This is a genomic window from Chryseobacterium cucumeris (assembly GCF_016775705.1).
GTDB classification, from domain to species: Bacteria; Bacteroidota; Bacteroidia; order Flavobacteriales; family Weeksellaceae; genus Chryseobacterium; species Chryseobacterium cupriresistens.
Map to the genome: position 1 here is coordinate 288358 of NZ_CP068760.1, position 922746 is coordinate 1211103.

Here is a 922746-nt window from a genome sequence, read left to right on the forward strand (position 1 = left end):
CATTCCTAAGTTCAGTTTTTATTTTTAAAACCCATTTCAGATCCTTCTTTTCAGGAATAATCATTTTACTGCTTTTCTTCATTAAAAATATCTGGACATTTGGATACCCCGTTTTTCCGATAGCAATAGGCGATATAGGAGTAGCCTGGAAGCCTGATCCGGAGGTTTTAAAAATCTCCTCACAATTTGCCATTATGAAAACGTATGATATGCAGTACACGTATGAGGAAATCCAGAAATTTTCAACTGCAGATTATATCAGAAACTGGTTTTCTCTGGAAGGAATCAAATCCAAAATCAACATTCTTTTTGTTTTGAGCTTAGTCATTTTCACTGTCTTTACCTTAGTAAAAAAGAAAAAGCTCACCACCCTGATCTGTCTTTCATTATTGATAAAGAGTATATTAGTTCTTGCTTTTTCAGCCCAGTACAGATTTTTCACAGATGTCTTTTTCGTGATATTCTTTGTTATTTTCCATGAATATTTTGATCAGAAAAAAGCTGTTATTGTTTTCTCAATTTTAAGCGTATTTTTTATTTCCATTTTATCTTTCCCGGAATTTATCCACAGATATCTTCCAAGTTTCAGAGCCGGAAACTTCATGAGAGGATTTGAAAAAGAACAGATATACAAGCCTGCAACGTATGAATATCAGCAGTTTCATACATTTAAGGTAGGAAATTTTAAATTTAATATGGTTCACCATTATCCTTATAGTTTTGACACACCGCTTCCGGCCATCACTCCGGCTTATTTTTTCGATAACGTGAAGGCGGGTATTTTTCCACAGCTCTCGGATAAAAATGATATCAAAAAAGGATTTATCTGGAAAAAGATGACCTCAGAAGAAAAAGAGGAAGTCCAAAAGGTTATCAATACTATCAAAAACAATGATAAATAGAACAAATCCAGAAACTTTATTATCTGAAGAAAAAAAGGTAATTTTGTATCATGTTCAACACATTAGGTAATCTTCTTAGTCTTACAACATTTGGAGAAAGTCACGGAGTGGCTTATGGCGGTATCATTAATAATTTTCCGGCAGGTTTAACGGTAGATCTCGATAAAGTTCAGTATGAACTGAACCGAAGAAAACCTGGCCAGTCGGCAATCGTTACACAAAGAAAGGAAAGCGACACGGTAAAGTTTCTTTCAGGAATCTTTGATGGCAAAACAACAGGTACGCCCATCGGTTTTATCATTGAAAACGAAAATCAGAAATCGAAAGATTATGATCACATTGCTGGCGCATATCGTCCAAGCCATGCTGATTTTACTTATGACCAGAAATTTGGTTTCAGGGATCATCGTGGTGGCGGAAAATCTTCTGCAAGAGAAACAATGAATTGGGTAGTGGCAGGAGCCCTTGCCAAACAACTTTTACCCAACATTGAGATCAATGCTTACGTTTCTTCCGTAGGTGATATTTTCTGTGAAAAGCCTTATCAGGCTTTAGACTTCTCCCAAACAGAGAGCAATGATGTTCGTTGTCCGGATACTGAGACGGCAGAAAAGATGATTGCAAAAATCAAGGAGATCAAAAAAGAAGGAAACACAATCGGAGGAACCATCACCTGTGTGATTAAAAATGTTCCTGTAGGAATAGGTGAACCCATATTTTCAAAGCTTCAGGCTGAACTGGCAAAAGCAATGCTGAACATCAATGCCTGCAAAGGATTTGAATATGGAAGTGGTTTCTGTGGTGCTAAAATGACAGGAAAAGAACATAATGATGCCTTCAATACGGATTTCACCACAAAGTCTAACCTTTCCGGAGGTATTCAGGGTGGAATTTCCAACGGAATGGATATCTATTTCCGTGTGGCTTTCAAACCTGTAGCTACTATTCTGAGACCTCAGGACAGTATTGATAAAGACGGAAATCCAGTCATTGTAGAAGGAAAAGGACGTCACGATCCTTGTGTCGTTCCAAGAGCAGTTCCTGTAGTGGAAAGTCTCGCTGCATTTGTACTGGCAGACCTGTTTTTGATCAACAAAACAAGAAACATCAATAATTTTTAACATAAATATTTTTGGTAATGAAAAATTACTGGGATAAAGGAATTTCGTTTGAAGAATATCTTCAGATTGCAAAAGAAAGATTAGAAAATCCTGCCAACCAACAGGAGGCTGACTATAAACAATATTACGAGCTGGGTCTTCAGAGAATGGACAGAACGGTAAAAAAGTACGTTCCGGATGAAGATCAGCTGAAAGAACTGGCTGCCAAAAACTTTGACGGAAAGATTTTAATCATTTCTGAAGCATGGTGCGGAGATGCTAGTGCAACAGTACCTGCTCTTTTCAGATTTTTTGAAGGACACAATGAAGTAAGAGTTTTCCTGAGAGACAGTGATAAAAGTTTAATCAACCAATTTTTAACGAACGGTACAGAATCCATTCCGAAAGTACTTATCCTTGACAAAGACCTGAATGTGAAAAATTCATGGGGTCCACGTCCTAAATATGGTTATGAACTTCTGATGAAATATAAAGCCGATCCTGAAGCCTATCCAAAAGATACTTTCTATAATGATCTGCAGATTTATTATGCCAAAAACAGAGGAAAAGATGCTGTTCAGGAAATTTTGGACCTTCTATAAACAATAGATATGAAAAAAAGTATCATTTATATTGTAATCATAGCAATCATTGGCGTTGTTGCATTTGTACCGGGAATAAAAAATTTCCTTAAGGATACTTTTTTTCCGGTAGCCACTATTGAAAATGCTGTTCACATCAGTGAAGAGGATTATGATATAGAACTTAAAGGCATTAATGCACCAAGCACCAATCTTAAGAATTTTAAAGATAAAGGGGTTTTTCTGAACTTCTGGGGAACATGGTGCCCGCCTTGCAGAAAAGAATGGCCTTCTATTCAGAAACTTTATGATACGAGAAAGGATCATGTTGATTTTGTTTTAATTGCCATGAATGATAAAGAAGAGGATGTAAGGAAGTTTTTGAAAGAAAACAACTATACTGTTCCGGTATATATTGCTCAAAGTCCTATTTCCGAAAAAATTCTTCCAAAGGTATTTCCTACCACTTTCCTGCTGGACAAACACGGAAGAATCCTTATTAAAGAGGATGCTACAAAAGACTGGAACACAGAGACTGTGCATCAGTTTATTGACAATATTATCAAATAATATTTTAACTAAATTTTATAATTTGTTGGTACAGGATTTGCGAATTTTATAGCGTTGAAAAATTTATTAATCCAAACACAAAATGAAATATTCAAAATTAAATCTTGCAAAAGAAGCCATCAATCATAAGGGCTTTATCAAAAAGATCCCTGATATTTTCAGAATGGTCAAAATGTGGAGAAAAGGAATTTATCCAATTAAATCCATAGACATTATTCTTCCTTTACTTGGAATTTTATATGTACTCTCTCCTATTGACCTCCTTCCTGAATTTGTAATACCGGTTCTTGGAGTTATGGACGACCTGGCAGTATTGTCACTTACCATTCCTAAGCTCATCAAAGAGGTTGACAAGTTTTTATTGTGGGAAGCCCAGCAGAAATATAGCGGCACCCAAATCATTGATGCTGAAATCGTAAAATAATAGTTTATTATATTTTTAACACCATCCCGGTCAATCCGGGATGGTTTTTTATTGACAAATGGGCGATAAATTTTTAAGCCTTATTTCAATTCCTTAAATTTGCAATATCTAATAAAAAATAATGGAAAGTAAAAAAGAATTCTTCTTAGAGTGTTACAAACTAGGCATCATCAAATTCGGCAGGTTTACCCTGAAAAGCGGTATTGAAAGTCCTTTTTATGTAGACCTGAGACCTTTGGCTTCAGATCCTAAAATTTTAAAAAATCTTGCTAATTATTTATTGGAAATGCTTCCGTTAGATAATTTTGATTTAATCTGTGGAGTTCCTTATGCTGCTCTTCCTATGGCTACAGCAATGTCTCTGGAAAGCTATATTCCATTAATTATTAAAAGAAAAGAAGCAAAAAGCTACGGTACCAAGAAGCTGATTGAGGGAATTTACCAGAAGGGGCAAAACTGCCTTTTGGTAGAGGATGTGATCACTTCAGGAAAATCTTTGCTGGAAACTATTCCTGAAATAGAACAGGAAGATCTTAAAGTTTCAGACATTGTGGTGGTACTTGACAGAGAGCAGGGAGGAAAACAATTATTGGAAAGCAAAGGATACAGAGTGCACACCCTTTTCAACATTTCGGAAGTATGCAATATTCTTCAGGAAACTGGTGAATTGTCTGATGAAGAAGTAAAAAGAATCCAAGACTTCCTTCAAGGGAACCATATTCAGTTTGAAGAGGAAATAAGATCTTCTTATGAACAAAAACTTCAGGTAACACAGCATTCCGTTTCAAAAAAATTACTGGAAACAGCTTTGGCAAAAAAATCAAACCTTATTGCCTCTGCAGATGTTACTACAACTCAGGAGCTGTTGGAGCTTGCTGAAAAAGTAGGTCCGCATATTATTGCTTTAAAAACGCATATCGATATTATTTCTGATTTTGAATACGAAAAAACAATTACTCCTTTAAAAGCTATTGCTGCAAAACACCAGTTTCTACTGATGGAAGACAGAAAATTTGCTGATATCGGAAATACACAGGAACTTCAGTTCACAAGCGGAGTTTTCAAAATTACAGATTGGGCAGATTTCGTAACTTCTCAGGTAATCGGAGGTTTTGAATCATTAGACTGTTTCAAAAATGTAGGAGTGGTAGCCATTGTTGGAATGTCTTCCAAAGGAGCTTTAACAACTGCAAGCTATCGTGAGGAAGCTTTAAAAGTGGCTTTATCTCATCCTAATGTAATTGGTGGTGTATCTCAGAATAAAATTCCTGAGGATCTGCTATTGTTTACTCCTGGGGTAAACCTTGCGGATTCAGGAGATGGTAAAGGGCAGCAGTACAACACACCGGAACATGTTTTCAAAACACTGCACACAGATTTTATCATCGTAGGAAGAGGAATCTACAAATCCAATGATCCTGAAGCATCTGCCATCACTTATAAAACAGAAGGATGGAATGCTTATATTAATTCTTTGGAAAAAAAAGCAATTCAAGGTTAAAATGCTATAAAGTATATACAAAATAAGTTATATTTGAGCTTTATCACGAATATTTGAAAAAGATCAGCATTTGCCTTATTTTGTTATGGGGAGTTGTACAGGTTTCTGCACAGACAGACAGTATATACATTGAAACAAAACTGTCTCCTGACAAAAAAAACCTTGAGGTCCGCCAGGAAATTGTTTATTATAATCAATCCGGGAAAGACCTGCAGACCGTAAAACTCCTGAATTGGGTTGCCGCGTACAATAAACGGGGAACTTCTTTAGTCTACAGAAAACTGGAAGACCGGAATAATGATTTGCATTTTGCAAAAAATGACCAATTGGGAAAACTTCTGGAACTGAACATTAAAAATTCTGAAAATGAAGTCCTTCCTGTCAATACCTTCTCAGATGAAAATCTTTTTATTCCTCTGAAAAATGTATTAAAACCCGGCGAAAGCGTCACTCTACAGTTGCAATACAGGATGCAGCTTCCCGATAAAACTTTTACGGGATACGGAACATCCGTTCAGAATACTGTATTAAAATATTTCTTTATTGTTCCGGATCATTTTGATCCGGACAATATTTCCAGAAGAAATTATCACGATATTGAGGAACAGGTAAGCTTTAATACTTTCTGGACCGTCAATTTTGATATCCCTGTGAACAGTTTTGTTGAAGGTAACCTTCCTCAGGTTCAGATGAACTCATTTAAGGGTTATCTCGATTCAGATCCTGAGTTTTTAATTTCTCCGACAGCATTTCAATCCATAAAAACCAATGTTGACGGAGAGGAAATCGAAATCAAATTTGGATATAATCTGAAGCCGGACGAAAAACAAAATCTGGAGTTTTATCTTCCTTTACAATTAAAATTCATTAAAGAACGCATCGGGTATCTTCCGAAAAGTATTTTTATCTCAGATAAATTCAGAGCCAAAGAAGACTTTTTCGGGAACAATGATATTACTTTCTGGAAATTCAGATTCCGTCTGTTTACCGAGACCGAAAAAACCGATATGGATTATTTCGGGATCATTGCCAAGAAAATTCTTGACGAAGGCGTTATTGCAGATAAAGAAAAAGACCACTGGTTTAAAAATGGTTTAAAGTCTTATCTTGAAATTCAGTACCTCAAAAAATTCTACGCTGATACGAAACTTTTAGGGACACTTCCGGAGACCAGAATCTTTGGACTTAAACCATTAAAGTTATTCCACGCCTCCAAAGTAAAACTTCTGGACCGCTACGGACTTTCCTATCAGTATATTATGCTGCAGAACCTTGATCAGAAAATTGATGAACATTTCCCTGTTCTGAGTAATTTCAATGATATGGCCATCAGCAGCTTTGAAACAGGAAGCCTTTTCAACTACTCGGCAGACAAAATGGGATATGAACAATTCGATGGTATTCTAAAAAATTATATTGCTCAGAATTCCGGAAAAAAAATTAATCCTGAAGAATTTTTGTCGTCTCTTTCTGAAAACAATAAATCGACAGCCTACCTTTCCAAATTTTTCAAACAAAAGAACAGGGTTGATTTTAAATTGAAAAACATTAGAAAAGATAATGACTCCCTGCAAATAAAAATTGTAAGAAATACAGATATTTCTATTCCTGTAAAGCTGGAAACAGAAACCAGAGAAGGAGAAAAGAAAGCGTATTGGATAGACACGGAGGAAAATGAACGTACCACCAGCCTGTCGCTTCCTGCATCAGAGAATATTTACAAAACCACCTTAAACAGTGGCTATATTTTCCCTGAATCCAATTACAGAGACAACTTCCTGTATGCGAAAGGTTTATTTTCCAATGCAAAAAAAATTAAACTTAAACTAATAAAAGACATTCCAAACCCGGAATACAATGAAATTTACATCAGCCCAAGGGTGCGTTTCAACAATACGTATGATAAATTTCTTCTGGGAGCCAATTTTAAAAATCAATCTTTCTTTGACCAGAAATTCCTGTATTCGGTGACTCCAACCTATAGTACCGGAACAGGGAAACTTACCGGTTCGGGAGCTGTCTCCTACTCTATTCTGCCTGCAGAAAGCATTATCAGAAGTCTTACATTCGGGGTTTCGGGCTCTTATTTTCATTATGATTATGATCTTGCCTACAGAAAGACTTCTATATCTTCTTCTATTAACTTCAGAAAAAACCCGAGAAGTACCGTTAGCAGAAGTCTTGGCATATCCTATAATTATTTTGAAAGGGATCTGAGTCCTAAGATGATTGCCAATAATGATTACAGTAAATATAACCTCTGGAGTATCGGATATGGCTATAGCGACAGCCAGATGATTCATGAAAAAAGCTTCAGCCTGAGCACCCAGGGAATGGAAGATTTCAATAAAATAACGGCTGAAGGCTTTTACAGATGGGAATTCGCTCCCAAACAAAAGCTGAGCTTACGTTTATTTGCCGGGTATTTCTTAAGAAACAACACCAGAAATAACCTCTTCGACTACGGGATTTCCAGGGTTTCCAACTATTCATTCTCTTATACGCTTTTGGGAGAAAGTGCCAGCAGCGGGCTTCTTTCCCAGCAATTTATATTAGCTGATGGTGGTTTTAAATCCTTTCTTCCGGGAACAGTGAATCAATGGATTACGTCTGCCAACGTGGATTCAAGTGTATGGAAAATATTCCACGTATATGCAGATGCCGGAGTGTATAAAAACAAAGATCTTCCTGCCAAATTCATATGGGACACCGGGGTTAAAGTAAGAATCATCCCCGATTTTCTGGAAGTGTATTTCCCGATACAGTCGTCTTTAGGATTTGAACCTTCATTCAAAGATTATGGGAAGCGTATCAGATACACTTTAATTCTTAATCTCGGATCAATTATTAATGCAGCGAGAAGAGGTTGGTATTAAGATTCTGAAAAATAAAAAATAAGGACAACCTATTATCGGTTGTCCTCTCTTATTTAAAACTAATCTTTTATTATTTTCTGTGAGATCGGAATATTGTTAATGGTTCCCGTCACAATATAAGTTCCTTTTGGAAGCTCTGCAATATCAAGAGTTGAGGCCAGCTTAGTAGGTGATTTTTTAACGACCTGTCTGAATGTATCATAAACTTTCACATCTTTCACCTCAGTTCCGAACACTACTTTACTGTCTTTTATAAATGGATTCTGTACAAAGCCTGACTTCACGCTGCCTTCTAGGGAAAAGTCTGCCATATTATCATTACTTCCTACTAAATTTCTTCTGATAGCCGTGGTTGTAGTGGGAGATGGAGCCGGCCCGTCTCCTTTAAACTGATCTGCATTGGATCCGTACCCTACAAAATCCAGGACATTGGATGCAGAAGGTCCTGTGACCTGCACTATATTTCCCGCTAATGCAACTTTTCCTGATACGTTGGAAATTTTTAATCCGGAAGATTTATTGGGAGTCCCATCAAAATTTACGATTGTTGTTGCAATAAAATCCGGTGTTGGCAGATTTTCGACACCACCTTCAATCGCTGATTCCTGAATCAAATAGGTTTCTTCAGGTCCTAATGTCAAATCCGGAAGCGTATGATATTCTGTAAAAGCTCCTATCGCCGGAGCATATTGAATACTTGCTCCCGTCAAAGAAACCAAAGTAGTTCCGATATTTTTAAGGACGATATAATTATTCTTTAATACAGCTCCTGAATTGGCATTCCCGCCATAGATCTCATTGATCACAATCTGAGCATTTGAAAAAGAAGTTAATAATGTAAGTCCAGCAAGAGTAAAGATTTTTTTCATCGTATTAATTTTAGAAATGGATTGATCATAAAACATCAAAAATAATACCACCAAATTATGAAATATATAAGATACAAAAAGCTAAACATCAGGAAATAATCACAAAAACAGCCGCTTCATTGAAGCAGCTGTTTATATTTTTATTTAAAAGGGATTAGTCTTTAAGAACTTTCTGAGAAACCGGCTGGTTGTTTACTGTACCTGTAACGATATAGTTTCCTTTTGCCAATTCAGCAACGCTTACCGTTTCATTTTGTCTTACAGAAACTTCTTTTACAAGCTGTCCGAAGCTATTGAAGATCTTCACATCTTTTACATCAGATCCGAAAACAATTTCATTATTTTTAACGAAAGAGTTCTTTACAAAGTTTCCTGCCTTTATGTTTTTAGAATCGATAACAGCTAAAGTGGCGCTAGATGCAGTAACAGTTAAAGAAATATCATCTATTCTCCAATTGGCAGTACCCAAAGATGGAGTTCCTGTACCAGGGCTGTCACTTCCATAGATTCTTAGTGTAACCGGAGCTGATTCTGCACCTACTAAATTACTCCCTGAAAAAGTAATATTATTCAAGGTCCATGTACTGTTATTGTTAACGTTTACAGTTCCTATCGCTGTTGCATAATTATCGATGCTTGAATATACTGTAATCTTTCCGGGACCTGTAGATGTCCCTCTCGACCCGAAATTTAGAGAATTCAAAGTTACTTTGTTACCCGCAACAGGAGTAACAGTAACACTAAAATAGGTGCTTGTTGCAGTTGAAAGTGGTTCTTTAAAAGCTGCAGCACCAAAATTACTGGATCCACTTGCTCCTGCATATCCTGTAGATACAGATGTAGCAGTTATTAAATTGGTAGTACCATTATTATTTCCCTGAGTTGCTGCAAATGCCACATTTGAAATAGTAGCATTGGTACCGGAAATAGGATTTACAGAACTACCATCCCAAAGGTAAGTTGTTTGCGCAAAAACCACTGCGCTCAGTGCAACTGTTGCAAAAAGAGAATAAAGTTTTTTCATGATTTATTTTTTGTTGTTAATAATTTTCTTTCTCTAACAAAACTACATTCTAATTTTTTTTCAGGGACAATAAAGAGGTTAAGTTTTTGTTAATAATAGTTCACCTCTTAATGTTAACATTTTTTAATTATTTTTACGAATTATTTTTAAAAGTTGCGGAATTTTGTCATTCTATTCGTTTTGTTCTTCGTAGGCATATTTTCAGGAAATGCTCAGGTATTTTCATGGAAAAATCCCAACGTGCCTGAAGACAGCATAAAAAGGGACAGTATTCTTGCGGCAAAGCTGGAGCAGGACATCTTTGCAAAGGACACTCTGGATTTTATAAGAACGCACAATAAGATCATTATTGATGAAGCCGTACTGGCAAAAAATGATAAAAAGAGATTTTTAGGAGAGCTTAACTCAAAAGGATCTATTATCCGTGGGATTACTTTTGGTAACAACCAGGGGCAGTCTGTACAAAGTTCCATGGATCTTCAGATATCTGGGCGGTTATCCAAAGATGTTACTATTTTAGCAAGTATTTCAGATCATAACCTGCCGATTCAGGCTGATGGTTATACCCAGACTTTGGAGGAGTTTGACAAAATCTATATGCAGCTTAATATCAAGGATAAATCTATCCTCAGAGCAGGGCATCTTGACCTTGTGGAAGCTAAAAATTATTTTGCCAAATACCAGAGGAGAAGTATGGGACTTCAATTCCAGACAGAATTCGGGAAGGAAAACAAGACATTCCTAGATATCTCTGCAGGGGTTGCACGAAGTGAATTCCACAGAATCCGTTTTCAGGGGGTTGAAGGTAACCAGGGACCTTACCGTCTGACAGGTAAGAACGGTGAACAGTTTATTACACTGATCTCCGGTTCTGAACAGGTCTTTATTGATGGAATTTTAATGAAGCGCGGTGAAAACCAGGATTATATCATCAATTACAACACCGGTGAAGTTACCTTTACCAGTTTCCGTCCTATTTTCCAACAGAATTTCATCACGATTTCTTATAACTATGCCAACAGGAATTATTCAAGGTATCTGTTTACAGGAAAGCTTGAGCATCAGAGAGAAAAATTCAAGGTGGGATTCAACTGGTTCATGGAAAATGACAATAAGAACGCACCTCTTTCTTTAAATCTGTCTAAAGAAGATGAGCAGATTCTGGCTGATGCTGGAAATAATCCTGATCTGATGTATGCCCCTTCAGGAGTTGTAACCGAATATGATGTCAATAAAATTTTATACAAACTAAGTCCCGCAGGTAATTTCTATGAATATTCTACGGATTCGAGTTTAACACTTTATCAGGTTTCTTTTACTTATTTCGGAGCTAATCAGGGAGATTATAAAATTGCACAGACCACCAACAACGGGCGTGTTTTTGAATATGTAGGCCCAAATGGCGGAGATTACAGAGCGGTAAGAAAACTTCCTTCTCCTCAGAAATCCCAGGTATACTCTCTGAACTCTGAGTACCTTTTAAATGAGGGAAAAATAGGTGCAGATATTTCTTTGAGTAATTATGATGTCAATTTATTTTCATCAAAAGATTCTGATCAGAATATCGGCTATGCATGGCGTATTTTTGGAAATAAGAGCTTTACAAAAAACACATGGAAAGGAACGCCAAGCTTTGAATATCAATATATAGACAGACAGTTTCATATCCTTGACCGTATCAACGATGTAGAATTCTCCAGAGATTTCAACCTTACCCAGGAATTCAATAAAAAGACCCAAAACAGATTTATCTTCAGTTTCCTGAATAAATGGAATAATAAGTCTACGTTGAATTACCGCATCAATTATCTGGATGAACAGGATTCTTACAAAGGGATTAAAAACGACCTTGACTTTGGCTGGCTAACGGGAAAATTCTTTACTAAAGGTAACTTATCTTATCTGAGCACCAATGCTACTCTTCAGGATACAAAATTCATCCGTGGTGGAGTTTCAACAGAGTTTACCGGTAAAAAAGGAAGCTGGGCCATTGGTGGAAGTATGGAACATAATGAGAAGAAGTACAACGATACCCAGCTTATGGATGTCACGAGTTTCAGCTGGAAAGAAATCTTTTTACAAAAGAAAATCGGTGACAGCACAAGAACCAAATTATTGGCAAAAGTATATATGAGGGATAACGACTCTGTACGTGATAACAGGCTTCAGAATATGAACAATATTCTGGGGATCATGGCTGAAAGTCAGATTATCAAAACCGAAAGAACCAGTTTAAATGCTCTAATTCATTACCGAAAATTCTTCTACGCAGGGGCGGAAGGTGAAGTAACCCGTAATAATGATTTCGTTGTTGGAAACATCTTATACAACCAGCAGCTATTCAGAAACGGGATGCGTCTTCAGGCTTTCTATGAGCTGGGGAACGGGCAGGAAGCACAGAGGGAATTCCAGTACATCAAAGTTACAGACGGACAAGGAGTTTATAAATGGACGGATTATAACGGAGACGGCGTTCAGCAGCTGGACGAATTTGAAATTGCGGAATATTCCGATCTTGCCCAATACATCCGTGTCTATACAAATTCTGTACGCTATATTCCTTCCAATAAAAATAAATTGCAATTGGCTTTGTTTGTCAATCCGGCCATTGTTTTCAATTCTGAGAATGGATTTTTAAAACGTTGGAATTTCAATATTTCATTAAATTCTCAAAACTCATTCTACAAAAAGGAAAAAGTACTTGTGCTGAATCCTTTTGAAAAGAACAGTGACCAGATCCTTAAAAATCAGAATATTCTGGCTTCCGTACAGTTTAATCCAACCGATAAATCAGGCTGGAACGGAAATTACCGTTTCATCACCAATGACAATCTCATCAATGCCAATTTCAGTAATGAAGAACGTGAGCAGACTTCTCATTTCCTGAACATAGGATATTGGTTCAATAAAGAATTCAGAGTGGATTGGGAAAACTCGGTTCATGATATTCAAAACTCTTCACAGTTATTTAAAACAAGAGATTATCGTCTGAATAATTTTGAAACCAAGCCTAAAGCAACTTATAAATTCACCGATGCTATTCAGGCTGAATTATCTTCTGCTTTCCGTCAAAAACAAAGATTGGATGGCGAAGAACTTCTTAAGGCTTTTGATGTTACAGGAACTATCCAGTGGGAGCGAAGAAAAACGTCTATCCGTGGAAACTTCTCATTTATCAATAACGATTTTACAGGAAACAATTTCAGTATCGTAGGAAACCAGATGCTGGATGGGCTTAAACCCGGAAAAAACCAGGTGTGGAGTGTATTTATCCAGCAGGCTATCAACTCATTCATCCAGCTGAATCTTAATTACGAAGGAAGAAATTCCGGCGACCGTACCATTCATATCGGAAGTATGCAGGTAAAAGCAAGCTTCTAACAATGGAAGACTGGAAGTGGGTAGCCAAAACTCTTTCACCATTTTAATACTTTTTTCTACTCTTCAGATTCTAAACAAAGCAATCATTTATGCTGATAGATAATATCATATTTATGAATGTTCAGAATTTCGTAAATTTGCACCATGATAAAAATAGGCAACATAGAACTGCCGGAATTTCCTCTTTTGCTGGCTCCGATGGAAGACGTAAGTGATCCTCCGTTCAGACGTTTGTGTAAAATGCATGGTGCAGATTTAATGTATTCGGAATTTATTTCTTCCGAAGGGTTGATTCGTGACGCTATCAAGAGTCGTAAAAAGCTGGATATTTTCGATTATGAAAGACCCGTTGGGATACAGATTTTTGGTGGTGACGAAGAAGCTATGGCCATGTCTGCAAGAATTGTTGAAACGGTAAATCCGGATCTGGTAGACATTAATTTCGGATGTCCGGTAAAAAAAGTTGTCTGCAAGGGAGCAGGTGCTGGGGTTTTGAAAGATATCGACCTTATGGTACGTCTTACAAAAGCTGTTGTAAGCTCTACCCATCTTCCAGTTACTGTAAAAACCCGTTTAGGATGGGACAGTACCAGCATTAATATTGATGAAGTAGCAGAACGCCTTCAGGAAACAGGAATTAAAGCCCTTACGATACATGCAAGAACCCGTGCTCAAATGTATAAGGGTGAAGCAGACTGGGAACATATTTCAAGAATTAAACAAAATCCAAATATTGAGATCCCGATTTTTGGAAATGGTGATATAGATTCTGCGGAAAAAGCATTAGAATATAAGCAAAAGTATGCCTGTGACGGTATTATGATCGGGCGTGCTGCTATTGGATATCCATGGATTTTTAATGAGATCAAGCATTTCTTTAAAACAGGAGAGCATTTACCTGAGCCAACCATTTCAGACCGTTTACTGGCGGTACGTCAGCACGCAGAATGGAGTGCTGAATGGAAAGGAGAAAGGCTAGGCCTGGTTGAAATGAGACAGCATTACAGCAACTATTTCAGAGGAATTCCTCATTTCAAGGAGTTCAGAAAAAAATTCCTGGAAGTTTTCACTATGGAAGAAATGGACAGCCTGATCAAAGAAACCCAACAGTTCTATGAAGAATATCAGGCACAGCTATAAAATAAAAACCATCAGCAAAACTGATGGTTTTTTTATATTGAGAATCTGATATTAATATCCTTCTGATGAAGATTCGTTTTTAATTAATCCCAGAGCTGAAGAAGTTCCAATTCTTTTAACTCCCATTTTGATCATTTTCTCAGCATCTTCGGGAGTTCTTACTCCTCCTGCTGCTTTTACGGGAAGTTTGCCGGCATTGCTCAGCATAATTGTTATTCCTTCAAAGGTTGCTCCGTTAGGTTTTCCTTCGGCAGTTTTATAAAATCCTGTTGATGATTTGACAAAAATTTTCGACAATTCATTTTCAGAGAAATTTTCTTCTGCCCAGGTAGAAATCTTTTTGGTAAGATCTGCAATTTGTGCATCCGTTAAGGCTGCAATTTCAATAATCCATTTTGCAATTTTATGATGCTCAAGTGATAATTGGGTACATTTTACAAATTCTTCTCTTACCAGTTCTATATTTCCCTGTAGATAAGCGGTATAATTAATAACAAAATCCAGTTCATCTGCTCCTTCTTCTATTGCTTTTGAAGCTTCTGCAAGCTTTTCATCAATAGAATACGTTCCTTCGTGGAAACCTATTACAGTTCCTACTACAACATTTGAATTTCTTTCCTGAATATATTTCTTCACCTCCGATACATAATCCGGACGAATCATCACGGCAAAAATACCATTATCTATTGCTTCCTGAGCAAGTTCTTTATCTTTTTGAAGTGTTTCTTCGTGGGAAATACCTGATTGTTCTGGGGTTTTCAGGTAAGTTGAATCCAAATATTGGGCTATGTTCATGTCGTTATACTTTCAATTGTCTGTAAATACCTTGTTCCAAAGATATAAAAGTTTCTGTTCTGGTTACACCCTTCAGCTTTTGAAGCTTGCTAAGGATCTGCATTAAGTGATCATTGTCTTTACAAAGAACCTTCAGAAAAATAGTATAGTTTCCTGTCGTATAGTGGGCTTCCACTACTTCGTTGATATCATGCAAAGACTTTACCACCTCAGGATAATGGCTTGGCTGATCTAAAAATACACCAATGTAGGAAATTACTTTGTATCCAATTTTCTTAGGATTAAGAAATGATATTGAATTTTCAATAACTCCTGCATGTTCGAGTTTTTTGATTCTTTGATGCACTGCAGTGGTGGAAATTCCGACATTTTTTGAAATGTGGGCTAAAGAAGTTTTAGCATTGTCCATCAACATGTAGATGATTTCTTTGTCAATAGAATCTAAATGATAGCTTGTGTTGCTCGAATTTTTCATTTTCTACTTTTTTATTATTTATGTTTTTTAATGTAAATTTTTAAATTTTACAAAAACCGGAAAGTGATCGCTATATCCTCCTAAATACCTCGTACCAGCATAAGTTCGGAAAGGCCGTCCTTCAAAATTTCTGGTTCTGCTGCGGATTTTTTCAGAATTAAAAATATGGGCATCCTGAAAAGCCAGCGTCTTATTATCAAGTAAAGATCTTGACATAATGATCTGATCATACAGCAATCCAGATTTATAATGAAAAGTAGAATAATTTCTTGTAGAAAACAATTGTTGAAAAGGGTTCATTAAAACCTTCTCACGGTCATTGTCATAGAGAATCTGTACTAAATTTTCATCATCCGGGTTTTCGTTAAAATCACCACACAAGATAACATGCTCTTTGTCAGCATTTACAATTTTCATAATCTGTTCCCGGACTTCATTCAATATAAAGGTTCTTTTTGGTTTATTGATATCTTTTTCGCGTTTAGAGGGAAGATGCGCGATAAAGACATTAATAATTTCCCCTTTATATCTGACTTTTGAAAAAAGTACGTCTCTGGTTGTGTCGTAATTTTCTGTGTTTTTATTTACTATTTCAAAAAAGAAAGTAATGGTTTCTGAATCGATTACCTCTACTTTATTTTTATCATATAACATGGCTACATCCACTTTTCTTTCATCCATGGAATTATAATGTACAATTCCATATTCAGAATTAAAGGGTTCCATCCCTACAAGGTCTTCTAAAACTTTCCTTCCGGAAACTTCAGATAATCCTATTAAAAATGGTAATACATCATTTTCCTCCTTCATCAGCTGAAATACGTGTGAGATTTTGAAAAGCTTGTTTCTATATCTCCTTTCATCCCAATTCCTTAATCCTGACCGGGTAGGATCTAATTTGTGGACAGGTTTCGGATCGGGCAAAAATAAATTTTCAACATTATAAAAAGAGAACAGCTCCATCTACACTAATTTCTATACTTTTAATTTATTATGTTCTTTTTACTTTAAGATGTAAATTTATTATTTTTTTTCAATTTTTCGTGATTTACCTTCAAAACAGCAAATCAATTTCCAATAAAAAACAATTCAAATATAGTAAAAAATACTAACGAAATAAATCATTATAAATTAATTTTTCAATTATTTGACAGTTTCAATATATTAACCAAAATTGAGACAATATAAAAAACATGGAATAATAGAAATAAATCTTCAATTTAAAATCACTATTATTAATATTTTTCACACTTTTTTAAATAACAACAAATATTATTCCATTTACCTAAATAAATGGAATTTAAGTGGAAGCAAGAATTATATTCGTTCCTGCAATTTTTGTTTACAGTAAATCGGGACGTTTTTCTTTTGTAATTCTTACAGCTTCATCATGACGCCACTCTTCAATCTTTCCGAAGTTTCCGCTCAATAGGATTTTGGGAACATCTAAACCTTTATAACTTTCAGGCCTTGTATAGATGGGTGGTGAAAGAAGATCATCCTGAAAACTATCTGTTAAAGCGCTTTGCTCATCATTCAAAACTCCGGGAAGCAATCTGATAATTGAGTCTGCCAAAACACAGGCTGCGAGTTCTCCTCCTGTAAGGACGTAGTCTCCAATTGAAATTTCTTTTGTAATATGAAGGTCTCTTACTCTTTGGTCTATTCCTTTGTAGTGCCCACAGAGAAAGATCAGATTTTCTTTGATAGAAAGTGAATTGGCAATTTTCTGATTCAAAGTAACTCCATCCGGTGTCAGGTAGATCACCTCATCATAGTTTCTTTGAGATTTAAGCTCTGAAATACATTTATCCAGCGGCTCAACCATCATTACCATTCCTGCTCCGCCTCCATAAGGCTCATCATCAATTTGTCTGTGCTTATTGACTGCCCAGTCTCTTAAATGGTGAAAATGTACTTCTACCAGTCCTTTATCCATCGCTCTTTTCAAAATAGAAGTTTTGAAAGGACTTTCCATCAATTCCGGAAGTACGCTTATTATGTCAATTCTCATTGTAATGTTCCGTTTTTCTTAGTAGGTATAATAATTAATCTTAAAGAAGAATCTTTGTTGATATAGCTCCACATCCAGTTGAAGAATATGGCCAGCTTATTACGAACGCTCAAAATTAGCATTAAATGGAGAAACATCCAGAAATACCACGCCAGAAATCCCTGGAATTTTATAAACGGCAGATCAACCACTGCTCTGTGCTTCCCAATAGTCGCTAATGAGCCTTTGTCATCATACTCGTATTCTTTCCATTCTCCCTGACTTTTCTTTAAAAGATTTTTACCTAAATTTTTGGCCTGATTAATGGCTACGTTGGCTACCTGGGGATGCCCCTGCGGATATTTCGGTGTTTCCATATAGGCAATATCTCCGATAGCATAAATATTATCGTAACCCTTTATTTTATTATATCGATCTACAATATATCTGTTTCTCACTAATTTTTCTTCCGGAAATCCTCCTACTACATTTCCTGTAACTCCTGCGGCCCAGATCACATTATTGGATGGTATTTCTTTCCCGCTTCTGAGATGTACTTTGTCACCATCATAGTCTGTTACCACTTCCCCGCTCAAAAAAGTAACACCAAGATCTTTCAGATATTTCTCAGATTTTTCCTGAGCTTCACTGCTCATGACAGCAAGGGGTTTTTCTGTGGAACTTACCAGAATAATCTTCAGATGGTCGAAATTCATGTAAGGGTAATCTCTTGGAAGGATGTCCTTTTTCATTTCAGCAAAAGCTCCAGCGAGTTCTACTCCGGTAGGCCCGCTTCCAACGATCACAATATTCCAGTTTCCGTCATCGCTCCTGCTTTTTTCAATAATCAGTTTTTCAAAGGTCATCAGAACATGATTCCTGATACTGATGGCTTCCTGGGTATTTTTCATCCCGAAAGCTTTGCCTTCCAATTCTTTATTTCCGAAAAAATTAGTTTTACAGCCCGTTGCTATGATGAGTTTATCATAGGTAAATTCTGCTTCATCAGTAATGACCTTATTGTTGGCAGGATCTATTTCTTTCACCTCAGTCATACGGAACTGTGTGTTTCTGGATTGCTGAAAAATCTTTCTGAAGGGAAAAGAAATGTTGGAAGGTTCTATCCTTCCTGAGGCTACCTGATAAAAAAGCGGCTGAAACATATGATGGTTCATCCGGTCGAGAACAATCACCTTTTTGTTCTTGTTATTCAATGTTTTTGCAAGCTGCAGCCCCGCAAATCCTCCTCCAATAATGATGATTTTTTCGCGTGTTTCCATAATACACAAATTTACTGATTTTATTTTAGCATTTCGCAGTGAAAAAAGTTAGTTTTGCAAAACTTTATGACACCAAAAAAGTACACCAAAAAAACTGCCAAACAAGTCCATAAATCGAGACGGAAGAAGTATTTTTTCCGGCGATGGGTCATACTGGCAATTTTAATAACGGCACTAGTAGGAACAGGACTTTACTTAAAGCAGTCTGTCAGTTATTACTATGCATTGTACTTTAATAAATTTAAGCATAAAAAGCTTCATAACAGTGAAAAGGAGGCAGCAAGAATTCAGAGAATATTAGCCAGCAACCTTGATAAAACCTATGGTTTTGATGTTTCCCATTATCAGAACCGGGAAGATATCAGATGGGATAGTCTCAGCATCGGAAATAAAACGATTCCGCTGGAATTTGTCGTGATGCGTGCAACGATGGGAAACCGTAGTGCCGACAAGCATTTTGATGAATTTTGGGAAAGTGCCCAAAAACATGAGCTTATCCGTGGCGCCTATCACTTTTACAGAGCCGATGAAGATCCCGTGATCCAGGCCAATAATTTTTTAGACAACGTGAAACTTGAAAGCGGAGATCTTCCTCCGATTCTTGATATTGAAAAAATTCCAAAGCGTAAAACCAACAAAAAACTGGTTGAAGACCTGAAAGTATGGTGTAAAATTGTAGAAGAAGCCTATGGTGAAAAACCTATCATCTACACGTACTACCATTACTATAAAGATTTTCTGAAAGGTGAGTTTGAAGGCTACCCTTTATGGCTTGCCAATTACAACGATGTTCCCTCACCTTCTCCCGGTGACGAGTGGGATTTCTGGCAGTTCACAGAAAACGGTATTGTTCACGGCATCAATACAAAAGTGGATCTTGATGTCTACAATGGTAATTCGTGGTCGTTAAAAAGGCTGACACTGGATTAGAAAGAAGGGAATGTATGGAACGGTTAATTAATTGTCCAGCTGATCAAACTACATATGTATTAATCATCTTCATTCATATTATTGCTTCCGTTTTTATCCATTTTCACATCAATATTAATGGCTGGTGCGGCAATGGTCATTTTCTGCCACTCACCATAAAACTCCCTTATAAATCCTGTTCTGAACAAAGCAGCACTGATTTTAATCCTGCCGTCAAAATCTTTTAAAAACTGTATGCCGATAAAAAATTTTCCCTGCAGCCAGATGTTACGGTCGCTTACATCCAGTGTATACGTTCCGTCTTTAATCATATCTTCAGTGAGCTCTACGGTAATCTCTTCTTCCAGGATATTTTTATCCGGGAAGCCATTTTTTTCACTGTAAATGCTATATCTCATTAAAACCGGCTCGGTAGAAACATAGCTGGCTATATTCAGATTGATATTTTTAAGCTTTGATCTTTTCTTAGCGTTGAATTCTAAAGCTGTTTCTCCAAGAAAACTCTTTTTGTCAAATTCCGGGTTAACAGAATAAATAACACTTTTTGTCTTGGTATTGACCCCCCAGTTTTTATCTACCAGCTTTTTAGGCTTAATTGTAATCTCTTTAATATTTTTAGTTTTCTCTGTTAAAAATATTTTTTGCTGGTCATACTTTTTAAAATTCTGTATTGTTTCCTGATAAAGATTGTATCCCGGGACTTCTATTTTTATTTTCTGTTGGGGATCTGTATTGGAAAGATCAATTGAAAATTTTCCTTGTTCATCTGAAATTGTACCTGTCGATTTCTTCTCAATCCCGATTTTCACATAAGGAATAGGCTGATTTTCGTTTTTAGAAACAATAGTTCCGGAAACAACCTGCGCATGGAAGGCTGAGGCTGCCACAAGGAAGAATAAAGTAGAATATATTTTCATGTTAAAAGTTTGATGCAAACATATCTATTTTCAATATGCCGGCTTCCCAACATTTTATTAAATTTATTCTCCCTTTAGTTAAAATTATTTAAAAAATTTCCGGAATTCTCTCATAGCTTTATCAAGAATTTAAACTCAGAATTATAGGATATTCATAACCTCTTCCCAGGAATGAACTCTTTCATAGGTATCATTTTCTATCAGTTCATTATGAGGCTGGGTAAATATCAGTCTTTGCCCTGAAAAATGGTCCAGATTTTTAGGATAATCATCAATCATGACATCTCCGGACACTACTCTTTTACTTCCGCAAAGAACAATCTGTTCCCATGTGATAAAAGGAAAATGTTCTGCCAGCCAGTCATATTTTTCCCGTAGACTGTTCGGAAATTCCATTCCGGCAGATACAATATAGAGTTCATATTTATTATTAAGGTATTCTATTGCCTCACGGCTTCCTTTCATTACCGGTAAGGTTCTGAAAAAGCCTACTTCATTTACATGCTTTTTTCCGTTGGGAAAAGACTCTATTTCAGGCTTACCTGCCAAATCACTGATTTCAATTTCTCTTCCTGTATCTCTTTTTTCAAATTGTACCAGCTGATGATAGACATCTGCCATTACCCCGTCCATATCTACAATAACTTTTTTCATTGTTTCCATCAGATTTTTGTATTATTTATTACTATTTTTAAACTGTATATTTTATTGTTGCTGATCAAATTTACTGATTAGTTTTTGCAGGCAAGGGACACAGTCTATTAAAAAATTATAAATATTCATTTTTATAAAAGGGGTTCCGGGAAGTTTTAGGCTACATTTTCGTATTTTTGCCTTTCAATTCAAAATTAAAATCAAACTATTAATTCCCAATGAATTACGTTTCTGCAGAAAATCTTACCAAATCTTACGGCATCAAAGTTTTGTTTAAAAATATTTCTTTTCACATCAATGAAGGAGATAAAATAGCGATTGTTGCCAAAAACGGAAGTGGAAAATCTACGCTTCTGAAAATATTAATGGGTAAGGAAATTGCAGACAGCGGAACTGCGATCATCAATAAAGATATCCAGGTGGTATTATTTGATCAGGAAATTGACTATGATCCTAAGCTGAGCATTGAAGAATTTATGATGACCCTGGATTCCGAGCCTATCCTGGCGCTTAAAAACTATCATCGATCACTTCATTCTACAGATAATGATTTTATTGAGAAAGCACTGGCTGATATGGAAGTTCATAAAGCCTGGGATCTGGAAAATGAAATGAAGCAGATTCTTTCCCAGCTTAAAATTACAGATCTTGAGGCTAAAATGGGAACCCTTTCGGGAGGACAGATCAAACGTGTCGCTTTGGCGAAGCTTTTAACTGAAACAAGAGCTGAGCACAGACATACCCTTCTTATCATGGACGAACCTACCAACCACCTTGATGTGGACATGGTAGAATGGCTTGAAAACTATCTGAACAAAGCAAAAATCACGTTACTTCTGGTAACCCACGACCGATATTTCCTTGACAGTGTTTGTGATATCATCTGGGAAATGGAGGATCAGAATCTGTATGTTCACAATGGTTCGTATGCTACTTACCTCGAGAACAAGATGATTCGTGAGGAGAATCTTAATGCTACGATTGATAAAGCGAATAACCTTTACAGAAAGGAACTGGAATGGATGAGAAGACAGCCAAAAGCCAGAACCACAAAATCAAAAGGCAGAATTGATGCTTTCTACGAAACAGAAAAAGTGGCCAAAACCGACACCAGAAAAGATGGACTGGAGCTTGATTTTGAAATGAAACGTCTGGGAAATAAAATTCTTGAACTCAAACATATTGATAAAAGCTTTGGGCCAAAAGTTCTGTTAAAAGATTTCAGCTACCAGTTTCAACGTGGAGAAAAGGTTGGAATCATTGGAAAGAACGGAGCGGGAAAATCTACCCTGCTTAACATTATTCAAGGTTTTGAAAAAGCCGATAAAGGAGAAATTGAAACAGGAGAAACTATTTCCTTCGGTTATTTCTCACAAAAAGGCCTTACCTATAAAGAGGATGAACGTGTGATTGATTTCATTAAAGAAATTGCAGAATTTTATCCTTTAGCGAATGGTAAAAGTTTATCCGCATCACAGTTCTTAAGATTATTTTTATTTGACGATCAGACACAGTATTCTCCTATTTCCAAACTTTCCGGAGGTGAAAAAAGACGGCTTCACCTGATGTATATTTTGTATCAGAATCCTAACTTCCTGATTTTTGATGAGCCTACAAATGACTTAGATCTTCCGACGCTAACGGTTCTTGAAAACTTTCTTCAGCAATTCCAGGGATCTTTGATTATCGTTTCCCACGACAGGTATTTCATGGACAGAATTGTAGACCATGTTCTGGCTTTTGAAGGCAACGGGAAAATCAGGGATTTTGTAGGTAATTTCTCAGAATACAGAGAAGCCAGAAGCCGTGAAGAGGCATTGGAAAAAAATGCTGCGGTAAAACCTGATCCTGTAAAAGAAGTAATTTCTTCCGCAGAAGGTACTCAATTTTCCAATTCTAAAAGAAAACTGACCTTTAAAGAACAAAGGGAACTGGAAACGATTGAAAAAGAAATGCCTGAACTGGAGGAACAGCGCGCAAAAATTCTGGATAAGCTCAACAACGAAGCTGATTATGAAAAGATAGCCACTCTTTCTTCCGAGCTGGAAACGGTTTCAGAAAAACTGGAGAACCACGAAATGAGATGGCTGGAGCTTCAGGAGCTCCTTTAATAATAGGAATGAGTTCAAAGTGTCGCAGAGTTGGATTGTAGACGGGTTGGAAATTTCTAATCCCGACTGGTATCAACCTTGAACTTTAAACCTTGAACTTTGAACTCATTTCTAATTTATAATTTTACTATTCTTTCTTCTTTTGCACTTTCAAGAGAAGCATCAATGATTTTCATATTCTGAATAATTTCTTTTCCCGGAGATGGTAAGGCATATCCAAAAACAATGTGTTCATAAATCTGCTGGTAATAATCCATATAGTTTCCGGCTTCACTGGAGGTAAGATTTCTTTCAGTTTCAGAATGATCATTCAGGAAGTTTAAAATTCCGTCCGGTGCAGTCAAAGGCTTTGTCCATTCTTTACCATATTCAGGAATAGCACCTGCTACCAGTTCATTTTCCTGATTATCGGTTCTTTCCTGCAGGAAAGTTCCTCTGTCTCCATGAATTGTGTAAGCATAATGTCCTTCTTTGCTGAAAACAGATGATTTCAGTCTTACTCTCAGATTATCTTTATAGAATAAGAGAATTTCAAAATAATCGTTAGCGAATTCGGCTCCTTTCATAGAAAATACATCGGCAAAAAGTTTTTCCGGATACCCAAAGTACTGCACCGCCTGATCTACAAGATGTGCTCCCAGATCATGAAGTGATCCTGATCCCAGCTGATCAGGACTTTCTTTATGCTGCTTTCCACTGGCCATGGTACGGAATCTGTCAAAACGTATTTCAACTTCTTTAATATTCCCTGTTTTCTTATCATTCAGAATTTTTTGAACCTGCAGAAAGTCACGGTCGAATCTTCGGTTTTGGTATACACTCAGAAACAAACCTTTTTCTTCAGCCAGTTGCACCAGTTCTTCTGCTTCAGAAACATTTACTGTAAAAGGTTTTTCCACAATAATATTTTTTCCCGCTTCCAGTGCTTTTTTGGCGTACTCATAATGGGTCTGAACCGGAGTATTGATGATCACCAATTCTACATCTGCCTGCTGAAGCATTTCTTCCACGGAACGATAGATCGTTGCCTCAGGATATTTCACCTTCGATTCTTCCTTGCTTCTTTCCACAACAGCAGAGATAAAAAATCCCGGATGCTCCTTTAAAAAGGGAGCATGGAACACTTTCCCACTCATTCCAAAGGCACAAAGCCCTGCTTTTACCAATTGCATATTATAATTTTTAACAAATATATTCATAAAAAATTCTCTATCCCTTAGTATAAAGGAGCTATAGAAATAATCCATCTCGTCGACTCATAAAAATATGATTTAAATCATAAAATTATTTTTATCTATTCTAAACAAATACTTACATTTGCGCCTTATTTAAAACTGTTCTACATAAAAATAAAATGAAAAGACAATTACTTTCTTTAGGCCTTCTGTTTATCGCCGCTTCGGCAAGTTCACAGATGAAAAATACTGAAGCAGATACTATCAGAACTCAAACTATTGAGGATATCAACCTTCATAAAACGGGAAATCCTAACCAGGCTAGACCATTATCGACAAAGTCGAATCTGACGATAATGGAAACTCCCCAGCCCATTGCTATTGTTACCCACGAAATCATTGAGCAGCAGCAGGCAAAGCAACTGAGTGATGTTCTTCAGAATGTAAACGGATTATACATCACTTCATCCAGAGGAAATTCTCAGGATAGTTTTGGTGGACGTGGTTTCATTTTAGGAAATGATAATATTTTTAAAAATGGTTCAAGAGTAAACAGCGGTGTTTTCCCTGAAGTAAGTGGTCTGGAAAGAGTAGAAGTTTTAAAGGGCGCCAATGCCATGCTTTTTGGAAATACAGCAGCTGGTGGTGTTATCAATATGATTACAAAAAAGCCTAAATTCAATTTTGGTGGAAGTATCGGGTTAAACGGCGGAAGCTGGAATTCTTATAAACCAACAGTTGATATTTACGGTCCTTTATCTAAAAATATTGCTTTCAGAGTAAACGGAGCCTATGAGCATGCTGAAAGTTTCAGAGATGTTGTAGAATCAGAGAAATATTATTTCAATCCATCCTTCCTTTTCAATTTAAGCCCAAAATCACAATTGATTGTGGAAGCAGATTATCTTAAAACTAATTTCACTCCTGATTTCGGGCTTGGTTCTATTACGGAAAAAGACCAAAGCTATAGATTGAATGATACTGTTTCCAGAAACACTTTCTTCGGAACTGACTGGCAATATCAAAATGTACAGCAAGCTTCTACGAATGTAACTTTTAATCATCAGTTCAACGAAAGATGGTCTTTAAATGCGATTGCTTCTTACCAGAACTATACAAAAGATTATTTTTCTTCTGAAAGAGTACAATGGATCTATGACACCAAAGATACCACTGTAGATCCTAACAGATTGTCATGGAAAAGACCTTTTGGCAGAACTTACAACGAACAAAATTATACTTCAGCACAGGTAAACATCAATGGTGAATTCAATACAGGAAAAATCAGCCACAAAGTTTTAATTGGGGCAGATGCTGATTACAGCCAGGCAGATGCTTATGCTTATACTGTTGCGGCTCCAAGAAATCTTCTATATTTAGATGATCCGTCAACGTGGGGAAGTATTGATATGCCGAATTCTACTCTTAGTACGAGAAACAGGATCAATACAAGAAGAATCGGGATCTATGCACAGGATTTTATCAGCTTAACAAAACAATTAAAAGTAATTGCAGGTTTAAGATGGTCTTATATAGAAAATATGCCTACGCTGACGACCCGCTTCACATTAAATGATAAAATTGAAGTCGCTAATTCTTCAACGTCTGACAATGCATTTTCTCCAAAAGTAGGTTTGGTGTATGCTCCAAATGAAAACCTTTCTGTATTTGCAACTTATACGAATTCTTTTGCAGCCAATGCAGGATATACTTCAGATCAATTTGGCACGGTAAATACCAATCAGCCTGTTACAGATGTTCAAAATCAATTAAATACTTTATCAAAGCAAAGCATAAAGCCATCAACGGTTGATCAATATGAAATTGGTATTAAAAAGAATTTCTGGAATAATGCTTTAGCTGTTAACTTAACGGCTTACCAGATTATGTACAATAACTACTATCAAACGTATTGGTTTGCTTCTGCTCCAAACGGAGTACCTGTAAATTCCACAGACACCAATCTTAAAGAATTTGCAGGAAATATGAGAAGCCGTGGTGTGGAACTGGACATTACAGGAAATCCTACAGAAAACTTATCTATAATCGGAGGTTTTTCTTATAACAATTCGGTATATACCGACACTCCTGAAAAAGGATATATTGAAAACCAAAGACTGGTAAGAACACCCGCTACAACAGCAAATGCTTCTGTTTTCTATAAATTTACAAACTACGTAAAAGGGTTGAAAATCGGAGCTGGGATTTATTACATCGGGGACAGAATTGCCGGATGGAATGATACAAAATCTACAAACACAAGTAGAAATAACGTGAGCAGAATGTTTGACCTGAAAGATTATACGACTGTTTCCGTTTCAGTAGGCTACGAGTGGAAAAAATTCTCTATCCAGGGGAAAGTGGGCAACCTGTTTGATGTCGTAAATTATAATGTTCACGAGAATTATTCAGTGAATCCGATTACGCCTAGAAATTACTATTTCACATTGATTTACAGACTCTAGAATTCTTTATATAATAATTCTTTCACTAAAAGTGGAAATTGCATTTTTGCAGTTTCCACTTTTGAAATTTTAAACAAAAACAAAAAAATAAGATATGGATAAGATTAAAGACACAAGAAGTTTCATGAGAATCACGCACCGTTACCTGGGATATTTCCTTGCCGGAATTATGGCTGTATATTCGTTAAGTGGAATTCTTCTGGTGTACAGAGACACAGATTTCCTGAAAAGTGAAAAGAAATACGAAAAGAATATCGCAGCCAATCTTTCAGAAAAAGAGCTGAAAAAAGAGCTTAAGATGAAAGGCCTGGAAGTGGAAAAAACAGAAGGAAGTGTTCTTTATTTTAAACAGGGAACTTATGACAGTGCAACCGGAAAAGCCAAATATTCCAAAAAGGAACTTCCTTTCGTATTGGACAAAATGGTTTCGCTTCACAAATCACAATCGAAAGATGCTATATCCCCTCTAAGCGTATTCTTCGGAGTTTCTCTTTTCTTTTTCGTCATCTCAAGTTTCTGGATGTTTAATCCTAAGACCAAAGCATTCAAACGTGGAATCAAATTTACAATTGCAGGTCTGATCATTTCGGTGATCCTTTTATTTATTTAAATTCCGAATGGGCAAAGAAAAATAAGTGTTTTATATAATTAATGATATATTATCTACTTTTATCATTTTTTTCTTAAAACAACCATTTTATTTTCTTTATTATCATAACATATAGAGCCGACAGGTGAAAAAAATAAACTATATCTCGTTGAAAATCTTAACGTTTGTTTAGAAAAATTACGTAAAATTAAGAGTCTGGCACATTTATTGTTTTTTCTATAATTCGTGAATAATAAACATTTAATTATTAAAATAATAAATTATGAAAAGACTTATTTTAACAGGGATATTAGCCGTAGCAGGCTTAACAGCAACTGCCAACGCTCAGATTCAAAAAGGTAATTGGATGGTAGGGGGTAACCTTGTAGGTGCAAATTTTGGGTTAAATGAAGGAGCAGGATATAACTTTGCAATTCAGCCTAAAGGAGCCTATTTCATCGAAGATAATATCGCAGTTGGGGGATACGTAGATTTAGGTTTCAAAGGAGCTAAAGATGCACCCACTACTTTTACATATAATGTAGGAGCATTAGGACGTTACTATCTTAACCCGGGAGAGCAGGGAGTAAACAACTTACTACACCACGGAAGATGGTTCTTCGAAGGTAACGTAGGTGTTGGAGGAATGTCTATCTCTAAAGGAGGTTCTTCTTCTAACGGTCTTAACTTCGGATTCGGACCTGGTTATTCTTACTTCATCACACCAAACATCGGATTGGAAGGTTTAGTGAAATATGATGCAAATGCAGGATTCGGAAGCGGTGGATACACTAACAAAATTACTTTTGGTTTAGGATTCCAGATTTATCTTCCAACGTCTAAAGCGAAACAAATCATCAACGACGTTAAGTAATCACTGAAATACTTATAAAAAAAATGAAAGCGCCCCGAAATTTATTTCCGGGGCGCTTTTCGTACAAATTAAAACTAAACTATAAAAAATCAAATAAATCATGTATTAGGTTGAGGGGTGTATCTCAGATAGGGCTTTATTTCCGTTACCCCTTTCGGGAATATTTTCCGGGCATCTTCTGTAGAAATGGTTGGAGGTACAATAACATCTTCTCCAACTTCCCAATTCACAGGCGTAGCCACACGGTAATTGTCTACCAGCTGTAAAGAATCCAGCACTCTGAGGATCTCGTCAAAATTCCTTCCTGTAGAGGCCGGATAGGTAATAATCAGTCTTACTTTTTTGGAAGGATCAATAATCAAAAGAGAACGTACTGTAGCGGTAGCCGAAGCATTGGGATGAATAAAATCATACAGTTCTGAAACCTTTTTGTCTTTATCTGCGATAATAGGAAACTTTACATTGGTATTCTGAGTTTCATTAATATCTTTTACCCAATTTTGATGATCTTCTACCCCATCTACACTCAGGGCAATTACTTTTGTATCTCTGGCATCAAACTCAGACTGAAGTTTTGCGGTATATCCCAACTCCGTTGTGCATACCGGTGTATAATCTGCAGGATGCGAAAACAGAATTCCCCAGGAATCTCCCAGATAATTATAAAAATTGATATCGCCTACTGATGATTCTGCCTGAAAGTTGGGTGCTGTATCTCCTAGTTTGATTGACATAATGTTTCTTCTTTATAGTCTACAAATTTAGTAGACTTTTTGGAGCTGGCAAATTTTTTGATGAAAATTTATATCTTTAATTAAAATTTTATTCATGGAGAAAACCGGACTCAGGTATGTAGATCTTGTTTACAAGGTATTGGAAAATTGGTATATCACCTTCGCTGAACTTACCCCCAAGCTGATTGTTGGAATTTTAGTATTTACCTTTTTCCTGGTTACCAGCAAATATTTAAGCCAGGCAGCGGTAAAATTATTCCATAAATTTTTTCCTAAAAGTCGCAAAGAGAGTTCATTAGTCACCTTAATCAGTGTATTCAGATTTTTGATCATGCTGATGGGAACCTTTATTGCTCTTGAAATAATGGGTTTCAGCGGTTTTCTTTGGAAGTTTATCGGAAGCTTAGGAGTTGCAGGGGTTATTGCCGGGGTTGCTCTGAAAGACCTGGTATCCAGTATTTTCTCAGGAATGCTTATTGGAATTGACAAAGCTTACAAGGTAGGAGATTATATTACGATCGGAACCCACTCAGGAACAGTACAGGAAATCGGGTTTCTCACTACAAAAATTCTTACTGATGACGGAAAGAAAGCTTATATCCCTAATCAGGTTGTTTTCAATGCTCCGTTTTACAATATTACAGCCTCTCCACAGCGAAGGATAATTTTAAACTTTGAAATTCCGGCTGATGAAGATATCACTAAAGCTCAGAAAGGAATTCTTGATGTGGTTAAAAATCTTGATAATGTGGATAAGCTGGACACCGTAGAAGTAATTTTTACAGACTTGAAGCAAGGTGCATTTAATCTGCAGGTAAAATTCTGGATAAAAGTAGGGGCTAATCTTGCGCAGGTAAGAAGCCAGGCTTATTTAGGGATCAAAGAACGCTTTGATACGGATAAAATTCAGCTGGTAACGCCAACGAGCATCAGCATTACAAGTGGAGAGACTAACTTGCCGGAAAGTCATCAGGATAAGTAAAATTATTTATAAAATAAAAGACCATTTCGAGTATTGAAATGGTCTTTTTTATGATGATTGATTGGAGATATTTAAACCTAACAGGTTTTAGAAACCTGTTAGGTTTACAGTAGTACATTTCCGCTGAAGTTATTACAAAACTGTGCCCTTCACGTTCCAACAAAAAAACCGTTCCAAAATTGGAACGGTTTTCTATTTTATTTAAAAATTTCAGCTTATGCTAAAACTTCTTTTACTTTGTTTGCAGCTTCTTCTAAAGTAATTGCAGAGTGTACCGGAAGACCAGACTCGTCAATTAATTTTTTAGCTTCTACAGCGTTAGTTCCCTGTAATCTTACGATCAATGGAACAGGAAGGCTACCCATAGCTTTGTAAGCATCTACAACACCCTGAGCAACTCTGTCACATCTTACGATACCTCCGAAGATGTTGATCAAAATAGCTTTTACGTTTGGATCTCTTAAGATGATTCCGAAAGCAGTCTGTACTCTCTGAGCATCTGCAGTACCACCTACGTCAAGGAAGTTTGCAGGGTTACCACCAGATAATTTGATGATATCCATAGTTGCCATTGCAAGACCAGCTCCGTTTACCATACAAGCAACGTTACCATCCAGTTTTACGAAGTTAAGACCAGCTTCACCAGCTTCTACATCCATTGGATCTTCTTCTCTTGTATCTCTAAGTTCAGCTAAGTCTTTGTGACGGAACAATGAGTTGTCATCTAAAGTTACTTTAGCATCTACAGCGATAATTTTGTTATCAGAAGTTTTTAATACAGGGTTGATTTCGAAAAGAGATGCATCAATACCTGTGTAAGCATTATAAAGAGAACCGATGAATTTTACAAATTCTTTGAAAGCATTTCCTTCAAGACCTAGGTTGAAAGCAATTTTTCTAGCCTGGAATCCCTGAAGACCTAAAGCAGGATCAATGATTTCTTTGTGGATCAAATGAGGAGTTACTTCAGCAACGTGCTCAATATCCATACCACCTTCAGTAGAATATACGATTGTATTTTTACCTTCAGCTCTGTCTAATAGAATAGAAACATAAAATTCTTTAGTTTCTGACTCACCTGGATAATATACATCCTCTGCAACCAAAACAGAATTTACTTTTTTACCTTCAGCAGAAGTTTGTGGAGTAATCAACTGCATTCCGATGATGTTCTGAGCGTTTTCTTTAAGCTTATCCATGTTTGGAGAGAACTTTACACCACCGCCTTTACCACGACCACCTGCGTGGATCTGAGCTTTTACTACCCACCCTTGAGCGCCAGTTTCAGCAGTTAGTTTTTCAGCAGCAGCTACAGCTTCATCTACATTGTTTGCAACGAAACCACGTTGGATAGCTACTCCATACTTTGATAAAATCTCTTTTGATTGATACTCGTGAAGATTCATATTATTTTTATTATTTTATTTTAATATTTAAAGGTTGACAAATTTACTAAAAAGACACGGAAGTTCAAGTTTATTGACTTAAAAATTAAAGTCTGGCTGACTTGATTTTTAACATATCTTCCTGTTTTCCCTTATTCTTTCGCTAATTTCTCAGATTGAACAGGTTGAATGTTCGTATGAGCCGCCTTCTTCTGTTAATTTTTATTTCCTAAATTCTGTTTTTGGCAAAATATAAGATCAGCATTCCCCAGCTCAAGATCATCATCAGACCTCCAAGCGGAGTGATAGGGCCTAAGAATTTAAGATTCATTCCCCAATAATCCTGCATGCTTAAGAAATAGATGCTTACAGAGAATAAAAATGTTCCTGCAATCATTAAAATGGAAGTCCATTTTTCAGCAGAAGTTTCAAATTTTAAGATATACCCGATGATCAGCAGGAAAAAAGCTGCATACATCTGGTATCTTACTCCTGTTTCAAAACTTTCCAGTCTTTCCACAGCTAATATTTTCTTTAAAGCGTGTGCTCCGAAAGCACCCAGGATTACAGACACCATTCCGTAAACTGCTCCAAAAATTAATGTGATTGTTTTCATTTTATAACTCTTCTAATTCTAAGGTTAAATATTTTTTTGTTTTATCATCCTGCCAGGTTCCTGAAATTGTATTTCCATTCATATCTGCTTCCACAAAAGCTCTTGGAATCCATTTGCCGACAGCTTCATCATAATGATCATTCTCAGTAATGGAAATATGATTTCCTTTCATTTTACCGTCCCATGGGATCAGTTTTTTATTTTTATCATACCAATACAATGCAGTAAAGGAACTTGTATCATTTTCACTTTCTCCTTTATATAAGCGGCTGATAAAAACAGTGACAGGATATTTGCCATCTATTTTTCCTTTGTACAACTTATTTCTAAAACTGGTGGCACCTATTTTTTCAGAACCGGAAATTAAATTTCTTGCATAAGGACTCCAATATTTTTCCAGTTCTTTGTAGGAAAACTTTATTTCGTGACTGTCGAGGTCATCCAGAGCTCTCATAGCATGGTTGGAGCATCTTCCGGCAACAAAAGTCAGTTTATCTTTTCCGAAAAAATATCTGATGTCTTCTAAAGTATGTTCTGTAAAACAGTCCTCATACATAGCGATCTGATCTTCAGTTTCCTCAGATGGATTTTTTTCTGCTTTCAGCTTGACCAGAAAGTCGGCAATTCTTTTCTTTACTCTTTTCTGAATGATACTTTCAACCATTTTAACTGAATTGGGTTGAAATAAATCTTCAGCATTGATAAAATTTCCTGTTCTCAGATCAAAATTTTTCCAGATTAAAAACCCTTCTGGATAAGCACCTGAAGCTTCGCCGTCTATGGCAATGCTCAGGATATTTTCAGGAGTTTCAATTTTATCCCAACTATAAAAATAAAGATAGTTGGAATAGGAATTGGTTGCTGTAGAAGCCAGTTTAAAAGGGTTTCCGCCAGATCCGGGAACATATTCCAGCTGATCTACCTGCAGAAATGTATTGATTTTATTTTCGACCCGCGGATTTTCAGGATAAGAAACAACCGGAAAAACGGTATCTTCAGTTTTAGGCTGCAGATTAGTGATTTTCACTTTTTGCTGCTGTGAAAAACTTAACCCGGAAATCAGTAAGAAAAATACAATACCCTTTTTCACTATTTTGATTTTAAGTACATTAAAATGAACTTGGCAACCAGTGTAGAAATCCCCAGTATGATAAACATATTGGCGAATTTTTTGGAACTTCTGAAACCTTCATTGTTTGTTTTCTTCAGAAAGAATCCAAAAAGAAGGAATACGATAGGCAAAATGATCTGTAGCATTAGTTTCCTCTCATTCTGTTAAATTCATTGATCACCTCATGGTGGCTCACCGTCTTATCTTTAAAATACGTTACAAAGTGCTGTTTTTCTTCTTCAGTAGCGCCCAATTGGTTCAGAATATTCAATAAGTGCATCTTCATATGTCCTTTCTGGATTCCTGTGGTCACCAGAGAGCGTAAAGCCCCAAAGTTTTGTGCAAGTCCTGAAACTGCCATGATGCTCATCAGCTCTTGTGCGGAAGGTTTCCCAAGAAGTGCCAGTGAGAATTTTACCAAAGGGTGAAGATTGGTAAGTCCTCCCACAACTCCAACAGAAATAGGAAGATCAATCCAGAATCTGAAGATTCCGTTATCTGTTGTACAGTGTGTTAAAGATCTGTATTGGCCATCTCTTGCTGCATAGGCATGTGCACAGGCTTCCGTAGCTCTGAAATCATTTCCGGTAGCGATTACAACGGCATCTACTCCATTCATTACTCCTTTATTATGAGTAGTCGCACGGTAAGGTTCTATTTCTGCAATGGTAACGGCCTGTTTGAATTTAGAAGCAAATTCTTCAGGAGAAATTCCACTGTCATCTTTTAAATCTTCCATTTTACACGAAACCTCAGCTCTCACAATACAGTCAGGGGTAAAGTTGGAAAGAATATTCATCACAATCTGTAGTGAATTCTTTTCTTCCTGAGTAAAATCTTCGCTGGTAGCAACTTCCTGTCTCAAAGTCTTTCCGAACTGCTCAAGACATGAGTTGATAAAATTCGCTCCCATTGAATCTACGGTATCAAAGCTTGCTTTCAACTGGTAATAATTCGGCATTTCTGCTGTTTTATCCACCAGGCTGATGTTTAAAATACCTCCGCCACGTTTTCTCATATTCGCGGTGATATCTTCTGTAGCTTCAAATAATTTTTTCTTTAAACTGAAATTAAAGAAATGTAATAATTTGTGAGGTTCTACATTAAAAATAAAGTGGGTATGCCCCAGTTTTTCAGTATTGATAATCGTTGTTTTAAAACCTCCTTTATCGATCCAGAATTTGGCAGCTTTGGAAGCGGCAGCAACTACTGAACTTTCTTCAACAGCCATTGGAAGCGCCAACAGTTTTCCATCGATTAAAAAGTTCGGAGCAATTCCGTACGGCATATAAAAATTAGAGATGGTATTTTCAGAAAACTCTTCGTGAAGCTTCTGAAGATCTGCATCATCATTCCAGTATTGTTTTAATATATTTTGATATTCCTGGTTTCCTTCAAGATATTCGTTTACGAGCCATTCGATTTTCCCCTGCTTTGGAAGCTTGGAAAAACCTTCGATTGGTTTATGATTCATGATATAAACTTTAATGAGCCGTAAATATAATGATTTTGAGACTCTTTTTTGTTGATAACTTCTATGAAAAAAGGTTGACTTTTATCAATTTTGGAACTAAATTTGAACAATATTAAATTACAATTCAGATACAAAACATATCAAATCATTTTAAACATGAATTTTGACCGTCTTAAAGAAAAGCTTGAAATCCTTGCAGATGCAGCGAAATATGATGTTTCCTGTTCATCAAGCGGAGGTACAAGAAAAAATAAAAAAGGAGCATTGGGAGATAGTTCTGCAAGCGGGATCTGTCATACCTATACAGAAGACGGAAGATGTGTTTCCCTGCTTAAAGTTCTGTTGACCAACCATTGTATTTATGATTGTGCTTACTGCGTTTCCAGAAGTTCCAATGATATCAAAAGAGCTGCTTTTACGGTAGAAGAAGTGGTAGATCTTACCATCAATTTTTACCGCAGGAATTATATTGAAGGTTTGTTTATAAGCTCAGGAATTTTTAAAAATGCTGATACCACAATGGAAAGACTGGTAAGAGTGGCCAAAAAGCTGCGCCTGGAAGAAAATTTTAACGGTTACATTCATTTGAAATCTATTCCGGGAGCAAGTGATGATCTGATGCAGGAAGCTGCGTTGTATGCAGACCGTTTATCCGTCAATATTGAAATTCCTACGGAAAGCGGATTAAAACTGCTGGCTCCTGAAAAAAACAGACAGGATATGATCAGCCCGATGCGGTATATTCAAAAAGGTATCATTCAATATAAAGATGAAAAGAAAATCCTTAAGAAGGTTCCGAAGTTTGCTCCGGCCGGACAGTCTACACAAATGATTGTGGGGGCAACCAATGAAAACGATTTACAGATCATCAAAGTGGCCGATCATTTTTATAAAAACTTTAATCTGAAAAGAGTTTATTATTCCGGGTATGTTCCGGTTCTGGAAGATCAAAGACTGCCCTCTTTAACCACAGAAGTCCCTATGCTTAGGGAAAACCGACTGTATCAGTCGGACTGGCTGATGAGATTTTATGGTTTTAAAGCGGAAGAAATTTTAGATCCGAATGTTCCTTTTCTTGACCTGGAAATGGATCCGAAATTAAGCTGGGCATTACGGAATCTGGATCAGTTCCCGGTGAATCTCCAGACTGCCGAATACCGGACGATTTTAAGAATTCCTGGAATTGGTGTTAAAACAGCTCAGAAAATTGTAAGTGCAAGACGTTTTCAGATTTTAACGATGGATCATTTGAAAAAACTCGGAGCGGCTGTCAACCGGGCAAAATACTTTATCGATTTTAATGCTGGGAATGCCTACCTGAAATACTTAACGGATAAAAACTTCAGGAAACTGCTGATAGGCGGAAGTTCATCCAAATTCCATAACCAGTTTTCGCAACAGCTGACTTTGTTTTGATTTTAAACACAAATGACACCAATATTTTCACAAATGGGCACTAATTTATTATGCAAAAACATAGCAGCATTATTGTCATTCTGACGATGGAAGAATCTCTAGATTCTTCACTTCATTTTATTTCGTTCAGAATGACAGCCCAACCAAACTTTAAATTTTTACACTCAACACATGACAACCCTACTCTATGATGGAAGTTTTGACGGTCTTTTCACAGCCATATTTGAAGTTTTCGAATACCGTTATAAAGATGTGGAAATCACAAGCAGGGAAAGGTTTCATCAAGAAAATATTTTTGCAGAAATTCATGAAGTTATTACTCAGACAGAAAAGTCTGAGCGGGTTCTCAACAAATTGGAGCAGAATATTGGAAAACAGGGTATATATCAACTTTTAAAAGTTTTTTTATCTGAAGATCCGGATCTGGAAAACCTCATCTTATCCGCAGTAAGGCAGTCAGTGAAAAATCCCGAAAATAATATTCTTGAAAATTTTGCCGATAATGATGTTTTAAAAATTTCAAAAATCTGTAAATCAGTTAACCGCGAAAGACACAGAATGACGGCTTTTGTACGGTTTGAAAAAATGCGGGATGGTGTTTTTTTCTCTAAAATAGATCCCGATTTCAATGTTCTTCCTTTAATCAGAAAACATTTTCACGACCGATACCAGGATCAGAAATGGATGATCTACGATCTCCGGAGAAACTACGGACTTCTGTATGATCTGAACGATTGTGAGTTTTTCTATCCTGATGAAAAAATTATTCTCCATAATTATCAGCAGAAATTTCATGATGAAGAAAATAATTATCAGATACTCTGGCAGCGATATTTCACAAAAACCAATATTGTAGAAAGGAAAAATATGAAACTCCATATTCAGCATGTTCCCAAAAGATACTGGAAATATCTGACTGAAAAATGGTAGCCGGAATTCCATATTGTGGATAACTTTTTATTTCGACGATAAAAACTGCGGTTTCAAATTATTTTTTGATCCATATTTTATAACCTGTTCATTTTATGGGAGATAAAATCCACATTAATGGAAAACTCATATTGTGGATAACTTTTTTGAGTTAACATACCGTTAACATTGAAAATAATTCAACATCAATTTTTTTATAAAAATAGAGTAAATAAAGCCAGTTCCAGAAAGTAAAGGAATATAAAATATATTATAAACCCATGTAAATCTGCAATCTAAAGATTCAAAAACCATATCAACATTCCTAGTTTGTGGATAACTCTCACTTTCTGATGGTCCGTAACGCTTTCTTTACAATATACTGCGTTTCTTTTGTCGGACTTTCCCGAAGCCATTCGTCACAGATTTCCACTACAAATTCGGGTTGTGATTTACTGGCATCATTCAGCCAGTTGCCGACACTGTCCTGTACATATCGGGATGAATCTGATCGTAAAGGTTCCAGAATTTCCAGTCCAAGTCCCGGATTTTGTTTTAAAGCATCAATATGTTCACACCACACACCTCTTGGCCTTGTGGATTCGCTGGCAAAACGTCTTACATTTTCATCGTCATGCATCGTCCATTCTGATAAAAGAGATAAGCTTTCCTCAAGGTTTCTGGCGATATCCGGACGCACCGTCATCCAGCAGATTTCCCTCACTCCAAAATGAGAGTCAGAAGCAAATGGCTGAATTTTGTTTAATTTTTCCTTAAGTTGTAAACCGTTATTTCTTCCAATCGTATAAGCTGCCCAGCAACGTACCAGATCTGCGGGATGAACTGATAATTTCAAAAGAAATTCGTTATCCTTATTTTTCACAGCCAGATTAAGTAATCCAATTCCTATTGTTTCATTAATGGTATTGACAGTTTGCTTTTTCAGCTGGTTTACATTTTCTAAAACGGGTGTCAAATATTCCTTACGATCATTCTGTAAAAGCAGATTTTCCAACAGCAATCTTTGATCTACAGCCAGCCATTCCGTAAGATTGGCGGTTTCAATTTCTCCTCTGTTCAGCTGATCCAGAATATCCGCTGGAATATCTTTGATGGAGCGGGCTCCTTTTCGTTTTTCTGTCATACTATTTAATGATTACCTTTACAAAAGTCTGAAAGTGGGCGGAGAAAAACAATACCGCACATTTTTACCACATAGGGATAAAAAAGTCAATTTTATGGAAACAAAGGGAAGAGCTGAAGAAAATAAAATATGTCCGTTGGAAGTTGCTGTCACTACTATCAGTGGAAAATGGAAAATTCCCATTGTCTGGCAGATTAATGAAGGCAAAAAACGTCCCAGTGAGTTTTTACGCGGGATTGCAAAAGTGGACCGCAGGGTTTTGAATCAGCAGCTGACTGAAATGGTAGATGATGGCATTTTAACAAAACAATCCTTTAATGAACTACCTCCAAGGGTTGAATATACCTTGACAGAACTTGGGGAAAAACTTGTGAAGATCCTCTGGCAGCTGAATGATTGGGGTAAATTGTTGATTCCTGGAAAAGAGGAGTCGTTGAACCGATAAATTTTCAAATAAGATATTGGCGGATAGGTGAAAAAAAATGATATTTGTGTTCACTAAAACGCATGAAAAAAGTTATCACAGGAATCATTGTTATTCTCATTTACATAGGCTGTACAAAAGAAAAAATATCAGACCGTTTATTACCTGAACCAGATAAAAATGAGCATTTAATTGCTGAAAATGCTTTAAAAATCAATAAAGGTAAAAATACCATCAGGCAAAGATTTTCACCTCCGGAAGGGTATGAGTGGATGGAAGAAAAACCTGGCTCTTTCGGGCATTTCATTGAGAATTTCAAACTCAAACCTTACGGCAGCCAGATTGTAAAATATGACGGGACACCTATTTCTACCCAGCATCTTCATGAAGCGGTTTTTGATATTGATACCGGAAATAAGGATCTTCAGCAATGTGCTGATGCAGTCATCCGAATGAGAGCTGAATATCTTTATAAGGCAAAAAAATTTAACGAAATTAAATTTCATTTTACAAGCGGTGATCTTTTCAGCTGGAATGATTATAAAAACGGAACGAGAGCTTTTGTCAGCGGAAATTCTGTCAACTTCAGAAGAGCTGCGTCTTTTGATGATTCTTATCAAAGTTTCAGAAATTATCTGGATGTCATTTTTAATTATTCAGGAACGATTTCATTAAATAAAGAAACAAAACCGGTCAATAAAAATTCAGATCTGAAAACAGGAGATATTTTAATCACACCGGGAAGTCCCGGACACATTGTTTTTATTTCCGGTGTCTGCCGGAATAAGGAAGGAAAAAGATTATTCTTATTAAGTGAAGGATTCACCCCGGCGCAATCAGTTCATGTACTTTCAAATCCGTTTAATCCCTATTTTACGCCCTGGTATGACCTTGACATCCATGCTGAGGAGACCAAAACTGCACGATATTTTTTTAAACCTACAAACTTCAGAAGCTTTTAATAATTTATATTCAAAACTATTGGAAACTTACTACGATAATCTGAACTTGTTTTTGTAAATTTGTTTTCGAAATTTTTTACTTGATGAAAGAGAGTGCTGTAAAAAAAATTGCAGTTCTTACTTCAGGAGGTGACTCTCCGGGTATGAATGCGGCGTTAAGAGCGGTAGTAAGAACCGCCAATTACTATAATATCGAATGCTACGGAGTGAGGGAAGGTTACAACGGCCTTATCAATAATGATTTCCTGAAAATGGGAGCCCGTTCCGTAAAAAATATAATCAACCAGGGTGGAACCATTCTAAAATCTGCCAGATCTGCTGAGTTCAGAACTAAAGAAGGCCGTCAGAAAGCTTACGACAACTGTATAAAGCTGGGAATTGACGGATTGGTATGTATCGGAGGTGACGGAACATTTACCGGTGCCAAAATCTTTAATGAAGAGTTCGGAATCAGAGTAATCGGTATCCCGGGAACGATCGACAACGATATTTTCGGAACTGATAATACGATCGGATACGACACTGCATTGAATACGGCAATGGATGCCATTGACAAAATCCGTGACACGGCAACTTCCCACAACAGGGTTTTCTTTGTGGAAGTAATGGGTCGTGATGCTGGTTTTATTGCTCTAAACAGTGGATTGGCAACAGGAGCTCTGGATATTTTAATTCCTGAGAAAAAAGACAGTATTGATGAGCTTTTCACGAAATTCAGGGATGCGGAAAAAACCGGAAAAGCATCAAGCATTGTGGTGGTTGCAGAAGGTGAAAAACTAGCCAATGTGTATGAACTTGCAGAAAAAACCAAACAGACCTTCCCTGATTATGACATTCGTGTAGCGATTTTGGGACATATGCAGAGAGGTGGTTCTCCAAGCTGTGCAGACAGAGTTTTGGCAAGCCGACTGGGCTATGGAGCCGTAACCGGATTAATGGAAGGACAAACCAATGTAATGGCAGGAATGCGTTCCAACGATCTGACGTATACGCCAATTGAAGAAGCCATTAAAAAACATAATGAAATCAATAAAGACCTTTTACTGATTTCAGAAATTTTAGCAATCTAATTATTTTTATAATCTAATAAAAACAAACTATTATGTCAACAATTAAAGTAGGTATCAACGGTTTTGGTAGAATTGGACGTCTTGTTTTCAGAGCAATGACTGAAAGAGACAACATTGAAGTTGTAGGAATCAATGACCTAATCAATGCAGAATACATGGCTTACATGTTAAAATATGACTCTGTACATGGTATTTTCCCAGGTGAAGTTTCTGTAGAAGGAAATGATCTTGTAGTAAACGGGAAAAAAATCAGAGTAACTGCTGAAAAAGATCCAAGTAACCTAAAATGGAACGAAATCGGTGCAGATTACGTAGTAGAATCTACCGGTTTATTCCTTGATAAAGACAGCGCTGCAAAACACCTTGCTGCAGGTGCTAAGAAAGTAATCCTTTCTGCTCCTTCTAAAGATGACACCCCAATGTTCGTAATGGGGGTAAACCACAAAGAGCTTACTGATGATATCAAAATCTTATCAAATGCTTCTTGTACTACAAACTGTTTAGCTCCTTTAGCTAAAGTAATCCACGATAACTTCGGAATCGTAGAAGGTTTGATGACTACTGTACACGCTACAACAGCTACTCAGAAAACTGTTGACGGTCCTTCAATGAAAGACTGGAGAGGTGGTAGAGCTGCTCTGAATAACATCATCCCTTCTTCTACTGGTGCTGCTAAAGCAGTAGGAAAAGTAATCCCTTCACTAAACGGAAAATTAACAGGTATGTCTTTCAGAGTACCAACTGTTGACGTTTCTGTAGTAGATTTAACAGTGAGAATTGAAAAAGCGGCTTCTTATGAAGAAATCTGTTCAGTTATCAAAGCTGCTTCTGAAGGTGAATTGAAAGGTATCCTAGGATATACTGAAGATGCAGTAGTATCTCAGGACTTCGTAGGAGATAAGAGAACTTCTATCTTCGACAAAGATGCTGGTATCATGCTTTCTCCTAACTTCGTGAAACTTGTTTCCTGGTATGACAACGAAATGGGTTACTCTAACAAGTTAGTAGATATGCTTGTACACGCTGCTTCTTTATAATCAATAATGAGCGATAAGCAATAAGTAATATAAAACCTTCCCGATGGGAAGGTTTTTTTATAAATACTATATTTGTCATTTAGTACTTTTCCTTTCCAATTGTTTAAAAGTTTGTTGAGATTTATTTTTTTGTATTGTCATTGCCATTAGAAAATAAATTATAAGTTACAGCAAAGAAAATAGCTGGTTTATACATTTCAGAATAGGAAACATCTAAATAATTAGGATTAATAAAATTATCATTAGCATCTAAATTATTTCTATTAAGTTTTTTTACATTTACAAAAGAAAGGCCTCCTGTAAAAACAAGTCTGTTCTTTTCTAAAAATGCAACAGAAGGTCCAGCATAAAAATTGAGTTTAGCATCCGTATTAATACTAATTCCCGATGAAATACCAAACATTGCCGTTTTTCCAAAATCCCAAAATACATGAGCTAAAACTCCAACTGCATGTGTAATACTATTTTTTTCATTTTCGTAAACACCACTACTTTTACCATCACTACTATATTTTAAAAGATAATTATCATCTCCTATAAAACTTAACATATAACCAGTACTGAAATTAACTTTTACTCCACCAAATGTTGTAATTTTTATAGGCTCAAATTTCTCTAACTCTTTATTATCTTTTCCTAAAAGAACAGGAGTTATCACTATTTCATCATCTGTTAATTGAGTTGCCTTAGTAAATGTAACGAAATCATCATTTTTTATAGTTTCATATGTTTTTCTCCCCACAAACGCTTTATTTATTATTTCATTTTTTTTCTTTTCTTCATTAACTATATCGATAATATTTTTTGCAGAGTTCATTTCTTCTTCAAACATAACATTAGTAGAACTTACCTTTACATCATTAATTTTTGCTTTAGAACCATTAACACTAATTGTACCTAACAAAGAAATATTATCGGTTCTTGAATTAACATCTTTATAAAGTTTTTTCAATTCCAAATATGATTTCTGTAATTCCAATATGTCTTTTTCTATAGGAGTATCTATTTCATATGTGTTTTCATATATTTCTTTTGCAAGAGCTTTAACTGAATCAACATTCTTTATAAAGTTATTATCTCCAAGTAATTCAACCAAAATATTATTTAGATTTGCTTTTCTCTCTATATTGGATGCTTTTTCTATTAAAACCTGATATTCAGCAATAAAATCTTCCTTAGGATTAAAAGAACTTGAAGCAGGATTTCTTCCTTTATTCTTATTTTCTTCACTTTTCTCTTCATTTCCTATAAAACTATCACTTATCGACTTTGGAATTTCAAATTGAAAATTTTCACCTTTAGCTTCTATATTACTACCTATTACTTTTAAAGGATTAACATTACTAATAACAAATTTTATAGTACTTCCTTTTTTTAATTTAAATCCAGCAGGATAATTATCCTTATTAAACGGTTTAATAAATATTTCTAGAGAATTTCCATTTTTTTCGGTAGAAGAAACCGAACAATTTTGTCCAAAAGCCATCCCCACCCAACCGAGCAGAAACAGTAATACAATTTTTGTTTTCATGATTATATATTTTTTAGATTAACCCTTTAGTTATTAATTTTATATAAAGCTACAATGGCTTATTATGATCTGAAATAACCCAAAAGGGTAATTTTTAAGCTTAAAAAATCGAAATCAAAAAGAATTTTTAATTGATGCCGCTTCCTGACAAATCTCACCAAAATATTTCAGCATAAAACTTGTATTTTTATAGGGAAAGGAATGAACATGATACAACCCCGTTTTAAAGACGCTCCCCATTTCAGGAAATTTTGGGAACATGGCAACGGAAAGCAGCTTATAGAATTTTCCGGGGCAGAAGTGAGTTTTGAAAAATTTGAAAAATTTGCTCCCTATTTTCATCATACGGATGAGATCGGTGACGAGGTGGTAAAAGATATTTATTTCACTAAAAAATTTCATGAGGCTTCCAGGGAAATTGAACTTTACATCAGAAATGGAGTTTCAGAAACTGATGATGTTCCTGAAAGTATAAAAAAAATGTTCAGCCAAACTCAAAAAGTTCCGGACTGGCTGGATTATAACCTGCTCAAAAGCGGAGCTGAACTCTGCATGAGAAGCAATCTTGATTCATTAATTTCATTAAGGGATTACTGTCTGATTGGTGGTTATGATTATGCCTACCTCAACAAACCTTTAATTGTTACAGAAGCTTTGAAGAAAGGAGCTGTGAAAAGGCTTTCTGAAACATTGGACTTTTGGGTGAATGCTACCCGGTACAACGCATTGGAAATCCATGCAAAAGGATATGAATTTGCCATAAAAACCCGTTTGATTCATTCTTACGCAAGGCTTTCCATTAAAAAACATTATAAAGACTGGAACACTGAAAATTGGGGAGAGCCTATCAATTCATGGGACATGATGGCAACGTATATCGGGTTTAGTCTGGTATTCCTTCATAGTCTTAAAAAGCTGGGAAATCGTTTTTCTGTTGAAGAAGAACAGGGAATTTTCCATCTTTGGAAATACGTGGGTTACCTTTTGGGAATTCCGGAACAGCTTCTTCCTGATGATAAGAAACAGGCAACGGAATATTTTTATTTATGGACTTCCGTTCAGCCCCCTTCGGATAAAGATTCTGTTCTTCTGGCTCATTCTCTTTTGGATGAATCATTGGAAAATCCTATTTTAAAATTTGAGTTCCAGAGAAAAAATTTAAGATATCTGCACATCTGCTGTACCTGGTTTCTTTTAGATGACGAAGTGTGTAAAAGATTACAAATTCCGGAAGTTCCTTACAGAAACCTGTTTCCAAAATCGAAAATACTTTTCAACACAATTTATGACAGCCTTGTAAGCCGTAATGCCAGAATACAAAGAGGAAACAAAGATCAGATGAAAGTGCTGGAAGATTATCTTGCCATCACTAAAAATTCAAATTTCCATTAAAATTAATTGTTGGAACTCGCAAAAGCGCAAAAATTTCAAGACATTGCAAAAGTTTTTTAGGACGCAAGAAAAATCGAAGATTTTCAGCACGGAATATATAATTTCAAGGAAAATTCTTGCAATCAACCAGATGATACAGGTTTTCATTAATATCTGCGTTATCTGCAAAATCAGCGTGGGGTAAAAAATACATATACTACTCAATTTTATCGGAGATAAAATCCTTGCGCCTTAAAGCATAATCTATATTAAAAGAATGGCGCCTTTGCAATTTCCAGCAAAAAAACTCATCTTAATAAAGTAATAAGCATAAAAAAAATACTTTAGATACAGCATTCCGCATCTGCTTCGTTATGAATGAGATCAGTAATAAAATTTTATCATTTTTTAACTCTTAAAACAGCTTTCAGAAACAAATAATATTAGCTTTTGATCTATAAATTATGTATTTTTGAGAAATTATTTTAATAGAGATGAGTAACATTGATGATAAGAAAAAAGCACTCGCTTTAGTGCTTGACAAGCTAGATAAAACATATGGGAAGGGAACGGTAATGACTTTAGGTGATGAATCTATAGACAATACCATAGAAGTAATTCCTTCCGGTTCTTTAGGTTTGGATATTGCCCTAGGTATAGGCGGATATCCAAAAGGAAGAATCATTGAAATATATGGTCCTGAATCTTCAGGTAAAACAACGTTGACCCTTCACGCTATTGCTGAGGCTCAAAAAGCAGGTGGTATTGCAGCATTCATTGATGCAGAGCACGCTTTCGACAGAACGTATGCTGCGAAATTAGGAATTGATCTTGAAAACCTGATCATTTCTCAGCCGGACAACGGTGAGCAGGCTTTAGAAATTGCAGATAATTTGATCCGTTCAGGAGCTATTGATATCGTTGTTATTGACTCTGTGGCAGCTCTTACTCCAAAAGCAGAAATCGAAGGTGAAATGGGAGATTCCAAAATGGGTCTTCATGCAAGATTAATGTCTCAGGCATTAAGAAAGCTTACCGCTACGATTTCAAGAACAAAATGTACCGTGATTTTCATCAACCAGTTGAGAGAAAAGATCGGTGTCATGTTCGGGAACCCTGAAACCACTACCGGAGGTAATGCACTGAAGTTTTACGCTTCTGTAAGAATTGATATCAGAAAAGCAAGTGCTCCTATCAAACAAGGTGATGAAGCAATCGGTAGCCGTGTGAAAGTGAAGATTGTGAAAAACAAAGTAGCACCTCCATTCAAGCAGGCAGAATTCGACATCATGTATGGTGAAGGTGTTTCTAAAGTAGGAGAAATTCTTGATACCGCTGTAGATATGGGAATTGTGAAGAAAAGCGGATCATGGTTCAGCTACGAAGAGACTAAATTGGGTCAGGGACGTGATGCTGTAAAAGATGTTTTAAGAGATAATCCGGATCTTGCTGAAGAATTGGAAGCTAAGATTAAGGAAGAAATGAAAAACAAATAATTTTTCAGAAAATATAGAAAAGGCAGTCTTCGGATTGCCTTTTTCTGTTTTTAAAGTAAAGATTTTTCTAACGCAAAGGTTTCATCTGTATGCTGTAATATTTTTAAGGGAGCAAAGAGCTGAATCAATTTCATTGATTCTTACTAAGCAAATGCATCATTTACCACAAAGCTCCATCAACGATGCGTTTAAATAAATGAAGGGTCAGAAAATAAAAAAGAGGTCATTCCGTAGAACAACCTCTTTGAGATTTTATATTTTTTAAAAATTATTCAGCAATTTTACCCTGCAGCTGAAGTGCTCCGGTCACTTTCATTCCTTTTGTAAGCGTTTCCATTCTCATGTTCTCTTTGTTCACAAAAGCATCAATGGTGAAGAAATCTTCATTCTCTTCATTCGTGATCAATTTCAACTTCAAAATATATCCTTTAACACTTCTATCTTCAAGCAATTCTGTTTCTTTAAAGTCTACTACCTGACCAATAAAATCGAAACATGCATAATTAGGCAAGTCCTGACTTGGTGCATAGGTAGTAAAATCCTCACTCATTTTGGTTCCATCCGGTAAATCAGTATTGGTTTGAACATCAAGGATGAAAACAATTCCGCTGACATTCACCTTCAGATGAGGCTGAGTCATGTAGGTATTTCTGTTTTCAGCATAATCTGTTGCAAAAAACCAAACACCAAAAGTATCTCTGGCAGGTCCTGCTACAATTGCCTGTAAATTCAATGCATTTTCCCATTCTCTGATTGATCTGGTTTCAAAATCCAGAGTATAATCCGTTTTTACTTCCGGAATTATAGTACTCAATTCATCTGTAACAATGGTTTTAAATCTTACATCCTCAAATTCAGTTTTATTTCTGGCCTCTCCTGTCGGATCAGAAACAGTGGACTGCATTAAAACTGCGCTAAGATACTGCCCGTAATCTTTAGTCTGAAAGTTCTGATGTCCAAAAACGCCACTCCATGTATTCACAAGATTATGAACATTGGATTTTCTGATAATTATCCCAGCTTCATTAGTGGTTTCAGGAGCCGCAATCCCTACTGTATTCTGGAAATAATTTTGTCCCTCAATCAACTGATGGTTCATGATCGCATTATTTTCTTCATGAGAAAACTCTGCAAAACCTTTATACGTAATATTTTGGTTTTCGAAAATATAAGGCAATCCTGTTTTCTTCTTTTCATCACCGGCAAAGTGATAAGCAAGTGAAATTCCCTTAAATTCCCCTTCCTGAATAGCCGGAGTGTGATTATTGTTATGATCAAACTGAGAATGATATAGTATCATATAAGATTTAATCTTCCCTTCCTGAAGCTCACTTTCAAACTTTTCTTCCATCTGTGCAATCGCCTGTTGTGGAGAAAGCGCATAAGCATCTTCAGTAACCATATACGCAAACCCCTCTACCTCACCATTTTCTTTTTCAAAAGCAGAAAGCGGTGTATACTCACCTCTTAGCTGAAGGGCTATAGAATACACGATATAATCATTATAGATCCTGATTTTTTCATATTCTTCATTTACTTTTGGTTCTTCTACCGGCTGTGAAGGGATTTCCGGTATTGTTTCCACAACTTCTTCCACCACTTCCTCTACTATTTTTTCTTCCGGCATTTCCATTTCATGAACCGGAGTACTTACATTTTCCTGACTGTTATTTTTCTTCTTAAAAAAATCAAAGATTCCCATACTGTTATTTATAATTGGCGGTAAATATAATAAAAGTGCTCAACAGACCCATCATAAAAAAAATGCCATTGTGTCAGTGTGCTCTTTATTGCTTTTATAATGAAAAATTCCGGCGGAGCCTTTGGCTCCGCCGGAATTCTGTTAATTAGGTTTATCATCTGTCAGTTCAAATCCCCAATCCTTTCCTTTTTGGGTTGCCGGGATTCCTTTTGTCATCCAGACCGGAGCTTTAGCACCTTTAAGATAATAATCAAAAAACTGCTGTTCGCGGATTTGAATATCTTTTCTGTTCTGACGTTTCATAAGGTTATGGTCATCACCATTATAATTCAGAAGCCATACCGGTTTTCCAAGACGGCGTAATGCTGTAAACATTTCAATCCCCTGATACCATGGCACAGCTCCATCTTTATCATTACTCATAATAACCACCGGAGTCTGTACTTTATCAATGGTAAAAAGCGGTGAATTTTTAATATAAAGATCCGGTGCTTCCCATAAGTTTTTCCCTAATCTGCTTTGTGATTTCTCATACTGGAACTGTCTGTTCATTCCTGAAGTCCATCGGATTCCTCCATAGGCAGAGGTCATGTTGACAACGGGTGCTCCACTCCATGCAGCTGCATACATATTGGTATGAGCAATAAGATAAGCAACCTGATAACCTCCCCAGCTTTGTCCCTGAATTCCTATTTTTGAACCATCTACCCATGCATTTTGCTTTAACTTTTCAACTCCGGAATTAATGTATTCCATGGCAGATTCTCCCGGGAAACCATCTGTATAAGAAATATCAGGAGTGAAAACCAGATATCCGTTGCTTACAAAATAAGAAATATTTAATCTTGAAGGCGTTGGAGCTGGTGCAACATAACGGTTTAAATTGTCTGACAGTTTTTCGTAGAAATAAACAATCATCGGATATTTTTTATTCGGATCAAAGTTTTCCGGTTTGTATAACACTCCTGTAGAAGTATTTCCTTTTGGTGTTGTCCAGTTTACCAATTCGTTTGTTCCCCAGTTATATTGATTTTGCTGAGGATTGGTATTGCTCAGTTTTTGTTGTTCTGAAAAATCTGATGTTGCAAAAATATTGGGAGAATCCGTGTATGATTCTTTTACCAGAATATATTCCTCAGCTTTTTTTGCTTTTTGAAGGGTTCTGTATCCCCATACATTTTCCATCTGAATCTTTACCGGATCAGCGTTTGACTGAACAGATGTTTTAAAAATTCCGTTGGCCTTGGATGTATTATCAAATGCGGATAAATAAATGACTGATTTTCTGTTTAAGCTTTTAATATCCTTATCCAGATCATAGGTATCAAATGTTATTTTATGCTTACGTCCATATCCATTGGTCATATTTCTTGGCTTTTTTGCACTGTTCAGGAAAAATTCCCAAAGATCGTAGCGGTCTCTGATAATTACAGATTCATCATTATCGGTCCAGGATGCTATCCCGTAAGAATTTGGAAAATCCGGCATATCAAATTCTTCATCAACGAAGGAAACAGGTAGACCTGTATTCAATGGCAGGGTTTGTTTTGTCTTCACATTATAGCTCAGCCATTTCCCTTTTTCTCTGTCAAAGATCACAACAAATTTTCCCAGCGGAGATACAGCCGCTGCTCCATTGAGGTTTTTAATAATTTCGGTTCTCTCTCCTGTTTTATTGTCAATCAGAAAATAGGTCTTCTTTGTTGCCCCTTCCCATTGTGAAGAAATCCGGTTATTGATACTGGTAATTCCCAGCGCAAATTCTGCATTTCCTTCGTTCACCAGTCGTAAAGTATCCAAATCTTCTCCGTCAATATTGGTGAAGAAATCCGGTTTTTCCGTTTGCATAACTGCAGCGTAGGATTTTTTCAGATCATTTTTCAACTCTTTTAGCTGTACCGTTTGCAGATAATCGTCCTTATAATTCCAGATATCCACAACGGCATGATCATTTGCAATCATGGCAGTATCTTTTGCAATTGGCTTCGGAGCAACACCGAAATACAACTGTTTCCCATTTTTACTGAACAGCGGCAACCGGTTTTCGGAAATTACCCAGTTTCTCTTCATCTGTGCATTCTCATTGGTAACAATTGCTTTTTTGTTTCCTTTAAAATTAAAGTAATATAGCTGATACAACTTCACCAGATCATTCTGTGCAGAAGAAGTTCCTACATAAGCCAGCTGATTTCCTTCTTCGTCAAAAGACAATTGTGAAAAGTCTCCCTCCATTTCAGAAATTGTATTGACGGTTCCTTTTTGCAGATCAACTACCTGCACAGTTTGCAATGCATATTTCTTGGGTTTTGACTTGTCTGTATCTTTTTTATCCGAAGATTTTTCATCTGTTGAATCCTTTCCTTCTTTTTTATCTTTCTTTTCATCCGGCTTCTTGGTTACAAAAACAAGCTGCTTCCCGTTTTTACTGAACTCGTAGCGTATGACATTATCATATGTTGTACTTTTTCCATCCAAAAGGTTTTTCACCACCAGCTGTAATGGTTTTACATTTTTTTCTTCCTCTTTATTTTCTTCCCCGTCTTCTTTGTCGGAAGCATCATCAGAAGATTTATCTTTTATATTTTCCAGAAGATAAGCAACGTAAGAACCTGCTTTTTCGGGAATTTTAAATGATTTTACATTCGGAATTTTCTCTGTTTTATCATTAAAAAAATCAACAATGGCAAGGCTGTCTTTTGTTAATTTATTTTTCTTCAGTTTTTTATCTTTTACCGCTTTTATATCTTTATACTGCGGTCGGATCTGAAAAACAGCAAACCTGGAATCATTGGTAAAATCCACTTTTGCCGCTCTTGCAAACTTCTTTGTTGTCTTATTTTTAACGGAATATAAAGAAAGGTCAGAATTTCCTTCCTGAGCATCTACCGAATAGGCAATCCACTTTCCATCATTTGAGATTTTTCTTGATCCGATATTTTGCCAGCTGTCGTAAACAGAATGGTCTAAAGGCTTCTTCTGCCCATATACCCAGAAGGTCATGATGAGCAGCATAAAAACTGTACATTTCAACTTCATTTTTAAAAATATTTTAAGATTTAAAAGTAAGGCATTTCTTTGACAAATCCATATAACAAGATCTTTTCAGTTTGAAAAAATGACATTCTGTCACTTTCTCCTGCATGGTATTTTTTTTGAGAAAGAATTTTAAATTAAAAATCTAAAATATGATGACTAAAGGAAATATTAATGTATCTGTGGAAAACATTTTCCCGCTTATTAAAAAATTTCTTTACAGTGACCACGAAATATTCTTGAGAGAATTGATCTCCAATGCAACGGATGCTACTTTAAAATTAAAACACCTGACAAGCATTGGTGAGGCAAAAGTGGAATATGGAAATCCAAAACTTGAAGTTAAAATTGATAAAGACCAGAAAACATTACGCATCATCGACCAGGGAATTGGTATGACCGGCGAAGAAGTTGAAAAATATATCAACCAGGTTGCTTTTTCAGGCGCTGAAGAGTTTTTGGAAAAATATAAGGATTCTGCAAAAGATTCCGGGATTATCGGACATTTCGGTCTTGGATTTTACTCTGCTTTCATGGTGGCTGAAAAGGTGGAAATCCTTACAAAATCTTATAAAGATGAGCCGGCAGTACGTTGGATCTGTGACGGAAGCCCGGAATTCACGCTTGAAGAAACTACTGATAAAACAGACAGAGGAACGGAAATCATCCTCCATATTGCTGAAGATTCCGTAGAGTTTCTGGAAGAAGGAAAAATCCGTGAACTGCTATTAAAGTATAACAAATTTATGCCTGTTCCGATTAAATTCGGGACAAAAACACATACACTTCCTTTACCGGAAGATGCTCCTGAGGATGCCGTAGCTGAAACAGAAGAGGTAGACAATATCATCAACAATCCGGTTCCGGCATGGACCATCGCTCCAAGTGAACTGACCAACGAGGATTATATGAAGTTCTATCATGAACTGTACCCAATGCAGTTTGAAGAACCGTTATTCAACATCCACCTGAATGTTGATTATCCTTTCAACCTTACCGGAATTTTATTTTTCCCGAAATTGAGCAATAATCTGAATATTGATAAAGATAAAATTCAGTTATATCAAAACCAGGTATTTGTAACGGATGAAGTAAAAGGGATTGTTCCAGACTTCCTGATGTTGCTGAGAGGTGTAATTGATTCTCCGGATATCCCATTGAACGTTTCCCGTTCTTATCTTCAGGCAGACGGTGCTGTAAAGAAAATTTCATCTTACATCACGAAAAAAGTTGCCGACAAAATGGCTTCTTTAATCAACGAAAACCGTGAAGATTATGAAAAAAAATGGAATGATATCAAGGTTGTAATCGAATACGGAATCATTACAGAAGAAAAATTTGCTGAAAAAGCAGACAAATTCACTTTATATCCTACAACAGACGGTAAATATTTCCTTTGGGATGAACTGGTAGAGAAAATCAAGCCAATACAAACTGATAAAGACAACAAACTGGTTATCCTGTATGCTACCAATGCTGATGAGCAGCACAGCTACATCCAGTCTGCAAAAGATAAAGGATATGAAGTTCTGCTATTGGATTCTCCTATCATTTCACACGTGATCCAGAAACTGGAAACTTCAAAAGAAAATATTTCATTTGCGAGAGTAGATGCCGATCATGTTAATAACCTTATCAAAAAAGATGAACCGGTAATTTCAAAACTGAATGAAACCGAAAAAGAATCTTTGAAAAAGAATGTAGAAGAGGCGATAAAGGATTCTAAATTTACGGTACAGCTTGAAGATCTTGACAGCAGTGATGCTCCGTTCACGATTACCCAGCCTGAATTCATGAGAAGAATGAAGGAAATGCAGGCTACAGGCGGAGGCGGTATGTTCGGAATGGGAGGTTTCCCGGAGATGTATAATCTTGTGGTGAACTCCAACAGTGAGCTTTCCAGCCAGATCTTAAAGACTGAGAATGCTGAAGAAAAAGAAAGCTTAATCAAATATGCTCTTGATCTTGCCAAGCTTTCACAAAACTTACTGAAAGGAAAAGACCTGACAGATTTTATACAGAGAAGCTATAAGCAGCTTGAAAAATAATTTACAAGAGACTGTTTCATTTTGAAGCAGTCTTTTTTGTTTAAAAAGTATAAATTGTAAATAGATAATCCAAACCTTACAGTTTTTAGAAACCTGTAAGGTTTAAATCTTTCTCTTATCAGAAGTTATTCTGAAAGAAAATTTTCAACAATTAAATCAGATAACCCTTCTGTTTTTAAATTTAGTTTCATTTTATCTTTAATTTTATTCTTTAGCACCTATTTTTTTCTACTTTTTATTGTATAGCTTCTCCTTTTTTGCCATTTTTGTATAAAATGTCGGTCATGCAAAAAGAAAAATTACGTCTCATCAGAAAGCAAAAAGGTTATACTCAACAACAGGTAGCTGATTTTATCGCAACAGATGTATCTAATTACAGCAGAAAAGAAAGCGGTGATGTGAGGATCGTAAAAGATGAGTGGGATAAACTTGCCCGTTTTCTGGATGTACCCATTGAGGACATTTATGAAGAAGAGGAAGCTACAGTAGTTGTTAATAATGATCATCCTGTATTTAATGATAGATCTGCAGGAGTTATCAGTAACCAAAATAATTATGATAATATCCCTGGCGACATCATTAAAAACCTTCAAAACTATATTGCTCTATTAAAAGAGGAGAACGAAAAGCTGAAAGAAGAACTAAAAGATCTCCCAAGAGGAAGAAAATAATACAGTTTCAAACTGTAGAAAATATTGATGTCACTTCATATTAATGTATGGAGTGACATTTTTTTACGGAGGTTTTTGAGGTGAGCGCTTTTTTAACGCCAAGGATTGATGATCCTTATGTTTTATTTCAGGAAGCGAAGAGTTGCGACTTTGTCACTGATGAAGCTTTATGATGAATGATACGTTTGCTTAGAAAGAATCAATGAAATTGATTTCTTCTTTGCTCCCTTAAAAATATTAGAGTTTATAAATAGAAACTTTGCATTAAAAGAATTCTTTGAAATTTACAATTCCTCCAACGGATCCCAGAACAGTTTTTTGAAATTCTTTATTCTGAGGTTTTCAACAATGATTCCTTCTGCTTCCAGCTTTGGCTGAAATTCGGGGACAGATAATACTCCTGAGCTTGAAATCACGCGGTGTGCAGGAACATCTTTCGGACATCCTCCCATCGCTTTTCCTACATGTCTGGAATGATTAGGATAACCAACAGCTTTTGCTATGGCGCCGTAAGTAGATACTCTTCCTTTGGGAATAAGTCTTGCCACTTCGTATACCTGTTGTTTGAAAATTTCGTCCATATCAAAATGATTATTTTAAGTCGGTTCTCTTTTTGCATCATTTTTGAACTCTTTTCATCTCAATGATGTTTCATTAAAAGATAAAGATATGAAAAAATCATTTTTCAGGCTGTTGAATGCCATTAATAAAAAAATACTTCCGAAGTTGAGTAAGAAAGATCCTAATCATCTTACTAAGATAGAAAAGGGAATTCTGGCGTATCGTTATTTTGTGCTGGTGAATTCTTTGGATTGATTTTTATTTTCCTGCAGATCGCGCAGATTTTCACAAATGTTTATGTATATTTTTGGGAAAACGCAAAGGCGCAAAATTATTTTAATACTATGTGTTGTAAGGCGCGAGGATTTTATCTCCGATAAAATTTCATACGACATAGTTTTATCTCCCGCAGATTTTGCAGATCGTAAAAATCTGTTCAATTCGTGTAATCTGTGGGAATACTTTATACTATTTTTTAGCCATTAAGAAAAATGAAGATGGGAAGAATAATTAGTTTCATCTTTGATGAAAAGTAAAGCATGCGGATAAATAAAATAGCTTTAGCTATTTCTCTTAATGCCCTTTAAAACTTAAATAATCTTAATGGTTCAAATTATTTTTAGTTTTCAAAACAATTCTATTTTTACATCCTAAAACAAAAAGCGCTTCAAATCAATTGAAGCGCTGATATTATAATCTCCAGTGAGATGTTTTTCTTAAGCGTTTTCCAAGATATAAGAGAACATCAATGGCGCACAGATAGTCGCATCACTTTCAACGATAAATTTCGGTGTAGTGATATCCAGTTTACCCCAAGTGATCTTCTCATTTGGAACTGCTCCAGAATATGAACCGTAAGAGGTAGTAGAGTCAGAAATCTGGCAGAAATAAGACCAGAAAGGAATGTCATGCATTTCCATATCCTGATACAACATCGGAACTACACAAATTGGGAAATCACCTGCAATACCTCCACCAATCTGGAAGAATCCAACTCCTTTTCCTCCTGAGTTTTTAGTATACCAGTCAGCAAGGTAAGTCATATATTCGATCCCAGATTTCATTGTCGTAGGCTTAAGCTCTCCTTTGATGCAGTAAGAAGCGAAGATGTTACCCATTGTAGAATCTTCCCATCCCGGAACTACGATTGGTAAATTAGCTTCTGCAGCAGCAATCATCCATGAGTTTTCTCTAGGAATTTCATAATACTGCTCCAATACTCCTGAAAGGATCATTTTGTACATGAATTCGTGAGGGAAATATCTTTCTCCCTTAGCTTCAGCGTCTTTCCAGATCTCTACGATATGTTTTTGTAATCTTCTGAAAGCTTCTTCTTCAGGGATACAAGTATCTGTAACTCTGTTCAGACCTCTTTCCAAAAGATCCCACTCATCCTGAGCCGTTAAATCTCTATAATGAGGAACTCTTTCATAGTGAGAGTGTGCTACAAGGTTCATTAAATCTTCTTCAAGGTTAGCCCCTGTACAAGAGATAAAATCTACTTTTCCCTGACGGATCATTTCAGCAAGAATCTTCCCTAATTCAGCAGTAGACATTGCTCCTGCCAAAGTAATCATCATTTTTCCGCCATCTTTAAGATGTGCAACATATCCTTTAGAAGCATCCACCAATGCAGCTGCGTTGAAGTGCAGGTAATACTTTTCTATGAATTCAGTTATCGGTTTGCTCATTTTTTTAATTTTTGCAAAGATAAAACTTAAAAACGGAATGCAGCGAAAGCACTTGAAGAAAGTATAACAGAGGAGTCTTTTTTTATCATTTGTTAAATTGGGAAGGTATAGGTTGGAAAATGCAAGGGCAAAGGGTTTTAAAACTTTGTGAATATTTTAAGGCCCAAGAAAATCGAAGATTTTCAGCAAGGGAAAGCATCATTTTTGCACAAATTGCACAGATTTTTATTTTATATTATCCGAAAAATCAGCATGTGATAAAAAATAAATTGTACAGTATAAAATTTTATCGAAGATAAAATCCTTGCGCCCTTAAAGTAGGAGCCATGTCAAAAAATTTGCGACTTTGCGTTTTCCAACAATAAAAATTTATAAAAAAGCGCGACCCAAATGAGCCACGCTTTCACTAACAATCAACTTAATATTATTCATCAAAGATTTATCCTTCCCAGGTTTCCACTTTCAGAATTTCGATTTTTCTTTCTCCGTCTCTGAAAGGCCAGCTGATAACATCTCCTACCTTATACCCTACTACTGCAAGAGCAATATCAGACAGAATGGAGTGTTTGTTCTTTTTAAGCTTTTGTTTTGTGGAGGGTACGAAAATGTATTCATGTTCAAAACCAAGGGTATGGTCTTTTAATGTTACTTTTCTATCAACTGTGACAATATCAGCAGGAAGATCTCTTCTCAGGACCTGTTTTGCTTTTCTGAGCTCTTCGGTCAATCTTTTTTCTTCTTCGATGCTTACTTTTTTTCTTCTCAGTGTATCTTTTATGGCATCATAAATTCCGGTGGTTACAATAATATGATTAGACATTTTCTTCAATTTTTTAATTTAAAATACAGTTGTTCTCTGACGATCCAATGTAGAAGCCAGGCGTACAACAGCCTTCTTCTATAGAAAACTGCAAAAAACAATACATAAAGTTCTAAATGAGTCCCTGCCTTGGATCCTGACAGGGCTTAGATAATGAAGTCCTTGGAACTTTTCAGAAAAGAATCTGTATGAAGATAAAGTAAAGACAGCAGCAATCCTGACCGGCGGTGTTCTGCAGATAAAAAAATTGTTGCTGTCATTATCAATTATTATTAATTCTAACAAATATACGGCTTAAAAACGGAATGTAGCGGCTGCACTTAAAGAAACTCTGTGCAAACCTTCTTTTTGATCATCATCAAATTTATAAGTCACCCCGTTATACTTCATTTTATTCAGGGTTCCGCCACTTAATCCTACTTTTGGCCCTATCATAAAATTCTTGCTTACCTGATATTGATATCCAAGATCAACTTCTGCCCCGAAAGTACTTCCTGTACCTTTTACAGATCCTGTTTTTGTAGTATAAGATAGTACTCCCAACGCCACATCTGCAAATACCTTATGTCTTGTATCCAGATGATTATTTGAAATAAGTCCGGAGAAACCGAAAAATGTAATATGATCCTTTGTCGTTACAGGAACAGATACTGGCATTCCATTTACATAACCAAGCAGAAATCCGTCGCTAGATGCACTGTAGTTGGAATATTTCACTCCGAATCCTAGACCATTTTTCACTTCATAATGGGCTGCAATATCAAAGTTCATTCCATTTTTCAGGTCTTTTACATATTCTTTTTCTTCTTTGCTAAGGCCGGGAATTGTCTTTGCAGTTCTCCATGCATATCCTATGGAAGGTCTGATAGAAAATTTCTGAGCGAAAGACATGATGGAGATTGAGAACACTCCAGCTACGATTATTTTTTTTATCATGGTTTTAAAATTTCCGGCAAAAATAAAATTTTCTACCGGAGAAACCTATTAAAACCTGAAACGTCTGCTTTCTTTTTTATCTGAAAGCTTTTTCTTATTATCCAGTCTTGTTTGTTTCTGACCTTTTGAAGGCTTGGTTGCTGTTCTTTTTTTCGGAACAATGAGTGCTTTGTTTACCATTTCAATTATTTTTTCAATGGCTTTATTTTTATTCATCAGTTGTGTTCTGCTTTCAGAAACTGAGAGGAATAAAAAACCGTCCGCATTGATCCTGTTTTTCAGTTTAAGCTGAATCAATACTTTTTCGTCTTCATTAAAAAATTCTGATGCATCTACTTTCCAAAGTACGGTAACGGCAGTCTCCACTTTATTGACGTTTTGTCCTCCTGCACCGCTGCTGCGGGAAGTTTTGAAACTGAGTTCTTTTGAAAAATCTTTCATTTTTTTAAGATTTTGAGATACCGGAATCAACTAGAGATCTCCAGTTAAATTTTTATACAATTCCAATCTGTTTACCTTCCCGTTGGGAGTTCTCGGAATTTCTCTGATGAAAATAATGTCTTTCGGCCTGTGGAATTTTTTTTCAAATGGTATTTCTGAAACTTTCCTTTTTACCTCATCAGATTCATTTCCTTCTATAATCAATATCAATTTCTGGCCCAAACTTTCATCCGGCAACCCTGCAAATATGGCCTCATTTGGGAGTTCTTTTTTTACCAGGGCTTCCAGGGCTTCAGGAAAAATTTTTGCTCCTCCGGAATTAATCACATTATCAATTCTTCCAAGGAATTTAAACTGTTTTTTACTCTTAATCTCAACTAAATCATTAGTTTGCAACTCTGAAGCATTTACATTGGGAGCAAAGATCTTCAGACAACCTCTGTCATCTAAAGAAATGGACACATTTTCAAAAACGGTAAAATACTCTTCCTGTTCCGGCATTAATTGTTTCAATCCGATATGAGAAAGGGTCTCAGACATTCCATAGGTTTCAAAAATACGGTTTGAAGGACTAAGGTTCATATGCCGGATTTTATTTTTCAGACTTTCTGAAACGGCAGCACCACCAATGATCAGGTTTTTAATCAGATGAAGCTTTTCCAGTGAGTTTTCTACCTGAAGAGGCGTCATGGCACAAAAATCTACTTCTTCATTCAGATTTTCAAGAGGCTTTAAAGAAGGATCAGTAACTTTTAATTGTAATTTTCTTTCTATAGAACGGACAACCATCATTTTTCCGGAAATGTATTCTACAGGCAGGCAAAGTAATGCCGTATCGCCTTCTTTTAATCCTAAAAAATTACAGGTCATCACTGCTGAATTGACCATTTTCTTTTTTTCAATTTCAAAGATTTTGGGTACTCCGGTAGAACCCGAAGTCTGGACATTTACTCCTGTTTTTTTTGAAAACCATTCTTCCAGAAAATCTTTTACTTTCTTTTCAAATTCTGCAGAGAATGATAATTGATTAATATTGAGATTATTGAAGTCTATCAGCATGTTTTCCGTAAATAAATTCTACAGTAAATTTAAAAAAAAATTCAAAAAGTTCTTGTATATAAAGAAAAAAGCTGTAAATTTGCACCACTAAAACAAACAGAGACTCATGGTGTAGCGGTAACACTACTGATTTTGGTTCAGTCATCTGGGGTTCGAATCCCTGTGAGTCTACAAACCATCCTTTTTTAAGGATGGTTTTTGTTTTTATTATCATCTTTTATTTCTGAGTGAAATCAGAATAAACAATTTAAAACTATAGCTATGAAAAAACACTATTTCTTATTATTTTCTATTTTCACCATTTTTTTGAATGCGCAAAGCTTCAGTTTGGACACTACTTTTGGAAATGGCGGATATTGCATGTATGATAATTTCAGAGAAACATCAGATGTGGTGATACTTCCGGATGGCCAATTCATTACTGCAACTTCCACAGGCTCTATCACCATAAGAAAGGTAAACCAAAGCGGAATTCTTGATAGCTCCTTCGGAGAAAAGGATTATGATATGGGCAGCAATTCATTGGATAAAAGCGAATCTATCAAAAAAATTATTTTAAATAATAATAAAATATTGATTTATGGAAGGGTAAATGCTACTCCAACCCACAGCTTATATGATTGGTTTTTAACCAGAATTAACCTGGACGGATCTCTGGACACCAGCTTTGGCACCAATGGTTTTACCACTCAATCTGTAAGTCAAAACGGTACAGCAGATGATTTTGCAGTAGATCAGAATGGAAACAGTTACCTTCTTATTTCCAACATGGGTTCTTATATGGTAAAAGTAGATTCCAACGGAGTCATTGATAACAATTTCGGAACCAATGGAAAATTATTGCTTAATACATTTTATCCCAAAAAGTTTTATATTCAGAATGATGGGAAACTGGTAATGGCGGGAACCAAAACCAATACATTAACCTACACAGAAGATTCTTATATCGAAAGAAGACTGCCTGACGGCACGTACGATTCTACATTTGGTACTAATGGTTCTGTTTTTATTCCTAATACGCAAGGTTCTGTTGCCAGAAATTTTGAATATAATTATACTGATAATTCTATTTTATTACTGCATAGTAAAAATACGATATATGGGGGGACTTTCTTTTTATCTAAAATTCAAATTTCAGATGGCGCCTCTGTTTCCGGATTTTCCAATAATGGAAGAACACCTGATTATAGCTTTACCACTGCAAAGCAATTGTCATTGGGCCAGATTACCGTATTGCCCAATTCAAAAATAATAGTGACAGGAGGTATAACGAATATGTATAATGGTACCCCGAATCTTATTGCACAATTATTTGTAACAAGACTGAATGCTAACGGAACTGTAGATTATACTACATCAACTGCGGGCTTTCAATATTTTATGGCCGCACCTCCGACTACATCGCTAAGAGCTGACTATATTAAAAAGTTATTTAATTTAAATGACGGCTCACTTGTTCTTGCTTATTCCGGCGGCAGTGTAACACATGGCTCCAAATCTTTTCTGACAAAGTTTAACAGTGGTTTCCTTGGGGTGGATGATATTTCTGCAAAAGATCATAATACTTTTACCCTTCATCCTAATCCGGCCAGGGATCATATTACCATACAATATAAAAAAGAGGGTAATAAAAGTTTTGAGTACAGTATTGTTGATATGTCCGGGAAAAAAATTCAGAGCGGTTCTTCAATATTCAATGAACAAATCAATATTCAGAAATTAGAAAAAGGGAATTACATTATTCAGTTTGAGACTAAAAAAAGAGACAGACAATCGTTAAAATTAATAAAGAAATAAAAGCAGATGTTTGCCTTACTTAGTACGAATTTTGGAAGTGGATTCTGGACCTTTACTCTATTTTTAATAATAAAAGCTCCCATCTTTTAACGGGAGTTTTCTATTCTTCTAAAGAAAGACAATACATCTCAAAATCAAGCATTTACTTCTTTTACAAAAGCATTATATCAGATCGCATAAAAAAGACCTTTCATTGAGGTCTTTTTTTATAATAGCATGCTGTACTTTTATATTCTGTAAAAACTAAAAAAGTCTTGTAAGGATCACTTTATACTGTAAGCTTGCATCTCCATTGTTAGTAAGATCTATTGTTCCGGCTGTGGGCATTGTTAATGTATAATTAAATGCAATGTTAGTACCTCCTGCAGCACAATTTGGAATGCCTGACCAAACAACTGATGTTGTATATCTGTTTACTTCAGTAAAAGCAGGCGCTTTATCGGTGGTGTCAGTGTTTAAACTTCCATCCATTCCTTTAATAGAGAAAGAATTGTTAAGAGCATTATTAGTGACGTAATACTCTGCAATACCAATACGCCCACAAGTATTGCTGACATTGACCACAGCTTTATATACCGCATTATTGGCAAGTCCTGCAATCAAAGTATTTGTAGCACCTGGTGCTATGGTAACGGTGTTATTAATAACCGTTCCATAAATGTTATCAACAGCTTTATTCAGGACACCATTTGCGTCTGAATATACCGGCGTAATAAGGGTAGCGCCTGCAGCTACATCTATGGTTCTTACTCTGGTACTACCGGCAACATCCAAGGTATTGGTAGGAGTATTGGTAGCAACACCTATATTACCCAGGGTTAGATCCATTGCCCAATCACTTCCCCCAGGAATACGGGAAATAATAAATACCCCGTTATTCCCGTTGAAATTAGGATTTATACCCATTACTGCCTGTTTTACTCCCGTAGTTCCCGTAGTTCTTAAGATCGATAATAAGGAGTTATTGGCGATAGGATTTTCTATCAGCAATCCCGTATTGGTAGCTTCACCTCCTCCAATACCTGTGGCTGTTCCCTTATTTTTTATATGGAGATTCGATAAGGGTGTGAGATTACCGATACCTACATTTCCTGCCGAGGTTACTGTGAAGTCATTGGCTTGTTGTACGTCATTAGGAACACCGGTTGCAGGATTATCTTTTGCCCCATCTACATGGAGCATGCCTTGAGGGTTTGATGTATTTATCCCTACCTGTGAAAACCCAATGACAGAAAACAATATCATTGCCAAAGAGATTAAATTTTTTTTCATTTTTTAAGATTTAAAATGGTGTAATTTGAGTATTTAATTCAATACATTTATTTATGCTTTTCATTCAAATAAACATATATTAAAACCAAATTTACACTTTTTAATCATTTATAATATTAAATTAACATAAAAAACTTGCGATATAAATAATATTCACAACGCAACAATTATAATTTACAATAGACCTACGCTATAGCAACTCCAGATCTCAAGAGGTAGTATTTTATATTTTGGGAAGTCCATAGTGTATTGTTTTAATTTTTTCGAAAATCGGGTCTTATTATAAAAACAGAGGTTACCGTTATAATCAATATTCCAACTTCTAATAATAGTCCCCATAAACCCGCGATAAAACACCTCAAAATAATTTCGGCTGTAAATTCTGCAGGGTTAGTATCTTTGTTGTACGTCATCCAAATCAGGAGTTCTCCCTGATAGGTAAAGATTCCAGCCCTATAATCCTTGAACACTGCACCTATTTCCTGGTAAAAAATTGATGCAGAACAAACTGTCATATACACACCTATAAGAATAAAAGGAAGAGAGATTAAGAAACTAGAATGTTTAATCTGCTGATTCGTGATATTTCTCTTTAAAATAAACAACAGTTTCCAGATCGGAATAAAGCCGAGAATAAGAAATTCAATTTCAATAAGGATTAAAAAAATCGAAATACAAAGCAAAAATTCGCTGGCATTAAAAAATATTGCTGCCACCAGAGGGACTAAAAATACAAACATTGCAACGGTATTAACGCAAAGTATTATATCTGACAATCCAGTGTTTCTTTTCACTCTAAAGCTCTTATTGTTAATATTTCTAATATTCTGTTTTGTACACGGGTATATTCTTTGTATCTGTCAGGAAAAATAGTAAAACAATAAAAACTACTTTTTCCCAAAACACCTTGAAAAAAAGTAGTTTAAGGCATTAATTGCACTTTATACCATCTGATAAATATAAAATATCCTGAACCTGATATCCTTTTATATTAATTTACTGCAACAGCATAAATCGCATTTTCAGACCATACTCCTCCCACTTTACCCAATCCGGCCCCTGTCACAGTACCACTAGCCTGAGTATTCCCTACAATATATCTATACGTTTTGGTTGTCCCGGATGTATTATTAATTTGTACTGTACCCGTAGCAACACTATATTTTTGTCCACCATTAAATGGTCCTTCCAATTGAAAACTCATTAAAGTAGGTCTTATGACATCTGCTGACTGAGTGCCTGTTTGTCCAATGGTTGTAAGATTTGCTTCTGAGAAAGTACTTCTTACAAACATCCAGTCACTTGCTGTAATTGTTCCCTGCGGTATTAATAATAATGAAATGGTAACCATCCATCTTCCCGGAGGTAAAGTAATGGAAGAACCTGTATATCTAAAATCAGAAAATTGAGAAAATGGTACATCATACCCTCCACCCAATGTTCCTACAGCAACATTTGATGCAGCTCTCTGCCATGTTGCCACTCCATTGGCATCAGAAGTTAATATTTTATTGGCCCCTTGTGTACCATCTACAATTTTCAATGCACCATTCGTTGAGGAACGAACATCCAGCACATTTGTGGGCGCCGTTGTACCAATACCTACTCTGCCATTTTTATTCAAAGTCATTAACGGGTCTCCTGCAGCCGGAGCTCCTGCAAACAACTGTAATACATTAGCAGCATTTCCCAATCCATAAAAATCATCTCCTGCGGCACTGTTCCATAATGCCAGTTTTTTTCCGTTACCGCTTCCCAAATCCAACATATTCTTAGGAGTTGTTGTTCCTATACCCACTCTGTTGGTAACTGCATCTACCGAAAATGTACTTCCATCCACTGAAAAGTGATTGGTTCCTGCGGTAGCAGTACTTGTAAAGGCTAAAGAACTGGTTCCCTGAGCTACTGTACGGGATCCTGTAAGTGTTCCGTTTGAATTGTAAATATTAGTATTTGCAGGAAGGTCCTTCCATGTTGCAACACCATTCGCGTCTGATGTTAAAACTTTGGCATTTCCCTGTGTTCCATCGACAATTTTTAGAGCTCCATTGGCTGTAGAGCGGATATCCAATTTATTGGTAGGGTTTACTGTTCCTACTCCGACATTTCCGTTACTGAGCACTGTAAAATCATTAGCCTGCTGAGCTGTAGTTGGAACTCCTGTTGAAACATTATCTTTGCCACCATCCACATGAAAAGAGCCTTGAGGATTTGGAGTATTTATCCCTACCTGAGAGAAGAATAAATTTGAGAAAAGCATTCCTGATGAAATGATTATTTTTTTCATTTGTTTACGTTTTAAAAAAGGTTTGATGTTAATTTTTTTTCTTGTGTGCATTTAGAATCGTACTGAAAAATATGACCGGTCTGAAATTTTCCAACGTTCGAATTAGATGATGCAAACTTACTGCCTGCAAATAAAAAAAATTCTACATCAAAGACACGTCAAAACACAACTAACTTAAAAACAACAAATTACAATCAACATGAAGTAACTTTGAAGCAAGTAAAAAAAGTGAATTATTAGCTCTTCATGAACAAAATTCAGAGATAAAGAAGGAAATTATAAAGCTCTGTAACTTCAATGGCTTTATCCTTAAAAGGCAGGGACATTACTATCCCCGCCCAAAACACAAACACTTAAGAATGAAAAAAATTTTCGTAGTAAATGTATCAATATTATGTACCCTGATTATTACTTCAAAAATACTTCACAACTCAATGAATTAAAAAACAACATTTTATATATTCAATGGAGTATTTTTGAAGTGTATCTTTTATGAATATTCCAGGTAAAAATTTTTGTTATTGCTTAATTTTTTAAAACATATTCATAAAAAAGTTATTTTTGTTTTAATAATTTTAAAAAATATGTTCCCCAATTTTAGAATTAAAACATTATACCTGATTTTCTTTTCTTTCTCTGCATTTTTTGATGCTCAAGACTATTCTTTTCAGCCTGAACCTATAAAAACAACATGGGAATATAAAAGTAAAGGTGATTTCGAAGGTGCTTTAAAATATAATACCAAGGCTCTTACCCAATATGAAGCGAATGGTGACACCAAAGGAATCATTATGGTATACACGAATATTGGCGGCATATTATGCAATTTCAGCAGATATAAAGAAAGTCTGGAATATCTTGACAAAGCTAAAAAGGAACTTAAAAATATCAGTTCTCCTCTTCTGATAGGAAATTTATATAATGAGTATGGTAAAAATTATACTCAACTGGGATTACTAGAACAATCTAATGCTGCATTCAACAAAGCGGAATATTATATTAAAAAGCTCACTGACGAACGTCAGAGAAAAGCCATTCTGTTTTATAATTATTCTTGGAAGCGTGCGAATTTTGTAAGGATGAAAAATCAGGATTCTTTACAGCATATAGAGAAAAAAATGCTGGCTGTTAACCCCGGAATACTTACTTATACGAGGATCGCTGATGGCTTTATAGCCCAAAAAAAACACCTGGATTCAGCAGAATTCTATATGAATAAGGCCATGCACAGCTTCAGTACTGCAAGAAGAACTGAAAAAGGGATCGCTTTATTTAGTTATGGAGATCTTTATAATGTAAAAGGTGATCAAAAGAAAGCATTAGAATATTATTTAAAAACCATTGATTTCTTCAAACAAACAAAAAACAAAACGGCATTACTTACCGTTTATGACACCATTTCCAGTGTCTACAAATCCCTCAATGAAATTGAAAAATCAAATGACTATTTAAGGCAATACACAGCTCTTAACGACAGTCTCAACAACAATGAAAAAGAAGCTGTAAATCTTGCTGTGAATACATTGGTAGAATTAAATAAAGAAGAAAAAGAAAAAGATAGAAAGACATTTTATGCAATAGCTCTGGTTATTATCGTCATATTTTTAATAGTATTCTATTTTATCCGAAAAATCTATATTCAAAAAGAACTTAAAAAAGATAAAATTATTGAAAAGAAGATTCTTGAAACGGATGTTCTTAAATCGAAAGTAAATGATTCATTTGATGAAATTATACAGCTGATGGAGAACAGAAGTCCCTTGTTTCTGATGCGTTTTAAAGAAGTGTATCCTGAATTTTATGAAAAATTAATTACCCATACCCCCGAACTTACAGAGCATGATGTAAAATTCAGTGCATATATCAGATTAAATCTTACGAATAAAGAAATCTGCCAATATGAAAACATTAGTTTGCGGGGAATAGAAACAAAAAGATACAGACTTAAGAAAAAACTGAAGCTACCCTCAAACACTGAACTTCAGAAGTGGATTCTGGAGCTTTAAGATATTTTGCTTGATTAAAAAAAGACCTCTATTTGAGGTCTTCTTTTGTTTATCATGTAAATATGTATTATTTTTTGAGCTCATCAATTTCTTCCTGTATCGATTTGATTCTATCCCTTAATTCCTGGCTTACTTTCCCTGGAATTTTTTTGACTTTTCTTAAGTCTAAAGCCAGCATAATGGAAGCTATTCCCATAAAAATAAAGGAAACACCGGTAAGGGTAACTAATGAAATTCCCGTAAATACCGGATTGAAAATCAGCAGCAGGGAAAATATAATGCCCCCCACACTGGCAAGAGCAACATTTCCCCAGCTCATTATCCTCATGCTTTTCAGATCAAATGCAAAACCCAGTAATTGAAATGAACGGAACAGCAAAGTAAATCCGATGACAAAAGGAAGTACTGCCATAGAAATCTGAGGATTTGCGATAAGATAAATTCCTATTGCAGTGGTTAATAATCCACTCACTAGAAACCAGCCCCAACCCTGTAGGGATTTGCTGTTCTGTAAGGAAAAAAATATTTCTGTAATTCCTGAAAATAAGAATGAAACACTGAAAAAGATGGAGAGTGTAACATACGTTGCCAGCGGCACACTGAATACATAAAAACCACAAATAAGGAAAAGAATTCCGAAGATTAACGGGATGTACCAGTGCTTTACGGTATTGGTAAAAGTTTGAAATAAATTGGCCATAAGAGTGTTTTTTGGTCATGCCTACTTTTTTGTAACGGTTTTCGGCTTCTCCGCAGATATCACAAACAGATTATAATTTTCACCTGAATTTGAAATATAACGTCTTACTAATATATGAAAAATAAGCGAAAATACGAAGTACTCACTCAATGAATGTTGCATTTCTCCTTCACTTAGAAAGTATCGCTAAAAATTTTCAGAAACAAAAAAGGTGAAAATCTTGTAATTTTCACCTTTCCAAAAACATATTTTTAAATGTCTTTACTATTTAATTCGGTTTATATAATTTATACATCACGAACAAAAAGCCAATCCATATCGGGATCAGAATTACCTGAATTTCCATACCTGTAATACTCATTAACCCTAAAATCAGAATTAAAAATGCAATACAGATATAGTTGGATACCGGATAAAATATAGATGGGAATTTTGAATGTATTCCTTCTGCATTTATTGATTTTTTGAACTTTAAATGGGTGTAGCATATCATCAGCCAGTTGATGATCAGTGTAGATACAACTAAAGCCATCAAATATTCAAAGGCTTTCTCCGGTACCAGTTTATTGATTATAATACAGATTCCTGCGAAGCATGAAGATATAATGATCGCATTGGTGGGAACTGAGTTTTTGTTCAGTTTTTTCAGGAATTTCGGAGCATTTCCCTGCTGAGCCAATCCGAAAAGCATTCTGCTGTTGCTGTAAACACTGCTGTTGTACACTGACAACGCTGCTGTCAGAACGATCAGGTTAAGAACATTCGCTATTAATGTATTAAACTGAATCACTTTCCCAAAAAGGCTGAATTCGAGACCATTCAGATTTTGAAATACCATTACAAACGGGCTGGATCCTTCTGTAATATCTCTCCAGGGACTTAAAGAAAATAAAATAACCAACGCTCCTACATAGAAAATAAGGATTCTGTAGATCACCTGATTGGTTGCCTGTGGAATCGTTTTCTCCGGATTTTTAGCCTCTGCCGCGGTAATTCCGATAAGCTCAAGTCCTCCGAATGAGAACATGATCATTGCCATGGCTGCAAATAGTCCTGAATATCCGTTTTCTGTTTTGTTAAATAATCCTTTTGGAAAAAAACCTCCGTCATTCCACAGATTGGTAATTGTCGCTTTTTCTCCTCCTGTCCCACTTATCAAAAGATAGACTCCGAAAATAATCATCGCAATAATAGCCACCACTTTGATAATGGAAAACCAAAATTCTGTTTCTCCGTAAACTTTTACGGATGCCAGATTAAGCGCATTGATTACCACAAAGAAGAATAAACTGGAAACCCAGAGTGGTATTTCCGGCCACCAAAAATGGATGTAATGTCCGATTGCCGTAAGTTCTGCCATACTCACCAGAATATAGAGAATCCAGTAGTTCCATCCGGAAGCAAATCCCGGAAAATTCCCCCAATATTTGTAGGCAAAGTAGCTAAAACTTCCCGAAACGGGTTCCTGAACGACCATTTCACCCAGCTGACGCATAATAAAAAAGGCAATAATACCTGCTAAAGCATAGCCTAAAATTACGGACGGTCCAGCCAGTACTGCTGCCGGTCCGATTCCCAGAAATAACCCTGTTCCGATGGCTCCACCAAGGGCAATTAATTGTATATGTCGATTTGTTAATCCTCTAACTAAAGTCTCGTTTTGTCCTGTTTTATTTTCGTTGCTCATTAAATGAATTATTCGGTCGCTAAATATATAAAAACTTTTCAGAGAAATTCACATTCTCAGGGGTAAATTGAGAATTCGGTCTCATCCGTATATTTTCTTTTTACATCATTCTAGATAAAGTTCGGAATGCAGTTACAAAAATAGTTTTAACGATTGTAGTTAAGATTCTATTTTAGCCCGTCAACATTAATATTTAACATCTCATTCAGATCAAAAAAAATGATCTCTTTCTATTTTTTGAAAAGAGATCATTCTTAAGAAATTATCTAAGCAATTAAGGTTTATAAAAATTCTTTCGGAACGGAAATATTATTCTTTTTCATGTATTCCAACAGACTTTGGTATTTATCTTCATATTCATCGTTTCCGCACTTATGCGAAATACTGCAGATGTCAGATGGCTTGATTTCTAAAATATCAGATATTTTAGTCAGTATTTCCAGGTTGATCTTCACCTTGGAATTCTCAATATCGGAATATGCCTTTTGGGAAATGCCCATTTCAAAGGCCATATATTCCTGCGTAAGATCTTTGCTCCTACGTATTTTCCTGATATTTTGTCCACATACTTTCATCGTTTTTGTTTTAGTAGTTTTCGGTATATTTTAGAAGATTATCTATTAGCCTCTAACAAAGTTAATAAATACCTTTGGCAAAACATTACACACGTTACATGATATTTATTTTCAACATAGAAAAGGTTTAAAAATACGCCTTTTTTCAGAGAAAATATCACTTCGGTAAACACTATTGGAATTTATGGAGACGCAAAAATTTAATTATGACAATAATATTGTCAGAGCATTCCTCTATGCGACTATCGCATTCGGACTTGTAGGATTTCTGCTGGGGCTTACAGCTGCATTGATGCTTTTTTATCCTGAATTGCCTGAATTTTTATTCGGTACGGATGATACAACTATTAAAAGCTTGGCTTCAGGTAATATTCAGGGGCTAATCAATACACAGGGAGCCATGGGCTTCGGAAGAATCAGAATGCTTCATACCAGTGCCGTAATTTTTGCTTTTGTATGTAATTCCTTTTTCTGCGGTGCTTATTACAGTATGCAGAGGCTTCTTAAAACCAGAATGTATAGTGATACCCTTTCATGGATTCATTTCTGGTCATGGCAGCTGATGATCGTCAGTGTGGTTATTACATTCCTTATGGGAATCAATACTTCTAAAGAATATGCCGAACATGAATGGCCCATCGATATCTTAATTGCATTCTCATGGATCATTTTCGGAATCAATATGTTCGGAACTATTGCCAAAAGAAGAGTAAGACATTTGTACGTAGCCATCTGGTTCTATATGGCAACCTGGCTTGCTGTAGCAATGCTTCACATCTTCAATAACCTGGAAGTTCCGTTATCTTTCACAAGCTGGAAATCTTATTCTGTATATGCAGGTGTAAAAGATGCATTAGTACAATGGTGGTATGGGCACAATGCAGTTGCATTCGTATTAACCACCCCTGTATTAGGTCTTATGTATTACTTTATGCCAAAAGCAGCTCAGCGACCGGTATTCTCATACAAACTATCCATTATTCACTTCTGGTCGCTGATCTTCGTATATCTTTGGGCCGGGCCTCACCACCTGCAATATACAGCTTTACCGGCATGGGCTCAGGCGGTAGGAACAGGGTTTTCTATTATGCTTATTGCTCCGTCATGGGGAGGAATGCTGAATGGTCTTCTTACGTTAAGAGGAGCCTGGGATAAGGTAAGAGAAAATCCGATTCTTAAATTCTTTGTAGTAGCTGTTACATGCTATGGTATGGCTACTTTCGAAGGACCTTTACTCGCTACAAAATCATTAAATAAAATTGGTCACTATACAGACTGGGTTATCGGGCACGTACACATTGGTGCACTCGGATGGAATGGTTTTATGGCATTCGGAATTGTTTATTACCTGGTTCCAATTATGTGGAGAACATCTCTTTGGTCTAAAAAACTGGCCAACTGGCACTTCTGGCTGGGAACTTTAGGAATTATCTTCTATGCAGTTCCAATGTATATTTCAGGATTTACACAAGGATTGATGTGGAAACAGTTCAACCCGGACGGAACTTTATTATGGAAAAACTGGCTGGATACTGTAACAGCTGTCATTCCTTATTATAAAATGAGATTCTTAGGAGGACTATTCTATCTTTCAGGGGCTATCCTGATGGTTGTAAATGTTATTAAAACAATCAAAGCCGGTTCATTCCAGAAAGAAGTTCCTGCAGAAGCTCCTGCCTTAGCCAATATCGGAAGTTCAAGAAAAGAAGGTGAAGGCTTACACCTTTGGCTGGAAAGAACGCCTACTCTTCTTTCTGTATTAGCTTTCATTACAGTAGCAATTGGTGGATTGGTGGAGATTGTTCCTACACTGTCACTGAAGCAAAGTGTTCCGACAATTACTGCTGTAAAACCATACACGCCACTGGAACTGGAAGGTAGAGACTTATATATCCGTGAAGGATGTAACTCATGTCACTCACAAATGATCAGACCTTTCCGTGATGAAGTGGTAAGATTTGAAGGGAAAAACGGACAGTACTCCAAAGCAGGAGAATTCGTATACGACAGACCATTCCTATGGGGATCTAAAAGAACAGGTCCTGATCTTCACAGAGAAGGAGGAAGAAACCCGGATTCATGGCATTTTAAACACATGTATAACCCAAGAATTACTTCTGCCGGTTCCATTATGCCACGTTTCCCATGGTTAATCAGTAATAAACTGGACAGAACACAAATGGTGGATAAAATGAAACTGATGAAAAATGTCTTCGATGTTCCTTATACAAAAGCTCAGATAGATTCTGCCAGCCAATGGGCGGACAACCAGTCCAAAGCAATTGTACAGAGAATTTATTCTGAAGCAACGGATGTAAAAGATCAGATGACTAAAGAAAAAACAGCAAAAGGATCTGCCTATGTACCGCTTGAACACAGAGAAATTGTAGCCATGATTGCTTACCTGCAGAGATTAGGTACAGACATCAAAACAACACAGGTACAGACTGCTAGCGTAGAATAATATTTAAAATTAAACTGCAATGAAAACGAGAACCCCCATTTCAATATATATCGCAACAACGATAGGTTTAACGATCATGGCCTTTGAAATGTTTGCCGGAGATTCAGGATATTTTTCTTCTCCTTTTTTCTGGGCGCTGATACTAATTGCCATTATCCTGCTGCTGATCATGAATTCGATTGGTGACCTGGTAGAAAATGAAAGTTTCAACAGATTATCCGAGGAAGAAAAAAAACAATATCTGGAAGAAAAAAAGATTCCTTATTACCAGAAATTATGGAACTCTGCGTTCAAAAAACAAAGCGCTACAGAAGAAAAAGATATTCTTATCGACCATGGTTTTGATGGAATTACAGAGCTGGACAACTCGCTTCCGAAATGGTGGATTGGCTTATTCTGGTTCGGATGTATTTTCTGTGCCGTATATCTGGTAGCCTTCTCTTTTACAGATTATGCCCATCCGGATGCAGAATACACGAAGGAAACAAAAACCATGCTGGCTTCCATAGAAGAGTATGAGAAAACGGCGCCTCAGATCAATCTGGAATCTGCAAAATACAGTGCTGATAATATTGCCGAAGGACAGGAACTTTTTAAAACAAATTGTGTGACCTGCCACGGAGACGGAGGAAAAGGAGGTATAGGTCCGAACCTTACCGATACCCACTGGATCAATATTAAAGAAAAAAGCTTATTTAAAAATGTATTCTGGATGCTTGAAAACGGCTCTCCGAACAATCCTACCATGAGACCTTTCATTAAAGAAGGAACCATTACCGGAAGAGATGCAGAGAAAATTGCCGCTTATATTTATCACATCAATCAGGAAACCGCTCCTATCACAACGGTACAAGGTGGTGCAGCTCCTCAGGGAGAAGAAGTGAAATGGGAGAACGGAAACAACTAAAATTATTATTATCTATCAATAAACCATGCCACGCCCCCTTCACAACTACTAACATTTGAATTTCATTTTTGCTAACTAACCTTTTCAACATTAAAAAATGATAAAAGGGGGCGTTTTTTAAACATAATAATCCCTGCCTTGACTCGTCTTACTCAACTATTCACTTGACAACTACAAACTAAAAATTCCATAATAAGACAGCCAAGGCAGGATTTTTGCATTCGCAAAGGGTACCACAACAAAGACCAAGTAAAATAGTATTGTTATCTTTGTTAGAAACCTCATCGCATTTGAAACTGAAAATCAACACCACAAAACTCTTAAGGCGTATTGTAATAACCTTTATTTCAATATTGGTTCTTCTTACCCTGTTGATACTAAGCTTAAAGCTTCCAGCCGTTCAAAATTTCATCAAAGACAAACTCATTGTTTACCTTGAGAAAAAAATCAAAACTCCCGTAAGCCTGGAAAGAGTCTATATAGGATTCCCGAACAGCCTTGTCATGGAGAACCTTTATCTCAAAGGGCAGGATGTAGATACTCTTCTGGCAGTGAAGAAACTGGATGTAGGTTTACATATGCTGAAGCTTCTTAATTCTACGGCAGATATTACTTCTGTTGAAATGGAAGGAGCACGTGCCAATGTAGTGAGGAAACCGGATGGCAAATTCAATTTTGATTATATCATTGATGCTTTTGCTTCCAGTGATAAAGAAGAAAGTCCCTCCAAACCCTTTATTATTTCCCTTGATAAAATCAATTTAAAAGATGTTGGGGTAACATTTAACGACCAGCAATCGAAGAATGATATTCAGCTCTATTTTAAGTCATTCGATACCAGAGTTAAAACTTTTGATCTTAACAAAAACAACTATGCTGTTAATGATATCAATCTCGACGGTTTAAAATTAAAGTTAAAGCAGGGACTTGTAGAAGAAGTTGCCAACAAGGTGGAGAAAAAAGTAGATTCTCTTAATGAAAAAAAGCCTATGAATATTGGCTTAAGAGGAATAAAACTTACTCATTTCGACATTGATTACGGCGATGAAAATACAAAGACATTCGCAAAAGTTATCTTCAAAGAACTGAGTACAAAGGTTAATAAACTGGATCTTGAAAACAACGCTTTCAACGTAGCGAATGTATTTCTTTCGGGGGCAGACATTAATGCCAACCTTTATCTTCCCGCTCAGAATGCCAACCCAAAAAAGACCAAAGAACCTGAAATTTCAAAAGTTTCCGATCAGGATAAAGCCATGAAACTGCTTTTAGGAAAACTTGTTCTGAATGATGTGAAGGTCAATTATAACAATACCGCTATCGCTCCCACTAAACAGGGAATGGACTTCAACCACCTTAATTTTTCAAAAATGAACGTGGAGGTGAGAAGCTTCAAAATGGAGAACAACACCTTTGCAGGAACCGTAAACTCAGCAGAAATCAAAGAAGGCAGAGGGCTGGATATTCAAAAGTTCAATACCGATTTTGTGTATGCTGAAAAGGAGGCTTATCTTAAAGATCTTTATCTGCAGACTCCAAAAACACTATTGCGTGATGAGGTTGTTTTAAACTATAATTCTATCGATCAGCTAAGCTCAAACTTAGGTGCTGTAAAGATTTCGGCCAATATCAAAGATTCAAAAATAGGGTTTTCCGATATTCTGAATCTGGTTCCGACATTGAGAAATACGGTTCCATTCAATAAATACCCGAATGCTATCCTGAATGTAAACGCCAATGTAAAAGGAAGCGTTAACGATCTTTTAATTCAGGATCTGAAAGTTTCAGGGCTGGATCAGCTAAGGGTAATGGCTTCCGGAAGGATCAAAAATGCAATGAATCCGGATCAGTTGTATTATGATCTGAGAATCGGGGAATTTTCATCCAATGCCCAAACAATATTCAATCTTGTCCCTAAAAATACAATTCCTTCCAATATTTCACTTCCTTCCCATTTCAGCATCAAAGGAAATGCAAAAGGAACAACGAAAGTGGTGAATACAGATCTTAACCTCTACTCTACTTTGGGGAACGCTGCCATCATCGCACAGGTAGACATGCGCAGAAAAAATCATGAATTATACAATGTAAAGGCTAATCTGCAGGGAATACAGGTTGGGAAAATCATTCAGAATAAAGATATTGGTCCGGTTACGGCACAAATTGCCGCCAAAGGAGAAAGTTTTGATTTCAAAAATGCCAGTGCCGACTTAAAAGGCCATGTTGCTTCCGCAGTCTACAAAGGATATCGTTACCAAAACATGAACCTTACCGGAAAGATCAAAAAAGGAGCTTATCATATTATTTTAGATTCAAAAGACCCGAATGCCAGTCTGCAGCTGACCGCTTCCGGAGTTTATGATGAAAAAAATCCTACGGTAAAAGTGAATGGAGAAGTCATCAAACTGGATGTCAACAAACTTGGTTTCTATGAAAAGCCGATGATCATTGCCGGAAAAATTGATGGAGATTTTACTAGTTTAGATCCGAATAATCTGAATGGATATCTCAACCTTAAAGATTTTGCATTCTCGGATACCAAAGAAGTGTATCCTGTACAGGAAGTTAATCTGAAAGCTTCCTCTACACAGGATTCCACACAAATTGTTTTCAATTCTCAGATTGCAGATGTGGAACTGAAAGGTAAATATAAGCTTACCCAGATTTTTGGAGCTTTAACGCAAACTGTCAATCAGTATTATCAGTTCCAGAAGCCGGATAAAAGTCAAAAAATTGATCCGGGGCAGCATTTTAACTTTACTGCAAAGATTAAAAATGACGATCTGATCAGAAAATTTGTTCCGGATCTGAAAGATTTTGAAACCATTAATCTTGTCGGGAATTATGATGCAGATTCTCAGAAAATTGAAATTGACGGACAAATTCCACGATTATTATATGGTGAAAATACCATTGAAAAAGGGGCTTTAAAAGTAACGAATGAAAATCAGGCATTACAATACAGCATGAATGTTGCTGCCTTGAAAAGCTCAAGTTTTTCTTTAAATAAAATCAATATTGACGGAGATGTTGCGGACAATACCATCCGGTACAACGTTACTACAAAAGACGAGAAAGATGCCACTCAGTTCCTGATTGCAGGAAATGCAAAATCGTTGAATGATATTACAGAAGTTTCTCTTAACCCGAATGGATTGAAACTCAACTATACCGATTGGAATGTTGCAGAAAACAATAAAATTCAGATCAGCAACAAAGGAATTCTGGCGGATAATTTCATTCTTTCCAATGGCAGCAGTGAAATCGCTGTTCAATCTGAAAGCAGCAGCCCAGGCAGCCCTTTGAACATTTCATTGAAAGATTTCAAGATTGAAACCATTACGGAACTTATCAAAAAAGATACAGTTCTGGCTAGAGGAACCATTAACGGGACAGCACAGCTTCGGGATATTACTAAAAATATGACCTTCACTTCCGATCTGAATATTTCTGACCTGATTGTCTATGGAAGTCCTGTCGGAAATCTTGCTGTAAAAGTAAACAATGCTTCACCGAAAGTTTTAAATGCAGATATTGCCCTTTCCGGAAATAACAATGACGTAAAAATCCTTGGAGATTACAATACCTCTTCCAGTACTTTCGACCTGAATATGGCGATTAATCAGCTTCAGATGAAGAGTATTCAGGGATTCTCCATGAATGCCATTACCAATACGGAAGGTTATCTTTCAGGAAACTTAAAGATTACCGGAACGAGTGACAAACCTAATATTTCAGGAAAAGTAAAATTCAATGATGCCGGATTGGAAATTGCCAAAACGGGAAGTGATTTCAGACATCTGAGTGATGAAATAGACTTTACCAGTCAGGGAATAGAGTTTGATCAATTTAAAATCAAAGATAAAGACGGAAATGCCCTTGTAGTGGACGGGCAGGTTCTGACACAGACATACAGGGATTTTGCTTTTAACCTTAATGTAAATGCAAAAGATTTTAAAGTAGTTAATTCGGAGAAATCCAATGATGCGATCATGTATGGTATTCTGGCCATTGATGCCGGACTTCATATCCGCGGGAACCTTGATCTTCCAAAGGTAGACGGAAGGTTAAGCGTGGCAGACAACACCGATTTCACTTTTGTTCTTCCTCAATCCAGCCCTTCTTTGCAGGAGAGAGATGGTATTGTAGAATTTGTGGATCAGGATCAGGTGGTTTTAAACAAAACGATCAAAGCTGATTCTCTTAATGCACAGAGCCGTATCAAAGGAATGGATGTAAGTGTTAATATTGAAGTCAGCAAAGAGGCAAAACTATCATTGATCATTGATAAAGCCAATGGTGATTTTGTACAGCTTCAGGGTGAAGCAGAATTAACCGGAGGAATAGATCCGTCAGGAAAAACCACATTGGTAGGTGTATATGAAGTGGAAAAAGGAAGCTATGATCTTTCGGTAAGTTTCCTGAAGCGTAAATTTGACATCCAGAAAGGCAGTACCATTACATGGACAGGTGAACCTACGATGGCTCAAATGGATATTACCGCCGTTTATAAAACAGAAGCTCCGCCTATTGACCTTGTGGAACAGCAGATCAGTGGAGAGAGTGCCTCAACAATGAATCAGTTTAAGCAGAGGGTTCCTTTTAATGCCTTGTTAAAAATGAAAGGGGAATTATTGAAACCTCAGCTTACTTTCGATATTACTACTGATGAAAAAAATAATTCTGTATCTACGAATGTAAAAGATGTTGTAGATCAGAAGCTGGCCCAGATCAGAACCCAGGAGTCTGAGCTGAACAAACAGGTGTTTGCCTTATTGCTTCTGAACCGTTTTATCGGAGAAAATCCATTTGAAAGCGGTGCCGGAATGTCTGCAGAGACCATGGCAAGGCAGAGTGTAAGTAAGATCCTGTCCCAGCAGCTGAATAATCTTGCAGCAGGGCTGATTAAAGGAGTAGATCTTAATTTTGGTCTTGATTCTTCAGAAGATTATTCCACCGGAGAAAAAAATACCCGAACTGATCTTAACGTCGATATCAGTAAAAAACTGTTGAATGACCGACTGAAAGTAACGGTAGGAAGTAATTTCGGACTGGAAGGCCAGGCCCGCCAGAATGAAAATATGACCAATATTGCTGGTAACGTTTCTGTAGATTACAGTCTTTCCAAAGATGGAAGATATATGTTACGGGCGTATCGTAAGGATGAATATCAGGTAGCTCTTCAGGGCCAGATCATAGAAACCGGAGTTGGATTCATTATTACATTGGATTATGACAAATTCCGGGAGATTTTCCAGAAATCCAAAGAGAAGAAGCCGAAAAAAAATCAAAATAACCAAGTGGTAGAATTTAAATAATGAATAGTAAGTTCCATATATATTGTAAGTATCTGTTGGTTTCCGGAATGGCATCCACGGTAATCTCGTGCAGCAACACCAGGTTTTTGAAAGAAGGCCAGATGCTCTATACGGGAGCCAAAGTAAAGATTGAAAATGATACGATTTCCAAGAAAGAAAAAAAAGATCTTGAGTCTGCACTGGAAGCAAACCTCACCCCAAAGCCTAATTCTACATTTCTGGGATTGCGCCCAAAGCTGTATTTCTATAACATAGCCAAGGAGCCTAAAAAAGACAAAGGTTTTAATTACTGGCTTAAGTACAAAGTGGGTGAAAAACCAGTATTATTGGGAGATGTAGATCGTGAGTTCAATAAAGATATCATTGAAAATTATTCTGAAAACAAAGGATATTTTAATGCCAGAGCAACTTATGATACGGTTTCAAAGAATAAAAAAGCTCAGGTTATTTATACAGTAAGACCTGGCTCAAGATATCTGATAGACGGTGTAAAATTCCAGAAAGATTCTACACTGGTTAATCAGGAAATTCAAAACCTTACGGATAAAACTCTTCTTAAAAACGGAAAACCGTTTGATCTGGATGTCATCAAAGCAGAAAGAGAAAGAATTGACAACAGGTTAAAGGAAAGAGGTTTTTATTATTTTCATCCTGATAATATTATCGTGCAGGCCGACAGTACGGTGAGTAAGAATCATAAAGTTGAGCTTAATGTAAAACTGAAGGATAACACGCCTGATTTGGCAACGCAGCAGTTCAGTATTGATAATGTTATTGTATTTCCCAATTACAATATCCAGGATGTGAAAGATGGTAAATACAGCATCCCGATGGATAAAGATTCTCTTTCCAAATATCGCTTCGATGACATTTACGTCATTGATCCGCAGCATAAATTCAAACCGAAGATTTTTGACAGAGCCTTATATTTCAAAAAAGGAGATCTTTACAACCGTTCCAACCACAATCTTACCCTGAACCGATTGATCAGTCTGGGAGTATTCAAATTTGTAAAAAATGAATTCATCGTATCTGATTCTTTAGACCATAAATTTGATGCCTATTATTTATTAACTCCAAGACAAGTCCAATCACTCCGTCTGGAAGCTTTGGGAAGAACCAATTCCGCCAACTATGCGGGTAGTGAGTTGAACCTGAACTGGACCCATCGAAATTTCTTCAGGGGTGCGGAACAATTTAAAGCAGCCATCTACGGAGCTTTTGATTTCCAGATGGGAGGTGCCCAGAATGCCAATAATATTTTCCGTGCAGGAACAAATGTACAGCTTTCGATTCCGAGAATTGTAGCACCATTCCGTTTTCATTCTTCCAGTGAATTTGTTCCCAGAACGAATATCACATTGGGATATGAATTCCAGAACAGAACACAATATTATACCCTAAATAATTTCACCGGATCATTCGGATATATGTGGAAAGAAAATGCAAGGAAAGAACATGATCTGAAAGTGATTGATATTACTTTGGTATCCCCGGCAAATGTTACCGCAGAATATGATTCAATATCAAAGAAGAATCCAGCTATGGCAAGAGTTGTAGCAAAGCAGCTTATTTTTGGACCTACCTATTCTTATACCTATACCAATACCATGCTGCCAAAGACCAATACCGTCTATTATAAAGGAACGCTGGATCTGGCAGGAAATATTACGGGACTGGTTACCGGAGCTGATGTAAAAAAAGATAAGGAAAAGAAAATATTTGGAATTCCTTTCAGCCAATATGTAAAGATTGAAAACGATTTCAGATTCTATCATAAGTTCAGTGAAAAGTCTTCACTGGCTACGAGATTTATCGGAGGAATTGCCTATCCATACGGAAATTCAGAATTTGTCCCTTTCTCCAAACAATTTTTCTCAGGAGGAAGCAACAGTATCAGAGCATTCCGTGCAAGAACATTAGGGCCGGGAAGTTTTGATCCGAGAACGATAGAACCGGGGGCTTATTTTGACCAGTCCGGGGATATCAAACTGGAATTAAATGCAGAGTACCGTGCCAATCTTTATAAGTTCTTAAATGCTGCCGTTTTTGTAGATGCCGGAAACATCTGGCTGCTTCACGATGATGAAATCAGACCCGGGGCTAAGTTTTCAAAAGATTTTTTAAATGAAATTGCGGTGGGAGCCGGAGTAGGTCTGAGACTGGATTTTTCAATCCTGATTCTAAGACTGGATCTTGCCATGCCACTGAGAGTTCCTTACTATCAGAAAGGAGACAGATGGGCCTTCGATAAAATCAATTTCGGAGACTCAAGTTGGAGAAAAGACAATCTTGTTTTAAATATTGCCATCGGATATCCATTTTAATATGATTAAAACTGCCAAATTTTTCTGGGAAGTTCTGAAAGACACCTTTACAGAATGGAACAATTCTTCCGCATCAAAAGATTCAGCAAGTCTTGCGTATTATGCCATCTTTTCTATCCCGGGATTATTGATCATTATTATCTGGGTACTTGGAAATTTCTTTGGGGAAGAAGCCATTCGCGGGCAGATCAGCACACAGATCAGTGGTATAATGGGCCCGGATGTAGCGAAAAGTATTGAAGATATGCTCGCTGGTGCTTTGATTGACAAAAAAAATATTTTTATGAAGGCAGTAGGGGTCGGATCATTGGTTTTCGGTTCTACGACCCTTTTTTTTCAGCTTCAGCATTCATTAAATACACTTTGGGAAGTAGAAGCTGCTCCCAAAAAGGCATTAGTCAAATTTTTACTGGACAGGGCGAATTCTTTGGGAATGATCCTTATTCTGGGATTTCTTCTGATGATCACCATGATTTTATCTTCTCTGATCAGCCTTTTTAATACGATTATCACGCAATATTTTGGTTTTGAAACGTATATGCTGGTAGAGTTTGTCAACTTCGGCGTCGGCTTTGGTCTTGTGATGCTGTTATTTGCTTTGATGTTTAAAGTACTGCCCGATGTTTTAGTCAGCTGGAAACCGGTATGGAAAGGAGCATTTCTGACGACTGTTTTATTTACCCTAGGAAAGTTTTTATTAAGTCTTTATTTTAACCAGGTAAAACCTACTTCAGCCTTTGGCGCTGCAGGAACAGTCATTCTGATTATGATGTGGATCAATTATTCCTGTATGCTGATATTCTTCGGCGCAGAATTTACTAAAGTTTATACTTATAAAAAGGGATATAAAGTAGTTCTTTCCAAACATGCACGATGGACTCCTGCTAAGTTGTACGCGGATAGTCTGAAACAGATGCAGGGTGAAAGTAGTGATAAAATGTAAATTTGGGTTGCGAGGTTCGGGTTGCGAGATTTTGAGATCCGGGATATTTCTGATGCGAGATTATTGATATATAAAAAATAGAAAGAAAGCCTCCTGAAAAATTTCAGGAGGCTTTCTTTCTATTTTTACATTCTGTTTACGGTTCCGATTCCCAAGAGTTCCAACGATTTTTTAATCGTCTTTGCTGTGAGATCTGATATATTTAAACGGAATTGTTTTAAATTCTCATCTTCCAGTTTCAGAATAATATTACTTTGATAGAACGAATTATAAGATTTAGCCAGATCATAAACATAATTGGCAATCAGGGCCGGGCTCAATGCATCTGCTGCTCTTTCAACAATTGTTTTGTAACTGGTCAAAAGCATAATCAGTTCTTTTTCATACTGGTTTAAAGTTACATCCGATATTTCTTTATACTGGTAATCTGCTTTTGCCAGCAAAGACTGCGTACGAGCGTAGGTATATTGAATAAACGGTCCTGTATTTCCATTAAATTCAATACTTTCTGCCGGATTGAACAACATCTTTTTCTTAGGATCCACTTTCAGCATGAAATATTTGAGTGCTCCCATTCCAATGATTTCATAAGAAGCTACTTTTGCTTCTTCTGAAAGACCTTCAAGTTTTCCCTGTTCTATAGCTTTTAATTTTGCCGTTTCATGCATTTCTGCCATCAGGTCGTCTGCATCTACAACGGTTCCTTCACGGGATTTCATTTTGCCTTCAGGAAGTTCAACCATACCATAAGAAAGGTGGAATAACTGATTTGCCCACTCATACCCCAGTCTTTTAAGAATCTTAAATAAAACCTGGAAGTGATAATCCTGTTCGTTTCCTACAGTATAGATTAATTTTTGGATATTATTTTGCTTAAAACGCTCCACTGCCGTTCCAAGATCCTGAGTCATATAGACTGAAGTACCGTCTGAACGAAGTAACAGCTTCTGATCAAGCCCTTCATCGGTAAGGTCACACCAAACAGAACCGTCTTCTTTCTGATACAAAACGCCTTTATCCAATCCTGCCTGAATAAGATCTTTTCCTAAAATATAGGTATTGCTTTCATACTGAACCTGGTCAAAATCAACACCTAATCTCTTATACGTTTCATTGAATCCTTTGTAAACCCATGAGTTCATTTCTGCCCAAAGCGCTCTCACTGTTTCATCTCCACTTTCCCAATCCAACAACATCTTCTGAGCTTCCTTCATTACCGGAGCATCTTTTTTAGCCTGCTCTTCTCCTACCCCTTGTTCTACAAGCTCTGCAATTTCTTTTTTATAATTTTTGTCAAATTCTACATAATAGTTTCCAACAAATTTGTCTCCTTTGGTATCGGTTGTTTCAGGAGTTGCTCCGTTCCCGAATTTCTCCCATGCCAGCATAGATTTACAGATATGAATACCTCTGTCATTGATAATCTGGGTTTTGATTACATCATATCCAGCCTCTTTTAAAATCTGAGCAACTGAGAATCCTAATAAATTATTTCTGATATGCCCTAAGTGCAATGGTTTGTTGGTATTCGGTGAAGAATATTCTACCATTACCGTAGCATTTTTCTTTTCTATAGTGGAAAAATTCTTGCTTACAGATCTGAAGTTGTCCACAAACAGCTGGTTTTTCACTTTAACATTCAGGAAACCTTTCACTACATTAAAGCTTTCGAAAAGTTCCGTCTGTTCTGTTAACGCTTCACCTAATTCAACCCCGATACTCTCAGGATTTTTTTTCAATTGTTTGACCAACGGGAAAGTAACAATAGTAAAATCACCCTCAAATTCCGTTTTATTCTCCTGAACTTCCAGCTTGATGTCTTTTAACTGATATACATTTAAAATGATCTCCGAAAGTTTTTGTTCTATAATATCTTTAATATTCATGTGTTCGTACTTATTTTTCAAAGGCCATATGTAATAGCCCGTATTTCATTTCAAAATTTTGAAGTACAAATATACGGAAAGAGTTCGGTAACAATTACCGAACTCTTTTATTAATTCATAAACGTTATTCCTGTAGCTTTTAAGCTATAGAGCTATTAATAACATTTGTCGGGATTGTAAATTCTACAAGGTCCATTTTCTGTGTACTGACAAGTTCCTTCCGGACAACTCTGTCCTGGCTGGGGAACCCATCCACCTGCAATTTTTTTTAATTCTGATTTCGATAATTTTTTTAGATTTTTCATAATAATACTTTTTTAATTTAGTTGTAAAGGCTGTAAAAGTCTCATTAGACCAAGATAATAAATTAATATGAAATAAAAAATCAATTTAAAAATAATCTCACATATCTATCCAATCGATATCATTGACCTTACGTTATACAAATAAAAAAAACCGCCCGAAGGCGGTTTTTATAAGGATTATTGTTTAACAAAAACTAAAATTGCATTATCATTTCCAGGTGTATCATCTAAATCTTTAGAATTATCTGAAATTCTTAACTCAAAATCATCAAATGACTGAACAGTTCTCTTTAATGTTTTTACAGTTCCTGCCTCACTATAAGTTAGTGTTAAGTTGCTATTATCAAAGCTCCACATACCACTGTAAGATTCAGCAAGACCACAATTACCGGAATTAACAAGATTGTACCTTTCATAGACACCTGAAAAATCTGTATTGATTGATATTTGGCCCTTTTTCTCACACTCATTTAACAAAATTGTCTTTCCTCTAAATTCATATTTATATGGTTTCCAATTTCCAGTGATGTTGACACTGTCTTCTATAATACTAATATCATCATTGCTAGAAGAACATGAGGTAAAAACCATAAAGAGAAAAACCCCTATAAAAAATTTTATATAACGCATTAGATTATTAAATTCACAAATTTATTTTAAATATATAAATTAAAATTTATCCCAGAATAGTTTTGTTGTCGCCTTGTCACCACCGATTTTACTAGCAGCGGCATTAACATTTGCTCCATTTAACACATATTCCTGATCAGAATAAGGCATTCTATATGGTACTGAAGACAAGTTAGATTTTGGCGGATTTACAAGAGCCGGATAATCTAAACGTCTTGTAAAATTCCATGCAGCAAATCCTTTATTGAACATAGCAATCCATGCCTGAACTCCGATTGATTGTTTCCAATTAGCTGCATTATAAGGATTAGCAATAAGATAGGATGCAATGCTAGTATCTGAAACACCATTTTCTTTCATAGATGCTGTTACTGCAGTAGCATACAGATCTGCTGCTGTGCCACCTGCTGAATATCCTCTAGCTGCTGCTTCAGCCTTAAGAAAAGCTACTTCTGCATAACTTAATAAATTTGAAGCTGTTGTAGATGATCTGAAATAATCGTTTAGATGAGAAAAATCACTATATGGGTCATTTAATTCACCAAAAACACCTCCCTTATAAACTCCACCAACTTTTGTAAACCATTTATCCATTCTTGGATCCGAAAGGCTATTCATAGTATTGATAACTAATTCACTAGGAACAAAATCATCTCTGTTAGAAGCTACAAGATTATCGAAAACAGGATTTGAAAATGTATTCCCATCATAGGCAAATTTATAGGCTTCCTCTTCAGAAGAAATTACACCTCCTACAATTGCTGATTCAACAGTTGCTTTTGACAATGTTGGGTCAACATCTGCTAAGTTTATTCCCAGTCTTAATTTCACAGAATTGGCAAATTTCACCCACTTATTCATATTTCCCGAGTAGACTAAATCACCAGAACCATACCCTTTTGCTGCAGGTTTTACTGTAGCAATGACTGCATCAATTCTTTTAATTAAATCTACATAAATACTTTTAGCATCATCATATTTTGGTGTAAGAATCTCATTAGGCTTAAAAGCTTCGGAATAAGGCACATCACCAAAAGTATTAACCAAGTTCTCCCAAATGAAAATCTCTTCAATTTCCAATGTTGCTAATTTGTTTGTACGAACATCATCAGTTTCCACTTCTGTTTTCAGATTTTCTTTTGCCTGTCTGATATTATTGATGCTGTATACATACATCCTGTTAAAATGATTTCTAGGCTGATTTCTGGTTACCAAATCATACTGTGTTTCTTGAGGATATTGCCCTTCTGCCCATTGCTGAGTAAAAAAACGATAATTATTAAAATTCACACTAGGATTGTCCATATAATAAGAAGACTGGAATAATGCCGTAGCTAGTAAATTTTCTGAAGGTAAAATCGATGGGTGCTTAGGATCTTCATTCAACGAAGTCAGATCACTTTGACATGATACCAGACTTGCAGATATAAATATGCCGAATAAGGCAGTTTTTAATATATTTCTCATTGTTGATTTTTTAAAATTTAAATGTAACATTTACTCCAATATCTCTTGTTGTTGGCATAGATCCAATTGACCATCCATAAGAATTAATTCCTCCCCCAATCATAGCCTCAGGATCAGCATATGGAAGATTTTTGTGAATGATCCATAAATTTCTACCTACAATAGATATTTTCGCATCATAAATTTTAGTTCCAGCCAATAAAGATTTAGGAAGCATATAGCCAATGCTAGCCTCTCTTAGCTTAATAAAAGATCCATCATATACAAATTCTTTTGCCGGCTGGGTTTCATAGCCATAGTTACTTCCAGTTGAAAACTGTGACAATGCTATATTATTAGGAGTTCCATCCGGCAAGACTCCAGGAAGTATAACATCCTTATCTCTGTAATCTCCAATAGCAGTTTCTTTATAAAGCCCTGTATCCATACCATAATACATATCCGTTGAGAAAATGTCTCCACCTTTACGCATATCAATTAAGAAACTTAAAGAGAAGCCTTTATAGCTAAAGGTATTTCTGATGCCTCCAATCCAATCAGGAGTAGTATTACCTATGATTTGATTTGAATTAGTTTGATAAATTCCTGTGTCAGGATCAATAACTCTCTGTCCATTCAAATAGACGTAATCACTTCCGATTAGAGTTCCCCAAGCTTCTCCTACTCTTGCATTCAGAGAAACTCCTCCTTGGAAGCTGTTCAGAAGAAGGTTAGTAATTCCCGGATATAGGCTCACAACCTCGTTTTTATTTTTAGACCAGTTGGCATCAATATTCCAAGTAAAATCTTTTGTTTTTATTGGCACCAATCCTAACTGAACTTCATACCCTGTATTATCAATTCTCCCTGCATTAATAACTTTACCTGTATAGCCTGTTCCTGAAGAAACAGGAAGTGTGATAATCTGATCTATCGTTTTTGTTTTATAATAAGCAAAATCAACTGTTATTCTATCCTTTAGGAAATGTGCTTCTGTACCTACTTCAAATTCTTTAGACCTTTGAGGTTTTAGATCTGGATTGGCTTGATTCAAAATTGAACTATATATTCCTACACCTGATAAAATCCCCGCAGATCTATAATTATTTGTCAGCATATAAGGATCTGCAGTACCTCCTACTTCTGCGTAGTTTGCTCTTAATTTCCAGAAATTCATCCAACTCTTAGTATCTAAAATTTCCGACATGATTAGAGATCCGGTTACTGATGGATAGTTATATACATTATTACCAGCCGGCAGCGTTGAACTTTGGTCAACTCTCCACGTTCCATCTATATAAAACTTTTTGAAAAAATCAAATGATGCTGTGATATACCCTGAGTTAGTTTGTGTGGTATACTCACTCTCATCTGATGCCAATGGAGCTTTTTTAGAATTTGATAGTGCATAAATTCCAGGAACAACTAATCCTCCTTCAGTTGAACCATATACAGAATTAAAATAATTCCTTCTAATATTTCCACCTAAAACTCCTGAAACATTAATGTTATCAGTAATGTCAAATTTATAATTCACCATTAAATCATAGTTTGTCTCAGTTCTCAGTACATCACGTCTTGCATAACCAGAAGATACGTCATTTCCTGATTGCCCAAAAGGCTGAGCTATAGATCCAACAGCTACTCTATTTTCTGCAAAAAGATTTGATCTGTCATAAGATACCTTACCTGTTACAGAAATATTATCTAATAAATCATAAGTTAATTGAGCATAGGTAAAATTTCTATGTCTTTTATCACTTGTATAATTTTGATATGCTTGGAAGTATGGGTTATTCCAATATGCCGGAGCCCCATTAGAAGCAGACTTTCTGTTCCATGTAACATTCCCATAATTATTCGCTGCACTAGCAATACTAGGATTAACATTGGCAAAATAAGCCCTTTCAAGATCCTTTACATCTACGTTAGTTTGCCACCATTGTCTGAAACCTGTAACTGTATTATCGCTATATCCAGTTATACTACGTCCTTTCGTATCCTGTAATGTCATTGTAGAATAGAAAGAAGAATGTAATTTAGAAGTCAGATCATAATTTACTTTTAAGGAAAAAGTATTTTTATTAATATGTGAGTTAGGCATAAGACCATCTGACATCATATTGTCATATGTAAAACTGATATTTTTCCCCTTTTCACCCTTTTCTAATGTTACAGTATTCGTGTATGTAGCAGGATTATTAAAGAATTCAATTGGCCCATTTTTAGCTGCCACCCAAGGAGTTGCTTTGCCATAATTAGGAGATGTTGGATCAAAAGAATCCCATTGATATACCAACAAATTAGGGTCAAATTTTGGACCCCAAGAAGCATCTGCTCCAAAATTGGCATTATTTAAGCCTCCAGGGCCTTTAGATCCAAATTTTTGAGAATATCCAGCTCCATATCTAGTCTGATATTCCGGAAATGTTGATTTATCAATAAAGCCAACATTTACTGAAGATGATAAAGTAACACCCCATGAACCATCATCTTTTCCTTTACCATTTTTAGTCGTAATAACTATAACACCATTTAGACCTCTTTCTCCATATAAAGCCGATGCTGCGGCACCCTTTAATACGTTAATTGATTCTATGTCTTCCTGATTAATATCAGATAAGGCGTTACCATAATCAATTGATTTCTCTTGTGTATAAGTATTATTAACTGGTGATCCATCAATTACAATCAATGGGTTTCCTCCTCCTAATGTTTTAACACCCCTGATAAGCAAATTTGCTGATCCACCAAAGTTATTGTTGGTAGTAACATTAAGACCAGCTACTTTACCAGACAATTGAGCTCCAATGTTACCTGTGTTTGTTGTTCCATCAGAAAGAGCACTTGCTTTAATCTCCTGTGAGGCATATCCCAAAGATTTCTTTTCTCTCTTAATACCAAGAGCGGTTACGACTACGCCCTCGATCTCTTTTGTTTTAATAGTATCATTCTTTTGCTGGGCATTTGCAACAGCTATAGAAGAAGATAATACTAAAACAAGAAGACTTGCTGTTAGTTTCTTCATATCAAATTAATTTTGTACCCTACAAATTTGTAAAACTTTCTTAATATCACAAAGTAAAAATTAAAAAAAATGTATTTATTTTAATTTTTTAAAATAAATACATTCAAATAAGTATTAAAATTAGTTAAAAATTAAATATTTAACAAAAATCAATTAATTAAATGTTAATTTCATTTAAGAAATAATAACAATCATTTAAATTGATATTATCTATAGCAACAAACTCTAAACAATTTGAATCTCAATACTTTGAAAAATTTCAAAATATAAACAGTTATAACTTAACACTAAAGCTATGCTAAGCATATTTGTATATTGAAAGAGAAATCAGGCGTAAAAAATAAAAAAACCGCCCGAAGGCGGTAAAAATATATTAAAATTGTATTGTAAAAATTAGTTTTGATTCCAAAATGGGGTGAACTGATTTCTTACGAAAGCATCCGCACTTGAAACATTTGGTACATTTGATGAATTTGCGACATACTCAGACACGGGATATATCAATCGATAAGGTTTATTAGGCTTATTAGTTGTAGTTGCCAATGGAGTATAAGGATAACCAGTTCTATTATAATTAATAAATGATTGAATAGGATTTATACTTGTATTTGCAATCCAAGACTGCGTCATAATTGCATCTATTTTTTGATCCATTGATCCCGCCCAACCTAGTCCTGGTCTTAAGTTTGCAGCAGCAATATAAGTTGTAGCGCCAGTTGCACCTAAATAAGTAAATGAAGCCTGTATTCCTTCCTCAAAATAAGTTTGAGCATCTCCTAGATTTGCCGAAGAATATCTTAAAGCTGCCTCTGCAAGAAGAAACTTAATTTCTGACTTTGACATAATTACTCCTGATTTAGTAGAACCCAGGCTAATATTTGTAGAATTATTTGCTGTAGATAATTCGCTTGTAATTCCTAACCCTATTCTTGAAACAGAGTTATTTCCTGTCGGAGCTCCAGGTTCACCCGCCAAAGCACCTTGACGAATACCTTTTAATGCACCCGAAACTAATGTAAATACTCTTCCCCTCCTAGGGTCTGCAAGCCCGGTATATTTATCATATATATTTGATGGATTATTAGGTAATACCAAATTATTTGGATTGCCATTTAATGCATTAGCAAAATGCTCAGAAACAGTAACAACCTGTCCTACTCTAGTTCCTGCCGTTGTTCTGATGTATGTTCCATAAAAAGGATTTTGTTGATCATCTGTAGCAGCTGAATAACCAGGATTTATCAAAACATCTTCGTTAATAAAAGCTGCACCGTTTAATGATGCTAGTTTTTGGTCTCTGTAAGTAGCCTCAGAACCCGTAAGTCGACTCATTCTTACAAGATATCTCAATTTGATAGTATTAGCAAATTGAATCCATTTAGTAGTTGATCCTCCAAAAATATTATCTGTAGAAGGGTTTAAAGCTATTACACTTGGTCCTGCGTGCTGAATTAATGAAATAGCTTTTTCCAAATCTTCAATTTCAGCGTGATAAATATTTTTATCATCATCATATTTAGGAGTCAAATTTGATTGATAATTAAACGCTTCGGAAAAAGGAGCATCTCCATATAAATCAACTATTGTCTGCATATAAAATGCTCTCATAATTTTAGCAGCTGCCACATAATAATCTTGAGCACCATCAGTATTAGGATAGTTCTCTATTAGCTTATAGTTCGCCATGTTACGGTATAAGCCGTCCCAAATACCATTATAAAAACTATTATCCACAGTATTAAGGTTAAATTCCCTTACATAAGGAGAACCATAAACATACGAGTTACCAGCCCAAGAGTTCATCATTAAATTACCAAAAACATTCATGGTAGTTGCCTGAGTTCTAAATATCTGGGTATTTGTTCCTGGCAATAATAAATCCGGAGTTACCTCCTCAATATGAATAGCATTTGGATTTTCATTAATATCCAGGTATCTATTACATGAATGAAAAGAGGCTAAAACCAACGCTCCAACGATTAACGAAGTACTTATCTTAATATTTTTCATAATTCTCGTCCTATTAAAAAGTTACATTTAAGTTAAATCCAAATGTTCTATAATTCGGATATTGTGTATCTAATGCTATTCCATTAGCATTACCGTTACCAGAAGCAGTTTCCGGATCATTATAATTCAAATTATTATCTGCATATTTTATAAACGGATTTCTTGCAAAAACTCCTAAAGTAGCAGAATTAACAAAAGTTGATGCCAAAAGTGATTTAGGCAGGCTATAGCTTAAAGCTAATTCTCTTACCTTTAATGCTGTTCCGTCTACAACAAGATTTTCACCAATATTTCTTCCTGCTCCTGTAAAATATGATACCGCACCTCCATAATCTGCACTGTTTCCTACAGGAGTAGTGTTAGTAACATAATTTCCATTAACAAGCTGCACAGAATTTGGAATAATATAACCCTGACTTCTATCATAATCAGCAGTCATAGGATCTGCACCAGTAAACATCAATAGTCTTTTAGACATTGAGATAAAACTAGCACCTTTTCTATAGTCCATAGTACCAGAAAGAGTAAAGCCTTTAATTCTAAAGCTAAGGTTCATGCCTAAAATGTAGTCTGGATTTGCTTTCCCTAATATTTCAAAAGTAGATGTTGTTAAAGGATTTCCGTTAGAATCAACAATAATATTTCCATTAGGATCTCTCTGATATTTTGTTCCTTTTATCATTGGCATTTTTTCACCTTTAATTGCAAAAATACCAACACCAGGAGTTGAATAACTTAATAAATTCACTTCATCTACTCCTTCTGGCAATTCTTTAATTCTAGCTATTGAAGAAGAATAAAATCCTCTGATGTTTAATTCTACATCTTTGCTTTTAATAGGTGTAATCCCTAATTCGAGCTCATATGTATTATTAACCATTCTTCCAAAGTTATTCTGAAGACTTGCCAAACCTGTAGTTGAACTAGAAGTAACACGAGTAATCAATCTTTTTGTATCCGACTGAGAATAAGAACCTGTTAAAGTCAACCGATCTTTAAAAAAACCTAAATACAAGTTTGCTTCTTTTGTATAAACATTTTCAGGTCGTATAAGTTCTGATGTAGGGTTTTGATTAGCAATGTAAGCAGTATTAGTTCCAAATGGATAGCCTGTAGGGAATGACCCAATCTGATCTACAGCATAAGCCGCTATTGGTGCATTTCCTACACTTGTATATGATAGAGATATTTTTGCATAATTCAATATATCTCCTTTTAGGCTTTCGAAAGCATTAGTAGGTATAAAACTTAGACCGGCAGAAAAATATCCATAACTTCGTAAATCCTGCTCATAAGTACCTGTTGGACGAACGGAAAAAACAGAGTTCCACTCTTGTCTATAAGTACCATTCAAATATAAATAATTTTTATATGACAAATCCAAATTTCCTAATACTGCAAACACACGGCTTCTTAGTTGATAATTATTTAACTGATAAGCTAAATATGGATTTAAAACATTCGCATAATTATACCATTTGGCTATTTTAAGGTTTTCACCTCCAACTTCGTTAATTCTATAATTATTATCCTGAGTATTAATACCTGTATTAAGTTTTAAAACAATATCATCCGTTAAATTATAATCGAAGTTTACTAATAAGTCTCCATAATAATTTGAAGTTTTAGAAAGACTTTGTCTAAAAAGAGAGGTAACATCACCTGTTCCGTAGTCAGAGAAATAGGTTCCGTCTATTCCTGTTCCTGTACCATTATACTGACGGGTAAATTTGAAACCATTATTATAATTATCAAAGTCTCCCATTGTATTCTGCAAACCTCCTTTATATGTCACATTAATATGATCATTAAATTCATATTGAAGACCTATAATTGCTGAAATAAAATTAGTCTTGGCATTGTATCTTTCATTTTGAATTGTCCAGTATGGATTCAACGCATAAACGCTATAGTTGCCCTCTAATCCAGAATTTCTATAGTTTCTAATGTCAATATTACTTGGCATTTGTAACATTTCTCCATATAAGTCATGACTTGTTTCAGTCGTAGATCTGTAAATATAGTTAATATCACCATCTATTCTAAATTTTCCAAATTTCTTACCTGCTTTAAATAGGAATGAATTCTTAAGCATTTTATCTCCTTCCACCATGAAGTCACTACTCATTCTGTTCAAATTCAAATAAGCATACGCATCAGATCCACCAACATTCATAGATACTCCATTCTGGAAAGTAACTCCGTTTTTAAAAAATTTCGCAAAATGATCTTTGACTGGCGCATACTTTGCAAAAAGAAACTTTCCATCTGCTTGTGGCAAGCCGGTTTCTACATATTGCCCTCCAATTTTCGGGTCATCAAAAGCTGGTCCCCAAGAGGTATTCTCCCAAGGAACATGATTTGTTCCATTATAATCTACATCACTGAAAGTCTCGTCTTGGACACCCTGCCCATACTTAGTCTGTATTTTTGGCAATTTATAAACAGAGGAAATTTCAACCGATGAATTAAGATTAAACTGAATTTTTTGGTTATTACTTCCTTTTTTAGTAGTAACAACAATCACTCCATTTACCCCTTGAGAACCATACAAAGCAGCTCCTTGAAGTCCTTTAATAACATTGACATTTTCAATTGCGTCTGGGGGTAATTGTTGAAATACAGCTGAGGAAGAAATCACATTATCTATAACAATAAGAGCCTGATTGTCGCTTGTTATAGAACGGGTTCCTCTTAATACAATTCTATTACTTGAGTTTACACCCACATTTGTTGTTGTAATTTGCAAACCTGCAACTTTACCTGTCAATGATTGAACAGCATTTGGGTTTGATGCTGCATTAAGTTCTTTAGTTCCTACAACCTGGCTTGCCGCAGTAACAGCGTCTTGTTTCTTTTTAATACCTAAGGCTCCAGTAACAACTATCTCCTCAATATTTTTGGTCTTTAGGGTATCTTTTGTGTTTTGGGCTGACAACATCACAAATGATGACGATAGTACAACCGCGAAAACACTCGCAGTTAATTTCTTCATATCAAATTCAATTATTTTTACAGATTACAAATATGTGAAACTTTCTTAAAACAACCAAAAAAAATGTTAAAGTTTTATAATTTTTAAAATCATAAATATTAAAAACACAACTAAACTAGTAAGTTATTAAAAAAATCGGCATTATTTCATCAATATAAAAAAAACAACTAATTAACAATCTCAATACAAATACTTAAAAACAATATTACTATACTTGTTATACTACAAAAACAATAATAATCACATAAAATACTTTCCTGTAAAATTTTATATTTTTGCAGTATAGATACAATTCATGGAGCTAATAAAAAACTGGTCAAACCTTTACATCGAGGCAGGATGTGATGAAGTAGGAAGAGGATGTTTAAGTGGTCCGGTGGTAGCGGCAGCAGTAATTTTGGATGATGATTTTAAACAAAATCTGATTAATGATTCAAAGAAATTAACGTTCAAAACCCGTATGGAACTGGATAGTTATATTAAAGATAATGTGAAAAACTACGCCATTGCAGAGCTTCCACCGTCCTTCATTGACGAACATAATATTCTCAATGCAAGCATCCATGCAATGCATCGTGCACTGGACAAACTAACGATAACTCCTGAACTTATTCTGGTAGATGGAAATAAATTTCATCCTTATAATTACATCCCTCATCAATGTATTATCAAGGGAGATTCTAAAGTATTGTCGATTGCTGCAGCATCTATTCTTGCCAAAAATTATAGGGATAAGTTAATGATTCAGCTTCATGAAGAGCATCCTGAATATGGCTGGGACACCAATTTTGGCTATGCTACTAAAAAACATCAGGATGCGCTTATTAAACATGGGCCGACCCGATATCACAGACAGTCTTTCAGACTTAAATATGATTAAAGTAACTGATTTTCAATTATTAAATTCTCATCCACTGATTGGAAATTTAAAATTATTCTAAATAAGTTACAGATAAAAAAAAGAGAAGCAATTGAACAATTGCTTCTCTTTTTTAACGTATTATTAAGAATTTATTTCTTTTTATTTCTTTGTTGTTCCTGAGCTTTTTGCTGCTCCTGAGCCTTCTCCATCATTTCTCTCATTCTCTTCTGGAACTTGCCTTCCGCTTTCGGTTTTTCCTTATTAGACTGAATCTGGGCATGGATTTTCTTTTCATCCAGGATCAAATACTTAATTACAAGGATGATCAGGATGTTAATCGCATTCGATACAAAATAATACCATGAAAGACCTGAAGCCGAAGTATTAAGGAAGAACAGGAATGTAATCGGGAAGATATACATTAATACCTTCATATTTGGCATTCCTTCCTGCTGAGGCTGCTGCATATTTCCTGAAGTCATAACAGTATAGATTAAAATAACAACTGTACAGGCTAAAGCGAAAATACTTAAATGGTCTCCAAGGAAAGGAACTTTAAACGGAAGCTTGATCAAATCATCATACGCTGTCAAATCTTTGGCAAACCAGAACCCTTGGCCTCTAAGATCAATAAAGTTCGGGAAGAAACGGAACAAAGCATAGAAGATAGGAATCTGAACTAATGCCGGTAAACATCCCGCCATCTGATTCACTCCAGCTTTTCTGTACACTTCCATCGTTGCCTGCTGCTTCTTCATCGGATCTGCATCTTTGAACTTCGCGTTCACCTCATCAATTTCAGGACGGATCACCTTCATCATAGCACTTAACTTGTGCTGCTTATACATAATTGGCGACAGGATCAGCTTTACGATGATCGTCATTACAAAAATCACCCAACCTGCTGATAATCCCCACGCAGCAATAATACTGTATAACCACATGAAAAAATAACGGTTCATTGCCCCGATGAATGACCAGCCTAACGGAAGGATTTCATCAAAATTCTTATCATAAGATTTAAGCAATGGCAAATCCAATGGCATAAAATACCATGTGAAATCCTGATTCAGCTCACTTCCGGTCATCTGAACAAAACCTTCGTAGTTGAATTTCTTCAGATACTCTCCTTCTTCAACATTTTCCTGATTACCTTTACTTTGTGTAAATCCGTTTTTAGCTTCAATCACTGAAGAGAAAAACTGCTGCTTTACACCAATCCAGTTAAGAGTCTCTTTTTCTTCCTCCATGGTAGTTCTTCCATCATAATCATAGTCTTTATAATTATTGAAGGCATAAGAAAATTCTGAGTGAGACTGTTCCTGAGCTCTACCTTTTTCAAGGTTTCTTACGTTATAATCCCAGATAAAATCTGCTTTGTTATCAGAAGTAATTTTAGAAAGTCCCTGAGTTCTTACTTTAAAATCAAGGGTATATTTTGGTAATAGTGTGTAAATGAATTGAATGACGGCACCATTGTAATCTGCAGTTAAGGTTACAGCATTTCCATTAACAGTTGGTGAGAAAACTAAATCTTTAGTATTAACGATTTTCCCTGTTTTATCTTTAAACTGAAAACCGTAGTTTGAATTATTCTTTGTGATAAGATAAAGAGGCTGATCTGCATTATCTGTTTTGTGGTTGTAGGCTTTATATTTTAAAAGTTCTACTTTGGAAACCTGTCCTCCTAAGCTTGAAAATTCAAGTTTCAGTTCATTATTCCCAAGACTTGCTGTCTGAATGGCATTAGGAGTTACATTTGGATTGATATTGCTTGCCTGAGTTTGCTTTACGGCATTTTTTGCCTGTTCCGTTTTCTGCTCCTGAGCTTTCAACTCCGCTTCTTTCGTTTGTTTGTTCTGGAAATAGAACATAAAACCGAAGAGAACAAGGCATAAAACCGCGAAACTAATCATTTGCTTCTTATCGATTCCGTTGTTTTGTTGCATTTTATTTTATATTAAAATTTTAAATTTAAAATGTACGTACGGGTGTACATAATTTGAGCTGACAAAAATACTGTTTTTTTATCAAAACTCTATGCTTTACGTTGTTACTATATAATAAACTCAGGCTGATTATTCTCAGCCTGAGTTTATATGTAGACGTTTATGATAAAATTTTACCTTATTTCTTTTCGCAAGCTTTGATGAAAGCTCTGAATAAAGGATGCGGTGTTGCTACCGTACTCTTATATTCCGGGTGATACTGAACCCCTACATAGAACGGGTGATCAGGAAGTTCAAGCGCTTCTACCAAACCTGTTTCAGGGTTAGTACCTGTAGCAAGGAAACCATTCTTTTCAAATTCCTGAAGATAATCACTGTTGAATTCATAACGGTGACGGTGTCTTTCAGAGATATTTTTGTTTCCGTAGATATCGTATAATTTAGAACCGTTTTTCAATGAGCACTTCCATGCTCCAAGACGCATTGTTCCTCCTTTATCTACTACATTTTTCTGTTCTTCCATCAAAGAAATTACAGGATCAGGAGTAGCGGTATCAAATTCCATGGAGTTTGCTTTGGTATGTCCTAAAACATTTCTTGCAAATTCAATCGTCATAATCTGCATTCCTAAACAGATTCCCAACATTGGAATTTTATTTTCTCTTGCATATTTTGCGGTAAGAACTTTTCCTTCAATTCCTCTGTCTCCGAAACCTGGAGCTACAAGGATACCATTCACACCTTTCAGCGTATCTTTGATATTTTCTTCAGTAATATCACCACTGTATACCCATCTAACTTTGACTTCAGTTTCAAGGTCAGCTCCGGCATGTTTGAAAGCCTCAGCAATTGAAATGTACGAATCCTGAAGGGAAACATATTTTCCAACCAAAGCAATTTCAACGGTTTTCTTAGGATTCTGGAATTTTTTAAGGAAACTCTTCCAGTCTTTAAGATCAGCATCTTTATCACTTTTCAGATCCAGTTCTTTCAAAACTACATCATCAAAGTTCTGCTTCTGAAGGTACATCGGAACTTCATAAATGGTTTCAAGATCTTTACATTCAATAACATTATCTAAAGGAACGTTACAGAACTGAGCCAATTTTGCTCTCTGATCTTTAGGAATTTTATGTTCTGTTCTGCACACCAAAACATCAGCCATAATTCCGCTTTCCATCAGCTGACGAACGGAATGCTGGGATGGTTTTGTTTTTAATTCTCCACTTGAAGCCAGATAAGGCAGTAAAGTAAGGTGAATCACCATAGAATTACTCTCTCCCAATTCCCACTTCAACTGGCGAACAGTTTCAATGTATGGTAAAGATTCGATATCCCCTACAGTTCCTCCGATCTCAGTAATAATGATATCGTAGTTCTGTTTTGAAAGGATTTTAATTCTACGTTTGATTTCGTTAGTAATATGAGGAATTACCTGAACTGTTTTTCCAAGGAAGTCTCCTTTTCTTTCTTTTTCAATTACAGTCTGGTAGATTTTTCCTGTAGTAACGTTGTTGTTTTGGGATGTAGGAGCATCAAGGTAACGCTCGTAGTGGCCTAAATCCAGATCCGTCTCTGCACCATCTTCAGTCACATAACACTCTCCGTGCTCATAAGGATTCAAAGTTCCTGGGTCGATATTGATATAAGGATCTAATTTTTGGATCGTTACATTAAAGCCGCGTGATTTTAGTAGAAGTCCCAGAGAAGCAGAAACGATTCCCTTTCCCAAAGATGAAGTTACACCTCCTGTCACAAAGATGTACTTTGTATTCTTTTTACTCATTAGATTAGGTTTGTGCAAAGTTAGGGGAAAAAGAAATACAAAGCAATCTTTTACATTTTGAAAATGATAAAACACCCCTCAAACAACTATAAAACCAGATAAAAATTTTTATTAATATTGATCTAAACAAATGAAACAAAGCTACAACCCAAAGGATTGTCGCCTATCAGCAAAAAAGGTTTTCCATTTGAGCGGAAAACCTTTTTATATTTTATATTCTGAATATTATTGCTTAGTCAGTTCAAAGTAAGCTGTTACTTCAACATCTTTCGCGATTCCGGCTCCTGACGGGTCATATTTGATTCCATAATCCAGACGATTCACGGTAAATTTGGTCTGAATTCCCATAATCTCTTTTCCGTCCTTATTTTTTGTAATTCCTCCAAACGTAACCGGAGCAGTAATTTCTTTTTCCACGCCCTTCATCGTCAGTTTCCCTTTTACGATGTAATTATTGTTCTTATCTTTTGTAACGGAAGAACTCTTAAATTCAATCGTAGGATATTTGGCAACATCGAAAAACTCTTCGCTGATAAGATGTCTGTCTCTCATGTCCACTCCTGTATTAATGGAAGGGACACTGATAGAAAAACTCAAATCGGCATTATCCAGATTAGCACCACCAGTGGCTGCTTTTCCGTCAAATTTATCAAACCTTCCCTGCACAAAACTGATTCCCATGTGCTTGATATTAAAATTGATTGATGAATGCATCTGGTCTACCTGCCAGCTTCCCTGTGCAAAAGCAACAATACTTACAAGCGTAAATACGAAAGATAAAAATACTTTTTTCATTGTAATGATATTTTACATTAATATATTTTAATTGAATAAAGCTAAGATATGAAAGATATTCCTATCACAGACGTATTAGTTTTTTTATATTAAACCCATTTACATTCTGAAAAAAAAATGCTTTTTTATAACTTCGCAGTATGGCAAAACTGAAAACAGCATATTTCTGTCAAAACTGCGGAACCCAGTATCCTCAATGGCTGGGGCAATGTAAAAACTGTGGAGAGTGGAATACATTAGTGGAAGAGGTTGTAGAAAAACCTTCTCACAAAACGCCTCCCTTTTCGAAAACCAAACAACATGTTATCAATATTGTTGAAGTGGAAACGAGCGAAGAGCCGAGAATAAAAACACCTTCCGAAGAGCTGAACCGTGTTTTAGGAGGCGGCATCGTTTTAGGTTCTGTAACTTTGATTGGTGGTGAACCGGGAATCGGGAAATCTACCCTTCTGCTTCAGCTTGCTTTAAAAATGAAGAAAAAAATCTTCTATGTTTCCGGGGAAGAAAGTGCTTCTCAGATCAAAATGAGAGCAGACAGGCTTACGGATATTCAGAATCCGAACTGTTTTCTTTTTACGGAAACTTCACTGGAAAAAATCCTTCATGAGGCTAAAAAGCTGGAGCCGGATTTCATGATCATCGATTCTATACAGACGCTGCAGTCTCAGCTGATAGAGAGTTCTCCGGGAACCGTATCCCAAATCCGGGAATGCTCCAATGAGATCATCAAATATGCCAAAGAAAACAATACTCCGGTATTTCTTGTAGGCCACATCACCAAAGACGGACAGATTGCCGGGCCAAAGGTTCTTGAGCACATGGTGGATGTTGTTCTGAATTTTGATGGAGACAGGAATCACCTGTTCAGATTACTAAGAGCCAATAAAAACCGTTTCGGGTCCACTTCAGAAATCGGAATTTATGAAATGATCTCACAGGGATTGAAAGAGATTAAAAACCCTTCGGAAATATTGATTACCAAGAAGTTTGAGGAACTTTCAGGGAACTCCGTTGCAGTAACTCTGGAAGGAAACAGACCTATGCTTCTTGAAATACAGGCACTGGTAAGTACCGCCGTTTATGGTACTCCTCAAAGAAGCAGCACCGGTTTTGATTCCAAAAGGTTGAATATGCTTTTAGCCGTACTGGAAAAAAGAGCTGGTTTTCAATTGGGGGCAAAAGACGTTTTCCTTAATATTACCGGAGGAATAAAGACAGACGATCCGGCACTGGATCTGGCGGTGATCGCTTCTGTTCTTTCATCCAACGAAGATATTGCTATTTCCGAACATTACTGCTTTGCCGGAGAAATTGGTCTGAGTGGTGAAATCCGTCCGGTAGCCCAGATTGAGCAGAGAATTACTGAAGCAGAAAAACTGGGTTATGAAAAAATATTTGTTTCCAACCTTAATAAAATCCCGAAAAGAAAATTTGGAATCAAGATTGAAGAAGTGAGTAAAATTGAGGATTTTCACGAGAGACTGTTCTAGAGTGAATGGTCAATTTTGCTTCGCAAGTCAATGGTCAATTAATATCACGATAAAAAATTCACAAGCGAAGCGAATTCACTTTTCACCTTTCACTATCCACATTTAATTCATACCTTTAAATTATGAATTATCTGGCTCATTCTTTTCTTTCTTTTACCGACGGGCAGATCGTGGGGCAATTTCTCGAAGATTTCATCCGCAACAGAGATCGTTTTTCTTTCCCGAAGGAAATTCAGGACGGAATTACCCTGCACAGAGCGATTGATACATTTACAGATTCTCATCCTGCTATTCACGAAGCCAAAAAAGTATTTGCTCCTTTGGTAAGACTGTACGCCGGTGCATTTGTTGATGTTTCAATGGACCATTTTGTAGCCAGAGATCTTTCCCTGAATTCCCTGGCAGAATGGAAAGCACATTCACTTCATGTTTACAGTGTTTTGAATGCCCATGAACAGTGGCTCCCTGAAAATTTTAAAAAGATGCTGGTTAAAATGGAACAGGATGACTGGCTTTATAATTACCGTGAAGACTGGGGAATTAAATTCAGTATTCAGAATGTACTGAATAAAGCCAAATATCTGGATAAAGATATTCCTGTTTTTGAAGCTTTTTTAAAAAATAAAGATCTTCTTCAACAGTGTTATGATGATTTTTTTCCTGATCTGCTGGCTCACGCCAAAGGAATCAATACATTGCTTCAGCTGGAAAACTGATATTCTTAAAACTGTTTATAGAGATAACGGTTGGGATAGGTAAGTTTTTCACTGTTTCTTTGCCCGTTTACAATGATATGAACAATATTGATCTGATCATCAAAAAGGTTATATAAAAAACTGACAGCAGCTTCTACTTTTTTCGGAACGGGCACCGGTTCTGACTCAAGAAAGATATCTACAGATTCCTGATCTTCTTCATAACCAATATAATTTACTTTTAAAAATTTGTTATCAGCCTTTAACCTGAAATATTCTGAACAATATTTTTGCAGGGCATCATTCAGTTTCGCCTTATATTTTTCGTCATTAAAATGGAAAGCACTTCCATATTTTTTCCCCAGCCCATTTTCCATGTCATCAAGAAAGAATCTTCCGGTTACTTCAAAGGTTCTGGATTTTGAATTATAATTAATTTCAACAGATCCTACATGGTATGGATGAACCGCATCACTGCTCACAAAGCTCTGAAAAACAATTGTCATCAAAAAAAGAAATCCCCAAAAAAACTTACCCGGCATGAATTTTATTTTACAGCAAATATAAAAAAAGCAGCAGTTATACAACCGCTGCTTTTGATTATAATGGATTGATGAATTTATTGCTTCATTACTTTTTTCGTAATTTTTGTGTTATCATCCAATGCAATGGTAAACAGATACGTTCCTCTTACCAGTTCTGAAACATCAATTTTACCGGAATTTTTATCTACATTGACCGTTTTAACCAATTTTCCTGAAGCATCATAAATAGTTACTGCTCCTTTAGAATATCTGCCTAACGATACATTTACAAAATCTTTTGCAGGATTCGGGGTGATGTTCACTTCTGAATTTAATTTAACATCTGCTGTTCCCAATGTTGTTCCTGTTTTTACAAAATATCCGCCAAAGCCTGCCGTCTGGAAGCTCACTTCCCAATATTGGTAAGTATCATTCCAGATAATATCTGCAATATTCGGGGTAATAATTGTGGCAGTTCCTCCAAAAGAAGCTACGGTACCTGTAGTACTTGTTCCTGTATATTTTTCAATAAGAAGATTTGCTTTATTTGCAACATCAGTAGGTGAAGTAGGTAATTTCACTGCATTGCTCAGATTATAGGCATCGAAATCACTCTGTTTGAAATATAAGGTTACTTTACCGGTTGCTGTGGTTGTGTTTGCATCCGAATTGATTTCATATCTTCTTGCCACATAGTTGGGCTGTGCATTATCAATCCACACTTTGGCTGTTACATTTCCTGTTACGGTACTGGCTGTTTCTTTTTCTATTCTTGAGATAAGCTGGCAGGAATTTGTAAAATAATTGTAACCATTTGTCACCGTACTGGCTTTCGTCTGGTTGGAAGTTGCTAAATTCTTTACTTCAGCAACATTTTCGTACACTACGGCTCTCATTTTAAGATCAAATGTTCTTGAAGTCCAGGTAGTACCGTCTGTAGAAGTCTTAGATCTGTTATTCACTACTGCATTTTCAGCTTTCATGGCAATCCTTCCTCCTAATCCGTTTACGACAATATAAAATTCTTTTCCGGTTACCATTTGAATATTCAGATCTGAAAGGTTCACATAATTCCAGGTAAATCTTTGAACGTTATTAAGCCATGAAGTAATGGTTTTAGTTGCTATAATATCTCCTGGGTTTCCATTGGCATCCACTTTTCTGATTTGGATATCAACCGGAATATCCGAAGGAAGAGAAGTACCTGTTAAGAATGAAAAACCGCCCAGTTTTCCTGTCAATGTCGGCGTATATCTTACTGCCAGGGCAATATTATCAAAGTAATAATTAGATTCTGTATTGGCAATAATATAAGGTTCATCGTATCCTACAGTTTCAAAATTAGACTTTACACAACCTAATTCATCCGTAACAGCTTTGTAGATATCTAATTTCCCATATCCCCATCTCATATTGGGAACAGTTCCTGTTGCCCCATCCATTCTTGCATTGGAAGTAAGACGTGCTTTCACCTGGGCTGCCGTTAATGAAGGATTAGCCTGAAGCAGTAAGCCGACAGCTCCTGCTACCCCTGGTGAAGACATACTTGTTCCCTGGTTTTTTACATAATAATTGGTTCCGGCAATGATATCTGTTGAGCCAGGAGCGGAATCGGCTGATCGGGAAGAAATCACGTTCTGTCCTGAGCCTGCAATATCCGGTTTCTGGACACCATCTACTCTTGGCCCCTGTGCACTGAATGAAGAGATGGATTCTTGCGGAGTAAGTGTAAAGTAGCCGCTTGCTCCACTATACCAGCTAGCTCTTCCCATATAAGAAGCTACCGTTATGGCGTTGGAAGCATTCCCCGGTGATCCTACAATATATTCATTATCCCCGTTTTGTAAGGTGGTTTGCACTCCCTGACTATACAGCCAGCCGTGGGCTGTGATCTGCTGGGTTCCGTTGTTGGTAATTTCCAATGAATAATTCCCCTGAACATTGGTGGTTCCGGAGGTTCTGGTCACTACCAACTGTACATATCTTTTATTGTTGTCGTTACTCCAATAGTTGTACATGGTTGCGGTAAGACCTCCTCCTAATATAGTATGAGCAGTGTTTGTACTGATATTCTGCGTATACTGCTGTCCGTCCGGAGTGGTTAATTTTGCAGTAACGGGAGTATTGTCATTGGCATACATAATGAATGAGAATACTGAAGCTGCGGAAGTGTTGCTTGCTACGGTAAAGTTATATGTTTGTGCCGCACCGGCTGCAATATCTACTTTTCTGTGAAGATTAGCTCCGTAATCATTTCCTGCAGAAATCACAACAACTCTTCCCGCTCCTGAAGTGGTAAAACTATTCACTGCTACTTCATGGCTGGAGGTTCCGTCGTGGGCACTGCTCTGACCACCGATACTCATATTAACGACAATGGGCTTATTAAGAGCCGTTGCCACGTTCTTGAAATACGTTAAAGCATTAATGGTATTGGTTGTGGGAAAAGACCCGTTGCCACCTTTTACAAAAACAATATCTGCATCAGATGAGAATCCCTTATGTCTTTTATCGGCAAAGGCTGCACCATTCCCGGCTGCTGTACCTGAAACGTGGGTTCCGTGACCATTAATATCATTTTCACGAACAAAACCTGTGGGTGTTCCGTCCAGTTCATCTTCAATCTGTGCTCGGGTATATTCTACACCAGTAGAAAACCCTACCGGAGCAGTTTCTCCCGCCTGTGCAGTTAATGTCTGATCCCAAATGGAAACAATTCTGCTTTTGGTCTGATCATTGGCTTTTCTGAAATCAGGATGCTTCCAGTCTATTCCACTGTCATAAATTCCTACCAGAACACCTGTACCGTTATAAGCGGTGTTATTGAAAACTCCATCCTGCAAAAGACTTGCTCCGGACTGAGCTCTGCTCACATCATTATGAAGTTCATCAAATTCCGGCGCCATTACAGAGGTTACATAAGGAAGCTGCATCAGTCTTTCAATATCTTCAATGGTAACCAAAGCTGTGGAGAAAGCCGGCAGCTGGCTCTGAATAATAAAACCGTCTGCTTTCAGTTTTTCCGGTTCTTTGGTATAAATAATACATGAATACATGGTTTGTGCTCCCTTTGAAGTCACTACCAGATGCTTATCAAGTTTCATATCAGGACGTTCCAAATCTTTAACAGATCTTCCATTGGCAATATTTTCCTTATTTTTCAATAAAATATCAAACCGGGAGTCAAGTTTTTGTACCTGTCCGTAAAATGCATAGGAATATAATCCTAAAAACGCTGCTGCAGCATTTCTGAGAAGCTTCGCTCCTCCGGGTGAAATGTTTACATTTGTAGAAAATAATTTTTTAATATCCATAATTCATTTTTAAGCAATACAATTATACAATTTTTATTCAATATATCAATAAGCCAAGATATTAATAACAATCAAGCTTAAAAATTAAACCAAATAATAAAATCAATCATATTTTAACAATATATTCAAAATATAAAATTTTTTAACCAAAATGCAGGATTTTCTTTTTTATTTAAACCTTGGATGGGAACACATTATTTCACTGGATGCCCTTGATCATCAGATTTTTGTTCTGGCTTTAATTGCTGTTTATTCTTACAGTGACTGGAAAAAAATTCTGATTCTTGTTACGGCATTCACCATTGGACATTCCATTACATTAGCACTAAGTATTTTGGATATTTTCAGAGTTCCTTCCGACTGGGTGGAATTTTTAATTCCTTTAACCATTGTTCTGACCTCTCTGGATAATATTATCATGAAAAACCAGAAACAAACTCTGATGCGGGCCAATTATTATCTTGCATTGATCTTCGGCCTTGTTCATGGGATGGGATTTGCCAACACCGCAAGAGTAATGATTGCCAAAAGCCAGAGTATAGCCTTACCTCTGCTTGGCTTCAATATCGGGCTGGAGCTTGGCCAGATTGTAATTGTTTTTGCTATTTTGATCGTCCTTTTCATTCTGCTCAATCTTTTTAAAGTGAATAAAAAAGACTGGGTTTTATTTGTCTCTTCAGGTGTATTTGCTTTATCCCTAAAAATGACTTTGGAAAGAATTCCTTTTTAAAATTTAAATATTCATATTAATTCAACAGGTAATTACTATCTTTGATCATTAAAAAATCATTTCGGTTATGAAACTAAAAGTTGTTATACTTTCACTTTCTGTATTTGCATATACAGGTTTCACCGCACAAAATATTCAGAATAACCCTGGCAGCAATCATGGCAACAAGTTTGAGCAGCTGGGAACTATTCTGCCAACACCCAACATTTATAGAACGGCATCAGGAGCTCCCGGTCACGGATACTGGCAGAACAGGGCCGACTACAACATCACCGCTTATCTGGATGAGGATAAAAGAAACCTGAAAGGTTCAGAAACGGTAACTTATTACAACAATTCGCCTGATGATCTGGATTATATCTGGCTTCAGCTTGATGAAAATGAACATTCCAGCATTAGAAATGCAGGATATGATACGTCATCTGTTCTTCACCCTTCAACAACAGACCAGCAGCTTAAAGTAACAGAACTTCCTGTTAAGGATAACGGGTATGGTGTAAGTCTTGAGAAAGTGACTGATGTTTCAGGTAGTCCTTTGAAATATACAGTCAACAAGACTATGATGCGTATTGATCTTCCCAAGGTTTTGAAAAAGGGTGAGAAATTCGTTTTCAAAGTAGACTGGAACTACAATATTCCCAATAGAATCAAAATGGGCGGCCGCGGCGGTTATGAAAATTTCCCTGAAGACGGCAACGATCTGTATACCATGGCACAATGGTATCCGAGAATGTGTGTGTATAGTGATTTCCAGGGCTGGCAGAACCACCAGTTTACCGGAAGAGGTGAATTTGCGCTGGTTTTCGGAGACTTTAAAGTTTCAATGAATGTTCCTTCCGATCATATTGTTGGCGGAACCGGAGAGTGTAAAAATTATGACCAGGTATTAACGTCTGATCAGCTGTCAAGATACAGAAAAGCTGAAAATGCTTCTGAACCTATTGAAATTGTAACTTTGGATGAAGCCAAGAAAGCGGAAAAAAATCATTCAAAACAAAGAAAAACATGGGTTTTTGAAGCGAAGGATGTTCGTGACTTTGCCTGGACTTCTTCCCGAAAATTTGTATGGGACGGAATGCGTGTAACCATTCCTGAAAACAATAATAAAGTAATGGCAATGAGCTTTTATCCAAAGGAATCTTATGGTCTTTACAGAAAGTTTTCCACAAAAGCGGTTGCTCATACCATTAAAACCTATTCGGAATTTACCATTCCTTATCCATACCCTGTAGCCCAATCTGTAGAAGCGGCCAACGGAATGGAATATCCGATGATCTGTTTCAACTTCGGAAGAACCGAAAAGGACGGAACCTATTCTGAAGGGACCAAAAACGGAATGATCGGAGTTATCATCCACGAAGTTGGGCACAACTTCTTCCCTATGATCATCAATTCTGATGAAAGACAATGGGCATGGATGGACGAAGGTCTGAATACTTTTACAGAATACCTTACAGAAGAAAAGTGGGATAATAAATTCCCATCCAAAAGAGGACCGGCATGGACGATCGTAGATTATATGAAACTCCCGAAAGATCAGCTGGAACCTATCATGAGTAACTCTGAAAATATTGTTCAGTATGGGCCGAACGCCTATTCAAAACCTGCTACAGGACTGAATATTCTTCGTGAAACGATCATGGGAAGAGAGCTTTTCGACAAAGCTTTTAAAACGTATGCCAAAAGATGGGCTTTCAAACATCCTGAACCTGCTGATTTATTCCGTACCATGGAAGATGCCAGTGGTGAAGACCTGGACTGGTTCTGGAGAGGATGGTTTTACGGTACAGATCCTGTAGACATCGCTATTGATAAAGTAACGGTAGCCGTTCCTGATCTTGAGACGAATCCTAAAGCTGCTGCTGAAGTGAAATATCAGGTAGAAAAACCATTGGTCAACAATTTTGAAGATCTTTCAAAAATCAGAAACAGAGAAGATAAGAATATTAAATTCTATGTAGACGGCGATAAGGATGTTCAGGATTTCTATTACAAATATGACAGAGGCCAGGAAAAGGTAGATAATAATAAGCAATATAGCATCAAAACCGAAGCTGGTCTTCCTTTAGATGCTAAGGATAAAGAGAAATTCAAAAATATTACAGGATATCAGATCGATTTTGTCAACAAGGGCGGATTGGTAATGCCTATCATTCTTGAGTTCACGTTTGAAGACGGTTCAAAAGTGTATGATAAATCTGCTGCACAGATCTGGAGGCTGAATGAACAAAAAGTTTCCAAGACTTATTATTTTGATAAGAAAGTGAAATCTATTCAGCTTGATCCCATGAGAGAAACTGCTGATATTGATATCACCAATAATTTCTGGAGCAGTACCGGAGCGGGTACTGAAACTTCTAAATTCCAGCTTTTCAAACAAAAACAGGAAGGCGGAAATGTAAGAGGAGGCTCAACCGGAAAGGTTAATCCAATGCAGGCTGCAGGAAAAAGTTAAAACCAGGAAGTTGTAAACTTTAACAAATACAGCACTACTTCGTATTAAAAAGAATAATTCTTTTTTTAATATGAAGTAGTGTTTTTTTTTGCTTAAATCTGCCTATCCAAAAGTTCAGTAATCAATTGAACTCCTGCAAATACCAACACCTGTTTTCCGTCTATAAAAAAATATAACAACCTGACTTAAAAAGTTTTATATTTGAATCACCATAACACCAAATGTCAAAAACCTGATTGACAATAAATGCTCAGGATTAAAAAAACAAAATATTACTTATGAAAAATGCCAAATTACTAAGCAGAGATGCTCAGAAAACCATCAATGGCGGGCTTGCTGCCAGACTCGTATGCTGCGAACGCGACGACAACGGAAAATGTACTTTATGGATCGGACCGGGACAAAATTGTCCTTAATCTGTAACCTGATAACAATTAAAATAAAGCCGGAGTTTTCCGGCTTTTCTGTTTTATATTCTCAAGCTCCGGATTTCGGATAAAAACCATTAATAACTGATAATCAAAATTTTATTATAAAAATTATAAACAAAAATATATCACATTATAAGGAAAAATAGTATCTTTGATTCACTTCTTTTACACCAAATGTCAAAATCCTGATTGACTTTAAATGTTCAGGGATATACAAAACAAAATATTATTAACTATGAAAAACGCTAAATTATTAAGCAGAGATGCTCAGAAATCAGTCAATGGCGGAGCAGCAGGACGTATTTGCTGTGAGTACAATTACAAAGGACAATGTATCCTGTGGATCGGACCGGGACAATATTGCCCATAGTTCCAATCCTTAGATAACAATTTAAGATAAAGCTGGAAATATTCCGGCTTTATTTTTTAACTTAAATGTTCTTTTACATTCTTTTTATAAGTTCTCCCTAACGGAAGCTCATCGCCGTTTTTCAAAAAAACATGGCTGGAATTATACGAATTGATATGTTCTGATAACACAATATAAGACTTGTGAATTCTGATAAAACCGAAATGTTGAAACTTCTCTTCAAAATTAGACATTCTCTCCAGAATCATATACTTTTTCAACGGCGTCATAAGGACAATATATTCTCCGAATCCCTGTATCCAGAGAATATCTTTTAGAAAAACTTTATTCATCACATAATTGGATTTGAACATAATAAAGTCTTCCTGCTGCTGACTGCTGGCTGAGCTTTTAAACTGAACAAAATCCCTTGCTTTATTGACTGCTTTTTTAAATGTTTCAAAATCCACAGGTTTGATAAGGTAATGAACAACATCCAGCTCAAAGGCTTTCACTGCATATTTTGTTTCCAGCGTAAGAAAAATACATAGCGGCGGATCAGGAAGCTGCTGCAAAAGCTCTACTCCATTAATCCCAGGCATATTAATATCGAAAACAACAAGATCTACTTTATTGGTTTTCAGAAATGCCAGTGCTTCTTCCGGTTTCTGAAATGAAGCCAGCAGTTCAACCTCTTCAAGCTGATCACAATATTGTTTTACAAGCTGCAATGCAGGATATTCATCATCTACATTTACGATAGTCAGGTTAGCCATTGATAATAATTGTTAAAGCAATTTTATACTGATCATTTTCTTTCGGGCCGGAATAGAACTCATACTGATCAGGATAAAATTTTTCCAATATATGAATTATGGCTTCATTTCCCAACCCGTGATAATCAGATTCAGTGACAAGAGTTCTATCTTTCCCGACAGAATTTATAATTTCAAAATACAGTTCGGAGCGCTCAATATGACAGAATAATTTTATAAAAGCGTGAGCATCTTCTCCTATTGCTGAATGTTTTAAAGCATTTTCAAATAATGTAAGAAGTATAGCGGACGGAATTTCAGCAATTTCAAATTCTTCCTGATCTTCAATATCCATAACAATATCCAGCTGATTATTATATTTAAGCTGATACAAAGCAGCAAGTGCCTTCAGGGAAGAAAATTCCTGAGAAACGGTTACTTTTTCTTTCCCGCTGTCATAAATAATATATTTCAAAAGCTTGCTCAACTGCAAAATAGAATCAGATGTTTTCTCTGAATGGGTAAAACTGTTGGCATAGATATTATTAAGGGTATTCAGCAAAAAATGAGGGTTCAGTTTAGACTTCAGCAAATCAAGATAAAGCTGATCTTTTTCTTCTCCAAGGCTGATCACATCCTGTTCTATTAAAAATTTGTCTTTGGTAATTCCCAGAAAAGAGCCTACCAGAATGATGATGCCCTGTGAGATATACACGTTATACAAAAAACCAACGTGGTAGCCTTCTCTACTGAAATCCATCTGGAAAACTGCAGGTTCCCACAAAATCCTGAAAAGACTTGACCCTAAAAAAAGAATTAAAGCATAGAGAATAAATTCCGGGTATTTATTGGATAAATAGAACCGGGGAACCAGATAATAGTACACCAGATAGTAAATTCCCACATTGAAAATGGTGTTCAAAATAATACTTATCACCAACTGATTTGAATCCAGGAAGTAGTTTTCGGTGAAATAAGTCATCAAAATGAAGATAAAAAGGAAAAAAACATGCTGAAACCTCAACAAAAATTTCCAACGGTATTTCATAAGACTTTCCAGAATCTTACCACTAAATAAAATTCTGATAATCAATAATATAATAATAAAATTAATGATTAAAAACATAGTCCATACCTTATTTTGAAACGCCTCAAATATAAATATCTTTTTGCCTCAAAATGCAGTTCGTTGAGAAAAACTGTCATTGATTGAAAAATTCCAGAGCCGCTCTTTCTAATAAATATATTTGAAAAAGTACAATATTAACCCAATATTATATGAAAATCAATATAAAATTAACCCTTATTTTATCATTATGTTTATTCAACGGACTTTATAGTCAGAGTAAAGATAATTACAATATGTGGTTTCAGTACCTGATGTCGGCAAAACTTACCGATAAAAGTACTTTAACTGCACTTACCCAGTACCGTTCCTTCGATCTGGCTTATGACACAAGACTTTTTCTGGTAAATGCTTATGTAGATTATGAAGTGGCTGAAAATATAAGACCTGCTGCAGGAGCTATGTTTCTGATCCTCGAATCTTACAATACTGACGATTCTAAAAAAATACGGTATGAAAAGAGACCATTCCAACAGGTGACTGCTGATTATTATATCGGAAGAACATCAGTTTCCAACCGTCTCAGAGTGGAAGAGCGTTTTCTCAGCAACCCCGATGAATTTGAGGTAAGACTCCGGTATCTGATCTCTGTCCGCATTCCTTTCAACAAAAAAGGAGAAAAAGAAAAACTCTACGGTATTCTTAAAAATGAAATAAGAATGAATATGGATAAAGCAGAACCTTTCGACAGCAATCGTATTACCGCAGGCCTTGGAATAAAAGTGGGAAAAAATTCTGCTCTGGAACTGGCCTTTATCAATCAGATGGAAACCGGAAAAACAAGCAATTACGGATTTATAGGCTTCAGAAACAGTTTTGACTGGAGAAAAAAGAAACAACAATAACCTCATTAATATTTATAGATAACTATGCTTACATTTCTTGGTTTTTTAATGATTTTCATCTTCATGATCCTGATCATGAACAAAAAGATGACCCCGCTTACGGCTTTGGTCATTGTGCCGGTAACTATAGCCCTTTTTGCAGGCTTTGGTCCTCAGTTGGGAGACATGATGAAAAACGGTGTCAAAGAAATAGCTCTGACCGGTGTTATGCTGATCTTTGCGATCCTTTATTTCAGTTTAATGATAGACACGGGACTTTTTGAACCGTTAGTGAATATAATTTTAAAAGCAGTTGGAGACAATCCCATCAAAACAACAATAGGAACTGCTGTTCTTACGGCATTGGTTTCATTGGATGGTGATGGTTCATCCACCTATTTAATTGTCGTGGCTGCTATGCTTCCGTTGTATAAAAAACAAGGGATGAATCCGCTGATTCTTACCTGTATTATTATGCTTGCCGGTCAGATTATGAATATTCTTCCCTGGGGAGGACCAACAGCAAGGGTAATGAGTTCCCTGAAGCTTGGCCACACTGAAATATTTGTGCCTATGATTCCTATTATGGCAATAGGTATCCTGTGGGTTATATTTGTTGCCTATATTTTGGGAAGAAAGGAAAAAATACGAATCGCAAAACATGGTAAGTTTACACGCTACAACAGCAATGATATTATTGGCGAAGCAGATCCTGCACTTCGCCGCCCGAAACTGATTCTGATCAATCTTGCTCTTACCATTACCCTTTTGGTAGTCATGATTCTTGATATTGTTCCTTTAGGGATTGCCTTTATGATTGCTTTCTGTATCGCTTCCATCATCAATTATCCCAAATTAAAGGACCAGCAGAAAATCATTTCCAAACATGCAGGAAATGCCCTCTCAGTGGCCGGAATGATCTTTGGAGCCGGAATTTTTACAGGAATCCTGAACGGATCGGGTATTATGCAGGCAATGGGAAACAGTATGATAGAAATAGTTCCTAAGAGCTGGGGCGGTTATATGAATATTGTGACAGCCTTATTCAGTATACCGTTTACTTTTTTCCTATCCAATGATGCCTACTACTTTGGAATATTGCCTATTATCGTTGCTACCGGTCATCAATTGGGAATTTCACCGGAAATATTGGGAAGAGCAAGTCTTATCGGGCAGGGTTCTCACCTTCTCAGTCCATTGGTTCCGTCTACTTATCTGTTGGTATCGCTGGCGGGTGTGGAGTTTTCAGATCATTTGAAATATACATTAAAGTGGGCCTTAGGATCATCAGTCATCATGTTGCTGAGTGCATTGATTCTTGGTATTATATAAGGTTATATCTTTGAATTTCGTAATCTTATTATCTATAAAAAAGTGAATGATGAAAACTGTTAAGCAAAAAACATTTACAGACTCCTATTTAAGAAACCTTACCCTGTATGTTTTCACGGCTATTATCTGTGGCGCATTAACGGGTTATTATTTTCCGGAAGTCGGTAAACAGCTGGAAAAGGTAAGCAGTTACTTTTTTATGCTTCTTGAAGTGTTGATCATTCCTGTTATTTTCATTGCGGTGACCTATGGCGTAAGCTATATTTTCAGCACTAAAAATGCTTTTAAAATTGTAATCCAGATGGTTCTGTATTTTTTAATCATCACTTCCATAAGCATTGTATTGGGAATCGGGTCCGGTCTTCTTTTAAAGCCGGGAGCCAACACGGGAATTATTATTTCTTCGCACAAGGCACTTCCGGAAAGATTTTTAACAACGGCCAGCAACCCACTGCATATCAGCAACTATGTACTTTTTCTTTTCATATCCATATCTGCGGGAGTTGTGATTGGTATTTCGAAGAAGAGAAATAACATCTTTAAAGCTTTAGACGCAGGAAGAAATTTGTTTTTCAGGCTCATCAAATATGTGTATCTGTTTCTGCCAATAGTCATTTTCTGTAACATCGCTTATGGCATTTCGGTATATGGAATCAATACTTTGCTGCCTTTAAGTAAAATTGTGGCCACCGTGTATCTTACCAGTGTATTTTTTATTTTCGGAATATTAGGGATTGTAACGGCTTACTTTAAAATCAACCTCTGGGAATTTTTAATCAGTATCAAAGAAGAAATTATTCTGGTAGTAGCCACTTCTTCTTCCAAGATGGCATTCCCTATGATTTTTGATAAAATGGAATCTCAGGGTTATGACCGGAAGATTCTTCGTCTTATTATTCCTCTCGGGTACAATTTTAATCTGGCAGGAGCTTGTATTTATCTTTCTATTTCATGTATTTTCCTCGTTCAGCTTTACAATATTTCCCTTACGCCAATGGATTATTTCTGGCTTTTTATCACCATTTCCATTGCTTCCAAAACAGCTTCGGGAGTACCGGGATCAGGCTTCCTTGCGCTGATGTTTACCCTAAGCAGGTTTGGAAAAATTCCTACCACAGATCTTGCGCTGTTGTACAGTGTAGACCGCTTTATGAACGAAGCCAGATCTGTGACCAATTTCATCGGCATTTCGGTTTCCGCTGCCATTATTTCAAAACTTAATCAAAATTCTATTTCCTTAAAAAATGATGTTTCCTGATTTTACACACCTTTTCAATGACATATTAGAAAACCCTGCAAAATCGATAGCCATTATCGGCAATCTGATCCTTATCGAAAGCCTTCTCTCCGTAGACAATGCGGCCGTATTGGCAACCATCGTCATGGACCTGCCCGAACATCAAAGAAAAAAAGCCCTGAAATATGGGATTCTTGGAGCTTATGTATTTCGCGGGCTTGCTCTTATTTTTGCTTCCGTCCTGATTTCCGTATGGTGGCTGAAACCACTGGGAGGATTATATCTGATTTATATTTCTGCTGACTGGTTTATCAAAAAAATAAAAAACACAAATGATGAAGAAAATCCTGAGGAAAACCCCAACAAAGAATCCAGCTGGCTGTATAAAAATTCGATCGGGCTGCTGGGCCAGTTCTGGGCAACGGTTGCTATTGTGGAAGTAATGGATCTTGCTTTCTCCATAGATAATGTTTTTGCGGCAGTCGCTTTTTCAGACAATTTACTTCTGATTACGTTGGGGGTTTTTATTGGAATTTTAGCGATGAGATTTATTGCGCAGTGGTTTGTCCGTTTGATGCAGGTATTTCCTTTTCTGGAAACGGCAGCTTTTATTGTCATTGCTATTTTAGGAATTAAATTAAGCCTGTCCTTATACGAGCACTTCTACCCTGCTAATGCATTCGCTCATTTCTTAGGCAGCCATACCATGGAAATTTTAGTTTCCGCCATTACCGTTCTGTTGTTTGTAGTGCCTGTAGCCACCAGTTATCTTTTGGGATTTCCGGCCCGCAAAAAATAATTTTTCTGCCAAATTTTCACATTCGGAAATAAAAATCTGCCATTTCAGCCATCAGCGTCTCATGGCATACATTTAGAGAATTACAACACAGAAATAATTAAAAAAATTAAATATATTATGTCAGTAAACTTTAAACCATTGGCAGACAGAGTTCTGGTAGAGCCAATCGCAGCAGAAACTAAAACAGCTTCAGGAATCATTATCCCGGACACTGCAAAGGAAAAGCCGCAAGAAGGTACTGTAGTAGCAGTAGGTCCTGGTAAAAAAGACGAGCCTACAACGGTTCAGGTAGGTGACAAAGTACTTTATGGTAAATATTCAGGTTCTGAATTGAAGTTGGAAGGTAAAGATTATTTGATCGTAAGAGAAGCTGATTTATTGGGAATTATTGGCTAAGATTTCAGATCACAGACATCAGATTTCAGATTAAAAATCAAATTAAAAAAACTTTTGTTAGTTGTCTAATATCTGACATCTAACATCTAATATCTAATCAAAAATGGCAAAAGAAATAAAATTCGATATTGAATCAAGAGACGCTCTAAAAAGAGGGGTTGATGCATTAGCAAATGCAGTAAAAGTAACTTTAGGTCCTAAAGGGAGAAACGTAGTAATCGAAAAATCTTTCGGTGCTCCACACGTAACTAAGGACGGTGTTTCTGTAGCAAAAGAAATCGAACTTGAAGATAAGGTAGAAAACATGGGAGCTCAGATGGTAAAAGAAGTAGCTTCCAAAACCAACGATATCGCAGGAGACGGTACTACTACCGCTACTGTATTGGCACAGGCTATCGTAAGAGAAGGTCTTAAGAACGTAGCTGCCGGTGCTAACCCAATGGATCTTAAAAGAGGGATCGACAAAGCGGTAACTGCTGTTGTGGAAAACCTTAAATCTCAATCTCAGGAGGTTGGAGATTCTTCAGAAAAAATCAAGCAGGTTGCTTCTATCTCTGCCAACAACGATGATACCATCGGTTCTTTAATCGCTGAAGCGTTCGGAAAAGTAGGTAAAGAAGGAGTAATCACTGTAGAGGAAGCTAAAGGTACTGATACAACCGTAGACGTTGTAGAAGGTATGCAGTTCGACAGAGGATACCAGTCACCTTACTTCGTGACGAACCCTGAGAAAATGTTAGCTGAACTTGAAAACCCATATATCCTTTTAGTAGAGAAGAAAATTTCTTCAATGAAAGAATTGTTACCAGTTCTTGAGCCAATTGCACAAGGTGGTAAGTCTTTATTGATCATCTCTGAAGAAGTTGAAGGTGAAGCTTTAGCTACTTTGGTAGTAAACAAACTAAGAGGTTCTCTTAAAATTGCTGCTGTAAAAGCTCCAGGATTCGGAGACAGAAGAAAAGCAATGTTAGAAGATATCGCTATCCTTACAGGTGGACAGGTGATCTCTGAAGAGCAAGGTTTCACTATGGAAAACATCTCTTTAGATATGCTTGGAACTGCTGAGAAAGTAACGATCGACAAAGACAACACTACAGTTGTAAACGGTGGTGGTGACGAAGCGAAAATCAAAGGAAGAGTAGCTCAGATCAAAGCTCAGATGGAAACTACAACTTCTGACTACGACAGAGAAAAACTTCAGGAAAGATTAGCTAAGTTAGCTGGTGGTGTGGCTGTACTTTATGTAGGTGCTGCTTCTGAAGTAGAAATGAAAGAGAAAAAAGACAGAGTAGATGATGCTCTACACGCTACAAGAGCTGCTGTAGAAGAAGGTATCGTTGCAGGTGGTGGTGTTGCTTTGGTAAGAGCCATCTCTGCGCTTGACAATCTTTCAGGATCTAACGCTGATGAAACTACAGGGATCAAGATCGTGAAAAGAGCCATCGAAGAGCCATTAAGACAAATCGTTGCCAACGCAGGTGGTGAAGGTTCTGTAATCGTTGCTAAAGTAGCAGAAGGATCAGGAGACTTCGGATACAACGCGAAAACTGACGAGTATGTTCACATGCTTGAAGCAGGTATCATTGACCCAACTAAAGTAACAAGAGTTGCCCTTGAAAACGCAGCTTCTGTATCTGGAATGCTTTTAACAACTGAATGTGTTATCACTGAAGTGAAGAGCGCTGAACCAGCTATGCCAATGGGTGGTGGAATGCCAGGAATGATGTAACAGCGTGTCGCTGAGACAAATTAATATACTAACCGCTTTGCTTTTGTAGGGCGGTTTTTTTATACAGAAAATCCAATGGACTTTCTACTTGAAATTTTATTTGTAATTGCACACATTATATATGGGCGTAATACGTAAATTTGAATGTTATCGGCAATCCGATAAACTAATGATATACAAAATTTAATAAAGAATTGAATGACAAAAAAAATAGTAGTTTTGATTATAACCTGGTTAGTTTTTGTTTTTGCTGACTACTTTTGTCTCCCCTATTTTGTTCAACCATTTTCTTGGCTTTTAGTGTGTATAATCTTGCTAATTTTAACAGTAAGACAAGTCATAAAATTAATTAAAGAAAAGAAAAACATAAAGGCAAACAGAATAATAAATCTTTCAGTAACATTGAGTTTATTTGTTCTAACGTTTTACAATTTCAACAAAATCCCCAACTCCATTATTGAAAAAATTGACTGGAGTATTTCTTACAATAAGCGCAATCAAATAGTAAAAGATGTTTTAACAGAAAAATTGAAACCCAATACAAAAATGAATAATGGCATTTGTAAACTTTCATTTGACTTCCCCATTATTTCAAATGGCGGAAATGATATTTGGATTTATCAAAATAAAACAGAAGGTACGAAAACTATCAAATTCTGGATTTCTCGGGGCTTTTTCGAAGCACCACAAGCATATTTTATATTCACAAATGATAATGAGACACAAAAACAATATGAAGAACTAATAAAAGTAAAACCTGAAAATAATTGGAAGTTAGAAAAAAATTGGTACCGGATAATGGAACGAGATTAAAATTTCTTTAGTCAAAACTATCTCACTCAACAAAGCTGCTAAACTACAACATTAAAGTAAATCAATACTTCGGGTACAACGCGAAAAATGACGAGTACGTTCACATGCTTGAAGCAGGTATCATTGACCCAACTAAAGTAACAAGAGTTGCCCTTGAAAACTCAGCTTCTGTTTCTGGAATGCTTCTTAATACTGAACCTGTTATCACTGAAGTGAAGAGCGCTGAACCAGCTATGCCAATGGGTGGTGGAATGCCAGGAATGATGTAACAGCGTGTCGCTGAGACAAATTTAATATACTAACCGCTCTGCTTTTGTAGGGCGGTTTTTTTTGTGAAAATTTTAAGACAAAGATACCTGAATTGACATCCTTGTCAAGGTTTAAAACCTTGACAAGGATCTGCTGAAATATACTTGAAAACGCAGCTTCTGTTTCCGGAATGCTTCTTACAACTGAATGTATAATCACTGAAGTGAAGAGCGCTGAACCAGCCATGCCAATGGGTGGTGGAATGCCAGGAATGATGTAACAGCGCGTTGATGAGACAATTTAATATACTAACCGTTCTGCTTTTGTGGAGCGGTTTTTCTGTTGTCTTTTAGCCAAATACGGTTTCCCGTAAGGAACTATAATTCCTAATTTAAGAACTTAGCAAAGAGATAAATTTAATAATATGCTAATGATATTAGTACAATATATAGATATTAACTAAAACCCATATTAATGCAAGTAGAACCAATAATTAACGCAAGATTCAAACAATTCAGACAGAAAAATGAATTAGAAAATGTACAAGACGGAATAGCTTTTGAAAAATTTGTAAACTATACAATATTTACATTGCACCATCCAGATGCCTTTAGTGCTGATACAGAATCACTAGAATTCGTGAGTGTAGGTGGAGCAAGTGATATGGGTATTGATGGGCTTGCAATTAAAGTTGAAGATATAATTGTAAAAACAAAAAACGAAATTGATGATATAATAAAATTTAATCGTAACAAAAGAATTAATGTAGAATTTATTTTTATCCAATCAAAATATAAAACACACTTTGATAAAGGAGAGCTTAATAATTTTGTTGATGGAGTTAGAGATTTTCTATCGGACGAACATCATTTTCCAATGAATGATAATATTAGAGACTGTCTTGAACTTAAAGAGTATTTACTTAGTGATGAAATTACTATAATGTGGGATAACAATCCAAATATTATCCTTTATTACGTAGGAATGGGCAGATGGAAAAATCCAGCAGATTTAGTAGGTATTGCAAACCAATTTGGGAAAGATATATCTCATCTTAATATTTATAATTTTGAATCAAACAATTTTAAATTCATAGACAGTAATGAATTAAAAAACATTTACGATAGTATTCAAAATACTTTTAGCGCTACAATTGACACTAGACATTCTATGCCATTAACAGATGTAAATGATGTTTCAAACTCTTGTCTTTCGATTGTTTATGGAAGTGAACTAATAAAATTAATCTCTACAGATGATGGAATAATTCGCAAGTCACTTTTCAATGATAATGTTCGAGACTTTCAGGGACTAAATCCAGTTAATCTCGAAATAGAAAACACAGTAAAGGATAGTCCAGAAAAGTTTATTATTTTAAATAATGGGATAACAATTGTTTGTGATGAATATAAACAAAACAATACTAAATTAACAATTTTCAACCCTCAAATTGTTAATGGATGCCAGACAAGTCATATTATTTATGAATGTTATAAAAAGAATCTAGACTTATCAAAAGTTCCTATATCTATTCGTGTAATTAGCACAACTGATGAAGAAATTGTAAATGATATTGTCAGAGGTACAAATAGGCAAAATATTGTTCTTGAGGAAGCCTTTGAAAGTACAAAAAAATTCCATAAAGATCTAGAAGAGTTCTTTACAGTAGTTTCACCAGAGTACGAAACAATTTATTATGAAAGGAGGTCTAAACAATATCAACATAATCCTATTATTAAACAAACACAAAAAGTAAACTTAAGAATACTAACGCAATATTATCTGGGAGTTTTTCTTAATAAACCACATATTTCACATAGACATGAATCAATATTATTAAAAGAAAATAAAGATGATATTTTTCAAGACTATCATTCTAAATTACCTTATTTCACATTAGCATATCTTTTCATAAAGTTTGAAAATTTTTTAAGACAAAATACTGTACCTAGAATAGTAAGAACTTATAAGTCACATATATTAATGATGTTAAGACAAACTGTTATGGGGTACCTTCCCTCTCAAAATAAAGAAACAGAGGTTGATAAATCTTGTAACAAGCTACTCATTGTTCTTAAAGACAATCAACAATTTGAGAAATTAGTAAATGATAGCATTAAATTATTTACCGATTCGCTGGAAAAATGGGAAACCGTACTTGGAAAATCTAGAAGGGGAACAAAAGATGTTGAAGCTTTTACATTGCATCTTATAAATGAGGTTAACAGTTTAATAAAGGGAGGTGAAAAATCCATACAACTACAAGATCAAAATATTATAAATTCATCTGAAAAAGTATATTTAGGTAAAATCATTGCCGTTATTCGAGATAAGTATGGAGATTATTATGGCTTTATTGAAAAAAATCCCAATAATATTTTTGTACATTCAAAAGACAATAAAAATTTCACTTTCAACAATTTAAAAGGTAGAAAAGTAATGTACAAAATCATTTATGATGAAAAATCTAAATTAGATAATACAAAGGAAAAGGCTGTAATTGAAAAGATTGTTTAATACTTGCATAACCCCGCTACCGCACGATTGTATCGTGTAGCATAGATTAGCATACTATTAGAATATTTAAATCAAACAAAATCCGAAGTCTCCCACTTCGGATTCTTTATATCCCATCATCCCCGCTACGCAAAGTCTCCCGACTTTGCGATCAAAAAAATAAAATCCGAAGTCAGCACTTCGGATTTTTTATAATCCCACCATCTAAAATACCCACACGCCCCCATTTCCTATCCCCCAACTTTTACTTATATTTGTTTCTATAACGTACACAAATATGCAAAACAAAAAAATACATCAGGGGAGAAATATCAAGCGTTTTCGGGAGATGTTGGGCGTCAAGCAGGAGGCTTTGGCTTTTGATCTTGGTGAAGACTGGAACCAGAAGAAGATTTCGCTTCTGGAGCAGAAAGAAACTGTTGAAGATCCTTTGCTGAAAAGGATTTCTGAGGTATTGAAAATTCCTGTGGAAGCTTTCCAGAATTTTGATGAGGAAGAAGCTGTAAATGTAATTGCCAATACTTTTGGCGATCACAGTATTGGATATCAGAAAAATGATAATCCTATTTTCAATCCTATTGAGCAGGTACTAAAATTACACGAAGAAAAAATTGAGTTGTACGAAAGAATGTTGAAAGAAAAAGATGAAATGATGGCCAGGCTGGAGCAGTTGATTCAGAAATAAAAATTGGTCATAATTATCAAAACGACGAAAAGATCTTGCAGCAACGGGGACATTCAGCAGCCTCTAAAAAAATAAAGCAACCCGAAGTCTGGACTTCGGGTTGCTTATACGAATATAATCTCCAATTACTCTGAATTTGGAAAATGTAAGGTATTCAGTATAAATGGGCATTTAAAGTGAATACTGGGCCGTTTAATACTGCTGCAATAAATACTTTAAAATATCTGTAGTAGTCACAATACCTTTTAGCTGGTCATTTTCTACCACCGGAACAGAATGAAAACTATGTTCGGATAAAATCTCTGCTACCTCTTTTATGGTAGTCTCAGGATTTACAGTGAGAGGAGCTTTTGTCATCACCTGCGAAATAGTAAATACGTCGTATACCACTGCTGACACTGGAATATCTTCCGTATCATCCGATTGTTCTACATCCGCATAGCTGATTTTTAATAAATCACTATAACTTAATACGCCTAATAACTTTTGATTTTCGACAACCGGAATATGCCTGATTTTATTTTTTTTAAATAAATTTTCAGCCTCATACAATGATTGTGTAAGATTGAGTGTAATCAGGTCTTTAGTCATAATTTGGGAAATTGGAACTCTTTGTTTCATAGCATTTTTGTTTAGATTATTGTGAAAATTTACAATGAAAAACGAACCTTAAATCCCTTTTTCATACTCAAAGTTAGCGAAGAAACATCTGCCTCATCATACCATTGCAGCTGATATTTATCAATTTTCCCCGCTGTATGATATGTTACATATCATGGTTTCATTTTTGTATTTTTTCAAAGAAACCTCTAACTTTAGTATATCATTTTCAATAACTTACGAAAAAACCATTCCACATTCTATGACACTAAGCAAGCAACAATATAGCTTTTTGTCCTCATCTAAAATACCCGCTCCCCCACCTACCGCACGATTGTATTGTATGGCTAGGTTAAAACTATATAATTTATAATACTGTAACCACACGAAAGGATTCGTGCAGGTAGCATGGTATTGCTGGAATTTGGGGTTGAATGTTAGCAATAGAACTATTTGTTTCAGAAATCTTCGTAATTTTACACGGATTATGCTTCGGTTGCCCCCGAAACTACAGCAATACCCGAAACGTTAGCAGAAATTTTATCATATACATCGCTTATCAAGCAAAACTTATGAAATTAAAACCAATTATTATTTTATCATCTGTACTTTTACTTACAAGTTGCGTAAAAGTTTGGAATCAGATGAGTGAATTGAAGCCACTTGAAGAGTACTCTACTCAAAACGCAAATATCCAAGAAAAAAATGTGATGGATGCGAAAATCACTTTCATTAACGATAAAACGATTGATGGAAAAATTAGAGGTCAAAAAAATATAATTTATGGATTTCTAAATGAAACTTCAATAAACAAATTTCTTCAAATTTATGATAAGACAGGAAAAAAAGAATACATCTATTTCCAACTCCTAAAAGAAATAACCATTAAAGATTATAACGGAAACGAAAGAAGATTTGTGAATAGAGGTTCTGAATATAAATCTTTGCAGGAGAACTTTTATGATGGAAAAATTAAATGGTTTAGAGAATATTACAATAACGCATATGATGGAAGCGTTCAGATAAAAGATCATTTCATCAATGAAAAAAATCAAGAAGTGAATGTTGGCACATTCAATAGTATGAAAAATAAACTGAAAGAAATTACCTCTTCAAAACCTGAATTATCTTCAAAAATTGAAAATACATCAACATTTGACAAAGAAACTGTTATTAGAATTTTAAAAGAATATGAACAATAAGAAAAATTTCTGATAACATCGGTTTTGCAATAGTGGGGCGAACCCACGCTCCGCAAAGTCTGGAGACTTTGCGCCATCATAAAAAACAAAATCCGAAGTCTCCCACTTCGGATTTTTTATATCCCTCCGCCTAAAATACCCCACTCTCCCGCTCCGCAAAGTCTCCCGACTTTGCGAAAAAAAATAAAGCCCCTCTACCCTCTTCTATAAATCCTTCAGCCTCCGTTACAGGTTCCTCCAGCCACTTCATGAAGTATCTCCAGCCCCTTCCATAAGTCCTTACAGCCCCTTGGGTAAGGAAGTATCTCCCCTTCGGAACGGCCTTTACCCCCTTATGCAACCCCCTATAACCACTTCCTAAAGCCCCTCCAACCCCTTCCATAAGTCCCTTTACCCCCTTCATGAACCCCCTATATCCCCTTTGGTAAGGGGGTAGCGATACCTGATGAAATATAAAGTGTGATTGAAATCGACCATTTTTTAGAAAAATAACCTCATGCTTGTCTGAATAAAGTAATTTTAAAATTCTCTTCAACTTTTTCCTATCTTTAAACCATGATTATTCTCTTAAAGTCCGGTACTAAAAATAAACCCGGGCTCCAATAAAGAAAATCAGATAAAACAAACACACTAAACCTCATACCATTGAAAACAAAATTATTATTCCTTTCATTTTTGGGCTCACTGCTCGCCCATGCACAAACACTTCAATTTAAAACGCTCGCCAATATGTCTGCAGGAAGAGGAGCTATATCCAGTGTCATTGTAGATGATAATATCTATGTGAGCAACGGATATCAGGAAAGCGGAGGTATGACCAATTATATTGAAAAATACAATATTACAGACAACAAATGGAGTGTTCTCAATGCAACTATCAGCCCTAAAAAATTTGCTAATTCGGAGACTTACAATAATAAAATGTATATTTTTAACGGTTGGGGAAACAGCCATCTTGAAATTGTAGATCTTGAAACCCTGAAAGTAACGAAGGGAGCTGTGAACCGTTCGTATACAGGAAATGCAGGTTCTGCCATCCATAACGGGAAAATATATGTGTTCGGCGGAAGCGGACTGAACGGCGCTGCAACCACTGCATTTTCCAACAGATTCCAATATTATGATATTGCTTCAGATACCTGGCATCCCTTACCGGATATGCCCACCGCCAGAGAAGCAAAGGGAAAAATTGTGAATGATAAATTGTATGTCATTGGCGGTTTCAACGGTACCTCATCCCGCCTGATCAATATCTACGACATCAATACCAATCGCTGGACCGATCAGATTACGATGCCAGCCGGGATATCAGGACATTCATTAGCGGTATCCGGTGATAAGATTTTCATTGCAGGAGGCTATAATAATCAGACGTTTATGGCCTACTTTGATACCGCAACCCATAAATTCCACCAGCTGTCATCCAATATGATTCCCAGAAGACATGCTGCAGCAGAAGTATACAACAATAAATTATACATCATCGGCGGAAGTACAACGTCTGTAACCAAATCAGCTATTAAAAGTACACAGGCGGCTGATATTTCTGAAAGTGCCCTCTCTTCCAATACAGCCAATGAAGACCGTGAGACCAAAACAAGAGTCTATACCAATGCATCCAGAGACGGTTTTATCATCAGCAATAAAAATAACAGCAATCAGTTTGAATTTACCGTCTACTCTTTAGATGGAGAAGTGATCAACAGGGGCTTTGCCTACTATAACAGAAATATAGATTTATCCAAAGTACAAAGAGGAACTTATATTTTCAGCTTTAAAGATGAGAAAGGGGTTTTACAGAAGATTAAAATTGTAAGATGATAGTAAGTGTTATTTATTAGATATTTGCATTAGCACCATAATCCATTAAAACAGCTTTGATGGATTTACAGGATTTGAAAACCAATAACCATACTATGAACGCTCAGGAACTTCAAACATTACTCACTGAAAGAGCTGAAAAGTTTCATCTCAAAAATGAAGCATTTCACACGCTCCAAAAAATACTCTCAGAAGATACTGAAGAATTGATAGGAGGCTTTGCCCGCCACGAAATTACTTTTGTATTTGAGGGATACCAATATCTGATTGAACAGCAATACCGGGAACCTGTTATCCGGGCAAGAATAAGTCTTTGTGTGGAAAATGACATGTATCTTAGAAATTCAGAACCCATCGGATATTATGATCTTGAAATGGATTTTGATGGAGAAATAGTAGATGACTGGTTTGTTATCGAAAAGGAGAAATACCTGAAAGACATCGGAATCATATCCTATTTTCAGGAGATGAACAAAAAGATGCCTCCGCACTTTTTAAAAGGAAATCATGGCGAATATGAATTTGTTTCCTATATATCCTTAGTTGGAACACTATTCATAAGCAAAGATTTTGAAGGCTCCGGAGTATTTGTCGACCGAGCAAACACTTATTTAAAAGATCATTCTTTACCTGATAAAGATTACTTAAAGGAATGCAGGTATTTCCTGAAAATAATAAGCCGCTACCTGATAGAAAATAACCTGGTTTCTGAAGAACTGAAACAGAAATTAGAAGATTATAAGATTAATAAGTGACAATTAGAAACTTGAATTAATATCATCAGATTAAATTATGCGCTGCAAATATCCAATCTATCTACTTCTAAGCCTTATCGTATTAAGCTGCCAAAGAAAAGATCAAGTTGTAAAAAGAGATAATGAGCCCGATATTCATATTCTGCAGGGAGAAGACACCGAAATGAATACTGCGATAGAAAATGCCAAAAAATCATTATATAAGTTCAAAGAAGCAATAGAAAGCCGCAATCCGGATTACTACAATTTTGCACTGAAAGAAAGATTTAACACCGCAGGTTCCGGAGGCGAGCATATCTGGATAAGTGAAGTTCAATATTCTGATGATAAATTCTATGGAATTGTAGATGGAGATCCCATATCAACAACAGAAGTAAAACTGGGAGATACTATTGAGATTAATCCACACAATATTACAGATTGGATGTATATCGACAAAAATATTGTGAAAGGAGGTTATACTACCAGAGTTTTAAGAAAAAGAATGTCACAAAAAGAACGTGAACAAATGGACAAAGAAAATGGGTTTACATTTGAAAATGAGTAAGCCTCATCATTTTCCCTTCCTTCATTTTTTATCCCTCCAACTTTCCCTTATATTTGTTTCAATAACGGTCTGATCAATGATGACGGCACAAACCAAACAAAAAATATGACAACAAAAGAAGACTTCTGGGACAGGAAAAAGAAATTAAATGATGATTTTTTCGTAATGAGTTCCCTGGCAAATCCGGCCACCGAAGAACAGATTACAAAGTATGAAGAAAGTACAGGTTTTACATTCAGTGAAGATATTAAGGATTTCCTGACAACATTTGGCTCCTTGCTTCTTGAAGTTAGAGAAGAAGTATGGAAACGGCCCGAAGAATTTGATGTTCTTCCAGCCTGGAAATTCGGGTACGGCTTTTTCGTGTACGGGCTTTCGCAGGACGAAGAAATGCCTTCATGGATGGGTTTTGAAGAGAAGCATGCCGAAGCTCTTGAATATAAAGAAAAGCCTCTGGGCCAATTATTTTTCAAACGCAGTGGAAATCTGTACAGAGCTTATACCGACAACGGCATCATCAAAGTGGAGTACGACAAATATGACGAGGAAGATTACGATATATTTGAAGGAAATATTTATGATTTCCTGATAGAGGAAATTAACAAATTAGAAGAAGATTATCAAGAATATATCAACGAAGGAAAATCCTGATCTGAATATGAAAAAAGCATTTGAGTTTCTCACCCATTTAAAAGAAAATAACAACCGGGAATGGTTCGCAAAGCACAAATCTGAATATGATGCCATTGTAAAGGAAAATAAAGTTTTATTTACTCAGATCTACAATGAACTTCAGGAGCATGATCAGCTTAAAGGAATGCATATTTTCAGGATTTATAATGACGTCCGTTTTTCCAAAAACAAAACACCCTATAAAACCAATTTTGGAGTGGGATATTCCCGTTCGAAGCCCATGCTGAGAGGTGGATATTATATTCAGCTGGAACCGGGCAACAGTTTTGTAGGTGGTGGATTCTGGGGGCCTGAAGCCAAAGATTTACTTCGCATCCGTAAAGAATTTGAAATCAGCAGCAAAGAAATTGAAAAAATTATCGCTGATAAAACTTTTATACAATATTTCGGAGAACTTAAAGGAGACGCTGTAAAAACAGCACCGCGGGGTTTTGATAAAAATCATCCGGCTATAGATTTAATCCGAAAAAAACAATTCCTGGTGATGCGGGAATTTACAGATAAGGAGGTTCTGTCAGACAGCTTTCAGAAGGAAGCCATCCAGACCTTGCTGGCAATGCGTCCTTTTTTTGATTATATGAGTGAAGTGCTGACAACGGATCTCAATGGAGAGCTTTTGTATTAAAATTCATACTTTTTCAAAGCTAAACACGATATGAAACCGTTCCTTCTATTATCTTTTTATTTATTGATATCAGCATGTCATTCGTCAAATAAGAATGATGGCATCATCTCGAAACCTACATTTGAAATCATTAAGGAGACAGATTCAACGTCTTCTTTACGCTGGACTAATGGTAAGAGTATATTCAATTCTTCAGAGCCGATCAGTAACAATTATCTGGATCATAAAACATCCTTACAATGGAGTAATGATCAATTCATGTGTATCAGACATTCCAATGGAAGCGATACATGGACAGACTTAATTTTACCTTTCGACAGTAATGAAGTTAAATTGTATGAAAATGCTCTGGCTTATGACAAAGTGAACGGTATTGTTATCTATGAAACAGACTCTCTTCCTTACCGGTTAGTAGCCGAAAATATGATTAAAAAGGAAAAGCAGTTCCTGGGAGAAAACTGGAAAGACTGCTCCAGCATTTTCCCTCATTATTGCATCGACAGTATTCATATTGAAAACAAAGAATTGTATGTTCATTGGACTTTACCCAACAAAATAGATAAGCCCAACAAAACAGAAGTAGAAAAAATTAAAGTAAAACTTTAAAAACAACCCATGAAAATAAAAATTCTTCTTCTTCTTTTATTCATCGTCAATGCTGTCAAAGCACAAATCACCGAGAAAATAACCATTCCCAATGGCGTAGTTTATCATTATGCAGATGATAAAATCAACGAAAAAGCAAAAAAACTGCTAACGGAGAGTCTTACCAATGCACCCAATGATGATCTGTTGGGAAAAAATTTAATTATCGGACCAACACTCTGGAAAAGATTTAAAAATATTGAAAGCTTAAAAAGTATTCCTGATAGTTTGATTTTCCATATAGATGATGTGGAAATTGAAGGAAAAATGGCCAAAAAGCTGGATGACTCCAAAAAAATATGGAATGAATTTAAAAAAGAAGTTTCCGGGAATTATCAGATAAGAAAAGCCAATGAAGATGAATTAAAATATTACTGGTCTACCATCTCATTTGATATTCAGGAACCCTTGTTCATCATTCAGACCGAGAACCACTATTATATTGTCAACTTTCTGAAGGAAAAGCTAAAATTATTCTGGCTGGATGAGTTCCCATATAAAAATTCTTACAGCAATCCTATTGACAACGGAACCTATAGAACGGATGGAACCATTAAAACGTATAAAAATGGCAATGAGGTATATATTACCGATAAAGGCAACAAAGAAACTAAACTTGAAAAGGTCATATTCTTGTCCGGTGATTCAGAATTAGAGGCCAATTCTTCTTTTGAAGATATTAAATCTGTTATTGAAAAAACCAACAGAATTTTTGAGAATTTGTTTAAAAACTCAAAAGGTGAAGGAAAAATAATGGTTCAATTTGAATTGGGAAAAAAGAAAAACGACATTCAGTTTGCAGTTAAAGATAATCCGGATCTGGAAATCATGAAAGAATTTGAAAAACAGGTGAATAAAGAAACATATCCTAATTCTAAAAAAAATACCGTTAAGTTTCAACTGCTTTATAAGGTTAATTCTTACAACGATATTGAATAAGACGAGCATCGGCTCTTACATTTCCTCTTACTTTTCGCCGTATAAAAGTCTTTTCTATTGACAATGGAAACTCTTCACTGGTAAGTACTTTGAAAAAATAAAAATATGAAAAAGATTATTGCCATTGCCATTCTGATCTTAATTCTGACCCTTTATAATTATCCTATTTTTGATAATAAAAAAATTACATTTGCTGTTATTTTTCTGTGCTTTGTTGTTCTTATATTTTCAGTAGCAAAACTGTATTATCCCGATGAGAAAGATTATGATTCATTTGAAAGGGAAATGGATAGACAGCATCAATATGACGGAATTTTTCAATACACAGAAAAAGGGTTTTATATTAAGCAAAAGAATAACTCTGAATTTATAAAATGGGATGAAATTATTTCAATATATTTTTTCAGTGTCCCAACTCCATTCAGTGATAGAAAACAATCCGGGCTTGAAATCATTACCGATAATAAAAGCTATGAATTTGATTATAATGTAACACCTGGAATCATAAAATTAGAAGATCAGCTTTCTTTACATCTTCCAACATGGGATATGGATTCTCAAATGGTCATAATTAATAATTTGGGGCTTGAGAAAACAAAGTTATATGGAAAAAACTTGTTCTAAAGTATAGATGATTATGCCAGTCACCATTGAAATAAAAAACAGAACCAATTGGCTATTGACCATTATATTAGGGTTAGGGTTACTCCTGCTCGCTTTTATTATTCTGATTATTATTCCTCTTTCAAGCCTTCAGGAGGAAAGTTCCTTTTTTATTTTACATTATATTTCATTTACCGCTCCATTTACAGTTTTTTTTATTCTATTCCTGTATATCTGGCTATGGAATACCTTTGGAAAAACGGTTCTGACCATTGATCCCGAAACCATAAAAATTGAGTATAAAAATAAATTGTTTGCCAGCCCTAAAACTTACCTGAAAAAAGATATTAATCAGATTGAAATAAAAGATTTTCAGGTAGAAAGATATAAGTTGGGTGTTCGTTATCACTTTTCTCTGAATGGCTCAACCTACTCTGTTGTTTTTGTACATAATGGCAATGAAATAAGACTTATAGACTGGATTACAGAAACCAAAGCCAGTGAAATAGTGAATGAAATAAAAAACATGTGGTATTAAAATGAAAAAAAACGATCAATCAAAACACCGTATCTGTATTTCAAAGATAAAAAGAACTACTATTAAACCTTACGATGCTTTTCAATGGACAAAATTTTATGAAGACAATTATTCTTTTTATGATGCATATCCTGGCATCTCAATCCAATTAAATGCAGAAGAACTTCTGATCTGTTCTACTATTATTGACTTAGATAATTACAGTATTCTGACGACTCAGAAATTGATCACATCAGAAAAAGGAGTTTTGGAATCCGGACTCATTATACATGCAGAAAATGGATTATACGGAAATTTTAAAGGACATGGAAATGAGAAGTTTACTTTCGGAAAAATCATTCTGGAAAATGGAAAAACCGTAAAGTATTTTATCGAAACAGGAAAAGCATCTATGATCATGGTCTATGGAGTTAAGACTTTAATTCAAATTAAATAATCCTCTACTCTTCTTCAATAAAAACATTTTTAAAACCCCATGTAATATTATCACACTCAAAAGTGTCTTATTTAAAAAAAATTACATGAAATCTATTCTCACCTGTATCGTTTTAATGTTTGCGATGCATCCTCTTTTTTCACAGAAATCCCAAAAACTGGAACAGTTATTTTCAACGTATGAAAAAGCAGGATTGTTCAGTGGTTCTGTTTTGATTGCCGAAAAAGGAAAAATTATTTTTGAAAATAGCTACGGCTACAGAAATGCTCCTAAAAAAGAAAAAAATACCAATAACAGTCTTTATAGAGTTTTCTCCACCACAAAAATGTTCACAGCAACCGTTATTTTTCAGTTGGAAGAACAAGGGAAATTGTCTCTGAATGACAAACTCTCCAAATATTATCCTGAATTTCCGAAGGGTGACAGCATTACTTTAGCTCATCTGCTTTCCCATACATCAGGAATTCAAAATCATACCAACTCTGAGGATACTGTAGATGAAGAAACATTTTTAAAATATATTTCTGCAAAACCCTTGAATTTCCCCCCGGGCAAAGATTGGGATTACTCCAATTCCGGATATTATATTCTGGGTTACATTATTAAAAAAATAACAGGTTCAGGTTATGATAAAGTGATAGAGAATAATATCCTGAAGCCCCTTAAAATGAACCATAGCGGATTCAACTTCAACAATGTTACGGATGAGAATAAAGCATTAGGTTATGAATTTCTATCCGATAATAAGTCTAATGAAGCATTACGTTTCAAAACTGACCATCCTTTTGGAGCAGGAGCCATGTATTCTACGGTGGAAGATCTTTTCAAGTTTGACGAAGCATTAAAAAATTACACCCTTCTGAAAAAAGAAACCACAGATAAAGCTTTTACTCCCTATCTCAAGGATCATTATGGATTAGGCTTCCAGATTTCGACTGTTTTTGACAAAAAACGGGTGGGTCATGATGGCGGCGGACCAGGTTACAGAAGTAGATATTACAGAATTCCGGAGGATGATATTTGTGTGATTGTCATATCAAATTCAGAACTTTCACACACGGATTTTATCTTTCCTCAATTAGAAAAAATACTGTACAATAAACCATATAGCATTCCGGCCATTGCAAAAGTGAGTCCCGGGGATTTAAAAAAGCTGGAAGGTGTTTATTCCACAGAAGATTCAAATTTTTACATCACCAGTAACGATGGACAACTTGTTTTCAAAGAAGGCAGCTATCCAAGAAACGCTTTATTACCGAAAAGCAAAACATCATTTCAGCTGGATGAAAAATTCACCTGTACATTCCAACGGGATCAAGACGGAAAAATAAATACTCTGGTCATTCATTTCTGGGATGGAACTGTAAAAACAGCAAAAAGAAAGGCCAATACTCTTACGTGGGGAATTATCGGAAACGCAACGCCGAACGGTTGGGAAGGAAAAGATATACCACTACAAACAGATCCTAAAAATCCGAATATCTCTTTTCTGAAAAACTATACATTAAAAAAAGGTAATTTAAAATTCAGGTTTAATAATGACTGGGGATACAACCTCGGTCTGAATAATGACAATAAAAGTATTGCCTTCGATGCTTATGATTTCCCAATCCATGAAGATGGAATTTATGATATTGTTCTTGACATGACCAACGCTGTACAACCACAATACAGCATTAAAAAATCAAATCTATAAAACCAGTATTCACAAAGTAAAAAATACATATTTTAAAGCCGTTTTGTTTTCAAAACGGTTTTTATTTTTAATTTCCATTACTATTTTTTATTATTTTTATCTCACACAAAATCAAACACAAAATAGAATCTATGCCCCATTTTATAATAGATTGTTCACAGGATATTCTTCAGCAGAGAACACCCGATGAATTGATGGATGCAGTTTATGAAGCGGCAGACGGAACAGGACTGTTTGCTCCCAATGACATCAAAGTAAGACTTCAACCCTATCAGTATTACAAATTAGGCACAGGTAAGAAAAATTTTCTACATGTGTTTGGGTATATCATGCAGGGGCGCAATACAGAACAAAAAGCAGATCTTTCGAAGCAGATCTGTAACCAGCTTTCAGAATTGCTGCCTGATATTTCTTTTCTTTCTGTCAATATCAATGATTTCGAAGCAGCGACCTACAGCAACAAAGCACTCATTAATCCTGAAAATTCAGACCAGGACAGGCATTTTGGTTTATAACATTCACCTTTACACACACAACTAAACATTAATAATATGAGCTTAAAAACATTAGTCAGCAAAAGTGCGCAGTACAACAATTGGGTAGTCAATAAATATATCGACTGGTTATCCACAAAGTCTGATGAGCAGCTTAACCAGGAAACTATTTCCAGTTTTCCGACTATTTTAAAAACACTACACCACATCTGGCAAACTCAGGAATATTGGTGGAGCCACATTTCAGAAAAAGATGATTTTGATTTTGTAAAAACAGCAGAAACTACCAGCAAAGAAGATGTTTTCAATGCCATAAAAAACAATTCGCAGAAACTTGTAGATTATGTGGAAAGTTTATCTGAAGAAGATCTTTCAAAAAATGTAAAAATAGAATCTCAGTGGTTTCAGTGTGATTTTTCCAAATACGAATACATCCAGCATGCTATTCTTCACAGCACGTATCACAGAGGACAAATCGTAACGATGGGAAGAAACATCGGAATCACTGATGCTCCTATGACCGATTTTAATTTCTGGAATATTTATAAAGATCAGCAATAAAAGCCCAATTTTGTGGATAAGTGTAAAATAGAATTTTCGGACACCGATCGAATCCAATTAAAATATTGATTTTAAATATTTTAAATCAAAACAGGCAGTTATCCACATTTTCAACTATTTGTGGATAACTTTCTATGATCTCTTTTTACCATTGTGGATAAACTATGGATAAGTTTTTAAGTCATTTAAAAAATCCCTTATAAATATCTATAAATCATTATTTTATAATGAATACCGTTTTTTATGGATTTTCCACAATGAAAAATCATGTGGATAAGTTCTGTGGATAAAATTATCCCTACTTTTTTCAGCTTTACTCTTTTACTTATTCAAAGCAATAGTTTAAATTTTATCTATTTATTCATAAATCTTTATGAATATTTTTTATAAATTGCATCAAAAACAAATCACCAAGTAAAGAAATACATATCACAAAATATTTATATTCAATTAATTAAAAATCTATTTACAAAAAATACTATCAGAATAACAATGATTGACAATTGTTTTTTCTGATTCATGATTAAAGCGGTTTAAGAATATAAACCATAATCAGCACAGATGATGTTTTACACAATGATGAAAAGTTATCCACAACCGAAAAAGTTTAATAACCCAATAATCCCTCATCCAGATGACAACAACCGACATCAAAAAAAACATCATTCCTTACCTTGGAGAAACAGCTCCTTATATTTCTATTCCTGAAAACACTGTTTTCAACGGAAACAGAATGGAAGCTGAAATTTCCAATTACAACTTCACCAAAGAAAATTTTTCGAAACTCATCAAGGTATTATCTTCCCTGGGAAGCTGTAATTTATACAGACTTTTAAACACCAAATCCACAGAGCAGATTTATTTTATGGGTGAAAAGGTGAGAATAAGACAGCTTTCTTATAAAAAATCAGATTCAGCTTCTATTACCTGTGAAAGTTTTTTAGAATCCAAAAGAAAAGGGAAATCGTCACTTCTTATGAGAGACAACCATTCAGGAGAAGCGCTCTATTCTTTCGAGCTTGATTATCACATTATTGCTAAAGATACCTTTAAGTTGTTTTACAAAGATTATTTCAATGATGCTGCGGTAGAATATCATGACGAAAATCTTCCTGAAGGCGACATAACTATAGAAGATGCGCATCGGTTTACAGTTTTGCTTAACCCTTTTACTCCCAATCAATGCAAAGGTCATTTTGAAAATTATCCTATTGTTCCTTCCGTTTTCATTATGAATTGTACATTAAGAGAAATTTTCAACTTCATGGGCAGTACAAATACTTATGAGGTAGACAACCTGGAGGGTTTTGCTAGCAAAGCAATGCCTACAGGAATAAAATACCGGATTGAGATATCCCATCAGAAGTTTTTAAAAGACCTCATTTTTTTCAAATGTGAAATAAAAGATCTCCTGGGAACATCTTATGCAATCATTATCGTCAACCTGAGATCAAAAGATAAAAAATAAATTCCGGAGATATCATTTAATGCCGGCTTTTTTACATTCTGATCTTCAGATTTCCGGCAGTCTTTGGTAAATTTGGTCTAAATATAATACACCTAATTACTCCTATTGAAATGGAAAAATATGCAATATCATCAGACGGTCAGAAAATTCATTATAAAGAATCCGGAAGTGGAAATCCTGCGCTGATCTTCGTCCATGGATGGCTTGGCAATACCGAATGGTGGGAAAGCCAGAAAGAATATTTCAAAGACCAATATCATATTGTTTTGATGGATCTTGCCGGACATGGAAAATCAGATGCTTCAAGACAGGAATGGACAAGCGATAGATATGCTGATGATATTAAATCAATTGCTGATGCTGTTAACACGCAGGAAATAATTCTTGTAGGACATTCGATGTCCGGAGCTTATGTCCTGGAAGCTTCTTTAAAAATTCCTGAGGTAAAAGCCATCATTCTCATAGACACTTTAAAGAATCTGGACGAATCTTTTACCAGGGAACAAACTGAACAAGTGCTTTCTCAGTACAGAAAGGATTTCAAACACACTGTAGAAAACTTTCTGCCACAATTTTTGTTTGTAGAAGGAACACCGCCTGCTGTAAGAGAAAGAGTACAGTATGAATTTCTTCAACATACACCTGAACTGGCAATCAATGCTCTCCGGCCTCTATATGCAACAGATTTCAAAACGTTTGCGAAACAGATTCAAGTTCCCGTTATAGCCATTAATTCCGATGCTTCTCCTACACATCCGGAAAACAACAGAAAATATTTAAAAAATTATGATTATTTAACGATTGAAGGCGTTGGGCATTATCCTATGCTGGAGAAACCTGAAGAATTTAATACCCTTTTGGATGGAGTCATCAAAAAATTAATCTAATATATTCCCATGCAGAATACCAGAATTTTCACAACTGCTTTTGCCAGTGTTTATCCACATTACCTTCAAAAAGCTGAGAAAAAGGGACGCAGCAGAGAAGAAGTGCATGAAATCATATTCTGGCTGACGGGATATGATGAAAGTGATCTGCAGAACATCCTTAACAACAAAACCGACTTTAAAACTTTCTTTGAACAGGCACCTCAACTCAATCCAAATGTTTCATTGATCAAAGGAGTCATCTGCGGATATCGTGTAGAAGAAATTGAAGATGAACTGATGAGAAACATCCGGTATCTGGATAAACTGATTGATGAACTGGCCAAAGGAAAGAAGATGGAAAAAATTCTAAGAACAGCCTGAAAATTTAATTTCAAAAAAAAGTCATTGCTTAAATATGATTAAAAAGCTTCTCCAATTCAAAAAACTTCACGAAATTAGCGGTCTGTGCGTTAAATACTATTAATGAAATAAAAATTTAATTACAACATACAGCAAAACTTAGTATAAGTTTTCTTCGGGGCAGGGTGAAATTCCCTACCGGCGGTTACAGTCCGCGACTCCTTTCTTCGGAAGGGACTGATCTGGTGAAATTCCGGAACCGACAGTTAAAGTCTGGATGGGAGAAGAAAATGAGATGACCAATAAGATTCCTTATGGATTCTTGTTGCGTTGTATTTCATTTCCATGTACCGAAGTGTATTTTAACTTTTAAAAGTAAAATAACATGGAAAAATTATTAGAACAATTCGGAGCAAACTCCAAAGAACGTGTAGAAAAAGCACTTCAGACATTACAGCAGGGAAAAGGTATTCTACTGGTAGATGATGAAAACCGCGAAAATGAGGGCGATATCATCTTTCCCGCCTCCACTATTACAGAACAGGATATGGCACTTCTGATCCGCGAATGCAGCGGTATTGTCTGCCTTTGTATTTCCGAGGAAAAAAGCCGCCACCTTAATCTTCGTCCGATGGTGGAAAACAACAATTCAAAAAACCAGACCGCATTCACGATTTCCATTGAGGCAAGAGAAGGTGTGGAATCGGGAGTTTCTGCCAAAGACCGCGTGACAACAATCAGAACCGCTGTAGCAGCAAATGCCCAGGCAGAGCATATTGCAAGTCCGGGCCATGTTTTTCCTCTGATTGCAAGAAAAGATGGTGTATTTGAAAGACGCGGCCATACCGAAGGCAGTGTAGATCTTGTAAAAATGGCCAATCTTGGTGAAGATGCCGTACTTTGTGAACTGACGAATGAAGACGGCTCCATGGCAAGACTTCCTGAAATTGTGGACTTTGCCATCAAAAAAGAAATGAGTGTCGTAACCATTGAAGATATTTATGCTTACCGTAAAATGGTAATAAGCAATTAAACCCAAGCATTTTTAACGCACAGACCGCCTGTTGATCCGATCAGCAGGCATTTTTATTAAAAATATAATTAAAAAGAAAAAAAATTAATATTTGAATACTATTTTTTAATTATTTTTAACAAAAAATTTTGACTATGAAAAAATCTTTACTCCTTTTACTAGGAGCATCTGCCATGATGTCTGCGCAGATCACGCTTACAAAAGCAGCCAATGACCCTATTTCCGGAAATATTGTTAATTACAACAACACAGCCGGCACCGTAAACAACTCTGCAACAGGTCCTAACGCAACATTTTCCAATGGAGGGCTTACGATGGGAGCAGCATCACAAACAACGTATTCAACTCCTAGTTCTACTGAAATAGCAACTTTCCCGGGTTCTACTCTTAAAATGGTAGACGGAGCAACAACCGTTTATTACAAAGCTTCAACTTCTAAACTGGAAATTACAGGAATTGTAAATACACAGGCCACATTAAACTTTAGTGTGGATAACGGTACTCATATTAATTATCCAACAACGTACGGACCGACACAGAACGACACCGCCAAAGGTACTTTTTCCTCATCTTCTGCCAGCGGATTATTCAGTGGTACAATGACTGCCATTGCTGATGCATATGGAACTTTAATTATAGGCAATCAAACATACACTAATGTTCTTAGAGTAAAATTCACACAGAATTTCAATCTGTATTCATCTCTGGATGTTACTTATTCTAACCCTATCGGAGCAATAACCAATACAGCCTATTCTTATTACGATGCTTCTCACAGATATGCCCTGCTTAATTCTACAAGCGGAAATATCAGTATTCCACTGTTGAGCATCAACCAGAATGTAAAAACTACATTTGCATTAAGTGAAACATTCCTGGGCGTAAACAGTGCAGTAAAAAAAGAAAACTTAGTGGTTTATCCTAATCCTGCACAGGATTTTATCGGTTTCAAAGGAAATACGGATAACTATTCCAAAGCAGATATTTACAGCCTGGATGGTAAACTGGTTAAAACTTCAGATGTAAAATCCGGAAACATACAGATTTCAGATCTTCCGCCAGCATCTTATTTCATTCAGATCAGCGGAAAAAATGCTGCAGATACAAAGAACACAAAATTCATTAAGAAATAATAAAACAAAATCCCCACTCCTACAAATGAGCGGGGATTTCTTATTAACATTCAAATTAGCATCTAAAAGGTAGCTGCAGGTGCAGTATCATTATTAAGCTTTCGCTGAATTTCTGTCTTTTTCCCTTTCGAGAAATCATAGCTCAGTCCTAATACAAACATGGATTTGTTGTTCATAATCTGTGTATGAACTTTATAATCTACGAGACTTTCCGGTAGGCTTTTCGTTTTATATTCCGAAGGCATTCCTATCCAGTACATTCCTGTAGAAAATGTCCAGTTCTTATGTTTATAGCTCACAAAAATATTATTCTGGTTTTCATTCGTATTAAGAAATGCTCCATTAAGGCTGTATACCGGAATATTGAACTGGTACTGAACAGAGAAAGATTTATATTCTGAAGAAAGCGAAAAGTAATTTCCTAAATAGTCATTTTTTATCAGAGCACCTTTACTAGTTCTTACTGTTTCAGATGTTGGTGTGATTACAGCTTTTATGACCAAAAGAGTATTTCCGAAAGGTTTATAAGATCCTGTTAACTGAACTCCATATCTCTGAGCATTCTTCCCGTTTTCATAAGTCAGGGCATATCCATTCAACACCTCATCGTGAACGTAGTACTGATTGATTACCCTGTTGGTATACCGGTAAAATAAGCCTGCATTAAAATCAAAATACTTATTATTAAAAGAATAAGTCAGGTTATTAGAAAAAACCTGCTGAGATTGTAAAAAGGGGTTTCCCCTCTGAACAATATTAGGAGCCAGCTGCACCACATTGCTACTCAAAGCATTACTCCATGGACTTACCGGATTATAACTTGCTGTAAAACGTAGGTTCTGATTCCCTTTAAGCTGATAAGCTAAAATAACCTTTGGAGTAAAAGTCCATTCATCAAAAGTATTTTCTGCACTTTTATTGTGAATATTGGTAAGCCCTGCTCCGATACGATAACTGAATTGATCTGCTTTTCCTGCAAATTCAGTATAAAAATACTGTTCCAGATAAGTAACATTATATTGAGAGTATCCGGCAAGATTATTCAGATCATTGGAAATAGAAGACCTTGAAATCCGGTATCCGGACGAAAGTTTTCCAGCCGTGAAATCATGCATATGCGCAAGTTCCCCAACCAAACTTGTTTGCTTTGCTTTCAATACCATATCATTGTCATATACAGACAATCCCGAACCAACAATCCATTCTTTGGCCGTTTCTGTGGTATTGGTGGTGTAATGAGAACCTACTACATTAATACTCAACTCATCTTTTTCACCAATCTTTTTAGAATAATATAGATCCAGCTTAGGAATCACATAATCCGAGCCATTATTTTTAAACATATTGTGTTCTTCTTTCAGATAATCTTCGGTAAAGACGCTCTGTCCTGTTCCTTTCGAAAACCTGCTGAAAATATCCATATTAAGTTTAGCCTGAAAAGCATAGTCATCGGGAACAAGTCTCGTATAGCGCAAAGCTATACTCTGGAAGGTATATCCAAAATGATCTTTGCGGTTTTCATCAGACCGGTAATGCTTCCCGTTCAGCTGATAATCATAGATGCTGTTGACTCTTCTGTCATTATAATCCCTAAGATTAAGGGAATATTCCAGTCCGAAATTATTTTTCCCTTTAGTATAATTGGCGTAGGCAGAACCGTTCACAAATCCGGTATTCAAAGCCGTAGATACATCAGCCCCGAAAACATACCCTGTTTCTGTGGATCTTGTCAGAATATTAACTACCGTATCTGCTCTCGTAGCCCATCTCGCTGGCGGAATGTCATAATATTCTACTTTCACCACTTCACCGGGCGCAACACTTCGGATCTGCATATCTGTAGCTTCAATCCCGTTGATAAGGAATAGTGTGGTTCCGCCTTTCGTACTGGTAATGGTATTTTCTACGGGATTCAGTTGTAACTCCGGGAGTGTGCTAAGTAAATCTTTTGCATAGCGTGCTCTGGCAAGCGCTTCTTTATCAAAAGTATAAACAGCTTTGTCTGCAAACTGTTTTTTACGTTGTGATTTTAAAATAACTTCCTGAATTTCTTTGGTTGTCCCTACATCAGCCGTATCATTTTTCTTCTCCTGTGAAAACATAAAAGCACTGCAAAGAAAGAAGATGGTATATATAGTTTTTTTCATGTCTGAAGATGAATTATACTAGTAGGACAATCAATGGCTGATGACTATTACATTAATAACAGCAAACAATTAAAAAATCAACATATTTTTTTATTTTCCATTTATTATGTTAAATTCAGCCCGTTTTTTGCTGGTATTTTTTTACATCACAAAATATTGAGTCATGAAAAAAGCATTCATAGTAATTCCGTACTTCCTGTTTTCGGTCCTGGGAGCTCAGGAAATTCAGAACAGCCCGGCAGAGAAGATGAATATCATCAAGACCAATGTCACGGCTTATACGTTCAGAAATATCAATCTGTCTTATGAAAGAGCTATCAGCCAATGGTTTTCTGTGAATCTCGGTTTCGGCACAATGCCTGAAGGAAAAGTACCTTTCATTAATGCTTTTCTGAAAGATGAAGATGAAAAAAGATTCCAGAATCTTAGAGTAAAAGCAACCAATTTCACCATTGAACCAAGATTTTATATCGGTAAAGGCTATGGAAAAGGATTTTATTTTGCTCCTTATTACCGGTACTCAAGTGTTACTTCCAATACTTTTGATTTTTATTATGATTATAAGGGTCCGAATGGAGTTACCTATCCAATTCCACTCAAAGGACAGGGGGACACCAATGGAAACAGTGGTGGATTAATGGTTGGGGTACAATTCTTTCTGACCAGAAGCCAGAATCTTGTCCTTGATTTCTGGATCGCTGGAGCCCATTACGGAAGCGGAAAAGGTGATTTTACCATGACCTCGGATTATGTACTGACGCCTGATATGCAGGCTCAGCTTAAAAAGGAAATTGAAAATCTGGACATTCCATTTGTTAAGTATACCGTAGAAACCAATGCCAATGGTGCCAGAATAAAAGTAGACGGGCCGTGGGCAGGCTTCAGAAGCGGGCTTTCCATTGGATATCGGTTTTAAGAAATCATTCTTAATATAGTATTCAACCGTTCTTTTTAGGAACGGTTTATTTTTTTCTGAATTTTGTATCTTGGATGTCATTATAAAAAAACTTTCTGGAAACAACATCTATGGACTCAGCCTCAATCACCACAGGTCAAAGAATCAAAGCCATCATTGGCGGATCTATCGGTAATCTCGTTGAATGGTACGACTGGTATGCTTACGCAGCCTTCGCCATTTATTTCTCCCATTCATTTTTTCCTGATTCTGATCTCAATGCCCAACTGATGAATACCGCAGGGATCTTTGCCGTAGGTTTTCTCATGCGCCCTATCGGCGGCTGGATGTTCGGAAGCATTGCAGATAAGATCGGAAGGAAAAAAGCAATGACGCTCTCCGTCCTGCTGATGTCTTTTGGATCTCTGCTGATTGCCCTTACTCCCACTTATCAGTCTATTGGTATTCTGGCCCCTTTATTACTTTTACTGGCAAGATTACTTCAGGGGCTAAGTGTGGGTGGTGAATATGGAGTTTCCGCCACTTACCTCAGCGAAATGGCCACGCAGGACAGAAGAGGATTTTATTCAAGCTTTCAATATGTCACTTTGATTGGCGGGCAGCTTATTGCTTTAGGTATTCAGCTTATTTTACAAAAATTATTACTCACTGAGGCCCAGCTTGAAGAATGGGGATGGAGAATTCCTTTTGTGATCGGAGCTATGCTTTCTATTATTGCCTTATATCTTAGAGCTAATCTTCATGAAACGGAAGCTTTTGAGAATAAAAAAGAAGTCAGCGAAAAGAAAAAAGGAACGGTAAAAGAGCTTATGAAACATCCAAAAGCTTTGCTTACCGTTGTGGGGCTGACCTTAGGAGGAACGCTGGCATTTTATACCTACACCACTTATATGCAAAAATTCCTGGTAAATACAGTACATCTTACCAAGGAAGAATCTACATTAGTCTCCTTTGTTTCACTCTTTATATTTGCCTGTCTTCAGCCTGTATTTGGAGGATTATCAGATAAAATCGGAAGAAGGCCGCTTCTTTTAGGTTTTGGTATTTTGGGAACTTTATGTACCGTTCCGCTCCTTACGGCTCTCAGTACTACCTCTTCAATATGGGGTGCATTTTTCCTGATTATGGCAGCTTTAATTATTGTAAGCGGCTACACTTCGATCAATGCGGTAGTAAAAGCAGAACTTTTCCCTTCTGAAATCAGGGCACTTGGTGTAGGTTTACCTTATGCTATTACTGTTGCTGTATTTGGCGGAACAGCAGAATATCTTGCGCTTTGGTTTAAGAAGATAGGGTCTGAAGAATATTTTTACTGGTATATTACCGGCTGTATTCTTTTTTCTCTGGTTGTTTATACCGGAATGAAAGACACCAAAAAGACCTCTACACTGGATAAAGATTAAATTATAAAAAACATGCACCGCAGATTTTCTGCGGCGCATATTCTATTTTTAATGATAGGCCTGTTTAAATTTTTCAATCATATGATCCAGATTATGACGCTGGACATAGATACTTTTTACCTCTTCATACCTCGGCGATTTGTAGAAAACCTCATGGAAATCCATACTGCTGTTTCCTACTTTCACAACTTTCTGTACTTCGATATTCAACTTTCTTAATTCGTCTTTGAAGACTTTAAATTCATCTTGTATACTACTACTGCTCATTAATATTTTTAGTTTTTTAGTTAAAAATTCCTTTTACCCCTTCAAATGTCAGGGGTAACATCTCAAATTCCGAATAAAGTTAGTAAATTTATTGACACAAAGTAGCAGTTTGATAATATTTTATTATTTTTTTTACAAATAGTAAGTTGATATTACCCGATTGATGCATATTTCGTATTTTTAATCTCACAAAAAATTGTAACAACCTTATACAAACCATGAGTATCAAAGCATTTTTCACTTTATTCTTTCTAACACTGCTGACTTTTCTGCATGCTCAGAAAATGGAATTCAAAGCACCGGATTATGCTGCCATTCAAAAAAGTATTGAGGATAAAAATTCAGAATTCTATTATCCAAAGCTTTTAAAAAGATTAAAGCAGAACGATACGCTCCTTACCAGCAATCAGTACCGTCATCTTTATTTCGGATATACATTTCAAAAAGAATATCAACCTTATAAAATAGGAAAGAAAGCTGAAGAAGTAGCCAAATATTACCGAGGTGAAGGCATCTCCCAAAAAGATCTTTCAAAGGGAATCCAGTTGTTCCTGGGTGCATTGGAGGAAAATCCACTGGATTTGCGGGCTATGAATTATCTCGCTTACTTGTATCATTTGAATAAAGATGATGCTACCGCCGAAAAAATTGCAGGAAATTTCCACGGATTATTAAATGCCATTCTTACTTCCGGCGATGGTCTCACATGTGAAACAGGTTTTCATGTGATTTCTGTAACAGATGAATATGTCCTTTTAAACAGATTTCAAATGGAAACAAAATCTCAAAGCCTGAAGGGAAAATGCGATTATCAGGAGTTTGAAAAGGACCAATATAAAATTCCCGGATTTTATTTTGACATCAGCAGGTTCTATGGGAAAATATTGGATTAATCATCCCGAATAAATACTTATCAATTTAATATTATTGAACCATTAACAAAAAATCGCTAAAATAAATTTCATATGATTTTGCCCTGAACAAAAGGGTTGAGAAGGAGGAGAAATATTTTTTTTCAAAAAAAATCAAATAGTGTGTAACATTTTTTTAAGGTTCGTCTCTAAAAGACAAATACACTTTAAAACTTAAGAAATCATGAAAAAATTTACACTCCTTTTAATCATTATGTTGTTTTTTTTAGCAGTATGCAATATATTCGGCCAACAAACAGTGTATCCGTTTGAATTAAAGAAAACAGGAAACGGAAATCAGGCATTAATTTTCATTCCCGGATTTGCTTCTTCAGGTGACGTCTGGAATGAAACCATCGCAAAGTTTGAAAAAGATTTCACCTGCTATACTTTAACAATGGCTGGATTTGCAGGAATAAAACCCCAGACAGATGCCAGTTTTAAAGACTGGGAAAAAGGAATTGCAACCTATATCAAAGACAATAAAATTGAGAAGCCCATTCTTATCGGGCACAGTATGGGAGGTGGTCTTGCCCTGGCCATAGCGGCAGATTATCCGGAGCTTGCAGGTAAAATTATCATCGTAGACACGCTTCCCTGCCTGGCAGCGCTATCTGATCCCAGTTTTACATCGAAAGAAAATAATGACTGTTCGCCTGCTATTGCTCAATTGACAGCGATGAACGATGAGCAGTTCCGGAAAATGCAGGCACAGGCTATGCCACGTCTTATGGCTGATATTTCTATGCAGGAAACGGTAATCAACTGGAGTATGAAATCGGACCGAAAAACATTTGCTAAAATGTACTGTGATTTTTATAATACCGATCTCAGAGAGAAAATAAAAAACATCCAATGTCCTTCCCTTATTCTTCTGGAATCTTATTTTGTTACTCTAAAGCCAACGATCGAAAACCAGTACAAAAATTTAAAAAATGCCAATATGCAGTATGCTTCAAAAGGTTTGCATTTTATCATGTACGATGATAAGGATTGGTATCTTAATCAGCTTACTCACTTTTTATCTGCGAAATAATGGTTTTTGAAGAGATATATGAACTCTATTGGCAAAGGATATTCCGTTTATGTATGGGATATGTAAATGATGCCGAACTTGCTCAGGATCTTGCCCAGGAAACCTTTATCATCGTCTGGCAGCAGCTTCCGAAATTCAGGAATGAATCCAGTATAGGGACGTGGATTTTCAGAATTGCATCCAATAACTGCCTCCGGCAGATTGAAAAGGAAAAGAAATTCAGCAAAACCGGTCTGCCCATGAATCTGGAAGAGAAAAAACAGGAATCTATAGAACCTCAGATCCAGATGCTCTACCAGTTTATTTCAGAACTGCCTGAAACGGACAGAATTATTATTTCATTGGAACTGGAAGAGGTAAAACAGGCTGAGATAGCCCATATCGTAGGACTTTCTGAATCCAATATAAGGGTAAAGATTCACAGAATAAAAGAAAAATTAACGCAAAAGTTTAAAGAAAATGGATTCTAATATAGATTTTAAAAATATATGGAAGCAGCAGACTTCCCACAAACCTGATCTGGATGCGCTTCTCGGTAAGCTGAAAAAATTCAGAAATCAAAATCTGCGCAGACTAATCTTTGCTAATATTGGATTGATCGCTACCTCCTTATTGATTCTTTTTATCTGGTACCGTTACCAGCCTGAAATGATCACTACAAAAATCGGGATTGTACTTGTCGTGCTGGGAATGGTTATTTTTCTTCTTGCCTACAACAAAATGTTTATGGTATTTTACAAGATTGATCAGACGCAGTCAAACAACGAGTATCTCCAGAGTTTATATGTAGTAAAGAGTAAGCAGAAATTTATGCAGACCACCATACTTAACTTATATTTTGTCATGCTCTTTCTGGGAATATGTCTGTATATGTATGAATATACTTCAAGAATGCCCCTTAGCTCAGGTATTCTGGCCTATGCTTTAACATCTGTCTGGATTGCTTTCAACTGGTTTTATCTGAGACCGCGAACAATAAAGAAACAGCAAGGTAAACTTGACGAATTAATTAATAAATTTGAAGAGATCAATAATCAATTAAAAGAATCATGATATCTTCTGACAACAAAAATCACTGGGAAAATGTATATGAAACCAAAAATCCGGATCAGGTAAGCTGGACCCAGAAAAAACCTCAGACTTCCCTTGATTTTATACATTCTTCCGGATTGGGAAAAGAGGCCAGCATCATAGACATTGGTGGTGGAGACAGCAACCTTGTTGATTTTCTTTTGGAGGAAGGTTATAAAAATATTACAGTTCTTGATATTTCTGCTAAAGCTTTGGAAAAAGCACAGAAACGACTTGGAGCAGCAGCAGACAAAGTAAAATGGATCACTAGCGACATTACGGCTTTCGAACCTATGGAAACCTATGATATCTGGCATGACAGAGCAGCCTTTCATTTTCTGACAACCCCGGAACAGGTTTCAAAATATATCGGTATTGCAGAAAAGAATGTGAATAACTTTATGATCCTCGGAACTTTTTCGAAAAACGGTCCTACGAAATGCAGTGGATTGGATATTCAGCAGTATGATGAAGAATCATTATCCGAAAAATTTAAAGAAAGCTTTGAAAAAATAAAATGTATTACTGAAGATCATATCACTCCCTTTGATACAGTTCAGAATTTTGTTTTCTGCAGTTTTAAAAAGTAGTAATGAATTGTATGTATTTTTTATTTATTTTTAAATTCCCAACCATTTAAATAAAAATACTATGAAAAAATTATTATTTCTGCTTATTTCAGGCACATTCTGCTCAAATTTTTATTCACAACATTTGGAATTCCAGGAATGCGGAACCGATGAATTAATGAAAAAACATTATGAAAGGTATCCTGAAGAGAAAGCGCGTGACGATGCTTTCAACCTGGAATTGTCAAAAATGATCAAAAGTGGCAAATTTACGTCTAAGCTCAACAATCAGGTATACGAAATCCCTATTGTTGTACACGTTGTAGGAGACGGAAGTGCTATAGGAACTGCTAATAATAAGTCTGACGCAGACATCATTGCATGGATAAACTATACCAATGGTGTTTTTGCAGGAAGTTCCACCAGCGGAATGTCAGGAACAAGTGCAATACTGCCTGTCAAATTTGTTTTTGCAACCAAGGATCCTAACTGTAATGTAACTAACGGGATCAATAGAATCAATGCTTCAGGTCTTCCCAAATATGTAAGCGGCGGTGTAAATAATGACAATACAACCAATGCCGTAACTGCTTCTGAGATTACTGCAATGGGAATGTGGGATACTTCTAAATATTATAATATCTATGTTGTTAAAAAATTAACATCCAACTCCGGAGGATTAAATGGCTTCGCTTATTATCCGGGAGGAAGCAAAGATTATTCTTTTATGGCAGCAAGTGCATCCGCTGTTAATGCTCAGACTTTAGGGCATGAATTCGGACACGCTTTGGGACTCAGACATACGCATGAGGGATACAATGAAACTACAGGAGACTGCCCTGTCAACAATGACTGTACTTTAGAAGGAGATCTTGTTTGTGATACTGAGCCTATGAAAAGTCTTTATCATTCCTCAGTTCCTCACACATGTCAAACCGGACAGATCAATCCTTGTACCACCCAATTATACAATGGTGGTGAGAGAAATGTGATGGCTTATACCTACTGTTTCAGAGATTTATTTACACAAGGACAGACCAACAGAGCTACAGCACAGCTTTTACAATACAGACAATCGCTGATCAACTCACCGGTTGGATCTCCAACTACTATTAATAACAATGTAACATTAACCAATGCATGTACTCCCGCAACCATTACAAATCCGGGTAATTACAATGTAGGAATTACTTTGGTAAAGTTTAGAAGTATTAATAATTATTCAACTAATTATAAGCAGGCAACCAATAATTTTTATGAAAACTTTACCGGTACTTACTGTTTGGGGATTTCAAAAACCAATATTCCCCAAAATGCAGCCACCACACTTACTGTAGCTCCGGGAACAAACAACCCTCACATTATCAAAGCATATATTGATTATAATAATGACGGTCAATTCGATGAATCTACAGAGCTGGTTCTTAATCAAAGTGGAATAAGCAATGGTTCATTGGCTACAGCACAGGTAACTCCTCCTGCGGGTGCAATAACCAATACTCCTTTAAGAATGAGAGTCATTGGAGAGTACAACGGAACAGCAGTAACGGCATGTTATACTCCAAAGTACGGACAGGTGGAAGATTACTCCGTCATCATTGAACCTCAGAATGTATTAGCAATACAAAATACAGGATTGAAAAATGCACCTGTTATTTTTAAAGATGAAAATTCAGTATCTGTAAGAAGTAATGTGAAAATTTCCGCGGTACATATTTATGATGCTGCAGGAAGATTACTGATGAGAAAAAATGATATTAAATCTTCAGAATTCAAATATCCTGTTGACCAGAAAAATATAATCATCACAGCTACAGCAGTACTGGAAGACGGAAAAGTAATTACGAAAAAATTAAAATTTTAATTATTTCAATTATAGAATAAAAAAAGAGAGTTATTGCTGACTCTCTTTTTTGTTTATCTCATTCAAAAGAATAATTTCTTCCCGATTATGATTCTTTTTTTTCTTCCATTTCCACTTCATGTCGAAGCTGAGCTTTATAAAGCGTGGCATAATATCCGTTCTTATCCAGAAGTTCAAGATGCTTTCCTTCTTCTACGATTTTACCATGCTCCATCACAATAATCTTGTCTGCTTTCTCAATGGTGGAAAGTCTGTGGGCAATAATAATGGAGGTCCTATTTTTCGTAATTTTCTCTGTAGCTCTCTGAATCAGCTTTTCACTTTCATGATCAATGGAAGAGGTAGCTTCATCCAGAATTAAAATTTTAGGATCTGATAAATAAGCTCTCAGGAAAGACAGTAACTGTCTCTGACCTAAAGAGATTGAAGAGCCTCTTTCGCTCACTACATAATCATATCCACCGGGAAGCTGCTCGATAAACTGATCTACCTCAATTTCTCTCGCTCCCGCTTTTATTTTTTCCAGTGTGATACTATCATCCCCGAAGGCAAGGTTTTCAAAAATACTTCCGTGGAAAAGGAATACATCCTGCAGCACCACGCCGATATGACTTCTGAGATTATAAAGCTCATAATCTTTTAAATCCACATCATCAATCAGGATATTTCCGGAGTTGATATCATATAATCTTGTAATCAGACTAATGATAGTAGACTTTCCGGCACCTGTAGCACCAACGATGGCTACCGTTTCTCCCGGATTTACTTTAAAGTCAATTCCTTTCAGTACTTCCTGCTTTTCATCATAAGCAAAGTGTACTTTCTGGAATTCAATTTTTCCTGCAAAATGATCTTTCTTCACGGTTCCGTTATTCGGCATCGAGTTTTCTTCATCCATTAATCCCAGCACTCTTTCTGCTCCTACAATTCCTCGCTGGATATTGTTAAAACGGTCAGCAATCTGTCTCAAAGGACGGATCAGCATTGAAATATACTGGATAAATGCAATCACGACTCCGGCACTGATGGTAATATATCCTCCATAGAAAAGAATAAATCCTATGAATAATGAAGAAATAAGTTCCACCACAGGGAAGAACAGTGAGAAAATAAATACGGTTCTCAGCAATGCTCCTTTCAGGGTAATATTGATATCATCAAATTTCTTAAACTCAGATTCCTGTCTGTTGAATACCTGAATAATAGACATTCCTGCCAGTCTTTCCTGAACAAAAGAGTTCTGATTGGCTGTCCAGTTTCTCTCATCCCCGAAAGCTTTCTTCAGTCTTTTCTGGAAGAATCTCGTAATGACTACCATCAAAGGTAAGATGGCCAGTGTAATATAACTGAGGTGAACATTGGTACTGAACATCATCACCAATACAAACAGAATTCTCAGGATATCTCCAAATACCATCAGGAAACCATCTGTATATACCGTCGCAATGGTTTCCACATCTCCTACAGCCCGCGTCACCAGCTGTCCGATGGGTGTTTTATCAAAAAATGAAGTTTTGAAATAGATCAGTTTAGCATATAATCGCTCTCTGATATCCCTGATCACATTTTGTGAGATAAAATTTGAAAAATAAACCAGGAAAAAATTTAAAATCGTTTCAGCAAACACCAATCCCACAAGGATATAGATATGTTTCATCATCAAAGCCTTATCATGAAGCTTTGTTATATCATTATCCACCACCTGCATAGTGAGATAAGGCCTGTAAGTAGAAACTATCGAAAGGAATATGGAAATGATAAGGGTAAGGATGAACCAAGAACGAAATTTCATTCCGATAAAGAACAGCCTCTTTATAATTCCCCAGGTATCTTGTTTTTTCATTGTACGAATCGAAAGAAAGAATTAAAATATTCTATGCAAAAATAAGACATTATAACCGGACTGCCTTTACAACTTTTGCAAATCGTCATAGAAAATATCAGATACCTACCATTTACAATATGAATAGATTAAGTATTCTTTTGTATCCAGCCTAAAACATATTCTGCTACTTCTTCCCAATTTTTCTCTCCACAGATGAAATGACTTCTCCCTGCAAACTCTTTAAAATCGACAATGCTTCCCGGATCTTTGTAAGCCCCTGCTATTTTCTTTGAAAATGCTGCCGGGAAAATATGATCATTAGAGCCTGCAATGAACAGCAGCGGTTGATGGGGTTTCTTTAAATCTAATTTTGCAGAAGCTTTAAACAAAGGATCTTTTGCCAATTTTCTACTTTCAGGAACTGCTACTGTCTCGTAAAGCCTGTCACTTTCTTCCTTTGAATAATTATTGAAAAAAGCTTTGTGATACCATTCTTTTGTTCCCATATATGGACTGTTTCCTTTGAAGAAATTCACTACAGGCCAAACAATTTTAATGGTAGAAAAAGGAGCCATGATATTTTTCGGAGGAGCACCGTCAATACTTATACCAGCTGCTGCTTTTCCCATGTCAATCAGCTTCTGAACCATAAGTCCTCCAAAAGAATGTCCGATAACAATAGGCTTTTCGGGAAGACTGTCAATCAGTTTCACAAGATTGTCCACGGTATCGTCAAAACCGACATGTCTTAATTCTCCGGGAATATTATTTTTTAAGTATACGGGATCCCCTCCATGTCCCGGATTTGAGGGTGTATGTACAGTATATCCCTGCGCTTCAAAATAAGTTTTCCATTCTTTCCAGCTTGTATTATTCACAAATAACCCATGAATGAATACGATCGTTTTTGTTTTCATAATTTTCACTTTTTTGTTTTGTTAAATTGATGAAACAAATTTCTGCAGATAAAATGACGAAAACTTTAACCCAGGTTAAAATCGTACTATTTGCCTGAAATTCTTTTTCTTATCCTGCTCAGAGAAGGTCCCTGAATCCCTAGATAAGAAGAAATATGATACAGCGGAACATTACTGAAAATATCCGGATGCTCTTTCATCAGATCCAGATAACGCTCTTCCGGAGACTTTAATAAAAATCCTTCTACCCTTGTCATGGTAACGTTAAATGCTGCCTGTGCCAGAAGTCTCCCAAATTTTTCCCATTGATGCGACTGCTGGTAAAGAGAAATAAGATCTGCATGCCGGATAAAAATAATAGAAGTATTCGTAAGGGCCTGTGTAAAATAATCACATGGGATCTGATTGAGAAAACTTTTAAAAGAAACTACAAAACCATTGGCCGAATAAAGAAAAACATTCTTTTCTTCACCCGTATCTCCATTGATGACATAAGAACGAAAAACTCCATCGACAATAAATCCTAAATAAGAACAGACGTTTCCCTGAAGATTATAAAATTCTCCTTTTTTATATTCTTTTGGAAACCAAAAATTTTCAGACAGTCTGAAATCTTCTTCTGAAAGTCCAGCAAAATGATATAATGCGAAGGCTAATTTATCAATTTCAGTCATGGCTATTTTTTTTAGTATTTCTTACAGTATTTAAAAATAATCTTAATTTCCGATACTAAAAAAAGAAATCTTACTGATCAATAGTCTTCCCTATCTCTTCAATTTCGATGGTCTTTGCCGGTCTTTCTTTGATAAATTTATTTTCAAGGAATTTATAAACTCCCCAAACTGCAACAATAGAGATTAACCAGCCAACGATATTCACTGCTGAAAATCCTGTATAATTGACATTTTCTGCGGATTCAGGATCTGTTAATCCCATATATATACCATAACCTAAGCCTAACAAAAGCTGAGTTCCCAGATAAATACCGATAGCCAGAACACCATACTGCCACTTTGTTTTTCCAAACCTTTCTGCTAATTGTGCATAATACCGGTAAGCGCCGATAAGAATAAAAATTGATAACATGATTATTATTTTGTTTTTTAAGTTTTTATTTAAAATTCATATCCCACATCTACAAGATACAGCCCGTGTCCCGGTGCTGAAGTTCCCGCGGCGTTACGGTTTTTGTCTTCAATCACTTTACGGAGATCTTCAGGTTTCAGTTTTCCGGTTCCTATTTCTACCATCGTTCCGACAATTGCGCGAACCATATTTCTTAAAAAGCGATTCGCAGAAACTGTAAATTTAAGTTCCGTTCCGTTCTGTTCCCATTCTGCTTTGTAGATTTTACAGATATTGGTTTTGTTGTCGGTTTTTAATTTGGCAAAACTGGTGAAATCTTCATATTCAAAAAGAATTTTACAGGCTTCATTCATGGCATTAATATCCAGTGATCTTTTCCAGTGTTGCCATGCAGATTCCTGAGTGAAGGGATTTTTTTCCAATGAGATAAAATATTCGTAGGTTCTGTACGTGGCATCAAAACGGGCATGAAAATCGTCTTTTACCGGAAAAATCCTTTTAATGGAAATATCAGGAGGAAGAAAACTGTTCAGCCTTCTTGTAAGCTGATCATCCAACTCTTTTTCCGTATCAAAATGGGCAAATATTTTTTTGGCATGAACTCCTGTATCGGTTCTTCCTGCTCCTGTTGTTTTAATCTCTTCGCGCAAAATGGTAGAAAGCGCTTTTTCCAGTTCTTCCTGTACAGAAATAGCATCCGGCTGTATCTGATAGCCGAAATAATTCTTTCCGTTGTAAGAAAATTCAATAAAGTATCTCAATGTATTGTAATAACTCCACAAAAATACTTTAATTTAACGAAATATTTGTTGAAAAGTCTTCGAGAATATTACATCAATGCTTATTAAAATTCCTATTTTTGCAATCGTATGAAAAGATGGTACCTTTATCCTTTTTCCCTTGGTTATCATTTGGTAACGGGTATCCGGAACACAATGTATGATCTGGGAATTTTTAAGTCGACAAAATTCAAAACACCGATAATCAATGTCGGGAATCTTTCTGTGGGCGGAAGCGGAAAGTCACCTATGGTGATGTATCTTGCTCAGTTCCTGTCCAAACATTACAGAACCGGAGTGCTTTCACGGGGTTATGGAAGGCTTACCAAAGGTTATGAAGTAACAAATTACGAAAGCAACTACAAAATGGTGGGTGACGAAGCGATGCAGCTTTTTGAACGTTTTAAAAACCGTTTCGTAATTGCCGTTTCTGAAGAACGTGTTCCCGGAGCCAAAAAAGTAATTGACGATATGGATCTTGAAGTTCTTGTACTGGATGATGCCATGCAGCACAGAGCCATCAAAGCCGGATTCAATATTCTGATGACCGATTTCAGTGATCCTTTTTTCAAGGATTATCTTCTTCCTGCCGGAGATCTTAGAGAATCAAGAGCCGGATATAAAAGGGCCGACATCATCATGGTCAGCAAATGCCCTGATGAACTGACGGAGGAAACAAAAAGGTATTATATATCAAGAATACGACCTTCTTACGGGCAGAAAGTATTCTTTTCATCCATCGGTTATGACGAAAATGTCTACGGAAAAGATAAAATGCTTCCGGATAATAACCTGAATTATTATGATATTTTACTGATCACCGGAATTGCCAATCCTAAACCGCTTCTGGAACATCTGGCAAAATTCTCAAAAAGGGTGAAACATTTAAAGTTCAGAGATCATCATAATTTCACGGATGATGATATTAAAAAAATCCTTGCCGAGTATAAAAAATTAGGAGAATATAAACTGATATTAACCACAGAGAAAGACTATGTGCGTCTGAAAACTTTTGACTATCTTAGAGAAATTGTTTACTACTGGCCTATCAATGTATTGATTGATAAGAAAGAAGAATTCAATCAAATCATCTTAGATTATGTTAGAAAAAATTAAAGAAACTGCAGATTTTATTAAAAATATTATTCAGGAAACCCCTGATTTTGCAGTGGTGTTAGGATCCGGACTGGGAAAATTACAAAATGAAATAGAACTGATCCATGTTTTAGAGTACAAAGACATTCCTCATTTTCCACAGACTACAGTGGCCGGACATACCGGAAAACTGATTTACGGAATTCTGGAAGGAAAAAAAGTACTGATGATGAGCGGACGTTTCCATTATTATGAAGGACATTCTATGGAAACGGTGACATTCCCCATAAGAGTTTTTCATTTGCTGGGAATTCAAAACCTTATTCTTTCCAATGCCTGTGGTGGTGTAAACCCAGCTTACAATGTTGCAGACATCGTTATTCTGAAAGATCATATCAACATGATGCCTGAGCATCCTTTACGTGGAAAAAATATCGATGAGCTCGGGCCACGTTTTGTGGATATGAGCGAGCCTTACAACAAAAAAATGATTGCCACAGCGGAAAAGGCTGCTGCCAACCACCAGATTAAAATTCATCAGGGAGTTTATGTGGCACTACAAGGACCAACTTTTGAAACCCCGGCCGAATATGGCATGATTAAAGCTATTGGTGGGGATATGGTAGGAATGAGCACCGTTCCCGAAGTTATAGTTGCCAGACATATGGGAATGGATGTTTTCTGTATTTCCGTGATCACGGACCTTGGCGGACCGGATGTCGCTTTTGCCGTTTCCCACGAAGAAGTTCTGAATGCTGCCAATAAAGCAATGCCCAATGTAATTGCCGTTGTCAAAGGCCTGATTAAAAACTATCAGTAAAAATAACCTAATACTGCAACTGAAGACGTAATATTCCCATCCTCTGGAGGGGTAGCAAAAACTCAAAGAATTTTTGACGGGGGTGGTTTTCACACTCTCACTCTCCTATTCCATAGAATCCATCAATATTATAAATTTTTCCTAATTCACCGGAAATCAGTTTCAGATTCCAATTCATTGTTTAGATTTGTACCCATGAAATTGTACGAAATGAAAAAGCTGATATTAATTTTTATGATGGGTATTTTTGGAATAAGTTATTCACAAAAAGCACCTGCTGTCCTTAAAACAGGATTTTCAAAAGAAGCTTTACAGCAGAAGCTGGAAGATGAAAATGGAAAAACCGTTACCATCCAGCAGATTCTGAATCAGCATAAAGGAAAAGTTTTAGTGATTGATTTCTGGGCCGGATGGTGCAGAGACTGTTTAAATGCTCTTCCAAAAGCTAAAGAATTAGAAGAAAATAACAAGAATATTGATTTTGTATTTCTATCATTAGACCGTTCAAAAGAAGGGTTTGAAAAAAGTCTGGAAAGATTTGATATGAAAGACAAAGAAAACTATTGGTTTTCTACAGGCTGGAAGAACGATTTCAATAATTATGTAGATCTAAACTGGATCCCGAGATATATGGTGATTGATCAGAAATCTTCCATTGCAAAATATTATGCAATATCTCCTGAAGACCCTGAACTTCAACAAACCATAGACAAGCTTTTAAAATAATTATTATTTATCTAATCCGAAAAAACATAAAAAAACTCATTGAAAACCAAAAACTTTCAGTGGGTTTCAAATTTTATACCCATAGCACCATGATTACAAGAGAAGCCAAAGAGCAGGATTTAGCAATCCTTTTAGAATTTGAACAGGGAGTTGTTACTGCCGAAAGACCGTTCAACAGCACATTGATTGAAGGAGAGATTCATTATTACGATTTAAAACATCTGATACAATCTCCCGAAGCAACCGTAATTGTTGCCGAAGAAAATAATGAAATCATTGCATCAGGATATGCTCTGATTAAGAAAGCGGCAAAAGATTATTATCAGTTTAAAGAATATGCCTATCTTGGTTTTATGTATGTAAAGCCCGAACACAGGGGAAAAGGAATCAATAAAGTCATTACTGATGAACTCATTTCCTGGTCAAAATCAAGGGGAATCAATGAGGTAAGACTGGACGTATATGCTCAGAATGAATCTGCCATAAAAGCGTATGAAAAGGCAGGTTTTGAACCTCATCTTCTTACCATGAGACTGAAGGCTTAAAGGCAGGAAGCTGGAAGTAGTTTATGCACTAAGAATAGCCTGTGATTTTTTAATTAATTTTCAATAAACAGGTCATCAATTTCTATATCGTCCTCATTAACTTCCAGCCTCCCGCTTCACACTTCCATCATATAAAAAACTTCCCTTCTAAAAAAAATTACCGTCAATAAAGGAATCCATATCTTTGTATATGGATTTTTCTTTGCCTCTTCGTAAAATTATTCATGTGGATATGGATGCATTCTATGCTTCTGTAGAACAGCATGATAATCCTACCTTAAAAGGCAAGCCAATAGCAGTAGGAGGACAGCATCGTGGCGTTGTCGCTGCCGCGAGCTATGAAGCCAGAAAATATGGTGTCCGTTCTGCCATGCCCAGTAAAACAGCCAAAGAAAAATGCCCTCAGCTTATTTTTGTTCCTCCCCGCTTTGCCCGATATAAAGAAATCTCGAAAAAGATCCGGGAAATTTTTTACGAGTATACCGATCTGGTAGAGCCACTTTCTCTGGATGAAGCCTATCTGGATGTCACCGAAAATAAAAAAGGAATGGAATCTGCCAACCTCATCGCCAAAGAAATCCGCCAGAAAATTTTTGAACAGACAGGATTAACAGCTTCTGCAGGAATTTCAGTGAATAAGTTTCTGGCTAAAGTTGCTTCTGACATCAATAAACCTAATGGCCAGAAAACCATTCATCCTGATAAAATGGAACAATTCCTGGAAGAATTGCCCGTAGAAAAATTTTATGGGGTTGGAAAGGTTACGGCTAACAAAATGTTTAGTTTAGGAATTTATAAAGGAAAAGATTTAAAAAAGAGATCACTTGAAGATCTGATAAGGCTTTTTGGAAAATCCGGCCAGCATTATTATAATGTGGTTCGCGGAATCCATACATCCGAAGTGAAACCTCACCGGATTCAGAAAAGTGTAGCCGTAGAAAGAACTTTTTTTGAGGATCTTCTTGATGAACAGCAGATCAATGAAAAGCTGGAGAGCCTGGCTGAAGAAATTCATCAGAGACTACAGAAAAATAATATTCTCGGAAGAACTTTAACATTAAAAATAAAATATAAAGATTTCTCTCTTTTTACAAGAAGCATTACGAAAGAAGATTATTTCTCCTCACCGGAACAATACTACAACACCGGAAGAAAACTCTGGGAGCTTCGCCCTTTTGATAAAGCTGTCCGGCTGCTCGGATTGTCTCTTTCCCACCTGAATACGGAAGAAAGGAAACAGGTTTCCGTTCAACTAAAAATCCCGTTTGAGGAATTTGAAAATGAATAGGTCATATTTTTTTGCTATCTTGTATCAATCAAATCAGCAAATTTATGAACCCAACCATGATTCAGTTTTTTCACTGGTATTCTGAAGGAGACGGAAAGTTGTGGAAAGAAGCCGAAAAACAGGCAAAATATCTGGCAAAACTTGGAATTACTTCTGTATGGTTTCCTCCAGCCTATAAAGGAACAAATGGCGGTTACTCGATTGGTTATGATGCCTATGATCTGTATGATCTCGGAGAATTTGACCAGAAGGGAACTATTCCTACCAAATACGGCACTAAAAACGATTATATAAAAGCTATCAAAGCCTTAAAGAAACAAAATATACAAGTCATTGTAGATATTGTTCTGGGACATAAAGCCGGAGGTGATGAGCTTGAAAAATTTAAAGTCGTAAAAGTAGATGAGGAAAACAGGGAAAAAGTGATTTCCGATGTCATCGAAATAGAATCTTATACGAAATTTACGTTTCCCGGAAGAGGAAAAAAGTATTCTGATTTTGAATGGAACTTCACCTGCTTCAGCGGTGTGGATTATGCCGAGGGTATGGACTCTCATATCTTTAAAATCCAATCCGAATATGGAAATGACTGGGAGGAAATGATTGATGATGAAAAAGGAAATTATGATTACCTGATGTATAATGACATTGAGCACCGGAATCCTTTTGTACGGGAAGAACTCAACCATTGGGCAAAATGGTATTTCGACCAGACAGGTTTTGACGGCGTGAGACTGGATGCTTTAAAGCACATTTCATTTGATTTCTACAAAGAATGGCTCACTCTGCTTCGTTCCAATTCCGGGAAAAATATTTTTGCCGTAGGCGAATACTGGGCTCCGGGATATTTACATTTACTTCAAAAGTATATTGAAGTGACAGAAGGCTGTATGAGCCTTTTTGACAGTTCATTACAGAATAACTTTCATACAGCATCACGGGAAGGCGCTTCGTATGACCTAAGAAGAATTTTTGATGAAACCCTTACCCAGGCAGATCCCCTACATTCAGTAAGTTTGGTAGCCAATCATGATACGCAGCCTTTACAGGATCTTGAAGCTCCTGTAGAGCCATGGTTCAAGCCACTTGCCTATGCTCTTATTTTATTGAGAAAAGACGGTTATCCATGTGTTTTCTATCCGGATCTTTATGGTGCTCATTATACGGATAAAGACAGAGAGGGCAACGATCAGGAAATATTCATGCCTAAAATTGATGGAATTGAAGAATTATTAAAAGCCAGAAAAGAACACGCCTATGGTAATCAGCATGATTATTTTGAGGATGCCAACTGTCTTGGATGGGTTCGTACAGGAGATGACAAACATAGCGGATGTGCAGTCGTTTTAAGTAATAAAGATGCCTACAATAAGCCTATGGAAGTAGGAAAACTTTATGCCGGAAAAAAGTTTAAAGACCTGCTGAAAAGATTCGAAGAAAAAGTAATTATTGATGAAAACGGCTGGGGAGATTTTCCTGCTCCGGCAGGAAATGTAAGTGTCTGGATTCCTGAATAAGATTAATTTATCAGAAACCCCTGTCAAGGTTTGAAACCTTGACAGGGGTCTTTAAGATTTAGCAGTAAATATATCTGCAATTCCAAACATCTATAGCCCATTCACAGCAATACCCTTCTTCGTTGGAAGTACAGCATACTCTGTCCCTGTTGATATCTCCGGCTTTTAAACTCTTTAATTCCAGACGGTTCAGTTTTCTTACTTTGAAGTTTCTGTTTGTTTTCATAATTATTATTTTTATGGTTTAGATAATAAATATACATTAAAAATTACAATTATGAATATATATTCAATACCAATTACTTAATTTAAAACATAATTCATAAAAAAAACAAACATTGAAAAACGATAACCACCCCGTCAAAAATTCTTTGAATTTTCGCCGCCCCACAGGAGGGGAATTTACGTCTTCAATTGAATATCGATTAAGTTGAAAGGTCGTGGTAAGTTGATGTATGGTTACATCTTTTGAAGCTCCAGGATTTCCGGTCTTTCTGAGGTATCAGCAATTTTTCCGGTTCTGGCAAATTCAGCCCAGAGCGCTCTCAGTTTTTTACCATTCTCATGAATACGACTCCATGGAATATCTTTCAGCAATTCGGAAGATTTCCAGGCTGATTCATTTCCGAAAATTAAAGGAAGATCAATACAATGCGGTGCTCCGATATGATTGTCTTTCAGTTTTGAATGAATTCTGAATAGATAGACATTTCCACCGGCATCCGCCAGATTCCGGGCAAACTGTCTTGCCGGATTTCCATAGATCAATGCTGTAGTTTTTTCAACCGTTTTATCCATGATTTTTAAACCTAATCCTTTTCCGAAATATTTATTTAAAGCTTCTGAGGTTTTAAGATAGAATGCCGTTTCATCATTATTTAAACCAATCAGGACATCAAATTTCTGAGCATTTTTTTTCCACATTTCCACAGAATCTTCTTCTTTACACAAAGGAAAATGTCCGTATTGAGTTCCGAAAGGCATCGCAGCTTTCAACCCATATTTTATTACGGAAGGCACACATGCTTTGTACTCATCCATCATTTTTAAAACATCGGTTTCCTCTTTCAGCACTTCTGTTTTTTTCAGAAATTCTGCAGACATTTTTTGTCTTTTATGACGTAATCCCAAGGGAGCACTTTGAATAATCACACGCTGGAATAAGCCTTCCACACCTTCCGAAATCATTAAATGAGCAATAGCATCGCCTCCTGAAGACTGCCCGAGAAGGGTAATATTATTTTGATCGCCCCCCAGATCTGCTATATTGTTTCTGATCCACCTTAATGCTTCGATGATATCCAGCAATCCAAGATTGGCAGGTCTTTTCTCATCTCCCCCTAAAAAACCAAATAATCCCAGACGATATGAAACACTCACAACGATAATATGCTGTTCTTTTACCCATTCGGCAGGATCGGCTGTAGCCAGATCTCCACAGCCTATTTCATGAGAGCCTCCATGGATCCAGACCACCACAGGAAGTTTTTCATTTTCAGATATAATTTGCGGCCGGGTTATGGAAAGATACTGGGTAGATTCATCTGCTTCAAAACTTTCAACAGGTGTCGCTCCGATCATTTTTTCTACAAGCGGACTTAAAGCCTGCGGGCACACCGGAGTTTTTTCCGGAGAAATAATGTTTGAAGATAAAGAGGCTTCTATGGCGACTGGTTTTTTAAATCTTTCAGAATGGGCGTATCGGATACTTTTAAGCCTTATAACTCCTTGTTCTTTTAGAGCTGTAATTCTCCCGAATCTGGTATTAAAAACAGTAGTGTCTTGGTGATTTGGTGTCATCTTAAAACTGTGAAAACTTTTCTCTTTAAATTTAATTATTTAAACACAAATTTCACAAATGAGTACACAAATATTCACTAATAATTATGTTGTCATTGGTGAAAAGATTAGCGTTATTCGTGTTAAAAATAATTTAACCACTAATTCCACAAATGCAGGCACAAATATTCACAAACCATTATTGTGTAATTCGTAAAAAAATTAGTGTTATTCGTGTTAAAAAACTAGTTCAGGGTTTTATATTCGCTGGGTGAAATTCCTACTTTGGTTTTGAACAGCCTTGTAAAATGCTGTGGATATTTAAAGCCCAGATCATAAGAAATTTCGCTTATTGTTTTTCCCTGATCCAGAATCTGTTCTTTAGCTATATCAATCAGTTTATTGTGGATAAACTCCTGAGCTGAGATTCCCAGTTCTTTTTTGATCAGATCTCCGAAATAATTGGCAGAAAGATTTAGCTTTTCCGCAAAATAGTTCACCATAGGAAAACCTATATTCTTCGGATTTTCAGATTTTAAATAATCATCCACCAGATTTTCAAATTTACCTATGACACCCTGATTGATATGATCTCTTGTAATGAATTGCCGGTCGTAAAAACGCATACAGTAGTTCAGAAAGAGTTCAATATTATTAACAATTAAAGATTTACTATGTTTATCAATAGCCTGTTCCAGTTCCAGTTTAATATTTTTAAAACAATCCAGCACTACTTCCCTTTCTTTTTCAGAGAGATGAAGCGCTTCATGCACATCATAAGAGAAGAAGGAATAGTCTTTCATATTCTTCCCTAAGTTGGTTCCTTTAATTAAATCCGGATGAAAAATAAGGGCAAAACCTGCAGGCTGGATAAATTTGTCATTATTATAAATTCCATACGTCTGTCCGGGAGCAATAAAAACTAAAGTTCCTTCCTGATAATCATAGCTGTGTTTCCCATATTGCATATCTCCGCACATTACATCTTTCAGAAAAACGGTATAAAACCCGAATTTTCTCTGGTGCTGGCAGATAGGATCGGATTTGGAAAAATCAATAATACTCACCAGCGGATGCAGGGTTTCATGATTGGCCATTTTATTGTATTCCGAAACACTGTTGTAGATTTCAACCTCCTGATTTTCCATGAAGTACATTTTTATTACTATTCAAAATTACCACTTTCATTTGTAACTGAAATAGTGCCTGTAAAATTGGTAAGTAATTCGGTAATCTGTATAAGTTGGGTTTAAATGAAAGTTTCGACTTTTGTACCGTTATGGATTCTACTCCGAACGGCAGGTTTACTTATTGACAACGGATTATAATGCAACGGGTACCATAACATATAAATGATCCTAAATAAACTAAAATATAAAAAAAATGAGTACAATCACAGTAAAAGCTTATGGCGCTGAGTCTACCACGGCAGATCTGAAAGAAATGAATATTGAAAGAAGAGAGGTAACCGCAAAAGATGTAGAGATTGAAATTCTATATTGTGGAGTATGCCACTCTGACCTTCATACAGCCAGAAACGACTGGGGCGGATCTTTATATCCTGTAGTTCCGGGGCATGAAATTGTAGGAAGAATTACCAAAGTAGGAAGTGAGGTTTCCAAATTTAAAGTTGGAGATCTGGCAGGTGTAGGATGTATTGTAGATTCTTGTGGACACTGCGACAGCTGTCAGCACGATCTGGAGCAATATTGCCAGAATGGATTTACAGGGACTTATAACGGAAAAGATAAGCACCTTGGAGGTCATACTTTTGGAGGATATTCTCAAAAAGTAGTTGTTGATGAACATTTTGTTTTAAGTGTTCCTGAAAATTTAGATCTGGCAGCAGTAGCACCCCTTCTGTGCGCAGGAATTACCACATGGTCACCGTTAAGACACTGGAACGCTGGTCCGGGTTCAAAAGTAGCCGTTGTAGGATTAGGCGGTTTAGGTCATATGGCTATCAAACTAGCAAAAGGACTGGGAGCAGAAGTTACTTTATTCTCAAGAACTCCGGGAAAAACGGATGATGCGAAACAACTTGGAGCAGATCACGTTGTAATCTCTACGGATGATTCCCAAATGGATGCTGTAAAAGGTAAATTTGACCTTATCATCGATACGGTACCTTACGAACATGACATCAATCCTTATATGCAGACTCTTTCTCTGAACGGAACTCTGGTTCTTGTAGGATTCGTTGGTGAATTCCAGGAAACGCAGGTAAGTACAAGACCTATGATCTTCCAACGCCGTTCTGTAGCAGGATCTTTGATCGGAGGTATTGCAGAAACCCAGGAACTGTTAGATTTCTGTGGAAAACATAATATCGTATCTGATATCGAGCTGATTAAAATGCAGGATATCAACAACGCATATGAAAGAATGCTTAAAAGCGATGTAAAATACCGTTTCGTTATTGATATGCAGTCTTTATAATTCTTCTATAAAATAGTAACAGAAACAGGTTCTTCAGATCGAAGAGCCTGCTTTATTTTTTCAGATTTTGGCTAAAAGCATTTTGATCCTGTTTCGTTATATATCTGTTTCCTTCAGCACATTTATTATCATTTCTTTCCATATCCTGAAAAGCCCATGCTGCCATGGCATCAATCACTGGAGCCAGTTCATTCCCTGCTTCACTCAGTTTATAGGTCACATGAGGTGGCACTACAGGTTTTGCTGTTCTGATAATGAGTCCGTCTGTTTCAAGCTGTTTCAAATGCTGGATAAGCATTTTTTCTGTTACGGCAGGAATTGCTTTTTTCAATTCGCTGTATCTTTTTTCTCCTGTGGAAAGATTGAACAGGATAATCGGTTTCCAGAATCCTCCAATTCTTTCCATAACGTACATTACAGGACAATCCTGCACTGTTTTTTTATTCTCCTGAATGGTTGAACTTTCTTTAATCGCTGTCATATCTACATACTTTAGGGTAAGTACTTGTATAAAAGTAAGTACAAATATAACTTTGTTCTCAGAAATAAAAAATATTTACATATGAAAATTATAATCACAGGATCACTAGGAAATGTAGCTAAACCATTAGCACAAAAATTAATTGCCGACGGGCACAATATTACCATAGTAAGCAGCAGCGATGCCAGAAAACAGGATATTGAATCTCTGGGTGCAACTCCGGCCATTGGGTCTATCACAGACGTTGATTTTTTAACGCAAACATTTGATGGAGCGGATGCAGTTTTTGTGATGACCCCTCCAGCGATCAGCCCGGATAAAATTGTGGAAAACACGACCAATGCAGGAAAAAATTATGCTGAAGCTTTGAAAAATACGAATGTAAAAAGAGCTGTCATGTTAAGCAGTGTAGGTGCAGAATCTCCGGTAGAAAACGGTCCTATTGCGGGTCTTCACAATATTGAAAAAATATATAATGACGTAGAAGACACTTCTTTTACTTTTTTAAGAGCCGGATATTTTTACAATAATTTTTTCAATGATATTCCTTTAATTCAAAATGCAGGAATCATTGGAGCAAATTATCCTGCAAGTATTGAAGTACCAGTTGTACATCCAACTGATATTGCGAAAGCTGCTGCCGAAGAACTGGTAAACGACGGAAATACCCATACGATCAGATATATTGTAAGCGATATAAGAAAAGCCTCTGATTTTGCTAAAGTTTTGGGTTCTTCTGTTAATAAGCCGGAACTTCCATGGGTAGAGTTCTCTGATGAAGATTCTTTAAACGGAATGCTTCAGGCGGGATTACCTGAAGATATGGCTAATTTGTATGTTGAAATGGGAAGAGGAATAAGAACCGGTGTTGTACAGAAAGATTTTATTGATCATGGTTCCCCGATTACAGGAAGTGTTAAATTAGAAGATTTTGCAAAGGAGTTTGCTTCTCAATTTTAATTTCTTTTGTCTTGAAACAAAAGTTCAGGACTGGAATTAAAATGCTGGCTATAAGTAAATTCGGCGCACCAAAGGTGCGCCGAATTTATTTTATAATATCTTTAAATCAATACTATTTTTTGTTTTTTAAAGTTCTTTTTAAAACTTTCAGTTTTCCATCAATAGGCTGATCAATTTTTAATCCTAAAACCTCAGCTACCAATGGATAAACATTGATGTTCGCAAATTCGCTGATCACCATATTGCTTTTAAATTCCGGTCCCCAGGCAAAGAAAACCGCTTTCATTTCCGGTACAACTTTAGGGTTATAGCCGTGTTTTCCAACAGATGTTTTCTTACCTTTTTCCAGAAATATTTTTGGGGCTTTAGGAATCAGAAGAATCTGTCCTATTCTGTTGTACTGGTCATCTCTTGTTGCAAAGTGAAGGTATCTGGGAAGTTTTTTATCAAGATATACTTCGTAATCATCCGTTTTATTAGCCTTCAGTTCTTTGTAAACTGCTTTTACCTCATCCGGATTTTTAACATAAATTCTCAACAAAGTCTGGGAATTATAAAAATCAAATCTGTTTTTATCAAAAAGAAGAGCAGGAATTTCCAAAGGTGTACCGCCGTCTACTTTAATCATCCCGTGATCGGAAACAAAAACAAAGTTGACATTTTTCAATCCTAATCCATTTACTTTCTGAACAAGATCACCAATAGCCTGATCTATCAGATGAACAGCTGTTTCCGTTTCTTTCGCATCAGGACCAAAATGATGCCCGCTCCCATCTACTTCCGGGAAGTACAATGAAATAAAATGAGGTCTTTTATCTTCAGGCAGTTTCAGCCAGTTTACCACTTTTTCTACCTTTTCGGAAGGTGTGAACTTTTCGTGATATGGATAATAATAAGTGGGTCTCATCCCTCCTGCATCGCTGGCAGATCCTACCCACATTAAAGAGGCCGACACCATTCCCTGTTTTTCAGCAAGCCCCCAAAGCGGAGTTCCTCCATACCAGCTTCCGTCCTCAGCATTTTTCTTATTGCTCATCGCATATCCTTCTTTTCTCTTATAATCATAGAAAAAATTATCAATCAGGCCATGATGGGAAGGATAAAGCCCTGTGATAAGACTCCAGTGGTTGGGGAAAGTAATACTTGGATAGCTTGGAATCATTGCTTCAGCCTTTACACCGCCATTAGCCAGTTTTAAAAGATTTTCAGCATTATATTTCTTAGCATAATCATAACGGAAACCATCCGTTGATATCATAATCACATAAGGTTTCGACTGTGCTTCAGTACTGTTTTGTCTTTCTGGTATTACAACCTGGGCAGTATCAATATTGGCCTGCTGGGCAAAAGCCGTAAAGGAAATGAGCAGCAGTAAAAAATGGATTCCTCGCTTCATTATTTTAAAAATTTTCGGCAAAGTTACATCCTATCCTTCTCCCTGAAAAGTTTAAGAGATTAAAAGTATATTAAAACCTCTTATTTTGTTTGAATCAAAATTAATCGCTGTTAAATAGACCTTTTCATTTCAAATTGTGACAGCCAGTTGTTCAGTCCTATTTTTTCGCTAAGAAACTTATCTGTACTTTCTGAAGAATCATCCACATTGTTTAACGCTATCGCCTGCCCGTTATTTTTTTCTCTGATAGCATTAAAGAGCTTTGTACCAATTCCCTTATTTCTGTAATTCTTATCTACAGCAAACTGATATACTTTTTTCGATGCAGGACCATAAACAATATATCCGACGAGCTTTTCCCTTTCATAAGCACCTAAAGTCACATAATTTTCAGGCATCGGTTCCAATACGAAAACTGATCCCTGCCATGAAGGTTCAATATCCCAGAATGAACATAACAAATCCCATTGAAATTCTTTCAAATCCTTAATAGAAACCTCAGCATTTTCTTTTCCCTGCTGAATACTTCCGTTGAAGCAAAGTAATCTTCGTACAATCGTAAACCCGAGATTTTCATAAGCTCTGATGGCAGGCTGATTTCCTTCAATCACTTCAAGCAATAAGGTATTGGCATTTCTATCCTTTAAAACAGGAATGATAAAATCATACATTTTTCTCACCAATCCCTTGCCTCTGCTTTCCGGAACTACTCCTGTACCGCCATTGTAAATAATTTTCTCCCCGTTTTCAATTTTTTCAGACTGAAGGATAAAGCCAACCAGTTTCCCCTCTTCAAATGCTCCGGCAGACAAACTCAGATCTAATTTTTCTGCTGCAATTTTTGAAACAAGCACTTCTTTTGTCAAGTGAAAAGGAACAACATAATCAGAAAATGAGTAATTGAATACTGATAAAAGTTCATCTATTGTGATATCAGCTAAGGTTTTGAATTCCATAGGATCGTAAAAATTATAAGGTCAAAAAATTTTCCTTTATTAAGAATCAGGATACATACAAATATAAGAATTTTAAAGCAATCTCCCTGAAATTGGGACTTTAAGAAAAAATGATACCCCTGAAAAATCAGAGGTATCTGTTAAAAAAATATTGAGGTGTGTTTTTTCTGAAAAATTATTCTTTGATCAGTTTTTCATAAGATGTACTTCCGTCTTTAAGCTGAATTTCAAGATAGTAACTTCCTGATTTCAGATTTTCAATACTGATGCTTTCTCCATCCGGTTTTATTGACAATACTTTTCTGCCTGTTGCTTCGTAGATATCAACGGATTTTATTTTGTCAGAATTTTTGAAATTAACGGTTGATTTTGCCGGATTAGGATATAGATTTACCTTTTTGCTATCAGCTGTAATTTCATTGGTAGATAAAGTGGCAGCTGTCATCGTCAATGTTGCATATCCTCTTCCTGCATCATGGTATCCTAAAGAAGTTCCTCCACTTTTACGGGCATAGAAGATATTGATTGTTCCAGCCGCATTGGCAATGGCAAAATCTCCTGTTCCACCTGTAAGTGACCTTGTTGCTACTACAGTTCTTGTAGATCCGGATACGGTGTTCGAAGTTTCTGTCCAGTCCTGAGATGCATCGGCCGAAGGTGCATTAGGAACATTACTGAACGAATAGTCTCTATTGGCAGAAGAGTTATAAATAAATCCGTCTGATCCAGCAGCCATGCCGGTAGTTCCAAAACCTATTCCCATCATAGAGTTGCTGTCACCTGTTACCGTAATCGTTACTCCTGAAGGAGTTGTATCTAATTTCACCGTCATGGAAGTTGCCGGTAAGTTTACCGTTCCTGACGAAAACTGTGCCAATGCGAAATTAGCAAGAAGTACGCTTAGCGCTAGTAGAGTTTTTTTCATATCAATTTTTTAAAAGATTAATAATTTCCTTGTTATTGGTTTGTAATGCATATTCGAAAGGGGTCATTCCCATTGAATCTTTCTTTGTTTTATCTGCTTTATATTTCAGCAGCTGTTCTACCAGATCTTTATTTCCGGATTTTACAGCCCAGAATAAAGGGGTGTATCCTGTTTCATCTGCAATATTGGGATCTGCTTTTTTCTTAAGCAGATGTTCTACAAGGTCTTTGTTGTATTTAATCGCAAGACCTGCCAATGCCGTTCCTTCACGGCTTTTGTAATTGACATCTTTTACATTTTCAATCAGAAAATCGGCAACGTCTGTATTTCCTCTGTAACAGGCCAGAATAAGGGGTGAAAATCCGTGTTCATTGGTCTGATTAATCACATCCGGATTTTGCTTCATCAACTCCTGTACTTCAGTTACAGTCCCATTTCTTGCAATATCAAATATTGATTTCGCTTTTTCCTGAGCAGATACTACTGAACTCAGGAACAGTCCTAATATTAAGATGAAATGTCTCATTGTTTTATCATTACATAGTTGTATTCAATATTGACATTTTCAGCCACTTTCTTGGTAACCATTTTGGGAATAGTCACTTTATAATCTACAGGTCTTGCTACAAAACCTCCCTGCATATAGATTTTACCGTCTTTGGCATATAAAGTGGCAGCAGAGGTAACGGCTTTATCTACTCCATGAAAGTTTAATGTTCCCTGCACCGTATATTTCTGAGGACTTGTGGTAAGCTTTGTTTTATCAAAGTTGACAATCTTTCCTTTGAAAGTGGTTTTCGGATATTTTGCAGATTCAGCATAGCTTTCATTGAAATGCTCTTCCATTAATTTTGTTTTAAAATGAAAGTTTTTGACATTTGAAACTGACGCCATTTCACCATTGTCTGCATTGAGAATGACAACATTGTTGTCATCCTGAGCAAAAATATCATCAAACAGTGGTACCGAAGCTTCAAAAGTTACTTTCCCTGTTTTGGAGCTATATTTTTGTGCTGAAGCGTACCCTGCAGAAAGAAGTAATACGCTTAATAATGCTAATTTTTTCATATCATTTTTTTTAATTTTCATTTAGTCCGTCAGCTTTCCATTTGATAAACATATTGATTTGAGCTGCGGACATAGATCCTCCCTTTGGCATTTTCTCCGGATCACCATTAGGTCTCTGGATACGATCCAGAATTCCGTCAATATTATTTTTTACCTGATCATATGTAACTAAAGGTTTAAAACTTCCTGCAGAATGACAGCCTGCGCAGCTGTTATCCATAATGGGTTTTACATCTGCTGTATATTTTACAGATGCCGTTATCGGTGTGTTATCAGAAATCTCTTCATACGTTCTGCTGTCACAAGCCGTTAGTATGATTGCTGACGACAATATCAATAAGGATGTTAGCTTTTTCATATTAAAAAACTCTATAAAGATTAAACCCAAAGAAAATATGTCCCTTTCCCCATGCTCCTGTGGCATTGGTAAGATATCCGATATCAGAATTAATCTGGGAGTTTGTCAGTAAAAGCTGGAACACATGTCCTCCGGTTTCTATATCTACGCCCAACGATAAAGGGTTTTTATAAAAACTGTGATCGTCAAAATTCACAAAGTATTCTGCATTCACAGAAACTCGTTTTGAAATTTTATAGCGTCCTCCCAAACCTGCCATAAACTGGTTTTTGTTTTCAATGGTAGGTTCATAAAGGTTTTTATGAACAAATGAAGGTGTAAGCTGTACTGAAAGCTTATCACTGAATCTTCTTGAGATCAATGCCTGGGTAAGATAAGAAAGCCTGTCACTGAATGTAAGGTGAGGATATGTGTCCTTATCCAGTTCAGTATTGGCTCCCATTACGTTATACCCCACAATATCCACCGGGAAGTTTTCACTTTGTTTTATCAATCTGTATTTCACTGCTCCTTCAAATGTTTTCATATTAGTTTCTCTGGAAAGGCTTACAGATACTGCGTCTGAAATACCATAGATAACACCTAATTTGGTGGAAGCATGATCAAGACCGAAAAAGTCTTTAAATCCAGCGCTTATATCACCAAATCTATGGGCAACGATAATGTACCATTCTTTTTTGGCTGCAAGTTTTGTAGATTGTCCTGTTACAATCTGAAGGGCTTTGAAAGCAGGTTGTGAGGTTTCTGTATTGGTTTTAACCGTGTCAATATCTTTCAGCAGGTCTTCCTGTGCAAAGACAAGACCTGAAGAAAACATTGACAAAAATAAGAGAGTTTTTGTCATATACAATTTGAATTAAATTATGATATGACAAACTTATTGAGTTCTCAATTCAAAAATAGGTGATAAAAGTCACCAGTCAAATTGTTTTTATCAATAATAGAAATAAACTTTTCAAACAATTAAAATTAGACCGTTCTAACATTTTCATTTACAGGAACTTTTATTCCTTCTTTAGTCTGAACAATTTCACCTTCGCTTTCAATTTTTTTCAGAACTCTGCTCACAACTTCTCTGGAAGTCCCCAAACTGTTGGCAATTTCACGATGGGTGATCTTAATAGGATTGTTTCCCTTGGACGAAATCTGTTGTTTGATATAATTGAGAACCCTTTTATCCAGTTTATGGAAAACAGCATCATTCACCATATTCATAACTTCTGAAAATCTCCGGTCATATTCATGGTAAAAGAGCTTATTAATTTCCGGAAACCTTATAAGCCATTCGTGCATGACAGAAACGGGAATAAGAATCGCTTCCGAATCTTCTTCTGCGATGGCATATACCCTGCTGATATAATCTGTCAGAATGGATGAAAAGGTCATGAGACAGCTATCTTTCGGTTTGATGTAATAGTAGATCAGTTCTCTTCCATCATTAAGGGTAAAGACTTTGATAGAGCCTTTTATGAGGAAAGGAACAAATTTATTCTTCTGCCCTTCTCTTATGATCTCTGTTTTTGCTTTTATATCAACAGCAACAGCATGTTTTTCAAGCTCCGATAAAAATTCGGCACCCAAAAAGCCAAATTTACTTACAGCGAACGAGTTATCAATCATATCTTATATTTTCTGCTTTTTCTTAAACAAAGATATAAAATTGATATATGCTTACTACATATTTTCACCTCATTAAAGAAAATTAACAATTAGACAAATCCAATATGAATTTCAGTGATGTTTATAATTCAATAAAAAACCACAGTCATGAACTGTGGCATTTTCATTTTGCTGTAAAAAGATATCTATGAATATAAAAGTATATTTTAAAATCTGTATTTCACATTGAATCCGTAAAAGAAATAGGCTTTTCCAGGTCCCGGATTGAGATCTGTAGGAACTATGTAGTTACTTCCTTTATCTGAATCGCTGATATTATTTCCTAAGAATAAAAATGTATAATTAATCTGGCTGGTAAGATTATTACCCATCACATACAGGTCCAGATCCAGTTTATTGAATGATTTTTTAAACCCTAATTTTGAATTAAGCAATCCGAAACCTTTTACCAGATTCGAATTGTTAAAATCAGAATAAACATTTCCAAGATAATTATATGTATTCACCAGATAAAATCCCGGTTTGGTAAAGATATCCAATCCTACAGCGTACTTATTTCTTGGTACTCCTACTACTGTCTTATGGTCGTACACCATTAGTTTCCCTACAGTCTTCCCTGTAACAGGGTCTTGATATTTGGGATCATAGATTGAAAAATCTTTATATTTTGTATCGTAATAAGAAAGATTTACAAAAGGAACAATTCTCTCAATAAATGAGTTCTCTGTTCTGTACTGATATCCTATACTCAACTCAAGGCCTGTATTTTTCTGACTTCCGGTATTAGCCCAGTACGTTTGCCCACTTGTATTACCTGGTAAAAGGAGCTGTGCAAGTTTATCGGAATAGTCGATTCTGAATGCTGAAATGCGGTAATCCAGTTTTGTATTCAGTAAAAGGCCATGTACACTGAAGTCAAACATTTTTGCACGCTCAGGCTTTAAATCATCATTTACAGTGTTGGTAGCAGTTATGAACGAAGAAGCTGCGGTAGGAGTATTATATCCTTCACTATAGCTTAGATTAAAGATCTGGTGTTTCCATTCTTTCTGTAATGCAAAATGAGGCGTATAAGCCATGTCATACTTTTTATTAAAAGACTGATCTTTGTGTCCGGGAACTAAATCTGGTAAGGCATAAAGATCCTTCCTGTCATAATTGGTTCTGTTGGCACTAAGTCCAGCGAGCAAAGTAAGCCCCCAGGGCTTATATGTCAGATAATCGATCACAAAATAGGTGGATTGATTATTATTATATTTAAAATAAGATGCTCCGGACATTCCTGTTGTCTGCAGTGGATTTGTTTCTGAGCCTGTAAAACGATAACTTGAAGTAGTGGAAACAGAATTTTGTATTTCTACGCCAAAGTCCAGCTTATTTTCAAAATCTTTAAACCCGTTCTTTAATGTAAAAGTGGAACGCAGCCCTACATTCGGGGAACTCGTCACTCCGTATGCTCCGGCAGAAACACTTTCTGTATTTGCGTTATAATAAAACAGAGTGGTATAGTTTTTTAAATTTGAAGTAAGGCTTACAGTATTACTCAATCCTACTCTTGTTGATTTTATTTTTGTTCCGGCATTTTTTCTGATATAAGCAACATTTCCGTTATCGATTCCGGCATAGTAATCATCGTATGAGATCTGTCCTGAAGTGTGCTCGTACGAATAAGCCTGACTTGCAAGGAAACTTAACTGATCTTTTTTGCTTAATTTCACTGTACCATTGACATTGAAGAAGTTTTTTAATCCGCCTCCATTGGGTCTGTAACCATCCGTTTCAAGATGTCCATATGCAGCATTTACGGAGTAGTTTTCATCTGCAGCATTCAGCTGTGTTCTGGACTGAAAGGTTTTAAAAGCGCCCAACATTACATCTTCCGAAACTGAAATTCCTTTTGTAAAATCCGGTCTTGTATAAAAACGGACCGCTCCGCCTGTTCCACCTCCATACATGGTGGCTGCCGGACCTTTAATAACTTCTACATTATTCACAAAAGCAAAATCCATATCATCCAGAACAGTGATTCCTTCTGCTGTAGTTAACGGTATATTATTCCAGTATGCTTTCACTCCCCAGTTGTTGAATTTCTGATCATTTCCATATCCCCGGACAACAAGTCTCTGGCCACCAAAGTTGGTTCTTTTATCTACCTGCAGTCCTGCCATAGTGGATAAAGTCTGATCTATTGCTGCCGGATTATTTCTGCTAAGGTCTTCTTCGGAAAGAGTTTCTACTGACTGTCCATGTCTTTTAAATTCCGCACGTTCCTGTTTTATTTTTTTTCTTCCCAGGATATTCACTTCGTCAATTGTCCCCTCCTGATTTTGCTGAGCATGCGCTATAATGCAGCCTAACGCCGCTGCCATGCATATATATTTTTTCATTATTCAAAATTTGTGTTACCATTAATATACTATTTATATCTGTTTTGATGGATACACATTTCAGGAGGAGGAGGAATAATGGATATATAGGATGTATTTGCTGATGGAAAATTATAGTCCGGGAGTATTCTGAAATCTGAATGATCCGAAACATCATCTTCTTTACTAGAAATAACCGCTAAAAAAAGAGAGGTTTTACATTCATTTTTATGATGCAGAGGGAAGTTAATATGCTTGTGCATATCTATATTTTGTACAGCCAGCATTTTTGACAGATCAATCAGGGAATTGATGATTATATCTTTTTTATCCCTATAACAGAAGAATTTTTTTTCTCCATTAATGATCCGTATTTGGATGATGTCATAAGAATATCCGTTAAGAATAAATTCCTTCTTTTCTTTCCACTGCACATTTGCAATATCTGCTTCTGTAAAGCACACGGTTTCTGAATCCTTGAATTTATTCCTGGTAATATTATATTGTGTTTTCTTATACAGCTCTTTTTTTAGAATAGTCATACCGGAATATATCATATTATTGAACAATACGATAACAGAAAGGCACAATACAATAGAAAATAGTTTTTTGTACAAAGAATTAAGTATTAAGGAGCAGGTTCACCGGAAAAATCAACTGCAATAAATTTTGAAATGTTTATTCTGTGCAGCGTTTGGGAACCTTGTACATTGTATTCTATCCAATTGTCTTTTGGATTTTTTTTGGGGGAAACAGGAATTTCATCAGATTTTCCTGCCGGCACCTGATCAGCCATTTTGGTTTCATCTTCGTTTTTATACTGAAGATTGCCTCTTACTATAATTGTATTTCCGGCATTATCCTGACTAAACGGAATAGTATTTCCTTCTGCTCTCAGCGTTTTTACCGTAACTATACTGTTATTATTTTTCTTAAATTTAACGGTATACATGATTCCCTTTACTCCCGATCTTCCTCCTGTCCATTCTGTTTTTTCAGCAGAGATGACTGATATTGCCTTATCCTGATATAAAGAGGATACCGGCATCCCGCAGGAAGCCAGCATCCAAAACACAGTTAAAAATAATTGATTATTCATTTTTTAGTCATTATCACCTCCTTTAGGTCCCAATACAAGGAAGTTACCACTATATACAATTTCACCTTTATATTCGGCTTTCAGTATATAATTTCCAGATAACATTTTTTGTCCGAACTCTTCATCAGATTTTACGTTTTTCTTACTATACACAAGCCTTCCCGATGCATCCACAATACTTATATCCACGCTGTTATATTTAGCTGTATCAAATCTCAGATGGGAAATCCCTTTTGAAGGATTCGGATATATAATATTCATATTCTTTTTAAATTTGGTCTCTGTGGTTGACAATGGAGTCAGCGTATTCTGTGTTGTCCAGGCTCCTCTTCCATAAGTAGAAACCAATACTGTTTTGGTAGCAGGTCTGTAATCCAGATTAGTAATTCTCACATTCCCTATATTTCCAGTTACTGAAGACCATTCAGGAGTTAAATCAAGGAAATTAGTAGTTCCCCAAACTCCCATTTCTGTTCCTACTAATACTTCATTGGGGTCGTCTGGATTTCTGAGGACAGTTCTTACCGGCATATCAGGAAGGTTTCCTTCTTTGTTCTGCCAGGTTGTTCCTCCATCTGTAGAATAGAAAACGCTGGTGAGGTTATAATTGGAAAGTGTCACCATAATCTCATTTTCATTTGCTCCAAACTCGATATCAGAAATAGTTCCTGCTATTGGTGATGTTAACAGAGTTGCTGTATATGCTGTGGTATTTGCATTTGCTATTTTAAAGATTCTCCCAAGATTGGTTCCTACAAAAAGTGTGGTGGAAGCAGTTGTATAAGGGGATACTTTCATCCACGATATCTGCTCTCCGGACTGTGCTGTTCCTACAGTAACCACATCATTAGTGAATGATGTAGCAGTAGCAGAAAGTCCGCTTGTTCTGAAAAGCGTAAGCCCTGAACGGTAAGAATAGAAGACATCATTGATTCTATCTAATGCTATTTCATTGACAAAATGTCCTAAATTTGCATTGGTATCGGCTATAAGACTCTGCGCATTGTTCGTCAATAAATAGTGATTGTTATAAGTATAGCTTGATATTTCATAAGTATCCAGATCATCATATTCTGTGTACATGCCATCTCCCCCTGTAGCAGGCCACTTGGAAAGAAAGTTATTGGCTTGTGGAACACCATAAAGCCACCATGAACCATTATCCTGAGCCCCCGCCAGTAATTCTTCGTTAGCAGGTACTTTTGTAGGATTGAGCATAGCTGTGTAGAACTGAGTTACATTATACCTGGTATTTCTTGCAACAAAGCCATCTACAGTCCCGATATTGGTTTTATTGGAAGCATAATACACTCCTCCATCATTTCCAAAAAGCATTTGCCCGGTTGCGTAATTATTATAAGGACTGAATATGATTGCATGCTGATCCGCATGTACCTCTGAAACCTGTAAAGCGGCCATATTGTTATTATTGGACCATTTTGAAATCTGACTCCATGTACCTCCTCCGTTGGTAGATTTATACAGATCAACACCTCCGATATACACTGTATTGTCATCTTGAGGATCTGCTGCAATCACAAGATCATAAAAAGATTGTCCCCGGGTGAAATCATTAGCAGGAATACTCGTGTCTGTAGGCGCAGGTAATGTCAAAACAGGCGCTGTATCATTGGTAGCCTGCCATGTTACTCCTCCGTCAGCAGAACGTGCAATTCTGATTGGTTCTGCAGTAGTAGAGCTTCCCTGCATAAAAGCATACACTTTATTAGCATTTGTTTTGGAAAGACAAAAATTGACTCTTGCTCCTGCATTTCCAACATTATACACCTGATTAAAAGTATTTCCGTCAGCAGATTTAAAAATTCTTCCTCCTGAATCTATAGTGGAATATATTGAAGATCTGGTGGAGACCCAAACCGAATTATCAGCTCCGATTTCTATTTGCTGAATAGAATATCCTATTGTACTGGTTGAATTTGTTGTTGTATTCTGTGCTAATAAACTGGTGTTCTTTACAAATGTAGCACCTCCGTCTGTAGATTTGTACAATCCCGCCTGATTTAATCCCTGAAATGTACCACTAGAATAATTACCGCTTACTCCAGCATAAACCTCTGAAACTCCAGCATTATTTCTAACTTTAATATCATTAATATAAAAGTTTCCATTTCCTATTCCATTCGAATAGGTTGCCGGTATTGTAAATATCTGTGTCCAGGTAGTGCCTCCATCCGTTGATTTCCAAATTCCGGATCCTTTGGCATCACCCGTTTCACATTCCCCTGTACCAACATAAAATACCTGTGGATTGTTTGGGTCGTAAGTAATGCATGAAACCGAAGTATTGGCCCAGAACGTACTGAGCGGCTGCCATTCATTTGTACTTACAGAAGGATCCTGATTAACCCAAAGTCCACCGGAAATTCCACCTGCAAAGACTCTTTTGCCGGTAGTATCATTAGGGTCATACATAATTGCCCTTGTTCGCCCTCCTACATCATATGGCCCTCTTTCAATCCAGGGTTCATTAATAATTTTTCCAGTGGAAGAATGATGATTACTGGAAATAAATGACATAGGTTTTTCAGAACGATATTTACCCGACAGGATATCATGATTTATTTTTACCAGTTTCCCAAAATAAGTCCTTCCTGTAACTGGATCCATTGTTCTTTTGTAATCTTCCTCATAATATTCATTGGGAGGTATTCCAGCTGCCCTAGCAGCTTTATGTTGCTGTTTAAGGTTCTTATCGTACTGGGCATACAATTTCTGTAAATGTTTTTGATTATTGTTGAGCGTATTTTGCTGTGCATTAGTAAAAGTGCAGAATAATACCGCTGCGATAGGATAGATTTTCAGTTTCATTTGTTTTTTTTCAAATATATTAAAAATAAATATTAAATATTCAATAAAAAACAAAATATATTACAGATATACATATAAAAACAACACAAATATATCAAATACCTAATTGAGCGTTTTTTGTTTTTTAATTAAAATGCTTATTTTTTTTAATTAAAAAACAAAAAGCCCCGGATAAATCCGGGGCAATTATATGATTACAAAAGAAATCTTACGCTTGAACGTTGTTTCCTCCTAATACGAAAGGCTCAACTTCTTTGATTTCTCCGAACTGCTGCTCGTAGTTAGCGATGTTCTGTTGAAGAGCATTTAATACTCTTTTAGCGTGAAGTGGAGCAAGAATTACTCTTGATCTTACTTTAGCCTGCTGAACACCTGGCATCAACTGAATAAAGTCTACTACAAATTCAGATGGGGAGTGGTTTACCAATGCAAGGTTAGCATAGATACCAGCCGCTACCATTTCGTTTAATTCGATGTTGATGTTTCCGTCTTGTGGATTTTGATTGTTGTCCATTGTTATAAATTATGTTTTTAAAATTCGAAATTTGAGATTGTGAAAATATAAAAATAATTTCAAATCCCAAATTTCAAATCATTAATTTTAGTTAAGGTCTTCGAATTCTTTCTTAGAACCTACAATAACGTTCTGATACTCTTTAAGACCTGTACCTGCAGGGATTCTGTGTCCTACAATTACATTTTCTTTAAGACCGTTAAGATCGTCTATCTTACCAGCAACTGCTGCTTCGTTAAGAACTTTAGTTGTTTCCTGGAATGATGCTGCCGACATGAATGACTTAGTCTGAAGGGCTGCTCTTGTAATACCTTGCAGTACCGGAGTTGCCGTAGCAGGAAGAGCTTCTCTTACTTCTACCAATGCTAAATCTTCACGCTTCAACTTAGAGTTTTCGTCTCTTAATTCTCTTGCAGTAATCATCTGACCTGGCTTGAATTCTTTAGAATCACCAGCATCTACTACTACTTTAAGACCGAATACTCTGTTGTTTTCTTCCAGGAAGTCATACTTATGTTCAAGAGCTCCTTCAAGGAATTGAGTATCACCTCCATCTACGATAGATACTTTCGTCATCATTTGTCTTACGATAATTTCGAAGTGCTTATCATCGATTTTTACCCCCTGTAGACGGTAAACTTCCTGAATTTCGTTTACTAAGTATTCCTGAACGGCTGTTGGACCTTTAATTCTCAAGATATCTTCCGGTGTGATAGAACCGTCAGAAAGTGGAGAACCTGCTCTTACGAAGTCATTCTCCTGAACAAGAATCTGGTTAGAAAGTTTTACTAAGTAAATTTTTCTTTCTCCGGTTTTAGCCTCAACAATAAGTTCACGGTTACCTCTCTTGATTTTTCCGTAAGAAACTACCCCGTCGATTTCAGTAACAACCGCTGGGTTTGAAGGGTTTCTTGCTTCGAATAATTCGGTAACTCTCGGAAGACCTCCGGTGATATCCCCTGCTTTTGCAGATTTTCTTGGGATCTTGATTAAGACTTTACCAGCCTTAATTTTTTCACCATCGTTAACCATTAAGTGGGCTCCTACCGGTAAGTTGTAAGCTTTTTGCTCAACTCCTTTAGAGTCTACCACTTTCAGGGTAGGTACGGCTTTCTTATTTCTGGATTCAGAGATTACTTTCTCTTCGAATCCTGTTTGTTCGTCAATTTCAAGCTGGAATGAAATACCCTGGATGATATCCTCGTATTCTACCTTACCTGAAGTTTCAGCAATGATAACCGCGTTATACGGATCCCATCTACAGATTGTATCACCTTTCTTCACTTTATCACCTGGTTTTACAGATAATATAGATCCGTAAGGTACGTTAGCTACCATTAATGGAGTTCTGGACTCATTATCAGCAACTAATCTGAATTCTGTTGAACGGGAAACCACAACCTCAGCTGTATTACCGTTTTCATCTTCAGAAGTAATTGTTCTTACTTCATCCATTTCTACGATACCATCTCTTCTTGCAACGATAGATGGGTTTTCTGATACGTTACCTGCAGTACCCCCCTGGTGGAAGGTTCTCAACGTAAGCTGAGTACCTGGTTCCCCAATGGATTGTGCTGCAATTACACCTACCGCTTCACCCATGTGAATCACTTTACCTGTTGCCAAGTTTCTACCGTAACATTTCGCACAGATACCTTTCTTAGCTTCACAAGTTAATGGTGAACGAACCTCCACAGCTTCTAATCCAGCTTCTTCGATTCTTTTCGCCAAAGATTCAATGATCACCTGATCTGCACTTGCGATAAGCTCGTCAGTTTCAGGATCGTAAATATTATGAAGAGATACTCTACCTAAGATTCTTTCAGAGATTCTTTCAACGATCTCGTCATTTTTCTTAAGTGCAGTAACTTCTGTACCTCTTAGAGTTCCACAGTCGTCTTCTGTAACGATAACGTCCTGTGCAACGTCTACCAATCTTCTCGTTAAGTAACCGGCATCGGCTGTCTTAAGAGCGGTATCCGCAAGACCTTTACGGGCACCGTGGGTAGAGATAAAGTACTCTAGAATCGAAAGACCTTCCTTAAAGTTGGCAAGGATCGGGTTTTCAATGATCTCCGCTCCGGTAGAACCGGCTTTCTGCGGTTTTGCCATCAAACCTCTCATCCCTGATAACTGACGGATCTGTTCTTTAGAACCCCTCGCTCCAGAGTCAAGCATCATGTATACAGAGTTGAAACCACCTTGGTCAGTTTTCATTCTGCTCATGATCATTTCAGTTAATCCGGCGTTGGTATTTGTCCAAACGTCGATTACCTGGTTATAACGTTCTGTATCGGTAATCAGACCCATGTTATAGTTGGCTCTAATTTCGTCTACAGTTTCAATTGATTGTGCAATCATCTGTTTTTTCTCAACAGGAACTACGATATCCCCAAGTGAGAAAGAAAGACCTCCTTTGAATGCGTTTGAATACCCTAAGTCTTTCATTGCATCAAGGAACTTCACAGTTGTAGGGAAATCTGTATCAGCAAGGATCTTACCGATAACGTTTCTCAATGATTTCTTAGTCAGAAGTTCATTGATATATCCTACCTGCTTAGGTACAATCTGGTTGAACAGGATTCTACCTACAGAAGTTTCGATCAATCTTGTTACGATTTGTCCGTCTTCTTTAATTGGTAGTCTACATCTTACTTTAGCATTTAAAGATACTCTACCTTCAGCATAAGCGATTTCCGCTTCTTCAGGAGAATAGAATGCAAGACCTTCTCCTTTTACTTTCATCGTCTCTGTAGAGCTTAATTCTTTAGTCATGAAATAAAGACCAAGAACCATGTCCTGAGATGGTACTGTAATTGGAGAACCGTTTGCAGGGTTCAGGATGTTTTGAGAACCTAACATCAATAACTGAGCTTCAAGGATCGCTTCTGGTCCTAACGGTAAGTGTACCGCCATCTGGTCACCATCGAAATCGGCGTTGAAGGCCGTAGTTACTAACGGGTGTAGCTGGATTGCCTTACCTTCGATCATCTTAGGTTGGAAAGCCTGAATACCCAGTCTGTGAAGCGTAGGTGCTCTGTTCAATAGAACAGGGTGACCTTTCATCACGTTTTCAAGGATATCATAAACTACCGGTTCTTTTCTGTCGATAATTCTCTTTGCAGATTTTACTGTTTTTACAATTCCTCTTTCAATCAGCTTTCTGATGATGAACGGTTTGTAAAGTTCAGCTGCCATATCTTTAGGAATACCACATTCGTGAAGCTGTAAGTTTGGACCTACAACAATTACCGAACGCGCAGAGTAGTCAACCCTTTTCCCTAGTAAGTTCTGACGGAAACGACCTTGCTTACCTTTCAATGAATCAGAAAGTGATTTCAATGGTCTGTTTGACTCAGATTTTACTGCAGAAGATTTTCTTGTGTTATCGAATAATGAATCTACAGATTCCTGAAGCATACGCTTCTCGTTTCTCAAGATTACTTCAGGAGCTTTGATCTCCAATAATCTCTTCAAACGGTTATTTCTGATGATAACTCTTCTGTAAAGGTCATTCAGGTCAGAAGTTGCGAAACGTCCTCCATCCAATGGAACCAATGGTCTTAGTTCTGGCGGGATAACAGGAAGCACACGCATGATCATCCACTCTGGTCTGTTGATCATTCTTGTATTAGCACCTCTCAATGCTTCTACCACGTTCAATCTCTTAAGAGCTTCAGTTCTTCTTTGTTTTGAACCTTCGTTGTGAGCTTTGTGTCTCAAGTCGAAAGACAATGCATCAAGATCGATTCTTTTTAAAAGATCTTCCACAGCTTCAGCACCCATTCTGGCGATGAATTTGTTTGGATCAGAATCATCAAGATACTGGTTTTCTACAGGAAGAGTTTCCATGATATCAAGGTACTCTTCTTCTGTAAGGAATTCCATATTTTCAAAATCAGAACCGTCTAATTTTTTAGCAATACCCTGCTGGATCACCACATATCTTTCGTAGTAGATGATCATATCTAATTTCTTAGAAGGAATTCCTAAAAGGTATCCGATTTTGTTTGGTAATGAACGGAAATACCAGATGTGTGCAATTGGAACTACAAGGTTGATGTGCCCGATTCTCTCTCTTCTTACTTTTTTCTCAGTAACTTCTACTCCACAACGGTCACAAACGATCCCTTTGTAACGAATTCTCTTGTATTTACCACAAGCACATTCGTAATCCTTTACAGGACCAAAGATTTTCTCACAAAATAGCCCGTCTCTTTCAGGCTTGTGAGTTCTGTAGTTAATAGTTTCCGGTTTTAAAACCTCCCCTCTTGAGTCTTGTAAAATAGACTCCGGTGAAGCTAAACCGATGGTTATTTTATTAAATCTACTTGATTTATTTTTATTTGACATAATTTTTTTTAGATTTTAGATTTCAGATTTCAGATTTCAGAAGAAATCATCATTCCAAATTCAAGGATTATAAAATTGTTAGAGTGTCGTAGTCTGACATCTTGTGTCTGACATCTGATATCTTACTCCTCCAATCTTACGTCTAATCCAAGACCTTGTAACTCGTGAAGTAATACGTTGAATGATTCCGGAATACCTGGTTCAGGCATAGATTCACCTTTTGCAATTGCTTCATAAGTTTTTGCTCTACCAATCACGTCATCCGACTTCACAGTAAGGATCTCTCTCAGGATGTTAGATGCACCGAATGCTTCAAGTGCCCAAACCTCCATCTCTCCGAATCTCTGACCTCCGAACTGAGCTTTACCTCCTAACGGCTGCTGAGTAATCAATGAGTAAGGACCGATAGAACGTGCGTGCATTTTGTCATCAACCATGTGTCCTAATTTCAGCATGTAAATAACCCCTACAGTCGCAGCCTGAGTAAATCTTTCTCCAGTACCACCATCATAAAGGTAAGTGTGACCGAATTTAGGAAGACCTGCTTTGTCTGTATATTCAGTAATCTGATCAAGAGTTGCTCCATCGAAGATTGGTGTAGCGAACTTCATACCCAGCTTCTGACCAGCCCATCCAAGAACTGTTTCATAAATCTGACCGATGTTCATACGGGAAGGTACCCCAAGTGGATTCAATACGATATCTACCGGTGTTCCGTCTTCCAGGAATGGCATATCTTCTTCACGAACGATTCTTGAAACGATACCTTTGTTACCGTGACGTCCTGCCATTTTATCTCCTACATTCAGTTTACGTTTCTTAGCGATGTAAACTTTAGCCAGCTTCATGATACCTGCAGGAAGCTCATCTCCGATTGAAATAGCAAATTTCTCACGGTTTTTAACTCCTTGAATGTCGTTATATTTGATTTTGTAATTGTGAATCAATTGTTTGATCAATTCATTCTTGTCAGCATCTACTGTCCAGTCTGAACCGCTAACGTTTACATAATCTTCGACTGAAGTTAATAACTTGTGAGTGAATTTCACACCTTTACCGATGATTTCTTCGTCAAGGTCGTTTTGTACCCCCTGAGAAGTTTTACCGCTTACCAGTGTATTTAATTTTTCAATTAACGTATTTCTCAACTCATCAAACTTAGCCTTGTAAGTGTTTTCAATTTCTTCAAGTTTAAGTTTTTCTTCAGTTCTTTTCTTTTTGTCTTTAATATTTCTTGAGAACAATTTCTTGTTGATAACAACTCCTCTTAATGATGAGTCTGCTTTCAGTGAAGCATCCTTCACATCACCAGCTTTATCACCGAAGATTGCTCTAAGAAGTTTTTCTTCAGGAGTTGGGTCAGATTCACCTTTTGGAGTAATTTTACCAATCATGATATCTCCAGGCTTCACTTCAGCACCGATTCTGATCATACCGTTCTCGTCAAGATCTTTCGTAGCTTCTTCAGATACGTTTGGAATATCTGCTGTAAGTTCTTCCATACCTAATTTAGTATCACGAACTTCAAGAGAATATTCATCTACGTGGATTGAAGTAAACCAGTCCTCACGTACAACTTTTTCGTTGATTACGATTGCATCCTCGAAGTTGTACCCTTTCCAAGGCATGAACGCTACCACTAAGTTTCTACCAAGAGCCAATTCTCCTTTTTCAGTAGCATACCCGTCGCAAAGTACCTGTCCTTTTTCCACTACATCACCTACTCTTACGTTTGGTCTTAGGGTAATGGTTGTACTCTGGTTCGTTTTTCTGAACTTAGTAAGGTTGTATGTTTTAGTAGCAGACTCAAATTGTACTAAATCTTCGTCTTCGCTTCTTTCGTATTTAATAACGATTCTGTCAGCATCTACGTACTGTACTGTACCTGTACCTTCAGCGTTAATTAAAATTCTTGAATCTCTTGCAACCTGCTGCTCAAGCCCTGTACCAACGATTGGAGCCTGTGGCTTCAATAGAGGAACGGCCTGACGCATCATATTGGATCCCATCAATGCACGGTTCGCATCATCATGTTCCAGGAATGGAATTAATGAAGCGGAAATACCGGAAATCTGGTTTGGTGCTACGTCGATAAGGTCTACCTGGCTAGGTTCTACTACCGGATAGTCACCATCCAATCTTGCAATGATTCTGTCTGTTTCGAATTCACCGTTGTCGCTCAATTCAACGTTTGCCTGAGCAATTACTTTAGATTCTTCATCTTCCGCATTTAAGTAGATAGGATCTGCGTTAAGCTCAATCTTACCGCCTTCTACTTTTCTATATGGAGTTTCGATGAAACCTAGTCTGTTGATTTTAGCATAAATACCTAAAGATGAAATCAAACCGATGTTTGGTCCTTCCGGAGTTTCAATCGGACAAATTCTTCCGTAGTGAGTATGGTGAACGTCTCGAACCTCGAAACCTGCTCTTTCTCTTGATAAACCACCAGGCCCTAGTGCAGATAATCTTCTCTTGTGAGTGATCTCTGATAGAGGGTTGGTTTGGTCCATAAACTGAGAAAGCTGGTTGGTACCAAAGAACGAGTTGATTACTGATGTTAATGTCTTTGCATTTACAAGGTCAAGCGGAGTAAAGATTTCGTTATCTCTAACGTTCATTCTTTCCTTGATTGTTCTTGCAATTCTTGAAAGACCTACCCCGAACTGTCCAGCCAACTGCTCACCAACAGTTTTAATTCTTCTGTTTGATAAGTGGTCAATATCATCAACCTCTGCTTTAGAGTTGACAAGCTCGATTAAGTGTCTTACAATAGCAATGATATCTTCTTTTGTAAGAACCTCAGTTGTCGTTGGAATGTTAAGACCTAGCTTTTTGTTCAATCTGTAACGCCCAACTTCACCTAATGAATATCTCTGCTCAGAGAAGAATAATTTTTCAATGATTCCTCTTGCTGTTTCCTCATCTGGCGGATCTGCGTTTCTTAACTGACGATAAATATACTCTACCGCTTCTTTTTCAGAGTTAGTAGGGTCTTTTTGTAATGTATTCTGGATGATAGAGAATTCGTTGCTGTTTTCTTTGTGAATCAGGATTGACTTCACACCAGCATCAAGAATAAGATCCAAATGTTCTTTTTCAAGAATCGTTTCTCTATCCAGGATGATTTCGTTTCTTTCAATAGAAACTACCTCACCTGTATCTTCGTCTACGAAATCTTCGAACCAGGTGTTCAATACTCTCGCAGCCAATGTTCTTCCTTCTACTTTTTTAAGGGCAGCTTTAGAAACTTTCACTTCTTCAGCAAGGTCAAAGATCTGAAGGATATCCTTGTCAGATTCGTAACCGATTGCTCTTAATAAAGTTGTTAATGGTAATTTTTTCTTACGGTCGATATACGCGTACATTACGCTGTTGATATCAGTTGTAAATTCCATCCAAGATCCTTTGAAAGGGATAATTCTTGAATAGTAAAGTTTGGTTCCGTTAGCGTGGTAAGTTTGTCCGAAGAATACACCAGGTGAACGGTGAAGCTGCGTAACAATAACTCTTTCAGCACCATTGATGATAAAAGAACCACTTGGCGTCATATAAGGAACCGGACCTAAGTATACGTCCTGAACCACAGTCTGGAAATCTTCATGTTCCGGGTCAGTACAATACAGTTTAAGTCTAGCTTTTAGAGGAACTGAATAAGTAAGTCCTCTTTCCACACACTCATCGATTGAATAACGTGGAGAATCTACCAGATAGTCTAAGAATTCTAATACGAATTGGTTTCTTGAATCCGTAATTGGGAAATTCTCTTGGAAAGTCTTGTAAAGAGCTTCTGTCTTTCTGGCTTCAGGAAGTGTATCAAGCTGGAAAAATTCTCTGAAAGATTCAATTTGGATATCCAAAAAGTCCGGAGTGATGATTTTTCCTTTCGCTGATGAGAAATTAATTCTCGGATTTCCTTGAGTTGTTGATTTTGTTTTACTCATAAAACTTTTAAGAAAGGGTTAAAAAATATTTTGATTCATTAAAAAATATCAGAAAAGAACAAGAAACAAGATAAAAGTAAAAGGTAAAAGTGTTTTTGGCGCTCACAAAGGACCTTAGATTCTTTTAAACTTCCTACATGGTTCTTTCTAACTGCAACACTGGTATATCTTTTCACAGCGTAATGCAAAATATTTTTATTACTTTTGAGGCTGTATTACCGCAGTATTTATATACACGAAATCCCTTCCACGTTTACACAGTGAAAGAGTTGATTTTCAGTATTTTATAAATTTACATACAATTTTTCGCGCCAAAAGAAGGGCAAAGATACAAAAAGTTATCCACAAAAACAAATAAATCATCTCATTTTGAAACTCTTAAAAACGAGAGAGGCTGCCCAAATATGAGCACCCCCTCCACAACACAAGCTAATCCTATGATTATTTCACAATAACCTTATAAGATTTTATTTTTTGAGCTCCCGTGACTGTACAAATACAAATACCTACCTGAGCGATTTCCCGGAAACTTACAGATCATTAGTAGAACGATGGTTAATAATTTATTTTTCATTTCTAATGCTATTTGATGTTTTATATAAATGTACTTTTTGAAAGGACAATTCTATTCTCATCTAATTTATAAATAACACCACAAAGGCGCTTATACTTATAAGATGTTACAGGATTATGAATAATGCCATCCATTCTATTGGGCAGTCGATTTACTACTTCTGAGGAAGGACATTTCAGAATTGCTGTTTTAAAAAAAGGAAAATTATCCCGGAAACCTTTATTACATAACCAATAGCTTTCTTTTTGACCGGCAGAACCATTATACAAACCTGTCCAATAATAAACGGAAACATCAGCAAAGCAACCCCATAAATGATTGGTAATAGCTGTACCATATGAGAAACCAGGCTTTGCCCTTATTAGAGATATTATCTTCGTGTTTAGTTTTCCTATAGCCGTCAAAATCTTTAGAAGCGTAATCTTATGACCAAAGAAAAGAAGGTTATTTCTATCCAATTATTGTGTTTTTTTCAATACAAATATAATATTTTTTCAATTAAAACAATAATTAACTAATAAAAATTCACATAAAATAATTAAACATAATAATAAACATAAAAAAAATCATACGTTACCACAAAATATGCAATCATAAAAAACTATATCAGTATTAGTAATAACAATATAATATTACTATTAAAAATTAAAAGACACATTTACAAAAGCTTACATACAAAAAAGCCCTGGCAAATGCCCGGGCTTCTTTATTTATAATACAATTGAAATTATTTCAATTCTACTTCAGCACCAGCTTCTTCTAATTGCTTCTTAAGAGCTTCAGCTTCGTCTTTAGAAACACCTTGCTTAATTGCAGCAGGAGCTCCGTCTACGATATCTTTAGCTTCTTTAAGACCAGCACCAGTTAAATCTTTTACTAATTTAACAATAGCTAATTTAGAAGCACCTGCAGACTTAAGAATTACGTCGAATTCAGTCTTTTCTTCAGCAGCATCACCTGCACCACCTGCAGCAACAACTACAGCAGCAGCAGCTGGCTCAATTCCGTACTCATCCTTAAGGATAGCAGCTAATTCGTTTACGTCTTTTACAGTTAGGTTTACTAGCGTTTCAGCTAAATTTTTTAAATCTGACATTGTTGTAATGTTTTTGTTGATTATTTATTTAATTTTTTGAGTGTAATTATTCAGCAGCTGGCGTTTCGTCAGTGCTTTCTGCAGCAGCTTCAGGAGCTTCAGCAGGAGTTTCTTCTACCGCAGGAGCAGCTTCTTCAGCTTTAGCTTCTACAGTTTCAGGTTTGTTTTGAAGAGCAGAAACAACTCTCTGGATTGGAGACTGAAGTAATCCGATGATTTCACCGATCATTTCTTCTCTAGACTTGATGTTAGCCAACATGTCCAGGTTATTGTCACCAACGTAGAAAGTTTCTTGAACAAAAGCAGACTTTAAAGCTGGCTTTTCTTCTTTCTTTCTGAATCCTTGGATCAATTTCGCAGGAGCGTTTGCTGTTTCAGCAATCATTAACGCTGAGTTTCCTTTGAAAGATGGGAACATTTCAGAGTAATCAACTCCTTCAATTTGCTCCATTGCTTTTTGTAAAAGTGTATTTTTTACAACTTTCACTTTGATATTTTGTTTGAAAGCCTGTCTTCTGAAATCTGAAGATTTACCAGCGTTCAAACCTTCTAAATCTGCTACGTATACTACTTTTGCATCCTGAAGCAAATCTTTGATCTCTTGTATTGCTACAACTTTTTGGTCTTTTGTCATTGTCTTAAGGATTATTATTAGTTAACAGATTTAGTATCAATTGCAATACCTGGGCTCATTGTAGAAGATAAATAGATACTCTTCACATAAGTTCCTTTAGCAGCAGTTGGTTTCATTTTGATCAATGTCTGGATTAATTCCTGAGCATTTTCTTTGATCTTGGCAGCATCGAAAGATACTTTACCAATACCAGCATGGATAATACCATACTTGTCTACTTTGAAATCAATTTTACCTGCTTTTACTTCAGTTACTGCTTTACCAATTTCCATTGTTACAGTTCCTGATTTAGGGTTTGGCATTAAACCTCTTGGACCTAATACTCTACCTAATGGACCTAATTTACCCATTACAGCTGGCATCGTAACGATAACGTCAACATCTGTCCAACCTTCTTTGATTTTTTGTAAATATTCGTCAAGACCTACATAGTCAGCACCAGCAGCTTTAGCTTCTGCTTCTTTATCTGGAGTTACAAGAGCTAATACTTTAACATCTTTACCAGTACCGTGAGGAAGAGATACAACACCTCTTACCATTTGGTTTGCTTTTCTAGGGTCTACTCCTAATCTTACTGCGATATCGACAGAAGCATCAAACTTTGTAGTGTTCACTTCTTTTACAAGAGCTGAACCTTCTTCAAGGTTATAGATTCTTCCTTTTTCTACTTTGCTTAAAGCTTCCTTTTGCTTTTTAGTTAATTTTGCCATTTCTTTAAGTTTTAAGCGTTAGTTGGTTTAGTTCCTGTTACTCTTAATCCCATAGATCTGGCAGTACCTGCAACCATAGAAAGAGCAGAGTCCATTGTAAAACAGTTAAGATCCGCCATTTTATCTTCAGCGATTTTCTTTACCTGTTCCCAAGTTACAGAACCTACTTTGTTTCTGTTTGGTTCACCAGAACCTCCCTTGATCTTAGCTGCATCCATTAACTGGATTGCTGCAGGTGGAGTTTTAATAACGAATTCAAAAGATTTGTCTTCGTATACTGTAATTACTACAGGTAAAACTTGCCCTGGCTTATCTTGGGTTCTTCCGTTAAATTGCTTACAAAACTCCATGATGTTCACACCTGCAGAACCCAATGCTGGACCTACTGGTGGAGAAGGGTTAGCTGCGCCACCTTTCACCTGAAGCTTTACCATTTTAAAGACTTTCTTAGCCATTGTTTGTTTTTTAAATTTGAATAATTAATGAGTTTGGAAGCATTTATTATTCAGTAGGTTATGCACTCACATAACAATAAACCTACTTTTTGGACTGCAAAAGTATAAAATATTTTTGAAATAGCAAACGGAAATTGCTGATTTTTAAAAGTTTTAGAAAAATAAATCATGTTTCCCTGTCATAGAATTGAAAATACAGTCAGTAAAAACGAAAACGGTTATTTTATGCAAATAACCGTTTTAAAATATTTTAAAAGGAAGGCTGATTAAAAACCTGAAGGTTTATTAATTGTTTTTGTAGAACCGTCGTTTCCTCCAAGATCATCATTGATATCGTTTATATTTTGCTTTTCAATTAATCTTTTGTAAGCCATCAGATAAAGATCAACCGTAAAGTTATTATAGGTTCTTGATGGTGTAGTTGTGTTGGTGGCAATCATTCTGCTATCTGTAAATCTAGCTCTGACGTGCCATGTTCCGTTACTTTTGAAAGCCACTACATCCGGTGATCCCTGTTTGTTATCATTCACACCGTTGTCGCCATAATCAAGCATTACACTCGTATTTCCATCGTTCAGCTTGAAGGAATAATTGTGGAGGATAACCAAAAAGTTGTTGGCATCAATTTTAGTATCATAATCTGTAATGCCTGTTCCAGGTACGCCGGTAAGGGTAAGTTTAAGATAATTGAACAGCCCGCTGCTTTCCAAAGCCGGATCATACAATTGTAAGGCATTCTGCGAAGTGGCTAAAAAGCTTCCTCCTGTCATCGTAGGTTCTCCCGGATTTCTTAAATATAAGGAATTCGTATATGTTTTTCCATTAACATCAAGTGTTTCTGCGGGATTAGCAGTGTTGATCCCTACTTTTCCTTTCTGGGCGTTTAAAAACATCCCAAGACATAGGATTATTGTGATATAAATTTTTCTTTCCATAGTTTTTTTATTGAAGGCCCAGTGGCGTATTGGTTGATACTCCTGAATATCCCGGTGAAACGGATGCTGAAACAGAACCGTTAAAAGTTCCCCAGTCTTTCACTAAGGATTTTTCAAAGACATTTAAGGTAAGTGTCCAGGTTCCATTGATGGAAGAAACAGTTCCTGCTCCTTTAAAAGCTAAATTAATAGCATGGTACTGTTTACCACCGCTGGTCACCTGTGTAATTTCAGTTGAGTAAGAACCATACGATTTAGGGTTGGTACTTGTGTTCGCTGCTGAAACCGCTCCTGTAAAAACAGCACCTGTAATGGCCACCACATATTTACTTGCATCTAATCCTGTATTGAGATTCACAACTTCATCCTGTCTTACATTTTTCAATACAACATTATACATATTTACAGGGGCTACATTACGGAGCGATATATCCAGCAGCTTCACCTTACCTACCGGTGAAGTATCTTTTGACCGGGTAAGAAGAAGATAGTTTCCGCTTGCCTTTGTATTTTCAGTATCTATTAAATAAGATTCTACTAAAGTTTCCCCTTCAACATCAAGAGTTCCTTTAGGTGTTTTAGTATTTATTCCTACTTGTGCATTTATGCTTAAAGCAGCAAAACCCGTAAAGAGTATCGCAATAATTTTTTTCATAATTTATGTTTTTATTGAATTAATGGAGCTGTCGCCGCACCAGTAGTTAATCCATTAAGGTTTTGTGTTGAATTAAAATCTTTGGCGTACGACCTGTCAAACACCAGTAAGTTGAGTGTCCAGACTCCTGTAGGCAAAGAATTATCAGGAGCAAATCCCTGGTAATCTGCCTTAAGTTTCCATGTCCCTCCTGCAGAATAAGCAAAGATCTGAGGTATCGGAGTAAGCCAGTCTGCAGAGTAAGTTCTTGTAGGCTGTGTAAATCCAAAAGAAGAAATTACTACCAAAAACTTGCTGGAGTTGATCTTTGTGTCAAACTGGTTTACCCAATCTTTGTCTGTAGGATCACAGGTGATTTTAAACTGAATAAGATTAATGGGAGCCGGCGAATTAGGTACAAAAGAATCATTATACGCTGTAATTTTGTTTTCCGGCGAGGGAGATTTGATAATAAAAGTGTAATTCTCATCCGCTTTCAGTTTTTCCAGGGGTTGTTTAAAAACAATTCCTGATGTCTTCATTGTACCGTTTACGGTAAGCTCTTTTTCTGGTGTGGCAGTATTGATACCAACCTGCGCACTCATGAACACTGATGTGCCCACCAGAGTGATCATCGAAATAATTTTTGTCATTGAGTTATGTGTTTATAAAGCTTATGCTCTTGGGTGACTGATCTTAATTCTATTCTTATTTAAAACATAGAATGCCCATACCTCTGTAACCAGTGTATGAAATAAAAAGAATAAAATTTTGTGGATTAGCTAACAGCTTGGTTGCAAGAAGTATGCCATATGAAAGTGAATTAAGTAACTAAAAGGAACTTGATCCATAAAAAAGCAAAAATAGTCACGTAACGGTGATAATTCAATTAAAGTAAACTACTTTATAGAAGTAGTCAGCAGACTTATGAAATTTGAATATCAGCACAATAGTTTCAGCAAACTCAAAAAAACTCTAGCCAGAGTGAAAAAAATATGAAGATTCAATTTCAATACTTCATTATGAATTAATAGAACGGCACTATTATTTACCGAAAAAATAACCGAGAAGCATCGCCAGAGACTATTGTTAAAATATATTGAAATGGAATCAACAAAAAAAGACTGCTTTAAAAGCAGTCTTTTTTATATTTTATAAGTAATGTATTATACTTTTTCTACTTGCATGTAGCTCAGTTCCATTGGAGTTTTTCTACCGAAGATCAATACAGAAACTTCAATTTTCTTTTTGTCTTCAAGAATCTTCTCAACTGTACCATTGAATCCGTTGAAAGGTCCGTCGATTACTTTAACGTTTTCACCTACTACATAAGGAATTTCAACATCGCTTGCAAATTCTGAAAGTTCATCCATTCTTCCAAGCATTCTGTTTACCTCTGATTTTCTCATTGGAACAGGATCACCCCCTTTTGTTAAACTTAAGAAAGAAATAACTCCCGGGATATTTTTAATAACGTGAGGAATCTCTCCCATCAGGTCAGCTTCAATCATCAAGTAGCCAGGATAGTAAGGTCTCTCTTTAGGAACTTTTTTACCGTTTCTAATCTGGATCACCTTTTCCATAGGAATAACCACTTGAGTAACGTACTGCTCAAACCCTAAACGTTTGATTTCTGTCTCAATATAGTTTTTCACTTTATTTTCCTGTCCGCTGATTGCTTTCAGCACATACCATTTCAATTCGCTCATTATGGAAAATACTTAATTATTAATTGAACAAGTTGATTAGCATTCCTATTATGTTGCTGATTGCTTTTGAAAACAATTCATCAACTCCAAAGGTAAATAAAGCCAGAATAACTGTCGCAATAGTCACTACAATTGTAGAAGACTGAAGGTCAGCCCATTTTGGCCATTCAACTTTATGTCTGAATTCGTTATAAGAACCTTTTAAAAAATCGACAAATGAACTCATAATTTATATTTGCACGGGCACAAGGATTCGAACCCTGATCAACGGTTTTGGAGACCGGTATCCTACCATTGGACGATGCCCGTAGTTAAAAAAAGCTCCGTAAAGAGTGTTCCTTACGGAAGCTTTTTATATTGTTTTAGATGTGGATTAGTCGATGATTTCAGTTACCTGACCTGCACCTACTGTTCTACCACCTTCTCTGATCGCGAATCTAAGACCCTCGTTAAGAGCGATTGGCTGAAGTAATTCAACAGTGATTGTTAAGTTATCACCAGGCATTACCATTTCTACACCTTCTGGTAAGAAGATCTCACCTGTAACGTCAGTAGTTCTTACGTAGAACTGAGGACGGTACTTGTTGTGGAATGGAGTGTGACGTCCACCTTCTTCTTTAGAAAGGATATAAACCTCAGCTTTGAATTTCTTGTGTGGCTTAACTGAATCTTTCTTAGCGATAACCATACCTCTCTTGATGTCAGTTTTTTCAATACCTCTCAACAATAGACCTACGTTATCACCAGCTTCACCTCTGTCTAGGATTTTTCTGAACATCTCAACCCCTGTAATAGTAGAAGTTAATTTTTCATCACCCATACCTACGATATCAACTGGATCACCAGTGTTGATAACACCAGCCTCGATTCTACCAGTTGCTACAGTACCTCTACCTGTAATAGAGAATACGTCTTCGATTGGCATTAAGAATGCTTTATCCTGATCTCTAACAGGCTGCTCGATCCAAGTATCAACTGCATCCATTAATTCTTCAACAGTCTTAACCCACTTCTCGTCTCCGTTAAGAGCACCAAGAGCAGATCCCTGGATTACTGGAGAGTTATCTCCGTCATATTCGTAAGTAGATAATAAATCTCTAAGTTCAAGTTCAACAAGCTCTAAAAGCTCAGCATCATCCACCATGTCAACTTTGTTCATGAAAACAACGATTCTTGGTACGTTTACCTGACGGCAAAGTAGGATGTGCTCTCTAGTTTGAGGCATTGGTCCATCAGTTGCAGCACATACTAAGATAGCTCCATCCATCTGAGCAGCACCAGTTACCATGTTCTTAACATAGTCGGCGTGACCTGGACAGTCAACGTGTGCATAGTGTCTGTTTTCAGTTTCGTACTCGATGTGAGCTGTATTAATAGTGATACCTCTTTCTTTTTCTTCTGGAGCAGAGTCAATAGAAGAGAAATCTTTCTTCTCAGCAAGACCCTTGTTAGCTAATACACTACTGATAGCTGCAGTAAGTGTAGTTTTACCATGGTCAACGTGACCAATAGTACCAATGTTCAAGTGTGGTTTGTTACGATTAAACGTTTCCTTTGCCATGATTTAAAATTATTTATTTATTGTTTTTCAAATTTTCGGTGTGCAAATATAATGAATTTTTAAATACCAAAAACTTTTTATTAAAAAAACTTTCAATATTATCATCCAGTGAAGGACAAACCTTATATTTCAACGTATTGAGACTGCAAATTTACACATTTTTCCGGATTGAAAAAATCTTTCTGAAACCTTTTATGAAAAAGCCTGAAACCCAATATAAAAAATAAGTTTCAGAAAGCAGTATTCACTCTTACCTGTGTTTATTTCAGAATATTATTCCGATCAGTCTTCCTTAATGACCGAATCAATAAATACAATGAAAATAAAAACGCACTTCCCAGCATAATAAGAGGTGTGGAAAGTTTGCAGAATGCAATAAGGGAGAAGAGACCGTTTATCACAGACCCCATTGTATTAATATTAAAAATTTTCAGTACTAAAAGGTACAGAATTACTACTGCAATAGCAGCTTTCCTATATTCCGGATTAAATATTCTGAGCATCCCATTCTTGATCCGGTTTCTGAAACCTGACGGCAGGAGCCATGCCGGAATAAAAAGGCTGTAAAGTCCTATGGAATTCATAAAAGATATATTCAGCATCAATAATACATTAAGGTGAAAGAAAATAGTTACCAGCAGCATATATCTGAAAAATTTCGGAGACATGAACGCTACAATAAAAACCATTTCAAAAATAACAGTAAAATAATCCAGGGCTTCCCAGAATATTTTAGAATTAATTCCTTCATAAAAATCCGAAAGCAGATCGTTCCACCCTATAATAAACCTATATTGCGTAAAAAATATCTGAGTATACTGAATATCAGTGCTCAGCCAGCCTCCCAGAATTTTAGAAAACCCGGCAGTAAACATTCCGAAGCTGAAAATCAAACTTATCATAAACAGAGGCCACGATTTTGCCAGCTCATCCGTTTCTTTTACGGGCTCAGGAAAGAAGCTAAAGGTTTTGTTCCAGGGAGAGAATGCCATTATCATGATCGGAAGTGTATAAATAAAATCGTGATTCACTTTTCCAAACGAATAGGCATAATTATTCGTCAATACATACAGGATTATATACAATATTGCAAATATTCTAGGTTTATATCCTATCAGTATCAACAATAAACATGCATAGAGTATATATCTGCAAAGCACAAAAAATGCTTCAGAAGGGACAATATCCGTGAAAGACAGGATGCTGATGGGTGGATGCATAGCACTGTTAGGAATAGAATGGATCCAGCTGTTATCTGCTACTCCCGACCATAACAGGAACATGGAAAAAAATATTCTGTAAAATGCCAGGAACTCATAGCTGGGACGGTAAGAAACAAAGGGAAGTTCTTTTAATTTATTCATCATTATTAGTTTAAAAAACGATAACTCAGTACAGTATCATACACAGATTTCTGGGTCAATTTTCTTGTGGTTATATCAAAATCTTTAGTTTCATTGATCACCTGTATAGCGGCGACTTTTTTACCGGGAAATCTTTTCTCAAGTCTGTTTACAATGAATTTTTTACTTTCTTCCATATCCACTTTTTTAATGTTCCGGTTAAGAATAGATTTTTTCAACAGGTAAAGCTTCTTTTTATAAGGAGGAAGGGAATTCACCCGACTGTCCAGAACCGGATATTTCCTTGGAAAAAGCAAATTCTGAATAAGGGTAATCTGTATGGTTCTCGGTATACTTTCTCCCAGATAATCATTATTGACCAAAATACTGTCTGACCCGTCTTTAAAAAAGACATGGGAAGTGGTTTTGGTAAAATTAATATATTTTCCATCTTTTATGGGATAGGATGCGAATCCCGGAAAGTTAAATGAAGGATAGGTTTCTTCAATATTAACCTTAAAAACAAGTTGCAGGGGAAGCAAGACGATTAAAAAGCCAAACAAAAAAAGAACTCTTTTTTTGTAGCGTTTCATTTTGTGTTTTAACATTTGTGTATAGAGATGAGGGATTAATTATAAGATATCATTTGTTTTTTTCTAATTGCCCAATTTAATTATTTTATTTGAAATCAGACGACAAGAAATTAAAAAAAATCGCCTTAGGAATTTCCAAAGGCGAAATACTATAACAAATTAAATTGATTGCAGTTTTCTTGTTCTGTTGAAAATCCAGAAAATAATCGGGAAAATAAGCAGAGTAAGCACTGTAGCTGTAATCAGTCCTCCGATAATGACAATTGCAAGAGGTTTCTGAGACTCCGATCCGATTCCTGTAGACAAGGCAGCCGGCATAAGCCCTATGGAAGCCATCAATGCTGTCATAATTACAGGTCTCGTTCTGGATTTTACTCCATTTAATATAGCGGTATCGATATCCATTCCGTCTTTAACATTCTGGTGGAATTCTGTAATAAGGATTACCCCGTTCTGGATACAAATTCCCAGAAGAGCAATCATTCCTACTCCGGCAGAGATTCCAAAATTGATTCCGGTAATATGTAAAGCGATGATTCCTCCAATCAAAGCAAAAGGTACGTTCGCTAATACCAGAAGAGAATCTTTCATATTGCCGAACAGAATAAACAACAGGAAGAAAATCATCAGAATACTCACCGGTACTACCTGCGCCAGTCTGTGTGAGGCACGCTGCTGGTTTTCAAACTGACCTGTCCATCCTATTGAATAACCGTCCGGAAGTTCAATCGTTTCTACTTTTTTCTGTGCATCCGCAATCGTACTTCCCAAATCCCGGTCACGGATGGAGAATTTAACCCCGATGTATCGCTTGATATTGTCTCTGTAAATAAATGCGGCTCCGTTATCTTTAACAATGGTGCTTATTTCTTTTAAAGGAATCTTTGCTCCATCCTGTGTAGGAACCATCAAAGCAGCAATGTCATTTTCATTGGTTCTGTATTCCTGAGAATACCGAAGACGGATCGGGAACTTTCTTTCCCCATCAAACATTTCAGAGGCAGTTTTTCCACCAAATGCCATTTCCAGCACAGCCTGAGCATCTGCGGGCATCACTCCATAAGCGGCCATTTTATCTCTGTCCAAAACCACGCTTACTTCCGGCTGGCCGATATTTTTAATAATTCCCGGATCCTTCACGCCTTGTACGTCTTTAATTTTAAGCAAAACTTCGTGGGCTAATTTGTCAAGGGTTTCCAGGTTATCACCATAGATTTTGATTCCGTTTTCAGCTTTAAAACCAGCCACTGCTTCTGCTACGTTATCGGAAATCGGCTGGGAGTAGTTGAACGTAATTCCCTGATAACTTCTGAGTTTTTTGTCTATTTCATTGATCAGTTCATCATAAGTAATTTTACGCTTCCATTCTTCTCTTGGCTTAAGATTTACCGCAAACTGTACAAATCCGAATCCGTTGGGATCTGTTCCATCATTACTTCTTCCCGTCTGGGCAAGCACATCTGTCACTTCTGAAAAGCTCATAATGTCCTTCTTTAAAAGATCAGCTGTTTTCAGAGATTCTTTTAATGAGGAGCTCATCGGCATTTCGGCTGTGATCCACAATGAACCTTCATTCAACTGAGGCAGGAACTCTGTTCCAAGGAATTTACCCGAAAACAGTGTAACAGCCAGAAAGGAAATCGCTACAATCATGCTCATCTTTTTATGTCTGAATGTTAAATTAAAGCCTTTCAAAACGATTCTGTCCCAGAAGTTCACAAACGGGTTGCTTTTTTCTCTTACATTTTTATTTAAAAGGATATGCGAAAGAACAGGAACGAGAGTTAATGTAAATATCAATGCTCCCATTAATGCAAACCCTAATGTAAATGCCAACGGAGAAAACATTTTTCCTTCTACTTTCTGGAATGAGAAAATAGGAATCAAGGAAGTAATGATGATTAATTTTGAAAAGAAGATGGCTTTTCCCAGTCCTGTTCCGGTTTGCTTAATCCATCCTCCCTTGGCGAGTTTATTAAACTTCTCCGTCCCGTACTTATGCGCTTTATGATCCAGCATTACGAAAAGACCTTCCACCATGACGACGGCTCCGTCTATGATAATCCCGAAGTCTACGGCTCCCAAAGAAAGCAGGTTCGCACTCATCCCTGCCAGCTTTAAACATAAAAAGGCAAACAATAAGGATAATGGGATAATGATGGAAACAATCAGCGTGGTTCTCCAGTCTGCCATAAAGATCAAAACAATAACCGTTACCAGTACAATACCTTCAATAAGGTTATGCATTACGGTATGTGTAGTGAAATCCATCAGATTGTCACGATCGTAGAAAGTCACCATTTTAACATCTTTCGGAAGTACTTTTTCGTTAAGCTCTTTAATTTTAGCCTTCACACTTACTAAAACTTCTCGCGGGTTCTCCCCTTTTCTCATAACAACAATTCCTTCCACCGTATCGTCATGATGATTAAGAGCGGCCTGTCCTACTCTGGGCATGGAACTTTCATGAACTTCTGCAACATTTTTTACCAAAACAGGATTCCCACTGTCATTCTGAATGGTAATATTTCCAATATCCGCTACAGATTTTACCAAACCGATACCTCTTACCACATAAGCCTGACCATTTTTTTCAATGACATCTCCTCCTACGTTCAGGTTACTTTTGGTGACGGCATCATATACCTGAAGCGGCGTAAGGTTGTATTTATCCAATGCCCTCGGATCGATACTCAGTTCAAAAACTTTATCCTGTCCTCCGAAAACATTGATATCCGCAACGCCGGGAACTCCTCTTAAAGCACGGTCTATTACCCAATTCTGCAGGGTAAGCAGCGCTCGGGAATCTTTTGTTTTACTTTCCAGCGTATATCTGAAAATTTCACCGGTTGGCCCGTAGGGTGGCTGTACTTCAGGGTCTACCTCATCAGGAAGGCTAATGGTTCTTAACTGGTTATTGACCTGATTTCTGGCAAAAGTATCGTCCACCCCGTCGTCAAACAGAATTTTAACAATAGAAAGTCCAAACATGGTGGTACTTCTCACACTTGTTTTCTTTTGAACCGGGCTCATTGCCAATTCAATGGGAGTAGTAACAAAACGTTCCACTTCTTCTGCACTACGCCCATTCCATTGGGTAATGATGACAATCTGAGTATTGGTTACATCCGGAAAAGCTTCAATAGGCATGTTTTTAAAACTTATAAAACCGGAGATGGCTAAAATCGCTACCCAGATAAAGGTAAATGCTTTATTTTTTAATGAAAAAGCAATTATATTTTTTATGAATTTATTCATGATAGATACATTGGTGACCTAAAAAAGCCGTTAAAGAAAAATGTCAGTATTCTTAATGGTTTAATAAGACTAGCTGTTCAGTGAACGGTAGATCAGCAGCTGGTTGTTGGTAATCACTTCTTCTCCTTCTTTCAGACCGTCTGCAATATAGGTGACATCACCAACCTGCTTTAATACTTTGATTTCTCTGATCTTCACATCTGTCCTGGATTTAAAAATCACTACGAAGCTTTTATTATCATCAAAAATCACTGCTTTGGAGGGAACGGTAAGTGTAGAGTTGCTTTCCAGACTGGAAACTTTTATCGTGGCTTTACTCTCTGGGATCAAAAGTCCGTTGGCATTGTCCAATACGACTCTTGCCTGCATGGCATTGGTCTGCGGGTCAATAATCTTGAAAATTTTATCAATTTTCCCATCAAAAACTTTGTCCGGATAAGATAGAGTAGATACCTGAGCTTTCATTCCCAAACTAATTTTATCAATATCAGATTCATTGACATTCATAATGGCCCATACATTGGTGGTGTTGGCCACATCAAAAATATTATCACTTCTGTCACTTCTCAGCTGCATATCTTTATTGATACTTTTCTGAACAATATAACCGCTGATAGGTGCTACCACACTGTATATATTTCCGGTTTTCACATTATAAACCGTACTTACTGCGGCAGCTCTCTGTAACTGATCTTCGGCTTTTTGCAACTGGCTTTTAGCTTCCAGTACATCTCTTTCCGTATTAAGCTTTCCTTCGTAGAGTTCTTTTGCAACACGGAGGTTATTTTTGGCCACTACCAGATCTGTTTTTGCATCACTTACATCCTTCTGAATTTCTGCAAGCTCAGTACTTCTGATGGTTGCCAGTACCTGCCCTTTTTTCACATAGTCACCCAATTCTACATTGACGCTCATCACATTTCCTCCAACCAACGGGTATACATCTATATAGCTGTTTTTGTCTGCGGAGATTTTTCCGTAAAAACTGTATTCGTCTTCTATATTTCTTTTTTCAACCTTTGCCAGGGAAATAGAGTTCAGCATTGTATTGCTGAGTTCAAACCCTTTTTTGGTGTGGATATTTTTCTCTTCCTCTTTTTTTGAACAGGCTATTAATGAAAGAACCATCAATACGGGAATAATATATGTTTTCATGATTTAATAGAAGATTTTCGTTTGCACTAGTTGATTAAGTTGTTCTGCCGACTGCATGATCTCATTTTTCATATCGTAGATCTGAAGGGCTGTTTCCCTGTAGCTGTCCATAAAGTCTGTGAATTCAATCAGGTTAACATTTCCCTTTCTGAAATTGTTCAGCATTCCGTTATAAACAAGCTCCATATTCTGAAGATCTGTCGTTTTCACATCCTGCAGCTGATCATATTGTGCTTTCCAGGTTTTGTATGCAGACTGAACTTTAGTTTCCAGAGTCAGCTTTTGAAAGTCTGCATTTTTCTGGTTTTGTTGAATCGCATAATTTGCTTTTATCACATTCCCCTGGTTGGCTTTCCATAAAGGCAAAGGAATTCCCAGCGTAAGATTAGCTTCGTTATTAAAAGTTCCTCCCGCCTGATCCCATGCAGCTCCTACCGTAACATCAGGAACATTCAGTGATTTCTGCCATTGTGCATACAGCTTACTGTTATCAATAAGCTTCAGATTATACCGGTAATCTGCATTATTTTCCAGGGCTTTACCTTTCAACTCTTCTTCATTACCGAAAGGCTGTGCTGCCAAAGCTTCTTTAGCTTCGGTTTCGGACATCGTTGGCTCTATTTCTTCTGAAACTCCTGTCAGAACTTTCAGATTCTGTTCAAAATCAAGAATATTTTTGTTGATCTCCAGCTTATCATGATTGAGTTGGATAACTATGCTCTGTAATCTGACAGCATCTTTAAGAGAAACATTTCCTTTGGAAGACTGCACACGGTAAGCATCTAAGAGATCATTCATATATCCCAGCTGCCTGTTGGTGTTTTCCAGTTTTAGTTTTTCATAATAAAGATTGAAATAAGCAGAACGAAGCTGATATCGTAAATCTACCAGCAATTGGGAAAACTGAAGCTGGGCCAGTTCTTTATTGGACCTGGCAAAAGCAATTTCATTTTTCTTTTTGCCACCCATATAAATCAATTGAGTAATACCTGCTCCCTTAGAATGTCCTACATCAAAAAACTTTTTGTCCTGCGGATTGTAAGCATTGAACTGTCCGCTTAATTGAGGTAATTCCCAGATTTTAGCCTGCAGAATATCCGCACCAGCCATATTGATATTGTATTGTTCGGCGAGCAGCTGGAGGTTGTTCTTCTGAAACGCTTCTTCGCATTCCAAAAGAGACATCTGCTGTTGTGCCGCCATGAATGAGGAAACGGCGAGGCACAGCACTGCAATTCTGTTCATTATTTTTATTTTTAAATTACAAAATTGCTTTGATGCGATTAAAAGAAACTTAAATGACGCTTAAAAAAATATTAAAATAGGCTTGAGCAGGCCGTTTATCCAATAAATCACCAGATAAAACAAGTGAATTTTTCTCTAACGATTGAATTTTTATTAAAAAAATCAATCGTAGATTTAACAAAAAAACAACTGTTTTATATCAGTTGTTTTTCATTTATTTTTTAAAACTTAGGGTAAACTTATTGATGAAATCTGCTGGTGAAGAATATACAATATCTGCATCATGATATTCCAGAATCCTTTTGACAATTCTAAGACCTAAACCAGAGCCTGCTATATTCTGTGCATTGTTTCCTCTTGTGAACGCTTCAAAAAGTTTAGTCTGCTCATCTTCAGAAATCGTGTTACCATGGGAAATTACTTCAACAGAAAGATTATCATTGGTTTCAGTAATCAGGACTTTCACCTCCGTATTGTCTGAATACACAGCAGCGTTTTTAAACAGGTTGATAAAGACAATCACCAATAATGACTGAATTCCCTTGATGGTTAAGAATGCATTTTCAAAACTATTTTCATTGATCAGAAAATCCAGTTTCAGCTGTGGATAACTTTTCTCTACAGCTTCAAAAGCTTCAAAAATAACTTCATCAATTCTTACTTCCTCATAAATACTCTGGATATTTTCTTTATCAAATTTTGTCAGCAGCAAAAGCGAGTTGGTCAGATCGGACAGTTGATATACATCTCTCTGGATTTGCTTTAAAGATGATAATGTCTCCGGAGAATGTTCTTCAAACTTAATCAGGTTTTCCAGCTGAAAGGCCATTCTTGTTATTGGGGTTCTGATCTCATGCGAAGCACTGGCAGTAAAATCTTTTTGGGACTGAAATACATCATCCAGCCTTCCAATCATTGTATTAAAGGATTTTGCCAGAACGCTTACTTCATCATTGGATTGCTCTACCGGAATCTGCGTGGTGAGTTTATGAGCCGTAACTTCAGAGATTTCTTTGTTCAGGTCTTCCAGAGGTCGGAGAAATTTTTCGACAAAATAATAACTGAAAAAACCGATGAGCATAGTACTCATCACATACGCTGTTATCAAAAGATATTTAAGATAACCTAATTTGGATTTTCCATTGGTATCAAAGGCACTTGTAAGGATATAGTAATTTTCACCGTTGATATTCCTGAGCGCAGCGTAGATTTCTGGAACGGTTTTTTCAGTATAAATAATCTTCTTTTTATCCAGCTCTTTAAGCATGGCACTGTCCCAAATGACATTCCGGTCTTTAATCGTGCTGTAGATGAGTTCTTTTTTTTCGTTGAAAATTAAAATCTTTTCATTCAAAAGGATATTATCTGAATTTTCATTGAAAAAAACTGGTGCTTCTTCTTCAAAGTCTTTGGATTTTGAAATGAAATGAGAAGTAAACTCAAGCCTCTGCCTGAATCTTTCTTTAAACTCATCTCTTCTGAAATCATTAAACGATAAATAAATGACTGCCATCACCATCCCAAATAATAATGAAAAGGCGATACTGATCGTTAGGGCTATCTTTCTCTTTAAAGACATTTATAATGGACTTAGGTAGTATCCGAAACCTGAACGGGTGTGGATCAGTTTTATTTTAAAATCTTTATCAATCTTTTTCCTCAGAAAATTGATATAAACTTCTACGGTATTGGTATTCGTATTAAAATTGTGTTCCCATACATGTTCTGTAATCTGTTGTTTGGAAACCGTTCTTCCCTGCGCTTCCGCAAGATAAACCAACAGCTGGAATTCTTTTAATGTAAGTGTTATTTCATTTCCTCCACGATAGACCTTCTGTTCTGTTTTATTGATAATAAGGTCGTCAACTCTTAGAATATCCTGATCTGCATTATCAGAAGGTGCTTTTCTTCTCAACAGCGAATTGATTCTTAGCAGAAGTTCTTCAAACTGAAATGGCTTTACAAGATAATCATCAGCCAGTCTGGTGAAGGCGTCTTTTTTATCGGAGATATCTCCATAAGCAGAGATGATAATGATGGGGGTATTTTTGTCAAAAGAGCGGATCGTCTGGCAGACATCAAGTCCATTTATCTTAGGAACATTAATATCGAGTAAATACAGATCATAACTACTGTTTTTTATCTGGCGGAGAAAAGTTTCCCCGTCATAGATTTTATCACAATTAAAATTATTTGATTCTAAAAATCTGCACAACTCTGCAGACAGAATGAGATCATCTTCCAGTAAAAGAATATTCATCAAAAATTTATTTTACACGAATTTAACGAAAATTTTATGATTGTGATTGTAAAGCTGAAGTAAAAATCGGATCGATCTCCAATATATTAAGCCCAACAGTTGAAGCTTCGTTGGAAGCGTTTGAATAAAATTAAAGAATTTTATGAAGCGAAAAACCTTTTTCACTTAGTATGTATTCTATATAATAAAGAAGTTTTAGAAAATGCAGATTCCTCTAATAGAGAATAAAAAAATATTTGTATTATTATCTTGTAATTCAAACGATTATATGAAAATCACATTACTATACATATCAGGGCTTATTTTAACTTCACTATTATTTTCTGCTCAAAATAATAATGCGGTTATGGAGATTAATTATGAGACAAAATTAATTTCTGATAGCCTGAATAGAGAAAAAGTAAAGGTTTATTCATCAACTTTATTATGTAATAATACCGAATCAATTTATTGCAGTGCAGAAGCTAAAGCATACTATAAAGGAAATTCCACACAAACTATCAGTACAAATTACGGGAATATCCCTAAATATCCTAAAGCCGTAGAAAGCATTTATAAAGCCAACGGGGTTATTAATGCATTTCTACCGGTAGGAAAATATATTTTCTCATTTGATGAGCCCAAACTCAATTGGGAGGTTTTGCATCAAACTAAACATATCAAAGGTTTTAAATGTCAATTAGCAAAAACCATCACCGATACTGGAGATACTTTTTTTGCATGGTTTACAAACGATATTACTATTTCGGATGGACCATTCCGTTTCAAAGGACTCTCAGGAATGGTTCTGGAAGTTTTCAATAAGAGTAAAACAATAGAAATTTACGCAACTGATATTAAGAAATCAGACGAAATTATAGAACCTCTAAAATATTATAATGAGGTTAAAGCTAAAAATAAACAACAGTTTTTAGAAGCAAGAAAAAACTTTCACGAAAATCCATCAATGTACAATGGTAATTTGAAAGTGGTAGATGCTAATGGCAATGATAAAACTAAAATGATGACAGACCGTTTGAAAAATGTAAATACTTTCCTTGATTAAGAATAATCCTTAAAGGAGTAAATGTTTCCAGGTATAAAAATCTACATCTATCCTAACTGCTTTCTTAGTTATCTGATCAATTATACTATCAGCTATTTTTACGTATATTATCCATCCTATATGGATTGGCTTAGACTGATTGGCTTAGGTACTCAAATCTTACCAAAATACAATCTTCATCATTTTTGCGTTCTAATTATACAGTATGGAATACCGGCTGGTATTACCACATTTAACCCATGAATTTTTTAATCCATATCTTGTATTCTTGCTATCTACATTGTACACAACCTGTTTCTTTTTCAAATAAAATTTGGGCATAAAAAAATCCCGAAGAAATTCGGGAAAATCGAGAGCCAACTACGGGACTTGAACCCGTGACCTCTTCCTTACCAAGGAAGCACTCTACCGCTGAGCTAAGTCGGCATCAACTAAAAAAATCACACTAAGTAGCGTGATTTTCGTTGAGCGGAAGACGGGGGTCGAACCCGCGACATTCAGCTTGGAAGGCTGACGCTCTACCAACTGAGCTACTTCCGCAATTTTGTTTCCAAAATTATTGGTAAACGCTGTGCAAAACTAAGAAAACTTATTTAATCTTGCAAGTTTTTTTATAATATAAAATGTGGGGAGAGCAGGATTCGAACCTACGAAGCCGAAGCAACTGAGTTACAGTCAGTCCCATTTAGCCACTCTGGAATCTCCCCAGATATTTTATATTAAAATGGAGCCTCCAGAGGGATTCGAACCCACGACCCCGAGATTACAAATCACGTGCTCTGGCCAACTGAGCTATGGAGGCATTTTAATAAAGGACTGAAACTGATTGAGAAACTCTACTCTACACATTCCAGTGTTAAAAAAATCACTCTTAATGGTGTGATTTTATTGAGCGGAAGACGGGGGTCGAACCCGCGACATTCAGCTTGGAAGGCTGACGCTCTACCAACTGAGCTACTTCCGCAATTTTGTTTCCAAAACTATTGGTAAACGCTGTGCAAAACTAAGAAAACTTATTTAATCTTGCAAGTTTTTTTTATAAAAATATAAAGTGGGGAGAGCAGGATTCGAACCTACGAAGCCGAAGCAACTGAGTTACAGTCAGTCCCATTTAGCCACTCTGGAATCTCCCCAAAAGTTTATATTTTATGAGCCTCCAGAGGGATTCGAACCCACGACCCCGAGATTACAAATCACGTGCTCTGGCCAACTGAGCTATGGAGGCAAATATAAAAAAGAATTCAAAAGATCGCTGTTCCTTTTTTGCGAGTGCAAATATAGAACGGATTTTTTGAATTCTCAAATTTTTTATAAACTTTTTTTAACTTTTTTTTCTACGCCATTTCTTTTTTCTTGATTAATAGCTTTTTAGCAGTATCAACGCAAAGGTCCAGACTTTCTTCAAAACTTGTAGTGGTCTTCTTTACTACGATATCGTCTCCCGGAACCGCTAAAATAATCTCGGCAGTTTTATTAGCTTTATCCGAATTATTTTCAACTTTCAAGAACACCTTACACTCCTGAATTTTGTCATAGAAGGTATCCAATTTACTTACTTTTTTGTCGATGTGTGATTCTAGTGGTTCGTGTGGAGTTAAACCAATTGATTGTACTGAAATCTTCATAATTCTTCTTTTTTTGATGCTCGAGGGTGAGCCTGATTAAACACTTTTTTCAATTGTTCAATATTAGCATTCGTATAGACTTGAGTACTGGCAAGGCTGGAATGCCCTAATATTTTTTTCACTTTGGAGATCTCCGCCCCATTATCCAATACGTGGGTAGCAAAGCTATGCCGAAGGATGTGAGGACTTTTTTTTTCTTTCGTTGTTACAAGACTAAGGTACTTATTAACTACCACATAAACAAATTTTTCATTGAGTTTTTTCCCTTTCTTATTGACGAAAAAATATGATTTAAATTCTGTCTGCGGATTTCTTATTTCCAGATAACTTTTCAGAAGTTCAGACAATTCATTGGAAACGGGAATTACCCTTTCTTTATTCCCTTTTCCTATTACTTTTAATTCATTTCCATATAAGTCAACATTCTCAAATATCAGGCCACAAAGTTCCGCTTTACGCATTCCCGTCTGATAAAGAACCTCCATAATGCACTTTTCAAGTACGTCATGTACCTGTTCAAAAACTCTTTCATTGAGATCTGTCATTTCCTCTTTAGACATAGGAATCTGTTTTTCAGCATAAAACTTCAGGGAAGAAATTCCTTCAACGGGAGAAACTGTAATTTCGCCAATTTTTAAAAGAAAAAGATAAAAACTGCGGAGAGAAGATAATTTTCTGTTGATACTTCTTTTCGAAATGTCATTTTCACTCAGTTCGACAATAAAATTCCGGATAATTTTCTTGTCTGCCTTAGTTAAATTGTCGGAAGATTCTGTTCGGAGAAAGAAATGGGAAAAGTCTTCAAGGTCTTTTTGGTAGCTTGTGATGGTATGAGGAGAATATCTTTTTTCGAATTGTAAGTATTCTAAAAACTTTTCCAGCATCATAGGGTATAAAAATAAAAATTCACTCCTCAAATATAAGAATTTAAGAAGTGAATTAATATATGGTTAAGAAAAAATCTTAAGCCTGCTCTTCTTTGCTAAGCGCTCTTTGTTTGTAAGCTGCTTTTAGTCTAGCTTGTCTCAAAGTTACAGAAGGCTTAATAAACTGTTGTCTAGATCTTAATTGACGAACAGTTCCTGTTTTATCAAATTTTCTCTTGTATTTTTTTAAAGCTCTGTCGATGGATTCACCATCTTTTACTGGAATTATTAACATATTTTACATCTCATTTTGGATTGCAAAAGTAGACATTTTTTATCAGAACACAAAATATATTGCCATAAACAATCACTAATCCACCCTATGACTGTTTAAAAACCCCGTATTAAAGCCTGTTAGCAAACAATAATATTTTTATCACAATCACTGGATATTCAATTCTTACTACCTTCAGGTTACTCATTTTATTTCGTAATTTCTATTAAAACCATCGATATTAATGAAATGTAAACAAAAAGCACTATCTTTGTATTCACTTTATTCATGGGGTTGACTGGTTTCGACAGCAAGACCAATGGGTAAGTAAGCATGCAGAGAACCGTAGCGCGATCTCTATAATCCCTTGCTACAAAATTTTAACTGGCAACGAAGAGTTCGCTCTTGCAGCTTAATATCGAAGTATAGTAGATCAAGCGTTTTCCCGAAGATTTTAGTAGGGAAGCAAGATATTCCACAAATGCTCTGTTCTGCGGCGTTTGATCCTGGGATATAGGAATGCAGAAATAAGGCTTTAGAAGCTTTGGCTAAAGCTCGAAAATTTCAGAAGATAAGCTGGTCGTTGGGTGTCTATCCTCTGCCTCCAGTCGAAAACCAATGGTAGAATAAGCATGTAGAAAGCTTATGTATTGCTTGTTTGGACGAGGGTTCGAATCCCTCCAACTCCACTGAAACCACTGATTATTCAGTGGTTTTTTACTTTAAAACAAGCTTATACCAAACTTCAATGATAAAACTTACTGTTATATATTAATATATTATATATATGATGAGTTTTTTAAAAAAATCTTGAGATGTATAAAGCTTATTTGAAATCTCTTTTGTTATCACGCTAAAAACAACCCTACTTTTTTGACCTACCATTCATCAATCAAACCTAACAATGATGAAGTTCAGAAGAATTATCTTCTATTTCTCTCTCTGTCATTCCATGATTGGTTTTATATTCCCTGAACACTATAAATATAACCACCTGAAAACTAAAAGACTAAAGCGAAACAATCTAAAATGAAAGCTTCCGGTCCACAAAAAAGACTAAAAAAATGTTTTATCGTAAAGAATTTTATATATTTGCAGCATCTAACAATTAAAAAAATAATTTACTATGTCAGACATTGCATCAAGAGTAAAAGCTATCATCGCTGATAAGCTTGACGTTGAAGAAACAGAAGTAACTCCTGAAGCTAGCTTCACTAACGATTTAGGAGCTGATTCACTAGATACAGTTGAGTTAATCATGGAATTTGAAAAAGAATTTAACATTCAGATCCCTGATGATCAAGCTGAAAAAATTACTACTGTAGGACACGCTATCGCTTACATCGAAGAAGTAGTAAATAAATAATATTCTTCAACAAAAAAGAAATTAAACAAAGTTTATGGAATTAAAAAGAGTAGTTGTAACCGGATTTGGAGCAATAACACCAATAGGAAATAATGCAAAAGAATACTGGGAAAATCTTGTGAAAGGTGAGAGCGGTGCCGCTCCGATTACTCTTTTTGATGCCACAAACTTTAAAACTAAGTTTGCTTGCGAGGTAAAAAATTTCGATCCGTTACAGCATTTCGATAAGAAAGAAGCTAAAAAAATGGATAGAAATACTCAATTGGGACTTGTTGCTGCAAGAGAAGCAGTAGCGCATTCCGGCATTATTGAAGACAATGTAGATAAAAACAGAGTTGGTGTAATCTGGGGTTCCGGAATCGGAGGATTAGAGACTTTTGAAACTGAAGTGTTAGGATGGGCCAATACGGAAATTCCGAGATTCAACCCTTTCTTTATCCCAAAAATGATTGCGGATATCACTCCAGGACATATCTCAATTGAATACGGTTTCCACGGACCAAATTATACAACTGTATCTGCATGTGCATCTTCAGCAAATGCTATAATTGATTCCAAAATGCTGATCCAGTTAGGAAAAGCAGACGTGATTGTGTGCGGAGGCTCTGAAGCAGCCGTTACAGCAAGTGGTGTCGGTGGATTCAACGCAATGATGGCACTTTCTACAAGAAATGACGATCCAAAAACAGCTTCACGACCTTTCGACAAAGACAGAGATGGATTTGTATTAGGTGAAGGGGCAGGATGTATCGTTCTTGAAGAATATGAGCACGCCGTAAAACGTGGTGCTACAATTTATGCAGAATTACTGGGAGGTGGTTTAAGTGCTGATGCACATCACATGACTGCTCCACATCCTGAAGGCCTTGGCGCTTATCTGGTAATGAAAAACTGTTTGGAAGATGCAGGCTTAACTGCTGATGAAGTAGATCATATCAACATGCATGGTACTTCTACTCCATTAGGAGACATCGCAGAATCCAATGCAATTTCAAAATTATTAGGCGAGCATGCTTATGACATTCAGATTAATTCTACAAAATCAATGACTGGCCATCTTTTAGGTGCTGCGGGTGTAATTGAAGCTATCGCTGCATTGGGAACTATTATTCATGGTACTGTTCCTCCAACCATCAACCATTTTACTGATGATGAAAATATTGACAGCCGATTAAACTTTACGTTTAATACAGCTGTGAAGAAAGATGTAAAAGTAGCCATGAGCAATACTTTTGGATTTGGCGGGCACAACGCTTGCGTTCTATTTAAGAAAATCTAAATTCAATGAATGGAGTTACAGAAATACTTTTCTAAATTCCTTCTCAAAAAAAGAAAAAGACAATTAACGGAGAGAGAGTATTTTCTCAGTACCGAGCTTAGAAAAGTATTGGGTACCGAGGTACAGAATATTGCTCTTTACCGCGAAGCTTTTTCTTTGAAAAATTCTTCTAAAAATCAAGACAGTAATTACGAAAGACTTGAATTTTTGGGAGATTCTGTTTTGGGTACAATTATTTCTTGTCATTTGTTCCAGACTTATCCTCAGGCCAATGAGGGATACCTGACACAAATGAAATCTAAGATTGTTAATAGGAAAAACCTCAATAAATTAGGAGAAGATCTCAAGCTTACCAGCCTTTTGCAAAAGCAGAACAGCTCATCAGCTTTGGGAGAGAATATCTCTGGAAATTTATTCGAAGCCTTAATCGGTGCCGTTTATTTAGACTTCCATTATGATACCTGTAAAAGGATTATTCTGGAAAAGTTGCTGACCCCTTCCGAGATCAATAAGCTTGAAAACAAAATTGTAAGCTATAAAGGTCTCCTGCTCGAATGGAGCCAGAAGAAGAAAGTCAATATAAAGTATGAAACCTGCGAGGAAATACAGGCGAATAAATCTGTCGTATTCAGGTGCCATGTATGGCTGGGAGACGAAAAAATTGCTAATGCAACAGAGACTTCCAAGAAGAAGGCAGAGGAAAAAGCAGCACAGAGGGCATTTTATATTTTAAACAAAAAAGAAAATATACTTGGAAATTCAAAAACTTTATGATCTTGATGATATAGAATTTGAAGATATTGCCATAGGATTGGTAAGATTAGCCAAAGATATACCTGCTCACGAGTTTTTCTACAAAATAAATCAAATCAACAACCTCAGTTTTTCAAGAAAGAAAGATCTTGTCTTTCATGGAGGTTATTATGATTATTTTTTTCCAAGATATGAAGCCTATCACAAGTTTTCGAAGACCTGTTTTACCTTCATTTCCAATAAATCTTCCGAAAGTAAGCAAAAAAAAATCCAGACAGAACTCTTTACAGAAGAAGAAAACATTAAATTTTTATTAAATAATCAGGTAGATGTGGAATATATTCTGCATAGTTCGGAACAGTTTCCTGATTTTTCCGTAATTTTGCTCCCTGAAAATCTTGTTTTTCCAATTCAAGATTATACATTGAGTTCTGAAGAGGAACTTTATCAAATTATCCAGTATTATGAATAAGTATTTAAAGAAGACAAAAATTATCGCAACACTAGGGCCTGCTTCATCGTCGAAGGAGGTAATGTTAGATCTAATGAAAGCGGGTGTTGATATTTTCAGAATAAATTTTTCGCATGCAGATTACGACTTAGTTCGAAAAAATATTGAAATAATTAGAGAGCTAAACAGTGAGTATGGTTATTCTGTAGGAATCCTCGGCGATCTACAGGGACCTAAACTGAGAGTGGGAGTTGTAAAGGAAGGATCTTATCTGAACCCGGGTGACATTCTTACCTTCACCAATGAAAAGATGGAGGGAGATTCCACAAAGGTGTACATGACGTACCAACAGTTTCCACAAGACGTAAAAGTAGGGGAAAGAATCCTTATTGATGACGGGAAACTAATGCTGGAGGTTATCGAAACCAATGAAAAAGATACTGTAAAAGCAAAAACCATTCAGGGAGGTCCGTTAAGTTCTAAAAAAGGAGTTAATCTACCTAATACAAATGTTTCTCTTCCTGCATTAACGGAAAAAGATGTTCAGGATGCTAATTTCATGCTTGACATGGAAGTTGACTGGATTGCTCTTTCTTTCGTACGTCACGCACAGGACATTATTGACCTGAAAGAATTAATTGCAAACCACCCGAACGGTAAATTCAAGACTCCTATTATTGCGAAGATTGAAAAACCTGAAGGCGTTAAAAATATTGATGAAATCCTTCTTGAATGCGACGGATTAATGGTAGCACGTGGAGACCTTGGGGTAGAAGTTCCTATGGAGGAAGTTCCTGCGATCCAGAAAAACCTGGTAGAAAAAGCAAGATTCTACTCTAAACCTGTTATCATTGCCACTCAGATGATGGAAACGATGATCAACAGCTTAACACCAACAAGAGCGGAAGTAAACGACGTTGCGAACTCTGTATTGGACGGAGCTGATGCTGTAATGCTTTCCGGAGAAACTTCAGTAGGCAGATATCCGGTACAGGTTGTGGAAAACATGGCTAAAATTGTAAAAAATATCGAAACTACTCATTTCTACCAACACAAAAATGAGCCTATCGAGAAAGATTATAACTGTATTGATGAAAGATTCATTACCAACAGGGTTTGTCTTGCAGCAGTAAGAATTGCTAAAACAACCAATGTTTCTGCTATTGTAACCCTTACTCATTCAGGATATACAGCCTTCCAGCTTGCAGCACACAGACCAAACTCCCACATCATCGTATATAGTGGTAACAGAAGAGTAATTACGATGTTGAACCTTCTTTGGGGTGTACATGCCTATTACTACGATATGAAGAAGTCTACTGACGAAACGATCATCCAGGTCAATATGTTAACGCATAACTATGGTTATATTGAAACCGGAGATTTCGTCATCAATATCAATGCTACTCCATCATATGAAGGTGGAAAAACGAATACATTGAGACTTACGACAGTATAAGCAATAAGCAAAATTACTTTTTGTCAAAGCATAAAAAACTCCCGGAAACTAGTTTCCGGGAGTTTTTATTTTATAGTGTAAAGTTTACTGTTAACTTATAAATGGTAGTTTGTCATTCTGAACGCAACGAAGTGAAGTGAAGAATCTCTGAGATTCCTTGTTTCCTCGGCATGACATTTTATCCTTTTAATTTCCTACAATCGTCTTAGCTGTTACAAATTCTTTTAAAGCCAGTAAAGACAATTCTGTTCCATATCCGGAAGCTTTTGATCCTCCGAAAGGAAAACGGGGATCAGAGCTTGTCATACGGTTGATATTGACTGTTCCAGATTCAAGGTTTTCAATGAAGAATAGCTGACGGTCTTTATTTTTAGTCCATACGGAATTGGAAAGCCCGAATGGAATATCATTGGCCATTTGTAAAGCCTCTTCATCATTTTTTGCAATCATCACCATACCCAGAGGTCCGAAAAGTTCTTCTTTTAAAATAGGATTTCCTTCCTTCACTCTGATTAAACCTGGTTTAAATTCATTTTCAGAAACTCTTTCCAGAGGAATAATAATTTCAGCACCATTTTCCAATGCCCTGTTGAACTGAGCTTCCAGTTCATCAGCAAGGTCAGGTCTCGCCATTCCGGCCAGTTTGGTTTCTTTATCTAAAGGATCTCCAATCTCATATTTCTTATATTCTTCAATGAAGATTGGTAAGAACTGATCTTCAATTTTTTCATCAATGATAAATCTTTTTGCCGCAGTACAGGTTTGCCCGCAGTTTTGAAGTCTTGATTTTACACCGGCTCTGGCTGCTTCTTCAAGATCTGCATCATCAAAAATAATAAACGCATCACTTCCACCTAATTCAAGCAAAGATTTTTTGATATTTAAACCGGCTATTGAAGCAACTTCTCCTCCGGCTTTTCCGCTGCCTGTCAAGCTTACCCCTTTTATAGTATCATGTTCAAGGATTTCCTTTACCGCTTTATGTCCTACCTCAAGATTCTGGAAAACACCTTCCGGAAAACCTGCTTCCAGAAGAACTTCTTCAATGGCATTTCCGCTTCCGAAACAAATTGAAGCATGCTTCAAAACTATTGTATTTCCTGCTAAAATGGCAGGAGTAGCAAATCTCAATACCTGCCAGAAAGGAAAATTCCACGGCATTACACCTAAGATTACTCCTTTCGGAGCATAGTGAACTTCAGAATAAGCAAATTCCGATTCTACTTTTTCTGGTTGTAAAGTATTCTCGGCGCCTGCATAATAATTCATCATTAAAGCACACTTTTCCACTTCAGCAATAGATTCTGAAATGGGTTTATTCATTTCTGTTGTAATTATCTTTCCAAATTTCTCCGAATTATTCTTTAAAATTTCCGCTGCTTTTGCAATTAACTTCTGCCTTTCCTCAAACGGCACTTTTCTCCACACTGAAAACGCTTTATCTGCTTTAATAAGCTTGCTTTCAATTAATTGTTCCATAATATAAATTTCTGTTTTAAATTCAGCTAATGAATTTATAAGCGCCTTTATTTTAAAAGCACGGTGAAATCAGCAAATTCCATTCCTTAAGGGTCAATAAAATAATGATTTTCTCTATCGGAAGAATATAACTTTATCTTAAATCATTAGCCATTCATTCACAAGACATGCTGCCAGTCTTGCTGTTCTGTCCTGGATATCGAAAGAAGGGTTCACTTCTGCCACGTCCAGCGCTACCAGTTTTTTATTTTTTAAGATATGTCTGTAAAAATGCATAAAAGCTGTATCTGCAAAGATACCGTTATATGCCGCCGCGGAAACTCCAGGAGCGACTGATGCATTAAAGACGTCCATGCAAATGGTAAGATAGGCATAATCTACACTGTCCAGCAGTTCGTCAATACGCTGATAGACGGAGGTAAGATTTTCAAAAAATAATTCGTCTGCCAGAATATATTTCATTCCATACTGATGAGCGGTATCAAAAAGCTTTAATGTATTGGAGTTTCTCTGGATTCCAATATGCAAAGAATGGATAGGTCCTTCCTGAGCAATCTGCCAAAACCCGGTTCCGGAGCTTGGTCCTACTCCTTTTTCCGGCTGTCTGTTATCGAAATGGGCATCGATATTGATGATTCCTATTTTCTGTTCCGGAAAGGCTGTTTTAACGCCCAGATAATGAGCATACGTCACTTCATGACCTCCACCTAAAACAAGAGATTTTCCTCCTTTTAAAAGTACTTTTGACACATTTTTGGCAAGGTTATTCTGTGTATTTTCCAGATTGCCGTCTTCACAGGTAACATTCCCAAAGTCCAGCATGGAAAAGTCAGGAAGAATCACCGGAAAATTAGACATATTTTTCCTGATCACATCTGGAGCATCTTTTGCTCCCTGACGGCCTTTGTTTCTTCTTACTCCTTCATCTACAGCAAAACCGTGCAATGCAAAATCTCCTGTAGAAATATTGTCGTAATTACGTTCTTCTTTTACCCGTTGAAATATTCTGTGATAGAGAAGTTCTTCTCCGTCCAATCTGCCTTGCCAAATAGTACTCATTATTCAGTCATTTGCCTATTGTCTGTTATTCAATCAGCATCGATTGAAGAACAAATATGGTTATTTAATAATTTTATATAAGATTTCCATCAATATAAACATGTTCAGTTTTCAGGCTTCCCTGGTTATACAGTATATTCTGGAAATTATTGGTTTTAAAAGTGACAAAATCTGCCTTTTTCCCTGTTTCCAATTGTCCTCTGTCTTCAAGATCCAATGCAAAAGCAGCACGGAAGGTCATCCCTGCCAAAACTTCAGCTGTTGTAAGCTTTTGGAAGGTGGCTAAAATAGATGCCTGGGTAATGAGATTTCCCATTGGGGCAGAGCCCGGATTCCAGTCACTAGCAATAGCCACGATAGCACCTGCGTCTAATAATTTTCTTGCAGGGGTAAATTTCTCGCCAAGTCCAAGGCTCGCTCCGGGAAGAGCTGTTGCTACGGTGTCAGACTCTGCAAGGAATTGAATATCTTCATCAATGGTTGCTTCCAGATGGTCTGCAGACTTCGCTCCTACTTCTACTGCAATTCTTGAACTTCCAGGGGTAAACTGATCTGCATGAACGGTAATTTCAAAACCTAATTCTTTTGCTTTTAATAAGAATTCTTTACTTTCTTCAGGCTGAAAAGCAGATTTTTCAATAAAAATATCTACTCTGTTTGCCAATTCTTCTTCTTTTACTTTCGGTAAAATTTCGGTAAGGATATATTCCAGATATTCAGGGTTGCTTCCTTCAAAATCTTTTGGTTTTAAATGTGCTGAAAGGCAGGTAGGAACTAAAGTGGCTTTAGTTTCATTCTGTGCTTTTTTAATAATTCTAAGCATCTTCAACTCGCTTTCCACATCCAGACCGTAGCCGCTCTTCACTTCAATGGTGGTAATTCCCAGATCAACCAAAAAGTTGATTCTTTCTATTAAAGTTTTTAACAGTTCTTCTTCTGATGCATTTCTTGTATGCTGTACGGAACTCCAGATTCCACCACCGCTTTCTGCAATCTCAAGGTAAGTTTTCCCTGCATTACGCATCGCAAAATCGTTGGCACGGTTTCCTCCGAAACAAATATGGGTATGTGAATCTACAAAAGCAGGAAGAACAACCTGCTCTCCTTCAATATGTTCAATTTCTATAGTGGGATTTTCTGTTTTTAATGTTTCAAAACTTCCAACTTTCTGAATGGTATTCTGATCTACTACAATTCCTCCGTCTGCAATAATTTCAAGCTGTTCATCAGAAAGTTTTCCTCTTAAGGGTAAGTTAGCAAGTGTTACCACCTGCTTAAATGGTCCTATTAATTTCATTAATATGTATTAATAATTTCTTCTCTCAAAAATACTTAAAATATCCCAATTATTTAAATCTTAGCGGTTCTCATTTTCAACCCAGGCTTAAACCGCTGTATCAATCTCAACGTTTTCTCAATCTGGCCTTCAACCTTTGTCTAAATTTGCTATCTTTGAAGTAAATGAAATGAATTAATGCCAGATTTTTTACATCCAGATAAGGAAAACTACTCAAACGAGGAGCTGATGCAGGAAGAGCAGATCCGTCCCCAAAGCTTTAAAGATTTTGCGGGACAGAGAAAAACGCTGGAGAACCTTGAAGTTTTTGTTACCGCTGCGAAAAGACGTGGCGGAGCACTAGATCATGTTTTATTACACGGTCCGCCGGGGCTTGGTAAAACGACTTTGGCCAATATTATCGCTAATGAACTTGGGGTAAACTGCAAGATTACTTCCGGGCCAGTATTGGATAAGCCGGGAAGTTTAGCGGGCTTATTGACCAATCTGGAAGAAAATGATGTTCTTTTCATTGATGAGATTCATCGTCTTTCTCCTGTAGTGGAAGAATACCTGTATTCTGCTATGGAAGACTATAAGATTGATATTATGCTGGAAACAGGTCCCAATGCCAGAAGTGTACAGATCGCCTTAAATCCGTTTACTCTGGTGGGAGCTACTACAAGAAGTGGAATGCTTACGAAGCCAATGCTTGCCCGATTCGGGATTCAGAGCAGGCTGGAATATTATTCTATTGAACTTTTATCAACCATTATTCAGAGAAGTGCAAGGGTTTTAGGAGTTGTCATTTATGAAGATGCTGCGATAGAAATAGCAAGAAGAAGCCGTGGAACGCCAAGGATTGCCAATGCATTACTGAGAAGAGTACGTGATTTTGCCGAAATCAAAGGAAACGGTGAGATTGAGATCAAGATTACCAAATATGCTTTGGATTCTTTAAACGTGGACGAATTTGGTCTGGATGAAATGGATAATAAAATCATGCGTGTCATGATTGAAAATTTTAAAGGAAAACCGGTTGGTATTTCTGCCCTGGCAACATCAATTGCCGAAAATCCGGAAACCCTGGAAGAAGTATATGAACCGTTTCTGATCCAGGAAGGTTTTATTATCCGAACTCCAAGAGGACGGGAAGTTACCGACAAAGCTTACAAACATTTGAATATTACAAGACCTAAAAACCCGGGAGAACTATTTTAATTCAAAGTTTTGGGTTTGAAGTTCAACGTTTAAAGTTTAGTTTAAGGTTAATGAGAATTGATTAGTTTATGTTTATACCTAAATTATACAGAAGCGAAGATTACAATTTGATGAGAGAGATTATCAAAGAAAACTCTTTTGCTTTACTGATTTCTTCTGTTGATAAGATACGGGCAACCCATTCTATGATGATGCTTAATGAAGATGATCCTCAAAATGTCTATATTGAAACTCATATTTCAAGAGCAAATCCCCAGGCAAAAACCTTACAAGATGGTGATGAAGTTCTTTGTGACTTTTTGGGAGCCCACACTTATATATCCAGCAGCTGGTATGATCATATTAATGTTTCCACTTGGAATTATGAGGCGGTACAAATCCGGGGAAAAGTTGAAATAATGGATCATGATGAACTGTATGTCCATTTGGATAAATTAACGTCCAAATATGAAAATTTCCAGCAATGTCCAATGATGGTGAAAGACATGGGAAGGGAATTTGTGGAAAAGGAAATGAAAGGTGCTTTTGGGATTAAAGTTATTCCAACCGAAATATTCATCAAACAAAAACTTTCTCAGAACAGAAAAGAAAGTGATTTTAATAATATTATCAGCCAACTTGAACAGTCTGATGATAACGCAAGAAAAATTGCGGAGAAAATGAAATTAATAAAGAAATAATCAAAATATACATATGAAGTTATATCCAATACAATGTGGAAAATTTAAACTGGACGGCGGTGCTATGTTTGGAGTCGTCCCGAAGAGTCTGTGGGAAAAAACAAACCCGGCAGACGAAAAAAACCTGATCGAGCTGGGAACCCGTTCTCTGCTTATTGAAGATGGAAAAAAATTAATCCTGGTAGACTGCGGTCTCGGTAACAAACAGGATGACAAGTTTTTTGGACATTATTCTCTTTGGGGAGACGATACTCTTGATAAAAATCTTAAAAAATACGGCTTTATAAAGGAAGATATTACGGATGTATTCCTTACTCACCTTCACTTCGATCACTGCGGCGGAGCTATAGAATGGAATGACGACAGAACCGGATACAGACCTGCCTTTAAAAACGCCAACTTCTGGACGAATGAAAACCACTGGCAATGGGCTATAGAACCCAATGCAAGGGAAAAAGCCAGCTTTCTGAAGGAAAATATTATGCCGATGCAGGAAAGCGGACAACTTAACTTTTTACCACTTCCCACTACCGGAAATTACGGTTTCGCTCCTGATCTGAAGATGGATGTTATCTTCGTAGACGGACATACGGAAAAGCAGATGCTTCCGGTAATCCAATATCAGGAAAAAACGGTTGTTTTTGCAGCCGATCTTATTCCTACCGCAGGACATATCAATCAGGTATACGTGATGGGATATGATACCAGACCTCTTTTAACACTGGAAGAAAAAGGGAAATTCCTTAAGCAGTGTGTAGACAACGAATATTTATTGTTCTTTGAACATGATGCTCATAACGAACTGGCAAGTCTTAAAATGACCGATAAAGGGGTAAGACTTGATGAGACGTTTAGCTTTAATGATGTTTTTGGATATTAATTTTTAATTATGGAAGAATTACATTCAGAAACACAGCAGACAGAGCCGGAACCAGCACCCAAGATCATTGGTTTAACAGGAGGAATAGGTTCCGGAAAAACCACAGTTGCGCGCTTCATAGAGGAATTCGGCTTTCCGGTTTATTATTCCGATGACAGAGCAAAAGCTATAGTTAATGAGAGTGAAGATCTGAAAATAAAAATCAAAGAACTTCTTGGCGAAGATGCTTATGATGAAAACGGATTGTACGACAGAAAATTTGTAGCGGATAAAGTTTTTAATAACAGAGATCTGCTTCAGCAGTTGAATGAAATTATTCATCCCGCTGTAAGAATTGATTTTGAAAACTGGGTTAAGAAACAAAGCAAATATTTAGTTTTTAAAGAAACAGCTTTACTGTTTGAACTGAAACTTAACAGACAATGTTATAAGTCTCTTCTGGTAACAGCCGAGGATAACATCAGGATCAAAAGAGTAATGGACAGGGATAATAAAACCTACCGCGAGGTAGAAACGGTCATGGAAAAACAAATGCCCGAAAGGGATAAAATTAAAATGGCAGACTGCATTATCTACAATAATACCAATCTGGAAGAATTAAAAGAAGAAACTGAAAAAGTGATCTTCAGTATTGAATAAATAAAAACTCGTTAGAAACTTTTCTAACGAGTTTTTTTCTGCAAAAAATTTTTCCTGAGGGGACGGATTCTTCCGAGATCTTTTACAAAAAAATAAGCCTCCATTTCCGGAGGCTTATTCTATTTGAAATCTAAATGATTATTCTTTGATAAATTTCTTTTGGGTAGTAGTACCGTTGTCATCGATATCAATTACATAAACACCGTTAATCAATCTGCTTACATTGATCTGGTTGTTGAGTAGGATACCGTCTGCGATAACCTGTCCGGCTGCATTGTAGATCTTATATTTAGCCCTCTTGCTAACATTTTTTACAAACAGTACTGAGCTTACCGGGTTAGGATAAATCATAACACTTGTCTGATCAACCGGGTTAGCGACAACAGGTTTAGAGATTCTTACCGTGTAATCCTCTACTTCTCCGTTTTTGAAGTCAGTACAGTTTACAGGGATACCGTCTCTCGACATGGCTACTCTCATCACTACATACTTATAATCTGTCATACTTACAAAGGCATCTGCCGGTACATTGAATTTACCTGAAACAGGGCTGTTTGAGTTTGGTGAAGAAGTAAATACTCTTTCATTGATGTCAAACTCTCCGTTTCTGTTGAAGTCAATCCAAACTGCGATTCCTTCGTTGTAAGTAGTTCCTGTCCATTTTTTCTCAATGATGATCTCATTGTCAGTGGAGCCCTGGATCATCTCGATGAATGTTTTAGGAACTCCTGTGTAATCTGTATACGTCGATGCTCCGGATTCATTCTCCATTGTTTTCTTACCAGTAGGCTTCACTGTAACTTTAGAGATATGCTCTCCTGTTGAGTTTTCAGCCTTCATCTTACAGTAGATTACTGTAGGAGTTGTAAAGTAGTAAGGAGGAGTATAGTTTCCTGGTGTACCGTTACAGATATTCACTACCTGCATTTCATATTTTGTTAATTCTGTAAGACCTGTCAATACAAGGTTATTAACTAATGATGGTACTTCTGTCCAGCTCGGAATTCCTACTTTTCTATATCTAAGAACATATGTTGCTCCCGGGAACGGATCCCACTGAATTGCCGCTGATGTAGGAAGCAATTGGGTAATTGTTAGTCCCGGAGGCGGAATCTCACATATTCTTTCTGTTGTAAATACTTTAGGATTTGAATATGGATTTAATGTACTTTCACCGTTACACTGGTTAGCAATCTGTACTTCATAAGTTGTGTATGGCTCCAGAGGAGTTGCACTTCCTAATACATAAGTATTGGCAGGAGCTGCCGGTAAACTCACTATATTCCATGGCCCTGTACTACCTACTTTTCTCCATCTCATGGTATACGTAGAACTTGCTGCAAGCGGAGACCACGTAATCAATGCTGTTGTTGGAGTAATATTAGTTACTGTTACATTCGGAGGAGTAGGATCACATCTTGTAGTAAATGTTTTGATTGGTGTTGCCGTTCCAACGATATCTCCACAGATTGCCGCAACCTCTACTTCATAAGTAGTTGCTGGAGTCAATCCACTGATTACTAAAGGAAGGTTACCTAATTGTGCAGAAGCATATACCTGCGTCCAGACAGTTGTTCCCTGCACTCTGTATCTCACCACATAACTTACTCCTGCTCCTGTGATGGTAACAGTAGCTGTTGTATGCGTTGTTGTAAATGTTGGTGCGTTAGGAGTTGCATTGCTGCAAGGTCTGATTCTTACTCTGTAGTCTTCTACTTCTCCATCTACTGCGTTCTGACACATTACAGGAGCATTTGTACGTTTCAGTACAACCCTCATTGTAGTTGTTAATAGTCCTGTGTAAGCATTCGAAGGAACTGCAAAAGTAGCCGTCACCGGAGTTGTTGTGTTGGCTGGAGAAATTAAAATTCTCTCGGCATCTGTAAACTGTCCGTTTCTGTCAAAGTCGATCCAGGCTGTTACAGCATCGTTACCTGTTGCACCTGTCCAGCCTTTTGCTACGGAAATTTTATTATTCTGAGAATCTACATCTAAAGTAATAAGAGTTTCCGGAGAAGTATAACTGATATAATTGGTCTGTACCGAAGTATTATTCATCGGAGGAACTCCAAGGTTCGAAGAGGTAACTGTTACATTCGAAATATGGTCATTCGTACCCGTTCCTGTCATTTGACAGTAAGTTAATGGAGGGGTTGTGAATGTTACTGTTGACGAGTAAGAACCTGTGGAACCGTTACAAGTTGTAGAAACCTGAACATCATAATTAGTCTGCTCTGTAAGACCAGTAATTCCATAGAAGTTCTGACCCGCAGGAACTGTAGCTGTCTGCCACACTCCACCCGGAGAAACTCTCCATCTGATATTATAAGTAGCTCCTGCAGTAGCAACCCATGATACCGTTGCTGTAGTAGCTCCGATATTATTTACTGTAATATTTGTTGGAGCGGCCGTTGAACAAGGCTGAGCATCTACAAATTTTACTGCATAATCTTCTACCTCTCCCTGAGTGAATGTACCACAAGGGTTAGCATTATCAAAATATCTCATTACTACACGCATACGGGTAGGAAGAGTTCCTGTATACACGTTACCACTTGCAACGGTAGGTACTGAGAAAGTAGCCGTTACAGGAGTAGTTGTATTGTATGTGGTATTAAGAATTCTTTCACTGGTTTCAAATGTTCCGTTTCTGTTAAAGTCTACCCAGGCTGAAACTGCATATGAAGAAGGAGAACCCGGCCAGTATTTGTTTACAGAAATTTTATTATTTGCTGAACCTCTTTCAAAGATTACTACTCTTGTAGCATCCGGTGTATAATCTTTATAATTGTCAGATCCGGAATTACTCATCATAATAGGAGTATTCGTAGGAGTAACAGTTACATTATTAATATATCCGCTTGTTGCAGTATTGCTTGTAGGACCTGCTGTACAATAAGTAAGAGTAGGTGTTGTAAAGGTAACAGTTGGTGAGAATGCCCCTGTAGTACCTCCACAAACAGTGGCTACCTGTACATCGTATGCAGTCTGTTCCAATAATCCGGTAAGTAATTGGTTACTGATTAATGGTGTATTTACTGCAATCTGCTGCCATGCTCCGGAAGGAGAAACTCTGTATCTTACGATATAAGTAGCTCCTGTAGTGGATGTCCAAGTAACATTCGCTGAAGAAGGGGTTACATTATTAACCATGATATTAGATGGCGGTGCTGTAGAACATCCAGCCAAATCGATAAGTTTTACTGCATAGTCTTCAGTTTCACCATAATAATAAGTTCCACAAGCACTAATTGGGCTGTATTCATTTAATACAACACGCATTTTTGTAGTCAGGTTTCCTGTATAAGCACCACCGGCAGCAGTTGGTACTGTAAATGTAGCGGTAACCGGAGTTGTTGTATTACTTGGTGAAGTAAGTACTCTTTCACTCGCTTCAAAAACACCATTACGGTTAAAGTCAATCCAAACTCCTGTCAAGAAGCCGTACTGGTAGCCTGGCCACGTTTTTGAAACTGAAACGGTAGCTGTACCTCCTCTTACCAAAGTAACTACTCTTGCAGGATCTGTACTGTAATCTGTATAGCCACTCTGACCGGAGTTGCTGTACATAGACGGAGCACCTTGTGCATTTACAGAAACCTGATTGATATATCCATCAATATAGGTACTCGTAGCAGCGGAATTACAATAAGTAAGTGCAGGAGTTGTAAAGTTGACGCTGGAAGAGAATGCTCCCTGTGTTCCTCCACAGACAGTCGCTACCTGAACTTCATACTGAGTCTGCTCAGTTAATCCGGTAATAATCTGGTTTGCGACCATAGGAGTTGTCACATTGATTGTTGTCCAAGCTCCTCCTGATACAGGTCTGTATCTTACAACATAAGTGGCACCTGCAGAAAGGTACCAGCCTATATTAGCAGAAGTTGTTGTCAGGTTTGAAACTGTAATATTGGTAGGCGGAGCTGTTGAACAAGCCGGAAGCGGGTGGCTTTCCAACTGTATTCTGGGAATATCTGCAAGTCTGTCTTTTGCAGAAGGAGGTGCTGCAGGATCAGGATTTGCGCTATCTTCATAATAGATGATCCCCCTGTTTGCTCCTGCATTGTATGATCCCCAGGCCGTACCTGGAGAAGATGCATAATCAGGAGTTTTTTCATTTACAGCAACCACAAGGTTGTCTGTTCCATTCCATAAAAATGGTGTAGACAATTGAAGAGTTACCCAGCTTCCATTCGTTAAGTTAGGTAAAACTCCGTCAAACACCTGAGTCATAGAACTTACCGGAATCCAGCTTGTATTGGTGGCAAAGTTATTCTGGGTTGTATTTCCCATGTATACCACCCAATCCTTATATACAGCCTGAGAGGATGCAACGGTGGTGGAATAAAACTTTATAGCCGTGATATAGTTTGACGTACCTATAGCAGTCGTAAGCTCTGCAGCAGTATAAATCTGCTGAGAATAACTATACCCATAATAGGAACGTATGGGGAGATACACAGAGGTACCCGTTCCTGTCCCGATCTGGCCTGCCTGAGCCGAGACTTTGGATACAAAGCCTGTGCAAATCAAACAGAGAAACAGAATTAAAGAGGTAAAGAATTTCTTCATAATGTTTTCATTATAATATTAATCACACAAATCTAATCATTTTTTATTATTAATTTATAAGTACATTTATGTTTTTTTTATAAAAAAATAACAAATTAACTACTTATGATCTAAATAAAGAAATCCCCGGGAAGTTCCGGGGATTTACTAATATTTAAAGGTTATCTTTATTTCTTGATAAATTTAGATTTGAACTGTTCAATTCCTTTATCATCAATAGTAATTATATAACCACCTTTCACTAAAGCTGAAACATTTACTTTTCCATTATTGATATTTCCTCTGTCTACTAATTGTCCGGCAGCACTATAAATTTTATAAGTTGCTTTATCTGAAACTTTAGTAATATTTAAAACATCAGTTGCAGGATTTGGATAAATCTGAATACCATTATTTTTAACATCGTTTTCAGAAGTAGAAAGGTTACCTGTGATCACTACATTATAATCCTCAACCTCACCATCGAAAAGTTCTCCACAAACATAATCTGAAGGTAATGATAAACCAATGTTACCTCCTCCAGTTCCAGCACCTACATAGAATGCTACAACTCTCATTCTTAATGGCTGTCCTTCTACTGCATTCGCTGGAATTGTAACGTTTCCGCTTACTACAGTTGATGGCTGCGTTAATGTTACAGGATAATTCAATACTCTTTCTGAATCACTGAAAACACCATCTTTGTTAAAGTCTATAAATGCAGCTACCGTATCATAATCAGCACTACCGGAGTTCCCTACAGTAACAGACATAGGGTAAACATTCCCTTTTGTTAAGTTAATTTGAAGTGCTGTATTTGTTGTATAGTTTGTATATGTACTATTTACAGAAGTGTTATTTACATTCGCAAGTGTCACATTGGCAATATACTCATAGTCTGAACTTGTTGAAGCAGCTGCGCAGTAAGCAAGTGCAGGTGTACTGAAGTTTACGGATGTAGAATATGTTCCTACTGTAGTACCACAAACTAAAGCTACCTGAACTTCATACGTTGTACCATCAATTAAGTTACTTAAGTTGATTGAAGGAACTGCTGTATCAGCTTCAGTCCATACAGTTGTACCTACTTTTCTGTAACGTACTTTATAAGTTGCGCCTGTATAAGACATCCAGGATACACTTCCTGAAGACACTGTAATGTTACTTACAACAACGTTAGTTGGAGCAGCACTGCTACAAGCAGATAGAGGTGCAATACTTACAGGTCCTACCGCATAGAAAACATTTCCTATTGAAGAAACTCTTACTTTAATTGTCTGACCGTTCAATGAAGAAGGGAAAGTGAAGTTTTCGGATCCGTCATTAGGTGTTGATGCTGATAATACCGTCCAGGTTGTTCCGTTATCTGTAGTGTAATCAATTTTTACATTAGCAACATTATAAGGAGCTGCATTGGTATTGGCAACAATCCATTGAACTGGCGTTGGAGTATTCACATCAGCATATTGGTTAGCTAATCTGAAAGGACCATTATCTCCTACAACAATAGTCTGAATTTTAAAAGCAGATTGCTGTTGGGCTACATTGGAATTATTATCTCTTACCGTTAATGCAAAATTTGTAGTTCTTGCCTTAGTAGATACGGCTTCCCATGTATTGTTCGCGTTATTTAAAACTCCGCTCATTACAGAAGTAAATTTCGGGAAGTATCTTGTCGGGCTTGCGTTTGGAGCAGCAGATCTGAATGAAGCTCCTGATGTTGTATTTCCTAAATTATACTTATCAATAGAAACTGAAGCATCATCTACCTCTTCCCAGGAATAAGTCATTGGATCATTTTCAGGATCTGTAGCAGAACCTGTTAAAGCAAAAGCAGTACCTTTAGGTATAGTATATGTTGGAAGATCGGCAATTACCGGTGGATTGTTGGTAATTGTAGTTTCTACATCACAAGTTTTTGCAATTAAATTAGCCTGTACCTGACCGATACTTGCTTTATGGAAATAAGGATCAGAGTTTTGCTGAACATCTGTATCAGGGCCGGTAATACCTGCATATCCCATGATGGTAGTTCCTGAACCTGGTTCCATATTTACTCCGCTTCCTTCAAGATTATGAGAGAAAGTATGGTTAGCTCCTAACTGGTGCCCCATTTCGTGTGCAACATAATCGATATCAAAGGCGTCACCAGACGGGATTCCATTCGCCGGAGAAGTAAATCCTGAACCTTTTCCTTTAGGAACTGCAGTTGTAGGATTGATACATACACACCCGATACATCCGGCGTTTCCTCCACCTCCTGATTTACCGAACAAGTGTCCGATATCATAGTTTTCGTTTCCAACATTGGCTGTCAAAGCTGCTTGCAGCTGTGTGTTCCAAGCCCCTTGTGATCCCGTTGCAGCTGCTGCATATGGATCGTTATTAGGATCAATATAAATTACATTTGGGAAATTCTGTAAATTCAAATGCAGAGCAAAATCTTTTTCAAAAACTCCGTTTACTCTGGTCAGAGTATTGTTGATAGCAACTAATGCAGGAGCTCTTTTCTCGGCATCTGTAGCAGTGGCAGGCACGTTTGCAAGTGTCATAAAGTATTGTGTATACTCACCTGTAACAGACATTGCCAGTCTCATTGTTCTGTATTTCTTATCAGAACTTTTGTTAAAAGTTGTTGGCTGATTAGAAAAAGACTGCCCATTTTTCAATAAAGCATCTATTTCCTTCTTAGCAGCAGGAGATTCTTCTGTAGAACACAGGAAACCGTTCTTATCCTTTTTTGTTTTAGGATGAACAGCATAAATCGTTTTGTCTGCTGATGCCGGATCGATAAATTCATATTTATCTCCATGGATAATCATTGACTGAAAATCGTTAGGAGCGATACTGAATCTTAAGTATTTGGTAGGGTCATCGACACTTGTTCCAACATAAGATCCTAATTCATACTTGTCTGCCAGTTCTTTTACAACTACCGGAAAACTGTATACATTAAACCTTTCAATCTTCCCGCTCATAGTAGGAAGAGAAATTACTACAGGAGTGGAATTAGCTCCCATTTCCTGTGCATTCTTCAGCTGAGATCTCAGTAAGTTCAGGTCCAGTTTATAGTACCCGTTACCTCTTACATTAGATTGATCTACTCTAAATCCTGTACTTCTTTTGTTGTCGTCTCCTTTTTTAAGAGAAGTAGGTGTCCATTGCCCGAACACTGCCCCTCCTATGCAAGTTAACATTAAAGCAGTAAATACTCTTTTCATAAATTAAAACACAATTATAATTTCCGCCAAATATAGCTATTTTATAAATCAAACAAATGAAATAACTTAATATTTTTTAATATTATACATCTAAAAAACATATTCATTAAAAAAAACACAAATCAAAGAATATGATTAATTTTATATTCTATATATTGTACAATTCAAGAATTATCATTTATAAAAATTATAAGTAACATTCATTAAAAAAAACACAAACTTTAGGACAATCTAAAGTTTGTGTTTTTTATATTTTAAATGGTAAGAGCAGTTATTTCTAGAACTTATAAGCAATATTCCATGCAAACCCCATATTAAACTTTGAGGAACTTCTTCCAAAGCCGGGAACGATCATTGGAGAAATATCATCCTGTTTGGAAGTGTAAACCATATATCTTGGCTGAAGATTTACATCTATATAAAAATTGGAACTAAACAATTGCACTCTGCCCCCCAATGTACCTTCAAGCCAGAAAGAAGACTGAGAGGATGAAGGAAATGCTTCAGAGGAACTGCTTCCCCCAAATCCGCGAACGGGAATTGCCATATATTCCTGGTTATAGAATGATCCTGCTGCTTTTCCACCAGCATAAAATCCGTTGAATTCATTCTCTGCATCTTTTGCCAGCATATAGAAAGCCCCCAACTTAACGAAGGGACCGCTTGCTTTTGCATCATAACCATTCTTCTGATACACATTCTTTTCAAAACCTGCTTCCGCAATAGCATGCAGATTTCCTTTTATCTTTGACGAAATAAATCCCTGATACAGTTTTCTGTCTGAAAAGAATCCGGCTCCGGTGTTCAGTACATCAAGGCCAACCATAAAATTGGGTTCATATTTCTCATGAACTTTCTTTTCTGCTTCCTTTTTTTTCTCTTGTGCCCAGCTTATTATTCCCAATAAACTAAAAAGAAAGGTAAAGATTAGTCTTGTCTTCATTCTCTATTTGATTTTGCCCGGCTTCCAGTTTCAGAACAGGATTCGGAGTTACTAATTCTGAACTTAAATTCTCATAAGATTTTTTGATTCCGCACCCCGGAGATACATAGGTAGACTTTGTACTATAGCTAATTCTTACATGAGACTCCGGGCCTTTGAATCTGGTTTTGAAATAAACATCCGTATAGGGTGAGTTGTCTACACGTAAAGGAATTAACCTGGAATCAATGTTGGCAAGTTTTCCCAAATCCACCTTTCCTCCGCCATAGTCTACTGATACATACAATGTATCTATGGTTGTATCCTTTCCTTCCGCCAATGTTCTGAAACCTACCTTCATTCTCGGGGTTCCTTCTCCGCTTTCACAGATATCATCATCTCCGCCACAGGAAAAAAACATTCCAAAAAAGCAGATTGCTATGAGAAATTTAAAGTACTTCATATTAAGATTTGAAATTCAAATTTAAATAATTTATTTTTTAACAAGCAATGCAATGTTCTCAACATGGTGCGTTTGCGGGAACATATCTACCGGTAAGATCTTTACTAAAGTATAATGATCTTTCATCAGTGCAAGATCTCTAGCCTGTGTTGCTGAGTTACAGCTTACATAAACTACTTTTTCAGGTGAAAGTTTTAAAATCTGCTCTACAACCTTCTGATGCATTCCATCTCTTGGAGGATCCGTGATTAGCACATCTGCTTTAGGGTGGCTGGCCATAAATTCATCATTGAAAATATCTTTCATATCTCCACAATAGAACGTTGTGTTTGTCAATCCGTTCAACGCGGCGTGTTCTATTGCTGCGTCTATGGCTTCCTGTACAGATTCTATTCCGATCACCTGTTTTGCCTTTCTTGCTACATACTGGGCGATTGTTCCTGTTCCTGTATAAAGGTCATACACTACTTCATCTCCTTTAAGATCTGCAAACTCCAATGTTTTTCTGTATAGCTCCAGCGCTTGTTTGTAGTTGGTCTGAAAGAATGATTTCGGGCCGATCTTAAACTGCAATCCGTCCATTTCTTCCATAAGGTAACCTTCCCCGAAATATACATTGATATTTAAATCATAAATAGAGTCATTCTGCTTAGGATTAATAGCATACACCAATGTTTTAATCTGCGGGAATTTGCCTAATAAGAATTCAAAAAGCTTTTCTCTGTTTTCTTTTTCTTCTCTGTAAAGCTGGAAAAGAACCATCCACTCTCCTTTGGAGTTCTGTCTCATCATTAAGGTTCTTAAAAAACCTTCCTGATTTCTCACATCAAAAAAGTCAAGGCCAGTATTAACGCCATATTCTTTTACAGCCAGTCTAATAGCATTGGAAGGATCTTCCTGAAGGAAACACTCTTTCAAATCAAGAATCTTGCTCCACATTCCCGGAATATGAAAACCTAAGGCATCTTTGCTTCCGAAATTTTCTTCGGAGCTGATTTCATATTGAGTAAGCCATCTCGCATTAGAGAAGGAAAACTCCATTTTATTTCTGTAAAAATATTGTTCTTCAGATCCTAGAATCGGAACCGTTTCAAAGTCATCAATTCCTCCGATCCTTTTGATATTATTATAGACTTCTTCCTGTTTAAAATCAAGCTGTTTTTCATAGCTCATATTCTGCCACTTGCATCCTCCGCAAGTACCAAAATGAATACATTTAGGCTCAACTCTGTACGGTGATTTTTCAAGAACTTCAATGGCTTCGCCTTCATAGTATTTAGACTTTGCTTTTTTCACTCTCACATTCACAATATCACCTGGAATGGCGCCTGTTACCATTACCGTTTTACCTTCCTCTGTTTTTCCTATTGCCACGCCTTTTGCTCCGGCTGTCAACAATTTTATATTTTCAAGAGTTAGATCTCTTTTTTTCTTCCTACTCATTCTAAAATTTTCTATTTTCCTAATTGAAACTTTAACGTTCCGGTTTGCAAAAATACAATAAAAAAAACCTTATCCGAAGATAAGGTTTCTATACAGTGTTAAAGTTTATTATTTTGTTGGAGCCGGCTGTGGATTTGCTGGCTGTGGGGCTTGCTGCACTGCAGATGGATCAAGCTGCAGTTGTGGCTGCATTTGCGCATTCGGATCTACTTTCGGAGCAGAAAGACCTGTCAGTTTATCAAGAATTGTCACCAATTCCTGCTCACCAAGGTTCACGAAAGATCTGCTGGCAATTTTACCGTCTTTATCGATGATTACAAAGCAAGGTAATTTGAATCCGTATACGCCATATTTCTTAGCGATATCTGAGTTCAATCCTCCTTCTCCGTAAACATTTACTCCCTGAATTCCTTTTAATAAAGAATTACTTGTTTTAATAAACTGGTCTTTTGTATCATCAACGTTTACAAATACAAAATTCATTTTAGACTTATAGAAGTTTACGACTTCTTTTAATACAGGTACGGTAGCTTCGCTGATGTAAGGGTTCCATGAAGCATAGAAGAACAGCATATAAGGTTTCCCTTTGTTTTCAGAAAGCTTGTAAGCTTTTCCGTCTTGTTTTGCTAAAGCTGCTTCGGGAGCTGCCTCTCCGATTTTAAGTCCTGTAATCGCTACCTGCATTTTTAAAAGGTCGCTTTTAATAGTAGCATCTTTAATATCTGAATCGATGATCTTCTTAATCTTGTCGATATTGGCAGCCGGAGTTGTTGGATGAATATCAGCCTGAGCCATTACAAATGCAAGAAGATAATCTTTTGTTGTTTGAGATAAATCTTTTTTAGTTTTTAAATACTGGGCAAACATCTCAGAAGTTGTAATACCTGTTTTTCCTTTGCTGTTTGCTTCAGCATATTTCTGGAAATCAGGAGTCATTTTTACCAGCAGATACTGTCTGTAAAGAGGAATAGTTTTCACCATCGCTTCTTTGTCTGTTTCTAACTGGGTTTCATAATCTTTAAAAGCTTTAGATGATTTGTAAGAAGGGTTTCCGGACATAGGACCGTGAGACATTTCATAGTTGGCAAGCAAATTAAGAATGGTTACTTTCACATCATTTTTTTTCCACTCTAGTAATCCTTTGCTTGGATTATTTTTCTTAGCAAGGTCATCCACGTTTTTATTAATATCCGCTTCAATTTTATGCATTCCTTTCAAAAATGCAGCTTCATCTCCTGCCATCAAAGCGCCTAAGTTAACTTTATTACCATACTCAGCTAAAAACTTCTGAGAAGCTGTAAGGAAATCATTATTCTTTTTAGCATCTCCGGTAATCACATATTCATTTGGGAAGGTAGCTCCGTTTCCTGAGATATTCACTTTTTGTCCTCCTTCAAGATAAATCAGGCTTTGTCTGCCTGCATAGTTGATTACGTACATCCCATCCTTAGGAGCATCAAAACTTCCTGAAAAGTTTCCGTCTTTATCGAGACCTATATTAATTAAAGGCAGGGTTCCTACTCCTGAAGCTTCTACAAATTCAATTCTTTCCAATGGTGAGCTTCCGGTAATTTTTCCTTTTACTTCTACTTTTTTTGAACAAGACATCACAAAGAATGTGATGATAAACAATAAAAGATATTTTTTCATTTCAATTTTTAATATTACACAAAAATACGCTTTTTAGGGCTTGCTAATTCACACTAATTATTTTTTTTAAAAATTTTATTATTACCGTTCAAAAGGGGTATTCCAATTATTGAATGACACCTTTTTGATGGTAAAAAGCATTTGAAAGCTTTTTCATAAAAACGATTCAACTACCTTTCAAATATATAGTTAATAAATAAAGAATGACGAAGATCCGGCCATAAGTTAACAAACTTTAACAGAGTCTTCTTTTTCATAAAAAAATCGCCTCCAAAAATGAAGGCGATTTTCTATGTATTTGAATCAATTCTATCCTTGATCTACAAGAGCAGCCATGTATTCTCTGTTCATTCTTGCAATGTTTTCAAGAGAAATTCCTTTAGGACATTCTACTTCACACGCACCTGTGTTTGAACAGTTACCAAATCCTTCTTCATCCATAGCTTTTACCATGTTCAGAACTCTTCTCTTAGCTTCTACTCTACCTTGTGGAAGTAATGCATACTGAGAAACTTTTGCTCCAACGAATAACATTGCAGATCCGTTTTTACATGTCGCTACACAAGCTCCACATCCGATACAAGCTGCAGCATCCATTGCTTTGTCTGCATCTTCTTTCGGAACAGGAATAGCGTTAGCATCCAATGTATTACCGGAAGTGTTCACAGAAATGAAACCTCCTGCTGCCATTACTCTGTCGAATGCGCTTCTGTCTACCATCAAGTCTTTGATAACAGGGAAAGCAGCACTTCTCCAAGGTTCAATAACGATAGTCTCTCCATCTTTGAACATTCTCATGTGAAGCTGACAAGTTGTGATACCTGTATCAGGTCCGTGAGCTCTACCATTGATGTAAAGAGAACACATACCGCAGATTCCCTCACGACAGTCGTGGTCGAAAGCGATTGGTTCTTTTCCTTCGTTAATTAAATTTTCGTTCAGGATATCTAACATCTCTAAAAATGAAGAGTCTGTAGATACATCTGATATTTTATAGGTCTCAAACTGACCTTTAGTTTTACTATTTTTTTGTCTCCAAATTTTCAGCGTAAGATGTAAGCCTTTTTTTGCACTCATAATGTTATATTTATAGGTTGGAGATTATTTATAACTTCTAGTTTTAACCTCGATGTTCTCGTAGATCAGTTCTTCTTTATGCAACACTTCCGCGTTGATATCGTCTCCCTGATATTCCCAAGCTCCGACGTATTTGTAGTTTACGTCGTCTCTTTCCGCTTCTCCGTCAGGAGTTGAATGATCTTCACGGAAATGTCCACCACAAGATTCGTTTCTGTGTAGTGCATCGATAGCCATTAATTGTCCAAGCTCAAGGAAGTCCGCCACTCTGAATGCTTTTTCAAGCTCAGTGTTCATTCCTTCTCCTTCTCCCGGAACTTTTACATTTTTCCAGAAGTTATTTCTTACTTCTTCAATTTCCTTGATCGCTTCTCTTAACCCTTCAGGAGTTCTTCCCATTCCTACTTTATTCCACATAATGTTTCCTAACTGCTTGTGGAAATAGTCTACAGAATGAGTTCCTTTATTGTTTAAGAAGAAATTAATTTTCTCTTTAATTCCTTTTTCAGCCTCGTCAAATGCTGCTGAATTGGTAGGAATAGTTCCTGTTCTGATATCTGCAGAAAGGTAATCTGCAATCGTGTAAGGAAGTACAAAATATCCATCAGCAAGACCCTGCATCAAAGCAGAAGCACCCAGTCTGTTTGCCCCGTGATCTGAGAAGTTAGCCTCACCGATTACGAAACATCCAGGGATCGTAGACTGAAGATTATAATCAACCCATACACCACCCATTGTATAGTGAACCGCAGGATAGATCTTCATTGGAGTTTTGTAAGGATCATCAGCTGTAATTTTTTCGTACATTACGAATAAGTTACCATACTTCTCCTCAACCCACTTTTTACCAAGATCATAGATCTGCTGATCTGTAGGATTATGAATATGTTTTTCGATAGCGGCTTCTTTACCTTTTTTCATGATCTCTGTAGAGAAATCAAGGTAAACACCTTCTTTAGTATCATTATTTTCAATTCCGTATCCAGCATCACATCTTTCCTTAGCAGCTCTGGAAGCTACGTCTCTAGGTACAAGGTTACCGAATGCAGGATATCTTCTTTCCAGATAATAATCTCTATCTTCTTCTTTAATATTTTCAGGTCTTAATTTACCTTCTCTGATCGCTACTGAATCTTCAATTTTCTTAGGAACCCAGATTCTTCCTGAGTTTCTTAATGATTCAGACATCAAAGTCAGTTTAGACTGCTGTGTTCCGTGAACTGGGATACAAGTAGGGTGAATCTGTACGTAGCATGGGTTTGCGAAGTAAGCTCCTTTCTTGTGAATTTTCCATGCTGCAGAAACGTTCGATCCCATTGCATTGGTAGAAAGGAAATATACGTTTCCGTATCCTCCTGAAGCAATTACTACTGCGTGAGCAGAGTGTCTTTCAATTTCTCCTGTTACAAGGTTTCTTGCAATAATTCCTCTTGCTTTTCCGTCAACAATAACAAGATCCAACATCTCATGACGGTTGTACATCTTAATTCTTCCTTTACCGATCTGACGGCTCATTGCAGAATAAGCACCTAATAATAACTGCTGTCCGGTTTGTCCTTTTGCGTAGAAAGTTCTTTTTACCTGAACCCCACCAAATGAACGGTTATCCAGCTGACCACCGTAATCTCTTCCGAAAGGAACCCCCTGGGAAACACACTGGTCAATAATATTTGCAGAAACTTCAGCTAATCTGTAAACGTTAGCTTCTCTTGCTCTATAGTCACCACCTTTGATGGTATCGTAGAATAATCTGTAAGTAGAGTCACCATCTCCCTGGTAATTCTTAGCTGCGTTGATCCCTCCCTGAGCTGCAATCGAGTGAGCTCTTCTTGGAGAATCCTGGTAGCAGAACGCTTTTACGTTATATCCTTGCTCAGCTAATGTAGCTGCTGCAGAACCTCCTGCCAAACCTGTACCTACAACAATAATATCAATCTTATCTCTGTTGTTTGGTGCAACAAGGTTCATATGGTCTTTATGATTTTTCCACTTGTCTTTAAGAGGACCCGCTGGAATTCTTGAATCTAATTTACTCATATTAGTATATTGATATTATTGAGTTATAAAATGGAAAACTGCTACGATGATGAATCCTGCAGGAATAAGGATTGAATACCATTTCCCGAAAGCTTTGATCACCGGCGTATATTTTGGATGTCTGGCACCGATAGACTGGAATGAAGACTGGAATCCGTGAGCTAAGTGTAATCCTAACAAAACAAAAGAGATTACATATAAAGCCACTCTCCAAAGATCAGCAAACTTTTCATGAAGCTCAGGCCAGAAACGTTCTGCATCAGGAGTCAATCCTTCTACATACTTGTAATTCATTTCGTGTAGCCAGAAATCATATAAGTGAAGCGCCAAGAAAGCTAAAATAACAGCTCCTGAAATAATCATATTTCTGGACATCCATGAAGAATTCACTGATGCGTTGTTTGCTGCATACTTTACCGGACGCGCTTTATTATTCTTGATCTCCAATACAAATCCCATTACAAAATGGAAAATTACTGCAAAACCAAGAATAGGCTGCATTAAGAACTGCACAAAAGGATTATAGCCCATAAAGTCGGATGCTGTATTGAATGCATCTTTGTTTAGAACTGATAACAAATTGGTTGTCAAATGCAGTATAAGAAAAATCAGCAAAAACAGAGCTGATAATGCCATAGCGTATTTTCTACCTATCGTAGAACTCGTTAAACCTGCCATATAAGTTTAAATTTGAATTTCCACAAAATTAAGAAAGTTTAACAATATCGAAAAGTGAGAAATCTCACAAATAGACAGTTTGTAATCTTTCTAAATAAGATTTTCACCCGTTATAAATACAGGAAAATGGCTAAATTCAGAACCGTCATTTCAGATCATAAGTCTTATCTCTGAAAACTACTTTTTGAATGGAGGGTGACAAGGTTTTTATCTCAAAATGGTCTACTCTTCTGGATGCACAATATGGGTTGATTATATACTGCAAAACCTCCGTCTTATTTTTCATATCCGAAATCCAGAAACATACTCTGCTACCATTTTTTACTGAAAAAACGATGCTTTTATTAAAATGATAAACCAATATCTCTTCTTTCTGATGTTCAAAAGCCGTGATTCCGCTTCTTATAATCAGAAAGAGTAAAACTGCGGTCACCAAACTCATTCTATTTTTCACATTGAATTTCAGAATAGCCGGCCTTAACCAATATACAAACACCGATGCAGATATCACTTCTATTCCACTCATTGGAATATTTTCAAAGAAAAGAAAATCAACCTCAGCAAACCAATGGATCATCTTCAGCAGAACCTGAATAACTTCATCATACACTCTGTTTATAAGATCAAAATCAATTCCCAAAGAAATAAGACCGGTCATTACAAATGAAAAGACAATGATAATTTCAGAAAAAGGAACAATGACTACATTGGCAATAATTGATATGAATGAAAACTGGTGAAAATAACAGAGCACCAGAGGAAGTGTTGCCAACTGTGCTGATAAAGAAAGTGTAATGGTGTTATACAAAAGTTTTTTAATATCATTATCCTGTTTTGGAAAGCATTTCAGCAATGGCTGATTCAACCAGTAAATTCCCAAAACAGCCAGAAAGCTAAGCTGAAAACCCACATCAAAAAGCTGCTGGGTATCTCCAATCAGAATAAAAAAAGCAGACAAGGCCAGTGAATGAAGAAGATCCGGCTTTCGTTGAAGCAAAACGAAAATAAAATAAACACTCAACATGATGCATGACCGCAATACTGAATTACCCAATCCGATAAAAGCGGCAAACAAGCAGATGAAAATCAAACTGAGAATGACCGCGTATTTTCTGAGTTTTAAGGTTGTAAAACGAGTCAGTAAAAAATAAAAAATCCCAAAAACAACCACAATATGAGTCCCGGAAATGGCCAGAAAATGAACCAATCCTGACCTATTAAAATCTCTGACAGTGCCTGCATCAATTTCTGTTCTATCCGCCAGAATAATACCTTTTAGAAATTCTTTAGTTTTTTCTGAAATTGCTGTTTTATCTATTTTTCTAAGAACCTCAAACCTGTATTGTTTAAGCCGGTCTGCCCATGTTAAATCATTCCGTTCCGCAGAAAAAATTCCTTCTGAAATATAAATCTGGTAATGAATATGTTTCCTTTTGAGGTATTGGGCATAATCGAACTGAAAATCATATGTTGGCGCCTGAGGTTGCGTAATATAAGCCTCAGCTTTGTAGTAGTGAATAAAATCAAGTTCTTTCCTGTCTTTTGGAACATAAAAAATTGAATTGAAAGATGTACTCCCCTTCCGGGTTATTCCTTCATATTTTCTATACTTTTCAGAAGAATTTAATTTCTGAGAGATCTTAAATGTAACTGTTTCATGTTTCTTTATCAGAAGCTTATCGTCTGACAAAGAGGTATTATAAAAATGGAGGATAATGCCTGCTCCAAACAATAGGAGCATCAGTAAAACAGTTTTGGCTTTATGCAGAAAATAAGAATGAAAGCAGATTAAAACAAGCAGAACCAAACAAGTTCCAACAACCCCATCAATAAAATATTCTGCCAATGCTATTTTATCCTGAAAAAGAATTCCAAGAATAAAACATACTGCCAGAATAAGAAGAGGCTGCTTGTTCAATTTCCATTAATTATCCTTTTAAAATAAGTGATTAAAGGAGAATTTATAAACTCTTAAAGAACTAAATAAGCGCTCTGTCTTCATTAAAAATGTCAACAGAACGCTTTATTTTTTGTTTTAAAAATTAAGTTTGAAAGTATATTATTTCTTTTTCAGAAATTTATACGTCAAACGCTTCGTTTCTTTTATATAAAATAAAGGATCTTTACCGTAATCTTCATATTTGAAATCACCTGCTTTTTTAGGAACAGCAGGCTCTATTTGTGTCCCTTCATGCCATTCATTGAATGAGGTAATTCCGATAAAATCCGGTTTTACCCTGATGGCTGCATCAAACATCTTCTCATAATATTTTCCCTTGTCTCTGCTTTTGAAATTAGCTTCATTCCATGGGCGGATTCTTGTATCGGAATAACCAGGACCTACACAAGGAATAAAAATCAAATGATGATCTTTAGCAAATTTGGCCATAAAATCCCAGTTGTCTGTTGTACTTCCATACACAAACCCTTCACTGGCAAAATAAGTGTAGAAACCGTCAAAACCGGATTTATTAAAGAATTTAGCATCATCTTTCTCCACCCAAAGCCCGATATAAAGAGCATCTAAATCTGTGTTTCTAACTGTTTCCTCACCATTTTTGGATAATATTTTCATCCATTCTTCTTTGGGAATTTTATAACTGTCGTAGACATAAAACAAAGGCTTCCCCTCTTTTTTATAGAAAGCATGATGATGAGAGTAGGTTTTTACCAGATAAGAAAGTTGTTCTTTTAATTCTGATGTATTTTTATAGAACGGCTCAATATGAAAGGCAATTTTTAAATCAAAGTGATCTGCAATATCCAGATATTTGATAAGACTTTTATCTGTGAACGAATCTTTTCCCAGCCAGCTTACCACAACCACTCCCACTCCGGAGTCCTTAATCATTTTCATATGCTGTTCAATGATTTTTGTATCATTCGAGCTATAATTTCCAAGTGCCGGGTAAAAATTAGCACCAATATCATCTCCTCCTGTGTGATGGCCCATATTATTCCACTTCGGGTTGCTCCAGTGGGGAAGGATTTCATGGTTCCAGTGCTGATAACTTCCGTCCGTTGCAGGATTTCCGTACCAGCCGTAATAAAATATCTGGACTTTATCTCTTTCATCATTCTGCTGAGCAAAACTGTTTGAGAAAAATAATGTAAACGTTAATAATAGAAGAAAATGGTTAAAATAATTCATAGTTACAATGTAGATTAAATTCTCAAAAGATTTGATAAAGACTATACTTTCAATATCACCTCAGCAGCATGCTCACTTGCGCCTTTTCCACCGAGCTTTTCTCTCAGAAGGTTATAGTCATTCAGAACCTGTTCTCTTTTCTCTCCAGCTATGATTTTATTCAGTTCTTCTACCAGATTTTTAGTATTCAGATCATTCTGAATCAATTCTTTTACGACTTCTCTGTCCATAATCAGATTAACCAGAGAAATATAATTGATATTTTTCACCAATCTTTTAGCAATAGCATAGGAAATTTTACTTCCACGATAACAGACTACTTCAGGGATATTCAGCAAAGCTGTTTCCAGTGTTGCAGTTCCGGAAGTCACAAGAGCCGCCTTCGAGCATCTTAGCAGATCATAAGTTTTATTGGAAACAAAATGAACATTATCATCTACATATTTCTGATAAAATTCTTTTGGTAAACTTGGCGCTCCGGCAATGACAAACTGGTAATTTTTAAAATATGATCTTACGGAAAGCATGATTTCAAGCATTTTTTCCACCTCCTGTTCTCTGGAACCGGGCAGCAATGCTATGATTTCTTTTTCGTTCAATCCATGCTCCGACTTGAATTTTTCAATACTGATTTCCTGCAGATCCGAAATAGCATCCAGCAAAGGATGACCTACAAAATGAGAGTGAACGCCGTGTTTTCTGTAAAAATCTTCTTCAAAAGGAAGAATCACCATCATTTCATCCACATACTTTTTGATAATTTCTACGCGGCCTTCTTTCCATGCCCAAAGCTGTGGAGAAATATAATAAACAACTTTAATTCCCAACTCTTTGGCAAATCTTGCAATTCTCAGATTGAATCCCGGATAATCTACCAGAATCAGGATATCAGGTCTGTTTTTCTGAATATCCTCTTTACAGAATTTAATATTATTCAGAATAGTACGGAGGTTCATCACAACTTCCAGAAATCCCATAAAAGCAAGGTCACGGTAATGTTTTACCAGAGTTCCTCCCTGAGCTTTCATCAGGTCGCCACCCCAAAATCTGAATTCCGCTTGGGGATCCTTGTGTTTTAAGGCTTTCATCAGGTTGCTTCCATGCAAATCACCGGAAGCTTCTCCTGCAATAATATAATACTTCATTTCTATAGTAAGGATAGAGAACAAATTAAGACAGATATGATCTTAATTCGTAAATTTGTTCAAAGATAATGATAAAAAATGTCAGAAGAATTTGAAATCCGGAATAAAGTTGCAGAAAGCGGCCTTATCAATTTTGACCTTACCACTTTACTGCCAAAAGGGGAAAGAAAAGGTATTGATCTTAAAGATTTCCTTTTTCAGGAAATGATCCTTAAAGAAAAGGATTTCCGTGAAAAGGTAGATGCAATCGATACGGAACAATATAAAGATACTTATATATACATCTACAATTCTGTAGATACCATTATTCCTCTTTGGGCTTATTTTGTCTTAACTGCAAAACTTACAGATGTAGCTAAGAAAATAGTGTTTGGAAGCCGTGAAGACCTGGAAGTTATTTTAATGCATAATGCCATCCAGACTCATGATTTTGAGGAAATGAGAGGAAAGAGAGTCCTTGTAAAAGGATGTTCAGATAAAGAAATTCCCGAAAATGCTTATATTGAATTGGTAGAACAATTAAAGCCAATGGTAAAATCCCTGATGTTCGGAGAAGCATGTTCTAATGTTCCTATTATCAAAAATTAAAGGCTGCTGAAGCCTTCCTTAAACTTTAACAATATTTGTGAGAGCAGGTTATTTTCTGAGGCATATTTTTTGATAACTTTGGTTTACTTAATACTTAATAAACACAAAAATGAGTTTAATTGACCTTCTTACAGGGAACACCGGCAATCAGGTTGCTGAACAGGCTGAGAACAAATTCGGAATCAGCAAAAATCAGGTAATTGCCCTATTAGCCGTTGCTGCACCTCTTATCATTTCTTATCTTAGAAATAAATCTCAGGATGCTAAAGAAGCGGAAGCTTTAAATAATGCTTTAGATAAAGACCATAACGGCAGTATTTTAAATGATGCTTCACAAATTGAGGCAAGACAGGCTGAAGGAGGATCGATTCTTGATCATATCTTTGGCGGGCAAAAAAGTACTGTTGAAAACCAGTTATCACAAAATACAGGAATTTCAATAGACAAAATTGGTCCTATTCTTGCGATGCTGGCACCTGTAGTTATGGGCTATATCGGACAGCAGAAACAACAGAGTAACGTAGGAGCAGGCGGCCTGGGAGATCTTTTAGGAGGAATTCTTGGAAATGCTTCCAATCAGGCTCAAGCCCAGCAGTCTAATCCTTTGAATGACATTCTAGGAAGTGTTTTGGGAGGTGGCGGACAATCTCAATCATCAGGAAATCCTCTGAACGATATACTGGGAAATGTATTGGGTGGTGGAGGAAACCAACAACAAGGCGGCGGCGGACTAGGCAGCATCCTTGGCAATATTTTAGGAGGTAAATAATTAATTTAATTTTCATAAAAAAGACCGGAGATATGATCTTCGGTCTTTTTATTTTGATTACTTTTTAGATTTTTCTTCAGAAGCTGCAAAAGATTTTGAGGCTTTTTTAGGTCTTCTTTTACCATAACTTCCGGAATTAATTTTTCCTCTTCTTGATTTTTTGTCTCCTTTTCCCATAGTATTATGTATTTGTTGTACCACGAATTTAGAAAATACAATACTAAAATCCAATTAGTGAAGCTGTTAAAGTTTTATAAATTAGGGAGGAAAGCTGGAGAATTCCATCACCCACGCTTTCTACACTTTTATTGTCTTCCATTTTCCTTTTTTAAATAAGATAAAGGCAACAATGGTAATCAATGTTTCTGCGGCTGGAATTGATATAAAAACTCCTTTGGGTCCCAAGTCAAGATATTTTGATAAAAAATAGGCCAGCGGAATCTGAAACAGCCAGAAACCAAAAAGATTAACCCAGGTAGGTGTCCATGTATCACCAGCTCCATTAAAGGCATTGATCATCACCATCCCGATTCCATAGAAAATAAATCCTATACTCATAATCTGAAGTGCATTTTTAGCAAAATCTTTAATGGCAGTTTCCTGAGTAAAAAAGCCTACTAAAAAATTCCCCATAAAAAGAAAGATCAGACTTACAATCAGCATAAAGATGACATTATATTTCACGGTTTTCATCACCGACTGTTCCGCTCTCAACATTTCATTCGCTCCCATATTCTGCCCTACCAATGTAGACGCAGCATTACTCAATCCCCAGGCTGGAAGCATAAAGAACATCATCAGTCTTAAAGCTGTCTGATAGCCTGCCGATGCATTCTCTCCTCCTGTAGTTGCTACCAGTTCTGCAAGGAAAATCCAGCTGCAAGAAGCAATGACAAACTGAAAAATACCGGGAGTTGCAATTTTTATAATAGATTTGATTAATCCGTAATTCGGTTTAAAATAAGAAATCAGAATACGGATCTGAGTATCCGCAACCAAAAGATGGTACAGCTGATAAATTACACCAATACTACGTCCGATTGTTGTTGCCAAAGCAGCTCCCGTAAGCCCCAAAGCAGGTACAGGCCCCAATCCCTTTATCAGAATCGGACAGAGAATAATATTGGCAATATTGGCTATCCATAAGCTTTTCATCGCAATCATCGCGTTTCCGGCTCCTCTGAAAATACCATTAATTAAAAATAAAAGCATAATGATTGTACTGCTTCCCATCATAATTCTGGTGAAATTTTTTCCATAAGCGGCAGCTTCTGGTTTTGAACCCATCAGGATCAGGATTTCTTCTGCGTAGAGGACTCCCAGTAAGCTTAAAATAAAAGTAACCGTAAAAGAAACCAGCAACACCTGCGCAGCACTTCTGGAAGCCTGTTCCGGGTTTTTCTCACCAATTCGTCTTGCTACCAATGCTGTTGCCGCCATACTCATCCCAATCGCAATAGAATACATTATCGAAAGTACAGATTCGGTAAGCCCTACAGTTTGAATAGCAAAACCGCTTTCTTTCAGATGGCCGACAAAATAAAGATCCACAAGAGCAAATACGGATTCCATTGCCATTTCCAGCATCATGGGAATGGCTAAAAGCAGCACAGCACTTCTGATATTCACTTTCGTAAAATCGGTCTCTTCACCACTGAATGCTTTTTTCAAAAATTCAATATATTTTGTCATTTCGCAATTAATATTTTGTGTAATCCCAAAAATACAAATCCAATTATTAGAAAAACTTAGCAATTGGTAATAAAATTTAATTTAGATTTGTATATTCTTAAAAATTATTCTTATGAAAAAAATAATCTCTACTACCTTTCTATTTGGAATGTTACTGTCTGGCAGTATGTTATCTGCCCAGAAGATGACTCAGGAAAAGATGAAAGCCATTTATTCTGATGATATATCAACATTTAAAAAACAGTTTGCTCCGGGAGATTACAACAAATGTTTCCTTGTTGGAAATATACTTTATTCACCTCTTGGTTTCAGTGTAATGTCCGACAGAAAAAACATTATCAACTTCCTTTTGGACAGCAAGGCTAATGTCAATAAAAAATGTCAGAACAAAACGCCTCTTGAAGTAGCTGATGAGACTAAAGGCAGCGAAGAAGTGAAAAGAATTCTTATTGCAAAAGGCGGTAATAGAGATTAAAAAACTAAAAACAATAGATGAAACTTCCGAAAGGAAGTTTTTTTTATTTATAAAACCTGCAAAAATCTTATCTTTGCCAACGAAAAATTCAAGGTCCGGAACTGGACCTTAAACATTGAACTTTAAACAAATAATTATGTTTCGATCACACACCAACGGAGAGCTATCTCTGAAAAATCTGAATGAAGAAGTTACACTATCAGGATGGGTACAGACTATCCGTGATAAAGGATTTATGATTTGGGTAGATCTTCGGGATCGTTACGGAATTACCCAGCTGGTTTTTGACCAGGAGCGTTCTTCTGCACAATTGATGGAAGAAGCTAAAAAACTGGGCCGTGAATTTGTGATTCAGGCTACCGGAAGAGTTATTGAAAGAGTAAGCAAAAACCCTAATATTCCAACAGGGGAAATCGAAATTCTGGTAGAGAAACTGACAATTCTGAACGATTCTCAGCTTCCTCCCTTCACCATTGAGGATGAAACGGATGGTGGTGAGGAGTTAAGAATGAAATACCGTTACCTGGATATCAGAAGAAATCCGGTAAAAGATAAACTGATCTTCCGCCACAAAATGGCACAGAAAGTAAGAAATTATTTATCTGACGAAGGTTTCATTGAAGTGGAAACACCTGTTTTGATCAAGTCTACTCCAGAGGGAGCAAGAGATTTTGTTGTACCAAGCAGAATGAATCCGGGGCAGTTTTATGCATTGCCACAGTCTCCACAAACTTTCAAACAGCTTTTGATGGTAGGTGGAATGGATAAATACTTCCAGATTGTAAAATGTTTCCGTGATGAGGATTTAAGAGCAGACAGACAGCCGGAGTTTACACAGATCGACTGCGAAATGGCTTTCGTAGAGCAGGAAGATGTCATGAACGTATTTGAAGGGATGACTAAAACTCTTTTAAAAGATATTACAGGTCAGGAATTCGGAGATTTCCCAAGAATGACTTTCGCAGATGCGATGAGAAAATATGGAAATGACAAACCGGATATCCGTTTCGGAATGGAGTTCGTAGAATTGAATGAACTGGTAAAAGGAAAAGACTTTAAGATATTTGATGATGCTGAATTAGTAGTCGGAATCAATGTAGAGGGGTGTGCAGACTATACAAGAAAGCAGATTGATGAACTTGTTGATTGGGTAAAACGTCCGCAGATTGGTGCTTCAGGAATGGTTTGGGCAAAATTCCAGAATGACGGAGTAAAAACCTCATCGGTAAACAAATTCTACAACGAAGAAGATTTAACAAAGATCATCGAAAAATTCGGAGCAAAAGAAGGTGACTTGATGTTGATTCTTTCCGGAAACGAAAATAAAGTAAGAGCTCAGCTTTCTGCATTAAGAATGGAACTTGGAAACCGTTTGGGATTAAGAAAAGGAAATGAGTTTGCTCCACTTTGGGTAGTAGACTTTCCGCTATTGGAATGGGATGAAGATACCGAAAGATACCATGCAATGCACCACCCGTTCACCTCTCCGAAGCCAGAGGATATCCACTTACTGGAAACTGATCCTGGTAAAGCAAGAGCTAACGCTTATGATATGGTTCTGAACGGAAACGAAATCGGTGGAGGATCTATCAGAATTTTTGACAGAGATCTTCAGTCTAAAATGTTTGATTTATTAGGATTTACCAGAGAAGAAGCAGAAGCTCAGTTCGGATTCCTGATGAATGCCTTCAAATACGGAGCACCGCCACACGGAGGTTTAGCATTCGGATTTGACCGTCTGGTAGCTATTCTTGACGGAAATGAAGTGATCAGAGATTACATCGCTTTCCCTAAGAACAATTCAGGACGAGATGTAATGATTGACGCGCCGGCTTCTATTGCTGATGCACAGCTCGACGAACTGGAATTACAATTGAACTTAAAAGCATAATGTAAAGCGGGGTATTTGCCCCGCTTTTTTTATATTCTCCTACAACCTTAAGTTCACCTTGAACTTCCTGATATTTTATCCTGACAATACTATTTTGAAAAACAAATCTTAATCAAGTAATATTATTTAGAATCAAAAAACATTACAAATTTTACTATAATTTATCGATTTACTAAAAAAACAAACTTTACACTAGCAAAATATGCATTTTTACACATTATATCAAACATTCATGAAATAACTTGATTTACAATTTAATAGTAAAAATTAAATTAAAACAATTGAATCAACGAAATAAATACATTTTTCAAATAAAAAAAGAACAAATCAATCATTATATTATGTTATATGTAAATATAATTTTTATTAATATATTTACGTTACACAGCTGAATTATAATGAAGACTTAATCAAAACTTAGGAATTGATGTATTTTTATAATCTCATGCGTATGATAATAATATAGCTGTTCATATTTTAAACCTTGATCACCAAACCAATATTAAATAATATGAAAAGCAAACTATTACTCTTATCAGGATGCCTTGTTTTGGCCCTGAATTCATGTAGATCGGATATTGAAAATGCACAAACAGATTCAATAGACCTTACAACGACTAAACAGGACAATGCGAAGATTCACAAATTATTAATTGACGGAAAATACACATATGTTAATGAAGTCAATGGCGAATATTTCTATGCAGATGATATAACAATCAGTACCGAGCAGTTTAATAAATTAAAAAGCCTGGCTAATTCAGAAATATCCACAGCTCAAAAAAGTACTATTGTAAGCTCATTTATTAAAACATGGCCGAATGCCACAGTCTATTATACATTACCCAGCCAGGGAACTATGAGCACTCAGAATTATAATACGTTCCTTACCAATATTAACAAAGCGTTTGAATTGATCTCGTCTCAAACCAGTATGCAGTTTGTTCAACGTACCAATCAAACAGAATACATCACCTTTACTTATACAACTTCCAACAGTTCTCCACTCGGATGGCAACAAAACAGAGTTAACGGTATTAAGATTTATAATATCACGTATCCCGCCATTATCGCTCACGAAATAATGCATTCTATGGGAATTATGCATGAGCAATGCCGTCCGGATAGAGATCAGTACATCATTGTAGATGTTAACAAAGCTGTAGAAGGAAGCCGCCACAACTTTAACATTTACAATGATTACGCAGGATATGGGGATTTTGATTTCGGTTCAGTCATGATGTATCAGTCTACAGACTTTGCTATAGACCCAAGCCAGCCTGTAATGACTAAGCTGGACGGATCTACATTTACCAAACAAAGAACTGGATTGTCTGCCGGTGATTATGCCGGAATAAACCATTTATATGGACCTGTTAATGCCAGTTCCGCAATCAACGGGACTTATACGATGACAACAGCTTTAGCAAACAATAAAAATGTAGATATTACCGGAAGTTCCACTACAGATGGCACCAGTATAATTTTGTATTCAGCTTCTACAGGAAATAATCAGAGATTTACTTTCAGCAAATCAGATCATGGGTATTATATCATCAAATCTATACTGGATCCTTCAAAGGTGTTAACCGTGAGAGGTAACGGAACAACGAATGGAACGGCTGTTGAATTAAGAACCAATGCTAATGCCGATTCTCAGAAATGGTTATTATTCAATCTGGGAAACAATGGCTTTGGTTTTGCTCCCAAAAATGCGCCGGCATTGAGATTAGAGGTAAAAGATGGCTTAACAACCAATCTTACCCCTATTGTAATCGGCACTACGGATCAAACGGTTCAGCCTTCTACAAAGCAGCGCTTTACACTTACAAAAGTTAACTAAGTTTTTTCCATACAATAAAGAGGTTAGAAAATAAATTTTCTAACCTCTTCTGTTTATAAGATCAGTATACACTGCCTGGCATAAAACTATTTGCTGATCAATTTCAACATCTGCTCCCTTCCCGGCCCTGTTGACAGATAGCCTACAGGAATTCCCAATTCTGCTTCCAGAAATGATAGAAATTCAATCACTTCCTTTGGCAGCTCCGAAGGGCTTTTCATGGCAGTAAAATCAGCATCCCAGCCATTCATCCATTTCAATACAGGTTTTCCGTTTTCAGGAAGTAAACCTGAAACATCCACTGTTTTTCCATCTTCCAGTTCATAATGGGTGCAGATTGCTACAGATTTTAATCCGCTCAAAACATCTGCTTTTGTCAGAACTAGCTGAGTAACTCCGTTGATCATTACCGCATATTTTAAAGCAGGCAAATCCAGCCATCCGGTTCTTCTGGGACGTCCTGTATTGGAACCAAATTCATTTCCTTTCATTCTGAGATCATCACCAAATTCATCTAAAAGTTCCGTTGGAAATATACCATTTCCCACACGCGTACAATACGCTTTCGCTATCCCGTAAATTTCACCGATCTTTTTCGGTGAAACACCTAGACCGCTACTCGCTCCTGATGCTGTCGTTGAGGAAGACGTTACATAAGGATAAGTACCATGATCAATATCCAGCATCGCCGCCTGAGATCCTTCTGCCAATACCTTTTTACCTTCAGATAAAGCTTTGTTGATATAAATTTCAGTTTCTGTACAATTGAATTTTTTAAGGAATTCCACCGCATCAAAAAACTCTTTACTGATTTCTTCCAAAGCAGGCAAAACAATCATTCCTCCTTCTTCAAGCATCCTGTAATCTCTATTCAGAATATGCTGCGCCCTGCTTTGAAAATCTGGTAAAAATATATCCCCTACTCTCAGGCTCTGTCTTAATATTTTGTTTGAATACGCCTGGGCAATTCCATTTTTTGTAGTTCCGATAGTGGTATACTCAGGACTTTGTTCCATGAAAATATCCAGAAGCTTATGCGTTGGCATTGCCAGGTGTGCTTTTTTGGAAATAATGATATTGTTTTCCGGCTGAATGGTTTTATCAAATACCTGAAGATTCAGAATTTCTTTTTTAAAACTTACAGGATCAATAACAGTTCCCGTACCGATTACATTCTGTACTCCTTTCATAAAGATTCCCGAAGGAATCATTTTAAGTGTTATTCTGCGCCCGTTTCTTTCAATGCTGTGCCCAGCATTAGATCCGCCATTAAAACGTGCTGTAATGTCGTAATTTTCACTGATCAGATCAATGAACTTTCCCTTTCCTTCATCTCCCCATTGTAATCCTAATACAATATCCATATTCGTATTTTAAATTTTATGAAGCAAAGCTATGGCAGTCAGAAGGAAAGACCATTGTCATTTGACAAAAAGAGATTTCTTGAGAAACTAGAAGCTAGATTTTAGAAGTTAGTAAACTCACAAACCCTCTTACTCTCCCACTCAAAATAATATCATCTATCAATTATCATTAATAATTCTAGACAATATTTCTCCTGATCCTGCTCAGTGAAGACGGCGTAACGCCAAGGTAAGAAGCCAGCATAGATTGAGGAACTCTGTTGGCAAGACCGGGATAATGATTTAAAAAATGAATGTACCGTGATTTCGCATCCTGATTAAGCATGATACTGGCGACCTTCAGTTTATTTTCCACTACAAAAGCATGGATTCTTGCAAACAAAACAGGCCATACTGCAATTTTCTCTTCCAGAATTTTAAAATGTTCACGGTCAATCACCAGCAATACAGCATCGGTAATCGCTTCAATATCTTCATGCGCGGGCAGTTGATCCGTAAAGCCCTGAAAGTCTCCGATAAATCGTCCTTCATAGATAAAATACCGTGTAAAATCGTCACCTTGCTTGTTGTAATACAAGGACCGGAAAACTCCTTCCTTCACAAAGGCAATTCTCTGACTTACTTTCCCGGCTTCTATAAAAGGCTCTCCTTTTTTTACTGTCATTTCCTGAATTCCTTCAGCAATCAGCAGCTCGTCCTGAGGATTCAGTATTCCGAATTTTTTGATATAAGTAAAAAGCTCTTCCATATTTTGATATCACCACGGATTGCGGAAAGATAAAGATATAAAAGTCGGAGATAAAAACAATTGTCATTTGGCAACAAAGTCCATGAAAGGTACCACACGGGCTTCTGTCGGCATATTAATTGCTTGATTTTTAAAAACGTAAGACAATGAAAGCAATTTGGAACGGCGCAATTGGCTTCGGATTAGTCAACATTCCTGTAAAAATTTATTCCGCAACGGAAACCACAAAACTGGATCTCGATATGCTCGACAAATCTGATTTTTCAAACATCCGGTTCAAGCGAGTAAATGAAAATACAGGAAAAGAAGTAAAATGGGAAAACATTGTTAAAGGTTATCTCATGGACGACAAATATATCGTTCTTGATGAAGAAGATTACGAGGCTGCAAGCCCGGAAAAAACAAAAATACTTTCTATTGACCAGTTTGTAAAGGAAGTAGAAGTAGACAGTATGTATTTTGAGACTCCTTATTATCTGGAACCTCAGAAAAATGGTGAAAATGCCTACAGACTTTTATTAAAAGCTCTTGAAAAAACAGCTATGGTAGGAATAGGGACTTTCGTACTCCGTGACAGCGCAGCTATTGGGATGATCCGTCCTTACAATGACGACATACTGGTTCTTAACCGCCTGAGATTTGATCAGGAAATAAGAGACTATTCAGATTTAAAAATTCCTGCCCAAAAAGCTCCGAAACCTGCAGAGCTGAAAATGGCTGTCAGCCTTATTGAGCAGCTTTCTCAGGAATTTGATCCCGCAATGTATAAAGATACCTATTCTGATGAGCTGATGAAGATCATCAAGCAGAAAGCAAAAGGCAAAAACGTAAAAGCCCAAAAAGCGCAGCCTGCTAAGGAAGGTAAAGTGATTGACCTTATGGCCCAATTAAAAGCCAGCCTGAATACCTCTAAATCCAAATCCGCATCGTAATGGCTCTCAAAGATTATCATAACAAAAGAAAGTTCGATGAAACCAGCGAACCTAAAGGAAAAACAAAGAAAAGCAAAGACAAACTGATTTTTGTAATTCAGAGGCATGCAGCCTCCAGGCTTCATTATGACTTCCGGCTTGAAATGGAAGGTGTACTGAAGAGCTGGGCTGTTCCGAAAGGCCCGTCTTTAGACCCAAAAGACAAACGACTTGCCATGATGGTAGAAGATCATCCTTACGATTATAAAGATTTTGAAGGAAACATCCCGGAAGGAAATTATGGAGCCGGACAAGTGGAAGTGTGGGACAGCGGAACTTATGAACCTCTGGAAGAAAATTCTAAACTTTCTGATGAAAAAGAACTTCTGAAGGAACTCCATGCCGGTTCTTTAAAATTTATTTTGCATGGCAAAAAGCTGAAAGGTGAATTTGCTCTGGTTAAAATGAAAAATAATGATGACAACTCATGGTTGCTTATCAAACATAAGGACGAATTTGCAGAAAGTCCTTACGATGCTGAAGAAAACACTTCACCAAAATCTTTGGTCACCCAATTTTTAGAGGAAAAAAAAAGCCTAAAAATAAAAGAAAAAAAGAAGTCGTAACTTCTGAAAAACCTTTCAGAAACTTCAATTCTTTAACAAATGAAAAAAAGCTCAAGTCTTTCATTAAACCAATGCTGGCTAAACTTTCAGAGGAAGCCTTTAATGATAAAGACTGGATCTTTGAAATAAAATGGGATGGCTACAGAGCTATTGCAGATCTCAGCCATGATACTCCGCTTTTCTATTCCCGGAATGGAATTTCCTTTTTATCAAAATTTGACAAAATTGCCCAGGATTTCGACCAACAAAAACATCGTATGATTCTGGATGGCGAAGTTGTGGTCTATAACGAACAGGGAAGACCTGATTTTCAACTTTTGCAACAAATCGGGGATAACCCTGATGCCGCCCTTGCCTATCAGGTTTTTGATATTCTATGGCTCAATGGCCATTCTACAGAAGATCTTCCTTTAATTCAACGTAAAGAACTTTTAAAAGAAGCTCTGACAGAAACCGAACGGATCAAGTATTGCGATCATATTCCTGAAAAGGGCATTGAGTTTTTTGCACAAATGAAAGAAATGGAACTGGAAGGGATGATTGCAAAAAGGGCAGACAGCCTGTATGTTGAAAATCACAGAACCACCGATTGGCTTAAAATCAAGTTTTCCAATACAGAAGAGGTCATTATTTGTGGTTTTACGGAACCCAGAGGATCCCGGGAAAGCTTCGGAGCGTTGATCTTAGGAAAATTTATCGATGGGGAGCTTACTTACTGTGGTCATACAGGAACAGGTTTCAATACGGTTTCTTTGAAAGAAGTGTATGAGAGACTTCAGAAAATAATTGTAAAGTCATCTCCATTCGAAACAGCTCCCAAGACCAATATGCCGGTAACGTGGGTAAAACCTGAGCTGGTATGTGAAATCAAATATTCTGAAATTACCAAGGATGGAATCTTCAGACATCCGGTTTTTATCACAATCAGGGATGACAAAAGCCCGGAAGATACTAAAGATCCATCCTTCACCGAAAAATCCAAAGATATGAATACAAAAGCTTCATCAAAAAAGACAAAGACTTCTGAAAAAGAGATTACCTTAGACAAGCATTCCGTAAAGCTTACCAATCAGGATAAGGTATATTTTCCTGAAGATGGCATTACAAAAGGAGATGTCATTGAATATTATCAGTCTGTAGCACGTTATATTCTCCCTTATTTAAAAAATCGTCCGCTTTCTCTCAACCGCTTTCCCAATGGAATTGAAGAGCAGAGCTTTTATCAGAAAGATGCTGGAGATCATGTTCCGGACTGGATAAAAACCACACAGGTATATTCTGAATCGAATGATAAATACATTGATTATATTTATTGTAATGACAAAGCAACATTAGCCTATCTGAATAATTTAGGCTGTATAGATCTCAATCCATGGAACAGTTCGTTACCGGATCTTGAGCATCCTGATTATCTTGTTTTAGACCTGGATCCTTCTTCAAAGAATACATTCGATGAGGTGATTGAAACGGCGCTTCAGGTGAATGAAGTTTTAAAATCAATTAAAATAAAAGGCTACTGCAAAACTTCAGGGAGTACAGGAATTCACATTTATATTCCGATGGGCGGTAAATATGATTTTGACCAGGTAAAAGATTTCGCTCATATCCTCATGAAGCAGGTGAATGAAAAACTGCCTAAGATTACCACTTTAGAAAGAAGTCTTCAAAAAAGGGATAATAAAAAAATTTACCTTGATTACCTGCAAAACAGAACAGGGCAGACTCTGGCAAGTGCATACAGTCTGAGACCAAAACCCGGAGCTTCAGTTTCCATGCCTCTGGAATGGGACGAATTGAAACTGGGAATGAAACCTACAGATTTTACTATTAACAATACCCTTGAAAGAATTAAAGAGAAAGGAGATTTGTTTAAACCAGTTTTGGGTAAGGGAATTGATATGATGAAGGCTTTGGAGCTGCTGCAGAATATAGAGTAAAAAAAAGAGACGAGAAAATTCTAGTCTCTTTTTTATTCCTTTATAAATTTGTTGGTTATACTTCCGATTTTCAGATAATATATCCCGTGTTCAAGATTACTAACGTCTATCTTATTATCTTTAATAATTGCTTTCAATATATTTCTTCCACTTGCATCTGTAATTTCTACATTATTATCCTTCATTTTTCTGGAATTAATATTCAGGATATTCTTTACAGGATTAGGATATATACTTACACTTTCATCCTTAATTCTCTCCTCTTTAGCCGTTAATATATTTCCATTATTTAAAACCTTTGTAATAATACCTTTATTCGGCGTCTGATGATTTCCAAAAATCAATATTTTCTGATCAGCCGTCATGATTGCAGATCTCATAAATTCCTTATAATTTAAATCAACATCAACTATTCCGTTATTCCCAAAACCCAAATCTACGGAACCATCCGTATTAAATTTTTTGATAAATTGGTTAAGGTCTGCTGCGTTTCCCGTGGGGCTTGCCATACATACCAAAAATAAATGGTTGCTATTATCTAATAATAAAGTAGGATAAAGGATATTATTGTCAACATAATAATTATTGCTATTATAGTAAGATTCATTAACAATACCATTCGTTCCAAAACTATTGTCCAGATCTCCATTTTGATTTAATTTCATCAACGTGATCAGAGATACTGGTGAAGCAGCAGAAGACGAAACTCCATATATGTAAGTGTTATTATCTTTACCTGTTGCCGTACAGAAATAAGTTGAATAATTTTGAATCGGGGTATAAGATATCGAATTATTATTATAAGTAGTATCTAAAATGCCATCTGCAGAATACCTTGACTTTATAAATTGTCCATCTGTTTTTTGCCCGATTAATAGTAATTTTGAATCATTTTGAAGTACCAGGCGTCCTAAATTTGCTTCCTGCAGCACAAGACCATTATTTCCAAACGTGGTATCAATAGAACCATTTTCATTAAGGCGGAGAACGGCTAATTTTGATAACTGGTTATCTACTACTGTTGTGCACAGCAAAATTTTGTTATTACTAGTTAAAATTACATTATGAAAATTAAAAGGGCCAGACAGTCCAAGGGTGTCAAAAAATGAGTTAAATACAGAATTAGCAACCACTCCATTAGTACCAAACCCTATATCATAAGTTCCGTTTTCATTCAACCGGATTAACTTATTGCCCAAAATATCACCAAGGATAATTTTTTGATCAGGCTGAATACACATTTTAATCAAACGGGAAATCGGGTTGGAAGAAACTGGCGGAATAAATACTGTATTGAAACTGTTATCTATAGTACCATCAGCATTCAGCCTTTGAATTACATTGGTAGTAGACTGACTGCTATTGGGTATATTGTAAAAGGTTCCACTTACCATAATTTTCTGCTGTGCAGTAAAAGCTCCGGTTTCATAAATAAATCCGTATGCATTGTTAGGCGTGTATGTATATATTCCATTATTGCCAAAAGAAGGATCTAAAAATTGGCTTTGTGCTGTTACAGATGTTACTGCACTAAAAATTCCTATAAAAAGGAGCAGTTTATTAATCATAGTTAGTAATTTTTTGCAAATATAATGTAATATTTGAGCAGGCAATATTAATCTTAAATATTTGTAGCAACAGCAGTTATTCGCATAACTCAGTAATAAAAACTCCCACATAATATAACGTAGGAGTTTCTTTAAAAAAATTAAATATAATTATTGATTGTAAATATGCACATCCCTTTGAGGAAAAGGAATTCCGATTCCTGCTTTATCGAGAGCTTCTTTACAACCGATGATTAATTCTTCATTCATTGTCCAGAAGTTTTCAGTGGAAGTACTTACTCTTACCGATACATTGACTGCACTGTCTCCAAGCTCTGTTACTACTACCTGGGGCGCAGGTGTTTCAAGAGCATATTGATTATTTTTAATAACTTCCATTAGAATATCCTTGGTCTGCCTAAGATCCGCATCATAAGCAACTCCGATATCCAATGATGTTCTTCTTGTTCCCAGCTGGGTAAAATTGGTAATGCTATTATTTGACACTACCCCATTAGGAATAACAATCAGTTGGTTTTGTGGTGTAACCAGCTTTGTATGAAAAATATCAATAGCCTGTACAGTTCCTGACACACCTGAACTGGTAGAAATAAAATCTCCGATTTTAAAAGGTTTTAATAATAAAATTAAAATTCCACCTGCAAAATTCGTTAAGGATCCCTGTAAGGCTAAACCTACTGCCAGACCTGCGGCACCAATCATGGCAACAAATGCAGAAGTCTGTACTCCAAGCTGTGTTACAACAACAATAAACAAAAGAATATTCAATCCCCAGTTGATAATATTTAAAAGAAAGTGCTGCAGTGAAGCTTCCATGTTTCGTTTTTTGAAAGCTTTTTCAACCAGCTTTTTGATCATTCTGATCATCCATGAGCCAATCAGGTAAATTAATAATGCAGAAATGATTGCAGTAAAAATCCTCGGTGCCCATGAAATTGCTGAAGAAATTAAGGTGTCCCAGTGTTGTTGAATCTTGTTCAATTCTAAATCGTCCATTTTTATACTATGTGTTACTATTTATATCAATATTATATCAATACAGCATTGATATCTTCTGCAGGATTTGAAAAAAGAATTCTACCCTTCCCTACCTGAGCGAAGGTGAATCATATTTATCCTTGAAATAGATTGACAGCAGAAAAAGAATGTTTCAGCTTTATTCAATAATCATTCAGAAACTGAATCTTGCAGGAAGAAATAATTTTTGGGACATAGAATTACAAAAACGATACCGAACTGTCTGCTATTAAAGAAAAATAATATTAATGAAAATTCATTAAGGTAATTTCGCAACCAGGCTTTCCGGCAAAAGTCTAAGAATATGATAAATCATTTTCCATTTAAAATTTGGAACAATGGTAAAAGAGTTTCCTGCACCGACAATAAATTTCGCCACATAATCCGGTTCCATGATCAGGGATTGATTCAGTTCCAATCCTTCATTGATTTTTGTTCTGATATACCCGATAATCAAAGCATTCACGATGATTTTACGGGAAGCTAATTCCTGCCTCAGCCCTGCCAGAAACTGCGTAAATGCAGCCTTGGTACTTCCGTAGACAAAATTGCTTTTTCTCCCTTTTACCCCTGACAAGGATGAAAGACCAATTATTCTTTCCAGGTTCGTATTGCTTTTATCCATTGCAATAATACTCAGAATAGACACACCTCCCATATAATTGACCTCCATCATTTGCTTTGCTCCCTTGAAATCAGTGAGAGCTTGTTGGTTGTCTACTAAAAAACCTGCAGCATAGACTACAATATGAGGCTTTACAGAAAGATTGTAATAAAACTGATGATGAGAACCAAAATCAGCAGCATCAAAATACAAAATAGAAACTTTTGAGCGGTCAAGATTATTTGAATCAACAAAATGATCCAGAGATGTTGTATTTCGGGAAGCAGCAATGACTGTGAATCCTTTTTCAACATATTGTATCATACATTGTTTTGCTACATCTGAATTAGCACCAAGAATAAGAACGGTTTTGTTTGTGTTTTGATTCATGAAGCAAAGATAATTTTTTTATTAAACACTATTCCCACTCATTGCTTTCACAATTGGACCCAAAAGCAGCCAAACATATTAAAAATATGGGAAGTAAATACGACTTATGAGATCAAAATCTTATAAAAAGCTGCGGCGGGTGAACAAAGTTCACCCGCCGCAGCTAAATATTTTCAGACTGAATTATTTCTTTTCTTCAGTGGCTGTCTCTTTTTTGTCATCTGCCTTATCAGCAGATTTTGCTCCAAAGCGCGCTTCTGTCATTTCTCTTGAAACCGCTGCTTTTTCGAATTTCAGTTTTCCGGATAATGTTTCAATAACAAAACCATCATCCTGAACCTGAGCAATTCTTCCATGAAGACCCGATGTAAGAACTACTCTTGTTCCTACTTTAAGGTTTTCCTGAAAGTTTTTCTCCTGCTTTTGCTTTCTCATCTGAGGTCTGATCATCAGGAAATAAAACCCTACGAACATCACACCCATTGCTATCATCATCATTGATGAAGATCCTTGTGGCTGTGCCTGTAAAAATAATGTCAACATATTTTAAATATTATGGTTGAATGTTCGCTGTGAACGTTAATCTGATTGGCGATTTTTCTACGTTTGCAAAAACGTCAGCATACTTCTGAACATTTCCGTCGAAGCTTGAAGAATCAAAGTGCAAAGTAACTTTTCCTTTTTTACCCGGCATGATTGGCTCTTTTGTAAAATCAGGAGCTGTACATCCGCATCCTGGCTTCACTTCAGAAATAATTAATGGATTTTTCCCTGTATTGGTAATTTCATATACATGCTCTACTTTATCTCCTTTTTTGATTTTACCAAAATCAAAGCTGTTTTCAGATAAAGCTACAGAAGTAGATGGTTCGTTGGAAACCGGAGCTGCCGTTTCACCGGTTACAGCTGCTGCTGTAGAATCAGTGGTTACCGGAGCCGCAACAGCTGCAGAATCAGTAGTTGCAGTTTCCGTACTTTGAGTTTCTTTGTTTTCTTTTTTACATGAAACTAACCCAAAGCCTATAATTGACAAGGCGATAATTGATAACGTCTTTTTCATTTTATATTCTATTTTGATCTTTACAATATTTATCTAAAATACCATTGATGAAGATATTGGAACGATCTGTAGCAAATACTTTTGCAATTTCAATATATTCATTAATGATCACTCTTGAAGGTGTGAAAGCAAAGTTATCAAGCTCTGCAATAGCTGTAGATAAAATTACTTTATCCATAAGAGAAACTCTTTCGAGATCCCAGTTTTCGAGTCTTTCTTCCAGCTTCTTTTCATTGTTCTCCCAGTTGTTCAGGGTATCTCTCAACAATTTTGCAGCAAATGTTTTATCTTCTTCATCTTTAATCATTTTGATCAAAGTTCTGCTTTCTTCATCTTCTCTCAGGAAACCGATTGTTTTTTGTACCATTGAATTGGCGATATGGATATCATCATACCATGAAAGTTCCTTATCACCTAAATAATCATGAAAATCTTCATTCTCAGCAATATATCTTAAGAATAATTTCCCAATAAATTTCTGATCTTCTTCAAAAGAATATCCTTCTTCTTTCATGAAATCCTGATAACGTTTTCCAGCAGTAATTCTCTGGAAAGTTTTTACCAATAAGTCATCATGCATATCCCATTTCAATTGCTTGTGCTGACCTGTAAAAAATAATCTTTCAGGATTTTCTTCCAGCTTACGCAATACCTGGTTGTTGATGAATTTTTGGTTAGGATTAATATCAGCATCAGTTTTAAGAAATTTATTCTTACCAATTTCAATCTGATTCTCTGCCAAATCTTTCAGACCCACCAAAAAGTTGAGCTGATAGATGTATAGATAATAGATTTTCTCTATCCCGGCAAACATGTTTTTCTCTAAAACATCAAATTTTACAGGATTTTGGTAGTAAGAATACACGGTCTGTACTACTTTTTCACGGATTTGTCGTCTTCCTAACATTCAAAGAGCTTTTTTATGGCTGCAAAGATACAAAATTTAAAATTGATGAAATTCGTAGTGTGATGACATTTTTGTAATTTTGTCAAACTATATGAAAGCGCTAAAAACCTTAAACCCTTATTTTTGGAAACACAAAATACTATTGTTTTGGGGGGTACTCTTTATCATTGCCAGTAATTTCTTTAATATATATAAGGTTCAGTTTGTAGGAAAATCTGTTGATGAACTTACAAAAAATGGGAATCTCGGCTTCAACCAACAGGTTTTAATCTATGTTGGAATTATTGTAGGATGTTCTCTTTTAACCGGATTCTTCACTTTTATGATGAGACAGACCATTATTGTTGCGTCAAGGAGAATAGAATATGAACTTAAAAATAAAATCTACAGACATTATCAGGATTTATCTTTAACGGATTATAAACAGACCACCATCGGAGACTTAATGAACAGATTGAGCGAAGATGTTGTTGCAGTAAGAATGTATCTTGGTCCCGGGGTCATGTATGTAGCCAATCTGATTGTCTTAGTATTGATAACGGCGATCTACATGGTAAAAACAGATGCTTCCATGACGATGTGGACTTTACTTCCTCTTCCTATTTTATCGTATGCTATTTATAAGGTAAGTTCAATCATCAATAAAAAGTCAAAAATCATGCAGAAAAGCCAGTCTGCGATTTCAACTTTTGTACAGGACAGCTTTTCCGGAATCCGTGTGGTAAAATTTTTCGCCAGAGAAAAATATATCGAAAAAAACTATGGCATCAAAGTTACTGATTATCAAAACAAAGCCTTGGATCTGGCCAAGACAGAAGCCTATTTCTTCACCATTATTCTTTTCGTTATCGGTTTATTAAACGTAGCCATCATCTGGATTGGAGGTGCCAAATATATTGCCGGAGAATTAAGTATCGGTAAGATTGCTGATTTCTTCATGTATATCAACACCCTGATTTTCCCGTTCTCTATGGTAGGATGGGTAACTTCTGTGAATCAGAGAGCTGAAGCGTCTATGCAGAGGATCAATGAATTCATGGATAAGAAATCGGAGATCATTAATACCAATTTTGAAAACTATCCTATCAAAGGAGATATTGAATTCAGAAACGTTTCTTATGTATATCCAAATACGGGAATCAGGGCACTGGATAATTTAAGTTTTAAAGTAAAAGCCGGAGAGTCATTGGCTATTATGGGTAAAACCGGTAGTGGAAAATCAACAATTGCCTTGCTGTTGTGCAGATTAATAGATCCTACAGAAGGGGAAATTTTAATTGATGGCAAAAACCTGAAGGATCATAATCTGGAGAACTACAGAAACTTTATCGGGTATATTCCTCAGGAAAGTTACTTATTTTCTGATTCTATTGAAAATAATATTGGTTTTGCCATTGATCATCCTTCTCACGAGAAAGTAGTAGAATACTCAAAAATTGCAGATGTTCATAAGAATATTGTAGAGTTTAAAGATCAATATAAAACACTTGTTGGTGAACGCGGAGTAATGCTTTCGGGGGGACAAAAGCAGAGAATTTGTATCGCAAGAGCCTTAATTAAGAACCCCAATATTATCATTTTTGACGATTCTTTGTCTGCTTTAGACACAGAAACTGAGCAGAATATTCTGGAAAATATTGATAGAAAAATCAGCAATGCCACTTCCATAATTATCACACACAGAGAGTCTAGCGCTCAAAAAGCCCATCAAATTATCAACCTTACTGAAATTGCCAATTCTGTAACCGCTTAGCCATTTCATTCTCAATTGTTAAATAAATCATAAAAAAAATTTTGTGATTAAAAGAATTCTTTTATATTTGTTCTTAACAAGATTAAAAAATATCTAACAATGAGTGAATACAAGGAACGCCATGAAAATGAGATTTTCACGAAGGTGTTAAAAGCAGGGAGAAGAACTTATTTCTTTGATGTGCGCGAGACGAAAGCAGGAGATTATTATCTTACAATCACTGAGAGTAAGAAGAATTTCGGAGAGAATGGGGAAGCTACATTCGAGAAGCATAAAATTTACCTTTACAAGGAAGATTTTAAAAGTTTCCAGGAGATGTTTAATGAGTCCACAGATTTCATCATTAATGAAAAGGGTGAGGATGTAATTTCAGAAAAACATGACAAAGACTTCAAAAGCAGATCTTTTACAATTGATTCTGACGACGAAGTTTAAAAAAGAATATCTAAAAACACAAGCATCTGAAAAAGATGCTTTTTTTGTGCTCTGAAATTGTTTAAATATAAAAAAACGGGCTAAAGCCCGTTTATATTGAATATTAACTAGTTATTTCCTTTTTTCGTATTTTACTGATACTATTTCTTTTGAATCTTCTTTATCAAAAGGTGCTGATTTCAGGAAACTGTATAACACATCTGGCAGCTCATTCTGACATGGATCTTCTGAATTTCTGTTATTCATGCTGTTCACACTATTATTTGTAACATTTGCGGCAGAAAACATGACAATTCCCCCATCTTTTCTAAGGGTAGCCAACTCTTCATTCTTAGTACTTGAATCAAAATTTCCGAAGCACATTACATTGTTTTTGGTTTGCAGAACAGGAAATTTTTCAGAAGTAATGCCGGATAAGCTATTCCCATTCAGTTTAAATAATTTATAATCCCCATCAAAATTCCTGTGAGCAATAATTTCAGCAGCACCATCGGCGTCAATATCTCCAACAGCAAGCCCCTTCCAATCTGAAGCAGAGCCCCAATTTGTAAATTCAGTAATTTTTGTGAGAACACCACTATCGTTTACACGATAAACATGGATACCATTATTTACAGCATTACTATCATCCGCATCAACAAGCAGCACAATCTCATCTTTGCCATCTTTATCTAAATCACCTGATGCTACCGCTTTAATTTTAGAACTTGCAGCCAAGTTAAGTGTATTGACATATACTGACTGTATATCTGTGCCAACAAATTTATATACCCTAACTTCTTTATTAAAATTTCTTACTGTGATAACATCATCTTTTCCTCCACTTATAAAATTTCCTGCAACAACCCCTGCCCATTCGGACTGGGTTCCCCATCCTGTATATTTAGCATGCTCAGCAATATTACCATTTTCAACTTTTAGGACATAAAGACCATTTTCGGTAGCATCTGCATGATCATTTAAAGCTATGATCTCACTTTTATTATCTCCAAAAAAGTCGCCTGCAGCCAATCCTTTCCAGTTATTGGAACCACCATATACTTTACTGGTGGTAACCTGTCGGAAGGCTCTGTCGTGGGGTTCTAAGGTCTGCATTAAGCCGTCAAAATTTCTGATAACAACAAATTCATCATCGCTATCTCCATCGAAATTACCACTGGCAATACCTCTCCAATCGGAGTCTTCTCCATATTCATGATCCGTATTGACAGGCACAACTAAGTGTTCAAAATTTGATAAAAGTGCCCAAGTTATTGAAGAATCAAATACCGTTATATTGCTATAATAATTTTTAGCAGCCTGCAGATCTGAAACGATCTGATATAACATTTGATCATCATATTGAGATAAATACAACCATAAATAAGCGGTATAAGTACCGTATCTAGGAGTCACAGTAGGATCAGAGGTATTAATATTATACTTGATATTCCAATTTTCACCATTATAATTAACCCCATTTTTTATATGTAAAGGAGAGATATAAATATCTTTTGTCAGTGTTTTAGTATAGGCATTGATATCTGCAGTGGTATAAATAAGGCTTCCATTGATTGAAATACCATACCTATTACATTCATAAGGAAAAGCAGCAGTCAAATCAGCATGGGAAATATCTTCACGTAAAGTATCATACTTCCAGTAGGTCCAGACATTAGATCCTAAGTTGGTATTAAGTTGTGTATTTGCTTTTATAAAATTGGCAATTTGATTGAGCTGGACAAGATAATTGTTTTCATTCGTTGCTCTGTACATTTGTACAAGCACCCTTCCAACAGAACTTTGCATATTGAATGGTAAAATTACTCCTGGAAAAGCTATTGGTAGATTATTATCGCTTCGTTCTTTGTAATATCCTATGGTGTTGTTAGAACCTGGCTCTATAAACCATTGATCTGAATGATAATTAAGTGTTTCCTTTATTTTCAGGATAAGGTCATTGGCAATTGCGTTATAGGTTTGTCCGGTATAACGGCCAGGTAAATCATATGTTAAGTTTTGAATAATGTTATCTTTTTTAACGATTGCTGCAAATTTAGCCATAGGATATAATATATTAGCACTATGCACCAGATGAGGATAGGTTGCTCCCGAATCCATTTTTGGTATATTATAGTGATTATTCGACCAAGCAGGACCTATACTATCTCTATAATCAGAAATTTGACTTAAACCCGGTACCTGACCTCTAAGATCATCCCTTCTGTCAATAGTGTTACCAATACATTTTATTAAGGTTTTGGCATATTTTGGTTCTTTTGTCTTCTCATACATTAAAACCAATGCTTCCATATGGGCCGGTACAGCCCACGCGAACTCAAGCTGATCCGGACTTGTTGAATTACCATCCCACTGATCAAGACCTCTTGTATCAAAAAGACGTTTATAATAAGATTGGGAACCTGATTGAGAATAAGATTTTATTGCAAAAAAAACAATAAGAATTGTAAAGATTTTTTTCATGTTAATAGCTTTGATTATGGTAATTTTAACGAGATTTTTCTCACGATTCTGGTTAAACAAATATAAATGTTTTGATCACCACTCATAGAATTTATTTAAAGAACTTTTATATAATATTTTGTAAATAGAGGAAAGATTTATCGATACTGAAAAAAAATAAAAAAAGCCTTTCAAACTTTGAAAGGCTAAAAATAAGTAAGATTTATCCGTACATTATTTCTTGACAAATTTCTCTGTAATGATTTTGCTTTCCGTCTTTACGTTGAGAATATAAATTCCTGGCAGAAATGCTGAAATATCAATTTTCGATTCTTTTGTGGTTATTATAAGTTGCCCGGATAGATTAAATACTTCCACCTTCAAAATTTTATTATTGGTTTCTATATTCAAAATATCTTTAGCGGGATTTGGATAAATTTTAAAATCGTGAATTGGTAATTCTGCAACACCAAGGTTTCCCATCAATTCGTAAGCTCCAGCATCTGGATTACCCATACGGGCTGTTCCTCTTATATCGTCTGAGGGCGCATCTGTCAGCATTCCGTAATTGACAGCAACGCTATTGGGTAACAAGGACAAACCATCATCTGAAGTTCTTAAAACTCCATCAGCTCCAAAAATATTGGCTTCATCTGTAAAACCAGGATTAGTCTGGAATATATTATTAGGATAACCATATAAAGAATTTTGGTTTGCCAAAGTATAAAATCCCTGCGGCAACTGAAACAGGTTATTATAGAAGTAATTTTCAGCCGGCCAGTCATTATGATTTTTATAATCTGCTCCAGGCTGATTATCCGTACCATTGATATTACCCCAGAATATATTGTTTTTCACATAATTATTTCCCAGATAGGTAAAAAATCCGCCGCCTCTTGTTCCTATATTTTTATAAATGGTGTTATTGATCACTTTATTGCTTCCGTAATAAAGAAAAATTCCTCCTCCCATATAGTTTGAAGTATTTTCATAAAGCAGATTATTGACGATGAGATTTGAACCCTTTTCAGTATAAATACCGCCGCCACCATAATAATAGGTATCAATCTGGCTGATCCCGGCTTTATTTTTAGCAATTACATTTTTACTGATTACATTATTTACACCCAAAACCGCATAGATACCTCCACCATCGCCGGTAGCAGTATTATCGTGAATATAGTTATTGGTAATGGTATTGGTTCCTTGAAATACAATCACACCTGCGCCGTCATAAAAAGCTTTATTATTATAAATCTCATTGTTAGAAATGATATTATTACCATTTGAAGTATAAATGCCTCCACCGGAATAGCCGGAGTTCAAATAAATCCTGTTATTGGAAATTGTATTATTTCCATTAATAAAATAGATAGCAGGACCTGCTAATCTCGAAACAATATTTCCGCTTACATTATTATTAACAGTGCCAACAGCAAAACCATTGGAAATGGAAAATCCGTCTAATTTTACTCCAATAGCGCTGGCAATATTCGCTGCAAACAGCACCACATGATAGCAATTATCATTTTTAGTTCCTAAATCTCCCAGGTCGCCGCTTAAGAGCGTTATATTAGTGTTTAAATTCCGGTCTGTTAAAGAAGTTTCTGTTCCATTAAAACCACCGTAGACTGAAATACCATCTTTTAAATAAAACGTCTTATCTCTGATATCTGAAGGAGAAGGATTTCCAAACGGATCTCTGGTAGGAAAATATGTTCCGGCGGCAACCCAGACTTCATCTCCAATCTGACTGCTATTGATTACTTCCTGCAAATCATTGCCTGCTGTAGCCCATGAAGTGTAGGGTGCGCTTCCGGTGGTGGAATTAATATTCACATATCGTACTGTTGAGGAAATTACAATGAAATTGAATATAAAAAGTAAAAAGTAGATCTTTTTCATTACCCGATAATGTTTTATAATTATCGTGCAAATATACTTTTTCTAAGCCAGGATAAAAAAAATAACACACCAAAAAGTGTCATTTCAATACAACTTGATTGTTTTTGGGACATAAAAAAAGCACATTTTCTTTTTGAAAATGTGCTAATTTAGGGTGAATGATGGGTCTCGAACCCACGACCTTCGGAACCACAATCCGACGCTCTAACCAACTGAGCTACAATCACCGTTTTCTGAGTGCAAATATAGGACAATTTCCTCAACTACCAAACAATTCCATCAAAATTTTTCAAAGAAATTAATCTTTCAGACGTAAAGCCCTCAGCATAAGCAACTCCCGATAACCGTCCTAAATCCTGTGCCCGGTACGTTAAGCTTTCATAGAAGTCTTTTGTCGTAATGGGAGTCTCAGGTTCTTTAGAAGTTGGGTCATAAAACTGAGTTTTGTACGCCATACAAGCTTCCAGTTTTTTAGGCAGGTATTCTGAAATGTCAATAACAAATTCCGGTTTAATATCTTTCCACTGAATATAATGAAAAATATGTTTTGGCCTCCACACTTCCTGAGATTCACCTTCCAGTACGGTTTCAATTTTTCTCAGTCCGGACAAAAAGCACGCATCCGACACTAATTTCGCTCCTTTTGCATGATCCGGGTGTCTATCATCAATTGCATTAGCCAAGACGATTTCTGGTCTGTATTTGCGGATCATTTTTACAATCCTCATTTGATATTCTTCGGAATTTACCAAAAATCCATCTTTCATTCCAAGATTCTCTCTTGCGGAAAGCCCAAGGATTTTGGCTGCATCTGCTGCTTCAGTCTTTCTGGTTTCATCTGTACCTCTTGTTCCAAGCTCTCCCCTGGTAAGATCTACAACAACGCATTTTTTTCCTTCAGAAACCATTTTAGCAATAGTTCCGCCACATCCAAGTTCTACATCGTCAGGATGTGCACCAAAAGCAAGTATATCAGTTTTCATAAACTCAAAGATAGGATTTAAAATAAAAACTTCCCAAACATTACGCATGGGAAGTTTTAATATCTATAATTTAAATTTTAAATTACTTGTTGATTTCTGCATTTAATTTTACAGCATCCTGATAAGTAGGGTCTAGCTGTAAAGATTTAGCTACATAATCTTTTGCTTTTGCCATATCAGAATCTTTACTCATATATGCTACTGCAAAGTAAGCGTAAGCAAGAGTCTGTTTGTTAGCTTCCTGATCAGCAGGTTTTACTGTGCTGATGAATTTCTCATAAGCCAATTTTGCTGCTTCATTGTTTCCTGCCTGCTGGTAAGAATACCCCTGGCTGTAATATGCCGGAGCCCAATCAGGAAGAAGTGCTGACATTTTTTGCCATGTAAGAATTGCTCCATTCCAGTTTTTGACATCCTGGTAAGCTGTTGCTAACTTAAATAATGAATCAGAATCCTGGCTGTTGGCAGCAACTTTCTGTTTTAATGCTTCAATTTCAGGAGTAGTAGGTCCTTTATCAGCTTCTGCCTGAGAAGCTCCACCACCACCTGCGATGTTTGCCAATTCAAGATCCCACTTCATTGTTTCATCCTTAGCAGCTTTTGCAATACCTACTTTTTGCTGAGCTTCAGCCATTAAAGCAGATTTTTTAGCAGCATCTTTTTCATCTTTTGCTAAACCGGCAGCAATAAGTCCCTGTAAACCTTGGTCTGCAGGCAATACTCTTGTTTTCTCTGCCTGAGAAACGAAAGTATCCATATTTTGCTTGGCGTCTGCATAATTTCTATCTGCATATGCATTATAAGCTCTCAATTTGAATTTGATAGGATCATCAATTTTATCAAAAATCTTATCTAATACCATTTTAGAGTTTGCATAATCTTCATTCGTGAAATATAGTTTTGCAATTTCTAATTGAGTATATGGATCTTCATCAGCATATTTTGTATAGTTGATAAGGTCTTGAGTAGCCTTTGCATTTTGCTGGTATCTGATATCGTAACCAGCCAATGCTTTGTACGCAGGAGCGTATGTAGGATCTACAGCAATTGCTTTATCAACGCTTTCTTTCGCTTTTTGCCACACTTGAGCAGCCATCCATAAAGTAGCCATTCTCGTGTAAACTGAAGCTTTATTTTTTGCTACAGGTAACGCCTTGTCGTAAGCAGACATGGCTTCTCCCGGAGATCTTTTCAATCTGTAAGCATCTCCTAATGTATAATAATAATGTGCAGGAACACCTTTTTTCTCAGCTTTCTCAATAGCTTTAGTCAAAAACTGGATTGCCAGGTCCGGTGAACTGTTTTTCTCGAATAAAGTTAAAGCTTCTGCTGCTCTGAAAAGAACTTCAGCATCTTTTTCTCTTGAATCAGCAACTACTTTTTGAATTTCAGCAACAGCATTTTTATCGCCTTTACCTAATTTAACAGCAGCTAAACCAATTTTGTTCAGATAGCTTTTACCGTCTGCAGCTAATCCTTTGTTAAAGTTTTCAGTTGCCTTAGCATAATCCGGTTCTCCTTGTCTTAAGAAAGTATTTCCCAAATAGAAGTAGTTTTCAGCTGTAGGCTCTTTAGCGATCATGTCAGTGAAGTTTGTTTTTGCCTGCGCAAATTTATCACTGTCTATACTGTTGATACCATCCTGCAGTGTTTGTGCAGAGGCAAAACCGGTAAAAAATACCACGGCTGCTCCAAAAGCAATCTTCTTTACATTCATATTCATTATATCTTTCATTTTATATTTTCTAATAATTGAGTTTTATTATACACAATTTTCAGACCAAATCAAAATTTTTAATAAGGACAAATTGTGAATTTAATATTTTTTAACGCATCTGAACTTCTCTCTTATAAATGTTATAAGGTTGTAAGCCTTCTTTCTGCACAATTTTCTGTCCTAAATGGGTACATGAAAATCTTATAAAGCCATTGGCAATATTAAAGTTACCTTCATTAATCAGGAAATAAAGAACTCTGGTAAACGGGTATTCCATCGTGCGAAGTCCATCAAAATCTGCAGTATACGATTTTCCTTTCTCTACCACAGGAAGTACCTTCACCATGTCTCTCAGCTTTTCTGAAGTTTTATCATAAGGACGGCTGAAAGTATTCAATCCGATAACGCCTATTTTATCAGGATATTTCCCCAATTCCTCTATAATCTTCTGATTTCCCGGAATAATGGAAAATTTCAGGTCTTTTGGCTGTTTTTTTAATTTCTCAGCAACAAAGTTCAGGTTACTGGAGTTGGTTCCATCAAAAATAAATTCTTTTTTATCAGACATCAGACCGCTGCTGATTTCTTCCATTGAAATACTTTCTTTCGGAGAATCTTTAGGAACTACAAAAACCACTGCATCCGCAGCAAATTTAGCAGGAAGGAACTTCAGATCTGTTCTTTCCTCATATGTTTTAATTTCTTCAGGATTAAGATTTCTGGACATCACCACCACTTTAGCACTTCCTTTCAAAAGATCAAGAAGTCCTAAGTCTTCTTTCTTGGTTTCTACTTTGATATGTGTTTCAGGATAGTTGATCATATAGCCATCAGCTAATGCTTCTGTGACGCTTTGAAAAGATTCATCAGTGAAAATGATAAGATCACCTTTGTGATAGGAAGGAGTATTTTTCTCCTTTTTGCAGCTTGCAAGCATTATGCTCAGAACAAAAATTACTGCAAGCTTGAAACTATTCTTCATTTCTCGATTTTTTAATTCTTGAGATCGCTCTGTAAATTCTGAAAATACCATAGATAATGAGCACCACTCCCAATGCATAAGCAACAGCTGGCTCTAAAATAGTAAAGAAGAATTTGTAGACAATCACTACAATTCCTAAAACGATATAAAACAATCCCGTAACCAGGGATAACCAATTGAACATCATGTAACAAAAATACCAAAAAAAATAAAAAGAGAAGCATAAGCCTCTCTTTTTATTTATATTTTGAATAAATAAGTCTTATTCAAAGTTCATCGTAAATGGTACGCTATAGTAAGATCTAACGCTCTCCCCGTTTCTCTTCGCAGGAGTCCATTTTTTAAGTTTCTTAACTACACGCATCGCTTCACTGTTGAAGTCGCCGTTTGGAGATTTCTCTTCAATTGTTACATTCGAAACAGTACCGTCTTTTTCTACAACGAACTTAAGCTTCGCTTTAAGTGTTCCTTCACCTCCTTCCATCAAAGAAGTATCAAAGTTATCACCCAGGAACTTTCTCAATGCTCCCATACCTCCAGGATATTCTGCAGACTGGTCAACATCTTTATAGATCTCGTTAGGGTTGTTCGCTTTTACTTCTACTGTACTAGCTTTAGTACCTGTAGATGGCGGCGGCGGTGGTGGTGTATAAGCCGGAGCTTTTACCCCCTCCTGATTCTGTAAACCAGTTGTTGTTTCCAACTGCTTAGAAATTGGTGGTGGTGGAGTTTCAATTTTCGGAGCTTTTACAGGCTCAGGAACTACGTTCTGAATAACCTCAATTTTCTCCTCTTCTTTTGGAGGTGGAGGTGGTGGAGGTGGTTCTTCTTCTTTAGGCTGCTCGATAATCGGATCTTCTTCGATAATATCTACAAGATCTGCCTTCACTTCCTGCTTAGGCGGAGCTGTAAGATTTTTAATCGTAAGATAGATGAACGGAGACAAAGCTGCCAAAAGGAATAATGCTGTTCCGATAATAAAAGACTTTGTTAAAAGTCTCGGATACTGATGTCTAAGATCATAGGCACCATATTCCTTGTTTCTATTTTCAAATACGATCTCGTCTAAAGTAAGATTCTGACCGTATACATTTTCATCTGCCATAGATTAGATATAACAATTTTATGGTTAAATTACTTTGTAGCAGCAGCCGGTGCAGCAGCACCTCCTACTTTTTTCTCATAAATAGCTTTCTCCCAAGGTTTGATATCAGTAACCCCGTACTGCTCACTTTTGGTAATTGCCATTTCATCAAGAATATCAACAAAGTTCTTATATACAGCATCGTCAGTTGGCTTAATGATCACGGTAAATTTCGTTTGATCTGCAGCTCTAGATTTTGCCTGCTGAATTACTTTTCTAATTCCTTCTCTATCAAGGGTAGTTTCCATAAGAGTCTGGTCATTCAAGGAAGTAGCATCCTGCTGGTGCCAGAAAACTCTGTTATTTTTTCCTAATAAGATAGAAATTGAGTTAGAAAGTTTAATTTCTGTTGGAGGTGGTTTTTGTTTTTCATCTTTCGGTTTAGCCGGAAGACCCAAATCCATAACGTTCGGTTTACTGAACGTAGTTGTGAACATAAAGAAGGTAATCAATAGAAAACCCAAGTCCACCATCGGAGTCATATCGACTCTGGTACTTTGCTTCTTGGAACGGACCTTGCCGCCCTTGCCGCCTTTCTCTTGTACTTGTACTTCTGCCATTTCTATCGATATTATTCGTTAGGTTTACCTTCTTGTGATGTAATCAACCAAAATTTAAGAAAATCAATGTCTCTTAAACCTTCAAATAGACTTTTAACTTTAGGATATTCTGTTGTAACGTCACCTTTAATAGCTAACTTGTAGTCAGGATTAACGCTCAAACTTTCTTTTACCCAATCAATTAATTGTTTATTTGTACTGTCCATAGGAATACCTGTAGGACTCTTATAATTTTTCTGCTCATCTGCAGGCAGATCCAAATACCCTTTAAGTTGGTTCATTGGAACTCCAATTGCCTGAATTTTCTGGAAAGCTGCTTTTTGGTTGTTGTCAAAAGTAATACCATACTTTTGTCCCATTTTATCCAAAAGTGCAAGTCTTTCTGATGCATTTTCTACTGGCTGGAAATAGAATTTTCCGTCCGGAGTAGCGTTGATAGTCATTAAACTAGCATCAGGAAGCAATTTTTCCGAAATTGAAGATGGCGGTTTGATCTGCTCCACGTCAGGTTTTTTAAACTGAGTGGTCAAGATAAAGAACGTAAGGAGTAGGAACGCAACGTCACACATTGCAGTCATGTCCGTAATTACTCCATGTCTTTTTGGTTTGACTCTCGCCATTATTATAAAATATTTTTAATTAAACTTCTTTTAATTGCTAATGCAAATATCTTGCTAATTCTTAGTTGAATTCAGCGAAAGACTGTTGGATACTCATAGAGATCTCGTCGATCTTGTAAGTTAATCCGTCAATTTTAGATGTAAAGAAGTTATAAAGGATAATAGCGATTGCTGAAGTACCAATACCTAAAGCTGTGTTGATCAAGGCTTCAGAGATACCAGTAGATAGAGCAGCTGCATCCGGAGTACCACCTCCTGAACCTAATGCGAAGAATGCTTTGATCATCCCGATTACCGTTCCAAGTAGTGCTACTAACGTTGCAACAGTACCTAAAGTAGAAAGGATCATCATGTTTTTCTCAAGCATTGGCATCTCAAGAGTAGTAGCTTCTTCGATAGCTTTGTTAAGCGCTACCATTTTCTGCTCTTTATTTAATGTAGTATCGTGAGAAAGTGCTTTGTAAGTAGTAAGACCTTCTTTTACCACGTTACCAACAGAACCTTGTTGTCTGTCACACTCTTCGATAGCTTCGTCGATTTTGTTTTGGTTTAGTAAGCTTCTTACCTGTACAACAAAGTTGTCTAAGTTTCCTTTTCCAGCTGCTTTACCAAGAACGAAATATCTTTCAAAAGAGAAAACGATTACAGTAATCATGAAAGTAATCAAGATTGGTACGATAACCCCTCCTTTGTAGATAATACCTAAAAACGATTCTGGGTGAATGTCTTTTCCTTCAACACTTGAAAAAGCTACAGAACCACTTCCTAGTTTATCTGCATCTTTAAAGTTTCCTGGGCTACCAAGAACGAATAAATAAATACATACTCCTATAGCAAATAGAATAGGAATAATAACAGCTGGATTTAAACCTCCTGCCTTTCTAGCAACTACTTGCTCATCATTTTTTGAAACATTCATTTCCATATTTAACTAAATTATATTGTTTTAAAATTTTACAGGGTGTAAATTAAAGGCAAAATTAATTAAAATGCAAGAGTCTTAATTAAACATTTTGCTTTTTTTTGATAAAGAAATTTTAATACGATTTCGAAATAATAATTATTTTAAATTATTTTATTTATTTTTTCCAAATTTAACATTTGAATTAAAAAATCAAAAAAATAAGACACCCATTTTTTTTAATTTCCCAATGTTAATTTTTTTTTAAATTACGATATTCACAATACGGTGAGGGACTACAATGATTTTTTTAGGGGTTTTACCCTCCAAAATCTGTTGCATTTTCTCGTTCGAAATCACCAAATCTTCCACTTCCTTGGCAGATAATTGAGCTGAAAGCGAAATTTTGAACTTCATTTTACCATTTACGCTTACCGGATACTCAATTTCATCTTCAACCAGATAATCCTCATTCAATGCCGGGAATCTTTCAAATTCTATCGATGTACCGTGTCCTAGTAGACTCCACAATTCTTCACAGATGTGAGGAGCATACGGAGAAATGATAACGGCAAGCGGTTCTAAAATATTGCGCTTGTTGCATTTTATTTTCTGAAGCTCGTTTACAGCAATCATAAAGGATGATACTGAAGTATTGAAAGAGAAGTTTTCAATATCATATACTACCTTCTTTATTAAGGTATGTAAAACTTTGTATTCCGCTTTTGTAGGTTCTTCGTCTGAAACTTCAAATACGTCTCCGTTGAAATACAGGTTCCAGAATTTTTTAAGGAAACCATATACTCCGCTTAATCCTTGAGTATTCCAAGGCTTGGATTGTTCTAACGGTCCTAAGAACATTTCATATAATCTTAATCCGTCTGCTCCGTACTCTTCACAGATATCATCAGGATTGACTACATTATATTTTGACTTGGACATTTTTTCTACTTCACGGTCTGTGATGTATTTTCCATCTTCCAGAATAAATTCTGCATCTGCATAATCCGGTCTCCATGCTTTGAAGGCTTCAGTATCCAATTCATCCGAAGTTCCCTTTAATAAGGATACATCTACGTGAATCTGCTGAGTCTTGTAATCTTTAGCTAAATTTTTAGATACATACTGATTCGTTCCGTCAATTCTGTACACAAATGCACTCATCCCTAAGATCATCCCCTGGTTGATCAATTTCTGGAATGGTTCATCATGGCTGATATAGCCTCTGTCTTTTAAGAACATGTTCCAGAAACGGGAATATAATAAGTGGCCGGTTGCATGTTCACTTCCTCCTATATATAGGTCTACCTGTCCCCAATAGTCTGCCAGTTCTTTTTTAACAAAAGTTTCTTCATCATTAGGATCCATATATCTAAGGAAGTACCATGAGCTTCCTGCCCAACCTGGCATTGTAGATAATTCTAACGGGAAAATAGTTTTGTCATCAATAAGATCTGTAGCAACTACTTTCTGGTTTGCCTCATCCCAGGCAAATTCTTTTGCATTTCCTAGTGGTGGATCTCCATCTTCTGTAGGTAAGTATTTTTCAACTTCAGGAAGTTCCAAAGGTAAAGCGGAAGTTGGCAACGTGTAAGGCATTCCATCCTTATAATATATAGGAACTGGCTCTCCCCAATAACGCTGTCTTGAGAAAATAGCATCACGCTGTCTGTAGTTGGTTGTTCCATGACCGATTCCTTTCGTTTCGATCTCGGAAATCATTTTTGCTTTCGCTTCATTATAGTGTAATCCGTTTAAGAAATCAGAGTTTACACAAACAGAATCTTTGGAATCAAAAGATTTCTCCTGAACATCCTCTTCAGTTTCTACAACTTTCTTGATTTCAAGATTAAATTTCTTAGCGAATCTATGGTCACGCTCATCATGTGCCGGAACTGCCATCACAGCTCCTGTTCCATATCCCATCAACACATAGTCTGAAATATAGATCGGCATTTTTTCATTGCTGAAAGGATTGATTGCATAACTTCCTGTGAAAGCTCCGCTCACGTTTTTCACGTCAGACATTCTGTCTCTCTCCGTTTTCTTGGAAGTTTCTTCAATATAAGTATCTACTTCTACTTTTTGAGCATCTGTAGTAATCGTTTCCACTAAAGGATTTTCCGGAGCCAGTACCATAAAGGTCGCTCCAAAGATCGTATCAGGTCTTGTTGTAAAAACCTCAACAGTTTCGTCATGTCCTTCTACTTTGAACTGAACCTGTGCTCCCTGAGATTTCCCAATCCAGTACTCCTGGGAATCTTTCAACGGCTGCGGCCAGTCCAGAGTGTTTAATCCCTGTAATAATCTTTCAGAATATGCGGAAATTCTCATACTCCACTGCATCATTTTCTTCTGGAAAACCGGGAATCCTCCTCTTTCGGATTTTCCATCCTTTACTTCATCGTTGGCCAGTACAGTTCCTAATGCAGGGCACCAGTTTACAGTGGTTTCTGCTCTGTAGGCAAGACGGTAGTTTAAAAGGATATCTTCTTTATCAATATCGGAAGCATTCTTCCATTCTTCTGAAGTGAAATTTAATTCATCATTCTGATTGGCATTTAATCCTTCTGTTCCTTTTTCTTCAAAATGCTGAATCAAAGAATCAATAGATTCTGCCTTATCCGTATTTTTATTATACCACGAATGATACAACTGGATAAAAATCCATTGTGTCCATTTATAATAAGAAGCATCTGAAGTTCTTACTTCTCTGCTCCAGTCGAATGAGAAACCGATTTTTCTCAGCTGCTCTTCATATCTGTTGATATTTTGTTCTGTAGTAATAGCCGGATGCTGTCCTGTCTGAATAGCATATTGTTCAGCAGGAAGTCCAAAGCTGTCATATCCTACCGGGTGGAGTACATTAAACCCCTGATGTCTTTTATATCTTGCATAGATATCCGATGCAATATATCCCAGCGGGTGACCTACGTGAAGGCCTGCTCCTGATGGGTACGGAAACATATCGAGTACATAAAACTTAGGTTTGTCTGTGTTATTAGAGGTTTTATAGGTTTGATTTTCCTCCCAGTATTTCTGCCACTTTTTTTCTATCTGCTGATGATCGTAAAACACTTGATATATATGTTATATGTTAGACTGATTATTTTTTCTTTTTGTCAAGATTCACAAAATTAATGATTTTAAAGTAAATAGAAATTGAAATTATGATGAATTACAAATTCTACCTCAACAAAAAAATCCCATCCGGAGATGAGATCTGTTTTATATCCTGAAGTATATACTATTATTGAGTAACTCTCTTGAAGGTATATGTTCTTGTCTGAAATATAGTAGGATCCTGAGTCTCCTCTCTTACCGCAAGATTGAGCGTTGTAGCATCCAAAGTAATCACCTTTGCATTCTGCGGCTCTACGATTCCCTGAATTTTCATCTGAACGTCTTTTCCTTCCTTATTATAAGTGTAATTGAATTTTATCTCTGAAAGAATAGCACACTGACCTGGTGTAGCAGTATCCCCCCAGTTCGTTTTCCCTCCCTTGGAGTCAGCGCTGAACCACCATCTTGTCTTTTTCTGACAGTCTGTATAAGTAATCGTGTTAGAAACCGGGTCTTCACCAACTTCCACAGTGGTAACTACTTCTTTTAACGGTTGCCATGTCCCAACAAGAGGAGCTTCCATAACAGTATCATTGTCACTGCTGCAGCCTGTAGCGGCAGCAAACAAAGATAAACCTGCAAATAGTAATGCTAATTTCTTCATAGATCAATTTTTTCAAGCGCTAAAATTATAATTTTTTTGATTTATATTACTATTTTTTATGAAAAATTATTTCATCGACGATTATTTATATATATTTAAAAATAGGGACACCTCATTTTCCCTTTATTTAACAAATAATGAATACATGAGCATCGTTCATTCTATTAAAAAAGTTATTTTTGCAGGAAACAAAATACAAATGCAGGATATTACGAGAAACAATTTTGATTTTATACGTGTTCTCCTTGCCTTTATTGTCTTTTTGGGACATCTTGGCACACTCAGCGCTTCTCCTGACCTCAAGATTTTTGAGCACAGCCCTATAGAAATTGCAGTTTTCGGCTTTTTTGCGGTGAGCGGATTTCTTATTGCAAGGAGCTATGAAAGGTCTTCAAGCCTGAAAAGCTATTTAAAAAAGAGAATCAGAAGAATTGTTCCCGCCTACTTATTGGTTATTTTTTTATGTGCAATTTTATTAAGTCTGGTAAGTACCTATTCCTTCATTGAATATTTCAGCAATACACAAGTTTATAAATACCTATTTTGGAATTCATTATTTTTAAATTTTAAAGCACCCTGGCTTCCCGGAGTTTTCGGGAATCAAGCAGTGAATGGTGCCCTATGGACACTGAAAATAGAAATGTGCTACTATTTTGCGGTTCCTCTGTTGTTTTTGCTTTTCGGAAAAAACAATAAATACAGAAATGTAAGTTTGGTTATTCTATACTTCTTATCACTTATTTACCTCAATTATTTTGAATCTTTAAATAAAATTTCGATTGCCAAACAGCTCCCTGGAACATTATCCTATTTTATCCCTGGAATGTTGATTTACTTTAATTTTGATAAATTCATCCAGCATAAAAATCTCATTTTCATCATTGCATTCGTTACGGTGTGGATTGACTTATTTTTAAAAGTTCAGCTTTTTTCTCCAATGATGATCGGGGTTATCGTAATGTACATTGCCTATTCATTCAAATTCTTAAATAATTTTGGAAAATATGGTGATTTCACCTACGGAATCTATATTTTCCACTTTCCTATTATCAGAACTTTTCAGACTTTAGGATTGTTTGAAGATTACAATCCATTTGTAATGGCTTTGGTATGTATGTTGGTGGTTATTGCGGTAGGTGTAAGCTCATGGCATCTTTATGAAAAAAGATTTTTATAATTTAGCAGTTTAAAAAACACAAATGAAAGATCTTGTCTCCATCATTACTCCCTGTTATAATTCTGCGGAATTTATCGAGGAAACCATACAGTCTGTTCTTAATCAAACCTACGAAAACTGGGAGTGGCTGATTACAGATGACCTTTCCAAAGATAATACTCTTGAGATCATTAGAAAATATAATGATCCGAGAATAAAACTGCAGGTACTGAAGAAAAACGGTGGTGCAGGAAATGCAAGAAACAACAGCCTGGAAAGAGCCCAAGGAAGATATATTGCGTTTCTGGATTCTGACGACTACTGGTATCCTGAATATCTGGAAACAATGACGGATTATATGCAGGAACACAATGCAGAACTGGTATATTGTAACTATTCAAGATGTAACGAACAACTTCAGCCTATTCTGAAAGATTTTCTGGCGGACAAAGTGGTTACCTTCTCCAATCTGCTGAAGACATGCCGCCTTGCCCCGGTTTCCACAATGTACGACACGAAAAGGGTTGGAAAATTTTTGTTCCCAGTGAAAAGCAAACGCGAAGATCATGTGATGTGGCTGAATCTTTTAAAAGTAATTCCGGAAGGAATTCCTGTACAAAAGACACTGGCAAAATACAGAATGCGTGAAAACAGCGTTTCAAGAAATAAAAAAAATATCATCAAAGATCAGTATCTTGTCTATAAAGATTTCATGGGATTCTCAACAGTAAAATCATTGTATTATACGGCTAACTGGGCCGTAAACGGATTCCTGAAATATTCGAAAATTTTTAATTAATGGAATATTCAAAAGAGTTCAAAGCTGCGCTGAGTGCTTTTTCCGGAACGGAGAAAGACAAACTGATTTTCAGACTCCTGAGAAAGGATAAATTATTGTCGAAAAAGCTCTACTTTGAACTGATAGATCCGGAAACTACCGATGATAAAAGAAATGCCATGGAAGAACATGTGGAGGAACAGGTTCTTCTTGCATCAAAATACGTGGGAAATGCCAAATATTTTCTGTCTGTTGTCCGGAAAATAAGTGCTGAAATCACGGAGCATGTAAAAATAACGACCGATAAATTCGGAGAGGTTTCCCTGAATCTTCTTCTCGTGAACAAGGTATTGGAAAATAATGGTGATCTCAGCAGACAAAGGTTTGACAATGTTTACAAACTTTATATTTACATCATCAACAAAATCTTCAAATCTTTGGTCCTTATAAAAAAACTGGATCAAGATTACTGGATGGAAATTGATGAATACCTTCGTGATACCCAGAATAAAGTTTTAGAAAATCATTATCTCCAAAAGCTATGCATCAATAATGGTCTTGACTTTAACTGGTTTGAATGCGACAGAATTCCTGAAAACATTGATCAGATCATGAAAGAGATTAAAAGCCAGGGATTTTTACGATAGAATTTTCTGAAGAATCATTCTCGTAGAGTCTGGCTTCCCATCTACAAATCTTTCTGCATTTTGAGACATTTCAGTAAGTTCTTCTTTGTTATCTTCATTCGTTAGAAATAAGACAAATTCTGAGGCCGTATACTCATCAGAGAAAGATTTCCCTCCATTGGCAGAGATCAGGTCGTCAGCTTCCGGATTTTTTTTGTAATGATTCCCAAAGATCACCGGAACACCAAAAGTAGCTGCTTCCAGAATATTATGAAGTCCCGCATCATGAAATCCCCCTCCTACAACAGCTACATCTGCGTAAGAATATAATTTTGATAATAAACCAATGCTGTCTATAATCAGAATTGAAGCATTGAAAGTTGAAGGCCGGGTACTTTCTATTTCACTGTACAATAAGGCATCCGGGAATATATTTTTCAAATGCTCTACTCTTTTCAGATCGTGGGGTGCGATAATAAGTTTTACCGTATTATTTTTACGGGAAACCATTTCTGCTATTTTCTCTTCCGCATGCCATGAACTTCCAAAGACTATTGCTTTATTTTCGCCAATAAAGTCTGCAATGAAATCTACATGATTATTTCTTTCCCGCAGCTGTTTTACCCTGTCAAATCTTGTATCTCCTGTTACGGAAGACTTTACCAGTCCTATACTTTTCGCCAATGCCAAAGAAAACTGGGTCTGATGAAAAAACCAATCCACATTTTTCTGAAGCTGTTTTACAAACCATTTTCCGTAGGAAGTAAAGAAAGATTGCCTTTCATAGAACAGCGCCGAAATAACATAAATTTTTGTGCCTTTACTTTTCAGTTCAGCGAGGAGGTTGTACCAATAATCGTATTTAACCGTAAAAAATAGTTCAGTATTAAATTGATCTGTAAATTCTTTGACAGTCTTTTTATTGTCGAAAGGTAAATAACAAACAACGTCAGCAATGTGTTTCTTCTTAACCACATTTTCATATCCTGACGGAGAAAAGAACGTCACCAGAACTTTGTGCTGAGGAAAATTCTCTTGGAGTTTCTCCAGAACAGGTAATCCCTGCTCATATTCACCCAGACTTGCCGCATGCATCCAGATGACTTTATCTGTTTTTGAAAATGAAGATTTTACTTTATCCAAAGACTGCGTTCTCCCTTCAACGCCTTTTTTAGTTTTATCATTAATCAACGCGAAAGCCTTCATTCCGAAGGTAAGGAGACTGATGAAAATATTATATAAAAAAGCCATTTTACTTATTCTTTAATTTCAATTCTGTCATGATCCGTAGGAGGATTGGATATGACCAAAAACTCAATCTCTTCAGTGGATTCATTGGAGATAAAATGTTTTGCTCCCGGCTCAACAGAAATAGATTCTCCCTGGTTAACCAGGAATTTCCTTTCGTTGATATAAAATACGGCTTCTCCTTTCAAAATATAGAAAAACTGTTCTGCCACTTTATGAAAGTGCAGTTTCTCCGAAGTTGCTGCAGGCATCTTCTCCTGCTTTACGGATAAGTCCCGGGTATTTTTAAGGATCCAGCTGTCACATTGGTTCCCCCATGTATAATGTTCTGAATTATTTTTAGAATGTATCATTTAAACAGATAAGCAATAAAGAGTAATGCAGGAGTAAATAAAACGACTGATAAAAAGATCTTGGCCATTGAAATTCTGGGTTTGGCTTTATCATCAGCAGCATATCTGAACATATAGTCCTGAAGGTTGAGAAAAACCATTGCCAGTACAACAAAAAGAATTCTCAGCCCGATTTTCATAATTAAAAACTGAGCATTCATGTTCTGGTCTGTAATTTCTACCGGAAAATTAGTGTCTTCAGGATGTCTTATCCCATAAGTGAATATAGCATACAATCCCAGAGCCAGTACAGGCATCAGAAAGGCGTACATTTTTCCTCCAAATCCATCCGCTTTTCCTTCCATATCAAAATGTACGGGAATTCTCTCTGGCAACGTGTTATAGTTTTTCAGGGTAAATCCCCATAAAAAAGCGACCCATCCAAAATTTAAAATATCAAAAATTGTAAAAAGAATATTTTCCATTTAAGATGAGATTGAATGAGGATTAAATTACACTTTTCAACACTCTCAGTTTATGAGTATGCTTATTCATTTCTTTATTGAAAATGCCTGTGGAATCCAGCGTGTCTATTCTTACTTTTCCGGAAGCGTGAATGATCTTCTGATTCTCCAGCATAATTCCTACATGGATAATCTTTCCTTCTGCATTTTCAAAAAAAGCAAGATCACCAGGCTGTGTTTCTTCCACGAAAGTAAGCGGTTCTCCTACTTCAGCCTGTTGTGAAGCATCTCTGGGTATTTTTATATTGTGAATTTTATAAACCAACTGGGTAAATCCGGAGCAGTCTACTGCAAAAAAGCTTTTGCCTCCCCACAGATAAGGCACGTTCAGGAACTCTTTTGCCGTCAGAGCGATGCTTTCGCGCACATCATGACTTCTTCTTGAAGCTACTACCGGAAATTCCACTTCTGAACCCATAGAAAGCAAAGTTTTTCCATCGTTCATTAATACGGAAGAAAAATCTTCGGTAACCACAGTCACTTTTCTTTTGGCCAGCTCTTCGTCTGTTACAGGTTTCAACTGTTTGGTGTCCATCCATCCTTCGTAGCCATCATAATGCATCTTTATTTTGGTCCAGTTTTTATCCACTTCCAGAATATCCGCACTTTCTCCAAACAATATTTCCGTAACAATTTCAGCTCTGTCAGAATTTTCTGCACGAACCGGCGCTACTGTAACAATACAAACTCCTTTATTCATTAATTTTCAATTTAAAGATTGAATAATTTAAAGATTAAAATACAATGTTGTATCTCTTTAAATGTTTAATCCTTGAATATTTCAGTTACTTTCTGCGAAGAAAGTTCACTCCATCACGCAAAGGTAAAATAAGATTTTCAAAATCTTCGTCTTTTGCTGCCAAATCATTCAATTCCTGGATCGACTGGGTAGATTTCAGTTTCGGATTTTCTTCCAACACTTTTCCATACCATAATACATTGTCAAATAACACCACTGTTCCGGATTTTGTATGAGGCTTAATCAATCTGAAATATTCGGCATAGTTTTCCTTATCAGCATCTACAAAAATCAGATCAAAAAATTCATCTGTTTCTTTTAAATATTCCTTGGCATCCTGAAGTTTAAAATCGATCTGGCTGGCATATTCGCTGGATTCAAAATATTTTTTAGGAAGATAGGCAAGATCCTCATTCACATCCAATGTGGTGATTTTTCCGTCTTTTGCCAATCCTGATGCAAGACATAAAGTAGCATATCCGGTAAATGTTCCTATTTCAAGAATATTTTTCGGCTGCAGCATCTGGGATATAATCGTCAGCAGTCTTCCCTGCTGATATCCGGAAATCATATGAGGCTGTGTTGTTTTCTGATACGTCTCTCTTCTCAGCTTTTTCAGAATTTCGGATTCCGAAGAAGCGTGCGCCTCCAAATATCTGTCCATTTCAGGATTCTTTTCTTCAAAAAAACTCATACCATTTTAATTTAAACAAATTTAAGGATTTTAAAGCTACTTTTTTAATTCAGGAAGAAGATAAAAAAAAGAGAGAAATTAATCTCCCTTACATGCATCTATATACTTTAAAAGTTTATTATATTGCTATACAATATTCTCTTATACCGGCACAAACCCATCCCGGGCAACACTTTGTTTGCAGGCTGGTACAAAATATCTGTGGATTACACCCGTTAATAGCACCTTGTACAGTTTTCATTTCTCCTCTTGAAAGTTTTTTGGAATTTTTCATAATAATTTTAGTTTAGTATTAATTTCCTACTCTTTAAGATTTTCGGACACCTCTGTTTTATTTCCTTATTTGGAGATTTAAATATACACATTCTTTTATTAATCAGACAATTATATCATACATATTTGATTAATAAATTAAAATTTTACATAATACAGGGGAAACCCCCATATAAAATACCGTAAAAACACGGATGGTATTTTTATGGTATTAGTTATAAGTTTGCAGTAAGAATAAGGGGTAAAAACACTAAGAGAAAACATGATGATTGCAGGAGAGACACAAACTAACCATGAGAATCACACTAAAGTTGTACTGAAAAGTAGAACTGATTCTTCTGCAGCAAAAAGTAAGAAAGAAATATCCACTTCATTTTTGCAACGAATTATTTCACTCCTGAAAAAGGAAGAATTAATTTGATTAAGAATAGATCCCGGCCACCTTCGGGATTTATTTTTGTTTTAAACGGTCGAATTCATTCCAAAAAATAAAGACAATCTTTTCTTCAAAAAAAATCGGCAGATTGTATTCCGAAACAGATCAATACTTCATAAAAAAATCCCGAATTGCTTCGGGATTTATGATGATATAGGGTGTAGCCATTATTTCTTAGGAGCGATATCCATCAGTTTCATAAACTCATCAAGTTTAGGCATAATGATGATTTCCGTTCTTCTGTTTTCTGCTCTTCCGGAAACGCTCATGTTAGTTGCTTTCGGGTTATATTCAGAACGTCCGCCAGCAGTAATTCTTGCCGGATCTACTCCAAACTGAGTCTGAAGAACTTTAGCAACTGAAGTACCTCTTAATGCAGAAAGATCCCAGTTGTCTCTTGGAAGATTTGGAGAGTTCAACGGAGCGTTATCCGTGTTACCTTCGATCAATACAGAGTATTTATCATAATCGTTGATTACTTTTGCTACTTTACCCAACACTTCCTGAGCGGCAGGCAGGATGTTGTAATCTCCTGTTTTGTATAGCATTTTATCAGAAAGGGAGATCATTACTACTCCTTTCAATACTTTTACCTGTACATCTTCATCAGATACATTATCCAAAGATCTCTTCAGTTTATTAGACAATGCCAGGTTCAAACTGTCATTTTTAGCATTACTGGAGATCAATTGCTTGATATAAGAATTGGAAGCATTGATTTCCCCTACCAGTTTATCAATGTTAGCAGAACTTTTTCCTGTGTTCGACAAACATGCATCAAGTGATGATTTTAAAGCATCATGCTGGCTTTTCAACAAGTTGTTTTCACCCGCCAATGCAGAGTTCTGAGATTTCAAATCCTGAATTTCTCTTTGTCTTTCTCCAATATTTTCAATACACTGCTTATAGTTTGTGCTCAAAGCATCATACTGCTTTTTGCTGACACAAGATGTCATCCCCAGCGCCATTGCAGAAACTGCTAAAATTTTTAAAATCTTCATAAATAATCATTTTTAGACTACTCAAAGTTAGGAAAATTCAATTGAATTATATCGGTTATCTTTGCATAAAAGAAATTCTCAACATATATGTTGAATAAATCAGCCTTTATCAGTCAGTTAAAAAATCTCGTTCACGAGCCGGAAAATCACACCTATCTTTTAGCGGTAAGCGGAGGAGCAGATTCTATGGTTCTGGCCTCATTGTTCAGGGATTTCAGGCAGGAAATTCAAGATGCCGGGTTTCAGTTTCAGGTAGCTCATATCAATTATAAACTTCGGGGGAACGATTCGGATCTGGATCAGAAAACAGTGCAGGATTTTTGTGAGAAAAATCATATAAAATTTCATTTGTATGAAGTTTCGGAAAAAGACCGGAAGCCTGAAAATTCTATCCAGCTTTGGGCCAGGGAACTGCGGTACCGTTTTTTTAACGAAATCAGGAAAAAAGAAAAGCTGGAATTTCTCGTTACCGCCCATCATCTTAATGACCAGTTGGAAACTTTCATCATTAATCTATCCAAAGCTGCCGGAATTAATGGATTGAGCGGAATTCCATCGAATGATAATAAAATCCTTCGTCCCCTTTTAAATGTTTCAAAAAAAGAAATTTATCAGTTTGCTGAGCAGAATACTATTGAATTCCGCGAAGACCTTTCTAATAAAAAAAATGATTATCTGAGGAATAAAATCAGGAATGAGATTGTTCCGATGCTGATGGAGACCAACGACCACTTTCTGGAGAACTTCAGAAAGAGTTCTTTATACCTGAATCAAACCAAAGAGTTTGTACAACAACAGATCCAGGAAATAGAAAATCGCCTTACCGTATTTAACCAAAACTATAAAATCCTATCAAAGGGAAAGCTGGATAGTGAAAGCGATTTTGTAAAATTTGAAATTTTAAAGAAATACGGATTCAATCAGGAGGAGGAAATTCCGAAAATTTTTAAAGCCGGAAATAACAGTTCTTTTTTTTCAAAGGAATATCAGTTGATTGTCAACCGGGATGAACTCATCTTTATTGATAAAAGTGGAAAAAAGGAAACTCCGGAAGAAATAGTATTGATTGAACACTTTGATTTTTCTGAAAACCAGATGAGCATCAATCTCGTAGATGATATTGAAAACATTTCCGGAATCAATAAAGGATTTGAATGGGATTTCGATGCTGAAAAGCTTCAGTTCCCACTTCTTTTGAGGAAAAAGCAGGACGGAGATGAATTTTATCCGACAGCGTTTTCAGGGAAAAAGAAAGTTTCTAAATTTTTCAGGGACGAAAAATTATCTGCTTTGATTAGGGAAAAGATCTGGTTATTATGTGACTCCGGGAACCATATCCTGGGAGTTATCCCTCTCAGACAGGATCGCAGGTATCAGGCAGACAGCACTACTCAAAAAAAGATAACTGTAAAGTGGACAGAAAAACAACTAATTCGTTAGCTGTTGATGATTTTAAGAAAGACAGCAATATAGCTTTTGGAATTTTATACCAACAGTATTTTGGTTATACCCAGAAATTCATTCTCAAAAATAAAGGAAATCTTGAAGATGCAGAAGATATCTTCCAGGATGCACTGCTCATTCTTTACGAAAAGCTGAATGCTGATGACTTCAAAGTCCAAACCTGTCTGGGAAATTATATTATCGGAATTGTAAAAAATCTGTGGTTTAAAAAACTAAAAAACAGAAACTTTTATGTTGAGTCTCCTGAAAACTACTTCATGGAACATCGGGAGGAAATAAGTACGGCCATTGAAAATGAAAGATATTATTGGGAAAAGCTAGCCGGTTATATCAAGTCTATTTCCTCACATTGCCAGAATCTGATTCATGACATTTTTATCGAAAATAAAAGTATAGAGGAAATTCAGAATAAATATCAGTATTCCAGCAGGCATAATGCTCAGAATCAAAAATACAAATGTGTAGAGCAGATCAAAAGGATTAAAAACAATAGCATTTTTTCTACCTGACAATCAAATCATTAAAAAAATAATTTAATCTATGGGTGATTTTTTCATGAATCAGGGAACTTAATAAGAAAAGAAATATATGTTCAAAAAAATCATTTTGAGTTTTCTTATAGCAATAGGAATTTCATTACATGCACAAAGCACAGGCATCAGTTTTCAAAAAATTGATTTGGAGGCTGCAAAAAAAGTCGCAGCAAAAGAAAATAAACTGATCTTCATTGATCTGTTCACTACCTGGTGTGGCCCATGCAAGCTCATGGCAAAAAACACTTTCACAGATTCCAGAGTCGGAGAAATGTTCAACAAAAATTTTGTAAACCTGGCCATAGACGCGGAAAAAGAAGGCTTAAGCCTGGCCAAAGAATTTAAAGTAGTCAACTACCCTTCTTTTTTATTCCTGGATCCAAAAGGAAAACTGGTTCAATATGATTTCGGCTATTATAATGCTGAACAGTTTTTAGGCGTAGGAGCAGCTGTTATTGAAAAAAAAATGCCTCAGTCCGGTAAAACTTTAGATCAGGTAAAAGGAAAAATGATTGGAGATGAGATAGGTAATTTCAGTGCGAAAGATCATTTGGGAAATACATTTTCTTCATCAGCAGAAAACAAAAAACTGGTGGTTGTTTTTATTCGCGGACAATGGTGCCCTTATTGTAACAAATATATTGAAACATTACAGAATCTGGCTCCTGAACTGAAGTCGAAAAATGCAAAACTCGTTATTATTTCTCCTGAAAAACCGGAATTTATCGAAAAGACAATCAGTAAAACAAAGACCGATTATACCGTTTTATATGATGAAGGCTATAAAATAGCAGAAGCATTTGACGTCCTTTATACTCCTGACAGTGAAACTCTTAATTTATATAATTCAAAATTAAAGGAGGATTTTGCTGACAGCAGATCAGATCATTCCGGAAGACTTCCTGTATCGGCAACCTTCATCCTTAATGAGGGGAAAAAAATTACATGGAGGCATTTTGATACAGACTATAAAAAGAGAGCATCTGTAGAAGAGATTGTAAAAAACCTGAATTGATTGGTCCAAAACTTTTATCATGACAAACGATCTCATCATAATACCATGTTGCAAAATTGACAAAATCAATAATCACTTTAAATGATGAAATAAGTGATACCGCTATGGTGATGAAGGCAGAAGACGAAATATTTTTAGACATCAGGCTTAAAAAAAGAAAGTTTCTAAATTTTTTAGGGACGAAAAATTATCTATTTTAGCGAGGCAAAAAATCCGGACACGCACTCATCAGGAAAAATACTGTATTGACAGCTATCCTTCAGGGAAAACAGAAGATATGCAAAGAATGAGAAAACGAAATGGAGTCTCAAAACTTTAATGAAATGAACAATGAAATTTAGAAACTGGTTTTTATTAATTCTACTATTTTTAGCGACAGGAATTAATGCGCAGATAAAAAATCCTGTAAAGTTTAAATTTACCATCAATGATCTGGGAAACAATCAGTACGAAGCGGTATTGAATGCTACCATGGAAAGCGGATGGCATATTTACTCCAAAGATTTACCGGAAGATACCGGAATTCCGACGGAGTATAAAGTGACAGGAAAGAATATTGAGTTGATTGGAAAATTTACCGAAGTCGGTAAAAAACATGAAGAATTTTCTGAAGCATTTGGAGGTACTATTGTTTTTTATTCCAATGCTGCCGGATTTAAGCAGAAATTTAAATTAAAAGACCCGGCAAAACCTGCAGATGTCACTTCCGAGATTACGTATCAGACTTGTGATGACAGGGTTTGTCTGGCTCCCAATACATTGGAATTCAATCAAAAAGTTACTCCAAAAGGGGCAGCGGAAGAGACTGCAGCCGAGGAAACCGCAGGTCCTGCAAAAGACTCTGTAAAAATAACTGAGACTGTTATTGAAAATCCTGCAAAAACTGAAGCTGTGATCACAGAAGCTTCAAAACTGGATCCCAAGCAGTTGAAAATTGCAACCATCGATTTCAAAAAGCCATTGACAGATTGCGGTACAGCATCTGCCAAAGTGGATGAAAATTACTGGACGTATCTATTCCTTGGATTTATCGGAGGGTTAATTGCTTTGCTTACGCCATGCGTGTTCCCGATGATTCCATTGACGGTTTCTTTCTTTACCAAAGGAAGTAAAAACAAAGCCAAAGGAAAAAGAGATGCTCTTATTTATGGCTTTTTCATCCTTCTGATCTTTGTTTTATTAAGTATTCCTTTCCATATTATTGATGGAATTGCCGGAAATATCTTCAATGAAATTTCCACAAGTGTATGGCTGAACATTGCGTTCTTCATCATATTCATATTCTTTGCCGGAAGTTTCTTCGGGTATTATGATATCACGCTGCCAAGTTCTATCGCCAACAAATCTTCCAAAGCGGAAGAAGCGGGAGGAATTATCGGTATTTTCTTCATGGCATTAACGTTGGTGATTGTTTCTTTCTCCTGTACAGGACCTATTTTAGGAAGTTTACTGGGAAGTGCGGTAACAGGTTCATCCAATGTTCCTATGCTGCTGACCTTTGCTTTGGCTGGATTCGGGCTGGCATGGGCGATTATTTTTGGACTGCTGGCATTATTCCCGCAGGCATTACAAAGCCTTCCGAAATCCGGAGGATGGATGAATACGGTAAAAGTAGTTTTAGGATTCGTAGAACTGGCATTGGCATTGAAATTCTTGTCTAAAGCTGATCTTGTATCCAAAACATTCTTCTTAAAAAGAGAGCTTTTCATTGCCATCTGGATTATTATCGCCTTAGGATTAGCAATCTATTTATTAGGATTGATCAGATTCCCTCATGATGATAAAAAGCCTAAAATCTCTATCACCAGAAAAATATTAGGGGTATTGGGAATTGGTTTCGTGATCTATCTGGTTCAAGGGTTAATCCCATCTGACCGTCCGAAACTTCAGTTATTAAGTGGAATTTTACCTCCACTCAATGTAAGCTATTTCCATGATGAAAAAGACGGAATTTTAGGAATGCATCCGGAGCACGATTTCTTCAAAGCTGTAGAACTGGCCAAAAAAGAAGATAAACCAATCCTGATCGACTTTACAGGATACGGTTGTGAAAACTGTAGAAAAATGGAGGAATTTGTTTGGAGCGAACCAGATATCTTACCGATTCTTCAGAACGATGTAGTACTGGCTTCTCTCTATGTAGACGACAAGGAAGAGCTTCCTGAGGATCAGAAAACCAAAATTGACCTGGGAGACGGACAGATCAAGAAGGTAAAAACCATCGGGGACAGATGGAGTTTATTCCAGCAGGTGAACTTTAACAACAATTCTCAGCCTCACTATGTTTTAATTACTCCAGACGGTAAAGTAATCAACACGCCTGTTTCAGGATATATGCCTAAAGAGGATTTCAAAAAATTCCTTGAATGCGGGGTAAATTTCTATAAAAAGAATAAATAATTTATTAACATATCATTCAAAAACTCACACTTTATCGTGTGAGTTTTTTTATTTCATGAATTAAATAAACAATAAAACACAAAACGTAGTCTAAAATTAATTATATTTGAATAACTATCACCAATTCAAATACATATGAAATATTTAACATCTACTTTTTTATTTCTTATCTATTCCGCATTAGCTGCCCAGTCTGCCCCTTCCATAGAATGGCAAAAAGCATTGGGAGGCACCCATGGTGAATCTGCGAATGCCGTTCAGCAGACCTCCGACGGAGGATACATTGTAGCCGGACATTCTATGTCCAATGATGGAGATGTCACCGGGAATCATGGAGGAGGAGATTACTGGATCGTAAAATTAAACCCTGCAGGAGGCATACAATGGCAAAAAACGTTAGGAGGAAGCCATGTTGATGATGCACAATCCATCCGTCAAACTACCGATGGAGGATATATTATTGCCGGATCATCCAATTCCAGTGACGGGGATATCAGCGGAAATCATGGAAATTATGATTACTGGATTGTAAAACTTGATTCCAACGGGAATATGCAATGGCAGAAATCGCTGGGTGGAAGCAGTATGGATATGGCACAATCTATTCAGCAGACTTCTGAAGGAGGATATATTGTAGCCGGATCTTCAAGTTCCAATGACGGAGATGTGAGCGGAAATCATGGAGGAGGAGACTATTGGATCGTAAAATTAGATATTAACGGAAATATACAATGGCAGAAATCGCTGGGTGGAAGCAGCAGTGAACAGGTCAATTCTGTGCAGCAAACTTTTGATGGCGGGTATATTATTGCAGGAACCACCGTGTCTACAGATGGCGATATTACTGTAAGCTACGGGAACAATGACTTTTGGGTAGTAAAACTCGATTCCGGAGGAAATATGCAATGGCAAAAAACGTTGGGCAATATTGGTGACAACATGGGATATTATGCGCAACAGACTTTCGATGGCGGCTATATTGCCGTGGGCACTTCTTTTAATCCTTCAAATCTTGAAAGCGGACTTCCCGATTATTGGGTTATCAAACTAAGCAATAACGGAACCATCGAGTGGGATAAATATTTTGGAGGAAGTTTTCATGACAACGCCATAACTATTCGCCAAACTCCCGAATGGGATTATATTGTTGCAGGCTGGACAGCTTCCAACAACGGACAAGTAACCAATCACCACGGTAATCTGGATTACTGGGTCATAAAACTGGACAGCAGCGGAAATCTGAAGTGGGAGAAAACCTTGGGAGGTCCCGATTTCGATTACTTAACTGCTGTTGAACTGACCGCTGATAACGGGTATATTGTTTCAGGAAGTACAGGATCTACAAGTGGAGACGTTACCGGACATCATGGTATGACCGATGCCTGGGTAGTAAAATTAAGTCCGGAACAACTTGGTATTTCAGAAAACCACTCGATAAATAAACCTAACCTCTACCCTAATCCGGCAAAAGACTTTTTCTACTTGGACCATCTGCCCCGGGAAAGTACTATTAGCATTACTGATATGTCCGGAAGAAAACTTTTCTCTCAAAAATATAATGAAGAAAAAATTAAAATCAGTACATCTGCATTCACGGAAGGACTTTATATGGTACAGGTAAAAAACAAAGAAGAAATTATTCTTACAAAGAAAATAACAATCACCCGGTAACCCCTTGAAAATATCATAATTACCCTTTTTCTTCAAGAAAAGTATTAAAAAACAGAAATAGGTAAAATTTATACAATAATAATCAATAGATTCATGAATCTATAAAGTTTTTAACAATCAAGGCATATGTTTTGTATGAATTCTTCAAAAAAAATATAGTCTAACATTTAAAAACTTTAATCATGGCAGAAGTAATTGCACAAGAAAAACAAGGCGGAAAGCAAAAGAAAAAAATGATCCGAGTGGACATGACGCCTATGGTCGATCTGGGATTCTTACTTATCACTTTCTTTATGTTCACCACCAATTTTACAAAACCTAATGTAATGGACCTGGGACTCCCTGCAAAAGATCCAAATCCCAGTTCTATTGATAAACCGGTAATTGGTGATCAAAACCAGATTACCTTTATCCTTGGAAAAGACAACCGGGTATTTTATCATCAGAGCAATCAGAAAGATTTGAATAAAGGAAACCTGAAAGAAACAGATTTCAGTGGAATAAAAATTTCAAAGATCATTGCTGAAGCGTATAAAAATGCTCCTGCACCCAACAAATTCACAGTGATTGTAAAACCAACAGATGAAGCCAACTACAAAAATTTTGTAGACATGCTGGACAACCTTGCTATTTCTAAAAAGGAACGATATGGCGTAACAGACATCAAACCTTGGGAAACAAAGGTTTATAAGGAATTAACTCAATAAAAGACAAGGGCATTTTTTAAATGCTCTTTTTTTGACTAAATTTGAAAGGAGAAACAGATCCACAGTATGTAAGCTGCTGTATTATTTTTAACCTTCTAAATTTTGGAATCATGCTGAACTTTGAAAGAAAAGGAAACGGAAAAGAAACGTTGGTACTTCTTCACGGATTTATGGAAAATCTATCCATCTGGAGTGATATGGAACATCACCTTTCCAAAGATTTTTCACTGCTCAAAATTGACCTTCCCGGCCATGGACAGTCTGAAATTCTGGCTGAAGTTCACACCATGGAACTGATGGCTGAAGAAGTAAAAAAAGTATTGGATGATCAGCATTTAGAAAAAATACATCTTCTGGGACATTCTATGGGAGGATATACATCTCTCGCTTTTGCAGAAAAGTATCCTGATTCTTTAAAAAGTCTTACATTATTTTTCTCTACGTATTTTCCGGATGATGAAGAGAAAAAACAGCAGCGAATCAAAAGCTACAGAATCATCAAGGATGCTTTTGCCCATTATGCAAGAGCCGGGGTACCTAATTTATTCAATCCAAACGAAAGGGATATCCTGGAAGGAAAAATAGAAACCGCTCTTGAAACCGCGCTATCCACCAACAATCTGGGGGCACTTGCCTGTGTAAAAGGTATGGTGCAAAGAACCGACAAAAAACATGTCCTTGAAAACCTGGAAGCTAAAATCTTAGTACTGGCGGGTAAACATGATAATGCGGTAAAAACGGATATGATGATCAAACATCTTCCGGACAGAACGAATATCAAATCTTATATCCTGGACTGCGGACACAACGGTCATTGGGAAAAGCCAGGAATCTGCGCAGAAATCATCAATACAGAACTTCTTCACAATCTTCCTAAAAAACTGGTTTTATAAAACAGGTTACCTGACAAATTAAGCTGTGCATAACAAAAAATCCTGTATATTAGTAGAGGATAATTTAGGTAATGGCTTTATTTTCATTCAAAAAAAAGAAACCACCGGCACCACCGGTTATCGGACTTACACTTTCAGGCGGAGGAATGCGTGGGATTGCTCATATCGCCGTACTGAAAGCTTTGGAAGAATACAATCTGAAACCACACATTATTTCAGGAACCAGCGCAGGATCCATCATTGGTGCTTTTTATTCTTTTGGAAAAACGCCGGAAGAGATGATGGAAATTGTCAAGCAAACTTCTTTTTTTTCCAGGTCATCTTTAAAATTATCCAAAAACGGAATCTTCAGTTCCAATTTTATTTTAAAACTGTTCAAAGATTATTTCCCTGAAGACAATTTCGGTATTTTAAAAATTCCGGTGTATGTAGCCGCAACGGAAATGACTCATGGCATTGTAGATTTCTTTTCTGAAGGAGAGCTTTTTGGACCATTACTGGCTTCCTCAAGCGTTCCTTTTATTCTTCCACCGGTAAGAATTGGTGAGAAAATTTATGTGGATGGCGGCGTTCTGGATAATCTTCCCATTGAGCCTATCATGGATAAATGTAATTTTCTGATTGCCTCTCATGTCAATTCCATCAGCTATGATGAGTTAAGCAAGATGAGCCTGATGAAAGAATTCGACAGAATCCTTCACTTAGCGATCGCAAAGTCGGTCTATTCTAAAGCAAAATACTGCAATATTTTTCTTGATCCGCCCAAAATGACGAAATACAGTCTTTTCAACAAAAGATATATGGATGAAATGTTTCAGCAAGTGTATGATTATACCTGCCAGGAGCTTGAAGAAAAGGGGTTTCGTAGAAGTATTTAGAAGTTAATCAGAAAAATTTACAGATTTTTGCCTCTATAAACCTTCCTCTTTTACTTTTTCTTTGAAGTTGACGATCGTTCCCGCTAAAGAATCTAAAGATTTCCCTCCGGCTGCATTAATATGCCCGCCACCATTGAAATATTTTCTTGAGAATTGGTTCACATCCACATCATCTTTACTTCTGAAAGAAATTTTAACGAAGTCTTCGTACAGATCTTCCATAAAGAATGCTGACATTTTCACTCCGGCAATACTCAAACCATAATTCACAAAACCTTCTGTATCTCCTTTCTGGAAACCAAATTCTTTCAGTTCGTTTCTTGTCAGGCTTAAAACCGCTACGGTTCCGTCATTCACCACTTCTATTCTTCCAAGAACCAAAGCAAGCAAATGCAGGCGGGAAACCGTATTGGTATCCCATGTATTGGAAGTAATCATGGCAGGGTCTGCACCGTGTTCAATAAGATTAGCAATAATCCTGTGGGTAGTAGCACTGGTAGAACGAAAACGGAAACCTCCTGTATCCGTCATGATTCCGGTATAAAGACATTCCGCCATATCCTGGTTCACCAGCTTTTCATCCTCCATTGCTTCAATGAAATGATAAATCATCTGTGAAGTGGCAGGAATGACTGTATCAGAATACACAAAATCAAATTGTTCCGGCTGTTGGTGATGATCAATAAGAATTTTCTTCCCCGGAGCTTTTACCAGCCAGTCTCCTAATAATCCTATTCTTGACGGAGAATTAAAATCCAGGCAGAAAATAACATCTGCTCCCGCAATCAAATCCGCAGCCAGTTTTCTTTTATATTCTGCAATAATAACTTTTTTAGATTCCGGCATCCATTTCAGAAATTTCGGAAAATCATTGGGTACGATAACCTCCGCATGAATTCCTTTTGCTTTCAGATAATGTTTTAATCCAAGGCTTGAACCAATAGCATCTCCATCCGGGTTATAATGGGTAAGGATCACTATTCTGCTATCCTGGGTAAGTAATGTATTGATATCTAAAAGTTCTGCTGGTGTAAACATCCGGTGTTTATTTTTCGTTAAAATTAAAGTTTTCAAAGATAGAGCTTTTATATAAATCATTTAAATATTATTTTTGTACCGGAAAAATGGTTTTGTGATGAGGGTTTGTTAATACCCTACCAAAAAACATTACATTTAATTTTAAAAAAAGATAATTAAAGTTTGTAACTTATAAAAATTTATATATCTTTGCAACCTGAAAATTAATAGATTAATTACGATTTAAACATATAGTAATGAGTAAAAGAACATTCCAGCCATCAGAAAGAAAGAGAAGAAACAAACACGGTTTCAGAGAAAGAATGTCTACGCCAAATGGAAGAAGAGTTTTGGCTGCGAGAAGAGCTAAAGGCAGAAAGAGATTAACTGTAAGTGCTGCACGCGCTAAGAGATAATTTCTAATTATCATATACAAAACATGCTTGAGAAGATCCTTTTCAGGCATTTTTTGTTGTTAAAATTTACTAAAATTTAGGCTACATCAACATCTTTTTTCTATTTTTAGAAGTTGAAATATTTTTATAAGAAACAGCCTTTAAAATTAAATTATGCCACATACCAATATCTCCGGAGACAATATTATAAGTTTGCAGCACGCGAAGATTGCGCAAAAAAATTTCACTGTTCTTTCTGATGTAAATCTTAACATTAAAAAAGGTAGATTCTGCTACCTTATCGGAAAAACAGGTTCCGGAAAAAGCTCCCTTCTGAAAACGCTTTACGGACACATTCCATTGGCATCAGGACATGGGGCTGTTGTAGGATTTGATCTGGCAAAACTAAAGCCGTCTGATATCCCTAATTTAAGAAGAAAACTGGGAATTGTATTTCAGGATTTCCAGCTGCTTTCAGACAGAACGGTTGAGAAAAACCTGAAGTTCGTTCTTGAAGCAACAGGATGGAATGATAAAGTAAAAATGGAAGACCGTATCAACGAGGTGTTGGGAAGCGTGAACATGAAAAGCAAAAAGCACAAAATGCCTCACGAACTTTCCGGAGGGGAACAGCAGCGTATTGCCATCGCAAGAGCCCTTCTGAACCACCCGGATCTTATCTTAGCGGATGAGCCAACAGGAAACCTTGACCCTGAGACTTCCAATGAAATTATGACATTATTAAAGCAGGTTGCCCTTGAAAATGGAGCTGCTGTAGTAATGGCAACACATGATTACCACATGATTCAGAACTTCCCTGGTGAAGCCATCAGATGTGAAGACGGAAAAGTTTCTGTATTGGATACTTCAGAATTATTTGAATAAGAATAAAAAATAAGAAGGTCAGAAATAACTAACTTCTAAAATCTAATTTCTAGCTTCTTTACTTAAAAACATGAAACTCTTTGGTGAGTTCAAGATATTGGTCCGAGTATTGTCTCGGACTTTTTTCTATGATAAAATCAGATTCGTTGATTTCTTTTTCTTGTAACGAAAACTCCAGAATCAATCTTTTTGCCTTTGCATTTTCAATTCCTCTGATATTCACTTTTCTGTTCAGATGCAGGTTATTTTCTTTACCAATTGAAATCAAAACTTCCCCTGCTTCCACAGGTATGATTACAGAAAATATCCCTTTTTCTGACAATAATTCTGCCGCCTTACTGATCAACTGCATGAAGTTCAATTCTACGGTCTGACGTGCAACCTTATCTTTTTCAGATCCTGATTCTTCAAAATACGGAGGATTGGACACAATAAGATCAAACCGGTCTTCCGTTTCAAAAGTTTTAAAGTCCTGATGACTGTTTTTCAACCTGGCATGAAAAGGAGAATTTTCAAAATTGAGCTGGGTAAGTTTTGCTGCCTCTTCATTAATATCTAATCCCAAAAAGCCGGCCTGAAGATTTCTTTGCGCCAGCATAAGAGAAATTAGTCCCGTACCTGTTCCTACTTCCAAAACACTGGAAGCATTTTCAACATTTGCCAAAGCTCCAAGCAGAACACCGTCTGTTCCTACACGGAAGACATCTTTAGACTGCTGAATTTGAAATTGTTTAAATGTAAATGGCTTCACTATAAATTGGTAGGCAGTGTAATAATGAATGTAGATCCCTTCCCTACTTCTGATTTCACGGAGATCTCACCTTTATAATCTTCGATCATTTTTCTCACCATGGATAAACCAAGCCCCATCCCACTGCTTTTAGATGTAAAGTTTGGCTCAAAGATTCTTTCGTACATATTTTCAGGAATCCCGACTCCGTTATCCTGAACAGAGATAATGACTCTTCTCTGGTGCTGTTCGACATCTACATTGATGATCAGTTTTCTCTTATCACTTTCTGCCTGCTTTGCGTTGGTAACAAGGTTTGTGATAATTCTGGAAAGATAAATCCTGTCCATATTGATCATAATATTCGCCTTGTTGGCATGCATGAAAATACTGTCATCGTTGAATACACGGAGAATATCTTCAACTTCGGTATTCAGATTGATCACTTCATTATTCTTTTCAGGAAGTTTCGCAAATTCTGAGAATGCTGAAGCTACGGTAGCAATCAGATCAATCTGATCAACAATAGTTTTACTCATTTGCTTTACTCTTTCTCTGATATTCGGGTCTTCAGGATCAAATTTTCTTTCAAAATTCTGAATCGTCAGCTTCATTGGCGTCAGCGGATTTTTCACCTCATGAGCCACCTGCTTGGCCATCTCTCTCCATGCTTCTTCGGATGCTTTGAATCTAAGTCTTTCTTTCTGGTCCTGAATCTGTAGAATCATTCTGTTATAAGCTCTGGCCAAAGCATTAAGCTCATCATTCTTATAATATCTGATAGGGCGCATTTCGTTTTCAAACAAGGTAATACGGGTAATCATATCAGAGAATTTCGTAATGGTTTTGGCAAGACTATTAGACGTAACCCAGCTAATCCATATACTAAAAAGGATAAGAAATATATCTACTAAAAGAATATACTTTACATACTGATGAAGAACTTCAAGATAAGCAGATTCATTGTGGTATAAAGGAATATAAACAATTCCGATAGGCTCAAGTTCATTGTTTTTCAGCAAAAGATAGGAAGAGGTAAGCTTTGCATCCTTAGCCGCATCATAATTCACCATGTCTACTCTTGCGTCAGTAGACAGGATCTTATTGATGATTTCTATAGGAATTGTTTTCTGCTCAATTAATCCTTCATCTTTGTTGGAAAGCAAATAGTTTCCTTTCAGATCATAAATAAAAATATCATGCTGGTTGATATCCGCTATTTCAAAGATTTTATTCCCCAAAACCTCCGGAAGATCTTTTGTTTCAATAAGTTTCTGGCTTACCGCATAGTCCAGATATCGCATTACAGCATTGGTTTTATCCTGCATATCGATATTACTCTGCTGTAAAGAATGATTTCTCAATACAAAGTAAGGAACAAGTGATGTAGCAACCACACTTAAAAAACATACCAGCAGGAAACCGAAAAACACACGATTCCTTAAGCTATATCCTTTATACTTATTTATTGACATTCTACTTTTTAATTAACCTAGCAATATACTTACCAATGATATCAAATTCCAGGTTTACTTTGTCACCAATTTTCAAATGTTTCATATTCGTAAATTCCCAGGTATAAGGAATAATAGCTACGGAAAACTGATTATCTTCACTTTTAGCAACAGTAAGACTGATTCCGTTTACAGTAATGGATCCCTGAGGTACCGTTACAAAACTTCCGTCATTATCATACTTCATGGTAATAAAATAACTTCCGTCTTTATTTTCGATACTCACCACTTCACCGGTTTTATCAACATGTCCCTGAACAATATGACCATCCAGTCTTCCATCCATTTTCATACAGCGTTCAAGGTTGACAACGGTTCCCAATTCCCATTTTCCAAGGTTGGTTTTTTCCAATGTTTCATTGATTGCCGTCACCACATAATGATTGTCTTTTATTTCAACAACTGTAAGACAACAGCCGTTGTGCGCAAGGCTTTGATCAATTTTAAGTTCATTTGTAAAAGGGCAAGTCAGGGTAAAATCTATATTGCTTCCTTTTTCTTCAATCTTCTCAATAACACCAACTGCTTCAATAATTCCTGTGAACATATTATTTTTTGCTAAATTTGTAAATTATAATCTTCAAAGATAATCAAAATGAGCCCAAAAAACCATAAAGTACGAGTAGGAATTTCAATCGGTGATTTCAACGGCATCGGCCCGGAGATCATTATGAAGTCTCTGAAAGACAAAACTATTACAGATTTTTTCACACCTGTAATTTTTGGGTCGGGAAAATTATTCACTTATCAGAAAAATATTTTTAAGCTGAATATTAATTTCAACTATGTTAATGAACCTTCGCAGGCACAGGCAGGGAAACTCAATATGGTGAACCTTACCAAAGAAAACGTGAATGTAGAACTGGGAGTTCCTACCGAAGAATCTACAAAGATGGCAATTGATTCTCTGGAAGCAGCTACTGAAGCTTTAATGAAAGGAGACATTGACGTTCTGGTAACCGCTCCGATCAACAAGGATGAAATGGTAAAGATGGGTTTCAAACATGCAGGACACACAGGATATTTTGAAGAGAAATTCAATAAAAAAGGACTAATGTTCCTTGTTACCGAAGATCTTAAAGTGGCTGTTTCAACTCATCATATCCCTATTGCAAAGGTGGCTGAAAATATTTCCAAGGAAAAAATAAAGAAACAGATCCGAGTTTTAAACCAGACGCTGATAGAAGATTTCTGTATTCAAAAGCCTAAAATTGCAGTGCTGGGATTAAATCCTCACGCAGGAGATGGCGGTGTTATCGGAAATGAAGAAATCGAGATCATCAGCCCAGCTATTAAAGAACTTTCTGACAACGGAATACTGGCATTCGGACCTTTTCCTGCAGACAGTTTCTTCCAGCCGGGCAAATACAAAAATTTCGATGCTGTTTTAGCGATGTATCACGACCAGGGGCTGGCTCCTTTTAAAACATTAGCGTATGAAGAAGGAGTAAATTATACGGCAGGACTTCCTTTCATCAGAACATCTCCGGATCATGGAGTTGCTTATGATATTGCAGGAAAAAATATGGCTGATGAACAAAGTTTTACAGAAGCGATCTTCACTGCTATTAAGGTTTTCAAAAACAGAAGTGAATACAGCGAACTGATGAGCAACCGCCTGCAGCCTAGAAAAATGGCTGTAGACAACGGAATAGATGAAGATCTGCCGGAGGAAACTGAAGCATAAATCTTTAAAACAAATTTTAAATTAATTTGTTTCAGATTTTATTTGTTATTATAAAAAAAATGCATATTTTTGCACACTCATTTTATGGACAAGTTAAGAAACTATGACGTAAGCTTTTCCGGACTTAAAAACGGAAAACACGAGTTCAAGTTTGAGATAGATAAAACGTTCTTTCAATTATTTGACACTGAGCAGGAATTTACAAATCCTAGAATAGAAGTGAATGTATCGCTTGATAAACACACTACTTTTCTAGAATTTGAGATTAAAATTAATGGATTAGTTGAATTGGTTTGTGATATCACCAATGAAAATTTTGACTATCCTATTGAGAATGAAATCAAAATTTTGGTGAATTTCGGGGAAGAATATGATGACAGCAATGAAGATGTGATTACCATTCCTACCGGAGAGCATGCTTTCAATGTAGCACATTTGATTTATGAAAATGTAATGCTTTCTATCCCGATGAAAAAGATTTCACCGAATGTAAGTGATGAAGATCTTAAAATTCTTGACCAGTTCAGTCCTAAAGATATTGAGGTAACTGAAGAAGAAGAACATGAAAGTGACCCAAGATGGGATGCTTTAAGAAAATTAAAAGACAATAATTAAATAGAATAATTTAAATATGATGAGATGATGAATCTCATCGCTCATCAATTAAAAAAGTTATTAGAAAATGGCACATCCAAAGAGAAGACAGTCGTCTACAAGAAGAGATAAGAGAAGAACTCACTACAAAGCTGTAGTTCCTCAATTAGCTAAAGATGCAACAACAGGAGAGCTTCACCTATACCACAGAGCTCACTGGCATGAAGGAAAATTATACTACAGAGGTAAAGTAGTATTGGAAAAAGAAGTAGCTGCTACTGAAGAAAACTAAGAGTCGCTTTTCGCTGAAAAAGCCTCATTTTAATACAAAAACCGCCCAATTTTGATAAAATTTGGCGGTTTTTTGTTGTTTTTTACGTTTTTTTGGTATCTTTGGCATCAAATCAAATATCAAATTTATGGACATTAAAGACATACAAAATCTTATCAAGTTTGTATCTAAGGCTGAAGTTTCAGAAGTTAAGTACAAAACTAAAGATTTCGAAATCACTATTAAAACTCCATTAGCTGGAAGCGATGCTGTTTATGCACAACCTGCAGTATACCACACTGCTCCACAAGCGGTAGCTGCTCCGGCACCTGTTGCAACTCCGGCCGCTCCTGCTGCTGAAAAAGCTGAAGCTGCATCTGATGACAGCAAATATGTAACAATCAAATCTCCAATGATTGGTACTTTCTATAGAAAACCATCTCCTGATAAAGATGTATTTGTAAATGTAGGGGACGAAGTTTCTGTTGGTAAAGTAGTTTGTGTTATTGAAGCAATGAAGCTATTCAACCAGATTGAATCTGAAATCAGCGGAAAAATTGTTAAAATTTTAGTTGACGACGCTACGCCAGTAGAGTACGACCAACCTTTATTCTTAGTAGATCCATCTTAATTAAATATTGATTAATGATGATTGATAATTGATTATAAAATCAATTTCAAATTTCAAATTTTCAAATTTCAAATCGTATTAAGATGTTCAAAAAAATATTAATAGCCAATCGTGGCGAAATTGCAATGCGTATTTTACGTACTTGTAAAGAAATGGGGATCAAAACCGTTGCAGTATACTCTACTGCTGACAAAGACAGTCTTCACGTAAGATTTGCTGATGAAGCAGTATGTATTGGCCCTGCAATGAGTAAAGACTCTTATCTTAAAATCCCTAACATTATTGCTGCAGCGGAAATTACCAATGCTGATGCTATTCACCCAGGGTACGGATTTTTATCTGAAAATGCTAACTTCTCAAGAATCTGCCAGAAGAACGGTATCAAATTTATTGGTGCTTCTCCTGAACAGATTGAAAAAATGGGAGATAAAGCAAACGCTAAGGCTACTATGAAAGCAGCAGGTGTACCTTGTGTACCAGGTTCTGACGGATTGATCGAATCTTATGAACACGCTGTAAAGATAGCTGAAGAAACAGGATATCCGGTAATGATCAAAGCTACCGCAGGTGGTGGTGGAAAAGGAATGAGAGCTGTTTGGAAAGCTGAAGACCTTAAAGATCACTGGGAATCTGCTATTCAGGAAGCTGTAGCTGCCTTTGGAAATGGAGGTATGTATATGGAAAAACTGATTGAAGAGCCAAGACACATCGAAATTCAGGTTGCTGGTGACCAATTCGGAAAAGCGTGCCATCTTTCTGAAAGAGACTGTTCTGTACAGAGAAGAAATCAGAAATTAACTGAAGAAACGCCTTCTCCTTTCATGACAGATGAACTTCGTGAGAAAATGGGAGAAGCTGCCGTAAAAGCTGCCGAATTCATTGGATATGAAGGGGTAGGAACTATCGAATTCCTTGTAGACAAACACAGAAATTTCTATTTCATGGAAATGAATACAAGAATCCAGGTAGAGCACCCTATCACTGAGCAGGTAATTGATTATGACCTGATCAGAGAACAAATTCTTCTTGCTGCTGGAACTCCTATTTCAGGAATTAACTATTATCCTAAATTACATTCAATCGAATGTAGAATCAACGCAGAAGACCCTTACGCAGACTTCAGACCGTCTCCGGGGAAAATCACAGGATTAAATATCCCTGGAGGACACGGAATCAGAGTAGACACTCACGTGTATTCCGGATATACAATTCCTTCCAACTATGATTCAATGATTGCTAAGCTTATTACTACGGCTCAGACCCGTGAGGAAGCCATTGCAAAAATGAGACGGGCTCTTGAAGAATTCTATATTGAAGGAGTAAAAACAACGATTCCTTTCCACAGACAGCTGATGGATAATGAAGATTATCTTTCAGGGAACTATACTACAAAATTCATGGAAGATTTTGTAATGGATAGAAAATACGATAATCACTAAAAAGAATTATCATTCATATAAAAAGAAGGCGTCCGAAAAGGCGCCTTCTTTAGTTTTATACTCTATTTCGTTCTAATAAAACAGGAAAAATTATTTTTGTAGTATCAATTAAAACCAACATAGGAGCGATGACATCAGCAATACAGGAGAAATTAGCAAAGACACTTCAGATTTCTATGGTGCGTGCGAAGGAATTTTTGGATATTTGCTATATCGTAACTTATGATAAAAGCAAAATGATAGAACCTAAAAATGGAGTATTTGATCGTTTAGGAATCATTTTGAATGGCGCTGTCCGGATTTATTACATCAATGAAAAAGGCGAAGATATCAGCTATCTTTTACAGGTGAATAATGACGTAATTGGTGATTACGCAAGCTATATTACCGGAAAAAAATCAATCGCTGTTATACAGGCTCTTCTAAAAACTGAAGTTTTATATTTTGATAAAAAAGCTGTTGGGATGTTAATTCAGAAAGATATTTTCTGGCTTGGGCTGGCAAAACGCATATCGGATTTAGCTTTTCTGGATGCAAAACAAAGGCTTGACGAACTGTTTTTTTATACACCGGAAGAACGCTATCTCAATCTTTTGAAAAAGTCACCCGAAATTCTGAACAAAATTCCACAGAAATATATTTCTTCATATTTAGGAATTACGCCACAATCGCTGAGCAGAATCCGGAAAAGAATTTGCTAATTTCAGAAAATTAACTTAAGTGAACGTTTTTGGTTTTTCCAGCCATTAATTTTGCCTCATAATATAAATGCAATCACAATGAAAATAGCAATTATCGGTGGCGGAATTGGTGGTTTGACAACAGCTTTAGCCTTACAAAAAAATAATCTGGACGTTACCGTTTACGAAAGTGCACCCGAAATAAAGCCTGTGGGCGCCGGAATCATTATGGCTAATAATGCCATGCAGATTTTTGACAAACTAAGCATTCGCCACAAAATCGAAATGGCAGGTCATAAAATTTCAACTATTAACATTACTAATCCACAGCTCAAAACCTTATCGGATGTACAATTAAATACATTCGAAAGTAAATACGGAGTAAGCAATATTGCCATTCATCGTGCCGATTTACAAATGATTCTGGCTGAAGAAATTGGTTTTGAAAACATTAAACTTTCTAAACGTTTATCCAAAATCGAACAGGAAAACGGTTATCAACTCACTTTTGAAGACGGAACTATCGCTAATGCAGATGCTGTTATTGGAGCAGATGGAATTAAATCAGTAGTACGTCGTCAAATTTTAAATATTGGAAAACTCAGATCTTCCAAGCAAAAATGCTGGCGTGGCGTCATCGAATCTGATTGGACAGAAAAATATAATCACCATGTTTATGAAGCCTGGGGAAAAGGCAGGCGCTTCGGCTTCGTGAAAATTAGTGATAACAAAGTTTACTGGTACGCTGTGGTTAACGAGCACCTGGTTAAAAATCCCAATAATCTTGCTGAGCTTTTTGCTGAATTTAATCCCGAAATTCTCAGCATGATTTCCGAAACACCCAAAGAGAAAATATTTGTCAGTGACATTATCGATTTAGAACCGATTTACCAATGGCAAAAAGACCGTGTTTGCCTGATTGGTGATGCAGCCCATGCAACAACACCTAATATGGGACAAGGTGCATGCCAGGCCATTGAAGATGCATACATCATTGGAAAGCTTTTTGGTGAAGGTAAAAAGGTGGATGAAGCTTTCACTCAATACGAAAAACTGCGCATGAAAAAAGCACATTATATCGTCAATACAAGCGCTGCTATTGGTAAAATTTCTCATTATGAAAACAGTGCGGCAGTTTGGCTCCGTAATACTTTATTAAAGGCAACCCCTAGAACTACTAACGAAAGACAAATGGAAAAAGTTTTTGATATTTCGTACAATAGTAATTTATAAGATAAACCCCAATCAAAAGCTGTTTAGGGAACAGCATTTAAAAATATTATAGCCCTGATAGAACAGCAAATCAATACCGGAATGATTAAAATGTAGAATAATCTTCTCAGTATAAATTTCTTATTCTTAAAGATAGAATACCTGCAACTGTTATCCGTTAAGAAAATATTTTCCATTAGGGATTCATTTTCCCTCAAAATATACATTAAGGGTATGGTTTTTAACTACCATACCCATTAATCTTTTCCGGAAATCAACAGTTCAAATAGTGTTGATCATATTAAAATATCCGATGAATATCAGTTTATTTATACTCGAGAATAGTCTTTTCAATAATCTTCACGCAATCCAGCAATTGTTCTTCAGTAATGACCAATGGTGGTGCAAGTCTGATAATGTTACCATGTGTAGGTTTTGCCAGCAATCCGTTTTCTTTCAGCTGCAGGCAAAGATTCCATGCGGTAGAGCTATCAGGTGTATCATTGATCAGAATAGCGTTTAAAAGGCCTTTTCCTCTTACTTTGGTAATAAGGTTTGTCTTTTCAATAAGCTTCTCTATTTCAGCTCTGAAAAGCTTTCCTAATTCTTCTGCTCTTTCAGACAGTTTTTCGTCAGCTACTACATCCAATGCGGCTACTGCTACGGCACACGCAATAGGGTTTCCTCCGAACGTGGAGCCATGCTGTCCCGGTTTGATAACATTCATAATGTTGTCATTCGCTAAAACAGCAGATACGGGATACATACCTCCGGAAAGTGCTTTCCCTAAGATCAGGATATCCGGTTGTACATCTTCATGGTGGCAGGCAATCAGTTTTCCTGTTCTTGCAATACCTGTCTGAACTTCATCAGCAATGAAAAGGACATTATATTTTTTACATATTTCAGAAGCATTTTTAAGGAAGTTTTCATCAGGAACATACACTCCGGCCTCTCCCTGAATTGGTTCTACTAAGAACGCAGCAATATTTCCGGCTTCTCTGCTTAATACTTCTTCCAATGCAGTGATATCGTTATAAGGAATTTTGATAAATCCTGGTGTAAAAGGTCCGTAATTCTGGTTGGCATCAGGATCATTAGAGAAAGAAACAATTGTTGTTGTTCTTCCATGGAAATTGTTTTCGCAAACGATAATTTTCGCTGCATTTTCTGCAATTCCTTTTACTTCATAACTCCATTTTCTGGCTAATTTTACCGCTGTTTCCACAGCTTCAGCTCCGGAATTCATTGGTAAAACCTTGTCAAATCCAAAAAGAGTGGTTATTTTCTGTTCATATTCTCCTAATTTGGAGTTGTAGAATGCTCTTGAAGTTAAAGCCAGCTTTTGTGCCTGCTCTACCAGTGCTTCAACAATTTTAGGATGAGAATGTCCTTGGTTTACAGCAGAATATGCTGAAAGAAAATCATAGTACCTTTTGCCCTCCACATCCCAGACGAAAACACCTTCTCCGCGATCCAGAACTACTGGAAGGGGGTGATAGTTGTGCGCTCCATGTTTGTCTTCAAGGTCAATAAAATACTGTGAGTTTTTTGTTTGTTCTGCTGTTGACATATTGTTGTTTTTTACAAATTTACACAATATTAATGATACCCATAAACAAAAATAGAATTGAGTATAAGGCTGTGATTAGAGTATCTCATCAATACATGTATTTCCCTAGACATACCGTCAGCAATGACTTCAAAAAAGCATAAAAAAATCATATTTTTTCACTTTTTAAAAATTTAGGAATTGTATTTGCTATATACATCCGAATACAATAATGTATATTCTTCAAAGGCGGCATTTTTTCGAAATTTGCATAATAGAGATAAATGACAAAGATTGGTCTATAAAATTCAAATTTAGACTTATCTTTGAAAGATTAAAACTATTTAGAATGACCTTAAGAGAGATAGTACATATTTCCTTATTAAACAAAACGTTGTGATGAATATAAGTGGTTTAATCATAACATATAATGAAGAAAAAAATATACAGGATGTCCTTGAGTCTTTTGATTTTTGTGATGAAATAATTGTGGTAGACTCTTTTAGTACGGATAAAACTGTAGAAATTGCAAAGAAATTCCCCCATGTAAAAGTGATTCAGAATAAATTTGAGGACTTTACAAAGCAGAGAAATTTAGCTCTTGATCATGCAACCAACGACTGGGTATTATTTTTGGATGGTGATGAAAGAATTACTCCGGCCCTGCAGCAGGAAATTATCGGTGAGCTGAACAAACCCGGGCAAAAGGATGCCTATTATTTTTACAGGAAATTCTTTTTTGCCCAAAAACCGATTCACTTTTCAGGAACACAGTCTGATAAAAACTTCAGGCTATTCAGAAAATCGAAGGCCAGATATATGGCGGGAAAAAAGGTACATGAAACTCTGGAGGTTAACGGAACCATCGGTATTTTAAAAAATAAATTACTCCACTACTCCGTTTCAGATTATGAATCTTATAGAAAAAAGATGATTCATTACGGAGTTTTAAAGGGGAAGGAACTGGCTGCAAAAGGGAAAAAGTACAGTGTTTTGGTTCAATATCTTAAAACAGCTTTTAAATTCTTTAAGGCCTATATAATGAGACTGGGTATTTTAGACGGAAAAGAAGGCTATCAATTATCTTATCTGCAGTCTTTAAGCGTTTATGAAACCTATGAATCATTAAAAAAAGAGCAAAATTAGTTAAATGAAGATTTGTATCATTAGTTATGATTTTTGGGATTATGATAAGTATATTGTTGAGACATTATGCAAAAGAGATATTGATGCTCATCATATAAAGATCAGTAGCGTTACTCATTCCAACTTCAATGAAAGAGCTGTAAATGCTTTAAGCAAAACTTTTTTAAATAAAAATCTCAAGACTGAAAAAAGACAGAAATATGTTCTGGATTCTCTGGAACAATTAGGCCATCAGGATCAGATTCTGGTGATGAATCCGGATACATTTGATCTTTCTACTCTCAAAAAAATTAGAAAATATACAGATCGTCTGTTGACCTATCTTTATGATAATCTTGAAAGAGTTCCTGTAGAAGATAAGCTGTATCTTTTTGACAAAGTATTCTCATTCGACTATGTTGACGTCAAAAAGCACGGGTTCGAAAAGTTAACAAACTATATTTATCTTCCCCATTGTTCACAGGAAATCCAACAGCCTGAAATGGATCTTTTCTATATTACATCTTATGATAACAGAAGAGTTTCATTAATAAAATTACTGGCTAAAAAGCTGATTGAACAGGGATTAAAATTCCAGATTATGATCATTGGTAAAAAATCCTGGAAGCATCAGCTGACCAATATTTTCATGACGGTACCGAAAAATCTTTTTCTGATTTTCAGTATCAAAAAAATTCCGCATAACGATCTTCCAAAGTATTATAAAAACTCTAAAGTTTTACTGGACCTTATGCGTGAAGGGCAATACGGGCTCAGCTTCAGGGTTTTTGAAGCCATGGCTCTGGATAAGAAAATCATTACTGATAACGAAGCCATTAAAACCTATGACTTTTACAATCCCAATAATATTTTGATTTTAAACAAAAATATTAGTAATCTTGACAAATCTTTTTTTGAAACACCCTACGAGAAAATTCCGGAAGAAATCTATTACAGATACACTTTGGATAGTTGGGTGAATAAAGTTTTTGAACTTGATACTAAAAACTGACAAATGGGAATCTTAAAAAAAATAAAAAAGCACTTCGAAAGAAAAGAAAAACTTAAATATCTTCAGTCTAAGGATATCGTCAACATTAATCTGTATGATGCTTCCCAAAAAACGATCCTGTTTGCATCAAGAGATTTCCCAGCCCATGATAAAGAATCCGGGGCTAACAGACTGAAAGAACTTATACTTATTTACAAAGAATTAGGATACAACTGCATTATATTCGCTCCTCATATGTTTGAAGACGATTCTTATGTGAAGTTTTATCAGCAGCGCAATGTTATCGTTTACATAGAGAACACTAAGTACAGGAATATCTATGATTTCCTGTCTTCTTTTAAAAAGATAGATTACGTTTGGTTCAACGGGCCTCTGGCTCTGAATCTTTTTTATGAAAAAATGAAAGCCGTTTTATCTTCTGCCAAATTTATTTATGATATGGTAGACATTCATTTTTTAAGGTTTAAAAGAGCCATAGAACTGGAACCTACCCGTATTTCATTAAAGAAGAATTATAAACATTTTTTTCGCCTGGAAACAGTTGTTGCACCACAACTGGATTATATCATTGCCATATCTGATAAGGAGAAAGCAATTATGAGCCAGTATGCAGATAAAAATAAGATCATTACAGTATCTAATATTCATTATCCCAAAATTGATATTTCTGAAAGAAAAAGTTTCAGTGAAAGCAAAGGAATTACCTTCATCGGATCTATCCACGAGCCAAATATTGATGCGGTAAAGTTTCTCTATGAAAAAATAATGCCTATTGTCTGGAAAACCAATCCTGAACTGGAAGTAAGCATCATTGGGAATGTCGCTGAGAAACTTGATCTTAAACTATTTCCTAAGTTTAAATTTTTAGGCTTTGTGGAAAGAATTGAAGAGCATTTTATGAATTCCAGAATTATGGTTGCTCCCTTACGGTTTGGAGCTGGAGTAAAAGGAAAAATAGGACAGGCATTTGAATATTTCTTGCCTGTAATCACAACAGATATCGGAGCGGAAGGAATGAGACTCACCAACCATAAAAATGTATTGATAGCGAATGATGAAAATAGTTTTGCTCAGGCAATTCTACAATTAAATAATGATGAAGAGCTTTGGAATACATTAAGTCAAAATTCTATTGACAGTCTGAAACCATTTTCCATTGAGTCCGTAAGTTCTACATTGAAAAAAATTTAATTAAGAATGGATAATTCTTTTTTTTTAATCAGCATTATTGTTCCGTGCTACAACGCTTCTTATTATGTAAAAGAAGTACTCGAAAGTATACAGAGCCAAACTCATTACAATATTGAATGTATTGTTATTAATGATGGCAGTACAGATAATACTCTTGAAATCATCAATTGTTTTTCAGACGAAAGATTCCATATATACAACCAGAAAAACAAAGGTCTTTCAGATACTCGAAATTTCGGATTGGAAAAAGCCTCCGGAGATTTTATTTTTTTCTGTGACAGTGATGATCTTCTTCCTTCTAATGCCTTGGAATCACTCATATCTGAGTATACAGGTAAAGAGGATATTATTGTGGGAAAAACATCAACCTATTCATGGGAAGAGAAACGAAACGTTTCATTCTTACCTCAGCCTAAAGAAAAACAACGCTTAGAAAATAAAAATACGGAAGTCCTGCTTAAAAAAATAACGGAAGACTTAAGTCCAATTGCCCAGAATAAATTATATAAATCTTCATTTTTAAAAGAAAATAATCTCACATTTTTAAGTGGAATTTATCACGAAGATGAATTATGGTTCTTTGAAACGATGTTCCAGGCAAAGAATGTTGTCTTTATTCCTGATATTACTTATTTCTACACTATCGACAACGCACAGTCCATCACTAAAAAGAACAGTGATAAAAATCTTTTAGGATACCTAAGTGTTATTCAAACGATATATAACAACTACTATTTACAATATCCTGAACAAAGCAATATTGCCTACTATATTGCCTACTTAAAGAAAATTATTATTGGAAATTACAAGCATCATTCAAACTATTCCAATACAGCAATTCATAAGATGGAAACGGTATTCAAAGAAGTTAATCCTAAATTCAATGATAATATTTCATTGAAAAGTATTGAGAAAAAATATTTCCGGTATATTAATACCCTCAGTTTAAAAGATGCTGAGACCATAAAAAAAGAATATTTCAATAATCCTGTCAACAGTCTCAGAAAATACTACAAAATATTAAGATTCAGTATACTTAACTTAAATTAAAAAAGTGAAAAAAAGAAAATTTCTTTTGGTAATGCCTGACTATTCCGATTTTCCAAAGCTATTTTTAGAGAACTTGGAGAAGGAAGGTTTTGAACCCTATTTAATCACAGACAATGTTTCAGGATTTAAATACAAGGGCTGTGAAAGCATAAAAAATTTTTTCATTAAAAATATTCTTAGAAATAAAGAGTATAAACAATATCTTATTCAAAAGCATTTTCTCGATGAGCTGAATAAAAACCTTTCTGCCATTACGGAAGAATTGGATTATGTCCTGGTGATTCGTCCGGATAATTTCCCAATTTCATTTATAAAGAATCTAAAAAGTAAAACCCAAAGATTAATTGCTTATCAATGGGATGGTATTGAAAAATTTCCAGAGATCAGAAACTATTTCAATTTATTTGATATCTTCTTTTGTTTTGAAAGAGTAGAATCTCAGCCCAATATTCAACCTATTACTAATTTTTATTTTGATCACCTTCCTTCTTCTGAAAAAAAATATAATGCAGAAAAGCCTAAGCTTTACTTTGTAGGTTTATATTGGAAAAGCCGTGAAGAAAAAATTAACCGATTTATTGATGAAGTCTCAGGTTTATCTATTGAACTTTCTATTTTCATTCAATATTTTCAGGAACCTGAAACGAAAAATGATAAAATACAATATATTCAAAACAGAATTAGTTTCCGAGAAAATCTGGATCTTGTTAAAAGTTCAGACATTCTTTTGGATTTTGTTGATCCATTACACAACGGACTTTCCATTCGTTTCTTTGAAGGAATATACTATAAGAAAAAAGTAATTACGGATAATGTGACGGTTAAAAAATACGATTTTTACCATCCTGATAATATCTTTGTTGTGGAAAATAATAATTATAAAAATATTGAACAGTTTCTAAAAAAACCTTATTTTACATTATCAGATGACATTGTAAAAAAATATGGTTTCAGTAATTGGATCAAAAAAATCATAACATAAAAAATAAGCTTTATTGATAAAAGCTTTCTTTATTTAATCTTTAAATCCTAAATAATTTATAATATTATTGATATTCTTTTCCTGTTGCCCAACTGAGAACTTAGCAAGTGGTAGTGCGCTGTTACTATGAAGAGTTTTCCACAAATTTTCATCGTAATATAGTTCCAATATCTTATTTGCGAAATGCTGCGGATCTTCATTGGAAACAAGGGCTGTTTTTCGATCTTCCAGATCCATTCCTTCCGCCCCAATTGATGTAGTGACTACAGGCAATCCAAACTCCAGAGCCTGCCCTATCTTTCCTTTCACTCCAGCTCCATATCGTAGAGGAGCAACAAATATTCTCGAATTTTCAAACCAGTAATCTACACTCTTCTGATAGCCTAATATCTGAAACTTCTCAGAATTATATTTTCCTTTAATCTCTTCGGGAAAATGTGGTCCTAAAATATATACTTTAATAGAATCGTCTTTGGCCCAAACTAAAGGCATTATATCTTCATACAAAAACTTGACGGCATCCATATTGGGCATGTGATAGAAACCTCCAATGAATAAAACACCTTCCCGAACAGAATAATCCATATCTCTGCATTCTACAGGTTCATGAATATTACTAACAGTAAAGATCTTTTCATTTTTGATCCCTTGGCCCGAGACAATTTTCTTTTCTTCATCACTGATGGAAATAACCACATCTGACTTTTGCATTCCAAAATATTCCTTTTCCTTAAAGAATCTCATCTCTTTTTTACGGGACTTTGTCACTTCAATATATTTGTTTTCTCTCTCCATTCTTAGATAATGAAGATCGACCATATCATAAATAATCTTCTTTCCGGAGATATCATTTTTAATTTTCCCATACCAAAAATCAAATCCAATCGGTCTGAAAATCCAAACAATATCTACATAATGAAGAGCTTCTTTCACTTGATCCAAAACTTTTACAATTTTGTTCTGAGCATTTACATAGTCTTTACAAACTTCTACACCAATGCTCCGAAAAAAATCAACGTAGATATCATCCTCTTGGTTGGGTTGCTGAATCCCTAAAATAACTCTATGATTATTTTTTTGCAGAATCTTTACAATTTCAAGAAACCTTCTTGAGCCAGAATCCTTATCAGGTTGTGGCATACGTTCCTCCAGAATAAGAATATTGGGCTTTTTATAAAATCTATTAATATTATTTCTTCCTTCATTATCCAGAAATCTTGAATCAGTAAAATACGAATCCCATCTATTCATAAAGACAGTTCTGTTTTTCTGAAGCAAAAGTTCCTTTCCATTATCTTTTCCAGTATAAGAAACATTTTCAAAATGAACAATTTCCGATTTAGGCTGATAATAAATATCCAGCTTCTGCTCATATTTCAAGCGTTGGCATAGATCTGTTTCTTCATAATAGGCAGGTAAAAAAGCTTCATCCAAAAGATTAAGTTTTCCATCAGTATCAGTTCTATGTAATAACAAACTACATCCTGAACAATAATCTACTTTTCTTAAAAAGTTATATTTTGGAGTATCAATAGCTTCACCTCTTCCTAGATTAACAATTTCGGTATTATTAAAAATAAGACAGCCCGCCTCTTGCAATGTATTGTCTGAAAATACCATTTTAGAGCCAACTGCACCTACATTTTTATTGTTCTTAAAAACCTCCAACAGACTGGATAAATAGTTTTCCTGAACTTCTACGTCATTGTTCAACAAATAAATATATCTTCCTCTTGCCTTCCGAATTCCTTTATTTATATTTCTTAAAAATCCTAAATTTTCAGTATTATTAATAATTGTAATTCCGGGAACTGTATCCAGATACTTTAAAGTTTCATCTGAGCTGTTATCATTGATAATAATAATTTCTTTTGATACGTCTTTATCATACTGTTCAATTGTATATAAACAATTAAGAGTATATCTGATCTGATTGTAAACAGGAATTATGATAGAAACTTCTGGCTCATTTTCATAAATAAAGCCAAATGTATGTTTTTTAAAAAAGTCGAGTTCAAAATGATTGATCTTTAGTTTTCTCTTATTATTGATAAAATTCCGATCCTTTATTTTATTTTTAAAAAACCTTTTAATTCCCATTTTAAATTTATTATTTTGTCCTGCCTTTTTAGAAAAACAAAATTAAGCATTTATTGTAAACTATGAGAGTAATAAGTTGGTTATCTTTTGTTCCTGGAGTGCAATAAATTCACTTCTGTTTATAAGATTTGATTAATCAACAAAATCATTTAATGCCTAATAAATACCGAAAACTTTAAAGGATATTGATTTCCGTTAATCAAAACATATATGGAAGCATTGTATTCAAAAACAGTAATCTTATTATGAAAAAAAGAAAGATATATTTTGTTTGCCCATCAGTTTCTGTACCTTTTGGGGGTATAAAACAAATTTATAAATATGTAAATATTTTAAACAATCATGGTTATAATGCTACTGTTTTATTAAAAAAAAAGAGAAAAAGAGATAATATATGGTATCGTGACACAAAAATATCTTATCATTATGAACTTTTAAAAAACATAGAAAATAGTAATAACCCTAAAGAACATAAAAATAGTTTTTACGAAAGATTAAAACTGTTCTATAACAATTTATTTTCACATCCCATAGAGAAAGATGCGCTATTTGTTTTTCCGGAAATATATGGAAAATCATTCCATAAAACTATTCCCAATCATCAGTATGTAATACTTAACCAGAATTGCTACTACACCTTTCAGGGGTATGGATTTGATTATAATGAAAAGAATCCTTATTTAGATAAAAATTGTTTAGGAACTATTGTAGCATCAGAAAATGCACAAAAATATTTTAATGTTGTATTTCCTGCTCTTGGTCTATATAGAGTCCGTTTAGGAATTGATACCCATATTTTCAGTTTTGAAAATAAAAAAAAGAAAAAAATTGCTTTTATGCCAAGGAAACTTGCTGAGGATTCTTTACAAGTTATTAATATTTTAAAAGCACGAAAAAAGATGGATGATTGGGAGTTTTTCCCAATTGACAATATGGATGAACAGGAAGTTGCAAAACATTTAAAAGAATCCGTATTTTTTTTAAGCTTCAATCATAGAGAAGGCTTTGGGCTTCCTCCTATAGAAGCTATGTCTTGTGGATGTTTTGTAATCGGTTACTCTGGACAAGGAGGAAAAGAATATTTTAAAGAAGAATTTTCTTGCCTGGTTGAAGAAGGTAACATTATTGATTTTGTTGAAAAAATAGAAAGCCACGCATTAGAATATCATGAGAATCCGACTCTTTTTTCTGAAAAAGGGAAAATAGGGTCACAATTTGTGATGAAAAATTATTCCTTGGAAAATGAAACACAAGATTGGATCAGTACGTGGGAAAAAATAATTTCCCAATGCTAGAGTACGATATTCTTTACAAAAGAAACGCTATATTAGGACGAGACAAACTGCATAAAAAAGCTAACCTTTTCGGCTAGCTTTTTTTATACTTAACTTTTTTTATTAAATTATTATTTTTTATTTGCCCAAACAACACTACCGTTGTTGTTGTAAATCACAATATTTCCATCATTCTGAACTGAAAGTCTTTCAATATTTGATGAGCTTATACCTGTACTGTAAACAGGTTTATGTGAAGAATCATAGACTACCAGATTTCCATCTTCCTGAAAAATAGCGCTTCTTCCACTTCCTGCTGTTGCCGAAGACCAGATATCTTTTTTAGTTCCGTTACTATACATTACCAAATTACCATCTGTCTGGAAAATTAAATAATAGTTATAATTTTCAGAAAATATCTTTTGTCCTTTTACAAATCTAAATCCTTTGTAAATATTACCATTATTATAACTTCCTGTATTAGAACCTCCGTTTCCACCGAAATTGTTTCCGTCAGAACCTCCCTTAGAAGACCACAAAGCATTTCGTCTCCTGTTATAAATTACAAGATTGCCATCATCCTGCATCTCAAGGTTGGCTGCATTCTTGTTGGTGGTGTTGGTACTGAATAAGGGTCTGTTTGAAGAATTATAAACGACAAGATTACCATCTTCCTGAAAAATAGCCCTTGAACCTTCACCAGGAGTCCTGGAACTCCATTCCGGCTGATTCTGGCTATTATAAACTACCAAATTTCCATCATTTTGAAAAATCAGAAAGTGCTGATTATTTCGGGAATAGTACCTTCTATCCTTTACCAAATTAGTGCCAAGTGTAATATTTTGAGCCATTATACAAATTCCTGCCAATAGCCCAAACATTGCTAATAAATGCTTTCTCATAAGTTTATGTTTTTTATTTCCTTATGTAAAGATAAATAATAAAAATCATACTTCTATTTACCCCATCAAAATTAGTTGTAAAAGAAAAAATCCAACATCAATTTAACATTTGCTTAAGTCCATATATGTACACCCTGGAAAAGGAATAATTAACAGCACATTATTATAATCAATGAAAATGAATACAAACAGTAAGGCAGTACTATCTTTTAATGGTAAAAAAATATATCATATTATTTATCATTAAAAACCGTCTCAAAACTGAGACGGCTTGTAGTTATAGAATATCAATATTTTTAATTAATAAGCATAGAATTCAATTCCCTCCTTAATATAACCTGAAGGTGTTACGCTGGATCTTGAATAATAATGATCTTTACCGTTCCAATATTGGTAGATAGGAACTGTATTAGGCTGCTGAGTAGCAAAAGCATTAAACTCGATTCCTTCATCTACATATCCCGGATAATATCCCGGAGTTTTTGTATAGTAATGATCTTTACCATTCCAGTATCTGTAGATAGGAACTGTATTGGGAGCTTTGTACAAGAATGCGTGAAACTCTGTTCCTTCAAAAGAATATCCGCTGTAGCTTCCAGCAATTTTTGTATAGTAATGATCTACTCCGTTATAATATCTGTAAATTGGAATGGTGTTAAATTCTAAATACACCTTATTATCAATCAGATATTGATCTACATAGGCTTTAAGCTGAGCTTTTTTAGCAGGGTCTTTTACAAAGTCATAAATAATAATCAACCCGTTGCTTCCAAAGTCAACCAAAACAGAATTATTTACATTTGAGCTGTTCTGCCAATTGGAAATATTAACTTTAGTATTGGTCTGATCTAGGTTCAAATCTCCTACTAAGCCTTTTGAAGGATCCCCGCCTCTGGTTTTGTAAGTCAACTTTTTAGAAAAATTCATGTGGTATTCAGAAGTATTCACATCATTATCCACATTCACATTAAAAATATTCAGCATTCCTGCCTTTATTCCGATTCTGGCTGCCTTATCACGAGTCTGGCTCGTTGTTTCAGACTGGAATAAAATATCAAGTTTTGCTCCTGTATAAATATCCGTCATTACGTGAGTTCCATAATCCTGAACAATCTGCTGCGGAGTTTTTGTCTGTAAATCCTGAGCAAATTCAGGAGTTATATAATCACCCAGCATATCGGTAGTAGCATTGAATCTTACTCTTTTCTGTTTGATCGTAAGGTTATAACTTCCGTAGATATATTTTGCATCAAACTTATTGTTGGTTGTTACCGCTGAGCCAAAACCTACAGAAAGTATTTTTTTAAACAGTGGAAAATTAACTGTTGCATCCACTTTGGTTGAAACCATTTTAGAGTAAGCCTCAGCATTTTCACCATAATCTTCGGAGTACTCCTGAGAGTTTGTGTTTTCGCTGATTAATCTGTTGGCTTGCTCCAATTTAAAACGATCAATATCAACCACCTTAAAACCGGCAGCTGTTGCATTGGCATATTCACCGGTAACATTATAACCATGTCCCAGAACATCATAAATTCCGTCTCCCGCAAATTTGGAAGCAGATAAGCGATTATTAGCTTTTACCGCAGGGCTTTCAGGGGTTGTCTCGCTATTCAGTTCTTCCGTTGAACATGAACTCATAAAAAGCATCAGCAGACTACTGAAGCAAAATAAAATTTGTTTTTTCATAGATTATTAAAAAAGTTTCAGCAAATATAATATTCATCATCAAGTGAAAAAAATAAACACCTAATGATTTATATCAATATTAAGTGAATTTAATAATTATTTAAATAATACTGAAAACGGGTTTAATTATAAACAGAAAATGAGATCTTAGTTCGTAAAATAAATTACCATTCTCAAAATAGGAAATTTTATTAAATAATTAATTGAGATATGCGGTATCTATACAAAATAAATAGTTTACATTAAAAACTAAACTTATGTGATATTATAATCATAGTGTAAATTTTTATTAAAATAATATTAACAACACAAATAATCACTATATTAAGAATTAAAAATACTCGAAAACCCCTTATATTTATAAGATATATCTAAAATACTAATGCTAAATTAATCACAATTAAAAGAAATAAATCTTATATTTGTTTCTATAAAAAATTAAAAAATGCAAAAATTTTTAAAAATTTCTACCTTAGCCTTCGCTACATTAGCTATTACCTCATGTTCACGAGAAAACGATTCATTGACAGAGCAACCACCTATACAAACTGTCGAAAAAATGAACGTTCAGGAGAGGATTTCATTGACGAAGACGGAGGTACTTGCTGAAAGCCAAAGAATGTCAGGCCTTAGTGCCGGGCAATCCTTAGTTTTAAAATATGGAAATGTAAACTTACATTTGGATATGCAATTTGATTCTAATTTAGTGCTCTATGCAAGTCCCATTAATTATTGGGGACCGGTACCTTATCCAGTAAAATGGGCTTCAAATACAGATTTTGGAACCGGATTATACCAACCTTATTTATCAGCTCAAAGCGATGGTAATTTGGTATTATACAAGGCGCAGCCCTATGTAGCAGGAAACGCTATCTGGGCAACAAATACAGATTCGGAATCAGTATCAAATCCAAGATTTAAACTTCAAATCATAAAAAAAACCAATGCAATAACCGGGACTAAATATTATGCAACTTTTATTCTTGAAGGAAACAATTATGAAAGGCACGAAATTGCCGTAGAAGAAATTACAGATATCTACTAAATAAAAACTTTCATCATATAAAAATACTATCTGTTTTTCAGATAGTATTTTTTATTATCACAATTCAAACTTTATCCTATGAAACAATTTATTTTTCAAGTTACTTTAAGTAAATTTGCAAAAATTAAAATTGAAATGGAGAAAGTAAGAGTACGTTTTGCTCCAAGTCCTACAGGACCATTACATTTGGGAGGCGTAAGAACCGCATTATATGATTATCTTTTTGCTAAAAATCAAGGGGGAGAATTTGTATTGAGAATTGAAGATACAGACACGGCCAGATATGTAGAAGGAGCTGAAGAATATATTGAAGAAGCTTTAGAATGGTGCGGAATCATTCCTGATGAAAGTCCAAAGAAAGGAGGAAAATTTGCTCCTTACAGACAGTCTGAAAGAAGAGACATCTACGACAGATATACTGAGCAGATCCTGAAGACAGACTATGCTTACATTGCTTTTGATACTGCAGAAGAACTGGATGCAATGCGTGCAGAATATGAAGCGAAAGGTGATGTTTTCTCTTATGATAATAAAACAAGAAACCGTTTAAGAAACAGCCTTGCCCTTTCTGAAGAAGAGGTTCAAAGGTTATTAGACGAAAAGACGCCTTATGTAGTACGGTTTAAAATGCCTGTTGACAGAGTATTAAATCTTGAAGATATTATTCGTGGAAAATTTTCAGTCAATACCAATACTTTAGATGATAAAGTTCTGGTAAAGAATGACGGAATGCCAACGTATCATTTTGCCAATATTATTGATGACCATGAAATGGAAATCTCCCACGTGATCCGTGGAGAAGAATGGCTTCCATCTTTAGGACTTCACACTTTATTATACGAAGCAATGCAGTGGGAAGCACCACAGTTTGCCCACCTTTCTTTAATCTTAAAACCTGAAGGAAAAGGAAAATTAAGCAAAAGAGACGGAGATAAATTCGGATTCCCGGTGTTCCCGCTTGATTTCAAAGATCCTGCTACCGGTGTGATTTCTAAGGGATACAGAGAAAACGGATATCTTCCTGATGCTTTCATTAATATGGTTGCATTATTAGGATGGTCTCCTGCAGATGATAAAGAAATACTTCCTCTGGATGAAATGATCAGGGAATTTGATCTTCATAAAGTACATAAAGCGGGCGCAAGATTCAGCAAAGAAAAATCTGAGTGGTTCAACCATCAGTATATTCAGATGAAGTCTGATGAAGAGCTTCTTCAAATCCTGAAAAACACAGATCTTGATCTTTCCGGTGTATCTGATGAAAAACTGTTGAAAGTAATTCATCTGATGAAAGAAAGAGCCACTTTCCCGAAAGATATCTATGAAAACGGCAAATTCTTCTTCGAAGCTCCTGCTTCGTATGATGAAAAAGCATCAAAAAAAGCATGGAATGAAGAAACATCGGCAATTTTAGGTGAATTGGCGACTGCTTTTGAAACGACAGACTTTGTGGCTGAGACATTAAAGCAGACCATGCATGATTTCGCGGAAAACAAAGGATTAGGAATGGGTAAAGTAATGATGCCGTTACGACTATCTTTAGTAGGAGAATTGAAAGGACCGGACGTTCCGGATATTCTGGAAATCCTTGGTAAAGAGGAAAGTATCTCCAGAATAAACAATGCTGTAAATAATTTTAAATAGAATAACCATAATTTTTCATACATTTGAAAGATTTAATTTACTTCAAGAAATGGAATATTTAAGTTTCGAACTTCCTATCAAAGAATTGATGGATCAATACCAGACGTGTTCTTTAGTAGGAGAAGAAAGTGGTGTTGATGTAAAATTAGCATGCAGCCAGATTGAGGATAAGATTTTAGAAAAGAAAAAAGAAATCTATGGAAATCTTACACCTTGGCAAAGAGTACAACTGTCCCGTCATCCGGATCGTCCTTATACATTGGATTATATTAACGGAATGGCAGACAAAGGCAGTTTCTTAGAACTTCATGGAGACAGAAATTTCGCTGATGATCCGGCAATGATTGGAGGATTGATTACCCTTGATGGTCATAAAGTAATGATCATAGGGACTCAAAAAGGAAGAACGACCAAAGAAAGACAGCACAGAAGATTTGGGATGCCAAATCCGGAAGGATACAGAAAAGCTTTAAGATTAATGAAGCTTGCTGAAAAGTTCAATATCCCTGTAGTAACTTTAGTAGATACACCGGGAGCTTATCCAGGGCTGGAAGCTGAAGAAAGAGGACAAGGTGAAGCTATTGCAAGAAATATTTTTGAAATGGTTCAGCTGAAAACTCCAATCTTCACGTACATCATCGGAGAAGGTGCCAGTGGCGGAGCATTAGGAATAGGTGTAGGAAATAAGGTATATATGTTGGAAAACACATGGTATACAGTAATTGCACCGGAAAGCTGCTCTTCTATCTTATGGAGAAACTGGGATCACAAAGAAGATGCAGCCAATGCATTAAATCTTACTCCGGCAGATGCCTTAAGAGAAAAGTTCATTGATGGTATCATTGAGGAACCGCTTGGAGGTGCTCATTATGATCAGGAAACAACCTATCTGAACCTGAAAAATTCAATTTTACAAAATATCAAAGCTTTTTCCAAATTTACAGGACAGGAGCTTGAAACCCAGAGACAGGACAAATTCATTGCAATGGGCCAGTTCAAAGGATAAAAAATAAAAAAGGTTAAGAATTTTTTCTTAACCTTTTTTATTTAGTTTTCTTCTGTTTCTATTCTGCAACATTCAGTGCAATTTCAATATCCTGGGTGATTTTCTTCAAAGAAGAATATTTGGCATCACAAACCATTGTTGTCAGCACGTATTCCCCTTTATCTACCAGAATAAAATTTTCTCCTTTGGCAGGTACACTGAGATTATAATATTTTTTACCACTTATCTTTACAATAAGATTGCAGGTGGATCTGTTTTTAATATTGATATATGCTTCGTTTTTATTAATATCATTATTAAAAAGGTGGGTAAGCATTGCTGCTGTTCTTTTATTTTCTTCACTGGGTCCTGCTTTAGAATTACCGGCATTTTTTGCAGAATTCACTGATGCAAAGGTAGTTGTTCTTCTTTCTTCTTTTAAAGCTTCTATAGCAGCTGCTGTATTATTAGAGACAGGTTTTCCATTAGCTGTATATGTTTTTTTTGCGGCCATCGTCTTTCCGCTGTTCAATTCATTATTTTTAACGATATTTTCAATTTTTTCTTTGCTGATTGGTTTTATGGTAGGTTTTGCTTCCGGAGAATTCCCTGCCATGATAATATCAATCAGTTTTCTTTTAAAATAGTCTGTTTTAGCATGTCCGGGATTCTGCTTCAAAAAGCCGGCAATTACCCTTGCCTCTTTTGAGATCTCGGCTTCCTGTTCGGTATAGATGATTACAGTTTCTTTTTCAACAACTGCTTTAGATTTTGTTTTTTTCTTTTTTTGAGAAAAACCTAGTGCAAAAATGCATATAAATAGAAGGAAGAAGATTTTTTTCATTAATCAAACCTTTAAAATAGTATTAAATATATTAATAACGTGAAAAGTCATTTTTTAGTTTATCATTAAAATCATTATCTTTGCACTGCTCTAAAATTAAGCTAAAAATTAATACTAATCTTAAATAAAAAATAATAGATATTATGTCTTATACACCAGTTGCTGCAGATGTAGCTAAATTAAGAAACCAAACAGGTGCAGGTATGATGGACTGCAAGAAAGCTCTAGTTGAAGCTGAAGGAGACTTCGAAAAAGCGGTAGATATCCTTAGAAAAAAAGGACAAAAAGTTGCTGCTAACAGAGCAGACAGAGAGTCTACTGAAGGGGCAGTAATCGCAAGAGTAAACGAAGACAACACTTTAGGTGCTGTAATTTCTTTAAATTGTGAGACTGACTTCGTTGCTAAAAACGAAGCATTCGTTGAGCTAGCTTACGAATTGGCTGAAATGGCAATCTTCGCTGCTACTAAAGAAGAGCTTTTAGCTACAGATTTCCACGGAATCACTGTTGCTGAGAAATTAGTTGAGCAAACAGGAGTTATCGGTGAGAAAATTGAGATCGGATCTTTCGAAAGAATCCAGGGAGCTTTCTTAGGAGCTTACATCCACGCTGGAAACAAAATTGCTGCAATCACTTCTCTATCTGCAAAAGTAGACGGAGCTGAAGAAGCTGCTAAAGCTGTTTCTATGCAGGTTGCTGCAATGAACCCAATCGCTCTTGACGAAACTGCGGTTTCTCAGGAAACTATCGACAGAGAGTTGGAAATCGAAAGACACAAACTTACTGAAGAAGGTAAGCCTGCTAACATTATCGACAACATTCTGAAAGGTAAAATGCAGAGATTCTACAAAGACAACACTTTGGTACACCAGGATTTCATTAAAGACGGAAGTATCTCAGTTGCTGATTATGTAAAATCTGTAAACGCTGACTTAAAAGTAACAGGATTTGTAAGAGTAAGCCTATAAGCTGACTTTTTCAAGAAATATATGATCCCGGTGAATTTCACCGGGATTTTTTATTAACATTATTTATACCCATCTGTACAATAAACATTTAAAAAAATTAACAAATATAAATAATTCACCTACTAAAGAAATAAATAACGATAATCAGAAACATTAAGCCCAAAAGCTATTACCAGTTTCATACCCAAGGAGGCTTTTAATTAAAAATAGAAGACTTTTATTTAACATTTATTTAAATTTTATTAAAAGTATTTCATTTTTTATTTTATTTTTGTAGAAATCCTAATTCCATACTCATGAAAAGATTTCTACTCAGTTTGGTATTAATTTTTTTGACAATTAATACACTCTTTGCACAAAGGGATACCGAGCACTGGATAGCTCCCTATTACGACAGTGTTGGCGGCAACAGCTATGTCAACATGCTCTATCTTTCCACAGACTCTCCAACTCCCGTTGATGTAACCATTTACAATAACAATGCTCCAGTAACCACCGTTACCATCAGTAAAGGTAGTCCGCAGACTTATAAAGTTACCAACAGCCTTATTTCTGCTACCACTACTACTGACGCATTTGTTGTGGGTAATAAGGGATTGTATTTAAAAGCAGCCAAGCCTTTTTACTGCAGCTTAAGACTGGCTCAGAGTGTTCACGGGGAAGTAATAACCAGTAAAGGAAAAGCCGGAATTGGAAAAACATTTTTCGTTGCCGCCGCTCCCAACACCAATACCAGCAGTATTCAGAATTTTACGGCAGGTGTCCTTGCTACCGAAGACAATACCAATGTAACTGTATCATGGAATCCTACTGCCGGAGTTGTTTTTATTAATGGAAACCCTACTGGAAATACTCAGACTTTCACTTTACAAAAAGGACAATCTTTCATTCTTGCAGGATCCGGTTCTCAGTCCGGAAATAAAACAGGCTTTATCGGGGCTAAAATTGTTTCTGACAAACCTGTAACGTTGACTAATGGAAGCTGTAATGCCAACTTCTCTGCTTCAACAACAGGAAGTGATCCGGTTCTCGATCAATCTGTTCCGGTTGACAGACTTGGGAATACTTTTGCCATGGTAAAAACAAGATCTACTCAACCTTCCTTAAATATGGAGGGAGGTCTTATTGTTGCTACCGAAGATAATACTGAAGTATATTTAAACGGCGGAGGTACTGCTGTTGCAACACTTGCTGCCGGAGAATGGTACAGAATTAACGAAACCAGCTATGTTGCTCAGGGCACATCAGGACATTCAAATATGTTCATTTCCACCACCAAAAATGTATATTTATACCAGTTTATCGGAGTTTTGCAAAGTGATGCTACCAATGGATTCAACTATATCCCGCCATTAAACTGTTTCCTTCCAAGAAAAATTGATGAAATCGGGAAGATTAATGAAATGCCACTTGGAGTGGGAGGAGCCAGCTCTACTCCCAGTGATCTGGTAGTAAAATTAAACATTCTAACAGAGGCTGGTGCTACTGTAATGTTGAATGACGCGCCTCTTCTCCCTGAAGCAGGTCCTTATGCCCTTGCAGGAAATGCCAACTGGGTAACGTATGCCATCAACAGTGTAACCGGAAATATTAAGATTACGTCTACAAAAGCTGTAACAGCAGGTATCAACGGAGGATATAGCTCTGCAGGATACGGAGGTTACTTTGCAGGATTCTCTTCAATCCCTGTTATTGCAAAAAAAACAGGTGAATGTGTTCCGGGAATCGTTCTTGAAGTAGATGATGGATATGAAACCTACCAGTGGTTCCGTGACGGAGTGGCTATCCCGGGTGCTACCAGTTATACGTATACTCCTACACAATCTGGAAATTATACCGTAAAAGTAACCATGGGAACATGTCCTCCTGTGACGACTCCTATTTATAAAGTACAAAACTGTTTAAAAGAGACTACACAGGCTCTTAATGCTTGTTCTACTAAAATTATTACTCCGACGTTTACTTCTTCCACTCAGACTGTGGTTCCAAGTACAGTAGTAATTTTGACTCCTCCTACCAAAGGAACAGCCGTGGTTAATCCAAACGGAACGATCACTTATACCCCTAATCCGGGATATCTGGGACCAGACAAAATCGTTTATAAATTCTGCGGAAACTCAGTTGAGTTTACAGATTGCGAACAGGTAACCTTAAACCTTACTGTAGTACCATTCATTGTAACGGATACTTCTATTAAGGCTTGCTGGTATGATGTAGATCCTTACGCTTATTTTGACCTTACCAAAGCAAAGGTAACAGATTATAATGCTGTTACAAAGAAATATTACCGTACTCTGAATGACCTTACTGCAGGTATCAATGCAATCACAACACCAGAAAACTTCCCTTCAACAGGAGGATTTGTATATGTGAAAGTAACTACTGCTGAAGGATGTACGGCAAATGCCAAAATTGAATTAATTGTACTTCCAATTAAAAAGTCTCCGATCCTTGTAGATCAGTACATCTGTATGGATGCTAAAACTAACCTGGATGCTGGTCCTGGATATGATTCATATCTATGGAGCACAGGAGCTACCACATCAGGTATCAGAGATATAGGTGTTGGAGAATACACCGTAATCCTTGGTAAGAACGGATGCTTCCTTACCCAGACTGTAAAAGTTAAAAAAGTGGAAGATCCGGTAATCCAAACTATTGAGATCAATAATAATACAGCAACTGTCATTGTAAGCGGTGGTAAAGCACCTTTCAAATATGCGGTTGATGGAACTGCTAACTGGCAGGATTCAAATACCTTCACAGGTTTAACAAGAGGTCAGCACACATTCTATGTAAAAGATTTTTATGACTGTACGCCTATTGCTGTAGAAGTCACAATTCCTAATCTGCTCAATGCAATTACCCCTAACGGAGATAATGTAAATGATTATATAGATTACAGCGAACTGGCTTATAAGGAAAATCTGAGCTTTGTAGTGTATGACAGATACGGAAACATGGTGTTTACCGGAAACCGATTCAACAACTACAGATGGGATGGAAAACATTTTGATAAAAAGCTGGGAACAGGAACATACTGGTACCATATCAGCTGGAATGAATCCAACAAAGAAAAGACTCCAATAAAATATACAGGTTGGATTCTGGTTAAAAACAGAGAGTAATAATTAGTTTAAAGCTATATTGAATAAGCCGCGATCGTCTGATCACGGCTTATTTTTATTAATCTTTCCCAGTAAATTTATCTGATAATTATGTTAAAAACAGAAAAAAAATAATACAAACTTAAACTCTTCTTAATCACTATTTCAAAATCATATTTTTTTGTTCTATTTTCAATAATTTAATACTTTTTATCACTAAATTTGCTACAAAGACCACCGCTGAATGAAAAAAATTTTATCTTTTTTGTTTATGCTTTGCATATTCACCTCTGCTTTTGCCCAATTGGACCGGGAGCATTGGTTTGCTCCAATGATAGATAGAACGGGCGCTCCCAATCCTTATCAAAAACTGTATTTATCTACCAACAGAACAACTCCTTTTCCTGTAAATATTTATAACAATAATATTTTAATCGGGACAGTAAATATCAGTAAAAATAATCCCCAGAAGTTTGATGTATTAAGGGATTATATTATTACCAAGCTGCAGGGAGATTTATTTACCCCAACAACTAAGGGATTATATCTTAAGGCTGAATTTCCTTTTTATGCCAATTTAAGGTTTTCAGTATTTAATCATGCAGAAATCATTACTTCCAAAGGAATTTCTTCCACAGGACTAAAGTTTTACGCTGCTGCTGCTCCTATTACTGTGAGCAACTCCATTCTGAATTTCATGACCAGCATACTGGCAACTGAAGACAACACCATTGTTACTGTTTCCGGCTACAGTCCTACTGTACAATTTTCAAATGGAATGACAGGAGCCGCCAACCCGACGATGACATTTACCTTAAATAAAGGGCAGTCTTATATTATTGACGGAATCGGCAACATAGCAGGCAACTTTAATGGCTTCATTGGCGCAAAGATTACTTCGAATAGACCTGTGAACGTAACCAATGGAAACTTTAACGGTCAATATGCAGGAAATTATCCAGTTAGTTCAGATATTTTAATGGATCAGGCAGTACCTGTCAACAGACTTGGAAATGAATTTGCCATTGTAAAAGGAAGCGGACCGATTGGTACCCGTACAGAAGGGGTCATTGTAATTGCTACTGAAGACAATACTCAGATCTTTGTCAATAATGAAATCCTTCCTGTAGCAAACATCAATGCAGGAAAATATTTCATTATTCCCGACTCCAAATACATCCTTCAGGGAAATGGTCATTATAATTTATATCTCAAAACATCTAAAAATGCTTACGTCTATCAGATTTTAGCTGGAGATTCAAATGCAGGAAGTGAAGTATTTACCGGGGGATTCAATTTTATTCCCGCGTTAAACTGCTATCTTCCCAAGCAGATTAATGAACTAGGGCTTATTAATGAAAATTTTGTCCATTCCAACGGCCACCCCGGAGGTATTCTGAATATCACCACAAAGTTGAATATTATTACAGAAAGAGGAGCTAACGTTACAGTTAACGGTACAAATCCTCCTGCAATAACAGGTCCTTACAATATGACAGGCACAACGAATTGGGTTACCTATGGTATTCCCAATGTGACAGGTACTATTACCGTAGTATCAGACAAGGCAATAATGGCTGGAATTACTGCCGGAAGTGATGCCGTAGGATACGGAGGTTTTTTTGCAGGCTTTCCTACGCAGCCAGTTATTTTACAATCTGGAGGCGGCTGTATTCCAGGAATGGTTCTTACCGTAGATCCTTTAATTTATGATACCTACCAATGGTACAGAAACGGGGTTATTGTTCCGGGAGCTACCACTTCGTCCATCACCCCTACTTTACCGGGATATTACACATGCTCTGTAACTATGGGAAGTTGCGCGCCCTTGGTTACTGAACAATTTAAAGTTCTGAACTGTACAAAACTTACCAATACATCCTATAATGTATGTAATGCTAAAACCATAGCTCCTGGATTCAGTAGTTCATCACAGACTCCTAACCCAAGCACTGTAGCTGTTACGACAGCACCTTCATTAGGCACAGCTGTTGTAAACCCATCTACCGGTAGCATTACTTATACGGTAAATACTTTGGGTACATCAGGGACAGATACATTCACTTATACATTCTGCGGAGATGATCCTGACTTCCCGGATTGCGAAACAGTCACTGTTACCCTGAATATTCAGGCTCTAACAGTAATGAATGCAACATTATTTGCCTGTGATATCAATGGGCAGGGAACATTCAACCTGACGACAGCAAATGTGACCAGCAATTCACCTGTTACCATTACTTATTACCCTACCCTTCTGGATGCTCAGAATGAAAATGCAGCGACATTGATCACTAATACAACCGCCTATACCGCAACTAACGGAACAATCGTATACGCAGTTGTTAATGACCATATTGGCTGTAAAAATATTGCACAGATAACACTATCCCTTTTTAATAAAGCTATTGTACCGGATAACTACAATGGTGTTTTCTGTGATGATAATCTCGATGGAACAGTTACAGTCGCACTTTCCAATATAACCCCAATTGTACTTAACAATCCGAATTACTTTACTAATGTAAGATACTATGCCAGTCTTGCAGATGCCAATGCAGGAAACAACAATACCCTTCCAAACAGCTGGAGCTATACAGCCACCACTACCATTTACATCAGAGTAGATTCTCCTGACGGGTGCGCTTCTGTGATCAAACCTTTGCAATTCAGTATCGGAGCTAAAATACCATTAATTACAAAAACCGTTACAGAAAGTACCTGCGATGATGATCTGGACGGAATTAAAAGTGTCAATTTAACACAGTTTATTCCTCAGTTTACCCTGGATCCCAATGTAACTTACACTTTTCATGCAACTTTAGCAGATGCTCAGAATAATGTAAATGCGGTTTTATCCCCAGTGAATATTACTACTTCACAGACTTATTATATGCGTTTTGAAAAAAATGGAGTTTGTCCTGAAATAGGAACTCTGAAAATCAACATTAAAGTTCCTAAAAAATCAGATATTTTAACAGATAAAGCAATTTGCCCGAAAACCACTACCACACTTAATGCAGGACCAGGATTTGAAAAATACCTCTGGAGTACAGGAGCTACCACTTCCTCCATTACGAATGTTGCCCCTGGAAATTATTGGGTAGAGCTTACCTTTAATGGCTGTGTATACAAGCAATATGTAAATGTTACGGAACTGCCACTGCCTATAATAACCACTATTGAAATTGATGGAACAACTGTAAAAGTTGGGGCAAGCGGCGGTACACCTCCTTATGAATATTCTTTAGATGGAGTGGTATGGCAGAGTTCTAATGTTTTTTACAATGTACCAAGAGGAGCACACAATGTATTTGTAAGAGACTCTAAAATGTGTGAAGATGTTAAAAAGCCATTTGCCATTATTAATCTGATCAATACCATTACTCCGAATGGAGATGGTTATAATGAAGTAATAGACTATTCTGCTTTAATGAAGAATGATAATCTCGTATTCCGGATCTTTGACCGATATGGTGCAGAAGTTTTCAGAGGAACCCCTGAAAACAGATACACCTGGGACGGAAGAGTGGGCGGCAGATATGTTCCTACAGCAAATTACTGGTACTTTATCACCTGGACGGAATACGGCTCCAACCTTATGATAAAATATACAAGCTGGCTGCTGGTAAAACACAGATAATACGCAAAGCCGGAAGAAAGGACACCAGAAATTTAATTAATTCTTTCTTCCGGTTTTTTTTATTGAAATCTCCCATTTTTGAATATATGGCAAGTTTCTAACACTCCTTAACAATTAAATCCCAAAGTTTAATATAACTTTAACCACTATTCTTTATCTAATTACACAAAATTGCTTTATTTCTATGTAATTTTGTGCATTATATGAAGAAACTGTTTACTCTACTGCTATTGGTTTTTCTGGCAAAAATTAATGCACAAATATATTCCGGGGAGGTATTTCTGAGAGACAACTCTATTTTATATCTCAATCAGGTGTATGTCACCAACCTGAATACACAAAAAACCGTTCTCACGGACTACAATGGTAATTTTAATATTCCTGCCAATATCGGGGACGTGATCCGGTTTACCTCTATTGTGACCGAAAGAAAAGACATCAAACTGACTCCTCAATCTATGGAGCAGAAAAATCTGGTTGAGCTCAAAATTGCGTATTACGAAATTCAGGAAATCGTTCTCAGCAGGTTTAAACCTACCGGAAATCTTCGGTATGATGTAAACTCCTTAAGAAAAGAAGACAAAGCATACGCTCTAAAAAAAGTAATTGGTCTTCCTGAACCAAAAGGTGACGGAACACCTCCGGAACTTCCTGTTGCCGGACTCCGTGATGGTGGGCTTACCTTCAGTCTGGAAAGCATCTATGATATTCTTTCCGGAGAAAGAAAGAAAAAACAGCGTTACCAGGCTTATGAAAGAATGAACAGTTCTATAGCACAGATTAAAAATTATCTGGGTAAAGATTATTTCACAAAATTTAAAATACCGGAAAACTTAATTGATAACTTTCTTCAGTTTGTGTATTCCTCAGAAAATATCCAGGCTTATGTTTTGGCGGGTAACTTTGAAGCAATAAAAGTCCCTATTGAAAAATATCTTCCTATTTATCAGAAAAGGTTAAGAAGCTCACATCTTCAGGAAGTTGTAGGCAGCAATTAATATTCAAAAGAATCATTTGAAATATTTTATACCTCATGTACGTTAACATGGGGTATTTTTTATTGAATGGCTGAAAAACAGCAATGATACTTCATTAGAGCAGCTACGCTATGGATTATTCAACTTTTAGAACATATTATTCTTTAATATTCAAAAATATGTTTAAATTTATCTCACAAACAAGTGTTTAAAATAAAAACACTGGTATTTCGTTATCAAAATAAAAACTAACCGATCCGTGAAAGCAAATTAAAAGAGAAACACCAAATTTCTAACTTAATATGAATTAATGAAAAAAGTACTTTTACTTCTTTGTTGTATGTTTTTCGTTACTATGTCTTCTCAAAAAAAAGGGAAAGACTACAGTGATATTTTGAAAAGTAAGAATATTTACGAGATCAATGCTTTTTTACGGGATGCCCATCCTGATGATCCCCGAAGGTCAGTTCTTAAACCAAGGGTCATGGAAATGATGAAAGAGTATATCAAAAATGCACATCCTGCTGATCAAAAAGTAAAAGATATGCAGGAAATGCTTGCTATGCTACGGAGAAGACCTTCTACCAAAATTACTTTTGATGAAATGAATGCCATCATCAAACAAAAGCAGATTGCAAAATATAAAGCTGAGCTTGCGGCAAAACAATCTACTACAGTGTATACACCCAGCACTGCTCAAAATACATATGTTGTAAATACTGCTGCCAATACTGCCGTTCCTAATACTGAAGCAGAAGAATTCAACATGCTGATGGCAGTGTCTCCTGTAGAACATAAAAACAGAACTGTAAAGATCCTGAATTCCTTATTTGATAATGATCCCAATACTAAAGAATGCATCGTTTTGATTCAAAATAAATCAGACTGTAATATTATTGTAAGAATGGAAGGTGTAGGAACTACCAAATACAGGCTGGCAGTTCCTGCTCAGGGTGAAGGTTCCATTGTGATAGATAAAGGGCAATATCTTTTCACCAGCCTTGTCTGCGGGGCTCAATATGCGTCACAAAAAACAATTGAAAGGCCAATTATGGTCGCTTTAGGAGGCCATTAACACAAACCAGGAACGAATGATCTCTGTGTCTTTTACGACCAAAAGACATAGAGACTCCATAAATTTTCACTATTTTTGCACTCATTTTATAACTCAATGGGCAAGAATAAATTAGCAAGATTTGCAGAAAACAAAATATTACCGAATGTCATTCAACCAACAAGAGAAGATGCTTTGAATGGTTTCGAACTTAAAGGAAAATGGAGAGAAAATTTCTTTAAAAATGACAATCCTATTATACTGGAGCTGGGTTGCGGAAAAGGAGAATATTCTGTAGGACTCGCAAAAACATTTCCTGAAAAAAACTTTATCGGGGTTGATATTAAAGGTGCAAGATTTTGGTTTGGCGCTAAAGAAGCTGTAGAAAACAACATGACTAATGTAGCTTTTCTGAGAACTCAGATCGAACTTGTAGATTATTTCTTTGCAGAAAATGAAGTAGATGAAATCTGGATTACATTCCCTGATCCGCAGATTAAATACAAAAGAACAAAACACAGATTAACACATCCGGATTTTTTAAACCGATATAAAAAGTTCCTGAAGCCAGGAGGTATTATCCACCTGAAAACCGATTCAGAATTCCTGCATGGGTATACGCTGGGATATTTACAGGGAGCAGGTTATGAGATCATTTCTGCTCATCATGATATCTATGGTGCCCCGGAATACGACCCAAATACGGAGCATTTGAGAGATATCAAAACGTATTATGAAGAGTTATTCTCAGCGAAAGGAAAAACTATAACTTACATCAAATTCCGGATAAGCTGATGAAATAAAAACCTGATGAAAAAAAATTTTTTAACGATTTTATTCTTCACTTTTCTTATTCCCGGCTTTACACAGGCTCAGAAAAGCAGTAAAGATATTCTAAAAAGCACGAATATTAAAGAAATTGAAGAATACCTAAAGAATGCACACCCTGATGATCCCAAAAGAACTGTGCTGAAGCCTAAGCTTATTGCTTTAAAAAACTCTGAATGGACAAAGGGAGCCCGTACTGCCAAACCTATGGAAGCAAGGCCTGTTATCTCCGACATCCCTAAAAGCATTATGAAAAACCCTAATTCAGATGATGCTGAAGAGTTTAAAAAACTTATCACAGAGACTTCTGCTGAACATAAAGAGAAAACAGTGAAGCTTCTGAATGCAATGTTCAATGAAGATATTACACGCAAGGAGGCTATACTCTTATTTAAAAATAATTCTGATTGTAATATTGTATTGAGAGTTGAGGGAAAAGACTTCTATAACCTCGCTGTTCCGGCCCACGGAGAAAATTTTATTGTGATCAATAAAGGTTCATACACGCTTAGTAGTAATATCTGTGATATAAAATATTTCTCCCAGAAAGATATTAAAAAAAGTATATTTGTAACGGTGGACAGCCCAAAAATGTCCGAAACGCAAGCCAGTGCAATCAAAAAGGATGAGGTTCAGAAAAACAAGCCATCAAACAAAAGAAAAATCAAAAAATAAAATAGTATGAAAAAACTATTAGTTTTTGCCGGAGTTTCAATAATCTTTGCCGGTTGTAATGTAAATTACGGCGGTTATCCGGGAAGAACCTCCTATCCTGCCGGTAATTCAACAGGCAACAGAGCCAATACAGAAAGAGAATATAATGAACTTATAAAGACCTACAAGCCGGAAACAGCTGAAGTTCTGAACGACCTTCTGAATAATGATGATCCGAAGAATCCCAGGACTTCTATTTCTGTAGAAAACAAATCTCCATGCAATATGGTGCTTACGGTAAGCGGGGGTAATTTCTTCAAGAAAATCCCCATTGGGGCAGGGAAAATTGGATATACCATGGTTCCTAAAAATCAAAATTACAGACTATCGGGTATTCTTTGTAACTCGGTATACCAGTCTACAAAGTTTATCACAACTTCTTATTCTATAAAACTTTCAAATTAAGATATAACCGGCAGAATTCTGCTGGTTTTTATTTTAATGAATATTCTGACCCTTTATTAAGGCCTGCAGAAACAAATACACTTAAAGCGGAGAAAACATAACATCAAAAATAAGAATCCAAAGAAATGATTTCTGATATAAATAAAAAAACGCTGGATCGAAATCCAGCGTTTTTCCTATATTAAAGAAAATCTTCAATTATTCCGCATCGAAATCAGCATCTGTATCAGCAGATACTTTTTCTCCTTCTTCTTTAGATTTTTCTTTATCAGCTTTTCTCTGAGACTGACCTTCTTTGATAGATTCAGAAACTACGCTAAGGATCATATCAATAGACTTAGAAGCATCATCGTTTCCTGGGATAACGAAGTCAACTTTTCTAGGGTCAGAGTTTGTATCAACGATACCGAAAACTGGAATACCTAATTTCTTAGCTTCAGTTACCGCGATGTGTTCTCTCAAGATATCAACTACAAATACAGCAGATGGAAGTCTCACCATGTCAGCGATAGAACCTAAGTTCTTCTCAAGGTTAGCTCTTTGTCTGTCAACTTGTAATCTTTCTTTTTTAGATAAAGTTTCGAATGTACCGTCTTTTTTCATTTTGTCGATAGCATTCATCTTCTTTACAGCCTTTCTGATAGTAACGAAGTTCGTTAACATACCACCTGGCCATCTTTCTGTAATATAAGGCATATTAAGTTCAGAAGCGTGTTTTGCAACTACTTCTTTCGCTTGCTTCTTAGTAGCTACGAAAAGAACTTTTTTACCTGCAGAAGTTAATTTTTCTAAAGCGTTGCAAGCTTCATCCAATTTAACTGCTGTTTTATGTAAGTCTACAATGTGAATACCGTTTTTCTCCATAAAAATGTATGGAGCCATATTTGGATTCCACTTTCTGGTCATGTGACCGAAGTGTACGCCAGCCTCTAAAAGGTCTTTTACATTTGCTTTTGCCATGTTTTCTGTTTTTGTTAGTTTACTTTCCGTCTTTTAAACAATCAACAACTTCTTTAGATGGGAGAAGCGTTTGGATGCTAAACGTAACGGGCAATTGGCGGTCTGCTTTTTGCTTTTGGCAATGGGCTTTTCGCCGAGATTAAGTTTAAAAAAAATTTAATACATTCCTGTAGCCAATAGCCATAAGCCATCTGCCAACGAGAAATCTTAACGTTTTGAGAATTGGAATCTCTTTCTTGCTTTTTTCTGACCTGGCTTCTTTCTTTCCACCATTCTTGCGTCTCTTGTAAGTAAACCAGCTGGCTTCAATGCTAATCTGAACTCAGCGTTGATTTCGCATAAAGCTCTAGAAATACCTAATCTGATAGCTTCTGCCTGACCTGTATTACCACCACCGAATACGTTTACGGTAACGTCATACTGACCAACAGTCTCAGAAAGGATAAACGGTTGGTTTAATTTGTAAACCATCACGTCTGTAGAGAAATATTCTTTAGCATCTTTACCGTTTACTGTAATAACACCAGAACCTGGTTTTACATAAACTCTAGCTACAGAAGTTTTTCTTCTTCCGATTTTGTGAACTATAGACATAATTAATTATTTAAATTCGTTAACATTAATTGTTTTTGGCTGTTGAGCTTCATGTTTGTGCTCAGTTCCTTCATATAAATAAAGGTTCTTAAGGATAGCAGCTCCTAATCTGTTTTTAGGTAACATACCTTTTACAGATTTCTCTAATACCTTTAAAGAATCTTTCTTCTGAAGTTCAGCCGCAGTCATAGACTTCTGTCCACCAGGATATCCTGTATGCCAGATATAAGTCTTATCAGCCCACTTGTTTCCGGAAAGTGTAATTTTCCCAGCATTCAAAACGATTACGTTATCACCACAATCTACGTGAGGTGTGTAGTTCGTTTTGTGCTTACCTCTCAAAATCTTTGCAACCGTAGAAGCTAATCTACCTAACGGCTGTCCTTCAGCGTCTACCACAACCCATTCTTTATTAGCAGTAGCTTTGTTCGCTGAAACAGTTTTGTAACTTAATGTATTCACACGTTTTAGTTAAAGATTAAACATAATTTACCCCTAAAAGGGTGTGCAAAGGTACAAATTATTTTTGTAACCCAAAAACATATTTTATTTAATCTATATAATCCATGTGTTATACCCCTCTATCAATAGATTTTAACATTATTTACAATTTGGCATAAAACTTGCGAACTTATGAGCCGATGAAAAGAAACACTTCGAAGATTCTAAAAACACAATGAAACAGCAAAGAGTTTATTCCCTCAACTCTTTCTTTTATTAACTTTACTTTAAAGATTTCCGTAAAATACCCAGATATCATTATAATTTCATTGAAATATTTATATTTGCGTTAATCATATTCTATATCCATGAGTCACGGAAAACTAAGAGAAGACAAAACCTGCCTGAACTGCGGGCATCAGGTTGAAGAAAGGTACTGCCCTCACTGCGGACAGGAAAATACTGAAAGACGGCAGCCCTTTTATTTTCTTTTTACCCATTTCATTGAAGATTTTACGCATTATGACGGCCAGTTCTGGGGAACTGTAAAAAACCTGTTATTTAAACCTGGTAAACTGACCAACACTTATCTTGAAGGGAAAAGACAGAAGTTTGTACCTCCTGTAAAGCTTTATATTTTTGTCAGTTTTATTACATTTTTTGTGTTTGCCCTTTTTCCTATGGTTAATATTGGTTCTTCGAAAGAGAGAAATACCGGAGAAAATGGCAAGACGAATCTACTGAAAGTCATGAAGCCTGTTGAAAAACAAAAGCTGATAGACAGCATAAAAGCAAAAAAACACCTGAATGGGGAAGACTCTCTTGCCATTGAAGGCCTGAAAGCAGTTCCCGACTCTTCTGAAATAGAAGATATCATTGACATGGATAAAAAGATAGATCCGGATGTTAGTTTCGGTGAATACAAAACCAGAAAGGCTTATGATTCGGCTAAAGCCAAAAATCCGTCATCTCTTAGTTTTATTGAAGCCCCAATTGTTCACAAATTCTTTGAACTAAAAGAAAAAGGAGTGAAGAAAAAGGAGATTATGGCCGGTATGGTAGAAAAGTCCTTTCATAATCTTCCCAAAGCACTTTTTATCTATCTTCCTCTTTTCGCATTCTTTTTATGGGTCTTCCATAGTAAGAAAAAATGGTGGTATTTTGATCACGGAATTTTCACGCTGCATTACTTCTCATTTTTACTGCTCACCATCTTACTCATTTTCTTACTCTCCAAATTAGCAGGTCTCACAGACCTCTGGCCGGTTAATACCATTTTGTATTTAGCAATATCACTCCTGTCATTGTACACGATGGCCTATTTCTTTATTGCTCACCGGCGCGTATATCGTGCTCATGGTCTGGTAAGCATTATTGTCGGGATGATATTATTCACCATTAACTTTATTGCCTTCATGTTTTTACTGCTGGGTCTTGCCCTGATCAGTTTCATGATGATTCATTAATAAAAAAAAGAGACTGTCGTATCGGACAGCCTCTTTTTTATTTATTTTCTCAGTGACTTTGTTGCCCTGAAACTTGCGATGACATAATAGGCCACAAATACCATGGAAAACTTCAGTATAGATGGAATAGCCAGTTCAAGTTTAAAAATTAAAGTACCAGCCCCAACCAGTATAGCCATCACTACAAAAGATAGCCCCAGCTTTTTAGCCAATGTAAAATCCGGAGTATCCAAATAATAAGCAATACCCCAGGCAGCACCAAAAGCAACGGCATAATATAACTCCAAACCAATGTTTTCTGAACTTAAAAGGAAATAATTAATCAGGAAGCTTACTATAGTTCCCAATGCGAAATATATCAACGCTTTTTGCATGTGTGTAAAAATATGCTGCAAAAATAGAAAATTTAATTGTGGCACAGAATCATCGCAGCTATTTAATTATTGAATAAAAGACTGCTTTTATATTTTAAAGCAATACAATATCACCCAAAAAGGTAATTGAATACCAATATTACAAATTATACATTTGAAATAAAATTAAGAGCTGAATTCACAAACCAAAAGTCAACAGACATGAAAAAAATCCCTCAAAAAACAGTAAAAATCACTCACTTTAAAGAAAATAATGTTGAAGTGAATGTAATAATCAGTGCCAACACACAATTTGGCGACCCTCATTTTATCATTAATGGAAAGAGAATAGATGATAACAATTTAAATGATGATAAATTTTCTTTTACCATTCCAAAAGCAGATTTAGCATCAGATCATTTACTTTTCGCGACTTCTTTCAATATTAATATGCAGGTAAATCATCTGCAGATTTTAATCAATACATGCAGGATAAAGTTTGAATTTCCTCAGATTCCTTCCAGGAATTTTCATTTCAATCCTTTTGAAGGTAAAACAACTGATGATTTATCCGGTAAGTTTATCTATGGTGTTTATAAATACATAAAAGTTGAGCTATGAAAAAGATAGTACTACTAGCAGCGCTGATGTCTAATATGACATTATTGTTTGCTCAAAGCAAAGAAATCAGTGCAGAGTTAAACAAACTCGAGCTTTCCAATGCACCAAGTGTAATGCTTCTCGGCTTGGCAAGTTCTGATCTGGAGACCCCGAAATCAAAAAAGGCTTTTATGTCCAGTATTGTCAATTCATTCAGCGAGAACGACGGTCTTCCCAATGCTTATGCAGTAGAACTTACTCCTACTCATTTATTTCCTCTGACGGAAATGGATGCTTTAAAGTATGCCGGCATTAAAAGCATTAAAAAAACAGATAATAGTTATGAGTATAAAAATAACATTTTCAGTGAAGCCAAAAACGTTTCTGTCTCATTTGCCTTTCTGAGAAATTATAAAATTGAAGATCTTGACACTGAAAATCCTTCGGTATCTTTTTCATTACGAACCACAGTATTTAAAATAAGAAATAAAAAAAACATAGAGGCTATTACAGACTCAAATAAAAATATTTCAAAGGCATTAACTGATATTCAGAGTGAGTTTTATCAATCACAGAAATATAAAGATATATATGCTTCCAATATCACCCAAAGTGAAAAAGAGAAAAAAATTGCACAAGCGCTAGAAGAATTTGCCACAGAGTATTACAAAGCGGAAACTGAAAATTATAAAAAATACCTTGACGAAAAACCTGCTTTTCAACTGGATGTAGCTTCGGCCTATAGTACTTTCTTTTTAGATAATCAGTTTAAGAATAATCAATTCGGGAAATTGGGATTCTGGATAACCATGAGCTCCGGGATCAATCTGGAAAGAACAAAAACTCCACAGAAAAAAGAAGATCAAAATAATGAAAAATCAAAAGTAATTATCAAAGAAGCCTCTACCACAGATGCTTCAAAGATTGAAAAAAGATTAAATTTCTATGCTGTTGCGAGATACATGCAGGATAAAACGGTTTATGATGCAGCCAGCGGATTCAGCAGGACTGATAATTATGATTTCGGTGGCAAAATAGAGCTTGTATACAACAGATTCTCTATTGGCTATGAGTTCATCTACAGAAGCAGCGATTTGGATGATACCTACCGTTCCAATGGAGTCATCAACTATAAAGTGTCTGACAGTGTGTATATCAATGCTGCCTTTGGAAAAAATTATGGTGACAAGAATAATCTTATTACATTTTTAGGATTAAACTGGGGACTGGACAGCAAAAGAAAAACACTTTTTTCAGAAAAATAATAATACAGATCATTTTTTATGAAATAAAGACCAAACTTCATGACACAAAAGAAAAAATGTCAGCGGGTTATTATCTGCTGACATTTATATTTTTACAGAATAGTGTAATAATCTGTAAAATACAGAGCTAGCCTCTAACAAAGTTTTTCGAGCTCAAAAAACAATTATCATAAACGTTTAAAAATCAGAATTTTACTCTACAATACGAGGTTTTTATTTTATTGCTATATTTGAGAACTTAGAAACTGTCTAGAATTTTTATGGAAACCCAAAAATATACTCCAACCAACAAGGTAAGAATCGTAACTGCTGCCTCATTATTTGATGGGCACGATGCTGCGATCAATATTATGCGTCGTGTGATTCAGGGAACAGGATGCGAAGTGATCCACCTGGGACACGATAAATCAGCAGAGGAAGTTGTAAATACAGCCATCCAGGAAGATGCCAATGCTATTGCATTAACTTCATATCAGGGAGGTCACAATGAATATTTCAAATATATCTATGACCTTTTGAGAGAAAAAAACTCACCGCAGATCAAAATTTTTGGCGGCGGAGGCGGTGTAATCCTTCCGGAAGAAATCAAAGACCTTATGTCTTATGGTATCGACAGGATTTATTCTCCGGATGACGGCCGTGAGCTTGGGCTTCAGGGAATGATTGATGACCTGGTACAACGATCAGATTTTGCAACAGGAAAAGATGTTACCGCAAAAGATCTTGACAATATTAGCTTTGAAAATCCATCAAGTATTGCACAAATCATCTCAGCCGTAGAAAACTTTTCAGAAGAAAAACCTGAGCTTGTAAAAGCTATTGACGAAAAGTCTAAAGATCTGACTATTCCAATCATTGGTATTACAGGTACCGGAGGAGCAGGTAAATCTTCATTAACGGATGAACTGGTAAGACGTTTCTTACGTTCCAATACAGACAAAAAAATCGCTATTATTTCCATTGACCCTTCGAAAAAGAAAACCGGAGGTGCTTTATTGGGAGACAGAATCCGTATGAATGCAATCAATGATCCAAGAGTTTATATGCGTTCTATGGCAACCAGAGAAAACAACGTTTCTGTTTCTCCATTTATTCATTCTGCACTGAATGTATTAAAACTGGCTCATCCGGATGTCATCATCCTTGAAACTTCGGGAATCGGGCAGTCTGGTTCAGAAGTTTCTGATTTTGCAGATGTTTCCATGTATGTAATGACTCCTGAATACGGAGCTTCTACTCAGCTGGAAAAAATCGACATGTTAGACTATGCGGATCTGGTAGCATTGAATAAATCTGACAAACGTGGAGCACTGGATGCTCTTCAGGCCGTAAGAAAACAGTTCCAGAGAAACCATTTGCTATGGGAAAGCCCATTAGATGATATGCCGGTGTATGCTACCAAGGCGTCTCAGTTTAATGATCATGGAACAACAGAATTATACAACAGATTAATTTCAAAAGTAAACGATAAATTCTCCGGATTGAATCTAAAAACTTTTGTAGAACAGGAAGTGACAGAAGAAGTAACGATTATTCCTCCAAAAAGAGTCCGTTACCTTTCTGAAATTGTTGAAAACAATAAACAATACGACATCAATATTGAGAAACAGGCTGAACTGGCCAGAAAAATGTATCATATTGAAGGCGTAAAAAATATCATTTCCAATGATATTCTGGATGCTGAATACCAAAAGGCGGAAAAAGAGCTGCAACAAGAAAATATCGATTTCCTGAAGACCTGGGATGATACAAAAAAAGCATTCCATGCAGAGTTTTATTCTTATTTCGTAAGAGGAAAAGAAATTAAAGTTGAAACTTCTACTGAGTCTTTATCTCACCTGAGAATTCCTAAAATTGCATTACCAAAATACAATGACTGGGGTGATCTGATCAGATGGAAAGGCCAGGAAAACCTTCCGGGAAGCTTCCCTTACACGGCAGGTATTTATCCGTTCAAGAGAACCGGTGAAGATCCTACAAGGATGTTTGCAGGAGAAGGAGGCCCTGAAAGAACCAACAGAAGATTCCATTATGTTTCTGCAGAAATGCCTGCAAAACGTTTATCTACTGCATTTGACTCTGTAACCTTATATGGTCAGGATCCTGCTTTACCACCGGATATTTATGGTAAAATCGGGAATGCGGGAGTTTCTATTGCAACACTGGATGATGCTAAGAAATTATATTCCGGATTTGATCTTGTCAACGCACTAACTTCGGTTTCAATGACGATCAACGGTCCTGCACCGATGCTGTTGGCCTTCTTTATGAATGCTGCCATCGATCAGAATGTTGAAAAATATATCAAAGAAAACGGTTTAGAGTCTAAAGTAGAAGCTAAGCTTAAGGAAAAATTTGACGATAAAGGGTTAGAAAGACCTAAATATAACGGTGAACTTCCTCCATCCAACAATGGTTTGGGATTACAGCTTTTAGGATTAACCGGTGATGAAGTGATTCCTGCTGATATATACGCAGAAATTAAAGCTAAAACAATTGCTACGGTTCGTGGTACTGTTCAGGCGGACATCTTAAAAGAAGACCAGGCACAGAACACCTGTATTTTCTCTACAGAATTTGCCTTAAGATTAATGGGTGATGTTCAGGAATATTTCATCAGAGAAAAAGTAAGAAACTTCTACTCTGTTTCTATTTCGGGATACCATATTGCTGAAGCTGGAGCCAATCCGGTTTCCCAATTAGCATTTACACTGGCTAACGGGTTCACTTATGTTGAATATTATTTAAGCCGTGGAATGGATATCAATGATTTTGCACCGAACTTATCTTTCTTCTTCTCCAACGGTATCGATCCTGAATACTCAGTAATCGGACGTGTAGCAAGAAGAATCTGGGCAAAAGCGATGAAATTAAAATACGGAGCAGACGAAAGAAGCCAGATGTTGAAATACCACATCCAGACTTCGGGACGTTCACTGCACGCTCAGGAAATTGATTTCAACGATATCAGAACCACGCTTCAGGCACTGTATGCGATCTACGATAACTGTAATTCACTTCATACCAATGCTTATGATGAAGCGATCACTACTCCTACCGAGCAGTCTGTAAGAAGAGCGATGGCAATCCAGTTAATCATCAATAAAGAATTAGGATTGGCTAAAAACGAGAATCCGCTTCAGGGATCATTCATCATTGAAGAATTAACGGATCTTGTAGAGGAAGCTGTATATACGGAATTCGACAGAATCACAGAAAGAGGCGGTGTTCTCGGAGCGATGGAAACGATGTATCAGCGTTCAAAAATCCAGGAAGAATCTATGCATTACGAATGGCTGAAGCATACCGGTGAATATCCTATTATCGGAGTGAATACCTTCTTAGGAAAAGATGGTTCACCAACCGTTCTACCGGGAGAAGTTATCCGTTCTACGGAAGAGGAGAAACAGGCACAGATTGAGTCTCTTCACAACTTCCAGCAGGCCAATGAAAATAAGTCTGAGGAAGCTTTAAGAAAACTTCAGCATGCAGCCATCAACCAGCAAAACTTATTTGAGGTGATGATGGATGCTGTGAAGTACTGTTCTTTAGGACAAATTACCAACGCTTTATTTGAAGTAGGCGGTAAATACAGAAGAAATATGTAAGGCTATACAGCAAACATTTTTATAAATCAAACCTCAAAGGATTTCTTTGAGGTTTTTATTTTAATTGTAATAAAAACCAAGAACACTATTTCGTCATCTGATTTAATTTCAAAACCCTTCTTAAATCCTTATTTTTGACAGATTTATTTTTACAATGAAACCAAAAGCATTATTCAACTGGAGCAGCGGAAAAGACTCTTCCCTTGCTCTTTATAAAATACTAAAGGAGGATCAATATGAGATTTCTACACTGCTTACCAGCATCAATCAGGAGTTTCAAAGGATTTCTATGCATGGAGTTCATGTATCGCTTTTAGAAAAACAGGCAGAAAGCCTTGGGATTCCTTTGATCAAAATGGAACTTCCAAAAGAACCATCCATGGAAGAATACCAACAGATCATGAGTAAGACAATGACTGAAATTCAGGCTCAGGGCATTACCCATTCCATTTTCGGAGATATTTTTCTGGAAGACCTGCGAAAATACAGGGAAGACCAATTAAATGCTATCGGTATGAAAGCCTTATTTCCTCTATGGAAACAAAATACAACTGACCTCATCAGTGAATTTCTGGACCTTGGTTTTAAAACGATTGTAACATGTGTGAACGGATCTTATCTTGATAAAAACTTCGCCGGAAGGATTATTGATCAGCAATTCATTGATGACCTTCCTGAAAATGTAGATCCGTGCGGAGAAAACGGAGAGTTCCATACCTTTACTTTTGATGGACCTATTTTCAAAAATCCTGTTGAATTCAAAATCGGGGAAACCGTCAAAAAGACTTATCCTAAGCCTAAAACAAGTCCTGAAGAAGAAGACGGAGAATATGTTTTCTGGTTCAGTGACCTGATATTAAGATAAACCTGCGAGCTTTCTTCCACAGGTTCTTTCAATGTATTATTTCCTCAGCAACACCCTTATTCATAACATTGAAATATTCCACAAAAGCTGATTAAATCTATATAAAGTTGTTCCAGCAGCCTATCCTAGCACGCAATTTGCTTCTCTTAATGCTCTTCAGGATATTTTAGTATCTTTAAGAGTATAATCATCATTTAAAAATACAACACCTGTGATCAAAAATTTATTATTCCTGTCTTTTTTCTGTTTTTTATTTTCCTGTACAACAACTGAGGGTCCAAAAATTGCCCCGGTTGATAAAAAAGCAATTATAGACTCTACCATCTCAGCTTTTCAGAAAACACTTTTGGAACAACAGATTGATTCTGCTTTTAAAAAGTATCATTTCAATGGAAGCATTGCTGTTTTTAAAGACACCATTCCTCTTTACAGAAGAGAAAACGGATATTCTGATTTTAAGAAGAAAACTAAAATTGACAGCAATACCATTTTTGCGATAGGATCTGTGAGCAAACAATTTACCGCTGTTTTAATCTTACTTCAGATGGAGCATGGAAAACTGAATGTGACAGATAAGGCTTCAAAATACCTGAAGGAATTTCAGATCAAAGAATATGAAAACATTACGATTCACCAACTGTTAAACCACACTTCAGGATTGAACCTGATGGGTGGAAAGCTGATGTTTAAAAGCGGATCAGATTTCTATTACTCCAACGATGGTTTTAATGCACTTGGAAAAATTGTGGAAAAAGTCTCCGGAAAATCCTATCATGAAAATGCATTGGAACTTTTTAAAAAAGCAGGAATGTCCCATTCTTCAACAGGAGACATTTTCAAAGGAAATAACTTTGCCAGTGCTTATGTTGGTACTCCTGCTAAATTCTCTGAGGTTCCCAATATGCCGAAAAGATTAGGCGGGTCGGAAATCGGAACACCTGCCGGAGGAATACTGTCTACCATTGAAGATCTTCATTTATGGAATAATGCTCTGTACAGCGGGAAAATTCTAAAACCCGAAACCTTGAAACTCTTCATGGCCAAAAGTGCGGAAAGACGCCATGCTATCTTTGGGAAAATGGGTTATGCTTACGGAATTATGCTTAACATCGGCCAACCCAATTCCTATTTCCACAGTGGTTATGTAAAAGGTTCTCCTTCTTTAAATATTTATTATCCGGACACCAAAACGTCTGTGATTATTCTGTCTAATATTGCAGATGAAGAAAGAGGAAAAGGCGCGATCTTCAGACCTCATATTGAAGTAAAAAGGATCACTGATCATCTTGAGAATACGCTTACACAGCTCAGGATAAAACATTAATTCCCGGAAGTAAAAAAAAAATTGCCGTATGAAAAAAATGTATTTCATTGCAGTTTATCCGCCGCAGGAGATTATTGAGGAAATAAAAGTCTTTAAAAAAGATCTGGCAACCAATTATGCCAATTCCAAGGCTTTGAAAAATGAAGCACATATTACACTCTTCCCTCCCTTTTCAAGAGAAATTGAGCTGGAGGAGGATATTCATATTGCTTTTCAGAAGATCAATACTGAAATTATACCTTTTGAAGTAGAACTGGATGGTTTTGGAAGCTTTCCCAATCCTAAAAATCCTGTCCTCTATATTCAGCCCAAAGAAAGTAGTCAATTAACAAAACTTTATCATAGGGTAAAAGAGCGTTTTAATTTCGCAAAGTATTCGTTTAATCCGCATATGACTGTAGGATACAGAGATCTGACCTGGGAAAATTATCTTAAAGCCTGGGAAAAATATGAAAACATGGAATACAAAACTAAATTCTTAGTAGATAAAATAATACTTCTTCGCCATGACGGACGGTGGGTACCCATAGCAGAGAAAAAACTGGAAAAATAAAACCGGCTCCCAGAGCCGGTTTCGTGTAATTATTCTTTAATGATTTTCTGAGAAATGATCAGGTTTTTATTTTCTTTTACATTCAACAGATACGTACCTGTCGGATAGTTTTTAATATCAACCCGTATTGCAGAATCATTCAGTTCAAATCTGGATGGAATAAGTTTTCCTGAAGCGTCATACACTTCTACTTTTACATCTTTTGAAAAGCCCTGTTTGCCCTTAATAAAAAATTCGCCACCTGTAGGATTAGGGTAAATACTGAAACGACGCTCTTCCGCTTTGACTTCTGAGAGTTTAAGAGTTGATTTGCTCAGTGTCCATGAAACATTGGTAACATGGAGTGTGCTGTGATTGTCTACTTTTAAAAGCGGATTGTTATCCACTACCGATAATATCAAAGTATTATTTCCGTTGTTAAGTTGTCCGGGAGTAATCGTTATGCTATTTCCCGTTGCTCCCAGAGCCGTTCCGTTTAAGCTCCATGAATTGACCAGCGTGTTCGGAATGGGAAGAATTTCATTCACAGTGAAGGTAACATTGGATGTAGCATCAACGGCTGTATTATTGGCCGGAGTATAGGAATCCACAGGGGAAACCAGAGTATGAATCCTTTCAATAATTGCCTCTTTACACACAGAGCAGAACTGCTGGTTAAGATATCTCATTTCACAGCTCTGATGGGGTCTGAACCAGCTTGGGCTTTCAGCATGGGCATATACTCCTACCCCATTTAATCCTACCCAGTTTTTCCATTTTATCGTTGCCGGATTAGAATTTTGTGTTTTATTGGGAGATTCCAGCGAACCGGAAAACCAATATTCATCGGCCAATTTTCCAAAGGAATGTCCCAGTTCATGCACTACAATTTCATTGGAAGAACCGTTGAGTGAAGCAAAAGCATAGGTACCGCCACAACCTCCGTATTCTGTAGAATTACCCAGCACATAAGTAATATCATAATCCGGGATATTGGCGGCCAGAACCTGTCCTACTTTATTGGTAGTATTGCTGTATATACATCTGTGAACTCCTACATCGAAAGTAGACCCAAGATAGTTATTGGGATTAGTTACAGGAATTACAGGTTCTGCAACATCTGCTGCGGTTCCGGGATGCTTTACTCCTGATTCTGTGGAAATTACTTTTACCGCATAGGCATTAAAGTAATTCTTATATTCTGTATAAGGACTTTTCGTAAAAAGATAGTTGATCGTATTCTGAGCCGATGTTGTAAAAGCAGTTTGCTGTGCAGCGGTAAACCCGTCTCCCAACACTGCAATAACAATCCGCTTACTGTTGTCCCCGTTCTGTAATAGCGGAACGGTCTCAAAAGTCTGGGCAAAACAACTGCTTCCTATTAAAAGGGATAATAAAGTTTTTTTCATGATTATAGTTTTTGTGTGAATATTACTTGTGCACCATCCTCAGTTGCTTTTTCAATCTTTACCGACTGTACATTTTCAGAGTAAGAAAACCTGGCACTGAATTCGGTATTTTGAAGGGAAGCTTTATGTCTGGATATTCCCTCTTTTTCATATACTTCCAGTTCAGGATTGAAAGGATCTTTCACCAGCTGTTTACCCATTTCTTTTCCGTCAGCTCCTGTTAATGTAATCACAAGATCACCCTTACGGATGTTGTTTCTTTCAAATGAAGGCATCTGTTTCAATCTGCCATCTGCAATTTTAGTACTCTGGAGAGTAATTTTTGCATTTCCCGACTGATCTTTATCTGCTTTGAAAAACAAATAAATGATCCGTTCGCTCTTTGCTGTAAAAGCTTCTGAATGCTTATTCTGAACTAAATTATTTCTCTCTTTAAGGCTAAACAAGAGAAAGACAGGAACAATTAATACATTAAATACATTTTTCATGATCATTTTTATTTAAAGATATTAAAATTTTAAACATAAACGAAAATCATTACCAATACTTTTTCCACTAAAAAAACATAGAAAGTCCTATCTTTGAAGCAATGATTTCAGAGAAAATAATTTTAGGAATTGACCCGGGGACAACGGTAATGGGATTTGGTATCATCTCCGTAAAAAAAGGAAAAATGGAGATGGTTTCTATTCATGAACTTATCCTGAAAAAATATCCCAATCACGAAACCAAGCTGAAGTATATTTTTGAAAGAACCCTTTCTCTTATTGATGAGTTTCATCCTGATGAAGTAGCTCTTGAAGCTCCTTTCTATGGGAAAAACGTTCAGAGTATGCTAAAACTTGGCCGTGCTCAGGGCGTTGCTATGGCAGCCAGTCTTTACAGAAATATTCCTATAACCGAATATTCTCCAAAAAAAATCAAAATGGCGATCACCGGAAACGGAAATGCCAGCAAGGAACAGGTAGCAGGAATGCTTCAGAACCTTCTTAAATTAAAGGAGTTTCCTACAAAATATTTAGATGCTTCCGATGGTCTTGCCGTAGCTGTATGTCATCATTTTAATTCCGGGACAATAGCAGATACGAAATCGTATTCCGGATGGGAGAGCTTTCTTAAACAAAATCCGGACAGATTGAAATAGGTTCCACATTCTTTTTTCAATTTTTCAAAAACAAAATTTAACATTCTAAAAAACAGCATTTTACCCAAACAAACACAATTACTTGGTAAAACATAATACTATCTTTTACATTGGTATGATTTTTAGTACTACCTTTGTATAAATTTTCAGTTATGAAAACAAACCAACAAACTATAAATCAAGGGACTCATACAATAAACTGGTTCCAAAAGTTTCTGATGGTATGTTCAGGCGGGAACATCCATATTTTAAGAAAAACTCCGAGTGAATGGAACAAGTTTTCCGGTATCGGGGGTATCGTACTTTTCACTGCAGTATTCGCTACTTTGTCTGCAGGCTATGCAATGTATACAGTATTCGACAATATCTGGGCGGCTGTAGGATTTGGAATCCTGTGGGGTCTGATGATCTTCAATCTTGACCGTTATATTGTTTCTTCCATCAAAAAAACAGGAACATGGTGGAATCAGATTCTGATGGCTATTCCGCGTCTCATCCTTGCTACGTTCCTGGGAATTATTATTTCCAAACCTTTAGAACTTAAAATTTTTGAAAAAGAAGTCAACAAACAGCTGAATACCATTATTCAAAGAAATAAAAAACAACTGCAGGGTGAAATGAACGGGCGAATTCTTCAGCAGAGCGGTCCTTTTGAAACAGAAAAGCAGCAGATTTCAGGAAAAATCGCTCAGTATCAGCAGGCATATGATTCGGCTTCGGTAGAGCTTGAGAAAGAAATTCTGGGTAAGCAATCCGGACTTACCAGTGGAAAAGAAGGCTATGGTCCCAATGCAAAACGTAAACAGCAACTGAAGGAGCAACGCAGACTTGATCTGGAAAATTATCAGAAACAAGCGGCTCCAAGGCTGGAATATTTAGACAAAGAAATATCGAAGGTATACACAAATCTGGAAACGGAAAGAAAATCTACAGAAACATTTGAAGATAAATTCAATGGTTTTGCAGCAAGGCTTCAGGCTTTGGACGAACTTGGTAAGAATTCTGCCATCATTGGGCTTGCAGCCACTTTTATCATGGGATTGTTTATCTGCCTTGAGATTTCTCCGGTTCTGGTAAAACTGATTTCTCATATAGGACCCTATGATTATCTTTTAGAAAAAACAGAAAATGATTTCAGGCTGTATTCTAAAGAAAAAATTGAAAAAGGAAATGCATTGACTGATTTCAGAATCGATGATTTTAAAGATAATCTTAAACATTAAAATGATCATTTAATACATTATTAGCTGTTAAATATTAGAGAAAAAATCTATAATAAATCAATTTTCAATAAATAAAATCTAACCTTTTGTTATATAACGAAAGGTTTTTCTTTTAATCAAGCATTTTATGTAAAATATTTTCTAATTTTATACTACTTAAAATTCTTGCTATCATGAAAAACTTAATTTTTGCATGTACACTGCTGATATGCAGTGCATTTGTTCCCGCTCTAAAAGCACAGGCATCAGAACCATTTTTAGGGCAAATAGCCTTTGTACCTTATAATTTTGCTCCAAAATACTGGGCAGAATGTAATGGGCAGCTTCTGCCCATCGCGCAAAATCAAGCACTTTTTTCACTGTTAGGAACCACTTATGGAGGAAACGGAGTTACCACATTTGCTTTACCTGATATGCGGGGAAGAGTACTTGTTCATAACGGACAGGCACCGGGCGGCCCTACAATGTACACCATGGGAGAAACCGGAGGAACTGAGAGTGTAACATTATTGGTAACACAAATGCCGGCTCATAATCATACCGTGAATGCTGTAACAACGGAAGGAAATCAAAATTCTCCAACCAATAATCTTCCGGCAGACACCAAAACACTTGACAAAGAATATTCCGATGCAGCGGCAAATACGACCATGAAAAACACAATGGTAGGAAGCACAGGAGGAAGCCAGCCTCATGAAAACAGACCTCCGTTTATTACGCTGAAATGTATCATTGCATTAGCAGGAGTCTATCCATCTCAAAACTAATCGTTATGAAAATTCTTTACTTATTATGTCTTGTTATAGGAAGCTCAGCTTTTACACAGACAATAACATTCAGTGGATGTCCCAATCTGTTTGATAGCCCACCTAATACGTATGTATTTAACAAAACAGGAGTAGATGCCTTTAGTAAGAACATCTACATGACCAGTCCTATTGATGGCGGACAGGATTGTAGTGGATTAGGTACCTGTGAATTTAAAATCCAATGGAACAATGCTCTTACAAGATGGGAATTTCTTGGTGATGAAGGAAACGGAACTTTTACAACTCCTTATCTGATTTATTATAACTCAACAGGTAATAATTCTGTTCCGATACCTCCCGGTAACAGTATCGGAACCTGGGTTGAAAATACAGCAATGACTAACGGGCAATGTGGAGGAAATCTTACTGCAGTAAACTCCACCATGACAGGTGATGTACAGACCACTACATTAGGAACTTCAGACCTTTCAAAAAATAAAATTCAGATCTTCCCTAATCCTGTGGTTGATTTTATTACTATTTCCGGTATTGACGATGGGCTAACCATCCAGATTTACAATATTGACGGACGTCTGGTAAAATCAGAAATGTTTGATTCCAAGATTGATGTTTCACAACTTGTTCCCGGAGGATATATATTAAAAATAAATACCCGGAATTTTCAGATACATCAATTTAAATTCATGAAAAAATAGAATGATATTCTGTTTCAAGAAATCAATTACTGAAGCTTTCGGAAATTTCGGAAGCTTTTTATTTTATGGCAAGGAATGTTTTTTGCATGAAATGAAGTATGCCTTCAAGTGTTGTCAATCATTTCATCTATTTTCCGGATACTGAAATATTAAAAATTATATATCAGTCGGGAGCAGTTTATGATTATCTTAAGGTACCTCCTGATATTGTTGAAAATTTTAGAAAAGCTAGATCTAAGGGGCAATTTCTTAATAAAGTTATTAAGCCAAGGTTTAAGTACAGGAAGATGGAATAAAAAATGTCCCCATTACAATGGAGACATTTATATATACCTGAATGAAGATCAGTTTATTTAATGATCAATTTAGAAGACTTACTGTCTTTTCCATTAGAAATCTGAATCATATAAACTCCTTTTTCTAATTGCTGGTCCACTTTATAAACACCGTTTCCTTCTTCAGTCACAGCTGGACTTGCCAACAATCTTCCTGACATATCAGAAATAGAAACCTTCAGATTTTTACCATTTTTAGCTTTAATGAAGATTTTATCTCCGGTTGCTACCGGGTTAGGATAAACTGTTAAATCACCATTATCTGCTTTCACTTCGCTTGTTCCCAGATTGGTAACAAATTTTACAGTATAATCTTCAACCTGCCCATACATTAATTGCCCACAAGGAGTCATATTAGGGTTCTCATCATCAACAAGAACTCTCATTCTTAGTGGAGTGTTCAATACTACTGAGGCTGGGGCTGTAATCGTTGTACTGTACGTACCTATTAAGGTAACCGGATCCGCAATAATGTTATCAGCTGAACCTACAAGTTCAGAAGCTTCAAAAGTACCATTATTATTGTAATCGATCCATATTCTTACATCATTATTTGAATCTGAAACATTCACCTGAAGATTATGAGTTCCCGTTGCAGAAAGCTCAGTTGATGTTGCTCTTAAGCAGTTTGCACCTGTATAATCTTCATAAAAATTAGCAGCAGCCTGCCAATATCCTGTTGATGCATTATTAATATTTCCCAGTTTTACTAAAGTAGGGCCTACAAAATAGTTACTTGGTGTAGTGATACCTGTTGGGTTACATGCAGCAGCAATAGGAGTTCCAATTGCAGCTCCTGCAGAAGGAGCCGTTGCACCTAATGAAGTACTCAACCCTCCTTTCATCAAGAAAAAGTAAAGAGCTGCTCTGTCATGCTGTCCATTTGTAAATTTAAATGCTATCGGATTGGTATAGTTCATCATATTATACTGTACGCCCTGATAGTTTGTTCCTGTACAATAATTCATATCATTGTTGGTTGGTGCAGGATCGTTTAGCAAACTTCTTGATCTTTCTGTATCACAAACCTGATCATCGTCTTTGTTACAGTCATTATTAGTCATTGGTGGACAGTAGGTCGTAGAAGTAGTTCCTTGTGGCGGCTGAGCGTTAGCATTACCAAATGTATGAAGTAATCCCATACTATGTCCAAACTCGTGAGCCAGAGTAATATCATCCTGTAAAGTAACTACAAAAGATTTCATAAAGGATTCGTAGTTAGCATCGGCATTTTGAGGCAGCCCTGCCCATCCCATGATACCATATGTTCCACCTCCATCTACTTTATTCATGATATAGATATTAAAGTAAGACGCTTCCGGCCAGTGTGGCGCAATAGTCTTTACCTGATCCGTAGTAACCCCATTTGCTCCACTACGCTTTACTCCATAAGTATCATATCCTGCAAGTGCTCCTCCATTATATCTGATAATACCTGTAGTAGCATTACAGTTAGGGTCTCTTTTAGCCAATACCAATTTAATCGGCATCGTAGCAGCAGTACCAAAATCTGCCGGAACTCCCTGAGCCCATTGATAAGTTCCTGCATACATTTCATTACAATGATCCAGCCAGGCCTGAATTTGTGCATCACTCTTATTGTAAGCAGTACCAATAGCCGCACCCGTAGGTGCTATTACGTGTACAACTACAGGAATTTCATAAACTCCATTTACAATTTTGTACGCACTTCCATTTTTAGCAGTAGTATTTTGATTACTGCTAATAACTTTGTTACGGATATTACGAATCATTTCATCAATTTCCGCATTCTGTTTTTGGTGTACTCTCTGTTCATTATCAAAGTCACACCACTCTTTTTTTTGCTGTGCAGATACTGAAAGGGATAGTAACAAAGCCCCACAAAGGATAGTTTTCTTCATTTTACTAATTTAAAAAATTAAACAATTTAAAAATTTACAGCCTTTACATTCTTACCCGTGATACTCACAACTAAAACAAGCAATAAATTTAAAATTTCATTACAGTTAGTAGAAAAAAACTAAATATTGTTACATTCAAATCATAAAATAAAATTAACGCGAAACCAAATACAATAAACTTTATTTATATTATAATTATAAAAAACGGAAAAATAAAACCAAATCGATAATTTAATAAACAGATAATTTAAAATTAACACCCTGTCAACCAGACTATTAAAACAGAATCATACAATAAAAAAACCGCACATATTGTGCGGTTTTTCATATTTAAATTCAATTATATTTTTATAAAGAATAATTTGGGGCTTCCTGTGTGATAATTACATCATGAGGGTGAGATTCTTTCAATCCGCTTCCTGTAATCATTACCAGTTTGGAATCTTTTTGAAGTGTTTCAATATCTTTTGCTCCACAGTATCCCATACCGGCTCTCAAACCTCCTGTCAACTGGAAGATCACATCCTCCAGTTTTCCTTTATGCGGAACTCTTCCTTCAATTCCTTCCGGAACAAATTTTTTAGCTTCACTCTGGAAATATCTTTCTTTACCACCTCTCTTCATTGCTGAAAGACTTCCCATTCCCTGGTAAGATTTGAATTTTCTTCCCTGGAAGATAATTTCTTCTCCCGGAGCCTCATCTGTACCTGCTAAAAGAGAACCAAGCATTACTGCTCCTGCACCACTCGCAATAGCTTTAACGATATCTCCTGAAAGTTTGATTCCACCATCAGCGATTACCGTTACATTTTTTGACTTAGCATATTCGTAAACGTTATAAATAGCAGATAGCTGAGGAACACCTACTCCTGCAACTACTCTTGTTGTACAGATGGAACCCGGTCCTACTCCAACTTTAAGCACGTTGGCTCCTGCTTCAATAAGGTCTTTAGCAGCTTCTGCAGTTACGATATTTCCTCCTACAACATCAAGGTTCGGATATGCTTTTCTGATTTCTGAAATTTTATCTAAAACTCCTTTAGAATGACCATGTGCAGAATCAATGGCTACAATATCAACTCCAGCCTGTACTAAAGCCTCAATTCTCGCTAATGTATCTTCTCCTACACCTACTCCGGCTCCTACGATAAGACGTCCGTTTTGATCCTTATTAGCATTAGGATATTCCAACTGATTATCGATATCCTTTATCGTAATTAAACCTACAAGTTTGTTATCTTTATCTACGATAGGAAGTTTTTCAACTCTGTTTTTAAGAAGGATTTCTTTAGCCTTTTCAAGGTTGGTATCTTTATCTGAAGTGATCAGATTATCTTTGGTCATAATCTCTTCCACTTTCATATCAAGATTTTCCTGATATTTTACGTCTCTGTTGGTAATAATTCCGATCAGAACATTATCAGCATCCACTACCGGAAGGCCGGAAATCTTATATCTTGACATAAGATCTTTAGCTTCCCCTAAAGTATGATCTTTAGATAGCGTAACCGGATCAGATATCATTCCGTTTTCGGAACGTTTTACACGGTTTACCTGAGCTGCCTGCTCAGCAATTGTCATGTTTTTGTGGATAAATCCTAACCCTCCGACTCTTGCTAAAGCAATGGCCAGATCAGCTTCAGTAACAGTGTCCATCGCAGCGGAAACTATCGGAACATTCAGCGTGATTTTGTCGGTAAGTCTTGATTTTAATGAAACCTGGTTAGGTAAAACTTCTGAATAAGAAGGGACTAGAAGAACGTCATCGAAAGTGATGGCTGTCTCTACAATTTTGTTATGAATAGACATCTTTACTTTCTTTGCAAAATTAGGTTATTTTGGTGAGATATGAAAATCCTTTTTGATAGTTTAAATAAAATTTAATAATCAATAACTTAAATCGAAAAACCGCCCTTTTGTAAGAACGGTTACGGTACAAAATAATTGAATAAGTTTGAAACTACTTTATTTATAGGTTAAATATGATCATGTAAGATCTATTTGATGAGACTTCCATTTTCATCAATATTCTCAATATGGGTCTGATTATTTTTATCGATGTATAATTTTAATCTTACTTTCCCTTTATTATCGCGGATAAATATGCCTACATCACCATTGGCTGTCTTGCCTGCAAAAAAGCGTTCACTTCCCAGTTTACCTTTTTCCTGTAGTTGTGCGAATGCTTTTTTTGAAGCTTCCGGATTATTCAGTTTCTTTATAGAATCAGCAGCCTTAATAATATCCTCCATCGGGAAATCATCAGGTCGATCCCAGAGCTTTAAACCATATACTCTTTTTTTATCTTTTCCTGAACCTTCAAAATACTGAAGCTGCATAATCTGATCTGTATTTCTCTGGTCTACAGAATAGACCATTCCGGATTCTTTCTCATTGCCGTCATACACAAGCCCTCCACATTCATCTCCCAGGGAATTGAAAAAAATAAGTCCTGCTTCTCTTTCACGGGGTTTCATTTCCTTATGATTCACCAATCCGGGATGCTGACGCTCCTTATTACTGATAACCATCTTTAAAGTTCCATCTTTCTCAACGATATTGATACGTTCTACATCTATTTCTTTGAAACGTTCGTTGGAAGACTGATTTTTAAAAGCAAGAAGGAAAAACATTACACATAGTACGGTAAGTACAGCGGCGTAGATTTTAAGGACCCGGACTTCTCTTATTAATTTCTCCATGCGGTAAAAGTTTTGGGGATTAGTTATCAGGATTATTGAACAGCAACGGAATTAATCATTTTGGGATGTTGATATCATTTTTAGTTTTTACTTGATTTGCCTTAAGCTTCCTCCTGAAATTTTATCCACTTTAGCATCCAGCTCAGGGTTTCCTTTCAATTTTACATCGGCTCCTGAAGAAACATTTACTTTCAGTTTGTCTGTAACCAATAAGGAAAGACTTGCTCCCGAAGTAGATTCAGCTACTGCCGTGGCAATTTTAAGGTCATCTGCTTTACACGAAGCGCCACTGCTCGTTTCTATCACGGCGGAAACAGCTTCTCCGGATAAGCTTACACTTGCTCCGCTTGAGGTATCCAAAGCCAGTTTCTGTGTGGTAAGTTCAGCAGTCAAAACAGCTCCGGAACTCGCTGTAACATTGGCAGCCTGTCTCGCATTAAAAGTTCCTTTAATAACAGAACCTGACTCTGCTTCAATCTCCATACTATTTTCATTAACAGGATTCACTGCTGTAAAAATACTTCCGGATGAAGTTTTTATACTTTGAAGAGAAGGAGCAGAAACATTAACATTAAGATTTTTAAATCTCAGATTACGGACTCCCTTATTGTCTACGTATATTTTCAATACTCCGTCTTCCACCTTGGTGATAACATATTGAAGTTTATCTGCATCTGCAATTACTTTTACACTGCTGGTATTTTCCTGCTTGAAGGTAACATTTACTCCCACGCTGGCATCTATTTTTGAAAATTGGCCTACATTCCTGTTATCTCCATTCAGATAAGAAGAGGTATTGCCTGATGTAAGGTCATTTCTTACAGAACTCGTCACAGAAGATGTAGTTGTTTCACCAGAATTAATGATCTTATTAACATCCGACAGCTTCATCTTTCCATTGAGGATAAAAATGATATTCTCTTCTTTGGAATCCACATTAAAAACCAGATTCTCCAGATAGTTGTCTTTTTCTTCTTCAGCCAGAAATTTCATAGAAGTTCCGTCACTGCTCATGGACATCAGCTCATTGAAGTTGAGAGCGTTTAAAGCCTTGTTTATTCTCTCTGTTTTTTCTTCATTCATTTTTATGTTCGCAAGATTTTCATCTTTTAAACGATCCGGGAAAGTAATTTTAGGAATAATCAGAATTTTAAGTCCTTCTACATCGTTCAGTATAGGTTTTATCTTTCCGATATAGGCATCATTAACATCAATGGTATTCAATAGCTTGAACATCGGTTTTTTGATGTTGATAGAGGTTACTCTTCCTCTTTTTTCAAAATCCTGAAAAAGCTTGTCTAATTTCTCAGTCTGTGCAGAATAAGTTGCAAAGCTGCTCAGCATTATGGCTATTATAAAAAATATTTTTTTCATGAGATTGATCTGATTTTTAGTATTCGCTGTCAAGATTTTCATTTTTTTGAGAAGATGCTACTGTTTTTTTTAACTCACTTCCTAACTTCATAAAGGAGTATTTTGCAACATCTATAGCTTCTTTTTCACTGCTGATTCTTTTTCCGTTTACAATGACATAAGAATCATTGTATGCTGTTGCAGAATCATTTAAATTTTTACCCAGGAAGGAAGAATTATCAACATATCTGGGTTTTCTTTCTTTTTTAAGCCTTCCTCTTTTTGGCAGAATTTCATCCATTACATCTTTCTCTGCCACCTGGTTATCCTGAAAAACAGAATCTTTTTTCACTCCGGAAATAGAATCGGTATGATTCACCGCTACTTGTTCCTGGTGATCACTGTTTTCTTCCATAAACCCGGACTTTTGTTTTAAGATTTCATCTTTTACGAGTTTTTCTCTGTCCTGCACATCTGCTGTGCCGGAATTATTATCATTAAGAAATAAGCCGATTCCGAATACCAACATCACACTGGCGGCCATCCAGAACCATTTGGGAAAAGAGGGTTTCTTTTTTTCGTCCAATGGAATAATAGGTACAGCATCCTGTTCAGCTTCCCTACTTTCTGCAGTGTGAAGAAAATCCTCAAAGCTCCAGTCCATTTTTTCTTCCTTGATCTCCCGGAAGACTTCGTTGTATTTATCTTGTAATTGATCTTTTTTCATAGCTCATCAGTTGTGAAATTTGTTCTTTTACTTTTTGTCTCGCACGCATCAGGTTTACCCTTACTGCATTTTCCTCCATTTCCAGCATTTCAGAAATTTCGGAAACATCATATTCTTCTACATCTTTCAAGTGGATGACCATCTTCTGTTTCTCAGGGAGCTGATTGATAAATCCTACAATATGTTCCTTAAGGTTATCAACTTCCATACTATAAAGCTCCGAGCGGTGAAGCTGCATATCCGCAAAACCGATCTTTACGTCGTGATGCTTCAATCTGTTCAGGCATTCGTTCCGGACCGACTTCAGCGCATAGGATTTAAAATTCCCGAATTGCTCAAGCTCATCCCTCTTCTGCCAAAACTTCATCATGAGATCCTGTACTACATCTTCTGCTTCATCACTGCTCATGACAAACCGTTTCGCAAAACGATACATCTCGTCTTTGAGAATAAACACCGTATTCTTGAAAGTTTCTTGGGTCATGAGTTTTGTTTCTTATAGGTAAGACAATTGCAGTTACTTATCTATTACATCAAAAATAAAAAAACTTCAAAAAAATTTGAAGTTTTTTATTTTATTGAATTAATACGTGTCAAAAATATGTTTCAGAATCGCTTTATCCTCTTCTGATAAAGCTACTTTTCTCCTTGCCATGGCTCTTTCTGCTACCTCATATACTTTATCAAGTTTGAATCTTTCATCATCTTTCAGTCCGCCCCATGAAAAGTTTTCCACAAGATTAGGTGGAAATCCTGGTTTGAAGATATTAGAAGCAACACCGATTACCGTTCCTGTATTCAATTGTGTATTGATAGCTGTTTTGGAATGATCTCCCATAATAAGACCTGCAAACTGCAATCCTGTATCTTCAAATGATTTTGTTCTGTAGTTCCAGAATTTTACATTTCCATAATTATTTTTCATGTTTGAAGAATTGGTATCCGCTCCGAAATTACACCATTCGCCAATCACAGAGTTTCCTACAAAACCTTCATGCCCTTTACTGGAGTATCCGAATATAATGATATTATTTACTTCCCCACCTACTTTACAGTGAGGACCAATTGTGGTAGCTCCATAAATTTTAGCCCCAAGATTAAATTTGGAATCATCACAAAGAGCGATTGGCCCGCGAAGATGACAGCCTTCCATCACTTCAGTATTCTTACCGATATAAATCTTCCCTGTTTTTGTATTGATGGTAGAGAATTCAACATAAGCTCCTTCTTCAATAAACAGATCTTTTTTATCACCTAAGAAACCATTGGTTGAAGACAATTCCTGTGAAGTTCTTCCTTTGGTAAGCAGATCAAAGTCAAAATCAATCGCATGATGATTATAGGTAAACAGATCTTTTGGCCTTTTAAAGAAAACAAGATCTTCCTTAATATCTGTCATTTTCTCAATCTGGTTCAGAGAAAAACCTTTCATATTGATTTTTGCGGCGATTAATTCGTCTTCGTACACCAGCGCCTCCCCTTGCTTAAGATCTTTAATTTGTTGGATTACGTTTTCTGTTGGCAGGAAATTCGGAACAAGAAAAAGGCTTTCTTTTTCCTCAGGGCTTTTAAATTTATCCTGAAGATATATTTCTGTGAAATAAGTTACCTCAGTGTTTTCAAGTATTTTCTGCCATCTCTCAGAAAATGTAAGGATTCCGCATCGCATAGCAGCAACCGGGCGGGTAAAAGTAAGCGGAAGAAAATCTTCCCAGTATTGTGCGTCTGAAAATACCAACTGCATCATTCAGTTTTTAAGTTTAAGGTTTAAAATTCAAGATCAACAAATTTACAATAAAAAAAGTCTCCCAAAAATTGGAAGACTTTAATATTTTTAATGTACAAAAATTACTTAGCGAATTTTTTATACTTGTTCATGAACTTATCAACTCTACCTGCAGTGTCAACTAGTTTTACTTTACCAGTGTAGAAAGGGTGAGAAGTTGAAGAGATTTCCATTTTGATTAGAGGATACTCTTGTCCTTCGTACTCGATAGTGTCTTTTGTTTCTGCAGTAGACTTGCAAAGAAACATCTCGTCGTTACTCATATCTTTGAAAACAACAAGTCTATAATTTTCTGGGTGGATTCCGTTTTTCATAATACTATTTTTAAAAAAATTAAAGTTTGCTTTCGAAATAGTAATGGATATTTCTCTGCTAAATTTTAGGTTGCAAAAATACAACATTTTTTTAAAATTCCAAATACTGAATTCAATATTTTTTTATTGATAAGAAATTTAAAGTATTTTCGTTAAATTTGGAACTTACTTAAACTTTAATTTCAATGAAATTCAAATTATTACTGGCTTTTTCCTTCTGGATGTTACTTGTAGCAGTATCATGTAATAAAGATGACATAACGTTTGACAGCCCTACGCAGGAACTTCGTTTCTCAAGAGATACGGTATTTTGTGATACGGTATACCATCAGGTACGTTCAGAAACTTATGTTGTAAAAGTATATAATAATGAAGATAAGGATATTATGATCCCAAGAGTGAACCTTGAAAAAGGAGCCGCTTCATTATATAGAATCAATGTAGATGGAAAACCGGGATATGATTTTAAGAATGTTCCTTTAAGAAAGAAAGACAGTCTTTATATTTTTGTTGAAATTGCCCCGGAAGCTACAGGACCAGAGGCCATAGCAGAAGACAAAGTTCTTTTTACCGGTCCAACAGGACAACAGCATGTAACTTTATTTTCTGTCGTTCAGGATGCAGAATTTTTTATTCAGACTCCTGGCAACCCGAATGTAATTACCAGTTCCACAACATGGAATAATGATAAGGCAAAGATCATCTACGGAAATCTTACCATTAATCCTAATATAACATTGGATATCAATCCCGGAACGAAAGTATACTTCCACAAAAACAGCGGAATGAAAGTTTCTTCCGGAGCGGTCTTAAATATTAACGGTACTCAGGCAGATCAGGTTATTCTTCGCGGAGACAGGAATGATCCTTATTATGATACGATTCCTAAAAACTGGAATTCTATTAAAATGGAGGCCAATTCTACCCTTAAGATGAACCATGCAAGACTTTTCGGAGGTACGAGAGGACTGGACATGAAGCAAACCAATGCTACCATTACCAATTCATTCATCCATACTTTCTTTGAATACGGAATTTATGCCGTAGGTTCTACCGTGAATGCCAATAATCTTGTCATGAACAATTGCGGTTTATCATGTATCGGTATTTTCCTTGGTGGAAAACACAGCTATACTCACGCTACGATTGCCAATTACTCCAGAACGATGAGTTCTTTTGACAGAGCAGGAATTTTTGCAGCCAATGAATGGAAAAATGATGCGGGGCAATCACAGCAGGGCGCTTTGCAGCTTCTTGACATCAAAAACAGTATTGTGTATTCTGACAGGGATGATGCGGTTCATTTTGAACAAACCCCAGGGCAGCAGTTTGAGTTCTTACTTCAAAATTCATTAATCAAATATACCAGTGCAACAGGATCCGGCTTCACTTTTGACAATAATCCGAATGTGATACAAACGGTCAAGAATGCAGAACCACAGTTTGTCAATTATTTTATGGCTAAAATGAATTTAAGAGTAAAACCTGGTTCTCCGGCTCTTGGAAAAGGAAATACAGCTGTTGCAGCAACTGTACCTTTTGATATTGTGAATGTTTCCAGAACCACCAACCCAACTCTAGGAGCTTATCAATAATGGAAATTACACAGTTACAGCAGCAGGTAGATGAATGGATCAAAACCATCGGTGTAAGGTATTTTAATGAGCTTACCAATATGGCCATGCTGACAGAAGAAGTGGGTGAAGTAGCAAGGATCATTGCCAGAAGATATGGCGAACAAAGCGAGAAGGAAAGTGATAAAAACAAAGATCTTGGTGAAGAACTGGCAGATGTGCTTTTTGTTACGTTATGCCTGGCCAACCAAACCGGAGTCAATCTGCAAGATGCTTTCGACAGAAAAATGAAAATAAAAACTGACCGTGATAAAGACCGGCATCAGAACAACGAAAAATTGAAATAAATATAAATGATGAGTTATGAATACCACATCAATTTGTAACTCATTATTTTTTTAGAAATGTAGATCATAATGAAGCTAGAAAAATCAAAATTATCGGGAGATAAAACAGTACAGATCAGCGGTTCGAAGAGTATTTCGAATCGTTTATTGATTCTGGAAAGCCTGTTTAGTAATATAAAAATCGGGAATTTATCCAATTCCCAGGATACTCAGCTGCTGAAAAAAGCATTATCTGAGAACACAGAAACCGTGGACATCCACCATGCAGGAACGGCGATGCGTTTTCTTACTTCTTATTATTCTATTCAGGAAGGAAAGACAACTGTTCTTACAGGTTCCGGAAGAATGAAAGAAAGACCGATCAAAAATCTGGTAAGTGCATTGAGGGATCTTGGAGTGGAAATTGAATATATAGAGAATGAAGGATTTCCTCCTTTAAAAATTACAGGAAGAAAAATCACCCAGACTTCGGTAAATGTTCCGGCGAATATCTCAAGCCAGTTTATCACTTCTCTACTTCTTATTGCAGGAAAACTTGAAAACGGATTAGTCATTAATCTTGTAGGAGAAGTGACTTCAAGATCTTATATTGAAATGACGCTTGACATCCTGACCAGATTTGGCATCCAAAGCAGTTTTGAAGGAAATGCCATCAAAGTAGAGCCTTTCAGTCCTGACAAGAATGCTGAGGCTGTACATTATGAAGTGGAAAGCGACTGGAGTTCGGCTTCTTACTTCTACTCTATCTGTGCGTTGGGAAGAAAAACAATCCATCTGAAAAGTTTTTATAAAGAATCCACACAAGGAGATTCTGCCATTGCTGATATCTACGAAAAGTTCTTCGGGATTAAAACTACTTTTTCTGAAGATGAGCATCAACTAACGCTTGAACCTCACCCTGATTTTTCTTTCCCGGAAAAAATTATGCTGGATATGAACGACTGTCCGGACATTGCACAAACTCTTTGTGTAACAGCCGCCGCTTTAAAAATTCCTTTTGAGATTTCCGGACTGGGGACCTTAAGAGTAAAGGAAACCGACAGGCTTCTGGCTTTATATAATGAGCTTAAAAAGCTGGGTACCGAAACAGAGATCACAGATTTGACGATTAAATCAATCAGTTTTGGAGAGGCACAAGACCCTATTTCGATCAAGACCTATCAGGATCACAGAATGGCGATGAGTTTCGCTCCGTTCTGCCTGATTAAGGAACTCAATATTGAAGATGAAGATGTAGTGGAAAAGTCTTATCCAATGTTCTGGAAAGATCTTGAAAGTATACTGACTCATTAATTTAACAATATAAAAATGTGGTAATTTGAAAAATGATTTTTATTTCGGATTACCACATTTTTATAATGAAGTTGTTTAATAAAAACATTAAGAAGAATTGAAGAAATAAAGTATAGTTAAGATGAATCATTCTGATTTTTAAGCTTAAAAGCAAAGCTCATTTTAATACTCTCAACACCTTAATACAATCTTAATGTTTCAAAAACAAAAGTTTAAACGAGTTGAATATAATAATGATGAAACCTTTCTTTTCCTTTTTGATTGTCTTAGCTGTTTCGGGTTTATCTGCTCAGAAGCTGAAAATTTTTTCGGTTCCGAAGGGTTATACTCAGATTGCAGAAGCCAAAGGCGATCTTGACAAAGATGGAAAAGATGAAACGGTTCTGGTATTTAATACGAATATAAAAGCATCATACGAGCAGAACCCGGAAGGTATAAGTGACTATAAAAGGGTTTTCTATATTCTGAAAAAGGAAAACAGTGGTCTGAAACTATGGAAAGAAAATTCTGATATCATTTTTTCAAGCGGATTCGGATTTTATCCTTCTGATAATACTCTTACAATCAATATAAAAAATAACTGTATTGTTATCGAACAGCTGTTTTTTACCAATTCAAGGCATACACAGCAATATAAACATACGTTCAGATTTCAGAACGGAGATTTTTATCTGATAGGTTTGTACGATCATTTTGAAGATACCTGTGATTTCAGTTTCACCAATGAAATTAATTTTTCTACAGGCCAAGTAATTGTTGACAGAGAATATTCCTCCTGTGATGATGATACCAAACTACCCGAAAACTTACATAAAGAATTTACTCATAAATTCCCGGCTCTTATTAAAATGAATGATTTCTTTATCGGAGACCACAAGTTCAAAATTCCCGGATTGAAGGAGGATTTTGCGTTTTAAGAGAGACTTCTATCTGGAAAAGCTATATCTTTTGAAAACGCAAAGAAAACAATTCTATAGTTCTATTTAAAGAAAGCAAAGAAGGCGACAATGTCGCTGATGAAGCTTAATTGTTATGCATCCGCTTAGAAAGAATCAATTTATTGATTTCATCTCTGCTTCCTCAATATTTTAAGAATAGAAAATAATCTTTGCGTTAATAAAAATTTATTTTCCCTCAACCACCTTCCTTACTTTAGACCAACTTAATTATCTCTTAAAGTTAAATTAACTCCTAATGCTTTGATATATTCTTATTTTTAAGCTACTTTAAAAATAAAAAAACTATGTTCAAACAAAGCATGAAACGTATGACAGCCATCACTCTCGGAGTGGTTACTGCATCCATCTTTTTTTCCTGTTCAAACGACAGTATCCTGGAAAGGGATTCCAACGAAAACAATGTCCCTTCTTTAACAAAAACAGCTGGCAGAGCTTCATTACTGCCTGTTTCTCTGAATAGCTGGATGGCCGGTATTCAGGATAATATTTCTATTTCAAAAATATCAATTCCCGGTACTCATGATTCCGGAGCTCGTATAGATGCCCCTGTTGTATCAGGTACGGCTAAAACCCAGGATCTCAGCATTGCAGAACAGCTGAATGCCGGTGTACGTTTTCTGGATATCCGCTGCAGACATATTGACAATGCTTTTACCATTCATCATGGTGCAATTTATCAGAATATGAATTTTGATGATGTATTGAATGCCTGTTATACATTCCTTCAGAACAATCCGTCAGAAACCATTATCATGTCTGTTAAAGAAGAATATGATGCTTCCAACACCACCAGAACTTTTGAACAGACTTTTGATTCTTATGTACAGAAAAATCCGTCTAAATGGGATCTTGGAGCCAATATTCCCACACTGGGAGCTATAAGAGGAAAGATCAAGTTATTAAGAAGGTTTTCTTCGGGAACAACCAAGGGGATCAATGCTTCACCCTGGGCTGACAATACTACTTTTGACATCAATAACTCAGGCGTACAGCTGAAAGTTCAGGATTATTACAAGGTGACCAACAATGATGATAAGTGGAATGCCATCTCCCGCCTGCTTAACGAAGCTAAAAATGATACGAATGGCAAACTTTTCTTGAATTTCACCAGCGGCTATAAACCTGGAATCTTCGGGATCCCAAGCATTCCTACCGTATCCAATAATATCAATCCAAGACTTAAAACATTCTTCCAGACCAATACTCAGGGTACATTCGGAATAATGCCGATTGACTTTGTGAATGCCGAACTTTCTCAATTGATCGTTAACACCAATTTCTAAATTATTATTTGTTAGATTTATTCAAAGGCTGTCTCTCTTTTTGAGACAGCCTTTTTGTTCTGCTTTTATCTCTCGCAGATTTTGCAGATAACGCAGATTAACTCAACCATCTGCTTAATCTGTAGAATCTGCGGGAATTCTAAATTAATTCATAAAAAAAGACTGTTCCAGCAATGAAACAATCTCTCTTTGTAAAAGTAAAAGTGTAAAAAAGCTATTTCTTAATTCCGTAAGCAGCCAGTATTTTGTTGAAGATTTCAGTGTTTTCGAACAATCCTGTGAATTCTTTTGAATTCGGTCCGTACGCAAAAACACTTGACGGAATAGAGGTATGATCATTCGTACTGAAGTTTCCGAATACCCAACCCTCTTTCAGACTGCCATCTAAAAGTGTTAAACCTCCGGTTTCATGATCCCCCACTACAATCACTAAGGTTTCTTTATTTTCGTCAGCAAATTTCATAGCTTTCCCTACAACATGGTCGAAATCCAGTAATTCCGTCACCAGATGTTCTATATTATTGCTATGTCCTCCTCCATCAGTCTGTGATGCTTCAATCATTATAAAGAACCCTTTTTTATTGTTCTTTAAATCATTTAAAGTAAGATCAAAGGCATCTGCAAGCCAGTTTCCTCTTCCATTGCTGATTCTTTGTGAGGCCAGAGGATCAATAACCAGCGTACGGTTATTGATTTTCGTTACTGATTTCAAATCCTGATAGAGATCGATTCCGGCATCTTTAAATTTCTGCATATTTTCCTGAGACAAGCCACTTGTAGGGCCACCGACCAGGATTTTCGTTTTTGAAGCTGCAAAATCTTTCAGAATAGGTTCCGAACTGTTTCTGTTATCCGAATGGGCGTAGAAATCAGCTGGCGTTGCATCTGTAACATCTCCTGTGGAAATCAGACCTGAAACCATTCCTTTTTCAGCAATGATATCAGGGATCTGTGCCAGTGCTTTTCCCATATTGTCAACTCCGACAAAAGTGTTTTTGGTTTTCACTCCTGTTGCGAACGCTGTAGAACCCGGTGCTGAATCTGTAATATAGGCATTGGATGAATTGGTCTTGGAAAGCCCTGTGGATTTCATATTGAAAACATTCAGTTTCCCTTTATTAGCTGTAAAGGCAGCATAATATTGCGGTAAAGAAGTTCCGTCCGGAATAAGAAGGATGACATTCTTTACTTTTTTTTCTACTCCGTCTGATTGATAAGTTGGAGTATAAGTGCTGTACTCTTTTGTATTTTTATAAAAGTTTTTCGGAATGGTGTTCATGAATTTTTTAAGATCAGGAATATGATCGGTATTGATATAATCTACACCTAAATCCATCAGATTTACCCATGCATTCGGAAAATCCGGAGCTCCGTAAAAGCGAACAGGTTTTTGCTTCGCATGAGCTTTATCAACCGCAGTTTTAATTTTTGCGGTTTCTTCATCCCTTGGAATTCCTTTCCCGTTCCATTTTACCAATCCCGGAAGATCTGCACTGAACATTCCGATTCTTTTCAGCTGATCTTCAGAATAATTTTGGTCAAGATCTCCGTCAAAGTAAAGATAGTTGGGATAGTTCTTAAAATCTGCAGGCTGAGGTCTTCCTCCGGTAATCACAATTTTAATTCCCGGATTACCCGTAATTTCCGGGTATTTCCTGAATATACTGACTAAAGCATCCAATGATGTTTTATAATCCTGCTTAATATCAATCAGCAACTGAAGTTTCTTACCAGCATCAGGATAGATATTTCCTTTGTTCAGCTTAATCTGTTTTGAAATATTATCGAGATAAAGACTTTCCAATGTTCTGTCCGGAGAAAGTTCTTTTTCAGTATGAGCAACCCAAAGCTGGTCTTTTACCGGAAAAACATCTGCTTCTATAGAACCGAAATTGGCATAATATGCCTGCCAGAAAGGGATGTCCTGCATATAGTCATTATGCGAATGGGCATTCCCTACATTATACTTTAAATAATTCTGTGCCTGATTTTCAGAAAAAACAGCCAGGGCCAGTACAGCCCATATTTTTGATAGTTTCATTCGTTTAACTTTATAATTTTACAGACCAGAAAGGCCTGCCTTTGAAAAAACTATATCATCACAGAAAGTTCTGCAATGATATAGTGGCTTGTAGATAAAGATTAAATTTTACCAGCCTTCATTTTGTTTAATGATCCCATGACTGTTTACGATTTCAGCCTGTGGAACTGCCCAAACATTATGTACAGCCGGATTAAAGTTTCTTGCGGCCCAGACTACCTGTCCGTTGATACCATGCAGAGGTTTAGCATAAGCAGCCTGCGCATCTCCCCAACGCACAAGGTCTCTGTGTCTGTCTGCCCATTCACCCGCCAGTTCGCAACGTCTTTCATGCTTCAGATCTGCCATTGTACATCCGTTTTTAGCAGATAAACCTGCACGTGCTCTGATCATATTGATCTCCTGATCAGCAGATTTTCCCTGCATCAGTAAAGCTTCTGCTTTGATCAGGATCACCTCAGCGTAACGCATGATCGGAACGGCAAGGTCTGTACATGGATAATCTCCGTTGGCACTCACGTGACCATTTTTCAGCTCATATTTGAAGGCATCCATATATTTATTAAACTGGTATCCGGTAAGGGAATTTGTAGAAGCGTATGTTCTTTCTTTTCCGTTGAAGGTAAATTTATCTCCAATTTTCAGAATGGTAGCACTTCGTCTAAGGTCACCCGTTTCGTATTCATCAAATAACTCTTTTGTTGGCTGAAAATATCCCCATCCGTTATATTCTCCCCATCCTTTGTTTTCAAGCATTACTCCCGGAAGAATACTTCCCCAGGCAGTAAACTTTGTAGTTCCCGGAACAGACCAGATGTATTCTGAACTGTAGTTATTTTCAGCTTTGAAGACATCAGCAAAATTACCTAATAAGGCTCTGTTTCCTTTGGTCATTACTTCATTAGCCCAGAATTCTGCATTCTTCCAGTCTTTCATAAACAGATATACTTTTGCTAACAATGCCCAGGCAGCAGCTTTATGAGGTCTTCCGTAATCCTTTGCAGGAAGTTCTGCCTGTGCAGGTAATAATTCGGCAGCTCTTTTCAGGTCGTTGACAATGTACGTGTAATTTTCCATTACGTTGGCTGCTCTTGGAATCGGATTAGGATCAGGGTCTTTTGAACGGTCTATGATCGGAACTCCCGCTTTTTCATTTCCGTAAGAATAAGCCAGCTCAAAATACATTCTGCTGCTCATAAATAAAGCTTCTCCAAGGTATTTGTTTTTAATGGCCTGAGAAGTCTGGATATTATCAACATTACGGATCACACGGTTGGCCACTCCAATCACATTATATCTTTTATTCCACTGGGTTTCAAGGTCTCCTGCCGCGATATAATTACTGCTGAAGTTTTTTGCATTATCTGCTTCACTTTTTGCTCTTCCGGTTACCATATCATCACTGGCATTGATAAACCAGAACAAACCTCTGCCGTAAAATTCACCATCGAATAAAGGCTTGTACATCGCGTTTGCCCCGGTAATAAGATCGTTTTCTGTTTTCCAGAAGCTGGCTTCGGTAGGTGTTCCTTCAGGTTGAACATCCAGTTCGCCTGTACATGACAAAAGCATTACGGATATTCCTGATACTAACAATATTTTATTGAAAAATTTCATTTTTTTACTTTTTGTTGGTTAAAAATTATAATCCGATCTCTACTCCGAAGATGAATGAGCGTGCCTGAGGATATCTTCCGGTATCTACTCCGTAAGAGTTCATTCCTACTTCAGGATCAAATCCTGTATATTTCGTTATGGTAAACAGGTTGTTGGTGGTTACATACACTCTCACTTTGTTTACATCCAGTTTATGGTACAATTCTTTTGGTAATGAATACCCGATGGTAAGGTTTTTCAGCCTTAAGTAAGATCCGTCTTCCACGTAGAAATCTGATACTTTGGAATAATTGCCGCTTGGGTCACCGTGTACCAGTCTTGGGATATCGGTATTCGTATTCTGAGGTGTCCATGCATTCAGGATATCTCTGTCCATATTATAGTTTTGTCCCGTTCCACCCGGATTCAACGAAATAAACTTCATTCCGTTGAAAATTTTATTTCCGTAAACGCCCTGGAAGAATAAATTCAGATCAAAGTTTTTCCAGGTCATATTGTATGAAAAGCCATAGGAGAACTTAGGATATGGACTTCCAAGATTAACAAAATCATTATTATTAAGCACTCCGGTATTTCCTTCCTTTTTCAGGAATTTGATATCTCCCGGCTTGGCATTGGGCTGGATAAGATTTCCGTTGGCATCTTTATAATTGTTGATTTCTTCCTGAGTCTGGAAAATCCCTCCGGTCTTATAACCATAGAAAGAATACAAAGGATCGCCTACTTTTACACGGGTTGGCTTCAATACTCCTCTTACTCCGTTATCATTGATGAAGATCTCATCCACATTGGCAAGCTGCTTCACCGTATTTTTTAGTTGACTCATCGTAGCTCCTATTGAGAACGTGAAATCACCTGAAACTACTTTGTTATAATTAATTCCCAATTCGTACCCTTTATCCTGGAATAATCCCGCATTCACATACTGATTATTGTACGTTGCCGTACTTGGCAAGCTTACGTTGAAAATCTGATCTTTGGAATTTTTCACAAAGTAATCGAACTGTAGGGAAAGGCTGTTATGAAGGAAGGAAGCATCTACCCCGAAGTTGGTCTGCTCAGATTTACCCCATTTCAGGTCCGGATTCGGACGTGTGGTGGCATAATAAGCAATATTCTGAGATGGATCCTGACCGAAAATGACATTATTATCTCTGGTCATCAACGGATTCACAGCCTGTGGTGAAATTCCTCCAAGGTTACCCAAAATACCGTAACTGCCTCTTAATTTCAGACTTGAAAGCCATGAGATATCTTTCATAAAGTTTTCTTTCGAAACCACCCAGGCACCGGAAACGGCATAGTAATTAGCAAATCTGTTCTGTTTTGCTACCAGTGAAGAGCCATCACGTCTTCCCAATAAACTTACAATATACTTTCCTGCATAGTCGTAGTTTACCCTCGCCAGATAAGAAACCAAAGATTGCTTAAATCTGTAACTGGAAACATCTTTATTGGTATCCGCAGCGTTCTGAAGGTGCTGGAAAACCTCAGCTTCACTTCTGAAGTCATACGATTTTGCCACAAAACCATCATCAATTGTTTTCTGAAAAGTAAATCCTCCAAGGAAATCGAAATTATGCTGTCCTGCTGAGATTTTATAGGTTAACAATTGTTCTGCAAGCGCTGTTGAAGAATTATTGGATTGGTATTCCAGATTATTGGTATCAAAAATTTTCCCAATCTCAAGGACTCTGTATGTAAAGTTTTTTACATCCCCCAGCTTAAAAGTCTGTGAGAAATTGGAACGGAATTTTAAATCTTTTGCCAGTGTAATTTCAGCATAAGGATTAATTAAAATCTCGTGGGTAGGATTTCTGATGCTGATTCTTTTAAGATAAGCAACAGGATTGATCATATCTCCGTAACCACCTGCCACATCAATCGGCAGTCCGGAAAACGCACCACTCGGCGTATATACCGGAACATTGGGCGGATAGTACATAGCCGCTATCAAAGCTCCTGTATATCCACTTTTGGTATCGGCTGTATTGCCGTCAGAGTAATTATAGTACATATTTTCTCCGATCGTCAGCCAATCTTTTACTTTATGTTCGGAATTGACTCTGAAATTGTATCGTTTTGCCTGAGTATTCAGTAAAATCCCCTCAAGGCTTCTGTGGTTCATGCCCACAAAATATCTGGATTTTTCGCTTCCTCCGCTAAGATTAATATTGTATTCCTGAATGGTTCCTGTTCTAAAAATTTCTTTCATCCAGTCTGTTCTGGTAATTCTTCCGTCCGGATATTGATTAGGATTAAAAGCAGTTGGCAGACTTCCCAGTTTCCCGGCATTTTCATAGGCTTTGTACATCACGTCCTGAAATTCTGCCGCATTCAGGGATTCTTTCAGCCTCCATGCCTGGTTTACGCCGTACTTAACATCAAAATCTACTGCTAGATTCCCTTTCTTCCCTTTTTTAGTGGTAATCAGAATAACCCCTCCTGAAGATCTTGCTCCATAAATGGCCGCAGAGGCATCTTTAAGTACAGAAATATCCTGAATATCATTCGGATTGATAGAGGGTGTTCCGTTGAAAACCACTCCATCCACCACATACAAAGGTGTTTCTCCATTGATTCCTCCCAGACCACGAATATTGACCTTCGGTGCTCCGTTAGGATCTCCACCTTCGTTCACTACAGTTACTCCGGGAGCTTTCCCCTGAAGAACTTCTCCTACTCCGGATAAAGATCTGGAGGTTAGCTTATCCAACGAAGCCTCCGAAACGGCTCCGGAAACTTTACTTTTTTTCTGTGTTCCGTAGCCGACAACAACAATCTCGTCGATGGATTTTTCTTTTAAGCTGTCTTTTTTCTGAGCGAGGAATATCGGTGAAGCCGATATTGCACCAATAAGTAATACCCTTCCCGTTAAATAAGTTACGGATACAGGGATTTTAAATACATTCATGATCTCCTTTTTGATTAGGTGCAAAATTAGATCAGTCTGCTTCCATGCCTCATTAAGGTTTTCTTATGTTTTTATTAAGAAATTTTAGATTTTTTCAGGTACTAACTACCACAAAATAAAATTAAACACCTGTTTTTCAGAAACATATGTAATTAAAAGTAATCATTCCTCCGATGATGAATAATGAATTAATATTAAGTTTGTCTTAAATTTATTCCATGATAGGAATAAAAAAAACGCAATTCAGCGGTTTGAACGAAAAATATTTTAAGAATCTAATTCTTAAAACACAAACTATACTTCTTTTTCTGTATAAAAATTAACTGTTTTTTTCACAAGATTTAACTTAACAATTCCACTTCGTATTCCCATAAAAATATTTTCCTCATCGAATACCACTACAGAGTTTGGATACAGTCCCCCCCAAAACTGTTTCCTGAAAAGGAGTGTCGCTTTTTGATCCACTACTTTATAAAAGCCATGAAAAGAAGCAATGTAAATACTGTCATTGAATATAGTTAAAGCTTCTAATGAATCCCCAAAGGATTCGACTCTATTATAAGTGAAAGCTGAATCTTTTTTTAATTCATACAAACTTCCCCATATACCTGAGCCTTCTGTGAAATAGATCTTATTCTGAAATCTGAAAATATCAACAATGTTTCCAAATTTTATTTCAATTTTTTCTCTATCTTCTTTAGGCTGGAAGTATAGTGCTCCCCCAAATTCTCCTTTATTTTCTCCAATCAATGTTCCATCTTCAATTTCTAATTCAGAATCTTTTTTGTAATAGCTCGTTTTTTCCACAATCAATCTACCATTGTCTTTTTTGACAGCATAACAGTCTTTAGAATGAATAAGAACGAACCATTCCGGAGATTCTACTTTTGGAATAGAATGTTCAGTGAAATTCTCCGGAATTTTAATTTCTTGTCCTGTACAATAAAAGCTAAAATTGAGTATGAATAATATTAGCAGTTCTTTTTTCATCATTAATTTAAAACGTAATTAATTACTAAATTTTACCGGAGTTAAAATATAATAACTTTTCCAACACTGATGGATTATTTCTAAATATTTTAAATCAGTTAGAGAATACATCCAACTTTACAGCTTTGTTCCTATCAAAGTTCATTTTTCTTTTTTTACATTTGCTGAAAATAGATTTACTTTTGAACACAGACCATTAAAAACGTCTCACTGGTATCAGAAGAAAATAAAAACATTAAAAATCATACGAATTCAATGACCATCATTATAACAGGAACCTCATCAGGAATCGGGTTTGCATTGGCAGAATATTTTGGTAAAAAAGGACATAAAGTATACGGATTAAGCCGAAAACATACAGAAAGCCAATACTTCAAATCGATCCCAACTGATGTGACAGACAATACTGCAGTTCAAAATGCTGTAGCTGAGGTTTTAAAAACAGAAACCAAAATTGATGTTCTGATCAACAATGCCGGAATGGGAATGGTAGGAGCCGTGGAAGATTCTACGAAAGAAGATATTCTGAAGCTTTTCAGCCTGAATCTTGCCGGACCTGTACAGATGATGAGTGCCGTACTCCCGAATATGCGTGAGCACAAATTTGGAAAAATTATCAATGTTTCCAGTATCGGAAGTGAAATGGGTCTGCCTTTCCGCGGATTTTATTCGGCTTCTAAATCGGCTCTGGATAAAGTAACGGAAGCGATGAGATATGAAGTTTACCCATGGAATATTGATGTATGCTCTCTGCATCTGGGAGATATTAAAACCAATATTGCAGACAACAGAGTCATTGCACAGGTCTCCCAGCCTTATAAAAATGTTTTTGACAAAGTATATGCGCTGATGAATTCTCACGTGAATGACGGAACAGAGCCTTCGGAAGTCGCAGAATACATTGAAAAACTTTTAGCAAAAAATAAATGGAAAGCGCATTATTATTTTGGTAAATTCGGACAGAAAATCGGGGTTCCTTTGAAATGGATTCTTCCGCAGGGAACTTATGAGAATTTGATGAAGAAGTATAATAAACTGGATAAAAATTAGTTGATTGATAAGGCGCATTGTCATTCTGAACACTGACTGAAAGTCTGCGAACGTAGTTCAGAAATGCAGTGAAGAATCTTTTGTATTTTATAGAGATTCCTTTTCATATTCAGAAGAATAAATTGAAATTACTTTTAAAAATATTTTTTGTACTGTTCTGCGTTTTTACACAAGCGCAGAAGAAGCAGTATTGGCTGATTGATACGGAAACCAAGGTCAGGAAAAAAGTAAAAGATTCTACTTCAGCTGTAAAATTTCTGGATTCATTAGCGCAGAGTAATTATTTCTTCACTCAACTGAAAGACGTAAAAGTAAAAGGTGACAGCACGGAAATTTTCTACGATAAAGGAAAGAATTTCAATGAAACATATGTCAACCTTACAGATTCTCTTGTTCAGAAATTAAAAATCCAGAAAGATTTTTTCACTAAAAATTTAGACTCCACCAAGAAAAGTATCAACAAGACTTATATTGATGAAGGGTATTCTTTCAGCAGAATCAAATCTAAATACAAAGGCCAGAAAAACGGTTATCCAATCGTAGAACTTGACATCAACAAGAATGATAAAAGAACAATCAACGGATTCGTAGTAAAAGGATACGAAAAAGTTCCCAAAAGATTCATCAAAAACCTTGAAAAGGAATTTAAAGGTAAAAACTATGATGACAAAAACCTTTTAGCCATCAACAAAACCTTTCAGAGCCATCCTTTTCTGACCCTTGAACGGCAGCCTCAGACTTTATTTACAAAAGATTCCACCAGTATTTACCTGTTTCTGGAAAAGAAAAAGACAAATACCTTCGATGGGGTAATCGGTTTCGGGAATGATAAAACCTCCAAGTTTACCTTAAACGGGACAATGAATGTCAATTTCAGGAATATGTTCAATGGTTTTGAAACTGTGAATTTATACTGGCAGAGAAACCCTGATAAAGGACAGACTTTCGATCTTAGGGTAGATATTCCGTACCTTTTCAAATCGAATGTCGGGATGGATACAAAAGTAAATATCTACCGTCAGGATTCTACGTTTGCCAATGTAAAATTCCTGCCTGCCTTTTATTACCACATCAACAACCGGAATAAAATAGGTCTGAGAGCAACTCTCGAAACCTCTACTATTATTGATACGCTATACGTTCAGGGAAAAGACTACAACAAAAAAGGGATCGGGATATGGTATGAAATGACTGAGCCTACAGATATTGACCTTTTCCTTTATAAAACAAGGATCAATGCCGGATATGATTTCTTAACGACTACTTATTCAAAAGATAATATTAAAGCCAATCAAAATCAGTTTTATTTCTTTGGAGAACATAATTATCATATTTCAGGAAATCACTTTCTGAACATCAAAGCGGAGGGCGCCATGATGGATTCAAAAATAGAATTCTCTGCCAATGAATTATACCGTTTTGGAGGCTGGAATTCCATGCGGGGATTCAATGAAAACTCCCTCGCCGCCGACTTTTATTATTATGGAAGTCTGGAGTACCGGTACCTTATCGGTAACCAGGCCTTCTTTGATGTCTTTGGACAATATGGGCAGCTTAATAATAAATCTTTAAATGTAAAACCCAAGCTCTACAGTGTCGGGCTCGGTTTCAATTTCTTCATTCCTATCGGTTTGATGAGCTTCCAGCTGTCCAATGGTAATGAATTTGGAAATCCTTTTAAGTTTAATGATATTAAAATCCATTGGGGAATTCTGAGCAGGTTTTAGAAATAGAAAGGAAGAGGGAAGCTGGAGGCTGGATGTTATCGAAGTCACAGTTTTACTATCCTATTATTAGAAAGGTTTTTCTTCAAAAATTTATTACTGAGAGCTTCAAGAAGTTGGCAACACCACAATAACTTCTATCCGCCCTCTCCCAGCTTCCTAACTATATTTATATAATAAAGCAAAAGTCTGTATACAAAAGACATTTTCTATTTTACTTTTCTATTAATTCTTCATGTTAAAAAATATTAAATCGTATTTTTATTTTAATACATCATTAAAGTACAGGTAACAGTGCTCTGCTAAATTTGCCTTCAAAAAAATGAAGAAAACTCTAGCCACTTTTGCCGTTTTTTTACTTCCTCTTTATTTTTCTGCCCAGGAAATCAATATTTCAGGAAATGTAAAATCAGAAAACGGTTCTAGTGTTTCCGGTGTGAACATCACCGACAAAAACACAGGAAAGACTGCTACTACAGATGAAAATGGTAATTTCACTATTTCTGCAAACCCAAAAGATATTCTTGAATTTTTTGCTCCTGATTTTTCCGTTTATACCGTTGAGGTTTCTTCCAAAAAACAGTATTCCGTTGTCTTAAAAAAGCAAAACGAAAAACAGATTGAAGGTGTTGTGATTACCGCATTAGGTATTGCCAAAAAGAAGGAAAAAATCGGATATTCTACTCAGGAAGTGGGAACGAAACAGTTTGAAACCATTACTACACCGAGTATCGGGAACTTATTTTCCGGACAGGTTGCTGGTCTGAATGTTTCCAATCCAACGGGAATGCAGCAGGCCCCACAGTTTACATTGAGAGGAAACTCCAATCTCGTTTTTGTCATTGATGGTGTGATTGTGGAAAAAGAGGTTTTCCAGAATTTAGACCCTAACAATATTGAAAACATCAACGTCCTGAAAGGTGCTACCGCTTCTGCTTTATATGGTTCAAGAGGTCGTTACGGAGCTGTTTTGATCACCACAAAAAATGCTAAAAAGAAAGGTTTCTCTGTAGAATTTTCCCAGAACACCATGATTACGGCAGGGTTTACCAATCTTCCGAAAACTCAGACTGAATATGGTAACGGTTCCCATGGAAAATATGAATTCTGGGACGGAGCTGATGGCGGGGTGAATGACGGAGATATGATCTGGGGACCCAAATTCGTTCCCGGTTTACAGATTGCACAGTGGAACAGCCCTATCAGAGATAAAGTAACAGGGCAGGTCGTTCCGTGGTATGGAGCTGTAACAGGAACTCAGTATGATGATAAATCAAGGTATGAAAGAGTTCCGATTGACTGGAAGTACCACGATAACTTAAATACTTTTTTAAAACCTGCAGTTATCAATAATAATAACTTTGCGATCAGCTACAGGAACAACAAAGACGTATACAGATTCTCGGGGAATTTCATGAATTATGATGACAGGGTTCCGAATTCATACCTTCAGAAATACGGAATCAACTTCTCTTCTGAAAACCATCTTGGTGAGAAGTTAATCTTTGATACAAAATTCAACTTCAACCAGGCCTTCACCCCTAATATTCCCAACTACGATTACAATCCAAGCGGACATATGTACACCATCCTGATCTGGATGGGAGGCGATGTAGACGGAAAGGCACTGAAAAATCACATGTGGATTCCCGGAAAGGAAGGAAGAGCACAGGCCAACTGGAACTATGCCTGGTACAACAACCCATGGTTCGGAGCTGAGTATTATAAAAATCAGAACAGAACCGATATTATCAATGCACAGACAGGCTTAGAGTATAAAGCGACACAGGATCTATCGGTAAAAGGGAAAATATCTCTTGTCGAAAACCATAGCAAAACGGAAATTCTGAGCCCTTATTCCTATTTCAATTATGATGCACCAAGAAGTGGTGGCTATATTTTGAAGGATAATAAAACATGGAACCTCAATTATGATGTGTTGGCGACTTACAAGAAAAAGATATCTGAAAATTTTGATTTTACAATCAATGCGGGAGGTTCTGCTTTCTATTATAAAAACAACAACAATGAAAGGTCTACGGACGGATTAAAAATTCCTGAAGTGTATACTTTCGAAAACTCTATCGGAGCGCTGAAAAATTATACGTACCTGAAGGAAAAACTGATTTACAGTGCTTACTCTACCATTGATATTGGATTGTATAATGCTTTCTTCATCAATGTTTCCGGGCGTAATGACTGGTCTTCTACACTACCTAAGGCCAACAGATCTTACTTCTATCCTTCTGCTTCCATCAGTGCGGTTATTTCCAACCTGGTAAAAATGCCGGAATCTATCAATATGTTGAAACTTTCTGCTTCATGGGCGAAAGTAGCGTATGATTTCCAGCCTTATTCCATCAGAAATTATTATCTGAACAATGGGGGAATCACATTCAATGGAAATCCTACTTATTATTATCCAACCACTCTGAATGTAGAAAATTCTTTGAAACCGGAGCAGACAAAATCTTATGAATTAGGTTTAAGCGCAGGGTTCCTGAATAACAGAATTACTTTAGACGCTACTTATTTCAGAACATTAGATTATAATAATATTCTCCAGTTCCCTGCTGCAGAATCATCAGGTTTCACTTCTCAATATGTAAACGGAAATGAATATACAACCAAAGGATTTGAAGTTTCCCTTGGTTTAGTTCCGGTAAAAACTTCTGATTTCAGCTGGAAAACATTAATCAACTGGAGTACTTATGAACAAAAGCTGACTTCCATTTATGATAATATGCCGAACTACAAAAATATTAAGCTAGGCGAAAGAATGGATAGCTATTACGACTATACATGGCAAAAGTCTCCGGATGGAAAAGTAATTCTTGATGCGAATACAGGAATGCCGACAAGAGCTAATAACCCAAGTAATCTGGGACATTTCAATCCTGACTGGACTTTCGGTTTCAACAACACATTCAAATATAAAAAATTCACTTTAAACATCGGAATTGACGGAAGCATCGGAGGTGTGATGAGATCCCAGGTTGTGGAAAAAATGTGGTGGGGAGGAAAACACCCTAATTCTGTAGCGTACAGAGATCTTGAATATGCAAATCCGGGAACGTATTATTTTGTACCTGATGGGGTTAACTACAATCCGGCAACCGGAACCTATACTCCACACACAAAAGCTATCAGCTACCAGGACTGGTCGCAAAATTATCCCTACCGTGCAAGAGTAACACAGGACGAAAGCGAAGAGTTTGCTAACATTTTTGACAGAACTTTCGTCAAGCTTAGATCTGTAGTATTAGAATATGACTTCTCTTCATTACTCAACCCAAGAGGAATGGTGAAAGGTTTCACCGCCAATATTTCTGCTTACAATCTGGCGATGTGGAAAAAATCAAAAAACCTTTATTCTGATCCAGACTTCCAGACAAAAACAGACAATGATATTCAGGATCCATCCAGCAGATGGTTTGGAATCGGATTTAATCTTAAGTTTTAACTAAAAAGTACGTCAAGACAATGAAAAATAATATAAACAAAGTGACAGAGCAAAAAGGTAAAACAGCAAAATGGCTGATGAAATCTTTATTTGCAGCCGGACTTCTGACATTAGCATCATGTGAATCTAACCTTGATACCATCAATGAAAACCCTAATGACCAGGCCAGTATTGATCCCAAAAATCTATTGACTTACGTTGAAAAATATACTTTTCAGGTAAACGGGGACAATATGTATGCCTCCAGAATGATGATTGGTACTGATGGTGAGAATTCATACCAGTATATGAAATGGAATGATACTTCTTTTGAAGTCTATACCAAAGGACTTCTGAACACTGGAAAAATGATGCAGGAAGCTGAAAAAAGAGGAAACAAAAATTATCTGGCCATCGGAAAATTTTTGAGAGCGTATCATTTCTTCAATATCAGTTTAAAAGTTGGAAGTGCTCCTTATTCTGAAGCAGCAAAGGGTGAATCCGGCATTACCCAGCCTAAATATGATACACAGGAAGCTATCATGTCCGGAATTTTATCAGAATTAAAAGAAGCCAATGATCTTATTAATACCACCGATAAAATTGAAGGTGATATTGTCTACAACGGAGATGCTTTAAAGTGGAAAAAACTGATTAATTCATTCCGTCTGAAAATTCTGATCACTTTATCTAAAAAAACGACAGTAGGAAGTTATAATATAGCCGCAGAGTTTGCTTCTATTGCAGGAAGCCAGTCTCTCATGACCTCTATTGCAGATAACGGTGAACTTAATTTTGCTGATGCAGCAGACAGCAGATACACGATGTTTAACAACAGTGGATATGGTTCAAGTTTGTACATGGCTGATTATTTTATTAATATGTTCAAAGACAGGCATGATCCACGTTTGTTCACGTTTGCAGCACAGACTACAGGAGCAAAAGAAGCAGGAAAAGCCATCACAGACTATACAGGATATAACGGCGGAAATCCTACTTCTCCGTATTCTGATAATGCAGCACTGATCACTGCAAAAAACATTTCCAAAGTAAACGATCGTTTTTATAAAGACCCTACCAATGAACCTGCTTCTGTATTAAGTTATTCAGAACTTGAGTTTATTCTGGCTGAAGCTGCGGCCAGAGGATGGATTTCCGGATCTGCCAAAACACATTACAACAATGCTGTTAAGGCCAGTTTCAATTTTTATCAGACTTATGTAAAAAATCCGGGACAATATTTCTCAGGCTTTGATGTAAACCAATATCTTGCAACTCCTTTGGTAGTGTATAATGATGCTGATCCTTTACAGACACAGCTCGAAAAGATCATGACTCAAAAATACATGACGATGTTCCATCAAGCACAATGGACTTCTTATTATGATTATCTGAGAACTGGCTATCCAAATTATCCTTTAAAAACAGGAGTTCCGGCGCCTTTCAGGTTCAGATATCCGCAGTCTGAATATAATTACAACAGCAATAATTTAAAAGCTGCTTTAAACGCTCAGTACGGAGGAAATGATAATATCAACTCAAAACCCTGGTGGTTACAATAAAAATCTGATTATTTTTATATAAAAACAAAGAAACCGCAGGAAAATCCTATTAACTTGCGGTTTCTTTCTTATTACGATTGAACATGAACAGAAGAGAATTTTTAGAAAAATCAAGTCTTTTATTAGCGGGATTAGGAACGTCAGGAGTTCTGCATCCTTCCATTTTAAAAGCTTTAGCCATTGATCCGGCTGCCCAGTCTACATTTTATGATGCAGAACATGTTGTGATCCTGATGCAGGAGAACCGTTCATTTGATCATGCTTTTGGCGCTCTTAAGGGAGTAAGGGGCTTTCTGGATAAAAGAGCTTTTGTAAAACAGGATGGACATTCCGTCTTTTTCCAAAAAAATGACGAAGGGAAATATGCTTCTCCCGCCCGCCTGGATTTAAGAAATACAAAATCTACATGGATGAGCTCTTTGCCTCATTCATGGGCAGATCAGCAGAAAGCTTTGAACAAAGGTAAATTTGACCAATGGCTTCAGGCAAAAGCCTCAGGAAATAAAGATTATAAAAATATTCCGCTTACGTTAGGATATTACAACCGCGAAGACCTTCCGTTTTATTATCAGCTGGCAGATGCATTTACCATATTCGACCAGTATTTCTGTTCTTCACTCACCGGAACAACTCCCAACAGGCTATTCCTTTGGTCCGGAACATTAAGGGAACAGCAAAACGGAAAAGTAAAAGCCAATGTTGTTAATGAAAACATTGATTATGATAAAGCGAGGCAGGCAAAATGGAAAAGTTTCCCGGAAATATTAGAGCAGCAAAATGTTTCGTGGAGAATTTATCAGAATGAAATCAGTCTTCCAAAAGGAATGTCCGGAGAACAGGAAGCCTGGCTGAGTAATTTTACAGATAACCCGATTGAGTGGTTTTCAAAATTCAACGTTAAATTTTCAAAAGGATATTATCAGAATATTCCCAATATCATCGCCTATCTGAAGAAGGAGATTGAAAAAAATCCTGATCAGAAAGAAAGACTGGAAGCCATGCTGGCTGAAGTTCAGGAAGATCAGGTGAAATACCACCCTGACAATTATTCAAAACTTTCAAAAGAAGAAAAAAATCTTCATGAAAAAGCCTTTACCACTAATTCCAACGATCCTGATTACTGGAAACTGGAAATTGGAAAGGATGAAAACGGAGAAAGGCTTGTTGTTCCGGAAGGTGATGTATTATTTCAGTTCCGTAAAGATGTGGAAGAGAAAAAGCTTCCGTTGGTTTCATGGCTGGTAGCTCCGGAACATTTTTCTGATCATCCGGGATCACCATGGTACGGAGCCTGGTATATTTCTGAAGTTCTGAATATTCTGACCAAAGATCCTGAAACCTGGAAGAAAACCATATTTATCATCAATTATGATGAGAATGACGGGTATTTTGATCACGTATTGCCTTTTGCCCCACCAGTGAATCCAAGCCAGCCCGTAGATATGAACGGAAAAGAAGGGGTGGAATATGTGGATAAAACTCAGGAATATATGAGCTCTCCTTCTTTGAAAAGCTATGAAAAAGTAGAAGGAACTGTCGGATTGGGTTACAGAGTCCCTATGATCATCGCTTCTCCCTGGACGAAAGGAGGTTTTGTCAATTCTGAAGTATCGGATCACACGTCTGTCCTGCAGTTTTTGGAAAAATTCATTATGAAGAAATTCAAAAAGGATGTCCGTGTAGAAAATATCAGTGACTGGAGAAGAGCGATATGTGGAGATCTTACTTCCGCTTTCAATTCTTCCAGCGTGAAAGTTCCGAAAATGGATTATCTTGATCAGAAGGATTATGCTAAAACCATCAACGCAGCTAAAAATAAACCTGTCCCTAATTTGAAATGGTATTCTGAAGATGAACTTAAAGATAGCCTGCTTGACATTCAGGAAAGAGGCTTGAAACCATCCAATCCGCTGCCCTATCATTTCCATGTAAATCTGGAAGGAGACCATATAAAAATGACTAACCTGAAAGATAATGGGGTTCCGCTTTTGGTATATGACAGAACTCAATTCGACAATAATAATTATCATTTTTCATATGCTTTATATGAAAAGCAAACGCTATCCCATACTGTGCAGCCGGGAGCTTATGATTATGAAGTTTTCGGTCCCAATGGCTTTTTCAGGAAATTTAAGGGAAATAAAACTGCAGAAACAGAGGTGATCTTGACGAATATGACCTCAAAAAATCAGATTGAATTAATTATCAGAAATCACAAAAAGAAAAATTTTTCCATCAGTCTGGAAGATCTTTATACAAGAAGCGAAAGAACAGTTTCTGTACAAAAAACGGAAGAAAAAATCATTATTGATCTTGATAAATACAAAGGCTGGTATGATTTGAAGCTAAAATTAAACGATCATCTGTGGCACTTTGCCGGAAGAATAGAAACCGGAAAAGTTTCCGTTTCTGACCCGCATTGGGCCTAAAAACGCCTATAATATTGATAAAATACTGCACAAAATTGTGCAGTATTTTTTTTGAATTATTTCATCTTATAATGCATTACATATGATAAATAAGCAATTATAAAAAATATGTGGTATATTTTTTTTAAAACATATTGAATTTTGTTATCTTCACTTTACTAATTAACAGTGTCATGAAAAAACTAAATTTAACTATTGCAGCGTCTTTATTTGCGTTTGCTCTATGCGGGAATCTGAGTGCCCAAGATCTCGCTACAGATAACCATACGGTTACCATTTCTATTCCCGAAGTTGCATTGGTAGATATTGAGCCATCAGCAACCAAAAATATTACCCTTGGATTTACAGCTCCTACTGAAGCCGGAAATCCTATTCTTCCATCTGCGGCCAACACTACGTTGTGGCTTAATTATTCTTCTATTAAATCTGTGGCAGATCCTACCCGTAACGTAAGCGTAAAAATGAACGCTATCATTCCTGGAGTAGATCTTAATGTAACGGCGGCGGCGGCCACCGGAGCAGGAGCAGGCACATTGGGAACTTCCGCAGGACTGCTTACATTAACTGGTACTGACCAGACTATTATTTCCGGTATTGGAAGTGCTTATACAGGAAATGGAGCTAATAACGGTCATAATCTTACCTATGCACTCGCTGCAGGAAGTGGTCCTGGAGGGGTAGCCGCGTATGCAGATTTACAGGCTACAGCTACTGTTGCTGCTACCGTTACTTATACAATATCAGACAATTAGAATTTTAATTAAAATTCTATTTTACGTTTCAAAAACAAGAAGAAATTTGTATCCAGTTTCTTCCTTGTTTTGTATTATTAATGTTTTAACTCCAAACTTATATCATGATAAAGCGTATCCTTATCCTGATTACCCTGATTTTGCAGTTCAGCTTTTTACATGCCGGTATTGTGATTCTCAACGGACTTACGCATTCTTACAAAATAGAAAATGGAAAGGTTTATAAAGGAAAAGTTGCCATTGAAAACACGGGCAGCAATCCTCAAAGTGTAAAAATATTTTTACAGGATTATACCTACCATGCGGACGGAACGATCAATTATACAGCATTACGTACCAATAAACGAAGTAACGGAGAGTGGCTGAAACTCAACACTAATCTTGTTACCCTTAAAGGTAAAGAAAAGACTGAGATCTTCTATGAAATAACCATTCCCAATCAGGCAATGGATCCGGGAAGCTATTGGAGTGTGATTATTGTAGAGCCGGTAGAAGAGATAAAACCCAGCGACGGTAAGCCGGGAGTAAGTATCACTTCTGTTATACGATATGCCATTCAGGTAATTACAGATTTTGAAACAGAAAAGGCCCAACCGGACCTTAAGTTTGAAAGTGTAAAGGTGGAAAAACAGGAAGGAAAACAAACGGCAAAGATAGCAATAGCCAATAATGGTAATCTTTACTGTAAACCGACTGCTTCCATAGAAATCTATAACCGAAAAACGGGTGAGAAGGTGGGAACTTATTCAAGTTTAACAATGGGGCTGTTACCCGACACCTCCAAAACATTTTACATTGACATTAGTAAAGTACCCCCTGATAAATACAAAGCAGCTATTATAGCCACCGATGAAGAAGAGAATGCTTTTGCACTCAATGTGGAATTAGAAGTAAAGAATGATTAGAACTTGGACTTTATTTATTATCATATCACTATTCCCGGTATTTATTTTTTCCCAAGAGCAACCCAACAGGTTGATCAGTAAAAAAGATAGTTTATTGCCGGGAATGTCTACTTCTATTCCCTTCACATTCGAAAATAATTCGAAGGAAACCAAAACATATGATATTTCAGTTGTCACATCAAGTTCCTCAATCAATCCTATTCTGGCAAAAGGAGAATTTCAGATTCTTCCGTATGAAACATCAGTATATCTCGTTCCTTTACGTATCGGAACAGAAACAGGACAGGGCACTTATTCTGTAACTCTGAATATTATGGACCGTAGTAATGGAACAACATTTACAAAAAATTCAAAAATCCTAGTTTCCGGAAACAGAAAGCTTCTGGTTACTGCGTTGAATACCCCTGAATTTGTAAGGGCAGGAGAAACAATCCGTGCTTCTTTCCTTTTGAAAAATAATGGTAATGTTACAGAAAGCATTGTTCTTGAAAGTAAAAATGCTGTAGTTGATAACGAATCATCCCTTGTTCTTGCACCCAATGAATCAAAAATTATTACGATTCACAAAGTGACAAGCCCTGAACTTGCTCAAAATGAATTTCAAAACCTAAATCTTTCGGTACACCCGAAGAGTCGTCCCAAAGAAATTCAGGATGTCTACGCAACTACTCAGGTAATTTCAGTAAAGCCATCTGAAAACGATATTTATCACAGACTTCCTGTTGCCCTCTCCCTATCTTTTATCGGAATGCAGAATATGGGAGTTTATCACGATGGTTTTCAGGGTGAAATCTATGGTAAAGGAACACTGGACAAGAATAATAAAAACCAGATTGAATTTAGAGCAGTTACTCACAATCCTGTAGAACTCAATACATTTACTCAATATGAAGAATATTTTGTGAATTATAAACGGAACAATCTTTCTATTCATTTAGGTGATAAAACCTACTCTTCATCCTATCTTACAGAATTTGCAAGATATGGGCGCGGGGCAGAAATTCGCTATGATTTTAATAAAATAAGCTTTGGGGGATTCTACAATCATCCCAGATTCTTCAGAGATATTAAAGATGAATTTAATATGTATTCAGCTTTTAAAATCCGGAAAGAGTCCGAAATTTCTGTGGGCTATCTCTACAAAACCCCGAGGAAGGAAGAAATCAGATTTGGAGATGTAAGACTTGATTCAGATGCTCATCTATCATATGCTAAAGGAAAATTCAAAGTGTCAAAAAATATCAATCTTTCCGGAGAACTGGCATATAGTACAACGAAGAACACTGATGGAACAGCTTATTTATTACAGGCAGAAGCTGTATTTAAAAAATTAAACGGAAGTCTGATGTATATGAGAGCCAGCCCTGATTTTGCCGGATATTTCACCAATACCAATACCTTTAACGGTAATATTTATTATAATATCACCAAAAAAATCAGCGTATTTGCCAATTATATGCAGGATGCCAAAAATTTCCAGAGAGATACATTGCTACTGGCCGCCCCGTACAGAAAGTATTTTCAATATGGAGTGCAATACAAATATATTCCTACTGGTTTCATCATCCTGAATAATGGATATCAAACTTATAAAGACCGTTTGGAACCAAAGCAGTTTGATTACTATGAACGTTACTTCAAGGTGAGTATTAATCAGCAAATAGGAGTTTTCCAGGTCAATCTGGATGGACAATTCGGTAAAACAGATAATTATATGACTGGATTTAGTGGAAATTCCAGTTTTTATTCTGCGAATCTTTCATTTCAAAAATTCAGTACCTCATTTAACATCTTCGGAAGTTATGCTATAAGCTCAAGATATCAGCTTCAAAACCAGAGAAATTTTTATTACGGAGCGAGAATCTTCAGCAAGTTTTCTGATAAGACCAGCTTAAGTATCTTTTATCAGAACAATTACATGCCAGAGGAATATTTTAAAGACAGAAATCTGTTTGAGCTTCTTTTTCATCAACAGCTGTTTCAGGGGAACGAACTTGATCTTTCCGGAAGGTATTCACTACAAAGAGGGGAAATCGGAGATAAAGATTTTATATTTTCCATGCGCTATACCTGGCGCCCCAACGTTCCTGTACAAAAAATTGCCGAGTATATTTCACTGTCCGGAAATGTCAGCAGCTTAGGATTAAAAAAAACAGAAGGAATAAGACTAATACTTGGAAGTTATCTGTCTGTTACGGATAAGGATGGAAATTATATGTTTAAAAATGTTATTCCCGGCAACTATTTTCTTGAAATAGACCGTTCCACGACAGAAATCAATGATATTCCAACCCAGACTTTTCCTGCAGCGCTTTCATTACTCAATAAGGAAAATACATTTAATTTCGGATTAACAACAGCGGCGACTGTTCAGGGGCATGTTAAGTTCCTGGAAACCGGAGATAAAGATCAAAATGATTTTGGCCAGCTGCCATCTGCTAAAGGAAAGAAGAAAAAAGAAAGTATTATTGTGGAAGCTACCAATAACGATCAGACTTACCGTAAAGTATGCAACATAGGAGAAGATTTTGATTTCACCTATCTGCGTCCGGGAGACTGGACTGTGAAAGTTTACCGCAATGGATTGGACAAGCGTTATAAAATTTCAACGGACAAATTTATATTTACTTTACAGCCTTCGGAAACAAAGAAAATAACAATCAATGTTGTCAAACAGCAGATAGAGATCAAATATCAAAAGGAATCCTTGAAAGTAGGATATAATGAAATAAAAAAGAAGAGATGATTCTGATCCGTACCCTATTATTAATTGCATTTTGTGTTGTATCCGGGCCAATCTATTCCCAGACCGCAAATACTACTGTTAGTCTTACATTGCCTGTAGTAACTTTAATGGACATTGAGCCTACAGGAAGTATTGTGTTAAATTTTACAGCTCCTACAGAAGCTGGAAATGCTGTTGGAGCACCGACTCCCAATACATCAAAGTGGATAAACTATACATCTGCTATTGCTTCCGGAGGACTTACAAAAAGAATTACAGCATCTGTGAATCAAGTTATTGCCGGAGTCAATATAAGGCTGCAGGCAGCTGCGGCTTCCGGAGCAGGAGGCGGAACATTGGGAACATCTGCAGGACAGGTTACCCTTACTACCACTCCTACTACCATTATTAGCGGTATTGGTGGAGCATATACTGGAAACGGGGCCAATAATGGTCATGGACTTACCATATCGCTTTCCACCAACACGTATGCCAATTTACAGGCACAAGCCAATACAGCAATTGTCATCACCTACACCATCACAGAATAAAATTAAAAAATGAAAATAGAAAGCCCGTTTTTAAAAAAACAGTTCTTAAAAAAATATCTATATATTATTGCTTTAATAGCAGGTGCTTGCCTTAAAGGGCAAACTATAAACATTGCAGGAACGAGCTGGACTGCCAGTGTACCTGCCATTACGGAGGCAGGAAGTAACTATATCGGGACCTATGAGAATCCTTCTCAGTTAACACTATCAGGCAATTTACCAGGATCTTTTCTGAATGTTCTTTCAGCCTCAGGTGCTAAAATATCCATGCAGCTTGCTCCAACGTCCTGGAACAGCTCTTTGAAACTCTATGCGAAAAGAAGTGGAGGTACTACTAAGATAAATGGACTTTGCCTGGGATGCACCGCAACAATTACTGGTGGAACGGCCAATTATATAGAAATACTTCAAGCCAGTGCCGTAACGCTATCAACTATTACTTTTACAGGATTATTAGGAATCAGCAATAGTGTAGATTACTCAGCTATTAGTGTACAATTAGAGATTAGTGGCGTTTCTGTAACAATTCCTGCGGCGGCTTATAGTACTCAGGTAGTTTTTACAATTGGAGCCAATTAAACTCCAAAGCCAATCCATATCCAACTTATCATAATTAATTGAACAATCCATTTAAAGATATATTCAGTCAATTTGTATATAAAAAAACAATCCTTTTCAAAATCAGAAAAGAATTGTTTTTTTTAGTATGTAAATTTAATTAATGTTTGGCCCACCAAAGAGGAGTCAGTACAGCATCCGTACCACCAAGTAATTGCACAGCTTTATCATATCCAGACTGATCAGTATTTCTGAAAGTACTTGGATATCTTAATCTCTGAGGGAAGTTCTGAATAGAATTCGTCATATAGTTCCCTGAGCTCAGATTAGGAAGGTTGGGCAATGGAGCTTCAATGGCAGGGTTTTCAAAAAATGGCAGCCCAAGTCTTCTCTGATCATTCCAGGATTCTAACGGTAACCAAGGCATATTGGCAATATATTTCTGGGTAATAATCTTTGTCAGTTTATCATTCTTTACCGATCCGTTCTTATAAATGGTATTCACAGGATATTTAATTTCAACAGAAACCAAGTTCCCGGTTACAGGATCTTTATATTTCATGGTATGGCTTGCTCCCGGTTCTGTAATATGACTATAAGAAACAGAAGTACCGTCACGGTTATAATCCGTTGAAGCAATATATTGACCATAGAATTGTGAAACTCCATTATAAACAAAACTTTCCTGAATTCCTTTATTATATGCAGCTTCATCACTCATTGGAACTGTCCAGCCTTTCAATGCAGCTTCTGCCAGAAGGAAATAGGTTTCCCAGCTTGCAAAAAATATTCTTGCATTCTTACTTTCCCTGTACTGCTTACCTAAAGCCGGCATACATCCTACTACATTTCTCAAGCCGTTTCTCTGTCCTTTTACGCCCCAGTTTCCAATGGTATAGGCGTTCCAGGTATTTACGGTATTTACTGTTATTTTAGAATTGTCTTCAAACGTAAGATCTCCGTGATTGGTAGTTGCCTGATTGGTATACGTGGGATACAATGAGTAAACCGGGCTTGTAAGATCCCCCGGAATATAGAATGTTTTATAGGCTCTCGGATCGATTTTATTAGGTAATCCGTCCAGCCAGTATCCTGCACTTGGGTCGTTAGTCATTGTAGTGAACTGTTGATCATATTTTATACCAATATAATCAGATGCTTTTACCTGTGTGTGTTGAGCTGCTGGTAATTGGTCTGTAGAATTTACTCCTCCCAGGCCAATGTATAAATTATTAAGGGTTGCTGATAAAATCTGAGAGTTCCATTCTCTGGACATTACACCTGTTAGCGCATCCCATCCCGGTTTTTCAGCAACTTTAAAATTATCTGCACTTGTAGCGATAAACATATTTGAATTTGCCGCTGCTTCAAATTCTGTTTTTGCTTTTGAAGGATCTACTTCGGCGATTCTCATGGCAATTCTCATCCTCATAGAGTTGGCATATTTGACCCATTGACTCCAATTAAACCCATACACCATATCATAGGCATTTGCATTGGATGGTACTCCCTGGGTTGTGTCCATTTTGGCGACTGCATCTTTCAATTCTTCCAAAATAAAATAATACACTTCTTTTTCAGAATTAAAAGTAGGATTCGTTCCCTGAAAAGCGTGAATAGGTTGAGGTCCGAAATTATCCGAAAATTCACTCATTAAATAAGCTCTCCAGATTCTGGAAACCTGAATGACATTATCATAATAAGGTTTTCCCTGCCCGGCCGCCTTTTTTTCATTAGCCAACTGAATGGCCGCATTCGCATTATTCAGCCAATCTGAAATGTATTTCCAGTATTCGGAAGTCCAGGAATCATCGTAAGTTCCACCTGCAATTCCGGTTGTCAAATGCTGTCTTGCTGCCGTTTTCCAGTATAAAACAAAAACACGTTCTGCAATATTAGGATCCTGCTGGGCACCGAGAATTGAGTTATTTAATAAATATTCGGGTTCTGCCTTATTAGCGTCTACGGCAAACGGGTTATTATTAATGTCTTCAAAATCATTGCATGAAGTACATAGTAAACCAATCGTAAAAAATGATAAGATATATTTTTTCATTGTTTCAGTTGTTAGTTAAAAGCCTAAAGTGATTGTAAATAAGTAAGATCTTGAAGTAGGAAAAGCAAGGTTTTCAAATCCTGTAGCATTAGAATTAATTGCGAATACAGATTCCGGGTCGATTCCTTTAGCTTTACTATAGATCATCCATACGTTATTGGCCGTAAAAGCTACTTTAGCACTCTGTAAGGCTAGTTTTTGGAAAATACTTTTAGGAAAATTATAAGTCAGCTGAATATTTCTTAAACGAATATTGGTAGCATCATAAATGTTTTGCTCTGTAATTCCTAAGTTTCCGGATGTTACAGCTCCCCAATAATCCTGTTGAGTAATTTCTTTTGTATTTGCTGTATAACCGCCATTTCCCTCCACTACGGCATCCAAAATCATATTATCACGTTTTCCTCCGGGCGCGGTGTCTGCAGCAAGTCCATTCGCTTGTAATGCAGCTTGTGTTGCAGAGAAAAATTTACCTCCGATTCTTCCGTCAATTAAAAATGAAAGTCCGATATTTTTATAAACAAAGCTGTTTGTAAAGCCAAACAAAGCTCTCGGGGTTTGATCTCCTAAATAATATTGATCAGGTGTTGCCTGCGGTAATCCGTTTTGATCCACAATCAATTTTCCGTAATAAGGGCTGCTGGTATCTTCTACTCTTAAGAATTTTGTTCCGTAAATGGCTCCGTAAGGTTTTCCTACTTCTGCGAAGAAAGCAACGTTATCAAAACCTGATAAAGGATATTTTGAAACAATCCCGTCAATTTTATCGATGTTGCTTTTTAACGTTGAAAAATTGGAATTAACATTCCATACAAAGCTTTCCTTCTTAAAGATATCCGTATTCATTACGAATTCAAACCCTTTGTTATGCAACCCTCCTGAATTAATCATCATTCTTTCATATCCGGAAAGTGGATTTATCGGAATGGCTATAAGCTGATCGGTGGCATTATTATTAAAATAACTTACATCCAGAGACACTCTGTCAAAAAACTTCATGTCTGCTCCAACTTCAAAAGTTTTAAGCTTTTCCGCATGTAAATCCGGATTAAAAAGTATCTTGTTCCTTGCAAGTACAATATGTCCGTTTGGATCAGTGGAAGCAATATATGTATTGTACAAGCTGTGAGGAGGTAAAGAGTTACCCACAATTGCGTAGGCCGCGCGAAGCTTAGCAAATGTTAAGGCATTTAAAGTAGTACCATTTAATTTTTTCAGCATATCTGTCAAAACTAATGAAGTACTCACAGAAGAATAAAAATAAGACCTGTTATTTATATTCAAAGTAGAAGACCAATCATTTCTTGCCGTAGCATTCAGAAACCAATATCCGTCATAATTAATTTCAGCAGCAGCAAATACTGAATTAATTTTTTTCCACATATCAACTTCGGTTGTTGTAACAGAAGCAAGATCACTCGTATTAGACGTACTGAAAACATTGGCAATAACGAGATTTTGTGTGGAAAAATATAATGCTTTATCCCTGCTTTCCATCATCTGTCCATAAACAGAAAGCGATCCTCCCCATTTACCAACAATATCATCTTTTTTAGCATTAAGACTTATGATATAATTATTTTCATAAAACTTTTCCTGACCGGTAGAGTAAGAATTATTACGTCTGGATCCCGTCCAAACTCTCGCATCCGTATTTAAAGAATAGAAATCCGTTCCTAATCTTACATCTGCGCTCAGCCAGTTATTAAATTGATATTTAAGATAACCGTTTAATAAAAACCTGTCTTTTTTATCAGCGTTCAATGCATTATAAGCAGTCCAATAGGGATTAATTCCATTAGAGGTTATCCAGCGCGATGTCACTCCATTTTGCATCTGCCCCTCACGATAATCTCTTATATCAACATTTTGAGGCATCAGAAGGATTGCTGGGTAGTAATTCCCGTCACCTTGCCCTGCAGAGGGTCTGTTTGTACCTTTAACACTCATATATTGAGCTTTCACCTCAGTAGTCCATCTTTTATTAGCCCCAAAATTAGAATTCATTTTCGCCATAAAATTGAACCTCTCATATTTTGAGTTCGGAATCTGGCTATTACTGCTTAAATAATTAGCAGAAGTGTACAAGCTCGATCCTTCACCAATGTTCTCCTGAAAGCTCAATGTATGCTGAGAATTAGTTCCTGTCTTAAAAAAGTTTTTTAAGTTATCGTGGACTGTCATATTTGAACCTTCAAAAGTCGGTCCCCAGGAAGTTGTATTGTCGGTCCCTTGAGGATTGACCAAACCATTACTTCCTTGTGCGAAACTATGCTGCAAATCAGGTTTCATAAAAATATTTTCAAAACCTAAGCTTGTAGAATATGTAATTCCTAATCCCCCTTTTCTTTTACCCGTTTTTGTAGTAATCAAAATAACACCGTTTCCACCTCTGGAGCCATAAAGAGCAGAAGCAGCACCACCTTTCAGAACAGAAAGACTTTCAATGTCGTCCGGATTGATATCACTTAGACCATTCCCCATATCAAGATCCGGATTCCAGAAATCGTTATTAGAATCTTTTCCATTCTGCTTAGCCTTTGATCCTAAGCTATTACTTAACGGAACTCCATCTACCACAATAAGAGGCTGATTATCTCCTGTAAAAGAATTAAACCCCCGCAGGTTAATTTTGGAGGAAGAACCTGGTCCAAAACTTCCTTTAATCACTTGTAACCCGGCAACTTTTCCTGCTAATGCATTGGTAACATTATTTTCTTTGGCGTCGACAAGGGTTTGTCCTTTCACATCCTGGAAAGAATATCCCAGCGCTTTTTTTTCTTTTTTTACACCATAAGCTGTAACAACTATTTCGTCAATCTTTGACGCTTTAGTTGAATCACTTTGTGCATACAATCCACCGAAAAAGAATAAGGATTGGAGCAGCCCAACCTTTAAAATGGTTTTCTTCATAAAAATTAGATTTGGTATATATTTAACAATATCACTGGATATTTCAACAAATAAACGTAATTCTTATTAAATTAATATACAATCATCAATTATTTATACCAAATCCATTAATAAAAGCAACCAAATCTTTATAATTACAATATCTTAAATCATAACTATGAGTGTAAAGCTTTTGATACTTAAATAATTATGTGAAATTTAAAGTTAGAAGAGCTCTAGTCTGAATCTGATACTTTGTGGGGATTGAGTTGAAGAAAATAATGGATTTGTTTAAAAGGAATCCTTAAGTTTAATAGATATAGTTAATTCTAACTGTTGAGATTCCTGCGGAGTGACAGATGGGTGGATAAACGATAGTAGTGAAAGCAAAGAATAGATCAGCTGTAAGAATGAATAATTTTATGCTAAACCGGTAATGATCTTTCAGTAGTGTCGTAAACATCCATTTCCAGTTGTGCTATGGTTTAACTGACGTCTTTCTATTTCATTTGTGCCGCTTCTTTCTACTGTGTCATTCCGCAGGAATCCAACCCCTCCTTTATTAGAGTCTTTAGGATTCCTTTAATTCAGACAATTTGATATTGTAAAATTGTTTGATGATAATTAATTAAGACATATGGATTGCAGAGACTCCTGCGGAGAGACAGATGGGTGGGATAAACGATAGTAGTGAAAGCAAAAAATGATCAGCCGTAAGAATAATAAATTTTAGGCTGAACCGGGGTTAATGATCTTTCAACAGTGTCATAAACATCCCTTTCCAGTTGTGCTATGATTCAGCTGGCGTCTTTCTCTTTCATTTGCGCCCTTCTTTCCACTGTGTCATTCCGTAGGAATCCACCGCCTCCTTTATTAGAGTCTTGAGAGTTCAAAAAAGCAAAAGTAATACTGCTGAGTTGTTTGATAATACTTTGTTGAGGCTCCTGCGGAGTGACAAATAGTTGGGATAAACGATAGTAGTGAAAGTAAAGAATGAACAGCTGTAAGAATAATAAATTTTAGGCTGAACCGGGGTAATGATCTTTCAATAGTGACGTAAACCATCCCTTCCCAATTGATCTATTGGTTCCGATGGCGTCTTTCTCTTTCACTTGTACCGCTTATTCTACTGTGTCATCCGCAGGAATCCAGCCTCCTTTATTAGAGTCTTTAGGATTCCTTTAATTCAGACAATTTGATACTGTAAAATTGTGTGATGGTAAATAAGACATATGGATTGCAGAGACTCCTGCGGAGTGACCATTGGAGGGTGTACTGTCCAGCATAAGTGATAATTGATCAATGATGATTGATAAATGATAAGTGATAGATGATCCATGATAGTTGATGAATGGTGAATAATCGATGTATTACTCATTACTCATTACTCATGAATTGAGCTGGGTATAAAACAAAAAAATCCTTTATCACAATGATAAAGGATTTTTTAAAAATAAAATAAAAACTGGCGGCGGCCTACTCTCCCGCGTTAGCAGTACCATCGGCGCTGGTGGGCTTAACTTCTGTGGATTTTCTTGCGTCCTTAAAAACACCACAATTTTAATCTTCTTTGCGCCTTTGCGCTCATCCAACAAAAAATATTATCTTTTCTAAATTAAGTTTTGGTATGGTGTGATGTTGGAAACGCAAAGACGTAAGTTCTTTTTAATTCTTACTATTTTAAGGCGCAAGGATTTTATCTGCGATAATTTAATAAGACTAATAATGATTCTGAATGAGACTAATTATTAAGACATCATCTTGCTGAAAATCTTTGATTTTCTTGCGTCCTTAAAAACACCACAATTTTAATCTTCTTTGCGCCTTTGCGCTCATCCAACAAAAAAAATCTATTATCTTTTCTAAATTAAGTTTTGGTATGGTGTGATGTTGGAAACGCAAAGGCGCAAGTTTTTAATGTTTACTGTTTTTTAAGGCGCAAGGATTTTATCTGCGATAAAATTTAATAAAGCTGATAATGATTCTGAATGAGACTAATCATTAAGACATCATCTTGCTGAAAATCTTTGATTTTCTTGCGTCCTTAAAAACACCACAATTTTAATCTTCTTTGCGCCTTTGCGCTCATCCAACAAAAAATATTATCTTTTCTAAATTAAGTTTTGGTATGGTGTGATGTTGGAAACGCAAAGACGCAAGTTTTTAATGTTTACTGTTTTTTAAGGCGCAAGGATTTTATCTCCGATAAAATTTAAAAACAAAAGCCCTACTGAGATTCAGCAGAGCTTTTATTGAATATAATTGAGTTGTGTTTATTATTTGCTTGTTAAAATTTCATTCTTTGGATTCTCACCGCATTTAAAATAGCCAGCAATGCTACTCCTACATCGGCAAACACAGCTTCCCACATGGTTGCCAATCCACCGGCTCCCAGGATGAGAACAACAGCTTTTACAGCAAAGGCAAGGACAATATTCTGCCAAACGATCTTTTTAGTTTGTTTTCCGATATTGATGGCCATTGGGATCTTACTTGGTTTATCATCCTGAATTACTACATCTGCAGTTTCAATGGTGGCATCACTTCCCAAACCTCCCATTGCAATTCCAACATCGCTTAAAGCCACTACAGGCGCATCATTCACTCCGTCTCCTACGAAAGCTACCGTCTGGTTTCTGGCTTTGATTTCTTTAACCTTGTTTACTTTGTCTTCAGGTAACAGGTCCCCGAATGCATTGTCGATACCCAGTTGATCTGCTACATATTTCACAACGGTACTTTTATCACCGCTCAGCATTGTTGCCTTCACATTCATTTTATGAAGCTTGTCTACGGTTTCCATAGCATCTTCTTTGATGCTGTCTGCAATAGTGATATAGCCTGCAAACTTTTTATCATAAGCCACCGCAATTACCGTATATACAATATTGGAGTGGTTAAGATCATAAGGGATGTTGAACTTATCCATCAACTTAAAGTTCCCAACCAGAAGTTCTTTTCCGTTAATAGTCGCTTTCAATCCGTGACCAGCTATCTCTTCTACATTTTCCAAAGGAATGCTGTGATTGATTTCTCCAACATAATTGTGTATCGCAGTTGCCACCGGATGGGTACTTTTACTTTCGAGAACATTAACCAGCTGAAGGATTTCTTCTTTGTTAAATTCAGGGCTTATGCTTACTTCCTGAACTTTGAATACGCCTTCTGTCATGGTCCCGGTTTTGTCCATTACTACATTCTGAATCTCTGCAATACTGTCCAGAAAATTACTTCCTTTGAACAGAATTCCGTTTCTACTTGCTGCCCCAATTCCTCCGAAATACCCTAACGGAATTGAGATAACAAGGGCACAAGGACAGGAAATCACAAGGAATATCAATGCTCTGTACAGCCAGTCTCTGAACTGATAATCGCTCACGAAGAAATAGGGCAGTAAACAGATCCCTATGGCAAGAAATACAACGATGGGCGTGTATACTTTCGCAAATTTTCTGATGAACAATTCTGTCGGTGCTTTTTGGGCTGTGGCATTCTGAACCAACTCCAGGATTTTGCTCAGTTTACTGTCTTCATAAGCTGTATTTACTTTTACCAGAGCAATACTGTTCATATTGATCATTCCGGCAAGAACCACTTCTCCTTTATTTTTGGTATCGGGTTTACTTTCTCCCGTTAAAGCTGCTGTGTTGAATGAAGCCGAATCTGAAAGCAATTCCCCATCCAGCGCCAGTTTTTCACCGGGTTTCAGCTGTATGACATCTCCAATTTTAGCTTCTTTGGCCTTCATAGTCTTGGGCTGATTATTTTCCATAACCGTTACCTCGTCAGGACGCTGATCCAATAATGCTTTTATATTTCCTTTGGCTCTGGTAACCGCCATAGACTGGAATACTTCTCCTACCGCATAAAACAGCATTACCGCTACTCCTTCAGGATATTCTCCGATGGCAAAAGCACCAATGGTTGCAATGCTCATCAGAAAGAATTCTGAAAACACATCTCCCTTAATGATACTTTTATAAGCATCTTTCAATACCGGAAATCCTACAGGAATATAGGCTGCCAGGAACCATACTAACCGTACCCAGCCTGTAAACCATGCAGGTTTTATATAGTTATCAAAGGCAATTCCCAATAATAAGATGATAAAGGATATAATGGCCGGCAGAAACATCTGAAAGACCGTCTGATCTCCGGAGTCATGAGAGTGATCATGTCCGTCATGGTCATGTCCGTCTCCTTCTGCATGGTTATGTTTGTGTCCTTTTGTATCTGGTTTTTCCGGGGTTGTACTACAGCATTTTTCCATAACTGAATATTTTTATACAAATGTAAAGATGAGACTGATGCAATGCTATTGCAAACTTTCAAGACAGTTTTCGCAGATTCCTTTGGCAAAGAGTCTTATTTCGTCAATCCTGAAATTGGTCTGGATATTTTCAGGGAAAGAAATATCTTCTTTGCAGGTGGTTTGCTTGCATATTTTACAGTAAAAATGCAGATGCCAGTCTTTATGGGTTTTCTCATCACAATCGTCTTCGCACAGTTTGTATTTTGTGGTTGTATTTTCCTGAATGCTGTGAACAATTCCCTTTTCTTCAAAGGTTTTCAATGTCCTGTAGATGGTGATTCTGTCAGCATTATCAAAATGATTTTCTATTTCAGAAAGGGATAAAGCCGCTTCCTGAGAGCTTAAGAAATCATATACCAAAATCCTCATACTGGTAGGTTTGGTATTTTTATCAATAAGTTTATGTTCGATATCTTTTTTCATTGTACGCTTTTAAATTGTTACAGATGGACTTCATTTTCTTCATAGCCTTCTTCTTCGATCTGAAAAGTGGTATGACTGATTTTAAAATTAGCCATCGTTGTATCTGTCAATGTTTTTAATAATTGATTCTGGGAATACCCGTTCTCTTTTACAACGTGTGCGCTCATCGCATTGACACTGGATGTCAGTGACCACACATGCAGATCATGAACACCTTTCACTCCGGGACTTTTTTCCAAAGATTGACGAAGTGCATGAATATCCACATCTTTAGGGGTTCCTTCCAGCAAAACATTAATGGCTTCTTTCAAAAGTCTCCATGTTCTTGGGAAGATCAGCAGTCCGATTGCTGCTGAGATCAACGGGTCGGCATAGTACCAGCCTGTAGTCAGCATAATTACTCCTGCGATCATGACTCCTACAGAAGTAAGCATATCTGAAAGAACTTCAAAGTAGGCACCTTTCATATTGAGACTGCCTTCTGAGTCTTTTCTCAGAATCATCATTCCGACAATATTAACGATCAATCCGATTCCGGCTACAATCAGCATGGATTTACTTTGTACTTCCGGCGGGTTCTGAAAACGCTGATAGGCTTCAAACAAAACATAGATTGAAATTCCCAGTAAAACCACAGCATTCACTACTGCTGCCAGTATTTCTGTTCTATAATAACCGTATGTTCTGGATGGATCTGCTCTTCTTTCTCCTATTTTAATGGCAATAAATGCCAGCAATAATCCTACCACGTCGGTCAGCATATGGGCTGCATCCGCTAATAGTGCAAGACTATTGGTAATGATTCCTCCTATTACCTCGGCAATGAGATAGGTTCCGCTAAGGCAGAGAACAATCAGGAGGTTCTTTTTGTGTCTGCTTCCTGCAGAAACGGTTTGTGTTGGTGTGCTTTCCATATTGTGTATGGTTTATTTACATTTCATAATAAGATGTATTCTCTTTTTTGGGTGGAACATTCTGCTCACCGGTCATCTGTCTGATATTGATTTCTATGGTCTGCGCCAGAGAAGTCATTGGAGTATCTACAGGACCATTTTCAAACGGATCCTGCATGATGATGGATGTTTTTTCAATCGCAATGAATGTCACCGGAACCAGGAAAGTAATCGCAATTTCTACCAACAGCTGCGAATCATCAAGCCCAAACGGAAGGATAGCCGCAAAAACATAGATCAGAATATGAACCAAAACACTGTAAGACCGTGGAAAAACGGTATTCTTCAGTCTTTCACATTTTCCCATACTGTCGCAGAGTCTTGTGATGATGTCATTCAGCTGCATTTGCTGGAAATCCGTCAATCCTTTGGATGCTGCCATTTCTTTCAGCTGTCTTGAATGTTCATCCAGAATAGCATTGGGAATATTGACCGCGTTGATCTGATGTTTATCCAGATACTGCTGTACTTTTTCAGAAAACGGAAGCTTTCTCAGAGATTCTCCAAGGGCATAGGTCCAGATGATCTGTCTTTCGGCAAAACCTTTTATTGCTTTATCATCTCCGGCAGGCATAAACTGAATGATCAGTCTCACAAAAGTCCGGGAATCATTTACGATAGCACCCCATACTGTTCTGGCCTCCCACCATCTTTCATAAGATTGGGAAGTCCGGAATGCCAGCAACAATGACACCGCAGTTCCCAGCAATGCAGGGATATTTAAGGGCAGTGATATTTTGCGAAACCATGGCAATTCGTCCAGAAGACCAATGGCAATAGCAAATATTCCGATGAACAGAATTTGGGTTTTTATTTCACGGATGAAATACCAGACTGATATTTTTTTGTTTAGTAACATAATCAGGTCATTTATTAAAAATTCGGTGAGATACTCTTTACTTTTTTTCTGCCGTTTCTATTCAATAAAAATTCCGTAAACAGCTCTAATTTAAGGATTAAAATCGACATTTTACTGGTTCCGGCTGCTTTCATTAATGTTCGTGTTCTCCTGAATTCACCAGTTTTGCATTCACGAAAAAGGCTCCTTTCACTACTATTTTTGCATTGTCAGGAATATTTCCAACCGGAGTTATCGCTGTATAGCCCATATCCGACGTTCCTTTCACCACTTCTATTTTCTCAAAGTTTAAGGTTTTCGGATGAGGTTTCCCTTTTTCTTCATGTTCTTCTTCCACCTTTTTATCAGTCTGAATAAACACGTAATATTTACCGGCTGCTTCTACAATGGCTTCTGTAGGTAATGCCGGGGTTGTGCTTTTATCAAGACTTACAATTCCGGTGATATTCATTCCGTCAATCAGACCAGATTTGTTTCCGATCACTTCACAATGCATAGAGATGGTTTTACTTTCGTTTTCAAAAGAAGATCCTATGCTGTAAATTCTTGCATCGTATTCAGTTTCCGGATTGTTCGTCAGTTTAAAATGAACAATCTGCCCTACTCTCATTTTAGGAAGATCTTTTTCAAAAACCTGAAGGTCGAGATGGATAGAACCGTTATCAATCACTGTAGCAACGGGAGAAGAGATATCTACATAACTTCCGATCTGTGCTGTAATACTGCTGATTGTTCCGCTGATGGGTGCTGTAATCACCAAACCGGATTTCATGTTTCCATTGCTGACTTTTCCAGGGCTTATTCCCATCATCTGAAGCTGTTTCAAAAGAGATGCTCTTTTTGTTCTTAAGGTTTTAAGTTCCGCATCGGCACTCTGAAGATTTTTCTTCGCCCCAGCATCATTATCAAAAAGCTCTCTCTGTCTTCTGTATTCCTGTTCTGCATAGGTAATTCGGCTATTGGTCGTCAGATAATCTTCCTGAAGCTGGATATATTCCGGATTGGCAATGGTGGCAATAACCTGACCTTTTTTCACGATACTTCCTACCTGAATATTGATGGTTTTGATGATTCCTCCATACAGGGAAGTAATGGTTGCTTTATTACTATTGGGAACACTCAGTAAACCGTTAGCTTTGATAGTGGATGTAAGCTCTTTCATTTCTATAGTTCCCAAAGCAACTCCTACAGATTTCATCTGATTCTCTGTCAGAGAAGCTATGGTTTGAGGCTCCTCGCCATGGCTTTTTTCCGATTGTTCGGTTTTAGCATCTGCCTTTTCCGTTGCCTTTTCCTGTTTTCCGCAGCTTATGATGGAAAAAGCCGTGACTGTAAGATATATGATATTGTGTTTTAGTTTCATGTTATTTATTGATGATTGAATTAATAGTAACGACAGATTGGTTCACCTGCTGGATAGATTCCAGGTATTTTAATTGAATATTTGTGGCAGTCTGCAGGGCAAAAAGATATTCTACATAGGAAATTTCCCCTGTTTTATATCCTAATTGTGCTGCTTTCACGATTTTCTCAGCGTTAGGAAGCGCCTGACCTGTGTAATATTCATATTGCTGGATATCCTGCTGATATTGGCTGAAAGCATTTTCCAACTGAGCAGAAAGCTGTTTCTGCTGCATTCTAGCATTGGTTTCCGCAACCTGTTTTTCATATTCCAGTGCCTGAATTCTTGCTTTTGTAGCTCCAAATGTCAATGGAATCGCTACTCCTACTGTTGCCGACTGAAAGCGTTTTCCTGAATTATAAAAATTTTCCTGTCCGTTAATGGTATGCAGGCCTATCAAAGACTGATTGGTGTATCCCAAACTGAAATCTGGCAGCCCAAGTGATTTTTCAACTTTTTTATTTTTTTCGGCGATTTCCATTTCCTGATAAAAAGCTTTTACCGTAGGATTGTTGGCAACTACCGCACTATCGAGGACATTGTCTGCTTTCAAAGGAATATAGTCTTTATTAAACGGGACTTCAATATCTTCCGAAGTGTTCATAAGGGTTTTTAAATTCTTATAGGCATTGTTCAGATAGACTTCATTTTGTCTGAGCAGCAAATCAATTTCCCCCTTCTGGGTTTCGGCAGTACTGATCTCAATTTTCTTGATATCCCCTGCTTTGAATCTTACGGTTGCAATTCTGATAAACTCCTCATAATATTGATCCAGACTGGTCAGCTGGGCTTTATTATACTGAAGATATTCAATCTGGTAATAGTAGGTACGCACCTGTTTTATCAGCTCATTGGCTGTAATCTCTTTATCAATCTGCTTGCTTTTAATATTCTCATTGATTAATTCTTTTCTTGCTTTAAAAAGTGTCGGAAAAGGAATACTCTGTGAGATCGCAAACGATTGGTCAAACTTCGGGCTGTTGTATTGTCCAAGCTGAGCTTCAAAACTTAATTTCGGAAGTTCTTTTGCAGTTGCCCTTAATGCTTCAGCAGATTTAATGCTTAAGTCTTTTGACTGCAGGGTTAAATTATTGTTCACTGCCTGTTCTACCGCCTGTTCTATGGAAATTGGTCTGGACTGTGCGTTAAAAGTCTGTCCCACCATTATGAATCCTACTGCCAAAACGGCAGTAATCATTCCCGTATTATTATTCTTTCTTTTCAAAATCTTTGTGTTAAAAATAATGTACAGCATCGGTAAAACGAATAATGTAAGGAATGTTGCCGTTACCAGACCCCCAATTACTACTGTCGCCAAAGGTTTCTGTACTTCAGCTCCGGCTCCGGTGGAAATAGCCATTGGCAAAAATCCTAGTGAAGCTACGGTAGCCGTCATCAGTACCGGTCTCAATCTGGTTTTCGTTCCTTCAAAGACTCTTTTCAGAATATCCGTTTCGCCTTCTTTTTCTAATTGATTGAATGTTCCTATCAAAACAATTCCGTTCAATACTGCTACTCCAAAAAGAGCAATAAATCCAATTCCGGCACTGATACTGAAAGGCATGTCTCTTACTAAAAGCGCAAAGACACCCCCAATAGCACTCATAGGAATGGCTGTGAAAATCAATGCAGCCTGCTTGAATGAACGGAAAGTAAAATACAGAAGCATAAAAATCAGAAGCAATGATACAGGAACAGCGATCATCAGACGTTGGCTTGCTTCCTGCAGGTTTTCAAACTGACCTCCGTAAGTAAAGTAGTATCCGGAAGGCAGTTTCACTTTCTCCAGTTTTGCCTGAATATCTTTCACCACACTTTCCACATCACGGTCTTTTACATTGAACCCAATCACAATTCTCCGTTTTCCCTGTTCACGGCTGATCTGCGCAGGCCCCAGTTTATAACTTATATTAGCCACCTGTGACAATGGAATCTGCGCACCGCTGGCGGATGTTATCATCAGATTATTCACATCTGAAATATCGGTTCTGTGAAGACTGTCGAGACGAACTACCAGGTCAAAGCGTCTCTCATTTTCAAAGACCTGACCGGCAGCTTTTCCGGCAAAGGCCGTGCTTACTGCATTATTGACATCTTCGATATTCAAACCGTAATTGGCAATTCTTGTTCTGTCATACTGTACATTGATCTGCGGAAGACCGCTCACTCTTTCAATCTGAGGAGCTGTAGCCCCATCAACAGTCTGAATGACTTTCCCAACTTTATCTGCATATATGGCAAGAGAATCAAGGTTTTCCCCGAAGATCTTTACGGCAACATCCTGTCTGATCCCGGTCATCAGCTCATTGAAACGCATCTGGATAGGTTGATTTTTCTCAAAGAATACTCCGGGAATCGTTTCCAGTTTTTCACTGATCTCATCGGCCAGTTCATTATAAGATTTTTTGGTTTTCCATTCGCTTTGTGGCTTTAATACCACGATCATATCAGTTGCTTCAGGTGGCATCGGGTCTGTAGGAACCTCAGCAGAACCGGTTTTTCCGACTACCATTTTCACTTCATCAAACTGTTTGATAATCCTTGATGCCTGCATGGAGGTTTCTATACTCTGGCTCAAAGAACTTCCCTGCGGTAAAATACAGTGGAATGCAAAGTCTCCCTCCTGCAGCTGCGGGATAAATTCCCCACCCATATTTTTAAAGATAAAAGCAGAGATAAGGAACACTACAGCTGTTGCAGAAACAATGATATACTTTACTTTGATTGCTTTTTGTAATAATGGCTGATAGATCTTTTGAAGGCGGTTCATCATTTTATCAGAGAAGGTTTCTTTATGGGATATTTTCTTAGATAAAAACAAAGCACTCATCATGGGGATATAGGTCAGGGATAGAATCAATGCTCCCAGAATGGCAAATCCTACTGTTTTGGCCATTGGGGTAAACATTTTTCCTTCTACACCTGCCAGGGTAAGAATCGGAATGTATACGATAAGAATGATGATTTCTCCGAAGGCCGCACTGCTTCTGATCTTTGAGGCAGAAAGGAATACTTCTTCATCCATTTCAGACTGTGTCAAAGCACGGGTAGATTTCCTTACGCCTAAATGATGCAGGGTTGCTTCTACAATAATCACGGCACCATCTACAATCAACCCGAAGTCTATGGCTCCAAGGCTCATCAGATTGGCGCTTACCCCGAAAACATTCATCATTCCTAAAGCAAATAACAAAGAAAGCGGAATGGCCGAAGCCACGATAAGCCCGGCTCTCAGGTTTCCAAGAAAAATGACAAGAACGAAAATAACGATCAGTGCTCCTTCGATGAGGTTTTTCTGTACGGTATTGATGGCTCTGTCTACAAGGTCTGTTCTGTCCAGAAATGGTTCTATAATAACATCATCAGGAAGAGATTTCTGAATGGTCGGAATTTTTGCTTTGATGTTGCTGACCACTTCATTACTATTCGCCCCTTTCAGCATCATGACTACTCCACCCACAGCATCTACCTTTCCATCATAAGTCAAGGCTCCGTAGCGAACGGCACTTCCTAAACGAGCATCAGCAACATCTTTTATAAAAATCGGAACGCTTCCTGTTTCATTTTTAACCGCAATGTTTTTAATGTCTTCCAAAGAGGTAACCAGACCAATTCCACGGATGAAATAGGCGTTGGGTTTTTTATCAATATAAGCTCCTCCTGTATTCTGATTGTTTTTTTCAAGCGCTGTAAATATTTCAGTGATACTTGTTCCCATTGCTTTTAACCGATTGGGATCAATAGCCACTTCATATTGTTTTAATTCCCCTCCGAAACTGTTGATCTCCGCCACTCCCGGTGTTCCGTTCAGCTGTCTGCGAACGATCCAGTCCTGCATGGTACGGAGCTCTTTAGCATTGTATTTCTTTTCGCTTCCTTTTTTAGGGTGAAGAATATACTGGTATACTTCTCCAAGTCCTGTACTTACAGGAGCCAGCTCGGGAGTTCCTACTCCTTTTGGAATTTCTTCGACTGCGTTTTTCAGCTGTTCATTGATAAGCTGTCTCGCAAAGTAAACATCTACATTTTCTTTGAACACTACTGTAATCACAGAAAGTCCAAATCTTGAAATGCTTCTTGTCTCCTGAATATCGGGAACATTGGCAATACTCTGTTCAATGGGAAAGGTAACCAACTGTTCTACTTCTTGTCCCGCCAGCGTAGGACATACGGTAATGATCTGTACCTGGTTATTGGTGATATCCGGTACAGCATCTATCGGTAATCTGGTGGCACTCCATGTTCCCCAGATGATCAGCACCAGGGTCATCAATCCAATGATCACCTTGTTTTTGATACTGAATTTTATGATTTTATCTAACACGATTTGTATTTAATTTTTATTGAAAAGTGAATGCACACAGTATAAAATACTGCAGCAAAAATATCCTGAAAACCTCTGCAATGGTATTGCAAAGTTTTAAGCACGAATAAGTATTAGAAAGCATAACTTTCTAAAAAATCAATAAAAATTAAATTTTAGGAGGCTGCCAGATAGGATCGTAAACCTGGTAAGCAAAGTCGTTTTTGTGGAATAAAATCTTCTTTGAAAAATAAGCAGGAATCTGCTCGGGAATTTCCAATAAAGGATCCATTTTAAATGCTGAAACTGTTATCTGGCAACAGCTGCAGGCACACAGCGGAGAACAGATGTCTCCTTTTTCTTTTGAATGATTTTCCTTAACACTCAGGGAAACTATTTTGTTCCCGGAATTCTGTGGATGAGACACATCAGCACATGGCATCAATGATAGCGCCATGAAATAAATTGCCAGTATCCATCTTAAGAGGTTCATGGTACAAAGGTAGAGATTTTTTGTAAAATGAATTATTTATTGAGCATTTACCCAATATTCTTTACGGAAAAACTTATTCACAAATACTATACCAGTCCTTTATGATAAAAATAAAATTCATATCATTGAAAATAAAAAATAACTCAACATCAAAAAGCATATATGAAATATTCTCTTGATCACCTTTTGTTCGCTTCAATAAAAATGAAGTGAAACAACCTGACCTTTCCACTATAGCATACAAATAAAAAATTTTTGATTATGATTAAATATATTTTTTCAATACTCTGCATGATGGTATTTTTAAACAGCTGTGGACAAAAACTATACAAAATAGAAAAAGATAAATATGATGAACCCTTATTAAATGATAAAGTACAATATTCATTTAAAGAAAAACCTTCTGAAGAAGATTTAAAAAAAATTGATACTACCACATATTATGTTCAGGTCTTTGAGGGGAGATATTACAATGAAGGAGAAATGAAGAATCCAAGGATAATTATTTTTCATAATGATGGTTTTTTCAAGAATGAATCACTTATGTATTTTGGAAAATTTGATGAGCATAGAGGAAAAAATTCTGTTTATTACGGAGGAAAATATAGAATAAAAAATAATGAGATTTTTATCGAAGAATTCATTCCTGCTTCTCAAGGTAAAACAAAATGGTATACCAGGAGAGTAACTAACGGTAAAATAGATGGTAATAAGATTATTTTTAATGAAGGTTTAGTTTCCATTTTTGAGAAAAGAAAAACTTTGCCCGTAAAATAACAAGATCTTTAATTGGAGAGTGGATACTTTTCAATGACTTATACAAAAATTCTTAAAGACAAAAACCACCGCAAAAAGCAGTGGCTCAAAAAATCAATCTAATTATGGACTATATCTCATAAATTCGGGTTATTCTCAAATTCCCTTTGTGGAATACTGAATAAATAATAAGTACTGTTTGGGGTGAAAGCAGTTTTATCTGGGAAATCAAGAACGGAATGTCCTTTACCGTCTACTGTTTTCACGGTTCCGTCCGGTGTAGTGATCTGAACTTTTATCGGTTTGCCGTCAGCATCTACAAACGGTTTTCTTACTACTGTACCCTGCGTTCTGATGATATCTGAAAGGGAGAATCCTTCGCCGAATAATTCTTTTCTTCTTTCAATCAGAACGGCATCTACTACTGCATTCTGTGACAATGATCCAGAATAAATATTAGCATTTCTGGCAGATTTCAACTGGTTCAAGACTGCTACCGCTTGAGGAACATTTCCGTTTCTGGCTTCCGCCTCAGCTTCGATCAGGTACATTTCAGCAGCTCTCATGTACACAATATCTGCAATAAGGGTTGGCTTAAACTTAAATTTGGCATACCTCAGCAATCCTTCTCTACCTTTCTGTCCGTCCCATGAAAATAACTGGTATCTGATGTCATTGGTATCAAAAAGATCTTTAAAATAAGGATCCGCCATAAAGCTGTAATAATAACTTCCTGAGGAAGATACATCCAGATAATGGAAGGCATAACTTTCATCAGACTGTTCCTGGGTCTGTGCATGTCCCCAGATCCATTCTGCATTGTTGATATCATTGAATCCATCCTTATATTTTTCCGGAGCCATAAGAGAAAATCCTTCCCTTGCGATTTTTGCTGATGCTGAAGCTTTGCTCCATTCTCCTGTATTCAGGTAAGTTCTTGCTAAAAGTCCGTTCACCACAGAACGGTTGATCTTATCCTTATTATTTCTTGTATAATTTTTCAATAGGTTATCGGCGTCGGTAAGATCACTTTTAATCAATGTATAGATTTCTTCAAGGCTTGCTCTCTTCTTCCCTACTGTGCTTGTTGTGGAAGGTTCTGTATAAATCGGGGCTGTCAATGCTGATTTGTCTTTAAGATAGCTGAACTGATAAAAGCTTGCCAGATTCAGGTAACAGAAAGCACGTAAGGCTTTTGCCTGGCCTTTCACCTGATCCTTTTTCTCCTGGCTGCCTTCTGTGCCATCAATTCTTGTAATCACATTATTCATATTATTGATAGTGGAATACAACATAGTCCAGATAAACAGCGGGCGGCTTGCTGTACTGTTAACCATTTCTGTAAAGGCATAGGTAGAAGCGAAACCATACTTATTGGTCAATACTGCCACATCACTTCCCATAGCATCACTGGCTCTCAACACAGTGGAATACCCGATATTGGCATAGGTTGTTCCGTCATTATTAAACTTTGCCCAGGTACCGTTCACTACCGTCTCAGCACTTTCGGCTGTTTTGAAAACTTCTACACTGCTGGCCTGATCAGTAGGAGCTGTATCCAGCTCGCTTTCGCAGCTTGCCAACGACAAAAATCCGATAAGAGCAAATGATATATATTTTAATTGTTTCATTGTTTCAATTTTAAAAGGTTAAAGAGTTGCCTGAAGACCAAAAGTGATCGTTCTCATGGCAGGATATCTGTAATACGTGGTTCCGTCCAAAGCCTGCTCAGGATCCATTCCTTTATGTTTATAGAATGTGAGAAAGTTTTCTGCCTGGATATAAATTCTGAATTTTTTCAATCCTATTTTCTCAAAATAATCTTCAGGAAGTGTATATCCCAAGCTTACATTTTTAAGTCTAGCATAAGTACCTGAATACAGGAATCTTGAAGACGTTGATGTCCAGTTATTTGTTGTTGTGCTCAATGCGGGAACATCTGTATATGGATTATCCGGTGTCCATCTGTTCAGAATTTCAGAACTCCACGCACGTCCTCCGGCACTTCCGTTATGCATAATGGAAGTATAATCGGTATCCAGAATTTTCCCTCCGATTTTGAAGGTCAATAATCCTGAAAAATCAAAATTCTTATAGGTGATACTTGTGCTGATTCCACCTGTCAGTTTAGGCAATGCAGAACCTTGCAATAGTTTTGTCGCTTTTGAATATTCTGAAGTTGTTCCTTCCACTGAGTTTCCGCTGGCATCAGTAGAAACTGTTTTCCACAATGGCTTTCCATTGCTTGGATCTACTCCAACCCATTCAGGAATAAAGAAATCGTACACAGAACCTCCAACCGTTAACAGCTTGGTTCCTACTACAAGAGAACCGCCAGGTAATTTTGTGACTTTATTGTTTAAAGTACTTAAGTTCACATCTACATTCCACTGGAAATTATCATTCTTAACCGGTGTTGTAAATAATGAAAATTCAAATCCTGTATTCTGAATGGTTCCGATATTGGCAGGATAATCACTGATTCCCAGCGATGGTGCCACCGGCATATTAAACAGAAGATCCTGGCTTTTTCTTTTGAAATATTCGATATTCCCTTTAACCCGGTTATTCAGAATCGCGAATTCCAATCCCACATTTAAGTTAAGGTTGGTTTCCCATTTTACATTATTGGTAGACGTTTTCTCCAATGTTGTTCCAGGTTCTCCGCCAAGGCTGATAAATCTGTACAGCTCCTGATAAGCATAATAAAGCGGCTGCCCGTTAGGTCTAAGTAATTTATCATTTCCCTGTCCTCCATAGCTGGCACGCAATGTCAACTGATTGAAAACATTCAGGCTTTTAATAAATTCCTCATTCGAAATTTTCCATGAACCTCCCACTGACCAGAATCTGCCCCATCTGTTATCTTTCGCAAATCTTGAAGAACTGTCTGCTCTTCCCGATGCAGATAAGAAGTAAGTATTATTGTAGTCATACTCTACTTTTCCAAGGAAACTCAATAAGCTTAATTTATTACTGTTTCCACTGAAACTTCCCAGCAGAGAAGCAGCATCCGGCTCATAGTAATAAGGCAGTGAAAACTGACTTCTCGTTCCTGAAATCGTCTGATAATCGTATTTATAGAATTCATGTCCTGCTAATGCATTAACATGATGCTTTCCAAACTTTTTATCATACGTCAGAATATTGCTGGTTGTATAGGAAAGTGTTCTGGTATTGGTCTTCGTCACCGAACCTCCGATTTCCGCACCTTGACCAAGTAATGGATTTGAATAATAATGTCCGTTATAATTCACCAGATCAACAGAGAAGCTTGTCTTGAATTTTAACTCCGGCAAGAAGGTGAATTCCATGAATCCTTTTCCTGAAAAGTTATCTTCTTTATTTTCGTTTTTGTCCAATGGCAGGGTTGCAGCCGCATTTTGGTTCTGAAGTGCATTCGTAGGCCTGTATTTTCCAAAATCATAGATCGGATTTCCGTCGGCATCCAAAACGTAAGTGCCGTCTGCATTTCTTTCATAATAAGGATAGAATGAAGGAATGAACCTTGCCGCATTGATGATATTACTCGCTTTTGAATCCGAAGAAGTAGGCGCCTGCTGAATACTGTTCGTATAGCTTAAGTTGACTCCAACATTCAGCCATTTTTTAACTTCGGAATTAATTTTCAGCCTGGTATTATATCTTTTAAAACCAGATTCAATGGCCATACCTTTGTCGTCCAGATAACCAAGGGAAAAGAAGTAATTACTTTTCTCACTTCCTCCGCTGATATCAAGATCCACCTGGTTTCTTGATGCCACTCTCTGTAAAATATCTCTCCAGTCGTCATTCCAGAGTGGTGATGCCCCTGACAATAATTTTCCATCTGTTCCCACCGGTTTTGGATAAGCAGTTCCATATGGGTTAATTCCAAGATTAGAAACAAGATTATCTGTTGCCATCTGAGCAGCCTGCTGAGAAGAAACTTTACCGGACTGATATCCGTTTCTTAATGCTTCCCAGTATAATTGAAAGTACTGATCTGTGTTTACCTGTTCGTAATCTTTGACAGCTCTTCCGGAGAATCCCTGGCTGATATTAAAATTAACTCTGGCTTCTCCTTTTTTCCCTGATTTTGTAGTGATGATAATAATCCCGTTGGCTCCTCTTGAACCATACAAGGCACTTGCTGTAGCGTCTTTCAAAACACTGATGGATTCAATATCACTTGGGCTGATAGAGTTAATATTTCCGTCAAAAGGAATTCCGTCTACTACGTATAAAGGATCACTGGAAGCACTGATGGAACCGATTCCTCTGATTCTGATAGTAGAAACCGCACCCGGCTGCCCTGAGGCACTGGTGGTCTGAATCCCTGCAACCTGCCCTTCCAATGCTTTGGTAATATTGGTTACAGGTCTGTTATTGATTTTATCACTGGAAATGGTGGCTACAGAACCGGTATAGCTGTTTCTTTTTGCTTTTCCGTAAGCTACCACTACGACTTCATCAAGCTCCTTTTCATGAAGACTATCTTTTTTCAGTCTGGAATTCTGTGCACTTACACTGGTGACTCCCAGAAAAAAAGCCGCAACCGGAGGTATCCAGGCTTTAGAATTAAATAAATTTTTACTAATCATAATCAATTTTATTTATCATATATTAAAATTTAACCCTTTGCAGAAAAGTCAGCAAAGGGCATCGATAAATACGATAAACCAAATGCTTATTTTTCCTTAAAAGGCTGAACGTAACACCTTGCCCTAAGGGTAGGTTGTTAAGACTTCACAGGGTCAGTTCCCTCCATCTTTCTTTATAAGCCGATCGAAATATGGTTGCAAAGCTAAAAACTTTTAGTCTACAAAACAAGTAGACTTATTATTTTTTCATGATAAATTTTTAATAATTAACATAAAATTTTAATAAAAGCCATAACAATAAGGAGTTGCAAGCTTTATCATTTATTTAAATATGACAAATATCATTGTTAAAAACTCAATTGAAACAAATCTACATCACATTGAAATTTTTGGCCATTAATTAAAAAAAGTTTTTAATTTTATGGTATGAGAGTTTTAATCATCAACGGGCCTAATCTCAATCTTTTAGGCACAAGAGAACCGGAAATCTATGGAAATGTTTCTATGGAAAGTTATTTGGAAAATTTGAAATCCGAGTTTCAGGCTCATGATATAAAATATTACCAGTCTAATATTGAAGGCGAGCTTATTAACAGGCTTCAGGAGGATGACTTCGATGCAGTAGTGATCAATCCCGGGGCTTATACTCACTATTCATATGCGATTGCAGACTGTTTAAAAAATATCAGAAAACCTAAAGTAGAAGTTCATATCAGCAATATCTATAAAAGAGAGGAATTCAGACAGAAATCTGTAACAGCAGCTAATACGGATGCAGTCTTATCAGGCTTTGGAATGGATGGGTATCGGTTGGCCTTATTAAGTTTAAAATAACTTATACTTTTTTATTTAACAACGGATTTCACAGATTTTCAAAGATGATTATGAAAAATAATTTATGAAGATAAAGGATAAGATTTACTGTAAAAGTATTGGCATATATTCCGGGCAATTAACAAAAAGAAAATCTTATATCGTTGAAGAAATAAATGCTGAAAATATAAGAATCTGGAATGATGAAGGTAAGCTCAGATGGTATTCTAAGTTTTATTTCTGCTTGGAGAAAGAACCGGAAATTATTTCCATTCATATTGATGATGAAATAGTAGAGGATACTGAATCTGCTATAGAAGTCACCATTGAATTTTCTGACAAAACAAAATATTGGATGACCTTCACTACTCCAAAGTATTTAGATAAAATATTGGACGGAAAGTCTTACTTTTCTTCAAAGCATTTTATGATTATAAAATATCTGACTGAAGAATCAATCAAATCAACAGTCCTGAAACTGGATGAACAGAATGAATTGATTGAAAGTTGTAAAAAATACTAATAAGAAAGCCTCATCAGTGATGAGGCTTTTTATATGTTAATAGATAACTATTAGATAGTCTGTTCCTGCAATTGAGGTCCTGAAGCTACTAATTTTTTACCTTCTTCAGTATCACAGTACTGCTCAAAGTTCTTGATATATCTTGAAGCAAGATCTTTTGCTTTTTCTTCCCATTCTGAAGCGTTCTCATAAGTATCTCTAGGATCTAGAATACCTGTAGAAACGTTTGGCAATTCAGTAGGAATTTCAAGGTTCATGATCGGAACCTGAGTTTTAGGAGCATTGTCAATAGAACCGTCAATGATGGCATCAATGATTGCTCTGGTATCTTTCAGAGAAATTCTCTTTCCGGTACCATTCCAACCTGTGTTCACCAGATAAGCTTTAGCTCCGTGCTCCTTCATTTTACCGATTAATGTTTTAGAATACATTGTTGGGTGCAATGTAAGGAACGCTTCACCAAATGCAGGAGAGAAAGATGGCTGAGGTTCAGTAATTCCCCTTTCAGTTCCTGCTAATTTTGATGTATAACCGCAAAGGAAGTGGTATTGAGCCTGATCTTCATTCAGGATAGAAACCGGAGGAAGTACTCCGAATGCATCTGCTGAAAGATAAACGATCTTTTTGGCATGACCTGCTTTGGAAGGCAATACAATTTTGTTGATATGATAAATCGGATAAGAAACTCTTGTGTTCTCAGTGATAGATCCGTCTGTATAATCCGCTACTCCATTGTTAACAACAACGTTTTCAAGAAGTGCATCTCTCTTGATGGCAGCAAAGATATCCGGTTCTTTTTCTGCAGATAAGTCGATAACTTTAGCGTAGCATCCGCCTTCATAGTTGAATACTCCGTTATTATCCCATCCGTGCTCATCGTCACCGATAAGGTATCTTTTAGGATCTGCTGATAAAGTTGTTTTACCAGTTCCTGAAAGACCAAAGAATAAAGCTACATCACCTTTTTCTCCTACGTTTGCAGAACAGTGCATTGAAGCCATCCCTTTTAATGGAAGATAGTAGTTCATCATAGCGAACATCCCTTTCTTCATCTCACCTCCATACCATGTACCTCCGATGATCTGTAGTTTTTCAGTAAGGTTGAACATGATGAAGTTCTCAGAATTTAATCCCTGAGCTTCCCAGTTCGGGTTGGTAGTTTTTGATCCGTTGATTACTGTGAAATCCGGCTCGCCAAAGTTTTCAAGCTCATAGTGAGAAGGACGAATGAACATATTAGTAACAAAATGTGCCTGCCATGCTACTTCAACGATAAATCTTACTTTAAGTCTCGTATCCGCATTCGTTCCGCAGAATGTATCTACTACATAAATCTTTTTAGATCCGGCAAGCTGGTTCAGCACTAGTTCTTTACAAGACCCGAAAATTTCTGCTGTTGTAGGTAAGTTTACTTTACCATCCCAGAAAATTGTATCTCTTGTAATATCATCCTGAACAATATATCTGTCTTTAGGTGAACGACCTGTGAAAATTCCTGTTTTTACTGATACTGCGCCTGATTCTGTAAGCTCAGCTTTCTCAAACCCCTGATTTTCAGGAGAAACTTCAGCCTGATATAATTCTTCATAAGAAGGATTATACACTACTTCATAGTTTCCTTTAATCCCTAATTTCTCTAAATCCTGGATGATTTTAGTGTTTTTCATTTTACTTATATTTTCTATTTCTTTATTGCTTTCAACAAAAATAATATTAATTATTTGTTAAAGGTGGTTTAAATATACTGATATAAGTCAGAATGGCAAATAAAAAAACAGGATTGTAATGTATTGATTATAAACCAATTATATTTTCCCATTCAAAAACAGTTGTAAAACCTTTCTCCCAAAAATAGTTCTTATAGTCCCCAAATTTGGCACTCATCACAAAATCTCCACCCCATGCGCCTAAACTTTTGACAAATGAAGGGCAATCTGAGAAAAATTTTTCTTTAACTGTGAGTATTTCAAGAAAATCGGCAATTTTTCGCTCATGAATCACCATTAGTTCAGAAAAATTTTCCAATTCATCGCATAACATAATTTTCTTTGTGATATCCGAAAATTCACCAACCAGTTCCGGAGACTTCTTTTTTGATTTGTAAAAATTGATTCCTTCTCTGCTATCCTGCTTCTGATTTAAATGAATAAAAATCAGTTCATTTTTAAAGGACGGATTAAAATCTACTTTCTCATATTTTATCTCAGGTTTACTTTGGAAAAGCACTGCGGACTTTTCTTTTGCAACTGCAATGTCATATCCACTGCCTCCCAAACTGATGGTGTTAAGATGAAAAGGATCTATTTCAGCCCATTCCGCCAGGTTATTCATCAGGGTGGAACTGCTCCCAAGCCCATAATCCGCAGGAAACTGAAGATTTGTTTTTAAATAATAAGTAAGGTCTGTTTTGAATTTACTGTCAGAAAGCAGCTGAACATTTTGTAATGTTTTGGTAATAAACTCAGCGCTTGACGGAATATTGGTTTCTAAGATCTGCCAGTTTTTATAATCAATGACAGCTTTTAACCATAATGTATTCTGATGATAGGCTTCCCAAAGAATAAGAGATTTTCCATCTTCTTTTTCTTCAAAGAAAAACTCTTGTCCCAGCCTGGTAGGTACCGCTAAGACAAGAGCTCCATCGATTGCGAAATATTCTGAAGTAAGCATAAGCTTGCCCGGTGAAAAGATCGCGCTCATATTTTTTTATTTAGATTGCAGAAGTAGCTTCTACCGATCCGTCAATTTTTTTGATCAATCCCTGAAGGGTTTTTCCTGGTCCTACTTCCACAAAGTTAGAGGCGCCATCTTTAATCATATTCTGAACAGACTGTGTCCATTTTACTGGACCGGTAAGCTGAGCGATCAGGTTTTGTTTGATCTCATCAGGATTGGTTACCGCTGTTGTCGTGATATTCTGGTATACAGGAATAGTTGCTTTTCTGAATTTTGTCTTTTCGATAGCTGCTGCCAGTCTCTCCTGTGCAGGCTGCATCAATGGTGAGTGGAAAGCTCCGTTTACCGGTAACAGCAATGCTCTTTTAGCGCCTGCTTCTTTCAGCTTTATACACGCTTCTTCTACTGCAGGAGTTTCCCCTGAAATAACCAATTGTCCCGGACAGTTATAGTTGGCAGGAACAACAACCCCGCTAATTTGTGCACAGATTTCTTCAACCTTGGCATCATCCAATCCTAAGATTGCAGCCATAGAACTTGGATTGGCGTCACAAGCTTCCTGCATCGCTTTCGCTCTTTCAGAAACTAATTTCAAACCGTCATCAAAGGATAAAACTCCGTTGGCAACCAAAGCTGAGAACTCTCCCAAAGAGTGTCCTGCTACCATTTCAGCACCAAGACCATTTACGGCTTTTAATGCTGCTACTGAATGTATAAATATTGAAGGCTGGGTAACCTCTGTTTTCTTAAGATCCGCATCCGTACCGTTAAACATAATGGAAAGAATGTCGAAACCTAAAATTTCATTGGCAGATTCCATCAGATCTTTAATATCTTTTCTAGAATCATACAATTCTTTTCCCATTCCTACGAACTGAGAACCCTGCCCTGGAAATACAAGTGCTTTCATGTATTGAATTAAATATTATGCAAATATAACTATAATGTTAACAATATTCGTTTTAAGTGCTATAAATCATTTATGGTACTAACCTGATTACTCTGTAACCTGTATTTACATAAGCACCGTTAGCTTTAGATTTTACAAACTCAAATTTGGTCGCAAGCTGAGTCTGAACTTTATTCATTTGTTTAAAGATCTCTCCTTTTTTATTCTCTCTGGTTAACATGTCATTTACCACATCAAAACCTACAATAGCATATTTTGGTGGAGTTTTGCAGTATTTGCTTTTATAAGCAGCCAGAATTTCTTTCTCAAAGCTTCCGTCTGTATTGATCTTTCTATCCATCAGATATACAAGACTTGCCTGGCTCAGCTCATCCACTTTCTTCTCGAAAACAGGAGAATAGAACATACTGAAGGCTTTTATTCCCTGAACTTCTTTAGACATTGCAATTATTCTGTTGGCAAAAGCATCTCCTGCAGTATTATCATCATTTGCTAAAATAGCAATAACCGGTGCAGACTGTCCTGTCATCATATTCTGATCCGGTTGAATATCTGCCGACGAATTAACAATAATGATATTAGGATTTTTCACCGCTTTTTCAAGTCCGGCTTTAATATAGTTGGCATCTTCTTTTTTAGCATCTGCCACTATATATATTTTCTGATCTGAATACACTGCTTTTACTTCTTCTACAATCTTATCAGCATAGGTCTGATTGTTGGTTTCTACAATAATAAGGTTACTGTAGTTATAGAGTTCCGGAGAGTTGGCAAATGGTGCTACAATCGGGATTTTCTGATTTTTGGTAAAATCAAGAACATCTATTACATTGGATTTGAAGAAAGGTCCGATAATAAGATCTGTATTATCAGGGTTGATCTGCGTCAAAGAGTTTTTGAACGAAGCTTCATTCCCTGAATCCACGATTTTAATATCTAATTTTTGTCCTCCTCTTGCATTTCTTTCAATAGCAAGTTTAGCTCCTGTCAAAAAGTCAAGTGCCATTCCTCTGTACTGGGTTTCATTGGTGCTGTACCCGAAAGGAAGCATCAGGATAACGCTTAAAGCATCACCATTCTTCTTTATGTATGCAGCATCCTGCTTTTTGATTTTTAAAACCATTCCGGTTTTCAGACCATGTGAAAGATCCGGGTTAAGAGCAATAAGCTCATCAATAGAAACACCGAATTTATTAACAATAGAGAACACTGTATCTCCCTGCTGAACTGTGTAGGTAACATAATCATCACCTGCAGCAACAGTGGAGGCAGCGGTTGATTTTTCGTTGCCTGAATCCATTTTTGCTTTTGGATTTGAAGTTTCAGCAACAGTATCAGTATTATTGTTATTGGATCTTTTTATTGTTATGGTATCACCAGGTTTCAGTCCTTTTTCTTCCAATCCCGGATTTAAAGCATAAAGATCCTGCTGGCTGATGCCAAACTGTTTTGTAATTCTGTAATAATTATCTTTCGCCTGAATCACATAAGATTCTCCTTCTGCAGCAGCAGTGGTAGCAGATGTAGATGTAGCAGCAGTTGCTGTTACTTTTTCTACAGGAGTTTCAGCATGTTTTTCTGCTGTTACAGCCTGTTGCTCGCCACCATATTTTTTTATACTGGCAAGAGGTAATGTGATTTCGTCTCCGATTTTCATGTGAGAATCCAGTTCAGGATTCAGTTTTCTTAAATCAGTTTCGGAAATTCTGTATTGTTTTGTAATACCATAGATGGTTTGCTTTGGCAGTAAAACAATTTTACCCAGAGAAGAAGCACCTGTATTTGAAGTTACTTTTCCTGCAGGAGCTGTTTTTGTTACAGCCGGAGTGGCTGCTTTTTCTGATTTTATCGTTAAAACATCTCCGATCGCCAGTTTGCCATCTTTATGTTTTGGGTTTAGCTTCAGCAATTCATCTATAGTCATTCCATACTTTTTGGCAATGTTGTAAGGATTGTCACCTTGCACAACCGTATGTGATTTCTGGGCTGAAACTCCCAAAACCATACATAAACTGGATAGAATAAAAAACCTCTTTATCATATTCGATAATTATAATTTACAAAAATACTTCTTTAAAATTAAATGGCAACAATTATTAATTTTGAATCTTGAACCACCATTTCTTCCAAACAATTTTCAAGCCACGAATAGCCATAATCTGAAAAGAATACACTAAAGTTATATACCCTCTCCTGCCATGTTTTTGCGGGATGAACATCTAAAAACAGATTTTCAAGTCTTTCCAGCAATTCATTCTGTTTTATTTTTTCAGCATGAAGCAGTCGTTTTTTCATTCTTTTAAATGATTTCAGCTGTCGTACTTCTTCTGCCTTTACCATATTACCGAAAGATTTCTCTGTGGTTTCCGCAGAAGCTTTCAACGCAGAAAAATTGCTGATCAATACTTCTTCTTTTTCTTCCAGCAATTGTAGAACAGGATTATCTTTTAAAATCTTCCGATTCGTAAGTACCGTGAAATTTTGGAAAAAATCTTCTATTTTAAGATCAAGCTTTTTTATTTTCCCTAAGGTTTTTTCTTTCAGAAAAAGCATAGAATTTCTTGGAATCAGGATAGGAAAAGGAATATTGATTTTTGAGAAATAATCCTTCAGTTCCAGCCAGTACATGATTTCTGCATTTCCACCAATATAAGCCAGATTAGGAAGTACGTTTTCCTGATAAACCGGACGCATTAATGCATTCGGACTGAATTTTTCAGGATGATTTTCCAGTTCAGCCAGAATCTCTTCTTCTGTAAACTGGATGGTCTTATCCACAATGATATACTTCTGACCATTAAATTCAATTCTGTCTCTGGTGTCAGAAAGATAGAAAAGGTTAATTTCACGAGGGTTTACCTGAACCTTTCCATATTTCTCTGTCAGAAACTTGACTTTATCTTCAGAAGTTTTCTGTAAGCTGAAATGAAGAAGTTCATCTTCAAAAATCTCCTTCATCTGTTTTTTAAGTTCCTTAGAATCTCCATCCAGAATCAAAAGTCCGAATTCTGAAAAAAGACGGTTGACAAGAATCTTAATGGCTTCCGTTAAGGTGTTTCCTGCTTTATAAGCTTCCTTCATCATTAAAATCAGCTCTGTCCCGAAAACAGAATCTTTAAATTCTTTTTCAAATTCAGAAATAAAATAGGTATCACTGATTTCAATTCGTCCTACCGGGCCGCCGGATTTTCCGTTAGTTTCGTAATAGTTATTTTCAGTTTTAAAATGGTTGATCTCTGCAAAATCATGATCCTCCGAAGCCATCCAATATACCGGAACAAAATTAAAATCCGGAAAATTTTCTTTCAGATAGGTGCATGTCTTTATTGTCTGAAGAATTTTATATACAAAGAAAACAGGTCCGGAAAACAGGTTCAGCTGATGCCCCGTTGTAATAGTGAACGTGTTTGGCTGTTTAATACTTTCAAGATTTTCTTTCTGCTTTGAAGAAAGAGTAAGACTTGCAAGCTGACTTTCAAATACATCAGCCAAAATATTTCTTTTCTCTGATGTGAAAGAATCTTTCTTCAGATGAATCTGCTGTCTGAAATGCTCTAAGGAAAATGTGTTATTTTCAAAACCCTCAATTTTCTGATGTAAAAAATCTTTTACCAGCTGAGGAATACTTTCTATATCGTTAAATGATATTTTATTAATTGTTTTCAACTTGTACAGTTTTTAGTTGAACAAATACCACACAATTCCGATATTCAATCTGAAATCATACACCGGGTAATGTGGAAATGCATATGCTTTGTTGTTGGAGATCACCGTTCCTATCTGCTGTCCTTCTATGAAAAAGAACATTTTCTTCACCTTCATATTAATATAAACATCGGCGATAGGCTGTCCTCCAATTGAAAATGAATCTGCTCTTGGCAGAATGTATTCATTAAGAACCGGGAAATATTCTCTTGAAGCGAATTTAGAGAAATAATATACTTTAACCCCTGCCTGAATTTCTGCTGCTTTTTTAAAGGCCTGTGTCTGATAAAAGAAGTTGGCCCTACCGATAAAACCAGGTAAAGGAAGCAGTTCTTTATTGGTTAAAGTATTCTGGAAATGCACTCTTGTATTCAGGTGAAATTTGTTGAAGCTGAATGTGGCATCTCCTCCGATCTGAGAAATATTCACCGAATTATTACTTTGCTTCGGACTTCCGTTACTATCAAAATAAGTATAGTTATCAATTCTGAAGTAATTGGCGAAAAGCTCTGTTTTGAACCATTTCAGATTGATACTTCCTCCTACTTCCATTACAGACTGGTTCTTCGCATCTTCAAGATAATAATTGAAATTGTTATAAACGGAAGTATTTAATAAATAATTGAAAGAAGGATAGGCACTCTGGAAGTTTACTTTTGCATTAACGAAATAATCTTTGACAGGCTCAAACTTCAGATTATTGGTTGTTTTCAGATAACTTTTAAACTGGCTTCCGTTTGAAAATTCCAGGAATGAATTCAATTGAATTTTGTCCCAAAGTTTTACCTGCAGATTTCCTACAGCTCCAATTCTGTTTTCTTTCAGTTCGCCAGGGAAAGGAACACCATTCAGTGCAACAACATCTCTTATTCCTAATTTGATCATCTGATAACGTACCCCTGCATCCAGCTTGAATTTTTCATTATTAAAAATCAGGCTTACCGTATTGCTGAAGTTTTCGGAATATTTTTTTGTTGTCAGCGGGAAACCGTCTACCAGTTCAGCAGGGTCATTATACCAATAAGGCTCCAAGGCAGTTTGATTATAATAATATTTGTTCCCCTGATGAGAAATAATATGTCTTATACTGAAAGGGAATTTCCCGGAATTGAATGGCGTAAACTGATGACTCAGATAGTATCTTCTGTAAGAAAACTGTGAGCTTGAAGAGGCCAGATTTACCTGCGCATTTTGTCTGTTGCTATAATTACTGTCACCACTTTGAAACAGATTATCTTCGGTAATACCTCCACTCTCCTGATTATTTACATTCTGATGAAGATAATGGGCAAAAAGCTCATAATTTCCGCTTTTCGAAACATAATGACCTGAGAATAGTGTATTGTTATTTGCTGACAATGAGTTTCTGTAAAGTCCCTGAGAACGAAGTCCCATATATTCAAGAGCAAAGTTGAATCTTTTTCCGATGTTCTGAGTATAGGTTGATTTCAGAGCAGCACCGTTTCGCATGGCATTATGATAAATAAATGATGCGGTAGGTGTTTTTACGTCGTAGTATTTCACATCATTGGCTCCAATGATCATGTAAGATTTATTGGAAGGAAGTAATGAAAGATTTTCTTCCGGATTTACTTCAAATACAAGAGGATTAAATCCTGCACCAATGTTGGCAGGCTGCACTCTCCCAAAATTATCTTTATTATTTTGCTGTGAAAAAATATAGGTTTTATCAAAAGTCATTACGGTATCAAAAACTTTCTTTTCAGAAAACTGGGTCTGATACTGGTAATCATTAATGGTAGGCTTAAAAATTTTCAGGGAATCTTTTTTCCCGGAATCTATCACAAGGGTATCTTCTTTTTTGGGCTGAGGCTTTGTCTCTGCTTTATTCAGGACCTGAGCCTTGGCTATAAAACCTAAAGAGAAGAGTATGAAAAGGATGTACTTCATTATTCATTATTGTACAGCAAAAATAAGAAATAAAAGGACATAAAAAACCCCACAAAAAGATGTGGGGTTTTAGATATTTTTATTAGAAAAAATTTTAGTTTTTCACTAGGACAAATTTTTGACCACTAGCAGTCCCAGCATTACCTGAGAAAGTAAGAGCAGAAATATTTATACCACTAGTACAAAAGTTAACTGTCCCTGTACCACTTATATTCATATCACCTGTAGTTCCTCCATAACTAAAAGGTTGATTGGAAGCTACTGTGATATTACCATTATTCTGAACAGTAACAAGCATGTAAGATGTAGTCGGGTTGCTAATATAAGGATTGTTGGTTGACAATATCTTAAATTGATTAGCGGCAGGACCTGGCTGAATAGTAATTAGATCTCCTGGTGAATAATCTTCCCAAGTATCTGTTACAACCTTATACGTTCCAGTGAAACCTGACATATTAAATGGACATTCTAATGAATATTTCAATGTATGAGTTTGATTGAACGTAGCATTAGGCACTGACGAAGAAATCTTAAAAGTAATCGTTTTTTGAGTTTCCAGAGCACCACTTTCTAATAATTGTACTTTAAAGCTTCCAACCTTTTGTCCAGCAGGAAGATTATCCGTTTTATTTAGAATCTTAAAATCAACACCTTCTACTGCTGTAGAATTAGCAGCATCAACAGCAATTTTTACTTCTGTATTTTGCTTTGCTTCACTTAAAGTGGTATATACTACTGCAACCTCTCTAGATGTTGTTCCTTTTACTACTGTTGCCTCAGAGCTTTCAGCACCAAAACTCACAAAATTATCACCGTCATATACTGCATCGTCTCTCTCTGAACAAGCAGAGATCATTAATGCAAAAAGGGGAATACTTAAATATTTTAAAATTTTCATAGCTAAAATTCGCTTTTAATTATTAATAACCAGGGTTTTGTTGCACTTGAGGATTTAAATTAATTTCCTGAACCGGGATAGGCAATGTATACTTATGACTATTGTTCGGAAGGTTGGTAACCGTAACAACATCATCTGTTTGGTTTCTATCCATAGTAACACCTGCTGCAGTAGCCAATCTTTTTAAATCTATATATCTATGCCCTTCTAACGCAAGATCTACTCTTCTCTCTTTCAAAATATCAGCATAAGCAGCTGTAGATGATGCATATACCGGAAGAGGAGCTGTTCCACTGTTATATCTTTTCGCTCTTACTTGCTGAATTAATGTTGCAGCACCAGTAAAATTATTAGCCGCTGTTTCACATTCCGCTAAGATGAAATACATTTCTGATAATCTAAATACTTTTAAATCATTTCTTGTAGCAGCACTTGTTTTACCAGGGTATTTATCTACTACCAGTTGATCAGTATCTCTAGGAGAAGTACTTGTTAAATAATTAGGATCAATTATAGATGAAGGATCAACATACACTGATCTTCTAACATCACCTGGAGTTGTATTAATGATATTAAATAGGTTTCTACCTAAAGCCCACATTGGATTTCCTGTAATACTAGAACTGTTGGTATTCCATCTTGTTCCAATTGAACTTCCGTTTCCTGTAGCTAATCTGTTTAATGCGAAAATAATTTCTCCTCTTGCTGTATCATTCCACATTGTTGGATAAGCTGAAGCAGCAGTTAATGATAATCCAGCATTAGATATCACATCTTGTGCATATTGCTTAGCCAAGGTTGTGTTACCTCTGTAAAGATTAAATCTTGCAGAAACTGCATTTACAAATCCCTTATCTACGTAATACCTACCTGTAGGTGCATTATAAGCTAAAATACTTCTTGCATAATCTAAATCCGCATTAATAAAATCATAAACGTCTTGATTTTTACTTCTTGGAAGTTTTACATCAACTGTTGGTACATCTTTCAGGAGCAAAACACCTAAACCGTTTGGATCCTTCATATCTGGAGCGAAGAAAGTTTCTAATTGAAGGTAGCAGAAAGCTCTTATCGCTCTCGCCTGAGCAAGTATTGAATTATATTGGGCTACTTCGCCAGCAGCCGGAGTAACTTGTGCTGCACCAGCAAGCAATCTGTTCACACGGTTAATTACCAAATAATGTTGTGCCCAAATTCCTGTTGTTAAGCCTGTCGTAGGGTCTATAAAATAACGGTGAATCTCATATTCCTGACCACCACTACCTGCTCCAGGCTTTACCTCGTCAGTAAATACTGCAGAGAAATAAATATCATTATTAGTATCCATGTTGGCATACACAGATCCAACTAAATAATCATTAAGGTTTGATACACTTGTAAATAAAGTGGCATCATCCAATAACCCAGGCTGCTCTATATCAATAGCATCCTTACAACTGTTTAAAGTAAAACCAACTGACGATAGACATACTGCTATCACTAATGCTTTTTTATATATTTTATTCATTTTTTTCTTTTTTAAAAATCTACATTAACCCCTACAGAATATGTTTTGGGATTTGGATATACGTTAAGTGAATACGTTGTAATTGGCTCCACATCAAAACCTTTCCATCCTGTGAAAGTATAAATGTTTTCAGCTTGTGCAAAAACCTTAATAGAATTGATTGGCAAATTACCTAATGCTTTTTTGTCGAAAGTATATCCAACGCTTACATTCTTCAATCTAACAAAATCAGACTTGAAAAGGAATCTATCAGAAGAACCTTCTAATGTAGAATTCACAGCTGATAAACTTGGTACTGTAGCATTCGTATTATTTGGAGTCCAAGCATTCAATAGATCAGCTGAAACGTTAAGTCCAGATGCAGCATAAGAAGGATTCATTACCCAAGAATATAGGTTATCATAAATATATCCTCCTTTCTGATAAGAAAATAAAGCATCTACAAAGAATCCGTCATGTTGGAAATTAAATCCAAACCCACCTGTATACTTAGGCATAGGGCTTTTTCCTGTAAGTCTTCTATCACCTGCAGTTGGCGTTTGAGTTACATTTCCATTTATGTCTAAAAATAACTGCTCTCCGTTAGCTGGATTAACTCCTACATAAGGATAAAGCTGCCATTGATCTGCTGGTCCTCCAATACCATCAACAAAATCACCAGTAAGATCAGGAGCTTCCATGCTGATAATCTTGTTAGAGTTATACCCCACATTCCCAAATACAGATAGTTTTGTATTCGCTTTTCTTAGTATGTGAACTCTTAGTGATCCTTCAACCCCTTTGTTATCCATAACGCCATTATTTCCTCTTAATGAACCTTGACCTGTAACATAAGTTACCGGAATAGAGTTAAATAATCTTGATGTTCTTTTTTGATAATAGTCAAAAGTACCTTCTACCAACCCTTTATAGTTGAAATCTACTCCTAAATCGAGTTGCTTTACTTCTTCCCATTTTAGATTCTGGTTTCCAAGGTTTGCCAAATAATATCCAGGTAAGCTTTGGTAAGCCGGAGCTGTAGTAGGGTTCGGTCCATTATAATCTAAATATGAAGAAGGACCTACTGTTAATACATTGGTATTATTAGTAACTGTAAATAAGTTTTGGTTACCTGTTGTTCCGAGTGAAGCTCTTAGTTTCAATAAATTGAACCCAGATCCTTCCATAAAGTTTTCTTTATCAATATTCCATCTTCCTGCTACTGACCAGAAAGTTTCCCATCTGTTATCTTTAGGGAATCTGTATGATCCATCTCTTCTTATCACCCCAGACACACCATATTTTCCTTGGTAGTCATAATCTACAGTTCCAAAATAAGCCAGCGTTCCTGCAGTAACCTTCAATGCACTTGCAGAAGGACGGTAGATATTTGGTGTAGCAGGGTTAAAAGGAACATATCCGGTTCCTGCACCGAATTCCCAAACTAAAGGATCAAGACCGTTCTGCTGTTGAGTATAACTTTGCCAGTTTACTTTAATATAATCTAGATAAGCAGCAGCAGTAATAGTATGATCACCAAATGAATGGTTATACGTAATATTTGTAGTAGTATTGAAAGTTAAATCGTTTACAGTATTAAATTGCTCAAATCCACCATATTTTGCCCCTTGTCCTGCAGCTACTACTAAAGATAAGTAACCGTTTGCAGCTCTTGCAAATTGTCTTTGATAATTTTTATAATCAACACCCGTTCTGTTTCCAATACTTAAATCTGATGTAAGTTTGTAATTACCACTTACGTTAGCTGTTAAGCTGGTTTCCGTAAACTGGTTTCTAATACCCCCCATGATGTTATCATAAAGAATATATGCTCCGTTTCCGTTACCACTAGCCTGTCCAATCTGATTGAATAACCCTAAACCATTGCTAAATGTTGGCGCTGCTAAATATGGAGCGGAAAGCACTGTTCCAAATAAAGGATTCTGTACAGTGTTTGCATTAATATTAGCATTAGTTTCATCATCTAACTGATTCCTTTTTGAAAATCCCAGACCTATGATTGCACCGAAGGTTAACTTTCCATCGCTACTTTTCCCATTAAGATTATTTCTAAGCGTAAATCTTTTGAAATCAGTTCCACGAATGTTACCTTCACTATCTACATAACCTAAAGAAACAAAGTTGCTTATATTTTCTCCACCTGCACTAATTGACAACGTATGCTGTTGGCTCATCCCAACTCTTGAAAACAGATCTCTCCAGTCTGTATTCGTAGTGAAATTATTTATATCATTTTGAGACATTGTAGCTCCTTTTCCACCTCCCGCATTCTTCTGAACCTGTAATAATTCTCTTCCGGAAGACATGTTATAATCCGTTTTTGGCAAAACAGAAAAAGAAGTTAATGCATCATAGGAAATTCTAAGCTTTGAGTTAAACTTACCACCTTTAGTAGTGATTACAACAACCCCGTTAGCAGCTCTATTTCCATAAATTGCAGTAGCCTGTGCATCTTTTAGAATACTAAATGTATCAATATCATTAGGGTTTAAGTTTCTAAACTGTGACCCGGATGTAATGATACCATCAATAACATATAACGGATCCGTAGAACCATTTAAAGAACTAAGTCCTCTGATAATAATATTAAACTTACCAGATCCCGGAGATCCAGATGCTGAGTTCGCTACTATACCTGGAGCTGTACCCTGTATAGAGTTAAGAACAGAAATATTTGGTCTGTTCTCTAATGTTTCAGACCCAATGGTTACCGAAGAAGCACTAGATTTAGCTTTCGTAGATGTTTTGCTATAACCTAACACAACAATCTCTTCAATCTTCTGTTCTTTGTCTTTTTTAGAACCTGTCGTGTCTTTTTGAGCAAATACCATCTGCCCTGTGAAAAATAACACACCGGCTGTCAGTACACGTAATTTAACATTCATATTAACAAATTTTAATATATTTAATGGGCAAATATGTTAATAAATATTAACATCTACAAATCAAACCTATGATTAAACTACGTTTTTTTTAGGTATTTGATTTAAACTTTACAGAAATCAAATATGATTTCATAATTAAAGATATTTTTTATTAGACAAAAAATATTTTTTTTACACTTTATACACACTTTAACAAACAATTAATAATTAAAAAAAAATTATTTAGATTAATTATAAATTACTTTAACAAAAAAAAATAATTACACATTCTAAAAAAGTGGTTTTCACACTTTTATGATATAAATCCTGAATTCTATTTTATAAGTTTATATCCGAACTGTCATTGTAATTTTGAATACATCAGCATGGTAGTAATTATAACATTTTTAACATATTTTTAAAGTACTTTATAACTTCTTCATGTTAAGAATCTATCTCCATTTATTTTAAGTATACTTCCTATAATTTTCAGAGAAAAGAGTTATTCGGCTAATGAGTGCTTCTCAGCAAATCGTTGGTAAAAAAACTAATCTAAAAAAGACAGAGGCAAAAAGCTATAAAATATTCAAGTTAACACAGACCATTGACAAGTTATCCGTTTTGTAAGTCAAATAGATCGTAGTTGTATTCTTTGCTCTACCTCGACAATCATCGATTTGCCTTCTCTCAACGCTGTTTATATAAAAACAGCTTATTAACATATACAAAGTAATTAAATTAACAAATCAGAACAAAAGATTACAGCATTCATGTTTTTTTATTAACTTTACCAATAATAACCTGTTAATTATAGTAAATAATGAGCAATAACTTAAAAATGAAAAAAATATTACTGGGAGCTTTATTCTTACCATTTGTATTTGTAGACGCTCAACAGTCTTTAAATATTAATAATGTAACTGGGAGTCAATCCGTCTTTGAAAATGTAGTTTCAGGAACAGGAGCCCCCGTAAAATATGAAGATATACAAGGGTCTCCTTATCAGTCACCGCTTTTTCAAAAAGCGTCTGTTGGAGAAAAATATGGTAATATCGAGGTAAGATATAATGCTTACACTGATGACATAGAGTTTTTAAACAATGGGAAAACAGAGGTTTTACCTAAACAAGATGATTTTTCCAGAATTGAAGTACTTCCATCTAAACAAGTCTTTGTATACTTAAAAAACAGTTCAGAGCCCAAAGGCTATCTTATCGAAATAGTAAAGGGTAGAAATTCAGTATACAAAAAGGAAAAAGTTATTTTTAAGGATGCCGCTCCCGCTCCTAATACCTATCAAACTGGTAAACCTGCCATGTTTGTAAAACAAGATCCTGTTTACTATATAAAAACAACTTCTGGAAATATAAGTAAAGTATCGTCGTTAAAAAAAATAACGAATCTATTTCCAGAAAAAGAAAAAGAGTATAATATGTACATTAAATCTAATAATTTAAAATTCAACGATAGTGATATAGCTAAACTGGTGAATTTTATCAATCAATAATTATATATTTAATTACTTTTAAATTTTATAAAAATCCGAGTACATTTAAATTGTACTCGGATTTTTATATATTGAGTACTCTATTACATTTTAACAACCATTGATAATAAAAGAAAAAACCATCTCAGAAATAGAGATGGTTTTTTTATTACTCATGATCAATAGTTTGTGACCAACATAATTTATTATTTCAGTTTTTTCTTAACCGCTACTTCTTCGTAAACTTCAAGAATATCTCCGATTTCAATATCATTATAACCTTTAAGGTTCAGACCACATTCGTAACCTTTTGTTACTTCCTTCACATCATCTTTGAAACGTTTCAAACTTTCCAGTTCTCCATCGAATTTAACAATACCGTCTCTTAGCAAACGTACTTTAGACTGTCTTGTTACTTTTCCGGTAAGAACCATACAACCTGCAATTGTTCCTACTTTAGAAATCTTGAATACCTCACGGATTTCAACATTACCAATCACCTGTTCCTGAATTTCCGGAGAAAGCATTCCCTCCATCGCTTCTTTTACTTCATCGATTGCTTTATAGATTACAGAGTAAGTTCTGATCTCAATTTCCTCACGATCGGCAAGTTCTTTTGCATTGGCACCCGCTCTTACATTGAATCCAATGATAATCGCATCTGATGCTGCGGCTAAGTTGATATCAGATTCAGTGATCTGCCCAACACCTGAGTGAAGAATCTTAACACTGATTTCTTCTGTTGATAATCTTTGTAACTGATCAGAAAGAGCTTCTACAGAACCATCCACGTCTCCTTTAAGGATAATGTTCAATTCTTTGAATTCTCCTAAAGCAATACGTCTACCCAATTCCTCAAGGGTTGTATGCTTCTTGGTTCTGATCGATAATTCCCTCTGCAGCTGTTCTCTCTTATTGGCAATAGCTTTACCTTCACTTTCATCAGCATATACGCGGAATTTATCACCTGCAGTAGGCGCTCCGTCCAAACCTAAAATTGTTGCAGGAATTGATGGCCCTGCTTCTTTTAGATTTTTACCTCTTTCATCAAGCAAAGCTTTTACTTTACCGTGATTTTTACCCGCTACTACATAATCACCTACTCTTAAAGTTCCGGTCTGTACCAACATTGTTGCTACATAACCTCTACCTTTATCTAAAGATGCTTCAATAACAACTCCGTTTGCTGCACGGTCAGGATTTGCTTTCAACTCAAGCATTTCAGCCTGTAGTAAAACTTTTTCCAACAATACATCTACGTTATTACCGAATTTAGCTGAGATCTCCTGTGCCTGAACATTCCCACCCCATTCTTCTACTAAAACTGGTGGATTTAATCCTGATAACTGCTGACGGATGTTGTCCGGGTTTGCATTCGGCTTATCCACTTTGTTGATAGCAATAATCATTGGTACTCCTGCAGCCTGTGCGTGAGCAATTGCTTCTTTTGTTTGTGGCATTACATCATCATCGGCAGCAATTACGATAATTGCAATATCCGTGATCTGCGCCCCTCTTGCTCTCATCGCTGTAAAGGCTTCGTGACCTGGTGTATCTAAGAAAGTAATTCTCTGACCATTTTCCAGCTTCACATTATAAGCACCGATGTGCTGAGTAATTCCTCCTGATTCACCAGCAATTACGTTGGTTTTTCTGATGTAATCCAATAATGAAGTTTTACCGTGGTCAACGTGTCCCATTACAGTAACTACAGGAGCTCTCTGCAATAAGCTTTCTTCAGTATCCACTTCATCTTCAGCATCTGTATCTTCAAGATCAGCATCTGAGAATTCGATTTTATAACCGAATTCATCTGCTACTAATAATAAGGTATCCGCTTCAAGTCTCTGGTTCATGGTAACCATTACCCCTAATGAGAAACAAGCAGAGATTACTTCAGTTGGAGAAACATTCATCAAACTTGCCAATTCACCTACTGTGATGAATTCTGTTACTTTAAGAGTTCTGTCTTGTGCTTCAAGCTCCTGCTGGCGCTCATCCTGCTCTCTACGGAAAGTTCTTTTGTCTTTTCTGTGTTTTGCAGATTTAGATTTTCCTCCTTTATTAGTAAGTTTTTCTAATGTTTCTTTGATCTGGTTTTTAACCTGCTCATCGGTTAATTCAACTGGCATAACTCTTTGCCCTGGTCTGTTGTTCTGACCTCCTTTTTTGAAGCCACCACCTTGACCCTGACGGTTTCCACCACCCTGGTTATTTCCAAAACGGTTTCCACCCTGGCCACCCTGACCTTGAGGACGGTTTCCTTGTCCGCCCTGACCTTGACGGTTTCCGCCTTGTCCACCGTTATTATTCTGACGGTTTCCCTGGCCCTGACCACCTTGGTTATTATTTCCTGAGTTTTGATTATTCCCCTGACCTTGTTGGTTATTCTGACCAGGTTTTTCAATTCTCTTTCTTTTCTTTTTTGCTCCGGCACCCGGCTTCGGCGCAAACTGAGTCAAGTCGATCTTTTCCCCAACGATTTTAGGACCGTCAAGTTTTTGATATACTGTCTCAATTTTCTGTGGTTCCTGAGATTCAGGCTCAGCCTCTGTTTTTGGAGTTTCCACTTTTTTCTCCTCTGCAACCACTGGTTTTGGAGTTTCTTTTACTGTTTCCACAGGTTTAACTTCTTCTTTTTTCTCCTCCATTTTTGGTTTGTCTTTTTTCACAGGTCTGTTTCTAGATTCTATTTGAGACAAATCAATTTTATCCAAAACTTTAAATTCCTGCTTTTCAGGCGCTGCTTTAACTTCCGGTTGTTCTTCTTTCACGATTTCTTCTTTCTTTTCTTCAACCGGTGTCGCAACAGGAGCCACAGGAACTGCAGGAGCTGCAGGAGCCTCTTCAGCTTCAGGCTTCTTAGGTTCCAAATCTATTTTACCTAAAATTCTAGTTTCTGGTTTATTTGCTTTAGCTCTTATCACTTCAGGGGTTTTCTTTTCTTCAATTTCCAGTTTTTCTTCCGGAACTTTAGTGATCACCACCTCATGGGAAGCCTTTCTTTGTTCGCCGTCTTTAGCAAACTCAGCCTCCAATGCAGAATATGCCGCTTCTTCCAATTGAGCGTTAGGATTGCTTTCAACCTCGAAACCCCTTGACTGTAAAAACTCTACTAATCTGGACATCGAAATGTTGAATTCCTTAACCGCTTTATTTAATCTAATTTTTGGCATTTATATTATTTACTGTTTTTAATTTTTAAAATTAAAGTATTTCTTTTTTACTGTTTATTAAAATTTATTTAAAATCTTAATCTTCAAATTCTTCTCTCAGAATACGTTTCACCTCTTCAATAGTTTCTTCTTCAAGGTCAACCATATTTAAAAGACTTTCAGTTTCTTTATCCAATACTGATTTTGCAGTCGTAAGTCCTACTTTCTTAAACTCATCCAAAATCCACTGCTCGATATCATCGTTAAATTCTTTCAATTCAACATCATCATCCTCGCTGGACTCTCTGTATACATCAATCTCATATCCTGTCAACCAAGAAGCCAGTCTGATATTCTGACCTTGTTTTCCGATCACTTTAGAAATTTCTTCAACAGGAGTATATACCAACGCGTAGTTCGTCTCCTCATTGATTTCAATTTTGTTAATAGTAACATTTCCTAATGCTCTCTTCACCAAGATCTCAGGGTTTTTAGACCACTGAATAACATCGATGTTTTCATTTCTCAACTCTCTTACAACGCCATGAATTCTGGATCCTTTTACTCCAACACAAGCTCCTACCGGATCAATTCTGTCATCATAAGCATCTACTGCAATCTTCGCCTTTTCACCAGGAATTCTCACTACCTTTTTCAGGATAATTGTTCCGTCCTGGATCTCAGGAATTTCCAGCTCTAATAACTTCTCTAGGAATTTAGGTGCAGTTCTGGAAATAATAATCTGTGGTTTAGAACCTTTAAAATCTACTGTCTCAACAATAGCTCTGATATTCTCACCCTTTTTAAAGAAATCGGATGGGATCTGGTTTTCTTTTGGTAAAATAAATTCATTTCCTTCATCATCCAGCAGAATCACGTGCTTATGACGGATGTGGTGGATTTCCCCTACAACAATTTCACCAATTTTATCTCTGAACTGTTCGTACAGCATTGCATTATTGTGTTCCTGAAGTTTTGTAGCAAGGATTTGCTTAAGGGTAAGAATATTTCTTCTTCCCAACTGTGCAACAGGAATTTCCATTGTAAAGTCTTCACCTACTTCGAAGGTAGGATCAATCTTCTTTGCTTCAGAAATTTCAATTTCCAAATCATCATCTTCAGACATTTCGTCCTCTACAATTGTTTTATTTAAAAATATCTGAAAATCTCCTTTATCCGGGTTTACAATCACATCAAAATGATCATCTGAATCAAATCTCTTTCTTAAAAGAGTTTTCAGTGAATCTTCAATAATTGCCATAAGATCAATCTTACTGATCCCTTTTTCGTCTTTAAAATCACCAAAGGATTCAATCAACGCTATATTATCCATCTATTCTTTTTTCTTTTTAAAATTTAATTACTACTAATGCTTTTTTGATCTCAGGATAAGAAATTTCTTTCTCCTCCTCCACATCTACTTTTCCTTTTCCGATATCTTTCGGTTTCCGGTAACGTAGAACAAGCGTGATCTTCTCATCGTCTACTTTTGACAATTCCCCTTCAATTTTAGAAGAATCCTCCAGCATCACCTCAATCTCTCTTCCAATGTTTTTACTGAACTGTCTTGGTGTGGATAATGGCTCGCTCAATCCTGCAGACATCACCTGAAGGCTGAAGTCATGCTCTTCACGATCCATATTGAATTCAATTGCACGGCTTGCATCAAGACAATCCTGCAAAGAAACTCCGTTATCACCATCCAAAATCACTGTAATATCATCCCCTGCAGAAATTTTAAGATCAATAAGAAACAGATCTTTTCTGGTCTCAAGGAATTCATTTAATAATTCTTCAATTCTTTTTCTAAACTCCATATATTTTTATCTTGATTTACAGTACGAAAAAAGGCTTTCTTCCGAAGCCTTCCCATTTTTTCCGTAAATCCATTGCAAATATAAGCTTTTTTTCTAAAAAAGCAAAATAATCTTAAGTATCAGTTAAATAGCGCCAGATTCATTTACAATAAATTAAAAGAATATGTCAGAAGATTTTTATTACTTTTGTCTTAGAATTTAAAAACAGACATTTTGAATATAACGATTGTAGGAACAGGTTATGTAGGTTTGGTTACAGGAACCACTCTGGCAGAACTTGGCAATTCAGTATACTGTGTTGATATTGATGAAAAAAAAGTAGAAGGTATGAAAAACGGCATTGTTCCCATCTATGAGCCGAACCTTGAAGAAATGTTTTTAAGAAACATTCAGTCTGAAAGATTATTTTTCACTACCAATCTTAAAGAAGCTTTAGACAAAAGCGAAGTGATTTATCTGGCATTACCTACTCCTCCGGGAGAAGACGGATCTGCAGATCTGTCTTATGTACTTCAGGTAGCTGATAATATTGGCGAAATGATGACCGGATACAAAGTCATTGTCAATAAAAGCACGGTTCCTGTAGGAACTGCAGACAGAGTAAGAGAAACCATCTCAGCGAAAACAAATATCCCTTTTGATGTTGTTTCAAATCCCGAATTTTTAAGAGAAGGATTTGCGGTTGAAGATTCAATGAACCCTTCAAGAGTAGTTGTAGGTGCAAGTTCGGAAAGAGCCAAAGACATCATGTCTAAGATATACCAGCCTTTTACCAACACCGGAATTCCCATCATTTTCATGGATGAGAAATCCTCAGAACTTACAAAATATGCTGCGAATTCATTTCTGGCAGTAAAAATCACCTTTATGAATGAGATTGCGAACTATTGTGAAAAAGTGGGCGCAGATGTAGATAAGGTAAGACTGGGAATGGGTAGTGATGACAGAATCGGGCACAGATTCTTATTCCCAGGTATCGGATATGGTGGAAGCTGCTTTCCTAAAGACGTAAAAGCACTTATAAAGTCCGGAAAGCAGGAAGATTTTAATTTTCAGATCCTTGAAGCTACGGAAAAGGTAAATACAGCCCAGAAGGTAATCTTAGTGTCTGAAATTGAAAAATATTTCGGAGGAAGTATTGAAGGAAAGAAAATTGCTATGTGGGGGCTTGCCTTCAAAGCCAATACGGATGACATCAGAGAAGCCTCATCATTAGACAACATCGCTCTTCTATTGGAGAAAGGAGCAGAGGTCATAGCCTATGACGCTGTTGCAGAAAGTAATGTTAAGAAGCTTTTAGGTGATAAAATACAATATGCTAAAGGAATGTACGATGCAATCGAAGATGTAGATGCACTGTTTATTGCTACAGAATGGCCGGAATTCAAAAATCCTAATTTTGACCTTATGGCTAGAAAAATGAAAAACAAAGTCATTTTTGACGGCAGAAATATGTACCCGCTGGAAATCCCTGAACAGAACGGATTTCATTATAAAAGTATAGGAAGAAAGACCATTACAAAATAAATCAATGAAAAATATTATCGTTACAGGAGGTGCCGGATTTATCGGCTCCCATGTTGTAAGAGAGTTTGTAAAAAACAATCCGGATACTACGATCATCAATCTTGATGCTCTTACCTACGCCGGAAATCTCGAAAACTTAAAGGACATTGAAAATGAACCGAATTATGTTTTCGAAAAAGCAGATATTACAAAACCGGAAGAGCTTAGAAAAGTTTTCGAAAAATATAACCCGGATGCTGTTGTACATTTAGCAGCAGAAAGCCATGTAGACAGAAGTATTACAGATCCTATGGCATTCATCAATACGAATGTAAACGGAACTGCTAATCTTTTGAACCTTTGTAAAGAATTCTGGACATTAAATCCTGATCATACCCACGGCAGATTCCCGGATGAAAAAAGAAACAATCTTTTCTATCATATTTCCACGGATGAAGTATATGGAAGCTTAGGGGAAACAGGTTTCTTTCTGGAGACCACATCATACGACCCTCAATCTCCGTATTCAGCTTCAAAAGCAGCCTCTGACCATTTGGTAAGAGCTTACGGAAATACCTATGGAATGCCTTTCATTGTATCGAACTGTTCCAACAACTACGGTCCGAATCATTTCCCTGAAAAATTGATTCCACTTTGTATTTCGAATATTATCAACGAGAAACCACTTCCTATTTACGGTGATGGAAAATACACCAGAGACTGGTTGTTTGTCATTGACCATGCCAAGGCGATTCATCAGATCTTTAAAGAAGCAAAAACCGGTGAGACTTACAATATCGGAGGATTCAACGAGTGGCAGAATATTGATCTTGTCAAAGAACTGATCAAACAAATGGATGCCAAGCTGGAAAGACCGAAAGGTTATTCAGAAAAGCTGATCACTTTTGTAAAAGACAGACCGGGTCACGACAAACGTTACGCTATTGATGCCACAAAACTGAATAAAGATTTAGGCTGGAAACCTTCAGTTACCTTTGAAGAAGGATTAGCAAAAACCATCGACTGGTATCTGGAAAATAAGGAATGGCTGGAGAATGTAACTTCCGGAAATTATCAGGATTATTACAGCAAACAATACAGCTAAATATATTATTTGAGATAACAGAGCAATGGAACTCTTTATCTTCCACAGAAATTCAACTCACAACACAAAAGAAATAAGCGTCTTTACGCACCAAAACATGAAAGGAATAATATTAGCCGGAGGTTCCGGAACAAGACTTTACCCTCTAACCATTGCAGTAAGCAAGCAGCTGATGCCTGTTTACGACAAACCTATGATTTACTATCCGCTTTCCACATTGCTTTTAGCAGGAATCAAGGATATTCTGATCATCACCACTCCACATGACCAGGAAGGTTTCATCAAACTTTTGGGCGACGGCTCACAAATCGGCTGTAATATAGAATATGTTGTACAGCCAAGTCCAGATGGTTTAGCGCAAGCTTTTATTCTGGGCGAGCAATTTATTGGTAACGACCCCGCAGCGCTGGTATTGGGAGATAATATTTTCTATGGTTCCGAAATGGGAACTTTATTGAAAAACAAAACCAATCCACAGGGAGGAGTTGTTTTTGCTTACCACGTAGCAGACCCTGAAAGATATGGTGTAGTAGAATTCGACAAAAACCTGAAAGCTGTTTCTATTGAAGAAAAGCCTTTAAACCCTAAGTCAAACTATGCTGTTCCCGGCCTTTATTTTTATGATAACAATGTCGTTGAAATTGCTAAAAACATCAAGCCCTCTGCAAGAGGTGAGCTGGAAATCACAGACATCAACAATGTTTATTTAAGCAATGGAAAACTTGAAGTAGCTGTTCTTAACAGAGGAACGGCATGGCTGGATACAGGAACCTTTGATTCTCTTCATGACGCTTCAGAATTTGTAAGTGTTATTGAAAAAAGACAAGGATTTAAAATCGGCTGTATTGAAGAAATTGCATTCAGAAACAAATTCATTGATGAGGAGAAACTGCTTGAGACGGCTACCAAATATGGTAAAAGCGGATACGGTGAATACCTGAAACAACTTATCAGAAAATAACAATTATAATTTATAAAATTCATAGACTATTGGCTTTATGGCCAATAGTTTTTGCTCATGCCGACAAATATCAATATATTAGTTGTTGATTTTTAGTTTTATGGACTATGAAAATTTATAAACTAATACATACGGTAAGAATTAATTATTATAAATTTGCAAAAACTTACACAGATGAATGAACCACAACAAAAGTGGACAGAAACGATTGATGCTGATCATTCGTTATTTGACTTGAAGCTAAAAGAAGTCTGGAGATACAAAGATCTTGTTTATATGTTTGTAAAAAGAGATTTTGTATCCAGCTTTAAGCAGACTATTTTAGGCCCGATCTGGTTTTTTATCAATCCAATTCTAACGACAATTGTTTATTTAATTGTTTTCGGAAGAATTGCCAACCTTCCAACTGACGGAGCACCACCATTACTTTTCTACCTTGCAGGAGTTACTCTCTGGAATTATTTTTCAGCTTGTTTACTAGGAACATCTTCAACTTTTGTTGGTAATGCAAATATTTTCGGCAAAGTATATTTTCCAAGACTGGTTTCTCCTTTATCCATTGTAATTTCCAACCTGATGCGTTTTGGAGTACAGTTTCTCCTATTTATTATCGGCTGGGGTTATTATTTATCAAAAGGACAGATTCATCCTAATATCTGGATCTTAGCAACTCCCTTTTTAATTTTACTAATGGCATTATTTGCATTGGGAGTAGGAATGATATTTTCTGCGTTAACCACAAAATATAAAGATTTAAGTATGTTGTTGGGGTTTGGAGTGAGTCTGTATATGTATGCAACACCAGTTATTTATCCAACCTCAGCTTTACCGGGATTCTTTAAAAGCATTTCATTTTACAATCCTTTAACAGGGATTTTCGAATGTTTTAAATATGCCTGGCTTGGTGTTGGGGACTTTTCTCCAATAATGCTCACTATCAGTACATTTATCATCCTTATTTTATTGGTAACAGGTACTTTCATTTTCAATAAGGTGGAAAAATCCTTCATGGACACAGTTTAAAAATTTATTAACTTCCCCTAAACAATTTAAAAATGCTAGCTTTAAAAGCAGAAAATATATCAAAACAATACCGTCTCGGACAAGTCGGAACGGGTACCTTATCTCATGACTTAAACCGATTCTGGCACAAAGTAAGAGGAAAAGAAGATCCATATCTTAAAATTGGTGAGGTAAATGACAGAACAACCAAGGGAACTTCTGAGTACGTTTGGTCACTTCGGAATATTAATTTTGAGATTGAACAAGGAACTGCAGTAGGGATTATTGGGCGAAACGGAGCCGGAAAATCTACCCTGTTAAAACTTTTAAGCAAGGTAACAAAACCTACAACCGGTAAAATATACACCAACGGAAGAATTGCATCTTTATTGGAAGTCGGAACCGGGTTTCATCCTGAAATGACAGGACGCGAAAATGTTTTTTTAAATGGAGCAATTCTTGGAATGACCCGTAAGGAAATTTCAAGAAAATTTGATGAGATCGTAGCTTTTTCAGGAGTAGAAAGATATATTGACACTCCGGTAAAAAGATATTCATCGGGAATGTATGTTCGTCTGGCCTTCGCTGTAGCAGCTCACTTGGAATCTGAAATTCTAATTGTAGATGAAGTATTGGCTGTGGGTGATGCAGATTTTCAAAAAAAATGCCTGGGAAAAATGAACGATGTAGCAAAAGGAGAAGGAAGAACCATTCTTTTTGTAAGTCATAATATGACTGCCGTAAAAGAACTTTGCAACAAAGGAATCCTTTTAAACCAAGGAACTTTAGCCTATGAAGGAGATATGCTAAATACAATTATAGAATATCAAAAAAGCAGTACAACAGCAAGTTCTTATTATTACAATGGAAATATTAATGAAGCTCTAGGAAATAATAACATCAGAATAAAAGAATTTTATGTAAATCCTATTCATGGAGATCTCATCGATATTGATTCCGGAATTCATGTAAAGCTTGTTTTCCAGAATAATTGTGCTAATATCAATCTGGATGCTACTTTTGAACTAAGAAATTATGAAGAGCTTATTATCTTCCATGTAGGAAAACTTATTACTGAAAATAATAACTCTGAAATTGGGGATTATACAGTAGAATTTGATATTCCGGCAGGTTTAATTAATGCAGGAAATTACTATTTTAAATTAATTTTCGGAAAAAATCAAACCGAAGTATTATTTGCAGTCGACAGTATTGTAGGCTTTGAGGTTGAAAATGTAAAAGTGGGCAGCAAACTTCATTTGTATCCGGGAATTACAAGACCGAATTTTGATTATAAAGTACAGACTCCATGATTCCAAAAATAATAGAACTTCCAAAAATTTATGACAAAAGAGGAAATCTTTCCTTTTTTGAGCACCCCAATCAACTACCCTTTGAAATTAAAAGAACGTATTGGATTTATGATGTTCCGGGAGGGGAAACAAGGGGAAGTCACGCTTTTAAAGAACAGCAGGAGTATATTATTGCTCTTTCAGGAAGTTTTGATGTAGTGATTCATAATGGTAAAGAAGAGCAGCGGTTTTCCTTAAACAGATCCTATTATGGATTATATATTCCGAAAATGTTTTGGCGGAAACTAGAGAATTTCTCTACCAATTCACTTGCTCTTATTGTTTCTGATCATACTTATAATCAGGATGATTATATCAGAGATTTTGAAGAATTTAAAAAGCTGGCAAATGAAAAATAAGCTTTCAGTATTTGATTGTAGTGTTATAGACCTTGGAAAAATAAGTTTTGATGAGGGTAATCTTACAGTGGTTGAAAACAATTCAACCTTCCCATTTGATGTTAAAAGAATATTTTATTTATACGACATTGCGGGTGGAGAAAGCCGTGGTGCTCATTCTCATAAAGAATGTCATCAGTTTTTGATTGCAGCTAGCGGAAGTTTCGAGGTTTCACTGGATGATGGAAAGTTTAAAAGACAGGTTTTTCTGAACCGCCCGGATATTGGGCTTCATATTCCACCAGGAATTTGGGCTTCAGAAATTAATTTTTCATCAGGTGCAATTTGTCTGGTTCTGGCATCTCATCATTATAATGAAGAAGACTATGTCAGAGATTATGATACATTTTTAAAAATACAGAATGAAAAATAAAATTCATCCATTAGCCGATGTCCAAAGTGAAAATATAGGAGAAGACACCATGATTTGGCAATTCTGCGTTGTTTTAAAAGGTGCTGAAATTGGTAAAAATTGCAATATAAATTGCAATGTTTTCATTGAAAATGACGTGAAAATAGGTGATAATGTAACCATTAAACCCGGCGTACAGGTTTGGGACGGAGTAACATTGGAGGACAATGTATTTATCGGTCCAAATGTAACTTTTACGAATGATCTTATTCCGCGTTCAAAACAATATCCTTTAGAATTCAGTAAAACACTTGTGAAAAAAGGTGCTTCAATTGGGGCTAACTCTACAATTATTGCCGGGAATATAATCGGAGAAAATGCTTTGATCGGTGCCGGAAGTGTCATTACGAAAAATGTGCCTTCAAATACAGTTTGGTATGGAAATCCTGCCAGACAAACGGGTTTTATAACTTTAGACGGAAAGATTTTAGACCTAAATATGAAAGACAAGGAAGGAAATTCCTATGAAATTCAAAATGATTAGAACGTTTTTCATTATGCTCCCTGTAAGTATTTTTGCATATAAAGTAATAGAAAAACCTTTCAACAAAAAATAAAAAATTTATTCTCATGATTAAGTTCCTCGATCTACAAAAAATTAATCTACAGCACCAAGAAGAAATTGAGGCGAAGCTCTTGCAGGTTTTCCGTTCCGGATGGTATCTTATGGGCAATGAACTGAATCTATTTGAGAAAAATCTTTCTCAATATATCGGAACAAAACACGCAATCGGTGTTGCCAATGGTTTAGACGCTCTTCGTCTTATCCTTAGAGGATATATCGAAATGGGATTAATGAAAGAAGGAGACGAAATTTTAGTTCCATCCAACACTTATATTGCTTCTATTTTAGCCATTTCCGATAATGGACTCGTACCCGTTTTGGTAGAACCAGATATTGCCAACTATAATATTGACGTATCAAAAATTGAAGAAAAAATCACTCCAAAAACAAAAGGTATTTTAATTGTGCATCTTTATGGAAGAGTTATTTTCTCTGAAGAATTGCAGCAATTGGCTCAAAAATATAATGTAAAAATCATTGAAGATAATGCTCAAGCTATTGGAGCAGAATGGAAAGGAAAAAAAACAGGAAATCTTGGTGATGCCTCTGGTTTTAGTTTCTATCCCGGAAAAAATTTAGGTGCTTTGGGCGATGCCGGTGCAATTACGACTAATGATGAAGAATTGGCAAAAACCATAAGAGCCTTGGCAAATTATGGTTCAAATAAAAAATATGTAAATATTTATCAAGGATTAAATTCCAGACTAGACGAAATTCAGGCTGCTGTTTTAGATATTAAGCTAAAATACATTGATGAAGAAAATGAGGTGAGAAGAAAGATCGCAAGACAATATATCAGAGAAATTTCAAATTCCAATATTATTCTACCGGAAAACCCTGAAAATGAGAACGAGCATGTTTGGCATATTTTCCTTATCAGAACAGAAAAAAGAGACGAGCTTCAGGCTTACCTTACAGAAAACGGTGTCCAAACTTTGATTCATTATCCGATTCCTCCCCACAAACAGGAAGCTTATAAAGACTGGAATTCACAATCTTTTCCGATCAGTGAAAAGATTCATCAAGAAGTTTTGAGCCTGCCTATTTCTCCGGTAATGGAAAAAGAGGAAATAGCTAAAGTTATTGAATTATTAAACAAATTCTAATGGAGAATCCGTTGGTAAGTTTTATTGTTGTTTCATACAAACACTCAGAATTTATCCCTGAGTGTTTAAATAGTATTAAAAATCAAACTTATAAAAACTGGGAACTCATTATTGCTGATGATGCTTCACCAGACAATTCTGTGGAGATCACAAAAAACTGGCTGAACGAAAACAACATTTCTGCAAAAACCAATTTTCATGAAACAAACATAGGATTCGCTGCAACACTTAATGAATGTATTGAGATGACTGAGGGAAAATATGTAAATATTATAGCTGCCGATGACTACCTTCATCCTTCATTTCTTGAAAAATGCGTAGCCAATTTAGAAAAAAAGGGGAATGATTTCGGAATGATTTTTTCAAGCTGCTTTATCATCCAAGAAGATAAAACATTAATTAATTATCTTGATGATCTGAGTTTTTATAAAGATGAAAATCAATTTAAAAGTACATTGAAAAAGATGAACCTTATCCCGGCTCTTGCTACGTTGGTTAAAAGAACGGTTTTAATTGAGACAGGTCCGTACGATAAAAATATTCTTATCGAAGATTACGACAGATGGTTGAGAATTAATGAAAATTATTTTATTGATTTTATTCCTGAAAATCTTGCATATCATAGAAAGCATGGTGAAAACATTTCTAAAATAAAAGAAAGGATTGTTTTTGTAGAAGAAATACTTTTAAGGTTAAAATATGATCATAATCTTGAAAATAAGACAAAAATAAATAACGACATCAAAAAGATCTACATAACATCTAAAGATAAAAAGGAAATCCGGAAAGTGTCTGAACAATATTCTCAATATAAAGGGAAAGAACGTTGGCTGAATTTATGCCTGAAATATAACCTGCCTGTAAGATTATATTATCTGAAATATAAATTTTTCTAAAATGTTTACAAAGCTTAAAAATAATATCGCACAAAAAATCATTACTCTTGTCGAGAATAATGATAAAAGAAAAAAACAGGAAAAATGGAATATTTTCATGTCCAAACCTAATATAAATATTCATCCAAGTTTTTCGCCAAAAGATGCAGATATTTTTAAAGGTGAAAATAATCAAATAGGAAATATTACAATTAGTGAAAATTTTTTACTGAGAGAATACTGCAATATTGTAGTTTTTCCGAATGCTGACCTTAGAATTGGAAAAAGTGTTTTTTTCAACAATTATTGTTCTATTAATTGTTTAGATAAAATTGAAATTGGTAATGACACCATTTTTGGTGAAGGCGTAAGGCTATACGATCATAATCATCTTATTGAAAAAGGTGAAAAACTTTTTGTAGAAAAAGAAAAATATATGACGTCTCCTATTAAAATTGGTAAAAATTGCTGGATTGGAAGCAATACTGTAATATTAAAAGGGGTTACGATCGGAGACAATTCTATTATTGGAGCCGGCTGTGTAATACACAAATCTGTTCCGGAAAACACAATTATGAAAAATAGTCAAAATTTAATTTCTCAAACCCTCTAAAATGAGTACAAAAAAAATATTATTTATTTCGCACGAAGCTTCTTTATCTGGTGCTCCCATTCTTGTTTTAGATTTAATAAAAAGATTAAAAAAAGAAAAAGAAAATTATCAGATCGATATTTTATTGATCAGAGGAGGAGAATTGTATGAAGAATTTGCAAAAGTAGCTAACAATATTGTTGTTGCTCATTATCATTTACAGTCTTTTTCATTTTTAAAAAGAAATTTAAAAAGAGTTCAATCAATTGTTTTCAGAAAAAAAGAGACTCAACAAGACAAAATTGATAAAATTACCATCTCTCTTCTTGAAAACAAATACGATCTGGTATATGGAAACACAATGGAATCATTGATTTGGACGCTTCCTTTCTATAAAAAAAACATTCCTACAATTGTTGCTATTCATGAGCTTAGTTTTGGGATTGAAAGTACTTACTCTAAAGAGTTTGTTTTAGAAAACATTTCAAATATCACCCAAATTATAGCAGGTTCGCAAGCTGTTGCCGACAATCTTATCAACAAGTACAATGCAGCCCCACAAAAAGTAACAGCAATACATTCTTTCGTAGACAATGTTCTCAACCTCCAGAAGGATAAAGAATTATTGAAAAAGGAATTGAATATTAAAAATGAAGAATTGATCGTTGGAATTGCGAGTTCTCAGGAATTAAGAAAAGGTACGGAGATGGTTCCTGTTTTGGTTCAGAAAATAAAACAGAAAACTGATCTTAATTTTAAATTCATCAATCTTGGAGGAACATCCAAAAGTGCTGCTGTAAGATGTGCCAAACTGGATGCTGAAAAATTAGGGGTAGAAAAGGACATCATTTTTATCGATCATAACAAAACGCCAAATGATTATATAAATATTTTTGATGTTTTTCTTTTAATGTCCCGTGAAGATCCTTTCCCATTAGTTATGCTGACTGCTGCAAAACTAAAAAAACCCATCGTAGCTTTTGAAAAAAGCGGTGGTGCTGTTGAATTTCTGGAAAACAATCATGGAGTACTTGTTCCCTATCTGGATATGGATACCATGGCTGAAGAGACCGTTAAACTTATGCAGGATGCCAATCTAAGAGAAAGTTATGGTGAAAATATTTATCAGAGATTGGAAAACGAATATTCTGACAAGAAATTGGCAGGTAAAATTTTTACAATAATTGATAACTTACTTTAGGATGATCTCCATCATAATCTCATCATACCTTCCTGACTATTTTTCTGCACTTGAAAAAAATATTGCAGAAACAATTGGGGTGTCTTATGAAATCATTAAAATAGACAATCCTGGATTGATGGGAATTTGTGAAGCTTATAACAAAGGCGCGGAAAAAGCTGGTTTTGATTATTTGCTTTTCATCCATGAAGACATCTTATTTAAAAATGAAAATTGGGGGAATACACTCATAAATCATTTAAACCAGGAAAATACAGGAATTATAGGGCTTGCAGGATCATCCTACGTTCCTTCTGCTCCATCAAGCTGGACCGTTAGTGAGAAATATAATTTCGTAAATATTTTACAGGGAAATAAAGAGAATACCCTGTATTTTCCCATTCAAACAACGAAGGAAAACAGAAATAAAGTCTTTGCTGTTGACGGTGTTTTTCTTGGAATTAAAAAAGAAATATTTAATCAGTTTAAATTCAACGAAAATCTATTGAAAGGTTTCCATGGCTATGATCTTGATTTTAGTTTAAGAGTTTCTACAAAAAAACAGAATTATGTGGTTAACGATATACTGATTCAACATTTCTCTGGTGGAAATCCGGATAAAACTTGGTTAGATGCCAATATTAAAGTAAGGGAAAGTATAGGATCTGATTTTCAAAAAGAAATCGACACCGAAGCTGAAAAGAAAATATTTCTAGGGTTTTTGCACAATTTTTTTAAATACTACCCTGTTAATAAAAAAAACCTATTTCTGACATTAAAATTTTATCCCAAAAAACTTAATTTTAATGAGCATTTGGAAATAGCAAAAAAGTATTACGGCTATATAAGATACGCTGGAAGTATCAATAAAAAACACAACTCAAAGAATTAAAATTTATCTAAAACTGTTTAATAAGATATGATCATAGGAAACGGACTTATTGCCAATTCATTAAAAAATATAGACTCAGAGGAAAATCTATTTTTCGCTTCTGGTGTTTCGAATTCTCTGGAAACAACAAGTTCAGAGTTTGAAAGAGAATTTACTCTGTTGGATAAATGTATTGAGAGTAACAGCAATCACAAATTAATTTATTTTTCTACTCTAAGCATTCATGATCAATCAAAACAAGACAGTCTTTACGTTTTACATAAAAAGGAAATTGAAAATTATATCAAAAATAAGTGTAAAAACTACCTTATTCTCAGAATTGGAAATATTGTAGGAAACGGAGGAAACCCAAATACATTATTCAATTTTCTTAAAAATCAGATTAAAAATTCACACCAGTTTACAGTTCATACAAAGGCAAGGAGACTATTGCTGGATATAGATGATATTTCTAAATTTTTAGAGTCTTACTGTCTGCATCTTCCTAATAAAGTTATTAATTTTTCTTTTCCCTATAATTTTGATTTAAAAGAAATTATAGGTGCTATTGAAAAAGAAACCCATCAAAAAGCTTATTATTCAGAAGTGAACGAAGGAGACTTTTACAGAGTAGATTTTGATAAAGAAATTCACGACTTCTTCTCAGGTATCAGTCCTGAAAGTTATCTTGAAACGTTAACCCGAAAGTATATTTAAGATGGTGGCTATTCACGTAATCATTGTTACTTATAATGCCATGAAGTGGGCAGAAAGATGTTTTTCAAGCTTAAGAACCTCTTCAGTTCCTGTAAAATGTATTGTAATAGATAACGGATCAACAGACGGCACTCAGGAATATATCAAAAAGTATTTTCCTGAAGTAGACTTCATTCAATCTCCACAAAATCTAGGTTTTGGAAAAGCGAATAATGCAGGGATAGAAAAAGCGTATAAAGAAGGAGCAGATTTTTTCTACCTGATGAATCAGGATGCATGGATTTATCCGGATAGTTTTCAAAAGCTATTGGATGTGTACAACGCATACCCCGACAAAAATCAACTGGGGATTTTAAGTCCGATACACATGGATGGCAGCGAGAAAAAGCTCGATATTTTTTTCGAACGCTACCTGGCAAGAAATACTCCGGATAACAGAATATTTTCAGACAGCTTTAACAATAGTCTTAAAGATTATTATGAAATCGATTTTGTGAATGCCGCTCACTGGCTGCTTCCCAAAGCAACCATTGAAGAAATCGGGGGCTTTAATCCTTACTTCTTCCATTATTCCGAAGATTATGAATACGTACAACGTATTTCTTTTTTCAGGAAAAAAATCATCGTATGCCCGCCCAGCAGAGTTGTACATGATGGCAAACAGGATTTCCATAAAACCAGCCACATCAATGCTCTGAGAGTACAGCGGGAACAACGCTATCTGAATCCGGCACTCCCGTTTGATTCCAAAGTACTTAACAGAGATTTCATTCCTAAAATGATAAAGCAAGCTCTCCAGCTGCAGTTTTCTGCTGCTTCCGATACTTTGAAAGAATATCAATATCTGAAGACCCGGTTTAATGAAATTATGAACGCAAGAACCATCATTAAAAATAAAGGGGCTGCATTTCTTAATTTATAACAAGTATAATTCAGAATAAATCTAAACCCAACATTAAAAATGAATAGAATTCGTCTTATCAACAGTATCATCCAGAAAGCTAATTTTAAAAAATATCTTGAAATTGGTACCCGAAGTGGCACATCGCTATATGCCATAAGCTGTAAAAACAAAATTGCAATAGACCCCAACTTCATAATACCCAAAATGGAAAAACTCAAAAGAAGAGTCTTTGACATTAAAAATAATAGAAAAACGCATTATTTTGAAATGACCAGTGATGATTTTTTTGAGCAAAAAAAGGAGTTTCTTAAAAATTTCGGCAGTATTGAAATATCTCTGGTTGATGGTATGCATACGTACCACCAGGCACTTAAAGATGTTCTGAATATCCTCCCTTTCATGGATGAAAAATCAATTATTGTCATGCATGACTGTTTTCCTGTGAGTGAGCCAGCCTCAACAGCGTACAACTCAGAAGAATTTTTTACGAAAGAAAAACATCCGGAATGGACTGGTGAGTGGAACGGTGATACCTGGAAATCTATCCTTTATCTGCTAAAAAAATATCCGAACGATCTTGAGGTTTTTGTTATTGACACAGATTATGGTCTCGGAATTATTCAGAAAAAACATAATCTTCCTATGAATTTTGAGCTGGATACTGAATTTTTCAGGCAGTTTATTTCCTACACGTTTCAGGATCTCAAAAAGAATCCTCAAGAATTGATCAATTTAAAATCGAAAGATATTATTCCATCCCTCCTTAACAGATTTCACTATTAGCAATGGAACCTAAAATATCGGTCATCATGCTCACCTATAATCACGCCCCCTATTTAAAGGAGGCTATTGAAGGTGTTCTATCCCAAAAAACAGACTTTCCGTTTGAGTTGATTATTTGCAATGATAATTCACCGGATGATTCTGACATTATTATTTCAGAATTTGCAACGCAATATCCGGATATCATCCGATATTTTAATCATAAGACTAATATCGGTTTTGTTGAAAACCAAAGATTTGCATTCGCACAGGCTCAAGGAAAATACTTAGCCTACTGTGAAGGGGATGATTACTGGACTGACCCGCAAAAGCTACAGTTTCAGTATGATTTCCTTGAGAACAATTCAGAATATGTCATGGTGACCGCCAGAAATTTACTGTTCCATCAGGATGAAAATAAACTGACAGAAGATGGAAAAGACTCCATGTTCAACGGACAGAAATATATTGATTATACACAGGACAGCTTTTTTGTACAGCGCCCTACCCAAACTTTTACTTATCTGATCAGAAAAGACTGCATTGATGAGAAGTGGATTGACATTTATCCCAATTACAGGGATCTTTACTATTTTTATCATGCCCTTGAATTTGGAAAAGGCAGAAGCTTTAATAAAGTAGTGGGAGTTTACCGGCTTCATAGCGGTGGCGTTTACAGCTCATTAGAAACAGAAAAACAATACCGAACTTCTATTGATATCTTTAAAAATATTAAGAGGATTAATAATGATCAGAGAGCAGACCAGCAGATAGTAAAAACCCTGGATCAGCTCATCAATAAATATTATTACGAAAAGGAGTTTGTTTCTCCTGTATGGAACAGAAAGCTTTATGCAGCCATCTTTGAACGCTTTTCCATTTCCAAAAATATCGGAACGGGAATAAGCCAGCTACTAAAAATTATAAAATATACTTTCACCAGATAATCAATATCTACAATGGCTGATATTGATGAATATCCGTCAAAAATAAAATCATAGTTATCAGACCCTTGTACACAGATGATTCAGAACATAGCCGATTCAAATAGTTTGAGTCGACAGCTGATCTAAACCGATCGAACTTTCCTTAATTTATTGTAATTTAGCTTTACAAAATGATAAAATTAATGATGAAAAATAAAAGCATATGTGCGGAATAGCCGGAATTATAAGCAATAATGCAGCAAATTATCAGGAGGAAATCAAAAAAATGACAGACTCTCTGATTCATCGTGGACCCGATTCTTCAGACTTTGAATTCTATGATAATGCAATATTAGGCCACCGCAGACTTTCCATTATAGACTTGTCCGAAAACGGGAAGCAGCCAATGTTCTCCAATACAAAAAATGAATGTATTGTCCTTAATGGTGAAATCTATGGATACCAGGATATTAAGAGACAATATGCAGAATATCCTTACCATGGAGGTTCCGACACGGAAGTCATTCTTGCGATGTATCAGAAAAAGCAGCAGAACCTCATCCATGATCTTCCGGGAATGTTTGCTTTTGCCATCTGGGATGACCGTGAACAGCAATTGTTCTGTGCAAGAGACCGTTTTGGTGAAAAGCCATTTTACTATGCCATCGGAAATAATAATGAATTTATTTTTGCTTCAGAGATCAAAGCGATTCTTGCATCCGGATTGATCCATCCTAAGGTAAATCCTGAAGCCATTTCCAACTATCTCCAATATGGGTATGTAAGCACCTATCAGAGCATTTATAGCAATATATATACTTTACCGCCCGCTCATCAGCTGATCTGGAAAGAGGGAAAGGTCATTGTTTCACGGTATTACAACCTGCCGTCAAAAGATAGGGTGATCAGCCTCTCCGATGCTAAGGAGGAGTTTCGGTACCTTCTGAAAAATGCTGTTAAAAAACAACTTATTGCGGATGTGCAGGTTGGTAGTTTTCTGAGTGGCGGCCTGGATTCTTCATCTATAGTTGCTCTTGTGGATGAGTTCTTACCTCATCAGACGACAATCAGTTTCGGTTATGACCATAAAGACAGCGAGCTCAAATATGCCAAAGAAATTGCAGATAAATACAACACCAATCATATAGAAGTTCATGAGCAAAAAAAAGATCTGGCTGAATCATTACTGCATGTTTCTCCTTTCTTTGACGAACCTTTTGCTGATACCTCTTACCTTCCGCATTATGAGATCTGTAAAAATGCAAGAAAAAATCTGACTGTAGCCCTTTCAGGTGATGTTGGAGACGAGCTGTTTGGCGGATATCATTTTTATACGGTAGAAAATATGATGAAAAATCATTTCAGTTATAAAAATCTAATCGCCAGATTCGGACTTAACCTTTACAAAAAAGCAAAGACGGTTTCGTTCGTAACCCAACAGAATTTAAAGTACGACTCCATTCTGGATTTTCATCTGAATTCCGTCAGAAATGTTTTTAATAAATCGGAACGTGCCCTTTTGGGATGTTCACAGGATTATCAGCAGGGATACAGCTTTACTCCGAATCATGATTCGTTGAATGACATTATGAGAGTAGATCTGGAAAATTATGTCCCTGGAAATATGATGGTCAAATCAGACAGAATGGCGATGGCTAATTCATTGGAAGTAAGAACTCCTTTTCTTGATATTGATTTTGCAGAATTCTGTATTCAGCTTCCTGATCAGCTGAAAATCACCAGTGAAAATGATAAAATTATCCTTCGTGAATCCATGAATAATTATTGGACAGATACAATCAGAAAACGTCACAAACAAGGTTTCGGACACAGCGTTAAGAACTGGTTTAATGAAGAAAACCTTATTAAGCTCTCCGACGATCTTCTAAGAGATTCGTCTCAAAAGGTTTTTAACTATATTGATTTTGATACTACCCAAAAATTTCTGAACAAAGACCATAAGCACTGGAATTTATTGCAGCTTGCTCTTTGGGCCCATAATAATAAATATGTTCTCTGATGCTTGATATTTCTGTCATTATCCCTGTATATAATGCTGCTGATTTTCTAAAAAAATCAGTACAGTCAGCCCTGCAATTTGAAGAAGTGAAAGAAGTTATTTTAGTTGAAGATAAATCTTCTGATCATTCATTGGAAATTTGCAAAGAATTAGCTGGCGAAGATAGAAGAATTCATTTGCTCCAGCACCCTGACAAAGGAAACCATGGTGCTGCTGCTTCAAGAAATCTGGGTATTGAAAAAGCCGCCTCAAGTTTCATTGCATTCCTGGATGCTGATGATTATTATCTTCCCAATAGATTTGATGCGGAGAAAGAGCTTTTTAAAGAGCCGCAGGTAGACGGGATCTTCAATGCCATAGGGGTTGAATATCTCACTGAAAAAGGGAAAAAGGAATTTCAGTCTAAATTCAGTGACAATACATTGACAACAGTAAACTATCCGGCAGAAGGAAAAGAAGTATTCAGAGGGCTTCTCGGGCTTACACCGAAAACTTTCGGTACATTCTTTCATTTGAATGGACTAACCGTCAGAAAATCTGCCCTGGATCAGAATAAGCTAAGGTTTAATAATATTCTCCGCGTACATCAGGATTCTGATTTTATCATTAAACTGGCTTATCACTGCTATCTGAAATCGGGTAATATAGACCAGGCTGTTGCGATAAGGGGAATACATGATGATAACAGAATTACTAAGATTATCCGATACTCGCCACAGTATAACAGCAGACAATTCCTTTTCTGGAATTCCTTATACGAGTGGTCCCGATCTGTGCCCCTGGATAAAGATGCTGCAAATCAACTTTATTTACGGAAAAAAGCATTTGAACTTTCGGAGAAAAAAGGAATTTCCAAAATGATGAGTCTATTGGCTGCTATTCTAAAAAATCCAGATATTCTGAAAACGCAATACCGCTTTACGTACATGCGCTCATGAAGTTTAATAACCTGCAGAAATATTTTTCATAAAATTCAAAGCAGAAGGATATTCAATATTCCTTTTATATTTAAAATACTTGTGGTGACCGCATTTCTAAATAATTTTGCAGAAAAAAGATAATCCATTACTAAAAATAAAATTAAAAGCTTAAATTCTCCTGGTAAGAAGATAACGCATAAACACAATATAATTTCTAATTGAAAAATGAAAATCTCAGTCATCATTCCCGTTTATAATGCAGAAAAATATGTCTCCCAAGCAGTAGAATCTGCGCTTCAATTTGATGAAGTTCATGAGGTTATTCTAGTGGAAGACAAGTCTCCTGACAACGCTTTGAAGGTCTGTCAGCAACTCGCTGAAAAATACAGCAGAGTTCAGCTTTATCAGCACCCCGACAAAGGCAATCATGGTGCAGGCCCTACCAGAAATCTTGGGATAGAAAAGGCTACCGGTGATTTCATTGCCTTTCTGGATGCTGATGACTATTACCTTCCCAACAGATTTGATGCTGAAAGGGAATTATTTAAAAATCCCGAAGTAGAAGGCGTTTATGGTGCATTGGGTGTACATTATTACTCGGAAAAGGCAAAAGAACAGTATTATAGAATTTTTCAGGATCGCTTAACTACGGTGTACAAAATTCATGAGCCTAAAGAGGTATTTCCGGGACAAATGAATATGTTGGGCAGCTTTGGTTTATTTAGTATTGATACTTTGACGATCAGGAAAGAATCTTTACTTCGCAAGATGAATCCTTTATTCAAAACAAGTTTAAGATTGCATCAGGATACTGAATTTTTATTCCGTTTATCCTATTATCTTGATCTTTATCCGGGTATTTTAGACAAAGCGGTTGCAGTAAGAGGTGTGCATGAAGACAACAGGATCACAAAGGTAGATTCTAAGAAAATAAAACCTGCTACAACAAGAGTTTTGCTTTGGAAAGAGGTGAAAGACTGGTCGGAAAACGAAAGTACGATTCCCGCCCATATGAAACTTCATATTAAAAGAATGCACCGTAGTTTTGAAATTGCCAATGCTCCCCTCCTCAAAAAGTGGAATATGATTTTAAAGTATCTTGTCACAGATTATCCAAGCATCCGTTCCGGCTTGTATAATATTAATTTCAGGAAATACTTATTCTGATCCGGATCTGGGAGATTCTACTGCGCTACATTCAGGACATTGTACTTATCTTTTTGTTTTAGACAGAATAGAATCCGCTATTTGTGAGGTAAATACTTTTCCGGATTCTTTATACATATGATTTCCATCTGTATATTGATATTCCCTGGCTTTGGAAGAGAAATCAAAGAAATAAACGCCATATTTTTTAGAAATATCTTTCATTTTTTCATTAAAATTGGGTGAATAAGACTGTTCCAGTGCTACAATTTTTTCTGAAGCAGGAATTCTTACCAGATAAACAGTTCCCTTACTTTTAAGAAATTTGATAATATCTTCTAAGGCATTAATCCTGGCTTGGGAAATATTCTGTTTCTGAGCTAATTGTTTGTAGAAATTTACTTTCTCAATTTCCCTTTTCGCTACAGAATCTTTCTGCATGTTTACCGTTACTTCCATCCAACCATCTTTATGCAGATAGGTGCTTGATCTCCCTGCTTCTTCTCTCTCCGTGTAAATCTTAAACCAACTCCGAACGTAATTTCTCAGCAGATATTCATAATTCGGGGAGAGATCATAAAAATACATATTCTTTAACGGAGAATGATTTTCCGGAAAGTCTTCTTCTTTTTTCACATTCTTATCTAAGGATAGGTTCCATGGATCTACGGTGATAACAAATAATCCATTTCGAGTTTCAGGGTCCAGTTTTCTTTGTAACGCCTTATAATAGATTGCTCCGTACGGAGACTGAACAACGTTCAATGCAAAATTATCAAAGTCTCTTCCCAGTTTTTGATTTAAAAGCCGGGGAAGAACAGCCTGAGCTCCTCTTGAATCTCCCAGAATAATATTCTGTGGTTTTTTTACTGCGAAATGCATATAATTATTATCTGTATTTCCATCCGCAAACCACCCCAAAACTCCGAATACGAGCAGAATTCCGATGATATAAAATGATATTTTAAATAAAAATTTTTTCATATTAAAACTGAAAATAAATAAATTCATTATTCCCGAAATTGGCATACCGGAGAATGATATAGATGATGATTCCGTAAAGAATACGGCGTACCCAAGGATTGAATCTTCTTATCTGAAGCCCGTGGAATTGTTCCCTGTTAATCCATTCTATAATCAGCATACAGGCAGTCAAAGCAAAAACTTTCACCGGCATCTGAGCCGGAAAGGAGAACAGTTCCAGGCTGAAGATACGTTTAATATACTCAAATGCCTGAAGTACAGATTCTGACCTGAAAAATATCCAGGCGATACAGGTAGCAGAAAAGGTAATCAGTATCTGCAGGATTTCCTTAAAAGATGGAAACCATTTTCCCTGCGCTGCAACTTCTATATTGGTTCTGTTTTTCTCCATAATCAGCAGTGGCATAAAGAATAAGGCATTAAGGCCGCCCCAGATTATAAACGTCCAGTTGGCACCATGCCAGAATCCGGAGACAAGAAAAATGATAAAGGTATTTCTTATTTTCATGCCCAGTCCTCCTTTACTACCCCCTAATGGAATATAAAGATAATCCCTGAACCAGGAAGACAATGAAATATGCCATCTTCTCCAAAACTCAGCAATATCCCTTGAGAAATAAGGGAAAGCAAAATTCTTGAGAAGTTCTATTCCAAACAGTCTTGAAACCCCTAACGCAATATCTGAATACCCTGAAAAATCTCCATAAATCTGGAAAGCAAACAAAACAGCTCCGATTAAAAGATTGGCAGGACTTTCGGTTTGATAATGGGTAAAAATCTCGTTCACTAATGGTGCACAATTATCAGCAATCACCATTTTTTTGAAGAAACCCCAAAGAATCTGACGCATCCCGTCTGCGGCCTGCTCGTAGCTGAATGTTCTTTTTTTCTGAATCTGGGGCAACAGATGAGTTGCCCTTTCTATAGGTCCTGCCACCAGTAAGGGAAAATAACTTACAAAAACTGCATAGTCAATAAAACTGCGTTCAGCACGGATCCTCTTCTTATAAACATCAATTACATAAGAGAGCCCGTGAAAAGTGTAAAATGAAATCCCCACCGGCAGAATCACATTCAGCAGCCAGATATTCACCTTAAATCCCATACCACCGAGGAGGTCTGCAAAACTTTCAATAAAAAAATTATAGTATTTAAAAAAGCCCAGAAATCCCAGGTTGATCACAATACTTAAAGTAAGCCAGAATTTTGCTTCACGTTTATTCCTGCTATTTTCGATCTTAATACCTGAAAAATAATCTAAACCAATGGAAAACATCAGTAAAAACAAAAATCTCCAATCCCAGCACGCATAGAAATAAAAGCTTGCCAATAGCAAAAGCTTATTTTGATTCTGATATTTCTTATTAAAAACAAACCAGTATAAACAGAATACTATAGGTAAAAAAATAAGAAATCCTATTGAATTGAATAACATAATGTGTTTTTAAAAGTTATGAGATACAGGCTCCTGAAACTATGGATTTCTTCCGGAAATAAATATACATTTCTTTTTCATATAGCTGCCTGACGGTTTTTAGAGAAATACACTTATTTCTACTTGTCCGGAAAATATACGGAATGGTAAATTTTGATTTCATAATTGTGTGTAGGTATATTGATGTAAATTAGTATATTTTTATCTTATTCGTATCTTTTTCAAAGAATTTCTCAAAGGTTTTTCAATAAACTGATAAAACAAAACCGAAGTACAGGTTAAAACAATAATATAGATCCCAAATACCTTATCGATACCTATGTTACGGCCGCTCCATTGTATGGCTTCCCTCAGTATATATAATACAGGAATATGGGTAATATAAACGGCATAACTCGCTTCTCCCAGATATTCAAGTTGTTTTAAAGAAAACAATCTGGTAATCAATCCATTATTTTTAGATATAAGAACAATAAAAGGGATAAACAATATAGCCATTAAGCCATTGTGAAAGAAAAGAGGAATAAAAATAAGTGACAATATGATAAGGATAAAAATGATCATCACAGGTACATCATAATTCTTACGCTGATGATGATTCACAAAAAATATTCCCGCCAGATTTCCTGCTAAAAATTCGTTGATATGCATTAAAGGAAAATAGTAAAGCAGTTCATGGCTTTGTGTATGCGGGCCTTCATAATAAGATGATTCCACATACAGCCCCGAAAATATCTGTGTTATAATCCATAGCATGACGGTAATTACCCAAATACTTTTATTCCCTTTGACATAGAAATAATTATAAAGGACAGGAAAAATCAAATAGAATAAAAATTCTACAGAAATAGACCAACCTGGAAAATTCAGGATCATTGCTTCTCCCGGAATCCAGCTCTGAAGACCAAACAGATATAAAAAAAGTTTATAAAAGCTGAAATTGGAATACCTTGTTACCAGATAAAGCAAAAGACCCAATACATAAAGCGGATAAATTCTTGCGAACCTGTTTTTGTAATAATCGAAATAATCTATCCTTTCTTTCTTATGATAGGCTACCACCATGATAAATCCCGAAAGTATAAAGAAATAACTTACTCCAACATTTGCCTTCAGAAAAACATTTGAAATGTAATCTATATTGTAGAGGAACATATCTTTGTTAAAATGGGAAATGACAATTGCCATTGCCGCAATAAACCGCGTAAATGTAATCTGAGGTATTTTCATAAGAACGGTCTAAACAGTCATATTATAAGTATATTTAAACTTTCCATGATCCAGAATTAAATGATTTCCAACAACAGATTTATGCGGTTTACTTGATAAAAATTCCGATGTATTTTCCCTCGTATTCTACTACTGTTGTTTCTATATTCTTCTTGTCACAGAAATCCTGATAGGCAGAATTATCACCAATATCATCACTGATAAAAACCCCGCCTTTTTTTAAATGCGCATAAAGTTCATCATAGGCCCACATTCTCCCGTCATAACTTTTATCGGAATCATAGTGAAGAACATCAAATACAGCATTTTCAGTAAAAATCTTAGGAAGCGATTCTCTATCAGCAAAACGGAAGAGCTTCCAGTTGCTTTTCAGGTTTTCAGGAACTACACATCCTACATACTGATCCCCATCCAGAGCCAGATAAGGCATATCTGAACTATAAAGTGTGCCGCCTCTCTTTGTAAGAGATAAGAGAGATGCCAATGAAGACCATCCGTAGGCAACGCCTGTCTCCACCACATTCTGTGCATGGGTAAATTCGCAGGCATAGTAAATAATTTCCAGCGCTCCCGCCCCTCCCATTTTCACAGGGCAATTTTTTTCTTTCTGTGCAGCTTCGTCTAAAACCACCTGATATTCATTACGGAACGCCTTGATTTCAAGTCCGAAAAGCTTGGAAACCGCATCTTCCTGTGAAATGCATCTTCCTGCAGCCCAGGAGTTTGTTTTATCCTTCCCTTTAAAGGCATTTCCTCGACTGACTGTATTTTTAATAATTTTCCGGCATAATTCAGGATAAAGATCGGGTCGTCTTAAAAACCCTATAAAAGTTTTGAGAACTCTACCTATTTCAATCACTGTGTTGTTTTTATTGAGGCAAAAATAAAGTTTTTTTTTTATTTTCATTGTAAAACCTACCACGTTGTCACAATTAGACAGCATACCTTGTACAGACAGACTGATAAACCTTTCTTAATATTAATTTCAAAGTCTAAAATTTTGCTATATTTACAGCATACACAACGAAAAAAATTTAAAACATGTCTGAAAATCCTTTTGAGCTTACCGGAAGTAAATTATTCTTTGATAAAAATCATTAAACGTATACCAATTCAGCAACTCAAATGAGTTACTATAGAATAATCTGCTCAATTTAAATTACCTAAGATGAAATTTTCAATATTAGTTGCCCACTTCAATAATGCAGTCTATTTCAAAGATTGTTATGAAAGTATTATTCAACAGACATACACCGATTGGGAAGTTATTATTGTAGATGACTGCTCAGAGAAGCAGGAAAAAGATGCCTTAAGGGAACTTATCCGCAACGATAAGCGTTTTTTTTTATATGAAAATGAAAAGAACCGGGGGGTAGGATATACCAAGAACAAATGTATAAAACTTGCAACCGGTGATCTATGCGGCTTTGTAGACCCTGATGATGCACTTACCCATGATGCCCTCGAAAAAAGCATAAAAGCCTATTCAAATCAGAATATTATAGGAACTTATTCAAGATTTTATATATGTGATGAGCATCTGACTGTCAAGAAGTTGTTTCCCCACTCGGGAAGAATAAAGAACGGAAGCAAATTTTTTTTTAATATCAATTTTGAAATCGCCCATTTTTTTACTTTTAAAAGAGATCAATTTATCAATTGGAATACGATTGATGAAAGTCTGTCCTCTTCTGTAGACCAGGATCTTTACCTGAAACTTTATGAAAGGGGCGAACTTGTCTTTATCAATAAAAGCCTGTATTTATATAGAATCCATTCACAGGGGGTTTCTCAAAATAAAGGTAAAAAAGAAAAGCTTTACAGGAACTGGCATCAGGTATTATATAACACCCTTACAAGAAGAGGAATTAAAGTTCTTTATAACACAGATATTCAACAGATTTCGAGACTTCCCGATTTTATTTTTAAAAAGCAAAATACATTAATATCCAGGTTTTTTAGAAAAATAACCAGAACAATAGATAACTTTTATAGGGAAGTATAATGCATTACCCTCTGTTTGTTTTAATCCGGATGACTTCTGCAAACGGATGTTTATAAAAGAAACATGGCTTTTACATTAGATAAAAAAGGTATATTTGTATAACCCAAATGATCAAAAGATAGTATATGTTCTATGATTTTTTTGAAAAAATAAACAGGAAAAAACAACTGTTTCTGCTGAAAAAACATCCTAATGTTTTTTTTGAAAACCTCAGATTAGGTGTTGGTAACCGCTTTATTTTGGATAACAATTTAAAAAAGCTAAGCATTGGCTCAGCTGCAGACTTCAGAAATTACACCTGTATCCTGATCAATAAAAATGCTGTCCTGGAAATAGGAAACCACTTTTTTATGAACAATTTCTGTTCTATAAACTGTTTAGAACATATATCAATAGGCAACAATACTTTATTCGGTGAAAATGTGAAACTCTATGATCATAATCATGCCTATGAGACGTCCCCTGCAATAAAAATATACCCTTCCGAATTTTCAAAAGCTCCCATAAAAATAGGAAACAATTGCTGGCTTGGAAGTAATGTAACCGTACTGAAAGGGGTGACAATAGGTGATAATTGTATTATTGGTGCCGGATGCACTATTTATAAAGACATCCCTGCTAACACACGTGTCATCAACAAACAGGATCTGGTTTTCGACTCTCTTTAAATCGGATGAAGTTTCCAGGACTTAGAAATTCTTATAACATTGAAGCTTTATACAGGAATTACTATAATTATTTGTTTAAACCTGTCCGCCAGGATTACGGAACTGATTTTCCGGATGATCTTTTGCAGGACAAGAAAAAGCATCAGAGAGATTTTGTGCTTCCGGAATATCAAAAACGAAATTTTATAAACAAATAAAAAACTCTTTACTTTACAAAAAATTTTCAGATAATGTCAGAAAACAGGAAAATAAAAATTCTTTTCAGGCACCGCTCAATGGAAATGGGTGGTGTAGAAAAAGTGATGTTAAGTATTCTCAATAATCTTAACCCTGATAAATTTGATATCACCGTATGTCTCACTCTTAATCAGGGGAAACTGCGTGATGAACTTCCGAAGCATATCAGAAAAATATACCTTACCGATGGAAAAGAAGATTTTTCCAACAATTCTATTTTACAGAAACTTCAGCTCGTTAAAAGAAGAATAAGGCTGAGAAAACTGAAAAATACCCCTGCCATTGCAGACCGTCTTATCAACGATACTTTTGACATTGAGATCGGGATGGATTACAGAGACTATGATGCCATTCTGAATTCAACCAATAAGAATTCAAAAAAAATCGGATGGTTTCACTCTGAAATTAATGTCCCTAAATTCCAGCCTCTGGTTCCGGATATTTTAAAGAGCTTTCCGCAGTTCGACCATATGGTATACTGCTCCCACAAGATAAAAGATATGATGCACCAGCATTACCCGAATCTCAAATATCCCGCTGAAAGCGTTATCATTAATCCTATTCCTATTGAAGAAATTAAATATAAGGCAGAAGAAAAGCTTGACAATTTTCCCGAAGGCCCTGTTTTTGCGTCTATAGGAAGACTTCATTCAAGAAAGGGATATCACAAGCTTATTGACGCTCATAAAAAGCTCATGGATGAAGGGTTTCATCACAACATTATTGTCATCGGTGATGGTGATGAAATGAACAACCTCAGGGCACAGGCAGCCAAAAATAATGTCGAAAAAACGTTTATTCTGGTTGGAAACCAAATGAATCCTTATCCTTATATCAAAAAAGCGGATTATTTTATTCTTCCTTCAGAATCTGAAGCATGGCCGCTGGTCATTGCTGAAGCCTTAATCCTGCAGAAGCCCATTATTGCAACAGAAGTAGGTGATGTAGGCCTTATGATCAAAGACCGTGAGACAGGATACCTCATCAGTTATGAAGTAGATGAAATGTATGAAGCCATGAAAACATTTCTGACAGACCACGAACTGATAGCCCATATCAGAAACAATCTAAAAACCATTGAAGATCAATTCGATAACAAGAAAATATTTGACAGCGTAGAAAATATTATAGAAACTCTACACAAAAAGTAAGTTACTGTGCAGAATAGCCTCCGTCTATCACAAGGTTGCTGCCTGTAACCCATCTTGAGGCATCAGACAACAGAAAAATACAGGCATTCGCTACATCTTTAGGTTCACCTATTCCCAGTGGATGTTTTTTTATGATTTCTGATGAAGCTTCTTCTCCGATACTTTCAAACATTTTCTCTAAAATCGGGGTATTGACCATTGCCGGACTAATGCTGTTGACCCGGATATTACTTCTTGAAAGCTCCATAGCCAAAGAACGGGCTCCGGAAATGACTGCGCCTTTACTGGCAGAATAAGCGGCCTTCCCTGCCTCTCCTATCATCGCTGCCACAGAAGAAATAAATACAAAACTGGAGTTTTCGTCTTTGTATTTTTTTAAAGATAAAATTTTTGCAATTTCAAGTCCTGCAATGACATTGACAGCAAATATGTCCTGATATAGCTGAGCATTGTGTTTTTTTAATGGTAACGTTTTTTCGATACCAGCACAGTGAATAAACCCTGATATTTTCCCTAAAACTGATACTTTATCTGCAATAATTACTTCAAGATTTTCAGATTGAGTAATATCTTCAGTGATAATTTCAACTTTTGTTTCCGGATTGAGCATAGAAACAGTTTTCATCAGTTCTTCCCGGTTTCTTCCTACAAGAATCAGATCAGCACCGCTTTTGCTGCATTCTACAGAACAGCTTCTCCCGATTCCGGAAGAAGCCCCTGTAATGAGAATAATTTTATTTTTTAATGAGAAAGCATCCATTAATCCTCAAAATTTTCTTTTCCTATAACATTCATCAGATCTGAAACGGTTTCAATATCTTTAAAATGCTTGGTATCAATTTTTTTGCTGAAATTTTCGTCTACAAAAGCAATAACAGAAAGTAAACTGATAGAATCATAGCTTTCTAAAGATTTCAGGTTCGTTTCAGTAGTCAATGTTTCATCTTCTTCCAATTCTTCCTGTAGTTTTTCTAAAAAAACGGATGTTTTCATATTTTATAATTTTAAATGTTTGTTTTTTAAATTTCCATAATAGTGGCTCCCCATGAATATCCAACTCCAAATCCTGCCATTAAAACCTTATCTCCTTCTTTCAGCATTCCTTTATCCATCATATTTTTAAGAGCAATAGGAATTGTCGCAGAAACAGTATTCCCGGTTTTTTCCATGTCAATATAAAACTTTTCTGCCGGTATTTTTGTTTTCTTTCTTAAATAATTCAGCATAAAAGAATTGGCCTGGTGAAAAACAAAATGATCGATATCATCCATGGTCATTCCGTTCACTTCCAATGTTTCCTTTACCAGTCCCGGAATATTTTCAATTGTAAAATTAAAAATTTCAGGGCCATTCATATAAATATTTTCAGGGCCGAATTCATGTTCCGGATTCAGTTCAAAGTCTTTTTTAAAAGCTCCTTTTTTCACCATAAGATTTTCTGCACCGCTTCCGTCTGTTCCCAGGCAGAACTGATAATCGTTACCCTCGGTCTTTTCAATAATAGCAGAGGCAGAGGCATCTCCGAATATGCTTCGGTTTCCTTTATCATCAGGATGAATATGTTTGGTGTACGTCTCTGAAGTGACCAAGAGAATACTCTTTGCAATTCCAGCAGCAATCAGTCCTTTTGCAAACGCTAATCCATAAACAAATCCTGAACAGCCAAGGTTAAAATCTATAGCTCCGATATTTTTTCTAAGCCCCAATCTGTCCTGCAAAATACAGGCCGTAGTAGGAAGGAAATACTCAGGACTCTGGGTGCAGAACAAAATAAAATCTACCTTGTTTCTGTCATAGTTTTCGAAAATTTTTTCTGAAGATTGCACAGCCATATCCAGTACGGTTTCGCTGTCAGAAGAAATATGGCGCTGGGAAATACCTACTTTCTCCTGGATACGTTCGGAGCTCCATTCAGGGAACTGCTTTTCAAGATCCTCGTTAGTTAACACCTGCTGAGGAAGATAATATTCTATTTTTGAAATTTTCATCATATTAATAAATTCTCTTTCTTTGCAAAAGTAACGAAAACAAATTTACACTTGTGATGATTTTTATATTCAGAATCTTATTAAAAATAGACTCCCTCTATCATTCTTTTTTGAATAGAGCCAGCCTTGAAGTGGCTAAATACAGAGGGATGAAAGTAGGAAAAAACTTTAATATGCCTGATAAAGTGTATTTCGGAACTGAACCTTACCTTATTGAAATTGGTGATAATGTCAACATTGCCGGAGATGTAAGATTTGTAAACCATGGCGGAACGACTACTCTACTCAGAAAACTTCCGGGCTATGAAGATGCAAGAATACTGGGAAGAATAAAAATCGGAAATAACTGTACTATTGGTCTTAATGCTGTTATTATGCAGGATGTACAAATTGGAAACAACTGTATTTTGGGTGCCAACTCTGTATTGTCACAGTCTATGCCAGACAATACGGTCTTTATTGGAAACCCGGCTCAATTTTTGTGCACTATTGAAGACTATGGTGACATTGTTCTTAAAAACAACCCGGAATATCCCCGTGAACTGGAGAAAGACAGAAAAAAGCTGGATGCCTATATCAAAGAAAATCTTCCTCACAAGTATAAGAAAGCAAGAAAAATTAAATAAATTTATCTTGTAAAATCATAAAATAGAAAAAAACAAATTGAAAAAGAAAAAACTCCTCATTCGTATAGGTTCATTACGTCATGGTGGTGCTGAGAAAGTATTAATCAACTTTTTGAAGAATCTGCCTGCTGATAAGTATGAAGTTGATCTTCTGCTCAATCTCTATTCGGGGTTATACATTAAAGAGGTCCCATCATGGGTGACACTGTACTATTTGACAAAAGGAGAAATGATCACCACCAACAGGCTGCAGGATATTCCTGTGAAAGCTTACAGGGTTCTTTATCAGAAAATGTTTCTTTGGTTCCCTTTCCTTCTTTACAAATTTGTTTTAAAGAATAAAAAATATGATGTAGAGATTGCTGCTATCCATGCGATGCATCAGGAAATTCTCTCCAGTCCTCAAAAAGATTCGAAAAAGATTATCTGGGTACAGAATGATATTTTCAATTTAAAAGAATACACTCCTGAAGTGATCAGACAATTTTTCAGGTTTGACAGAATTCTGGTCATCTCCAACAAGCTTCAGGAAGGGATGCACAATCTGGCTAAAAATGAAGATGAAAAAGCATCTGTGATTAAGATCTTCAACCCTATTGACAAAAACGATACGTTAAGAAAGGCAGATATTAAAGTTGATGATTTTCCTTTCAGCAATGATCTTCCCACTTTTGTAACAGTAGGAACCGTATATCCTCAGAAAGGATACGACAGATTACTCAATGTTCACAAAAAACTTATTGACGAAGGGCTGAAGCATCAGCTTTTAATCATTGGCGACGGGTATGATTTTAATACTATTCAGGATCAGCTTAATCAGCTGGGGCTTCAGGATACTGCAAAAATGCTTGGCTTCAGCAGTAATCCTTATCCTTATATGAAAAAGGCGGATTTCTATATTATGTCCTCAAGACATGAAGGATTCCCAACAATCATTGCCGAAGCTCTTATCCTCAACAAACCTATTTCTGCTACGGATATTTCCGGCATCAGAGATCTTCTGCAGGATGGAAAGCTTGGAAATATCACAGCAAATTCCGAGGAAGGAATTTATGAAGGAATGAAAAAGTTTCTTACTGATAAAAATATTGCTGAAGAATACAAAAAACGAATTTCGGAAACAGAGCTTCCGTTTGTTCTGGAAAAATCTGTGGAACATCTTCAGAAAATAATTGACGAAGTATAAAAATATTGACGATGGCAGATTATTCAATCATTCAAAAAGACTTTTACCGGGAAAGCGGAAAGTGGCTTTCAACGTTTCAGATCTGGAAAAAATGCATCAATCCCAATCTTCACTTTGTTTACATTCTGAGAAAAGCACAGAAGTATCAGAAAACTCCTCTTTTGAATATTTTCTGGAGAATTGTACTAAGACATTACCAGATCAAATACGGTTTTCAGATTTATCCTGAAACGCAGATTGGTGAAGGTTTTTATTTAGGACATTTTGGAAGCCTTGTCATCAACCCGAAAACAGTGATCGGGAAAAACTGCAATATCGCTCATGGAGTCACTATAGGCCAGCAAAACCGCGGAAAAAATGAAGGATATCCGGTTATTGGAGATGAAGTCTGGATTGGTACCAATGCTGTCATTGTAGGAAATATCACGATCGGAAATGATGTATTGATTGTTCCCAATTCTTATGTCAATTTTGATGTTCCCTCCGGTTCTGTTGTCATTGGAAATCCTGCAAAAATAATCCCTACAGCAGATGCAACAAAGGATTATATCAACCGTAAGGTGTAGTAAACACAGTACTTATTGTAAAAATTCCGAATACATTTGAAAAGAGAGTAAATTTGTAGTTCTTCACATCATGGAAGCCACCCGAACCTAGCAACAGATTATATCTGATTGAAATTCAAAGAACTGAGCTGTTATGACGGTTCCACACAATACTTGAAATCAAACAGATCAAATTCCTTATCAACGCTCAACTTACGCAACAGCTACTTTTCTGTTAATAAGATAGGCAATTAATACATTAGGAACCCAGCACAACCACGCTACAGCAATATAGGAATCTGTAGGATTTCCTGTAATATTTTTCAGCAAAGGAAACCACAACCTCAACGTTACAGCAGCAAAGGTACAGGCATAACTGTAAGTCATCAATTGCTGATGTCTGATGATATCACCTTTTCTGATTTCTACCAAGGCAGCGAGAGTTGTTATGAACCAGATCAATCCCAAACATATAAACCCAATTGCTGAAACCAGACCTCCATTGGCATAAAATCCCATATAAATAGCTGAGACAGAACTTATCATCACAGCAATTACGTAAAAAGTACCAATGATCCGATGAATCTTCAGGTATTTATTCCGGAATGAACTTCCAAACTGACGCCAGCCTATAAAAAGAGCAAGTCCTCCAAAGGTAATGTGGGCAAAAAATGCTGTTGTCCAAATCATGCTGTGGAGTAATTCGGGAGATTTTGAACCCAGAAAAGTATTTTTAGATTCAACGAAAGCATAAATAAGAGGATAGGCTCCGATCAGCAAAGCCAGTACACCCATCACTACAAATAATAATTTTTTCATAATACCTGATTTCTTTTTTCTGTAAAAATGAGGAATATAAAAGCATCGATTGTCCCAAAATGAAAGGTGGAACATATTTGTAAACCATTATGATTAAACGATATATCTTATCATCAGACCAATCATCACATCTCAATCTCTATGCTTTGGCTCTTTAAAAAATCTCTGGGCGAACAGTTCATATACTTTTTAAAATTCCGGTTAAACGACGTTTTAGAATTAAATCCACTCTCAAATGCTAATGAAAGAATGGTATATTTTCTGTTTTCAGGAAGTACTGCTATCCTTTTAAATTCTTCAATCCTCTGACGATTGATATAATCATAAAAATTTTTATTTTCAATCGAATTAATTGCCTGAGAGAGTATATTAGGATGAACTTTCAGTAATTCGGCAGTATGATTCAGATTCAGCTCAGGATCTTTATAAAGCCTTTCTTTCTCCATTTGATAAACAAGCTTTTCATAAACAGCTATGATCACCTCCTCTCCCGGAGAATTCTTCTGATACTTTACCGCTTCATTATCCATCTCTACTCCATTTACATTGACTTCTATTACAGGTAAGTTCAGAATTCCAACACGGCTGATCCCAAAATATGCGGCGGCAACGATAAACAGAACAACGATGAAAAAAATAAGAATATCATTTCTGATCATCACGGCAATCCATATCAAAGCTAATCCGGCAATAAGATAATACAGCCATTTTAGATTAATTTTCTCTGTATTTGAAAATTGGTCAGTAATCTCTCTTGTATACCTTCTGACGGCAAAAAAACTTAATGTAATATATACTATTCCGGATAGTATCATCATATATTTGAGAATACTGCTTATCATTTTGTATTGGCTGCTTCCGCTTTGATAAATGGCAAGCCTGTCCCATGGAGACAAAATCAATAATTTGAACAGCATTACCAAGACGATCAAAATAGGAACAAAGTGCAGAAACCAGATCTTGTTGCCCGGTGCTTTTCCTGTAACACACAAAACATACAGATATAACATTGGGCCATGAATAAAGGGAAAGATAACTACATAGCCCAGAAAATAAGGAAACTTTATATAGCTGCCGGAAAAAAATAACAAAAATAAAATAAGATGTATTCCTATAATCAGAAACCATGCTGCCAGAATATAATCAGCCATTATCTTCTTACGTTTCCCTGCAATCAGAAATGAAGAGAAACAGGCAATGAATACTCCTGCCAGATAAAAAGCCGATGGTAAAGACTGCAGACCAAAATCAGACATTAGATAGATAAATTAATCAGAGCTTTAAATTATTTATTTTTTGACATATACAAAGTCTTTTTATTAACTATTTCAGCAAAAACAATTCATATTGCCTCAAGAATTAAGAATATTTTAATTCATAAATCACAAATTTTAAATTATACTTCGTAATTTTATCCTGCTTTTTAAACGTTTGGATTTCCTCAATAGCTGTACTACAAATAATATTGGAATAGTGAATATGATTTTAAGCATATTTTAATATTAAACTTTGTTAAAAGTGATTTATTATTTAACAAAAATTATATTTTTGCATAATTATTGATTTGATCTATTGATTTTGGAAATAATTTAAACGAAATAAATAATTACACATTTTAAAATTATGTCACAATCGTACGAGGTTATTTTCGAAAACAATAAAAAATGGGTAGAGTCCAAAGTAGCTGAAAATCCGGATTTCTTCCATGAACTTGCCAAAACTCAGCATCCGGATTATCTGTACATCGGCTGTTCAGATAGCCGGGCTACCGCAGAAGAGTTGATGGGAGCAAAACCCGGAGAAGTTTTTGTTTACAGAAACATCGCCAATGTTGTTAATACTTTAGATATGAGTTCCACAGCAGTTATTCAATACGCTGTAGAACATCTGAAAGTAAAACATATTATTGTCTGCGGACATTACAACTGTGGCGGTGTAAAAGCAGCGATGACACCTCAGGATCTGGGATTATTGAATCCATGGCTGAGAACCATTCGTGATGTGTACAGACTTCATCAGGCAGAACTGGATTCTATTGAGGATGAAAACAAGCGTTATGACAGACTTGTAGAACTCAATGTTCAGGAGCAGTGCATCAATGTGATCAAAATGGCCTGTGTACAGGAAAGATACATTTTAGAAGAGTATCCTATTGTTCACGGCTGGGTATTTGACCTTAGAACAGGTAAAATCATTGATCTGGAGATTGATTTTGAGAAAATCTTAAAAGATATCCAAAAGATCTATAATCTTACAGGTTCAGATTGGGTAATGAGCAGAAAGACTAAATAGTTTTTCTAAAAAGAAGGTAAAATGAAATTCTGGAGTATTATTGTATTAACGTTTTTTCTGAATTTTACAGCGCTGCCGGGCATTGCTGCGGTGGCGGGCTGGGATATTGCAAGAACGAATGTAATAATCAATGAAGAAGAGCCTCATTCTCACCCATCCTCATTCATTGTTTACGAAAAGACCATTCCGAAACCTTTAGATGTGTTCGATTATCTGAAGTTTTCAGAACCTGATGTTCAGGGTATGTCTTTTGTTCTGATTGATGATTCTTTTCATCTTTCACCTTTACTTACTATATTTTCTCCCCCTCCGGAAGCGTAACTCCTATAGTTAGATTTTTTTGATACCATTTCCATATCATTTTTGATATCGGAGACTCATGTACATTAAAAATTATTTTTTCTCAACTTTTTATAACTGACTTATTTAAAAAAAAATAAGCCGGCTATACCTTACAGCTTCACATTATGAAAAAGACATCATTAATAGGAGGAATCAAGGAAAATTTTCCTTCAGGACTCGTGGTATTTTTAGTAGCACTTCCGTTGTGTTTAGGAATTGCTTTAGCATCAGGTGCTCCACCATTATCCGGTATTATTGCCGGTATCGTAGGCGGCCTGGTAGTAGGAACAATCAGTAATTCAAATATTTCAGTTTCCGGGCCCGCTGCAGGTCTGACAGCTATCGTTTTAACAGCAATTACAGATCTTGGCGCATTTGAACTTTTCCTTTGTGCAGGGATCATTGCAGGACTTATTCAATTGGTTTTAGGGTTTGTAAGAGCCGGAAGTATTTCCAACTATTTCCCTAATAATGTTATTGAAGGAATGCTGGCAGCCATAGGAATCATTATTATTTTAAAACAGATTCCGCATGCTTTAGGATTCGATAAAGATTATGAAGGCCATGAATCTATTTTTGATAACGGTTTAAACTTCGGATATTTTACAGAATTATTGGGAGCGATCCATCCGGGAGCCATTGTTATTACACTGGTTTCTGTAGCAATCCTTATCGCATGGGACAAAATCCATGTACTGAAAAGAATGAAAATGCTTCCGGGAGCGTTGGTTGCCGTAATTATAAGTATTCTTTTGAATCAACTCTTTAAGATGTCCGGAAGCTCTCTGGCTATCGAAACCCAGCATTTGGTTTCCTTGCCGGTTCCACAGTCTTTTGATGATTTTAAAAATCTGATCACGACTCCGGACTTTAATGGTTTCACTAATCCAAAAGTATGGATCGTAGGAGCAACAATTGCGATTGTTGCCTCTATTGAAACGTTACTTTGTATTGAAGCCTCAGACCGGTTAGACAGACAGAGAAGAATTACAGATACCAATCTTGAGCTTAAGGCCCAGGGAATCGGGAACCTTGTCAGTTCTTTTATTGGAGGACTTCCAATGACTTCTGTTGTGGTAAGAAGTTCTGCGAATGCCAATGCAGGGGCCACCTCAAAAATCTCGGCAATCATTCATGGAGTCTTCTTATTGATCTGTGTTCTTTCCATTCCTGTTGTTCTCAATTTAATTCCATTAGCTACACTGGCTGCGGTATTAATTTTAGTAGGATATAAACTGGCAAAGCCGGCTACGTTCAAACATTTCTGGCACTTAGGAAAATTCCAGTTCATTCCGTTTGTAGCAACCGTTGTAGCTGTAGTGGCAACAGATCTGCTAAAAGGAGTAGGAATTGGTCTTGCCATCTCCGTTTTCTATATTCTTCAGGGAAATATGAAAAGAGCTTATTATTTAAGCAGAGAAAGACTGGATGACGCTGATGGGATCAATATCAAGCTTGCTGAAGAAGTATCATTTTTAAATAAGGCAGCTATCAAAAAAACTCTTAAAAATATAAAACCAAATTCTACAGTGATCATTGATGCAAGAAGTACGTCCTATATTGCCACCGATGTACTGGAAATGATCCAGGATTTTGCCAATATCCGCGCAAAGGAACAAGACATCAATGTAGAACTGATAGGCTTTAAAACTTCATACAGAGATTACGAAAGAAGTCAGGATTCCCATATTCTTGTGACTCACAAAAGAGCCATGTAATCTCAATAATTAATTAATTTTTTTAACTTTAAATTTGAAAACAATAAAAAATATGAAAGCGCATACATACGAAACCCAGTCTACTATTACCCCTGAGAAAGCATTGGAATTCTTAAAAGAAGGAAACCAGAGATTTGTAAACAACCTTAAAGCAAACAGAGACCTTCTTGAACAAGTGAATGCAACACGTGAGGGGCAGTGGCCATTTGCAGTAGTTTTAAGCTGTATAGACAGCCGTACTTCTGCAGAACTTATCTTCGACCAGGGATTGGGAGACATCTTTAGTATCAGAATTGCCGGTAACTTTGTGAATCAGGACATTCTGGGATCCATGGAATTTGGTTGTAATGTTGCCGGTTCCAAGCTTATTGTAGTATTAGGACACACCAAGTGCGGGGCGCTCAAAGGAGGCCTTGATGCCGCACAAATTGAAGGACTGGGAATGGATAACCTAAACCACCTTATCAATCACTTCAATCCGATCATCAATGAGATCATTGAAGAAAACGAAGAACGTTCATCAAAAAACAGCTCGCTTCTTGAAAGGCTTAATCAGCAAAACGTAAGAAGTGCGATTGAAGATATCCGTAAGCAAAGTTCAACACTTAAAAATCTTGAAACTGAGGGTAAAATTAAAATCGTGGGAGCCAATTATGACGTTGAAACAGGTGCAGTAACCTGGTTGTAAAAAGTAATATTTTTTTAAAATTCAATTATAATTTACAGAAAATGTCACCGGAATTCCGGTGGCATTTATTTTTTATCGTATATCATCATAAAATAAGATAATTATAAACCTATCTTGTCAATAAATTGGCTTAAACAGCAATATATTTCATTTCAAAGAGATTTAATTTTAATTATTGAAGATTAATTATATATTGCAGTTTCGTTTCTTTTTAAAGAAAAAAGATACGACATGATTTGTAGCTATTATAAGCTATAGCTTTGAAACTAAAAAAACTAAAACTTATATCTCAAAAAAAAAGACTATAACCTGAAATTTTTATTATAAAACATACCTCAAACACTGCAGTTTTACTTTTTAGTAATTTAAATTAATGTGTATTAAAAATTAACAAGAGAAAAAGAAATTATATTCCTCTAATTAATTTCTTGTATGCACAACAATCAAGGATATCTCTCTAATTGTTTGTGCAGGGCTTCAGCCTTAGTGTCCCATAAAGACTATTGTATTGCGATATCCTGCTTTGTAGCCGGATTATAGTATTATACGCTAAAAACACAAGCTATGAAAAAAATCTTCCTGTCAGGATAAGCCTTATCCTGTAATCCCAAAGTAATAGGGATATTCCTCATTTGGAATAAATACTAAACACTAATTCTTATAAAAATTACCCATGAAGAAAATTTATTTAAGTGCATTATTATGCACTGGGATAGGCATGTCCTATGCCCAACAAACAGAAGTCTATTTCAAATATGACGAAGCAGGCAGCCAGCGCTACCGGGGGCCTGAAGATATTGCAGGAAAATCTGCAACACAACTTAAAAGTGCTTCCCTTTCCAAAAACCAATTGATAGATGAAAAAACTTTCTGGAAGCAGATACGTCTATATCCGGTTCCGGTAAATGACATCTTAACCATTGACTGGACGGAACAAACGGACACGCTGATAGAATCAGTTTCCCTATATCAACATAGTACAGTACACTGGAAATTTCAGCAGAAGAATATGCCAGGACTTAACAGGCAGTTGAAAATCAATATGACTGGTTATGATTGGGGCGTATACATATTGCGCTTTACCCTGAAAGACGGAAGAATTTTCAGTAAAAACATCACTAAAAGGTAATGGCTATGAAAAAATACAATCATAAGAAAATACAGATATTTTCAGCGTTGTTATTATCTTTCACTTCAATTTTCTGCTTTTCTCAGTATTTTCATGATACTAAGGGAAATATTGAAGTCAACAGAGCCGGACAGCTACAGTTTTCTTTGCCTCTGGACTTGCCTCCCGGTATTAAAACTGTTTCACCTCAGGTAGGTTTAGTGTACAACAGTGAGACAGGGAACGGTATTGCCGGATATGGATGGAGTATTTCAGGAATAACCACTATCAGCAGAACAGGGAAGAACATTGAAAATGAAGGAGAGGTAAAGGGAGTTCAGATGGATTACTCTGATTATTACAGTTTTAATGGTAAAAGACTGGTACTGAAATCAGGTGTATATGGCAAAGACGGAGCTGAATATGTAACAGAGAAATATTCCAACACCAAATTTAAATCAATAGGAGCCGCAGCCGGATGGTCTGGCCCGGAATATTGGGAAGTAACTTTTGAGGATGGTTCTCAGGCATGGTATGGCCGTAATCCGGTTGCCAGAATACCCAATGAATATAATATAAGCGAATGGAAAGATTCACAGGGAAATTACATTACTTACAGTTATGTCCAGGGAACCCGTACTGCCATGATAAGCAGCATAAGCTGGGGTGGGAATATGGATCTGAATACCCCTCATATGAACACCATACAGTTTTCCTATAATGACAGAGACTTAAAAGAGGAATCATATGTACAGGGCCTCAAATCTTACCAAAATAAGATTCTTTCAGAGATAAAGGTACTTACCAATAATAACCAGTTTAAGCGGTACAGCATAGAATATACAGGCAATGGAACCAATTATCAGTTTGTCGGGAAGATCACCGAATATAATGCTAATAACGAGCCTTCCAATCCGGTTACTTTCACTTATCCGGGTATGGTCAATTCTTCTTATGCAGAATATACGGCTGAGCCAGAACCTTTTAATGATGTTAAATTGGTTGCAGATTTAAATGGAGATTCTTATCTGGACTTCCTGATGAATAATGGTACAGTAAAGCTGGGGGCTTTTAACGAAACTTTTACTACAGTTTCCACAGGTAAAACTTTTGCTGGTAATGCTAAAGTAGTCAGTACACTATTAGACGAAGAAGGACAGGTATATAATGGGAATGGAATTGTTGAGTTTAAGGATGGCAGGATCTATGGCTATATTTTTAGAAACAATGCTTTTGTAAAGGTATTCGATAAAAGTCTTGGCAATACTGTTTTTAATTCAGCTGGTGATAATTTAATTCTTGAAGTAGGTGATTTTAATGGCGATGGTATACCTGATGCTTTTCTTGATGATGGCGCACCTGCAGGGTTTAATGTAAAAGGTATTGTAGACCTTAAAAATTCGGCTACTCCTTTAATTAGTCTGCTACTTGATGCTGGAATCAATGAAAATGATTATAAAGAACGAAAGTATACGGATATAGATGGGGACGGAAAAGTGGAAATCATTAATGTATCTGGTACGCAATATACCGTTTTTGAATTTGTAAAAAACAGTGCCGGCCAAAACATACAGAAAATAAGATTTTCCGGAACACTTCTGGAAACCAGAGATCCTGAATTCCCTGTCTTATATGGTGATTACAATGGAGACGGAAAACTTGATTTCGCAATCCCTATTACCGATTATGTGATAGGAAAGCCTGACGACTGGAGATTCTATATGGGCACAGACAAGGGGTTTGTTCCTTTCCTGAAGAAGGAATTCTTCACCTACAGGAAATTCCAGAAAGAAGTGACAGTTGATTACGCCAAATTTGCCAGACAATATTTCTTTTCGGTTACCGATATGAACAAAGACGGAAAATCTGATATTGTTCAGGTATTTTCCTATAACCAGATCAATATGTATAACGCAGCTGGTTCAAGGGATTTCGGTTATGTTGTAAGTGCAAAGATGGCTAATGGATCAGATGTTAGCGGAACACCTAATTTTACTCCCAACTGGTCATTTCAAAGCCCGGTATATGGTACCCCGGATATTCTGGATCTTACTCTCTTTACCCCGATTACCAATTCAATAAAGTCCGGGAATAATTATTATAATGTCTTTTTATACTGGAAGCAGTTCCTGAAAAAAATAAAAGGGCCTACCCCTGTTTCTGAATTGGCAAGAATGACTTCGATTACTCAGGGAGGGGTGACTACATCTGTAAAATATCTGGAAGTAGTTCCGGGTAATACTACGACTCCTGATTTCTACAAGAAAGAAAAGAAAGAGATTTATCCTAAGTATGCTATGACCAGGGTAGATCAGGCATATGCGGTATCCCAGCTTATAGAAGAAGGCAGAAAGCAGGATTTCCGTTACAGAGGCCTTGTAGGAAACCTTCAGGGAAAAAAATTATTGGGATTCCAACAGATAGCCCGTTCTTCCTGGTATGCAGATGGTTTTGAAAATACTAAAATATGGTCCGGATCACAAATAGATCCAAATTTAGATGGAGCACCGGTAAAAGAATGGAGTATCAGGACTAATAATGAAAGTAATATTTTTCCTGCAGATATTTCAGAGAATAATAACCAGCTGCTGAGCTTCGAATCTGTAGACTACAAAGCAGATAAGCTGTTGAATGGTCAGGTAATTACTTCTATTCCCACTGGTAGTCAGTCCAAAATTGTTACTGCCATTGTTCCTAAGTTTGTCAAAACAAAAGATTTTTTAACCGGAAAATTTGTTCAGAAAGTAACAACCTATGAGAACTATTACCTGCCAGCCAAAATTGAAATCAGTACGAACAATGGTTACGGAGTATCTACCACTGAGTTTGACTATACCCATAATATCTGGGGAACCGGAAATAATTATTATGTAGGAAGACCGACAAACAAGGCTGAAAAGAATGAAGCATATGGTGATATACAAAATACCTTTACCACGTATACCTATGAGAATAACCTTTTAAAAAGCAGCCAGTTTTATCCGGGAAATAATGCGACCCAGGCAGTAACAGAAGAATTTTCTTATGACGGGTTTGGGAATATCACGGGTAAAAAGACCATTTCAGGATTAGACGGAAATTCAAAAACTCAGAAAGATGAGTATGATCCTACGGGAAGATTTATCATAAAAAAAACGGATAATCTCGGACTGGAAACCGGGTTTACTTATAACAGCCTTGGACAGGTCCTGACCCAAACAGATCCGAACGGCAATACCCTCACCAACAGCTATGATGTATGGGGTAAACTCCAGAGTTCGGCTTCCAGCTTAACAGGAACTACAACATACCTGTACACTAAAGACAGCCAATACAATGAAACCATTACCCGTAATGATCCCGATGGAGAGGTAGTAAAAGTGTTTACCAACAAGCTGGGACAGGAATATAAAACATCTTCCAAAGCTTTCGCACAGGGGCAGTATGTGTCTAAAGACGTTCAATACGATATCCTGGGTAGAAAGACCAAAGAATCTGAACCTTATTTTGACGGACAGGGAGCCTCTCAATGGAACACCTTTGCATATGATGATACGGTATTCCCGGCTAAGGTAAAAGCCACAGCATTTACCGGGAAGCAGACAGAGACCATTATATCGGGATTGACCACAACAGTAAAAGAAACCAGTCTTCTGGATTACGGCAGAACAACTTCCCAGACACTTGACGCTTTAGGAAATGTACTATCATCTTCCGATAAGGGCGGTACCGTTCAGTTTTCTTATAATGCAGCAGGTCAACAGATCCAGGCTAAATATGCGGAGCATATTGTAACCACAATGTATGATGACTGGGGAAATAAAATACGGGTAGAAGATCCTTCTACCGGGGTATATGAATATCAGTACCTTGGGTATATGGGCGCTCTGTCAAGAGCAATAAGTCCAAAAGGTGAAAAAAGGTTTCAATACAACAGCCTTGGGCAGCTTATCCTACAGAATGAAAAGTCCACCACCGGAAGTGAAACTGATAAAGCGATTAATTTTTCCTATAACAATAAGGGAAGACTTACTGTAAAAGAGGGAACATCCAATGGAAAGAAATATACGTACACGATAAACTATGATCCACAGGGAAGGACTATTTCTTCTTTCCAGGAAACTCCTGAAGCCTACTTTTCACACAAAAATGTTGTCTATGACAGCAAGGGACGAATAAGCTCCTACGAAAAGGCAATACAGACATCCGTTGGAACAACAACAGTTTCGGTGGAAAATCTTTACAATGCGTGGAATGGTGAGCTTTACCAAGTTAAGGAGAAAACCTCAGGGAAAGTTTTATGGGAACTGAAAGAAGCCAACGCAAAAGGACTGCTGGTAAAAGCTAAATTGGGAGCAGCTGAAATTAATAATGAATATGATGGTTACGGATTTTTGACCAATGTTAATCATTCCTCGCTGATAAAACCAGATATTTATAAGGCCTCTTACAGTTTTGATGCGATTAAAAACGAACTCAAAAGCAGAAAATCTCTTCTCCCTTTTGAAACAGAATATTTTGATTACGACGACAACAATCGTCTGGTTAACTGGACAGATCCTGTTTCTGGATTAAAGCCTCTTACCAATAGAAATATTTATGATGCGAAAGGCAGAATACTGGAAAATGACCAGGTGGGAACTATCAAGTATGAAAATGCTGACAAGATCTATCAGGCTACCGGTATGACACTTAATAATGAAGGGCTGATGAATTACGATCAGGATTTGGTGCAGACTGTCCTTTATAATGAGAATAATGATCCGGTATATATTGTTGGGGAAAAAGGGACGGTGGCTTTCCAGTATGGTTTAACGGGTATGAGACAAAGAGCTACCTATAAAGGAATTTTTGATCCGGAATCTGATGGAGAGTTTACCAAACTATATAGTGAAGAAGGTAGTTTTGAAGTTGTAAAGAACAATATCAATGGAAAAGAAAAACATACAATTTATATTGAGGGTACTCCATATGAAAGCAATATTGTATTTTTGAAAAACTTTGATGAGAATAGTGGTTCTTTTAAATTTTTGCATAAAGATTATCTCGGAAGCATCCTAGCCATTAGTGATGAAGCAGGAAATATGCTTGAACAAAGGCATTTTGATGCATGGGGTAATCTCACTCATCTTCGCATTGGAAAAAGTAAATTAGCTGTAGGCAAAGCCAGCATCGATGTCCTGATAAATGCCTCCGGAGGATTATTGATAGACAGAGGATATACTGGTCATGAGCATTATATGGAGGTGGGGATTATCCACATGAACGGAAGACTCTACGACCCGCTTCTAAGAAGATTTTTGAATGCAGATGAAAATATCCAGGACCCGTTCAATACTCAGATCTATAACAGGTATGGGTATGTGATGAATAATCCGCTAATCTACACTGATCCAAATGGAGAATTTGCATGGATTGTTGTAGGAGCAGTAATAGGCGGCTATTTAACAGGAGTAAAAGCGAATGGTTCATGGAATCCAGTAAAATGGAACTGGGGAGCGACCTGGGGAAAAATTGCGATGGGAGCTGCTGTAGGGGCATTCACTGGAGGTGTTGGAGCAGCTGTTGGTTCAGCATCCCTTGCTGCCGCAGGCGCCTATGGAATCCAGGGCGGTCTTCTGGGAGGAGCTATTGCAGGAGCTTCAGGAGGAGCCGTTGCAGGAGCTATTAACGGATTTGCCACTGCCGTAATGTTTGGAGAAGATGTGATAGAGGGAACGGTAATGGGCGGCTTATCCGGTGCTGCTATAGGAGGAGCTGCAGGTGCAATCACTGGAGGTATTGGCCAAATTCTCCAAAATGCAAAGGCAGCTCAAATAGGAGCTCCACAAGGAACAATCTTAAAAGGTGCTCCAATTGAAGTAGGAAGGACTCAATGGACTCTAAACAATACACCAAAAACTACCACTGTTGGAGCAACTCCTGTGAAAACTACCCCTATAGAAATTGGGGATATTGGTGTCAGTACTGATCAATATGTAGCGACAAAGATTGTGAACGAACAACCAGTAAAAGTTTATGAGGAAGGGCCACAAAAAATATTCAAAGGAAATTATGCTAGTAATGAAGGAGCATCAAAGACAACCACTTCATTACGCAAAGTTGGCACAGTTTTAGAAAGTGTTGATGATGTTATGGCTAACCCTAATCTTTTAGATGGAAAATCCTATGGATATGTACGTAGCATTTTAGGTAATTCAAAGAATTGGGTTAATGATGTTATGAGACGAAGTACTCGAGCAAATGGTTGGGTACTTCGTGAAATGAATCAGACAGGTAATGATTTTACAGGAAGAATGATACAATATCATCCAGGTACCCCAAGACATTTCAATGGTATGCCATATTGGAAAGTATCATCAGGAAATGGAACTTTTAGAATACCCTTAAATCCATAAATATGAAAAATCAATATAAAAAAATAGTAGAAAGTTTAAAATTATTAGCATCTTCGTTAGAGGAACAGGAGAAATATTTACCCGATTTTGCAGATGTTCCAGATGATGTTACATCAAGTTTTGAAAATGTCTTTTTATTATTACCTTCTCTTATCGAAAATAATAAATTTTCCAACGCTTCAATAGCATCGATTTTACGTTTGAATATTAAAATACAATGGTGTTTAAGAAATGTTGATTTGGATGATTTTTCAAATTCAGAGTGGAATAAAGTAAGAGAAATGGCAAAAAATACTCTTCAAATAATGGGGGAACCTTTTGGAAAACCCGATCTCAATTATATATGAAAAAACTTATAAAAAATTCACAAGTTTAGCAAAATAATATTATAAATGATTTGAAGAGTCAAACATTTTAGCAAAGTGGAAAAAATTGATATTTCTAAATCAGAAGATTTTACCTAAGATTTTAGGAAATCCAGTATAGATTTAGCTAATAAATCACTCTTAAAATGATCAAAGATGACTACCTCTTTTTTGAGATAGTCATTCTTTTAAATAAAATATTATTATATTTAGATCCTCTTGATTCCAATTCTGAATTATTTTCCGTTAAAAGCAGACATCGTATTATTCAATCCGGCAAAAACGAAAGAAAGACCGGCCTTTGCAAAGGTTTCTATTCTTTCCGTAAGCTTTTCAGCTTCTTCTTCATTCCAGGTTCCTAATACATAGTCTACCTGTCTTCCGGCAGCAAAATCTGCAGAGATTCCAAAGCGAAGCCTTGCATAATTTTGAGTCTGCAATACTTCATTGATATTTTTAAGTCCGTTGTGCCCTGCATCTGAACCTTTTCCTTTCAATCTTAAAGTCCCGAAAGGTAAAGCAAGATCGTCAGTTACAATAAGAACATTCTCCAAAGGAATATTTTCTTTCTGCATCCAGTATTTCACTGCATTTCCGGAAAGGTTCATATAGGTGTCCGGTTTCAGGACAAAAACTTTTCTGCCTTTGTGCTTTCCTTCTGCCAGCCAGCCAAAATTGGAGGTATTGAATGATACTTCAAGGGTTTCCGCTATTTTCTCAGCTACTTTAAATCCTATATTATGTCGTGTATTCTCATATTCAGAGCCTTTATTACCAAGCCCGACAATTAAATATTTCATCAGAAATTTTTTGCAAAATTAAGGTATAAAAAATAAAAAACTCAATCTTAGGAAAGATTGAGTTTGAATATTGTTAAAAAAATTCTTCTATTGTGGTTTATAGATATAATTAACGCCATATCCTTTTGTCATGTAAGTCTGAGGATCATAAACGTAATTGGTACTCTTCACAACCGGTGTTGGAATTGGCGGTGTAAGATCTGTTACCGACCATCTCTTAGGGTTGTTCGGAGACAAGATAAGGCTTTCTTTATCATTGATTATTGTAGATAATAATCTTGAAATTTTATATACATGCGGTAACAATGTGAATGGGCTTACCTGCTCATCATATGCATAGTATTCGTAGCTGTATTTTCCGGTAACGGCACCAAATGCACCTCCTGTCATTGTTCCGTAGTGTCTTACTACTTTAGAAACATTATCTCCTACGTAAGTATAAGCTGTCTTAGAATAATCGGTGAAATTAAGTGGGGCTCCTGGAACATCCGGACCGTTTCTCATAATGATTGAATCCAGTTTTCCTGTGGCAGTGCTATACTTAACCTGATAAGATGTTTTCTCTTTTCTCAACAAAGTCTGTGGTCCCGGAGGATCTCCAGGTATTACAGGTGGAGTTCTTCTGAAAATAGAACGGTTTTCAGAAATCGTCTGAAGTTTGCTGTTGTTTCCGTAAGAGAATAATTGGGTGTAGGATACGCTGTCTTTATCCAGTTTCCCGTTTCCGTCCAGATCAAGGAAACCATTAAAATTAATCTGGCTGATTTTATCGCCACTGTACATAATATCAGTGATAGAAGCACTGTCTGTGATTACTTTAGTCACGAGAAGCCCGCTATAACGATATTCTGCGATAGTATCTTTATCTGTAATTTCTCTGTATAATGCTCTGGGACCGCTTAACCCTCCTGTTTCGTTAAGATCCAGCAAAGGATTTCCATCCTCATCCAGCATATCCTTGCAGGAATGTACTGAGGAGAAACCTGCGATCAGTAAAATAAAATAGAAAATTTGCTTCATTTCCTTGTAATTGATTATTTTTTTGACAAATATAATTTTTTTTTGCCTAAAATTTGTAATATTATTTATATTCTGGTAAGATTAATAACTATATTTCTACTATAAATTTTTATAGGTAAAAGTTACATTCTGATTTTTCTCAACAACCACATACCCCTGATTATCATAAGAATAGCTTTGAGCCGTATTAACAGGCGCAGCCGGTGATGGTAATTCTATAAACATAGAAGTGGGATTGTTTGGAGATATTTTGTAGAATTGTGCCGGATTGATCAGACTTCGGGTGATGAAATAAACTGATGGCAAGGTAGAATACGGGCTTTTCTGACTATCATAGTTCTGGAAACTATACTTGCTTATCACGGCTGTACTCATATTCGGGTTTCCGTTGATATCCAGCAGACCTTTGGAACAAACAACCTGAATAACATTATCACCATTGTACACAAAACTGTAGTCAATAAATCTGTTATAGGCACTGATTCCACCTTCTTTTCTCTTCTCAAGAATTTTGGTAAGCTTATTGGTGGTCGCACTATAGGTAAATGCATAGTCACTTACAACAGATACAGATGGCGTTGCTCCGGTGGCTGTAGAAGTAGCATTATAAATCTTTTTACCTGTAGCATCAGGAACAATATTAAATTCGTAAGAGAGGCTGGATGCTGCTGAACTTACATATTTGACTTTAGTGATATTTTTATTGGTGTATGTTACCGTTGCTGTATAATAAGCACTTCCGCTAAAAGACTCATCTTTAGATACTGCAGTCTGCAGATCTCCGGTTACCGCTGTAGTAGCATATTCTTCCTGAGAAACATTATTCGAACTAACCTTCGATAAAATCTTTTTAGGAGGTGGCCCGTCATCCGGATTCGGGATGGATTCTGTGGGATCAGAGGTAGTAGTACATGCTGTCAGCAGCCCAAGAAAAGCAATACCGGCAAACATTTTAAAAAAATAGTTTTTTACCATATAGAATTTTTTTAGCTTGTCCAAATATAATTCAATTTTTGATAATACACTTTACTTTATCTGAACAAATTCACAAGAAATAGAGTTAATAAACAAAAAAAATCTAAAAACATAACGTTTTTAGATTTCCTATTATTGTATGATCGTGAAAATTAATAAGGCTGCAATATGGATGTCGTCAAAACAGACTGCGACATATCACTGTTGAGAAAAGCTGTATCCACCGCTGTTCCTATTCCAAGTACTGTTCCTGCAATAGCCCTTTTTATACAGGCTACTTTAACGGAATACTGATTTTGGGGAGTAAGATTGGTAAGAGTAGCATTAAGGTTAAAAATCTTATAAGCACCGCTGTCCCCCAATAACACATCTGTTCTCACTGCTCTAAGGGCATCATTTATAAAAACACCACAGGCAAAACTTGCAGAATTTGTACCTGTCTTCTGAACAGTGGTCTGAAATGAAAAAGTAGCTTTGTTTGTACCGTTGGTAACAGAAAATGTATCTACTGTTCCTGGGATTACAGTCCAGCCTCCCGTCAGAGGATCTCCATTACCATAGGGGCTGGTAGCACCACTGGCACCAGAAAAGCTGATTCCGGTTTTATCCGCAACGGTGTTGATAGAAAAAAGAGACATACTTCCCTGCCCGTCAGCAATTTTAATAGCTTTCCAGTCATTTGTACCTAAATCTGCATTATTGTGAAATATATCACCAGCTGTACCGGCAGAACCTTTCAGTAAATCAGTGCCTCCTGTTCTTAATTCTTTTCCTACGTTAAGATCTCCGTTCACATCCAGCATATTAGTCGGATTAGGAGTATTAATACCCACCTGGGCATTTGTTGCAGCTGCTAACAAAAGAGATGTAACAAATAATATTTTTTTCATAATCCTTCTTAATTTATAATCGTGTTAAATACTTCCGGAACTTCATACACATCTATTTTAAGGGAAGACTGTGAAATAAAGCTGTTGATATTGCTATACACATTAGTTCCAATGGTAAGTTTATTTCCTGTACCTGAAGCACCATAGGAACCTAGTCTTGTACATGCAACACTTACCGTATGGTCTCCTTTGGAAAGATTATCTACAATCCCGATCTGAGTATGAGTAAGGAAAGGATATGACGTAGTAATGGCTTTCAAATTTCGCTGTCTCAGGTTGACCAGTTTGTCATCCACAAAAATTCCGCAAGCATAGTCTATAGAGTTGTCTGTACTTCCTGCCGCCCCAAAATCTGCCTGTACAACAGTTTCAAACTGAAAATAAGCTTTACTTTGGGTACTGAATACACTGATTACATGTGAAAGCCCGTCTATTTTCTTGAAGTTGGTAAGAGTACTATATTGTTTTCCCTGTGTAAATGTTCCTCCTCTCGAAGTCATACTTACCGAAGAGTTTTCGGAAGAGGTAAAGGTAATTCCTGTATTATCCGAGAATGAGTTGTTATAAATCAGGTAAAATTTATTAGGTTCGTATTCAGGAATTCGAAGTGATTTCCACATCGGTGGAAAACCTTCACCCTGAGAAACCAGTATCTGGTCATTATTTCCATGAAAAACAGAATTATCAGCAGAATTAAAAACCCCGATTTTATTTCTGAAATTCACATCTCCGTTTACATCAAGTTTTGCTTTTGGGGACTCTGTTTTTATTCCTACCTGAGCTGTCGCCAAAAGACTTATGCTAAAAAGCAGTGTTGATAATAGTTTTTTCATCATTAGTTGTTTTTATAGCTCACGTATTCGATAACATCCATTTTCATGGTAGATTCCAGAGTAAATGCACTGGAAGCTCCATTTGAAGACTGTACATTACGTCCGATCGCAAATTGCGCGGCAGTGCTTGAAGTATCAATCTTTCTGCATGCAATATCAATATTATGAACGCCTACAGGAACGTTCTGCTCAGTATAGTTAAGTGTAAAGATATAATCCTGAAGTCCGGCTTTTCCGCTGTTATTATTGGAAGCGATTCTATCCGGGCGTACGGCTACCAGTGCTCCGTTTCTGAAAACACCGCAGGTAAATCTGACATTTTGTATTGTAGTAGCTGTGGAAGCCTTCATCTCAATACCGGTCTGGAACTGGTAAGTAAGCCTGTTCCTCCCGTTTTTGATGGTAAAAGTATTGCTAAGCCCGTCTATTTTTTTCCAATTCCCTTTTGTGATATCAGAAATGTTATCCCCAACTTTGTTGGTGTAGATACCATCACCGGCAACACCGTCCGTAAGTGAAATAATACCCGTTTGATCCGACGACAGATAAGAATTAATCAGCTTATACTGTCCCTCTTCCATAAAGGAAACATTCAAAGATTTCCACACAGGAGGCAAACCCTCGCCCTGAGAAACCAAAACCTGGCCGTTTAACCCGGCCTCTCCAGCCTGAGTTGAAGTACCTCCTACTCTAAGTTCTTTTCTTAAGGTGGTTTTTCCGTTCACGTCAAGAACGGATTTAGGTTTTGCAGTACCGATTCCCACCTGTGCGTTGGCATAGATTGAAAGAAGTCCAGCCACGCAGCAATGTATTATTGTTTTCATAATTAAGGACTGCAAAGGTACACAACGAAGTCCAAAAAATTCCAGTTATACATCTATAAACCTATAGAAATAAACACATTACAGAATAGAATTAATCACACATAAAAGTAGAATTATTTCTACATAACTCTACTTTTAACATCTTAAAAAAATCATATAACGTCTCAAACCCTTACTGTACGGGGACTTACAGGATTCTTTTAATCATTGAAAAGTGATTTTAAATGCTCAAAAACTGCCTTAATTCTCTTTAACAGGAATATTACAAAACAAAAACATGATAAGAATCACAAAAAAAACGTGCAAAAATTAAGTTTTTTACACGTTTCTAATAATTTTTATGATATTATTTCCAGTAAACAGGAATTAAAATTTAATCATGTTCAATGATTGCTTTCAACAAAAGATTGACCTCATCTACATTTTTAACTTTTTCTTTTCTCATCATCAACTGATTACCTTCTTTTCCGGACTTTTCTTTAAGCTGAGCCTCAGCCGGATTCCGGGTCAGATAATTAATAATATGTCTGAATCTGTCTGTCTGATAAAACTTATCCTGAGGATTTCCCGGGAAATAGCCTAAAAATACTCCGTTTTTCATGACAATCTTTTCAAAGCCAATGTCAGCAGCAAGCCATTTCAGGGAAACACTTTTTAAGAGATTGACAGCTTCTTTCGGCAAAGCTCCAAAACGGTCAATCAGCTCCAGTTCAAACTGATGAAGATCTGCTTCGTTGGTAATTTCAGCAATTTTCTGATACAACAGCAGCCTTTCTTCAGTATTGGAAATATAGGAGTCCGGCAGCATCAACTCTAAATCAGTATCAATATTGACATCCTTCACAGATTTGAAAAGCTTTTGTCTGTCTTCTTCATTTTCAAAAAGACTTTCAAAATCAGCATCATCTTTTAACTCTTCCAAAGCTTCCTGCATTAATTTCTGATAAGTTTCAAACCCCATTTCATTGATGAACCCGCTCTGTTCGGCCCCCAGAAGATCACCGGCACCACGGATTTCCAGATCTTTCATCGCAATCTGGAAACCACTTCCGAGATCTGAAAACTGTTCAATAGCTTCCAGACGTTTTCTGGCATCGGAGGTCATCATGTCATAAGGAGGAGTGATCAGATAACAGAATGCTTTTCTGTTGCTTCGCCCTACCCTTCCTCTCATCTGGTGCAGATCCGCCATCCCAAACCGATGTGCATCATTGATAAAAATAGTATTGGCATTCGGAACATCTACCCCACTTTCTACTATGGTAGTGGATACTAGAACATCATATTTCCCTTCCATAAAATCCAGAACATTCTTTTCAAGCTGTTTTCCTTCCATCTGCCCATGTCCTGTAATTACTCTCGCATCCGGAACCAGCCTTTGAATAAGCCCTGCAATATCTTTCAGGTTTTCGATTCTGTTATTGATAAAATATACCTGGCCATCTCTCTGCAGCTCATAAGAAACCGCATCACGAAGCGTTTCTTCATTGAATCCTATTAACTGTGTATCCACAGGCTGCCTGTTCGGCGGCGGTGTTTTGATAACGGATAAATCCCTCGCTGCCATCAATGAGAACTGTAAAGTCCTCGGAATAGGAGTGGCTGTAAGTGTAAGGGTATCAACATTATTCTTCAGCGTTTTCAATTTATCTTTTACTGAAACTCCGAATTTATGTTCTTCATCAATAATCAATAAACCAAGATCTTTAAATTTCACAGAACTGCTTACCAACTGATGCGTTCCGATAATGATATCTACTTTTCCGTTCTTTAAAGCCTCTAAAGTCTCAGATTTCTGCTTGGCTGTCCTGAATCTGTTGACATAAGCAACATTTACCGGAAAATCTTTTAGCCTTTCTTTAAAGCTTCTGTAATGCTGAAAAGCAAGAATAGTTGTAGGCACTAATACTGCAACCTGTTTTCCATCTGTAGCCGCTTTAAATGCCGCCCTGATTGCAACTTCCGTTTTACCGAAACCTACATCTCCGCACACAAGCCTGTCCATTACCGTATCAGCTTCCATATCTCTCTTTACATCTACGGTAGCCTTTTCCTGATCCGGAGTATCTTCATAAATAAAGCTGGCTTCCAGCTCATTCTGCAGATAGGAATCCGGAGTATACGCAAACCCTTTTGCCGTTTTTCTATGGGCATATAACTGAATAAGGTCAAAAGCAATCTGCTTTACCTTCGCTTTTGTTTTCTGTTTTAAAGATTTCCAGGTCGGAGATCCCAGTTTACTCAGAACGATTTCTTTTCCATCCGGCCCATTATATTTTGAGATCTTATGTAAAGAGTGAATACTTACATATAATAAGTCTCCATTTTTATAGGTCAGTTTGAAACATTCCTGAATCTTTCCGTCATTGTTCACTTTCACCAATCCCATAAACTTCCCGATTCCATGATCGATATGGGCAATATAATCTCCGATTTTCAGAGACATCAGGTCTTTCAGGGTAAGCTGTTCAGATTTTGCAAAGGTATTTTTCGCTTTATATCTCTGGTAACGGTCAAAGATCTGATGATCCGTATAAACCAGCAGTTTGTGCCCATTATCGACAAATCCTTCGTGCAGTTCAGACTTAAAGCTTTTAAATGGGAGTTCATGCTCAAGTTCTTCAAAAATAGACTCCAGCCTTTCTTTCTGCTTTTCTGTTGAAAAGGAAATCCAGGTATCAAATCCGTCATTCTGCTTTTCTTCGATATCTTCAATCAGCAGTTCAAAGTTTTTATGAAAAGAAGGCTGTGGAAGCTGCTCCATTTTTACTTCAGTTACTTCTTTCAATCCTTCAATAACTATTCCTCCAAAATCAACCGTTTTGAATTTTTTATAATCGAACAAAAACTCCTGATCAGAAATAAAAAGTTCCTGCGGAGTCCTGTGAGCAATATCTTTACTTAAGCTATCATATTTTTCCAGAGACTTTTCGTAGAACGCTCTTATCTTCTGCATTCCCACCATTCCGTTTCTGGAAATTACAAAACTTTCCGCAGGCAATAACTGCAGCAAAGAAACTCTGGTTCCCGTCACAGAAAAGTTCATATTGGACACCAGCTGAAAATCTTTTACTTTATCTACCGAAAGCTGGGTTTCGATATCAAAGGTTTTAATACTTTCCACTTCATTACCGAAGAAAGTAATTCTGTACGGCTTTTCATGTGAATAGGAAAAGACATCTACAATTCCTCCTCTTACAGAAAACTCTCCCGGTTCTGAAACGAAATCAGCCTGCTGGAAATGATAATGATTAAGCAGTTCATCCACAAAATCAAAATCAAGCTGATCCCCAACTTTTATATGATGGGAAATTGCTTTAAAATCTTCCTTTTTCAATACCTTTTCAGATAAAGCTCCAGCATAGGCAACAATCACTTTGGGAGACCTCCCGGAATTTATTTTATTCAGGACCTCCGTTCTTAAAACCAGATTCGCATTCTGAGTTTTTTCTACCTGGTAAGGTTCAAGGTGGGTTGCCGGAAAGTATAACACTTTATCCTTACCCAAAAGATCCTCCATCTCCGTATTGGCATACAAAGCATCCTCCTTATCATCTACCAGATAAAGAATATTTTTCTTCTGGACCAAAAATAGCTCCGCCACAAAAATAGAAACCGAAGATCCCGCACTTCCCTTTACGGTAATATGCTGATTGTTTTCTAACTGGGTAAAAATTTCTTTTCCAAACTCTTTCTGCATAAGGTCTGGAAGGAACTTTTCATTGATGGATTTTAACTGCATAAATAGTGATGGTATAAACGACAAAGCGATTTCGGGAGTTTTCCGAAACCGTTTTATGATACACAAAGGTAAGGATATTTTTTCTCTTCCTCTGAAAAACGGAAGGACTGACGGTTTAAAATGAACGACTTACCCTTATAATTCTTAATTTTTTACAATTTTATTTAATAACCTGTTAAAAAGATTCAACTATTTTCTTCGTGGCATAGTGTTTGGCTTTTAAGTTATAACCAAACATTTAAGAATAATATTATGAAAAAAGCAATTAAAATCTTAGGAGTTATGATGCTGTTGGTATTTACAGCATTATCTTTTTCGTCGTGCAGTAAAGATGATGATCCGGTAAACAATGAATTTTTCGCAGGAACTTATAAAGGAAAAGTTTCTTATAATGACGGAGGATCCACCAATATCAGCACAGATAACGGAAGTGTATTTGTAACAAAGATTGCCAGTGGCACCAAGTATAATTTTGCTTTCTCCAACAGTATTCCGGATCTTAACGGAATAGAGTTTAATCAGGAAGGAGATCATAATCTTGTTATGGTTGGTTCTACAGCAACTTCTTACATCAGAATTGATAATAATGACTTAAAAATATTATACGCTAAGGATGGCAAAACGTGGACAGCCAATTGTACGCGCTAGCCATGTCTATTTATATATTATGCAAGCCTGTTTCTGTAAATGGAGACAGGCTTTTTCATTGTAAATGAAGTGTTTTAATTTTTTTTTAAGCTGTAATAAACTTTAGTTAAGTTTGAAAATCCCGGTTTTGTAGCCTGCTTTTTGTATATCTTTATTCAACAAAAAACAAACAATAATTCTTATGAAAAAATTCTTATCTGCAATGTCTTTGATCCTGGGATTAGGACTTGCCACTGCTCAGCAGACTGCTCCCGCTAAAAGTACTCCCGCGCATCCACCAGTAAAAGCAACACCAGCTGACAAACCGGCTGAAGTGAAAGCAGCAAAACCGGCAATGGATGCAAAAGCAGCTAAGCCTGCACAACCGGCTGCCAAAATGAAAAAAGACGGTACTCCGGATAAGAGATATAAAGAAAACAAACACCTGAAAAAAGACGGCACTCCTGATAAAAGGTACAAAGCAAACAAATAAGCATAACATTAACATATAGTTGTTATTTTCATAATCAAATTTCGAAAAGCCGGTGGAACCAGTTCCATCGGTTTTTTTATGTGAAGCTTCATAAAAATGATTTCAGATTCTCTACTTATTTATAAATTTGACCCATGTTAAACTTCTTCAAGAAAAATGCAGCGCTGATCTGGGCAAAAAAACACGTCCAAAAAGCAGAGGATTTCAAAAAAAATGCTGAGAAAAACCAGGAAGACTTACTCCTTTCTCTGGTGAATACTGCTCAAAAAACACTTTTCGGGCGGGAACATGATTTTGAAAATATTCATTCTGTAAAAGAATTTCAGGACAGAGTTCCTGTAGCTGATTATGAAGATCTGAAACCTTATATTGAAAGGGTAAAAAAAGGACAGGCTAATATTCTATGGACAGAAACTCCGGAGTATTTTGCCAAAACTTCAGGAACCACTTCCGGTTCTAAGTATATTCCGATTTCCAAAGAAGGAATGCCATTTCAGATTGCCGGAGCTCAAAGCGCCTTATTTCATTATATCAGCAGAAAAAACAATGCTGATTTCGTGAATGGAAAAATGATTTTTCTCCAGGGCAGCCCGGAGCTGGAAGAAGTATTCGGAATAAAAACGGGAAGGCTATCAGGTATTGTAGCGCATCACATTCCCAATTACCTTCAGAAAAACCGTCTGCCAAGCTGGGAAACCAATATTATGGAAGACTGGGAGTCTAAGGTAGATAAAATCATTGAGGAAACGGAACATGAAAATATGACTCTGATTTCCGGAATTCCGCCGTGGCTGATCATGTATTTTGAGAAACTAACAGAGAAACACGGTAAAAAAATCAAACAGCTTTTTCCCAATCTTCAGCTTATTGTTACCGGAGGCGTTAATTACGAGCCATATCGGGATAAAATGGAAGAATTATTGGGAGGAAAGGTAGATATTGTTCAGACCTTTCCTGCTTCTGAGGGTTTTTTTGCTTTCCAGGATGATTATACCAAAGAAGGACTTTTATTATTAACCAATCACGGGATTTTCTATGAATTTATTCCTTTGGAAGAATACGGTAAGCCCGGAGCAAGAAGATTAACTTTAAAAGAAACTGAGCTTCATAAAGATTATGCATTAATTCTTACAACCAATTCCGGTTTGTGGGCTTATTCTATAGGAGATGTTGTAAGATTTATCAGCAAAGATCCGTACAGGGTTTTGGTAAGCGGAAGAACAAAACATTTTACTTCTGCATTTGGAGAGCATGTAATTGCTTTTGAGGTAGAGGAAGCAATGAAGGCTACCCTTGAAAAATATCCGGCACAAATTACAGAATTCCATCTGGCTCCGCAGGTAAATCCGGCTGAAGGACTTCCCTATCACGAATGGCTGATTGAATTTGAAAAAGAACCTGAGCAATCAGAAGCATTCAGGGACGAACTTGATCTACAGCTTCGTAAAAGAAACACTTACTATGATGATTTGATTTCAGGGAATATTTTACAGAAATTGCAGATTACGAGACTTAAGAAAGGAGCATTTCATGAATATGCCAAATCCCAGGGAAAATTAGGTGGCCAGAATAAGACACCAAGATTGGCTAATGACAGAAAGATTGCAGATTTATTGGGAATTTACAAATTTTAATCATATTTTTTCAATTCCAAAAACGTATATTCAAAAAAAATTATAAATTTGAAAAACTAAAAGAAAATAATGAAAGCATCTGTACTGTTGAAATCATCTTTACTAACATCTTTATTTGTTATTACATCTTGTGCTACTACAAAATACAGCGAAGATATTTCAAAAAACAACTACTCTAATCTTGAAGCCGGAAAAATATATAAAGTAACGATGAGAGATGGCTCACCAAAGCAGACCATCTTATTCAGAAACGTTGTTGGTGAAAATCTGGTAGGTACAGCCGGTAAAAAAGACAGTACAGAAGTAATTATTCCTAAAGCCAATGTGGCTGCTGTAAAAGACAGAAGAAAGGCAAGAATTGCTGCAGGAGCTACCATCATTGGCGCAGCAGGTGTTGCCGCTATCGTACTAAGTTCTACAAGAGCTGACTAAAATAGATATTATCTTTTGAGACTTATTTAATATATCTTTCAAAAACTGACATATAAATGGCCCTAAATAAATTTTTAGGGCTATTTTTGTTCATGATTTCCTTTACCCCGTTACAAACATTACAAAATGTTGAATTCAGAAATCTTCTCACCGGGAGATTTTTTATTGTTTTAGCTTTCAGAATGCTTGCCACTTTATTAGGATGGTGGGTGTATCAATTAACAAAAGATCCTTTTTCCATAGGCCTTATCGGACTTTCTGAGGTAATTCCTGCGGTAAGCTGTGCGTTGTATGCCGGACATGTTATTGACATGAACGAAAAAAAGAGACTGCTCCTTATTTGTAATTATGCTTATATTTTTCTGATCGGACTTCTACTGATTCCCGCATTCTTTAATGTGGAAATGCACTTTACAGGTCATCAGATTACCTATTATATTTATGGAGTTATTTTTTTCACAGGGATAGCAAGAGCCTTTATTGGTCCTATTGTTCCTTCCATGATTCCTAAAATTGTAAAGAAAGAAAACCTTCCGAATGCAGTAACCTTAAACCAGGCAACTTTCCTCATATCTTCAGTTTGCGGCCACGCTATTGGCGGTGTTCTTATTGGGTTTATCGGGGTAAAATGGACCCTGGTTGCTATTTTAACATTAATATTTGTTGCGTCGTTATTCTTCTGGCAGCTTCACAAACAGCATTCTGAATATAAAAAGGAAACAGTAAATGTAGTGGAGAGTATGCGTGAAGGGATTTCGTATATTTTTAAAACCAAAGAAATTCTGGGAGCGCTGTGCCTTGATATGTTTGCCGTACTTTTCGGTGGTGCGGTAGCCATGATCCCTGTATTTGCGACTGATATTTTACAGTCGGGAGCTGAAGGTTTCGGCTTACTGAACGCTGCTTCAGATATTGGCTCCATGTGTATTATTACTATTTTGTCTATTGTTCCTCTTCGGAAAAATCAGGGAAAAATACTTCTTGCGGTTGTTACCGGATTCGGGTTATGCATCATCGGATTCGGGTTATCAAAACTCTACTGGCTGTCTTTTATGTTTCTGGTGATGAGCGGAATGCTGGATGGGATTTCTGTGGTGATCCGCGGTACCATTGTTCAGTTAAAAACGCCTGATCATATCAGAGGACGTGTTCTGAGTGTGAATTCCATTTTCATTATGTCCAGCAATGAAATGGGGCAGTTCGAAAGCGGGCTTATGGCCAAATTACTGGGAGTAGTGCGCTCTGTTGTATTTGGCGGCTGTATGACTGTTTTAGTTGCACTGCTTGTAGGAAGCACCAATCCTAAATTGAGAAAGATGCAATATTAACTTATTGTTTACCAGCCTATTTAAAATCGGATATTAAAAAAATCAAAATCCGAAATACTTAAAATCAGAATAGAACGTTTTCTATTCTGATTTTTGTTTTATACTTGTTTTTTAAAAAATTATTAAAGAATTCAATCTCAAATATTTATTAAAACCGCTCATATATTTGCGATCTATGCATTATTGAATCCCAAAAATAAAATACCACATTTAAAACCAATACATTACTTTCATTAAATATATCCTAAAATCTTTAATTTAACGTTAATAATTTTTTATATTTGCTTCATAAAATATCCCCCTATGACTAAACTTTTACTAATTTTGAGCTTTCTCGTGACAGGTTCTCTGATGAATGCTCAATTTTTTTCAGATCAAACCTTACAACAAGCTGTTTTACAATTCGATAACGCTAAAACAGAAAACGATTACGATATGCTATTTTCCAAGTTTTCAGAAGCTAAAACTTCAGATAAATGGCAGGCTAATTATTATGCAGCAGCAGCATTATATCTTAAAACGAATTTCCTTTTAAACAACAGTCCGAACAGCCCTCTTGGAGAGCCTAATGAGACTGCAAGAAAACTGGCCATGCAATCCCTTGCTTCTGAAAAGAACAATGGAGAAGTAAACCTTCTTCTTGCGCTTATTCATTTTCAGAAAATCAGAATAAAAACAGCGGCAGATCCTCAAAAGGAATTAAAGACCGTGACAAGTTTCATGAATAAGGCAGAAATAACTTTAAAGAACAATCCAAGACTTTCCTTTCTAAAAGCTGAAATTGCTGAAAAGCAGGGAAACAAGACTGAAGCTATAAAGCTATATCAAAAAGCAGCCAAAGAATTTGAAACATCAGGCATTGCATCCAGTTCACCCAACTGGGGAAAACAACTGATCGGAACAAATTAACAATAAGTAAAATGCATGATCTCCTGAGCTAATTGGGACGATCAGTTTTTTTGTTATGAAAGATTTCGAAATTATCAGATAAAAAGAGCATTTTTAGTAATTAAACAGTTTTAATATTTGTTTTTAAAAATTAATTCTCATGAAAAAAACATTACTTGTTTTCTTAATCATATTTTCACATATTTTATTTGCCCAGTCAGATTGTGGTACTGCAATGGCGGTCTGCGGTAACTCTGACATTTCATATACACCAGGCGGACACGGAGACATTGCGGAAGATCTGGGCGGATGTTTAACTTCTGACGAAAAGTACTCGGTATGGTATTCTTTTACGATAGCTACAGGCGGAACCCTTACCTTTGAAATCATCCCTAACGACCAGAGTGATGATTATGACTTTGGTGTTTATGGGCCTGACAAATCCTGCTCAAACCTTGGTACCCCAATACGTTGTTCCTATTCCGGACTAAGTGGGAATACAGGTCTTAACATGACCTCTACAGATCTTAGTGAAACCGCTACAGGAGACAAATGGGTAAAATACATGGATGTATTGCCTGGCCAGACTTACTATATCATTGTGAATAACCACAGAGAAACAGCTAACGGATTCAAATTATCATGGGGCGGAACGGCTACTTTATCGTCTCCGTTCACCGATCCGAATATACAGCCTCACCCATTTGTACCTCCGGGAATTCCAGGGGCTAACCCTAATGACCCAAGAGAAGTAATCATATGTTCTAATCCAGCGACTTTTGATTTTGCATCGTTATCAGCAGGAATTCTTAACGGCAATCCAAATTTCAGCATCAGCTATCATACAAGTCAAAATGATGCCTTAACCGGCAACAACCCTCTTGTTGGTCCTCAAACGGTTACTCCTGTTGGTGTTTATTTCTACAGTATCAATTATACTGACCCGACGAACCCTAACAGCCCTATTAATAAATGTAGACAGACCGGTAAATTTAAATTCAAAGATGGTACCATCAAGGCAACAGATGTAACGTTAACAAGCTGTAACAATAATAATGCAGGTACGGCAACTTATGACCTTACGACTGCAGATGTTTTCCCTGACCCTACGGCAACCAAGAAATATTATTATACTTTATACGACCTGAACAACTCAATTAATGAGATTACCAATATCTATCAATTTGTTTCTGCAGAGGGTAAAATATATGTAAAAGTAACTTCTGTATTCGGATGTAGTGATATTGCAGAAATTACCCTTAAATTCTATCCGCAAATTATTGCAAAAGATGCAGAATTAAGATCATGCTTTATTGAAGCGAATCCTTCCACAGCCTTATTCAACCTTGATAATGCTGCTGTTATCACGCCACAGGCAGGTATCACTAAAAAATACTTTCCTTCACTAACAGATGCAATTGACGGAACCAATGAGATTTTAAATGCTAATTATATTGCACCAAGCGGTTTAGTATATGTAAGAGTGTCTGACACCAGAGGATGTTATGTAGTGGTAAAGATTGGTTTAACTGTAATTGCCCCGGTAACATCCAGTGTATTGAAAGACAAAATCATCTGTATGGAAGATACTACCACTTTGGATGCGGGACCTGGATTCAAAAGCTACGAATGGAGTACCGGAGCTACAACACAGTCTATCAAAGATGTAGGCGTAGGAGTTTACTGGGTAAAATTAAAAACAGGGGAATGTGTTGCCACTCAAAAAGTAACGGTATATCCTTCTGAACAGCCGGTAGTAACAAATGTTGATATTTCCAACACTACATTAACGATCAATGTTATTGGAGGAACTCCGGATTACCAGTACTCTATGGATAAAATTTTATGGCAGGCTTCCAATACATTCTCTAATGTAGCAAGAGGAACTTACAAAGTGTATGTAAAGGATGCTTATGACTGCGAGCCTATTGAAGTTACAGTAGTTGTTCCTAATCTTATCAATATGATTACTCCAAACGGAGATGGTATCAATGATGTTGTAGATTATTCTGCGATGGCAGACAAACAGAATCTTATTTTGAGTATCTTTGACAGATACGGAACAAAAATCCACCAGGGAGACAAATCCAATGGTTACAAATGGGATGGCCGAATTGGAGGCAAGAATATCCCAACAGGTACCTACTGGTATTCTGTAACATGGAACGAGAATGACAAGAAGAACACTCCTTTCAAGTTTTCAGGTTGGATTGTTGTAAAAAACAGAGAATAAAACACCTTAGAATACAAAAAGCCGCTTTGGCGGCTTTTTCTTTTACAAATAGTGATAAAAATTTATTGATTTCAAGTTTGTTTAACAAAAAAAAGTTTTAACAATGAAAAAAATATTACTCCTTTTTATTTTATTGATAACGCAAATGGCCTTTTCACAGTCAGATTGTGTCACAGCAATTCCCATCTGTGGTAATTCTGACATTTCATACACCCCTTCGGGCCCGGGGAATATAATAGAAATTCTTAACCAAAACGGTGGATGCCTCAGTACCAATGAAAGATATACAGTTTGGTACACTTTCACAGTATCCACACCAGGAACACTGGCATTTACAATAAAACCTAACGATCAGGATGATGATTATGATTTTGCAGTTTACGGACCAACAGCTAACGGCTGTGCTTCGTTACAGAATGCGGATCACGTTTTCATACAGCCCATAAGATGTAACTATAGCGGTACTTCAGGAGATACAGGTCTCGATCTGACTCTTGCTCCACCAGCCGTATTCCCTACCAATCCACCAGGTGTTACATCGAGTATGAACAATGGTAAATGGAGTCCTTATATGGATGTATTGGTTGGCCAGACTTATTATCTGGTTATTGACAACTTCAGTAGATCCGTTAATGGTTTTTCTTTAGAATGGACAGGAACAGCAAGCTTAAGTTCCGCATTTAACGATCCTGTTCTTTCGCCTAACCCATTTATCGCGCCTGGTATTCCGGGAGCAGCTCCTAATGATCCTAATCAGGTAATGGTTTGTGCGCTGCCTGCCCAGTTTGATTTTACAACATTATCGGCAGCTATCATTAATGGTAACAGCCCGAACTTCAAGGTTACTTACCACAAAACAACCAACGATGCCCTTACAGGACAGAATCCTCTTACAGTAACTACTGTAGATGGAGTTACAACATATTATTACAGAATTGTGTATCAGGATCCCACCAATCCGGATAATCCTATCAACGGATGTTTCATAACCGGAAAATTCAAGTTTGTGAATGTGGGTATTTCTGCCAATTCGGCTACTTTATACTCCTGTAACAACAACGGAGCGGGTACTGCAAAATATAACTTAACAACAGCCAATGTATTTGGAGGAACCGGAGCAACGATCAAGTATTATGAAACGGCGGCAGATATGAATGCAGATATTAATGAAATTACAGATCCTGCCAACTATGTTTCTGCTGAATCTACCATCTATGTAAAAGTAATTTCTTCTTTCGGATGTATCGCAACTACTACCATCAGATTATTATTCTACCCATCAGTTGTACTGAAAGATGCTGTACTCCAAAACTGTTACATCGATAATGATGTGACGCGTTCGACATTTGATCTTTCCAAAGCAGATATTGGTGTACCTGTTCCAACCCCTACCGGAACTATTATTAAGTATTACACAACAGTAGCTGATGCGAAAGCACAGACAAACCCTATTATAGCGGCATTAAACTATCTTTCAGAAAGCAAAACAGTATATGCAAGAGTAGATAATGACAAACAGTGTTATTCAATTGCTAAAATAGACCTGGTAGTATTACCTCCTGTAAAATCAGCGGTATTAAAAGATAAAACAATCTGTGCTGAAGCCAAAACTACCCTGGATGCAGGTCCTGGATTTGTAAGCTACGAATGGAGCACTGGTGAAACTACACAATCTATCAGCAATGTAGGTGTTGGTGCTTATTGGGTAAAGCTTCAGACCGGAAAATGCTTCACACTTCAGGAAGTACGTGTACATGCAAGCCTTCAGCCGGTGGTATCAGGAATCGAAATTACCAACAACAATATTACTGTAACAGCTACAGGAGGAGTTCCTCCTTACCAATATTCTGTAGACGGTGTTAACTGGCAGGATTCCAATACATTCACTGGACTTCCAAGAGGAGAAAATACGGTATATGTAAAAGATACTTATAACTGTACACCTATCCAGGTAACGATAACAGTTCCTAATCTTATTAACGCCATCACTCCGAACGGAGATAACGTAAATGATGTTATCGACTATTCAGCGTTAGCTTACAAGAAAAACCTTATCTTCATTGTATATGACAGATATGGGAATAAACTTCATGAAGCTAAGAAATTCAATAACTTTACATGGGACGGAACTGCCTTTGGTAAGAAAATCCCAACCGGAACGTACTGGTATACGATCTCATGGAATGAAAACAATAAAAACAATACCGAAACTAAATATTCAGGATGGGTATTGGTAAAGAATAAAGAATAAGTTCTACTTCATCTTTTTTGAAAAATCACCTCAGACCGGGGTGATTTTTTTTATCAACAAGACCAACCTCCTGTTTACAGCATTTTACGAAAGACTGCTAATAATTTGTTGAATACTATTTTTTTATTATTTTTTAAATAAACTATCTTTGCACCATGGCGCAGAAAGAAACATTATCATCCCTGACACACGGAAACTTTGCAAAAGAATTGTCTATTGCGGATGGAAAAATGCCTCCCAATGCAGTGGACTTTGAAAGACTGGTTATCGGAACTTTTTTGATTGACAAAAAAGGTCTTGACCATTCCATTGACCTTCTTACCCCGGAGGTATTTTATGACCCCAGACATCAGGTCATTTTTTCTACTATTCTAAAATTGTATGAAGGCAACCACCCGGTAGACTTAATGACAATCATTCAGGATTTAAAAAAAGAAGACAAGCTGAGCCAGGCAGGTGGTGATCATTACATTATTGACCTCACCATGGGAGTAAGCTCATCCGCCCATATCGAATATCACGTACGTGTTATTCTTGAAAAGTATATTTTAAGAAGCCTTATCAATGTTTCTGCTAACGTAATTGATTCTTCCTACAAAGAATCTACAGATGTTTTTGAACTTCTGGACAAGGCAGAACAGTCTTTCTTTGAGATTACCAACGGAACTATCAAGAAAGGATTCGATACTGCCAACTCATTGGTAAAACAAGCTATTGACACGATTAAATCGTTAAAAGATAAGCAGGGACTTTCCGGAGTTCCTTCAGGATTCAGAGATGTGGATAAGGAAACCGGAGGATGGCAGAATTCTGACCTCATCATTATTGCCGCCCGTCCGGCGATGGGTAAAACAGCCTTTCTTCTTTCCATGGCAAGAAATATTGCAGTAGGCCACAAAATTCCTATGGCTCTGTTCTCTCTCGAGATGGCCTCAGTACAGCTTATCACCAGAATGATTGCTTCTGAAACAAGAATTTCCTCAGAGAAACTAAGAAAAGGAACCCTGGATGATGAAGAATGGCAGAGACTATTTTCCAATGTATCTGAACTGGAAAACGCTCCTTTATATATTGATGAAACACCTTCCCTTTCCATATTCGACTTCCGTGCAAAATGCCGAAGATTGGTGATGCAGCATGGAGTAAGACTTATCATGGTTGACTACCTTCAGCTGATGACAGCCGGTGGCGGTGGAAAAGGAGTTGGAAACCGTGAACAGGAGATCTCCATGATTTCACGTTCATTAAAAGCGATTGCAAAAGAACTTAACGTACCGGTAATTGCTCTTTCCCAGCTTTCAAGAAGTGTGGAAGCCCGTCCCGGAAAAAGACCTCAGCTTTCAGATCTGAGGGAATCCGGAGCAATTGAGCAGGATGCGGATATCGTATCTTTCATCTTCAGACCGGAGTATTATAAAATTACCGTTTGGGATAATGATGAAGAAGGACAGGAAACTTCTACTGAAAACCAGGCCGAACTTATCATTGCAAAACATAGAAATGGTGCTACAGCAGATGTCAGATTATCTTTCTTAAAACATTTTGCCAAATTCGGTGACATTGAAGCTGCATTTGATGGTGGTGCCGGAGGAGGATATCCTTCCAACTTTGGAGAACCAAGCGGCTTTGACAAGATTAAAACAACGATTCAGCCAGGAGCAGCATTTGATCTTCCGGACAACTCAAAACTTTCCGGTTCTTCAATGAATGATTTTGATGACGATGATGATTTCCCGTTTTAAGAAAGACTAAAGTTTAGATCAGTTTAATTGTAGTCAATACATCCATTTTTAAAAAACAGGTTTGAGAATCGAAATTTATACCGACGGGGCTTGCAGCGGAAATCCGGGAAAAGGCGGATATGGAATTCTCATGCGTGTTCCTGAAAAAAATTACCAGAAAACATTTTCCAAAGGTTTTCGGAAAACGACCAACAACAGAATGGAACTTCTGGCGGTCATTACAGCATTGGAAAAACTGAAATCTACAGAAAACGATATCCACGTTTACACAGACAGCAAATATGTATCTGATGCGATCAACCAGAACTGGATTGCCGGATGGATCAAAAGAGGCTGGAAAAACGTAAAAAATCCAGATCTATGGAAAAAATTTGTAGAGCTGTATAACAAACACTCCCCAAAAATGCATTGGGTAAAAGGTCATGCCGGGCATTTTGAAAACGAGCTTTGCGACAAATTAGCCGTTGCAGCAGCGAGTTCTCCCGATCTTGAAATCGATACTTATTTTGAAGGTTTGGACAACAATTCGTTATTTTAATTTAATTAATGTAAATATTCAATAGACACTACAATATTCACCATTATCTCATAATTAGCAGTATTTTTTTAAAATATTATTAAAATTTAAGCGAAATTAACATTAAATACACATTATTTAACTGGGATTTAATATCTTTACATATTAATCTAAGTCCCATTATAAATGAATAAAAATCTATTATTGTATTTATCTGTTTTTTTACTCTGTATAGCCGGGAAGTCCTTTGCCCAGACTTATCAGCTTATCGGAAACCCGGTAACAACAACCGGATGGACCATGGTTTCTCCCACCCAGGTAAACACAGATTTTATTCAGCTTACACCGGATACCAACAACCAGTCCGGTTCTATCAGGCTGAATGACCCCATCAATTTAAAATATTGCGACAAATGGAGAGTAGAATTTGATTTCAGAATGGACTCCAACCAAACCTCCAACGGTGATGGAATTGCCTTCTGGTATCTCGCTAACCCTCCTGTTGCCAGCGTATTAGGATCCGGACTTGGGGTATCTCAAAATGCAGTGGGTCTTGTGGTAGGGCTTGACACTTACAACAATACCACAACTGCTACCATGAGCAAGGTTCATGTGGCTTACGGGCAGGTTCAAAATACAACAGACACCAATAACGTTGAGTTCTTTAACGTTCCCGGAAGTTCTTTCCATTCACCGGATCTGAATACTACACAACCGTTTCAGGGAACCACTTTTAAACATGTGGAAGTGACAGCACAGGTAGATCCCGCAGCTCCTACCAGCTGGATCATAAAAATAACAATAGACGGTAATGTAATTTGTAATCAGTCTTTTGCGCCTTCAGGCACTGCTGCTGCAATGACAGTAGGATATTTTGGTTTTTCAGCATCTACAGGAGGAGCAAGATCAAGACATTCCATTAAAAATGTAAAAATTTATACGGATAAAGTTCCTATTTTACAGGATTCAGCAACACAGTCATTCTGCCCCAACCCTACAACCGGATATGGATCTGTAAACCTGACTACTTTCAACTCACAATTTGTCAGCAACCCTTCCAATTATACATTTACCTATTATCCGTTTGGAAGTTCTACACCTATTGCTAATCCTGCCAATTACCAGTTCAATGCCAACACAACGGTTACAGTGGTTATTAAAGATAATGCAGGGCTGCTTTGTGATAACCCGGATGGTAAAATTTTATTGGTTCTAGCTCCTTTCAAAGCGGAAGACAAAACGATTACGGTATGTAACAATAACAAAGCAGGAACAGCCACTTTCAACCTGAATACAGCAAATGTTACAGGTGTTCCCGGTGCTGTTAAAAAATACTACAAAACGTTGGCAGATCTTAATGCAGATACGAATGAAATTCAAAATCCCGGCAACTACTTCTCTGCTCCCGGAGAAGTATATGTAAAAGTAACAACCCCTCAGGGATGTACAGGTACAGCTAAAATTACACTGGCATTCTATCCGGATACCCCTGTGAAAGAAGCTACTTTAAGATCATGTTTTATTGAAAATAATATTACAAGTGCTATTTTTAATCTGACTGCCGCAGATGTTACAACCTTAGGTACTGGTGCTGCCAAAAAATATTACACCTCTATAGCGAATGCTCTGGACGGAGTCAATGAAATCATGAATCCTCTTCAGTATTTATCTACAACTACTGCCGTGTATGCTAAAGTAACGGATGCCAACGGCTGTTTTAATATTGCTAAAATAAACCTTATTGTATTACCTCCTGTAACGTCTTCTGTCCTCAAAGACAAAACCATCTGTATCGGAGAAAAAACAGATCTGGATGCAGGACCTGGATTTGACGGCTATGAATGGAGCACGGGAGCAACAACTTCATCGATTAAAGATGTAGGAGTAGGTCCTTATTGGGTAAAATTGAAAACCGGCAACTGCATCACTACGCAGACTGTTAATGTAAAAGCATCTGCAAATCCTGTAATCTCCAGCATCGATATTGACAACAATACGATCACTGTCAATGTAGCAGGAGGAACACCTCCATATCAGTTTTCTCTGGATGGAGTGAACTGGCAGCCTGGCAATATATTCACAGGTTTAGCAAGAGGCGAAGTAAGAGTGTATGTAAAAGATTTTTACAACTGCACCCCTGTTGAAGTTCAGATTACCGTTCCTAACCTGATTAACGCCATCACTCCAAACGGGGACAACGTAAATGATGTTATTGACTATTCAGCGCTGGCTTACAAAAAGAATCTTGTATTCATCGTTTACGACCGATATGGCAATAAATTGTATGAAGCCGGAAAAATGAGAAATTTCACCTGGGACGGCACAGCTTCCGGTAAAAAGGTTCTTACAGGAACTTACTGGTACACCATTTCATGGAACGAAAACAATAAAGACAATACTGAAACAAAATACTCAGGCTGGGTATTGGTTAAAAACAGAGAATAAAATTACTATCAGAAACTACCTCATTTGGGGTAGTTTCGGTGTTAAAAAACAGAATTTGCCCAAACAGAGATTGGGATCAGATATTGATTTCTCAACGGTAATTTAAATTTAAAAACAATTTTATATCAAAAAAACAATAACATCATAATCCATCCACTATGAAAAAAGATATACTCATTTTTTTACTGACTATCTTATTATGCCTGCCGGGAAGGTTTCTTTCGCAAACCTATCAACTTACCGGAAACCCTGTAAATACAACGGGCTGGGATCTTGTCTCTGATGCTGTAGTAAGCGGAGACTTTGTAAGACTGACAACTGATCAGACCAGCAGATATGGGGCTGTAAAATTATCCACTCCTATCACTCTGAGCTATTGTGATAAGTGGAAAGTGGAATTCGATTTCAGAATTGACGGAAACGGAACCACTCAGTTTGGAAAAGGAGACGGTTTTACCTTCTGGTATCTTGCTAATCCACCAACAGGTTTTGTATCAGGAGGAGGTCTGGGAATTCCAGCCAACGCTTCCGGGCTCATGGTTGGTTTTGATATCTTCAACAATACCACTGAAGGCCAGATGAGTAAAGTTCACATTCTTTATGGTACCAATAATACAGCCGGGAACAATATTGAGTTCAACACGACTCCGGGAAGTACTTTTCACTCTCCGGATCTTATTGCTACCAATCCGTTTGTAGGAGATACTTACAGACATGTTGAGGTAAATGGAGAAACAGATCTTACCAACCCGACAAACTGGATTATCAAAGTGAGAATAAACGGTGTTCTTATTGTAGATCAGTCTTTTGCTCCTTCCGGAGGTGCCGTGGGAATGTCACAGGGATATTTTGGCTTCTCTGCAGCAACCGGAGGTGCCAGCGCAAGACATTCTATTAAAAACGTTAAGGTATTTGTGGATAAAGTTCCTATCCTAAGCAATACCATAACGCCTTTTGTATGTACAAATCCTGCTACAGGAAATGGTACAGTAGACCTTACTTCTTATAATTCCCAATTTGTAAATAATCCCGGAAATTATATTTTTACATATTATGTATTAGGAAGCTCAACGCCTATCGCAAATCCTTCAAGTTTCCAATATTCAGGAAATACGACAATCAAAGTGGTAGTTAAGGATCCTACTTCTACTCTTTGTGATAATGGTGACGGTGTTATCCAGCTTAATCCTACACCATTTGCAGCAACAGATGCCAGTCTGACCGGATGTAATAACAACAATGCCGGGACAGCAACATTTGATCTCAACACGGCTGCTGTAACAACTGTTGCCGGAGTTACCAAAGAATTCTACCCTACCTTATACGACCTTAATAACGGTACGAACCAGATAACAAACCCTTCTGCCTATGCGTCTGCAGCAGCAACAATATATGTAAAAGTAACGACTCCTCAGGGATGTGTGAGTACTTCTAAAATCACATTGAACATTTACCCTATTGTGGTTGTGAATGATGTTGAAATAAAATCCTGCTTTATCGAAACCAATCCGTCTATGGCATCCTTTAATCTTACAGGAGCTGTCGTTTCTCAGGGTGGACTTACAAAAGAATATTATCCGTCCCTGGCAGACGCTATCAGTGGAACCAATGCAATATCTACTCCGGCAGCATACATTGCTCCTAACGGTGTGGTTTATATTAAAGTATTCAGCTCAAACGGATGTTATTCTATTGCTAAAGTTACACTAACTGTCATCCCTCCTGTTTATTCAAGAACTTTGCTAGACAAGACAATTTGTATAGAAAATACAACTACTTTAGATGCAGGCGCAGGTTTCAAAAGCTACGAATGGAGCACAGGAGCTACTACTCAATCTATCAAAAATGTAGGAGTAGGTACTTACTGGGTAAAACTTAAAACCGGAGATTGTGTTGCAACACAGAAAGTAACAGTATACCCTTCCGACAATCCGGTTATTACAACGGTTGACATTTCGGGAAGCACGGTAACAGTATATGCCAATGGCGGAACTCCTCCTTATCAGTATTCTATGGATAATATCAACTGGCAGGATTCCAATGTGTTTACCAATATTACCAGAGGAGAAGCAAAAGTGTATGTCAGAGACGGTTATAACTGCGTTCCTGTTGAAGTCAATATTACAGTACCTAACCTTATCAATATCATTACACCTAACGATGACGGCAAGAATGATTTTATAGATTATTCAGCTTTGGCCAATAAACAAAACCTGGAAATAGCCATTTTCGACAGGTATGGTTACAAAATGTTCCAGGCCGATAAAACCAATGGTTACAAATGGGCAGGAACTACCAATGGAAGTAAAAAAGTTCCTACAGGAAACTATTGGTATTCTGTTTCATGGAATGAAAATAATAAAAACAGTACTCCGATAAAATTCTCAGGCTGGATTGTTGTAAAAAACAGAGAATAATTACACTTTCCAAAACATCAAAAGAATCACCCCGCCGGCCGGGGTGATTTTTTTGTATGAACAGGCAGGAGATATTTCATTTTAAAGACTCTTTATTCATATTCAATGCTTAAATTTGTCGTATGAATTATTTGGAAGCTTTAAGCAGAATAAATTTCATCAAAAAATTTACATGGATTTAAAGAGTTTAGAAGAAAAAATTATTTCGAATTTTAAGGCAGAAAATATACATGGGATTCTTCTTGCAGGAAGCTATGCTACAAATACACAAACTGAAGATTCTGATATTGACATTAGACTTATTTTCAGCAATGACAGGAAACATACTGTGAAAGGAATAAAATATATTGATGGACTAAAAATCTCATACTTTGGAGAAAACGCAGACAGGGTAAGGAGAAGAATGTCTGTTGACTTTTCAAGAAACAGCCGTTTTGAAGCAAGATTATTTGCTTTAGGCAAGATTTTATATGATTGTGAAGGAAGCGTTGAAGAATTAGTGCAATATGCTAAAATTTTCATGGAAAATTCTTTTCAAAAAAAATTAACTCAAGACGACGTTATTTTAAAAATGTACTCATTGCATGTACGTCATGAATCTCTGTCAAATACTACAGTTTCAAGCCCTATATATGTGTACAACTATATATCTTTTATGAAAGCAGTTCTTGTTACCTATTCAGCTATTCTTAATTACGAAACAATAATTGATATTAAACCTGATAAGATATTGACCAATACCACTTACCGGGAAATCAATCAATGGAAAGATTTTCCTGATCAGGATTTTGTTGAATTATGGATAAAGGCAATATCTGAAATAACCCCTAATAAATTAGAGGTTATTTATCAATATTTACAATCTAAAACTTTAGTTATTGAAAGAAAAGATTTTGAAGTGGTTTATAGGGATTAATTCAAATCAAGTTGGTTTTTAATTAGCTCAAAATAAGCTCCTTTGGCGTTGACAAGCTCATTATGTGAGCCTTCTTCAATAACCTTCCCTTTATCTAATACTATAATTTTATCTGCATTCTTTACAGTAGAAAGGCGGTGCGCTACAATCACGGCTGTTCTTCCTTTGAAAAACTGATTTAAATTATCAATAATCACTTTTTCATTATTGGCATCTAAAGAACTTGTTGCTTCATCAAAAAAAATAAAATCAGGAGCTTTATAAACAGCCCTTGCTATAAATAACCTTTGTCTCTGTCCACCACTTATCCCTACTCCTTCGTTTCCAATTTTAGTATTATAGCCCAGAGGTAAGCTTTCTATAAATTCTCTCACATTGGCAACATTTACGGCATTAGCAAGTCTTTTCTTATCTATATGATCATCTCCTACTGCTATGTTATCTGCCACTGTATCATTAAATACATATCCGTCTTGCATTACAATACCAACATTCTCTCTCCACATTCCCGGAGAAATTCTGCTAAAATCTGCTGTATCAATTTTTATATTCCCCTCCTGAGGCTCATAAAATTTCAGCAATAACTTAATAAGGGTTGATTTCCCACTTCCACTTGCACCAACAATAGCTGTAGTTTTTTGATAAGGAATTATAAGGTTTAAATTTTCAAAAATATTTTTATACCCGCCAACATATTTATAACTGACGTTATTTAAAACAATATCTCCTCTTGGCACCTCATACAAGTAATGTTCAGTATTGCTTTCTTCATTATCTTTCTCATGTATTTCATTTAATCTCTCCAGAGAAATATTTGCATCCTGTAATTGTTTTACAAACGAAACTACCTGTCCAATAGGTCCATTCAACTGTCCTATAATGTATTGGATAGACATCATCATTCCTAAGGTAATTTCGCCATCTACAACTAATTTCGCAGATAAGAAGCTGATTACCATATCTTTCATTTGGTTAATAAATCCTCCTCCTATTGACTGCCATTGTTCCAACTTTAGTCCCTGTATATTGAGTTTAAAAATCTGAACCTGTGTGGATTCCCAGCCCCAACGCTTTTTTTGCTCGGCGTTGTTCATTTTAATTTCCTGCATGCCGTTGATAAGTTCAATCACTTTACTCTGAGTTTCGGACAGTTGAGAGAAATTTTTATAATCCAGTTCTTTTCGCTTCTTAAGAAAAAAAAGTACCCATGAGGTATACAAAATAGCGCCTATAGCAAAAACAATAAATAACCTGTAATCATAGAGCAGTAATATAACACTGTAAATAAAGAAGTTGACAACTGAAAAAAGGGTTGTAAGGGTTGATGTTGTTAACAGCTGCTGAATCCTTGAATGATCACCAATTCTTTGCATTAGATCTCCTGTCATTCTTGTATCAAAATAATTAATAGGAAGCTTCATTAGCTTAATAAAGAAATCGGACACTAAAGAAATATTGATCCGGGAACTAATATGCAATAAAATCCAACTTCTTACAATTTCTACCCCCATTCTTCCCAGGTAAAGCATAAATTGGGCAATGAGAATAAGATATATAAAATTTATATCATTATTTTGTATCCCCACATCCACTATACTCTGAGTAAGAAAAGGAAGTATTAATGACAACATACTTCCTGCTAACAAACCTATTGCCAATTGAAGTATTAATCTTTTATATTTCAATGCATAAAGACTCAGAAACTGAATATCAAGTCTGTTTTTTTTATCATCCCAATCCGTTTCATAAAAAGCTGGGGCAGTCTCTAGAAGCAGCGCTATTCCCTCCTGAATATTTTCATCTGCATTATTTCCTATCCAACGTTTTAAAAACTCACTTTTTGTAAATGTAAGCAGCCCATAACTTGGATCGGATACATATACCATTTCATCCTTCCCCTTCTTTATCTTATATACAACAACAAAATGCCTTTTATCCCAATGGACAATACAAGGGAGAGGCACTCCGGCAGCAAGTGTCCTAAAACTAATTTTAACCCCTCGGGACCTAAATCCTATTTTTTCTGCTGCAGTGCCAAGATGCAATAAATTACTTCCAATTCTTGTTGTTTGTGTAAGATCCCTTATCCGCTGCAGATTTATGTTTTTACCATAATATTTACTAATAATCCTCAAACAAGTAGGACCGCAGTCTTTTGCGTCAGGCTGCTTATAAAAAGGAAACTTATTCAAAGTATACTTTCTGAACATTTAATTGTTGTATAATGATACTGATTTTACTTCCCTTGCTACAATAGACTGATATTTTTTATAAAGAAAAAAGTAAACTCTAAACTCGTTAAAACGCTGCTTTTCGGAGAATAATCTATTTACTGTCATATGAATATAACTTCCTAAAACATTAAAATATTCATCCTTGATTTCATTTTTAATGCTCAATAAAATATTTTTTACTTCAGAGTTATTAATAACTTCAATAATAGCGGGGGTAAGTCCTTTTGAAATAGTGATATCCTTAATTCTCCGAAGTTCATCATGCAAAGAGTTCCTTAACAGTTTATCGCTTTCATAATTAAATTCTTTTGCAAAATAATTGAAATTCCGCTCAAGAAACCTTAACTTATCATGATTCATCCCTAATGTATCCAAATACTCCTCTATTGTGAAATAACTGATCAGAAACAGATAATTATAGTTTATAGGGCTGAAAGATTTGTATAAATTATAGACAAACTTAGAATCGTGATAAAAAAATGTTTCAGAGTTGATTATATTTTTACCTTTATATCTTTCCAACTCCCTTGTATAGGTATCCTGAACCACTCCGGACACTTTACCGGATTTTATATACGTATTAAAAATTTGGCTTATACCTGTTGTAACAACAGAGATATTAGCAGGATCTTTTACATTCAAACGAATTCTAAGATGACGTTTAGGATCTGCATATCTTATGAAAAACCATTTTTCAACAAGTCCTTTCTTCACTAGTTTTTTTTCAATATAGTCTGCTATAGCCACCAAAAATTTATTGGAAAACTTATCCCCAATATAGACTTTAAAATAAACCCACTCCGAGCCTGGAATAAATGTTCTTGTTATAGCGTCTTTGCTTGAAGCTCTTATCTTTAATGGATAATTTTTTTTGCTTTCCTTCTTGATAAAAGGCACTACTAATTCTTTACTGTACTTTGGTAAAGAATTGTCATCTGTTATTTCCAATAGACATTCATGTAAAATAATCTGTTTATCGTTTTGATTGATATATTTTTGGAACAATTCAATTCCTAAATCGGTTGAAAAATCAAAATAAAGGATGTTATCACTCTCTTTGAAAACAACCATATCCGTAACATTCAATTTACTTTTTATCTCAGCAAAATTCTTTTTAAACTGATCAAAATCTTTAGATTTTCTTAATTTACTAAAGTTGTTTCCTTTTATAATCCAATAAGCTTGTTGAATAATAATCCCTTTATAGACAACTCTTGGTAAATACTCTTGTATATCCTGCACAATTCCCCAATCCCAAATAAGTTGAGAATCAAAATTCTGAAACTGCATATCGCACAAAAAATGATAAATAGGTAATCCATTTCTTCTATAGCTATGAGCATTAGAAAGTCTTGGCTTGATAGGTTTATTTAATTTTTCTGAAAACAAATAAAGTTCATTGTTGATCATTTGTATATATAAATCATTAACATAAACCTTTTGATTTTCAGAAAGCAGGGAATTGGCTAAAAATGGGATCTCATATTCTCCAAAATAGGGCCTAGCAATTACATTTCCTACTCTAGCTTGTGGCAAATGAACTATTTCCGCATATATATAATTATTATTTCTAGCTTCTATAATATCCACCAAATCATGAAGTTTCTCATAAAATCCCTGATGCATACCACAAAACCTTCCAGAAAGGCCTGTCATTGCAGGAGAATATGATGTTACATGAAATAATGGCTGTTCTTTTCCCGGATATACGTTGAGCAAGTAAGTAAATCCCGGCTCTGCTGTTTCAATATTTATAACATCAGAAAAGTTCTCTTTTATATCACGATCAGTAATTTCAATTTGTTCAGAATTATTTTTTAAATATTCATGATATTTTTTTAAAGCAAAAGCAGTAAACTTTGTTTTGCCCGTTGTTTTAGATTCATAAATATCTTTTGTACTTACTGCGGATTTATATCCAATTCCAATTTCTTCATCTAATACTTCCGTAAGTTTTACTTTTCTATCTTCATATCTTTCTGAAAATGCTCTTTTAAAAATTTCAAGCTGAAAATGCTTGGGAGGATAGGATTTTGAAAAAGCTGAAAAAACAGATAGTAAATTGCCAAGGTCATGCCTTAAATCAGATGACAAAGTATAATCTTTTATAGGACTTACCACATCCAACTGTATCAGATTTTTTTCAGGGAGATTTGGCAGGAACTCTTTTAACAGTATGTATATTTTTTTATAGAATTCAATATTAGACTGCCTGGCATTAACTTTCCTTAACAAGGATTTTATCTCTTGTAAAATATTTTTCAGCAATAAAATTTCATCATCAGTATCAGAATTAATATCTCTTAGAAATGCCAACAATACATCAAAATAATCACGACCTGTAATATTAACATCAAGATTTGTTGTTAAAAGTTTACAATCTATAAGGCGATCAATATAAACCTCAATATCTTCTTGCTCTACATCATATTGATCAAGGATTTTGTTAATCAATGTTTCATATTTGATTCCTTTTCTGGAAATTTTAATAATAAAATTGATAAGGTCATCAGATTCTATGGAAACCAAATGATGTGTTCTCATCCCTTTTCTAAACCTATATTCTATATATCTGTAATCATCTTTAGTTTTATAAAGACTTGTATTATTAGAAAGAATAAAGTATTTTTTAACACCTTTAATTTTTGAAATATATTCTCCTATCTGAAAAAGAACTTCCATATCCAGTTTAGGATAGTAATCTAATACTTCAGTGGCTGAATCATTTTTACATTCGCCGGAATTAAAGTTTCCTTCCCTAAAATTTGCAAATAGCCCAAAAGGTGTGGCTCTGGTCGAAGCCCTTATATAATATTTAGTCAAAGAATGCACCATTCTTTTTCTTTCTTTATCAGACAATCTGGAAGGTACTGTTTTATATTTTATAACCTCGTTATATAAGATATCAGAAGCAAGGTATAGACCTTCTTCCAACTGGTAGTTCTCAGTAAATTGTTTTACAAGATAATCCAATATAAATTGTTCATTACCCTGATTGATGATACTATAAAAATCAAAAAAATTATTGATTGGTAAAAGCGGTTGCCTTGCAGCGTAGAAGGTACTTTCGTACATATACAAAATAATTTTAAAATTTAAATCAGTAAGGCTTCTCCCCATTTAATATCAGGATTAACAAGAGACAACAAAGTAAGTCCAACTCCGCTTAATCCTTGCAAAAAACCAAAATCATTATAATGGTTTATTTGATTATTCCAAGCACAATGTCCTGTAATCAACTTATCATTATCTGTATTTAAAAGTTCAAGAGAAGCATTTTTCCAGTAATCAACGCAGTCTTTATACTTATTTCCTTCAGTTAAAATACTAAACTTATTAAAAATATGCATTATCCCCGATGAACCATGACATACTGCAGCATCTCTTACAAAACCTTCCTGCAAGTCTTTCCGTAGAGCTGATTTTTCCATACATTGTAAAGCTTCTTGCTGAAACGAAGCATTCCCTAATCTCTTCCCAACATCCCATAAGGCTGCTGCAACACCAAGATCACCATAACACCACCCCATGCGTGATCCTTTTGAATAGAAATCTGTTTTTTCTAAGGCAGGAATAGAAGATGGATAAAGTGAGTTTCTGTTATCCTTATATTTATAATCTATGATTGTTTGAGTTGTATCCTCAATTAATCTTTTCAGTATGTTATCATTAGGATTTAACTCATATGCTTTTGACAGAACTGACACCACAGCCGGCTGGCCATGAGCAAGCCCGAAATTGATAAATTTATTTAGTTTTTGAGTATCCTCTAAACTAAAAAAAGGCCAATACATTTTTCCTTCAGGAGTATATTCCACAATAGAATGCAATTTAGAAATAATTCCTTTTGCATATTCATTTAAAGCTTTCTCATCAGTAAGGAAATAATGCAAAGCCCCAGTAGCACCATGAAGAAAATCAAAATTTCCCTTATCTAATTCATTAATAGCATAATTGAAAATAAGTTCATCCAGATCTGATAATACATCGCCTGCTTCAAAATCTACAAACTCTTCTTGGTTAAAAAACTTCAGAAGCCATGCAAAACCTACTACTCCATTACTATATCTGATATCACCTCGTTTAAGCGCAACACTAATATTAGAAATAATTTCATCACTAAGTTTTTCTCCTCTTTCTAGGCTATCATTATCATTAAATTGCTTACTATGATAATAATAAAACAAACCCAACCCACCAAGATCACCTAAAAGACCTGTTTTAAGATTTGCAACATCCATATATGAACTGGTTTTTGATTTAATCTTTTCCAGCTCTTCAAAAATAATATTCATATAATTTATCTGGTCACACAAAAAAGGATAACACTGCAATACTGTTATCCTTAATATGTTCTGTAGTTTTAAATACCGTTATTAAGTTCTATTACATTCAGGAGATACATCCTGTGTGAGTTGACACCATCCTGATGCACAGTTATCACTCATTCCACAAAGATCACTATACTCTATAACACCACTACAAGGATCTGTTTCTACACCACAATAGCGAGAGCATTGATCTGTATTACAGTCCGAAGCTTTAGTGTATGGAACAGTGGTAGTATCATCACCCCCGCCAATTACTTTTTGAGCTTCATCCATAGATAAATTAAGAATATCTTCTTTCTTAATTTCCAGTTTTGCGATTTTCTTTTTTTGCATGTCTAAATGTTTGGTTAAGTTTTAATTTATACTAAAATTATCTTGTATTATGTTCTGTTACACTCAGGAGAAACCTCTTGTGTCATTTGTCCTCCTCCCGTTCCACAATTATCAGTCATTCCACAAAGATCCGTATATTCAATAACTCCACTACAAGGATCTGTTTCTACCTCACAATAGCGAGAGCATTGATCTGTGTTACAGTCCGAAGCTTTAGTGTATGGCACAGTGGTAGTATCATCACCTCCGCCAATTACTTTTTGAGCCTCATCCATAGATAAATTAAGAATATCTTCTTTCTTAATTTCCAGTTTTGCAATTTTTTTCTTTTGCATAATAAGTTATGTATTTAATGACTAGATAAATATATAATTTTTTCAATATGCAGAGATATTTTTATATTTTTTTAACATTAAAATATTCAATACTAAGGGATATATTTTTACACTTATTAAAAAATATATTTAAGAATTAATTTACTTTATTCCATCTTCAATTCCTAAATTTGTCCTATGAATTATTTGGAAGCTTTAAGCAGAAGATATTCTGTAAAAAAATTCAATCATCAGATTATTCCTCAGGAAACCCTTCACAACATTCTTGAGTCAGGAAAGCTGTCTGCCAGTTCGCTGGGACTTCAGCCTTATAAAATTGTGATTGTTGAAAGCGAGGAGATGAAACAGAAATTAATTCCCGCCTTTTATAATCCATCTCAGATTTCCACCTGTTCCCATCTTATTGTTATTATCTCAAAAAAAATCATAGAAGAGAACTATATCCGGGGCTATTTTAATCATATTTCTGAAGTAAGGGATACTCCAATGGAAAAACTTGATTCTTTCAGAAACAGCATTAATCAGCATATTAACCAGAAAACACATGATGAAATTTTCAACTGGGCAGAAAAACAGTCTTATATAGTATTGGCCAATCTTATGTATGCCGCAGCTATTGAAAATATAGACTCCTGTCCTATGGAAGGTTTCCGCCAGGATCTTATAGAAGACATTCTGAATGTCAATCCTGAAACAGAAAAAGTAACCGTTACCCTCGCTTTAGGTTACCGCTCCGAGGAAGATCACTTCCAGCACATGAAAAAAGTAAGAAAACCAAACGAAAAATTGTTTAAATTTATTTAATATTTTAAACGATTGTACCTAAAGCCAGCATATGATAAAAGCGGATGTATTAGTAATCGGTTCCGGCATTTCCGGACTTTCCTATGCCATTAAAGTTTCTGAACAGCACCCTGATGCCAAAATTATTATTGTAACCAAGTCTGATGAAGACGAAAGCAATACCAAGTATGCACAAGGCGGTCTCGCCGTCGTTACAGATTTTCAGAATGACAATTTCCAAAAACATATAGACGATACCATGCGTGCCGGCGACGGTGAAAACAAACGTGACGTCGTAGAAATGGTGGTAAGAGAAGCTCCCGCGAGATTCAATGAAATTGTAGAATGGGGAGCACAGTTCGACATGAAGAACGGTAAATTTGCTTTAGGAAGAGAAGGAGGCCATACTGAAAACAGGATCGTACATCATAAAGATATTACAGGTTTTGAAATCGAAAGAGCTTTATTGGAAACGGCCAATAACAGCCCGAATATCGAAATCCTGGATCATCATTACGTTATTGATATCATTACACAGCACCATGTTCCCGGAAAAGAACTTAACGAAGGAGACATCCACTGCTACGGTGCTTACATTCTGGATGAGAAGTCCAAAACCATCAAAAAAATTACTTCTAAAATAACGCTTGCTGCCACAGGAGGTGCAGGACATGTTTACAAAAACACCACCAATCCTACGATTGCAACAGGGGACGGAATTGCTTTTGTTGCCCGTGCCAAAGGAAAGGTTTCCAATATGCAGTATTACCAGTTTCACCCAACAGCTCTCTACAGCAAAATGGATGGAATGTTGTTTTTGATTTCTGAAGCCGTTCGTGGAGACGGAGCAAAATTAAGAACCAAAAGGGGCGAAAAATTCATGCATAAATATGATGAACGTGAAGAATTAGCTTCCAGAGATATCGTTGCAAGAGCCATTGACGCTGAAATGAAAATTACCGGAGACGAATTTGTCGGCTTGGATTGCAAGGAAATGAACCATGAAAAATTCCTGGAACATTTCCCTAATATTTATAAAAAATGTAAAGATGAAGGAATTGATCCTTTCACTCAGCTGATTCCTGTTGTACCTGCCTGCCACTATTTAATGGGAGGTATCGAAGTAGACAGAGACGGACAATCCTCTATCAGAAATCTTTTTGCTGTGGGTGAATGTACCAACTCAGGACTACACGGTGCCAACAGGCTTGCTTCAAACTCTCTTCTTGAAGGTTTGGTTTTCGGGCATAATGCCGCAATGAAAACAGTAGAACTTCTGAATGAAAACAGTTTCAACTTTGATGACCTGAAAGCCGTTCCGGAATGGAATGAAGAAGGAATGAAAATCATGGACGAAATGGTCATCGTAAGCTATCTCAGAAAGCAACTTCAGGAAATGATGAGTGATCTGGTCGGAATCGTCAGAAGCAACAGACGTCTGAATATGGCATTACAGAAGCACCAGGAAATTGCCGCCGCAGTTGATGAAATATACCACTACTCTATTCTTTCCCCCCAATTATCGGAATTAAGAAACCTTACAACCGTTGCCCATCTCATCATTACCCAATCCATGGAAATGACGGAGAATAAAGGAGCATTTTATAATAAAGACTTAGCCTAACAGAAATCACACAATGAAAAGACCAGCATACGTAACAGATAAAGCATTAAAGACATTTATAAAAAACGCTCTTGAAGAAGATATTCAGGATGGAGACCACTCTACTCTTTCTACCATACCACAGGACCTTGTACAAAGTGCTAAACTTTTGGTAAAACAGGACTGTATTCTTGCAGGCGTTGAGCTGGCAGAAATCATCTTTAAAACATTTGATAAGAATTTAAAAGTAGAGGTTTTCATTAAAGATGGAACTCCATGTAAATTCGGAGATGTAGCGCTTATCGTTACGGGAAGTGCAAGATCTATCCTTTCCACAGAGAGATTTGTTCTTAACTGTATGCAGAGAATGAGTGGGATTGCAACTCTTACTCATGAATGGGACTCAAGGTTAGTAGGGACCAAAACTAAACTTTTAGATACAAGAAAAACGACTCCCAATTTCAGAATGTGTGAAAAATGGGCAGTGGCTATTGGCGGCGGAACCAATCACAGGTATGGTCTTTATGACATGATCATGCTGAAGGACAATCATATTGATTACAACGGAAGCATTACCAATGCAGTAGCAATGGCAAAGGATTACGTTAAAAAGAATAAGAAAAAGTTAAAAATAGAGGTTGAAACAAGAAATCTTGAAGAGGTACAGGAAGCTATCAATGCTAAAGTTGACAGAATCATGTTAGACAATATGGATGTAAAAACGATGAAGGAGGCTGTAAAAATGATCAAAGGTTCTTGTGAATCTGAAGCATCAGGAGGAATTACCCGCGATATGCTGAAAGAAATTGCCTCTACAGGTGTTACCTATATCTCTGTAGGGGCCCTTACCCACTCTGCTGAGAATATAGATTTGAGTCTCAAAGCAGTGAAATAGCGTTGAATTTTTAACAAAAACACCCCCAGTTTGTTAAAAATTCAATAACATGACTTTTTTCATACAAAAATTCAATTTTCAGCCACAATACTGATTTTTAACACTTTAACATTATTAAGACTTTTTAAAAATTAACATTGAGTTAATAATAGTTAAATTTAATTTTGCGAATTTTGCAGAAAATTAAATCTAATTATTACTAACGATTATGAAATTAATCAACAAATCGATGCTAACTGCAGTAATTACTTTATCTACAGCTAGTGTCTATTATGCTCAACAGGTTCAGGACTCTACAAAAATTAAGTCCAATGATATTGAACAAGTTGTATTAACTGGTGTTGCAGATATCGCCAAGGATAGAAAGACTCCAGTAGCAGTTTCAACAATTAAAGAAGCACAGATTGTTGAAAAATTAGGTAACCAGGAGTTTCCTGAGATCCTAAACACAACTCCATCCGTTTATGCTACTAAAGGAGGTGGTGGTTTTGGAGACTCTAAACTAAATATTAGAGGATTTAACCAAAACAATATTGCCGTAATGGTAAACGGTATGCCAGTAAATGATATGGAAGGAGGATCAGTTTATTGGTCAAACTGGGCAGGACTATCTGATGTAACTTCTGCAATGCAGGTACAGAGAGGACTTGGGTCTTCCAAATTAGCAATTGCGTCTGTGGGTGGCACTGTAAATATTCTTACAAGAGCTGCCGACAAAAAACAAGGTGGAATAGTTTCTCTGGGAGTTGGTAACAATGACTATGTAAAATCTCTTTTTGCATACAATACAGGAAAATCTGAAAAAGGATGGTCTTCTTCATTTCTAATGTCCAGAACTGCAGGTTCTATGTATGCGGACGGAACCAAGTTTGAAGGATATAACTATTATTTTGCATTAGGATACAAAAAACCGGGAGGTAATCATGATTTTCAATTTACCATTACTGGGGCACCTCAATGGCATAACCAAAGGTCATATGCTATTGCTATTTCCGATTATATAAAATTCAACCCTGATCATGATGGAACTCCAGACAGAAAATATAACTCAGATTGGGGCTATCTGAATGGAAGACAGTATTCAGCAAGAGTAAACTATTATCATAAGCCTGTATTATCCTTAAACTGGGACTGGACACTGAGTGAAAAGTCTAAACTTAACACGGTATTATATGGTTCTTTTGGTAGAGGAGGAGGAACAAACACTACCGGTTCTGCCAATGGAAAGAGCTTAAGTACTTTTAGAGATCAGAATACCGGATTATATAATTTTGATAATGTTGTTGCAGCTAACCAAGCGTCTACACCAGATAAAGGAGTGCTTATCAGAAATGCATCTATTAATTCACACAACTGGTTTGGTTTAATTTCAAGCTTCAACCACACCATCAATGATAACTTTAAGTTCTCTGCGGGTGTTGATGCAAGATACTATTATGGATACCATTACCAGGTAGTAACTGATCTACTAGGTGCAAGCGGATATATTGATAAAAATAACAAAAACATTCCACCTAACTTAGTAACAGCAGTATCCAAACCAGAAGCTAGCTGGAATCCATTTGGCGGAAAAATTGACAATATAAATAATCAAATTGGCTATAGCAATGATGGGGAAGTACTTTGGTATGGAGCTTTTGGCCAGTTCGAATATACAAATGATAAAATCTCTGCGTTCGTTCAAGGGTCTGTATCTAACCAAGGATTTCAAAGAATTGATAACTTTATTGTTGATGGAGTTACAAAATCAAAGAAAGGAGAAATTATGAATACTAAAACAGGTTTCAAAAATCTGTTCGGATACAATATCAAGGCTGGAGTTAATTACAATATTAACGAACAACACAATGTTTTTGGGAATGTTGGATACTATGAAAAACAGCCGTTTTTCAATGCAGTATACAGAAGTAATGAGAACATCGTTTCTCCGGATCTTACAAATGAAAAAATATTTGGTGTAGAATTAGGGTACGGTTTCAGATCTGCAAATTTCAACGCTAATGTTAACTTATACAGAACAACTTGGGATGACAGATATCTTAGAAGATCTAACCTAAGAGATCTTGTTGCAGGTAAGACGGCTTATGTAGAAATGAATGGACTGAATGAAGTTCACATGGGAGTGGAAGTAGATGCTAACTATAATCTTAATAAAATATTAACCATCAATGGTATGTTCTCTATAGGAGACTGGTACTATAAAGGAAATGCAACTGCTACTCTTTTTGAAGACAGCACAAACCAGCCACTTAACTTCCCTGGAAGCACAAGTAACGAAGCTACATTATACCTAGATAAAGTAAAAGTTGGTGACGCAGCACAAATGACAGCTGCTTTAGGAGTAACAGTAAAACCTATTAGAAACCTAAGCTTCGATGCTACATGGAGAAATACAAACAATCTGTACGCTAGTTTAGATGCTTTCAATTTCAGAACTCAAGCTGCTGCTCAAAAAGGTACATTAGAATTACCTAGCTACAATTTGTTTGATTTAGGACTTTCATATAGAATCAACCTAAACAACAAACAACAGTACTTCACGATTAGAGGTAATGTTTATAACTTATTCGATACAACATACATCGCTGAATCAAATACAAATACTCACGCCAACCTTACAGCACAGGAATATGCTGAAATCAAAGGTGGAACAGTTGCTGGTCTTGCTAAAGAATATGCAGCTTACCAGGCAGCAGGCAATTACAAAGGAATCAGCCAAACTAACCAGGTATTCTTCGGATTCGGAAGAACCTGGGCAGCAACATTATCATTCAATTTCTAATAATATCACAATATTAGATTTTCTCAATATCAATCCCGGCTTTGAGCCGGGATTTTTGTTATCTTTGTGTACAAAAAAATAGGATTATGGATTTTTACAACATTTTACTTAATGCCCACAAAGGATTCGGGTATCTTGAAATTCTTTTGGTAACATTATTTGTCATTGCACTTTTGGCTACCATGTTCGGTTTCAGTGGAAAAGTGAACAAATTTTTGAAGAAAACAACGCTTTTCACAATGATTTTCTTCCACGTTCAGTTTTTATTGGGAATCATTATGCTGATCACCACGTTCAGCAAAGGATTAAATATGGGAGAAGTAATGAAAAATGCGGCATTGAGATTCCAATATGTTGAACATCCATTCTCTATGCTTATTGCGGCAGTTTTGATGACGATTGTCAACAAAAAAGTAAAATCCAATGATACTATTTCTTTAGGAGTAGTAATTATGGGATTGATTGCAGTAGGTTTATTTGCATTTGCATTCCCTTGGACAAGAGTCTTCGGGGCTTAAAACAGACAAAAAAATTATATGCGTTATAATTTATAAATAGTTTAATCTTAAATTTTTAATTAAATCAATGAAAGTAGCTGTAGTAGGTTCAACAGGAATGGTTGGACAAGTTATGCTTAAAGTTTTGGAGGAGAGAAACTTCCCTGTAACAGAATTAATTCCGGTAGCATCCGAAAGATCTGTAGGCAAGAAGGTGAAGTATAAACAGAAGGAATTTACCATCGTAAGCATGAAGGACGCTATAGCTGCCAAACCGGATATTGCTATTTTCTCTGCAGGTGGATCTACTTCGCTTGAATTCGCTCCTCTGTTTGCAGAAGCAGGAACAACAGTAATTGATAATTCTTCTGCCTGGAGAATGGATCCTGATAAAAAATTAGTCGTTCCTGAAATCAATGCTGATGTTTTAACAAAAGAAGATAAAATCATCGCAAATCCGAATTGTTCTACCATTCAATTGGTAATGGTTCTTGGGCCATTGAACAAAAAATATGATTTAAAAAGAGTAATCGTTTCTACTTACCAGTCTGTAACAGGAACAGGTAAAGCTGCTGTAGACCAGTTAAACGGTGAAATAAGTGGAGATGAAACTACTGAAAAAGTATATCCTTATCAGATCTTCAAAAATGCATTACCACACTGTGATGTATTTGCTGATGATGATTACACAAAAGAAGAGATCAAACTGATGAAGGAGCCTAAGAAGATTTTAGGAGACGATACCTTTAACTTAACAGCAACTGCTGTAAGAGTTCCGGTTCAGGGAGGACATTCTGAAAGTGTAAACATCGAATTCGAAAATGAATTCGAACTGGATGAAGTAAGAAAAATCTTATCTGAAACTCCTGGTGTCATTGTAATGGATGATGTGAAAAACAACCACTACCCGATGCCTCTTTATTCAGAAGGAAAAGACGAAGTTTTCGTTGGAAGGATCAGAAGAGATCTGTCACAGCCTAAAACGCTCAACCTCTGGATCGTTGCAGACAATCTGAGGAAAGGAGCAGCAACAAACGCTGTACAAATTGCAGAATACCTGGTAGCAAACAACTTAGTATAAACTAACAAAATAAAAAAGAGTCTCAGAATTGAGATTCTTTTTTTTATCAAACACTTATATGAACACCCAGAAAAGTACCCACAAAGAGAAAATAGGATTTCAAAAGCTTATTGCCACATTTGGAATCATCCTTTTTATCGGAAAGATCATTGCCTGGAAACTGACTAATTCTGATGCTGTTTTTTCTGATGCCATGGAAAGCATCGTTAATGTCATCAGTGCATTTATGGGATTATATTCACTTCATTTAGCGGCTAAACCTAAAGATGAAGACCATCCTTATGGCCATGGGAAAGTAGAATTTGTAACTTCGGGTATAGAGGGCGCCCTTATCGCTATTGCCGGTGTTATGATCATTTATGAAGGGATTCATAGTCTTATTGTAGGGAAAACGCTAAGCAAAATTGATCTTGGGATCTGGATTATTGCTGCCACAGCAGTTATTAATTATCTGCTGGGATATATCTCTATTAAAAAAGGAGAAAGAGAAAATTCTCTGGTTCTTATTTCATCCGGAAAGCATCTTCAGTCCGATACCATTACAACTCTCGGAGTAGTTGCCAGTTTAATTATTGTTTACTTCACCAAAATCTATTGGCTGGATTCTGTAGTAGCATTAAGTTTTGGGCTTTACATCATATTCGTAGGCTATAAAATCGTTCGAAAATCTCTGAGTGGCATTATGGATGAACAGGATCCTGAAATATTAAATCAGGTGATTAAAATCCTTGAAGAAAACAGACAAACAGAATGGATTGATGTGCACAATATGAAAATCCAGCAATTCGGTTCCTCCTTACATATTGATGCCCATATTACCCTGCCGTGGTATTATGACCTTCGTGATGCTCATGATGAAATGGAAAAAGTAATTATTCTCCTTGCCAAAAACATTAAACGTACGATTGAATTCAATTTTCATATGGATGACTGTAAACCAATTTCATGCCCGGTATGCCAGATCAAGGACTGCCCTGTCCGCGAAAAAGATTTCGTCAAACGTGTAGAATGGACTCCGGAAAATGTAACGAGTGTCGATAAACACACAATTATTGAGGAAGAATAAAATTCAGATTAGCTTTTCCTGCTTTCTTTACTGATCATCTGTTTTCTGTAATAAAACATCGGAACAATCAGCAGTATAATTAATGGCTGAATCACGAATCTCCTCATATAAAAGGAAAAAAGATATCCTATTTCAAATTTACTATGAATGCAATACAGATAAATCGGTAATGTAATGACAAAGACGACAATCATCATCACTGCTCCCTGTATTGTCCAGTCTTTATTTCTGAATAAGCCGTAAATAATCAGACAGGAAAAAAAAAGATTTAAAATAAACCTGAAAACATGACCAGCAATCAGTCTTCCCCATTCGAAGGCAGGGAATTCAATATGTTTATTGGCTTCGTGAAAGTAGTCTAAAAAAGGGTCATAAAAAAGAGTTCCTTCCAAAGCTCTTACTCCTATCAATCCGCATACGCCTGCGATCACCAGAAACCAGCTAAGAATTTTCATGTTTTAAGGCAAAAAATTTAATCCAGATCAGCCAAAGGACAACTACACTTCCATAAATAATAGCAGGAAAAATAAAATCGTGAAACATCTTTCCATATTCCTTATGGTCGGACATCACGATATTTAACCCTACTATTCTCAAAAGGTTTATCATGTATAATAACACTAGTCCTGCTCCCACAAAAACAAAAGTTTTCATTCCCTTATAAAAGGCAAAAACAAAAGATACAAATAAAATGATGACAGAAACGGCATTGCACCCTTCCACCATTCTCGTCACATAATTCTGTTTAACATAAAACCAAACCTGCTCGTTCTTTACATCGTCATAAAGTTCTGTAGGATAACCTATCGCGTTCTGCAGAGAAGTTACCTGACTGGCAATCATTCTTGAAAAAGAATCCAATCCGGAGTCTTTCCCACTATTCAGATAAAACTGATAGGCAAAAAGCAACACCAGGTAGATAACAATAAAACGCAATAAAATACCTAAAACAGGTTTAAAGTCTTTCAGCATACTACAAAGATAAAAATTAGCCTGTAATATCCTGAATTTGAATAAAGAAAGTTAAAAACCAAAAGTAAAAAACAACCAATTTAACCTATAAGGCTTAAAATTTTTCATAAAAACATTCAATAAAATCAAAATTCTACACTACCATTCTCATGCTCTTCCACCTTCTTAATCACTTCTTTACACTATAATTTCCAACTCACGTTAATTTAGTATATTTGTTCCATATTATGACTTCTGAAAACGCAAAACGATTTTTTGAAAACCATTTAGGTAAAAAATCTTCCGAATTCGTCACATTAGCTCAAAGCGGATCCGCGAGGGTCAATTTTCTGGCCGCTGCCGGTACCGAGAAATACATTATCACGTACAATGAAAATATCCCGGAAAATGAAAGTTTTCTTTACTATTCCCAGGTATTCTCAGATCTGAGCCTTAATACTCCTTCCATCCTTGCTGTTTCAGAGGACAGAAAGATGTATATCCAGGAATTTTTGGGGCAGCAAACTCTTTCTGAGGTAATTGCAAAAGATCACTTGTCTCCCACTGTACAATCTTTGGTTAAGCAGACCTTAGAAAAGCTTTACCAACTGCAGATGCAGACGCAAGGTAAAATCGACTTTTCCAGAACCTTTGAATATGAAAGCTATGATGAGCTTCCTGTGATTCATGATTTGTATTATTTTAAAAATTTTGTCGCCGATTTTCTGGAGCTTGAATACAACAAGTCGACTCTCCTTAAAGAGTTCAAAAAAATTGCTGTACTTATTGAAAATCTTGAACCTAAAGGAATTATGATCCGCGATTTTCAGGCAAGAAATATCATGGTGAATGAAAGAAATGAGGTCTCTTTCATCGATTACCAATCGGCAATGAAAGGTCCGTTGACGTATGATGTCATCTCTTTTCTTTTTCAGGCTAAAGCTAATTTCCCGGACGATTTTAAACAGGAAATGCTGCAATATTATATTGAGCAGTTTGAAGATCCTGAAACAAAGGTTCAGTTAAGAAATGCAGTGATGCCTGTACAAATGATGCGATTTCTGCAAGTTTTGGGAGCCTACGGATTCCGGGGGCTGATCCAGAGGAAACAGCATTTCATAGCCAGTCTGGAGCAAGGAATTCAGAATATTACTCAATTTGCAGATTCATGGCAACAGATGAACAACTACCCGGAACTGCAGAAAGTAATTCAGCAACTGACATCAGAGAAGGCAAAGCAAAAAATTGAAGAAATAATAAATAAATAAGCCTTTGGCTCCGCTCAGACTGACAAGATTGAAAATATTTGATCAAAGTACAAAGCGACTTCAACATTACTAAATAAGCCTTAATGGTTTAAAAAAGATAAAAAAGAATATGCTACACATCGAGATACACAGTTTTTCATACAAAAAAGGAGGAATCCCTAAAGACAATTCAGGCAATGGCGGAGGGTTCGCTTTCGACTGCCGTGGAATTTTAAATCCGGGAAGAGTTGAAGAATATAAAATCCAGACCGGAAATGACATAGGAGTTCAGGAATATCTGGAAACAAAAACGGAAATGCCAAAGTTTTTAGAACTGGTAAAATCTCTCGTTTCCATCAATATTGATAATTATTTAGAAAGAGGCTTTGAACATCTGCAGATTAATTTCGGATGCACAGGCGGACAGCACAGATCGGTATATTGTGCCATAAAAATTGCAGAATTTATCAAAGAAAAATATCCTGAAGGTACTGAAATCACCCTTCAACACGATGAACAACCGCAACTGAATAAATAAACGATAAGTGATCATTGATAAATGATTTAATTTCATTTATTGATGATACAAAGTATTATCATTCATCAATTACCATTTATCAATTATAAAAAATGAAAGCTCTAATTTTCGCAGCAGGGAAAGGTACCAGATTGAAACCTTTTACAGATCACCATCCGAAAGCTTTGGCAAAAGTGAATGAAGTTCCGCTTCTCGAAAGAAATATTAATTACCTTAAAAGCTTCGGAATAAAGGATTTTGTTATCAACATTCATCATTTCGGAGAACAAATTGTTGATTTCCTGAATAAAAACAATAATTTTGGATGCAAGATTGAAATCTCCGATGAGACCAGCGAACTGCTGGAAACGGGTGGCGGCTTGATATTTGCAAGAAAATTTCTTGATCACGGAGAAGATTTTTTAATCATGAACGCTGATATTCTCACCGACCTGAATATCAATGCTCTGGTGGAATACCACAAAAAGATAAAAGATTTTGCTACTTTAGCGGTTTCGGACAGAGAAAGTTCGAGAAAACTCCTTTTCAATGATGATATGGTTTTGAGAGGCTGGCTCAATGTGCAAACCGGAGAACAAAGGCTGGCTGAATTCAATAAAGGCTTTAAGGCCCTTGCTTTCAGTGGAATTCATTGTATCAATCCTGTCATCTTTGAAAAAATAAAAAGAACAGGCAAATTCTCTGTTATGGAAGAATATCTGGATCTGATGCAAACCGAGCACATACATGGTTTTGTACATGACAGCATTCTTATTGACGTTGGAAGACCATCATCCGTAATAGAAGCCGAAAAACACTTTAAATAAATTTTGCAATGGAAATTGATGAAACCAGAGATGAAAGCTTAATAAATCCGGAACTTGATATTAACGAAACAAAACTACATAACAGTTTCAGACAGAAAACCTGGGATGAAACAATCACCAAGGACAGCTGGATGGTCTTTAAGGTCATGGCTGAGTTTGTAGACGGCTATGAAAAACTGGCTAAAATCGGCCCATGTGTTTCTATATTTGGTTCTGCCCGACTGAAGCCGGAGAACAAATATTATGAAATGGCTGTAGATATTGCTGAAAAGATTACCAAGCTAGGTTTCGGAATCATTACCGGAGGCGGCCCGGGGATCATGGAAGCGGGGAATAAAGGAGCTTTTAATGCCAAAGGAAAATCTATAGGACTTAATATTGATCTGCCTTTTGAACAACATTTCAATCCTTATATCAATAAATCTTATTCCATGAATTTTGATTACTTTTTCGTGAGAAAAGTAATGTTTGTAAAATACTCTCAGGGATTCGTAGTAATGCCTGGAGGATTCGGAACGCTGGATGAACTCACGGAAGCGATGACACTGATTCAGACCAATAAAATTGGAAAATTTCCAATCGTTTTAGTGGGAAGCGAATTCTGGGGAGGATTACTGGATTGGTTTAAGGCAACTCTGTTAAAAGAAGGAATGATTGCCGAAGATGATCTTGAACTTTATCGTGTGGTAGATACTGCTGATGAGGCTGTAGCACATATTAAAGCTTTTTATGACAAATATTCTGTGAATGTAAATTTTTAATTGGCATATTATTTGTGACTTATAACGAACAACTATGATTGTAAATCTATTAATTAAGATGAAAAAACTTTTATATATATCAGGAATTTTAACATTTTTTGTGTTAATGAGTTTTATGTATGTAGACTTTTTCTCTTCAATGACCAAAGTGGACTATATTGATGGAAGCAAGACATTGAAGTTTACCACAAAAATGAATACAAGCCATATCTCTGACGCTATTAAAATCAACCCTAATACGGCAGGATTTGAAGCAGAGGTAAAAAAATATGTGAACAATAATTTTGATGTATTTGTCAATGGCTCTCCTAAAACGATTACCTTCACAGGAAGTCAGGTCAGCGGAGAAACTGTATGGGTATATTTTGAAACCGGAGGTGTTTCGGATATCAATACCTTAAAGATTAAAAATACGATCCTTTTAAGCGCTTTTCCTAAGCAGATCAACATTGTCAACATTGCCTATAAAGGCAGCCAGAAAACAATGAATTTTCAGAGAGGAAAAGAAGTGAACGAGGTTTCTTTTTAAACGAAAATTAGATTTAACCATTATAAAATGGGTACCCTGGAAAGTCAAATTTTTCAGGGTATTTTTTTGGGCTGACAAAAAATCACTACAAAGAGATTAATTAAGTACAAATACCTAATCAAAAATTTCAGCATTTCCACTCTACTATTTTCATTTTCAGCAATGTACATTTGTATTGTAATTACAACCAGGAAAGTGAAGCCGGATTCACTTAAATAACGGGGCGGAATCTGAAAAGCCAGACGAGTAAGAAACACCAGACAAAAACTAAATATCATGGAAGATATAGAACTAAAATCATCCAGTCAGGAAATTGATGTCCTGATCGTTATTGACACAGATTATGTAAGATCTACTTATCCAAATCCAAGTAAGGATCCTAATAATCCTACAGGAATTGATCATAACAGCCAGCATATGATCGTTTCAAATGCCAACGCTATTTCCGGACAGGGCACAGCTGATCTGAACTTCAGTGCGAGAGCCGGAGATATAGTTTCTTTCAGAGGAACATCAATCTATCAAAATTCTGATGATGCTGTGATCATCTACAATATTAAATACTGGTCCGGTGATCAGGTTTTTAACAGCTTTATGTACAATTCTGTTGAAAGAAGACAGGCTGCGGTACCTAATTTAAATTCTCAAAACGGTCTTCCTGCCGCCAGCGCTGATATTACTTTTGCGAGTATCGATTCTAAAGTAAAAGCTACAGGAACAGAGAATTTCTATGTACAGTTTGGACTTTATATTTTAGATCCGAATGACAGTAACAAACAGATTCTGTACGGTTACTTTTACTGGGATCCAACGATTACGGTTAAATAAAAGAAAATAAAAAAACCACTGCATCCAGATAGACTTCAGTGGTTTTTGCTTTTTAATATCTCAAAATCCCGTAGACCATAAAAGAATATCAAGGTCTAACTCACTTATATTAAAATCATTCTGATGATCTTTAAAACCAGGCTTGTCTTTCAGTTCTTCAATAGCTTTTTCTGCTTTTTTTAAAGATGAAAATACTCCGATATATCTTTCGTCATCCAGAAAAGTATGTATTGTATAATAATGGCTGACACTGAAAACCGTATTTAAGCCTAATTCTTTTATTGAAATACAGTTGGCATCTATGTCGTCACCTTTTTCAATGTAGTCACGTCCAATTTCACCAATGACCTCCAGAAATCCTTCATTCCAATGTATCTTATCCAGAATATAACAATCGGTAACAAATGATTCGGGATAATCTCTAAATCCAGGTAGAACAATTGCTTTGGCTTTCAACTTTTCTAAGTTTTCAATACTATTAGAAAATCCAAGAAATTTAGTATCTGTATGAGATTCATCGGTGTAAGTATGATTTAATGCATAAATGAAATATTCCATCTTAATATAGTTTCTGTTTTTTAGAGATAAAAGTATTAAATCCTTAATTGATTTAATATCCACTATTAAAATAAAATCGGGCAGCTTGAAAGCTGCCCGATTTTTATAAAGTGTGTATTAGAATATATTTTATCCTAATGAATTACTCGATTTTGATATTATCAATCTGAAGATCATACACACCGTCTTTTCCTGTTTTAAGGGCAAACATTGGTTTTCCAGCGGTAGTATTAAGATCGGTAAGGCCTGTAAGCGTAAGCTCAATCAGTCTCCATTGTCCGTTCGTGTTGATCGATCCGTTATATGAATTCGTACTTTCCGGGCTTAAAGTAGCACCTGTAGAGAATGTTGCTAAATTGAATGTATAGAAAGCAGAGGTATTAGGAGCCAACGGTGTTGCTCTGTATACGTTGAAAGAAAGTGATTTTCCTGATGCGGTCCCTTTAATATACATTGTAATTCTCTTCGGAGCTGCTGGTATTCCTGATGCCGCATTCGCTGTAAATACATAGTCATTGTTACCAGGTGTACCTTTAATCTGAAGGGAGTTTGTATCATTATATCCCAAACCAATACCTTGAGATGCATAAGAGATAAGCCCAAAGCTATTTAAACTTGACAGGAAAGATGGCCAGTTCTCGAAATCAGAGCTCGGGAAAAGATTGACAGCATTAGCAGATGGAAGTTCCGGCTGACCTGGAGTGAATCTGGCATTCGGGAAGTTAATATCATTAAGATCTCTTATATAAGCCTGATCTGTGAAAACCGTTGCGTTATTTGAGCTTGTAAAACGGCTCAGAAGAAGAACGATATCACCACTTTTTTCATATTTAGGAGAGATAGGAGATTTCGCAAACGTTGAATAGTTGCTGAAACGAAGATCTAATCTACCTGCTTTTTTATCCGTAATATAACGATCACCTGTTGCAGATTCGTCAGCAAAATTTTTGGTCAGTTCAGGCTCTTCAAACTGAACATTTTTAATTTTTACAAGCTGATTGATATGAGCACCGTTTTTCAAAGCATCAGAGATAGAGTTGAACTCTAATGGCTTCATTGCAGCTACTACAGGCTTTTGTCCATCACAAACTCTTGCCATGTAATTGGATAGTTTATTAGGGTTGATTCTTCCAATAGGATAGTTAGGGTCATAAGAACCTACTTTAATGTTTCCATTAACTCCCTGAACGATCAATCCTTTCAGGTTGATTCTTACTAAAGCTCCAATAGGATAATCAAGATACTGATTTCCCCCATCGATATCAATTTCAATCCCTTGTGTCGGGTTTTCAGGTTTATCCTGAAGAAACATCATTTTGTAAAGATTTGAAGACTCATCACTTGAAGAGACATAAGCTTCCACGATGAAATCTTCCTTAATGATGTCGGCTTCTCCTGGTTTTGCCTTTGCAATAGTTACAATTTCTGATAACGGGTGATTAGCTGCAGCAAATTTGTTGGTACATTTGATTTCCGGTACCTCATAATCATCAGTTTTTACACAAGACGAGAATGCCAGCATTGAAATAGCACTAAAGATCGCCGCTTTAAAATATATATTTTTCATTGTTTTCGATTTTTAATTTTAGTTTTTTAGAATCTGAATTGAAGATTAACAAAATAAGATCTACCCTGATTATACCAATACTTTGGAGCGAATACCATATTTCCGCTGTCGTAATCATTTGCATAATCAATATAGTTAACGTTTCTGGTCTGCTCAAATCCTCCTGTAATATAATTTCTGTTATTAAGGATGTTATTAACCGATGCAGACACCAATACATAATACTTACCAATCATCCAGGACTTCCCTGCATTGACATTGAAGAAGAATGCTGAAGGAAGCTTTGTAGGTGTAAGAACTCTTGCAAGTTCTTCATCAGTTACCTGATCATAAGGAACTCCAGGTGTGTTAGGATTGGTATAGAATCTTGCGGTTCTGGTTACCGGAGACGGATCAAGGAATGAATGCCCGAAATAGTTCCATGTTGCTCCTAACCACCAGTATTTAGGGCTACTGTAACGAAGACCTAGTGTATATGCCTCCTGAGGAGTTCCACCCTGTCTGTAATTTTTAAGCGTTGCTTCGCCCATATTGGTATAAGATCTTGATACGATATTTCCGTTCCCGTCAAGCTCTCTGAACGTTCCAACAGCATCAGATGCAAAATAAACGGTAGGATTATTAGTATAAGTGTATTGTCCTAAGCTTAATAAACCACTTGCCGTTAAAGTAGGCGTCACTTTTACCTGTGCACCCAGTTCAATCCCCATATTTCTCTTATTGGCTCCTGCCAGTACCTGCGTAATGAAAGCACCATCCTGAACCGGAGCCTGATCACCACTCTCAGTAAGGTTTGTCAGTTTAACTCCCTGTGCGAAATATCTTTGTACACTTGTTTCGTTTTGGGTGTTAACAAGATAACCGGTCAATCTAAGTTTAACAATCGGAGTAGAGATTACATAGCTCAGGTCATTGGCATCAACAACAACATTTTTGATCCCAGGAGTGGTAACACCACTTACTCTTGTATTAAAGTAAATATCATTCAGGAAAGGAGACTGCGAGAAGTAAGCTCCGTTATAAACCAGGAAGTTTCTTCCATTGATTTTATAGGTAACCTGACCTTTAACGCCTGCATTCCAGAAATTCTGATCTGCACCTTTACCATAAGAAGACTCATACAGATAGTGTTGGAACAATCCTTCTCTGCTGTTTGTCGTGTAACCGAATAATCCCGAGATGAAAACATCAAATTTTCCTGTGGAGAATTTGAAAGCGGGGTTTATTTTGAATTCCTGTCTTCTGAAAATATAGCTGTACCCGATTTTATCCCCCTCTCTTTTGGCAACATCAGTATCGCTTTCTCTTGTATTGAATTTTCCCCAAACACTTCCTGCAGTGGTGTTGGATGCAAATGGATCCATATTCAGGGCAAAATCAGCACCCAGAAGGTCATTTACTTCTCTGTACTGCTCAGATCTGTAATTCTGATAAGATAAATTTAAAATAAAACGGGAAGTATCGGTGAAGTTATAGGTATAGTGCGTAGACACATTCCATACTTTATCGTCTTTTACATCATCAACGAGATAATAAGCTGCTCTTCGTCCCCCTAATAACGCATTGTATTCTACGTTTCGGTTGGCATTATAAAGATTATCCCAGTTGATCTGTGTGTGTGACTGATCATCATTCGTCCACCAGTCTCTTGTGATTCCGATATTGGCAGCCTGCTCAGGAGACGGATTTGTATAGTTTAACCAATAACTTGGTAGATTACGGTAATACGTTGGAGACGGGTTGTTGGCTCTGTACCAGTCCAGTCTTGAACTGTATTCTTTCCCAAACTGGTAAGAAACAGATGTCCATAGCTGAGAGTTTTTATTAATTTTCCAGAAATCCTGTAATTGAATCATCGGCTGGAAACCTCTTTTCACTCTTTCATTTCTTTTATCTCCGTTTTGCCATCCCCAATACGAGTTGTAATGAACACCTCTGAAATCATATACTTCCTGAGTACTTGGACTTGAAGAGCTTCTTGCATATTTGGACCCAATGGCATTTAAAGTCATGGTATGGCTATCACTGAATTTTTTTTCAATACCAAGATATCCACTGTATGCATCATAAGCAGTACCATCCTGGATCCCTTCCTGTGCCCATCTTCTGGCAATCATTCCGGTAAATGCCCATCCGTTCTTGTTCATTCCGGAAGAGAATCTGTAAGATAGTCTGTTCCTGTAATTTCTGTTGGTCAGAGAGTATGTCAACTGACTTCCTTTTCTGTATTCGCTGGCTTTTGTATTCTTATAAAATACTCCGGTAGTTCCTCCGAAAGCATATTCTGAAGGGGCATGATTAGCTGCAATTTCCGGGTAACGGGTAATTTCGTTCAATCCTCCCCAGGTGCTGAAGTCTACATCTCCATTATCTGCAGCGGCCATAGAAACTCCATTGATCATATTTTCACCTGTTCTGCTGTCAATTCCTCTTGGACGGAACCAGTAGGGACCTAAATCAAAACTTGCCATTCTGTTGAAAACATCCTGAGATGACTGTAATAGCCCCACAGTTGCAGTCTGCTGTGCACCACCGCTATCGCTTTCCCCAGAATCTTCTATGATAGCCAACCCCTGATCTGCACCATTTAATGCAGAATAAAGAGTAATTACTCCAAGATCTTTTCTTTTCTCATCACTGGTTACGTCAAATTCAAAAATTTTAGTTTCAAAATTGGGTTTTGTAACCATAATCTGATAATGTCCGGGCATCAAATCCGTAAATTGGAAATATCCGATTTTGTCTGCCTTTGCATCATTTCCTGCTCCTTTTAAATCTACACTTGCCTGCTCAACGGGCTTGCCTTCCGCATCCTTAAGATACGCAAACACTGTTGTCTGCGCATAATAATATGACGCAGGCAGCAAGGTAAATAAAGAGATCAATGATAATTTTTTAATCATGAGTATATTTATTTTTTTAATACTTTTATTGTTAATTTTCAACAGTTTAAAAGTTGGGGGCACAAATTTAAACAAATTTTGCAATCCAGAACTTTTTTAACGTATTTTTTTCTTAACATTGCAATCTTTTAAGAATCATTATAAAAGAGAGATTCGAATTACTGCTTTTAAATTTACAAATATTTAAAACGCAGTGAGTTAAAAAAAAGTAAATTTGTAATAATAGAATAATAAAACTCCAAAGAGATGAAGAGATTTTCGAGTCTGTTTGCCCTGTTTATTTCGATCGTGGCATTCTCCCAACAACAAGGAAAACTGAGAAAAGTAGCAACCGTAGGTTTCTTAAATGTAGAAAACCTTTGGGATACTATTCGTTCAGCAGATTATATAGACGGAACCAAGGATATTAAGAATCCGGCATTCCACAGAAGTATTCCTATGGATTCTATTAAGTTTCTTGAAGCTGAAAAATATGACGGGCCATGGAGTGACGGGGCTTTAATTGGTAAAAAAGTAGTAAGAGAACAAGGGGGTTCTGAAGAATTTACCCCAAAAAGCCCAAAGAATTACGGAAGTAAAATTTATAAAGCAAAACTGGCTAACGAAGCTAAGGTAATTTCTGAAATGGGAGCTCAGTATACCAAAACAGCTCCGGCAGTAGTAGGCTTGATTGAGGTTGAAAACAGACAGGTAATCCAGGATCTTGTGAATGAACCTGCCTTAAAAAAATATGATTACGGAATTATACACTACAATTCTTATGATTACCGAGGAATCGACGTAGCACTGATCTATCAGAAAAGAAGATTCACCCCTACCAATTCATTAAAAAAAGAACTGGTTATTTACGGTGACAACGGAAGAAGAGAATATACAAGAGATATCCTTGTGGTAATAGGATTTTTAGATAATGAAAAAGTAGCATTTTTCATGAACCACTGGCCTTCAAGAAGAGGTGGTGAAGCCATTTCTCTACCTAAAAGAAATGCAGCTGCAGCCTTATTAAAACAACAAATGGACAGTGTAAGAGCTGCAGACCCAACGACGAAGCTTTTCGCAATGGGTGACTTTAATGATGACCCTGTAAGCCCAAGTTTAAAAAACCACCTGAAAGCTCAGGCGAATCCAAAAGACTTAAGCGAGGAAACACCTTATCTTAATCTGATGTATCCTTTATATAAGAAAGGAGTTGCTTCTCTGGCTTATCAGGACGCTCCTAACCTTTTTGACCAGATTATTGTTTCTAAAAATGTAATTTCAGATCAGGTGACTAAAGAATATTCTGTGTATAAAACAGAAATCTTTGCCCCGGCTTATCTCGTTAATAAAGAAGGAAATTATAAAGGATATCCTTTCAGATCCTGGAATGGAGACCAGTTCACAGGAGGCTACAGTGATCACTTCCCGGCATTTGTAGTTCTTCAGAAAGAACCATAAAAAATTTAGGCACTCTTATTGGAGTGCTTTTTTTATATAAAATATTTGTGTCATGAAAAATATTATTTTATTAGTAATGATTGCATTGGTACCTTTCAGCTGCTTTTCTCAGGAAACGCCGAAGAAAGATAAAGAGCAACATGAAATGAAGCCTTCTAAAAATGAAGACGGAGAATGGGACCTTACCGTTATAGATACCCAATTTGATTATTTTATAAATGCTGTTGCCAAACCGATCAGCCAGTACTCAGAATCTTATCTCAAGACAAAAAATACTTTTTTGGTCAACGAATGGAACAGTTATTATAATTCCGGCAGATACAGAAATATTATAGAATCGGGGATAGATTATGATCCCAAGGAAAATTACGGGATCAAGTTTGAATATAAATTATACCAGGTTTTTGTCTATGTAAACTGGAAGTATAAGCTAAGATTAAATGGATTATCCGGAAGTGATGCGATAAGGTAAATTTTAAAGCATAGTCAATAAAAAAGGTTCAGAGTAATTCTGAACCTTTTCATTTTTATAATAGCTGAAAATTATTTATTGAATAATTCTTCTACTTTATCCCAGTTTACTACATCAAAGAACGCAGAAACATAGTCTGGTCTTCTGTTTTGGTAGTTTAAGTAATAAGCGTGCTCCCAAACATCTAATCCTAAAACAGGAGTTCCTTTAACGTCTGCTACAGGCATTAACGGGTTGTCCTGGTTTGGCGTAGAAGAAACAGATACGGAACCGTCAGCATTTTTTACCAACCAAGCCCATCCTGAACCGAATCTTGTTTTAGCAGCTTCAGAAAAATCAGTTTTGAATTTATCAAAACCTCCGTAGTTTTCAATAGCAGCTTTTACATTTCCTACCGGTTCTTTGCTTCCTCCGGGAGTTAAAATTTCCCAGAATAAAGAGTGGTTGAAGTGACCTCCTCCGTTATTTCTTACAGCTGGTTTATCAGTTCCTGTCTGGCAGATTTCTTCAATAGTTTTTCCTGCTAGTTCAGTTCCTTCAATTGCTTTATTTAAATTGTCAATATATGCCTGGTGGTGTTTTGTATGGTGGATTTCCATAGTTCTTGCATCGATCGTTGGCTCTAATGCATCGTATGCATATCCTAGTTTTGGTAATTCAAATGACATAATCTTTATTTTTAATGTTATAATTCAAAATTAGCCAATATTTAAGGGATTATCAAGGATTCTGGATTACTTTAATAAATCTTTAACATTGATATATTGATTTAGAATGAATTAAGTTTTATTTTTTTATGTAATATCAACAAAAAGCACGAACCTGATGATCCGTGCTTTCTATTTAACAATAATTAAATTTATTTATTCATTGACATCAGGAATTCCTCATTATTAAGAGTTCCTTTGATGTTTTTATCTACAAATTCCATCGCTTCCACAGGGTTCATCTCAGAAAGATATTTTCTAAGAATCCACATTCTCTGTGAAGTTACTTCATCAAGAAGAAGATCATCTCTACGGGTACTTGATGCTACAAGATCAATAGCAGGATAAATTCTTCTGTTGGCAATTTTTCTGTCTAGCTGAAGTTCCATGTTACCGGTACCTTTGAATTCTTCAAAGATTACTTCATCCATCTTGGATCCTGTATCAATCAATGCTGTTGCAATGATTGTAAGAGATCCTCCACCTTCAATCTTTCTTGCAGCTCCGAAGAATCTTTTCGGCTTGTGAAGTGCATTGGCATCTACCCCACCGGAAAGTACTTTTCCAGATGCCGGAGTTACCGTGTTATATGCTCTTGCCAATCTGGTGATAGAATCCAGCAAGATGACTACATCATGTCCGCATTCTACCATTCTTTGTGCTTTTGCAAGAACAAGATTGGCTACTTTTACATGTTTTTCAGCAGCTTCATCAAATGTAGAAGCAATTACTTCTGCATTCACACTTCTTTCCATGTCAGTAACCTCCTCCGGACGTTCATCAATCAGAAGAACCATCATGTATACTTCCGGGTGGTTGGCTGCAATAGAATTAGCAATATCTTTAAGCAGCATCGTCTTACCTGTTTTAGGCTGTGCAACGATCATTGCTCTCTGTCCTTTTCCGATAGGTGCAAATAAATCTACAATTCGTGTGGACACTGTAGAACCGCTTCCAGCGAGATTAAATTTCTCTTCAGGGAAAAGCGGGGTAAGATATTCAAAAGCAACACGGTCTTTGATAAATGCAAGATCACGTCCGTTAACTTCTGTAGGTCTTAATAATGAAAAGTATTTCTCACCTTCTTTCGGAAGTCTTACAATTCCTTTTACTGTATCTCCTGTTTTCAAACCGAAATTTCTGATCTGAGCTGTAGAAACATACACATCATCAGGAGAAGAGATATAGCTGAAATCTGAAGAACGTAAAAATCCGTAGTTATCCGGTAAGATTTCCAAAACCCCTTCAATGCTTACCAATCCATCGAAATTGAATTCTTTTTTATGGTCATTCTGCTCCTCAACCTTTTCAGAATGTCTGTTTTGATTCTGATTTTGGTTTTGGTGCTGCTGATGTTGCTGGTTTTGGTTTTTATGTTGGTTTCCACCGTTCTGTGGATGGTTGTGTCCTTTTTGAGGTCTGTTAGCCTGTGGTTGTTGAGGATTGTTAGGCTTTTCTTCAGCCTGGGCAGGCTCTTGAGGTTCTGTGTTTTTTGGAGTTTCAGTTCTTTCCTGAGATACTTCTGCGTTTGTGGCATTGGTTGAAACTCTTTTTCTTTTCTTTTTGGCCTGAGCGCCTGCTGCGGTTTCTTCTGTTACCGTGGCTGCTGTGGTTTCCACTTTGGGTTCTTCCGGTTTAATTTCTTCAGGAGCAGCTACCTTTTCTTCTACTATTTCCTCTGTTTTAGGTTCTACCGGAGCTTTTGCATTTGCTTTTGGCTTGGCTGCTGTTTTTTTAGGGGCAGCTTTTTTTGCCGGGGCTTTGGCAGGTTTTTCTGCTGGAGCCTCTTCAGTATTTATACTGGCGGTTTCGGTGGCGTTGAAATAATCTTTTGCGACTTTAGGGTTAGAAGCCTGAAAGTCAAGAATAGCAAAGATCTTGTCATTTTCATTGCTGTTTCTTGCAACTTTAACGCCCAAATCTTTCAAGATTTTAGTCAGTTCCGTTACGGATTTTGACCTTAACGTTTCTATGTTAAACATATTTAATGTAAAAATGTAATTAATTGTGAGTAAGAAAAGTAAGTCCGGTGACTTTTGTTTTCAAGTACATTGTATAATGCAAATCTACACTTATTTTTGAATTGTGCAAAATTTATATTATTTTTGCCAAGAATTTAATATTCAATGCTACAGAGAATACAAACCATATGGACCTTATTAGCAGTTTTAGCTGCGGTTTTCCTTTTTATAACAGGACAGGATGTTGTCATTTCAGACAGTATTCCTTTACTTAATATAGGCTGTATCGTACTTGTTGTTATCGGAGCATTAAGTATTTTCAGTTTCAAAAACAGAAAAAGACAAATTTTGCTGAATACCATCAGCATCATTATAAACGCTTTGTTGATTGGTGTATTGGCGTACTGGTTACTAAACTTATCCGGAGGAATTCAAATTCCTGAGAAGGGTATTGAGCCGATTTTCCCATTGATTGCGGTAATCTGTTTGTTCATAGCAAACATTTATATCCGTAAAGATGAGAGGCTCGTAAAATCTGTAGACAGACTTCGATAGCCTTACAACGATTTTTTGAGTGAGAACAGCTTCTTTTAAGGAGCTGTTTTTTATTTGTCGTACACTCTTAATTTATTTTATGTAAATTCATTGCAACTTTTGAGTTAAAAATACGACAGATCCTATAACTTTAATAAAAGACAATGAAAAAGCTAACGTATCTTACTTTATCACTATTCTCCATATTCACTTTTGCTCAGGAGGTTTCCAAAGAAAGAGTAAAGACAGTTCTTTCCACTCTCGCTTCAGATGAAATGAAAGGCCGTGAAATCGGAACCCTGGAAAATGAAAATGCAGCCAATTACATCGCTGCACTTTTCAAAGAAAATAATCTGGAATACTGTACCGGAAAATCTTATCTGGTACCTTTTGATTACAATGGAAAGACCGTATACAATGTCTGTGGAATTAAAAAAGGAAAATCTGATCAGTACCTTGGTTTTTCAGGACATTTTGATCATATCGGAACCAGTGATAAAAGCGGAGATAATATTTATAACGGAGCAGATGATGATGCCAGCGGAATCACGACTCTGGTAGGTATCGCCGATTATTTTAAAAACAAAAAACCGGAATTCTCTATGGTGTTCATGGCATTTAATGGAGAAGAGAAAGGAATGCTGGGTTCAAGAGCGATTTCCACTGATAAGAATCTGGATCATATTTATAATAAAATGACAGCTCTTTTTAATTTCGAAATGGTTGCTACGGAATCTCAGTGGGGAAAAAATGCATTATATATGACGGGAGACGGATTCTCTGACCTTGATGAACTTTTCAATCAAAATGCAGTAAACGGATTAAAAATTAATGCTGACCCTTATGCAAAACAGCAGCTGTTTTACCGTTCAGATAATGTAAGCTTTGTCAAAAAGAAAATCATTGCCCATTCATTTTCTACTGTTGATATGACCAAAGCGTCTCATTATCACCATGAAAATGATGACATCAACGTTGTCGATTTTGATAATATGACTCAGATCATCAATAATTTGGGAAAAACACTGGATAAACTGAGTCCTAAAAATTTTGCTCCTAAATACAATGATCAGGTGAAATTTTAAGTGAAATCATTATAAAAAACTGCTCTTTCAGCAGTTTTTTTTATTAAACAGCAACACCTTACGATTTCCTGTTCTTAAGCCAAGTTCAGGTTTATTTAAGCAAAAAAATAATGCTTAATAGTGCTGAGTTGTAACAAAAAGACACTTTTTGAAACTTATCCGGTAAAGTAAAACAGGATTAAGAACGTCTTATCTTTTAATTTTACGTAATTTTGCTATCCAATTTTTTCATTGAATGAACCAATATATTAAAATACTAAAGTTCGCAAGACCTCACCAAAAATACATCTACGGAAGTTTGTTTTTCAATCTTATGTATTCTGTATTTCAGATTGCTTCCTTAGGAACTATTCTACCTGTTTTGGGAATGCTTTTCGGAACCATTGAGGCTAAAAAATACAGCCATCCCCCTGTGTATTCGGGAGAAATTTTAGATTTTTTCTCCTACGCAAAAGAATATGCCAATTACTATGTTCAGAGTTTAGTAACCCAGTATGGAGCACTTAACGTTTTGGCGTGGCTTTGCGTGGTAACAGCGTTTATGTTTTTACTGAGAAACCTTTTCAGATATTTAGGTTCATTTTTATTGATCAATTACCGTGTAGGGGTTACTAAAGACCTTCGTGGAGCAATGTACAGAAAGATTCTTGCTTTACCTGTTTCCTTTTTTACAGAAAGCAGAAAGGGAGATCTGATGTCCCGTATGTCCAATGATGTGGGTGAAGTTGAAGGGAATATTTTAGGAAGTTTAGTTGAATTAATCAATGCACCTTTCATGCTGATCAGTACATTGGTGACTCTTTTCTTTTTAAGTACAGAAATGACTCTTTTCTCACTTCTGGTATTACCGGTAATGGGAACTATGATTGCTTTAATTGGAAAAAGTCTGAAAAAAGACTCCCACGAAGCACAGAATGAAATGGGGAATATCTTCTCAATTGTAGACGAAACATTGAAATCTACAAAGGTTATTAAAATTTTTAGTGCAGAAAAAATAATGGACAACCGTTTTATGCAGTCTATGCAGAGATGGATTAACAGTTCTATAAGTCTGGGAAGAAAAAAAGAATTAGCATCTCCGATGAGCGAATTTTTAGGTTCAGTAACATTCTTAATTATTGCTTGGTATGGGGGAAAACAAATCATTGTAGAACAAAGTATTTCACCTGCAGATTTTTTGGTTTTCCTGGGTATTTTCTTCCAGATTTTACCTCCTGTGAAAAGTTTATCTCAATCTATTTCGAATGTTCAGAAGGGTGAAGCTTCTCTTGAAAGAGTTTTAGCTATTCTTGATGCTGATGTGAAAATTGACGAAGTACCCAATCCTGTTTCTATCTCAACATTAAAGCATTCTATCGAATTTAATAATATTGGTTTTTATTACGATAAAGATCATACGATTCTTAAAAACTTCTCCCTTTCTATTCCAAAAGGGAAAACGGTTGCTCTTGTTGGGCAAAGTGGAAGTGGTAAAACAACGATTGCCAATTTATTAGCAAGATTTTATGATGTTTCGGAAGGAGAAATTCTGATTGACGGAACAGATATCAAACATTTAAAACTACAGGAATACCGTAAGCTATTGGGAATGGTAACCCAGGAATCTGTATTATTCAATGATTCCGTTTACAATAATATTCTGATGGGTAAACCTGATGCCACCAGAGAAGAAGTGATTGCAGCCGCTAAAATTGCCAATGCAGATGCATTTATCACCACACTTCCTGAAGGATATGATTCCAATATCGGAGATGACGGAGGTAAACTTTCCGGAGGTCAGAAACAAAGGGTTTCTATTGCCAGAGCGGTATTGAAGAACCCACCGATCATGATTCTTGATGAAGCAACTTCAGCTTTGGATACAGAATCCGAAAGATTCGTACAGGATGCACTGGAGAAGATGATGGAAAACAGAACTTCTTTAGTGATTGCCCACCGTCTTTCAACCATTCAGAAAGCAGACTGGATTGTAGTGATGGAAAAAGGTGATATCGTAGAACAGGGAACCCACCACGACCTGATTGCAAAAAGAGGAATGTATCACAAACTTGTCGAACTTCAAAACTTCGACTAATCTTATAACTGAATTACAATGAATCCTATACAAGAGTATTTCTACAGAATCGAAGAGCCTGAAAGAAGTACTCTTTTATTTTTGCGTGATACGATCTTAGCTTCAGATCCGGAAAATATTACAGAAACATTCAGTTTCGGGCTTCCGTTTATCAAATACAAAAAGAAAATGCTGTGCTATTTCTATTACAGCAAAAAATACAAAAAGCACTACCTGAGTTTTTATCATGGTGACCGGCTTGATTATCCTGAATTGATCCAGGACGGCAGAAAGAAGTTTAAAATCCTTCTTATTGATACGGAGGAGGATATTCCCGTAGAATTCATATTAAACCTTGTACAGGAAGTTAAAAGACATATAAAATAAAAAACTCCGGCACGAATAATCATGCCGGAGTCATCTTTAAAAACCTTTTATCATTGTGTGTTTATTCCGTTGAATTCTGCCTGCTTAATTGCCCAGGCAATCATATTCGCAAAGAGGATTGAATTCTGAACCTGCATTCCTCCTGTTGTATAGCCGTTTCCTGCGTATCCGTAAGAAGACTTCTGAACCGGGAAATATCCTCCTGAACTTGGGGCAACAAAAGGCTCAATGGTATTACTTGGATACTGGTTTCCGTTAGCATTTTCATTACTTAAAAAGCCACCGTCACCAAACCATATAAAGTTCAGGCTGGTATTTCTTAATCCTGAAATTCCTGTTCTGGCAGTGGTGCTGTTGATAGGTTGCGCATAGCTGTAAGGAACAAATCCGCTTGTCAACCCCGAAATATTTACTGTGGTAGAAGCATCTTCACCCCAGTTTTTCCCTCTTACATCTCCAAAAGGTCCGTTAAGGATGGGATCATCAGAATTGGTAAGAGCATACACTGAACCTGCACCGCCTCCATAAGATGCTGAAATGGTAGGATCAGAGAATATTCCTCTGAATAAATTCTGTGCAGTGCCCGTATCATCTGTCATCGCAATGACAACTCCTTTTTTATTAAGATAGGAAGCAATATAACCTGCATCTGTAGCATTAGGTGTATAGTTGTATCCAATGACAACAATATCCGGCTTATTATTAAGAGCCGTCTGAAGAGCTGCTGAAGAAGGTGAGTTCCCTAAAGAAGTATGTGTAAAACCTTCATACTTAACAATACTGGAAGCAGTGGTACCAAAGTTTGTTGGAGAATCCATCAGACTTCTTGACGGACCGGTATAGGCGCTATACCCGTAAGCTGTTTCTAATCCGATATGGAGAACCGTTTTTTTAGGAATGACAACCACTACATTCACAGAACATGTTGTAGATACCCCACCCTGGCTGTCGGAAGTAATGGTAATTGTTTTCACCGATGTAGAAGTTGGAGTTCCTGTTCCGCTTAATGTAATATTCTGATTTCCCGTAGAAGTAAATGTGCCTGATCCGCTGAAAGAAATTCCGTCAACAGTATTAGTGGAAACAGTATAACTTCCCAATGTTGAAACATTTACAGGTAAGGTAATTGTATTCGAAGCAGTAAGAGCTGTTCCAACCTTGTATACTCCATTTACCGTTGCAGTTCCACAGCTCATGGTATAGGTTCCTGCGGGACTCAGAACAGTAATCGAAATAGCAGGAGTACAAGTTACTTCAACTCCGTTGGCTTCAAGAGCAACATTATCTGTCTGAATATTCTGAGGAATTCCCTGTCCCGGAATCTGTATTGTTTGCGTTCCGGTGTTTAAAAATACTCCGGTTCCATAAAAATTGTATCCGTTGGCTGTCGTTCCGGAAATGGTATAATTACCGGGTTTAGTTACATTCACAGCAATCTTCAGGTAATTGGAATTGGTAAGTTCTTTTCCTTTTACATAGCTTCCCATTGCTTTGGAAGCGGAACAGTCTATGGTAAAAACAGATTTACCCAGCTGTCCGCACACACTTTTCCATTCTTTATCCACAAAGCTCCAGTAATTGAAACAGTCTTCTGTGGTGTTGTAAATCGTAAGACCATCATCATTGGATTGATTGATTACAATTGCGTTTCGTTGCGCTTCTGTTAATCTTGGAATAAGTACTCCTTTGTTGTTATTTCCTGAAATAACATCCAAAACGGAATTAGAGTTCGGCGTAGTAGTATTAATCCCTACTGCACCATTATTGGTTTGAGAAAAAGATCTTCCAAAAACAAAGAGCATTGCTATGAGCAGGACTTTGATTGGGGGCATTGTAAATTTTGTTTCCATCATTGTATAAGTTATAATTGTTTGATAATAATAATCCGGGCATTTAACTTCCACAAAATTATCAACCACAGACGGTTAGAAAATAATTCCTTGCTACGCAATACTACTCACGCGTAGTAAAACTCACAAAATGTCACTAATTTATCCTGGTAAAAATTCAAATAAAAAGTTGAGCTTTTTAACAAAACCCAACCATACATTCAAATATCAAAAGCAAAACAACTTAAAAGAACCATTACTTCTAATTTATCATAAAAAATAAAATCAGTAGGTTTAAAAAACGCAATATCAGTCATCATTTAAAATTCTTTTCCATTTCGCAATGGTATTTCGGCTTATCTTAAAATGATCACTCACCTGAAGATTAGTCAGTTCATTTCTTTTCTGATAACTGAGAATTTTCAGAATTGATTCCTTATCATAAGAACGGAGCCTCTGGTTTTTACGTTCCATAGTATATTCTGTTTCTCCAAAAACCAGCTGATTAAATTTCAGAATATCAAAAGCTGAATGTAAAGTTTCCAGCTTAAGCCTGATGGCGGTATCTGATAATTTTTCGGGAAATTTTTCTTCAAGAATGTCGGTATAAATCTGCTTATAATCTGGCATCATCTTATATCTTTTTCATCCATTTATATAAAGTGGTCTTGGGTATTTTATACCTTTTAACCACATCATTGGCCGTCATTTTCCCTGTCTTTATTTTATCAAGAATAAAATCCTTAACCTCCTGCGTATAAATGCTTTTTCTGAAAACCAGGGTATTTTCTTTTTGAGTGAAGACATTATCAATTCTCGCCTGGGGAGCATATAAAATGAGATGTCCGGTATAGAATCGGAAGAAATCGAATTTTAAAAGTTTACACCATTTCAGGAGAACATCGGTATCCATACTTTTTGCATGATACATCTTTTCCACTTCATCTTCCGTACTGTTTAAAAACCGGGAAATTCTTTCTATTGAAATCTGATACTCTTCCACTTTGGATCGGATCAGGCTTCCAATATGAATGTTCTTAATATTCATCACAATGTTTTTAAGTAAAAATATTGACAAGAAAATCAAAAAACACCATCAGAACCTACTCAAAATTACGTATGAGTAACAAAAATCGGAATTCTGTTTAAATTTTTATCAAAAAGCTGTTGATATTGATCTCTGAGGAAATATTCAGTTTTTTCCGGATCCTGTATTTTTTACTTTCTACAGCCCGGATACTGTTATTGGTACACTGTGCTATTTTTTTGGTATCAAAATCCAGCTTCATCAGTGCACAGAAATAGAGCTCAGAATGGATCAGATTAGGATTTATTTGTAAAATATCCGGAATAAAATGAGGAAAAAATACCTGAAATTTCTCAAAAAACATGGGTGAATTGCTTTCCGCTAAATTCAGTATTTCCTGAATATTTTCCTCTGAAAGATGGTTAATCAACATCTGGTGTTTCATCAATTCCGAATTCGTTTTGACCAGATCCTTGATGGTGGAATCCTTGGCTTTTTTATCGGAAATTAAGCCATGAATCAATGCGTCTTTCTGTGTAATAAATACGATATCCATTAAAAAGGAAGCAACGGAGAATAAAATATTCAGCAGTTTGATTGTTTTAAAATCTTCTTTTTCTATGAATCGGCTCTTTGGCAGGAAATCAAAATCAAAATACAGACATGCAATGAAATTGATACTGATGATGAATGTAATAAAAAAGATCGTAAGGGAGTCCTGTTTGTATTTCAGAAAGAACGGAACAGCAAACAGAAGACAAAAGTAAAAGTATTCTACACCTGCGTTTTTGTAAGTATAAATATGAAAAAAGCTTACTATAAATGTGAGTAAAACAAATATACCGATAATGAAAGGCTTTAAAACCTTTTTGAACCGTTTCGTTTTTCCTTTGATAGCCATGAGGAACAGCCAGAAGAAGGTAATAACGGTAAGAAATATGGAGATCAGCATATCCCCAAAAAAAGTAATAATAAAAATGGAGTAAAACAGGAATATGAAAAACAGTAAAAGCAAATACCGGTTAATAAGATGAAGATAACTACTTTCAAAATCATCATCCATCTTCTCAGTTTCGTCGTTAATCATCTTAAAGAAAAACTTATAAATCATCTTGTTGTTTTTTTGTGCTCTCACAAGCTTAAGTTGGCATTTGTACTCCTGAAAGTATAAATTTTCCAATATTAACAGCCTTTCATGCAAAATAGAAATCTACAAAACGAAATGTATTAGTCTTTTTCAGCATTAAAAGGAGATGATTAAGGTGTTTTTCTAGCTACAATTTACTAAAATTAGATGTTAAAATTATCAAATGAAATGCCATTTTTGACAATAAATTAACAATCATTTACCTTGAATCACTTAAAAAAGCATGGGCCTGTGTTTTTAAGCAGGCAAAATTATCAATCCCAACGGAAAGGTATTAGTCTTCCGATACGCAATAATACTCATGCGTAATTAAACTCAAATAACAAAATATACCCTTCATACCCCAAATAAAAAAGAGAACTTTAAAAGCTCTCTTTTGGTTTTTTATCTACGATAAGAATTTTAGTTTTCTTTCAGTTTGGCAATCACATCCAAACCACCTTTTGTAATATCTCCGATCTTACATATAATCTCAGTATCCAAAGGCAGGAATACATCCATTCTGGAACCGAATTTAATAAATCCGAACTCATGCCCGGCTTTGGCTTTATCTCCTTCATTACAGTAGAATACAATTCTTCTTGCTACATATCCCGCAATCTGTCTGAAGACTACTTTGTGATTGGTCATCGTCTGAACTGCTACGGTAGTTCTTTCATTCTCTGTAGAAGATTTTTCATGCCATGCTACCAGATACTTTCCCGGGTGGTATTTTTTGTAAATCACTTCTCCTGAAACCGGATATCTGCAGATGTGAACATTCAGTGGAGACATAAAAATAGAAACCTGGATTGCTTTACCTTTTATAAATTCATCCTCTTCCACTTCTTTGATCATAACCACTTTTCCGTCCACCGGAGCGATCACATTTTCTCTGTGGTCAAGAATATTACGGTCCGGAACTCTGAAAAACCAGAATACTAAACTGTAAATAACCAGCAAAGGCATAATGATCAGCAGGGACCATATTTCAAGGAAATAAATTGCTAAAGCGCCCAGAATGATAAAAAGTATGGTCGCAACGGTAATCGTTCCTTTTGATTCTCTATGTAATTTCATGAGATTAAATAAATTTTTCTAAAATAAAGTACAAATATACGACAGGAACGCAGATAATAAAACTATCCAGCCTGTCTAAAACTCCTCCATGTCCCGGAATGATGTTTCCACTATCCTTTACACCGAAGTTTCTCTTCAATTGACTTTCTACCAGGTCTCCTAATGGCGCAAAGGCTGCCACCAGAAATCCTACGATCATCCAGTTTCCTCTCAGCTCGGGCTGATAGTGTTCAATAAAATAAGACAACACCAATGTTAAAACAACACCTCCGGCATAACCTTCCCATGTTTTTTTAGGCGAAATCTTAGGAGCCATTTTATGTTTTCCAAAGAATTTTCCTACCAGATAGGCAAAAGTATCACTACTCCAGATAAGGATAAACAGGAAAAGAACTTCCAGAGAGAAGTTTTCATTATAACTGGAGAATTTGGGCAGTCCTAATGCAAAACTGAACGGGAGAGCCACATAAATAACGGTAAAAATAAGTTTTCCGCTGTCAAAGTATAATTCGTTAGGATATTTGAATAAGGTTACTACAGCTATTCCAATCAAGGCGAGTGCTAATATTTCACTAAGTCTGAAATCAAAAAAGAAATCGTGATTAAAATACCTTTTGGAAAACATGTAGAAAATAAAAATGACCAATGGATATACGACCCATTTTTCATAGCCGTTTCCAAACTTCATAATTTTAACACATTCCCAGGTTCCTACAATCAGCAGAAGACTCATTAAACCGTGATACAGATACTGCTGTTTGGCAAGACCAGGTGCAATACTGTTCAGCAGCTGCGCTCCCAACGGAGTAGAACAAAGAATAATGATGGCTACATAAACGATACCTGATACGGTTCTTTGAATGAGATTTTTGTCCAAAATTTAAAATTTAGAAGTGGTTGCTTAATCTTCAAGCAGCAATAAAAACAGTTTTGTATTGGAATTGGAAGAACTATCCATTTTCGATTGGCTTCCGCTGATGGAAGTAAGGTTCTTGATATTTCCGTTTCTTTTTATTTTACCCATGGCATCATTCAGGTTGTTTACAATCTGAGAAACATTGGCAATGATGATAATTTTATCAGGAAGCCTTGAAGAATGATAATGCAGGATATTATTATGCGAAAGCATGATTCTGCCGTCATAGGCAATGAGATATTCACAGGTGATGAATGCGGCGTCATTAGATGGCTGTAATTCTGACGTATATGAAGACTTCACAACGTTCAAAAAGTTCTGAAGTTCTTTATCCCAGCAGAAAAGGTTGTGAACACCTTCTATTTTAATAATTTGATTTAAAGTTTGTAGAGCTTCCGCTTCATCTGCACAATAATTAAAAAATCCTCCCGAATGCGTAAATAATTGCGCAAACTTATAGTCAAGATCCGCATTTTTCAGCGAATCCCCAAGTTTCTCCAGGCTCTGTTTGTCCTCTTCTTCAGGCTGGTTGGTAAGTTTGCTTACAATCCTCTTGAATAAATTCAACTTAATCTATTTTTAGTCAACTTTATACAAAAATAGAAAATAAATTACAATAGTGTCCAAAATATCTCCTTAAATATGAAAAAACCTGACAATTTTGCGATTATCAGGTTTTTATTAATTCTATTTTTTAAGAATCTTAAAGCTGTGTCGGGCTTTCGGGAGCCTGTATTTCGCTTTCTTCTTCTTTCTCTTTGATCTGAGGTGTTTCCTCTACAATGGGCTGATCTTTTTCAGGAATAGTATTGGTTACAGGTTTCTCTGTCAATTCAGGATCCCATGCTCTTTTTCCGAAAATCTCTTCAAGGTCTTCACGGAAGATCACTTCTTTTTCAAGCAATTTACTTGCTAAAGCGTCAAGCTTATCTTTATTCTCGTCAAGAATTCTTACCGCTCTCTCATATTGATTTTCGATGATTGATTTGATCTCTGCATCAATTTTTGTAGCGGTTTCTTCAGAATAAGGCTTTCCGAAATTGTATTCAGACTGGCCTGAGCTGTCATAGTAAGAAATATTACCGATATTCGGGCTTAATCCGTAGATTGTAACCATTGCCTGAGCTCTCTTTGTTACGGTTTCCAGATCAGAAAGTGCTCCTGTAGAAATATTATTGAAGATCACCTGCTCTGCTGCTCTACCTCCCAATGTTGCACACATTTCGTCCAGCATCTGTTCAGTAGTGGTAAGCTGTCTTTCTTCAGGAAGGTACCATGCTGCTCCCAGTGAACGTCCTCTAGGAACGATCGTCACTTTTAAAAGTGGAGATGCGTGTTCTACCAACCATGAGATCGTAGCGTGTCCTGCTTCATGGTAAGCAACTCTTCTTTTTTCAGAAGGTTTGATTGCCTTATTTTTCTTTTCAAGACCGCCGATGATTCTGTCTACAGCATCAAGGAAATCCTGTTTTGTTACTGAAGTATGATTATTTCTTGCTGCGATAAGTGCTGCTTCGTTACAAACGTTGGCAATATCTGCCCCACTGAAACCAGGTGTTTGTTTGGCAAGAAACTCTCTGTCTACATTATCATCAAGTTTGATCTTTTTCAAGTGAACATCAAAGATCTGTCTTCTTTCGTGAAGTTCCGGAAGGTCTACATAGATAGAACGGTCAAAACGTCCTGCTCTCATCAAAGCTTTATCAAGGATATCCGCTCTGTTGGTTGCTGCCATTACGATAACGTTGGTATCTGTTCCGAAACCATCCATTTCAGTAAGAAGCTGGTTCAAGGTATTTTCTCTTTCGTCGTTTCCGCCGGAGAAATTATTTTTCCCTCTGGCACGTCCGATAGCATCAATCTCATCAATGAAGATAATGGCCGGAGATTTTGCTTTAGCCTGAGCAAAAAGGTCTCTTACTCTGGAAGCTCCTACTCCCACAAACATTTCAACGAAATCGGAACCTGAAAGTGAGAAAAACGGAACTTTAGCTTCCCCTGCAACAGCTTTCGCCAATAGGGTTTTACCAGTTCCCGGAGGCCCTACTAAAAGAACTCCTTTAGGAATTTTACCTCCCAGTTTTGTATATTTCTCGGAGTTTTTCAAGAAGTCTACTACTTCCTGAACTTCTTCTTTTGCTCCTTCCAATCCTGCAACATCTTTAAATGTCACCTGAATTCTTTCTTTTTCGTCGAAAAGTTTCGCTTTGGATTTTCCGATAGAGAAAATTTGTCCGCCAGGACCTCCGCCTCCACCCATCTTTCTGAAAAGAAGGAAGTAGAATAATCCTAAAATTGAAATCCAAACCAGCGCAGGGATTAAGATATCCATTAATGCGCTCTTCCCTGTACCGTAATCTTTGGTTGTTTTAATAACCGGATTGCTGGCTTTGACCTGTTCAAATTTCTGAAGGAAAAGTTGAAGATCTCCGTATTTCACAGAAAAATCTGCTTTTGGAGCCATTTCGAAGGCAGAAAGGGGGTTGTTTTCTTTTCCGGCTTTGGAAACCATTGCCGATTTTGCTTCTTTTGTTAGGAAAACATCAGCTTTCTCTATGTCTTTGTATATAATTATATTCTGGACTTTGCCCGCCTGCATTTCTCTAAAGAAACCATCTTCATCAATAGATTTTGCTGCATCACCTCCAAGGAAATTGGAGCCAAAGAATAGCAAAAGAGCTACGATTGCAATAGGAAAGAACCAGTTGAATCCTTTATTATTCATTTAGACTTTTTAAAATTTTTATTATTCATTTTCAATTCTGGTAATGACTGCGTCACCCCAAAGTTCTTCTATGTCGTAGTACTCACGTACCTGTTTCTGGAATATATGAACCACCACTGAAACGTAATCCACCAATACCCACATCGCATTTTCAGTACCTTCTACGTGCCAAGGTCTGTCCTGAAGTTCGTTTCTTACTTTCTTCTCTACACTTCCCGCTAATGCAGCTACCTGTGTATTTGAGTTTCCACTACATATCACGAACGTTTCTGCTACTGAGTTTTCGATGTTTGAAAGATCAAAGATCATAATGTCTTCTCCTTTTACATCCTGGATAGCTTCAACGATTTTATCTATTAACGCTTGTTTTTCTGCTGTTTTATTCATTAAAAAAATACTATAATCTGCAAATTTATTGTTTTTTCTTTACTTTAACCTTACTTTTACCCTCTTAATCTCTTAAAGTTTTCTTAAATGAGCCAACTCTTTTACCTGAAAGAATGTTCTTCTACTAATGACGAAATATCAAAGTTTTTACTTTACGGAGATTCAAATTTTATAGGGCTTCATACTTTTAATCAAACTAAAGGCCGTGGTCAGTATGGAAATATCTGGACTCAGACCGCCGGAAAAAATCTGGCTTATACGCTGGCAGTGAATACTCAGAACATCCTGTGCTCCGACTTTATGTTCAATTATTATACCGCAATGGTGATCCGGGATTTCCTTGCCATATTGTCTGACTCTGAGGTAAAAATCAAATGGCCGAATGATATCATCCTTAAAGGTAAAAAAATCGTTGGAATTTTAATAGAAAAGAAAAAAATTAATCAAAATAATTATTTCATCATAGGAGCCGGAATCAACATTCTGCAGGAAAATTTTGATGAAATATCCAATGCAGGATCACTTCTGACGCAGACAGGAATCCAATTTGACCTGGAAGAACTAGCCTTAAACCTTCATGAATATTTGTGTGAAAAGCTTAAAAACATACCTTCAGATCAGGAAGTCCTGGATGGATTTAATAAAAAACTTTTCAGAAAAGATCAGATATCGGTCTTTGAAATTGAAAAAGAGCGACAAAATGGCATTATCCGGCGTGCAGACGAAAAGGGTGAACTCTGGATCGAACTGGAAGACGGAATGCATTCCTTTTATCACAAAGAAGTAAAACTCCTTTACTGATTGGCTCTCTTGATATACAAATAAAGGGTAAGCGGCAAAAACACCATATTAGGCAGCCACATGGCTACAGCCGGAGACAAACTTTTATTTTCCGAAACCACTTTTAAGGCTTCGAATGAAAACACGAAAATGAAGGCCAATGAAATACCGATGGCTAGATTGACTCCTAATCCTCCTCTTTTCTTCTGTGATGACAGGGAAAGCGCCAGAAATGTCAGAATAATAATTGAAACAGGCATGGAAGTTCTCTGGTGAAGTTCATTCAGGTAAGAGTTCAGGTTGCTGTTTCCTCTTTCTTTTTCCCTTTCAATAAATTTCAAAAGTTCCGGAGTGGTTTTATTTTGTCCCAAAAGCTCATTCGGGAAAAGTTCTTCCGGAGAATGCCCGTAATTTTTCCTTAATTCTATTCCGTTACCGAGTTTTTCGGTATTGTCTTTATTGATTGTTTTTTCCAGATAGTTATTTAAAACAAACTGTTTTTTAGCTTTATCCCAATACACTTCACTTGCCTTCAGCTCATAGGTCATTTTTCTGTCTTTATCATATTTCTGATAGACAAAACTCGACCCTCTTTTTTCTCTTTTATTCCATGAATCGACAAAGATATACTCCGTTTTACTCAGCTGTGAAGAAGCAGGTGCTGTTCCTAAAATCTTTTCTTTATTGGCTGCATTATACGTATACGCTTCCAGTTCATTTTTCTTGATATTGGCCCATGGCAGCACCATATGGTACACCACAAGGGCGATCAATCCAATAAAAATGGAAGTAACCAGATAAGGTTTGGAAAACCTGTGGAAACTGGCTCCACTACTGATAATAGCAACAATTTCAGTATTATTTGCCATCCTGGAGGTAAAATAAATTACCGATATAAATACCAGAATGGAAAGGAAAGTCACCACAAGATTGATGATCCAGAAAGGATAAAAATGGATAAGGAAATAGGTCAGATCCAATTTCGGATCAATGGCCTTGGCATTTTCTATCCTTGGAATCTTCTGCTGAACATCGATTACCAATACGACTATAGACAATAATACCAACATGAAACTGAAAGTCCCAAGGTATTTTTTAATGATATATCTGTCTACAATTTTAAGCATATTCTCTTACAGTCTTTGTCTAAGAACCGGTACTACAGCGTTTTTCCATTCATAGAAATCACCTGCAATAATATGTTCTCGGGCTACTTTTACCAAATCAAGATAGAATGCAAGGTTATGAATCGAAGCAATCTGTTTTGCCAGATATTCTTTAGATACAAACAGGTGGCGAAGATACGCTTTTGAATATTCACGATCTACAAAACTGGTTCCAAATTCATCCAAAGGCGAAAAATCGCGTTTCCATTTTTCATTTTTAAGGTTCATTACCCCTTGCCATGTGAAAAGCATTGCATTTCTTGCATTTCTCGTTGGCATCACACAATCCATCATATCAATTCCCAGCCCGATCGATTCAAGGATATTCCACGGAGTTCCTACTCCCATCAGGTATCTTGGTTTCTCTTTTGGAAGGATATCTGTCACTTCGTCAGTGATTCTGTACATTTCTTCTTCAGGCTCTCCTACCGAAAGTCCTCCGATCGCGTTCCCTTCTGCCCCTGCTTCGGAAATCACTTCTGCAGAGATTTTTCTAAGATCAGAATAGGTAGATCCCTGAACAATCGGGAAAAGCCTTTGCTTATGTCCGTATAATTCAGGATTATCATTCGTCCAGTCAATACATCTTTTCAGCCAGCGGTGGGTAAGCTCCATCGATGATTTTGCCTGATTATAATCGCAAGGGTAAGGTGTACATTCATCAAAAGCCATGAAAATATCGGCTCCGATCTGTCTTTGAATTTCCATTGATCTTTCCGGAGAGAACATGTGGTAACTTCCGTCGATGTGAGATTTGAATCTCGCACCTTCTTCTGTCATCTTTCTGTTGCTTGCCAATGAAAATACCTGAAAACCTCCAGAATCAGTAAGGATAGGAAGATCCCAGTTCATGAATTTGTGCAAACCACCTGCATCCTGCATCGTTTCCATGCCCGGACGAAGGTAAAGGTGATAAGTATTTCCCAGAATAATCTGAGCTTTAATGTCTTCTTTTAATTCTCTCTGATGAACTGTTTTCACACTTGCTACAGTTCCCACAGGCATAAAAATAGGAGTTTGAATCTTCCCGTGATCTGTGGTAATTTCCCCTGCTCTTGCTTTTCCTTCAGAGGTCTTTTCTATATTAAAAAATTTCATCTCTATACTTGTTTAGACACTGTTTTACCAGTGATTTTTTGTATCGCAGAAACTTCTGTGTCCATTTTACCTTACTACAGGCATTACAGCACCATTCTGTTTCAGCTTATCCTTCACATATTTATCTGCTTTGGGATCTTTTTTCAGCAATATTTCCTGTGCATCATTAGCGATCCCGTCCATTTCTTCTTTAATTACATAGTATTTGAAACTGTCTACAAAATCATCCGGTTTTACCTTATATGATTTCAAAACAGCCCTTGTCCCTGCTTCCATATTTTTGTCAGGATAGATAAAGATAGCCTGATCGTTGATGGCAAGATCGGCAATGATTTCAGCCATCAAACCTTTATCGACCAGATTTTTGGGCTTATCAATATAATCGCCACACGAAAACAGGCTCAGCAAAACGAAAATAAAGATTAACTTTTTCATCAGTTTCATAATCTGTTGATGAGTGATTTCCATTTTAAGTTCAATACTCCAAAAACTGCTTCATGGATAATTCCGCCGTTCATTTTACTTTCTCCTAAAATCCTGTTGGTAAATATAATAGGAACTTCTACAATTCTGAAACCTTTTTTAAAAGCTCTGAATTTCATTTCAATCTGGAATCCGTATCCTTTCAGTTTTACGTTATCCAATCCTATTTCTTCCAGTACTTTTCTTGAAAAGCAGACAAATCCTGCTGTAGTATCATGAATTGGAAGGCCTAGTACAAACCTTACATATTTTGAGGCAAAGTAAGAAAGCAATACTCTTCCCATAGGCCAGTTCACTACATTTACTCCTTTTGAATAACGGGAGCCAATGGCCATATCTGCATTTCTGCAGGCATCAAAAAGTTTCGGCAGATCGTTAGGATTGTGTGAAAAATCGGCATCCATCTCAAAAATATAATCATATTTATTTTCGATGGCCCATTTAAATCCATGAATATAAGCTTTTCCCAGTCCATCTTTCACATGTCTTACCGACAAGTGGAGATAATGTGGATATTTCTTCTGCAATTCTTTCACAACTTCTGCTGTTCCGTCGGGAGAAGAATCATCTACTACTAAGATATGAAAGTCGTCTTCCAATGCAAAAACTGCGGAAATAATATTTTCAATATTTTCCTTTTCGTTATAGGTCGGGATGATGACGAGTTTTTTCATTTCAGTTTGCAAAGATAGTTTATTTAACCTTTTTATTTTATACAAAATAATCTATAATTTTGCAAAAATATTTCTCGGGGATTAAGCGGATGAAACAGATCCTTTTATTCAACAGATCTGAACAATACGTAAAATCGATGAGAGCAAATATTTTAACTGCAAATTCATGGATCTGGTGACAGGAAAATCTGTGCCGGCTGTGTTATCTGAAGTTAAATAATAAATAAAAAAATTAAATTTTGCCATCATCACAACACTTCATCAATCACGTAAGAATACCTGAAAATAATGATTGGGTAATCTTTATCCTTGTGGGTTGTATTTTTTTATACGTTTTTATGATGAACGTCATAGAAAGAGATGCCAGCCTCAGAGATTTTCTGCTTCAGAAATATTTTGATGCCAGCAATAATCTTCCCAGCTGGATCATCACCTCCTGTGTGACCACACTTACTCTGTCTGTATTAATTTCACAGTATGTACCTGTAGTACCGAAATATATTGCAGATCTTCAGCTTTTGGGATATCAGCTTAATAAATTGGGTTATACTTTGCTGGCAGTGCTGCTTTTTTATGTAATAAAATCAACATTAGGCTTTTTATTTTACCAAAGTATAGGGGATGGAAAAAAATGGACTATTTTTTATTTTACCTCCACAAAGTTTTATTTCATTCTTTCATTTTTGCTAATAATTCTTTGTGTAGCCCATTATTACTTCCCGATAGACAGAAATAAAATGTTTTTATATTATTTCTGCTTCTTCGCTTTTGTATTCATTTTCAAAGTTTTTTTCTATTTATTTCACAAGAACAAGATTCTTCCTGAAAAATGGTATTATAAATTTTTGTATATTTGCACCCTCCAAATCGCACCATTATTATTGCTTTGGAAGTTGTTATTTTTTTAATAAAAGTCAATGATGAGAATAAAGTCTATATTGGTTTCTCAACCAGCGCCTAGTGAGTCTTCTCCATATCTGGATATAGCGAAGAAGGAAAAAATAAAGATTGATTTCCGTCCATTTATCCACGTCGAAGGGGTTGACAATAAAGAGCTCAGAACACAGAAAATAGATCTGACGCAGTATACCGGTATTATTTTTACCAGTAAAAATGCGATTGACCATTACTTCAGGCTAGCAGAGGAATTGCGTTTTGCCGTTCCGGATACGATGAGATACATCTGCCAGTCGGAAGCAATTGCCAACTATCTTCAAAAGCATATCGTGTACAGAAAAAGAAAAATCAGCTTTGGGGAGAAGAACTTCTCGGACCTGCTTCCTCTTTTCAAAAAATTCCCGACTGAAAAATATCTGCTGCCATCTTCAGATGTTTTGAGCCCGGATATTGTAAAAACCATGGATGCATCTAATGTAGACTGGACAAGAGCAATTATGTACCGTACCGTATGCAGCGACCTTACAGATATCAATGTCAAAGATTATGACATGCTGATTTTCTTCAGTCCGCAGGGAATAAAATCGCTACAACAAAATTTCCCTGACTTCAAGCAGGATGAAACAAAGATCGGAGTTTTTGGAAACACGACTTTGGCAGCTGCAGAAGAAGCAGGATTAAAAGTAGATTTAATGGCACCTACGAAGGAAACTCCTTCTATGACAATGGCCCTTGAAAAGTATATTAAAGCACTTCACAAATAGTCTTTAATTATAAAAATACAATGAACCATCTTTTCAATAAAGGAAAGATGGTTTTTTTTTACCTAAATTTGAACAAAAATTAATATTGAAAGGATTTCTGCTTAAATTACTTACTTTCAGAAGAAAAAAGTATAAGAACATTCTATTCAATAAAAAAATAAAAATACCCCGGATGAAAGCTCCACAGGCAAAAAAAATTGAAAAAATACTAGAAAAACACGGCGATAGAAGAACTGATAATTACTTTTGGCTGAATGAAAGGGAAAACCCTGAAGTTATCCGATACATTGAGGAAGAAAATGCCTACGAAGAATTCATCATGAAAGATACGGAAGCTCTTCAGGAAGAGCTTTTCGAAGAGATGAAGGCCCGCTATAAAAAGGATGATGAGTCTCTGCCTTATTTCTTTAATGAGTACTGGTATATTGTGCGTTATGAAGAAGGCAAAGAATATCCTATCTTCTGCAGAAAGTATAAAAGCCTTGAGAATGATGAGGAAATTGTACTCGACGTTAATATTCTGGCAGACGGCAAAGAGTTTTTTGAAGTAGGAAGTGTAGCAGTAAGCCCCAGTAACGAACTGGCCTCTTTTTCTTCAGATGATGTAGGAAGAAGAATTTATACACTTAATTTTAAAAATTTAAAGACAGGAGAAATTTTGCCGGATACGATCCCTAATACCACAGGGAAAGCTGTTTGGGCGAATGATAACCAGCATATTTTTTACATCAGAAAAGACAAAAGTCTTCGGGCATTTCAGGTATACAGACATCAGCTGGGAACAGATTCAGTGGAAGATGTTCTGATTTTCCATGAAGAAGATGAGACTTTTGATGTCAATGTATTTAAGACAAAATCATTAGAGTATATTTTCATTGCAAGCTCAAGCACTATTTCGGATGAACACCGTTTTATCCCTTCTGACAATGTATTTGCAGAATGGACGGTGATCCAGCCAAGAATAGATGATCTTGAATATTCAGTAGAGCATTATAAAGACGAATTTTATATCATTACCAATGCGGATGATGCGATCAATTTCAAGATTGTAAAGACAAAGATTGATAACTGCGGTATGGAAAACTGGGTTGACGTGATTCCGCACCGTGCAGAAGTTTTACTGGAAGGTTTTGAAATTTTTAAAGATTATCTGGTTCTTGAGGAAAGAGAAAGAGGATTGCTTCAGATCAAAATCATTGATGAGAAAACACAGGAATCTTACTACTTACCTTTCTCCGATCCTACTTATACGGCTTATATCGGGATCAATCTGGAATTTGATACGGAAATTTTACGCTATGGATATACTTCTCTTACACAGCCTAGTTCCACATATGAGTACAACATGAAGGAAAAGACGACAAAACTTCTGAAACAACAGGAAGTTTTGGGTGGAAAGTTTGCTCCTGAAAATTATATTTCGGAGAGAATCTGGGCAGATTCAAGAGATGGAAAGACAAAAGTTCCTATTTCACTGGTATATCATAAAGACACTAAGAAATCACCTGACACTCCCCTTCTTTTATATGGATATGGAAGCTACGGACATACTGTTGATGCCAGCTTTTCCAATGTAAGATTGTCTTTGCTGGATAGAGGATTTATTTATGCTATTGCTCACATCCGTGGTGGAGAATATCTGGGAAGAGAATGGTATGAAGACGGGAAGATGCTGTTTAAGAAAAATACATTTTTTGATTTTATTGATGCCGGAAAATACCTGATCAGAGAAAATTATACTTCATCCAAACATATGTATGCCATGGGAGGAAGTGCCGGCGGATTGCTGGTAGGCGCTGTGGTAAATTATGAACCTCAGTTATTCAACGGAATTGTGGCACAGGTACCTTTTGTAGATGTTGTTACAACAATGTTGGATGATACGATTCCGTTGACAACCGGAGAATATGATGAGTGGGGAAATCCAAATGACGAGGAATATTACCATTATATGAAAGACTATTCTCCCTATGATAATGTAGAGGCTAAAGATTATCCTCACATGCTGATCACGACAGGATTTCATGATTCTCAGGTACAGTATTGGGAACCTGCAAAATGGACGGCAAAACTGAGAGAATTAAAAACAGATAATAATATTTTAGTCTTCAAAACCGACATGAGCTCCGGACACGGAGGGGCAAGCGGAAGATTTGAATCTCTGAAAGAAGATGCACTGGAGTATGCGTTTCTGTTAAAGATAAATAATAATTCATAAATGATAAATGATGGATAGCCCGGATTATAATACAATTTTTGCTCTTAAAACAAAGCAGCTAGCCATCATGATCATTAAAGAATTTTCTAAACTTCCACCTAATGAAGCCTTTTCTGTGATCAGAAAACAAATATTCCGGTCTTCTACTTCTATGGCTGCTAATTATAGAGCTATGTGCAGAGCAAGATCAAAAGCTGAGCGGTTTTCTAAAATATCTATCGTGATTGAAGAAACTGATGAAACTTTGTTTTGGCTTGAAATGTTAGAGGAACTGGAATATGTTCAAAAAGAAATTATAGCAGATATAAAAACAAAAACTGAAGAAATACTGAAAGTAACTTCTTCCTATAGAAAAATGCTAAAGAACTAACTTTATCATTGATCAACTATCATTTATCATTTAAATATATTATGAACGAATCCGAATATTGGAAAAAAATAGAACAGTTCTTCGAAGATAATTTTCAGACTGAGAAGAATCCGCCCATTGAAACCCTCTTATTTCTGATAGGGTTGCAGGAGCTGGGAAGCGGCCAGCAAAAATATACAAAAGAAGACAAAGTAAACCTGATTCATATTGCAGTCTGCAGATTGCTTGAGCCTTTTGGATATTATAAATTTACCCACTATGAAGACGGATGGCCCCACTTTGAAACTGTGGAAGAACTTCCGGAACTCAAACCTAATGAGCAGACTTTGCTTATGAAAAAGGCGATTATCCAGTATTTTCAGGAAGAAGAACTGATCTAAGCCGTAAATGCATCAATTTAGAGTTTTGATAAAAATTCCATGTAATAATTATCAAAACCTATCCAAATAACATTACTTTATTAACGAAATAGAGACAAGCCAAAAACTTGCCTCTATTTTTTTAAACAAAATCAATATGGCTATTTAAATTCTAAGTAAAAATTTAAACACTTATTTAAATTTTAAACCAATTCATTTCCAGGTCATTATCAGAATCCTTTCTTACAAATAGAACGTTTCTCACATAATATTTCTCATTTTGATTGGATGGTACCACATGAGAGTTGTATCTTAGTCACACTAAGACCACATTCTTTTGGCCCTTTTCTGCGGCCAATTTCCCTCAGATATTATGGTCATTTCTTCAAGATGTATAAGTCTGAAAAAACAACAAAGCAAATGATAACTCCGGTTCACATAATGAGTCGGGGAGGATAAAATTTGAATAAAAACTACACAAACCAAACAATTGAAAAACGATGTATTTCGAAAAAATTCTTCTGAAAAAAAACAGATTAAAATTTAAATAGAAATCAAACCATGAAAAAAATTAACACCTCTTTGATGTTGATCATTGTTAATTTAGCCTTTTCACAAGTAGGGGTTTCCAAAAACCCCACTGTTGAAATTCACAACAAGGCTATTTTACAGATAGACGGGAAATATGGGGGTAAAAATTTTGGTATGATGCTTCCTGAAGTATCTTCTCCAGACAATCTTCCTCTCTATGCACCAGCTGCCTCTGATCCAGAAATGACAGGGATGATGATGTTTGAAAAAACACATGCCACTTTTTACTCTTATGACGGAGCAAAATGGAACAATGAACCTACTGCTGCAGATTTCAAGATGAAGCAGTCCAGGTTTTTGTCTAATGCTGATGAAGAAATCAGTGTCGTTTGTGTTCTTCTCGGATGTGGAAGACATGTGGGGCTTGGGTTCAGTGCGCCTGTTGACGGGCAGAAATCTTACAACAATCTCGGTATAATAAGAGAAACTGCGGTTGTTCCGGGAGGAGGACTCTATACAGACCAGAGTTTTGACAATGCAAAATTCGTTATTAATCAGGCAGGTGTTTATGACATTTACTTAAATGTACCCTCCAAAACAGGAGGTGCCGTTTCTTTGACCAGCGGTCCGCAGTATCAGTTAAGAGCTTATCTTAAGCAGCCTGACAACAGTTTTAATGAAGTCAAACTAACCACCTTTTCGCCTGATTATTACGGAATCCTGGGAATTGGCGGAGATACCAACACGGCGGCATTTACAACAACCCGAATCCGATTGAATCCCGGTGATTATATTGTTTCCAGAATTCAATCTCCTCTTGCCACAGTATCTGTAGTTGTTACCTTAACTGCTGCTACAAATACTAATATCGCCTCATTCTATCCAAGAGAAATAATATTTACCAAAGTAAGTGATTAAGATGACAAAGAAAGCAATTGCACTCAACATATTAACTTTAACAGCCCTGGGAAGCCTGGGATATGCTCAGGTAAAAATGGGTGACAACCCGGAAAAAATTCATACAAGAGCCCAGTTACAGGTAGAAAGTAAGACAAAGGGAATCATACTTCCTGTTGTCGAAAATCATACCGAATTGCCTAATTATAATGCCTCTCATCCGGATTTATATGAGAACAACCCTAGTGATAATGGACTGGTATTTTATAACAAAGAAATAAAAGACGTTGTAAAATATGACGGCTACCGATGGCTGGCAGTTACCGAAAGGAGTATTAAAAATTATAAAAATCTAAGTATCCTGGGATCAAATGCAGCTGATCTGACTGTTGCCAATGTACTGGGAATTACCGGACGCCCCACTCTACAGTTCAACATTTTAAATGATGCTGACAGAAATAACATCAATAACCTTGGGCTTACTGTAAATAGCAATGGCGAGATTACCATTCCTTCTGATGGTTTTTACAGAATTAATCCTTCCGTAAAAACAAGCAGTGCAGGCGGTCTCTCTGTAGGAAATGCAGCTACAATTGTATCCCTGCAGGCGCTCTATGTAAATGCATTAGCAGATGGCTGGCAAAAAATTCATGAAAACAGTTTCTTACTTTATGGATTGGTGGTTACAGCAGGCAGCTCCAATTCTGTGAACAGCTTTTCTACCACCAAATATCTTCATGCAGGTGACCAGATCCGCCTAAGAGGCGGAATTCAGGCTGACACGGGTTTGAACCTCGGAACCGGAGTAAATTTTAAAATGAATGATAAAGACACTTATATCTATATCGAAAAACTGAACTAATATGATAAAGAAAACATATATATTCACACTTTTACTGATAGCATCAATATCCTTTTCTCAAGTCACAGTAGGCAGTAATGCAAGCTCAAGTGCCAATGCAATGTTCAGTGTAGTCAATAAGGAAGATAATGCAGCAAAATCTAAAGGGATGATGATCCCGACAGTAAATTATGAAACTGAACTACCTCTTTACAATGCCATTCAGCCAGATCACTTCAATGATGACCCAGGCATGCAGGGAATGATCTTATACAGAAAGGACATCAAAAGAGTGGTTGTCTATGATGGTGAGAAGTGGAAACCCACTTTTTATGAAAGCGGAGGAAGAACAACCCGCGCCAGTATGAATCCTGCAATGGCAGAAAGCGACTTCCCTTCTGTAACCTGTGTGCTTATCGGATGTGGAGAAAAAGATGTCCCGTTCGGATTTTATGACAATACACAGGATATGGATAAACTTGGGATCATTAATCCGCAGGGGATCGTAAATAGCAATTTCAACAACTTTACTTTTAAAGAATCAGGGCTCTACAGGGTGCTGATTAGTTTAAAAGTAAAAACTTCAGGGATACATGTCAGCCCGCCAACCATTTCTTTCAGAGCTTTGAAGAACGGAAATGTGCTTGCGAGAAATGATATTGCTTTAAATGAAGCCATATTAATTACTGCAGGAGCAAACAGGGTGGGAACCATGGAGTTTCTGTCTATGTTTGACAAAGGAGATCAGTTGAAAGTTCAGGTTTCAGGAGGAGTTTCTATTCTGACTGTGGCTGATGTCTATAAAATTGTTCCTACAGACGGAACTTTTATCAGTATAGAAAAACTGTAATTCAATAACAGAATAATAAAGAGGATGTTCATTGTAACATCCTCTTTATATAGTATAAAAATCTTTGTTATCATTACTTTTACATTTCAAAATCTTCAGATGGAAACTGTTTTACATTAACCTATTAATTCTTCCAATTGATTCAGTCCCATTTTAAAGCCTTCTTCAAATCCCATATCCATAAGCTTTTTCATCACTTCAGGAGAATGGTAATGGATATTGATGGTTACTTTAGTTCCTTCCTCCACTCCGGTAAAGCCAATCAGCCATTTTGACCTTGGGAAGTCTTCATTGATATTCCCTTTTTCATCACAGAAAGCACTCATCCAGTCAAGACTTCTGTGTTCTGTAATTTCTCCATATTGAGTTTGAGCATACATAGGTCCTTTTTCACCGTTCGGACCTACCATTGTGTACATCCAGATACCTCCTTCCTTGAAATCCTGACTTACCGTTTCACATTTCCACGGTTTAGGTCCCCACCATTGATCCAATAATCTTGCTTGTGTAAAATAGTTCCATACGGTTGAAACATCAGCCTTAAAAATCTTCATAACATAAGTACTTGATGCATCAAAATCTTTGTTGAAAATGATCGTAGATTCCATATATATTTATTTTTATTAAAGTTAGCATTTTATTTATTGAAAGGACTTTTCATATGACAAGTAAAAGATAATTCATAAATAATTGTTAAAAAACACTCTTTTAAGAAAAAAAAAACAATTTTTTGGCTCGTTTTTTGTTTATGTACTCTTAAAAAAATTAATTTTAACATTCATTTTTCCAAAACATATATATTTTAAATAATGAATAACAAATTCATCCCAATAATTTCAGTGTTTATGACGATCTCACTGATTGTCTTTGTAACGCTCCAATTTTATTGGTTGAAAGGCTATTACGGCGTACTGGAACAGGATTTTTCAAATAAAGTGTATGCGGTTTTGGAAAGTACTTCAAAAAGTATTGAAGAGATTGAAGCTGACAAATACCTGAATCAGGATTATAAAGATTTCAGAAAAAATATTCTTGCGAACAGCAAACAGCCATCTTTAACTACCATTCAGCAAGTAGAAGACTCCGGGACTCAAAGACAGATTATTTATTCCAAAAATATTATTGAAAAAACGCAGCTGCCTATTTCTCAAAAAGGAGATTCTATCAAGCTGACTACATTGTACACAGACGAAGCTGCTTATAAAATAAAAAGAGATACCACCAATCGCGAACTTTTAACGCAAGATATCAATCAGGAGATTGAGACGGGAGATTATTCCATGAAAGAGTTTGTGAAAGTATATGGAAACAACCTTCCTATTACTAAAAGAGTAGATCCGAAAACTCTTGACTCCGTTATTGCCAAAGAACTGAAAATAAGAGGTATCACTGCCAAGTTCGGATATGGAGTTCTGGATCGTAATAATAAGCTTACAAGCATTGCGAATAAGGCTTATAAAGAAAAGAAAGACAGTAATACCTACAGCTTTCCTCTTTTTGCCGATAAGAAAAATACTTTATACAGCCTTGCCCTGGTATTTCCTAAAAAAGAATATTCCCTGGCGATGAATAACTGGCCGATGCTTTTGGGAACATTCCTTTCTCTCCTTACCATTCTTGGGATTTATATTATTTCCATCAATTATATGATGAGGCAGAAAAAACTTGCTGAAGTAAAAACAGACTTCATCAACAACATGTCCCACGAGTTTAAGACGCCATTGGCAACTATTTCTGTTGCAACGGATTCATTGGCTAATGACAAAATTGCCACCAATCCGGATAAAGTAAAATACTATTCCGAACTGATCAAACAGGAGAATTTAAGGATGAAAAAACAGGTGGAAAATGTACTTAACATGTCCAAGCTTGAGCGAAATGAAGTGGAATTATTTTTAAAAGAGACCAACGTAAGAGAGCTGATCAAAAAAACAACAGAATCTTTCAATCTGATTGTACAGCAAAGAAACGGAACCCTTACGCAGAAGTTCACGGCCACTCAGTATAATTTTAAAATAGATGAATTCCACATCTCCAATATGCTGGTCAACTTACTGGATAATGCCAATAAATATTCTCCTGAAGCACCGGAAATACATGTGGAAACAAGAAATGAAGGACACTGGTATGTGATTGAAATTTCCGATAAAGGAATGGGAATGGATACACAGAATAAAACCAAAATTTTCGAAAAATTCTTCAGGGAAGAAACCGGAAATATTCACAACGTAAAAGGCCAGGGATTAGGTCTTTCTTACGTGAAGAAAATTGTAGAACTGCACAAGGGACAGATTATTGTAGACTCTCATAAAGGAAAAGGAAGTACGTTTACGATAAAACTGCCGATGAGCTAGAAAAATAAATGATAGATGATAAGCGATAAATGATACCGATTCTTTCACATCAGTTATCAATGATCATTCATCAATTATAAAGTTAAACCAAATATCAAAATATAGAAGATAGAGTGAGGAAGTTCATTCTTAATTGTTAATTTTTAATTATTAAAATTATGAGCAACAGAATATTATTAGTAGAGGACGATCAGAGTTTCGGGGCGGTGCTTAAAGATTATTTGACCATCAATAATTTTGAAGTGACTCTTGCCACTGACGGGGAGCAGGGACTTAAAGAATTTACAGAAAATGAATTCGATATCTGCATATTTGACGTAATGATGCCTAAAAAAGACGGATTTTCATTAGCGGAAGACGTAAAAAAGATTGATAAAAATACACCTATCATTTTCCTTACTGCAAGAAACATGAGAGAAGATATTCTGAAGGGATATCAGTTAGGTGCTGATGATTATATTACAAAACCTTTTGATACTGAGCTTCTTTTATACAAAATAAAAGCAATTCTTCAGAGAAGTTCTACCTTGGAAAATGAAGAACAGGAGCAGTTCAAAATCAGTAATATTTTCTTTGACTCTATGCTGAGACAGCTGAAAGTAGGTGATAAAGAATATAAACTTTCTCCTAAAGAAAATGAATTATTAAAACTTCTTTGCATCCATAGAAATGATTTCATGCCGAGAGATCTTGCTTTAAGAAAGATCTGGAAAAAAGAAAATTATTTTACAGCAAGAAGTATGGACGTTTATATTGCCAAGCTTCGTAAGTTGTTAAAAGACGACGAAGGATTGGAAATCATCAACGTTCACGGAGAAGGATTTAGACTTTTGGTAAAAAATTAATCCAAAAATCAAATTATAAGTATAAAATTAGCAAAACAATTGAAAATGTTTTGCTAATTTTGTTTCATACCCATGGATATGAAGAATACATTTATAGGTTTGATTGCCGTATCACTCTTAGCCGCATCCTGTAAAAAGGATGAAAGAGCTACTTACTTAAAAGAAGAAGCCAACGCTGGTCAGCCCAACGTAGCTCTAAATACCACCTCAAAAACCGCTCTGATGGAACAGGCAGGCATCCAGTCCAACGCTGCTCCTGCTCCTATGGCTACAGCTCCGGGAATGAATCCTCCACACGGGCAACCGGGGCACCGATGCGATATTCCGGTAGGACAACCTTTGAATGGGCAACCTTCCGCAGCTGCTCCTGCAACACAAAATGTAAATGTGAGCGGGGGCAATACCATCCAGATTGATCCAAATGCTATATCACCGGGAAAAATCACCCTTGATAATAACGGGAAACAGATAAAAACCGCACCAGGAATGAATCCTCCACATGGACAGCCTGGACACCGATGCGATATTCCTGTAGGACAGCCCTTAAACAGTAAGCCAGCTCCTGCGCCACAGGCAGTGCAAAATGCAGTTCAAGCAGCTCCAAGTCCGGCTCCTGCACCTGCAGCACAGAATCTCGCAATGGGAGAAAAACCGAAACTGAATCCCGCTCATGGTGAGCCATGGCACAGCTGTTCTCTAAAAGTTGGTGATCCTTTACCATAAATTTTGTATTTTTGCACAGATGAAGCTGTTTCACATACTTGCCATAGTTTTTTGTCTGGGAGTTTTTCTGATTCCCAAGGACTATTTCTATGCGCAGGAAATGCAGGAAACATGCTGTAAAGCAGAATCTTCCAAGAAAATGGACTGCTGTAAAAATCATTCTTCAAAAAAAGACAGCAAACATGATAACACAAAATCATGTAATGATGACTGCTGCTCATCATGCATTGCCTGCTATACTTTTATTGAAACCCCTTTTTCAAAAAATCTACGTCTGGAACTGTCTTATTACAAAGCGAATAAGAATCCTCAGTTTCAATATTCAGATCCTTATCTTTCAGACCGTTTGAAGGAAATCTGGCAACCGCCCAAGATAGGTTAATTAAATACCATGGGTTCATTATGCCTTATAATGAACTGTTTTTTAATTAATTAAAACTTTAAACAAAATGAAATTATATATTTCCAGGTTCATACTTGGTGCATTATTCCTATTTACACAATATATATCTGCTCAGACACTTTCAAAAAATCAGTTCAAGGTAAAAGGGAACTGTGAAATGTGCAAAACAAGAATTGAAAGTGCAGCAAAAAAAGCGGGTGCCAAAACAGCCGTTTACTCTGTTGATTTTCAAACACTAACCCTAGAAACAGATAAGGTATCTTCTGATGATATTCTGAAAAAAGTAGCAGAAGCAGGACATGACAATGAGAAATTCAAAGCTTCTGATACAACCTATGAAGGACTTCCGGGATGCTGTCATTACGACAGAGATCTGCAGCCTTCCCAGACAGAAACCCATCATAAGCACCATGCAGATGCTACTATTTCCCCTAAAAAAGAAAATGAATTCTACGTAAGAGGAAACTGTGCTTCATGTAAAGCCAGAATTGAAAAAGCATCCAAAGATGCCGGTGCCGATACTGCAGAATGGAATGCTGAAAAGCAAACGGTTACTTTACATTTTGATCCTTCAAAAACTTCATCAGATAAGATTTTAAAGGCTACTGCTGATGCAGGACATGATAATGAAAAATATAAGGCTTCAGATGCTGTTTACAATAGTCTTCCGGGATGCTGCCTCTATGACAGGGATTTTACTTTTGGTGAACCCAATCCAAAAATGCATTACGAAGAAGAAACAAAACATGAAGGTCGTAAAGACAATGAGACTTCATCTGATAAAGAAGATCATTCCCAGCACGAAAAAAGTATTGATGGTGTTGTGGTAACGGGTTCTAAGGCAGCAACAGCTTTAAGTAAGAAAGAAGCCGGACTTGTTTTTAATATTGATAAAAAAGAGCTGTTAAAGGCAGCTTGCTGTAATCTGTCTGAAAGCTTCGAAACCAATGCAACGGTAGATGTTTCTTTCAGCAATGCAGTTACGGGAACAAAACAGTTGAAAATGCTTGGGTTGGATCAGAAATACACGAGTTTGACAAAAGAACAGCTACCTGAGATCAGAGGTCTGGCTTCTGCCTATGGCTTAAATTTTATCCCGGGAAGATGGATTGAAAGTATTCAGCTTACCAAAGGAGGAAGTACCGTAACAAACGGTTATGAAAGTATCACAGGACAAATCAATACTGAGCTTTTAAAAAATGCCAAGACGCCTGAAACATCACTGAACCTTTTTTCTGACTTCAATGGAAGAGCGGAAATCAATATCACCAATGTTTCTCCTATCAACGATAAATGGTCGCAAACCTTTCTTCTTCACGGCAACGGAACATTTGGAAATACGGATATGAATGATGATGGTTTTCTGGACAGACCGAAAGGAACACAGATCAATGCAGCTTATTTGCTTAATTATAATGATCTTGAAAAGTCAGGATTCGGGTCTCATTTTGGAATTAATTTTATCAGAGATGAAAGAACGGCAGGACAAATTGGTTTTGATAAAAAACTGGGTCAGGACAAACAGCCTTTTTATGGAGTAGGAATTGATATTTCAAGATTTCAGGTCTGGAATAAAACAGGATATGTTTTTAAAGGAAAACCTTACCAGAGTATCGGCTGGATGAACCAGTATGTGTATCACCAACAGGATAGCTTCTTTGGATTGAGAAATTATGCGGGACAACAGCATACATACTATTCCAATTTAATCTTTGAAAGCATCATCGGAAACACCAACCACAAGTACAAGGCTGGTGCAAGTTTCTTATATGACGGATACAAAGAAACGTATTTGCTGGACGATATGAGAAGAAATGAAATTGTACCGGGCATTTTTGCCGAATATACTTTAACAGGTTTAAAATATACTTTGGTAGCAGGTTCCAGAGTAGATTTTCATAATCTGGCAGGAACACAGTTTACCCCAAGACTTAACTTTAAATATGACTTCACGCCTCAGACTATTTTAAGACTTTCTGCGGGAAGAGGATTCAGAACTGCAAATGTTTTTGCGGAAAGCCAGCAGTATTTTGCATCGAACAGAGCGATTAATATTCTGCCTAACGGAGGAAATATTTATGGATTAAGACCTGAAATCGCATGGAATTATGGAGCGAGTTTACAACAGGAATTTAAGTTATTCGGAAGGAAATCGAGCATTGTTGCAGACTTCTTCAGAACAGATTTCCAGGATCAGGTATTGGTAGATCTGGATCAATCTCCTCAACAGCTGACATTTTATAATCTGGATGGAAAGTCTTTTGCGAATTCGTTCCAGACCCAATGGGATTTCATGCCTGTCAAAAATCTTGAAGTAAGATTGGCTTATAAATATTATGACGTGCAGGCTGATTATATCGGTGGAAGAAGAGAAGTTCCTTTTATGGCGAAGCACAGAGGGTTTGTGAATCTGGCCTATTCAACCAATAAAAATGATAATGGCGGATTCTGGAGTTTTGATACGACTTTAAACTGGGTCGGAAAGCAAAGACTCCCTGATACTTCAACGAATCCGGCAGAATTTCAGCTCCCAACTTATTCGGAATCATATGCAGTTCTTAATGCTCAGATCTCAAGAAATTTCAATAAAAAAATCAGAGCTTATGTAGGAGGAGAAAACCTGACTTCTTATTATCAGAAAAATGCGATTGTAGATTTTAAAAATCCTTTCGGAAGCTATTTTGACGGAGGAATGGTATATGCACCAATTATGAAGGCCAACTTCTATTTGGGACTGGATGTGACGTTTTAAAAGCAGGAAGTTGGAGGAATGATGCTGGGAGTGCTATTAGCCTATAAAGTTATTATGTGGGATAAACTACTGGTAAACGCTTAATAAGATGACGTTTTAAGGAGGGAAGATAGAAGATAGAAGCTGGGAGTGCCTACAAGCGAGTAAAGTTTTATTTTATTGAGGATAAAACCTAAATACACAAAAACCTTATAGGTTTCAGAAACCTATAAGGTTTATTTTTTGCCATTAGCAGATAAAATTCACCAGTAATAACGAAGGAAATCCAAGAGTTATGAAAACTTACAGAGACTTCCTTCTTCCAGCTTCAAGCTTCCTTACCAATAAAAAAAATCGGCTTCAAAAATTGAAGCCGATTCTTTTTATTTTATCTTCCAAAGTCATCCTGTACTCTTACGATATCATCTTCGTCTGAAGGATTGGACGCATCGGTGTGCTGCCAGATTTCAGCTACAATTCCCCAGCCTGCAAGACCAATTAATCTGTGTCTTTCTCCCTGCTGAAGTTTCACCTGATCTTTCGGACCATATTCTTTCAGTTCTCCTTCTTCATCGGTATTGCTTCTTTTGATTCCTACCGTTCCTTCTACAACCTGCCAGATTTCGGCTCTTCTGTGGTGATACTGCCAGCTCAATCTTGCTTCCGGAGCTACGATAAGGATTTTCGGGCTTAGCTTTCCTCCTATTCTCAGGCTGTCTACATCAATCCCGTCAAAATACTGGTTGGCAAAATCCTGTGCCTGTGTTTCATCAATCACAAAAAATCCTCCCCATGGTCTTGTATCATCTTTTGCAGCAATAGTAAAACCTTGTGTCTGCAGCATATTCTCTACTCTCTCGAATATTTCTTTTTTTTCTGTACTCATGCAGCTATATTTTTAATTTAAAAATTATTTATTTGATTCTTCTTTTGACATTGAATATGGGAAATCTTTTTCCTGTGTACCTCTTTCTTTATTAGGTTTGCTATCCATTTTAAAGTCTAACACAGCACCTTTCATCAATTCCTTGTGGCTTAGCCAGTTTTTGGAATAAAGCTGTTGGTTTACATTCAAAGATTTTACATATAAATTTTCCGCATTGTTTTCAGGAGCTTTTATTTCAATTTTCTTACCATTTTCAAGGTGAATGGTGGCTTCTTTAAATAATGGTGCTCCCAACACATACTGATCCGTTGCTGGTGTTACCGGATAAAACCCAAGGGCTGAGAAAATATACCATGCGGAAGTCTGTCCGTTATCTTCGTCACCGCAATATCCATCAGGAGTGGCATGATACAATTTATTCATCACCTGTCTCGCCCAATATTGAGTTTTGTAAGGTGCACCTGCATAGTTGTACAGATAAATCATGTGCTGAATAGGCTGATTTCCGTGGGCATACTGACCCATATTCATGATCTGCATTTCTCTGATCTCGTGGATCACGCCTCCATAATAACTGTCATCAAAAACCGGAGGCAATGAAAATACTTCATCTAATTTGGCTTCAAATTTCTTTTTCCCACCCATCAGTTCTGCCAAACCATCAATGTCCTGGAAAACCGACCATGTATAATGCCAGCTGTTTCCTTCCGTAAAAGCATCTCCCCATTTGAAAGGATTGAAAGGTTTCTGGAAGTTACCATCTTTATTTTTACCACGCATTAAACCTGTTTCCTTATCAAATACATTTTTGTAATTATAAGCTCTTTTCTTATAAATATCAATTTCTGAAGCAGGTCTTCCTAATGCTTTTCCTAACTGATAGATTGAAAAATCATCATAAGCGTATTCTAATGTTCTTGCTGCATTTTCATTGATCTTTACATCGTAAGGAACATAGCCCAATTCATTATAGTACTTTACTCCCGCGCGGCCCACAGCTTCTATAGGACCTTCATTGTTTGCTCCGTGTTTTACAGCCTGCCACAGCGCTTCTGTGTCATATCCGCGAAGTCCTTTGATGTAAGCATCTGCTACTACGGATGCGGAATTGTTTCCAATCATAATATCAGAATATCCGGGACTGCTCCACTCCGGTAAGAAACCTCCTTCTTTGTAAGCATTGGCCAGTCCTTCCTGCATTTCTACATTGATGCTTGGATAAACAAGATTCAGGAAAGGGTACAAAGCACGGAAAGTATCCCAGAAACCGGTTCCTGCAAACATTCTTCCGTCAACAATTTTCCCGTTGTAAGGGCTCCAGTGTTTTATTTTATTCTGAGCGTCCACTTCATATAGTTTCTGCGGGAAGAATAAAGTTCTGTATAAAGAGGAATAAAAGGTTCTCATCTGCTGATCGGTTCCCCCTTTTACATCTATTTTTCCTAATGTCTTGTTCCAGATATTTTTAGCATCAGTTTTTACCTGTTCAAAGTTTCTGTTTCCGATTTCTCTTTTAAGATTCAGTTCTGCCTGTTCAAAGCTGATGAATGAAGAGGCTACTTTTGCATACACCGTTTCTTTATTTTTAAGCTTAAACCCTACTACAGCACCTGTATGATCACTGGTAATTTCTAACTGATCATTCACCAGTTTATTGTCTTTCCAGGTTTTTGTGAGTTCAAAATCTTTATCAAACTGAATGACAAAGTAGTTTTTAAAATTATCATACTTCCCGGTAGAATATCTCGTGGTATATCCCAGGATTTTTCTTTCTTTCGGTAAAATTTTGATATAAGAACCTTTGTTCAGAGCATCAACCACTACGTAAGCACTGTCTGTCTTTGGAAAATCAAATTTAAAATAAGAAGCTCGTTCTGTAGGCGTAAATTCTGTTGTGACATTGATGTCAGCAAGATAAACGCTATAGAAATAAGGTGTGGTAACCTCAGCTTTATGGCTGAACCAGCTTGCTCTTTCGTCTTCTTTAAACTTCACTTTTCCAACTCCCGGCATGATGGCAAATGCGCCATAATCGTTCATCCATGGAGAGGGTTGGTGAGTCTGTTTAAATCCTTTTATTTTATCTGCATCGTAGGTATAGGCCCATCCGTCGCCCATTTTACCGGTCTGTGGTGTCCAGATATTCATTCCCCAGGGAAGTCCGACTGCCGGATAGGTATTTCCATTGGATAATGAAGGTTTGGATTGGGTTCCCATCAAAGGATTCACATAGTCTACGGGAGATACATTCTGACCTAAAGCCCAGGCCTGTAATAACAGTAAGCAAGTGGAAAATATAAACTTCATTGTATCTTTTCGTTTGTTAATTTATATACGCTTTTTTAATGCATAGCTGGCAGCTCCAAGAATGGCCGCATCTTCAAATATGGCCGAAATTTTAACCTGCAAGTTAATATTATTCTTTGTTAAATTCTGAATAAATCTTTGCTCAAAATGAGGATAAGCCTTGGCAATATTTCCTCCTATAACTAAAACTTCCGGTTTGTAATGATCGACATATTTCACGATAAATTCTGAGAAAGAGTCTGCATATTCATCAAACATTCTTTTTTGTATTTCTTTGGATTTATCCAGAAGGTCTTTGGTTCCTGAGATTTCTTCTCCGGTAAGTTCCTTATAATGATTCACAAACCAGCGGGTGGCCAGATAGTCTTCACTGATGGAATCTCTGAAGGGAGAATCCCATAAGTCTTCATCGGCAGCAAATTCCCCGTTGAAAAAAGTCGTTCCCAATCCTGTTCCAAGAGTCACTCCAAAAGCACTGTTGAATCCCTGAGCGCATCCTCCGAATACTTCACCTTCCATAAATGCAGCCGCATCATTTACAAAATGAATCTGCTTCTGAGAAATATCCAGCCTTTTTGCCAGTTCTTCTTTAATATTGACCTGATAGATATCTATAAATTTCCCCTGCTGCATGAGTGATATCCCTTTCTCATAATCGAAAGGTCCGGGCATTGCGATACCAATCAGAAGATCTTCTTTTACCAGATCATGAGCCACTTTATGAATGGCTGAAACCCAGGCGTTGAAAATAACTTCTTTGTTTTCGAAAGCATCTACATGTTCTCTTACATAGGTGGATGAAATGATTTCACGTTTTTGCGGATCTACCTGAGCCAGCGTGATATGCGACCCTCCAATATCGATTCCTACTATATTCTGCATTATTTTTTTATTTTAAATTCAAGTCTTCCTGTGACTGAAAAAACAGACAAACAGAAGTACACCTCTGTCTGCCTGCTTTGTATTTCAGACTCTATTTCATTAGTCCCGGTAACTATTTCATTATCTGAATTTTACTTCACAATAATTTTACCGGTTGATATTACTTTACTGTTTGTGGATGTAATTTTGTAAATATAAGTACCACTGATTAAATCCTGCGTATTGACTGCGTTATTATTTTGATTAATATTCTGTTTTTTGAACAATTTTCCTGAAGCATCATACAATGCTACTTCATTTGCTGCGCTGTCTGTAATGGCAAAATGAATGTCATTTCCTCGTTTCACAGGGTTTGGATAGACTGCACTGTTCTCTTTTACTGATTCTATATCTTTTACTGCAAGGGATGAAGCGCAGGCAACATCTGTTCTCCAGTTGGCATCTGTCATATTGATCAGGGTTGCAAAATGGGTATTGGCTGTAGCATCCAAAGCTCCCATTCCGCTTCCTTCATCCATTTTCCAGTTGGCTTCAAGACCTGTAGAATTGGCAGGAACATTACAGCTGTTACTTAAAATTTCCTGTGGTGTTAATGCTTTTTTCCAAACTCTGAATTCATCCAAGAAACCATTGATTGTACGGGAATTGTCATAGTTTCTTCCCAGATAAAGGATTCCGTTTGCTGTAAAGTTACCCGTTACTGCAAAACTGGCATCAAGGTTACCATTGACATAAATTTTCATGGCTGTTCCATCATAAGTAGCTGCTATATGATACCATGTATTGGTGTTGAATGCGGTATTGGTATTCAATTTCACCTGTGACGAACCAAAACTTAATATAAACTGCAGCTTATTATTCGCAAGGTTTCCATCTCCGAAACGAAGTATTGCCGAGTTGTTATCTCCTACTTCTATCCCCATTACCGATGAAATATACGGAAAGCCTGTTTTGAAAGCATTTACTTTTACCCAACCTTCAAATGTTACGGCATTTCCGCTCAGGTTAAATTGTCCTGCATTAAGGTAGTGAGTGCTTCCGTTGAAAGCAAGAGATCTTGCACCCGGACTTGTAACCGGAGCAAAACCACTGTTGAATGATCCTTCTCCTGAATAATTACTTGTAGTTCCTCCGGCACATGAAGCCTGTACTTTCCATACATAACTTGTGTTAGGTGTCAGGTTTTGTAATGAGTAAGAATTGGTGGTAATATTTGGAATTTCAGACCAGGTTGTTGCTGAAGTCGTTTTATATTGCAGTGTATATGAAGTGGCGTTGCCTGCATCCCATGACAGTTGGGTAGTATTACCAAGGAAACTTCCGGAAGTCAATCCTGATGGCGTAGTGCAGCCACTTCCGGAGTTAAACCTTGGTGCAAAAATATAAGTACTTGTTAATGTCGTTGAGCAGTTAGACTGGATTCTCCAATCGTAATTGGTATTCAGGGTAAGGTTGCTGATGACAATATTATTTCCAGAATAATTGCTGGCTACATTCGTCCATACTGTTGAATTGGCAGGTTTGTAATCAATATTGTAAGACTGAGATGCATTGGAAGTCCAGTTCAGTTGAGCTGAAGTTCCTGTCACGTTGGAGACATCAAGCCCCAATGGAGGATCACAAGCCTGTCCCTGTGACCATGAATATAATTGACCGCTTAAAAGTGTATTTTCATTATAAAGAATATTGGATCCTGTACTCAGGTAACTGGCTACATTGGTTCCCGGCAGATCGTACCACATAAACACGCCGTATTGATCATTCTTTGTACTGGTCGCTAAGCTTGCCAATGTAGTGGCAGAAGTTGAACTTGGATTCGAGTTTTGTATCCACGTTGCAGCTGCAGAAATTTTGGATTTATCAAGAGGCGGAACAACCGGAGCATTGTACGTACTGTACATGGCATTCCAGGTGTAATTGATATAATTTCCTGCTAAATCTCCATTATACGTTTGTCTGGTTGTAGCCGGACCGTAGTAATAGAATGTAATCAGTTTATCGGGCATTGCGGCTTTCAATTCCTGTAATAACATAACAAAAGAGCTGTTATTAGGCTGTCCTGTGCCGTTATTTCCGTATCCTGCGTATTCATCATCAAGGTCTACTCCATCCAGTCCGTAGGTGTAAACAGTGTGAGCCACCTGTAAGGCAAAATCTTTAGCCGCTTCACGGTTAGGGAAATTGGAAATTCCAGCTCCCTGGTGGTTTCCTAAAAGATCCAGTAATACTTTTATTCCTTTTTGCTGTAAAGGTTTTACATAGGTATTGACATCATTCAGAACTTTGGTAACGTTGTTATTGTTTGAGATATAAGCACGGTTTTTAGAAACATCATAGTTGATATTGGCTGCAAAAATAATGGCTACATCAAAAAGCTGTCTGTTGGTATTCTGTAAAGTATAGGAACCTGCATTCAGCATATTATTGTTGTTCACTTCTACATAGCAGACTCCCAAAGGATCAAGCTGCTGTGCTTTGAGTGCCGGAGCTGACTGAAGCATCAGGGCCATTAAGGGAATAAAAAAGGATTTTTTTCTCATAGTATATCAATTTTGTAGTAGAAAAAATCATTGGGCTTCGGCCCAATGACGGGGGTTATTATTTTACAATTAGTTTTTCGGATTGTTTCAGGCTTCCATCATGAGATTCAAACTGAACAATGTAGTTTCCTGCCGGAATTCTGCTCAATTCATATTGATTATCTCCTGAGTTCAGTGATTTTGTGTCTACGATTCTTCCGTTAAAATCATAAATTGTCAATTTTCCTTTGCTGTATTCATCAGGAACAGAAACTGTCAGTGATGAAGATTTGCTTGCCGGATTAGGATATAATTTGATTTGATTTTTAATGTTAGTCTCTCCCGTATTGATCGCCTTTTGCCCTGCAATTCTTGCTAATACTGAACTTCCTGTTGTACATGGCACATCTGTTCCCCAGTTAGAAGAATCAACTCCCGTTAACGTTAAAGTCACACCATTTCCTGAAGTATCCTGAACTGTAGAACCACTTCCTTCGTTAAACTTCCAATACGCAGCCAGTGAAGTTGCCGGAACGGATACATTACACATATTCTGACTGATTTCTGTCTGGCTTAATGCGCGTTTCCACACTCTTACCTCATCTATTTTTCCATTGAAGTTTCTGGAAGTATTATATAAATATCCTACATTGAATGCTCCTGTTGAATTCACACTTCCTGTTTGTGCTTTAGTGGCATCCAGAACACCGTTGATGTAAATTTTCATATTGGCACCGTCATAAGTAGCTGCCACATGATACCAGGTATTGGCATTCAAAGCTGTTGCAGAAGCCAGTTTTTGCTGTACATTATTAATACTTACCACAAACTGAAGTTTATTATTCGCCAGACTGGCATCTCCTAATCGTAAGAATGCAGAATTGCCGTCGCTTACTTCTGTTCCCATGATAGAAGAAATATATGGCGACGCAGATTTGAACGATGACGGTTTGATCCACCCTTCAAAAGACAATGCTGAGCCGCTTAGATTCATACTTCCGGCCGCTCCTGATTCAGTACTTCCATCCAAAGACAGAGCATAAGAACCTGTAGGCGTTGTTCCTGAAGTACTTGTAAATCTTGGCGCAAACATATAGGCACTTTTCACGCTGCAGTTGGTTCTGATTCTCCAGTCATATTCGGTGTTGGCTGTTAATCCGGAAATGGTTACAGAAGTGGAGCTTGTCGCTGAAACTGCATTTGTCCATGTTGTTGAAGAAGCTGGTTTATAATCAACATCATAGGTATTGCTTCCTACGGCTGACCAGTTTAGTTTTGCGCTTGTGCCTGTAAGGTTGCTTGTGTATAATCCGATAGGGGCGTCACAATTGGTTCCCTGTGTCCAGGATTGTAAAGTACCGCTTAAAACAGTAGGTTCTCCGTATAAGGTTTGAGTTCCTGCTGAAAGCTGTGTCGTTTCATTCGTTCCATGTAAATCATACCACATGAATACGCCGTAACCTCCATTTTTAGTTTGGGTAGCCAGGCTGGTGGTGGTAGAATTGGAAGTATTTCCCATCCATACGGCAGCAGGAGAGATTTGTGCTTTGGTAAGAGGTGGTACATTCGGAGCAGAGAATGTTCCGTACATCGCGTTCCAGCTGTAATTGACATTATCTCCTACTCTGGCTCCGTTCCAGGAAAGTCTTGAAGCGGCAGGACCATAATAATAGAATGAAATAATCTTATTGGGTAATAAAGCTCTGAGTTCCTGAACCAGCATTACAAAAGAGCTGTCATTAGGCTGCCCTGTTCCGTTATTTCCGTATTCAGAATATTCATCATCAAAATCAATTCCATCAAGACCGTAGGTATTCACTGTATTGGCAAGCTGCAGAGCAAAGTCTTTTGCGGCTTCACGGGTAGGAAAATTACAGATTCCCGCTCCCTGATGGTTTCCTAAAATAGTGAGTACGACTTTCATTCCTTTCTGCTGAAGAGGCTTTATGTAGGTATCTGCATTGGTAAGAACCTTGGTTACGTTATTATTCGAATACAGATAGGCTCTTCCACGGCTGGTATCATAATTAATATTGGCCGCAAAGATATTCACCACATTAAACAGGTAACTGTTCGATGTCTGCAGTTTGTACGCTCCTGCATTCAGGAGGTTGTTGTTATTCACTTCCACATAGCATATCCCTGTAGGGCTAAGCTGCTGTGCGTTGATCAGAGAACCAGACTGAAGCATCATGGCAATCAGTGCGGTAAAGATGGATTTTTTTTTCATTGTATAATTTTTTTAAGGTGTTTTGGTGTCTGAATTTTATATAGCAATCCCCTTATTCCTTCTTTTTCGGGAAGGAATCAATGATAAAAAAGCCATATAAAAGGGTGTGCTATGTCAGTAGCTCCGGGTTTTCGTTAAAGGTTTTCCATAACAATTCTCCAAATAAGGTATTGGCCCATGCAAACCATTCTCTGGTGAACTTTTTGGAGTCGTCTTTATGGAAGGATTCATGCATAAAGCCTGTTCCTCCATGCGTTTTCTGTAAGGTATCTATGCACCATCTGATCTCACTTTTGTCTTTGGTAGTGAGTGCCTTCATTATGATACTCATTGGCCAGATCATGTCAAGTCCGATATGCGGACCTCCTATTCCTTCTGCCAGCTTACCTTTGAAGAAGAACGGGTTGTTTTCTGACCACACAAATTTTCTTGTATTCAAATACACAGGGTCATCAGCTTTCACCGCATCCAGATAAGGCAGTCCCAGCAAGCTTGGACAGTTCGCATCATCCATCAGGTTGTAGCTTCCAAAGCCATTTACTTCAAAAGCATATATTTTTCCAAATTCAGGATGATTGTAAATTCCGTATTTTTTGATGGCTGTTTCTACCTCATGAGCAAGGCTGTTCAATTGTTGAGCCAACGTTTTTTCATTTTTAATCTGAGTAACCATTTCCGCAGCCTGGCGTAAGCTTACCACCGCAAATAAGTTGGAAGGGATCAGGAATCCGTAGATGGTAGCATCATCACTTGGACGGAACATAGAGCTGATCAATCCCACAGGTTTTGTTGGATAACCATATCCTCCCATAGGAACTCCATCTGTTGCCCAAGCCGTTGTACGCTCGAATTTGTAAGGACCCAGATCATTTTTTCTCTGCTGTTCTGTGAAAGTCTGCAGGGTAAGTTTGATTCCTTTCAGCCAGTTGGCATCGAAAGGTTTTGTATCTCCGGTTGTTTTCCAGAAGTGGTAGGCCAGACGGATAGGATAGCAAAGCGAGTCGATTTCCCATTTTCTTTCATGGGTTCCCGGCTTCATATCGGTATGGTCATATTCTTTCCATTTACTGATCTTCTGGTCATCGTTATAGAAAGCGTTTGCATAAGGATCTTTCAGGATGAAAGTAGTCTGTTTATGGATGACTCCTGAGATCAGCTTGTGCAGTTTTTCATCTTTCTTCGAGAACTGCAGATAAGGGAAAACCTGTGCGGAACTGTCACGAAGCCACATGGCATCAATATCCCCGGTGATCACATAGGTATCCGGCGTTCCGTTGGTTTCCGTATAATAAACAGTAGTATCCAATGTATTCGGGAAGCAGTTTTCAAAAAGCCAGCTCAGCTCTTTGTTTTTCACTTTCTTTTTAAACGCGGCAATAGCACTTTCTACAGATTCGCTGGTAAAATGTCTTTTATCTTTAGGAACACGGACAACAGGAAAATTGTCCAGCACTAAATTTTTAGCAAAAACATTTTGAGTAAACAGCAATCCGGCTCCTGCCAGTGCACTTGTTTTAATAAAATTTCTCCTTTCCATTGATACTTTGTTTCGTTTATTTTTATGAGTCTTATTTTACTGGTTTGCTTCCCATTACGAATCTCAATTCGCCACCGTTCATAATATCGCTATGGTTCAGCTCCCAGCTTTTGTATTCTTTTCCGTTCAGGAACATTTTCTGTACATAGATATTCTTGTCGGATATTTTGTCTGCAATTACCGTGAATGTTTTTCCATTTTCTAATTTTAATGACGCTTTCGGGAATTGTGGTGCTCCGATGGCATATACAGGTTTCCCAGGTGTCACAGGATAGAATCCTAATGATGAGAAAATATACCATGCTGACATTTGACCGCAGTCTTCATTATTCACAATTCCATCCGGCTTGGCTGCATACATATTGTCACGGATATATTTTACCATTTTCTGAGTCTTGTAAGGGCTTCCTGCATAATTGTACAGGTATGGAACATGATGACCCGGTTCATCCCCGAATCCTAAAGATCCGATGAATCCTGAGATATCTACGTGCTGCTCTCCTTCCATATGAAGCGCTTCTGTAAAGGTTTTATCCAGTTTTTCTTCAAATCCTTTTTTCCCTCCGTACAGATTCATCATTTCGTCAATCTGATGAGGAACAAAGAAATCATAGGCCCAGATGTTTCCGGAAACCCAGTGTGGCTGAAGTTTTTTCCAATCGTTAAGGGTGAAATCTGCTAAGAATTTACCGTCTTTTTGTCTTGGCCAGAAGTGGTTATTTTCTTTGTTGAAGGTATTCAGGAAGTTCATAGAACGTTTTTTATACACTTCCGATTCTTCTTTTTTGCCTAATTTTTCCGCAAGCTGTTGAATACACCAGTCGTCATATGAATATTCCAATGTTGCGGAAACAGAAGCTCCGTTTTCTGAAGGCGTATATCCTAATTTAATATAGTCGTTAAGACCTCCGCCTCCATCACTGCTGCTCATTTTATCTGTTAAAGAAGCATCTTTCATCGCAGCAAATGCTTTTTCGGCATCAATACCCGGAACTCCTTTGGAAATAGCATCCCAGATTACCGAAGCACTGTGATAACCCAGCATACAGAAGTTATCATATCCGCAAAGCTCCCAGATCGGCATATGATCTTTACGATCTGTATATCTGCTGATCAGGGAATTGGCAAATTCTTTTGTATGCTTCTGATCCATAATGGTCAATAGCGGGTGCGTTGCTCTGAATCCGTCCCAGTAAGAATACGTACTGTAGTTGGTGAACCATTTGGTATTCATGTTTTCCTGAGCGGCCACATAGTCTCCATTCACGTCCATGTATAAATTTGGTGCTATGAAGGTATGGTAAACTCCCGTGTAGAAAATTTTTCTCTGGCTCTCTGTACCTCCTGTCACCTGGAATCTTCCGATCAGATCTCTCCAGGTCTTTTGAGCGGTTTCTTTTGCTTTGGCAAAGTCAACATTTGTTGCTTCGGTATCAAAATTTTCCTGTGCATTTTCTGTACTCACCGGAGATAATGATACTTTTACTTCAATACTTTCCTGATCTTCGGTTGAAAATCTTACAAAAGCTTTAGCATCTTTGGCAAGGGCAATTTTTTCATCATTTTTGATTTTTCCGTCAGCATAAACACCGTAAGACTTAAACGGTTTGGAAAACTCCATCACGAAGTAAGCAAACCGTTTACCTCCCCAGCCATTGCTGTAACAGTATCCTTTGATTTTATTATTGCCTTCCACACTCACCAAAGTATGGTAGATATTTCCGAAGATTTTGTTGGTAGGATCAATAATGATATTGGCTTCACTACTTTTCGGGAAAGTATATTTATGAAATCCTACTCTTGGAGAAGCAGTAAGCTCTGCTTTAATTCCATAGCTGTCCAGCATTACGGAATAATATCCCGGAGAAGCGATTTCTTTATCATGCGTAAATTTTGAACGGTAACCCGTTTCCGGCTTGTCTTCAGATCCTGGAACCATTTTAACCTGTCCTACTGTAGGCATTACCAGAATATCTCCAAGGTCTGCCCATCCCGTTCCGCTCAAATGGTTATGGCTGAATCCCATGATGGTTTTGCTGCTGTAGTGGTATCCTGAGCACCAGTCCCAGTCGCCACTTTTTGTATTCTGATCCGGACTCAGCTGTATCATCCCGAATGGCGTGGTTGCCCCAGGAAAAGTATGCCCATGTCCTCCTGTGCCTATGAAAGGATCTACCCAGGATAAAACATCGTTTTTATTTTGCTGGGCACTGGCTACAGACATCAGGGTGGTAAAAAAGCAGATTAACAGTTCTTTTTTCATGATAAGAGAGGTATCGGAGATTGTTTTGTTTAAAAGTTGGTTTAAAAATAGGAAAACCATTATAAAATTCCCAGCAAACGGAAAAATTAAGATGATTAACCTATTTTCCTAAACTTTATATTACTGTATTAAATTGAATTCTTTTTCATAAAATCAATGATTTCTGAGATATATCCAAAGGCAATCGCAACCACGGTATCGGCAGCACCGTAATATACTGTTACTTTGTCTCCTTCAGTCAATGCTGCACAAGGGAAAACCACATTGGGTACATCTCCTGTCAGTTCATACAATTCTGCTGGCGCCAACAGATAAGGTTTCGTTCTGTACAATACTTTTGTAGGATCTTCAAGATCAAGCAAAGCTGCTCCCATTGAATATCTGAATCCTCTGCAGGTATTGATCACACCATGATAGAAAAGCAGCCATCCTTCTTCTGTTTTGATAGGAACCGGCCCTCCTCCGATTTTCGTACACTGCCAGGCACTGTCTTCAAAAGGCGTTACTTTCATCACGCAGCGGTGTTCTCCCCAATACTTCATATCTGGGCTGTAGCTGATGTAAATATCACCGAAAGGCGTATGTCCGTTATCACTCGGACGGCTCAACATAGCATATTTACCATTGATTTTTTCAGGGAACAAAACCCCGTTTCTGTTGAAGGGAAGAAAGGCATTTTCACACTGAAAAAACTCTTTAAAATCAAATGTATATCCGATTCCGATGGTAGGACCATTGTATCCGTTGCACCAGGTGATCCAGTAACGGTCTTCAATAAAAGTTACACGTGGATCGTATTTGTAATCGGATTCAATCATATCCGTATTTCCTGCCTGCATTTCAATAGGGTCATGATTGATATCCCAATTGATTCCGTCTTTACTGAAACCGGCAAAAATATTCATCTGTACTGCCTTGTTATCACAACGGAACACTCCGGCAAATCCGTCCTCAAAGGGAATTACGGCACTATTGAATATACTGTTGGATGTTGGTATCGCGTATCTGTTAATGATCGGGTTTTCGGAAAACCTCCACATGATATCATTACAACCTTCCGGGCGATCCTGCCAGGGGATCATTACTGATTGAGCTGTCATAAAGTATTTTTTACTTTTTATTTTTTTATTATTATGAATTGATTTGTTGTTCTTTCTGATTTTCAGGGTAAGGGAAAGGAACGAATACAGTGGCCAAAAATGCAGGAATGGTAGCAATCAGTACCCAGATAAAGAACATTTTGTATCCGATCCAGTCACTGATCATTCCACTGAACATTCCGGGAATCATTACGCCAAGATTCATAATCCCTGTTGCAAATGCGTAATGTGCCGTTTTGTGTTTTCCGGGTGCAATCTGCTGCATCATGTAGAGCATAAGCCCCACAAAACCAAATCCGTAACCGAAATATTCCACGACCACCGCAATTCCTACCGGTAAAAGATCTGCCGGCTGATAATAAGCCAGTAATGCATAGACCACAAATGGAATATTGAATGCACAGCATAGCCATATCAAAGATCTTTTCAATCCGCGGGCTGAGATAAAATATCCTGCCAGTACGGATCCTAAGATAAATGCTGCCGAACCGTATGTTCCGTAAATAAGTCCGATATCTGAAGTAGATAACCCTAATCCTCCCGACGTTCTTGGAGCTTTAAAAAATAAAGGCGCAATTTTGATGGCAAATCCTTCTGCAAAACGATATAGTATAATGAAGAGGATACACCACAGAATTTTCTTTTTGGTGAAGAAAGAAATAATCACTTCCAATAGTTCCTGACGAACGTTTCCAGCCGTTTTCTCTTCTTTATTTTCTTCCTTGTTTTCTTTCGGCAGAATGAAATAGTGATAAACTCCCAATACAAAAAACAACAATGCATAGATCACCATAATGATCATCCAGGCATGGGTTACGCCTTTTGTCTTTTCTAAAACCCCGGCAAAATAAACGAGTGCTCCACTGCTGATAATCTTCGCCAGGTTGTAAAAAGCACCTTGCCATCCAATATACTTTGCCTGCTCTTTATTGGTCAAAAACCCAATATACGTTCCGTCTGCTACCACATCATGGGTAGCTCCGCAAAATGCAACTATCGCAAAAAGGGCAATACTGTATTTGAAAAAATCATGCATTGGCAGGCTTAAGGCCACTAATGCAAACAGAATTCCTATCGCAAACTGAGTAAAAACAACGAAGAATTTTTTGGTTTTATAGATCTCCAGAAACGGGCTCCAAAGAGGTTTTAATGTCCAGGAGAACATGATAAGGGCAGTCCAGAAAGTAATCTGCGAGTCCGAAACCCCCATATCTTTATACATGATTCCTGAAACCGCATTAATGGTTACAAAGGGCACTCCCATTGCAAAATATAATGTTGAAATCCAAAGAATCGGCTGAATCCGACGGGTTCCGGAGTTGTTTTTTCCCATATTTAAAATAAGATTCTAAATAAAAGAGAACATCTCAAAAATACATTCAGGCTAAAAAAACGAAACTATAAATTTTTTGGAGATTCTACTCTATTCTCCCGCCTCAATGAATGTATCAAATAAATCTGATCTTGAGATGTCTCTTTACTGATGAGTGATTCTGAATATTTTTTATTTCTTATCCCACCAAAGCTTTGTTCCTCCGGTATCAGGACCGTTCAGCATTTGAGCAGCTTGCTGGTAATTATATAATGATGTTTTGGTATCAATAGTAAAAGGAATTCTCCTTATCATTGCTTCTGTACTGATGGCTCCGCCGCTGTCATTCTTTCTTACCTTGAAAAGAACCGGATAACCTGTTCTTCTCTGCTCAGCCCATGCTTCAGGTCCATTCGGATAAAGGGATAGCCATTTTTGGGTAATAATTCTTTCTAATTTTCTTTCGTTGGTATCGCCGTTATTCCATGCAATCGTAATGGTACTTAACTGAGGGTTTCCAACAAGTACGTTATTGTCTGCATTTTTCGGATCAATATAAGGTGCTTCAGTAGAAGTATTATCGGCAAGATAAGCAGCAACACTAGCACTTTTCCCCCATTCTCCGAAAGACTGCTGAACTCCGGTTGTATAGTTGGTTTGAATATCTCCTGCTCCTGCATATCCTCTCAAAGCAGCTTCAGCTCTAAGGAACCATGTTTCTGCAGCGGTGAATAATTTCATTTTACCATCGGTACCGGAAAAATAATCTCCGCTGGCAGATTTTGCCTGTGGCTGTGAGAACCCTCCGTACGTTGATTTACCATTTAATAAATCTATTCCCTGGCGGATTCCTATATATTTTCCCTGTAAGCTTGGATCAGATGCAGGAATAGCATAGGCAGGAAGTCTTGGGTCATTATATCCGTTCATATAAGCCATCAATGGCGCACCAATTAAACAATCTCCCCATGAATAGATGATAAAACTCAATTCTGACTGTCCTACACTGATCAACGCATTGTCCGCATTATCCGTAATCAATCCTGCAGGTGAAGCCAATGCTTCTTCTGCATATTGTTTAGATTTCGCAGGATCAGCATAGCTCATTCTCATGGCTAACCTCAGCTTTAATGAATTGGCAAATTTTGCCCATTGCGCCATATTTCCGCCGTATACTAAATCTGCTTTTTTCAATGCCGATTTATCTTCTACGTTCTGTGTCGCTGGCATGGCAATTACTTTCTGCAAATCGTTAATAGCTGCGCTAAGATCAGCAATAAAATAATTGTAAGCTTCCTGTTGAGAATCAAAATCTGTAACTCCATTCGGATTGGGCTTTTCATATTTGCTGTAGACTACCGGGCCGTGACTGTCTGAAACTCTTGCTGCCGTAATAACTTTCAGAATTTTTTTAACAGCAAATGTTCCTGTAAAATCTACACCTTTATAGATTTCCTTAGCCGTATTATCGATGATAAGGGAGTAATTGAAAATATCCTGTTGTCTGGCAATGATTCTGTTATTCCATCCGTCCATCATCGAATAAGTAAGATTATTTACCCCGCCATTAAATGGTGTTGCGGTACTGAACATTCCACTGTACATATCTGCACTCAGGTTAGGGTACAGCTGATAATCTGACTGTAATCCTCTCTGCATGGATTTCATGGGATCAACAACAGCGATGAAATCAGCGTAAAAATTTTCAGGACCTCCTGCTTTTTCCTGATTATACTGTTCAAAGTCATTTGTACATCCTGAAGCAGAAAATAACAGTACAGCTCCGAATGCCAATATTTTAATATGATTGATTTTCATTTTCTTAATTGTAAAAGTTAGAAGTTAGCTTTTAATGATAATCCAATAGATCGGGTAACCGGTAATCCGAATGAATCTACCCCTACTCCACCAGGTGTATTTCCTGATACCTGCTCAGGATCAAATGGTGCTTTTTTGTAGAAGAAAAATAAGTTGGTTCCTACTAAGCTTACGGTTGCGTTTCTCATATATTTAGATTGAATATCGAAAGTATATGAAATGGAAGCCTGGCGTAAACGTATTGTTGTAGCACTGTACAGATAGGCTTCATCAATACCTTTTCCAAACCCTTCTGTTGTTCCTACTGCTTTATAGTAATCTTTTGCATTGGTTAAACCCGTGTAAGCCTGTCCCGCATTTGGTGTTCCCGGTGCATATACTGCATTTGGAATAGATACACCTCCAGCATCTCTTGCATCAGCTGTAGACTGACTAACTCCATAGATATCGTTTGCTTTTTCTGTAAGGGAAAGTACCTTCCCTCCAAATTTACCATCAATAAGGAAAGAGATTCCCAGCTTACCAATATTAAAGGAGTTATTGAATCCCATAATAAACTTAGGATTCGGATTGCCAAGATAAGAAGGAGTACCTTCTGCTAATGGGATTCCTTTTTCATTCACTAAAATACGTCCCTGATCGTCTCTTTTAAACTTGATTCCGTAAAGATCACCAAAAGATCCTCCCAATTTCAGTTTGGTGTATTCCCCTCCTCCTGTTAATGAGAAAAGTTGGTTTTCTGATATAGGTAAACTTGGTGGAAACAATTCAACAATAGTATTTTTGTTAGCCGATGCATTTAATGTAGTTGTCCATCCAAATTTTTCTGAACTGAAGATCTTATATGACAATGAAGATTCAAAACCTGTATTTCGGATTTTTCCTGCGTTGATATAATATGATCCAGGAGCTATTCCTCCGAAATAAGAATCTATTTTTGTTTCTAACAATTGATTACTCGTATTGGAGTTGTAGTAAGTAATATCAAAACTTAATTTATTACTAAACATCCTTAGCTCTGTTCCAACTTCAAAAGTTTTATTAAATTCAGGTTTCGGAAACAGGTCTTTATACTTAGGATCAGTAATGAATGAACTCTTTGGAAACACAAGTGTTCCCGCATCTACACCAACAGTATATCCTTTATTATATTCAATCATAGCATTGGAAATATTGGTAGGCAACCCTAATCCTACCGTTGCATAAGATCCTCTTACTTTCCAGAAACTAATGACTTCCGGAAGTTTGAAAACAGAAGATAACACAGCATTAGCTCCTACAGATTCATAGTCAAATCCCGTTCTCCCTGTTAAGGCCAGACTGGAATCCCAGTCATTTCTAAAAGTCATGTCCACATAAAACATATTTTTATACCCTACTGTAGCACTTGCAAATACAGATTGTACCTGCTTCTTCATATTGGTATAGATATTATGATATCCATCACCAGGGGATCTTTTTTTACCCCATTCAAGATTACTCACAGTGAAAAGGTTAGGGTTTGTCAGATATGCGTTATCAATTTGTCCTATTTTATTTCTTGTTGTATTGATACTTCCTCCTAACGTAAAATCTAAAGAGAAAGACTCACTAATTTTAGGACTACCGATAAGCAACACGTCCCCATATGTTGAAGAGTTTTCATAGGTATTCTTAAGAATTCTTCCATTAATTCCTTCCTTAACAGCCAGTAAAGTAGGTGCTGAAAAAGCAGCAATATCACGCTGACTGTCTGAAATATTCCAGCTATAATTTCCTCTCACTCTTGCCGTTAACCAAGGATTGATCTGGTAAGATAATGAAAGCGCTCCATAGGTATTTTTATTGCTTACAGTAACCGGATTACGGTTTAAAATCCAATAAGGGTTCTGTGTTGGTGGGTTTCCTTTAAAACTTCCATCCGGATTAACCTCCCACCAGTTTTGAGCAGGTAAAAATCTTTCTTTATTTAAATAAGTGTAATTATCTGGACCATACTGATCAAAATCTACTCCTCTTGGCAACCAGTACAAACTCGTCAAAGGAGAAAAAGATGCTCCGGGAGTCTGTCTGTTCTTACTTTCCTGTAATGAACCGATGAAGTTGGCATCTAATGTTAACTTATCATCCAGAAACTTACTTGAATTTCTGAAAGAAACGTTATACTGATCAAAATAAGACATGGGAACCACTCCTTTGTTGGTGGTATTTCCGATTGAGAAATAACTTGTTGATCTCTCATTTCCTGACTGGAAAGAAAGGCTATTTACCCAAGTTGTTCCTGTCTGAAGGAAGTCTTTAAGATAATCTTTAGAAGATCCTTTTGCGCCCCAGCTTTCTACTGACTGTCCCGGCTGTGATCCCGATACAGAAGGGTCATAAGACAGATAACTGTGCTGTAGTTTTGGAAGACTATAAGCCCTGTCCACTGTAAGGCTGGAGCTGTAAGTAATTGAACTTTTCCCTGCACGTCCTTTTTTAGTTGTAATCAGGATAGCCCCATTACCTCCGGCAGAACCGTACAATGCAGAAGCAGAAGCTCCTTTCAGGAAGTTGATGCTTTCAATATCATCAGGATTGATGGAGCTCAATACATCCCCCGGATCCGGCATATTGGAATACTGTCCGATATCTGCTGATTTTCCTGTTCCGTTGATAATGGGAATACCATCAATCACATACAGTGGCTGTGCACTGTTGACAGACTTATCTCCTCTCATGACCACCCTTACGGAGCTACCTACACCATTGGTTCTGTTGATCTGCACATTGGAAACTTTTCCGTTGATCGAATTTAATAGATTGGGAGTTTTCACTTCTGTAAGCTCATCCCCGCCAATCTGCTGACTGGAATACGTCAAAGAGCGGGCCTGCCTTTTTATCCCCAAAGAGGTGACCACGACCTCCTCAATACTGGTTGTCTTCGTAGTATCGGCTGTTTTTTTCTCCTGTGCATTCGCAGTGAGTGAAAAAACAAACAGAACGGGTATAACTGCTTTTCTCATAAGGTATAGATTCGTTAGATTTAATTGAGAATCAATGACATTACTTTATTTTTTAATACAAAAAAAATTATTGTTCTTTCAGCAAAATTTTGCCGTTTATGTATTAAATTATTTAAAGTTTTGTTAAGATTTAATTCACATTCACAAATCTAAATTTTGTAACCAGTCTGATATAATACTATTTTATCATAAAACGATATTATTTTTTCAGCAATTAATTTTAAAAGACATTAAAACCCTATATATCAACATAATAAAACACTCTCCAAACATTAATAAAAAGAGGATTTATTCTGATATTCTGACAAAATAAAAGAAGATTTTTGCACAGAATTTTAGTGCAAAAAATAGTATGTTAAAAAGAAAAAATAAATTTTTAAAACGTATTATTCAATCTTTTTAACTCCTTTGAACTGTTCTCTAAATTCGGTTGGAGTTGTCTTTTTGATCGACTTAAATACTTTATTAAAGTTGGCGATATTATTAAAGCCAGCCTCAAAAGCAATTTCAAAAACAGTCAGATTCTTTTCCATCAACCAGCGTGCAGCATAGCTGATTCTTATCTCGTTAAGATAATTGATAAAGGTTTTTCCTGTTCTTTTTTTAATAAACCTATTGAACGTCACATTGCTCATATTCACCAATGATGCTGCATTATCCAGTGTAATTTTGTTTTCAAAATTTTTATGGACAAAATCATGAACCACTTTCATTTTATCATTATCTGCGAAAGTTTCAAGTTCAATACTATACGAAGATAAAAGTGTTTTATCCTCTGCCACAGCCAGTTCATTCAGAATCTTCATAATTTCTATGAAAGATTCAAAGCTGTTCATCTTTGAAAGATTGAGAAACGAATCTTTTAGTTTCTCGGCAGTTTCTGTAGAAAAAAGAATTCCCCGGATGGAATCTTTCATGAGATTATTGATAGGTTTCAGGATATTTTTCTCCATCAGTGACTGATTAAAGAAATCCTGATTGAATTGTATGGTAATTTCGTGGGTCTTTCTGTTCTTACATCTGTAATTAGCCCAGCAATGCGGTAAATTTGGGCCTACCAACACCAATTCTATATTTCCGATCTCTCCGGTATGATCTCCCACCATTCTTTTGTAGCCCTTCCCCTTATAAACAAAATTGATTTCTATTTCCGGGTGGTAATGATATGGAAAGTCAAATGAGGCTTTAATCCTGTCAAACACGAGAAAACTGTCCTCAGGAGATAGTGGAGTTATTTCTCTCAGAATATTTTCTAATTCGCTCATACAGGCAGTTATGAAAAAAAGTTAATACTTTTAGGTTACAATACAAATCTTTGTAAAAATGATAAAATAATATCAATGTAAAAACATATTTCCAATTTATTTTTATTTCAATTTTATATATCAAACATAAGAAATCATAGGTTGGATAATTTAATACGGATCAAATCATGCTTTTTTGTATCTTTAAACTAAAGTTAAAGGATGCCGCAACAGCTTATTTTTGAAGACCACTATAAAAGACTCGGACTGGAAGTATTTTCAGAAGAAAATCTGGAGAATTTCAACGGAAGTCGGTTCTCTTCAGATATTAAAGTATTTTTTATTCCTTCAGGATATGAACTTACAGTAGATTTTAATCATTATAAAACAAAGAAACCTTCACTTTTCTTCCTCACCAACCAACATTTGAGTATCCAAAAAGGCAAAGATGAATCTATTCTTCTTTTCTACAACCGCGATTTCTACTGTATCCAGATCCATGATAAGGAAGTGGCGTGTGACGGGCTTCTTTTTCATAATGTATTTGAAATTCCTTATGTGGAACTTGACAACTCAGAAGCCACACTTATAAAATCCCTGTTCCAGAATATTCAGGATGAACTTGAAGGGAAGGATTCTTCCGCAGAAGAAATGATCAGAACCTATGTAAAACAAATCATCATTAGGGCTACCCGCAAGTGGAAGAAACAAAATCTGGATAATGATACGCTCAGAATACCAGGCAGTGAGCTTGATATTTTCAGAGATTTCAGCAGACATCTGGAAATTCATTTCAGAGAAAAACATAATGTCGCTGATTATGCAGAGCTTCTTCACATCGCTCCGAAAACTTTAACTCATAAATTTAAAAACTTAAAGCTGGAGTCTCCCAACCAGTTTATCATTAACAGAATTTTATTAGAAGCAAAAAGGTTACTTTTTTATACGGATAAACCTGTCAAAGAAATTGCTTATGATCTGGGTTATGAAGATCCGGCTTATTTCAACCGCCTTTTCACCAATAAAACAGGAAGCACTCCCGCAAATTTCAAAAAAAACTATAACACGGGAAAAAAGTACAATATTTAAGTCTTTTTATCTATTGAAAACTCCTTATCACAGACATACCTTTGTAACATCAAAATCAAACAACAATACTAAATACAAAAAAACAAACATTATGAGACGTAACGCAACAGCCGTTTGGAACGGTACTATTAAAGAAGGAAAAGGACATTTAACGACTCAGAGTACAACTTTAAACCAGACTCAATATTCTTTCAACAGTCGTTTTGCGGATGGTGTAGGTACCAACCCCGAAGAATTACTGGCAGCAGCCCATGCAGGATGCTTCACGATGAAACTGGATGCCGAATTATCTCAGGCAGGTTATAATCCTGAAGAATTAAAGACGACTTCTGTCATTACCCTTGATCCCAATATTGGTAAGATTACAAAATCTGAATTGACATTAACCGCTAAAGTGCCGGGAATCTCAGAAGAGGAATTCCAGAAATTTGCGAAAATTGCAGAAGAAGGATGCCCTGTAAGCGCCGCATTTAACTTTGAAATTACACTGAATGCTACTTTGGAAAACTAATTTAAGTATTCATTCAATATCAATAGAAACGGGCTAAAAGTCCGTTTTTTTAATTTAAAAAAAATCCATTGGCTTCAGCCAAAACTTAAATCCAAAACATTCAAATTAATTATTCGTCCTCAATAAAAATATACCGAGTGGTATATTTTTGTATATTTGCATCATATTTAAACATTTATAATGTCAAAGGCAGAAAAAACAAAACAGCATATCATTGAGAAAACAGCAACTCTTTTTAATACCAAGGGTTATATTTCCACATCGCTGTCTGACATTACCCAAGCAACCGGATTGACGAAAGGCAGCATTTATGGAAATTTTGAAAACAAGGATGAAGTAGCCATTGAGGTTTATAAATACAATGCCGCCGTGTTGAGTAAAACCCTCAGCCGCTCCTTTGGCAATGAATTCCCTACGTCATTGGATAAGCTCCATGCATTTATAGATTTTTACCGAAAAAACTGGACGTTTGTCTTTGCCAACGGCGGATGTCCGCTGATGAATGCTGCTACGGAAGCTGATGATTCATTTCCTGCTTTAAAAACTCAGGTGAAAAGGTCTTTTACACAATGGATGACCAAAATATCAACTACTATCGCTGAGGGCCAAAATAAAGGTGAAATTGATCAAAAAATCAATGCTGAGCAATATGCTTCCCTGTTCATCATGCTTATTGAAGGTGGAATTCTGCTTTCAAAAACAATGGGAGATCAAAGTTATCTCAACCATGCCTTGGATAAGGTTGCCCAAATGATTGATCATGAACTCAATATTCTTCCATCATAAATTACACCATATGGAAACAAAAAAAGTGGCTATTGTAGGATACAACAGAATTCCTTTTGCCAGAATGAATACCGCTTATTCAGAGCAGGGAAATCAGGATCTTCTGCTTGCTTCTCTGAACGGATTAATAGACCGTTATCACTTAAAAGGAAAACGACTCGGAGAGGTTGCCGGCGGCGCAGTCATTAAACATATTTCCGAAAGCAACCTCATCAGGGAAACGGTGATGAATACAACGCTGGATCCCGCTACTCCTGCCTGTGATCTTCAGCAGGCATGTGATACAGGAATTGAAGCAGCTGTTTATATTGGGAATAAAATTGCCCTGGGTCAGATAGACTGTGGTATTGCATGCGGTGTGGAAGCCATGAGCAATATTCCATTTGAGTCTTCACCAAGGTTAAGAAAAGCCATGCTCAAAGCCAATAAAGAGAAATCAGCGTTTGGAAAAATAAAACAACTGCTAAGCCCGAAGCTGAAAGACTGGATGCCCATTCCTTATAGAGGGCAGGAACCCAAAACAGGTCTTGTGATGGGTGAACATACAGAAATTACTGCCCAATATTACAATATACCAAGAGAAGAACAAGATCAACTGGCATTAAAAAGCCATCAGAACATGGCAAAAGCTTATGATGAGGGATTTTTTGATGATATGATCACTCCAGCTTTTGGGCTGGATAAAGATAATAATCTGAGACGTGACAGCAGTATTGAAAAATTATCGCAGCTGAAACCTGCTTTTGATAAGCAAAACGGAACCTTAACGGCAGGAAATTCAACTCCTTTTACAGATGGTGCTTCTGCAGTTTTGCTGGCCAGCGAAGAATGGGCGATAGCCAATAATCTTCCCGTCTTAGCTTATATCACTTTTTTAGAGCTGGCAGGAATAGAATATGTTGAAAATAAACAGGATTTACTTCTAGCTCCTGTTTTTGCAGCAGAGAGAATGCTTAAAAAAGCAGGTATGAATTTGTCAGACTTTGATTACTACGAAATTCATGAAGCATTTGCAGCACAGGTCCTGGCTACCATAAAAATCTGGGAAAATGATGAGCTGGCCAAAAAGTTCGGATTGGAAAAAGCGCTGGGAAAAATAGACAGAAATAAACTGAATGTAAAAGGAGGAAGCCTTGCAGCCGCCCATCCTTTTGCTGCAACCGGAGGAAGAATTATCGCAACACTGGCAAAATTACTTCATGAAAAAGGCAGTGGAAAAGGGTTTATATCCATTTGTGCAGCCCGTGGGCAGGGAGTAACGATGATTTTGGAAAAGTAATAAAAGCCTCATCCTATATTCAAAAGAGCAGATTCTTTTATTATGCAGTAAATAATATGATTGATTATTCGTCTGCAGAGAAAGAAAATTGATAATATTGCAGTGCAAAAATTAGCTGATAAAAGAAGTAATTAAAATAAAACATGGGATAAACAGGGTTTATCTTATGAAAGTCTAATCTATTAAAAAATAGTAACTACATATGAAGAGAGTTGTCATTACAGGATTAGGTGCTGTGACACCTTTGGGAAATAATGTTGAAGATTTTTGGCAAAACAGTATTAAAGGAGTCAGCGGAGCAGGACTCATTACCCATTTCGATACGGAAAAATTTAAAGTACATTTTGCCTGTGAGGTAAAAGGCTTTGATCCAAAAGTATATCTGAATCATAACGAAATCAAGAGAAGTGATCTGTTTACACAATATGCCATGTATGCTTCTGCGGAAGCGATTCAGGATTCAGGCCTGGAGCTTGAAAAAATGGATCCCTTCGACACAGGAGTCATCTGGGGAACAGGACAGGGCGGAATGTGGACTTTTGAAAAGGAAGTGATGGATTTCGCTGCAGGTGATGGAACGCCACGTTTCAATCCTTTCTTTGTACCGAAGTTTATCGCCAATATGGCTTCGGGAATGATTTCTATGAAATATGGTCTTCAGGGAATCAATTATACAACAGTTTCTGCCTGTGCTACAGGAAATACGGCATTGATGGATGCCTTCAATTATATCCGTTTGGGAAAAGCCAAAGTAATCATCAGCGGTGGTTCTGAAGCAGCTATCACTCCGGCTTCTATCGGAGGGTTCTCTATTATGAAGGCCATGTCGACAAGAAATGATGATTTTACAACGGCCAGCCGACCTTACGATGCAGACAGAGACGGATTTGTAATGGGTGAAGGTGCAGGAGCCCTGGTGCTTGAAGAATATGAACATGCTGTTGCCAGAGGAGCAAAAATTTATGCAGAATTAGCAGGAGCCGCCATGACTGCAGACGCTTACCACATGACAGCACCTCATCCTGATGGCGTTGGAGCTATAAAAGCAATGCAGCTGGCAGTGAAAGAAGCAGGAGCCAATATGGAAGATATTGATTATATTAACCCTCATGCTACTTCCACTCCATTAGGAGATATGGTTGAATTAACAGCCATCAATAAAGCATTTAAGGGAAGTAAAAACCTTGATATCAGTGCCACAAAATCCATGACCGGCCACTTATTGGGTGCTGCAGGAGCGGTGGAAGCCATTCTTTCAATCAAAGCGATTCAGAATGGAATTATTCCTCCAACGATTAATCTTCACAATATTGATGAAAGTATTCCTAAGGATATCAATATCGTTTTCGGAGAAGCGAAAGAAAAGAACATCAATTTTGCGTTGAGTAATGCCTTTGGATTCGGAGGACATAATGCCACTGTAGTATTTAAGAAATTCAGCTAATCAGATTAAATAATTGAAAATCCCTGTATGAGAACCATGCAGGGATTTTTTATTTATTTTAAAATTTAAAAAGCAGCCAAAACTGACTGCTTCAAACATAACGAATTATATACCCCTTATAAAGAGATTGACTTGTAACTATTGAGCATCCGGGATAAAAAAATCATCGGCATTTTCAGCAATCGGAATATAGAGTCTCTCCCATTCTTTGCTTTTCACCATATCCCAGCTGTGGCCGGTTCCTTTAAGGTCTTCTGCAAGAAGAACTACTCCCGGTTTAATCATAAAAGTAGAACCATCTGTTACTTTAAATCGTATATTGCCCTTGATGGTAATCACATATTGTCTTCTGGGAGCCGGATGTGCATTTTTTTCCCACTCCTCCGTTTTATTGCTCATCCAGAATGTTGTGGTATTCATATGTTTAAGAGTAGGTATTTTCCCTTTCTCAAAAGAGCATGAGCCGTCAGGATTATTAATTAATCTTATGGCAGGAATAAACTCAGTGGAGCTCTCCGCAGTAACGCTCACATGGTTGTGTTTTTTATGTTGTGCATTCATAAATCCTACAGTACTTACTACTAAAACAAGGCTTAAGCCCTTAATGATGTTTTTCATTATAAATTTAAATTTTTATTTTTAATTATAAACAGTATCGTAAACCAGCATTCTGTCAAAGAATGGTTTATATTTCTGAACCAAAGCAAGATGTTCAGGAAGTTTCCCATACGCTTCAAGCTCTTCCAGACTATCGAATTCCATAGAAGCATTATAAGTAAATGTGCTGTCTAAAACGCTTCTCGGGCTGGAAGCTGCCGGCTTTCCGTAACGGAGATTCTTCTGATAAGGAAGCTTTTTAAGGCCTTCAAAAAAATTTTCAAACTCTTTTACTTCAGGCCCGGAAAGGTCTTTTCTAAGCCAGAACAACAAATAATGGAAGTACACTTTTTTCTTTTTTTTAGGATTAAACATGGGTAAAGCAGAGGCAAACATATTTCCTGAGATCAGCAGCAAAGCAGAAGCCTGGACTGAGCGAAATAAAAATTTTCTTCTTTCCATTGTCATTTATTTTAATTAAAATCTATTCTGTATTTAAGGACAAACTGCCATTTCCGATCAGAAACTACGGCATTGTTTGAAGGGTCATTGGTGTAAACAGGTCTGTTCTGAGCGTCAAAGGTTAAACGGGAAGACATTCCGTTCATCAGCAGAGATATTCCTGCATCATAGATCACAGCATTATCATGAAGTCCTTTCAGATCTGACAGCTGCATTCCTACGGCAGGCTGAAGCTGAAGACTTTTCTTTTCTTTGTCCAGATAAGGCAGGGTTCCTCCAAGTTGTACATAATATGTATTTCCGGTTCCGATAACAGGCATTGCATTTCCTGCTCCATTCAGACTCGCTTGTGTCACATCTACAGAAGTTGCAGGATTATTGGTACCAACATACCGGATATAATTGGGTCCGTAGTCGTTATGCATCGCCATCCCATAAGCGCTTATTGACGTTCCTTTTTCTTTATTCAGTGGTGCATCATAAAATAAATCTACTGCAAAGCTTTTCATATCATCATTCACTGTATTTTTACCGGAATCCAGATGCCATAATGCATTGTGAATATAATCAAACCCGGCTCCCAGACTCAGTACATTCTTCTTCCCTACATAAGTTCCTGCATTAAAGGGAGTGGAAATATTTTCCTTGTCCAAAAAAGCATATCTGAAATATCCTGAGAAGTCTTTTCCTGGGGAGTTTTTACTAAAGGAAGCTACATTCAGTTTCGGATCAGAAGTTGCCATGGTATAAGGATCAGCCAGTACCAGACGATAATCAAATCTTCCGAGCTGTCCTTTAATATAGGCACTCAATTCCCTTACGGTATAATCTGTTGCTCCCGCATTGGAGGTTGCATAAGCTGGCAGGTCGTATAACAGCGTATTCAAAGGTCCTGTAGTAAATCTTGAAAGGCCGCGCCATGTAGAACGTCCTGCCCCAAAAGCAATTTTATCATTAAAAGCGTATTCAGCATAAGCATCCAAAAGGTCAAAATAGTTACTTCCTTTTGCATTGACATTCACGTTGGTAGTTCCACCCTGCAATACAAACATCAGCTTTTCTGTTGGCTTATAAGTCATTTTTACACGAACCCTTCTAAGCGAAAGGTCAGACAGGTCTGATTTTGCTTCGTTATTGACAAGGCTTCCAGGGTTAAGCTGGGTATATCTGGCCCACAATTCTGCATATCCGCTAAAGGAAATATATCTTGAGTGATCTTCATTGAAATAATGAGTCAATCCGGGATTATTAAAATCATTTTTTTTCTGGGCTTCTAATTTCCCCATAAGTCCTAATAAGGAAAACAACGCAATTGCTGTTTTGAAAGAGGTAGTCTTCATATTTTTCTATTCTTATCTTTTGTTGATTTCAACGGGACAAAATTAGATTGCTAAAAGGCCGACAGGTATTAGAAATCTATTAGAAACCTTATAGAAAACTATTAAAAGGGGGAATGTTTTCTGATAAAAGAAAAATATAAAATACCTTTGTACAGTGCTTTGGGAATAAATGAAAGTCCGGCTTTTAAAATCAAAAAAACGTTTGAAAACCAACACCCTTATTCATCGTATTTCTTTATGAAAATTTTAATTGTAGAAGATAATTCACGCGTTTCAAGCCTTTTGAAAAGAGGGCTGGAAAGCCAGCAATATCAGGTTTATATTTCGGAAGATGCAGAAGATGCAATTGTCCTGCTGAATAAAATAACATTTGATCTGGCCATTACGGATATTATGCTCCCGAAAATGAGTGGTATTGATCTGTGCAAACTGATCAAACAGCAATATCCTGACCTCCCCATCATCATGCTTACCGCTCTTGGAACGATTGATGAAAAAATTGAAGGATTTGACGCCGGGGCAGATGACTATATGGTGAAACCTTTTGAGATTAGGGAGCTCTATGTGAGAATCAAAGCCATTCTGCAGAGAAGATCAATTAAAAATAAAGAAGCCTATCTGAACGATCTGGAATATTATGACCTGAAAATTGATAAGAAATTTAACAGGGTTTTCAGAAATGGAGCGGAAATAGAACTTACTCCCAAAGAATTTAAACTCCTGGTATTTCTGGTAAGCAATGCCGAAAGAATTCTTACCCGTGAAGAAATTGCAGAAAATGTATGGGGGAATCATTTCGACACAGGGACCAATTATATTGATGTCTATATTGCATATTTACGGAAAAAGATTGATAAAAATTTTGATCATAAACTGATTCATACCAAACCCGGAGTAGGATTTATTTTTGCTTCACAATTATGAAAATAGCAACCCGAACAGCACTCATTTATTCCATCCTTACGGCAGGCATCCTATTTTTGTTTGCCTACGTTCTTTATTTTGTTTCTGAAAAAAACAGAGAAGATGAATTCAATGACCGGCTGGGATACAAAGTGATCTGGCGTTCAGAATTTATATTTGATGCCAGAATCAGTGATGAAAAAATCCGTGAACTTCACCGGCGTAACCAAAAACTTCTGAATGAAGCAGACATCAGTGTCTATAACAGCAAAAAAGAGCTTACCTTCACAGATATTCCTCCTCTCAAAAGCAATGAAAAATATCTGGACAAAATTAGCCGGTCCCATAAAAACAGAATATTCTGGCAGCAGGGTGACCGTCAGTATATTGCCATGCAGTTTCCATCCAACGGAGAAAAATATTATATCATTGGAAGTGCAGTAGATGTTACGGGAAAAGCCCATATTTCTGAGTTTAAAAAAGATATTATCATCATCTACATCAGCTCCATTGTTATCATTTTTATTATAGGATTTCTTTTTTCCTATTATACGCTTAAGCCTTTAAAGGATATCATTCTCCAGATCCGTGATATTTCAGAGCACAACCTTAATAAACGGCTGGATATTCCCAAAGCAAAAGATGAGATTTATGAACTAACGGAAACTTTTAATTCTACCTTCAACAGACTTGAAAAATCCTTCAACAATCATAAGCAATTCGTCACCACTATTTCCCATGAGTTCCGGACACCTCTTTCTACCTTAATTGCAGAACTTGAGCTTGCCAAGGAACTTAACGTTACCTTGGATGACTATAAGCTTTCTATTGATAATGCTCTGCAGGATGCGAATGATGCTTCGGAACTATCTTCTGCTCTTTTGGATTTTGCCAGAGCCAGCTATGATGTATCACAAATCAGTTTTACCAATCTACGTCTGGATGAGATTTTGGCAGAAGCCAAGCTTGCATTGCTGCAGAAAAATGCCAGTTACAAAATCGGGATCAATTATATGAGCAATGCCTCAGATGATGATGAAAACAATTATGATTTTTATGGCAACCCTTACCTGCTGCAGGTTGCTTTTTCCAACTTAATAGAGAATGCCTGTAAATATTCGGCAGACAAAAGCTGTCATATCGAGATAGAAACCCAACAGGAACATATCAAAATTCATTTTATTGATCATGGGATCGGTATTTCAGAAAAGGATCTTTCAAAAATTTTTGATCTTTTTTACCGCGGTTCCAATAAGAGCTTCGAAAAAGGAAACGGAATCGGTCTTTCCATTGTAAAAAGAATTGTAGAAATACATGAAGGAAAATTGACTATCAATTCTGAAGTATCCAAAGGAAGTGTATTTACTGTGGAATTTCCTTCCAAAAATTAAAAAGCAGTCAAAAATGACTGCTTTTTTAATCTTACGCTTTCAACCATTCTGAGGAAGAAAGATAATTCTGATCAGGATAATAGATGAACAGACAGTTTTTGCCTTTAATCGTATTGATTATAGATTGTGTCAGTTCTCTTGGGACGGCAGGGCATCCCCAGCTTCTTCCGATTCTTTTGTGCATCGCAGCAAATGCATCACTCACATAATCCGCACCATGCATTACAATTGCTCTTCTGTATGCAGCATCATTAAAGCCCTTATCCATTCCCAATAATTTCAGAGAGTATCCGTTATCACCCTGATAGGTTGCATCCGTGATATAAAATCCCAGGCTGCTCTGCAGCGAACTTTCCTTGTTAGAAAAATTCGTCGCAAATTCTTCGCCGGTATTTTTTCCGTGTGCTACCAATGAGTTGAACAGAACTTTTTTGTCTTCGAGGTCAATGATCCAAAGTCTTTTTGTGTTAGAAGACATAGAAAAATCGCAGATAGTCAATAAATGCGAGTCCTGGGTAAGCAATCCTGCTTTTTTTAAATTTTCATAGCCAGTCAATGCTTTTGAGAACACTTCATAATTCAGTTCATGCCCCGGCTCAAATGCAATAGATTGGTACAGTGCTTCTGATGAAGACACTGCTGCAGTGTTCTTCTCAGATTTCGTTTCAGCTACTTTTTCAGTTTTCGTTGTTTTCACATTCTCACTTTTCGCCACCACTTTTGGGGAAATGTAGAATGAAGTCGTCACCATGTAAACAAGGCTTAATACGCTATAAAATCCTTTCATTCAATACTATATAAATCCAAATTAGTGGGGCAAAATTATAAAAACATAACTACCAAGGGGTTATAACTCTACAAAGTTTAACGCTATTTAAGAAACTTTAACGTCCTGATTTTGTGAATTAAAGTGGTTATTTTTGAGAATCCGGAACAAATTCCAGACTTATAGAATTCATACAATATCTTAATCCTGTAGGCTTCGGACCGTCATCAAAAACATGTCCCAGATGGGAATCACATCTTTTACAAAGTACCTCTACTCTATCCATACCGTACGACTGATCTCTTACATAATAGACTCCTTCTTTATCAGCTTCAAAGAAACTCGGCCAGCCGCAGCTGCTGGAAAATTTTGATGTCGAACGGAACAGATGATTTCCACATACCGCACAATAATATTCTCCTACCTCATCAAATTCGTTATATTTTCCTGTAAAAGCTCTTTCTGTTGCCGCTTCTCTGGCTATTGCGTATAGATCCGGAGCAAGGATTTTTTTCCATTCTTCATTGGAAACATTGAGTTTTGAAGTATCTGTTCTGGAGTAGTATGGATTGCTTTTTGCTTGTGTATTTTCCATAGGAGTTTTTTTAATAGGTTCATATTTCTGCGTACATGCCTGCAGAATAATTAATAGGGTTATTGAAATTAAAAATTTCATAGTAAATTTTAATTCTTTAACCACGAATGGTTTCATAACCAAATTTAGTAAATTTGAGAATATGAATGACGAAGCAAAAAGAAAACAACTTAGAAAATATAAAGCATTTGCCACCGGATTATTTATCCTGATGGCTGTTATTTTCATTGTTACCACTATTTTACAGAAGTCTGATAACTCTCACTGGATTGGCTATGTCCGGGCCTTTGCTGAAGCCGCTATGGTGGGTGCGCTTGCGGACTGGTTTGCGGTAACGGCCTTATTCCGGCATCCTCTCGGGCTTCCTATTCCCCATACCAACCTGATTGAAAACAGTAAGCAGAGACTGGGAGACAACCTTGGAAATTTCGTGGTGGGAAACTTCCTTTCACCTCAGAATATCCGCCCTTACATCCAAAAGCTTAAAGTATCCAATTTTGTGGGAGAATGGCTGGCCAAGGAAAAAAGCCAGGACATTTTGATTAAAAACCTTTCGGATATTGTTCTTGATATTCTCAATAAACTGGATGATTCTACGGTAAGCCAGTTTATCAGCAAAAAGGTTTCTGAAATGACAGATGATGTCAAGCTTAATAAAGTAGTAGGAAACGGAATCGGTTATATACTGGAAAAAAATGATCACCAGAGAATCATCACCAATCTTTCAAAACAGATCAAAGAATACATCATTGAAAACGATGAAATGATCCAGGAGAGAGTAAAAAAAGGCAGTTATTCCTTCATTCCATCTTTTGTAGATAACAAAATTGCTGATAAAATTGCCGACGGACTTTCTGATTTTTTCAAAGAAATAGAAGAAGATCCTCAGCATGAAGTAAGAGCATTGATCACTCAGAAAATTCATGAATTTTCCGTTGATCTGAAAGAAGATCCGAAATGGGATGAGGAATTTAAAACGATTAAAAACGGTCTTCTCAAAAATGATAAACTGGATGAATATTCCAATGATATCTGGGTTTCCATTAAAAGGACATTGATGAAAGAACTTCAGGAGGAGGAAAACTCGGCTTTGAAAAACTATCTTACTAAAAATTTGAATGAGTTTGCCCGGAATTTAAAAACAGATGAAAACCTTCAGAATAAAATTGACCATTGGGTTCGGGTGACAGCTTATAAATACATTCTGAAAAACACTCATCAATTCGGAAACCTCATCAGTACTACCGTTGGGAACTGGCAGGGAAAAGAGCTCAGTGAAAAACTGGAACTGGAAGTAGGAAAAGACCTGCAGTTTATCCGGGTTAACGGAACGCTGGTAGGAGGTCTGGTCGGTCTGATTATCTACACCATCGCACACTTCTTCATTTAAAAAACTCAAATCCACGATCACTCAGCCATGAAAAAAATTTTCAGTGTCTTCTTTTTTTGTTTCCTCACATTTGCTCTGTGTCAAAAAGTTGAATTAAAGAAAGTAACGGATTCTTCCCAGACCTTTACGGGAGAAATCGGAGGAATTCCGATTACCATAGAACTCAACTACACAGGTGTTGTAGACTGTGATCAGTATCAGCATTATGTGGATGGATGGTATTATTATAACAAATACAGAAAGAAAATCCCGCTTACCGGAATATATGATTACTATGGAAAACTGTATTTGTATAATTTTGGAGCAAAACAAAAACAGAATTCAAAGCTTTTGAAAGAGCAGATCACTTCTCTTCAGAAAGTGGAAAAGACGGATGAAATAGCCCAGAAATTAGCACCAAAGGAATCTATTGTATTTGAAAATAGCAGCCAGAATACCAACCCTGTTCCCGGATATTTTTATCTGGACAAAAAATCCCAGCCTGCAAAATTATTTACAGGCAATACGATGATCTACCGTCTCAACAATTATCTGTACTTACCCAATAATAAGAAAATCAACACCTATGATTTTATCAATAAAGCAGGTGGAAACGAGCTAATCTCCTATTCTTCAGGAGAAAATGGGAACAGGATTTTACTGTATTTTGAGGAAATATCAAATTTTAATGCCTGCGGGCAATGCGGTGCAAGCAATGGAGAGAAAGGCTACCGGGTTCTTTACTTCACAAAAGACTGGAATTATAAAAACTATGAAGAATTCCTGACTGAAAGCTGCCGCGAAAATATATATGACGTTACCAAAACGAAATCCAAAGACAAACAAACAATTATCTATAAAATCGGTAAATCCGAAAGCACTCCGCCCCATACGCTTACAGTAAATATTAAAAACGCATCCGTTGTAAAGTCAAAATAAAAAAGAGAGTCATATCAACTCTCTTTTATTTTATCTCGGTAATCTGCTGGCTCTTTTTAGTAATTCCTGATTGATGTCGTTGATCAGTTGCGGACCTTCATAAATAAATCCGGTATACAACTGAACCAGTGTAGCCCCTGCATCCAGCTTCTCCATCGCATCCTTAGCAGAGTGAATTCCTCCTACTCCAATGATTGGAAATGCCCTGTTGCTTTTATCGGAAAGGTATTTGATCATTTTTGTACTTCTCTCACGGATGGGCTTTCCGCTTAATCCACCATTTCCTATCTGTGCTAAAACTTCCGGAGAGGTTTTCAGGCCTTCTCTGTTCACGGATGTATTGGAAACTACAATACCATCTATTTTTGTTTCAGCGATCAGATCAATGATTTCGTCTAACTGATTGTTATTCAAATCCGGTGCAATTTTCAGTAATATAGGTTTCTGTACAGATTTTGACTGGTTTATTTTTTTCACTTCCGTAATCAGTTCTCTCAGATAGTCTACATCTTCCAGTTTCGCGTGGCTTCCTACGTTCGGGCAGCTCACATTCAATACAAAGTAATCTACATGAGGATGAAGACCTTCAAAACAGTCTAAGTAATCCTGCGTATAATTTTCCGGACTTGTATCTGTATTTTTCCCGATGTTTCCACCGATGATTATTTTTCCTTTATTGGATTTCAGTTTTTCAATAGCTGCTTCAAGACCATCATTATTGAATCCCATTCTGTTGATGATCCCACCATCTTCAATCAAACGGAACAATCTTTTCTTAGGATTTCCGGCTTGCGCTCTCGGGGTAACGGTTCCTATTTCTACAAATCCGAAACCAAGATCTCCCAATTCGTTAAATAACACTGCATTTTTATCGAAACCGGCAGCCAGTCCTACAGGATTTTTAAATTTCAATCCAAAGACTTCTCTTTCCAGACGTTTGTCTTCAATAGGTTTTGGTAAAAGCAGTTTGGTAAGAAATCCAAAATTTTTAAGCATTGAAAATGTAAAATGATGAACTTCTTCAGGATCAAATTTGAAAAGGATCGGACGAATGAGCGATTTGTACATTGAAAAAAAGTTTTACAAAATTACTCATTTTAAAATTAATGCTAGATTGATGTATGATATTTTATCGAAATATCTCATATACAGCATCTATAAGATATAAATATTGATGAGATCATTTTTTTCTAAACGCTACGATCGAAAAGAAAATAAAAGCTATTTATCAATAACTTTGCGAGCATTGCGTTAAAACAATATGTACAGAGAAATCTATGTTATCTGTTAAATGGAATGGGATACTTAGAAATCCCATCCTTGTCAAGGTTTAAAACCTTGACAAGGATATTTAAAATCTTAAAGTTTTCATGAAGAGTACACACTCAGATCAAAATTCAGGATATCTCCTACTCTTTTGAATTCCTCATCTATAGCGGCATTTATTGTAATTCTTTCTTTAGAAACAGGATGGTTAAAAATCAACTGATGGGCATGAAGCGTCATTTTGTTGATGTCAAATGTCTGAAGCCACAACTTATTTTGTTTGTTGCAGCCATGTTTGCGACAGCCCAGGATCGGATGCAAAATATGTTTAAAATGTTTTCTCAGCTGATGAAATCTTCCCGTTTCAGGAATGGCTTCTACCAAAGAATATCTCGAAGTCTGATGTTTTAAAAAAGGTAAATCTATTTCTGAAGTCTGCAACCGACGATAGTACGTAACAGCATTTTGTGTGACTTCATTTTCATTAACTAAATCATAATCAATGGTTTCTTCTTCTTTTGTCCAGCCACGAAGAATGGCCAGATATTTCTTCTCCACATCGCGTGATGCAAACTGCTCGCTCATGATTCTAAGAGTATCTTTATCCAGAGTAAACAGCAGAACCCCCGAAGTTTTCCGGTCCAACCGGTGTACGGGATACACTTTTTGCCCGATCTGTTTCTTCAATTCCTGAATAGCATAGGTATCAGCTTCTCCGGCATAAAAAGATTTATGAACCAGTAACCCGCTGGGTTTGTTGATGGCAATAAGATGCTCGTCACGATAAAGAATTTCTAACATCCGGCAAAAGTAAAGATTTTTCGATTGATATTATATGCTGCCATCTTTGTAAACCTAACAGGTTTAGACATTCCTTTATCAATAGCCCCGATCTGAGAGAAAATCCCGCAGTGAGGCGGCGGCGCGAAGCAGAGCCGCCGAGCGAGGAATTGCAACGGAGAGCGGGTTCCCGGCTCCTGAAAAATTAAATTGTCAATATTTATCTGTTTATTAACTGCTTTTTTTATTGAATCTCATGATTTTGGATCCAAATTGCTATTTTTGCATTTCAGACGTAAAAAAATTATGGCAAAGCAAGAAGATGTTTTCAAGAAAGTGATTTCTCACGCTAAAGAATATGGTTTTATTTTCCCATCGAGTGAGATCTATGATGGTTTATCCGCTGTTTATGATTATGGACAGAACGGTGCCGAACTAAAAAATAATATCAAACAATATTGGTGGAAAGCTATGGTACAGCTTAACGAAAATATTGTCGGCATTGATTCGGCGATCCTTATGCATCCTACAACCTGGAAGGCATCGGGCCACGTAGACGCTTTCAACGATCCATTGATTGATAATAAAGATTCTAAGAAACGTTTCAGAGCAGACGTTTTGGTGGAAGATTATTGTGCTAAAATTGAAGATAAAGAGAATAAGGAAATCGAAAAGGCAGCTAAAAGATTCGGTGAGGCTTTCGATAAAGATCAGTTTGTATCTACCAATCCAAAAATTATTGAATACAGAGCAAAAAGAGAGGCTATTCTTTCAAGACTGGCAAAATCTCTGGAAAATGAAGACCTTGCTGATGTAAAAGCTTTAATTGAGGAGCTTGAAATTGCAGATCCTGATACAGGTTCTAAAAACTGGACGGAAGTAAGACAGTTCAACCTGATGTTCGGGACAAAGCTTGGTGCTTCTGCTGACAGTGCTATGGATCTTTATCTGAGACCTGAAACGGCTCAGGGTATTTTCGTTAACTTCTTAAACGTACAGAAAACTTCACGTCACAAGCTTCCTTTCGGTATTGCACAGATCGGTAAAGCATTCAGAAATGAGATTGTTGCGAGACAGTTCATTTTCAGAATGCGTGAATTCGAACAGATGGAAATGCAGTTCTTTGTAGCTCCGGGAACAGAACTTGAATTCTACGAACAGTGGAAGCAGAAACGTCTGAACTGGCACAGAGCTTTAGGTTTGGGAGATGAGAACTACAGATTCCACGATCACGAAAAGCTTGCTCACTATGCTAATGCTGCGGCTGATATTGAGTTTAACTTCCCATTCGGATTTAAAGAACTGGAAGGTATTCACTCAAGAACAGATTTCGACTTAAAAGCTCATGAGAAACATTCCGGCAGAAAGTTACAGTTCTTCGATCCTGAAAGAAACGAAAATTATGTTCCTTATGTAGTGGAAACTTCAGTAGGTTTAGACAGATTATTCCTTTCCATATTCTCTCATTGTTTAAGAGACGAAGTGTTGGAAGACGGTTCAGAAAGAACGGTTTTATCTTTACCTCCGGCATTGGCACCCATTAAAGCAGCTATTCTTCCATTGATGAAGAGAGATGGTTTAGCAGAATATGCTGAAAAGATCTTCAATGATCTGAAATATGATTTCAACCTGTTCTATGAAGAGAAAGATGCCATCGGAAAACGTTACAGAAGACAGGATGCCATTGGTACTCCATACTGTATCACTGTGGATCACGATTCTCTTACAGATCACACGGTAACCATCAGAGACAGAGATACGATGCAGCAGGAAAGAGTTCCTGTTTCAGAGCTGAGAAGAATCATTGATGAAAAAACGAACTTCAGAAATTTACTTTCTCAATTATAGTTACAAAGCCCTGGTTTCAGGGCTTTTTTATTTTTCGCAACATATGGGTTAATTTATTATTTTTATCCCTCAAATTTTAACCATGAAAAAAATAACGCTGATGATGTTTGGTCTGATCCAGACATTTGCTTTTTCCCAAACTCAGGACCTGACAACTCTCGCTGCCGGCGACCATGTGGGGATGAATGCTCTATTCGATGATAAAGACAATCTGTACGGTTACGTTTCTCTCTATTCTTATGGTAAATCCGGTGACAAGACCAAGAAATTTGAGTATGTAATTCTTGATAAAAACCTCAACCCTGTTGCCAATAAAGAGTTTGAGGGAGATATCACGGCTGCTTCTTATCTGGGATATGTTGATTTTAAAGGTCAGATTATTTTAAAGCCTTCCATGATGGATTATTCTCTTGTGAAGAGCAAAGAAGTCTTTACTCCGGTTTCTATGGTAATCGATCCGAAAACCAACTCTATTACCCGAAAAATATATTATGATTATCTGGAAAACGGCACTTTCAAAGAGATCAACGAACCGAAGAGCTGGAAAGAACAACGTAAGGAAAACCGTGATGAGAAAAAAGAGAAAGGCTATAACTACGTTTCTGCGGTAGGAGAACTGAAAGAAGGCGGTTATTTTGCTGTTGAATACAAAGATTACGGCAAGTATGAAAACAGCAACAGCCTCATGAGGTTTGATGAAAACAAAAAGGAAATCTGGAGGTATCAATACAACACAGACGGCAGCAAAAAACTGTACACTACCCTTTCTGTTCTGGAAAGGGATGAGAACAATATGTACTGCATTATGAAAAAAGTGAATGACAAGCAGAAAACATTCAGCCTCATGGTTCTTGATATGAAAACCGGAAAAGAGAAATCCAGCAAACCCATCACCGGATTATCTGATGATACCATAGACAATATTGAATCTTTCTACTCCAATTACAGAAAGCTTGATAATGATAAAACCTTTGATGATAAAGTAGTTTTGCTGGGAAGAAACTATGATAACTCAGAATCAGTAGGGTTTGCGAGAATGCTCCTCAACAAATCCGATTTCTCTGTAGATACGAAAACAATTAATTATGAGCCCAACATCTCTGCTTTTCTCCCGAAGCTCAATAAAAATGGTATGGTAGAAAGCGGATACATGCTTCAGACTAAAGACATGTACTTTATGAATGATGGAAGTGTGGGTATTTTATCAGAAAAGTATAAGCCGGCCGGTCAGTATAACGCACCAAAGACGACTGATCTTGTGTACATCTACACGGATAAGGATTTTAAAGTGAAAAATGTTCAGGTTTTTGAAAAGGAAAAATCAAAATGGGTGAACAGCGATTATCTGTTTTCACAGTACCTTAACGGAGGAAAAGATGTGGTGTTTTTCTATCGTGACTATCAAAAAGATGAAGTCACCAAACAAAAAAGATGGAATCTGTTTATCAATACCATTATTGATGGAAAATTCAAACAGGAGATTATTCCGATCTCTGAAAAAGATAATTATGCAGTAACGCCATATGTAGGAAAAGAAGGTTATATCCTGCTTCGTGAGTATAACGAGAAAGAGAAATTCAATAAAATCCGTCTGGAGAAATTAAATTATTAAAATAATAAGAACCCTGACAAAACATCAGGGTTCTTTCTTTTGTGTTTAGGCTAAAGCCAGCGGAATTTTTATTATTTCAAAAACAGGCTCCCTTCTACTAAGCTCAGGACAATAGCCCATTCCTATCTTGATATTTCAATCATTTATAATTAAAATCAGTTTGCTTTTGCCAGCGTCTCATTCGTCTGATAAAAGTCTGCTATATTCTTTATTTCATCAAGGCTTAAGTTCCACATAAAGTTCAGAAACTGCTGGTAGCTTTCACTTTGATTTTTAGGCTCTATTCTATCCAGATACCGGTTCAGATTATAATTTTTTCTCGCCTCATATATTTTAGAGAAACATCTTCCCAGCCAGCTTTTATAATATTTTTCTTCCTCTTCATCCTGCAAAAACTGCATGGCAGCATAGATTCCCAGTCCATAATCTTCCGAATGAAAATAATTGGGTAAAATCTCCATCCTTGCAGTTTTTCTTAATGTTAAAAAAAGGTCTGAAGGTTTTTCCGGACTGACAGGAGTACCAAGCTCTGTAAAAGTCTTTTTAAGCGCTTCTATTCTTCTGGAAACTTCAGGATGCGATGCCAGAGAATCTTTGTTCAGCTTTTCTTTATAAAAGTTATAATTGTACAGGGAAAAATCTTCCTTTTTCATCCATTTCTCATTGAATGCCTGTCTGGGAAGATTAAACAGTTTTTTATAGGTTTCCACCTTTAATTCCCGGGGAGAGATCGTATCAAAATCCTGTAACCTCTGAAGAGCATTGATGAATTCTGTTTTCCTGAAATCACTGTTTTTAAAAATAACATACCCTAAAGAATCTGCCTGTATTTCATTTTGTCTTCTTTCCACGCTTTTCTTGTAGACTCTGTTTTTAAAAATATCGAAAGCCTTCTGGTTCTGGCTCTGGCTTCTGCTTGTCGTAGTGGATTTGATATTCTCAACCACCAGTTTATCCTGTTTATCCTGTTCTATAATTTTCAAAAAAGTCTTCAGGGAATGTTCCTCTATTTTATGTCCAAGCTCATGGGAAATCACTGCAGCAATCTGTTCCTCGTTATTCAGCCAGCTGTAAAGCCCCATATTGATGACAAAAGTTCCGTCAGCAAGGCAATAGGCATTGGGAGTGTTATCTTTGGCAATCAGAATTTTCAGATCGTGAGGAATTGTAGGATTATTCTTTTTAAGACGTTGAATCATAGACTGTATGCTGGTTTCAAATTCAGATTTAAAAATAAAATCATTATTCTTCACCTGCTTTTCGAAATCAGTTCCGAATTCTTTATAAATTTTGGATAATTCAGAGCCTGTTTTCCCGGAATATTGGGACTTTAACCTCTTTACAGTCGCTTCATTATTCCCTTCAAAACTCTTTAAAAATGCTTTTCTCTGTATATAATCTGCAGTATCTATCGGTTTATACATCTGGGCTGTTCCCAGGATTGAAAACAGGAAGTACCCCAATACAAAAATTTTTCTGGTCATAGTTTTCATCAATAAGAACAAAAATAACTTATTTGCTGATTCATTTTAAATTTTATAACCAAATTATTTTAAATTTGTTAAAGACCCATTCATAAACAATGAGAATACTAAAATATATGATAGGTGGGGCTGTAGCCGGTGCGGCAGCAGCTTATTTTCTGGGATATGATTATTTATTCAATGGCATTTCCAAAACCTATCTGAAAGGAAAATCAAGCGCCCATATTGATGATGGAAATCTTTTCCCGAGCAATCCTGTTGCAACAGAAGAACCCAAACTCTGGGAGGAAGATTCGGACTACAATAAAACAGAATTACCTAAACATTTAGTTGAAAACTTAAAACACTCCCGAACAGCTGCTTTGGTAGTGATAAGGAATGGAAAAATTCTTCATGAACAGTACTGGGATGGCTACAACCAGCTATCACAAACCAATTCTTTTTCTATGGCAAAAGCAGTGACGGTGATGCTTCTTGGAAAGGCATTGGAAGAAGGAATTATTCCAACTCTAGATGAAAAGTTCTCAGATTTTTATCCCGAATTTAAAAACAAACCCTTTGCAAATAAGGTTACCCTTAAGAATTTGGCCGAGATGGAAGCCGGACTGGACTGGAATGAAGATTACAACAATCCTTTTCTGCCCAATGCTAAAGCCTATTATGGAAAAAGCCTTGTAAAAGCTGTATTTTCCCGGAGATTTAAAGAAGAACCCGGTGTCAGATTTGAGTATCAAAGCGGCTCGACACAGCTTCTTGGTTTTGCACTCCGAAAAGCATTGAATCAATCACTAGCCGCCTATTTATCCGAAAAATTCTGGATTCCTCTGGGAATGGAACAGAATGCCAAATGGAGTACAGATGATCACGGTATGGAAAAAACCTATTGCTGCATTCATTCCAATGCAAGAGATTTTGCCAAACTTGGACAGCTTTTTCTGGATGATGGGAAAGCCGGAGATCATCAGATTCTCAATGCAGACTTCATTGAAGAGATGAGAACTCCTACAGCAAAGTCTGAAAACATTTATGGAATGGGACTTTGGATCAATCATGACAATCCTGTCAAACATTATTATTTCCTCGGATTACAGGGACAGTATATTATCATGGTTCCGGAGCATAATATGGTTATTGTAAAAACCGGAAGCTACTCCAACAATCCTAAGAATGACAGAGGAAGACCTGATCAGGTAAAATTCCTTGTGAATGAAATTGTAGAACTATTCTGATAAACAGTATGGAAAAACATAGCGTAAAAGTTGATGAATACATTGAAAAATCTCCCGATTTTGCAAAACCTATCTTAAATTATCTTCGTGAAATCATTCATGAAGCCTGCCCCGATGCGGAAGAAGCCATCAAATGGAAGTTTCCCACTTTCATGTATAAAGGGAAGATTTTATGTTCCATCACCGCTTTCAAGCAATATTGCAGCCTGGGATTCTGGCTGCATCAGGAAATGAAAACTTTACAGGAAATAGAAACAAATACTGAAAAAAGTTCAATGTTCAGTTTGGGAAAAATAACCCGTCTTGAAGATCTTCCATCCCAACCTCAGCTTAAAAGAGCGATTAAAGAAGCCATGGAGCTTACAGATATGGGCGTAACGATGAAAAAAGCACCCCCATCCAGGATAGAAATGGAAATTCCTGATTATTTTCAATCTGCTCTGGATGCCCAGCCGAAAGCAAAAGAAATTTTTGAAAAAGCTTCACCATCTTTCAGAAAAGAGTATATTGCATGGCTTACAGAAGCCAAAACAGAAGCTACCAGAAATAAAAGATTGGAACAGTCTTTGGAATGGATAGCCGAAGGTAAAGGCCGCAACTGGAAGTACCAGAAAAAATAAAAAACACACACAATGAAGAAAAAAATTATTCTCTTTTTCTTCCTGATTATTTCAATTTTTACATTCGCTCAGGAATTTGATTTTGAGGGACAATATAAGTATGCCCGTACACTATCGTCCAAAAATCCGGACAGCTCAGAAATTGTTCTGAATAAGATTATAGATTCTGCACGGAAAAGAAATCTGCCGGAATTTTTAGCAAAAGCTTATTATTTAAAGTCTTTCAACAGCTATCTGAGATCTGATGCTGAGAAAAGTCTTGATTTTGCAGATAAGGCGCTTAAAATAGCAATACAAAGCGATTACAGCATCGGAAAGGCGCTCGCATACAGAATGCAGGGAACTCAGTACGCAAAGCTCGGCCTGCTTAAAGAGTCTTCTGCCAGCCTCCGAAATGCACTCACTGAAGTAAAAAATAATAATACCGAGGAAGGACATGAGCTGAAAGGAATGATCTATAATTCTTTTTTGATCCTTCTTAACAAGGAACAGTATAAAGAGAAAGCGTATTATTCCAAAAGTGCCATCCAGGAATTTCAGAAGCTTAAAAATGTCAGCAGAAGAAATGAACTGTTGATTTCCGCTTATACCAATATGGGATATAATTTATCTGAGGTAAAAAAATTCAGGGAGGCTAAACCTTATTTTGTAAAAGCCCTTTCGCTGGTAGGGGAAAACAATTATTATCTTCGGGCAAACATCCTGAATGATATTGGATTTTCTTTTTCAAAACAGAATAAACCGGACAGTGCGGTGCTTTATTATCAGAAATCGCTGGCCATTGTAGATCGGTATGGATTCAATGAAAAAAAGATTGAGGTTACTAAAAATCTTGAAGAAGCCTACGCCCAGCTTCACGACGATACCAATACCGAAAAATATAAAATTGAAAATCTTACATTAAAAGACAGCATTGCTTATAACAAGGCCATGGCCGTCAACAAAACACTTTCTAAAAAAGAAGAGAGTTTTCATCAGCAGCTCAATGAAAGCCATTCTGTCTCAAAAGGGCTTATTATTGCGTGCCTTGCATTGTTAATTGTTTTAGGAGCTGTGATTTTCAATACCCTCCGTCTCCGTAAAAAACATAAAGAAGTTGTTGCCAGAATTTACAGAGAAGGCATTTCTCCTGTTATTTATGAGGAAGATCCACAGGAAATTTCTGAGGATATTCAGGCAAAAAATACCTCTACTCCAACAGAAATAAAAATTTCGCCGGAAGTAGAGGAAAACATATTACAGGGATTAAAAATATTTGAAGAAAACCTTGAGTTTAACAACAAAAACATTTCGCGTTACAATCTTGCCAACACATTGAATATCAATACAAAATACCTTTCAACGGTTATTAAGAAACATAAGAAATTCAATTTCAACCAATACATTAATCATCTGAGGATCAATTACATTGTTAACCAGTTGAAAAATGAACCTCAATACAGAAAGTATAAGATCAATCACCTTGCAGAAATTACGGGATATTCCTCCCACAGTGCTTTTTCTCTTGAGTTCAAAAAGATTACAGGACTTCACCCGTCTGCTTTTATCAAAACCCTTGATGAAATCTCCTGATTACTGTTCTGCTATGGTAAGATTATTATAGCCGCCCGTATTGTTGAGCGAAAAATTAGCGAGGTTTGAATTATTTAAATTAAACCAGATGTAAGGCATCAGCCTCTGCCCTGCTGTCATGTAGAATGAAGCGGTACAGTTACTTCCTGCATCAATATTTCCTACGCTGTTTGAGGACATGGTATTGGCACATTTCACGGTGTTGATAATATTGGTGACAGCCAGTCCGGCCGTATTATCATAAAGCTGCCAGATGGCTTCTATCTGAATAGGATTTAAAGGATCTGTTGTATAATTAATGGCCAGCGGAGCCAGATCTGTAGTGAAAGTGGCTACATAAATTCCATTTCTGGGAGCTGTAAAAATACCTGTCGCAGCATTAAAGCTCGTCCCGGAATTGCTTTCAAAAGTTTTACTCCAGTCTACAAGATAATTGCTCGCTCTGTTCTGTAAACCCGCAGTTATAGTGGGAGCAGCAGGAGTTGCCAGCTTTACATTATTTGTCGTTTTGGCTGCAATAACGATTACTTTGTTACTGGCAGGCTGTGCTGTGAGCAAAGGAAGCCATTCATTTCCATTGGAATATTCCACACCGTTGTTATACCGTATGGCACCCTCATCTGCGGCTGCGGCTGTAAGGGCAGATGTTCCAAAACCAATGGCTCCGTTTCCGGAATTTCTGGCATCCACTTTTACTGCCGGGTTCAAAGTTCCTGCTCCTATTTTCCCTGCACTGTTCACAAGGATATCATTACTCTGCTGGGCTGGAGTAAATACAGACCCTGAAGCAGGATTATCTTTTTGTCCGTCAATATGCAAAATGCCCTGCGGATTTGGGGTATTGATTCCAATTTGTGAAAATGCACACTGGAAGCTTAACGTCATTAAAATCAGTAAACAATTTTTTTTCATCATGTATGTTTTTATAATCCGAAAATACTTAAAGAGGTAAGCGTAGAATCGGTATCCAGGGTTTTTGAACTTCCCAGTTTCTGATTCAGGCTTACGGTAATATTATCACCCTGGTTCAGGTTGAAAATACCTGAGCAGTTTCCTGCAACGCGGTTTCCAATTGTATTGTTTCCGGGATAACTTCCTACACATTTGAAAACTTTACCGGTTGCGGAAGAGGTGGAATTGGTCTGGATCAAGGTTTCATATCTTGAATCGTCTGCAATACTTCCGGAAGCCAGTGAAAAGGTAAAGGATACAATATATACCCCAGCTTTTGAAGCTGTAAAAGTTCCTGTACCGGCATTAAAGCTGCTGTTCACATCTGTTTTTTTAGTCCAGCCCGTAACAGCAGTCTGTACTCCATTGCTGAAACTTTGTATGGAAGCATTTTCGGCATCCACAAAATCATTGGGAGCCTTATGAGCCAGTGCTACCCAAGCTGTTCCGTTGGAATAGCTCAGATCCTGAGTTCCGGAATTATACCTCATCGCTCCTGCCTTTGCTGCAGACGCAGATTGTGAAGTTCCTCCGATTCCTATGGCATTAAGGCGTTCCCCTGATCTCAGATCCAGTCTTGTTTTGGGAGTTTTTTTTCCTACTCCTACATTTCCGGAAGAAGTAATGACTACATCATCATAATAACTGGAAAGTATTGAGGTATTTGTATTTTTCTGTCCGTCAATATGTACTGCTCCTTCCGGGGAAGACATATTGATTCCTATCTGGGCCTTCATCGCTATGCTGCTGCAAATGATCAGGGCCAGTCCTAATTTTTTTATCATATCCAATGTGTTATTGTTCCAGAATAGAAAGATTTACAAAGCCATATTCATTGCTTGCAGAAGAAATATCGGTCCTCAGACTCAGGTTGCCATTATAAACAGACTGATAGATATACGGCTGAAGCGTGTCTCCCTTATTGAGCTGAACTCCTGCAACGCAGGATCCTGCCACCTGTGCCTGTTTTGAGATATTGGAGTAAGATTTCACGCATTTTTTTACGGTACTGCTTCCGTTTACAACATATCTTGCTTCTGAAAAATAGCCTGAAACAATAGGAATCCTTACAAAGTCATACGTAAAAGAAACAAGATATATTCCTGTTCTTGGCGCTGTAAAAACACCTGTTCCGGGAGTAAAGTTTCCTGTCGGATCGGAAACTTCTGTCCAGCCTGTAATACCTGTAGCAGCCTGATAGGGAATTTTAACGGCAAAGTTCGCAGCCTGAAGGTTGGCTACCACTACTGCCTTTGTTGGGGAAGAAATAAGATCCTGCCATACAATACCATCCGAATACTGCATCTTTCCACCATTCAGCGGATTATACCGTACAGCACCTCCGCCTGCAGCTGATGCTGTCTGACTGGTTTCTCCTATTCCGATTGCATTATCGGTATTGGTGGCTGAGCGCGTATCGATTCTGGTGGCTGGTGTTAAAGTTCCGATTCCTATTTCTCCGGAAGAAGTGATGACGACATCATTGGAAATTTGGGTAGAGGACGGAGCTCCGGATGAGGGATTATCTTTTGCCCCATCCACATGGAAAATAGTTTGAGGGCTTGAAGTATTAATACCTACTTGAGCTTTTGAATAGCTTATGGTAAAGCATAAGGGAACCAGAATTCCCTTCATCAAAATACTTAGATTTTTCATTTAATTTGTGGTTTTAAAACGAGTACATTTCTTGGTCAAAGATAAATGTAAAAGCACATCCCACACAATAGCCCCGCTTAAGACACAAATACTTAAAATATTGATAATAAGCAAAATAGAACATTATTTTACATTATCAAAATACGGAATTTTATTATTTTACCATAAAACTGAACCTTATTTCGTAAGAAATTTTAAGGATTTATGTTTTTTGATGAAAAAGATTATTTCAGAAAAGATTGGATGTCATTAATAAGTTCATCATATGATCTCCTATACTCCGATCTCAATATTGTTCCTGTTTCAGATTCCTCAATAATGACATCATAGCCATTGGTTTTAGAATAGTCGTATGCTGAAATATAAATAAGAACATTTCCCTTCTTCAGTCCTAAAACTGTAGTATCTGCGTCCCAGTAATCTACAAATTCATATCCGGAAAAGTCTTCCAGTTCAAGTTTATGTACTAAATTATTGATTTCAGGTATTTTATTTTCCATTTAATAAGAAATAATAAGGGGGGAAATAAACAGAGTTTTTGAATTAAAATAATGTCAATGAAAATTTAAAGTTAATATAAGAGATACTATTTAACTATTCTATGTCTTGGCAGCCCAATCTCATGTGCCTGTGGATAAGGTTTTCGAAAAGTCATACTCACATCTTCCTTAATCTGTCTGTGGATATCATATTGTTTTTCTTTATCATAAGCATATCTTGGGTCTGGGATCATTGGCATTTTGGCCATCTTATGAATCGTTACAGTTGGAAAATGAAAATCTACTTCTACTGTTCCCAGTAATAAATAGCAGCCGCCACCCTGAAAGTCATAATTTTTCAGGCTATCCGGAAAATGGGCTGTATCAAAGTAATCTCCATTTGCATCAATCCAGGTTCCGAAATACATCGTCCCTTTTTTGGTTGGAACATGTTTTCTTGAAATAAGATAGGCGAGCATCTTTACCTGTTTTTTATGATATTGCAGCAGATCTTTAACAAAAACAGAACCTCTGTATTGGGTCTGCAGTAAATCAAAAGGGCTGCATGAAACCGGAAAACCAATCAGTTCGATTTCATCGAAAGCATCTTCAAACTGTTCTCTTTTTAATTGCGGAAGTTTAAATTCCTGCACAGGTTCTTCAATCAGCATAAGTACTCTCTGTTCCGGTTTAAAATTGACTAATAGTAATCGGGCTTCCACCAACAGTTCATTTTTAGGTTTACCTGTGAATCTGAACGCGCCAATAAAAATAAGAATCTGTATTGTTTCAATACCAATGGGAATTCGTCTGATAAAATCTTCCAGCGATTTGTATACTCCGTTTTTTTCGCGTTCTTCAACAATACCATGTGCGACTCTTGTTTCGAGCCCTTCCAAAAGCATCAGCCCCAGGTAAATATCTGTTCCTTTAAGCGTTGTCTTATATTCACTGGTATTCACACAAGGAACCTGAACATTTCCACCTGACATTTTTGCTTCATGGATATAGACTTCGGTGCGGTAAAATCCACCTTGATTGTTAATCACAGAAACCATAAACTCCAACGGATAATATACTTTCAGATAAAGACTTTGGTAACTTTCCACGGCATAAGAAGCGGAGTGAGCTTTGCAGAAAGAATATCCGGCAAAAGACTCAATCTGTCTGTAAGCTTCAGCTGTCATTAGCTCCGAATGACCTTTCGTTTTACATGATGCAAAGAAATTCGCTTTTACCTCCTGAAGCTTTTTGATTGATCTTCCTTTTCCGCTCATTGCCCTACGTAAAATATCACCGTCTGCAAGAGACAGCCCTCCAAAATACTGGGCAATCTTCAGCACATCTTCCTGATAGACCATAATGCCATAAGTTTCCTTTAAGTGCTCTTCAAATATGGGATGAAAATATTCAAACTGCTCAGGATGATTATGTCTGAATATATACTCCCGCATCATACCGCTTTGTGCTACTCCAGGTCTGATAATAGAGGACGCGGCAACCAATATTCTGTAATTATCACATTTTAATCTTCTTAAGAGTCCTCTCATGGCCGGAGATTCAATATAGAAGCATCCGATAGTTCTTCCTATTGCCAAATATTCGTTAGCTTTCTGTTCATCTTTGGAAATCGTTGTATCCCAGATATTAATATCAATTCCTCTTGTTTTTTTTACAAGGTCTACGGTGTCTTTAATAGTACCCAGCCCACGTTGTGAGAGAATATCCAGTTTTTCCATTTTTATATCTTCTGCCACGTTCATATCAAACTGGGCAATCGGAAAACCTTTGGGGGGCATTTCTAATGCTGTGTAATGGGTAATGGGCTCTTCCGAAATAAAGATTCCACAGGCGTGCATACTTCTTTGATTAGGAAACTTTTCCAATAACTTACCATATTTCTGCACCTGTTCTACTACTGAATTCCGGTCATGAACTTCCATTGATTTACCTGCCAGATCATCCAACTCTTCCTTGGGCAGACCAAATACCTTTCCAACTTCCCTGAAAATTGATTTGTATTTGAATTCAACATTAGTTCCGCAAAAGGCGACATGGTCTTTTCTATACCTGTTGAAGATATACTCCAATATAGCATCTCTGTTCTGCCAGCTCCAGTCGATATCAAAATCGGGTGGTACCTGGCGGTTAAGATTAAGGAATCTTTCAAAATAAAGGTCAAGCTCCAGAGGGCAAATGTCTGTAATTCCCAGGCAGTAGCTTACAATGGAATTCGCTCCGCTTCCCCTGCCAACATGCATAAACCCCATGCTATTGCTGTAACGGATAATATCCCAGGTGATCAGAAAATGGGCGCAGAAATTCAGTTCATCAATAACTTTCAGCTCTTTTTCAACTCTTTCTTTTGCCGTCTCATGATCTTTTCCGTAACGTTTTTTCAATCCTAAATAGGCTAATCTTCTGAGAAGTTTTACATCAGACTCTTTGGATTTTTTATAGTGTTGCTTATTCTTTACTTTTCCAAAATCAAATTCAAAGTTACATTGTTCGAGGAGGCTTCTCGTATTTTCAATAATCCGGGGATATCTTTCAAATGCCTTTATCATCACCTGTTCGGAAATAAAATACTCAGATCTGCGGCACACTTCTCTTTTGGTCAGCTTAGACAGTAGTGTATTGTTGTCAATAGCCCGCAGAATTTTATGCAATTCGTATTCTTCATCGGAACTAAAGGTTACAGGATGAAAAACAACCATTTTAGCGATGTGTTTTTCATATTCGGGACGTATCAGAAAATTTAATTCTTCTATTCTTACTCCTATAAATTCATTGTCTTTCAATTCCCGAGGAATATTACTCATGGGATAAACAATAAATACATCTTTGAATTCAGGAGCAGCTTCAGTCAGTTCTTTACCATTACAATTATGATCTGTAATCATTTTGTTGATCTCACCAATTCCTGAGAATTTTCTGGCTATGCCTACATAAAGAAGTTTCCCCCCGTTTCTGACTTCAACACCGGGAATAGGTTTTATTCCCAGCTCTTCACAGGTTTTTTTAAAATCATAAATTCCTGTCACGGTATTGATATCAGTAAGCACCAGCTCTTCAATCCCTAAAGCTTTGGCTTGTGTTACTAATTCCTGTATGGATAATGTTCCATAACGAAGGCTGTGGAAAGAATGACAATTAATAAACATGTTAAAAGATTTAAAATTATTTCCCGAAGTCAAAACCGGAGGCACGCCCTACCGCATCAGACCCGAAGCGGTTTTTGATATCATCCATTGTCTGATATAAACTCATTTGTTCCTCGGTGTCTTCAAATAGATTCATCTGATGGTTTCCGTGTACTAATCCTGTAAATCTCAGCCCTACCAAACGAAGCCTCATTCTTCTAGTATATGCTTTATTGAACAATTCTAAAGCAACTCTTGACAAGGTGTGATCTGCAGAAGTATAAGATACTTTACATTGCCTGGTCTCGGTATCGAAATTGGCATATCTTATTTTTACCACCACTGTAGATGTCAGCCATTTTTCCTGTCTCAACTGATAGGCCAGCTGCTCTGCCATTCCCGATATCAGCCGTTTTAACTCGATAATATCCATGGTATCATTGGTAAAAGTTCTTTCGGTTGAGATAGACTTTCTTTCGGAATAAGGAACAACAGGATTTTCATCAATTCCATTGGCCTTTTTCCAGAGTTCCTTTCCGTTAACGCCGATCATTTGCTGCAGAACCAGTACCGGCATTTCAGATAAGGTATGAATCGTCCGGATTCCGATTCTTGATAATAACTGAAAGGTCTTGTCACCCACCATTGGAATTTTTTTGATGGATAAAGGGTTTAAAAATGGCTTCACTTCCATTTCTCTGATTTCCAGCCTTCCAACAGGCTTTGCTTCTCCGGTACCAATTTTTGAAACGGTCTTATTGGTTGACAGCGCAAAACTGATCGGAAGTCCTGTTTCTTTGGTAATTGCCTCTGCAATTTCTTTGGTCCATTGATAGCAGCCAAAAAACTTATCCATTCCTGATAAATCCAGATAAAATTCATCAATACTTGCTTTCTCCATCAGTGGAACTTTCTCCTGAATAATTTCGGTTACAGTATGTGATAAATTGGAATACATTTCATGATCGCCTTTAATAACTTTTGCATCAGGGCAAAGCCTCAGTGCCATACGAATTGGCATGGCTGAACGAACCCCAAACTTTCTTGCTTCATAGGAACATGAGGCTACCACTCCACGATCTCCACCTCCTATGATGAGAGGAATACCCTGAAGCTGCGAGTTATTACGCCTCTCACAGGATACGAAAAATGTATCAAGGTCCATATGTACAATTGCACGATTCACGTTACAAAATTAGAGACTATTTGTCCCAAAATCATTATATTTGCTGGTACAATTTGTCCCAATGTCAACTTTTGCAGATAACATAAGGTTTTTGAGAGTTAAGCGAGGATTATCCCAACATGCTTTTGCCAATGATATTCTTATCATCAGCAGAGATCGCTACTCCAAATATGAAAGTGGCCGTTCGGAAGCTCCTTACGAAGTTTTAATAAAGATTTCGAAGTACTTCAATATAAGCATTGATTTACTTCTGACAGTTGATATCCGAAAGTACCCGTTGGAAGATATTCTGAAGCTTCCTGACAATCGAATTGTCTTACCCGTTGTTGTAGATCAATTGGGAAACAACAGTATCGAAATCGTTCCGCAGAAAGCATCCATGGGATATTTATCCGGTTATAGTGATCCGGAATATATTGAAAGTCTGCAAAGGATTTCACTTCCTTTTTTAACCAACGGAAAATATAGAGCTTTTCCGGCTCAGGGAGACTCAATGCCTCCTTTTAAAGATGGTTCCTATATTATCGGAAAATATGTTGAAAATATTGATGACTTGAAACCGAATAAAAGTTATGTTTTTGTGACTTTGAATGATGGTATTTCTTACAAGAGATTGAAGACTAAAAAGAAAAAATCAATCACAGTGGTTTCTGACAATTCATTTTATAAGCCTTATGATATCCCTTTGGGAGAAATTATAGAGATATGGCAGTATGCATCAGGTATATTTCCTGAAGATTTTGATTCAACCAGTTTTGAAAATTATAATTTTAAAGATATATTTTCAGAACTAAAAAATAATATTACCGAATTAGAAAACAAAGTTCTTACTATAAAAAATCAAACCATGTAACTAATTATAGATTAAATCATCCTCAGCCGTTCTTCCTCGAGGTCGAGCTGGTACAGCTGGTGGCGGATAATTTCTTCATTGACGGAAATATCTTTATTCAGTTCTGAAAGAAACTGTCTCTGGCTTTCCAGCATTTCAAAAAAGATATCTTTGGTCTTTTCATTCATCCATTCGGTATTATTGGTCTGTATTTTTTCTTCCCATTGTTTCAGCATTCTTTCCAATCCTGCATGGCTGTTCAGTTCAGTTTCATGCTTGGCTTTAAGAAAATGGTAGACATGCTGCTTTAGTTTATATTTTATTTCTTCCCGTATCTTTTTATCTTTTTCTTCATCTGTGAAATCATCAAATACATGTCCATATTTTATAAAGTAAGGCAAAGTAAGTCCCTGTACGAGTAAGGTAAGCAAGATTACCACGAAAGTAATGAACAGGATAAGGTTTCTGTTGGGAAAAGGAAGTCCGTTTTCAAGGGTAATCGGAATGGCCAGGGCAGCAGCCAGTGAGACAACACCTCTCATTCCTGTCCATCCAAGCATCAAAGGCATCAGGAGACGTCTTCTTGCAGAAGAAGCACGGGGAGCAACACTTGGCCGGAAAATCAATGTAGCCAGCATGGCGGCATAAGAACTTATGATTCTGGCGGCAATCAGAATACCGGTCACCAACACTCCATATTGGATAGCAATTTTAAAAGGAATTCCTTCTGACCGCAGCCCTCCGACAATTTCAGGAAGCTCGAGCCCTATTATTAAGAATACGATGCCATTCAGAATAAATACGAAGCTTTCCCATACGCTATACCCCATGATACGGCTGGTACTGTTTAGAAATATCATTCGTTTTCCAGACATATACAACCCACCACAAACTACAGCTAAAACTCCGGAACAGTGAAACTGCTCTGCGACCCAATACATCAGATACGGTTCAATAAGGGTCAGGGCAATATCAGAAGCAGCTTCTGTAGAAAGCCGTTTGTGAGCCTGTACAAAAATCCATGCAAGTACTAACCCGATTCCTGCGCCTCCGATTACCATCCATAAAAAATCCAGAGAAGCTTCCTGCCATACGAACTGTCCGGTTCCTACAGCAATCAGAGCAAAACGGAATATAATAAGAGAGGAAGCGTCATTCAACAGACTCTCTCCTTCCAGAATCGCAGATGTAGTGGATGGTATTTTTACAAATTTCATAATGGCTCCTGTACTCACAGCATCCGGTGGAGACACAATACCTCCCAGCAAAAACCCGAGAGCAAGTGTAAATCCGGGAATAAAATAATTCGCTATCACCGCTACTGCCAGCGCTGTAAAAAAGACCACTAAAAAAGCAAAGCTTCCGATAATACGCCACCATCTTTTCATTTCTTTAAAGGAAATTGACCATGCAGCCTCAAATAGTAAAGGAGGCAGAAATATAAAAAAGATAAGATCCGGATTGATCTTTACAACCGGAAGACCTGGAATAAAGCTCACAAGCAATCCGAATACAACGAGTAAAACAGGATAAGCAATTTTTAATTTTGTAGCCCACATATTGAGCAGCACAATGGCTGCCACCATGGCCAATAAAAAAGGTAGGATCGTATGCATGTACTATTGTGTTTTATCCATCATATTTACCACTTCTATTTGATTTTTAAAAATTTAAAAACAATTTTTTCTTATTTTTTCGTTATACAGATCAATTTAACCATTTCACAATCTTTTCTATAAATCTTTTTCACCTGAAGTTGAATATTTATAAAATTTTAAATATAACACGTCAAGTTTCGTCGCATCCGCGCTATACTTTTGTTCTACAAGAAAATAAGAAATATGGACAAAGTAACCTTAGAACGGATTCAGAAACTTCACCCGTTGGTAAGAGATGAAGTGAAGCAAATTATACAGGAATGTGATGAAGCACTTACCGGAAGAGCCAAAGTGCGGATCACTCAGGGATTAAGATCTTTTGAAGAGCAGGAAAAGCTTTATGCAATCGGAAGAATTACTTCAGGAAAAAAAGTAACCAATGCCAAGGCAGGGCAAAGCATTCACAACTATGGCCTCGCAGTAGATATCTGTCTTATGATTGACGGAAAAACAGCAAGCTGGGATACGGCAAAAGACTGGGATAATGACAACGTTGCAGACTGGTACGAATGTGTAAAAATCTTTGCCCGCCACGGCTGGGATTGGGGCGGAAACTGGAAAACATTTAAAGACCTTCCCCACTTTGAAAAAAAGACAATTCCCTCTAAAAAAGGACCTGTAAAAATCAGCTGGAGAACGCTTTTGAAGATGCCAAAAGACCAGCAGAATTACGTTATTTTTTAGTCTCATTTATTTGAAATTAAATATAATACGACACGTTCTGTCGCTTCCCCAGACTACCTTTGCTTTATAAGAAAACAACAAAAAAAGCAATGAAATCTAAGTATGGAATCTCCACAATTTTTAAAATATTAAACAGATTCTGTAGATGTAAGATTGCATGTGTCCTTTTAACAAACCATTAAAAATATCACATGAAAAAGACAACCATTCTTTCTTTGGACGGAGGTGGAATAAGGGGAATTGTAACCTGCATTATTCTGCGTTACATAGAAGAACAGCTCCAGTATTATGATAAGCCTTCCGCCAAGCTGGGAGATTATTTTGATCTGGTAGCTGGCAGCAGCACCGGAGGTCTGATTGCTTCTATTATTCTCTCTCCTGATGAAACCCGAAAAGCAAAATATTCTATTCAGAAAGGATTGGAATTATATGCTGAAAAGGGCGGCGACATCTTCCAGGTTTCCTTTTGGGAAAAACTGGTTAATCCATTCGGATTATTGAATGAAAAAATTTCCCAGGAAGCTCTGGAAAAAAATTTACATGATTTCTTTGGAAATTTAGAATTAAAAGAATTAATAAAACCCTGTTTGATAACAAGTTATGATATAGAAAACAGAAGAGCAAAGCTTTTCAACTCCTGGAAAGCCAACCTCAGCACAGACAATTTCTATGTAAGAGATATCTGCAGAGCGACTTCAGCAGCTCCTACGTATTTCAGTCCTGTTCAGATTAAATCAATGTATGGCCAGATTTTCAGTCTGATTGATGGCGGTATGTTTGCCAATAATCCCGCATTGTGTGCTTATGCAGAGGCCAGAAAGATTCCTTTTGCAGAAGTTTTAAAAAATCATCAGAAAGCTAACCGTCCCACGGTAAACGATATGATAATAGTTTCCATCGGAACAGGGATCGAAGCAAGGCCCTACTCTTTTAAAAGACTGGAAAAAGCAGGAAAAATTGGCTGGGTAAGCCCTATTGTTGACATTTTGATGTCTGCCAATGCGGAAACAGTAGATTACCAGCTGGAACAGATGTTTCAGACTTTGGGACTTAGAAATCAAAAAAATTATTATCGTCTGAATCCTTCACTGAAAAATGCTTCTCCCGCCATGGATAATGTAAGAAGATCCAATATTGAGAATCTGATACAGGCCGGACTGAGCTATATTGATGATAACCGAGAAACTTTGAACCAGATTGTTCAGAAACTCATCAAAAATAAAATATAAGCTTTTTGCCTTATAACTACCTTATATAAGTTATTAAGATTATATTTAAAAATTAAAAAATCTTTTTTAAACACGTCAAGTTTTGTCGTTTCGCTCCACTACCTTTGGAGTATCAAAAAAGACACAGAACAACAATCTAAAAAACTTTAAGAAGCCTTTGAATTCAACATTTCCCTATGCTGAACAGCCTGAAATATGTTCAAAAAAATATAACCAACACCTTATCACACAAAACATGGAAACACCAGATCACAATACAGATATACTCATCGATGAAGATCTCTATACGATAGAATGGAGTGATATCGAAAATGCTGAGATGGATTATGAAAACTATCTCAACGACATTGAAAACTTCTTCAGAGAAGATTTTGAAAAAGGAATACCTGAAGAAGATATTTTTTAAATAAAATTAAAAAAACACGACAAGTTCTGACGCTGTCCGACATTACCTTTAAATCTCTGTAATATACGCACAGCAATCTCATTAAACAACCTCGAACACCTTTGAATTCACCATTCACAAAATGCTGGACAGCCAGAACTATGTCTTAAAATATAGCAATCATAAGCCTGTTATACCAAAATACAGGACATATAATCAATTTATTAACCAACAAATCACACAAGTTTTATGAAAACAAAACAAGAACTCAAGCTCTATTTTGAAAATGGAGATATCCCAAAACAGGAAGATTTTTGGGAATGGCAGGACGCTTACTGGCATAAGGATGAGAAAATCGATATGGCAAAAATCGCAGGTCTGGAAAACGGATTACCACGTTTTAATGACTTTTATGCTGAGATCGATGAAAATGGAAATGCTTCCCTGGCTCATTTACAAGTCAAAAGAGTATTTATTAAAGCAGGAACACTATCCATTCCTGAAAGGTTTCTCTTTAATACAGGGATATCGGAAATATCAATTCCTGACAGCGTTACTACCATTGGAAAAGATGCCTTCGGCAATAACCTTATTAAGTCTGTACATCTTCCCGCTCAGGTTAAAACCATCTATGATTATGCATTTTCTAACAATCAAATCACAACATTATCCTTATCTGAAGGTCTCATAGAAATTAAAAATTCAGCTTTTAGCTATAACAAAATCAGCTCTTTGTCTATTCCCTCTACGGTTGCCATGATTGGTTCCAAAGCATTTAGCAATAATCCTGATTTATTGTATGTAAGGCTGGATAACTCAACCCAATATTACGCTGATGCTTTTGATGCCCAAACAACAGTTGTGGGTGGAAGTTTAATCATTGACATGTAAATAACATTATGAAAACAAAACAAGAATTAAAACTCTATTTCGAAAATGGAGATATCCCAAAACAGGAAGAATTCTGGGAATGGCAGGACGCTTACTGGCATAAGGATGAGAAAATTGACATGCGCAAGATTGCAGGTCTGGAGAATGGTACATTCAACATACTCTATGCTGAAATGGATGCTGATAAAAATGCTTCATTAGCCTTCTTTTCAAAAAGAAAAATTGTGATAAAAGAAGGAACACTCACTATTCCCAAAAATTTCGCCGCAGGTCTGCAGGTAACTGATGTAGAAATCCCCGACTCCGTAACAAGTATCCAGGAAAGCGCATTTAGTAACGGAGGCCTAACAACCCTTACAATTCCTCCAAAGGTAACCGAAATTCCCAATTGGGCTTTTTACAATAACAGATTGACGTCTTTATTTATTCCGGACAGCGTTATCAACATTGGAATACAGGCATTTACAGCCAATCAGCTGAAAGAAGTTCGCCTTCCTAAAGGAATAACAATGATCTCACAGGGAGCCTTCTCTGTCAATAAACTGACATCTGTTGAGATTCCCGATGGAGTAACAGAAATTCACTCGGATGCTTTTGTCAGCAATCAACTCACCTCAGTAACCATTCCGGCCAGTGTACTCAAAATTGAAAACAATGCTTTCAGAGTTAACCAGCTTACAAAAGTAACATTAGGCCCTGAAACGACCTATTTACCTTATTCTTTTGACAGCACAGTGGAAATCGTGGGAGGAAAACTCATCAATTAAAATTTTTAAGCAAATGAAAACAAAACAAGAATTAAAAAAATATTTCGAAAACGGAGATATCCCGGTACAGGAAGAATTTTGGGAGTGGCATGATTCATACTGGCACAAAGATGAAAAAATTCCTGCAGCTCAATTAGATTATGATCTGTCACAAAAAGCAGATGCAAATGCATCCAATATAAATCCGCAGAATGCTCAGCTTTGGAAAGAAAAAATTGAAACGCAGACAGCTATTCAGGTTCCGCAATTAAATGGAAATATCTTAACGGTATTTTATACGGGTGAGAATGGGGTTCAGCAAAGCAAATCCGTAGATTTAAGCAGTTTGGTAACCCGTGATATCAGCATTCAAAACGCAGTATATGACGCCTCTCAAAATATCATTACCATTACCCAGAATGACGGCTCTGCCTTTCACATCAACCTTTCTGAATTCAGTATTATTCCCACCACCAATGTAGATGGAAGTGTTACATTGTCACAGGAAGGACAGGAAAAAGTTATCCTGAAAAAAGTAGCTGTAACAGGCAGCTATAATGACCTTTCTGACAAACCCACTTTTAGCGGGAATGATAATTTACAAAATGTCATCGACAGAGGTAACGGAACAACCAAGCCTATTATTTTTCAGCCAAGCCAGGGCAGAGCAGGCGAAATCAATTTCAGTCCTACAACGTATTCCTTCTGGTTTGGAAATTTGAACACGGATCACACCGGAGCTTACGGACTGGGAATTGGTTATAATACATTATCAAAATTAACCACCGGAGCAAATAACGTAGCACTTGGTTCTTATGCTTTAAATGAAACCACAACAGGAAGATGGAATACCGCAACCGGTGTTTCAAGCGGAGCTAAACTTACCACGGGTAATTTCAATGCTTTTTTCGGAACACAGGCGGGAACTGAAACAACAACAGGAAACGGAAATACGTATATCGGAGATGAGGCAGGAAACAAAAATATTGCCGGAACCAATAACACCGCGCTGGGTCTTGGAGCTGCTTATTCCTTAACTAATGGAACCCAGAATACTTTTTTAGGTGCTTTTGCAGGGTATATTCATGGAAAAGCGACGACTTCAGGTGCATGGGGTTCCAATACTTTCATCGGATACAATGCAGCGTCTACTACTCATGCAATGGGTGTTTGGGGAGATAACAACGTCGTTATCGGCTGTAATGCCCCGTTAGGAGGTTCAATATTTAACAAGCTGGTGATTGAATCCAATCCGGTAGCAAGACGTCACGATCTTGTCACTCCATTAATTGGTGGAGATTTTGCCGCAAGAACATTGGATTTTGATGCTGTAATCAGTGCAAGAAGAACTCCACTGGCCGATAATACCTATACAAAAGTAGCGGTCCTGAATGCCGGTAATGTATTGGGATATAAAAACCTTTCCGACTTCCAGAACTGCATTCCTCTCACAGGAACAGAAGTGAACAATCCCGTTTCCGGTCATATTCAGTTTGAGAATGCCGAAGCACCGGAAATTGAATCTCTTCTTTATAAAATCAATACTCAGGACGGAATTAAAAACCAGGTAGGTTTCTTTCCAAGCGGAGTTTTGATCACATCAGGCAGTGTAGATAATTCTATACAATCGAATTTAGATGTCAGTAAAGATTACGGTGTATTGGCAAGAGCTTATGGTGCAAAACTTAGTTTAAGTAATGCCGGAGCTTCTTTAACGAGCTTTACCGATCATTCTGACGGAAAAGGAATCATGGTAAGCAATTATCCAGATGAACCTGTTATGGTAGAGCATCAGGTATCAAATGCCAGAGGATTAAGTTCTAAAACTTATTTTGGAGACAACGCACAGGAAAATGATTACATCCAGAAACAATATGCAGACAAACAGCATTCCTACAGCACCAAAGAAGAGCTGACAGGCGGAAAATGGATCAACGGTAAGCCGGTTTATAAAAAGACCTTGTATCTGAATCAGATTCCGAGAACAGGTGAAATCGATTTAATACCTGAATTCCCGGATCTTGAAACCATTATCTCCAACGAAATGTTTACAGAATGGGATGATCTTAAAGCGGCATTTGCAGGGAACCAATGGAGAACAAAAACCTATATCACAATCGAAAGAGAAAGAGCCATTATTGAGCTGTTGAATGTACCTGATTACAATTATTCTCTTATCAATTCATTTACCCTAACCCTTGAATACACAAAAAAATAAGCAACCATGTCAACAAATAATACATCAACAGTAAAATCCGCATTTACTGTCGGAAAATCCTTAATAGGAGAAGGAATTATTAACTACAAAGAAACAAACCCTATGAATACCAATAACGCATCACAATCACTTTTCAGATTTGTAAGTCTGAGAAACCCTCAATTAACAGAAATTAAAGACAAAAACTTAGGATTTATCCACAGACCTAAAGGAGTAACCGGTGTCTTTGATACAGCAGTCGTTGGAAGACCTGCCAAAATTTTAAAATTTACAGCCATGAAAAGGGCTGCCGGTGAGTTTAACAATTCCGGATTCGAAAGCGAGAAGAAAATCGAAGAAGGAGCATTTAAAGACCTTCTGATGATCGGAAGAAAGCTTTCTAAAAAAGAAACATTAGAAAGCGCTGACTGGACGTTCGTTACGGATTATTACAAAAGCCTTATTAATACCAACAGACAGCTGAACGCAGAAGGAATTGCTATATTTTCCCAGCTTTGGAATAATTATATTTATCAGATTGTTACCCAGGGAGATTTCTATATTAAAGAAGCCATCAGCCACATTTTAATGGCTATTCAGCTTGGTTTTGCCAGCAACCAGGACCTTACAGATCAGGAAATCATCAAAATTAATGGAGAAAAACCATTGGAAAAAGCAATGGATGGAAAAATTATACTTCCTACCATTCTATTTTCAGAGGATACAGAAACGGCATCTTTAGTTTCATCTGCAAACGCTGAAGGTTCCGAACCGGCTTTGGCAGCAAGAACGGTTCAAAGATTAGAGTCTGAAGCAAGAGCTTCTTTTGTATCCAGCAAAGCGATCCACAGAAAAGAATCTCTGAACACACTGAATTCCGAGCTGGAAAAACTTCAGAAAAAGTTCTATAAATCCAGATATCAGGCCTACCAGGACGAGTATTCCAAATATATGGCAGAAAACAAAGAGCGTTTGGAACTCTATGACAGAAAGCTGGCCGAAGTAGACAGTAAAATCACTCCGGACATGTCCGAAGAAGAAAAAGAACGTCTTTACAGCACTTTGAAAGAATATGAAGTTGCTCCTTTCGTATTTACGTACAAAAATGAAATCAATTTGGAAGATTTGCAGGCAAAGCTTTCTCCAGAATCTTTCGACCTTTTTGTAGAACTTTTCGGTGAATCTACAACCAGCTTAACTTCTGTGGCAGAAGATACAGACAGTCTTCAGATCCTTTCGCACGACACCTTAAGAATGGGTGCTCAGACCATTGTTCTTGATGATGAGATTGAAAGCTATGCTGATGCTTTATTTGTTGTAAGAAACAATATCTCTGCTTCCATGGAGACCGCACTTCAAAATAGTCCTCTTCCGGAACAACAGTATGCCAATATCGGCGGAGCTTCAATACCTCTTATTCAGAATACAGCCAGAACACCGATGGCATACAGCTTATATGCTCACAGTGCTTACGTAGTAGCAGGCAGCAGAGGATTTGTTAATTTTTCTTTTGAAGTTGAAGATGTTTCGTGGAGCGTTGCCAATGCTAAAATTACGGCTACAACAGATGCTGCCGGAACTTTCGAAGAAAATTACAGCAATATTTCTGTAGTTGATAATAAAATTACCTTACCTGCGGCTTTGGTAAACAGATTCAGAACCAGCTTTAGTTTCAAAATAGAAATTATTTTTGATAACGGAAGCCAGGCCTATGGAGAAATTGCCACACAATATCTGAAAGAAGACTTAAATCTTACCGGAATGCTGACTTTAAAACGTGCAGCAGTTGAAAACCCAGGTACACCTGAACCAGGTACAACCCAAAAACGTAAAAACTTCGGGATCAAAAGATTGGGAGTAGCAGATTATATGAAGGTCGTGCAAAGTGTTCACGCTTATGTTCCGGGAGAGGTTTCCAATATTGAGAACGTTATGGCAAGCGAACTGAGACATAAGTCTTCCGTTTCCAGAGAGTACTCTGAAATTACGGATACAACTTCCAAATCTCAGGAAACAGAGAAGATGTCAGACACTTCCAAAACTTCCAGAACGGATATGCAGACCGAAGTTGCGAAAGAAATTGAAAAGCAGCAGAGTATTTCTGCCTACACAAGATTCAGCTATGGAAATGACAGTGCCATGAAGTTTGAAATCGGAGCAGATTATGCCAATAACTCAGCACAGCACGACAGTACAAGACAAGCCGTAATGAAATCTCAGGAAATTACAGAAAGAGCAATGGAAAGAGTTCTTACTAAAATTTCAGAAGAAAGAGTACAGAAAATCATCAAAGAATATACGGAAACCAATGTTCATGAATATGATAACAGAGGAAAGGTAACCAACACTGATAATGCTGAAGCTGCACAGCCTAAACACATTACCGGAGTTTACAGATGGATCGACAAGAAAATGAAAAACCAGATCTACAACTATGGTAAGCGTACAATGTTTGAATTTATGGTTCCTGAACCTTCAAGATTACACCGTCTGGCTCTTACTGTTGCCAAAGCTCAGGTACTTAAAGCTCCTGTAGATCCAAGAAAAGCACCGGAACCATGGTTAATGGCAGATCCAAAATCGGCAACGATTGTACAGATCCAGCATTGGGCTCAGGAATACGGAGTAACTTTAGAGGCATTCCCGGAAGCAACCAAACAAGTAATTCATACTGCTTCCAGCGTTCCTCAGACAAATGATGATTTTGGAATTGACTATACACAGTTTACCATCCCGGACAATTATGCCGGAAAAAATGCAAGCTTTGCCTGCAGATCAACCAGAAACAGAGGTGGTGGATGGTCAGGGTCACGTTATTCTGAAGTGATGTTCTCTAACTTAAAAGGAGATATGATTGGCCGTTCTGAACGTGGTGGAGACCTTAATTTTGACGACGGGTCATCTGGTTTCAATATCACAGGTAATGTATCTTTCCAGGTGAAGGGACACAACGTAAGAAGTTATACCATCAAAGTAGTGGTAAACTGTGAACTGAGCGATGCCTTTATCAACAAGTGGAAAACAGACAGTTTCAACGACATTATTAAAGCCTACGAAGCTGCTTATGCCAAATTCCAGGAAGATCAGGCAAGATTAGACGCAGAGCAAAAAGAAAAAGAAGCTCAGCTTAAAGAAAGACAGGATACTTTCTATCGATATATGGAACATGATGTCTTAAAGCACAACTGTATCGCTTATTTATTACAGGATTACCTTTATACGTTAGGCCAGGAAACAACCAACGGTGCCGATGAGAAAACAACCATGGATAATTTCCAGGTATACCTGAATGAAAATCTGGACAGATATACAGCCCTTGCCAAGTTTATGGAACAGGCATTCGAATGGGAAATCATGGATTACACCTTCTATCCTTACTATTGGGCTAACCGTAAGAGCTGGCAGGAATTCTATATCAGCGAAAGTATGGACCCATTGTTCAGAAGTTTCCTGCAGGCAGGTATGGCAAGGATTATCGTTACCGTAAAACCAGGTTTCGAAGCAGCTGTTCAGTTCTTCCTTGAAACAGGATTGATCTGGAATGGCGGTTCTGTTCCGGTAATCGGCGACCCAATGTATATGAGTATTGTGGACGAAATGAGACAGCCTACCGGAGAACCTCAGGGTAAATACTGGATCACCAGAATCCCTACTACCCTAACGATCCTTCAGGATAAATCTACAGGACTTCCGGTAAATCAGCCATTACCGATTTTCCCTGAAAATGCCCCTGAGAATTGTGAAAACCCATCAGAATTGGAGTTTGAAACAAGCTTCAGATTGGATGAAGATGCACAGTTACAGCATGGAGAAAAAGACACCAGCACTTTAGGCTAATATTTATTCAACAAAATGGCGGTTAATCCGCCATTTTATTTCTCATAACATTAAAAACTAAAAAGATGAGCACAATAAAAGCATTAAAAGTTCCAAAAATACAGGATATTTCCTCTCCATCTCAAATCATAAAAGCAATTCCTCCGCTAGGGCTACCCCCAAAAAAAACTGGTAAATATTCAGAAGATTTTTATGGATTAGAAAGAAATGAAAAAATTGATTTTTCTAAGATAGTTAAATACTTGAAGACTGGCACAGAAGAACCTTTAGACTGGACTAACTTTATTGCCCCAACAAAAATAATTAATGAAAGTGTTGTAATTGGTACAGATGGTGTGGTTGATGTAAAGAGAAAAGTTAATGAGACAATTCCTTTTTCTTATATCAACTCTTATAAACAGAAAATTACAACATCGATTAGCTGTGGTATCAATAGAAAAATAGATAATATTGACAGTACAATATCAATATCTTTTCAAATTGACAGCAACCAAGAACAAATTAAGTGTAAGGCAGCATACTTTTATAAAAATACAGAACATTATCGGAATTCTGTACAGTCAACAACTTCAGAAAATGCATTTAGCATTAATGATAAATATGTTGGCATTATGTTTTTCAGTGAAAACATTACGGATATATATTACTTAATCAAAGAGATCCAAGGAGATACCCCTGAATGGTTTCAACAATTAATTAACAACAAATATATTCCATTAATTGAAAGGACTACAGATATTAAACAACTTATTTGGTTATATGAAAACGCCCCTGATTTCACATTATCCAGCTTAAAACCTGAAGTCTTATGGAAAAACATTTGTTCTTTTTACAGCTATGATGTAAACGGTTTTTTCAGCTTTGTAAGAGATGCCAGTCCTGCGTTAATGAAAGCATTATTTGCATTTAACACTCCTCAACGAATCTCATTTTTGATGCAACAATTCAATAAAAACCAAAGTTTTGTAGTTAACCTCTATCATGCTTTGGATGATGAGATAGCTTTTATGGGCCAGGAGGTTCCTTGTAGAATGGCCTTTATAAGTATCATTAATTCATTCTCTCATATCGCAAAAGATAATTTCACTTTTACTAATCATCTTTTTTCAGTTGGAAAAAAATCTTTTGTAAGTCTGGAAAAAATAGAGTCCAATCTAAAAGAGGATAAAAACAAATACTATGTTCAACAAAAATATATTACAGACGAACAATTAATAGATACCGGAAGTGTTATCATGGATATTGGTAGTAATACCATTACAACAAGAGCAATAAAACTAAATCCACTTGATATTGTTATTGTTATAGAAGAAGAAACTCAAAGTCTCTTATTTGTACCTGCATTGTTTCTCTATGATAAACAGCATCAGAAAAACATGGAAGGACTGGCCAGTGCAATCAGAATTGGAATAAACATGCTGGCGATTGCATTAGCTGTAGAAACCCTTGGAACAAGTTTATTAGCTGCTGAAGGAGCCAGCTCTATTACATTTTGGGGAATGTTAGTAGCTGTAGACGGAGCCATCGCCTTAGGAGATTTGGGAATTCAATTAGCCAAAGATAACCTAACGAAAGAATTTCTGGATATATGGGAGAAAATTTATAAAACAGCAGGTTATGCAACAGCTACAACAGCCGTAGTACAACAATTATACAAAATAGGGGGAAAGATATTAGCCGAAGAAACCAGAGCAGAAGTAAAGAATTTTGTAATGAGCTGCATGGTAAAAGTAATGCTTGAAAGAGAAATTTCTAACTTTACCAAAAATACATTTAAGGTACTCCTGACAAACAAGGAATTAATAGATGCAACAAGAGGTCTTGTAAACGAAGCTAAATCAAAAATGCTAAATAAATATGGCATGTTCCTTATAGAAGGACAGTTCAAGACTCAAAGAATTGTAAAAAATAAGGTTGTAGAAGAAGTTAATAACGAGATTGCTATAGTATATAAAGGTGAAATAATTACAAGAGCTCAAAAATCCGAGTTTTATAAAGAGGCCAACAAGCTGTTGAAGCACCTTAATAACCCAAAGGAATTTATTAAAGCAGCTGAAGAACTTCTTACATATGGTAAAATATATCCTACAAGTAATTTAAAAGATTTACTTACTGAAGCAGAAGCTTATAATAAATATGGGGATTGGGGTAGAAGCCTCGTAGAAAAGGTGAATATAGATGCTGCCAAAATTCTTTCTACTTTCGATGCTGGTGTTATTTTCGAAAAAACAATGATAAGTGGTTTCATTTATGTAAAAAATGGAATAAGGTATATTTCAACTGAAACCAATTTTTTGAAAGCAGAAATAGGAAAAGGAAAAGGTGAAGTATATAAAAACTTCATTGATAATATCCACCCTACTCTTAAAATAAGGTTGGAAAAGCATATTGCCCGTTTAAAAATGAAAGGGGTTCCTGCTGAAGAAATTGACATATTAAGGGCTGGTGCAATGGGGTCTCATGGAGAGATCAGAGCATTAGATAGGCTGTTAACTACTATTGATCCTGAAGGAAAACTGGGAGAAGCAGTCTTTCATGATATTATCGGATACAACAGATATTTAAGAATTGCCGATAAATTACAACCTCCATGTGTCCATTGTTATTATTTAACCTCAGGAATTAGATTCATGGGATTTTAATAAATTTGTTTAATACATTAATCGAATAATCATGGCATTAAAAATAAAAGAAAGCGAGTTAACATGTAACCGTTTAGACGGCGGAGGAGTTCCTATATATTATCACAATGGCAGCCCTTTTACAGGTATTGTTTTACGATACTATGACACTGGCGAGCTTTTTTGCGAAGAGGAATATAAAGATGGCTATCAGGAAGGATGGTTCAGATCTTATCATAAAAACGGTAAAAAATACACAGAATACAAAGCCCATAACAACGTAGAATACGACGGCACTTATAAAAAATGGGATGAAAATGGTAATTTGACGGCATCCTTCTAATAAAAATAGAATAAATAAAAAATAAAACACGACACGTTTTGTCGCATGAACCGCATATATTTGTCTTATAAAACTTTACCATGAATGCAGCGTTGCTGCACCCTAAAAAATAGAGAAATGAAGAAAGATTTTTATCTGACAAGATATGCCTTAATTATTAAAAGATTAGAAAGTTCTCCGGCTACCTATTCACAGCTGGAGGACTATCTTTTAAACTCTTTTGAATTCCAGGATGCGGGAATCAAGAGCTACTCTATCCGTACCCTGCAGAGGGATATCCGGGAGATTTCCGATCTTTTTAACCTCTCTATTCACAACAAAAAAAAGGGTGACAACCGGTATTATATCGAGAGCCGCCCGATTATGGAAGTAGATGAATACAATCAAAAACTTCTTGAATCTTTCCAGGTAAGCAACGCCCTGAATCTTCATCCGGACTTTTCAGATTTTATCTTTTTTGAAAGCCGCAAACCAACCGGTGTGGAACATTTTTATGACCTGTTCTTTGCGATCAGAAATAAAAGAGTTGTGAGTTTTGAACACTACAATTACAAGAACAAACTGATGACCTCCAGAAAAGTGCATCCTTTGGCTTTAAAAGAATCTAAAGACCGATGGTATCTTATTGCTATTGATACCAAAGACAAAGTTTTAAAATCATTCGGGCTTGACAGGATCAATTATCTTGATGTGGCTAAAAATCAGTTCAGGGAAAAATACAAATACAACTTCAGAGAGCACTTTAAAAATGCATTCGGAGTGATGAACCTGACAGAACAGAATCCGCAGAACATTGTATTGAAATGCAGCCGCCATCAGGGAGAGTACATCAGAAGTTTCCCACTTCATCAGTCACAGAAAGAAACCAAAGAAACGCCGGAAGAGATCTATTTTGAGTTCTTCCTCCACCCTACTTATGATTTCATGCAGGAAATTCTTTCTTACGGAAAAGAAGTAACCGTTCTGGAACCGAAAACCTTAGTTGAAGAGATCCGCAATCATTTACAGGAATCTTTGAACCGTTATCTTGAAAGCTGATCATCAGGAATATATTTCATATTTTTTGTTATATTTACATAAATATACCATTATTGAAAACTTTATTCATTGGCATCAGCTGCTTTATCTCTTCCTTTTTTCTCGCACAGCAGAAAGAAGAGTTCAGGCTTGTAAAGAGTTATTATAACCAGCACAGAAATATGCTGAATAAAGAGTTTAAAAAGAAATTTGATGCAGAATCCAATACGGTAAAAAAAGCTGCGATAAAGGGAGACTTCCTTTTCTTCATGAAAAAAATGGATAGCATTGAAAACAATGCTCTGATCGGAGCTTTATTAAAAGTCAGGAATCTGGAGGACCTTCAAACCATCAAAAATCCCAGGCTCACCTCATCTGAAAAGTTTGCAGATGCTGAAAAGATTGCGGATTATCCCGGAGGTATCAATTCTTTAAGGCAGGAAGTCGCCAATCTGCTGTATGTTGACGGAGTATATTCTAAAGAGAAGATGATAAAAACGGATGTGGATTTTATTGTTGAAAAAGATGGAACAGTCAGCAATGTTCATGCACAGGGAGATAATTTTACCTTTAACAGACAGGCAGAAATTGCTTTATATTCTCTGGTGGAAAAATTTTCCCCGGCAATGCTGAAGGGCGACCCTACTATTTACCGCTTTAAACTTCCTTTAACTTTAACGATAACAGATTAATGTTTACCGACGAATATTATATGAAAATGGCGCTGCAGGAGGCAGAGGCCGCTTTAGAAAAAGATGAGGTCCCTATCGGATGTGTAGTGGTTTCCAACAACCGGATTATTGCAAGGGCCCATAATCTTACTGAAACACTGAACGATGTGACTGCCCATGCAGAAATGCAGGCCATCACCTCTGCTGCCAACTTTCTGGGAGGGAAATACCTGAAAGACTGTACGCTTTACGTAACGATGGAACCGTGTGTGATGTGCTCAGGAGCGCTTTCCTGGTCTCAGATTTCCAAGGTTGTTATTGGAGCGCGTGATGAGCAGAGAGGTTTTATCAACAAACATCTTTCTCTCCACCCTAAAACAGAAGTTATTACGGGAATCATGGAGACGGAATGCTCTTCTATTGTTAAAGAATTTTTTAAAAGTAAAAGATAATTAAAAACAAAAGCCGGAGGATAGTGATATTCTCCGGCTTTCAATTTTATAATAGTAAGACAATCTCTTTAGTCTTTTAAGATACAATATCTCACCAGATCAAAATATTCTCCGTCCTTTTTCACTTCTTTTATCAGAACAGCCTCCTGCTCCATTCCTACTTTCTCCATAATTCTTCCGGAAGCAGGATTGTGAGGAAAATGAGTAGCAAAAATTTTATTCAGCTTCAATTCATTAAAGCCAAAATCTATTATTGCTTTTGCAGCCTCGGTTACATACCCTTTGTTCCAGTAAGGAATTCCTATCCAGTAGCCAAGTTCAGCTTTGTCATCATCTCTGTCATGCAGCCCGATAGCTCCTATGATCTGATCCTCTTTATTCCGGATAGCAAACGTATACCCTGTATTATTTTCAAAAGCTTCTTTTGACATTTTCACCCAGGATCTGGCATCATTTTCCACGTATGGATAAGGAATATTGGAAGTAAGATCAGAAAAAATCCTATGCTGAAGAAGTTCAACGATAAAAGGAATATCCTTTTCTTCCAGCTGTGAAAGGATCAGTCTTTCGGTTTGTAGTACGGGAAATTTTTCCATTATATTAATTGTAAGATTGAGGAACTAAAGTATCAGCTGGATCCAACCTCAACCTTAATCATTTAATTTATAAATCTTTTCCGAGGAAATACAGACCTTTCAACGTATGAAGCCTGTCCATCACATGGATCTTATCCGTAAGGGGTTTGTAAACATGGGAAACACCTCCCGTTGCTACTACAAAACAATCGTCATTCACTTCTTCGTTGATACGGCTGACAAAGCCTTCTACCATTCCAAGAAAGCCATATACCATACCACTCTGCATACAGGTTACCGTATCCAGTCCCAAAACAGATTTGGGTTTCTTCAGTTCGATATCCGGGAGCTGTGCAGTCTGGTTGATCAGCGAATTCAGAGACGTAACAATTCCCGGTGCAATAATTACCCCTAAAGTTTCTCCTGTTTCAGCTACACAGCTTGCTGTAAGGGCTGTTCCGAAATCTATGACAATTTTCTTTCTGTTCGGGTACAGATTGTGTGCAGCTACAAGGTTGGCATAGATATCTGTTCCCATCTGCTTAGATTTTGCTTGTACTCCGGAAGGAGTATTTCTGTCAACAATCACAGGATTTGTTCCATGAATTTTTTTGATCCCTGAGCTCATTACTTTGGTAAGCTGAGGTACTACGGATCCGATAATTACCTTATCAATCTCTTTCGGATCAATTTTATAGGTTTGATAGAGCATCAGCATCTGTACATAAAGTTCATCTGCTGTTCTGTAAGGTTTTGTATTGATGACCCACGAAATATCACAATTATCGCCATTGAAAAGACCAAATCTGATATTGCTGTTTCCTACGTTTATTACGATTGAATTCATTGACATATTTTTCAGAAGAAATTCATTATGTATAATTGAAATTCCTACTAGAGTTTGAGGGACTAAATTTAATCATTTTTATAAAAACTACCCCCAATCTCCCATAAATTACAATGAACTTAATAATATCATTCATAGAATTCTCGGGGATCCGAAACAAACCTGTTTATAATCTGCACAACTCATTAGGAAGTTACAAATACTAGTGTTTTAGTCTTCCTGAGACTTCGGGAGGTTTAAAACAAGCTTGGGGGAGACTTCCGGAGATATCCGAAATGTTCCTGCAAGCTGCGGGAAACCAAATGAGGTTTCCAAAAATCTCTCGAAGGTCTGTTTGTAGCAAGACGAGATACATTTTAATTACTATGAGACACTTTGCTATCCACAGCATTCGTGGGCTTAAAAATATTTTAAAAAGTGTATTGTTAATTGATCAAAAAAAATTATTCTTGTAATAAGAATTTAAAAACACAAAAATGTATAGAAATTCAAAAGTGATAATATATTTTTTATTTCTGCTAATTGGCTTTAGTATGAAGGCACAGTCAAATTATACATTTGATTATAAATTTCTAATAAAAAGCAGTCTTAGCCCAATAAATCACAATTCCTCATAAGCTCTGAAAATCAAAACCATATCATGTATCAATATCAAGACAAAACAGCAAAGATATTTGATAATGAAAATAATAAATTTATAGAACTTCATCACAAAACAGAGTTTGACAAGAATATTTATCAATTCATTTCATCTCAAAAACTTACTGGAAGTCATTTTATAATTGATAATATTACCGTTGAAAAAATCGGAGAAAATAAATATTTAATAAAATGTTTCCGCAGTTTTGAAAATATTAAACAAGTGATTAAAATAACTGTAAAGTTAAAACCTTGGGATAAGGATTTAATCCGATTTTATTATTCAGACTTGGGTGGTGATGTTGATAAAAGGCTTATCTCAAGTTTAAAAGAAAAACTGAATGGAAATTATCATTACATTATAGAAAGTCATACTATAGATTATAAAAATGGATTTAAGATGACTAATTCAATAAAAGAGATAGAGAAAATTAAATTGCAAATAGCACTTCAAAATTAGAACAAAAGTGCAGAATATGCTATAGTCAAAACAAAAAGAGCTATCTCAAAATGAAACAGCTCTTTTTTATTGATTATTTTACTTCAACAAAATTATTTTCCATATTCACATCAGCAATTCTCTGGCTGAAATCGATTCCCAGGACAGACAATTGAGATTTTGTGTAAGGAATAGTAAGGGTATATTCTTTCTGAGTCCATGGCCAGTAAGGCATTGTTTTAAACTCACCATAGATATCTTTTTCTTTCCATGTATGGGTCATATTCATCGGAATCTGATAGGTAACGACTTTCTTATCGGTCGTCATCACACCAAAATCAATCGGCATCGGAACCTGGCCATTATTAACCAGGGTAATGGTGGTAGATTTCGCATCATACTTTACATCCTTAATTCCGTAATCGATAGTTTTTGTCGTATTGATCCAGTAATTATGGAACCATTTCAGATCCATCCCTGAAACTTTCTGTGCAATGTGAAGGAAATCCCTGTCTGAAGGATGCTTCATACTCCACAGGTCATAATATTGCTTTAAGGTTTCGGCAAGATTCTGCTCTCCCATAATATATCCAAGCTGCACCAGATACAATTCACCTTTTACATAGGATGCATAAGTGTAAGACGTTCCGTTATCATGATGATCTCCCAACCAAACGGCAGGTTCTTCAATTCCTTTTTTAACGAAGTTTCTGTAGGCATCCAATCTTTCAACAAAAGGATTCGGAAGATCTTCAGGGAATAACTGATACATGGTATAGCCTTCCGCATAGCTTGTAAAGCCTTCATCCATCCACGGACGTACAGATTCGTTAGTGGCAAGCATCTGCTGATACCATGAGTGAGCTCCCTCATGAGCCATTAATCCCATCAAATCTTTAACACTTTTAGCTTCCCCTAAAATCATAGTACACATCCCGTATTCCATTCCGCCGTCTCCTCCCTGGATAAATGCATAGGTAGGATATACATATTTCCCGAAGTGAGCATTCATGATCTGGAAATATTTCGTGATATAAGGCTGAGATTCACCCCATGCTTTCGTTTTATCATTTTTCTGATACACCAGGTATACTTTCGGGCCTTCCGGAACATTGAAGCTTTCTACAGAATAATCTCTGTCTGCACTCCATGCGAAATCAAGGATATTTTTTGCGGTCCATTTCCAGACCACTTTTTTGTCTTTTTCTGTTTTTATTTTGGCATTGGCATCGTAGCCTTTTACTTCTGTTGGATTTTCCAGAATTCCTCCTGCTCCTACGACATAATCTTTGTTGATTTTAATGGTAACATCAAAATCGGAGAAAGGTGCATGAAATTCTCTTCCCAGATAATCGAAAGTGGCCCAGCCATCATAATCGTATTCAGCAATTTTCGGATACCACTGCGTCATGGTCATGTCTACTCCTTCTCTGTTGTTTCTTCCGCTTCTTCTGATCTGCATAGGAATCACAGCATCCCAATCCATTGTAAAGGTAGTCGTAGAATTAGGTTTGATAGGTTCTGCCAGATACACTTTCATAATGGTTTCCTGAACTTCAAACTTAAGGTCTTTCCCGTTTTGCTTAATCCAGTGGATATTCTGAGCTCCTTCCTGATCTTTTGGAATGGAAGCGAGTCTTGAAATACCATCTTTCTGCAGTCTCCCGTCCCCATTTTTTCCCTGGGAAGCCACTCTCTGATCCATCATGGAATTAGGTTTGAAAGCATTCCAGTATAAGTGGAAATAAACCACATTCAGCTCATCGGGTGAATTATTGGTGTATTCTAAAGTTTGTTTTCCCTGATAGGTAAATTTTTCAGCATTGACATCAATATCCATCTTGTACTTCGCAGCCTGCTGATAATAAGCTCCTTGCTGAGCCTGAAATTGTGAAATGATAAACGCAAAAATGATTGCAGCCGATTTTCTCATTTAAAATTTTATTTTTTCTAAAGGTAGGTAATTTATATAAGAACCTCAAATAGGAGTTATCCCGAGGTTTTATTCTGTTTATTATGGTTTTAGATGGAAATTAATCTGAATTGTTAAATTCTTTTTTGAGCTTTCTTTCAATAATCCGATTTACAGTTTTTAAAAGTTGCTTCTCCTATTTTCATATGTTTTTAATATTTTTTTGATTAAAGTAATCTGTCCCAGATGATAATAGCTGTGTTCAATCATTCCATCGATATTTCTTCGGTAAGTTCCATATTTTTCATCAACGAAAACCTCATCCAGTTGGGAATCCGGCATCTGTTCCAATAATGTGGCAAACTTTTCAGAATCCGTCCAGAGTTTACTCAGCAAGTCTTCCCATTGTTGCTGAGATTCTATGGGAGGAAGATCAAAACTGAATTTGTCTTTAATCTCAAGAGCTCCTCCTTCAAAGACATTGATAATACCTGCAATATAATAATCGATGTGAAAAGTAAGCATCGCAATGGTATTCAAAGTATCTACTTTTGTTACCGCCTGTTCCCAGGTCACCTCTGAAAGCTGATCTTTAAAATTGGTATTGGCGATCCAGAAACCATCCAGCAAAACTTCTCTGAATCTTTTGGCGAGTTGTGAAACTGAACTCATGAATATATATTTATGTTTCCTAAAGATAGGTTTTTATTTAAACACAAATTTCACCAATGAAAACCACTATTTTAAACACAATAAAATAGTGCAATTTGTGAAATAAATTCGTGATATTTGTGTTTAACTAATTACAAAAAAACCTCAAATACAAAAGTATCTGAGGTTGATATTATAATGATTGAATTACAATTATTTTTTAGCCGAAGCTTCTTTCTTACCGCTTCTTAAAATCTTTTCAAGGATTCTTAAAGTGATCAGATACGTTGGTTTTACTCCTGTAAGACCCAGGCCTCCTGAAGACAGTGTGCTTCCCGTTTCCAACGGATTATCCGATGCATAATAAGCATACATGACAAACAAATCCGGTGAAATATGGTGTCTGATCTTGGATGCTACCTGAATAGCTTTCTGGTAGTGTGCTCCTTCCATTTCAAGACCAATAGCTTTCCATGAAGTATTCATAAAATAGGAAAGGATATCTTTATTCTGGAGAGAGGTTCCCAGCACCGTAATCATTGGTCCTTCAAAAGCTTTTAATTCATCATCTTTAAAATCTTCCAGTTTTAAGGCATTTTCAAAAGGATAGTTATCTGCAGTTCCTTCGAAAATATGAGAAGTAGGGATCATGATATCACCTTTCGCTCCGGTAAGAATACCTGCTTTACCCATGATGGAAACGGATTTTACATGCATCATGTATACTTCTCCTTTATGTTCAAAAGGTCTCAGCAATTCGTCCATTACTTCGAAAGCCTGCTCTCCGAAGGCATAGTCAAAAACCATTACTACATCATCACTTGAGAACTTGATGTCTGCAAATGGTGTATTTTTCAGATCTGTTTTGCTGAGGTCTATAATCTGAACGTCAATATTACTTCCACTCTTGTCAGCAATATGAATCATCCCTTCCTCCAAAGCATATTTTAAAACTTTATCACGAAGTTCTTTCTTATTGGAGATCTCTTCGTACAGTTTATAATCTACCTCGTGGTGCTGCTTCTTTTTAAGGGCATTATTGGCATACAGCATATTTTTCACCGAGTGCATATTGGCTGAAATAATGTGTAAAGGACGCATATGAAGATTGTTTTCAAATAAAACTTCCTTCACTTTGTTTGCCCATTTTTCTCCAAAATAATGGTGCCCTACTCTTTCTTTCAATATAGAACTGAAATGAATTTCTCTTTCTCTGCTACCTTTTGCATCATCAAGACTTACTTTTCCTAAGTTGTAAATGATTTTGAACAGACGGTCAGGATTATGATCGTCACCAAAAGTATTATAAGCTCTTAAAGTTTCATCAAAAGATCTTCCTATTAAAGAAGAAAGATGAATAAGTGCCACTTCTTTTTCTTTTCTGCTGAATTTCTTTTCTCCCTTCACTACTTCTTCAATAATTTTGAAGGCACGTGTCGGTTTCCAGTTTTCATCCTGGATGAATGCCAGATTACGGATTTTATCAGCTTCTATAAACAGGAAGGTAAGGTGGGTAAGAATGTCATAAATTTCAGAACGGCCCAAAAGAACCTCAATATTCATCTGGTGTTCGTCTATTCTATAACAGTTTCTTCTTCTTTTCTTGGGAACAATAGGTTCGAAACTTCCTTTATCAAACCCTTCATCAGATGTAAGATGAATAAAAGCACATTCTTCAATTCCTTCCGGAAGTCTGTCCAGTACATACATCAAACCGTCCAATTCCAATTTGCTCGGAATATTCATGGTTCCATAAATTTCCGGATTGATGGTCTTTAACAAACTTCTGATACTTTCTCCTGAAACTCCGCCCGGCTTGAAAAATCCTCTATAAAATAAGTGTCTCATAGAGATGTATAGTCTTTCAATAGCCTCTGTTGTTTCTCTTGCTCTAGAATTTGTCATAAAATAAATTTCACACAAATATACAAAATCTTTGCCCACTTTATTTTAACTGTCTTTTAACAAGTCGTTTAAAACATATCCTTCAGGCTGATGCCTATTTGTTTTTAATACGTCGAGATTTGGCGTCTTCCAAGCCTAAGTTTGTCATATATTCATAATTAAAACATATACAGATGAGCTATCCAAAAAGATTAGGGTTACATACCCAATATCCATCGATGAGAATTTCAAGTCTTGCAGAACAGGAAATATTAACAGTAAAAGATAGGGAAGACGCAGATGTTCTCTTTCTCAATAAAACAGAGCTTAATACGGTAAAAACTCTTTTTCAGATTCGTAATGCAAATTATTACAGAAAATATATTAAGCCCATTCAGTTATCTGATTATTCTACAGATATTTTCCCAAAAGAAAGAGTCTTTATTGTGGGAAAAATTTTTCCGGTAATTAATATTCTTTTCAACTACGTAGGGGTAAAAGATGTGGAGCAAAACATCAATCCACTTGTTATAGAAATTGTAGAAGGATCTTCTAGAGTAAAATACTTTGATTCTGCCATACATCATTCAAAATACATTAATATTGATGGGGGTAAAATTAAAATACTCCTTCCCAAAAATTATGTTGGTAATAATTTTCCTCAGTTGATGTATGATTTCCTCACCAACAAAAATTCTGTAGAAAAATATATTGGAGGAGAATTTCCCGATTATGAAACATACAAACTTGCTTTACGAAACAAAGCTATAAAAATAGAAGACTGGAAAGGACAGGATGGTTCATGGCTGACAAAAGACAGGGCAGAAAATAATGATACCTGGAGAAGAGCCTATTCTTATATTATTGAACACAAAATACCAGGAAGACTTGCCCCTTTCAAACAAATTTATGATTTTTACGAGGGCGTGGACTGGAATATTAAAAATCGATTCGGGCATGATGTAAAATGGTGCAAAGGCGCTAAAGGATTGGTAAAAGCATTATCAAACTCACTGGAAGGAGGGAATAGTTTTCTAGCAAATGATGTTGAAACTATTTTAAATGAATTAAATTTAGGGATCTGTGATTTTGCAATAACCAAATTTCATGAGCTTATGTATGGTCAATATGCTAAAACTCCTTTAAAAGGAGACGCCGCTTACCTCTGGGATAAAGAATTTATACAACATGAGCAAGGGGTTGTAGCTCCTCCCATTTATGGAAAAACAAGTTCATCAACTATATCCAGGTTTCAGAATATGGCAGACAAAGACCCTCAGGGTGGATGGCATGGAGCCGGAGCTCAGGCAATTAGTTGGTTCAACGACATTGTTCCGGCATTCGATGATTTTACACCTAATGCTAAAGTAACAGATTCACAGTTTAGAATAGACTTACCGTTATTAATGCTATATTTATACAAGCATAAACCAAAATGGTATGGGTTCAAGGGCAAACTAAATCCAGATGGAACAGTCAATAATGAAATTGTAAAAATTATTAAACCTTATGAAAAATAAATTAAACAGAATTTCTCTTTTTTGGAAAATATGGATTTGTCATATCTTTATATACTTTCCTATCAGAGCTTTATTTTTTTTGTTTCAGCTTGATGAAGCACCAAACCTTACCCAAATTATTAAATCAATTTTAATATCCCCTTTTGCAGGAATCTATGGATTATTTGATAAGTTCCCTTTGGTAATTCTCCTTCAAATGCTGACCATGTTCTTTGTAAACCAGGTGATTTCTTCTAAAAAAATATTACCATATCTCTTCATAACTTTTGGAACTCATGTTTTATTCTATGTATTTGATGTTTATGATATGGATTATTTTAGGCCTTTTCTCTATTCATTTTTTATTTTTCTGCCTATATTTTTATTTATTTTCAGAAAAAATCTCAAAAATTAAGTTAAATAATTGTAATTTTAATTTGATATATCCTGGAAGACAGCAAATACAATTGCTCTTTGCACCGTCCGGACAATTAGCTTCCATACTCCAAGTCCTTCTGAATACAAAACCACAAAACACCCCTGTAAAAAAACACCAAACAATTGTTTAGATTATATAAAATTTCAAACAACCCCTAAAATTTTTAGGGTTAAAATATTTTCAATTCATTTTTTTTGTAAATTTGCGCTGTAAAAAATCAACCCAATTATGTCAACCTTAAGATTCAAAGCATTAGAAACCCTTCCATTTAAGGATTTCAGAAAAGACAACTCTGTTGAGATCCCTGCGAAATTATCAGAGCTATTCTGTAAAAATGTTTTCTCAGAAGAAACCATGAGAGAATATTTAACAAAAGAAGCATTCGGTTCTATCATGGATGCTATTAAAAAAGGAACTAAAATTCAGAGACATATTGCAGACCAGGTAGCTGTAGCGATGAAAGACTGGGCAATGAGCAAAGGTGTAACACACTATACGCACTGGTTTCAGCCTTTGACGGGTACTACTGCAGAAAAGCACGATTCTTTCTTCACTCCAATCGAAGGAGGTAGAGCCATTGAAAGATTCAGTGGAAACATGCTTATCCAGCAGGAGCCGGATGCATCATCTTTCCCTAACGGAGGTATCAGAAATACTTTTGAAGCAAGAGGTTATACAGCTTGGGACCCTACGTCTCCGGCATTCATTATGGGAACTACATTATGTATTCCTTCCATCTTCATTTCTTATACAGGAGAAACGTTAGATTATAAAGCACCTCTTTTAAGAGCTTTGAACGCTGTGGATGAAGCTGCAACGAATGTAATGCAGTATTTTGACAAAAATGTAACGAAGGTAACTCCTACTTTGGGTTGGGAGCAGGAATATTTCCTTGTTGATTCAGCATTATACCAATCTCGTCCTGACCTTGTATTAACAGGTAAGACCTTATTAGGACATTCTCCTGCAAAAGGACAGCAATTGGACGACCACTATTTCGGTTCTATTCCTACGAGAGTAATGAACTTCATGAAAGAGCTGGAAATCGAATGTATGAAATTGGGAATTCCTGCCACAACAAGACATAACGAGGTTGCCCCTAACCAGTTCGAGCTTGCACCAATGTTTGAAGAAGTGAACGTTGCGGTAGACCACAACTCTCTGTTGATGGATATTATGGCAAGAGTAGCACACAAACACCACTTCCACATTCTTTTCCACGAGAAACCATTCGCTGGAGTAAACGGAAGCGGAAAACACAACAACTGGTCTTTAGCAACAGATACTGGTGAAAACCTGTTAAGCCCTGGAAAAAATCCAAAGAAAAACTTACAGTTCCTGACATTCTTTGTTAACACCATTAAAGCGGTTCACGAATATGCAGATCTTCTAAGAGCAAGTATCGCTTCTGCAAGCAATGACCACAGACTTGGTGCCAACGAAGCGCCGCCGGCAATTATTTCCGTATTCATCGGAAGCCAGCTGTTCAGTGTATTGGAAGAACTTGAAAAGGTAACCAGCGGAAAATTATCTCCGGAAGAGAAAACAGAATTAAAATTAAATGTAGTTGGTAAGATTCCTGAAATCCTGTTGGATAACACAGACAGAAACAGAACTTCACCATTTGCATTTACAGGAAATAAATTTGAGATCAGAGCGGTAGGTTCTTCTGCAAACTGTGCAGAGTCTATGACCGTAATGAACACAATTGCAGCTAAACAGCTTAATGATTTCAAGAAAGAAGTGGATGCTTTAATTGAAACCGGTCTTAAGAAAGACGAAGCGATCTTTAATGTATTGAGAGAATACATCAAGCAGTGTAAAAACATTATGTTTGAAGGTGACGGATATTCTGATGACTGGGCGAAAGAGGCTAAGAAAAGAGGATTGAACAACCTTAAGACGACTCCTGAAGCTTTAAAACAGGAAATGGACAAGAAATTCCTAGACCTTTATGAAGAGATGGGAATTTTCAACCACAGAGAAGTTGAAGCGAGAAACGAGATTAAATTAGAGAAATACTCTACTGTAATTGATATTGAAGCAAGAGTGCTAAGTGATATCGCCAGAAATCACATCATTCCATCTGCATTAAATTATCAGAACAGATTAATTGAAAACGTAAAAGGTCTTAAAGATATCTTTGGTGATAAAGAATTTAAAACGCTGGCAAAAGAGCAAATGAGTTTAATTACAAGCATTTCTGAAAATGTTTCTAAAATCAAGCTTGGTGTTGAAGATCTTATCAAAGCCAGAGAGGCTGCAAAAACCATATCAGACAGCCAAAAACAGGCAGAAAACTATTGTAACAAAGTAAAACCATTATTTGATCCTATCAGAGAAGCTTCTGATGCTTTGGAAATGATGGTGGATGATGAGCTTTGGCCAATGACAAAATACAGAGAAATGTTGTTTACCAAATAACACCTGTAAAGTTCCATATTAGTTTAAATTCCCCGGAAAACCGGGGAATTTTTTTGTTTTTTTAACAGCACTGAAAATTAAGACTTTGAATCACAAAACGTGATATATAGAAGAAAATCGAAGAAGTTTGTTAAAGAATCTTAATAAAAAAAACCGCACACTTACCAAAAACAGGCTGTTGCGGTTTATTTTTCTTTAACATATGTAAATTATATGTTAAAATGTGTTAAAATAAGATCCTGACAATTATCATATCAGGGGTCTTTTGCTCGGAATCTCTACTTTTGTAATGCTTTTGAAAATAAATATTCCTTTTTAACACGGATAATCAAATATATATGAAGAAAAGAGTTTTGTTTTATTTAGTTGCTTTAGTCTCTACAGTTTCATTGCAATCGTGTGCTACAAATTATGTGGTTTCAAAACCAGCAACTTACACAAAAGAATACAAAACAGATGCCAAACTAGCTTCTATAGATAACAAAAAAATGGAGCAGGATAAGCAAAAACTTATCGACTCATTCCTTGCAGAAAAGGCGGCATCTATCGCTAGTGCTAAAAAAGCAGTTAAGAATTCTGAGATTGCAAAAGCAATCAAACATAATAAAACCATTGACGGTATCCTTGAAGAAGCTGAAACATACCTTGGAACTCCTTACAGATATGGAGGAACAACCAGAAACGGTATAGATTGTTCAGCTTTTGTTCTTTCTGTATTCGGAGCAGCAGCAGGTCTTAGCTTACCCAGAGTAGCGGCGTCTCAGGCTCAGGAAGGTGAAAGAGTAGAAAGAGGAGAACTACAGAAGGGAGATTTGATTTTCTTTTCTCATGGAAGAAGAATTTCTCACGTAGGTATTGTAGAAAGTGTTACTGAAGAAGGTGAGATTAAATTTATCCACGCAGCAACATCAAAAGGAGTAATGATTTCTTCACTGAATGATTCTTATTGGGGACCTAAATTCAGATTCGCAAAAAGAGTGATCAACGAAGAAGGAGAAGCTTACAATAACTTAGCAGCAGCTACTCTTCCTACACCCGCAAATTTTTAATTTTATAAATAATTGATTTAAATAATGAAGCCATCAGAATCCTGATGGCTTTTTTATATACACTATTTCGACTAAATTCCAGCTAAGCCAGGTTAAATATTCAAGAAGGAAAAAAACGGGCTAAAACCCCTCTCCTATTATTTTAATATTGATAATTTATAAGCAAACAGAACTTAACCAAAGATATCAACTGTTCTTATCAATTTCAATATCCAGCTTATATAACAGTCCATGGATCTCAGAAAGCGAAAATCTGGCCTTTTTAAGCCTATTTAAAGCCGGATCTATCGAATAATTAACCGAAGTCCGGAAATCTGCTTTTTCCAGGTTTGTGCCGTCAAAAACAGCGCCCGACAGATCGCAGTTACTGAAGACTGCATTGGAAAGATCACACTCACTGAAATCTACCTCAATTAATTTTGAATTTTTGAAAACAGTTTTTTTAACGGATGTCTGATAAAAAACGGAATTGTTTAATGAACTTCCATCAAAAGTAAAGGATAATCCGAACGCATTGCAGTCATCAAACTGAAGTCCGAACATTTTACATTCTTTAAAGACAACCCGGTGAAATGCTGTTTTGATCAGTTTTACCATACTGAGACTGCATCCGATAAATTCACAGTCTGTAAAGCTGAAACCGGATAGGTTTCCGTATTCAAAATTACAGTTTCTGAACGTACAGTTTTCGTACTCACTTTTTTCTAAAGGAAGTTGCGTGAAATCTTTGCTCCCGAAATCTTCGTCTGAGAAATAGGATTGTTTCATACAAATTGTTGATGAAGTTGATTTTGAAGATGAATGATCAGCAGAACAATGATAAACTTCCATCATCCAGCTTCCAAACTCCCTCTTTTACACCAAACTGTTCTTATCAGAGTAATTAAGTTTAAAGAAAATAAAAGTCATCATAGAGAATGCCAGTAAAGAACTTCCTCCATAACTGAAATAAGGAAGCGGAATCCCAACTGTCGGGAAAAGCCCCATTACCATTCCCAGATTGATTGAAAAGTGCATCAACAGAATCGAGGCAAAGCAATATCCGAATACACGGTTAAAAGTTGATTTCTGCTGCTCTGCGAGATAATATATCCTTCCGATATAGACCATATAGCAAAAGATAAGAATTGCACTTCCTAAAAAGCCCCATTCTTCCCCAACTGTACAAAAAATATAATCGGTTTCCTGTTCCGGTACAAATTTCCCCTGGGTTACAGAGCCCTCACGGTATCCTTTTCCCCAAAGCCCGCCGGATCCGATCGCTGTTTTGGAATATAAAAGATTGTATCCTGAAGTATCTCTGAATGCCTTTTCCCCTTTGTAAAGAACTTCAATTCTTTCTCTCTGGTGCTTGGGCAATTTCTCTAAAATATAAGGAGATCCGAAAGCGAGTCCGCACAGTAAAAGAATAGAGCCTGCAATTCCTGAGATAGAAATCACATCCCATGACATTCTATGATAATTCATTGCAATCAGCACACCGGCAATCACCAAAACTGCAACCGCAACATAAACAGGAGGAATAGCCAGTGAGATCAGGAAAACTCCGGCAAAAATAAATCCTATACCAAATAAAAGCCCGCTCAGTCCTTCTCTATATAAAGCAATGAAAAATGCAATAAATACAAGCATGGAGCCCACATCCGGAATAGCAAGAACTACTGCTGCCGGAATACCAACAATGGCTAAAGTAGTCCATAAAGACTTTCTGTTTTTAAGATTAAAATCAGGTCCTGAAACATAATTAGCGAGCATTAAAGCGGTTCCTATTTTGGCGAACTCCACTGGCTGCATGGTAAAACTTCCGAATTTATACCAGTTCTTCTGGCCAAGGATTTCTTTACCAAACGGAAAAAGCCCTATCAGCAGCAACACACCGCCAATATAAATAATCCCTGCCATATTCTCGAAGAATTTACTTCTGCTGACAAAGATGATAAGCCCCACAAATAATGAGATACAGAAAAAGATCAACTGTTTCTCACCCAGTTTCTGGTCCACACTGTAAATATTTGCAATCGCGAAAATGCAAAGCAGGAAATACAGCCCAAGGCCAAGTTTATCTATTCCTTCTGTCCATTTCATTGCTTCGCAGTTTTTTTAGCAGTGTTATTCTTTTTAGTCTCTTCGTTTATTTTCTTTTGCAGCTTAGCCTTTTGCTGTTTTACCTGCTCCAGACTATCTTTTATTCTTTTCTGTCTGATTGAGTCAGGTTTAGGATCAATATATAAACCTTTACGTTTCAAATCAGCAATCCACTGCCTTTTGTATTCAGGCATGAAACTCGAGGTAATCATTTTTTTGTAAAGATGCTCTCTTTTCAGATCACCTGTAATATATTTTTCAGCAATCACGGTACAGGCTGGTCCTGCCCAGGTCGCTCCAAATCCTGCATGTTCCATTACCGCTACTACAACAATTTTAGGTTTATCAGCAGGAGCAATCAATACAAAGATGGAATTATCCTTTCCTTGCGGTACCTGTGCGGTACCTGTTTTTGCCAGTTGGGTAAAATCATTGGATTTCAGCCCTCTTGCAGTTCCTCTTAAAACTACAGCTTCCATTCCTTTTAAAACAGGTTCAAAATGTTTTGGATCAACCAGAGTTTTGTGTTTCACTTTAAATCTTGGGTCTGGATTTGGCTTTCCGTCAATTGCTTTTACGATATGAGGAGTATAATACCATCCTCTGTTAGCAATAGCCGCTACATAATTGGCCAGCTGAATAGGAGTTACCAAAACATCTCCCTGTCCCATTCCGTTATAAATGGCACCCGTAGACATTTCATCCCAGTTTTTAAAATCAGTTCTCTGGGAACCGCTTGCCTTCATGATCGCTTTAAATCTTTTCTCGTAAAAATCTCCTGAAGGTATTCTCCCCTTTGCTCCAACAGCAAAGTCATTATTTAAAAACTCCCCAACTCCGAAACTGCTCATGATTTTTTTCCACTCATCAACACCTTTTGAAGGGTTTCCCGGATATTTCTTGATAATGGCAATAAATGCGTAAGTGAAAAAACAGTTACTCGAAACCTGAATGGAAGGGATAAGCGGATCTGCTCCACCATGGCCTTTAATTCTTTTTCCTTTGTAGAAAAATCCGCCGCCACAAGGGAAGATCGTTTTCTCATCCATCACACCCATCTGCATGGCTGCTAAAGCAGTCAGCAGTTTGAAAGTGGATCCCGGAGGATATCCTGCCTGCAACGCACGGTCAAAAGTAGGTTTATTTTCATAAAGCGTATCTTTTGATAGGGCATATAGGTTTTTTGATTTATTAGGGCCTGTAAAAAGGTTCGGGTCAATGTCCGGTCCGGTTGCAGCGACTAAAACTTCTCCATTATTAGGATCTAACGCTACAATTGCACCATGTTTGTTGACCAGCATTTCTTCAGCTGTTCTCTGAAGATCATAATCAATGGTTAACGTAATATCCTTACCGGTAATCACATCTTTATCTAAAGACCCGTTCTTATAGGAACCAATATTTCGAAGCTTGATATCTTTCTGGATATATTTCACCCCTTTTACCCCGCGAAGTTCTTTTTCGTAAGATTTTTCAACCCCTGTTTTCCCGATGAAATCTCCCGGTAAATAGTAGAGAGAATCTTTTTTAATATCTCTTTCATTTACCTCACTGGTATAGCCAAGAAGATTTCCGGATGTGGAAACTTCGTACTGACGCTGAGGTCTTGATACAATATTAAATGCAGGATACTTAAAAATAATTTCCTGAACTCTGGCAATATCTTCTCTGCTGAGGTCCTTAATGAAAGTCATAGGGGTCAGCTTTGAGTAATATTTTTCTTTTTTGATAACATTGATTTTATTGATAAAATCCTGTTTTGTAATTTTCATTAAACTACAAAAAGCCAGCGTATCAAAATCAGGCTTCATCAAAGCCTGGGTAAACGAAATTTCATAAGCAGGCTGGTTTCCCACCATGATTTTACCATTTCTGTCAAAAATTACCCCACGCTGTGGAATAACATATTCTGTTTTAATGGAGGTGTTGGCCGCATTCAGTGCATAGCGGTCTGTAAACAGCTGCAAATAGGCAAGTCTCGCCACAAAAATAAGGGCGATGATAACGAGAATGGAAAAAATTTTTAAATAACGTGTGTTCAAACTTTTTGTTTGATTTTAAATATTAATGCGTAGATGACTATAAAGATAAATGAAATTACACTTGTTACCAACACATTAAATAATATTTCAAAAAACCTGCTGAACTTAAAGAACTCGATATATTGTACTAAAAGCTGATGCAGGAAAATACTTGAAAATAAAAACAGCAAAAACTGCGCCCATTGAAGGGACTGAAATGAGAAAAAGTCTGTAGACGTATCTGTGGAAGTCCTGAAGATCAACGTTCTGAAATAGGCAATTAACGTTGTTGCAAATGCATTGATTCCCCACGAATAAAGAAAACCGTCAATAGACAATCCTATTAAAAAGCTCAATGCCAGGAATTGAAATTTGTTTCTGAAAAACGGATAGAACATGACAAATACAGGATATAATACCGGAGTATATTTCCCGAAAAGAGTAATCCTGTTCAATACAAATATCTGTAATGCAACAAGAAAGATCATGATCAATATATCGGTAAATAAAGTCCTGCTAATCATTTTCCTTTTTTATTACAGCCTGCATAGTGTCCTGAATCTTCTGCACTTCTGCTTTCTTAAGATTCTTCACTACATACACTTTATTCAACGCTCCCATTTTTTCACTCAGCTCTACGGAAATATCCCAGAAGCCGGTTTTATTATCTACAGAGTATCCTGCAATGGTACCAATGGTAACTCCCTTAGGGAAAATAGCAGATTTACCGTCTGTAACAACAGTATCGCCTACTTTCAGGGCCACATATTTTGGAATATCTGCCAGGTGCATTACCCTTGAGTTATCTCCATTCCATGTTAAAGTACCAAAATACCCTGAGTTTTTAAGTGCTGCATTAATTCTGATCTTGTTAACACTTAACACGGATTGAACCAATGCATAACTATCTGTAGAATTGATTACAATTCCCGCAATACCTCTCGGCGCCATTACTCCCATTTGAGGAAAGACACCGTCTCTGCGTCCGCGGTTGATTGTAAAGTAGTTGTTTCTTCTGTTGATACTGTTGAAAACAATCTCTCCATCAACAAAAGTATAGATCTGCCCTCCACCAATGGTATCATGAACTCTTTTAAAAACAGGATTCTTTGACCCGTCTTTTCCATAGAGCTCAGTCATAAGGGCTTTATTCTGAACCACAAGATCTTCATTGATCTGTTTTAGCTTCAGATAAGAAACTCCTTCGTCAATATATCCGGACACCCAGGAATTGAACGCAGCCGTCTGGCCCGCAATCCAGGATCTCTGCATGGCATTTCTTGAGAATATCAAAACCAGAGCAATAATTTGCAGGAATATAAAGAAGACGAAAAGAGTATTCTTCGAAAATAATCTCAGCAAAAATCCCATTCAGATATAAAGTCGTAAAAAGTTAAAATTATTTAATTAAGAAATTGAACTTATCCATATTCTTAAGGGCAATACCTGTTCCGCGAACTACAGCTCTCAACGGATCTTCAGCAACAAATACCGGAAGACCGGTTTTTTTGTGAATTCTGTCAGCAAGACCTCTTAATAACGCTCCTCCTCCAGCTAGATAAATACCTGTTTTATAAATATCTGCAGCTAATTCCGGTGGGGTAAGAGATAATGTTTCCATTACAGCATCCTCGATTCTGATGATCGATTTGTCTAATGCACGTGCAATCTCTTTGTATCCAACCATAATTTCTTTAGGCTTACCTGTAATAAGGTCTCTACCCTGTACCGGGATATCTTCGATGTCTACATCAAGATCTTCTACTGCAGAACCTACTTCAATTTTGATTCTTTCAGCTGTTCTTTCCCCGATATAAAGGTTATGGTGAGTTCTTAAGTAATAAGCAATATCATTGGTAAATACGTCTCCTGCAATCTTCACAGACTTATCACATACGATACCTCCTAAAGCAACAACCGCAATTTCCGTAGTACCACCACCTATATCGATAATCATGTTACCTTCAGGTTTCTGTACGTCGATCCCAACTCCAATTGCAGCAGCCATTGGTTCGTAGATCAATCTTACTTCTTTTGCATTTACTTTCTGAGCAGAGTCTCTTACCGCTCTTTTTTCAACTTCAGTAATACCAGAAGGGATACAGATTACAATTCGTAATGCCGGTTGAATGAATTTACCTTTGATTCCAGGAATTTTCTTGATGAATTCCTTGATCATGTGCTCAGAAGCGTGGAAATCAGCAATAACCCCATCTTTCAAAGGACGGATGGTTTTGATATCCTCGTGAGTTTTACCCTGCATATGCTTGGCCTGCTCTCCGACGGCAATCGGCTTACCCGATGAACGTTCAATTGCAACAATTGAAGGTTGATCAATAACAATTTTATTATTATGGATGATTAGGGTATTAGCAGTTCCAAGGTCTATCGCAATTTCTTGCGTAAACATATCAAATAAACTCATATTTTTCTTCTGATTTTAAGATTACAAAGATATAAATTTAACACTAGTAAAGAAATTTCCCACCAACTTAATTTGGTTAAAATTTTATTAAAATTTATAATTCTTTATTAAGTTTTAGTTTAGACATTTACAGAGTTTGATTTCAACTAAAATTCATGGGATGTTAAAAGGGCTGAAAAGCGAATTAGCAAAAGGGTAAAAAGGCTAAGAAAGCTCAACAAAAAAGGCATAAATAAAACTTAAGAAGCGTAACAGCTTTCATACAATATGCATTTTTTGCCATTTTACAGTTTCACCTTTGCGGCATTCCCTTTTATAGTTTTTTACGATAATTATCATATACACTATCTGAGAAAGGTTAATGAAAAAAATCGTAAATTTGCCACTGCTTATGTTACAGTATTCCAACATTCATCGAACGTCAAATTTTGCCGTGCTTTCAATAAGCTACGAGAAAGCCGACGTAGAAACGAGAGGAAAGTTTGCATTCTTTGATGAGAACATCAAAAACTTTGTTTCCAGAGTCCATCAGGAAGATCTGGGTGATGCATTTGTGGTTTCCACTTGTAACAGGACCGAGATTTATACCACTTCTCCCAATTATCTTTTAGTAGCGGAAGAGTATTGCAAAACGATTGGAGTACAACTTACCGATTTTCTTCAGTTTGCAAATATTCTTACCAAAGAAGAAGCTCTGATTCATCTTTTCAGAGTAGCGGCAGGCCTTGAAAGCCAGATTATCGGAGACTTTGAAATTATCGGGCAGATAAAAAAAGCATATAGCCGTTTCAAAAAAGAAAGACAAAATTCGAATCCTTATCTGGAAAGAGCCATCAATGCTGCGATTCAGATTTCGAAAAGAATAAAAAATGAAACCGGCATTTCGAATGGTGCTGCTTCGGTTTCTTATGCGGCCGTTCATTATATTTTAAACAACCAGAAAAGGATTACTGAAAAAAACATCCTTCTTTTGGGGGTAGGTGAAATAGGACAGAATACCGTTGAAAACCTGGTAAAGCATGTCTACCAGCCGAAAATTAAAATTGCCAACAGAACTCAGGAGAAAGCCGAAAAAATTTCCCAGAAATATAATATTCCTCACGTTGATTATTCTGATTTTGACCAGGAATTAAAAAATACAGATATTCTTATTGTGGCAACAGGAGCCAAGCATCCTATTGTCAACCGGTCTCATTTCCCTAATGGAAAAGAAACACTGATCATTGACCTTTCCATTCCTCATAACGTTGAAAAGAATGTTACTGAAAATAAAAACGTAACTCTGATTGATGTGGATGAGCTTTCAAAACAGATTCAGGAAACGATTCAACAGCGCGAAAGAGAAATCCCGAAAGCTGAAAAAATCATTAAGGAACTGATGAAAGACTTTATTGAATGGGAGAAAAAGAGAAAACTTGCCCCTAATATTCATCATTTCAAAGCCGTTCTAAAGAACATGGAGCGTAATGAAATGCATAATTTCTACAAAAAAAATAAATACATAAACATCACGGACATGGAACTTTCTGATAAAATGATCCAGAAAATCACCAACCGTTTTGCAAAATATATCATCGATAATCCTTTAAAAGCCGAAGAAATTAGTAAATTAATGCACGAAATATTAGTTGAACAACCAAACAACGAATTCAATGAAAAGCATTAGAATCGGAACGAGAAATTCCGCACTTGCACTTTGGCAGGCTAGAGAGGTTGCGAGGCACCTTCAGAACAACAATTATTTAACGGAAATTGTTCCTATCGTTTCTTCTGGCGATAAGAACCTTAATCAGCCGCTTTATTCTTTAGGAATTACCGGGGTTTTCACAAGAGATCTTGATATTGCCCTATTGAATGATGAAATTGATATTGCCGTACATTCTTTAAAAGATGTTCCCACTCAATTGCCTCAAAATATTGAGATGATCGCTTATCTGGAAAGAGATTATCCACAGGATATTCTGATCAGAAAAGAATCTGCAAGGAATAAAGAATTCCATGAGCTTAAACTTGCCACCAGCAGTTTGAGAAGAAGAGCTTTCTGGCTGAGAAATTATCCTACCGCTGAGTTTTCGGATATCAGGGGAAATATTCAAACCAGACTTCAAAAACTGGAAGAAGGAGATTTCGATGCTACGATCTTATCTTTGGCAGGCATCAAAAGAATGAAAATGGAAATTGATTATGAAATGCTTCCATTAATGATCTCTGCCCCATCACAAGGCGTAATCTCTGTAGCCGGACATACTGACAAGCCGGAGATCAATGAAATTGTGCGCCAGATCAATCACCAACAGACTCAGATCTGTGTGGAAATTGAAAGAAACTTCCTGAGCACTTTAGAAGGAGGCTGTACTGCACCTATCGGAGCATTTGCAGAAATTATCGACGACCAGATCCGCTTCAAAGCAGCACTTTGCTCTCTGGACGGTAAAAACTGTATTGCTGTAGATGAAAACTTTGTCTATACTCCAAATGAGAATTTTGGAGAAAAGTTTGCAAAAGTTGTTCTTGAGAACGGAGGAAAAGAATTAATGGCAGAAATCAAAAGCCAGATCTGATAGTTCAGATTTACATTTTTATATTCCTTTAGCCACACTTTTTCATTTTCTTAATTTTACAGACATGAAAATCTTATTTACCAAAAATATAGACCCATCTATTATATCCAAAGAATTAGGAGAGGATATTTTGGTTGACTGTGTTGAGGTAATTAAGACCAGCCCTATTATGATCAATCCTTTTGATCTGAAAAACTACTCTCTGATTTTTACCAGCGTCAATGGAGTGGCTTCTTTTTTTAAAAACAGATTCAAACCCAATGAAGATTTTACCGCAAAAAACTATAACAAAATCTATTGTGTAGGTGAAAAGACCAAAAGAGAGCTGAGGAAACATGGTTTTGGAACATTTAAGGTACTGAAAAATGCTGAAACTCTTTCGCGATTCATTATCGGAAAATGCCAGCACGAGCAGTTCCTGCACTTCTGTGGCAATCTTGCCATCAATGTTCTGGACAAAGACCTTCCGTTACAAAACATTAAGTACAAAAAAGTTACCATTTATAATACTGAGGAAACTCATCCTGTAATAACTGAAAAATATCATGCTGCAGTATTTTTTAGTCCGAGCGGAGTTCGTAGTTTTGCAAGGCGAAATTCTCTGGAAGGCATGAAGCTTTTTTCCATTGGCGAAACCACTTCCGGTGAGCTGAGAAATTATACGCAGGAAGAAATTTTTACTTCAGAAGAAAATACTCTGACATCAATATTTGCATTGATCAGAAAAGAAATCGGAAGTAGGATTTAGAATATCTGTTACCGGATATTGCCGGTAATATTAGTTACAATAGATTATGATAAAAAACGACCTATATTTAAAAGCACTTCGCGGAGAAACCGTTGAAAGACCTCCTGTCTGGATGATGAGGCAGGCTGGAAGATATCTGCCGGAATTCATTGCTTTAAGAGATCAGTATGATTTCTTTACAAGATGTCAGACTCCTGAACTTGCCGCCGAGATCACCCTGCAGCCTATCCGCAGATTTCCTCTGGATGCCGCGATTCTGTTTTCTGATATCCTGGTAGTTCCGCAGGCAATGGGAATTGATTTCAAAATGAAAGAATCTGTTGGCCCTTGGCTGGATACTCCCATCAGAACGATGGAACAGGTTCAGAATATTGAAACTCCGGATGTGAATGACACTTTAGGTTACGTTTTTGATGCTATTGAACTTACCTTACAGAAGCTGGATAACGAAATCCCATTGATCGGTTTTGCCGGTTCTCCATGGACTATTCTTTGCTACTGTGTGGAAGGAAAAGGAAGCAAAGCATTTGACATTGCAAAATCTTTCTGTTTCCAACAGCCTGAAGCAGCACATTTATTATTACAAAAAATTACCGATACTACGATTGCTTATTTAAAGAGAAAAGTAGAAAAAGGAGTTTCTGCAGTACAGGTTTTTGATTCATGGGGAGGAATGCTTTCTCCTACGGATTATCAGGAGTTCTCATGGCAGTATATCAATCAGATTGTTGAAGCATTAAGCCCGCTTACTCACGTTGTCGTATTTGGGAAAGGATGCTGGTTCGCACTGGAAGACATGACAATGTCTAAAGCGTCTGCTCTTGGCGTAGACTGGACTATTAAGCCGGAATTCGCAAGAACACTGACCAACCATACGATGACACTACAGGGGAATTTTGATCCTGCAAGACTTCACTCAACACCTGAAACGATTAAGAAGATGGTGAATGAAATGATCAACCGTTTCGGAAAAGACAGATATATCGCCAATTTAGGGCACGGAATTCTCCCTAATGTGCCTGTAGAAAATGCTGAAGCATTCATCAGAGCGGTAGTAGACTGGAAACCGAATGTATAAGATTATTTCTTTTGAAAATATACAAAACCCTTATAGGCATTCTATAAGGGTTTTTTGTTAGAATTATTTTTTTAATGATTATTCCTTCATCACTTTCTTTTTAACAACTTTTCCATCAGGATTACTGATCATTATAATATAGACTCCTTTTGGCAGATCTGATAAGTCATAGGAATCAGATGCTTTATTAAATGTTTTCACAAGTTTTCCTGACTGGTCAATTACAGAAATCTTTTCAAACTTGCTCTGAGAGCTTTGTTTAATATAAAAATCCCCCTTAACCGGATTCGGATATACATCTATATGATCTGCATACGAAACTTCTGACGTTGCCAGAAGGCCACTTGTAATCTTTACATTATCTATTACAACACCATAAGAATAATCTCCGGCATCATCATAAACAAATCTTAATTTAAAAGCTGCGTTAGCATAAGGTGTCAGATCTATATTGGCGGCAGTATCATAACTGGTTACTACAAATGTAAAAGTATTAAAATCAAGGTCCCATATTCCTGCGTCACCTGAAAAAGTAAAAACCTGAATCCAGGAAGTTCCATTGAAAACTTCAACTTTTAAAGTAGAATCAAGATTATCAATCATATTAGCATAATTAAACGAGAGCTTTGGATTTACTACTCCGGCCAGGTTAATTACAGGAGAAATCAGTCTGGCATTCGTATTAACTACGGATGGTCCTGCATCATCATCATCAAAAAAAGCTGCTCCATCGGGAAAGCCAGCGAAACCATTCTGGACACCCACATTCCAGTTAAATGAATTATCCGGATTCTCTACCATCCACCCGGCCGGCAAAGCATTTCCGTTGAAATTTTCAGAAAAAACTTGTGCATCACACAGACCACAAATCGACAATAATAGAATAAAGAATTTTTTCATAATAAAATATTTGATGTTTATATAAAATTAGCGAAATATTTTTCATAAAACATTAATAATTATATATAAAATCAATACATTACATGAAATTATTAGAAAAGATCAGAATTTTATACTTAACCTTTAAATCGCATCATATGAAAAAATTAAACAAAGAAAAGATGAAAAGCATTATGGCAGGAGGAGAAATCTGTCTGGAATGTGCTATCGGCTATTATCAGGTCATTATTGAAGGCCGGTGCTATTGTATTTCAATAGATTAAAAAAAAGCAGCTCAACAGCTGCTTTTAATTGTATATCAGAGATCCAATATTGATTAGCTCAACATTCTCTGTGCTTTTTTAACACCTTCCACCAGAGCATCAATTTCTTCGAAAGTATTATAAACAGCAAAACTTGCCCTCACTGTTCCGGCAATATTAAAGAAGTTCATAATAGGCTGCGTACAGTGGTGTCCTGTTCTTACAGCGATTCCCATTTTATCAAGAATCATTCCTACATCAGAGGCAATTCCTACTCCTTCCAGATTAAAAGAAACAACCCCGGTTCTCTTCGCTTTTTCACCATAGATTCTAATACCATCTATTTCCAAAAGCTGTCTTTGCGCATATTCCAATAAAGCATTTTCATGATTCTGAATATGGGTATGACCTACTCTATTCATGAAATCAACAGCAGCACCTAAAGCAATATTTCCACCTACATTCGGCGTTCCTGCTTCATATTTGAATGGAAGACCTGCATAAGTGGTACCATCGAAAGAACATGTTGCAATCATCTCTCCTCCTCCGTGAAAAGGTGGTAAAGCTTCTAATATTTCTTGTTTTCCATATAAAATACCTGTTCCCATCGGAGCATACATTTTATGACCTGAGAACACAAAGAAATCACAATCCATCTTCTGTACGTCAATATTGAAATGCGGAGCAGACTGAGCTCCGTCTATCACAACATAAGCATCTGTATTCTTTCTTGTTTTGGCAATAATCTCTTCAATCGGATTCACAATACCTAATGCATTGGAAACTTGGTTTACAGAAACAACCTTCGTTTTTTCACTCAAAAACTGATCAAAATAATCCATCTGAAGGATTCCGTTCTCATCAATAGGAATCACGCGTAGTTTCGCTCCGGTTCTTTCACACAGCATCTGCCATGGAACAATATTGGAATGGTGCTCCAGATATGAAATAATGATTTCATCATCTTTCTGCAGTTTCTGTGTTAAAATATAAGCGATGAGGTTCAACCCTTCTGTTGTTCCCTTGGTAAAAATCACCTCAAAGTCATGTTCAGCATTAATGAATTTCTGAATCTTTCTTCTTGAAAGCTCCATTTCTTCTGTTGCCAGCTGGCTCAACGTATGAATCCCTCTGTGAACATTAGCATTAAGTTCTGTATAATATGCGTGACAGACTTCCAAAACTGAATTTGGTTTTTGGGATGTAGCTGCATTATCCAGATAAACCAAAGGCTTACCGTTCACTTCTCTGTCCAATATAGAAAACTGGCTTCTTATTTCCTGAATGTCAAACATTTATTTATTTTTTAAATTAAAACGTCCTTATTTAGAACTCTTCAAATTTACGGCTTTTTTTCCGAAAGGAAGCATGGGGTTGGGTACTGATCGCTATCTGTTGATAGAAATATTCAATAGGGTAAGGTGAAGAAAGCCAATAAAACAAAAGAGGAAATTACTAAAGGGCAAAAAGACAAAATTGAAAGCAGCCTACCAGATTGTTTAGGTATCCTGCTTACTCGTTACCAAATAAAAAACCCGCCATAACTGACGGGTTCTTATATTGTTTAAATAAGCAATTCTTATTCTGCTGCAGTTTCAGCTGCTGCTTCAGGAGCTGCACCTTCTTCAGTTGCAACTTCTTCATCCTCATCATCATCCTGCATTGCTGCACCTCCTTTCATTGCATTTCTAGACATCTTAACAGCAACTACTACTGCATTGTCAGGGTGCATGAAAGAATATCCTTCTGTTTTGATACCACCGATGTAAAGTTTGTTACCAATTCTTAATGGAGTAACATCAACTACTACTTCGTCAGGTAGGTTAGCAGGGATAGCTTTTACTTTTAGTTTTCTGAAAGACTGACGTAAAACACCACCAGCTACAACACCTTTTGAACGTCCTGTAATTCTTACCGGAACTTCCATGATCACTGGCTTATCGTCAGATAACTGATAGAAGTCAACGTGAAGAATTTTGTCAGTAATTGGGTGGAACTGAATATCCTGAAGAACAGCTGGAATTGTTTTTCCGTCAACCTCAATAGATACCGTGTGTGCTTCAGGAGTGTATACTAATCCTTTGAAAGCTCTCTCTTCAGCAGAGAAGTTCAAAGGTGCTTCACCTCCATAAACAACACAAGGAACTAATTCAGCATCACGTAAAGCTTTTGTAGACTTTTTGCCCACGCTTTCTCTTTTTGTACCTTGAATTGTAATAGATTTCATTTATAAAAAATTTAAAAAATTGTTCTAATTTTAATTTGCAATTTATTTAAAATCAATTAAATAACAAATTTACTACTAATTGATTTATGTTCATGAACCATTGTCATAACGTCTGCAAATAACGGGGCGCAAGATAGCACTTTTATTTTAGATGACAAATTATTTTTAACAGGAATTGAGTCAGTTACAATAACTTCCAGCAATTTTGAGTTCTCAATATTCTCGTAAGCCTTACCAGAAAGCACTCCGTGGGTAGCCATAGCTCTTACTGTTTTTGCTCCTTTTTCAATCAAGATACCTGCAGCTTTGCAAAGTGTACCTGCAGTATCAATCATATCATCAATAAGGATTACGTTTTTACCTGTAACATCACCAATAAGGAACATTTCTTCTACAACGTTTGCTTTTTTTCTTTCCTTATAAGCAATTACTACTTCAGCACCCAGGTGACCGGCATAGTTTTTCGCTCTTTTCGCACCTCCCATATCCGGAGAAGCAATGGTAAGATTATCAAGATTCAAAGACCTGATGTGGTCTACGAAAATAGTAGAGGCATACAGGTGATCTACCGGAATTTCGAAGAATCCCTGGATTTGATCTGCATGAAGGTCCATTGTCATGATTCTTGTTGCTCCTGCTGCAGTAAGAAGGTTGGCAACTAATTTTGCACCGATCGGCGCTCTTGGTTTGTCTTTTCTGTCCTGTCTGGCAAGACCAAAGTAAGGAATTACTACGGTGATGCTCTTTGCAGAAGCTCTTTTTGCTGCATCAATCATTAGAAGAAGTTCCAAAAGATTGTCTGCAGGAGGGAATGTAGATCCAATCAGGAAAACTCTTCCTCCTCTTACAGATTCGTCCAAAACAGGCTCAAATTCCCCATCACTGAACTCCTGAAAGTTGATTTTTCCTAATTCTTTCCCATAATTCTGGGCAATTTTCTCTGCCAAGTCCCTGCTGGTTCTTGTACAAAATAGATAACTTAACTGATCGGCCATTTTTACTTTTTAAAAGATTTTGCAAATTTAAAAAAAAACCACAAGATTTACTCCTGTGGTTTCTAAGTTTTTATTTTATCAATTATTAAGGGAATTTAACTCCTGAATATTTGTTCGGATCTACCTGTGGAAGTGTAGAGTTGTATTTAGCATTGATAGATTTAATAAATTCATTAGCAACAATACCATATCCGCGTCCTGTCAGATGAACTCCGTCTAAAGAGAAAGCTCCGCCGGTTACAAATGTCGCCGTATATTTTACTCCATCCCAAATAATTCCTGATTTAGAATTCAATTCCATCATTTTAGCGTCCATATCCACAAAGGCAAGACCTTTGTCTGTTGCTGCTTTTTTTATCGCTGTGTTATATCCTGCAGTAGCAGCAAGGACTTTTGCAGTCTCAGCTTCAGTAAGGACAAGCTTATCTTCTAATGGTACGGAAGTACCTCCTCCAGCCTGTGGAGTAAGAACTTTACTAGCTGGTAAAAGAATTAAATCCTTCGCTGTTGTTTGTCTGTATTTTGGAAGCCCCGGAACAGTTGACAGATCTTTATCTACAATTACAGCTCCGTTGACTGCTGCTCCGGCAGTAAATTTAATTAACCTTCTCTGATATTCAGCATCGCTGATCGCTCCTAAGGTTTTAGCCTGCAGCAATCCTGCGTTATACTGAGCATATCCTGTATTCAGCTGAGTTACCTGAGCATCTGTCAAACCTGTAAGAGGCATAGCAGGAATTCTCGTAAAGTAAGGGACATTGGTAACTGTAGGAATATTAGCAATAACACCTTTTCTTTTTGTACCGGCAGGGAATAGTTTATCTACTAAATAAGCATAGGTATTACTGAACCCTACCCCTACAGCACCATCTACTGGCGTAATCGGAACATTCGGATCAGCTCCTCCTGAAGTTGCATATAATAAAACATCATTATTTCCTATCCATAAAGAAATGAAGGTTGGGTCTTGTTTTAGGGCATCTTCTACTACTGAAGTTGTTGTTGATGACGCAAACCTTACGAAATATGGATTTGCAGTAGCAGGCGTAGAGATTAATCCGGCTGGATTCCCATATCCCGGAGCCAGTAAATGCGCTACTCTTGCTCCCGGAACTCCCATATTCTGGTAAGGACCACCAGCAGAAACATTATCTAATGCTGCTCCTGGAGCTGTTGGACCGGGAGTTAATGCTCCGTTCACCACACTTAACACATATTTACCTGCAAAATCTCCTGTTGCTGGGTTAAATAAATTGGTAAACCCTCCTGTGTCATTAGGCATCATTGGCTGTTTAAAAGCGCCTCCACCTGCTAATTGCATTTGCGCTGCAATCATGCTTGGATAAGATTCACTCTGTCCACTGCTGTAAAGAGCTCCATCTCTATAACCAGCAGTTAATGAGTTTCCTAACGAAATATATTTTGAAAAGTCTGCGTCTCCTTTTGTTACCGGGATATCTTTCACATCCGTATCGAAATCCGTATTACAGCTTACTGTAAAAAGAAGTGCAGAAACTGCCATTGTCGATATTATAATTTTTTTCATAGTCTTCTAAAATTAAAATGGATTATAAGAGAAACCTAGACCAAAGTAGAAAGCAGTTGCTTTTGACTGTCCGTTAAGCCCTATATTAACATTATTCACCTTTCTGTACTGAGGCATTGCATATCCTCCGGCAACATCAATTCCGAACTGCTTCAGCTTGAAGCCTACCCCACCTGTAACCACATAGGTATCATATGAAGGAGTTTCCGGTATAAAGTTATCCGTAGTATAAGGTGCTTCATCATAATAAGCTCCCAAACGTCCGTAGATCATATTGGTGAACGCATACTGGGTTCCCAGTCTGAAAGTTTTGGAGTTTTTGAAGTTCTTAGGATTGGTAAGAATAGTTGGGTCTGACGGATTGTTCCCGATAGGCGCATTCTCGAAATCCAATGTAAGCTTGCTGTATCTTTCCCATCCGTGATAGTTAAAGTCTGCAGAAACCTGCCACTTCGGTGTGATCTTATAGGTCAAACCAATGGTATATTCTTCAACCAATGGCAGCGTTGCTGAGAAACCATCTTGTCCTGCAGCATTCAGTTTTAGCTGATTATAAACAGATTGAGATGGGAACTGGAATGTAGCAGTTCCTGATTTAGCTTTCATATCGATTGCTGAACGATATGCAATACTCACATCTAATTTCGGGTCAGGCCTGAAATAGAAACCGAATCCATATCCGTGGCCGGTTGCATTATCGTCATTAATATTAACCTTTCCGTCAAATTGAGTCACTGCCTTGTCCCAATCTACTTTTCCTCTTGCGTAGATATAGCTGGCACCAAAAGATACCCATGGAGCCAATTTTACAGAGACCATTGGCTGGAAATAGAAACTTTTCAGTTCCATTTTCTGTACCAATTCCTTACCTTCCCAGTTATCAGGCCATTTGATTGTACTTCCAAAAGGCGTTGAAAAACTGAACCCTACGGTAAGTTTCTCTATGGGTCTATAAGTAATTGCAGCATATATAGGTGTTCCTATAGGGTTATCTGTTTCTGCACTTTGTAAAGTATTGAAGTTTTGAAAAGTAACTTTATTACTTGCACCAAACCCTCCTGCCACTACACTCAGCTTGGAAGGGATAAATGACATACCCGCCGGGTTAAAGAATGTCACACTCGCGTCTTCGGCATGAGCACTAGTATGCGCCATTGCCAATTGTTTTACCCCCTGCAGGGAAACTCTGAAGCCTCCTGCATAAGATAGAACTCCCGCCAATAAAGCAGTTGATACTAATATTTTTTTCATAGACTATTATTATATATAAGCCAAATATAAAATTATTTTGAATACATCTGTTAATATTTCCTAATATTTTAAACAATATTACAAAAGAAAACTATGTTTAAAATAACACCTCGAAGAAAATAAAATGCAAAATAATCATTATTAACTATTTAATACAGTTGATAAACCAAGTCATATTCATTGTTTAGTTTTAAACGGTTGTTTAAAACTAAACAATTATGCTCTGAAAAAGCAATACAGGAAAGTAAAAAGATAATAAATGTTAAAGGAAACAAATAGAATAAATATTAGCATCTGGTTAAGCCTACAGCCATCATTCTTAGGCAAAATATGAAAATGTTTTATGCCGAATTCAGCTTATTTAAGTATTTTAGAATCGCATAAAGATAAAAATACATAAATTTGCAGATTATAAATAATAGAAAATATGAGTTGTGGATGTAAAACATCCGGCGATTCTGCACATTCTTGCGGCCCTAAAAAAACCGCAAATGGCTGTGAAAATGTAAATACCTGCGGGAATAGTTATAAATTAAGTGTTTTTGACTGGCTTTCTAACATCAACAATCCGGCACCGAACAGGTGTGATTTTGTAGAAGTTAGGTTTAAAAATGACAGAAAATCGTTTTATAAAAATGTAAATAATATTCCTTTACATATAGGTAGCGTAATTACAGTAGAATCAAGTCCGGGACACGATGTAGGCGTAGTAAGCCTTACGGGAGAATTAGTAAAGATTCAGATGAAAAAGAAAAAGTTTTCTGAAGAATCGGCACTCAAAATATACAGACAGGCCAACCAAAAAGACCTTGAGGTATGGCAGGAAGCAAGAAAAAAAGAAGATGGCGTAAAGCTTGAAGCAAGAAAAATTGCACAAAGATTAGGTCTTGAAATGAAAGTTACTGATGTGGAATACCAGGGGGATGCTTCAAAAATCACCTTTTACTACACCGCTGATAACCGAGTGGATTTCAGACAATTAATCAAAGATTACGCCGGAGCTTTCCGTACTAAAATTGATATGAAACAGATTGGTTTCAGACAGGAGGCAGCCAAGGTGGGCGGAATCGGATCTTGCGGACGTGAGCTTTGCTGTTCTACATGGCTTACAGATTTCAGGTCTGTAAACACCAACGTTGCAAGATATCAACAACTGAGCATCAACCCTCAGAAACTTGCAGGACAGTGCGGTAAGCTTAAATGTTGTCTTAACTATGAGCTTGACAGCTATCTGGATGCGTTAAGCAACTTCCCTTCTTCTTCAACTACTTTGGAAACAGAAAAAGGAAAAGCATTCTGTATCAAAATTGATGTTTTCAAAAAGAAAATGTGGTTTGCTTATGTGGATAGTTCAATCGCATGGTATGATTTCGATATTGATCTTGTTAAAAAACTGATTTCAAAAAACAAAAGAGGTGAAAAAACTCTTCCTCTTGAAGATTTGAAACAGCCGGAAGCCTCTACTCATACTATTGACCTGATCCAGGAAAATAACGTGGACCGATTTGAGAAGAAAAACAGAGGAAACAGAAACAGGAATAAGCAGAATAACGGACAACAGGGATCACAAAACCAAGGTCAGGGACAAGGACAGAAAAGAAACAGACCGGAGAAAAACGAAAGGCCGGAAAGATCTGAAAAAACCGAAAACCCAAATGCCCAGTCTGCCAATCAGCCAAGACCTCAAAAGCAGCACCCGCAGCAAAAAGTAGCTGTGGAAAAAGCGGTGAACAACTCTGATGCTGATAAGAAACCACAGAACAATCCAAACAAGAAAAAATTCAAAAAGAGATACCCTCCAAAAAAAGATAATAATGCATAAAATTTTAGGATTACTTTCACTTATCCTTTTCTTTAGCTGCAACTCTTCCTCAGGAGGAGATGTCATTATGAATTCCGTTGATAACAAATGGAATAAGAAAAGTGAACAAAAATTTAATCTTGAAGTTTCAGATCCGCAGAATCCTAAAAATATTATATTTGTCGTAAGAAATAACAACACTTATCCTTACAGCAATATAAGGTTTATAGTGAATTTCACCAATCTACAGAACAAAAAAAAGGAAACAGACACTTTAAATTATGTTCTGGCTAAACCAAACGGAGAATGGCTTGGTACAGGGTTTGGTGATACGAAAGAAACTTTGTTTCAGTATAAAGTAAATTACCAGTTTCCAGGAAAAGGAAAATATGAAATCGGTCTTACCCAGGCGATGAGAAACGACAACCTTCCGGGAATTGAGGATATTGGGGTAAAAATAGAAACGGCTAAACCGTAACCATAAATGGAAGAAAACAAAAAAAATGCAGGAAATAAGGGGAAAACATTTCCTCTGCCTCCCAAGAAAAAGAAAGATACCTCCTGGAGAAAATGGGTTTCATTTATTTGGATAGGACTCATCGCGGTAGTTCTTGGAATTTCAGTACTTTTCTTTTCGGTTTCCCAAGGATTCCTTGGTGAAATGCCTGATGTAAAAGAACTTGAAAATCCGGACATCTTTGTTGCTTCTGAGATCATTTCTTCAGACGGAGTAACCTTGGGTAAATTCGAAAAAGAAAAAACTCAGCCCATTGTTTATAAGGACCTTCCTCCTTTCCTTATCTATGCGCTTCAGGCTAAAGAAGATGAGCGTTTCAAAGAACATTCAGGAATTGACCTTCAGTCTGTTGCCAGAGCAGTAGTTTTTGGTGGCGGCCGAGGTGGAGGATCTACCATTACCCAGCAGCTGGCAAAATTACTTTTCACAGGGAAAAGAGCAGATAATAAAATTAAGGCTGTTTTTCAAAAGCTGAAAGAATGGGTAGTGGCTGTAAGTCTTGAAAAGAGATATACCAAAGAAGAAATTGTAACATTGTATTTCAATAAGTTTGATTTCCTTTACAATGCCAACGGAATTGAAATGGCTTCCAAAATATACTTTAACAAGAAGACCTCCGAACTTACTTTACCCGAAGCAACCATGTTTGTTGCTATGCTTGAAAATCCGGTAAAAAACAACCCAATGAGAAATCCGGAAAGAGCAAAAGCGAGAAGAGATGTTGTTTTGGATCAAATGCTGAAAACAGGCTACATAGATCAGGCTACGTTTGACAAAGCAGTTGCAACACCTATTGCATTAGATTATCATCCAATCAAAAATATTAACGATGATTATTCTGCCTATTACAAGTTTTATCTGAGAAAAGAGATTGATAAATATCTTGAAACTCACGAAAAAGAAACCGGCAAAAAACTAAACCTTTACAAAGACGGTTTAAAAATATACGTTACCCTTGATTCTAAAATGCAGAAATATGCGGAAGAGGCAATTAAGGAGCACTTAACGGATCTTCAGAAAAGATTTGATGCGGAACAAAGAGGAAGAAAGAACAGACCTTTCTACTATCTGAACGACAAACAAATCAATGATGTGATGGTTCAGGCTATGAAAAGAACCGGAAGATACAAGATGTTGAAAGCAGACGGTATGCCTGATGATTCTATCATGATGGAATTCAAAAAACCTATCAAAACTTCAAGATTCACATGGAACGGAGAAGAAGAGATAGAAATGTCTCCATGGGATTCTATCAGATATCATAAACAAATTGCACAGGCAGGTTTAATGTCTATGGTTCCGGGAACAGGAGAAATCAAAGCATGGGTAGGTGGTATAGACTGGCAGCACTTCCAGTATGATCACATCAAGCAAGGTAAGAGACAGGTAGGATCCACATTTAAGCCTTTCGTATATGCCACTGCGATTATGAAACTCGGAATGACACCTTGTTCAGCTGTTTCTAACGGAACATACGATCATAACGGATGGCATGTACCGGGAAGAGGCGGAATGCTAACTTTAAAAGATGCATTGGCACATTCTCAAAACCCTGTTGCCGCAAGACTTATTGAAATGACAGGAGTAGACGCTGTAATCCAGACGGCAAGAGATCTGGGAGTAACAGAAGATATTCCAAGAAACAATACAATTGCTTTAGGTTCATCAGACATTACAATTTACGAAATGCTTGGTGCTTACAGTACTTTTGCCAACTATGGTAACTATAACAAACCAGAAATGATCTGGAGAATTGAAGATGCCAACGGTAGAGTCATCAAGGAAGTAAACGTGGAACCTAAGGAAGTAATGAACCCAATGTATGCTTACACCATGATTGAACTGATGAAAGGTGTTGCACAATACGGAACCGCTTCCGGAGAACTGGGAAGAAGAGGAATTTCAAAAGCAGTAGAAATTGCTGCCAAAACAGGAACAACTCAAAACAACTCTGATGGATGGTTTATGGGAATTACTCCAAAATTAGCAACCGGAGCATGGGTTGGATGGGAAGACAGAGCTACCCACTTTTATGGAACAGGTGAAGGTCAGGGTGCAAAAATGGCATTGCCAATCTGGGCTATATTCATGAAGAAAGTATGGGCAGATAAGAGCCTGGGAGTTACCCCTGATGATAAGTTTGTAAAACCTTCAGACTGGAAAGACGGATGTTCAAACCTTAAAGGATTAAGCGGAGGATATGGAGATGAAGGAAGCCTTCAAACCATTGATGAGATCAAAAATCCAAGGCCGGCAGATCCAACGCCTAAAAAACCAGCAGAAAAGAAAGAGGACAACATCAATGAAAACCTTCATTCCAATGATGAAGTAGATTTCAATAAATAATTTCTCTTTTAGAAATACATAAGACCTTTCAATAATCTGAAAGGTCTTTTCTTTTATAATTAATACCTTTGAAGGATGAATATCGAACGTATCAGACAGCCATTTATTGAAAATTTCCCGGGTGATTTCTCCAACAACCCAATGCAGAGAAATACCCCGAAGGTTTTATTTGCCACCATTAAACCCGCAGGCTTTGATAAACCTGAGTTGATAACTTTTAACGAAGCATTATCAGAGGAAATAGGCTTGGGAAAATATGAAGATAAAGACCTGGATTTTCTGGTTGGAAATCATCTTCCGGACAATATTCAAACCTATGCCACAGCATATGCAGGACATCAGTTCGGAAACTGGGCAGGACAACTTGGAGACGGAAGAGCCATTCTTGCCGGTGAAATTATCAATGAGGCAGGAAAAAAGACCGAGATTCAATGGAAAGGAGCCGGAGCAACACCCTACTCCAGACATGCCGATGGAAGAGCTGTGTTAAGATCTTCTGTACGTGAATACCTGATGAGTGAGGCCATGTATCATCTGGGCATTCCTACAACCAGAGCGCTTAGCCTGGCTTTCACAGGTGAAGATGTAATGCGTGACATCATGTATAACGGAAATCCAAAACTGGAAAAAGGTGCAGTGGTTATCAGAACTGCTGAAAGTTTCTTACGTTTCGGACATTTTGAACTCATGTCTGCCCAAAGAGAATACAACAATCTTCAGGAGCTTGCCGACTTTACCATTGAAAACTATTATCCGGAAATTACATCAACTGACGACAAAAAATACAGAGACTTCTTTGAAAATATATGTACCCGGACTGCCGACTTGATGGTTGAATGGTTCAGAGTAGGCTTTGTACACGGAGTGATGAATACAGACAACATGTCTGTTCTCGGATTAACGATTGATTACGGCCCCTATTCCATGATGGATGAATATGATTTGAATTTTACTCCCAACACTACAGATCTTCCAGGAAGAAGATATGCTTTCGGAAAACAGGGACAGATCGCTCAGTGGAATCTTTGGCAGCTGGCCAATGCTCTTCATCCATTAATCAAAGATGAAAAGTTTTTGGAAGATACTTTAAATAATTTTGGCACCTATTTTTGGGAAGCCCACGACCAGATGCTTTGCAGAAAGTTCGGATTTGATCAGCTGCGAAAAGAAGATGAGGATTTCTTCACCAACTGGCAAGGTCTTATGCAAGAGCTTCAGCTGGATTATACCCTGTTTTTCAATCAACTGGCAAAAACAACTCAAGAAACCAATATATCAGAGCACTTTAAAGAGGTCTCTTATATTATTTTGGACGAAAAAAAGTTGACAAAACTTAATAATTTCATCAAAAGTTATAGATCAAGATTAGAATTAAACTCTAATTCCAGAGAAGAATGTTTAGCCATGATGGAAAAAACAAACCCAAAATTTATTCTTAGAAATTATCTTCTTTACGAATGTATTGAAGAGATCAGCAACGGTAAAAAGGAAATGCTGGAAAAGCTTACCAAAGCTCTTGAAAATCCATATCAGGAAATCTACCCTGAATTCTCCGTCAAAAGGCCGTCGGGATATGATGATACAGCGGGATGTTCCACACTTTCATGTAGTTCATAATTGATTATTATTCATAAAAAATCAAAAAACATGTAATTATTTTCATTTTTTTATTACTTTTACTGTCAACTTTAAACGTAAACCAAATGAAAACAAAATTACTATTCATCTTCTTAGTCTCTTCTATATTGGGAAATGCGCAAACTCTACTTTCGGAAAATTTTGAAGGAACAACATTTCCTCCTGCAGGGTGGACAAAATCAAACACTAATGTATCCAGAGCATGGGACTTAACAGGCAATGTTTTTTCAGGTAGTTCCGCTTCTTCAATTGAATTAAAAACAAGGTTTACTATCGCGGGAAATAATTCAGCTACGATTGACTGGATATCAGGAGCTAATACAGCAAATCTTGTAAGCCCGGCATTCAGTCTGGTAGGAGCTACAAGCCCTACCTTTAGCTTTAAAGTAAAAGTTGGCTGGGGTTATATGATAAGTCTTAACCAGGGAAATCTTCTGGCACAGATTTCAACAGACGGAGGAACAAACTGGACGACTCTCTGGAACGAAGATAGCGAACCTGGTTTTACTGATGATGGTGATGGTAATATCGATACGGATTTCTACAACACAGTTACTGTACAGAAAAGTCTTGCTGCATATGTTGGGCAAGCTAACGTAAAAATACGGTTCCAATATGTTGCCAATGATGCAGATGCTGTTTCTATTGATGATGTACAGGTTATTGCTAACGGAACTCTTGGTACATCTGAAGTCTCAAAAACAAAAGTGGATAACCTTTCAGTTTATCCGAATCCTACAAAAGGTATAGTCAGCATTAAAACAGATAAAAAAATCAAAGCTACATCTGTAATTGATATCTCAGGTAAAACTATAAGTACAAACAATTCTGAAACTACAGATATTTCGTCACTTCCAAAAGGAACTTACTTACTAAAAGTAGACTTCTCTGATGGAACATCCAAAACCGAGAAAGTAATCAAACAGTAAGAACGTTTATACAAACTTTTACAACCACCAATTTTGGTGGTTTTTTTATTTTACTTTTGCAAAAAATTTGACACGTGTCTTCTATCAAAACAAAATTTATCCATTTTTTAAAACTGGTTTTCCCATCCACCTATACCGAACTGGCAGTATTTCTGTTTTTCATGATCTGTTATGGAATATTAGGATCTTATATAGCCCTGCATTATAGAATTATCTTTGACAATAGAATTCCATGGGACGCTTATTTCAGTTTTGATAATAAATCGATCCTTATGACAGGAGGCAGTTTTGAAAGACATCCCCTGTCCTACTATTTTTTTAACTGGGTAAGAGAATTTTCATTATTTGTTTCAGGAGGAAAAATGGATGCCAGCTTCAGACTCACGCTGGCATGGCTCAGCAATATCATCATCACATTGAATATTGTTCAGGTATTTAAATATGTAAAGAACATCATTTCCCTTCCTTTATGGTTATGCCTTTTAATCATATTATTCTTTGGAGCTTTTTCCACTAATATCATCTTGTCATTCACTCCGGAAAATTTTACCTACACTTTATTTTTACTCTCATTATACAACCACTATGCAGCAATAAAACTAAAGAAGGAAGAAAAAATACCTGCAACCGCCTTATCACTGGCTGGGATTACTATCGGAGGGCTTACCATTACAAACATTGTAAAAGTTTTCATCCCACTTTTATTTGAAAAAGGACTTTTCAGAAACTGGAAAAAATTCGGAAATGCAGCGCTTAGAGTGACAGTCTCTATGATCTGTTTTGTACTTCTTTATTTGAACAGAATTGATTTTAAATATCAGAATATCTTTTCAAAAACAAATCAGCAATATGAAAAGTTCTCCAATGTAAAGTCGATGCCGACATGGGATATGATTCTTTCGTTCTTTTTTGGAGGTAATATTCTTTTCCCCGGATTTATTATGTCAGACAAGCATAATATGAAAGGTTTTAATTTCAAGGGCCTATACATGGATCTTTATTCATCAGTGTTTCCTTACTTTTTTGTAATCCTGCTGTTGATCCTGATCATTTGGAGTTATTGTAAAAATTTCAAAAATAAATGGGTTCAGGTGATTGCCATTTCATTTTTCATTGACATTGCGATCCATTGTGTGATGAGATTTGGTCTTCATACTTCCTACATCTACGGAGGACATTTTGTCTTTGTATATCCTTTGCTGTTAGGATGGCTCTTTTTTGCTTACAGATCATCACCTAAAATCATGTCATTGCTAACATTAACGGTTGTAGTGTTATTCACTTATCTGCTCGCCGCCAATATTTTCAGAATGACAGAATTTTTCTGGTTTATGGAACATTATTACCAATAAAAAAAGCTGAGAATGTTTCTCAGCTTTTTGTTTTTCTATGTTGAAATAAATTCTTCTTATTTTGCTTCGGCACAGAAAATTCTATACTGTACTGCTACTGCAGATTTAAAGTATTCTCTGATTTTCGAAAGATCACTGGCAGCACTTTGTTTTGTGAAATAACTTCCGGCCAAAATCTTATAGTTGGGTCTTAAAGACGCATCTGTTTCCACTTTCAGGTTGGGAAATCTTTTTCTGAAATAAGACTTCACCTCGTTGGCTTCTTCATTACTTTTCACTGTTGTAATCTGAATTTTAAATCCTAAAATTCTAGGATTTTTCTTACAGATTTCAGCATTGGTAAGTTCTCTGCTTGGCACAAAGATCTTAGGTGGTTTTGTAGTTATTCCTGTAGAAATTCCACTATCATTATTACTGAAATCTCTGGAAGAATTTGTTGGCGCAGCTTTAGCACATTTCCCTTCAATTCCTTCCAAAGCAGCATTTATTTTGGAATCCATTGTCATTACAAGCTCTGTTCCTGACAGGGTGTCCTTTTTAACAACTTGCTGTGCTTCAATATTATAAAATCCAAATAATGATAATATCGAAAATATTTTGATTAGATTTCTCATTTAAACTTGTTTCCGCAAATTTATACAAATTAAAAAACTATACCAAACTGGTTATTTAGAATCAATACAAATTAAACGTAAATGATATTTTCCCTTTTCGATATACCGTTAAATTCCTGTTAAAAATATTATTTTTGCGGAATTGATTGAATGTTCAATAATTTACTAACATAAGATAATTTAAATGATTAGTTGGAGAAAGCATTATAAAAAAACGTTGATCGCGATAGGCTTATTGCTATCAACCAGTGCTTCATTTTACGGGCAAGACGGCGATCCTAAAAACGGAGAGAAACTTTTCAAAGCGAATTGTACTGCATGTCACGCGCTGGACAAACAAGTTGTAGGGCCACCATTAAAAGGGGTTGTAGAACGAGTAAAGACAGAAGGTGGTGTAGACAAAGATTGGCTTCACAAGTGGATCAAAGACAACAAAGCTCTGAGAGCTTCTGGGGATAAATACGCTAATGAGATTTTTGAAAAGTTTAATAAGACTGAAATGCAGGTCTTTCCGAATCTTACAGATAAGGATATTGACGACATTTTAGCTTTCACAACTAACCCTCCTGCTCCGGAGGAGAAAAAGCCGGAAGCAACTCCTGCAACTGACGCTACTGCGGCAGCACCTGCAGACAAAACTACTACAAACGTTGTAATCATTTCACTTTTAGCGATCGCAGGTTTACTGGTTTGGATCTTGGTTAAACTAAGACAATTGGTAAAACTAGGTCAGTCTGAAGATTTAGCCGGACTTAATGAAACAAGAGTTCGTTCTTTCAGTGAAATGTATGAGAAGTTCCACTTCATTGGTAAAGGTCTATTGGCAATCCTTGCTATTTTAGCTGCTTACGGAGTATGGAACTGGCTAATGTGGATCGGGGTTTACAAAGGGTACAAACCTGAGCAGCCTATCTACTTCTCTCACAAAATCCACGCCGGAGAACAGAAAATTGACTGTCAGTTATGTCACTCCAGTGCTAAATACGGAAAAGTATCTGAAATTCCTTCTATGAACGTTTGTATGAACTGTCACAGAACAATTTCTGAATACAACGCAGATCACTACATGGAGCCTGGAAAAGACAAGGCATTCTATGACGGTGAAATCCAGAAGATCTACGCAGCAACAGGTTGGGATCCTGCAAAACAACAGTACACAGGAAAAACACAGCCGGTTGAATGGACAAGAATCCACAACATGCCAGACTTCGTTTACTTCAACCACTCTCAGCACGTAATTGCTGGAGAACAGGCGATCATCAATTCTTTCAACAAAAAGAATCCTAACAACAAAATTGATGTTGTATGTAAAGCTTGTCATGGTAAAATTGATACAATGAATGTTGTTCAGATGGCTAACGACTTTACTATGGGATGGTGTATCGAGTGCCACAGAACGACTGAAGTTGATATGAACAACGGTTATAATAAAGAGTACTTCAAAAATCTACATGACAAGTTGAAAAAACAATATCCACAAGATGGAGGTAAGATCACTGTAGATGCAATTGGAGGTCTTGAGTGTGGTAAATGTCATTATTAATAACTAAAAAATTAGAAGTATAAATGGCTTCAAACAAAATACAATTCAGAAGTATTCATGAACTTAAAGATCCGGCTTTGAATAATAAGCTGGCTCAGAAAGAGTTTCAGGAAGAAATTCCGGTAGAAGATTTCCTTGGAGATGCTGAGAAAAACGGATCAAGTACTTCAAGAAGAGATTTCCTTAAATTACTAGGATTCTCTACAGCAGCAGTTACCTTAGCTGCCTGCGAAGCTCCGGTAATCAAAACGATTCCTTACGTGGTAAAACCGCATGATATTATTCCGGGAATCCCTAATTATTACGCTTCAACCTATTTTGACGGTTTCGACTTTGCTAGTGTTTTGGTAAAAACCCGTGAAGGTAGACCTATCAAAATTGAACCAAACCCAGCTGGAGGCGATTTAGGTAAAACTAACGCAAGAGCTCAGGCAAGTGTACTTTCTCTTTATGATAATGATAAAGTAAAGCAGCCTAAGCTGGATGGTAAAGATGAAACTTTCGACAAAGTAGACAGTTTTGTTATTAAAGGTTTGGAAGAAGCTAAAGCGTCTGGCAAAAAGATTGTGGTTTTATCACACTCTTTTGCTTCACCAACTTTCAAAAAGTTATTCGCTGAATTCAAAGCTAAATATCCTACAGCTGAATTAGTAACATATGATGCTTTCCCTTACTCTGCAGGATTAGATGCAGCTCAGGAAGTATTCGGACAAAGAGCATTACCTGTTTATGACCTTAAAGGTTCTGAATTGGTAGTTTCTTTCCAGGCTGATTTCTTAGGAGACTATAACGCTTCAAGCTTAGAAACTTCTTATGCAGCAGCTAGAAAGCCAGGACCAAACATGTTGAGACACATTCAGGTGGAATCTAACATGTCTTTAACCGGTGCTAATGCTGACTCAAGATACAGATTAAAACCAAGTGCTGTAAACAAAACTTTAGTTGAAGTTTACAACGCAATCGTAGGTGGCGGTACTTCTGATAAGACTGCAACTGAAATTGCTAACGAATTGAAAGCAAAAGGTAGCAAAGCTATAGTTTTTGCTGACGGTTCTAAAGGAGCACAGGTTTTAGCACACTTAATCAACCAGAAATTAGGTTCAGTAGCTTTCACAGGTAAAGCAAACTTCCTTAAAGAATTTGACGGAGCAAGATACCAGGAATTCCTGGGATGGGTAAACGGTGGACAAGTTGGTGTATTGGTTACCAACAACGTAGACCCTATTTATTCTCATCCAAAAGGAGAAGATTTCAAAAAATCTTTATCTAAAGTTCCTTATGTAATTGCTGTAGCAGATAAGAAAAATGAAATGTACAAAGCAGCGAAAGCTGTAATTCCTGTAGCTAACTGGCTGGAGTCTTGGGGAGATATCGAACCACAGACAGGAGTATATTCATTAATGCAGCCTACGATCCAGAAAATCTACAAATCAAGACAGATTGAAGAATCTCTATTGGTTTGGAAGAACGGAAAAAACAATGCAGCAAACAATTACTACGATTATTTAAAAGCAAACTCTGCTTCTCTTTTAGGTGGTACTTCTTTCAACAAAGCATTGTATAACGGTATCAACGCTTCTACCAACGCAACTACTTTAGCTTATGCAGGTGGAAACGCTGCTCAGGCTGTTGCTGAACTAGGAAACTTTAAAGCTTCTGAATTAGAATTAGTATTATACACTAAGACTTCAATGGGAGACGGTACTCAGGCAAACAACCCTTGGTTACAAGAATTACCTGATCCAATCACAAGAATGTCTTGGGATAACTATCTGACAATTTCTCCTAAAGATGCAGAGAAGTTTGCAATTGATAACGATCTTAACGCTAGAATGCAGTTAGATGGTTCTATCGTAAACCTTACTGTAAACGGAGTAACAATAAAAGACGTTCCTGTATTCGTACAACCTGGACAAGCTGAAGGATCTGTAGGTCTTGCACTTGGTTATGGTAAGAAAAACTCAGGAGCAACTGCTGATACCGGTGTAAATGCTTATCCTTTATTTGACGGTTCTAACCTTGTGCTTTCAGGTGTTAAAATTGAGAAAACAGGAGAAGATCACGAATTCGCAGGTATCCAGCTTCAAAATACATTGATGGGTCGTTATGAAATCGCGAAGGAAGTTCCTTTGGCAGATTTCATCAACGTAGCTTTCGATGATGAACACAAAGGATGGAACAAACCTTTGGAATACCACACGATCAGCGGAGCACTTCCAGCGAGAAAAATCGACCTTTGGGATGCTTTTGATGATACAGATGGTCCTCACTTCAACTTATCTATTGACCTGAACTCTTGTACTGGTTGTGGAGCATGTATCATTGCTTGTCAGGCAGAAAACAACGTTCCTGTAGTAGGTAAAGAAGAAGTAAGAATGTCCAGAGATATGTACTGGTTAAGAATTGACCGTTACTATTCTTCAAGACAAACGGTAGAAGTATACGAAGGGTTAAAAGAAGGAATGGCTGTACCAGAATTATACGGTACTGCATTCAACAAAGAAGGAGGTGCATTGAACCACCCTGCTGATAATCCGGATGTGATCTTCCAGCCAGTAATGTGTCAGCACTGTAACCACGCTCCATGTGAAACTGTATGTCCGGTAGCGGCTACTTCACACGGTAAGCAAGGTCAAAACCATATGGCTTACAACAGATGTATCGGTACAAGATATTGTGCAAACAACTGTCCATACAAAGTAAGACGTTTCAACTGGTTTACTTATAACCTAAATGACAAGTTCGATTTCAACATGAACAATGATTTAGGAAGAATGGTACTTAACCCGGACGTAGTTGTAAGAACTAGAGGGGTAATGGAGAAATGTTCAATGTGTATCCAAATGACTCAGAATACAATTCTTGAGGCTAAGAAAGAAGGAAGAAGAGTGAAGGATGGAGAATTCCAGACTGCTTGTTCTAAAGCTTGTTCTACTGGAGCAATGACATTTGGAGACATGAATGATAAAGATTCTTCGATCAGAGAGCAATATGCATCTAACAGAAGATATTATTTACTAGAGGAGATCGGAACAAAACCAAACGTGTTCTATCACACTAAAGTAAGAAACAGAGTAGAAAAATAAAGTTTAAATAATAAATAGGTAAAAAATGTCAGGACATTACGAAGCTCCGATAAGGGAACCTCTAATTATTGGTCACAAAACTTATCACGATATTACAGAAGATATCGCACGACCTATCGAAGAAAGAGCAGGTAAATTATGGTGGATCTCATTATATGCTGCACTAGTTCTATTCCTCTATGGATTCGGCTGTATCGCTTACACTATCGGGACAGGTATTGGAGCATGGGGGCTTAACAGAACTATTAACTGGGGTTGGGATATTACCAACTTCGTATGGTGGGTAGGTATCGGTCACGCCGGGACCCTAATCTCAGCAGTATTATTATTATTTAGACAGAGATGGAGAATGTCTGTAAACAGATCTGCAGAGGCGATGACGATCTTTGCGGTTGTACAGGCAGCAATCTTCCCTGTAATCCACATGGGTAGAGTTTGGGTTGGATACTGGGTATTCCCTTTACCAAACCAATTCGGTTCTCTTTGGGGGAACTTCAACTCTCCTCTACTTTGGGACGTATTTGCGATCTCTACATATTTCTCAGTATCAACTGTATTCTGGTTCATGGGACTAATCCCTGACTTTGCAATGATCAGAGATAGAGCGAAAACTCCTTGGACTAAGAAAATTTATACATTCCTTGCATTCGGTTGGGGTGGTAAAGCAAAACACTGGCAAAGATTCGAAGAACTTTCTTTGGTTCTTGCAGGTTTGGCAACTCCACTTGTATTCTCAGTACACACTACCGTATCTTTTGACTTCGCAACTTCGGTAATTAAAGGATGGCACTCAACAATCTATCCTCCTTATTTCGTTGCCGGTGCGATCTTCTCAGGATTTGCAATGGTACAGACCCTATTGTTGGTTGCAAGAAAAGTATGTCACTTAGAAGAATATATTACAATGTATCATATCGAAATTATGAACATCGTAATCATCTTAACGGGTGGTATGGTAACTGTAGCTTACGCAACTGAATATTTCATCGGATGGTACTCAGGATCCAGATTTGAAGATTTCACATATCTTTCTCCGGGTGCTGCTGTAGGACCTTACTGGTGGGCATTCTGGTCATTGATCATCTGTAACCTTGTTATTCCTGCTTCTTTCTGGTTCAAGAGACTAAGAACGAACATTATCTGGACATTCATTGTTGCATTAATCATCAACATCGGTATGTGGTTCGAGCGTTTTGATATCATCGTTATCAACCTTTCAAGAGACTACTTACCAGGATCATGGACTATGTTTAAGCCAACGATCATTGATGTGGGTGTATACTTAGGAACGATCGGATTCTTCTCTGTATTATTCTTATTATACGCAAGAACATTCCCTGTAATTGCACAGGCTGAATTAAAATCGATTTTGAAAATCTCAGGTGAAACTTATAAAGCAAAAGAAGGAGATGAGCACCACTAAAATTGTATACGGACTTTATGCTGACGACGACGATTTAATGAACGGCGTTAAAGCATTCAACGATAAAGGAATCGCAATCAACGAAGTTTATACTCCGTTTCCGGTTCACGGACTAGACAAAGCTTTAGGTTTAAAGAAAACCAGAATTTCTGATGCCGCTTTCATCTATGCTTGTTATGGTGTAACGATCGGTGCTACTCTTACCTGGTATGTGATGAATCACGACTGGCCTCAGAATATCGGTGGTAAACCAGCTTTTGACTGGGGGCACAACATGCCGGCATTCGTAGTTCCAATGTTCGAATTAATGGTATTCTGTGCAGCTCACATGATGTCTTTAACTTTCCTGGTTAGAAACAAAATGTATCCAGGAGCTCCTGCTCAGAACCCGGACCCAAGAACTACTGATGATAAATTCATGATGGAATTCGTAACTGAAGATGTAGAATCTGTAAAACAGTTGCTTATTGAAACTGGAGTTGAAGAAATAACTGTTAAAGACGCTTAAAATGAAAAAGAATGTATTAAAAATTACAGCGGTTTTAGGTTTAACAACAGTTTTACTTAACTCTTGCGGACCAAAGGAGAACACTCCGTTGGTATATTTCCCGGACATGTATTTTCCGGTAGCTTATGATCCGTTGATGAAAGCTCAGGATGCTTACTCAGATCATGAAAATGAAATTCCTGCTTTTGTTAAAAATAATGGTGCAACAGGTCTTTCTCCGGTAGAAGGATCAGTTGCTCAGAATAAAGATGGAGTTTTTGAAGAAAGCTTATTACCTAAAAATGTTGACGAGTACAACGCAGGGTATGAAGCCTCTAAAAAACTTACAGTATCTCCTTTGAACCCAGCTAATGCAGCGAAGGATCTTGAAAGAGGTAAAATATTGTTTGATCACACTTGTGCTGCATGTCACGGTACAGGAGGTGACGGACAAGGACCTATCGTACAAAGTGGAGCATTCTCCGGAGTGCCAAACTATGCTGACAGAGAACTTACTGTAGGATCTGTTCATTATGTATTAACAAACGGTAGAAATGCCATGGGATCTTATGCGGGACAATTGAACGCAGGAGACAGATGGAGAGTAGCAATGTATGTGATGAGTGCTTTCAAAAAAGGAGCAGCAGCACCGGCAGCAGCTACAGCGGCGGCACCAGCAACAACTGAAACGACTACCGAAACTAAAAAATAAGAAAAGAAATGTATAGTTTTTCACCAAAATTAAAATCAACTTCTATAATACTTCTTGTTGTAGGTTTAGTTCTTTTCGGTATTGGTTTCTTTTTGAACAAAGGAATTTCTACTGAGAAAATAGAACAAATGATGGAAGCTGTTCATGCTTCAGGTCATACTGCTCCTACACACTCAAGTGAAATGGTTGGACCTCAGGATCACGCGGCTCACCTTGAGCATGCTACATTGCAGGTACACAACCAGCCTTTAGCAGCAATACATTTTGTAGCTGTATTTTTCTTTGGAGTAAGCTGCTGCGTATTATTCTTCTATTCTATTCAGCACGCTGCCCACGCAGGATGGCCGATCATCATTACAAGAGTAATGGAAGCTATTGCTTCTTATATCCCTTACGGTGGTGCAATCCTGGTAATCCTTATGATCTTAAACATCACTCATAATGGTCACTTATTCCACTGGATGGACCCTGAATTGACAAACCCGGATTCTCCGCATTTTGATGTGATCTTATTTGAAAAGAAAAAATTCTTAAATATTCCTTTCTACGCAGTAAGAACTTTAATCTATGTGATTGGTGCTTCTTTCTTCGCTTGGAAATTAAAAGCTCAGTCTAAGAAAGTAGACGAAACTAAATCTAAAGTAGAGTATCAAATGCTTTACAGATGGGCAGTAGGATATATTGCATTCTTCGGATTTGCTTCTGCAGCTTGGGCTTGGGACTGGTTGATGTCTATTGACCCTCACTGGTATTCTACAATGTATATCTGGTATTCAATGGTTAGCTGCCTTTCAAGTGGTATCGCTGTAATCATTCTATTAAGTGTTTATCTTAAGAAAAATGGTTTCTTACCACAGTTCAATGACAACCACTTACACGATTTAGGGGTATTCCTTTTCGCTACAAGTATGCTTTGGACGTATACATGGTTTGCTCAGTTCATGTTGTACTGGTATGCCAACGTTCCGGAAGAGGTTAACTACTTCTTCGGTAGATTCCAGCACTACTCTCCTACTTTCTTACCAATGTTGATCATCAACTTCTTATTACCATTATTGGTATTAGTGAGCAGCAGCATCAAGAGAAACTACAAAGTAGTTACTACAATGGCAGTAGTAGTAATCTTAGGACACATCTTAGACTACTTCAACATGGTAATGCCGGGAACGGTAGGACCATACTGGAACACTCCTGAAGTATTCTTGTTAATCCTTGGAGCAATCTTATTCGTAGCCGGATTATTTATGTTTACTGTACTTTCAGCTTTATCTAAACTGAAGTTGATTCCTACAGGAAACCCATTCTTACACGAATCTGAAATTTATGAGTATCCTTTCTAAGGACTTGTAACAAAATAAAATGATAAAAGACTGATTGTTAAAACGATCAGTCTTTTTTTATGCACATCAATCAACAAACTTACTATGAAAACAAAACTTTGCCTTTACACATTCTTCCTTTTGCTATGTAGTTTTATTCAGGCTCAGACCATCACCTTTGTTTCTGAAAAAAATAACAACCCTCTTCCAAGAGTTTCTGTATTTGGAAAAGACGGAACTATTGTAGCCTATTCTGATATTGAAGGTAAGATAGACAAACAATCCCTCTCGCCTTCCCAGGAGAAATTTCAGCTTGTCTACAATAATTTTCCGGTGGCCACCTTATCTTACTCAGACTTTGATCAATCCGTTATAAAAATCAATGATCAGGTAAAGGAAATTGAAACTGTCGTTATCAAAAATAACAAACCGGCAAAATATATTTTCATTAAGGGAAATTTTAACGCCTATGTAACGGTAAACAATAAGCTTAACAGCTATGCCGATGGAATTGTAACTTACATTTTTGACAATAAAACAAAAAAACTGAAAAGCTCCAATGTAGAACAATACAGAGTTTTCAGACTGGCAGACTCTAAAAACGAGAAAAAAGAAACTTCATCATGGGATTATGGGAACTCTCTGCAAATCCCAAAACTTAAAAATGTAGGAAATCCTGAAGAGTATAAAACCAAAAGAAATATCATCAGAGAATTGAAAGGCGATCGTAAAGATCAGATTGAAGTGACAGGCGGCGCCCTTCAGGAAAAAGAATTTTCATTCTTCGGATATAGATTTTATGATATCAGAACCATATTGAATATGTCGTTTGAGAAAGGATCAGAAAAAACACTAAAAGATTTCCTCGAATATAACGAACTCGTTTTTGTTAAACTAAAACATAAAAGTGAACCTGAATACAATCAGATTGCACTTTACACTAATTTCTACCCTGCGGAACTTAGTTTCACTAATGACAACGATATTGAAAAGGTAAAATTCAATAAAGATAACAGCAGTTACCAGACGTCTTACTGGCAGAATCCTTCGTTCCCGAATATGCAGACCATCTTCAGTAATTTTTTTAAAGGAGACTTAAAAGAACAACCCAACAAAAAGTAAAAATAAGATTATGGCTCCTGTGATAAAGAAATAAAATAAGTCATAAAACATAAAGTGAAAATAAAATCTAGTATTAATAAAGGTTTTATTAAATTTGCAACAAACCAAATAAAAATGAAAAAGTTTTCTTTTCTACTTGTTTTCAGTCTGTTGCTTTTTACAGCATGCAAGAAAGATCATGTAGATGCTACGAATACTAAAACACTGCAGTCAAGTATCAATGATATGACTTCCAGTTTACCAACCATTAAACAGATTAAGTTTAATGAAGCTCTTTACATCCTTAAAACATTTGGAGTAGAAGCTGATGGTGATATCAATGAGCTGAAAGCCCTGGGAAAACTGATCAACGGAAAAAAAGTTCCTGAAATCATGGCTCTGGCTGATGAAGTGGCTCAGAAAAACGGAATTGAATGGGCAAGTACTGCCCCACCATCACTGGGAGAAATGAATATCTTCGGGGATGATAAAGCAAAAGAAAGCGATCCTAATGATGTGAAAGCAGGATCACTAAGCCTTGTGACAAGACCTACAGGTGATGACGGAACCGGGGCGCCTACGGCCATTCAGATTGTTCCAAGACTTGTAGATGCAGCCGGAAACCCGGTATCTTTCACAGGTGCAGGTCTTGAAGCCACTCTTGAAGTATTCAGCAATGGTGTAAGACTAGCTACAGCTAAAAACCTGATGCAGGATAATAACTTTAAAGGATTCAATTTAAAATTCTCATCTATCCCTGCTTCAAAAGTGGTAGATAATAAAATTGACATCACGGTTTCCGTAAAAACTACGGCAAAAACTTTCAAAATGTCAAAAATCGGACTTGATGTGAATGCTGCAGCCTTAAAAGTACCTGCCATTCCAAAAACAGATTCAACCGCGCTGACAGAACAGCCAAGTGCAGTGGTGGATCCAAACAATCCTGCAGCTACACCTGCAGCAACGACTGATCCAACAGCTACTCCTGCTACACCAGCAGCTCCAAAGCAGCCCACAGCAGATCCTAAGAATACGGTAAGCAAGTTTCTGAACAATGTAAGTTCTCAGAATTTAAAAGCAGCATACGAAACGGCAAGCAATCCAAGCTGGGGAAGTTATGAGTCTTTCTCAAATCCTACTTCAGGTTTTGGATCGGTGAAGAATGTAAGTGTAAAAAATATTACAACTAACGGTACCACTGCCAACAGTGCAAGTGTAAACGCCACTTATGATGTGACGGATAAAAGCGGGAAGACAACTTCTTTAAAAGTAACTTTCGGGCTTAAAAATGTAAACGGAGACTGGAAAATTTCCAGCTATAAAATCAATTAATAAATGGCTTCAGCAGAACTGATCAAGAAATTAGAAGAAACAATTGAAAACATTCCTGATTTTCCGATTCCGGGAATACAGTTTAAGGATATTTCACCCATCTTTTTAAATCCAAAACTTTATGAAGACGTTATTGCAGATCTTGTAGCCTTCAGTAAAGGGAAAATCGATGCAGTCTGCGGAATTGAAAGCCGCGGTTACCTTTTTGGAATCGCTATCGCTGTGGCATTGGAAGTTCCATTCATCTTAATCAGAAAAGCGGGAAAACTTCCTCCTCCTGTCATTTCAGAAACATATGACCTGGAATATGGAAGCGCTATTATAGAAACCCGTGAAGGGCAGATAAAACCCGGACAAAGAGTTTTGATTCATGATGATCTTCTGGCAACCGGAGGAACTACTGAAGCTGCTGCCAAATTAGTAGAAAAGCAAGGCGCAATAGTTTCACAGTTCAGTTTCCTTATCGGTTTACAAGGCTTAAATGGAGATGAAAAACTGAAGAAATTCGGGGCAGAGATCTACCATATTTTAAGTTATTAAGATTGATCCTAACAAGATAAATGCTTCGGCTCCGCTCGGCATGACAATGGCTAATAATTTACTGTGAGATTAGAACAAGCAGTATCAGAAGTGTCATGCTGAGCATCTCGAAGCATCTTTTTTTAATAAATTCATCATTAACCATTAACAATTCACAAGATTTCGTCAATAATACTCACAAAGTATTTTGTAAATCTCTCAGAAACAATTAAATTTGCATTTCAATTTTTAAAAACTTATGGCAAAATTGGGAAAGAGTGCTCAGAACGAGCAAGAAGGTAAAGAAACGGTTGAGTTCTTTAAAGACCTTGACAGAGAGGCTTTAAACACTGAAAGATTTGTTGAAAAATATTCAAAGCCGCTTGGTTTTGTATTTGGAGCTTTGATTTTAGGAGTTTTAGGATTCTTTGCTTATAAGCAATTTGTAATTGCTCCAAAGAACACTGAGGCTGTAAAAAGTTTCCTTGCTGCTCAAAAGAACCTTACAGAAGGCAAAGATAAAGATGCTTTAGGTGGAAAATCTGCTGCTAATCCTGGTTTTATAGGTACAGCTAATGAATATTCTTCTACTGAGATTGGTAAACTTTCTGCTTACAATGCTGGTTTATTAAAATTCAAAGAAGGAAAATTCCAGGAAGCATATGATCTTTTGGATAAATTCTCTTCCAAAAACAAAACTTTGATGGCAATGAAGTATGGAGCAATGGCTGATGCAAAATCAGGTCTTAACAAAAATGATGAAGCTCTGTCCTTATTAGATCAGGCTGCTACAGCATCTGATGATCCTTATACAACGTATTATTTTACAAGAAAAGCAGGTATTGTTGCTTTAGGATTAAAGAAAAATGCAGAAGCTAAAAAATACTTCTCTGCAATTGACGAGAAATATCAGGACTACGACAACGGAATGTCTGATTCTTATATCGAAATGACTAAATATTATTAAAAAATGGCAACAGTTAATCTATCCGATTACAAGCCACTTCATATAACGAATGCCGAAGATTTTTCTATCGGCATTGTTTTTTCTGAGTGGAATGATTTTGTAACTTACAATCTTCGTGATGCAGCTTTGGAAATCCTTGAAAAAGAAGGGGTAAAACCTGAAAATATCAAACTTTTCCCTGTACCAGGAGCTTTCGAATTAAGCTATGCTAGTATGCAGCTTTGCAAAGAGAGAAAATATGATGCAGTAATTTCTATAGGATGTGTGATCCGCGGGGAAACTCCACATTTTGACTATGTATGCTCTGCAGTAGCGCAGGGAATCAAAGACTGTAACATCATGACGGACACCCCTACTATTTTCTGTGTATTAACAGATGATAACAAAGAACAATCTATTGCAAGAAGCGGTGGAGATCTTGGAAATAAAGGAGTGGAAGCAGCCGTTACAGCGCTAAGAATGATTGATTTCAAAAAGAAATTATCTGATAAAAAGGGGAATATCGGTTTCGGACACTCTTAACTTTTTATTCACTTTAACAATATAAAGGGGCTATTTTTAATAGTCCCTTTTTTATTAGTATATAAATAATTCATAAATCTTATTAATAAAAAGGATGTTTTTCTTTTTTTCCGTCAAAAGTTCCCTACAAAAACTATCTTTGTGAAAATTAATAAAGACAGACAATACATGTTTTTAAAAAAAATAAAACCCTTCCTGTATTTAGGAATTTTCTATCTTATTATTTCGTTGATAATAAGAACCGTATTCTTTTTTCATCCTATTACTACTGCTAGTTTTGGATTTTTCGAAGTTGTAAAAGTTTTGCTGATAGGTCTGGTGAATGACATTTTTGTTTTCATACTGGCCAGTTCCATTCTCGCTCTTTACTTCCTCTTTCTTTCCAATTCAAAATATAAAAAACCTTACGGACACATTATTCTGAGTGCTCTGGTTCTATTCTTCCTTTATATATGGCTTGTGCCGAACAATATTTTCAAGCAGTATGGAGGTTCCATCATGGAAATAGCCCTTGTTTTCGTAGGAATTAAGGCCCTTTTCTTCGGATTGATGCTGTTCCTTCCTGCACAGAGAATTAAGATCCGTAATATATTATATTTCATCACATTACTGTTATATGTTCTTCTGATCATTTTCAACGGGGTAAGTGAATATTTTTTCTATAATGAATTTGGAGTTCGTTATAATTTTATTGCTGTAGATTATCTTATCTATACCAATGAGGTGATTGGGAATATCATGGAAAGCTATCCGGTTATTCCGCTGTTTTCTGCCATCATGATTGTTACCCTGGTCATCACATGGTTTATTTATAAGAAAACAAAAGATGAGCTTCTGGAACTACCAGATTTTAAACAAAAAATGGTGCTGCTGGGTAGTTTTATGGTACTTTGTGCGTTGAGTGCACTGGCAATACCATCCTTGATGCAAATCAGATCCGACAATGTTTTCGCAGACGAAATTGAAGCCAACGGACTTCCTAAGTTCTACTGGGCGTTTACCCATAATGAACTGGATTATTTCCAGTTTTATTCACAGATTAACCAACAGCAGGCTGAAAAGAATTTCTTAAGCCAGTATCCACAACCTACTTTATCAAGAGCTGTTGTTGCAGAACAGCCTGAAGTGAAGAAAAACGTAGTATTGATCTCCATTGAAAGTCTTTCTGCAGATTTCATGGAACATTATGGCAATACCCAAAAAATTACTCCTTTCCTGGACAGTCTTGCTGATAAATCACTCATGTTTACCAATCTGTATGCAACCGGAAACAGAACAGTACGCGGACTGGAAGCTTTGACATTATGTATTCCTCCTACAGCAGGAGAAAGTATCATCAAGAGAGATGACAATAAGAATAAATTCACAACCGGAAGTGTTTTCAAGTCTAAAGGATATGATGTTAAATTTTTATACGGCGGATACAGCTATTTTGATAATATGCAGGATTTCTTCGGAGGAAACGGCTATGGTATCGTAGACAGAAATAACTTTAAACCTGAAGAAATTACTTTTGCCAATGTTTGGGGCGTTGCTGATGAAGATATGGCCAGAAAAGCTATTCAGATAATGAATGCTGAAGCTAAGTCAGGAAAACCGTTTTTCAATCATTGGATGACAGTTTCCAACCACAGACCATTTACCTATCCTGACGGAAGAATTGATATTCCGGGAACGGCAAAATCCCGTGAAGGGGGTGTAAAGTATACAGACTACTCTCTTAAGTTGTTCTTCGATATGGCTAAGAAACAAGACTGGTACAAGAATACGGTTTTTGTTATCATTGCAGACCATTGTGCATCCAGTGCGGGAAAAACGGAACTTCCGATGGATAAATACAGAATTCCTGCTATGGTATTTTCTGAAGGATTTATTCAGCCTCAGAAATTTGATGCGCTGATGTCGCAGATCGATATAATGCCGACCGTTTTGGGCTTATTAAACTTCAGCTATCAGTCTAAATTCCTGGGTCAGGATGTGTTCAAACCGGAATTCCAGCCTAAAGCTTATGTGGCAACCTATCAGGATCTTGGATTTATCAAAGGTGAACGTTTGACCATTATTTCGCCGGTAAAAAAGGTAAAACAATATTCTTTGGAACTGGAAAAAAGTGATCTGAAACCTGAGTTTAAACTATATTACGACGAAAAATTATTAAAAAATCCAGATCAGAAACTGGTGGATGATGCTGTATCAGCTTATCAGTCTACCTCTTACTGGCTAAAAACGAAACAACTCAACAGATAAATATCTAAATATTTTCGCTTATAATCTGGCGTAAAATATTTAAATTAACCCATAAATTTATTAGTATGAAATGGACAGACGACAGAGGCGGAAACGTTGATGACCGCCGTGGTTCAGGAGGCGGAAGTGGCGGTATGATTGTAGGAGGCGGACTCGGAACTTTAATTATAGCAGCCATCGTATTCTTTTTGGGAGGTGATCCATCCGGTATCTTGAATTCCGGAGGCATGCAGCCTTCAGGAAATTCCGGAGAACAGAGAGAGCTTACTGCCGATGAAAAACAAATCGGAGAAATGGTCAAAATGATGGACGCATGGAATAGCCAGACCTGGAATCAGATTTTCACAGAAAATGGCATGACCTATACCGATCCAGGAATTGTTCTTTTCGAAAATACAACATCTTCAGCATGCGGTACGGCTCAATCTGCCATGGGGCCATTCTATTGCCCGGCCGATCAGAAAGTCTATATGGATATGAGTTTTTTTGGTGAACTTCAGCAAAAATTCGGAGCTAAAGTAACAGAATTTACGGTAGCTTATGTTCTTGCGCATGAAGTAGGACACCATGTTCAGACCCTTTTGGGAACTACACAGAAAGTGGATGCGCTAAGAAGAAGCGGAAGATATTCCGAAGAGCAGATGAACAGAGTATCCGTTGCGACAGAATTACAGGCTGATTTCTATGCCGGAGTATGGGCAAAAAGAACCAATGACAGCAAACATATTCTGGAACCCGGAGATATTGAGTCTGCCATAGATGCTGCCGAAGCGGTTGGCGATGATAATATTCAGAAAAGAGCACAGGGATATGTGAATCAGGAAAGTTTTACCCACGGCTCTTCTGCACAGCGTAAAGAATGGTTTATGAAAGGGTACAACACCGGAGATATCAGACAGGGTGATACTTTCAACCAGCTATTAAAATAGTTTTTATCAAAAATTATAATGATATAAAAAAGCGGTCTTAAGTCAAGACCGCTTTTTTATTTATTGCAATTCGATCGGATTAGAATTTTTCTTAGCCTCTTCTTTCACCCTTTCTTCCATTCTTTTTCTCATATCAGCAGGATTTTGGTTTCCGCCGCCGGAGCCTCTTCCGCCTCCGCCTATTCTTATTGTATTAGAAAATCCACCTTGTCCACTGCCACTTTGGCTCATAAACGACATCGGATCAGCTTTAAATTTTTGCTGCTGTTTGATATAATCTGTTCTTTTTACTTTCAAAGTATTTCCAAACTGGTTCAAAGCCGGAAACTCAGCAATTTTATAGTTTTTCATAAGATCAAAAGAATAATCTCCTTTATCATCTTCCACTTTTACAATCAACCCCGGAAGTCCTCCGAACTTATAAGGTCCATCCTGATAAGGAAGATCTGTTGTAAACCATGCCGTCCATTTTCTTCCACCAAAATCAGTTTCAGCTTTCTGAACTTTATACTCGCCTATTTTTCTCGTTTCTGACTCTATTTTCCAGTTCAGTGGTCTGTCTTCTTCATACGAATAGAGATCACGCTCGATTCTGTCTTTAAAATAGGTCTTTTGATTGGTTTTATCTTTTTCAATGGAATAGCTGATATTCGTTTTCAATCCTTCCATCTGATCTCTGTTGATGCTTGCTCTTCCGCCTCCGCTCTGAAATGCTTTTTGCATAATAGAATCTCTTTTGATTCTGTTTTCAGAATAAAACACAGATTTTTCCGGAGAAATATCCAGATAAGCATTTTCAGTCTTGATATCTGTTTTATTTTCAGCATCAGGCTTCATCGTCACCTGATATACGAATCTGTTGGTTTGTGCAGAAACATTCTGTATGAAGAGCGCCAATGCGATAATACCTATTTTTTTCATTTATATTTTTATTTATTGAGCATTATTAAAAGAAAGATTTATTGTACTTTATTTTTGACAAGTTTTCTCCCTTATTGCTTGATTATATGTCTTCCTTATAGATTTAAAATACGATTCAAGGTTAAAATTATGAATAAAACCTTAACAGAAAACGGCTCAGTTTATCTTTTTTTAACATCATTTATCCTCTGATAAATTGCTATTAATATCATAATCATTAAAATAGACATCTTCGATTTGAGATTGCGGAAATTAGTTTGTATTTTTGCATCATTAAATCATTCTAAATAAATACAATGATAAAAGTATCAGACCATGCAAAGGAGAAAGCCATCCAGTTAATGACGGAAGATGGTTTTAACCCTGCTGAAGATTATATAAGAGTAGGGGTAAAAAGCGGCGGATGCTCTGGTTTAGAGTATGTTTTAAAGTTTGACAACGAAAAAACAGACACAGATCAGATTTTTGAAGATAATAACATTAAAATTATTATAGATAAAAAATCCATCCTTTATTTAGCAGGAACAACTCTTGAGTATTCAGGAGGATTGAACGGAAAAGGGTTTGTTTTTAACAACCCGAATGCATCCAGAACATGTGGATGTGGGGAATCATTTAGTCTTTAGAGAAAAGACATTAGATCCTAGATTTCAGACCTCAGAGCTATTCTGACTTCTGAAATCTAATCTGAAACCTAAAAAAAAATAATGAGTAAATATACAGAAGACGATCTAAGAGTCGATCTAGAAAATAAAAAATATGAATTCGGTTGGGAGACGAAGATTGATTATGAAGACTTCCCGACTGGTTTAAACGAGGATATCATCCGTGCGATCTCTGCTAAAAAAGAAGAGCCGGAATGGATGACTGAATGGCGATTGGAATCTTTCAAAATCTGGCAAAAAATGGTAGAGCCTGAGTGGGCTAATATCAAATATGAAAAACCGGATTTTCAGGCAATCCGTTACTATGCTGCTCCAAAAGTAAAGCCTGAACTGGCAAGCCTTGACGAAGTAGATCCTGAACTATTGAAAACATTCGAAAAGCTAGGGATTAATATCGAAGAGCAAAAAAGACTTTCAGGAGTTGCTGTAGATATCGTAATGGACTCAGTTTCTGTGAAAACCACTTTCCAGGATACACTGGCAGAAAAAGGAATTATTTTCTGCTCGATCTCTGAGGCTATTAAAAACCACCCTGATTTGGTAAGAAAATATCTTGGAAAAGTAGTTCCGAGAGGAGATAACTTCTATGCAGCATTGAATTCCGCAGTATTTTCTGACGGAAGTTTCTGTTATATTCCTAAAGGAGTAAAATGCCCGATGGAACTTTCTACTTATTTCCGTATCAATCAGGCAGGAACAGGACAGTTTGAAAGAACGCTTCTTGTAGCTGATGAAGGAAGTTATGTATCTTATCTTGAAGGATGTACAGCACCGTCAAGAGATGAAAACCAGCTTCACGCAGCGGTTGTAGAGCTTATCGCTTTAGATAATGCTGAAATTAAATATTCAACGGTACAGAACTGGTACCCGGGTAATGAAGAAGGTAAAGGAGGTGTATTCAACTTTGTAACGAAGAGAGGACTTTGCGAAAGAAATGCAAAAATCTCCTGGACACAGGTTGAAACAGGTTCAGCTGTAACATGGAAATATCCTTCTTGTATCTTAAAAGGAGACAATTCTATCGGAGAGTTCTACTCTATTGCGGTAACCAACAACCACCAATATGCAGATACAGGAACAAAAATGATCCACATTGGAAAGAATACCAAATCAACGATTATTTCAAAAGGTATTTCTGCCGGAAAATCACAAAACTCATACAGAGGACAGGTAAAAGTAATGCCTTCTGCAAAAGGAGCCAGAAACTTTTCACAATGTGACTCTTTATTGATGGGTAATGAATGTGGAGCTCATACTTTCCCTTATATTGAAATCAAAGACCCTACGGCACAGTTAGAGCACGAAGCTACGACTTCAAAAATCGGGGAAGACCAGATTTTCTACTGTAACCAGAGAGGTATTGACACAGAAAGAGCTATTGCTCTGATTGTAAATGGTTTCAGTAAAGAAGTTTTAAATAAACTTCCAATGGAATTTGCTATTGAAGCACAGAAACTACTTGAAATTTCACTAGAAGGTTCGGTAGGTTAATCTTTTAAAAGGATTTTCAGATAAAAACCAACTGATTTAAAGGCAAGGTTTTCAGAGTTTTTATCAGATGATCAACCGTTATCAACGGGAAATAAATTGTAATCTTCACAGGAGATTATTAGTAAAATAAAATATAAAAAGCTTCTATGTCCGCTGAGGAAATACTTCAGTTAAAGACAAAGTGAATACACAATGAGAAGCTCACACAATTATAAAGCAAAAGTTAGCAAGAATGTTACAAATTAAAGACCTTCACGCCAAAATTGAAGATGGCGCAGAAATATTAAAAGGGATTAATCTTGAAATAAAGCCGGGCGAAGTTCACGCTATCATGGGACCAAACGGAGCTGGTAAGTCTACCCTTTCTTCTGTAATCGCAGGAAAAGAAGATTACGAAGTGACTGGTGGAGAGATCCTTTTTGACGGACAGGACATCAGCGAAGATGCTCCTGAAGATAGAGCTCACAAAGGAATTTTCCTTTCTTTCCAGTATCCTGTAGAAATTCCAGGAGTTTCTGTAACGAACTTTATCAAAGCCGCTTTAAACGAAACAAGAAAAGCAAACGGACTGGAAGAAATGCCGGCAAAAGAAATGCTTGCTCTAATCCGTGAGAAATCTGAAAAACTGGGAATCAAAAAAGATTTTCTTTCAAGATCATTGAACGAAGGATTCTCCGGAGGTGAAAAGAAAAGAAACGAGATCTTCCAGATGATGATGCTTAATCCGAAATTGGCTATTCTTGATGAAACTGATTCAGGATTGGATATCGATGCTTTAAGAATCGTTGCAGATGGAGTAAACTACTTCAAAAATGAAGGAAATGCAGTTCTTCTGATTACCCACTATCAAAGATTGCTTAACTATATTCAGCCTGACTTCGTTCACGTGTTAGCAGACGGGAAAATCATCAAAACCGGTGATAAATCTTTAGCATTAGAACTTGAAGAAAAAGGTTACGACTGGCTTTTAAATTAATTTGAAATTTACTATTTGAGATTTGAAATTATGCCAACCATTTATGAAGTGCAGCAAATATGAATCTCTAAAGTAAAAATTGGATTCCTATTCCTCGGAATAACAATATTTTAGTTCAAAAAAAAGAAAAAATGGTGCAAACCACAGACATACCAGTAATGGCATTAAAAGAACAAATTATAGAGAACCATAGTGAATTTTTGGAGAGTCTTCGTCACAGATTTCTGGATGAGGAAAGAAAAACAGCGCTTCAAAAATTTGCAAACTTTGGTTTTCCTACTAAAAAAGACGAAGAATATAAATATACCAATCTAAAGGAGATCACGGAAAAAAGCTACAACTTCTTCCCGAAAGAGCACCACAATATCACTAAAGAGCAGTTTGATGAACTGCATCTTGGTGAAGAGAATTTTGATTGGATTGTTTTTGTAAACGGTAAACTTCACAAAGAGCTTTCTAAAGTTTCTATTGAAAATGTGGAGTTCCTTTCATTCAATTATGCATTGAATGATGAGAAACATAAGGAGGTTTTTGAAAAATATTTCAATACCATTGCTTCTAAAGAACAGGCTTTTACGAACCTGAACCTTGCTTACTGCAAATATGGCTTCTTCCTTAAAGTTCCTAAAAATGTAGTGATTGAAAAGCCAATCCACGTTTTTTATATTTCTCAGAATCAGGAAGAAAATACATTCTACAATACCAGAAACCTTTTGATCGTAGAAGAAGGAGCAAAAGTAGAAGTGATTGAAAGCCACCATAATTTTGACACCACTTACGTACTGACAAACTCTGTAACAGAGATCTTTACATACCCAAATGCGAAAGCTGACTGGCACAAACTTCAGAACGATAACAACACAACCTATCTTATCGATAATACTTTTGCAAAACAGGAGAAGGACAGCTTAACTACGGTAAACACATTCTCTTTCGGAGGTAAACTGGTAAGAAACAACCTTGATTTTATTCATAACGGATCCAATATCAATTCATTCATGAACGGAATTACCATTATCGGGAAAGATCAGTTGGTAGACCACCATACAGCAGTTCACCACAACTTCCCGAATTGTGAAAGTTACCAGAACTACAAAGGAATTTTTGATGGTAACGCCCATGGAGTTTTCAACGGAAAAGTTTTTGTGGACAAAATTGCTCAGAAGACAAATGCTTACCAGCAAAACAACAATGTATTGCTAAGCGAAGGGGCAAGTATTGATACAAAACCTCAGTTAGAAATTTTTGCAGACGATGTAAAATGTTCTCACGGATGTACAGTAGGACAATTGAATGAAGATGCTTTATTCTATCTGAGAGCCAGAGGAATTTCGAAAAAAGAAGCTCAGGCACTACTTTTATATGCTTTTGCGAATGATGCTATGCAGAATATTGATATAGAACCTCTAAAAGAGAAAATTTCAAAGCTGCTGGCTGAGAAATTAGAAGTTGATATAGAATTTTAAAACTTATATATATTGATAAAAAAGCACTTCAAATGAAGTGCTTTTTTTGTATTTACAGATTGTGTGTCTCTTATTTTTTCAACCAGCTTTGGTTATCTTTATTTTCTGAACGTTTCTTACCGTTATCAAAATTATACGCCAATCCTACGCCCAATGTCTGCTTCAGCTGGGTCTTCCATATCTGATTATGGTCATACAAAAGGTCAAGGGTAACGTTGGTAGAAATATATTTATTGATTTTCATGCTCAAAACTCCGCTATATCCAAGGACAAGCCTGTCCGGGTGATCAAGGTAGTTTGAGAATACAGAAGCCGTATTCAGTAAGGTTATATTCTCCATAATCTTCAGTTTGTACATTGCCGTTCCCAGGAAACCGAATTGGAAAAGAGAAGAATCTCCATCGTTTTTAAGACCGTAAGTTCCTGCTTTCTGAAGATCTTCGTCTAAAACAAAAGTCCATCTGGCATTCGCAGGCCGTAAAGTAACTGTAAGATTATCATTGGGACGGTATGTAACCCCTGCTCCTACACTCAGATATCCGGGAGCCATAAAATTGGAAATCTTTTTTGCATCAGGATTATTTCCATCTTCATAACCCGGAGCAAACTGAGTCTGAAGCCCCGCCCCTGCAGATAAATACCAATGTTTGGCAAATTCTCTACCATAGTTTGTAGAAAGATTAATGACATCCTGCGTTTTTCTAACTCCTGTTCCTTGTGTGTTATTTTGTCCGTACCCCAGAATGATAATATTTTCCCAAAGATCTTTCCCTTTTTCATAGGTCAGGTTGTAATTAACGCCAGCAAGCCAACCTACGTTGTTGGCTCCTCCACCTACCCAGTTTGAAAAGGCAGCCTGATTAAGCATTAATGTATTTTGTCCCTGAATAGACCATGCCTTAGCTGTGTCTGATACCGGAGCTTCCGTCTTAGCCTCCTGAGCGAGTGCTGCAGCCCCAAAAGAGATAGAACTGATCAATAAAAGTTTTTTCATAATGTTGATTTATTACAAATGTATAAATAATAATTTATGCCGACATAAAATTCACTTTAAAATGAATTTAACATAATTAAAAAATACATCATAATCAACTGAAAACAAAAGACTTGAAAAACAAAATTACGACTCACAAACTTAAGTCAACTTAAAATTCAGGCATTTTAAAAACAAAAAAACACCTCATTTCTGAAGTGTTTTAATTAAAATATAAGTATTCTGACTATTTTTTGATCCACCACTGGCTGTCTTTGCGATCAGAACGTTTTACACCATTTGCCAGCGTATAGGCAAATCCGATTCCAAGAGTTTGTTTCAGCTGTGTTTTCTCTATCTGATTATGATCGTATAGCAAATCAACGGTCACATTGGAGGAGATGTATTTATTTACCTTTAAGTTCAGCAAAGCTCCATAGGCAAGAACTAATCTGTCCGGGTGGTCAAGGTAATTCGAGAAGACAGACGCTGTATTGGTTAAATAAATATCTTCCATTATTTTCAATTTATATATTGCCGTTCCCAGAAAACCGAATTGTAATAAAGAAGTATCACCATCATTCTTTAAACCATAATTTCCTGCTGTCTGGAGATCTTTATCCAGTACAAATGTCCATCTGGCGTTGGTAGGACGTAACGTTACCGTGAGATCATCATTGGGCCTGTATGTGATACCCATCCCGACGTTCAGGTAGCCTGGCGCCATAAAATTGGATATCTTTTTTGCGTCAGGATTATTTCCATCTTCATATCCTGCAGCAAACTGTGATTGAAATCCTGCACCCATAGAGAAATACCAGCTTTTTGAAAATTTTCGCCCATAATTGGTAGAAACATTGATAACGTCCTGTGTTTTTCTGATTCCCTGGCCTTTTGTATCATTCTGCCCATATCCAAGAATAATGATATTTTCCCAAAGGTCTTTATCTTTTTCATAGGTCAGGTTGTAATTAACGCCAGCAAGCCAACCTACGTTGTTGGCTCCTCCACCTACCCAGTTTGAAAAGGCAGCCTGATTAATCATTAATGTGTTTTTTCCTAAAACCGACCAGTATTTTATGGTGTCTACCACTGCGGAATCTTTTTTCAATTCTTCTTGTGCACTTGCATACATTCCCATAAAAAAGGAAAGAATCAATAAAAACTTCTTCATTACTCTAAATAATTTTCAATGCAAAAATATTAATATAATTTTTTTTAAAGCTAAATTCAGCTTTAAAAGAACCAATTTCTATAAAGTTTAATTACCTCATAACAAGATATTTCTATAAAATCAATGCCAAATAATGAGTTCAAAAGTTAAATTTAATACCTTTTGTCTTAAAATCAGGCCGGTAGAAACTTATTCCTCGACAAATTTTCCGAAATTTATCATTGGCTTTTGATTTGACGTAAAATCCACATGTTCAAAAATGTAATTTCCAAAAGAGCGGTTATCTATCCATTGCTGATGCTTTCAGCAATGTGGTTCGGGTACTTTTTACAAATGCAGGGCTTCTTTCAAAGCTGTTTTGGAGCCATTATTCCCCTCTTACCCGAGGGATTGCTTGGCATTATTACCTCTCCCCTTTTACATGGAAATATCGATCATATTATAGGAAACTCCATTCCGATAGCAGCACTTATGTTTTTGCTGTATCAGTTTTATCCGGTAGTGGCCAACAAAGTCTTTATCATCGGCTGGCTGGCAACAGGACTATTGGTGTGGCTTCTTCCTCCTATTGATATTCTTACCGGTGAATATATGTACACCTGCACCATCGGGGCCAGCGGTGTGGTATATGTGCTTGCCTTTTTCCTTTTCTTCAGCGGCGTTTTTAAATGGAATACAAAACTTCTTACGATTTCAATGCTTGTTGTACTTTATTATGGCAGTCTGGTATGGGGAATGCTTCCGGAGGAACTGTTCTACAACATGCAGGAACCGAGTAAAATTTCATGGCAGGCCCATCTTTCCGGAGCTGTAGTAGGCAGTATTATCGCCTTTGCCTTTAAAAATGTGGGAGAAAAGAAGAAAAAATTTATCTGGGAGTTTCCGAATTATTACAGCGAAAAGGATGATAAATTATGGCAGGAATACAGGGAAAATCATCCTGAAGATTTTATGGATCTTCCCTACAAGAAAAAAGATGACATCTGGGATCATTTGGATGAATTAAGAAAAAGATAAAACTTATTTCATTACATTTGAAAAAAAACACACATGAATTCCGAAGAATACTTCTATGCCATCGCCCTCCGCGAGTGCAGCCAGATTGGTGATATCCATTTTCATAAGCTTGTCCATACTTTCGGAAGCGCCCAGGAGGTCTGGAAAAGAGCAAAAAAAGAGTATAAACAACTTGATGGAATAGGACAGAAAACAGTTTCAGATATTGGAAATACATCTCATTTGGAATTTGCAGAAGATGAATTAAATTTTTGCGAAAAAAATAATATTCAAATCAGGCTGAAACACCTTAAAGAAACGCCCTCCCTGCTTAACGAATGTAATGACGCACCGGCTATCCTTTATCAAAAAGGGAATATTGAAAATATACAACCTAAGGTAAGTATTGTAGGAACCCGGAATATGACAGCGTATGGGAAACAATTCCTTGACGATTTTTTCGAAGCGACACAATCTTCAAAATATGTAACGGTGAGCGGCCTCGCTTTGGGAATCGACAAAGAGGTTCACGAACAGTCTATTCGTCATCAAAAACCTACGGTGGCTGTTCTTGCCCATGGTTTTAAATATTTATATCCTGCCAAAAACAGAAAACTATCTGAAAAAATTTTACTGGAAGGTGGTGCATTAATCACGGAGTTTAGTTCATCCAGAAAACCGGATCGGGAAAACTTCATCCAGAGAAACAGAATTGTGGCAGGAATATCTCCGGCAACGATTGTAGTGGAAACCGGTTTTGGAGGAGGCTCTGTAAGCACCGCAGCTTTTGCTAATGATTATAACCGTGATGTTTTTGCACTGCCCGGAAAAATTACGGACAGCTCAAGCCAGGGTTGTAATCAACTGATTTTCCATAATAAAGCGACAGCCATTTCGACCCTGAAAGATCTTATCGGACTCCTTGGATTAAATGAACCCAAAGAAAAAATGGAAGAGTTATTTCCTTATAGCGAGACTATTCTCCAATTATCTGACAATCAGAATTTAATATATCAATCTATTAAAGACCAGCCTCAGATTTCTTTAGATGATCTGGCACAGAAAATTGATCTTCCTACCCACAAAATCTTACCAATAATTTTGGAATTGGAACTTTTAGGGAAAGTAAAATCATTTTCCGGGAGGCAATTCATCGCAATTAAAGATTTAACGATTTCTTAATACTGCATTATTTCACACATAACATTTCATTTTTAATAAAATTTGAACATAAATTATTAATTTAATAATATTACGAAACATTATTATTTAATTTTTAACAATGTTAAAATATAGTGTTGTGAATCTTGAAAAAAAAATTAAATTTGTTGACAATAATATTCAACCTTAATATATGGAACAATATAATATTGACCAGAAAATCCAAGAGTTTATTGCAAAAATTGAAGCAAAAAATCCTAACGAACCGGAATTTTTACAGGCTGTAAAAGAAGTTGCCGTAACCGTAATTCCATTCATTGCTACTAAAAAAGAATATACCGGAATGAAGCTGCTTGAAAGAATGGCTGAAGCTGAAAGAATTATTATTTTCAGAGTTCCATGGGTTGATGACAAAGGAGAAATTCAGGTTAACAGAGGTTTCAGAATTCAAATGAACTCTGCTATTGGACCATACAAAGGAGGAATCCGTTTCCACCCTACTGTAAACCTATCCGTTCTTAAATTCCTTGCTTTCGAGCAGGTATTCAAAAACTCTTTGACAACTCTTCCAATGGGAGGTGGTAAAGGAGGTTCAGATTTTGATCCACAAGGAAAATCTGATATGGAAGTAATGCGTTTCTGCCAGGCTTTCATGACAGAATTATGCAAGCACATCGGTCCTGAAACAGACGTACCTGCAGGAGATATCGGTGTTGGAGCAAGAGAAATCGGATATTTATTCGGACAATACAAGAAAATCAGAAACGAATTTACCGGTGTTCTTACAGGAAAAGGTCTTGCGTATGGAGGTTCATTAATCCGTCCTGAAGCTACAGGATATGGTGTAGTATACTTCGCTGAGCAGATGCTTAAAACGATCGGACAGGATTTCAAAGATAAAATTGTAACGGTATCAGGTTTCGGAAACGTAGCGTGGGGAGTGATCAAAAAAGCAACTGAACTAGGTGCTAAAGTTGTAACAATCTCTGGTCCTGACGGATATATCTACGATAAAGATGGTATCAGCGGAGAAAAGATCGATTATTTATTAGAACTTAGATCTTCAGGAAACAATAGAGCTGAAGACTATGCTAAAAAATATCCATCTGCTGAATTCCACGCTGGAAAACGTCCTTGGGATGTGAAGTGTGATGTTGCCTTCCCTTCTGCAACTCAAAACGAATTAGATTTAGATGATGCAAGAAAATTAGTTGAAAACGGATGTATCTGTGTAACTGAAGCGGCTAACATGCCTTCTACACTAGATGCGATCAACTATTTCTTAGACAATAAAGTATTATTCTCTCCTGGTAAGGCTTCCAATGCTGGAGGTGTTGCGACTTCAGGATTAGAAATGACCCAGAACTCTATCCGTCTGAACTGGACTTCTGAAGAAGTTGACGCAAGATTAAAGGAAATCATGATCGGTATCCACAAAGCTTGCAGAGACTATGGAAAAGACGAAGACGGTTATGTAAACTATGTAAAAGGTGCAAATATTGCCGGCTTCGTAAAAGTAGCAGAAGCAATGTTGGCTCAAGGAGTGGTGTAACAAAAAAAACAAAGGTTGGGAAAAAATCCCGACCTTTTTTGATATAGCCTGTTCCCGGGATAATGGGAAAAAAGTAAAAAGTGAAAGGAGAAAGCGCTGCTATATGCAGTGCTTTTTTTATTTTTATATCATGCAAAACACCTTTACAAATATTGATGAATATATTCTTCTGTTTCCGGTAGAAGTACAGAAGAAGCTTCAAGAACTTAGAAAAGTAATCCATCTACAGGTTCCGGATATTGAAGAATATATTGGGTATCAGATGCCCGCCTTCCGGTACAGAGGAAAACCTTTGGTTTATTTTGCCGGATATAAAAAGCATATCGGATTCTATCCGGGAGCTGAAGGCATCCGTACTTTTGAAACAGATTTTAAAGAGAGAAAATATAAATTCTCTAAAGGAGCCGTGCAATTTCCAATTCATGAAAATCTTCCGCTCGATCTGATCATTAAGATCATCCTGTTCAGGGCACAAGAAATTTGAACAAAAAAAATCCTGAAATACAAGATTTCAGGATCCGACTAGTGTTTGCTAAAGTGCTTACTTTTTCTTCTTTTTGTCTTTCTTTTCCTCTTTAGGAGTATCTGCAGGCTTTGTTGCATCAGTAGGTGTTGTACTTACTGACGGATCAGTTGCCGGTGCAGTTTCCATTGTAGTGGCAGGTGATTTGTCCTGTTGATTCTTTGGATCCGCAGGACTTGTAGTCTGCGTATTCGTTTGTTGGGTTTGAGTTGTCGTAGGGTTATTAGTAGAAGTATCGGCTGGCTTTTGTGGTGTTGACTGTGCTGATACTGCGATTACTCCGACTAATGTAAACGCTGCCGTTAAAAATAACTTTTTCATAATGTAATATTTAAATGATTGTTTAACTTAAACGAAGCATCATTTAGAAAATTATGCGTAAAAAGCTTATTTAACGTACTTTATAATTATTTAAGAGGAATTTGCAAAAATGAGTCCGGTTGAACTGACTGGAAGAGTAGCGCTTGAAACTGCAAGTTTTTTAGAGTAGAAATAACCAACGAGAAGAGTTCTCAGCCCCATCTTCCCTCTTCCTGCAAAGTTACTTCACTATATTCTTCATCATCTTTTCTACGAATTCAAATGCAGCCGGGCAGATTACCGTGTTTTTCAGCATCAGGTTATTGATCTGATAAATCTTCTTACGGTCTGTATGAGGATATTCACGACAGGCTTTCGGTCTTACGTCGTAGATAGAGCATGTATTATCACTGTTCAGAAAAAAGCAGGGAAGATTTTGCAGCACTTTGTCATTATCTTCATCCACTCTTAAAAACTTTGCTTCAAAGTCTGCGGACTTCATTCTGAGATGTTTGGCAATTCGCTCAATATCTTTTTCAGTATAAAGCGGGCCTGTTGTTTTGCAGCAATTGGCACACTGCAGGCAATCAATTTCCTCAAAAACTTCATCGTGGGTTTCCTGCACTACATAGTCGAGATTTTTGGGCGGTTTTTTCTTCAATCCGTCCAGAAATTTCTTGTGCTCTTTCTGCTTTTGTATCGCTTGTTTTTTATAAAAATCTAAATCCATTATTCTTTATTTCTCACTGATTCCGGAAGCTCTTCTTTCTTATATTCATTGATTTTATCCAGATCCAGTACTGTTGAAAGGTTTTCCTTATTTGGATAATACATCGGAACAAATTTGGCCCCATATACAATTTCTCCCGTTGTATATGAAGATCTTTGAACCACAGTGTTTGAAAATACTTCATCAAATGCGCGAACCTGCACAATAAGCTCAATATCCGTATTTTTAAAATCCTCTTCGGAAAAGCCATAAAACGGAGAGTTTTCATCAATTTTATGCACTACAGTCCAGTTGAGCGCCAGTGTATTGATCTTGCTCATCTGTGTTGTAAGCCGGTAAAAATTGCTTTTGGCGATTCCGTTTTCTATTACTTCTATAGCCACTGATACAATTACATCTGCATCCGTCAATGCATTGTTTTTATAGGGAGCAAGCCTGAACATTAATGCTGAAGATTCCTGAAAAGGAGCAATAACTGCTATATCAGAAAATCTAAGATATGCCCGGGGTCTTGAAAATCTTCCGTAGAAAAGCCCTGTTGCAATAGCAAAGGTAAGCAATCCCAGAAAAGCTTCAAATGTGGCTACAAGACTTGCCAAAAAGCCTACAGGAGCTATTCTTCCATATCCAACGGTGGTAAATGTCTGAGAACTGAAGAAAAAGACATCGATAAATTCATTGAGCGGATCACTCTTATCAATTCCGGTAAGATGCTCTACACCAATCAGATAATAAATCATTGCAAACAAAAGATTAATGATAATATAAGCGATAACCAGATAAGATATAAAACGGAATGAGGAGAGATTCAGCATGGTGTGGTACCAGCTTAGCCTGTTAAAAACATTCACTCCCCTTCTCTGAACATTCGGGAGGCCGTCTTTATTGATAAATCTTCCGGATGCATTGGTTCCGAAACCACTGTTTTCCGCATTTTTCTGACGGATTTTTTTTCTGAATCCTCCTGTCATTTTGTAATCATTTTGACTTTATTATATTATGATTGTCCGCTACCCATAAGCCCCTTAATAATCTGCTCATTCTTTCAACATATAAAAAGCAAAGTTAAGAATAGAATCCATTAAGATATCAATGCTTTTTAGTAATCATTTTTAAACTTTACTATTCAGATGGCAGATGGCTTTCTCAGTGGTTTAATTGAACTTTGTCCAGATAACAAAACACAAAAAACAGCAGACATTCAGAATTTCTGCTGTTTTTTTAATGTATATTAAAGTACTTTTAAATCCTTTGCGCAGGTGATTCCATTACCGTAACACTTACATTGCTGACAGATTTTACGATTCCTGACTCTCCATGTATATTGGTAAGAAAATCTGGAAAGCTTTCGATAGGAAAAGCCCAATAATAATGGCCATCTACGGGAGAAGGAAAGTTCGCCTGTAATCTTCCTTTTAATTTCATCGGTACAAAGTATTCAACGGATGATCCCTTCAATTTTGTAAGGACAGAAATTGTTTTTTTAGAATGAGCGGGCACAATGGTCTTGTAGCTACTGGTTTCGGTAATTTCTTCAGAATTTTCCGTACCTTCCGTTGTATCTCCTCCCACCACAACTTTTGTGCTTGCTGAAGCTTTTGCAACCAGTGGAATATCAACGGATACTGAAGCTGCCACTTCAAATGAGCCCGATACAGTACGTTTCCAGGAAGTAGAATATCCTTTTTTATAAGAATACGTTACGGTAATTTCACTTTCTCTGTCGCCATTGTTAATTGCCTCCGTAGTATAGGCATTGTCCGGTAGATCTGCACCGTCTGTTTTTATGGTTACCTCAGGAGTTCCCAAAACAATGGAAACATTAGGGTTTGGAGCTGTATTCCGGGCATCTCCATCTACAGAAAGGTCTGGATTAAATATAATTCCATCCGGAACCTGGCCGGAATAAGCAAAAACGTTTTTCAACCGTGTTCTTTCTCCGGAATAACTGACATCATATCCCATATCTTTCAGGTGATTTGCCTTGAAAGGGATTTCACGCTCTTCATTTGGCGAACTATAGCTGGCACCCAAACTATTATTCCCTGGTAATTTAAACTCATCTACAATTTTCCAGCCCTGCTGAAGCATCTCTGCCTCCGTCATCTGTGATTTTTTTACTTCAGAATAATTTATTTTTTCCGAATCATCATTAATAGCACTCACTTCATCCCTTGAACATGATACCGAAAACATCAGTAAGAGAATACAAATAGAATTGATTTTTTTGATCATTTTAATAATTTTTTAGTGTTTAATAATTAAATTTACAAAAAACGAATTCTTTTAAAGTCTTTTTTTGAGAATTAATCAAATTTTAATCTTTCATAATTTTTCATTGTATTATTTTATGTTGTGCTCTAAAATACTGTTTACATGAAATTTATCAATTTCCCGACTGAAATTTTTAATACGAATTGTACTAACTTTGAACTATGAAAAAGCTTGAATCAAGAGAAGATATTGAACACCTTGTCAATTCATTTTACAACAAAGTTGTTAAAGATGAAACTATTGGTTTCTTTTTTAATGATATCGCTAAGGTAGACTGGGATCAGCATCTTCCTAAAATGTATTCTTTCTGGGAGTCTATCCTTTTCGGACAGATGACTTATAAAGGAAATCCAATGGGTGTACACTTCCCGATTAACGAGATACAGGCTATGGAACAGAAACATTTTGACCGATGGCTGGAACTTTGGCGCAGCACTATTGAGGAAAACTTCGTAGGGGAAAATGCTGACATGGCGATTTACAAGTCAGAGAATATAGCAAAACTGATGGCTTTCAAAATGGAGCTGGCGAGAAGGTTGTAGTGATACGGGATTCGGGGTACGGGATATAGATATCGAGGTTAACTTCCTGGATTTCTTTTACAAATAAACATATATGTAATTTTGTACTTTTTCTTTTTATGGAACAATCACTGTAAAGATATAGGCTGCCAGATTCACCAAAAGAACGGTTCCGTAAAGAACATTTGTCTTACCCCGGCTTAATGAAAGCATTACGATAAATACGGATAAAGAAAGCAGAATAATGTCTTTTTTGTCCAATCCTAATACAAGCGGAATATTGTACATGATGCACACTACTGAAACCGCAGGAATAGTAAGACCGATACTTGCCAGTGCAGAACCCAATGCCAGATTTAAGCTGGACTGGATTTGATTGGCTCTTGCCGCACGGATCGCTGCCACCCCTTCAGGGAGGAGAACCACGGCAGCAATAATGACTCCCACCAGAGATTTCGGAGCTCCAAGGCTTTGTACCATTGCTTCTATGGTATCGGATAACCCTTTCGCCATCAGCACGACAATAACAAGACAAATTACCAGAAAAATAAAGCTGATAAGGGTTTTTGACAATGAAGGTATATAATGTTCTTCAGGATGCTCATCAGGAACAATAAAGTAGCTTCTGTGGCGAACGGTCTGCACCATCAGGAAAACCCCGTAAATGGCAAGACACGCAATGGATATAAAAATAAGCTGTGCTTCGTTATAGAATGGTCCGTTGACACTTGATGTAAAATTGGGAAGAACAAGGGTAAGTACCAGAATAGAAACAATACTCACCAGATAAGTGGTTGCTGAAGTCCTTGCAAAGAACTGCTCGTGATATTTAACGCCGCCTACCAGAATACATATCCCCAGAATTCCATTAAGAATAAGCATTACAGCAGCAAAAACGGTATCTCTGGCCAGCGTGATCGCCTGATCTCCGCCGGCAACCATCAGCGAGATGATAAGTGCCACTTCAATAATGGTGATACAAAGAGCCAGAATGATGGTTCCGAAAGGCTCCCCTACTTTATGAGCTACCACTTCAGCATGATGTACTGCGGACAAAACACTTCCGATTAATAAAATACCGGCAAGAATATCATATAGAACACCACTTCCCATCAAACCGGAAAAGTAGTATCCTACTGCCAGAATAGGAAAAATATAGGTATAATGTAAAAGTTCTTTTAGTCTCATATCGTGACTACAAAATACAAAAAATCTATAATAATTTCAATATTAAAAGAAAATATTAATAATATTTTAATGAGGCCAGAAGTTAAAATCCTGATAATCTGTGAACATATGAAACAGAAGCCCGATTCCTATTATCCTGATATTTCCTTTAAAGAACAGCAGCAAAAAATACACCGCAATGGCATAATAAGAATGTAAGAAATGAAAACCTATGCTTCCTCTTGAAGGATCAAAAATTGGATTGGCAAAAAGATGATCAAGATCTACCAGCATGGTAGCAAGAAGAATAAAATATGCCTTTTTCCAGTTTTTTCGATAAAAAATCAATGCAATAAAGACCGGAAAAATAAGATGCAAAAAATAATGCGTAAAAGTTTTGAGCAATGCGATATCTGATGGAGCCATTTAAGAAAATTTTATTCGGTTTCTATGCTTACCACCGTAAAATTAAGGGTAATTCTCCTTTCTTCGCTTTTATTTTTAGCCAATAATGACCAGACTGATTTCCATAGAATACATAATCTATATCCGATATGATCTTTTTTTCACTGGCTCTCAGCATTTTCAAAGAAGAATACAGCAAAGCATTATTTCTGATCATAATATAATTTTGCTTTAACCGACTGGATAATGATATCGGATTCCGGGTTGATTTTATCGTAACTCCTTTATTATTTGACGTGATTTTGTTAGGTTGAAAGGGAATTGCAGTGAATTGATTTTCGTTGTTGATCCACTTTTCGGACTGGAAATACTGCCAGGTTTTCTCAGGATCATTACTCAGAATATCGATCATATAGCTGGGCTGGGTAATCTTTTGAACCGTCTTTTTTTCAACTTCATTAAAATTATCATCATATTCATACGTGACGATGGTATCATTGATCTGTCTAAGATCTGCAGCAGCCTTTAAAGATGTTATCTGTGAAGAATCTGCTATACTTTTTTTGAAAAAACGGGTAAAATTCCTGATGTTTTCTTTGTCTAATTCAAGTTCCAGAAAATGATTTCCTTTCTCAGCTTTTGAAGCAATCATATTAAGAATCTCCGGATTTGAATTATTATTGATTTCAATTTCATCCTCCTTTAGCTCAATGGAAAAGTTTCGGATTTTCTGCCCTGAAATAAATGAAATGCTTCCCACTGTATTTTGAATAAAGCGGTCTGCCTCCCAAACATGATGTACAGAATTCTGAAGAAGTCTTTTTTGAAGGGTTTCAAAAGCAAGGTCAGAAGTTCCTGCAATGCAATGGTTCCCATTGATCATAAAGAAAAACTGATCTTTCTGAAAAAGGTTATTTCCTTTGGCTACAAAGTTTTGTTTCTTTAAATAGGTAATGAATTTTTGCGAATCTTTAAGCTCTAAAACACTGTACCATTCTGTAAATTTAGTGCCTTTAATATGAAATATCTGTAGAAAATCCGGAATTCTGATTCCTGAATCTTTCAGTGAACCGGAGCTTTTACTCTTTGCTTTTCTTCCGGACCATTTTGAAGGATGGGTTACTAAACTGAAGAGGTATTGTCCCGTTAATTTCTTCGTGTCGATTAAGACGACTGCATCTGCGCTATCAGGAATATATTGAAGACTTTTATCTTTGTGAAAAGCTATAAAATATACTGCAACAGCCAGCAATAAAAATAACGGGACAATAATCTTTTTTTTGTTCATCTATAAAATTTGAGGCTTCTTTTCTGTTTCTTTAGCTTTAAAAACCTGATCGAATATATCAAAGAAATACATTAAGCTGTTTTCCGAAGAATCTTTGATGTTATAGTTCATTTCAGTCTGGATACTTTCTCCTTTTAATTCCGTTTTATAATACAACTCTCCTACATTTTTTTTGATCGCCTCTAATGTTTTTCTTTCTTTCGGAGTTTTGAATTCTTTGTCTAATCCTGTTAAAAGTTTCTTGATATCCAATCTGCCGGATAAAGGATATTTAGCAGAGTCTTTTGCCCATTTTCTGGAAATATCAGATTGGTTTACCGGTAAATTATTATCTGCAGCACTCATTAAGTACACCACCCCATCTTTCACAGTAAAGAATAACTGATCAACATAACCGCCGTTTTTTTCTTCCTTAAAGGTGTACACATTTCCTTTTTTAGAGAATCTTTCAGAAAACTTTTTATTGGTGGTCAGCATATCAAAAATACGATTCCAATAGCCTTCATTCTCTGTTGCAAAAGCGAAAGTGAAGTTAGGAACAGCGATTTCTTTGGTTTTCTTTACTTCTTTTTCATTGAAATCAGCATCGTATTCATAATCGGTGTATTCTACGGTTTTGGATTTTAATTCATTCAAAACAAAGATTCCGTTTCCAGGTGCAATTTTGGCAATGGCTTCTTCATCCAGTACTATCTTCATAGTTTCCATGATCAGCTCCATTTCTTTTTTGTATTCATTTTCCCCGGAATTCTGAAGAAGGCTGTACATCATGTCGAAACATTTTGCCCCATTCACATTCATGGCATAGTAACCTACACTTTTTTCATTGATCAGCTCCAGCAGTTTTTTGTTTTTCTTCCCTTTATAAATGGCAGAAATATTCTTTTGAATGTCAGCATTTTTGTGCTGATAATTATTGACAAGTCTTACTTTATCTTTATCAAAATACAGATTGTATACATAATTGGAGTTGTACATGTTTTTGAAAAACTGTCCGTAGCCATAATACTTCGTCATTTTTCCATAGATCCCTTCATTTACAATCCTTCCATAGTCTGTGTACACAAAAACATCGGAATTGGCATCTCTGAATGAAAGCATTTCTTTAGGAACTTCAATCTCTAAATTTGAACTGAAATATTGGTCGAAACGATCTTCAGCGTTCTTTTTAACCACCTTAAAATTTTCTCTCCTGATAGAGTCCTGCTCTTTCTGATAGGCTTTATCTTCTTCCTCATCATATTCCGCATCAGGCATTTCCTCTCCATTTTCAGAATTCTCAGCACTTTCTTTCTCTGCAGGATATTTATGATGTTTTTCCAGGTATTTGATATCTTTCTGGATTCTTGCAATCTCGTTGTTATTTTCTTTAATACTTTCTTTCAGGTATTTGATATCTTCTTTCAGACTTTTAATTTCTTCTTTATAATCGAAAGGTTTTTCCGGTTCTTCGGTATACACTGTATCTCCTGGTTCTGCGTAAGCGGAGTCTACCACTGCAACTGCTGTACTGTCTGTAACTGCTTCCTCTGCCCAAAGGTCCTTATAAGGTTTTGTATAGCTGATCATACTGAGAACAGCACGGCTCCCGTTCCACGCTACAAAAATATCATCATTGATATCTACATAAGAATAATTCTTTCTGCCGGAAACTTCCTGTCCTTTTTTCTTTACAGAATTAATGAACTCCTGAAACTTTTCCTTATTATCAATGATAAAATGAGTATTGTAGGTCTTAATAGAATCATTAAAACTTGCGTAGTGGTATTGAACAGCGTCATATTTAATTCCTGTTTTGGAATAATCTGTCCAAGAAAGGTTTTCCTTGCTCTTTTTGCTGAGCTCATGCAGCAAAGGATTCAGTTTATTCCAGTTGATTTTATTATTAAGCTGCTTTCCGTTGACTTCCATATAAAATACAGCATCGGAAGGGATTTTCATACTGTTTTGGCCGAAAACCAATGTAAAGCCAAAGAGAACGAAAATAATGGTTTGCGTTTTTAATAAGATAGATTTCATGACTATAGTTTAGAAATTTATTGAAAAAGAATGGTATTTTGAATTTGCTTTTTTTGAAGGATGAGGTCCAGAATATCAGCTTCCAGTTTAAGAGCTTTTTTGTTGGGAGAAAGCACATAAGTAGTATTCGATTGTGATTTCACTGGAGTTTCAAACTGCATGATGGAAGTATATTTCGCATCAGTAAAAACCTCTTTGTCTGCCTTACTCATCTTGTCATAGTCAGCTTTGAAAGTATTGACTTTATTCCTTGTCAAGGTCTTTTTTTCAAGATTCTGACTGTAAACCTGGGTTGGAACCATTTTACCCAATATTTTCTGGGCTTTCAGTTTTTCCAGACCTGCATTAATGTTTTCAATCTTTTTGAAATTACAGCTCAGTTTGATGATGTAATTATCAAAATCCATGGAGGTTTTCACATTGCTGATTCCGGGAGTTCCTTTAAAAATTCTGGCAGCTTCATTGATTTTATTTTCAATTTCTGACTTTTTAGGAACTTTTTTTCCGTTGATGGTTTCCATTTTTGAGATGGAAGCCAGTCTTGTCTTGCTCTTACTGGCGTTAAGAATAATAGTATATTCTCCTGTACCATCAGCTTTTACGTTCACCTTATCCAGGATATCGAAGCAGCTTGTTAAAAAAAGCAGGGGAAGCAGAAGAAGAAATAGTTTTAATATTTTTTTCATGATCAGGTTAAAAGCACAAAATTACTTAATTCTGGCCTTACATCCTTATAATCTTTGATTTTTTGGGCATAAATAGCTGTTTCCCGGTACTTTTTCAGGGGAAAATACGGTATTGCTTCCGTATATTATTTTTTAAACACGCCCTTTAAGATAATCCTGGCGAAGATCTTCATCCAGCTTTTCAATAGCATACCGAAGACAGGTTCTGGGCATTTCTTTATAATATTGGTTCAGATAACCGATCAGCTCGCCTTCATTTTTATTTCCCATTTCTCTTAGCAGCCATCCGTTTGCTTTGTGCATCAGGTCATGGGAATGTTTCAGATTTCTGGTCACAAATTCTTTGGTCAGAGCAAATGATCCTTTTTTTATATAATGCATTGTTCCGACAACAGCAATCCTTTTATGCCACATCTCATCAGATTCCGAAAGTTGCTTAAGAAGGCCTTCTTTCTGATTTTCAAAAGCATATCTGCCTAAAATTTTATAGCAGGTAGAATCTACAAGATCCCAGTTGTTCACATAAGGAAGATGATCCAGATAAAAAGCGACCACTTCTTCTTTTACTGCCTTATCTTTTGTTTTCTCAAATTTTAAAATAAGCATAAAAAGAGCTGTCAGCCTATGTTCATGATATGTTGAAGAAAGTAATGTACTGAGTTCTTTTAAGCTTATTTTTGAGTAATATTCTTTTGCAACAGAGCGCTGATCCGGAACTTTTACGCCCAGAAACAAATCACCTTCGCCATATTCTCCTTTTCCTGTTTTGAAAAATCTCGGAAAAAACTCCGCCTTTTCAGGAATGGATAAAACAGCAAGCGCTTCCTGTATTTCTTTAACGATACTCATATTTATAATTGGCTGTCAGATCTACACTTTCTCCTCTACTGCAATATTCTCCTGTTCTTCTTCCTCTTTCGCGATCTTATTCGGATTGGCCACTTTAGCAATGGTAAGTCCCTGAACAATGATTGAGAATACGACAACACAATAGGTAATACTTAAAATAATTTCACTGTATTCACTTTTAGGAACAGACATCGCCAATGCAATGGAAACTCCGCCACGAATTCCTCCCCAAACAAGCACTTTCACCGTTTGCGGACTGAAACTTCTTCTCAGGGAAGTAAATTTTGTAGGTCCCCAGATCGAAATAAATCTTGCCAGCAAAACTACCACAATGGCCACTAAGCCAGGAATCATGAAATGTCTGAGATCTTTAATCATCAAAAGTTCAAACCCAATAAACAGGAATAATACAGCATTCAGGATTTCATCAATCAATTCCCAGAATTTGATCAGATAATCCTGGGTAACAGACTTCATTTTGAAACTTCTGTTGAAATTTCCCATAAATAATCCTGCCGCCACCATAGTCAATGGACCTGATATATGCATCTGACGGGCAATAAGATAACCTCCCATTACCACCGAAAGCGTTACTAATACGGAAATAATATAATCGTCCACTTCACGCATCAATCTTGAAGTAACCCATCCTAACAGAACCCCGAGTAAAAGACCTCCACCAGCTTCCTTAAGGAGAAGCAATCCTATCGTTTCAACACTCAGATCCACTTCTTTTCCGATCGCCAGCTGCAAAATCACTGTAAAGACCACAACTGCCATACCGTCATTGAAAAGAGACTCTCCGGCCACTTTTGTTTCCAGTGATTTGGATACATTGGCTTGCTTAAGGACACTCAGAACCGCTACCGGATCGGTAGGAGAAATCAAGGCACCGAAAACAAGACAGTAGATAAAAGGAAGTTTAACCCCCACATAAGGAAGCAGATAAAACATTCCAAATCCTACTACAAAAGTAGAAATCACAACCCCTACTGTGGAAAATATTACTACAGGTCTGAACTGTTCTTTGAGGTCATTAATATTAATATGAATTCCTCCTGCAAAGAGCAGAAAATTAAGCATGGCACCCATCAGAACTTCTGTAAAATCAATTCCGTTCATCAGGTTATGAAGATGTCCGAAAGTTCTGGGAAGAACCGTTTCTCCGAAAAGGACCAGAAAAATGGAAACCACAATGGCAATGACCATAATTCCGATGGTACTCGGAAGTTTTAAAAACCTATAGTTAAGATAGGCAAATATTGATGCTAATACGATTAATGCTGAAAATGAATAATATAATTCCACTAAGTGTTTTTATTTTAAGATTAATTGGTGAGTTCCAAATAGAGTATTTTGATATAAATCTGCTTCCCGTCCTTTTCCCATATATCAAACATCGCATCTTTAGAAGCTTTTGAACTCCTGGTATAATCCTGTCCTATATTCAGAATGTTGAGCAGAATATACTCATCTCCTACCGAATTGACGATATAGGCTGTTTTCTCGGATTTTCCGTCTCCGGAACTTCTTATTCCTTCGGTAAGGGTACGGAACTGATTCAGATGGTGTACAAAGTTATTTCCATCTTTTACCGAGTCGTAAGCCCTAAGAAGGATCAACAGAATATCCAGGTTGGTAGGATCCTTACCATACAAAGCTTTTCCCTGCTTGATACAGTCTGCAAAATTATTTTGCTTAAAGGCTTCTACAAGACTTTTAAAACTATCATCTGATGTACTTATTTTATCGTTTCTAAAATTTCTTCCATAATACAGATATTGAGCTTCTATGCTATCCAGAGACTTTGGGTATCCTTTAAATTTGAAAATAAGCTTCTCGTAATTGTACGGCGAATCGGAAGTCCTGAGACTTTTCTCAATAGCTTTTAAATCAATTTTTGATTTCTGGCTGAACCCAAAAACCGAAAACATGATGAATAAAAGGAAAAAGTGATACTTCATTAATTGTTGCTTTCTTCTTCGTCGTTGTCGAAATATTCGAAAAGAAAATCGTTGTATGGAAATCTGGAAATATGAATCTTCATGACCTCATCATAGATCATTTTCTTCATTTCCGGGAAGTTTTCTTTCGTTAATGCAGAGATGAAAACTGTCGGATACTTTGACTTTGCCATCCACGTCTTTTTCCATTCCTCAAGAGAAATATTTTTACGGGTTGAAGGCGTAAGATCATCTTCATCCTTTTTCTCATAGCTGAAATCGTCAATTTTATTAAAAACCATAATCATTGGCTTCTGATGAGCGTTGATTTCCATCAGGATATGATTTACAGATTCTATATGATCTTCAAAGCTTTCGTGAGAAATATCCACCACATGGATCAAAAGATCGGCTTCACGAACCTCATCCAATGTAGATTTAAAAGATTCTACCAGCTGAGTAGGAAGTTTTCTGATAAACCCTACGGTGTCTGTCAACAGAAACGGTAAATTTCCAATTACCACTTTTCTTACCGTGGTATCCAGCGTAGCGAATAATTTATTTTCAGCAAAAACTTCAGATTTTGAAATGGAATTCATCAGGGTAGATTTCCCTACGTTGGTATATCCTACCAAAGCAGCACGAACCACTTTCCCACGGTTGTTACGCTGGGTAGCCATCTGCTTGTCTATCGTCTTCAGTTTCTCTTTCAGCAATGTAATTCTGTCACGGATTATACGACGGTCAGTCTCAATCTCCGTTTCCCCGGGACCTCTCATCCCGATTCCCCCTTTCTGACGCTCAAGGTGGGTCCACATTCTTGTCAGTCGTGGTAAAAGATACTGGTATTGTGCCAGCTCCACCTGTGTTCTTGCATATGAAGTCTGTGCTCTCTGGGCAAAAATATCAAGAATAAGATTGGTACGGTCTAGGATTTTAACCTCCATTTCCCTTTCCAGGTTTTTAAGCTGTGAAGGAGAGAGTTCATCATCGAAAATTACGGTTCCGATCTCGTTTTCTTTTACATATTCTTTTATCTCGATGGCTTTTCCGCTACCGATAAAGGTTTTGGAATCAGGCTGAGTTAATTTTTGGGTAAAGCGCTTTTGTACGGTTGCTCCTGCTGTGAAAGCTAAAAACTCAAGTTCATCCAAATACTCCGTCAGTTTTTCTTCATCCTGATTCTGGGTAATAACACCCACCAGGACAGCTTTCTCATAGTTATGTTCTTTCTTTTCTAACATTAAGTTCTGTCTATGTTTATGATTTTTACAAGTTAATATTTTTCAGAAAAAAAACAAAATCAATTTTTACTTAATAACATATTTTAATATAAATTTAAGTTTACTGATGAATGATTTATAAAAAATCAATAACTTTATATAATAAATTTCTGATTTTTAATTATTTAAATCAAAAACTAATCTCCGGAATATCATGGTTACCCATATCAAATGTATGATTATTGATGATGATGAACTGGACAGGCTGGTTCTTCAGCATTATATCAGGCAATATCAAAACATTGAAATTGTTGCCACTTTCGACTCTGCTGAAAAGGCAGTTCCCTATCTTGATATTCCCGTTGATCTCCTGATTACCGAAACCAATTTAAGGGGTATGAACGGTCTTGAGTTCAGAAAGCTGGCCCATAAGATCCCTGCCTGTATTTTCGTAAGCTCTCATCCCGAACTGGCTGCCGGAGCTTTTGAGATTAATACTTTAGATTTTATTACCAAACCGCTTACCGCAGAACGATTTCATTATTCCATGGAAAAGCTTTTTGATTTTTTTGAAGTAAAAGAGAAATGTGAATGCTATGATGCCATGGTGGGAGAAAACTGCATCAAAATAAAAGAGGGTGGTCATGTTTTTCAGATTAAGATGAAAGATATTCTCTACCTGGAAGCTCTGAAAGATTACACCAGAATCATCACACTGGAAAAAAATCATTGTATTTTAAATTCGCTGGGAAATCTTCTGCAAAAAAGTTTTTTTAATTCTTTTGTCAGAATACACAGAAGCTATGCTGTCCCGCGTCATCTTATCCGCGGAAAAAGCTGTCACGAAATAGAACTTCCGCATCGTATAAAACTTCCTATTGGCCGAACTTACAAGGACAATCTTTCTTTTTTTAATCCTTAAAAATACATCATAATAATTCACCAATGCCATTGGTCGATTATTTCTGCCGTTGGTCTATTTTCCTGCCAATCAATGGAGATAGGTGGTAATTTAGTCTTCCCAAATTCCCCAAGAAAACACATCTATTAATCACCAAAACTGTTATCCATGGAAAGAATATCTATTTACTGTATTATTCTGTCTGTCTTTTCCATCCCCATACTGCACGCACAATCTGCAGTTTTGGCAACCGGACTGGATGCATCAGGAGCTAATGGTTTTGTTTCTTACAGTGTAGGCCAGACAACCTACCTCGAAAAAGGAACAGGACAGATTCTCGAAGGTGTTCAACAATCTTATGAGGTTGTTACGCTTACTACTCATGAAAACACATCGGAACTGAACGGCATTTTGCTTTATCCAAATCCTTTCAGAGATTATTTGTATTTGGATTTTACCTCAAATAATTTTAAAGGATCAGAATATCAGTTATTTGATGCTCAGGGCAAACTGGTAAAAAAAGACGAGATTTCACAATCAAAATCTGAGCTTAATTTCTCCTCACTTCCTTCTGCTATGTACATTATCAGAATTATCCAAAATGGGGAAAATATCAAAACTTTTAAAATCATTAAAAAATAAAACGCCATGAAAAAAATATTATCACTGTTTTGGATTCTGATAGGTTTCTTTATGGGACTTTCTCAGGCTCCGGAAAAAATGAGTTACCAGGCTGTCATGAGAAACGGATCCGGACAACTTTTAGTCAATCAGGCCATTGCTGTAAAAGTAAGCATATTACAGGGATCTCCTGCCGGAGCCGCAGTCTACTCTGAAAGACTCACCGGAAACACAAATGCCAACGGACTTATCAGCCTTGAAATAGGAACCGGAACTGTACTTACAGGAACATTCGCTACCATCAACTGGCCTGCAGGAAGCTATTATCTAAAAACAGAAACAGATCCTGCCGGAGGAACCAGCTATACCATAGTAGGAACCAGCCAGCTGTTAAGTGTTCCTTATGCAATGTATGCCAAATCTGCGGGTGGCGGCGGCGGAAGCTTTGCCATTCCTTACAGCACAACTGTTAATAATGCTTCGACTCTGTTTTCATTGATCAACGATGGAGATGGTACTTCTCTTGAGGGAGTAAGTAATGCTACCACATCCAATATTTCTGCAGTAAGAGGAATTGTAAACAGTGCTTCTCCCGGTGGATTTTCCAGTGCTGTACGTGGTATTAACAATGGTACAGGAGGACTTGGAGTCGGGGTTTACGGAAGCCAGGCCGGAAGCGGCTGGGGAGTATATGGTGTTACTCCGAACGGACTGGGTGTATATGGTAATGCCAGTGCCAACGGAACCGGGGTTTACGCCAACAGTAATACAGGAACAGGTCTTACTGCTACCAGTAATAACGGGATTCCCGCAAGTATTTCAATCTTTAATAATGCGAATAATAATGTTGCCCTCAGTGCATCCAGTGTAGGAAACGGTACGGTTATCAATGTTACCACTTCAGGAAACGGAGCCGGAGTCAGAAGTTCTACAGGAGCCGGATTCGGGCTGCATGGAATAACTTCCTCACAGACTTCCGCCGGTGTTGTAGGTGATAACAATGGTGGTGGTGAAGCTGTAGTGGGCAGAACCACCAGCGATATTGCCGGAGCAGTCGTAGGCCGTAATGACGGAGGCGGATATGGAGTAAGAGGATTTGTAGCGACCAATACAGCCGGAACGGGTATCGGTGTTTACGGTCAGGTAGGTTTAAATAACAGTACCGGACGTGCGGGAAGATTTGAAAATTTCAACAATACAAATACTGATGCTAATACTTTTGAAGTGGCATCTAACGGAAATGGAAACATCCCTGATAATACCAAAGGCAATGCTGCTTCTTTTGTACTCAATAATACCAATAGTGTTGGAGCTGCTGTAAGAGGGGAAGTCAATACTATTTTTGGAAATTTTGGTGCTGCCGCTATTTTTGGTGTTTCATCCGGAACCGGAGGGCGAGCCGGGCTATTTTACGCTTCCAATCCTGCCGGAAACGGATCATCACTGATCGCTTTGACAGACGGTAACGGTAACGCCATTACAGCCAATGCGGGTAAAGACGGCAATGGGGTTGAAACCAATATTGACGGTGCCGGAAATGCGCTTTATGCATGGGTTCCTACTTTTGCTACAGGACGTGCAGGAAGATTTAATATTTTCAATGAATCAAACACCAGCGATGTTATCACTGTAACCACTGTTGGAAACGGTATTGCAGGTAATTTCAAGGTAGATAAAGTGACCGGAACCTCTCCTGCAGTAAGAGGAGAAGTCAATTCTCAGTTTGCCAACTTCGGCACAGCAGGAATTTATGGAATATCTTCCGGAACCGGAGGATACGCAGGTCTATTCCACGCTTCCAATCCTGCCGGAAACGGCCCTGCCTTGATTGCCATTGCAGATGGTAACGGTAATGGTATCACCGCTAATGCATCCAACACTGGAGATGGTGTAGAAACCACTGCAGACGGAACAGGAAATGCTATCTATGCCTGGGTTCCTAATTTTAGTAATGGCCGGGCAGCCAGATTTGTTAATTTTAATACATCAAATACGAACCCTGCACTTACTGTAGAAACCCACAGCGCAGGATCTTTGGCTCTGTTTAAATCCGGAAACCCGGGAACCGTAAATGTTGCCCGTATCGATAATACCGGAAAAGGATTTTTCAATGGCGGTACACAAAACAGTGGTGCTGACGTTGCAGAAGCTTTTGACGTTAAAGGAAACATTTCCGAATATGAACCTGGTGATATTCTTGTTATTTCAACAAAAGCAGACAGAACGGTTGAAAAATCATCAACGCCCTATTCTACTCTTGTTGCAGGAGTGTATGCTACCAAACCGGGGGTACTGCTTACGGAAGAACACATCGACATTGATATTTCCAATAAAGCGCCAATGGGTGTTATTGGTGTTATTCCAACCAAAGTATGCCTTGAAAACGGAAAAATAAAAAGAGGGGATCTCCTGGTAACTTCATCTAAAGCAGGTGTTGCCATGAAAGCCAATATTAAAAAAGTAAAAATTGGTCAGGTAATCGGAAAAGCACTTCAGGATTATGACCAAAAAGAGATTGGAAAAATTCAAGTATTAGTCAACATAAAATAAACCGTCATGAAAATAGCATACATTATCCCATTATTATTTTTAAGCACTATTATCTATGCACAGGAAAATAAAAAGGTCGCTACGACAGAGGAAGATCAAACATTGGTTGTAAAACAGGCACAGGAACAGCAGGCTAAACTCATGCAGGAAGCTAAGGAAAATAATGAAAAGAAAACCGTAAACTCAGGTCTTGCTTCTGATCAAAGCCTTGAAGTAAAAAAACAGGAATCCAAAACCAAAGCAGCTGCAGACAATTCAGGCAAGCTTCTTCCCAACACAGCTAGTCTCGAAGACCTCAAAAAAACAATTCCCAACAGACAGGCATATCACAATACTACAAATTCTAGGAACACAAAAATGAATGTTACCGGGCTGCCTAACACAGCAACTCTGGAAGAAATAAAAAAAACGATTCCCAAAAACTAATAACTCTCAAAGGCTAATAACCTCAAAAAGCTGATAACCAAACTAGATTTTTCAATCAAAGAAGTCCGCTGCAAGGCGGACTTTTGTATGGTAAGGGAGCTTCATTAATCCCAATCAGCAGCTACAAATTTCATTGAATTTCCATGATCATCGGATAAACTCAAAAAATGCCCGTCAATAGAATAATGAGTCATCGTTTCTATTTTCTTCTGAAAAGACATTTCAAGATTCATATCCTGACAGGCTTTCATTGTACTCACTCCTTTTGAGATTTTCACATTTCCTCCTGTTTTAAATTCAGTCATAAAAGACATCCGGTTGCATCCCATATAAGAGCTCGCCTGAATTTTACCCTTTACCTTATTGGCTGTCAGATTGAATTCGGCTTTATTAGCCATTAATTGGTCTTTTGAAAAACCATCAAAAGAAACCAGCATCCATTGCCTTTGAAGAAAGGGATCTTTGGCGGGTACTGAAGAACAGTTCAAAACAACTCCTAAAAGTAAAACTGTAAAAAGTGGTAATAGTATCTTTTTCATGTGAATTATCATCCCATTTTCATACCATTCCGGGACAGAATCTCGTAAAAATTAGTAAATTAGCGACACAAAAATTATTTTATAAAATGAAAAGACTATTTCTACTATTCACTTTCTTACTGGGCTTTGCTCAGATGAGGGCGGATGAGGGGATGTGGCTGCTAATGCTCATCAAAAGACTTAACGGTGTTGATATGCAAAAAGAGGGTCTGCATCTTACGCCTGAAGAAATTTATTCAGTGAACAATTCAAGCTTAAAAGATGCTATCGTAAGTTTCGGTGGTTTCTGTACAGGGGAGATTGTTTCTGATAAAGGACTTATATTTACCAACCACCACTGTGGTTACGGTGCTGTTGCTGCGGCTTCTACACCAGAAAAAGATTATTTGAAGAACGGTTTCTGGGCAATGAAACAGAAAGACGAATTCAATGCAAAGGATCTTTATGTAAGATTTTTAGTAAGAATGGATGATGCTACGCAAAGAATCAATTCTAAGCTAAACAACAATATGACCGGAGCAGAGAGAAAAGCTGTTATCGATGCTGAAACTAAGGCTATCCAGACAGAAAACTCTGAAAACGGAAAATATACGGTAGTCGTAAAAGATTTCTTCAACGGAAATGAATTCTACTATTTTGTATACCAGGATTATAAAGATATCAGATTGGTAGGTGCTCCGCCTTCATCATTAGGAAAATTCGGAGGAGATACAGATAACTGGGAATGGCCAAGACACACTGCAGACTTTACCGTTTTCAGAGTGTATGCTGATGCTGCAGGAAATCCTGCTGAATATTCTCCAAGCAATACTCCGCTGAAGCCTAAGCATTTCCTTCCGGTTTCTCTTAAAGGAATTAAGCCTGGTGACTTCTCAATGATCTTAGGATACCCTGGAAGAACAAACCGTTACCTGACTTCTTACGGAATTCAGCAGATGGTAACTAAAGATTATCCGGCATGGGTTGAAGCTTCCAAATTGGCTATGGACGTTATGAAAAAGTACATGGACAAGGATAAGGCAACTCAGCTTAACTATGCTTCTCAATATGCTTCTGTAGCTAACTACTGGAAAAACAGACAAGGTACTATCGATGCCGTAGAGAAAAACGGAACTATTTCTGACAAACAAAAGATTGAGGAAACTTACAATAAGTGGGCTGCAATGCCAGGAAATGATCAGTACAATGGCGTTTTAGAAGATATTGGTATATACTACAAGCAGGTTTCTGATAGAAATGTTGAAAGAAACTATGCAACTCAGTTTACAAGAAATGCAAAATATATTACCCTTGCTGCTCAGGTCGGATCTGCTCTTAAAGCGTATGCTGCTCAGGATATGCAGGGAAGATTAGCGATGAAAGCTAAAACAGAAGCTGCTATCAAAGCTGCTTATGAAAACTTCAATCCTGCTTTGGAAGGAGAAATGCTTGCCGCTATGACCAGCCTTTACCAGGCAAGAGTTAAAAACCCGGACGTTGCTTCTGCTACTATTTTAGGACTGGATGCTAAAACGGTTTCTAATTTGGCGTATTCTTCAATCTTCGCCAATAAAACTTCTGCAACGAATTTTTTATTGAATCCGGATGCATTGAAGCTTGATGCTGACCCACTTTGGAAAGCAGCTAACGGAATTGTTGCTGATCAAAAGATAAGCACAGACAGATTTGTAAAAATAGATGACAACTTTGCAAAAAACAACCGTCTGTTCCTGGCTGGTTTAATGAAAGCTATGCCTGAGAAGAAATTCTACCCGGATGCAAACTCTACCATGAGATTAACATACGGAACGGTAGATAAATTACCAATCAGAAGTGACAGAAACTATTTCGGAGTTACTGATAATTACTATACAGATATGACCGGTCTTGTTGGAAAATACAAGAAAGGGGATGAAGAATTTGATCTTCCTCAAAGAGTGATTGATCTTTACAACCTTAAAGATTTCGGTCAGTATGCTGATGCTGCAGGTTACATGCCTGTAAACTTCCTTTCTAACAACGATATTACTGGAGGTAACTCTGGTTCTCCGGTAATTGACGGAGACGGGAACCTTATCGGTATTGCTTTCGACGGAAACAGCGAAGCATTAAGCGGTGATATCGTATTCGAGCCTGAATGGCAGAAAACCATCAATGTAGACGTTCGTTTTGTTCTTTGGACAATCGATAAGTTTGCGGGGGCAAGAAGATTAGTTGACGAGCTGAAGCTTGTAAGAGATGCCAATACTCCGGCGGATACAAAAACTAAAAACTCAGGTACTACAACAATGCCTAAGAAAGCTAAAAAATAATCATCTTAACCGATATATTTTTAAAACCGTGAAATTTACTTTCACGGTTTTTTTATTTTTGATTATTAAAAACAAAAAATATTTCATCATGGATGCAAAACCTATCCAATTCACAGCCATTATTCAACAGAACGGAGCAATGAATGCTGCGTTTGTAGAATTTCCATTTTCTACAGAAGAATTGTTTCATAAAAAAGGACAGGTAAAGATAAAAGCCCTGTTTGATGATAAAGTTGAATACCGTGGAAGCCTTGCCAAAATGAAATCCGATTGCCATATTTTAGGCTTGACACAGGAAATCAGGAAGAAACTGGGTAAAAGCTTCGGAGATGAGGTTTCCGTCTCCCTTATTGAAGATAAGGAGGAAAGAGTTATTGAAATTGCAGATGACATCGCCCTTGTTTTTAAGGAAAATCCTGAAGCAAAAGCTTTATTTGATGCAATGAGCTACACCCACAGAAAGGAATACATCCGTTGGATTGAGGAAGCCAGGAAACCGGAAACCAGAGAAAACCGAAAGATAAAAATGATTCAGATGATTCTGGACGGAAAAAAGGGAATATAATTGATTTTATTTTTCATTCTAAAAACTATACCTGAAAAAAAACTGAATTAAGAAAATATTTTTTGTCAGGATCACAAAAAGTAGCCGACTATAGTTACAGATATCAATTATAACTATAAAAATTTACTTTTATGAACAGGTTTATTTTCAGAACATCAGTTTTAGCAGCAGCTACTCTAGCTGCATTTACTCTTTCTTCATGCCGTGATTCGGATAATGCCATGATGACGGATACGGCTTTTCAAAGAACTATTACTTTTGAAAACATTGTAACTCCCAAAGATTTTGTGCAAAGCGGAAGTTTTCAGGGAACGGGAACTCCTCCTGTTATTATGCCCGGACAATCGGTTTCTGTTACATTCAGTGCAGGAAAAGCACAGGCTTTAATGTTTGCTACGATGTACGGAGCTTCAAAAGACTGGTTTTTTGCGTCCCAACAGCCGGGTATCAAATTGTTTGATGCTAATGGAAATGCTATTACCGGAGATGTTTCTTCAAGCGTCCGGTTATGGGATAACGGAACCAAAAATGATACCACCGGACAAGCTGAAAACAAGCCTGTCATGCAGGTTCCTAATGTCAATGCTTCCCAGCTTATGAAACTCAATCTCTCTTACAATGATGTAAGTTCGGAATTTACCCTCACGATTACCAATACATCCGGCGGAACGGCCAACGAAACTCCTTTTTCTCCAGGTGTATGGGCTGTTTCCAATTATAATGGCTCTCAACTTCTGAACAGTGCTCCGTTTTTTACTCCTGATGCTTTATCAAATCCTGAAATTACAGATATTGCTCAAATGGGAAATATAAGTAAAATGATGACGAAACTGAACGCAAACACAGGAATTATGACCGGGCTTTCTCCTGCCCTGGTGGTTGTGTACCGCGGCGATAAAAATCCAATTTATGAATTAGGCAAATCAGACAGCGGAATAGGTCTGAAAGACATTGCACAGTTTGGAAACGTAACCAAGCTTCAAAATAGTCTGAAATCTCTATCTGATGTGAAAGGTGTATATGTTGCGGGGAGTGCTCCTGTAGCACCGGGAAGCAAAGTAACAACAAGTTTTAATGCTGAGCCGGGCGATAAAATTGCCTACGTAACAATGTTCGGATTTTCCAATGACTGGTTCTATGCCAATGAACAAAATATTGATGCGGATACTAAAGGTGACCTTAGTTCAAAAACTTCACTATTTGATTCCGGGACGGGCATTGACCAATATCCGGGAGCCGGAAATCATCAGGCTCTGTTTGGGGGAACTCCACAAAGTGAAAACATGAGCATTTCCAAAGTAGGAACCCAATATCCTGTTCCTGCTGTACAGCATGTGATTAAAGTAACCATCAACTAATCTTCAGATAAGAAAAGGTCAGACAATACTGTTTGACCTTTTTTATTATGCTGTTCGGAAAATAAAAGTGTATCCGTTTTATTATTGTTTCAGGGCTCCTTCCAGATATTGTTTTCCTCCTCCATTGGTAACGGTTATAAAGCCTTCATAATGGCTTACCTTCACTCCCAGGTCGTTATTTATTTCTTTAAAATATCCAGCATTTTCTCTGTTATAGAACGTATCTCCCTGCCAGAGAAATTGTGCAGACTGTCCTGTTTTGTTTTGAATTGTAAGAACTCCCAATGGATTTACCAATCCCCGTGATTTAATATCCACCACTGCACTTTCATTAGCAGCGAAATCTTTTGACAATACAATAACGTCATTCATCTATCCTGTTTGGTTTTCAGTTAATTAAAAAAATGAAATAAGATTTTTTCATTACCCTGATACAAATATCCTGGTCCACTGCGACAAAACCTGACGTATTTGCTGAATAAAAATTAAAAGCCCAAACATATACTGTCTGGGCTTTTTCAATGATTCAATACTATTCAACCGGAATTCCGAGATATTTTAAGTAGGAATCCAGCATTTTTTTATCAAATACCGGTTCCTGAATACCTGATCCCTCCAGATACTGAATAACATTGGAACAATCCCATATATAAGTATTCTGGTAAAGTTCTACAGTAGATAAGCCTTCATGCATATTGTCCCTGAAAAGACTTGTCAATGGATACAATCGGTTTTTACTGTCATCTTCCCACTGCTTTCTCCATTCTTTATAAGGAAGATCTTTGAGTGTAAAAGGATAATATTTCTTCATGAGCCCAAAGAAATCTTCTAAAGTAAGATTGGTTTCAGGACGTGCAATCAGATTGAATTTTTTGCCTATCGCATCTTTATTTTTTGTAATATGAGCCATGGCTTTGGTCATATAATCTACAGTGATAAGACCTTCTCTAAGCTCTGTAAGTGCCGGGTAAGATTTGAACTCTATACAGTTTTTCACCAATCCGGACCACCATTGGTAAGAAGCACTTGCTCCTGTTTCGCTGTGGCACATGGCATATCCGAGACGGTAAGTAATCAATGGCAGTCCTTCTTTTGCTGCTAAATCGGCAACCGCTTCCATCACCCATTTACTTCTTACGTATCCGATATCTTTACTTACAGACATCAGGTTCTGCTCAATATCATCCGATTCAAGCATTACCGTTTTTCCTGTAAATATATGCCCCCAGCTGTATACGGAAATGGTTGACAGCAAGGCGAGACATTTTGTTCTTTCTGCTCCTGCCAGTTTTATGACTTCCCTTAGTCCTTCTACATTGGGAGCTTTCATATAGGAATAGGGTTCTATAAAGTTCACGGAACTTCCGGAATGATAAATCAGATCGGTTTGCCTGGCAAGCTTTGTAAATGTTTCTTGAGACAATCCTAAGGATGGCAGGGTCAGGTCTCCGATAACAGGAATGATCCGTGATTTCTGTTCCGGATTCTGTGGAATATGGTATTGTTTAAAGCATTTGTCAATCTTTTCCATCGCATAGAACTCATCCTGAGCTCTTACAAGGCAGTAAATATCAGCATTTGTAGTATCCAGAAGTTCCTGCAACAGGTGAATTCCTACAAATCCTGTAGCTCCCGTTAAAAATATAGCGGCAGGATTTTCCACCTGCTGACGATCAAATCCGCCGGCAAAAACAGTTCCGGGAGCGAGATACACATCTTTCTGAAGTTCTACATAGGGCTCTACATCTTCCACGGGGATAGCTTCTCTGGTTTCTCCGGATCTCTCAATAAGAACTTCCGACAGCTGCTGCAGTGCCGGATACTGATAGATATCCCGCAGATACACCTTCACATCCAGCTTTCTTTGTAAAGCTACTGCAACAACTGCAACCAGCAGTGAGTTTCCTCCGATATCAAAAAAATTATCTGTAATATTAATAACAGGCCGCTCCAATGCAGACGACCAGACATCTGTAATAATTCTCTCTGTCTCGTTAGTTGGCGGTTCAGATGAAACCAATTCTTTTACTTCTTTATCGGCCAGATTTTTTAATACCTGAATATCTGTTTTACCATTTGCTGTTAACGGGATTTTATCTATAAAAATAATCTGTGCAGGAACCATATACCCTGGAAGTTCTGCCTTGAGAGCATTCCGGATTGATGAAATATCTGTTGTCACGTGGGGTTTTAATACAACAAAAGCAATCAGGTATTTGGTACTTCCTTCCGTTTCCTTACCAATAACCACAGCTTCTTTAATATTTTCCTGCCGGATCAGTGAACGTTCTATCTCCCCAAGTTCAACCCTGAATCCCCGGATTTTTACCTGATTATCAATTCTTCCTAAGAATTCAATCTCACCATCCGGTTTCCATCTGGCCAGGTCTCCCGTACGGTACAGTTTTTCTTTTTCATTGAATGGGTTGGTAATAAATTTAGCATCCGTAAGTTCTTTATTATTAAGATACCCTTTTGCTAAAAGATTTCCTCCAATACAGAGTTCTCCAACAGCTCCTACGGGCAGCAATTCCTTGTTTTCACCTAAAATATAGGCTTTTGCATTGGCAATGGGTCTGCCAATAGATGAAACATATTTCCCGTTAATATCTTTCACTTTTTTATAAGTAGCGTATACGGTACATTCTGTGGGACCATAATAATCCACCAGCTCATAGCTTAATTCTGAAGTAAGTACCGGCTTTAGCTTCTCACCTGCTGTAAAGAGATATTTGAGCTTCAGGTCATTATAATTGCGGGTAATATCCACTACAGAAGGAGCCAGAACAGTAGGCACAAAGCCATGGGTAATATGATTTTTTCTGTAGTAATCTACCAACGCCTGAGCTTCTGTTCTATCCTCATTGTCTGCAATAAAAACCGTTGCACCTGAAGTAAGGGCCGACCATATTTCCCACACAGAAATGTCAAATGCCAATCCCGCCACAAGAGTCAGTTTTGAACTGTGATCCACATGAAAATGATGGTTGTGCCATGTTACCAGATGTTGTATGGCCTGATGGCTAATCATTACACCTTTGGGTTTACCCGTCGAGCCTGAAGTATAAATGGTATATGCAAGGGCATTCTGATGGATATTAATTCCTGGATATTCTGATGATAACTGATTAAGATTCTCCATATTGCTCAGACCAAATACTTTTACCTTTTCGGTTTCTGATAAAAGTTCTCCAAGAATTTGATTGGTAATGATAAGATCAGCAGTGGTGTCGGAAAGAATATATTCTACTCTTTTGACAGGATAAGCAGGGTCGATCGGAACATAGGCTGCACCTGTTTTGATAACTCCAAGTACAGCAATGATCCATTCTAAAGAGCGGTCCAGCCAGATGGGAACATATTTTCCTTCTTTGATACCATGGCTCAGTAATAAGTTGGCTACCTGATTGCTTCTCTGATCCAACTCTCCATACGTAATCTTCTGATTCTGATAAACCGCAGCAGTCTTATCAGGATGAAGGATTACCTGTTTCCGGAAAAGAGATTCCAGGGTTTCTTCATGATGATAATCCCAACTGGTTTTATTAAATCCGTTGAGCAATTTTTCTCTGTCTTCAGAAGACAGTAATACCGCTGAACCTATCGATAAGGTTCCTGATGAGGGAATTGTGTTTGACATAATAATTTGATTTGGATTGGTTTAAAAATTTGTGAGTGGAGTTTCAACTATAGAAAGCATTTAAAAAGTAAAGACATGAGGAATAACCACCGTTTATTTACTACATGTGTTTTCTTTATTCGTTTCTCAAAACTGGATGATACAGGTTATACACCGACCTCTGTATGAGTGGATCGGCATTCTGCATTCAAACGTTATGTATTTATTCAAAAAGAAGTAAGAATATATTTCTTCTATCCTTATAAATGAGGTACGCTTTCTATGCAGTATTTATGAATTTGACTTCCATAATATGATATTATAAATAATTTGGTAATCAAACTTAACATAATATTTCAACCTATGTGTTACATAATTCCTATGTTAAACTCACAGGTAAGAATTAAACTTATGAAAATAAAACTTAGTATTTAGTTTTAAATCAACGAAATAGAATAAAATCAACCATTCCAGAATTCACGGTCCAGACTTCTGTATTGTATAGCTTCAGAAATATGATGTGACAGGATATTTTCAGATCCTTCAAGATCGGCTATTGTTCTGGCAACTTTAAGGATCCTGTCATAAGCCCTTGCCGAAAGATTGAGTTTTTCCATAGCTAATTTGATAAGACCGAAAGAGGCTTCGTCCAGTTCACAATACGCTTCAATTTCCTTAGGTCCTATTTGCGCATTACTGCTGATATTGAGGTTTTGATATCTTTTATTCTGAATATCTCTTGCTTTCAGTACACGGTCTCTGATATCTTTACTCTTTTCACCTTTTCTTTTTTCGGAAAGCTGTTCAAATTCTACTTTCTGAACTTCAATATGAATGTCTATTCTATCTAAAAGAGGGCCTGAGAGTTTGTTCATGTACCGCTGCATTTCGTAAACAGATGAGGTATTATTAGGATCATCGGGAAAAAACCCGCTTGGGCTGGGGTTCATAGAAGCTACCAGCATAAAACTTGCCGGATAGTTTACAGTAAATCTGGCTCTTGAAATCGTTACTTCACGATCTTCCAAAGGCTGTCTCATGACTTCCAGCACCGTTCTTTTAAATTCGGGCATTTCGTCCAGAAACAAAACTCCGTTATGAGCAAGAGAGATTTCTCCTGGTTGTGGATAACTTCCTCCTCCTACCAGAGCAACATCTGAAATAGTATGATGTGGAGATCTGAAGGGACGAACAGTCATCAATGATGTTTCTGTTCCTATTTTCCCGGCTACAGAGTGAATTTTTGTTGTTTCCAGCGCTTCTTTCAATGTCAGAGGAGGTAAAATACTGGGAACTCTTTTGGCCAGCATTGTTTTCCCACTTCCCGGCGGGCCGATCAGAATAATATTATGTCCACCTGCTGCTGCCACTTCCATAGCTCTTTTGGCTGTTTCCTGGCCTTTAACTTCAGAGAAATCAAAAGGAAAATTATTGATCTTTTCATGAAATTCTTTTCGGGTATCCAATGTCACTTTTTCAAGCGCTTTTCCTTCGTTGAAAAAATCGATAACCTCTCTGATATTTTCTACTCCGTACACATCGAGGTCATTTACAATGGCTGCTTCTCTGGCATTTTGTTTTGGAAGAATGATTCCTTTAAACCCTTCTTCCCTGGCCTGGATCGCAATGGGCAAAACACCTTTAATCGGCTGTAAACTTCCGTCCAGGGAAAGTTCTCCCATAATAATAAAGTCTTTAACGTTCTCTGCCAATATCTGATCTGAGGCGGTTAGGATGCCAATAGCAATACTGAGATCATAAGCAGAGCCTTCTTTTCTAAGATCTGCAGGAGCCATATTAATGGTAATTTTCTTTCCGGGAATTTTAAATCCTACATTTTTCAATGCTGCAGAAATCCTGTAACTGCTTTCTTTAATAGCATTATCAGGAAGCCCCACAAGATGGTATCCTACCCCTCCGGTATCTACATTCACTTCAATAGTAATTGTCTGTGCAGCCACTCCATGAATGGCACTTCCATAAATTTTGATCAGCATGGTGTGTTTTTGAAGTAAAAGTAATGAATATACTATTTTGAAAATCCGGGTTTTATATTAACAGTATTCTAGCCAGACAGATATTTAAAAAAAGATTTTAAGAAAACAGATCCTCAGATATTTTTGTAGAAGCACGATGATGATAATAAAAAAACCGGTACAAATTTCTTTGTACCGACTCAACCATTATTAAAAACTAACGAAAAAGATTATGCCATCTGAATTACTGAACATTAAGTGTAAGTCAGGAAGCGGATGCCGGAAAGAGGAAATTCCTTTTTGGGGTAATTATGATCGTCATTAGATTAACAAGGATGAAAATGTATCTATGAGCGTAAAGTATTAAAATAAATCACTTCAGTTCTTCTTCAATACAAGGAACATCCCTCCACAGACATCCAATCTTCCTTCCCACAATCAATATTTTAGCATCTTCAGATTTTATAATCCTATTATTTTTTTATAAATCTGTTTTTATATTCTGTTCCGTCTGTGCTTCTGGAAACAATGATATAATTTCCGGGTACCAGACTGCTTACATCAATCGGCTGATTATATCTGTGGTCATTTTTCTTCAGAACAAGTTTCCCGGACATATCTATAATGATAACTTCTTTATAGATTTTATCAGATTCTTTCCCGATATAAAGGTGCTGCGCGGTAGGATTAGGATAAATTCTCAGATTATTATCTTTAATTTTTGTCTCTCCAGTTCCCAGATTGCTGCAGAATTCCCAATCTCCGAAAGTCACTTCAACAAAAGCAAACGGATCTAACATCTGGCACTGATCCGGACAATATTCCGTACATGCATAAAATCCGTATTTCCCCGAGCTTGTTGCAACATAAGTATCACCTACCACGCCAGCGATGATACAAGGATCTCCTGCTACCGGCGGATTGCTCCCTGGCACACATTTGAACCAGGTATGCTTGCCATACACTAAAGGAAATATATTGTCAAACTGTACAGAAGCTCCGTTGCAGACCTTCACTGTTCCCATATTTTCTTCATAGGTGCCCGGTGTATAAGTAGTCATCATTGCCGGCAGCCCATATACAAAGCCATCTGCAAATGCTGTAGGACTTTCCGCTGTACAGTCGCCTTGGGAAACAACTACCTTAAAATAATTCAGCTGGTCATTGCCACTAATGGTTAACTGTTGTGATGTCGCTCCCGGAATGGCTACCCATGGGTTGTTATTAGGGGTTTGCCAGGTCCATTCCTGTTTATACCACTGATAACTTGCGTAAGTCTGTGTCGTGGAAAGAACTTCATCTTCCGTATCACAGAATAAGATCGTTCCCGGATATTTTTGTCCGAGTCTCGCACTGGTAATTGTAGGCGTGCACTGTGCTTTTATATCCAAAATGGAGAATAATAAAACCACAAAAAAGATTAGTTTTGTTTTCATATATCAATTATTAAGTTTGGTGTTTTAAATTGGCTGCATTAATCCAGCAGCACTCTGATTCCGAATTTCATATTAAAATGAAGGGGCTTTTCTTTATAAATGGTATTCGGAGCATTCTCTTCTTTAAAGTGATATCCTATTCCCGGTTCTGCATAAATTCCAACCTTGTCAATGAGCTTCACCTGCAGGCCTGCTGCCGCATTAACAGAAAACTGGAAAGGTTTTGGCTCCAGACGTTCCTTTGAGGATTCCTTTATTTCATCATTCACAACATACGTTGTTGTAATATTTCCTGCTATCGGTTTTTCTACCAGGGCCCCGCCTGTAACATATCCTGTGAATCTTCCTTTTTGAATGACATTATAATTAACCTGTACCGGAATTCCCAGATAATGAACCGTCTGATCTCCTTTAATATAATTGTTGTCACTTCCGGAATGCAGTTCAGAAGACAGCTTGGTATAATTCAGTCCTGTTCCTATTCCCCATCTTTTCCCCAAATTATAGTATACAGAAAGGCCAAATGTAACCGGCACTTTATGTCTGATTCTTGCTTCTACCGGCTGACTTTGATTGGCCAGTAGTATAGCCGTAAGAGGATCATCATGATATTCGGAAGTCGTCCATACCTGCTCAACGTTCATCGCTTTTCCTGTGATTGAAGCATAGCCGGGAAACTGCTGTTCTGCAGAATTGGAAGCCATATTGCCTGTAAGCATACCCAGCATCCATGATTTTTTGTCTCTGGATTTTCTGGTATGATGGGTTGCATTTCCTGCATATACTTCTTTTATTTTTTCCTGCTTAAAAAGAACCTCATCATTTTTATTTTCCACAACCTGCTCTTTCGCTGTATCATCAACAGGAGATAATTTCTGAGCGATCTTACTTTCCTGCTGAAAAGATTCTGAAGCCGTTGGCAGTTTAATTATATCCTTTAGCTCATTTTTCCTTACGGGTTCAAAATATTTTCGGGTCTGTTCTTTCAACCAAGGTCCGGTATTCACTATATTTTCAGCTAATGGAGCTTCTGACACCGATGTCATTTCTTCTGCTGAAGCATGTTCGGCCCGTACAGGTTTTAAAGATTTTTTTTCTTTCTGCACGTTTGTCTGTCTCTGAGACAGCATTGTCTCTGTATCATTCTGTGGCCATAATTTTGTCAGCAAAAGCAGCAATGCAATAGCAGCAGCAATTCCTCCGATACGATAAAACAGGGATTTTTGCCCTCTGCCGGCTATCTTTTCTGCCTTTTCCGCTCCACCTTCATTCATTTCAGGAATAAATCCGGGAATACTGGTATTGTCTTCTCCCGAGAATAATTCATCTCTGATGTCATCCCACAATCCTTCCGGAACGTCCTCTTCATGGTCATCCATTCTGCTTCGCAGACTATTTAGCCATTCGTTATTCATACTGTGCTTTTTTTGACATTTTAAATTCTTTTATTTTCTGAACAAGCAGTCCTTTTGCACGGTGAAACTGTGATGCGGAAGAATTTTCTGCAATTCCCAGCAGCCCGGCAATTTCTTTATGGCTTTTTTTCTCAAATACAAACAGGTTAAAAACAGTCCGGTAGCCATCAGGAAGAGCTCTGATCATCATCATAATATCATCGCGGGGGATTTCTTCAAAATCCGGTTCTTCTTCATTAGGGATATCCGGAAGATCATTTACTTCAATTGCTGATTTAAAGTCACCTTTCTGTTTAATATGCTTCAAAGATTCATTGACTGTGATACGGGTCATCCAGGCTTTTAAAGAACCATTTCCTCTGTACTCAAAAGATTCTATCGAACGAAACATTTTTATAAAACTATTTTGAAGCACATCATGAACATCTTCTTTTTCTGCCAGATAACGGGAGCATACATAGGACAGATTTCCGGAATAAGCTCCAAAAAGCTCTTTCCAGGCAGCCTCTTCCTTTTTCAGAAGGTGCTTTACCAAAATCTGTTCTTTACTTTCTTCCATATGATGCAACTGCCTCCGTATCCACCGGGATGTTATAAAACTGTCAGGCAAAAATAGATTGCATCTTTTTAATAAAGCGCAATCTATTGATGTTACTATTATTTATTAATTTTTTATACAGAACGGGAAATTATAATCGATCACTTCATAAGGAGTAACCACTGTCCCGTCTACTGTAATTTTTTCTGCTGTGAGTGCATATCTAAGCGTTCTATCCATCCCTACATAATATCCTTTTTGCTTAGAAGCGAATTCCACAACCGTCTTTTTGTTGACTCCGTCTACCGGAATCTGAAGCTCCATTGTTTTTGGAGTAAGAGTAAGCTCTATCACATTATTTGCTGTATTGATCACTGCTGCATATTTAATATCATAGTTCACTTTTCCAAGTGATTTTATGGCAGTTTCAGCTTTTGCAGGATCCTTTACCACGGTTTTTACGATTTCACCTATTGGAAATTCGGCAAAAGAGATCGTATCTTTCTTTACTTTGAATTCTTTTATTCCTTCTCTTTTGGTAGTTCCTTGTACAATAATCATTTTTCCTTTATAGTTTCCTGGTAATTCTTCCATTTTTACAGGAGGAATGTCCGGTCCATCATTATCATTACATGAGAATAAGGTCAATCCTGCCAAAACCATTAAAACTGTTATAAAAAATCGGGGTACTGTCAATTTTTTCATTGCATTACATTTTCGTTAAACATTAATTATTTTCGAGTACTCATCTATATAAATCCTGTTTTCTGAAAATCTTGCATCCTTTTTTAGGAAAAAGAATAAAAAAAATTATAACCAATTGATTTTGTGTACATAAAATTTCATCTCTTCATTGCAAATTCCGTACCTGTTATATAATAGAGTTGTATTGATACGTCAAAACAGCAAAAAGGAAACTACATATATAGCTTCCTTTATTATTTTTTTAAGAAATATTCTACTGTACACCTCCGCCAAGTGCTCTGTAAAGATCAACCTCAGCATTTAATTTTTCAAGGGTAACATTGATGGTTTCCAGATCATTCTGAAGTTTATTATTCTGGGCAGTGATGACTTCCAGATAGGTTGCCATACCACTTTTATACAGTTTCAGTGCATCGTTGATTCCCTTGTCCAGAATTGCTGTTCTCTGTTCTAAAAGCTGCAGTCTTTCTGAAGAACCTTTAGACTTTGCCATAGCGTCGGAAACCTCTCCCACAGCAGTCATTACAGATTGTTTAAAATTGATGGCTGCTTTTTCCTGTTCAATCAAAGCTGTTTCATACGCTGTTTTCAATTCTTTTTTCTGGAAAACAGGCGCAGCAAGATTAGCAGCAACCGCTTTGGTAATAGATCCGGGAATATCAAACCATGAACTGAACTTATTGGAATTGACTCCTATTTGCGGGCTTAAACTGATACTCGGATACATGGCTGCTTTTGCCAGTCCGGTTTTTGAGTTGAGGTTAATTACGTTGAACTCTGCCATCTTCAGATCCGGTCTACGGCTCAGCAGTTGTGCCGGTAATCCTTCAGACAGTTTGTTTTCGGGAATCATTGTTTTAAGGGTTCCTTCTCTTTCTATCTTCGCCGGATATTCTCCGCAAAGGATACTCAATGCATTTTCCTGAATGGAAATATTCTGTTTTGCCAAAGGAATCAGCAGCTCAGCGGTTTTCTTCTGAGCTTCCGATTGCTGAACCGCCAATGAATTGATCTGTCCTGCTGTAAACTGAAGATTCATCATCCTGAGCGTGTTGTCGCTTAGTTCAATATTCTGTTCAGCAATTTTCAGCTGTTCATCAAGGCTGATAAGGTTGTAATATGCCTGCGCAACCTGAACGACAATCCTGCTTTTGATGGCATTTAAATTTTCCTTTTGTCCAAAATATTCTGCTGCTGCAGATTCTTTCTGCATTTTAGCTTTTCCCCAAATGTCAACTTCCCAGGAAAGTCTCAGTGCGGCACTGAAATCATCCATGTATTTTGTACCGACAAACTGTTCGTTCAGAGAGCCGTTAAGGGTATTTTTGGAAGCCCAGCTTCTGTTTGCTCCTGCAGTGAAATCCAGTGTTGGCATCAAACTAAGCTTAGCTTGCTTGTAGATCAGATCCAGCTGTTCTATATTTTTCAGGGCTACATTTACTTCATTGTTTCTTGAAAGGGCTTTATCTATTAAACCAATCAATTTTGGATCTTTGAAGAAAGTCTTCCATGGCAGGAGTACAGTATCTCCCGTTACCTGCACAGATTCTTTGTAGGTTTCAGGAATCTGAAGGTCTGTTCTTGTATATTTCTTCCCTACGGCACAAGACATCAGCAATGATGCCATTGCGCCTGAAATAAGGAAATTCTTTATATTAAATAGTGTCATTTGTCAATTGATTTTCTATCGTATTGTACTTCTTTTTGGTAGAGAACTTCTCATCCAGATACTGAAAGAACATGTAGAGTACAGGAATGACGAAAACTCCTAAAACCACTCCGCTCAACATTCCCATGGCTGCACTTGTACTGATGGATTTGTTTCCGGAAGCCATTCCTCCTGAAGAAACCATCAGTGGAACCATTCCCACAATAAAGGCTAATGAAGTCATGATAATAGGACGTAACCTCGCCTTTGCTCCTTCCAGTGCGGAGTCCAGAATCGAAAGACCTGCTTTTCGCCTTTGTATGGCAAATTCTACAATAAGGATCGCATTTTTGGCCAATAAACCAATAAGCATGATCAATCCTACCTGTACATAGATGTTGTTATCCAATCCGATGGCTTTTATTCCTAAAAATGCACCTACAATTCCTGTTGGGATGGAAAGCATTACCGCCAGAGGAAGAATATAACTTTCATATTGAGCTGCCAGTAGCAGATATACAAAAAGTAAACACAGTCCGAAGATGGCAATCGTCTGGTTACCTGCTGATTTTTCTTCCAAACTCAACCCTGTCCATTCGTAGCTGTAGTCAGATGGCAGTTTGCTTAAAGTCTGTTCCAGTTTACCCATCAATTCTCCATTACTTACGCCTGGTTTTGGAGATACGTTGATATTTAATGAATTGTAAAGGTTATATCGCTGAACGGATTCCGGACCGTAGACTTTTTTCAAAGTAATCAGCGTATTCACTGGTACCATATCTCCTTTTTCATTTTTTACAAAAATATCGTTGAAGGCCTGTTCATCCATTCTGAAAACACCGTCAGCTTTAATATTCACTCTATAGAACTTCCCGAATCTTGAAAAATTCTGAGACTGATCTCCTGAGAAATAGGTCTGAACAGTTCCCAACAGATTGGAAATGCTTACTCCCAACTGCTTTGCTTTATCTTCATTTACTTCAAGTTCCATCTGAGGATAATCTGCCCTGAACATGGTGTAGGCAAATGCTACTTCCGGAACCTGCATCAACTGACCGATAAGCTCATCTGCTTTGGCCTTAAGAGCCTGAGGATCTCTTCCCATACGGTCCTGCAGTACAATTTCGGCATCATTCGTCATTCCGTAACCTTCTACAGGAGGCATTCTGAAGGTCATTACACTTCCTTCTTTGATTACTCCCAATTTTGCATTTGCCATGTCTACCACTTCCTGAATATCCTGAACATCACCTCTTTCTTTTTTAGGTTTCAGCTTAACAAATCCCATAGCATAAGCAGGCCCTGCGCTGTTACTAAGCAGGTTGTAGCCTGTAATAGAAGTATTTTCCTGAACGGCTTCTACACCTTTTAAGATGTCATTGATTTTGTTGGAAACCTCTGTCGTTTTGGTCAATGCTGTTCCCGGAGGCATACTTAAAGTGTACATAAAGAATCCGTCGTCTTCCATTGGTACAAAACTTTTTGGCGTACTTGACATCAGCCAGCCTGCAACCCCGATAACGGCTATGATTAATCCTCCTGCAATCCATTTTCTTCCTATTAAAAATCTAACGCCTTTCGCATAACGATTGGTCATATTATTAAATCCTGCATTAAATGCCACAGCAAATCTTTGCCCGAATCCTTTTGGTTTTTTACCTTCTCCCGAGTGATTGTTTTTCAGAAACACGGCACACAAAGCCGGAGTTAATGTCAGTGCGTTAACCGCTGAAATAATAATGGCTATGGCCAATGTATACGCAAACTGCTTATAAAACAATCCTGCTGAACCGGACATAAATCCGATTGGGATAAATACCGCCGACATCACCAAAGTAATGGAGATAACCGCTCCTGTGATCTCGCTCATCGCTTTATGAGTTGCCTCTCTTCCGGAAAGGTCCGTTCCTTCCATATTACTGTGAACGGCTTCCACCACTACAATGGCATCATCCACCACAATACCGATGGCCAGTACAAGGGCAAAAAGGGTCAGTACGTTGATCGTAAATCCCAGGACCAGAAGGAAGAAGAAGGTACCGATAATCGCCACCGGAACCGCCACTGCCGGAATAATGGTAGATCTGAAATCCTGCAGGAATATAAATACCACAATAAATACAAGGATAAAAGCTTCTATAAGTGTTGATTTTACCTGTCCTGTAGCTTCATCCAATCTTTCTTTGGTACTCATTACCTTCGTATATTTGATACCAGGAGGGAATGATTTTGATAATTGGTCAAGAGCTTTGTTCACCCCAATTTCAATCTGGTTGGCGTTGGATCCTGTAGTCTGCATAATCGCTACAGTAACCGCATTTTTTCCATTGGAAAGGTTATCTCCGGTATTTGAAATCGCTCCGAATTCCACACGGGCAACATCTTTAAGCCTGATGATCTGACTTCCTATATTTTTAACAATAATATTTTCATATTGTTCCGGCTTGTTCTTTTTTCCTTTATAGCGGATTACATATTCTAAGGCTGCATCAGATTCCTCCCCAAGTTTTCCCGGAGCTGATTCCAAACTGTGGTCTGCGATCGCTCTGGAAACATCTGCCGGTTCAAGTCCGTAAGATGACATTTTCTGAGGGTTCAGCCATATTCTCATGGAATAATCTTTCAACCCGAAAACCATGGCCTGCCCTACTCCTTTTACTCTTTTAACCTGGGGAATAAGGTTGATATTCGCATAATTTTGAAGGAAAGTTTCATCATATTGTTTATTATCTTCCGTATAAATATTGAAAATCAATACCATACTGTTCTGCTGCTTGGAGGTGGTCAATCCCATTCTCACTACCTCCTGCGGTAGTATCGGGGTGGCCTGCTGTACTCTGTTTTGCACGTTTACGGCTGCCTGATCAGCATTCACTCCCTGTTTGAATATAATGGATATCGAGAATGTACCATCATTACTTGCTGTGGATTTCATGTATTCCATATCTTCCACTCCATTGATCTGCTCTTCCAGCGGTGTTACCACAGAACGGATCACGGTTTCACTGTTTCCTCCGGGATATGATCCTGAAACGGTAATCGTGGGCGGAGAGATGTCCGGAAATCTGGTCACCGCCAGCTGGTTTAATCCTATAATCCCTAAAATAACAATGATAAGGGATATTACCGTCGCCAGTACAGGACGGTCTATTATCTTTTTTAACATTTTTGAATTTTCTAAGAAAGGTTATACAACTATTTCAAAGGAACAGTGTGTGCCACCACCTGTGCTCCGTCTGTAAGGGCATCAATTCTGTTAATGGCAATCTTATCTCCTGCATTCACGCCTTCTTTGATAAAGTAATCCTGGGATGTACTTCCTGAAACGGTAATCTGTGTCATTTTCACTTTATCCTTACCATTCAGTTTATAAACAAAGAATCTGTCCTGAATATCTTTTACAGAGGTTTTCGGAAGTTTAATCACACCATTAAGGGCATTATGAATCATCACTCTGGCTGTTCCTCCGGCTCTTAATAATTTATCCGGATTCTGGAAAACAGCTTTCATCTGAATACTTCCGGTATTTCTGTCGAAGTTTCCGCTGGCATTTTCCAGTTTTCCTTTAAGAGAATAAGTGGAACCGTCTGCCAGGATAAGTTCTACATTTTCTGCTGTATTTCCTGATGCCGCAGCCTTGCTGTGTGCAATAAAATCAGCTTCGTTCATTGAAAAGTATACATTCACACTGTTGATGCTTGAAAGCGTGGTTAGTGGTGATGGATCAGACGGGCTGATAAGATTTCCTACTCTGTTCGGAATTCTGCCTATGTATCCGCTCACTGGCGCTTTGATATACGTAAAATTGGCGTTAATCTTTGAGGATCCCAATGATGACTGTGCCTGTGCAACCTGTGCTGATGCCGCTTTATAACTCGCCTGAGCGGTTTTCAGCTGCATATCGGAAACTACTTTTCCTTCTACAAGAGGTTTCAGTTTTTCTACTTCAAGTCTTGCTGATTCCTGTGCCGCCAGTGCTGATTTCAATGCTGCTTCATTGGTATTGACCTGCTCATTGTACACAGATGGATTTATTCTGAAAAGGGTCTGTCCTTTGCTTACATACTGTCCTTCTTTGATATATACTGCCTCCAGATATCCTGTTACCTGTGCTTTGATATCCACATTATCCTGTCCTTCTATGCTTCCCGGATATCCTGTAGACACATCTGCATCTCCGGATTTTACCTGAATAAAATCTGTAGGCAACGCCTGCTGCATCTGCTGGGCATTCTCCTGGCCGCTCCCGGAACCGCATGAGTACAATATGGCTGCAGCTGTAAGTGAAAGTACCAGATATCCTTTTCTGTAATTCATAACATTGGTTTTTAAATTTTACAGAAGCAAAATAACTTCATCTTACAGTGATATTCATTCAGAAGTTGGGTGAAGTGTCATTAATCGCAGATGAAACGTATGATAGGAAAAATGAAAAGAAAACCGCTATTTTCCTTTGTAATTATGACAAAAAAGAGATTTTTATGGGGAAATAAGAGTGAAACCATTAAGGATAAACATATGGATTTCACAAGTAAAACGAAAAAGAGGATGTCTCAAAAATGTCATTCTGAACACGGACTGAAAGTCTGCAAACGAAGTTCATAAATGTAGTGAAGAATCTCATGTATTGGGATATTGATGAGATTCTTCCTTCGTCAGAATGACATAGGTCAAATTATTTGATTTTTAAGACAGCTTTCTCTGTATTTTTTTTAGAATTAATAATCCATCCAGGATTTGAAAACGGAAGCTTTTTCCCGGCTTACAATCACTTCCATATCAGGCTGTTTCCTTAGTTCGAGCTTTAGTTTTCCATTAAAATGATTTAAAATCTGCTTAACGGAATTGATGTGGATGATAAATTGTCTGTTAGCGCGGAAAAAGAATTTGGGATCCAGCTGTTTTTCAAGCTCTTCCAGGGTTTGCGGAACATTCTCCACCACTCCGGTATTCAGCATGGCTTTGCTGATTCCCAATTCGGTATAAAAATAGAGGATATCTTCTGCCAGCACGGTCTTATATCCATCTCTATGGGCAATGAGAAAACGTTTTCTGTAATCTTTCGGCTGGATATAATTTAATAATCCTTCAATGGCTGTTCCTACTACCGGGACGGCTTCCATAAAGGTTTCATAGCGCTTTAATGCAGCATCCAGCTCTTCTTCTTCAATAGGTTTCAGGAGGTAATCTACACTATTGTATTTGAATGCCTGTACAGCATATTCATCGTATGCTGTTGTAAATATGACGGCACTTTTAACTTCATGCTTGTTAAATATTTCAAAGCTGAGGCCATCTGCAAGTCTTACATCCATCAGGATAACATCGGGAACCACATTATTTTCCAGCCAGTGTACTGTTGAGGTAATCGAGTCTTCCACAGACAGAATTTCGATATGGGGTCTTAACTTCAACAACAGTCTTTTTAACCTGTCTGCATTGGGTCTTTCGTCTTCAACGATTAAAACTTTATTAATCTTCATATCAATGGGAGTTTTACTATAAATTTATCTTCTGTTTTTTCAATCACAGGTTTAGGATATCCTAAGATTTCATATCGTGCAACGATATTGGTAAGCCCTACTCCTGAGGAATCCGGTTTGTTGATTAAAGGCAGAAATGTGTTGGAGACTACCAGCTCTCCTTCAGGGTTTGTATAAACGTGAATTTCCAGAGGGTTTACTTTGGATGTCTGATTATGCTTGATAGCATTTTCAACCAGCAACTGTAAAGACAGCGGAAGGGTAAATCTGGATCTGTACTCTTCCTGAATATCTATTTTGAATATAACGCCTTCCCCAATTCTTTTTTCAATCAAAAAGATATAGGATTCTAAAAATTTGAGTTCCTCTTCTACGGCGATAATGTCTTTTTTGGAATTCACCAATAAGTATCTGTATACTCTCGCAAATTTCTCAGAATAATCATACCCCAACTGCTGATCTTCAAGGATAAGTTCTGACAACACACTTAAGTTATTGAAAATAAAATGCGGGTCTATCTGAAGCTTAAGTGCCTGAAGTTCTGCCGCCATTGCAGCCTGCTTGTGTTTTGATGCCCTCAGTTTGTGCTGGGCAGCTTCTACTGCTGTTTTTTTCCAGTTTTCCAATAAATAATCAACGGTATTAAAAGCACTGATAATCAATGATATGACAATATTAGTAGCGATCCATTGTCCCAGAAGTGTATATTCTTTACGAGAATCCATTTCAGGTAATGTAACTGAAGTGCCATCCACGATTGCATTAATAATAATCACAATCAAAACACTTCCCACGATCTGAAGCAAACACTGAATAAATAATCGCTTTACGGTCCTGTTTCTCCAGGGAAGCCACTTATTGAGCGTCCTGTCTATAAATATACTTACCTCAGAAATGATGATGGAAAAAAAGACAATCCATGTGGCGTCTTCCATAATCATTTTTAAAGGAGCATCTAGGTAGCCTTTCCAAACGGGATCAAAGGGATCAATAAGATAGGAAAAAACACAGAAAGTGACCACTGCTAACGCCCAGATCACCAGCCTTCTTTTCATGGTGGAAAGAATCTTCTTATTCCGTACTATTTTTTTCCTGATGGCAGAAATCCTGTTCATATCCGGGACTTTATGAATGTAAATATAGAAATAGATTTTATATGAATATCTTCTATTTTGGACGAGACCGCCAAAACAATACCTGAAACGTAAAATAGCAGAGTTAAAATGGATGTGACGGTTCATCACCTGAAAAAGACATTTCATCATCATTTTATGCAACATCACAGTATTTTTATAATGAGGGAATAGCTGTCTATCATAGTTTTGTGGTATTAAATCCGGTACAATGAAAACAATAATTGTCTGCACAGATTTTTCCCACGAAGCTGAAAACGCCACTCATTATGCAGCATCTATGGCTAAAGAAAACAAATACAGGATTGTGCTTTTCAATCTTCAATCCGTTTCCATCCATGCCCTGAATGCACAGGCTTCAGCTGATTTTTTCTACACTCAAACGCTTAAAAATCAGAAAAAAATGGAGGATAAGGCGGCGGAGCTTAAAAGATTATATACTGTCGAAACCCAGCATCATCTGGCTTCCGGCAATTTTATTGAAGAGCTTGAAAACTGTATGCAGATTCACGATTGTGATTTTATTGTGATGGGAATGGCTGAAAAAACTCTGGAACAAAAGCTTTTGGGAAACAGTGTAACAAGAGCTATCCACAGAATTAAAAAACCGATACTCATTATTCCCGCACATATAGAATATACAGGAATCAGAAAAATTCTTTTCGCTTATGATACGCACAAAAGCATGACCTGGTCTGCCATGAATGATATTTACCACTTTATTAATGAATTCAACGCTGAGATTGAGGTATTCAATGTAAGTGAAAGATTAGAAGATTTTGCTGAGGTTATTCATGATATTGACCTGAATTCCGGGTACGATCTGGATGATATTAAATACAGCTTTAAAATGATTCAGTCCATTGAAGTCATCAAAGCGATTGAGGAGGAAATAAAACTGACCAGTCCGGATCTTTTAACCATGATTCCTTATAAATACAATCTTGTAGAATCTCTTTTCCATCGAAGCAAAACAGCCATAATGGCCTATAAGAATAAATTACCATTACTATCAATTCCCTTAAACATAGATTAAGAATCAATAAAAATCTGTTCACATTTGAATTATCCTTTTTGCCTGTAAAGGCTAAATTTTACACTTAATCTTGTTTAACAGGACCGGGAATAGATTTCCGGTCCTGTTTTTATTTTTACAGATTTACTATTACTTTTCCTGCAACGCGGCTGGTCTCAACCTCCAGCTGTGCCAGTGCTATGTCTTCAAACGGGAAAGTTTTATAAACAAATGGTTTCAATGCTTCCTGCTTCAATAAGCCCGCAATTGCTTCTGCAGTTTCTTTTTTAGACTGTACCATCATAAACTCAATATTCACATTTTTCTGCCTGGCTCTCAATGCAATATCCTCAGGAATCTCAGGCGTCGGAAGTGTTATAATAATACCATTCTCTTTTACAATATCTACCGAATCCGACAAAGCTTTTCCCTGAAGGGTATCAATGACGATATCTGCATCCTGCACCTTTTCATAAAAGTTTTCCGTTGTATAATCAATATGTTCATCAGCCCCAAGCGACAAAACAAATTCTTTATTTTTACCGGATGATATACCGATAACATACGCTCCGAAATGCTTCGCAATCTGAACAGCAAAATGGCCGACACCACCTGAAGCGGCATGGACCAGAACCCTGCTTCCTTTTTTAATTCCGGCAACATCTACCAATGCCTGATATGCCGTTGAAGCAGCCATTGAGGCCGCGGCAGCCTGCTGATGGGTAATGTTTTGAGGCTTTAATGCCAGATGAGCCGCCGGGGCAGCCACATATTCTGCATAGGCATTTCCTTTTCCAAAAAAATTGACCATTCCGAAGACTTCATCTCCCGGTTTAAAATCAGTTACACTTTTCCCGGTTTCTACGACTTCTCCCGAGATATCCCATCCTAAAATAACGGGCCTCTTTTCTTCAAAAATCCAGTTCAGAACTCCTTCATATGCTCTGGACTTTACATCTACAGGATTAATGCTTACCGATACTACTTTTACCAATACTTCATCATTTCCTATGACAGGCTTATCTATTTCCGTAAATTGAAGATTTTCAACGCCTCCTGCTTCGTTTACAATAACAGCTTTCATTTTTTTTGATTTTAATTATCGGGCAAATGTAGTCTCATCATATCTTTGCAGCAAGTATGTACTTTTTGGTAATCTACATACTAAAAATATACTAATACTGATTATCAAACCATTGAAAAAATGTTAAAAATAAAAAAAGTTACCAATGAGCCATCCTGTCCTGTTGATTATGCCTTTAAACGGATTGGAGGAAAGTACAAAGGCCGTATTTTATGGTATCTTCATCTGAAGACAGTTATGCGGTATGGCGAACTTCGTAAAACCCTTTCTGATATTACTCCTAAAATGCTTACCCAGACTGTCCGGGAGCTGGAAGATGACGGGCTTATCCATAGAGAAGTGTATCACGAAGTTCCTCCTAAGGTAGAATATTCTTTAACGGAAAACGGCACCGAGCTCATTCCTTTTATTGATTATCTGCGGCTATGGGGTGAAAAGCAGATTGAAAAAGAGAGAATAAAAAGGTAAACCGTTTCCTTCAAAACCATGAATGTTCATCATGGTTTTAATTTTATTACTGAAGGAGTACCATTGGATATTTTTAATTAAAAAGAACAAACCTCATAATTCATATTCAACTGAATATCAAAAAGTCGTAAATTTAGTAAAGGATAAAAACAGTGTTTTCACCCTTTTTTATAGTTGTGCCGTTCGCTAATTTTGTTCCATAAAATTAAAACCATAAAAATGAAAACTTCCTTTTTTACTAAGATTTTAAGTCCCTTATGTGCAGCTCTTATTCTGGCATTTTGTCTGCTTAGCTGCACCGAACCTCCTAAAGAACCTGTAAGCAACAGTTATAAAAAGAAACTGATCAGCTACCGTGAAGGGCGAGTTCTTTTTGATGAATACACCAGAACCAATCATGAAATTCTCATGAAGTACAGAAACGGTGAACCCGATTCGAGATGGTACTGGTTTTCGCTTGAAGATATGGAAGGCTATATTAAATATGTAAAAGAAAATGCCAGAAAACAAAAATTAAAAAATCCAGGAATCAGGATCTACATGGGAAAATATCCAATGAATCATCCTAAAAACAGAATGGCAAAACCTGAATATGCAGGTTACCAAACTATATTTTTAGTACCTACTGCCCAAAAAAGAGAAAGAGAGAAGGTTATGGCCAGATCAGCCACCACCGAAGAAAACACAGACGTTACTTCAATAGAATCTATGAATATGACCAATCTGGCCCCGCCACCAAAAACGTTATCGGAAACAATGCCTTAAAAAACACAGCATTATGAACTGGAATATTGAAACAGGGAAACAGATATCGATGACCATTTCCATTGTAGTGATGATTCTAATGGTCATAAAATACAGAAAAACCGGAAAGGAGAATTTATTTTTTATCATAGGATATCTGTTGTTTTCCCTGATTGATATTTCCTGTTATTTCTATTTCAAGCTGACCAATCTGCCTACGGACATCTTCTATGTAATTGGTTTTTTAATGATTGTATTTTTTCTGTACTTACTGTATTATTACCAATTATTATATGTTCCGCTGCTCAAAAAGATACAGACCATCATCCTGGTTCTTTTTGTCCTCAATATTGTTGTGATGTTTTATACGGAAGATGATCTGCTTCATCATTTTTCTTTTAATATGCTCTATGCAGATATTCTTCTGTTGTTGTTTTCAATTATTTTGTTCCTGTATCAAACCTTTAATTCTGACAAAATATTAGAAATTAAAAACTATTTACCCTTCTGGATATCAGTATCTCTAATGATATTTTTTATCGGAAGCATTCCGATACTTTTTTTCAGAACTACTGTTTCAGAGACTATTTATTTTTTTATTTTATTTATGCTGAATCTGATCAGTAATGGCATACTCATATTGGGTTTAATCTGGAACAAACAGGAAAGAACAAGATAAATGCTTTGCAGATATGGAAGAGAATAATCTGGTCATCATCTTTACGATTACTTTATTCATCGTTGTTTTGACAATGGTCTTCATCTATGCGGTTTTTATCAGGAAAAAAACAACCCTGCTGATTGAGCAGAAGGAAAAAGATCTTCGGTTTGAAAAGGAACTGGCGACTTCCCAGGTAGAAATGAAAGAACAGACTCTGAATTATATCGGGCAGGAATTACATGATGATCTGGGTCAAAAACTATCCGTAGTCCGCTTACGCCAGAACCAATTGATTACCAAACTCCAAAATACAGAAAAAGAAGATCTCATCGAACTCAATGAATTATTGGGAGAATGTATACAGGATATCAGAAACCTGTCTAAAACATTGATTACTGAACAGATTATTCATTTCGGACTGGCAGAATCCATTGAAAGAGAAGTGAAGAGAATTAAAAAACTGAAATTATTAAAAATAGAATTCATCACACAAAAGCAGGATATTGATATTTCGCCTAAACACGGACTGATCCTTTTCAGAATTATCCAGGAAAGTATCAATAATATTCTGAAACATTCCAAAGCCAAAAATGTTTCCATACACATGGAGGATGACTGTGAAAAATTACATATCAGTATCTCGGACAACGGAAGAGGCTTTGATATCAATAGTAATCAGGACGGCTCAGGATTGAAAAATATGGAACTGAGAGCCAAGCTGATTCATGCTGAACTGTCTATACAATCAGAACTGAATAAAGGAACACAAACTTTGATAACCTATCATAAAAATTTATTATGAAAACAATTCCCATAGCGATCGTTGATGATCATACCTTAATCTCCAAAGCACTGGAGAATATGATCACAGAAAACACTCAATATCGGGTCATTATGAATCATCCCAACGGAGAAGAATTTATTGCAGGCATGGAAAAAGCTTCTGAATTACCCGCTGTAGTCCTGATGGATGTCAATATGCCTTATAAAAATGGTATAGAAACTACAGAATGGCTTACAGAGCATTATCCTGATATTAAAGTCATTGCCCTTACCATGGATGATGATGAAAGAATATTGATTAAAATGCTGAAAGCAGGCGCTAAAGGCTATCTGCTGAAAGATATGCAGCCTTCCATTCTTTTCCAGGCTATTGAAACGGTATTTGAGAAAGGCAGCTTTTATACTGATTTTGTAGCCCAAAAGCTATTGAAAGTAAAAACAGAGGAAGCGAAAAATGCCTCCCTGCTTTCTGAGCTGAGAGACCGGGAGAAAGAATTTATCAAATGGGCCTGCAGCGAACTTACTTATAAGGAGATTGCTGACAAAATGTGCCTCAGTCCTAAAACCATTGATGGCTACAGAGATTCGGTTTTTGTGAAACTGGATATAAAAAACAGAGCGGGTCTGGTACTTTTTGCTTTGAAGCATGATTTGTGCTGACTTAATTTTTAATCTATTTATTCCCTGAAAAAATAAACATCTTTACATTCTATTGACGAATCCGGCAGCTTTTCAAGCTGCCGGATTTTTATTTCACAACTCGTTCATTTACAAACGAAAAGGTGTTTTTCCTTTTTCAAAATACGGTTTTCTCCTCTGTTTTTGCTCTTCTGAAAGATGGAATTTTGTCATAGAAAAAAAGCACAAAAAGGCAGCACCCGAAAAGCCGGAACAGAGTAGGGAATATTTTTAAAACTAATACAATGAAAAAAGCACTTATCGTAGGAATTAATGATTATGCACCCATCGGATACGGAGGTCCGGATCTTAACGGCTGTGTAAATGACGCGAGAGATATGGCCAATACATTGGTGATCTGTGGTTTTAGTCCGGCAAAGATTAAAATCCTGACCAATCAGAATGCTACAAGAGCGAATATATTGAACTATCTGAAATCCATGATCAGCACGAGTGTAAAAGGAGATTCTCTTGTTTTTTATTATTCAGGGCACGGAACCAGAGTGGCCAATATCGGATCGGATCTTGAACTGGATGGTTTGGACGAGGCTATTTGTCCGCATGATTATGCCAATAACGGTGTCATTCGTGATGATGATTTTAAAACCGTTCTCAGCAAGCTAAAAGCCGGAGTAAATATGGAAGTTATCTTCGACTGCTGTTATTCGGGAACAGGAACCAGAAAAATGGATCTGGGGCTGGAAGCTGATCTTCTCAACGAAACTGCCCGCTATATTCCTCCAATGCTTGAGGATGAATTTTATCTCACTTACGCCAGTGAAATGGAAACCTCTAAAAATTCAAAAAAATCAACCGTTCTCACTAAAGCGCTTGTGCCTGTTACCGGAATGAATCATACGTTATGGGCTGCAGCAAAAGACAATCAGGTGTCCATGGAAGGAAATATCAGCGGACAGATACGAGGCTATTTTACGTATCATTTCTGTAAAATATTACGTGCTACCAACGGTAATATTGTAAGAAAAACTCTTGATAAACAGGTTGCCATTGCCTTAGCGGCTATGGGAGCAGCCCAGATCAACCAGACAGAAAGCATCACTGGAGAATTTTCACAAAAAATATTCACTTAACTAATAACCATTACCGGCGGAATCCGAAAAGCCATCAAAAGAGTAGGAATATACCAGATTAAAATAATAATCATGTCAAAAACCGAAAACAACAACCCAATGACCGCTGAAGAAGTTCTAAGACTTAGAACTGTTAAAGCAAAATCAACTGAAAAACCAGAAGCAGTTGAAAAACTATTTAAGCAGGCTCCCGCTATGGAAACCATTAACGGAAGAACTTTTCCTAAAGGAATGAAAACAATAGGAATGCCTATGGACGAAAAAACAGCAGAAAACCGGGCACTGGAAACCGACCATTTCTATCCTACCCATGCTGATTTTGAGTACAATCCAAAGCTTGAACCGAAAAGAGACCGTAAACCTAAATTTATCGACAGGGATTCTTTCCTGACTCCTGAAAATGCAAGAACCATTTTTGGAGTCGATCAGAGAAAAGTATACAATTCTACAGCCTATCCGTGGAGATGTGTCGGCAGAGTAGAAAGTTCTCTGGGGTCTGGAAGCGGTGTGATGATCGGGCCTAGACACCTTCTTACCTGCTCTCACATTGTAGACTGGCAGCCTAATAATACAACAGGATGGCTGAAATTCACACCCATGTATTACAACGGAAGCGCTCCTTACGGAACTGCCTGGGGTACCTTAACGTATTACAAGTATAAAGTTGCAGGACCTTCTATTGATTCTACAGAGATACAATATGATTATGTGGTAATTGTATTGGACAGACCTATCGGAAACAGCACAGGCTGGTTAGGTTCAAAATCCTATTCAGATTCATGGGACGGTGGTGCCTACTGGACCCACGCAGGATATCCGGGAGACCTTACCGGAACGCAAAGACCTACCTACCAGACAGGTATCGCACTGGATGGAGATTTCTGGAGTGCTGATGACAACGAAAGCATGAGCCATAAAGCAGATATATGGCCTGGACAAAGCGGAGGTCCTTTCTGGGGATATTGGGATGGCTCTCCGTATGCTGTAGCAACCCAAAGCGCACATAATCCAAGCGATAATTTTGCAAGTGGCGGCTCAGATTTAGTCAATCTGGTCATCAGAGCGAGAAATGAACATCCTTAATTTATTTTTTTAGTTTAAATTAATATCCCGCTTTCAAAGCGGGATATTTTTTAAGAATCTTTTCTATATTCTTTTATTTAACACTCAAAAACCATTTTCTAAAAAGCGTAAAATTTAAATGCATCTGTTATTTAATAATAATCGTATTGTAATAATCTAAAACAATATCTTGTTCGAATGCATCTGTTGTACTATCTCTCCATCCTCGATCTCTACCTTCTTTTTTATGTATTTTATATTCTTCTGTTTTTTTAAATATCTGAAATAACCTTGCTTTATAATCCAAAATTTGTTCTAAATTAAAATGCTGGCTCATTACAATATTCCCTTTATTGATTTCAAAAAGGGCATTCTTCTCGTAGTTTACATTCATTTCATTCAATGTTCCCTTACCCGAAGTAAAAAGAACCAACCCCGAATACCAATCTATTTTCCTATCCGTTTTGGTTGGAAATATCTCATTAGTGATATTTGTATATAATCCATTATCTTCCTTTTTAAGAATCCAAAACTCCTTAACATAGATTTCATTGTTTTCTATTTCATAAACAGTATGATAGCCTTTAGGAGAGGCCAAAGTTTCAAACAAACCCTTTAGTTTTTTAGCTGGGTACAATTCAAAATAGCTTTTCATCAGATCTTTTTTCGCAAAATATCCCGTATTATTAATACTTATATTATCAAGGTATCTTCCATTTTCATAATAGTCATAGAGGTTAGTTTGGGCATAACCTTTACAAAAAAACAGCATAATAATGAAAATCAAACTTGTTTTTAGCATGTAATAAATTTTAAAGTTGAAACTCTACTAATAAAAAAATCTTGAATTTTATTTCCATTTTTAGTTTGGTTATGACTTTTACAGATTTATAGGATCGAAAAACCCATCTTGATCTTCTTCCAACTGTAATAATTTATTTTTATCCTTTTTATAAAGCATAATATTTTCTTCCACAGAAATAGCAGTCATCATTTTATACACATTTAGTGTATCTTTCTCAATAATAATAGGACCATTTCCTGCTAAAAAATTAGAAAAATCTTCTTTAATATTCTTTACCTGCCAATAAAACACCCACCCGAAAGGACGTTCTTCTGTAAGATGATCATATATGACAATATCTGGATCTCCTTCTTCATTCCAGATTATTAAATTATTCTGATAATCTACAAATCTTTGCATTTTTGCTCTTGCTTGCTCTTTTGTGTACATAATAGTTTTTTTAATTAATTTGTTGGTAAAAATTGATAATAATCATAGACTAATTTTGCTCTCTTACCAATTTGTCCATCAAGAAATTTAATCACTCCGTTTTCATTAATTACATTAAAGTAATGTCCCATATTTGTTCCTTCTTTATATCCAAAAATAATTCCTCTTTTACCTGGTTTTAAATCTCTTATTAAGTCATTTAAATTAGTTGTCCAATTTGAAAACTTAGTTCCGAATTCTTTTTCTAAAATTATAGGCTTTGTACCTTCATATAAAGAAACATAATTTTCCCAATTCCCATTTCTAAATCGTTTCTGAATTGTATAGGGTAATGCAGATGCCGGCTTTCCTGCTAATATAGCATCTGTTGCAATAGCACAGTTTGCACAATTAAATTTTCCTTCCTGCAAATTAACTTTCCAAATAGAAAATAATTTTTTACTTATTCCACCTCCTTCTATTTCATCTAAAGATTTTTTCTCTACATTTTTCTTCTTGTCTATTTCCTCCTGAATCCTCTTCTGCTTATCCTTCGCCATCTTCTGTTTTGGAGACAGACCATGATCTGCTACCTCTTCACCAAAACCAAAGACCTCATTTAAAATCTTTTCTAATTTAGAAAAAATTTCTTTTGATCCCTTTTTAAATTCCCGGAGAATCATTCGAATAAATTCTATTATCTTGGTCAGTCCATTCTCTGCTGTTGTAATTGCCTTGGTGATCTTTTCCAGTGGATTCAGTACAAAACTTTCTACGGATTTGGCCAGCTTGGCTACGGCCGCCGTTCCACCTGTAAGAAGTGTTTCCACAATAATATCGATGATAATCCCAATGATATATCCGTAATAATAAGCCCCTTTTTCCAGTGTGATCTGAGGAATCATTTCTTCCACCCAATTTACCAGACGGACAATGGTTTTTATCTGGAAGGTAATGCACTGCTTAAAGAATTCCACATAATCAAAAGTCAGAATGCCTTCCAGCAAATCTTCCATCAGTTCCAGGAACATTTCCCCATATTCCTCTTTTCTGTCATTTACTTTATCCATGGCAGCGACTGCTTTGAAGATAAAGCCGATGATGGAAAAGATTCCGGCAATAATATCAACCAGGCTGTTATAAATTCCACAAAGAAAAGCATTGGCAATCTGATAGTTTTTGTAGACAATATGCTGCATTCCGGTAAGTGGGTCTGCAATAAACTTCTCCAGCTTGTCGATCTGGTTAAAAAAGAAGGTCAGGGATTTGTTGATCTTTTTATAGATAAAAGCAGGGAAGAAAGTTTCAGCGTTGTTCAACAGGCTATTAAAATCTTCTTTTGCTTCATTGATGCTTTCAAAAAATGATTTTACAATTTTGGCATTGATTTTTTTCTGGCCAGCAAGATTTTCATAAGGATTCTGGGATGCTTTATGTTCATAGAAATCTTTTATCTCTTTATAAAATACTTCCGGAATAAATGCAGGATCATACTCTCCTTCTTTTGGATTGGGATTCCATCCGTTTTCTGAGATCCTTAGTTTGACTATGTTTTCGGCAATACCTTCTGTAAAAAAAGTTGAAGCGGCTTCCAAAGCTTCCTGTTTAAAAAAACTGAATATTTCTCCGATACTTTTATCTTTCAAACCCAGAAACCAGCTTATAAAATCTACTTTATTTCTGTAAATACCTTTTTCAATAAGATTTTTGAGTGATTTTGGTGTAACGGTTACCTCATGTTTTCTTGTAAAACCGAGAATGTCTGCAAAAGGCATATCCTTTTTATTTGTAAGCCCTGCTCCCGCTACAGCACGCATTACCGTATTATGATTGTAACGGTCATCAATTTCTAAAAATAGAATCAGTTCATTGCTATTGGGTAAAGCTTCCAAATAACGCTGTAAAAGAAAAGCTCCGTTTTTACTGGCAAAAAGAACAACATCAACTCCGGCTATGGTCTGGCTGAACCTGCTTTTATAGACAACAACTTCATCGATATTTCCTCCAAATACAGGATCATCCGAATAGATCTGAAATCCATTACCGTCCACAACCGGCTTTCCTCCATAGTAAGTATTTGCAATCTGCAGTGAGGTTTTTTGTTTTAATTCCGGAGGAGATTCCTGAACCGGAAAAATAGTCTTAATAAAATCAGGATTCTCATTTCCGGGAGAGAAATCCGTGATGTTCCTCAATAAAGGATTATTTAAAATTTCTAAACTCATTTTGTGATTTTTTAAGGTGAATAAAGGCAGGGTTTTAAGACCCTGCCAGTAATTAAAAAAGTTTAAGAAAGCTTGTCCAGCTGATCCTTGTGGTCTTTCACAAATTCATCAAGATAAGAGGCTAAAAGTTCAGTAAAGCCAGTCTTATTATTTTTCAACAACCAAAGCATATACTTATAGCTCTGAATTTTTACCTTATCCGTACGCACCTCCTCCGTAGGCTCAGCCAGAGGAAGCTCTACAGGATTATTACTACTATCACGAAGGTAGCTCCACGTATCTTTATAGATTACCCATTCCGGAGAAGGAAGTGAAATATTAATATCTTCTCCTGTTTCCTTGTCTTTCAGTATCTGCTTATATCTGAAACTGATGAACTGTTGTTCAGATTTAGCATCAATATCCAATACACGAATACTTCTTTGAAATTGTGGAAGCTTCGGATGTTCCTGAAGTGGAAGTTCTGCAAGGCTTAATGAAATATTCTCTACATTATTAAGGATTTCTTTAATGTTTTCCGGTATAATTAAATGTTCGTTCATAATTTTTGTTTTTAAAATTTGTATAAATTGATAATATTTAACGATGTTGTTGCATTTCCTCCCATATTGTTGACGGCCATATTCAGGCTGTATTCAACGTCAGGAACAGAAATAATGGCCAGTGATGTAACTCCCCTTGCTGTCATAGAAACAGTCATTGAGGTTCCGTTTTTAACAATAATAACATTGATGGTCTCGTTGGTTCCGGTAGTCCCTGCACTAACGGCTCCCACTACTGTATTATTAAGATAATGAACTCTGTATCCTAAACTGTTTCCCAGTGTTCCTACTGTTTTCAAACGGGTAATTGTCTGATCCAATAATTCTACATTCGATGCATTATTCATCAGTCCTACATATTGTGTTTTTGAGGTCATATTAGCTGCATGCTGATAATTGACAGAAAATTCCAGATAAAAATTTTCTCCGGCATTATTAAGCTTTGAAGATTTAAGTGCTGCTACGATAGTAGGATCATCCGTACTGTAAGCTTTTACAGCAGAGTTGCTTTGATAAATAGCTGATCCTCCGCTACCAAATGTGTCGGGATTGGATGCATCATTATAAATTTTTTTGGTCCATGTCAATGCTGATACATCTGCAATCTGTAGATTCTGCACTACTGAAACTGTAAGGGGTGTCACATAATAAGCGACTCCATTCCATAGTCTTATCTTATACTGTCCTATGGGTAAATCCTTAAAGTTGTAATAGAATGTCAGGTCTAATCCATTGGTATATAATTGTACCTGTGAATTAGGAACAGTCGCTAATTTCGTAGAGCCGCCTTCATCCATGATATCTATGGAGAAAGATGTGGGAGGGAGGTTAAGGTTGGCTCCTCTTAAGCTGATCCAGTAGTTTTTATTCTGCCTATCCACAACCGGAGGAGTGATAACAGCAACACTCATAGTATTAGTCGTCCAGCCTCCGTTCATTGCTGTTTTCCATGCTGATTTCTCTGCTTCGGAAAGAGTAGCAGGCAAGCTTAAGAACGGCTGCTTTCCATTTGTTTTACCTACACGTCCTGAAGAGTTCTGAGATAAGAAAGTACTAAAGGTAGCATCATTGGAAACATCATTCAAGCCTGTGATCGAATAATAAAGTCCTGAAGTATCTAACGTCCAGTTGGCTCCTAATTTCAGTCCTGCTCCCACAACAGATGTAAGTGATGAATTGGCTATATTTTTTCCCAGATCACCGGCGGGAAGTTTGGCAACACTTCCGTTATCATTCATTCCTATGATTTTAGGATAATCCTGCGCATTTCCATCTGTCAGAGGAATTTCTAATTTTTTAGCTAATTTCTCTTGTGTCTTGATATTATATTGAGCCTGACTTGCCATTCCTTCTGCTACAAGATCCGCATTTGAAATACTGACATGACTATCAGCTAATTCCAGGGGAATGGTTCCATCAACAACGGCATGCGTTTTTAAATCTCCGTTTTCATCAACAGCATAATCTGTGTAAGTGGGAGAACCTAATGCAGCTACCTGATAGATCGCATTCGCTTCTCTTTCTCCAATGGGAGGCAATTCATTGACACGTATAATTTTTCCTATAATTGGCATTTTTTTTAATTTTTAAGGTTAATAATTATGTTATTTCCAGTCTCCCAAAATCACTTTCTGTCCTTCCAGCGATTCTACTCCAAGAAGGTTATTGTTAGGGGCGAAATTGAATCTATCCTCAGTAATTACTTCGGAAGGCACTTCAAAATCATCTGGATTCTCGGTAGTAAATGGTAATGCATGAGCGACTTTCAGTCCGATACTTTCTGCCTGAAGAATATTTAAGGTAGTAGGAAGTCTGGTAATCCATGCTTTTCCATGTTTTTTGCCTTTTGGCTGCTTCAATTCATCTACAATTGATAGATAAAGATCATCACCGATGACAGGAACTTCACCTCCATTCCAGATTTTTCCTGTTGCCAGATAAAATTGTACAGCACCTTCAAAGCCCGGACGCACCGTCACTACCACTCTGGCCATACCACTTTGTAAAAATGCTTTGAAAACAGGATCAGTATTCTCTGCTTTATACATTTCTACCCAGTTCTCTTTATTACCCCAATAGTAAGGATACAAGTGGTAGGATAAATTTTCCCATTCAAATGCCTGTTCCATAAATTTTACAAAAGCAGAGTATTTGTCTAGATTCTTAGAAAGTTTCGTTTCATAATCTGTAAATGAACTTCCTTGTGTTAAACCTGATAAGCCATAGCCATGAATTGAGTTTGAAGCTCTGTCTGCCATATAGGAAATACAGTTTTTTCTGAGAACAGTATTTTCAATCTGTCTGTAAAAATTCGGATTTGAAGCCTTAATTGCAGAAGCTTTATTATTCTCTTCAGATATAGCATTATTATATTCTGCCAAAGCCACTTCATATCCATTGATGATCGCATTAAAAGCTTCCTGTTGCCATTCTCTTTTTGCTTCCTGCGTTAGCTGACATGTTGCAATCAATGAACCTGAAATCCCTTTCATATCCCAAGAAATAAAAGAAACAGTAATTTTATCTTTTATAGAATTTAAAGCCATATCTACTGCAGTTCCGGATTCCTTACCACAAACATATACTGTATGTTTAGGATTCATTCCCTGTCCATCATTCATCGCTCCTGCACCTGCTCTTAAAGAGCCTTTTATATAAATAGCTTCATAATTTTCGGGAATTTTAAAGTCATTATTATGGTACACACCGGTCCATCTTCCTACTCCATATTCATTATCAACTCCAATATTTTTATCAGAAAATGCATTTGAAATATAAATAACAGGATCTAATCTTTTATCTGCAGTAATATTATATTTTCCTACCCAATATTTAAAGATGGTATCATCATCCAATGCCCCAGGGTCTTTCATTGTCATAGTTTGTGACGTTCTAGGATCTTCTGGCTTCACCAATGATTGGGTGTTTTTATTGGAAGATATTCCTAACAAATGGAGCTTTGCGGGTTCGGGTATCATAAATTCGAACATCATACGTTTCCCATAATCATAGATCTGGTTTTTCATCAGCTTATCCACCCATCTGTAAACACCTACGACATGTTTATCTCCTTTCTTGTTATCAAAGCCATGAGAATTGTTTTCTTCAAACTCTTCAATAATTTTCTCAATTCTTTCTTCGTGAACTTTTGAAACAATTCTGTCCATAGCTCTTGATGTAATATCCTGAGCCTGGGTAACTGCTTGTCTGGTACTTTCATCTCTCGAACTGTGGCTGGCGTTTCCCAATCCTAAACTCGTATTGATATTTGCATTTCCTGTTTTGTAGCTCGCATTTACCCCAAACTGAGTATTGCTGTCTGATGCTTCCTGCATCATTTTTGCAATTTCATTCTGCATTTCAAAACGGGTAGCTGTAGTAGTATCAGTAAGCTGCTCTCTTTCAGTATCGGAAGATGTTGTCGTAGTATTTTCACTTCTTCTTAACCTTCTGGTAGATTTCTCACGATATTCTCTAGCCATAATATTCTCAATATGGGCAACTTCTCCTTCAACATAGGCATGAGTTGTCTGCTCCACTTTCAAATAATCTGCAATACCGATTTGTTTGAATCCGAATCCTGATGGAATAAAATTATTTTCATCTTCAGTATCTACAGGTTCTTCTTCATCAACTTCAAGTAAAAAACGATCTGATAAACAAGTTCTTGCCTGTAGTTTACTGACATAAATATTAGCTGTTTTTCCATTAGTAAACATGATTTTTACACTTAAAGAGGCATCCTGTATGGTATTAAAATCTAATCCCGGCATACAAAGATCATTTAGAAAAATGATGTTTCCTGATCTTGATTTCACAAAATAATTACTGTTGAAAGCCGCAGAGCCATTATTAGGGGCTAAAGTATAAGAGAGTGCATTTACCTCCCATGATGAATCCGGAACTGTAAGTGCCGCATCAAATGTAAATCCTGTATAAACATACTTCGGACAGATCTGATAACTGAAAGGAACAGCAATGGTTCTTGCAACTGGAATCAAAACACCTCCTATACTGGTATATGCTTCATTATCTACATTGGTATTTTCAACAATGGTACTGGCGGCTTTTTCAACGGCTTGTTTTAATAGAGAATCAATCTCCAAAAAAGTACTTCTTCCTTCCAAAAGTATTGCAAGATCCGAGGAACTAAGTGCTGCAGACTTCTCTTGATTTGGTTCAGACTGAAAATTATGTCCTAAGATATCAAGCAACGCATCTAAGTTTTCAGGTTTTAATGCTCTTAATAAAGAATCCGGTTCTATTTCGGCTCTGAACTGAAAATTGAACTTTGGTAATACAGGTTCAGGAATACCCGGAATTTGTTGGCAGGGATCTAAAGGATCATATTTTACCTCAGGATTTCTTACCTGACAATAGTTTTGTTTATGGGCAGCCAGTTCTCTTTTATATCCTTCAAGAATTGAAGTAATTTCGCTTTGATGAATTTCTTCTTTTGCTGCATAATCTTTTTGATACTCTGCTTTATATAATCTTTCAATCGTAGAAAGGTTTTTCTTTAAAGCTTCATATCTTTCAAGTTTAATCTTTGCAGCAGAAATAAGTTGCTGACTTTTCATTTCTTCTGTTGGAGAAGTCTCTTTAGGTCCTTCAGAAGCCATTCTTGAAACAGTTTGTAATGTAGAAATACTCTCGTCTTCCATCATCAGTTCTTTGGGCAAAATAACTCTTGCAGCAAGTGCTGCTTTCATTTCTTCTTCATTGGATACAGAAAGAATATGATGAGCCAATAGCTGCTGCATAACAACTTCCTTAACATAAAAATCTTTCTGAGTTACTACCTGATAAATTAAATTATTCCATAAACCAATTAATGGCGGTGCTATTGAAGCTGCCTGTGGATCTGTTAATACTGCTCTTTTAGCAATAACCTCCTCATAGGTACATGTATTTTTATTTTTAGCCAACCAGGTTCCGAATGTATAATAAGCCTTATAAGTCCTTTTAAAACCTTCTAAACTATTCTGGCTGCTTGATTCTATTGAAATACGTTCTGGATTATTTACATAATTGGCTGCACAGGTCTGCAGCAGCTTTTGCTTAGCTTCGGTTCCATTAACAACCGGAACATAAAAAGCATTATTATTTTTAAGATCCTGAGGAATAACAATGAATCTCTTATCTTGCTTGGTATCATCGGAAAGTTCCGGGCTTCTGAGACTTACAAATCTGAAAAGTGTTTGTGATGGTGTATTTTCTACAGGTGCGCCTGTAGTATTATTTTCCATATCGTTCATTTTGTGTAATTTTGTGTAGGTTAAAATAGGTTAAGATTTTGAAGATCCTTTTTAGTAGAATGTCTTCAGGTTTTAGCCTTATTTTTTTAGGTGGTTTCCGGCAAAAGATGTCCACCTGGAATTTTTAAGTCAAGTTTCATATTGTGTTTTTTTCTTGAAGCAAAGATCACCCCCAGAAGCGACAGAACTCGTCGTATAAAAAAAAATTTATTTTTCTACTCTAAACCTTTGGAACAAAAACTATTGGTATTCTCAATATTTTAATACATTTGTTTAAAACATACTTCAGATGAATTTCGAGCAGATCAACTTACACCTTGAGGCTTACAAAGAACACAACCAGATTCTGGATGCAGCAAAATATCTGATCCATTCTTTTAATCTGGAACATGAAAACTTTGCGGGATTCGGGTTCAGGGAAGAGCTTTCTCCCACCTCGATGCTTCTGACAGCAGAAGGAGATCTGGGAGGCCCCCAGACCGTAATGATCCCACGAAATTTATTTGATTTTGACCTGAACCTTGTTCTGAATATGGTTGCCCACGAAATGCTTCATGTAAGACAAAAAGCACCCGGACAAGTTATTGAAGACAAAAATGAAAGGGAATTTCAGGCGTATTATGAAATGCTTTTTCACAAGGTTTTCCCACAGATTCCTGAAGTTTCGGATTTTCATAAAAAATTCTTTGGAGGAAAAGCATTGGAATACTACAAAAGAATGGGTGAAGGCTCAGTATTGCAGCAAAAGTATGCAGAACAGAAAACAGAAGTAGAACATCTAATTAACGAATTACCATGACAGTAAAACCAGACATCACCTGGGCAGATTTTGAAAAAATAGACATCAGATGCGGAACCATTCTTTCAGTGAATGATTTTGAAAAAGCAAGAAACCCATCGTACCAGCTGGAGATAGATTTTGGAGACTTAGGAATCAGAAAATCATCTGCACAAATTACCTCTCTTTATACCAAAGATGAATTGATAGGAAAACAGATTTTAGCCGTAGTGAATTTTCCTAAAAAGCAGATTGCTAATTTCTTCAGCGAATGTCTGGTGTTAGGGCTTTATGGTGAAGACAAAAAAGATGTCACTCTTTTAACGCCATCATTACCCACAAAAAACGGAATGCAGGTAGGATAACCCGCCAATAAAACATAAAAAAACCTTAGGAAGTCTTTCACTAAGGTTTTTTTATTTGATACTATTATTTATTGATGGAGGGTTTTTACCCCAAGATTGGTAACCTGACCAAAGCTTACTGATACATTGGGTGTATTTTCATCCATATATCCAGTGCTGTTTCCGGCATCGTAAGAAACGGTATAACTTCCTTGCGGAAGCCCTGAAAACATGAAAAATCCGTCAGGGTTAGGGATTGCCGTAGAAATCGTATCTGAAGCCATAATGGCGTGAACAACTGCCTGCGCCGCCTGAGGCTGCACATATCCTTTAATCTGTCCGTTGGTAAGTTCAGAGAACGCCCGTATCACCGGTTTTAAAATATATGATCCATTCCCTGTCGTTACAATAGATCTTCCGGCATCAAAATCAATCCACACGGTATATGCTCCGTTTGCTGATAATGTCTGATTCCAGTTGAATTTCAGTCCGCTCTGTTGAGCCGATGGGGTTTGCAGCGGATAAGTTACTCCGTTTACAACCACACTATTATTAGGACCCAGTACCATTCTCATCTGCGAAACATTTCCCTCAGGGAGCGTAGCCTGTCCTAAAACTACATCAGTTCCATTTTTAAAATTAAGAAGATTATAAACTCCCGGATTTGGAAAGTTTAATGCTGTCCATTCTCCATTGCTGTTAATTTCAATTTTTTGAATATCAATATTAACGGCATTATATGCAGCAGGGCCGTCTGTAAGCCTTACATTCACTGTAGCAGAACCTTTTTCATCGGAATCATTACATGATGCCAAGGATAATAAGCAGATACTGCTTCCTATAATGAATAAATTCTTCATAAGCTTAAAATTTATGTATAATAAAAAACGTTTTGGATAATTGATTTATTATGTCATATATTTCGGTTATAAAAAACAAAAAATGATCCAAAATATTCCTTTAGAAAGAATTTTATTTCTTGATATTGAAACGGTTCCACAATCCGCCTCCTGGAACGAGTTATCAGAAACAGAGCAATATCTGTGGGATAAAAAAACAAAATTTCAGAGAAAAGAAGATGTTACGGCTGAACAATTTTATGACAGAGCCGGTATTATGGCCGAGTTTGGAAAAATCATCTGTATTACCATTGGAATGGTTGAAAAGAATGAAACATTAAAAATAAAGAGTTTTTCCGGGCATGATGAAAAGAAAATGCTTCAGGAATTTGGAGAAATCTTCAACAGCCCACGGCTTTATAATGTGATTCTCTGTGCCCACAACGGAAAAGAATTTGATTTTCCCTGGATTGCCAGACGCTATCTCATCAATGGGATGCAGCCACCGGCACCGTTTCAGATGTTTGGGAAAAAGCCCTGGGAAATTCCGCATATAGATACTATGGAACTCTGGAAGTTCGGGGATTATAAAAGTTTTGTCTCCCTGGAATTACTGGCGCATGTCTTTGGTATTCCTACTCCGAAAGATGATATTGACGGCTCAATGGTTTCATCAATTTACTACATAGAAAAAGACTTGCAGAGAATTGTTGACTATTGTGAAAAAGATGTCTTAACTTTGGCAAATATTTTCCGGCGCATGCGTCAGGAAGATTTGTTGAAAAGGAATATCAATCTAGATTAAAAAATGAAATTTACAGACGATCAAATTGCTGACATTGGTGAGGAAATCATTGGTGTATTAAAAACCGTATATGACCCTGAAATTCCGGTAGATATCTACGAATTAGGGCTGATTTACGATGTCCAGATCTCCGATGATGCTGACGTAAAAATTATAATGACACTTACTACTCCCAACTGTCCTGTAGCAGAAACACTTCCTCAGGAAGTAAAAGATAAAGTAGCTGAAGTAGAGCATGTGAAAAGTGTAGATTTAGAGCTTACTTTCGAACCGAGCTGGAATAAGGATATGATGAGCGAAGAGGCGAAGTTTGAGCTGGGAATGCTTTAGAAATTACCTTTAACAATATAAAACCCCGAAGAAGTATTTTCGGGGTTTTTATTTTTAAATATCTTTTGCTATTTCCTTTCCTTCTCTCCTGCTCCATTCACTCCATGAACCTACATACAGATCCGGAACCGGAAATCCTGCATAATCCAGGGCTAAAATTGTATGGCATGCTGTAACACCTGATCCACAATGAATAATAAGGTGTTTAGGTTTATCTTTTAAGAATTGGCTGTATTTTTCTTTTAAGATTTCCGGGCTCAGAAAATTTCCGCTTTCATCAAGGTTTTCAGAAAAAGGAATATTGATCGCCCCCGGAATATGCCCCGCGACCAGATCAATCGGCTCAGATTCTCCTTTATACCGGTAGGCATCTCTTACATCAATAACTGTAGAAGAATCGTTTTCCAATTCATTTTCAACTACTTCCAGACTTGAAACCGGAAAACTCCAATGATCTTTTTTAATTAAAGAAGCTTTCTCAAAGATCTCTTCTCCTGAAGCAAATTCCAAACCTGCTTTTTCCGCTGCCTGCATTCCGCCATCAAGGACCTGAACATTTTTAAAGCCAAAAGATCTCAGCATCCACCAGGCACGTGCTGCTGCATTGGAAGCATTTTTGTCATCATAGACAACAAGATGAGAATTTGAAGCAATTCCAAGGTTTGAAAGGGTTTCAGCAAACTTGTCTACCGAAGGAAGCGGATGTCTTCCACCAAAAGCTGCATTCTCTCCTATTTCAGCCAGATCTTTATCCAGATCAATAAACCTTGCTCCTTTAATGTGCTTGTCAAGGTAGTTTTGTTTTACCTCTTTTCCGGTTCTTGCATCAAGAATAATAAGATTTTCACCAGGGATATTTTTGAGTTCGAATGATGAGATGATTGGAGACATGTTTGTTGATTTTGAGTTAATTTAATTACGTTTTGGTTAAAGCCATGTATATTTCAATATAGTAAAGCGGGCTAAAGCCCGCTCCTATTGATAGTTTTCTCGCAGATTCTGCTGATTAAGCAGATCTGCTTTTCTATCTGTGGGATTTGCAGAATCTGCGAGAAATTCATTCTTCTTAAAAATGAAAGATATCCTTCGCTTTGTTGTAAGAGCTCTCAAAGTTCAGAAGGTTCAGCTTATGTTCAGCTTTTTCCACACTCATAAAATTGATCACCTGTTCTGTAGGCATATTTCCTACAAGATCATCCTTAGCCATAGGACATCCTCCGATTCCTTTGATCGCACTGTCAAATCTTCGGCAGCCTTGATCGTAAGCGGCTTTTAATTTTGAATAAGAATCTTCATAGCGGTTATGAAAATGCCCTCCGAAGTTGATATCCGGATATTTTGAAGGTATTTTTTTAAACAAAAGGGCAATGGTTTCAGGAGTAGCCACTCCGGTAGTGTCTGATAATAAGATATCTTTTACTCCGATATCTGAGAATTTTTGTGCCCACTGATCAACATCTTCCCATTTCCACATTTCACCATACGGATTTCCAAAAGCCATAGAGAAATAGATATTAAGCTGCTTTCCTTCACTTTTTACCAGTTCAAGCATTTTAATGATTTCATTAAAAGCTTCCTCCTGGCTTTTATTGGTATTTCTGTGCTGAAACGTTTCAGAAATAGAAAACGGAAAGCCCAGAATATCTACTGACTCATGTTTCAATGCTTTTTCGGCACCTCTGTAATTACCTATAATGGCAGAAACTTTAGTCTTTGAGCGTGATTTGTCAATATTTTTTGCCACCTCATCAGAGTCAGCCATCTGCGGAATCGCTTTAGGAGAAACAAAACTCAGACAATCCAATACATCAAAACCAACATCCATCAAGGAGTTGATATAATCTATTTTTTTATCGGTAGGGATAAATTCTCCCCATCCCTGCATAGCATCTCTAGGACATTCGGTAAGAAACATTTTTACTTTTTGATTTTCTCAAATATAATAAAACTAAACTACTTGGTATACTGTACATACAAAGCTAACACTATTTTGATTTTCAAAGATTTATATCTGATTCATAATTTCAATAACTGATATTAAATCGCAAATAATGTATTCTCAGCACCAAATTTGCTAACTTTGTTAAAATTTATGATATCTGATGAGTACAATAGAATTCAACCCTTTGTGGAAAGAAAAATTACTGAACCGTTTTCTTAGCTATGTAAAAATATATTCTACCAGTGATGCAGAAAGTGAAACAACACCTTCTACTGAACGTCAGTGGGATATTGCCAACTATATTACAGAAGAACTTAAGACCATCGGCCTGGAAGATGTTTCTATAGACAGCAACGGCTATATCATGGGATATGTTCCTTCTAATCTGGAAAATGATGACAGACCTACCATAGGGTTTATTTCCCATTATGATACTTCACCGGACTTCAGCGGAGAAAATGTAAGGCCCCAGGTATGGGAAAACTATGATGGAAATGATCTTCTTTTGAACCAGACAACAGGATTCACATTGTCTCCATCAAGATTTGAAAGCTTGAAAAAATATGTTGGTCAGACATTAATTACTACTGACGGAAATACGCTTCTTGGTGCTGATGATAAAGCCGGCTGTGCAGAGATTGTAACAGCAGCTGAATATCTTATCGCGCATCCGGAAATCAAACATGGAAGAATTGCTATAGGATTTACTCCGGATGAAGAGATTGGAAGAGGAGCGCATAAATTTGATGTCGCTAAATTTGGTGCAGAATGGGCTTATACAATGGATGGCGGAGAAGTTGGAGAACTTGAATATGAGAACTTTAACGCTGCCGGAGCTGTGGTGAAAATCCACGGATTAAGTGTTCACCCAGGTTATGCTTACGGAAAAATGATCAATGCAGCTCTTTTAGCTGCTGAATTTGCTCAAATGCTTCCTGCGAACGAAACACCTGCAACGACAAAAGGTTTTGACGGATTCTACCATTTGATGGATATTACAGCTGATATTTCTGAAGCTAAACTTCAATATATCATCCGTGATCATGATGCAGATAAATTTGAAGCCAGAAAGAAATTCATGGAAGAAAAAGTAGCTGAGTTCAACCAAAAACATGGGGAAGGAACTGCAGAAGTAGAGATTAAAGAGCAGTACAGAAACATGAAGCAGCAGTTTGAAGGTAAAATGCATATTGTAGACCTTGCTGCAAAAGCAATGACTGAAGCAGGTATTGAGCCTAAAATCAAGGCAATCAGAGGAGGTACAGACGGCGCACAGCTTTCCTATATGGGACTTCCCTGCCCGAATATCTTCGCGGGAGGAATCAACTTCCACGGACCATATGAGTATGTAGCTTTGGAAAGCATGGAAAAAGCAACTGAAGTCATTATTAACATTGTAAAAGCATAACAAATCATGAAAAAGGTCTTAGCATCAGCATTCATTTTCACTTTTATTTTCAGCAGTGCCCAGATTTCTGAATTTCAGAGGGCAGACTCACGCTATGAAAGAAAGAAAACGGCTCTGTATAATAAATATCCTAAGCCTAATGATTTAAGAACCAAGAAAGAATGGCTTTTGACAGAGGATAAAATAACAGCCTACAAGACTGCTTTGGATAAAGCTTCTCTTGAGGATCAGAAAATGATCTCGGCAGACCCTCCTGTAAAAACAAAAGTAAGTAAGGACGCAGAATATGATAAAGGTAAGGCCGCTTTTCAAAAGCTTTTATATGAAGCTGTAGATCTTGACTTTTTGAACTTTTCTTCGGAAACCTACAAAGCAACAATAAGTTTTGTTGTAGATTCCAAAGGGAACGCCCTCAATCCCAATGTAAAAGGAAATAATGAAGATGTAAACGCATTCATCGAAGCCGCTTTTTACCGGATTAAAGATAAAGGCAAGTGGAAACCGGCAGAAGACAAAGGGAAACCCGTCTCTTCAAATGTTTCTGTTCCCTTAACAATGTCCTTTAAAAAATAATATACAGAACCCGCTATGATGATAGCGGGTTTTTATTTTTCATATAATAAAAACATAATTAAAGATCATTATGTTGTTGATATTAATTTAACACAATTCTTTTGTAAGTTTTAAATAATTCACCTAATTTTGATTAAAACTTAAAATCACTTTATATGAAAATGAAATCCAACCCTTTCAAAATCAACAGAAATTTTTGTTTTTCTTTCCTTGTATCTATTTTCTGTTTGTTTATTTTAACGTCTTGTTCTCAGGATGATCCTGCCGATCTGCCTGCTGAAAAACCTGCAGAGTCTGTTCAAATGAAGACTTTGGGAAATCTTACCTTACAGAAGAATGTTATTATTCTGAATGATGAATCAGTGAATGCAATTTCTGCTCATAATAACGGAGAAATTACGTTTAGCCGTACAACTCCTCAAACAGATAGCATTTCCGTAGGAACTGTTATTGTTGGGACTAAGATAGAAGGTGATCAGGTGAATACCATTCTTTCAAAAGTAAATTCTGTTTCAAAACTGAATAACCAATTCACCGTACAGACTTCCAGTGCAAAGCTTGAAGAATTTATCTACAGCGGAACTCTGAGCGGCGTGTATGATCCATCTGGCAAAGCTCCTGTCAATATTGATGGAAAAATGGTTAATTACGTTCCAGTAGAAGGAATGGTTTCAGAACAAATCAATCAGAGAATACTTTCTATTGAAGCTAAAAACCTTCAAAATCAGAAATTAATTACATTCAACCGTTATAATTTTAATAAAACCTTTTCGTTTCCTTTGACTTCAGCAGGAACATCCAGTGTTAACGTACAAGGAGGTTTTACCCCAAAAATTGATTATAATATCACCTTCTCATGGGGACATTTGTCCAACTTCTATGTTAACCTCATCATGGATGATATTAAACTTAAAAGCTCTGTCAGTATCACAGGAAGCCTGGGCTACACAGCAAGTACAACAGACTACCTGAATATTCCTATTGTTCCTATCGTTTTAGGACCTACAGGATTGATCTTAAGCCCTACTCTTTCTGCAGGTCCTTTCCTGGGAGTACAGGCTACAGGAAAAGTCCAGGCCCAGCTTTTGGATCTTGAAGGAAATGCCAACTTTTTAGTAAGCAAAAATCCAGAGATTAACATTAATCTTCAAAAGAAATCAGAACCTGTTATCACCGTTGCGGAGGGGAATTTATCTGCCGAAGGAGGTTTAGAAGCAAAAGGAGCTGTAGGATTAATGTTCCTTACCATTCCTATTGCTAATTCAGGTGTAAAAGGAAGAGCTTCTGCCCTTTCATCTTTAGGATTAACACTTGTTCCTCAAAGAAAAGGCGTGATTTCTGTAAAAGGAAAAATTCAGGCTGATATGTTCTATGGTTTTGGAATTGCTCCTTTACGATATGAAGGAACTATTCCTCTTTTCAAAAAAGAACGTATGCTGTATCAGAAGGAATTCAGTTTTTAAGATATCTTTACTAATCAACATAAGAAAGCCACTTTTACAGTGGCTTTTCTTTATTAAAGTTCCACATAAAATTCATTTACAACGCATTAAGTCAATTTTATTATATTTACAATTAGGTACAATTGTAAACAATAACATTAAAACCAATTATCATGAAAACAATGAAAAAACTTTTGAGAAAAGATTTATCTGCCATTCTGGGCAGCGGAGGAAATGAGTGCCATATGGGTGGAGATTCCTATAACTGCCAGAGTGACTGTGAGTGTGCATGGGGAAAAGCCTGTGAAATGTATGAAGACGGAACACCGGGGCAATGCATCGCTGTTGGCGGTGGTGGAAATCCTGGTGGTGGAGGCACTGGCGGATGCATTCCTCCTTCTATTTGTGAAGAACAGCCTTATTAAATAAAAAAACCGGAAGTAGTATTACTTCCGGTTTTATATTATTATCATTTATATTCAAAATGATACCTCTTCTATGGAATTTTGTCATTTATCTATGCAAAAATCTCAAAAAACACTCTTTATGGTCAAAAAAATGCGCTAGTACTTCTTTTATTTTTAAATCTAACAGTCTTAAAATCAAAATATTTTTAACAAAAAAAATCCTGTATAAGTGAATTTATATCAAATTTGAAATTACTTCAATTTTCTTTCGATTATAATCTTTTACATTATTATTTTTATTAAAAATCACAAAAATGAAAGTATTAAAATCTATTTTCTCATTAATTACATTCTTTTTCGCGGCCAATCTTGTATCGGCTTCAGGATCAGGCATTACCTGTAACGGAGAAACTTACAAAATTCCTCTTGCAGGAAATGCCTTTATAACCCGCCCGGTAAGTAATGGGACGGAGAAGATTACCGATTACGGACTGACAAACTGGACAAGTTCCCAAGCGGTAGTAAGCACCTATTTTAAAGTAAGCAGCAGCGGAACGTTAAACATTAAAGTAATCGCAAAAGTATTTTTTGATAAAAGCAGCACAATTAAGGTTACTGTCAATGGAGTTTCACACAAAATCTTTATGAAGGGAACCTCTTTTAATACTTATTCTGCAGGAAGCTTTTATGTACCCGCAGGATATGTAAAAGTAGATCTGCAGGGTGTCAGCAAAAACGGACTCTATTTCGGGCGCATATCTGATCTGCTGATTGACGGACCTGCAGCATCAGGAAATACTGTTTTCTCTAACAATCCGGATTACTATTATTGGGCAAGAAGAGGCCCTTCATGCCACTTGGGCTATGTTATTCCTACTTCTGAGAACGTTTCTTACTACTACAATGAAGTAACGGTGCCTGTTGGCCAGGATAAGGTGGGATCTTATTTTATGGTGAACGGTTTTGGAGAAGGATATTTTGGAATGCAGGTAAATAGTGCACAGGAAAGACGTATCTTATTTTCAGTATGGAGTCCCTTTGCAACAGACAACCCTGATTCAATTCCTGATGATAAAAAGATAAAATTAAACTGTAAAGGGGAGAATGTTACCATTGGAGAATTCGGTAATGAAGGCTCAGGAGGGCAAAGCTACCTGAAATTTCCATGGAAAGCCGGCCTTACCTATAAATTTCTGCTGAAAGCAAATCCGGATGGAGCAGCCAGTACAGATTATACAGCCTGGTTTTTTGAACCGACAGCCGGAAGCTGGAAACTGATTGCAAGCTGGAAAAGACCTTATACCAATACTTACTTAAAAGGATTTTACAGTTTTGTAGAAAATTTTGAGTCTGAAAATGGTTATCTGGGCAGAAGGGCTGAATTCGGCAACCAGTGGATAAGAACCGCACAGGGACAATGGATGCCGGTTTCAAAAGCGAATTTTACTGTGGATGCTACTTACACCGCCAATCAGAGAGTGGATGCTTCAGGAGGAACTGTAAATAATAAATTTTTCTTAAGAAACGGAGGATTTACCAATGAGTATACTCCGGTAAATACATTGCTGAGTGTTACTGCACCTGCACAGGCTCCGAATATTAATCTATCAGCTTTGCCGTACTGCAATAATACCGGCACCATACAACAGCGTTCTGCAGCGGCTCCTGAAAACACAGATCCTATCAGATTGTTCCCGAATCCTGCTCATAGCTTCATTCAGGTAAACGGACTGGAAGGTAAGCAGGCTTCGTACAGCATCATGAATGTGCAGGGTAAAATAATTAATACCGGACATACAAACGGAGAGGAAATATCAATCTCAACATTGCTGGATGGTATCTATATGCTCAATATATATGATGGTGCTACCATCAGAAAAAGTTTAAAGTTTATTAAAAATTAAATGGAAAGCGGGCTTAGTCTTTCCAATCAGAAACAAACACAGATATCACATATTTAACCACGTAAACACCTTGTAAGAAAGGCTGCGTTATTAAATAATAAAAACCGGGAGTATGACAACTTCCGGTTTTATTTTTCACCTAAAAACAGATCTTTGTCAAAGCATCTCTGCCATTCATCAAATAAAATTTAATTCCATCCTTCATAGTTGTTGTTTTGCATCAGATTTTTAACAATAATAAAATTATGAAGCAGCAATTTTTCGCTTTAAGTGCATTGATATTATGTATTTTTTGCAGTATGGAAACTAAAGCACAGCAGACTCCGGCTTTTCACATTGGGGTAAAGGGAGGGGCAAACTTTACAAAAACCTCCACGGAATCTTCTTTAGAAGGGAAATACGGATTCGGTTATCAGGCAGGTGTAATGACAAGAGTGGATATCGGAAAACTGTATGTGCAGGGAGAAGCTCTGTTCAACAAAAGAAAAACATCATACCAGTCCCAAGACGGAAGCTCTTCAAAACTTTCATGGAACGCTATTGATATTCCAGTGGTAGTAGGATATAAACTGATTAAAGCAGATGACTTTAATGTGAGAGTATTTGCCGGAGGCGTTTACAGCTATGCTTTCAACAATAAAGTGTCTGCGTCTCAGGCCCTTCATGAAGGATTTAAAAAGTTTGACAAATCCAATATTGGCATTACGGGAGGTGTAGGATTAGATTATAAGAACTTCACGGTAGATTTGAGATATGAAACCGGCCTTACAAGCATCAGTAAAGAATTTAAGTCCAAACCCCACAGTTTCTCCCTTGGGATAGGTTATTTCCTGTTCTAAAAAACTTAAATTATCTTTACCATTAGAAACTGTTTTCCCTGCAGTTTCTAATTTTTTTATCAACCTATTTCCAATTCCATGACAAAATCTTTTATTGTAAAAGAATACATATTTACTTTTATTTTCTGGCTTGTATTAGCGATTGTATTGTGGTTTAATTTCCAGAGTACAACAGAAAGTTACCTTGCGATGACCCAGGCTGCGATCATTGCGGCATTCTCGTTTACATTTACTCACTTTTTAACCAATAAGCTTCTTCCTAAAGCACTTCGGGAAAAGAAAATGAAACTGTTCCTGATACAGCTGGTCATGGTAATTTTCATGCTTAGTCTGGTTTTCTCTGTTATATTCACCTATCTTGAAGTGGAACCCAAAGATGAGCTTCCGGACAACTTCAGAGATCATTTACCCTTTTTGTGGAAAGGCTTTTATATGTCCCTGCCTGCCTCTTTTCTGATCAACGGAGCAGCGTGTGGTGTAAAATTTTATAATGAACATGGAAGAATAGAGCGTGATCATATTCTCCTTCAGCAGGCTCATCTGGAAAACCAGCTCAAGCTTCTGCAGGATCAGATCAACCCGCATGTGGTATTTAATATCCTGAATCATATTCATATCCTGATGAAAACGGATACCCAGCTTGCCGATTTTTTACTGATGAAATTTTCGGATATTCTACGGTACCAGCTGTATCATTGCAATCAGCCACTGGTTCCTTTGGATAAAGAGATTGAGTATCTCCAAAACCTTGTTGAGGTAGAAAAACTGAGGTGGGGAAACGAGCTGGACGTAAAAGCCCAATGGCAGATCAATAACAGAAAAGCTTCTATTGCTCCACTACTTTTGGTACCTTTCATAGAAAATGCATTTAAATACGTTTGCAGGCTTCCGGGACATAAAGGTTATGTGAAAATCTCCTGTAAAGAAAAGAATAACAGTCTGTATTTTTATGTCGAAAACTCCTATTCGGATATGGCAACCTATAAAAAGAAGGACGGAACGGGCGGAATCGGTCTTCAAAATGTAAAAAAACGTTTAAAATTACAATATCCGGACTCTTATGATCTGAAAATCGAATCCGATAATCACATCTTTAGAATAACATTAATACTAACATTATCTGACAGTTATGAGCTCTAATATTCCTAAAATGAAATGTCTTATTATTGATGATGAACCTCTGGCGAGATTCCATCTTAAAGAACTGGCCGGTCAGATTGATTTTTTATCGGTTGAAGGAACATGCGCAACAGCATTGGAAGCCGACGCAAAGGTAAAGGAGAGTGAAATAGACCTTCTTTTCCTTGATATCAATATGCCTTATCTTACGGGCCTTGAATTTCTGGAACAGCTTGAAAATCCTCCTTTATGTATTCTCACTACCGCTTATTCCGAATATGCGCTGGAAGGATTTCGGCTGCAGGTGGTTGATTATCTTTTAAAACCCATTGCCTTCAACCGGTTTTACCAGGCAGTAAATAAGGCTCAGCAGCAATTTATCATCAGTGAAAAGCTGAAAAAAAACACTTCGCTGGATGATCCTTTCCTGTATGTGAGACAGTCTGATACTTTCATTAAAGTTTCCTGGGTTGATATTCTGTACATTGAGAGTATGCAGAATTATACCAGGCTTCATTTTAAAGATAAATCATTGATTATTCATCAGACGATGAAAGCGATTGAAGAATCACTTCCTTCGGATCATTTTTTCAGGATTCATAAATCATACCTCATCAATATTACCCATATTGATATGATTTCCGGAGGACGTCTTTTTATTAATAAAATTGAGCTTCCCATCTCCCGGACCCGCAAAGAAGAATTGCTTAACCAAGTGGTTTATAAGAAATTAATCAGTAAGTAACTGAAAGAAGCCGGAAACGGGGAATGTAATAATTCCGGTTTCCGGCTTTTTTTAAGGCAGATTCCAGCGTAATGATACTGCAGCGTAAAATGTACTTGAAAATCTTGGATCAGCTATTTTTTTGTCTCTGAAAATGCTGCTGATTTTCCGGTCATTTTCACTAAAGCTTCTCAATATCGCTGTTCCTCCCGTGAGACGTACGGTGAGCCTGTCATTGATTTTTAATTCCGGCCTGAGCCCTGCGGTGATCTGCTGATACCCTAACAACATCGATTTTCCGTTTATACTTCTCTCTGCCGTCATTCCGTTCAGTTCTACAACGGTTTTTAAAGCAAATTTATCCGAGAAAAGATATCCGGCTTCCATTCCTTCCGGGAAGTTGATCTTGAATTTAATCTTTCCGTTGGTCTTCCAGTCGAAATAAATCCATGGTAAAATCATAGGGACCCCAAAAGCAGTAGTTAGCACCGGCCCGGCTCCTAACGAAAGGTTTGGATTAAAATGCCTGATAAACAAAATTCCGCCCTGCCCCAGTAAATCATCGAAATCTATTTTCTCAAGGTCTGTATACACTCCTACGGATGCCGTCATCATCATACTCCACTTTTTACCTAAAGGTCTCATATGCTGTATTCCGACCTGTGCGTTCAGCATCTGATCCGGAAATAATGCTGTTTCGTAATTTTTGTGAGTCATCTTTGCGTATGATCCGCTCAGCAGCATAGACCATGCCCTTACTTTTCCATCAGTATCTTTTTTTACAGATAAAGGAATGCTTAGATTCAGATCTACTCTTTTAAAATCGCTTTTGGAATTGGTCTTTGTACTGTCTTCCGGACGGATGTAATTGGATGCAGGAATGTATTCTGTTTTAAGCTCTGCAGAGAGCCCGGACTGTGCATTTATCCAGTATCCTAATGGTAATATACAGCATAAAGCTGTCAAAAGGGTTCTTTTCATATTTTAAATTTTATGCAAAGAGAACCCTTTGACCATTTTTTACAAAAATTACTTGATTAAGTGCCCGGATTGTATGACAACAGGATCAAATACAAGGATTAATTTCCAGGTTGGGCAACCAATGCTGCAGTCACTTTTTGAGTCTTAAAGATACAATACCCGAACCATACAGCAATCAACGCCATAGCAGAACGCGTTACCACCATTGGAATAATAGAATCCGCTTCCAAAAAGCCAAGTAAAGCTGACATTAAAAATGTAACCATCAGCTGCATAAAACCAAGTAATGCAGCAGCTGTTCCTCTTCCCTCTTTGAATGGCGATAAGGCATGAGCTGATGTGATGGGAAATAATATACCAATTGCCAGCAATGACAGATACAGCATTGCAATTTCAAATGCTACAGAAAGATTTTCAGCCGCAATCAATATGTGAAGTGTACATACCACCAGCAACACAATGGTAGCAGCGAATAAAAGGGTGGAATTGCTTATTCTTTTGATCAGTTTAGGCGTAATATAAGCTGCCGTTATCAATGCTAAAGAATTAAAAGCAAAAATAAAGCTGAATGTGCTGCTCGAAAACCCATGGATCTCCATGAATAAAAACGGGGCATTGGAAATATAAATAATCAAAGAGGCGAAAGCAATGCTTCCTACCATCGTACTGTTGATAAAATCCCTGTTGAAAATGATCATTTTCAGCTGATCCTTTAATCCTTTTTCATCCGGTATTTCATCATCGGAAAGCTTGATTCTGGTATTGGTTTCCGGTACATACTTATAGACCATGAAAAATGTGATCAGTCCCATGATGCATAAAAAAGCAAATGAACTGTTCCAGCCCCAGAATTTAAGGAATACACTTCCCAACAGCGGTGCCACAATCGGTGCTATTCCACTGATCTGCGACTGCTGCGAAAAGATGGTGACTGCTTTATGCTTATCATAGAGATCAATAATAATAGCCCTTCCGATCACAATCCCGGCACTTCCACCAAATGCCTGCAGAAAACGCATGGCCCACAAAACATAAATATCTGAGGTAAAATAGATGGCTGTAGCTCCGATAATAAAAAGCAAAAGCCCGCAATACAGCATTGGTTTACGCCCTTTTTTATCAGATAAAGGCCCCCACAAGAGCTGTCCGAATGCAAATCCGGCAAAGAACACCGAAATAGAGATCTGAATATGCCCGATATCCGTTTTAAAGATTTCGGCCATACTTGGGAAAGCGGGAAGATAAAGATCTATACTTAACGACTCCAGCGTGTTGAGCAGTGCTAGAATAAACACTACAATACTTAAATTCTTCTTCATAAATAACAATAAGCCTTCGCAGGCGATTTTTTCAGCTGCAAAATTGCTTTAAAAAGCATCGTTTTTCAATAAAAGAACTGAAGGAAGTATAGGACAAACTGAAGATTTAAATAGAACAACAAATGAAAAATATTAGTTTCACTCTATTATTGTGGTAAATATTGAGGATTATCTTTTTTCAATATTCTTAAAATTGTCGGGATTTTGCCCCGTATGTTTCTTGAAAAATCTTGAAAAATATGAAGCATCGTTAAATCCTAGTTTAAAAGCAATTTCCTTCACCGTGAGCGCTCCGAAGCTAAGCTCTCTTTTCGCCTCGAGGACAAGACGCTGAGAAATCATCTTTTTTACAGTCGTTCCTCTCAGATGGCGCACAATATCATTAAGATGATGGGTACTTATCTTTAACTGACCGGCATAAAAACCAGTCTCTTTATGCACGATATAATGTTTGTCGATAAGTCCCACCAGCTCCTGAATACGCTGGCGGTCATTCACTAAAGGCTCCTGAGGGATAATCTGCTCCCCGATGATGATACAGAATGCTTTCAGATAAGCCTTTAAAAGCGCTGTTCTTGATGTTGTTGTATACTCCTGCTCCATCAGAGATATGATTGTACTGCAGGTTTTTTCATTCTTTGGATGTAAAAAAAAGGGAAGCTCACCTCCGTTAAGTACTGATTCTATATCACATACTTCGCTGAAAATTTCCCTGCTTATCGCCATTGCATACCCTTCCTCTCCTTCCAGTTTCATATTGAATGCCTGCCCGGGTGCAATAATGCAGATCTGATTGTTCTGAAGCTGATAGCTTTCAAAGTCCAGCTCTAAACGGCTGTTTTCGTACACCTCCCTGAACCAGATGATTTCAAAAAAGTTATGCCGGTGAACATCATGAAAATTCTCCGGGCCCGCTGCACTCAGTGTGCTCATCTGAAACTCTTCAGAGGTCAGATGGTGAACGGGAATTTCTTTTTCAGGCGTAATCATTATTATGGTGTAAAATAATTAACTGGAAACAAAAACCACAGCAAAAAAAGTGCTGCGGTTTTCTTACAATATTTAAAATTAAATATAATTTTTCAATTTTATTGATATGCTTTTCCGGCCTACCTTTCGTTCAGCTGAAAACAAAATAATAAATTAAGCTCCAGATGCTCACAAAAAATAAGACAAAAACGAAAGACTCTTTCAAGTTCTGATTTCGTTTTTTTATGTAATGTTTATATAAAGTAACTATTACAAACGTTATAATTACTAAACATGGTAGTACTGTAAAAGTATACATTTTATTGGTTTAAAAAAGCATCCCATCCCTGAGCGGTGAGCGCTACCAGCTGGTTGGATCCTCTTGCTACCATAAAGTTTCCATCTTCTTTTTCTACGGCATGTCCTATAATGGTAAAATCCGGATGGTTTTTAATTTTATCAAAATCATTCGGTGAAATCGTGAACAGAAGTTCATAATCTTCACCACCGCTTAAAGCAGTCATTACCGGGTTTAAATTCATTTCATCTGCCGTAGAGATGGTAAGATTATCCAACGGAATTTTTTCCTCATACAATCTGAAACCTACTTTGGATTGGTCTGAAAGGTGAAGGATTTCGGAAGCCAGACCATCTGAAATATCAATCATAGAAGTTGGTTTAATATCCAGTTCTTCCAGGATTGTTTTAACGTCTGTTCTTGCTTCAGGTTTGAGCTGTCTTTCCAGGATATAATCATAGCCTTCCATTTCAGGCTGCATATTCGGATCAGCAAGGTAAACCGCATGTTCTCTTTCCAGAATCTGTAATCCCATATAGGCTCCACCTAAGTCTCCTGTTACTACAAGCAGATCATTCGGCTTTGCTCCGCTTCTTTTTACGATGTTTTCTTCATTTTCAATTCCTACAGCCGTAATGCTCATCACCAGCCCTGAATTGGAGCTTGTTGTATCACCTCCAACCAGATCAACTTTGTACCTTCCGCAAGCAGCCTGAATTCCTGAATAGATTTCTTCTAAAGCTTCCACCGGAAAACGGTTGGATACCGCAAGGGAAACCAATATCTGTGTAGGTGTCGCATTCATCGCAGCAATATCACTTAGGTTCACGACCACCGCTTTATATCCTAAATGCTTTAAAGGAACATAACCCAGATTAAAATGAACTCCTTCCGCCAGTACATCTGTTGTTAGAACTACTTTTTTGCTGTCTGGATTAATGACCGCCGCATCATCTCCTACTCCAAGTTCTGAAGATTCATTGGATAACGGAAAATACTCTGTCAAATGTTTAATAAGACCAAATTCTCCTAATTTTGAAATGGGCGTCAGCTCCTGTGATTTATCTTCAAACATGATTTTTTGTATTAATGTCCAATGTAAAAAGTATGAATGATGTAAAAATTGCTTCTCAAACTTTAAACATTAAACCTTGAATTTTAAACTTTGAATTATTGGGTAAGTTCTGCCGGGTCAATATTGTGCGGGTGGAAAGGAAACTTTTTGAAGTCTTCTTTCGATAATACAACAGTGTCCGGGGTTTTATACTTATTCATTGCTTCCACTACATCATCCGGTGGTGTGGTCATTTTTCTAAGCATCATATCAATCCATACGCCTGTAGCTTCTGCCGTGGCACAGTGCATTCCGTCAGGTGTATAGAATTTGTGTACGAAACGGTAGATGGAAGAATCCTCTGCACATCCGTCTATTTCCACACTTACGATTACCGTCTGATCAGCATAGATCTCTTTGAAGAAAGAATATCTTTCATGCAGGATCACCGGGCCGATTCCCCATCTGCTCAGCTGGGTAACCCCCATTTTCTCTTTAGTCATAAAAGCCATTCTGGCCTGTGCACAATATTGTACATATGATGAATTAGCCAGGTGCTTGTTGGCATCAAGATCGCTCCATCTTACTTCAAATTTATGGTAGAAAATCATATGAAAATCGTTTTTGATATAATTAAAATTATAATCTTCAAAAATACTCAAATAAGATGGTTTATAAAAATTGTACTTTTGAAAAAATAATCTTCCGCATAGGATTACCCATACATGAAACAGATCATTATTATCGGAGGCGGTGCTGCAGGCTTTTTCTGTGCATCTAATCTTGACGAAAAGAAATATACTATTACGATTTTAGAACAGAACTCAGATGTCCTTCAGAAAGTTAAAATTTCCGGAGGCGGACGCTGTAATGTGACGCACGCATGCTTTGATCCAAGAGAACTGGTTCAATTTTATCCCCGTGGAAATAAAGAATTGCTAAGTGTTTTTACTAAATTTCAGCCTGGTGATACCATGGAATGGTTTGACCAGCGTAATGTTCCTTTGAAAATTGAAAATGATAACAGAACTTTTCCTGAAAGTAACTCTTCCCAGACTATCATCAATACTTTCCTGAATGAAACTCAAAAGAAAAATGTCACTGTGCAGACAAGATGTACGGTAAAAGAGATTGAAAAACAGGACGAAAAATATATAGTGAAAACCAATTCAGGTGATTTTGAAGCAGATTATATCGTTTATACGACCGGAAGTTCGCCAAAATCGTTGAAAATCGTTGAAAATCTGGGTCATAAGATTGTAGACCTTGTCCCTTCCCTTTTTACTTTCAATATTAAAGATGAATTGCTGAAAGATCTTCCGGGAACAAGCTTTGAAAATGCAGGAATTTCTATTCCTAAGCTGAAAACTGAAGAAAGCGGACCTTTGCTTATTACGCATTGGGGGCTTTCCGGGCCTGCTGTTCTGAAAATTTCTGCATGGGAAGCGATAAGCCTGGCAAAGTTGAAATATAACTTTGAAATTGAAGTGAATTTCGTTTCTGTTGAAATAGATGAAGCGGAAGAAATGTTCCAGAATTTCAAGCAAAGCAATCCTAAAAAAACCATCGGACAATCTAAGATCTTTGATATTACCAACCGGTTCTGGCAGAAAATTTTAGAGATCTCAAAGGTTGATCTCAACAAACAGGTGGCTAATATTTCCGGAAAAGAAATGCAGAAAGTTCTGGAAAATCTTTGCAAAAAGAAGTTTCAAGTAACCGGAAAATCGACATTTAAAGACGAGTTCGTAACGGCCGGAGGCATTGATTTAAAGGAAATTAACTTCAAAAACATGTCTTCCAAATTACTTCCCAATTTCTATATTGCCGGAGAAGTTCTGAATATTGACGCCGTGACCGGAGGATTCAATTTCCAGGCATGCTGGAGTGAAGGATGGCTGATTGCACAGGATCTTAACAGCTTGTAAAAAATGATTACTTTTAATAAAAACTAAATACATGAAAAAAAATTTCGGTTTCTTTCTTTTACTCTGGTTCTTTTTAGGATACAGCCAGGAAAAAACAATCATCTCTAACTGGACATCATTCACACAAGCTGTCAATATAGAGCATAAACAGAATTGGAACTTCCGTATAACGGCAAAAATCAGAAAAGATAATGAGGATAATGGCTCCAATTGTGGATTATGGAGCAGAATAAATAATAAAGATGACTCTACAAGTTTCTTTGAAAATCAATATTATGGAATCCAGGTAACCCATGAATGGAAAACCTACGAAATAAAGGGAACCATCAATCCATCTGCGAAGACCATGACTATCGGAGCTTTTGCACAAAACAACGGCGATTTTTATTTTGACGATTTTAAGCTGGAAGTTAATGATGGAAAGTCAAAAAAGTGGATTGAAATCCCTTTGGAAAACTCAGGTTTTGAGAAAGATATCACATCCGGTGGCTGGTTTGAAGGAATCCATTCTCAGAACATAAAGCACGTAAAACATTTTACCATTGAAACTTCGGATTATCATCCATTCAGTGGCAACAAATCTTTGTTGATCAAAGGTCGTGGCATTATCGGAACAATGCCGGAAGGAAAATTTATGGATGTTAATGGTATCAAATTATATTATGAAGTCTATGGAGAAGGTGAGCCGGTTCTTATGCTTCATGGCAATGGCCAATCCATCAGTGCCTTTATGAACCAGAAGGACACCTTTGCTAAAAAATATAAAGTGATTATTGTCGATTGCCGTGAAAGGGGAAGGTCTACTTATGACAAAACAAAAGAACTTACTTTTGATATTCAGACAGAGGATATTAAGCAGTTTTTAGAGAAGCTCAACATCAAAAAAGCAAAAATTCTGGGCTGGAGTGACGGAGGAATTCTCGCACTGTCTATGGCCATGAAATACCCCGAAATGGTAGACAAAATTGCCTGTTCAGGAGCCAATATTTTTCCGGAAGGAGTGAAAGATCATGATTTAAAATCCATGAAAGAAATGCTTGTAAGCCTTACTAAAGAGAACAAAGACCATAAAAATGACATCTTTATTGATCTTCTGAATCTGGATTTGAAGTATCCTCAATGGAAATATGAAGACCTGAATAAAATTCAGTGCCCATCATTAATCATTGCTGGTGATAATGATCTTATAAAAACAGAACATACGGTAAAAATCGCAGAATCCATCCCAAAAGGACAATTAGCTATTATCCCCAATGCCAATCATTATGTTCCTGAAGAAAAACCGGAATTATTCAATGAATTAGTGCTTGATTTCTTTGAAAATAAATAACTAAAAACCAAATCATGAAAAAAATAATAACATTCATTTTATGTCTTGGATTTGGGTTCGCATTTTCTCAGGTAAAGGAAACTGAAATTCTACCGGCTAAAGATCAGTCTGAAGAGCATGTTTTGTCGAAAGACTCAAAGTCTGCAGAATATCCCGGAGGATGGATGGCACTTCGAAAAGATATTGCTGACAGAATAAGGACGAAAAAAATAAATGTGGGAGGAATAGAAGGAACAATCACAGCGAGGGCAAAGTTTATAGTTAATATCAAAGGTAAAATAGAAGATATCACAGTAACTGGTGATAATGCCGATTTCAATAAAGAAATAGAAAGAGCTATAAAATCTCTGAAAGCTAAATGGAAACCAGCAGAATCCAAGGGTCGTATTGCCCGTAGCTATTATACTTTTCCTCTTACGATAAAACTTGATTAACAGCCGATGCTCTCTGCCAAAAGAAATACTGCCTTTTTCTTTAAAACCCTTTTAGTTTTAGGGTTCGGGTATTTCTTTTGGCTGATGCTTGAGATTACATTAGAATATATTCCTTATAATCCTGAAGTCAGCTTTCTGATGATTAAACAGACAGAAGTATCGGAAAGACCGGAATATCTTTCTTTTTTCTATACTCATGTTTACACGAGCATTTTTGTGCTTCTTTCAGGTTTTCTTGCCATGCTCAGAAAGAATTTTGGACTCAAAAATTTCCACAGGAATATGGGAAAAGTTTATATTTTTCTCATTCTGATCTTTGCAGCACCTTCAGGAATTTACATGGGAATTTTTGCCAACGGAGGCCTTCTGTCAAAAATTTCTTTTGTTATTTTAGGATTTTTATGGTGGTTTTCAACGTTGAAAGCGTATCTGCTGGCGAGACAGAAAAGGTTCAAAGAACACAAACAATGGATGTGGCGGAGCTTTGCTTTTACTTTATCCGCTATTACTCTGAGAATGTGGAAGGTAATTATTGTATATTTATTTCATCCCAATCCTATGGATGTCTATCAGATCATTGCATGGCTGGGCTGGATTCCCAACATCCTTATTATTGAATATTTAATCACAAAAAAACTTATATGAAAATTCTAAATTACACATTGATTTCCCTGCTTACAGTTTCTCTGTTAAGCTGTAAAAAAGAGGGAAAGACTACTGAATCAGGAAAAGATTCTCTGACTGCAAAGAAAGACTCTGTGATAATCCCCGAGGTTCACAAAGAATATTACGGAATTTATACCGGTGAATTTGCCGGCATGGAAAAGGTTGTTGACCCAACAGACGGCTCAGAATATGATGTCAGCAACTACAAGAGGATTTCTTTAAAGATCAACAGAATCACCCAGGATAGCGTATATGGACAAAGTATCGTAAATGGGAATCAGCGCCCGTTCAGAGGTGTTTTCAATGAATCCACGGCATCTTTTGTGCTTGATGAACCGGGCAATGACAAAACAGACGGAAGATTTGAAGTAAAATTAAAGGGAGACAGCTTAACCGGAAAGTGGAATGCTTTTGATAAAACAAGTGTTAAAGCACCTTCAAAAACGCTTAAACTGACTAAAAAAGAGTTTGTTTACAATCCGAATTTCATGCTGGATAAGGATTCTGACCTCGTAGACTGGTCAAACCCGAAAGAGTTTACCGAAAAGTATACCGATGAAGAAACCGGAAAAACAGAAAGCTATAAAACCTCTAAAAACCGTATAGCCTCTGAAGCAATTTTCAAGCTAAATGCATCTAAGCAGAAACTCACAGAAAAAGACCTTAAAAACTTAAGAAAACTGGATCTCGAGATCATCAAAAACTCTGTATTTGCAAGACATGGTTACTCTTTCAAAAAAGAAACCTACAGAAATTTCTTTGAGCAGACAGATTGGTATATCCCCGTTTCTAATAATGTGGACAATGATCTTTCTCCTCTGGAAAAAGAAAATGTGGCTTTACTGAACCGATTTACCAAATATGCAGAGGATAAATATGATAGTTTTGGCAGATAGAGAATAGGTTGTAGGGAATCAGGGATTAGGGGTTGAGGTTAAGCCATCACTGTTTGTCATCTTTACGAAAATATAGAGCAGCAGACAGCCTATGGCATAGCAAAGGTTGTCAATCCAGGAAAAAGAGTTTCCAATGACAATATACATCAGGCTTCCAGGACGGAAGCCTAGTTTTTCTGCAATATGGAAATACTGTGCAAATTCTACCGCAAAGGAAAAAATAAGAATTCCCGGGATCAGCTTCTGATCATTTACTTTTACAAAACTCTTTACAAACGTGTAAAGAAGCATGACCACAATAACATCTCCAAGATAAGCTCTCACAAAGAAAATATCATTAAGTTTGGTGGCAATCAGTACTTCTGCCAGAAAAATAAAAATTGTAAGAAGGAGATATTTCAGGCTGAATCGGAATTTCATTTCAAATTGGTATTAGGCATAAAAAATCGGTATTCAGGGAACACCGATTTATTTTTACAGGAACAAATATATTATTTCTTCACTTTAATTGTACATCCGATGGCTACAGTTTTAGATGTTTTCACCATTTCCCCCTTGATCAGAGCATTTACAGCATCCTGTGCATAATATTCTGATACATCATTCGGGTTATCATAATTATTATCGATAGCACCAATGTATTTTACGATATTCTTTCCGTTTTCTCTTTTCAGTACAAAAACATGCGGTGTCTTTGTTGCTCCGTACTGTGGATAAATTTTCTGCCCTTCATCTACAAGATAGGGAAAAGTAAATCCTTTCTGCTTTGCTCTTTCAATCATCTGCTGATAACCGTCTTCCGGCTGTACGTTGGGATCATTCGGATTGATGGCAATGACCGGATATCCCTGAGCTTTATACTTTTTGTCCAGCTCAATAATCCTGTCTTCATATTTCTTTGCGTACGGGCAATGATTGCAGGTAAATACTACAATGAATCCCTTTGCGCTTTTGAAATCACTTAACGAAACCATTTTCCCGTCAATATTTTTAAGCTTAAAATCAGTGGCTTCATCCCCTATTTCGTAGCCTTTTACAGATGAAACATTCACGCTCTTATCTGTAGTCTTATGATCATCTTTCGTTGTAAAGTTCAGTAATCCCAGCCCAACGACAAATGCGGTCATTACAATTTTCAGGTTTTTCATAATCGATTATTTATTACAGGTTTTCTTTAATTGTTTTTTCGAGATCTTCTTTGCTCATTTCACCGTCGTTGAAATAGATTTTTGATCCGTTTTTATAGAACAGCGTTACCGGAATATTCCCGTCCCAGTCTTTTTCAAACCTTGGAATCCAGGTATTCATTCTTTTGATATCATCCAACAGAAGTACTTCAGCAGTAAGGTTTTTATTTTTAATGAATTTAATTACTCTTTCTTTATCAGCTGACCTGTCCAATGAAACCAGAATCATCTTATACATCTGATTACCTGCATATTTAGTATTTACTTCCATAAAATGAGGCAGCTCTTTTACACATGGACCGCAGGTTGTAGACCAGAAGTTCACAACAAGCAATTTATCATGTTCCTGCTGAATACGCTTCTCCAGGTCTTCATATTTTACGACAGAAACTTCCGTCTGCTGGGCTTTGAAAACCGAGCAGCACACAAACAGGGCTGATATTTTTACTATATTTTTCATTTTTAAAATACAAACAACTACAAATCATCAATATACAAAAATAAAATTCACCTATTGGATCAATTTCTTACAAAAGAATAATTTATTTGTCCATTGATTCATTTTTTTGATATTTTTACGGCTTAAATTAAAACCATGAAAAAAGCTTATTTACTGCTGCCAGTTTTCTTTTTGGCATCCTGCTCAAGCAGCAATGATGATACAGATTCATCCAACAACAATCAAAATAATAATGATAACAGCCCGGTTTTAGTAACAAAAATGGTTGCTGACGGAGAGACCTCAACCTATACTTACAATGGCTCAAAAATCTCCCAGATTAAAAACATTACCAATGGTGAAGTGACCTCTTTCAGTTATTCAGGAGATCTGATTACCCAGCAGGTAACAACGGGTTCAAGCACCAGCTATAAAACAACCTATGTTTATGATGGAAGCAGCAGATTGAGCAAAAAAACATACAGTGAGACTTACCTTACGTCCGGAACTGTTTCTACGGTAGAAACCAATTATAACTATCTTTCCGGTAATAATGTAAAAATCACCTATACGGCAAGCTTTACAGGATCACCTGTAAGAACCGGCACTAAAAATGCTACATTAAATGCTGATGGCTCTCTTAGCAGCTGGACAGACACCGCATCAGTTCCTAATAATACAGGAGGTTTTTATAGTGCAACAGGTGCTTTACAGCCTATTGTGTATGACACCAAGAATGTACCTTTTAAAAATATAACAGGGTTTTTAAAAATTATTGACACGGAAGATGAAAACGGGTCCGTACACAATATACTAAGCTATAATTATGTCCTTAATTATAACAATGGAGCCGGAAGTGGTGAATGGACCATCTTTAAATCCGTTTATGAATATAATAGCAGCGGATATCCTACAAAGAATGTCAAAACATACTATAATAAAACAGGAACAGGAGTTACAAATAGTGAAATGAACACTTACGAATACAATCATTTATAATACAATGGAGCGCTTAAGGCGCTCTTTTTGTTTTCATTAACACATATGTTAATTTTATCACAATTGATAGAATTATATGAATGGTTTTGTATATTTGGGTTGAATCAAAAACTAAATTACCATGAAAAAACAAAACATTCAGCCCAAAAAGCTTTCAAAAAGTGAATTAAAAAAAATTAACGGAGGAGCATTTTCTCCAAGGTGTCTGCGTGGATTCTGCATGCTGCCTGACTCTGTTGAACCGGTACCTGGTCTTGTAGGAAAAGACGGTTTATGCTGTTAATGCATACAAATTAAATAAAACAATAACCCTAATCAAATCATCATGAAAAAATCAAACGCTCAGAAAAGAAAATTAACAAAAAGCGAACTGAAAGAAATTAACGGAGGTAACGGACCTGTTGTATGCCCGGAAGGACTTTGCGACAGAGGTGACGGTGAATATGTAATCGGGCCTGTAGGAAGAAACGGATACTGCTGTTAATAGCAAAAGCTTTGTTAGATACTAAAGATTGAGGCCGCACCTCAATCTTTTTTTTGAAGAAGAAATCTTTTGCAAAAAGTTAACAATTTGAATCACAACATTTTGTAGCTATTAAAATAACTTGTAAATTAGCTTTTACCAAATTAAAATTATTATGAAAAATTCAAAAAATCAGAAAAGAAAGCTTAGCAAAAATGAGCTGAAAGAGATCAGCGGAGGAGCCAACAGACCGATCTGCCCAAGAGTAATAAGCTGCACAGATCCGAATACCGGAGAAGAGCGATACGGAGTTCCCGGCATGCAGGATGGATTTTGTTGTTAACCAGGTTTATACTATTTAAACAAGGAATATGAAAAATTCAAACCTGAAAACGAGGAGACTCAACAAAGCTGAGCTCAAGGAAATCAACGGAGGGGCAGCTGCCTGCGCTGAAGGTTTATGCAAACTAAGAGGAGTCAGCCACTTCCTTATTATCGGCCCGAGGGGCAATGACGGTTACTGTTGCTAATCAGACTTTTAGCATTTAAAAAAAATGATTGGATTACCCTCCAATCATTTTTTTTATCGCATTCAGCTTCATTAAAGCTTCAATCGGTGTTAACGTATTGATATCTATTTTCGTCAGTTCTTCACGAATATTCTCCAGAACAGGATCATCGAGCTGGAAGAATGAAAGCTGCATATTTTCTTCTGTCACTCTTTTAATGCTTTCTGAAGTACTTCCACTTCCCTGAGTTCTGCTCGCTTCAAGTGTTTTAAGAATTTCATTGGCCCTGTTTACCACTTTAGCAGGCATCCCGGCCAGTTTTGCAACGTGGATACCGAAACTGTGTTCGCTTCCGCCCGGAACAAGCTTTCTCAGGAAAATGATATTTCCTTTGTTTTCCTGAATAGAAACGTGGAAATTTTTCACCCTTTCGAAATTGACGGTCATTTCGTTCAATTCGTGATAGTGCGTAGCAAATAATGTTTTTGCCTGCGTTGGATGTTGATGAAGATATTCTGCAATCGCCCATGCAATAGAAACTCCGTCATAAGTAGAAGTTCCACGGCCGATTTCATCTAATAAGATCAGGCTTCGTTCTGAAATATTGTTCAGAATATTGGCTGCCTCGTTCATTTCTACCATGAAAGTAGATTCTCCGGCAGAAATATTATCGGTAGCTCCTACCCTTGTAAAGATTTTATCCAGCATCCCGATCTCCGCATGTTTTGCAGGGACAAAACTTCCAATCTGTGCCAAAAGACATACAATAGCGGTCTGACGCAGAATTGCCGATTTACCGGCCATGTTCGGTCCGGTTACCATAATAATCTGCTGCGAATCCTTATCCAGGAAGATATCATTCGGGATATATTTTTCTCCTAACGGAAGTGCATTTTCAATGATCGGGTGTCTTGCTTCTTTTAAATCGATAGCATAACCGTCATTCAAAACGGGCTTTGTATAACTCTCAGATACAGCAAGTTCAGACAATCCCGCTGCCACATCAAGCTGGGCAATGATATTGGAATTCCCCTGGATCTGATCGATGTAAACCATTGTTTCACCACATACATTTCTGTAGAGTGAAGTTTCCAGAACACCTATTTTTTCTTCCGCACCAAGGATCTGATTTTCATATTCCTTTAATTCTTCGGTAATATATCTTTCAGCATTTACTAAAGTCTGCTTTCTTACCCAGTCATCAGGAACTTTATCTTTGTGAGTGTTCCGAACTTCAATATAGTATCCGAACACATTATTAAAATCAATTTTAAGGCTGGTAATTCCTGTTCTTTCAATCTCTCTCTGGCACATTTCATCTAAGAAACCCCGTCCTTTGCTCTGAAGATTTCTCAGTCGGTCCAGCTCTTCAGAAACGCCTTCTTTAATGATATTTCCTTTAGCAATACTTACCGGAAGTTCTTCATTAAGATGATTCTGCAGGAATTTAATCAGTTCTTCCAGATCAAATAAAGGCTCTAACCACGCCAGCACATCTGCATGAGGATGCAATAACGCTTTGATTTTATGAATATTAATTAAACTTTGGCGTAAATAACCAAGTTCTTTAGGTGAAATTTTCTCTGCGGCCAGTTTTCCCATTAATCTGTCAAGATCTGAAATTGATTTCAGAAGCTGGCAGATTTCATATTTCAGTGCATCGTTTTCATTTAAGAAATCAATCAGGGAAAGTCTCCTCATAATCTCATCCACAGATTTTAAAGGAAGGATAATTCTCCTTCTCAATAATCTTCCTCCCATCGGAGTAGATGTTTTATCAATGATATCCAGCAGAGATTTCCCCTGTGGGTTGCTTGGATAAACAATTTCAAGGTTTCTCAGGGTAAAATTATCCATCATCAGATAATCTTCCTGAGGAATGATCTGCAGTTTCGTAATATGAGCCAGCAGATTATGATGGGTATCTTCTACGAGATATGCAAAAATAGCTCCTGCTGCTGTAATCGCCAGTGGAAGACCTTCCACTCCAAACCCTTTTAATGAATTGGTTTTAAAGTGATTGGTTAATTTTTCATAGGCAAAATTATATTGGAAAGCCCAGTCTTCAAGCTTAAAAGCATTTTTATTTTTAATCTGCTCCGGAATCTGTGTGCTTCTCTGGAAAATAATTTCACTCGGGTCAAAAGTATTGACAATGTGCAAAAGCTTTTCCAGGTTTCCTTCACTTACCAGAAACTCTCCTGTGGAGATATCTACTAAAGCAATTCCATACTTCTCTTTTTCCTTATGTAATGAAAGGAGGAAGTTGTTCTTTTTGGAATTCAAAACCTGGTCATTGAAAGTAACGCCCGGTGTAACCAATTCAGTAACACCACGTTTTACAATTCCTTTCACCATTTTAGGATCTTCCAGCTGATCACAGATTGCAACCCTCATCCCGGCTCTTACCAGCTTGGGAAGATAAGAATCTATTGAGTGATGCGGAAATCCTGCAAGCTCTACACTGCCTTCTCCATTGTTTCTTTTGGTAAGAACAATACCCAGAATCTGGGATGTTTTCACGGCATCCTGCCCAAAAGTTTCATAAAAGTCTCCCACTCTGAAAAGTAAAAGCGCATCCGGATATTTACCCTTGATGGTATTATACTGAGTCATTAATGGAGTTTCCTTCTTCGTTTTTGCCATAGTAAAAAATGAGCCCCAAATTTAAAAAAATAAATTCAGGGTAATAGAATTGTTTAAGGGTTAATCTTCCCGACTTTTCTTTATCAGTAATTAATCGTACTTTTCGCCTGTCAAATCACATTATTTATGGAATTTCCTGTCTTAGAGACTGAAAGGCTTATTTTGCGCCAGCTTACTTTTAATGATACCCAGGACCTGTTTGAATACTTTTCTCTGGATGAAGTTATGGAATATTATGACCTGGAAACCTTCAAAACCGAAGATGATTCCCGGCGCATTATCCAGCATTTTAACAGTGAATTCGAAAAAGGAAAAGGTTTCAGATGGGCTCTGGAACTAAAATCCCATGGAAAAGTTATTGGAACCTGCGGCTATCACAACTGGTACAAAGAGCATTTCCGGGCTGAAATTGGTTATGAACTCAATCCCGAATTCTGGCAGCAATCCTATATGAAAGAAGCGATTCTTCCGATTCTGACCTATGGATTTGAAAGTATGAGGCTCCACCGTGTAGATGCTTTCATAGATCCTTCCAATATTTCTTCTGAAAGGCTGTTATCTTCTTTAAATTTCAGCAAAGAAGGAACGTTGAAAGATTATTTCTTTGAAAAAGGGAAATTTGTAGATGCAACGATCTTCGGTCTTATTAATAAATAAATTGATTTTAAATTTAATGCTAAGAAGCAAAGAAAATTGATATTGATGCTTCTTATTTTCGTTCGCAAAGGCATTTCATTTAGCAATTGAAGTGCTTTCCTCGCTGAGTGAAACGCCTTTGCGACCCTTTATAAACAGATAAGCATTAAACTAGCGTTCAATGCGTTAAAAATTATCTAAACTCTAATTCTTATCATTAAGAAAGGTGCTTTTCCAAAGCATCTGAACTTTTCTTATAGGCCCATTTCTGCTTGTAATTCACCCATTTAGCTTTGAAAAGTTTTCGCATCAGTTTATCTGTATACCTCATAATGAAGACATGGTACAGCATACTGGCAAAGACATTGGGCTTATTGGGAAGCGCTCTTAAAGAAAGGGAAAACCCAGGTTCAAGATATCTGTTGAAATGCCAGAATGCTCCTGGAATAAAGAGGGCATCACCATGCTCCATGAAGATTTCGTATCCTTTGGCATATTTCAGTGCCGGAAATTTCTCATAATCAGGATTTTCATAATCAACCTCGTAAATGGTATGCACAGACAAAGGAACTTTATATAAAAAGGGCGACTGCTTCTGATCAAATAATAAAATCCTTTTCTTTCCTTCAAAATGGATATGCATAAAATCACCTAAATCCACATCGTAATGCATTAAAACATGAGCCTCACTTCCACCGAAAAACAAAGTCGGCAGTCTTTTAAAGAACTTTATTCCAAGATCAGGATAGGTGAAATTTTTCAGTAACTCGGGAAGCCTGTCTGTGATGATATAGAAAAAAATTCGCAGATCTGAAGGTTTGCTTTTGATGGTATCAATATAGTCCTTCATTTTCATACGGGTCACCGGAGCATCAGAACTTTTGGCGGCATCAGCCGGTTTGTTATCATATAAAGGAACTTCCTGATCTCCTGCCTTTTCTTTGATATAGGCAAGATTCCATTTGTCAAAAGCCTCCCACCGGCTGGCAAAATTCTTAATTAAAAGAGGTTTCTGCTTTTTAAAATAATTCTTCTGAAAATCTTCTTTACTGATATCATCTACAATATCTACGTTTTCGAGGATCATGTACTTTGTATTTAATGCGAAATAAAAATAGTGTTTTTTTGAAACCTGAGAAAATTTAGATTAAAAGCGAGGGAAGCTGGAGGATAGATGCTGGAAGTTAATATTTGTCTGTAAACGCCTATACATCATTTCATAAAAAGATTTTATGAAATGACATAGACCTCTGTTCGGCTTCAATAACGTCCCTCTTCCTGCTTCATACTTCCTTACTTTATTGGCAGAGCTCATATGAAAAATTTATATTTGTAGTAATAAGTGCATTTATGAGAGTCTACAATACCAAACATTTCATTAAAATCCTTTTCAGCTTACACAAAAGTGATACTTTAAAAATTCTTTTTCCGAGTATGGTTCTTGTAGGGCTTTATTCATGGGGAATTCAGTATCTGGAAGTTGAATATCTGCACCTTACCACAAAATCAGGAGTGAGCAATGTAGGTATGATCCATTCTCTGCTGGGTTTTGTGCTTTCACTTTTGTTGGTTTTCAGAACGAATACGGCCTATGACAGATGGTGGGAAGGTCGAAAACTTTGGGGAAAACTGGTGAATGACACGAGAAACTTTGCGATAAAAATCAATACGATTCTTGGTGACAACCGCCAGGATGCTGAGCAGATTGCCAGATATTTAAAATATTTCCCGCACTTTTTAGCCAAACATCTTTCCAAGGAATCTACAAGGCTGGCTTTGGATGAAGATTATTCTGAAATTGAAAGCTCGTTGAAAAACCATGGACCAAGTGAAATTGTTATTCTGTTAAGCCATAAACTGAATCAATTAAAAAAAGAAGGAAAAGTTTCTGAAGTTGAAATGCTGTACTTAGACACCCAGCTTTCCGGATTTCTGGATGTATGCGGAGGTTGTGAAAGAATCAAAAATACTCCGATCCCTTACTCCTATTCTTCTTTCATCAAGAAGTTTATTATTCTGTATGTTTTTGCGCTGCCTATTGCTTACGTTATTACGATCGGGCTTTTTATGATTCCGCTTACTGTTTTTGTGTATTATGTTTTGATGAGCCTGGAGCTTATTGCAGAAGAAATTGAAGACCCGTTCAATAATGATGAAAATGATATTCCTATGGAAACCTTAGCTCAGAACATTGAGAAAAATGTACAGCAGATTATGATCAGAAAATAAAAAATCAAGCTTTTAAAGCTTGATTTCTTTAAGTTCACCGTCCTGTTTTATCTCTACAAATTTGCTTTCCCTGTTGGCAGCAGAATATCCGTAGAAAAATGTGCTGTATATAGGAGTGGAATACAGATAGGCTCCATAGCCGTTATAAGCATCTGAGGTTCCTGTCTGCTGCTGGTAACTTGCCGTTGCCGTAAAGTTGACAATGGTTTCAAGATAATATTTACCGGGTTTGAGTTTTTCAAATTTAAATCTCCCATGGTCATCGGTTAAAGCTTCCACTCTGTATTTAAAAGCCTCTTCTGACATATATACGGTGGTTTTTTTATTTTCATATTTCTTTCTCATGTTATAAAATTCCTCAAAATAAGGAGTAACAGGAAAAAGCATGACAACCGTACCTTTGGGAGCATAATGCTTTTCTCCAAGTAACGGTTTGATTCCCCAGTTGTTTTTTTGTTTGGTAGAAGCCACTCCTTCAATGGTAGAGTTTCCAAATCCAAGCATGTCTCTTGCGAGCTTTTTATCAAAAAAAGCTTGAGGATAATAAGTATTTTGTGCACTCAGGTAAATAAATCCCCATATTAATATGAATAATGTGAATAATTTTTTCATAGTATATTTTTGAGTCAAATATAAGTATTTTACTATTTTTGAATTAAAAATAGCTATGAAGCACCTATTTCTATTGTTTTTTTCCACTTCTGTCCTGATCACGGCACAGAAACCTTGTGGATATAAAGACGGATTACAGGAAGGAGCCTGTAAAGAATTTTATGACAATGGCCAGGTAAAAAATACTGTGGAATGGAAAAAAGGGAAACTGGATGGTGATGCTGTTTTTTATTATGATAACGGAAAAGTGCAGTCGAAAGGAGAATATAAAAAAGGATACAAAGTAAAAGAATGGTCGTATTTTGATAAAAATGGAGTTCTTACTTCCAGGGAAGTTTTCAGAAATGGGGAGAAGAATATTTATGATAACAGCCTTACCGCTACTTTTTATTCTCCTGCAGGTAAAATAACTGAAATTTCCAATTATAAATTCAATAAATTACAGGGAGAAAGCAAGACCTTTCATGAAGATGGGAAATCAATAAAAGATATTGGCCAGTATGACAACGGGCTGGCTACCGGAAAGTGGAAAGTCTTTTATCCATCAGGAAAATTACAGCGTGAAACTGAACTTGCCAACGATAAAAGAAACGGCAACAGAGTTCATTACCGTGAAGACGGAAGCATCGAAAAAACAGAGGTCTATAAAGACGGAAAATTAATCTCAACAAAATAATACAATTGGTACAGAAACTAAAACTGGAAGAACTTAACAGAATAGATGTAGAAACATTTAAGAAGGTTGAAAAAATTCCGTTGGTCATCATTTTAGATAATATCAGAAGTATGCACAATGTAGGTGCAGCTTTCAGAACGGCAGATGCGTTTTTAATTGAAAAAATAATCCTTTGCGGAATCACACCGCAGCCGCCCCATCGTGAGATTCATAAAGCGGCATTGGGAGCCACGGAAAGTGTAGACTGGTCTCATGACGCAGATACCAATAACGCGATTGCTGATCTGAAAAGCAAAGGATACGAAATCATCGGGATTGAGCAGACTACAGGAAGCCGGCTTATTACTGATTTCACCATCGACAGATCAAAAAAATATGCCTTAATTTTAGGAAACGAAGTGGAAGGAATCAGCGATGAGGTTCTCCCGAATATTGATGTTTTTTTAGAAATTCCTCAGCTTGGAACAAAGCATTCTCTTAATGTAAGTGTATGTGCCGGAATTGTGATGTGGGAATTTGCAAAAGCATTAAAATAAAAAAACTGCATATGTCCTTAGTAGACAGTGCAGTTTGAAATAAATCTAATAAAAAGTAAAAATGAAAGGCGACAAAGGTACTTTATTTTTTTTTACAAACAAATTTTGACGGCACTTTTTTTGTTTCATCTTAAAAAAAGTCGTGTTTTCAGAAAAAGTTTCATTTAATTTTTTATAAATTAGCACAATGTTTATCAAGGACTATATCTCAAAAGACTTTCCGTGTTTTAGCCTGTCTGACTCTATAGAGTCGGCCAGAAATATGTTGGAAGACTTTGGATATTCCCATGTTTTCATCAAAAAATCCCATCACTTCTACGGAGCTCTTGCTATGGATTTCCTGTATGAGGAAGATGGCGGAACACTGAAGGATCTGGAACACCAGATTGAACGTTTTGCCATTCTGGAGGACAATAATATTATGGACAGTATCCGTCTGTTTTATACCTTCAGCAGCAATGTGATTCCGGTGATTAATAAAAATGAGAAATATCTTGGGTATATTACCTGTGAAGATGTTTTTCAGGACCTTTCCCGTTATCCTTTATTTTCAGAAACAGGAGCTATTCTTACCGTAGAAACTCCGGCCAGAAAATATTCTATGACGGAGATTACCAACATTGTGGAAAGCAACAATTCGAAGTTTTACGGAGGGTTTATAAGCTTTATGTCTGAAGAGGTAGTTCAGGTCACCATAAAGATCAGCAATGAAAATCTGGCCTCGATAGACGCTACTTTTGACCGGTATGACTACAGAATCGTTGAAAAATATTATTCTGATGAGAAAACCGATCTGTTTAAAGACCGTTATGGTTTTTTACAAAAATTCATAGAAATATAACATGAAGGCAGCCATATATTCTCAGAAAAAGGATCTTGATACTTTTCTATATTTAAGTAAGTTTATCTCTGAACTTGAAGCAAGAGATGTAAAATCTGTTCTGTATGATGAAATGGCTGAAGCACTTCAGTTTTCAAAAATATTCGAAACTTTCAATTCCAAACAGGATCTTCTGGATAAGGAAGTGGATCTGTTTTTCACTTTTGGTGGAGACGGAACCATTGTAAACTCTCTGACATTTATTGAAGATCTTGAAATTCCGGTGGTAGGAGTGAATACAGGAAGGCTTGGATTTTTAGCTTTTTTCACGAAAGAAGAAGCCTTTAAGGAACTGGATTCCATCTTAAAAGGAAATGTAAAAACAAGCCGCCGTTCTGTCATTGAAGTGGTTTCTCCAAAACTGGAGGGAGTTTTTCCTTACGCTTTAAACGACGTTACCGTTTCCCGAAAAGAAACAACCTCCATGATCACCGTTGACTCATATATCAATGACGAGTTTTTGAATGTATTCTGGGGTGACGGCGTGATCATTTCAACACCTACAGGTTCTACCGCCTACTCTCTGAGCTGCGGAGGCCCTATCATTTCTCCCAATAACGAAAATTTTGTCATTACTCCTATTGCTCCTCACAATCTGAATGTGAGGCCGTTGGTTGTGAATGATAAAGTAGAAATAAAATTCAGGGTGGAAAGCCGTGTACCACAATACTCTCTTTCTTTAGACTCCCGACTGATACATATAGAAACCGACAAGGAAATCATCATTAAAAAGGCTAAATTCCAGCTTCTTCTGGTGCAGCCCAACAGTTTGAGTTTCTATGAAACCATCCGTCAGAAGCTCCTTTGGGGCAGAGATAAAAGAAACTAGTAATTTCTTAAAAATGATTACCTTTACACGAAATTAAAACACCTAATAAATTTATAATAAAAAGTAAAACATGAGCAGAATTTTTCCGGCAGGAGTTGCCACAGGTCAGTTAGTTACTGATATCTTTCAGTATGCTAAAGAAAACAAATTTGCATTACCTGCAGTAAACGTAATTGGATCAAGCAACATAAACGCTACGATGGAAACTGCAGCGAAATTAAACGCTCCTGTAATTATTCAGTTTTCAAATGGTGGAGCTTCTTTCAATGCAGGGAAAGGATTAAGCAATGACGGACAGAAGTCTGCTATCTTAGGAGCTATCGCTGGAGCAAAACATATTCATACGCTTGCAGAAGCTTACGGAGCAACTGTAATTCTACACACAGACCACTGTGCAAAGAAATTACTTCCCTGGATCGACGGATTGATGGATGCTAACGAAGAATTCTTCAAGCAGACAGGAAAATCCCTTTACTCTTCTCACATGTTAGACCTTTCTGAAGAGCCTTTAGAAGAAAACCTTGAAATTTCTGCTAAATATTTCGAAAGAATGGCTAAGCTACAGATGACTCTTGAAGTAGAAATCGGGGTAACAGGAGGTGAAGAAGATGGTGTTGACAACTCAGATGTTGATAACTCTAAACTATATACTCAGCCTGAAGATGTAGCTTATACATATGAAAAATTAAAAGCTATTTCTGATAACTTCACAATCGCTGCTGCTTTTGGTAACGTACACGGAGTTTACAAGCCGGGTAACGTAGTTCTTACGCCGAAAATCCTTGACAATTCTCAGAAATATGTTCAGGAAAAATTCGGAACAGCTGCCAAGCCTATCAACTTCGTATTCCATGGAGGTTCAGGATCTACTTTAGAGGAGATCAGAGAGGCTATCGACTACGGAGTTATCAAAATGAACATTGATACTGACCTTCAGTTTGCATACACAGAAGGTATCAGAGATTATATGGTAAACAATATTGATTATTTAAGAGCTCAGATCGGAAACCCTGAAGGAGAAGAAAAACCTAACAAAAAATTCTATGACCCAAGAGTTTGGGTAAGAAAAGGTGAGGACACATTCTCTGCAAGATTGGTGAAAGCATTTGAAGATTTAAATAACGTAGATACTTTAAAATAAGAACTGTACATTTGTACCAATGTAAAAAGTATTCATAGAAATGCATTTACATTGGTACTTTTTACATTTATACATTAATACAAGCAAAAATGGCATTCGACTGGTTTAAAAGAAAAGCAAAAAACATTACCACTTCTACTGATGAGAAAAAAGACGTTCCCAAAGGCCTTTGGCATCAGACTCCATCCGGAAAAGTAGTGGAACATGATGAACTAAAGAGAAATAACTATGTTTCTCCTGAAGACGGATTTCATGTAAGAATAGGAAGTGCAGAATTTTTTGACATCCTTTTTGACGGTGGTAAATTTACCGAACTGGATGCCAATGTTGAAAGTATTGATATCTTAAACTTCAAAGATACAAAGCCTTATAAAGACCGTCTGAAAGAAGTAAAAGCTAAAACAAAGCTTACAGACTCTATCAGAAACGCTGTAGGAACCGTAAAAGGAACTGAAATGGTAGTTTCATGTATGGATTTTGCTTTCATCGGTGGATCTTTGGGTTCTGTAATGGGAGAAAAGATCAGAAGAGCAGTAGATTACTGTATTGCACACAAACTTCCGTATATGATTATCTGTCAGTCCGGAGGAGCAAGAATGCAGGAAGCGACTTACTCTTTGATGCAGCTGGCAAAAGTTCAGGCTAAATTAGCTCAGCTTTCTGAAGCTGGACTTTTATACATCGCTTACCTTTGCGACCCTACATTCGGAGGAATCACTGCTTCTTTCGCAATGACCGCTGATATTATTATGGCAGAACCGGGAGCACTGATTGGTTTCGCAGGACCAAGAGTAATCCGTGAAACGATTGGTAGAGATCTACCGGAAGGATTCCAGACATCAGAATTCTTACAGGAAAAAGGATTTGTAGATTTCATCGTAAAAAGAACTGAAATTCAGGATACTGTTGCCAAAACAGTTAATTTATTAGCTGTAAAAGCATAGTATCTGTAACAAAAACAATACAATCTCTCTCTAATTAGGGAGAGATTTTTATTTATGAGGACTTTTAAGATATTTTTCAATACCATCAGAAGCATGAGTTTTAAAAAGATTATGCGTCTTTTATCACTGATCCTTCCCCATCCTCTTTTCGCTTTACTGAGTTTTTATGCAACAGTAAAAGCGTTTTCCATTGCACAGAAAAAATTCCCTGATACAGCCTCCAACAATGGAATTGGAAACGCCTTCAGACATGCGCTGTGGTGCTGCTTCATTATGATGTACTGCTGTAAAATTTCTTCTCCGAAAAAAGCACTGGATTTCTGCAAAAGAATAACAGATATGCATGAAGAGCTTTTTCCGAATGAACCTTTGGAAACCAAAATGGATCTCCATAACAACAAAATCGGAATGGATTATTTCATGGAAATTTTACCGGGAATTCACCGCCAGTTTTTTGAAAAAAGCTTCTTTGTAGATGCATTAATCAAAAAAATGGATGAAGCTAAGGTTCTGAAAAATCTGGATGATGATTTTGAAGGTCATCTTGTTTACCTGAAGGAGTAAATAAATCATTTTATTTTAAACGCTGAGGATCGCAAGGAAAATTTAAAAAATTTATGCATATTTCCGTCCGCAAGGGCATTTGATTCAGCTATGTTCCATGAATGACGTTCTCTTTGCTTAGTACTAACGCCTTTGCGTGCATTGCGTTAACAATATATTTTAAGATTAGAAGCCATCATTAGTTCTCTTTGGCACCGGAATAACAAAAGACTTTAGTTATTTTTGTGGTTTAAAGTATTTTTGATAAGTTTAAACAATTAAATCAATCAGATGGTTCTCAGCAGAATTTGGTCGGCTTTCATTATCATTGCCATTGCCATTGCCAGTATAAAATACGTTTCGTCAGGTAACTACAAAACCATTTTCAATGATATGGTGGTGGGAAAAGGAGGTGATACAGTAAAGATTGCATCACAACCTATGAGCAGCCTCTCTCCTGTTGTAAGAGACAGCCTGATGAAAAAGAATGATTTTGCAGACAGCAGAATTCATTATAAAACTGATTCTTTAAAACAAAATGTAAATGTTTATCGTGTTCAGGAAGCCGATGGAGTGATCGGAACTTCAGAAACAGCAGTGAAGATCTGTCTTGGTCTTATCGGAATCATGACTTTATTTATGGGATTCATGAGCATTGCTGAAAAAGCAGGTGGCATCAATCTTCTAAGCCGTCTGATTCAGCCTTTTTTCTCTAAGTTATTTCCTGATATTCCTAAAAACCACCCTGCATTCGGACATATGCTGATGAACTTCAGCGCCAATCTTCTGGGACTGGATAATGCAGCAACCCCTTTTGGTTTAAAAGCCATGGAAAGCCTTCAGACCTTAAATCCTAATAAAGATACCGCCAGCAATTCACAGATTATGTTTCTGTGTCTTCATGCCGGAGGTATGACCTTAATTCCCGTGTCAATTATTGCCATCAGAGCCTCAATGGGATCTAAAACCCCTACAGATATTTTCCTGCCATGTATGATTGCCACTTTTGCCGCTACACTGGCTGCAATGATTATCGTTTCTTTGTATCAGAAAATAAATCTTCTCCGTCCGGTAGTAATCGCTTATGTAGGCGGAATTTCGGCTATTATTGCCCTTTTGGTACTGTATCTTGTACAATTGAGTAAAGATGAACTGGATGATTTCAGTAAAGTATTAAGTAATGGTTTAATTCTGTTTATCTTCCTTGCGATTGTATTAGGAGCCGTTTATAAAAAGATCAACGTTTTTGATGCCTTTATAGAAGGGGCAAAAGAAGGGTTCACCACCTGTGTTAAGATTATTCCTTATCTGGTTGGAATGCTGATTGCGATTTCGTTACTAAGAACTTCCGGTGTATTTGATGTAATCATTGATGGAATGAAGTGGGTCGCCAATGTTGCCAATATGGATCCCAGATTTGTGGATGGACTTCCAACTGCATTGATCAAACCTTTATCCGGTTCAGGAGCCAGAGGAATGATGGTAGATACGATGACAACATTTGGAGCTGATAGTTTCCAGGGGAAATTAGCCGCAGTGCTTCAGGGAAGCTCAGATACGACGTTCTACGTGATTGCAGTATATTTTGGTGCCGTAGCCGTTAAGAATACAAGATACACGGTAATTGCCATGCTTCTGGCCGATTTAGTCGGCGTTATGACTGCCATTGCATTAGCTTACTTATTCTTTGCTTAATGAAATCTGCAGGTTGAGCAGATGCTATTAACTTTAAACATTAAACTTAAAACTTTAAATCCATTATGATCACAGATAAAGAATTCACCTTAAGACTCATCCGCCAATTAACCCAGGCATTGGAAAAATTGATTCTGGATAAACCTGAAGAAAGTCTAATGCAGAAAGAACTGGATTTTGACACATTGATGAGAGACATTTTTAAGATGAGCTTCACAGAGGTTGCTTCTAAAACCAAGGAAGAAATGATCGCGATTGTGAATGAAAGACAGGAAAGAGATCACAAAGATTATTATGAAATGCTGGGAAATCTTTTCTACTTTAACAGCAAACACGATCAAAACAAAGATTTTCAGGATAAAGCAAAGACATTCTACGAGCTTTATCTTCAGACAAGCGGTATTTTTGCCCTTCCGGTCATCAACAGAATAAATGAATTGAAAAAAGCACTTGAATAAAGTGCTTTTGTATTGTTAGAAGGTAATTTTGTAAGTTCCGGTTGAAGATGTATTGGCTTTTTCTGCTTTTACATATTTCTTAACCCAGGCCACAGATGTGGATGAGACACAAGGATCTGAAATCCCGCCGGCTCTTCTTGCGGATACTACATTCCCTGCTTTATCTACAGTGTAAGCAATGGTAATTGATCCGCTTGCTGTACAACTGTGTGAGGGCTGCGCTCCGCCTCTTCCCATTGTTCCCGGAATATAACCAACCAATTTTCTGTCGATTCCTACTTTACTGTCACCGTTTCCGTCACCGCCTAAAGGATCTCCCGCGTTTCCGATACCATCACCGGTTCCCTGGCTTCCGGCTTTAGTTCCTCTGCCTTTAATCAGGTTGCCTATGGCTGCGGTTCCTTTTCCGTCACCATTTCCTGTTTTTGAATTGGCAGTGGTCGCTCCGGATTTTTTAGTATTTTTAGAAGCACTTGTGCTGGTTGCTTCTTTTTTCTCAGCTTTTTTGGATTCCTCTTTTTTAGGAACGGTTGTTTTTGAATTGTTTCCTGTAATAACCTTCTCTTTAACCTCTGTTTTCTTTGGCTCCAGAGTTGGTACTGGTTCTGGTTTTATAACTGTTTTTGTTTCCGGAACCGGAGTTTCTGCAGGCTCGGGTGCCACTTCTTCAGTTGCAGCGGCAAGGCTTCCCGGCTGTTCGGCAGGTTCTTCAATTCCCTTTCCGTTTCTGTTATCTCCAAAGTTCACCAGCATGGTAGTAACCACCTCAGGATCTTTATCCAGTTCAGGTTTTAATTTATACAAAAAAACAAAAAGCAGAATAGCAGCCCAGATGAGAATAGAAAGCAATGCGCTCTTTACTCTGTCTTTATTTTCTTCGTTTCTGTTTGCTGTATAGCTTTTCATCTTAAAACGTAATTCTTTCCGGAAATCCGGATATGTTATTTGTCTTTAACGGTTGCAATAGCAATATTAAATTTATGTTTCTCAGCAATTTCCATCACAAAAACAACATCTTTATGCAATGTGTTTTCATCAGCTCTGATCGTAAATGATTTATTGGTCTGGCTGGCTAATTTATCTACAATAATTTGCTCCAATTCTCCTTTATTGGCAGGATTATCATCTACAAAAAATGAACCGTCCGGCTTGATGCTTACCGTTAAAGGATTGGGAATATTATCATCAACTGCTCCGGCTTTCGGAAGATTCACATCGATGGCGCTTTGATTGGCCGCCGAAGAGGTAATCATAAAGAAAATCAGCATCAACAGGATAACGTCTGTCATCGCTGCTAAACTGAATTCCGGATTCGCTTTATTTCTTCTTTGAATTTTCATCGTAAGAAAGATTTATAAAGGTTTGTTGATAAGGTCTAAAAATTCTCCTGACATATTCTGGGCTTTCAGGACAAATTTATCAATTCTTGTCAGTAGAATATTATAACAGAAGTTGGCGGGAATCGCTACAGCCAAACCTACAGCGGTCTGCCCTAAAGCGGTATAAATACCTTCTGAAAGTGTTTTCGGAGAGAATGATCCTGTTGCGTGAGATAGATTAAAGAAAGCAATAATCATCCCGATTACTGTTCCGAGAAGTCCCAGCATTGGTGCGATACTCGGTACGACAGCCAAAAGGTTCAGGTTTTTTTCCATATTGGCAACCTCTACCTGCGCCTGTGATTCCATAGCACTTACAATATCAGAAACGGGACGTCCTAATCTTGAAATTCCTTTTTCTAAAATTCTTCCTTCCGGAGAGTTCTGGGTTTTGCAGTAATCTGCTGCTGCCTCTATTTTTCCGGCCTTGATGAAGTCTTCGATATTGTTCATGAAGTTGGAATCTGTTTTTGATGTCAGCCTTTTGATAAAGAAAAACCTTTCAAAAAACAGGTATAGAGAAAACACTCCCAATAGTAATACAGTGACCATCACTATTTTAGCGAAAGCTCCTCCATGGAACATAATTTTCCAGAATGAGAACTCCAAGTTGTCTGCAGCAACTGCAGGGGTATTGATTTGTGCGAATAAAATCTGAGAAAGTTCCGTTAACAGCATTAAATGTAAATTTTATTAAATTTCAACGACAAATGTAGGAGAATATTATGAATTGAACTCTTAAAAATTGCTTAAAAACAACTTAAAATTTGTTACAGTTTTACAAACAGCAAATTTCTTTCCAAAAATAATTTGAAAAGAAATGTACAGTTAAAAAGGCAGAAGCTCGTTAGTCTTCTTCTACCTCAATATCATCTTGTTTAAATTCGCATTTTAATCTAAAAGGGATCGGTGTATCTGATCCGGTATAGAAATCATCAATAGTTCCTTTCCAGATAACCTGAAGCTCTCCTTCTTCGTTTTTTTCAAAAAGAAGCTCATTATCATAGATATAGGCATCTTCGTCATCAAAAAGGTCTACTTCTGTATAGGTTTCTTCATCAGAGTCATTGATGATGATGGTCTTCCCTTCTATTTCCGCCGATTCGATAGGAAAATCAAAAACTTCAAGTGAAAGCTGCGGAAAGTTGTACTGTAATGAATCATCGTCCACGTGATCCAAACTGTCATCCGTAATCACTTCAACCTCTAAAAAATGTTGCTGGTTGCTGTAAACGGCCTTACAATAAGTATTTCTGATATTGTATTTTAGCGTTTCGTCCGGATGGTAAATTTTTAAAATCCCTTTCATTTTTTCTTAAAAAAGAACTGTAATAATATGATTGTTAAACGTTTTAGACAAAGATAAAAAATTGATTCAAAGTTAAAAGGATTTTGAAAATAATTTTTTAAAATCAATGCATTCAATAAGCATGAATATCCCAATAATACTTACTTTTGTTTTCATAAAGATTGTGAGATGAAAAACATTTTATCAAAAAGTATTCTGGGATTAGGGTTGATGATTGGTCTTGCTTCCTGCAAAAAATCGGATTCTCCCCTTACAAAAGTGACACCCAGCAACCTGGATTCTATCGCTTCGAACTATTATGAGCAATATCTTAAGTTATATCCTTTAGATGCTACAGCACAGGGAGATACAAGATATAACGACCAGCTTCCGATTAATATTGATAAAGATTTTATCTCAGGAGAAGTAACATTCTACAATTCTGTACAGAAACAGCTGGAACATGTAGATTACAAAAGTCTTTCTGATGAGGATAAAGTGGTATATGATGTATTGGATTATACTTTAAAAGATAAAATTGAGGGCTATGCCTATCATCCGGAATATATTCCTTTCACTCAGTTTGGAGGGCTGCCGCTTACTTTTCCATTGTATGGAAGCGGACAGGGCAATCAGCCTTTTAAAACAGAAAAAGACTACAGCGACTGGCTGAAAAGAATGGAAAAATTTCCGGAGTGGATGAATGCAGCTGCGGACAACTTCCGTGAGGGAATCAACAATAAAATAGTGCTTCCTAAAAAACTGGTTGTCAAAATGATTCCTCAGATGAGAGCAGAGGAAATCACTACTTCCGATATGGAAAAGAATATTTTCTACGGACCTATTAAAAATTTCCCTAAAAACTTTACAGAGGCTCAGAAAGAAAAATTCTCAGCACTTTACAAAGATGCTATTACAAAAAAAATCATCCCGGCTTATACTAAAATGGGAACATTTTTAGAAAAAGAATACCTGCCAAAAGCAAGAGATACAGACGGATACAACAGCCTTCCTAACGGCAATGAAATCTACAACTATTATGTAAAAAGCTGGACTACCACAAAGAAATCACCTGAAGAGATCAATAAGATCGGGCTTCAACAGGTTGCAATGCTTCGCGCAGAAATGGAGAAAGTAAAACATCAGGTAGGCTTTACCGGATCTCTGGAAGAATTTATCACTTTTGTTAAGACGGATCCAAAGGCAATGACTTTTAAAACATCTAAGGAAGTTTTAAATGCATTCAACGGGATCTTAACGAAAATTACACCGAAGCTGAAAACAATGTTTAATGTAACGCCAAAAACAAAGTTTGAGATCAGACAGACGGAGAAATTCAGGGAAGCAAGTGCCAGCGCAGAATATATGCCGGGAACTCCGGATGGAAAAAGAGCAGGTATATTTTATGTTCCGCTTCCTGATCCTACCAAATTTAATGTTACTTCGGGAATGGAATCTCTTTTCCTTCATGAGGCGATTCCGGGGCATCACTATCAGGTTTCTCTTCAACAGGAAAATACAAGGCTTCCTAAATTCATGAGATTCGGATGGTTGGGAGCATATGGTGAAGGATGGGCTCATTATTGTGAAACATTAGGCCCTGAATTCGGTTTATATACTGATCCTTACCAGAAAATGGGATATTTAAGCGATCAGATGCTGAGAGCGGTAAGACTTGTAGTAGATACGGGACTTCATACCGGAAAAATGTCAAGAGAAGAAGCGATCAGATATTTCTTAAGCAACATTTCTTATGATGAAGCATCGGCCACTGCAGAAGTAGAAAGATATATGGCGATGCCGGGTCAGGCCTTAGGCTACAAAATAGGGTCTTTAAGAATCCGTGAGCTGAGAGAAAAATATCAGAAAGAACTGGGAAACAAATTCAATCTGGCAAGCTTCCATGATGAAGTTTTAAGCCAGGGATGTCTTCCGCTGGACGTTCTGAACAGAAAAATGGAGCTTTGGGCTCAAAAACAAAAATAGTTTCATATGAAACTATTTTTGTTTTTTTCAGGTATTTTATTGATGGCTTTGAGTTGTCAAAAAGAGCAGAATTTTGGAAATTTTACTGTTGATAGTAGCTTACCTAACCATGATAGTATTCTAGTTCTCTCAAAATATCCGGAACTGAAGCTTTATAATAGTGAAGTTGTTGAAAGCAAAACAAGAACAGCACATATTGTTCAAACTGCAAGTTATTCGGATGGCTTTCGTAAGGGAACGTTTTTATTCAATGATTATAAATGTAAAGCTCAATACCTGAATGACTCTCTTACTATCAAATTGAATAACAATAATGGATATTTTGGAAATGGTATTTTGATTAAAGTTTTTAATAATCAATTTTACATCAGAGATATTGATCCTAAAACCTTAAAAAAGGAAGAAAAATTCATAAAATCTGAAGTTTACAGTCAAAAATTAGTTCTTAACAGCCATAAATTCGCCACAAATGACAGCATATATGGTTTTATAGATTACAAATGCAATATTGACAGTTTGGTTGACAAACACTTTAAAGGATATTTTAAAACTATAATACAATAATAACTGGTATGATCACAGAAAGTCTAAGATCTCTTTACAACAGAGATTTAAATAAGTTAAAAACGGAACTGGAAGCCTATCAAAGCGAAGAAAATCTTTGGAAAACGGATAAAAACATTGCCAACTCTGCGGGTAACCTTGCCCTTCATCTGGTCGGAAATCTTAATCATTTTATCGGAACACACCTTGGAAACACAGGATACGTAAGACAGCGTGACCTTGAATTTTCGTCAAAGGATATTCCCAAAGCGGAACTTATTGAAAAGGTGAAAGCCACTGCGGCAATGATAGATTCGGTACTTTCCCAATTGTCCGATGAAGACCTGAAAAAAGAATATCCATTGGTTGTTTTTGAAAGTGCCATGACAACCGATTATTTTCTGATCCATCTGCTTGCTCATCTGGACTATCATCTGGGGCAGGTTAATTATCACAGAAGGCTGTTGGACATTTAATCTGATTTATTTATTTTTATTAAAACTAATTTATCCTGAAAACCCAATCATTATGAAGAAAATATTTGTTTTATCTTCAAATCCTGAAAAATTTTCTGGTGCCTTAGAACATTATACAGAGAGAAATTTTACACCTGAATTTATTGTCACAGATGAACATTTAAGTTTCACAGAAGGAATACAAAAGGTAATAAAAGAAAGTGATGATGAAGACTATATCATTATTTCAACCTCTCAACATCGGTTTTGTCCTAGTTTTTCACAAGATCATCTTGAAAAATGTATTGAAAAGGTAAAAAGACTTGACGGTAATTTATTGCTTGGAGGTCTCCTAAGCTTTGAAAAAGTGATCGAAGTTTCTGATCATATATTCTGGGTTGATGGTTTCAAGGGATCACAGTTCATGATTATTTTCAAAAAAACATATTCTCTTTTCTTGCAAAGGAATTTCAATACTAAGCTGCCTCTTGATGTTTTTTTATCATCACATCTGGAAGACGTCTTTGTAATACATCCATTCATTTCTCAGTTTGAAGATGACGGAAACCTTCAATCATTCGAAAACACCACTGATTTTCAATATATATATGACAATCCGGAAGTTTTTCTTGATGAACTTTCCCAAATAAAAAAATACTACAGCTATGAGCCATAATAACTTTTCAGAAATTATGATCCCCACTTACATTATCAATCTGAAACATAGAGAAGACAGAAGGGAAAGTGTGTTAAAAGAGTTTGAAGGCAGACCGGAATTTGGCTGCCAAATTGTAGAGGCATGTATGCATGAGAAAGGGAATGTAGGCCTCTGGGAAAGCATAAAAAAAACGGTATCTCTTGCTATTGAAAACGAAGATGATGTGATTATCATTGTAGAAGATGACCATGTTTTTACGGAACATTATGAAAGAGATGCGTTTATAAATAATATTATACAATCTAATGAGCAGGGTGCTGATATTCTGGCCGGAGGCATTGGAGGAGGCTTTAGATTTGTTGTTCCTATTACAGAAAACAGGTTTTGGATCAATCATTTCTGGTGTACCCAGTTTATGGTGGTATACAGTCGTTTTTTTGATCATATACTCAATGCAGACTTTGGCCCGGAAGACACTGCAGATAACTTTTTATCACAACTGTCAGCTCATAAAATGGTATTATATCCTTTTGTCTCCGTTCAGAAAGATTTCGGATATTCTGATATTACTGCAGAGAATAATATTAATGGAAATATTGAACATTATTTTAAAACAGCAGATCTTGCCCTTGGTATCTATCAAAAAAAGTACAAACAATTGGTTTTAAATAATAAAAAAGAGAGAACAATATAAGGTTCTCTCTTTTTCTTTTCATAAAATGATTAGCAACAGATCACTCCTGAAGGTCCACAATAAGCCTCCATACTCCCATGGACTAGACACATCACTGCCTGGCAGTTACATGATGTTGGGCCCGATCCTGCTTTAATAACTCTCATTTCCTTTCTGCTCATGTTATTCTTTATAACATTCATGCTCATTTTTTGTAATTTTTTCATGCTATTATTTTTTAATTAGTAGTACAGTAATTACCAATAAATTCTAGTGGGGCTTACATTATACCTGTTGGGGATTTTTGCAGGTACTTTTTCGGGGTTGTATACTTTTTTAAGCCAAAACATATGAAACATAATTGCCTCATATTTGTTTTTATAAATAACTTTTCCATTATCAAATTTTACTCTCCCCGTATAGCCCTCCATAAGAATAAAATCAAAATGAGTTCTGAGAATTCCTTCTCTTTCAGCATTTTTCATGATATGGGTAAAACTTTCAATTTCTGTTTCAATTTCGAAAATAGGAATACCTTCTGCTAGATCGTCCCAAACAAAATTACATTCATCAAAACAGAAGTGATCCGGCATAGAAAATACCTTTTTATAGTCTTTACTTCTTTTAAAGAATGTATTCATCAGTTCATTATTCCTGTACAGACCAAAGCATCCGGTGGTATAATCATCTCTTACACTGATATAATCATAGCTATCGAGAAATTCATTGGTAAAAAAAGCTCTTATATCTCCGTAAATAAGATCGAGATCACAGTGCCCCCAGAAATCATATCCTTCTATAAGTTCCGGAAACATAAAAGCATACGCAGGCTTAAAATCACACAGCTTATAAGGATAATCTATGTTGATTGGAAACCCAAGTTTATCAGATGTATCGCAGATGATATCTTTCAGATTTTTATGGACTATTTTTACATTTGAGGGTAAGTTTTTTACCTCCTCTGTATTATCAGTTATAATCACAAAATCTACACTTGGATTAAAAGCACAAGAATGCAGATAATAGGGCATATACCATGGATATTTACCATACCAGCATGTAATTAAAACTAAACTTGGTGTATTCATAGGTTAAAAAAATTCTGTAATTGCAGAATTGCAATTACAGAAAAAATATAAGTTATTTTTGATTGATTAGCAGCATTTTGCTGGCCATCCACCGCCACATATAGCTCTCATACCATTCATATAGCAGTACTGTGAGTTACAGTTACAAGTTCCTGGCTCACCTCCTGAACCCGCTTTAATAACTCTCATTTCGTTTCTGCTCATTTCGTTTTTCATAGCATTTAAGCTCAGCTTTTGTAATTTTTTCATAGAAATTTGTTTTAATTTGTTTGCCTACTCTTTAGATTTTCGGCTTCCTCTTTGTATAATTATTATAATAATTTTCTTCTTTTATCTGTATTCAACCTCCAATTCCTTTACAGAATCATGCTGTTCATTCCATTCGTCCTCAATAAGATCCGGCATAAATACTTCTATATACTTTTTATTAAGTCTTACAGGATATGCATAGTCGTTGATAAAGTAATGTGGTGTGAAAAACAGGTTATTCTGTAAATTTTCATAAGAAACAGAAACCAGTTTATTCAGTAGAAAGGTTCTGTTATCAAGAGTTGTACTATATTTTTTCAACCATTTCTCTGCCTGTCTGTGACTATACCAGTCATGAAGAGCTTCAATAAATTTGCCTTCGCCTTTTGTTTGATAAATGTTCAGGAGCTGGATCAACATCTCTTCTACTTCAGCAGTTACGACTCCTGTCATATTAAATCTGATTTTGATGTTGACCTGATTTTTATATTGGTTGTAAATTCTCTGCAAGAAATCATGCGCTTCTCTACAGTATCCGCACAAAGGGCTTGTAATAAAAGTAATTGTAACAGGAGCATTTGGATTTCCCAGCAGGATTGGCTCAGCTTTTAAAACAAGGGGTTCTGTGCTTGTAAGAATATTTTTAAAGTAAGGATAATGCCTTATATATCTTGAGTCAAACTCCGCATCCTTTTTCAGCACTGCATAGGTTATCAAAGCTTTTTTAATAAAAATATAGGTTCCGGAAAAAGCGATCACTACTGATGACAAAAGCAAAACTGTTAGGAGGTCAAGATGTACATTATTCAGTATCTCCGTCATGTTAAATGACAAATAGATAAGCTGTGCATAGATTACTCCTATAATACTCAAACATATTGGACACCACTTCTTTTCTACTTTCATCTGAAAATAAACAGAATATAATGTAAATGGTATACATCCCAGCAGTGAAAAACCAATTAAAAAATAATAATTATTGATAAGCTCCTTATTAAAAACAAGCAGTGAAAAAAGCTGAATCCCAAAAAGAAAAACACTTAGATCACTCAATTTGAACCCTGCAATTTTTCCTTTTTCAGAGTTGATAATCTGGCTGCAGCTTGACTTCTCATTTCCATCACAAAACTGCGCAGAAAAACCAGACTCCAGCCCCAGCTCTGTTTTTATAGCTTCAAAGGCTAAAAGCAACCCCACCATTGTAATCGCACCGAAACCACTTATAAACCAGCCTCCGATAAAATACAACACTACAAATACTGCACAAAAGATGAATGCTGGCAGGAGTTTATTGTAAAAGACATTAGACGGTTTTGTGATTTCTCCGTTATTTTCAGCGGCCAGTACCGCACCAGTCCACAAACTCTCCATTTCAGGAATGGAGATAGTCTTCTGCACACCCTCATGATCTGTATATAAAACCGATTGCTCCTTTTTTTCAATATATGATAAAATCAAATGCCCGTTTCCTATATCTAATATGGTTAGAAATGTTTCCGGTAAATGATCAAAATCCTGAAAATCAATCGTAAAGGCACCATTTGGAATACCAAAAAAACCAAGAGCATCACTAAAAGCCAGAAGACTAGGTGTCTCCGGATGCGATTCTACCTGATAGATGTAATCATTCTTATCAATTTTTACATCAATCGATTTCAGATATAAAAAAACAGCGTTAATTTCTTTTCTTAATTCCATGGTTATAGTTGAATTGTTGATACTATCTTTCGATGGTATTATCGTTTTCCCGGTGATATTTTTTTATTGATTCGGCCTGTTGATTCATCTTATTCATGATTTCCAGACTTTTACTAACATCTGCCATACTTTGCATCAAAACAGGCAAGGGATCATTTATGAAGTTTTCTTTATTTTTAATGTAGGCTTCTTTTGACATCAAACTCTCATCCATTACTGATTCTGTTTGCAATGTAGACCGGACATTTTTTTTACTGCCTTTCAATTTCCATTGATATTCATTATTAGCATCTTTCAGCTCTATAATCAACCCTGGAAGCCCCATAAAAACATAAGGACCATCAAAAACCGGAATATCCTGAGTAAACCATGCTATCCAATGTCTTCCTCCATAATTGGCTTCTGCTTTTTGTACTTGAAAAGTCCCGGTATTTTTTTTTTCCGGTAAAAGCTTCCAATGAAGATCAGGATATTCTTTATAGGAAATAACACCTATAAATAAATCATCTTTCAGAATAACTGATGAATTACCAAGATCTTTTATTACCTTAAAATTCATTGTTCCTAACGATAAAACTGGGGATTGTGTTGTGAAAAGAGAATCAGATTCCCACTTTTCTTTTCGAATGAATACAGACCTTTTATCAAGACTGTCCAGATAGAATATGTCGGTCTTTATCGTCTTATTTTTGGTAGAGGGTTTATAGGTAAGTTCATAATAAAACCGATGAACCTGCCCTTTACAGGCACAGGAATATAAAACTATAAAAAAAACGAAAAGGTTAATTTTTTTCATTTTGATTTTCATGGTACTGAGCCAAATATATCTCTTTTTATGGAAATACAATACTTCTGTAACAATTTACAGTAAAGAAAATTACGAAAAAGAAAACTATTGTCTCTAAATGATATTATAAATCAAGCAGATAAAGTTTTCTTTATGAAATAAAAGAATTATCGTGAAATTTTACAAATATCCTTTATTGGTGAAAAAAAAATTTAGAATTTAAATTATGAGATAAAAAAAAACACTATAAAATAGTGCTCTTCTTGTTCTATTTGTAACTGAAAATAGTTCTTAAAATCCTAAATAATGTTAAATTCTATTTTTCAAATAACATTTTTGTAATAAAATCTTTCTCTCCTTTTCCTCTTGCCGGAGAATATTCTCTTCCGTAGAAAATAATCTGAAGGTGAAGTTTATTCCATACTTCTTCAGGGAATAATTCCTTGGCATCGCGCTCTGTTTCCACCACGTTTTTTCCAGAGGTAAGTTTCCACTGTGTCATCAGACGATGAATGTGGGTATCTACCGGAAAAGCGGGAAATCCGAAACCCTGGCTCATCACCACTGAAGCAGTTTTATGCCCTACGCCCGGAAGGGCTTCCAATTCTTCATAAGTTTGCGGAACGATACCATTATGACGTTCCAGCAGAAGTTCTGCCATTCTTTTAAGGTTTTTGGCTTTGGTATTGGAAAGTCCGATTTCTTTGATGAGTTCTTTGATTTCAAATTCTTCCAGCCTGGCCATTCTTTGTGGAGTTCCTGCCACGGCAAAAAGATCAGGCGTAACCTGGTTAACTTTTCTATCTGTGGTCTGCGCGGAAAGTGCTACGGCCACCATTAATGTATACGGATCGGTGTGATCTAACGGAATAGGTGTAGTCGGATATAATTTATCCAGTTCTATCTGAATGAGCTCAGCTCTTTGTTTTTTTGTCATGTAACCCTTAAATTTGAACAAAATTAAATCATTATGCTGAAAGTTGGAGATAAATTACCTGAATTTGAAGGATTCAATCAAGATGGAGAAACGGTAACCTCATCAAAGTTAATAGGAAAAAAACTGGTTGTTTTCTTCTATCCGCAAGCGAATACACCAACCTGTACAGTGGAAGCCTGCAATCTGAGTGATAATTATTCCAAGCTTGAAAAAGCAGGGTATCAGTTACTGGGAGTAAGTGGTGACAGTGTAAAGAAACAGAAGAACTTTCACAGTAAATTCGCATTTCCTTATGATCTTATTGCTGATGAAAACCGAGATATCATTGAAAAATTCGGGGTCTGGCAGGAGAAAAAAACGTTTGGAAAAACGTATATGGGAATTGTAAGAACGACTTTTATTTTCGATGAAAATGGTGTCTGTACAAGAGTGATTGAAAAAGTAACGTCAAAGACTGCTGCTGAGCAGATTCTGGAAGGATAATTTTTTTTGAAACACAAATATCACAAATGCTTTCACAAATAACACGATTTACGATCTATACGTTATTTGTGAAAGCATTTTTAGAAGTTTTATTCGGTTTCGTAATAGTTGAGTTCTTCGGTTTCGCCTGGAAGTATGACGTGTTTTTTAAACCTCAACCCTAATTTTTCGATCAGTTTTTGGGAAGAAATATTATCCTTTGAAATAATGGCTGATATTTTTGTTAATCCGAAATCATCCATTCCAATAGACTTCACTTTCTGAGCTGCTTCGTAGGCATATCCCCTACCTTCGAACTCTTCCAGCAGAGAATATCCTATATCCACGATATCAAGACCTTCTCTTTCAAAGATTCCTACTGCCCCTACTTTTTCATTGCCTTCTTTGGTTATTAAAAGATAGTTTCCAAATCCAAGTCTTTCAATCTGGGGAGCAAATCTGTTGAGAATATAATTTTCGGCATCTTCAACAGAATTAACGTTGCGGTTGCCGATATGTTGAATGAATTTTGGCCTGTTATAAAGGTCAAAGACAAAATCTTTATCTTCACGGGACATGGGACGAAGGATTAATCGCTCAGTCTCATAGATATTATCTGCGTTTGGGTGTTTTTTTAGACTCATCTTTCTTGGGTTCTTCTTTTTTTTCGATTTTCAACAGTCTCGGGTTATTAGCACATTTTTTATTGTAAAGCTCAATATACGTTCCATTATCTTTTACATTGCTTATGGCACCGGTTGATTTATTTACCGTTACTGTATAATGTGTTTTCTGATAGGGGCATTCTTTCGAAGTGAGTTTTCCAAGATCCAGATAATAATTCGATTGATCTTCATGGTAATTGCCTGCAAGATCCTTGAATTCCTCATCCACCATATATCCTTCAGCAGCTAATACAACCGCAGCCTCCTGAGCATTATCAATTCTGTCAACAAATTTCTTCAATCCCTCTACATCCGTTACATAATTTACTTTACCTCCTTCTGAGTAAGCAATATAATAAAAGCTGTCTTCACTAGGGAAAAGATTGAATCCTGAGAACTGAGGAGTGTAATTTACCTTACCCGAAGTCTTTATTTCTTCACCTTTACCGTAGCTGTTGTATATCAGCACCCACGAGTCTACTCTGCTTCCTGGGTTGATCTGCTGCAAAACAGAAGGTATATTTGAAAACTTTTTCTTCTCCTGAGAATATCCTAAGATTCCCAGAAGTAAAAATGTAAGAATTGTAAATCGGGTTGCAGTGTTACTCATAATTTAAAAATCAGCAGAAATATACCAAATATTACATGAACTTCTCGCCTTTCTTAAAGTTTTTCAGATCAAGAACATAGTCTTTAATGAGCTGGTCATTATCACGCGGACAGATCAGAAGTGCCTTATCTGTATCTACAACAATATAGTTTTCAAGACCATCAATGATTACGGCCTTGTTATTATTCTTTAAACGGATGATATTTCCTTTTGAATTATAAGCAAGTAAATGTTTCAGTTTTACCGCGTTTCCGTCTTTATCTTTTTCTGTATTTTCATATACAGAAGTCCATGTTCCAAGATCGCTCCATCCCAAATCTGATGGAATCACATAAACATTCTTTGCTTTTTCTAAAATTCCGTTATCAATAGAAATCTTCTGAACCTTCGGATAAATGGTTTCAATACAGCTATTTTCTTTTTCTGAGTTGTACTCACAAGCCATAAAATGCTGCATCATTTCTGGAAGATAAAGATCAAAGGCATGATGGATACTTTTCACATTCCATACAAAAATTCCTGCATTCCAAAGGAAATCACCGCTTTCCAGAAAGCTTTGGGCAATTTCAAGGATAGGCTTTTCTGTGAATGTTTTCACTTTAAAATATTCCGAACCCTTTTTTTCTACAAACTGAATATATCCGTATCCGGTATCAGGCCTTGTAGGGGTAATCCCTAATGTTACCAGATAATCATTTTTTGAAGCCAGCTCAAATGCCAGCTCCACTTTCTCCAAAAATACATCTTCTTTAAGGATCAGATGATCTGCCGGCAATACAATCATCGTTGCATCCGGATTAATCTCAGCAATTTTGTTGGCCATATACAGATTACAAGCGGCTGTATTCTTCATCAAGGGCTCGCCCACAATATTCTCTTCAGGAATTTCCGGAAGCTGCTGATGGGAAACAGGAACATACTCTTTATTCGTAATTACGAATATCTGCTCTTTAGGAATTACCTTGCTGATTCTGTCATAGGTCTGCTGAATCATAGTGCGCCCGGTTCCTAAAATATCCTGAAACTGTTTTGGAAATTTTTGCGTACTCATCGGCCAGAACCGGCTCCCGATTCCTCCCGCCATTATAACGCAATATCTATCTGATTTTAACATTATTAGCTACATTTTTCTACCCTCGCTAAAGGCTTGAAAGAATACTTCCTTCCAGTAGCCAGGTTCTTACAAAGATAGTTTTTTTTAACCAGACCTTCTAATAAATACTTTTCGTTGCGATAGATAAAGAATTCTCCCTTTTTAAGCTCCTCGATAAAATGAAGACTATCATCCTGTTTCTCAGTATGAAAATATCTTACCAGATCAGGGCTTGCCATGAAATTGGCTTTAGGCGATTTTGAAAATTTTATAATGATAGGTTTGAGCTCTTCATCATATATTTCAAGGCTTTCCAGAAGCATATTTCTAAAAGTTTCTTTCCATTCGTTGCCGTGGGGCGAAATTCTCCGTCCATATTTTTCGAAAGCAATCAGATGTGCGAGCTCGTGAGTAAGCACAAAGAAAAAAAGTTGTGGGGTAAGGGTTGAATTTACCGTAATTTCATGCGAATTGTCCGGAAGTTTTCTGTAATCTCCCAGTTTTGAATTTCTGTTTCTTGTAACTTTTATATGTATATAGTAATCTGCAAACCAGATTCTTAAATATTTAAGTGTATTTTGAGGTAAGTATTTTTCTAATGATTGAATTGGCATTTTACAAACTTAATGGAATTCCTGCATAGAAATTCAATAGTTTAAGACTAAAAAGATAATTATATTTTGCCTGCGCTACTGATCCCTGTGCATTTGCATAATTATTTCTCGCCACATTGACGTCGTAGATGGTGGTTCTTCCGGCAGCATAACTTTTATCGGCAAAATCAAGAGCCAGTTTTGAGCTTTTTTCAGCTTCCACTGCAGCCAGATAGGTTTCATAATTGGCATCAGCATCAAACTGAGCTTTCTGAACATTTTGTCTTACCGTCTGTTTCTGTTGTTCTAGTGTATTTCTGGCTATACTCTCATTGACCTTAGACTGTTCTACCTGAAGTTTTGTTTTTCCTTTATTGAAGATAGGAATATTCAATGATAATCCAACATTTTGCCCGAACTGATCTTTATATTGTTCAAAAAAAGTTCCCTGCACAGTACCTGGCATAGGATCAAACTGCCTGTTATAGAAAGTGTTAAGACCCGCACTTGCCGTTAACGTTGGCCAGAATGCTGTTTTGGTTACTTCAGTTTGTGCTTCGGCAGATCTTATCCTGCTTTCGGCTGCTTTGATCTGAGGTTGTATCTCATACGCCGTTGTAAGCACTTCATCCACAGTATTAAGCTGTAAATCAAGTTTTTCCGGAACGTTTACATCTTCCACATCGAAACCTTTGTAATCTGAAAGCTGTAATAGCTGAGCGATGGCAAATAAAGCACGTCCAACATTTACTTCTGCCGTTTTAAGGTTTTGTTTCTCTCTTGCCAGCGCAGCTTCAGCCTCAGCTAGAACCGTCTGGGCAGTTGTCCCAACCTGGGTTGTGATCTTAGCTCTGTCAAACTGTTTCTGGGCATTATCCACAGCACTCTGAGAGATTTTAACAATCTCCTTATTCAACAAGGCTGTCAGATATTGTTGAGCAATCTGAAGAGAGATATCATTTTTAATGGTTTCAATGTCATATTGGCTTGCTTCTACATCAAACTGGGCTTTTCGTACATTTTTCTCTAATCTTCCATTATTATAGAGCAAAATATCGGCTCCCAGACCAACACTGTTATTGAATCTATCGTTTCTAAAACTTCCCGCTCCTAATGACCCTTGCCCGAAACTCACCCCATTCGTCATACTCCCCGATACAGATGGTAAATATTCTTTTTGGGCTGCTTTAAGATTATATTCCTGGTTTTGTTTGTTATACTCATTTTGGATAACCTGAAGATTATGCTCCACTGCATAGCTTACACATTCTTTTAAGGACCATTTCTTCTGAGCGCTTAAACCCAGATAACCTAATCCAAAAACGATGATCCAAACTTTTTTCATATGTATATGTTTATTTGTTTTTAATGGTCATATGGAACCGTGTCATCTTCATCAGTACTGTTATCTGTGAATCACAGCGATTTCATATTAAGATTTTTCAATATTAGACGAATTAAATATAAAAAAGTTACAGATTGAAAAATTATATTTTATTTTAAAAAAACTTTTGGGAATTTTGCACCATGACAAATGAACAATATCAGGAAGCTATCGACTGGCTTTTCGTACAGATGCCCAACTATCAGATAGATGGACAGAAGGCTTATAAACCTGGACTTGATAATATAACAAAGCTTTGTGCTTTTTTTGGAAATCCTCAGGATAAAATAAAGTGTATTCATATTGGCGGCACCAATGGAAAAGGTTCTTCAAGCAATATGCTGGCATCTGTTCTTCAGGAAGCCGGTTATAAAACAGGATTATACAATTCTCCACACCTTATAGACTTCACAGAGCGCATAAAGGTGAATGGAAAAAACTGTAATAAAGAATTTGTCTTTGATTTTATTCAAAAACTGAAAACGATTCCGGAAGACATCCGTCCCTCTTTCTTCGAGTTTACGACCATCATGGCTTTTGAATATTTTTATCAGCAGCAGGTAGATTTTGCCATTATTGAAGTTGGATTGGGAGGAAGACTGGATTCAACAAATATTATCAAACCGTTGATTTCGGCTATTACTAATGTTCAGCTGGATCATCAGAATATTCTTGGAGATACCATCGAAGAAATTGCATCAGAGAAGGCTGGAATTATTAAACAACATATCCCGATTATTTCCGGTGACGAAAATGAAGTTGTCAAAAATATCATTAAAAAGAAAGCTACGAAAGAAAATGCTGCTTTGATAGATGCCACTCTTATCAATACAGATCTGGAATCTGATCTGAAAGGGAATTACCAGAAGAAAAATGTCAGAGTCGTTCTGGCCGCTGTAGAAGAATTAAGGAAACTTAAAGTAAATATTTCTGATGAAGCATTGGAAAAAGGACTTCTCCATGTTCACCAGAATACAGGATTTATTGGCCGTTGGTTTGAATTTTCACAACATCCGCTTACGATTTGTGATACGGGACACAATCAGGCAGGTTTGGAGTATGTTTTTTCACAATTAAATTCAATTGACAGGCACAAGCATATTATTTTGGGGTTTGTGAACGACAAAAAAATAGATGATGTGATGAAATTACTTCCCGAAAATTCTGAGTTCTATTTTGCAAAACCATCCATCAACAGGGGAAGACACCCGGAAGATTATGAAAATCTGCTTCAGGAGGCGAAAATTTTTTATAAAATTTTTGATTCTGTACAGGAAGCGTATCTCTCTGCAAAAGAACGATGTACAAATGAAGAAATGATTTTTATCGGCGGAAGCAACTTTGTAGTGGGAGATTTTTTGGAAAAAAATTTGGAGATTAAAGAATAAGTCGTATATTTGCACCACTCTAAACAAGAGAACAAGTCTAGAGGGTTCTTAGCTCAGTTGGTTCAGAGCATCTGGTTTACACCCAGAGGGTCGGGGGTTCGAATCCCTCAGGACCCACAGAAAAGGAAACGAAACCTTTCAAAAAAATTCGGGTTCTTAGCTCAGTTGGTTCAGAGCATCTGGTTTACACCCAGAGGGTCGGGGGTTCGAATCCCTCAGGACCCACAAAAAATCTCTCAGATTTCTGGGAGATTTTTTTATTTTACCCCTAAGCAATTTATAAAGCTTCTCCTCCACTTTTCCTTATATTTATCTACCTTTGCCTACATCGAATAGCCGAACTTGAAGCAGCTCCACATCATATCATTCAATTATCCCTACCCTCCTTCCTATGGTGGAATCATTGATGTATATTATAAAATCAAGGCCATATCTGATATGGGAATAAAAATTCATCTTCACTGTTTCATAGATCAGATCCCTTCAACCATTGACAGAGAAATTAAAGAGATTACAGAAAATGTATTTTTTTACAAAAAGAAGAAGAATCCTCTGCTTTATTTTTCATCAACGCCTTTCGCTGCTGCGATCAGAAAATCTGAAGAACTTATTAAAAATCTGGACAGGAATAAAGCTCCCATCTTGTTTGAGGGTTTACAAACCACGCAAATTATACGGTTTTTGAGAGAGAATGACCACAAACTCTACCTCCGTTATCACAATAACGAAAAGGAGTACTATAAAGGTCTTTCCGGATCGGAGAACAACCTATTCAAAAAGATCATCTACTCCATTGAATCTTTAAAATATACAGGATATCAGAAAAAACTTTTAAAGAAATTTGACGCTGTATTCTGTCTGTCTGAGAAAGAATATCATGAAGTTGAATCCTATTCAAAGAATGCACACCTGATTCATATCTTTCACGGTAATGAATCGGTAAAGGAATTGGATCAAAAAGGAAAGTATTTTCTATTTCATGGAGATCTCACCACTGCAGACAATAAAAGAGCATTAAATGAGACTATCGGTTTATTTAAAACGCTTCCACAATATAAATTGATTGTTGCCTCCGATCGTGCCAGTGAAGATATTAAAAACAAAATCTCAGCCGTTGAAAATATCAGCCTTACTCCTATTCAAACCAGAGAGAACCTTTACCGTCTTCTGGAAGGTGCTCATGCCAATATTTTAATTTCTTACCAAAATTCAGGAACAAAAGTGAAGCTTTTCAATACGCTTTACAACAGCCGTTTCGTGATTATTAACGGGAATATTACAGATGATCCGGTTTTAACAAATTTATGCCTGTATAGCGATGATATGAGCCAAATCCGTCAGCAGATTATCATCTCGGCTGAAAAAGACTATGATGACAATGAAAAAAGAAAGAATATTTTAGAAGCAAGTCACTCTGACAAAGCTAAAGCAGAAGAAATAGTAAAGCTAATTTTTAAAAATTAACCCTGTCCACCACTTTCTGGATATTAAATTCTTCAAGACAGGCCCAGTCACCTCTGTAACATTCCTTATCTCCAAAGACAGAACATGGTCTGCAGCTCAGGTCTTTTACCTGAACAACATCTTCCTCACTTTGTCCAAATCCCAGAAATCCTGCATAAGGATGAGTAGCTCCCCAGATAGAAATACATCGGGTTCCCACAAGACTTGCGAGGTGCATATTGGCAGAATCCATAGATATCATCAGTTCCAGTCCGGCAATATAATTGAGCTCTTCCGTAAGATTTAATTTTCCGGCAAGATTTTCTGTATTAGGAATCTCTGCTTCCCATTTTTCTAGAGTTTCCGTTTCTTTTTTACCTCCTCCAAAGAAATACACCGTATGTTTCTGAGCAAGAATTCTTACCAGTTCATACGATTTCGCCAAAGGAAGCATTTTCCCTTTATGCTGGGCAAAAGGGGCAAAACCAATCCCGGATTTTTGCGCCGAAACCGGTCTTAATTGATGAGAGAGTTCAACTTTGAAGCCCATTTCACGGAAAACATCTGCATAACGTTCCACTGTTTTTTTCAGCTGTACCTTTTCCAGATTCCAGATATCTGTAAGATGTTCTTTTTCTTCCTTGCCTTTATCAATTTTAAAGACCTTGAGCCCTTTCCTCCTGTATATTCTGTCTAAAACCTTGGTTCGGATTACATCATGGAGATTGGCAATACAATCCGGATTAAATTCACGGATCAGTTCGTTACTCAGTTTTCTCAATCCGAAAAGACCTTTGTAATCATCCAGGTCAATCCCTTTAAAAGTTACATTGGAAATTCCAGTAAACAACGCCTCAAAATTTTTCCTGGAGACCATAATAATTTCCACACCGGGGTTCTGCTCCAGAAATTCTCTGAAAACAGGTACGGTCATCGCAACATCTCCGAATGCGGAAAAACGATATGCTAAAATTCTGGTCACGGTTATGATTTCAGTTGGTAAGCAACTGCATAAAACTTGATCTGCTTTGTCATCGCCATAAGTCCGTTGGCTCTGGAAGGTGAAAGAAACTCCTGTAGTCCTATTTCTCCGATAAAATCAAAATCAGAATCCAGGATTTCCTGAGTGGAATGTCCACTGTAAATACTTACTAAAAGAGAAACGATCCCTTTTGGTAGAATACCATCAGAATCTGCATTAAAGAAAAGTTTCCCGTCTTTAAATTCAGCATCAATCCAAACTTTGCTCTGGCAGCCTTTAATCAGATTTTCTTCTGTTTTCTTATCTTCAGCCAAGCCTTTCAGTTCTTTTCCAAGATCAATGATGTACTCATACTTTTGCTCCCAATCTTCAAGAAAAGCGAATTCATCTATTATTTCCTGCTGTTTTTCTTTAATGGTCATTTTAAATCAAATTTCTTTTGCAAAGATAACCAATTTTGTAAAAATTATTTACAGGATGCTTTTTCAAAAAGTTGGAGGATTTTTGTCTCTTCATTCTCCCAGCAAAATACATCTGCTGCCTTATTTAATTCGCTCTGATAATAATGTCTTCCTCTCTGAAGAACAAGATTGATTGCTTTTTCAATGGTTTCAGGCTGATGATCCGGAATAACTTCTCCTACATTAAATTGATTTTTTATCCTTTGCATTTCCGGAAAATTAATCATCACAAGCGGTACTCTCGATTGGATATAGTCACAAACCTTATTAGGAAGTGAATAATAGTAGCTTACTCCATTATTTTCTTCGAGACTGAATCCTGCATCAGCGGTTTTTGTTATTTCCCTGAGATTTTCCGGTTTCAGCTTACCCAGAAAAAAGACTTTATCCTGAAGTTTCTCCTGAATAACAAGTTCTTCGTATTCTTTTTTCTTCGGGCCGTCACCTGCAATTTTCAGAACAGCATCTTTAATATGATGCATGGCCACAATCATTTTTTCAATTCCCCTCGACTGATTAATCGCTCCCTGATACAGAATGATCTTTGGATGATTTTCAGGAATTTCCGGTGCTGAAAGAATTTTTCTCGGAATATTTCTAACCACTACCGGATTGACATTATACTGTTCATGAAACCATTCGGCATAGCTTTCACTTTCTGTCATCATCAGTTCCATATGGGGAACCAGCTTTCTTTCCAGCACTCTCCAGAATTTCTGAGAAAACCTGTTTTGAACCGATGGCATTTCCGTGAAAATTTCATGGCTGTCAAACACCAAAGGGATGTTCAGTTTTCTGGCAATGAGATAATTTGGCAGAAGTGCATCAATATCATTGGCATGGAGAATCGTATCTTTGTCCGCTTTTTTCTTCAGTTCTTTGTATAATTTCCAGTTGAATTCAAAATAAGCGGTCTTCAGGCTTTTAGACTTCAATCCTATTCTGGAAAAGGGATAAGGACGTTCCATTTTTTCATTTCCTTCCCAATCGTTACCAATCAGATCTATGGAATACCCGTTATCAAAAAGGGTTTTGCATACCTTCTCTATCCGTTGGTCAGTATACAGATTACTAAAAGCAGAAGTAATAATTTTTTTCCTCATCAATCTTTCTTGTCTAGTATTAAATAATAGATTTGAATGAAACAAATAAGCCCGTTTGGTATGATAACCGGCCAAAGCATTCCATTAAAGATACCATAAATGACAAAACAAATACAGCCAATCATGTTAACCACTCTGATTTTTTTTACATCTTTCAGTATGAAACTCAATACGATAAAAAGAGAAGCAGAATAGCCAATGTAAGTGGTAAGTTCAGGATTCATGGGGAAAATTTAAGGTTACAAACTTAATCATTTTCAATAAGATAATAAATTTTTTTCTGCCATAAAGTCATTAATTGATTTTTGGTAAAATATTTGTAATTTAGATAATGAATAAAAGGTAATGTTGCCTTTGTTCTAATGAGATATATTATGGATTATAAGTTTTCACAAGGTTTGAGCCAGGTGTTCAAACAAAGCAAAAGCGAAGCTAAAAGGCTGAAAAGTGAATTTCTTAATACAGAACATCTACTTTTAGGTATTATAAAAACGGAAAACTCTGCAAAAGAAATCCTTCAAAACCTTAATGCGGATTTAACACAAATCAGAAGAAAAATTGAAACTTTAAATACAGCAAGTCTTAATCCTATTTCTGAGGAGGTTACCAATATTTCTTTCACTAAGATGGCAGATCATGCGATCAAACGTGCAGAGTTAGAATGCCGACAGTATAAAAGCAATGAAATTAATACCGTTCACCTGCTTTTAGGTATTCTTTATAAATATGAGGACCCTACTTCAAATATTCTGGGAGCTTATGACATCGACTACGAAGGAGTTTCAAGAGAGTACCAGACTATGCTTAAAAATTCAGGCCAGTCTCCACAGATGAGTGCTTACGATGATGATGATGAGAGAGAGGAATTTGAGCAAATGAGAAAACCTACAGGAAATCTAGGTTCTGCAAAAAGTAAAACCCCTACATTGGACAACTTTGGTAGAGACCTTACTTCTTTGGCCAGAGACGGAAAACTGGACCCTGTGATCGGTCGTGAAAAAGAAATTGAGAGAGTTTCTCAGATCTTATCGCGTAGAAAGAAGAACAACCCGCTTCTTATCGGGGAGCCTGGAGTTGGTAAATCTGCGATCGCTGAAGGTTTAGCATTAAGAATTCAACAGAAAAAAGTGTCGAGAGTTCTTTACGGAAAACGTGTGATCACTTTAGACCTGGCAAGTTTAGTTGCCGGAACTAAGTACCGTGGTCAGTTTGAGGAAAGAATGAAGGCCATCATGACGGAACTGGAGAAAAACAGGGATGTCATCTTATTTATTGATGAGCTTCATACGATTGTAGGAGCTGGAAGTTCCACAGGAAGTTTAGATGCTTCCAATATGTTCAAACCGGCTTTGGCAAGAGGTGAAATTCAATGCATCGGGGCAACTACCCTGGATGAATACCGTCAGTATATTGAAAAAGACGGAGCTTTAGAAAGAAGATTCCAGAAAGTAATGGTGGAACCTACTTCTATTGATGAAACCATTCAGATTCTGAACCAGATCAAAGATAAGTATGAAGAGCATCACAATGTCATTTATACACCTGAAGCGATTGCGGCGTGTGTCAATTTGACATCAAGATATATAACAGACCGTTTCTTACCGGACAAAGCAATTGACGCAATGGACGAAGCCGGATCCCGTGTTTATATCAAAAACATGAAAGTTCCTACTGAAATTATTGATTTTGAAAAGAAAATCGAAGATATCAAAGAACTGAAACAGAAAGCGGTAAAAGCTCAGGACTATCTTGAAGCAAGAAAACTGAAAGATGAAGAGGAACGTCTTCAGATGGAACTGAATTCAGCTCAGGAAAAATGGGATAAGGATGTAAAAGAGAAAAAAGAAACCGTAACAGAAGAAAATGTAGCGGAAGTGGTTTCTATGATGAGCGGAGTTCCTGTAACGAAAGTTGGTAAGAACGAGCTTGACAAACTTGCCCAAATGGATGAGAAACTGAACGGAAAAGTAATCGGTCAGGAAGATGCTGTGAAGAAAGTTGTTAAAGCTATTCAAAGAAACAGAGCTGGTCTTAAAGATCCTAACCGCCCCATCGGTACCTTTATTTTCCTTGGAACAACCGGGGTTGGTAAAACCGAATTGGCAAAAGTAATGGCAAGAGAGCTTTTTGAATCCGATGAATCTCTGATCAGAATCGACATGAGCGAATACATGGAGAAATTTGCGGTGTCAAGATTAGTAGGTGCGCCTCCGGGATACGTAGGATACGAAGAAGGAGGTCAGCTGACAGAAGCGGTAAGAAGAAAGCCTTACGCAGTGGTTCTTTTGGATGAGATTGAAAAAGCTCACCCGGATGTATTCAATATCCTGCTACAGATTTTGGATGAAGGACACGTTACAGACAGCTTGGGAAGAAAAATTGATTTTAGAAATACCATCATTATTCTGACTTCAAACATCGGAACAAGAGATCTTAAAGACTTTGGAGACGGTGTAGGATTCGGAACTTCTGCGAAGAAAACCACTTCAGACTCAAGAGCGAGAAGTACCATTGAAAATGCCCTTAAAAAAGCATTTGCACCGGAATTCTTAAACAGAATTGATGATATTGTGATCTTCAACTCTCTTGTACAGGATGATATCAAGAAAATCATTGATATTGAACTGAATAAGCTTTATGGCAGACTTGAAAAATTAGGATATAAAGTGGATCTTACTGAAGAAGCAAAAGACTTTATTTCTGAAAAAGGATGGGATAAAGATTTCGGAGCAAGACCACTGAAACGTGCAATTCAGAAATATATTGAGGACTTATTGGCAGAAATGCTGGTAAACAAGCAATTGAGCGAAGGAGAAACCGTAATTCTTGATCTTAATGAAGCAAAAGACGGACTGATCGGGAAAACACAGAAAGCTAAGAAATCGGCTGAAAAGTCTTCTCAATCTTAATTAAATAAATAATTTAATTTCAAATAGAAAATCCCCGGGAAGTTTCCCGGGGATTTTTGTTTTGTAAGCTTTGGCTGAAGCCGGATGAATTTTGTTTTCTGACTAAACGGGTTAAAGCCCGTTCCTCTTGATAAATGAACCTTTAAAGCCCCACCACAAAACCAATAGTCGGGATCAGACCGCTGGAAAATACACTGGAATTCTGTTTCCAAAGCACATTGTACATTAACCCCAGCTGCATGAAGGAATTATTCCCGATCCGCTGCATATATCCTCCTCCAAGGTACAATGCATTTTCTTCCGTATTGTATTTATAATCGTAGTATTTATCCTTGTAATCAACAAAATAATGCTGATAGTTGGCTCCCACGTAAAATGATCTGGCAAAATAATAATTGACAAAAGGACCTACTCCAAACATAGTAGATTTATAGTAATCAGAAGTCTGCCACGAAACACTTCCTACCACACCGCCTTCAAAATCATCTGTAAACCTGTAACCTACTCTTGGTGAAGCCGACAGATTAAAGGCACTGTTGCTTCCAAATCCTAATCCAATACCTCCTCCGAAAGTCCATTTGCTGTTTTCCTGTACCGGTGCACCTACTGAAATTTGGGAAAATGCTGATCCTGAGCTTATCAGCATCATAGAAATAATAAACTTTTTCATATATACTATTTTTGTTTTTAAAGTTATGTTCTCCTCTGTTTCCGTCTGCAGAGAGACTGATAAAAGGTAATCAATATGCTATCGTTTTTATCAATGTTTAAAATTATGGTTTTTTTACGAATTTTTTAATTGTATTTTTGCCGCATCAAACTAAGAACTCCCGTTAAGAGTTTCGTAAAATTGAATACAATGAAAGTAGTAGTAGGCCTCTCTGGAGGTGTAGATTCTAGTGTTACAGCATATTTGCTGCAGCAGCAAGGCCATGACGTAGTGGCTTTATTTATGAGAAACTGGAACGATGCTTCCGTAACATTAGAAGATGAATGTCCCTGGATTGAGGACAGTAATGATGCTCTGATGGTAGCACAAAAACTTGGAATTCCTTTCCAGGTGATAGACATGAGTGAACTTTACAAGGAGCGTATCGTTGACTATATGTTTGCCGAATATGAAAAAGGCAGAACTCCCAACCCTGATGTATTGTGTAACAGAGAAGTAAAATTCGATGTGTTTATGAAGACCGCAATGTCTTTGGGCGCCGATAAGGTAGCAACAGGACATTATGCAAGGGTAAATTCTACTTTTGATGAAAACGGAAAAGAAATTTTCCATCTTCTGGCCGGAAAAGACAACAATAAGGATCAGTCTTACTTTCTTTGCCAGCTAAGCCAGGATCAGCTTTCAAAAGCGTTATTCCCAATTGGAGAACTTACAAAGCCTCAGGTAAGAGAAATTGCAAAAGAAATCGGACTGGTAACGGCAGATAAAAAAGATTCTCAGGGATTATGTTTTATCGGAAAAGTAAGTCTTCCCCAGTTTTTACAACAGCAATTGAAACCAAATGAAGGGGAAATCGTAGAAATTTTCAAGGATTCTCCTCTATTTTCGGAAGAAAAACCTGAATTCTCATCCAAAGAAGAAGAACTTGAATTTTTATCAAGAAAAATCCATTATAAAAAATCTGACGGAAAAGTAATCGGGAAACATCAGGGTGCCCAGTTTTTCACGATCGGACAAAGTAAAGGCCTTGGTATAGGCGGACACAAAGAAAGCTGTTTTATCATCTCCAGAGATATGGAAAATAACATCCTTTTCGTAGGAGAAGGAAGCCATTTCCCGGGTCTTCATAAAAAAGCTTTGAAAATAGACAATTCTGAACTGCACTGGGTTCGTGAGGATTTGAGACTTCAGAACGGAGGATCTATGGAAGTAATGGCCAGATTCAGATACAGACAGCCTTTGCAGAAAGCAACCCTGTATCAGTTTGAAAATGCTTTTTATATTGAATTTGATGAACTTCAGTCTGCTATTGCTGAAGGACAGTTTGCTTCATGGTATATTGATGAGGAGCTGATCGGCAGTGGTGTGATTTCGTAAGAGTTTCGGGTACGGGATTCGGGTGATTGAGATTGTTTTTTTTAAGAAAATATTTTTTTGAAATTTTTCTGTAACGTTTTTTAAGTTATCATACTTACGGAGTAAATAACAATAAAAAATACTACTATGAAAACATCTACAAAAAACCAGTATGCTTATGTAAACAATATTCTGATTGCAGTTGTATCCTCTATTTTCGGTTATAATCTTTATCAGGCCATTGTACATCCGGAAAACTCCAATATCGCGATCAGTCTTATTTTGGTAGTCCTGACTTCCGTTATGGTTCGAAAATATGGCTATCAGCCCGCAAAAGAAGAAAAGAAAGATATTTAATATCAACAACACATAATAAAGCCCGGAACATTTTTGTTTCGGGTTTGTTTTTAATAATAAATTTTATTTTATCTTTTCATTTACATAACCTGAGATAAAAACCAATGTAACAATACATTCTGCGATTAAGATCATAACAAGAAACCCAACAGGTTTTCCCAACAAGAACCCTCTGATAAGTTTGATAATTCCCAATAATAAAATAAATCCCGCAAAATAAAGTGTTGTACTCGAAATAGCTATTTTCAAAGACTTTAGAATAAAAAGCGAAGCATAAAATCCGAGGATCAGGATGAGATAGAACCTCAGAAAGTCAGGTCCTTTAAGAATAACCGGATTAAATGTCTGATGGACTGCCATAAGCCACATAAAGCCTATCACAACCGGAACTGAATAAATGATGAGTTTTTTCATAATGATTAGTTTTATTATCCTCCGCATCCCCCACAACCACCGCAGCCTCCTCCACAACCACCTCCTCCGCTGCAGCTTGATCCGCCACAACTTCCTCCGTCATTATTTTGTTTATCTTTTCTGTTAGGGTCAGAAACCTCCTGATCTCCTATGATTGAAACGATCGTTCCCAGAATAAAAATAATCCCAAATACAACTGCAGTAACTATTAACCCTGAAAAGTTATCTCCTTCTGTACACGAAAATAAAAGCAATAACACCAATATGGGAGCAAAGAAGGCCATTTTTCTAAGCCATGATTGCAATGTTGACTTTTTCTTACGCTCTCTCCAGATTTCTTCAGGTGCTTCTTGCCGGAAAATCTGCCGATAACCTGTTAAAGTATCTTCAAACCAGTTCTGATGTTTTTCTTTTTCCGCATAACCACCTTTGGATGGATGATGATGAAGTGGCCTTTTTAAGATATGGGGACAGAATTCCTCCCAATAATTTTGGGTGTAGATCAGATGCATATGCCAAACTTTGTCAACGATGTTACTGGGAGAAGCTCCATGCGGAAGAATACAGCAGAGATACACGAACTTTTTGTATTCTTCAATTGCTTTTCTGGCGAAATCAAGACTCCAGCGTTCTTCTTTTGCGAGTTTTTTTGAGAAAGGGAACTCAGCACCGGTAGCATCCAGAGAAAATTCCTGTATCCTGTTCCAAAGGGACTCATTTTGTAATAGCATTTTTGTTTCCATTGTTTTGATTTTTGTTTCTATTCAAATATCCATGGATTATATAATATAAAGGTCTTTCAAAAATCTTTTTTGGTTTGATAAAAGTCTTAAATTAGTCTTACAAATACACACCATGAAAAAGGAAGATATCCTGCATCTTGAGAAACTCATGAATTTCTTAAGCCGGCAATTTTTAAAGAAAAACCATTGGGAAGATGTTACCAAAACCGAATGGTCTTATATAACCGCTGAACTGAATGAGCTGATTATCAATGATCATTCAGAAAAACAGATCAAAAAAGAGCCAGATCTTCTGGGAACGAATTATCTGTATGAACATCTGATCATCAACAAACTGAAAAAATTTAAACAGAATGAAAATGCTGCTTTAAGCAGACCCAACCTTGCTAAACTGAGTTTAATCGTCAAAGTTTTAGGGTATTCCAATTATATAGATTTCATCAATTCAAATACGGAGGCATTCAATTTTAATGATTTGAGGATCGACATGAATAATGCCAATATGAATACGGCACTTTTAGACCGTTTAGTAGGCTGCTGGTATTCTTATAACAGAAATCTACCCGATAATCCTTTGATGGCAAAAGAAGACCGTATATGGCGCTCTGCGATGGAAATTTACAAGTCTGAAACCACCGGAGAATATTTTATTGAAAGAAGCGGCGGTGATCATCACAAATATTTCGGAAAGGTGACAGCCTATTCTGACTATGTTTTCATCATTATGAACAGCAATACTTTTATCCGTCAGAGGCATTTCATTTCAAGGATAAAGGATATTAAAGAAAAACTTAAAAACCCGGACTATAAACTCCACGAAATCCATTTCATAAGCACCTGCATCAGTTTCAACCAAGAGCCGATTGCCCTGTTTGAAATCTTCAGAAAAGCGGACAGAAAAAACTTCATTTCTGATTCCATCAGTTTTCCCATTGACAGTGACGAAATACCTGAATCAATTGTTAAACAACTTGAAGATACCGAATCTAACAGAATAGATTACAGATAGTTAAAAAAAATAAAGATTATCGGACAAAAAATAATTCAACAATAAACATCATCATCAATCTCTATACCATGGCCCCGGAATAAGACTATTTCGGGGTTTATTGTATTTCTCTTATGCCTGGAATATATTTAAACCTTAAAAATCAATTCATTACCGCAATAATTCTCTAACTTGATGGTTCTAAATATAAACCCTTCAATCGTCTTGCTATGGAATATTATGAATTGTATGAAGTTTTGAAAAATCATTTTGATTCCGAAAAAGACAGGGCTGAACTTCAGGAACTGAATGTAAGCATTGAATCAATTCCTTTTGAATCCAAGGTATGTGATCTGCTTTATGGCTCAGAGAAACAACAGTGCAACAAACATCAGCAAACCCTAGAAATCAACAAAAATGGTTATCTCTTATACAACCAACCTGCTGTAGACATCAAAGATTTTGATATTGAATGCAATAAAAGATTTGAATATCATATCCTGAAGCGGGCAGATATAGAAACAGCCGAAGGAGCTTTGTTTTTTTTCCATGGACTGAATGAAAAGAAATGGGATAAATATTTGCCATGGGCGTATGAATTGGCCCAAAAAACACAAAAGGCCATCATACTGTTCCCTATTGCGTTTCATATGGATCGAGCAGAACCTATCTGGAGTGACCGCCGTCACATGATGGAAGTGGTTAATTTCAGGAAAAAAAAGTATCCGGAAAACATGAATTATTCCTATGTAAATGCTGCGATAAGTTCCAGACTGGAAGCGCATCCGCAAAGAATATTCTGGTCCGGGCTACAGACCTATTCTGATATTACAGAAGTGGTAAAAGATATTAAAAAGGGTAAAATAAAGGGTATTTCTCCAGAAGCAGATCTGGATTTATTTGGGTATTCTATAGGATCATTTCTTGCTTTAATTATCAAAATGGCTGATCCTCATCATTATTTTACCCGATCAAAAGTATTTTGTTTTTGTGGAGGAATGACGATCGACAGGATGTTTCCTATATCCAAATACATCATGGATACTCAGGCAACAGTTAAAATGCAATCTGTTTTTACGGAATTGCTGAGCTCTGATTTTAAGTCAGATTCACGTCTGAAACATTATCAGAATGAAGCATTGCATCCACAGGAAAGCTGGTTCAAAAAAATGCTCCGCTACAATTATTTCCAGAAGGAAAGAGAGGAAAGAATTCAGGAAATCCAATCTCAGATCAAGGCTTATGTATTAGAGAAAGACAGTGTAGCTCCTCCGATAGAAGCACTCAATACGCTGCAGGGTGGCTACAGGAACATCAATGTAGATATTGAAATCAAAGATTTCCCCTTTGAATATTCCCATATGGTTCCATTTCCGCTTACCCACAAGCATTCAAAAGAAGTTACCGACGCATTCCACCAGTTTGTACAATCTGCCAGTGATTTCTATAATGCCTGATGATTAATTTTTCAGGGATAAAATAGAGAGAGAAATAGTTTAAAAATAAATAGAATAAGATCCATGGTGTTTGTTTTTAAGTTAATCTTTATCAACTGACCAACCAGTCTTTAAAATCTTTCACACGGTCTCTGCTGACCGTTATTTCTTCTTCAGGCTGAAACTCAAGGTCCACCTTATAGTAAGGCGAAGTATGGATGTTTTTGATATAATCCGAACTGATAATAAACTGTCTGTTCACCCGGAAAAACTTTTTCTCATCGAGTACATCTTCCAGCTCATCAAGTGTAAAATCTGATGGATAGGTACGGTCTTCCGTCTGAAGATAAACGATTTTATTCTCACTGAAAAAGCAGCTTATTTCCTGAGTCTGAATAATCTTAAGGTTGTATCCTATTTTCACCAGAACTCTGGAAAGCGTAGACTTTTCTTTTCGGATTAACTGTTTGATATCCTGAGAACCATTGGTATCGCTGGCAGGAATGAAAGATTTAAATTTCTCCACTGCTCCTTCCAGATCTTCATCAAGAATAGGTTTCAAAAGATAATCAATACTGTTCAGCTTAAAGGCTTTCAGGGTATATTGGTCAAATGCTGTTGTATAGATAATGAAACCTTTGGTTGGTGCTTTTTCAAAGATATCAAAAGACAGTCCGTCCCCCAAAACAATATCTGAAAAGATCAGCTGCGGATGTTCGTTTTCAGAAAACCAGGCAACACCTTCTTCCACCGATTCTATTTTGGCAACGATCTCTATTTCAGGAAAGTTATTCAGCATTCTCTCCAACTTCCTTGAAGCAGGTTTTTCATCTTCTATAATGACAGTTTTGATCATTGAGTTTAAGTTTTAGTTTTCAGATTTTAGGAAATAAATTTATATAAAAGTGGACAGATTTTAATAATTTATCGTTTTTTTCTCTTTTCTGAGTTCTTTTTCAATCATGTCCTTTTCCCATTCGGAATCAAAGAGAAATAGTTTTGCAGCTTTTACCAGAATTATAAATCCCCAGATTCCAAGGATGGTATATCTGTCAAACCAATTAAAGCTAATCATCTTTTCGCCAAAAATATCATCAGGAATGATCAGAACAGCAAATAGGGCAAATATAAAAAGGCTTTTATAGAATTTTCTGATATTGTTGGTTCTTGTGTGGGCAGTATCGTAATCCATGATGTTATAAGTTTTTATGTTATTGTTTATAATGTTTTTATTTTCTGTTTTTCATCCTTCTCCATCAGTTCTCTGATTTTTCTTTCTTCCCAGCTTTTACCAATCCCGAATACGCTTATGGCATGAAATGCAATTCCTACTCCCCATCCCAGTGCAGGCCATAGAAACCATAAATATCCGGGAGCAGTTACAATGTTCAGTATTGCTAAAAAAGGAATAATGATACAGTACGAGGTAAGGTTTCCATAAAATTCTTTCAGGTCTTTCACTCTTCTTGAAGCTTTTCTGTAAGCTATTGTTTCTTTGTCAGGTAAAATTTCCATAATGATTTGTTTTAAAGGTTAATTTGTTTTTTCTTGAATCAAAGGTAGCTCAGAAAAGTGCCATGAATCAATTTTATGTGCCCGAATGGTAGATTATGCTGTCTGAACTGTAAAAACCTGTCATTAATAAATAAAAGGGATCAATTTTTTGGTGCTTTTTCTGTATTCAATATATTCATCCCCAAACTGCTCTATCAGAGTCTGTTCTTCAATCTTAATCCTGTAAGCAAAGGCTAAAAACGGAGGAACAAAAGCAAAAATCAATGAAAGCCAGTTATTTAAATACAAACCGAGGCCAAGAGAAGTCAGCAGGGAAAAAGCATAGGAAGGATGCCTCAGATACTTATAAAATCCTTCTTTTTTGATTTTATGATCCTGTCTGATGGTTACATCTACCGTAAAATATTTTCCCAATGACCTGATGATCATGTATCTGACAATAATCCCAGCAAGAATAAAAAGCTCGCCCAGATAAAGTATCCAGACGCCATCAGCCATTGGAAAATGAGTCTGATAAGACACAAATACTGCACTTGCAATGGAAAAAGGAATGGCCAGCCATAGGATATTCAAAGTTGATTTATCCTTGTTCTTTTGATCTTTTTTGCCGGACTTCAGCATGTTCTTGTAAAGGAATTCCGTGAGAAACCAGGCAGCCATTGAAATGTAGAACAGCGTTGATAAGGTATTCATTGTAAAGAATTTTTTTAGATTAAAATTTCCTATTTAGTGATCTTTCTGTTTATCCATCAGTTCCTTGATCTTCTTATCTTCCCATTTCCTGATAAAATTAACCTGCGGCAGAAAAACGGTCACCGCGTGAGCTGCAAGCCCTATTCCCCAGAAAGTTGCCGTAAAAAAATTTTTAAACTGAAAATAGCTTTCACCAGGCTTCAGGTGCATACAATTATAGACAACAATCAGAGCATTCACTGCGATATAAGCGAATACATGTCCGTAAAATCCACGCAGTCTCTCTACCTGTCTTCTTGCACGTTGATATTCAATATTGTTTTCGTCAAATCTTCCCATGGTGTTATTTTTTTTGTTTGTTCATAATTTCACGAATCTTCTTTTCCTGCCATGATTCTCCTACTCCAAACACCTGAAATGCATGGGATGCAACGCCTATTCCCCATCCCAGTACGGGAAACCAGAACCAGTGATTTCTGCTGCTTGTAAAAAGATTAATAAAGATTAAAAAGGCGCTTACGGTACAGTAAGAAATAAGGTTCATATAAAAACTCTTAATCTCTTTTACTCTCTTTTGTGCCCTTTGGTAAGCAGCAGAATCATCTTCAGGTTTTGATGTAGAAATATGCGGTTTAGCCATCAGCATCGGAAGTTTTACTTTAAAATGGTCTTCGGATTTTTCAATGAAGACATTTCGCTCCGTAATAAGGGAATAACGCTGTACAATATTAGCCAGACCAATGCCTGAGCTTTCTTTGATCTGCTCCCTTACCTGAAGATTATTTTCAATACAAAGGGTATTTCCGTCTGAAAAAATTCTGATGACCAAAGGTTTTGATGACGTTGCAAAATTGTGTTTGATACAATTTTCCAGCAAGAGCTGCAAAGCCAGTGGAACTACATATTTTTGGTAATCCTCTTTAGCGACATCAAAGGTAAAATCTACACTGTCTTCAAACCTTGTTTTCAAAAGTTCACAATAGGTTTTTGCAAATTCTATCTCGTCTTCTACTGTTACCAGTTCTTTATCTTTTTGTTCAAGTACATATCGGTAAATCTTTGACATTGAAGCAGTAAACTTTTGTGCCTGTCGGGGATTTTCATCAATCAGAGAGCTTAAAACATTCAGGGAATTGAAAAGGAAATGCGGATCCAGCTGGTTCTTTAAACTTTCAAACTGGGCATTGGCGGATTTGGCGATAAGCTTCTGTTCCACCACTTCTTTTCGGGAAGTTTTCTTCAGCTCTTCCATGAAACTTCTGGCATGAAGGAAAGCGGATATCAACAATGCTATATTGATGGTAAACCAATTAAGGAAATTATATTTTCCAAGGAAAAACTCTTCTGTAGTAGCTGCTTTTTGAATAAGTACAAAATTGACATAATTGCAGAAATAGACCAGTACAAAATTGGCGACAATAATTGAAATAATACTGATAACCGCTCTTTTGGTTGTAGCCTCAGACCATGGGACTTTTTTATTCAGAAAACTGTTCAATAGCCCGTTTCCTCCTCCCAATACAAAAGAATAAATAAAAGAGATAAGCAGGGTATATAAAAAGTTTTCAAGATTCTTCTCTTCTGTAAAGACAAAAAAGAAAAACATGGAGACAGCAAGTGATACCCAGAATAGTACGATAAAGTTTTTCCGTTTCATGATCTGTTTTCTTGACTCAAAATTAGTTTTTATTAAAGGTATCAAAAATTAATTGTTACCGAAGGGCTGATTTTTCTTTCCGAATGGTATAAAAAAACCTTCACGAATGAAGGTCGATTGATTTGAAATACAAAGAAAACTACTTTGCTTTTTCTGCCGGTAAGCTTAGGAAATAATCGGCTTCTCCTCTTCCCCAGTTAGGATCTAAAGCTGTTTTAGGCTTATATGTTGTAAATTTTGCCTGAGCATCTTTAAATAGTTCCAATCCTTTGGTTTTGCTTCCTCCATACTGTTCAGGAGTAAAATAGACATCTTCTGCTTTGATCAATGCAATTCTTGGGTTTGCCGGGTCTAATTTTTCTGCAATATTAAGTTCCTCAGCAGCTCTTGCCCCGTCTGTCATATAACGCTGGGCAGGATTCACCATCATTCTCAGGGAATAAGACATTTTTTTCAACAGATGAATTTCCGCATTATCTGCTCCTGCAAGGTTCTGAGCCAATGAAAGACTTTTCTCTGCCTGATCTGCAATACCATCCAGTTCCTGCATTTTTCCGTCCCTCATCAGGGTTCTTCCTTTTTGGATATAAGAAAATGCTGCATAGTAAGCAGGTAACCACTTTGAGCTTTCCTTGCTTCCTATTCTCTGGAAATCATTTGCAAGAGCCTGGAAATCTTCCGGGGTTTTACAGGTTTCAATTTTCGCAATTTTCTCAGACATTATTTTATCGTAATCTGCCTGTGCAAAAGCCGTTAAGCTCACGAAAGCTAAAGCAAAACTTAAAAGGTATTTTTTCATGATATTAAATTTTAAAAGTTAGTTTATTGTGTGTTCTAAGATATGTTTTTTATAAATTATTATTGATGGCATCATCTGTTTTATCTACTCCAAAACTTATAAATGCTCCTATGAAAACAAAAGTATTGACTGGCGGAACAATAGCAGAGCTTCTGGAACCATTGGCTGAAAAATTATAGCCATATACATTCTTTGATCCTAAAATATTGCTGATGCTCAATACAAATACAGGAAAGGCTTTCGCATCTTTTTTACCGATATTCGGAAGATAATTAACACTGAAATTCAATGCGTTGTAATCCTTAAGTCTTCCTTCATTCCGGATAAAATTTACAGCTTTTCCATCTTTAAATGTAGAGGCAATGTCATAATAAGGCCGTCCTTTGGCGTAAGTATATGATAGATTGACTCCAAGTTTCCATTCCGGAATAAATCTTTTTGCAACGGCTGAAAAGGTATGTTCTGCTGCAAAACTCGGCTGCAGGCTTACCGGATAATTCAGGAAATCCCTCTTTGAATCCAGATAAGAGTAGCTGATCCAGTAATCAATATTTTCAAATGTCTTTTTATTATCTCTCCAGAAAAACTCCAGTCCTTTTGCATATCCGTAGCCATCATTATTTAAAGCGGTCTGAATCTGCTGATTTTGCTCTTTGTCCTGGGTAATATTGAACGTCTTAATCAGTTGGTCGTATTTCTTGTAAAATGCCTCAAAACGTAAAGTTCTGCCTTCTGAAGCTCTCTGAACCTGGAAAATATAATGCTGTGATTTCTGAAAACCAAGATTGGCAGGCCAATTGATGTATTTACTTTCAGGATTCTGATAAAAAATTCCGTAAGCTAATGAAGTGGTCCAGTCTTTTGCAAGACGGTAGGCAATCGCAAAACGAGGCGCAATATTATCCTTTCCTAAAAAAGAAGAATGCTCTGCTCTCACCCCTATTTTTGCTGACAATGCATTGCTGAAGCCAAGGTCTGTTTCCACGAAAGCAGAAGAGATCAGGTCTTTATAATGTTTCTGCACAGCTTCAAAATTCAGATTTTCATCGGTATTATTCAGTTCAATTCCTCCTCTTACGGCACTGATTCTGTTTATCTTTCTTTCAAGAACAGCTTTGAAATTCAGATAATTCCCATCAGTGAGAAGCTGGCTTCTGTTGGATTCAACATCATTGGTTTCTGTAGAAAAATGAAGATCCGATCTGTTGTAGGAATAAGAACCGCCCACATTAAGCAGATATTTTCCGAATTTTTGTTTAAAAGAAAGGTTGTGAAAAGTGTTTTTACCATTAAGTTTTACAAGGCTGAAATCGGATCCAGGTTCAAGGCTTTCCGACTTTACTCCCATTTTATTGGAATTGAACATTCCGTAATATTTGAAAAAGCCTCCTGATTTTGTTTTAAATCTGAAATTCAGATCTCCGTTGAGACCTTGCGGAGCTTCAACAAAATCTGTATTAAAATTAAAAACTTTCTGCATCAGGCTTAGCAGAGAATATCCTGCTGTAGCTCCGTAAGAATAGTTTTTATTATCTGATAACTTCTGAAAACCGGCATTCAGGAAAATAGGTGAAATCCCAATATTATAAGAAGTTTCATCCGGAAGATCCACACTTTCCAGCATTAAAGCTCCCGAAAGGGCCTGGCCGTACAACGCCGAATAACCACCACTTGAGAAGATATTTCCTTTAAAAAGCGAAGTATTGAACTGATCTCTTCCCGCAATTCCCGGAACTGAATTGGAAAAATAATTGTTGATAAGACTTCCGTCCATAAAGATTTTAGATTCGGTTCCTGTTCCTCCACGGATGAACAAACCTTCCGTTCCTCCTACTTTTTGAACTCCAGGAAGATAAGTCAATGCCGAAGAAATCTGTCCGTCTGCTCCTGCTGTGGTATAAATATCAATGGGAGTGAGTAATGCTGTTGCTCTTTTCTTATCGCTGGCTTCAATAGATCCTGCAGAAACCACCACTGCATCAATCTCACTGATCTGTTCTTTAAGATCAATATTCAAGGTAATATCCTGACTTTCAATAGAAACTGATCTTTCCACATTTTCATATTTCGGGTGGGTAAAAGTAATTGTATGAGCTCCTTTTTCTGAAGTTTCAAAGGTAAAATTACCCTGGGCATCTGTTGTAGTCCCATCATAGGTGTCTTTCAGTGTTACATTTATTTCGGCGACTCCTTTGTTTTTGAAGGATACTTTCCCCGATATTTTCACCTGGGAATATCCCATAATGGAAGTGAGAAGAAGAATCAGAAACAGTATGTTTTGTCCTTGTGTTTTCATTTTTATTGTTTTCTGGAATCAAAAATAGCATGAGAAATGCCTTTCTGTAAAAAAATTATTACTGAAAGGCATTCTTTTGCTCCCGAATGGTAATTAATGAACCGGAATGCAAAAATCCACGATCATTTTTCCTTCCGGATGTTCTTTAAAATTGGAATGATAGATTTCATAAGGGAAGGTTCTTCTCATGGTGTAATTGTTTTCATTCATCCATAAGAACAAAGAAACCCAACATTGTTCAAAATCATCCAATGTCACCTCTCCGCTTCCTACAATGTACTTTCCGCCTTCTAACGTTTCTGAAAATACTTCTCCCTCCTGCTGCTGAAGTTTTTCATCCAAAAGCATGCAGGCGTGAATCCTGACTTTATCGGGAGGTGTGATTTTACAGCTGTCGTGATAAACAGAAATCATTTTAAGATGTTGCCGTGGAAACAGGTTTTTCTTTTTTGCCCAGTCTATCAGGACATTAAAAGAAGGTTCTACGTTGCCCATTCCAAGGCTCATAACGGAAGCCAGATTCATTTCCGGCATTTCTTTTACTTCGATTTTTAAATTCATTTTAGTCCAGTTTAACAGGTTTTCAATATTGCAAATGTATTGGCTGAAAACCGTATCAACTTGTCCGTTCTTGCTTTGTGTTTGTAAAATCCTGTGAAATTTTTCCGGTGCTGATCTGCGAAATTCTGTGGGCGCGAGACCGTAATATTTTTTGAATGTTTTGCAGAAAACAGAATGATTGGAGAAACCAAGATCCCAATAGATCTCCTTGATCTCCATATTTTTATGTACCGCTAAATAGAGAGCACTTTTCTCTATTTTCTTTCTGATAATATAATTCTGAAGGGTTTCTCCCGTAACCAGCTTAAATATTCTGTGAAAATGAAACGGAGAATAATCACTTACCTCTGAAACTTTTTCCAGAGACAGCTCCGCATCAATATGGTTATCAATATATTGAATTGTTCTTACAATCCGTTTTTTATACTCTTCCACTTCAAAATTATTAGTTTACAAAGATATTTTTCCGGAATGAAAGTCTGTTGTCTTTTATTGCTATTGTCTGGAGGTCATTTCGCTTTTTTGTCACGAGATATCTTCTTCAAAACGTTTAAATAAAAGAACATCTTCTTTAATTTTCTGATCTGAAGATGCAATATATCCCTGATACTCTTCATGAATAAAAATTTCTCTGGTAAAAAACTTTTCTTTTTCAATCCTGCATTCGTTATTGATCACTTCAAAAGAATCCAGCGGAAGCATCATCCCTGCTCCATGAGCCTTTATTACAGCTTCCTTTCTTGCCCAATAAGTGAAGAATTCTTCCGTTTTATCCTCAGCATCATGAATTTCCTGAAGCTCTTTGGCCGTCATCTGAAATATAAAATCCTGATAAGTGATCTTCGGATCTCTGAATTCAACATCTATTCCCAAAGGATATTCTGCAATAGCACAGACCGCAAGCTCTTTGGAATGCGATATATTAAAATGAAGATGATGGTCTTTTAAGTAAGGCTTTTTATTGGGAAGAACTCCTGTTTCTACATCAGAAATATTATAATACGTTTTTAAACCATATTGTAAAAGCACCTTTCCCAGTAAAGAAAGCTGCACATCCTGCCATCTTCTGTATCGCAGGATATTCTGATTAACCTCCTGAGAAAAAGCAGGCAGGTATCGGTCTAAACGTGACTGATGTTTTTCTTCGCTAATGAATGTATACAGAATAATCATTTTTCTTTTCTTTCTCCAAGGATCAGATTATACACTGCTTCCCAGCTACTAAAATAAGCTTTTTTCTACCTCGTTTTAAATCAGTAAGCCTCAGAGCTAAGTTTCGGAATTTAAGGTTACAACAGCCTGTATTAAAGCAATCATTTAAACTAAGTTTTTCAAAAAAGAGTGAGATCATAAAGCGCTTTGGAAAATCTTTTTTAAATTTATCGTAAAATCACTATAAATCATTTAAAAAATGAAAGTACAAACATTAGCATTATTGGCGGGATTTGCAGTTTTTGCCGTTTCATGCGGAACCACAAAAACCTATTCTGTAAATGCCAAAAGCGGAACACAGACAGGAGGAACAGCGAAGTTTACTCAAAATGGAAATGAAGTAACAATGAAGCTTGACATCACCAACCTTACTCCTGGAATCCATGCCGTACACATTCATGAAAAAGGAGACTGCTCAGCTGCAGACGGAACGTCTACTGGCGGCCACTGGAATCCTTCGAAGAATGATCATGGTAAATGGGGTGCCGAACATTTCCATATGGGAGATATAGGAAACCTGGTTGCTGATCAGAACGGAACAGCGACATTGACTTTCAAGACAGACAAATGGTGTCTGGGCTGTACAGACGAGTCTAAGAACATTATCGGAAAAGGTCTTATTGTACACGCTGCTGCAGATGATTTCCATACTCAGCCTACCGGAAATGCAGGAGGAAGAGTGGGATGTATAGAAATTAAGTAATCAACTTTATTCAATAAAAAAACCGCTAATCTTTTAATTAGCGGTTTTTTTATGTTTAGGATTTAGCTCCCATGTCTGATACAATATTCATTGCTTCCTGCAGGTAAAGATCTTTTTTCAGATTCTTGATCCACATTTCAGATTTTTTCTTGAAAGCTTCGTCTTTTTTCTCTCTTTCAATTTCACTTGGATACATGATGAACTGAAGACCGTTTTCAAATTTTGTCAAAGCCTTGAACTTTTCAATCTGAGATTTTCTGTTCTTCATCAGCTCATTGAATTTTGTAATATTCAATGTGATATTTTCTTCTTTATCCAGTTTTTCTCTCCACTGAGCAGATTCTAATAGCAACTGATAATTGCTGTTTTTAGCCATTCTGTCTGCACTTGCCTTCTCCAGAGCCTGGATATTGAAATAATTCAGTTTCTGGAATTTTGTAGGCGAAATTTTGTCCCAGGCCAATGCATAATCATCATATCGCTCTCCTACTTCAGCATACGTAAAGAAATCCTTCATCTGAATATCAGAAACGATACCTTTTCTCTGGGTAGATTCTCCCGTTATTCTATAGAATTTCTGGATCGTCAGTTTTAAAGATCCGAAATCATCTTCTGTGTTCAGGAATCTGTTCAGATCCACAAAAGTCTGCACGGTTCCTTTTCCGAAAGACTGCGGAGATCCGATGATCATTGCTCTTCCATAATCCTGCATTACACCAGCAAGGATTTCTGAAGCGGAAGCGGAAAGTTCATTTTGCATAATGACAAGCGGACCAGTCCAGATAGGAGTTTCATTTTTATTTTTAAGCGTCTGTATTTTTCCATTTCCGTCTTTCACCTGAACATAAGGCCCGGCCTCCATGAAAAGTCCCATAATATCGCCTACTTCAGTTAAAGAACCTCCGCCATTATTTCTAAGGTCAAGAATAATTCCTTCAATATTCTGGGCTTTAAGCTTAATAATCTCATTTTTGATGTCATCAGAAGCATTTCTTCCTTTGGCATTTTCAAAGTCAGCATTAAAGCTTGGCAGGTTGATGAAACCGTATTTCTTACCATTTGGAGCATTCACTACAATACTTCTTGCAAATGTATCTTCGATAGCAACCTCTTCACGGATCATGGTTACATCTTTAATAGTACCATCTTTTTTCTGAACAGTTAAGGTTACCGGAGTTCCTTTTTCACCTCTGATTAATCTTACCGCTTCATCAGAAAGCATTCCTACCACATTTACAGCATCTTCTTTCGGTTTTGATCTTACTTTCAGGATTTTATCTCCTTCTGAAAGTTGTTTAGATTTCCATGCCGGTGCACCGATGGTAAGCGCTCCCAAGTAAAGATTCCCTTTTTTCTCCTGGATCAGCGCTCCGATACCAATTACTTTTCCTGTGAACTGGGTATCAAAATCTTCTTTATCTTTTGGAGAATAATAGTTGGTGTGCGGATCAAATACTTCAGTATACGCATTCATATACACGGTAAACCAATCCATTTTCTTTCTCTTTTTGAATCTCGTGAAAGTATCTTTTACAAGGTCTTTTACCTCATCAGTCGCTTTTTTGATCTTCTCGTCCTGAGTAAGTGGCTTAAACTTGATCGTATCTTTCAGTTTGTATTTCTGAACAGAGTCTTTCTTTTCTTTCTGAGCTTCTTCTTTGCTGTTCATCGACTCAACTTCCTGAAGGATGTTGTATTTGATGAATTTTTTCCACTCATTATACTGTTCCTGTTTGTTGGCAGGTACTTTTTTTAATTTGGGCTCAAGAGTAAGCGTTTCATCTTCCTGAAGATTGATGGGCTTGCTGAAGATATCCTGTGTGATTTTATCAATCTCATCTACTCTCTGGTATAGCCTGTCAATCGTAAGCTTATAGAATGTAAGATCACCTTGTCCGATATAGTCATCAAGCTTTGTTTCATGCTTGCTGAATTCATCCATATCAGATTGCAGAAAATATCTTTTCGCTGGATCTACCAATTCGAAATAATGCTTATAAACGTCCTTCGAATAGGCATCATTGATAGATTTCGGGCTATAATGCAGATAAGAAAGTGTGTTTTTTACGCTCACCATTATCGTCTGCATCTTTTCATCGTCATTCTGTGGCGAGTTGAAACAAAACATTAGACTGGTTAATGGAATCAGGAGTAAAAATTTATTCAGTTTGAAATTTTTCCACATAAACTGTCTTTATTTATTAATTTTTTTAAAATAAGTATAATAATTAGTAGCAGTAAGTTTGGTACTGTTACAAATGATCAAATTTAATACCTTATTTACAAATATCGACAGTTTTGATCATTTTTATTTAAAGAGATTTACAAATAATCAGGACAGTATGAGCCATTTCCTATTATCAGACAGTTTCGTTATAAAGTGATACAGATCAACCCTTTTTTTCAAACACACCTAAATTTTTAATTTTTAATCTAAAAACAGAAAACACATACCACAAAAATCAATTTTTAGCCATAAAGGCATAAAATATGCAGAGAATTAACCATACAAATTCAAAATATTAAGTCATGAAAAGTTTATTATGGTTAGTAGCAGTCATCTGCATCGTTGTTTGGCTATTGGGAATGCTAGGAGTCGTTCCCGGAATGAGCACAGGTTATTTAATTCACATTTTACTGGTTATTGCTATTATTGTTATTCTTTATAATATCATTTCCGGTAGAAAACCTCTCGACTAGTTTATTATTTTGTACGACCACTTAACATTAAAATTATCAGGCTTTACAGGTGTTCTTCACAGGATAACAAGAGATTTTCATGGGAGGCACCTGTAAAATTCTGAGTTTGATGAACTAAAATTCATATTAAAATTCCTTTATTTTAGTCAGATATTCTGCTTCTGGCATCTGTCTTTATTGGTGCATTGATCTTCACTCTCTGAAGCAAAAGCAGAAGGATTTTATTTCTATTTCACAACAGCCAATCCCAATCTGGTATTTTATGGCGTCTGATTTTTACCTACATTTGATGTGTTGAAAATCTATTTGTTCAATTCTGAAAATGAACAAACTCACTCTGTTTAAATAAAAAATTAAAGATAATTTATGGAAAGACCACTTATTCTGGTGACTAATGACGACGGAATTACAGCTCCTGGTATCAGAAATCTTGTAAATTTTATGAATGAAATCGGAGAAGTAGTGGTTGTTGCCCCCAATTCTCCTCAAAGTGGAAAAGGCCACGCTATTACCATTAATTCTACCCTAAGCTACGAAGAAGTTACTCTGGATGGCCCTCAGACAGATTTTTCCTGTAGCGGAACTCCTGTTGACTGTGTAAAAATGGCTCTTGATAAAATCCTGACCAGAAGACCCGATATTGTGGTTTCAGGAATCAATCACGGGGCAAATTCTTCTATCAATGTAATCTATTCAGGGACCATGTCGGCTGCAGTAGAAGCAGGTGTAGAAGGAATTCCTGCCATTGGATTCTCATTACTGGATTTCAGCTGGGAAGCAGATTTCACTCAGGCTAAAGAATTTATTCAGAATATTGTAAGAAGAACATTGGAAAACCCAATGCCAAAAGGAGTTGTACTGAACGTAAATATTCCTAAACTTCCGGCGGAAGAGATTAAAGGAGTAAAAGTCTGTAAACAGGCCAATGCCAAATGGGAAGAAAGCTTTGATGAGAGAGTAAATCCTCATGGTAAAAAATATTACTGGCTGACAGGTTATTTCAACAATATGGATGATTCTGAAGATGCTGATGAAACAGCATTGGCCAATGGATATATTTCTATTGTTCCGGTAAAGTTTGATCTTACTGCCTATGAATATATGAAAACATTGGAGAAAGTAATGACTTTTGAAGATGTAAAAGAAGTAAAATAACAAGGAAATAATAAAAGCGTGAAATTTCATTTCACGCTTTGTTTTTATATTGTTAAAATAATACTTTATCTTCTTTCCTGAGTTCTTCAAGATAAGCCTTTTTTTCATCTCTGTAAAAGAGGTTCATGGTTTCAAAAGGAATTAATTTCAGGTCTTTATTGACAATATGTACGCACGACTTCTTCACCGCTCTTACATCAAAATCATGAGCATCCATAAAGTTCATGATAATTATTCTGAAAAGGTTATCATAGTCGAGATCCGGAGCACAAACATCCGGCAGGCAGCACAGTAACTGATTGACTTTAGGCTGAACTTTATCTACGGAAATTCCGGTGCTGAAAATATCCAGCAGCTGCATATGCAATCCTTTATCCTGTTCATAAACAATGGTATTCCTTGATTCATTATTCAGAAGATCTGCAGGATTGATATACCGGGTTAAAGGGATTGTTTCGCCCTGCAGTTTCAAGATATATCCCATAGCCAGCGCATCCGGATTACATGGAACGGGAATAATATCATCAGAATTTAATAACGGAAACTGATTGATAATTTCCTGTCTTACTTCAGTTAAGGTAATTTTTTCATGAGCAGAATCTTCCCGGTTTCTTCCGGCAATTTCAACCGGCTGGAAGGTGATTCCTCTTACGCATTTCTGTTTCAGGGCAAATTCTATAATTTTTCCTATTTCATCAATATTTTTATCTTTTTGAAGAACAACCACCAATGTCGTAGAAAGGTTAAGTTCATTGAGTTTTTCCAGTGCTTTCATTCTGACAGCGGTAAGATCTTTCCCTCTGAAATCTTCCAGGACATCAGGTTTAAATGAATCAAACTGAAGGTAAATTTCAAACTCGGGAGCATAGGTCGCCAATCGTTCAGCAAATCCCGGATCATTGGCTATTCTGATTCCGTTGGTGTTCAGCATCAGATGTTTGATCGGTTTTGATTTGGCAATATCCATAATTTTGAAAAATTCCGGATGGATTGTAGGTTCTCCTCCACTGATCTGCACCACGTCCGGTTCCCCTTCATTTTTTACAATAACATCAAACATAGCCTCAATTTCTTCCAGGCTTCTGTGACTTCCATAATGGGGTGAGGACATTGCATAGCAGGTTGGACAGGTCAGATTACAACGATCTGTAACTTCTACGATAGAAAGACAGCTATGCTGTTCATGATCTACACATAGTCCACAATCATAGGGACATCCATATTCCACATCGGTTCCGAAATGAAAGGGCATTTCAGAGGCTTTATTATAGTTTCTTATATTTTTATAATACTGTACGTCAGAAGCTATTTTTGTTTTAAAAAATCCATGATCCGGACATCTTTTGGTCATAAAAACAGCTTCATCCTCAATAATGATTTTGGCACCTACCCTTTTAAGACATTCCGGGCAAAGACTGATGGTATAATCGTAATAAGTATAATTTCTTACGGGCATAGCAAATTTTTTAAAGTCCTCCGCAAATATAACCGCTGATTAATCCACAGATCAGAAGGGATATAAGCATGGTCTGGATAAATTGTTTTCTGGTGAATTTTCGGTCTCCTTTCCTTTCATAAATAAGTTTTGTAATAAAAGCGACGATGAGGGAAAAGAACAGTGCAGCTATAATAATCGCACCAATAATCATTACCACTACTCCAGCCAGATTGAGATTGCCTTCTAAAATAGTTAATTTTTTCATCTTGAATTTTTTAAATATAAAGATCCGGTATTTTTTATTTTATAAATGTAGTAAATAATTACACAGATACACACCATTTGAATCGTACCCATATTTCCAATGACTTCTACCCTTGGTTTTATAAAATCCAAAAGAAATCTGAATGTAAAATAGCTGAGCATAAACAGCTGAAAAATAAAACCGGAAGGGTATTTTTTACGATTCTGGATATACTTTAATCCCATCCACAGAAGAAGTAAAAAGGCTATTTCATACAAGGCAACAGGATGTCTGAGATATTGGTCCCCCAAATGCATTCCAAAAACAGAATCAGTAGGAATACCATATGTCTCTTCACCAATACCTGTAAGAAAACATCCTATTCTGCCTATAATCATGGCCAATATCAGAGGGAAAACAATAAGATCTCCAGTACTTTCTTTATGATGTACAATCTTTTTTGCCAGCTCTACTCCCAATAAACCAAAAGCCAGACCTCCTACAATAGTATTGTTTGACCAGACCTTTCTGAAGGAAAAATTTTCAAATAATGCATAAGGGTTTTCAAGATTACCGATCAGCTTGGAACCGATCAAAGCTCCGGCAGTAGCACCAATTAAAACCGCAGCAGAAGTATTGAAAGAAAGTTTTTCTTTAGCCTTACGTTTCAGATAAAAATAATATCTCATGCCCAAAAACATTCCGGCAGCCTCAAAAAGCGGATGCGCAAGGATTGTTTTGCCGAAAATATGAAATGTTACAGGAAAATCCATTATTTCAAAAATACACTATTTCATATTATTCACTACCTTTATTCTGACAAATAATTACAAAATGCGTATAGAATATGACATAAAACTGGGGTTCAAGGATGTAATGTTCCGCCCTAAGCGTTCTACTTTGAAATCCCGTTCGGAAGTTGATTTACTGAGAGAATTTACCTTTAAACATACCAGGAAAAGATGGACAGGAGTCCCCGTAATTGCAGCCAATATGGATACGGTAGGAACTTTTGAAATGGCAGTGGAACTGGCCAAGGAGAAAATTATTACCGCGGTTCATAAGCATTATACTCCTGAGGAATGGAGCAAGTTTCTCAACAGCCAGCCTGAAAGTATTCATCAGTATATTGCACTGAGTACCGGAACCGGAAAAGCTGATGAAGAGAAAATAAAACAGATTCTCAATAAGCACCCAAAAATTGAGTTTCTATGTATCGATGTAGCCAATGGCTATTCTGAACATTTCGTTGAATTTGTGAAGAAAGCAAGAGCCAATTTTCCGGATAAAATTATTATAGCAGGAAATGTGGTTACCGGAGAAATGGTAGAAGAACTTCTTCTGGTAGGTGCAGATATCATTAAAGTAGGTATTGGACCTGGGTCTGTGTGTACGACCAGAGTAAAAACAGGAGTGGGATATCCTCAACTTTCTGCGATTATTGAATGTGCAGATGCTGCACACGGTTTGGGAGGACATATTATTGCTGACGGCGGATGCAAAGTTCCCGGTGACGTAGCAAAAGCTTTCGGTGGCGGTGCAGATTTCGTCATGCTGGGCGGAATGTTTGCCGGACATGATGAAAGTGGTGGCGAAATGATTGAAGAAAACGGTAAAAAATATCGCCTTTTCTATGGAATGAGTTCTAAAACAGCCATGGATAAGCATTCCGGAGGTGTGGCAGAATATCGTGCTTCTGAAGGAAAAACAGTAAAAGTAGCTTATAAGGGTCCTGTTTCAGAAACGGTAAAGGATATTTTAGGAGGTGTACGATCTACTTGTACTTACGTAGGTGCTTCAAAGCTTAAAGAACTTTCCAAGAGAACTACTTTTATAAGAGTTCAGGAGCAGGAAAATCAGGTTTTTAACTAAAAAATCAAAGAAATATAAAAAGGCTGCATATCATTTATGCAGCCTTTTTATATTGTTATGTTAACATTCCACCGTCAACGTTTAACGTCTGTCCGGTAATGTATGCAGACATTTCGCTGCCTAAGAATACACATGCATTGGCGATATCCGCTGGCTGACCTCCTCTCTTCATTGGAATTTCTTCTCTCCATCCCTGAACGGTTTTTTCATCCAGAACAGCCGTCATTTCTGTTTCAATAAATCCGGGAGCAATAGCATTACATCTGATATTTCTTGATCCCAATTCCAATGCCACAGATTTTGTAAACCCGATCACTCCGGCTTTAGAAGCTGCATAGTTGGCTTGTCCGGCATTACCCTTCACACCTACTACAGAAGTCATATTAATGATAGATCCTGATCTTGCCTTCATCATCGGCTTAATTACTGCCTTTGTAAGGTTGAAAACTGAATCTAAGTTTACTTTGATTACTTTATCCCAATCTTCTTTGGACATTCTCAACAACAGGTTATCTTTTGTAATCCCTGCATTGTTTACCAAAATATCAATCTGCCCGAACTCTGCCATCACTTCCTCCACCAATTTCTGAGCAGCATCATAATCTGATGCGTCAGACTGATATCCTTTAATTTGGGTTACAGAACTTAAAGCTGCTTCTAATTCTTTTGCTTTGTCTACAGAGCCAGCGTAGGTAAATGCTACTTTTGCTCCCTGCTGAGCAAACATTTCAGCAATTCCCTTACCGATTCCTCTTGTAGCTCCGGTAATTAGTGCTACTTTTCCTTCTAATATTTTCATATCTATTGACAATTATTTTTTTATAACTCGTTCAGCTAGTGACAGCTGCCTCTTCATGTTTCTACAATTCCTTTCTGGAATTAAACGGTTTGCAAAGATATTATAAAATGTTATTCAACCCATTTAAATTGTCAAAATACTAGCTTTTTTTTGATGAATATCAGGATTTTCATTAAAGTTGAACATAATTATTTTTAAATCTGGTGAAATAAATAAAGTCTGTTTTTTTACTTTTATCCAGTCTTAATACCTCTTTCTGCCAGAAATATTTTTCATAAATAATGTCTTTCAAAGGCTCATTCTGAAAATTGGAAACCCCAAATTTTCCTTCTTTTTTCACGACAATTTCGTTTTCAGCATTTCCGAATGTGATAATATCTTCGTATACAAACGGTACAATTTCTGTTCCCTTCCCATCCAGGATTCCATAAAAGTTGTCTGTGTTTCTGCAGACCAAAGGTTTTGAATATTGATTAAGAGGATTAAAATAGTCAACATCTTCATTTTTAATCTCGCTGATATTTTTCAACTCAGATATAGAATGATCTTTTACAGAAAATCTATAATAGCGGTCCTGCTTTCCAATGATAAGATTGTCGGGATAAAACCCGAAAATCTGAACTCCGTCTCCTACAATATTTTTAAGATCTTTATCTAAGAATTGTTCTTCATTTTCTTTTTTAAGGTAAATAAAATCTTTTCCGGAAATAGTAAAACTTTTGATAAAATCGTATTCCTGAGGAAAAATAATGTTACCCTGCAGGTCTATAATGCCGGATTTTTTTGCTTTATCATTATAAACACTGAACAAATTACCCAATAAAGGATTTACATATTTAAAAGTCTGTGCATACAGCTTTCCGTCTTTCTTACTGAAAACTGTTGTCTTTCCGTTTTTTGTAAGATAGATATATTCTTTTTTGCCAAAATATTCCGGGGTGATATCGTTAAAGATTTCTTCGGCAATCGTATTGTCTTCTGCATCAATCAAACCGTACTTTCCTGTACTTTTATTTTTAGTAATCAGATAAGGATAAGCATTGATGTTTACAACCTGTTTAGAAAATTTATGCAGCGTTTGTCCGTTATTACCAATGATTTCACTTTCTCCATTTTCATTAATGATAAGTGCCCTGTCATCTTCAAAGCTGTAGTCTTCTTTAAATTCCCGCGTGCTGAGCTGTTTCCCGTTAAAATCATACAGAAACCATTTTTTATCTTTTAAAACAAAAAGTCTGTTCTTCCCTGAAAAACGGATTTTTTCCGAATAAGGAATGATTTCCTTTCCGTTAAAATCATAAACAGCTTCTGAATTCTGTTTTGATGAAATAATGCATTCTTCACTCCACCAGGGTGTATTAAATTCCTGATCGTTCAGAGGAATAAGTTCTTTTCCCTTTTCGTCAATAACAGCTGATTTTCTGCCATTTCCTTCCTCAGAATAAAGAATAAACCGGTTTTTGAAAACATGCAGAATACTTCCTTTGTAAGGAGATTCAAATGTAATAGTTCCCAAAGAATCCACAATTCCCTGTTTCTTATAATCAGTATCGTAGAATGTTCCATATCCTTCAGAATAAGAACTGATTTCTTTCCCCGTCTTTTTCGACAGGATCACCTTCATATATTGGTTAGTTTGTGCTGTACAGACTACAGAACACAATACAAAAACTAATTTTTTCAAAGAAAATTAAATAGAATTATTGACAATAAGGACGATCTCTCCTTTTAAAGTTTTACTCTTGGAGAACTCAATTAATTCATTGATTGTTCCTCTTTTAGTTTCTTCAAATTTCTTAGAAATCTCACGGCTTAAGCTTACTTTGGTTTCTTCTCCGAAGAATTCTTTGATCTGTTCCAGAGTGGTATTAATCTTATGAGGGCTCTCGTACAAAACGATGGTCTTTTTTTCTTCTGCAAGCTGCTTCAGTTTGGTTTGTCTTCCTTTTTTCTGCGGCAGAAATCCTGCGAATAGAAATTCATTATTAGGAAGCCCCGAAACAACAAGTGCCGGAATGAGCGCCGTAGCTCCGGGAAGGCAAATCATGTCAATATTATTATCTGCTCCTGCTTTGGCCAGCAAATATCCGGGATCTGAAATACCGGGAGTTCCTGCATCGGTAATAATAGCAATATTCTGCCCGTTTTTAAGGTCTGTAATCACTTTCTCCGTTGCCTGATGCTCATTATGTAAATGATAAGACTTTAAGGGCTTGGAAATCTCAAAATGTTTTAAAAGTATTCCTGAAGTTCTGGTGTCTTCACATAAAATATAATCTACTTCTTTCAGAACATTTACTGCCCTGAATGTCATATCTTCCAGATTCCCAACGGGTGTGGGAACAAAATATAGAATTCCGCTCAAAATTATAAGAATTTATTTTCCACCAATATCCAAAGTCTCTGTGCATATTCATCCACCTTATTCCATTTTCTGTCATAGTACAGATCACTCAGGTATTCTTTGGCTTCTTCCAGTGTTCTGAATTGGTTCAGCTGATAAACGGTATCATTCAGATCTGCCTGGCTTCCTTCAAAAAGCATCTTCGTGAAGGCAAGTCTGTCATTCAGATCCAGCTTAAATTCAGGTTTCAGCTTATCTGCTTCCATGAATTGGGTTGGAATATTGGATTTCAGAATACTTCCTGTATCTTCTTTAACAACAGGAGCTGTTTTTTCTTCCTTGGAAAGTTCCAGGTGGTCGTCATCAAAAAGTGACTGAACAGCCTTCATTCCTTTGATATTGGCTAATTTTATTTTTTTCTCCCGATGGTATTCTTCTAAATTTTCGAAGCTTTCATCGGAACGATGTTTATCTGTTTCTTCGGGAACAGACTTGTCGATTTCGACAATCTTTCTGCGATCATAGACTTCAGCAAGAATACTTTCTTCTTTTACAGGTTCTTCAGAGTGGTCATTTTTGATCTCACTCAGAATATTTTCTACATTGGAAGTCTCTGTAGCCATTTCTCCCTGTTCTATGGAAATGTTTGAAGCCACAAATTGTTCTTCGTTTTCTTCAATCAGTATTTCATCATCCAGCGTCTCTGTATCAAAAATGCTTGGAATGGTTTCTGTAACGGAAGATTTCACATCATCTGCTACCGCATACTCAGGTTCTTTCTTCGATTCCTCTCCGGAAATTAGTGATTCCTGTTCTTCTATTTCATGCAGCTGATTATTAAAAACCGCTTCTTCTGCTGTTACTTCATTATAAAACAGATCTTCGTTAAGATCTTCATCCGAATCCGGTGTAGAATCTGCAAGGATTTTATCCTCATCCACAAAACTCAGAACAGCTCTTTGTTCTTCTGAAATTTCATTTTCATCAATTTCATTCAGCTGATTATTAAAAACTGCTTCTTCTTCCAGCGTTTCATTTCCAAAATCCTGTTCCTGATTTTCAGGTGCGTTTTCAGTCTTATTTTCTTCTACAAAGCTTACGATATTTTCATGGAATTCGTTTTCAACAATTTCATTCAGCTGATTATTGAAAACGGCTTCTTCTTCAGATTCCTCAGAAAAAACTTCATTTTCATCAATTTCGTTCAGTTCATTATTGAAAATAGCCTCCTCTTCGGTTACTTCACTTCCTGTATCATGATGTTCTGTTTCTCCTGAAACAAAAGAGACATACTGATGCTCCGGATTTTGTGCCGTATTATCTGTTACGAAGTATTCGATATTTTTTTCCAGCAGTTTCAAAAAAGAAATCCTGTTAGCAAGCTCATCTACAAGATCTTGCTTGGAAAGTAATTCGTCTATATTACTTATTTTGTCCAGATTATCAATGATATTCATGGATTCAAAAAAAATCTTTTCCTTTAAATCTTGGATATTCTGCATAATAAGATTCTTATTAAAATTGCTTACTTTTGATGTTAAAAATATACGGCTAATTTAACAAATGTTTTTAGAAAATACAATTAATCATTCCAAACAAAGTGGTTGGATGGAAGTAATTTGTGGCTCTATGTTTTCCGGTAAAACCGAGGAACTTATCCGCAGATTGCGAAGAGCGGAAATGGCAGGACAGAATGTGGAAATTTTTAAACCCAAAATGGATGTACGGTATTCTGAAGAAGATGTAGTTTCCCATAATCAGAATAAAATCCGCAGTACAGCAGTAGAAAACCCTAATGAAATTCTTCTGCTGGCTTCCAATTGTGATGTAGTAGCCATTGATGAAGCTCAGTTTTTTGATGAAAGCATTGTTGATGTTGCCAACCAGCTCGCCAATAGCGGGATCAGAGTCGTTATTGCAGGATTGGATATGGATTTTTTGGGTCGTCCATTTGGACCAATGCCCAATTTGATGGCGACTGCAGAGTATGTTACAAAAGTGCATGCTATTTGTAAGAGAACCGGTAATCTTGCCAACTACTCGATGAGAACTTCACAGGGAGATAATCTGGTGGAACTGGGAGAAACAGAAAGTTATGAAGCAGTAAGCCGCCGTGTTTTTATTGACGAAGTACTTTCAAAAAGAAAATAATCGGATAAAGCAGACGACGAAATCACTAAATTGTAAAACTGTTTGCTATAAACCGTAAAATATATTCACTAATATAAAATGAAAAGCGAAAAAGCTACACTGTAAAATATTTAAAAAGGAAAAACCGGATGATGTCATAAATCTTAGCCCTTTTACTATTTTACCTTTTGCCGTTTCGCTAAAAAAAGCAGAAAGGGTACCAATGAATTATACAGTACAACACATTGCAGAGATCACCAATTCACAGTTCATTGGTGACGGAAGTTTATTGATCAAAAATATAGCATACGACAGCAGGATTATTTATTCTATCAAGAATACAGCTTTCATTGCGATCAATACTCACAAAAATTCCGGTGAAAAATTTATTGAGTCTGCAATGGACAAGGGAATCAATGTCATTATTTCTGAACATCATTATCCGGCGTTTGAAAATATAACCTGGATCATTGTTGAAAATTCTGTAGAGTTTCTTCAAAAGTTAGCAAAGTATCATTTTGAACATTCTCATTTACAATCCATCGGGATTACGGGAAGTAATGGTAAAACTATATTAAAAGAATGGCTCTATCAATGTCTGTGGAATGAATTTCCTACAGTGAAAAGCCCTAAGAGTTTTAATTCCCAGATCGGCCTTCCGCTGTCTCTTCTTCAAATCAACAATTCTCATCAACTGGGAATTTTTGAAGTGGGAATTTCAAAACCGCATGAAATGGAAAAACTTGAAAATATTTTCCACCCTCAGATCGGACTGCTCACGCATATCGGAACTGCTCACGCGGCCAACTTTTCTTCCGAGGAAGAATTGATTAATGAAAAAATTATTCTTTTCAAAAATTCTGAAGTGATCATTTATAATGGAGATAATTTTTTGGTTGATCAAAAAATTAAAAAATCCTATTCTGATAAAAAATTAATTTCTTACGGTTTTAAAAAAGAGAATCAGGTTTTCATCAAAAACAATATTTCCAAAGATGAAAACATCATTGTTGAATATTTGGGTGAAGAAATCAGTTTTCCTGCGCATCAGAGAGACGAAGCTACATTAACCAATGCTATGGCGCTTATCTCCGTGCTTAAGGAACTGAATATCGAAAATAAAAAGATCGTTGAAAAAATCAACCTTTTAAAAGCCGTTGAAATGAGGCTTGAAGCCATTGAAGGAATTAAAGGCAATATTATCATCAATGATTCTTTTAATCTTGACCTCGACTCTTTGAAGACTGCCCTGCAGTTTTTGAATGAATACAACAAATCTAAAAAATCACTGGTCTTAACAGATATTGTAGGAGTAAACTCCAACGCCAAAGAATTATATGAAGAAGTTTCTGAACTGGTGAATGAGCAAAATTTTGACTCTGTCTTCTTAATTGGTGATGAAATATCAAACTTTAGTGAATTATTTAAAACTAAAACATATACTTTTATTGATACTAAAGAGCTCATTGAAAGCAAACATCTTACTGAAATAGAAAATCAGATTATTCTGCTCAAAGGAGCCAGAAAATTTGAGATCGAAAAACTGAAAGATATTCTTGAACTCAGAAAGCATGATACGGTATTGGAAGTAAACCTTAATGCAATTCTTCACAATATCAACTATCATAAATCATTGCTGAAGCCGGGAACTAAAATGATGGCAATGGTGAAAGCCAACGCTTACGGGCTGGGAAGCTTTGAAGTATCAGAATTTCTTCAGCATCATCATATAGATTATCTTGGGGTAGCCTATGCAGATGAAGGTGTAGAGCTCAGAAAAAAAGGAATCACTACTCCTATTATTGTGATGAATCCCGAACAGCACAGTTATCAGACAATTATTGAATACAACCTTGAACCTGAAATCTACAGTTTCAGAGTTTTGGAATTATTCTATGAAGCGGTTCAGAAATCCGGATATGATAAGAAGTATCCAATCCATATCAAGTTGGAAACGGGAATGCACCGTCTTGGTTTTAAAGACTTTGAGCTGGATCAATTAAACGAAACTTTAAGCCATAAAAATGTAAAGGTTCAAAGTATGTTCAGTCATCTATCTTCTTCTGATATGCCTGAAGAAAAAGAATTCACTTTAAAACAACTGGAGGTTTTCGAAAAAAATTCCAGCTATCTTATTGAAAAATTAGGCTACACTCCTATACGCCACATCCTGAATTCAGCAGGAATCACAAGCTATAAAGATCATCAGCATGACATGGTAAGAATTGGTATCGGAATGCTTGGAGAATCTGCAGATCCTGAAATTCAGAAACAATTACGATCTGTGGTAAGCTTTAAAACCGTAATTTCACAGATATCAACCGTTGAAAATGGTGAATCTGTAGGCTACAGCAGAAGATATAAAGCAGATCATCCTACAAGAATTGCAACGATTCCTGTAGGATATGCAGACGGAATTCCAAGACTGATCGGAAATCAGGTAGGAAATGTCGGAATTAATAAAACACTGGCACCCATCGTTGGAAATATCTGCATGGATATGATGATGATTAATGTAGACCATATTCCCAACGTAAAAGAAGGTGATACCGTAACTGTTTTCAACGCCAAACCAAGCTTAAAAGAATTCGCAGGATACTGCAAAACGATAACCTATGAAGTATTAACCTCCATTTCCCCGCGGGTGAAACGGATTTATATAAAAGATTAACTATGAGAAAACTCCTGATTCTGCTTTTCATATTCCCACTGTTATTGATCCATTCTCAGGTAAAAAAAAATCTGGTAATTCCGAAGAATCCAAAAATAGGCCTGTCTCTGGCCGGTGGCGGAGCCAAAGGATTTTCACATGTTGGAGTTCTTAAAGTGCTGGATTCATTGGGAGTGAAAGTGGATTACATTTCCGGAACGAGTATGGGAGCCATCGTAGGCGGATTGTACGCCGCAGGCTATTCCGGAAAAGAAATAGAAAAAATAGTCATGGATACGGATTTCTATTCTCTTATTATGGATCCAAAGTCCCGGCAGGAAGCCAGCTTTTTCAATAAATCTGTAGACAAATATCTTTTATCCATTCCGCTCAAAAACGGTAAAATCACACTTCCTTCCTCTATCAGTACCGGACAAAGAAATGTTTATCTTCTGAAAGAACTTTTTAAAAACGTTTCCAATATTGAGGACTTTTCCAAAATGCCTATTCCTTTCCTTTGTGTCGCTACCAATCTTGAAAGCGGCAATATGCAGATTTTTGAAAAGGGAGATCTCGTACAGTCTATTATGGCGAGTTCTGCGTTCCCTTCTTTAATGGATCCGGTAAAAATTGGGGACAGCATTTATATTGACGGAGCGATGACGGTAAACTACCCCTCAAAGCCTTTAAAGGACAAAGGAATTGACATCGTCATTGGTGTGGACCTTAATCAGGATCTTTCTAAAAGAGAAGATTTAAACAATATTATAGCCATTCTGAACCAGGTCATAGATTTCGGTATCAAAAGAGATACCCGAAGACAATACAGATATACAGATATCAATATTAAACCCAATCTGAAAGGGATGTCCGCTACAAGCTACGATGATAAAAAGAAAATTCTGGACAGCGGATATGTGGAAGGTATGAAATATTCCCAGGTATTAGACCAGCTGCCAAAGAGATCATTTGACCGCCTCAGACAACAGGTGAACCCTATATATTCCAATGTTTATAAAATAGACAGTATTTCCATTGAAGGAAGCAAAATTTATGGTAAAAACTACACGCTGGGAAAAATGGGATTACGCCTTCCCTCTTTGCAGACCTATGGAAGCATTAATAAAATGATAGATAAACTGGTTGCTACCAACAACTACAAATTTATCAATTATGATATCGTTCAGGAGAATGACGCCAATTATCTGAAGCTTTACGTAACTGAAGATGATGCCCGTCATTTTTTAAAATTCGGATTGCATTATGACGAAGTTTTTAAAACGGGACTTCTTTTGAATTATTCTGCAAAAAGGCTTTTATTCAAAAATTCAAACCTTTCGGTTGATCTCGTTGTAGGAGACCGTCTCAGATATTACCTTAATTATTTTGTAGATAACGGATACATTCCGGGAGTTGGGCTCTATTCATCAGGAATGAGCTTTGATATAAAGAATGTAGATAATTATGTAGTAGACCGCTGGGAATGGATCAGAAATGAAGCTTATATACAGTCGACCTGGAAGGATAAATTTGCCATTGGCGGCGGTATTAGCCACGATTATTTTAAAGCAGAAAACAGCAATGGAGATAACAGGCGATACAGCCGTTTTCTGAACCCTTATGTTTTTATTAAGACCGACACTCAGGATGATAAGGAATTCCCTACAAAAGGGGTTTATTTTGCAGCAGAAGGAAAGGTTGTAGATCTTTTAAAGTCTGAAGTTGATAAAAGAATCATTCAGATCAAAGCGGACCTTAAGCTTAATATTCCGCTTAGCAAACAATTCAGCTATCGTCTCAATCTGTTTGGAGGAGTTACTATCGGTGAAAACCTTCCAGGCTATTACCAATACAGATTAGGCGGAATTTTTGAGCAGAATCTCATCAATTTTAAAAGCTTTGGTGGATTTTATTTCGCCCAGTTGTATACAAACAATGTAATACTGGCATCTAATGATATCCAGTTTAAGTTTAATAAAAACTATTTTATCAGCGGAAACTTTACCTTTGCCAACTTATCAAACGATATCAAGTTTGAGGATGCAGTTAAAGTAAATTATAGCTCACTGGGAATTACAGCTGGTTACAAATCTCCTTTCGGGCAGATAAAAGTAAACTTCAGCCACTCCCTAAAAAATAACCAAAAAGGTATATTCAGTGTTATTTTAGGACACTGGTTTTAAAAAAAATGATACAGTTCTTTTACGAAAACTTACCAGAGTCGGTAAGTACAGATTACAAAAAATGGCTGGAAGATCTTATTCTTTCAGAAGGAAAAAAATTAGGAGAAATCAATTACATTTTCTGTGATGACGAATATCTTCTTAAGATCAATCAGGATTATTTGCAGCATGATTATTATACAGATATCATCACTTTTGATTATGTAAAAGGTAAGACAATAAGCGCTGAGATTTTCGTATCTTTGCAGCGCATTTCTGATAACGCCTCTACCCTTTCCCGAGATTATGAAGAAGAATTAAGAAGGGTTTTAGCCCACGGTATTTTACACCTTGCAGGCTATAAAGATAAGACGGAAGAGGAAGAAAAAGAGATGCGGAGAATGGAAGATCTGTACCTGGATAAATACAGGGATTTAAAGTTTTAAAATTGAAGAATCACTTAAAGTCCCACATCTAAAGTACTCTATTCTAGCAACAATATAAGTTTACCTAGAGTACATTCTCCAAAAATGTTTCACGTGAAACATTGGTTATAAAGATAAGGTTTAAAGCTTAAAACAAGCGAGATAAAAATGATTTCAGAAATATATGATGTAATAGTAGTAGGTGCAGGACACGCAGGTTGTGAGGCAGCAGCAGCAGCAGCTAACCTGGGTTCAAAAACACTGCTTATTACAATGAATATGCAGACCATCGGACAGATGAGTTGCAACCCGGCAATGGGCGGAATCGCAAAAGGACAGATCGTAAGAGAGATTGATGCAATGGGAGGATATTCCGGAATTGTGGCAGACAAATCTGCGATCCAATTCAAAATGCTGAATCTTTCAAAAGGTCCTGCGATGTGGTCTCCGAGAACACAAAATGACAGAATGCTTTTTGCCGAAGAATGGCGTTTAGCATTAGAGAATACTCCCAATCTTGATTTCTTTCAGGATATGGTGAAACAACTGATTGTTGAAAATAATAAAGTAGCCGGAGTGGTTACTTCTTTAGGAATTGAGATTAAAGCAAAATCTGTAGTTCTTACAAACGGAACTTTTCTTAACGGATTAATCCATGTTGGAGATAAACAATTAGGAGGAGGAAGAATGGGTGAACCGAGAGCTTTTGGAATTACAGAACAACTGGTCACTTTAGGTTTCGAGGCAGGAAGAATGAAAACCGGTACTCCACCAAGAGTAGACGGAAGAAGTTTGGATTATTCAAAAATGGAAGAACAGAAAGGAGATGAAAATCCTCAAAAGTTCAGTTATCTTGACACTCCGAAACTAACAAAACAACTAAGCTGTCATATCGTATATACCAACGAAACGGTACACGATATTTTAAGAGAAGGTTTCGACAGAAGTCCAATGTTCAATGGAACGATTCAAAGTTTAGGCCCAAGATACTGTCCAAGCATTGAAGATAAAATTAACCGTTTCGCAGAAAGAAACAGACACCAGCTTTTCGTAGAACCGGAAGGATGGAAAACTGTGGAAATCTATGTCAACGGATTCAGTTCTTCTCTCCCGGAAGATGTACAGATCAAAGCGATGAAACATATACCAGGATTTGAAAATGTAAAAGTTTTCCGTCCGGGTTACGCTATTGAATATGATTACTTCCCTCCTACCCAATTGAAACATACGCTGGAAACTAAATTAATTGATAATTTATATTTCGCAGGACAGATCAATGGAACAACCGGATACGAAGAAGCAGCCGGCCAGGGATTAATTGCCGGAATCAATGCACATAATAAAGTACATGAAAAGGGAGATTTTATCCTAAACAGAGATGAAGCTTATATTGGAGTATTGATTGATGACTTAATCACAAAGGGAACTGAAGAACCTTATAGAATGTTTACTTCCCGTGCAGAATACAGACTCCTTTTAAGACAGGATAATGCCGATATCAGATTAACAGAAAAAGCATATCAGCTAGGACTGGCAAAAGAAGACAGATTAAGACGCGTCGAAACTAAAGTATCTGAAAGTCAATCACTTGAAGAATTCCTTCGAGAAACTTCTTTAAAACCAGGTATTATTAACCCTGTCCTGGAATCTATCGAAAGCAGCCCTGTTGATCAGGCGTACAGAGCAGCACAAATCCTTACCAGACCTAATATGACGTTAGAAAAACTGGATGAAATTGATTTTATTAAAGAAGTTTCTACCCAATATAATGATGAAGTAAGAGAGCAGGCAGAGATCAATATTAAGTATAAAGGATATATTGAGAAAGAAAAAGAAAACGTTGCAAAGCTGAATCGTCTGGAAAATATTAAAATTCCTGAAGATTTCGATTATACGAAGCTTTCCAGCCTTTCTGCAGAAGCAAAGCAGAAGATGTCTAACGTTCGTCCGAAGACTATTGCCCAGGCAGGAAGAATAAGTGGGGTTTCCCCAGCTGATATTAATGTTTTATTGGTTTATTTAGGTCGTTAATAAAAATGTTTCACGTGAAACATTAAAAAATAACAAACAAAAATTAAGGTATTTATAAGCGTAAAACACTTCTGAATATCTTAATTTTTTTATCATATAAAAGATATTTACTTCAATGAAAATAAAAGATCATTTTCTTTCACAGGAAATATTTGAAATTAAAGAAACAGAAACTAAAGGAGTTTTTAAAACTACTCCTATTCCATCCAATATTTCCAGATATTATGAAAGTGAAGATTATATTTCTCACCACCAGGATTCCGGAAGTTTAAAAGAGAAACTTTATAAATTTCTTCAGTCTTTTAATCTGCAGTATAAAAAAAATATACTGGTAGACAGAATAAAAAAAGGATCAAAAGTTTTGGACTATGGATGCGGCGCAGGAGAATTTGTAAAATATATTGAAAATGATTTTGAAACCTATGGATTTGAACCGGATTCTGATGCCAGAAAAGCAGCACAGGGAAAAATAACCAAGGCTTCTATTTTAGATGATATTAACAAAATTGAGGAAAATACCTTAGATGCTATTACACTATGGCATGTATTTGAGCACATCGAGAATCAGGACGAAATGCTTGCTGTTTTTCATCAAAAATTAAAAGAAAAAGGAATACTTGTTATTGCAGTACCCAACCCTACTTCCTATGATGCAAAACATTATAAAGAATATTGGGCCGCTTATGATGTTCCAAGACATATCTATCATTTTTCAAAGAACGGTATGGAAAACCTGATTTCCAAAAATCCTGACTGGAAAATGAGAAAGATCAAACCTTTGGTTCTTGATTCATATTATATCTCTATGTTGAGCGAAAAATACAAAAAATCACCCTTATTTTGGCTAAAAGCAGTGATCTTTGGAACAATTTCCAACGTAAAGGCATTATTTTCGAACGAATTTTCAAGTTTGATATACATTATCGAAAAAAGATAGAAAATCGATTTTTGACCTATTTATGAAGGTCAATTTTCAGCAATTTTAAACTTAAAAACAAAAAACTCAGGATTTTTTCTTCTGAGTTTTATTTTTTTATATCTATTCAATCAATAATTTCTTTACCAACTTTAAATGCATTTTTTTAATCTGATTATCTTTATTAAAATTAACAGACCTATCCCCTACTCTATTTTTAAAATATTCAAAGAACAATCCAAAATCAATCTAAAGTTGAAAATCACGTCACAATATTATACAATCTTTCTACGGGCATTAAAAGAGAAAAAAATATAAAAAAACAAATTATGAAAATAAAATTCCCCAAAAACAATAGTATTTCCTGCTAAAAATAAATCAGCATATAAATTCCCAAAAAAAACAGAAAATCGATTTTAAAGGCATTTATGAAGGTCAATTTTTCAGAGTTTCAGGCAAAAATAAAAACCAGCAGTCAGACAAGACATTTATTTTTAAATTGATTCAAAAGATGTAGGAAATGAAAATAAGAACTGCCCTACCCTTCTCATCAAGAATAATGACAAAATATAAAAATATCAGAAAACAATAAAGCGAGTTTGTAAAATTTTGTCAGAAATTAATTCTTAGAAAAATTTCAATGCTAAAAGTATTTCAAAAAACTACCTAATTTTTTCTTACTATAAATATCATAAGAAAATCTGGTAATTGGTTCATTTTACAGTACTTAAGAAATAATCAAAGCTAAATCAAACCATCTAAAAAACAAAATAAACAAGCTTATTTGTTGAAATTCAATAAAATACAGAGTCTTCACGATTATATGAAATAAGTTAGATATAAAATATTGTTTTAAGCAAGAAAGAAAAAGTAAATCTACCCTATTTCAAAAATAAAATCTATAGTTCAGTAATTAGGTTACCTACACCTATGAAAAAACTACCTGAAAAATAAATATCAAAATAAAAAACTATCAAAACTGCTTTTAAAATAGAGATCTGTCATCGGGTAAAATTTACCAGAAAATTGATCAATAAATTCCATTAACCTTTCTACAATTTTGATATTATAAAGCAAAAAAATGAGCCAATAATCTCCAAAAATTCTGTTTAAAGAATAGAAAAAAAAACAGTAAAATTCTGTAGATATCAAGCAAGATTCTGACAAGAGAAAATACTTTAAAATCCTAAGCAGTTGAAAGAGAATTCAATTTAATCACATATAACTAAAAGTTATATCTAAAATACAATGGAAATACCGATCAATAAAGGATTTTCTATATATTTCAGAAATAAAAAAAGCCTGCTAATTTAATTAGCAGGCTTTACAATATCTTGTCTTTTCTATTAATTATTGATTGCTGCTACCCCTGGTAACTCAAGTCCTTCAAGACTTTCAAGCATTGCTCCACCGCCGGTAGAAACATAACTTACCTGATCAGCATATCCGAATTGCTTAACAAAAGCAACACTGTCACCTCCTCCAACTAAAGAGAAAGCACCAAGTCTTGTTGCTTCAGCAATACTCTCTCCTAAAGCAACTGTACCACCAGCAAAGTTTGACATTTCAAAAACCCCGATAGGCCCGTTCCAAAGAATAGTCCTTGAATTCAACAATACATCATTAAACTGATCTCTCGATTTGTGACCCGCATCAAGTCCCATCCATCCTTCAGGGATTGCATAGATATCAGCTTCTTTTCTCTCCACATCATTACTAAAGCTTTCAGCAATGATAGCATCAGAAGGAAGATATACTTTTACTTTATGCTCTTTAGCTTTTCCTAAAATCTCAAGTGCCAAAGGAAGCTTATCTTCTTCTACAAGAGAATTACCAATTTTTCCTCCAAGTGCCTTAATAAAAGTAAATGCCATACCTCCACCAATGATCAGATTATCTACTGCAGGAAGAATATTTTCTATAATGGTAATTTTAGTTGAAACCTTAGAACCTCCTAAAATAGCTGTAACAGGTCTTTCCCCACTTTTCAATACTTTATCGATAGCCTGAAGCTCTTTAGCCATTAGCAAACCGAAATATTTAGTTGATGGAAAATACTGAGCGATTACTGCTGTGGAAGCATGAGCTCTGTGCGCTGTACCAAATGCATCATTTACATAAGCATCTCCTAACTTTGCAAGTTTCTCCGCAAATGCAGCATCCCCTTTTTCTTCTTCATTATGAAAACGTACATTTTCCAATAATAAGATTTCCCCAGGTTTTAAATCGGCAGCTGCCTGCTCTGCTTTCTCTCCGATACATTCATCCACAAACTTTACTTCCTGTCCTAAAACAGAAGAAACTTCGCCTACAATATGTTTAAGGGAAAATTCATCTTTAACCTCTCCCTTAGGTCTTCCAAGGTGTGTAATTAAGATGACAGAACCACCATCATTAAGGATCTTCTCCACTGTAGGTTTCACAGCAACAATTCTTGTATTGTCTGTCACTTTCAGTTGATCATCCTGCGGAACATTGAAGTCCACTCTTACCAGAGCCTTCTTATCTTTAAAATTAAGATCATTGATTGTTTTCATAAATAGATTTATTTTTTGCTAAGCCTTATGAGACCGTCCTGCAGAAATCCGTTTTAGCTTTTGGTAAAATCTCGCAAGAACAATTTCATAAATCTCATTGAATTTTTGTTTCACAAATGTAAGGTTTTAAACTTTTTCAACAGTTTGATTAAAATAAAAGTTTTCAAAAACTTTCCCCGAACCCAATCACCCATTAATCAACAATTTTTTCTCTTTTTAAAAAAAAAATAATGTAGTTGTTGTTGAGTGTTGTGAATTTCGGGGATAAGTTTTATGATAATAATTGATAACATTCAACTTGTATCTAATTCATATTTAACTCACAATATAAATTCCTGTAAACCCGCTATTTCAAACACTTATTAACAAATGTTGATAACTTTGAAATGAAGCCGTTATTAGTTATTTTATTATGGAAAAATCTGGGGATAGCTGAAGAAAACATCTGGAAAGTTGTGGTAAAAATCTTCGGAAAGAATTTCTATTACGAAATAAATTGATCTTTAAAAATAGAAAGTTGAGAAAAGTTTTCCACAGTTATTCACATACCTTTTCACAATTAACTCAGGGTTTACTAACACGAATTGTTATTATTCTTACCTTTGTAAGGAAATAGAATCTAATAAAGCTTAATAAGAGTATTATGAAAAGAAAAATTGCGATCGCAGCAGACCATGCCGGCTATGAATATAAGGAGATTGTTAAGAACTACCTTTCAGAAAGGTTTGAAGTTCAGGATTTTGGAACGTTTTCCACAAACAGTGTGGATTATCCGGACTTTGTACACCCTGCCGCAACCTCTGTGGAAAACGGAGAAAATGAGCTGGGAATCCTGATCTGTGGAAGCGGAAACGGAGTTCAGATCACTGCGAACAAACACCAGAAAATAAGATGTGCTTTGTGCTGGATGCCGGAGATTGCAACACTGGCAAGACAGCATAATGATGCCAATATGATTTCACTGCCGGCAAGATTTATAGCTAAAGAACTGGCGCTGGAAATTGTAGATCAATTTCTTTCAACAGACTTCGAAGGTGGAAGACACCAGAACAGAGTTGACAAAATTGCATTTTGCTAAATAAATAAAATAAGGCTTGTAAATCACTTTGCAAGCCTTATTTATTTTTTATTCGTACATTTGCAGTGTCCGATAGAAATTTATACTCTATTTTTCTCCAAAGCCTTTCTTATATTTGAAATATATTAATAGAAGGTTTTTCTCTTTTCTTCTCCAGAATTGTATTAAATTTATACAAAACTAAAGCTCCCGTTGTAAGTAAACTGAAAGATAATTTCTGATGATTTACGGAAAGATTCTAATGATGAAATTGAATGACCTTATACAAAGGAACGAATAAGGAAGATTTAGAAAAAGGTTTTATTTGAGATAAGACCAAAACAATTAAAAGAAAATTAAAATGCCAAAAAAAAGAAAATATATAAGTCATAAAAATGATTTAAAAATGATGGAGATCGGAAGAATGATCCTCCGTTTTATGAATGCAAATTCATCCAAAATTTATAATTATAAGCAGATCGCTGACGGAATAGATTACAAAAATCCAAGACAAAGAGAACTTGTGATCCAGGCACTGCATAAACTTCAGGGATCTGAAAAGATTAAAGAAGTGGAAAAAGGAAAGTATATCGTGAACCTGAAAATCGCAGGAACGCTTACCGGAACTATTGATTTCAACCAAAGTGGAAATGCTTATGTAAGTGTGGAAGGATTGGAAGATGATGTCTTCGTTCATTCCAAAAATGTGAAGGATGCGCTGCAGGGAGATAAGGTTCTTATTATAACTTATCATTATAAAGGAAAGAAGCTGGAAGGCTCTGTCCTGGAAGTTTTGGAGCGTACCAGAACAGAATTTGTAGGAACATTTCAGAAGGTTACCCACAAGGAATTTGGATTTGTGGTTTGTGATAAAAAAACAATCAACACAGATATCTTTATTCCGAAAGGAAAGTTCAACAATGCTGAAGATGGTGATAAGGTCATTGTAAAAATGACAGAATGGAGGCCGGGTGACAAAAATCCGGAAGGAGAAATCATTCAGGTGCTGGGTGCTCCGGGAGAACATGAAACAGAAATCCACTCTATTCTTGCAGAATATGGTCTTCCTTATGAGTTTCCACCGGAAGTAGAAGCAGACGCAGATAAAATCGACAGAAGCATCACAGATGAAGAAGTTGCAAAACGCTGGGATATGCGTGATATCTGTACTTTTACGATTGATCCTAAGGATGCGAAGGATTTTGATGATGCTTTATCTATAAGAAAGCTTGAAAACGGAAACTGGGAAATCGGGGTTCATATTGCAGACGTATCCCATTATGTAGTTCCGGGAACTATTCTGGATGATGAAGCTTATCAGAGAGCCACTTCGGTATATCTTGTTGACAGGGTTGTGCCGATGCTGCCGGAAGTATTGAGTAATGATGTCTGTTCACTTCGTCCCCATGAAGATAAATATACTTTTTCTGCAGTTTTTGAACTGAATGATAATGCTGAAATTCAAAAGCAGTGGTTCGGAAGAACGGTTATTCATTCAGACAGAAGATTTACTTATGAGGAAGCGCAGGAGCGTATCGAAACCGGACAGGGAGATCTGGCTGAAGAGATCAATACACTTGATAAGCTGGCCAAAATAATGCGTCATGAACGTGTGAGAAAAGGAGCCATTACTTTTGACAGAAGTGAAGTAAGATTCAATCTTGATGAAAATAATGAGCCGGTTGGGGTTTACTTTAAAATCAGTAAAGATTCCAATCACCTGATCGAAGAATTCATGCTTTTAGCCAATAAAAAAGTATCAGAATTTGTATCCCTTTCAAGAAAAGGTGAGATCACCAACAATACATTTATTTACAGGGTACACGATGATCCGGATCCTGCAAAACTGGAATCGTTGAGAGACTTCGTTGCTACTTTCGGATATAAAATGGATTTGGCCAATACCAAAAAAGTGGCTGCGTCTTTGAATAAACTTCTTCATGATGTAAAAGGAAAAGGGGAAGAAAATATGATTGAAACCCTTGCGATGAGAAGTATGAGCAAAGCGGTGTATTCTACAGAACCAATCGGTCACTATGGTTTAGGTTTTGAGTATTACAGTCACTTCACCTCTCCTATCCGTCGTTATCCCGATTTGCTGGCACACCGTCTTCTTCAGCATTATCTGGATGGAGGAAAATCTCCAAACAGAGGTGAGCTTGAAGAAAAGGCAAAACACTGCAGTGCTATGGAAAGATTGGCAGCAGATGCGGAAAGAGATTCCATTAAGTACATGCAGGTGAAATTCATGGAAAAACATCTGGGAGAAACATTCAGTGGAGTAATTTCCGGAGTGGCAGAGTTTGGTTTCTGGGTTGAAATTCCTGAGAATGGTGCTGAAGGTTTGATCAAATTAAGAGACCTTGTGGATGATTCCTATATGTATGATGCGAAAACCCATGCTGTATACGGAATAAGACATGGAAATAAATACCAGCTTGGAGATGAAGTTCAGATTAAGGTGGTGAAAGCCAATCTGATTCAGAAGCAGCTTGACTTCCAGATTGTGAAGTAAAGAATTAAGTCTTTAAGAAGACTGTTGATAAAATTATAAAGGCTGATGTGTTACCAAACCGTCAGCCTTTTATTTTCTAAATGTAAAAAGTATGAAATGTACTCTCCTCTACTCTCCTATTTCTTAATAAAAAATTACATTAAACTCTTATTAATATCCACTTGATATATCACAACTTTATTGAATAATTAAATCATAAAGTCTAACTTTGTATTAAACGAAATGAATTTTATTCATTTTAAAATACTACTTAATGCTAGAACTTGTACTATCTGCCGTCATATTAGGATTTATGCTAAGCCTGGTTTTCATAGGACCTATTTTTTTCCTGCTTATTGAAACCAGCTTTTCCAGAGGCCCCAGACATGCCTTGTCTCTGGATCTTGGCGTCATTACAGCAGATTTATTATGCATTGTAGCAGCCTATTATGCCAGTACAGATATTGTAACGTTAATAGATAAACATCCGGGATTCTACAGGATCACTTCTATTCTTATTTTTGTCTACGGGATTGTGATGCTGGTGACCAAAACAAAAATGCATATGCCCGGCGAAGAAAGGATTATTGGACAGAATTATATTAAGACATTTTTCAATGGTTTTTTCTTTAACCTTCTCAATGTGGGAGTCATTCTTTTCTGGCTGGTAACGGTAATTTCCGTAAGGAATCAATATCCGGACACCAGCAGTTTTGTTTTATACATCAGCATAGTTCTGGCCACTTACCTTTCTATAGATCTTGCCAAGATATTTCTTGCCAAGCAGTTTCATGATAAATTAACACAAAAACTGGCCAACCAGATCAGAAGAGTTGTTGGCTGTATTCTCATTATCTTCAGTTTCTTTATTTTCCTGCAGAGTTTCAAAAAATTCAATCAGTTTGAAAGACAACTGGAGGAAGCAGAAAAGAAAGAAGTAAAATATCAAAAAGCAAAATGAAAAAAATGATCTTTCCAAAGTCTCTTAAAAAAGGAGACAAAATAGCTGTTATTTCCCCTGCAGGAGCTGTAGATGCCACTCAACTGGAAAAGGGAATAGAAATGATTAAAAGCAGAGGTTTTGAACCCGTTCCCGGAGAACATCTCTACACTAAATTTTCAAACGGATATAATTATGCCGGAACAGAAAAGGAAAGAGCAAAAGATATCAACTGGGCTTTTAACGATAAGGAAATAAAAGCTGTATGGGCTTCAAGAGGAGGCTATGGTTGCCAGCATCTTATTCAGCATCTGAAGCTGAAAAATTTCTCAGAAAACCCGAAATGGTATATTGGATATTCTGATAATACAGTTATCCAAAGTTATCTGATGAAAAAAGGTTTTGTTTCCATCCATGGACAAACCATCAAAACATCCAGCTTTGGAGTTACCGGAGAAAGTTATGATCTTATTTTCGATATCCTGAAAGGGGAAAAGCCAAAATACAGCCTTAAATCTCACCCATTCAATAAAAAGGGGAATATTCAGGGAGAACTGGTCGGAGGGAATTTAGCCCTTATCTATGCCCTTCTTGGAACCAAATATTCATTTGACTTTAAAGACAAGATTCTGTTTATTGAAGATATCGGGGAAAACTTCTATGCACTGGACCGTATGATCATGAGTCTGGAGCTGGCAGGTGTTTTCAATAAAATCAAAGGATTGATTGTTGGTGGAATGACCAATATGGGTGATGAAAAGGAAAATCAAAGCTATGATGAAAGTTTTGATGAGTTCGTTTATAAACTGATCTCAGACAGAATTTCAAAATATAAATTTCCCGTAGTGTTTGCTTTCCCGAATGGACATATTAAGGACAACAGACCCCTTTTAATTGGTGCCAACGTGAAAATGAAAGTGGATGCTAATGTAAAAATAGATTTTTAAGGCACTACTACTCTCCCATCTCCAGACTCTTAACTATAAACTATGGCTCATCACAATGATTTTGGAAAAATAGCAGAGAATCTCGCTGCTGATTATCTTCAGAAAAATGGCTATAAAATTAAGGCCAGAAACTTTCGTTTTAAGCAAAACGAAATTGATATCATTGCTGAAAAAGATAATCTGATTATTATCGTGGAAGTGAAAGCAAGATCCACCGATGCGTTCATCCTTCCTCAGGAAGCTGTAACCAAAACAAAGATAAAATCTATTGTTTCTGCAGCTAATCATTATCTGGAGGAATGTAATAACGATCAGGAAGCCAGGTTTGACATTATTTCTGTTCTTCCCGATGAAAACAAAAATTTAGTAATTGACCATATCAAAGATGCTTTTCAGTCTTTTGATGCGAATTAATAAATCAATACAACAATGTTTGAATGTAACAGAATCATGACATTGATAGAGGAGTGCATTCGGACATTTAACAACCAATTTTATGAAGACAATATTAATCACCGGTGCAACTTCCGGTATAGGTAAAGCCACTGCAGAGCTTCTTGCAAAGCAAGGAAACAGAATTATTATTTGTGGAAGGAGAAGTGAGGTGCTGGAGTCTGTAAAAACAGAACTTTCTCAATACACCGAAATATTTAGTTTAATATATGATGTAAGAAATCTTGAAGAAGTGGAAGCAGCCATTAATTCTCTTCCTGAGAACTGGAAAGATATTGATGTTCTGATTAATAATGCCGGCAATGCTCATGGGTTAGATCCTCTCTCTGCTGGTAAGACGGACGACTGGGATTCTATGATTGACGGAAATGTGAAGGGATTACTGTATGTTTCCAAAATGATCATTCCAACTATGAAAACTAAAAATTTAGGTCATATTGTAAATATCAGTTCTGTAGCAGCAAGACAAACCTATGTGAATGGAGTAGTGTACTGTGCAACGAAGAAAGCAGTAGACGTTATTTCGGAAGGGATGAGATTGGAGCTTACGGAATTTGGAATCAAAGTAACCAACATCCAGCCGGGCGCTGTAGAAACAGATTTCTCTCTGGTAAGATTCAAGGGAGATAGTGAAAAAGCTTCAACGGTTTATGAAGGTTATGATGCTCTGAAGGCGGAAGATATTGCTGATGCTATTGCTTACTGTGTGAACGCACCGAAACACGTTACCATTTCAGATATGACCATCTATCCAAGTGCTCAGGCTGAACCAAGAACGATTTATAGAAAATAGTCCAAAATAATGGAGTAAATTTGTAGAATATTATAAAGCGATTTTGCTTTTCGCGATTTTGCTGTTTAGCTTTAAAACAAAAAAATGAAAATTCTATATCTGGAAACATCATCGAAAAACTGTTCAGTAGCCATATCAGATAATGAGAAGTTATTGTGCCTTTGTGAAGAAGTTTCTGAAAACTATAAACAGTCTGAAAGTCTTCACACTTATGTAGAGTGGGCATTGGAAGGAGCGGGGATAGCGCTTAAAGATATCGAAGCCGTTTCTTTAGGAAAAGGTCCCGGATCTTATACCGGCCTAAGAATCGGAGCAGCCTCAGCTAAAGGGTTTTGTTATGGACTCAGGGTGCCTCTGGTAGCAGTGAATTCTCTTGAAAGCATGATAGAGCCTTTTTTAGGCGATAACTATGACTTCGTTATCCCTTTGATCGATGCAAGGAGAATGGAGGTTTATACGGCCGTTTATGACGGTAAAACAGGGGAGGAGTTATCCAATACCGAAGCCAAGATTCTGGATGAAACATCTTTTAAAGAATTTAAAGATAAAAAAGTTCTGTTTATAGGGGATGGCGCTAAAAAAGCAAAAGAGATCGTAAATCTTCCGGATGCAGTTTTTAATGAAAACGTTTATCCGTCTTCCCAATATCTGATCAGAAAAACGCTGGAGAAAATAGAAAATAAAGAATTTGAAGATATGGCTTATTTTGAGCCTTTCTATCTGAAGGACTTCCACGGAGTAAAGAAAAAGAAAAGCGAAGAATAAATCTTCGCTTTTTTATTTTATTGAGGTCTTGGCGGGATCTTGGAACCCGATTTTGTTTCGTTTGGCTGTTTAGGACTTTGCTGTGGAGCAGTATTCGTATTAATGTTCTGCATCGTATCCAGCTTCTGTACTTTTCCACTATTCATTTGTGGAACTCCCGTATTTTGGGTGTTAGGTTGTACAGGTGCTCCTGACGGTTGTTGAGGAATATTATTTCCTTTGTTGTCCGTTGCCTGGAAGCTGAGGTCACTTTTCAGATAATTCAGCATTTCTTTAGCTCTTATTCCTTCAGGTGTTTTGGAATAATTCAGGGCAATCTGTTCCAGCTGGAGAATCATAACTTCTTTTCCACTTGATTTTCCTGCATTGAACGCATTTAATAAATACAGCTTAGGAACCAGAGCATCTTTCGGAAACTTCTGAATCGTCTGATCTATAATATCTTTACTTTCCACAAATTTTTCTGATTCAAATAGCGCATATGCCTTCTTATATTCGTTTTCAACTTCTTCAGTTGATTTTACAAATGATTTATTTTTAGGATTTCTGGCAAATTCAGCGTAAGAAGTATAAGGATAATCAGCTAAGAGAATTTGTTTTGCTCTTTCAGAAGCCTGTGGATTTTTCTCATAATTCATGGCAAAAATCTCATACAATGCCTGTAACATCACTTTTTCTTCCGGTTTTACATCTACAAGATCATAAAGCGTTTTCGTAGCCAGTGGAGTATTGGTAAAATAATTCTGATACATAATTCCCAGACCTAGTGAAGCAGTGTCTCTGTCCTTTTTTAACTGAGATAATTTCCCCTGATCCGTAGGAATCTGTTCAATATAGTACGCAGGCTCAAAACGTCTTGGATTAGGCGCAGAAGTTACTCCCAACGCTTCATTTTTCATATCTTCAATAGAGGCCATTTTCTTGGAAGAACGCCAGTTATCGGCCAGGGCACGGTCTCCCCAGATCTGCTTAAATGAAGAGGTTCCTTTGCTTACCGTTCCTGAATTGCTGAAATAAAAACCTTTTGTAGTGACTCCAAAGTCTTCAAAAGAATTGCCGCTATTGGCAAAAATAGAATTGGCACTGTAATCTCCGGTATCAAAACCTTTACTTCTTTCTGCACGTCTTCTTTCCTGCTCCTCTTTCTCTTCTTTAATCTTTAATTTGGCAATATATTTTGTGAAATAATCTGTTTTCTGACTGTCATTCATCTTTGCCAGCGTAAGGATACTGTCATTCTTTTTGATCAGATAGTAGTTTTTGGAAATCTTTTTAATGTATTCAGACTGGTCTTTTAACAGTATTTTTGAAGGTTCATAAGTCATTACAGCAAGTGCAGAATCATAATAACTTCCGGCTCCGATATAATCATTCTTATCAAGATAGCTTTTTCCTATTTCATAATAAGCCAATCCACGGATCTGAGGATCAGAAACCTTTTCAAACAGTGATTTTCTGAAGAATTGCTGCGCTTCATCCTTTTTGCCTGCTTTATTGGCCATTAATCCTAAAGCGTAGTAAAATTCGTTCTTTCTGGAGCCATACATTCCCTTTTTACTGATTCCTTCCAGGTAATTTTTTGCTCCTGCATAATCACCTTTGCCGTTAAAAGTTTTGGCGATGGCAACCTGAGATTTTACTTCAAATTCGAAATCACTGGCATATTTATACGCTGCAGCATAGCTTTCTCTTGCTTTATCATTCTGATTCAGATTTTCCAGCACCTGACCTCTCAGATAAGCGATTCTGCTTTTCAGTTTTCTGTTTGTATTGAGCTCAAAAGCATTGTCAAGTTCCTTGGCAGCTTCTTCTTTCTTACCGGCATCAAGAAGAGATTCGGAATAGTAAATGCTCAGCAGTTTTGCATAACTTTTACTGATATCTTCACTTTTCAGTTTGGCAAATGTTTCATGCGCTCTGTGATAATCTTTGATTTGATCATAAGCAAGCCCCTGATAGATTCTTGCAAGTGCAATTCTCTTATCATCTTTCATACGGGTGAAGACATAATTGAGAGCATCCAGGGCCTCCAGAGATTTACCACGGTAAATTCTTGCCTGCGCAAGGATCATGTAGGCATCAAAAATCTGCTTGTTTTTCTCTTCACCATTTCTGGTTACAGAATATTTATTAATTGCTTTTAAAGCTTTAGCTTCTGCAATTTCCAGAGTAGTGGCTCCTTTATTCTCTTCTCCGTCAGGTCTTGAAGGACCGTTTCTCTGAGGTCCGCCGGGAATATTCGGAATTCCTGAATTGCCTCTTCCTGAAGGTCTGTTGGCTACTTCTGCCATCTTCATCGAATTTTCGGCAAAAGCCTCAGTCTGTCCAAGATCACTTCCTAAAGGCTGTTCTTCATAAGTCAGAATAGGAATGTAGGGAGCATAAAAGTTGTCCTTATGCCCTTTGTCTCTGGTGGTAAACTCACTGTTTAATGCATCTTTTGCATTAAATAATGTGTTATAATATGTGGAAAATCCTTTCAATACTCTTGATCGCTGCTCCGGCTTTTTGGTTTTGGTAGCACAGGAAGCAACAAGACATATGACTAAAAGGAATAATATATTCTTTTTCATTATTCAATATAACTCGCTAATCTGCTTTTTATTATCAGCAGTTTGATGATTTTGTAAAAATAATAAAATTTTATAATGAATAATATTTATATTTCTGGTAGAAATATTTTATTTCTTCTTTAATGGGAGTTTCGAACCTGATAATCTTTTAAATCAGAGAAGATTCTTTCAGTATTTTATAAACAAGATGGGTAGGGAGCCCCATAATGGTATAATAACTTCCGGTAAGACTTGTGATCTTTGCCATTCCCAGCCATTCCTGAACACCATAGCTTCCGGCTTTGTCGAAAGGCTTATAGTTCTGAATATAATAGTTTATTTCATCATCCGAAAGCTTGTCCAGAGTAACATCAGCCACATCGGTTTCAGTGATCGATTTTCCGGCGGTTTTGATGGTAATTCCCGTATACACCTGATGCGTTCTTCCTGAAAGGTTTTGAAGCATTTTAAAGGCATCCGCTTCATCTTTAGGTTTACCAAGGATCTGATTGTCGATAGCAACTACCGTATCGGCAGTCAGAAGTACTTCACCCGCTTCAAGTTTTCTAAAGGCTGAAGCTTTTAAATCAGAAAGATAAGCTGCAGCATCTTCTATTTTGATGTTTTCCGGAATAATTTCTTCACAGTCTATTTTTACAACTTCAAATTCAAAGCCTAAACTCGAAAGAAGTTCTTTTCTTCTTGGGGATTGTGATGCTAAAAGTAATTTCATACAGATACTTATACAGATTGAGTATTATCGTCATGCCAGTTCCCCTGAACTTTCATTACCTGTTCAATGACATCACGAACCGCACCGGTTCCACCTTTTTTCGGGGAAATATAATCGGAAATTCCTTTTACTTCAGGAACCGCATTTTCAGGACATGCCGCAATAGCTGAATTTTCCATAATATGAATATCCGGAAGATCATCACCCATGGTTAGTATTTCTTCGTTCTTAAGATTGTATTTCTTCTTAAAGTCTTCAAAATCAATCATTTTGTTGTGGGACTTAGGGTAGTAGTCCTGAATACCCAGATAATTGATTCTGTGCTTTACCATTTCATCATTTCCTCCCGTAATAACCCCAATTAAATAATTGTTTTTTAAAGCTTTTACTACTGCATAACCGTCCAGGACATTCATTACCCTGCACATATTTCCTCCGGGAAGCAGATATACGCTTCCGTCTGTGAAAACTCCGTCAACATCAAATACAAATGCCTTAATATCTTTTAATTTCTCTTTATAGCTCATACATTTCCTGAATAGAATGATTCATTGTTTTATAAATTTCAAGACTTTCGTCTTTTAATAATTGTTCATGCAGCTGTAAAATTCTTACATCATTTCTTACTGCGGGGCCTGTTTGTACCATTTTAGGTTCAATTTCATGAATTTTCTGAACCGTTTCATCAATCAGCGGCAAGAAATAATCAAACGGAATTTCCTGAGAATCTGAAATTTCTTTAGCCCTTGAAAAAAGGTGATTCACAAAATTGCAGGCAAAAACAGCTGTCAGGTGAATATATTTTCTTTTCTCGTAGCTGCTTTTCATCACCCTTTCTGAAATTTTTGAAGCAAGATCGAACAGTATCTTTTGATCCTCTTCATTTCCGGCTTCTACGAAAAACGGAATTTTTTCATAGTCAAGTTCCTTGGATTTTGAAAAAGTCTGTAAAGGGTAGAAGCTGGATTTTCTATACTCACCAGCCAGAACTTCTTTTGGAAGAGATCCTGAGGTATGGGCCACCAGACAATCTTTTTTTGTAATAATTTTTGAGACTTCTTCCACAGAATGATCGCTTACACAAAGAATATAAAGATCTGCTTCTCCCAGATGATCCGTAGAGTAAGGAATATTTAATTCTTCAGAGATTTTACTTAATTCTTTTTCGTTCCTCCCAAATAGCTGCGCCACAGGAATGCTTTTCAACGTGAAAGCTTTTGCCATATGATAGGCAACATTTCCGGAACCGATGATTACAATTTGCATATAACAAATATAAGATTTTAAGCTGAGCCGGGAAAGGAAGATCACTTCAGAAATCAGGGACTGTAATCTAGGCACGTTTATTGCGTAAGTGTCTCATATTATTTTTAATATTTAAAATGAAAATTGAATTTTTAATTTAACTTTCAGCTATTTTTGTAATCTAAAACAATGAAGGCATCTTATGAAGATTAAGGACGCGGAAATTATTTCGTTGATGCAAAATCCACGAACCCAGGATAAAGGGGTTCGTGCCTTGATGGATGCCTATCAAAGCAGATTGTACTGGCACATACGAAGAATTATTGTGGACGGAGATCTTGCACAGGATACTTTGCAGGAAACTTTTATTAAAGCATATCAGAATTTTCATCAGTTTAAAAATGATAGCCAGTTGTATACCTGGTTGTACAGAATCGCTACCAACGAAGCACTACAACAGGTCAACAAAATGAAAAAAATGCAGAAAACGGATGAGGATCCGGAGTATCATATGCAGAATCTCGTCGCAGATAATACAGAAGGAGATGCTGAAGAAATACAGATTTTACTGCAGAACGCTATACAGAGCCTGCCCGAAAAGCAGAAACTGGTATTTATGATGCGGTATTATGATGATTTGCCCTACGAAGAAATATCAAAAATTGTGGATATGTCGGTAGGCACTTTAAAAACAAATTATCATTATGCCAAACAGAAAATAGAAGATTATATTAAAGAAAATTACGAAAAATAATTTTTGACCAACAAAGATGAAAGAGTTCGACATAGAAAAATTAGAGCGTAAAAACATTTACACAGTTCCTGATAATATGTTTGAAAATATTCAGGAGAACGTTATGAATGATATAAAGGCAAGTAAAAAAGCACCTGTCTTTAAGCTGAACTGGATGTATGCAGCAGCGGCATCGCTGGCTTTGATTTTTGGAGCAACTTATGTTTTTAATTCAGATAATGATTCCCCTGAACAGATGCTGAACTCTAAAACAGCTTATGCTGCCAATAACGGAGCACCGAAAACAGAAAGCGAGCTGGCTTATGAAACTTTAAAATCTGATTTAACTTCTGTTGAAAACAATGATCAAACAGTTGACAATCAAAAAAATAACAATGTCTACGCTTCTAAAAGTGTAAACGAAACCAAAAAAACTGCAGAGACCCCTGAACCGGTGAAAACTGTAAAGAAAAAAGAAGAAACACGAATGAATGAATATCTTGACTCGTTTTCTAATTCTGAAATTGCAGAGTTAGCAAGTAATTCGACTCAGGACGTTTATTTGGATATTTATAATTAAAAGAAAATGAAAAAGATATTATTGACGTTTTTGATTATTTATGGCTTTGGATTGAATGCCCAAAGAACGGATTATGATTGGAAAAAGATGGATCCTAAACAAAGGAAAGAAGTCATCAATAATCTTTCTCCGGAAGAGAGAAAAGAACTCCTGAAGAAATTCAGGGACAATATGATCATGGATAATCTTAATGTTGATCCGGATGATAAAGCCGAATTTACACAATTGTATAACGAATATCTGGATAGCCAGAGGCAGATAAAAAGTCAGTTTAATTCGAACTTTGATCCTGAATCCTTAACGGATGACGAGGCTAAAGCAAAATTGCAGCAAAGTTTTGAATTGGGACAGAAGTTATTGGATAACAGAAAGAAATACGCAGATAAAATGCAGCAGGTAATTCCCTGCCAGAAAGTTTTGAAGCTGTTTCAATCCGAGAAAATGATGAAGGATAAAATGGACGAAAGAAGACCTCACGGAAACCATAACAATGCTTCGGGATCCAAACAGAACCCATAATAGTTTATTTTTTTAATGTTGGACGGCTCTTACAGATCTTTCTGTGAGAGCCGTTTAATTTTTTTGTAAATTCCTATTTTTGATAAGTTAAACATAAATTATGAGAAACATTTTTTTCTTTTTAATGATTTCCGCTTTTGCATCAGCACAGAAAATAGAAACCATTGATCTTTCAAAATCCATTAAAGATGGCAAAAATTCTATCAAAAGTATTACAGTGATAGATCAAAGAGGTAATCAGGAAATCGGAATGGTGATGTACCATAAGGATGAGGTGAAAGTTATTTTCGAAAATAATGCCAGCAAAGACATACAGGATTGGTTTTATAAATACAATCCATCACGAGGAAATAATGATATGGTTTTTTTGCTTGAAGATTTAAGTATTTCAGAAGATAAAAAGGAAAAGTATTCTATTGGAAAGCTTGAATTAAAGGCAAGTACATTTATTAAGAAAGAAGACGGATATCATTTTATGGATAGAGTAGACACTGTCGCAACAGTCTCATCACGTACAACACCTTATCTGGCACAAAGTCTGGCAAGAAAAGTGACTTTAATTCTTACGGATCTTTTTAAAGATTCCTATAAAGCAACACCTTGGGAACTTAGCATTTCAGAAAATGAGTTTTCTGACTATGCCTCTGTATTAAAAGAAAAACTGAGCATCCTAAAAGCAAATGAACTTAAAGAAGGGGTTTACAAAGACTATTATAGCTTTTTTACTCACAATCCTGAACCCGGGTTTACTTTGCAGGCTAATGATAAGGGAATCATTACAAAGGCTGTAAAAGGAGATGAAAAAGCGGCAATAAGATATTTTTATGCTTTTGTCTATAAGGGCATCGCATACAAAAATATTCCTGTGGGTTACACTGAGATTTTCAAAGATGATAACGGGGTTTTTATAGAGGCAACAAAAGCAGAATTATTTCCTGAAACGGTTACAACTGGGGTTACAATTGGTGCTGCAGCGGGAGGTATGCTTGGAGGCGCTATTGGTGCAGTGATAGATGTCAGTTTATCAAAGAAAAGGAAGACCACTGGAGGGGCTAAAGTTTATCTTGATCCTTTTACGGGAAATTATCTGTTACCGGAAAACTTTGGCAAAACAAAATAATATTTGAAAAGAGGAAAAATTTTCCCTCTTTTCTTATTGTTATCTGTGTTTCAGTTAAAAGAAAGAATTAAGGATGAAAAATTCTCGTGCAATTTCTTATCTTTGCAAATTACAAGATTCTTAAATGAAAAACATACGAAATTTTTGCATAATCGCTCATATCGACCATGGTAAAAGTACCCTGGCAGACCGTCTATTGGAGTACACGAATACCGTTACCCAAAGAGAATTACAGTCTCAGACGCTTGATGATATGGATCTGGAGAAAGAACGTGGGATTACCATTAAATCGCACGCAATCCAGATGGATTATGAGTATAAAGGAGAAAAATATATTTTAAACCTTATTGATACCCCGGGACACGTTGACTTCTCTTATGAAGTTTCCCGTTCTATTGCTGCCTGTGAAGGAGCGCTTCTTATTGTAGATGCTGCACAAAGTATTCAGGCTCAGACTATTAGTAACCTGTATCTTGCGTTGGAAAATGATTTAACGATCATTCCGATTCTGAATAAAATTGACCTTCCGTCTGCAAATCCTGAAGAAGTAACCGATGAGATCATGAACCTTATCGGATGCGAATATGAAGATGTATTGAGAGTTTCCGGTAAAACAGGAGAAGGTGTTCATAACCTTTTAGAGCAGATTGTTGAAAGAATTCCTGCACCGGTAGGAGATCCTGACGGCCCACTGCAGGCTTTGATCTTTGACTCTGTATACAACCCGTTCAGAGGTATTGAAGCTTATTTTAAAGTAGTGAATGGAAGCATGACCAAAAATGAAAAGATCAAATTCTTCGCTACAGGAAAAGAATATGGAGCTGATGAGGTAGGTACCTTAAAACTGAAGCAGGTTCCCAAGAAAACAATCCATTGCGGAGATGTAGGATATCTTGTATCCGGTATTAAAGATGCCCGTGAAGTAAAAGTAGGAGATACCATCACTTCATTTGAAAAACCTGCGGATGCTCCGATTGATGGATTTGAGGAAGTAAAGCCAATGGTATTTGCCGGGATTTATCCAATTGATTCTGAAGATTTCGAAGAATTAAGATTCTCTCTTGAAAAATTAAGACTGAATGATGCTTCTCTGGTTTTCGAGCCGGAAAGTTCCGCCGCTCTTGGTTTTGGTTTCCGTTGCGGATTCTTGGGAATGCTACACATGGAAATTGTTCAGGAACGTCTTGACAGAGAGTTTAATATGAATGTAATCACTACGGTACCGAACGTTTCTTATTTTGGATATACTAAAAAAGAGCCTGAAGTTCCGATTTTGATCAACAACCCGTCTGAAATGATGGATCCTTCAACGATGGACAGAGTAGAAGAACCATTCATCAAGGCGTCTATCATTACAAAATCCGACTTCGTAGGAGCAGTAATGACTTTATGTATTGAAAAGAGAGGAGAAATTGTTAACCAGAGTTATCTGACATCAGAAAGAGTAGAGTTAATTTTCAATATGCCTCTTGCTGAGGTGGTATTCGACTTCTATGACAGATTAAAATCTATCTCTAAAGGATATGCTTCATTCGATTATCATCCAATCGGATTCAGAGCTTCCAAGCTTGTAAAAATGGATATCCTGATCAATGGTGATATGGTAGATGCATTATCTTCTTTGATTCACGATTCTAATGCTTATTATATCGGTAAAAGAATGTGTGAAAAGCTTCGTGAGCTGATCCCGAGACAACAGTTTGATATCGCTGTTCAGGCTGCATTAGGGACGAAAGTAATCGCAAGAGAAACTATTAAAGCCTTGAGAAAAGACGTTACCGCAAAATGTTACGGAGGGGATATTTCCAGAAAACGTAAACTATTGGAAAAGCAGAAAGAAGGTAAAAAGAAAATGAAGCAGATTGGTAGAGTAGAAGTACCACAATCAGCGTTCATGGCTGTACTAAAGTTAAATGATTAATTATTAATCTATTATAAAGTAAAACCGCTTCATCAGAAGCGGTTTTTTAATGCATTTATTTTTTACGCGTATATTTTATTTCCATCGTTTTATATTCCTTTCCGGTCTTGGAATCAGGGCCATACATTTCAAGCTTTTGAGTATTATCATCCACAAAGGTGAATACTTCTCTGAAATCACAGTCTTTTCCAGGTCTTGAAGGATCTGTCATTTTCCCTTTGAATTCAACTGATTTTGTGGAAGGGTTCCAGTCGCCTTCGCTATGCATGATTCCGGTTCCCATATTATCGATCCACGTACTGACAAACTTTTTCTTTGCGTTATCATATCCCACAATGCTCATTCCTTCAAAAGGCATTCCCATAAAGTCGCCTTTGTGATTTGTGATCTGATAACGTCCGCCAAGCATCATTTTATTGGTCGCTTCAGATTTACTCATCATAGGTTTGGCTCCGTTTTCCATCCACATTGTCGTTTCTCCATTCCAGGTTCCATCAGACTTTGCAAGCATTTTTTGCATTTCTCCCGGTGTTGAGTACGCCATCCAGTCTTTCATGGCGGTTGCGGAGTCTACTGGCTTCCATTCAGATGCAGATGCTGAATCTGTTTTATCAGAACCACTGGCTGCTGTTGTTTTTCCATTCTCACAAGCTATTAATAAAAAAGCTGCAGAAAGAATTGCTAATAAATTTTTCATAATAATTTAGTTTTAAGATGGTTAGAAAGATAACTTAAAGGTAAGAACTTTTATGTTAATTAAAATTTTTTTTAATACAGGCATAAATTGTAACTTTGTGTATTCATAACACAAATCAATTTATGGAGTCTCCAAAAAAATTACAGGATATAAAAGTGGCTGTAGATGCCGTTATTTTCGGATATTTTGATAAAAAAGATCTTCAGATCCTTCTGATTAAAAGAAATATTGAACCTTTTAAAGGAGGCTGGGCACTTCCGGGAGGGCTTGTTCTTGATGATGAAAGTGTAGATGATGCGGTAAAAAGAGAATTGTATGAAGAAGCCGGTATAAAGCCCGATTTTTTGGAACAACTGTATACTTTTGGTAATCTGGGCCGCGATCCGAGAAACAGAGTGGTTTCTGTGGCTTATTTGGGGCTTGTAAACCCATCTTATCATGAACTGTTTGCCGATTCAGATGCCGATGACGCACAATGGTTTAGTATTAATAAACTTCCATCAGTAGCATTTGATCACAAAACCATTATTGAGACAGCATTAAAAAGACTTCGCACAAAAATTCAATACCAGCCGATCGGCTTCAATCTTCTCAATGAAGAATTCCCTTTTTCAGATCTTGAAAACCTTTATAAAACAATTGTCGGACAGGAAATTGACAGAAGAAACTTCCGCAAGAAAATCATGAGCTACGGACTCCTGAACGAAACCAATAACGTTAAAAAAGAAGGCAGCGGCAGACCCGGAAAACTTTTTACTTTCAATAAAGAAAAATATAAAGAGCTGGAAGAGCAGGGCTTTTATTTTGAAATCAAATAGTTTGTTTTAAACACAAATTTCACAAATGTCTTGCACAAATATTCATTAATATTTACAGGCATTTTCGGAATGCACATTATACAGTATTAAGACATTCAATAGGAAATATCTAACTCCGGATTGTATTATCGGTCTTCTGTCATTCTAACGGAGGAAGAATCTCGTAATTGATTAGATTCTTCACTACACTGTTGAACTACGTTCGCAGACCTTCAGTCTGTGTTTAGAATGACATTGATGTAATAACAATTTTTAAGAACAAATTCCACCAGTTTTAGCTGAAACCTATCAAATTTGTGTCATTTGTGATTAAAATTTGTGTTATTCGTGTTTGTTAAGATTAATTTTTTATTGCTGGAAATCAATTAATTATATTTATTAGCGTAAAATTAACACAAATAAATTTGGTGTAAAAGCTGATATTCTTTTAAATTTGTGTCAAAATAACGCAATCATGAAATATACCTTACAAAATATTATAGAACGCTTTCAAAAAAAGGAAAGGATAAAATATCTCTTTTTCTGGGGACACACGGCAACAGATATTGTTACCAAATCATGTTTAAGCCAATGGTCTCCAGGAAGTTTTGAAGAAAACGGAATTACCTATAGAACAGCAGAACATTATATGATGGCTGCAAAAGCAAGATTATTTAATGATGCTGAAATGGAAAAGGAAATTTTAAAAGCCGCTACTCCGAATCAGGCAAAAGCTCTGGGTAGAAAAGTAAAAAACTTTGATCCGAAACAGTGGGATGAACATAAATATCAGATTGTAACTCAGGGAAATCTTTTGAAATTCTCTCAAAATCACAAATTTAAAGACTTTCTTTTATCAACCGGAGACAAAGTTTTAGTGGAGGCAAGCCCTTATGATAGAATCTGGGGAATCGGGATGCTGGAAACAGATAACAGAGCTGAAAATCCTTTATTATGGAACGGAGAAAACCTTTTAGGATTTGCTTTGATGGAAGTAAGGGATGAATTAAGAGGGTAAAAACACAACCAGGCACAAAATAGTAATGATGGAAAAAATAGAATTACACCCACAGATATTTCTGATTGAAAATTTTCTTACTGAGGCTGAATATGATCATTATATCAGTTTTTCACAGGAAAAAGTATTTGAAGAAGCAAAGATCAATGTATTCGGACGCCAGCAGATGAATAAGGGGATCAGAAATAATGACCGGTTGATGATTTTTGATAGGGCAATGGCTGAGGAACTTTTTGGCAAGGCTGTAAAGTTTCTTCCTCGGGAACGTGATGGATATCAGATTCTTAACTTTAATGAAATGCTCAGGGTTTATAAGTATGCTCCGGGTCAGCAGTTTAAAATGCATAAAGATGGAAGTTATATCCGAAATGAAAAGGAGAAAAGTTTCTACACTTTTATGATCTATCTGAATGATGATTTTGAAGGCGGAGAAACAGAATTTGAAAACCTGTTTGCAGTAGCTCCGAAGAAAGGAACAGCACTTATTTTTCATCATCCGCTGAGACACGAAGGAAAAACTTTAATTAGTGGAGTAAAGTATGTTTTAAGAACGGATATCATGTATTACTGGGAATAATCATTCTTAAAAGATAAGGGCATTACTATGTTTTGTTTAATTAGCGTAATATTAACACAAATAAAAATATTTGATCATGGAAGATGAATTAAAACCCAGATTTATCGAATCATTACAAAGAAATAATGATCAGATCAGAGAAGACCGTGCAAAAATCATCGGAGCAGATTCCGAACTGATTTACAGGCGCAGAGTCGAAGATATCGAATTAAAAATTAAAAGACTCGGGCGCGAACAGGAAGGGCTTATTGATATCAGTCCTTTAGACAGAAACAGTCTGACTTTTGCGGATTTCAATCCCGAAGCATTCGTTCAGAAAGACATGGAATTATCATTAACAATCAGAAATCTGAATATTCAGCTCGAAGTTACCCAAAAGAGATTTGAATATTTATTTGGAAAAAAATTATAGTCATGGGAAGTACAAGATATGATTTAGACGCTCGTTATGACAGAGCAAGAAAAGCAGGTTACGGAACAAAATCCGCAGGGGAAATTTTCACCCAGAATGCCAAAAGAATGGCTCATGAATCGATGAATCCACATGGAATTTCTTTCAGGGAATCCCGCGATTCGGAAGTTCACCCCAATTCAGTTCCCATTATTTTAGGATTAGATGTTACCGGAAGTATGGGACATATCCCGCACGAGTTAATCAGAGATGGATTGCCAAAACTGATGGGCGGAATCATCCAGGGAGGCGTTCCCGATCCGGCCTTATTGTTCCTTGGAATCGGAGATCATGAATGTGATGGTTATCCGCTACAGGTGGGGCAGTTCGAATCAGGAGATGCAGAACTGGATATGTGGCTTACCCGAACCTATATTGAATCCGGAGGAGGTGGAAATGCAGGTGAAAGTTATCTTTTAGCATGGTATTTTGCAGCATTTCACACCAGAACCGATGCGTTTGAAAAAAGAGGACAAAAAGGATTACTGTTTACCGTAGGTGATGAACCTTGTTTAAAAACACTTCCTGCTTCCGCCATCAGGGAAATTATGGGAAAAGGGCAGCAAACGTATACTCATTTTGAACTGCTGGAAGAAGCACAAAAAAAATATGAAGTATACCACATCAGTGTTTTACATTCCGATCAGGCACTGAGAGCAGACAGAGACTGGAAAGAATTATTAGGACAAAACTGTATTTCCATAGCAGATCACAGGGACATTCCGAATGTTATTGAAAACATTATCTGTGATAAATTTAAAGATCAAACCTTTAGGACAACAGGAGCAGAAGGATTGGATCAGTTTCAAATGCTTTAGAATTTCTGAATACCAGCAGTAAATTAAAGTGGTGATTAAGGTTTAAAAAAATAAAAAGAGATGAAAAAGGCGCAAATCGTAATAGGGCTTGGTTTTGGTGATGAAGGAAAAGGGATCACCACAGATTTTCTGGCTTCTCAGAATCCGGAGGCTGTTGTGATCAGATTTTCAGGAGGACAGCAGGCTGCCCATACCGTAATGATCGATGAAAGAAAGCATGTGCATTCCAGTTTTGCAAGCGGTGCACTTCGCGGTCTGCCTTCTTATTTTACCGGGCATTGTACCATTCATCCGGTTTTTCTACTCAATGAAAGAGAAGAATTAAAAGCAAAGAATAGAAATATTGAGATCCATATTCATCCACTTGCGAAGATTACTACTCCTTTTGATGTATGGCAGAACAGAAATAATGCAAGAAACCTGCAACACGGAACCTGCGGAAAAGGAGTAGGAGCCACGATGAAAAGACACGAAAGCCCTTATAAACTATTTGCTGCAGACCTGGTTGCGCCCAGAGAGATGCTGATGGAAAAGCTGAAAGGAATTGCCTATTATTATGGCTTTATAGATAAAAACGAAATTAGTGAACTTTTACAGCCTTTTTTAGATGCTATTGACAGTATGGATTGGAAAATAAGTGACTATAACTATCTGGCTAGCTTCGATCACCTTATTTTTGAAGGAAGTCAGGGTATTTTACTCGATATGGATCACGGCGTTTTTCCCAATGTGACCTATGCCCATACCACTTCAAAAAATGCCTTTGAGATCTGTAGGCTTTTAAAAATTGAAGACGTTGAAATGTATTATGTCACCAGAAGCTATTCTACCCGTCACGGAAATGGCTGGATGAGCAATGAAAAAGTAATGGATCTGAAAAATAATGAAGAAGAAACCTGTATATTCAATGAATATCAAAAGGAGCTAAGAACCGGAGAAATAGATTACAAACTGCTGAATTATGCCTTAAAACTGGATGGAGCTTATGCATTTCCGGTTAAAAAAAATCTTGTCATTACTTGTCTGGATCAGATTGATGAGGAATTTAAAGTAGAAAATCTTGATGAGGAATTTGATTTTGTCTATGGATCCTATTCTCCTTATTCTAAAGATTTTAAACGGATTTTTTAAATTCAGCAGTTAAAAATGTTAATTTTATTTGGAGAGGAGGAAATGATAGAGAATAAAAGTAAATAACCATGAAAACGATACAATATTTAAAAGGGGATGCTACGGTCCCACAGGCCAAAGGAATAAAGATCATCGCCCACATCTGCAATGATATCGGAGGTTGGGGAAAAGGTTTTGTACTGGCAGTTTCCAAAAGATGGGAAGAGCCGGAAAAAGAATATAGAAACTGGCACCGTTTCAGAAGTAAAAATAATTTTGCTTTAGGAGAAATTCAATTGGTTCAGGTTGAAAAATACATTTTTGTAGCCAATATAATCGGGCAAAAAGGAATAAAAACCGGAAGTAATGGTGTCCCTGTTCGGTATGATGCCATTGAAAAAGCTCTGGAAAAACTTTCCAACGAAGCTTTGCTGCTGAACGCAAGCGTTCACATGCCAAGAATCGGATGTGGACTGGCAGGAGGAAAATGGGAAGAAATTGAACCTATTATCGAAAGAACATTGCTTGTAAAGAATGTGGAGGTATATGTGTATGATTTTTAATAAATTAACCAACAATGAGAGAATTTGAAATAAGAGCAGATTATAAAAATGACACGCTGATTGTCTATCAGGCCTATAATAAAGCAATTGCAAAATCAGCCGTAGAGAATCAGAAATTTACAGCTCCTTTTTCATTCAACAGGATGACCTGGATAAAGCCTTCTTTTCTCTGGATGATGGAGCGCAGCAACTATGGACAGAAACCCAATCAGGAATGTACCCTGGCCATACATATTAAAAGAGAAGCCTGGGAGAAAGCTTTAAGCAAAGCAATTCTTACTTCACCTGAAAAAAGGGTTTATCCCGATCCCCGAAAATGGGAAAAAGATTTTGAAAATGCCGGAATATATGTGCAGTGGGATCCTGAAAGGAATATTAAAGGAGCAAAACTGAATTACCGTTCCATTCAGGTAGGAATCAGCCGCGCATTGATTGAGGAGTTCAATGAAGAATGGATTGTAAAAATAGAGGATTATTCTCCTTTGGTTAAGAAGATTCTGAATCTTACCAGGTCGGGAGAATTTGATAAGGCAAAAAAACTGCTGCCGGTAGAAAAAAACTATCCTCTGTCAAAAGAACTGGCTTACAGAATTGGAGCCACAGTATAACCAAATAAACGAACGTCATGAAAACAACAACATTATATAGACCAGTAGGAGAAAAAGAAATGATCTTGATTATGGAAAGCGGATTTAAAAAATTTCCTCCAAGACTGGAATGGCAGCCCATTTTTTACCCCGTTCTTAATGAAGAATATGCTTCAGAGATTGCGGAAAAATGGAACACCAGAGACGAAGCTGGAAACTATCTTGGTTTTGTAACCCGGTTTGAGGTGTTGGAAAAAGTGACGGATCAATATCCTGCACAGAATGTTGGGGCTAGAAATCACAATGAATTATGGGTTCCTTCTGAGGATCTTAACAGCTTTAATAAGGCAATTGTAGGAGATATCAAAGTAATCAAAGTCTTTATAGGAGATGACTTTAAGAAGGCCGCAAGCGCTGAGTTGGAAGATTTGATGATCAACATAAAAAAACTAACGATGACTAATAAAGGAATGGCAAAAGATACTTTGGATATCTTAGCTAAAAAATATTATATTAACGAACATAACGAAAAAATAAATATAGAAAACGAGCTGGAAATCAGTAAAAAAGAAACCTCTCTTTTCACTCCAGAGCAGCTTTCGGAAATGGCAGAATCTCCAATGCCGGAAGCCCTTTTTGAAACTAGGTTTGAAACAAGAAACTGCAGTTCTTTAAAAGCTATTTTACAATTGGCTGAAGAAGAAAATCAGGAAAAACTCATGTGTCTGAACTTCGCTTCGGCAAAAAATCCAGGAGGAGGATTTATCAATGGAGCAGAAGCACAGGAAGAAAGTCTGGCAAGAACTTCCGGACTGTATGAAAGCTTACTTCAGGCATGGGATTATTATACCATTCACCGTGCAATGGAATCCTGTTTTTATTCGGATACAATGATTTACAGCCCGAAAGTTCCGGTGTTCAGGAAAGACAAAGGAGAATTGATGGATAAGCCCGCTTTATGCAATTTTATCACTTCAGCAGCAGTGAATGCAGGCGTGGTAAAACGTAAGGAACCGGAAAGAGTACATGAAATTCTCCCTGCAATGGATATCAGAATGGATAAAATGCTTTCGCTGGCGTTACATGAAGGAAATGAAGTGTTAATCTTGGGTGCATGGGGCTGTGGAGTTTTCAAAAATGATCCAAAAGAAATTGCAGGATTATTTAAAAAACATCTTCAGGGAAAATATAAAAATAAATTTAAAAGAGTGGTTTTCGCAGTGCTTACCAAGAAAGAAGAAATGTTGAAACCATTTGAAGAAATACAATGAAAATTGAATTAATAAAAGGGGATATCACAAAAATCAAGGCCGATGCTATTGTCAACGCAGCCAATTCTTCCTTACTTGGTGGAGGAGGAGTTGATGGTGCCATTCATCGGGCAGGAGGTTCTAAGATATTGGAAGAATGCAGGGCAATCAGAAACAGGCAAGGAAAGTGTAATACTGGCGAAGCTGTCGTAACTACTGCCGGAAATCTTTCGGCAAAGTATGTTATTCATACGGTAGGCCCGGTTTGGAATGGTCATGCTGAGAAAGAATCAAAACTTCTTGCAAACTGCTATCATAATTCTTTGAAATTAGCGGAAAGCCTTGGTGTGAAAACCATTGCTTTTCCTAATATTAGTACAGGAGTCTATAGATTTCCAAAAGAACTGGCAGGAAAAATTGCGGTAGATGAAGTCAGAAAATTTCATTCAGATAGTTTTGAGAAAGTTATTTTTGTCTGTTTTGATGATGAAAATGAAAAGATTTATAAAGACCTTTTACAACTGTGAAAAAAAATAATTTCAGATTCGTAGATCAACCTGAAGATCCTAACGTGGGATTGGCAAATGAAGAAATTGCTTTTCTTCAGAAAGAATTGAATCTGCGGTTTCCTGAAAATTATATTTATTATCTTCAACATGCTGGAAAAGAATCAAATGTTTTCCCTGTGGAAAATGATATTGTAAAGCTGAAAAAATACCAAAATCAATTGAAAGATGCTTTGAAGCAAAGAGGCTTACTGAGCACCGAAAGTCTTTTTTGTTTTCAGTATAATATAGAGTATGAACCTCTGGTGGGACAGGATTTTGAAACCTTTTATTTTTTCAATTTATCACATCCTGAATCTCCCGATCTGTATATTTTTGGAGACTTTATGACCAATTTTGATTGGCGAGGATATGATAAAGAGCTTACAAATAAAGAAAATTTTGTAGATTTTATCAATTATAAAACGAAAGATAAATTTGGACCAAAGCGACTTAAAAGAATAGGAAATACCCTTTTAGGGATTCTGGTAGCTCCTTTTATTATAATCGTGCTTATTATTGTTGCGGGCCAAGTTTTAATAGAAAAAATTAAAAACCAATGAAAAAACTAACCATATTAAGCGGTGCAGGAATCAGTGCCGAAAGCGGAATAAAAACCTTCAGAGACGGAGACGGTCTCTGGGAAAATCATAATGTAACGGATGTGGCAAGTCCGGAAGGCTGGAAAAAGGACAGAGCTTTGGTTCTGGAATTTTACAACCAGAGAAGACGCCAGCTGCATGAAGTACAGCCCAACGAAGCTCATCGCTTACTGGCAGAGCTGGAAAAATATTTTGATGTTCAGATCATTACCCAGAATATTGATGACCTTCACGAAAGAGCAGGATCTACTAAGATTCTTCATATTCATGGAGAATTGTTCAAGTCATGTTCGAGTAATAATAAAAGCCTGATTTATGAACAAAAAGATGATATTAAAATTGGTGATAAAGCTGAAGATGGGGCACAATTAAGACCATTTATCGTTTGGTTTGGAGAAGATGTCCCTTTGTATCAAACGGCAAGAGAAATCGTAAAAGAATCGGATATTCTGCTGGTTATCGGGACTTCTTTGCAGGTATATCCCGCAGCAGGACTGATTCATGATATCAAAGACGATTGTCTTTTAATTGTCATCAATCCTAATGAAACGGGATTCGGATACGGACAGAGAGCTGTAGTAATGAAGGAAACAGCCACTCAGGGAATGAAAATATTATTTGATAAATTAGTCAATTTAGCTTGATGGAAAATAAGGTAAAAGCTGGAATTATGGGTGTTTGCATAGGTGACGCTCTTGGCGTTCCTGTAGAATTCAAAAAAAGAGAAGATTTAAAACGTTTTCCGGTAACGAAAATGCTGGAGTATATGTCATGGAACCAACCCAAAGGAACCTGGAGTGATGACAGCTCTCTTACACTTTGCCTTGCTGATGAACTTTCCAAAAGATATGATCTGGAAAAAATCGGACAGAGTTTCGTAAAATGGAATAAATACGGTCACTGGACTGCCCATGGAAGGCTTTTTGACATTGGAGGAACGACAAGACATTCTCTGGCGAGATTAATCAAAGGTGAGAGTGCACGATTTTCAGGAAATATTTTTGAAGAAGATAACGGGAATGGTTCTCTGATGAGAATTCTTCCCCTCGCTTTCTATCTTGAGAAGGAAAATGATATTCAGAAACTCTATCTGACGGTAAAAGAGGTTTCTGCAATAACTCACGGCCATTTCCGTTCTGTTTTTGCCTGTTTCATCTATGTCATTTTTGCCATTCAACTGTTGAAAGGAAAGAATAAAAAAGAAGCATATGAGCAAACACAGAATATCACTTTAAAATATGCTGAAGAACAAGGATTTAATCCTAATGAAATTGAACTTTTCAGAAGGATCTTAAAAAATGATATTTCCAAATATCCTGAAGATGAAATTAAGAGCGGCGGCTATGTTCTTCAAAGCCTGGAAGCCTCTCTATGGTGTTTTTTAAACTCAGAAACCTATTCTGAAGCTGTTTTGAAGGCTGTCAACCTCGGGGAAGATACCGATACAACGGGAGCTATCACAGGAGGAATTGCCGGAATTTATTATGGATATGAAAATATTCCACAAGAATGGATTTCTGAGCTGGTGAGAAAGGATGATATTGAAGCATTATGTGAGAAATTACACCAAAAATTAATGAACTAAAACACAACCCATGAACGAAATAGAAAAGAAAAAGATAAGTAAATTTTTAAGCCTGATCTTACGTCATCAGCCGGATAGTATAGGTCTTACCCTGGATGAAAATGGTTGGGCAGATGTGGAAGAGCTGAGAGCAAAATCAGCCCAAAAGAGAATATATTTTACCTCCGAAGAATTGGATGAGGTGGTAGAAACAAACAACAAAAAGCGTTTTGCTTTTAATGAAGATAAAACAATGATCAGAGCAAGTCAGGGACACTCTATTGATATTGACCTGGCTTTGGAAGCCAGACAGCCTCCGGAATTTCTGTACCATGGAACAGCAGAAGCCAATATTTCTTCTATTTTAGAAAAAGGAATTGAAAAAAGAAGCCGTCAGCATGTACACTTAAGTGCTGATAAAGAGACTGCTACCAAGGTTGGAATGAGACACGGTAAACCTGTGATTTTGACCATCAGAACCGGAACAATGCATCAGGAAGGATTATCTTTCTATCAGTCTGCAAACGGGGTTTGGTTAACAGATTTTGTAGATGCAAAATATATTTCAAAGTAAAATGAGCAGAACATTAGTGGTTGGAGACATTCACGGAGGATTTAAAGCCTTACGGCAGGTTCTTGAAAGAGCCGAGGTTACGCCAAATGATCAGCTGATTTTCCTGGGAGATTATGTAGACGGATGGAGTGAGTCTTCTGAAATAATACATTTTTTAATGGATCTCTCCAAAAAGCAGGAATGTATTTTCATCAAAGGAAACCACGATGCATGGTGCGAAGATTGGTTAACATCAGGCAAAAATCCTGATGTTTGGCTTTTCAACGGAGGAAAAAGTACTGTTGAGAGCTACAAAGAATATCTTCTGGAAGATCTGGATCTTCACCTTGAATTTTTTCAAAGGATGAAAAACTATCATATTGACGATCAGAACCGGTTGTTTATTCATGCCGGATATGCTTCCATGCACGGCCCCGAAAGAGAAGTATATTCCAGCAATTACCGCTGGGACAGAACCCTCTGGGAAACGGCTGTTGCAATGGATAAAAAACTGCAGAAAAACTCAGAGCTTTATCCTAAGAGACTGCTTTTGTACAATGAAATATTTATAGGGCATACACCGACTCTTGATATCGGAATTACAGTACCGGCCAACAAAGCCAATATCTGGAATATGGACACCGGAGCGGCTTATACCGGATCTTTATCTATCATGGATATCGATTCCAAAGAATTCTGGCAAAGCGATCCGCTTCCTTTCTTATATCCAAAAGAAAAAGGGCGAAATTAATACTGTTGAGAACAAACCTAACAGGTTTTCAAAACCTGTTAGGTTTCTATCTGCAAAACAATTTTACCTTTTGTAATTTTGACTGTCAACCCATCCCCGTTTCTCACAAAAGATGATTAATTTTAAAGTCTGAAAATATGACTTCAATGAAACTGAAATATCTTTTATTCACCCTGAGTTCTACCTTGTTTTTGGCTCAAAAATCATTTCAGACCCCTTTTGAAAAAGGAAACGGAAATCAAACTGTTACCTACGATGAAATGAATAGCTATTACCAGAATCTGGCTAAAAATTTCAATACCATTCAATACCTTAAAAAGGGAGAAGATGACAATGAAAAACCCATTTATGTAGTGGTTTATAATCCTTTTCCTGAAAAAGACCTTGAAAAATTAAGAAAAAACAAAGCCATTCTTTTTGTCAACAATGGAATTCACCCGGGAGAGCCGGATGGAATAGATGCTACCATGATGCTGATGAGAGATCTGGCGGCTAAAAAAATTAAAACTCCGCAGAACTTTATTATTGCTGCTATTTCCGCTTACAATGTCAGTGGAATGCTCAACAGAGGATCTTACTCGAGAGCCAATCAGAATGGACCGGAGCAGTACGGTTTCAGGGGAAATGCAAGAAATTATGATCTGAACAGAGATTTTATCAAGGCAGATTCCAAAAATGCCAGAAGCTTTCAGGAAATCTACCAGTGGTTAAAACCGGATGTTTTTATTGATAATCACGTCAGCAACGGAGCGGATTATCAATATACGTTTACCTATATTTCTACTTTTAAAGAACGTCTGGGCAATACTCTGGGGAATTACTTCTACAATCATTATCAGGCTAAAAATCTTGAAGATATGAAAAAGCTGGGGTATGAAAGTACACCTTACGTCAACATTCACGGAGATGTTCCGGAAGTAGGATTTGCCTCATTTGAAGACTCTCCCAGATATTCTACAGGATATACTTCGCTTTTCAATTCCTTAGGAACTGTTCCGGAAACCCATATGTTGAAGCCTTATGATAAAAGGGTAGATGCTACCTACAAATATATGTTGGTGAACCTGCAGAATTTGGATAAAGATTATCATACCATAAAGCAGCTCCGTATTGAAAATTTAAAACAGTATCAGGCCGGAAAACAATATGGAATCCGTTGGAAAATAGACTCCACAAAATTTTCAACGATGGATTTTAAGGGCTACGAAGGAAAGTACAAACCTAGTGAAGTTTCGGGGAAGCCAAGGCTGTATTATGACCGTAATAAGCCTTTTACAAAGAACATCAAGCTTTTTACAACAGCTGTTCCAACGGGATATATTACCATTCCGAAGTATTATGTCATTCCACAATCACAATATCGTGTAATTGAAGAATTGAAGAGAAACAATATTCAGATGAGTCCTTTGCAGAAAGACAGTACTTTGTCTGTTGAGTCCTATAAAATCAAAGATTTTAAAACCGTTAAAAACCCTTATGAAGGCCATTATCTGCACTTTGAAACGACGGTTGATGCTTCCCGTAAAAGTTTGCTGTTTTCGGCAGGGGATTATCTTGTTACTACCGATCAGCCAGGGGTAAAATATATTATAGAAACTCTTGAGCCTGAGGCATTAGATTCATTTTTCAACTGGAATTTCTTCGATGGAATTCTGGCGCAGAAAGAATACTATTCTGCTTATATTTTCGAAGATACAGCTGCCGAACTCCTGAAAAAAGATAAAAAGCTGAAAGAAGCCTTTGAAGCAGCGAAAGTGTCAGACAAAAAACTGTCCGAAGATGGAACTGCACAACTGGATTGGATCTACAGGCATTCTCCTTATTTTGAAGAGAAAACTTTCAGGCAGTATCCGGTTTACAGAGTATTGTAATTAATTGATAATAAAGAATTAAACTAAAACAGGCGTTTCCACGGAAACGCCTGTTTTTTAATTATCTTGGTAAGCCTCTTTTCAAAGCTATTTCTGCTCTTTTGATCGCCATTTTCTCCTTCCAGTCCATGTATTTCTTTTTGAAATTAGACTTCATGATATCGTCAAATTTACGCTGTACGGTAAGATTCCATAGGGAATGTGCTTTTACAGCCCATGATTTGTCCCAGGCTCTTAAAGAAATTGAGAAACTTCCGTCCAGATATTTCATCCAATGCCACCATCCGGTAGGCATGAACAATGTATCTCCATGTTCAAGGAAACACTCAATTCCTTCCACACCATCCAGTGCAGGGAACTTGGTGAAGTCAGGATTTTCAATATCATAATCTTCCAGGGCATAGGTTGCATACGGAATCTGATACAGCCTTTCTTTCCATTTGTAATCAAAAAGAAGAATATGTTTTCTTCCGTTGAAGTGAGTATGGAAAATATGAGCCATATCAATGTCAAAGTGAAGGAACGTCACTGATCCTTTTCCACCAAAGAACATATTCGGATATTTATCCAGGAATCCTCCCATCAGGTCTTTGGGAGAAATATAATCTTCCAGTAATTTCGGGGCATATTTTATAGGGTCGAAGAGAAAAATTCTAAGATCGGTTGGCTCTCGCTGGATAAGATCTATATAATCTCCAAACTTCATTTTTGCTGCTGATGCATTGATGGGAGCCGAAGGATCTGCCTTTGAGCTGTCGTATAGCGGAACCTCCACATCTCCTACAACTTCCTTCATATATTCCATCGTCCATTTTTGATAAGCAGGCCACTTTTTTGCCATATTTCTGATGACAACGGGCCTTCTTGGCTTCAGATATTTTTCGTAGAAATCTTCTTTAGAAATGTCTTCTACAACATCTATAGGCTTTAAAATAATTCCCATTTTATAAATTTTATGTTACAAAATTATTAAATATATATATATGTACGAGTGTTTAATTTTTTTTTAATCTATGATTCAAATCAGATTTTCCTATTTAGAATAAGTAAAAATATCAATTTTCTTACTTCCCTTTAAAATTGTTGTTTATGCCTTCATTAAGACAAAACCTATTCATATTATGTTACACAAATCAAAAATTAATTTAACTCTTCTTTTGCAGAATCTATATGCCAAAGATCATCTTATCATGAAATAGATATCATAAAAAAAAGGGCGAATCGTTTTGATTCTTTTTTAATATATTTCTTTTTCATAGAAAAACAAAAGTTTAAAAATTATCACTATGTTTGTAGTGATAAAGATTTAACCTTTAATCGTAAAACTCATCTTTATAAAAAGTGTAACAAAAAACAATAACCATTAACTAATTGAGCAAATAATAAGTATGAAAAAAAATATTTCTTTATTTCTGATGCTATTCTTTACTGTGCTTACTTTTGCGCAGAAAACGGTTTCAGGAAAGATCACCGATGATGATGGGGTCGCGATACCCAGTGCCAGTGTGACGATCGAAGAGCCCGGCAAAGACGCTATTCTTGCTTACGCTATTACGAACTCAAAAGGAGAATATAAAGTAACCTTCACTTCCGCTGAATCCAATGTGGATCTGAAAGTGAAAGCGTTCAATCAGAAACCTCTTACAAAGCAAATCAGTAACAGCGATCAGACTCTGAACTTTAAAATGCAGTCTGAAGCTACAGAAATTAAAGAAGTACAGCTGAAAACCAAAATGATCACCGCAAGAGGTGACACCATTTCTTATGATCTTAAGGCTTTCAATAGTAAAAATGACCGAACCCTTGCGGATGTAATGAAGAAGATTCCGGGAATTGAAGTAAACAAGGACGGAACAATTCTTTACCAGGGGAATGCCATCAATAAATTTTACGTCAATGGAAAAGACCTTATGGAAGGAGGTTATGGAACCATCAACAACTCTCTTCCTAAAGATGCGGTACAGAAAGTAGAAGTTCTGGAGAACCACCAGCCGGTAAAAATACTTCAGGATAAAGTACCTTCAGACCAGGCAGCCATCAATATTAAACTGAAAAACTCTGTCACCATGACCGGGAGAGGTGAAGTAGGAGTTGGTTTAGAACCTTTCCTCTGGAATGTAAAATTAACCCCCATGTTTTTCGGGCAGAAAAGCCAATGGGTTGTCAATTATAAAACCAATAACACGGGTGAGCAAGTGGAAAATGAAGGGAATATTCTGGCTTTTGGAAGCTCATGGGAAGGAAGAAGAAGTAACATCTCGCAAAATAATTGGCTAAGTGTAGAGAATGCAAGTACACCAAATTTACCGGTGAAAAGGTATTTGATGAATAATGTTCACTATTTATCTGCAAATTATTTAACTAATATTGATAAAAAGAAAGAATGGGAGTTAAAGGTTAATGCAAATTATACAAATAATGCGGTGGAAAGAGAGGATTATAATGAAACAACTTATTTTCCAACTAATGACAGACCCCAACAGTCCACTGTGGTAATGAGTACCAGAAATAATTTTTATACAGATAAACTGAAGGGAGAATTGATCTTTACCAAAAATGCTAAGAAAGGGTTCTTTAAAAATACCACAAGTTTCAGCCAGTTCTGGAATGCAGACAGAGCATTTGCTGAAAGAGCAGGAAGATCAGGAAATCAAGGAGTGGAATCTCCAACATCATCTTTCCAAAACTCATTGAGTACAATTATTCCATGGGGAGAAAAGATGGTAAATTTCAAATCATATATTAATTATCAGGATGATCAGCAGACACTGAAAGTAGATCCGGCAAGTTATTTACAACTGCCATACAAACTTCCAAAGGTAAACCCGAACGATCCCAACGAAAAAGATAAATATGGTATTGTAAATTTTGCACCAGGTACTTTAGCACTACAACAGTTCAGATTAAAAACTTTAGATACCTCACATTCAGCAAATATTAGTTTTTCTAAAAAAGGATGGACATTCACTCCTCAGGTGGGATTTGATTTCTCTACAGATAAGCTAAATACAAACTTTGATGGGCAAGCAATTCAAAATCCTTCTGTGCCGAATGATGTACCGCCAAATTTCAATGATGGTATTTATGAAAACAACCTGAAATTTACAGAAATTGTTCCTTCTGCTTCGCTAGGTGTTAATTATAAATCTGAAGCTTGGAGTATTTTTGCAAATTTTCCAGCAAATTTCAATAGCATTAAAGCTGAAGATGATTTAAGAGGAGTTTCAAAATCACTAAATAAGACAACGTTTACTCCAAATGCTTTTATTCAGTATTCATTTGCTTCATTCTGGAAAGCAAGTTTGAATGGAAACATCAGCAATAATTTTGGAGATATTCAAACGGCTTATGCAGGTTACATGTTATTAAGCCCTAGAGGATTTAATGTAATGGATCCTAATAACCCGATACCTCAAATAACGTCAAAAATGGCAGGATCTAGAATTGAATACAGAAACCCATTAAACAATCTATTCTTTAATATTAATTATTCATTGAGTGATAGTAAAAGAAATTTGCTTTCTTCTCCAATTTTGGATGCAGCAACGGGGTCTACTTTAATCCGATACATTGAAAGAGAAAATCATTCAAAGAGTAATAGATTTAATGTTGAGGTTGGTAAATACTTCCCAAAATTCAAGACCAATGCTTCTGTGAGCTATGGAAATACATTGACAAAAAGTGATGCGTTCTTGGATGACACTCAATATTTGAGCAAAAATAATACTCAGACTTATGGACTTAAGTTCAATAATACCTATTTTAGCTGGGCGAGTGTAGATTATACACTTAATTTATCAAGAAACAAACAAGATAATATAGGCTTGAGTTCTAATCAGAGCAGGCTCGGTGTCAATACAGGATTTAATCACAATCTGGCAGTTTATTTCTATCCTATAGAAGACCATACGATTGGATTCAATTGGGATCAGGTGAATACAAGTGATGGAAGTAATAAATATAAGAATGCGTTCTATGATATTTCTTACCAATTTTCATGGTCTAAAAAGAAAATTGATTTTGAAATTAAATGGTTGAATATTGCTAACAGAAAATTCTTTGAAACCTATAATATCAATCAAACAACAAATAGTTCTTCTTACACGAAAATTCAGCTCCGCCCTAGTCAAGTGATGTTTACTGTAAAATTCAACTTTAAATAAAACAAAAAACCAATCCATGCGGATTGGTTTTTTGTTGAGATATATTGAGATGTTAATTAAAAACTTTGCTGGTCTGCTGAAGGCCCATAGCTTCCCGGCAAAGGAATATTGTTCAGCCTGTAATACACTCCTAGTTGAGCCCTGTGATGAGTAATCTGGTTTAAGGCATGGCGTATTGCCCCATATTTGCTCCAGCTTGCCAGCTCATGGCCGTCATTTTTAATCGTCCAGCTGGGATTCAGATCGTTTTCTGTACTGTTTTCTAATGCTGTTTTTGCTGACTGGTAATCATCTTCCAGTTTTTTCATCAGTTCATCTCTTGTAGAAAGAATGGTAGGTTTATAATCTCCTTTGGCAAAATCCAGTTCAGAAGTTTTTAAAATTGTGTTCGGCCATTCAAAAACTTCTACAAGATGGGTGGCAAGGGGCATCATTTTCATACTTTTTTCATGTGGAGCATAATCATTTTTTCCTTCAGGGAATAGTTCAATAAATTTTTTTGTGGTTTGAAATTCTCCCTCCAGTTCGGATTTTAATTGAGATAAAGTGTCCATAATATTTTGTTTTTTAGAAACTTAAAGGTAAGCGTTTTAAAAATGAAACTGTTCTAACAGAATCATAATTTTTTAAGTAGTAAAGATTGAAAAGGAAGAATATTTTTTACTGGAAAATAAAATTTGAAAAAAACTGTAACAAAAGAAGACATATGATTACTAATTATATAAACTTGTTACAATGAAAAAGTTATTCTCTATATTTTTGATCACTCTGTTTGCTTTTGCAGGCGCTCAGGAGTCGAAAGAAACAGCCAACCGTTTCTTTTATGAACTGACTTTTAAGCCTAAGAAAGATTCAGCAAGAATGGATAAAATCATTACCATTCTTGATATCACGCCAAAAAAATCAATCTATCAGGATTATACAATGCCCGCTCAGGATTCTATCATTAAAGTTCAGATAGAAGAAATGGAGAAAACCAAATCTTTTAAGGATATGACCAAGTTGATTAGGTGGCCGAAATTTTCCTATAAAATTATTAAGACTTATCCTGACATGAAAGTACAGTATGTAGACAGAATCAGCAGAAATCTGTTTTCATATGAAGACGATCCGAAGCTGCAATGGAGTATTCTACCAGATAAACAAAAAATAGGCGCGTACAATGCTCAGAAAGCAACTACTGAATTTGGAGGAAGAACATGGACAGCATGGTTCAGTTCGGATATCCCTTTTCAGGATGGACCTTACAAATTTAAAGGACTTCCAGGGCTGATTGTAAAAATTGAAGATGGTGATAAAAATTACTCATGGCAGTTAAGCGGCAATAAAAAAATAGAAAACTACGAAGAATTATCTTATGCTGATAAGATTAATGCCAAAATGGGAATGATGAGCAATACAGTAACGCCTACATCAAAAGAAAAGTTTCTTAAATCTTATGAAGGATACAAAGCAGATCCTTTTGCAGAATCCCGTCCATATATGACTGCAGAGAATATGAGCAGACCAATGCCAGGAACAGATGGAACTGTAGGTGACTTTATGAAAAGACTTGAAAAACAAGTGAAAGATTTCTTCGGATCTAATGATAATCCAATAGAAAAAGAACAGCCTTCTGACAAGAAGAAAAAATAAGACTTCATATCAACTAAATTATATTTTGAATCACCCCAGATACAGCAATGTGTTTGGGGTGATTTCTTTTATGCTAAAACGTTATTTAGATTAAATTTAAATAGCGTATATTTGCAGGACTAAAAATTAGGCTTTGAAAGAGAAAGGATTACATAAATTAAGTGGATTCCCTAAAAACAAAATGGGGAAGATATTGGGATATGATAACGACCATCTTAAAATGCCCAATAAAATTATTGAAATGGGACTTCTTCCGGAGACCATTTTCAGAATTTTGTATCAGGCTCCGTTCAGCGGGCCAATGTATGTAGAATTTGGAGCAGAAAAAAGCCGGATTGCTCTTCGTGAGGAAGAAGGAGATTACATCATTGTTGAAGAATTGAATTAATGCAGGAAAACAAGAAAAAACAGATACTTTTAGTCGGGAATCCTAATGTAGGAAAGTCAACGGTTTTCAACACGCTTTGCAACAAAAAGCAGAAGACCGGTAACTACGCCGGCGTTACCGTTGCAAGTCATTCGGGGAACTATGTTTACAAAAACGAAGAAGTAGAGGTTATTGACCTTCCAGGTTCTTACAGTGTATACCCGAGTTCAGAAGATGAGGCTATTTTTTCCAAATATCTTATTGATGAGCAGAAAAACTATGCAGGAGTTGTTTATATTCTTGAAGCATTAAGTTTAAAAAGAGGACTGCTTCTGTTTCAGCAGATTCAGGATCTTGGAATTCCTATGATATTGATTGTCAATCAGATTGACCAGGCAGAAAGAAGAGGAATCACTATAGATATTCAAAAATTTTCCGAAGCATTAGGGATAAAAATTATTCAGACCAATGCCAAAGAACAGATCGGAATTGATACAGTAAGGGAAGCTGTTTATAATAACGAGTTTGTAAAAACAGATCAAGTTTCTTTCGAAACCCCGAATGAACACAGAGATTTTATTCAGAAACTGGCGGCACATAAAGGTTTCGATAATGAATATAAAGCCTGGATGAGCCTTTCATTGGGAACTGATCTTGGAAGAATCAGCGGAGTAATGGAACAGCTGAATGAACCGGATTCTAAAAGCTTAGTACCGAAAAGGCTGCAGGTTCAGGAAACCGTAAGAAGGTATCAGAATGTGGACAAAATTCTGGCTGATGTCATCTCTAAAAAGGCTCAGTTCAAAGAATTATTAACCGAAAAACTGGATAAAGTTTTAGTTCATAAATTCTGGGGTTATGTAGTCTTTTTAGCAATTCTGCTGATTATTTTCCAAAGTGTTTTCTTCCTTGCAGAATATCCGATGAGCTGGATTGAAGATGCATTCTCCTGGCTGGCTGCATTTACCAGCGAACATCTTCCTGAAGGCCCCATTAATTCATTGATTTCAAATGGAATTGTTCCTGGTATAGGAGGAATTGTGGTTTTTGCACCACAGATCGGAATTCTTTTGTATTTCCTTTACCTGCTCGAAGATTCAGGATATATGGCAAGAGTAGTATTCCTGATGGACAGACTGCTGCGCCCCTTCGGACTTAACGGTAAAAGTATAGTTCCGCTTGTATCAGGAACTGCCTGTGCAATTCCTGCGGTGATTTCTACAAGAAACATTGAAAATGTAAAAGAAAGATTGCTGACCATACTCGTAACACCATTCATGACATGTTCTGCGAGACTTCCGGTATACAGTATTATCATCGGACTGATTATTTCAGAAGGAACATTTTTAGGAATAAAATATAAGGCACTGGTATTGATGGGGATGTATCTTCTTGGCTTCCTGGTCGCTTTATTCTCCGCATCAATTCTCAAAAGATTTATTAAAAGCAAAGGAAAAACATATCTCGTAATGGATCTTCCTGCTTATAAAAAGCCGCTTTTCGGATATGATTTTAAAATGGTTTTAGGAAAAGTATGGGAATTCATTACGGGAGCCGGAAAAATAATTTTCATCGTAAGTATCATTATCTGGTTTTTAAGCTATTTCGGGCCAAGCCAAAAAACAAATGAGTTTGTAGCCACAGACGTTCACCTGGATCATTCTTACCTTGCTAAAATGGGTAAAGGAATAGAACCTGTAATTGCTCCTCTTGGTTACGACTGGAAAATGGGTGTAGGAATTCTTACAAGTTTCGTGGCAAGAGAAGTCTTTGTGGGAACAATGTCTACGCTCTATAGCCTGGAAGATGATGCTCCGGAAGTGAAAGTAATTGATAAAATGAGAAGAGATGTAAAACCCAACGGAGAAAAAGTCTTCAGTTTTGCAACCGGAATTTCGGTGCTTCTTTTCTACGCATTTGCAATGCAGTGTGTTTCTACACTTGCAGTAGTCTACAGAGAAACCAAAAGCTGGAAATGGACCAGTTTTCAGGTAGTCATGATGACAGGTTTGGCATATTTTGTGTCGATGATAGTATATCAGATTTTAAAGTAATGGACTCATCATTAATTATTCAGTACGTACTTATTTTTTTAATTGTAGCATTCGCCTGCTATTCTTTATTTAAAGTACTTAAAAAGAATTTCGCTCCAAAGAAATTCAGCTCCAAAAGAACCCACTGCGATAAAGATTGCGGCTGTTCTTAATATTGGGTTCAACGGATATTGAAAAAAATGTAGTAATTTCATTTTTTCTAATATAAATTATTCGGGTTGAACTTTTTAAAAGCAGGATCATTAATAGTATTTTCTTTACTGGGCATTTTCGGAAAGGCACAAACAGATACCATAAATACCAAGTCTTACGCAGACAAGGTAATGATTCGTGTGAATCTTGACACCAATATTGAAAGCTATGTTTTCTCATCAGGAGAAGGTAAGAATGCGTTCAATATGGACCTGTCTATCAACAATAAAACGAAAACATCGTTTTCAATTGATTATAGAATAATAAGTGTGACAATATCATTTGCTCCCAGATTTTTAGAGGGAAATAATGATGATGAAATGAAAGGGAGAAGTTCTTACTCCGACTTAAGCTTCAGATTTTTTCCGGGAAGATTTATCCAAAATGTTTATTATAAAAATGTAAAAGGCTTTTATGTGGAAAACATGAAAGAATTATCTCCGGAATGGCAGGAAGGAAGAGATACATACATTCAGTTTCCTGATTTAAGGGTACAAACCTTTGGCGGGTCTACATCCTATGTTCTCAATAAAAATTTTTCAGCAAGAAGTATCTATACACAAGGAGAATGGCAGAAGAAAAGCCGCGGAAGCTGGGTACCGTTTATAGATTATGATCTTACTATTTTCAGAAATACTATTGACGGAGTTAAAAGCAAGAATACACAATATAATATAGGAGGCAATATTGGATATTTCTATAATTGGGTTATTGGAAAAAAAGTAAATATTTCACCTCATCTGGCTGTTGGGATTGGAGGTAAATTCTCCAGTTACAGAGAGCTTGATAACGGATCAACAAAACAAAATGCCCAATATGCAACTATAAGAATGCAGGGCGGTCTTCATGTGGGTTATAATACTGACCGGTTTCTGTTCGGAGGTAAAATAAATTTTAAAAGCTATGCCTACGATCAGAAAAACAGCCAGAGTGTAGAGAATAATAACCTTTATGGACTGTTATATATAGGGTATCGTTTTGCGCCACCGAAAATTGTGAAAAATACCTATGATAAAGTCCAAAAAAAGATTCCGGTTTTATAAGTTGAAGGGTCTTTTAAGTATCTTTGCGTTGGAAAATTTAGAGAAAACAAAATAAATTAAAAAAACATCATGTCATTAATAAAATCTATTTCCGGAATTCGCGGAACCATTGGTGGTAAAGTAAATGATAACTTAACACCGCTGGATGTTGTAAAATTCGCATCCGCTTTCGGAACCTGGCTTCAAAATAATAAAAACAAAAAAGATCTTACTCTTATCATTGGAAGAGATGCCAGAATTTCCGGCCAAATGGTTTCTTCCTTAGTTACAGCTACATTACAGGGATTGGGGATTAATGTGATAGATCTTGGCCTTTCTACAACTCCGACTGTTGAAGTAATGGTGCCTGAGCTGAATGCAGACGGAGGAATTATCCTTACCGCTTCTCATAATCCAAAACAATGGAATGCCCTTAAATTATTAAACGAAAAAGGAGAATTCATCAGCGGTGAAAACGGTGCTGAAGTTCTGGCTCTTGCAGAAAGTGAAGACTTCAACTATGCAGAAGTTGATGATCTTGGAAAATATGAAACAAGAGACGATGCTTTCGATATCCATATTCAGCAGATCCTGGATTTGCCAATGGTAGATGTGGATGCCATCAAAGCGAAGAACTTTAAGGTTGTTCTGGATGCGGTAAACTCTACAGGAGGGATTGCTATTCCAATGCTTTTGGATAAATTAGGTTGTGAAACCGTTAAATTATATTGTGAGCCAACAGGCCACTTCCCACACAACCCTGAGCCTTTAAAAGAACATTTGGGAGATATCTGCGAATTGGTGAAGAAAGAAAATGCAGATTTGGGAATCGTTGTAGATCCGGATGTAGACAGATTGGCCCTGATTGATGAAAAAGGAGAAATGTTTGGGGAAGAATACACCCTGGTTGCCGTTGCAGATTACTTACTGAAACATAAAAATGGAGTAGCTGTTTCTAATCTTTCTTCAAGCCGTGCTCTGAGAGATGTGGCACAGACTCACAACTCAGAATACTTTGCGAGCGCTGTAGGAGAAGTAAATGTAGTTACTCTGATGAAAGAGAAAAATGCTGTCATTGGAGGAGAAGGAAATGGAGGAATTATCTACCCTGATTTACATTACGGAAGAGATTCTTTAGTGGGGGTTGCACTGTTCTTAACGCATCTAGCCAAAGAAAATAAAACTGTCTCTGAACTGAGAGCAGGATATCCGGGCTATTTCATGGGTAAAAAGAAAATAGAGCTGACACCGGAGATTGATGTAGATGCTATCTTAAGCAAAATGGAGCAGGAATACAAGAATGAAGAAGTTTCTACAGTAGATGGTGTAAAAATAGACTTTGAAAACAACTGGGTTCACCTTAGAAAATCCAATACAGAGCCAATCATCAGAATTTATACTGAAGCTCAATCTCAGGAAGAAGCCGATCAGTTGGGAGATGATATCATTGCTAAAATCAAGAGTTTAATCTAATAATATAGGAAGAACGGGCATATTGTCCGTTCTTTTTTATATCAGAAATGTTTGAACATATCAAAGACAGATTTCCTTTCCCCAAAGAAAAGTGGAGAAAATTCCTGGGCAGTTTCCAGCGTATGGAAGTCCCTGCCAAGACTTTGCTTTTAAAAGAAGGTGAAGTTTCCTGCAATGCCTATTATATTGAAAAAGGCATGGTAAGAGCCTGGTACAATAACGACGGAAAAGATGTTACCTTCCAGTTTTTTCTTGAAAGTACCATGTTTTCATCCCTTGAAAGTTTTAAAAAAGGCCTGCCGAGTATGGTGTCATTTGAGACCATAGAACCGTGTATTTTATACAGAATCAACAAACCTGATGTGGAAGCCTTCTTAGAAGAAGTTTATGAAAATCCAGAGCTTAGAAATTTCTTTATGGATGCTCTTTTTGAAAGAGTATTCGATTATATGAAACATTTCTTTTCATTCATTAAAGACTCACCACAGCAGCGATACCTGAACCTTGTCAGGCAAAAACCGGAAATTATCAAAAGAGTTCCGCAGCATTATATAGCTTCCTATCTTGGGATTACAACCGTACATCTCAGCAGAATCAAAAGTAAAATATTGAAAGAAAGATTGAAATAAGCGGGAAGATGGAAGCCGGAAGCCGGAAGTTTAAAAAGAAACTGCATAAATTCTGACTCATCTTAAATGCAATGTTCGCAAAGAATAATATGTATTGTTGAATACGATCGCAAAGGCGTTCCACTCAGTAAGGGTTGCTATTCTTTGCTGAACGAAGTGCCCTTGCGAACAAATAATAACAATATCATGTTTCCTAGCGACCGCAGCGTTTTAACTCTATTACCGTCTTTATAAACCCCCAGCTTCCTTTCCCAAAATCCAAAACTCATAACAAATGTTATCGCTTCGCAGCCTTCTTCCCTCCTAATTTTACGTAAAAATTAAAAAGAATGAAAGCAGCAGTAGTATTTGAAAAAGGAAGTATTCCACAATATGCAGATTTTCCGCCCCCTGAAGTAAAGGACAATGAAATTTTGATTTCTGTAAAAGCAGCGTCGATTAAAAACCTCGACAGGGCCAGAGCAGGTGGAAATCACTATTCAACTGAAAACCAGGAACACCAGCCGACAGTTATCGGAACAGATGGAGCAGGATATCTTCAAAACGGAGATAAAGTGTATTTTTTCAGCAAAAAAGGAACCGTAGCGGAAAAGGCAGTGGCTGATAAAAAAATGATCATTCCCATTCCTGAAAAACTGGACTTTTCTTTGGCGGCCGCATTACCCAATGCAATAATGGGATCCGCAATGGCCTTAAAATTCAAAGCAGGATTGCAACCGGGAAATACTGTACTGATTAACGGAGCAACTGGAATTACAGGGAAAATTGCCGTTCAGGTGGCCAGAATATATGGAGCAGGTAAAATTATTGTTACCGGTAGAAATGAAGAATCTCTGCAGTCTTTGCTTGAATTAGGTGCCGATGAGGTGATTTCGCTCAGGCTGGAAGATGATGATTGTAAGCAGAAAATAAAAGAAATTCATATGGAAACTCCTATAGATATTATTATAGACTATATCTGGGGGCATTCTGTAGAAGTTATACTATCAGCTCTTAAAGGAGACGGAACTTTTTCGCATAAAACAAAACTCATAACAATAGGAGGAATGAGCGGTGATATCGTTCAGCTGTCTTCACAGATCCTAAGAGGAACCGATATTCAGATTTCAGGATCAGGATTGGGAAGCTGGACTAAAGAAGAATCTCACCTCCTGTTCTCAAAAATCATCCCTGAAATGTTTCAGGCAGCAACAGAAGGAAAAATTAAAATGGAAACACAGGATGTTGATATTAAAAATATCGAAACTGTATGGAATGCTGAGATACAAAGTGGAAAACGCCTGGTCATAAGAATTTAACCCCAATTTCCGTTTTTTTATCCACAATCCTTTTATCGGTTTTCTTTTTTTACTATTTTTATAATAGAAATTTATGAAATGGAATATTCAAAAAAAAGTTGCAACTTTGCATAAATATTTGAATATCAGTTTCAGATATATTATTAATTAAACGTTTGCCGAGGTTTGTAAGCAAATTCAGACATCAGGCCGACAAAGAGGACACTATTGGAAGAGTATTTTGGAAATGAACTTGTAAAAAAGTTCGAGGAAATGATGGAAAACAATGACGAATTCTACTTTGATACAGAAGAGTTGGAAGATATCATTGTTTATTATTTGGAGCTTGGTGATTTTAATTACGCTGACATGGCTGTTAATTATGGACTGAAGCTTCACCCTAATTCGTTGGATATTAAGATCAAAAGACTTGAAATCCTTCTGGAATGGGAAGACTATAATACGGCGAAAGAACTTATTGACGAACTGAAAGGCGCTTCTATGGAGAATACAGACTTTTTGGTTTGTTACGCCAAGTATTATTCGAACCTAGGAAATCCCAGAAAATCCATTGAAATCTGCAAAAAAGCTTTGACATTAGAGGAAGAAGAAAACTTTCTCCACAACTTTATTGCGGACGAATATGTGAATCTCGGAGATCCTTTTAACGCTCTTAAACATTACAGGAAAGCACTGAAGGAAGATCCTACGGATGAATATTCGCTGGAAAATGCTATGGTATGCTTCAGTGACCTGAATAAGAGTGAGGAGGCTATTGCCTTTCTTAATGAATATTTAGATGAATTCCCTTATTCTGAAACCGCCTGGTTTGAATACGGACAATTCTATTTTAACAGAAAAAATTATGATGAAGCGATAAGAGGCTACGACTATTTACTGGCAATCAACTCAAACTCTGTAGGAGTATATGCCAATAAAGCAGCTTGTTATGAAGCTTTGGGACAATACCAGAAGGCGATCGAAACGTATGAAGAAATGCTGGAGCTGGAATACACAAAGGCATTTACTTTTTATAAGATCGGATTATGTAATAAGGCCTTAAAACAGCCTATTTTGGCTTTAAATGCATTCCAGAAATCATTAAGAGAAGACCCTCAGTTTTATCTTGCCATGATGGAACAGTCTTATCTTTACGAAGAAATGGGCGGAATGTCTGAAGCATTGCATTTTGCCAAAGAAGCTACCCAGCTGAATGAAAACAATCTTGATTATCAAAAGAGATTAGCGTTCTTATTCATCGATTCAGGAAAATTTGAAGAAAGCCTTTCCTGTCTTAAAAAACTGGTAGATGCAGAACCTTCAAGGTTTTACAACTGGTATGCCTATTCAGAAGTTTTGATGTTAGTAGGAGAGTATGAAGATGCGGTAACAGTCTTGAACAGAGCCATAAAAAAACATTACAGAGCAGAACTTTTTTATCAGCTGAGCAATTGCTATTACAATCTGAAAGATCAGGATAAAGGTTTTGAATCTCTTCAAAAAGCATTGGAACTTGATCCTTCTTTAGCAAAGGATATGCAGAAAAAATATCCTTTCATTAAAGATGAGGTGAAAAAGGTAAAAGCCAGTAAAGTGAAGAAAAAGAACTAGAATAACCTAAAATAAAAGAAAAACCTGCAGAAATGCAGGTTTTTTTATTGATAATTGTATTCGTAGAAAAACTTATCCGGGACACTGCTGTTCGGGTTTCCATTTGTATCAAGCGATTGCCTGCTTTCTTCAGATGGGTAACCGGCAGTATTAAAAGTTGTTGTATACTTATGCTGAGTTGTTCCGGTTGCTGTTCCCCCTCCGGCTGTAGTTTGGGTAAATTCTCCCTTATAAGCACTTAAGCTGTTCTTGATATTTGAGAATAACATGCTTATGCCATCGCTGCTCTCATTTCCATTAAAGATAATTTTGTCAAAACCTTTTACATTTTTGAAAGGATAGTTTTTATCCGTGTATGTATAAGTCTCTTTTTCTGTATAGTTAACGGTATTTCCATTGACAATTCCGGTTCCTGAGCCTGCATTGCTTACCATATTTCCATTATTATACGTGATTACACTGTTGATAATAGAAGAACCTGCCGCTCCTGAATTCGTTTGTTTTTTTACGCTGATTTCTGTAGTACTGGTATAGGTATAAGTAAATGTAACAGTGTTCTGTACGGTTCCGGTTGTAGAATATTCCTTCGTAACCGCTGTTGACATACGCCCGTTATTATATCCATATTCAACAGTGCTTTCAAGAATATTATTTTCGTAATGTTTAATGCCTGTAATATAATCATCGGTATACGTGAACTCAATTCTTTGCCCGTGATTAATATTGTTAATCATGCTGATGATTTTAGTTCCGTTGTAATTGATTTTCATGACAATCCCGTCCATTGTCATCTTCGTAGGAAGAATCACATTTTGATTAGAAGGATCACTGTTATCAAAAGGGGTATCATCAGAACTGGAGCATGATATTGCAGATAAGGCTACAGACCAAAAAAATAGAAGTTTTTTCATAGTTATAAGTTAAATCACCCAAATATAATTTAATTTATAATATGATTTTATTTTTTCGGATTGGTTCTTAAAAAGATGAGGCCGCCAATGATAATACCTGCACCTGTCAATTGTAAGTATGTCAGTTTCTCACCATCTATAATTCCCCAGATAATAGCCACAATAGGCATCACTAAAGTAACGGTGGATGCAAAAAGAGGGGAGGAAACTTTAAGTAAACGATAATTCATCATCATCGCCAGACCTGTTCCGAAAACGGATAACAGGCTGACAAACATAAGCCCCATCAGATTATCTTTCGAAAAACTGAATTCCGAAAAGAATCCTGTCCCTGTAAGCGCAAGAATGGAAGGCAGCAATAAAACAAAAGAGAATACAAAAGCAGATAAAACCGTAGAAGAGACTTCCATAAGCTTTGATTTTACAGTGGTTGTACTCAGTGCATAGCATAAAGTTGCCAATAACAGCAAGAGAATCGGAATCATTTTCAGTTCTGCGCTGTCACCACCTCCAAATGCCAGAATACAGACTCCTGTGAAGCTTATCAGCGTTCCTATAATCTGTTTTTTCGTGGTTTCGAACTTCCAGACCAGTGCTCCGACAATAATCACAAAAATAGGCATCATCGAGTTGATAATTCCGGCAATGCTGCTGCTTACTTCAGTTTCTGCAATCGGAAATAAAAACATAGGAATGAAATTTCCTGTAAAAGCAGCCAGAATTAACCACTTCAGATGTTTTCTGGGAAAAAGTTTATAATTGGAAATCGCGACCGGAAGTAAAATAATTCCGGCAATAAGAACCCGTAAAGAACCTACCTGAAACGGATTAAAATGTTCCAGTGATTTTTTGATCAAAATAAAAGATGATCCCCAGATAATACTCAGGACAATCAGAAGAACCCACTTTTCTTTATCTGCGTTCATTATTTTCGTGTAAGATTTTTAGAAATTCTTTTTTGGGAATCATTTTTGCCCCCAAGCTTTCCAGGTGTTCTGTATGGGATTGACAATCAATTAACTCAAGGCTGTTTTTATTGCTTTCCACAAAGTTGATAAAGCCCGCTTTTGAAGCATTACTTACCTTGGCAAACATGCTTTCTCCGCAGAATACATTTCCAATCTGCAACCCGTAAAAACCCCCTACAAGTTCTCCATCCTGCCATACTTCAATACTTTTGGCCAAACCGTATTGATGAAGCTGGATAAAAGACTCCATCAGTTCATCAGAAAGCCACGTTCCCGACTGCCCTTTTCTTGTAGCCTGCTGGCAATTTCTGATTACCTCCCTGAAATTCTTATTCTCGGAGAAAGTAAAAACATTTCTGTTGAGTATCTTTCTCATAGATTTTGAAACTTTTAATTCTTCAGGAATAAGCACAAACCTTGGATCGGGACACCACCAAAGGATTTCCTCTCCGGGGTTGTACCAGGGAAAAATACCGAGCTGATAAGCAAACCAGATACGCTCTACGGACAGGTCGCCACCAAAAGCAACCACTCCCTCATGGCCATCATACAGCTCCGGGTCGGGAAATGAAATCTCGTTTTCGTCTAATCGGACCATTTTTAGCAAAAAAATCCCACTTCAAAAAGCAGGATTTATAATTGATCTTTTATTCTTTAATTAGAAAGGTAAATCATCATCGTCGTCTCCGGCAAAAGGATTCTCATTAGAAACCGGGGATGCAGACTGCTGAGGCATTGCCTGAGTAGGTTCTGAAGCATTATCAAAAACTTTCTCTACTCTCCACCCTGTAATAGAGTTGAAGTATTTAGTTTCACCCTGCGGAGAAACCCATTCTCTACCTCTGATGTTGATTCCTACCTTTACGTTTTCTCCTTCTTTAAGGTTATCTAATAAACTGATTTTATCAGATAAAAATTCTATGTTTATCGGCTGTGGATACTGTTCCTGGGTCAAAATAACCATTTCTCTTTTTTGAAACCCGCTCGCAAATGTTTGAGCATCAAAAAGTTTCTTTACCGTTCCTTGTAATTCCATATCGTAAATATTAACGATGTAAAAGTAAGAAAATGAAATGTAATAAAAGAAGCTGTGAAAAAAAAATGTGGAAATTTTATTTTTTTTTCCTGAAAAGTTTGGTAGTAAAGGAAATTGTCCTATATTTGCACTCACAAAAACGAAGCAAGCTCTTTAAAACTTACAATATAAAAAACCAGCGGATGTGGTGTAATTGGTAGCCACGCCAGACTTAGGATCTGGTGCCGTGAGGCGTGGGGGTTCGAGTCCCTTCATCCGCACTATGCGAAAATAGCTCAGCTGGTAGAGCACAACCTTGCCAAGGTTGGGGTCGCGGGTTCGAATCCCGTTTTTCGCTCCACACCATGCCCTGGTGGTGGAACTGGTAGACACGCAGGACTTAAAATCCTGTGTCCGCAAGGACGTACGGGTTCAAGTCCCGTCTGGGGTACAAGACCCTCTGTAATATCTTACGGAGGGTTTTTTGTTTTAATAGAGAGTGTTCTTTAAATAAAAATCTTATATTTGTAAGAAATCAGGTTGAATCTGAGTATTCAGATCAGCGAATCAGCGGATGTGGTGTAATTGGTAGCCACGCCAGACTTAGGATCTGGTGCCGTGAGGCGTGGGGGTTCGAGTCCCTTCATCCGCACAATTCGAAAAGGGCTCTTTAGAGTCGTTAAGAAGGTTGGAACCTCTGGTTCGAATCTTTTTTTTTGCCCACACCATGCCCTGGTGGTGGAACTGGTAGACACGCAGGACTTAAAATCCTGTGTCCGCAAGGACGTACGGGTTCAAGTCCCGTCTGGGGTACAAAGCCCTCTGTAAAAGATTACGGAGGGCTTTTCTGTTTGTAACCTTTAGAGGATCTGACTGTTTCCCGTTTTCTTTTCCAGTCTTTCCAGTCTTTCAAAAATACCAGTGAAGATATTCTTGTTTCCTGTCGAAAAGTATCCTACAATCTTAAAGTATTCCTGATCGTTTTTGTTTTTTAGTTGATTATCTGTTGCGTATTGAAGGTTTCCATTGATATGAACCACTAGATTGCTAATGGAATCTGCTGCCAGATTTGTTTTATTCAGAAATAAAATATCACCGGATTGATATTGGGGAAGCAAAGTTTTTTCAGGAGAAAATTCATAGACCAGATCAACAGATGCTAATATTTTTTGCAATATTGCTGAGTTGGCATTATTTACGGACTGTGTTTTTTGTATTTCCAAATTAGTCTCCCCTGTTGATGCAGGGAAAAGTAAGGGCTGACTTGCACCAAGAGTACCTGCCAGCTGGTTTGCGTGTACTGGCTCAGTCAGTAATTTGTCAAGACTAAGGTTAAAGTGATTCGCAACTTTCAGTATGGTTTCAATTTTTGGCTCAGCACGTCCTTCCTCATATGAGCTTATTACGCCTCTGTTGAGAGCAAACAGATCTGCAAAAGCCTTTTGACTCAATCCTTTCACCTGTCTTATTTTCTTAATATTAATTCCAAATAAGCTCATCCTGTCCAATATTTTTTGCAAATATAGAAAATGTAAATAAATATTGCTAAATATATTTGCATTGATGCTATTTCTGATGGAGCTAATTTTTTAACAGAAAAAGATAAAGCACATTATATAAAAATCTGTACCCATAATATTATATAGTTCTGTATCTGTATCCACGATTAAATCCTCCATAATTTTGTTTAGCTAAAGAAGAAATATGGAAACAATCACTCAACAACAGAAACAGTTTCAATATGCTGAGGCTTATGTATCAGACATGTCGGTGCTGAAAAATATCTTTCTGGAAACACAGAATCTGAAAATAGCAGATCAGAATTTCGGACTTCCTTTTCTTTTGGCTAAAAACGGAAAAGAAACTGTTGCTTTTGCCAGTCTTATCATCAATGAAAAGGATGAAATATCTTTTAAAATCTATGATAAAAATAAGATGTCAGATACCGAAAAGAGAAATTTCTTTTCCTGCGCTGAAAGATATTTTAAAAATACTCATACCTCCAATTTTAAGGATCCGGAGCAATTAAAAAGCAGTATCAACAGTATGACCAGCTGGCTGAATCCCGAATAAAGACAGGATAAAATTGTACATTTACTTAAAACCCGGATTCTATGTCTAAAGATGTTCTGTACCTTAAAATAGCCAATTCTGTCACAGAGCAGATTAAAAGTGAAACTCTGCAGTTTGGGGACAGGCTTCCTTCATTGCGAAGTGCCCAGAAATTATATAATGTAAGTCTGAATACCATAAAACAGGCGTATATGGAACTCGAAAGCCGTTCGCTGGTAGAATCACGTCCGAAATATGGATATTATGTAAGCCAGACTTCTCAGCGAAAACTGGCGCTGCCTTCTGTGACACAGATGAAGGTTTCTGAAGGTAAAAATACCCCTCAGGATTTGATTGACAAGGTGTTCGGAAGTATCGGAGGAACAGATGTTACACAATTTGCTCTTGGAATTCCGGGGAAAAGTCTTCTTCCGGTAGCTAAGATGAAAAAATGCATGATTGATGTGATGAAAAGGAAAAGTGACAGCGGAACCAACTACGAACCCGTGCAGGGAAGCGAAGTGCTGCGCCGGGAAATTGCCAAATGGTCAATGGTTATGGAGGGGAAAATCACAGAAGATGATCTGGTCATCACTTCCGGAGCGATGAATGCCGTTTATAATTGTTTAATGGCCGTGACGCAACCGGGAGATTCGGTGGCAGTGGAAAGCCCTGTGTATTTTGGAATTCTTCAGGCCATCCAGTTATTAGGACTTAAGGCTGTGGAAATTCCTACGCATCCAATTACAGGAGTAGATCTGGATGAGTTAAAAAAGGTAATGCCAAAGCTTTCTGCGTGCTGTTTTGTGGTGAATTATAATAATCCGTTGGGATTTCAGATGCCTGATGATAACAAGAAAGAACTGGTAAAGATGCTTACTGAATATAATGTTCCTTTGGTGGAGGATGATGTCTATGGTAACATTTATTTCGGGGCGGGAAGACCCAAGCCGTGTAAATTTTATGATGAAGCAGGAATTGTGATGTGGGTAGGCTCGGTTTCCAAAACATTGGCACCGGGTTTCAGGGTTGGGTGGGTAGCTCCCGGAAAATTTAAAGAAAAAATTATCCGTCAGAAACTGGTTCAGACGGTAAGCGGACCTTCTTTGTTTTCTGATGTAATTACGGATTTTCTTGCCCACGGACGTTATGATCACCATCTCAGAATGTTCAGGAAAAAGCTGTACGCAAATTACCTTCAGATTCAAAAAGCGGTAACTGAGTATTTTCCGGATAATACAAAAATTTCAGAACCCAAAGGAGGCTTTATGCTTTGGCTGGAGCTGGATAAAAGAATTTGTACGGAAGATCTCTACGATGTGGCTTTTGAGCAGAAAATCAATTTTGCTCCCGGAAGAATGTTTTCACAGCATAATCAGTATCAGAACTGCATGCGTTTGAACTATGCACTGGAATGGACAGACAGGGTGGAAAATGATCTGGAAAAGCTTGGAAAAATGATAAAAAACAGAATTAAATAAACCTTATAGCGATGAATGATAACAATAATGAAGTAAAAATCGTAGCCTATGAACCTCAGTATAAAGAAGCTTTCAAAGCTTTGAATGAAGAATGGATCAAAACATACTTTGTCATGGAAGCCGGCGATTATAAACTGCTGGATAATCCTGAAGAGCATATCTTACATAAAGGAGGGCACATTGTTTTTGCTTTGCTGGATGGAGAAGCAGTAGGAACCTGTGCATTAGTAAAAACAGAAGACAGTCCCCTCACTTTTGAATTGTCAAAAATGGCAGTAAGTCCCAAAGCGCAAGGGAAAAAACTAGGTTACCTTTTGGGAAATACTTTAGTGGAAAAAGCAAAGGAATTAAAAGCTGAAAAAGTATTTTTGGTTACCAATTCTATACTGGTTCCGGCCATTACACTTTATGAAAAGCTGGGCTTTATCCATACTCCCATCAGCAATGCTGAGTATGACCGTGCCGATGTGCAGATGGAGCTGATTTTCAATAAATAAGAAAAAAAATATTAGAACTCGGATAGGAATATCCTTGTTCTAATATCAAAATTTAAATCTAATTGCTTTACTGTTTTATTTCTTGATGAATGTCTTGGTTAATGACTTTTTACTTCCATTGATTTTAATGAAATACACCCCAGCCGGAGGATTTCCGATATTGATTTTTTCATCGTAAAAACCTCTTGAAGACTTTAAATGGGTTGTTAAAACATTTGATCCTTTACTGTCGATGATTTCTGCTTTAATTTCCTTATCCTCACATTGATACTGGATTCCAAGGAATGTTGAAACTGGATTAGGATAAATTTTAAAATCTTCAATGATTGCTTTCGTTTCTTTTGCTGCCAATATTTCTTTGGAACATGCCGGAATTCTATTCACTCCATCTATTCCCCATGAAGACTGTACCGGAATACAAAGCCAGTTCAATACCGTAGGGAAATGATCCGTTTCTCTTGTCGTTGAGGTGTAATCATACACTTTAAAATTGTTAACAGTATTGGCATTATAAGTAGGAGAACCTGTCACAGTCATATGATTGGCGTTTGGACCAGAGTCTGTCAATGTAGTTCCTGAAGTTCCATTACACTTCCAGTTGGCTAATAATTGAGAATAATAAGGATGTGAAGTTGTAATATCCTGGTTCGCCCAATTCAAGATAACATCATTGGGAAGAGCAGATTTCCAGATTCTTACATCTTTATAAGAAGCCGCCAGATTAATTCCGTAAGCATTGGTTCCATCCTGATTTAAACTCAAAGGAAGCCCGGAATCAATATTTCCGATGGTATTCATTTTAGCAAAAGTTACCGGAACACCATCTTCATATAATGTTACAAGACCATCTCTGTCAAAGCTTGCCGCAATATGTTTCCATTTATTGGTTTCTACTTTTCCGCCAACAAGATCAATCCTGTTGGTTCCATCTCCAATATTCATTTTAAAAGTTTGTCCTGAATAGCCTGAGAAAACAAATCCTTTATTTTTCCCATTAGCCCAGTTTTTATTACTGATCATCACCGGATCACTG

Annotated in this window: 805 protein-coding genes, 17 tRNA genes, 1 other RNA gene, 1 pseudogene and 2 riboswitches (2 of these 826 cut by a window edge); of the genes and pseudogenes, 437 read left to right on the forward strand and 387 right to left on the reverse strand. The window is 36.7% G+C overall.

The features are described 5' to 3' along the window. From JNG87_RS01370 to JNG87_RS01400, 7 genes are all read left to right on the forward strand, one after another. On the forward strand, positions 1 to 902 hold the 3' portion of the coding sequence (locus JNG87_RS01370; protein WP_238349648.1) for an LIC_10190 family membrane protein. Its footprint begins 733 nt before the window's first position; 902 of the gene's 1635 nt are visible here — the last part of the coding sequence; the start codon falls outside the window, past its left edge; it ends in the stop codon at positions 900 to 902. Between the two features lie 50 nt (positions 903 to 952). Then, positions 953 to 2023 carry a chorismate synthase gene (gene aroC / locus JNG87_RS01375; RefSeq protein WP_202841276.1) on the forward strand — a complete coding sequence of 357 codons (1071 nt, stop codon included), beginning with the start codon at positions 953 to 955 and terminating at the stop codon, positions 2021 to 2023. Between the two features lie 17 nt (positions 2024 to 2040). Further along, a complete protein-coding gene (locus tag JNG87_RS01380) occupies positions 2041 to 2604 on the forward strand; it encodes a thioredoxin family protein (RefSeq protein WP_062676249.1) in 564 nt (187 codons plus the stop codon). Positions 2605 to 2613: 9 nt separating this feature from the next. Beyond that, positions 2614 to 3153 (forward strand): TlpA family protein disulfide reductase, encoded by a 540-nt coding sequence (locus tag JNG87_RS01385; RefSeq protein WP_202841278.1) that lies wholly within the window; start codon positions 2614 to 2616, stop codon positions 3151 to 3153. Between the two features lie 82 nt (positions 3154 to 3235). Beyond that, complete coding sequence (locus JNG87_RS01390) at positions 3236 to 3577, forward strand: YkvA family protein (protein ID WP_202841280.1); 342 nt, start codon at positions 3236 to 3238, stop codon at positions 3575 to 3577. A gap of 121 nt (positions 3578 to 3698) precedes the next feature. Further along, positions 3699 to 5078, forward strand: a complete 1380-nt coding sequence (pyrF, locus tag JNG87_RS01395; protein WP_202841282.1) for an orotidine-5'-phosphate decarboxylase — start codon at positions 3699 to 3701, stop codon at positions 5076 to 5078. Positions 5079 to 5131: 53 nt separating this feature from the next. Further along, on the forward strand, positions 5132 to 7954 hold the full coding sequence (locus JNG87_RS01400; RefSeq protein ID WP_238349649.1) for an aminopeptidase: 2823 nt from the start codon (positions 5132 to 5134) through the stop codon (positions 7952 to 7954). Positions 7955 to 8013: 59 nt separating this feature from the next. On the opposite strand, the gene JNG87_RS01405 is transcribed toward JNG87_RS01400, so the two are convergent. Then, positions 8014 to 8823: a T9SS type A sorting domain-containing protein gene (locus tag JNG87_RS01405; protein ID WP_202841283.1), complete on the reverse strand. Its 810-nt coding sequence runs from the start codon at positions 8821 to 8823 to the stop codon at positions 8014 to 8016. A gap of 154 nt (positions 8824 to 8977) precedes the next feature. Beyond that, positions 8978 to 9847 carry a T9SS type A sorting domain-containing protein gene (locus tag JNG87_RS01410; RefSeq protein WP_202841284.1) on the reverse strand — a complete coding sequence of 290 codons (870 nt, stop codon included), beginning with the start codon at positions 9845 to 9847 and terminating at the stop codon, positions 8978 to 8980. Positions 9848 to 10000: 153 nt separating this feature from the next. Between JNG87_RS01410 and JNG87_RS01415 the strand changes: the two genes are divergently transcribed. Together JNG87_RS01415 and dusB are read left to right on the forward strand one after the other, a co-directional pair. Further along, positions 10001 to 13228 (forward strand): hypothetical protein, encoded by a 3228-nt coding sequence (locus JNG87_RS01415; RefSeq protein ID WP_202841285.1) that lies wholly within the window; start codon positions 10001 to 10003, stop codon positions 13226 to 13228. A gap of 144 nt (positions 13229 to 13372) precedes the next feature. Continuing rightward, positions 13373 to 14368: a tRNA dihydrouridine synthase DusB gene (gene dusB / locus JNG87_RS01420; RefSeq protein WP_110008089.1), complete on the forward strand. Its 996-nt coding sequence runs from the start codon at positions 13373 to 13375 to the stop codon at positions 14366 to 14368. A gap of 51 nt (positions 14369 to 14419) precedes the next feature. Here dusB and deoC read toward each other — a convergent pair whose 3' ends face one another. From deoC to JNG87_RS01445, 5 genes are all read right to left on the reverse strand, one after another. After that, the gene (gene deoC / locus JNG87_RS01425; protein ID WP_202841286.1) at positions 14420 to 15163 is read right to left on the reverse strand and encodes a deoxyribose-phosphate aldolase; all 744 of its coding nucleotides are present in this window, start codon (positions 15161 to 15163) and stop codon (positions 14420 to 14422) included. A 4-nt stretch (positions 15164 to 15167) separates the two neighbouring features. Next, a complete protein-coding gene (locus JNG87_RS01430; protein WP_002976659.1) occupies positions 15168 to 15638 on the reverse strand; it encodes an Lrp/AsnC ligand binding domain-containing protein in 471 nt (156 codons plus the stop codon). Positions 15639 to 15665: 27 nt separating this feature from the next. Further along, entirely contained in the window at positions 15666 to 16601 is a 936-nt protein-coding gene (locus tag JNG87_RS01435; RefSeq protein ID WP_202841287.1) for an endonuclease/exonuclease/phosphatase family protein, read from the reverse strand. Between the two features lie 379 nt (positions 16602 to 16980). After that, positions 16981 to 17652, reverse strand: coding sequence for a tRNA (guanosine(37)-N1)-methyltransferase TrmD (gene trmD, locus JNG87_RS01440; protein WP_110008092.1), 672 nt, complete (start codon positions 17650 to 17652; stop codon positions 16981 to 16983). Further along, positions 17649 to 18911, reverse strand: coding sequence for an NAD(P)/FAD-dependent oxidoreductase (locus tag JNG87_RS01445; RefSeq protein ID WP_202841288.1), 1263 nt, complete (start codon positions 18909 to 18911; stop codon positions 17649 to 17651). The genes trmD and JNG87_RS01445 overlap by 4 nt, the downstream gene beginning before the upstream one ends. 66 nt (positions 18912 to 18977) lie before the next feature. Here JNG87_RS01445 and JNG87_RS01450 point away from each other — a divergent pair, with 66 nt between their 5' ends. After that, on the forward strand, positions 18978 to 19841 hold the full coding sequence (locus JNG87_RS01450; protein WP_202841290.1) for a glycoside hydrolase family 25 protein: 864 nt from the start codon (positions 18978 to 18980) through the stop codon (positions 19839 to 19841). Between the two features lie 59 nt (positions 19842 to 19900). On the opposite strand, the gene JNG87_RS01455 is transcribed toward JNG87_RS01450, so the two are convergent. Together JNG87_RS01455 and JNG87_RS01460 are read right to left on the reverse strand one after the other, a co-directional pair. After that, positions 19901 to 20758, reverse strand: a complete 858-nt coding sequence (locus JNG87_RS01455) for a carboxypeptidase-like regulatory domain-containing protein (protein WP_202841292.1) — start codon at positions 20756 to 20758, stop codon at positions 19901 to 19903. 141 nt (positions 20759 to 20899) lie between these two features. Beyond that, positions 20900 to 21412, reverse strand: coding sequence for a 5' nucleotidase, NT5C type (locus JNG87_RS01460; RefSeq protein ID WP_202841295.1), 513 nt, complete (start codon positions 21410 to 21412; stop codon positions 20900 to 20902). Between the two features lie 218 nt (positions 21413 to 21630). Between JNG87_RS01460 and JNG87_RS01465 the strand changes: the two genes are divergently transcribed. Continuing rightward, positions 21631 to 23523, forward strand: coding sequence for an ABC-F family ATP-binding cassette domain-containing protein (locus tag JNG87_RS01465; RefSeq protein WP_202841296.1), 1893 nt, complete (start codon positions 21631 to 21633; stop codon positions 23521 to 23523). Between the two features lie 116 nt (positions 23524 to 23639). Here JNG87_RS01465 and JNG87_RS01470 read toward each other — a convergent pair whose 3' ends face one another. Beyond that, entirely contained in the window at positions 23640 to 24695 is a 1056-nt protein-coding gene (locus tag JNG87_RS01470) for a Gfo/Idh/MocA family oxidoreductase (protein ID WP_202841298.1), read from the reverse strand. Positions 24696 to 24877: 182 nt separating this feature from the next. On the opposite strand from JNG87_RS01470, the gene JNG87_RS01475 reads away from it, so the two are divergent. The 3 genes from JNG87_RS01475 (at position 24878) to JNG87_RS01485 (ending at position 28626) form a co-directional block, all read left to right on the forward strand. Next, positions 24878 to 27163 (forward strand): TonB-dependent siderophore receptor, encoded by a 2286-nt coding sequence (locus JNG87_RS01475; protein WP_202841300.1) that lies wholly within the window; start codon positions 24878 to 24880, stop codon positions 27161 to 27163. Between the two features lie 94 nt (positions 27164 to 27257). Continuing rightward, a complete protein-coding gene (locus tag JNG87_RS01480) occupies positions 27258 to 27773 on the forward strand; it encodes a hypothetical protein (protein ID WP_202841302.1) in 516 nt (171 codons plus the stop codon). A 262-nt stretch (positions 27774 to 28035) separates the two neighbouring features. Beyond that, entirely contained in the window at positions 28036 to 28626 is a 591-nt protein-coding gene (locus tag JNG87_RS01485) for a hypothetical protein (RefSeq protein WP_202841303.1), read from the forward strand. Between the two features lie 98 nt (positions 28627 to 28724). Here the strand turns inward: JNG87_RS01485 and JNG87_RS01490 are convergent, their stop codons facing one another. Beyond that, the gene (locus tag JNG87_RS01490; RefSeq protein WP_202841304.1) at positions 28725 to 29360 is read right to left on the reverse strand and encodes a peroxiredoxin; all 636 of its coding nucleotides are present in this window, start codon (positions 29358 to 29360) and stop codon (positions 28725 to 28727) included. 94 nt (positions 29361 to 29454) lie between these two features. On the opposite strand from JNG87_RS01490, the gene JNG87_RS01495 reads away from it, so the two are divergent. Continuing rightward, positions 29455 to 30342, forward strand: a complete 888-nt coding sequence (locus JNG87_RS01495) for a mechanosensitive ion channel family protein (protein WP_202841305.1) — start codon at positions 29455 to 29457, stop codon at positions 30340 to 30342. A gap of 215 nt (positions 30343 to 30557) precedes the next feature. Here JNG87_RS01495 and sucC read toward each other — a convergent pair whose 3' ends face one another. From sucC to JNG87_RS01515, 4 genes are all read right to left on the reverse strand, one after another. Continuing rightward, complete coding sequence (gene sucC, locus JNG87_RS01500) at positions 30558 to 31748, reverse strand: ADP-forming succinate--CoA ligase subunit beta (RefSeq protein WP_062676270.1); 1191 nt, start codon at positions 31746 to 31748, stop codon at positions 30558 to 30560. Positions 31749 to 31956: 208 nt separating this feature from the next. After that, positions 31957 to 32343, reverse strand: a complete 387-nt coding sequence (locus tag JNG87_RS01505) for a DUF423 domain-containing protein (protein ID WP_202841306.1) — start codon at positions 32341 to 32343, stop codon at positions 31957 to 31959. 1 nt (position 32344) lies between these two features. Then, the gene (locus JNG87_RS01510; protein WP_202841308.1) at positions 32345 to 33433 is read right to left on the reverse strand and encodes a hypothetical protein; all 1089 of its coding nucleotides are present in this window, start codon (positions 33431 to 33433) and stop codon (positions 32345 to 32347) included. A gap of 166 nt (positions 33434 to 33599) precedes the next feature. Then, positions 33600 to 34928 (reverse strand): hydroxymethylglutaryl-CoA reductase, degradative, encoded by a 1329-nt coding sequence (locus JNG87_RS01515; protein WP_202841309.1) that lies wholly within the window; start codon positions 34926 to 34928, stop codon positions 33600 to 33602. A gap of 156 nt (positions 34929 to 35084) precedes the next feature. Here JNG87_RS01515 and JNG87_RS01520 point away from each other — a divergent pair, with 156 nt between their 5' ends. Both JNG87_RS01520 and JNG87_RS01525 read left to right on the forward strand, forming a co-directional pair. Continuing rightward, positions 35085 to 36344, forward strand: a complete 1260-nt coding sequence (locus JNG87_RS01520; protein WP_202841311.1) for a putative DNA modification/repair radical SAM protein — start codon at positions 35085 to 35087, stop codon at positions 36342 to 36344. Positions 36345 to 36515: 171 nt separating this feature from the next. Further along, positions 36516 to 37274, forward strand: coding sequence for a TIGR03915 family putative DNA repair protein (locus JNG87_RS01525; protein ID WP_202841313.1), 759 nt, complete (start codon positions 36516 to 36518; stop codon positions 37272 to 37274). Between the two features lie 322 nt (positions 37275 to 37596). On the opposite strand, the gene JNG87_RS01530 is transcribed toward JNG87_RS01525, so the two are convergent. Next, positions 37597 to 38397, reverse strand: a complete 801-nt coding sequence (locus tag JNG87_RS01530) for a DNA alkylation repair protein (protein ID WP_202841316.1) — start codon at positions 38395 to 38397, stop codon at positions 37597 to 37599. A 94-nt stretch (positions 38398 to 38491) separates the two neighbouring features. Here JNG87_RS01530 and JNG87_RS01535 point away from each other — a divergent pair, with 94 nt between their 5' ends. The 4 genes from JNG87_RS01535 to gap all read left to right on the forward strand — a co-directional run bounded on the left by JNG87_RS01535 (position 38492) and on the right by gap (position 41890). Next, on the forward strand, positions 38492 to 38842 hold the full coding sequence (locus tag JNG87_RS01535) for a winged helix-turn-helix transcriptional regulator (RefSeq protein WP_202841318.1): 351 nt from the start codon (positions 38492 to 38494) through the stop codon (positions 38840 to 38842). A gap of 62 nt (positions 38843 to 38904) precedes the next feature. Next, positions 38905 to 39783, forward strand: coding sequence for a DUF4846 domain-containing protein (locus JNG87_RS01540; protein WP_202841320.1), 879 nt, complete (start codon positions 38905 to 38907; stop codon positions 39781 to 39783). Positions 39784 to 39866: 83 nt separating this feature from the next. Beyond that, positions 39867 to 40853 (forward strand): 6-phosphofructokinase, encoded by a 987-nt coding sequence (pfkA, locus tag JNG87_RS01545; protein ID WP_120232866.1) that lies wholly within the window; start codon positions 39867 to 39869, stop codon positions 40851 to 40853. A 32-nt stretch (positions 40854 to 40885) separates the two neighbouring features. Beyond that, the gene (gene gap, locus JNG87_RS01550) at positions 40886 to 41890 is read left to right on the forward strand and encodes a type I glyceraldehyde-3-phosphate dehydrogenase (protein ID WP_110008110.1); all 1005 of its coding nucleotides are present in this window, start codon (positions 40886 to 40888) and stop codon (positions 41888 to 41890) included. 121 nt (positions 41891 to 42011) lie between these two features. Here gap and JNG87_RS01555 read toward each other — a convergent pair whose 3' ends face one another. Beyond that, positions 42012 to 43421 (reverse strand): hypothetical protein, encoded by a 1410-nt coding sequence (locus JNG87_RS01555; RefSeq protein ID WP_202841322.1) that lies wholly within the window; start codon positions 43419 to 43421, stop codon positions 42012 to 42014. 201 nt (positions 43422 to 43622) lie between these two features. On the opposite strand from JNG87_RS01555, the gene JNG87_RS01560 reads away from it, so the two are divergent. Together JNG87_RS01560 and recA are read left to right on the forward strand one after the other, a co-directional pair. After that, positions 43623 to 44813 carry an oxygenase MpaB family protein gene (locus JNG87_RS01560; protein ID WP_238349651.1) on the forward strand — a complete coding sequence of 397 codons (1191 nt, stop codon included), beginning with the start codon at positions 43623 to 43625 and terminating at the stop codon, positions 44811 to 44813. Positions 44814 to 45286: 473 nt separating this feature from the next. After that, positions 45287 to 46288 (forward strand): recombinase RecA, encoded by a 1002-nt coding sequence (gene recA / locus JNG87_RS01565; protein WP_062676286.1) that lies wholly within the window; start codon positions 45287 to 45289, stop codon positions 46286 to 46288. Positions 46289 to 46556: 268 nt separating this feature from the next. Here the strand turns inward: recA and JNG87_RS01570 are convergent, their stop codons facing one another. Further along, positions 46557 to 47990 (reverse strand): hypothetical protein, encoded by a 1434-nt coding sequence (locus JNG87_RS01570; protein WP_202841323.1) that lies wholly within the window; start codon positions 47988 to 47990, stop codon positions 46557 to 46559. 141 nt (positions 47991 to 48131) lie between these two features. Next, positions 48132 to 51026, reverse strand: coding sequence for an alpha/beta hydrolase family protein (locus JNG87_RS01575; RefSeq protein ID WP_202841325.1), 2895 nt, complete (start codon positions 51024 to 51026; stop codon positions 48132 to 48134). A gap of 152 nt (positions 51027 to 51178) precedes the next feature. On the opposite strand from JNG87_RS01575, the gene htpG reads away from it, so the two are divergent. Then, the gene (gene htpG, locus JNG87_RS01580) at positions 51179 to 53071 is read left to right on the forward strand and encodes a molecular chaperone HtpG (RefSeq protein WP_202844160.1); all 1893 of its coding nucleotides are present in this window, start codon (positions 51179 to 51181) and stop codon (positions 53069 to 53071) included. Positions 53072 to 53355: 284 nt separating this feature from the next. After that, the gene (locus JNG87_RS01585) at positions 53356 to 53742 is read left to right on the forward strand and encodes a helix-turn-helix transcriptional regulator (protein WP_110008116.1); all 387 of its coding nucleotides are present in this window, start codon (positions 53356 to 53358) and stop codon (positions 53740 to 53742) included. A 284-nt stretch (positions 53743 to 54026) separates the two neighbouring features. On the opposite strand, the gene JNG87_RS01590 is transcribed toward JNG87_RS01585, so the two are convergent. Continuing rightward, a complete protein-coding gene (locus JNG87_RS01590) occupies positions 54027 to 54323 on the reverse strand; it encodes an MGMT family protein (protein WP_110008117.1) in 297 nt (98 codons plus the stop codon). Between the two features lie 88 nt (positions 54324 to 54411). Here JNG87_RS01590 and JNG87_RS01595 point away from each other — a divergent pair, with 88 nt between their 5' ends. Continuing rightward, positions 54412 to 54558 (forward strand): hypothetical protein, encoded by a 147-nt coding sequence (locus JNG87_RS01595; protein WP_202841328.1) that lies wholly within the window; start codon positions 54412 to 54414, stop codon positions 54556 to 54558. Positions 54559 to 55019: 461 nt separating this feature from the next. Here JNG87_RS01595 and JNG87_RS01600 read toward each other — a convergent pair whose 3' ends face one another. The 5 genes from JNG87_RS01600 to JNG87_RS01620 form a co-directional block, all read right to left on the reverse strand. Next, entirely contained in the window at positions 55020 to 55994 is a 975-nt protein-coding gene (locus tag JNG87_RS01600) for a deoxyhypusine synthase family protein (RefSeq protein ID WP_002976594.1), read from the reverse strand. A 439-nt stretch (positions 55995 to 56433) separates the two neighbouring features. Next, positions 56434 to 56814: a GreA/GreB family elongation factor gene (locus JNG87_RS01605; RefSeq protein WP_202841330.1), complete on the reverse strand. Its 381-nt coding sequence runs from the start codon at positions 56812 to 56814 to the stop codon at positions 56434 to 56436. Positions 56815 to 57108: 294 nt separating this feature from the next. Next, the gene (locus JNG87_RS01610) at positions 57109 to 57750 is read right to left on the reverse strand and encodes a hypothetical protein (RefSeq protein WP_202841331.1); all 642 of its coding nucleotides are present in this window, start codon (positions 57748 to 57750) and stop codon (positions 57109 to 57111) included. Between the two features lie 48 nt (positions 57751 to 57798). Then, complete coding sequence (gene arfB, locus JNG87_RS01615; RefSeq protein WP_202841332.1) at positions 57799 to 58191, reverse strand: alternative ribosome rescue aminoacyl-tRNA hydrolase ArfB; 393 nt, start codon at positions 58189 to 58191, stop codon at positions 57799 to 57801. Positions 58192 to 58221: 30 nt separating this feature from the next. Next, positions 58222 to 59250 (reverse strand): AMP-binding protein, encoded by a 1029-nt coding sequence (locus JNG87_RS01620; RefSeq protein WP_202841333.1) that lies wholly within the window; start codon positions 59248 to 59250, stop codon positions 58222 to 58224. A 100-nt stretch (positions 59251 to 59350) separates the two neighbouring features. Between JNG87_RS01620 and JNG87_RS01625 the strand changes: the two genes are divergently transcribed. Both JNG87_RS01625 and JNG87_RS01630 read left to right on the forward strand, forming a co-directional pair. Then, positions 59351 to 59421: transfer RNA gene (locus JNG87_RS01625), tRNA-Gln, on the forward strand. A 90-nt stretch (positions 59422 to 59511) separates the two neighbouring features. Next, positions 59512 to 61047 (forward strand): T9SS type A sorting domain-containing protein, encoded by a 1536-nt coding sequence (locus JNG87_RS01630; protein WP_202841334.1) that lies wholly within the window; start codon positions 59512 to 59514, stop codon positions 61045 to 61047. Between the two features lie 243 nt (positions 61048 to 61290). On the opposite strand, the gene JNG87_RS01635 is transcribed toward JNG87_RS01630, so the two are convergent. From JNG87_RS01635 to JNG87_RS01645, 3 genes are all read right to left on the reverse strand, one after another. Next, entirely contained in the window at positions 61291 to 62319 is a 1029-nt protein-coding gene (locus JNG87_RS01635; RefSeq protein WP_202841335.1) for a hypothetical protein, read from the reverse strand. 254 nt (positions 62320 to 62573) lie between these two features. Continuing rightward, positions 62574 to 63113: a hypothetical protein gene (locus JNG87_RS01640; protein WP_202841336.1), complete on the reverse strand. Its 540-nt coding sequence runs from the start codon at positions 63111 to 63113 to the stop codon at positions 62574 to 62576. Between the two features lie 197 nt (positions 63114 to 63310). Beyond that, positions 63311 to 64606, reverse strand: coding sequence for a hypothetical protein (locus tag JNG87_RS01645; RefSeq protein WP_202841337.1), 1296 nt, complete (start codon positions 64604 to 64606; stop codon positions 63311 to 63313). 584 nt (positions 64607 to 65190) lie between these two features. Between JNG87_RS01645 and JNG87_RS01650 the strand changes: the two genes are divergently transcribed. Continuing rightward, positions 65191 to 66612, forward strand: coding sequence for a tetratricopeptide repeat protein (locus JNG87_RS01650; RefSeq protein ID WP_202841339.1), 1422 nt, complete (start codon positions 65191 to 65193; stop codon positions 66610 to 66612). A gap of 67 nt (positions 66613 to 66679) precedes the next feature. Here the strand turns inward: JNG87_RS01650 and JNG87_RS01655 are convergent, their stop codons facing one another. The 3 genes from JNG87_RS01655 to JNG87_RS01665 all read right to left on the reverse strand — a co-directional run bounded on the left by JNG87_RS01655 (position 66680) and on the right by JNG87_RS01665 (position 69574). After that, positions 66680 to 67312, reverse strand: a complete 633-nt coding sequence (locus JNG87_RS01655) for an HdeD family acid-resistance protein (RefSeq protein ID WP_202841341.1) — start codon at positions 67310 to 67312, stop codon at positions 66680 to 66682. Between the two features lie 268 nt (positions 67313 to 67580). Beyond that, the gene (locus tag JNG87_RS01660) at positions 67581 to 68999 is read right to left on the reverse strand and encodes an amino acid permease (protein ID WP_110008126.1); all 1419 of its coding nucleotides are present in this window, start codon (positions 68997 to 68999) and stop codon (positions 67581 to 67583) included. Positions 69000 to 69280: 281 nt separating this feature from the next. Next, positions 69281 to 69574 (reverse strand): helix-turn-helix domain-containing protein, encoded by a 294-nt coding sequence (locus tag JNG87_RS01665; protein WP_202841343.1) that lies wholly within the window; start codon positions 69572 to 69574, stop codon positions 69281 to 69283. Positions 69575 to 69758: 184 nt separating this feature from the next. On the opposite strand from JNG87_RS01665, the gene ccoN reads away from it, so the two are divergent. The 5 genes from ccoN to JNG87_RS01690 all read left to right on the forward strand — a co-directional run bounded on the left by ccoN (position 69759) and on the right by JNG87_RS01690 (position 81533). Then, the gene (gene ccoN, locus JNG87_RS01670; RefSeq protein ID WP_202841345.1) at positions 69759 to 72038 is read left to right on the forward strand and encodes a cytochrome-c oxidase, cbb3-type subunit I; all 2280 of its coding nucleotides are present in this window, start codon (positions 69759 to 69761) and stop codon (positions 72036 to 72038) included. Positions 72039 to 72057: 19 nt separating this feature from the next. Continuing rightward, complete coding sequence (locus tag JNG87_RS01675; RefSeq protein WP_202841347.1) at positions 72058 to 72945, forward strand: cbb3-type cytochrome c oxidase N-terminal domain-containing protein; 888 nt, start codon at positions 72058 to 72060, stop codon at positions 72943 to 72945. Between the two features lie 290 nt (positions 72946 to 73235). After that, positions 73236 to 78263, forward strand: coding sequence for a translocation/assembly module TamB domain-containing protein (locus tag JNG87_RS01680; RefSeq protein WP_202841349.1), 5028 nt, complete (start codon positions 73236 to 73238; stop codon positions 78261 to 78263). Next, the gene (locus JNG87_RS01685) at positions 78263 to 80590 is read left to right on the forward strand and encodes a BamA/TamA family outer membrane protein (protein WP_202841351.1); all 2328 of its coding nucleotides are present in this window, start codon (positions 78263 to 78265) and stop codon (positions 80588 to 80590) included. Before JNG87_RS01680 ends, JNG87_RS01685 begins: the two co-directional genes overlap by 1 nt. A gap of 1 nt (position 80591) precedes the next feature. Further along, positions 80592 to 81533, forward strand: coding sequence for a YihY/virulence factor BrkB family protein (locus JNG87_RS01690; protein WP_202841353.1), 942 nt, complete (start codon positions 80592 to 80594; stop codon positions 81531 to 81533). Positions 81534 to 81658: 125 nt separating this feature from the next. Here JNG87_RS01690 and argS read toward each other — a convergent pair whose 3' ends face one another. From argS to JNG87_RS01720, 7 genes are all read right to left on the reverse strand, one after another. After that, the gene (argS, locus tag JNG87_RS01695; protein WP_202841355.1) at positions 81659 to 83419 is read right to left on the reverse strand and encodes an arginine--tRNA ligase; all 1761 of its coding nucleotides are present in this window, start codon (positions 83417 to 83419) and stop codon (positions 81659 to 81661) included. Between the two features lie 155 nt (positions 83420 to 83574). Next, positions 83575 to 83724 carry a bacteriocin-like protein gene (locus JNG87_RS21765; protein ID WP_330743303.1) on the reverse strand — a complete coding sequence of 50 codons (150 nt, stop codon included), beginning with the start codon at positions 83722 to 83724 and terminating at the stop codon, positions 83575 to 83577. A gap of 177 nt (positions 83725 to 83901) precedes the next feature. Beyond that, a complete protein-coding gene (locus tag JNG87_RS01700; RefSeq protein ID WP_202841357.1) occupies positions 83902 to 84354 on the reverse strand; it encodes a lipocalin family protein in 453 nt (150 codons plus the stop codon). Positions 84355 to 84393: 39 nt separating this feature from the next. Further along, entirely contained in the window at positions 84394 to 85821 is a 1428-nt protein-coding gene (locus JNG87_RS01705; protein WP_202841358.1) for a SusD/RagB family nutrient-binding outer membrane lipoprotein, read from the reverse strand. A gap of 10 nt (positions 85822 to 85831) precedes the next feature. After that, positions 85832 to 88828: a SusC/RagA family TonB-linked outer membrane protein gene (locus JNG87_RS01710; RefSeq protein WP_202841359.1), complete on the reverse strand. Its 2997-nt coding sequence runs from the start codon at positions 88826 to 88828 to the stop codon at positions 85832 to 85834. Between the two features lie 393 nt (positions 88829 to 89221). Beyond that, positions 89222 to 90838: a SusD/RagB family nutrient-binding outer membrane lipoprotein gene (locus JNG87_RS01715; protein ID WP_202841360.1), complete on the reverse strand. Its 1617-nt coding sequence runs from the start codon at positions 90836 to 90838 to the stop codon at positions 89222 to 89224. 13 nt (positions 90839 to 90851) lie between these two features. Further along, the gene (locus JNG87_RS01720; RefSeq protein WP_202841361.1) at positions 90852 to 93833 is read right to left on the reverse strand and encodes a SusC/RagA family TonB-linked outer membrane protein; all 2982 of its coding nucleotides are present in this window, start codon (positions 93831 to 93833) and stop codon (positions 90852 to 90854) included. 295 nt (positions 93834 to 94128) lie between these two features. Between JNG87_RS01720 and JNG87_RS01725 the strand changes: the two genes are divergently transcribed. Beyond that, positions 94129 to 94713, forward strand: a complete 585-nt coding sequence (locus tag JNG87_RS01725) for a ribonuclease HII (protein WP_202841362.1) — start codon at positions 94129 to 94131, stop codon at positions 94711 to 94713. 131 nt (positions 94714 to 94844) lie between these two features. On the opposite strand, the gene yidC is transcribed toward JNG87_RS01725, so the two are convergent. From yidC to JNG87_RS01740, 3 genes are all read right to left on the reverse strand, one after another. Beyond that, the gene (gene yidC, locus JNG87_RS01730; RefSeq protein WP_110008138.1) at positions 94845 to 96644 is read right to left on the reverse strand and encodes a membrane protein insertase YidC; all 1800 of its coding nucleotides are present in this window, start codon (positions 96642 to 96644) and stop codon (positions 94845 to 94847) included. Between the two features lie 178 nt (positions 96645 to 96822). Beyond that, positions 96823 to 98430, reverse strand: coding sequence for a CTP synthase (locus tag JNG87_RS01735; RefSeq protein ID WP_110008139.1), 1608 nt, complete (start codon positions 98428 to 98430; stop codon positions 96823 to 96825). A gap of 225 nt (positions 98431 to 98655) precedes the next feature. Next, positions 98656 to 99225, reverse strand: a complete 570-nt coding sequence (locus JNG87_RS01740; protein WP_110008140.1) for a YceI family protein — start codon at positions 99223 to 99225, stop codon at positions 98656 to 98658. Between the two features lie 140 nt (positions 99226 to 99365). On the opposite strand from JNG87_RS01740, the gene radA reads away from it, so the two are divergent. After that, positions 99366 to 100715, forward strand: a complete 1350-nt coding sequence (gene radA / locus JNG87_RS01745) for a DNA repair protein RadA (protein ID WP_110008141.1) — start codon at positions 99366 to 99368, stop codon at positions 100713 to 100715. 122 nt (positions 100716 to 100837) lie between these two features. After that, entirely contained in the window at positions 100838 to 101431 is a 594-nt protein-coding gene (locus tag JNG87_RS01750; protein WP_202841363.1) for an ACP phosphodiesterase, read from the forward strand. Between the two features lie 5 nt (positions 101432 to 101436). Here the strand turns inward: JNG87_RS01750 and JNG87_RS01755 are convergent, their stop codons facing one another. Next, positions 101437 to 101952, reverse strand: a complete 516-nt coding sequence (locus JNG87_RS01755) for a DUF6702 family protein (RefSeq protein ID WP_202841365.1) — start codon at positions 101950 to 101952, stop codon at positions 101437 to 101439. Positions 101953 to 102029: 77 nt separating this feature from the next. Then, on the reverse strand, positions 102030 to 105248 hold the full coding sequence (locus JNG87_RS01760) for a S8/S53 family peptidase (protein ID WP_202841366.1): 3219 nt from the start codon (positions 105246 to 105248) through the stop codon (positions 102030 to 102032). Positions 105249 to 105399: 151 nt separating this feature from the next. Between JNG87_RS01760 and JNG87_RS01765 the strand changes: the two genes are divergently transcribed. The 4 genes from JNG87_RS01765 (at position 105400) to JNG87_RS21725 (ending at position 109234) form a co-directional block, all read left to right on the forward strand. Continuing rightward, positions 105400 to 105978 (forward strand): HupE/UreJ family protein, encoded by a 579-nt coding sequence (locus JNG87_RS01765; protein WP_202841367.1) that lies wholly within the window; start codon positions 105400 to 105402, stop codon positions 105976 to 105978. A gap of 67 nt (positions 105979 to 106045) precedes the next feature. Next, a complete protein-coding gene (locus tag JNG87_RS01770; RefSeq protein WP_202841368.1) occupies positions 106046 to 108433 on the forward strand; it encodes a M1 family metallopeptidase in 2388 nt (795 codons plus the stop codon). Between the two features lie 278 nt (positions 108434 to 108711). Beyond that, on the forward strand, positions 108712 to 108849 hold the full coding sequence (locus JNG87_RS01775; RefSeq protein ID WP_167348788.1) for a hypothetical protein: 138 nt from the start codon (positions 108712 to 108714) through the stop codon (positions 108847 to 108849). 250 nt (positions 108850 to 109099) lie between these two features. Then, complete coding sequence (locus tag JNG87_RS21725; RefSeq protein ID WP_262486832.1) at positions 109100 to 109234, forward strand: hypothetical protein; 135 nt, start codon at positions 109100 to 109102, stop codon at positions 109232 to 109234. A 56-nt stretch (positions 109235 to 109290) separates the two neighbouring features. Here JNG87_RS21725 and JNG87_RS01780 read toward each other — a convergent pair whose 3' ends face one another. Together JNG87_RS01780 and JNG87_RS01785 are read right to left on the reverse strand one after the other, a co-directional pair. After that, on the reverse strand, positions 109291 to 109989 hold the full coding sequence (locus tag JNG87_RS01780; RefSeq protein WP_202841369.1) for a LytR/AlgR family response regulator transcription factor: 699 nt from the start codon (positions 109987 to 109989) through the stop codon (positions 109291 to 109293). Continuing rightward, the gene (locus JNG87_RS01785) at positions 109982 to 110950 is read right to left on the reverse strand and encodes a sensor histidine kinase (protein WP_238349652.1); all 969 of its coding nucleotides are present in this window, start codon (positions 110948 to 110950) and stop codon (positions 109982 to 109984) included. The genes JNG87_RS01780 and JNG87_RS01785 overlap by 8 nt, the downstream gene beginning before the upstream one ends. A gap of 296 nt (positions 110951 to 111246) precedes the next feature. Here JNG87_RS01785 and JNG87_RS01790 point away from each other — a divergent pair, with 296 nt between their 5' ends. From JNG87_RS01790 to JNG87_RS01835, 10 genes and pseudogenes are all read left to right on the forward strand, one after another. After that, the gene (locus tag JNG87_RS01790) at positions 111247 to 111939 is read left to right on the forward strand and encodes a DUF2490 domain-containing protein (protein WP_202841370.1); all 693 of its coding nucleotides are present in this window, start codon (positions 111247 to 111249) and stop codon (positions 111937 to 111939) included. A 24-nt stretch (positions 111940 to 111963) separates the two neighbouring features. Further along, positions 111964 to 113250 carry a CitMHS family transporter gene (locus JNG87_RS01795; protein ID WP_202841371.1) on the forward strand — a complete coding sequence of 429 codons (1287 nt, stop codon included), beginning with the start codon at positions 111964 to 111966 and terminating at the stop codon, positions 113248 to 113250. 46 nt (positions 113251 to 113296) lie between these two features. Further along, on the forward strand, positions 113297 to 114508 hold the full coding sequence (locus JNG87_RS01800) for a cation:dicarboxylate symporter family transporter (protein ID WP_238349653.1): 1212 nt from the start codon (positions 113297 to 113299) through the stop codon (positions 114506 to 114508). Then, complete coding sequence (locus JNG87_RS01805) at positions 114495 to 115286, forward strand: TerC family protein (RefSeq protein ID WP_202841373.1); 792 nt, start codon at positions 114495 to 114497, stop codon at positions 115284 to 115286. Before JNG87_RS01800 ends, JNG87_RS01805 begins: the two co-directional genes overlap by 14 nt. 117 nt (positions 115287 to 115403) lie before the next feature. Next, the gene (groES, locus tag JNG87_RS01810; protein ID WP_002976538.1) at positions 115404 to 115682 is read left to right on the forward strand and encodes a co-chaperone GroES; all 279 of its coding nucleotides are present in this window, start codon (positions 115404 to 115406) and stop codon (positions 115680 to 115682) included. A 103-nt stretch (positions 115683 to 115785) separates the two neighbouring features. Further along, positions 115786 to 117411, forward strand: a complete 1626-nt coding sequence (gene groL / locus JNG87_RS01815; protein ID WP_062675889.1) for a chaperonin GroEL — start codon at positions 115786 to 115788, stop codon at positions 117409 to 117411. Positions 117412 to 117609: 198 nt separating this feature from the next. After that, positions 117610 to 118224 carry a hypothetical protein gene (locus JNG87_RS01820; RefSeq protein ID WP_202841374.1) on the forward strand — a complete coding sequence of 205 codons (615 nt, stop codon included), beginning with the start codon at positions 117610 to 117612 and terminating at the stop codon, positions 118222 to 118224. 68 nt (positions 118225 to 118292) lie between these two features. Beyond that, positions 118293 to 118493: pseudogene (groEL, locus tag JNG87_RS01825) on the forward strand (chaperonin GroEL); the annotation flags it as partial. A gap of 454 nt (positions 118494 to 118947) precedes the next feature. After that, a complete protein-coding gene (locus JNG87_RS01830) occupies positions 118948 to 120990 on the forward strand; it encodes an AIPR family protein (protein ID WP_202841375.1) in 2043 nt (680 codons plus the stop codon). A gap of 277 nt (positions 120991 to 121267) precedes the next feature. After that, positions 121268 to 121675: a helix-turn-helix domain-containing protein gene (locus JNG87_RS01835; protein ID WP_202841376.1), complete on the forward strand. Its 408-nt coding sequence runs from the start codon at positions 121268 to 121270 to the stop codon at positions 121673 to 121675. Between the two features lie 192 nt (positions 121676 to 121867). Here JNG87_RS01835 and JNG87_RS01840 read toward each other — a convergent pair whose 3' ends face one another. Beyond that, the gene (locus JNG87_RS01840; protein ID WP_202841377.1) at positions 121868 to 122296 is read right to left on the reverse strand and encodes a CBS domain-containing protein; all 429 of its coding nucleotides are present in this window, start codon (positions 122294 to 122296) and stop codon (positions 121868 to 121870) included. A 551-nt stretch (positions 122297 to 122847) separates the two neighbouring features. Here JNG87_RS01840 and JNG87_RS01845 point away from each other — a divergent pair. Beyond that, positions 122848 to 123477, forward strand: a complete 630-nt coding sequence (locus tag JNG87_RS01845) for a hypothetical protein (RefSeq protein ID WP_146207821.1) — start codon at positions 122848 to 122850, stop codon at positions 123475 to 123477. Positions 123478 to 123607: 130 nt separating this feature from the next. Here the strand turns inward: JNG87_RS01845 and JNG87_RS01850 are convergent, their stop codons facing one another. Then, the gene (locus tag JNG87_RS01850; protein WP_202841379.1) at positions 123608 to 124012 is read right to left on the reverse strand and encodes a hypothetical protein; all 405 of its coding nucleotides are present in this window, start codon (positions 124010 to 124012) and stop codon (positions 123608 to 123610) included. Positions 124013 to 124122: 110 nt separating this feature from the next. Between JNG87_RS01850 and JNG87_RS01855 the strand changes: the two genes are divergently transcribed. The 18 genes from JNG87_RS01855 (at position 124123) to JNG87_RS01940 (ending at position 138693) form a co-directional block, all read left to right on the forward strand. Further along, a complete protein-coding gene (locus JNG87_RS01855) occupies positions 124123 to 125298 on the forward strand; it encodes a T9SS C-terminal target domain-containing protein (protein ID WP_202841381.1) in 1176 nt (391 codons plus the stop codon). 59 nt (positions 125299 to 125357) lie between these two features. Continuing rightward, entirely contained in the window at positions 125358 to 126053 is a 696-nt protein-coding gene (locus JNG87_RS01860; protein WP_202841382.1) for a hypothetical protein, read from the forward strand. Between the two features lie 37 nt (positions 126054 to 126090). Next, positions 126091 to 126600, forward strand: coding sequence for a YegJ family protein (locus JNG87_RS01865; protein WP_202841383.1), 510 nt, complete (start codon positions 126091 to 126093; stop codon positions 126598 to 126600). A gap of 105 nt (positions 126601 to 126705) precedes the next feature. After that, entirely contained in the window at positions 126706 to 127251 is a 546-nt protein-coding gene (locus JNG87_RS01870; protein ID WP_202841384.1) for a hypothetical protein, read from the forward strand. A 7-nt stretch (positions 127252 to 127258) separates the two neighbouring features. Beyond that, on the forward strand, positions 127259 to 127918 hold the full coding sequence (locus JNG87_RS01875) for a DUF2461 domain-containing protein (protein WP_202841386.1): 660 nt from the start codon (positions 127259 to 127261) through the stop codon (positions 127916 to 127918). Between the two features lie 30 nt (positions 127919 to 127948). Next, positions 127949 to 128524, forward strand: a complete 576-nt coding sequence (locus tag JNG87_RS01880; RefSeq protein ID WP_202841388.1) for a hypothetical protein — start codon at positions 127949 to 127951, stop codon at positions 128522 to 128524. A 9-nt stretch (positions 128525 to 128533) separates the two neighbouring features. Continuing rightward, on the forward strand, positions 128534 to 129502 hold the full coding sequence (locus JNG87_RS01885) for a hypothetical protein (RefSeq protein WP_202841390.1): 969 nt from the start codon (positions 128534 to 128536) through the stop codon (positions 129500 to 129502). Between the two features lie 105 nt (positions 129503 to 129607). After that, positions 129608 to 130126 carry a hypothetical protein gene (locus JNG87_RS01890; RefSeq protein WP_202841392.1) on the forward strand — a complete coding sequence of 173 codons (519 nt, stop codon included), beginning with the start codon at positions 129608 to 129610 and terminating at the stop codon, positions 130124 to 130126. A gap of 13 nt (positions 130127 to 130139) precedes the next feature. Further along, positions 130140 to 130643 (forward strand): hypothetical protein, encoded by a 504-nt coding sequence (locus tag JNG87_RS01895; protein WP_202841394.1) that lies wholly within the window; start codon positions 130140 to 130142, stop codon positions 130641 to 130643. Position 130644: 1 nt separating this feature from the next. Further along, complete coding sequence (locus JNG87_RS01900) at positions 130645 to 131079, forward strand: hypothetical protein (protein ID WP_202841396.1); 435 nt, start codon at positions 130645 to 130647, stop codon at positions 131077 to 131079. Positions 131080 to 131164: 85 nt separating this feature from the next. Next, positions 131165 to 132775, forward strand: a complete 1611-nt coding sequence (locus JNG87_RS01905) for a serine hydrolase (protein WP_202841398.1) — start codon at positions 131165 to 131167, stop codon at positions 132773 to 132775. Between the two features lie 131 nt (positions 132776 to 132906). After that, complete coding sequence (locus JNG87_RS01910; RefSeq protein ID WP_062675862.1) at positions 132907 to 133290, forward strand: 5-carboxymethyl-2-hydroxymuconate Delta-isomerase; 384 nt, start codon at positions 132907 to 132909, stop codon at positions 133288 to 133290. 36 nt (positions 133291 to 133326) lie between these two features. Further along, entirely contained in the window at positions 133327 to 133830 is a 504-nt protein-coding gene (locus JNG87_RS01915; protein WP_110008175.1) for a DinB family protein, read from the forward strand. A 634-nt stretch (positions 133831 to 134464) separates the two neighbouring features. Beyond that, a complete protein-coding gene (locus tag JNG87_RS01920) occupies positions 134465 to 135298 on the forward strand; it encodes a hypothetical protein (RefSeq protein WP_202841400.1) in 834 nt (277 codons plus the stop codon). Between the two features lie 110 nt (positions 135299 to 135408). Further along, positions 135409 to 136185 carry an alpha/beta fold hydrolase gene (locus JNG87_RS01925; protein ID WP_202841401.1) on the forward strand — a complete coding sequence of 259 codons (777 nt, stop codon included), beginning with the start codon at positions 135409 to 135411 and terminating at the stop codon, positions 136183 to 136185. A 9-nt stretch (positions 136186 to 136194) separates the two neighbouring features. After that, positions 136195 to 136548: a DUF2200 domain-containing protein gene (locus JNG87_RS01930; protein ID WP_202841402.1), complete on the forward strand. Its 354-nt coding sequence runs from the start codon at positions 136195 to 136197 to the stop codon at positions 136546 to 136548. Positions 136549 to 136694: 146 nt separating this feature from the next. Then, positions 136695 to 136820: riboswitch (FMN riboswitch) on the forward strand. Positions 136821 to 136912: 92 nt separating this feature from the next. Next, positions 136913 to 137560: a 3,4-dihydroxy-2-butanone-4-phosphate synthase gene (gene ribB / locus JNG87_RS01935; RefSeq protein WP_202841403.1), complete on the forward strand. Its 648-nt coding sequence runs from the start codon at positions 136913 to 136915 to the stop codon at positions 137558 to 137560. A 134-nt stretch (positions 137561 to 137694) separates the two neighbouring features. Beyond that, positions 137695 to 138693: a T9SS type A sorting domain-containing protein gene (locus JNG87_RS01940; RefSeq protein ID WP_110008180.1), complete on the forward strand. Its 999-nt coding sequence runs from the start codon at positions 137695 to 137697 to the stop codon at positions 138691 to 138693. 62 nt (positions 138694 to 138755) lie between these two features. On the opposite strand, the gene JNG87_RS01945 is transcribed toward JNG87_RS01940, so the two are convergent. Next, positions 138756 to 140840, reverse strand: coding sequence for a TonB-dependent receptor domain-containing protein (locus JNG87_RS01945; RefSeq protein ID WP_202841404.1), 2085 nt, complete (start codon positions 140838 to 140840; stop codon positions 138756 to 138758). A gap of 163 nt (positions 140841 to 141003) precedes the next feature. Here JNG87_RS01945 and JNG87_RS01950 point away from each other — a divergent pair, with 163 nt between their 5' ends. Together JNG87_RS01950 and JNG87_RS01955 are read left to right on the forward strand one after the other, a co-directional pair. Next, a complete protein-coding gene (locus tag JNG87_RS01950; protein ID WP_110008182.1) occupies positions 141004 to 141756 on the forward strand; it encodes a DUF3575 domain-containing protein in 753 nt (250 codons plus the stop codon). 110 nt (positions 141757 to 141866) lie between these two features. Then, entirely contained in the window at positions 141867 to 143159 is a 1293-nt protein-coding gene (locus tag JNG87_RS01955) for an MFS transporter (protein WP_202841405.1), read from the forward strand. 48 nt (positions 143160 to 143207) lie between these two features. Here JNG87_RS01955 and JNG87_RS01960 read toward each other — a convergent pair whose 3' ends face one another. Beyond that, complete coding sequence (locus JNG87_RS01960; RefSeq protein WP_202841406.1) at positions 143208 to 143426, reverse strand: hypothetical protein; 219 nt, start codon at positions 143424 to 143426, stop codon at positions 143208 to 143210. 218 nt (positions 143427 to 143644) lie between these two features. Here JNG87_RS01960 and JNG87_RS01965 point away from each other — a divergent pair, with 218 nt between their 5' ends. From JNG87_RS01965 to JNG87_RS01990, 6 genes are all read left to right on the forward strand, one after another. Then, entirely contained in the window at positions 143645 to 144319 is a 675-nt protein-coding gene (locus tag JNG87_RS01965) for a DUF4919 domain-containing protein (RefSeq protein ID WP_110008185.1), read from the forward strand. A gap of 202 nt (positions 144320 to 144521) precedes the next feature. After that, a complete protein-coding gene (locus JNG87_RS01970; protein WP_202841407.1) occupies positions 144522 to 145373 on the forward strand; it encodes an alpha/beta fold hydrolase in 852 nt (283 codons plus the stop codon). Further along, positions 145373 to 145843 (forward strand): RNA polymerase sigma factor, encoded by a 471-nt coding sequence (locus tag JNG87_RS01975; protein ID WP_202841409.1) that lies wholly within the window; start codon positions 145373 to 145375, stop codon positions 145841 to 145843. Before JNG87_RS01970 ends, JNG87_RS01975 begins: the two co-directional genes overlap by 1 nt. Further along, the gene (locus JNG87_RS01980) at positions 145833 to 146426 is read left to right on the forward strand and encodes a hypothetical protein (protein WP_202841411.1); all 594 of its coding nucleotides are present in this window, start codon (positions 145833 to 145835) and stop codon (positions 146424 to 146426) included. Before JNG87_RS01975 ends, JNG87_RS01980 begins: the two co-directional genes overlap by 11 nt. Then, positions 146423 to 147034 carry a class I SAM-dependent methyltransferase gene (locus JNG87_RS01985; protein ID WP_202841412.1) on the forward strand — a complete coding sequence of 204 codons (612 nt, stop codon included), beginning with the start codon at positions 146423 to 146425 and terminating at the stop codon, positions 147032 to 147034. Before JNG87_RS01980 ends, JNG87_RS01985 begins: the two co-directional genes overlap by 4 nt. Positions 147035 to 147095: 61 nt before the next feature. Continuing rightward, positions 147096 to 148877, forward strand: a complete 1782-nt coding sequence (locus JNG87_RS01990) for a GEVED domain-containing protein (protein WP_202841414.1) — start codon at positions 147096 to 147098, stop codon at positions 148875 to 148877. A gap of 85 nt (positions 148878 to 148962) precedes the next feature. On the opposite strand, the gene JNG87_RS01995 is transcribed toward JNG87_RS01990, so the two are convergent. From JNG87_RS01995 to truA, 5 genes are all read right to left on the reverse strand, one after another. Continuing rightward, positions 148963 to 150720, reverse strand: coding sequence for an ABC transporter ATP-binding protein (locus JNG87_RS01995; RefSeq protein WP_202841416.1), 1758 nt, complete (start codon positions 150718 to 150720; stop codon positions 148963 to 148965). Positions 150721 to 150848: 128 nt separating this feature from the next. Continuing rightward, entirely contained in the window at positions 150849 to 151619 is a 771-nt protein-coding gene (locus JNG87_RS02000) for an alpha/beta hydrolase (RefSeq protein ID WP_202841419.1), read from the reverse strand. An 86-nt stretch (positions 151620 to 151705) separates the two neighbouring features. Continuing rightward, complete coding sequence (locus JNG87_RS02005; protein ID WP_202841421.1) at positions 151706 to 152293, reverse strand: Crp/Fnr family transcriptional regulator; 588 nt, start codon at positions 152291 to 152293, stop codon at positions 151706 to 151708. Between the two features lie 70 nt (positions 152294 to 152363). Continuing rightward, positions 152364 to 152705 carry a hypothetical protein gene (locus JNG87_RS02010; RefSeq protein ID WP_202841424.1) on the reverse strand — a complete coding sequence of 114 codons (342 nt, stop codon included), beginning with the start codon at positions 152703 to 152705 and terminating at the stop codon, positions 152364 to 152366. A gap of 29 nt (positions 152706 to 152734) precedes the next feature. Continuing rightward, the gene (truA, locus tag JNG87_RS02015; RefSeq protein ID WP_202841426.1) at positions 152735 to 153466 is read right to left on the reverse strand and encodes a tRNA pseudouridine(38-40) synthase TruA; all 732 of its coding nucleotides are present in this window, start codon (positions 153464 to 153466) and stop codon (positions 152735 to 152737) included. Between the two features lie 108 nt (positions 153467 to 153574). On the opposite strand from truA, the gene lpxK reads away from it, so the two are divergent. The 6 genes from lpxK (at position 153575) to JNG87_RS02045 (ending at position 159475) form a co-directional block, all read left to right on the forward strand. Next, the gene (gene lpxK, locus JNG87_RS02020) at positions 153575 to 154600 is read left to right on the forward strand and encodes a tetraacyldisaccharide 4'-kinase (RefSeq protein WP_202841428.1); all 1026 of its coding nucleotides are present in this window, start codon (positions 153575 to 153577) and stop codon (positions 154598 to 154600) included. Next, complete coding sequence (locus JNG87_RS02025) at positions 154584 to 155399, forward strand: purine-nucleoside phosphorylase (RefSeq protein WP_202841430.1); 816 nt, start codon at positions 154584 to 154586, stop codon at positions 155397 to 155399. The genes lpxK and JNG87_RS02025 overlap by 17 nt, the downstream gene beginning before the upstream one ends. Before the next feature lie 210 nt (positions 155400 to 155609). Further along, entirely contained in the window at positions 155610 to 156125 is a 516-nt protein-coding gene (locus tag JNG87_RS02030) for a TlpA family protein disulfide reductase (protein WP_202841432.1), read from the forward strand. An 89-nt stretch (positions 156126 to 156214) separates the two neighbouring features. After that, positions 156215 to 156670, forward strand: coding sequence for a GNAT family N-acetyltransferase (locus JNG87_RS02035; RefSeq protein ID WP_202841434.1), 456 nt, complete (start codon positions 156215 to 156217; stop codon positions 156668 to 156670). A gap of 190 nt (positions 156671 to 156860) precedes the next feature. Further along, positions 156861 to 157958: a DNA polymerase IV gene (gene dinB / locus JNG87_RS02040; RefSeq protein WP_202841435.1), complete on the forward strand. Its 1098-nt coding sequence runs from the start codon at positions 156861 to 156863 to the stop codon at positions 157956 to 157958. 44 nt (positions 157959 to 158002) lie between these two features. Continuing rightward, positions 158003 to 159475, forward strand: a complete 1473-nt coding sequence (locus tag JNG87_RS02045) for an alpha-amylase (RefSeq protein ID WP_202841436.1) — start codon at positions 158003 to 158005, stop codon at positions 159473 to 159475. A gap of 58 nt (positions 159476 to 159533) precedes the next feature. On the opposite strand, the gene JNG87_RS02050 is transcribed toward JNG87_RS02045, so the two are convergent. From JNG87_RS02050 to JNG87_RS02060, 3 genes are all read right to left on the reverse strand, one after another. Further along, positions 159534 to 159701: a hypothetical protein gene (locus JNG87_RS02050; protein ID WP_202841437.1), complete on the reverse strand. Its 168-nt coding sequence runs from the start codon at positions 159699 to 159701 to the stop codon at positions 159534 to 159536. Between the two features lie 233 nt (positions 159702 to 159934). Next, positions 159935 to 161275 carry a carboxylesterase family protein gene (locus JNG87_RS02055; protein WP_202841438.1) on the reverse strand — a complete coding sequence of 447 codons (1341 nt, stop codon included), beginning with the start codon at positions 161273 to 161275 and terminating at the stop codon, positions 159935 to 159937. 224 nt (positions 161276 to 161499) lie between these two features. Next, complete coding sequence (locus tag JNG87_RS02060) at positions 161500 to 162402, reverse strand: helix-turn-helix domain-containing protein (RefSeq protein ID WP_202841439.1); 903 nt, start codon at positions 162400 to 162402, stop codon at positions 161500 to 161502. 235 nt (positions 162403 to 162637) lie between these two features. Here JNG87_RS02060 and JNG87_RS02065 point away from each other — a divergent pair, with 235 nt between their 5' ends. Then, a complete protein-coding gene (locus tag JNG87_RS02065) occupies positions 162638 to 163693 on the forward strand; it encodes an NAD(P)-dependent alcohol dehydrogenase (protein ID WP_202841440.1) in 1056 nt (351 codons plus the stop codon). A 52-nt stretch (positions 163694 to 163745) separates the two neighbouring features. Here the strand turns inward: JNG87_RS02065 and JNG87_RS02070 are convergent, their stop codons facing one another. Then, on the reverse strand, positions 163746 to 164174 hold the full coding sequence (locus JNG87_RS02070) for a winged helix-turn-helix transcriptional regulator (RefSeq protein WP_123279090.1): 429 nt from the start codon (positions 164172 to 164174) through the stop codon (positions 163746 to 163748). Between the two features lie 81 nt (positions 164175 to 164255). Here JNG87_RS02070 and JNG87_RS02075 point away from each other — a divergent pair, with 81 nt between their 5' ends. Then, on the forward strand, positions 164256 to 165134 hold the full coding sequence (locus JNG87_RS02075; RefSeq protein WP_202841442.1) for an NAD(P)H-binding protein: 879 nt from the start codon (positions 164256 to 164258) through the stop codon (positions 165132 to 165134). 112 nt (positions 165135 to 165246) lie between these two features. Here the strand turns inward: JNG87_RS02075 and JNG87_RS02080 are convergent, their stop codons facing one another. From JNG87_RS02080 to JNG87_RS02245, 34 genes are all read right to left on the reverse strand, one after another. Then, positions 165247 to 166530: an ectonucleotide pyrophosphatase/phosphodiesterase gene (locus JNG87_RS02080; RefSeq protein ID WP_202841444.1), complete on the reverse strand. Its 1284-nt coding sequence runs from the start codon at positions 166528 to 166530 to the stop codon at positions 165247 to 165249. 110 nt (positions 166531 to 166640) lie between these two features. Continuing rightward, complete coding sequence (locus tag JNG87_RS02085; RefSeq protein ID WP_202841446.1) at positions 166641 to 167486, reverse strand: GNAT family N-acetyltransferase; 846 nt, start codon at positions 167484 to 167486, stop codon at positions 166641 to 166643. A 175-nt stretch (positions 167487 to 167661) separates the two neighbouring features. Beyond that, positions 167662 to 168411: a DOMON domain-containing protein gene (locus tag JNG87_RS02090; protein WP_202841448.1), complete on the reverse strand. Its 750-nt coding sequence runs from the start codon at positions 168409 to 168411 to the stop codon at positions 167662 to 167664. 1 nt (position 168412) lies between these two features. Further along, entirely contained in the window at positions 168413 to 168937 is a 525-nt protein-coding gene (locus JNG87_RS02095) for an ankyrin repeat domain-containing protein (RefSeq protein WP_062675833.1), read from the reverse strand. Then, positions 168934 to 169479, reverse strand: a complete 546-nt coding sequence (locus tag JNG87_RS02100; protein WP_062675921.1) for a YceI family protein — start codon at positions 169477 to 169479, stop codon at positions 168934 to 168936. The genes JNG87_RS02095 and JNG87_RS02100 overlap by 4 nt, the downstream gene beginning before the upstream one ends. Before the next feature lie 10 nt (positions 169480 to 169489). After that, positions 169490 to 169837 (reverse strand): hypothetical protein, encoded by a 348-nt coding sequence (locus tag JNG87_RS02105; RefSeq protein ID WP_065119704.1) that lies wholly within the window; start codon positions 169835 to 169837, stop codon positions 169490 to 169492. 1 nt (position 169838) lies between these two features. Beyond that, positions 169839 to 170681, reverse strand: coding sequence for a DUF5777 family beta-barrel protein (locus tag JNG87_RS02110; RefSeq protein WP_202841450.1), 843 nt, complete (start codon positions 170679 to 170681; stop codon positions 169839 to 169841). A gap of 125 nt (positions 170682 to 170806) precedes the next feature. Further along, positions 170807 to 171457: a Crp/Fnr family transcriptional regulator gene (locus JNG87_RS02115; RefSeq protein ID WP_202841452.1), complete on the reverse strand. Its 651-nt coding sequence runs from the start codon at positions 171455 to 171457 to the stop codon at positions 170807 to 170809. A gap of 206 nt (positions 171458 to 171663) precedes the next feature. After that, entirely contained in the window at positions 171664 to 173844 is a 2181-nt protein-coding gene (locus tag JNG87_RS02120; RefSeq protein WP_202841454.1) for a TonB-dependent receptor, read from the reverse strand. Positions 173845 to 173873: 29 nt separating this feature from the next. After that, positions 173874 to 174365 carry a hypothetical protein gene (locus JNG87_RS02125; RefSeq protein ID WP_202841456.1) on the reverse strand — a complete coding sequence of 164 codons (492 nt, stop codon included), beginning with the start codon at positions 174363 to 174365 and terminating at the stop codon, positions 173874 to 173876. 86 nt (positions 174366 to 174451) lie between these two features. Next, on the reverse strand, positions 174452 to 174922 hold the full coding sequence (locus tag JNG87_RS02130; RefSeq protein WP_202841458.1) for a hypothetical protein: 471 nt from the start codon (positions 174920 to 174922) through the stop codon (positions 174452 to 174454). Positions 174923 to 174925: 3 nt separating this feature from the next. Continuing rightward, on the reverse strand, positions 174926 to 177751 hold the full coding sequence (locus JNG87_RS02135; RefSeq protein ID WP_238349654.1) for a T9SS type A sorting domain-containing protein: 2826 nt from the start codon (positions 177749 to 177751) through the stop codon (positions 174926 to 174928). A gap of 208 nt (positions 177752 to 177959) precedes the next feature. Then, a complete protein-coding gene (locus tag JNG87_RS02140) occupies positions 177960 to 178265 on the reverse strand; it encodes a DUF3467 domain-containing protein (protein ID WP_002976436.1) in 306 nt (101 codons plus the stop codon). An 87-nt stretch (positions 178266 to 178352) separates the two neighbouring features. Beyond that, complete coding sequence (rpoC, locus tag JNG87_RS02145) at positions 178353 to 182618, reverse strand: DNA-directed RNA polymerase subunit beta' (RefSeq protein ID WP_202841460.1); 4266 nt, start codon at positions 182616 to 182618, stop codon at positions 178353 to 178355. Between the two features lie 122 nt (positions 182619 to 182740). Continuing rightward, positions 182741 to 186562, reverse strand: coding sequence for a DNA-directed RNA polymerase subunit beta (gene rpoB, locus JNG87_RS02150; protein WP_137905183.1), 3822 nt, complete (start codon positions 186560 to 186562; stop codon positions 182741 to 182743). Positions 186563 to 187156: 594 nt separating this feature from the next. Beyond that, a complete protein-coding gene (locus JNG87_RS02155) occupies positions 187157 to 187594 on the reverse strand; it encodes a hypothetical protein (RefSeq protein ID WP_202841462.1) in 438 nt (145 codons plus the stop codon). Positions 187595 to 187863: 269 nt separating this feature from the next. Then, a complete protein-coding gene (gene rplL, locus JNG87_RS02160; protein WP_062675820.1) occupies positions 187864 to 188232 on the reverse strand; it encodes a 50S ribosomal protein L7/L12 in 369 nt (122 codons plus the stop codon). A gap of 46 nt (positions 188233 to 188278) precedes the next feature. Beyond that, a complete protein-coding gene (gene rplJ, locus JNG87_RS02165) occupies positions 188279 to 188866 on the reverse strand; it encodes a 50S ribosomal protein L10 (RefSeq protein ID WP_110008215.1) in 588 nt (195 codons plus the stop codon). 17 nt (positions 188867 to 188883) lie between these two features. Then, positions 188884 to 189576, reverse strand: coding sequence for a 50S ribosomal protein L1 (gene rplA / locus JNG87_RS02170; protein WP_002976422.1), 693 nt, complete (start codon positions 189574 to 189576; stop codon positions 188884 to 188886). Positions 189577 to 189587: 11 nt separating this feature from the next. Beyond that, entirely contained in the window at positions 189588 to 190031 is a 444-nt protein-coding gene (rplK, locus tag JNG87_RS02175; RefSeq protein WP_047435399.1) for a 50S ribosomal protein L11, read from the reverse strand. Positions 190032 to 190297: 266 nt separating this feature from the next. Next, positions 190298 to 190966 (reverse strand): hypothetical protein, encoded by a 669-nt coding sequence (locus tag JNG87_RS02180; protein WP_110008216.1) that lies wholly within the window; start codon positions 190964 to 190966, stop codon positions 190298 to 190300. A gap of 7 nt (positions 190967 to 190973) precedes the next feature. Beyond that, positions 190974 to 191621 carry a hypothetical protein gene (locus JNG87_RS02185; protein ID WP_110008217.1) on the reverse strand — a complete coding sequence of 216 codons (648 nt, stop codon included), beginning with the start codon at positions 191619 to 191621 and terminating at the stop codon, positions 190974 to 190976. A gap of 11 nt (positions 191622 to 191632) precedes the next feature. Continuing rightward, a complete protein-coding gene (locus tag JNG87_RS02190) occupies positions 191633 to 192253 on the reverse strand; it encodes a hypothetical protein (protein WP_202841464.1) in 621 nt (206 codons plus the stop codon). A 513-nt stretch (positions 192254 to 192766) separates the two neighbouring features. Then, positions 192767 to 193309, reverse strand: coding sequence for a transcription termination/antitermination protein NusG (gene nusG, locus JNG87_RS02195; protein ID WP_002976412.1), 543 nt, complete (start codon positions 193307 to 193309; stop codon positions 192767 to 192769). A gap of 19 nt (positions 193310 to 193328) precedes the next feature. Continuing rightward, on the reverse strand, positions 193329 to 193535 hold the full coding sequence (secE, locus tag JNG87_RS02200) for a preprotein translocase subunit SecE (RefSeq protein WP_002976410.1): 207 nt from the start codon (positions 193533 to 193535) through the stop codon (positions 193329 to 193331). A 12-nt stretch (positions 193536 to 193547) separates the two neighbouring features. Further along, positions 193548 to 193618: transfer RNA gene (locus JNG87_RS02205), tRNA-Trp, on the reverse strand. A gap of 64 nt (positions 193619 to 193682) precedes the next feature. Next, the gene (tuf, locus tag JNG87_RS02210) at positions 193683 to 194870 is read right to left on the reverse strand and encodes an elongation factor Tu (protein ID WP_110008219.1); all 1188 of its coding nucleotides are present in this window, start codon (positions 194868 to 194870) and stop codon (positions 193683 to 193685) included. A 260-nt stretch (positions 194871 to 195130) separates the two neighbouring features. Continuing rightward, positions 195131 to 196237, reverse strand: coding sequence for a hypothetical protein (locus JNG87_RS02215; RefSeq protein WP_202841466.1), 1107 nt, complete (start codon positions 196235 to 196237; stop codon positions 195131 to 195133). Between the two features lie 2 nt (positions 196238 to 196239). Beyond that, on the reverse strand, positions 196240 to 196806 hold the full coding sequence (locus tag JNG87_RS02220) for a hypothetical protein (RefSeq protein ID WP_202841468.1): 567 nt from the start codon (positions 196804 to 196806) through the stop codon (positions 196240 to 196242). 159 nt (positions 196807 to 196965) lie between these two features. Continuing rightward, positions 196966 to 200064: an efflux RND transporter permease subunit gene (locus JNG87_RS02225; protein WP_202841470.1), complete on the reverse strand. Its 3099-nt coding sequence runs from the start codon at positions 200062 to 200064 to the stop codon at positions 196966 to 196968. 69 nt (positions 200065 to 200133) lie between these two features. Beyond that, positions 200134 to 201219, reverse strand: a complete 1086-nt coding sequence (locus JNG87_RS02230) for an efflux RND transporter periplasmic adaptor subunit (RefSeq protein WP_202841473.1) — start codon at positions 201217 to 201219, stop codon at positions 200134 to 200136. A gap of 3 nt (positions 201220 to 201222) precedes the next feature. Then, a complete protein-coding gene (locus JNG87_RS02235; RefSeq protein ID WP_202841475.1) occupies positions 201223 to 202464 on the reverse strand; it encodes a TolC family protein in 1242 nt (413 codons plus the stop codon). Between the two features lie 214 nt (positions 202465 to 202678). After that, entirely contained in the window at positions 202679 to 204043 is a 1365-nt protein-coding gene (locus tag JNG87_RS02240; protein ID WP_202841477.1) for an ATP-binding protein, read from the reverse strand. Next, the gene (locus JNG87_RS02245) at positions 204044 to 204724 is read right to left on the reverse strand and encodes a response regulator transcription factor (RefSeq protein WP_110008227.1); all 681 of its coding nucleotides are present in this window, start codon (positions 204722 to 204724) and stop codon (positions 204044 to 204046) included. A 268-nt stretch (positions 204725 to 204992) separates the two neighbouring features. Here JNG87_RS02245 and JNG87_RS02250 point away from each other — a divergent pair, with 268 nt between their 5' ends. Beyond that, positions 204993 to 205769, forward strand: coding sequence for a GLPGLI family protein (locus JNG87_RS02250; protein ID WP_202841478.1), 777 nt, complete (start codon positions 204993 to 204995; stop codon positions 205767 to 205769). Between the two features lie 354 nt (positions 205770 to 206123). Here the strand turns inward: JNG87_RS02250 and JNG87_RS02255 are convergent. From JNG87_RS02255 to rpsU, 10 genes are all read right to left on the reverse strand, one after another. Beyond that, a tRNA-Thr gene (locus tag JNG87_RS02255) sits at positions 206124 to 206195 on the reverse strand. Positions 206196 to 206236: 41 nt separating this feature from the next. Then, positions 206237 to 206309: transfer RNA gene (locus JNG87_RS02260), tRNA-Gly, on the reverse strand. 86 nt (positions 206310 to 206395) lie between these two features. After that, a tRNA-Tyr gene (locus tag JNG87_RS02265) sits at positions 206396 to 206476 on the reverse strand. Positions 206477 to 206494: 18 nt separating this feature from the next. Continuing rightward, a tRNA-Thr gene (locus tag JNG87_RS02270) sits at positions 206495 to 206571 on the reverse strand. A gap of 89 nt (positions 206572 to 206660) precedes the next feature. Continuing rightward, positions 206661 to 206733: transfer RNA gene (locus tag JNG87_RS02275), tRNA-Gly, on the reverse strand. 88 nt (positions 206734 to 206821) lie between these two features. After that, positions 206822 to 206902, reverse strand: a tRNA-Tyr gene (locus JNG87_RS02280). An 18-nt stretch (positions 206903 to 206920) separates the two neighbouring features. After that, positions 206921 to 206994 (reverse strand) — tRNA-Thr (locus tag JNG87_RS02285). Positions 206995 to 207103: 109 nt separating this feature from the next. Then, on the reverse strand, positions 207104 to 207394 hold the full coding sequence (locus JNG87_RS02290) for an HPF/RaiA family ribosome-associated protein (protein WP_002976393.1): 291 nt from the start codon (positions 207392 to 207394) through the stop codon (positions 207104 to 207106). Further along, positions 207391 to 208278, reverse strand: a complete 888-nt coding sequence (locus JNG87_RS02295) for a tyrosine-type recombinase/integrase (protein ID WP_202844168.1) — start codon at positions 208276 to 208278, stop codon at positions 207391 to 207393. Before JNG87_RS02295 ends, JNG87_RS02290 begins: the two co-directional genes overlap by 4 nt. 79 nt (positions 208279 to 208357) lie before the next feature. Beyond that, positions 208358 to 208555 (reverse strand): 30S ribosomal protein S21, encoded by a 198-nt coding sequence (gene rpsU, locus JNG87_RS02300; protein WP_034693154.1) that lies wholly within the window; start codon positions 208553 to 208555, stop codon positions 208358 to 208360. A gap of 269 nt (positions 208556 to 208824) precedes the next feature. Here rpsU and ssrA point away from each other — a divergent pair. The 6 genes from ssrA (at position 208825) to pyk (ending at position 213842) form a co-directional block, all read left to right on the forward strand. Next, positions 208825 to 209226, forward strand: a transfer-messenger RNA (tmRNA) gene (gene ssrA, locus JNG87_RS02305). Positions 209227 to 209660: 434 nt separating this feature from the next. After that, entirely contained in the window at positions 209661 to 209900 is a 240-nt protein-coding gene (locus JNG87_RS02310; RefSeq protein WP_002976354.1) for an acyl carrier protein, read from the forward strand. A 34-nt stretch (positions 209901 to 209934) separates the two neighbouring features. Next, positions 209935 to 211179, forward strand: coding sequence for a beta-ketoacyl-ACP synthase II (gene fabF / locus JNG87_RS02315; protein WP_002976350.1), 1245 nt, complete (start codon positions 209935 to 209937; stop codon positions 211177 to 211179). Positions 211180 to 211188: 9 nt separating this feature from the next. Beyond that, entirely contained in the window at positions 211189 to 211953 is a 765-nt protein-coding gene (rnc, locus tag JNG87_RS02320) for a ribonuclease III (protein WP_076594972.1), read from the forward strand. Next, positions 211931 to 212404, forward strand: coding sequence for an IPExxxVDY family protein (locus JNG87_RS02325; RefSeq protein WP_110008247.1), 474 nt, complete (start codon positions 211931 to 211933; stop codon positions 212402 to 212404). The genes rnc and JNG87_RS02325 overlap by 23 nt, the downstream gene beginning before the upstream one ends. Further along, a complete protein-coding gene (gene pyk / locus JNG87_RS02330; protein WP_110008248.1) occupies positions 212397 to 213842 on the forward strand; it encodes a pyruvate kinase in 1446 nt (481 codons plus the stop codon). The genes JNG87_RS02325 and pyk overlap by 8 nt, the downstream gene beginning before the upstream one ends. Positions 213843 to 214028: 186 nt before the next feature. On the opposite strand, the gene JNG87_RS02335 is transcribed toward pyk, so the two are convergent. From JNG87_RS02335 to hutI, 3 genes are all read right to left on the reverse strand, one after another. Beyond that, complete coding sequence (locus tag JNG87_RS02335) at positions 214029 to 215321, reverse strand: aldehyde dehydrogenase family protein (protein WP_202841480.1); 1293 nt, start codon at positions 215319 to 215321, stop codon at positions 214029 to 214031. Positions 215322 to 215459: 138 nt separating this feature from the next. Beyond that, on the reverse strand, positions 215460 to 216380 hold the full coding sequence (gene hutG / locus JNG87_RS02340; RefSeq protein WP_202841482.1) for a formimidoylglutamase: 921 nt from the start codon (positions 216378 to 216380) through the stop codon (positions 215460 to 215462). A 73-nt stretch (positions 216381 to 216453) separates the two neighbouring features. Then, on the reverse strand, positions 216454 to 217677 hold the full coding sequence (gene hutI / locus JNG87_RS02345) for an imidazolonepropionase (RefSeq protein ID WP_202841484.1): 1224 nt from the start codon (positions 217675 to 217677) through the stop codon (positions 216454 to 216456). 177 nt (positions 217678 to 217854) lie between these two features. On the opposite strand from hutI, the gene ruvB reads away from it, so the two are divergent. The 4 genes from ruvB to coaE all read left to right on the forward strand — a co-directional run bounded on the left by ruvB (position 217855) and on the right by coaE (position 221076). Next, the gene (gene ruvB / locus JNG87_RS02350) at positions 217855 to 218877 is read left to right on the forward strand and encodes a Holliday junction branch migration DNA helicase RuvB (RefSeq protein WP_202841486.1); all 1023 of its coding nucleotides are present in this window, start codon (positions 217855 to 217857) and stop codon (positions 218875 to 218877) included. A 68-nt stretch (positions 218878 to 218945) separates the two neighbouring features. Further along, positions 218946 to 219557, forward strand: coding sequence for an FMN-binding negative transcriptional regulator (locus JNG87_RS02355; RefSeq protein WP_202841488.1), 612 nt, complete (start codon positions 218946 to 218948; stop codon positions 219555 to 219557). Positions 219558 to 219570: 13 nt separating this feature from the next. Beyond that, on the forward strand, positions 219571 to 220437 hold the full coding sequence (locus JNG87_RS02360) for an MBL fold metallo-hydrolase (RefSeq protein WP_202841490.1): 867 nt from the start codon (positions 219571 to 219573) through the stop codon (positions 220435 to 220437). Positions 220438 to 220446: 9 nt separating this feature from the next. Beyond that, entirely contained in the window at positions 220447 to 221076 is a 630-nt protein-coding gene (gene coaE, locus JNG87_RS02365) for a dephospho-CoA kinase (RefSeq protein ID WP_202841492.1), read from the forward strand. A 138-nt stretch (positions 221077 to 221214) separates the two neighbouring features. On the opposite strand, the gene JNG87_RS02370 is transcribed toward coaE, so the two are convergent. The 12 genes from JNG87_RS02370 to lpxB form a co-directional block, all read right to left on the reverse strand. Beyond that, entirely contained in the window at positions 221215 to 225648 is a 4434-nt protein-coding gene (locus JNG87_RS02370; protein WP_202841494.1) for a GEVED domain-containing protein, read from the reverse strand. A gap of 167 nt (positions 225649 to 225815) precedes the next feature. Further along, the gene (locus tag JNG87_RS02375; protein ID WP_202841496.1) at positions 225816 to 228848 is read right to left on the reverse strand and encodes a reprolysin-like metallopeptidase; all 3033 of its coding nucleotides are present in this window, start codon (positions 228846 to 228848) and stop codon (positions 225816 to 225818) included. 277 nt (positions 228849 to 229125) lie between these two features. Beyond that, positions 229126 to 229791, reverse strand: a complete 666-nt coding sequence (locus JNG87_RS02380; RefSeq protein ID WP_202841497.1) for a DUF6048 family protein — start codon at positions 229789 to 229791, stop codon at positions 229126 to 229128. Further along, on the reverse strand, positions 229757 to 230233 hold the full coding sequence (locus JNG87_RS02385) for a hypothetical protein (protein WP_202841498.1): 477 nt from the start codon (positions 230231 to 230233) through the stop codon (positions 229757 to 229759). The genes JNG87_RS02380 and JNG87_RS02385 overlap by 35 nt, the downstream gene beginning before the upstream one ends. 30 nt (positions 230234 to 230263) lie before the next feature. Beyond that, positions 230264 to 231676 carry a 23S rRNA (uracil(1939)-C(5))-methyltransferase RlmD gene (rlmD, locus tag JNG87_RS02390; RefSeq protein WP_202841499.1) on the reverse strand — a complete coding sequence of 471 codons (1413 nt, stop codon included), beginning with the start codon at positions 231674 to 231676 and terminating at the stop codon, positions 230264 to 230266. A 108-nt stretch (positions 231677 to 231784) separates the two neighbouring features. Then, positions 231785 to 233326 (reverse strand): TlpA family protein disulfide reductase, encoded by a 1542-nt coding sequence (locus JNG87_RS02395; RefSeq protein WP_202841500.1) that lies wholly within the window; start codon positions 233324 to 233326, stop codon positions 231785 to 231787. A 309-nt stretch (positions 233327 to 233635) separates the two neighbouring features. Next, positions 233636 to 234403, reverse strand: a complete 768-nt coding sequence (locus JNG87_RS02400) for a succinate dehydrogenase/fumarate reductase iron-sulfur subunit (protein WP_062675785.1) — start codon at positions 234401 to 234403, stop codon at positions 233636 to 233638. Positions 234404 to 234427: 24 nt separating this feature from the next. After that, the gene (locus JNG87_RS02405) at positions 234428 to 236440 is read right to left on the reverse strand and encodes a fumarate reductase/succinate dehydrogenase flavoprotein subunit (protein WP_202841501.1); all 2013 of its coding nucleotides are present in this window, start codon (positions 236438 to 236440) and stop codon (positions 234428 to 234430) included. A gap of 15 nt (positions 236441 to 236455) precedes the next feature. Then, on the reverse strand, positions 236456 to 237118 hold the full coding sequence (locus tag JNG87_RS02410; protein ID WP_062675783.1) for a succinate dehydrogenase cytochrome b subunit: 663 nt from the start codon (positions 237116 to 237118) through the stop codon (positions 236456 to 236458). A gap of 145 nt (positions 237119 to 237263) precedes the next feature. Then, entirely contained in the window at positions 237264 to 239036 is a 1773-nt protein-coding gene (locus tag JNG87_RS02415; RefSeq protein WP_202841503.1) for a ComEC/Rec2 family competence protein, read from the reverse strand. A gap of 141 nt (positions 239037 to 239177) precedes the next feature. Then, complete coding sequence (locus JNG87_RS02420) at positions 239178 to 240269, reverse strand: glycoside hydrolase family 99 protein (protein WP_202841505.1); 1092 nt, start codon at positions 240267 to 240269, stop codon at positions 239178 to 239180. A gap of 41 nt (positions 240270 to 240310) precedes the next feature. Beyond that, the gene (gene lpxB, locus JNG87_RS02425) at positions 240311 to 241414 is read right to left on the reverse strand and encodes a lipid-A-disaccharide synthase (RefSeq protein ID WP_202841507.1); all 1104 of its coding nucleotides are present in this window, start codon (positions 241412 to 241414) and stop codon (positions 240311 to 240313) included. A gap of 78 nt (positions 241415 to 241492) precedes the next feature. Here lpxB and JNG87_RS02430 point away from each other — a divergent pair, with 78 nt between their 5' ends. Continuing rightward, on the forward strand, positions 241493 to 242002 hold the full coding sequence (locus JNG87_RS02430) for a DUF2480 family protein (protein WP_202841509.1): 510 nt from the start codon (positions 241493 to 241495) through the stop codon (positions 242000 to 242002). 109 nt (positions 242003 to 242111) lie between these two features. After that, positions 242112 to 242771 (forward strand): DUF937 domain-containing protein, encoded by a 660-nt coding sequence (locus JNG87_RS02435; protein WP_202841511.1) that lies wholly within the window; start codon positions 242112 to 242114, stop codon positions 242769 to 242771. Positions 242772 to 242828: 57 nt separating this feature from the next. Here JNG87_RS02435 and JNG87_RS02440 read toward each other — a convergent pair whose 3' ends face one another. After that, complete coding sequence (locus JNG87_RS02440; protein ID WP_065119703.1) at positions 242829 to 242948, reverse strand: 30S ribosomal protein THX; 120 nt, start codon at positions 242946 to 242948, stop codon at positions 242829 to 242831. A gap of 120 nt (positions 242949 to 243068) precedes the next feature. Further along, the gene (locus JNG87_RS02445) at positions 243069 to 244463 is read right to left on the reverse strand and encodes an MATE family efflux transporter (protein WP_202841513.1); all 1395 of its coding nucleotides are present in this window, start codon (positions 244461 to 244463) and stop codon (positions 243069 to 243071) included. 112 nt (positions 244464 to 244575) lie between these two features. On the opposite strand from JNG87_RS02445, the gene JNG87_RS02450 reads away from it, so the two are divergent. From JNG87_RS02450 to JNG87_RS02460, 3 genes are all read left to right on the forward strand, one after another. After that, the gene (locus JNG87_RS02450) at positions 244576 to 244938 is read left to right on the forward strand and encodes a hypothetical protein (protein WP_202841515.1); all 363 of its coding nucleotides are present in this window, start codon (positions 244576 to 244578) and stop codon (positions 244936 to 244938) included. A gap of 136 nt (positions 244939 to 245074) precedes the next feature. Then, positions 245075 to 246829, forward strand: a complete 1755-nt coding sequence (gene aspS, locus JNG87_RS02455) for an aspartate--tRNA ligase (protein WP_202841517.1) — start codon at positions 245075 to 245077, stop codon at positions 246827 to 246829. A gap of 511 nt (positions 246830 to 247340) precedes the next feature. Beyond that, positions 247341 to 248672: a M12 family metallopeptidase gene (locus tag JNG87_RS02460; RefSeq protein ID WP_202841519.1), complete on the forward strand. Its 1332-nt coding sequence runs from the start codon at positions 247341 to 247343 to the stop codon at positions 248670 to 248672. 86 nt (positions 248673 to 248758) lie between these two features. On the opposite strand, the gene JNG87_RS02465 is transcribed toward JNG87_RS02460, so the two are convergent. Next, on the reverse strand, positions 248759 to 250036 hold the full coding sequence (locus JNG87_RS02465) for an adenylosuccinate synthase (protein ID WP_202841521.1): 1278 nt from the start codon (positions 250034 to 250036) through the stop codon (positions 248759 to 248761). A gap of 178 nt (positions 250037 to 250214) precedes the next feature. After that, positions 250215 to 250784 (reverse strand): Crp/Fnr family transcriptional regulator, encoded by a 570-nt coding sequence (locus tag JNG87_RS02470; protein WP_202841524.1) that lies wholly within the window; start codon positions 250782 to 250784, stop codon positions 250215 to 250217. A gap of 146 nt (positions 250785 to 250930) precedes the next feature. Between JNG87_RS02470 and JNG87_RS02475 the strand changes: the two genes are divergently transcribed. From JNG87_RS02475 to ligD, 3 genes are all read left to right on the forward strand, one after another. After that, positions 250931 to 251716, forward strand: coding sequence for a Ku protein (locus JNG87_RS02475; protein WP_120232730.1), 786 nt, complete (start codon positions 250931 to 250933; stop codon positions 251714 to 251716). Next, positions 251716 to 252321 carry a DNA polymerase ligase N-terminal domain-containing protein gene (locus tag JNG87_RS02480; protein ID WP_202841526.1) on the forward strand — a complete coding sequence of 202 codons (606 nt, stop codon included), beginning with the start codon at positions 251716 to 251718 and terminating at the stop codon, positions 252319 to 252321. Before JNG87_RS02475 ends, JNG87_RS02480 begins: the two co-directional genes overlap by 1 nt. A gap of 71 nt (positions 252322 to 252392) precedes the next feature. After that, a complete protein-coding gene (ligD, locus tag JNG87_RS02485; protein ID WP_202841528.1) occupies positions 252393 to 254258 on the forward strand; it encodes a DNA ligase D in 1866 nt (621 codons plus the stop codon). Positions 254259 to 254290: 32 nt separating this feature from the next. On the opposite strand, the gene JNG87_RS02490 is transcribed toward ligD, so the two are convergent. The 6 genes from JNG87_RS02490 to JNG87_RS02515 form a co-directional block, all read right to left on the reverse strand. Continuing rightward, complete coding sequence (locus tag JNG87_RS02490) at positions 254291 to 255826, reverse strand: T9SS type A sorting domain-containing protein (protein ID WP_202841530.1); 1536 nt, start codon at positions 255824 to 255826, stop codon at positions 254291 to 254293. A 150-nt stretch (positions 255827 to 255976) separates the two neighbouring features. Beyond that, positions 255977 to 256822 (reverse strand): mechanosensitive ion channel family protein, encoded by an 846-nt coding sequence (locus JNG87_RS02495; protein ID WP_202841532.1) that lies wholly within the window; start codon positions 256820 to 256822, stop codon positions 255977 to 255979. Between the two features lie 280 nt (positions 256823 to 257102). Then, positions 257103 to 257837 carry an SDR family NAD(P)-dependent oxidoreductase gene (locus JNG87_RS02500; protein ID WP_202841535.1) on the reverse strand — a complete coding sequence of 245 codons (735 nt, stop codon included), beginning with the start codon at positions 257835 to 257837 and terminating at the stop codon, positions 257103 to 257105. A gap of 183 nt (positions 257838 to 258020) precedes the next feature. Further along, positions 258021 to 258380, reverse strand: coding sequence for a preprotein translocase subunit YajC (gene yajC / locus JNG87_RS02505; protein ID WP_202841537.1), 360 nt, complete (start codon positions 258378 to 258380; stop codon positions 258021 to 258023). Between the two features lie 10 nt (positions 258381 to 258390). Then, positions 258391 to 258897, reverse strand: a complete 507-nt coding sequence (locus JNG87_RS02510) for a DUF1573 domain-containing protein (RefSeq protein WP_202841538.1) — start codon at positions 258895 to 258897, stop codon at positions 258391 to 258393. Position 258898: 1 nt separating this feature from the next. After that, positions 258899 to 259804, reverse strand: a complete 906-nt coding sequence (locus JNG87_RS02515) for a transcription antitermination protein NusB (RefSeq protein WP_110008282.1) — start codon at positions 259802 to 259804, stop codon at positions 258899 to 258901. 91 nt (positions 259805 to 259895) lie between these two features. On the opposite strand from JNG87_RS02515, the gene JNG87_RS02520 reads away from it, so the two are divergent. Further along, a complete protein-coding gene (locus JNG87_RS02520) occupies positions 259896 to 261557 on the forward strand; it encodes an ABC transporter ATP-binding protein (protein ID WP_202841539.1) in 1662 nt (553 codons plus the stop codon). 99 nt (positions 261558 to 261656) lie between these two features. Further along, entirely contained in the window at positions 261657 to 261992 is a 336-nt protein-coding gene (locus JNG87_RS02525) for a DUF3276 family protein (protein WP_027375472.1), read from the forward strand. Positions 261993 to 262103: 111 nt separating this feature from the next. Here the strand turns inward: JNG87_RS02525 and JNG87_RS02530 are convergent, their stop codons facing one another. The 13 genes from JNG87_RS02530 to JNG87_RS02590 all read right to left on the reverse strand — a co-directional run bounded on the left by JNG87_RS02530 (position 262104) and on the right by JNG87_RS02590 (position 276973). Then, positions 262104 to 264455 carry an FG-GAP repeat domain-containing protein gene (locus JNG87_RS02530; protein ID WP_202841540.1) on the reverse strand — a complete coding sequence of 784 codons (2352 nt, stop codon included), beginning with the start codon at positions 264453 to 264455 and terminating at the stop codon, positions 262104 to 262106. Between the two features lie 213 nt (positions 264456 to 264668). Then, on the reverse strand, positions 264669 to 266339 hold the full coding sequence (locus tag JNG87_RS02535) for a T9SS type A sorting domain-containing protein (protein WP_202841541.1): 1671 nt from the start codon (positions 266337 to 266339) through the stop codon (positions 264669 to 264671). A gap of 152 nt (positions 266340 to 266491) precedes the next feature. After that, positions 266492 to 266567: transfer RNA gene (locus JNG87_RS02540), tRNA-His, on the reverse strand. Between the two features lie 35 nt (positions 266568 to 266602). Further along, entirely contained in the window at positions 266603 to 267322 is a 720-nt protein-coding gene (gene bshB1, locus JNG87_RS02545) for a bacillithiol biosynthesis deacetylase BshB1 (RefSeq protein WP_062675760.1), read from the reverse strand. 82 nt (positions 267323 to 267404) lie between these two features. Further along, a complete protein-coding gene (locus JNG87_RS02550) occupies positions 267405 to 269057 on the reverse strand; it encodes a tetratricopeptide repeat protein (protein WP_202841542.1) in 1653 nt (550 codons plus the stop codon). Positions 269058 to 269148: 91 nt separating this feature from the next. After that, entirely contained in the window at positions 269149 to 270021 is an 873-nt protein-coding gene (locus JNG87_RS02555) for a PstS family phosphate ABC transporter substrate-binding protein (RefSeq protein ID WP_202841544.1), read from the reverse strand. Continuing rightward, positions 270011 to 270208, reverse strand: a complete 198-nt coding sequence (locus JNG87_RS02560; protein ID WP_171006307.1) for a DUF308 domain-containing protein — start codon at positions 270206 to 270208, stop codon at positions 270011 to 270013. The genes JNG87_RS02555 and JNG87_RS02560 overlap by 11 nt, the downstream gene beginning before the upstream one ends. A 75-nt stretch (positions 270209 to 270283) precedes the next feature. Continuing rightward, complete coding sequence (locus tag JNG87_RS02565) at positions 270284 to 271126, reverse strand: energy transducer TonB (protein ID WP_062675757.1); 843 nt, start codon at positions 271124 to 271126, stop codon at positions 270284 to 270286. Between the two features lie 29 nt (positions 271127 to 271155). Continuing rightward, complete coding sequence (locus tag JNG87_RS02570) at positions 271156 to 271725, reverse strand: ExbD/TolR family protein (protein ID WP_202841545.1); 570 nt, start codon at positions 271723 to 271725, stop codon at positions 271156 to 271158. An 11-nt stretch (positions 271726 to 271736) separates the two neighbouring features. After that, positions 271737 to 272345, reverse strand: a complete 609-nt coding sequence (locus JNG87_RS02575; protein ID WP_047435560.1) for an ExbD/TolR family protein — start codon at positions 272343 to 272345, stop codon at positions 271737 to 271739. A gap of 61 nt (positions 272346 to 272406) precedes the next feature. Further along, positions 272407 to 273270: a MotA/TolQ/ExbB proton channel family protein gene (locus JNG87_RS02580; protein WP_076594929.1), complete on the reverse strand. Its 864-nt coding sequence runs from the start codon at positions 273268 to 273270 to the stop codon at positions 272407 to 272409. A 240-nt stretch (positions 273271 to 273510) separates the two neighbouring features. Next, a complete protein-coding gene (leuS, locus tag JNG87_RS02585; RefSeq protein ID WP_202841546.1) occupies positions 273511 to 276324 on the reverse strand; it encodes a leucine--tRNA ligase in 2814 nt (937 codons plus the stop codon). A 172-nt stretch (positions 276325 to 276496) separates the two neighbouring features. After that, positions 276497 to 276973: a lipocalin family protein gene (locus tag JNG87_RS02590; RefSeq protein WP_202841547.1), complete on the reverse strand. Its 477-nt coding sequence runs from the start codon at positions 276971 to 276973 to the stop codon at positions 276497 to 276499. Positions 276974 to 277118: 145 nt separating this feature from the next. On the opposite strand from JNG87_RS02590, the gene JNG87_RS02595 reads away from it, so the two are divergent. The 3 genes from JNG87_RS02595 to JNG87_RS02605 are packed head-to-tail and all read left to right on the forward strand — an operon-like array spanning position 277119 to position 279554. Continuing rightward, positions 277119 to 278150 carry an acyltransferase family protein gene (locus JNG87_RS02595; protein ID WP_171006308.1) on the forward strand — a complete coding sequence of 344 codons (1032 nt, stop codon included), beginning with the start codon at positions 277119 to 277121 and terminating at the stop codon, positions 278148 to 278150. A 22-nt stretch (positions 278151 to 278172) separates the two neighbouring features. Continuing rightward, the gene (locus tag JNG87_RS02600) at positions 278173 to 278928 is read left to right on the forward strand and encodes a glycosyltransferase family 2 protein (protein ID WP_202841548.1); all 756 of its coding nucleotides are present in this window, start codon (positions 278173 to 278175) and stop codon (positions 278926 to 278928) included. Next, positions 278928 to 279554: a deoxyuridine 5'-triphosphate nucleotidohydrolase gene (locus tag JNG87_RS02605; RefSeq protein ID WP_202841549.1), complete on the forward strand. Its 627-nt coding sequence runs from the start codon at positions 278928 to 278930 to the stop codon at positions 279552 to 279554. The genes JNG87_RS02600 and JNG87_RS02605 overlap by 1 nt, the downstream gene beginning before the upstream one ends. Here the strand turns inward: JNG87_RS02605 and JNG87_RS02610 are convergent. From JNG87_RS02610 to JNG87_RS02635, 7 genes are all read right to left on the reverse strand, one after another. Next, positions 279546 to 280784 carry a 3-deoxy-D-manno-octulosonic acid transferase gene (locus tag JNG87_RS02610; protein WP_202841551.1) on the reverse strand — a complete coding sequence of 413 codons (1239 nt, stop codon included), beginning with the start codon at positions 280782 to 280784 and terminating at the stop codon, positions 279546 to 279548. The genes JNG87_RS02605 and JNG87_RS02610 overlap by 9 nt on opposite strands. Positions 280785 to 280789: 5 nt before the next feature. Further along, positions 280790 to 281134 carry a cupin domain-containing protein gene (locus JNG87_RS02615; protein ID WP_202841552.1) on the reverse strand — a complete coding sequence of 115 codons (345 nt, stop codon included), beginning with the start codon at positions 281132 to 281134 and terminating at the stop codon, positions 280790 to 280792. Continuing rightward, a complete protein-coding gene (locus JNG87_RS02620) occupies positions 281131 to 281598 on the reverse strand; it encodes a DUF1648 domain-containing protein (protein WP_202841553.1) in 468 nt (155 codons plus the stop codon). Before JNG87_RS02620 ends, JNG87_RS02615 begins: the two co-directional genes overlap by 4 nt. Before the next feature lie 22 nt (positions 281599 to 281620). After that, entirely contained in the window at positions 281621 to 282337 is a 717-nt protein-coding gene (locus tag JNG87_RS02625) for a C40 family peptidase (protein WP_110008296.1), read from the reverse strand. 85 nt (positions 282338 to 282422) lie between these two features. Continuing rightward, a complete protein-coding gene (locus tag JNG87_RS02630) occupies positions 282423 to 283070 on the reverse strand; it encodes an O-methyltransferase (RefSeq protein WP_202841554.1) in 648 nt (215 codons plus the stop codon). A 118-nt stretch (positions 283071 to 283188) separates the two neighbouring features. After that, the gene (locus JNG87_RS21770; protein WP_407936191.1) at positions 283189 to 283344 is read right to left on the reverse strand and encodes a CCPGW family putative bacteriocin; all 156 of its coding nucleotides are present in this window, start codon (positions 283342 to 283344) and stop codon (positions 283189 to 283191) included. A 602-nt stretch (positions 283345 to 283946) separates the two neighbouring features. Then, entirely contained in the window at positions 283947 to 284780 is an 834-nt protein-coding gene (locus JNG87_RS02635) for an OmpA family protein (RefSeq protein WP_202841555.1), read from the reverse strand. Between the two features lie 87 nt (positions 284781 to 284867). Here JNG87_RS02635 and tilS point away from each other — a divergent pair, with 87 nt between their 5' ends. The 8 genes from tilS to JNG87_RS02675 all read left to right on the forward strand — a co-directional run bounded on the left by tilS (position 284868) and on the right by JNG87_RS02675 (position 294341). After that, entirely contained in the window at positions 284868 to 286220 is a 1353-nt protein-coding gene (gene tilS, locus JNG87_RS02640; protein WP_202841556.1) for a tRNA lysidine(34) synthetase TilS, read from the forward strand. After that, a complete protein-coding gene (locus JNG87_RS02645; RefSeq protein WP_202841557.1) occupies positions 286193 to 286753 on the forward strand; it encodes an RNA polymerase sigma factor in 561 nt (186 codons plus the stop codon). The genes tilS and JNG87_RS02645 overlap by 28 nt, the downstream gene beginning before the upstream one ends. Positions 286754 to 286850: 97 nt before the next feature. Then, complete coding sequence (locus tag JNG87_RS02650; RefSeq protein ID WP_202841558.1) at positions 286851 to 287792, forward strand: redoxin domain-containing protein; 942 nt, start codon at positions 286851 to 286853, stop codon at positions 287790 to 287792. 330 nt (positions 287793 to 288122) lie between these two features. Further along, positions 288123 to 290192, forward strand: a complete 2070-nt coding sequence (locus tag JNG87_RS02655; protein WP_202841559.1) for a protein-disulfide reductase DsbD family protein — start codon at positions 288123 to 288125, stop codon at positions 290190 to 290192. Between the two features lie 135 nt (positions 290193 to 290327). Continuing rightward, positions 290328 to 291863: a T9SS type A sorting domain-containing protein gene (locus tag JNG87_RS02660; RefSeq protein ID WP_202841560.1), complete on the forward strand. Its 1536-nt coding sequence runs from the start codon at positions 290328 to 290330 to the stop codon at positions 291861 to 291863. Between the two features lie 182 nt (positions 291864 to 292045). Further along, positions 292046 to 292570, forward strand: a complete 525-nt coding sequence (locus JNG87_RS02665) for a biopolymer transporter ExbD (protein WP_202841562.1) — start codon at positions 292046 to 292048, stop codon at positions 292568 to 292570. Between the two features lie 110 nt (positions 292571 to 292680). Next, positions 292681 to 293463, forward strand: coding sequence for an alpha/beta fold hydrolase (locus tag JNG87_RS02670; protein WP_123279522.1), 783 nt, complete (start codon positions 292681 to 292683; stop codon positions 293461 to 293463). A 71-nt stretch (positions 293464 to 293534) separates the two neighbouring features. Next, the gene (locus tag JNG87_RS02675; RefSeq protein ID WP_062675737.1) at positions 293535 to 294341 is read left to right on the forward strand and encodes a patatin-like phospholipase family protein; all 807 of its coding nucleotides are present in this window, start codon (positions 293535 to 293537) and stop codon (positions 294339 to 294341) included. 33 nt (positions 294342 to 294374) lie between these two features. Here the strand turns inward: JNG87_RS02675 and JNG87_RS02680 are convergent, their stop codons facing one another. Continuing rightward, positions 294375 to 295379 carry a DHH family phosphoesterase gene (locus tag JNG87_RS02680; RefSeq protein ID WP_110011456.1) on the reverse strand — a complete coding sequence of 335 codons (1005 nt, stop codon included), beginning with the start codon at positions 295377 to 295379 and terminating at the stop codon, positions 294375 to 294377. A 236-nt stretch (positions 295380 to 295615) separates the two neighbouring features. On the opposite strand from JNG87_RS02680, the gene rpmH reads away from it, so the two are divergent. Together rpmH and JNG87_RS02690 are read left to right on the forward strand one after the other, a co-directional pair. Beyond that, positions 295616 to 295774 carry a 50S ribosomal protein L34 gene (gene rpmH, locus JNG87_RS02685; RefSeq protein WP_002976260.1) on the forward strand — a complete coding sequence of 53 codons (159 nt, stop codon included), beginning with the start codon at positions 295616 to 295618 and terminating at the stop codon, positions 295772 to 295774. 153 nt (positions 295775 to 295927) lie between these two features. Continuing rightward, positions 295928 to 296638, forward strand: coding sequence for a cell division ATP-binding protein FtsE (locus JNG87_RS02690; RefSeq protein WP_076594903.1), 711 nt, complete (start codon positions 295928 to 295930; stop codon positions 296636 to 296638). Between the two features lie 58 nt (positions 296639 to 296696). Here JNG87_RS02690 and JNG87_RS02695 read toward each other — a convergent pair whose 3' ends face one another. From JNG87_RS02695 to JNG87_RS02705, 3 genes are read right to left on the reverse strand one after another with little or no spacing between them, the layout of a single operon-like run. Further along, a complete protein-coding gene (locus JNG87_RS02695; protein WP_202841564.1) occupies positions 296697 to 297389 on the reverse strand; it encodes a tRNA1(Val) (adenine(37)-N6)-methyltransferase in 693 nt (230 codons plus the stop codon). Next, positions 297389 to 298843 carry a sensor histidine kinase gene (locus JNG87_RS02700; protein ID WP_110011458.1) on the reverse strand — a complete coding sequence of 485 codons (1455 nt, stop codon included), beginning with the start codon at positions 298841 to 298843 and terminating at the stop codon, positions 297389 to 297391. Before JNG87_RS02700 ends, JNG87_RS02695 begins: the two co-directional genes overlap by 1 nt. 1 nt (position 298844) lies before the next feature. Then, complete coding sequence (locus tag JNG87_RS02705; protein WP_110011459.1) at positions 298845 to 299429, reverse strand: riboflavin synthase; 585 nt, start codon at positions 299427 to 299429, stop codon at positions 298845 to 298847. 48 nt (positions 299430 to 299477) lie between these two features. Between JNG87_RS02705 and pdxA the strand changes: the two genes are divergently transcribed. From pdxA to JNG87_RS02740, 7 genes are all read left to right on the forward strand, one after another. Beyond that, positions 299478 to 300569, forward strand: a complete 1092-nt coding sequence (pdxA, locus tag JNG87_RS02710) for a 4-hydroxythreonine-4-phosphate dehydrogenase PdxA (RefSeq protein WP_202841566.1) — start codon at positions 299478 to 299480, stop codon at positions 300567 to 300569. An 84-nt stretch (positions 300570 to 300653) separates the two neighbouring features. Then, a complete protein-coding gene (locus JNG87_RS02715) occupies positions 300654 to 301184 on the forward strand; it encodes a YceD family protein (protein WP_137906077.1) in 531 nt (176 codons plus the stop codon). 67 nt (positions 301185 to 301251) lie between these two features. After that, on the forward strand, positions 301252 to 301455 hold the full coding sequence (gene rpmF / locus JNG87_RS02720; protein ID WP_002976251.1) for a 50S ribosomal protein L32: 204 nt from the start codon (positions 301252 to 301254) through the stop codon (positions 301453 to 301455). Between the two features lie 127 nt (positions 301456 to 301582). Further along, positions 301583 to 302065: an acetyl-CoA carboxylase biotin carboxyl carrier protein gene (accB, locus tag JNG87_RS02725; RefSeq protein WP_047385964.1), complete on the forward strand. Its 483-nt coding sequence runs from the start codon at positions 301583 to 301585 to the stop codon at positions 302063 to 302065. An 83-nt stretch (positions 302066 to 302148) separates the two neighbouring features. After that, a complete protein-coding gene (gene accC, locus JNG87_RS02730) occupies positions 302149 to 303504 on the forward strand; it encodes an acetyl-CoA carboxylase biotin carboxylase subunit (protein WP_110011462.1) in 1356 nt (451 codons plus the stop codon). A 128-nt stretch (positions 303505 to 303632) separates the two neighbouring features. After that, the gene (locus JNG87_RS02735; RefSeq protein ID WP_238349655.1) at positions 303633 to 304205 is read left to right on the forward strand and encodes a Crp/Fnr family transcriptional regulator; all 573 of its coding nucleotides are present in this window, start codon (positions 303633 to 303635) and stop codon (positions 304203 to 304205) included. 78 nt (positions 304206 to 304283) lie between these two features. Beyond that, a complete protein-coding gene (locus JNG87_RS02740; RefSeq protein WP_202841568.1) occupies positions 304284 to 305417 on the forward strand; it encodes an FAD-dependent oxidoreductase in 1134 nt (377 codons plus the stop codon). Positions 305418 to 305721: 304 nt separating this feature from the next. Here the strand turns inward: JNG87_RS02740 and rocD are convergent, their stop codons facing one another. Then, the gene (gene rocD / locus JNG87_RS02745; RefSeq protein ID WP_202841571.1) at positions 305722 to 306969 is read right to left on the reverse strand and encodes an ornithine--oxo-acid transaminase; all 1248 of its coding nucleotides are present in this window, start codon (positions 306967 to 306969) and stop codon (positions 305722 to 305724) included. A 378-nt stretch (positions 306970 to 307347) separates the two neighbouring features. Between rocD and JNG87_RS02750 the strand changes: the two genes are divergently transcribed. From JNG87_RS02750 to JNG87_RS02770, 5 genes are read left to right on the forward strand one after another with little or no spacing between them, the layout of a single operon-like run. Continuing rightward, complete coding sequence (locus tag JNG87_RS02750) at positions 307348 to 308094, forward strand: glycosyltransferase family 2 protein (protein WP_202844176.1); 747 nt, start codon at positions 307348 to 307350, stop codon at positions 308092 to 308094. A gap of 4 nt (positions 308095 to 308098) precedes the next feature. Continuing rightward, entirely contained in the window at positions 308099 to 309085 is a 987-nt protein-coding gene (locus tag JNG87_RS02755) for a hypothetical protein (RefSeq protein WP_110011465.1), read from the forward strand. Between the two features lie 3 nt (positions 309086 to 309088). Then, positions 309089 to 310276 (forward strand): glycosyltransferase family 4 protein, encoded by a 1188-nt coding sequence (locus tag JNG87_RS02760; RefSeq protein WP_202841572.1) that lies wholly within the window; start codon positions 309089 to 309091, stop codon positions 310274 to 310276. 6 nt (positions 310277 to 310282) lie between these two features. Beyond that, a complete protein-coding gene (locus JNG87_RS02765) occupies positions 310283 to 311326 on the forward strand; it encodes a glycosyltransferase family 2 protein (RefSeq protein WP_202841573.1) in 1044 nt (347 codons plus the stop codon). A gap of 4 nt (positions 311327 to 311330) precedes the next feature. Beyond that, positions 311331 to 312308 (forward strand): hypothetical protein, encoded by a 978-nt coding sequence (locus tag JNG87_RS02770; RefSeq protein WP_202841574.1) that lies wholly within the window; start codon positions 311331 to 311333, stop codon positions 312306 to 312308. A 33-nt stretch (positions 312309 to 312341) separates the two neighbouring features. Here the strand turns inward: JNG87_RS02770 and JNG87_RS02775 are convergent, their stop codons facing one another. After that, a complete protein-coding gene (locus JNG87_RS02775; RefSeq protein WP_202841575.1) occupies positions 312342 to 314408 on the reverse strand; it encodes a glycosyltransferase in 2067 nt (688 codons plus the stop codon). Between the two features lie 245 nt (positions 314409 to 314653). Between JNG87_RS02775 and JNG87_RS02780 the strand changes: the two genes are divergently transcribed. Then, entirely contained in the window at positions 314654 to 315703 is a 1050-nt protein-coding gene (locus JNG87_RS02780; RefSeq protein ID WP_110011470.1) for a glycosyltransferase, read from the forward strand. Positions 315704 to 315813: 110 nt separating this feature from the next. Here the strand turns inward: JNG87_RS02780 and JNG87_RS02785 are convergent, their stop codons facing one another. Then, positions 315814 to 316584, reverse strand: coding sequence for a hypothetical protein (locus tag JNG87_RS02785; RefSeq protein ID WP_202841576.1), 771 nt, complete (start codon positions 316582 to 316584; stop codon positions 315814 to 315816). A 300-nt stretch (positions 316585 to 316884) separates the two neighbouring features. Then, positions 316885 to 318273: an MAC/perforin domain-containing protein gene (locus JNG87_RS02790; RefSeq protein ID WP_202841578.1), complete on the reverse strand. Its 1389-nt coding sequence runs from the start codon at positions 318271 to 318273 to the stop codon at positions 316885 to 316887. Between the two features lie 445 nt (positions 318274 to 318718). Between JNG87_RS02790 and JNG87_RS02795 the strand changes: the two genes are divergently transcribed. The 3 genes from JNG87_RS02795 to JNG87_RS02805 all read left to right on the forward strand — a co-directional run bounded on the left by JNG87_RS02795 (position 318719) and on the right by JNG87_RS02805 (position 321968). Next, positions 318719 to 319318 carry a hypothetical protein gene (locus tag JNG87_RS02795; RefSeq protein WP_202841580.1) on the forward strand — a complete coding sequence of 200 codons (600 nt, stop codon included), beginning with the start codon at positions 318719 to 318721 and terminating at the stop codon, positions 319316 to 319318. Between the two features lie 135 nt (positions 319319 to 319453). Continuing rightward, positions 319454 to 320962, forward strand: a complete 1509-nt coding sequence (gltX, locus tag JNG87_RS02800; RefSeq protein WP_137905666.1) for a glutamate--tRNA ligase — start codon at positions 319454 to 319456, stop codon at positions 320960 to 320962. A gap of 49 nt (positions 320963 to 321011) precedes the next feature. Beyond that, a complete protein-coding gene (locus tag JNG87_RS02805) occupies positions 321012 to 321968 on the forward strand; it encodes an acetyl-CoA carboxylase carboxyltransferase subunit alpha (protein WP_110011474.1) in 957 nt (318 codons plus the stop codon). Between the two features lie 58 nt (positions 321969 to 322026). Here JNG87_RS02805 and JNG87_RS02810 read toward each other — a convergent pair whose 3' ends face one another. Then, positions 322027 to 322791, reverse strand: a complete 765-nt coding sequence (locus tag JNG87_RS02810) for a DUF6759 domain-containing protein (protein ID WP_202841581.1) — start codon at positions 322789 to 322791, stop codon at positions 322027 to 322029. Between the two features lie 143 nt (positions 322792 to 322934). On the opposite strand from JNG87_RS02810, the gene tsf reads away from it, so the two are divergent. The 8 genes from tsf to JNG87_RS02850 all read left to right on the forward strand — a co-directional run bounded on the left by tsf (position 322935) and on the right by JNG87_RS02850 (position 334487). Further along, positions 322935 to 323759, forward strand: coding sequence for a translation elongation factor Ts (gene tsf / locus JNG87_RS02815; RefSeq protein WP_110011476.1), 825 nt, complete (start codon positions 322935 to 322937; stop codon positions 323757 to 323759). A 296-nt stretch (positions 323760 to 324055) separates the two neighbouring features. Then, positions 324056 to 326887, forward strand: coding sequence for a gliding motility-associated C-terminal domain-containing protein (locus JNG87_RS02820; protein WP_202841582.1), 2832 nt, complete (start codon positions 324056 to 324058; stop codon positions 326885 to 326887). A 223-nt stretch (positions 326888 to 327110) separates the two neighbouring features. Further along, a complete protein-coding gene (locus JNG87_RS02825; protein ID WP_202841583.1) occupies positions 327111 to 330509 on the forward strand; it encodes a T9SS type B sorting domain-containing protein in 3399 nt (1132 codons plus the stop codon). A 203-nt stretch (positions 330510 to 330712) separates the two neighbouring features. Further along, positions 330713 to 331507 (forward strand): hypothetical protein, encoded by a 795-nt coding sequence (locus JNG87_RS02830; protein WP_110011478.1) that lies wholly within the window; start codon positions 330713 to 330715, stop codon positions 331505 to 331507. 289 nt (positions 331508 to 331796) lie between these two features. Further along, on the forward strand, positions 331797 to 332561 hold the full coding sequence (locus tag JNG87_RS02835; RefSeq protein WP_202841584.1) for a DUF6759 domain-containing protein: 765 nt from the start codon (positions 331797 to 331799) through the stop codon (positions 332559 to 332561). 96 nt (positions 332562 to 332657) lie between these two features. Further along, positions 332658 to 333335: a tRNA (guanosine(46)-N7)-methyltransferase TrmB gene (gene trmB / locus JNG87_RS02840; protein WP_202841586.1), complete on the forward strand. Its 678-nt coding sequence runs from the start codon at positions 332658 to 332660 to the stop codon at positions 333333 to 333335. Positions 333336 to 333350: 15 nt separating this feature from the next. Next, a complete protein-coding gene (locus tag JNG87_RS02845; RefSeq protein WP_202841587.1) occupies positions 333351 to 334043 on the forward strand; it encodes a DUF6759 domain-containing protein in 693 nt (230 codons plus the stop codon). Between the two features lie 6 nt (positions 334044 to 334049). Next, positions 334050 to 334487 (forward strand): DUF6759 domain-containing protein, encoded by a 438-nt coding sequence (locus JNG87_RS02850; RefSeq protein WP_202841588.1) that lies wholly within the window; start codon positions 334050 to 334052, stop codon positions 334485 to 334487. 198 nt (positions 334488 to 334685) lie between these two features. Here the strand turns inward: JNG87_RS02850 and rpsB are convergent, their stop codons facing one another. The 3 genes from rpsB to rplM all read right to left on the reverse strand — a co-directional run bounded on the left by rpsB (position 334686) and on the right by rplM (position 336503). Further along, on the reverse strand, positions 334686 to 335447 hold the full coding sequence (rpsB, locus tag JNG87_RS02855; protein ID WP_002976219.1) for a 30S ribosomal protein S2: 762 nt from the start codon (positions 335445 to 335447) through the stop codon (positions 334686 to 334688). A gap of 207 nt (positions 335448 to 335654) precedes the next feature. Then, on the reverse strand, positions 335655 to 336041 hold the full coding sequence (gene rpsI, locus JNG87_RS02860; RefSeq protein ID WP_002976218.1) for a 30S ribosomal protein S9: 387 nt from the start codon (positions 336039 to 336041) through the stop codon (positions 335655 to 335657). A 6-nt stretch (positions 336042 to 336047) separates the two neighbouring features. Continuing rightward, positions 336048 to 336503 (reverse strand): 50S ribosomal protein L13, encoded by a 456-nt coding sequence (gene rplM / locus JNG87_RS02865; protein ID WP_002976217.1) that lies wholly within the window; start codon positions 336501 to 336503, stop codon positions 336048 to 336050. A 347-nt stretch (positions 336504 to 336850) separates the two neighbouring features. On the opposite strand from rplM, the gene JNG87_RS02870 reads away from it, so the two are divergent. After that, positions 336851 to 337948 carry a DUF3667 domain-containing protein gene (locus JNG87_RS02870; RefSeq protein ID WP_202841589.1) on the forward strand — a complete coding sequence of 366 codons (1098 nt, stop codon included), beginning with the start codon at positions 336851 to 336853 and terminating at the stop codon, positions 337946 to 337948. Positions 337949 to 337989: 41 nt separating this feature from the next. Here the strand turns inward: JNG87_RS02870 and JNG87_RS02875 are convergent, their stop codons facing one another. Then, positions 337990 to 338322, reverse strand: coding sequence for a hypothetical protein (locus JNG87_RS02875; protein ID WP_202841590.1), 333 nt, complete (start codon positions 338320 to 338322; stop codon positions 337990 to 337992). Between the two features lie 201 nt (positions 338323 to 338523). Here JNG87_RS02875 and JNG87_RS02880 point away from each other — a divergent pair, with 201 nt between their 5' ends. From JNG87_RS02880 to JNG87_RS02905, 6 genes are all read left to right on the forward strand, one after another. Further along, complete coding sequence (locus JNG87_RS02880) at positions 338524 to 338922, forward strand: hypothetical protein (protein ID WP_047435683.1); 399 nt, start codon at positions 338524 to 338526, stop codon at positions 338920 to 338922. Further along, a complete protein-coding gene (locus tag JNG87_RS02885) occupies positions 338919 to 340166 on the forward strand; it encodes a hypothetical protein (RefSeq protein ID WP_202841591.1) in 1248 nt (415 codons plus the stop codon). Before JNG87_RS02880 ends, JNG87_RS02885 begins: the two co-directional genes overlap by 4 nt. 260 nt (positions 340167 to 340426) lie before the next feature. Further along, entirely contained in the window at positions 340427 to 343774 is a 3348-nt protein-coding gene (locus JNG87_RS02890) for a methylmalonyl-CoA mutase family protein (RefSeq protein WP_202841592.1), read from the forward strand. A 154-nt stretch (positions 343775 to 343928) separates the two neighbouring features. Then, positions 343929 to 344639, forward strand: coding sequence for a diphthine--ammonia ligase (locus JNG87_RS02895; RefSeq protein ID WP_202841594.1), 711 nt, complete (start codon positions 343929 to 343931; stop codon positions 344637 to 344639). Between the two features lie 211 nt (positions 344640 to 344850). Then, a complete protein-coding gene (locus JNG87_RS02900; RefSeq protein ID WP_202841596.1) occupies positions 344851 to 345963 on the forward strand; it encodes a serine hydrolase domain-containing protein in 1113 nt (370 codons plus the stop codon). Positions 345964 to 345991: 28 nt separating this feature from the next. Beyond that, positions 345992 to 346516 (forward strand): 2'-5' RNA ligase family protein, encoded by a 525-nt coding sequence (locus JNG87_RS02905; RefSeq protein WP_202841597.1) that lies wholly within the window; start codon positions 345992 to 345994, stop codon positions 346514 to 346516. A gap of 29 nt (positions 346517 to 346545) precedes the next feature. Here JNG87_RS02905 and JNG87_RS02910 read toward each other — a convergent pair whose 3' ends face one another. Continuing rightward, entirely contained in the window at positions 346546 to 347904 is a 1359-nt protein-coding gene (locus tag JNG87_RS02910; protein WP_202841598.1) for a M64 family metallopeptidase, read from the reverse strand. A 2-nt stretch (positions 347905 to 347906) separates the two neighbouring features. Beyond that, positions 347907 to 348392 (reverse strand): hypothetical protein, encoded by a 486-nt coding sequence (locus JNG87_RS02915; RefSeq protein WP_137905656.1) that lies wholly within the window; start codon positions 348390 to 348392, stop codon positions 347907 to 347909. 101 nt (positions 348393 to 348493) lie between these two features. Here JNG87_RS02915 and ruvC point away from each other — a divergent pair, with 101 nt between their 5' ends. The 5 genes from ruvC to JNG87_RS02940 all read left to right on the forward strand — a co-directional run bounded on the left by ruvC (position 348494) and on the right by JNG87_RS02940 (position 352032). Further along, positions 348494 to 349048 carry a crossover junction endodeoxyribonuclease RuvC gene (gene ruvC, locus JNG87_RS02920; protein WP_034692903.1) on the forward strand — a complete coding sequence of 185 codons (555 nt, stop codon included), beginning with the start codon at positions 348494 to 348496 and terminating at the stop codon, positions 349046 to 349048. Positions 349049 to 349200: 152 nt separating this feature from the next. Then, positions 349201 to 350271, forward strand: coding sequence for a DUF4407 domain-containing protein (locus JNG87_RS02925; protein WP_202841599.1), 1071 nt, complete (start codon positions 349201 to 349203; stop codon positions 350269 to 350271). A 173-nt stretch (positions 350272 to 350444) separates the two neighbouring features. Beyond that, the gene (locus JNG87_RS02930; RefSeq protein WP_137905655.1) at positions 350445 to 351038 is read left to right on the forward strand and encodes a phage tail protein; all 594 of its coding nucleotides are present in this window, start codon (positions 350445 to 350447) and stop codon (positions 351036 to 351038) included. 5 nt (positions 351039 to 351043) lie between these two features. Continuing rightward, entirely contained in the window at positions 351044 to 351736 is a 693-nt protein-coding gene (locus tag JNG87_RS02935) for a T9SS type A sorting domain-containing protein (RefSeq protein ID WP_110011495.1), read from the forward strand. A gap of 98 nt (positions 351737 to 351834) precedes the next feature. Then, positions 351835 to 352032 carry a KTSC domain-containing protein gene (locus JNG87_RS02940; protein ID WP_110011496.1) on the forward strand — a complete coding sequence of 66 codons (198 nt, stop codon included), beginning with the start codon at positions 351835 to 351837 and terminating at the stop codon, positions 352030 to 352032. A gap of 53 nt (positions 352033 to 352085) precedes the next feature. Here the strand turns inward: JNG87_RS02940 and JNG87_RS02945 are convergent, their stop codons facing one another. From JNG87_RS02945 to JNG87_RS02980, 8 genes are all read right to left on the reverse strand, one after another. Then, positions 352086 to 353954 (reverse strand): GEVED domain-containing protein, encoded by a 1869-nt coding sequence (locus JNG87_RS02945; RefSeq protein WP_202841600.1) that lies wholly within the window; start codon positions 353952 to 353954, stop codon positions 352086 to 352088. 348 nt (positions 353955 to 354302) lie between these two features. Next, positions 354303 to 355763, reverse strand: a complete 1461-nt coding sequence (gene guaB / locus JNG87_RS02950; protein ID WP_110011687.1) for an IMP dehydrogenase — start codon at positions 355761 to 355763, stop codon at positions 354303 to 354305. 188 nt (positions 355764 to 355951) lie between these two features. Continuing rightward, positions 355952 to 356656 carry a hypothetical protein gene (locus JNG87_RS02955; RefSeq protein ID WP_110011688.1) on the reverse strand — a complete coding sequence of 235 codons (705 nt, stop codon included), beginning with the start codon at positions 356654 to 356656 and terminating at the stop codon, positions 355952 to 355954. An 87-nt stretch (positions 356657 to 356743) separates the two neighbouring features. Then, a complete protein-coding gene (locus JNG87_RS02960; RefSeq protein WP_228406597.1) occupies positions 356744 to 358030 on the reverse strand; it encodes a DUF4252 domain-containing protein in 1287 nt (428 codons plus the stop codon). Between the two features lie 16 nt (positions 358031 to 358046). Then, positions 358047 to 358736 carry a hypothetical protein gene (locus JNG87_RS02965; RefSeq protein ID WP_202841601.1) on the reverse strand — a complete coding sequence of 230 codons (690 nt, stop codon included), beginning with the start codon at positions 358734 to 358736 and terminating at the stop codon, positions 358047 to 358049. Then, entirely contained in the window at positions 358711 to 359220 is a 510-nt protein-coding gene (locus tag JNG87_RS02970; protein WP_002976192.1) for an RNA polymerase sigma factor, read from the reverse strand. The genes JNG87_RS02965 and JNG87_RS02970 overlap by 26 nt, the downstream gene beginning before the upstream one ends. Positions 359221 to 359319: 99 nt before the next feature. Continuing rightward, the gene (locus JNG87_RS02975; protein ID WP_202844178.1) at positions 359320 to 360480 is read right to left on the reverse strand and encodes a putative sugar nucleotidyl transferase; all 1161 of its coding nucleotides are present in this window, start codon (positions 360478 to 360480) and stop codon (positions 359320 to 359322) included. 104 nt (positions 360481 to 360584) lie between these two features. Then, positions 360585 to 360836: a type B 50S ribosomal protein L31 gene (locus tag JNG87_RS02980; RefSeq protein WP_062702555.1), complete on the reverse strand. Its 252-nt coding sequence runs from the start codon at positions 360834 to 360836 to the stop codon at positions 360585 to 360587. A gap of 185 nt (positions 360837 to 361021) precedes the next feature. On the opposite strand from JNG87_RS02980, the gene JNG87_RS02985 reads away from it, so the two are divergent. The 5 genes from JNG87_RS02985 (at position 361022) to JNG87_RS03005 (ending at position 366292) form a co-directional block, all read left to right on the forward strand. After that, positions 361022 to 362431, forward strand: a complete 1410-nt coding sequence (locus JNG87_RS02985) for a hypothetical protein (RefSeq protein ID WP_202841602.1) — start codon at positions 361022 to 361024, stop codon at positions 362429 to 362431. After that, the gene (locus tag JNG87_RS02990) at positions 362431 to 362757 is read left to right on the forward strand and encodes a nucleotide pyrophosphohydrolase (protein ID WP_034692883.1); all 327 of its coding nucleotides are present in this window, start codon (positions 362431 to 362433) and stop codon (positions 362755 to 362757) included. The genes JNG87_RS02985 and JNG87_RS02990 overlap by 1 nt, the downstream gene beginning before the upstream one ends. Before the next feature lie 69 nt (positions 362758 to 362826). Then, positions 362827 to 364050, forward strand: a complete 1224-nt coding sequence (locus JNG87_RS02995) for a 3-phosphoshikimate 1-carboxyvinyltransferase (RefSeq protein ID WP_202841604.1) — start codon at positions 362827 to 362829, stop codon at positions 364048 to 364050. Positions 364051 to 364283: 233 nt separating this feature from the next. Next, the gene (locus JNG87_RS03000; RefSeq protein ID WP_202841605.1) at positions 364284 to 364967 is read left to right on the forward strand and encodes a hypothetical protein; all 684 of its coding nucleotides are present in this window, start codon (positions 364284 to 364286) and stop codon (positions 364965 to 364967) included. A 326-nt stretch (positions 364968 to 365293) separates the two neighbouring features. Further along, positions 365294 to 366292: a phosphatidylinositol-specific phospholipase C gene (locus JNG87_RS03005; protein WP_202841607.1), complete on the forward strand. Its 999-nt coding sequence runs from the start codon at positions 365294 to 365296 to the stop codon at positions 366290 to 366292. 214 nt (positions 366293 to 366506) lie between these two features. On the opposite strand, the gene JNG87_RS03010 is transcribed toward JNG87_RS03005, so the two are convergent. The 4 genes from JNG87_RS03010 to JNG87_RS03025 form a co-directional block, all read right to left on the reverse strand. Next, positions 366507 to 368333 (reverse strand): alkaline phosphatase, encoded by a 1827-nt coding sequence (locus JNG87_RS03010; RefSeq protein ID WP_202841609.1) that lies wholly within the window; start codon positions 368331 to 368333, stop codon positions 366507 to 366509. Between the two features lie 108 nt (positions 368334 to 368441). Beyond that, positions 368442 to 369950 carry a RagB/SusD family nutrient uptake outer membrane protein gene (locus tag JNG87_RS03015; protein ID WP_202841611.1) on the reverse strand — a complete coding sequence of 503 codons (1509 nt, stop codon included), beginning with the start codon at positions 369948 to 369950 and terminating at the stop codon, positions 368442 to 368444. A gap of 25 nt (positions 369951 to 369975) precedes the next feature. After that, positions 369976 to 372864 (reverse strand): SusC/RagA family TonB-linked outer membrane protein, encoded by a 2889-nt coding sequence (locus JNG87_RS03020; RefSeq protein WP_202841612.1) that lies wholly within the window; start codon positions 372862 to 372864, stop codon positions 369976 to 369978. 294 nt (positions 372865 to 373158) lie between these two features. Beyond that, positions 373159 to 373857, reverse strand: coding sequence for a hypothetical protein (locus JNG87_RS03025; protein ID WP_202841613.1), 699 nt, complete (start codon positions 373855 to 373857; stop codon positions 373159 to 373161). 252 nt (positions 373858 to 374109) lie between these two features. Between JNG87_RS03025 and JNG87_RS03030 the strand changes: the two genes are divergently transcribed. The 10 genes from JNG87_RS03030 to JNG87_RS03075 all read left to right on the forward strand — a co-directional run bounded on the left by JNG87_RS03030 (position 374110) and on the right by JNG87_RS03075 (position 389573). Then, the gene (locus JNG87_RS03030; protein WP_202841614.1) at positions 374110 to 374904 is read left to right on the forward strand and encodes an SDR family oxidoreductase; all 795 of its coding nucleotides are present in this window, start codon (positions 374110 to 374112) and stop codon (positions 374902 to 374904) included. Between the two features lie 122 nt (positions 374905 to 375026). Then, positions 375027 to 376631, forward strand: coding sequence for an autotransporter assembly complex protein TamA (locus tag JNG87_RS03035; protein ID WP_120232918.1), 1605 nt, complete (start codon positions 375027 to 375029; stop codon positions 376629 to 376631). Positions 376632 to 376950: 319 nt separating this feature from the next. Then, entirely contained in the window at positions 376951 to 380091 is a 3141-nt protein-coding gene (locus JNG87_RS03040; RefSeq protein WP_202841615.1) for a SusC/RagA family TonB-linked outer membrane protein, read from the forward strand. Positions 380092 to 380111: 20 nt separating this feature from the next. Then, positions 380112 to 381632, forward strand: coding sequence for a SusD/RagB family nutrient-binding outer membrane lipoprotein (locus JNG87_RS03045; RefSeq protein WP_238349656.1), 1521 nt, complete (start codon positions 380112 to 380114; stop codon positions 381630 to 381632). 83 nt (positions 381633 to 381715) lie between these two features. Next, entirely contained in the window at positions 381716 to 384061 is a 2346-nt protein-coding gene (locus JNG87_RS03050) for a phosphocholine-specific phospholipase C (protein WP_202841616.1), read from the forward strand. A gap of 173 nt (positions 384062 to 384234) precedes the next feature. Next, a complete protein-coding gene (locus JNG87_RS03055; RefSeq protein WP_202841618.1) occupies positions 384235 to 384813 on the forward strand; it encodes a hypothetical protein in 579 nt (192 codons plus the stop codon). Positions 384814 to 384917: 104 nt separating this feature from the next. After that, on the forward strand, positions 384918 to 385718 hold the full coding sequence (locus JNG87_RS03060; protein ID WP_202841619.1) for a WxL protein host-binding domain-containing protein: 801 nt from the start codon (positions 384918 to 384920) through the stop codon (positions 385716 to 385718). Then, the gene (locus JNG87_RS03065; protein ID WP_202841620.1) at positions 385711 to 388464 is read left to right on the forward strand and encodes a hypothetical protein; all 2754 of its coding nucleotides are present in this window, start codon (positions 385711 to 385713) and stop codon (positions 388462 to 388464) included. Before JNG87_RS03060 ends, JNG87_RS03065 begins: the two co-directional genes overlap by 8 nt. Then, complete coding sequence (locus JNG87_RS03070) at positions 388461 to 388994, forward strand: hypothetical protein (protein WP_137905644.1); 534 nt, start codon at positions 388461 to 388463, stop codon at positions 388992 to 388994. The genes JNG87_RS03065 and JNG87_RS03070 overlap by 4 nt, the downstream gene beginning before the upstream one ends. A 9-nt stretch (positions 388995 to 389003) precedes the next feature. Then, a complete protein-coding gene (locus JNG87_RS03075) occupies positions 389004 to 389573 on the forward strand; it encodes a hypothetical protein (protein WP_202841621.1) in 570 nt (189 codons plus the stop codon). A gap of 139 nt (positions 389574 to 389712) precedes the next feature. On the opposite strand, the gene JNG87_RS03080 is transcribed toward JNG87_RS03075, so the two are convergent. The 9 genes from JNG87_RS03080 to JNG87_RS03120 all read right to left on the reverse strand — a co-directional run bounded on the left by JNG87_RS03080 (position 389713) and on the right by JNG87_RS03120 (position 407245). Continuing rightward, a complete protein-coding gene (locus tag JNG87_RS03080) occupies positions 389713 to 391608 on the reverse strand; it encodes a SusD/RagB family nutrient-binding outer membrane lipoprotein (RefSeq protein ID WP_202841622.1) in 1896 nt (631 codons plus the stop codon). A gap of 15 nt (positions 391609 to 391623) precedes the next feature. Further along, complete coding sequence (locus tag JNG87_RS03085) at positions 391624 to 394521, reverse strand: SusC/RagA family TonB-linked outer membrane protein (RefSeq protein ID WP_202841623.1); 2898 nt, start codon at positions 394519 to 394521, stop codon at positions 391624 to 391626. A 2266-nt stretch (positions 394522 to 396787) separates the two neighbouring features. Further along, positions 396788 to 398770, reverse strand: coding sequence for a heavy metal translocating P-type ATPase (locus JNG87_RS03090; protein ID WP_202841624.1), 1983 nt, complete (start codon positions 398768 to 398770; stop codon positions 396788 to 396790). A 45-nt stretch (positions 398771 to 398815) separates the two neighbouring features. Further along, on the reverse strand, positions 398816 to 399235 hold the full coding sequence (locus JNG87_RS03095) for a Fur family transcriptional regulator (protein WP_002983024.1): 420 nt from the start codon (positions 399233 to 399235) through the stop codon (positions 398816 to 398818). 17 nt (positions 399236 to 399252) lie between these two features. After that, entirely contained in the window at positions 399253 to 400149 is an 897-nt protein-coding gene (locus JNG87_RS03100) for a cation diffusion facilitator family transporter (RefSeq protein WP_202841625.1), read from the reverse strand. 16 nt (positions 400150 to 400165) lie between these two features. Further along, on the reverse strand, positions 400166 to 401047 hold the full coding sequence (locus JNG87_RS03105) for a bestrophin family protein (RefSeq protein ID WP_202841627.1): 882 nt from the start codon (positions 401045 to 401047) through the stop codon (positions 400166 to 400168). Positions 401048 to 401180: 133 nt separating this feature from the next. Continuing rightward, on the reverse strand, positions 401181 to 402410 hold the full coding sequence (locus JNG87_RS03110; protein WP_202841628.1) for an efflux RND transporter periplasmic adaptor subunit: 1230 nt from the start codon (positions 402408 to 402410) through the stop codon (positions 401181 to 401183). A 1-nt stretch (position 402411) separates the two neighbouring features. Continuing rightward, positions 402412 to 406773, reverse strand: a complete 4362-nt coding sequence (locus JNG87_RS03115; RefSeq protein WP_202841629.1) for a CusA/CzcA family heavy metal efflux RND transporter — start codon at positions 406771 to 406773, stop codon at positions 402412 to 402414. 148 nt (positions 406774 to 406921) lie between these two features. Next, positions 406922 to 407245, reverse strand: a complete 324-nt coding sequence (locus JNG87_RS03120) for a DUF6660 family protein (protein WP_202841630.1) — start codon at positions 407243 to 407245, stop codon at positions 406922 to 406924. Between the two features lie 261 nt (positions 407246 to 407506). Between JNG87_RS03120 and JNG87_RS03125 the strand changes: the two genes are divergently transcribed. Further along, entirely contained in the window at positions 407507 to 408022 is a 516-nt protein-coding gene (locus JNG87_RS03125) for a hypothetical protein (protein WP_202841631.1), read from the forward strand. Positions 408023 to 408138: 116 nt separating this feature from the next. Here the strand turns inward: JNG87_RS03125 and JNG87_RS03130 are convergent, their stop codons facing one another. Together JNG87_RS03130 and JNG87_RS03135 are read right to left on the reverse strand one after the other, a co-directional pair. Then, positions 408139 to 409632, reverse strand: coding sequence for a RagB/SusD family nutrient uptake outer membrane protein (locus JNG87_RS03130; protein WP_202841632.1), 1494 nt, complete (start codon positions 409630 to 409632; stop codon positions 408139 to 408141). An 18-nt stretch (positions 409633 to 409650) separates the two neighbouring features. Further along, a complete protein-coding gene (locus JNG87_RS03135; protein WP_202841633.1) occupies positions 409651 to 412584 on the reverse strand; it encodes a SusC/RagA family TonB-linked outer membrane protein in 2934 nt (977 codons plus the stop codon). Between the two features lie 83 nt (positions 412585 to 412667). Further along, positions 412668 to 412766, reverse strand: a riboswitch (SAM riboswitch). A gap of 244 nt (positions 412767 to 413010) precedes the next feature. On the opposite strand from JNG87_RS03135, the gene JNG87_RS03140 reads away from it, so the two are divergent. Together JNG87_RS03140 and JNG87_RS03145 are read left to right on the forward strand one after the other, a co-directional pair. Then, positions 413011 to 413418: a type II 3-dehydroquinate dehydratase gene (locus tag JNG87_RS03140; RefSeq protein ID WP_202841634.1), complete on the forward strand. Its 408-nt coding sequence runs from the start codon at positions 413011 to 413013 to the stop codon at positions 413416 to 413418. A 64-nt stretch (positions 413419 to 413482) separates the two neighbouring features. Beyond that, a complete protein-coding gene (locus tag JNG87_RS03145; RefSeq protein WP_202841637.1) occupies positions 413483 to 413920 on the forward strand; it encodes a hypothetical protein in 438 nt (145 codons plus the stop codon). A gap of 50 nt (positions 413921 to 413970) precedes the next feature. Here the strand turns inward: JNG87_RS03145 and pckA are convergent, their stop codons facing one another. The 9 genes from pckA to JNG87_RS03190 form a co-directional block, all read right to left on the reverse strand. After that, complete coding sequence (pckA, locus tag JNG87_RS03150; protein WP_202841638.1) at positions 413971 to 415587, reverse strand: phosphoenolpyruvate carboxykinase (ATP); 1617 nt, start codon at positions 415585 to 415587, stop codon at positions 413971 to 413973. A 127-nt stretch (positions 415588 to 415714) separates the two neighbouring features. Continuing rightward, positions 415715 to 416620: a GYDIA family GHMP kinase gene (locus JNG87_RS03155; RefSeq protein WP_202841639.1), complete on the reverse strand. Its 906-nt coding sequence runs from the start codon at positions 416618 to 416620 to the stop codon at positions 415715 to 415717. Positions 416621 to 416630: 10 nt separating this feature from the next. Then, positions 416631 to 417506: an ACP S-malonyltransferase gene (gene fabD, locus JNG87_RS03160; RefSeq protein WP_137904380.1), complete on the reverse strand. Its 876-nt coding sequence runs from the start codon at positions 417504 to 417506 to the stop codon at positions 416631 to 416633. A 70-nt stretch (positions 417507 to 417576) separates the two neighbouring features. Further along, positions 417577 to 419547 (reverse strand): LysM peptidoglycan-binding domain-containing protein, encoded by a 1971-nt coding sequence (locus JNG87_RS03165; protein ID WP_238349657.1) that lies wholly within the window; start codon positions 419545 to 419547, stop codon positions 417577 to 417579. Between the two features lie 38 nt (positions 419548 to 419585). After that, a complete protein-coding gene (gene bshC / locus JNG87_RS03170) occupies positions 419586 to 421172 on the reverse strand; it encodes a bacillithiol biosynthesis cysteine-adding enzyme BshC (protein ID WP_202841640.1) in 1587 nt (528 codons plus the stop codon). A 12-nt stretch (positions 421173 to 421184) separates the two neighbouring features. Further along, entirely contained in the window at positions 421185 to 423122 is a 1938-nt protein-coding gene (locus tag JNG87_RS03175) for a putative porin (RefSeq protein WP_202841641.1), read from the reverse strand. Between the two features lie 94 nt (positions 423123 to 423216). Continuing rightward, complete coding sequence (locus JNG87_RS03180; protein WP_202841642.1) at positions 423217 to 424020, reverse strand: DUF4843 domain-containing protein; 804 nt, start codon at positions 424018 to 424020, stop codon at positions 423217 to 423219. Positions 424021 to 424042: 22 nt separating this feature from the next. Next, complete coding sequence (locus JNG87_RS03185) at positions 424043 to 425527, reverse strand: RagB/SusD family nutrient uptake outer membrane protein (RefSeq protein WP_202841643.1); 1485 nt, start codon at positions 425525 to 425527, stop codon at positions 424043 to 424045. 11 nt (positions 425528 to 425538) lie between these two features. Beyond that, on the reverse strand, positions 425539 to 428412 hold the full coding sequence (locus tag JNG87_RS03190; RefSeq protein WP_202841645.1) for a SusC/RagA family TonB-linked outer membrane protein: 2874 nt from the start codon (positions 428410 to 428412) through the stop codon (positions 425539 to 425541). 817 nt (positions 428413 to 429229) lie between these two features. Between JNG87_RS03190 and JNG87_RS03195 the strand changes: the two genes are divergently transcribed. Continuing rightward, positions 429230 to 429898: a hypothetical protein gene (locus JNG87_RS03195; RefSeq protein ID WP_202841647.1), complete on the forward strand. Its 669-nt coding sequence runs from the start codon at positions 429230 to 429232 to the stop codon at positions 429896 to 429898. Between the two features lie 185 nt (positions 429899 to 430083). On the opposite strand, the gene infB is transcribed toward JNG87_RS03195, so the two are convergent. From infB to rimP, 3 genes are all read right to left on the reverse strand, one after another. Continuing rightward, on the reverse strand, positions 430084 to 433053 hold the full coding sequence (gene infB / locus JNG87_RS03200; RefSeq protein ID WP_110008475.1) for a translation initiation factor IF-2: 2970 nt from the start codon (positions 433051 to 433053) through the stop codon (positions 430084 to 430086). 76 nt (positions 433054 to 433129) lie between these two features. Then, positions 433130 to 434365, reverse strand: coding sequence for a transcription termination factor NusA (gene nusA, locus JNG87_RS03205; RefSeq protein ID WP_002982960.1), 1236 nt, complete (start codon positions 434363 to 434365; stop codon positions 433130 to 433132). Between the two features lie 16 nt (positions 434366 to 434381). Continuing rightward, positions 434382 to 434849: a ribosome assembly cofactor RimP gene (gene rimP / locus JNG87_RS03210; RefSeq protein ID WP_034691441.1), complete on the reverse strand. Its 468-nt coding sequence runs from the start codon at positions 434847 to 434849 to the stop codon at positions 434382 to 434384. 213 nt (positions 434850 to 435062) lie between these two features. On the opposite strand from rimP, the gene JNG87_RS03215 reads away from it, so the two are divergent. From JNG87_RS03215 to JNG87_RS03310, 20 genes are all read left to right on the forward strand, one after another. Beyond that, complete coding sequence (locus JNG87_RS03215) at positions 435063 to 436376, forward strand: UDP-glucose dehydrogenase family protein (protein WP_202841649.1); 1314 nt, start codon at positions 435063 to 435065, stop codon at positions 436374 to 436376. A gap of 4 nt (positions 436377 to 436380) precedes the next feature. Next, the gene (gene rfbB, locus JNG87_RS03220) at positions 436381 to 437460 is read left to right on the forward strand and encodes a dTDP-glucose 4,6-dehydratase (protein WP_202841652.1); all 1080 of its coding nucleotides are present in this window, start codon (positions 436381 to 436383) and stop codon (positions 437458 to 437460) included. A gap of 97 nt (positions 437461 to 437557) precedes the next feature. Beyond that, positions 437558 to 438421 carry a glucose-1-phosphate thymidylyltransferase RfbA gene (gene rfbA, locus JNG87_RS03225; RefSeq protein ID WP_110008471.1) on the forward strand — a complete coding sequence of 288 codons (864 nt, stop codon included), beginning with the start codon at positions 437558 to 437560 and terminating at the stop codon, positions 438419 to 438421. 174 nt (positions 438422 to 438595) lie between these two features. Continuing rightward, entirely contained in the window at positions 438596 to 439444 is an 849-nt protein-coding gene (locus JNG87_RS03230; protein ID WP_110008470.1) for an ABC transporter permease, read from the forward strand. A 32-nt stretch (positions 439445 to 439476) separates the two neighbouring features. Next, complete coding sequence (locus JNG87_RS03235; protein ID WP_202841654.1) at positions 439477 to 440736, forward strand: ABC transporter ATP-binding protein; 1260 nt, start codon at positions 439477 to 439479, stop codon at positions 440734 to 440736. Then, entirely contained in the window at positions 440733 to 441134 is a 402-nt protein-coding gene (locus JNG87_RS03240; protein ID WP_110008468.1) for a sugar 3,4-ketoisomerase, read from the forward strand. Before JNG87_RS03235 ends, JNG87_RS03240 begins: the two co-directional genes overlap by 4 nt. Continuing rightward, a complete protein-coding gene (locus JNG87_RS03245) occupies positions 441124 to 441546 on the forward strand; it encodes a sugar 3,4-ketoisomerase (RefSeq protein ID WP_110008467.1) in 423 nt (140 codons plus the stop codon). The genes JNG87_RS03240 and JNG87_RS03245 overlap by 11 nt, the downstream gene beginning before the upstream one ends. After that, positions 441536 to 442069 carry an N-acetyltransferase gene (locus JNG87_RS03250; RefSeq protein ID WP_202841657.1) on the forward strand — a complete coding sequence of 178 codons (534 nt, stop codon included), beginning with the start codon at positions 441536 to 441538 and terminating at the stop codon, positions 442067 to 442069. Before JNG87_RS03245 ends, JNG87_RS03250 begins: the two co-directional genes overlap by 11 nt. Before the next feature lie 86 nt (positions 442070 to 442155). Next, positions 442156 to 443256 (forward strand): DegT/DnrJ/EryC1/StrS family aminotransferase, encoded by a 1101-nt coding sequence (locus JNG87_RS03255; protein WP_202841659.1) that lies wholly within the window; start codon positions 442156 to 442158, stop codon positions 443254 to 443256. After that, positions 443256 to 444152 carry a glycosyltransferase family 2 protein gene (locus tag JNG87_RS03260; RefSeq protein WP_202841661.1) on the forward strand — a complete coding sequence of 299 codons (897 nt, stop codon included), beginning with the start codon at positions 443256 to 443258 and terminating at the stop codon, positions 444150 to 444152. Before JNG87_RS03255 ends, JNG87_RS03260 begins: the two co-directional genes overlap by 1 nt. A gap of 1 nt (position 444153) precedes the next feature. After that, the gene (locus JNG87_RS03265) at positions 444154 to 444744 is read left to right on the forward strand and encodes an acyltransferase (protein WP_202841663.1); all 591 of its coding nucleotides are present in this window, start codon (positions 444154 to 444156) and stop codon (positions 444742 to 444744) included. Between the two features lies 1 nt (position 444745). Next, positions 444746 to 445924 carry a glycosyltransferase family 4 protein gene (locus tag JNG87_RS03270; protein WP_202841665.1) on the forward strand — a complete coding sequence of 393 codons (1179 nt, stop codon included), beginning with the start codon at positions 444746 to 444748 and terminating at the stop codon, positions 445922 to 445924. A gap of 1 nt (position 445925) precedes the next feature. After that, positions 445926 to 446795, forward strand: coding sequence for a glycosyltransferase (locus JNG87_RS03275; protein WP_202841666.1), 870 nt, complete (start codon positions 445926 to 445928; stop codon positions 446793 to 446795). Positions 446796 to 446822: 27 nt separating this feature from the next. Continuing rightward, positions 446823 to 447491, forward strand: a complete 669-nt coding sequence (locus JNG87_RS03280) for a hypothetical protein (protein WP_202841667.1) — start codon at positions 446823 to 446825, stop codon at positions 447489 to 447491. A 1-nt stretch (position 447492) separates the two neighbouring features. Beyond that, entirely contained in the window at positions 447493 to 448413 is a 921-nt protein-coding gene (locus JNG87_RS03285) for a glycosyltransferase family 2 protein (RefSeq protein WP_202841668.1), read from the forward strand. A 39-nt stretch (positions 448414 to 448452) separates the two neighbouring features. Further along, the gene (locus JNG87_RS03290) at positions 448453 to 449178 is read left to right on the forward strand and encodes a class I SAM-dependent methyltransferase (protein ID WP_110008457.1); all 726 of its coding nucleotides are present in this window, start codon (positions 448453 to 448455) and stop codon (positions 449176 to 449178) included. A 2-nt stretch (positions 449179 to 449180) separates the two neighbouring features. Then, on the forward strand, positions 449181 to 450104 hold the full coding sequence (locus JNG87_RS03295) for a glycosyltransferase family 2 protein (RefSeq protein ID WP_262896830.1): 924 nt from the start codon (positions 449181 to 449183) through the stop codon (positions 450102 to 450104). A 202-nt stretch (positions 450105 to 450306) separates the two neighbouring features. After that, positions 450307 to 452103, forward strand: a complete 1797-nt coding sequence (asnB, locus tag JNG87_RS03300) for an asparagine synthase (glutamine-hydrolyzing) (protein ID WP_202841670.1) — start codon at positions 450307 to 450309, stop codon at positions 452101 to 452103. Continuing rightward, complete coding sequence (locus tag JNG87_RS03305) at positions 452103 to 453041, forward strand: glycosyltransferase family 2 protein (protein ID WP_202841672.1); 939 nt, start codon at positions 452103 to 452105, stop codon at positions 453039 to 453041. Before asnB ends, JNG87_RS03305 begins: the two co-directional genes overlap by 1 nt. Before the next feature lie 207 nt (positions 453042 to 453248). Beyond that, positions 453249 to 454190 (forward strand): glycosyltransferase family 2 protein, encoded by a 942-nt coding sequence (locus tag JNG87_RS03310; RefSeq protein ID WP_202841674.1) that lies wholly within the window; start codon positions 453249 to 453251, stop codon positions 454188 to 454190. Between the two features lie 45 nt (positions 454191 to 454235). On the opposite strand, the gene JNG87_RS03315 is transcribed toward JNG87_RS03310, so the two are convergent. The 4 genes from JNG87_RS03315 to JNG87_RS03330 form a co-directional block, all read right to left on the reverse strand. After that, positions 454236 to 455153: a hypothetical protein gene (locus JNG87_RS03315; protein WP_238349658.1), complete on the reverse strand. Its 918-nt coding sequence runs from the start codon at positions 455151 to 455153 to the stop codon at positions 454236 to 454238. Position 455154: 1 nt separating this feature from the next. Continuing rightward, entirely contained in the window at positions 455155 to 456588 is a 1434-nt protein-coding gene (locus JNG87_RS03320) for an MBOAT family O-acyltransferase (RefSeq protein WP_202841678.1), read from the reverse strand. A 201-nt stretch (positions 456589 to 456789) separates the two neighbouring features. After that, the gene (locus JNG87_RS03325; RefSeq protein WP_202841680.1) at positions 456790 to 457818 is read right to left on the reverse strand and encodes an acyltransferase family protein; all 1029 of its coding nucleotides are present in this window, start codon (positions 457816 to 457818) and stop codon (positions 456790 to 456792) included. Positions 457819 to 457906: 88 nt separating this feature from the next. Continuing rightward, complete coding sequence (locus tag JNG87_RS03330) at positions 457907 to 458677, reverse strand: class I SAM-dependent methyltransferase (RefSeq protein ID WP_202841681.1); 771 nt, start codon at positions 458675 to 458677, stop codon at positions 457907 to 457909. A gap of 309 nt (positions 458678 to 458986) precedes the next feature. Here JNG87_RS03330 and JNG87_RS03335 point away from each other — a divergent pair, with 309 nt between their 5' ends. From JNG87_RS03335 to JNG87_RS03350, 4 genes are all read left to right on the forward strand, one after another. Next, positions 458987 to 459823, forward strand: a complete 837-nt coding sequence (locus JNG87_RS03335; protein ID WP_202841682.1) for a glycosyltransferase family 2 protein — start codon at positions 458987 to 458989, stop codon at positions 459821 to 459823. A 125-nt stretch (positions 459824 to 459948) separates the two neighbouring features. After that, positions 459949 to 460491 carry an acyltransferase gene (locus JNG87_RS03340; protein ID WP_110008448.1) on the forward strand — a complete coding sequence of 181 codons (543 nt, stop codon included), beginning with the start codon at positions 459949 to 459951 and terminating at the stop codon, positions 460489 to 460491. A 5-nt stretch (positions 460492 to 460496) separates the two neighbouring features. Continuing rightward, positions 460497 to 460688, forward strand: a complete 192-nt coding sequence (locus tag JNG87_RS03345) for a hypothetical protein (RefSeq protein ID WP_202841683.1) — start codon at positions 460497 to 460499, stop codon at positions 460686 to 460688. Positions 460689 to 460721: 33 nt separating this feature from the next. After that, complete coding sequence (locus JNG87_RS03350; RefSeq protein ID WP_202841684.1) at positions 460722 to 461879, forward strand: glycosyltransferase; 1158 nt, start codon at positions 460722 to 460724, stop codon at positions 461877 to 461879. Between the two features lies 1 nt (position 461880). Here JNG87_RS03350 and JNG87_RS03355 read toward each other — a convergent pair whose 3' ends face one another. The 3 genes from JNG87_RS03355 to JNG87_RS03365 are packed head-to-tail and all read right to left on the reverse strand — an operon-like array spanning position 461881 to position 463870. Continuing rightward, entirely contained in the window at positions 461881 to 462639 is a 759-nt protein-coding gene (locus JNG87_RS03355; protein ID WP_202841685.1) for an SDR family NAD(P)-dependent oxidoreductase, read from the reverse strand. Next, entirely contained in the window at positions 462639 to 462872 is a 234-nt protein-coding gene (locus JNG87_RS03360; protein ID WP_047380387.1) for a phosphopantetheine-binding protein, read from the reverse strand. The genes JNG87_RS03355 and JNG87_RS03360 overlap by 1 nt, the downstream gene beginning before the upstream one ends. Positions 462873 to 462898: 26 nt before the next feature. Then, on the reverse strand, positions 462899 to 463870 hold the full coding sequence (locus tag JNG87_RS03365; RefSeq protein ID WP_202841686.1) for a 3-oxoacyl-ACP synthase III family protein: 972 nt from the start codon (positions 463868 to 463870) through the stop codon (positions 462899 to 462901). Between the two features lie 53 nt (positions 463871 to 463923). Between JNG87_RS03365 and JNG87_RS03370 the strand changes: the two genes are divergently transcribed. From JNG87_RS03370 to JNG87_RS03380, 3 genes are read left to right on the forward strand one after another with little or no spacing between them, the layout of a single operon-like run. Then, a complete protein-coding gene (locus JNG87_RS03370) occupies positions 463924 to 464493 on the forward strand; it encodes an acyltransferase (RefSeq protein ID WP_202841688.1) in 570 nt (189 codons plus the stop codon). Positions 464494 to 464530: 37 nt separating this feature from the next. Continuing rightward, the gene (locus JNG87_RS03375) at positions 464531 to 465679 is read left to right on the forward strand and encodes a glycosyltransferase (protein WP_202841690.1); all 1149 of its coding nucleotides are present in this window, start codon (positions 464531 to 464533) and stop codon (positions 465677 to 465679) included. Positions 465680 to 465690: 11 nt separating this feature from the next. Next, positions 465691 to 466245: a serine O-acetyltransferase gene (locus JNG87_RS03380; RefSeq protein ID WP_110008441.1), complete on the forward strand. Its 555-nt coding sequence runs from the start codon at positions 465691 to 465693 to the stop codon at positions 466243 to 466245. Positions 466246 to 466437: 192 nt separating this feature from the next. Here JNG87_RS03380 and JNG87_RS03385 read toward each other — a convergent pair whose 3' ends face one another. Continuing rightward, positions 466438 to 467043 (reverse strand): DUF2306 domain-containing protein, encoded by a 606-nt coding sequence (locus JNG87_RS03385; RefSeq protein WP_202841692.1) that lies wholly within the window; start codon positions 467041 to 467043, stop codon positions 466438 to 466440. Between the two features lie 125 nt (positions 467044 to 467168). Further along, complete coding sequence (locus tag JNG87_RS03390) at positions 467169 to 468299, reverse strand: helix-turn-helix domain-containing protein (protein ID WP_202841694.1); 1131 nt, start codon at positions 468297 to 468299, stop codon at positions 467169 to 467171. A 367-nt stretch (positions 468300 to 468666) separates the two neighbouring features. Between JNG87_RS03390 and JNG87_RS03395 the strand changes: the two genes are divergently transcribed. From JNG87_RS03395 to JNG87_RS03425, 7 genes are all read left to right on the forward strand, one after another. Next, on the forward strand, positions 468667 to 469335 hold the full coding sequence (locus JNG87_RS03395) for a carbonic anhydrase (RefSeq protein WP_202841696.1): 669 nt from the start codon (positions 468667 to 468669) through the stop codon (positions 469333 to 469335). A gap of 21 nt (positions 469336 to 469356) precedes the next feature. After that, the gene (locus JNG87_RS03400) at positions 469357 to 469656 is read left to right on the forward strand and encodes a hypothetical protein (protein WP_076595975.1); all 300 of its coding nucleotides are present in this window, start codon (positions 469357 to 469359) and stop codon (positions 469654 to 469656) included. 146 nt (positions 469657 to 469802) lie between these two features. Continuing rightward, the gene (locus JNG87_RS03405; RefSeq protein ID WP_110008438.1) at positions 469803 to 471395 is read left to right on the forward strand and encodes a SulP family inorganic anion transporter; all 1593 of its coding nucleotides are present in this window, start codon (positions 469803 to 469805) and stop codon (positions 471393 to 471395) included. A 52-nt stretch (positions 471396 to 471447) separates the two neighbouring features. After that, positions 471448 to 472083, forward strand: coding sequence for a carbonic anhydrase (locus JNG87_RS03410; RefSeq protein WP_110008437.1), 636 nt, complete (start codon positions 471448 to 471450; stop codon positions 472081 to 472083). A 673-nt stretch (positions 472084 to 472756) separates the two neighbouring features. Beyond that, positions 472757 to 473212 carry a hypothetical protein gene (locus JNG87_RS03415; protein WP_202841697.1) on the forward strand — a complete coding sequence of 152 codons (456 nt, stop codon included), beginning with the start codon at positions 472757 to 472759 and terminating at the stop codon, positions 473210 to 473212. Between the two features lie 5 nt (positions 473213 to 473217). Then, a complete protein-coding gene (locus tag JNG87_RS03420) occupies positions 473218 to 479568 on the forward strand; it encodes an RHS repeat-associated core domain-containing protein (protein WP_238349659.1) in 6351 nt (2116 codons plus the stop codon). Between the two features lie 2 nt (positions 479569 to 479570). After that, the gene (locus tag JNG87_RS03425; RefSeq protein WP_002982852.1) at positions 479571 to 479915 is read left to right on the forward strand and encodes a hypothetical protein; all 345 of its coding nucleotides are present in this window, start codon (positions 479571 to 479573) and stop codon (positions 479913 to 479915) included. A gap of 254 nt (positions 479916 to 480169) precedes the next feature. Here JNG87_RS03425 and pth read toward each other — a convergent pair whose 3' ends face one another. The 7 genes from pth to mfd all read right to left on the reverse strand — a co-directional run bounded on the left by pth (position 480170) and on the right by mfd (position 489017). Then, complete coding sequence (gene pth, locus JNG87_RS03430) at positions 480170 to 480733, reverse strand: aminoacyl-tRNA hydrolase (RefSeq protein ID WP_202841699.1); 564 nt, start codon at positions 480731 to 480733, stop codon at positions 480170 to 480172. Between the two features lie 87 nt (positions 480734 to 480820). Then, the gene (locus JNG87_RS03435) at positions 480821 to 481753 is read right to left on the reverse strand and encodes a hypothetical protein (RefSeq protein WP_137904398.1); all 933 of its coding nucleotides are present in this window, start codon (positions 481751 to 481753) and stop codon (positions 480821 to 480823) included. Between the two features lie 99 nt (positions 481754 to 481852). Then, positions 481853 to 482728, reverse strand: coding sequence for a hypothetical protein (locus JNG87_RS03440; protein WP_202841700.1), 876 nt, complete (start codon positions 482726 to 482728; stop codon positions 481853 to 481855). Between the two features lie 152 nt (positions 482729 to 482880). After that, positions 482881 to 483618 (reverse strand): hypothetical protein, encoded by a 738-nt coding sequence (locus tag JNG87_RS03445; RefSeq protein ID WP_202841701.1) that lies wholly within the window; start codon positions 483616 to 483618, stop codon positions 482881 to 482883. Between the two features lie 8 nt (positions 483619 to 483626). Continuing rightward, positions 483627 to 484454 carry a hypothetical protein gene (locus tag JNG87_RS03450; protein WP_137904401.1) on the reverse strand — a complete coding sequence of 276 codons (828 nt, stop codon included), beginning with the start codon at positions 484452 to 484454 and terminating at the stop codon, positions 483627 to 483629. Next, complete coding sequence (locus tag JNG87_RS03455) at positions 484454 to 485275, reverse strand: hypothetical protein (protein ID WP_202841702.1); 822 nt, start codon at positions 485273 to 485275, stop codon at positions 484454 to 484456. The genes JNG87_RS03450 and JNG87_RS03455 overlap by 1 nt, the downstream gene beginning before the upstream one ends. A gap of 373 nt (positions 485276 to 485648) precedes the next feature. Then, positions 485649 to 489017: a transcription-repair coupling factor gene (gene mfd / locus JNG87_RS03460; RefSeq protein ID WP_202841704.1), complete on the reverse strand. Its 3369-nt coding sequence runs from the start codon at positions 489015 to 489017 to the stop codon at positions 485649 to 485651. A gap of 252 nt (positions 489018 to 489269) precedes the next feature. Between mfd and JNG87_RS03465 the strand changes: the two genes are divergently transcribed. From JNG87_RS03465 to JNG87_RS03525, 13 genes are all read left to right on the forward strand, one after another. After that, the gene (locus JNG87_RS03465) at positions 489270 to 489665 is read left to right on the forward strand and encodes a hypothetical protein (protein WP_202841706.1); all 396 of its coding nucleotides are present in this window, start codon (positions 489270 to 489272) and stop codon (positions 489663 to 489665) included. A gap of 181 nt (positions 489666 to 489846) precedes the next feature. After that, positions 489847 to 490137 carry a hypothetical protein gene (locus tag JNG87_RS03470; protein WP_202841708.1) on the forward strand — a complete coding sequence of 97 codons (291 nt, stop codon included), beginning with the start codon at positions 489847 to 489849 and terminating at the stop codon, positions 490135 to 490137. 134 nt (positions 490138 to 490271) lie between these two features. Next, on the forward strand, positions 490272 to 491771 hold the full coding sequence (locus tag JNG87_RS03475) for a GH3 auxin-responsive promoter family protein (RefSeq protein ID WP_202841710.1): 1500 nt from the start codon (positions 490272 to 490274) through the stop codon (positions 491769 to 491771). Positions 491772 to 491840: 69 nt separating this feature from the next. Continuing rightward, positions 491841 to 492203, forward strand: coding sequence for a hypothetical protein (locus tag JNG87_RS03480; RefSeq protein ID WP_110008421.1), 363 nt, complete (start codon positions 491841 to 491843; stop codon positions 492201 to 492203). Positions 492204 to 492295: 92 nt separating this feature from the next. Then, on the forward strand, positions 492296 to 493531 hold the full coding sequence (locus JNG87_RS03485; RefSeq protein WP_202844191.1) for an MFS transporter: 1236 nt from the start codon (positions 492296 to 492298) through the stop codon (positions 493529 to 493531). 303 nt (positions 493532 to 493834) lie between these two features. Further along, positions 493835 to 494440, forward strand: a complete 606-nt coding sequence (locus JNG87_RS03490) for a hypothetical protein (RefSeq protein ID WP_202841712.1) — start codon at positions 493835 to 493837, stop codon at positions 494438 to 494440. 139 nt (positions 494441 to 494579) lie between these two features. After that, positions 494580 to 496652, forward strand: coding sequence for a T9SS type B sorting domain-containing protein (locus JNG87_RS03495; protein ID WP_202841714.1), 2073 nt, complete (start codon positions 494580 to 494582; stop codon positions 496650 to 496652). A 103-nt stretch (positions 496653 to 496755) separates the two neighbouring features. Further along, positions 496756 to 498903 (forward strand): T9SS type B sorting domain-containing protein, encoded by a 2148-nt coding sequence (locus JNG87_RS03500; RefSeq protein ID WP_202841716.1) that lies wholly within the window; start codon positions 496756 to 496758, stop codon positions 498901 to 498903. Between the two features lie 155 nt (positions 498904 to 499058). Beyond that, positions 499059 to 500645, forward strand: coding sequence for a replicative DNA helicase (gene dnaB / locus JNG87_RS03505; RefSeq protein ID WP_110008416.1), 1587 nt, complete (start codon positions 499059 to 499061; stop codon positions 500643 to 500645). Positions 500646 to 500706: 61 nt separating this feature from the next. Next, positions 500707 to 501183, forward strand: coding sequence for a ribonuclease HI (gene rnhA, locus JNG87_RS03510; RefSeq protein WP_202841718.1), 477 nt, complete (start codon positions 500707 to 500709; stop codon positions 501181 to 501183). Positions 501184 to 501348: 165 nt separating this feature from the next. Continuing rightward, positions 501349 to 503607 carry a lectin-like domain-containing protein gene (locus JNG87_RS03515; protein WP_202841720.1) on the forward strand — a complete coding sequence of 753 codons (2259 nt, stop codon included), beginning with the start codon at positions 501349 to 501351 and terminating at the stop codon, positions 503605 to 503607. 158 nt (positions 503608 to 503765) lie between these two features. After that, the gene (locus tag JNG87_RS03520; RefSeq protein ID WP_202841722.1) at positions 503766 to 506024 is read left to right on the forward strand and encodes a T9SS type B sorting domain-containing protein; all 2259 of its coding nucleotides are present in this window, start codon (positions 503766 to 503768) and stop codon (positions 506022 to 506024) included. A gap of 172 nt (positions 506025 to 506196) precedes the next feature. After that, positions 506197 to 506940 (forward strand): nucleotidyltransferase domain-containing protein, encoded by a 744-nt coding sequence (locus JNG87_RS03525; RefSeq protein ID WP_202841724.1) that lies wholly within the window; start codon positions 506197 to 506199, stop codon positions 506938 to 506940. On the opposite strand, the gene JNG87_RS03530 is transcribed toward JNG87_RS03525, so the two are convergent. The 5 genes from JNG87_RS03530 to JNG87_RS03550 all read right to left on the reverse strand — a co-directional run bounded on the left by JNG87_RS03530 (position 506937) and on the right by JNG87_RS03550 (position 514173). Continuing rightward, positions 506937 to 509132 carry a peptidase domain-containing ABC transporter gene (locus tag JNG87_RS03530; protein ID WP_202841725.1) on the reverse strand — a complete coding sequence of 732 codons (2196 nt, stop codon included), beginning with the start codon at positions 509130 to 509132 and terminating at the stop codon, positions 506937 to 506939. The genes JNG87_RS03525 and JNG87_RS03530 overlap by 4 nt on opposite strands. Positions 509133 to 509150: 18 nt before the next feature. Continuing rightward, positions 509151 to 512249: a lantibiotic dehydratase gene (locus JNG87_RS03535; RefSeq protein ID WP_202841727.1), complete on the reverse strand. Its 3099-nt coding sequence runs from the start codon at positions 512247 to 512249 to the stop codon at positions 509151 to 509153. 20 nt (positions 512250 to 512269) lie between these two features. Next, positions 512270 to 513469: a lanthionine synthetase C family protein gene (locus JNG87_RS03540; protein ID WP_202841728.1), complete on the reverse strand. Its 1200-nt coding sequence runs from the start codon at positions 513467 to 513469 to the stop codon at positions 512270 to 512272. An 81-nt stretch (positions 513470 to 513550) separates the two neighbouring features. Continuing rightward, positions 513551 to 513838, reverse strand: a complete 288-nt coding sequence (locus JNG87_RS03545) for a class I lanthipeptide (RefSeq protein ID WP_202841730.1) — start codon at positions 513836 to 513838, stop codon at positions 513551 to 513553. Between the two features lie 47 nt (positions 513839 to 513885). Continuing rightward, positions 513886 to 514173, reverse strand: coding sequence for a class I lanthipeptide (locus JNG87_RS03550; RefSeq protein ID WP_202841732.1), 288 nt, complete (start codon positions 514171 to 514173; stop codon positions 513886 to 513888). Between the two features lie 177 nt (positions 514174 to 514350). On the opposite strand from JNG87_RS03550, the gene JNG87_RS03555 reads away from it, so the two are divergent. The 7 genes from JNG87_RS03555 to JNG87_RS03585 all read left to right on the forward strand — a co-directional run bounded on the left by JNG87_RS03555 (position 514351) and on the right by JNG87_RS03585 (position 522880). Beyond that, positions 514351 to 514977, forward strand: coding sequence for an NAD(P)H-dependent oxidoreductase (locus JNG87_RS03555; protein WP_202841733.1), 627 nt, complete (start codon positions 514351 to 514353; stop codon positions 514975 to 514977). A 31-nt stretch (positions 514978 to 515008) separates the two neighbouring features. Continuing rightward, positions 515009 to 516580 (forward strand): L-aspartate oxidase, encoded by a 1572-nt coding sequence (gene nadB / locus JNG87_RS03560; RefSeq protein WP_137904406.1) that lies wholly within the window; start codon positions 515009 to 515011, stop codon positions 516578 to 516580. Positions 516581 to 516593: 13 nt separating this feature from the next. Further along, positions 516594 to 517454, forward strand: coding sequence for a carboxylating nicotinate-nucleotide diphosphorylase (gene nadC, locus JNG87_RS03565; RefSeq protein WP_202841735.1), 861 nt, complete (start codon positions 516594 to 516596; stop codon positions 517452 to 517454). 208 nt (positions 517455 to 517662) lie between these two features. Continuing rightward, a complete protein-coding gene (locus JNG87_RS03570) occupies positions 517663 to 520236 on the forward strand; it encodes a TonB-dependent receptor (protein ID WP_202841737.1) in 2574 nt (857 codons plus the stop codon). An 86-nt stretch (positions 520237 to 520322) separates the two neighbouring features. Further along, positions 520323 to 520754, forward strand: coding sequence for a hypothetical protein (locus JNG87_RS03575; RefSeq protein WP_034691532.1), 432 nt, complete (start codon positions 520323 to 520325; stop codon positions 520752 to 520754). Positions 520755 to 520821: 67 nt separating this feature from the next. Further along, a complete protein-coding gene (locus JNG87_RS03580) occupies positions 520822 to 521814 on the forward strand; it encodes an aspartate-semialdehyde dehydrogenase (RefSeq protein WP_062673335.1) in 993 nt (330 codons plus the stop codon). A gap of 58 nt (positions 521815 to 521872) precedes the next feature. After that, on the forward strand, positions 521873 to 522880 hold the full coding sequence (locus JNG87_RS03585) for a cation diffusion facilitator family transporter (RefSeq protein ID WP_202841739.1): 1008 nt from the start codon (positions 521873 to 521875) through the stop codon (positions 522878 to 522880). Between the two features lie 8 nt (positions 522881 to 522888). Here the strand turns inward: JNG87_RS03585 and JNG87_RS03590 are convergent, their stop codons facing one another. After that, positions 522889 to 523335: an exosortase F system-associated membrane protein gene (locus tag JNG87_RS03590; RefSeq protein WP_202841741.1), complete on the reverse strand. Its 447-nt coding sequence runs from the start codon at positions 523333 to 523335 to the stop codon at positions 522889 to 522891. After that, positions 523322 to 523852 (reverse strand): exosortase family protein XrtF, encoded by a 531-nt coding sequence (gene xrtF, locus JNG87_RS03595; RefSeq protein WP_202841743.1) that lies wholly within the window; start codon positions 523850 to 523852, stop codon positions 523322 to 523324. The genes JNG87_RS03590 and xrtF overlap by 14 nt, the downstream gene beginning before the upstream one ends. A gap of 227 nt (positions 523853 to 524079) precedes the next feature. On the opposite strand from xrtF, the gene JNG87_RS03600 reads away from it, so the two are divergent. From JNG87_RS03600 to JNG87_RS03625, 6 genes are all read left to right on the forward strand, one after another. Continuing rightward, positions 524080 to 525099 (forward strand): aminoglycoside phosphotransferase family protein, encoded by a 1020-nt coding sequence (locus JNG87_RS03600; protein ID WP_202841745.1) that lies wholly within the window; start codon positions 524080 to 524082, stop codon positions 525097 to 525099. Positions 525100 to 525208: 109 nt separating this feature from the next. Further along, entirely contained in the window at positions 525209 to 525616 is a 408-nt protein-coding gene (locus JNG87_RS03605; protein ID WP_202841747.1) for an RNase adapter RapZ, read from the forward strand. 92 nt (positions 525617 to 525708) lie between these two features. Next, positions 525709 to 526422 carry an NDP-sugar synthase gene (locus JNG87_RS03610; RefSeq protein WP_202841749.1) on the forward strand — a complete coding sequence of 238 codons (714 nt, stop codon included), beginning with the start codon at positions 525709 to 525711 and terminating at the stop codon, positions 526420 to 526422. Between the two features lie 8 nt (positions 526423 to 526430). Continuing rightward, positions 526431 to 527183 (forward strand): TIGR00730 family Rossman fold protein, encoded by a 753-nt coding sequence (locus JNG87_RS03615; RefSeq protein WP_110008400.1) that lies wholly within the window; start codon positions 526431 to 526433, stop codon positions 527181 to 527183. Positions 527184 to 527241: 58 nt separating this feature from the next. After that, positions 527242 to 527712 (forward strand): DUF6702 family protein, encoded by a 471-nt coding sequence (locus JNG87_RS03620; protein ID WP_227941116.1) that lies wholly within the window; start codon positions 527242 to 527244, stop codon positions 527710 to 527712. A 276-nt stretch (positions 527713 to 527988) separates the two neighbouring features. Then, a complete protein-coding gene (locus tag JNG87_RS03625) occupies positions 527989 to 528540 on the forward strand; it encodes an inclusion body family protein (RefSeq protein WP_110008398.1) in 552 nt (183 codons plus the stop codon). 60 nt (positions 528541 to 528600) lie between these two features. Here the strand turns inward: JNG87_RS03625 and JNG87_RS03630 are convergent, their stop codons facing one another. The 3 genes from JNG87_RS03630 to JNG87_RS03640 form a co-directional block, all read right to left on the reverse strand. Continuing rightward, on the reverse strand, positions 528601 to 529098 hold the full coding sequence (locus JNG87_RS03630) for a hypothetical protein (RefSeq protein WP_202841751.1): 498 nt from the start codon (positions 529096 to 529098) through the stop codon (positions 528601 to 528603). A 142-nt stretch (positions 529099 to 529240) separates the two neighbouring features. Then, a complete protein-coding gene (locus tag JNG87_RS03635) occupies positions 529241 to 530665 on the reverse strand; it encodes a DUF5689 domain-containing protein (protein WP_202841752.1) in 1425 nt (474 codons plus the stop codon). Between the two features lie 26 nt (positions 530666 to 530691). Further along, entirely contained in the window at positions 530692 to 533568 is a 2877-nt protein-coding gene (locus JNG87_RS03640; protein ID WP_202841753.1) for a carboxypeptidase-like regulatory domain-containing protein, read from the reverse strand. Between the two features lie 246 nt (positions 533569 to 533814). On the opposite strand from JNG87_RS03640, the gene JNG87_RS03645 reads away from it, so the two are divergent. Both JNG87_RS03645 and JNG87_RS03650 read left to right on the forward strand, forming a co-directional pair. Continuing rightward, entirely contained in the window at positions 533815 to 535005 is a 1191-nt protein-coding gene (locus JNG87_RS03645) for an endonuclease (protein WP_202841754.1), read from the forward strand. 52 nt (positions 535006 to 535057) lie between these two features. Further along, complete coding sequence (locus JNG87_RS03650) at positions 535058 to 535477, forward strand: DUF6146 family protein (RefSeq protein ID WP_202841755.1); 420 nt, start codon at positions 535058 to 535060, stop codon at positions 535475 to 535477. 71 nt (positions 535478 to 535548) lie between these two features. Here JNG87_RS03650 and JNG87_RS03655 read toward each other — a convergent pair whose 3' ends face one another. Further along, on the reverse strand, positions 535549 to 536145 hold the full coding sequence (locus JNG87_RS03655; protein WP_131437230.1) for a superoxide dismutase: 597 nt from the start codon (positions 536143 to 536145) through the stop codon (positions 535549 to 535551). Between the two features lie 191 nt (positions 536146 to 536336). Further along, positions 536337 to 538166: a transcription termination factor Rho gene (gene rho, locus JNG87_RS03660; protein ID WP_202841756.1), complete on the reverse strand. Its 1830-nt coding sequence runs from the start codon at positions 538164 to 538166 to the stop codon at positions 536337 to 536339. A gap of 144 nt (positions 538167 to 538310) precedes the next feature. On the opposite strand from rho, the gene JNG87_RS03665 reads away from it, so the two are divergent. The 4 genes from JNG87_RS03665 (at position 538311) to JNG87_RS03680 (ending at position 542204) form a co-directional block, all read left to right on the forward strand. Then, positions 538311 to 538700 carry a DUF4293 family protein gene (locus JNG87_RS03665; protein WP_202841757.1) on the forward strand — a complete coding sequence of 130 codons (390 nt, stop codon included), beginning with the start codon at positions 538311 to 538313 and terminating at the stop codon, positions 538698 to 538700. 143 nt (positions 538701 to 538843) lie between these two features. Further along, a complete protein-coding gene (locus JNG87_RS03670) occupies positions 538844 to 539764 on the forward strand; it encodes a M28 family peptidase (protein ID WP_202841763.1) in 921 nt (306 codons plus the stop codon). 235 nt (positions 539765 to 539999) lie between these two features. Continuing rightward, positions 540000 to 541838: an ABC transporter ATP-binding protein gene (locus JNG87_RS03675; RefSeq protein ID WP_202841765.1), complete on the forward strand. Its 1839-nt coding sequence runs from the start codon at positions 540000 to 540002 to the stop codon at positions 541836 to 541838. Positions 541839 to 541856: 18 nt separating this feature from the next. Continuing rightward, complete coding sequence (locus tag JNG87_RS03680; protein ID WP_137904420.1) at positions 541857 to 542204, forward strand: DUF1801 domain-containing protein; 348 nt, start codon at positions 541857 to 541859, stop codon at positions 542202 to 542204. A 50-nt stretch (positions 542205 to 542254) separates the two neighbouring features. Here JNG87_RS03680 and JNG87_RS03685 read toward each other — a convergent pair whose 3' ends face one another. From JNG87_RS03685 to rsfS, 9 genes are all read right to left on the reverse strand, one after another. Then, positions 542255 to 544036: a hypothetical protein gene (locus JNG87_RS03685; RefSeq protein WP_202841767.1), complete on the reverse strand. Its 1782-nt coding sequence runs from the start codon at positions 544034 to 544036 to the stop codon at positions 542255 to 542257. Between the two features lie 306 nt (positions 544037 to 544342). Continuing rightward, positions 544343 to 544666, reverse strand: coding sequence for a helix-turn-helix domain-containing protein (locus JNG87_RS03690; protein ID WP_202841769.1), 324 nt, complete (start codon positions 544664 to 544666; stop codon positions 544343 to 544345). Position 544667: 1 nt separating this feature from the next. After that, complete coding sequence (locus JNG87_RS03695; RefSeq protein WP_137904421.1) at positions 544668 to 545081, reverse strand: transposase; 414 nt, start codon at positions 545079 to 545081, stop codon at positions 544668 to 544670. A 97-nt stretch (positions 545082 to 545178) separates the two neighbouring features. Then, positions 545179 to 546171 carry a helix-turn-helix transcriptional regulator gene (locus JNG87_RS03700; RefSeq protein ID WP_202841770.1) on the reverse strand — a complete coding sequence of 331 codons (993 nt, stop codon included), beginning with the start codon at positions 546169 to 546171 and terminating at the stop codon, positions 545179 to 545181. A gap of 438 nt (positions 546172 to 546609) precedes the next feature. Further along, positions 546610 to 547266 (reverse strand): phosphatidylserine decarboxylase family protein, encoded by a 657-nt coding sequence (locus JNG87_RS03705; RefSeq protein ID WP_202841772.1) that lies wholly within the window; start codon positions 547264 to 547266, stop codon positions 546610 to 546612. Between the two features lie 4 nt (positions 547267 to 547270). After that, positions 547271 to 548143: a phosphatidate cytidylyltransferase gene (locus JNG87_RS03710; RefSeq protein WP_110008380.1), complete on the reverse strand. Its 873-nt coding sequence runs from the start codon at positions 548141 to 548143 to the stop codon at positions 547271 to 547273. A 24-nt stretch (positions 548144 to 548167) separates the two neighbouring features. Continuing rightward, on the reverse strand, positions 548168 to 548749 hold the full coding sequence (locus tag JNG87_RS03715; protein ID WP_110008379.1) for an LUD domain-containing protein: 582 nt from the start codon (positions 548747 to 548749) through the stop codon (positions 548168 to 548170). Positions 548750 to 548885: 136 nt separating this feature from the next. Beyond that, positions 548886 to 550907 (reverse strand): ATP-dependent zinc metalloprotease FtsH, encoded by a 2022-nt coding sequence (gene ftsH / locus JNG87_RS03720; protein WP_120232489.1) that lies wholly within the window; start codon positions 550905 to 550907, stop codon positions 548886 to 548888. Between the two features lie 21 nt (positions 550908 to 550928). Next, on the reverse strand, positions 550929 to 551294 hold the full coding sequence (gene rsfS, locus JNG87_RS03725; RefSeq protein WP_047097448.1) for a ribosome silencing factor: 366 nt from the start codon (positions 551292 to 551294) through the stop codon (positions 550929 to 550931). 87 nt (positions 551295 to 551381) lie between these two features. Here rsfS and JNG87_RS03730 point away from each other — a divergent pair, with 87 nt between their 5' ends. Continuing rightward, the gene (locus JNG87_RS03730; RefSeq protein ID WP_202841773.1) at positions 551382 to 552095 is read left to right on the forward strand and encodes a biotin--[acetyl-CoA-carboxylase] ligase; all 714 of its coding nucleotides are present in this window, start codon (positions 551382 to 551384) and stop codon (positions 552093 to 552095) included. Here the strand turns inward: JNG87_RS03730 and JNG87_RS03735 are convergent. From JNG87_RS03735 to JNG87_RS03750, 4 genes are all read right to left on the reverse strand, one after another. Further along, positions 552089 to 553201 carry an LptF/LptG family permease gene (locus tag JNG87_RS03735; RefSeq protein ID WP_034691587.1) on the reverse strand — a complete coding sequence of 371 codons (1113 nt, stop codon included), beginning with the start codon at positions 553199 to 553201 and terminating at the stop codon, positions 552089 to 552091. The two genes, JNG87_RS03730 and JNG87_RS03735, sit on opposite strands and share 7 nt — an antisense overlap. Positions 553202 to 553207: 6 nt before the next feature. Beyond that, positions 553208 to 554338: a tRNA guanosine(34) transglycosylase Tgt gene (gene tgt, locus JNG87_RS03740; RefSeq protein WP_202841775.1), complete on the reverse strand. Its 1131-nt coding sequence runs from the start codon at positions 554336 to 554338 to the stop codon at positions 553208 to 553210. 66 nt (positions 554339 to 554404) lie between these two features. Continuing rightward, a complete protein-coding gene (locus tag JNG87_RS03745) occupies positions 554405 to 554773 on the reverse strand; it encodes a DUF4296 domain-containing protein (protein ID WP_238349660.1) in 369 nt (122 codons plus the stop codon). Positions 554774 to 554778: 5 nt separating this feature from the next. Next, entirely contained in the window at positions 554779 to 555495 is a 717-nt protein-coding gene (locus JNG87_RS03750; protein ID WP_202841779.1) for a polyprenol monophosphomannose synthase, read from the reverse strand. Between the two features lie 239 nt (positions 555496 to 555734). On the opposite strand from JNG87_RS03750, the gene JNG87_RS03755 reads away from it, so the two are divergent. From JNG87_RS03755 to JNG87_RS03790, 8 genes are all read left to right on the forward strand, one after another. Beyond that, positions 555735 to 556403, forward strand: a complete 669-nt coding sequence (locus JNG87_RS03755) for a DUF4271 domain-containing protein (RefSeq protein ID WP_110008374.1) — start codon at positions 555735 to 555737, stop codon at positions 556401 to 556403. 12 nt (positions 556404 to 556415) lie between these two features. After that, a complete protein-coding gene (locus JNG87_RS03760) occupies positions 556416 to 557156 on the forward strand; it encodes a uroporphyrinogen-III synthase (protein ID WP_034691594.1) in 741 nt (246 codons plus the stop codon). A 172-nt stretch (positions 557157 to 557328) separates the two neighbouring features. Continuing rightward, the gene (locus JNG87_RS03765; RefSeq protein WP_202841780.1) at positions 557329 to 559374 is read left to right on the forward strand and encodes a S9 family peptidase; all 2046 of its coding nucleotides are present in this window, start codon (positions 557329 to 557331) and stop codon (positions 559372 to 559374) included. Positions 559375 to 559381: 7 nt separating this feature from the next. Next, positions 559382 to 559744, forward strand: coding sequence for a four helix bundle protein (locus JNG87_RS03770; protein WP_238349662.1), 363 nt, complete (start codon positions 559382 to 559384; stop codon positions 559742 to 559744). 41 nt (positions 559745 to 559785) lie between these two features. After that, the gene (locus tag JNG87_RS03775) at positions 559786 to 560124 is read left to right on the forward strand and encodes a hypothetical protein (RefSeq protein WP_202841781.1); all 339 of its coding nucleotides are present in this window, start codon (positions 559786 to 559788) and stop codon (positions 560122 to 560124) included. A 540-nt stretch (positions 560125 to 560664) separates the two neighbouring features. Next, a complete protein-coding gene (locus tag JNG87_RS03780) occupies positions 560665 to 561552 on the forward strand; it encodes a hypothetical protein (RefSeq protein WP_202841782.1) in 888 nt (295 codons plus the stop codon). A 1-nt stretch (position 561553) separates the two neighbouring features. Further along, the gene (locus JNG87_RS03785) at positions 561554 to 562393 is read left to right on the forward strand and encodes a hypothetical protein (protein WP_202841783.1); all 840 of its coding nucleotides are present in this window, start codon (positions 561554 to 561556) and stop codon (positions 562391 to 562393) included. Between the two features lies 1 nt (position 562394). Further along, on the forward strand, positions 562395 to 563222 hold the full coding sequence (locus JNG87_RS03790; protein ID WP_202841784.1) for a hypothetical protein: 828 nt from the start codon (positions 562395 to 562397) through the stop codon (positions 563220 to 563222). A 116-nt stretch (positions 563223 to 563338) separates the two neighbouring features. On the opposite strand, the gene JNG87_RS03795 is transcribed toward JNG87_RS03790, so the two are convergent. Continuing rightward, complete coding sequence (locus tag JNG87_RS03795; protein WP_202841785.1) at positions 563339 to 563830, reverse strand: SRPBCC domain-containing protein; 492 nt, start codon at positions 563828 to 563830, stop codon at positions 563339 to 563341. A 201-nt stretch (positions 563831 to 564031) separates the two neighbouring features. On the opposite strand from JNG87_RS03795, the gene JNG87_RS03800 reads away from it, so the two are divergent. The 5 genes from JNG87_RS03800 to JNG87_RS03820 all read left to right on the forward strand — a co-directional run bounded on the left by JNG87_RS03800 (position 564032) and on the right by JNG87_RS03820 (position 570299). After that, entirely contained in the window at positions 564032 to 565576 is a 1545-nt protein-coding gene (locus JNG87_RS03800; RefSeq protein WP_062673264.1) for a sensor histidine kinase, read from the forward strand. 158 nt (positions 565577 to 565734) lie between these two features. After that, entirely contained in the window at positions 565735 to 566421 is a 687-nt protein-coding gene (locus JNG87_RS03805) for a response regulator transcription factor (RefSeq protein WP_002982671.1), read from the forward strand. A 78-nt stretch (positions 566422 to 566499) separates the two neighbouring features. Next, on the forward strand, positions 566500 to 567144 hold the full coding sequence (locus JNG87_RS03810) for a hypothetical protein (protein ID WP_238349663.1): 645 nt from the start codon (positions 566500 to 566502) through the stop codon (positions 567142 to 567144). 19 nt (positions 567145 to 567163) lie between these two features. After that, entirely contained in the window at positions 567164 to 567526 is a 363-nt protein-coding gene (locus JNG87_RS03815) for a hypothetical protein (protein WP_202841787.1), read from the forward strand. A gap of 67 nt (positions 567527 to 567593) precedes the next feature. Further along, positions 567594 to 570299 (forward strand): TonB-dependent receptor domain-containing protein, encoded by a 2706-nt coding sequence (locus JNG87_RS03820; protein WP_202841789.1) that lies wholly within the window; start codon positions 567594 to 567596, stop codon positions 570297 to 570299. A gap of 367 nt (positions 570300 to 570666) precedes the next feature. On the opposite strand, the gene JNG87_RS03825 is transcribed toward JNG87_RS03820, so the two are convergent. The 12 genes from JNG87_RS03825 to JNG87_RS03880 all read right to left on the reverse strand — a co-directional run bounded on the left by JNG87_RS03825 (position 570667) and on the right by JNG87_RS03880 (position 591381). Continuing rightward, positions 570667 to 571164: a phosphoheptose isomerase gene (locus JNG87_RS03825; RefSeq protein WP_062673259.1), complete on the reverse strand. Its 498-nt coding sequence runs from the start codon at positions 571162 to 571164 to the stop codon at positions 570667 to 570669. A gap of 24 nt (positions 571165 to 571188) precedes the next feature. Beyond that, positions 571189 to 573471, reverse strand: coding sequence for a GH92 family glycosyl hydrolase (locus JNG87_RS03830; RefSeq protein ID WP_202841790.1), 2283 nt, complete (start codon positions 573469 to 573471; stop codon positions 571189 to 571191). 21 nt (positions 573472 to 573492) lie between these two features. Next, a complete protein-coding gene (locus tag JNG87_RS03835) occupies positions 573493 to 574353 on the reverse strand; it encodes an ROK family protein (RefSeq protein ID WP_202841791.1) in 861 nt (286 codons plus the stop codon). A gap of 131 nt (positions 574354 to 574484) precedes the next feature. Continuing rightward, positions 574485 to 576893, reverse strand: a complete 2409-nt coding sequence (locus tag JNG87_RS03840) for an endo-beta-N-acetylglucosaminidase H (protein WP_202841792.1) — start codon at positions 576891 to 576893, stop codon at positions 574485 to 574487. 58 nt (positions 576894 to 576951) lie between these two features. Beyond that, complete coding sequence (locus tag JNG87_RS03845) at positions 576952 to 579102, reverse strand: endo-beta-N-acetylglucosaminidase H (RefSeq protein ID WP_202841793.1); 2151 nt, start codon at positions 579100 to 579102, stop codon at positions 576952 to 576954. A 109-nt stretch (positions 579103 to 579211) separates the two neighbouring features. Continuing rightward, positions 579212 to 580639 carry a glycoside hydrolase family 125 protein gene (locus JNG87_RS03850; RefSeq protein WP_202841794.1) on the reverse strand — a complete coding sequence of 476 codons (1428 nt, stop codon included), beginning with the start codon at positions 580637 to 580639 and terminating at the stop codon, positions 579212 to 579214. Positions 580640 to 580670: 31 nt separating this feature from the next. After that, positions 580671 to 582902, reverse strand: coding sequence for a GH92 family glycosyl hydrolase (locus tag JNG87_RS03855; protein WP_202841796.1), 2232 nt, complete (start codon positions 582900 to 582902; stop codon positions 580671 to 580673). 128 nt (positions 582903 to 583030) lie between these two features. Continuing rightward, positions 583031 to 584002 carry a glycoside hydrolase family 130 protein gene (locus JNG87_RS03860; RefSeq protein ID WP_047376309.1) on the reverse strand — a complete coding sequence of 324 codons (972 nt, stop codon included), beginning with the start codon at positions 584000 to 584002 and terminating at the stop codon, positions 583031 to 583033. 31 nt (positions 584003 to 584033) lie between these two features. Continuing rightward, positions 584034 to 585335, reverse strand: a complete 1302-nt coding sequence (locus tag JNG87_RS03865; protein WP_202841798.1) for an MFS transporter — start codon at positions 585333 to 585335, stop codon at positions 584034 to 584036. A gap of 171 nt (positions 585336 to 585506) precedes the next feature. Further along, positions 585507 to 587132: a SusD/RagB family nutrient-binding outer membrane lipoprotein gene (locus JNG87_RS03870; protein ID WP_202841800.1), complete on the reverse strand. Its 1626-nt coding sequence runs from the start codon at positions 587130 to 587132 to the stop codon at positions 585507 to 585509. 17 nt (positions 587133 to 587149) lie between these two features. After that, positions 587150 to 590116, reverse strand: coding sequence for a SusC/RagA family TonB-linked outer membrane protein (locus JNG87_RS03875; RefSeq protein WP_202841801.1), 2967 nt, complete (start codon positions 590114 to 590116; stop codon positions 587150 to 587152). 386 nt (positions 590117 to 590502) lie between these two features. After that, a complete protein-coding gene (locus JNG87_RS03880) occupies positions 590503 to 591381 on the reverse strand; it encodes an AraC family transcriptional regulator (protein WP_202841803.1) in 879 nt (292 codons plus the stop codon). A 201-nt stretch (positions 591382 to 591582) separates the two neighbouring features. Here JNG87_RS03880 and JNG87_RS03885 point away from each other — a divergent pair, with 201 nt between their 5' ends. The 5 genes from JNG87_RS03885 (at position 591583) to fabF (JNG87_RS03905) (ending at position 596469) form a co-directional block, all read left to right on the forward strand. Further along, complete coding sequence (locus tag JNG87_RS03885) at positions 591583 to 592449, forward strand: helix-turn-helix domain-containing protein (protein ID WP_202841805.1); 867 nt, start codon at positions 591583 to 591585, stop codon at positions 592447 to 592449. Positions 592450 to 592540: 91 nt separating this feature from the next. Further along, positions 592541 to 592960 (forward strand): OsmC family protein, encoded by a 420-nt coding sequence (locus JNG87_RS03890; RefSeq protein ID WP_002982623.1) that lies wholly within the window; start codon positions 592541 to 592543, stop codon positions 592958 to 592960. Positions 592961 to 593140: 180 nt separating this feature from the next. Further along, positions 593141 to 593746: a TetR/AcrR family transcriptional regulator gene (locus JNG87_RS03895; protein WP_110008356.1), complete on the forward strand. Its 606-nt coding sequence runs from the start codon at positions 593141 to 593143 to the stop codon at positions 593744 to 593746. A gap of 10 nt (positions 593747 to 593756) precedes the next feature. Continuing rightward, positions 593757 to 595025 carry an acetyl-CoA C-acetyltransferase gene (locus JNG87_RS03900; RefSeq protein WP_202841806.1) on the forward strand — a complete coding sequence of 423 codons (1269 nt, stop codon included), beginning with the start codon at positions 593757 to 593759 and terminating at the stop codon, positions 595023 to 595025. 202 nt (positions 595026 to 595227) lie between these two features. Further along, the gene (fabF, locus tag JNG87_RS03905; RefSeq protein WP_110008354.1) at positions 595228 to 596469 is read left to right on the forward strand and encodes a beta-ketoacyl-ACP synthase II; all 1242 of its coding nucleotides are present in this window, start codon (positions 595228 to 595230) and stop codon (positions 596467 to 596469) included. A 138-nt stretch (positions 596470 to 596607) separates the two neighbouring features. Here the strand turns inward: fabF (JNG87_RS03905) and JNG87_RS03910 are convergent, their stop codons facing one another. Genes JNG87_RS03910 through JNG87_RS03920 form a run of 3 tightly spaced genes read right to left on the reverse strand, consistent with a single transcriptional unit; the run spans position 596608 to position 598868 of the window. Next, positions 596608 to 597087 (reverse strand): hypothetical protein, encoded by a 480-nt coding sequence (locus JNG87_RS03910; RefSeq protein WP_227941155.1) that lies wholly within the window; start codon positions 597085 to 597087, stop codon positions 596608 to 596610. A 21-nt stretch (positions 597088 to 597108) separates the two neighbouring features. Further along, positions 597109 to 597528, reverse strand: a complete 420-nt coding sequence (locus JNG87_RS03915) for a Dabb family protein (protein WP_181397926.1) — start codon at positions 597526 to 597528, stop codon at positions 597109 to 597111. An 11-nt stretch (positions 597529 to 597539) separates the two neighbouring features. After that, positions 597540 to 598868 (reverse strand): porin, encoded by a 1329-nt coding sequence (locus JNG87_RS03920; RefSeq protein WP_202841807.1) that lies wholly within the window; start codon positions 598866 to 598868, stop codon positions 597540 to 597542. 237 nt (positions 598869 to 599105) lie between these two features. On the opposite strand from JNG87_RS03920, the gene JNG87_RS03925 reads away from it, so the two are divergent. Further along, the gene (locus tag JNG87_RS03925; RefSeq protein ID WP_202841808.1) at positions 599106 to 599792 is read left to right on the forward strand and encodes a response regulator transcription factor; all 687 of its coding nucleotides are present in this window, start codon (positions 599106 to 599108) and stop codon (positions 599790 to 599792) included. Continuing rightward, entirely contained in the window at positions 599789 to 601162 is a 1374-nt protein-coding gene (locus JNG87_RS03930; RefSeq protein ID WP_202841809.1) for a sensor histidine kinase, read from the forward strand. Before JNG87_RS03925 ends, JNG87_RS03930 begins: the two co-directional genes overlap by 4 nt. Positions 601163 to 601193: 31 nt before the next feature. Here the strand turns inward: JNG87_RS03930 and JNG87_RS03935 are convergent, their stop codons facing one another. Further along, a complete protein-coding gene (locus tag JNG87_RS03935) occupies positions 601194 to 601949 on the reverse strand; it encodes a murein L,D-transpeptidase catalytic domain family protein (protein ID WP_202841810.1) in 756 nt (251 codons plus the stop codon). Between the two features lie 127 nt (positions 601950 to 602076). Next, a complete protein-coding gene (gene msrB, locus JNG87_RS03940; protein WP_238349664.1) occupies positions 602077 to 602523 on the reverse strand; it encodes a peptide-methionine (R)-S-oxide reductase MsrB in 447 nt (148 codons plus the stop codon). 142 nt (positions 602524 to 602665) lie between these two features. Between msrB and JNG87_RS03945 the strand changes: the two genes are divergently transcribed. Both JNG87_RS03945 and JNG87_RS03950 read left to right on the forward strand, forming a co-directional pair. Beyond that, entirely contained in the window at positions 602666 to 603913 is a 1248-nt protein-coding gene (locus tag JNG87_RS03945) for a DUF445 domain-containing protein (protein WP_202841812.1), read from the forward strand. 27 nt (positions 603914 to 603940) lie between these two features. Further along, positions 603941 to 604831, forward strand: coding sequence for a hypothetical protein (locus tag JNG87_RS03950; RefSeq protein WP_202841813.1), 891 nt, complete (start codon positions 603941 to 603943; stop codon positions 604829 to 604831). A 30-nt stretch (positions 604832 to 604861) separates the two neighbouring features. On the opposite strand, the gene JNG87_RS03955 is transcribed toward JNG87_RS03950, so the two are convergent. Further along, entirely contained in the window at positions 604862 to 605899 is a 1038-nt protein-coding gene (locus tag JNG87_RS03955) for a quinone-dependent dihydroorotate dehydrogenase (RefSeq protein WP_202841815.1), read from the reverse strand. 300 nt (positions 605900 to 606199) lie between these two features. Next, the gene (locus JNG87_RS03960; protein WP_202841817.1) at positions 606200 to 606898 is read right to left on the reverse strand and encodes a pseudouridine synthase; all 699 of its coding nucleotides are present in this window, start codon (positions 606896 to 606898) and stop codon (positions 606200 to 606202) included. Positions 606899 to 607183: 285 nt separating this feature from the next. Here JNG87_RS03960 and JNG87_RS03965 point away from each other — a divergent pair, with 285 nt between their 5' ends. Both JNG87_RS03965 and JNG87_RS03970 read left to right on the forward strand, forming a co-directional pair. Further along, positions 607184 to 608725 carry a glycine--tRNA ligase gene (locus JNG87_RS03965; RefSeq protein ID WP_110008346.1) on the forward strand — a complete coding sequence of 514 codons (1542 nt, stop codon included), beginning with the start codon at positions 607184 to 607186 and terminating at the stop codon, positions 608723 to 608725. Positions 608726 to 608807: 82 nt separating this feature from the next. Next, positions 608808 to 610337 carry a hypothetical protein gene (locus JNG87_RS03970; protein WP_202841819.1) on the forward strand — a complete coding sequence of 510 codons (1530 nt, stop codon included), beginning with the start codon at positions 608808 to 608810 and terminating at the stop codon, positions 610335 to 610337. Between the two features lie 155 nt (positions 610338 to 610492). Here JNG87_RS03970 and JNG87_RS03975 read toward each other — a convergent pair whose 3' ends face one another. Beyond that, positions 610493 to 611821: a M48 family metalloprotease gene (locus JNG87_RS03975; protein ID WP_238349665.1), complete on the reverse strand. Its 1329-nt coding sequence runs from the start codon at positions 611819 to 611821 to the stop codon at positions 610493 to 610495. A 98-nt stretch (positions 611822 to 611919) separates the two neighbouring features. Here JNG87_RS03975 and JNG87_RS03980 point away from each other — a divergent pair, with 98 nt between their 5' ends. Genes JNG87_RS03980 through JNG87_RS03990 form a run of 3 tightly spaced genes read left to right on the forward strand, consistent with a single transcriptional unit; the run spans position 611920 to position 615242 of the window. Next, the gene (locus JNG87_RS03980) at positions 611920 to 613050 is read left to right on the forward strand and encodes a serine hydrolase domain-containing protein (protein ID WP_202841822.1); all 1131 of its coding nucleotides are present in this window, start codon (positions 611920 to 611922) and stop codon (positions 613048 to 613050) included. Positions 613051 to 613058: 8 nt separating this feature from the next. Further along, entirely contained in the window at positions 613059 to 613670 is a 612-nt protein-coding gene (locus JNG87_RS03985; RefSeq protein WP_202841824.1) for a YdeI/OmpD-associated family protein, read from the forward strand. Positions 613671 to 613682: 12 nt separating this feature from the next. Continuing rightward, positions 613683 to 615242 (forward strand): helix-turn-helix domain-containing protein, encoded by a 1560-nt coding sequence (locus JNG87_RS03990; protein ID WP_202841826.1) that lies wholly within the window; start codon positions 613683 to 613685, stop codon positions 615240 to 615242. Here JNG87_RS03990 and JNG87_RS03995 read toward each other — a convergent pair whose 3' ends face one another. From JNG87_RS03995 to dinB (JNG87_RS04020), 6 genes are all read right to left on the reverse strand, one after another. Further along, positions 615243 to 616157, reverse strand: a complete 915-nt coding sequence (locus tag JNG87_RS03995; RefSeq protein WP_202841828.1) for a hypothetical protein — start codon at positions 616155 to 616157, stop codon at positions 615243 to 615245. A gap of 8 nt (positions 616158 to 616165) precedes the next feature. Then, positions 616166 to 616978 (reverse strand): hypothetical protein, encoded by an 813-nt coding sequence (locus JNG87_RS04000; RefSeq protein ID WP_202841830.1) that lies wholly within the window; start codon positions 616976 to 616978, stop codon positions 616166 to 616168. A 10-nt stretch (positions 616979 to 616988) separates the two neighbouring features. After that, complete coding sequence (locus JNG87_RS04005; RefSeq protein ID WP_202841832.1) at positions 616989 to 617849, reverse strand: hypothetical protein; 861 nt, start codon at positions 617847 to 617849, stop codon at positions 616989 to 616991. Positions 617850 to 618073: 224 nt separating this feature from the next. Further along, positions 618074 to 618349, reverse strand: a complete 276-nt coding sequence (locus tag JNG87_RS04010) for a hypothetical protein (RefSeq protein ID WP_202841834.1) — start codon at positions 618347 to 618349, stop codon at positions 618074 to 618076. Positions 618350 to 618435: 86 nt separating this feature from the next. After that, positions 618436 to 621492 (reverse strand): DNA polymerase III subunit alpha, encoded by a 3057-nt coding sequence (locus JNG87_RS04015; protein WP_202841836.1) that lies wholly within the window; start codon positions 621490 to 621492, stop codon positions 618436 to 618438. A gap of 16 nt (positions 621493 to 621508) precedes the next feature. Further along, positions 621509 to 622657: a DNA polymerase IV gene (dinB, locus tag JNG87_RS04020; RefSeq protein WP_202841844.1), complete on the reverse strand. Its 1149-nt coding sequence runs from the start codon at positions 622655 to 622657 to the stop codon at positions 621509 to 621511. 91 nt (positions 622658 to 622748) lie between these two features. Here dinB (JNG87_RS04020) and JNG87_RS04025 point away from each other — a divergent pair, with 91 nt between their 5' ends. Further along, positions 622749 to 623510 (forward strand): LexA family transcriptional regulator, encoded by a 762-nt coding sequence (locus JNG87_RS04025; protein ID WP_317193491.1) that lies wholly within the window; start codon positions 622749 to 622751, stop codon positions 623508 to 623510. A gap of 11 nt (positions 623511 to 623521) precedes the next feature. Here JNG87_RS04025 and JNG87_RS04030 read toward each other — a convergent pair whose 3' ends face one another. Then, on the reverse strand, positions 623522 to 625105 hold the full coding sequence (locus JNG87_RS04030) for a Na+/H+ antiporter (RefSeq protein WP_202841848.1): 1584 nt from the start codon (positions 625103 to 625105) through the stop codon (positions 623522 to 623524). Positions 625106 to 625330: 225 nt separating this feature from the next. Between JNG87_RS04030 and JNG87_RS04035 the strand changes: the two genes are divergently transcribed. The 12 genes from JNG87_RS04035 (at position 625331) to JNG87_RS04090 (ending at position 640220) form a co-directional block, all read left to right on the forward strand. Beyond that, entirely contained in the window at positions 625331 to 625831 is a 501-nt protein-coding gene (locus tag JNG87_RS04035) for a M15 family metallopeptidase (protein WP_202841850.1), read from the forward strand. 191 nt (positions 625832 to 626022) lie between these two features. Continuing rightward, positions 626023 to 627060 (forward strand): patatin-like phospholipase family protein, encoded by a 1038-nt coding sequence (locus JNG87_RS04040; RefSeq protein ID WP_137904442.1) that lies wholly within the window; start codon positions 626023 to 626025, stop codon positions 627058 to 627060. A gap of 235 nt (positions 627061 to 627295) precedes the next feature. Beyond that, positions 627296 to 627466 (forward strand): hypothetical protein, encoded by a 171-nt coding sequence (locus JNG87_RS04045; RefSeq protein WP_167497887.1) that lies wholly within the window; start codon positions 627296 to 627298, stop codon positions 627464 to 627466. Positions 627467 to 627694: 228 nt separating this feature from the next. Beyond that, positions 627695 to 628336, forward strand: coding sequence for a leucine-rich repeat domain-containing protein (locus JNG87_RS04050; protein ID WP_202841852.1), 642 nt, complete (start codon positions 627695 to 627697; stop codon positions 628334 to 628336). A gap of 8 nt (positions 628337 to 628344) precedes the next feature. After that, positions 628345 to 629103 (forward strand): leucine-rich repeat domain-containing protein, encoded by a 759-nt coding sequence (locus JNG87_RS04055; RefSeq protein WP_202841854.1) that lies wholly within the window; start codon positions 628345 to 628347, stop codon positions 629101 to 629103. Between the two features lie 13 nt (positions 629104 to 629116). After that, positions 629117 to 631300 (forward strand): hypothetical protein, encoded by a 2184-nt coding sequence (locus JNG87_RS04060; protein WP_202841856.1) that lies wholly within the window; start codon positions 629117 to 629119, stop codon positions 631298 to 631300. Positions 631301 to 631306: 6 nt separating this feature from the next. Next, positions 631307 to 635116, forward strand: a complete 3810-nt coding sequence (locus JNG87_RS21635) for a hypothetical protein (protein WP_238349666.1) — start codon at positions 631307 to 631309, stop codon at positions 635114 to 635116. Between the two features lie 65 nt (positions 635117 to 635181). Then, the gene (locus JNG87_RS04070; protein ID WP_202841858.1) at positions 635182 to 637758 is read left to right on the forward strand and encodes a hypothetical protein; all 2577 of its coding nucleotides are present in this window, start codon (positions 635182 to 635184) and stop codon (positions 637756 to 637758) included. Between the two features lie 31 nt (positions 637759 to 637789). Beyond that, complete coding sequence (locus JNG87_RS04075) at positions 637790 to 638080, forward strand: hypothetical protein (protein ID WP_034691694.1); 291 nt, start codon at positions 637790 to 637792, stop codon at positions 638078 to 638080. 117 nt (positions 638081 to 638197) lie between these two features. After that, positions 638198 to 639118: a helix-turn-helix transcriptional regulator gene (locus JNG87_RS04080; protein WP_137904446.1), complete on the forward strand. Its 921-nt coding sequence runs from the start codon at positions 638198 to 638200 to the stop codon at positions 639116 to 639118. Positions 639119 to 639171: 53 nt separating this feature from the next. Beyond that, on the forward strand, positions 639172 to 639789 hold the full coding sequence (locus JNG87_RS04085; RefSeq protein WP_238349667.1) for a hypothetical protein: 618 nt from the start codon (positions 639172 to 639174) through the stop codon (positions 639787 to 639789). Then, positions 639789 to 640220 carry a nucleoside deaminase gene (locus JNG87_RS04090; RefSeq protein WP_114822261.1) on the forward strand — a complete coding sequence of 144 codons (432 nt, stop codon included), beginning with the start codon at positions 639789 to 639791 and terminating at the stop codon, positions 640218 to 640220. Before JNG87_RS04085 ends, JNG87_RS04090 begins: the two co-directional genes overlap by 1 nt. 68 nt (positions 640221 to 640288) lie before the next feature. Here JNG87_RS04090 and JNG87_RS04095 read toward each other — a convergent pair whose 3' ends face one another. Next, positions 640289 to 640816 (reverse strand): GNAT family N-acetyltransferase, encoded by a 528-nt coding sequence (locus JNG87_RS04095; protein WP_202841861.1) that lies wholly within the window; start codon positions 640814 to 640816, stop codon positions 640289 to 640291. 67 nt (positions 640817 to 640883) lie between these two features. Then, on the reverse strand, positions 640884 to 641642 hold the full coding sequence (locus JNG87_RS04100; protein WP_110009141.1) for a type III pantothenate kinase: 759 nt from the start codon (positions 641640 to 641642) through the stop codon (positions 640884 to 640886). A 640-nt stretch (positions 641643 to 642282) separates the two neighbouring features. On the opposite strand from JNG87_RS04100, the gene JNG87_RS04105 reads away from it, so the two are divergent. Next, positions 642283 to 642741 carry a hypothetical protein gene (locus JNG87_RS04105; RefSeq protein WP_202841863.1) on the forward strand — a complete coding sequence of 153 codons (459 nt, stop codon included), beginning with the start codon at positions 642283 to 642285 and terminating at the stop codon, positions 642739 to 642741. 73 nt (positions 642742 to 642814) lie between these two features. Here JNG87_RS04105 and JNG87_RS04110 read toward each other — a convergent pair whose 3' ends face one another. From JNG87_RS04110 to JNG87_RS04120, 3 genes are all read right to left on the reverse strand, one after another. Beyond that, positions 642815 to 644653, reverse strand: a complete 1839-nt coding sequence (locus JNG87_RS04110) for a M1 family metallopeptidase (protein WP_202841865.1) — start codon at positions 644651 to 644653, stop codon at positions 642815 to 642817. Between the two features lie 159 nt (positions 644654 to 644812). After that, positions 644813 to 645304: a DUF1572 domain-containing protein gene (locus JNG87_RS04115; protein ID WP_202841867.1), complete on the reverse strand. Its 492-nt coding sequence runs from the start codon at positions 645302 to 645304 to the stop codon at positions 644813 to 644815. Positions 645305 to 645496: 192 nt separating this feature from the next. After that, positions 645497 to 647188, reverse strand: coding sequence for a DUF6909 family protein (locus JNG87_RS04120; RefSeq protein ID WP_202841869.1), 1692 nt, complete (start codon positions 647186 to 647188; stop codon positions 645497 to 645499). Between the two features lie 173 nt (positions 647189 to 647361). Between JNG87_RS04120 and JNG87_RS04125 the strand changes: the two genes are divergently transcribed. The 4 genes from JNG87_RS04125 to JNG87_RS04140 all read left to right on the forward strand — a co-directional run bounded on the left by JNG87_RS04125 (position 647362) and on the right by JNG87_RS04140 (position 652578). After that, on the forward strand, positions 647362 to 648687 hold the full coding sequence (locus JNG87_RS04125; RefSeq protein ID WP_110009135.1) for a hypothetical protein: 1326 nt from the start codon (positions 647362 to 647364) through the stop codon (positions 648685 to 648687). Next, positions 648677 to 649081, forward strand: coding sequence for a hypothetical protein (locus JNG87_RS04130; protein ID WP_110009134.1), 405 nt, complete (start codon positions 648677 to 648679; stop codon positions 649079 to 649081). Before JNG87_RS04125 ends, JNG87_RS04130 begins: the two co-directional genes overlap by 11 nt. A 252-nt stretch (positions 649082 to 649333) precedes the next feature. Then, a complete protein-coding gene (locus tag JNG87_RS04135; protein ID WP_110009133.1) occupies positions 649334 to 651529 on the forward strand; it encodes a glutamine synthetase III in 2196 nt (731 codons plus the stop codon). Between the two features lie 338 nt (positions 651530 to 651867). Next, a complete protein-coding gene (locus JNG87_RS04140) occupies positions 651868 to 652578 on the forward strand; it encodes a C40 family peptidase (RefSeq protein ID WP_202841871.1) in 711 nt (236 codons plus the stop codon). Positions 652579 to 652764: 186 nt separating this feature from the next. Here the strand turns inward: JNG87_RS04140 and JNG87_RS04145 are convergent, their stop codons facing one another. From JNG87_RS04145 to JNG87_RS04170, 6 genes are all read right to left on the reverse strand, one after another. Further along, positions 652765 to 653346, reverse strand: coding sequence for a pentapeptide repeat-containing protein (locus tag JNG87_RS04145; protein WP_202841873.1), 582 nt, complete (start codon positions 653344 to 653346; stop codon positions 652765 to 652767). A gap of 87 nt (positions 653347 to 653433) precedes the next feature. Then, complete coding sequence (gene rodA, locus JNG87_RS04150) at positions 653434 to 654663, reverse strand: rod shape-determining protein RodA (protein WP_202841875.1); 1230 nt, start codon at positions 654661 to 654663, stop codon at positions 653434 to 653436. Next, positions 654660 to 656705 (reverse strand): peptidoglycan D,D-transpeptidase FtsI family protein, encoded by a 2046-nt coding sequence (locus JNG87_RS04155; protein ID WP_202841877.1) that lies wholly within the window; start codon positions 656703 to 656705, stop codon positions 654660 to 654662. Before JNG87_RS04155 ends, rodA begins: the two co-directional genes overlap by 4 nt. Next, a complete protein-coding gene (locus tag JNG87_RS04160; RefSeq protein ID WP_002982456.1) occupies positions 656702 to 657208 on the reverse strand; it encodes a hypothetical protein in 507 nt (168 codons plus the stop codon). Before JNG87_RS04160 ends, JNG87_RS04155 begins: the two co-directional genes overlap by 4 nt. Next, entirely contained in the window at positions 657201 to 658055 is an 855-nt protein-coding gene (gene mreC / locus JNG87_RS04165) for a rod shape-determining protein MreC (protein ID WP_202841879.1), read from the reverse strand. The genes JNG87_RS04160 and mreC overlap by 8 nt, the downstream gene beginning before the upstream one ends. Before the next feature lie 28 nt (positions 658056 to 658083). Continuing rightward, positions 658084 to 659109 (reverse strand): rod shape-determining protein, encoded by a 1026-nt coding sequence (locus tag JNG87_RS04170; RefSeq protein ID WP_002982450.1) that lies wholly within the window; start codon positions 659107 to 659109, stop codon positions 658084 to 658086. Between the two features lie 391 nt (positions 659110 to 659500). Between JNG87_RS04170 and hemA the strand changes: the two genes are divergently transcribed. The 4 genes from hemA (at position 659501) to hemE (ending at position 663496) form a co-directional block, all read left to right on the forward strand. Next, positions 659501 to 660775 (forward strand): glutamyl-tRNA reductase, encoded by a 1275-nt coding sequence (gene hemA, locus JNG87_RS04175; protein ID WP_110009152.1) that lies wholly within the window; start codon positions 659501 to 659503, stop codon positions 660773 to 660775. Then, on the forward strand, positions 660762 to 661670 hold the full coding sequence (gene hemC / locus JNG87_RS04180) for a hydroxymethylbilane synthase (RefSeq protein WP_202841882.1): 909 nt from the start codon (positions 660762 to 660764) through the stop codon (positions 661668 to 661670). Before hemA ends, hemC begins: the two co-directional genes overlap by 14 nt. 64 nt (positions 661671 to 661734) lie before the next feature. Continuing rightward, the gene (locus JNG87_RS04185; protein WP_202841884.1) at positions 661735 to 662418 is read left to right on the forward strand and encodes a uroporphyrinogen-III synthase; all 684 of its coding nucleotides are present in this window, start codon (positions 661735 to 661737) and stop codon (positions 662416 to 662418) included. Between the two features lie 46 nt (positions 662419 to 662464). Further along, entirely contained in the window at positions 662465 to 663496 is a 1032-nt protein-coding gene (hemE, locus tag JNG87_RS04190) for a uroporphyrinogen decarboxylase (protein ID WP_079240028.1), read from the forward strand. Between the two features lie 78 nt (positions 663497 to 663574). Here hemE and JNG87_RS04195 read toward each other — a convergent pair whose 3' ends face one another. Further along, the gene (locus tag JNG87_RS04195) at positions 663575 to 664396 is read right to left on the reverse strand and encodes a T9SS-dependent choice-of-anchor J family protein (RefSeq protein ID WP_202841886.1); all 822 of its coding nucleotides are present in this window, start codon (positions 664394 to 664396) and stop codon (positions 663575 to 663577) included. A gap of 137 nt (positions 664397 to 664533) precedes the next feature. Here JNG87_RS04195 and JNG87_RS04200 point away from each other — a divergent pair, with 137 nt between their 5' ends. Beyond that, entirely contained in the window at positions 664534 to 664659 is a 126-nt protein-coding gene (locus tag JNG87_RS04200) for a GNAT family acetyltransferase (RefSeq protein ID WP_202841888.1), read from the forward strand. 53 nt (positions 664660 to 664712) lie between these two features. Here JNG87_RS04200 and JNG87_RS04205 read toward each other — a convergent pair whose 3' ends face one another. The 5 genes from JNG87_RS04205 to JNG87_RS04225 form a co-directional block, all read right to left on the reverse strand. Next, positions 664713 to 665933, reverse strand: coding sequence for a cysteine desulfurase (locus JNG87_RS04205; RefSeq protein WP_202841890.1), 1221 nt, complete (start codon positions 665931 to 665933; stop codon positions 664713 to 664715). Positions 665934 to 666217: 284 nt separating this feature from the next. Next, positions 666218 to 666865, reverse strand: coding sequence for a 50S ribosomal protein L25/general stress protein Ctc (locus JNG87_RS04210; protein WP_110009121.1), 648 nt, complete (start codon positions 666863 to 666865; stop codon positions 666218 to 666220). A gap of 56 nt (positions 666866 to 666921) precedes the next feature. Next, the gene (locus JNG87_RS04215) at positions 666922 to 667860 is read right to left on the reverse strand and encodes a ribose-phosphate pyrophosphokinase (protein WP_202841892.1); all 939 of its coding nucleotides are present in this window, start codon (positions 667858 to 667860) and stop codon (positions 666922 to 666924) included. 85 nt (positions 667861 to 667945) lie between these two features. Beyond that, the gene (locus JNG87_RS04220) at positions 667946 to 669406 is read right to left on the reverse strand and encodes a G-D-S-L family lipolytic protein (RefSeq protein WP_110009119.1); all 1461 of its coding nucleotides are present in this window, start codon (positions 669404 to 669406) and stop codon (positions 667946 to 667948) included. Between the two features lie 12 nt (positions 669407 to 669418). Next, complete coding sequence (locus JNG87_RS04225) at positions 669419 to 670657, reverse strand: OmpP1/FadL family transporter (RefSeq protein WP_110009118.1); 1239 nt, start codon at positions 670655 to 670657, stop codon at positions 669419 to 669421. A gap of 427 nt (positions 670658 to 671084) precedes the next feature. On the opposite strand from JNG87_RS04225, the gene JNG87_RS04230 reads away from it, so the two are divergent. From JNG87_RS04230 to JNG87_RS04255, 6 genes are all read left to right on the forward strand, one after another. Beyond that, a complete protein-coding gene (locus tag JNG87_RS04230) occupies positions 671085 to 672479 on the forward strand; it encodes a stage 0 sporulation family protein (protein WP_110009117.1) in 1395 nt (464 codons plus the stop codon). Next, positions 672472 to 672936 carry a gliding motility lipoprotein GldH gene (locus JNG87_RS04235; RefSeq protein WP_110009116.1) on the forward strand — a complete coding sequence of 155 codons (465 nt, stop codon included), beginning with the start codon at positions 672472 to 672474 and terminating at the stop codon, positions 672934 to 672936. Before JNG87_RS04230 ends, JNG87_RS04235 begins: the two co-directional genes overlap by 8 nt. A gap of 6 nt (positions 672937 to 672942) precedes the next feature. After that, on the forward strand, positions 672943 to 675321 hold the full coding sequence (locus tag JNG87_RS04240) for a transglycosylase domain-containing protein (RefSeq protein WP_202841899.1): 2379 nt from the start codon (positions 672943 to 672945) through the stop codon (positions 675319 to 675321). Between the two features lie 75 nt (positions 675322 to 675396). After that, entirely contained in the window at positions 675397 to 676938 is a 1542-nt protein-coding gene (locus tag JNG87_RS04245; RefSeq protein WP_202841901.1) for a protein adenylyltransferase SelO, read from the forward strand. A gap of 86 nt (positions 676939 to 677024) precedes the next feature. Continuing rightward, on the forward strand, positions 677025 to 677888 hold the full coding sequence (locus JNG87_RS04250; protein WP_202841903.1) for a T9SS type A sorting domain-containing protein: 864 nt from the start codon (positions 677025 to 677027) through the stop codon (positions 677886 to 677888). Between the two features lie 74 nt (positions 677889 to 677962). Further along, positions 677963 to 679240, forward strand: a complete 1278-nt coding sequence (locus JNG87_RS04255) for a DUF6080 domain-containing protein (RefSeq protein WP_238349668.1) — start codon at positions 677963 to 677965, stop codon at positions 679238 to 679240. A gap of 56 nt (positions 679241 to 679296) precedes the next feature. Here the strand turns inward: JNG87_RS04255 and JNG87_RS04260 are convergent, their stop codons facing one another. After that, complete coding sequence (locus tag JNG87_RS04260) at positions 679297 to 679854, reverse strand: SPOR domain-containing protein (RefSeq protein ID WP_202841905.1); 558 nt, start codon at positions 679852 to 679854, stop codon at positions 679297 to 679299. 184 nt (positions 679855 to 680038) lie between these two features. Between JNG87_RS04260 and JNG87_RS04265 the strand changes: the two genes are divergently transcribed. The 13 genes from JNG87_RS04265 to JNG87_RS04325 all read left to right on the forward strand — a co-directional run bounded on the left by JNG87_RS04265 (position 680039) and on the right by JNG87_RS04325 (position 696041). Further along, positions 680039 to 681397, forward strand: a complete 1359-nt coding sequence (locus JNG87_RS04265; protein ID WP_047426932.1) for a c-type cytochrome — start codon at positions 680039 to 680041, stop codon at positions 681395 to 681397. A gap of 23 nt (positions 681398 to 681420) precedes the next feature. Continuing rightward, on the forward strand, positions 681421 to 684483 hold the full coding sequence (locus JNG87_RS04270) for a TAT-variant-translocated molybdopterin oxidoreductase (RefSeq protein ID WP_202841908.1): 3063 nt from the start codon (positions 681421 to 681423) through the stop codon (positions 684481 to 684483). Between the two features lie 25 nt (positions 684484 to 684508). Continuing rightward, entirely contained in the window at positions 684509 to 685906 is a 1398-nt protein-coding gene (nrfD, locus tag JNG87_RS04275) for an NrfD/PsrC family molybdoenzyme membrane anchor subunit (RefSeq protein ID WP_034691792.1), read from the forward strand. Further along, entirely contained in the window at positions 685893 to 686414 is a 522-nt protein-coding gene (locus tag JNG87_RS04280) for a DUF3341 domain-containing protein (protein WP_027371993.1), read from the forward strand. The genes nrfD and JNG87_RS04280 overlap by 14 nt, the downstream gene beginning before the upstream one ends. Position 686415: 1 nt before the next feature. Then, on the forward strand, positions 686416 to 687105 hold the full coding sequence (locus JNG87_RS04285) for a c-type cytochrome (protein WP_110009109.1): 690 nt from the start codon (positions 686416 to 686418) through the stop codon (positions 687103 to 687105). Positions 687106 to 687113: 8 nt separating this feature from the next. Continuing rightward, a complete protein-coding gene (locus JNG87_RS04290; protein ID WP_034691800.1) occupies positions 687114 to 688445 on the forward strand; it encodes a hypothetical protein in 1332 nt (443 codons plus the stop codon). Between the two features lie 84 nt (positions 688446 to 688529). Continuing rightward, positions 688530 to 689546 (forward strand): hypothetical protein, encoded by a 1017-nt coding sequence (locus JNG87_RS04295; protein WP_202841909.1) that lies wholly within the window; start codon positions 688530 to 688532, stop codon positions 689544 to 689546. A gap of 114 nt (positions 689547 to 689660) precedes the next feature. Continuing rightward, positions 689661 to 690857 (forward strand): hypothetical protein, encoded by a 1197-nt coding sequence (locus JNG87_RS04300; protein ID WP_202841910.1) that lies wholly within the window; start codon positions 689661 to 689663, stop codon positions 690855 to 690857. A gap of 3 nt (positions 690858 to 690860) precedes the next feature. Further along, positions 690861 to 691397 carry an adenine phosphoribosyltransferase gene (locus JNG87_RS04305; RefSeq protein WP_110009105.1) on the forward strand — a complete coding sequence of 179 codons (537 nt, stop codon included), beginning with the start codon at positions 690861 to 690863 and terminating at the stop codon, positions 691395 to 691397. Between the two features lie 238 nt (positions 691398 to 691635). Next, entirely contained in the window at positions 691636 to 692343 is a 708-nt protein-coding gene (locus JNG87_RS04310) for a hypothetical protein (RefSeq protein ID WP_062673110.1), read from the forward strand. 3 nt (positions 692344 to 692346) lie between these two features. Continuing rightward, entirely contained in the window at positions 692347 to 692865 is a 519-nt protein-coding gene (ribH, locus tag JNG87_RS04315) for a 6,7-dimethyl-8-ribityllumazine synthase (protein ID WP_034691815.1), read from the forward strand. A gap of 168 nt (positions 692866 to 693033) precedes the next feature. Next, on the forward strand, positions 693034 to 695112 hold the full coding sequence (locus JNG87_RS04320; protein ID WP_202844205.1) for an LTA synthase family protein: 2079 nt from the start codon (positions 693034 to 693036) through the stop codon (positions 695110 to 695112). Between the two features lie 65 nt (positions 695113 to 695177). Then, positions 695178 to 696041 carry a neutral zinc metallopeptidase gene (locus tag JNG87_RS04325; protein ID WP_202841912.1) on the forward strand — a complete coding sequence of 288 codons (864 nt, stop codon included), beginning with the start codon at positions 695178 to 695180 and terminating at the stop codon, positions 696039 to 696041. 60 nt (positions 696042 to 696101) lie between these two features. On the opposite strand, the gene JNG87_RS04330 is transcribed toward JNG87_RS04325, so the two are convergent. Beyond that, positions 696102 to 696962, reverse strand: a complete 861-nt coding sequence (locus JNG87_RS04330; RefSeq protein WP_202841913.1) for a GLPGLI family protein — start codon at positions 696960 to 696962, stop codon at positions 696102 to 696104. A gap of 296 nt (positions 696963 to 697258) precedes the next feature. Between JNG87_RS04330 and JNG87_RS04335 the strand changes: the two genes are divergently transcribed. The 4 genes from JNG87_RS04335 to sufD all read left to right on the forward strand — a co-directional run bounded on the left by JNG87_RS04335 (position 697259) and on the right by sufD (position 701560). Continuing rightward, entirely contained in the window at positions 697259 to 697588 is a 330-nt protein-coding gene (locus JNG87_RS04335) for a HesB/IscA family protein (RefSeq protein WP_062673099.1), read from the forward strand. An 81-nt stretch (positions 697589 to 697669) separates the two neighbouring features. Beyond that, the gene (gene sufB, locus JNG87_RS04340; protein WP_062673097.1) at positions 697670 to 699118 is read left to right on the forward strand and encodes a Fe-S cluster assembly protein SufB; all 1449 of its coding nucleotides are present in this window, start codon (positions 697670 to 697672) and stop codon (positions 699116 to 699118) included. A gap of 232 nt (positions 699119 to 699350) precedes the next feature. Continuing rightward, complete coding sequence (sufC, locus tag JNG87_RS04345) at positions 699351 to 700094, forward strand: Fe-S cluster assembly ATPase SufC (RefSeq protein WP_110009100.1); 744 nt, start codon at positions 699351 to 699353, stop codon at positions 700092 to 700094. Between the two features lie 158 nt (positions 700095 to 700252). Continuing rightward, a complete protein-coding gene (sufD, locus tag JNG87_RS04350) occupies positions 700253 to 701560 on the forward strand; it encodes a Fe-S cluster assembly protein SufD (RefSeq protein ID WP_202844212.1) in 1308 nt (435 codons plus the stop codon). Positions 701561 to 701630: 70 nt separating this feature from the next. On the opposite strand, the gene JNG87_RS04355 is transcribed toward sufD, so the two are convergent. Together JNG87_RS04355 and JNG87_RS04360 are read right to left on the reverse strand one after the other, a co-directional pair. Continuing rightward, positions 701631 to 702554, reverse strand: coding sequence for a DUF3078 domain-containing protein (locus JNG87_RS04355; protein ID WP_202841914.1), 924 nt, complete (start codon positions 702552 to 702554; stop codon positions 701631 to 701633). A gap of 226 nt (positions 702555 to 702780) precedes the next feature. Further along, on the reverse strand, positions 702781 to 703707 hold the full coding sequence (locus tag JNG87_RS04360; RefSeq protein WP_202841915.1) for a DUF3078 domain-containing protein: 927 nt from the start codon (positions 703705 to 703707) through the stop codon (positions 702781 to 702783). Between the two features lie 249 nt (positions 703708 to 703956). On the opposite strand from JNG87_RS04360, the gene JNG87_RS04365 reads away from it, so the two are divergent. The 4 genes from JNG87_RS04365 (at position 703957) to JNG87_RS04380 (ending at position 707900) form a co-directional block, all read left to right on the forward strand. Beyond that, positions 703957 to 704724, forward strand: coding sequence for a rhomboid family intramembrane serine protease (locus JNG87_RS04365; protein ID WP_202841919.1), 768 nt, complete (start codon positions 703957 to 703959; stop codon positions 704722 to 704724). Positions 704725 to 704757: 33 nt separating this feature from the next. Then, positions 704758 to 705885, forward strand: a complete 1128-nt coding sequence (gene dprA, locus JNG87_RS04370) for a DNA-processing protein DprA (protein ID WP_202841927.1) — start codon at positions 704758 to 704760, stop codon at positions 705883 to 705885. Positions 705886 to 706057: 172 nt separating this feature from the next. After that, positions 706058 to 707416: an NADP-specific glutamate dehydrogenase gene (gene gdhA, locus JNG87_RS04375; RefSeq protein WP_062673086.1), complete on the forward strand. Its 1359-nt coding sequence runs from the start codon at positions 706058 to 706060 to the stop codon at positions 707414 to 707416. A gap of 130 nt (positions 707417 to 707546) precedes the next feature. Beyond that, complete coding sequence (locus JNG87_RS04380; protein ID WP_202841929.1) at positions 707547 to 707900, forward strand: iron chaperone; 354 nt, start codon at positions 707547 to 707549, stop codon at positions 707898 to 707900. A gap of 57 nt (positions 707901 to 707957) precedes the next feature. Here the strand turns inward: JNG87_RS04380 and JNG87_RS04385 are convergent, their stop codons facing one another. The 4 genes from JNG87_RS04385 to JNG87_RS04400 all read right to left on the reverse strand — a co-directional run bounded on the left by JNG87_RS04385 (position 707958) and on the right by JNG87_RS04400 (position 711204). Then, a complete protein-coding gene (locus tag JNG87_RS04385; RefSeq protein ID WP_110009093.1) occupies positions 707958 to 708260 on the reverse strand; it encodes a hypothetical protein in 303 nt (100 codons plus the stop codon). A gap of 220 nt (positions 708261 to 708480) precedes the next feature. Continuing rightward, entirely contained in the window at positions 708481 to 708969 is a 489-nt protein-coding gene (locus JNG87_RS04390; RefSeq protein WP_202841937.1) for a YkgJ family cysteine cluster protein, read from the reverse strand. Next, a complete protein-coding gene (locus tag JNG87_RS04395; protein ID WP_202841939.1) occupies positions 708969 to 709940 on the reverse strand; it encodes an ion channel in 972 nt (323 codons plus the stop codon). Before JNG87_RS04395 ends, JNG87_RS04390 begins: the two co-directional genes overlap by 1 nt. A gap of 271 nt (positions 709941 to 710211) precedes the next feature. After that, a complete protein-coding gene (locus JNG87_RS04400; protein WP_202841941.1) occupies positions 710212 to 711204 on the reverse strand; it encodes a hypothetical protein in 993 nt (330 codons plus the stop codon). Between the two features lie 200 nt (positions 711205 to 711404). Here JNG87_RS04400 and JNG87_RS04405 point away from each other — a divergent pair, with 200 nt between their 5' ends. Then, complete coding sequence (locus JNG87_RS04405) at positions 711405 to 711785, forward strand: group III truncated hemoglobin (protein ID WP_202841943.1); 381 nt, start codon at positions 711405 to 711407, stop codon at positions 711783 to 711785. 96 nt (positions 711786 to 711881) lie between these two features. Here the strand turns inward: JNG87_RS04405 and JNG87_RS04410 are convergent, their stop codons facing one another. The 9 genes from JNG87_RS04410 to hflX all read right to left on the reverse strand — a co-directional run bounded on the left by JNG87_RS04410 (position 711882) and on the right by hflX (position 721365). Further along, positions 711882 to 712952 (reverse strand): calcium:proton antiporter, encoded by a 1071-nt coding sequence (locus JNG87_RS04410; protein WP_202841945.1) that lies wholly within the window; start codon positions 712950 to 712952, stop codon positions 711882 to 711884. Between the two features lie 66 nt (positions 712953 to 713018). After that, positions 713019 to 713357 carry a DUF6122 family protein gene (locus JNG87_RS04415; RefSeq protein ID WP_202841947.1) on the reverse strand — a complete coding sequence of 113 codons (339 nt, stop codon included), beginning with the start codon at positions 713355 to 713357 and terminating at the stop codon, positions 713019 to 713021. Positions 713358 to 713385: 28 nt separating this feature from the next. After that, the gene (locus JNG87_RS04420) at positions 713386 to 714624 is read right to left on the reverse strand and encodes a hypothetical protein (RefSeq protein ID WP_202841948.1); all 1239 of its coding nucleotides are present in this window, start codon (positions 714622 to 714624) and stop codon (positions 713386 to 713388) included. After that, on the reverse strand, positions 714625 to 716643 hold the full coding sequence (locus tag JNG87_RS04425; RefSeq protein WP_202841950.1) for a hypothetical protein: 2019 nt from the start codon (positions 716641 to 716643) through the stop codon (positions 714625 to 714627). 17 nt (positions 716644 to 716660) lie between these two features. Then, a complete protein-coding gene (locus JNG87_RS04430; RefSeq protein ID WP_202841952.1) occupies positions 716661 to 717329 on the reverse strand; it encodes a hypothetical protein in 669 nt (222 codons plus the stop codon). 132 nt (positions 717330 to 717461) lie between these two features. Beyond that, the gene (locus JNG87_RS04435; RefSeq protein ID WP_202841954.1) at positions 717462 to 718178 is read right to left on the reverse strand and encodes a DNA alkylation repair protein; all 717 of its coding nucleotides are present in this window, start codon (positions 718176 to 718178) and stop codon (positions 717462 to 717464) included. 21 nt (positions 718179 to 718199) lie between these two features. Beyond that, entirely contained in the window at positions 718200 to 719486 is a 1287-nt protein-coding gene (locus JNG87_RS04440; RefSeq protein ID WP_110009083.1) for a cation:proton antiporter, read from the reverse strand. 20 nt (positions 719487 to 719506) lie between these two features. Next, positions 719507 to 720142: a DUF4919 domain-containing protein gene (locus JNG87_RS04445; protein ID WP_202841956.1), complete on the reverse strand. Its 636-nt coding sequence runs from the start codon at positions 720140 to 720142 to the stop codon at positions 719507 to 719509. Beyond that, positions 720142 to 721365, reverse strand: a complete 1224-nt coding sequence (gene hflX, locus JNG87_RS04450; RefSeq protein WP_062673053.1) for a GTPase HflX — start codon at positions 721363 to 721365, stop codon at positions 720142 to 720144. The genes JNG87_RS04445 and hflX overlap by 1 nt, the downstream gene beginning before the upstream one ends. A gap of 193 nt (positions 721366 to 721558) precedes the next feature. On the opposite strand from hflX, the gene JNG87_RS04455 reads away from it, so the two are divergent. The 4 genes from JNG87_RS04455 to JNG87_RS04470 all read left to right on the forward strand — a co-directional run bounded on the left by JNG87_RS04455 (position 721559) and on the right by JNG87_RS04470 (position 725842). Beyond that, entirely contained in the window at positions 721559 to 722266 is a 708-nt protein-coding gene (locus JNG87_RS04455; protein ID WP_238349669.1) for a LytR/AlgR family response regulator transcription factor, read from the forward strand. Positions 722267 to 722413: 147 nt separating this feature from the next. Beyond that, a complete protein-coding gene (locus JNG87_RS04460; protein WP_202841958.1) occupies positions 722414 to 722887 on the forward strand; it encodes a T9SS type A sorting domain-containing protein in 474 nt (157 codons plus the stop codon). A 6-nt stretch (positions 722888 to 722893) separates the two neighbouring features. After that, positions 722894 to 725416, forward strand: a complete 2523-nt coding sequence (locus JNG87_RS04465) for a beta strand repeat-containing protein (protein WP_202841960.1) — start codon at positions 722894 to 722896, stop codon at positions 725414 to 725416. 6 nt (positions 725417 to 725422) lie between these two features. Continuing rightward, on the forward strand, positions 725423 to 725842 hold the full coding sequence (locus JNG87_RS04470) for a hypothetical protein (RefSeq protein ID WP_202841962.1): 420 nt from the start codon (positions 725423 to 725425) through the stop codon (positions 725840 to 725842). A gap of 104 nt (positions 725843 to 725946) precedes the next feature. On the opposite strand, the gene JNG87_RS04475 is transcribed toward JNG87_RS04470, so the two are convergent. Then, positions 725947 to 726381, reverse strand: coding sequence for an META domain-containing protein (locus tag JNG87_RS04475; RefSeq protein ID WP_202841964.1), 435 nt, complete (start codon positions 726379 to 726381; stop codon positions 725947 to 725949). A gap of 86 nt (positions 726382 to 726467) precedes the next feature. Between JNG87_RS04475 and JNG87_RS04480 the strand changes: the two genes are divergently transcribed. From JNG87_RS04480 to JNG87_RS04490, 3 genes are all read left to right on the forward strand, one after another. After that, positions 726468 to 728672 (forward strand): S46 family peptidase, encoded by a 2205-nt coding sequence (locus JNG87_RS04480; protein ID WP_202841966.1) that lies wholly within the window; start codon positions 726468 to 726470, stop codon positions 728670 to 728672. An 88-nt stretch (positions 728673 to 728760) separates the two neighbouring features. Next, the gene (locus JNG87_RS04485) at positions 728761 to 729237 is read left to right on the forward strand and encodes a YdeI/OmpD-associated family protein (protein WP_202841968.1); all 477 of its coding nucleotides are present in this window, start codon (positions 728761 to 728763) and stop codon (positions 729235 to 729237) included. Between the two features lie 131 nt (positions 729238 to 729368). Next, a complete protein-coding gene (locus tag JNG87_RS04490; protein ID WP_202841970.1) occupies positions 729369 to 730595 on the forward strand; it encodes a spondin domain-containing protein in 1227 nt (408 codons plus the stop codon). A gap of 81 nt (positions 730596 to 730676) precedes the next feature. Here the strand turns inward: JNG87_RS04490 and JNG87_RS04495 are convergent, their stop codons facing one another. The 12 genes from JNG87_RS04495 to JNG87_RS04550 form a co-directional block, all read right to left on the reverse strand. Further along, positions 730677 to 730967, reverse strand: a complete 291-nt coding sequence (locus tag JNG87_RS04495) for a hypothetical protein (RefSeq protein WP_202841972.1) — start codon at positions 730965 to 730967, stop codon at positions 730677 to 730679. Between the two features lie 160 nt (positions 730968 to 731127). Then, positions 731128 to 734235 carry a non-ribosomal peptide synthetase gene (locus JNG87_RS04500; protein WP_202841977.1) on the reverse strand — a complete coding sequence of 1036 codons (3108 nt, stop codon included), beginning with the start codon at positions 734233 to 734235 and terminating at the stop codon, positions 731128 to 731130. A 440-nt stretch (positions 734236 to 734675) separates the two neighbouring features. Beyond that, a complete protein-coding gene (locus JNG87_RS04505) occupies positions 734676 to 736211 on the reverse strand; it encodes a YifB family Mg chelatase-like AAA ATPase (protein WP_202841979.1) in 1536 nt (511 codons plus the stop codon). A 452-nt stretch (positions 736212 to 736663) separates the two neighbouring features. Next, the gene (locus JNG87_RS04510) at positions 736664 to 737626 is read right to left on the reverse strand and encodes a T9SS type A sorting domain-containing protein (RefSeq protein ID WP_202841981.1); all 963 of its coding nucleotides are present in this window, start codon (positions 737624 to 737626) and stop codon (positions 736664 to 736666) included. 38 nt (positions 737627 to 737664) lie between these two features. Then, positions 737665 to 739041 carry a porin family protein gene (locus JNG87_RS04515; protein WP_202841982.1) on the reverse strand — a complete coding sequence of 459 codons (1377 nt, stop codon included), beginning with the start codon at positions 739039 to 739041 and terminating at the stop codon, positions 737665 to 737667. Further along, complete coding sequence (locus JNG87_RS04520) at positions 739034 to 739600, reverse strand: RNA polymerase sigma factor (RefSeq protein ID WP_202841984.1); 567 nt, start codon at positions 739598 to 739600, stop codon at positions 739034 to 739036. The genes JNG87_RS04515 and JNG87_RS04520 overlap by 8 nt, the downstream gene beginning before the upstream one ends. A gap of 105 nt (positions 739601 to 739705) precedes the next feature. Then, positions 739706 to 740284: a DUF4840 domain-containing protein gene (locus tag JNG87_RS04525; protein WP_202841987.1), complete on the reverse strand. Its 579-nt coding sequence runs from the start codon at positions 740282 to 740284 to the stop codon at positions 739706 to 739708. A gap of 253 nt (positions 740285 to 740537) precedes the next feature. Continuing rightward, positions 740538 to 741953 (reverse strand): efflux transporter outer membrane subunit, encoded by a 1416-nt coding sequence (locus JNG87_RS04530; protein ID WP_202841988.1) that lies wholly within the window; start codon positions 741951 to 741953, stop codon positions 740538 to 740540. Further along, on the reverse strand, positions 741940 to 745098 hold the full coding sequence (locus tag JNG87_RS04535) for an efflux RND transporter permease subunit (protein WP_202841990.1): 3159 nt from the start codon (positions 745096 to 745098) through the stop codon (positions 741940 to 741942). The genes JNG87_RS04530 and JNG87_RS04535 overlap by 14 nt, the downstream gene beginning before the upstream one ends. A 29-nt stretch (positions 745099 to 745127) precedes the next feature. Further along, positions 745128 to 746249, reverse strand: coding sequence for an efflux RND transporter periplasmic adaptor subunit (locus JNG87_RS04540; RefSeq protein WP_202841992.1), 1122 nt, complete (start codon positions 746247 to 746249; stop codon positions 745128 to 745130). Positions 746250 to 746650: 401 nt separating this feature from the next. Further along, entirely contained in the window at positions 746651 to 747415 is a 765-nt protein-coding gene (locus tag JNG87_RS04545) for a LytR/AlgR family response regulator transcription factor (protein ID WP_202841994.1), read from the reverse strand. Next, positions 747412 to 748530 (reverse strand): sensor histidine kinase, encoded by a 1119-nt coding sequence (locus JNG87_RS04550; RefSeq protein ID WP_202841995.1) that lies wholly within the window; start codon positions 748528 to 748530, stop codon positions 747412 to 747414. The genes JNG87_RS04545 and JNG87_RS04550 overlap by 4 nt, the downstream gene beginning before the upstream one ends. 229 nt (positions 748531 to 748759) lie before the next feature. Between JNG87_RS04550 and JNG87_RS04555 the strand changes: the two genes are divergently transcribed. Further along, the gene (locus JNG87_RS04555; protein ID WP_123278668.1) at positions 748760 to 749584 is read left to right on the forward strand and encodes a universal stress protein; all 825 of its coding nucleotides are present in this window, start codon (positions 748760 to 748762) and stop codon (positions 749582 to 749584) included. A 115-nt stretch (positions 749585 to 749699) separates the two neighbouring features. Here JNG87_RS04555 and JNG87_RS04560 read toward each other — a convergent pair whose 3' ends face one another. Then, the gene (locus tag JNG87_RS04560; protein WP_202841997.1) at positions 749700 to 750647 is read right to left on the reverse strand and encodes an NADP-dependent oxidoreductase; all 948 of its coding nucleotides are present in this window, start codon (positions 750645 to 750647) and stop codon (positions 749700 to 749702) included. Positions 750648 to 750767: 120 nt separating this feature from the next. Here JNG87_RS04560 and JNG87_RS04565 point away from each other — a divergent pair, with 120 nt between their 5' ends. The 7 genes from JNG87_RS04565 (at position 750768) to JNG87_RS04595 (ending at position 756155) form a co-directional block, all read left to right on the forward strand. Continuing rightward, on the forward strand, positions 750768 to 751115 hold the full coding sequence (locus JNG87_RS04565; RefSeq protein ID WP_238349670.1) for a winged helix-turn-helix transcriptional regulator: 348 nt from the start codon (positions 750768 to 750770) through the stop codon (positions 751113 to 751115). Between the two features lie 219 nt (positions 751116 to 751334). Continuing rightward, complete coding sequence (locus JNG87_RS04570; RefSeq protein ID WP_202841999.1) at positions 751335 to 751880, forward strand: hypothetical protein; 546 nt, start codon at positions 751335 to 751337, stop codon at positions 751878 to 751880. A 13-nt stretch (positions 751881 to 751893) separates the two neighbouring features. After that, positions 751894 to 752538, forward strand: a complete 645-nt coding sequence (locus JNG87_RS04575) for a hypothetical protein (protein ID WP_110009059.1) — start codon at positions 751894 to 751896, stop codon at positions 752536 to 752538. A 13-nt stretch (positions 752539 to 752551) separates the two neighbouring features. Next, a complete protein-coding gene (locus tag JNG87_RS04580; RefSeq protein WP_062672988.1) occupies positions 752552 to 753322 on the forward strand; it encodes a sensor histidine kinase in 771 nt (256 codons plus the stop codon). Next, positions 753319 to 753963, forward strand: coding sequence for a response regulator transcription factor (locus tag JNG87_RS04585; protein WP_202842001.1), 645 nt, complete (start codon positions 753319 to 753321; stop codon positions 753961 to 753963). Before JNG87_RS04580 ends, JNG87_RS04585 begins: the two co-directional genes overlap by 4 nt. A 263-nt stretch (positions 753964 to 754226) precedes the next feature. After that, positions 754227 to 755072: a caspase domain-containing protein gene (locus tag JNG87_RS04590; protein WP_202842003.1), complete on the forward strand. Its 846-nt coding sequence runs from the start codon at positions 754227 to 754229 to the stop codon at positions 755070 to 755072. A gap of 72 nt (positions 755073 to 755144) precedes the next feature. Then, positions 755145 to 756155: a trypsin-like serine peptidase gene (locus JNG87_RS04595; protein ID WP_202842005.1), complete on the forward strand. Its 1011-nt coding sequence runs from the start codon at positions 755145 to 755147 to the stop codon at positions 756153 to 756155. 127 nt (positions 756156 to 756282) lie between these two features. Here the strand turns inward: JNG87_RS04595 and JNG87_RS04600 are convergent, their stop codons facing one another. The 6 genes from JNG87_RS04600 to JNG87_RS21640 form a co-directional block, all read right to left on the reverse strand. Further along, positions 756283 to 756936 carry a hypothetical protein gene (locus tag JNG87_RS04600; RefSeq protein WP_202842007.1) on the reverse strand — a complete coding sequence of 218 codons (654 nt, stop codon included), beginning with the start codon at positions 756934 to 756936 and terminating at the stop codon, positions 756283 to 756285. A 78-nt stretch (positions 756937 to 757014) separates the two neighbouring features. Beyond that, positions 757015 to 757368: a hypothetical protein gene (locus JNG87_RS04605; protein WP_202842009.1), complete on the reverse strand. Its 354-nt coding sequence runs from the start codon at positions 757366 to 757368 to the stop codon at positions 757015 to 757017. 14 nt (positions 757369 to 757382) lie between these two features. Then, a complete protein-coding gene (locus tag JNG87_RS04610; protein ID WP_202842011.1) occupies positions 757383 to 759572 on the reverse strand; it encodes a toxin glutamine deamidase domain-containing protein in 2190 nt (729 codons plus the stop codon). A gap of 62 nt (positions 759573 to 759634) precedes the next feature. Then, positions 759635 to 760114 (reverse strand): hypothetical protein, encoded by a 480-nt coding sequence (locus tag JNG87_RS04615; RefSeq protein ID WP_202842013.1) that lies wholly within the window; start codon positions 760112 to 760114, stop codon positions 759635 to 759637. An 11-nt stretch (positions 760115 to 760125) separates the two neighbouring features. Continuing rightward, the gene (locus JNG87_RS04620) at positions 760126 to 761688 is read right to left on the reverse strand and encodes a hypothetical protein (protein WP_202842015.1); all 1563 of its coding nucleotides are present in this window, start codon (positions 761686 to 761688) and stop codon (positions 760126 to 760128) included. A 30-nt stretch (positions 761689 to 761718) separates the two neighbouring features. After that, entirely contained in the window at positions 761719 to 765372 is a 3654-nt protein-coding gene (locus JNG87_RS21640) for a hypothetical protein (RefSeq protein ID WP_238349671.1), read from the reverse strand. A 289-nt stretch (positions 765373 to 765661) separates the two neighbouring features. On the opposite strand from JNG87_RS21640, the gene JNG87_RS04630 reads away from it, so the two are divergent. Continuing rightward, positions 765662 to 766171 carry a hypothetical protein gene (locus tag JNG87_RS04630; RefSeq protein WP_131436986.1) on the forward strand — a complete coding sequence of 170 codons (510 nt, stop codon included), beginning with the start codon at positions 765662 to 765664 and terminating at the stop codon, positions 766169 to 766171. Then, positions 766168 to 766515, forward strand: a complete 348-nt coding sequence (locus tag JNG87_RS04635) for a tRNA-binding protein (RefSeq protein ID WP_202842016.1) — start codon at positions 766168 to 766170, stop codon at positions 766513 to 766515. Before JNG87_RS04630 ends, JNG87_RS04635 begins: the two co-directional genes overlap by 4 nt. Positions 766516 to 766583: 68 nt before the next feature. Here the strand turns inward: JNG87_RS04635 and JNG87_RS04640 are convergent, their stop codons facing one another. After that, positions 766584 to 767354, reverse strand: coding sequence for a DUF4382 domain-containing protein (locus tag JNG87_RS04640; protein ID WP_202842018.1), 771 nt, complete (start codon positions 767352 to 767354; stop codon positions 766584 to 766586). A gap of 82 nt (positions 767355 to 767436) precedes the next feature. Here JNG87_RS04640 and JNG87_RS04645 point away from each other — a divergent pair, with 82 nt between their 5' ends. Together JNG87_RS04645 and JNG87_RS04650 are read left to right on the forward strand one after the other, a co-directional pair. Beyond that, positions 767437 to 768138: a 3'-5' exonuclease gene (locus JNG87_RS04645; RefSeq protein ID WP_110009046.1), complete on the forward strand. Its 702-nt coding sequence runs from the start codon at positions 767437 to 767439 to the stop codon at positions 768136 to 768138. Between the two features lie 3 nt (positions 768139 to 768141). Continuing rightward, positions 768142 to 768468 (forward strand): SUF system Fe-S cluster assembly protein, encoded by a 327-nt coding sequence (locus JNG87_RS04650; RefSeq protein WP_047376050.1) that lies wholly within the window; start codon positions 768142 to 768144, stop codon positions 768466 to 768468. Positions 768469 to 768522: 54 nt separating this feature from the next. Here JNG87_RS04650 and JNG87_RS04655 read toward each other — a convergent pair whose 3' ends face one another. Then, positions 768523 to 769359, reverse strand: a complete 837-nt coding sequence (locus JNG87_RS04655) for a sulfurtransferase (RefSeq protein WP_202842020.1) — start codon at positions 769357 to 769359, stop codon at positions 768523 to 768525. A 175-nt stretch (positions 769360 to 769534) separates the two neighbouring features. Beyond that, the gene (locus JNG87_RS04660) at positions 769535 to 770383 is read right to left on the reverse strand and encodes a hydroxymethylglutaryl-CoA lyase (RefSeq protein ID WP_202842022.1); all 849 of its coding nucleotides are present in this window, start codon (positions 770381 to 770383) and stop codon (positions 769535 to 769537) included. Between the two features lie 187 nt (positions 770384 to 770570). Here JNG87_RS04660 and pepT point away from each other — a divergent pair, with 187 nt between their 5' ends. The 8 genes from pepT (at position 770571) to JNG87_RS04700 (ending at position 778847) form a co-directional block, all read left to right on the forward strand. Continuing rightward, positions 770571 to 771818 (forward strand): peptidase T, encoded by a 1248-nt coding sequence (gene pepT / locus JNG87_RS04665; RefSeq protein ID WP_202842024.1) that lies wholly within the window; start codon positions 770571 to 770573, stop codon positions 771816 to 771818. A 6-nt stretch (positions 771819 to 771824) separates the two neighbouring features. Next, positions 771825 to 772391 (forward strand): hypothetical protein, encoded by a 567-nt coding sequence (locus JNG87_RS04670; RefSeq protein WP_202842026.1) that lies wholly within the window; start codon positions 771825 to 771827, stop codon positions 772389 to 772391. Positions 772392 to 772546: 155 nt separating this feature from the next. Continuing rightward, positions 772547 to 773854, forward strand: a complete 1308-nt coding sequence (locus JNG87_RS04675; RefSeq protein ID WP_202842028.1) for a hypothetical protein — start codon at positions 772547 to 772549, stop codon at positions 773852 to 773854. A 152-nt stretch (positions 773855 to 774006) separates the two neighbouring features. Continuing rightward, positions 774007 to 774258 (forward strand): hypothetical protein, encoded by a 252-nt coding sequence (locus JNG87_RS04680; protein ID WP_041461961.1) that lies wholly within the window; start codon positions 774007 to 774009, stop codon positions 774256 to 774258. A 296-nt stretch (positions 774259 to 774554) separates the two neighbouring features. Then, on the forward strand, positions 774555 to 776144 hold the full coding sequence (locus JNG87_RS04685; RefSeq protein ID WP_202842030.1) for a DUF3472 domain-containing protein: 1590 nt from the start codon (positions 774555 to 774557) through the stop codon (positions 776142 to 776144). A 245-nt stretch (positions 776145 to 776389) separates the two neighbouring features. Next, positions 776390 to 776983 carry a porin family protein gene (locus JNG87_RS04690; protein ID WP_202842032.1) on the forward strand — a complete coding sequence of 198 codons (594 nt, stop codon included), beginning with the start codon at positions 776390 to 776392 and terminating at the stop codon, positions 776981 to 776983. Positions 776984 to 777061: 78 nt separating this feature from the next. Further along, entirely contained in the window at positions 777062 to 778123 is a 1062-nt protein-coding gene (locus JNG87_RS04695; protein WP_110009039.1) for a sensor histidine kinase, read from the forward strand. Further along, entirely contained in the window at positions 778113 to 778847 is a 735-nt protein-coding gene (locus JNG87_RS04700) for a LytR/AlgR family response regulator transcription factor (RefSeq protein WP_110009038.1), read from the forward strand. The genes JNG87_RS04695 and JNG87_RS04700 overlap by 11 nt, the downstream gene beginning before the upstream one ends. Before the next feature lie 51 nt (positions 778848 to 778898). On the opposite strand, the gene JNG87_RS04705 is transcribed toward JNG87_RS04700, so the two are convergent. From JNG87_RS04705 to JNG87_RS04725, 5 genes are all read right to left on the reverse strand, one after another. Continuing rightward, entirely contained in the window at positions 778899 to 779807 is a 909-nt protein-coding gene (locus JNG87_RS04705) for a DUF6268 family outer membrane beta-barrel protein (protein WP_202842034.1), read from the reverse strand. A 98-nt stretch (positions 779808 to 779905) separates the two neighbouring features. After that, positions 779906 to 781126, reverse strand: coding sequence for a multidrug effflux MFS transporter (locus JNG87_RS04710; RefSeq protein WP_202842036.1), 1221 nt, complete (start codon positions 781124 to 781126; stop codon positions 779906 to 779908). Between the two features lie 168 nt (positions 781127 to 781294). After that, positions 781295 to 782116, reverse strand: coding sequence for a helix-turn-helix domain-containing protein (locus tag JNG87_RS04715; protein ID WP_202842038.1), 822 nt, complete (start codon positions 782114 to 782116; stop codon positions 781295 to 781297). Positions 782117 to 782415: 299 nt separating this feature from the next. After that, positions 782416 to 783468, reverse strand: coding sequence for a thiamine-phosphate kinase (thiL, locus tag JNG87_RS04720; protein WP_202842039.1), 1053 nt, complete (start codon positions 783466 to 783468; stop codon positions 782416 to 782418). Positions 783469 to 783563: 95 nt separating this feature from the next. After that, positions 783564 to 784058 carry an acyl-CoA thioesterase gene (locus JNG87_RS04725; protein WP_202842041.1) on the reverse strand — a complete coding sequence of 165 codons (495 nt, stop codon included), beginning with the start codon at positions 784056 to 784058 and terminating at the stop codon, positions 783564 to 783566. 114 nt (positions 784059 to 784172) lie between these two features. Here JNG87_RS04725 and JNG87_RS04730 point away from each other — a divergent pair, with 114 nt between their 5' ends. Genes JNG87_RS04730 through JNG87_RS04750 form a run of 5 tightly spaced genes read left to right on the forward strand, consistent with a single transcriptional unit; the run spans position 784173 to position 788701 of the window. Further along, on the forward strand, positions 784173 to 785375 hold the full coding sequence (locus JNG87_RS04730; RefSeq protein ID WP_202842043.1) for an NAD(P)/FAD-dependent oxidoreductase: 1203 nt from the start codon (positions 784173 to 784175) through the stop codon (positions 785373 to 785375). Positions 785376 to 785406: 31 nt separating this feature from the next. Continuing rightward, positions 785407 to 786705 carry an alpha/beta fold hydrolase gene (locus JNG87_RS04735; protein ID WP_202842045.1) on the forward strand — a complete coding sequence of 433 codons (1299 nt, stop codon included), beginning with the start codon at positions 785407 to 785409 and terminating at the stop codon, positions 786703 to 786705. A gap of 14 nt (positions 786706 to 786719) precedes the next feature. Continuing rightward, complete coding sequence (locus JNG87_RS04740; protein ID WP_202842047.1) at positions 786720 to 787139, forward strand: energy transducer TonB; 420 nt, start codon at positions 786720 to 786722, stop codon at positions 787137 to 787139. A 6-nt stretch (positions 787140 to 787145) separates the two neighbouring features. Next, complete coding sequence (locus tag JNG87_RS04745) at positions 787146 to 787784, forward strand: DUF2306 domain-containing protein (protein WP_202842049.1); 639 nt, start codon at positions 787146 to 787148, stop codon at positions 787782 to 787784. Next, a complete protein-coding gene (locus JNG87_RS04750) occupies positions 787781 to 788701 on the forward strand; it encodes a YARHG domain-containing protein (protein ID WP_202842051.1) in 921 nt (306 codons plus the stop codon). The genes JNG87_RS04745 and JNG87_RS04750 overlap by 4 nt, the downstream gene beginning before the upstream one ends. 18 nt (positions 788702 to 788719) lie before the next feature. On the opposite strand, the gene JNG87_RS04755 is transcribed toward JNG87_RS04750, so the two are convergent. The 3 genes from JNG87_RS04755 to JNG87_RS04765 all read right to left on the reverse strand — a co-directional run bounded on the left by JNG87_RS04755 (position 788720) and on the right by JNG87_RS04765 (position 790348). After that, complete coding sequence (locus tag JNG87_RS04755) at positions 788720 to 789121, reverse strand: DUF2809 domain-containing protein (RefSeq protein WP_202842053.1); 402 nt, start codon at positions 789119 to 789121, stop codon at positions 788720 to 788722. Positions 789122 to 789192: 71 nt separating this feature from the next. Further along, complete coding sequence (locus JNG87_RS04760; protein WP_202842055.1) at positions 789193 to 789849, reverse strand: thioredoxin family protein; 657 nt, start codon at positions 789847 to 789849, stop codon at positions 789193 to 789195. Positions 789850 to 789862: 13 nt separating this feature from the next. Further along, the gene (locus tag JNG87_RS04765; RefSeq protein WP_202842057.1) at positions 789863 to 790348 is read right to left on the reverse strand and encodes a TlpA family protein disulfide reductase; all 486 of its coding nucleotides are present in this window, start codon (positions 790346 to 790348) and stop codon (positions 789863 to 789865) included. Positions 790349 to 790483: 135 nt separating this feature from the next. Between JNG87_RS04765 and JNG87_RS04770 the strand changes: the two genes are divergently transcribed. The 4 genes from JNG87_RS04770 to JNG87_RS04785 all read left to right on the forward strand — a co-directional run bounded on the left by JNG87_RS04770 (position 790484) and on the right by JNG87_RS04785 (position 792132). Continuing rightward, entirely contained in the window at positions 790484 to 791326 is an 843-nt protein-coding gene (locus tag JNG87_RS04770; protein ID WP_202842059.1) for a hypothetical protein, read from the forward strand. A 121-nt stretch (positions 791327 to 791447) separates the two neighbouring features. Then, positions 791448 to 791609 (forward strand): hypothetical protein, encoded by a 162-nt coding sequence (locus JNG87_RS04775; RefSeq protein WP_202842061.1) that lies wholly within the window; start codon positions 791448 to 791450, stop codon positions 791607 to 791609. Positions 791610 to 791651: 42 nt separating this feature from the next. Continuing rightward, positions 791652 to 791810 carry a hypothetical protein gene (locus JNG87_RS04780; protein WP_162800871.1) on the forward strand — a complete coding sequence of 53 codons (159 nt, stop codon included), beginning with the start codon at positions 791652 to 791654 and terminating at the stop codon, positions 791808 to 791810. A gap of 154 nt (positions 791811 to 791964) precedes the next feature. Beyond that, positions 791965 to 792132, forward strand: a complete 168-nt coding sequence (locus tag JNG87_RS04785; RefSeq protein WP_202842062.1) for a bacteriocin — start codon at positions 791965 to 791967, stop codon at positions 792130 to 792132. Positions 792133 to 792352: 220 nt separating this feature from the next. Here the strand turns inward: JNG87_RS04785 and mutS are convergent, their stop codons facing one another. Beyond that, on the reverse strand, positions 792353 to 794944 hold the full coding sequence (gene mutS / locus JNG87_RS04790; RefSeq protein ID WP_202842064.1) for a DNA mismatch repair protein MutS: 2592 nt from the start codon (positions 794942 to 794944) through the stop codon (positions 792353 to 792355). A 126-nt stretch (positions 794945 to 795070) separates the two neighbouring features. On the opposite strand from mutS, the gene JNG87_RS04795 reads away from it, so the two are divergent. Beyond that, on the forward strand, positions 795071 to 795601 hold the full coding sequence (locus tag JNG87_RS04795) for a GNAT family N-acetyltransferase (RefSeq protein WP_202842066.1): 531 nt from the start codon (positions 795071 to 795073) through the stop codon (positions 795599 to 795601). Positions 795602 to 795797: 196 nt separating this feature from the next. On the opposite strand, the gene JNG87_RS04800 is transcribed toward JNG87_RS04795, so the two are convergent. After that, complete coding sequence (locus tag JNG87_RS04800; RefSeq protein ID WP_202842068.1) at positions 795798 to 796667, reverse strand: cupin-like domain-containing protein; 870 nt, start codon at positions 796665 to 796667, stop codon at positions 795798 to 795800. A gap of 263 nt (positions 796668 to 796930) precedes the next feature. Here JNG87_RS04800 and JNG87_RS04805 point away from each other — a divergent pair, with 263 nt between their 5' ends. After that, a complete protein-coding gene (locus JNG87_RS04805) occupies positions 796931 to 797809 on the forward strand; it encodes a bestrophin family protein (RefSeq protein WP_110009020.1) in 879 nt (292 codons plus the stop codon). A 12-nt stretch (positions 797810 to 797821) separates the two neighbouring features. Here the strand turns inward: JNG87_RS04805 and JNG87_RS04810 are convergent, their stop codons facing one another. Next, the gene (locus JNG87_RS04810; RefSeq protein ID WP_227941281.1) at positions 797822 to 798421 is read right to left on the reverse strand and encodes a hypothetical protein; all 600 of its coding nucleotides are present in this window, start codon (positions 798419 to 798421) and stop codon (positions 797822 to 797824) included. A 55-nt stretch (positions 798422 to 798476) separates the two neighbouring features. Between JNG87_RS04810 and JNG87_RS04815 the strand changes: the two genes are divergently transcribed. The 9 genes from JNG87_RS04815 (at position 798477) to JNG87_RS04855 (ending at position 806123) form a co-directional block, all read left to right on the forward strand. Beyond that, on the forward strand, positions 798477 to 799097 hold the full coding sequence (locus JNG87_RS04815) for a toxin-antitoxin system YwqK family antitoxin (protein WP_202842070.1): 621 nt from the start codon (positions 798477 to 798479) through the stop codon (positions 799095 to 799097). Between the two features lie 5 nt (positions 799098 to 799102). Then, positions 799103 to 799633 (forward strand): RNA methyltransferase, encoded by a 531-nt coding sequence (locus JNG87_RS04820; protein ID WP_110009018.1) that lies wholly within the window; start codon positions 799103 to 799105, stop codon positions 799631 to 799633. 187 nt (positions 799634 to 799820) lie between these two features. After that, positions 799821 to 800474, forward strand: coding sequence for a CBS domain-containing protein (locus tag JNG87_RS04825; RefSeq protein WP_110009017.1), 654 nt, complete (start codon positions 799821 to 799823; stop codon positions 800472 to 800474). A 1-nt stretch (position 800475) separates the two neighbouring features. Then, positions 800476 to 801342: an NAD kinase gene (locus JNG87_RS04830; RefSeq protein ID WP_110009016.1), complete on the forward strand. Its 867-nt coding sequence runs from the start codon at positions 800476 to 800478 to the stop codon at positions 801340 to 801342. Positions 801343 to 801412: 70 nt separating this feature from the next. Beyond that, positions 801413 to 802483, forward strand: a complete 1071-nt coding sequence (fbaA, locus tag JNG87_RS04835; RefSeq protein ID WP_202842072.1) for a class II fructose-bisphosphate aldolase — start codon at positions 801413 to 801415, stop codon at positions 802481 to 802483. Positions 802484 to 802572: 89 nt separating this feature from the next. Next, positions 802573 to 803427 (forward strand): acetyl-CoA carboxylase, carboxyltransferase subunit beta, encoded by an 855-nt coding sequence (gene accD / locus JNG87_RS04840; RefSeq protein WP_002982142.1) that lies wholly within the window; start codon positions 802573 to 802575, stop codon positions 803425 to 803427. Between the two features lie 54 nt (positions 803428 to 803481). Continuing rightward, positions 803482 to 803991 carry a DUF6973 domain-containing protein gene (locus tag JNG87_RS04845; RefSeq protein WP_202842073.1) on the forward strand — a complete coding sequence of 170 codons (510 nt, stop codon included), beginning with the start codon at positions 803482 to 803484 and terminating at the stop codon, positions 803989 to 803991. Positions 803992 to 804261: 270 nt separating this feature from the next. Further along, on the forward strand, positions 804262 to 805665 hold the full coding sequence (locus tag JNG87_RS04850) for a nucleoside recognition domain-containing protein (RefSeq protein WP_202842075.1): 1404 nt from the start codon (positions 804262 to 804264) through the stop codon (positions 805663 to 805665). A 65-nt stretch (positions 805666 to 805730) separates the two neighbouring features. Next, a complete protein-coding gene (locus tag JNG87_RS04855) occupies positions 805731 to 806123 on the forward strand; it encodes a hypothetical protein (protein ID WP_202842078.1) in 393 nt (130 codons plus the stop codon). Between the two features lie 15 nt (positions 806124 to 806138). On the opposite strand, the gene JNG87_RS04860 is transcribed toward JNG87_RS04855, so the two are convergent. The 4 genes from JNG87_RS04860 to JNG87_RS04875 all read right to left on the reverse strand — a co-directional run bounded on the left by JNG87_RS04860 (position 806139) and on the right by JNG87_RS04875 (position 808811). Continuing rightward, entirely contained in the window at positions 806139 to 807029 is an 891-nt protein-coding gene (locus tag JNG87_RS04860; RefSeq protein ID WP_202842080.1) for a ferric siderophore ABC transporter substrate-binding protein, read from the reverse strand. 35 nt (positions 807030 to 807064) lie between these two features. Next, positions 807065 to 807463 carry an ExbD/TolR family protein gene (locus JNG87_RS04865; RefSeq protein WP_062672905.1) on the reverse strand — a complete coding sequence of 133 codons (399 nt, stop codon included), beginning with the start codon at positions 807461 to 807463 and terminating at the stop codon, positions 807065 to 807067. 12 nt (positions 807464 to 807475) lie between these two features. After that, positions 807476 to 808180, reverse strand: a complete 705-nt coding sequence (locus tag JNG87_RS04870; protein ID WP_202842082.1) for a MotA/TolQ/ExbB proton channel family protein — start codon at positions 808178 to 808180, stop codon at positions 807476 to 807478. A gap of 169 nt (positions 808181 to 808349) precedes the next feature. Beyond that, positions 808350 to 808811, reverse strand: a complete 462-nt coding sequence (locus JNG87_RS04875; protein WP_110009008.1) for a hypothetical protein — start codon at positions 808809 to 808811, stop codon at positions 808350 to 808352. A 168-nt stretch (positions 808812 to 808979) separates the two neighbouring features. Here JNG87_RS04875 and JNG87_RS04880 point away from each other — a divergent pair, with 168 nt between their 5' ends. The 5 genes from JNG87_RS04880 to JNG87_RS04900 are packed head-to-tail and all read left to right on the forward strand — an operon-like array spanning position 808980 to position 813126. Continuing rightward, positions 808980 to 810776 (forward strand): DUF885 domain-containing protein, encoded by a 1797-nt coding sequence (locus JNG87_RS04880; protein ID WP_202842084.1) that lies wholly within the window; start codon positions 808980 to 808982, stop codon positions 810774 to 810776. A 6-nt stretch (positions 810777 to 810782) separates the two neighbouring features. Beyond that, positions 810783 to 811340, forward strand: a complete 558-nt coding sequence (locus tag JNG87_RS04885) for a hypothetical protein (RefSeq protein WP_146207829.1) — start codon at positions 810783 to 810785, stop codon at positions 811338 to 811340. Positions 811341 to 811348: 8 nt separating this feature from the next. Continuing rightward, positions 811349 to 811795, forward strand: a complete 447-nt coding sequence (locus JNG87_RS04890; protein ID WP_110009005.1) for a DinB family protein — start codon at positions 811349 to 811351, stop codon at positions 811793 to 811795. A 52-nt stretch (positions 811796 to 811847) separates the two neighbouring features. Beyond that, positions 811848 to 812450 (forward strand): hypothetical protein, encoded by a 603-nt coding sequence (locus JNG87_RS04895; RefSeq protein ID WP_202842086.1) that lies wholly within the window; start codon positions 811848 to 811850, stop codon positions 812448 to 812450. After that, positions 812440 to 813126: a glycosyl transferase gene (locus JNG87_RS04900; protein ID WP_202842088.1), complete on the forward strand. Its 687-nt coding sequence runs from the start codon at positions 812440 to 812442 to the stop codon at positions 813124 to 813126. The genes JNG87_RS04895 and JNG87_RS04900 overlap by 11 nt, the downstream gene beginning before the upstream one ends. A 236-nt stretch (positions 813127 to 813362) precedes the next feature. Here JNG87_RS04900 and JNG87_RS04905 read toward each other — a convergent pair whose 3' ends face one another. The 5 genes from JNG87_RS04905 to JNG87_RS04925 all read right to left on the reverse strand — a co-directional run bounded on the left by JNG87_RS04905 (position 813363) and on the right by JNG87_RS04925 (position 817864). Next, a complete protein-coding gene (locus tag JNG87_RS04905) occupies positions 813363 to 814193 on the reverse strand; it encodes a DUF6625 family protein (RefSeq protein ID WP_202842090.1) in 831 nt (276 codons plus the stop codon). Positions 814194 to 814259: 66 nt separating this feature from the next. Continuing rightward, positions 814260 to 814442, reverse strand: a complete 183-nt coding sequence (locus tag JNG87_RS04910) for a TIGR04149 family rSAM-modified RiPP (protein WP_110009001.1) — start codon at positions 814440 to 814442, stop codon at positions 814260 to 814262. Positions 814443 to 814523: 81 nt separating this feature from the next. Then, entirely contained in the window at positions 814524 to 816140 is a 1617-nt protein-coding gene (locus JNG87_RS04915) for a vitamin K epoxide reductase family protein (protein ID WP_202842092.1), read from the reverse strand. Between the two features lie 22 nt (positions 816141 to 816162). Next, positions 816163 to 816936 (reverse strand): GLPGLI family protein, encoded by a 774-nt coding sequence (locus JNG87_RS04920; protein ID WP_202842094.1) that lies wholly within the window; start codon positions 816934 to 816936, stop codon positions 816163 to 816165. Positions 816937 to 817243: 307 nt separating this feature from the next. Then, positions 817244 to 817864: an endonuclease III domain-containing protein gene (locus tag JNG87_RS04925; protein ID WP_202842096.1), complete on the reverse strand. Its 621-nt coding sequence runs from the start codon at positions 817862 to 817864 to the stop codon at positions 817244 to 817246. A gap of 33 nt (positions 817865 to 817897) precedes the next feature. On the opposite strand from JNG87_RS04925, the gene bcp reads away from it, so the two are divergent. Next, a complete protein-coding gene (gene bcp / locus JNG87_RS04930; RefSeq protein WP_137904532.1) occupies positions 817898 to 818347 on the forward strand; it encodes a thioredoxin-dependent thiol peroxidase in 450 nt (149 codons plus the stop codon). Between the two features lie 89 nt (positions 818348 to 818436). Here bcp and JNG87_RS04935 read toward each other — a convergent pair whose 3' ends face one another. The 5 genes from JNG87_RS04935 to JNG87_RS04955 are packed head-to-tail and all read right to left on the reverse strand — an operon-like array spanning position 818437 to position 822632. Continuing rightward, a complete protein-coding gene (locus JNG87_RS04935) occupies positions 818437 to 818970 on the reverse strand; it encodes a GNAT family N-acetyltransferase (protein WP_110008996.1) in 534 nt (177 codons plus the stop codon). Beyond that, complete coding sequence (locus tag JNG87_RS04940; RefSeq protein WP_202842099.1) at positions 818939 to 819601, reverse strand: hypothetical protein; 663 nt, start codon at positions 819599 to 819601, stop codon at positions 818939 to 818941. Before JNG87_RS04940 ends, JNG87_RS04935 begins: the two co-directional genes overlap by 32 nt. Positions 819602 to 819632: 31 nt before the next feature. After that, positions 819633 to 820715 (reverse strand): mannose-1-phosphate guanylyltransferase, encoded by a 1083-nt coding sequence (locus JNG87_RS04945; protein WP_238349672.1) that lies wholly within the window; start codon positions 820713 to 820715, stop codon positions 819633 to 819635. Between the two features lie 2 nt (positions 820716 to 820717). After that, entirely contained in the window at positions 820718 to 821308 is a 591-nt protein-coding gene (locus JNG87_RS04950; RefSeq protein WP_202842101.1) for a SprT-like domain-containing protein, read from the reverse strand. Position 821309: 1 nt separating this feature from the next. Continuing rightward, positions 821310 to 822632 (reverse strand): TolC family protein, encoded by a 1323-nt coding sequence (locus tag JNG87_RS04955; RefSeq protein WP_202842102.1) that lies wholly within the window; start codon positions 822630 to 822632, stop codon positions 821310 to 821312. A gap of 182 nt (positions 822633 to 822814) precedes the next feature. Between JNG87_RS04955 and JNG87_RS04960 the strand changes: the two genes are divergently transcribed. The 4 genes from JNG87_RS04960 (at position 822815) to JNG87_RS04975 (ending at position 825523) form a co-directional block, all read left to right on the forward strand. Further along, on the forward strand, positions 822815 to 824059 hold the full coding sequence (locus JNG87_RS04960; protein WP_202842104.1) for a bifunctional folylpolyglutamate synthase/dihydrofolate synthase: 1245 nt from the start codon (positions 822815 to 822817) through the stop codon (positions 824057 to 824059). Between the two features lie 42 nt (positions 824060 to 824101). Next, positions 824102 to 824176, forward strand: a tRNA-Val gene (locus JNG87_RS04965). Positions 824177 to 824209: 33 nt separating this feature from the next. Continuing rightward, positions 824210 to 824284: transfer RNA gene (locus JNG87_RS04970), tRNA-Val, on the forward strand. A gap of 117 nt (positions 824285 to 824401) precedes the next feature. Then, positions 824402 to 825523: a glycosyltransferase gene (locus JNG87_RS04975; RefSeq protein ID WP_202842106.1), complete on the forward strand. Its 1122-nt coding sequence runs from the start codon at positions 824402 to 824404 to the stop codon at positions 825521 to 825523. Here JNG87_RS04975 and JNG87_RS04980 read toward each other — a convergent pair. The 4 genes from JNG87_RS04980 to JNG87_RS21645 are packed head-to-tail and all read right to left on the reverse strand — an operon-like array spanning position 825513 to position 828272. After that, the gene (locus JNG87_RS04980) at positions 825513 to 826436 is read right to left on the reverse strand and encodes a glycosyltransferase family 9 protein (protein WP_202844224.1); all 924 of its coding nucleotides are present in this window, start codon (positions 826434 to 826436) and stop codon (positions 825513 to 825515) included. The genes JNG87_RS04975 and JNG87_RS04980 overlap by 11 nt on opposite strands. A gap of 50 nt (positions 826437 to 826486) precedes the next feature. Then, on the reverse strand, positions 826487 to 826906 hold the full coding sequence (locus tag JNG87_RS04985; protein WP_062672886.1) for a SufE family protein: 420 nt from the start codon (positions 826904 to 826906) through the stop codon (positions 826487 to 826489). Positions 826907 to 826950: 44 nt separating this feature from the next. Beyond that, positions 826951 to 828048, reverse strand: coding sequence for a glycosyltransferase (locus tag JNG87_RS04990; RefSeq protein ID WP_202842108.1), 1098 nt, complete (start codon positions 828046 to 828048; stop codon positions 826951 to 826953). Continuing rightward, complete coding sequence (locus JNG87_RS21645; protein ID WP_110008987.1) at positions 828048 to 828272, reverse strand: uroporphyrinogen decarboxylase; 225 nt, start codon at positions 828270 to 828272, stop codon at positions 828048 to 828050. The genes JNG87_RS04990 and JNG87_RS21645 overlap by 1 nt, the downstream gene beginning before the upstream one ends. A 150-nt stretch (positions 828273 to 828422) precedes the next feature. Here JNG87_RS21645 and JNG87_RS04995 point away from each other — a divergent pair, with 150 nt between their 5' ends. Then, on the forward strand, positions 828423 to 830957 hold the full coding sequence (locus tag JNG87_RS04995) for an ATP-dependent Clp protease ATP-binding subunit (RefSeq protein ID WP_202842110.1): 2535 nt from the start codon (positions 828423 to 828425) through the stop codon (positions 830955 to 830957). 142 nt (positions 830958 to 831099) lie between these two features. On the opposite strand, the gene JNG87_RS05000 is transcribed toward JNG87_RS04995, so the two are convergent. Then, on the reverse strand, positions 831100 to 831627 hold the full coding sequence (locus JNG87_RS05000) for a hypothetical protein (protein WP_202842112.1): 528 nt from the start codon (positions 831625 to 831627) through the stop codon (positions 831100 to 831102). A 189-nt stretch (positions 831628 to 831816) separates the two neighbouring features. Between JNG87_RS05000 and mnmA the strand changes: the two genes are divergently transcribed. Both mnmA and JNG87_RS05010 read left to right on the forward strand, forming a co-directional pair. Beyond that, positions 831817 to 833004: a tRNA 2-thiouridine(34) synthase MnmA gene (gene mnmA / locus JNG87_RS05005; RefSeq protein WP_110008986.1), complete on the forward strand. Its 1188-nt coding sequence runs from the start codon at positions 831817 to 831819 to the stop codon at positions 833002 to 833004. Positions 833005 to 833130: 126 nt separating this feature from the next. Beyond that, positions 833131 to 833340: a hypothetical protein gene (locus tag JNG87_RS05010; protein ID WP_062672875.1), complete on the forward strand. Its 210-nt coding sequence runs from the start codon at positions 833131 to 833133 to the stop codon at positions 833338 to 833340. Positions 833341 to 833403: 63 nt separating this feature from the next. Here the strand turns inward: JNG87_RS05010 and JNG87_RS05015 are convergent, their stop codons facing one another. Further along, on the reverse strand, positions 833404 to 833754 hold the full coding sequence (locus tag JNG87_RS05015) for a hypothetical protein (protein WP_202842114.1): 351 nt from the start codon (positions 833752 to 833754) through the stop codon (positions 833404 to 833406). 14 nt (positions 833755 to 833768) lie between these two features. Further along, positions 833769 to 834497: a glycine-rich domain-containing protein gene (locus tag JNG87_RS05020; protein WP_202842116.1), complete on the reverse strand. Its 729-nt coding sequence runs from the start codon at positions 834495 to 834497 to the stop codon at positions 833769 to 833771. A gap of 112 nt (positions 834498 to 834609) precedes the next feature. On the opposite strand from JNG87_RS05020, the gene JNG87_RS05025 reads away from it, so the two are divergent. Together JNG87_RS05025 and JNG87_RS05030 are read left to right on the forward strand one after the other, a co-directional pair. Beyond that, the gene (locus tag JNG87_RS05025; RefSeq protein ID WP_202842118.1) at positions 834610 to 835506 is read left to right on the forward strand and encodes a hypothetical protein; all 897 of its coding nucleotides are present in this window, start codon (positions 834610 to 834612) and stop codon (positions 835504 to 835506) included. Between the two features lie 209 nt (positions 835507 to 835715). Continuing rightward, complete coding sequence (locus JNG87_RS05030; RefSeq protein ID WP_202842119.1) at positions 835716 to 836942, forward strand: DUF6051 family protein; 1227 nt, start codon at positions 835716 to 835718, stop codon at positions 836940 to 836942. 91 nt (positions 836943 to 837033) lie between these two features. Here the strand turns inward: JNG87_RS05030 and JNG87_RS05035 are convergent, their stop codons facing one another. From JNG87_RS05035 to JNG87_RS05080, 10 genes are all read right to left on the reverse strand, one after another. After that, complete coding sequence (locus tag JNG87_RS05035; RefSeq protein WP_082798753.1) at positions 837034 to 837777, reverse strand: LytR/AlgR family response regulator transcription factor; 744 nt, start codon at positions 837775 to 837777, stop codon at positions 837034 to 837036. A gap of 60 nt (positions 837778 to 837837) precedes the next feature. Next, positions 837838 to 838113 (reverse strand): 2TM domain-containing protein, encoded by a 276-nt coding sequence (locus JNG87_RS05040; protein WP_202842120.1) that lies wholly within the window; start codon positions 838111 to 838113, stop codon positions 837838 to 837840. Between the two features lie 26 nt (positions 838114 to 838139). After that, positions 838140 to 838436, reverse strand: coding sequence for a 2TM domain-containing protein (locus JNG87_RS05045; RefSeq protein ID WP_202842121.1), 297 nt, complete (start codon positions 838434 to 838436; stop codon positions 838140 to 838142). Between the two features lie 123 nt (positions 838437 to 838559). Further along, positions 838560 to 839129 carry a methyltransferase family protein gene (locus JNG87_RS05050; protein WP_202842122.1) on the reverse strand — a complete coding sequence of 190 codons (570 nt, stop codon included), beginning with the start codon at positions 839127 to 839129 and terminating at the stop codon, positions 838560 to 838562. Between the two features lie 33 nt (positions 839130 to 839162). Continuing rightward, on the reverse strand, positions 839163 to 839468 hold the full coding sequence (locus JNG87_RS05055) for a 2TM domain-containing protein (RefSeq protein ID WP_202842124.1): 306 nt from the start codon (positions 839466 to 839468) through the stop codon (positions 839163 to 839165). A gap of 4 nt (positions 839469 to 839472) precedes the next feature. After that, the gene (locus tag JNG87_RS05060; RefSeq protein WP_202842126.1) at positions 839473 to 840786 is read right to left on the reverse strand and encodes a 2TM domain-containing protein; all 1314 of its coding nucleotides are present in this window, start codon (positions 840784 to 840786) and stop codon (positions 839473 to 839475) included. Positions 840787 to 840925: 139 nt separating this feature from the next. Then, positions 840926 to 841585 carry a hypothetical protein gene (locus JNG87_RS05065; RefSeq protein ID WP_202842128.1) on the reverse strand — a complete coding sequence of 220 codons (660 nt, stop codon included), beginning with the start codon at positions 841583 to 841585 and terminating at the stop codon, positions 840926 to 840928. Positions 841586 to 841634: 49 nt separating this feature from the next. Continuing rightward, on the reverse strand, positions 841635 to 843881 hold the full coding sequence (locus JNG87_RS05070) for a TonB-dependent receptor (protein WP_202842130.1): 2247 nt from the start codon (positions 843879 to 843881) through the stop codon (positions 841635 to 841637). A 93-nt stretch (positions 843882 to 843974) separates the two neighbouring features. Beyond that, positions 843975 to 844877 (reverse strand): GyrI-like domain-containing protein, encoded by a 903-nt coding sequence (locus JNG87_RS05075; protein WP_202842132.1) that lies wholly within the window; start codon positions 844875 to 844877, stop codon positions 843975 to 843977. A 90-nt stretch (positions 844878 to 844967) separates the two neighbouring features. Further along, positions 844968 to 845615 carry a 4'-phosphopantetheinyl transferase family protein gene (locus tag JNG87_RS05080; RefSeq protein ID WP_202842134.1) on the reverse strand — a complete coding sequence of 216 codons (648 nt, stop codon included), beginning with the start codon at positions 845613 to 845615 and terminating at the stop codon, positions 844968 to 844970. Positions 845616 to 845853: 238 nt separating this feature from the next. Here JNG87_RS05080 and JNG87_RS05085 point away from each other — a divergent pair, with 238 nt between their 5' ends. After that, positions 845854 to 846357 carry a superoxide dismutase family protein gene (locus JNG87_RS05085; protein WP_202842135.1) on the forward strand — a complete coding sequence of 168 codons (504 nt, stop codon included), beginning with the start codon at positions 845854 to 845856 and terminating at the stop codon, positions 846355 to 846357. Positions 846358 to 846412: 55 nt separating this feature from the next. Here the strand turns inward: JNG87_RS05085 and JNG87_RS05090 are convergent, their stop codons facing one another. Further along, positions 846413 to 848542: a carboxy terminal-processing peptidase gene (locus tag JNG87_RS05090; RefSeq protein ID WP_202842137.1), complete on the reverse strand. Its 2130-nt coding sequence runs from the start codon at positions 848540 to 848542 to the stop codon at positions 846413 to 846415. Between the two features lie 344 nt (positions 848543 to 848886). On the opposite strand from JNG87_RS05090, the gene JNG87_RS05095 reads away from it, so the two are divergent. Next, a complete protein-coding gene (locus JNG87_RS05095; protein WP_202842139.1) occupies positions 848887 to 849057 on the forward strand; it encodes a lmo0937 family membrane protein in 171 nt (56 codons plus the stop codon). 366 nt (positions 849058 to 849423) lie between these two features. Beyond that, on the forward strand, positions 849424 to 850212 hold the full coding sequence (surE, locus tag JNG87_RS05100) for a 5'/3'-nucleotidase SurE (protein ID WP_202842141.1): 789 nt from the start codon (positions 849424 to 849426) through the stop codon (positions 850210 to 850212). A gap of 52 nt (positions 850213 to 850264) precedes the next feature. Here surE and JNG87_RS05105 read toward each other — a convergent pair whose 3' ends face one another. From JNG87_RS05105 to JNG87_RS05115, 3 genes are read right to left on the reverse strand one after another with little or no spacing between them, the layout of a single operon-like run. Beyond that, a complete protein-coding gene (locus JNG87_RS05105; protein WP_202842143.1) occupies positions 850265 to 851668 on the reverse strand; it encodes a radical SAM protein in 1404 nt (467 codons plus the stop codon). Positions 851669 to 851678: 10 nt separating this feature from the next. Beyond that, positions 851679 to 851915 carry a hypothetical protein gene (locus JNG87_RS05110; RefSeq protein ID WP_202842145.1) on the reverse strand — a complete coding sequence of 79 codons (237 nt, stop codon included), beginning with the start codon at positions 851913 to 851915 and terminating at the stop codon, positions 851679 to 851681. After that, entirely contained in the window at positions 851912 to 852667 is a 756-nt protein-coding gene (locus JNG87_RS05115) for a prolipoprotein diacylglyceryl transferase (protein ID WP_202842147.1), read from the reverse strand. Before JNG87_RS05115 ends, JNG87_RS05110 begins: the two co-directional genes overlap by 4 nt. Positions 852668 to 852728: 61 nt before the next feature. Between JNG87_RS05115 and JNG87_RS05120 the strand changes: the two genes are divergently transcribed. Further along, on the forward strand, positions 852729 to 853766 hold the full coding sequence (locus tag JNG87_RS05120; protein WP_202842148.1) for a GMP reductase: 1038 nt from the start codon (positions 852729 to 852731) through the stop codon (positions 853764 to 853766). Positions 853767 to 853821: 55 nt separating this feature from the next. On the opposite strand, the gene fabG is transcribed toward JNG87_RS05120, so the two are convergent. From fabG to JNG87_RS05140, 4 genes are all read right to left on the reverse strand, one after another. Beyond that, positions 853822 to 854565, reverse strand: a complete 744-nt coding sequence (gene fabG, locus JNG87_RS05125) for a 3-oxoacyl-[acyl-carrier-protein] reductase (protein ID WP_041461954.1) — start codon at positions 854563 to 854565, stop codon at positions 853822 to 853824. Between the two features lie 172 nt (positions 854566 to 854737). Continuing rightward, complete coding sequence (locus JNG87_RS05130) at positions 854738 to 856249, reverse strand: WG repeat-containing protein (RefSeq protein WP_202842150.1); 1512 nt, start codon at positions 856247 to 856249, stop codon at positions 854738 to 854740. Between the two features lie 6 nt (positions 856250 to 856255). After that, positions 856256 to 856930: a 16S rRNA (cytidine(1402)-2'-O)-methyltransferase gene (gene rsmI, locus JNG87_RS05135; protein ID WP_047377914.1), complete on the reverse strand. Its 675-nt coding sequence runs from the start codon at positions 856928 to 856930 to the stop codon at positions 856256 to 856258. Between the two features lie 2 nt (positions 856931 to 856932). Beyond that, a complete protein-coding gene (locus JNG87_RS05140; protein ID WP_202842152.1) occupies positions 856933 to 858411 on the reverse strand; it encodes a hypothetical protein in 1479 nt (492 codons plus the stop codon). A 61-nt stretch (positions 858412 to 858472) separates the two neighbouring features. Between JNG87_RS05140 and JNG87_RS05145 the strand changes: the two genes are divergently transcribed. The 6 genes from JNG87_RS05145 (at position 858473) to JNG87_RS05170 (ending at position 867244) form a co-directional block, all read left to right on the forward strand. Continuing rightward, entirely contained in the window at positions 858473 to 859060 is a 588-nt protein-coding gene (locus tag JNG87_RS05145) for a thymidine kinase (protein ID WP_062672824.1), read from the forward strand. 202 nt (positions 859061 to 859262) lie between these two features. After that, positions 859263 to 861710, forward strand: a complete 2448-nt coding sequence (locus tag JNG87_RS05150; protein ID WP_202842154.1) for a bifunctional UDP-N-acetylmuramoyl-tripeptide:D-alanyl-D-alanine ligase/alanine racemase — start codon at positions 859263 to 859265, stop codon at positions 861708 to 861710. A 2-nt stretch (positions 861711 to 861712) separates the two neighbouring features. Further along, the gene (locus tag JNG87_RS05155) at positions 861713 to 863872 is read left to right on the forward strand and encodes a patatin-like phospholipase family protein (RefSeq protein ID WP_110008959.1); all 2160 of its coding nucleotides are present in this window, start codon (positions 861713 to 861715) and stop codon (positions 863870 to 863872) included. 5 nt (positions 863873 to 863877) lie between these two features. After that, on the forward strand, positions 863878 to 864297 hold the full coding sequence (gene ybeY / locus JNG87_RS05160) for an rRNA maturation RNase YbeY (protein ID WP_034694045.1): 420 nt from the start codon (positions 863878 to 863880) through the stop codon (positions 864295 to 864297). A gap of 147 nt (positions 864298 to 864444) precedes the next feature. Continuing rightward, on the forward strand, positions 864445 to 866307 hold the full coding sequence (gene mnmG, locus JNG87_RS05165) for a tRNA uridine-5-carboxymethylaminomethyl(34) synthesis enzyme MnmG (RefSeq protein ID WP_120232317.1): 1863 nt from the start codon (positions 864445 to 864447) through the stop codon (positions 866305 to 866307). 115 nt (positions 866308 to 866422) lie between these two features. Next, entirely contained in the window at positions 866423 to 867244 is an 822-nt protein-coding gene (locus JNG87_RS05170; protein WP_202842156.1) for a class I SAM-dependent methyltransferase, read from the forward strand. A gap of 1325 nt (positions 867245 to 868569) precedes the next feature. Here the strand turns inward: JNG87_RS05170 and JNG87_RS05175 are convergent. Beyond that, complete coding sequence (locus JNG87_RS05175) at positions 868570 to 869760, reverse strand: phosphoglycerate kinase (protein WP_202842158.1); 1191 nt, start codon at positions 869758 to 869760, stop codon at positions 868570 to 868572. Positions 869761 to 870403: 643 nt separating this feature from the next. Between JNG87_RS05175 and rpiB the strand changes: the two genes are divergently transcribed. The 7 genes from rpiB (at position 870404) to tsaB (ending at position 877209) form a co-directional block, all read left to right on the forward strand. Further along, complete coding sequence (gene rpiB, locus JNG87_RS05180) at positions 870404 to 870838, forward strand: ribose 5-phosphate isomerase B (protein ID WP_202842160.1); 435 nt, start codon at positions 870404 to 870406, stop codon at positions 870836 to 870838. Between the two features lie 340 nt (positions 870839 to 871178). Beyond that, on the forward strand, positions 871179 to 873332 hold the full coding sequence (gene rnr / locus JNG87_RS05185; RefSeq protein ID WP_202842162.1) for a ribonuclease R: 2154 nt from the start codon (positions 871179 to 871181) through the stop codon (positions 873330 to 873332). 253 nt (positions 873333 to 873585) lie between these two features. Beyond that, positions 873586 to 874272, forward strand: coding sequence for a LysE family translocator (locus JNG87_RS05190; RefSeq protein WP_202842164.1), 687 nt, complete (start codon positions 873586 to 873588; stop codon positions 874270 to 874272). Further along, positions 874269 to 875198 carry an LD-carboxypeptidase gene (locus JNG87_RS05195; protein ID WP_202842166.1) on the forward strand — a complete coding sequence of 310 codons (930 nt, stop codon included), beginning with the start codon at positions 874269 to 874271 and terminating at the stop codon, positions 875196 to 875198. Before JNG87_RS05190 ends, JNG87_RS05195 begins: the two co-directional genes overlap by 4 nt. 42 nt (positions 875199 to 875240) lie before the next feature. Continuing rightward, a complete protein-coding gene (locus tag JNG87_RS05200; protein ID WP_202842168.1) occupies positions 875241 to 875612 on the forward strand; it encodes a YraN family protein in 372 nt (123 codons plus the stop codon). Positions 875613 to 875694: 82 nt separating this feature from the next. After that, positions 875695 to 876444 carry an SDR family NAD(P)-dependent oxidoreductase gene (locus tag JNG87_RS05205; RefSeq protein WP_202842170.1) on the forward strand — a complete coding sequence of 250 codons (750 nt, stop codon included), beginning with the start codon at positions 875695 to 875697 and terminating at the stop codon, positions 876442 to 876444. An 84-nt stretch (positions 876445 to 876528) separates the two neighbouring features. Beyond that, positions 876529 to 877209 (forward strand): tRNA (adenosine(37)-N6)-threonylcarbamoyltransferase complex dimerization subunit type 1 TsaB, encoded by a 681-nt coding sequence (gene tsaB, locus JNG87_RS05210; RefSeq protein ID WP_202842172.1) that lies wholly within the window; start codon positions 876529 to 876531, stop codon positions 877207 to 877209. 17 nt (positions 877210 to 877226) lie between these two features. On the opposite strand, the gene JNG87_RS05215 is transcribed toward tsaB, so the two are convergent. The 4 genes from JNG87_RS05215 to JNG87_RS05230 form a co-directional block, all read right to left on the reverse strand. Beyond that, positions 877227 to 879782, reverse strand: coding sequence for a tetratricopeptide repeat protein (locus tag JNG87_RS05215; protein WP_202842174.1), 2556 nt, complete (start codon positions 879780 to 879782; stop codon positions 877227 to 877229). Between the two features lie 148 nt (positions 879783 to 879930). Further along, positions 879931 to 880494: a Maf family protein gene (locus JNG87_RS05220; protein WP_202842176.1), complete on the reverse strand. Its 564-nt coding sequence runs from the start codon at positions 880492 to 880494 to the stop codon at positions 879931 to 879933. Positions 880495 to 880502: 8 nt separating this feature from the next. Beyond that, on the reverse strand, positions 880503 to 881021 hold the full coding sequence (locus JNG87_RS05225) for a KdsC family phosphatase (RefSeq protein WP_202842178.1): 519 nt from the start codon (positions 881019 to 881021) through the stop codon (positions 880503 to 880505). Beyond that, on the reverse strand, positions 881011 to 881760 hold the full coding sequence (locus tag JNG87_RS05230; RefSeq protein ID WP_202842180.1) for a Rossmann-like and DUF2520 domain-containing protein: 750 nt from the start codon (positions 881758 to 881760) through the stop codon (positions 881011 to 881013). The genes JNG87_RS05225 and JNG87_RS05230 overlap by 11 nt, the downstream gene beginning before the upstream one ends. 181 nt (positions 881761 to 881941) lie before the next feature. On the opposite strand from JNG87_RS05230, the gene JNG87_RS05235 reads away from it, so the two are divergent. The 5 genes from JNG87_RS05235 (at position 881942) to lepA (ending at position 886612) form a co-directional block, all read left to right on the forward strand. Beyond that, entirely contained in the window at positions 881942 to 882493 is a 552-nt protein-coding gene (locus tag JNG87_RS05235; RefSeq protein WP_034694015.1) for an RNA polymerase sigma factor, read from the forward strand. A 16-nt stretch (positions 882494 to 882509) separates the two neighbouring features. Beyond that, the gene (locus JNG87_RS05240; protein ID WP_202842182.1) at positions 882510 to 883052 is read left to right on the forward strand and encodes a hypothetical protein; all 543 of its coding nucleotides are present in this window, start codon (positions 882510 to 882512) and stop codon (positions 883050 to 883052) included. A gap of 6 nt (positions 883053 to 883058) precedes the next feature. Continuing rightward, positions 883059 to 883571 carry a hypothetical protein gene (locus JNG87_RS05245; RefSeq protein ID WP_202842184.1) on the forward strand — a complete coding sequence of 171 codons (513 nt, stop codon included), beginning with the start codon at positions 883059 to 883061 and terminating at the stop codon, positions 883569 to 883571. A gap of 100 nt (positions 883572 to 883671) precedes the next feature. Then, positions 883672 to 884691, forward strand: a complete 1020-nt coding sequence (locus tag JNG87_RS05250) for a hypothetical protein (RefSeq protein WP_202842186.1) — start codon at positions 883672 to 883674, stop codon at positions 884689 to 884691. A gap of 124 nt (positions 884692 to 884815) precedes the next feature. Beyond that, positions 884816 to 886612 carry a translation elongation factor 4 gene (gene lepA, locus JNG87_RS05255; RefSeq protein WP_202842195.1) on the forward strand — a complete coding sequence of 599 codons (1797 nt, stop codon included), beginning with the start codon at positions 884816 to 884818 and terminating at the stop codon, positions 886610 to 886612. Positions 886613 to 886667: 55 nt separating this feature from the next. Here the strand turns inward: lepA and JNG87_RS05260 are convergent, their stop codons facing one another. After that, the gene (locus tag JNG87_RS05260; protein WP_202842201.1) at positions 886668 to 887309 is read right to left on the reverse strand and encodes a DUF1579 domain-containing protein; all 642 of its coding nucleotides are present in this window, start codon (positions 887307 to 887309) and stop codon (positions 886668 to 886670) included. 122 nt (positions 887310 to 887431) lie between these two features. Here JNG87_RS05260 and JNG87_RS05265 point away from each other — a divergent pair, with 122 nt between their 5' ends. From JNG87_RS05265 to JNG87_RS05345, 16 genes are all read left to right on the forward strand, one after another. Further along, positions 887432 to 888127 (forward strand): NUDIX hydrolase, encoded by a 696-nt coding sequence (locus JNG87_RS05265; protein WP_110008940.1) that lies wholly within the window; start codon positions 887432 to 887434, stop codon positions 888125 to 888127. Positions 888128 to 888581: 454 nt separating this feature from the next. Continuing rightward, the gene (locus tag JNG87_RS05270; protein ID WP_202842203.1) at positions 888582 to 889124 is read left to right on the forward strand and encodes an NADAR family protein; all 543 of its coding nucleotides are present in this window, start codon (positions 888582 to 888584) and stop codon (positions 889122 to 889124) included. A 25-nt stretch (positions 889125 to 889149) separates the two neighbouring features. Next, positions 889150 to 889701, forward strand: coding sequence for a 2OG-Fe(II) oxygenase (locus JNG87_RS05275; RefSeq protein ID WP_238349674.1), 552 nt, complete (start codon positions 889150 to 889152; stop codon positions 889699 to 889701). Positions 889702 to 889777: 76 nt separating this feature from the next. Next, positions 889778 to 890113, forward strand: coding sequence for a hypothetical protein (locus tag JNG87_RS05280; protein ID WP_202842205.1), 336 nt, complete (start codon positions 889778 to 889780; stop codon positions 890111 to 890113). A gap of 2 nt (positions 890114 to 890115) precedes the next feature. Next, complete coding sequence (locus tag JNG87_RS05285; protein WP_202842207.1) at positions 890116 to 890970, forward strand: hypothetical protein; 855 nt, start codon at positions 890116 to 890118, stop codon at positions 890968 to 890970. A gap of 60 nt (positions 890971 to 891030) precedes the next feature. After that, complete coding sequence (locus tag JNG87_RS05290) at positions 891031 to 892101, forward strand: adenylosuccinate synthetase (protein WP_202842214.1); 1071 nt, start codon at positions 891031 to 891033, stop codon at positions 892099 to 892101. Positions 892102 to 892169: 68 nt separating this feature from the next. Continuing rightward, positions 892170 to 892643 carry a macro domain-containing protein gene (locus tag JNG87_RS05295; RefSeq protein WP_062672771.1) on the forward strand — a complete coding sequence of 158 codons (474 nt, stop codon included), beginning with the start codon at positions 892170 to 892172 and terminating at the stop codon, positions 892641 to 892643. A gap of 14 nt (positions 892644 to 892657) precedes the next feature. Then, entirely contained in the window at positions 892658 to 893251 is a 594-nt protein-coding gene (locus JNG87_RS05300; RefSeq protein WP_202842216.1) for a DUF4291 domain-containing protein, read from the forward strand. Positions 893252 to 893268: 17 nt separating this feature from the next. Beyond that, positions 893269 to 894501: a TIGR02452 family protein gene (locus JNG87_RS05310; RefSeq protein WP_238349675.1), complete on the forward strand. Its 1233-nt coding sequence runs from the start codon at positions 893269 to 893271 to the stop codon at positions 894499 to 894501. Beyond that, positions 894498 to 895007 carry an O-acetyl-ADP-ribose deacetylase gene (locus tag JNG87_RS05315; RefSeq protein WP_202842218.1) on the forward strand — a complete coding sequence of 170 codons (510 nt, stop codon included), beginning with the start codon at positions 894498 to 894500 and terminating at the stop codon, positions 895005 to 895007. Before JNG87_RS05310 ends, JNG87_RS05315 begins: the two co-directional genes overlap by 4 nt. Next, positions 895004 to 895588: a hypothetical protein gene (locus JNG87_RS05320; RefSeq protein ID WP_202842219.1), complete on the forward strand. Its 585-nt coding sequence runs from the start codon at positions 895004 to 895006 to the stop codon at positions 895586 to 895588. The genes JNG87_RS05315 and JNG87_RS05320 overlap by 4 nt, the downstream gene beginning before the upstream one ends. Further along, positions 895585 to 896271, forward strand: a complete 687-nt coding sequence (locus tag JNG87_RS05325) for an SIR2 family NAD-dependent protein deacylase (protein WP_202842221.1) — start codon at positions 895585 to 895587, stop codon at positions 896269 to 896271. The genes JNG87_RS05320 and JNG87_RS05325 overlap by 4 nt, the downstream gene beginning before the upstream one ends. Further along, positions 896271 to 897212 (forward strand): ADP-ribosylglycohydrolase family protein, encoded by a 942-nt coding sequence (locus tag JNG87_RS05330; protein ID WP_202842223.1) that lies wholly within the window; start codon positions 896271 to 896273, stop codon positions 897210 to 897212. The genes JNG87_RS05325 and JNG87_RS05330 overlap by 1 nt, the downstream gene beginning before the upstream one ends. Positions 897213 to 897222: 10 nt before the next feature. Continuing rightward, entirely contained in the window at positions 897223 to 897765 is a 543-nt protein-coding gene (locus tag JNG87_RS05335) for an RNA 2'-phosphotransferase (protein WP_202842226.1), read from the forward strand. A 1-nt stretch (position 897766) separates the two neighbouring features. Next, positions 897767 to 898495 (forward strand): metallophosphoesterase family protein, encoded by a 729-nt coding sequence (locus JNG87_RS05340; protein WP_202842228.1) that lies wholly within the window; start codon positions 897767 to 897769, stop codon positions 898493 to 898495. Between the two features lie 146 nt (positions 898496 to 898641). Next, on the forward strand, positions 898642 to 900366 hold the full coding sequence (locus JNG87_RS05345; protein ID WP_202842230.1) for a hypothetical protein: 1725 nt from the start codon (positions 898642 to 898644) through the stop codon (positions 900364 to 900366). Between the two features lie 61 nt (positions 900367 to 900427). On the opposite strand, the gene JNG87_RS05350 is transcribed toward JNG87_RS05345, so the two are convergent. Further along, positions 900428 to 901309, reverse strand: coding sequence for a cupin-like domain-containing protein (locus JNG87_RS05350; protein ID WP_110008924.1), 882 nt, complete (start codon positions 901307 to 901309; stop codon positions 900428 to 900430). A gap of 445 nt (positions 901310 to 901754) precedes the next feature. On the opposite strand from JNG87_RS05350, the gene JNG87_RS05355 reads away from it, so the two are divergent. Continuing rightward, the gene (locus tag JNG87_RS05355) at positions 901755 to 904529 is read left to right on the forward strand and encodes a carboxypeptidase-like regulatory domain-containing protein (RefSeq protein ID WP_202842232.1); all 2775 of its coding nucleotides are present in this window, start codon (positions 901755 to 901757) and stop codon (positions 904527 to 904529) included. Between the two features lie 56 nt (positions 904530 to 904585). On the opposite strand, the gene JNG87_RS05360 is transcribed toward JNG87_RS05355, so the two are convergent. Continuing rightward, a complete protein-coding gene (locus JNG87_RS05360; RefSeq protein WP_062672748.1) occupies positions 904586 to 905083 on the reverse strand; it encodes a DinB family protein in 498 nt (165 codons plus the stop codon). Between the two features lie 181 nt (positions 905084 to 905264). Here JNG87_RS05360 and JNG87_RS05365 point away from each other — a divergent pair, with 181 nt between their 5' ends. The 8 genes from JNG87_RS05365 (at position 905265) to JNG87_RS05400 (ending at position 914789) form a co-directional block, all read left to right on the forward strand. Continuing rightward, the gene (locus JNG87_RS05365) at positions 905265 to 906164 is read left to right on the forward strand and encodes a GLPGLI family protein (RefSeq protein WP_202842234.1); all 900 of its coding nucleotides are present in this window, start codon (positions 905265 to 905267) and stop codon (positions 906162 to 906164) included. Between the two features lie 133 nt (positions 906165 to 906297). Continuing rightward, positions 906298 to 906552, forward strand: coding sequence for a ferrous iron transport protein A (locus JNG87_RS05370; protein WP_082798751.1), 255 nt, complete (start codon positions 906298 to 906300; stop codon positions 906550 to 906552). Further along, positions 906552 to 908585 (forward strand): ferrous iron transport protein B, encoded by a 2034-nt coding sequence (gene feoB / locus JNG87_RS05375; protein ID WP_202842236.1) that lies wholly within the window; start codon positions 906552 to 906554, stop codon positions 908583 to 908585. Before JNG87_RS05370 ends, feoB begins: the two co-directional genes overlap by 1 nt. 218 nt (positions 908586 to 908803) lie before the next feature. Continuing rightward, positions 908804 to 909820 carry a DUF4421 family protein gene (locus JNG87_RS05380; protein WP_202842238.1) on the forward strand — a complete coding sequence of 339 codons (1017 nt, stop codon included), beginning with the start codon at positions 908804 to 908806 and terminating at the stop codon, positions 909818 to 909820. Positions 909821 to 909889: 69 nt separating this feature from the next. Next, the gene (gene glmM, locus JNG87_RS05385) at positions 909890 to 911272 is read left to right on the forward strand and encodes a phosphoglucosamine mutase (RefSeq protein WP_110008918.1); all 1383 of its coding nucleotides are present in this window, start codon (positions 909890 to 909892) and stop codon (positions 911270 to 911272) included. A gap of 47 nt (positions 911273 to 911319) precedes the next feature. Beyond that, positions 911320 to 911901 (forward strand): Crp/Fnr family transcriptional regulator, encoded by a 582-nt coding sequence (locus tag JNG87_RS05390; protein WP_202842240.1) that lies wholly within the window; start codon positions 911320 to 911322, stop codon positions 911899 to 911901. Between the two features lie 329 nt (positions 911902 to 912230). Further along, the gene (locus tag JNG87_RS05395) at positions 912231 to 913199 is read left to right on the forward strand and encodes a zinc-binding alcohol dehydrogenase family protein (RefSeq protein WP_202842242.1); all 969 of its coding nucleotides are present in this window, start codon (positions 912231 to 912233) and stop codon (positions 913197 to 913199) included. A gap of 207 nt (positions 913200 to 913406) precedes the next feature. Further along, on the forward strand, positions 913407 to 914789 hold the full coding sequence (locus tag JNG87_RS05400) for a tetratricopeptide repeat protein (protein WP_137904583.1): 1383 nt from the start codon (positions 913407 to 913409) through the stop codon (positions 914787 to 914789). A 44-nt stretch (positions 914790 to 914833) separates the two neighbouring features. Here JNG87_RS05400 and JNG87_RS05405 read toward each other — a convergent pair whose 3' ends face one another. The 4 genes from JNG87_RS05405 to JNG87_RS05420 are packed head-to-tail and all read right to left on the reverse strand — an operon-like array spanning position 914834 to position 917704. After that, positions 914834 to 915700, reverse strand: coding sequence for a hypothetical protein (locus JNG87_RS05405; RefSeq protein ID WP_202842244.1), 867 nt, complete (start codon positions 915698 to 915700; stop codon positions 914834 to 914836). 47 nt (positions 915701 to 915747) lie between these two features. Further along, a complete protein-coding gene (locus JNG87_RS05410; RefSeq protein ID WP_202842246.1) occupies positions 915748 to 916626 on the reverse strand; it encodes a DMT family transporter in 879 nt (292 codons plus the stop codon). Further along, on the reverse strand, positions 916613 to 917266 hold the full coding sequence (aat, locus tag JNG87_RS05415) for a leucyl/phenylalanyl-tRNA--protein transferase (protein ID WP_202842248.1): 654 nt from the start codon (positions 917264 to 917266) through the stop codon (positions 916613 to 916615). Before aat ends, JNG87_RS05410 begins: the two co-directional genes overlap by 14 nt. A gap of 60 nt (positions 917267 to 917326) precedes the next feature. After that, positions 917327 to 917704 (reverse strand): DUF3127 domain-containing protein, encoded by a 378-nt coding sequence (locus JNG87_RS05420; RefSeq protein WP_041461994.1) that lies wholly within the window; start codon positions 917702 to 917704, stop codon positions 917327 to 917329. Between the two features lie 178 nt (positions 917705 to 917882). Between JNG87_RS05420 and JNG87_RS05425 the strand changes: the two genes are divergently transcribed. From JNG87_RS05425 to JNG87_RS05445, 5 genes are all read left to right on the forward strand, one after another. After that, positions 917883 to 917964 (forward strand) — tRNA-Leu (locus JNG87_RS05425). A gap of 4 nt (positions 917965 to 917968) precedes the next feature. Further along, positions 917969 to 918044 (forward strand) — tRNA-Gly (locus JNG87_RS05430). Positions 918045 to 918050: 6 nt separating this feature from the next. After that, positions 918051 to 918134, forward strand: a tRNA-Leu gene (locus JNG87_RS05435). A gap of 119 nt (positions 918135 to 918253) precedes the next feature. Further along, positions 918254 to 918335: transfer RNA gene (locus tag JNG87_RS05440), tRNA-Leu, on the forward strand. A gap of 77 nt (positions 918336 to 918412) precedes the next feature. Continuing rightward, a tRNA-Leu gene (locus JNG87_RS05445) sits at positions 918413 to 918496 on the forward strand. Between the two features lie 47 nt (positions 918497 to 918543). On the opposite strand, the gene JNG87_RS05450 is transcribed toward JNG87_RS05445, so the two are convergent. Continuing rightward, complete coding sequence (locus JNG87_RS05450; protein WP_202842250.1) at positions 918544 to 919182, reverse strand: helix-turn-helix domain-containing protein; 639 nt, start codon at positions 919180 to 919182, stop codon at positions 918544 to 918546. Between the two features lie 205 nt (positions 919183 to 919387). On the opposite strand from JNG87_RS05450, the gene JNG87_RS05455 reads away from it, so the two are divergent. The 3 genes from JNG87_RS05455 to JNG87_RS05465 are packed head-to-tail and all read left to right on the forward strand — an operon-like array spanning position 919388 to position 921713. Continuing rightward, a complete protein-coding gene (locus JNG87_RS05455; protein ID WP_202842252.1) occupies positions 919388 to 919756 on the forward strand; it encodes a hypothetical protein in 369 nt (122 codons plus the stop codon). A gap of 41 nt (positions 919757 to 919797) precedes the next feature. Next, positions 919798 to 921216, forward strand: a complete 1419-nt coding sequence (locus tag JNG87_RS05460) for a PLP-dependent aminotransferase family protein (protein WP_202842254.1) — start codon at positions 919798 to 919800, stop codon at positions 921214 to 921216. 11 nt (positions 921217 to 921227) lie between these two features. Further along, positions 921228 to 921713: a GNAT family N-acetyltransferase gene (locus tag JNG87_RS05465; protein ID WP_202842257.1), complete on the forward strand. Its 486-nt coding sequence runs from the start codon at positions 921228 to 921230 to the stop codon at positions 921711 to 921713. A 75-nt stretch (positions 921714 to 921788) separates the two neighbouring features. Here JNG87_RS05465 and JNG87_RS05470 read toward each other — a convergent pair whose 3' ends face one another. Further along, on the reverse strand, positions 921789 to 922746 hold the 3' portion of the coding sequence (locus JNG87_RS05470; RefSeq protein WP_202842266.1) for an alkaline phosphatase family protein. Its footprint extends 896 nt past the window's final position; the window shows 958 of its 1854 coding nt (coding positions 897-1854); its start codon lies off the right edge, out of view; its stop codon occupies positions 921789 to 921791.

Bases quoted from the DNA above. Each gene is read 5' to 3' on its own strand.
- JNG87_RS04500 (WP_202841977.1), bottom strand. From the start codon at position 734,235: ATGTCAAACACAATTCCCTCATCAGGAACCTTATCGATAGGTTCAGCG.
- JNG87_RS04010 (WP_202841834.1), bottom strand. From the start codon at position 618,349: ATGGAAAATAAAATACCTGAAATCAATAATTTAGTACATAAACTTGAA.
- JNG87_RS01885 (WP_202841390.1), top strand. From the start codon at position 128,534: ATGAAAATAAAAATTCTTCTTCTTCTTTTATTCATCGTCAATGCTGTC.
- JNG87_RS05200 (WP_202842168.1), top strand. From the start codon at position 875,241: ATGGCTCATCACAATGATTTTGGAAAAATAGCAGAGAATCTCGCTGCT.
- JNG87_RS02130 (WP_202841458.1), bottom strand. From the start codon at position 174,922: ATGAATAATCAATTATTTTTAACTGTGTTTTGGATGCTGGCTTCCTGC.
- JNG87_RS02050 (WP_202841437.1), bottom strand. From the start codon at position 159,701: ATGAAAACAAACAGAAACTTCAAAGTAAGAAAACTGAACCGTCTGGAA.
- JNG87_RS03935 (WP_202841810.1), bottom strand. From the start codon at position 601,949: ATGAAAGGATTTTATAGCGTATTAAGCCTTGTTTACATGGTGACGACT.
- JNG87_RS03500 (WP_202841716.1), top strand. From the start codon at position 496,756: ATGAAAAAAATATTACTCCTTTTTATTTTATTGATAACGCAAATGGCC.
- tgt (WP_202841775.1), bottom strand. From the start codon at position 554,338: ATGAAATTTTTTAATATAGAAAAGACCTCTGAAGGAAAAGCAAGAGCA.
- JNG87_RS03680 (WP_137904420.1), top strand. From the start codon at position 541,857: ATGAATCCTATACAAGAGTATTTCTACAGAATCGAAGAGCCTGAAAGA.
- JNG87_RS04550 (WP_202841995.1), bottom strand. From the start codon at position 748,530: ATGAACAGGATTTCTGCCATCAGGAAAAAAATAGTACGGAATAAGAAG.
- fabG (WP_041461954.1), bottom strand. From the start codon at position 854,565: ATGAAAATATTAGAAGGAAAAGTAGCACTAATTACCGGAGCTACAAGA.
- JNG87_RS02220 (WP_202841468.1), bottom strand. From the start codon at position 196,806: ATGAAACGCTACAAAAAAAGAGTTCTTTTTTTGTTTGGCTTTTTAATC.
- JNG87_RS01540 (WP_202841320.1), top strand. From the start codon at position 38,905: ATGAAAAAAGTTATCACAGGAATCATTGTTATTCTCATTTACATAGGC.
- ruvC (WP_034692903.1), top strand. From the start codon at position 348,494: ATGATTTCAGAGAAAATAATTTTAGGAATTGACCCGGGGACAACGGTA.
- JNG87_RS03315 (WP_238349658.1), bottom strand. From the start codon at position 455,153: ATGAAAAAATTTTTATTTAAAATATCATTTTATATCATCGGAATTCTG.
- JNG87_RS02105 (WP_065119704.1), bottom strand. From the start codon at position 169,837: ATGAAAAAGCTAACATCCTTATTGATATTGTCGTCAGCAATCATACTA.
- JNG87_RS03670 (WP_202841763.1), top strand. From the start codon at position 538,844: ATGAAAAAGCTAACGTATCTTACTTTATCACTATTCTCCATATTCACT.
- JNG87_RS03955 (WP_202841815.1), bottom strand. From the start codon at position 605,899: ATGTACAAATCGCTCATTCGTCCGATCCTTTTCAAATTTGATCCTGAA.
- JNG87_RS04915 (WP_202842092.1), bottom strand. From the start codon at position 816,140: ATGGAATTAAGAAAAGAAATTAACGCTGTTTTTTTATATCTGAAATCG.
- JNG87_RS01385 (WP_202841278.1), top strand. From the start codon at position 2,614: ATGAAAAAAAGTATCATTTATATTGTAATCATAGCAATCATTGGCGTT.
- JNG87_RS21725 (WP_262486832.1), top strand. From the start codon at position 109,100: ATGAAAAACGCTAAATTATTAAGCAGAGATGCTCAGAAATCAGTCAAT.
- nrfD (WP_034691792.1), top strand. From the start codon at position 684,509: ATGTCAGGACATTACGAAGCTCCGATAAGGGAACCTCTAATTATTGGT.
- JNG87_RS03180 (WP_202841642.1), bottom strand. From the start codon at position 424,020: ATGAAAATTTTAAAATATTTAAGTATTCCCCTTTTTGCATTAATGATC.
- rho (WP_202841756.1), bottom strand. From the start codon at position 538,166: ATGTTTAACATAGAAACGTTAAGGTCAAAATCCGTAACGGAACTGACT.
- JNG87_RS03060 (WP_202841619.1), top strand. From the start codon at position 384,918: ATGATAAAGCGTATCCTTATCCTGATTACCCTGATTTTGCAGTTCAGC.
- JNG87_RS04225 (WP_110009118.1), bottom strand. From the start codon at position 670,657: ATGAAAAAAATATTAGTATCAACTGCTTTATTGGCGGGAGTTCTATCT.
- JNG87_RS02380 (WP_202841497.1), bottom strand. From the start codon at position 229,791: ATGAAGACAAGACTAATCTTTACCTTTCTTTTTAGTTTATTGGGAATA.
- JNG87_RS03945 (WP_202841812.1), top strand. From the start codon at position 602,666: ATGAATGACGAAGCAAAAAGAAAACAACTTAGAAAATATAAAGCATTT.
- JNG87_RS01555 (WP_202841322.1), bottom strand. From the start codon at position 43,421: ATGAAAACAAAAATTGTATTACTGTTTCTGCTCGGTTGGGTGGGGATG.
- JNG87_RS02905 (WP_202841597.1), top strand. From the start codon at position 345,992: ATGAAAAAAATGTATTTCATTGCAGTTTATCCGCCGCAGGAGATTATT.
- JNG87_RS04800 (WP_202842068.1), bottom strand. From the start codon at position 796,667: ATGATCCTCGAAAACGTAGATATTGTAGATGATATCAGTAAAGAAGAT.
- JNG87_RS02135 (WP_238349654.1), bottom strand. From the start codon at position 177,751: ATGAAACTGAAAATCTATCCTATCGCAGCGGTATTATTCTGCACTTTT.
- JNG87_RS04235 (WP_110009116.1), top strand. From the start codon at position 672,472: ATGCATAAAATTTTAGGATTACTTTCACTTATCCTTTTCTTTAGCTGC.
- JNG87_RS04285 (WP_110009109.1), top strand. From the start codon at position 686,416: ATGAAAAAGAATGTATTAAAAATTACAGCGGTTTTAGGTTTAACAACA.
- JNG87_RS01790 (WP_202841370.1), top strand. From the start codon at position 111,247: ATGAAAATCAATATAAAATTAACCCTTATTTTATCATTATGTTTATTC.
- JNG87_RS05285 (WP_202842207.1), top strand. From the start codon at position 890,116: ATGGGAAGTACAAGATATGATTTAGACGCTCGTTATGACAGAGCAAGA.
- lpxB (WP_202841507.1), bottom strand. From the start codon at position 241,414: ATGAAGTATTATATTATTGCAGGAGAAGCTTCCGGTGATTTGCATGGA.
- JNG87_RS04080 (WP_137904446.1), top strand. From the start codon at position 638,198: ATGAAGAAAGATTTTTATCTGACAAGATATGCCTTAATTATTAAAAGA.
- JNG87_RS03880 (WP_202841803.1), bottom strand. From the start codon at position 591,381: ATGAGCGAATTAGAAAATATTCTGAGAGAAATAACTCCACTATCTCCT.
- JNG87_RS02995 (WP_202841604.1), top strand. From the start codon at position 362,827: ATGAAGCTAGAAAAATCAAAATTATCGGGAGATAAAACAGTACAGATC.
- JNG87_RS02760 (WP_202841572.1), top strand. From the start codon at position 309,089: ATGGGAATCTTAAAAAAAATAAAAAAGCACTTCGAAAGAAAAGAAAAA.
- JNG87_RS02635 (WP_202841555.1), bottom strand. From the start codon at position 284,780: ATGAAGATTTTAAAAATTTTAGCAGTTTCTGCAATGGCGCTGGGGATG.
- JNG87_RS03130 (WP_202841632.1), bottom strand. From the start codon at position 409,632: ATGAAACAATTAAAATATATATCATTTGCTCTTATCGGATTTTTGTCG.
- JNG87_RS02000 (WP_202841419.1), bottom strand. From the start codon at position 151,619: ATGAAAACAAAAACGATCGTATTCATTCATGGGTTATTTGTGAATAAT.
- JNG87_RS03020 (WP_202841612.1), bottom strand. From the start codon at position 372,864: ATGAATGTATTTAAAATCCCTGTATCCGTAACTTATTTAACGGGAAGG.
- JNG87_RS03990 (WP_202841826.1), top strand. From the start codon at position 613,683: ATGAAGAAAAAAATTATTCTCTTTTTCTTCCTGATTATTTCAATTTTT.
- JNG87_RS02875 (WP_202841590.1), bottom strand. From the start codon at position 338,322: ATGCAAAAAGCGTTGATATATTTCGCATTGGGAACTATAGTAAGCTTC.
- JNG87_RS03970 (WP_202841819.1), top strand. From the start codon at position 608,808: ATGAAAAAAATAACGCTGATGATGTTTGGTCTGATCCAGACATTTGCT.
- JNG87_RS03695 (WP_137904421.1), bottom strand. From the start codon at position 545,081: ATGAATATTAAGAACATTCATATTGGAAGCCTGATCCGATCCAAAGTG.
- hemE (WP_079240028.1), top strand. From the start codon at position 662,465: ATGATAAAAAACGACCTATATTTAAAAGCACTTCGCGGAGAAACCGTT.
- JNG87_RS02230 (WP_202841473.1), bottom strand. From the start codon at position 201,219: ATGAAAACATATATTATTCCCGTATTGATGGTTCTTTCATTAATAGCC.
- JNG87_RS02600 (WP_202841548.1), top strand. From the start codon at position 278,173: ATGAAAGATCTTGTCTCCATCATTACTCCCTGTTATAATTCTGCGGAA.
- fabD (WP_137904380.1), bottom strand. From the start codon at position 417,506: ATGAAAGCACTTGTATTTCCAGGGCAGGGTTCTCAGTTCGTAGGAATG.
- JNG87_RS01445 (WP_202841288.1), bottom strand. From the start codon at position 18,911: ATGGAAACACGCGAAAAAATCATCATTATTGGAGGAGGATTTGCGGGG.
- JNG87_RS02755 (WP_110011465.1), top strand. From the start codon at position 308,099: ATGAAGATTTGTATCATTAGTTATGATTTTTGGGATTATGATAAGTAT.
- JNG87_RS01780 (WP_202841369.1), bottom strand. From the start codon at position 109,989: ATGGCTAACCTGACTATCGTAAATGTAGATGATGAATATCCTGCATTG.
- JNG87_RS02655 (WP_202841559.1), top strand. From the start codon at position 288,123: ATGAAATTTAGAAACTGGTTTTTATTAATTCTACTATTTTTAGCGACA.
- JNG87_RS02355 (WP_202841488.1), top strand. From the start codon at position 218,946: ATGTTTATACCTAAATTATACAGAAGCGAAGATTACAATTTGATGAGA.
- pfkA (WP_120232866.1), top strand. From the start codon at position 39,867: ATGAAAGAGAGTGCTGTAAAAAAAATTGCAGTTCTTACTTCAGGAGGT.
- JNG87_RS02180 (WP_110008216.1), bottom strand. From the start codon at position 190,966: ATGGAAAGAAAAATTTATATCACAATAATCCTATGTCTTGGGATGTTT.
- JNG87_RS01535 (WP_202841318.1), top strand. From the start codon at position 38,492: ATGGAAACAAAGGGAAGAGCTGAAGAAAATAAAATATGTCCGTTGGAA.
- JNG87_RS04030 (WP_202841848.1), bottom strand. From the start codon at position 625,105: ATGCATACGATCCTACCTTTTTTATTGGCCATGGTGGCAGCCATTGTG.
- JNG87_RS03965 (WP_110008346.1), top strand. From the start codon at position 607,184: ATGGCAAAGCAAGAAGATGTTTTCAAGAAAGTGATTTCTCACGCTAAA.
- JNG87_RS04405 (WP_202841943.1), top strand. From the start codon at position 711,405: ATGAAAAAGCTTGAATCAAGAGAAGATATTGAACACCTTGTCAATTCA.
- JNG87_RS04485 (WP_202841968.1), top strand. From the start codon at position 728,761: ATGGATGCAAAACCTATCCAATTCACAGCCATTATTCAACAGAACGGA.
- JNG87_RS03385 (WP_202841692.1), bottom strand. From the start codon at position 467,043: ATGAAAAAATTATTATTTGTAGTGATGGGTGTACTGGCTTTGCTGATC.
- dprA (WP_202841927.1), top strand. From the start codon at position 704,758: ATGAATTCCGAAGAATACTTCTATGCCATCGCCCTCCGCGAGTGCAGC.
- JNG87_RS04100 (WP_110009141.1), bottom strand. From the start codon at position 641,642: ATGAATTCAATCGTAATAAACGTAGGAAACAGCAATATCAGATTTGGT.
- JNG87_RS03855 (WP_202841796.1), bottom strand. From the start codon at position 582,902: ATGAAAAAAGAACTGTTAATCTGCTTTTTTACCACCCTGATGTCTGTA.
- JNG87_RS04320 (WP_202844205.1), top strand. From the start codon at position 693,034: ATGTTTTTAAAAAAAATAAAACCCTTCCTGTATTTAGGAATTTTCTAT.
- JNG87_RS01755 (WP_202841365.1), bottom strand. From the start codon at position 101,952: ATGCCGGGTAAGTTTTTTTGGGGATTTCTTTTTTTGATGACAATTGTT.
- JNG87_RS03795 (WP_202841785.1), bottom strand. From the start codon at position 563,830: ATGGAATCTACGATCATTTTCAACAAAGATTTTGATGCATCAAGTACT.
- JNG87_RS03540 (WP_202841728.1), bottom strand. From the start codon at position 513,469: ATGAATATTATTTTTGAAGAGCTGGAAAAGATTAAATCAAAAACCAGT.
- JNG87_RS03485 (WP_202844191.1), top strand. From the start codon at position 492,296: ATGATTTCCTTTACCCCGTTACAAACATTACAAAATGTTGAATTCAGA.
- JNG87_RS02460 (WP_202841519.1), top strand. From the start codon at position 247,341: ATGAAAAGCAAACTATTACTCTTATCAGGATGCCTTGTTTTGGCCCTG.
- JNG87_RS02500 (WP_202841535.1), bottom strand. From the start codon at position 257,837: ATGAATCAAAACACAAACAAAACCGTTCTTATTCTTGGTGCTAATTCA.
- JNG87_RS03340 (WP_110008448.1), top strand. From the start codon at position 459,949: ATGTTCTATGATTTTTTTGAAAAAATAAACAGGAAAAAACAACTGTTT.
- JNG87_RS03100 (WP_202841625.1), bottom strand. From the start codon at position 400,149: ATGGAAAGCACACCAACACAAACCGTTTCTGCAGGAAGCAGACACAAA.
- JNG87_RS02470 (WP_202841524.1), bottom strand. From the start codon at position 250,784: ATGGAAGAGCTTTTTACTTATATCAAAAAATTCGGAATACTGAATCCT.
- JNG87_RS02290 (WP_002976393.1), bottom strand. From the start codon at position 207,394: ATGAAGATTTCAGTACAATCAATTGGTTTAACTCCACACGAACCACTA.
- JNG87_RS03095 (WP_002983024.1), bottom strand. From the start codon at position 399,235: ATGAAAAAAGATATCGAACATAAACTTATTGATAAAAATACCAAACCT.
- trmD (WP_110008092.1), bottom strand. From the start codon at position 17,652: ATGAGAATTGACATAATAAGCGTACTTCCGGAATTGATGGAAAGTCCT.
- JNG87_RS05015 (WP_202842114.1), bottom strand. From the start codon at position 833,754: ATGAAAAAACTCATCATTTATTCAGTTCCGGTTGTGATAGGCTTTATG.
- JNG87_RS03090 (WP_202841624.1), bottom strand. From the start codon at position 398,770: ATGGAAAAATGCTGTAGTACAACCCCGGAAAAACCAGATACAAAAGGA.
- JNG87_RS04765 (WP_202842057.1), bottom strand. From the start codon at position 790,348: ATGAAAAATATAGTAAAAATATCAGCCCTGTTTGTGTGCTGCTCGGTT.
- JNG87_RS01660 (WP_110008126.1), bottom strand. From the start codon at position 68,999: ATGAGCAACGAAAATAAAACAGGACAAAACGAGACTTTAGTTAGAGGA.
- JNG87_RS03335 (WP_202841682.1), top strand. From the start codon at position 458,987: ATGAAATTTTCAATATTAGTTGCCCACTTCAATAATGCAGTCTATTTC.
- JNG87_RS04565 (WP_238349670.1), top strand. From the start codon at position 750,768: ATGTTAAAAATAAAAAAAGTTACCAATGAGCCATCCTGTCCTGTTGAT.
- JNG87_RS03190 (WP_202841645.1), bottom strand. From the start codon at position 428,412: ATGAATGTTAAATTACGTGTACTGACAGCCGGTGTGTTATTTTTCACA.
- JNG87_RS05025 (WP_202842118.1), top strand. From the start codon at position 834,610: ATGAAAAAGGAAGATATCCTGCATCTTGAGAAACTCATGAATTTCTTA.
- JNG87_RS04455 (WP_238349669.1), top strand. From the start codon at position 721,559: ATGGTTACCCATATCAAATGTATGATTATTGATGATGATGAACTGGAC.
- hflX (WP_062673053.1), bottom strand. From the start codon at position 721,365: ATGTTAGAAAAGAAAGAACATAACTATGAGAAAGCTGTCCTGGTGGGT.
- JNG87_RS02245 (WP_110008227.1), bottom strand. From the start codon at position 204,724: ATGAATATTCTTTTACTGGAAGATGATCTCATTCTGTCTGCAGAGTTG.
- dinB (WP_202841435.1), top strand. From the start codon at position 156,861: ATGGATTTTTCTTTGCCTCTTCGTAAAATTATTCATGTGGATATGGAT.
- rpoC (WP_202841460.1), bottom strand. From the start codon at position 182,618: ATGTCAAATAAAAATAAATCAAGTAGATTTAATAAAATAACCATCGGT.
- JNG87_RS05115 (WP_202842147.1), bottom strand. From the start codon at position 852,667: ATGGATTTTCCTGTAACATTTCATATTTTCGGCAAAACAATCCTTGCG.
- JNG87_RS03765 (WP_202841780.1), top strand. From the start codon at position 557,329: ATGAAAGCTCCACAGGCAAAAAAAATTGAAAAAATACTAGAAAAACAC.
- JNG87_RS02780 (WP_110011470.1), top strand. From the start codon at position 314,654: ATGAAAAAAAGAAAGATATATTTTGTTTGCCCATCAGTTTCTGTACCT.
- JNG87_RS05190 (WP_202842164.1), top strand. From the start codon at position 873,586: ATGCTAGAACTTGTACTATCTGCCGTCATATTAGGATTTATGCTAAGC.
- JNG87_RS02610 (WP_202841551.1), bottom strand. From the start codon at position 280,784: ATGGCTTTTTTATATAATATTTTCATCAGTCTCCTTACCTTCGGAATG.
- JNG87_RS21635 (WP_238349666.1), top strand. From the start codon at position 631,307: ATGTCAACAAATAATACATCAACAGTAAAATCCGCATTTACTGTCGGA.
- JNG87_RS02125 (WP_202841456.1), bottom strand. From the start codon at position 174,365: ATGACTATTCTAAAAAAAGAGCTGTATAAGAAAACACAATATAATATT.
- JNG87_RS03975 (WP_238349665.1), bottom strand. From the start codon at position 611,821: ATGACCAGAAAAATTTTTGTATTGGGGTACTTCCTGTTTTCAATCCTG.
- JNG87_RS01840 (WP_202841377.1), bottom strand. From the start codon at position 122,296: ATGAAACAAAGAGTTCCAATTTCCCAAATTATGACTAAAGACCTGATT.
- JNG87_RS03235 (WP_202841654.1), top strand. From the start codon at position 439,477: ATGCTAGCTTTAAAAGCAGAAAATATATCAAAACAATACCGTCTCGGA.
- JNG87_RS03405 (WP_110008438.1), top strand. From the start codon at position 469,803: ATGAAAAAGACATCATTAATAGGAGGAATCAAGGAAAATTTTCCTTCA.
- JNG87_RS02615 (WP_202841552.1), bottom strand. From the start codon at position 281,134: ATGATACATTCTAAAAATAATTCAGAACATTATACATGGGGGAACCAA.
- JNG87_RS03835 (WP_202841791.1), bottom strand. From the start codon at position 574,353: ATGCAGAATATAGTAGGAATCGATATTGGAGGGTCGCATATCACGCTG.
- JNG87_RS02335 (WP_202841480.1), bottom strand. From the start codon at position 215,321: ATGGAACAATTAATTGAAAGCAAGCTTATTAAAGCAGATAAAGCGTTT.
- rpsU (WP_034693154.1), bottom strand. From the start codon at position 208,555: ATGTTAATAATTCCAGTAAAAGATGGTGAATCCATCGACAGAGCTTTA.
- JNG87_RS03155 (WP_202841639.1), bottom strand. From the start codon at position 416,620: ATGAGCGCGATCTTTTCACCGGGCAAGCTTATGCTTACTTCAGAATAT.
- JNG87_RS05295 (WP_062672771.1), top strand. From the start codon at position 892,170: ATGAAAACGATACAATATTTAAAAGGGGATGCTACGGTCCCACAGGCC.
- JNG87_RS01530 (WP_202841316.1), bottom strand. From the start codon at position 38,397: ATGACAGAAAAACGAAAAGGAGCCCGCTCCATCAAAGATATTCCAGCG.
- JNG87_RS01470 (WP_202841298.1), bottom strand. From the start codon at position 24,695: ATGCAATTGGTAAAAGCAGGGCTTTGTGCCTTTGGAATGAGTGGGAAA.
- JNG87_RS02705 (WP_110011459.1), bottom strand. From the start codon at position 299,429: ATGTTCACAGGAATTATTGAAGCAGTTGGTGTTATTGAGAAGATTGAA.
- fabF (WP_110008354.1), top strand. From the start codon at position 595,228: ATGAAGAGAGTTGTCATTACAGGATTAGGTGCTGTGACACCTTTGGGA.
- gdhA (WP_062673086.1), top strand. From the start codon at position 706,058: ATGGAACAATATAATATTGACCAGAAAATCCAAGAGTTTATTGCAAAA.
- JNG87_RS03415 (WP_202841697.1), top strand. From the start codon at position 472,757: ATGAAGAAAATTTATTTAAGTGCATTATTATGCACTGGGATAGGCATG.
- JNG87_RS04230 (WP_110009117.1), top strand. From the start codon at position 671,085: ATGAGTTGTGGATGTAAAACATCCGGCGATTCTGCACATTCTTGCGGC.
- JNG87_RS04885 (WP_146207829.1), top strand. From the start codon at position 810,783: ATGAAACTATTTTTGTTTTTTTCAGGTATTTTATTGATGGCTTTGAGT.
- rpoB (WP_137905183.1), bottom strand. From the start codon at position 186,562: ATGAGTAAAACAAAATCAACAACTCAAGGAAATCCGAGAATTAATTTC.
- JNG87_RS01775 (WP_167348788.1), top strand. From the start codon at position 108,712: ATGAAAAATGCCAAATTACTAAGCAGAGATGCTCAGAAAACCATCAAT.
- JNG87_RS02475 (WP_120232730.1), top strand. From the start codon at position 250,931: ATGAAAGCAATTTGGAACGGCGCAATTGGCTTCGGATTAGTCAACATT.
- JNG87_RS05110 (WP_202842145.1), bottom strand. From the start codon at position 851,915: ATGAAAAAATTAACTATTTTAGAAGGCAATCTCAATCTGGCTGGAGTA.
- JNG87_RS03770 (WP_238349662.1), top strand. From the start codon at position 559,382: ATGATGGATAGCCCGGATTATAATACAATTTTTGCTCTTAAAACAAAG.
- JNG87_RS04530 (WP_202841988.1), bottom strand. From the start codon at position 741,953: ATGACACTATTTAATATAAAGAATTTCCTTATTTCAGGCGCAATGGCA.
- JNG87_RS05035 (WP_082798753.1), bottom strand. From the start codon at position 837,777: ATGATCAAAACTGTCATTATAGAAGATGAAAAACCTGCTTCAAGGAAG.
- JNG87_RS03045 (WP_238349656.1), top strand. From the start codon at position 380,112: ATGAAAAATAATATAAACAAAGTGACAGAGCAAAAAGGTAAAACAGCA.
- JNG87_RS01785 (WP_238349652.1), bottom strand. From the start codon at position 110,950: ATGACTTATTTCACCGAAAACTACTTCCTGGATTCAAATCAGTTGGTG.
- JNG87_RS01655 (WP_202841341.1), bottom strand. From the start codon at position 67,312: ATGGCCAATTTATTTCAAACTTTTACCAATACCGTAAAGCACTGGTAC.
- JNG87_RS03285 (WP_202841668.1), top strand. From the start codon at position 447,493: ATGGTGGCTATTCACGTAATCATTGTTACTTATAATGCCATGAAGTGG.
- JNG87_RS01600 (WP_002976594.1), bottom strand. From the start codon at position 55,994: ATGAGCAAACCGATAACTGAATTCATAGAAAAGTATTACCTGCACTTC.
- mreC (WP_202841879.1), bottom strand. From the start codon at position 658,055: ATGGGATTTTTGCTGAGATTATTTTCGAAGAATACTCTTTTCGTCTTC.
- JNG87_RS01585 (WP_110008116.1), top strand. From the start codon at position 53,356: ATGCAAAAAGAAAAATTACGTCTCATCAGAAAGCAAAAAGGTTATACT.
- JNG87_RS04325 (WP_202841912.1), top strand. From the start codon at position 695,178: ATGAAATGGACAGACGACAGAGGCGGAAACGTTGATGACCGCCGTGGT.
- JNG87_RS04510 (WP_202841981.1), bottom strand. From the start codon at position 737,626: ATGAAAACAAAACTAATCTTTTTTGTGGTTTTATTATTCTCCATTTTG.
- rpsB (WP_002976219.1), bottom strand. From the start codon at position 335,447: ATGGCAAAAGCAAATGTAAAAGACCTTTTAGAGGCTGGCGTACACTTC.
- JNG87_RS03065 (WP_202841620.1), top strand. From the start codon at position 385,711: ATGATTAGAACTTGGACTTTATTTATTATCATATCACTATTCCCGGTA.
- JNG87_RS04525 (WP_202841987.1), bottom strand. From the start codon at position 740,284: ATGAAAAAATTGACAGTACCCCGATTTTTTATAACAGTTTTAATGGTT.
- JNG87_RS02185 (WP_110008217.1), bottom strand. From the start codon at position 191,621: ATGAAAAAAATTATTGCGATACTCTTTACGGGTTTTGCTGCTTTAAGC.
- JNG87_RS04710 (WP_202842036.1), bottom strand. From the start codon at position 781,126: ATGAAGAAGAATTTAAGTATTGTAGTGTTTATTCTAGCACTGCTCAAC.
- JNG87_RS04465 (WP_202841960.1), top strand. From the start codon at position 722,894: ATGAAAAAAATATTATCACTGTTTTGGATTCTGATAGGTTTCTTTATG.
- JNG87_RS03730 (WP_202841773.1), top strand. From the start codon at position 551,382: ATGAGCCAACTCTTTTACCTGAAAGAATGTTCTTCTACTAATGACGAA.
- JNG87_RS04555 (WP_123278668.1), top strand. From the start codon at position 748,760: ATGAAAACAATAATTGTCTGCACAGATTTTTCCCACGAAGCTGAAAAC.
- bcp (WP_137904532.1), top strand. From the start codon at position 817,898: ATGCTGAAAGTTGGAGATAAATTACCTGAATTTGAAGGATTCAATCAA.
- JNG87_RS05290 (WP_202842214.1), top strand. From the start codon at position 891,031: ATGAAAAAGGCGCAAATCGTAATAGGGCTTGGTTTTGGTGATGAAGGA.
- JNG87_RS03895 (WP_110008356.1), top strand. From the start codon at position 593,141: ATGTCAAAGGCAGAAAAAACAAAACAGCATATCATTGAGAAAACAGCA.
- JNG87_RS03925 (WP_202841808.1), top strand. From the start codon at position 599,106: ATGAAAATTTTAATTGTAGAAGATAATTCACGCGTTTCAAGCCTTTTG.
- JNG87_RS03295 (WP_262896830.1), top strand. From the start codon at position 449,181: ATGGAACCTAAAATATCGGTCATCATGCTCACCTATAATCACGCCCCC.
- JNG87_RS04595 (WP_202842005.1), top strand. From the start codon at position 755,145: ATGTCAAAAACCGAAAACAACAACCCAATGACCGCTGAAGAAGTTCTA.
- JNG87_RS01860 (WP_202841382.1), top strand. From the start codon at position 125,358: ATGGATTTACAGGATTTGAAAACCAATAACCATACTATGAACGCTCAG.
- JNG87_RS02740 (WP_202841568.1), top strand. From the start codon at position 304,284: ATGAAAATAGCAATTATCGGTGGCGGAATTGGTGGTTTGACAACAGCT.
- JNG87_RS01970 (WP_202841407.1), top strand. From the start codon at position 144,522: ATGAAAAAATTTACACTCCTTTTAATCATTATGTTGTTTTTTTTAGCA.
- JNG87_RS04850 (WP_202842075.1), top strand. From the start codon at position 804,262: ATGGTTCTCAGCAGAATTTGGTCGGCTTTCATTATCATTGCCATTGCC.
- tuf (WP_110008219.1), bottom strand. From the start codon at position 194,870: ATGGCAAAGGAAACGTTTAATCGTAACAAACCACACTTGAACATTGGT.
- JNG87_RS02605 (WP_202841549.1), top strand. From the start codon at position 278,928: ATGGAATATTCAAAAGAGTTCAAAGCTGCGCTGAGTGCTTTTTCCGGA.
- JNG87_RS05145 (WP_062672824.1), top strand. From the start codon at position 858,473: ATGTTTTTAGAAAATACAATTAATCATTCCAAACAAAGTGGTTGGATG.
- JNG87_RS05155 (WP_110008959.1), top strand. From the start codon at position 861,713: ATGAGAAAACTCCTGATTCTGCTTTTCATATTCCCACTGTTATTGATC.
- JNG87_RS02970 (WP_002976192.1), bottom strand. From the start codon at position 359,220: ATGACCCAAGAAACTTTCAAGAATACGGTGTTTATTCTCAAAGACGAG.
- JNG87_RS03125 (WP_202841631.1), top strand. From the start codon at position 407,507: ATGATTAAATATATTTTTTCAATACTCTGCATGATGGTATTTTTAAAC.
- JNG87_RS01930 (WP_202841402.1), top strand. From the start codon at position 136,195: ATGCAGAATACCAGAATTTTCACAACTGCTTTTGCCAGTGTTTATCCA.
- JNG87_RS05105 (WP_202842143.1), bottom strand. From the start codon at position 851,668: ATGCCCGTAAGAAATTATACTTATTACGATTATACCATCAGTCTTTGC.
- JNG87_RS04650 (WP_047376050.1), top strand. From the start codon at position 768,142: ATGAAATTTACAGACGATCAAATTGCTGACATTGGTGAGGAAATCATT.
- JNG87_RS03805 (WP_002982671.1), top strand. From the start codon at position 565,735: ATGAGCAACAGAATATTATTAGTAGAGGACGATCAGAGTTTCGGGGCG.
- nusG (WP_002976412.1), bottom strand. From the start codon at position 193,309: ATGAGCGAATTGAAATGGTATGTGCTGAAAGCAATCAGCGGACAGGAA.
- JNG87_RS04705 (WP_202842034.1), bottom strand. From the start codon at position 779,807: ATGAAAAGAACCCTTTTGACAGCTTTATGCTGTATATTACCATTAGGA.
- JNG87_RS02450 (WP_202841515.1), top strand. From the start codon at position 244,576: ATGAAAAAAATAATCTCTACTACCTTTCTATTTGGAATGTTACTGTCT.
- msrB (WP_238349664.1), bottom strand. From the start codon at position 602,523: ATGGAAAATACACAAGCAAAAAGCAATCCATACTACTCCAGAACAGAT.
- JNG87_RS01740 (WP_110008140.1), bottom strand. From the start codon at position 99,225: ATGAAAAAAGTATTTTTATCTTTCGTATTTACGCTTGTAAGTATTGTT.
- JNG87_RS01720 (WP_202841361.1), bottom strand. From the start codon at position 93,833: ATGAAGAAATTAACTGCGAGTGTTTTCGCGGTTGTACTATCGTCATCA.
- JNG87_RS01390 (WP_202841280.1), top strand. From the start codon at position 3,236: ATGAAATATTCAAAATTAAATCTTGCAAAAGAAGCCATCAATCATAAG.
- JNG87_RS01455 (WP_202841292.1), bottom strand. From the start codon at position 20,758: ATGAAAATATATTCTACTTTATTCTTCCTTGTGGCAGCCTCAGCCTTC.
- rocD (WP_202841571.1), bottom strand. From the start codon at position 306,969: ATGTCAACAGCAGAACAAACAAAAAACTCACAGTATTTTATTGACCTT.
- JNG87_RS03070 (WP_137905644.1), top strand. From the start codon at position 388,461: ATGATTCTGATCCGTACCCTATTATTAATTGCATTTTGTGTTGTATCC.
- JNG87_RS04390 (WP_202841937.1), bottom strand. From the start codon at position 708,969: ATGGATTTAGATTTTTATAAAAAACAAGCGATACAAAAGCAGAAAGAG.
- JNG87_RS02580 (WP_076594929.1), bottom strand. From the start codon at position 273,270: ATGGAAATGAATGTTTCAAAAAATGATGAGCAAGTAGTTGCTAGAAAG.
- JNG87_RS02715 (WP_137906077.1), top strand. From the start codon at position 300,654: ATGGACAAGTTAAGAAACTATGACGTAAGCTTTTCCGGACTTAAAAAC.
- JNG87_RS03620 (WP_227941116.1), top strand. From the start codon at position 527,242: ATGAAAAAACTTTTATATATATCAGGAATTTTAACATTTTTTGTGTTA.
- JNG87_RS03830 (WP_202841790.1), bottom strand. From the start codon at position 573,471: ATGAAGTTTATATTTTCCACTTGCTTACTGTTATTACAGGCCTGGGCT.
- JNG87_RS02495 (WP_202841532.1), bottom strand. From the start codon at position 256,822: ATGGACGATTTAGAATTGAACAAGATTCAACAACACTGGGACACCTTA.
- JNG87_RS04925 (WP_202842096.1), bottom strand. From the start codon at position 817,864: ATGACAAAAAAACAAAGAGCTGAGCTCATTCAGATAGAACTGGATAAA.
- JNG87_RS03910 (WP_227941155.1), bottom strand. From the start codon at position 597,087: ATGAAAAACATCATTAAGGGCTTAAGCCTTGTTTTAGTAGTAAGTACT.
- JNG87_RS01960 (WP_202841406.1), bottom strand. From the start codon at position 143,426: ATGAGCAGTAGTAGTATACAAGATGAATTTAAAGTCTTCAAAGACGAA.
- pckA (WP_202841638.1), bottom strand. From the start codon at position 415,587: ATGAAAAACACTAAAATCATCCAGGATTTAGAGAAATTAGGGATTAAA.
- JNG87_RS03980 (WP_202841822.1), top strand. From the start codon at position 611,920: ATGAGAATACTAAAATATATGATAGGTGGGGCTGTAGCCGGTGCGGCA.
- JNG87_RS05450 (WP_202842250.1), bottom strand. From the start codon at position 919,182: ATGAGCTTATTTGGAATTAATATTAAGAAAATAAGACAGGTGAAAGGA.
- JNG87_RS01485 (WP_202841303.1), top strand. From the start codon at position 28,036: ATGAAAAGACTTATTTTAACAGGGATATTAGCCGTAGCAGGCTTAACA.
- JNG87_RS02115 (WP_202841452.1), bottom strand. From the start codon at position 171,457: ATGATTGATAACTCGTTCGCTGTAAGTAAATTTGGCTTTTTGGGTGCC.
- JNG87_RS04475 (WP_202841964.1), bottom strand. From the start codon at position 726,381: ATGAAAAAGATACTATTACCACTTTTTACAGTTTTACTTTTAGGAGTT.
- JNG87_RS01980 (WP_202841411.1), top strand. From the start codon at position 145,833: ATGGATTCTAATATAGATTTTAAAAATATATGGAAGCAGCAGACTTCC.
- JNG87_RS04955 (WP_202842102.1), bottom strand. From the start codon at position 822,632: ATGAAAAAAGTTTGGATCATCGTTTTTGGATTAGGTTATCTGGGTTTA.
- JNG87_RS03780 (WP_202841782.1), top strand. From the start codon at position 560,665: ATGAAAAAAATTAACACCTCTTTGATGTTGATCATTGTTAATTTAGCC.
- JNG87_RS04415 (WP_202841947.1), bottom strand. From the start codon at position 713,357: ATGGCTCCATCAGATATCGCATTGCTCAAAACTTTTACGCATTATTTT.
- aat (WP_202842248.1), bottom strand. From the start codon at position 917,266: ATGGTCCGATTAGACGAAAACGAGATTTCATTTCCCGACCCGGAGCTG.
- JNG87_RS02795 (WP_202841580.1), top strand. From the start codon at position 318,719: ATGCAAAAATTTTTAAAAATTTCTACCTTAGCCTTCGCTACATTAGCT.
- JNG87_RS03085 (WP_202841623.1), bottom strand. From the start codon at position 394,521: ATGAAGAAAACCATTTTAAAGGTTGGGCTGCTCCAATCCTTATTCTTT.
- deoC (WP_202841286.1), bottom strand. From the start codon at position 15,163: ATGAACATAGCCCAATATTTGGATTCAACTTACCTGAAAACCCCAGAA.
- JNG87_RS05045 (WP_202842121.1), bottom strand. From the start codon at position 838,436: ATGGAAATTTTACCTGACAAAGAAACAATAGCTTACAGAAAAGCTTCA.
- sucC (WP_062676270.1), bottom strand. From the start codon at position 31,748: ATGAATCTTCACGAGTATCAATCAAAAGAGATTTTATCAAAGTATGGA.
- JNG87_RS03355 (WP_202841685.1), bottom strand. From the start codon at position 462,639: ATGGATGCTTTCTCATTAAAAAATAAAATTATTCTCATTACAGGGGCT.
- ribB (WP_202841403.1), top strand. From the start codon at position 136,913: ATGGAAAAATTATTAGAACAATTCGGAGCAAACTCCAAAGAACGTGTA.
- JNG87_RS04795 (WP_202842066.1), top strand. From the start codon at position 795,071: ATGGAATTTCCTGTCTTAGAGACTGAAAGGCTTATTTTGCGCCAGCTT.
- JNG87_RS02775 (WP_202841575.1), bottom strand. From the start codon at position 314,408: ATGGGAATTAAAAGGTTTTTTAAAAATAAAATAAAGGATCGGAATTTT.
- JNG87_RS03370 (WP_202841688.1), top strand. From the start codon at position 463,924: ATGATTTTTATATTCAGAATCTTATTAAAAATAGACTCCCTCTATCAT.
- rplJ (WP_110008215.1), bottom strand. From the start codon at position 188,866: ATGACAAAAGACCAAAAAGTTGTAGCAATACAAGAGATCAAAGATTTG.
- JNG87_RS04210 (WP_110009121.1), bottom strand. From the start codon at position 666,865: ATGAAATCTATTACAATTCAAGGTACAAAAAGAGAAAGCGTGGGCAAA.
- JNG87_RS04425 (WP_202841950.1), bottom strand. From the start codon at position 716,643: ATGAAATCTATCTTATTAAAAACGCAAACCATTATTTTCGTTCTCTTT.
- JNG87_RS01605 (WP_202841330.1), bottom strand. From the start codon at position 56,814: ATGTCTAATCATATTATTGTAACCACCGGAATTTATGATGCCATAAAA.
- JNG87_RS04630 (WP_131436986.1), top strand. From the start codon at position 765,662: ATGAATTTCGAGCAGATCAACTTACACCTTGAGGCTTACAAAGAACAC.
- JNG87_RS05275 (WP_238349674.1), top strand. From the start codon at position 889,150: ATGATGGAAAAAATAGAATTACACCCACAGATATTTCTGATTGAAAAT.
- JNG87_RS05095 (WP_202842139.1), top strand. From the start codon at position 848,887: ATGAAAAGTTTATTATGGTTAGTAGCAGTCATCTGCATCGTTGTTTGG.
- JNG87_RS04695 (WP_110009039.1), top strand. From the start codon at position 777,062: ATGACAAAATCTTTTATTGTAAAAGAATACATATTTACTTTTATTTTC.
- gltX (WP_137905666.1), top strand. From the start codon at position 319,454: ATGGAGAAAGTAAGAGTACGTTTTGCTCCAAGTCCTACAGGACCATTA.
- JNG87_RS03655 (WP_131437230.1), bottom strand. From the start codon at position 536,145: ATGTCATTTGAATTACCAAAACTAGGATATGCATACGATGCATTAGAG.
- groES (WP_002976538.1), top strand. From the start codon at position 115,404: ATGTCAGTAAACTTTAAACCATTGGCAGACAGAGTTCTGGTAGAGCCA.
- JNG87_RS04265 (WP_047426932.1), top strand. From the start codon at position 680,039: ATGATTAGTTGGAGAAAGCATTATAAAAAAACGTTGATCGCGATAGGC.
- JNG87_RS02565 (WP_062675757.1), bottom strand. From the start codon at position 271,126: ATGGCAGATGAAAATGTATACGGTCAGAATCTTACTTTAGACGAGATC.
- JNG87_RS01480 (WP_202841302.1), top strand. From the start codon at position 27,258: ATGGATAAGATTAAAGACACAAGAAGTTTCATGAGAATCACGCACCGT.
- JNG87_RS03645 (WP_202841754.1), top strand. From the start codon at position 533,815: ATGAAGAGATTTTCGAGTCTGTTTGCCCTGTTTATTTCGATCGTGGCA.
- JNG87_RS02885 (WP_202841591.1), top strand. From the start codon at position 338,919: ATGAAAAAGATAGTACTACTAGCAGCGCTGATGTCTAATATGACATTA.
- arfB (WP_202841332.1), bottom strand. From the start codon at position 58,191: ATGAAAGATTTTTCAAAAGAACTCAGTTTCAAAACTTCCCGCAGCAGC.
- rpmH (WP_002976260.1), top strand. From the start codon at position 295,616: ATGAGTAAAAGAACATTCCAGCCATCAGAAAGAAAGAGAAGAAACAAA.
- JNG87_RS03535 (WP_202841727.1), bottom strand. From the start codon at position 512,249: ATGTACGAAAGTACCTTCTACGCTGCAAGGCAACCGCTTTTACCAATC.
- JNG87_RS05040 (WP_202842120.1), bottom strand. From the start codon at position 838,113: ATGGATTACGATACTGCCCACACAAGAACCAACAATATCAGAAAATTC.
- JNG87_RS03845 (WP_202841793.1), bottom strand. From the start codon at position 579,102: ATGAAAAAAAAATCCATCTTTACCGCACTGATTGCCATGATGCTTCAG.
- JNG87_RS03890 (WP_002982623.1), top strand. From the start codon at position 592,541: ATGAGACGTAACGCAACAGCCGTTTGGAACGGTACTATTAAAGAAGGA.
- JNG87_RS04130 (WP_110009134.1), top strand. From the start codon at position 648,677: ATGAAAAATAAATTAAACAGAATTTCTCTTTTTTGGAAAATATGGATT.
- JNG87_RS03985 (WP_202841824.1), top strand. From the start codon at position 613,059: ATGGAAAAACATAGCGTAAAAGTTGATGAATACATTGAAAAATCTCCC.
- JNG87_RS04750 (WP_202842051.1), top strand. From the start codon at position 787,781: ATGAAAATTCTAAATTACACATTGATTTCCCTGCTTACAGTTTCTCTG.
- JNG87_RS03055 (WP_202841618.1), top strand. From the start codon at position 384,235: ATGAAAAAACTAAATTTAACTATTGCAGCGTCTTTATTTGCGTTTGCT.
- JNG87_RS01630 (WP_202841334.1), top strand. From the start codon at position 59,512: ATGAAAAAACACTATTTCTTATTATTTTCTATTTTCACCATTTTTTTG.
- JNG87_RS02065 (WP_202841440.1), top strand. From the start codon at position 162,638: ATGAGTACAATCACAGTAAAAGCTTATGGCGCTGAGTCTACCACGGCA.
- JNG87_RS02225 (WP_202841470.1), bottom strand. From the start codon at position 200,064: ATGAATAAATTCATAAAAAATATAATTGCTTTTTCATTAAAAAATAAA.
- JNG87_RS01435 (WP_202841287.1), bottom strand. From the start codon at position 16,601: ATGGAGCTGTTCTCTTTTTATAATGTTGAAAATTTATTTTTGCCCGAT.
- xrtF (WP_202841743.1), bottom strand. From the start codon at position 523,852: ATGCTGAAAGACTTTAAACCTGTTTTAGGTATTTTATTGCGTTTTATT.
- JNG87_RS02535 (WP_202841541.1), bottom strand. From the start codon at position 266,339: ATGAAAAAGATCTACTTTTTACTTTTTATATTCAATTTCATTGTAATT.
- JNG87_RS04420 (WP_202841948.1), bottom strand. From the start codon at position 714,624: ATGAACAAAAAAAAGATTATTGTCCCGTTATTTTTATTGCTGGCTGTT.
- JNG87_RS02690 (WP_076594903.1), top strand. From the start codon at position 295,928: ATGCCACATACCAATATCTCCGGAGACAATATTATAAGTTTGCAGCAC.
- JNG87_RS03165 (WP_238349657.1), bottom strand. From the start codon at position 419,547: ATGATAAAGAGGTTTTTTATTCTATCCAGTTTATGTATGGTTTTGGGA.
- JNG87_RS01465 (WP_202841296.1), top strand. From the start codon at position 21,631: ATGAATTACGTTTCTGCAGAAAATCTTACCAAATCTTACGGCATCAAA.
- JNG87_RS03640 (WP_202841753.1), bottom strand. From the start codon at position 533,568: ATGATTAAAAAATTATCATTGATCTCTTTATTTACCTTGCTGCCTGCG.
- JNG87_RS01950 (WP_110008182.1), top strand. From the start codon at position 141,004: ATGAAAAAAGCATTCATAGTAATTCCGTACTTCCTGTTTTCGGTCCTG.
- sufD (WP_202844212.1), top strand. From the start codon at position 700,253: ATGGCATTAAAAGAACAAATTATAGAGAACCATAGTGAATTTTTGGAG.
- nusA (WP_002982960.1), bottom strand. From the start codon at position 434,365: ATGGATAATATAGCGTTGATTGAATCCTTTGGTGATTTTAAAGACGAA.
- JNG87_RS03440 (WP_202841700.1), bottom strand. From the start codon at position 482,728: ATGGTAAAAAACTATTTTTTTAAAATGTTTGCCGGTATTGCTTTTCTT.
- JNG87_RS01570 (WP_202841323.1), bottom strand. From the start codon at position 47,990: ATGGGAATCTTTGATTTTTTTAAGAAGAAAAATAACAGTCAGGAAAAT.
- JNG87_RS02240 (WP_202841477.1), bottom strand. From the start codon at position 204,043: ATGTCTTTAAAGAGAAAGATAGCCCTAACGATCAGTATCGCCTTTTCA.
- yajC (WP_202841537.1), bottom strand. From the start codon at position 258,380: ATGTTGACATTATTTTTACAGGCACAGCCACAAGGATCTTCATCAATG.
- JNG87_RS05060 (WP_202842126.1), bottom strand. From the start codon at position 840,786: ATGAAACGGAAAAACTTTATCGTACTATTCTGGGTATCACTTGCTGTC.
- JNG87_RS01705 (WP_202841358.1), bottom strand. From the start codon at position 85,821: ATGAGAAATATATTAAAAACTGCCTTATTCGGCATATTTATATCTGCA.
- rodA (WP_202841875.1), bottom strand. From the start codon at position 654,663: ATGAAATGGACAGAAGGAATAGATAAACTTGGCCTTGGGCTGTATTTC.
- JNG87_RS02870 (WP_202841589.1), top strand. From the start codon at position 336,851: ATGAGTCACGGAAAACTAAGAGAAGACAAAACCTGCCTGAACTGCGGG.
- guaB (WP_110011687.1), bottom strand. From the start codon at position 355,763: ATGTCTATTCATAACAAAATTGTAGAGACAGCCATCACTTTCGATGAC.
- JNG87_RS04810 (WP_227941281.1), bottom strand. From the start codon at position 798,421: ATGAAAAAATTATTCACATTATTCATATTAATATGGGGATTTATTTAC.
- JNG87_RS02625 (WP_110008296.1), bottom strand. From the start codon at position 282,337: ATGAATAAAGGAGTTTGTATTGTTACAGTAGCGCCGGTTCGTGCAGAA.
- JNG87_RS03450 (WP_137904401.1), bottom strand. From the start codon at position 484,454: ATGATGAAAAAACTATTATCAACACTGCTTTTTAGCATAAGTCTTTTG.
- JNG87_RS02955 (WP_110011688.1), bottom strand. From the start codon at position 356,656: ATGGAGAAATTAATAAGAGAAGTCCGGGTCCTTAAAATCTACGCCGCT.
- JNG87_RS02395 (WP_202841500.1), bottom strand. From the start codon at position 233,326: ATGAAAAAATATCTTTTATTGTTTATCATCACATTCTTTGTGATGTCT.
- JNG87_RS04785 (WP_202842062.1), top strand. From the start codon at position 791,965: ATGAAAAATTCAAAAAATCAGAAAAGAAAGCTTAGCAAAAATGAGCTG.
- JNG87_RS01685 (WP_202841351.1), top strand. From the start codon at position 78,263: ATGAATAGTAAGTTCCATATATATTGTAAGTATCTGTTGGTTTCCGGA.
- JNG87_RS02525 (WP_027375472.1), top strand. From the start codon at position 261,657: ATGAGTGAATACAAGGAACGCCATGAAAATGAGATTTTCACGAAGGTG.
- JNG87_RS05330 (WP_202842223.1), top strand. From the start codon at position 896,271: ATGGAAAATAAGGTAAAAGCTGGAATTATGGGTGTTTGCATAGGTGAC.
- JNG87_RS04870 (WP_202842082.1), bottom strand. From the start codon at position 808,180: ATGCTGTTAACGGAACTTTCTCAGATTTTATTCGCACAAATCAATACC.
- JNG87_RS05420 (WP_041461994.1), bottom strand. From the start codon at position 917,704: ATGGAATTACAAGGAACGGTAAAGAAACTTTTTGATGCTCAAACATTT.
- JNG87_RS01560 (WP_238349651.1), top strand. From the start codon at position 43,623: ATGAACATGATACAACCCCGTTTTAAAGACGCTCCCCATTTCAGGAAA.
- JNG87_RS04140 (WP_202841871.1), top strand. From the start codon at position 651,868: ATGAAGAAAAGAGTTTTGTTTTATTTAGTTGCTTTAGTCTCTACAGTT.
- ligD (WP_202841528.1), top strand. From the start codon at position 252,393: ATGCTGGCTAAACTTTCAGAGGAAGCCTTTAATGATAAAGACTGGATC.
- hutG (WP_202841482.1), bottom strand. From the start codon at position 216,380: ATGAGTACTATTTGGCAAGGCAGATTGGACGGAGAAGAACTTCTCTAT.
- ftsH (WP_120232489.1), bottom strand. From the start codon at position 550,907: ATGAATAATAAAGGATTCAACTGGTTCTTTCCTATTGCAATCGTAGCT.
- JNG87_RS05140 (WP_202842152.1), bottom strand. From the start codon at position 858,411: ATGCAGAATATCCAAGATTTAAAGGAAAAGATTTTTTTTGAATCCATG.
- rnc (WP_076594972.1), top strand. From the start codon at position 211,189: ATGGAGTTACAGAAATACTTTTCTAAATTCCTTCTCAAAAAAAGAAAA.
- JNG87_RS02945 (WP_202841600.1), bottom strand. From the start codon at position 353,954: ATGAAGAAAACTATCCTTTGTGGGGCTTTGTTACTATCCCTTTCAGTA.
- fabF (WP_002976350.1), top strand. From the start codon at position 209,935: ATGGAATTAAAAAGAGTAGTTGTAACCGGATTTGGAGCAATAACACCA.
- JNG87_RS04700 (WP_110009038.1), top strand. From the start codon at position 778,113: ATGAGCTCTAATATTCCTAAAATGAAATGTCTTATTATTGATGATGAA.
- JNG87_RS01690 (WP_202841353.1), top strand. From the start codon at position 80,592: ATGATTAAAACTGCCAAATTTTTCTGGGAAGTTCTGAAAGACACCTTT.
- JNG87_RS02405 (WP_202841501.1), bottom strand. From the start codon at position 236,440: ATGAGTAAATTAGATTCAAGAATTCCAGCGGGTCCTCTTAAAGACAAG.
- JNG87_RS02620 (WP_202841553.1), bottom strand. From the start codon at position 281,598: ATGGAAAATATTCTTTTTACAATTTTTGATATTTTAAATTTTGGATGG.
- radA (WP_110008141.1), top strand. From the start codon at position 99,366: ATGGCAAAACTGAAAACAGCATATTTCTGTCAAAACTGCGGAACCCAG.
- JNG87_RS03630 (WP_202841751.1), bottom strand. From the start codon at position 529,098: ATGGAATATTTCATTTATGCATTAAATCATACTTACACCGATGAATCT.
- JNG87_RS02085 (WP_202841446.1), bottom strand. From the start codon at position 167,486: ATGGAATTCAAAACCTTAGCTGATATCACAATAGATGAACTTTTATCA.
- JNG87_RS01920 (WP_202841400.1), top strand. From the start codon at position 134,465: ATGACAACAACCGACATCAAAAAAAACATCATTCCTTACCTTGGAGAA.
- JNG87_RS02075 (WP_202841442.1), top strand. From the start codon at position 164,256: ATGAAAATTATAATCACAGGATCACTAGGAAATGTAGCTAAACCATTA.
- mutS (WP_202842064.1), bottom strand. From the start codon at position 794,944: ATGGCAAAAACGAAGAAGGAAACTCCATTAATGACTCAGTATAATACC.
- JNG87_RS04740 (WP_202842047.1), top strand. From the start codon at position 786,720: ATGAAAAAAATAATAACATTCATTTTATGTCTTGGATTTGGGTTCGCA.
- JNG87_RS03920 (WP_202841807.1), bottom strand. From the start codon at position 598,868: ATGAAGACTACCTCTTTCAAAACAGCAATTGCGTTGTTTTCCTTATTA.
- JNG87_RS03735 (WP_034691587.1), bottom strand. From the start codon at position 553,201: ATGCTTAAAATTGTAGACAGATATATCATTAAAAAATACCTTGGGACT.
- JNG87_RS05280 (WP_202842205.1), top strand. From the start codon at position 889,778: ATGGAAGATGAATTAAAACCCAGATTTATCGAATCATTACAAAGAAAT.
- JNG87_RS03425 (WP_002982852.1), top strand. From the start codon at position 479,571: ATGAAAAATCAATATAAAAAAATAGTAGAAAGTTTAAAATTATTAGCA.
- JNG87_RS04615 (WP_202842013.1), bottom strand. From the start codon at position 760,114: ATGAACGAACATTTAATTATACCGGAAAACATTAAAGAAATCCTTAAT.
- JNG87_RS04600 (WP_202842007.1), bottom strand. From the start codon at position 756,936: ATGCTAAAAACAAGTTTGATTTTCATTATTATGCTGTTTTTTTGTAAA.
- JNG87_RS03420 (WP_238349659.1), top strand. From the start codon at position 473,218: ATGAAAAAATACAATCATAAGAAAATACAGATATTTTCAGCGTTGTTA.
- JNG87_RS01710 (WP_202841359.1), bottom strand. From the start codon at position 88,828: ATGAAGAAACTAACAGCAAGTCTTCTTGTTTTAGTATTATCTTCTTCT.
- JNG87_RS03840 (WP_202841792.1), bottom strand. From the start codon at position 576,893: ATGAGAAAAAAATCCTTTTTTATTCCCTTAATGGCCCTGATGCTTCAG.
- JNG87_RS02805 (WP_110011474.1), top strand. From the start codon at position 321,012: ATGGAATATTTAAGTTTCGAACTTCCTATCAAAGAATTGATGGATCAA.
- JNG87_RS02060 (WP_202841439.1), bottom strand. From the start codon at position 162,402: ATGGAAAATCAGGAGGTTGAAATCTACAACAGTGTTTCGGAATACAAT.
- JNG87_RS05020 (WP_202842116.1), bottom strand. From the start codon at position 834,497: ATGGAAACAAAAATGCTATTACAAAATGAGTCCCTTTGGAACAGGATA.
- ybeY (WP_034694045.1), top strand. From the start codon at position 863,878: ATGATACAGTTCTTTTACGAAAACTTACCAGAGTCGGTAAGTACAGAT.
- JNG87_RS03960 (WP_202841817.1), bottom strand. From the start codon at position 606,898: ATGTTAGAAATTCTTTATCGTGACGAGCATCTTATTGCCATCAACAAA.
- JNG87_RS02010 (WP_202841424.1), bottom strand. From the start codon at position 152,705: ATGTTATCAATTTTTATTCTTATCGGCGCTTACCGGTATTATGCACAA.
- JNG87_RS03525 (WP_202841724.1), top strand. From the start codon at position 506,197: ATGGATTTAAAGAGTTTAGAAGAAAAAATTATTTCGAATTTTAAGGCA.
- JNG87_RS01380 (WP_062676249.1), top strand. From the start codon at position 2,041: ATGAAAAATTACTGGGATAAAGGAATTTCGTTTGAAGAATATCTTCAG.
- JNG87_RS04435 (WP_202841954.1), bottom strand. From the start codon at position 718,178: ATGAGTATCGTTAAAGAAATACAGGAAGCGCTTGCTGTTTTATCCATT.
- JNG87_RS04880 (WP_202842084.1), top strand. From the start codon at position 808,980: ATGAAAAACATTTTATCAAAAAGTATTCTGGGATTAGGGTTGATGATT.
- JNG87_RS04445 (WP_202841956.1), bottom strand. From the start codon at position 720,142: ATGAAGTATCACTTTTTCCTTTTATTCATCATGTTTTCGGTTTTTGGG.
- JNG87_RS02810 (WP_202841581.1), bottom strand. From the start codon at position 322,791: ATGAAAAAAATCTTCTTCCTTCTATTTATATGCATTTTTGCACTAGGT.
- rplL (WP_062675820.1), bottom strand. From the start codon at position 188,232: ATGTCAGATTTAAAAAATTTAGCTGAAACGCTAGTAAACCTAACTGTA.
- JNG87_RS02215 (WP_202841466.1), bottom strand. From the start codon at position 196,237: ATGATGAATAAATTAAAAGAACTTCCCTTTGTTTCTTACCGTCCCAGC.
- JNG87_RS04060 (WP_202841856.1), top strand. From the start codon at position 629,117: ATGAAAACAAAACAAGAATTAAAAAAATATTTCGAAAACGGAGATATC.
- JNG87_RS03175 (WP_202841641.1), bottom strand. From the start codon at position 423,122: ATGAAGTACATCCTTTTCATACTCTTCTCTTTAGGTTTTATAGCCAAG.
- JNG87_RS05070 (WP_202842130.1), bottom strand. From the start codon at position 843,881: ATGAAAACACAAGGACAAAACATACTGTTTCTGATTCTTCTTCTCACT.
- JNG87_RS02910 (WP_202841598.1), bottom strand. From the start codon at position 347,904: ATGAAAAAAACTTTATTATCCCTTTTAATAGGAAGCAGTTGTTTTGCC.
- JNG87_RS01925 (WP_202841401.1), top strand. From the start codon at position 135,409: ATGGAAAAATATGCAATATCATCAGACGGTCAGAAAATTCATTATAAA.
- coaE (WP_202841492.1), top strand. From the start codon at position 220,447: ATGGAAGAATTACATTCAGAAACACAGCAGACAGAGCCGGAACCAGCA.
- JNG87_RS03400 (WP_076595975.1), top strand. From the start codon at position 469,357: ATGAAATTCTGGAGTATTATTGTATTAACGTTTTTTCTGAATTTTACA.
- JNG87_RS05030 (WP_202842119.1), top strand. From the start codon at position 835,716: ATGGAATATTATGAATTGTATGAAGTTTTGAAAAATCATTTTGATTCC.
- nadC (WP_202841735.1), top strand. From the start codon at position 516,594: ATGAAAAGACCAGCATACGTAACAGATAAAGCATTAAAGACATTTATA.
- JNG87_RS05310 (WP_238349675.1), top strand. From the start codon at position 893,269: ATGAAAACAACAACATTATATAGACCAGTAGGAGAAAAAGAAATGATC.
- JNG87_RS02590 (WP_202841547.1), bottom strand. From the start codon at position 276,973: ATGAAGAAATTAGCATTACTATTTGCAGGTTTATCTTTGTTTGCTGCC.
- JNG87_RS01940 (WP_110008180.1), top strand. From the start codon at position 137,695: ATGAAAAAATCTTTACTCCTTTTACTAGGAGCATCTGCCATGATGTCT.
- JNG87_RS04075 (WP_034691694.1), top strand. From the start codon at position 637,790: ATGGCATTAAAAATAAAAGAAAGCGAGTTAACATGTAACCGTTTAGAC.
- JNG87_RS04365 (WP_202841919.1), top strand. From the start codon at position 703,957: ATGTTCAAAAATGTAATTTCCAAAAGAGCGGTTATCTATCCATTGCTG.
- mfd (WP_202841704.1), bottom strand. From the start codon at position 489,017: ATGCAGTTAAAATCCATCAATGAAAAGTTCCTTCCAGACCTTATGCAG.
- JNG87_RS05325 (WP_202842221.1), top strand. From the start codon at position 895,585: ATGAAAAAACTAACCATATTAAGCGGTGCAGGAATCAGTGCCGAAAGC.
- JNG87_RS03635 (WP_202841752.1), bottom strand. From the start codon at position 530,665: ATGAAAAATATATATTTTAAAGCGGCGATCTTTAGTGCTATTTCAATG.
- JNG87_RS04640 (WP_202842018.1), bottom strand. From the start codon at position 767,354: ATGAAGAATTTATTCATTATAGGAAGCAGTATCTGCTTATTATCCTTG.
- ribH (WP_034691815.1), top strand. From the start codon at position 692,347: ATGGCAACAGTTAATCTATCCGATTACAAGCCACTTCATATAACGAAT.
- JNG87_RS02310 (WP_002976354.1), top strand. From the start codon at position 209,661: ATGTCAGACATTGCATCAAGAGTAAAAGCTATCATCGCTGATAAGCTT.
- JNG87_RS04655 (WP_202842020.1), bottom strand. From the start codon at position 769,359: ATGTCTCCAATCATCTCATCATTCGAACTCAAAAATATCCCTGGTGAA.
- JNG87_RS02935 (WP_110011495.1), top strand. From the start codon at position 351,044: ATGAAAATTCTTTACTTATTATGTCTTGTTATAGGAAGCTCAGCTTTT.
- JNG87_RS04040 (WP_137904442.1), top strand. From the start codon at position 626,023: ATGAAAAAGACAACCATTCTTTCTTTGGACGGAGGTGGAATAAGGGGA.
- JNG87_RS04735 (WP_202842045.1), top strand. From the start codon at position 785,407: ATGAAAAAAAATTTCGGTTTCTTTCTTTTACTCTGGTTCTTTTTAGGA.
- JNG87_RS04245 (WP_202841901.1), top strand. From the start codon at position 675,397: ATGAATATCGAACGTATCAGACAGCCATTTATTGAAAATTTCCCGGGT.
- JNG87_RS01965 (WP_110008185.1), top strand. From the start codon at position 143,645: ATGAGTATCAAAGCATTTTTCACTTTATTCTTTCTAACACTGCTGACT.
- rimP (WP_034691441.1), bottom strand. From the start codon at position 434,849: ATGGAGTTTAGAAAAAGAATTGAAGAATTATTAAATGAATTCCTTGAG.
- JNG87_RS02630 (WP_202841554.1), bottom strand. From the start codon at position 283,070: ATGAGTTTTTTTGAAGAAAAGAATCCTGAAATGGACAGATATTTGGAG.
- JNG87_RS02095 (WP_062675833.1), bottom strand. From the start codon at position 168,937: ATGAGACATTTCATCTTAATATTAGGACTGTTCCTGAGTTCAGTAGTA.
- JNG87_RS04770 (WP_202842059.1), top strand. From the start codon at position 790,484: ATGAAAAAAGCTTATTTACTGCTGCCAGTTTTCTTTTTGGCATCCTGC.
- rpmF (WP_002976251.1), top strand. From the start codon at position 301,252: ATGGCACATCCAAAGAGAAGACAGTCGTCTACAAGAAGAGATAAGAGA.
- JNG87_RS03435 (WP_137904398.1), bottom strand. From the start codon at position 481,753: ATGAAGCAAATTTTCTATTTTATTTTACTGATCGCAGGTTTCTCCTCA.
- JNG87_RS04220 (WP_110009119.1), bottom strand. From the start codon at position 669,406: ATGAAAAAAATTATAATATCGACAATGGCAGTTTCTGCACTTCTTTTT.
- JNG87_RS04540 (WP_202841992.1), bottom strand. From the start codon at position 746,249: ATGAATTACAGAAAAGGATATCTGGTACTTTCACTTACAGCTGCAGCC.
- mnmA (WP_110008986.1), top strand. From the start codon at position 831,817: ATGAAAGTAGTAGTAGGCCTCTCTGGAGGTGTAGATTCTAGTGTTACA.
- JNG87_RS02555 (WP_202841544.1), bottom strand. From the start codon at position 270,021: ATGAAGAATAGTTTCAAGCTTGCAGTAATTTTTGTTCTGAGCATAATG.
- JNG87_RS03915 (WP_181397926.1), bottom strand. From the start codon at position 597,528: ATGGAAAGAAGAAAATTTTTATTTCGCTCAGTCCAGGCTTCTGCTTTG.
- pyk (WP_110008248.1), top strand. From the start codon at position 212,397: ATGAATAAGTATTTAAAGAAGACAAAAATTATCGCAACACTAGGGCCT.
- JNG87_RS03325 (WP_202841680.1), bottom strand. From the start codon at position 457,818: ATGAAAATACCTCAGATTACATTTACGCGGTTTATTGCGGCAATGGCA.
- JNG87_RS04985 (WP_062672886.1), bottom strand. From the start codon at position 826,906: ATGACCATTAAAGAAAAACAGCAGGAAATAATAGATGAATTCGCTTTT.
- JNG87_RS03605 (WP_202841747.1), top strand. From the start codon at position 525,209: ATGCTACACATCGAGATACACAGTTTTTCATACAAAAAAGGAGGAATC.
- rfbA (WP_110008471.1), top strand. From the start codon at position 437,558: ATGAAAGGAATAATATTAGCCGGAGGTTCCGGAACAAGACTTTACCCT.
- JNG87_RS04980 (WP_202844224.1), bottom strand. From the start codon at position 826,436: ATGACCGTACCTGTTTTCAGAGAATTTCTGGAGCAGAACCCCGGTGTG.
- JNG87_RS04260 (WP_202841905.1), bottom strand. From the start codon at position 679,854: ATGAGAAATCTAATCAAAATATTTTCGATATTATCATTATTTGGATTT.
- JNG87_RS02055 (WP_202841438.1), bottom strand. From the start codon at position 161,275: ATGACACCAAATCACCAAGACACTACTGTTTTTAATACCAGATTCGGG.
- JNG87_RS02440 (WP_065119703.1), bottom strand. From the start codon at position 242,948: ATGGGAAAAGGAGACAAAAAATCAAGAAGAGGAAAAATTAATTCCGGA.
- JNG87_RS04865 (WP_062672905.1), bottom strand. From the start codon at position 807,463: ATGAAAATTCAAAGAAGAAATAAAGCGAATCCGGAATTCAGTTTAGCA.
- JNG87_RS04590 (WP_202842003.1), top strand. From the start codon at position 754,227: ATGAAAAAAGCACTTATCGTAGGAATTAATGATTATGCACCCATCGGA.
- nadB (WP_137904406.1), top strand. From the start codon at position 515,009: ATGATAAAAGCGGATGTATTAGTAATCGGTTCCGGCATTTCCGGACTT.
- JNG87_RS04900 (WP_202842088.1), top strand. From the start codon at position 812,440: ATGAGCCATAATAACTTTTCAGAAATTATGATCCCCACTTACATTATC.
- JNG87_RS03120 (WP_202841630.1), bottom strand. From the start codon at position 407,245: ATGAACCTCTTAAGATGGATACTGGCAATTTATTTCATGGCGCTATCA.
- JNG87_RS02835 (WP_202841584.1), top strand. From the start codon at position 331,797: ATGAAAAAAGTACTTTTACTTCTTTGTTGTATGTTTTTCGTTACTATG.
- JNG87_RS03665 (WP_202841757.1), top strand. From the start codon at position 538,311: ATGCTACAGAGAATACAAACCATATGGACCTTATTAGCAGTTTTAGCT.
- thiL (WP_202842039.1), bottom strand. From the start codon at position 783,468: ATGTTTGAAGATAAATCACAGGAGCTGACGCCCATTTCAAAATTAGGA.
- JNG87_RS02385 (WP_202841498.1), bottom strand. From the start codon at position 230,233: ATGAAGTACTTTAAATTTCTCATAGCAATCTGCTTTTTTGGAATGTTT.
- JNG87_RS03465 (WP_202841706.1), top strand. From the start codon at position 489,270: ATGAAAAAAGCAATTAAAATCTTAGGAGTTATGATGCTGTTGGTATTT.
- JNG87_RS03245 (WP_110008467.1), top strand. From the start codon at position 441,124: ATGAAAAATAAGCTTTCAGTATTTGATTGTAGTGTTATAGACCTTGGA.
- JNG87_RS03025 (WP_202841613.1), bottom strand. From the start codon at position 373,857: ATGATGAAAAAAGAACTGCTAATATTATTCATACTCAATTTTAGCTTT.
- JNG87_RS02530 (WP_202841540.1), bottom strand. From the start codon at position 264,455: ATGAAAAAAATCTTTACAATTCTTATTGTTTTTTTTGCAATAAAATCT.
- JNG87_RS05335 (WP_202842226.1), top strand. From the start codon at position 897,223: ATGAACGAAATAGAAAAGAAAAAGATAAGTAAATTTTTAAGCCTGATC.
- sufB (WP_062673097.1), top strand. From the start codon at position 697,670: ATGAGTAAATATACAGAAGACGATCTAAGAGTCGATCTAGAAAATAAA.
- JNG87_RS01645 (WP_202841337.1), bottom strand. From the start codon at position 64,606: ATGAAAAAAATAATCATTTCATCAGGAATGCTTTTCTCAAATTTATTC.
- JNG87_RS01650 (WP_202841339.1), top strand. From the start codon at position 65,191: ATGTTCCCCAATTTTAGAATTAAAACATTATACCTGATTTTCTTTTCT.
- JNG87_RS02980 (WP_062702555.1), bottom strand. From the start codon at position 360,836: ATGAAAAACGGAATCCACCCAGAAAATTATAGACTTGTTGTTTTCAAA.
- JNG87_RS01595 (WP_202841328.1), top strand. From the start codon at position 54,412: ATGAAAAAATCATTTTTCAGGCTGTTGAATGCCATTAATAAAAAAATA.
- JNG87_RS01490 (WP_202841304.1), bottom strand. From the start codon at position 29,360: ATGTCAATCAAACTAGGAGATACAGCACCCAACTTTCAGGCAGAATCA.
- JNG87_RS04480 (WP_202841966.1), top strand. From the start codon at position 726,468: ATGAAAAGACTATTTCTACTATTCACTTTCTTACTGGGCTTTGCTCAG.
- JNG87_RS02035 (WP_202841434.1), top strand. From the start codon at position 156,215: ATGATTACAAGAGAAGCCAAAGAGCAGGATTTAGCAATCCTTTTAGAA.
- JNG87_RS01725 (WP_202841362.1), top strand. From the start codon at position 94,129: ATGGAGCTAATAAAAAACTGGTCAAACCTTTACATCGAGGCAGGATGT.
- JNG87_RS03515 (WP_202841720.1), top strand. From the start codon at position 501,349: ATGAATAAAAATCTATTATTGTATTTATCTGTTTTTTTACTCTGTATA.
- JNG87_RS05465 (WP_202842257.1), top strand. From the start codon at position 921,228: ATGAATGATAACAATAATGAAGTAAAAATCGTAGCCTATGAACCTCAG.
- JNG87_RS04755 (WP_202842053.1), bottom strand. From the start codon at position 789,121: ATGAAATTCCGATTCAGCCTGAAATATCTCCTTCTTACAATTTTTATT.
- JNG87_RS04400 (WP_202841941.1), bottom strand. From the start codon at position 711,204: ATGATCAAAAAAATCAATTCTATTTGTATTCTCTTACTGATGTTTTCG.
- JNG87_RS04110 (WP_202841865.1), bottom strand. From the start codon at position 644,653: ATGAGAAAATCGGCTGCAATCATTTTTGCGTTTATCATTTCACAATTT.
- JNG87_RS02665 (WP_202841562.1), top strand. From the start codon at position 292,046: ATGGCAGAAGTAATTGCACAAGAAAAACAAGGCGGAAAGCAAAAGAAA.
- JNG87_RS01505 (WP_202841306.1), bottom strand. From the start codon at position 32,343: ATGAAAACAATCACATTAATTTTTGGAGCAGTTTACGGAATGGTGTCT.
- JNG87_RS21640 (WP_238349671.1), bottom strand. From the start codon at position 765,372: ATGAACGATATGGAAAATAATACTACAGGCGCACCTGTAGAAAATACA.
- JNG87_RS03870 (WP_202841800.1), bottom strand. From the start codon at position 587,132: ATGAAAATCAATCATATTAAAATATTGGCATTCGGAGCTGTACTGTTA.
- dnaB (WP_110008416.1), top strand. From the start codon at position 499,059: ATGGCGCAGAAAGAAACATTATCATCCCTGACACACGGAAACTTTGCA.
- JNG87_RS02750 (WP_202844176.1), top strand. From the start codon at position 307,348: ATGAATATAAGTGGTTTAATCATAACATATAATGAAGAAAAAAATATA.
- JNG87_RS02480 (WP_202841526.1), top strand. From the start codon at position 251,716: ATGGCTCTCAAAGATTATCATAACAAAAGAAAGTTCGATGAAACCAGC.
- JNG87_RS03345 (WP_202841683.1), top strand. From the start codon at position 460,497: ATGAAGTTTCCAGGACTTAGAAATTCTTATAACATTGAAGCTTTATAC.
- JNG87_RS05245 (WP_202842184.1), top strand. From the start codon at position 883,059: ATGAAAAAGATATTATTGACGTTTTTGATTATTTATGGCTTTGGATTG.
- JNG87_RS02985 (WP_202841602.1), top strand. From the start codon at position 361,022: ATGAAATTCAAATTATTACTGGCTTTTTCCTTCTGGATGTTACTTGTA.
- fbaA (WP_202842072.1), top strand. From the start codon at position 801,413: ATGAGCAGAATTTTTCCGGCAGGAGTTGCCACAGGTCAGTTAGTTACT.
- pth (WP_202841699.1), bottom strand. From the start codon at position 480,733: ATGAAATATTTAATTGTCGGGCTTGGTAATAAAGGCTCTGAATATGAG.
- mnmG (WP_120232317.1), top strand. From the start codon at position 864,445: ATGATTTCAGAAATATATGATGTAATAGTAGTAGGTGCAGGACACGCA.
- htpG (WP_202844160.1), top strand. From the start codon at position 51,179: ATGACTAAAGGAAATATTAATGTATCTGTGGAAAACATTTTCCCGCTT.
- JNG87_RS04090 (WP_114822261.1), top strand. From the start codon at position 639,789: ATGTTTACCGACGAATATTATATGAAAATGGCGCTGCAGGAGGCAGAG.
- JNG87_RS05265 (WP_110008940.1), top strand. From the start codon at position 887,432: ATGGAGTCTCCAAAAAAATTACAGGATATAAAAGTGGCTGTAGATGCC.
- JNG87_RS01955 (WP_202841405.1), top strand. From the start codon at position 141,867: ATGGACTCAGCCTCAATCACCACAGGTCAAAGAATCAAAGCCATCATT.
- JNG87_RS03050 (WP_202841616.1), top strand. From the start codon at position 381,716: ATGAACAGAAGAGAATTTTTAGAAAAATCAAGTCTTTTATTAGCGGGA.
- JNG87_RS03615 (WP_110008400.1), top strand. From the start codon at position 526,431: ATGGAAATTGATGAAACCAGAGATGAAAGCTTAATAAATCCGGAACTT.
- JNG87_RS03520 (WP_202841722.1), top strand. From the start codon at position 503,766: ATGAAAAAAGATATACTCATTTTTTTACTGACTATCTTATTATGCCTG.
- JNG87_RS01520 (WP_202841311.1), top strand. From the start codon at position 35,085: ATGAATTTTGACCGTCTTAAAGAAAAGCTTGAAATCCTTGCAGATGCA.
- JNG87_RS04610 (WP_202842011.1), bottom strand. From the start codon at position 759,572: ATGAGTTTAGAAATTTTAAATAATCCTTTATTGAGGAACATCACGGAT.
- JNG87_RS04115 (WP_202841867.1), bottom strand. From the start codon at position 645,304: ATGAGTTCAGTTTCACAACTCGCCAAAAGATTCAGAGAAGTTTTGCTG.
- JNG87_RS03685 (WP_202841767.1), bottom strand. From the start codon at position 544,036: ATGCCCCCAATCAAAGTCCTGCTCATAGCAATGCTCTTTGTTTTTGGA.
- JNG87_RS03475 (WP_202841710.1), top strand. From the start codon at position 490,272: ATGTTAAACTTCTTCAAGAAAAATGCAGCGCTGATCTGGGCAAAAAAA.
- JNG87_RS01675 (WP_202841347.1), top strand. From the start codon at position 72,058: ATGAAAACGAGAACCCCCATTTCAATATATATCGCAACAACGATAGGT.
- JNG87_RS03575 (WP_034691532.1), top strand. From the start codon at position 520,323: ATGGATTTTTACAACATTTTACTTAATGCCCACAAAGGATTCGGGTAT.
- JNG87_RS03785 (WP_202841783.1), top strand. From the start codon at position 561,554: ATGACAAAGAAAGCAATTGCACTCAACATATTAACTTTAACAGCCCTG.
- pyrF (WP_202841282.1), top strand. From the start codon at position 3,699: ATGGAAAGTAAAAAAGAATTCTTCTTAGAGTGTTACAAACTAGGCATC.
- JNG87_RS03105 (WP_202841627.1), bottom strand. From the start codon at position 401,047: ATGTTACTAAACAAAAAAATATCAGTCTGGTATTTCATCCGTGAAATA.
- JNG87_RS03815 (WP_202841787.1), top strand. From the start codon at position 567,164: ATGAAGCTGTTTCACATACTTGCCATAGTTTTTTGTCTGGGAGTTTTT.
- JNG87_RS03140 (WP_202841634.1), top strand. From the start codon at position 413,011: ATGAGAGTTTTAATCATCAACGGGCCTAATCTCAATCTTTTAGGCACA.
- JNG87_RS21645 (WP_110008987.1), bottom strand. From the start codon at position 828,272: ATGAATCCTGAACTTACCACTTACATTGGCTATTCTGCTTCTCTTTTT.
- JNG87_RS03885 (WP_202841805.1), top strand. From the start codon at position 591,583: ATGCCGCAACAGCTTATTTTTGAAGACCACTATAAAAGACTCGGACTG.
- JNG87_RS03280 (WP_202841667.1), top strand. From the start codon at position 446,823: ATGATCATAGGAAACGGACTTATTGCCAATTCATTAAAAAATATAGAC.
- JNG87_RS03380 (WP_110008441.1), top strand. From the start codon at position 465,691: ATGGCAGATTATTCAATCATTCAAAAAGACTTTTACCGGGAAAGCGGA.
- JNG87_RS03930 (WP_202841809.1), top strand. From the start codon at position 599,789: ATGAAAATAGCAACCCGAACAGCACTCATTTATTCCATCCTTACGGCA.
- JNG87_RS03600 (WP_202841745.1), top strand. From the start codon at position 524,080: ATGACTTCTGAAAACGCAAAACGATTTTTTGAAAACCATTTAGGTAAA.
- hutI (WP_202841484.1), bottom strand. From the start codon at position 217,677: ATGAAATTAATAGGACCATTTAAGCAGGTGGTAACACTTGCTAACTTA.
- JNG87_RS03185 (WP_202841643.1), bottom strand. From the start codon at position 425,527: ATGAATAAAATATATAAAAAAGCATTAGTGATAGCAGTATGTCTATCG.
- JNG87_RS02110 (WP_202841450.1), bottom strand. From the start codon at position 170,681: ATGACAAAAACTCTCTTATTTTTGTCAATGTTTTCTTCAGGTCTTGTC.
- JNG87_RS02660 (WP_202841560.1), top strand. From the start codon at position 290,328: ATGAAATATTTAACATCTACTTTTTTATTTCTTATCTATTCCGCATTA.
- JNG87_RS05240 (WP_202842182.1), top strand. From the start codon at position 882,510: ATGAAAGAGTTCGACATAGAAAAATTAGAGCGTAAAAACATTTACACA.
- JNG87_RS01590 (WP_110008117.1), bottom strand. From the start codon at position 54,323: ATGGACGAAATTTTCAAACAACAGGTATACGAAGTGGCAAGACTTATT.
- JNG87_RS05120 (WP_202842148.1), top strand. From the start codon at position 852,729: ATGCGTATAGAATATGACATAAAACTGGGGTTCAAGGATGTAATGTTC.
- JNG87_RS04185 (WP_202841884.1), top strand. From the start codon at position 661,735: ATGAAAATCTTATTTACCAAAAATATAGACCCATCTATTATATCCAAA.
- tsaB (WP_202842172.1), top strand. From the start codon at position 876,529: ATGAAAATTCTATATCTGGAAACATCATCGAAAAACTGTTCAGTAGCC.
- JNG87_RS01610 (WP_202841331.1), bottom strand. From the start codon at position 57,750: ATGATAAAAAAAATAATCGTAGCTGGAGTGTTCTCAATCTCCATCATG.
- JNG87_RS05260 (WP_202842201.1), bottom strand. From the start codon at position 887,309: ATGAAAAATTTATTAGCAATTCTTTCTGCAGCTTTTTTATTAATAGCT.
- JNG87_RS04890 (WP_110009005.1), top strand. From the start codon at position 811,349: ATGATCACAGAAAGTCTAAGATCTCTTTACAACAGAGATTTAAATAAG.
- JNG87_RS03610 (WP_202841749.1), top strand. From the start codon at position 525,709: ATGAAAGCTCTAATTTTCGCAGCAGGGAAAGGTACCAGATTGAAACCT.
- JNG87_RS05340 (WP_202842228.1), top strand. From the start codon at position 897,767: ATGAGCAGAACATTAGTGGTTGGAGACATTCACGGAGGATTTAAAGCC.
- JNG87_RS01910 (WP_062675862.1), top strand. From the start codon at position 132,907: ATGCCCCATTTTATAATAGATTGTTCACAGGATATTCTTCAGCAGAGA.
- JNG87_RS01805 (WP_202841373.1), top strand. From the start codon at position 114,495: ATGATGTTTCCTGATTTTACACACCTTTTCAATGACATATTAGAAAAC.
- tilS (WP_202841556.1), top strand. From the start codon at position 284,868: ATGTTGAATAAATCAGCCTTTATCAGTCAGTTAAAAAATCTCGTTCAC.
- JNG87_RS04195 (WP_202841886.1), bottom strand. From the start codon at position 664,396: ATGAAAAAATTCTTTATTCTATTATTGTCGATTTGTGGTCTGTGTGAT.
- JNG87_RS03015 (WP_202841611.1), bottom strand. From the start codon at position 369,950: ATGAAATTTTTCAATAAAATATTGTTAGTATCAGGAATATCCGTAATG.
- JNG87_RS03265 (WP_202841663.1), top strand. From the start codon at position 444,154: ATGTTTACAAAGCTTAAAAATAATATCGCACAAAAAATCATTACTCTT.
- JNG87_RS02515 (WP_110008282.1), bottom strand. From the start codon at position 259,804: ATGTTAGGAAGACGACAAATCCGTGAAAAAGTAGTACAGACCGTGTAT.
- JNG87_RS04095 (WP_202841861.1), bottom strand. From the start codon at position 640,816: ATGGAAAAATTTCCCGTACTACAAACCGAAAGACTGATCCTTTCACAG.
- JNG87_RS04135 (WP_110009133.1), top strand. From the start codon at position 649,334: ATGTCAACCTTAAGATTCAAAGCATTAGAAACCCTTCCATTTAAGGAT.
- JNG87_RS03360 (WP_047380387.1), bottom strand. From the start codon at position 462,872: ATGAAAACATCCGTTTTTTTAGAAAAACTACAGGAAGAATTGGAAGAA.
- JNG87_RS03810 (WP_238349663.1), top strand. From the start codon at position 566,500: ATGAAGAATACATTTATAGGTTTGATTGCCGTATCACTCTTAGCCGCA.
- JNG87_RS04635 (WP_202842016.1), top strand. From the start codon at position 766,168: ATGACAGTAAAACCAGACATCACCTGGGCAGATTTTGAAAAAATAGAC.
- JNG87_RS02825 (WP_202841583.1), top strand. From the start codon at position 327,111: ATGAAAAAAATTTTATCTTTTTTGTTTATGCTTTGCATATTCACCTCT.
- JNG87_RS04575 (WP_110009059.1), top strand. From the start codon at position 751,894: ATGAACTGGAATATTGAAACAGGGAAACAGATATCGATGACCATTTCC.
- bshB1 (WP_062675760.1), bottom strand. From the start codon at position 267,322: ATGAAAACTGATATACTTGCTTTTGGTGCACATCCTGACGATGTAGAA.
- JNG87_RS04760 (WP_202842055.1), bottom strand. From the start codon at position 789,849: ATGAAAAACCTGAAAATTGTAATGACCGCATTTGTCGTTGGGCTGGGA.
- JNG87_RS05250 (WP_202842186.1), top strand. From the start codon at position 883,672: ATGAGAAACATTTTTTTCTTTTTAATGATTTCCGCTTTTGCATCAGCA.
- JNG87_RS05350 (WP_110008924.1), bottom strand. From the start codon at position 901,309: ATGGGAATTATTTTAAAGCCTATAGATGTTGTAGAAGACATTTCTAAA.
- JNG87_RS04200 (WP_202841888.1), top strand. From the start codon at position 664,534: ATGAAAAAATTAAACAAAGAAAAGATGAAAAGCATTATGGCAGGAGGA.
- JNG87_RS04660 (WP_202842022.1), bottom strand. From the start codon at position 770,383: ATGTTTCTTACCGAATGTCCTAGAGATGCTATGCAGGGATGGGGAGAA.
- JNG87_RS05460 (WP_202842254.1), top strand. From the start codon at position 919,798: ATGTCTAAAGATGTTCTGTACCTTAAAATAGCCAATTCTGTCACAGAG.
- JNG87_RS02930 (WP_137905655.1), top strand. From the start codon at position 350,445: ATGAAAAACTTAATTTTTGCATGTACACTGCTGATATGCAGTGCATTT.
- trmB (WP_202841586.1), top strand. From the start codon at position 332,658: ATGGGCAAGAATAAATTAGCAAGATTTGCAGAAAACAAAATATTACCG.
- JNG87_RS04160 (WP_002982456.1), bottom strand. From the start codon at position 657,208: ATGATTAGCAGGACTTTATTTACCGATATATTGATCATGATCTTTCTT.
- JNG87_RS01995 (WP_202841416.1), bottom strand. From the start codon at position 150,720: ATGAAAAAACAAGATACCTGGGGAATTATAAAGAGGCTGTTCTTTATC.
- JNG87_RS04105 (WP_202841863.1), top strand. From the start codon at position 642,283: ATGTATCAATATCAAGACAAAACAGCAAAGATATTTGATAATGAAAAT.
- JNG87_RS03570 (WP_202841737.1), top strand. From the start codon at position 517,663: ATGAAATTAATCAACAAATCGATGCTAACTGCAGTAATTACTTTATCT.
- JNG87_RS01975 (WP_202841409.1), top strand. From the start codon at position 145,373: ATGGTTTTTGAAGAGATATATGAACTCTATTGGCAAAGGATATTCCGT.
- JNG87_RS04055 (WP_202841854.1), top strand. From the start codon at position 628,345: ATGAAAACAAAACAAGAATTAAAACTCTATTTCGAAAATGGAGATATC.
- JNG87_RS02045 (WP_202841436.1), top strand. From the start codon at position 158,003: ATGAACCCAACCATGATTCAGTTTTTTCACTGGTATTCTGAAGGAGAC.
- JNG87_RS01410 (WP_202841284.1), bottom strand. From the start codon at position 9,847: ATGAAAAAACTTTATTCTCTTTTTGCAACAGTTGCACTGAGCGCAGTG.
- JNG87_RS04120 (WP_202841869.1), bottom strand. From the start codon at position 647,188: ATGACAAATTCTAGAGCAAGAGAAACAACAGAGGCTATTGAAAGACTA.
- JNG87_RS05230 (WP_202842180.1), bottom strand. From the start codon at position 881,760: ATGCAAATTGTAATCATCGGTTCCGGAAATGTTGCCTATCATATGGCA.
- JNG87_RS03040 (WP_202841615.1), top strand. From the start codon at position 376,951: ATGAAGAAAACTCTAGCCACTTTTGCCGTTTTTTTACTTCCTCTTTAT.
- JNG87_RS01895 (WP_202841394.1), top strand. From the start codon at position 130,140: ATGCCAGTCACCATTGAAATAAAAAACAGAACCAATTGGCTATTGACC.
- JNG87_RS04145 (WP_202841873.1), bottom strand. From the start codon at position 653,346: ATGAAACAATCCTATTTCTCAGACGAAGATTTCGGGAGCAAAGATTTC.
- JNG87_RS03900 (WP_202841806.1), top strand. From the start codon at position 593,757: ATGGAAACAAAAAAAGTGGCTATTGTAGGATACAACAGAATTCCTTTT.
- JNG87_RS03030 (WP_202841614.1), top strand. From the start codon at position 374,110: ATGACCATCATTATAACAGGAACCTCATCAGGAATCGGGTTTGCATTG.
- JNG87_RS02675 (WP_062675737.1), top strand. From the start codon at position 293,535: ATGGCTTTATTTTCATTCAAAAAAAAGAAACCACCGGCACCACCGGTT.
- JNG87_RS01665 (WP_202841343.1), bottom strand. From the start codon at position 69,574: ATGAAAGTATGTGGACAAAATATCAGGAAAATACGTAGGAGCAAAGAT.
- JNG87_RS02940 (WP_110011496.1), top strand. From the start codon at position 351,835: ATGCCTTCAAGTGTTGTCAATCATTTCATCTATTTTCCGGATACTGAA.
- JNG87_RS03705 (WP_202841772.1), bottom strand. From the start codon at position 547,266: ATGAAATTACATAGAGAATCAAAAGGAACGATTACCGTTGCGACCATA.
- JNG87_RS04015 (WP_202841836.1), bottom strand. From the start codon at position 621,492: ATGTTTATTAATTGTCATTCTTTCCACAGCCTTCGTTATGGAACATTA.
- JNG87_RS04035 (WP_202841850.1), top strand. From the start codon at position 625,331: ATGGACAAAGTAACCTTAGAACGGATTCAGAAACTTCACCCGTTGGTA.
- JNG87_RS01475 (WP_202841300.1), top strand. From the start codon at position 24,878: ATGAAAAGACAATTACTTTCTTTAGGCCTTCTGTTTATCGCCGCTTCG.
- JNG87_RS01820 (WP_202841374.1), top strand. From the start codon at position 117,610: ATGACAAAAAAAATAGTAGTTTTGATTATAACCTGGTTAGTTTTTGTT.
- JNG87_RS02570 (WP_202841545.1), bottom strand. From the start codon at position 271,725: ATGGCAGAAGTACAAGTACAAGAGAAAGGCGGCAAGGGCGGCAAGGTC.
- JNG87_RS03555 (WP_202841733.1), top strand. From the start codon at position 514,351: ATGAATTATTTGGAAGCTTTAAGCAGAAGATATTCTGTAAAAAAATTC.
- JNG87_RS03590 (WP_202841741.1), bottom strand. From the start codon at position 523,335: ATGAAAATTCTTAGCTGGTTTCTGGTGATCGCAGGCGTATGCGGATTG.
- JNG87_RS05405 (WP_202842244.1), bottom strand. From the start codon at position 915,700: ATGAAAAAACTTCTATTTTTTTGGTCTGTAGCCTTATCTGCAATATCA.
- JNG87_RS02895 (WP_202841594.1), top strand. From the start codon at position 343,929: ATGAAACCAAAAGCATTATTCAACTGGAGCAGCGGAAAAGACTCTTCC.
- JNG87_RS03275 (WP_202841666.1), top strand. From the start codon at position 445,926: ATGATCTCCATCATAATCTCATCATACCTTCCTGACTATTTTTCTGCA.
- JNG87_RS02520 (WP_202841539.1), top strand. From the start codon at position 259,896: ATGAAAGCGCTAAAAACCTTAAACCCTTATTTTTGGAAACACAAAATA.
- JNG87_RS03350 (WP_202841684.1), top strand. From the start codon at position 460,722: ATGTCAGAAAACAGGAAAATAAAAATTCTTTTCAGGCACCGCTCAATG.
- JNG87_RS05300 (WP_202842216.1), top strand. From the start codon at position 892,658: ATGAGAGAATTTGAAATAAGAGCAGATTATAAAAATGACACGCTGATT.
- JNG87_RS03860 (WP_047376309.1), bottom strand. From the start codon at position 584,002: ATGACAGCTCAATCAGTAATGATCCCCTGGCAGGATCGCCCGGAAGGT.
- JNG87_RS02850 (WP_202841588.1), top strand. From the start codon at position 334,050: ATGAAAAAACTATTAGTTTTTGCCGGAGTTTCAATAATCTTTGCCGGT.
- JNG87_RS02550 (WP_202841542.1), bottom strand. From the start codon at position 269,057: ATGAAAGATATAATGAATATGAATGTAAAGAAGATTGCTTTTGGAGCA.
- JNG87_RS01635 (WP_202841335.1), bottom strand. From the start codon at position 62,319: ATGAAAAAAAATTTAATCTCTTTGGCAATGATATTGTTTTCTGTCATT.
- JNG87_RS05315 (WP_202842218.1), top strand. From the start codon at position 894,498: ATGAAAATTGAATTAATAAAAGGGGATATCACAAAAATCAAGGCCGAT.
- aroC (WP_202841276.1), top strand. From the start codon at position 953: ATGTTCAACACATTAGGTAATCTTCTTAGTCTTACAACATTTGGAGAA.
- JNG87_RS01900 (WP_202841396.1), top strand. From the start codon at position 130,645: ATGAAAAAAAACGATCAATCAAAACACCGTATCTGTATTTCAAAGATA.
- tsf (WP_110011476.1), top strand. From the start codon at position 322,935: ATGTCTTATACACCAGTTGCTGCAGATGTAGCTAAATTAAGAAACCAA.
- JNG87_RS02890 (WP_202841592.1), top strand. From the start codon at position 340,427: ATGGAAACCCAAAAATATACTCCAACCAACAAGGTAAGAATCGTAACT.
- JNG87_RS02670 (WP_123279522.1), top strand. From the start codon at position 292,681: ATGCTGAACTTTGAAAGAAAAGGAAACGGAAAAGAAACGTTGGTACTT.
- JNG87_RS05355 (WP_202842232.1), top strand. From the start codon at position 901,755: ATGAAAAAAAATATTTCTTTATTTCTGATGCTATTCTTTACTGTGCTT.
- JNG87_RS04300 (WP_202841910.1), top strand. From the start codon at position 689,661: ATGAAAAAGTTTTCTTTTCTACTTGTTTTCAGTCTGTTGCTTTTTACA.
- JNG87_RS21770 (WP_407936191.1), bottom strand. From the start codon at position 283,344: ATGAAAAATTCCAAAAAACTTTCAAGAGGAGAAATGAAAACTGTACAA.
- JNG87_RS01945 (WP_202841404.1), bottom strand. From the start codon at position 140,840: ATGAAAAAAACTATATATACCATCTTCTTTCTTTGCAGTGCTTTTATG.
- JNG87_RS01765 (WP_202841367.1), top strand. From the start codon at position 105,400: ATGCAGGATTTTCTTTTTTATTTAAACCTTGGATGGGAACACATTATT.
- JNG87_RS04505 (WP_202841979.1), bottom strand. From the start codon at position 736,211: ATGCTGATCAAAATTTATGGAAGTGCCATTCATGGAGTGGCTGCACAG.
- JNG87_RS03145 (WP_202841637.1), top strand. From the start codon at position 413,483: ATGAAGATAAAGGATAAGATTTACTGTAAAAGTATTGGCATATATTCC.
- JNG87_RS04920 (WP_202842094.1), bottom strand. From the start codon at position 816,936: ATGAAAAAAATTAACCTTTTCGTTTTTTTTATAGTTTTATATTCCTGT.
- JNG87_RS02845 (WP_202841587.1), top strand. From the start codon at position 333,351: ATGAAAAAAAATTTTTTAACGATTTTATTCTTCACTTTTCTTATTCCC.
- JNG87_RS04860 (WP_202842080.1), bottom strand. From the start codon at position 807,029: ATGAAAAGCTATACAGCAAACAGAAACGAAGAAAATAAAGACAGAGTA.
- JNG87_RS03195 (WP_202841647.1), top strand. From the start codon at position 429,230: ATGAAAAAAATATTACTGGGAGCTTTATTCTTACCATTTGTATTTGTA.
- rfbB (WP_202841652.1), top strand. From the start codon at position 436,381: ATGAAAAATATTATCGTTACAGGAGGTGCCGGATTTATCGGCTCCCAT.
- JNG87_RS05050 (WP_202842122.1), bottom strand. From the start codon at position 839,129: ATGAATACCTTATCAACGCTGTTCTACATTTCAATGGCTGCCTGGTTT.
- JNG87_RS04470 (WP_202841962.1), top strand. From the start codon at position 725,423: ATGAAAATAGCATACATTATCCCATTATTATTTTTAAGCACTATTATC.
- secE (WP_002976410.1), bottom strand. From the start codon at position 193,535: ATGAGTTCATTTGTCGATTTTTTAAAAGGTTCTTATAACGAATTCAGA.
- JNG87_RS04490 (WP_202841970.1), top strand. From the start codon at position 729,369: ATGAACAGGTTTATTTTCAGAACATCAGTTTTAGCAGCAGCTACTCTA.
- JNG87_RS04545 (WP_202841994.1), bottom strand. From the start codon at position 747,415: ATGAAGATTAATAAAGTTTTAATCGTTGAAGACGAAAGACCCAATGCA.
- JNG87_RS04430 (WP_202841952.1), bottom strand. From the start codon at position 717,329: ATGAAAAAAATATTAAAACTATTTCTTCTTCTGCTTCCCCTGCTTTTT.
- JNG87_RS04905 (WP_202842090.1), bottom strand. From the start codon at position 814,193: ATGAATACACCAAGTTTAGTTTTAATTACATGCTGGTATGGTAAATAT.
- JNG87_RS03390 (WP_202841694.1), bottom strand. From the start codon at position 468,299: ATGTCTGATTTTGGTCTGCAGTCTTTACCATCGGCTTTTTATCTGGCA.
- ruvB (WP_202841486.1), top strand. From the start codon at position 217,855: ATGCCAGATTTTTTACATCCAGATAAGGAAAACTACTCAAACGAGGAG.
- JNG87_RS01875 (WP_202841386.1), top strand. From the start codon at position 127,259: ATGAAAAAAGCATTTGAGTTTCTCACCCATTTAAAAGAAAATAACAAC.
- JNG87_RS02735 (WP_238349655.1), top strand. From the start codon at position 303,633: ATGACATCAGCAATACAGGAGAAATTAGCAAAGACACTTCAGATTTCT.
- JNG87_RS02235 (WP_202841475.1), bottom strand. From the start codon at position 202,464: ATGAACAGAATTGCAGTGCTGTGCCTCGCCGTTTCCTCATTCATGGCG.
- JNG87_RS04360 (WP_202841915.1), bottom strand. From the start codon at position 703,707: ATGAAGAAGTTTTTATTGATTCTTTCCTTTTTTATGGGAATGTATGCA.
- JNG87_RS01905 (WP_202841398.1), top strand. From the start codon at position 131,165: ATGAAATCTATTCTCACCTGTATCGTTTTAATGTTTGCGATGCATCCT.
- JNG87_RS01985 (WP_202841412.1), top strand. From the start codon at position 146,423: ATGATATCTTCTGACAACAAAAATCACTGGGAAAATGTATATGAAACC.
- JNG87_RS03650 (WP_202841755.1), top strand. From the start codon at position 535,058: ATGAAAAATATTATTTTATTAGTAATGATTGCATTGGTACCTTTCAGC.
- JNG87_RS03310 (WP_202841674.1), top strand. From the start codon at position 453,249: ATGAAAATCTCAGTCATCATTCCCGTTTATAATGCAGAAAAATATGTC.
- JNG87_RS02420 (WP_202841505.1), bottom strand. From the start codon at position 240,269: ATGAATTATTTTAACCATTTTCTTCTATTATTAACGTTTACATTATTT.
- JNG87_RS04895 (WP_202842086.1), top strand. From the start codon at position 811,848: ATGAAGAAAATATTTGTTTTATCTTCAAATCCTGAAAAATTTTCTGGT.
- JNG87_RS03365 (WP_202841686.1), bottom strand. From the start codon at position 463,870: ATGATGAAAATTTCAAAAATAGAATATTATCTTCCTCAGCAGGTGTTA.
- JNG87_RS05010 (WP_062672875.1), top strand. From the start codon at position 833,131: ATGAAAACATCTACAAAAAACCAGTATGCTTATGTAAACAATATTCTG.
- rpsI (WP_002976218.1), bottom strand. From the start codon at position 336,041: ATGTCTATAGTTCACAAAATCGGAAGAAGAAAAACTTCTGTAGCTAGA.
- JNG87_RS03585 (WP_202841739.1), top strand. From the start codon at position 521,873: ATGAACACCCAGAAAAGTACCCACAAAGAGAAAATAGGATTTCAAAAG.
- pepT (WP_202842024.1), top strand. From the start codon at position 770,571: ATGAGTACAATAGAATTCAACCCTTTGTGGAAAGAAAAATTACTGAAC.
- JNG87_RS02080 (WP_202841444.1), bottom strand. From the start codon at position 166,530: ATGAAGCGAGGAATCCATTTTTTACTGCTGCTCATTTCCTTTACGGCT.
- JNG87_RS02820 (WP_202841582.1), top strand. From the start codon at position 324,056: ATGAAAAGATTTCTACTCAGTTTGGTATTAATTTTTTTGACAATTAAT.
- JNG87_RS01460 (WP_202841295.1), bottom strand. From the start codon at position 21,412: ATGAAAAAAGTTATTGTAGATATGGACGGGGTAATGGCAGATGTCTAT.
- rlmD (WP_202841499.1), bottom strand. From the start codon at position 231,676: ATGAGTAGGAAGAAAAAAAGAGATCTAACTCTTGAAAATATAAAATTG.
- hemC (WP_202841882.1), top strand. From the start codon at position 660,762: ATGAAAAGCATTAGAATCGGAACGAGAAATTCCGCACTTGCACTTTGG.
- JNG87_RS04380 (WP_202841929.1), top strand. From the start codon at position 707,547: ATGCAAAACACCTTTACAAATATTGATGAATATATTCTTCTGTTTCCG.
- JNG87_RS04070 (WP_202841858.1), top strand. From the start codon at position 635,182: ATGAGCACAATAAAAGCATTAAAAGTTCCAAAAATACAGGATATTTCC.
- JNG87_RS03760 (WP_034691594.1), top strand. From the start codon at position 556,416: ATGAGAATAAAGTCTATATTGGTTTCTCAACCAGCGCCTAGTGAGTCT.
- JNG87_RS04205 (WP_202841890.1), bottom strand. From the start codon at position 665,933: ATGTTTGACATTCAGGAAATAAGAAGCCAGTTTTCTATATTGGACAGA.
- JNG87_RS01735 (WP_110008139.1), bottom strand. From the start codon at position 98,430: ATGAGTAAAAAGAATACAAAGTACATCTTTGTGACAGGAGGTGTAACT.
- JNG87_RS02975 (WP_202844178.1), bottom strand. From the start codon at position 360,480: ATGCAGTTGGTATTTTCAGACGCACAATACTGGGAAGATTTTCTTCCG.
- JNG87_RS03800 (WP_062673264.1), top strand. From the start codon at position 564,032: ATGAATAACAAATTCATCCCAATAATTTCAGTGTTTATGACGATCTCA.
- JNG87_RS02965 (WP_202841601.1), bottom strand. From the start codon at position 358,736: ATGAAAAAAGATCAATTACAAGATAAATACAACGAAGTCTTCCGGGAG.
- JNG87_RS05215 (WP_202842174.1), bottom strand. From the start codon at position 879,782: ATGAAAAAGAATATATTATTCCTTTTAGTCATATGTCTTGTTGCTTCC.
- JNG87_RS02490 (WP_202841530.1), bottom strand. From the start codon at position 255,826: ATGATTAATAAACTGCTCCTTTTTATAGGAATTTTTAGTGCAGTAACA.
- JNG87_RS04940 (WP_202842099.1), bottom strand. From the start codon at position 819,601: ATGAGTAACACTGCAACCCGATTTACAATTCTTACATTTTTACTTCTG.
- JNG87_RS03290 (WP_110008457.1), top strand. From the start codon at position 448,453: ATGAATAGAATTCGTCTTATCAACAGTATCATCCAGAAAGCTAATTTT.
- JNG87_RS04680 (WP_041461961.1), top strand. From the start codon at position 774,007: ATGAAAACAATGAAAAAACTTTTGAGAAAAGATTTATCTGCCATTCTG.
- JNG87_RS03675 (WP_202841765.1), top strand. From the start codon at position 540,000: ATGAACCAATATATTAAAATACTAAAGTTCGCAAGACCTCACCAAAAA.
- JNG87_RS05170 (WP_202842156.1), top strand. From the start codon at position 866,423: ATGAAAATAAAAGATCATTTTCTTTCACAGGAAATATTTGAAATTAAA.
- JNG87_RS02925 (WP_202841599.1), top strand. From the start codon at position 349,201: ATGAAAACAAACCAACAAACTATAAATCAAGGGACTCATACAATAAAC.
- JNG87_RS03480 (WP_110008421.1), top strand. From the start codon at position 491,841: ATGAAAGCATCTGTACTGTTGAAATCATCTTTACTAACATCTTTATTT.
- hemA (WP_110009152.1), top strand. From the start codon at position 659,501: ATGTTACAGTATTCCAACATTCATCGAACGTCAAATTTTGCCGTGCTT.
- JNG87_RS03255 (WP_202841659.1), top strand. From the start codon at position 442,156: ATGATTAAGTTCCTCGATCTACAAAAAATTAATCTACAGCACCAAGAA.
- JNG87_RS01890 (WP_202841392.1), top strand. From the start codon at position 129,608: ATGAAAAAGATTATTGCCATTGCCATTCTGATCTTAATTCTGACCCTT.
- recA (WP_062676286.1), top strand. From the start codon at position 45,287: ATGAGTAACATTGATGATAAGAAAAAAGCACTCGCTTTAGTGCTTGAC.
- JNG87_RS01760 (WP_202841366.1), bottom strand. From the start codon at position 105,248: ATGGATATTAAAAAATTATTTTCTACAAATGTAAACATTTCACCCGGA.
- JNG87_RS02090 (WP_202841448.1), bottom strand. From the start codon at position 168,411: ATGAAAAAAACTCTACTAGCGCTAAGCGTACTTCTTGCTAATTTCGCA.
- JNG87_RS04775 (WP_202842061.1), top strand. From the start codon at position 791,448: ATGAAAAAACAAAACATTCAGCCCAAAAAGCTTTCAAAAAGTGAATTA.
- accC (WP_110011462.1), top strand. From the start codon at position 302,149: ATGTTCAAAAAAATATTAATAGCCAATCGTGGCGAAATTGCAATGCGT.
- JNG87_RS03260 (WP_202841661.1), top strand. From the start codon at position 443,256: ATGGAGAATCCGTTGGTAAGTTTTATTGTTGTTTCATACAAACACTCA.
- JNG87_RS03270 (WP_202841665.1), top strand. From the start codon at position 444,746: ATGAGTACAAAAAAAATATTATTTATTTCGCACGAAGCTTCTTTATCT.
- rplA (WP_002976422.1), bottom strand. From the start codon at position 189,576: ATGGCAAAATTAACTAAAAAGCAAAAGGAAGCTTTAAGCAAAGTAGAA.
- JNG87_RS05205 (WP_202842170.1), top strand. From the start codon at position 875,695: ATGAAGACAATATTAATCACCGGTGCAACTTCCGGTATAGGTAAAGCC.
- glmM (WP_110008918.1), top strand. From the start codon at position 909,890: ATGTCATTAATAAAATCTATTTCCGGAATTCGCGGAACCATTGGTGGT.
- JNG87_RS02560 (WP_171006307.1), bottom strand. From the start codon at position 270,208: ATGATGTTCAATTGGTTATCCCTGGTTACGGGATTGTTTTATATCGTT.
- JNG87_RS01450 (WP_202841290.1), top strand. From the start codon at position 18,978: ATGACACCAAAAAAGTACACCAAAAAAACTGCCAAACAAGTCCATAAA.
- JNG87_RS02190 (WP_202841464.1), bottom strand. From the start codon at position 192,253: ATGACAAAAATTATTTCGATGATCACTCTGGTGGGCACATCAGTGTTC.
- JNG87_RS02400 (WP_062675785.1), bottom strand. From the start codon at position 234,403: ATGAGTGCAAAAAAAGGCTTACATCTTACGCTGAAAATTTGGAGACAA.
- JNG87_RS01430 (WP_002976659.1), bottom strand. From the start codon at position 15,638: ATGAAAAATTCGAGCAACACAAGCTATCATTTAGATTCTATTGACAAA.
- JNG87_RS04410 (WP_202841945.1), bottom strand. From the start codon at position 712,952: ATGAGACTAAAAGAACTTTTACATTATACCTATATTTTTCCTATTCTG.
- JNG87_RS03445 (WP_202841701.1), bottom strand. From the start codon at position 483,618: ATGAAAAAAATATTATTTGTTACATCTCTTTTGTTAGCAGCTGCAACA.
- JNG87_RS04825 (WP_110009017.1), top strand. From the start codon at position 799,821: ATGTTTATCAAGGACTATATCTCAAAAGACTTTCCGTGTTTTAGCCTG.
- yidC (WP_110008138.1), bottom strand. From the start codon at position 96,644: ATGCAACAAAACAACGGAATCGATAAGAAGCAAATGATTAGTTTCGCG.
- JNG87_RS05455 (WP_202842252.1), top strand. From the start codon at position 919,388: ATGGAAACAATCACTCAACAACAGAAACAGTTTCAATATGCTGAGGCT.
- JNG87_RS04535 (WP_202841990.1), bottom strand. From the start codon at position 745,098: ATGTTAAAAAAGATAATAGACCGTCCTGTACTGGCGACGGTAATATCC.
- JNG87_RS02765 (WP_202841573.1), top strand. From the start codon at position 310,283: ATGGATAATTCTTTTTTTTTAATCAGCATTATTGTTCCGTGCTACAAC.
- JNG87_RS02880 (WP_047435683.1), top strand. From the start codon at position 338,524: ATGAAAAAAATCCCTCAAAAAACAGTAAAAATCACTCACTTTAAAGAA.
- JNG87_RS03790 (WP_202841784.1), top strand. From the start codon at position 562,395: ATGATAAAGAAAACATATATATTCACACTTTTACTGATAGCATCAATA.
- JNG87_RS04240 (WP_202841899.1), top strand. From the start codon at position 672,943: ATGGAAGAAAACAAAAAAAATGCAGGAAATAAGGGGAAAACATTTCCT.
- JNG87_RS04730 (WP_202842043.1), top strand. From the start codon at position 784,173: ATGAAACAGATCATTATTATCGGAGGCGGTGCTGCAGGCTTTTTCTGT.
- JNG87_RS01525 (WP_202841313.1), top strand. From the start codon at position 36,516: ATGACAACCCTACTCTATGATGGAAGTTTTGACGGTCTTTTCACAGCC.
- JNG87_RS05055 (WP_202842124.1), bottom strand. From the start codon at position 839,468: ATGGGAAGATTTGACGAAAACAATATTGAATATCAACGTGCAAGAAGA.
- JNG87_RS03000 (WP_202841605.1), top strand. From the start codon at position 364,284: ATGATGAAACCTTTCTTTTCCTTTTTGATTGTCTTAGCTGTTTCGGGT.
- JNG87_RS02025 (WP_202841430.1), top strand. From the start codon at position 154,584: ATGTTAGAAAAAATTAAAGAAACTGCAGATTTTATTAAAAATATTATT.
- JNG87_RS04170 (WP_002982450.1), bottom strand. From the start codon at position 659,109: ATGAGTTTATTTGATATGTTTACGCAAGAAATTGCGATAGACCTTGGA.
- lpxK (WP_202841428.1), top strand. From the start codon at position 153,575: ATGAAAAGATGGTACCTTTATCCTTTTTCCCTTGGTTATCATTTGGTA.
- JNG87_RS05150 (WP_202842154.1), top strand. From the start codon at position 859,263: ATGAATTATACAGTACAACACATTGCAGAGATCACCAATTCACAGTTC.
- JNG87_RS02510 (WP_202841538.1), bottom strand. From the start codon at position 258,897: ATGAAAAAGACGTTATCAATTATCGCCTTGTCAATTATAGGCTTTGGG.
- JNG87_RS04605 (WP_202842009.1), bottom strand. From the start codon at position 757,368: ATGTACACAAAAGAGCAAGCAAGAGCAAAAATGCAAAGATTTGTAGAT.
- JNG87_RS03470 (WP_202841708.1), top strand. From the start codon at position 489,847: ATGAAAAAATTCTTATCTGCAATGTCTTTGATCCTGGGATTAGGACTT.
- JNG87_RS02915 (WP_137905656.1), bottom strand. From the start codon at position 348,392: ATGAAAAATGTATTTAATGTATTAATTGTTCCTGTCTTTCTCTTGTTT.
- JNG87_RS03080 (WP_202841622.1), bottom strand. From the start codon at position 391,608: ATGAAAAAATATATCTTATCATTTTTTACGATTGGTTTACTATGTACT.
- JNG87_RS03250 (WP_202841657.1), top strand. From the start codon at position 441,536: ATGAAAAATAAAATTCATCCATTAGCCGATGTCCAAAGTGAAAATATA.
- feoB (WP_202842236.1), top strand. From the start codon at position 906,552: ATGCAGGAAAACAAGAAAAAACAGATACTTTTAGTCGGGAATCCTAAT.
- JNG87_RS03230 (WP_110008470.1), top strand. From the start codon at position 438,596: ATGAATGAACCACAACAAAAGTGGACAGAAACGATTGATGCTGATCAT.
- JNG87_RS05270 (WP_202842203.1), top strand. From the start codon at position 888,582: ATGAAATATACCTTACAAAATATTATAGAACGCTTTCAAAAAAAGGAA.
- JNG87_RS05000 (WP_202842112.1), bottom strand. From the start codon at position 831,627: ATGAAAAAGTTTATTATTTCTATGATGCTGATAAGCTCAGGATCAGCA.
- JNG87_RS05065 (WP_202842128.1), bottom strand. From the start codon at position 841,585: ATGAAAAAATACCTTTTAAGTTTTGCTTTAGCTTTCGTGAGCTTAACG.
- JNG87_RS03690 (WP_202841769.1), bottom strand. From the start codon at position 544,666: ATGATGCCAGATTATAAGCAGATTTATACCGACATTCTTGAAGAAAAA.
- JNG87_RS04685 (WP_202842030.1), top strand. From the start codon at position 774,555: ATGAAAGTATTAAAATCTATTTTCTCATTAATTACATTCTTTTTCGCG.
- JNG87_RS01990 (WP_202841414.1), top strand. From the start codon at position 147,096: ATGAAAAAATTATTATTTCTGCTTATTTCAGGCACATTCTGCTCAAAT.
- JNG87_RS04875 (WP_110009008.1), bottom strand. From the start codon at position 808,811: ATGAAAGGGATTTTAAAAATTTACCATCCGGACGAAACGCTAAAATAC.
- JNG87_RS02990 (WP_034692883.1), top strand. From the start codon at position 362,431: ATGGAAATTACACAGTTACAGCAGCAGGTAGATGAATGGATCAAAACC.
- JNG87_RS04570 (WP_202841999.1), top strand. From the start codon at position 751,335: ATGAAAACTTCCTTTTTTACTAAGATTTTAAGTCCCTTATGTGCAGCT.
- JNG87_RS05345 (WP_202842230.1), top strand. From the start codon at position 898,642: ATGAAACTGAAATATCTTTTATTCACCCTGAGTTCTACCTTGTTTTTG.
- JNG87_RS03135 (WP_202841633.1), bottom strand. From the start codon at position 412,584: ATGATTAGTAAAAATTTATTTAATTCTAAAGCCTGGATACCTCCGGTT.
- JNG87_RS03875 (WP_202841801.1), bottom strand. From the start codon at position 590,116: ATGAGAAAAGCAGTTATACCCGTTCTGTTTGTTTTTTCACTCACTGCG.
- JNG87_RS01865 (WP_202841383.1), top strand. From the start codon at position 126,091: ATGCGCTGCAAATATCCAATCTATCTACTTCTAAGCCTTATCGTATTA.
- JNG87_RS05175 (WP_202842158.1), bottom strand. From the start codon at position 869,760: ATGAAAACAATCAATGATCTTAATTTTAAAGATAAGAAGGCTCTGGTA.
- JNG87_RS05080 (WP_202842134.1), bottom strand. From the start codon at position 845,615: ATGATTATTCTGTATACATTCATTAGCGAAGAAAAACATCAGTCACGT.
- JNG87_RS04935 (WP_110008996.1), bottom strand. From the start codon at position 818,970: ATGAGTCTAAAAAAACACCCAAACGCAGATAATATCTATGAGACTGAG.
- JNG87_RS02680 (WP_110011456.1), bottom strand. From the start codon at position 295,379: ATGTTTACACCAGCAGAACTTTTAGATATCAATACATTACTTACCCAG.
- JNG87_RS01845 (WP_146207821.1), top strand. From the start codon at position 122,848: ATGAAATTAAAACCAATTATTATTTTATCATCTGTACTTTTACTTACA.
- JNG87_RS03995 (WP_202841828.1), bottom strand. From the start codon at position 616,157: ATGATGAAAAAAAATTGTTTACTGATTTTAATGACGTTAAGCTTCCAG.
- JNG87_RS04280 (WP_027371993.1), top strand. From the start codon at position 685,893: ATGAGCACCACTAAAATTGTATACGGACTTTATGCTGACGACGACGAT.
- JNG87_RS04460 (WP_202841958.1), top strand. From the start codon at position 722,414: ATGGAAAGAATATCTATTTACTGTATTATTCTGTCTGTCTTTTCCATC.
- JNG87_RS02700 (WP_110011458.1), bottom strand. From the start codon at position 298,843: ATGTCAATAAATAAGTATAAAGGATATAGCTTAAGGAATCGTGTGTTT.
- JNG87_RS03320 (WP_202841678.1), bottom strand. From the start codon at position 456,588: ATGTTATTCAATTCAATAGGATTTCTTATTTTTTTACCTATAGTATTC.
- JNG87_RS02790 (WP_202841578.1), bottom strand. From the start codon at position 318,273: ATGAAAAAACAAATTTTATTTTGCTTCAGTAGTCTGCTGATGCTTTTT.
- JNG87_RS04855 (WP_202842078.1), top strand. From the start codon at position 805,731: ATGATCACAGATAAAGAATTCACCTTAAGACTCATCCGCCAATTAACC.
- JNG87_RS04945 (WP_238349672.1), bottom strand. From the start codon at position 820,715: ATGTTAAAATCAGATAGATATTGCGTTATAATGGCGGGAGGAATCGGG.
- JNG87_RS02830 (WP_110011478.1), top strand. From the start codon at position 330,713: ATGAAGAAACTGTTTACTCTACTGCTATTGGTTTTTCTGGCAAAAATT.
- JNG87_RS05360 (WP_062672748.1), bottom strand. From the start codon at position 905,083: ATGGACACTTTATCTCAATTAAAATCCGAACTGGAGGGAGAATTTCAA.
- JNG87_RS03850 (WP_202841794.1), bottom strand. From the start codon at position 580,639: ATGGAAAGGAGAAATTTTATTAAAACAAGTGCACTGGCAGGAGCCGGA.
- asnB (WP_202841670.1), top strand. From the start codon at position 450,307: ATGTGCGGAATAGCCGGAATTATAAGCAATAATGCAGCAAATTATCAG.
- JNG87_RS04805 (WP_110009020.1), top strand. From the start codon at position 796,931: ATGAGAGTCTACAATACCAAACATTTCATTAAAATCCTTTTCAGCTTA.
- JNG87_RS03455 (WP_202841702.1), bottom strand. From the start codon at position 485,275: ATGAAAACAATAATACATTGCTGCGTGGCTGGACTTCTTTCAATCTAT.
- JNG87_RS02120 (WP_202841454.1), bottom strand. From the start codon at position 173,844: ATGAAAAAATATATATGCATGGCAGCGGCGTTAGGCTGCATTATAGCG.
- JNG87_RS02375 (WP_202841496.1), bottom strand. From the start codon at position 228,848: ATGAAAAGAGTATTTACTGCTTTAATGTTAACTTGCATAGGAGGGGCA.
- JNG87_RS04990 (WP_202842108.1), bottom strand. From the start codon at position 828,048: ATGAGGAAAAAAATTATTACTTCTGCTTTTAGTAATCTGTATACTGAC.
- rpiB (WP_202842160.1), top strand. From the start codon at position 870,404: ATGAAAAGAAAAATTGCGATCGCAGCAGACCATGCCGGCTATGAATAT.
- JNG87_RS04520 (WP_202841984.1), bottom strand. From the start codon at position 739,600: ATGGAAGAAAGTAAAGAACAGATTTTGGTAAAGCACCTTCTGAAAAAG.
- JNG87_RS04395 (WP_202841939.1), bottom strand. From the start codon at position 709,940: ATGACAGGAGGATTCAGAAAAAAAATCCGTCAGAAAAATGCGGAAAAC.
- JNG87_RS04780 (WP_162800871.1), top strand. From the start codon at position 791,652: ATGAAAAAATCAAACGCTCAGAAAAGAAAATTAACAAAAAGCGAACTG.
- JNG87_RS01870 (WP_202841384.1), top strand. From the start codon at position 126,706: ATGACAACAAAAGAAGACTTCTGGGACAGGAAAAAGAAATTAAATGAT.
- JNG87_RS01880 (WP_202841388.1), top strand. From the start codon at position 127,949: ATGAAACCGTTCCTTCTATTATCTTTTTATTTATTGATATCAGCATGT.
- JNG87_RS04670 (WP_202842026.1), top strand. From the start codon at position 771,825: ATGAAAAAGGTCTTAGCATCAGCATTCATTTTCACTTTTATTTTCAGC.
- JNG87_RS04620 (WP_202842015.1), bottom strand. From the start codon at position 761,688: ATGCCAATTATAGGAAAAATTATACGTGTCAATGAATTGCCTCCCATT.
- JNG87_RS05410 (WP_202842246.1), bottom strand. From the start codon at position 916,626: ATGAACGCAGATAAAGAAAAGTGGGTTCTTCTGATTGTCCTGAGTATT.
- JNG87_RS02435 (WP_202841511.1), top strand. From the start codon at position 242,112: ATGAGTTTAATTGACCTTCTTACAGGGAACACCGGCAATCAGGTTGCT.
- JNG87_RS03075 (WP_202841621.1), top strand. From the start codon at position 389,004: ATGAAAATAGAAAGCCCGTTTTTAAAAAAACAGTTCTTAAAAAAATAT.
- JNG87_RS02070 (WP_123279090.1), bottom strand. From the start codon at position 164,174: ATGACAGCGATTAAAGAAAGTTCAACCATTCAGGAGAATAAAAAAACA.
- JNG87_RS05220 (WP_202842176.1), bottom strand. From the start codon at position 880,494: ATGAAATTACTTTTAGCATCACAATCCCCAAGAAGAAAAGAACTTCTT.
- JNG87_RS04250 (WP_202841903.1), top strand. From the start codon at position 677,025: ATGAAAACAAAATTACTATTCATCTTCTTAGTCTCTTCTATATTGGGA.
- accB (WP_047385964.1), top strand. From the start codon at position 301,583: ATGGACATTAAAGACATACAAAATCTTATCAAGTTTGTATCTAAGGCT.
- JNG87_RS05235 (WP_034694015.1), top strand. From the start codon at position 881,942: ATGAAGATTAAGGACGCGGAAATTATTTCGTTGATGCAAAATCCACGA.
- JNG87_RS04330 (WP_202841913.1), bottom strand. From the start codon at position 696,962: ATGAAAAAAATAGGTATTATCGCATTGGCGCTCTTCATACAGAATGTT.
- ccoN (WP_202841345.1), top strand. From the start codon at position 69,759: ATGGAGACGCAAAAATTTAATTATGACAATAATATTGTCAGAGCATTC.
- JNG87_RS05085 (WP_202842135.1), top strand. From the start codon at position 845,854: ATGAAAGTACAAACATTAGCATTATTGGCGGGATTTGCAGTTTTTGCC.
- JNG87_RS01515 (WP_202841309.1), bottom strand. From the start codon at position 34,928: ATGAATCATAAACCAATCGAAGGTTTTTCCAAGCTTCCAAAGCAGGGG.
- JNG87_RS05365 (WP_202842234.1), top strand. From the start codon at position 905,265: ATGAAAAAGTTATTCTCTATATTTTTGATCACTCTGTTTGCTTTTGCA.
- JNG87_RS01750 (WP_202841363.1), top strand. From the start codon at position 100,838: ATGAATTATCTGGCTCATTCTTTTCTTTCTTTTACCGACGGGCAGATC.
- JNG87_RS04295 (WP_202841909.1), top strand. From the start codon at position 688,530: ATGAAAACAAAACTTTGCCTTTACACATTCTTCCTTTTGCTATGTAGT.
- JNG87_RS01405 (WP_202841283.1), bottom strand. From the start codon at position 8,823: ATGAAAAAAATCTTTACTCTTGCTGGACTTACATTATTAACTTCTTTT.
- JNG87_RS04645 (WP_110009046.1), top strand. From the start codon at position 767,437: ATGATCCAAAATATTCCTTTAGAAAGAATTTTATTTCTTGATATTGAA.
- JNG87_RS04725 (WP_202842041.1), bottom strand. From the start codon at position 784,058: ATGATTTTCTACCATAAATTTGAAGTAAGATGGAGCGATCTTGATGCC.
- JNG87_RS01575 (WP_202841325.1), bottom strand. From the start codon at position 51,026: ATGAAGTTGAAATGTACAGTTTTTATGCTGCTCATCATGACCTTCTGG.
- JNG87_RS03490 (WP_202841712.1), top strand. From the start codon at position 493,835: ATGACTAAACTTTTACTAATTTTGAGCTTTCTCGTGACAGGTTCTCTG.
- JNG87_RS02140 (WP_002976436.1), bottom strand. From the start codon at position 178,265: ATGGACAACAATCAAAATCCACAAGACGGAAACATCAACATCGAATTA.
- JNG87_RS03820 (WP_202841789.1), top strand. From the start codon at position 567,594: ATGAAATTATATATTTCCAGGTTCATACTTGGTGCATTATTCCTATTT.
- pdxA (WP_202841566.1), top strand. From the start codon at position 299,478: ATGAGCCCAAAAAACCATAAAGTACGAGTAGGAATTTCAATCGGTGAT.
- JNG87_RS04385 (WP_110009093.1), bottom strand. From the start codon at position 708,260: ATGAAAAAGTTATTTTTAACGGCAGCGTTTACATTAGTCGGAGTAATC.
- JNG87_RS01800 (WP_238349653.1), top strand. From the start codon at position 113,297: ATGATGAAAACTGTTAAGCAAAAAACATTTACAGACTCCTATTTAAGA.
- lepA (WP_202842195.1), top strand. From the start codon at position 884,816: ATGAAAAACATACGAAATTTTTGCATAATCGCTCATATCGACCATGGT.
- infB (WP_110008475.1), bottom strand. From the start codon at position 433,053: ATGCCAAAAATTAGATTAAATAAAGCGGTTAAGGAATTCAACATTTCG.
- JNG87_RS02445 (WP_202841513.1), bottom strand. From the start codon at position 244,463: ATGACAAAATATATTGAATTTTTGAAAAAAGCATTCAGTGGTGAAGAG.
- JNG87_RS05390 (WP_202842240.1), top strand. From the start codon at position 911,320: ATGTTTGAACATATCAAAGACAGATTTCCTTTCCCCAAAGAAAAGTGG.
- JNG87_RS04305 (WP_110009105.1), top strand. From the start codon at position 690,861: ATGGCTTCAGCAGAACTGATCAAGAAATTAGAAGAAACAATTGAAAAC.
- gap (WP_110008110.1), top strand. From the start codon at position 40,886: ATGTCAACAATTAAAGTAGGTATCAACGGTTTTGGTAGAATTGGACGT.
- JNG87_RS04005 (WP_202841832.1), bottom strand. From the start codon at position 617,849: ATGAAAAATCTAAGTATTTTGATGAAGGGAATTCTGGTTCCCTTATGC.
- JNG87_RS03825 (WP_062673259.1), bottom strand. From the start codon at position 571,164: ATGAGTACAGAAAAAAAAGAAATATTCGAGAGAGTAGAGAATATGCTG.
- JNG87_RS02100 (WP_062675921.1), bottom strand. From the start codon at position 169,479: ATGAAAAAATTAGCATTATTAAGCGTATTACTTCTTTCTGCAGGGTAC.
- rsfS (WP_047097448.1), bottom strand. From the start codon at position 551,294: ATGAATAAAACAGCAGAAAAACAAGCGTTAATAGATAAAATCGTTGAA.
- JNG87_RS03305 (WP_202841672.1), top strand. From the start codon at position 452,103: ATGCTTGATATTTCTGTCATTATCCCTGTATATAATGCTGCTGATTTT.
- JNG87_RS04515 (WP_202841982.1), bottom strand. From the start codon at position 739,041: ATGAATAACGAATGGCTAAATAGTCTGCGAAGCAGAATGGATGACCAT.
- JNG87_RS04560 (WP_202841997.1), bottom strand. From the start codon at position 750,647: ATGAAAGCTGTTATTGTAAACGAAGCAGGAGGCGTTGAAAATCTTCAA.
- surE (WP_202842141.1), top strand. From the start codon at position 849,424: ATGGAAAGACCACTTATTCTGGTGACTAATGACGACGGAATTACAGCT.
- JNG87_RS04335 (WP_062673099.1), top strand. From the start codon at position 697,259: ATGATAAAAGTATCAGACCATGCAAAGGAGAAAGCCATCCAGTTAATG.
- JNG87_RS04675 (WP_202842028.1), top strand. From the start codon at position 772,547: ATGAAAATGAAATCCAACCCTTTCAAAATCAACAGAAATTTTTGTTTT.
- JNG87_RS03950 (WP_202841813.1), top strand. From the start codon at position 603,941: ATGAAAAAAATTTTCAGTGTCTTCTTTTTTTGTTTCCTCACATTTGCT.
- JNG87_RS04050 (WP_202841852.1), top strand. From the start codon at position 627,695: ATGAAAACAAAACAAGAACTCAAGCTCTATTTTGAAAATGGAGATATC.
- JNG87_RS02575 (WP_047435560.1), bottom strand. From the start codon at position 272,345: ATGGCGAGAGTCAAACCAAAAAGACATGGAGTAATTACGGACATGACT.
- JNG87_RS04045 (WP_167497887.1), top strand. From the start codon at position 627,296: ATGGAAACACCAGATCACAATACAGATATACTCATCGATGAAGATCTC.
- JNG87_RS04215 (WP_202841892.1), bottom strand. From the start codon at position 667,860: ATGGCCGATCAGTTAAGTTATCTATTTTGTACAAGAACCAGCAGGGAC.
- JNG87_RS03410 (WP_110008437.1), top strand. From the start codon at position 471,448: ATGAAAGCGCATACATACGAAACCCAGTCTACTATTACCCCTGAGAAA.
- JNG87_RS03550 (WP_202841732.1), bottom strand. From the start codon at position 514,173: ATGCAAAAGAAAAAAATTGCAAAACTGGAAATTAAGAAAGAAGATATT.
- sufC (WP_110009100.1), top strand. From the start codon at position 699,351: ATGTTACAAATTAAAGACCTTCACGCCAAAATTGAAGATGGCGCAGAA.
- JNG87_RS05090 (WP_202842137.1), bottom strand. From the start codon at position 848,542: ATGTGGAAAAATTTCAAACTGAATAAATTTTTACTCCTGATTCCATTA.
- dusB (WP_110008089.1), top strand. From the start codon at position 13,373: ATGATAAAAATAGGCAACATAGAACTGCCGGAATTTCCTCTTTTGCTG.
- JNG87_RS02430 (WP_202841509.1), top strand. From the start codon at position 241,493: ATGTCAGAAGAATTTGAAATCCGGAATAAAGTTGCAGAAAGCGGCCTT.
- rnr (WP_202842162.1), top strand. From the start codon at position 871,179: ATGCCAAAAAAAAGAAAATATATAAGTCATAAAAATGATTTAAAAATG.
- JNG87_RS04495 (WP_202841972.1), bottom strand. From the start codon at position 730,967: ATGAATGACGTTATTGTATTGTCAAAAGATTTCGCTGCTAATGAAAGT.
- JNG87_RS05195 (WP_202842166.1), top strand. From the start codon at position 874,269: ATGAAAAAAATGATCTTTCCAAAGTCTCTTAAAAAAGGAGACAAAATA.
- JNG87_RS04910 (WP_110009001.1), bottom strand. From the start codon at position 814,442: ATGAAAAAATTACAAAAGCTGAGCTTAAATGCTATGAAAAACGAAATG.
- JNG87_RS03110 (WP_202841628.1), bottom strand. From the start codon at position 402,410: ATGAAACTAAAACACAATATCATATATCTTACAGTCACGGCTTTTTCC.
- JNG87_RS04960 (WP_202842104.1), top strand. From the start codon at position 822,815: ATGACAAATGAACAATATCAGGAAGCTATCGACTGGCTTTTCGTACAG.
- JNG87_RS01835 (WP_202841376.1), top strand. From the start codon at position 121,268: ATGCAAAACAAAAAAATACATCAGGGGAGAAATATCAAGCGTTTTCGG.
- rplK (WP_047435399.1), bottom strand. From the start codon at position 190,031: ATGGCTAAGAAAGTCTTTAAAATGGTAAAGCTTCAGGTGAAAGGTGGC.
- JNG87_RS01495 (WP_202841305.1), top strand. From the start codon at position 29,455: ATGGAGAAAACCGGACTCAGGTATGTAGATCTTGTTTACAAGGTATTG.
- JNG87_RS01915 (WP_110008175.1), top strand. From the start codon at position 133,327: ATGAGCTTAAAAACATTAGTCAGCAAAAGTGCGCAGTACAACAATTGG.
- JNG87_RS04290 (WP_034691800.1), top strand. From the start codon at position 687,114: ATGTATAGTTTTTCACCAAAATTAAAATCAACTTCTATAATACTTCTT.
- JNG87_RS03545 (WP_202841730.1), bottom strand. From the start codon at position 513,838: ATGCAAAAAAAGAAAATCGCAAAACTGGAAATTAAGAAAGAAGATATT.
- JNG87_RS03865 (WP_202841798.1), bottom strand. From the start codon at position 585,335: ATGGGAAAAAACAACTCCGGAACCCGTCGGATTCAGCCGATTCTTTGG.
- JNG87_RS04950 (WP_202842101.1), bottom strand. From the start codon at position 821,308: ATGCCAATTCAATCATTAGAAAAATACTTACCTCAAAATACACTTAAA.
- JNG87_RS05225 (WP_202842178.1), bottom strand. From the start codon at position 881,021: ATGAGCTATAAAGAGAAATTAAAAGATATTAAGGCATTTGTATTTGAT.
- JNG87_RS03005 (WP_202841607.1), top strand. From the start codon at position 365,294: ATGTTCAAACAAAGCATGAAACGTATGACAGCCATCACTCTCGGAGTG.
- JNG87_RS02005 (WP_202841421.1), bottom strand. From the start codon at position 152,293: ATGACTGAAATTGATAAATTAGCCTTCGCATTATATCATTTTGCTGGA.
- JNG87_RS01795 (WP_202841371.1), top strand. From the start codon at position 111,964: ATGCTTACATTTCTTGGTTTTTTAATGATTTTCATCTTCATGATCCTG.
- JNG87_RS03495 (WP_202841714.1), top strand. From the start codon at position 494,580: ATGAAAAAAACATTACTTGTTTTCTTAATCATATTTTCACATATTTTA.
- JNG87_RS02030 (WP_202841432.1), top strand. From the start codon at position 155,610: ATGAAAAAGCTGATATTAATTTTTATGATGGGTATTTTTGGAATAAGT.
- JNG87_RS03745 (WP_238349660.1), bottom strand. From the start codon at position 554,773: ATGAAAAAGTTAATCTTTATTTTCGTTTTGCTGAGCCTGTTTTCGTGT.
- JNG87_RS01770 (WP_202841368.1), top strand. From the start codon at position 106,046: ATGAAACTAAAAGTTGTTATACTTTCACTTTCTGTATTTGCATATACA.
- JNG87_RS01830 (WP_202841375.1), top strand. From the start codon at position 118,948: ATGCAAGTAGAACCAATAATTAACGCAAGATTCAAACAATTCAGACAG.
- JNG87_RS03750 (WP_202841779.1), bottom strand. From the start codon at position 555,495: ATGAAAAAACTCGTCATCATCCCGACCTATAACGAAAAGGAAAATATT.
- JNG87_RS21765 (WP_330743303.1), bottom strand. From the start codon at position 83,724: ATGAAAAATCTAAAAAAATTATCGAAATCAGAATTAAAAAAAATTGCA.
- JNG87_RS05395 (WP_202842242.1), top strand. From the start codon at position 912,231: ATGAAAGCAGCAGTAGTATTTGAAAAAGGAAGTATTCCACAATATGCA.
- JNG87_RS04310 (WP_062673110.1), top strand. From the start codon at position 691,636: ATGGCAAAATTGGGAAAGAGTGCTCAGAACGAGCAAGAAGGTAAAGAA.
- JNG87_RS01700 (WP_202841357.1), bottom strand. From the start codon at position 84,354: ATGCGTTATATAAAATTTTTTATAGGGGTTTTTCTCTTTATGGTTTTT.
- JNG87_RS02410 (WP_062675783.1), bottom strand. From the start codon at position 237,118: ATGGCAGGTTTAACGAGTTCTACGATAGGTAGAAAATACGCTATGGCA.
- JNG87_RS04355 (WP_202841914.1), bottom strand. From the start codon at position 702,554: ATGAAAAAACTTTTATTGATCAGTTCTATCTCTTTTGGGGCTGCAGCA.
- JNG87_RS03395 (WP_202841696.1), top strand. From the start codon at position 468,667: ATGTCACAATCGTACGAGGTTATTTTCGAAAACAATAAAAAATGGGTA.
- JNG87_RS02960 (WP_228406597.1), bottom strand. From the start codon at position 358,030: ATGAAAAAAATATTTTTTATAATAGCCATAATGCTGAGCAGCTTTGCA.
- JNG87_RS02595 (WP_171006308.1), top strand. From the start codon at position 277,119: ATGAGCATCGTTCATTCTATTAAAAAAGTTATTTTTGCAGGAAACAAA.
- JNG87_RS03010 (WP_202841609.1), bottom strand. From the start codon at position 368,333: ATGAAACTATCAAAAATATGGGCTGTACTGGCCCTGGCTGTTTTTTCT.
- JNG87_RS02465 (WP_202841521.1), bottom strand. From the start codon at position 250,036: ATGGATATTGTATTAGGATTACAATGGGGAGATGAAGGAAAGGGAAAG.
- argS (WP_202841355.1), bottom strand. From the start codon at position 83,419: ATGAATATTAAAGATATTATAGAACAAAAACTTTCGGAGATCATTTTA.
- JNG87_RS04745 (WP_202842049.1), top strand. From the start codon at position 787,146: ATGCTCTCTGCCAAAAGAAATACTGCCTTTTTCTTTAAAACCCTTTTA.
- JNG87_RS04715 (WP_202842038.1), bottom strand. From the start codon at position 782,116: ATGATTACGCCTGAAAAAGAAATTCCCGTTCACCATCTGACCTCTGAA.
- JNG87_RS04845 (WP_202842073.1), top strand. From the start codon at position 803,482: ATGAGGACTTTTAAGATATTTTTCAATACCATCAGAAGCATGAGTTTT.
- JNG87_RS04270 (WP_202841908.1), top strand. From the start codon at position 681,421: ATGGCTTCAAACAAAATACAATTCAGAAGTATTCATGAACTTAAAGAT.
- JNG87_RS03580 (WP_062673335.1), top strand. From the start codon at position 520,822: ATGAAAGTAGCTGTAGTAGGTTCAACAGGAATGGTTGGACAAGTTATG.
- groL (WP_062675889.1), top strand. From the start codon at position 115,786: ATGGCAAAAGAAATAAAATTCGATATTGAATCAAGAGACGCTCTAAAA.
- JNG87_RS01715 (WP_202841360.1), bottom strand. From the start codon at position 90,838: ATGAAAAATATTAAGATAAGTACTTCGTTAATCGTTGGAGCGTTGGTT.
- JNG87_RS02785 (WP_202841576.1), bottom strand. From the start codon at position 316,584: ATGAGAAAGCATTTATTAGCAATGTTTGGGCTATTGGCAGGAATTTGT.
- JNG87_RS02370 (WP_202841494.1), bottom strand. From the start codon at position 225,648: ATGAAGAAATTCTTTACCTCTTTAATTCTGTTTCTCTGTTTGATTTGC.
- JNG87_RS04585 (WP_202842001.1), top strand. From the start codon at position 753,319: ATGAAAACAATTCCCATAGCGATCGTTGATGATCATACCTTAATCTCC.
- JNG87_RS04995 (WP_202842110.1), top strand. From the start codon at position 828,423: ATGGATTATAAGTTTTCACAAGGTTTGAGCCAGGTGTTCAAACAAAGC.
- JNG87_RS01620 (WP_202841333.1), bottom strand. From the start codon at position 59,250: ATGCTGATAGACTTCAATAATCTCAATATTAATCAATTATCATTCTCT.
- JNG87_RS02360 (WP_202841490.1), top strand. From the start codon at position 219,571: ATGAAGTTATATCCAATACAATGTGGAAAATTTAAACTGGACGGCGGT.
- JNG87_RS04125 (WP_110009135.1), top strand. From the start codon at position 647,362: ATGAGCTATCCAAAAAGATTAGGGTTACATACCCAATATCCATCGATG.
- JNG87_RS04690 (WP_202842032.1), top strand. From the start codon at position 776,390: ATGAAGCAGCAATTTTTCGCTTTAAGTGCATTGATATTATGTATTTTT.
- JNG87_RS04815 (WP_202842070.1), top strand. From the start codon at position 798,477: ATGAAGCACCTATTTCTATTGTTTTTTTCCACTTCTGTCCTGATCACG.
- JNG87_RS04830 (WP_110009016.1), top strand. From the start codon at position 800,476: ATGAAGGCAGCCATATATTCTCAGAAAAAGGATCTTGATACTTTTCTA.
- JNG87_RS03775 (WP_202841781.1), top strand. From the start codon at position 559,786: ATGAACGAATCCGAATATTGGAAAAAAATAGAACAGTTCTTCGAAGAT.
- aspS (WP_202841517.1), top strand. From the start codon at position 245,075: ATGTTTCGATCACACACCAACGGAGAGCTATCTCTGAAAAATCTGAAT.
- accD (WP_002982142.1), top strand. From the start codon at position 802,573: ATGGCATTCGACTGGTTTAAAAGAAAAGCAAAAAACATTACCACTTCT.
- JNG87_RS03625 (WP_110008398.1), top strand. From the start codon at position 527,989: ATGGAAGATATAGAACTAAAATCATCCAGTCAGGAAATTGATGTCCTG.
- JNG87_RS04000 (WP_202841830.1), bottom strand. From the start codon at position 616,978: ATGATAAAAAAATTAGGACTGGCCCTGATCATTTGCAGCAGCATAGCG.
- JNG87_RS03240 (WP_110008468.1), top strand. From the start codon at position 440,733: ATGATTCCAAAAATAATAGAACTTCCAAAAATTTATGACAAAAGAGGA.
- JNG87_RS03700 (WP_202841770.1), bottom strand. From the start codon at position 546,171: ATGATTTATAAGTTTTTCTTTAAGATGATTAACGACGAAACTGAGAAG.
- JNG87_RS04580 (WP_062672988.1), top strand. From the start codon at position 752,552: ATGGAAGAGAATAATCTGGTCATCATCTTTACGATTACTTTATTCATC.
- JNG87_RS02250 (WP_202841478.1), top strand. From the start codon at position 204,993: ATGAAAATCACATTACTATACATATCAGGGCTTATTTTAACTTCACTA.
- JNG87_RS02295 (WP_202844168.1), bottom strand. From the start codon at position 208,278: ATGCTGGAAAAGTTTTTAGAATACTTACAATTCGAAAAAAGATATTCT.